832 protein-coding genes, 11 tRNA genes, 73 pseudogenes and 1 riboswitch (1 of these 917 cut by a window edge) are annotated in these 902,460 nt (G+C 62.1%); of the genes and pseudogenes, 510 read left to right on the top strand and 406 right to left on the bottom strand.

Annotated elements, in window-relative coordinates; translation table 11 throughout:
- The 4 genes and pseudogenes from moaB to MHI61_RS19215 all read right to left on the bottom strand — a co-directional run.
- A protein-coding gene (gene moaB, locus MHI61_RS19230) for a molybdenum cofactor biosynthesis protein B (RefSeq protein ID WP_239790119.1) crosses the window boundary here: on the bottom strand, positions 1–167 show its start. It extends 385 nt beyond the left edge of the window; the window shows 167 of its 552 coding nt (coding positions 1–167); it begins with the start codon at positions 165–167; its stop codon lies off the left edge, out of view.
- Positions 167–1,063: a 4-(cytidine 5'-diphospho)-2-C-methyl-D-erythritol kinase gene (locus tag MHI61_RS19225; RefSeq protein WP_239790118.1), complete on the bottom strand. Its 897-nt coding sequence runs from the start codon at positions 1,061–1,063 to the stop codon at positions 167–169. The genes moaB and MHI61_RS19225 overlap by 1 nt, the downstream gene beginning before the upstream one ends.
- A gap of 12 nt (positions 1,064–1,075) precedes the next feature.
- Positions 1,076–2,910, bottom strand: a pseudogene (locus MHI61_RS19220) (tetratricopeptide repeat protein).
- A 134-nt stretch (positions 2,911–3,044) separates the two neighbouring features.
- On the bottom strand, positions 3,045–4,061 hold the full coding sequence (locus tag MHI61_RS19215) for a polyprenyl synthetase family protein (RefSeq protein ID WP_239790117.1): 1,017 nt from the start codon (positions 4,059–4,061) through the stop codon (positions 3,045–3,047).
- Between the two features lie 108 nt (positions 4,062–4,169).
- On the opposite strand from MHI61_RS19215, the gene MHI61_RS19210 reads away from it, so the two are divergent.
- Together MHI61_RS19210 and MHI61_RS19205 are read left to right on the top strand one after the other, a co-directional pair.
- On the top strand, positions 4,170–4,397 hold the full coding sequence (locus tag MHI61_RS19210) for a DUF2007 domain-containing protein (protein WP_097663693.1): 228 nt from the start codon (positions 4,170–4,172) through the stop codon (positions 4,395–4,397).
- 7 nt (positions 4,398–4,404) lie between these two features.
- Positions 4,405–5,201: pseudogene (locus tag MHI61_RS19205) on the top strand (methyltransferase).
- Here MHI61_RS19205 and MHI61_RS19200 read toward each other — a convergent pair.
- Positions 5,191–6,530, bottom strand: a pseudogene (locus tag MHI61_RS19200) (Nramp family divalent metal transporter). The pseudogenes MHI61_RS19205 and MHI61_RS19200 sit on opposite strands and share 11 nt — an antisense overlap.
- A 183-nt stretch (positions 6,531–6,713) precedes the next feature.
- On the opposite strand from MHI61_RS19200, the gene MHI61_RS19195 reads away from it, so the two are divergent.
- From MHI61_RS19195 to MHI61_RS19150, 10 genes are all read left to right on the top strand, one after another.
- Positions 6,714–7,574: a S49 family peptidase gene (locus tag MHI61_RS19195; protein ID WP_239790116.1), complete on the top strand. Its 861-nt coding sequence runs from the start codon at positions 6,714–6,716 to the stop codon at positions 7,572–7,574.
- 18 nt (positions 7,575–7,592) lie between these two features.
- Positions 7,593–7,784 carry a hypothetical protein gene (locus tag MHI61_RS19190; protein WP_003584596.1) on the top strand — a complete coding sequence of 64 codons (192 nt, stop codon included), beginning with the start codon at positions 7,593–7,595 and terminating at the stop codon, positions 7,782–7,784.
- Between the two features lie 360 nt (positions 7,785–8,144).
- Entirely contained in the window at positions 8,145–9,101 is a 957-nt protein-coding gene (locus MHI61_RS19185) for a glycine--tRNA ligase subunit alpha (protein ID WP_239790115.1), read from the top strand.
- A 161-nt stretch (positions 9,102–9,262) separates the two neighbouring features.
- Positions 9,263–11,008: a DUF2207 domain-containing protein gene (locus MHI61_RS19180; RefSeq protein WP_239792877.1), complete on the top strand. Its 1,746-nt coding sequence runs from the start codon at positions 9,263–9,265 to the stop codon at positions 11,006–11,008.
- 115 nt (positions 11,009–11,123) lie between these two features.
- Positions 11,124–11,675 (top strand): LemA family protein, encoded by a 552-nt coding sequence (locus tag MHI61_RS19175; protein ID WP_039618171.1) that lies wholly within the window; start codon positions 11,124–11,126, stop codon positions 11,673–11,675.
- Between the two features lie 86 nt (positions 11,676–11,761).
- Positions 11,762–13,024 carry a 3-phosphoshikimate 1-carboxyvinyltransferase gene (locus MHI61_RS19170; RefSeq protein ID WP_239790114.1) on the top strand — a complete coding sequence of 421 codons (1,263 nt, stop codon included), beginning with the start codon at positions 11,762–11,764 and terminating at the stop codon, positions 13,022–13,024.
- Positions 13,025–13,062: 38 nt separating this feature from the next.
- On the top strand, positions 13,063–14,997 hold the full coding sequence (locus tag MHI61_RS19165; protein ID WP_239790113.1) for a DUF2207 domain-containing protein: 1,935 nt from the start codon (positions 13,063–13,065) through the stop codon (positions 14,995–14,997).
- A gap of 65 nt (positions 14,998–15,062) precedes the next feature.
- A complete protein-coding gene (purD, locus tag MHI61_RS19160) occupies positions 15,063–16,334 on the top strand; it encodes a phosphoribosylamine--glycine ligase (protein WP_239790112.1) in 1,272 nt (423 codons plus the stop codon).
- Between the two features lie 104 nt (positions 16,335–16,438).
- Positions 16,439–16,903: a plant virulence effector HPE1-like domain-containing protein gene (locus tag MHI61_RS19155; protein WP_239790111.1), complete on the top strand. Its 465-nt coding sequence runs from the start codon at positions 16,439–16,441 to the stop codon at positions 16,901–16,903.
- 385 nt (positions 16,904–17,288) lie between these two features.
- Positions 17,289–19,112: a methyl-accepting chemotaxis protein gene (locus tag MHI61_RS19150; RefSeq protein WP_239790110.1), complete on the top strand. Its 1,824-nt coding sequence runs from the start codon at positions 17,289–17,291 to the stop codon at positions 19,110–19,112.
- A 63-nt stretch (positions 19,113–19,175) separates the two neighbouring features.
- Here MHI61_RS19150 and MHI61_RS19145 read toward each other — a convergent pair whose 3' ends face one another.
- Together MHI61_RS19145 and glyS are read right to left on the bottom strand one after the other, a co-directional pair.
- A complete protein-coding gene (locus MHI61_RS19145; protein ID WP_239790109.1) occupies positions 19,176–19,670 on the bottom strand; it encodes a DUF523 domain-containing protein in 495 nt (164 codons plus the stop codon).
- Positions 19,671–19,931: 261 nt separating this feature from the next.
- The gene (gene glyS / locus MHI61_RS19140) at positions 19,932–22,046 is read right to left on the bottom strand and encodes a glycine--tRNA ligase subunit beta (RefSeq protein ID WP_239790108.1); all 2,115 of its coding nucleotides are present in this window, start codon (positions 22,044–22,046) and stop codon (positions 19,932–19,934) included.
- A 260-nt stretch (positions 22,047–22,306) separates the two neighbouring features.
- On the opposite strand from glyS, the gene MHI61_RS19135 reads away from it, so the two are divergent.
- The 5 genes from MHI61_RS19135 (at position 22,307) to ubiA (ending at position 28,892) form a co-directional block, all read left to right on the top strand.
- Positions 22,307–24,616 carry a Tex family protein gene (locus tag MHI61_RS19135; RefSeq protein WP_239790107.1) on the top strand — a complete coding sequence of 770 codons (2,310 nt, stop codon included), beginning with the start codon at positions 22,307–22,309 and terminating at the stop codon, positions 24,614–24,616.
- A 133-nt stretch (positions 24,617–24,749) separates the two neighbouring features.
- Positions 24,750–26,009: a cyclopropane-fatty-acyl-phospholipid synthase family protein gene (locus MHI61_RS19130; protein ID WP_239790106.1), complete on the top strand. Its 1,260-nt coding sequence runs from the start codon at positions 24,750–24,752 to the stop codon at positions 26,007–26,009.
- A gap of 35 nt (positions 26,010–26,044) precedes the next feature.
- Positions 26,045–26,626 carry a histidine phosphatase family protein gene (locus tag MHI61_RS19125; RefSeq protein WP_239790105.1) on the top strand — a complete coding sequence of 194 codons (582 nt, stop codon included), beginning with the start codon at positions 26,045–26,047 and terminating at the stop codon, positions 26,624–26,626.
- Positions 26,627–26,964: 338 nt separating this feature from the next.
- A complete protein-coding gene (locus MHI61_RS19120; protein WP_239790104.1) occupies positions 26,965–27,777 on the top strand; it encodes a MipA/OmpV family protein in 813 nt (270 codons plus the stop codon).
- Positions 27,778–27,932: 155 nt separating this feature from the next.
- Positions 27,933–28,892, top strand: a complete 960-nt coding sequence (ubiA, locus tag MHI61_RS19115) for a 4-hydroxybenzoate octaprenyltransferase (RefSeq protein ID WP_239790103.1) — start codon at positions 27,933–27,935, stop codon at positions 28,890–28,892.
- Between the two features lie 82 nt (positions 28,893–28,974).
- On the opposite strand, the pseudogene MHI61_RS19110 reads toward ubiA, so the two are convergent.
- Positions 28,975–29,542, bottom strand: a pseudogene (locus MHI61_RS19110) (DUF6101 family protein).
- Between the two features lie 300 nt (positions 29,543–29,842).
- Between MHI61_RS19110 and MHI61_RS19105 the strand changes: the two are divergent.
- The gene (locus tag MHI61_RS19105; protein WP_239790102.1) at positions 29,843–33,166 is read left to right on the top strand and encodes a DUF1217 domain-containing protein; all 3,324 of its coding nucleotides are present in this window, start codon (positions 29,843–29,845) and stop codon (positions 33,164–33,166) included.
- 178 nt (positions 33,167–33,344) lie between these two features.
- Here the strand turns inward: MHI61_RS19105 and MHI61_RS19100 are convergent.
- The 3 genes and pseudogenes from MHI61_RS19100 to MHI61_RS19090 all read right to left on the bottom strand — a co-directional run bounded on the left by MHI61_RS19100 (position 33,345) and on the right by MHI61_RS19090 (position 36,457).
- A pseudogene (locus MHI61_RS19100) lies at positions 33,345–34,780 on the bottom strand (FAD-binding oxidoreductase).
- 33 nt (positions 34,781–34,813) lie between these two features.
- Positions 34,814–35,788: an L-threonylcarbamoyladenylate synthase gene (locus MHI61_RS19095; RefSeq protein WP_239790101.1), complete on the bottom strand. Its 975-nt coding sequence runs from the start codon at positions 35,786–35,788 to the stop codon at positions 34,814–34,816.
- Positions 35,789–35,848: 60 nt separating this feature from the next.
- Positions 35,849–36,457, bottom strand: a complete 609-nt coding sequence (locus MHI61_RS19090; protein WP_239790100.1) for a DUF6656 family protein — start codon at positions 36,455–36,457, stop codon at positions 35,849–35,851.
- A 414-nt stretch (positions 36,458–36,871) separates the two neighbouring features.
- Between MHI61_RS19090 and MHI61_RS19085 the strand changes: the two genes are divergently transcribed.
- Together MHI61_RS19085 and MHI61_RS19080 are read left to right on the top strand one after the other, a co-directional pair.
- Positions 36,872–38,116 carry an aromatic ring-hydroxylating dioxygenase subunit alpha gene (locus MHI61_RS19085; protein WP_097580098.1) on the top strand — a complete coding sequence of 415 codons (1,245 nt, stop codon included), beginning with the start codon at positions 36,872–36,874 and terminating at the stop codon, positions 38,114–38,116.
- A 141-nt stretch (positions 38,117–38,257) separates the two neighbouring features.
- Entirely contained in the window at positions 38,258–38,728 is a 471-nt protein-coding gene (locus MHI61_RS19080; protein WP_239792876.1) for a BA14K family protein, read from the top strand.
- A 386-nt stretch (positions 38,729–39,114) separates the two neighbouring features.
- Here MHI61_RS19080 and MHI61_RS19075 read toward each other — a convergent pair whose 3' ends face one another.
- On the bottom strand, positions 39,115–39,378 hold the full coding sequence (locus MHI61_RS19075) for a DUF982 domain-containing protein (RefSeq protein ID WP_097579992.1): 264 nt from the start codon (positions 39,376–39,378) through the stop codon (positions 39,115–39,117).
- A gap of 391 nt (positions 39,379–39,769) precedes the next feature.
- The gene (locus MHI61_RS19070) at positions 39,770–40,765 is read right to left on the bottom strand and encodes a transporter (protein ID WP_239790099.1); all 996 of its coding nucleotides are present in this window, start codon (positions 40,763–40,765) and stop codon (positions 39,770–39,772) included.
- A 209-nt stretch (positions 40,766–40,974) separates the two neighbouring features.
- On the opposite strand from MHI61_RS19070, the gene MHI61_RS19065 reads away from it, so the two are divergent.
- Entirely contained in the window at positions 40,975–42,750 is a 1,776-nt protein-coding gene (locus MHI61_RS19065) for an acyl-CoA dehydrogenase (protein WP_239790098.1), read from the top strand.
- Positions 42,751–42,778: 28 nt separating this feature from the next.
- A complete protein-coding gene (locus MHI61_RS19060) occupies positions 42,779–43,531 on the top strand; it encodes a crotonase/enoyl-CoA hydratase family protein (RefSeq protein ID WP_239790097.1) in 753 nt (250 codons plus the stop codon).
- A gap of 29 nt (positions 43,532–43,560) precedes the next feature.
- Here the strand turns inward: MHI61_RS19060 and MHI61_RS19055 are convergent, their stop codons facing one another.
- Together MHI61_RS19055 and MHI61_RS19050 are read right to left on the bottom strand one after the other, a co-directional pair.
- Entirely contained in the window at positions 43,561–44,565 is a 1,005-nt protein-coding gene (locus MHI61_RS19055) for an MBL fold metallo-hydrolase (protein WP_239790096.1), read from the bottom strand.
- A gap of 82 nt (positions 44,566–44,647) precedes the next feature.
- Positions 44,648–45,466 carry an oxidoreductase gene (locus tag MHI61_RS19050; protein ID WP_239790095.1) on the bottom strand — a complete coding sequence of 273 codons (819 nt, stop codon included), beginning with the start codon at positions 45,464–45,466 and terminating at the stop codon, positions 44,648–44,650.
- An 85-nt stretch (positions 45,467–45,551) separates the two neighbouring features.
- Between MHI61_RS19050 and MHI61_RS19045 the strand changes: the two genes are divergently transcribed.
- A complete protein-coding gene (locus tag MHI61_RS19045; RefSeq protein WP_239790094.1) occupies positions 45,552–46,001 on the top strand; it encodes a helix-turn-helix domain-containing protein in 450 nt (149 codons plus the stop codon).
- A 59-nt stretch (positions 46,002–46,060) separates the two neighbouring features.
- On the opposite strand, the gene MHI61_RS19040 is transcribed toward MHI61_RS19045, so the two are convergent.
- A complete protein-coding gene (locus tag MHI61_RS19040) occupies positions 46,061–47,311 on the bottom strand; it encodes a class I SAM-dependent RNA methyltransferase (protein ID WP_239790093.1) in 1,251 nt (416 codons plus the stop codon).
- Positions 47,308–48,054, bottom strand: coding sequence for a TlyA family RNA methyltransferase (locus MHI61_RS19035; RefSeq protein WP_239790092.1), 747 nt, complete (start codon positions 48,052–48,054; stop codon positions 47,308–47,310). Before MHI61_RS19035 ends, MHI61_RS19040 begins: the two co-directional genes overlap by 4 nt.
- 312 nt (positions 48,055–48,366) lie before the next feature.
- Between MHI61_RS19035 and MHI61_RS19030 the strand changes: the two genes are divergently transcribed.
- Complete coding sequence (locus tag MHI61_RS19030; RefSeq protein WP_239790091.1) at positions 48,367–50,310, top strand: methyl-accepting chemotaxis protein; 1,944 nt, start codon at positions 48,367–48,369, stop codon at positions 50,308–50,310.
- A 566-nt stretch (positions 50,311–50,876) separates the two neighbouring features.
- Here the strand turns inward: MHI61_RS19030 and dxs are convergent.
- Positions 50,877–52,793 (bottom strand): 1-deoxy-D-xylulose-5-phosphate synthase, encoded by a 1,917-nt coding sequence (gene dxs, locus MHI61_RS19025; RefSeq protein WP_239790090.1) that lies wholly within the window; start codon positions 52,791–52,793, stop codon positions 50,877–50,879.
- A 287-nt stretch (positions 52,794–53,080) separates the two neighbouring features.
- Between dxs and MHI61_RS19020 the strand changes: the two genes are divergently transcribed.
- The gene (locus MHI61_RS19020) at positions 53,081–55,060 is read left to right on the top strand and encodes a phospholipase D-like domain-containing protein (RefSeq protein ID WP_239790089.1); all 1,980 of its coding nucleotides are present in this window, start codon (positions 53,081–53,083) and stop codon (positions 55,058–55,060) included.
- A gap of 63 nt (positions 55,061–55,123) precedes the next feature.
- Here the strand turns inward: MHI61_RS19020 and MHI61_RS19015 are convergent, their stop codons facing one another.
- The 4 genes from MHI61_RS19015 to MHI61_RS19000 all read right to left on the bottom strand — a co-directional run bounded on the left by MHI61_RS19015 (position 55,124) and on the right by MHI61_RS19000 (position 58,162).
- Positions 55,124–56,047, bottom strand: coding sequence for a pirin family protein (locus MHI61_RS19015; RefSeq protein WP_239790088.1), 924 nt, complete (start codon positions 56,045–56,047; stop codon positions 55,124–55,126).
- Between the two features lie 83 nt (positions 56,048–56,130).
- Positions 56,131–56,898 carry an SDR family oxidoreductase gene (locus MHI61_RS19010; RefSeq protein WP_239790087.1) on the bottom strand — a complete coding sequence of 256 codons (768 nt, stop codon included), beginning with the start codon at positions 56,896–56,898 and terminating at the stop codon, positions 56,131–56,133.
- Between the two features lie 74 nt (positions 56,899–56,972).
- Positions 56,973–57,224 carry an exodeoxyribonuclease VII small subunit gene (locus MHI61_RS19005; RefSeq protein ID WP_003545921.1) on the bottom strand — a complete coding sequence of 84 codons (252 nt, stop codon included), beginning with the start codon at positions 57,222–57,224 and terminating at the stop codon, positions 56,973–56,975.
- A gap of 2 nt (positions 57,225–57,226) precedes the next feature.
- Positions 57,227–58,162, bottom strand: a complete 936-nt coding sequence (locus tag MHI61_RS19000) for a histone deacetylase family protein (protein ID WP_239790086.1) — start codon at positions 58,160–58,162, stop codon at positions 57,227–57,229.
- Positions 58,163–58,412: 250 nt separating this feature from the next.
- On the opposite strand from MHI61_RS19000, the gene MHI61_RS18995 reads away from it, so the two are divergent.
- The 3 genes from MHI61_RS18995 to MHI61_RS18985 all read left to right on the top strand — a co-directional run bounded on the left by MHI61_RS18995 (position 58,413) and on the right by MHI61_RS18985 (position 59,711).
- Complete coding sequence (locus MHI61_RS18995; RefSeq protein WP_239792875.1) at positions 58,413–58,754, top strand: acyl-CoA thioesterase; 342 nt, start codon at positions 58,413–58,415, stop codon at positions 58,752–58,754.
- Between the two features lie 162 nt (positions 58,755–58,916).
- Entirely contained in the window at positions 58,917–59,231 is a 315-nt protein-coding gene (locus tag MHI61_RS18990) for an EthD family reductase (RefSeq protein ID WP_239790085.1), read from the top strand.
- Positions 59,232–59,288: 57 nt separating this feature from the next.
- Positions 59,289–59,711, top strand: coding sequence for a hypothetical protein (locus MHI61_RS18985; protein ID WP_239790084.1), 423 nt, complete (start codon positions 59,289–59,291; stop codon positions 59,709–59,711).
- A 103-nt stretch (positions 59,712–59,814) separates the two neighbouring features.
- Here MHI61_RS18985 and MHI61_RS18980 read toward each other — a convergent pair whose 3' ends face one another.
- Complete coding sequence (locus tag MHI61_RS18980) at positions 59,815–60,465, bottom strand: GntR family transcriptional regulator (protein ID WP_239790083.1); 651 nt, start codon at positions 60,463–60,465, stop codon at positions 59,815–59,817.
- Positions 60,466–60,620: 155 nt separating this feature from the next.
- Between MHI61_RS18980 and MHI61_RS18975 the strand changes: the two genes are divergently transcribed.
- The 4 genes from MHI61_RS18975 to MHI61_RS18960 all read left to right on the top strand — a co-directional run bounded on the left by MHI61_RS18975 (position 60,621) and on the right by MHI61_RS18960 (position 66,361).
- Positions 60,621–62,045, top strand: coding sequence for a malonyl-CoA decarboxylase (locus tag MHI61_RS18975; protein ID WP_239790082.1), 1,425 nt, complete (start codon positions 60,621–60,623; stop codon positions 62,043–62,045).
- A complete protein-coding gene (locus MHI61_RS18970) occupies positions 62,042–63,556 on the top strand; it encodes a malonyl-CoA synthase (protein WP_239790081.1) in 1,515 nt (504 codons plus the stop codon). Before MHI61_RS18975 ends, MHI61_RS18970 begins: the two co-directional genes overlap by 4 nt.
- Positions 63,557–63,648: 92 nt before the next feature.
- Positions 63,649–64,998: an SLC13 family permease gene (locus MHI61_RS18965; RefSeq protein ID WP_239790080.1), complete on the top strand. Its 1,350-nt coding sequence runs from the start codon at positions 63,649–63,651 to the stop codon at positions 64,996–64,998.
- Between the two features lie 259 nt (positions 64,999–65,257).
- Entirely contained in the window at positions 65,258–66,361 is a 1,104-nt protein-coding gene (locus MHI61_RS18960; protein WP_239790079.1) for a helix-turn-helix transcriptional regulator, read from the top strand.
- A gap of 49 nt (positions 66,362–66,410) precedes the next feature.
- Here the strand turns inward: MHI61_RS18960 and MHI61_RS18955 are convergent, their stop codons facing one another.
- Positions 66,411–66,797, bottom strand: coding sequence for an ectoine synthase (locus MHI61_RS18955; RefSeq protein ID WP_097579973.1), 387 nt, complete (start codon positions 66,795–66,797; stop codon positions 66,411–66,413).
- Positions 66,798–66,975: 178 nt separating this feature from the next.
- On the opposite strand from MHI61_RS18955, the gene MHI61_RS18950 reads away from it, so the two are divergent.
- Positions 66,976–67,896, top strand: a complete 921-nt coding sequence (locus MHI61_RS18950; RefSeq protein WP_239790078.1) for a LysR substrate-binding domain-containing protein — start codon at positions 66,976–66,978, stop codon at positions 67,894–67,896.
- A 486-nt stretch (positions 67,897–68,382) separates the two neighbouring features.
- Here the strand turns inward: MHI61_RS18950 and MHI61_RS18945 are convergent, their stop codons facing one another.
- The 3 genes from MHI61_RS18945 to MHI61_RS18935 are packed head-to-tail and all read right to left on the bottom strand — an operon-like array spanning position 68,383 to position 70,253.
- Positions 68,383–68,946, bottom strand: coding sequence for a biotin transporter BioY (locus MHI61_RS18945; protein WP_239790077.1), 564 nt, complete (start codon positions 68,944–68,946; stop codon positions 68,383–68,385).
- 24 nt (positions 68,947–68,970) lie between these two features.
- Positions 68,971–69,579 (bottom strand): energy-coupling factor transporter transmembrane protein EcfT, encoded by a 609-nt coding sequence (locus MHI61_RS18940; protein WP_239790076.1) that lies wholly within the window; start codon positions 69,577–69,579, stop codon positions 68,971–68,973.
- Positions 69,579–70,253, bottom strand: a complete 675-nt coding sequence (locus MHI61_RS18935) for an ABC transporter ATP-binding protein (protein WP_239790075.1) — start codon at positions 70,251–70,253, stop codon at positions 69,579–69,581. Before MHI61_RS18935 ends, MHI61_RS18940 begins: the two co-directional genes overlap by 1 nt.
- Positions 70,254–70,593: 340 nt before the next feature.
- Between MHI61_RS18935 and MHI61_RS18930 the strand changes: the two genes are divergently transcribed.
- Positions 70,594–71,784: a winged helix-turn-helix domain-containing protein gene (locus tag MHI61_RS18930; protein WP_239790074.1), complete on the top strand. Its 1,191-nt coding sequence runs from the start codon at positions 70,594–70,596 to the stop codon at positions 71,782–71,784.
- A 213-nt stretch (positions 71,785–71,997) separates the two neighbouring features.
- Here MHI61_RS18930 and ribB read toward each other — a convergent pair whose 3' ends face one another.
- Both ribB and aroC read right to left on the bottom strand, forming a co-directional pair.
- Positions 71,998–73,101 carry a 3,4-dihydroxy-2-butanone-4-phosphate synthase gene (gene ribB / locus MHI61_RS18925; RefSeq protein WP_097579968.1) on the bottom strand — a complete coding sequence of 368 codons (1,104 nt, stop codon included), beginning with the start codon at positions 73,099–73,101 and terminating at the stop codon, positions 71,998–72,000.
- 8 nt (positions 73,102–73,109) lie between these two features.
- Positions 73,110–74,207 (bottom strand): chorismate synthase, encoded by a 1,098-nt coding sequence (aroC, locus tag MHI61_RS18920; protein ID WP_239790073.1) that lies wholly within the window; start codon positions 74,205–74,207, stop codon positions 73,110–73,112.
- Positions 74,208–74,529: 322 nt separating this feature from the next.
- On the opposite strand from aroC, the gene MHI61_RS18915 reads away from it, so the two are divergent.
- Positions 74,530–74,790: a DUF1344 domain-containing protein gene (locus tag MHI61_RS18915; RefSeq protein ID WP_003569889.1), complete on the top strand. Its 261-nt coding sequence runs from the start codon at positions 74,530–74,532 to the stop codon at positions 74,788–74,790.
- 83 nt (positions 74,791–74,873) lie between these two features.
- On the opposite strand, the gene MHI61_RS18910 is transcribed toward MHI61_RS18915, so the two are convergent.
- From MHI61_RS18910 to MHI61_RS18895, 4 genes are all read right to left on the bottom strand, one after another.
- Complete coding sequence (locus MHI61_RS18910; RefSeq protein WP_239790072.1) at positions 74,874–75,464, bottom strand: histidine phosphatase family protein; 591 nt, start codon at positions 75,462–75,464, stop codon at positions 74,874–74,876.
- A gap of 20 nt (positions 75,465–75,484) precedes the next feature.
- Positions 75,485–76,303 (bottom strand): enoyl-ACP reductase FabI, encoded by an 819-nt coding sequence (gene fabI, locus MHI61_RS18905; protein WP_097605453.1) that lies wholly within the window; start codon positions 76,301–76,303, stop codon positions 75,485–75,487.
- A gap of 122 nt (positions 76,304–76,425) precedes the next feature.
- Entirely contained in the window at positions 76,426–77,649 is a 1,224-nt protein-coding gene (locus MHI61_RS18900) for a DnaJ C-terminal domain-containing protein (RefSeq protein WP_239790071.1), read from the bottom strand.
- 320 nt (positions 77,650–77,969) lie between these two features.
- The gene (locus MHI61_RS18895) at positions 77,970–78,428 is read right to left on the bottom strand and encodes an RT0821/Lpp0805 family surface protein (RefSeq protein ID WP_239790070.1); all 459 of its coding nucleotides are present in this window, start codon (positions 78,426–78,428) and stop codon (positions 77,970–77,972) included.
- Between the two features lie 65 nt (positions 78,429–78,493).
- Between MHI61_RS18895 and pdxH the strand changes: the two genes are divergently transcribed.
- Positions 78,494–79,114: a pyridoxamine 5'-phosphate oxidase gene (gene pdxH, locus MHI61_RS18890; protein ID WP_239790069.1), complete on the top strand. Its 621-nt coding sequence runs from the start codon at positions 78,494–78,496 to the stop codon at positions 79,112–79,114.
- A 5-nt stretch (positions 79,115–79,119) separates the two neighbouring features.
- Here the strand turns inward: pdxH and MHI61_RS18885 are convergent, their stop codons facing one another.
- A complete protein-coding gene (locus MHI61_RS18885; RefSeq protein WP_239790068.1) occupies positions 79,120–80,157 on the bottom strand; it encodes a polysaccharide deacetylase family protein in 1,038 nt (345 codons plus the stop codon).
- Between the two features lie 215 nt (positions 80,158–80,372).
- Between MHI61_RS18885 and MHI61_RS18880 the strand changes: the two genes are divergently transcribed.
- Both MHI61_RS18880 and MHI61_RS18875 read left to right on the top strand, forming a co-directional pair.
- Positions 80,373–81,656, top strand: coding sequence for a D-alanyl-D-alanine carboxypeptidase family protein (locus MHI61_RS18880; protein WP_239790067.1), 1,284 nt, complete (start codon positions 80,373–80,375; stop codon positions 81,654–81,656).
- Between the two features lie 80 nt (positions 81,657–81,736).
- A complete protein-coding gene (locus tag MHI61_RS18875) occupies positions 81,737–82,054 on the top strand; it encodes a MazG nucleotide pyrophosphohydrolase domain-containing protein (RefSeq protein WP_239790066.1) in 318 nt (105 codons plus the stop codon).
- A 19-nt stretch (positions 82,055–82,073) separates the two neighbouring features.
- On the opposite strand, the gene MHI61_RS18870 is transcribed toward MHI61_RS18875, so the two are convergent.
- The 3 genes from MHI61_RS18870 to MHI61_RS18860 form a co-directional block, all read right to left on the bottom strand.
- On the bottom strand, positions 82,074–82,565 hold the full coding sequence (locus MHI61_RS18870) for a GNAT family N-acetyltransferase (RefSeq protein ID WP_239790065.1): 492 nt from the start codon (positions 82,563–82,565) through the stop codon (positions 82,074–82,076).
- A 14-nt stretch (positions 82,566–82,579) separates the two neighbouring features.
- On the bottom strand, positions 82,580–83,995 hold the full coding sequence (tldD, locus tag MHI61_RS18865) for a metalloprotease TldD (protein ID WP_239790064.1): 1,416 nt from the start codon (positions 83,993–83,995) through the stop codon (positions 82,580–82,582).
- A 411-nt stretch (positions 83,996–84,406) separates the two neighbouring features.
- Complete coding sequence (locus tag MHI61_RS18860) at positions 84,407–85,069, bottom strand: invasion associated locus B family protein (RefSeq protein ID WP_097608859.1); 663 nt, start codon at positions 85,067–85,069, stop codon at positions 84,407–84,409.
- Positions 85,070–85,384: 315 nt separating this feature from the next.
- Here MHI61_RS18860 and coxB point away from each other — a divergent pair, with 315 nt between their 5' ends.
- From coxB to MHI61_RS18830, 6 genes are all read left to right on the top strand, one after another.
- Positions 85,385–86,269 (top strand): cytochrome c oxidase subunit II, encoded by an 885-nt coding sequence (gene coxB / locus MHI61_RS18855; protein WP_239790063.1) that lies wholly within the window; start codon positions 85,385–85,387, stop codon positions 86,267–86,269.
- A gap of 18 nt (positions 86,270–86,287) precedes the next feature.
- The gene (gene ctaD / locus MHI61_RS18850) at positions 86,288–87,991 is read left to right on the top strand and encodes a cytochrome c oxidase subunit I (protein ID WP_239790062.1); all 1,704 of its coding nucleotides are present in this window, start codon (positions 86,288–86,290) and stop codon (positions 87,989–87,991) included.
- 68 nt (positions 87,992–88,059) lie between these two features.
- Positions 88,060–89,010 carry a heme o synthase gene (locus tag MHI61_RS18845; RefSeq protein WP_239790061.1) on the top strand — a complete coding sequence of 317 codons (951 nt, stop codon included), beginning with the start codon at positions 88,060–88,062 and terminating at the stop codon, positions 89,008–89,010.
- Entirely contained in the window at positions 89,010–89,150 is a 141-nt protein-coding gene (locus MHI61_RS18840) for a hypothetical protein (protein ID WP_222145584.1), read from the top strand. The genes MHI61_RS18845 and MHI61_RS18840 overlap by 1 nt, the downstream gene beginning before the upstream one ends.
- Positions 89,147–89,755: a cytochrome c oxidase assembly protein gene (locus MHI61_RS18835; RefSeq protein ID WP_239790060.1), complete on the top strand. Its 609-nt coding sequence runs from the start codon at positions 89,147–89,149 to the stop codon at positions 89,753–89,755. Before MHI61_RS18840 ends, MHI61_RS18835 begins: the two co-directional genes overlap by 4 nt.
- Positions 89,756–89,815: 60 nt before the next feature.
- Positions 89,816–90,694, top strand: a complete 879-nt coding sequence (locus MHI61_RS18830) for a cytochrome c oxidase subunit 3 (RefSeq protein ID WP_239790059.1) — start codon at positions 89,816–89,818, stop codon at positions 90,692–90,694.
- A gap of 113 nt (positions 90,695–90,807) precedes the next feature.
- Here the strand turns inward: MHI61_RS18830 and MHI61_RS18825 are convergent, their stop codons facing one another.
- Together MHI61_RS18825 and MHI61_RS18820 are read right to left on the bottom strand one after the other, a co-directional pair.
- Positions 90,808–91,071 (bottom strand): hypothetical protein, encoded by a 264-nt coding sequence (locus MHI61_RS18825; protein WP_097597707.1) that lies wholly within the window; start codon positions 91,069–91,071, stop codon positions 90,808–90,810.
- Positions 91,072–91,273: 202 nt separating this feature from the next.
- Positions 91,274–91,915, bottom strand: a complete 642-nt coding sequence (locus MHI61_RS18820) for a chloramphenicol phosphotransferase (RefSeq protein WP_239790058.1) — start codon at positions 91,913–91,915, stop codon at positions 91,274–91,276.
- 118 nt (positions 91,916–92,033) lie between these two features.
- Between MHI61_RS18820 and MHI61_RS18815 the strand changes: the two are divergent.
- The 6 genes and pseudogenes from MHI61_RS18815 to MHI61_RS18790 all read left to right on the top strand — a co-directional run bounded on the left by MHI61_RS18815 (position 92,034) and on the right by MHI61_RS18790 (position 96,113).
- Positions 92,034–92,413, top strand: a pseudogene (locus MHI61_RS18815) (DUF983 domain-containing protein).
- Positions 92,406–93,161 carry an SURF1 family protein gene (locus MHI61_RS18810; protein WP_239790057.1) on the top strand — a complete coding sequence of 252 codons (756 nt, stop codon included), beginning with the start codon at positions 92,406–92,408 and terminating at the stop codon, positions 93,159–93,161. Before MHI61_RS18815 ends, MHI61_RS18810 begins: the two are co-directional and overlap by 8 nt.
- A 63-nt stretch (positions 93,162–93,224) precedes the next feature.
- Positions 93,225–94,226 carry a 4-hydroxy-3-methylbut-2-enyl diphosphate reductase gene (ispH, locus tag MHI61_RS18805; protein ID WP_183839731.1) on the top strand — a complete coding sequence of 334 codons (1,002 nt, stop codon included), beginning with the start codon at positions 93,225–93,227 and terminating at the stop codon, positions 94,224–94,226.
- Positions 94,227–94,392: 166 nt separating this feature from the next.
- Positions 94,393–95,358 (top strand): homoserine kinase, encoded by a 966-nt coding sequence (locus MHI61_RS18800; protein WP_239790056.1) that lies wholly within the window; start codon positions 94,393–94,395, stop codon positions 95,356–95,358.
- The gene (gene rnhA, locus MHI61_RS18795) at positions 95,355–95,810 is read left to right on the top strand and encodes a ribonuclease HI (RefSeq protein ID WP_010032196.1); all 456 of its coding nucleotides are present in this window, start codon (positions 95,355–95,357) and stop codon (positions 95,808–95,810) included. The genes MHI61_RS18800 and rnhA overlap by 4 nt, the downstream gene beginning before the upstream one ends.
- Before the next feature lie 72 nt (positions 95,811–95,882).
- Entirely contained in the window at positions 95,883–96,113 is a 231-nt protein-coding gene (locus MHI61_RS18790; RefSeq protein ID WP_239790055.1) for a hypothetical protein, read from the top strand.
- 178 nt (positions 96,114–96,291) lie between these two features.
- On the opposite strand, the gene MHI61_RS18785 is transcribed toward MHI61_RS18790, so the two are convergent.
- The 3 genes from MHI61_RS18785 to MHI61_RS18775 form a co-directional block, all read right to left on the bottom strand.
- Positions 96,292–97,365 (bottom strand): putative zinc-binding metallopeptidase, encoded by a 1,074-nt coding sequence (locus MHI61_RS18785; protein ID WP_239790054.1) that lies wholly within the window; start codon positions 97,363–97,365, stop codon positions 96,292–96,294.
- An 89-nt stretch (positions 97,366–97,454) separates the two neighbouring features.
- On the bottom strand, positions 97,455–97,646 hold the full coding sequence (locus MHI61_RS18780) for a CsbD family protein (RefSeq protein ID WP_064686221.1): 192 nt from the start codon (positions 97,644–97,646) through the stop codon (positions 97,455–97,457).
- Between the two features lie 106 nt (positions 97,647–97,752).
- Positions 97,753–98,358, bottom strand: coding sequence for a YqgE/AlgH family protein (locus MHI61_RS18775; RefSeq protein ID WP_004673076.1), 606 nt, complete (start codon positions 98,356–98,358; stop codon positions 97,753–97,755).
- Between the two features lie 140 nt (positions 98,359–98,498).
- On the opposite strand from MHI61_RS18775, the gene MHI61_RS18770 reads away from it, so the two are divergent.
- The 6 genes and pseudogenes from MHI61_RS18770 to MHI61_RS18750 all read left to right on the top strand — a co-directional run bounded on the left by MHI61_RS18770 (position 98,499) and on the right by MHI61_RS18750 (position 103,141).
- Positions 98,499–99,338 (top strand): protein-disulfide reductase DsbD domain-containing protein, encoded by an 840-nt coding sequence (locus MHI61_RS18770; RefSeq protein WP_239790053.1) that lies wholly within the window; start codon positions 98,499–98,501, stop codon positions 99,336–99,338.
- A gap of 83 nt (positions 99,339–99,421) precedes the next feature.
- On the top strand, positions 99,422–99,907 hold the full coding sequence (locus tag MHI61_RS18765; protein WP_038687334.1) for a peroxiredoxin: 486 nt from the start codon (positions 99,422–99,424) through the stop codon (positions 99,905–99,907).
- A 570-nt stretch (positions 99,908–100,477) separates the two neighbouring features.
- Entirely contained in the window at positions 100,478–100,606 is a 129-nt protein-coding gene (locus MHI61_RS32650; RefSeq protein ID WP_275593073.1) for a hypothetical protein, read from the top strand.
- A complete protein-coding gene (locus MHI61_RS18760; RefSeq protein WP_239790052.1) occupies positions 100,603–101,352 on the top strand; it encodes a metal ABC transporter ATP-binding protein in 750 nt (249 codons plus the stop codon). Before MHI61_RS32650 ends, MHI61_RS18760 begins: the two co-directional genes overlap by 4 nt.
- Positions 101,349–102,221: a metal ABC transporter permease gene (locus tag MHI61_RS18755; RefSeq protein ID WP_239790051.1), complete on the top strand. Its 873-nt coding sequence runs from the start codon at positions 101,349–101,351 to the stop codon at positions 102,219–102,221. The genes MHI61_RS18760 and MHI61_RS18755 overlap by 4 nt, the downstream gene beginning before the upstream one ends.
- Before the next feature lie 16 nt (positions 102,222–102,237).
- Positions 102,238–103,141, top strand: a pseudogene (locus MHI61_RS18750) (metal ABC transporter substrate-binding protein).
- Between the two features lie 59 nt (positions 103,142–103,200).
- Here MHI61_RS18750 and MHI61_RS18745 read toward each other — a convergent pair.
- The 7 genes and pseudogenes from MHI61_RS18745 to thrC form a co-directional block, all read right to left on the bottom strand.
- Positions 103,201–103,903 (bottom strand): annotated as a pseudogene (locus MHI61_RS18745) (substrate-binding domain-containing protein).
- A gap of 23 nt (positions 103,904–103,926) precedes the next feature.
- Positions 103,927–104,235: a Dabb family protein gene (locus tag MHI61_RS18740; protein ID WP_239790050.1), complete on the bottom strand. Its 309-nt coding sequence runs from the start codon at positions 104,233–104,235 to the stop codon at positions 103,927–103,929.
- 96 nt (positions 104,236–104,331) lie between these two features.
- Positions 104,332–104,751 carry a hypothetical protein gene (locus MHI61_RS18735; protein WP_239790049.1) on the bottom strand — a complete coding sequence of 140 codons (420 nt, stop codon included), beginning with the start codon at positions 104,749–104,751 and terminating at the stop codon, positions 104,332–104,334.
- A gap of 120 nt (positions 104,752–104,871) precedes the next feature.
- A complete protein-coding gene (locus tag MHI61_RS18730) occupies positions 104,872–107,784 on the bottom strand; it encodes a sensor domain-containing phosphodiesterase (RefSeq protein WP_239790048.1) in 2,913 nt (970 codons plus the stop codon).
- Positions 107,781–108,395 carry a GNAT family protein gene (locus MHI61_RS18725; protein ID WP_239790047.1) on the bottom strand — a complete coding sequence of 205 codons (615 nt, stop codon included), beginning with the start codon at positions 108,393–108,395 and terminating at the stop codon, positions 107,781–107,783. The genes MHI61_RS18730 and MHI61_RS18725 overlap by 4 nt, the downstream gene beginning before the upstream one ends.
- 28 nt (positions 108,396–108,423) lie before the next feature.
- On the bottom strand, positions 108,424–109,722 hold the full coding sequence (locus MHI61_RS18720) for a pitrilysin family protein (protein ID WP_239790046.1): 1,299 nt from the start codon (positions 109,720–109,722) through the stop codon (positions 108,424–108,426).
- A gap of 3 nt (positions 109,723–109,725) precedes the next feature.
- On the bottom strand, positions 109,726–111,150 hold the full coding sequence (gene thrC / locus MHI61_RS18715) for a threonine synthase (RefSeq protein ID WP_239790045.1): 1,425 nt from the start codon (positions 111,148–111,150) through the stop codon (positions 109,726–109,728).
- A gap of 261 nt (positions 111,151–111,411) precedes the next feature.
- Between thrC and MHI61_RS18710 the strand changes: the two genes are divergently transcribed.
- Positions 111,412–112,059: a hypothetical protein gene (locus tag MHI61_RS18710; RefSeq protein ID WP_239792874.1), complete on the top strand. Its 648-nt coding sequence runs from the start codon at positions 111,412–111,414 to the stop codon at positions 112,057–112,059.
- A 346-nt stretch (positions 112,060–112,405) separates the two neighbouring features.
- On the opposite strand, the gene MHI61_RS18705 is transcribed toward MHI61_RS18710, so the two are convergent.
- Together MHI61_RS18705 and MHI61_RS18700 are read right to left on the bottom strand one after the other, a co-directional pair.
- Positions 112,406–113,095, bottom strand: coding sequence for an HAD family hydrolase (locus tag MHI61_RS18705; RefSeq protein WP_239790044.1), 690 nt, complete (start codon positions 113,093–113,095; stop codon positions 112,406–112,408).
- Between the two features lie 170 nt (positions 113,096–113,265).
- Positions 113,266–114,655 (bottom strand): annotated as a pseudogene (locus MHI61_RS18700) (MFS transporter).
- A 117-nt stretch (positions 114,656–114,772) separates the two neighbouring features.
- Between MHI61_RS18700 and MHI61_RS18695 the strand changes: the two are divergent.
- Entirely contained in the window at positions 114,773–115,672 is a 900-nt protein-coding gene (locus tag MHI61_RS18695; protein ID WP_239790043.1) for a LysR family transcriptional regulator, read from the top strand.
- 146 nt (positions 115,673–115,818) lie between these two features.
- On the opposite strand, the pseudogene MHI61_RS18690 reads toward MHI61_RS18695, so the two are convergent.
- From MHI61_RS18690 to MHI61_RS18675, 4 genes and pseudogenes are all read right to left on the bottom strand, one after another.
- Positions 115,819–116,261: pseudogene (locus MHI61_RS18690) on the bottom strand (hypothetical protein).
- A gap of 9 nt (positions 116,262–116,270) precedes the next feature.
- Positions 116,271–116,615, bottom strand: coding sequence for a hypothetical protein (locus MHI61_RS18685; RefSeq protein ID WP_239790042.1), 345 nt, complete (start codon positions 116,613–116,615; stop codon positions 116,271–116,273).
- A gap of 100 nt (positions 116,616–116,715) precedes the next feature.
- Positions 116,716–117,186 carry a hypothetical protein gene (locus tag MHI61_RS18680; RefSeq protein ID WP_239790041.1) on the bottom strand — a complete coding sequence of 157 codons (471 nt, stop codon included), beginning with the start codon at positions 117,184–117,186 and terminating at the stop codon, positions 116,716–116,718.
- 229 nt (positions 117,187–117,415) lie between these two features.
- Positions 117,416–118,102, bottom strand: coding sequence for a metalloregulator ArsR/SmtB family transcription factor (locus MHI61_RS18675; RefSeq protein WP_239790040.1), 687 nt, complete (start codon positions 118,100–118,102; stop codon positions 117,416–117,418).
- Positions 118,103–118,171: 69 nt separating this feature from the next.
- Here MHI61_RS18675 and MHI61_RS18670 point away from each other — a divergent pair, with 69 nt between their 5' ends.
- The 3 genes from MHI61_RS18670 to MHI61_RS18660 all read left to right on the top strand — a co-directional run bounded on the left by MHI61_RS18670 (position 118,172) and on the right by MHI61_RS18660 (position 120,110).
- Entirely contained in the window at positions 118,172–118,501 is a 330-nt protein-coding gene (locus tag MHI61_RS18670) for an NIPSNAP family protein (RefSeq protein ID WP_239790039.1), read from the top strand.
- Positions 118,498–118,848, top strand: a complete 351-nt coding sequence (locus MHI61_RS18665; protein ID WP_239790038.1) for an antibiotic biosynthesis monooxygenase — start codon at positions 118,498–118,500, stop codon at positions 118,846–118,848. The genes MHI61_RS18670 and MHI61_RS18665 overlap by 4 nt, the downstream gene beginning before the upstream one ends.
- Before the next feature lie 119 nt (positions 118,849–118,967).
- The gene (locus MHI61_RS18660) at positions 118,968–120,110 is read left to right on the top strand and encodes a site-specific DNA-methyltransferase (RefSeq protein ID WP_039618319.1); all 1,143 of its coding nucleotides are present in this window, start codon (positions 118,968–118,970) and stop codon (positions 120,108–120,110) included.
- 113 nt (positions 120,111–120,223) lie between these two features.
- Here MHI61_RS18660 and MHI61_RS18655 read toward each other — a convergent pair whose 3' ends face one another.
- From MHI61_RS18655 to mutY, 3 genes are read right to left on the bottom strand one after another with little or no spacing between them, the layout of a single operon-like run.
- Positions 120,224–120,589, bottom strand: a complete 366-nt coding sequence (locus MHI61_RS18655; RefSeq protein WP_239790037.1) for a nuclear transport factor 2 family protein — start codon at positions 120,587–120,589, stop codon at positions 120,224–120,226.
- Positions 120,590–120,593: 4 nt separating this feature from the next.
- Positions 120,594–121,208, bottom strand: a complete 615-nt coding sequence (locus tag MHI61_RS18650) for an HAD family phosphatase (protein WP_239790036.1) — start codon at positions 121,206–121,208, stop codon at positions 120,594–120,596.
- Positions 121,209–121,210: 2 nt separating this feature from the next.
- A complete protein-coding gene (gene mutY / locus MHI61_RS18645; RefSeq protein WP_239790035.1) occupies positions 121,211–122,314 on the bottom strand; it encodes an A/G-specific adenine glycosylase in 1,104 nt (367 codons plus the stop codon).
- A gap of 96 nt (positions 122,315–122,410) precedes the next feature.
- Here mutY and MHI61_RS18640 point away from each other — a divergent pair, with 96 nt between their 5' ends.
- From MHI61_RS18640 to MHI61_RS18615, 6 genes and pseudogenes are all read left to right on the top strand, one after another.
- Positions 122,411–122,908, top strand: a complete 498-nt coding sequence (locus MHI61_RS18640; RefSeq protein WP_239790034.1) for a DUF721 domain-containing protein — start codon at positions 122,411–122,413, stop codon at positions 122,906–122,908.
- Complete coding sequence (locus tag MHI61_RS18635; protein WP_239790033.1) at positions 122,908–123,096, top strand: type II toxin-antitoxin system ParD family antitoxin; 189 nt, start codon at positions 122,908–122,910, stop codon at positions 123,094–123,096. The genes MHI61_RS18640 and MHI61_RS18635 overlap by 1 nt, the downstream gene beginning before the upstream one ends.
- A gap of 93 nt (positions 123,097–123,189) precedes the next feature.
- Positions 123,190–123,415 (top strand): annotated as a pseudogene (locus MHI61_RS18630) (DUF6290 family protein).
- Positions 123,399–123,668, top strand: coding sequence for a type II toxin-antitoxin system RelE/ParE family toxin (locus MHI61_RS18625; RefSeq protein WP_239790032.1), 270 nt, complete (start codon positions 123,399–123,401; stop codon positions 123,666–123,668). The pseudogene MHI61_RS18630 and the gene MHI61_RS18625 overlap by 17 nt, the downstream one beginning before the upstream one ends.
- Before the next feature lie 147 nt (positions 123,669–123,815).
- Positions 123,816–124,592, top strand: coding sequence for a DsbA family protein (locus MHI61_RS18620; RefSeq protein WP_239790031.1), 777 nt, complete (start codon positions 123,816–123,818; stop codon positions 124,590–124,592).
- A gap of 255 nt (positions 124,593–124,847) precedes the next feature.
- Positions 124,848–128,309, top strand: coding sequence for a chromosome segregation SMC family protein (locus tag MHI61_RS18615; protein WP_239790030.1), 3,462 nt, complete (start codon positions 124,848–124,850; stop codon positions 128,307–128,309).
- 546 nt (positions 128,310–128,855) lie between these two features.
- Here the strand turns inward: MHI61_RS18615 and MHI61_RS18610 are convergent.
- From MHI61_RS18610 to MHI61_RS18600, 3 genes are all read right to left on the bottom strand, one after another.
- Complete coding sequence (locus tag MHI61_RS18610) at positions 128,856–129,506, bottom strand: glutathione S-transferase family protein (protein WP_222139011.1); 651 nt, start codon at positions 129,504–129,506, stop codon at positions 128,856–128,858.
- Between the two features lie 119 nt (positions 129,507–129,625).
- The gene (locus MHI61_RS18605) at positions 129,626–130,159 is read right to left on the bottom strand and encodes a nucleoside kinase (RefSeq protein WP_239790029.1); all 534 of its coding nucleotides are present in this window, start codon (positions 130,157–130,159) and stop codon (positions 129,626–129,628) included.
- A gap of 233 nt (positions 130,160–130,392) precedes the next feature.
- Positions 130,393–130,695, bottom strand: coding sequence for a hypothetical protein (locus MHI61_RS18600; protein ID WP_222139013.1), 303 nt, complete (start codon positions 130,693–130,695; stop codon positions 130,393–130,395).
- Positions 130,696–130,754: 59 nt separating this feature from the next.
- Between MHI61_RS18600 and MHI61_RS18595 the strand changes: the two genes are divergently transcribed.
- Positions 130,755–130,913 (top strand): hypothetical protein, encoded by a 159-nt coding sequence (locus MHI61_RS18595; protein WP_222145561.1) that lies wholly within the window; start codon positions 130,755–130,757, stop codon positions 130,911–130,913.
- A gap of 137 nt (positions 130,914–131,050) precedes the next feature.
- Positions 131,051–133,759 carry a pyruvate, phosphate dikinase gene (ppdK, locus tag MHI61_RS18590; RefSeq protein ID WP_239790028.1) on the top strand — a complete coding sequence of 903 codons (2,709 nt, stop codon included), beginning with the start codon at positions 131,051–131,053 and terminating at the stop codon, positions 133,757–133,759.
- 56 nt (positions 133,760–133,815) lie between these two features.
- On the opposite strand, the gene MHI61_RS18585 is transcribed toward ppdK, so the two are convergent.
- Both MHI61_RS18585 and MHI61_RS18580 read right to left on the bottom strand, forming a co-directional pair.
- Complete coding sequence (locus MHI61_RS18585) at positions 133,816–134,091, bottom strand: hypothetical protein (protein ID WP_222145559.1); 276 nt, start codon at positions 134,089–134,091, stop codon at positions 133,816–133,818.
- 938 nt (positions 134,092–135,029) lie between these two features.
- The gene (locus tag MHI61_RS18580; protein WP_239790027.1) at positions 135,030–135,221 is read right to left on the bottom strand and encodes a hypothetical protein; all 192 of its coding nucleotides are present in this window, start codon (positions 135,219–135,221) and stop codon (positions 135,030–135,032) included.
- A gap of 105 nt (positions 135,222–135,326) precedes the next feature.
- Between MHI61_RS18580 and MHI61_RS18575 the strand changes: the two genes are divergently transcribed.
- Entirely contained in the window at positions 135,327–135,572 is a 246-nt protein-coding gene (locus tag MHI61_RS18575; protein ID WP_064686508.1) for a hypothetical protein, read from the top strand.
- Positions 135,573–135,581: 9 nt separating this feature from the next.
- Here MHI61_RS18575 and MHI61_RS18570 read toward each other — a convergent pair whose 3' ends face one another.
- Positions 135,582–135,971 (bottom strand): hypothetical protein, encoded by a 390-nt coding sequence (locus tag MHI61_RS18570; protein WP_239790026.1) that lies wholly within the window; start codon positions 135,969–135,971, stop codon positions 135,582–135,584.
- Between the two features lie 330 nt (positions 135,972–136,301).
- On the opposite strand from MHI61_RS18570, the gene MHI61_RS18565 reads away from it, so the two are divergent.
- Positions 136,302–137,207 (top strand): DUF1499 domain-containing protein, encoded by a 906-nt coding sequence (locus MHI61_RS18565; protein ID WP_239790025.1) that lies wholly within the window; start codon positions 136,302–136,304, stop codon positions 137,205–137,207.
- Between the two features lie 903 nt (positions 137,208–138,110).
- On the opposite strand, the pseudogene MHI61_RS18560 reads toward MHI61_RS18565, so the two are convergent.
- From MHI61_RS18560 to MHI61_RS18550, 3 genes and pseudogenes are all read right to left on the bottom strand, one after another.
- Positions 138,111–139,831, bottom strand: a pseudogene (locus MHI61_RS18560) (DUF4166 domain-containing protein).
- Positions 139,828–140,277: a DCC1-like thiol-disulfide oxidoreductase family protein gene (locus MHI61_RS18555; protein WP_239790024.1), complete on the bottom strand. Its 450-nt coding sequence runs from the start codon at positions 140,275–140,277 to the stop codon at positions 139,828–139,830. The pseudogene MHI61_RS18560 and the gene MHI61_RS18555 overlap by 4 nt, the downstream one beginning before the upstream one ends.
- Positions 140,278–140,298: 21 nt before the next feature.
- Positions 140,299–141,206 (bottom strand): annotated as a pseudogene (locus tag MHI61_RS18550) (MBL fold metallo-hydrolase).
- A 165-nt stretch (positions 141,207–141,371) separates the two neighbouring features.
- On the opposite strand from MHI61_RS18550, the gene MHI61_RS18545 reads away from it, so the two are divergent.
- A tRNA-Gln gene (locus tag MHI61_RS18545) sits at positions 141,372–141,446 on the top strand.
- A gap of 162 nt (positions 141,447–141,608) precedes the next feature.
- On the top strand, positions 141,609–142,319 hold the full coding sequence (locus tag MHI61_RS18540; RefSeq protein ID WP_239790023.1) for a hypothetical protein: 711 nt from the start codon (positions 141,609–141,611) through the stop codon (positions 142,317–142,319).
- 129 nt (positions 142,320–142,448) lie between these two features.
- On the opposite strand, the gene MHI61_RS18535 is transcribed toward MHI61_RS18540, so the two are convergent.
- The 3 genes and pseudogenes from MHI61_RS18535 to MHI61_RS18525 form a co-directional block, all read right to left on the bottom strand.
- Positions 142,449–143,228 (bottom strand): SDR family NAD(P)-dependent oxidoreductase, encoded by a 780-nt coding sequence (locus MHI61_RS18535; RefSeq protein WP_239790022.1) that lies wholly within the window; start codon positions 143,226–143,228, stop codon positions 142,449–142,451.
- Between the two features lie 286 nt (positions 143,229–143,514).
- Positions 143,515–144,222 carry an SMI1/KNR4 family protein gene (locus MHI61_RS18530; protein ID WP_239790021.1) on the bottom strand — a complete coding sequence of 236 codons (708 nt, stop codon included), beginning with the start codon at positions 144,220–144,222 and terminating at the stop codon, positions 143,515–143,517.
- Between the two features lie 330 nt (positions 144,223–144,552).
- A pseudogene (locus tag MHI61_RS18525) lies at positions 144,553–145,169 on the bottom strand (WHG domain-containing protein).
- 111 nt (positions 145,170–145,280) lie between these two features.
- On the opposite strand from MHI61_RS18525, the gene MHI61_RS18520 reads away from it, so the two are divergent.
- The 4 genes from MHI61_RS18520 (at position 145,281) to MHI61_RS18505 (ending at position 153,669) form a co-directional block, all read left to right on the top strand.
- Complete coding sequence (locus MHI61_RS18520; protein ID WP_239790020.1) at positions 145,281–145,967, top strand: PspA/IM30 family protein; 687 nt, start codon at positions 145,281–145,283, stop codon at positions 145,965–145,967.
- A 47-nt stretch (positions 145,968–146,014) separates the two neighbouring features.
- Entirely contained in the window at positions 146,015–146,296 is a 282-nt protein-coding gene (locus MHI61_RS18515) for a YiaA/YiaB family inner membrane protein (RefSeq protein ID WP_170257884.1), read from the top strand.
- Positions 146,297–146,390: 94 nt separating this feature from the next.
- Positions 146,391–149,786 (top strand): acyl-[ACP]--phospholipid O-acyltransferase, encoded by a 3,396-nt coding sequence (locus tag MHI61_RS18510; protein ID WP_239790019.1) that lies wholly within the window; start codon positions 146,391–146,393, stop codon positions 149,784–149,786.
- Between the two features lie 907 nt (positions 149,787–150,693).
- Positions 150,694–153,669 carry an NAD(P)-dependent oxidoreductase gene (locus tag MHI61_RS18505; RefSeq protein WP_239790018.1) on the top strand — a complete coding sequence of 992 codons (2,976 nt, stop codon included), beginning with the start codon at positions 150,694–150,696 and terminating at the stop codon, positions 153,667–153,669.
- 268 nt (positions 153,670–153,937) lie between these two features.
- On the opposite strand, the gene MHI61_RS18500 is transcribed toward MHI61_RS18505, so the two are convergent.
- Positions 153,938–155,869 (bottom strand): adenylate/guanylate cyclase domain-containing protein, encoded by a 1,932-nt coding sequence (locus tag MHI61_RS18500; RefSeq protein ID WP_239790017.1) that lies wholly within the window; start codon positions 155,867–155,869, stop codon positions 153,938–153,940.
- A 263-nt stretch (positions 155,870–156,132) separates the two neighbouring features.
- On the bottom strand, positions 156,133–156,540 hold the full coding sequence (locus MHI61_RS18495; protein ID WP_239790016.1) for a hypothetical protein: 408 nt from the start codon (positions 156,538–156,540) through the stop codon (positions 156,133–156,135).
- 260 nt (positions 156,541–156,800) lie between these two features.
- Here MHI61_RS18495 and MHI61_RS18490 point away from each other — a divergent pair.
- From MHI61_RS18490 to MHI61_RS18480, 3 genes are all read left to right on the top strand, one after another.
- Positions 156,801–156,877, top strand: a tRNA-Pro gene (locus MHI61_RS18490).
- Between the two features lie 268 nt (positions 156,878–157,145).
- Positions 157,146–158,339: an abortive infection family protein gene (locus MHI61_RS18485; RefSeq protein WP_239790015.1), complete on the top strand. Its 1,194-nt coding sequence runs from the start codon at positions 157,146–157,148 to the stop codon at positions 158,337–158,339.
- 167 nt (positions 158,340–158,506) lie between these two features.
- A complete protein-coding gene (locus tag MHI61_RS18480; protein ID WP_037143872.1) occupies positions 158,507–158,746 on the top strand; it encodes a DUF982 domain-containing protein in 240 nt (79 codons plus the stop codon).
- Positions 158,747–158,759: 13 nt separating this feature from the next.
- Here MHI61_RS18480 and MHI61_RS18475 read toward each other — a convergent pair whose 3' ends face one another.
- From MHI61_RS18475 to MHI61_RS18460, 4 genes are all read right to left on the bottom strand, one after another.
- Complete coding sequence (locus MHI61_RS18475) at positions 158,760–159,209, bottom strand: type II toxin-antitoxin system VapC family toxin (protein ID WP_239790014.1); 450 nt, start codon at positions 159,207–159,209, stop codon at positions 158,760–158,762.
- Positions 159,206–159,457, bottom strand: coding sequence for a type II toxin-antitoxin system Phd/YefM family antitoxin (locus MHI61_RS18470; protein WP_239792873.1), 252 nt, complete (start codon positions 159,455–159,457; stop codon positions 159,206–159,208). The genes MHI61_RS18475 and MHI61_RS18470 overlap by 4 nt, the downstream gene beginning before the upstream one ends.
- 256 nt (positions 159,458–159,713) lie before the next feature.
- A complete protein-coding gene (locus MHI61_RS18465; RefSeq protein WP_239790013.1) occupies positions 159,714–159,977 on the bottom strand; it encodes a hypothetical protein in 264 nt (87 codons plus the stop codon).
- A 783-nt stretch (positions 159,978–160,760) separates the two neighbouring features.
- Complete coding sequence (locus tag MHI61_RS18460; RefSeq protein WP_009995064.1) at positions 160,761–161,408, bottom strand: S24 family peptidase; 648 nt, start codon at positions 161,406–161,408, stop codon at positions 160,761–160,763.
- A gap of 83 nt (positions 161,409–161,491) precedes the next feature.
- Between MHI61_RS18460 and MHI61_RS18455 the strand changes: the two genes are divergently transcribed.
- The 10 genes from MHI61_RS18455 (at position 161,492) to MHI61_RS18410 (ending at position 166,271) form a co-directional block, all read left to right on the top strand.
- Positions 161,492–161,725 carry a hypothetical protein gene (locus tag MHI61_RS18455; protein ID WP_239790012.1) on the top strand — a complete coding sequence of 78 codons (234 nt, stop codon included), beginning with the start codon at positions 161,492–161,494 and terminating at the stop codon, positions 161,723–161,725.
- A gap of 227 nt (positions 161,726–161,952) precedes the next feature.
- The gene (locus MHI61_RS18450) at positions 161,953–162,219 is read left to right on the top strand and encodes a hypothetical protein (RefSeq protein ID WP_239790011.1); all 267 of its coding nucleotides are present in this window, start codon (positions 161,953–161,955) and stop codon (positions 162,217–162,219) included.
- Positions 162,220–162,243: 24 nt separating this feature from the next.
- The gene (locus tag MHI61_RS18445) at positions 162,244–162,612 is read left to right on the top strand and encodes a hypothetical protein (RefSeq protein ID WP_239790010.1); all 369 of its coding nucleotides are present in this window, start codon (positions 162,244–162,246) and stop codon (positions 162,610–162,612) included.
- Positions 162,578–162,976 (top strand): hypothetical protein, encoded by a 399-nt coding sequence (locus MHI61_RS18440; RefSeq protein WP_239792872.1) that lies wholly within the window; start codon positions 162,578–162,580, stop codon positions 162,974–162,976. Before MHI61_RS18445 ends, MHI61_RS18440 begins: the two co-directional genes overlap by 35 nt.
- The gene (locus MHI61_RS18435) at positions 162,973–163,263 is read left to right on the top strand and encodes a GcrA family cell cycle regulator (protein WP_239790009.1); all 291 of its coding nucleotides are present in this window, start codon (positions 162,973–162,975) and stop codon (positions 163,261–163,263) included. The genes MHI61_RS18440 and MHI61_RS18435 overlap by 4 nt, the downstream gene beginning before the upstream one ends.
- The gene (locus MHI61_RS18430; protein ID WP_064681729.1) at positions 163,260–163,457 is read left to right on the top strand and encodes a helix-turn-helix transcriptional regulator; all 198 of its coding nucleotides are present in this window, start codon (positions 163,260–163,262) and stop codon (positions 163,455–163,457) included. The genes MHI61_RS18435 and MHI61_RS18430 overlap by 4 nt, the downstream gene beginning before the upstream one ends.
- An 11-nt stretch (positions 163,458–163,468) precedes the next feature.
- Complete coding sequence (locus MHI61_RS18425; protein WP_239790008.1) at positions 163,469–164,062, top strand: hypothetical protein; 594 nt, start codon at positions 163,469–163,471, stop codon at positions 164,060–164,062.
- Positions 164,063–164,378: 316 nt separating this feature from the next.
- Complete coding sequence (locus MHI61_RS18420) at positions 164,379–164,834, top strand: DUF2231 domain-containing protein (RefSeq protein ID WP_239790007.1); 456 nt, start codon at positions 164,379–164,381, stop codon at positions 164,832–164,834.
- Positions 164,835–165,613: 779 nt separating this feature from the next.
- Entirely contained in the window at positions 165,614–165,784 is a 171-nt protein-coding gene (locus tag MHI61_RS18415; protein ID WP_239790006.1) for a hypothetical protein, read from the top strand.
- A 34-nt stretch (positions 165,785–165,818) separates the two neighbouring features.
- Positions 165,819–166,271, top strand: coding sequence for a pyridoxamine 5'-phosphate oxidase family protein (locus tag MHI61_RS18410; RefSeq protein ID WP_239790005.1), 453 nt, complete (start codon positions 165,819–165,821; stop codon positions 166,269–166,271).
- 949 nt (positions 166,272–167,220) lie between these two features.
- Here MHI61_RS18410 and MHI61_RS18405 read toward each other — a convergent pair.
- Positions 167,221–167,955 (bottom strand): phosphotransferase, encoded by a 735-nt coding sequence (locus MHI61_RS18405; protein ID WP_239790004.1) that lies wholly within the window; start codon positions 167,953–167,955, stop codon positions 167,221–167,223.
- 463 nt (positions 167,956–168,418) lie between these two features.
- Between MHI61_RS18405 and MHI61_RS18400 the strand changes: the two genes are divergently transcribed.
- Entirely contained in the window at positions 168,419–169,993 is a 1,575-nt protein-coding gene (locus MHI61_RS18400) for a carboxylesterase family protein (RefSeq protein ID WP_239790003.1), read from the top strand.
- Positions 169,994–170,417: 424 nt separating this feature from the next.
- On the opposite strand, the gene MHI61_RS18395 is transcribed toward MHI61_RS18400, so the two are convergent.
- The 3 genes and pseudogenes from MHI61_RS18395 to MHI61_RS18385 form a co-directional block, all read right to left on the bottom strand.
- The gene (locus MHI61_RS18395; protein WP_239790002.1) at positions 170,418–171,731 is read right to left on the bottom strand and encodes an HlyD family type I secretion periplasmic adaptor subunit; all 1,314 of its coding nucleotides are present in this window, start codon (positions 171,729–171,731) and stop codon (positions 170,418–170,420) included.
- A 60-nt stretch (positions 171,732–171,791) separates the two neighbouring features.
- Positions 171,792–173,512, bottom strand: a pseudogene (locus MHI61_RS18390) (type I secretion system permease/ATPase).
- Positions 173,513–173,651: 139 nt separating this feature from the next.
- Positions 173,652–178,577 carry a cadherin-like domain-containing protein gene (locus MHI61_RS18385; RefSeq protein WP_239790001.1) on the bottom strand — a complete coding sequence of 1,642 codons (4,926 nt, stop codon included), beginning with the start codon at positions 178,575–178,577 and terminating at the stop codon, positions 173,652–173,654.
- A gap of 486 nt (positions 178,578–179,063) precedes the next feature.
- Here MHI61_RS18385 and MHI61_RS18380 point away from each other — a divergent pair, with 486 nt between their 5' ends.
- Positions 179,064–179,564 (top strand): GFA family protein, encoded by a 501-nt coding sequence (locus MHI61_RS18380; RefSeq protein ID WP_239790000.1) that lies wholly within the window; start codon positions 179,064–179,066, stop codon positions 179,562–179,564.
- A gap of 155 nt (positions 179,565–179,719) precedes the next feature.
- Here the strand turns inward: MHI61_RS18380 and MHI61_RS18375 are convergent.
- From MHI61_RS18375 to MHI61_RS18365, 3 genes and pseudogenes are all read right to left on the bottom strand, one after another.
- Positions 179,720–179,902 (bottom strand): annotated as a pseudogene (locus MHI61_RS18375) (Crp/Fnr family transcriptional regulator); the annotation flags it as partial.
- An 87-nt stretch (positions 179,903–179,989) separates the two neighbouring features.
- A complete protein-coding gene (locus MHI61_RS18370) occupies positions 179,990–180,385 on the bottom strand; it encodes a DUF1236 domain-containing protein (protein ID WP_239789999.1) in 396 nt (131 codons plus the stop codon).
- Positions 180,386–180,519: 134 nt separating this feature from the next.
- On the bottom strand, positions 180,520–180,786 hold the full coding sequence (locus MHI61_RS18365) for a BON domain-containing protein (protein WP_239789998.1): 267 nt from the start codon (positions 180,784–180,786) through the stop codon (positions 180,520–180,522).
- Positions 180,787–181,056: 270 nt separating this feature from the next.
- Between MHI61_RS18365 and MHI61_RS18360 the strand changes: the two genes are divergently transcribed.
- The 3 genes and pseudogenes from MHI61_RS18360 to MHI61_RS18350 form a co-directional block, all read left to right on the top strand.
- Entirely contained in the window at positions 181,057–181,665 is a 609-nt protein-coding gene (locus MHI61_RS18360; RefSeq protein ID WP_239789997.1) for a TetR/AcrR family transcriptional regulator, read from the top strand.
- A gap of 12 nt (positions 181,666–181,677) precedes the next feature.
- Positions 181,678–181,965: a YciI family protein gene (locus MHI61_RS18355; RefSeq protein WP_239789996.1), complete on the top strand. Its 288-nt coding sequence runs from the start codon at positions 181,678–181,680 to the stop codon at positions 181,963–181,965.
- 4 nt (positions 181,966–181,969) lie between these two features.
- Positions 181,970–182,056, top strand: a pseudogene (locus tag MHI61_RS18350) (DNA-3-methyladenine glycosylase I); the annotation flags it as partial.
- Here MHI61_RS18350 and MHI61_RS18345 read toward each other — a convergent pair.
- Positions 182,057–182,326: pseudogene (locus MHI61_RS18345) on the bottom strand (ATP-dependent DNA ligase); the annotation flags it as partial.
- A gap of 5 nt (positions 182,327–182,331) precedes the next feature.
- Here MHI61_RS18345 and MHI61_RS18340 point away from each other — a divergent pair.
- The 3 genes and pseudogenes from MHI61_RS18340 to MHI61_RS18330 form a co-directional block, all read left to right on the top strand.
- A pseudogene (locus MHI61_RS18340) lies at positions 182,332–182,424 on the top strand (CopG family transcriptional regulator); the annotation flags it as partial.
- 483 nt (positions 182,425–182,907) lie between these two features.
- Entirely contained in the window at positions 182,908–183,117 is a 210-nt protein-coding gene (locus MHI61_RS18335; RefSeq protein ID WP_239789995.1) for a hypothetical protein, read from the top strand.
- A 92-nt stretch (positions 183,118–183,209) separates the two neighbouring features.
- Positions 183,210–183,926, top strand: a complete 717-nt coding sequence (locus MHI61_RS18330; RefSeq protein ID WP_239789994.1) for an SOS response-associated peptidase — start codon at positions 183,210–183,212, stop codon at positions 183,924–183,926.
- A gap of 254 nt (positions 183,927–184,180) precedes the next feature.
- On the opposite strand, the gene MHI61_RS18325 is transcribed toward MHI61_RS18330, so the two are convergent.
- Positions 184,181–185,812 carry an EAL domain-containing protein gene (locus MHI61_RS18325; RefSeq protein WP_239789993.1) on the bottom strand — a complete coding sequence of 544 codons (1,632 nt, stop codon included), beginning with the start codon at positions 185,810–185,812 and terminating at the stop codon, positions 184,181–184,183.
- A gap of 1,426 nt (positions 185,813–187,238) precedes the next feature.
- Here MHI61_RS18325 and MHI61_RS18320 point away from each other — a divergent pair.
- On the top strand, positions 187,239–189,011 hold the full coding sequence (locus MHI61_RS18320) for an SLC13 family permease (protein ID WP_239789992.1): 1,773 nt from the start codon (positions 187,239–187,241) through the stop codon (positions 189,009–189,011).
- Positions 189,012–189,129: 118 nt separating this feature from the next.
- Here MHI61_RS18320 and MHI61_RS18315 read toward each other — a convergent pair whose 3' ends face one another.
- The 7 genes and pseudogenes from MHI61_RS18315 to MHI61_RS18285 form a co-directional block, all read right to left on the bottom strand.
- The gene (locus tag MHI61_RS18315; protein ID WP_239789991.1) at positions 189,130–189,810 is read right to left on the bottom strand and encodes a DUF4405 domain-containing protein; all 681 of its coding nucleotides are present in this window, start codon (positions 189,808–189,810) and stop codon (positions 189,130–189,132) included.
- A pseudogene (locus MHI61_RS18310) lies at positions 189,807–190,281 on the bottom strand (cytochrome P460 family protein). Before MHI61_RS18310 ends, MHI61_RS18315 begins: the two are co-directional and overlap by 4 nt.
- A 28-nt stretch (positions 190,282–190,309) precedes the next feature.
- On the bottom strand, positions 190,310–190,780 hold the full coding sequence (locus MHI61_RS18305; RefSeq protein WP_239789990.1) for a cupin domain-containing protein: 471 nt from the start codon (positions 190,778–190,780) through the stop codon (positions 190,310–190,312).
- A 43-nt stretch (positions 190,781–190,823) separates the two neighbouring features.
- Entirely contained in the window at positions 190,824–191,180 is a 357-nt protein-coding gene (locus MHI61_RS18300; protein WP_239792871.1) for a carboxymuconolactone decarboxylase family protein, read from the bottom strand.
- Positions 191,181–191,314: 134 nt separating this feature from the next.
- Entirely contained in the window at positions 191,315–192,418 is a 1,104-nt protein-coding gene (locus MHI61_RS18295; RefSeq protein WP_239789989.1) for an alpha/beta hydrolase, read from the bottom strand.
- 61 nt (positions 192,419–192,479) lie between these two features.
- Positions 192,480–193,556, bottom strand: a complete 1,077-nt coding sequence (locus MHI61_RS18290) for an alpha/beta fold hydrolase (RefSeq protein ID WP_239789988.1) — start codon at positions 193,554–193,556, stop codon at positions 192,480–192,482.
- A 129-nt stretch (positions 193,557–193,685) separates the two neighbouring features.
- A complete protein-coding gene (locus tag MHI61_RS18285) occupies positions 193,686–194,579 on the bottom strand; it encodes a LysR family transcriptional regulator (protein WP_239789987.1) in 894 nt (297 codons plus the stop codon).
- A gap of 252 nt (positions 194,580–194,831) precedes the next feature.
- Between MHI61_RS18285 and MHI61_RS18280 the strand changes: the two genes are divergently transcribed.
- Positions 194,832–195,689 carry an aldo/keto reductase gene (locus MHI61_RS18280; protein ID WP_239789986.1) on the top strand — a complete coding sequence of 286 codons (858 nt, stop codon included), beginning with the start codon at positions 194,832–194,834 and terminating at the stop codon, positions 195,687–195,689.
- Positions 195,690–195,856: 167 nt separating this feature from the next.
- Here the strand turns inward: MHI61_RS18280 and MHI61_RS18275 are convergent, their stop codons facing one another.
- From MHI61_RS18275 to MHI61_RS18265, 3 genes are all read right to left on the bottom strand, one after another.
- A complete protein-coding gene (locus MHI61_RS18275) occupies positions 195,857–197,386 on the bottom strand; it encodes a SulP family inorganic anion transporter (protein ID WP_239789985.1) in 1,530 nt (509 codons plus the stop codon).
- Between the two features lie 4 nt (positions 197,387–197,390).
- On the bottom strand, positions 197,391–198,095 hold the full coding sequence (locus MHI61_RS18270) for a carbonic anhydrase (protein ID WP_097608312.1): 705 nt from the start codon (positions 198,093–198,095) through the stop codon (positions 197,391–197,393).
- A gap of 330 nt (positions 198,096–198,425) precedes the next feature.
- A complete protein-coding gene (locus MHI61_RS18265; RefSeq protein ID WP_239789984.1) occupies positions 198,426–199,052 on the bottom strand; it encodes a class I SAM-dependent methyltransferase in 627 nt (208 codons plus the stop codon).
- Positions 199,053–199,369: 317 nt separating this feature from the next.
- On the opposite strand from MHI61_RS18265, the gene MHI61_RS18260 reads away from it, so the two are divergent.
- Complete coding sequence (locus tag MHI61_RS18260; RefSeq protein WP_239789983.1) at positions 199,370–199,720, top strand: DUF2200 domain-containing protein; 351 nt, start codon at positions 199,370–199,372, stop codon at positions 199,718–199,720.
- Between the two features lie 29 nt (positions 199,721–199,749).
- Here MHI61_RS18260 and MHI61_RS18255 read toward each other — a convergent pair.
- Positions 199,750–199,872 (bottom strand): annotated as a pseudogene (locus MHI61_RS18255) (thermonuclease family protein); the annotation flags it as partial.
- A 154-nt stretch (positions 199,873–200,026) separates the two neighbouring features.
- Here MHI61_RS18255 and MHI61_RS18250 point away from each other — a divergent pair.
- Positions 200,027–200,390 (top strand): annotated as a pseudogene (locus tag MHI61_RS18250) (ATP-dependent DNA ligase); the annotation flags it as partial.
- A gap of 21 nt (positions 200,391–200,411) precedes the next feature.
- Here MHI61_RS18250 and MHI61_RS18245 read toward each other — a convergent pair.
- From MHI61_RS18245 to MHI61_RS18230, 4 genes and pseudogenes are all read right to left on the bottom strand, one after another.
- A complete protein-coding gene (locus MHI61_RS18245) occupies positions 200,412–200,834 on the bottom strand; it encodes a hypothetical protein (protein ID WP_239789982.1) in 423 nt (140 codons plus the stop codon).
- Positions 200,831–201,277, bottom strand: a complete 447-nt coding sequence (locus MHI61_RS18240; RefSeq protein ID WP_239789981.1) for a helix-turn-helix domain-containing protein — start codon at positions 201,275–201,277, stop codon at positions 200,831–200,833. Before MHI61_RS18240 ends, MHI61_RS18245 begins: the two co-directional genes overlap by 4 nt.
- Entirely contained in the window at positions 201,261–201,743 is a 483-nt protein-coding gene (locus MHI61_RS18235; protein ID WP_239789980.1) for a hypothetical protein, read from the bottom strand. The genes MHI61_RS18240 and MHI61_RS18235 overlap by 17 nt, the downstream gene beginning before the upstream one ends.
- A gap of 162 nt (positions 201,744–201,905) precedes the next feature.
- Positions 201,906–202,064 (bottom strand): annotated as a pseudogene (locus MHI61_RS18230) (CopG family transcriptional regulator); the annotation flags it as partial.
- A gap of 87 nt (positions 202,065–202,151) precedes the next feature.
- Here MHI61_RS18230 and MHI61_RS18225 point away from each other — a divergent pair.
- Positions 202,152–203,859: pseudogene (locus MHI61_RS18225) on the top strand (adenylate/guanylate cyclase domain-containing protein).
- Positions 203,860–204,108: 249 nt separating this feature from the next.
- Here the strand turns inward: MHI61_RS18225 and MHI61_RS18220 are convergent.
- From MHI61_RS18220 to MHI61_RS18205, 4 genes and pseudogenes are all read right to left on the bottom strand, one after another.
- Positions 204,109–205,191, bottom strand: a complete 1,083-nt coding sequence (locus tag MHI61_RS18220) for an alpha/beta hydrolase (protein ID WP_239789979.1) — start codon at positions 205,189–205,191, stop codon at positions 204,109–204,111.
- 31 nt (positions 205,192–205,222) lie between these two features.
- The gene (locus MHI61_RS18215; RefSeq protein WP_239789978.1) at positions 205,223–205,696 is read right to left on the bottom strand and encodes a cyclophilin-like fold protein; all 474 of its coding nucleotides are present in this window, start codon (positions 205,694–205,696) and stop codon (positions 205,223–205,225) included.
- Positions 205,697–205,709: 13 nt separating this feature from the next.
- A complete protein-coding gene (locus MHI61_RS18210; RefSeq protein ID WP_097582625.1) occupies positions 205,710–206,456 on the bottom strand; it encodes an SDR family oxidoreductase in 747 nt (248 codons plus the stop codon).
- 31 nt (positions 206,457–206,487) lie between these two features.
- Positions 206,488–207,675: pseudogene (locus MHI61_RS18205) on the bottom strand (MFS transporter).
- A 96-nt stretch (positions 207,676–207,771) separates the two neighbouring features.
- Here MHI61_RS18205 and MHI61_RS18200 point away from each other — a divergent pair.
- Positions 207,772–208,671 (top strand): LysR family transcriptional regulator, encoded by a 900-nt coding sequence (locus tag MHI61_RS18200; protein ID WP_239789977.1) that lies wholly within the window; start codon positions 207,772–207,774, stop codon positions 208,669–208,671.
- A gap of 459 nt (positions 208,672–209,130) precedes the next feature.
- Here the strand turns inward: MHI61_RS18200 and MHI61_RS18195 are convergent, their stop codons facing one another.
- The 8 genes from MHI61_RS18195 to MHI61_RS18165 form a co-directional block, all read right to left on the bottom strand.
- Positions 209,131–210,558, bottom strand: a complete 1,428-nt coding sequence (locus MHI61_RS18195) for a TRAP transporter large permease subunit (protein ID WP_239789976.1) — start codon at positions 210,556–210,558, stop codon at positions 209,131–209,133.
- Positions 210,555–211,202 (bottom strand): TRAP transporter small permease subunit, encoded by a 648-nt coding sequence (locus MHI61_RS18190; RefSeq protein ID WP_239789975.1) that lies wholly within the window; start codon positions 211,200–211,202, stop codon positions 210,555–210,557. The genes MHI61_RS18195 and MHI61_RS18190 overlap by 4 nt, the downstream gene beginning before the upstream one ends.
- A gap of 72 nt (positions 211,203–211,274) precedes the next feature.
- Complete coding sequence (locus tag MHI61_RS32805) at positions 211,275–211,610, bottom strand: hypothetical protein (RefSeq protein WP_345774854.1); 336 nt, start codon at positions 211,608–211,610, stop codon at positions 211,275–211,277.
- Positions 211,603–212,391: a hypothetical protein gene (locus tag MHI61_RS32800; RefSeq protein WP_345774853.1), complete on the bottom strand. Its 789-nt coding sequence runs from the start codon at positions 212,389–212,391 to the stop codon at positions 211,603–211,605. Before MHI61_RS32800 ends, MHI61_RS32805 begins: the two co-directional genes overlap by 8 nt.
- A gap of 518 nt (positions 212,392–212,909) precedes the next feature.
- Positions 212,910–214,118: an MFS transporter gene (locus MHI61_RS18180; RefSeq protein WP_239789974.1), complete on the bottom strand. Its 1,209-nt coding sequence runs from the start codon at positions 214,116–214,118 to the stop codon at positions 212,910–212,912.
- A gap of 59 nt (positions 214,119–214,177) precedes the next feature.
- On the bottom strand, positions 214,178–215,158 hold the full coding sequence (locus MHI61_RS18175) for an AraC family transcriptional regulator (RefSeq protein WP_239789973.1): 981 nt from the start codon (positions 215,156–215,158) through the stop codon (positions 214,178–214,180).
- Positions 215,159–215,345: 187 nt separating this feature from the next.
- The gene (locus tag MHI61_RS18170; protein WP_239789972.1) at positions 215,346–215,819 is read right to left on the bottom strand and encodes an isoprenylcysteine carboxylmethyltransferase family protein; all 474 of its coding nucleotides are present in this window, start codon (positions 215,817–215,819) and stop codon (positions 215,346–215,348) included.
- A gap of 21 nt (positions 215,820–215,840) precedes the next feature.
- The gene (locus tag MHI61_RS18165) at positions 215,841–216,734 is read right to left on the bottom strand and encodes an NAD(P)/FAD-dependent oxidoreductase (RefSeq protein WP_239789971.1); all 894 of its coding nucleotides are present in this window, start codon (positions 216,732–216,734) and stop codon (positions 215,841–215,843) included.
- Between MHI61_RS18165 and MHI61_RS18160 the strand changes: the two genes are divergently transcribed.
- The 3 genes from MHI61_RS18160 to MHI61_RS18150 all read left to right on the top strand — a co-directional run bounded on the left by MHI61_RS18160 (position 216,733) and on the right by MHI61_RS18150 (position 218,567).
- Positions 216,733–216,921, top strand: a complete 189-nt coding sequence (locus MHI61_RS18160; protein ID WP_239789966.1) for a hypothetical protein — start codon at positions 216,733–216,735, stop codon at positions 216,919–216,921. The genes MHI61_RS18165 and MHI61_RS18160 overlap by 2 nt on opposite strands.
- A gap of 101 nt (positions 216,922–217,022) precedes the next feature.
- Positions 217,023–217,670, top strand: a complete 648-nt coding sequence (locus tag MHI61_RS18155) for a TetR/AcrR family transcriptional regulator (protein ID WP_239789970.1) — start codon at positions 217,023–217,025, stop codon at positions 217,668–217,670.
- Positions 217,671–217,703: 33 nt separating this feature from the next.
- On the top strand, positions 217,704–218,567 hold the full coding sequence (locus MHI61_RS18150) for a class I SAM-dependent methyltransferase (protein WP_239789969.1): 864 nt from the start codon (positions 217,704–217,706) through the stop codon (positions 218,565–218,567).
- Positions 218,568–218,849: 282 nt separating this feature from the next.
- Here the strand turns inward: MHI61_RS18150 and MHI61_RS18145 are convergent.
- The 3 genes and pseudogenes from MHI61_RS18145 to MHI61_RS18135 all read right to left on the bottom strand — a co-directional run.
- Positions 218,850–218,969 (bottom strand): annotated as a pseudogene (locus tag MHI61_RS18145) (IS630 family transposase); the annotation flags it as partial.
- Entirely contained in the window at positions 218,968–219,810 is an 843-nt protein-coding gene (locus MHI61_RS18140; RefSeq protein WP_239789968.1) for an alpha/beta hydrolase, read from the bottom strand. The pseudogene MHI61_RS18145 and the gene MHI61_RS18140, both read right to left, overlap by 2 nt.
- A 10-nt stretch (positions 219,811–219,820) precedes the next feature.
- Positions 219,821–220,714, bottom strand: a complete 894-nt coding sequence (locus tag MHI61_RS18135) for an NAD(P)/FAD-dependent oxidoreductase (RefSeq protein WP_239789967.1) — start codon at positions 220,712–220,714, stop codon at positions 219,821–219,823.
- Here MHI61_RS18135 and MHI61_RS18130 point away from each other — a divergent pair.
- The 4 genes and pseudogenes from MHI61_RS18130 (at position 220,713) to MHI61_RS18115 (ending at position 225,623) form a co-directional block, all read left to right on the top strand.
- Complete coding sequence (locus MHI61_RS18130) at positions 220,713–220,901, top strand: hypothetical protein (protein WP_239789966.1); 189 nt, start codon at positions 220,713–220,715, stop codon at positions 220,899–220,901. The two genes, MHI61_RS18135 and MHI61_RS18130, sit on opposite strands and share 2 nt — an antisense overlap.
- Positions 220,902–221,002: 101 nt before the next feature.
- Entirely contained in the window at positions 221,003–221,650 is a 648-nt protein-coding gene (locus MHI61_RS18125; RefSeq protein WP_239789965.1) for a TetR/AcrR family transcriptional regulator, read from the top strand.
- Positions 221,651–221,972: 322 nt separating this feature from the next.
- Positions 221,973–223,071: pseudogene (locus tag MHI61_RS18120) on the top strand (branched-chain amino acid ABC transporter substrate-binding protein).
- 83 nt (positions 223,072–223,154) lie between these two features.
- Positions 223,155–225,623, top strand: a complete 2,469-nt coding sequence (locus MHI61_RS18115) for an adenylate/guanylate cyclase domain-containing protein (protein ID WP_239789963.1) — start codon at positions 223,155–223,157, stop codon at positions 225,621–225,623.
- Between the two features lie 201 nt (positions 225,624–225,824).
- On the opposite strand, the gene MHI61_RS18110 is transcribed toward MHI61_RS18115, so the two are convergent.
- Positions 225,825–226,328, bottom strand: coding sequence for a nuclear transport factor 2 family protein (locus MHI61_RS18110; protein ID WP_239789962.1), 504 nt, complete (start codon positions 226,326–226,328; stop codon positions 225,825–225,827).
- A 199-nt stretch (positions 226,329–226,527) separates the two neighbouring features.
- Between MHI61_RS18110 and MHI61_RS18105 the strand changes: the two genes are divergently transcribed.
- The 4 genes from MHI61_RS18105 (at position 226,528) to MHI61_RS18090 (ending at position 230,891) form a co-directional block, all read left to right on the top strand.
- On the top strand, positions 226,528–227,280 hold the full coding sequence (locus MHI61_RS18105; RefSeq protein WP_239789961.1) for an AraC family transcriptional regulator: 753 nt from the start codon (positions 226,528–226,530) through the stop codon (positions 227,278–227,280).
- A gap of 90 nt (positions 227,281–227,370) precedes the next feature.
- Positions 227,371–228,339 carry an alpha/beta hydrolase gene (locus MHI61_RS18100; protein WP_239789960.1) on the top strand — a complete coding sequence of 323 codons (969 nt, stop codon included), beginning with the start codon at positions 227,371–227,373 and terminating at the stop codon, positions 228,337–228,339.
- 17 nt (positions 228,340–228,356) lie between these two features.
- Entirely contained in the window at positions 228,357–228,881 is a 525-nt protein-coding gene (locus MHI61_RS18095; protein WP_239792870.1) for a nuclear transport factor 2 family protein, read from the top strand.
- A gap of 237 nt (positions 228,882–229,118) precedes the next feature.
- Complete coding sequence (locus MHI61_RS18090) at positions 229,119–230,891, top strand: adenylate/guanylate cyclase domain-containing protein (protein ID WP_239789959.1); 1,773 nt, start codon at positions 229,119–229,121, stop codon at positions 230,889–230,891.
- 228 nt (positions 230,892–231,119) lie between these two features.
- Here the strand turns inward: MHI61_RS18090 and MHI61_RS18085 are convergent, their stop codons facing one another.
- Complete coding sequence (locus tag MHI61_RS18085) at positions 231,120–232,241, bottom strand: NADH:flavin oxidoreductase (RefSeq protein WP_239789958.1); 1,122 nt, start codon at positions 232,239–232,241, stop codon at positions 231,120–231,122.
- Between the two features lie 101 nt (positions 232,242–232,342).
- Here MHI61_RS18085 and MHI61_RS18080 point away from each other — a divergent pair, with 101 nt between their 5' ends.
- The 5 genes from MHI61_RS18080 to MHI61_RS18060 all read left to right on the top strand — a co-directional run bounded on the left by MHI61_RS18080 (position 232,343) and on the right by MHI61_RS18060 (position 237,907).
- Positions 232,343–232,750 (top strand): helix-turn-helix domain-containing protein, encoded by a 408-nt coding sequence (locus MHI61_RS18080; RefSeq protein WP_239789957.1) that lies wholly within the window; start codon positions 232,343–232,345, stop codon positions 232,748–232,750.
- 341 nt (positions 232,751–233,091) lie between these two features.
- Entirely contained in the window at positions 233,092–233,619 is a 528-nt protein-coding gene (locus MHI61_RS18075; RefSeq protein WP_239792869.1) for a cytochrome c, read from the top strand.
- 226 nt (positions 233,620–233,845) lie between these two features.
- Complete coding sequence (locus MHI61_RS18070) at positions 233,846–234,277, top strand: CHRD domain-containing protein (protein WP_239789956.1); 432 nt, start codon at positions 233,846–233,848, stop codon at positions 234,275–234,277.
- Between the two features lie 21 nt (positions 234,278–234,298).
- Positions 234,299–235,654, top strand: a complete 1,356-nt coding sequence (locus tag MHI61_RS18065; protein WP_239789955.1) for a PQQ-dependent sugar dehydrogenase — start codon at positions 234,299–234,301, stop codon at positions 235,652–235,654.
- A gap of 477 nt (positions 235,655–236,131) precedes the next feature.
- Positions 236,132–237,907 carry an adenylate/guanylate cyclase domain-containing protein gene (locus MHI61_RS18060; RefSeq protein WP_239789954.1) on the top strand — a complete coding sequence of 592 codons (1,776 nt, stop codon included), beginning with the start codon at positions 236,132–236,134 and terminating at the stop codon, positions 237,905–237,907.
- Positions 237,908–238,205: 298 nt separating this feature from the next.
- Here MHI61_RS18060 and MHI61_RS18055 read toward each other — a convergent pair whose 3' ends face one another.
- Positions 238,206–239,321: a PHB depolymerase family esterase gene (locus MHI61_RS18055; protein WP_239789953.1), complete on the bottom strand. Its 1,116-nt coding sequence runs from the start codon at positions 239,319–239,321 to the stop codon at positions 238,206–238,208.
- 531 nt (positions 239,322–239,852) lie between these two features.
- Positions 239,853–240,923 (bottom strand): helix-turn-helix domain-containing protein, encoded by a 1,071-nt coding sequence (locus MHI61_RS18050; protein ID WP_239789952.1) that lies wholly within the window; start codon positions 240,921–240,923, stop codon positions 239,853–239,855.
- A gap of 181 nt (positions 240,924–241,104) precedes the next feature.
- Between MHI61_RS18050 and MHI61_RS18045 the strand changes: the two genes are divergently transcribed.
- From MHI61_RS18045 to MHI61_RS18035, 3 genes are all read left to right on the top strand, one after another.
- Positions 241,105–242,181 carry a class I SAM-dependent methyltransferase gene (locus MHI61_RS18045; RefSeq protein WP_239789951.1) on the top strand — a complete coding sequence of 359 codons (1,077 nt, stop codon included), beginning with the start codon at positions 241,105–241,107 and terminating at the stop codon, positions 242,179–242,181.
- Between the two features lie 245 nt (positions 242,182–242,426).
- Positions 242,427–242,693 carry a DUF2277 domain-containing protein gene (locus tag MHI61_RS18040; protein ID WP_064681792.1) on the top strand — a complete coding sequence of 89 codons (267 nt, stop codon included), beginning with the start codon at positions 242,427–242,429 and terminating at the stop codon, positions 242,691–242,693.
- A 190-nt stretch (positions 242,694–242,883) separates the two neighbouring features.
- A complete protein-coding gene (locus tag MHI61_RS18035; protein ID WP_239789950.1) occupies positions 242,884–243,141 on the top strand; it encodes a GlsB/YeaQ/YmgE family stress response membrane protein in 258 nt (85 codons plus the stop codon).
- 207 nt (positions 243,142–243,348) lie between these two features.
- Here the strand turns inward: MHI61_RS18035 and MHI61_RS18030 are convergent, their stop codons facing one another.
- Entirely contained in the window at positions 243,349–243,720 is a 372-nt protein-coding gene (locus tag MHI61_RS18030; protein ID WP_239789949.1) for a helix-turn-helix domain-containing protein, read from the bottom strand.
- Positions 243,721–243,826: 106 nt separating this feature from the next.
- Between MHI61_RS18030 and MHI61_RS18025 the strand changes: the two genes are divergently transcribed.
- The 5 genes from MHI61_RS18025 to MHI61_RS18005 all read left to right on the top strand — a co-directional run bounded on the left by MHI61_RS18025 (position 243,827) and on the right by MHI61_RS18005 (position 247,679).
- Positions 243,827–244,573, top strand: coding sequence for a glucose 1-dehydrogenase (locus MHI61_RS18025; protein WP_239789948.1), 747 nt, complete (start codon positions 243,827–243,829; stop codon positions 244,571–244,573).
- A 276-nt stretch (positions 244,574–244,849) separates the two neighbouring features.
- Positions 244,850–245,209, top strand: a complete 360-nt coding sequence (locus MHI61_RS18020) for a VOC family protein (protein WP_239789947.1) — start codon at positions 244,850–244,852, stop codon at positions 245,207–245,209.
- Positions 245,210–245,373: 164 nt separating this feature from the next.
- Complete coding sequence (locus tag MHI61_RS18015) at positions 245,374–246,639, top strand: hypothetical protein (RefSeq protein WP_239789946.1); 1,266 nt, start codon at positions 245,374–245,376, stop codon at positions 246,637–246,639.
- Positions 246,640–246,846: 207 nt separating this feature from the next.
- Complete coding sequence (locus tag MHI61_RS18010; protein WP_239789945.1) at positions 246,847–247,197, top strand: AraC family ligand binding domain-containing protein; 351 nt, start codon at positions 246,847–246,849, stop codon at positions 247,195–247,197.
- Between the two features lie 140 nt (positions 247,198–247,337).
- Positions 247,338–247,679, top strand: a complete 342-nt coding sequence (locus tag MHI61_RS18005) for an antibiotic biosynthesis monooxygenase (RefSeq protein ID WP_239792868.1) — start codon at positions 247,338–247,340, stop codon at positions 247,677–247,679.
- Positions 247,680–247,718: 39 nt separating this feature from the next.
- Here the strand turns inward: MHI61_RS18005 and MHI61_RS18000 are convergent, their stop codons facing one another.
- Entirely contained in the window at positions 247,719–248,531 is an 813-nt protein-coding gene (locus MHI61_RS18000) for an alpha/beta hydrolase (RefSeq protein ID WP_239792867.1), read from the bottom strand.
- 227 nt (positions 248,532–248,758) lie between these two features.
- Here MHI61_RS18000 and MHI61_RS17995 point away from each other — a divergent pair.
- Positions 248,759–248,842: pseudogene (locus tag MHI61_RS17995) on the top strand (ethanolamine utilization protein); the annotation flags it as partial.
- A 46-nt stretch (positions 248,843–248,888) separates the two neighbouring features.
- Here MHI61_RS17995 and MHI61_RS17990 read toward each other — a convergent pair.
- The 3 genes and pseudogenes from MHI61_RS17990 to MHI61_RS17980 form a co-directional block, all read right to left on the bottom strand.
- Positions 248,889–249,508 (bottom strand): annotated as a pseudogene (locus tag MHI61_RS17990) (glutathione S-transferase family protein).
- Positions 249,501–249,986 carry an SRPBCC domain-containing protein gene (locus MHI61_RS17985; protein WP_239789944.1) on the bottom strand — a complete coding sequence of 162 codons (486 nt, stop codon included), beginning with the start codon at positions 249,984–249,986 and terminating at the stop codon, positions 249,501–249,503. Before MHI61_RS17985 ends, MHI61_RS17990 begins: the two are co-directional and overlap by 8 nt.
- Positions 249,979–250,311 carry a metalloregulator ArsR/SmtB family transcription factor gene (locus MHI61_RS17980; RefSeq protein ID WP_239789943.1) on the bottom strand — a complete coding sequence of 111 codons (333 nt, stop codon included), beginning with the start codon at positions 250,309–250,311 and terminating at the stop codon, positions 249,979–249,981. The genes MHI61_RS17985 and MHI61_RS17980 overlap by 8 nt, the downstream gene beginning before the upstream one ends.
- Positions 250,312–250,739: 428 nt before the next feature.
- On the opposite strand from MHI61_RS17980, the gene MHI61_RS17975 reads away from it, so the two are divergent.
- From MHI61_RS17975 to MHI61_RS17965, 3 genes are read left to right on the top strand one after another with little or no spacing between them, the layout of a single operon-like run.
- The gene (locus tag MHI61_RS17975) at positions 250,740–251,306 is read left to right on the top strand and encodes a nutrient deprivation-induced protein (protein WP_239792866.1); all 567 of its coding nucleotides are present in this window, start codon (positions 250,740–250,742) and stop codon (positions 251,304–251,306) included.
- On the top strand, positions 251,299–251,715 hold the full coding sequence (locus MHI61_RS17970) for a phage holin family protein (RefSeq protein WP_239789942.1): 417 nt from the start codon (positions 251,299–251,301) through the stop codon (positions 251,713–251,715). The genes MHI61_RS17975 and MHI61_RS17970 overlap by 8 nt, the downstream gene beginning before the upstream one ends.
- On the top strand, positions 251,715–252,725 hold the full coding sequence (locus tag MHI61_RS17965) for a DUF3618 domain-containing protein (protein WP_239789941.1): 1,011 nt from the start codon (positions 251,715–251,717) through the stop codon (positions 252,723–252,725). The genes MHI61_RS17970 and MHI61_RS17965 overlap by 1 nt, the downstream gene beginning before the upstream one ends.
- A 79-nt stretch (positions 252,726–252,804) precedes the next feature.
- On the opposite strand, the gene MHI61_RS17960 is transcribed toward MHI61_RS17965, so the two are convergent.
- Positions 252,805–252,993, bottom strand: a complete 189-nt coding sequence (locus MHI61_RS17960) for a hypothetical protein (protein WP_239789940.1) — start codon at positions 252,991–252,993, stop codon at positions 252,805–252,807.
- Positions 252,994–253,552: 559 nt separating this feature from the next.
- On the opposite strand from MHI61_RS17960, the gene MHI61_RS17955 reads away from it, so the two are divergent.
- The 4 genes from MHI61_RS17955 (at position 253,553) to MHI61_RS17940 (ending at position 256,379) form a co-directional block, all read left to right on the top strand.
- The gene (locus MHI61_RS17955; RefSeq protein WP_239789939.1) at positions 253,553–254,326 is read left to right on the top strand and encodes an alpha/beta fold hydrolase; all 774 of its coding nucleotides are present in this window, start codon (positions 253,553–253,555) and stop codon (positions 254,324–254,326) included.
- Between the two features lie 129 nt (positions 254,327–254,455).
- Positions 254,456–255,271: an aminoglycoside 3-N-acetyltransferase gene (gene aac(3), locus MHI61_RS17950; RefSeq protein WP_239789938.1), complete on the top strand. Its 816-nt coding sequence runs from the start codon at positions 254,456–254,458 to the stop codon at positions 255,269–255,271.
- Between the two features lie 105 nt (positions 255,272–255,376).
- A complete protein-coding gene (locus MHI61_RS17945) occupies positions 255,377–255,709 on the top strand; it encodes a hypothetical protein (protein ID WP_239789937.1) in 333 nt (110 codons plus the stop codon).
- A 136-nt stretch (positions 255,710–255,845) separates the two neighbouring features.
- The gene (locus MHI61_RS17940) at positions 255,846–256,379 is read left to right on the top strand and encodes a YidB family protein (protein ID WP_239789936.1); all 534 of its coding nucleotides are present in this window, start codon (positions 255,846–255,848) and stop codon (positions 256,377–256,379) included.
- Positions 256,380–256,638: 259 nt separating this feature from the next.
- On the opposite strand, the pseudogene MHI61_RS17935 reads toward MHI61_RS17940, so the two are convergent.
- A pseudogene (locus tag MHI61_RS17935) lies at positions 256,639–257,483 on the bottom strand (dienelactone hydrolase family protein).
- 237 nt (positions 257,484–257,720) lie between these two features.
- On the opposite strand from MHI61_RS17935, the gene MHI61_RS17930 reads away from it, so the two are divergent.
- Positions 257,721–258,251, top strand: a complete 531-nt coding sequence (locus tag MHI61_RS17930) for a hypothetical protein (RefSeq protein WP_239789935.1) — start codon at positions 257,721–257,723, stop codon at positions 258,249–258,251.
- Positions 258,252–258,383: 132 nt separating this feature from the next.
- Here the strand turns inward: MHI61_RS17930 and MHI61_RS17925 are convergent, their stop codons facing one another.
- Entirely contained in the window at positions 258,384–258,764 is a 381-nt protein-coding gene (locus MHI61_RS17925; RefSeq protein WP_239789934.1) for a winged helix-turn-helix transcriptional regulator, read from the bottom strand.
- A gap of 92 nt (positions 258,765–258,856) precedes the next feature.
- On the opposite strand from MHI61_RS17925, the gene MHI61_RS17920 reads away from it, so the two are divergent.
- Positions 258,857–259,582: an SDR family NAD(P)-dependent oxidoreductase gene (locus tag MHI61_RS17920; RefSeq protein ID WP_239789933.1), complete on the top strand. Its 726-nt coding sequence runs from the start codon at positions 258,857–258,859 to the stop codon at positions 259,580–259,582.
- Positions 259,583–259,684: 102 nt separating this feature from the next.
- Here the strand turns inward: MHI61_RS17920 and MHI61_RS17915 are convergent.
- A pseudogene (locus MHI61_RS17915) lies at positions 259,685–260,889 on the bottom strand (IS481 family transposase).
- Positions 260,890–261,313: 424 nt separating this feature from the next.
- Between MHI61_RS17915 and MHI61_RS17910 the strand changes: the two are divergent.
- The 15 genes and pseudogenes from MHI61_RS17910 to MHI61_RS17840 all read left to right on the top strand — a co-directional run bounded on the left by MHI61_RS17910 (position 261,314) and on the right by MHI61_RS17840 (position 274,983).
- Positions 261,314–261,550: a hypothetical protein gene (locus tag MHI61_RS17910; protein WP_239789932.1), complete on the top strand. Its 237-nt coding sequence runs from the start codon at positions 261,314–261,316 to the stop codon at positions 261,548–261,550.
- A gap of 19 nt (positions 261,551–261,569) precedes the next feature.
- The gene (locus MHI61_RS17905; protein WP_239789931.1) at positions 261,570–262,040 is read left to right on the top strand and encodes a terminase small subunit protein; all 471 of its coding nucleotides are present in this window, start codon (positions 261,570–261,572) and stop codon (positions 262,038–262,040) included.
- Positions 262,006–263,577, top strand: a complete 1,572-nt coding sequence (locus MHI61_RS17900; RefSeq protein ID WP_239789930.1) for a terminase — start codon at positions 262,006–262,008, stop codon at positions 263,575–263,577. The genes MHI61_RS17905 and MHI61_RS17900 overlap by 35 nt, the downstream gene beginning before the upstream one ends.
- Entirely contained in the window at positions 263,577–265,664 is a 2,088-nt protein-coding gene (locus tag MHI61_RS17895; protein ID WP_239789929.1) for a hypothetical protein, read from the top strand. Before MHI61_RS17900 ends, MHI61_RS17895 begins: the two co-directional genes overlap by 1 nt.
- 15 nt (positions 265,665–265,679) lie before the next feature.
- On the top strand, positions 265,680–265,991 hold the full coding sequence (locus MHI61_RS17890) for a hypothetical protein (protein WP_239789928.1): 312 nt from the start codon (positions 265,680–265,682) through the stop codon (positions 265,989–265,991).
- Positions 265,992–266,083: 92 nt separating this feature from the next.
- Positions 266,084–267,110, top strand: a pseudogene (locus MHI61_RS17885) (hypothetical protein).
- Between the two features lie 15 nt (positions 267,111–267,125).
- Complete coding sequence (locus MHI61_RS17880) at positions 267,126–268,100, top strand: phage major capsid protein (RefSeq protein ID WP_239789927.1); 975 nt, start codon at positions 267,126–267,128, stop codon at positions 268,098–268,100.
- Between the two features lie 21 nt (positions 268,101–268,121).
- Complete coding sequence (locus tag MHI61_RS17875) at positions 268,122–268,907, top strand: hypothetical protein (protein WP_239789926.1); 786 nt, start codon at positions 268,122–268,124, stop codon at positions 268,905–268,907.
- Positions 268,908–269,114: 207 nt separating this feature from the next.
- A complete protein-coding gene (locus MHI61_RS17870; protein WP_239789925.1) occupies positions 269,115–269,669 on the top strand; it encodes a hypothetical protein in 555 nt (184 codons plus the stop codon).
- Between the two features lie 243 nt (positions 269,670–269,912).
- Positions 269,913–270,617 carry a hypothetical protein gene (locus MHI61_RS17865; protein ID WP_239789924.1) on the top strand — a complete coding sequence of 235 codons (705 nt, stop codon included), beginning with the start codon at positions 269,913–269,915 and terminating at the stop codon, positions 270,615–270,617.
- Complete coding sequence (locus tag MHI61_RS17860; RefSeq protein WP_239789923.1) at positions 270,614–272,437, top strand: hypothetical protein; 1,824 nt, start codon at positions 270,614–270,616, stop codon at positions 272,435–272,437. Before MHI61_RS17865 ends, MHI61_RS17860 begins: the two co-directional genes overlap by 4 nt.
- Positions 272,434–272,850, top strand: coding sequence for a GNAT family protein (locus MHI61_RS17855; RefSeq protein WP_239789922.1), 417 nt, complete (start codon positions 272,434–272,436; stop codon positions 272,848–272,850). Before MHI61_RS17860 ends, MHI61_RS17855 begins: the two co-directional genes overlap by 4 nt.
- A complete protein-coding gene (locus MHI61_RS17850; RefSeq protein WP_239789921.1) occupies positions 272,816–273,820 on the top strand; it encodes a tail fiber domain-containing protein in 1,005 nt (334 codons plus the stop codon). Before MHI61_RS17855 ends, MHI61_RS17850 begins: the two co-directional genes overlap by 35 nt.
- Positions 273,820–274,104, top strand: a complete 285-nt coding sequence (locus tag MHI61_RS17845; protein WP_239789920.1) for a hypothetical protein — start codon at positions 273,820–273,822, stop codon at positions 274,102–274,104. The genes MHI61_RS17850 and MHI61_RS17845 overlap by 1 nt, the downstream gene beginning before the upstream one ends.
- Positions 274,105–274,332: 228 nt before the next feature.
- The gene (locus MHI61_RS17840; RefSeq protein ID WP_239789919.1) at positions 274,333–274,983 is read left to right on the top strand and encodes a hypothetical protein; all 651 of its coding nucleotides are present in this window, start codon (positions 274,333–274,335) and stop codon (positions 274,981–274,983) included.
- A gap of 157 nt (positions 274,984–275,140) precedes the next feature.
- Here the strand turns inward: MHI61_RS17840 and MHI61_RS17835 are convergent, their stop codons facing one another.
- The gene (locus tag MHI61_RS17835) at positions 275,141–275,707 is read right to left on the bottom strand and encodes a hypothetical protein (RefSeq protein WP_239789918.1); all 567 of its coding nucleotides are present in this window, start codon (positions 275,705–275,707) and stop codon (positions 275,141–275,143) included.
- Here MHI61_RS17835 and MHI61_RS17830 point away from each other — a divergent pair.
- From MHI61_RS17830 to MHI61_RS17785, 10 genes are all read left to right on the top strand, one after another.
- Entirely contained in the window at positions 275,689–277,044 is a 1,356-nt protein-coding gene (locus MHI61_RS17830) for a hypothetical protein (RefSeq protein WP_239789917.1), read from the top strand. The genes MHI61_RS17835 and MHI61_RS17830 overlap by 19 nt on opposite strands.
- 82 nt (positions 277,045–277,126) lie before the next feature.
- Positions 277,127–277,447, top strand: coding sequence for a hypothetical protein (locus tag MHI61_RS17825; RefSeq protein WP_239789916.1), 321 nt, complete (start codon positions 277,127–277,129; stop codon positions 277,445–277,447).
- Entirely contained in the window at positions 277,426–278,133 is a 708-nt protein-coding gene (locus MHI61_RS17820) for a class I SAM-dependent methyltransferase (protein ID WP_239789915.1), read from the top strand. The genes MHI61_RS17825 and MHI61_RS17820 overlap by 22 nt, the downstream gene beginning before the upstream one ends.
- A gap of 861 nt (positions 278,134–278,994) precedes the next feature.
- Positions 278,995–279,246, top strand: a complete 252-nt coding sequence (locus tag MHI61_RS17815; protein WP_239789914.1) for a hypothetical protein — start codon at positions 278,995–278,997, stop codon at positions 279,244–279,246.
- Positions 279,221–279,685 (top strand): lysozyme, encoded by a 465-nt coding sequence (locus MHI61_RS17810; protein WP_239789913.1) that lies wholly within the window; start codon positions 279,221–279,223, stop codon positions 279,683–279,685. The genes MHI61_RS17815 and MHI61_RS17810 overlap by 26 nt, the downstream gene beginning before the upstream one ends.
- The gene (locus tag MHI61_RS17805) at positions 279,685–280,047 is read left to right on the top strand and encodes a hypothetical protein (protein WP_239789912.1); all 363 of its coding nucleotides are present in this window, start codon (positions 279,685–279,687) and stop codon (positions 280,045–280,047) included. Before MHI61_RS17810 ends, MHI61_RS17805 begins: the two co-directional genes overlap by 1 nt.
- A gap of 4 nt (positions 280,048–280,051) precedes the next feature.
- On the top strand, positions 280,052–280,279 hold the full coding sequence (locus MHI61_RS17800) for a hypothetical protein (protein WP_239792865.1): 228 nt from the start codon (positions 280,052–280,054) through the stop codon (positions 280,277–280,279).
- Positions 280,276–282,132, top strand: coding sequence for a hypothetical protein (locus tag MHI61_RS17795; RefSeq protein WP_239789911.1), 1,857 nt, complete (start codon positions 280,276–280,278; stop codon positions 282,130–282,132). The genes MHI61_RS17800 and MHI61_RS17795 overlap by 4 nt, the downstream gene beginning before the upstream one ends.
- Before the next feature lie 12 nt (positions 282,133–282,144).
- On the top strand, positions 282,145–282,573 hold the full coding sequence (locus tag MHI61_RS17790; RefSeq protein ID WP_239789910.1) for a DUF1515 domain-containing protein: 429 nt from the start codon (positions 282,145–282,147) through the stop codon (positions 282,571–282,573).
- 136 nt (positions 282,574–282,709) lie between these two features.
- Complete coding sequence (locus MHI61_RS17785) at positions 282,710–282,895, top strand: hypothetical protein (protein WP_004669502.1); 186 nt, start codon at positions 282,710–282,712, stop codon at positions 282,893–282,895.
- A gap of 303 nt (positions 282,896–283,198) precedes the next feature.
- Here MHI61_RS17785 and MHI61_RS17780 read toward each other — a convergent pair whose 3' ends face one another.
- Positions 283,199–283,399, bottom strand: coding sequence for a hypothetical protein (locus tag MHI61_RS17780; RefSeq protein ID WP_010028409.1), 201 nt, complete (start codon positions 283,397–283,399; stop codon positions 283,199–283,201).
- Between the two features lie 432 nt (positions 283,400–283,831).
- Complete coding sequence (locus tag MHI61_RS17775; protein ID WP_239789909.1) at positions 283,832–285,334, bottom strand: DegQ family serine endoprotease; 1,503 nt, start codon at positions 285,332–285,334, stop codon at positions 283,832–283,834.
- Positions 285,335–285,876: 542 nt separating this feature from the next.
- Here MHI61_RS17775 and MHI61_RS17770 point away from each other — a divergent pair.
- Together MHI61_RS17770 and MHI61_RS17765 are read left to right on the top strand one after the other, a co-directional pair.
- Positions 285,877–286,914 (top strand): LacI family DNA-binding transcriptional regulator, encoded by a 1,038-nt coding sequence (locus MHI61_RS17770; RefSeq protein ID WP_239789908.1) that lies wholly within the window; start codon positions 285,877–285,879, stop codon positions 286,912–286,914.
- 111 nt (positions 286,915–287,025) lie between these two features.
- Positions 287,026–287,945: pseudogene (locus MHI61_RS17765) on the top strand (LysR family transcriptional regulator).
- 39 nt (positions 287,946–287,984) lie between these two features.
- On the opposite strand, the gene MHI61_RS17760 reads toward MHI61_RS17765, so the two are convergent.
- The 6 genes and pseudogenes from MHI61_RS17760 to MHI61_RS17735 form a co-directional block, all read right to left on the bottom strand.
- Positions 287,985–288,938 carry an NmrA/HSCARG family protein gene (locus MHI61_RS17760; RefSeq protein WP_239789907.1) on the bottom strand — a complete coding sequence of 318 codons (954 nt, stop codon included), beginning with the start codon at positions 288,936–288,938 and terminating at the stop codon, positions 287,985–287,987.
- A 210-nt stretch (positions 288,939–289,148) separates the two neighbouring features.
- On the bottom strand, positions 289,149–291,446 hold the full coding sequence (locus MHI61_RS17755) for a PBP1A family penicillin-binding protein (protein WP_239789906.1): 2,298 nt from the start codon (positions 291,444–291,446) through the stop codon (positions 289,149–289,151).
- 104 nt (positions 291,447–291,550) lie between these two features.
- Positions 291,551–292,192 carry a peroxiredoxin-like family protein gene (locus tag MHI61_RS17750; protein WP_239789905.1) on the bottom strand — a complete coding sequence of 214 codons (642 nt, stop codon included), beginning with the start codon at positions 292,190–292,192 and terminating at the stop codon, positions 291,551–291,553.
- Between the two features lie 395 nt (positions 292,193–292,587).
- Positions 292,588–294,085, bottom strand: a pseudogene (gene cysN / locus MHI61_RS17745) (sulfate adenylyltransferase subunit CysN).
- Position 294,086: 1 nt separating this feature from the next.
- Positions 294,087–295,040 (bottom strand): sulfate adenylyltransferase subunit CysD, encoded by a 954-nt coding sequence (gene cysD / locus MHI61_RS17740; RefSeq protein ID WP_239789904.1) that lies wholly within the window; start codon positions 295,038–295,040, stop codon positions 294,087–294,089.
- Positions 295,041–295,155: 115 nt separating this feature from the next.
- Positions 295,156–295,914 carry a phosphoadenylyl-sulfate reductase gene (locus tag MHI61_RS17735; protein ID WP_239789903.1) on the bottom strand — a complete coding sequence of 253 codons (759 nt, stop codon included), beginning with the start codon at positions 295,912–295,914 and terminating at the stop codon, positions 295,156–295,158.
- 422 nt (positions 295,915–296,336) lie between these two features.
- Between MHI61_RS17735 and MHI61_RS17730 the strand changes: the two genes are divergently transcribed.
- Entirely contained in the window at positions 296,337–296,783 is a 447-nt protein-coding gene (locus MHI61_RS17730; protein WP_004669535.1) for an Rrf2 family transcriptional regulator, read from the top strand.
- 105 nt (positions 296,784–296,888) lie between these two features.
- Here MHI61_RS17730 and MHI61_RS17725 read toward each other — a convergent pair.
- Positions 296,889–297,650 (bottom strand): annotated as a pseudogene (locus MHI61_RS17725) (SDR family NAD(P)-dependent oxidoreductase).
- Between the two features lie 101 nt (positions 297,651–297,751).
- Here MHI61_RS17725 and MHI61_RS17720 point away from each other — a divergent pair.
- The 3 genes from MHI61_RS17720 (at position 297,752) to MHI61_RS17710 (ending at position 299,655) form a co-directional block, all read left to right on the top strand.
- Complete coding sequence (locus MHI61_RS17720; RefSeq protein WP_239789902.1) at positions 297,752–298,666, top strand: LysR family transcriptional regulator; 915 nt, start codon at positions 297,752–297,754, stop codon at positions 298,664–298,666.
- A 122-nt stretch (positions 298,667–298,788) separates the two neighbouring features.
- Entirely contained in the window at positions 298,789–299,175 is a 387-nt protein-coding gene (locus MHI61_RS17715) for a DUF6152 family protein (RefSeq protein ID WP_010034601.1), read from the top strand.
- A 6-nt stretch (positions 299,176–299,181) separates the two neighbouring features.
- Complete coding sequence (locus tag MHI61_RS17710; RefSeq protein ID WP_239789901.1) at positions 299,182–299,655, top strand: DUF6644 family protein; 474 nt, start codon at positions 299,182–299,184, stop codon at positions 299,653–299,655.
- A 73-nt stretch (positions 299,656–299,728) separates the two neighbouring features.
- Here MHI61_RS17710 and MHI61_RS17705 read toward each other — a convergent pair whose 3' ends face one another.
- The 4 genes from MHI61_RS17705 to betI all read right to left on the bottom strand — a co-directional run bounded on the left by MHI61_RS17705 (position 299,729) and on the right by betI (position 304,215).
- On the bottom strand, positions 299,729–300,166 hold the full coding sequence (locus MHI61_RS17705) for a VOC family protein (RefSeq protein WP_239789900.1): 438 nt from the start codon (positions 300,164–300,166) through the stop codon (positions 299,729–299,731).
- A gap of 79 nt (positions 300,167–300,245) precedes the next feature.
- The gene (gene betA, locus MHI61_RS17700) at positions 300,246–301,898 is read right to left on the bottom strand and encodes a choline dehydrogenase (protein WP_239789899.1); all 1,653 of its coding nucleotides are present in this window, start codon (positions 301,896–301,898) and stop codon (positions 300,246–300,248) included.
- 216 nt (positions 301,899–302,114) lie between these two features.
- Entirely contained in the window at positions 302,115–303,578 is a 1,464-nt protein-coding gene (gene betB, locus MHI61_RS17695) for a betaine-aldehyde dehydrogenase (protein ID WP_239789898.1), read from the bottom strand.
- A 1-nt stretch (position 303,579) separates the two neighbouring features.
- Complete coding sequence (betI, locus tag MHI61_RS17690; RefSeq protein WP_239789897.1) at positions 303,580–304,215, bottom strand: transcriptional regulator BetI; 636 nt, start codon at positions 304,213–304,215, stop codon at positions 303,580–303,582.
- Positions 304,216–304,355: 140 nt separating this feature from the next.
- On the opposite strand from betI, the gene MHI61_RS17685 reads away from it, so the two are divergent.
- The 4 genes from MHI61_RS17685 to MHI61_RS17670 all read left to right on the top strand — a co-directional run bounded on the left by MHI61_RS17685 (position 304,356) and on the right by MHI61_RS17670 (position 308,467).
- Positions 304,356–304,904 (top strand): HdeD family acid-resistance protein, encoded by a 549-nt coding sequence (locus MHI61_RS17685; protein ID WP_239789896.1) that lies wholly within the window; start codon positions 304,356–304,358, stop codon positions 304,902–304,904.
- A 162-nt stretch (positions 304,905–305,066) separates the two neighbouring features.
- Entirely contained in the window at positions 305,067–305,309 is a 243-nt protein-coding gene (locus MHI61_RS17680) for a ribbon-helix-helix protein, CopG family (protein ID WP_010032767.1), read from the top strand.
- A 263-nt stretch (positions 305,310–305,572) separates the two neighbouring features.
- On the top strand, positions 305,573–307,390 hold the full coding sequence (locus tag MHI61_RS17675) for an EAL domain-containing protein (protein ID WP_239789895.1): 1,818 nt from the start codon (positions 305,573–305,575) through the stop codon (positions 307,388–307,390).
- A 78-nt stretch (positions 307,391–307,468) separates the two neighbouring features.
- The gene (locus MHI61_RS17670) at positions 307,469–308,467 is read left to right on the top strand and encodes an NAD(P)H-quinone oxidoreductase (RefSeq protein WP_239789894.1); all 999 of its coding nucleotides are present in this window, start codon (positions 307,469–307,471) and stop codon (positions 308,465–308,467) included.
- Between the two features lie 35 nt (positions 308,468–308,502).
- On the opposite strand, the gene MHI61_RS17665 is transcribed toward MHI61_RS17670, so the two are convergent.
- Entirely contained in the window at positions 308,503–309,942 is a 1,440-nt protein-coding gene (locus MHI61_RS17665; RefSeq protein WP_239789893.1) for an MFS transporter, read from the bottom strand.
- A gap of 102 nt (positions 309,943–310,044) precedes the next feature.
- Between MHI61_RS17665 and MHI61_RS17660 the strand changes: the two genes are divergently transcribed.
- Positions 310,045–310,668 carry a metalloregulator ArsR/SmtB family transcription factor gene (locus tag MHI61_RS17660; protein WP_239789892.1) on the top strand — a complete coding sequence of 208 codons (624 nt, stop codon included), beginning with the start codon at positions 310,045–310,047 and terminating at the stop codon, positions 310,666–310,668.
- A 286-nt stretch (positions 310,669–310,954) separates the two neighbouring features.
- Here MHI61_RS17660 and MHI61_RS17655 read toward each other — a convergent pair whose 3' ends face one another.
- Entirely contained in the window at positions 310,955–312,190 is a 1,236-nt protein-coding gene (locus MHI61_RS17655; RefSeq protein ID WP_345774852.1) for an MFS transporter, read from the bottom strand.
- 666 nt (positions 312,191–312,856) lie between these two features.
- On the opposite strand from MHI61_RS17655, the pseudogene MHI61_RS17650 reads away from it, so the two are divergent.
- Positions 312,857–313,863: pseudogene (locus MHI61_RS17650) on the top strand (asparaginase).
- 448 nt (positions 313,864–314,311) lie between these two features.
- Here MHI61_RS17650 and MHI61_RS17645 read toward each other — a convergent pair.
- Positions 314,312–314,734 carry a hypothetical protein gene (locus MHI61_RS17645; protein ID WP_239789890.1) on the bottom strand — a complete coding sequence of 141 codons (423 nt, stop codon included), beginning with the start codon at positions 314,732–314,734 and terminating at the stop codon, positions 314,312–314,314.
- Between the two features lie 252 nt (positions 314,735–314,986).
- Entirely contained in the window at positions 314,987–315,742 is a 756-nt protein-coding gene (locus MHI61_RS17640) for a DeoR/GlpR family DNA-binding transcription regulator (protein WP_239789889.1), read from the bottom strand.
- A gap of 128 nt (positions 315,743–315,870) precedes the next feature.
- Between MHI61_RS17640 and MHI61_RS17635 the strand changes: the two genes are divergently transcribed.
- Positions 315,871–316,227, top strand: coding sequence for a DUF4406 domain-containing protein (locus tag MHI61_RS17635; RefSeq protein ID WP_097582755.1), 357 nt, complete (start codon positions 315,871–315,873; stop codon positions 316,225–316,227).
- A gap of 249 nt (positions 316,228–316,476) precedes the next feature.
- Entirely contained in the window at positions 316,477–317,097 is a 621-nt protein-coding gene (locus tag MHI61_RS17630; RefSeq protein WP_239789888.1) for a glutathione S-transferase family protein, read from the top strand.
- A gap of 171 nt (positions 317,098–317,268) precedes the next feature.
- Here MHI61_RS17630 and MHI61_RS17625 read toward each other — a convergent pair whose 3' ends face one another.
- From MHI61_RS17625 to MHI61_RS17610, 4 genes and pseudogenes are all read right to left on the bottom strand, one after another.
- The gene (locus MHI61_RS17625) at positions 317,269–317,823 is read right to left on the bottom strand and encodes a DUF2087 domain-containing protein (RefSeq protein WP_239789887.1); all 555 of its coding nucleotides are present in this window, start codon (positions 317,821–317,823) and stop codon (positions 317,269–317,271) included.
- Between the two features lie 226 nt (positions 317,824–318,049).
- Entirely contained in the window at positions 318,050–318,889 is an 840-nt protein-coding gene (locus MHI61_RS17620) for an SDR family NAD(P)-dependent oxidoreductase (RefSeq protein ID WP_239789886.1), read from the bottom strand.
- A 254-nt stretch (positions 318,890–319,143) separates the two neighbouring features.
- Positions 319,144–319,509 (bottom strand): MmcQ/YjbR family DNA-binding protein, encoded by a 366-nt coding sequence (locus MHI61_RS17615; protein ID WP_222138684.1) that lies wholly within the window; start codon positions 319,507–319,509, stop codon positions 319,144–319,146.
- Between the two features lie 40 nt (positions 319,510–319,549).
- Positions 319,550–319,745: pseudogene (locus MHI61_RS17610) on the bottom strand (hypothetical protein).
- Between the two features lie 112 nt (positions 319,746–319,857).
- Between MHI61_RS17610 and MHI61_RS17605 the strand changes: the two are divergent.
- Complete coding sequence (locus MHI61_RS17605) at positions 319,858–320,754, top strand: LysR substrate-binding domain-containing protein (RefSeq protein WP_239789885.1); 897 nt, start codon at positions 319,858–319,860, stop codon at positions 320,752–320,754.
- Between the two features lie 22 nt (positions 320,755–320,776).
- Here MHI61_RS17605 and MHI61_RS17600 read toward each other — a convergent pair whose 3' ends face one another.
- Positions 320,777–321,328, bottom strand: a complete 552-nt coding sequence (locus MHI61_RS17600) for an NUDIX hydrolase (protein ID WP_222138681.1) — start codon at positions 321,326–321,328, stop codon at positions 320,777–320,779.
- 96 nt (positions 321,329–321,424) lie between these two features.
- Between MHI61_RS17600 and MHI61_RS17595 the strand changes: the two genes are divergently transcribed.
- Together MHI61_RS17595 and MHI61_RS17590 are read left to right on the top strand one after the other, a co-directional pair.
- Positions 321,425–322,069 (top strand): DUF47 domain-containing protein, encoded by a 645-nt coding sequence (locus MHI61_RS17595; protein ID WP_222138680.1) that lies wholly within the window; start codon positions 321,425–321,427, stop codon positions 322,067–322,069.
- Positions 322,069–323,073, top strand: coding sequence for an inorganic phosphate transporter (locus MHI61_RS17590; RefSeq protein WP_183840983.1), 1,005 nt, complete (start codon positions 322,069–322,071; stop codon positions 323,071–323,073). The genes MHI61_RS17595 and MHI61_RS17590 overlap by 1 nt, the downstream gene beginning before the upstream one ends.
- 63 nt (positions 323,074–323,136) lie before the next feature.
- On the opposite strand, the gene MHI61_RS17585 is transcribed toward MHI61_RS17590, so the two are convergent.
- Positions 323,137–323,802, bottom strand: coding sequence for a glutathione S-transferase family protein (locus MHI61_RS17585; RefSeq protein WP_239789884.1), 666 nt, complete (start codon positions 323,800–323,802; stop codon positions 323,137–323,139).
- A gap of 202 nt (positions 323,803–324,004) precedes the next feature.
- Here MHI61_RS17585 and MHI61_RS17580 point away from each other — a divergent pair, with 202 nt between their 5' ends.
- Positions 324,005–324,244, top strand: a complete 240-nt coding sequence (locus tag MHI61_RS17580) for a hypothetical protein (protein ID WP_097582770.1) — start codon at positions 324,005–324,007, stop codon at positions 324,242–324,244.
- Between the two features lie 30 nt (positions 324,245–324,274).
- Complete coding sequence (locus MHI61_RS17575; protein ID WP_239789883.1) at positions 324,275–324,739, top strand: YbhB/YbcL family Raf kinase inhibitor-like protein; 465 nt, start codon at positions 324,275–324,277, stop codon at positions 324,737–324,739.
- Positions 324,740–324,811: 72 nt separating this feature from the next.
- Here MHI61_RS17575 and MHI61_RS17570 read toward each other — a convergent pair.
- Positions 324,812–326,178: pseudogene (locus MHI61_RS17570) on the bottom strand (TIGR03808 family TAT-translocated repetitive protein).
- Between the two features lie 231 nt (positions 326,179–326,409).
- On the opposite strand from MHI61_RS17570, the gene MHI61_RS17565 reads away from it, so the two are divergent.
- Positions 326,410–328,707, top strand: coding sequence for an EAL domain-containing protein (locus MHI61_RS17565; RefSeq protein WP_239789882.1), 2,298 nt, complete (start codon positions 326,410–326,412; stop codon positions 328,705–328,707).
- 33 nt (positions 328,708–328,740) lie between these two features.
- Here MHI61_RS17565 and MHI61_RS17560 read toward each other — a convergent pair whose 3' ends face one another.
- Positions 328,741–329,463 carry a LuxR family transcriptional regulator gene (locus tag MHI61_RS17560; RefSeq protein WP_239789881.1) on the bottom strand — a complete coding sequence of 241 codons (723 nt, stop codon included), beginning with the start codon at positions 329,461–329,463 and terminating at the stop codon, positions 328,741–328,743.
- Positions 329,464–329,944: 481 nt separating this feature from the next.
- Here MHI61_RS17560 and MHI61_RS17555 point away from each other — a divergent pair, with 481 nt between their 5' ends.
- Positions 329,945–331,735 carry a PAS domain-containing methyl-accepting chemotaxis protein gene (locus tag MHI61_RS17555; RefSeq protein WP_239789880.1) on the top strand — a complete coding sequence of 597 codons (1,791 nt, stop codon included), beginning with the start codon at positions 329,945–329,947 and terminating at the stop codon, positions 331,733–331,735.
- A gap of 18 nt (positions 331,736–331,753) precedes the next feature.
- Here the strand turns inward: MHI61_RS17555 and MHI61_RS17550 are convergent.
- A pseudogene (locus MHI61_RS17550) lies at positions 331,754–332,726 on the bottom strand (glycerophosphodiester phosphodiesterase family protein).
- Positions 332,727–332,845: 119 nt separating this feature from the next.
- On the opposite strand from MHI61_RS17550, the gene MHI61_RS17545 reads away from it, so the two are divergent.
- The 12 genes and pseudogenes from MHI61_RS17545 to MHI61_RS17490 all read left to right on the top strand — a co-directional run bounded on the left by MHI61_RS17545 (position 332,846) and on the right by MHI61_RS17490 (position 342,042).
- Complete coding sequence (locus MHI61_RS17545) at positions 332,846–333,649, top strand: alpha/beta hydrolase (protein WP_239789879.1); 804 nt, start codon at positions 332,846–332,848, stop codon at positions 333,647–333,649.
- Between the two features lie 51 nt (positions 333,650–333,700).
- A complete protein-coding gene (locus MHI61_RS17540) occupies positions 333,701–334,711 on the top strand; it encodes a ligase-associated DNA damage response exonuclease (protein ID WP_239789878.1) in 1,011 nt (336 codons plus the stop codon).
- Positions 334,712–334,911: 200 nt separating this feature from the next.
- Positions 334,912–336,536, top strand: a pseudogene (locus MHI61_RS17535) (cisplatin damage response ATP-dependent DNA ligase).
- 118 nt (positions 336,537–336,654) lie between these two features.
- Positions 336,655–337,578 (top strand): alpha/beta fold hydrolase, encoded by a 924-nt coding sequence (locus MHI61_RS17530; RefSeq protein ID WP_239789877.1) that lies wholly within the window; start codon positions 336,655–336,657, stop codon positions 337,576–337,578.
- 47 nt (positions 337,579–337,625) lie between these two features.
- Entirely contained in the window at positions 337,626–337,850 is a 225-nt protein-coding gene (locus MHI61_RS17525) for a hypothetical protein (RefSeq protein WP_097582789.1), read from the top strand.
- Positions 337,851–337,908: 58 nt separating this feature from the next.
- The gene (locus tag MHI61_RS17520) at positions 337,909–338,607 is read left to right on the top strand and encodes a nucleotidyl transferase AbiEii/AbiGii toxin family protein (RefSeq protein WP_239792864.1); all 699 of its coding nucleotides are present in this window, start codon (positions 337,909–337,911) and stop codon (positions 338,605–338,607) included.
- 102 nt (positions 338,608–338,709) lie between these two features.
- A complete protein-coding gene (locus tag MHI61_RS17515) occupies positions 338,710–339,516 on the top strand; it encodes a L,D-transpeptidase (RefSeq protein ID WP_239789876.1) in 807 nt (268 codons plus the stop codon).
- Positions 339,517–339,657: 141 nt separating this feature from the next.
- Positions 339,658–340,392, top strand: a complete 735-nt coding sequence (locus MHI61_RS17510; protein ID WP_239789875.1) for a L,D-transpeptidase family protein — start codon at positions 339,658–339,660, stop codon at positions 340,390–340,392.
- A gap of 246 nt (positions 340,393–340,638) precedes the next feature.
- Complete coding sequence (locus MHI61_RS17505; RefSeq protein ID WP_004676036.1) at positions 340,639–340,848, top strand: cold-shock protein; 210 nt, start codon at positions 340,639–340,641, stop codon at positions 340,846–340,848.
- Between the two features lie 239 nt (positions 340,849–341,087).
- Entirely contained in the window at positions 341,088–341,372 is a 285-nt protein-coding gene (locus tag MHI61_RS17500) for a cold-shock protein (protein ID WP_097582792.1), read from the top strand.
- A 54-nt stretch (positions 341,373–341,426) separates the two neighbouring features.
- Positions 341,427–341,663 carry a 30S ribosomal protein S21 gene (gene rpsU / locus MHI61_RS17495; protein ID WP_003569533.1) on the top strand — a complete coding sequence of 79 codons (237 nt, stop codon included), beginning with the start codon at positions 341,427–341,429 and terminating at the stop codon, positions 341,661–341,663.
- A gap of 145 nt (positions 341,664–341,808) precedes the next feature.
- On the top strand, positions 341,809–342,042 hold the full coding sequence (locus MHI61_RS17490) for a hypothetical protein (protein WP_239789874.1): 234 nt from the start codon (positions 341,809–341,811) through the stop codon (positions 342,040–342,042).
- Positions 342,043–342,174: 132 nt separating this feature from the next.
- On the opposite strand, the gene MHI61_RS17485 is transcribed toward MHI61_RS17490, so the two are convergent.
- A complete protein-coding gene (locus MHI61_RS17485) occupies positions 342,175–342,663 on the bottom strand; it encodes a MarR family transcriptional regulator (protein ID WP_239789873.1) in 489 nt (162 codons plus the stop codon).
- 234 nt (positions 342,664–342,897) lie between these two features.
- Between MHI61_RS17485 and MHI61_RS17480 the strand changes: the two genes are divergently transcribed.
- Complete coding sequence (locus MHI61_RS17480) at positions 342,898–343,320, top strand: organic hydroperoxide resistance protein (protein ID WP_239789872.1); 423 nt, start codon at positions 342,898–342,900, stop codon at positions 343,318–343,320.
- Positions 343,321–343,579: 259 nt separating this feature from the next.
- On the opposite strand, the gene MHI61_RS17475 is transcribed toward MHI61_RS17480, so the two are convergent.
- Positions 343,580–344,095: a MarR family winged helix-turn-helix transcriptional regulator gene (locus tag MHI61_RS17475; RefSeq protein WP_239789871.1), complete on the bottom strand. Its 516-nt coding sequence runs from the start codon at positions 344,093–344,095 to the stop codon at positions 343,580–343,582.
- Positions 344,096–344,181: 86 nt separating this feature from the next.
- Between MHI61_RS17475 and MHI61_RS17470 the strand changes: the two genes are divergently transcribed.
- The 3 genes from MHI61_RS17470 (at position 344,182) to MHI61_RS17460 (ending at position 346,299) form a co-directional block, all read left to right on the top strand.
- Positions 344,182–344,910 (top strand): thioredoxin family protein, encoded by a 729-nt coding sequence (locus MHI61_RS17470; RefSeq protein ID WP_239789870.1) that lies wholly within the window; start codon positions 344,182–344,184, stop codon positions 344,908–344,910.
- 91 nt (positions 344,911–345,001) lie between these two features.
- Positions 345,002–345,469: a DUF1579 domain-containing protein gene (locus MHI61_RS17465; protein ID WP_239789869.1), complete on the top strand. Its 468-nt coding sequence runs from the start codon at positions 345,002–345,004 to the stop codon at positions 345,467–345,469.
- Between the two features lie 50 nt (positions 345,470–345,519).
- On the top strand, positions 345,520–346,299 hold the full coding sequence (locus MHI61_RS17460; protein WP_239789868.1) for a VOC family protein: 780 nt from the start codon (positions 345,520–345,522) through the stop codon (positions 346,297–346,299).
- A gap of 235 nt (positions 346,300–346,534) precedes the next feature.
- Here the strand turns inward: MHI61_RS17460 and MHI61_RS17455 are convergent, their stop codons facing one another.
- From MHI61_RS17455 to MHI61_RS17445, 3 genes are all read right to left on the bottom strand, one after another.
- The gene (locus tag MHI61_RS17455) at positions 346,535–348,055 is read right to left on the bottom strand and encodes an ABC-F family ATP-binding cassette domain-containing protein (RefSeq protein WP_239789867.1); all 1,521 of its coding nucleotides are present in this window, start codon (positions 348,053–348,055) and stop codon (positions 346,535–346,537) included.
- A gap of 509 nt (positions 348,056–348,564) precedes the next feature.
- Positions 348,565–350,160 (bottom strand): ABC-F family ATP-binding cassette domain-containing protein, encoded by a 1,596-nt coding sequence (locus MHI61_RS17450; RefSeq protein WP_239789866.1) that lies wholly within the window; start codon positions 350,158–350,160, stop codon positions 348,565–348,567.
- Positions 350,161–350,474: 314 nt separating this feature from the next.
- A complete protein-coding gene (locus tag MHI61_RS17445; protein WP_239789865.1) occupies positions 350,475–352,034 on the bottom strand; it encodes a helicase HerA-like C-terminal domain-containing protein in 1,560 nt (519 codons plus the stop codon).
- 212 nt (positions 352,035–352,246) lie between these two features.
- Between MHI61_RS17445 and MHI61_RS17440 the strand changes: the two genes are divergently transcribed.
- The 3 genes and pseudogenes from MHI61_RS17440 to MHI61_RS17430 all read left to right on the top strand — a co-directional run bounded on the left by MHI61_RS17440 (position 352,247) and on the right by MHI61_RS17430 (position 353,660).
- The gene (locus MHI61_RS17440; protein ID WP_239789864.1) at positions 352,247–352,639 is read left to right on the top strand and encodes a hypothetical protein; all 393 of its coding nucleotides are present in this window, start codon (positions 352,247–352,249) and stop codon (positions 352,637–352,639) included.
- A gap of 135 nt (positions 352,640–352,774) precedes the next feature.
- A pseudogene (locus MHI61_RS17435) lies at positions 352,775–353,201 on the top strand (NUDIX domain-containing protein).
- A 141-nt stretch (positions 353,202–353,342) separates the two neighbouring features.
- On the top strand, positions 353,343–353,660 hold the full coding sequence (locus MHI61_RS17430) for a hypothetical protein (protein ID WP_097666137.1): 318 nt from the start codon (positions 353,343–353,345) through the stop codon (positions 353,658–353,660).
- Positions 353,661–353,672: 12 nt separating this feature from the next.
- Here the strand turns inward: MHI61_RS17430 and zwf are convergent, their stop codons facing one another.
- Both zwf and MHI61_RS17420 read right to left on the bottom strand, forming a co-directional pair.
- The gene (gene zwf / locus MHI61_RS17425) at positions 353,673–355,190 is read right to left on the bottom strand and encodes a glucose-6-phosphate dehydrogenase (protein WP_239789863.1); all 1,518 of its coding nucleotides are present in this window, start codon (positions 355,188–355,190) and stop codon (positions 353,673–353,675) included.
- 183 nt (positions 355,191–355,373) lie between these two features.
- Positions 355,374–356,240 (bottom strand): annotated as a pseudogene (locus tag MHI61_RS17420) (LysR substrate-binding domain-containing protein); the annotation flags it as partial.
- A gap of 174 nt (positions 356,241–356,414) precedes the next feature.
- Here MHI61_RS17420 and speB (MHI61_RS17415) point away from each other — a divergent pair.
- The 6 genes from speB (MHI61_RS17415) (at position 356,415) to MHI61_RS17390 (ending at position 362,609) form a co-directional block, all read left to right on the top strand.
- A complete protein-coding gene (speB, locus tag MHI61_RS17415) occupies positions 356,415–357,473 on the top strand; it encodes an agmatinase (protein ID WP_239789862.1) in 1,059 nt (352 codons plus the stop codon).
- A gap of 104 nt (positions 357,474–357,577) precedes the next feature.
- A complete protein-coding gene (locus MHI61_RS17410) occupies positions 357,578–358,660 on the top strand; it encodes an ABC transporter substrate-binding protein (protein WP_239789861.1) in 1,083 nt (360 codons plus the stop codon).
- 60 nt (positions 358,661–358,720) lie between these two features.
- Positions 358,721–359,755, top strand: a complete 1,035-nt coding sequence (locus MHI61_RS17405; RefSeq protein ID WP_077994770.1) for an ABC transporter ATP-binding protein — start codon at positions 358,721–358,723, stop codon at positions 359,753–359,755.
- Complete coding sequence (locus MHI61_RS17400) at positions 359,752–360,609, top strand: ABC transporter permease (protein ID WP_064706566.1); 858 nt, start codon at positions 359,752–359,754, stop codon at positions 360,607–360,609. Before MHI61_RS17405 ends, MHI61_RS17400 begins: the two co-directional genes overlap by 4 nt.
- The gene (locus tag MHI61_RS17395; RefSeq protein ID WP_239789860.1) at positions 360,606–361,403 is read left to right on the top strand and encodes an ABC transporter permease; all 798 of its coding nucleotides are present in this window, start codon (positions 360,606–360,608) and stop codon (positions 361,401–361,403) included. Before MHI61_RS17400 ends, MHI61_RS17395 begins: the two co-directional genes overlap by 4 nt.
- Before the next feature lie 186 nt (positions 361,404–361,589).
- Entirely contained in the window at positions 361,590–362,609 is a 1,020-nt protein-coding gene (locus MHI61_RS17390) for an Ldh family oxidoreductase (protein WP_239792863.1), read from the top strand.
- An 81-nt stretch (positions 362,610–362,690) separates the two neighbouring features.
- Here the strand turns inward: MHI61_RS17390 and tam are convergent, their stop codons facing one another.
- The 3 genes from tam to MHI61_RS17375 form a co-directional block, all read right to left on the bottom strand.
- Positions 362,691–363,461, bottom strand: a complete 771-nt coding sequence (gene tam, locus MHI61_RS17385; protein ID WP_239789859.1) for a trans-aconitate 2-methyltransferase — start codon at positions 363,459–363,461, stop codon at positions 362,691–362,693.
- A gap of 98 nt (positions 363,462–363,559) precedes the next feature.
- Entirely contained in the window at positions 363,560–364,834 is a 1,275-nt protein-coding gene (locus tag MHI61_RS17380; protein WP_239789858.1) for a hemolysin family protein, read from the bottom strand.
- Between the two features lie 166 nt (positions 364,835–365,000).
- Positions 365,001–365,468, bottom strand: a complete 468-nt coding sequence (locus tag MHI61_RS17375) for a cupin domain-containing protein (protein ID WP_239789857.1) — start codon at positions 365,466–365,468, stop codon at positions 365,001–365,003.
- 311 nt (positions 365,469–365,779) lie between these two features.
- On the opposite strand from MHI61_RS17375, the pseudogene MHI61_RS17370 reads away from it, so the two are divergent.
- Positions 365,780–366,578 (top strand): annotated as a pseudogene (locus MHI61_RS17370) (sugar phosphate isomerase/epimerase family protein).
- 333 nt (positions 366,579–366,911) lie between these two features.
- On the opposite strand, the gene MHI61_RS17365 reads toward MHI61_RS17370, so the two are convergent.
- Positions 366,912–367,955, bottom strand: coding sequence for a zinc-dependent alcohol dehydrogenase family protein (locus MHI61_RS17365; RefSeq protein ID WP_239789856.1), 1,044 nt, complete (start codon positions 367,953–367,955; stop codon positions 366,912–366,914).
- Between the two features lie 248 nt (positions 367,956–368,203).
- Between MHI61_RS17365 and MHI61_RS17360 the strand changes: the two genes are divergently transcribed.
- A complete protein-coding gene (locus MHI61_RS17360) occupies positions 368,204–369,091 on the top strand; it encodes a branched-chain amino acid aminotransferase (RefSeq protein WP_239789855.1) in 888 nt (295 codons plus the stop codon).
- A 120-nt stretch (positions 369,092–369,211) separates the two neighbouring features.
- On the opposite strand, the gene MHI61_RS17355 is transcribed toward MHI61_RS17360, so the two are convergent.
- Positions 369,212–370,114 (bottom strand): LysR family transcriptional regulator, encoded by a 903-nt coding sequence (locus MHI61_RS17355; RefSeq protein ID WP_239789854.1) that lies wholly within the window; start codon positions 370,112–370,114, stop codon positions 369,212–369,214.
- A gap of 136 nt (positions 370,115–370,250) precedes the next feature.
- On the opposite strand from MHI61_RS17355, the gene MHI61_RS17350 reads away from it, so the two are divergent.
- The 4 genes and pseudogenes from MHI61_RS17350 to nadE all read left to right on the top strand — a co-directional run bounded on the left by MHI61_RS17350 (position 370,251) and on the right by nadE (position 375,312).
- Entirely contained in the window at positions 370,251–371,459 is a 1,209-nt protein-coding gene (locus MHI61_RS17350; RefSeq protein ID WP_239789853.1) for an HlyD family secretion protein, read from the top strand.
- Between the two features lie 72 nt (positions 371,460–371,531).
- Positions 371,532–373,151: an MDR family MFS transporter gene (locus tag MHI61_RS17345; RefSeq protein ID WP_239789852.1), complete on the top strand. Its 1,620-nt coding sequence runs from the start codon at positions 371,532–371,534 to the stop codon at positions 373,149–373,151.
- Positions 373,152–373,172: 21 nt separating this feature from the next.
- Positions 373,173–374,376, top strand: a pseudogene (locus MHI61_RS17340) (adenylate/guanylate cyclase domain-containing protein).
- Between the two features lie 102 nt (positions 374,377–374,478).
- Positions 374,479–375,312, top strand: a complete 834-nt coding sequence (gene nadE, locus MHI61_RS17335; RefSeq protein ID WP_239789851.1) for an ammonia-dependent NAD(+) synthetase — start codon at positions 374,479–374,481, stop codon at positions 375,310–375,312.
- A gap of 7 nt (positions 375,313–375,319) precedes the next feature.
- Here nadE and MHI61_RS17330 read toward each other — a convergent pair whose 3' ends face one another.
- On the bottom strand, positions 375,320–376,003 hold the full coding sequence (locus tag MHI61_RS17330; protein WP_239789850.1) for a glutathione binding-like protein: 684 nt from the start codon (positions 376,001–376,003) through the stop codon (positions 375,320–375,322).
- 117 nt (positions 376,004–376,120) lie between these two features.
- Between MHI61_RS17330 and MHI61_RS17325 the strand changes: the two genes are divergently transcribed.
- Positions 376,121–376,738, top strand: coding sequence for a TetR/AcrR family transcriptional regulator (locus MHI61_RS17325; RefSeq protein ID WP_239789849.1), 618 nt, complete (start codon positions 376,121–376,123; stop codon positions 376,736–376,738).
- Here MHI61_RS17325 and MHI61_RS17320 read toward each other — a convergent pair.
- Positions 376,700–377,974 (bottom strand): MFS transporter, encoded by a 1,275-nt coding sequence (locus MHI61_RS17320; RefSeq protein ID WP_239789848.1) that lies wholly within the window; start codon positions 377,972–377,974, stop codon positions 376,700–376,702. The two genes, MHI61_RS17325 and MHI61_RS17320, sit on opposite strands and share 39 nt — an antisense overlap.
- Positions 377,975–378,085: 111 nt before the next feature.
- On the opposite strand from MHI61_RS17320, the gene MHI61_RS17315 reads away from it, so the two are divergent.
- A complete protein-coding gene (locus tag MHI61_RS17315) occupies positions 378,086–378,427 on the top strand; it encodes a nuclear transport factor 2 family protein (protein WP_097580118.1) in 342 nt (113 codons plus the stop codon).
- 15 nt (positions 378,428–378,442) lie between these two features.
- Here the strand turns inward: MHI61_RS17315 and MHI61_RS17310 are convergent, their stop codons facing one another.
- The 3 genes from MHI61_RS17310 to MHI61_RS17300 form a co-directional block, all read right to left on the bottom strand.
- The gene (locus tag MHI61_RS17310) at positions 378,443–379,174 is read right to left on the bottom strand and encodes a sulfite exporter TauE/SafE family protein (protein ID WP_239789847.1); all 732 of its coding nucleotides are present in this window, start codon (positions 379,172–379,174) and stop codon (positions 378,443–378,445) included.
- A gap of 57 nt (positions 379,175–379,231) precedes the next feature.
- Complete coding sequence (locus tag MHI61_RS17305; protein WP_097580120.1) at positions 379,232–379,885, bottom strand: class I SAM-dependent methyltransferase; 654 nt, start codon at positions 379,883–379,885, stop codon at positions 379,232–379,234.
- 197 nt (positions 379,886–380,082) lie between these two features.
- Entirely contained in the window at positions 380,083–380,409 is a 327-nt protein-coding gene (locus MHI61_RS17300; RefSeq protein ID WP_239789846.1) for a hypothetical protein, read from the bottom strand.
- Between the two features lie 213 nt (positions 380,410–380,622).
- Between MHI61_RS17300 and MHI61_RS17295 the strand changes: the two genes are divergently transcribed.
- Positions 380,623–381,225 carry a superoxide dismutase gene (locus tag MHI61_RS17295; RefSeq protein WP_008528928.1) on the top strand — a complete coding sequence of 201 codons (603 nt, stop codon included), beginning with the start codon at positions 380,623–380,625 and terminating at the stop codon, positions 381,223–381,225.
- Positions 381,226–381,362: 137 nt separating this feature from the next.
- Positions 381,363–382,229: a metallophosphoesterase gene (locus MHI61_RS17290; protein ID WP_239789845.1), complete on the top strand. Its 867-nt coding sequence runs from the start codon at positions 381,363–381,365 to the stop codon at positions 382,227–382,229.
- 377 nt (positions 382,230–382,606) lie between these two features.
- Here the strand turns inward: MHI61_RS17290 and MHI61_RS17285 are convergent, their stop codons facing one another.
- Positions 382,607–383,299 carry a YafY family protein gene (locus MHI61_RS17285; protein ID WP_239789844.1) on the bottom strand — a complete coding sequence of 231 codons (693 nt, stop codon included), beginning with the start codon at positions 383,297–383,299 and terminating at the stop codon, positions 382,607–382,609.
- A 130-nt stretch (positions 383,300–383,429) separates the two neighbouring features.
- Between MHI61_RS17285 and MHI61_RS17280 the strand changes: the two genes are divergently transcribed.
- Positions 383,430–384,065, top strand: coding sequence for a LysE family translocator (locus tag MHI61_RS17280; RefSeq protein ID WP_239789843.1), 636 nt, complete (start codon positions 383,430–383,432; stop codon positions 384,063–384,065).
- A gap of 92 nt (positions 384,066–384,157) precedes the next feature.
- Here the strand turns inward: MHI61_RS17280 and MHI61_RS17275 are convergent, their stop codons facing one another.
- The 6 genes from MHI61_RS17275 to MHI61_RS17250 all read right to left on the bottom strand — a co-directional run bounded on the left by MHI61_RS17275 (position 384,158) and on the right by MHI61_RS17250 (position 390,223).
- Positions 384,158–384,442, bottom strand: a complete 285-nt coding sequence (locus tag MHI61_RS17275) for a MurR/RpiR family transcriptional regulator (protein WP_239792862.1) — start codon at positions 384,440–384,442, stop codon at positions 384,158–384,160.
- A 103-nt stretch (positions 384,443–384,545) separates the two neighbouring features.
- Positions 384,546–385,505: a sugar phosphate isomerase/epimerase gene (locus MHI61_RS17270; protein WP_239789842.1), complete on the bottom strand. Its 960-nt coding sequence runs from the start codon at positions 385,503–385,505 to the stop codon at positions 384,546–384,548.
- Positions 385,502–386,506 (bottom strand): Gfo/Idh/MocA family oxidoreductase, encoded by a 1,005-nt coding sequence (locus MHI61_RS17265; protein ID WP_239789841.1) that lies wholly within the window; start codon positions 386,504–386,506, stop codon positions 385,502–385,504. Before MHI61_RS17265 ends, MHI61_RS17270 begins: the two co-directional genes overlap by 4 nt.
- Before the next feature lie 17 nt (positions 386,507–386,523).
- Complete coding sequence (locus tag MHI61_RS17260; protein WP_239789840.1) at positions 386,524–387,537, bottom strand: sugar ABC transporter substrate-binding protein; 1,014 nt, start codon at positions 387,535–387,537, stop codon at positions 386,524–386,526.
- Between the two features lie 101 nt (positions 387,538–387,638).
- The gene (locus MHI61_RS17255; protein WP_239789839.1) at positions 387,639–388,649 is read right to left on the bottom strand and encodes an ABC transporter permease; all 1,011 of its coding nucleotides are present in this window, start codon (positions 388,647–388,649) and stop codon (positions 387,639–387,641) included.
- Complete coding sequence (locus MHI61_RS17250) at positions 388,649–390,223, bottom strand: sugar ABC transporter ATP-binding protein (protein WP_239789838.1); 1,575 nt, start codon at positions 390,221–390,223, stop codon at positions 388,649–388,651. The genes MHI61_RS17255 and MHI61_RS17250 overlap by 1 nt, the downstream gene beginning before the upstream one ends.
- 160 nt (positions 390,224–390,383) lie before the next feature.
- Here MHI61_RS17250 and MHI61_RS17245 point away from each other — a divergent pair, with 160 nt between their 5' ends.
- The 3 genes from MHI61_RS17245 to MHI61_RS17235 all read left to right on the top strand — a co-directional run bounded on the left by MHI61_RS17245 (position 390,384) and on the right by MHI61_RS17235 (position 393,160).
- Positions 390,384–391,418, top strand: coding sequence for a LacI family DNA-binding transcriptional regulator (locus MHI61_RS17245; protein WP_097608502.1), 1,035 nt, complete (start codon positions 390,384–390,386; stop codon positions 391,416–391,418).
- Positions 391,419–391,692: 274 nt separating this feature from the next.
- Positions 391,693–392,133 carry a cytochrome c gene (locus MHI61_RS17240; RefSeq protein WP_239789836.1) on the top strand — a complete coding sequence of 147 codons (441 nt, stop codon included), beginning with the start codon at positions 391,693–391,695 and terminating at the stop codon, positions 392,131–392,133.
- Positions 392,134–392,245: 112 nt separating this feature from the next.
- A complete protein-coding gene (locus MHI61_RS17235) occupies positions 392,246–393,160 on the top strand; it encodes a cytochrome c (protein WP_239789835.1) in 915 nt (304 codons plus the stop codon).
- 67 nt (positions 393,161–393,227) lie between these two features.
- Here the strand turns inward: MHI61_RS17235 and MHI61_RS17230 are convergent, their stop codons facing one another.
- Both MHI61_RS17230 and MHI61_RS17225 read right to left on the bottom strand, forming a co-directional pair.
- Positions 393,228–393,857 (bottom strand): glutathione S-transferase, encoded by a 630-nt coding sequence (locus MHI61_RS17230; protein ID WP_239789834.1) that lies wholly within the window; start codon positions 393,855–393,857, stop codon positions 393,228–393,230.
- 171 nt (positions 393,858–394,028) lie between these two features.
- Positions 394,029–394,523 carry a GNAT family N-acetyltransferase gene (locus tag MHI61_RS17225; RefSeq protein ID WP_039618661.1) on the bottom strand — a complete coding sequence of 165 codons (495 nt, stop codon included), beginning with the start codon at positions 394,521–394,523 and terminating at the stop codon, positions 394,029–394,031.
- Between the two features lie 281 nt (positions 394,524–394,804).
- Between MHI61_RS17225 and dmeR the strand changes: the two genes are divergently transcribed.
- The 3 genes from dmeR to bla all read left to right on the top strand — a co-directional run bounded on the left by dmeR (position 394,805) and on the right by bla (position 397,089).
- Complete coding sequence (gene dmeR / locus MHI61_RS17220; RefSeq protein ID WP_239789833.1) at positions 394,805–395,077, top strand: Ni(II)/Co(II)-sensing transcriptional repressor DmeR; 273 nt, start codon at positions 394,805–394,807, stop codon at positions 395,075–395,077.
- Positions 395,078–395,100: 23 nt separating this feature from the next.
- Positions 395,101–396,090: a CDF family Co(II)/Ni(II) efflux transporter DmeF gene (gene dmeF, locus MHI61_RS17215; RefSeq protein WP_239789832.1), complete on the top strand. Its 990-nt coding sequence runs from the start codon at positions 395,101–395,103 to the stop codon at positions 396,088–396,090.
- Positions 396,091–396,198: 108 nt separating this feature from the next.
- The gene (bla, locus tag MHI61_RS17210) at positions 396,199–397,089 is read left to right on the top strand and encodes a class A beta-lactamase (protein WP_239789831.1); all 891 of its coding nucleotides are present in this window, start codon (positions 396,199–396,201) and stop codon (positions 397,087–397,089) included.
- A 226-nt stretch (positions 397,090–397,315) separates the two neighbouring features.
- Here bla and MHI61_RS17205 read toward each other — a convergent pair whose 3' ends face one another.
- Both MHI61_RS17205 and MHI61_RS17200 read right to left on the bottom strand, forming a co-directional pair.
- Positions 397,316–399,655 (bottom strand): glucose/quinate/shikimate family membrane-bound PQQ-dependent dehydrogenase, encoded by a 2,340-nt coding sequence (locus MHI61_RS17205; protein WP_239789830.1) that lies wholly within the window; start codon positions 399,653–399,655, stop codon positions 397,316–397,318.
- Between the two features lie 139 nt (positions 399,656–399,794).
- Positions 399,795–401,297 (bottom strand): YdiU family protein, encoded by a 1,503-nt coding sequence (locus MHI61_RS17200; RefSeq protein ID WP_239792861.1) that lies wholly within the window; start codon positions 401,295–401,297, stop codon positions 399,795–399,797.
- Positions 401,298–401,534: 237 nt separating this feature from the next.
- Between MHI61_RS17200 and MHI61_RS17195 the strand changes: the two genes are divergently transcribed.
- Positions 401,535–402,989 (top strand): MFS transporter, encoded by a 1,455-nt coding sequence (locus MHI61_RS17195; protein ID WP_239789829.1) that lies wholly within the window; start codon positions 401,535–401,537, stop codon positions 402,987–402,989.
- Between the two features lie 17 nt (positions 402,990–403,006).
- Here MHI61_RS17195 and MHI61_RS17190 read toward each other — a convergent pair whose 3' ends face one another.
- Both MHI61_RS17190 and MHI61_RS17185 read right to left on the bottom strand, forming a co-directional pair.
- Positions 403,007–403,231, bottom strand: a complete 225-nt coding sequence (locus tag MHI61_RS17190; protein ID WP_239789828.1) for a hypothetical protein — start codon at positions 403,229–403,231, stop codon at positions 403,007–403,009.
- 22 nt (positions 403,232–403,253) lie between these two features.
- Positions 403,254–404,201: a homocysteine S-methyltransferase family protein gene (locus MHI61_RS17185; protein ID WP_239789827.1), complete on the bottom strand. Its 948-nt coding sequence runs from the start codon at positions 404,199–404,201 to the stop codon at positions 403,254–403,256.
- A gap of 219 nt (positions 404,202–404,420) precedes the next feature.
- Between MHI61_RS17185 and MHI61_RS17180 the strand changes: the two genes are divergently transcribed.
- Positions 404,421–405,050: a TetR/AcrR family transcriptional regulator gene (locus MHI61_RS17180; protein WP_097580140.1), complete on the top strand. Its 630-nt coding sequence runs from the start codon at positions 404,421–404,423 to the stop codon at positions 405,048–405,050.
- 6 nt (positions 405,051–405,056) lie between these two features.
- Here MHI61_RS17180 and MHI61_RS17175 read toward each other — a convergent pair whose 3' ends face one another.
- Both MHI61_RS17175 and MHI61_RS17170 read right to left on the bottom strand, forming a co-directional pair.
- Entirely contained in the window at positions 405,057–405,575 is a 519-nt protein-coding gene (locus MHI61_RS17175; protein WP_239789826.1) for a DUF1697 domain-containing protein, read from the bottom strand.
- 230 nt (positions 405,576–405,805) lie between these two features.
- Positions 405,806–407,914, bottom strand: coding sequence for a S9 family peptidase (locus MHI61_RS17170; RefSeq protein ID WP_239789825.1), 2,109 nt, complete (start codon positions 407,912–407,914; stop codon positions 405,806–405,808).
- Between the two features lie 241 nt (positions 407,915–408,155).
- On the opposite strand from MHI61_RS17170, the gene MHI61_RS17165 reads away from it, so the two are divergent.
- Positions 408,156–408,545 (top strand): DUF930 domain-containing protein, encoded by a 390-nt coding sequence (locus tag MHI61_RS17165; protein ID WP_097580143.1) that lies wholly within the window; start codon positions 408,156–408,158, stop codon positions 408,543–408,545.
- A gap of 91 nt (positions 408,546–408,636) precedes the next feature.
- Positions 408,637–409,425: a polysaccharide deacetylase family protein gene (locus MHI61_RS17160; RefSeq protein ID WP_239789824.1), complete on the top strand. Its 789-nt coding sequence runs from the start codon at positions 408,637–408,639 to the stop codon at positions 409,423–409,425.
- A 55-nt stretch (positions 409,426–409,480) separates the two neighbouring features.
- On the opposite strand, the gene MHI61_RS17155 is transcribed toward MHI61_RS17160, so the two are convergent.
- Positions 409,481–410,773 carry an FAD-dependent oxidoreductase gene (locus tag MHI61_RS17155; RefSeq protein ID WP_239789823.1) on the bottom strand — a complete coding sequence of 431 codons (1,293 nt, stop codon included), beginning with the start codon at positions 410,771–410,773 and terminating at the stop codon, positions 409,481–409,483.
- Between the two features lie 18 nt (positions 410,774–410,791).
- Positions 410,792–411,958 carry an AI-2E family transporter gene (locus MHI61_RS17150; RefSeq protein ID WP_239789822.1) on the bottom strand — a complete coding sequence of 389 codons (1,167 nt, stop codon included), beginning with the start codon at positions 411,956–411,958 and terminating at the stop codon, positions 410,792–410,794.
- A 218-nt stretch (positions 411,959–412,176) separates the two neighbouring features.
- Here MHI61_RS17150 and MHI61_RS17145 point away from each other — a divergent pair, with 218 nt between their 5' ends.
- On the top strand, positions 412,177–412,560 hold the full coding sequence (locus MHI61_RS17145) for a hypothetical protein (RefSeq protein ID WP_239789821.1): 384 nt from the start codon (positions 412,177–412,179) through the stop codon (positions 412,558–412,560).
- Between the two features lie 7 nt (positions 412,561–412,567).
- On the opposite strand, the gene MHI61_RS17140 is transcribed toward MHI61_RS17145, so the two are convergent.
- Positions 412,568–413,428, bottom strand: a complete 861-nt coding sequence (locus MHI61_RS17140) for a VOC family protein (protein WP_239789820.1) — start codon at positions 413,426–413,428, stop codon at positions 412,568–412,570.
- Between the two features lie 308 nt (positions 413,429–413,736).
- On the opposite strand from MHI61_RS17140, the gene MHI61_RS17135 reads away from it, so the two are divergent.
- The 4 genes from MHI61_RS17135 to MHI61_RS17120 all read left to right on the top strand — a co-directional run bounded on the left by MHI61_RS17135 (position 413,737) and on the right by MHI61_RS17120 (position 416,546).
- Positions 413,737–414,156, top strand: coding sequence for a universal stress protein (locus MHI61_RS17135; RefSeq protein ID WP_239789819.1), 420 nt, complete (start codon positions 413,737–413,739; stop codon positions 414,154–414,156).
- 156 nt (positions 414,157–414,312) lie between these two features.
- A complete protein-coding gene (locus MHI61_RS17130; protein WP_097580149.1) occupies positions 414,313–414,981 on the top strand; it encodes a hemolysin III family protein in 669 nt (222 codons plus the stop codon).
- Between the two features lie 110 nt (positions 414,982–415,091).
- A complete protein-coding gene (locus MHI61_RS17125) occupies positions 415,092–415,631 on the top strand; it encodes a GNAT family N-acetyltransferase (protein ID WP_239789818.1) in 540 nt (179 codons plus the stop codon).
- Positions 415,632–415,844: 213 nt separating this feature from the next.
- Entirely contained in the window at positions 415,845–416,546 is a 702-nt protein-coding gene (locus tag MHI61_RS17120) for a pentapeptide repeat-containing protein (RefSeq protein WP_239789817.1), read from the top strand.
- A 78-nt stretch (positions 416,547–416,624) separates the two neighbouring features.
- Here MHI61_RS17120 and MHI61_RS17115 read toward each other — a convergent pair whose 3' ends face one another.
- Positions 416,625–416,846: a hypothetical protein gene (locus MHI61_RS17115; protein ID WP_239789816.1), complete on the bottom strand. Its 222-nt coding sequence runs from the start codon at positions 416,844–416,846 to the stop codon at positions 416,625–416,627.
- Between the two features lie 215 nt (positions 416,847–417,061).
- Here MHI61_RS17115 and MHI61_RS17110 point away from each other — a divergent pair, with 215 nt between their 5' ends.
- Together MHI61_RS17110 and MHI61_RS17105 are read left to right on the top strand one after the other, a co-directional pair.
- Positions 417,062–417,535 (top strand): Hsp20 family protein, encoded by a 474-nt coding sequence (locus MHI61_RS17110; protein ID WP_239792860.1) that lies wholly within the window; start codon positions 417,062–417,064, stop codon positions 417,533–417,535.
- Positions 417,536–417,625: 90 nt separating this feature from the next.
- Positions 417,626–418,135, top strand: a complete 510-nt coding sequence (locus tag MHI61_RS17105) for an Hsp20/alpha crystallin family protein (RefSeq protein ID WP_239789815.1) — start codon at positions 417,626–417,628, stop codon at positions 418,133–418,135.
- A gap of 95 nt (positions 418,136–418,230) precedes the next feature.
- Here the strand turns inward: MHI61_RS17105 and MHI61_RS17100 are convergent.
- Both MHI61_RS17100 and msrB read right to left on the bottom strand, forming a co-directional pair.
- Positions 418,231–418,573: pseudogene (locus MHI61_RS17100) on the bottom strand (DUF982 domain-containing protein).
- A 309-nt stretch (positions 418,574–418,882) separates the two neighbouring features.
- Positions 418,883–419,296: a peptide-methionine (R)-S-oxide reductase MsrB gene (gene msrB, locus MHI61_RS17095; RefSeq protein WP_008528859.1), complete on the bottom strand. Its 414-nt coding sequence runs from the start codon at positions 419,294–419,296 to the stop codon at positions 418,883–418,885.
- A 189-nt stretch (positions 419,297–419,485) separates the two neighbouring features.
- Between msrB and MHI61_RS17090 the strand changes: the two genes are divergently transcribed.
- The 9 genes from MHI61_RS17090 to MHI61_RS17050 all read left to right on the top strand — a co-directional run bounded on the left by MHI61_RS17090 (position 419,486) and on the right by MHI61_RS17050 (position 426,656).
- Positions 419,486–419,701: a hypothetical protein gene (locus MHI61_RS17090; RefSeq protein ID WP_239789814.1), complete on the top strand. Its 216-nt coding sequence runs from the start codon at positions 419,486–419,488 to the stop codon at positions 419,699–419,701.
- 127 nt (positions 419,702–419,828) lie between these two features.
- Entirely contained in the window at positions 419,829–422,195 is a 2,367-nt protein-coding gene (locus MHI61_RS17085) for a putative monovalent cation/H+ antiporter subunit A (RefSeq protein ID WP_239789813.1), read from the top strand.
- Between the two features lie 4 nt (positions 422,196–422,199).
- Positions 422,200–422,640, top strand: a complete 441-nt coding sequence (locus tag MHI61_RS17080) for a Na+/H+ antiporter subunit B (RefSeq protein WP_239789812.1) — start codon at positions 422,200–422,202, stop codon at positions 422,638–422,640.
- Positions 422,640–423,017, top strand: coding sequence for a Na+/H+ antiporter subunit C (locus tag MHI61_RS17075; RefSeq protein ID WP_097608471.1), 378 nt, complete (start codon positions 422,640–422,642; stop codon positions 423,015–423,017). The genes MHI61_RS17080 and MHI61_RS17075 overlap by 1 nt, the downstream gene beginning before the upstream one ends.
- A 63-nt stretch (positions 423,018–423,080) precedes the next feature.
- The gene (locus MHI61_RS17070; RefSeq protein WP_239789811.1) at positions 423,081–424,634 is read left to right on the top strand and encodes a Na+/H+ antiporter subunit D; all 1,554 of its coding nucleotides are present in this window, start codon (positions 423,081–423,083) and stop codon (positions 424,632–424,634) included.
- Positions 424,631–425,104, top strand: coding sequence for a Na+/H+ antiporter subunit E (locus MHI61_RS17065; protein ID WP_183840814.1), 474 nt, complete (start codon positions 424,631–424,633; stop codon positions 425,102–425,104). Before MHI61_RS17070 ends, MHI61_RS17065 begins: the two co-directional genes overlap by 4 nt.
- Complete coding sequence (locus tag MHI61_RS17060; protein ID WP_239789810.1) at positions 425,101–425,454, top strand: cation:proton antiporter; 354 nt, start codon at positions 425,101–425,103, stop codon at positions 425,452–425,454. The genes MHI61_RS17065 and MHI61_RS17060 overlap by 4 nt, the downstream gene beginning before the upstream one ends.
- Positions 425,451–425,783 carry a monovalent cation/H(+) antiporter subunit G gene (gene mnhG, locus MHI61_RS17055; protein WP_183840810.1) on the top strand — a complete coding sequence of 111 codons (333 nt, stop codon included), beginning with the start codon at positions 425,451–425,453 and terminating at the stop codon, positions 425,781–425,783. Before MHI61_RS17060 ends, mnhG begins: the two co-directional genes overlap by 4 nt.
- A 441-nt stretch (positions 425,784–426,224) precedes the next feature.
- Entirely contained in the window at positions 426,225–426,656 is a 432-nt protein-coding gene (locus MHI61_RS17050) for a MucR family transcriptional regulator (RefSeq protein ID WP_010060045.1), read from the top strand.
- Between the two features lie 366 nt (positions 426,657–427,022).
- On the opposite strand, the gene MHI61_RS17045 is transcribed toward MHI61_RS17050, so the two are convergent.
- Both MHI61_RS17045 and MHI61_RS17040 read right to left on the bottom strand, forming a co-directional pair.
- Positions 427,023–427,445, bottom strand: a complete 423-nt coding sequence (locus MHI61_RS17045) for a SufE family protein (RefSeq protein ID WP_064682317.1) — start codon at positions 427,443–427,445, stop codon at positions 427,023–427,025.
- A 417-nt stretch (positions 427,446–427,862) separates the two neighbouring features.
- A complete protein-coding gene (locus tag MHI61_RS17040) occupies positions 427,863–428,357 on the bottom strand; it encodes a DUF5330 domain-containing protein (RefSeq protein WP_239789809.1) in 495 nt (164 codons plus the stop codon).
- Positions 428,358–428,810: 453 nt separating this feature from the next.
- Here MHI61_RS17040 and MHI61_RS17035 point away from each other — a divergent pair, with 453 nt between their 5' ends.
- The 4 genes from MHI61_RS17035 to MHI61_RS17020 all read left to right on the top strand — a co-directional run bounded on the left by MHI61_RS17035 (position 428,811) and on the right by MHI61_RS17020 (position 433,275).
- Complete coding sequence (locus MHI61_RS17035) at positions 428,811–430,352, top strand: HAMP domain-containing sensor histidine kinase (protein WP_239789808.1); 1,542 nt, start codon at positions 428,811–428,813, stop codon at positions 430,350–430,352.
- Positions 430,324–431,280, top strand: a complete 957-nt coding sequence (locus MHI61_RS17030) for a peptidoglycan-binding domain-containing protein (protein WP_239789807.1) — start codon at positions 430,324–430,326, stop codon at positions 431,278–431,280. The genes MHI61_RS17035 and MHI61_RS17030 overlap by 29 nt, the downstream gene beginning before the upstream one ends.
- Positions 431,281–431,414: 134 nt before the next feature.
- Entirely contained in the window at positions 431,415–432,863 is a 1,449-nt protein-coding gene (locus tag MHI61_RS17025) for a methyl-accepting chemotaxis protein (RefSeq protein WP_239789806.1), read from the top strand.
- 61 nt (positions 432,864–432,924) lie between these two features.
- The gene (locus tag MHI61_RS17020; RefSeq protein ID WP_010033104.1) at positions 432,925–433,275 is read left to right on the top strand and encodes a DUF1491 family protein; all 351 of its coding nucleotides are present in this window, start codon (positions 432,925–432,927) and stop codon (positions 433,273–433,275) included.
- On the opposite strand, the gene MHI61_RS17015 is transcribed toward MHI61_RS17020, so the two are convergent.
- Entirely contained in the window at positions 433,267–434,316 is a 1,050-nt protein-coding gene (locus MHI61_RS17015) for a DUF2336 domain-containing protein (RefSeq protein ID WP_239792859.1), read from the bottom strand. The two genes, MHI61_RS17020 and MHI61_RS17015, sit on opposite strands and share 9 nt — an antisense overlap.
- Before the next feature lie 983 nt (positions 434,317–435,299).
- On the opposite strand from MHI61_RS17015, the gene MHI61_RS17010 reads away from it, so the two are divergent.
- Complete coding sequence (locus MHI61_RS17010) at positions 435,300–435,467, top strand: hypothetical protein (protein ID WP_239789805.1); 168 nt, start codon at positions 435,300–435,302, stop codon at positions 435,465–435,467.
- 13 nt (positions 435,468–435,480) lie between these two features.
- Here MHI61_RS17010 and MHI61_RS17005 read toward each other — a convergent pair whose 3' ends face one another.
- From MHI61_RS17005 to MHI61_RS16975, 7 genes are all read right to left on the bottom strand, one after another.
- Positions 435,481–436,029 (bottom strand): DUF1254 domain-containing protein, encoded by a 549-nt coding sequence (locus MHI61_RS17005; RefSeq protein WP_239789804.1) that lies wholly within the window; start codon positions 436,027–436,029, stop codon positions 435,481–435,483.
- Positions 436,022–436,609, bottom strand: coding sequence for a DUF1214 domain-containing protein (locus MHI61_RS17000; RefSeq protein WP_009994723.1), 588 nt, complete (start codon positions 436,607–436,609; stop codon positions 436,022–436,024). The genes MHI61_RS17005 and MHI61_RS17000 overlap by 8 nt, the downstream gene beginning before the upstream one ends.
- Before the next feature lie 355 nt (positions 436,610–436,964).
- Positions 436,965–437,510: a GNAT family N-acetyltransferase gene (locus MHI61_RS16995; protein WP_239789803.1), complete on the bottom strand. Its 546-nt coding sequence runs from the start codon at positions 437,508–437,510 to the stop codon at positions 436,965–436,967.
- Positions 437,511–437,669: 159 nt separating this feature from the next.
- Entirely contained in the window at positions 437,670–438,305 is a 636-nt protein-coding gene (locus MHI61_RS16990) for an ankyrin repeat domain-containing protein (protein WP_222144597.1), read from the bottom strand.
- 7 nt (positions 438,306–438,312) lie between these two features.
- A complete protein-coding gene (locus tag MHI61_RS16985) occupies positions 438,313–438,837 on the bottom strand; it encodes a hypothetical protein (protein WP_222144596.1) in 525 nt (174 codons plus the stop codon).
- Positions 438,837–439,796, bottom strand: a complete 960-nt coding sequence (locus tag MHI61_RS16980) for a DUF4123 domain-containing protein (RefSeq protein WP_222144595.1) — start codon at positions 439,794–439,796, stop codon at positions 438,837–438,839. Before MHI61_RS16980 ends, MHI61_RS16985 begins: the two co-directional genes overlap by 1 nt.
- 195 nt (positions 439,797–439,991) lie before the next feature.
- Positions 439,992–442,175, bottom strand: a complete 2,184-nt coding sequence (locus MHI61_RS16975; RefSeq protein WP_097580177.1) for a transglycosylase domain-containing protein — start codon at positions 442,173–442,175, stop codon at positions 439,992–439,994.
- Between the two features lie 194 nt (positions 442,176–442,369).
- On the opposite strand from MHI61_RS16975, the gene MHI61_RS16970 reads away from it, so the two are divergent.
- Entirely contained in the window at positions 442,370–442,846 is a 477-nt protein-coding gene (locus tag MHI61_RS16970) for a YcgN family cysteine cluster protein (protein ID WP_097580178.1), read from the top strand.
- Between the two features lie 6 nt (positions 442,847–442,852).
- Here the strand turns inward: MHI61_RS16970 and MHI61_RS16965 are convergent, their stop codons facing one another.
- Positions 442,853–443,413: a helix-turn-helix domain-containing protein gene (locus tag MHI61_RS16965; protein ID WP_239789802.1), complete on the bottom strand. Its 561-nt coding sequence runs from the start codon at positions 443,411–443,413 to the stop codon at positions 442,853–442,855.
- Positions 443,414–443,502: 89 nt separating this feature from the next.
- Between MHI61_RS16965 and MHI61_RS16960 the strand changes: the two genes are divergently transcribed.
- Entirely contained in the window at positions 443,503–444,417 is a 915-nt protein-coding gene (locus MHI61_RS16960; RefSeq protein ID WP_239789801.1) for an SDR family oxidoreductase, read from the top strand.
- Between the two features lie 118 nt (positions 444,418–444,535).
- Here MHI61_RS16960 and MHI61_RS16955 read toward each other — a convergent pair whose 3' ends face one another.
- From MHI61_RS16955 to MHI61_RS16940, 4 genes and pseudogenes are all read right to left on the bottom strand, one after another.
- Positions 444,536–445,588 (bottom strand): fatty acid desaturase, encoded by a 1,053-nt coding sequence (locus tag MHI61_RS16955; protein ID WP_239792858.1) that lies wholly within the window; start codon positions 445,586–445,588, stop codon positions 444,536–444,538.
- A 291-nt stretch (positions 445,589–445,879) separates the two neighbouring features.
- Positions 445,880–446,026, bottom strand: a complete 147-nt coding sequence (locus tag MHI61_RS16950; protein ID WP_170961464.1) for a hypothetical protein — start codon at positions 446,024–446,026, stop codon at positions 445,880–445,882.
- 37 nt (positions 446,027–446,063) lie between these two features.
- Positions 446,064–446,430, bottom strand: a pseudogene (locus MHI61_RS16945) (hypothetical protein).
- A gap of 127 nt (positions 446,431–446,557) precedes the next feature.
- The gene (locus MHI61_RS16940; protein WP_239789799.1) at positions 446,558–447,958 is read right to left on the bottom strand and encodes an MFS transporter; all 1,401 of its coding nucleotides are present in this window, start codon (positions 447,956–447,958) and stop codon (positions 446,558–446,560) included.
- Between the two features lie 124 nt (positions 447,959–448,082).
- Between MHI61_RS16940 and MHI61_RS16935 the strand changes: the two genes are divergently transcribed.
- A complete protein-coding gene (locus tag MHI61_RS16935) occupies positions 448,083–449,045 on the top strand; it encodes a LysR family transcriptional regulator (protein WP_239792857.1) in 963 nt (320 codons plus the stop codon).
- Between the two features lie 60 nt (positions 449,046–449,105).
- On the opposite strand, the gene MHI61_RS16930 is transcribed toward MHI61_RS16935, so the two are convergent.
- From MHI61_RS16930 to MHI61_RS16910, 5 genes are all read right to left on the bottom strand, one after another.
- Positions 449,106–449,486, bottom strand: coding sequence for a VOC family protein (locus MHI61_RS16930; RefSeq protein WP_239789798.1), 381 nt, complete (start codon positions 449,484–449,486; stop codon positions 449,106–449,108).
- Positions 449,487–449,826: 340 nt separating this feature from the next.
- Positions 449,827–450,669, bottom strand: a complete 843-nt coding sequence (locus tag MHI61_RS16925) for a transglutaminase family protein (protein WP_239789797.1) — start codon at positions 450,667–450,669, stop codon at positions 449,827–449,829.
- 27 nt (positions 450,670–450,696) lie between these two features.
- On the bottom strand, positions 450,697–450,972 hold the full coding sequence (locus MHI61_RS16920) for a DUF1488 domain-containing protein (RefSeq protein WP_096771085.1): 276 nt from the start codon (positions 450,970–450,972) through the stop codon (positions 450,697–450,699).
- 312 nt (positions 450,973–451,284) lie between these two features.
- Positions 451,285–451,620, bottom strand: a complete 336-nt coding sequence (locus tag MHI61_RS16915) for a hypothetical protein (RefSeq protein WP_239789796.1) — start codon at positions 451,618–451,620, stop codon at positions 451,285–451,287.
- A complete protein-coding gene (locus MHI61_RS16910) occupies positions 451,617–451,880 on the bottom strand; it encodes a hypothetical protein (RefSeq protein WP_096771082.1) in 264 nt (87 codons plus the stop codon). The genes MHI61_RS16915 and MHI61_RS16910 overlap by 4 nt, the downstream gene beginning before the upstream one ends.
- Positions 451,881–452,384: 504 nt before the next feature.
- On the opposite strand from MHI61_RS16910, the gene MHI61_RS16905 reads away from it, so the two are divergent.
- Genes MHI61_RS16905 through MHI61_RS16895 form a run of 3 tightly spaced genes read left to right on the top strand, consistent with a single transcriptional unit; the run spans position 452,385 to position 454,840 of the window.
- A complete protein-coding gene (locus MHI61_RS16905; protein ID WP_184313744.1) occupies positions 452,385–452,699 on the top strand; it encodes a co-chaperone GroES in 315 nt (104 codons plus the stop codon).
- Positions 452,700–452,746: 47 nt separating this feature from the next.
- The gene (groL, locus tag MHI61_RS16900) at positions 452,747–454,381 is read left to right on the top strand and encodes a chaperonin GroEL (RefSeq protein WP_239789795.1); all 1,635 of its coding nucleotides are present in this window, start codon (positions 452,747–452,749) and stop codon (positions 454,379–454,381) included.
- A gap of 60 nt (positions 454,382–454,441) precedes the next feature.
- Positions 454,442–454,840 carry a hypothetical protein gene (locus MHI61_RS16895; protein WP_096771079.1) on the top strand — a complete coding sequence of 133 codons (399 nt, stop codon included), beginning with the start codon at positions 454,442–454,444 and terminating at the stop codon, positions 454,838–454,840.
- 280 nt (positions 454,841–455,120) lie between these two features.
- Here MHI61_RS16895 and MHI61_RS16890 read toward each other — a convergent pair whose 3' ends face one another.
- Positions 455,121–456,026 (bottom strand): S1C family serine protease, encoded by a 906-nt coding sequence (locus MHI61_RS16890; protein ID WP_239789794.1) that lies wholly within the window; start codon positions 456,024–456,026, stop codon positions 455,121–455,123.
- 219 nt (positions 456,027–456,245) lie between these two features.
- On the opposite strand from MHI61_RS16890, the gene MHI61_RS16885 reads away from it, so the two are divergent.
- Positions 456,246–457,649, top strand: coding sequence for a PLP-dependent aminotransferase family protein (locus MHI61_RS16885; RefSeq protein ID WP_239789793.1), 1,404 nt, complete (start codon positions 456,246–456,248; stop codon positions 457,647–457,649).
- 211 nt (positions 457,650–457,860) lie between these two features.
- Positions 457,861–458,229: a DUF983 domain-containing protein gene (locus MHI61_RS16880; protein ID WP_038692381.1), complete on the top strand. Its 369-nt coding sequence runs from the start codon at positions 457,861–457,863 to the stop codon at positions 458,227–458,229.
- A 3-nt stretch (positions 458,230–458,232) separates the two neighbouring features.
- Here the strand turns inward: MHI61_RS16880 and MHI61_RS16875 are convergent, their stop codons facing one another.
- Positions 458,233–459,126, bottom strand: coding sequence for a LysR family transcriptional regulator (locus MHI61_RS16875; protein WP_239789792.1), 894 nt, complete (start codon positions 459,124–459,126; stop codon positions 458,233–458,235).
- Positions 459,127–459,279: 153 nt separating this feature from the next.
- Here MHI61_RS16875 and MHI61_RS16870 point away from each other — a divergent pair, with 153 nt between their 5' ends.
- From MHI61_RS16870 to MHI61_RS16855, 4 genes are all read left to right on the top strand, one after another.
- Positions 459,280–459,891 (top strand): glutathione S-transferase, encoded by a 612-nt coding sequence (locus tag MHI61_RS16870; RefSeq protein WP_239789791.1) that lies wholly within the window; start codon positions 459,280–459,282, stop codon positions 459,889–459,891.
- Positions 459,892–459,934: 43 nt separating this feature from the next.
- The gene (locus MHI61_RS16865; RefSeq protein ID WP_239789790.1) at positions 459,935–460,867 is read left to right on the top strand and encodes a pyridoxamine 5'-phosphate oxidase family protein; all 933 of its coding nucleotides are present in this window, start codon (positions 459,935–459,937) and stop codon (positions 460,865–460,867) included.
- An 81-nt stretch (positions 460,868–460,948) separates the two neighbouring features.
- Positions 460,949–461,410, top strand: coding sequence for a nuclear transport factor 2 family protein (locus MHI61_RS16860; RefSeq protein WP_239789789.1), 462 nt, complete (start codon positions 460,949–460,951; stop codon positions 461,408–461,410).
- 20 nt (positions 461,411–461,430) lie between these two features.
- On the top strand, positions 461,431–461,991 hold the full coding sequence (locus MHI61_RS16855) for a TetR/AcrR family transcriptional regulator (protein WP_239789788.1): 561 nt from the start codon (positions 461,431–461,433) through the stop codon (positions 461,989–461,991).
- A gap of 38 nt (positions 461,992–462,029) precedes the next feature.
- Here MHI61_RS16855 and MHI61_RS32640 read toward each other — a convergent pair whose 3' ends face one another.
- Entirely contained in the window at positions 462,030–462,161 is a 132-nt protein-coding gene (locus MHI61_RS32640) for a hypothetical protein (protein WP_275593071.1), read from the bottom strand.
- A 156-nt stretch (positions 462,162–462,317) separates the two neighbouring features.
- On the opposite strand from MHI61_RS32640, the pseudogene MHI61_RS16850 reads away from it, so the two are divergent.
- Positions 462,318–463,003, top strand: a pseudogene (locus tag MHI61_RS16850) (hypothetical protein).
- Between the two features lie 20 nt (positions 463,004–463,023).
- Positions 463,024–463,329 (top strand): Dabb family protein, encoded by a 306-nt coding sequence (locus MHI61_RS16845; protein WP_039618754.1) that lies wholly within the window; start codon positions 463,024–463,026, stop codon positions 463,327–463,329.
- 199 nt (positions 463,330–463,528) lie between these two features.
- Here MHI61_RS16845 and MHI61_RS16840 read toward each other — a convergent pair whose 3' ends face one another.
- On the bottom strand, positions 463,529–464,752 hold the full coding sequence (locus tag MHI61_RS16840) for an MFS transporter (RefSeq protein ID WP_239789786.1): 1,224 nt from the start codon (positions 464,750–464,752) through the stop codon (positions 463,529–463,531).
- Positions 464,753–465,080: 328 nt separating this feature from the next.
- Between MHI61_RS16840 and MHI61_RS16835 the strand changes: the two genes are divergently transcribed.
- The 12 genes from MHI61_RS16835 to MHI61_RS16780 all read left to right on the top strand — a co-directional run bounded on the left by MHI61_RS16835 (position 465,081) and on the right by MHI61_RS16780 (position 479,606).
- Entirely contained in the window at positions 465,081–465,329 is a 249-nt protein-coding gene (locus tag MHI61_RS16835; RefSeq protein ID WP_010029158.1) for a hypothetical protein, read from the top strand.
- A 54-nt stretch (positions 465,330–465,383) separates the two neighbouring features.
- Positions 465,384–466,055 carry a response regulator transcription factor gene (locus MHI61_RS16830; RefSeq protein WP_064682001.1) on the top strand — a complete coding sequence of 224 codons (672 nt, stop codon included), beginning with the start codon at positions 465,384–465,386 and terminating at the stop codon, positions 466,053–466,055.
- Entirely contained in the window at positions 466,045–467,448 is a 1,404-nt protein-coding gene (locus tag MHI61_RS16825; RefSeq protein WP_239792790.1) for a HAMP domain-containing sensor histidine kinase, read from the top strand. Before MHI61_RS16830 ends, MHI61_RS16825 begins: the two co-directional genes overlap by 11 nt.
- Before the next feature lie 118 nt (positions 467,449–467,566).
- Positions 467,567–467,992: a hypothetical protein gene (locus MHI61_RS16820; RefSeq protein ID WP_222144587.1), complete on the top strand. Its 426-nt coding sequence runs from the start codon at positions 467,567–467,569 to the stop codon at positions 467,990–467,992.
- A gap of 200 nt (positions 467,993–468,192) precedes the next feature.
- Positions 468,193–469,323 carry a c-type cytochrome biogenesis protein CcmI gene (gene ccmI / locus MHI61_RS16815; RefSeq protein WP_239792789.1) on the top strand — a complete coding sequence of 377 codons (1,131 nt, stop codon included), beginning with the start codon at positions 468,193–468,195 and terminating at the stop codon, positions 469,321–469,323.
- Positions 469,320–469,802, top strand: coding sequence for a cytochrome c maturation protein CcmE (gene ccmE, locus MHI61_RS16810; RefSeq protein ID WP_239792788.1), 483 nt, complete (start codon positions 469,320–469,322; stop codon positions 469,800–469,802). The genes ccmI and ccmE overlap by 4 nt, the downstream gene beginning before the upstream one ends.
- The gene (locus MHI61_RS16805) at positions 469,799–471,793 is read left to right on the top strand and encodes a heme lyase CcmF/NrfE family subunit (RefSeq protein ID WP_239792787.1); all 1,995 of its coding nucleotides are present in this window, start codon (positions 469,799–469,801) and stop codon (positions 471,791–471,793) included. The genes ccmE and MHI61_RS16805 overlap by 4 nt, the downstream gene beginning before the upstream one ends.
- A gap of 221 nt (positions 471,794–472,014) precedes the next feature.
- The gene (locus MHI61_RS16800) at positions 472,015–472,479 is read left to right on the top strand and encodes a cytochrome c-type biogenesis protein (RefSeq protein ID WP_239792856.1); all 465 of its coding nucleotides are present in this window, start codon (positions 472,015–472,017) and stop codon (positions 472,477–472,479) included.
- Between the two features lie 204 nt (positions 472,480–472,683).
- Positions 472,684–474,282 (top strand): Do family serine endopeptidase, encoded by a 1,599-nt coding sequence (locus MHI61_RS16795; RefSeq protein ID WP_222138586.1) that lies wholly within the window; start codon positions 472,684–472,686, stop codon positions 474,280–474,282.
- Positions 474,283–474,356: 74 nt separating this feature from the next.
- Complete coding sequence (locus MHI61_RS16790; protein ID WP_275593094.1) at positions 474,357–475,103, top strand: response regulator transcription factor; 747 nt, start codon at positions 474,357–474,359, stop codon at positions 475,101–475,103.
- Entirely contained in the window at positions 475,100–476,512 is a 1,413-nt protein-coding gene (locus MHI61_RS16785; RefSeq protein WP_239792786.1) for a HAMP domain-containing sensor histidine kinase, read from the top strand. The genes MHI61_RS16790 and MHI61_RS16785 overlap by 4 nt, the downstream gene beginning before the upstream one ends.
- A 136-nt stretch (positions 476,513–476,648) precedes the next feature.
- Entirely contained in the window at positions 476,649–479,606 is a 2,958-nt protein-coding gene (locus tag MHI61_RS16780; protein ID WP_239792785.1) for a bifunctional [glutamine synthetase] adenylyltransferase/[glutamine synthetase]-adenylyl-L-tyrosine phosphorylase, read from the top strand.
- Here MHI61_RS16780 and MHI61_RS16775 read toward each other — a convergent pair.
- From MHI61_RS16775 to MHI61_RS16765, 3 genes and pseudogenes are all read right to left on the bottom strand, one after another.
- On the bottom strand, positions 479,603–481,912 hold the full coding sequence (locus MHI61_RS16775) for a PAS domain-containing sensor histidine kinase (protein WP_239792784.1): 2,310 nt from the start codon (positions 481,910–481,912) through the stop codon (positions 479,603–479,605). The two genes, MHI61_RS16780 and MHI61_RS16775, sit on opposite strands and share 4 nt — an antisense overlap.
- A gap of 194 nt (positions 481,913–482,106) precedes the next feature.
- A complete protein-coding gene (gene pepN, locus MHI61_RS16770) occupies positions 482,107–484,755 on the bottom strand; it encodes an aminopeptidase N (protein ID WP_239792783.1) in 2,649 nt (882 codons plus the stop codon).
- Between the two features lie 187 nt (positions 484,756–484,942).
- Positions 484,943–485,081: pseudogene (locus tag MHI61_RS16765) on the bottom strand (chemotaxis protein); the annotation flags it as partial.
- Positions 485,082–485,308: 227 nt separating this feature from the next.
- On the opposite strand from MHI61_RS16765, the gene MHI61_RS16760 reads away from it, so the two are divergent.
- Positions 485,309–486,247: a DMT family transporter gene (locus MHI61_RS16760; protein WP_239792782.1), complete on the top strand. Its 939-nt coding sequence runs from the start codon at positions 485,309–485,311 to the stop codon at positions 486,245–486,247.
- A 176-nt stretch (positions 486,248–486,423) separates the two neighbouring features.
- Positions 486,424–487,296, top strand: coding sequence for a hypothetical protein (locus MHI61_RS16755; RefSeq protein WP_239792781.1), 873 nt, complete (start codon positions 486,424–486,426; stop codon positions 487,294–487,296).
- On the opposite strand, the gene MHI61_RS16750 is transcribed toward MHI61_RS16755, so the two are convergent.
- From MHI61_RS16750 to MHI61_RS16725, 6 genes are all read right to left on the bottom strand, one after another.
- The gene (locus MHI61_RS16750) at positions 487,297–487,443 is read right to left on the bottom strand and encodes a hypothetical protein (protein WP_239792780.1); all 147 of its coding nucleotides are present in this window, start codon (positions 487,441–487,443) and stop codon (positions 487,297–487,299) included.
- A 96-nt stretch (positions 487,444–487,539) separates the two neighbouring features.
- Entirely contained in the window at positions 487,540–487,731 is a 192-nt protein-coding gene (locus MHI61_RS16745) for a hypothetical protein (protein WP_010035016.1), read from the bottom strand.
- Between the two features lie 132 nt (positions 487,732–487,863).
- Positions 487,864–488,754 carry a uracil-DNA glycosylase gene (locus tag MHI61_RS16740; protein WP_239792779.1) on the bottom strand — a complete coding sequence of 297 codons (891 nt, stop codon included), beginning with the start codon at positions 488,752–488,754 and terminating at the stop codon, positions 487,864–487,866.
- A 68-nt stretch (positions 488,755–488,822) separates the two neighbouring features.
- Complete coding sequence (locus tag MHI61_RS16735) at positions 488,823–490,115, bottom strand: Hsp70 family protein (protein WP_239792778.1); 1,293 nt, start codon at positions 490,113–490,115, stop codon at positions 488,823–488,825.
- Positions 490,116–490,369: 254 nt separating this feature from the next.
- Positions 490,370–493,486: an efflux RND transporter permease subunit gene (locus MHI61_RS16730; protein WP_239792777.1), complete on the bottom strand. Its 3,117-nt coding sequence runs from the start codon at positions 493,484–493,486 to the stop codon at positions 490,370–490,372.
- Positions 493,483–494,778, bottom strand: a complete 1,296-nt coding sequence (locus MHI61_RS16725) for an efflux RND transporter periplasmic adaptor subunit (RefSeq protein WP_239792776.1) — start codon at positions 494,776–494,778, stop codon at positions 493,483–493,485. The genes MHI61_RS16730 and MHI61_RS16725 overlap by 4 nt, the downstream gene beginning before the upstream one ends.
- Positions 494,779–495,068: 290 nt before the next feature.
- On the opposite strand from MHI61_RS16725, the gene MHI61_RS16720 reads away from it, so the two are divergent.
- Positions 495,069–495,950, top strand: coding sequence for an aminoglycoside phosphotransferase family protein (locus tag MHI61_RS16720; protein WP_239792775.1), 882 nt, complete (start codon positions 495,069–495,071; stop codon positions 495,948–495,950).
- A 12-nt stretch (positions 495,951–495,962) separates the two neighbouring features.
- Here MHI61_RS16720 and MHI61_RS16715 read toward each other — a convergent pair whose 3' ends face one another.
- Positions 495,963–496,751 (bottom strand): SDR family oxidoreductase, encoded by a 789-nt coding sequence (locus MHI61_RS16715; protein ID WP_239792774.1) that lies wholly within the window; start codon positions 496,749–496,751, stop codon positions 495,963–495,965.
- A 247-nt stretch (positions 496,752–496,998) separates the two neighbouring features.
- Between MHI61_RS16715 and MHI61_RS16710 the strand changes: the two genes are divergently transcribed.
- Both MHI61_RS16710 and MHI61_RS16705 read left to right on the top strand, forming a co-directional pair.
- Complete coding sequence (locus MHI61_RS16710) at positions 496,999–498,663, top strand: electron transfer flavoprotein-ubiquinone oxidoreductase (protein ID WP_239792773.1); 1,665 nt, start codon at positions 496,999–497,001, stop codon at positions 498,661–498,663.
- A gap of 136 nt (positions 498,664–498,799) precedes the next feature.
- Entirely contained in the window at positions 498,800–499,414 is a 615-nt protein-coding gene (locus tag MHI61_RS16705) for a L,D-transpeptidase (RefSeq protein WP_239792772.1), read from the top strand.
- Between the two features lie 78 nt (positions 499,415–499,492).
- On the opposite strand, the gene MHI61_RS16700 is transcribed toward MHI61_RS16705, so the two are convergent.
- Positions 499,493–500,398 (bottom strand): DMT family transporter, encoded by a 906-nt coding sequence (locus MHI61_RS16700; protein ID WP_239792771.1) that lies wholly within the window; start codon positions 500,396–500,398, stop codon positions 499,493–499,495.
- A gap of 97 nt (positions 500,399–500,495) precedes the next feature.
- Here MHI61_RS16700 and MHI61_RS16695 point away from each other — a divergent pair, with 97 nt between their 5' ends.
- Complete coding sequence (locus MHI61_RS16695) at positions 500,496–501,017, top strand: Lrp/AsnC family transcriptional regulator (protein WP_239792770.1); 522 nt, start codon at positions 500,496–500,498, stop codon at positions 501,015–501,017.
- Between the two features lie 122 nt (positions 501,018–501,139).
- Here MHI61_RS16695 and mgtE read toward each other — a convergent pair whose 3' ends face one another.
- On the bottom strand, positions 501,140–502,513 hold the full coding sequence (gene mgtE / locus MHI61_RS16690) for a magnesium transporter (RefSeq protein WP_239792769.1): 1,374 nt from the start codon (positions 502,511–502,513) through the stop codon (positions 501,140–501,142).
- A gap of 259 nt (positions 502,514–502,772) precedes the next feature.
- Positions 502,773–504,002, bottom strand: coding sequence for an MFS transporter (locus MHI61_RS16685; protein ID WP_239792768.1), 1,230 nt, complete (start codon positions 504,000–504,002; stop codon positions 502,773–502,775).
- 291 nt (positions 504,003–504,293) lie between these two features.
- On the opposite strand from MHI61_RS16685, the gene MHI61_RS16680 reads away from it, so the two are divergent.
- Positions 504,294–505,238 (top strand): diacylglycerol kinase family protein, encoded by a 945-nt coding sequence (locus MHI61_RS16680; RefSeq protein WP_239792767.1) that lies wholly within the window; start codon positions 504,294–504,296, stop codon positions 505,236–505,238.
- Positions 505,239–505,257: 19 nt separating this feature from the next.
- On the opposite strand, the gene MHI61_RS16675 is transcribed toward MHI61_RS16680, so the two are convergent.
- A complete protein-coding gene (locus MHI61_RS16675; protein WP_239792854.1) occupies positions 505,258–506,607 on the bottom strand; it encodes a glutamine synthetase family protein in 1,350 nt (449 codons plus the stop codon).
- An 83-nt stretch (positions 506,608–506,690) separates the two neighbouring features.
- Here MHI61_RS16675 and MHI61_RS16670 point away from each other — a divergent pair, with 83 nt between their 5' ends.
- A complete protein-coding gene (locus MHI61_RS16670; protein WP_239792766.1) occupies positions 506,691–508,058 on the top strand; it encodes an aspartate aminotransferase family protein in 1,368 nt (455 codons plus the stop codon).
- A gap of 496 nt (positions 508,059–508,554) precedes the next feature.
- Here MHI61_RS16670 and MHI61_RS16665 read toward each other — a convergent pair whose 3' ends face one another.
- The 4 genes from MHI61_RS16665 to MHI61_RS16650 form a co-directional block, all read right to left on the bottom strand.
- A complete protein-coding gene (locus MHI61_RS16665) occupies positions 508,555–510,045 on the bottom strand; it encodes a glycosyltransferase family 39 protein (RefSeq protein WP_239792765.1) in 1,491 nt (496 codons plus the stop codon).
- Position 510,046: 1 nt separating this feature from the next.
- Positions 510,047–511,546 (bottom strand): glycosyltransferase family 39 protein, encoded by a 1,500-nt coding sequence (locus MHI61_RS16660; protein ID WP_239792764.1) that lies wholly within the window; start codon positions 511,544–511,546, stop codon positions 510,047–510,049.
- 12 nt (positions 511,547–511,558) lie between these two features.
- Positions 511,559–512,575, bottom strand: coding sequence for a glycosyltransferase family 2 protein (locus MHI61_RS16655; protein ID WP_239792763.1), 1,017 nt, complete (start codon positions 512,573–512,575; stop codon positions 511,559–511,561).
- Positions 512,576–512,713: 138 nt separating this feature from the next.
- Complete coding sequence (locus tag MHI61_RS16650; RefSeq protein ID WP_239792762.1) at positions 512,714–514,207, bottom strand: glycosyltransferase family 39 protein; 1,494 nt, start codon at positions 514,205–514,207, stop codon at positions 512,714–512,716.
- A gap of 182 nt (positions 514,208–514,389) precedes the next feature.
- Between MHI61_RS16650 and MHI61_RS16645 the strand changes: the two genes are divergently transcribed.
- Positions 514,390–515,352, top strand: a complete 963-nt coding sequence (locus tag MHI61_RS16645; protein ID WP_239792761.1) for a lysylphosphatidylglycerol synthase domain-containing protein — start codon at positions 514,390–514,392, stop codon at positions 515,350–515,352.
- On the opposite strand, the gene MHI61_RS16640 is transcribed toward MHI61_RS16645, so the two are convergent.
- Genes MHI61_RS16640 through MHI61_RS16625 form a run of 4 tightly spaced genes read right to left on the bottom strand, consistent with a single transcriptional unit; the run spans position 515,320 to position 517,663 of the window.
- Positions 515,320–516,561: an RNA polymerase sigma factor gene (locus MHI61_RS16640; protein ID WP_239792760.1), complete on the bottom strand. Its 1,242-nt coding sequence runs from the start codon at positions 516,559–516,561 to the stop codon at positions 515,320–515,322. The genes MHI61_RS16645 and MHI61_RS16640 overlap by 33 nt on opposite strands.
- A 9-nt stretch (positions 516,562–516,570) precedes the next feature.
- Entirely contained in the window at positions 516,571–516,930 is a 360-nt protein-coding gene (locus MHI61_RS16635; protein ID WP_239792759.1) for a YciI family protein, read from the bottom strand.
- Positions 516,931–516,933: 3 nt separating this feature from the next.
- The gene (locus MHI61_RS16630; RefSeq protein ID WP_239792758.1) at positions 516,934–517,293 is read right to left on the bottom strand and encodes a YciI family protein; all 360 of its coding nucleotides are present in this window, start codon (positions 517,291–517,293) and stop codon (positions 516,934–516,936) included.
- 10 nt (positions 517,294–517,303) lie between these two features.
- Complete coding sequence (locus MHI61_RS16625; RefSeq protein WP_239792757.1) at positions 517,304–517,663, bottom strand: YciI family protein; 360 nt, start codon at positions 517,661–517,663, stop codon at positions 517,304–517,306.
- Between the two features lie 27 nt (positions 517,664–517,690).
- Between MHI61_RS16625 and MHI61_RS16620 the strand changes: the two genes are divergently transcribed.
- Positions 517,691–517,831, top strand: a complete 141-nt coding sequence (locus tag MHI61_RS16620) for a hypothetical protein (protein ID WP_239792756.1) — start codon at positions 517,691–517,693, stop codon at positions 517,829–517,831.
- Entirely contained in the window at positions 517,818–518,033 is a 216-nt protein-coding gene (locus MHI61_RS16615; protein ID WP_239792755.1) for a hypothetical protein, read from the top strand. The genes MHI61_RS16620 and MHI61_RS16615 overlap by 14 nt, the downstream gene beginning before the upstream one ends.
- 130 nt (positions 518,034–518,163) lie before the next feature.
- On the opposite strand, the gene MHI61_RS16610 is transcribed toward MHI61_RS16615, so the two are convergent.
- The 3 genes from MHI61_RS16610 to MHI61_RS16600 form a co-directional block, all read right to left on the bottom strand.
- Positions 518,164–519,666 (bottom strand): AMP nucleosidase, encoded by a 1,503-nt coding sequence (locus MHI61_RS16610; RefSeq protein WP_239792754.1) that lies wholly within the window; start codon positions 519,664–519,666, stop codon positions 518,164–518,166.
- Positions 519,667–519,752: 86 nt separating this feature from the next.
- A complete protein-coding gene (locus MHI61_RS16605; RefSeq protein ID WP_097606337.1) occupies positions 519,753–519,932 on the bottom strand; it encodes a hypothetical protein in 180 nt (59 codons plus the stop codon).
- Between the two features lie 215 nt (positions 519,933–520,147).
- Positions 520,148–520,486 (bottom strand): DUF2147 domain-containing protein, encoded by a 339-nt coding sequence (locus tag MHI61_RS16600; RefSeq protein ID WP_239792753.1) that lies wholly within the window; start codon positions 520,484–520,486, stop codon positions 520,148–520,150.
- Positions 520,487–520,930: 444 nt separating this feature from the next.
- Between MHI61_RS16600 and MHI61_RS16595 the strand changes: the two genes are divergently transcribed.
- Entirely contained in the window at positions 520,931–521,197 is a 267-nt protein-coding gene (locus MHI61_RS16595; RefSeq protein ID WP_239792752.1) for a sel1 repeat family protein, read from the top strand.
- Between the two features lie 186 nt (positions 521,198–521,383).
- Here MHI61_RS16595 and MHI61_RS16590 read toward each other — a convergent pair whose 3' ends face one another.
- Together MHI61_RS16590 and MHI61_RS16585 are read right to left on the bottom strand one after the other, a co-directional pair.
- Positions 521,384–522,496 (bottom strand): pyridoxal phosphate-dependent aminotransferase, encoded by a 1,113-nt coding sequence (locus MHI61_RS16590; RefSeq protein WP_239792751.1) that lies wholly within the window; start codon positions 522,494–522,496, stop codon positions 521,384–521,386.
- 72 nt (positions 522,497–522,568) lie between these two features.
- Positions 522,569–523,000: a pilus assembly protein PilZ gene (locus tag MHI61_RS16585; protein ID WP_097580237.1), complete on the bottom strand. Its 432-nt coding sequence runs from the start codon at positions 522,998–523,000 to the stop codon at positions 522,569–522,571.
- Between the two features lie 380 nt (positions 523,001–523,380).
- Between MHI61_RS16585 and MHI61_RS16580 the strand changes: the two genes are divergently transcribed.
- On the top strand, positions 523,381–523,827 hold the full coding sequence (locus MHI61_RS16580; RefSeq protein WP_097606506.1) for a host attachment family protein: 447 nt from the start codon (positions 523,381–523,383) through the stop codon (positions 523,825–523,827).
- A gap of 40 nt (positions 523,828–523,867) precedes the next feature.
- On the opposite strand, the gene MHI61_RS16575 is transcribed toward MHI61_RS16580, so the two are convergent.
- Positions 523,868–524,734 (bottom strand): LysR family transcriptional regulator, encoded by an 867-nt coding sequence (locus tag MHI61_RS16575; RefSeq protein ID WP_239792750.1) that lies wholly within the window; start codon positions 524,732–524,734, stop codon positions 523,868–523,870.
- An 89-nt stretch (positions 524,735–524,823) separates the two neighbouring features.
- Here MHI61_RS16575 and MHI61_RS16570 point away from each other — a divergent pair, with 89 nt between their 5' ends.
- Positions 524,824–525,069: a hypothetical protein gene (locus tag MHI61_RS16570; protein ID WP_239792749.1), complete on the top strand. Its 246-nt coding sequence runs from the start codon at positions 524,824–524,826 to the stop codon at positions 525,067–525,069.
- Here the strand turns inward: MHI61_RS16570 and MHI61_RS16565 are convergent.
- Positions 525,020–525,352, bottom strand: a complete 333-nt coding sequence (locus MHI61_RS16565) for a hypothetical protein (RefSeq protein WP_097580240.1) — start codon at positions 525,350–525,352, stop codon at positions 525,020–525,022. The genes MHI61_RS16570 and MHI61_RS16565 overlap by 50 nt on opposite strands.
- Before the next feature lie 354 nt (positions 525,353–525,706).
- Between MHI61_RS16565 and MHI61_RS16560 the strand changes: the two genes are divergently transcribed.
- Entirely contained in the window at positions 525,707–526,147 is a 441-nt protein-coding gene (locus tag MHI61_RS16560; protein ID WP_239792748.1) for a glyoxalase superfamily protein, read from the top strand.
- Positions 526,148–526,231: 84 nt separating this feature from the next.
- Positions 526,232–527,596 (top strand): MATE family efflux transporter, encoded by a 1,365-nt coding sequence (locus tag MHI61_RS16555; protein WP_239792747.1) that lies wholly within the window; start codon positions 526,232–526,234, stop codon positions 527,594–527,596.
- Positions 527,597–527,753: 157 nt separating this feature from the next.
- On the opposite strand, the gene iolB is transcribed toward MHI61_RS16555, so the two are convergent.
- The 5 genes from iolB to MHI61_RS16530 form a co-directional block, all read right to left on the bottom strand.
- A complete protein-coding gene (gene iolB, locus MHI61_RS16550; RefSeq protein WP_239792746.1) occupies positions 527,754–528,551 on the bottom strand; it encodes a 5-deoxy-glucuronate isomerase in 798 nt (265 codons plus the stop codon).
- Positions 528,552–528,755: 204 nt separating this feature from the next.
- Positions 528,756–529,673, bottom strand: coding sequence for a myo-inosose-2 dehydratase (gene iolE, locus MHI61_RS16545; RefSeq protein WP_239792745.1), 918 nt, complete (start codon positions 529,671–529,673; stop codon positions 528,756–528,758).
- A gap of 65 nt (positions 529,674–529,738) precedes the next feature.
- Complete coding sequence (gene iolD / locus MHI61_RS16540) at positions 529,739–531,589, bottom strand: 3D-(3,5/4)-trihydroxycyclohexane-1,2-dione acylhydrolase (decyclizing) (RefSeq protein WP_239792744.1); 1,851 nt, start codon at positions 531,587–531,589, stop codon at positions 529,739–529,741.
- Positions 531,590–531,787: 198 nt separating this feature from the next.
- Entirely contained in the window at positions 531,788–533,722 is a 1,935-nt protein-coding gene (gene iolC, locus MHI61_RS16535) for a 5-dehydro-2-deoxygluconokinase (protein ID WP_239792743.1), read from the bottom strand.
- A 91-nt stretch (positions 533,723–533,813) separates the two neighbouring features.
- Positions 533,814–534,689, bottom strand: coding sequence for a MurR/RpiR family transcriptional regulator (locus tag MHI61_RS16530; RefSeq protein WP_097606347.1), 876 nt, complete (start codon positions 534,687–534,689; stop codon positions 533,814–533,816).
- Positions 534,690–534,896: 207 nt separating this feature from the next.
- On the opposite strand from MHI61_RS16530, the gene MHI61_RS16525 reads away from it, so the two are divergent.
- The 4 genes from MHI61_RS16525 to MHI61_RS16510 all read left to right on the top strand — a co-directional run bounded on the left by MHI61_RS16525 (position 534,897) and on the right by MHI61_RS16510 (position 539,344).
- The gene (locus MHI61_RS16525) at positions 534,897–536,012 is read left to right on the top strand and encodes a Gfo/Idh/MocA family oxidoreductase (protein WP_239792742.1); all 1,116 of its coding nucleotides are present in this window, start codon (positions 534,897–534,899) and stop codon (positions 536,010–536,012) included.
- Between the two features lie 87 nt (positions 536,013–536,099).
- Positions 536,100–537,317 (top strand): FAD-dependent oxidoreductase, encoded by a 1,218-nt coding sequence (locus MHI61_RS16520; RefSeq protein ID WP_239792741.1) that lies wholly within the window; start codon positions 536,100–536,102, stop codon positions 537,315–537,317.
- A gap of 342 nt (positions 537,318–537,659) precedes the next feature.
- Positions 537,660–537,750, top strand: a tRNA-Ser gene (locus MHI61_RS16515).
- Between the two features lie 571 nt (positions 537,751–538,321).
- Positions 538,322–539,344: a porin gene (locus tag MHI61_RS16510; RefSeq protein WP_239792740.1), complete on the top strand. Its 1,023-nt coding sequence runs from the start codon at positions 538,322–538,324 to the stop codon at positions 539,342–539,344.
- A gap of 195 nt (positions 539,345–539,539) precedes the next feature.
- On the opposite strand, the gene MHI61_RS16505 is transcribed toward MHI61_RS16510, so the two are convergent.
- Positions 539,540–540,436 carry an alpha/beta hydrolase gene (locus MHI61_RS16505; RefSeq protein ID WP_239792739.1) on the bottom strand — a complete coding sequence of 299 codons (897 nt, stop codon included), beginning with the start codon at positions 540,434–540,436 and terminating at the stop codon, positions 539,540–539,542.
- A 64-nt stretch (positions 540,437–540,500) separates the two neighbouring features.
- Positions 540,501–542,576: a lytic transglycosylase domain-containing protein gene (locus MHI61_RS16500; protein ID WP_239792738.1), complete on the bottom strand. Its 2,076-nt coding sequence runs from the start codon at positions 542,574–542,576 to the stop codon at positions 540,501–540,503.
- 215 nt (positions 542,577–542,791) lie between these two features.
- On the opposite strand from MHI61_RS16500, the gene dapA reads away from it, so the two are divergent.
- A complete protein-coding gene (gene dapA, locus MHI61_RS16495; protein ID WP_183840641.1) occupies positions 542,792–543,676 on the top strand; it encodes a 4-hydroxy-tetrahydrodipicolinate synthase in 885 nt (294 codons plus the stop codon).
- 95 nt (positions 543,677–543,771) lie between these two features.
- On the top strand, positions 543,772–544,251 hold the full coding sequence (gene smpB, locus MHI61_RS16490) for an SsrA-binding protein SmpB (RefSeq protein ID WP_012557117.1): 480 nt from the start codon (positions 543,772–543,774) through the stop codon (positions 544,249–544,251).
- Positions 544,252–544,290: 39 nt separating this feature from the next.
- Here the strand turns inward: smpB and MHI61_RS16485 are convergent, their stop codons facing one another.
- Positions 544,291–544,872, bottom strand: coding sequence for an NYN domain-containing protein (locus MHI61_RS16485; protein ID WP_003546927.1), 582 nt, complete (start codon positions 544,870–544,872; stop codon positions 544,291–544,293).
- 299 nt (positions 544,873–545,171) lie between these two features.
- Between MHI61_RS16485 and rpoZ the strand changes: the two genes are divergently transcribed.
- Both rpoZ and MHI61_RS16475 read left to right on the top strand, forming a co-directional pair.
- Positions 545,172–545,576, top strand: a complete 405-nt coding sequence (rpoZ, locus tag MHI61_RS16480; RefSeq protein ID WP_003574261.1) for a DNA-directed RNA polymerase subunit omega — start codon at positions 545,172–545,174, stop codon at positions 545,574–545,576.
- Positions 545,577–545,718: 142 nt separating this feature from the next.
- The gene (locus MHI61_RS16475; protein WP_239792737.1) at positions 545,719–547,953 is read left to right on the top strand and encodes a bifunctional (p)ppGpp synthetase/guanosine-3',5'-bis(diphosphate) 3'-pyrophosphohydrolase; all 2,235 of its coding nucleotides are present in this window, start codon (positions 545,719–545,721) and stop codon (positions 547,951–547,953) included.
- A gap of 371 nt (positions 547,954–548,324) precedes the next feature.
- Here MHI61_RS16475 and MHI61_RS16470 read toward each other — a convergent pair.
- A pseudogene (locus MHI61_RS16470) lies at positions 548,325–548,624 on the bottom strand (GFA family protein); the annotation flags it as partial.
- Positions 548,625–549,016: 392 nt separating this feature from the next.
- On the opposite strand from MHI61_RS16470, the gene MHI61_RS16465 reads away from it, so the two are divergent.
- The 12 genes and pseudogenes from MHI61_RS16465 to MHI61_RS16410 all read left to right on the top strand — a co-directional run bounded on the left by MHI61_RS16465 (position 549,017) and on the right by MHI61_RS16410 (position 558,054).
- Positions 549,017–549,631, top strand: coding sequence for a LysE family translocator (locus MHI61_RS16465; protein ID WP_239792736.1), 615 nt, complete (start codon positions 549,017–549,019; stop codon positions 549,629–549,631).
- Positions 549,632–549,652: 21 nt separating this feature from the next.
- Positions 549,653–549,745: pseudogene (locus MHI61_RS16460) on the top strand (IS21-like element helper ATPase IstB); the annotation flags it as partial.
- Between the two features lie 609 nt (positions 549,746–550,354).
- Positions 550,355–550,504 carry a DUF3563 family protein gene (locus MHI61_RS16455; RefSeq protein WP_004675049.1) on the top strand — a complete coding sequence of 50 codons (150 nt, stop codon included), beginning with the start codon at positions 550,355–550,357 and terminating at the stop codon, positions 550,502–550,504.
- Between the two features lie 155 nt (positions 550,505–550,659).
- Positions 550,660–551,250, top strand: a complete 591-nt coding sequence (locus tag MHI61_RS16450) for a DUF2062 domain-containing protein (protein WP_239792735.1) — start codon at positions 550,660–550,662, stop codon at positions 551,248–551,250.
- 38 nt (positions 551,251–551,288) lie between these two features.
- On the top strand, positions 551,289–551,693 hold the full coding sequence (gene acpS, locus MHI61_RS16445; protein ID WP_239792734.1) for a holo-ACP synthase: 405 nt from the start codon (positions 551,289–551,291) through the stop codon (positions 551,691–551,693).
- Between the two features lie 339 nt (positions 551,694–552,032).
- Entirely contained in the window at positions 552,033–552,776 is a 744-nt protein-coding gene (lepB, locus tag MHI61_RS16440) for a signal peptidase I (protein WP_239792733.1), read from the top strand.
- A complete protein-coding gene (gene rnc / locus MHI61_RS16435) occupies positions 552,773–553,492 on the top strand; it encodes a ribonuclease III (protein ID WP_097580257.1) in 720 nt (239 codons plus the stop codon). Before lepB ends, rnc begins: the two co-directional genes overlap by 4 nt.
- A 7-nt stretch (positions 553,493–553,499) precedes the next feature.
- On the top strand, positions 553,500–554,441 hold the full coding sequence (gene era, locus MHI61_RS16430) for a GTPase Era (RefSeq protein ID WP_239792732.1): 942 nt from the start codon (positions 553,500–553,502) through the stop codon (positions 554,439–554,441).
- A gap of 151 nt (positions 554,442–554,592) precedes the next feature.
- On the top strand, positions 554,593–555,345 hold the full coding sequence (locus MHI61_RS16425; protein WP_239792731.1) for a Crp/Fnr family transcriptional regulator: 753 nt from the start codon (positions 554,593–554,595) through the stop codon (positions 555,343–555,345).
- Between the two features lie 235 nt (positions 555,346–555,580).
- Positions 555,581–556,066, top strand: coding sequence for a hypothetical protein (locus MHI61_RS16420; protein WP_239792730.1), 486 nt, complete (start codon positions 555,581–555,583; stop codon positions 556,064–556,066).
- Positions 556,067–556,186: 120 nt separating this feature from the next.
- Positions 556,187–556,957, top strand: a complete 771-nt coding sequence (gene recO, locus MHI61_RS16415; RefSeq protein ID WP_239792729.1) for a DNA repair protein RecO — start codon at positions 556,187–556,189, stop codon at positions 556,955–556,957.
- Between the two features lie 101 nt (positions 556,958–557,058).
- Positions 557,059–558,054: an aldo/keto reductase gene (locus MHI61_RS16410; RefSeq protein WP_239792728.1), complete on the top strand. Its 996-nt coding sequence runs from the start codon at positions 557,059–557,061 to the stop codon at positions 558,052–558,054.
- A gap of 114 nt (positions 558,055–558,168) precedes the next feature.
- Here MHI61_RS16410 and MHI61_RS16405 read toward each other — a convergent pair whose 3' ends face one another.
- The 3 genes from MHI61_RS16405 to MHI61_RS16395 form a co-directional block, all read right to left on the bottom strand.
- The gene (locus MHI61_RS16405) at positions 558,169–559,026 is read right to left on the bottom strand and encodes an MOSC domain-containing protein (RefSeq protein WP_239792727.1); all 858 of its coding nucleotides are present in this window, start codon (positions 559,024–559,026) and stop codon (positions 558,169–558,171) included.
- Between the two features lie 9 nt (positions 559,027–559,035).
- Positions 559,036–559,680: an HD domain-containing protein gene (locus tag MHI61_RS16400; RefSeq protein ID WP_239792726.1), complete on the bottom strand. Its 645-nt coding sequence runs from the start codon at positions 559,678–559,680 to the stop codon at positions 559,036–559,038.
- A gap of 155 nt (positions 559,681–559,835) precedes the next feature.
- Positions 559,836–560,006 (bottom strand): hypothetical protein, encoded by a 171-nt coding sequence (locus MHI61_RS16395; RefSeq protein ID WP_239792725.1) that lies wholly within the window; start codon positions 560,004–560,006, stop codon positions 559,836–559,838.
- 322 nt (positions 560,007–560,328) lie between these two features.
- Here MHI61_RS16395 and MHI61_RS16390 point away from each other — a divergent pair, with 322 nt between their 5' ends.
- Both MHI61_RS16390 and MHI61_RS16385 read left to right on the top strand, forming a co-directional pair.
- Positions 560,329–560,670, top strand: coding sequence for a hypothetical protein (locus MHI61_RS16390; protein WP_239792724.1), 342 nt, complete (start codon positions 560,329–560,331; stop codon positions 560,668–560,670).
- A 122-nt stretch (positions 560,671–560,792) separates the two neighbouring features.
- A pseudogene (locus MHI61_RS16385) lies at positions 560,793–561,307 on the top strand (superoxide dismutase family protein).
- Between the two features lie 26 nt (positions 561,308–561,333).
- Here the strand turns inward: MHI61_RS16385 and MHI61_RS16380 are convergent.
- From MHI61_RS16380 to MHI61_RS16345, 8 genes are all read right to left on the bottom strand, one after another.
- Positions 561,334–562,218 carry a mechanosensitive ion channel domain-containing protein gene (locus MHI61_RS16380; protein WP_239792723.1) on the bottom strand — a complete coding sequence of 295 codons (885 nt, stop codon included), beginning with the start codon at positions 562,216–562,218 and terminating at the stop codon, positions 561,334–561,336.
- A gap of 58 nt (positions 562,219–562,276) precedes the next feature.
- Positions 562,277–562,807, bottom strand: coding sequence for a tyrosine phosphatase family protein (locus MHI61_RS16375; RefSeq protein ID WP_239792722.1), 531 nt, complete (start codon positions 562,805–562,807; stop codon positions 562,277–562,279).
- On the bottom strand, positions 562,804–563,376 hold the full coding sequence (locus MHI61_RS16370) for an HD family hydrolase (RefSeq protein ID WP_239792853.1): 573 nt from the start codon (positions 563,374–563,376) through the stop codon (positions 562,804–562,806). The genes MHI61_RS16375 and MHI61_RS16370 overlap by 4 nt, the downstream gene beginning before the upstream one ends.
- A gap of 29 nt (positions 563,377–563,405) precedes the next feature.
- Positions 563,406–564,260 (bottom strand): folate-binding protein YgfZ, encoded by an 855-nt coding sequence (locus tag MHI61_RS16365; protein WP_239792721.1) that lies wholly within the window; start codon positions 564,258–564,260, stop codon positions 563,406–563,408.
- A gap of 83 nt (positions 564,261–564,343) precedes the next feature.
- A complete protein-coding gene (locus tag MHI61_RS16360) occupies positions 564,344–565,096 on the bottom strand; it encodes a hypothetical protein (RefSeq protein WP_239792720.1) in 753 nt (250 codons plus the stop codon).
- Between the two features lie 18 nt (positions 565,097–565,114).
- Positions 565,115–565,372: a hypothetical protein gene (locus tag MHI61_RS16355; RefSeq protein WP_004675135.1), complete on the bottom strand. Its 258-nt coding sequence runs from the start codon at positions 565,370–565,372 to the stop codon at positions 565,115–565,117.
- Positions 565,373–565,475: 103 nt separating this feature from the next.
- Positions 565,476–565,919 carry a TIGR02301 family protein gene (locus MHI61_RS16350; protein ID WP_170964982.1) on the bottom strand — a complete coding sequence of 148 codons (444 nt, stop codon included), beginning with the start codon at positions 565,917–565,919 and terminating at the stop codon, positions 565,476–565,478.
- 123 nt (positions 565,920–566,042) lie between these two features.
- The gene (locus MHI61_RS16345) at positions 566,043–566,477 is read right to left on the bottom strand and encodes an NUDIX domain-containing protein (protein ID WP_097606366.1); all 435 of its coding nucleotides are present in this window, start codon (positions 566,475–566,477) and stop codon (positions 566,043–566,045) included.
- Between the two features lie 177 nt (positions 566,478–566,654).
- Here MHI61_RS16345 and MHI61_RS16340 point away from each other — a divergent pair, with 177 nt between their 5' ends.
- A complete protein-coding gene (locus MHI61_RS16340; RefSeq protein ID WP_239792719.1) occupies positions 566,655–566,975 on the top strand; it encodes a YnfA family protein in 321 nt (106 codons plus the stop codon).
- A gap of 130 nt (positions 566,976–567,105) precedes the next feature.
- A complete protein-coding gene (locus tag MHI61_RS16335) occupies positions 567,106–567,870 on the top strand; it encodes an SOS response-associated peptidase (protein ID WP_239792718.1) in 765 nt (254 codons plus the stop codon).
- A 190-nt stretch (positions 567,871–568,060) separates the two neighbouring features.
- Here the strand turns inward: MHI61_RS16335 and MHI61_RS16330 are convergent, their stop codons facing one another.
- The 5 genes from MHI61_RS16330 to MHI61_RS16310 all read right to left on the bottom strand — a co-directional run bounded on the left by MHI61_RS16330 (position 568,061) and on the right by MHI61_RS16310 (position 574,293).
- Positions 568,061–568,207 carry a hypothetical protein gene (locus MHI61_RS16330; RefSeq protein ID WP_170964770.1) on the bottom strand — a complete coding sequence of 49 codons (147 nt, stop codon included), beginning with the start codon at positions 568,205–568,207 and terminating at the stop codon, positions 568,061–568,063.
- A 300-nt stretch (positions 568,208–568,507) separates the two neighbouring features.
- Positions 568,508–569,353, bottom strand: a complete 846-nt coding sequence (gene pssA, locus MHI61_RS16325; RefSeq protein ID WP_239792717.1) for a CDP-diacylglycerol--serine O-phosphatidyltransferase — start codon at positions 569,351–569,353, stop codon at positions 568,508–568,510.
- A 19-nt stretch (positions 569,354–569,372) separates the two neighbouring features.
- On the bottom strand, positions 569,373–570,071 hold the full coding sequence (locus MHI61_RS16320; RefSeq protein ID WP_097580275.1) for a phosphatidylserine decarboxylase: 699 nt from the start codon (positions 570,069–570,071) through the stop codon (positions 569,373–569,375).
- A gap of 137 nt (positions 570,072–570,208) precedes the next feature.
- On the bottom strand, positions 570,209–572,086 hold the full coding sequence (locus MHI61_RS16315; RefSeq protein WP_239792716.1) for an ABC transporter ATP-binding protein/permease: 1,878 nt from the start codon (positions 572,084–572,086) through the stop codon (positions 570,209–570,211).
- 197 nt (positions 572,087–572,283) lie between these two features.
- A complete protein-coding gene (locus MHI61_RS16310) occupies positions 572,284–574,293 on the bottom strand; it encodes a LysM peptidoglycan-binding domain-containing protein (protein ID WP_239792715.1) in 2,010 nt (669 codons plus the stop codon).
- Positions 574,294–574,448: 155 nt separating this feature from the next.
- Between MHI61_RS16310 and MHI61_RS16305 the strand changes: the two genes are divergently transcribed.
- Entirely contained in the window at positions 574,449–575,072 is a 624-nt protein-coding gene (locus MHI61_RS16305; RefSeq protein WP_239792714.1) for a TIGR00730 family Rossman fold protein, read from the top strand.
- A 43-nt stretch (positions 575,073–575,115) separates the two neighbouring features.
- On the opposite strand, the gene MHI61_RS16300 is transcribed toward MHI61_RS16305, so the two are convergent.
- Positions 575,116–576,051, bottom strand: a complete 936-nt coding sequence (locus tag MHI61_RS16300; RefSeq protein WP_275593093.1) for a LysR family transcriptional regulator — start codon at positions 576,049–576,051, stop codon at positions 575,116–575,118.
- Between the two features lie 88 nt (positions 576,052–576,139).
- Here MHI61_RS16300 and MHI61_RS16295 point away from each other — a divergent pair, with 88 nt between their 5' ends.
- The 3 genes from MHI61_RS16295 (at position 576,140) to MHI61_RS16285 (ending at position 579,061) form a co-directional block, all read left to right on the top strand.
- Positions 576,140–577,033, top strand: a complete 894-nt coding sequence (locus MHI61_RS16295) for an MBL fold metallo-hydrolase (protein WP_239792712.1) — start codon at positions 576,140–576,142, stop codon at positions 577,031–577,033.
- Entirely contained in the window at positions 577,026–578,033 is a 1,008-nt protein-coding gene (locus tag MHI61_RS16290) for an alpha/beta hydrolase (protein ID WP_345774872.1), read from the top strand. The genes MHI61_RS16295 and MHI61_RS16290 overlap by 8 nt, the downstream gene beginning before the upstream one ends.
- A 95-nt stretch (positions 578,034–578,128) precedes the next feature.
- Positions 578,129–579,061 (top strand): hypothetical protein, encoded by a 933-nt coding sequence (locus tag MHI61_RS16285; RefSeq protein ID WP_239792710.1) that lies wholly within the window; start codon positions 578,129–578,131, stop codon positions 579,059–579,061.
- Positions 579,062–579,094: 33 nt separating this feature from the next.
- Here the strand turns inward: MHI61_RS16285 and rarD are convergent, their stop codons facing one another.
- The 7 genes from rarD to cysS form a co-directional block, all read right to left on the bottom strand.
- Positions 579,095–580,012, bottom strand: coding sequence for an EamA family transporter RarD (gene rarD, locus MHI61_RS16280; RefSeq protein WP_239792709.1), 918 nt, complete (start codon positions 580,010–580,012; stop codon positions 579,095–579,097).
- Between the two features lie 163 nt (positions 580,013–580,175).
- The gene (gene cimA, locus MHI61_RS16275) at positions 580,176–581,792 is read right to left on the bottom strand and encodes a citramalate synthase (protein ID WP_239792708.1); all 1,617 of its coding nucleotides are present in this window, start codon (positions 581,790–581,792) and stop codon (positions 580,176–580,178) included.
- A 210-nt stretch (positions 581,793–582,002) separates the two neighbouring features.
- The gene (gene pip, locus MHI61_RS16270; RefSeq protein ID WP_239792707.1) at positions 582,003–582,965 is read right to left on the bottom strand and encodes a prolyl aminopeptidase; all 963 of its coding nucleotides are present in this window, start codon (positions 582,963–582,965) and stop codon (positions 582,003–582,005) included.
- Positions 582,962–583,438 (bottom strand): GFA family protein, encoded by a 477-nt coding sequence (locus MHI61_RS16265; protein ID WP_239792706.1) that lies wholly within the window; start codon positions 583,436–583,438, stop codon positions 582,962–582,964. The genes pip and MHI61_RS16265 overlap by 4 nt, the downstream gene beginning before the upstream one ends.
- Positions 583,435–583,914: a GFA family protein gene (locus MHI61_RS16260; RefSeq protein ID WP_239792852.1), complete on the bottom strand. Its 480-nt coding sequence runs from the start codon at positions 583,912–583,914 to the stop codon at positions 583,435–583,437. Before MHI61_RS16260 ends, MHI61_RS16265 begins: the two co-directional genes overlap by 4 nt.
- A 5-nt stretch (positions 583,915–583,919) precedes the next feature.
- Positions 583,920–584,396 (bottom strand): GFA family protein, encoded by a 477-nt coding sequence (locus tag MHI61_RS16255; RefSeq protein WP_239792705.1) that lies wholly within the window; start codon positions 584,394–584,396, stop codon positions 583,920–583,922.
- A 208-nt stretch (positions 584,397–584,604) separates the two neighbouring features.
- Positions 584,605–585,996, bottom strand: a complete 1,392-nt coding sequence (gene cysS / locus MHI61_RS16250; RefSeq protein ID WP_239792704.1) for a cysteine--tRNA ligase — start codon at positions 585,994–585,996, stop codon at positions 584,605–584,607.
- A 288-nt stretch (positions 585,997–586,284) separates the two neighbouring features.
- Between cysS and MHI61_RS16245 the strand changes: the two genes are divergently transcribed.
- Entirely contained in the window at positions 586,285–587,037 is a 753-nt protein-coding gene (locus MHI61_RS16245) for a glycoside hydrolase family 25 protein (protein WP_239792703.1), read from the top strand.
- A gap of 9 nt (positions 587,038–587,046) precedes the next feature.
- Here MHI61_RS16245 and MHI61_RS16240 read toward each other — a convergent pair whose 3' ends face one another.
- From MHI61_RS16240 to radA, 4 genes and pseudogenes are all read right to left on the bottom strand, one after another.
- Complete coding sequence (locus MHI61_RS16240) at positions 587,047–587,787, bottom strand: SDR family NAD(P)-dependent oxidoreductase (protein WP_004680489.1); 741 nt, start codon at positions 587,785–587,787, stop codon at positions 587,047–587,049.
- Between the two features lie 80 nt (positions 587,788–587,867).
- Positions 587,868–589,357: pseudogene (purF, locus tag MHI61_RS16235) on the bottom strand (amidophosphoribosyltransferase).
- A 223-nt stretch (positions 589,358–589,580) separates the two neighbouring features.
- Entirely contained in the window at positions 589,581–590,198 is a 618-nt protein-coding gene (locus MHI61_RS16230) for a CvpA family protein (RefSeq protein WP_239792702.1), read from the bottom strand.
- 90 nt (positions 590,199–590,288) lie between these two features.
- Positions 590,289–591,689 (bottom strand): DNA repair protein RadA, encoded by a 1,401-nt coding sequence (radA, locus tag MHI61_RS16225; protein ID WP_097580293.1) that lies wholly within the window; start codon positions 591,687–591,689, stop codon positions 590,289–590,291.
- A gap of 166 nt (positions 591,690–591,855) precedes the next feature.
- Here radA and MHI61_RS16220 point away from each other — a divergent pair, with 166 nt between their 5' ends.
- Positions 591,856–592,491, top strand: coding sequence for a LysE family translocator (locus MHI61_RS16220; protein WP_239792701.1), 636 nt, complete (start codon positions 591,856–591,858; stop codon positions 592,489–592,491).
- Positions 592,492–592,501: 10 nt separating this feature from the next.
- Here MHI61_RS16220 and alr read toward each other — a convergent pair whose 3' ends face one another.
- The 7 genes from alr to MHI61_RS16185 all read right to left on the bottom strand — a co-directional run bounded on the left by alr (position 592,502) and on the right by MHI61_RS16185 (position 599,437).
- Entirely contained in the window at positions 592,502–593,662 is a 1,161-nt protein-coding gene (gene alr / locus MHI61_RS16215) for an alanine racemase (RefSeq protein ID WP_239792700.1), read from the bottom strand.
- Between the two features lie 101 nt (positions 593,663–593,763).
- On the bottom strand, positions 593,764–595,260 hold the full coding sequence (locus MHI61_RS16210) for a replicative DNA helicase (protein ID WP_012483300.1): 1,497 nt from the start codon (positions 595,258–595,260) through the stop codon (positions 593,764–593,766).
- Between the two features lie 376 nt (positions 595,261–595,636).
- Positions 595,637–596,215 carry a 50S ribosomal protein L9 gene (rplI, locus tag MHI61_RS16205; protein WP_038687995.1) on the bottom strand — a complete coding sequence of 193 codons (579 nt, stop codon included), beginning with the start codon at positions 596,213–596,215 and terminating at the stop codon, positions 595,637–595,639.
- 21 nt (positions 596,216–596,236) lie between these two features.
- Complete coding sequence (locus tag MHI61_RS16200; RefSeq protein WP_239792699.1) at positions 596,237–597,223, bottom strand: DUF2232 domain-containing protein; 987 nt, start codon at positions 597,221–597,223, stop codon at positions 596,237–596,239.
- Between the two features lie 148 nt (positions 597,224–597,371).
- Positions 597,372–597,620: a 30S ribosomal protein S18 gene (gene rpsR / locus MHI61_RS16195; protein WP_004680498.1), complete on the bottom strand. Its 249-nt coding sequence runs from the start codon at positions 597,618–597,620 to the stop codon at positions 597,372–597,374.
- Between the two features lie 12 nt (positions 597,621–597,632).
- Positions 597,633–598,091 carry a 30S ribosomal protein S6 gene (rpsF, locus tag MHI61_RS16190; protein WP_004680499.1) on the bottom strand — a complete coding sequence of 153 codons (459 nt, stop codon included), beginning with the start codon at positions 598,089–598,091 and terminating at the stop codon, positions 597,633–597,635.
- 302 nt (positions 598,092–598,393) lie between these two features.
- Positions 598,394–599,437 carry an aldo/keto reductase gene (locus tag MHI61_RS16185; RefSeq protein WP_239792698.1) on the bottom strand — a complete coding sequence of 348 codons (1,044 nt, stop codon included), beginning with the start codon at positions 599,435–599,437 and terminating at the stop codon, positions 598,394–598,396.
- 196 nt (positions 599,438–599,633) lie between these two features.
- Between MHI61_RS16185 and fabD the strand changes: the two genes are divergently transcribed.
- From fabD to gmk, 7 genes are all read left to right on the top strand, one after another.
- A complete protein-coding gene (gene fabD, locus MHI61_RS16180) occupies positions 599,634–600,578 on the top strand; it encodes an ACP S-malonyltransferase (RefSeq protein WP_239792697.1) in 945 nt (314 codons plus the stop codon).
- Between the two features lie 30 nt (positions 600,579–600,608).
- On the top strand, positions 600,609–601,346 hold the full coding sequence (fabG, locus tag MHI61_RS16175) for a 3-oxoacyl-[acyl-carrier-protein] reductase (RefSeq protein WP_097606383.1): 738 nt from the start codon (positions 600,609–600,611) through the stop codon (positions 601,344–601,346).
- Positions 601,347–601,632: 286 nt separating this feature from the next.
- Complete coding sequence (locus MHI61_RS16170) at positions 601,633–601,869, top strand: acyl carrier protein (protein ID WP_239792696.1); 237 nt, start codon at positions 601,633–601,635, stop codon at positions 601,867–601,869.
- 93 nt (positions 601,870–601,962) lie between these two features.
- Positions 601,963–603,225 (top strand): beta-ketoacyl-ACP synthase II, encoded by a 1,263-nt coding sequence (gene fabF / locus MHI61_RS16165; protein WP_239792695.1) that lies wholly within the window; start codon positions 601,963–601,965, stop codon positions 603,223–603,225.
- A 131-nt stretch (positions 603,226–603,356) separates the two neighbouring features.
- Entirely contained in the window at positions 603,357–604,574 is a 1,218-nt protein-coding gene (gene mltG, locus MHI61_RS16160; RefSeq protein WP_222138514.1) for an endolytic transglycosylase MltG, read from the top strand.
- 19 nt (positions 604,575–604,593) lie between these two features.
- Positions 604,594–605,481 carry a YicC/YloC family endoribonuclease gene (locus tag MHI61_RS16155; protein WP_239792694.1) on the top strand — a complete coding sequence of 296 codons (888 nt, stop codon included), beginning with the start codon at positions 604,594–604,596 and terminating at the stop codon, positions 605,479–605,481.
- 3 nt (positions 605,482–605,484) lie between these two features.
- Positions 605,485–606,147, top strand: a complete 663-nt coding sequence (gene gmk, locus MHI61_RS16150) for a guanylate kinase (RefSeq protein ID WP_097580303.1) — start codon at positions 605,485–605,487, stop codon at positions 606,145–606,147.
- Between the two features lie 44 nt (positions 606,148–606,191).
- Here gmk and rsmA read toward each other — a convergent pair whose 3' ends face one another.
- The 7 genes and pseudogenes from rsmA to lpxF form a co-directional block, all read right to left on the bottom strand.
- A complete protein-coding gene (rsmA, locus tag MHI61_RS16145; protein WP_239792693.1) occupies positions 606,192–607,019 on the bottom strand; it encodes a 16S rRNA (adenine(1518)-N(6)/adenine(1519)-N(6))-dimethyltransferase RsmA in 828 nt (275 codons plus the stop codon).
- A pseudogene (pdxA, locus tag MHI61_RS16140) lies at positions 607,019–608,046 on the bottom strand (4-hydroxythreonine-4-phosphate dehydrogenase PdxA). The gene rsmA and the pseudogene pdxA overlap by 1 nt, the downstream one beginning before the upstream one ends.
- A 6-nt stretch (positions 608,047–608,052) precedes the next feature.
- Positions 608,053–608,997: a peptidylprolyl isomerase gene (locus tag MHI61_RS16135; RefSeq protein WP_239792692.1), complete on the bottom strand. Its 945-nt coding sequence runs from the start codon at positions 608,995–608,997 to the stop codon at positions 608,053–608,055.
- A 183-nt stretch (positions 608,998–609,180) separates the two neighbouring features.
- Positions 609,181–611,511 (bottom strand): LPS-assembly protein LptD, encoded by a 2,331-nt coding sequence (locus tag MHI61_RS16130; RefSeq protein ID WP_239792691.1) that lies wholly within the window; start codon positions 611,509–611,511, stop codon positions 609,181–609,183.
- Entirely contained in the window at positions 611,511–612,599 is a 1,089-nt protein-coding gene (gene lptG, locus MHI61_RS16125) for an LPS export ABC transporter permease LptG (RefSeq protein ID WP_239792851.1), read from the bottom strand. The genes MHI61_RS16130 and lptG overlap by 1 nt, the downstream gene beginning before the upstream one ends.
- Entirely contained in the window at positions 612,596–613,777 is a 1,182-nt protein-coding gene (lptF, locus tag MHI61_RS16120; protein WP_239792690.1) for an LPS export ABC transporter permease LptF, read from the bottom strand. Before lptF ends, lptG begins: the two co-directional genes overlap by 4 nt.
- 100 nt (positions 613,778–613,877) lie before the next feature.
- On the bottom strand, positions 613,878–614,651 hold the full coding sequence (lpxF, locus tag MHI61_RS16115; protein WP_239792689.1) for a lipid A 4'-phosphatase: 774 nt from the start codon (positions 614,649–614,651) through the stop codon (positions 613,878–613,880).
- A 144-nt stretch (positions 614,652–614,795) separates the two neighbouring features.
- On the opposite strand from lpxF, the gene MHI61_RS16110 reads away from it, so the two are divergent.
- Positions 614,796–616,286 carry a leucyl aminopeptidase gene (locus tag MHI61_RS16110; RefSeq protein WP_239792688.1) on the top strand — a complete coding sequence of 497 codons (1,491 nt, stop codon included), beginning with the start codon at positions 614,796–614,798 and terminating at the stop codon, positions 616,284–616,286.
- Positions 616,286–616,735 carry a DNA polymerase III subunit chi gene (locus tag MHI61_RS16105; protein ID WP_239792687.1) on the top strand — a complete coding sequence of 150 codons (450 nt, stop codon included), beginning with the start codon at positions 616,286–616,288 and terminating at the stop codon, positions 616,733–616,735. The genes MHI61_RS16110 and MHI61_RS16105 overlap by 1 nt, the downstream gene beginning before the upstream one ends.
- 57 nt (positions 616,736–616,792) lie before the next feature.
- Here the strand turns inward: MHI61_RS16105 and MHI61_RS16100 are convergent, their stop codons facing one another.
- From MHI61_RS16100 to MHI61_RS16075, 6 genes and pseudogenes are all read right to left on the bottom strand, one after another.
- Positions 616,793–617,719, bottom strand: coding sequence for a Gfo/Idh/MocA family oxidoreductase (locus tag MHI61_RS16100; protein ID WP_239792686.1), 927 nt, complete (start codon positions 617,717–617,719; stop codon positions 616,793–616,795).
- Positions 617,720–617,818: 99 nt separating this feature from the next.
- Positions 617,819–619,860 (bottom strand): annotated as a pseudogene (locus MHI61_RS16095) (prolyl oligopeptidase family serine peptidase).
- A gap of 68 nt (positions 619,861–619,928) precedes the next feature.
- A pseudogene (locus tag MHI61_RS16090) lies at positions 619,929–620,219 on the bottom strand (polysaccharide deacetylase family protein); the annotation flags it as partial.
- A gap of 7 nt (positions 620,220–620,226) precedes the next feature.
- Positions 620,227–622,110, bottom strand: coding sequence for an ABC-F family ATP-binding cassette domain-containing protein (locus MHI61_RS16085; RefSeq protein ID WP_239792685.1), 1,884 nt, complete (start codon positions 622,108–622,110; stop codon positions 620,227–620,229).
- Between the two features lie 109 nt (positions 622,111–622,219).
- The gene (locus MHI61_RS16080; protein WP_239792684.1) at positions 622,220–623,269 is read right to left on the bottom strand and encodes a GGDEF domain-containing protein; all 1,050 of its coding nucleotides are present in this window, start codon (positions 623,267–623,269) and stop codon (positions 622,220–622,222) included.
- Positions 623,270–623,420: 151 nt separating this feature from the next.
- Complete coding sequence (locus tag MHI61_RS16075; RefSeq protein WP_239792683.1) at positions 623,421–623,921, bottom strand: DinB family protein; 501 nt, start codon at positions 623,919–623,921, stop codon at positions 623,421–623,423.
- Positions 623,922–624,059: 138 nt separating this feature from the next.
- Between MHI61_RS16075 and MHI61_RS16070 the strand changes: the two are divergent.
- A pseudogene (locus MHI61_RS16070) lies at positions 624,060–624,748 on the top strand (glutathione S-transferase family protein).
- An 81-nt stretch (positions 624,749–624,829) separates the two neighbouring features.
- Positions 624,830–625,252, top strand: coding sequence for a nucleoside-diphosphate kinase (gene ndk / locus MHI61_RS16065; protein WP_011424805.1), 423 nt, complete (start codon positions 624,830–624,832; stop codon positions 625,250–625,252).
- Between the two features lie 72 nt (positions 625,253–625,324).
- Here ndk and MHI61_RS16060 read toward each other — a convergent pair whose 3' ends face one another.
- On the bottom strand, positions 625,325–625,828 hold the full coding sequence (locus MHI61_RS16060) for a hypothetical protein (protein ID WP_239792682.1): 504 nt from the start codon (positions 625,826–625,828) through the stop codon (positions 625,325–625,327).
- On the bottom strand, positions 625,825–626,370 hold the full coding sequence (locus MHI61_RS16055; RefSeq protein WP_239792681.1) for a CGNR zinc finger domain-containing protein: 546 nt from the start codon (positions 626,368–626,370) through the stop codon (positions 625,825–625,827). Before MHI61_RS16055 ends, MHI61_RS16060 begins: the two co-directional genes overlap by 4 nt.
- A gap of 65 nt (positions 626,371–626,435) precedes the next feature.
- Between MHI61_RS16055 and MHI61_RS16050 the strand changes: the two genes are divergently transcribed.
- Positions 626,436–627,332: a branched-chain amino acid ABC transporter permease gene (locus MHI61_RS16050; protein WP_239792680.1), complete on the top strand. Its 897-nt coding sequence runs from the start codon at positions 626,436–626,438 to the stop codon at positions 627,330–627,332.
- A 100-nt stretch (positions 627,333–627,432) separates the two neighbouring features.
- Here the strand turns inward: MHI61_RS16050 and MHI61_RS16045 are convergent, their stop codons facing one another.
- From MHI61_RS16045 to MHI61_RS16025, 5 genes and pseudogenes are all read right to left on the bottom strand, one after another.
- Positions 627,433–627,894 carry a molybdenum cofactor biosynthesis protein MoaE gene (locus MHI61_RS16045; RefSeq protein WP_239792679.1) on the bottom strand — a complete coding sequence of 154 codons (462 nt, stop codon included), beginning with the start codon at positions 627,892–627,894 and terminating at the stop codon, positions 627,433–627,435.
- 261 nt (positions 627,895–628,155) lie between these two features.
- A pseudogene (gene moaD / locus MHI61_RS16040) lies at positions 628,156–628,407 on the bottom strand (molybdopterin converting factor subunit 1); the annotation flags it as partial.
- Complete coding sequence (pgsA, locus tag MHI61_RS16035) at positions 628,404–628,994, bottom strand: CDP-diacylglycerol--glycerol-3-phosphate 3-phosphatidyltransferase (RefSeq protein WP_010034988.1); 591 nt, start codon at positions 628,992–628,994, stop codon at positions 628,404–628,406. The gene pgsA and the pseudogene moaD, both read right to left, overlap by 4 nt.
- 165 nt (positions 628,995–629,159) lie before the next feature.
- Positions 629,160–631,199, bottom strand: coding sequence for an excinuclease ABC subunit UvrC (gene uvrC / locus MHI61_RS16030; RefSeq protein ID WP_239792678.1), 2,040 nt, complete (start codon positions 631,197–631,199; stop codon positions 629,160–629,162).
- Positions 631,196–631,963, bottom strand: a complete 768-nt coding sequence (locus MHI61_RS16025; protein WP_239792677.1) for an SDR family oxidoreductase — start codon at positions 631,961–631,963, stop codon at positions 631,196–631,198. The genes uvrC and MHI61_RS16025 overlap by 4 nt, the downstream gene beginning before the upstream one ends.
- Before the next feature lie 364 nt (positions 631,964–632,327).
- Between MHI61_RS16025 and MHI61_RS16020 the strand changes: the two genes are divergently transcribed.
- Positions 632,328–632,963 (top strand): outer membrane protein, encoded by a 636-nt coding sequence (locus tag MHI61_RS16020; protein ID WP_064682129.1) that lies wholly within the window; start codon positions 632,328–632,330, stop codon positions 632,961–632,963.
- Positions 632,964–633,046: 83 nt separating this feature from the next.
- Here MHI61_RS16020 and MHI61_RS16015 read toward each other — a convergent pair whose 3' ends face one another.
- Together MHI61_RS16015 and MHI61_RS16010 are read right to left on the bottom strand one after the other, a co-directional pair.
- Positions 633,047–633,643, bottom strand: a complete 597-nt coding sequence (locus tag MHI61_RS16015) for a glutathione S-transferase (RefSeq protein ID WP_239792676.1) — start codon at positions 633,641–633,643, stop codon at positions 633,047–633,049.
- A 56-nt stretch (positions 633,644–633,699) separates the two neighbouring features.
- A complete protein-coding gene (locus MHI61_RS16010) occupies positions 633,700–634,569 on the bottom strand; it encodes a 23S rRNA (adenine(2030)-N(6))-methyltransferase RlmJ (protein WP_239792675.1) in 870 nt (289 codons plus the stop codon).
- A gap of 16 nt (positions 634,570–634,585) precedes the next feature.
- Here MHI61_RS16010 and MHI61_RS16005 point away from each other — a divergent pair, with 16 nt between their 5' ends.
- From MHI61_RS16005 to MHI61_RS15995, 3 genes are all read left to right on the top strand, one after another.
- A complete protein-coding gene (locus MHI61_RS16005; protein ID WP_239792674.1) occupies positions 634,586–636,790 on the top strand; it encodes a molybdopterin oxidoreductase family protein in 2,205 nt (734 codons plus the stop codon).
- Positions 636,787–637,377 carry an NUDIX domain-containing protein gene (locus MHI61_RS16000; protein ID WP_239792673.1) on the top strand — a complete coding sequence of 197 codons (591 nt, stop codon included), beginning with the start codon at positions 636,787–636,789 and terminating at the stop codon, positions 637,375–637,377. Before MHI61_RS16005 ends, MHI61_RS16000 begins: the two co-directional genes overlap by 4 nt.
- 146 nt (positions 637,378–637,523) lie before the next feature.
- Positions 637,524–638,693, top strand: coding sequence for an alpha-D-ribose 1-methylphosphonate 5-triphosphate diphosphatase (locus tag MHI61_RS15995; RefSeq protein WP_239792672.1), 1,170 nt, complete (start codon positions 637,524–637,526; stop codon positions 638,691–638,693).
- 620 nt (positions 638,694–639,313) lie between these two features.
- Here the strand turns inward: MHI61_RS15995 and purN are convergent.
- On the bottom strand, positions 639,314–639,985 hold the full coding sequence (gene purN / locus MHI61_RS15990) for a phosphoribosylglycinamide formyltransferase (protein WP_239792671.1): 672 nt from the start codon (positions 639,983–639,985) through the stop codon (positions 639,314–639,316).
- A complete protein-coding gene (gene purM / locus MHI61_RS15985) occupies positions 639,982–641,055 on the bottom strand; it encodes a phosphoribosylformylglycinamidine cyclo-ligase (RefSeq protein WP_239792670.1) in 1,074 nt (357 codons plus the stop codon). The genes purN and purM overlap by 4 nt, the downstream gene beginning before the upstream one ends.
- A 244-nt stretch (positions 641,056–641,299) precedes the next feature.
- On the opposite strand from purM, the gene MHI61_RS15980 reads away from it, so the two are divergent.
- The 4 genes from MHI61_RS15980 to ppx all read left to right on the top strand — a co-directional run bounded on the left by MHI61_RS15980 (position 641,300) and on the right by ppx (position 646,932).
- The gene (locus tag MHI61_RS15980) at positions 641,300–642,424 is read left to right on the top strand and encodes an AI-2E family transporter (protein WP_239792669.1); all 1,125 of its coding nucleotides are present in this window, start codon (positions 641,300–641,302) and stop codon (positions 642,422–642,424) included.
- Complete coding sequence (hdaA, locus tag MHI61_RS15975) at positions 642,417–643,130, top strand: DnaA regulatory inactivator HdaA (protein ID WP_010035472.1); 714 nt, start codon at positions 642,417–642,419, stop codon at positions 643,128–643,130. Before MHI61_RS15980 ends, hdaA begins: the two co-directional genes overlap by 8 nt.
- A gap of 64 nt (positions 643,131–643,194) precedes the next feature.
- Positions 643,195–645,399 carry an RNA degradosome polyphosphate kinase gene (locus MHI61_RS15970; protein ID WP_239792668.1) on the top strand — a complete coding sequence of 735 codons (2,205 nt, stop codon included), beginning with the start codon at positions 643,195–643,197 and terminating at the stop codon, positions 645,397–645,399.
- Between the two features lie 12 nt (positions 645,400–645,411).
- Positions 645,412–646,932: an exopolyphosphatase gene (ppx, locus tag MHI61_RS15965; protein WP_239792667.1), complete on the top strand. Its 1,521-nt coding sequence runs from the start codon at positions 645,412–645,414 to the stop codon at positions 646,930–646,932.
- 310 nt (positions 646,933–647,242) lie between these two features.
- Here the strand turns inward: ppx and MHI61_RS15960 are convergent, their stop codons facing one another.
- The 4 genes from MHI61_RS15960 to MHI61_RS15945 all read right to left on the bottom strand — a co-directional run bounded on the left by MHI61_RS15960 (position 647,243) and on the right by MHI61_RS15945 (position 652,512).
- A complete protein-coding gene (locus tag MHI61_RS15960; RefSeq protein ID WP_239792666.1) occupies positions 647,243–648,601 on the bottom strand; it encodes an esterase-like activity of phytase family protein in 1,359 nt (452 codons plus the stop codon).
- Positions 648,602–648,705: 104 nt separating this feature from the next.
- On the bottom strand, positions 648,706–649,767 hold the full coding sequence (locus MHI61_RS15955; protein ID WP_239792665.1) for an adenylate/guanylate cyclase domain-containing protein: 1,062 nt from the start codon (positions 649,765–649,767) through the stop codon (positions 648,706–648,708).
- A gap of 77 nt (positions 649,768–649,844) precedes the next feature.
- Positions 649,845–650,990: a ribonuclease D gene (gene rnd, locus MHI61_RS15950; protein ID WP_239792664.1), complete on the bottom strand. Its 1,146-nt coding sequence runs from the start codon at positions 650,988–650,990 to the stop codon at positions 649,845–649,847.
- 130 nt (positions 650,991–651,120) lie between these two features.
- Positions 651,121–652,512 carry a multicopper oxidase family protein gene (locus MHI61_RS15945; protein ID WP_239792663.1) on the bottom strand — a complete coding sequence of 464 codons (1,392 nt, stop codon included), beginning with the start codon at positions 652,510–652,512 and terminating at the stop codon, positions 651,121–651,123.
- 254 nt (positions 652,513–652,766) lie between these two features.
- Between MHI61_RS15945 and aspS the strand changes: the two genes are divergently transcribed.
- Positions 652,767–654,557 (top strand): aspartate--tRNA ligase, encoded by a 1,791-nt coding sequence (aspS, locus tag MHI61_RS15940; RefSeq protein WP_239792662.1) that lies wholly within the window; start codon positions 652,767–652,769, stop codon positions 654,555–654,557.
- 200 nt (positions 654,558–654,757) lie between these two features.
- Here aspS and MHI61_RS15935 read toward each other — a convergent pair whose 3' ends face one another.
- Complete coding sequence (locus MHI61_RS15935) at positions 654,758–655,945, bottom strand: hypothetical protein (RefSeq protein WP_239792661.1); 1,188 nt, start codon at positions 655,943–655,945, stop codon at positions 654,758–654,760.
- A gap of 234 nt (positions 655,946–656,179) precedes the next feature.
- Here MHI61_RS15935 and parC point away from each other — a divergent pair, with 234 nt between their 5' ends.
- Together parC and MHI61_RS15925 are read left to right on the top strand one after the other, a co-directional pair.
- A complete protein-coding gene (gene parC, locus MHI61_RS15930; protein WP_239792660.1) occupies positions 656,180–658,435 on the top strand; it encodes a DNA topoisomerase IV subunit A in 2,256 nt (751 codons plus the stop codon).
- A 240-nt stretch (positions 658,436–658,675) separates the two neighbouring features.
- A complete protein-coding gene (locus tag MHI61_RS15925) occupies positions 658,676–659,131 on the top strand; it encodes an SRPBCC domain-containing protein (RefSeq protein ID WP_239792659.1) in 456 nt (151 codons plus the stop codon).
- Between the two features lie 44 nt (positions 659,132–659,175).
- On the opposite strand, the gene MHI61_RS15920 is transcribed toward MHI61_RS15925, so the two are convergent.
- The 4 genes from MHI61_RS15920 to hemB form a co-directional block, all read right to left on the bottom strand.
- The gene (locus MHI61_RS15920; protein WP_239792658.1) at positions 659,176–660,057 is read right to left on the bottom strand and encodes a DMT family transporter; all 882 of its coding nucleotides are present in this window, start codon (positions 660,055–660,057) and stop codon (positions 659,176–659,178) included.
- A complete protein-coding gene (locus tag MHI61_RS15915) occupies positions 660,058–660,834 on the bottom strand; it encodes an arginyltransferase (protein WP_097581707.1) in 777 nt (258 codons plus the stop codon).
- Positions 660,835–661,013: 179 nt separating this feature from the next.
- The gene (locus MHI61_RS15910; RefSeq protein WP_009994177.1) at positions 661,014–661,472 is read right to left on the bottom strand and encodes an RDD family protein; all 459 of its coding nucleotides are present in this window, start codon (positions 661,470–661,472) and stop codon (positions 661,014–661,016) included.
- Positions 661,473–661,544: 72 nt separating this feature from the next.
- Positions 661,545–662,558, bottom strand: a complete 1,014-nt coding sequence (gene hemB, locus MHI61_RS15905) for a porphobilinogen synthase (protein ID WP_239792657.1) — start codon at positions 662,556–662,558, stop codon at positions 661,545–661,547.
- 130 nt (positions 662,559–662,688) lie between these two features.
- Between hemB and MHI61_RS15900 the strand changes: the two genes are divergently transcribed.
- From MHI61_RS15900 to MHI61_RS15870, 7 genes are all read left to right on the top strand, one after another.
- A complete protein-coding gene (locus MHI61_RS15900) occupies positions 662,689–663,126 on the top strand; it encodes a DUF6163 family protein (protein WP_064682151.1) in 438 nt (145 codons plus the stop codon).
- A gap of 129 nt (positions 663,127–663,255) precedes the next feature.
- Positions 663,256–663,771: a MarR family winged helix-turn-helix transcriptional regulator gene (locus MHI61_RS15895; RefSeq protein ID WP_239792656.1), complete on the top strand. Its 516-nt coding sequence runs from the start codon at positions 663,256–663,258 to the stop codon at positions 663,769–663,771.
- 435 nt (positions 663,772–664,206) lie between these two features.
- Entirely contained in the window at positions 664,207–665,511 is a 1,305-nt protein-coding gene (locus tag MHI61_RS15890; RefSeq protein WP_239792655.1) for a L,D-transpeptidase family protein, read from the top strand.
- Positions 665,512–665,726: 215 nt separating this feature from the next.
- Positions 665,727–667,025 (top strand): serine hydroxymethyltransferase, encoded by a 1,299-nt coding sequence (gene glyA, locus MHI61_RS15885; RefSeq protein WP_097581701.1) that lies wholly within the window; start codon positions 665,727–665,729, stop codon positions 667,023–667,025.
- A 9-nt stretch (positions 667,026–667,034) separates the two neighbouring features.
- A complete protein-coding gene (gene nrdR / locus MHI61_RS15880) occupies positions 667,035–667,511 on the top strand; it encodes a transcriptional regulator NrdR (protein WP_003547190.1) in 477 nt (158 codons plus the stop codon).
- A 3-nt stretch (positions 667,512–667,514) separates the two neighbouring features.
- On the top strand, positions 667,515–668,828 hold the full coding sequence (gene ribD / locus MHI61_RS15875) for a bifunctional diaminohydroxyphosphoribosylaminopyrimidine deaminase/5-amino-6-(5-phosphoribosylamino)uracil reductase RibD (protein WP_239792654.1): 1,314 nt from the start codon (positions 667,515–667,517) through the stop codon (positions 668,826–668,828).
- Entirely contained in the window at positions 668,828–669,439 is a 612-nt protein-coding gene (locus MHI61_RS15870; protein WP_239792653.1) for a riboflavin synthase, read from the top strand. Before ribD ends, MHI61_RS15870 begins: the two co-directional genes overlap by 1 nt.
- A gap of 295 nt (positions 669,440–669,734) precedes the next feature.
- Here the strand turns inward: MHI61_RS15870 and rfbA are convergent, their stop codons facing one another.
- The 9 genes and pseudogenes from rfbA to MHI61_RS15825 form a co-directional block, all read right to left on the bottom strand.
- The gene (rfbA, locus tag MHI61_RS15865) at positions 669,735–670,604 is read right to left on the bottom strand and encodes a glucose-1-phosphate thymidylyltransferase RfbA (RefSeq protein WP_239792652.1); all 870 of its coding nucleotides are present in this window, start codon (positions 670,602–670,604) and stop codon (positions 669,735–669,737) included.
- Positions 670,605–670,613: 9 nt separating this feature from the next.
- Positions 670,614–671,501, bottom strand: a complete 888-nt coding sequence (gene rfbD / locus MHI61_RS15860; RefSeq protein ID WP_239792651.1) for a dTDP-4-dehydrorhamnose reductase — start codon at positions 671,499–671,501, stop codon at positions 670,614–670,616.
- A 6-nt stretch (positions 671,502–671,507) separates the two neighbouring features.
- A complete protein-coding gene (gene rfbB, locus MHI61_RS15855; RefSeq protein WP_239792650.1) occupies positions 671,508–672,560 on the bottom strand; it encodes a dTDP-glucose 4,6-dehydratase in 1,053 nt (350 codons plus the stop codon).
- A 6-nt stretch (positions 672,561–672,566) separates the two neighbouring features.
- Positions 672,567–673,145: a dTDP-4-dehydrorhamnose 3,5-epimerase gene (gene rfbC / locus MHI61_RS15850; protein ID WP_239792649.1), complete on the bottom strand. Its 579-nt coding sequence runs from the start codon at positions 673,143–673,145 to the stop codon at positions 672,567–672,569.
- Positions 673,135–675,146 (bottom strand): annotated as a pseudogene (locus tag MHI61_RS15845) (glycosyltransferase family 1 protein). Before MHI61_RS15845 ends, rfbC begins: the two are co-directional and overlap by 11 nt.
- A gap of 257 nt (positions 675,147–675,403) precedes the next feature.
- Positions 675,404–676,210 carry a hypothetical protein gene (locus tag MHI61_RS15840; protein WP_239792850.1) on the bottom strand — a complete coding sequence of 269 codons (807 nt, stop codon included), beginning with the start codon at positions 676,208–676,210 and terminating at the stop codon, positions 675,404–675,406.
- Positions 676,211–676,535: 325 nt separating this feature from the next.
- Entirely contained in the window at positions 676,536–677,051 is a 516-nt protein-coding gene (locus MHI61_RS15835; protein WP_239792648.1) for a GNAT family N-acetyltransferase, read from the bottom strand.
- A 24-nt stretch (positions 677,052–677,075) separates the two neighbouring features.
- Positions 677,076–677,579, bottom strand: coding sequence for a cupin domain-containing protein (locus tag MHI61_RS15830; protein ID WP_239792647.1), 504 nt, complete (start codon positions 677,577–677,579; stop codon positions 677,076–677,078).
- A gap of 177 nt (positions 677,580–677,756) precedes the next feature.
- On the bottom strand, positions 677,757–678,116 hold the full coding sequence (locus MHI61_RS15825) for a hypothetical protein (protein WP_097606434.1): 360 nt from the start codon (positions 678,114–678,116) through the stop codon (positions 677,757–677,759).
- Between the two features lie 333 nt (positions 678,117–678,449).
- Here MHI61_RS15825 and ribH point away from each other — a divergent pair, with 333 nt between their 5' ends.
- From ribH to MHI61_RS15810, 3 genes are all read left to right on the top strand, one after another.
- Positions 678,450–678,905 carry a 6,7-dimethyl-8-ribityllumazine synthase gene (gene ribH / locus MHI61_RS15820; RefSeq protein ID WP_004674116.1) on the top strand — a complete coding sequence of 152 codons (456 nt, stop codon included), beginning with the start codon at positions 678,450–678,452 and terminating at the stop codon, positions 678,903–678,905.
- Between the two features lie 3 nt (positions 678,906–678,908).
- Complete coding sequence (nusB, locus tag MHI61_RS15815; protein WP_097664348.1) at positions 678,909–679,391, top strand: transcription antitermination factor NusB; 483 nt, start codon at positions 678,909–678,911, stop codon at positions 679,389–679,391.
- A 198-nt stretch (positions 679,392–679,589) separates the two neighbouring features.
- Positions 679,590–681,728, top strand: a complete 2,139-nt coding sequence (locus MHI61_RS15810) for a sodium-translocating pyrophosphatase (RefSeq protein WP_239792646.1) — start codon at positions 679,590–679,592, stop codon at positions 681,726–681,728.
- A 288-nt stretch (positions 681,729–682,016) separates the two neighbouring features.
- Here the strand turns inward: MHI61_RS15810 and MHI61_RS15805 are convergent, their stop codons facing one another.
- Positions 682,017–682,550 carry an outer membrane protein assembly factor BamE gene (locus MHI61_RS15805; RefSeq protein ID WP_064682165.1) on the bottom strand — a complete coding sequence of 178 codons (534 nt, stop codon included), beginning with the start codon at positions 682,548–682,550 and terminating at the stop codon, positions 682,017–682,019.
- Between the two features lie 184 nt (positions 682,551–682,734).
- On the opposite strand from MHI61_RS15805, the gene MHI61_RS15800 reads away from it, so the two are divergent.
- The 6 genes from MHI61_RS15800 (at position 682,735) to MHI61_RS15775 (ending at position 687,166) form a co-directional block, all read left to right on the top strand.
- Positions 682,735–683,325: a ubiquinol-cytochrome C chaperone family protein gene (locus MHI61_RS15800; RefSeq protein WP_239792645.1), complete on the top strand. Its 591-nt coding sequence runs from the start codon at positions 682,735–682,737 to the stop codon at positions 683,323–683,325.
- An 11-nt stretch (positions 683,326–683,336) separates the two neighbouring features.
- Positions 683,337–683,891 carry a DUF177 domain-containing protein gene (locus MHI61_RS15795; RefSeq protein WP_239792644.1) on the top strand — a complete coding sequence of 185 codons (555 nt, stop codon included), beginning with the start codon at positions 683,337–683,339 and terminating at the stop codon, positions 683,889–683,891.
- 99 nt (positions 683,892–683,990) lie between these two features.
- Positions 683,991–685,037 (top strand): phosphate acyltransferase PlsX, encoded by a 1,047-nt coding sequence (gene plsX, locus MHI61_RS15790; protein WP_097606522.1) that lies wholly within the window; start codon positions 683,991–683,993, stop codon positions 685,035–685,037.
- Between the two features lie 20 nt (positions 685,038–685,057).
- Positions 685,058–686,029: a beta-ketoacyl-ACP synthase III gene (locus MHI61_RS15785; protein ID WP_184316119.1), complete on the top strand. Its 972-nt coding sequence runs from the start codon at positions 685,058–685,060 to the stop codon at positions 686,027–686,029.
- A 104-nt stretch (positions 686,030–686,133) separates the two neighbouring features.
- Positions 686,134–686,472 carry an integration host factor subunit alpha gene (locus tag MHI61_RS15780; RefSeq protein WP_064682168.1) on the top strand — a complete coding sequence of 113 codons (339 nt, stop codon included), beginning with the start codon at positions 686,134–686,136 and terminating at the stop codon, positions 686,470–686,472.
- A gap of 151 nt (positions 686,473–686,623) precedes the next feature.
- The gene (locus MHI61_RS15775) at positions 686,624–687,166 is read left to right on the top strand and encodes a MerR family transcriptional regulator (protein ID WP_064682169.1); all 543 of its coding nucleotides are present in this window, start codon (positions 686,624–686,626) and stop codon (positions 687,164–687,166) included.
- Between the two features lie 11 nt (positions 687,167–687,177).
- Here MHI61_RS15775 and MHI61_RS15770 read toward each other — a convergent pair whose 3' ends face one another.
- A complete protein-coding gene (locus MHI61_RS15770; RefSeq protein ID WP_097581670.1) occupies positions 687,178–687,525 on the bottom strand; it encodes a response regulator in 348 nt (115 codons plus the stop codon).
- A 376-nt stretch (positions 687,526–687,901) separates the two neighbouring features.
- Here MHI61_RS15770 and MHI61_RS15765 point away from each other — a divergent pair.
- Positions 687,902–689,549, top strand: a pseudogene (locus tag MHI61_RS15765) (ATP-binding protein).
- A gap of 36 nt (positions 689,550–689,585) precedes the next feature.
- On the opposite strand, the gene MHI61_RS15760 reads toward MHI61_RS15765, so the two are convergent.
- Complete coding sequence (locus MHI61_RS15760) at positions 689,586–689,900, bottom strand: DUF1236 domain-containing protein (RefSeq protein ID WP_010031115.1); 315 nt, start codon at positions 689,898–689,900, stop codon at positions 689,586–689,588.
- Between the two features lie 319 nt (positions 689,901–690,219).
- Here MHI61_RS15760 and bcsN point away from each other — a divergent pair, with 319 nt between their 5' ends.
- The 7 genes from bcsN to MHI61_RS15725 all read left to right on the top strand — a co-directional run bounded on the left by bcsN (position 690,220) and on the right by MHI61_RS15725 (position 700,281).
- On the top strand, positions 690,220–691,200 hold the full coding sequence (gene bcsN, locus MHI61_RS15755) for a cellulose biosynthesis protein BcsN (RefSeq protein ID WP_239792643.1): 981 nt from the start codon (positions 690,220–690,222) through the stop codon (positions 691,198–691,200).
- Positions 691,201–691,361: 161 nt separating this feature from the next.
- Entirely contained in the window at positions 691,362–693,554 is a 2,193-nt protein-coding gene (gene bcsA, locus MHI61_RS15750; RefSeq protein WP_239792642.1) for a UDP-forming cellulose synthase catalytic subunit, read from the top strand.
- Positions 693,551–696,001: a cellulose biosynthesis cyclic di-GMP-binding regulatory protein BcsB gene (locus tag MHI61_RS15745; protein WP_239792641.1), complete on the top strand. Its 2,451-nt coding sequence runs from the start codon at positions 693,551–693,553 to the stop codon at positions 695,999–696,001. The genes bcsA and MHI61_RS15745 overlap by 4 nt, the downstream gene beginning before the upstream one ends.
- Entirely contained in the window at positions 695,998–697,044 is a 1,047-nt protein-coding gene (locus MHI61_RS15740) for a glycosyl hydrolase family 8 (protein ID WP_239792640.1), read from the top strand. The genes MHI61_RS15745 and MHI61_RS15740 overlap by 4 nt, the downstream gene beginning before the upstream one ends.
- A complete protein-coding gene (locus tag MHI61_RS15735) occupies positions 697,041–699,368 on the top strand; it encodes a cellulose synthase (protein ID WP_239792639.1) in 2,328 nt (775 codons plus the stop codon). Before MHI61_RS15740 ends, MHI61_RS15735 begins: the two co-directional genes overlap by 4 nt.
- A 67-nt stretch (positions 699,369–699,435) precedes the next feature.
- Positions 699,436–700,104 (top strand): HAD family hydrolase, encoded by a 669-nt coding sequence (locus MHI61_RS15730; RefSeq protein ID WP_239792638.1) that lies wholly within the window; start codon positions 699,436–699,438, stop codon positions 700,102–700,104.
- Positions 700,105–700,204: 100 nt separating this feature from the next.
- Positions 700,205–700,281, top strand: a tRNA-Pro gene (locus MHI61_RS15725).
- 82 nt (positions 700,282–700,363) lie between these two features.
- On the opposite strand, the gene MHI61_RS15720 is transcribed toward MHI61_RS15725, so the two are convergent.
- Positions 700,364–700,996, bottom strand: a complete 633-nt coding sequence (locus tag MHI61_RS15720) for a class I SAM-dependent methyltransferase (protein WP_239792637.1) — start codon at positions 700,994–700,996, stop codon at positions 700,364–700,366.
- Positions 700,997–701,535: 539 nt separating this feature from the next.
- Here MHI61_RS15720 and MHI61_RS15715 point away from each other — a divergent pair.
- On the top strand, positions 701,536–701,754 hold the full coding sequence (locus MHI61_RS15715; protein WP_239792636.1) for a hypothetical protein: 219 nt from the start codon (positions 701,536–701,538) through the stop codon (positions 701,752–701,754).
- A 43-nt stretch (positions 701,755–701,797) separates the two neighbouring features.
- Here the strand turns inward: MHI61_RS15715 and MHI61_RS15710 are convergent.
- Positions 701,798–701,890: pseudogene (locus MHI61_RS15710) on the bottom strand (DUF982 domain-containing protein); the annotation flags it as partial.
- A gap of 186 nt (positions 701,891–702,076) precedes the next feature.
- Here MHI61_RS15710 and MHI61_RS15705 point away from each other — a divergent pair.
- Positions 702,077–702,289, top strand: coding sequence for a hypothetical protein (locus MHI61_RS15705; RefSeq protein WP_097581654.1), 213 nt, complete (start codon positions 702,077–702,079; stop codon positions 702,287–702,289).
- A gap of 154 nt (positions 702,290–702,443) precedes the next feature.
- Here MHI61_RS15705 and MHI61_RS15700 read toward each other — a convergent pair whose 3' ends face one another.
- Positions 702,444–702,737, bottom strand: a complete 294-nt coding sequence (locus MHI61_RS15700) for a helix-turn-helix domain-containing protein (protein WP_239792635.1) — start codon at positions 702,735–702,737, stop codon at positions 702,444–702,446.
- A gap of 310 nt (positions 702,738–703,047) precedes the next feature.
- Positions 703,048–703,662, bottom strand: coding sequence for a GNAT family N-acetyltransferase (locus tag MHI61_RS15690; RefSeq protein ID WP_239792849.1), 615 nt, complete (start codon positions 703,660–703,662; stop codon positions 703,048–703,050).
- Positions 703,663–703,839: 177 nt separating this feature from the next.
- On the opposite strand from MHI61_RS15690, the gene MHI61_RS15685 reads away from it, so the two are divergent.
- The 3 genes from MHI61_RS15685 to MHI61_RS15675 all read left to right on the top strand — a co-directional run bounded on the left by MHI61_RS15685 (position 703,840) and on the right by MHI61_RS15675 (position 707,024).
- Complete coding sequence (locus MHI61_RS15685; RefSeq protein WP_239792634.1) at positions 703,840–705,174, top strand: extracellular solute-binding protein; 1,335 nt, start codon at positions 703,840–703,842, stop codon at positions 705,172–705,174.
- Positions 705,175–705,300: 126 nt separating this feature from the next.
- Positions 705,301–706,194, top strand: a complete 894-nt coding sequence (locus tag MHI61_RS15680; RefSeq protein ID WP_239792848.1) for a sugar ABC transporter permease — start codon at positions 705,301–705,303, stop codon at positions 706,192–706,194.
- Complete coding sequence (locus tag MHI61_RS15675; RefSeq protein ID WP_239792633.1) at positions 706,194–707,024, top strand: carbohydrate ABC transporter permease; 831 nt, start codon at positions 706,194–706,196, stop codon at positions 707,022–707,024. The genes MHI61_RS15680 and MHI61_RS15675 overlap by 1 nt, the downstream gene beginning before the upstream one ends.
- An 18-nt stretch (positions 707,025–707,042) precedes the next feature.
- Here MHI61_RS15675 and MHI61_RS15670 read toward each other — a convergent pair whose 3' ends face one another.
- Genes MHI61_RS15670 through MHI61_RS15655 form a run of 4 tightly spaced genes read right to left on the bottom strand, consistent with a single transcriptional unit; the run spans position 707,043 to position 711,639 of the window.
- Positions 707,043–708,275 (bottom strand): O-antigen ligase family protein, encoded by a 1,233-nt coding sequence (locus MHI61_RS15670; RefSeq protein ID WP_239792632.1) that lies wholly within the window; start codon positions 708,273–708,275, stop codon positions 707,043–707,045.
- Positions 708,272–709,834, bottom strand: a complete 1,563-nt coding sequence (locus tag MHI61_RS15665) for an undecaprenyl-phosphate glucose phosphotransferase (RefSeq protein WP_239792631.1) — start codon at positions 709,832–709,834, stop codon at positions 708,272–708,274. The genes MHI61_RS15670 and MHI61_RS15665 overlap by 4 nt, the downstream gene beginning before the upstream one ends.
- A gap of 56 nt (positions 709,835–709,890) precedes the next feature.
- Complete coding sequence (locus MHI61_RS15660; protein WP_097581642.1) at positions 709,891–711,060, bottom strand: glycosyltransferase family 4 protein; 1,170 nt, start codon at positions 711,058–711,060, stop codon at positions 709,891–709,893.
- A 3-nt stretch (positions 711,061–711,063) separates the two neighbouring features.
- Entirely contained in the window at positions 711,064–711,639 is a 576-nt protein-coding gene (locus MHI61_RS15655) for a polysaccharide biosynthesis/export family protein (RefSeq protein ID WP_010028428.1), read from the bottom strand.
- 188 nt (positions 711,640–711,827) lie between these two features.
- On the opposite strand from MHI61_RS15655, the gene MHI61_RS15650 reads away from it, so the two are divergent.
- Positions 711,828–713,996: a Wzz/FepE/Etk N-terminal domain-containing protein gene (locus MHI61_RS15650; RefSeq protein WP_239792630.1), complete on the top strand. Its 2,169-nt coding sequence runs from the start codon at positions 711,828–711,830 to the stop codon at positions 713,994–713,996.
- A 112-nt stretch (positions 713,997–714,108) separates the two neighbouring features.
- On the opposite strand, the gene MHI61_RS15645 is transcribed toward MHI61_RS15650, so the two are convergent.
- Both MHI61_RS15645 and MHI61_RS15640 read right to left on the bottom strand, forming a co-directional pair.
- A complete protein-coding gene (locus MHI61_RS15645) occupies positions 714,109–715,350 on the bottom strand; it encodes a GNAT family N-acetyltransferase (protein WP_239792629.1) in 1,242 nt (413 codons plus the stop codon).
- Between the two features lie 118 nt (positions 715,351–715,468).
- The gene (locus MHI61_RS15640; protein WP_010016031.1) at positions 715,469–715,678 is read right to left on the bottom strand and encodes a DUF2842 domain-containing protein; all 210 of its coding nucleotides are present in this window, start codon (positions 715,676–715,678) and stop codon (positions 715,469–715,471) included.
- Between the two features lie 113 nt (positions 715,679–715,791).
- Between MHI61_RS15640 and MHI61_RS15635 the strand changes: the two genes are divergently transcribed.
- Positions 715,792–716,895 (top strand): COX15/CtaA family protein, encoded by a 1,104-nt coding sequence (locus MHI61_RS15635; RefSeq protein ID WP_239792628.1) that lies wholly within the window; start codon positions 715,792–715,794, stop codon positions 716,893–716,895.
- 12 nt (positions 716,896–716,907) lie between these two features.
- On the opposite strand, the gene MHI61_RS15630 is transcribed toward MHI61_RS15635, so the two are convergent.
- The 6 genes from MHI61_RS15630 to MHI61_RS15605 form a co-directional block, all read right to left on the bottom strand.
- Positions 716,908–717,699, bottom strand: a complete 792-nt coding sequence (locus MHI61_RS15630; protein WP_239792627.1) for a sulfite exporter TauE/SafE family protein — start codon at positions 717,697–717,699, stop codon at positions 716,908–716,910.
- A 4-nt stretch (positions 717,700–717,703) separates the two neighbouring features.
- On the bottom strand, positions 717,704–718,636 hold the full coding sequence (gene argC / locus MHI61_RS15625; RefSeq protein WP_239792626.1) for an N-acetyl-gamma-glutamyl-phosphate reductase: 933 nt from the start codon (positions 718,634–718,636) through the stop codon (positions 717,704–717,706).
- Positions 718,637–718,694: 58 nt separating this feature from the next.
- Positions 718,695–719,657: an agmatinase gene (gene speB, locus MHI61_RS15620; RefSeq protein ID WP_239792625.1), complete on the bottom strand. Its 963-nt coding sequence runs from the start codon at positions 719,655–719,657 to the stop codon at positions 718,695–718,697.
- A gap of 198 nt (positions 719,658–719,855) precedes the next feature.
- Positions 719,856–720,323, bottom strand: coding sequence for a 30S ribosomal protein S9 (gene rpsI, locus MHI61_RS15615; protein ID WP_009995734.1), 468 nt, complete (start codon positions 720,321–720,323; stop codon positions 719,856–719,858).
- Between the two features lie 2 nt (positions 720,324–720,325).
- Positions 720,326–720,790 (bottom strand): 50S ribosomal protein L13, encoded by a 465-nt coding sequence (gene rplM / locus MHI61_RS15610; protein WP_008521951.1) that lies wholly within the window; start codon positions 720,788–720,790, stop codon positions 720,326–720,328.
- A gap of 301 nt (positions 720,791–721,091) precedes the next feature.
- Entirely contained in the window at positions 721,092–721,970 is an 879-nt protein-coding gene (locus MHI61_RS15605; RefSeq protein WP_239792624.1) for a LysR family transcriptional regulator, read from the bottom strand.
- A 92-nt stretch (positions 721,971–722,062) separates the two neighbouring features.
- Between MHI61_RS15605 and MHI61_RS15600 the strand changes: the two genes are divergently transcribed.
- Together MHI61_RS15600 and MHI61_RS15595 are read left to right on the top strand one after the other, a co-directional pair.
- Positions 722,063–722,293: a DUF1127 domain-containing protein gene (locus tag MHI61_RS15600; protein ID WP_239792623.1), complete on the top strand. Its 231-nt coding sequence runs from the start codon at positions 722,063–722,065 to the stop codon at positions 722,291–722,293.
- A 93-nt stretch (positions 722,294–722,386) separates the two neighbouring features.
- Complete coding sequence (locus tag MHI61_RS15595; RefSeq protein ID WP_239792622.1) at positions 722,387–723,214, top strand: enoyl-CoA hydratase; 828 nt, start codon at positions 722,387–722,389, stop codon at positions 723,212–723,214.
- On the opposite strand, the gene MHI61_RS15590 is transcribed toward MHI61_RS15595, so the two are convergent.
- Entirely contained in the window at positions 723,215–724,051 is an 837-nt protein-coding gene (locus MHI61_RS15590; RefSeq protein WP_239792621.1) for an EamA family transporter, read from the bottom strand. It abuts the gene before it with no gap.
- A gap of 470 nt (positions 724,052–724,521) precedes the next feature.
- Entirely contained in the window at positions 724,522–724,845 is a 324-nt protein-coding gene (locus tag MHI61_RS15585) for a hypothetical protein (protein WP_183914887.1), read from the bottom strand.
- A gap of 118 nt (positions 724,846–724,963) precedes the next feature.
- Between MHI61_RS15585 and MHI61_RS15580 the strand changes: the two genes are divergently transcribed.
- Both MHI61_RS15580 and MHI61_RS15575 read left to right on the top strand, forming a co-directional pair.
- Positions 724,964–725,392: a CoA-binding protein gene (locus MHI61_RS15580; protein WP_239792620.1), complete on the top strand. Its 429-nt coding sequence runs from the start codon at positions 724,964–724,966 to the stop codon at positions 725,390–725,392.
- A 143-nt stretch (positions 725,393–725,535) separates the two neighbouring features.
- Positions 725,536–726,819: an O-acetylhomoserine aminocarboxypropyltransferase gene (locus MHI61_RS15575; RefSeq protein WP_239792619.1), complete on the top strand. Its 1,284-nt coding sequence runs from the start codon at positions 725,536–725,538 to the stop codon at positions 726,817–726,819.
- A gap of 176 nt (positions 726,820–726,995) precedes the next feature.
- Here the strand turns inward: MHI61_RS15575 and MHI61_RS15570 are convergent, their stop codons facing one another.
- Complete coding sequence (locus MHI61_RS15570; RefSeq protein ID WP_012483408.1) at positions 726,996–727,607, bottom strand: L,D-transpeptidase; 612 nt, start codon at positions 727,605–727,607, stop codon at positions 726,996–726,998.
- A 225-nt stretch (positions 727,608–727,832) separates the two neighbouring features.
- Here MHI61_RS15570 and MHI61_RS15565 point away from each other — a divergent pair, with 225 nt between their 5' ends.
- The 3 genes from MHI61_RS15565 to MHI61_RS15555 all read left to right on the top strand — a co-directional run bounded on the left by MHI61_RS15565 (position 727,833) and on the right by MHI61_RS15555 (position 731,297).
- On the top strand, positions 727,833–728,276 hold the full coding sequence (locus MHI61_RS15565) for a hypothetical protein (protein WP_239792618.1): 444 nt from the start codon (positions 727,833–727,835) through the stop codon (positions 728,274–728,276).
- A 322-nt stretch (positions 728,277–728,598) separates the two neighbouring features.
- A complete protein-coding gene (locus tag MHI61_RS15560; RefSeq protein WP_239792617.1) occupies positions 728,599–728,949 on the top strand; it encodes a cupin domain-containing protein in 351 nt (116 codons plus the stop codon).
- Between the two features lie 218 nt (positions 728,950–729,167).
- Entirely contained in the window at positions 729,168–731,297 is a 2,130-nt protein-coding gene (locus MHI61_RS15555) for an EAL domain-containing protein (RefSeq protein ID WP_239792616.1), read from the top strand.
- An 85-nt stretch (positions 731,298–731,382) separates the two neighbouring features.
- On the opposite strand, the gene MHI61_RS15550 is transcribed toward MHI61_RS15555, so the two are convergent.
- A complete protein-coding gene (locus tag MHI61_RS15550) occupies positions 731,383–732,627 on the bottom strand; it encodes a cytochrome P450 (protein WP_239792615.1) in 1,245 nt (414 codons plus the stop codon).
- A 248-nt stretch (positions 732,628–732,875) separates the two neighbouring features.
- Positions 732,876–734,129 (bottom strand): GGDEF domain-containing protein, encoded by a 1,254-nt coding sequence (locus tag MHI61_RS15545; protein WP_239792614.1) that lies wholly within the window; start codon positions 734,127–734,129, stop codon positions 732,876–732,878.
- Positions 734,130–734,591: 462 nt separating this feature from the next.
- Between MHI61_RS15545 and clpP the strand changes: the two genes are divergently transcribed.
- The 6 genes from clpP to MHI61_RS15515 all read left to right on the top strand — a co-directional run bounded on the left by clpP (position 734,592) and on the right by MHI61_RS15515 (position 743,650).
- Positions 734,592–735,221: an ATP-dependent Clp endopeptidase proteolytic subunit ClpP gene (gene clpP, locus MHI61_RS15540; protein ID WP_003573944.1), complete on the top strand. Its 630-nt coding sequence runs from the start codon at positions 734,592–734,594 to the stop codon at positions 735,219–735,221.
- Positions 735,222–735,523: 302 nt separating this feature from the next.
- Positions 735,524–736,801: an ATP-dependent Clp protease ATP-binding subunit ClpX gene (gene clpX / locus MHI61_RS15535; RefSeq protein WP_004680013.1), complete on the top strand. Its 1,278-nt coding sequence runs from the start codon at positions 735,524–735,526 to the stop codon at positions 736,799–736,801.
- A gap of 397 nt (positions 736,802–737,198) precedes the next feature.
- Positions 737,199–739,616 carry an endopeptidase La gene (gene lon, locus MHI61_RS15530; protein ID WP_239792613.1) on the top strand — a complete coding sequence of 806 codons (2,418 nt, stop codon included), beginning with the start codon at positions 737,199–737,201 and terminating at the stop codon, positions 739,614–739,616.
- A 206-nt stretch (positions 739,617–739,822) separates the two neighbouring features.
- Positions 739,823–740,098, top strand: a complete 276-nt coding sequence (gene hupB / locus MHI61_RS15525) for a DNA-binding protein HupB (RefSeq protein ID WP_003547346.1) — start codon at positions 739,823–739,825, stop codon at positions 740,096–740,098.
- 123 nt (positions 740,099–740,221) lie between these two features.
- Positions 740,222–740,373, top strand: a riboswitch (FMN riboswitch).
- Positions 740,374–740,464: 91 nt separating this feature from the next.
- Positions 740,465–741,370, top strand: a complete 906-nt coding sequence (locus MHI61_RS15520) for a DMT family transporter (protein ID WP_239792612.1) — start codon at positions 740,465–740,467, stop codon at positions 741,368–741,370.
- Positions 741,371–741,451: 81 nt separating this feature from the next.
- A complete protein-coding gene (locus MHI61_RS15515) occupies positions 741,452–743,650 on the top strand; it encodes an esterase-like activity of phytase family protein (RefSeq protein ID WP_239792611.1) in 2,199 nt (732 codons plus the stop codon).
- A 426-nt stretch (positions 743,651–744,076) separates the two neighbouring features.
- Here MHI61_RS15515 and MHI61_RS15510 read toward each other — a convergent pair whose 3' ends face one another.
- Positions 744,077–745,063 carry an aldo/keto reductase gene (locus MHI61_RS15510; protein WP_239792610.1) on the bottom strand — a complete coding sequence of 329 codons (987 nt, stop codon included), beginning with the start codon at positions 745,061–745,063 and terminating at the stop codon, positions 744,077–744,079.
- Positions 745,064–745,313: 250 nt separating this feature from the next.
- Here MHI61_RS15510 and MHI61_RS15505 point away from each other — a divergent pair, with 250 nt between their 5' ends.
- Positions 745,314–745,724 (top strand): cupin domain-containing protein, encoded by a 411-nt coding sequence (locus MHI61_RS15505; RefSeq protein WP_239792609.1) that lies wholly within the window; start codon positions 745,314–745,316, stop codon positions 745,722–745,724.
- On the opposite strand, the gene MHI61_RS15500 is transcribed toward MHI61_RS15505, so the two are convergent.
- The gene (locus MHI61_RS15500; protein ID WP_097581609.1) at positions 745,721–746,326 is read right to left on the bottom strand and encodes a class I SAM-dependent methyltransferase; all 606 of its coding nucleotides are present in this window, start codon (positions 746,324–746,326) and stop codon (positions 745,721–745,723) included. The genes MHI61_RS15505 and MHI61_RS15500 overlap by 4 nt on opposite strands.
- A gap of 166 nt (positions 746,327–746,492) precedes the next feature.
- On the opposite strand from MHI61_RS15500, the gene MHI61_RS15495 reads away from it, so the two are divergent.
- Together MHI61_RS15495 and MHI61_RS15490 are read left to right on the top strand one after the other, a co-directional pair.
- Positions 746,493–746,852 carry a hypothetical protein gene (locus MHI61_RS15495; RefSeq protein ID WP_239792608.1) on the top strand — a complete coding sequence of 120 codons (360 nt, stop codon included), beginning with the start codon at positions 746,493–746,495 and terminating at the stop codon, positions 746,850–746,852.
- Between the two features lie 136 nt (positions 746,853–746,988).
- The gene (locus tag MHI61_RS15490) at positions 746,989–747,537 is read left to right on the top strand and encodes a glutathione peroxidase (RefSeq protein ID WP_239792607.1); all 549 of its coding nucleotides are present in this window, start codon (positions 746,989–746,991) and stop codon (positions 747,535–747,537) included.
- A 41-nt stretch (positions 747,538–747,578) separates the two neighbouring features.
- On the opposite strand, the gene MHI61_RS15485 is transcribed toward MHI61_RS15490, so the two are convergent.
- Positions 747,579–747,791, bottom strand: coding sequence for a hypothetical protein (locus MHI61_RS15485; RefSeq protein ID WP_239792606.1), 213 nt, complete (start codon positions 747,789–747,791; stop codon positions 747,579–747,581).
- A 283-nt stretch (positions 747,792–748,074) separates the two neighbouring features.
- Positions 748,075–748,150: transfer RNA gene (locus MHI61_RS15480), tRNA-Val, on the bottom strand.
- 413 nt (positions 748,151–748,563) lie between these two features.
- Between MHI61_RS15480 and MHI61_RS15475 the strand changes: the two genes are divergently transcribed.
- The 26 genes and pseudogenes from MHI61_RS15475 (at position 748,564) to MHI61_RS15350 (ending at position 772,913) form a co-directional block, all read left to right on the top strand.
- A tRNA-Asp gene (locus tag MHI61_RS15475) sits at positions 748,564–748,640 on the top strand.
- 50 nt (positions 748,641–748,690) lie between these two features.
- Positions 748,691–748,767: transfer RNA gene (locus tag MHI61_RS15470), tRNA-Asp, on the top strand.
- A 247-nt stretch (positions 748,768–749,014) separates the two neighbouring features.
- Positions 749,015–749,380, top strand: coding sequence for an NADH-quinone oxidoreductase subunit A (locus tag MHI61_RS15465; RefSeq protein WP_010055493.1), 366 nt, complete (start codon positions 749,015–749,017; stop codon positions 749,378–749,380).
- Positions 749,371–749,954, top strand: a pseudogene (locus tag MHI61_RS15460) (NADH-quinone oxidoreductase subunit B). The gene MHI61_RS15465 and the pseudogene MHI61_RS15460 overlap by 10 nt, the downstream one beginning before the upstream one ends.
- An 18-nt stretch (positions 749,955–749,972) precedes the next feature.
- The gene (locus MHI61_RS15455) at positions 749,973–750,575 is read left to right on the top strand and encodes an NADH-quinone oxidoreductase subunit C (protein WP_239792605.1); all 603 of its coding nucleotides are present in this window, start codon (positions 749,973–749,975) and stop codon (positions 750,573–750,575) included.
- Positions 750,576–750,615: 40 nt separating this feature from the next.
- The gene (locus MHI61_RS15450; RefSeq protein WP_097664378.1) at positions 750,616–750,999 is read left to right on the top strand and encodes a four helix bundle protein; all 384 of its coding nucleotides are present in this window, start codon (positions 750,616–750,618) and stop codon (positions 750,997–750,999) included.
- A gap of 63 nt (positions 751,000–751,062) precedes the next feature.
- Positions 751,063–752,253, top strand: a complete 1,191-nt coding sequence (locus MHI61_RS15445; protein WP_097581601.1) for an NADH-quinone oxidoreductase subunit D — start codon at positions 751,063–751,065, stop codon at positions 752,251–752,253.
- Positions 752,253–752,525, top strand: coding sequence for a hypothetical protein (locus MHI61_RS15440; protein ID WP_097581600.1), 273 nt, complete (start codon positions 752,253–752,255; stop codon positions 752,523–752,525). Before MHI61_RS15445 ends, MHI61_RS15440 begins: the two co-directional genes overlap by 1 nt.
- A gap of 16 nt (positions 752,526–752,541) precedes the next feature.
- On the top strand, positions 752,542–753,699 hold the full coding sequence (locus MHI61_RS15435) for an NADH-quinone oxidoreductase subunit E (RefSeq protein ID WP_239792604.1): 1,158 nt from the start codon (positions 752,542–752,544) through the stop codon (positions 753,697–753,699).
- A gap of 10 nt (positions 753,700–753,709) precedes the next feature.
- The gene (gene nuoF / locus MHI61_RS15430; RefSeq protein WP_097581597.1) at positions 753,710–755,014 is read left to right on the top strand and encodes an NADH-quinone oxidoreductase subunit NuoF; all 1,305 of its coding nucleotides are present in this window, start codon (positions 753,710–753,712) and stop codon (positions 755,012–755,014) included.
- 2 nt (positions 755,015–755,016) lie between these two features.
- Entirely contained in the window at positions 755,017–755,718 is a 702-nt protein-coding gene (locus tag MHI61_RS15425) for a 5' DNA nuclease (RefSeq protein WP_239792603.1), read from the top strand.
- Positions 755,719–755,942: 224 nt separating this feature from the next.
- Positions 755,943–758,024, top strand: a complete 2,082-nt coding sequence (gene nuoG, locus MHI61_RS15420) for an NADH-quinone oxidoreductase subunit NuoG (protein WP_239792602.1) — start codon at positions 755,943–755,945, stop codon at positions 758,022–758,024.
- A 12-nt stretch (positions 758,025–758,036) separates the two neighbouring features.
- Positions 758,037–759,080 carry an NADH-quinone oxidoreductase subunit NuoH gene (gene nuoH, locus MHI61_RS15415; RefSeq protein ID WP_239792601.1) on the top strand — a complete coding sequence of 348 codons (1,044 nt, stop codon included), beginning with the start codon at positions 758,037–758,039 and terminating at the stop codon, positions 759,078–759,080.
- A gap of 40 nt (positions 759,081–759,120) precedes the next feature.
- Entirely contained in the window at positions 759,121–759,612 is a 492-nt protein-coding gene (nuoI, locus tag MHI61_RS15410; protein ID WP_003573902.1) for an NADH-quinone oxidoreductase subunit NuoI, read from the top strand.
- A gap of 143 nt (positions 759,613–759,755) precedes the next feature.
- Positions 759,756–760,370 (top strand): NADH-quinone oxidoreductase subunit J, encoded by a 615-nt coding sequence (locus MHI61_RS15405; protein ID WP_097664384.1) that lies wholly within the window; start codon positions 759,756–759,758, stop codon positions 760,368–760,370.
- A gap of 23 nt (positions 760,371–760,393) precedes the next feature.
- Positions 760,394–760,702 carry an NADH-quinone oxidoreductase subunit NuoK gene (gene nuoK / locus MHI61_RS15400; RefSeq protein WP_049734055.1) on the top strand — a complete coding sequence of 103 codons (309 nt, stop codon included), beginning with the start codon at positions 760,394–760,396 and terminating at the stop codon, positions 760,700–760,702.
- A gap of 7 nt (positions 760,703–760,709) precedes the next feature.
- Positions 760,710–762,710 (top strand): NADH-quinone oxidoreductase subunit L, encoded by a 2,001-nt coding sequence (gene nuoL / locus MHI61_RS15395; RefSeq protein ID WP_239792600.1) that lies wholly within the window; start codon positions 760,710–760,712, stop codon positions 762,708–762,710.
- The gene (locus tag MHI61_RS15390; RefSeq protein WP_097664386.1) at positions 762,710–764,221 is read left to right on the top strand and encodes an NADH-quinone oxidoreductase subunit M; all 1,512 of its coding nucleotides are present in this window, start codon (positions 762,710–762,712) and stop codon (positions 764,219–764,221) included. The genes nuoL and MHI61_RS15390 overlap by 1 nt, the downstream gene beginning before the upstream one ends.
- A gap of 18 nt (positions 764,222–764,239) precedes the next feature.
- On the top strand, positions 764,240–765,685 hold the full coding sequence (nuoN, locus tag MHI61_RS15385) for an NADH-quinone oxidoreductase subunit NuoN (RefSeq protein WP_239792599.1): 1,446 nt from the start codon (positions 764,240–764,242) through the stop codon (positions 765,683–765,685).
- Complete coding sequence (locus MHI61_RS15380; protein ID WP_239792598.1) at positions 765,685–766,449, top strand: biotin--[acetyl-CoA-carboxylase] ligase; 765 nt, start codon at positions 765,685–765,687, stop codon at positions 766,447–766,449. The genes nuoN and MHI61_RS15380 overlap by 1 nt, the downstream gene beginning before the upstream one ends.
- Before the next feature lie 17 nt (positions 766,450–766,466).
- Entirely contained in the window at positions 766,467–768,137 is a 1,671-nt protein-coding gene (locus MHI61_RS15375; protein WP_239792597.1) for a ribonuclease J, read from the top strand.
- Positions 768,138–768,139: 2 nt separating this feature from the next.
- Entirely contained in the window at positions 768,140–768,544 is a 405-nt protein-coding gene (gene mce / locus MHI61_RS15370) for a methylmalonyl-CoA epimerase (RefSeq protein ID WP_239792596.1), read from the top strand.
- A gap of 162 nt (positions 768,545–768,706) precedes the next feature.
- Positions 768,707–768,982 (top strand): DUF1467 family protein, encoded by a 276-nt coding sequence (locus tag MHI61_RS15365; protein ID WP_004668399.1) that lies wholly within the window; start codon positions 768,707–768,709, stop codon positions 768,980–768,982.
- Between the two features lie 590 nt (positions 768,983–769,572).
- The gene (proS, locus tag MHI61_RS15360) at positions 769,573–770,895 is read left to right on the top strand and encodes a proline--tRNA ligase (RefSeq protein WP_239792595.1); all 1,323 of its coding nucleotides are present in this window, start codon (positions 769,573–769,575) and stop codon (positions 770,893–770,895) included.
- A 15-nt stretch (positions 770,896–770,910) separates the two neighbouring features.
- Entirely contained in the window at positions 770,911–772,215 is a 1,305-nt protein-coding gene (locus tag MHI61_RS15355) for a lipoprotein-releasing ABC transporter permease subunit (protein WP_239792594.1), read from the top strand.
- A gap of 14 nt (positions 772,216–772,229) precedes the next feature.
- The gene (locus MHI61_RS15350) at positions 772,230–772,913 is read left to right on the top strand and encodes an ABC transporter ATP-binding protein (RefSeq protein WP_097581582.1); all 684 of its coding nucleotides are present in this window, start codon (positions 772,230–772,232) and stop codon (positions 772,911–772,913) included.
- Positions 772,914–773,007: 94 nt separating this feature from the next.
- Here MHI61_RS15350 and MHI61_RS15345 read toward each other — a convergent pair whose 3' ends face one another.
- Positions 773,008–773,472 (bottom strand): DUF5680 domain-containing protein, encoded by a 465-nt coding sequence (locus MHI61_RS15345; protein WP_239792593.1) that lies wholly within the window; start codon positions 773,470–773,472, stop codon positions 773,008–773,010.
- Between the two features lie 486 nt (positions 773,473–773,958).
- Between MHI61_RS15345 and dnaE the strand changes: the two genes are divergently transcribed.
- Positions 773,959–777,456 (top strand): DNA polymerase III subunit alpha, encoded by a 3,498-nt coding sequence (gene dnaE / locus MHI61_RS15340; protein WP_239792592.1) that lies wholly within the window; start codon positions 773,959–773,961, stop codon positions 777,454–777,456.
- Between the two features lie 110 nt (positions 777,457–777,566).
- On the opposite strand, the gene MHI61_RS15335 is transcribed toward dnaE, so the two are convergent.
- Positions 777,567–778,823 (bottom strand): L,D-transpeptidase family protein, encoded by a 1,257-nt coding sequence (locus MHI61_RS15335; protein ID WP_239792591.1) that lies wholly within the window; start codon positions 778,821–778,823, stop codon positions 777,567–777,569.
- Between the two features lie 195 nt (positions 778,824–779,018).
- Positions 779,019–780,311: a DNA polymerase IV gene (locus MHI61_RS15330; RefSeq protein WP_239792847.1), complete on the bottom strand. Its 1,293-nt coding sequence runs from the start codon at positions 780,309–780,311 to the stop codon at positions 779,019–779,021.
- Between the two features lie 75 nt (positions 780,312–780,386).
- Between MHI61_RS15330 and MHI61_RS15325 the strand changes: the two genes are divergently transcribed.
- Complete coding sequence (locus tag MHI61_RS15325) at positions 780,387–780,974, top strand: GNAT family N-acetyltransferase (RefSeq protein ID WP_239792590.1); 588 nt, start codon at positions 780,387–780,389, stop codon at positions 780,972–780,974.
- On the opposite strand, the gene MHI61_RS15320 is transcribed toward MHI61_RS15325, so the two are convergent.
- Complete coding sequence (locus tag MHI61_RS15320; protein WP_239792846.1) at positions 780,949–781,623, bottom strand: hypothetical protein; 675 nt, start codon at positions 781,621–781,623, stop codon at positions 780,949–780,951. The two genes, MHI61_RS15325 and MHI61_RS15320, sit on opposite strands and share 26 nt — an antisense overlap.
- Positions 781,620–781,928 (bottom strand): DUF3572 domain-containing protein, encoded by a 309-nt coding sequence (locus MHI61_RS15315; RefSeq protein WP_239792589.1) that lies wholly within the window; start codon positions 781,926–781,928, stop codon positions 781,620–781,622. The genes MHI61_RS15320 and MHI61_RS15315 overlap by 4 nt, the downstream gene beginning before the upstream one ends.
- Positions 781,929–782,061: 133 nt before the next feature.
- Here MHI61_RS15315 and MHI61_RS15310 point away from each other — a divergent pair, with 133 nt between their 5' ends.
- Together MHI61_RS15310 and MHI61_RS15305 are read left to right on the top strand one after the other, a co-directional pair.
- A complete protein-coding gene (locus MHI61_RS15310; RefSeq protein WP_003547430.1) occupies positions 782,062–782,433 on the top strand; it encodes a response regulator in 372 nt (123 codons plus the stop codon).
- 18 nt (positions 782,434–782,451) lie between these two features.
- The gene (locus tag MHI61_RS15305; protein WP_239792588.1) at positions 782,452–783,825 is read left to right on the top strand and encodes a PleD family two-component system response regulator; all 1,374 of its coding nucleotides are present in this window, start codon (positions 782,452–782,454) and stop codon (positions 783,823–783,825) included.
- Between the two features lie 749 nt (positions 783,826–784,574).
- Here the strand turns inward: MHI61_RS15305 and rpmG are convergent.
- The 9 genes and pseudogenes from rpmG to MHI61_RS15260 all read right to left on the bottom strand — a co-directional run bounded on the left by rpmG (position 784,575) and on the right by MHI61_RS15260 (position 796,121).
- Positions 784,575–784,742: a 50S ribosomal protein L33 gene (rpmG, locus tag MHI61_RS15300; RefSeq protein ID WP_003587245.1), complete on the bottom strand. Its 168-nt coding sequence runs from the start codon at positions 784,740–784,742 to the stop codon at positions 784,575–784,577.
- A 93-nt stretch (positions 784,743–784,835) separates the two neighbouring features.
- Positions 784,836–786,020: an MFS transporter gene (locus MHI61_RS15295; RefSeq protein WP_239792587.1), complete on the bottom strand. Its 1,185-nt coding sequence runs from the start codon at positions 786,018–786,020 to the stop codon at positions 784,836–784,838.
- Positions 786,021–786,275: 255 nt separating this feature from the next.
- Positions 786,276–786,728, bottom strand: a complete 453-nt coding sequence (locus MHI61_RS15290; protein ID WP_239792586.1) for a DUF983 domain-containing protein — start codon at positions 786,726–786,728, stop codon at positions 786,276–786,278.
- Between the two features lie 64 nt (positions 786,729–786,792).
- Positions 786,793–789,164: pseudogene (rnr, locus tag MHI61_RS15285) on the bottom strand (ribonuclease R).
- A 1-nt stretch (position 789,165) separates the two neighbouring features.
- On the bottom strand, positions 789,166–791,820 hold the full coding sequence (topA, locus tag MHI61_RS15280; protein ID WP_239792585.1) for a type I DNA topoisomerase: 2,655 nt from the start codon (positions 791,818–791,820) through the stop codon (positions 789,166–789,168).
- A gap of 248 nt (positions 791,821–792,068) precedes the next feature.
- Positions 792,069–793,212: pseudogene (dprA, locus tag MHI61_RS15275) on the bottom strand (DNA-processing protein DprA).
- Positions 793,212–793,832, bottom strand: a complete 621-nt coding sequence (gene plsY, locus MHI61_RS15270) for a glycerol-3-phosphate 1-O-acyltransferase PlsY (RefSeq protein WP_239792584.1) — start codon at positions 793,830–793,832, stop codon at positions 793,212–793,214. The pseudogene dprA and the gene plsY overlap by 1 nt, the downstream one beginning before the upstream one ends.
- A 46-nt stretch (positions 793,833–793,878) precedes the next feature.
- The gene (locus MHI61_RS15265; RefSeq protein ID WP_239792583.1) at positions 793,879–795,168 is read right to left on the bottom strand and encodes a dihydroorotase; all 1,290 of its coding nucleotides are present in this window, start codon (positions 795,166–795,168) and stop codon (positions 793,879–793,881) included.
- Positions 795,165–796,121, bottom strand: coding sequence for an aspartate carbamoyltransferase catalytic subunit (locus MHI61_RS15260; RefSeq protein ID WP_064682245.1), 957 nt, complete (start codon positions 796,119–796,121; stop codon positions 795,165–795,167). The genes MHI61_RS15265 and MHI61_RS15260 overlap by 4 nt, the downstream gene beginning before the upstream one ends.
- A 179-nt stretch (positions 796,122–796,300) precedes the next feature.
- Between MHI61_RS15260 and MHI61_RS15255 the strand changes: the two genes are divergently transcribed.
- Positions 796,301–797,959, top strand: a complete 1,659-nt coding sequence (locus tag MHI61_RS15255; RefSeq protein WP_239792582.1) for an acyl-CoA dehydrogenase family protein — start codon at positions 796,301–796,303, stop codon at positions 797,957–797,959.
- A gap of 274 nt (positions 797,960–798,233) precedes the next feature.
- Here the strand turns inward: MHI61_RS15255 and MHI61_RS15250 are convergent, their stop codons facing one another.
- Both MHI61_RS15250 and MHI61_RS15245 read right to left on the bottom strand, forming a co-directional pair.
- On the bottom strand, positions 798,234–798,443 hold the full coding sequence (locus tag MHI61_RS15250; protein ID WP_239792845.1) for a type II toxin-antitoxin system VapB family antitoxin: 210 nt from the start codon (positions 798,441–798,443) through the stop codon (positions 798,234–798,236).
- A 140-nt stretch (positions 798,444–798,583) separates the two neighbouring features.
- A pseudogene (locus MHI61_RS15245) lies at positions 798,584–801,479 on the bottom strand (ribonuclease E/G).
- A 624-nt stretch (positions 801,480–802,103) separates the two neighbouring features.
- Between MHI61_RS15245 and MHI61_RS15240 the strand changes: the two are divergent.
- From MHI61_RS15240 to prfB, 3 genes are all read left to right on the top strand, one after another.
- Positions 802,104–803,378 (top strand): N-acetylmuramoyl-L-alanine amidase, encoded by a 1,275-nt coding sequence (locus tag MHI61_RS15240; RefSeq protein WP_239792581.1) that lies wholly within the window; start codon positions 802,104–802,106, stop codon positions 803,376–803,378.
- Positions 803,379–803,786: 408 nt separating this feature from the next.
- A complete protein-coding gene (locus tag MHI61_RS15235; protein WP_239792580.1) occupies positions 803,787–806,246 on the top strand; it encodes a penicillin-binding protein 1A in 2,460 nt (819 codons plus the stop codon).
- A 99-nt stretch (positions 806,247–806,345) separates the two neighbouring features.
- A protein-coding gene (gene prfB / locus MHI61_RS15230; protein ID WP_239792579.1) for a peptide chain release factor 2 occupies positions 806,346–807,477 on the top strand; the annotation gives its coding sequence in 2 pieces (ribosomal slippage) (positions 806,346–806,414 and positions 806,416–807,477; 1,131 coding nt in all).
- A 51-nt stretch (positions 807,478–807,528) separates the two neighbouring features.
- Here prfB and MHI61_RS15225 read toward each other — a convergent pair.
- From MHI61_RS15225 to MHI61_RS15215, 3 genes are read right to left on the bottom strand one after another with little or no spacing between them, the layout of a single operon-like run.
- Positions 807,529–808,551, bottom strand: a complete 1,023-nt coding sequence (locus tag MHI61_RS15225) for a dienelactone hydrolase (protein ID WP_239792844.1) — start codon at positions 808,549–808,551, stop codon at positions 807,529–807,531.
- Between the two features lie 32 nt (positions 808,552–808,583).
- On the bottom strand, positions 808,584–809,087 hold the full coding sequence (locus MHI61_RS15220; RefSeq protein WP_239792578.1) for a hypothetical protein: 504 nt from the start codon (positions 809,085–809,087) through the stop codon (positions 808,584–808,586).
- Between the two features lie 4 nt (positions 809,088–809,091).
- Positions 809,092–809,865 carry an NAD kinase gene (locus MHI61_RS15215; RefSeq protein WP_010059525.1) on the bottom strand — a complete coding sequence of 258 codons (774 nt, stop codon included), beginning with the start codon at positions 809,863–809,865 and terminating at the stop codon, positions 809,092–809,094.
- Between the two features lie 156 nt (positions 809,866–810,021).
- On the opposite strand from MHI61_RS15215, the gene MHI61_RS15210 reads away from it, so the two are divergent.
- Together MHI61_RS15210 and MHI61_RS15205 are read left to right on the top strand one after the other, a co-directional pair.
- Positions 810,022–810,097, top strand: a tRNA-Thr gene (locus MHI61_RS15210).
- Positions 810,098–810,208: 111 nt separating this feature from the next.
- A complete protein-coding gene (locus MHI61_RS15205) occupies positions 810,209–810,541 on the top strand; it encodes a hypothetical protein (RefSeq protein WP_239792577.1) in 333 nt (110 codons plus the stop codon).
- A 30-nt stretch (positions 810,542–810,571) separates the two neighbouring features.
- Here the strand turns inward: MHI61_RS15205 and MHI61_RS15200 are convergent, their stop codons facing one another.
- The 4 genes and pseudogenes from MHI61_RS15200 to rlmB form a co-directional block, all read right to left on the bottom strand.
- The gene (locus MHI61_RS15200) at positions 810,572–810,709 is read right to left on the bottom strand and encodes a hypothetical protein (protein WP_239792576.1); all 138 of its coding nucleotides are present in this window, start codon (positions 810,707–810,709) and stop codon (positions 810,572–810,574) included.
- A gap of 63 nt (positions 810,710–810,772) precedes the next feature.
- Entirely contained in the window at positions 810,773–810,931 is a 159-nt protein-coding gene (locus tag MHI61_RS15195; RefSeq protein ID WP_170964822.1) for a hypothetical protein, read from the bottom strand.
- 166 nt (positions 810,932–811,097) lie between these two features.
- Positions 811,098–811,217, bottom strand: a pseudogene (locus tag MHI61_RS15190) (metalloprotease); the annotation flags it as partial.
- 21 nt (positions 811,218–811,238) lie between these two features.
- Positions 811,239–812,129 carry a 23S rRNA (guanosine(2251)-2'-O)-methyltransferase RlmB gene (rlmB, locus tag MHI61_RS15185; protein ID WP_239792575.1) on the bottom strand — a complete coding sequence of 297 codons (891 nt, stop codon included), beginning with the start codon at positions 812,127–812,129 and terminating at the stop codon, positions 811,239–811,241.
- A gap of 201 nt (positions 812,130–812,330) precedes the next feature.
- On the opposite strand from rlmB, the gene MHI61_RS15180 reads away from it, so the two are divergent.
- From MHI61_RS15180 to rpoC, 15 genes are all read left to right on the top strand, one after another.
- Positions 812,331–812,415 (top strand) — tRNA-Tyr (locus MHI61_RS15180).
- Between the two features lie 24 nt (positions 812,416–812,439).
- A tRNA-Gly gene (locus MHI61_RS15175) sits at positions 812,440–812,513 on the top strand.
- A gap of 45 nt (positions 812,514–812,558) precedes the next feature.
- On the top strand, positions 812,559–812,681 hold the full coding sequence (locus MHI61_RS32635) for a hypothetical protein (RefSeq protein ID WP_275593092.1): 123 nt from the start codon (positions 812,559–812,561) through the stop codon (positions 812,679–812,681).
- 167 nt (positions 812,682–812,848) lie between these two features.
- Entirely contained in the window at positions 812,849–814,024 is a 1,176-nt protein-coding gene (gene tuf, locus MHI61_RS15170; protein ID WP_092844923.1) for an elongation factor Tu, read from the top strand.
- A 206-nt stretch (positions 814,025–814,230) separates the two neighbouring features.
- Positions 814,231–814,365: a hypothetical protein gene (locus MHI61_RS32630; protein WP_275593091.1), complete on the top strand. Its 135-nt coding sequence runs from the start codon at positions 814,231–814,233 to the stop codon at positions 814,363–814,365.
- Positions 814,366–814,527: 162 nt separating this feature from the next.
- Positions 814,528–815,421: an NAD(P)-dependent oxidoreductase gene (locus MHI61_RS15165; RefSeq protein ID WP_239792574.1), complete on the top strand. Its 894-nt coding sequence runs from the start codon at positions 814,528–814,530 to the stop codon at positions 815,419–815,421.
- 168 nt (positions 815,422–815,589) lie between these two features.
- Positions 815,590–815,665 (top strand) — tRNA-Trp (locus MHI61_RS15160).
- A gap of 194 nt (positions 815,666–815,859) precedes the next feature.
- Positions 815,860–816,060: a preprotein translocase subunit SecE gene (gene secE, locus MHI61_RS15155; RefSeq protein WP_003573826.1), complete on the top strand. Its 201-nt coding sequence runs from the start codon at positions 815,860–815,862 to the stop codon at positions 816,058–816,060.
- Positions 816,061–816,077: 17 nt separating this feature from the next.
- Entirely contained in the window at positions 816,078–816,608 is a 531-nt protein-coding gene (nusG, locus tag MHI61_RS15150; protein ID WP_004669067.1) for a transcription termination/antitermination protein NusG, read from the top strand.
- Between the two features lie 176 nt (positions 816,609–816,784).
- The gene (rplK, locus tag MHI61_RS15145; RefSeq protein WP_003547518.1) at positions 816,785–817,216 is read left to right on the top strand and encodes a 50S ribosomal protein L11; all 432 of its coding nucleotides are present in this window, start codon (positions 816,785–816,787) and stop codon (positions 817,214–817,216) included.
- Between the two features lie 4 nt (positions 817,217–817,220).
- Positions 817,221–817,919, top strand: a complete 699-nt coding sequence (gene rplA / locus MHI61_RS15140; protein ID WP_038688272.1) for a 50S ribosomal protein L1 — start codon at positions 817,221–817,223, stop codon at positions 817,917–817,919.
- Between the two features lie 327 nt (positions 817,920–818,246).
- On the top strand, positions 818,247–818,765 hold the full coding sequence (gene rplJ, locus MHI61_RS15135) for a 50S ribosomal protein L10 (protein ID WP_009994537.1): 519 nt from the start codon (positions 818,247–818,249) through the stop codon (positions 818,763–818,765).
- A gap of 58 nt (positions 818,766–818,823) precedes the next feature.
- Complete coding sequence (rplL, locus tag MHI61_RS15130; RefSeq protein WP_009994538.1) at positions 818,824–819,204, top strand: 50S ribosomal protein L7/L12; 381 nt, start codon at positions 818,824–818,826, stop codon at positions 819,202–819,204.
- 261 nt (positions 819,205–819,465) lie between these two features.
- The gene (rpoB, locus tag MHI61_RS15125) at positions 819,466–823,605 is read left to right on the top strand and encodes a DNA-directed RNA polymerase subunit beta (protein ID WP_097584903.1); all 4,140 of its coding nucleotides are present in this window, start codon (positions 819,466–819,468) and stop codon (positions 823,603–823,605) included.
- 188 nt (positions 823,606–823,793) lie between these two features.
- Positions 823,794–828,002: a DNA-directed RNA polymerase subunit beta' gene (rpoC, locus tag MHI61_RS15120; protein ID WP_046977045.1), complete on the top strand. Its 4,209-nt coding sequence runs from the start codon at positions 823,794–823,796 to the stop codon at positions 828,000–828,002.
- A 174-nt stretch (positions 828,003–828,176) separates the two neighbouring features.
- Here rpoC and MHI61_RS15115 read toward each other — a convergent pair whose 3' ends face one another.
- Complete coding sequence (locus MHI61_RS15115; RefSeq protein ID WP_183914754.1) at positions 828,177–828,470, bottom strand: transcriptional regulator; 294 nt, start codon at positions 828,468–828,470, stop codon at positions 828,177–828,179.
- A 500-nt stretch (positions 828,471–828,970) separates the two neighbouring features.
- On the opposite strand from MHI61_RS15115, the gene rpsL reads away from it, so the two are divergent.
- From rpsL to MHI61_RS14955, 32 genes and pseudogenes are all read left to right on the top strand, one after another.
- A complete protein-coding gene (rpsL, locus tag MHI61_RS15110; protein ID WP_003547537.1) occupies positions 828,971–829,342 on the top strand; it encodes a 30S ribosomal protein S12 in 372 nt (123 codons plus the stop codon).
- Positions 829,343–829,419: 77 nt separating this feature from the next.
- Positions 829,420–829,890 carry a 30S ribosomal protein S7 gene (gene rpsG, locus MHI61_RS15105; protein WP_239792573.1) on the top strand — a complete coding sequence of 157 codons (471 nt, stop codon included), beginning with the start codon at positions 829,420–829,422 and terminating at the stop codon, positions 829,888–829,890.
- Positions 829,891–829,919: 29 nt separating this feature from the next.
- On the top strand, positions 829,920–832,019 hold the full coding sequence (gene fusA / locus MHI61_RS15100) for an elongation factor G (RefSeq protein WP_038688280.1): 2,100 nt from the start codon (positions 829,920–829,922) through the stop codon (positions 832,017–832,019).
- 68 nt (positions 832,020–832,087) lie between these two features.
- Positions 832,088–833,263, top strand: coding sequence for an elongation factor Tu (gene tuf, locus MHI61_RS15095; protein WP_092844923.1), 1,176 nt, complete (start codon positions 832,088–832,090; stop codon positions 833,261–833,263).
- A gap of 303 nt (positions 833,264–833,566) precedes the next feature.
- The gene (gene rpsJ, locus MHI61_RS15090; protein ID WP_003547547.1) at positions 833,567–833,875 is read left to right on the top strand and encodes a 30S ribosomal protein S10; all 309 of its coding nucleotides are present in this window, start codon (positions 833,567–833,569) and stop codon (positions 833,873–833,875) included.
- Positions 833,876–833,908: 33 nt separating this feature from the next.
- On the top strand, positions 833,909–834,550 hold the full coding sequence (rplC, locus tag MHI61_RS15085) for a 50S ribosomal protein L3 (protein WP_016734008.1): 642 nt from the start codon (positions 833,909–833,911) through the stop codon (positions 834,548–834,550).
- 13 nt (positions 834,551–834,563) lie between these two features.
- The gene (gene rplD / locus MHI61_RS15080; protein WP_047619855.1) at positions 834,564–835,184 is read left to right on the top strand and encodes a 50S ribosomal protein L4; all 621 of its coding nucleotides are present in this window, start codon (positions 834,564–834,566) and stop codon (positions 835,182–835,184) included.
- Positions 835,181–835,474: a 50S ribosomal protein L23 gene (locus MHI61_RS15075; protein ID WP_003547550.1), complete on the top strand. Its 294-nt coding sequence runs from the start codon at positions 835,181–835,183 to the stop codon at positions 835,472–835,474. The genes rplD and MHI61_RS15075 overlap by 4 nt, the downstream gene beginning before the upstream one ends.
- Positions 835,475–835,485: 11 nt before the next feature.
- Entirely contained in the window at positions 835,486–836,322 is an 837-nt protein-coding gene (rplB, locus tag MHI61_RS15070; RefSeq protein WP_239792572.1) for a 50S ribosomal protein L2, read from the top strand.
- A gap of 15 nt (positions 836,323–836,337) precedes the next feature.
- Positions 836,338–836,616, top strand: a complete 279-nt coding sequence (rpsS, locus tag MHI61_RS15065) for a 30S ribosomal protein S19 (protein ID WP_003573797.1) — start codon at positions 836,338–836,340, stop codon at positions 836,614–836,616.
- A 2-nt stretch (positions 836,617–836,618) separates the two neighbouring features.
- Entirely contained in the window at positions 836,619–837,008 is a 390-nt protein-coding gene (gene rplV, locus MHI61_RS15060) for a 50S ribosomal protein L22 (RefSeq protein WP_239792571.1), read from the top strand.
- Positions 837,008–837,742 carry a 30S ribosomal protein S3 gene (gene rpsC / locus MHI61_RS15055; protein ID WP_003573793.1) on the top strand — a complete coding sequence of 245 codons (735 nt, stop codon included), beginning with the start codon at positions 837,008–837,010 and terminating at the stop codon, positions 837,740–837,742. Before rplV ends, rpsC begins: the two co-directional genes overlap by 1 nt.
- A 38-nt stretch (positions 837,743–837,780) precedes the next feature.
- On the top strand, positions 837,781–838,194 hold the full coding sequence (gene rplP / locus MHI61_RS15050) for a 50S ribosomal protein L16 (protein WP_003573792.1): 414 nt from the start codon (positions 837,781–837,783) through the stop codon (positions 838,192–838,194).
- A gap of 12 nt (positions 838,195–838,206) precedes the next feature.
- A complete protein-coding gene (gene rpmC, locus MHI61_RS15045) occupies positions 838,207–838,407 on the top strand; it encodes a 50S ribosomal protein L29 (RefSeq protein ID WP_004674925.1) in 201 nt (66 codons plus the stop codon).
- 12 nt (positions 838,408–838,419) lie between these two features.
- Positions 838,420–838,659 (top strand): 30S ribosomal protein S17, encoded by a 240-nt coding sequence (gene rpsQ, locus MHI61_RS15040; protein ID WP_004674926.1) that lies wholly within the window; start codon positions 838,420–838,422, stop codon positions 838,657–838,659.
- A gap of 263 nt (positions 838,660–838,922) precedes the next feature.
- Positions 838,923–839,291 carry a 50S ribosomal protein L14 gene (gene rplN / locus MHI61_RS15035; protein ID WP_003573790.1) on the top strand — a complete coding sequence of 123 codons (369 nt, stop codon included), beginning with the start codon at positions 838,923–838,925 and terminating at the stop codon, positions 839,289–839,291.
- Between the two features lie 12 nt (positions 839,292–839,303).
- The gene (gene rplX, locus MHI61_RS15030) at positions 839,304–839,612 is read left to right on the top strand and encodes a 50S ribosomal protein L24 (protein ID WP_004674929.1); all 309 of its coding nucleotides are present in this window, start codon (positions 839,304–839,306) and stop codon (positions 839,610–839,612) included.
- Positions 839,605–840,162, top strand: a complete 558-nt coding sequence (gene rplE, locus MHI61_RS15025; protein ID WP_003573788.1) for a 50S ribosomal protein L5 — start codon at positions 839,605–839,607, stop codon at positions 840,160–840,162. The genes rplX and rplE overlap by 8 nt, the downstream gene beginning before the upstream one ends.
- Before the next feature lie 32 nt (positions 840,163–840,194).
- Positions 840,195–840,500 (top strand): 30S ribosomal protein S14, encoded by a 306-nt coding sequence (gene rpsN, locus MHI61_RS15020; RefSeq protein ID WP_003573787.1) that lies wholly within the window; start codon positions 840,195–840,197, stop codon positions 840,498–840,500.
- 12 nt (positions 840,501–840,512) lie between these two features.
- Positions 840,513–840,911 (top strand): 30S ribosomal protein S8, encoded by a 399-nt coding sequence (gene rpsH / locus MHI61_RS15015; protein WP_003547562.1) that lies wholly within the window; start codon positions 840,513–840,515, stop codon positions 840,909–840,911.
- A 42-nt stretch (positions 840,912–840,953) separates the two neighbouring features.
- The gene (rplF, locus tag MHI61_RS15010; RefSeq protein ID WP_008521309.1) at positions 840,954–841,487 is read left to right on the top strand and encodes a 50S ribosomal protein L6; all 534 of its coding nucleotides are present in this window, start codon (positions 840,954–840,956) and stop codon (positions 841,485–841,487) included.
- A gap of 12 nt (positions 841,488–841,499) precedes the next feature.
- The gene (rplR, locus tag MHI61_RS15005) at positions 841,500–841,862 is read left to right on the top strand and encodes a 50S ribosomal protein L18 (RefSeq protein WP_097584703.1); all 363 of its coding nucleotides are present in this window, start codon (positions 841,500–841,502) and stop codon (positions 841,860–841,862) included.
- Positions 841,863–841,993: 131 nt separating this feature from the next.
- Complete coding sequence (gene rpsE, locus MHI61_RS15000) at positions 841,994–842,563, top strand: 30S ribosomal protein S5 (protein ID WP_003573784.1); 570 nt, start codon at positions 841,994–841,996, stop codon at positions 842,561–842,563.
- Between the two features lie 13 nt (positions 842,564–842,576).
- A complete protein-coding gene (rpmD, locus tag MHI61_RS14995; protein WP_003573781.1) occupies positions 842,577–842,786 on the top strand; it encodes a 50S ribosomal protein L30 in 210 nt (69 codons plus the stop codon).
- 16 nt (positions 842,787–842,802) lie between these two features.
- Complete coding sequence (gene rplO, locus MHI61_RS14990; protein ID WP_239792570.1) at positions 842,803–843,279, top strand: 50S ribosomal protein L15; 477 nt, start codon at positions 842,803–842,805, stop codon at positions 843,277–843,279.
- Between the two features lie 235 nt (positions 843,280–843,514).
- Positions 843,515–844,855, top strand: a complete 1,341-nt coding sequence (gene secY, locus MHI61_RS14985) for a preprotein translocase subunit SecY (RefSeq protein ID WP_239792569.1) — start codon at positions 843,515–843,517, stop codon at positions 844,853–844,855.
- Positions 844,852–845,502 (top strand): adenylate kinase, encoded by a 651-nt coding sequence (locus tag MHI61_RS14980; protein WP_010031330.1) that lies wholly within the window; start codon positions 844,852–844,854, stop codon positions 845,500–845,502. The genes secY and MHI61_RS14980 overlap by 4 nt, the downstream gene beginning before the upstream one ends.
- A 221-nt stretch (positions 845,503–845,723) precedes the next feature.
- Positions 845,724–846,092 (top strand): 30S ribosomal protein S13, encoded by a 369-nt coding sequence (gene rpsM, locus MHI61_RS14975; protein WP_003573772.1) that lies wholly within the window; start codon positions 845,724–845,726, stop codon positions 846,090–846,092.
- A gap of 133 nt (positions 846,093–846,225) precedes the next feature.
- Positions 846,226–846,615, top strand: a complete 390-nt coding sequence (gene rpsK, locus MHI61_RS14970; protein WP_003547577.1) for a 30S ribosomal protein S11 — start codon at positions 846,226–846,228, stop codon at positions 846,613–846,615.
- A 97-nt stretch (positions 846,616–846,712) separates the two neighbouring features.
- Positions 846,713–847,723 (top strand): DNA-directed RNA polymerase subunit alpha, encoded by a 1,011-nt coding sequence (locus tag MHI61_RS14965; RefSeq protein WP_003547579.1) that lies wholly within the window; start codon positions 846,713–846,715, stop codon positions 847,721–847,723.
- Positions 847,724–847,846: 123 nt separating this feature from the next.
- The gene (rplQ, locus tag MHI61_RS14960) at positions 847,847–848,269 is read left to right on the top strand and encodes a 50S ribosomal protein L17 (protein WP_010029289.1); all 423 of its coding nucleotides are present in this window, start codon (positions 847,847–847,849) and stop codon (positions 848,267–848,269) included.
- An 87-nt stretch (positions 848,270–848,356) separates the two neighbouring features.
- Positions 848,357–848,736, top strand: a pseudogene (locus MHI61_RS14955) (VOC family protein).
- Here the strand turns inward: MHI61_RS14955 and msrQ are convergent.
- Together msrQ and msrP are read right to left on the bottom strand one after the other, a co-directional pair.
- Positions 848,733–849,404: a protein-methionine-sulfoxide reductase heme-binding subunit MsrQ gene (gene msrQ, locus MHI61_RS14950; protein ID WP_239792568.1), complete on the bottom strand. Its 672-nt coding sequence runs from the start codon at positions 849,402–849,404 to the stop codon at positions 848,733–848,735. The pseudogene MHI61_RS14955 and the gene msrQ sit on opposite strands and share 4 nt — an antisense overlap.
- The gene (gene msrP, locus MHI61_RS14945) at positions 849,404–850,351 is read right to left on the bottom strand and encodes a protein-methionine-sulfoxide reductase catalytic subunit MsrP (protein ID WP_097584710.1); all 948 of its coding nucleotides are present in this window, start codon (positions 850,349–850,351) and stop codon (positions 849,404–849,406) included. Before msrP ends, msrQ begins: the two co-directional genes overlap by 1 nt.
- A 333-nt stretch (positions 850,352–850,684) precedes the next feature.
- Here msrP and ilvD point away from each other — a divergent pair.
- A pseudogene (gene ilvD / locus MHI61_RS14940) lies at positions 850,685–852,524 on the top strand (dihydroxy-acid dehydratase).
- A gap of 39 nt (positions 852,525–852,563) precedes the next feature.
- On the opposite strand, the gene MHI61_RS14935 reads toward ilvD, so the two are convergent.
- Together MHI61_RS14935 and MHI61_RS14930 are read right to left on the bottom strand one after the other, a co-directional pair.
- Positions 852,564–852,917 carry a lysozyme inhibitor LprI family protein gene (locus MHI61_RS14935; protein WP_222144455.1) on the bottom strand — a complete coding sequence of 118 codons (354 nt, stop codon included), beginning with the start codon at positions 852,915–852,917 and terminating at the stop codon, positions 852,564–852,566.
- A 21-nt stretch (positions 852,918–852,938) separates the two neighbouring features.
- The gene (locus tag MHI61_RS14930; RefSeq protein WP_239792567.1) at positions 852,939–853,319 is read right to left on the bottom strand and encodes a DUF1232 domain-containing protein; all 381 of its coding nucleotides are present in this window, start codon (positions 853,317–853,319) and stop codon (positions 852,939–852,941) included.
- Positions 853,320–853,576: 257 nt separating this feature from the next.
- Here MHI61_RS14930 and MHI61_RS14925 point away from each other — a divergent pair, with 257 nt between their 5' ends.
- Positions 853,577–854,980 (top strand): DegQ family serine endoprotease, encoded by a 1,404-nt coding sequence (locus tag MHI61_RS14925; protein WP_097584717.1) that lies wholly within the window; start codon positions 853,577–853,579, stop codon positions 854,978–854,980.
- Complete coding sequence (locus MHI61_RS14920; protein ID WP_222138383.1) at positions 854,977–856,293, top strand: replication-associated recombination protein A; 1,317 nt, start codon at positions 854,977–854,979, stop codon at positions 856,291–856,293. The genes MHI61_RS14925 and MHI61_RS14920 overlap by 4 nt, the downstream gene beginning before the upstream one ends.
- Positions 856,294–856,305: 12 nt before the next feature.
- Here the strand turns inward: MHI61_RS14920 and MHI61_RS14915 are convergent, their stop codons facing one another.
- Positions 856,306–856,617 (bottom strand): DUF1883 domain-containing protein, encoded by a 312-nt coding sequence (locus MHI61_RS14915; RefSeq protein ID WP_097584721.1) that lies wholly within the window; start codon positions 856,615–856,617, stop codon positions 856,306–856,308.
- 122 nt (positions 856,618–856,739) lie between these two features.
- Positions 856,740–856,892 carry a hypothetical protein gene (locus MHI61_RS14910; RefSeq protein ID WP_239792566.1) on the bottom strand — a complete coding sequence of 51 codons (153 nt, stop codon included), beginning with the start codon at positions 856,890–856,892 and terminating at the stop codon, positions 856,740–856,742.
- A gap of 184 nt (positions 856,893–857,076) precedes the next feature.
- Between MHI61_RS14910 and MHI61_RS14905 the strand changes: the two genes are divergently transcribed.
- Entirely contained in the window at positions 857,077–858,015 is a 939-nt protein-coding gene (locus tag MHI61_RS14905) for an alpha/beta fold hydrolase (protein WP_239792565.1), read from the top strand.
- A gap of 97 nt (positions 858,016–858,112) precedes the next feature.
- Here MHI61_RS14905 and MHI61_RS14900 read toward each other — a convergent pair whose 3' ends face one another.
- The gene (locus MHI61_RS14900) at positions 858,113–858,964 is read right to left on the bottom strand and encodes an oxidoreductase (RefSeq protein WP_239792564.1); all 852 of its coding nucleotides are present in this window, start codon (positions 858,962–858,964) and stop codon (positions 858,113–858,115) included.
- A gap of 130 nt (positions 858,965–859,094) precedes the next feature.
- Between MHI61_RS14900 and MHI61_RS14895 the strand changes: the two genes are divergently transcribed.
- Positions 859,095–859,982 (top strand): LysR family transcriptional regulator, encoded by an 888-nt coding sequence (locus tag MHI61_RS14895; protein ID WP_239792563.1) that lies wholly within the window; start codon positions 859,095–859,097, stop codon positions 859,980–859,982.
- Positions 859,983–859,995: 13 nt separating this feature from the next.
- Here MHI61_RS14895 and MHI61_RS14890 read toward each other — a convergent pair whose 3' ends face one another.
- Positions 859,996–860,559 (bottom strand): nucleoside 2-deoxyribosyltransferase, encoded by a 564-nt coding sequence (locus MHI61_RS14890; protein ID WP_239792562.1) that lies wholly within the window; start codon positions 860,557–860,559, stop codon positions 859,996–859,998.
- A gap of 361 nt (positions 860,560–860,920) precedes the next feature.
- Between MHI61_RS14890 and MHI61_RS14885 the strand changes: the two genes are divergently transcribed.
- Entirely contained in the window at positions 860,921–861,895 is a 975-nt protein-coding gene (locus MHI61_RS14885; RefSeq protein WP_239792843.1) for an alpha/beta hydrolase, read from the top strand.
- A gap of 12 nt (positions 861,896–861,907) precedes the next feature.
- On the opposite strand, the gene MHI61_RS14880 is transcribed toward MHI61_RS14885, so the two are convergent.
- From MHI61_RS14880 to MHI61_RS14870, 3 genes are all read right to left on the bottom strand, one after another.
- The gene (locus MHI61_RS14880) at positions 861,908–862,531 is read right to left on the bottom strand and encodes a peroxidase (RefSeq protein WP_239792561.1); all 624 of its coding nucleotides are present in this window, start codon (positions 862,529–862,531) and stop codon (positions 861,908–861,910) included.
- Positions 862,532–862,623: 92 nt separating this feature from the next.
- On the bottom strand, positions 862,624–864,174 hold the full coding sequence (locus MHI61_RS14875) for a PAS-domain containing protein (RefSeq protein WP_239792560.1): 1,551 nt from the start codon (positions 864,172–864,174) through the stop codon (positions 862,624–862,626).
- Positions 864,175–864,276: 102 nt separating this feature from the next.
- Entirely contained in the window at positions 864,277–864,681 is a 405-nt protein-coding gene (locus tag MHI61_RS14870) for an Imm6 family immunity protein (protein ID WP_239792559.1), read from the bottom strand.
- Between the two features lie 289 nt (positions 864,682–864,970).
- On the opposite strand from MHI61_RS14870, the gene MHI61_RS14865 reads away from it, so the two are divergent.
- The 12 genes and pseudogenes from MHI61_RS14865 (at position 864,971) to MHI61_RS14810 (ending at position 881,074) form a co-directional block, all read left to right on the top strand.
- Positions 864,971–866,053, top strand: a complete 1,083-nt coding sequence (locus MHI61_RS14865) for a LacI family DNA-binding transcriptional regulator (RefSeq protein WP_239792558.1) — start codon at positions 864,971–864,973, stop codon at positions 866,051–866,053.
- Positions 866,050–867,663 carry an acyl CoA:acetate/3-ketoacid CoA transferase gene (locus MHI61_RS14860; protein ID WP_239792842.1) on the top strand — a complete coding sequence of 538 codons (1,614 nt, stop codon included), beginning with the start codon at positions 866,050–866,052 and terminating at the stop codon, positions 867,661–867,663. The genes MHI61_RS14865 and MHI61_RS14860 overlap by 4 nt, the downstream gene beginning before the upstream one ends.
- Positions 867,656–868,435 (top strand): enoyl-CoA hydratase/isomerase family protein, encoded by a 780-nt coding sequence (locus tag MHI61_RS14855; RefSeq protein WP_239792557.1) that lies wholly within the window; start codon positions 867,656–867,658, stop codon positions 868,433–868,435. Before MHI61_RS14860 ends, MHI61_RS14855 begins: the two co-directional genes overlap by 8 nt.
- On the top strand, positions 868,435–869,955 hold the full coding sequence (locus tag MHI61_RS14850; protein WP_239792556.1) for an aldehyde dehydrogenase family protein: 1,521 nt from the start codon (positions 868,435–868,437) through the stop codon (positions 869,953–869,955). The genes MHI61_RS14855 and MHI61_RS14850 overlap by 1 nt, the downstream gene beginning before the upstream one ends.
- Positions 869,956–870,144: 189 nt before the next feature.
- Positions 870,145–871,407 (top strand): ABC transporter substrate-binding protein, encoded by a 1,263-nt coding sequence (locus MHI61_RS14845; RefSeq protein ID WP_239792555.1) that lies wholly within the window; start codon positions 870,145–870,147, stop codon positions 871,405–871,407.
- A 111-nt stretch (positions 871,408–871,518) separates the two neighbouring features.
- On the top strand, positions 871,519–872,472 hold the full coding sequence (locus MHI61_RS14840) for a sugar ABC transporter permease (protein WP_097583436.1): 954 nt from the start codon (positions 871,519–871,521) through the stop codon (positions 872,470–872,472).
- Positions 872,469–873,461 carry a carbohydrate ABC transporter permease gene (locus MHI61_RS14835; RefSeq protein ID WP_239791112.1) on the top strand — a complete coding sequence of 331 codons (993 nt, stop codon included), beginning with the start codon at positions 872,469–872,471 and terminating at the stop codon, positions 873,459–873,461. Before MHI61_RS14840 ends, MHI61_RS14835 begins: the two co-directional genes overlap by 4 nt.
- A gap of 3 nt (positions 873,462–873,464) precedes the next feature.
- Complete coding sequence (locus MHI61_RS14830) at positions 873,465–874,580, top strand: ABC transporter ATP-binding protein (protein ID WP_239791113.1); 1,116 nt, start codon at positions 873,465–873,467, stop codon at positions 874,578–874,580.
- Between the two features lie 16 nt (positions 874,581–874,596).
- Entirely contained in the window at positions 874,597–876,135 is a 1,539-nt protein-coding gene (locus MHI61_RS14825; protein WP_239792554.1) for a GMC family oxidoreductase, read from the top strand.
- Positions 876,136–876,144: 9 nt separating this feature from the next.
- On the top strand, positions 876,145–877,800 hold the full coding sequence (locus MHI61_RS14820) for a GMC family oxidoreductase N-terminal domain-containing protein (protein ID WP_239792553.1): 1,656 nt from the start codon (positions 876,145–876,147) through the stop codon (positions 877,798–877,800).
- 11 nt (positions 877,801–877,811) lie between these two features.
- A pseudogene (locus MHI61_RS14815) lies at positions 877,812–878,982 on the top strand (Gfo/Idh/MocA family oxidoreductase).
- 6 nt (positions 878,983–878,988) lie between these two features.
- Positions 878,989–881,074: pseudogene (locus tag MHI61_RS14810) on the top strand (FAD-binding protein).
- Between the two features lie 18 nt (positions 881,075–881,092).
- Here the strand turns inward: MHI61_RS14810 and MHI61_RS14805 are convergent.
- From MHI61_RS14805 to MHI61_RS14790, 4 genes and pseudogenes are all read right to left on the bottom strand, one after another.
- On the bottom strand, positions 881,093–881,275 hold the full coding sequence (locus MHI61_RS14805; protein WP_239792552.1) for a hypothetical protein: 183 nt from the start codon (positions 881,273–881,275) through the stop codon (positions 881,093–881,095).
- A 211-nt stretch (positions 881,276–881,486) separates the two neighbouring features.
- Positions 881,487–882,277: pseudogene (gene xth / locus MHI61_RS14800) on the bottom strand (exodeoxyribonuclease III).
- A 31-nt stretch (positions 882,278–882,308) separates the two neighbouring features.
- The gene (locus MHI61_RS14795; RefSeq protein ID WP_239792551.1) at positions 882,309–882,710 is read right to left on the bottom strand and encodes a GFA family protein; all 402 of its coding nucleotides are present in this window, start codon (positions 882,708–882,710) and stop codon (positions 882,309–882,311) included.
- 11 nt (positions 882,711–882,721) lie between these two features.
- Positions 882,722–883,189 carry a hypothetical protein gene (locus MHI61_RS14790; protein WP_239792841.1) on the bottom strand — a complete coding sequence of 156 codons (468 nt, stop codon included), beginning with the start codon at positions 883,187–883,189 and terminating at the stop codon, positions 882,722–882,724.
- Between the two features lie 289 nt (positions 883,190–883,478).
- Between MHI61_RS14790 and MHI61_RS14785 the strand changes: the two genes are divergently transcribed.
- Positions 883,479–883,979 (top strand): hypothetical protein, encoded by a 501-nt coding sequence (locus MHI61_RS14785; protein WP_239792550.1) that lies wholly within the window; start codon positions 883,479–883,481, stop codon positions 883,977–883,979.
- A gap of 93 nt (positions 883,980–884,072) precedes the next feature.
- Here the strand turns inward: MHI61_RS14785 and MHI61_RS14780 are convergent, their stop codons facing one another.
- From MHI61_RS14780 to MHI61_RS14770, 3 genes and pseudogenes are all read right to left on the bottom strand, one after another.
- Positions 884,073–884,696, bottom strand: a complete 624-nt coding sequence (locus MHI61_RS14780; protein WP_010029651.1) for a response regulator transcription factor — start codon at positions 884,694–884,696, stop codon at positions 884,073–884,075.
- A gap of 4 nt (positions 884,697–884,700) precedes the next feature.
- Positions 884,701–886,089 (bottom strand): annotated as a pseudogene (locus MHI61_RS14775) (sensor histidine kinase).
- A 64-nt stretch (positions 886,090–886,153) separates the two neighbouring features.
- Positions 886,154–886,330, bottom strand: coding sequence for a hypothetical protein (locus MHI61_RS14770; protein ID WP_170964719.1), 177 nt, complete (start codon positions 886,328–886,330; stop codon positions 886,154–886,156).
- Positions 886,331–886,492: 162 nt separating this feature from the next.
- Here MHI61_RS14770 and MHI61_RS14765 point away from each other — a divergent pair, with 162 nt between their 5' ends.
- Positions 886,493–887,344: a methyltransferase domain-containing protein gene (locus MHI61_RS14765; protein WP_239792549.1), complete on the top strand. Its 852-nt coding sequence runs from the start codon at positions 886,493–886,495 to the stop codon at positions 887,342–887,344.
- Between the two features lie 58 nt (positions 887,345–887,402).
- Here MHI61_RS14765 and MHI61_RS14760 read toward each other — a convergent pair whose 3' ends face one another.
- On the bottom strand, positions 887,403–887,675 hold the full coding sequence (locus tag MHI61_RS14760; protein ID WP_239792548.1) for a hypothetical protein: 273 nt from the start codon (positions 887,673–887,675) through the stop codon (positions 887,403–887,405).
- Positions 887,676–887,873: 198 nt separating this feature from the next.
- Here MHI61_RS14760 and MHI61_RS14755 point away from each other — a divergent pair, with 198 nt between their 5' ends.
- From MHI61_RS14755 to MHI61_RS14725, 7 genes and pseudogenes are all read left to right on the top strand, one after another.
- Positions 887,874–888,272, top strand: a complete 399-nt coding sequence (locus tag MHI61_RS14755) for a DUF1236 domain-containing protein (protein ID WP_239792547.1) — start codon at positions 887,874–887,876, stop codon at positions 888,270–888,272.
- Positions 888,273–888,385: 113 nt separating this feature from the next.
- Positions 888,386–889,288, top strand: coding sequence for a DUF1236 domain-containing protein (locus tag MHI61_RS14750; protein WP_239792546.1), 903 nt, complete (start codon positions 888,386–888,388; stop codon positions 889,286–889,288).
- 53 nt (positions 889,289–889,341) lie between these two features.
- Positions 889,342–889,506 (top strand): hypothetical protein, encoded by a 165-nt coding sequence (locus MHI61_RS14745; RefSeq protein WP_239792545.1) that lies wholly within the window; start codon positions 889,342–889,344, stop codon positions 889,504–889,506.
- Positions 889,503–890,084 (top strand): BA14K family protein, encoded by a 582-nt coding sequence (locus MHI61_RS14740; RefSeq protein ID WP_239792544.1) that lies wholly within the window; start codon positions 889,503–889,505, stop codon positions 890,082–890,084. Before MHI61_RS14745 ends, MHI61_RS14740 begins: the two co-directional genes overlap by 4 nt.
- Before the next feature lie 114 nt (positions 890,085–890,198).
- On the top strand, positions 890,199–890,513 hold the full coding sequence (locus MHI61_RS14735; RefSeq protein ID WP_097579025.1) for a hypothetical protein: 315 nt from the start codon (positions 890,199–890,201) through the stop codon (positions 890,511–890,513).
- Between the two features lie 100 nt (positions 890,514–890,613).
- A complete protein-coding gene (locus MHI61_RS14730) occupies positions 890,614–891,489 on the top strand; it encodes a hypothetical protein (RefSeq protein WP_239792543.1) in 876 nt (291 codons plus the stop codon).
- Positions 891,490–891,569: 80 nt separating this feature from the next.
- Positions 891,570–892,561, top strand: a pseudogene (locus tag MHI61_RS14725) (L,D-transpeptidase).
- Between the two features lie 43 nt (positions 892,562–892,604).
- On the opposite strand, the gene MHI61_RS14720 reads toward MHI61_RS14725, so the two are convergent.
- Positions 892,605–893,396: a phenylalanine 4-monooxygenase gene (locus MHI61_RS14720; RefSeq protein ID WP_239792542.1), complete on the bottom strand. Its 792-nt coding sequence runs from the start codon at positions 893,394–893,396 to the stop codon at positions 892,605–892,607.
- A gap of 123 nt (positions 893,397–893,519) precedes the next feature.
- Here MHI61_RS14720 and MHI61_RS14715 point away from each other — a divergent pair, with 123 nt between their 5' ends.
- A complete protein-coding gene (locus MHI61_RS14715; protein ID WP_010030248.1) occupies positions 893,520–893,981 on the top strand; it encodes an Lrp/AsnC family transcriptional regulator in 462 nt (153 codons plus the stop codon).
- 42 nt (positions 893,982–894,023) lie between these two features.
- Here the strand turns inward: MHI61_RS14715 and MHI61_RS14710 are convergent, their stop codons facing one another.
- Positions 894,024–894,524, bottom strand: coding sequence for an Lrp/AsnC family transcriptional regulator (locus tag MHI61_RS14710; protein ID WP_239792541.1), 501 nt, complete (start codon positions 894,522–894,524; stop codon positions 894,024–894,026).
- A 128-nt stretch (positions 894,525–894,652) separates the two neighbouring features.
- Here MHI61_RS14710 and hppD point away from each other — a divergent pair, with 128 nt between their 5' ends.
- The 4 genes from hppD (at position 894,653) to maiA (ending at position 898,877) form a co-directional block, all read left to right on the top strand.
- On the top strand, positions 894,653–895,762 hold the full coding sequence (hppD, locus tag MHI61_RS14705) for a 4-hydroxyphenylpyruvate dioxygenase (protein ID WP_239792540.1): 1,110 nt from the start codon (positions 894,653–894,655) through the stop codon (positions 895,760–895,762).
- Positions 895,763–895,842: 80 nt separating this feature from the next.
- Entirely contained in the window at positions 895,843–897,204 is a 1,362-nt protein-coding gene (hmgA, locus tag MHI61_RS14700) for a homogentisate 1,2-dioxygenase (RefSeq protein WP_239792539.1), read from the top strand.
- An 18-nt stretch (positions 897,205–897,222) separates the two neighbouring features.
- Positions 897,223–898,248, top strand: a complete 1,026-nt coding sequence (locus MHI61_RS14695) for a fumarylacetoacetate hydrolase family protein (protein ID WP_239792538.1) — start codon at positions 897,223–897,225, stop codon at positions 898,246–898,248.
- Entirely contained in the window at positions 898,245–898,877 is a 633-nt protein-coding gene (gene maiA / locus MHI61_RS14690; protein ID WP_239792537.1) for a maleylacetoacetate isomerase, read from the top strand. The genes MHI61_RS14695 and maiA overlap by 4 nt, the downstream gene beginning before the upstream one ends.
- 55 nt (positions 898,878–898,932) lie before the next feature.
- Here the strand turns inward: maiA and MHI61_RS14685 are convergent, their stop codons facing one another.
- Positions 898,933–899,403, bottom strand: coding sequence for an MEKHLA domain-containing protein (locus tag MHI61_RS14685; protein WP_239792536.1), 471 nt, complete (start codon positions 899,401–899,403; stop codon positions 898,933–898,935).
- Between the two features lie 338 nt (positions 899,404–899,741).
- On the opposite strand from MHI61_RS14685, the pseudogene MHI61_RS14680 reads away from it, so the two are divergent.
- Together MHI61_RS14680 and MHI61_RS14675 are read left to right on the top strand one after the other, a co-directional pair.
- Positions 899,742–901,077 (top strand): annotated as a pseudogene (locus tag MHI61_RS14680) (hypothetical protein).
- A gap of 82 nt (positions 901,078–901,159) precedes the next feature.
- Complete coding sequence (locus MHI61_RS14675) at positions 901,160–902,428, top strand: patatin-like phospholipase family protein (protein WP_239792535.1); 1,269 nt, start codon at positions 901,160–901,162, stop codon at positions 902,426–902,428.
- Positions 902,429–902,460: the final 32 nt, after the last annotated feature.

Raw genomic sequence — 902,460 nt, 5'->3', positions numbered from 1 at the left:
CGATCGTCAGGCACGATCGCCCGCTCGACCAGCCGGTGACCCGCTTCGGTGATCCGCGCCGCCAGCGTATCGCCGGATTTGTCGGTTTCCGGCGTGCGGGTATCCGAGACGGTGAGGACAGAGATGCCGACGGCGATAAACGGCCGCTTTTCGTCCAGACCTGCCATTACATGCCTCCCGAAACCGTTTCCGTCGCCCGGACATACCAGTCGGGCCGCTCGCCGTGAAGAGCTGACGCCGCCTCGTGCGCCGCCGCCATGCTCGTAAAAATGCCGAAGCAGGTGGCGCCGGAGCCGGACATGCGGGTGATGAGCGCGCCTTGGGCCTGCAGCATCTGCGAGATCATTGCAATCTCCGGCACCAGTTCGCGCGCCGGCGCCTCCAGATCGTTGCGGGCCGAGCCGATCGCCGTCAGCCAGCCGGAAGTCCCGGACAGACCGGGAGCAAGGTTGAGGGCCGGATTGTTCTTTGCCGGCAGCCGGCGGAAGACTTCGGGCGTCGACACGCCCTTCAGCGGATTGGCGAGCACCATGGCGAACGCCGGCAGCTCAGGCACGGCTTCGATCCTTTCGCCGATGCCGCGGGCAATCAGCGGCCGGCTTTCAAGGCACATCGGCACATCGGCGCCGAGCTTCAGCGCGAGGCTGGCAAGCGTCTCCACCGGCAAGTCCATGCCCCAGAGCCGCATCAGTCCGCGCAGCGTCGCGGCCGCATCGGCTGAGCCGCCGCCGATGCCGGAGGCGATCGGCAGGTTCTTTTGCAGGTGGATATGCACAGGGAAGGTGAGGGCACCGAGCGTCTCGCGCAGGAGATCGCGAGCCCGCAGCACCAGGTTGGTGCCGCCGTCGCCGGCAAGTGTCTCGCCGAAAGGGCCCGACAGCGTGAAAGCGTCGGCCTGTGCAGGCAGAAAGCCCAGCCGGTCGCCGCAATCGGCGAAGGTCACCAGCATGTCGAGCAGATGGTAGCCATCCGCCCGCTGGCCGGTCACATGCAAAGCGAGATTGATCTTCGCGCGCGCCTTTTCGGTGACGCCGAAAGCCTCGGCCAGGCCTTCTTCAGGCATGCTTGCCGCCCGTCAGGATTTCTTGTCGACCGGCGGCGGGGTGACGGGCGCCGGATCCGGCTGCTTCTTGTCGGCCGCCTTGGCATCGTCGCTGGCAGGAGGCAGGCCGTTGGCGACCTTGTCCTTGATCTTCGGAATTTCGGCGGCTTCCGGCTCGGAGGCGAGCGCCCGGTTCCACTGATAGACGGCCTCGAGCTTGCGGCCGACGCGCCAGTAGGCGTCGCCCAGATGGTCGTTGATCGTCGCGTCGCCGGCCTTGATCTGTGCGGCCCGCTCCAGCTCGTCGACGGCGTCGTCGAAGCGGTTAAGGCGGAAATAGGCCCAGCCGAGCGAATCGATGATGTAGCCGTCGTCAGGGCGAAGCTCGACGGCCTTCTTGATCATGCCGAGGCCTTCGTCGAGGTTCCGGTTCATGTCGATCCAGGAATAGCCGAGATAGTTCAGCACCTGCGGCTGGTCGGGATTAAGCTCCAGGGCCTTGCGGAAGTTCGGTTCGGCCTGGTCCCACTTCTTCAGCCGCTCATAGGCAATGCCGCGCTGGAAGAAGACGCTCCAGTTGGCGCGGCCGGCAATGGGGCCGATCGCTTCGACCGCCTTGTCGTAATTGGCGGCCATCGCCTCATAGTCCTTGGCGTCGGAGAGCACGCTGCCATAGGCGAGGTAGCTGCGGATGTCCTTCGGGTCGGAGGCAATCAGCGCCTGCAGGTGCTTGCGCGCCTCTTCCACCTTGCCCCCCTGGGCAAGGGCAAGGCCGAGCTGCAGCTCGGAGATGCGGCGCATCGGCGAATTTTCCGGCACCTTCTTGTAGAGCGCGATGGCGCGGTCCATCTGGTTCTGCTTCTCGGCGATGCCGCCGAGCAGCACCAGCGTATCGGCGCTGTTCGGGTCGAGTGCTTTGGCCGTCTGCAGGTAGAGCGAGACGATGTCCTCGGCGCCGTCGCGGTTCAGCGCGCCGCCGACCGAAAACAGCACGCCGGCAGCCCCTTCTTCAGCGGTCTTGACCTGCTGCTCCTGCTTCTCGCCCTTTTCGATGCTGTCGCGTAGCGCGTTCAGCGGCGCATAGTTCGGCAGCAGGTTGTCGCCGACCGATACGGCGTCGAGCGCCTTCTGCTTGTTGCCCTGTGTCGCTTCGAGGCGGGCAAGCGCCATGACCGCGCGCATGAAGGTGTCGGGCGCCGTCGCACCCCTTCCTTGTCGAGCACGGCGTCGTTCAGATGCTTTCGGGCGGATTTCACGTCGCCGATGGCGATGGCGATCGCGCCGGCATTGTAATTCTGGAAGATGCGGAACCAGTCCGGGCCCTTCATCTTCTCGACCATGGTGAGTGCTTCCTTGCCGCGGCCGGCGCCGACGCGGGCCCAGGCAAGCAGCAGGTCGTTCATCATCCGGTCGAGATCGTTCGGGCCCTTGTATTTCAGGATGGCTTCGGCGGTCTTGTAGTCGTCGCGGCGCACGGCATCCATGCCGCGCACGATCGTGGTGATGCGCTCGACGGAGGGGTCGCCCTTCAAGTCGTTGGCATATTTGACGCCTTCTTTGATGTCGCCGTTGAGCAGCAGCGAAATCATCAGCCGCTGGCGGATCTCCGGATTGCCGGGCTCGATCAGCAGCGCCTTCTTGTAGAGCGCGATCGCCGTTTCATAGTCATGATCGACATCGGCCGTGCGTGCGGCGAGGAAGGCGCCGGAGAAGGTGGTAACGCTATCGGCATCGAAGGTATCGGTTTTGCCGGCATCGCCCGCCGTCTTGGCCGCATCCTCGGCGTTCACGCCGGCGAAGACGCCGAGCGAAAGAACAGCCGCCAATGCTGCGCTCGTAAGAAGACGGATGGCAATTCTCTGCCGCATGAGGAAACCTTTCTTCGAGAGCGCCCGGCCATGATGATGCCGGTCGCAAATCAGTTGTGATCACTGATTCATAACAGGATGGCTTTTTTGAAGCGGCGCCGCAAGAAAATCAGGCTGCAATCGAGAACGTTTGGTCAGTTGACGCGCTCGATGCAGAAGTCGATCACTTCCATCAGGGCGGATTTCCACACCGTATCGGGAAGCGGCGCCAGCGCATCGCGGGCGATCGTGCCATAATGGACCGCCCGGCCGATCGTGTCGCTGAGCGTGCCGTATTTGGTGATCAGCCCGAGGGCTTTTTCCAGATTGGCGTCGCTGCTGTTGCCGGCCTCGATCGCATCGCGCCAGAAGGCGCGTTCGTCCTGCGTGCCGCGGCGATAGGCGAGGATGACGGGAAGCGTGATCTTGCCTTCGCGGAAATCGTCACCGACATTCTTGCCGAGATCGGCGGCCTTGCCGCCGTAATCCAGCGCGTCGTCGACGAGCTGGAAGGCGAGCCCCAGATTCATGCCGTAGGATTTCAGCGCGTTGCGGCCGGAGCGGCCGGCATCGGCGACGATCGGCCCGACTTCGGCGGCCGCCGCAAAAAGCGCCGCCGTCTTGGCGCGGATGACGGCGAGGTAATCGTCCTCGGTCGTCTCCATGTTCTTGGCGACGGAAAGCTGCAGCACCTCGCCCTCGGCGATCACGCAGGCGGCGGAAGAGAGCACATCGAGCGCATCGAGCGAGCCGACATCGACCATCATGCGGAAGGCCTGGCCGAGCAGGAAGTCGCCGACCAGCACGCTTGCCTGGTTGCCCCAGATCATCCGCGCCGTCGATTTGCCGCGGCGCAGGTCGCTTTCGTCGACGACGTCGTCATGCAGCAGTGTTGCCGTGTGCATGAATTCGACCGATGTGGCGAGCTTGACGTGATTTTCGCCGCGGTAGTCGAACAGCGAGGAGGCTGCCAGCGTCAGCATCGGCCGCAGCCGCTTGCCGCCGGACGAGATCAGATGGTTCGCCACTTCGGGGATCATCTGCACGTCGGAGCCGGCCTTGGACAGAATGAGCTGGTTCACCCGCTCCATATCCGCCCTGGTGAGATCGACCAACGGCTTTATGGATGCCAGTTTGTTTTTGCTTTCTTCAAGCGGTATGACCACGCCCAACGACCCGGACTCCTGTTCATTCATTGCAGCAGACAATAGAAAGGGGCGATGGACGCGGCAAGAGGTGAATTGTCGCGCACGGCGAAATTGGAAGGAAAATGACGGCAAATGCATGAACTTATCCGCGCCAATGACCCCGTTCTGCTCTCCTATGCCGAGAGCCTCATGAAGGATGCGGGCATTCATTGCTTCATCGCCGATCAGGGCATGAGCGTGCTCGAAGGCTCGCTCGGTATGCTGCCGCGCCGGCTGCTGGTGGACGAGGAGATGGCCGACCAGGCCCGCCGCATCCTGATCGACGCCGGTCTCGGCGGCGAATTGCGCGACAGGAGGTGAGGGTGGGATGACCGGGGAGCCTGCCCAAACCATCGATGCCTTTCATCGCGGCGCCTTTCATCTGGTGCAGCCGAAGGGCAGGGGCCATCGCGCCGGCATGGATGCGATGCTGCTTGCCGCCCTCGTCGCCGACGATCGTCCGGTCAGGGTGGCCGATCTCGGCGCCGGCGCCGGTGCGGCCGGCCTCGCCGTTGCCTCGCGCCTTGCGAGTGCGGACGTGGTGCTGTTCGAGCGGTCGGCCGAGATGGCCGATTATGCCCGTCGCAGCATCCTCCTGCCCGAAAATGCCCATCTTGCCGCCCGCGTCAGCGTCGTCGAGGCGGATGTGGCGCTGACCGCCAAGGCGCGCAACGATGCCGGCCTCATCGATGAGAGCTTCCACCACGTCATCATGAACCCGCCCTTCAACGATGCCGGCGACCGGCGTACGCCGGATGCGCTGAAGGCCGAAGCCCATGCGATGACCGACGGCCTGTTCGAAAGCTGGATCCGCACGGCCGGCGCCATCATGATCCCCGGCGGACAATTGTCGCTGATCGCAAGGCCCGAATCGATCGCTGAGATCGTCGACGCCTGCGGCCGGCGTTTCGGCGGCATCGAAATGACAGCCATCCATCCGCGCGAACGTGAAAACGCCGTGCGTATCCTGGTGACTGCAATCAAGGGGTCGCGGGCGCGGCTGTCACTGCGCGCACCGCTCATCATGCACGAGGAGGGGAGCCACAAATTCTCCCCCTCATCGATGATTTCAACAATGGCCGGGCGGCCTATGCCAGGCTTCGATCCTCGGCAGCTAGCCGGTGACGAAGTCGAGCAGCAGCTTGACGTTCAGCCCGGCAATCACGACGGCGATCACATAGGCGATGCCGCTCAGCCAGCGGGGAGCCACCAGTTCGCCCATCTTAGCCTTGCTGGCGGTGAACATGACGAGCGGGAAGACGGCGAACGAAAGCTGCAGGCTGAGCACGACCTGCGTGAGGATCAAAAGCTCCGCCGTGCCCTGGTCGCCGTACCAGATGGTGACGACCGCCGCCGGCACGATGGCGATCGCCCGGGTGATTAGCCGGCGCACCCAGGGTTTCAGCCTTATCTTGAGAAAGCCTTCCATGACGATCTGGCCGGCAAGCGTCGCCGTCACCGTCGAATTGAGGCCGCAGCAGAGCAGCGCAATGCCGAACAGCGTCGGCGCGATCGCCAGACCGAGCAGCGGCGACAGCAGCGAATGCGCCTCGCCGAGCTCGACGATGTCGGTCCTGCCATGCGCATTGAAGGCAGCAGCGGCCAGGATCAGGATCGAGGCGTTGATCAGCAGCGCGAAACAGAGGGCGACCGTCGAGTCGATCGTCGCATAGGTCAGCGCCTCCTTCTTTCGGGAACCGTGTGGCCGTACGCCCGCGTCTGCACGATGCCGGAGTGGAGGTAGAGATTGTGCGGCATGACGGTCGCGCCGAGAATGCCGAGCGCGAGATAAAGCATCTCAGGATTGGTGACGATCTGGGTGGTCGGGAAGAAGCCGGTGATGACGGAGCCCCATTGCGGGTCGGCAAGCAGGATCTGCACACCGAAGCAGATGGCGATGACGCCGAGCAGCGCGATGATGAAGGCTTCCACCCAGCGGAACCCGAGTTTCTGCAGGAAGAGGATCACGAAGACGTCGAGCGCGGTGATCAGCACGCCGAGTTCGAGCGGAATGCCCATCAAAAGGTTGAGGCCGATCGCCGTGCCGATCACCTCGGCGATGTCGGTGGCAATGATGGCAATTTCGGCAAAGGCCCAGAGCGGCACCGAAACCCATTTCGGATAGGCGTCGCGGCAGGCCTGCGCGAGGTCGCGGCCCGAGGCGATAGCGAGACGGGCGCAGAGCGATTGCAGGACGATCGCCATCAGGTTGGAAAGCAGTGCGACGGTGAGCAGCGCATAGCCGAATTTCGAGCCGCCGGCGAGCGAGGTCGCCCAATTGCCGGGGTCCATATAGCCGACGGCGACCATATAGCCCGGCCCGGCAAAGGCCGCCGCCCTGCGCCACCTCGAGCTGTGACGCCCGGTTCCGACGGTGCGGTAGACATCCGACAGCGACGCCTCGCCGCGTTCGTGCCGCCAGCCGCTTGTTACCTTGGGGTTGAGGGCGTCCATGCCATTTCCACCTGTTTATCGTGAGCGCACTATGACGAATCAGAATGACAATGCAAGTCATTCGCAACAAGAAAGACCATTCTCGATGTTTTGCAAACGCGGGCATTGCGTTTGTCGTTCCAACGCATACATGGATGCCGATCGTAGATTGACGATCGGGCGACCCGAAGCGAAGGATGGGAAATGGCCGGATTCTGGAAAAAATTGCTGCCGAAACGGTTCCGCAAGGAGGGCGTCACCATCCCGGTCGTCAGATTGCAGGGCGCGATCATCAGCGGCGGCGGCCAATTCCGGCCGACCCTCAATCTCGCCAATGTCGCTCCGGTCCTGGAAAAGGCCTTCGCCATGAAGGGCTCGCCGGCGGTTGCCATCGCGATCAACTCGCCGGGCGGCTCGCCCGTCCAGTCCCGGCTGATCTTCACCCGCATCCGCGAGCTTGCCCGCGAGAAGCAGAAAAAGGTTCTGGTCTTCGTCGAGGACGTCGCCGCCTCCGGCGGCTATATGATCGCGCTTGCCGGCGATGAGATCATCGCCGACGCCACCTCGATCGTCGGTTCGATCGGCGTCGTCTCCGGCGGCTTCGGCTTTCCCGAACTCCTGAAGAAGATCGGCGTCGAGCGCCGCGTCTATACGGCGGGCGAAAACAAGGTGATCCTCGATCCGTTCCAGCCGGAAAAGGAAAAGGACATCGAATATCTGAAGAGCCTGCAGCTCGAGATCCATCAGGTCTTCATCTCGATGGTGCGCGAGCGACGCGCCGGCAAGCTGAAGGATGACGCCACCGTTTTTTCCGGCCTGTTCTGGAGCGGCACCCGCGGCCTCGAACTCGGCCTCGTCGACGGCCTCGGCGACATGCGCCAGGAGCTGAAGCGACGCTACGGCCAGAAGGCGAAGCTTGAGCTCGTCACCGCCGGCCGCGGCCTGCTCGGTCGCCGCATCCCCGGCGTGTCGCCGGTCTCGCTCGAGGGCGCCGCATCGGGACTCGCGACGGGGCTTGTCGAAGCAGCGGAAGAGAGAGCATTGTGGAGCCGCTTCGGGCTTTGAGAGGAGCAAGAGAGGGGCATGGCACAGCTTATCACCATCCTGGTCCTGGTCTTTTCGGCCTGGTGGCTCTACCGCCGCTTCGTCTCCGATGCCCGCAAGCTCGCTGAAAAATCACGCCGCGCCGAAAAGGAGCGCCAGACCGGCGCGATCGGCACGCTGGTCAAGGATCCCGTGACCGGGGAATACCGGCTGAAGCGGGATGAGGAATAGGTCTCGGTTCTCCCTTCTCCCCTCCGAGGTCCGAAGGACGGGTCGAGACACGTGGCTCGACCCAGGTCGATGCCCGTAGGGCGAATGAGAGGGCCACACGGCACGCCATTGATTGCCCTTCGCTTGCGCGCAGTGCATTCGCTCCTATCGTCGCTCACCCCCTCATCTGCCTGCCGGCATCTTCTCCCCGCTGGGGAGAAGGGATATGCGGCACCGCCCAACGAAATACAGGATGGGTAGGGCGGCGAAATTCCTCTTGCGTCGCCACACAGCGTCGCCGCCCCCCGCAAAACCCTTGACCCCTGCCGCCCTCCATGGCACCTGTCGCGCCGATAATCCCCAAGCAATCGGTGCCGTTTCATGTCAGCTATTCCAGACCATATGAACCCGAAGCGCTCCTTCCAGGCGCTGATCCTGACCCTGCATAGCTACTGGGCGGACAAGGGTTGCGCGGTGCTGCAGCCTTACGACATGGAAGTCGGCGCCGGCACCTTCCACCCGGCCACCACGCTGCGCGCCCTCGGCCCGAAACCGTGGAAGGCGGCCTATGTTCAGCCGTCGCGGCGTCCCTCCGATGGCCGCTATGGCGAAAACCCGAACCGCCTGCAGCATTATTACCAGTATCAGGTCATCCTGAAGCCGAACCCGCCCAACCTGCAGGAACTCTACCTCGGCTCGCTCGCCGCGATCGGCCTCGACCCGCTGCTGCACGACATCCGCTTCGTCGAGGATGATTGGGAAAGCCCGACGCTCGGCGCCTGGGGTCTCGGCTGGGAATGCTGGTGCGACGGCATGGAAGTCTCGCAGTTCACCTATTTCCAGCAGGTCTGCGGCATCGAATGCGCGCCGGTCGCCGGTGAACTGACCTATGGTCTTGAGCGCCTCGCCATGTATGTCCAGGGTGTCGACAATGTCTACGACCTGAATTTCAACGGCCGCGAGGGCGACGAAAAGATCAGCTACGGCGACGTCTTCCTGCAGGCCGAGCAGGAATATTCGCGTCACAATTTCGAATTCGCCAATATCGAGATGCTGCATCGTCACTTTGTCGATGCCGAGAAGGAATGCCGGGCGCTGCTCGATGCGGGCGCGCCTGACGACAGCGCCAACCAGCGCCTGCACAAATGCGTCTTCCCGGCCTATGACCAGTGCATCAAGGCCAGCCACGTCTTCAACCTTCTCGATGCCCGCGGCGTCATCTCGGTGACCGAACGCCAGAGTTATATCCTGCGGGTGCGCACGCTCGCCAAGGCTTGCGGCGAAGCCTTCCTGCTGACCGATGCGGGCGGCGTCAATCTGACCAGCGAGGCGGCGTAAAAGCCGTCTCTAAAAATTCGCCGCTCTCGAGACTGCGCTTCTTTCGCGCGAAGCGTTCGACCACTATCTTATCGCTGTTTCGATCAGGTATAGATTCGGTCTGTCTTTTGAAGAGCGGTATTTTTTATTTCAAAATCGCATTTGAAAACTGCGCAGGCGGGATGTTGCGCCTTTTATCATGGCCCATCTTATGCGCCATGCTGCTCGCACTGACGTCGTGCAGCAATTTCGACCAAGAGTTCACCGTCCAATCGGCAAACAGCACGGTTGAGGTCTACACCGACGGCACCGCCTTTGTGTCGGAGTTCTTCGATATCGCGGTCAAAAGGGCGGAAAATTACGGCGGCGTTTACGTTGATATCCCTCAACGTTTCACGGATACGTCAGGTGGTGTTCACTGGCGAGACTTCGAACTGGCTGCAGCCCGGCGCGGCGGGCTCGACGAATACTATTCCGTGGAAAATAATGTGCCGGGCTACTCGATTTACATAGGAGCGGAGCACTGCAAACACTGCTCTGCAGATCTGCCCACCGGTCTTACAAAGATCCAGATCGCTTACTGGCTCGGACGCCTGGTTCGCCGGGAAGGCGACCGCGAGATTCTCTTCCTGCCGGCCTATATGGGCCGCGTGCACGGCCAGGCAGCCAAAAAAACGCTGACCCTGAAGCTGCCGCCGGGCGGAACGTTACGCCCTTCGCAACAGGATCGGGCGGCCTATGACGTCACGCGCAGCGCGCCGAATGAGCTCTTGGTGTCGATTCCAGCAGGCAAGGGGGATAAAGTCCTGCCTGATATCGAGATCGAATATCCCGCAGGGACCTTTGTGATTGTAACAAGCGGGAAGCGGATACAGTGGTGGCTTTCCGATCATTTTCTCCCCTTCATAAGCATTTTAGGGCCGCTGATCGTCGCTCTGGTCGCTATCCTCAAATTTCGACCGTCCTGGCTTGTGCCTGCACCATTGATAACTGTCGACACCAAAATAACGCAAAACATATCCCCCGCTCTTGCGGCCTATTTGTTCCGGAATTGGAAGGCAGATGCGGCAAAAGCGGCCTTCCTGGCGTCCGTCTGCCAACTCGCAGTAAAGCGAATGCTTCGCATTTCCAGCCTGGATGAGGATGCGGAGGCTTCGAACTTAATCACAAAGCAAGAGCGCAAGAAGGGCAAGCCGGGTCGCTCCAGGTGGTATGCTCTTCCGGCCGCGACGCGCTTGGTATTCGGCCAAATTGAAGGAGAGCGGCCTGCCGGCGATCGGCGCAGAGTTAAAAATGCCCGGCCTGATGTGAGAGATGAATTGCACAGAACAGTCACTGAGGAATATCAGAGGATCAGAGGCAAAGATCGCTGGAGCTTGGCGGCTGCTGCATCGATTTTGGCTCTCGGCATTGCCGTCGCCTCTTTTTCGGGCCTTTTGATCTTTTCCGCGGCCATCTGCGGGATATTGTTGGTTCTTTTGATCGTTGCAACGATGTTTCGCCATCCGGAGCGGTTTCCCGTAGCCACCGGCACCTCCGAGCAGTTCGCACAGGCGACTTTTTTGTTTGTAGGGCTTCCGGCGATTGTTATTGCTGCACTTTCCTATATCGGCACGACCGAGGTGATCGGCGAACAGCGGCCATATCTGATTGCGATCTTGCTGCACATTGTCGGCATTATCGCCATTTTGGCGATGCTGCGCATGCCAACGCCGAAGCAGCGGCAGATCCGCAACAACATCCTCGATTTGAATCGTTATATCAGCGGCGAGATCAACGGCCCGGCAATGTCGGTCGAATGCTACGAGCACTATCTGCCGTTCGCAGTCGCGCTCAACGTCGAGCAACGCTGGACCGAACGCTTCAATCTCTGGCGAGAGAGCCAGAAGATGAATGCCTATGCTCCGGATTGGCTGATAACCTCTTAGTCAGCAGAGTATCCATCAAAGTCTCATCGAAACCGGCTGAAGAATTGTATCGCCACGATGACTTTCCATGGCCGAATCACTAACGTGCGATCATCAAATCGGGGAGCCCATCTGCATGTTTGTCATACTCGCTGTTGTAGCCGTTATCGCGCTTTACATCGTCTTCATCTACAACGGCCTTGTTCGCTCCCGACAGATGGCGCAAGAGGCCTGGTCGGGCATCGATGTGCAGTTGAAGCGCCGCGCCGATCTGATCCCGAACCTGATCGAGACCGTCAAGGGCTATGCCGCCCATGAAAAGTCGACGCTCGAGGAGGTGGTTTCGCTCCGGAACAAGGCGCAGGCCGTGCCATCAGGCGATGTCGCCGGCAGGGCGCAGGTGGAAGGGCTGCTCGGCCAGGCGCTCGGCCGCGTCATCGCGCTCGCCGAGGCCTATCCGGATCTCAAGGCCAACCAGAATTTCGCCGAGCTGCAGGATTCGCTGGAAACCATGGAGGGCGAGCTGCAGATGTCGCGGCGCTATTACAATGGTGCGGCCCGCGACCTGAACGTCAAGGTCGAAAGCTTCCCCTCCAATCTCGTCGCCGGCCAGTTCGGTTTTGCCAAGCGGGAATATTTCGAAATCACCAATGAGGCCGATCGTGCCGTCCCCAGCGTGAAATTCTGACGGTCCGGCATTTTGCCTTTGCCAGAAAGCGATTAAGAGCAAGGGCAGAATGCGGCCGGCAATGGTCGCTCCATGGAAGAAACATCATGACACGCACAGCCAAACTCACGATCATCCCGCCTGCCGGGCCGCTTTCGGGCCGCGCCATGCCGCCGGGTTCGAAGTCGATCACCAATCGGGCACTGCTGCTCGCCGGCCTTGCAAAGGGCACGAGCCGGCTGACCGGCGCGCTGAAGAGCGACGATACGCGTTATATGGCCGATGCGCTGCGCGCCATGGGCGTTGCGATCGACGAGCCCGACGAGACCACCTTCGTTGTAACAGGCAGCGGCAGGCTCCTGCCGCCGAAGGCGCCGCTCTTCCTCGGCAATGCCGGTACGGCCACGCGTTTCCTGACAGCGGCGGCCGCGCTCGTCGACGGCACCGTCATCGTCGACGGCGACGAGCACATGCGCAAGCGCCCGATCGGCCCGCTGGTCGAGGCGATGCGCACGCTCGGCATCGATGTGAGCGCCGAGACCGGCTGCCCGCCGGTCACCGTCAGGGGGACCGGCCGCTTCGAGGCCGACCGCATCCTGATCGATGGTGGGTTGTCCAGCCAATATGTTTCGGCGCTGCTGATGATGGCCGCCGGCGGCGACCGTCCTGTTGACATCGAACTCGTCGGCGAGGATATCGGCGCGCTTGGCTATATCGATCTCACCACGGCGGCGATGAAGGCCTTCGGCGCCAAGGTCGAAAAGACCAGTCCCGTCACCTGGCGCGTCGAGCCGACCGGCTACCGCGCCGCCGATTTCGTCATCGAGCCGGATGCGTCCGCTGCGACCTATCTCTGGGCGGCCGAAGTGCTGAGCGACGGCAAGATCGATCTCGGCGTGCCGAACGATGCCTTCACCCAGCCGGATGCCAAGGCCTACGAGACGATCGCCAGGTTCCCGCATCTGCCGGCTGAAATCGATGGCTCGCAGATGCAGGATGCCGTTCCGACGATCGCCGTGCTTGCCGCCTTCAACGAGACGCCGGTGCGCTTCGTCGGCATCGCCAACCTGCGCGTCAAGGAATGCGACCGTATCCGCGCCCTGTCCACCGGGCTCAACAATATCCGCCAAGGCCTGGCCGTCGAGGAGGGTGACGATCTGATCGTCCATTCCGATCCTGCTCTCGCCGGTCAGACGCTGCCGGCCGCGATCGACACCTTCGCCGATCACCGTATCGCCATGAGCTTTGCGCTCGCCGGACTGAAGATCGACGGCATCACCATTCTCGATCCCGATTGCGTCGGCAAGACCTTCCCGGCTTACTGGCGCACGCTCGCCGCACTCGGCGTGACATATCGGGACAAGGATTGACGGAAAGCGCAGCCGAGGCTGCCGGCGGGGAGACAGGGATGGGGCGTCGGTTTTACGGTTTTTGCTTGGCGCTGCTCTTGTTGGTGGCCGCCCCGGCCGCCTTTGCCACGGAACTGATCGACAGTTTCGTCTCCGACATTGCGCTCGAAAAGAGCGGTGCGATGACGGTGACGGAAACCGTCACCGTCAATGCCGAGCGCGATCGGATCAAGCACGGCATCTTCCGGGACTTCCCGCTCTATTTCACCGATGCCGGCGGCCGTCGCCGCAGTGTCGACTTCGACATCGTCTCGGTGAAGCGCGATGGCGAGGATGAGCCCTGGCACACGGAACAGATATCAGGCGGCATCCGCATCTATGCCGGTTCGGCCGAGGTGACGGTGACGCCGGGCCGCCACCGCTACGTCTTCACCTACAGGACCAACCGTCAGGTCCGCTATTTCGACGATCATGACGAACTCTACTGGAATGTCACCGGCAATGGCTGGCTCTTCCCGATCCGCTCGGCCACCGCGACGGTGAAGCTGCCGCCCGGTGTCGCTGCGACGCAGACGACCTTTTTCACCGGCCCGAAAGGCGCGACGGAAAAGAATGCCCGCGTCAGCCAAACCGCAGCCGGCCTCGTCTTTTCCACCACCGCGCCGCTCAATCCGATGGATGGGCTGACCTTCGCGATCCGCATGCCGAAAGGGTCGATCGATCCGCCGAGCAAGGATATGGAGAGCACATGGTGGCTGAAGGATAACCGCGATTATTTCATCGGCTTCGGCGGCCTGATCCTGGTTTTCGCCTATTATGGGAGATCTTGGTGGAAGGTCGGCCGCGACCCCGCCCGCGGTGTCGTCGTGCCGCGCTGGGATGCGCCGGAGGGCATCTCGCCGGCCCTGGTCAACTATATCGACAATAAGGGCTTCTCCGGCGGAGGCTGGACCGCGCTTGCCGCAACCGCCCTCGATCTGGCCGTCCGCGGTTACGTCAAGCTCGAAGATCTCAAGAATTCGATCACCATACGCGGCACCGGCAGGCCGCTCGACAGGCAAAAACTGCAGGCCGGCGAGACCGAGCTCCTGAAAGCCGCCGGCGGCGCCGGCAGGACGCTGACGATCGACAAAGCCAATGGCGAGCATGTGAAATCGGTGGGTCAAGCCTTCCGCTCGGCGATCGAGAAGGAGCACCGCGGCAAATATTACAATTCCAACATCGGCTACACCATCGGCGGCATCGCGCTCAGTGCCGTCTTCCTGGCGGCGCCGTTCATTATCGGGTCGCTGGAGCCCGATACCGTTGTGCTGATGCTGATGCCGGTCGCCATCGCGGCCTTCATTGCCGTCTTGGTCGCCAGGTTCACCAGGCCGCTTTATCGCGGCAGGTCGCTGTTCGGCAGGATCGTCGCACTCGTGGTCACATCAATTATTGTTTTCGTCGGGGTGAGCATCCTTCTGCTCAGCGTTCTGGCCTTCGCCTCCTCGCTCGTGGAACTGCACGAGACGCCGATGCTCTTTGCGATCGGCGGCATCGTGCTGCTCAACATCCTCTATTTCTTCATCATGGGCGCGCCGACCCCGCTCGGTGCCAGGATGATGGACGGCGTTGATGGCCTGCGGCAATATCTGACGCTGGCCGAGAAGGACCGCATGAACATGGCCGGCGCGCCCGAAATGTCGCCGCAGCATTTCGAGACGCTGCTGCCCTATGCGGTGGCGCTCGGTGTCGAAAAACCCTGGTCGCGCACCTTTGAGACCTGGCTTGCGGCTGCCGCCGCCGGCACGGCCGCGGCCTACGACCCCTCCTGGTATTCCGGCGATTTCGACAGCGGCCGCTTTTCCGACCGCGTCGGCGGGTTCTCCTCGTCGATGGCCTCGACCATCGCCTCGACGATCCCGTCGCCACCGCCGTCGAGCTCGTCCTCCGGTTTTTCCGGCGGCGGCTCCTCCGGCGGGGGCGGCGGCGGAGGCGGAGGCGGGGGCTGGTAAGCTTTCCCGCTTGACCTTTCGGCGCTTGGCCCTTAACCGCCAGGGACAAAAGGAAAGGGTGGCGCATGAAGGTTCTGTTGATCGGATCGGGCGGACGCGAGCACGCACTCGCCTGGAAGCTGGCGCAATCGCCGTTGCTGAGCGAGTTCTATGCCGCACCCGGCAATCCCGGCATTGCCGAACACGCCATCCTCGTACCCGTGAATATCGTCGATCATGAAGCGGTCGCCGCTTTCTGCCGGGAGAAGGCAATCGATTTCGTCGTCGTCGGCCCGGAAGCGCCGCTCGTTGCCGGCCTTGCCGACCGCTTGCGCGCCGATGGCCTGGCCGTCTTCGGACCGTCGGCCGCCGCCGCCCAGCTCGAGGGCTCCAAGGGCTTCACCAAGGATATCTGCGCCCGCTACGGCATTCCCACCGGCGCCTATCAGCGCTTCAACAACGCGCCGAAGGCCAAGGCCTATATTCGCGCTCAGGGCGCGCCGATCGTCGTCAAGGCTGACGGCCTTGCCGCGGGCAAGGGCGTGACGGTGGCGATGACGCTGGATGAAGCCTTGGCCGCCGTCGACGACTGCTTCGAAGGCGCCTTTGGCGCGGCCGGCGCCGAAGTCGTGGTCGAAGCCTATCTCGATGGCGAGGAGGCGAGCTTCTTCTGCCTCTGCGACGGCAGACATGCGCTGCCGCTCGCAACCGCCCAGGATCACAAGCGGGTGGGCGAGGGCGATACCGGCGTCAATACCGGCGGCATGGGCGCCTATTCGCCGGCGCCCGTGATGACGTCCGAAATGGTCGAGCGCACGATGAAGGAGATCATCGAGCCGACGATCCGCGGCATGGCCGAGAGCGGCCATCCCTTCTCCGGCGTATTTTTTGCCGGGCTGATGATCACGAAGAAAGGGCCGGAGCTCATCGAATACAATGTCCGTTTCGGTGATCCCGAATGCCAGGTGCTGATGATGCGGCTGAAGAGCGATCTGCTGCCGCTGCTGATGGCTGCCGCCAACGGCACGCTCGACCAGGTCAGCGCCGAATGGAGTGACGATCCGGCACTGACTGTCGTCATGGCCTCGAAGGGCTATCCCGGCGCCTATGAAAAGAACACGCCGATCCTCTCCCTGCCGCAGGTGGGCGACGGCGAGAAAGTGTTTCATGCCGGCACGGGCCTCAAGGACGGCGCGCTGGTTGCAACCGGCGGCCGCGTGCTGAACGTCACCGCATCAGGCGGCACGGTCGCCGAGGCGCGCGACCGCGCCTACGCCCTGCTCGACAAGGTCCGCTGGGATAACGGCTTCTGCCGCCGCGACATCGGCTGGCGGGCGATCGAGCGCGAAAAGGCCTGATATCAGGTGTAAACCGGCGCCTTCGTTAAATTTTTACCCTTTCCCCTGACGGGATGGAAACAAAGCTGCGTTAAAACACTCTCATAGTGAGACGGAGCGGCTTCATGCGTCAGATTTTCCTCGGTGCGGCAATCCTGCTGATGGCGGGTTCGGCAATGGCCTCCTCGATCGAGGTGATCGGCAAGGCCGCGCCGCGCGCTGCCGAGGGCAGCATCGTCACCGAAAGCTGCGCCGATTGCCCGCCGCTGCAGGCCGAGATCACCAAGAAGGATTATACGGTGCCGGAACTGAAGCCCGGCGCCGTGCAGGCGACCGAGGTCCGTGATGTCGGCGGCGAAAAGAAGATCTATCGCACCGAAGCCTGGATGGGCGGTTCGCCCGTGGTCTTCGTCAGCAAAGCGACCCCGGAAGCGATGATTGCCGCCGCGCCTTCGGCCCCGCCTGCCGACGGGATCGATATGAACGCCACCACCGCCGCCGTCATCGGCAGCGATGCCCGGCCGGTTGCCGCCGGCATGGCGCAACAGCCGGCGCCCCTCGACGCCTCCGATTTCAAGCTGCGATTCTGAAGCAATTCCCATTTGCGCCCGGAATTGCTTGAAGACAAAGTTCCCTGCCCCTGCCTGATCAAGGTTTCGATCGCTTGGGGTTCCACCACCGGTGGACCGAATGCACCCTCGATGAGCAGCGAGGGTGCATTCACGTTTTGGAGCATATGCTGGAAATAACGCAGTGTCCGGGGGTTTTGCTTTGCAAGCTACCCCCGGATTTTTAGGGAATTTGCGTCGCGAACAGTAAAAATTAAAGCTTTCTTATAGGGTGAGCATCAATGGTTACTTACCCGGTCGCAGCATGTTGTTTTTAGCAGCGGTAGACGTCGTCTTGTTTGGCGCGCTCGCACAGGCGGTAGAAGACCGCACCGGAAGGCACCCACCATTCCCGTTGCGAGGCGTCGTGAAAAATCTGAAAATATCGAAGCAGCTCATATTGCTGGTCGTCGGGCTGATGGCGGCCTTTGCGATCGCCACCTCCCTGCAGATCCGCTCCTCGGTCGATGCGATCTACAAGGAGCGTTATGACCTGCTGCGCGCCGAGGTCCAGTCGGCGGTCTCGGTTCTCAAGCTTTACCAGGCCAAGGTGACAGCGGGCGAAATGACGCTCGAGGATGCCCAGAAGCAGGCCTACACCACCGTCAACGGGATGAAATACGACCCGGACGGCTATTTCTTCGGTTATAGCTACGACGTCCAGATGATGTTCCACTACGACGCCGCGAAAGTCGGGCAGAACCTGAGGGGCCAGCCGGACAGCAAGGGCAAGCTCTATCGCGAAGAGCTGGTGAAGCTCGGGCAGCAGGGCGGCGGTCTTGTCGAATTTTATTCCACCAGCAAACCGGGAGAGCCTGCCGGCGATTTCCGCAAGACGGCCTATGGACAGGCCTTCGATCCCTGGAAGGTCGTCGTCGTTACCGGCGTCTACATGGACGATCTCGATGCTCAGATAAACCGCACGATCCTGACCGCGCTCTCCGGCAGCATCGTCCTGTTCTTCCTCGCCATGGCGGCCGCCTACGTCGTCATCCGCGGCATTTCGGGACCTCTCAACAACGTCCATGCCGCTCTGAAGGCAGTGGCCGAAGAGGACGTTTCCATTGCCATCCCGCACACGGCCATGAACAATGAGGTCGGCATGATGGCCAAGGCGACGTTGTCGCTGCAGGAAAAAATCAGGGAGCGCCATCAGATGTCGGATCGCGAGGCGGCCCAGCAGTTGGCGCTGGAAAACGAGCGTGAAAACAATCTGCGTCAGCAGCAGGACGAGGCGGCGCTCCAGGCCCGCGTGGTGACGACGATCGGCCAGGCGCTGGAGATGATCGCCCGCGGCGATCTCACCGTCCGCTGCGCCGATCTCGGTCAGAAATACGCCGCCCTGCGCGACAACTTCAACGATGCGCTGTCGCATCTCGAAGCCGCCATGGCCAAGGTCAGCGCCAAAGGCACCGATATCGGCACCAGCAAGGAGGAGATCCGCCGCGCCTCCAACGAGCTGTCGCAGCGCACCGAACGCCAGGCCGCCAGCCTGGAGGAAACCTCGGCCGCCCTCGACGAACTCACCGTTGCCGTTCGCCAGACCGCCGATGGCGCCCATGAGGCGAGCAAGCGCGTTCACTCGGTCAGCACCGAGGCCACCCATAGCGATGCGATCGTCGGCCAGGCGATCGAGGCGATGAGCGGCATCGAGAAGTCATCATCGGAGATCACCAAGATCATCGGCGTCATCGACGAGATCGCCTTCCAGACCAACCTGCTGGCGCTGAATGCCGGCGTCGAGGCCGCCCGCGCGGGCGAATCCGGCAAGGGTTTTGCGGTCGTCGCCCAGGAAGTCCGCGAGCTCGCCCAGCGCTCGGCTGCTGCGGCCAAGGAGATCAAGGACCAGATCGCCCGCTCCTCCAGCCAGGTCGACCATGGCGTCCGTCTGGTCGGCGAGGCAGGCGAGGCGCTGAAGCGCATCTCCGATCAGATCAAGGCCGCCAACGAGATCGTCGCCAAGATCGCCCACAGCGCCTCTGAACAGGACACAACGCTGCGCTCGATCTCCTCGTCGATGAACCAGCTCGACGCCGCCACCCAGCAGAACGCCGCCATGGCCGAAGAGACCACCGCATCGGCCGAGACGCTGGCCAGCGATACCGACGAACTGATCGATCTCATCCGCGGCTTCCGCGTCAGTAGCGAAAGCGTTGCCCCTGCCATGCATCGAGGTCGCCGCGCCGCGTAATCCGCTTTGGGAATTGCGTTACCGGAGCTTAGCGGCCGCCGGTTTCCGGCGGCCGCGCTGCTATCAGGTGTCGTGTGCCACGCGTGCGATCAGCCGCTCGATGTCGCGATCGGAAAACACTTCGATACCGACCGCTTTCAGCGCTGCCGCCGTCACGCCGTTGCCGGCCTGCCTGCCGCCGGAAAAGCTGCCATCATAGATGAAATCCGAGCCGCAGGACGGGCTGCCGTCGATAAGCAGCGCATAGCGGCAGCCGGTTTGCCGTGCGAGCGCCACGGCATTTTCCGCCGCCTGCAGAAACTCTGCCGTCACATCGCCGCCCGTCAGCTCTACGACCCGCGCCGTGCCGGCCAGCACCTCTTCGCCGGTCGCACCATTTCCAATCTCGGCCGGCGGCCGCGGCACCTTCATGCCTGCCGACATTTCCGGACAGATCGTCACCAGGCGCCCCTCGGCCCGCCATGCCTCGATCGCCGGATGAAGCAACGGCTTCGCCCGCCCGTCATACCGAACGGCCTGGCCCATCAGGCAGGCGCTGACGAGGATCCTGTTCTGCATGTCTGCTGGAATAGCGCCGCGGCGGCGGCAATACCAGCGTTTGATGATGACCGCTCTTCAAGGGGTAACGAACCACACCCGCCCCTCATCCGCCTGCCGGCACCTTCTCCCCACTCGCGGGGCGAAGGGGGATCGTTGCAAGCTCTCCGCTCCTCGCTCTCGTAGGGCAAGGCCCCTCGCCCCGTTTACGGGGAGAGGGTTAGGGTGAGGGGCAGATGTTTTGCGAGACCGGGCTGCATCGACACTGCAAGAAGCCGAATTTCACCCCGAAATCTTCGAGAAATCCGCAACCGTTCCCGTCGCTTCGCGGATCAACCGCAAGAGGGCGAGGCGGTTGGCGCGGATGGCGGCGTCCTCGTCGTTGACCAGCACCTCTTCGAAGAAGCGGTCGACCGGGCCGCGCAGCTTGGACAGGGCTTCCATCGCTGAGCGGAAATCCTCCCCGGCCACGGCATCCGCCGCATCCTTCGAGGCAGCTGATATGGCGGCGAACAGCTCCTTCTCGGCGTCGAGCTTCAGGAGTGCCGGCGATACGCCGTCGGCAATGACCGTGCCCTTCTTTTCCTCGGCGGCGAGCAGCTGCGTCGCACGCTTGGTGCCGGCAAGCAGGTTCTTGCCGTCTTCCGAGGTGATGAAGGCCGTCAGCGCTTCGACGCGGCGCGCCACCATCAAGAGGTCGTCGGCATCGGGCGTCAGCACGGCGTCGATGAGATCGTGGCGGGCACCCTGATCGCGCAGATAGACCTTCAGCCGGTCGTGGAAGAAGGAGAGCAGATCGCCATCCCTGGTTGTCGCCAGCAGCGGCAGGCGGACCCTTCGCTCCAGCAGGATGCGGACGACACCGAGGGCTGCCCGCCGCAGCGCAAACGGGTCCTTGGAACCGGTCGGCTTTTCGTCGATCGCCCAGAAGCCGGTCAGCGTGTCGAGCTTGTCGGCAAGCGCCAGCGTGATCGCCACCTTGTCTTCCGGCACCCGGTCGGACGGGCCCTGCGGCTTGTAGTGATCTTCGACGGCCGCGGCAACCGAGGCATTTTCGCCCTGCAACACCGCATATTTGCGGCCCATCAACCCTTGCAGCTCCGGAAATTCGCCGACGGCTTCGGTGCGCAGATCGGCCTTGGCGAGCACGGCGGCGCGATCGGTGAGCGCCGTATCGGCGCCGGTGACAGCAGCCAATTCCTTGGCCAGCGCCCGGATGCGGGCGACGCGCGCGCCCTGCGTGCCGAGCTTGGCATGGAAGGTCACGTCGAGCGCGTCGAGCTTGGCCATGCGCTGATCGAGCGGCTTCTTGAGATCGAGGCCGAACTTTGCCGCCGAAACTGCAAGCGTCTCGAGATCCGGCAGGTTGCCCTGGTCGCGCTTCCAGAAATGCAGCGCGTCCGAAAGCCGGGCCCGCACCACCTTGCCGTTGCCGTGGACGATTTCCTTGCCGCCGTCATGCGCCTGGATGTTGGAGACGAGGATGAACCGGTTGGACAGCGTTTCCTCGCCTTGATTGCGGGTGACGAAGCACTTCTGGTTGGTCTTGATCGTCAGCCGGATGATTTCCGAGGGGATGGAGAGGTAATCCTCTTCGAAGGAACCCATCAGCACCTGCGGCCATTCGACGAGGCCGGAGACTTCCTCCAGCAAGCCTTCGTCTTCGACCAGTTCGAGCCCGTTGGCAAAGGCGATGTCGCGCGCGTCGTGCAGGATGATGTCCTTGCGCCGCTCGGCATCGAGGATGACCTTCGCCTTTTCCAGGCTCGCTGCATAATCGTCGAAGCGCCGGGCGGTGATCGCCTCGGGCGCATGGAAACGATGGCCGTAGGTGATGTTGGAGGCGGTGATGCCGTCGATCTCAAAGGGGATGACGACTGTCTCCTCATGCTCGGGCCCGAAGGTGCAGACGATCGATTGCAGCGGCCGCACCCAGCGCAGCGCGCCGGACTTGGAGGAGGCCTTGCCCCAGCGCATCGACTTCGGCCAGGGGAAATCGCGGATGATGGCGGGCATCACCTCGGCGACGATCTCTTCCGCCGCGCGGCCGGGCTTGGAGATGACCGCGACGTAGAAATCCCCCTTCTTCGGATCGCTGACCACCTGCGCCTCGGAGATCGACGAAAGGCCGGCGCCCCGCAAGAAACCTTCGATCGCCTTTTCATTGGCGTCGGTGCGTGGCCCCTTGCGCTCCTCGCGCACATCGGCCGAGCGCGCCGTCAGGCCGTGAATGTCGAGCGCCAGCCGCCGCGGCGTCCAATATTCACGCGCGCCCTCATAGGACAGACCCGCTTCGACGAGCGCATCGGTGACGAGCTTCTTCAGGTCGCCGGCAGCCTTGCGCTGCATGCGGGCCGGAATCTCTTCGGAGCGGAGTTCGAGAAGAAGGTTTGGCATGTCACACTTTTCCTTGCGCCCGCGGGCAGGGCGATCCAAAACGTTGCTTCTGCTATCAAAGAATGCCGCATCTGCACAACCGCAAAAACGGAAGAGAGCGATGGGCCTGAGCGACCTGGCAAAGGTGTTGCCGCGCCACACGGCGACACGCCCGCCGATCGCCCAATCACTCAACTTCCGCTGTGGAAACCACAGTCGGGCATTGCCTTGCCGCTTTTCGCCGCTATGGTCCCGCAACTTTCGTCGACACAGGAAATCTCATGGCCGCTGACCTCCGCTTTCTCGCAGCCCGCATCGCGGCCGAAATCAATGCCCGGCCGGATCAGGCCAAGGCCGCCATCGAGCTGCTCGACGAGGGCGCCACCGTGCCCTTCATCGCCCGCTACCGCAAGGAAGTGACCGGCGGGCTCGATGACACGCAGCTGCGCAATCTCGCCGAGCGGCTGGTCTATCTGCGCGAACTCGAAGCCCGGCGCGCTGCGATCGTCGAATCGATCACCGGTCAGGGCAAGATGACCGACGAGCTGATGACCAAGGTCGCCGGCGCCGAAACCAAGGCCGAGCTCGAGGATCTCTATCTGCCCTACAAGCCGAAGCGCCGCACCCGCGCCGAAATCGCCCGCGAACGCGGTCTCGGCCCGTTGGCCGAGACGATTCTTGCCGACCGCGGCCGGGAACCGGCGGTGCTCGCCGAAGCCTTCGTCACGGCTGACGTGCCCGATGTGAAGACGGCGCTCGAAGGCGCGCGCGACATCATCGCCGAAGGCATTGCCGAAAATGCCGACCTGCTCGGCAGATTGCGCGCCCATATGCGCCAGGCCTCGCTGCTGAAGGCGAAAGTCGTCGACGGCAAGCAGGCGACCGGCGAGAAGTTTTCCGATTATTTCGACCATTCCGAACGCTGGGCGACGGCGCCCGGCCATCGGGCGCTCGCCATGCTGCGCGGCTGGAACGAGGAAGTGCTGACGCTGACGATCGAGGCCGACGCCGAGACCGCCTCTCCGAACAAGCCGGTCGAACGCATGATCGTGGCCGCCTACGAGATCGGTACAAGCCGTCCCGGCGACCGCTGGCTGATGGAGGTCGCAAGCTGGACCTGGCGCGTCAAGCTTTCCATGTCGCTGTCGCTCGACCTGATGCGGGAACTGCGCGAAAGGGCCGAAGAAGAGGCGATCCACGTCTTCGCCCGCAATCTCAAGGACCTGCTTTTGGCAGCACCTGCCGGCTCGCGCGCAACGATGGGTCTCGATCCCGGCATTCGCACCGGCGTCAAGGTCGCCGTCGTCGATGGCACCGGCAAGGTGGTGGCGACATCGACCGTCTATCCCTTCCAGCCGAGGAACGATGTGCGCGGCGCCCAGGTCGAGCTCGCATCGCTGGTCCGCAAGCACAATGTCGAGCTGATCTCGATCGGCAACGGCACCGGCAGCCGCGAAACCGAAAAGCTGGTGGCTGACATGCTGGCCGAGTTGCCGGCGCCGAAGCCGACCAAGGTCATCGTCTCGGAAGCCGGCGCCTCGGTCTATTCCGCCTCGGCGACCGCAGCGGCAGAATTTCCCGATCTCGACGTGTCGCTGCGCGGCGCCGTCTCCATTGCCCGGCGCCTGCAGGATCCCTTGGCCGAACTCGTCAAGATCGAGCCGAAGTCGATCGGCGTCGGCCAGTATCAGCACGATGTCGACCAGCAGAAGCTGTCGCGTTCGCTCGATGCCGTGGTCGAAGACGCGGTGAATGCCGTCGGTGTCGATCTTAACACCGCGTCTGCGCCGCTGCTCGCCCGCGTCTCCGGTCTCGGCCCGTCGATCGCCGACGCCATCGTCCGCCACCGCGACAGCGAGGGCCGTTTCGAGACGCGCCGCGACCTGCTGAAGGTCGCCCGGCTCGGCGGGCGCACCTTCGAGCAATGCGCCGGCTTCCTGCGCATCCCGAATGGCAAGGAGCCGCTCGATGCCTCCTCGGTCCACCCGGAGGCCTATGGTGTCGCCAAGAAGATCGTTGCCGCCTGCGGCCGGGATCTGCGCGCGCTGATGGGCGACAGCGTCGTCCTGAAAGCGGTCGACCCGCGCCAGTTCATCGACGAGAAATTCGGCCTGCCGACGGTTCGCGACATCATCGCCGAGCTGGAGAAGCCGGGCCGCGACCCGCGACCGAGCTTCAAGACTGCGACCTTCGCCGAGGGCGTCAACGAAATTTCCGACCTGAAGCCGGGCATGGTGCTCGAGGGGACGGTGACCAATGTCGCCGCCTTCGGCGCCTTCGTCGATATCGGTGTGCACCAGGATGGCCTGGTGCATGTGTCCCAGCTCGCTGATCGCTTCGTCAAGGATCCGCATGAGGTCGTCAAGGCTGGCGACGTCGTTAAGGTGCGGGTCGTCGAAGTCGACACCAAGCGCAAGCGCATCGCTCTGTCGATGAAACGCGATGACGGTTCTGCAGCACCGCCGCCGCGCGGTGATTCTCGCGGCAACCAGGGCTCGCGACCGCAGAACGAAAGACGGCCGGCTGCGCCGAAACAGGAGAGCCAGGGCGCATTCGGCGCCGCATTGGCCGAAGCGATGAAGCGAAAATAAGGGTTTAGCCGGAATTTCGGCAAAAATGCAACAATTTGGCAGCGTTCTGAACGGAGTGCTAAATCCGGCGCTTGTAAGGCGAAAGAGATCGCTTAAGTTGATGTGACCATCCTGTCACATTTGCGAGGCGTCCATGGCGTCGGCTTTCTTATCGATCGTCCAGCAAATCATCCGCAAGGGTTCGTTGAAGCTTACCCTTGCCAATGGCGAGACCCATGATATCGGCGACGGCACGGGTGAGACCGTTGTCGCCCGCCTTGCCGATCAGGAGGCGGAGGACGCCATCCGACGCGACCCGACGATGAAGCTCGGCGAAATGTACATGCAGGGCCGGTTCATTCTCGAACAGGGCAACATCTATGATTTCTTGTCGCTGGTGAAACGGAACACCACCAACGAGATCTTCGATTTCAAGATGGCAGCACTGCTCGTCGGCCGCATTGCCTGGCAGCAGTTGAAGAGCCGCCTGCCGGTCAATCGCAACAAGCACAACGTCGCCCATCACTACGACCTGTCGGCCAAGCTCTTCGATCTGTTCCTCGACGAGGACTGGCAATATTCCTGCGCCTATTTCGAACCGCCGGGCATCGGCCTCGACGAGGCGCAGCTTGCCAAGAAGCGCCATATCGCCGCCAAGCTTCTGCTTGCGCCGAACCAACGCATCCTGGAGATCGGCTCCGGCTGGGGCGGCATGGGCATGTACCTGACGGAGGCGACGGAGGGCGCCGAGTTCACCGGCATTACGCTCAGCGAAGAACAGCTGAAGGTCTCTCGAGCCCGCGCCGAAAAACGCGGCCTTGCCGACCGCGTGCGTTTCGAGCTGCAGGACTATCGCAGCATGACCGGCCAAAAGTTCGACCGCATCGTCTCCGTCGGCATGTTCGAACATGTCGGCATCGGCAATTACGCCAATTTCTTCCGCAAGGTCTCTGATCTCCTCGATTACAATGGCGTCATGGTGCTGCATTCGATCGGCCGTCCGAAGCCGAGTTTCGGCACCAATGCCTTCATCGAGAAGTATATTTTCCCTGGCGGCTATATCCCGTCGGTCGGCGAAGTCGTGCCGCCGCTCGAAAAGGCCGGGCTGCTGGTCAAGGATATCGAAATCCTGCCCATGCATTACGCCTATACGCTGCGCCATTGGCGCGAGCGTTTCGTGGCGCGCAAGGCCGAAGCGGTGGCGCTCTACGACGAGCAGTTCTTCCGCATGTGGGAATTTTATCTCGCCGGCTCGGAAATGGGTTTCCGCTGGGATGAGCTCTTCATCCTGCAGATCCAGATCGCCAAGAACCAGTTTGTCGTTCCCGACAACCGCCATTACATCGCCGAGAACGAAGCCAGGCTGAAGGAATTCGAGGCGAGGCGCGCGCCGCTGGAAAAAGTGACCTTCTGAACAGCAGTGGCCGGACCTGATGAAAGGACATGCTGATGAGCAGTGCTTTTCCCGAGATCTATCTCGTCCGGCACGGCGAGACCGACTGGAGCCGGTCCGGACGCCATACCGGACGCAGCGACATTCTGCTGACTGATGTGGGCGAGGCCGCCGCCCGCAAGCTCGCCGAGCGGCTCTCGGGCCCCTCCTTCTCCGCCGTCTGGTCTAGCCCCTCTGCGCGCGCCCGCACGACCTGCATGCTCGCCGGCTTCGGATCGGGCGCGGTGATCCGCGACGATCTCGCCGAATGGGATTACGGTGCCTATGAAGGCATCACGACCAAGGAGATTCTGGCGAAGCGCCCCGGCTGGCAGCTCTTTCGCGACGGCTGCCCGAACGGCGAAACGGCTGCCGACGTCGGCGCCCGCGCCGACGCCGTCGTCCAGGCGCTTCGCCAGGCGGGCGCGACCATCCTGATCTTCTCAAGCTCGCATTTCCTGCGCGTGCTCGCCGCCCGCTGGCTCGGGCTGCCGCCGGAGGGCGGCGCGCATTTCGTGCTGGATACGGCTTCTATCAGCGTGCTCGGCTACGAACACGATCTGACGGAGCCGGTCATTCGCTGGTGGAACCAGCGGTAGGGATGCGGGTGAGCTTCTTGTTGGGATCCGTAGGCTGCCCCTCACCCTAACCTTGCCGGGGTCGAGCCACTGGTCTCGACCCGTCCTTCGGACCCCCGTTGAAACGGGGAGAGGGGACGTGCCTCGCGAGATGGGTGGAACGGAGAGCTCGCCGCGTGTCCCCTTCGCCCCGTTTACGGGTGGCGGCAGCCGGATGAGGGGCAGCCCTCGCGGATCTCCTAAATATGGATGCCGCGCAATCTCGCCCCCGTGGTTAACATTGAGGTAACAACATCGGGATAAGTCTCAGCCACCGCCGCCCTCCGCGGCTTTGTTTTTGCGTTTTCTGGAGTGCCGACGTGTTTCATCGATCAGTAGTATCGATCTCTTTCATTATTGCCTTTTCATCCTTCGCTCCCGCGGCAGCACAGGACAGCGGCCAGCATTTCTGGTCGGGCGACTGGTATCTGAATGTCGGCGTCGCCGGCTTTTCCGCTCCGAAATTCGAGGGCGCCTCGCGCAACGAGTTCAAGTTCAGCCCGTTGATCTCGGTCGGCCGGCAGGGCGCCGGCCCGCGCTTTTCCTCGCGCAACGACAATCCCTCCTTCGCCCTGATCGACAAGGGCGCCTTCCGCGCCGGCATCGTCGGCAGGTTCGTGCCGTCGCGCGATGATGGCGATGGCCATGAGCTCAAGGGCTTGAGGAAGGTCAAATGGGGTGCTGAGGCCGGCGGTTTTGTCGAGGTCTATCCGACCGATTTCCTGCGCGCCCGTGCCGAAGTTCGCCAGGGCATCCGCTCCCATGACGGCGTCGTCGCTGATCTTGCCGTCGATGCCTTCACCGATATTGCACCCGACTTGCAGCTGTCGGGCGGTCCGCGCGCGACATTTGCGACAAGCGGCTATTACGACGCCTATTACGGCGTCAGCGCCAAGCACGCCGCAGCAAGCGGCCTCGATCCCTACAAACCCTCCTCGGGCATTCAATCCTATGGCGCCGGCGCGGCGCTGACATGGAAGGCGACCGAAAACCTGTCGGCAAGCTCCTTCCTTGAGTACAAGCGGCTGGCGGGTCCCGCCGCCGACAGCAGCCTGGTGCGCGAGCGCGGCTCGAAGAACCAGCTCCTGATCGGCGTTTCGGCGACCTACAAGTTCAATTTTTCGCTGCAGTGATTACCGGCGCCCGCGCGTCTCTTCAGTTGCGCGGGCGCTGCAGGATTTGAATCGCCGCATAATTAATCTTTGAATCGAGTCCGATCCAAAAGGCATGCACGTGACAGGCGGCGATGCTTCTTGACCGGATCGCCGGCCGGTCGCTAGATGGCGGCATGCAAGATACTGGCGATTTCAACGACCGCGTCTCGGACGCGCCTTCCGACAACTGGGTCTACCGGATCCTGCCGCCATGGCTATGGCCCTATGCGCAACTCGCCCGCTGGGACCGCCCCATCGGCTGGCAGCTGCTGATGTGGCCGTGTTTCTGGTCGGCGACCCTTGCCGCCAATGCGGCGATCGACGAAGGGGTCTATTCCGGCAGCCTGCTGGTCTCCCACCTTTTCCTCTATTTCATCGGCGCCGTCGCCATGCGCGGCGCCGGCTGCACCTACAACGATCTCGTCGATCACGAGATCGACATGCAGGTGGCGCGCACCCGTTCGCGCCCGCTTCCCTCCGGCCGCGTCACGCGCGCCCACGCGAAAATCTTCATCGGCCTGCAGGCGCTGGTCGGGCTTTTCGTGCTCTTGCAGTTCAACTGGTTCACCGTCTTCCTCGGCCTGCTCTCGCTCGGCATCGTCGCACTGTATCCCTATGCCAAACGCTTCACCGATTGGCCGCAATTCTACCTCGGGCTTGCCTTTTCCTGGGGCGCGCTGATGGGCTGGGCCGGCATTCTCGGTGGAATTTCAGTCGCCTCCGTCCTGCTTTATGCCGCCTCCGTCGCCTGGACGATCGGTTACGACACGATCTACGCCCATCAGGACAAGGAGGATGACGAGCTGATCGGCGTCCGCTCCACCGCCCGCCTGTTCGGCGACAGGACAAGGGCGTGGCTGATCGGCCTTTACGGGCTGACGCTGGTGCTGATGTTTGCGGCCTTCGCGCTTGCCGGCGCCAATCTCATCGCGTTTCTGGCGCTGCTCGGCGCGGCCGGCATGTTCGCCTGGCAGATCGTCCGGCTCGATATCGAGGATGCCGCCCAATGCCTGGCGCTCTTCAAGTCGAACAACCGCGTCGGCCTGATCATCTTCTTCGGCCTCTTCGTCTCGCTGCTCTTCGCCATTCCCTGAATGGAGCGACGCGAAAAACGACAAAACCCGGCGCGGGCGCCGGGTTTCAAAGGCTTGCGAAAACGTAGTGTCGCCATATCGCTCAGTTGCGGGCGATAATTTCCTTGCCTTCGATCCGCATGGCGACGCCGAGCTGGCCGGTGGTGCGGCGGACCAGGAAGCGCGGACGGCGATTGGCGAAGTAGGAATGGCGGCGGCGCGGCTTCAGATCGCCGGTGCGCAGGGCGCCGATATGATCTTCGAGCGGCCGCGCGACGCCGTCGGCCTCGACCATCAGCATCGGAATGCGGAAGGCCTCGGACCAGCTGCGCCAATCGGCGGCGATATCGCTGAGATCATGGGCGACCAGCAGCGGAATGCAGAGCTCCGGGTCGGCATGATGGAGTTCGAGCGTGACGGTCACTTCGCCGTCGCCATGGTCGATGGCGCGGGCGGCGACACCCTTGAAGAACTCGCTTCGGCAGGGCAATGGAGAGCGGCAGGCCGCTGGAGGGAAGGACTTTGCGCAGGACCGCGCCGCGTTCGTCTATGGTGATGCTGACGTCATCCGAACAATCATGGATGGCGTAGCTGACCTGCTGCGGGAAGCGGGACGGATCGAGACGCAGCGTCGTGCCAGCCCAAGCGGGCTTCAAAACGGGATTGTTCATTTCATTCTACCCTTGTCTTACCTGAGAGCCGGTTTGCGGTCTTCTCCTCGGGACTTTTCGTCCTCTATGGCCGACAATAGGCGGGCGCCCTTCCGTACAGCTTAAAAATTGCGGTTAAGAAAACTTTGCCTCCCCTGATGGTTATCAAAACCGAATCCGGCAGGGTTTCCGGAAGGTGAACGCTGTGCCGTCCCGAAATGACGCAACCCGGAGGTAAGTCTCGGGTAAGTTTTGCGTGGCAAAATGGGCTTACCGGCAGTTTGTCGTTCTTTTAGAGATTTTGCCAAAAGGGCGCTTTTGATGATTACGGCTTCCCTCGCTTATTCGATCCTGTCGAAGGATATGACGTCGAGCCTCAACAAGGTTGCGTCGCAGGCGACGGTCAAGAAGGATGCACAGTACTACGCCGACCATATCAACAAGGTCACGAATGTCGACGATTTCCTCGGCGACTACAAGCTCTACAGCTATGCCATGAAGGCCTATGGTCTTGAGGACATGACCTATGCCAAGGCCTTCATGAAGAAGGTGCTGGAGAGCGATCTGACCGACCCCGACAGCTACGCCAACAAGCTCTCCGATACGCGCTACCGCGAATTTGCTGCCGCCTTCAATTTCAACGCGCCCGAGAAGGACGTGCAGACGGACGCCCAGGAGGACGAGCTCATCGGCCTCTACAAGCAGTCCTTTGTCGATGCCGACAAGGCTGCGGCTACCGAGAGCACCTATTACAGCAACAATATCGACAGCGTGCAGACGGTCGACGACCTGGTCAACAACACGCGGCTACGCACCTACGTGCTGAAAACGTTCAAAATCGATCCCACCTATGCGTCGAAGGATTTTCTGCGGCAGGTGCTGACGAGCGATCTGAGCGACCCCACGAGCATCGTCAACACGCAAGGCGGCGACAAGTACAAGGCGCTTGCCGCCCAGTTCAGCTTCAATGCCGACGGTACCGTCACCGGTACGGCGCAGACGGCGGCGCAGAAGGCGTCTGTCATCGAGACCTACACGCTGAATTCCCAGTCGGTCATCATCGACAATTCGGTCGGCTCCGATGTCTACTATGTCGGCAAGACGGCGGCCGAATACAACCAGGCCTACTACACCGCCAAGATCGGTACGATCACCAATGTCGACGATCTGGTCGCCGACAGCCGGCTGACCTCCTACATCAAGACAGCCTACAGCATGGGGGCTGATTTCACCGCGGCAGCGCTGCGCACAGTGCTGACCGATCCCGGCTATGCCCAGCTGATGGGCTTTACCAACGTCTACAATGCTTTCAATTTCAAGTCTGACGGTTCGACCTCGAACACGGCGCGCGTCCAGTCGGTTGAGCAGGCGAACCAGTTGAAGTCGGCCGCGTCAAGCACCACCAACTATTATAGCGTGACCTCGCAATCGAGCAGCATCACCAATGTCGACGACCTGCTCGCCGACAGCGTGCTGGCGCGCTACATCAAGGACGCCTATGGCCTCGGCGTGAATTTCAGCAATGCCGAGCTTAAGAACATCCTGACCGACTCGGCCTATGCCGCCGCCCAGGGGAAGGCCGGCCTCAATGCCGATTTCAACTTCAATGCGGATGGCTCGATCAACGGTTCCGTGATCCAGACCGACACGCAGCGTCAGTCGACCACCGACAAGTCGGCGGCGAATGCGACGCACTTCAACAGCATGATCGCCAGTGTCACCAATGTCGACGACATCATGTCCGATCCGATTGCCGTCAGCTATATCAGAAACAGCATGCAGATCGCGGACAGCGTCTCCGATGCGACGTTGAGAACCTTCCTCGTCGATCCTGCGGCGGCCAGCGCCCAGGGCTACAGCGATGTCCACGATCTCTTCAATTTCAAGACGGACGGCTCGGTCGCGACCCTCTATTCCGCGCAGACGGCCGCGCAAAGCGCGAGCACTGCCAGCAAGGCCGATGACGCGGCTGTCTATTACCAGGCGACCATCGCCGGTATTTCCAATGTCGATCAATTGCTGGCTGACCAGAAGCTGAACAATTTCGTCCGCAACGCCTTCGGCATTCCTTCGACCGTCACCGACCTCGCTCTTCGCGATATCCTGACCGATCAGAGCGGCACCGGCACCTATGCCGACGTTGCTGCCGCCTTCAATTTCAAGGCGGACGGCACGCTCGAGGACGGCATGCCGGCGCAAACGGACAGCCAGGTCACCAACATCAAAATTGCCGCCACAGCGCGTACGAACGACTATTCCGCCAGGATGGGGACGATCGCCAATGTCGATGATCTCATCGCCGATCCGGCCATCACCAATTTCCTGAAAAGCACCTACAATCTGCCGTTCGACATCTCGGACGCCGAACTGAAGGGTATCCTCACCGATTCGACGGCGGCCGCCGCAGCCGGCTACGCCGATCTCAATGCCGATTTCAACTTTGCTGCCGATGGCTCGCTTCCAGCCGTCAGCTCGGTCCAGACCGCCGCTCAGGCGCAGACCACCAATGACAACTATATGGCGCGCTATGACGACGAGCGCGACGAGGCCATCGCCGAGGTCGCTTCCAACTACAAGAGCATGATGGCCGACAGCACCAGTCTGCTCGATTTCTCCGAAATCGACAGCGTCAATGATTTTCTGCGCACCAATGCCTCTGCCGACTTCACCAAGAGCAACGACAATCTGCCGGATCCCTTTCATGTGGCGCTGCAAGCCTTCGGCCTGACGGACCAGGAGGTGTCGCGCTCGATGATGCGCAAGATCCTGACGAGCGATGCCTACGACCCGAACGGCTATGTCGCCTCGCTGAAGGACGAACGCATCACCAATCTCGCCCGCGCCTTCAACTTCGGCCCGGACGGCAAGGCGGCTTCACCCTTCCAGGCGCTTCCCGACGCGACCATGGCCAAATACGCCACCGACTACAAGGCGCATATGACCATGCTGCTGAAGGCCGGCCCGGTAAAGGACAAGGCGGCGAAGGACGCGACCGCCGAGGTGGATTATTTCGCCAAGACCATGGCCAAGGTGAAGTCGCTCGACGATTTCCTGGACGACAGTCGCCTCACCGATCTGGTGCTGAAGGCGAACAACCTCGATCCCAAGGATTACGACAAGGCGACGCTGAAGAAGATCTTCACCTCAGATCCCGACGACAAGAAAAGCTACCTCAACACCAAGGCCGATGCTCGCTTCAAGGATATCGTAGCCGCCTTCAACTTCGACAAGGACGGCAATCTGACCCGTGCCAAGATCGGCACGATCCAGAACAAGGCGGCCGAGGAGAACACCCAGGAGCTTTACCTCCAGCAGACGCTGGAAACCCAGCAGGGCGAAAGTAATGATGGCGTCCGCCTGGCGCTCTATTTCAGCCGCAAGGCCTCCAGCATCACCTCGATCTTTTCGATCCTCGGCGACAAGGCTCTGTATCAGGTGATCACGACAGCCTACAGCCTGCCGTCGCAGATCTCCGGCATGGACGTCGCCAAGCAGGCCGACCTCATTAACCGCTTCGTCAAGCTCGAGGATCTCCAGGATCCGAAGAAGGTCGACAAGCTGCTGCGCCGCTTCACCGCGATGTACGACGTCCAGAACAGCACCCAGCAATCGCCGGCGCTGCAGATCCTGACTGGCGGCGGCTGATAGCAGTCCTATTGCTCTTCAGTTTCAATGATTTGCCCCTCACCCTAACCCTCTCCCCGTTCTGACGGGAGAGAGGACGTGCCCTGCGAGACGTTGGCGCGGGACGGAGAGGTCACGGCTCGACCCCGGTCGGTGCCGGCAGGCGGATGAGGGGCTGTCCTCTCCCCGACCGCCATCTTTAAACGTCGAGGCTGACGACTTTTCCAGGGTTCATGACACCAGCCGGATCGAAGGCCCGCTTAATCCGGCGCATCAGCTCGATTTCGATCGCCGGCCGGATCGCCGCCAGTTCGTCGCGTTTCAGTTGGCCGATGCCGTGTTCGGCCGAGATCGAACCGCCATGGGCGAGCACCAGCCCGTGCACGATGTGGTTCATTTCGCGCCAGCGGGCGATGAAGGCCGCCTTGTCGGCGCCGACCGGCTGGGAAATATTGTAATGGATATTGCCGTCGCCCATATGGCCGAAGGCACAGATGCGGGCTCCGGGCATCGCCGCCATGACGGCCTCTTCGGCCTCGGCGATGAAATGCGGGATCCTCGACACCGGCACGGAGACGTCGTGCTTGATCGATCCGCCTTCCGGCTTCTGGGCATCCGACATGCTCTCGCGCATGTGCCAGATGGCCTTCTGCTGGGCGACGGATGAGGCGATCGCCGCATCGAGCACCAGACCGGCCTCAAAACCCTGTTCGAGCACGCCGTTCATCATCCGCTCCGCCGTCTCGGCCGAATCCGACGTCGAAATATCGATCAGCACGTACCAGGGATAGGCCGCTTCCAGCGGATCGCGCACCCCGTCGATATGGCGCGTGGTGATCTCGACGCCGAAACGCGGCATCAGCTCGAATCCGGTGAGCGAGGTGCCGCAGAGGCTGGCGGCAAGGTTGAAGAGACCCAGCGCGTCCTCGACCGAATTGAGGCCGGCGAATGCCACCTGATGGCCGAGCGGCTGGGGAAACAGCTTCAGCACCGCGCCGGTGATGATGCCGAGCGTGCCTTCGGCGCCAATGAAGAGATCGCGCAGGTCGTAGCCGGTATTGTCCTTCTTCAGCCGGCGCAGGCCATCCCAGACCTCGCCGGTCGGCAGCACCACTTCGAGGCCGAGGCAGAGCTGGCGCATATTGCCGTAGGCCAGCACTGCCGTGCCGCCGGCATTGGTGGAGAGATTGCCGCCGATGCGGCAGGAGCCCTCCGAGCCGAGCGACAGTGGAAACAGCCGCCCATGCGCCTCGGCTGCCTTCTGCACATCGGCAAGAATGGCGCCGCCGTCGGCGACCAGCACGTTGGCCACCGGATCGACATCGCGAATCCTATTCATGCGCTCCAGCGACAGGATGATATCGGACTGGCCCGCGCGCGGCGTCTGGCCGCCGACGAGGCCGGTATTGCCGGTCTGCGGCACGATTGCGGTTCCGGTCTCGGTGGCGAGCTTCATGATATCAGAAACCTCCTCGACCGAGCCGGGCTTTAAGAGGAGAGGGAGGAGCCGTGGTAGAGCCCGCGGTTTTCGATCAGATGCGGCGCCAGGTCGGCCTCGCCACGCAGCGCGTATTTGTCGCCGACGATGGCGGCGAAGCGGTCGAGAAGATCGGTGGAAATGCCGGGGCTGCTCATCGGGTCGATCCTCTGTCGCTTCTATCGGCTCTGTCAGTGGCGCGGGGCGGCAGCCCTTTGCAGGCGGTCGTTGATCGCCTCGCCCAGGCCGTCGTCTGGAATGGGCGAAAAGGCGATGCTCGAAACGCCGCTGGCATCGGCCCGTTTCATGTAGTCGAAAAGATTGGCCGCCGCTTCCGCAAGATCGCCGCGCGGGCTGAGGTCGAGAACGATGCGTGCGTCGCGCGCGCCTTCGATCGCCGCGCCGCCGAAGGCGATCAGCGCCTCGCCGGGTTCCACCGCGCTCGCATTGAGACGCACGCTGGCGCCCGGCGCATAATGCGAGGCGAGCATGCCAGGCGCCTCGATGGCCGCCGATGCCTTTTTGGCCCGCAGCAGCGGCCTGCCGGCGACACGCTCGATTTCCCGCGCCGCGAGGCCGCCGGGCCGAAGCAGCCTCACCCGGTCGCCCTCCACCTTGACGATCGTCGATTCGACGCCGACCGTGCTCGGGCCCGCATCGAGGATCAACGGAATCTTCGCGCCGAGATCGGCCTCGACATGGGCAGCACTCGTCGCGCTGATGGCGCCCGAGGTATTGGCGCTCGGGGCTGCGAGCGGCCGGCCGAAGGCGCCGATCAGGGCGCCGGCGAAACCCTTCGGCACGCGCACGCCGACGCTGTCGAGACCGGCGGTCGCCAGCGAATGGATCGGGCTTTCGGCCTTGAGCGGCAACACAAGCGTCAGCGGACCGGGCCAAAAGGCTTCGGCGAGCGCTCGCGACACCGGATCGAACTCGGCATGGTGTTCGGCCATGGCAAGGTCGGCCATGTGACAGATCAGCGGATTGAAGCGCGGCCGGCCCTTCGTCTCGTAGATGCGGGTGATGGCGGCGGGGTTGGTGGCGTCGGCCGCAAGGCCGTAGACGGTCTCGGTCGGCATGGCGATGGCGAAGCCGTCGGCAAGAGCGGCTGAGGCCGCTTCGAGCGCCGCCTGCCTGTCTGCCTCTATGTCGATGATGCGTGCCATGTGCTGCCCGGATTGATCCCGGCAGTCATTAGGCTTTCCATCGCCGCCGATCAATCGCTGTTATAGCTGCCGGATGATTTCGCGCAGCTGTTCGTTGCGGGCACCGAGCAGCAGGACGTTGCGGATCGCCGCCTGTGGGTCGTGGGTGCGGAAGAGCAACCCATTGCCGCGCACCGACCGGTCGATGGTCATCCTTTCGGAGGAATCCTCGCCCGGTTTTATCGCGACGGCGAAATACATGCGGGAATAGCCGACGTCGATGCGTTGGAAGAAATTGTCGTTGTCGCCGATGTCGGAATAGAAATTCGCAATATAAAAGGCCCAGCTCACCTCGTCATAATGGGCGAACTTCGTGCGCGCGGCGGTAACATGGCAATAGCCGAGATGCGGGCTGTCCTCCAGCGTCCGGTGGAAGACCATCTTCGGAAACTGGATCGAGTGGTGAAAGCCGTTGATGTGCTGATGCGTTTTTTCGCCGGCCACCTGCAGCTTGCGGCCGGTCTTTGCCGCGACCTCGTCATGGGTGAGGTAGCGCTTTTCCTCTGCCAGCCAGTGCCGCCGTTCGCGCGGGATGCGGCCGGTGCGCAGGAATTCGGAATGGGCGGCAATCGGCTGCGGCTCCCGCAATCTGCTGGTGTCCTTCGCATCGAAATAGCGGAGTCTGGCCATGGTTCGCGTTCTTCGGTCGGTCTGATTCATCGCAAGGATAGGGTCCTATGCTTAAGGCGGTGTTAACATGGTTTCGGCCGGCCACCGGCTGCCGGCAGGTGTGAAGGGATGTCGCAAATGCGACGGCGATCGGCATCCGGCAGCCGACCTCTTTGTGAAACGGGGCTTTACGCCATGTCGCAATTGACGATAATTGCCCGGAGAGTCGGCGATGCGATCAATTGGGGCGGGCCGTCACAGCCTTGCCGCATCCTGTCGTCAATTTCGAAGCCGATGTCGCATTGCAACCAAGCAGCAGGCGGGCTCGGTGATTAAATGACGCCATGAACAATTCTCCAAAAGGAGAAGGAAGCGGGCGCGCTTCCGCGGTTCTTCCCGCTTAACGGCGGCAGCCGGATGCACGAGGATATGAAGATGGATATTCGCAGCAACGTTTTGCGTCAGCTCAAGAACCGCCGTGAGGGCTTCAGCCTCGAGCAGCCGTTCTACATCGACGAGGATTATTTCCAGCTCGACATGGAGATGATCTATTATCGCGACTGGCTGTTCATGGGCCATGATTGCGAGCTGCCGAAGCCGGGAGCCTATTTCACCGTCCAGATCGGCCGCTATCCCGTCGTCATCGTGCGCGGCCGCGACAATGTCATCCGCGCCTTCCACAATAGCTGTCGCCATCGCGGCTCGCGCGTCTGCACCAAGGAGCACGGCTCCTCCGTGCGTCTCGTCTGCCCCTATCATCAGTGGACCTATGATCTCGACGGCAAGCTCGCCTTCGCCCGCCATATGGGCGATGATTTCGACAAGACCGGCTTCAACCTGAAGCCCGTCCATTGCGAAAGCGTGGCCGGCTATATCTTCATCTGCCTCGCCGACACCGCCCCGGATTTCCAGACGGTGCGCGACAAGGTCGAGCCCTACATGGCGCCGCATCGGATCGGCGAGACCAAGGTCGCCTTCCAGAGCACGATCATCGAGAAGGGCAACTGGAAACTCGTCTGGGAAAACAACCGCGAGTGCTATCACTGCGCCGCCAATCACCCCGAACTCTGCCGCACCTATCCCGAAGCGCCGAGCGTCACCGGCACCGACGGCGGCGCCGACGATCCCGAAATCGCCGGCCATTGGGCGCGCTGCGAGGCCGCCGGCCTGCCGAGCAAGTTCCAGATTTCCCCGGACGGTCAGTTCCGTACCGCCCGCATGCCGTTGATCGAAGATGCCGAGAGCTACACCATGTCCGGCAAGCCGGCCGTCAAGCGCCGGATCGCCGACGATATCTCGATCAGCCATATCGGCACCATGCTGCTCTTCCACTATCCGACGACCTGGAACCATCTGCTCGGCGACCATGCCATCTCCTTCCGCGTGCTGCCGCTCAGCGCCAATGAGACGGCGGTGACGACCAAGTGGCTCGTCCATAAGGACGCGGTCGAGGGCGTGGATTACAATCTCGAGGAACTGACGCATGTCTGGACCGAGACCAACGATCAGGATCGCCGCATCGTCGAAGAGAATGCCTTCGGCATCCACTCGCCCGCCTACGAGCCCGGCCCCTATTCTTCCCTGCACGAGGGCGGCGTTATGCAGTTCCTCGAATGGTATTCGAACTTCATGGTGAACCGGCTGCAGGGCGACCAGGCGAAGATCTCCGCCGTCGCCTGATGCATGTCGCCTGCAATTAAGGCCGGTTCAGATCCGCCGATCTAAAACAGAAACGCAGCCGGTCCCCGGCTGCTCTCGGAACCATTCAGCCACGAACGCGTTGCGTGGCAGGCGGTGATCGCCGTTGAATGGGAGAGAAGAATGATCGGGCTGAAAAACAAAATCGCGACTGCAATTCTCACTGCCGCCGTCGTGCTGACGGGCTTTGCCCCGTCGCAGGCAATCCAGATGCCCACCGCCCCGCAGGTGGAGAAATCCTCCGCCGTCGAGGAGGTCCAATACCGCCGCTATTATCGCCGCGACTATTACCGGCCCGGCTATCGCCCCGGCGCCTATTACCGCCCCGGCTGGTACGGCGGCTATCGCGGCTACAGCTATTACCGCCCGGGCTATCGCCGCTATAACGGCTACTGGTACCCGCTCGCCGCCTTCGGCGCCGGCGCGGTCATCGGTGGTGCCATTGCCGCGCAGCCGCGTTACGTCGCGCCGGGACCCCGGATGGGTTCAAGCCACGTGGCCTGGTGCGCCAACCGCTACCGCTCCTATCGCGCCTACGACAACACCTTCCAGCCCTACAACGGCCCCCGCCAGCAGTGCTATTCGCCTTATTGAGGTGAGGTAAGGGAAGCGCGACGCGAGTTGGTTACTCCGCCATCCTCGGCCTCGAGCCGAGGATCCATGCCCGCTGCTGATGGAGGCCAAGGTGGATCCTCGGGTCAAGCCCGAGGATGACGGAGGGTGGGGTAAGCTCTGCGCCTAATTCCCTGAGATATCCGGGTCAGAAGCGCCCGCAGCGGGAGACACGATTGCGCAGCGACTGTGTTGGACGGCTCCCGTCCGTCGGCTTTCGTTTTGAAACATGACTATCGGCTCAGCTGACCAAGCCCGAGTCACCACGCCGGACGGTACCAGCAGCCGCTCATGGACCTGCGCATGCAGGGGAAAGAGAGGCCGGCATGCAAGAGCCCGTGAGCCCATTTCATCGTCGGCTGCGAAGCTCAGTGAACGACAGTGATTACCGAAATGCCAGCTTCGTCGGCGGCACGGATAAGCGCTGCTCGCGCAGCCTGAGCCGGAATCTCCCCGTGTATTGCGTCCCGGCAAGCCATAATCGCCATGAGATATTCTTCTCCATCGTCGATTGGCCAGCCAACGGTCAGCATCTCGGCGGCCTGCACGAGAGTTGCGACGAGCTTGTATTTTTCCGGCCCACTCACAACGAGCATCAGAGGGGCAAACTCTCCGGATGTGCACCATTTCATGACATTAGGTCTCCCCACGGTAAATATATTAGTAACCGTGCAAGAACCGTTCCGGGCGAGGTGGCGGCATGAACCAGCCGATCATCCGAGCGTCGATCGATGGAATTGCCCGCCATCGCCGAGGCCAAACATCAGATGGAGGAAGCGGTCGCAATACTGAAAGTGGCGGCGCCCCGTGCTGCTTCGACGGAAGAGTTGGCCGGAGCATCACCCCACCCTCCGTCATCCTCGGCCTTGAGCCGAGGATCCATGCCTGCTGCTGATGGAGATCGGGGTGGATCCTCGGCTCAAGGCCGAGGATGACGGAGGGCGGGGAAGCTCCGCGGCAAGCACCTTGAGCTTTGCTGGAATAGCCACGGAAAAGCCCCAGCAGTCAGAGCACCTCTCACATTCAAAGAATGTTCACCCGCCGCAGCAGCCACCAGGCAAGCGCGACGGAGCCGACGATGAGGATGACGGCGTATTCCGTGCCGTAGTCGCCGATGGCGAAGGGCAGGTTGGCGGTGTTCATGCCGAAAAAGCCGGTCACCAGCGTCGGCGGCAGCAGGAAGGCGGTCATGATCGACAGCAGATAGAGGTGGCGGTTGGTTTCGGAGGATTGTTTCGAATCGATTTCTTCGTGCAGCAGGCGCGCCCGATCCTGCAGCGCATAGATATCGTGGTCGACCGTTTCCAGCCGGCTCGTCAGCCGCCGCGCCACGTCGTCGAAGCCGAAGGGCATCTCGTCTTCATCGGTCGCCGCCGCCCGGCGCATCAGCGCCAACACCGTGCGCAGATGGCGATGCAGCCGCACCACGGTTCGCCGCACCGGCGCCAGCCGGCGGCGCTCGTCGCGCGGGGCGTTGTCGTAGACGATATCCTCGATCTGGTTCAGCTCTTCGGTGAGTTCGATGACGATGGCGATCAGCGTGCGCTGAAACTCGATCACCAGCAGTTCGAAGAGATCGACCGGCCGCGCAAATTTGCCCGGGTTCTTCTCGATCAGCCCGCGCGCCCGCTCGACGCTGCGCAGCGGCTGCAGCCGCGTGGTGATGATGAAGCGGTCGGACATGGCGAAATGCAGCCAGCCGAGATTGTTGGTGTCCTGGGCGAAATCGCGCTGGCAGTCGACGAGCGTGCCGTAGAGCATCTGCTCGTCGACGGTGATCGCCGCATGCGTGTCATGCGTCGTCAGCGCCGATTTGGCGTCCTCGGTCAACCCGTCGAGCGTCTCGAGCAAAGCCGGCACGCGGGCGTCGACCAGGTTGAGATGCAGCCAGTAGAAACAGTTGTCGGCGGTCAGCTCCGCCACCGTCGCGCTGTTGTTCAGCCGCACCGCGGTCTTGTCATCCGGCGAGAAACGATAGGCCCAGACGAAACCGGGGATGGTGACGGGCAATGTATCCATTGTTCGCCGGTCCTTTGCGAAGGCGATGTCATTCTAGAAATTCTCCATGACGTCCATTTGTGCAACTGCGCAAGAGCAAACCGCCATGTCGGGTAAACTATCGCACGCCAGGCCGGGAAATCGAAATTGACGTTTACGTAAAAATCAATTAGCCCTTGCCTCGGAGGGGCTTTGCACGAAGTGCAGGCCGGTCCCATGGAGGAGAAAGCATGTATAAGGCGCCCGTCGAGGAAATCGCGTTCACGTTGAAGCATGTAGCGGATATGGGGGAGGCGCTGTCGAACGGTCTTTTCGGCGATCTCGGCGAAGATCTGGTCGACGCCATCCTCTCGGAGGCGGGACGTTTTGCCACAGAGGAGGTGGCGCCGCTCGCCGACATCGGCGACCGCCAGGGCGCCCGCCTCATCGACGGCAAAGTCAGTCTGCCGGATGGCTGGCGCGATCTTTACCGCAACTGGATCGCCGGCGGCTGGAACGGGCTGACGGCGCCCGAAGCCTTCGGCGGCCAGGCCCTTCCCGACATGCTGAATGTCGCGGCGTTGGAAATGTGGAATTCCGGGTCCATGGCCTTTGCGCTCGCCCCGACGCTGACGATGGGCGCCATCGAGGCGGTCAGCACGCATGGCAGTGCCGCGCTGAAAGACAAATATCTGGCAAAGATGGTGTCCGGCGAATGGACCGGCACGATGAACCTGACGGAGCCGCATGCCGGCTCCGATCTCGGCGTGCTGAAAGCCCGCGCCGAGCGGCGCGCCGACGGCAGCTACCGCATCTTTGGCCAGAAGATCTTCATCACCTGGGGCGAGCATGACGCGGCCGACAATATCATCCACTTGGTGCTGGCCCGGCTGCCGGATGCGCCGGCCGGCACACGCGGCATCTCGCTCTTCCTCGTGCCGAAATTCCTGGTGAACGACGACGGTTCGCTTGGTGCCCGCAACGATCTCTTCTGCCATTCCCTGGAACACAAGCTCGGCATCCACGGTTCGCCGACCTGCACGATGATCTATGGCGACGGCCGGTTCGGCGGCGAAAAGGGTGCGATCGGCTGGCTGGTCGGCGAGGAGAACAAGGGGCTCGCCTGCATGTTCACGATGATGAACAATGCGCGTCTCGCCGTCGGCATGCAGGGCGTGGCGATCTCGGAGGCGGCCACCCAGAAGGCGCTGGCCTATGCCAGGGAACGCACGCAGGGCAGGGCGCCGGGTTCGACCGGCGCCGGCATGAGCCCGATCGTCGACCATCCCGACGTCGCCCGTATGCTGCTCACCATGAAGGCGCTGACCCAAGGTTCGCGCGCCATCTCCTATACGTGCGCCCATGCGCTCGACATGTCGCGCCGGGCAGGCGATAGCCGCCATTGGCAGGAGCGCGCCGCGCTTTTGACTCCGATCGCGAAGTCGTTTTCAACCGATGCCGGCGTCGAGGTCGCCTCGCTCGGCATTCAGGTGCATGGCGGCATGGGCTTCATCGAGGAGACGGGTGCCGCGCGTTATCTGCGTGATGCCCGCATCGCGCCGATCTATGAGGGCACCAACGGCATCCAGGCGATCGACCTCGTCACCCGCAAGCTGCCGCTTTCCGGCGGCGATCAGGTCATGGGCTTCATCGCCGAATTGAAGGTGATCGCCGAGGCTGTCGGCCGCTCCAATCTCGATGGTTTCGGCGAGACTGCCGCCAGACTCGGCGCCGCGATTTCAGATCTCGAAGAGACGACCGCCTGGCTTCTGGCAGCACTTACCGATGGGAGGGCCGCCGAGGCGCTAGCCGGGGCCACTCCCTATCAGCGCCTGTTCGGCCTCGTGCTCACCGGCTGTTATCTCGCTAAGGGTGCTCTGGCCGAAAGCGGCGACGGCAAAGGCGAGGGCCGCATCGCGCTCTGCCGCTTCGCCGCCGAAAACCTGCTTGCCGAGACCACGGCCCTTCGCGACCGGGTCGTCAACGGCGCGGCGAGCCTCGCCGCCGCCCGCATCCTGCTTGCCTGACAGGCCCCATGAGTTCTGAGGAGATCCTATGACCGACCACATCATCGTCGAGCAGCCTTCCGCCCATCCCGGCGTTCAGCTCATTCGCTTCAACCGGCCGGAAAAGAAGAACGCCTTCACACGGGCGATGTATCGCACCATGACCGATGCGCTCACCGCCGCCAATGGGGACGCGAATATCAGAGTGACGGTCTTTCTCGGCACCGAAGGCAGCTTCTCGGCCGGCAACGATATCGGCGATTTTCTTGCCACTGCCATGGGCGGCAGCATGGGAGACGAGCTGATCGATTTCCTCTATGCGCTCGCCAGATCCGAAAAGCCGCTGGTGTCAGGGGTCGACGGCCTGGCGATCGGCATCGGCACCACCCTCAACCTGCATTGCGACCTGACGATCGCCTCCGACCGCAGCCAGTTCCGCACGCCTTTCGTCGATCTGGCTTTGGTGCCGGAAGCGGCTTCCAGCCTGATCGCGCCGCGTGTGATGGGCCACCAGCGCGCCTTTGCCATGCTGGCCGCCGGCGAGGCCTTCAGCGCCGAGGAAGCCCGCGAGGCCGGCCTCATCTGGAAGGTAACGACGCCGGACGAGGTGGAGAATGCCGCACTTGCCGCGGCTGCGAAACTCGCAGCCAAGCCACCGGAAGCCTTGAAGATCGCCCGCGATCTCATTTGCGGCTCCCGCGAAGAGATCATCGCCCGCATCGATGTCGAGGCCCGTCATTTCGCCGCGCGCCTGAAAAGCGCCGAAGCCCGGGCGGCCTTCGAAGCCTTCATGGGCCGATGAACGGCGGCCTGGGGGCAAACCGATACCGATTATACCATCGGCACATTGAAGACCTCTCCGGCCCTGAGCGGCCGGAACCGGTCCGAGGCAATATCATGCTCGCGCATCGCGTCTTGCAACGCTCGTACCGGCGCATCGACCGCTTCATTCGTCAGTTGGAACGTGGCGAAGTGATGCCCGGCCACATAGGCCGCATTTGCCAACTTCATCCCGATCACCGCCTCCTCAGGATTCTGGTGCTGCCCTTTCATGAACCATCGCGGCTCATAGGCGCCGAACGGTAAGATGGCCAGGCGAAAGCCGCCGTGTTTCCGCTGTACCGCTTTGTAATTGATGCCGTGGTGAAAGCCCGTATCGCCGACGTGATAGATCTTGCCGGCTGGCGTCGACAAGACGAACGAGGCCCAGAGCGCCATCCGGCGATCGGCGGTTCCGCGGGCGGACCAATGGTGGGCAGGCTCCGCATCGATGCTTATTCCGGCGTGCGAGATGCGCTCGCCCCAGTCCATCGATGTCGTCTGCAGATCGGGCACGGCGCGGCGGATGATCGTGTCGTTGCCGAGCGGCGTCACGACACGCGGCCGATGCTTCGCATGCAAGCGTTTGAGCGTTGCGATATCGAGATGGTCATAATGATTGTGCGATACCAGCACGAGATCGATCGGCGGCAAATCATCGAACGCGATGCCCGGTTCGACGACGCGTCTGGGTCCGGCAAAGGTGAAGGGGCTGACGCGCTCCGACCACACCGGATCGGTGAGAATATTGAGCCCGGCGACCTGCACCAGCATTGTTGCATGCCCAACCATGGTCACCCGCAGGCCTTCGCCGTCTACGCTTGGACCCGGTTTTGCCGCCGCAAATGGACTTGGGACCGACCGCGGCCACCGCTCGCGGCCGCCGCCGAATTGCCATCGCAAGAGTTCGCGGAAACCAAGCGGCTCGATACCTTCGGGATTGAAGAAGTACGTTCCGTCGAAGTGATCGGACACCGGGCCCGCATAGTAAGGATTGCGTCTTTTGGTCTTGCGCATTCGGAATCGGTTTCCTTGGCCGAGGATAGGATGAGTTTAAGCCTGTCGGCTTGAAATCTGAATCCTATCCTCGATTAACGCGTCAGACCGAGGCCGGAAACTCGTTGACCTTACGCAGGAGGCTGTCGACCAGCCGCTCCGGCAGGTAGCGGCGAAGCGAGCGGACCTGACGCGACTGCTTGCCGGCGGAATAGCGCAGCTTCGGCTTCTTCGCGGTTGCGGCTTTCACGACCATGTCGGCGACGACCTCAGGCGCGTCGCCCGTCTCCACCCACTTGCGCATCAGCGCTTCGCTGCGGGCGCGTTCCGAAGCATAGACCGGAAGAGGTTGGTCTGCTCGCGTCAGATTTTCCTCGAAGGATGTTCTGGTGACGCCGGGTTGGACGAGAACAACACGAATGCCGAAGTTGCGCACTTCATGATCGAGCGATTCCGAGTAGCCCTCGAGCGCATGTTTGGTCGAGGCATAGAAGGCGTTGTACGGAGCCGGGATGAGGCCGAGGATCGAGCTCATGTTGATGATCCGGCCGCTCTTTTGCTTCCTCATGACCGGAAGTACCGCATTGGCGACGCGCGCCACGCCGAAGACGTTGACGTCGAAAAGCCGCTGGGCCTGGGCGATGGAGGATTCTTCCGCGCCGCCGATGAGGCCGATGCCGGCATTATTGACGACGAGATCGAGCCGGCCGGTTTGCCGCACGACCTCCGCAACAGCCGCCTGCACCGAGGCTTCCTCGGCCACATCACAGATCAACATCGTTATCCCGGGCCTGTTGGCGGCCGGTTTGCGGCTGGTCCCGAACACGCGGTAGCCGGCCTTCACCAGAGATTCCGCGGTTGCAAGGCCGATGCCTGAGGATGCACCGGTGACCAGTGCAACGCTTCTGTTTCTGTCGGTCATATTGTCAGCTTCCAAAAGAGTGGATCATCGTTGGCCGATCTGTTACTATCTTTTCGATATCGTGTCACTATCGAAAAGATACTAAATGAAAAATAATCCGATTCCCCGATGCCCGGTCGCCCGCGGCCTTCAATCCGTCGGCGATGCGTGGAGCATTCTCGTTTTGCGCGACGCCCATACGGGCCTCACCCGCTTCGACCAGTTCAGGAAGAGCCTCGGCATCGTGCCGACCATGCTGACGAAGCGTCTCAAGGCGCTGACGGAGGACGGTCTGCTGGAGAAGCGCCTCTATTCCGAACGGCCGCCCCGCGAAGAATATGTCCTCACGGAAGCAGGTCGCGATTTTCTGCCTGTGCTGATGATGATCGGGGCTTGGGCGCACCGCCATTGCGATGGCGAACTCGCCCGCTATGTCGATGTCGAGTCAGGATCGGAGATCGAGCCGATCGCAATCGATGCCGTCACGGGTGCAAAGCTCGGAACGCGGCCAATGCGCATGAGTTTGCAGCGGGGAAGCGAACCGGGCGATCGATGAGATGTGTTTGACGCTCTGGATGTCGCGATCGCTTCGGCCGCCAAGCGTGAGGCAGCGGCCTATTTCTCCAGCGTCGCTACCACCTCGACATGCGAGGTCCAGAGGAACTGGTCGATTGGCGTCACCCCGGTAATGCGGTAGCCGCCCTCGACGAGGATCTGAAGGTCGCGCGCCAGCGTCAGCGGATTGCAGCTGACGGCTGCGATCTTCTTCACGCCTGAGCGGGCAAGTTCCTTGCACTGAAACTCCGCGCCGGCGCGTGGCGGGTCGAAGACGACCATGTCAAAGGGCTTGAACTCCTGCGTCATCAAAGGGCGGCGGAAGAGGTCGCGTTTTTCGACGCTCACCGGCTTCAGCCCCTGGGTCTTGCGGGCGGCCTGGTCGAGTGCGGCGAGCGCCGCTGCCTCGGCCTCGACCGCATGCACGCGGCCGATGCGGGCCAGCCGCAGCGAAAACGTGCCGGTGCCGGCGAAGAGATCGGCGATCCGCTTGGCCTTGCCGGCATGGGCAAGCACCAGCTCCGCCATTGCCTCTTCCGCCGGCTTGGTCGCCTGGGCGAAGCCGCCGGGCGGCGGCGAAACCTCGACGCCGCCGAAATCGATAAGCGGCTTGGCCGGCTCGACGAGGATTTCGCCGTTCACAGTCACACGGGCGATGCCGCGCAGGCCGAGCACGGTCTCGATCGCCTTGCGCCGCTGCGGGTCGGGGAGTTTCTTGATGTCGTCGGCTGCTATATCGAGGCCGGATAGCGTCTCGAGCACCGCGACCCGGAAGGGTTCGGCGCTGGTCGCCAGCGCTGCGGCAATCGCCTTGATCGCCGGCAGCCGGGCGACGATCCCTGCCGACGAGATCGGACATTCCTCGATGGCGACGATATGATGGCTTTCGGCCTGGTTGAAGCCGATCAACATATCCTTCTCGGTCTTGCGCGCCGCAAACACCACGCGCCGGCGCTCGCCCGGCCGGGCCGGAACGATCTCATTGACCTCCGGCGTCAGCCCCTTGGATTTGAGTGCATCGACCACCAGCTGCCGCTTGAAGGCGCGGTAGGGGGCATCCGCCAGATGCTGCAGCGTGCAGCCGCCGCAGGTGCCGTTAACGCCGTCGGGACCGAAATGCCGGCAAGGCGGCTCCTGCCGGTCGGGCGAGGGCGTCGTGATCGACATGATCGTGCCCTGACTTTTGACGCGGGCGATCGCCACCGTTTCCCCGGGAAGGGAAAAGGGCACATAGACCGGTCCGGCGGCGCTGCCGGCAATGCCGTCGCCCTGGGCGCCGAGCTTCTCGATGGTGACGGTTTCGGTGCTCACGGTTTCAATCCTGCCAGAAGGAATTCCTGATTGCCGTCGCCGCCGGCAATCGGGGAGGGGATGAGGCCGAGGCTTTTCCAGCCCATGTCCTCGGCGAACCAGCGCTCCAGTTCGGCAGCGACGGCGGGCGCAGAGGCGGGGTCCTTCAACAGTCCGCCCTTGCCGATCGCTTCGCGCCCGGCCTCGAACTGCGGCTTGACCAGCAGCACGGCGATGGCGCCCGGCGAGGCGATATCAAGAGCCGGCGCCAGCGCGAGCTTCAGTGAGATGAATGAGACATCGGAGACGATGAAGCTGGCGGGGTGGCCGATATCCTCGGCCGTCAGGTTGCGGGCGTTGAGGCCTTCCCGGTTTGTCACCCGCGGGTCGCCTGAGATGCGCGGATGCATCTGCCCGTGGCCGACATCGATCGCCGTGACATGCGCCGCACCCCGCTGCAGTAGCACCTCGGTGAAGCCGCCTGTGGACGCGCCGATATCGAGACAGTGATGGCCGGCCGGGTCGAGCCGGAAATGGTCGAGGGCGCTAGCAAGCTTCAATGCGGCGCGCGAGACGTAATCCTGCGCCGGATCGTCAATGGCAATATCGGCGTCGGCGCCAAAGAGCGCGCCGGCCTTCGTCACCACCTGGCCGGCGATCCGGACGGTGCCGCGCTGCACGGCGTCACGCGCCCGCGAGCGGCTGGCAAAGAGGCCGCGGGAGACGAGCAGCTGGTCGAGGCGTTGGCTGTTTTGATCGGACATCGGCTGTGAATGACCGGCAAAGCCGCCGGTTGCAAGCATTTTGTTCCAGGATCGCCATGACCGTCGGAGCTTTCGGACGCCGGAAGCAGATAATCGTCGGGCTCGCCGTGGCTGCAGCGCGCATTTAAGCAAATTTAAAGCCTGCCCGCATAGGGTCGGCTCGATTGCAGCGGTTCGCTCGAACCTCTCTGGCGCCATGAAGGCGCAGGGCGTCATTACGCCGATCATGTTTCCTATTGAAAAATCTTGGCGGTTGCGCATTGGCGCGACCTGTCTCTCGCCGCGTCGACTGTCGTCAGGAGAAATTCACCGATGTCCGCTAAAAACATATCCTTGAATGGGAAGCTTGCGGCGACGTTCGCAGCCCTCATTCTGATCTTCATGTCCGTCTCCGCCTTCGTCTATTCCAAGGCAACGGCGTCGGCGGCCGCGTCCGCCGAGCAGGGAAAATCGGAGCTGCTCGTCAACCAGATCGACGATGCGCTGCAGGCGATGCTCGAGCAGGCGGTCAACCTGCGCGGCTTCATCCTCTTCCGCAGCGACAGCACTTACGGCGATGTCTTCGCCAACCGCGAGCGCATGCTGAAGGCGATCGCCGCCGCCAAGCAGACGGCCGCGGCCGAGCCGCAGCTGGTCGAGATGATCGACGGCATGCAGAAGGCCGCCGACCTCTATTTCCATGAGCTTGCCGAGCCGCAGACCAAGGCGCGCAAGGAAACCGACATGCCGATCGAAGAGGTCGTCAAGATCGGCGTCAACGCCACCAAGGGTCAGCTCGACGGTTTCCGCCAGGCGTCCGCCAAGATCAAGGCCACCGCCCGCGAAAAGTCGAATGCGCTCGCCGCCATCCGCGCCGATGCCAACAGCGATCTGAAGATGACGCTGATCGCCGGCGGCATCGTCGCCTCGCTTGCCGCCGCCGTACTCGCCTGGCTGATGTCGCGCACCATTGTCCGCCCGGTCGTCGGCATGACCGCGGCCATGGATCGCCTTGCCGGTGGTCAGAACGATCTCGAGGTGCCGGCTGTCGAGCGCGGCGACGAAATCGGCCGCATGGCCCAGTCCGTCCTGGTGTTCAAGCAGGCGGCGATCGAGAAGCTGCGTCTTGCCGGCGAGACCGACCGCATGCGCGGTGACGCCGAGCGCCAGCGCCAGGCAAGCGACGAGCAGAAGGCGCGCGAGGAAGGCGAGCTGCGCTATGCCGTCGACGCCTTGGCCGGCGGTCTAGCCGGCCTTGCCGTCGGCGATGTCGCCGCCCGCATCCAGACGCCGTTCGCGCCGCAATATGACAGCCTGCGCAACGACTTCAACAATGCCGTCGAAAAGCTGCAGGCCGCACTCGAGTCGGTCGGCCGCAACGCTTCGGCGATCAATGCCGGCGCCGGCGAGATCCGCTCGGCCGCCGACGATCTTGCCCACCGCACCGAGCAGCAGGCCGCCGCCGTCGAACAGACTGCAGCAGCGCTCGAAGAGGTGACGACGACGGTGCGCGACAGCGCCAAACGCGCCGAGGATGTCGGCAATCTCGTCGAGCGCACCCGCCTCGGCGCCGAAAAATCCGGCGACGTCGTCCGCAGGGCCGTCTCGGCCATGCAGCAGATCGAAAAATCCTCGGGCGAAATCTCGAACATCATCGGCGTGATCGACGACATCGCCTTCCAGACCAACCTCTTGGCGCTGAACGCCGGTGTCGAGGCGGCGCGTGCCGGTGAGGCCGGCAAGGGTTTTGCCGTCGTCGCCCAGGAGGTGCGCGAACTCGCCCAGCGTTCCGCCAAGGCCGCCAAGGAGATCAAGGACCTGATCACCACATCAGGCACGCATGTGCAGACCGGCGTGTCGCTGGTCGGCGAGACCGGCAAGGCGCTCGAAGCGATCGTCGCCGAGGTGCAGGAGATCAACCGCAACGTCAATGCGATCGTCACCGCCACGCGCGAGCAGTCGATCGGGCTGCAGGAGATCAACACCGCCGTCAACAACATGGATCAGGGCACGCAGCAGAATGCGGCCATGGTCGAGGAACAGACTGCGGCGAGCCATGCGCTCGCCGGCGAGGCAAGCGCCCTGGATGAACTGTTGCGCCAGTTCAAGCTCGGCACCCAGCTTGCCGGTCCGGCCCCGAAGACCGCCGCCGCAACGCCGGCCTCCCGCCCGGTCGCCTCTCCGGCCCGCGCACTCGCCGGCAAGGTCACCAAAGCCTTCGGCGGCCGCCAGGCAACGGCCGCGGTTGCGGTGCAGGAAGACTGGACGGAGTTCTGAGAGGACCCGGGATGGAATGTTAAGTGAAGAGGGCGGTGCAGGAATGCGCCGCCCTTTTTTCGTTGGAGGGACCGCAGAAAACACGAGAACCATACAGCGATCCACTGCGCCGACGACGCGTTTGGCTGGGACATCTCCTCACTCTCCGTCATCCTCGGCCTTGAGCCGAGGATCCATGCCACCCGCGCTGGTGGATGCGGTTTGGATGCTCGGCTCAAGGCCGAGCATGACTGAGGGTGGGGTCGCTGCTGGAGCAAGTACAGCGATGGACGGGCGCAGGAGATGCGCCGTTTTTATAGGCTGGAACTGCATAGAGGGAGCAAGCGGCTGCCCCTCACCCTAACCTTTGCCAGGGTCGAGCCACTAGTCTCGACCCGTCCGCCGGACCCCCGTAAACGAGACGAGGGGACGTGCCCTGCGAGAGGTTGGCGGGGAGGGAGACGCTGCGGATATCTTCCTTCGCCCCGGTTGCGGGGTCCGAAGGACGGGTCGAGACCCGTGGCTCGACCCCGGGCGGTGCCGGCAGGCGGATGAGGGGCCCTTACACGGCACACCCTCACCAATCATTATCCCGCAACCCCAACCGCCACGCCGCGGCCCAGCGCCCGGAATACGGTCGAGACGATCCCGGCCCGATCCAAACCGGCATGGGCGTTCATCGCTTCCGGCTTGGCCTGCTCCATCCAGATGTCGGGCATGACGAGCGAGCGGATCTTCAGGCCGTTGTCGAGCAGGCCTTCACTTGAGAGATATTGCATCACCTGGCTGCCGAAGCCGCCGACGGAGCCTTCTTCGACGGTGATCACCATCTCGTGGTGGCGGGCAAGCTGGCGGATCAGATCGTGGTCGAGCGGCTTGGCGAATCGCGCATCGGCGACCGTCGTCGACAGGCCGGCGGCCTCGAGATCCTCGGCGGCAAGCAGACAGTCGGCAAGCCGGGTGCCGAAGGAAAGCAGGGCTACCTTGGTGCCTTCCTTGACGATGCGGCCCTTGCCGATCTGCAGGATTTCGCCGCGCGCCGGCATGTCGACGCCGACGCCTTCGCCACGCGGATAACGGAAGGAGATCGGCCCGGCGTCATAGGCGGCGGCCGTGCGTACCATGTGTTTGAGTTCGGCCTCGTCGGCCGCCGCCATCACCACGAAGCCGGGCAGGGTGGCGAGGAAGGCGGTGTCGAAGGAGCCGGCATGGGTCGGGCCGTCGGCACCGACGAAGCCGGCGCGATCGATCGGAAAACGCACGGGCAGTCCCTGGATCGCCACGTCGTGCACGACCTGGTCGTAAGCGCGCTGCAGGAAGGTGGAATAGAGCGCCGCGAACGGCTTGTAGCCCTCGGCCGCAAGGCCGGCGGCGAAGGTCACCGCATGCTGTTCGGCAATGCCGACATCGAAGCAGCGCGACGGGAAGGCCTCGGCGAGCTTGTCGAGGCCGGTACCATTCGGCATGGCGGCGGTGATGCCGACGATCTTGTCGTCGAGGGCCGCTTCCTGCACCAGCGCTTCGGCAAAGACGCTGGTATAGCTCGGCGCGTTCGGTTTGACCCGCGCCTGGGCGCCGGTGATGACGTCGAACTTGTTGACGCCGTGATATTTGTCGGCCGCGGCTTCGGCCGGCGGATAGCCCTTGCCCTTCTGGGTGACCACATGGATCAGCACCGGGCCGCGGGCATTGTCGCGCACATTGCGCAGCACCGGCAGCAGATGGTCGAAGGAATGCCCGTCGATCGGCCCGATATGGTAGAAGCCCATCTCCTCGAACATGGTGCCGCCGGTGACGTAGCCGCGAGCATGCTCGACGGCGCGGGTGATGGCGCGATCGATATTCTTGCCGAGATAGGCCGTCAGCTTCTTGCCGAAATCGCGGAAGCCCATATAGGTGCGCCCCGAGGCGAGGCGGGCGAGATAGGCGCTCATTGCCCCTGTCGGCGGCGCGATCGACATGTCGTTGTCGTTGAGGATGACGATGAGGCGCGCATCGAGCGCGCCGGCATTGTTCAGCGCCTCATAGGCCATGCCGGCCGACATCGCCCCGTCGCCGATGACGGCGATGACGCGGCGGTCGGTCTTGTCGAGATCGGCGGCGATCGCCATGCCGAGGCCGGCCGAAATCGAGGTCGAGGAATGCGCCGCCCCGAACGGATCATATTCGCTTTCGGCCCGGCGGGTGAAGCCGGACAGCCCGTTTTCCTGGCGCAGCGTGCGGATGCGGTCGCGCCGGCCGGTGAGGATCTTGTGCGGATAGCATTGATGGCCGACATCGAAGATCAGCCGGTCGTCAGGCGTGTCGAAGACGCTGTGAATGGCGATCGTCAGCTCGACCACGCCAAGACCGGCGCCGAGATGACCGCCGGTGCGCGACACCGCATCGATCATTTCGTCGCGGACCTCGCGGGCGAGCTGCGGCAGGTCGCGATCCTCGAGCTTGCGCAGGTCGGCAGGGTAAGTGACCTGGTCGAGCAGAGGGGTCTTCGGCGGATGTGTCACGGGCGGCGCTCTTTCTTACTTTTCCTTGTACCGCTTTATTCGATTAGAACGAGGCAAAACAAGTGATTTCAGGAACCGAAGGTTTTCACCTTAGAGCATGGCGGAAAAATGTGTGAGGGGTTTCCGGAGTTATCACATTCTATTTCCGTAAGTTGCATTCGCCTGATCTTGGCCTGGTGCCGCCCCGGTTTTCCGCCCCGCCGGTCGAACGCGCAAAGGGGCGGCGAGCCGCTTGAATATGACACGGAATGGTAGCAATGTTGCCGCACCGACTGGGGGATCAGGTCATGGGAACGATTGTTGCAGCGCATGCCTATGTGAACAACGAGGTCGCCTATGTGGCCTGGGATATCGACGCCAAGATCGACGGATGCCTCGGCTTTGAGGTCGTGCGCGTCTATCTCGACGAGCAGGGAAACGTGGCGAAAAAGTCCGATGGTAGCGAGGATCGCGTGACCTGCGCCGCCTGGGTCGCCTTCAAGGGGCAGCGCAATCCGCATTGGCTGCCGCAGACGACGTCGCTCTGGCCGGTCCAGAAGCTATCCTGGCGCGATCTGACGCTGCGCAAGCGGCGCAACGAAATGCGGCGGCGACCGGACGAGGTGCGGGTGCGTTACGAGATCCGCCCGCTCGGCGATCTGAAGCCGGGTATGCAGGCCGCCCCGGATCCGACGCCTGATCTTGTCGAGATCAACAAGCGCGACGACAACGGCAGGCCGATCAAGAAGGTTGACGGCACCTTCGAGAAAATCGCGGTCAAGGCCTATGAGGGTCCGCCGCGACCGCTCGGTTATCTCGGGCCGGCTGTCGCCTCCAACCCGGTCCATGTGACGCGCAAGCGCGGCCAGTTCGAATCGACCTTCACCAACGGCATCCTCGCGGCCCAGTGGCTGCGAAACGTCCTGCTGGAAGACGGTGTGAAGCAGCCGAACGAGCTGATCGACATGATTTCCAATCCGGCGAACGGCATCCGCAAATATCTGGCCGGCGATGTCATTCCGATGCTCAGGGATTTCATGAATGCGCCCGGACGCTTCCTGGTCGCGCTCTACGAGCTCGAGGATAAGGAGCTGCTCGAGTTGCTGCTGGCCAACAAGGACAAGCTGCGCATCATCCTCGCCAATACGGGCAAGGTCGGAGACGAGTGGGATGTGCGCAATGCCCACGCACGCAAGGCGCTGATCGACGCCGGCGTCGAGATTCACCATCGTATGTTCAACAATTCGAGCCAGATCGGTCACAACAAATTCGTCGTGCACATCCCCTCGGACGGGACTGAGCGCAGCGTCTTCACCGGCAGCACCAACTGGACGGCCACGGGCCTTGCCGGCCAATCCAACAACGCCTTGATCGTCCGCAACGATGCGGTTGCCGCGGCCTATGTCGCTTACTGGGAGCGGATGCTGGATGACAATGCGACGCTGGAAGCGCCGGTCGAATTCGATGACGGCATGCCGGACAACCAGCAGAGTAAGGCGTTCCGGCTTTCCAACGAGACGCCGTCTCTCGTCCCGACCGGCAACGGCGCTTCGGTCGAAACGTGGTTCTCGCCGAACATGCAGAACCGGAGAAAGGGCAAGGAGACGCCGCCCGATCTTCGCGAGGTCTACCGCCTGATGCGCCGTGCCGAGCACGCGGTGCTGTTTCTGGCCTTCTATCCTGGTCAGTCGGGCAGGGATTGCATCGTCGGCGAGGCGATTGACATCGGCCTCAAGGATCAGAAGCTGATCGTCACCGGCGCCGTTTCAAGCCCGCAGGCCATGCCCAATTATGTCGCCGGCAAGAAGAACGATCCCGACGACGAAGACGACGATACCGAGGCCGTCTCACCCCATACGTTCGACGAGGTCAATGTCTCGATCGTCCGGGCCTCGCGCATCGATGACCGCCAGCTGCTGGCCGATTTCGGCGCGGAGGAACTGACGGCCAAGAAGGTCGGCGCCATCATCCATGACAAGGTGCTGGTGATCGATCCCTTGTCGGACGACTGCGTCGTCGTGCTCGGCAGCCACAATCTCGGCTTCAAGGCCTCCTACGCCAATGACGAGAATATGCTGATCGTCAAGGGCGACCGGGCGCTGGCCGAGGCCTATGCCGTCCATATCCTCGATGTCTATGATCACTATCGTTTCCGCGCCGTCGAGGCGGAATTGAAGCGCCAGGGCAAGAAGGGCTGGTCGGGCTTTCTCAACGTCGATGACAGCTGGCAGGACCGCTACGTCAACCGTACCAAGGGTGCGCTGATGCGCTATTTCGCGGCGGGCTGAATTCAGCCGCGGATCGGGCGTCGCGAAGGGGAAATCGCTCCGCGGCGCGCATTACCTTTGCCCTCAGCCTTCCGGCAACGGCACGAATTCCTCTTCGTCGCCGGGGACGATGTCGAAGCGGCCTGTGCGCCATTCCTCCTTGGCCTTTTCGATCCGTTCCTTCGACGAGGAGACGAAATTCCACCAGATATAGCGTTTCGAGTTCAGCGCCGCGCCGCCGAACAGCATCAGATGGCAGCCGTCGCTGCCGGCTTCCAGCGTGATCGGATCGCCCGGCCGGAAGACCAGCAGCTGATCGGCGGCGAATCGGTCGCCCGAGATCACGACCTCGCCGGAAAGCACGTAGACGGCGCGCTCCTCATGGCCGGCGCCGAAGGGGAAGCGCACACCGGGCTGCAGGTTGAGATCGACATAGAGCGTGTCGGAGAAGGTGCCGACCGGCGATGTCATGCCTTCGAACGAGCCGATGACGACCCGCCCGCGCACGCCTGGTGTTTCGATCAGCGGCATGCCGGTCTTTTCCGTATGGGCGAAGGACGGATCGATCTCCTCCTTGTCGTCGGGCAGCGCCAGCCAGGTCTGCAGCCCCGACATCAGCAGCGGGTGGCCGCGCAGATTGTCGGGCGTGCGCTCGGAATGCACGATGCCGCGGCCGGCCGTCATCAGGTTGATATCGCCGGGGCGAATGACCTTTTCGGTGCCGAGGCTGTCGCGGTGGCGGATCTCGCCATCGAAGAGATAGGTAACGGTCGACAGGCCGATATGCGGATGCGGCTTCACGTCGAGCGCCTCGTTCGGCTTCAGGATCGCCGGCCCCATGCGGTCGAAGAAGATGAACGGCCCGACCAGCCGCCGCTGCCGCGTCGGCAGGGCGCGCCGCACCTGGAAGCCGCCGATATCGCTGGTGCGCGGAATGATCAGATTCTCAATCGCATTGCAGGCGAAAGCATCGCCGGGCAGGGGATCTTTGCCGGGAAAGAAGGACATGGGCATCTCCGATCTCAAAATATCCCCGAGAGATAGTGCCTGGAAGTCCGCGCGCCAATGGAACGCGTCTCGCAGGCACCCGCTCAGATGGCGGTGAAGCCGTTGTCGACGAAGAGGTGGGCGCCGTTGACGAAGTTCGACTCGTCGCTGGCGAGATAAAGGGCGGCGCGCGCTACATCCTCCGGCTCGCCGATTCGGCCCTGCTGCGCGGCGATGGCGGCGTCCGAGACATCGACGCCGAGCGCCTGCAGGTCGGCCACCTCGCGCAACCCATGCGGCGTGCGGATGAAGCCGGGGCAGACGGCATTGCAGCGGATGTTGCGGTCGCGGAATTCCACCGCAATCGCCCGGGCAAACATGTGCACGGCGCCCTTGGTCGTGTCGTAAAGCACTTCCATCGGCGTGGCGGCGACCGCCGAGATCGACGAGGTGCAGACGATCGATCCGCCGCCTGCGGCAATCATCTTCGGCAGCACGGCCTTGGTCATCAGGAACATCGAGCGCACATTGACCGCATGCAGCCAGTCCCATTCCTGAAGCGTCGTTTCGAGGAAGGGTTTGATGACGATGGTGCCGGCATGATTGAACAGCACGGTCACCGCGCCGTAGCGCTCCTCGACGCCGGCGACGGCGGCATTGACGGCCGCTTCGTCGGAAACATCGGCAGTCCAGCAATCGGCCTCGCCGCCGGCATCTCGGATCTGCTTCACGGTCTCATCAGCCGCTTCGCCGTTGCGGTCGATGATCGCGACGCGCGCGCCTTCGGCTGCAAACAGCTTCGAGGCAGCACCGCCCATGCCGGTCGCGCCGCCCGAGACGATGGCGACCTTGCCCTTCAATCTATCCGTCATTTGTCTGTCCCCTCATGGTTCTGGAGGGGATCATAGATCGGCCGCCAGCCGATCGCCAAGCGCCTTCGATCCGCTCAGGCCCCGTCCAGCGGCTCGACGCCCTGCGGCTTGCCGGCGCGGTCGAGCCGGATCTTCTCGATGCGGTTTTCGGCGGCCGAAAGCAGCGTCTCGCAATGTTTCTTCAGCGCTTCGCCGCGCTCGTAGATCTCGATGGATTCATCCAGCGCCACGTCGCCGCGTTCCAGCCGGGCGACGATGCTTTCGAGTTCGGCGACCGCCTTTTCGAAGGAAAGGCCGGACACCTCCGGCTTGGCGCTGTCAGTCATTCTCAACCCTTCATCATTCTCAGAATATGCATGCCCGCCGATTCGGCGAGTCCCTCGAGATCATAACCGCCTTCGAGCAAGCTGACGACCCGGTTCTTGGCGTGCCGGTCGGCCAGTTCCAGGACGCGGCCGGTTGCCCAGTCGAAATCTTCGCCCGTCAGGTTGATCTGCGCCAGCGGATCGCGGTGATGCGCGTCGAAGCCGGCGGAGATGATGATGAGATCCGGCCGGAAATCGTCGAGCGCCGGCAGCACGCGCGATTTGAACGCCTCGCGGAAATGGTCGCTGCCGACATTCGGCGAAAGCGGCGCGTTGACGATGGTATTGTGCTTGCCCTTCTCCTCCTTGGCGCCGCTGCCGGGATAGAGCGGCATCTGATGCGTCGAGCAGAACAGCACGGACGCATCGTCCCAGAAGATGTCCTGGGTGCCGTTGCCATGGTGCACGTCCCAGTCGACGATGGCGACACGTTCGGCGCCATGCCTTTTCTGCGCGTGGCGGGCTGCGATCGCCGCATTGTTGAAGAAGCAGAAGCCCATTGCCGTCGTCTTCTCCGCATGGTGCCCGGGCGGGCGGGCGGCGACGAAGACATTGTCGGCGGCGCCGGAAAAGACGTCGTCCACCGCCGCCATCGCGCCGCCGATCCCGGTCAGCGCCGCCTGCAGGCTTTTGACGCTGGCATAGGTATCGGCTTCCAGCTGGTTGATCCGATCCTCCTCCTCGGGGATCTGCCGCATGACGGCGGCAAGATGTTCTTCCGGATGCGCCAGCAGCACCGCATCCTCGCTCGCCTGCGGCGCCTGCCGGCGCTCCAGCCGCGCGAAATTCGGATGTTCCAGCGCCACATTGATGGCGCGGATCCGGTCCGATCGCTCCGGATGGCCGGAAGGCGTCACATGTTCCAGAAAGATCGGGTGTTCATAAAGAAGGGTGCTCATGGAGACACTCTATCGGCCGCTTGTGTCATGTTCCACAGCAGATGGGGCATCGACCGACGATTTCAACAAGCGCTCCCGCCGCACCATCTCGCCGGCGGCGGCATTATAAATTCCTGTCATCTCAGCCGTTTACTTCGAAAAACCTCGTGCTACTGTCGTTAATGGGGAATTTTGCAGGCAGAGTTGTTGATGAGTTCAGTCGAAACGCCCGGGTGTGACGGAAATACATGTGCCGTTTCGCGATGTCGATATGAATGGCCGGATGTTCCTGGCCTCCTATATTTCCTATGCCGAGTCCGTCATTGCGAGCTTCTGGTTGGCGCGGCCCGAAGTCGAGGACGAGCCGGTCTATAGCGCCAGCAAGTTTACCTGCATTCTCCACCGCCCGCTGCATTACGACGAGCCGGCGATTTTCACAGCCGCTGTCGACAAGATCGGCGTGCGCTCGATCGGCTTCCTCGTTTCGATCGACACCGGCGAGGAGCGCGCCGCAGAGGTCGAGATCATCTGGCAAGCCCGCAGCGGCGAAGATCAGCAGCCGGTCTCGCTGCCGGAGGAAACGCGCGACTGGCTCTATCGGTTTTTGGATTAGGGCAAGCACTTCCGTGCCGTCGCTACCTGCTTCGAGAAGCGTAACGAAAACTAACTTGCTCTCGTCAAACTCGCTTCAGCCATAATCTGGATGCGCTTTGCGAGTGGGTGAGCTATGAAGCCTCTCGGACGCTCGGAGAGGCGTTCAGGCAGGAGCCCGACTATGATCAAGATGAGCGTCTACTATCCGGCCAATGGCGGCTCGAAGTTCGATCACGATTACTACCGCACCAGACACATGCCACTGATCCAGGAACGGCTCGGCGATGCCTGCTTGCGCTACGAGATCGAGAAGGGCCTTGCGGGTCGCGAACCTGGAAGCGCGCCGGCGTTCGTCGCGGCGTGTCACGTCTACTCGCCGACCCTGGAGATATTCCAGGAGGCGCTCGGTCCTCACCGCGCGGATATCGCCGCGGACGTCGCCAACTATACGGACATTACGCCCATCGTGCAGATCAGCGAAGTCGTTGGAGGGTAGGGGCTTCGGCACGTCAGGCGTAGCCGTTGAACTTTCCGGGATTAGAGGAGCCGTCCGGTGACGCGACGTTCAATGCTCGCTACTGCCCTGTTGCTTGTGTCGGTCAGCGCTGCTTGGAGCGATGATGAGCCTCTTCGGCCCTATCAAGGTCCTCTTTTCTTCAACGGCGAGGGTTATGTCAGTACGCGCTTCATAAGCGCAGTCGCACCGCTAGGTGACGGTTCTCCGATCTATGCGGGCGCCAAGCCGGGGGGCGGAAAGGTACTCGCAGTGCTGCACTCAGAGCCAGGTCCCGGAGTTCGTGCCGTTCACGTCTTTCCGAATGAGGACATCGTGGTAGCGGTGATCGCGCCGAAGCGCACCGGTTTTATAGGATGGAAGGGCTGGATCAGATTTACGGTTGTGACCGAACGTTTTCCTGATGGAAACGAGGTTTCCCGGACGTTCCCAGCCGTCATCGAAGAAGTCGACGGCAAGTGAGCCGACTCCGGAGTTGCTCCAGCTCCGATCTCTCAAAGCGATGAGCTAGATATCCGGGCAGAGCCAAATAAAGGATCGTGCAGCAATTAGTCACGCCTGCCACTCATCTCGTCGCCATGCTTGCGACCAGATCGCTGAACCTTTCTCCCTGAATGCCGACATGGGTTCGCAGCAGGCGGCGGGCTTCGTCTCCGTCTCCAGCAAAGATCGCATCGACGATGGCGCAATGTTCCGAGAAGGACGTCGACAGGCGATTGCGCACGCGCAACTGCAGACGGCGATATGGGCGCAGGCGTCGATGCAGCTGCGCGCATTGCTCCTGCAGGAAATCGCTGCGGCTCGCGGCGTAGATGGCCTTATGGAATTCCTCATTGTCGTAATAATAGGCATCGCTATCCCCGGCCGCGGCGGATTGTTCGCAGCGGCTGTGGGTGGCGGTGATCGCCTCGCGTGAGGCCTTGTCCAGCCGGCGGGCAGCGAGCGATCCGGCCAGGCCCTCGAGCTCGGCCATCACCTCGAACATTTCGTAAATGCGGTGCGGGCCCGGATCGATCACGATGGCGCCGCGGCGCGGACGGATTTCGATGAGGCCGATCGCGTCGAGCTGCATCAGCGCCTCGCGCACCGGCGTTCGCGACACACCGAAGCGATTGGCAAGCACGGTTTCGTCCAGCCGTTCGCCGGGGGCGAACTCGTAGGAAAGTATCGCATTTTCAATCTCATCCCGGAGCCATCGGCCGACATTCTCGGACATTTCTCTCGCTTCCTTCATACATAAATTCCACTCTTGTATACACAAACGTTGACGTCGTGTACGAAGAGTGCCAATGTACATACTACAGACGAAGCCCCGCGAGGGGAAGCGGTGTCCACGGCGTGAACAGCGCCCGACTTCAGAAGGAGAATGGCATGCCTGAGGCGTCTTTCTTCACCGACATGCTGCAAGGCATCACGGATCACGGACGCCAGCTCCTGTTTTCCGGTTCGCGCAATACGCAGGCCGCCGCGAAAGCCGATCTTGAGACCCTCTGTGAGATGCTATTGTCGAGCCGCGGTGAAGCATCCGGCATGGCCCTTGCCGCCGAGATTCTCGATCGCTGGGGGGCGCTCGAGGACGAGGGCGCGCAGACATTCTTCCATATGCTGCACGAAAAGTTCGGGCCCGACACGTTGAGGCTCGACCAGGCAATGGAAAATTACCGCACCGACAAAAGCTCCGCCGCGGCCATTGCGCTCCATCAGGCCGCGGAGCCGCGGCGGCAAGAACTCCTGCGCCGATTGAATCACGCGCCGAACGGCACCGCCAGGCTCGTCCGCATGCGTCAGCAGCTGCTTGCTTCCAAGGATCGGTCCGAGGCCTATCATGCGCTCGATGCCGACTTCACGCATCTGTTCGGTTCCTGGTTCAATCGCGGCTTTCTGACGCTGCGGCCGATCGACTGGACGACGCCGGCCTATATCCTCGAAAAGATCATCCAATACGAGGCCGTGCACGAGATTGCCGGCTGGGAGGAACTGCGCCGTCGTCTGGCGCCGGCCGACCGTCGATGCTTTGCCTTTTTTCACCCGCGACTGGCGGATGAGCCGCTGGTCTTCGTCGAGGTGGCGCTCACCCGATCGGTGCCGAAGGCGATCGCGGATGTGCTCGACGAGGGGAGGGAGCAGATCAATGCCGACGAGGCGACGACGGCCGTCTTCTATTCGATCTCCAACTGCCAGGATGGCTTGCGCGGCATCTCCTTCGGCAATTTCCTGATCAAGCAGGTCGTGGAAGATCTGCGCAAGGACCTGCCGGGCCTCAAGAATTTCGTCACGCTGTCGCCCGTGCCGGGTTTTGCCCGTTGGCTTGCCAAGATGCGCATCGCGACCGGCGATCGGCCCTTATCCGAAGCGGCCCTGGGAACGCTGACCTTGCTCGACGATCCGAACTGGCTGGGCGGCGAAAGCAGCGCGGCCGAAGTGGAGCGTGTGTTGCTGCCGCTTGCGGCCCGCTATTTCCTGACCGAACGGACGCCGGAGGGCCGCCCGGTCGATCCCGTCGCCCGCTTTCATCTCGGCAATGGCGCCCGGCTCGAAAGGGTGAATTTTCTCGGCGACCGATCGCAGAAGGCGCTCCAGCAGGCGCACGGTCTGATGGTCAACTACCTCTACAAGCTCGATGACATCGTGGCCAACCACGAGGCCTTAGCGCAACGCGGCGAAGTGAACGCCTCGCCCGCCGTCAAAAGCCTGCTCAGCCAGAGCGACGAAGGCCGCCGTGGCGGCAATGGCCAGCAAGGTTCTCGAGCATTCGCGCAACTGATGAATTCCACGCTTGGAGGAGGGCGAAAGTGAGCAACCATCTTTTCGACGCCATGCGGGCCGCCGCACCCGATAACGCACCGTTCATCCGGATCGATAGCACCCGCAAATGGACCTATGAGGAGGCCTTCGCCCTTTCCGGCCGCATTGCCGGCGCGATGGACACGCTCGGCATCCGCCCCGCCGACCGGGTTGCGGTGCAGGTGGAGAAAAGCGCCGAGGCATTGATCCTCTATCTCGCCTGTGTTCGCAGCGGCGCGGTCTACCTGCCGCTCAACACCGCCTATACGCTGGCCGAGCTCGATTACTTCATCGGCGACGCCGAGCCGCGTCTGGTGGTGGTTGCCTCGGGCGCTCGCGAAGGCGTCGAGACGATCGCCAAGCGTCACGGCGCGATCGTCGAAACGCTCGACGCCGATGGCAGCGGCTCGTTGCTGGATCTCGCACGCGACGAGCCGGCCGACTTCGTCGACGCCTCGCGCGCCGCCGACGATCTGGCCGCGATCCTCTACACCTCGGGAACGACGGGACGCTCAAAGGGGGCAATGCTCACGCATGGCAACCTGCTCTCGAACGCCCTGACCTTGCGGGACTACTGGCGCGTCACCGCCGACGACCGGCTGATCCATGCCTTGCCGATCTTCCATACGCATGGGCTGTTCGTCGCCACCAACGTCACGCTGCTCGCCGGCGCCTCGATGTTCCTGCTGACGAAATTCGACGCCGACGAGGTCGTTTCACTGATGCCGCAGGCAACGATGCTGATGGGCGTGCCGACCTTCTATGTGCGCCTCCTGCAAAGCCCGCGCTTCGGCAAAGAGGCGGCAGCCAACATCCGCCTCTTTATATCAGGCTCGGCGCCGCTGCTTGCAGAAACCCATACCGAGTTCCAGGCCCGGACCGGTCACGCGATTCTCGAGCGCTACGGCATGACGGAAACCAATATGAATACCTCCAACCCTTATGACGGCAAGCGCATCGCCGGCACGGTCGGCTTGCCGCTGCCTGGTGTGACGGTGCGCGTCACCGATCCCGCCACGGGACAAGTGCTGCCGCCGGAGGAGACCGGCATGATCGAGATCAAGGGGCCGAACGTCTTCAAGGGCTATTGGCGCATGCCGGAGAAAACCGCGGCCGAATTCACCGCCGACGGGTTCTTCATCAGCGGCGATCTCGGCAAGATCGACCACGACGGCTATGTCCATATCGTCGGCCGCGGCAAGGACCTGGTGATCTCGGGTGGATACAACATCTATCCGAAAGAGGTCGAGAGCGAGATCGACCGGATCGAGGGTGTGGTCGAGAGCGCCGTGATCGGCGTGCCGCACCCGGACTTCGGAGAGGGCGTCACGGCCGTCGTCGTGCGCAAGCCTGGCGCCGTGCTGGATGAAAAGAGCATTGTCAGCGCCCTGCAGGATCGTCTTGCGCGCTACAAACAACCCAAACGCATCATCTTCGCCGACGACTTGCCGCGCAATACGATGGGCAAGGTTCAGAAGAACATCCTGCGGCAGCAATACGCCGATCTTTACACCAGGACGTAAGGCGGCCGCCCTCTGGGAGGAGGGCCGGCGGCATCCGCATCAATCTTGCAAACAGCAACCACGGCGCTGGAGGCGTCGGAGGGAGGGGAATCATGGGTATTGAAATACTGGCCATAGGCATGCTCGTCGCCATGTTCGTCGTTGCGACGATCCAGCCGATCAACATGGGCGCGCTCGCTTTCGCCGGCGCCTTCGTGCTCGGCTCGATGACCATCGGCATGAAAACCACCGATATTTTTGCCGGCTTTCCGAGTGACCTGTTCCTGACGCTCGTCGCCGTCACCTACCTCTTCGCCATCGCGCAGATCAACGGCACCATCGACTGGCTGGTCGAATGCGCCGTTCGCTTGGTGCGTGGACGCATAGGCCTGATCCCCTGGGTGATGTTTCTCGTCGCCGCCGTGATTACCGGTTTCGGCGCCCTTGGACCGGCTGCGGTCGCCATCCTCGCGCCGGTCGCGCTGAGCTTTGCCATCCAGTACCGCATCCACCCTGTGATGATGGGGCTGATGGTGATCCACGGCGCGCAGGCGGGCGGCTTTTCGCCGATCAGCATCTATGGCGGCATTACCAATCAGATCGTGGCCAAGGCGGGCCTGCCTTTCGCGCCGACGTCGCTGTTTCTCTCCAGCTTTTTCTTCAATCTTGCGATTGCGGTGCTGGTCTTCTTCGTTTTCGGCGGCGCAAAGGTCATGAAGCAAGTGCCCGCAGCATCGCTTGGCCCCTTGCCTGAATTGCACCCCGAGGGCGTGTCGGCGTCGATCAGAGGTCACGGCGGCACGCCGGCAAAACCGATCCGGGAGCATGCCTACGGCACGGCGGCCGATACTGCTGCGACGCTGCGTCTGAACAATGAGCGAATAACCACGCTGGTCGGCCTGGTCGCGCTCGGCATCGGCGCGCTGGTTTTCAAGTTCAACGTCGGCCTCGTCGCCATGACCGTCGCCGTCGCCCTGGCGCTGCTGTCGCCGAAAACCCAGAAGGCGGCAATCGACAAGGTCAGCTGGTCGACCGTGCTGCTGATATCGGGCATCATCACCTATGTCGGCGTCATGGAGAAGGCTGGTACGGTCGATTACGTGGCGAACGGCATATCCAGCCTCGGCATGCCGCTGCTGGTGGCGCTCCTGCTTTGCTTTACCGGCGCCATCGTTTCGGCCTTCGCATCCTCGACCGCGCTGCTCGGCGCCATCATCCCGCTGGCCGTCCCGTTCCTCATGCAGGGACATGTCAGCGCCATCGGCGTGGTCGCCGCCATCGCGATCTCAACGACGATCGTCGATACCAGCCCATTCTCCACAAATGGTGCGCTTGTCGTCGCCAATGCGCCGGATGACCGGCGCGAGCAGGTTCTCAAGCAGTTGCTGGTCTATAGCGCGCTGATCGCCATCATCGGCCCGATCGTCGCCTGGCTGGTGTTCGTCGTGCCGGGGCTGGTTTGACGACGGGCCGCCGCGGGCCTTCGCTCGCGGCGGCCAAGGCATGCACGCTGAGGGATGGTATTCCGAGTTGCACGCTTCCCCGGATTGAAGGCGTCGACCGGAAATATAGTGCCGGAGAAGCTATAACATTCTGTGGTTGTAGTATTTCGAGGTCATTCTGGAGTGTCCGATATTGCACATGCGAATTCCGTTGCAATTGCGAAGACAACACTATTCAATATTCGAAGATACTTTCATTCTGTGATGTTGAAAATCACTCATGATTCAATCGACTGACGTCTCATCTCTTCTGACGGATATGATTTATGGAAGTCTGTTCGGAGAGTGCAGCTGGCAGGATTTCCTGGACCGCCTTGCGCAGACATCGCCGGGCGGCAAGGCGGCGCTTCACTATCACGACCTGACCTCGTCCGTCGCCCATGTTCCCTTCATGTCGGGATTTTCGCAGTCCGAGATCGATCAGTTCATGAGCCACTTCGCCTCGGTCAATCCCTGGATTCCGAGATTGGATCGCGTGCCCGTCGGTCAGGGCCTGTGCGGCGACGAGATCGTTCCGCGCGAGGAGCTGGTCAAATCGGAGTTTTACAATGACTGGCTGAAGCGGCAGACCGGATGCGAGACGAGCGTCGGCGTCTCGATCATTCGCGAGGAAAACCGTACCTTCATCCTGTCGGCCTGCACGACGTCAGCGGACCCCGATCTCAACAGCGAAGCGGCCAAGCTTTACACGCAGCTCGCCCCGCATCTGAGGAGGGCTTTCGACTTCATTCGCAAGCGCGATCTTTTTGCACCGCACGAACAGTCGACCCAGACCCTGTTCGACAGCATCGGCGTCGGATTGATCTATGTCTCGGAACAACGCAAAGCCCGTCGCTGGAATAAAAGCGCGGAGGCCTTGCTGGCCGCCGGCTTGCCTGTGCGGATCGGCGCCGACGGCACGCTCGCACTTCAATGCGAGAAGACGACTGCGGTTCTCGAATTCCTGACCTCCAGAAACGGCGTGCAGACCAAACCGCACACGGCGATCGTCAAGGGCGGGAACCAGGACAATTACCGCATCACCCTCGTCCGGCTGCACTCCGATACGTTCACAGAGTTTTTGGAGGGGCCGACCGTGGCGGTGATCGTCGAGCCGATCGTGGCGACGCCGCTCAATGAGCGGCGCGATTTGCTGATGCAGCTTTATAAGCTGACCGCGACGGAAATCCGCATCGCCTCGAGCATCGCATCGGGTCATTCGCCGAGAGAAGTGGCGATGGCCGACGATATCAGCTACGAGACCGTCAGAACCCACCTGAGAAACATCTATGCCAAACTCGGGGTCAATTCCCGGGTCGGCCTGGTGTCGCTGCTGATGCGGTGAGTTCGGGAGGCGCAAGCCCGGTCTTCATGCGCGTACGAGGTCGCCTGGCTTAATATTCCGAACCGCTTCCATTGTTCAGGTCGTGACGTTCCGTCCCCTTCAATGGCGGATTAAAGACGCTGACGAGAATGAGGTCCTCGTCCTTGCCGCCCCGCAAATAGTGGCGATCATGCTGGTCGAGAACGTAGATGTCGCCGACGCGGATGGGAAAGACGTTGCCGTCCATATCCTCGACCTCGCCTTCTCCCTGAATGCAGTAGCAGGCCTCCAGATGGTTGCGGTACTGCAGCAGGGCTTGCGTGTTGGCGCGAACGACAGTGTGGCAGACCGTGAACCCCATGCCGTCATCCCTCGTCAGCAGACGATGGCTCGTGCCATTGCCCCAATCGACGAAACGCTCGGTCTGCTCCACGTCTTTCAGGCTTCTCACAAACATGTTTTTCTCCTCGAAAATGCGGAGATGGCTCGATCTCCATGATCCATTAGGCCCTGAAATCCACGCTTGCTTCAAATGATCTAAATTGAGAAAACTGTTAGAATAATTTACATGTTTCTCCCGAATTTGATGTGGGTGAAGGAGCCGATCCTGGCTCTCATGTGAGGAATTCAAACATATGCAGCTGCCGCCGCTGAACGCATTGAGGGCCTTCGAAGCGACCGCCCGGCTGATGAGCCTGTCAAAAGCCGGAGACGAGCTGCATGTGACCCACGCCGCGATCAGTCACCAGATTAAGCATCTGGAGACGTGGCTGGGACGCAAGCTGCTGCAGAAATCCGGGCGCGGCGTTTCGCTGACGCCAGCGGGCGCCGAATATTATCTTGCCGTCTCCGGCTCATTGGCAGCCATCGCCCACGCAACCGGCAACATGCGCCGAGACCACAATATGCGCTCGATCACCGTCGGCTGCATTCCTTCGATCGCGTCGCGCTGGCTGGTTCCCGCGCTGCCGTCGTTCCGGGAGAGCGATCCCGATCTCGATGTCAGGATCGTTTACGCCAGAGCGGAAGAACGCTTCGATGACGAAAGTCTCGATGTTCTCATCACCATGGGGGAAGACCTGTCAGGAGGCCGGGAGAGCCGTCTGCTTTTCTCCCGGCGCAACCAGCCGGTGGCGAGCGTCCATTATCTGGCAAAGCGGAACTGGACGATCGAGAACGTTCCCTTTGCCGCGGCCGACCTGCTGCACGACGAATCCGTGGAGGACTGGAAAGAATGGTTTCGCAAGGCCGAGATAAAGCCACCCGAGCCGATCCGCGGACCGATATTTCAGGACTTCAACATTCTGGCCACGGCGGCAATCGCCGGCCATGGGGTCGCTTTATGCCCTGTCGAGGTGTTTCGCCGTGAGATCGAACGCGGCGACCTTGTCGTGCTTTCGGACATTTCGACGGCCGAGACTCAAGGGTATTACCTGATCACCAGCTCCTGGGCGAAGAAGCCAGTGCGTCGTTTTGCGGAATGGTTCATGAAGGAATGCAACTCCAGCGAACCACCACGTGGCGAACCGTCTGCTCCGACCAAACAATTGTCATGAAAGTTTCATATTGAAGCTATTGCGGAAATCGAAAAATAATCTACAGTTTCTATCAGGAAACAAGATTTCCTGAAGCAAATGAAAGGAGACTGATTGAATTCATTTTTTCCGGATGCCATGCTCCTCGCATGTTTCGCCCTGGTTTTTGCTTTGATATTTGCGAGTGGCAGGCGCAGATCAAAAAGCTCCGGCGATGGCGGGGGAGGCTGGTTCCACGCCTCGGACGATGGCGGCTGTGACGGCGGCGGCGACGGAGGTGGAGGAGACTAGATCAAACTGAAATCGTAGAATGCCCGACCGCCTCAAGGCGGTTTTTTGTTGCCTGTGTTCCAGGCCGTGCCTTGCTCGCAGCAAGCCTTCCCTCCTCAATCAATCAGCATCGAGACGCAGAGCCTGCGCCGCAGCAAGCGGTCTTGGCGTGCCGCAAACGCAAATGGCCGCCTTCGGGTAAAGACGGCCACTGCATGTATTTGCGATCGAGGCGCCTTATGCGCGCGCCGGCAGCAGGGGATAGCCGACCATGACGGCGCGGCCGAGCAGGGCGGCGACGACAGCCTTGATGACGTCGCCCGGAATGAAGGCCATCGAGCCGACGAAGGCTTTGGTGAAGCCGAGCCCGGCGACGGTCGCGAGATAGGTGATGCCGAAGGCGTAGAGCACGACGATGCCGCCGATCATGGCAGTGAGGAAGAAGCTGACCGTCTGCACCAGGCCGGATTGGCCGTGATTGACCAGGCGCTCACTGAGATAACCGGTGACGAAGGCACCGAAGATCCAGCCGACGAGGAAGCCGGCCGTCGGCGAGGCGAAGATGGCAAGGCCGCCGCGGCCGCCGGAAAGCACCGGCAGGCCGATGGCGACGAGGAGCAGCACGATCAGCACGGCAATCGCGCCGCGCCGGGCGCCGAGCACGACACCGGCCATCATGACGCCGAGCGATTGGGCGGTGATCGGCACCGGGATGAAGCCGAGCGAGATCGGCGGCAGCAGGCCGAGCGCCACGATGATCGCGGCAAAGAGGGCGGTAAGGACGAGGTCGCGGGTGCTCATCATGAACTCCGTGGTTAAAATTGGTTAACTTCCATGCCGTCGAATGCGGCGCGCGTCAATCGCGGCGGCGACATTATCCGCATCCCTGAGCGTCAGGATGATCAGCGGCGCCAGCAGGCTCGTCGGCCGTGCCTTCAGCCCGCGCGCCTTGTGCGCCTCGCGGATCGCCTGGTAACGGCCGACAATCTCGGGCACGAAGCGCAGCACCAGCCCCAGCGCCAGGCCGATATCGTCGGCCTGCACGAAGCCGGTGCGTTCGAGCGGGCGGGCAAGCGCCGTCACCTCGTCGATGAACGCGGTGATCGACGTCGTCGCCGTCACGGCGGCGGCAAGCAGCATCAGCGCCGTCAGCCGCAGCACCGGCACCAGCGCTGCCTGCCAGGGATTGAAGAGCAGGTTGAAGAGCGCCACCACCGCGATCGTCAGGAAGACCGGCCGCAGCCGCCGCAGGCCCTCGCCGAGCGGCAGGCCGGTGGTGCGATAGACAACCGCCGTCAGCAGCACGAAGCCGCAAAGCAGCGCAATATTCTGGCTGACGAACAGGACGACGCCGAAAACCGCAAGCGATACCACCTTGACCCGCGGCGAAAGCCGGTGCATCGGGCTGTTGCCTTCGACATAGAGCGACTGCATCAGGCGGCGATCTCCCTGTAGCGGGCGATCGCCTCAGTCGCCGGCGCATCGGCGGCCAGCCGCCCTTCGTGAAACAGCAGCACCCGTTCGAAACCGGCGATCAGCTCCAGATCATGGGTGATGACGATGGCGCTTTCGGGCAGTCCGGCGATAATCCGCTCGACCAGCGCCCGGTTCTTCAGGTCGAGCTGGTTGGTCGGCTCGTCGAGGATGAGAATGCCGGGCCCGGTCACCAGCACCGAGCAGAGTGCGGCCACCTGCAGCTCGCCGCCGGACAGCTCGTGCGCTCGGCGGTCGGCGAGCGCTTCGGCGCCGAAACGGGCGAGAATGCCCGCGACCTTCGCCTCGATCTCCGCCTTGCTGAGCCCGCGCCGCTTCAGCCCGAAGGCGATGTCGTCGCGGACGATCGGCAGGATGATCTGGTTCTGCGGCGACTGGAAGATGAAGCCGACATCGACTGCGGCCGCCTTCTCATCGGCCGTATCGCGGCCGTTGACGGTGACGCGGCCGACCGTCGGCTTGGTCAGCCCGTTGATCAGCCTTGCGAACGTCGTCTTGCCCGAGCCGTTGAGCCCGATGACGCCGATGCGTTTGCCGCTGATGCCGAGCGTCAGCGGCTCCAGCGCCACCCGCGTTCCGAAACTGACCCCGGCGCCTTCGAATTCTATGTCCAATCCAGTCCCTCGCATCCTGCGGCGTTTGCGAAACGAGCAGGAGATCAGTGTCCCGCGGCATCGGAACGCGTCTTTCACCGGAGGAGATTGCCGATACCTGCCCCTCATCCGGCTGCCGCCACCTTCTCCCCGTAAACGGGGCGAAGGGATATGCCGCGACCTCTCCGCTCCCCGTCTGCTCTCGCATGGCACGTTCCTCTCCCCGCGGGGCGGGGAGAGGGTTAGGGTGAGGGCAGCCATGGCGCCAACCTGATGTGCTTCTACATGGGGAATCCGGGGTGATGAAGAGTAAATCTCGATATCGGGTGGCTAGGAAGATTTTCCGCGATATGATGCGCCCATGACGAATCTGCTTTCCAATTCCGACGCCCGCCGGGTCTTTCTGGCCAAGCAGGGCCTCAGCGCCCCGCCGAACCGCGCCTTGACCAAGCAAGGGCTGTTGCAGCTCATCTATGATCTGGGATTCGTCCAGGTGGACAGCATCCAGACGGTGGAGCGGGCGCATCACCAGATCCTGTTTTCCCGCAACCAGACCTACAGGCGAGAGCATCTGAAAGCACTGCTCGAAAAGGAACGCGCGCTGTTCGAGCACTGGACGCATGATGCCTCAATCCTGCCGAGCGCCTTCTTCGTCTATTGGAAGCACAAGTTCCGCCACCAGGAGAAGGTCTTGATCGAGCGCTGGCGCAAGTGGCGCGGGGAGGGCTTCGAGGCGGCCTTCGAGGAGACCTATGAGCGCGTGCAGCGCGATGGCGCGATGCTGGCGCGCGACGTCAAGGCCGATGGCCACGTGTCCGGCGGCTGGTGGAACTGGCATCCGAACAAGACGGCGCTCGAATATTTCTGGCACACCGGCAAGCTGGCCATTGCCGGCCGCTCCAACTTCCAGAAGATCTACGATCTCACCGAGCGCGTCGTCCCGGCGGAATTCCGCGAGCCGGAGGTGAGCCGCGAGGAATTTATCGACTGGGCTTGCCGCAGCGCGCTCGCCCGTCTCGGCTTTGCCACCCATGGCGAAATATCGGCCTTCTGGAACCTTGTCGCGCCCGATGAAGCCAAGGCCTGGGTGTCAGCCCATCGAGACGAACTCATCGAAGTGCTGATCGAACCGGCGCCCGGCGGCAAACCGCGCCCGTCCTGGGCTTTTGCCGATTTCCTCTCGACACTCGATGACTATCCTGGCGCGCCGCCACGCATCCGCGTGCTCAGCCCCTTCGATCCGATGATCCGCGACCGCAACCGCACGGAACGCCTCTTCGGCTTCTTCTACCGCATCGAGGTCTTCGTGCCCGAGCCGAAGCGCGAATACGGCTATTACGTCTTCCCGCTGCTCGAAGGCGACCGGCTGATCGGCCGCATCGACATGAAGGCGGACCGGAAGAAATCGACGCTCGATGTCAGGCGGCTCTGGCTGGAACCGGGCGTGAAGCCGTCGGCAGGAAGGCTGGAGAAGCTGGAAGCTGAGCTCGACCGGCTGGCGCGGTTTGCGGGTGTGGAGAAGGTCGTGCTTTTGGAGGGGTGGAGAGGTTAAAGCCTTCGCCGGAGCAGCAGCATCCTGTGCGAAAACCCCTCCCCAACCCCTCCCCACAAGGGGGAGGGACTAACACGCGGCACGGTACTGCCACCAAAATACGCCATCACATGCTGCACGGCGAGGAATGAAGCTCGACGGGCGCCACACGGCAGCCCCTCCCCCTTGTGGGGAGGGGTTGGGGAGGGGTCCTTTTCCGTGCTTGCCGGCTCCTCAGCAAATCTCCGTCTTGCTGATCTTGATGCCGAACCCTTCCAGGCCGACATAGTGGCGCTCGCGGCTGGTCAGCAGCTTGATCGAGCTGACGCCGAGGTCCTTGAGGATCTGGGCGCCGAGGCCGATTTCCAGCCATTCGCTTTCGCGGCTCTGCGCTTCGGCATGGGCCTCGCGGCCCTGGCTGCGGGCCTTGCGGCCGTTGTCGTAATGGCCGACGCCGACGGAGCCCTCGCGCAGATAGACAATGACGCCGCGCCCTTCGGCGGCGATCTTCTCCATGTAGAAATCGACCGGGCTCTTCTTGCCGAACAGGTCTTCCGCGACATTTTCCGGATGCAGGCGCACCGGGATATCGATGCCGTCGCGGATGTCGCCGAAGACGACGGCGAGATGCTGCATCGGGTCCCAGGGCAGGGCATAGGTATGGGCCTTGGCCTTGCCGAAGGCCGTGTCGATGTCGAAGCTCGCGCCGTGCTCGACCAGCGTTTCCTTGCGCTGGCGATAGGCGATGAGATCGGCGACGGAGACGAGCTTCAGCCCGTGCTTTTCGGCAAAATCGACCACCTGCGGCCCGCGCGTGACGGTGCCGTCATCGTTGACGAGTTCGGAGATGACGCCGATCGGCGGCAGGCCGGCGAGCCGGCAGAGGTCGACCGCGGCCTCCGTATGGCCGGAGCGCATCAGCACGCCGCCCTCGCGCGAAACCAGCGGGAAGATGTGGCCGGGACGGACGAAATCGGCGGCCCCGACATTCGGATTGGCGAGGTTGCGCACCGTCAGCGTCCGGTCGTCGGCGGAAATGCCGGTCGTCGTGCCGTGCTTGAAATCGACCGAGACGGTGAAGGCGGTCGTGTGGGCCGAATCGTTTTCCGCCACCATGGCGTTGAGGTTGAGGCGTTTGGCCTCTTCCTTCGGCATCGGCGCGCAGACGATTCCGGATGTGTGGCGCACGATGAAGGCCATCTTTTCCGGCGTGGTGTGCACGGCGGCGACGATCAGATCGCCCTCGTTCTCGCGGTCATCGTCGTCCATGACGACGACGATTTCGCCGGCCTCGAAGGCCCTGATGGCGTCGACGACGCGTTTCTGATCGTAAGACATGGACGCTCCTATTTCAGACGGCCGGTCTGGCCGCGGTCGCGAAGATAATGATCGGCGATGGCGCAGGCGACCATCGCCTCGCCGATCGGCACGGCGCGAATGCCGACGCAGGGGTCGTGCCGGCCCTTGGTGCGGACATCGACATTCTTGCCGTCGGCGTCGATCGACTGGCGTTCGGTCAGGATCGAGGAGGTCGGCTTGACGGCGAAACGCGCCACAACAGGCTGCCCGGTCGAGATCCCGCCAAGAATACCGCCGGCATTGTTGGAAAGAAAGATCGGCGTGCCGTCATTGCCCATGCGCATCTCGTCGGCATTGTCTTCGCCTGACGTTTCGGCGGCGGCAAAACCATTGCCGATCTCCACCCCTTTGACGGCGTTGATCGACATCAGCAGCGAGGCGATATCCTGGTCGAGCTTGGCATAGATCGGCGCGCCGAGGCCGGCCGGCACGCCCTCGGCGATCACTTCGATGACCGCGCCGATCGAGGAGCCGGCCTTGCGGATGCCGTCGAGATACTCCTCCCAGACCGGGACGATCGCCGCATCCGGCGAGAAGAACGGGTTCTGCCCGACCTGGTCCCAGTCCCAGTTGCTGCGGTCGATCTTGTGTTTGCCGATCTGCACCAGCGCGCCGCGCACGGTCACACCGGGCACGACGAGGCGGGCGATGCCGCCGGCTGCAACGCGCGCGGCGGTCTCGCGCGCCGAGGAGCGGCCGCCGCCGCGATAGTCGCGGATGCCGTATTTCAGGTCATAGGTATAGTCGGCATGGCCGGGGCGGTATTGCCGGGCGATCTCGCCATAATCCTTGGAACGCTGGTCGGTGTTTTCGATCAGCATCGAGATCGGCGTGCCTGTCGTCGTCATCGTCTCGCCGTCGGCATCCAGCATGACGCCTGACAGCACCTTCACCAGGTCGTCCTCACGCCGCTGCGTGACGAAGCGGGATTGGCCCGGCTTGCGCTTGTCGAGCCAGACCTGGAGATCGGCGAGCTTGAAGCGCAGCCCCGGAGGGCAGCCGTCGACGACGCAGCCGAGCGCCGGACCATGGCTTTCGCCCCAGGTGGTTACGCGGAAGAGGTGACCGAATGTATTGTGCGACATGTGTTCCCACGGTGGCGCCAGGGCCGGTCGCCGCCGGCCGCGCCATTGCTTGAAAAAGGCGCGACACTCATAGGCCAAAAAGCCGCCGGGGCAAAAGCCTTTCTTTGCGTCAAACCGGCCGCTGCCGAAATCCTGTTTCCGTGCTGCACCAGGGATGGTCGCCACGACGCCGACCGCCATGATTAACGCCGCATCTTGATTATATTTAAAATCCTATTCATCAATTGGGCGGGGAAAGCCATCCTTACGGGCAATTTTCGCCATATTCAGGAGCTTATCTGTGGCCAGTGTTCTCGTGCAGCGTTTCAAAAGGATTGTTGCCATGCGTTTCGTCGTCGCCACGCTTTTGGCCACAGCAAGTTTCCTGTCGCCGATGAGCGGCTTTGCCGAGAGCGCCGATGTCGAGGCGACGATCAAGAAGGTCGACACGGCCAATCTCGTGCTGACGCTCGACGACGGCAAGACCTATCAGGCGCCTGAGGAATTCAACTTCGACGGCCTCGAAGCCGGCGTCAAAGTGATCGTCTTCTACACCGAAGTCGACGGCAAGCGCGTCATCAACGATCTCGACATCGTCAAATAGGCGGGATTCAGAAGAATGGCTGGATGAGGTTTGCGCCTGTGGCTGCCCCTCACCCTGGAGCGAAAGCTGGCTGGTGACGACACCTACAGCCAGACGATCGTCCGGTCATTGGTGTCGATCCTGACGATCTGGTCCTGCGGAATGCCGCCTTCGGCCGCGCTGCTCTTCGGCAGGTCGGCGATCATCTGGAAGAGCGTGCGGATGACGCCGCCATGGGTGACGCAGACGGTCGGGCGATCGACGGAGCGCAGCCATGCGCCGGTGCGCCAGGAGAGGATCTCATAGCTTTCCGCATCGTCGCCGGGCGGGATGAAATCCCATTTCGAGGCATTGCGTTCGGCCACCCGTTCGCGCTGCGTCGCCTTCAGCTCCTTGAGCGTCGAACCCTCCCAATCGCCGAAGGAAATTTCTACCAGCCGGGGATCGGTGCGATAGGCAAGCGGCGGCAGGCCCATGGCGGTGCGCATGATTTCCATGGTCGCGCGCGTCCGCCCGAGCGGGCTGGCGACGAAATCGAACGCGCCGACCGTCTCGCCGAGAATCTCAGCCAGCGCCACACCGTTCCGCCGGGCCTGTTCCAGGCCCGTGGCGTTCATCGCGATGTCCTTCTGACCCTGCAGGCGGCGCTCGGCATTCCAGTCCGTCTGACCGTGTCTGATCACATAGATAAGCACGGTCCAGACTCCGGAGGCATTTAGTCCTTGACGACCGAAATATCGGGCGCGTCGACCGCCTTCATGCCGATGACATGATAGCCGCTGTCGGCGTGGTGCACTTCGCCGGTGACGGAGCGCGACAGGTCGGACAGCAGATAGAGGCCGACATCGCCGACTTCTTCGATGGTGACGGTGCGCCGCAGCGGGGCGTTATATTCGTTCCACTTCAGAATGTAGCGGAAATCGCCGATGCCCGAAGCGGCGAGCGTCTTGATCGGTCCGGCCGAAACGGCGTTGACGCGGATGTTCTGCGGCCCGAGGTCGACGGCGAGATATTTGACGCTGGCTTCGAGCGCGGCCTTAGCCACACCCATGACGTTATAATTCGGCATCACCTTTTCGGCGCCGTAATAGGTCAGCGTCAGCATCGAGCCGCCTTCCGTCATCAGCTTCTCGGCACGGCGTGCGACCGAGGTGAAGGAATAGACGGAGATCTGCATCGTCTTGGTGAAATTGTCGGGCGAGGTGTCGATGTAGCGGCCGGTCAGCTCGTCCTTGTCGGAAAAGCCGATCGCATGCACGAGGAAATCGATCTTGCCCCACAGCTTTTCGACATTTTCGAAGACCGCGTCGATGGTGGCTTCGTCGGCGACGTCGCAGTGGCCGACGAGCGTCGCTTCGATTTCGGCGGCGAGCGGCTCGACACGCTTCTTCAGCGCATCGCCCTGATAGGTGAGCGCAACTTCTCCGCCCTGCGCATGAATGGCCTTGGCAATACCCCACGCAATCGAACGATTGTTGGCGACACCCATGATGACGCCGCGTTTGCCTGCCATGAGGCCGGATGCTTGAGCCATATTTCGCTCCCTGAGGATTCTAATCGATCCTGCCTATGGCATAGGCCGTTAATCGGTTCAAGCTTGGCCTGGATCATCAACTGTTAGGGATCGTAACAAAGGGTGCGAATGTCGTAAAAATTTCACAGAAACAGGCCTTCACGCATGCTGCGCATGAGATCGGTGATCTTGTCGTCGGGTTTTTCCCACAGAATGATGCGCAATTCGACGACGAGATCGCCTCTGCTGCCGTCTTCCCGCGGCAATCCCTGGCCGGAAATCCGGATCGTTTTGTCCGAGCCCGACCAGGCGGGAACGGTGATATCAAGCGGCCCGGCCGGTCCATCGATGCGCGCCTCGGTGCCGAGCACGGCGTTTTCGATGCTGAGCGGCAGCACGGCGTGCAGGTCGAAACCGTCGACGGTGAAGCGCGGATCGGGGGCGATGCGGATATTGACGACGGCGTCGCCGCGCTGCATGCCCGGCAGCTTGAAGCCCTGTCCCTTGAGCCGGATCTCGTGACCATCCGTCGTGCCCGCCGGCAAGGCGAAGCCGATTTCGCGGCCCTCCGGCAGCGCTGCGGTGATCCAGCCGCTCTTCAGCACGTCGTCGATCGTCACCGTCGCCGTCGTCACCTCGTCAGGCGCTTTTTCGAGGCCGGTATCCTTGGCGCCGGTGAAACGGCGCACCAGCGATGTCAGAATGCTGAGCGGCAGCGACAGGTTGGCGCCGGCATTGTTCGATGCCTCGCCGGCTTCCTCCTCGGCTTCGGCGGCGTCGCCATCGGCGCGCTTGCCCGCTTCGGCCTGTGTCTGGCCCTGGGTCTGCTGATTGTGGGTCTGCTGATTGTGGGTCTGCTGATTGTGCGTCTGCTGATACTGAGTTTGCTGATTCTGGCCCTGCTGGGCGCGACCCTGCGCCTGGCCGCCCGCCGCGGCGCGGGCCTGCGCGCCGAAAATGCGCTCCACCATCTCCTCGGCGCCTTCGCCGGCGCCGACCTGCTGCCTGGAGCCTTCGGCCGCGGCTTTCTGGGCAGCCCGGGCAAGCTCTTCCATCACCCGCTCGGCATTGGCCTGGGCCGCCTTGGCGCGGGCAGCAGCCTCGCGCGCGGCCTGGCGCTGCTGCATGATCGTCTGTTCGTGCTTCTTGGCTTCCGCCATCCGCACGGCATTGTCGAACAGGCTGCGTTTGCGCGGGTCGCGCAGCGTTTCATAGGCGCGGCCGATCTCGGCGAACCGGGCCGTCGCCGTCGGATCGTCCTGATTGTGGTCGGGATGCGCGGCCTTGGCCATGTTGCGCCAGGCCGCCTTGATCTCATCCGCCGCCGCGTCGCGCTTGACGCCCAGAATTTTGTAAGGATCGCGCATGTCAAAACCGCCGGTGTTGCGATGCGGGCGCCTGTCCTTGCCCGGCATCCCCGCCCAATATCAAAGTCCAATATCAACGCCGTGAGGCGCCACCGGCCGCAAACGCAGGGGGAGCCACTCTCAACGCCGATCGTGCGGCCGAGTTGCTAATCACTTGTTATTTCTGTGGAGGGATGCGGAGTGTTTCGCCGCAAATGGTTAGCTCTTTGCTAAGCATTCGCCGCAAAGCCGGCGGCCGTTAACCTGTGCGCGCCGAATCGGTTCTCCCGCGGGGGCAATCCCCGGCGATCAATTTCCCGCGAAGGTCAATTCCCGCCGGATCAGCTCTCCGGCTGGAAGCTCAGGAGCTGCCAGTTGCCGCCGCCGACGAGGCAGGTCTTGCCGTAGAATTTGGCGATGCCGACATAGGAGTGCCGGGTCGTGCGGAACTGCCGGCAGACCTGGCCCGCCTCATTGTTTTCGACGATCGTATCGATGACGCCGGCGCTGCCGGTCGATGCATTCGCCCAGGGAAGCGGCTGGCCTTCGAGCCTGTTCACATCGGCCGACGTCACGGCATTGCGCACCGTCATCTCGTCAGACAGCGTGTCGGTGCTCGGCGGCGTCTGCGGCACCGTGCCTGTTGCCACCGACCGGTCGACCTTGGCTTCGCTCAAGAAATCCATGCCGCCGCCAACGCAACCGGAAAGCGACAGCATTGCGGCGCCGATGATCAGGAAGGCGCTGCTGCGTTGCCGCAGACCCTTTGTATGGCGATATGACTTTGCTATGACTTCCACCCTGCATCCTGTCCAGTTATGAAAAGCTGGGCGAGTTTTGAACAATCCGGGGCATTTGAACCAATATGTCGGCAAACGAGTTAACAAGCGGTGACTTTACCGAAAGTGGCGAGCCCTTCAAGCTCTTTGCCGAGTGGCTGAAGGAGGCGGAGGCCTCGGAGCCGAACGACCCGAATGCCGTGGCGCTGGCAACGGTCGATGAAGATGGCCTTCCCAATGTCCGCATGGTTCTCCTGAAGGGATTCGATGATGACGGTTTCGTCTTCTACACGAATTTCGAGAGCCGGAAAGGTCAGGAAATCTTGGGGCAGAGGAAAGCCGCCATGTGTTTCCACTGGAAAAGCCTGCGCCGCCAGGTGCGGCTGCGCGGTCCTGTCGAAATCGTGAGCGACGCCGAAGCCGACGCCTATTTCAAGACGCGGGCGCGCGGCAGCCGCATCGGCGCCTGGGCCTCGAGGCAGTCCCGCCCGCTCGAAAGCCGTTTCGCGCTGGAGAAGGCGGTGGCCGAATATACCGCCCGTTATGCCCTCGGCGACATTCCCCGCCCGGCCCACTGGTCTGGCTTCCGCATCCGGCCGACCACGATCGAATTCTGGAAGGATCAGGCATTCCGCCTGCATGACCGCATCGAATTCCGCCGGCCCACGCCGGTCGGAGCGTGGGAAAAGGTGCGGATGTATCCGTGATCGGCTTACCTGCCCATCAGCCGCAGCGGAATGCCGGAGGCAAGCGCCGAGACGTAGCGTCGCTTCTGGTAGAAGCCGTTCAGCGACATGCGCGGGAGATAGCCGGTTTTTGCCGCCGCCGGCAGCCCCGGCTGGGTGGTGACGGCGACCGAAAAGCCGAGCCGGCCGGCAATCGCCGCCTCGCGGCCGGTCGCTGCCTCCGGCGTGCCGTAGGGATAGGCGATCGTGACGGGACGGATGCCGGTCACCGCCTCGAGGTAATCGGCGGACACTTCCATCTCGATTCGCGCTTCGGCTTCCGGCAGGCGGCCCAGCGCCCGATGGCTGATCGTATGAGCGCCGAGTGCGGCGAGCGGGCGCCGGGCAAGCCACTGCAACTGCGCCGGCCCCATCACCAGGTCGCGCGCGATATCGGTCGGCTCGATGCCGTTGTCACGTGCCAGCATATCGAGGGCGGCAATGGCGCGCGCCTCGTCGGAGCGGTGGATATAGGCCGCGAAGCGGTCGAAGGCGTCCCATTGCTGCTGCGGGCTTTCGAGCGCCAGCCGCTCGCTGCCGCGGCCGAAATCGAAGCGGATTTCGGTTGCCTGACGCAGGAGAACGGCGAGCGTCTCCCACCAGATGCTGTGGGAGCCCTCGGCAAAGCCCTTGGCGACGAAGACCGTGAACGGCGCCCGATGCCGCTCGAACACCGGCAGCGCATGCTCCAGATTGTTGACGTAGCCGTCGTCGAGCGTAAAGGCCGCAAACGGCCTGCCGCCCGCGGGCTCGGCCAACAGCGCCGGCAGCTCGTCGAGCGGCACGAAGCGATAGCCCTCCCGCTTGAGCCGCCTGAGTGCCGCGTCGAGAAAGTCAGGCGTGATTTCGAGATGTGCATTCGGCGCGAAGGATTGGGCGACATGCGGGCGGACGTGATGCAGGGTGAAGATGACGCCGCGCCCGCGCGCCTGCCGCATCAGCCCGGCCGCGGCGATCAGCCAGGATACCTCGAGCCCGGCGCCGATCGCCGCGCGTTTTGCCAGTCGCTTCAATTGTCCCGTCATGCGCCGCCCATTGCCTTTTGCGGCAATCTAGCAATAGCGGCTTAAGCCTTGCTGAATCCCGATTTCGCACAGCTTCTTTGGTTTTTTGTTAACCAAGACGATGAAAAGACTAGAAAAATGATAGGCGTTGCCGCAAAGTCGCGCCAAACTTACGGCTTCTGTTACATTACGACACAGGGCCGGCCCATCGAGAGCCGGCGCATCAGGGGGATTCCATGAGAAAGCTATTGGCGGCTGTTTTGACCGTAACGCTGGCCGTTTCGGCGCCGCTTGCGGCTCTTGCCGGCAACGCCTCGCTGATCCTCGATGCCCGCACCGGCAAGGTCCTTGCCGCCGAAAACGCCGACACGCTGAACCACCCGGCCTCGCTGACGAAGATGATGACGCTTTATCTCACCTTCGAGGCCTTGAAGCGTGGCAAGATCGCCTGGGATACGCCGATCAAAATGTCGAAATATGCCGCCGCCCGGCCGCCGACCAAGCTCGGCGTCAAGGCCGGCGGCACCATCACGGTACGCGAGGCGGTCTATGGGATGATCGTCAAATCCGCCAATGATGCCGCCGCCGCCATGGCCGAGACGCTCGGCGGCTCGGAGAGCGGTTTTGCCCGGATGATGACGGCAAAAGCCCGCCAGCTCGGCATGAGCCGCACCGTCTTCCTCAACGCATCCGGCCTGCCGAACAGCAGCCAGGTGACGACGGCGCGCGACATGTCGACGCTCGCCGTGGCGCTGATGAAGAATTACCCCAATGAATACCGCCTGTTTTCGGTGGCAAGCTTCAATTTCCGCGGCAAGACCGTGCGCGGTCACAACAATCTCATGTACCGCTACCAGGGCATGGACGGCATCAAGACAGGCTATACCAACGCCTCCGGCTTCAACCTGGTCAGCGCCGTCAGGGACGGCAACCGCCGCGTCGTCGGCGTCGTGCTCGGCGGCCGCACCGCCCGCAGCCGCGACGCCAAGATGGCGGCGCTGCTCGACCGCTATCTCGGCCGCGCCTCGTCTTCCGGCGGCGCCAGGCTGGTGGCGAGCGTCGGCGCCAAGGAGACGGTCGAAGTCGCTTCCGCCGCTGATGCTTCCGATGTTCCGGTACCGCTCAACGCGCCGCGCCCGGCCGACGACCTCGCGTCAAAGAGCCTGGCCTATGCCGACGACGCCGTCGTGCCGTTGGATCGTCCGGTGGCGATGGACGAGATCCTGAACGCCGGCAAGGCATCGAAGACCTCGGCGAAAAAGGCCGATGGCGACTGGCAGATCCAGATCTCGGCCGCCCCGAGCGCCGATGCGGCGCGTGCGCTTCTCGCCCAGGCGCAATCGGAAGGCGGCGCGCCGCTCGTTTCCGCTTCGCCCTATACCGAGGCGGTTGGGGAGGGCGCCAACAGGATCTACCGCGCCCGCTTCGTCGGCTTCGCCAGCAGGGATGCCGCCGTTTCCGCCTGCGATGCGCTGAAGCAGCGCTCCTACGACTGCATGCTGCTGCCCGATCACGGCTGACCGCGCGACGGTCCGGGCCGGCCACTCTGGACATTCATCGGGAATCGCAGTCTCCTTCCATAAACAAAAGGAGAACGCCCATGCTGCGCCGTCTCGCCGACCAGTTCGAAACCTCATCCGCCGCCTATGCCGCCGCCAACGGAATCGAGCGTGACGCTGACTGGTTTCTGTTGAAGCTGCAGGAGGAGGTGGGCGAACTCACCCAGGCCTGGAATCGGCTGACCGGCCGCGGCCGCCGCAGGGGGCGGACGCAGGAAGAGCTGGACCGCGATCTTGCCGACGAAACCGCGGACCTGCTCGGCCATATCCTGCTCTTTGCCCGCCGCAACGACATCGACCTTGCCGCCGCAATCGAGCGGAAGTGGCGGTTTCAGCCGGCGGAGCTGCCGAAGAGCTAAGGCATGCCGGCTGGTTGAATCAGCCGAGCTTGTAGCGATAGAACTTGTTGTCCACCGCCATCAGCGGGAAGGCGCGGGGCAGGGCGCTCTTGGCAATCTCGGTGAAACCGTTCTTCTCGTAGAAGCGATGGGCAGCGACGAACTTGTCCGTCGTGCCGAGGAAGATATCGGTGAGGCCGGCATCCATCGCATGGGCGAACATGCGCTCGAGGAGCAGCGCCGCCAAGCCATGTTCGCGGCCGCGCACCTCGGCAGCGACGAACATCTTGCGCAGCGCCGCCTGATTGTGGCCGATATCCTTCAAGCCCAGCGTGCCGACGATCGCGCCATCCTTGACGGCGACCCAGAACTGCCCCTTGCCGGACTGGTAGAAATCCGGGATGACCCTCAGATCCGGCTGCGCATCGGCGGTGATGTCGATGCCGAATTCTTCGCGCTGGATCGGCAGGATCACCGACAGCACGTCATCGGCGTCGCCTTCGGCAAAAGGTCTGATTTCGATCTCCGCCATCGGCTCCTCCCGCCTCAGGTCTGCGTGCCGCCGACCGTGATCTGATCCATGCGCAGATGCGGCTGGCCGACGCCGACCGGAACCCATTGGCCGGCCTTGCCGCAATTGCCGATGCCGGTGTCGAGCTTCATGTCGTTGCCGATCATCGACACCCGCTTCATCGCATCCGGGCCGTTGCCGATCAGCATCGCGCCCTTGATCGGCGCGCCGACCTTGCCGTTCTCGATCAGATAGGCCTCGGTGCAGCCGAAGACGAACTTGCCGGAGGTGATGTCGACCTGGCCGCCGCCGAAGGAGACGGCATAAATGCCCTTCTTCACTGAGGCGATGATTTCATCCGGCGTCTTGTCGCCGCCGAGCATATAGGTGTTGGTCATGCGCGGCATCGGCACATGCGCATAACCCTGGCGGCGGCCGTTGCCGGTGGGCGCCATGCCCATCAGCCGGGCATTCTGCCGATCCTGCATATAACCGACGAGCTTGCCGTTCTCGATCAGCACGTTGTAGCCGGAGGGCGTGCCCTCGTCGTCGATGGTGATCGAGCCGCGGCGGTTGTCGATCGTGCCGTCGTCGACGACGGTGACACCGGGCGCTGCCACCATCTGGCCGAGAAGGCCGGCAAAGGCCGACGTCTTCTTGCGGTTGAAATCGCCTTCCAGCCCGTGACCGACCGCTTCGTGCAGCATCACGCCCGGCCAGCCGGAGCCGAGAACGACGTCCATCGTGCCCGCCGGCGCATCGATCGCCTCGAGATTGATGAGCGCCTGGCGCAGCGCCTCGTCGGCGCCGTATTGCCAGCTGCCCTCGGTGATGAAATCGCCGAAGCCGATGCGCCCGCCGCTGCCGTAGGAGCCGCTCTCCTGGCGCTCGCCTTGTCCGACCACGACGGAGATGTTGATGCGCGTCATCGGGCGGATGTCGCGCACCCGATGTCCGTCGGCGCGCAGGATGTCGACGACCTGCCAGCTCGCCGCCACCGAGGCCGTCACCTGCCGCACCTTGTCGTCCTTGCCCCTGAGATAGGCGTCGATATCCTGCAGGACCTTGACCTTTTCCTCAAAACTCGGCTGGCCGATCGGGTTCTGGTCGCCGTAGAATTTCTTGTTGGTGCCCTGGGGGGCGGCGGCGTAGGAGCCGGAATAGCCGCGCGTCACCGCGCCGACCGCATCCGCCGCCCGCTTCAGCGCCGCCACAGAGAGATCGCCGGCATGGGCATAACCCACCGCCTCGCCGGCAACGGCGCGAAGCCCGAAGCCCTGCTCGGTATTGAAACTGCCGCCCTTCAGCCGGCCATTGTCGAAGGTCAGCGCTTCGGCCTGCGCATGCTCGATAAACAGCTCGCCGTCATCGGCGCCGGCGAGCGCCTCGGCGACAAGGCCGCGCATCGTGGCTTCGTCGGCATCGAAAAGCGTCAGGAGATCGGTGGTCATGGTCTGGCTCCAATGGGCATGCGTTCGGGAATGCGCTTACTCCCTAGATAGGGCTCTACCTTATAGGGAGTGAAGCCCTGCGGCCGAATTATTCTTTGTTGGGCAAGATATCTAGAAGAGGGAATGCTTCAAAGAACGGGAAGCGCGCGGCATATCTTTTCCCCCTCCGGGGAGAAGGTGCCGGCAGGCGGATGAGGGGGCCACGCGGCACACCCTCTCGTAATCCCTGTCCTGCGACGCTCACGGCAAGCGACTTGAAGACAGCCGAGACCATGCCAGTGCGGCCGAGCCCGGATGGACGTTCTTCTTGTTGGAAGCTTCGGCTTTGCGGCCCCCTCATCCGCCCTACGGGCACCTTCTCCCCGAGGGGAGAAGAGGGACCCGAGAGGTCGCGGCACACATCACCTGATCTCAAGGCAGCGCGTCGAAACCCTCGGCAAAACCCTTGAGGTCGACGGGGATGCCGATGCCTTCTTCGGGGGTCTGGAAGACGATGAAGGTTGCCTGGGCGCCGCTGCGGAAGGTCTTCAGCAGCTCGTCCTCGAGCACGACCTCGGCATAGCAGCCATCGGCGAAGCAGCGCACGAAATAGGCGCGGCCGATATCCTTGCCGTCGACATTGAGGCCGAGGCCGTTCGGCAAGAGCACGCCGAGCGGTGCGAGCACGCGCAGGATCTTCGACTTGCGGTCGGCCGTCTTCAGGACGACGACGGAAAGCCCGACTTCCGGCCGGTCCTCGGCGATGACGTTCTGCATCAGCGCGCATTGTTCGGCCGAAGCGCCGGCCGGCTTGTCGCAGACAACGGACCAGGCGCCATGATTGGATTTCACCGTGCCCGGCGCCTGCGGCTGCGTCTGGCCGGGCGTCGCCGGTTCGACTTTCGGGCTGGCGGCGTTCGGCTGCTGCGGGGTGGGGGCAGGGGCAGCCGGGGCTGGCGCGGTGGGCGCGGCCGGGGACGGGGCGGGTTGCTGTGCGAAAACGGGCGTCGCCGCGGCAGCCGCGATGCTGGCAGTCACGACGAGCGACTGCGCGAGGGAACGGAAACCCATGAAAACCTCTGGATATCGAATCATTGCCGCTATTGTTGAAGCTGCCCACCGAAAATGAAAAGCCCCACCCCGTGAAAACCGGGGGACTGCGGCAGAAATTGGACCTTTCGGCAAGAATGTGCGGCGGCCGGATTGGCCCGAAAGGCGTTTTTTCATATGCTGATGAAAAACTTGGGATGTTTTGCCCTTCCGGCCTGCCTATGCTTTAAGCAAAAATGCCGCATAGACAATTGCTCTGGCCTGTTGCGGCAAATGCCAAACTGTGGTTTGAAGCGCTGAAGATGGCAAGGATTCTGCGTTGGTTTTGCAGGTCAAGCGCTCGAGGGAGATAATAAGGTGATGAAGAAGGCTTATGCAGCTCTGACCGCGCTGGTCTGTCTGCTTTTTGCTTCCGGCACATATGCCGACCAGCCGAAGCCGTGGCAGGCGACGCTGCAGCCGGCGGCGACGCCGATCATGCGGGAAATCCACTGGTTCGAACAATATACCCTGTGGTTTATCGTTCCGATCACGCTCTTCGTTCTGATCCTGCTCATCGTCGTCTGCTTCAAGTTCCGCGCCAGCGCCAATCCGGTGCCTTCGAGGACGAGCCACAACACGGTGATCGAGGTCATCTGGACCGTGGGGCCGGTCCTGGTGCTGCTCCTGCTCGCCATTCCCTCCTTCAACCTGCTGACGGCGCAGCTGACGCTGCCCGAGAACCCCGATGTGACGATCAAGGCGACCGCCACGCAGTGGCAGTGGAACTATGAATACGAGGGTTCGGGCGACAGCCCGCTGGCCTTCGATTCCTACCTCTTGAAGGATCAGGACCGCGCGGCTGCCGGCAAGGAAGACAAGTCGATCTATCCCCGGCTTCTGGCCGTCGACAACGAGCTGGTTCTGCCTGTCAACAAGACGGTGCGCGTCCTCGTGACGGCAGCGCCGACCGACGTCATCCACGCTTTCGCCATGCCGTCCTTCGGCATCAAGATCGACGCCGTGCCGGGCCGCCTGAACGAAACCTGGTTCAAGGCCGAGCGCGAAGGCCTGTTCTACGGCCAGTGTTCCGAGCTCTGCGGCAAGGACCATGCGTACATGCCGATCGCCATCCGCGTCGTCTCCGAGGACAAGTACAAGCAGTGGCTGAGCGCAGCCGCCAGCGACCTGCCCGGCGCCTACAAGACACTCATGGCCGCAACCGATGGTCCCGCAAAGGCCGTCGACGTTGCCGAAGCACAGTAATTAAAGGGGACCGGGACAATGGCTGGACCTTCCGCTCACGACGATCATTCTCACGCTCACCACGACCACGCGCATGATGATCACGACCATGGTCATGATCACGCGCACAAGCCGAGCTTTTTCGACCGCTGGCTGTTCTCGACCAACCACAAGGACATCGGCACGCTCTACCTGATCTTCGCGATCATTGCCGGCATCATCGGCGGCGCGCTGTCGGTGGCCATGCGCATGGAGCTGCAGGAGCCGGGCATCCAGATCTTCCACGGCCTGGCCTCGATGGTCTACGGCTACGAGGGCGATGCCGCCATCGACGGCGCCAAGCAGATGTTCAACATGTTCACGACCGCGCACGCGCTGATCATGATCTTCTTCATGGTCATGCCGGCGATGATCGGCGGTTTTGCCAACTGGATGGTGCCGATCATGATCGGCGCCCCCGACATGGCCTTCCCGCGCCTCAACAACATCTCCTTCTGGCTGATCGTCCCTGCCTTTATCCTGCTGCTGCTGTCGATGTTCGTCGAAGGCCCGGCCGGCGCCTATGGCACCGGCGGCGGCTGGACGATGTATCCGCCGCTGGCCACAAGCGGCACGCCGGGACCGGCGGTCGATCTGGCGATCTTCGCGCTGCACATTGCCGGCGCCTCGTCGATCCTCGGTGCGATCAACTTCATCACCACGATCCTCAACATGCGTGCTCCCGGCATGACGCTGCACAAGATGCCGCTGTTTGCTTGGTCCGTGCTGATCACCGCCTTCCTGCTGCTCTTGTCGCTGCCGGTTCTGGCAGGCGGCATCACCATGCTGCTCACCGACCGCAACTTCGGCACGTCGTTCTTCTCGCCGGAAGGCGGCGGTGATCCGATCCTCTACCAGCACCTGTTCTGGTTCTTCGGTCACCCCGAGGTCTACATCCTCATCCTGCCGGGCTTCGGCATGGTCAGCCACATCATCTCGACCTTCTCGAAGAAGCCGATCTTCGGTTACCTCGGCATGGCCTACGCCATGGTCGCGATCGGCGCCGTCGGCTTCGTCGTCTGGGCCCACCACATGTACACGGTCGGCCTGTCGCTCGATGCCCAGCGTTACTTCGTCTTCGCAACCATGGTCATCGCCGTGCCGACGGGCGTGAAGATCTTCTCCTGGATCGCGACGATGTGGGGCGGCTCGATCTCGTTCACCACGCCGATGCTCTGGGCGATCGGCTTCATCTTCCTGTTCACGGTCGGCGGCGTCACCGGCGTCCAGCTCGCCAATGCCGGTCTCGACCGGTCGCTGCATGACACCTATTACGTCGTGGCCCACTTCCACTACGTTCTGTCGCTCGGCGCCGTCTTCGCGATCTTCGCCGGCTGGTACTACTGGTTCCCGAAGATGACCGGCTACCTCTACAGCGAACTCCTGGGCAAGCTGCACTTCTGGATCATGTTCATCGGCGTCAACCTGGTGTTCTTCCCGCAGCACTTCCTCGGCCTCGCCGGCATGCCACGCCGCTACATCGATTATCCGGATGCCTTTGCCGGCTGGAACTACGTCTCCTCCATCGGCTCCTACATCTCGGCCTTCGGCGTGGTGGTCTTCCTCGTCTGCGTCTTCGAGGCCCTCGCCAAGAAGCGCGTGGCCGGCGACAATCCCTGGGGCGAGGGCGCAACGACGCTCGAATGGCAGCTGCCTTCGCCGCCGCCCTACCACCAGTGGGAACAGTTGCCGCGCATCAAGTAATTTGCGCGGATAACAGGACGCCGCATCTTGATACGGCGTCCTGGCATTGAGACATTCAGGACGGAATGATGACGGTCATCGACAATCACGAGGCGCTTGCAGAGGACGGCGAATTGTCGGAAGCCAGCGCACGCGATTACTTCGAACTCTTGAAGCCACGGGTGATGTCGCTCGTGGTCTTCACCGCTTTTGCCGGCCTGGTGCTGGCGCCGGGCCACATCAATCCGGTCCTCGGCCTGATCGCCATCCTCTGCATCGCCGTCGGTGCCGGCGCCTCCGGTGCGCTCAACATGTGGTACGACGCCGATATCGACGCCATCATGAGCCGCACCGCCAAGCGTCCGATTCCGGCCGGCCGCATCGCGCCCTCCGAGGCGCTGGCCTTCGGCCTGGTGCTGTCGGGCTTTTCGGTCGTCATTCTCGGCCTTGCCGTCAACTGGCTGTCGGCCGGCATCCTCGCCTTCACCATCTTCTTCTACGCCGTCATCTACACCATGTGGCTGAAGCGCTCGACGCCGCAGAACATCGTCATCGGCGGTGCCGCCGGCGCCTTCCCGCCGATGATCGGCTGGGCCTGCGTGACGAATTCGGTGACGATCGAGAGCACCGTTCTCTTCCTGATCATCTTCCTGTGGACACCGGCGCATTTCTGGGCGCTCGCGCTCTTCAAGATGCGCGACTACGAGGCCGTCGGCGTGCCGATGCTGCCGAATGTTTCCGGCGAGCGGGTGACCAAACATCAGATCGTCGCCTATGCGGTGCTGACCGCGATCTGCGCGGTCCTGCCGTCCTTCCTGGGTTTTGCCAGCTACGGCTACGGCCTCGTCGCCGCCGCCCTCGGGGCGATCTTCGTCTACTGTTCCATCGCCGTCTGGCGCATGCCGGACGGCGATCTGAAGATGATCCCGGCAAAGAAGCTCTTCGCCTTCTCGATCTTCTATCTCTTCGCGGTCTTTTCCGCCCTGATGATCGACCGGCTGGCCGCCATGCTGGTCTCGTATGCGGGAGGTTCGGTCTGATGGATCTGGTCAAGCTCACCCAAAAGCAGATGAAGTCGCGCCGCAACCGCAACATCGCCCTCGGGCTGGTGCTCGCCGGCCTCGTCGTGCTTTTCTATGCGATTACGATCGTGAAAATCGGCGGGGGAACGGCCGGATGAGCGAAGCCGCCGCCCCACGCAAGAAGCAGGGCCGCAACAACGGCACCGTCGTCATGATGTGCCTGAGCTTCGTCTTCGGCATGGGGGCGATGAGCTATGCCGCCGTGCCGCTCTATCGCATCTTCTGCCAGGTGACCGGTTATAACGGCACGACGCAGCGCGTCGATCAGATGTCGAGCGTCGTGCTCGACCGCAACATGCGCGTGACCTTCGACGCCAATGTCGCGCCGGGCCTGCAGTGGGATTTCAAGCCGGTCGAGCGCGAGGTCAATCCGAAGATCGGCGAAACCATCCAGGTTAATTTCACCGCCGTGAATCGCTCGAACGAGACCCAGCGCGGCCAGGCGGTTTTCAACGTCACGCCGGGCGAGGCGGGCGTCTATTTCAACAAGGTGCAATGTTTCTGTTTTACGGAAACGGACCTGAAGCCGGGCGAGAAGCTCGACATGCCGGTGGTATTCTACATCGATCCGGAAATCGTCAAGGCCGTGGAATCGAAGAACATCCATACGGTCACGCTGTCATATACGTTCTACCCGAAAGAGGGTCCGAAGCCTGTTGCTTCGAATGAGGGTGGAGCGGTGAAGATTGAAAAGAAACTTTGATCAAGGCTCGTTTCCGGCTATGCCGGGAGCGAAGTGAGGAAGACATCCGGGGATAGCTACATGGCCGATGCGCACCAGAAGAATCACGACTACCACATCATCGATCCGAGCCCGTGGCCGATTCTCGCCTCGTTCGGCGCCTTCATCATGGCGCTCGGCGGCGTCTGCTACATGCGTTACCTGAACGGCGGCTCGTTCAAGTTCGCTGGCGCCGAGCTCGCCAATCCCTGGCTCTTCTACATCGGCCTCGTGCTCGTTCTTTACGTCATGTACGGCTGGTGGGCCGATACGGTGAAGGAAGCTCATGAGGGCGCCCATACCCGCGTCGTCTCGCTGCATCTGCGCTACGGCATGATCATGTTCATCGCTTCCGAAGTGATGTTCTTCGTCGCCTGGTTCTGGGCCTATTTCGACGCCAGCCTCTATCCGAACGAGGCGATCCAGGCCTCGCGGCTTGCCTACACCGGCGGCGTCTGGCCGCCGAAGGGTATCGAGGTCCTCGATCCCTGGCATCTGCCGATCTACAACACCGTCATCCTGCTGCTCTCCGGCACGACGGTCACCTGGGCGCACCATGCGCTGCTGCACAACGACCGCAAGGGCCTGGTCCAGGGCCTGACCCTGACGGTGCTGCTCGGCATCTTCTTCTCCGCCGTCCAGGCCTACGAATATGCCCACGCGCCTTTTGCCTTCAAGAATTCGATCTACGGCGCGACCTTCTTCATGGCGACCGGCTTCCACGGTTTCCACGTCCTGGTCGGCACGATCTTCTTGGCTGTCTGCCTGTTGCGCGCGCTGCGTGGCGACTTCACCCCGAAGCAGCATTTCGGCTTCGAGGCCGCCGCCTGGTACTGGCACTTCGTCGACGTCGTCTGGCTGTTCCTGTTCTTCTGCATCTACGTCTGGGGCGGCTGGGGCGCGCCCGTCGCAGCCGGCTGATCGGCAAGCGAGCTTCAAACAAAAGGGCGGGCCTCGGGTCCGCCCTTTCTGTCTTTGACCCCACGCTCCGTCATTGTCGGGCTTGACCCACGGCGCGGATTCTTGATTTCCCGCTACGATTGCGTGAGAATCACCAAGGTCTCCGGCAATACTCCGTCATACTCCATCGCATCCGCCGCTTGCTTGGACTTCATAAATTCCTCCAGGCGGCCCATGTCGGGAACGTCCATGACCAGGCCAACTCGATTGGACGCCTGTGGATCGACGAACGTACGAATGTTTGTGCAGCCGAGGGGTTCGAAAACCTCTTTGCGGCGCGGTGAAGTGAGCCAATGTTTGACGTCTTTGACGTCGTGATAGGCCAATATGGTAGGCATAGCATCCTCCTCTCAAAGCCAGACAGAACACTACGCTGCGATTGATCACATTGATATTACCCGGATGGGCGGGGCGCATCGCGAGCGCGCGGACCCGCCCCAGGTTGAAGGGCGATCCGTCACTGAGACCATTGAATTGCTGCGGGAGGCAATGCGAGCTTGATCGCCAGACGCCGCTTTCACCTGCTGACGTTCTAACGCATCAACGCCCGCCGGCGATCCGTTCGAAAGCCGAAGGTTCGGGGACGCCGAGGTCGAGGCACTGGCGGATTGCCTCGGCGCATTCGCGTGCTGTCAGAATCGAAGTATCGACCTCCATGTCGTAGATGCCCGGCCGATGCACCTCGTCCTGCCAGCGCTGCACCGGTTCGGGGATCGGCACCTCCTCGCTGGCGCGGAGATAAAGCGTCTCGCGCCCTTCTTGTTCAAGCTCGCGCCGCTGCATGATCGTCTCGATCGGACAGCGCACGCCGACGAACAGCACGGAAAATCCATCGAGTCGCCGGGCGCAGTCGGCAAGTATGCCGAGCGGGCGCGAATAGCTGTCGTGATGGCCGAGATCGGCGACCACATTGAGGCCCAGGCCGGCATGGATGGCAATCGATTCGTAAAGGGCGGCATAGAGGAACGGGATCAGCTCTTCCAGCTCCGGCCGTTCGCCGCCGGGCCTCAGCCCGATGCCGGGCAGGTAGCGCTTCGGCGTCATGGCATTATAGGCATCGACGCCGAGGTTGATCCACGGCCCCTCGAATTCCTCCTGGATTGCCCGGGCAATGCTGGATTTGCCGCTGCGCGGAGCGCCGTTCAGGATAATGATTTGTCCGGCATGGCTGTCATTGGTCATCAGTTTTCTTCTTCTGTTTGGCGCGAATCGCTGAGGGAGGCCGCGCAGGCATTTCCATTCGGGATGCGAATACTTTATGGGAGAGTTAAGGCAGCATCGAATTGTCAGAAGGAATGGCATGAACGAGGACAGCGCTCATTTTCCCCTGTCGATCCTGTTAAAACAGGTATCAAGGGCTGCTGCCCGCGTTGCGGCCAGGGCAAGCTGTTCGATGGCCTGCTCGGCCTGAAGCCGCGTTGCGCATCCTGCGGTCTCGATTATGCCTTCGCCGATTCCGGCGACGGTCCGGCCGTCTTCGTCATCCTTATCGTCGGCTTCATCATCATCGGCATGGTGCTCTGGCTGCAGGTGAATTACGGCCCGCCGATCTGGGTGCATATCCTGCTGTTCGCGCCGCTGACGATCATCCTGTCACTGCTGACGTTGCGCTGGTTCAAGGGCATCCTGATCGCCATGCAATACCGCCACAATGCCCGCGAGGGACGCCTGAGTGACTGAAGCAGAGCATGTAATGCCGCGCCGCCGGCTGCCCGTGATAACAGGCATGCTGGTGCTGATTGCGCTTGCCATCCTGATTTCGCTCGGCACCTGGCAGGTCGAGCGCCTCCACTGGAAAGAGGGCCTGCTCGCCGATATTGCCACGCGCCAGGCTGCCGCCCCGGTGCCGCTGGCCGATATCGAGGCGATGGCGGCATCCGGCGGCGATATCGAATACCGCAAGGTCACCGCCACCGGCCGCTACATCAACAACAAGGAGCGTCACTTCTTCGCCACCTGGCGCGGCCAGACCGGCTTTTACGTCTATACCCCGCTGGAGCTTGCCGACGGGCGTATCCTCTTCGTCAATCGCGGCTTCGTTCCCTATGAGAACAAGGAGCCGGAAATGCGCATGCAGGGCCAGCTGACGGATCATCAGACCGTCACCGGCCTGGCGCGGGCAAAACTTCCGGGCAAGCCCTCGTCGCTGGTGCCCGACAATGACGTCGCCAAGAACATCTTCTACTGGAAGGACCTCGACGTCATGGCCGAGAGCGTCGGGCTGGACAAGGCGCGCGTCCTACCCTTCTTCGTCGATGCCGATTCGGCCCCCAATCCGGCCGGCCTGCCGATCGGCGGCGTCACCCAGGTCGATCTGCCGAACGACCATCTGCAATATGCCCTGACCTGGTACGGCCTGGCCGCCGTGCTCGTCGTCGTGGTGGCGATCTCCTGGTTCTGCAAGTCAGGGAAGGCGCCTCGGCAATAGTATCGCTTCAATTCTTGGCCATATTGGGCTAGAGGTCCCTAATCCTCTCAATCCGGAACAGACATGAATATTGCGGCGAAACCTCCCTTGACGATCAGGCTCTGCGGCCCGCGCGGCTTCTGCGCCGGCGTCGACCGCGCCATCCAGATCGTCGTGCTGGCGCTGAAATCCTATGGCGCGCCGGTCTATGTGCGCCACGAGATCGTCCACAATCGTTATGTCGTCGAGGGGCTGGAGGCCAAGGGTGCCGTCTTCGTCGAGGAGCTGGACGAGATCCCGGCCGAGCATCGCGCCCAGCCGGTCGTCTTCTCCGCCCATGGCGTGCCGAAATCCGTGCCGGAGGATGCGGTAAGCCGCAATCTATTCTATCTCGACGCCACCTGTCCGCTGGTTTCCAAGGTCCACAAGCAGGCGATGCGCCACAACCGCCTCGGCCGCCACGTCGTCCTGATCGGCCATGCCGGCCACCCCGAGGTGATCGGCACCATGGGCCAGCTGCCGGAGGGCTCGGTCTCGCTGATCGAGACGATCGAGGATGCCGACGCCTATGCGCCCGCCGACCCGGACAATCTCGGCTATGTCACCCAGACGACGCTCTCGGTCGACGACACCGCCGGCGTCATCGCCCGCCTGCACGAGCGTTTTCCCAACCTGACCGCGCCGGCCGCCGATTCGATCTGTTATGCGACGACCAACCGCCAGGAAGTGGTGAAGCAGGCGGCCCCCGGCTGCGATCTCTTCATCATCGTCGGGGCGCCGAATTCCTCCAATTCCAAGCGCCTGGTCGAAGTGGCGCTGCGGGCAGGGGCGAAGAAATCGATTCTCGTGCAGCGCGCCGCCGAACTCGACTGGGACGAGATCGGCGCGATCTCGACGCTCGGCCTTTCCGCCGGCGCCTCCGCGCCCGAGGTCATCGTCAACGAGATCATCGAGGCGTTCCGCGCCCGCTTCGACGCCCGCGTTGAACTCGCCGAAACGGTGCAGGAGACCGAGAATTTCCTGGTCAACCGCGAATTGCGCAGCATCGAGCTGACGGCGGCCGACATGGCCTTCGTCAACGGCTAGAACAGGATGATTTTAGGCCCGGTCGGCCTAAAATCTGAATCCTGTTCTAAATTAAAGAGTTAGAGCATGATGTCGTCCGAAAACCGCTGACACTTTTCGGCATCATGCTCTAGGCCGTCATCGCGGCCCCGGCCATCCATCATCCATAAACAAGACGAGACCTCACTTGGCAGTCTATACCGATATCGCCGAAGCCGATCTGAAGTGGTTCCTGACCGAATATGACGTGGGAAGCCTGCTCTCCTACAAGGGCATCGCCGAAGGTGTGGAAAATTCCAATTTCCTGCTGCACACCTCCAAGGAACCGCTGATCCTGACGCTCTATGAGAAGCGCGTGGAAAAGAGCGACCTGCCGTTCTTCCTCGGCCTGATGCAGCATCTTGCCGCCCGCGGCCTTTCCTGCCCGCTGCCGCTGCCGCGCCGCGACGGCGCGCTGCTCGGCTCGCTCTCCGGCCGCCCGGCGGCGCTGATTTCCTTCCTCGAAGGCATGTGGCTGCGAAAGCCGGAGGCGAAACATTGCCGCGAGGTCGGCCGGGCGCTCGCCCAAATGCATGTGGCGGGTGCCGGTTTCGAGCTGAAGCGCCCGAACGCGCTGTCGCTCGATGGCTGGCGGACGCTGTGGGAAAAGTCCGAGGCGCGCGCCGATGAGGTCGAGCCCGGCCTGCAGAATGAGATCCGCGGCGAACTCGATTTCCTCGCCGTCGCCTGGCCGAAGGGTCTGCCGGCCGGCGTCATCCATGCCGACCTCTTTCCCGACAACGTCTTCTTCCTCGGCGATCAGCTCTCCGGCCTGATCGATTTCTATTTCGCCTGCAACGATCTGCTCGCCTATGACGTTTCGATCTGCCTGAACGCCTGGTGCTTCGAAAAGGATGGCGCCTACAACATCACCAAGGGCACGGCGATGCTCGAGGGTTATCAGAGCGTGCGCCCCTTGAGCGGCGAAGAGATCGCCGCTTTGCCGGTGCTGTCGCGTGGGTCCGCGCTGCGTTTCTTCCTGACGCGGCTCTATGATTGGCTGACGACGCCCGAGGGCGCCATGGTCACCAAGAAGGACCCGCTCGAATATCTGCGCAAGCTGCGCTTCCACCGCCAGATCGGCTCGGCCGCCGAATACGGATTGAGCCTATGAAACACGTCGATATCTTCACCGACGGGGCATGCTCCGGCAATCCCGGCCCCGGCGGCTGGGGCGCCGTGCTGCGTTACGGCGACGTCGAAAAGGAGCTTTGCGGCGGCGAGGCGGACACCACCAACAACCGCATGGAACTGCTGGCGGCGATCTCCGCCCTGCAGGCGCTGAAGACCCCTTGCGAGGTCGATCTCTATACCGACAGCGCCTACGTCAAGGACGGCATCTCCAAATGGATTTTTGGCTGGAAGAAAAACGGCTGGAAGACATCGGACAAGAAGCCGGTGAAGAATGCCGAGCTTTGGCAGGCGCTGGAAGAAGCCCGCAACCGCCACAAGGTGACGCTGCACTGGGTCAAGGGCCACGCCGGCCACCCGGAAAACGAACGCGCCGATGAACTTGCCCGCCGGGGTATGGAGCCGTTCAAGAAGGGTAAGGCGGTTTCGTTTTAGGGGTGTGACGGCTGCCCCTCACCAACTACCGTATATTGCAGGCCGAGACCGTTTTTCGTTCGGGAGGCAAGAGTGTCATCCATTCCAACGACAGTCGAATTGTGCTCAACGATCGATCGTTTGGAGGGCGTGTATCGTCGTCGCGAAGAGGCCAGCGCTCTTTTCGATGCCTATGAAAGGCTCAGTCAGCGTTTCGAACAGGATTTGGCGGGCGAGCGCGATGTGTTGCTCAGCAAAGGGGCAGCGCTGATGATGATCAAATATTGGCTCGAAGAGAACGGGTCAGATTCTGTGCGCGGTTGAAGGAGGGTACGTGCGGAGGCACTGAGCGCAAGCGAAGGGCAATGAATGGCGTGCCGTGCCGCCCCCTCATCCGACCCTTCGGGCCACCGCCCGGGGTTGAGCCACGGGTCTCAACCCGTCCTTCGGACCCCCGCTGGGAGAAGAGGAGCCAGCAACGACCTTCGGTATTCTCACCCACCTATTGCCGCGCCACCGCGGCCCCTTGGATCAGCCGATGCAGATATTCGAGCTTTGCCACAACGGGCGAAGACAGCACGAAGGGGTAGGCGTCGGGCTGGCCCATGCTGCGCTGGATGGCGTTGATCGCGATGCTGAGCGGTACCCAGGCGCTGACCAGCTGTTCGGCGCTCCTTGCCCTGTAGGGGATGAAATCCACCTCGCCGGCGATTTCCTCATGGCCGCGTGGATCGATGGCGATGCCGAAGGCGCGTGCGGTCTCCAGCGTGTCGACGATATGGAGGTAATGGGCGAAGCATTCGGCGAAATCTTCCCAGGGGTGGGAGGCCGCATAGGCGCTGATGAAATTGTTTTCCCATCCCAGAGGCGCGCCGCCGGCATAGTGCTGTTGCAGTGCGGCCGCATAATCCTGCCGTTCGTCGCCGAAGACGGCGCGGAAGTCCGAAAGCCCGTCGCGGTCGCGCACCAGCTTGTTCCAGATGAAATGGCCGGCCTCGTGGCGGAAATGGCCAAGCAGCGTGCGATAGGGCTCGTTCATCGAGCTGCGCGCCTGTTCGCGCGTCGCATCGTCGGCTTCGGCCGCGCGGATGGTGATTAGGCCTTCCTCGTGGCCGGTCATGGCCGGCACGACATAGCCGTTATCCTGCAGCGAATCCTCGAGGAAATCGAAGACCAGCCCGCCTTGCGGATCTTGCGCCCGGTCGGGATGCGGCAGCTTCCAGCGCAACAGCGAATAGAAGAGATGGCGCTGCGCCTGGCCGATGCGCCGCCAGCGGCCGATGCCGTCCTCGGTATCGGTGTTGGGCACCAGCCGGTTATGGCGGCAGGCGGCGCAGAACTCGCTGTCGCTGTCGCCCTCCACCAGCCAGTTGCAGATGTCGAGGCCGGCATTGGCGCAGAAGCGCACCTGCCGCTCGGGATCGGCAACGAGCTGCCAGCCCGTCTCGTCGCGCGGCTCCAGCGCATGCATGGCGAGATCGCCGGACCGGAAACCGAGGCGATGATTGCAGCGCACGCAGTGGCGGTTGTCGAAATGGACGACCTGATCGCAATTGTCGCAGGCAAAAAGCTTCATCGTATTGATCTCAGCAAAGCGGGGACGGATTAAAAATGCCCGCCGCGCGAAGCGCAGCAGGCATGGTTCATCAAGGATGCGCTTGTGGTTCAGAGCCGGTCGACGGCGCCCTTGAGCTTGTCCTTGACCTTGCCGGTTGCGACCTGTCCCTTGCCTTTGGCTTCCTGGACGGCGCCCTTGGCCTGCATGTCGCGATTGCCGGTGGCCTTGCCGACGGCCTGCTTCGTCTTGCCGGCAATTTCGTTGGTCTTGCCGGAAATCTTGTCGCTGGTGCTACCCATAGATGATGTCTCCTTGGTCGGCGTCGGACCTCTCGTCCGCGCCGGAAGAAAACGTCACTTGCGGCTATTCGTTCCAGCGCGCGGTCAAGGCCGCCGCCGCGAGATGTCAGGCGTGTCCGGCCTCGGCCGAAAGCATGGCGGCGGTCACGCCCATGCCGGCGAGCGCCCGCTCGTATTTGTCCTCAAGGCTGCGGTCGAAGATCAGCTCCTCATTGGCCGGGCAGGTGAGCCAGCCATTGTTGGCGACCTCGTTTTCGAGCTGGCCGGCGCCCCAGGAGGAATAGCCGAGCAGCATCGTCGCCCGCTTCGGCCCGGCGCCCTTGGAGATGGCGCGCACGATGTCGAGCGTCGCCGTCAGGCAGATGTCGTCGCTGACGGGGATCGAGGAGTCGCTGGCATAATCGTCCGAATGCAGCACGAAGCCGCGGCCGCTTTCCACCGGGCCGCCGGTCTGGATCGGGAAGTCACGGGCGCGCTGCGGCAGCACGATCGGCTCTTCCTGCTTGATCATGTCGAGATGCAGCAGCACATCGGTGAAGGTGAGGCTCTGCGGCCGGTTGATGACGAAGCCCATGGCGCCGGCATCCGAATGCGCGCAGATGTAAATCACGGTGCGCGCAAAATTGCGGTCTTCCATGCCCGGCATGGCGATGAGGAACTGGCCATCGAAGAAGCCACGTTCCCGTCTGTTCTTCAGCGTCGATAAGGACATTGTTCCTCCTGCTGCCAGACCGCACCAAGGCCCCGACAAGAGAAGGATGGGCCAATGTCACCAATCAATCAACTGAAAATGAAGATTATGTGGCCGGCGCTTCTGGCGGCCAAACGGCACTTTCGGTAAACCTTTGTTCCATGATGATTATTTCTTTGGCACCGCGCCGGCTTTTCATGGCGGCCATTTCGCTGGTCGCAGCCTTCGCCCCGTTTTGTTCCGCGCAGGCGGAAATGAGCGCCTGGGCCGAGGCCGAGGGAGGCCGCATGCGCCTCGTGGCGCTGGCGCCCGATGCCGGCGGCAAAATCCGCGCCGGCCTGCAGATCGAGCCGAAACCCGGCTGGATCACCTATTGGCGCGAGCCCGGCAACAGCGGCATTCCGCCTCACGTCACCATCGCGCCGGCAAGCGGCGTCACGCTTGAAACCATCGCCTATCCGGTTCCGAAGCATTTCTTCAAAGGCGCGATCGAGGATATTGCCTATGACGCGCCGGTGACGCTGCCGCTGTCGCTGACGGCGGCCGGCAAAGGCCCGGTCGCGATCGACGCGACTGTTTTCATCGGCATCTGCAGGGATATCTGCATTCCCTTCCAGGCAAATCTGGCGGTGACGCTCGGCCCCGCCATCCGTTCGCATCCGGAGGAAGAGGCGATCCTTGCGGCCGCCGAGGCGGCGCTGCCGAAGCCGCCTTCGGCCGATTTCCGCGTCGCGGCGCATGCGATCTCGCCCGATAGGAAGACGTTGTCGCTGACGCTCACCCTCCCGGGCGAAGGAACGAGCGTGCCCGATATCATCGCCACCGGCCCGAGCGGCTATGCTTTCACCAAGCAGATCGGCGGCAAACGCGACGGCACCATCTTCAAGACCGACATTGCAATCGGCAAGCTGCCGAAGGATTATGATCTATCGGGCAAGCGCTGGAGCGTGCTGGTCATCGATGGCGGCAAGGCGATGGAGACCACGCTTGCCTTCGACTGAGCGGCACCTATAGTCGCCTGCGATCTTCTCGCGGCGCCCGCCAGGCCGGATCCGCCGCAAAAACAGAACAAAGGAGAAAACCCATGACCATCGCGATCGGCGACAAGCTTCCTGCCGCCACCTTCAAAGAAAAGACTGCCGACGGCCCGGTCGAAATCACCACCGATCAGCTCTTCGCCGGCAAGCGCGTCGTGCTCTTTGCCGTGCCGGGCGCCTTTACGCCCACCTGCTCGCTGAACCATCTGCCGGGTTATCTCGAAAACCGCGACACCATCCTCGGCAAGGGCGTCGACGACATCGCGGTCCTCGCCGTCAATGACTGGCATGTCATGGGCGCCTGGGCGCAATCCTCCGGCGGCCTCGGCAAGATCCACTTCCTCGCCGATTGGGACGCCGGCTTCACCAAGGCCGTCGGCCTCGACGCCGACCTCTCCGCCGGCGGCCTCGGCCTGCGCTCCAAGCGCTATTCGATGCTGGTGGAAGACGGCGTCGTGAAAGCGCTCAACGTCGAAGAAAGCCCCGGCCAGGCAACGGTCTCGGGTGCTGCCGCGATGCTGGAACTGCTCTGAGTTTTCATGACTGAATGATGCGGGCTGCTTGATCGACACTCGCCCTGATCCATTGCGCCGACGCTGAGTTTGGCGGACACCGTGTCCCCAAACTCCGTCATCCCAGGCCCTGAGCCTGGGATCCATGGTCGGTGGTGACAGAGGCCGGCATGGCATGGGTCCTCGGGTCAAGCCCGAGGACGACGGAGGGTGGGTGAGCTCCGTGGCAAATCCAGCGATGGTGAGGCAATGGCAGCGGCGTTGCGCCTCTTGCCGCTGGCCCTCCCCAACGTCCGTCATCCCAGGTCTTGAGCCTGGAATCCATCGTCACCGCCGACGAGCCAGCCTAGGTCCTCGGGTCAAGCCCGAGGACGACGGAGGGTGGGTGAGCTCCGTGGCAAATCCAGCGATGGTGAGGCAATAGCAGCGGCGTTGCGCTCCTGCCAATGGCCCTCCTAAAACTCCGTCATTCCAGGCCTTGAGCCTGGAATCCACCGACCACCCTGTGACAAGAAGGCCGGCCCTCCCGCCTCAATCTCGCCGCAATCGTTATAACATAACGGTAATGTTATTACATTGTCAGGATGAGCCATGCACCCGAACCCCGACCGCCCCTCCATCAGCCTTATGGGGCAATCGGCCTTCTCAAGGGTGATCGGCATCTCGCTGGTCATTGCCGCGCTCTGGCTTATCATTCACTGGGCGGTTCTGCTGCCATGACGCCGTTGATCAGTCTCGATGATCTCACGGTCGCCTATGATCGCCACCCCGCCGTCCATCATGTCTCCGGCGCCTTTGCGCCGGGCAGCCTGACGGCGATTGCCGGGCCGAATGGGGCGGGCAAATCGACGCTGCTGAAGGCGATCATGGGCGAGCTTCGTCCCGCCGAGGGCAGGGTCGAGCACCGGCTGGGGCGGGCGGAATTCGGCTATCTCCCGCAGGCGGCCGAGATTGATCGGCGTTTCCCGATCTCGGTCATCGACACCGTCATGCTCGGCGTCTGGAAGAGCAAGGGAGCCTTCGGCCGCGTGGCACCCGCCGATGTCAAAAAGGCGGGCGAGGCGCTCTCCGCCGTCGGTCTCGAAGGCTTCGCAAGGCGCCATGTCGGCTCGCTCTCGGCCGGCCAGTTCCAGCGCGTGCTCTTTGCCCGCCTGCTCTTGCAGGATGCCGGCGTCATCCTGCTCGACGAGCCGTTCACCGCAATCGATGCCCGCACGACCAGGGATCTCCTCGATATCGTTTCCCGCTGGCATGGCGAGGGCCGCACCGTCATCGCCGTGCTGCATGATTTCGAGCTCGTTCGGACGCATTTCCCCGAGACCCTGCTGCTCGCCCGCGAGCTGGTGGGATGGGGCCCGACCGCCGACGTCATGTCGTCCGCCAATCTCATGAAGGCCCGCGCCATGGCCGAGCGCTGGGATGAGGATGCGGCGGCCTGCGCCCCGCAAGAGGCGCCGGCGGCATGATGGCTTATGATCTCTTCCTCGCGCCCTTTGCCGATTTCGGTTTCATGCGCCGCGCCCTTGTCGCCTGCCTCTGCCTCGGGCTCGGCTCGGGGCCGATCGGCGTCTTCCTGATGCTGAGGCGCATGAGCCTGATGGGCGATGCCATGAGCCATGCGGTGCTGCCGGGGGCGGCGATCGGTTATCTCGTCGCCGGATCGCTGTCTCTGACGGCGATGGGCCTCGGCGGCCTTGTCGCCGGCCTGTCGGTGGCGCTGCTGTCCGGCGCCGTCAGCCGCATGACGGTGCTGCGCGAGGATGCGAGCTTTGCGAGCTTCTATCTCGCCTCGCTGGCGCTCGGCGTGCTGATCGTCTCGCTGCGCGGCTCGAATATCGATCTGCTGCACGTGCTCTTCGGCACCATCCTGGCGATCGATGCGCCGGCACTTTATCAGATCGGCGCGATCACCTCGCTGACGCTTCTCATCCTCGCTGCCATCTACCGGCCGCTGGTGGCCGAATGCTTCGACCCCGGTTTCTTGAGAGCCGTCGGCGGGCGCGGGCCGGTCTATCACGTGCTCTTCCTGCTGCTCGTGGTGCTGAACCTCGTCGCCAGCTTCCAGGCACTCGGTACGCTGATGGCGGTCGGCCTGATGATGCTGCCGGCGGCCATCGCCCAGCTCTGGTCGCGCAGCTTGGCCGTGATGATGCTGATCGCCACCGCCAGTGCGGCCGCCTCCGGCTATCTCGGTCTGATCGCTTCCTACCATCTGGAACTCGCTTCCGGCCCGACGATCATCATGACGGCGGCGCTGATCTACGCTTTTTCAATCCTCTTCGCGCCCTCCGGCATCGCCCGGCGCTTCTTTCCCCGCCCGCATCTGAAGGGCTGATTTCAAGGAGACTTCGATGATATCGCGCAGACTGCTTCTCTCCGTCGCCGCACTTTCCGCGCTGATGGCGCTGTCGGCCGCACCCGCTTCGGCCGAAACGCTGAAGGTTGTGGCGTCCTTCACCGTGCTTGCCGATGTCGTGAAACAGGTCGGCGGCGACCATGTTCATGTCACGAGCCTCGTCGGGCCGAACGGCGACCCCCATGAATTCGAGCCGTCGCCGGCCGACGCGAAGAATTTGAAGGCGGCCGAAGTCACCTTCGTCAGCGGCGAAGGGCTGGAAGGCTGGATGGACCGGCTGATCACCGCCTCGGGCTACAAGGGCAAGCCGGTGACGGTTTCCGAAGGCATCGCCACCCGCACCATGGAAGAGGACGGCAAGACCATCACCGATCCGCATGTCTGGAACAGCCCCGTCAACGTCAAGGTCTGGGTCGCCAACATCGAAAAGGCGCTGTCATCGGCCGATCCCGCCGACGCCGCCGTCTTCAAGGCCAATGCCGAAAAATATACGCAGAAGCTGGATGAGCTGAACGCCTACGCCCATTCGAAATTCGACGCGATCGCCGAGGACCGCCGCACGGTGCTGACGAGCCACGACGCCTTCGGCTATTTCGGCCGCGAATACAAGGTGAGCTTCCTGGCACCGCTTGGCCTCTCCACCGAGAGCGAAGCCTCGGCCGCCGATGTCGCCAAGCTGGTCGAACAGATCAGGAGCGAGCACGTGAAGGCCTATTTCTTCGAAAATTCCAACGATCCGCGCCTAGTCAAGCAGGTCGCCAAGGCAACGGGTGCGGAACCCGGCGGCGAGCTCTATGTCGAATTCGCTCTCCGACGCCAAGGGACCGGCGCCGACCTATGAGAAAATGTTCCGCTACAATGTCGACCAACTCGCCGCCGCCATGGCGAAATCGAGCTGACAGTCGATCGGATAGTGAAAGCATGATGCCGAGATCCGCTTCGGCGTCATGCTCCCCTGTCAAACAGGCTTGTGGCGTCGCTCGACGCCCTTGGCCGCCAGGACCTCATCCGCGGCTGCCGATACCAGAAATTCCGAAAGCTGCCTGGTGGCTTCCGCGTCGCTGGAATCGGCGCCGATGCCCACGTCAAAGTCGATGTAACTTTGAAGCTCTGCCGGAAACCGGCCGAGAAGCATGACGTCGGGCGCGGCAGCGAGAATTGAGGTCACGGGGACGACGGCCAACTCGGCCTCCCCACGGCCGACGGCCGATGCCGTCTGCCCTCCTGGCGCGGCGACGAGCCTGGGCTTTACCTCATCCGCTATTCCCAGCCGATCCAGCAGGCTGGAAAAATAGCCGCCGCTGGTTCCGTCACTGGCATAGGCGATCGATCTCGCGCTCTTCAATGCCTGCTTGAATGCTTCTGTCGATCCGATGTCGAGCGGTCGGCTACCTGCCTTGGCCGCCACCCCCATCCCGATTCTGCCGAACGCCACCTGGCTCCCCGCCTCGACCTTTCCCGAGGCGGTCAGCGCCTCAACCATATCAGGGTTGATGATGACGAGGTCGCAAGGCTCGCCGGCCTCGATCCTTCTTGACCGTGGGATTGACCTCCCATTTGGCCGCAACAGTCAGACCAGTGGCCATCTCGAACCGGGGGAGGAGAGCAAGGACGGCCGGCCGGACCGCGATCGCGCCAAAAAGCCGGATTTCCTGTTTCATGGCCCAGCCGCCCCAAATGCGCCTCAAATATTGAGATCGAAAACCAGGATGCCGGCGAGGCCTCCGTCCGTCGAGGAGACGATGCGTTCGCCGACTGCCACATGTTCGGGATGGATGAGATAGGCATCCCGCGCTTCGGGGCTGTCGAAGGTGACGGCAAAGCCGTCGACGAAGCCGCCATGCAGCCCCTCGGGCGAAACATTCGGCCCGTATTTGATCTCCACGATCCCGGGAATGACCTGTTTGAGGGCGACGATCGCGGCAAACAGCGCCTGCTTGTCGTCGATCGTCATCGCGGTCTTCAGCCGCAGGAACACGCAGTGCAGGATCATCAGTGGTCCTCCCGATTGTCTTCGCCGGCAGAATAGCGACGAAAGCCGGGAGGGCAATCAGATTTATCGTCACCCGGACGCTGCCGGCGGGTGAGATTACATCTGGTCGCTTTCAACAGGTGCGCGATTGTAGAGCTTGCGGATGAGATCGCCGGACAAAGCGCGGGCTTCATCCTTCTGCGCCGGTGTCATCGGCCGGCAGGTGTTTCTGAGGTTGGAGCGGTCGAGAACCGTCGCTGCAGCCGAATTGACGATGATGAGGTGCCAGCTGCAGGCGGCGACCCTGTCAATGGCGACAGCGCCGTGGCAGCCGGAGGACAGGCAGAAGGCCACGGTCTGCTGGGCGACGTGATCGCCCTTTTGCGCCAGCGCCAGCGATCTCTTGAACTCCGCCGTCCATCGCTCGCAATGGGGCTTGCCCGGCACGCAGGCCTTGGTGGCGGGATAGAGGTCGGTCGCCTGCGCCGGCGAGACCAACAGGGCGCCGACTGATAGGGCGAGCAGAAATTTGAGCATCGAATTGTCCTTATGCGATAGGCAAGAGGCGCACATCGCCGGTCGTTGGTCAATCACCAATCGTGGGTGAGAGGCGCGCCGCGCAGGCGGGAAAACCGGTTAAGCCCGGTTCGCCTGCGCTCAGGCCCTCTTTGTCAGCGGAAACCGGTCGCGCAGCAGCCGCAGCACCGATTCCGACGGGATCGGCGGCCCGAACAGATAGCTCTGTCCGTAGCTGCAGCCCATCTTGGCGAGTTCGATCGCATCCTCGTTGGATTCGATGCCTTCGGCCACCACCTTCATCTCCAGCTCGCGCGCCATTGCGATGACCGAGCGGAGCACGGTCGCCTTCTTGTCGCTGTCGTCGCGCACCAGCGCCTTGTCGAGCTTGATCGTGTCGAAGGGGAAGCGGGTGAGATAGGCAAGCGACGAATAGCCGGTGCCGAAATCGTCGAGCGCCAGGCCAATGCCGGCTTCTTTCAGCTTCTGCAGCACCAGGCGGGCCTGTTCCGGATTTTCCATCACCATGGATTCCGTCAGTTCCAGCTTGAGCCGCGAGGGTGCACAATGGGTCTTGGCGAGAACCGAACGCACGTCGTCATAGAGCTCGTTGTTGAGCAGCTGCACGCTCGACAGATTGATCGACACGAAGATCGGCAATTCGCCGGTCTGGGTCTGCCAGCTCATCAGATCGTTGGTCGCCTGTTCCAGCGCGAACATGCCAAGCGGGCCGATGAGATCGGAGGCCTCGGCGATCGGGATGAATTCCGAGGGCGGGATATTGCCGCGCTTGGGATGTTCCCAGCGCATCAGCGCCTCGAAGCCGGCGATCTCGACATCCTCCAGCCGGGCGATCGGCTGGTAGACCATCGACAATTCCTTGCGTTCGATGGCGCGGCGCAGATCGGTTTCGAGCTGCAGGCGGTCGGTGCCGAAGTCGCGGAAGGCCGGCTGGAACGGTTCGACGCGGTTGCCGCCGGCCCGTTTTGCCCGGTACATGGCAAGCTCGGCGTCGCTGAGCAGGCCGCTGGCGCTCTCCTGCCGGTCCACCCAGGAGGCCAGCCCGATCGAGGCCGTCAGGATGATCTCGCGACTGGAGAAGTTGATCGGCACCATGATCGCCTTGCTGATCGCATCGGCGAAATCGGCGACCTTGGCCGGATTGTGCTCGGACACCAGAATGAGGCCGAACTGATCGCCGGCCAGCCGCGCCAGCGTGTCCTGCGGCTTCATCAGCCGACGCAGGCGCCGGGTCAGCGCGATGAGGATGTTGTCGCCGGCCGCAACGCCGAGCGCATCGTTGACCAGCTTGTAGCGGTCGATGTCGATCACCATCACCGTCGGCCGTAGCGTGTCGCCGCCCGGCGCCAGCGCCAGCACCGATTGCAGCCGGTCGAGGAAGACCTGCCGGTTCGGCAGGCCGGTGAGATTGTCGTGCAGCGCATCGTGCAGCAGCCGCTCGACGGAATTCTTCTGCTCGGTGACGTCGACGATCGTGCCGACGCAGCGGATGATCTCGCCATTGGAGCCGAGCACCGGCCGGGCGCGGATCAGCAGCCAGTGGAAATGCCCGTCCTCGGCGCGGATGCGGAACTCGTGATTGAGCCGGCCGCGCCGGTGTTCGAGCAGCACGTCGAGCGTGGCGCGGAAGCGGTCGCGGTCATCGGGATGCAGTCGCGGCAGCCAGTTGCGCGCCGCCCCGTGCATGGCGCCGGGGGAAAGGCCGAGCTTGACCGAGACGTCGGGAATGGTGACGACGCGGTCGCGCGCCACGTCCCAGTCCCACACCATGTCGCCGGAGCCGGTCAGCGCCAGCGATTGCCGCTCGAGATCGGAAAACAGCCCTTGCTGGAAGGCGCCGCCGGCAAAGGCGTGCTGCATGACGGTGAAGCCGATCAGGAGCACGATCAGCACCAGGCCGCCGCCGAGTGCCGGCTGGATGATGTCGTTGTCGAGCCGGCCGGTGACGGTCAGCCACGCCCCGAACAGCCAGACGAGCGTCAGTGCCCAGGCCGGCACCAGAAGGATGGCGCGGTCGTAGCGGTTGAAGCCGAGATAGATGATCAAAAGCAGGCCGGTCGCCGCCGTCAGCGCGAAGGACAGCCTGGCGATACCGGCGGCAATCGACGGATCGTAGATCGCCACGCCGAAGAGCAGGGCAAGACCGAGCACCCAGGCAAGGGTGGCGTAACCGAGATGCGCATGCCAACGATTGAGGTTGAGATAGGTGAAGAGGAAGATGACGAAACTCGAGGCCAGCGCCACTTCCGCGCAAGCCCGCCATATTCGCTGGTCGGCCGAGGCGACGCTGATCAGCTTGCCGAGGAAGCCGAAATCGACGCAGATATAGCCGAGCACCGCCCAGGCGAGGGCGGCCGTCGCCGGCAGCATCGACGTGCCCTTGACGACGAAGAGGATGGTGAGAAACACGGCGAGCAGGCCGGCAATGCCGAGCACGATGCCGCGATAGAGCGTGAAGGCGTTGATCGTATCCTTGTAGGCGTTCGGCTCCCAGAGATAGATTTGCGGCAGTTCCGGCGTCGACAGCTCGGCGACGAAGGTGATGACGGCGCCGGGGTTCAGCGTGATGCGGAAGACGTCGGCCTCGTCGCTCGGCTGCCGGTCGAGCGCAAAGCCTTCGCTCGGCGTGATCGCCATGATGCGCTGCGAGCCGAGATCCGGCCAGAAGAGCTTGGAATTGACCAGGCGGAAATGCGGCGCGACGATGACGCGCTCCAGCTGTTCCTCCGAGACGTTGGCAAGCGCGAATACCGCCCAGTCGCCCTGGTGATTCTCCGAGCTCGCCCGGACCTCGATGCGCCGACGGATGCCGTCGGCACCGGCGGCGGTCGACACCTGGAAGGCCTCGCCCTGGTTGGCGTAGATCTCGGTCGTCGCGGTGAGATCGAGCGCGGTATCGTCACGGGATATCTTCACCGGTTCGGCCGCGTGGGCCACGCCCGCCATGAGGGCGAAGGCCGCCAGGAAAAGGGCTGCGATCACCGCGATCACTCGTCCGGACGGTGACTTGGGCAGCATGCGGTCTCTGGTCATCGGCTGTCGGTTATCCTGCCTTTATCCGTATCGGTGGCGAGCCGTGAAAACATCACATGGTCGTGCCACTGACCGTTGATCTTCAAATATCCGCGCAGATAGCCTTCCCGCTGAAACCCGGCCTTTTCAAGCAGACGTATGCTGCGCGCGTTATCTGGAATACAGGCTGCTTCAATACGGTGCAACTCAAGCCCGGAGAAGATGTAAGGAATAACCAGCTGAAGCGCGGCGTACATATGTCCCTGGCCGGCATGGCGTTCGCCCATCCAGTAGCCGATCATGCAGCTTTGTGCCGCACCGCGCCTGATATAGCCGATGGTGATGCCGCCGACGAGGGTGCGGTTTTGCTTGAGGAAAATGAACAGCGGGATCGCCTGGCCGGAGGCATATTCCTGCTTGCCGCGGATGACGCGGGCGCGGTAGGCGCCCTCCGTCAGCTCGTCGCGCCGCCAGGTCGGCTCCCAGGGTTCGAGGAACTTGCGGCTTTCGGACCGCAGCCGGTGCCACTGGTTGAAATCCTGGTAGCGCGGCAGGCGTAAGAGGTACTTGTCGTTTTCCAGCTCGACCGCATCCGGCTGCCGCGACAGGAACCGAAACACCGATTTTGGCATCGATCACTCCCGGCAGACGGATGTCGGCTCAGCGGCCCGCCTGCATCGTCTTCGGCGCGGAGACCGAAAGCGAGGCGGTGATGTCTTCCATCGGTGCGAGCTGTTCGAGCGGCCCGATCGCCGAAAGCGTCGGCACCGTGTCGTAGAACAGCCGGCCGGCGAGATCGGTCAGCCGCTCGATGGTGATGCCTTCCAGCCGTTCCATCATCTCCGGATTGGAGATCGGCCGGCCGTAAAGCATCATCTGCCTTGCGATCTGGCCGGCGCGGGCGGCCGGGCTTTCCTGGCCCATCAGCAGCTGGGCGCGGATCTGGGCGCGGGCGCGCTCGATTTCCTTCTGGTGGATCTCATTGGCGGACTTGTGCAGTTCGTCGATGATCACAGGCACCAGCTCCGGCAGGTTTTCGCCGCCGGTCGCGGCATGAATGCCGAAGATGCCGGTGTCGGAAAAACCCCAGTGGAAGGCATAGACGGAATAACAGAGGCCGCGGAATTCGCGCACTTCCTGGAACAGCCGCGAGGACATGCCGCCGCCGAGGATATTGGCCAGAATCTGCGAGCAGTAGAAATCGCGGGCATGATAGGGCTTGCCTTCGAAGCCGAGCAGGATCTGCGCATCCATCAGGTCGCGCGGTTCGCGCACGCTGCCGCCGACATAACGCGCCGCTTCCATGACCGGCGGGGCGGATGGCGCGGTCGGCAGGCTGGCGAAGCGGTCCTCGACCATGCGCAGAAATTCCTGATGATCGACGGCGCCGGTCGCCACGACGAACATGCGGTCGGTCGTATAGTTGCGGCCGAGATAGGCGCGGATCTGCTGCGGCGTGAAGGAAACGACGGTCTGCGGCGTGCCGAGGATGGCCCTGCCGAGCGTCTGGTCGCGATAGGCGGCCTCCGAGAAGCGGTCGAACACCACGTCGTCGGGCGTGTCGTTGGCAGCGTTGATCTCCTGCAGGATCACCTGCTTCTCGCGCTCCAGCTCCTCCTCCTCGAAGGCCGATTCCGTCAGGATGTCGGCGAGGATGTCGACGGCGAGCGGCACATGATCCTTCAGAACGCGGGCGTAATAGGAGGTCGTCTCGGTCGACGTGGCGGCGTTGACTTCGCCGCCGACATCCTCGATTTCCTCGGCGATTTCACGGGCCGAGCGGCGCGCCGTGCCCTTGAAGGCCATGTGTTCGAGCAGGTGGGCGATGCCGTGCTCGTCTGCCGTCTCGTTGCGCGATCCCGATTTGATCCAGACACCGAGCGCAACGCTCTCAAGGTGTGGCATCGTTTCTGTGACTACTGTCAGCCCGGATTTGAGCCGGGTGCACTCAACTGTCATTGGCTATCTTTCTGCGCCTGCCGTCGTCTTGCCACGGGCGTGTTTGCCGATAAAGGTTTGAACGGCTTTCAGCTCCGGTTCGATGATCTGGAAACGCTCCTCCCTGTGCATCAGATCAGCAAGCCACGTCGGAAGCGCCGGGTCAATACCGCAGGCCGATTTTACGGCGGCCGGGAATTTCGCCGGATGTGCGGTCGAAAGCGTCACCATCGGCGTATTCGGCTTCTCCTTCTTGGCGGCGACGAAGACGCCGATCGCCGAATGCGGATCGAGGAGATAGCCGGTTTCCGCATGGGTCTTGCGGATCGTCTCGGCCACCTGGCTCCCGCTGGCGCGCCCGGCGCGGAAGTCGCGGCGGATCGCCTTCAGCGCTTGCCCGCCGATCTCGAAGCCGCCTGATTGCCTGAGGCTTTCCATCGCCGCGCGCACCTTCGAGGCGTCGCGCCCATAGGCTTCGAACAGCAGCCGCTCGAAATTCGAGGAGATCTGGATGTCCATCGACGGCGAACTCGTCGCCTTGACCGCCTTCATGTCGTAGCGGCCGGTCTTCAGCGTGCGGGTCAGAATGTCGTTTTCGTTGGTGGCGATCACCAGCCGGTCGATCGGGAGGCCCATGCGCTTGGCGCAGAAGCCGGCGAAGATGTCGCCGAAATTGCCGGTGGGCACCGTGAACGAGATCTTCCGGTCCGGCCCGCCGAGCGCCACGGCCGTGGTGAAGTAATAGACGATCTGGGCCATGATGCGCGCCCAGTTGATCGAGTTGACGCCCGACAGGCTGACCTTGTCGCGGAACGCCGCGTCGTTGAACATCGCCTTGACCAGATTCTGGCAGTCGTCGAAATTGCCTTCGACGGCGAGCGCATGCACATTGGCGGCCGTCGAGGTCGTCATCTGCCGCTGCTGCACCGGCGAGACCTTGCCATGCGGGAAGAGGATGAAGATATCGGTGCGCTCGCGCCCGGCAAAAGCGTCGATCGCCGCGCCGCCGGTATCGCCCGAGGTAGCGCCGACGATCGTCGCCCGCTCGCCGCGCTTTTCCAGCGCATAATCCATCAGCCGGGCGAGCAGCTGCATCGCCACATCCTTGAAGGCGAGCGTCGTGCCGTGGAAGAGCTCCATGACGAAGCTGTTCGGCCCGGTCTGGACGAGCGGCGCGATTGCCGGATGGCGGAAGGTGGCGTAAGCCTCGTCGATCATCGCCCGGAAGGTCGCTTCGGGGATCTCGCCATTGGTGAAGGGCGACAGGATGGTGAAGGCGATCTCCTGATAGGTTTTGCCTCTCAGCGCGCGGATCTCTTTCTTCGAAAACTGCGGCCACTCCCGGGGAACATAGAGCCCGCCATCGCGCGCCAGTCCCGTCAGCAGGGCGTCGCAAAAACCGAGGGCAGGGGCCTCGCCGCGGGTCGAGATATAGTCCACGTTGGTCATCCTTGATCTATCGCTGGAAGAAATTTGGCTGGGCCGAGCCGTGACCCGCTCCGCCGGAAACCGGCAAGGGGCTGCCCTCAGGCCATACCATTGCCGTTATCTTGTTGAAGTTGCCCGCATCCGGCGGCGAAAAGTGCATCAAAACGGCGCGTACCCAATCGATTTTTGTTTGCGCCGCTGATATAGACCATCGCAAACCGTCGTGAAAGGCCTCGCGAAAAACACTGGGCCTCCAAGAAACGCTTGTGCAAAGGGTGGAACATAGTGCTCGGCAAGGTCTCGCGTCTCATCATCTCCACGTCTTTCGTTGCCCTGCTTGCCGGCTGCAACTCGCTCGGCATCGGCGGCGACAGCAAGCCGGAGGCGGCGCCGACCCAGCCGAACGGCAATGCTCAGATCATGCCGCTGGCGCCGGCCAACCCCTCCTCGAACAACCCCTCGATCGGCACCGCCACGACGGCCCAGGGCGCCGTCGCCCCCGTCGTCCAGGGCGCCTGCCCGCAGATTTTCCTGCGTGACCAGGATGCGATCTTCCGCACCTATGCCAAGGGCAAGAAGGACGACCCGCAACAGATCGTCTTCCAGGCCTCCTTCGGCGACTACACCCGCCAATGCACGCTGAACGACACGGCCCTGACGATGACCGTTGTCGCCCAGCTGCGCCTCATCACCGGCCCGGCCGGCAATCCCGGCCCGGTGACGCTGCCGGTCCGCGTCACCATCCTCGATGGCGAGACCGTGCTCTATTCCGAGGTCACCAAGTTCCCGACCGAAATCCCGGCGGGCGCACCGGGCACGCAGGTCATCTTCCGCAAGGAAGGCATCCAGATGCCGGTCGGCGCCGGCGCGCTGGTGCGCGTCAATATCGGCTTCGACACCCAGCCGGCCAAGAGCAAGAAGAGCAGCTGAGGAAAGAAGTGCCCGCCCGCATGGGTCCTCGGGTCAAGCCCGAGGACGACGGAGCGTGGGGGAGCGTGTGCGGCAAGTGTCGCAGGCGCAGCGGTTTAGCGGAATTGGCGACCGTTATTTTACCCATCCGCACGCAAAACCGCCGGCGCATTCTGCTGGAATTCATCCAGACGTCTCGCCTCTTGCCGGTCGCTCTCCCTACTCTCCGTCATACTCGGGCTTGACCCGAGTATCCACGCCGCAAGCACTCCGCTGAATTTGCTCGGCGGCCTTCACCTTAGGCAGGTCAATAGAAAGGAAGTGCTCGCCTGCATTGCCCCACGAGGCCGGCTTCAGCACCTAAACCCTAAAGCACGCCTTCCCAGGCAGCCAGGGCGGCGACGACGCCCGGCAGGTCGTTCATGCGGGAGATCACCGTCTCGGCGCCGGCATCGGTCAGTTTGTCGGCATGGGCGGGGTAGCTGTGCGAGGCGCCGGTAAAGCCGATGACGCGCATGCCGGCGGCGCGCGCCGCATGCACGCCGTGCACGGAATCCTCGACGACGACAGTCCTGTCGGGCGAGACACCCATCCGGCTCGCGCCGTGCAGGAAGATGTCGGGCTTCGGCTTGACGCGGTCGGGGCCGAGATCCTTGGCGGAGAAGATGTTGGGCGCAAACAGCGGCTTCAAACCCACCTTGCCCAGCATCATGTCGAGCCTCTTGGTGCTCGAATTCGAGCAGATGCAGCGCTTCATCGCCAGCCTCGAGACGGCGAATTCGACGCCCGGTATCGCCTTGACGTCCTGCGCCAGCCTGGTGTCGAGCAGCTGCTCGGATTTATCCAGCAGCGTGGCCGAAAGCGGGATACTTGCCTCGCGCTCGATCTGCAGCAGGATGTTGTGCCAGGTCATGCCGGCGAAGCGCTCGCCCATTTCCTCGGCGCCGATCGGATAACCGGCTTCCGTCAAGAGCGCGGATTCGACTTCCGCGGCGATGATTTCGGAATCGACGAGAACGCCGTCGCAGTCGAAGATGATAAGGTCGAAGCCGTCCATATGTTCACGCCTTGCTGGAAATCTGGCCTGAGGCCTGGTTCTGTCCGGGAATGCTGTGGGCTTTACACGATGGTCGGCCAAAGCTCAACCTGATCTCCAGCATGGCTGCGATGCGGCAGGCGACCGGCTCGATGAACCGACTGTCATCAGACGCCGATAAAGCGGGCAGTTCAGGCCGCTCCAGGCTGCCCCGCCACTTCGTAACGAGCCCGGCTCAGGCTGACCAGACCGGCGATGGCAGTGCAGCAGGCTGCAATGGCGATTGCAAAATTGAGCGCGACCGACAACGGCAGCGTTGCGAAAATGATCGACATCGAGACCCCGCCCAGGGTTTGGCCGAGAAGCCGCGCGGTCCCCTGCATGGCGCCTGCCGCACCGCTTCTGGCTTTCGGTGCCGAAAGCAGCAGAATTCGGTTGTTGGGAGTTCTGGAACAGTCCGAAACCGAGGCCGGCGATCACCGTGCCGACGAGAAATCCGATACCTCTCGGGTCGGGCGGCGTGAGACCGGCCACGAGAAGGCCAAGCGCCATGAGCGCCCCGCCGATTGCACAAAGCCATGAGGTCTTGACCCGGTTTGCCAGACGTCCCGAGATCGGCGCGATGATTGCCGTCGCGGCAGGCCAGGGCATCATGTAGAGACCAGCCAGAACCGGCGTCATGTGCAGCCTGTGTTGGAGGTAAAAGGGCAGGGCGATGTAGCTCAGCATCTGTCCGCAGAAGCAGGATATCGAGGCGATCACCGCCATGCGGAATGCCGGTGCCGCCAACAGGTCCTTGGGAAACAGAGGCACGTCACTGTTTCGTTCCAGACGCAGGAGGCCGAAAAGGCAGGCGAGCGAGGCGGCGATGAGGGCGGCACCGCTGACCGGCGCGGTCGCTATCCGGTCGGCGCCTGAGAAGAACAGGATGAACATCAGCGTATTGGCCAGCAACGCCTTCGCCTTCAGCTTCCGTTTTGCGCCCTCAACGTGGCCGAGCAGGCCGCCGCCGAGGATAACGATGACGCCGAGCGGTATATTGACCGCAAACAGCCAAGGCCAGGTCGTGACGGAAAGAATGGCGCCGGCAATGCCGGGGCCGGCAGCGGAAGAAATTGCGATGACCATGGCATTGATGCCGATGATTGGACCCAGCATGCGTTGCGGCAAGGCCTGCCGCAGATTCATCATCGCCAGCGCCATGATCGCGCCCGCGCCGAGACCCTGCGCGAAACGAGCAAGGATCAGCAAGGGCAGGTCACCCGCCAAGGCGCAGGCTGCGGAAGCTGCGGTGAACAGCGCAACGCCGATCAGGAAGACCCGCCGGGCGCCGTAGATCTCCCCAAGCGCCCCACATGGAAGAATGGCGACGAGCACGGCCAGCTGATAGGCCGAGACGACCCATACGGTGTTATCCGCTTCCGCCTGCAGCGAGAGCGCAATCGAGGGCAAGGCGACATTGGCGATTGCTCCATCCAATACGACGAGAACAACGGCCAGAAGCAGTAGGGCGACCGCCAGATAGCGTCGGGGCGATGCCAGACCTTCTTGAGAAGCTGGTGCGGTGTAGCTGAGAGACATGGGAAATCCTCGGTGTGCGTGGGATAGGGACTAGGTAGTCCTTGCTGACCCATTGCGCCAGACGCAACAAAAGCAATGGTCAGTTGCGTCCAACGCCATGTCTGATAGAATTCCGCCATGTCTGATCTCGATTTGAACCTTCTCGTCGCCCTGGATGCTTTGCTGGCTGAACGGAGCGTATCGGCCGCCGCACGCCGCCTTGGCCTCAGCACATCCGCCATGAGCCGGACACTGTCACGCTTGAGGACTGCGCTCGGCGATCCGGTCCTGGTGCCGGCCGGCCGCGGCATGGTTGCGACACCCCACGCCCTGGCCATTGCCGAAGACGTGCATCTGTTGAAAGACGCGGTGAAAGCGGTGCTGAGCCCGCCATCGACCGTCGACATTCGGGAGGTGCGGCGCCACTTCACGATCCGCGCCAATGAAGCCTTCGTGCTTCTCTACGCCGCGGATCTGAGCGCCGCAGTGACGAACGCTGCGCCGGGAATAAGGCTTCGTTTTGCGCCGAGATCCGACAAGGACGTTCAGGCATTGCGGGAGGCGGCGATCGATCTGGACATCGGTGTACTCCCGCGTGACAGCGGCGAGCTGCGTTGCCAGAGCCTCTTCGAGGACCGGTTTGTCGGCGTCGCAAGGGTGGGGCATCCGATCTTTGACGCAGATCGGATAACGGCGGAGCGCTATGCCTCCTGCGGCCACGTGCTCTTCTCGACCCAGGCGGACTACGCCGGTCCGGTCGACAGAGCGCTCGCCGAACTGGGCTTGGATCGGGATGCCAGACTGATCGTGCCAAGTTTCCCCGCGGTGATCGCCGTTGCGGCCTCATCCGATCTGATCGGTTCGGTTCCGAAGTCTTATTGCAAATCCGCCGCGATGAGAGAGATCAGAATCTTCGACCTGCCGGTCTCCGTGCCGGGTTTCAACATCGTCCAGGCCTGGCACCCGCGCATGGACGCAGATCCCGCTCATCGCTGGCTGAGGGCGCTTATTTTCGAGACGTTCCACTCGATGAACTGAACACCGGGTCGTTCAGGATGGTCCAGCTCTTCACAGAACCGCAGATGTCAGCAAGCGCTTCGAGGCCGGCCAACCTGATCCCCGAAGGCTGATTGCGCCGAGGCCATGGGGCTCGCCTCGGTTCGAGTGAAGCGAGCCCATCTAACCTACTGCTCCGGCAGGATGATTTTCTTGGTAGTCGTACTCTTGACCGGCTTCTCGCCGGGCACATGCGACATGGTGCGGGTCGTGCTCTGCAGCGTGTCGCCATCGGTGCTGGTCTTGGTGCGGGACTTGCTGAACGTTCCCTGATCAACGGCCTGGGCTTTGGTCTGCGCCTTGAGCTTGTCGCCATTGTCGTTGATATGCGTCTTGCTCTGCGCTTTGCCGTCGGTGGTGGCCGCACTTCCCCCGATCCGATCGAGGATGTCGTGCCGCCGTCGGTCTGGCAGGCGCCTGCCGTTCCGACCGAGCTGGCGGATGTGCCTCCGGCCGAAGCGCTTCCGGCCGTTCCGACGGTTCCGGCAGCATTGCATTCTTCTGCAAGGACGGCCGAGCTCGACGCGAGCAAAGCGATCGAGGCGGCTGCGATAAGATTGATAGGTCTCATTGCCATCTCCTATTTGTTCGGTTTGGTGATGGAGCAGGTGCCATCGGAACGCTTCGTGATGACGGTGCCGTCCGGCCGGGTCACGCTTGCCGTCGAAAAGCTGTCGACGCTTCCCGATCCTGCCGAGGAGCCGGCCGAGGCCGATGACGAAGAAGAGCTGCTCGAGCCGCCTGCGGTCGTGGTTGATGACGACACATGTCCATCGCCCGCCGTCACGGTGGTGGATGTCTCGCCTGACTGTGATTGAACGATGGTGCACGTCGTTCCGTCATCGAGTTTGATCTCCTCCGACATTGTCCGGCCGGCGATCAGAACGAACGAAGCGGTCAGTGCGATTGTGGAAAACCGGGTCATTGGTTTATCTCCAAGAGGGTTTGGCCGTCGCCCCGGAGCAGCATGTCATCCGGAACCGAACACGTTTCCCGGCCGCATGCTCCAAAGGCGCCGGCCGAGGTCATTTGCAGTCCTCGGTGCCGGCTGCATCCTTCTTGACCTGGCCGGGTGCGCAACCCTTCTTGCCCTGGTTGTCATGCGAGGTGCCTGCCGCGCTGCTGCCGGTACCGACGGTGCTGCCGGTCTTGTCGCCGTCCGCAGACGAGGCTCCGGTTCCGACGCTCGAGGCCGAATTCGCATCGCCCGAGCCCGCGGCCGAGCCGCCGGTGCCGACCGTGCTGCTGGACGTGCCGCCGCCGGCCGACGAGCCGCCGGTGGCGGTCGTCGAAGACGTGCCGGATTTGCAGGTCGTCGTGCCATCCGGGCAGGTGCCCCCGGCAGAGCTGCCACCAGTACCGACCGTGCTGCTCGAAGTTCCGCCGCCGGCCGACGAGCCGCCGGTGCCGACGGTGCTTGATGATTGAGCAAAACCGGACGCAGCCGTGCCGGCCAGAAGGGCCGCTGCCAGGGCGAGATGAGTTACCTTCATCATAGTGTATTCCTCCGTTTGTTTTTCACCTGCTATCGCGTCCCAGGCGGACGGATAGCTGTTTGGCAAACTTCGGTTACACGCCACTGTTCCTATACTAGGTACTCAGTCGGAGAGGCTCAGGACCTTGGTCTGAGCGGGCAGAGGCCCGGCTATTCGAGGCGACATCATCTAGTCAAGTGGCATCAAGCGAGCCCTGGCCGAATTAGCGCGATTGCAGGTCTACAACGACCTAGGTTTCGCCCGGAAACAGCCTCAGGAACTGCCGGTCGCCTTCCGGCGAGAAGAGGATCGAGCGGCTTTCCGCCGTGCGCCGTGCCCAGCCCTTGTCGAGAAAATTTGACAGCAGCGCTTTGCCGAGGCTGCCGGCAAGATGCGCCCGTCTTTCGCTCCAGTCGAGGCAGGAGCGGCAGAGCGGGCGGCGCGATGATCGGAGGTCGCCGACATCGATGCCGATGCGCTTGAGATCGCTTTCGCCTTTTTCCGTCAGCGTCAGGCCGTCGCCGACCGCTTCGATCGCGCCTGAGGCAATCAGGCTGTCGAGCATGCGCACGCCGTAATCGCCGGCGAGATGATCGTAGCAGATGCGCGCCTTGCGCAGCGCCGGCTCCTTCGGGCCCGGCCGGTGGCGCAGATGCCCGCGCCCGGCGGCAAAACCCATCATGCTTTCGATCAGCCGGGCGACGGCCTCGTCGGCCAGCGTGAAATAGCGGTGGCGCCCCTGCTTGCGCTGGGCAAGCAGGCCGCCGGCTTCGAGCTTGGCCAGATGGGAGCTCGCCGTCTGCACGGTGATGCCGCCGATCCCGGCAAGCTCGGTCGCCGTCAGCGCCCGCCCGCCGGTCAGCGCCGCCAGCATGTTGGCGCGGGCGGGATCGCCGATCAGCGCGCCAATCTGTGCAATGTCAGGACCTTCCTTCATAGTTCGATCGTAACCGAAGCATTGTCGTCAGGCAATGTGCGAAAACGGGGAAGCAAAAAGGAGAAACCGATGATCACCTGCTTCATCCGCTATCAGATCGACCCCTTCAAGAAGGAGGCCTTTGCCGAATATGCCCGTAACTGGGGCCAGGCCATCCCGAAAAACGGCGCCGACCTGATCGGCTATTTCGGCCCGCACGAGGGATCGGCGACGACGGCTTACGGCGTCTACAACATCGAAAGCCTCGCCGCCTACGAAGCCTATCGCGCCAGGCTGGCCGCCGATCCGCTCGGCCGCGACAATTACGAATTCGCCAGACGCGAAGGCTTCATCCTCAAGGAGGACCGCATCTTCCTCAAAAACGTCTCCGCCCCTCACGCCAAGCTGGTGCTGCCATGATCGCCGTCATCTTCGAAGTCGTGCCCTATATGGGCGAACGCCACAAATATCTCGATCTCGCCGGCGAATTGCGATCCGACCTCGAAAAGATCGACGGCTTCATCTCGATCGAACGTTTCGAAAGCCTGACCAACCGCGGCAAGCTGCTGTCGCTCTCCTTCTTCCGAGACGAGGAGGCCGTCAAAAAATGGCGCAACCTCGAAGCCCACCGCGCCGCCCAGCAGGCCGGCCGCGGCGGCATCTTCGCCGATTACCGCCTGCGGATTGCCAGCGTCCTGCGCGATTACGGCATGTTCGAACGCGACGAGGCGCCGGCCGACAGCCGCGAGGTGCATGACGCGGCGTGACGAGGGGAGGGATAGCCCTGCAATAAATTCCCGAAATCGGCCACCCCTTCAGGCTTTGGTAACTAAGTTGCGTAACCATAACGGAGAGTTAAGCGTAAAGCGTATGAGTGAGTATCAGAATGGCATCAGTTTTTCCGCTTGCCGACCTCAAGGCCTCCGTCAAGTCGGATTCCCGGCCGGATTCTTGGGTTGACACGATCATCAAGGGCGATTGCGTCAGCGCCCTTGAAGCCTTGCCCACCCACTCCGTCGACGTGATCTTCGCCGACCCGCCCTATAACCTCCAGCTCGGCGGAACGCTGCACCGTCCCGATCAGTCGCTGGTCGATGCCGTCGATGACGAATGGGACCAGTTCGCCTCCTTCGAGGCCTACGACGCCTTCACCCGCGCCTGGCTGCTCGCCTGCCGCCGCGTCTTGAAGCCGACGGGCTCGATCTGGGTGATCGGCTCCTACCACAATATCTTCCGCGTCGGCGCGACGCTGCAGGATCTGAACTTCTGGATCTTGAACGACATCATCTGGCGCAAGACCAATCCGATGCCGAATTTCAAGGGCCGCCGTTTCCAGAACGCCCATGAGACGATGATCTGGGCAAGCCCCAACGCCAAGGCCAAGGGCTATACCTTCAATTACGATGCGATGAAGGCCGCCAATGACGACGTGCAGATGCGCTCCGACTGGCTGTTCCCGATCTGCAACGGCAATGAGCGGCTGAAGGGCGAGGACGGCAAGAAGGTGCATCCGACCCAGAAGCCGGAAGCGCTGCTCGCCCGCGTCATCATGGCCTCGACCAAACCCGGCGATATCGTGCTCGATCCCTTCTTCGGCTCGGGCACGACAGGCGCCGTCGCCAAGCGTCTCGGCCGTCACTTCGTCGGCATCGAGCGCGAGCAGGATTATATCGATGCGGCATCCGCCCGCATCGCCGCCGTCGAGCCGCTCGGCAAGGCGGAACTGACCGTCATGACCGGCAAGAAGGCCGAGGTTCGCGTCGCCTTCAACGTGCTCGTCGAAAGCGGCCTGATCAAACCCGGCCAGGTGCTGACCGACGCCAAGCGCCGCTATAGCGCGATCGTGCGCGCCGACGGCACCGTCGCATCAGGCGGCGAGGCCGGCTCCATTCATCGTCTCGGCGCCAAGGTGCAGGGTCTCGATGCATGCAACGGATGGACCTTCTGGCATTTCGAAGACGGGCAGTCCCTGCGCCCGATCGACGATCTCAGGTCCGTCATCCGCAGTGATCTGGCAAAGGTGGAGTGAGCAGCACCTTCGCAGGATCGAAATACCTTCTTCCGGTTTCCTCCAGTTGCGGAAGAAGGCCAAGGCGCCCGGGGCTCGAACCCCGGGCGTCTTCTATTTTGGAGATCCACTCGTCAGAAGGCTTTGTAATCGGTGACGTCGACGCGGGTGATCCGGCCCTCTTCATTGACGGTGATCGTCTCCTCGCCCTCGCGGATCAGCGGCTTGCCCGTTTTGCTGTGGGTGGCACGGAGCGACCAGACGGCACGGCCGGAAAGCGGCGTCAGCGTTTCGACAAGCGAATTCTCCGCCGTCTGATCGGGATAGTCGTCGAAATAACGCCGGAAGGCGGCCATGATCTCGCTCCGCCCGGCAAGACTGCCGACGCCGTTCGAGACATAGGTCGCGTCATCGGCGAAATAGGCCTCTATCGCGGGAAAATCGAGAGCGTTGATGGCGGCGTGGAAGCGCTCGATTTCCTTTGCCGGATCGAAAGTCATGGTCTCAGACCTTCACGCCGAAAGCGGCAAGATCGCTGCGCAGTTTTTCAGCGCCCGAAAACAGCACCGCGTTCCAGCCGAATTCCTTGGCGCCCTCGACATTGGCCGGCGCATCGTCGATGAAGATCGTCGCCTTGGGATCGAGGCCGAAGCGTTTCGTATGCGTCTCGTAGATGGCGATATCCGGCTTGATCAGGCCCACGTCGCCGGAAACGGTAACGCCGCGCGGCAGGGTGAGGAAGGGGAAGCGCGCCTGCGCCTCGCGAAAAGTGTCGGAGGCAAAATTGGTGAGCATCGTCACGTCGCTTCCTTCGGCGATCAGCCCTTCCATGATGGCGACGCTGTCTTCATAGGCGTGCGGCACCATCTCGTGCCAGTACTTGCGGAAGGCGCGAATATGCTCTTCGCGGGCCGGATGCGCGGCAATCAGCAGCGCTTCTGCCTCTTCCCATGTGCGGCCGCGATCCTGCTCGACGTTCCAGTCATGGGTGCAGATATTGGCGAAAAACCAGTTGCGCTCGCTCTCATCGGGGATGAGGCGGCTGAAAGGAAGATGCGGATCGTAATGAATAAGGACTTTGCCGATATCGAAAACGATATGTCTTATCTCAGGGGTCATGGTTATGCCTTGGATGTTTTGAACGCGAGAGGAATAGCTGCTGCGATCGCTTTTTTCATGACAGTCGGCAAGGCCTGCGCCTCAAGATTTGTAACCGGCTCCCACCATTCGTCATTCGTCGCGTATCCGACCCGTGGTTTGGCGGCTATCGCGGTGCGCCAGATCGACAGCCGGAGCTCGAAATGGGTGAAGACATGAATGACGGTGCCGCAGGCCTGCCAGGCCGCATCGAAGGGTGCGGCCGCAACTGAGGTCTCGCCGTCGATGCGCGCCGTCCAGGCCGTCGTCGGCACCTCGGTCATGCCGCCGAGCAGGCCGCTTTCAGCGCGCCGCCTGAGCAGGATCTCGCCTTCGCCGGTCACCGCGACGAAGGCAGCGCCCTGGCGAACCGGCTTTTCCTTCTTCGCCGCCTTGACGGGAAAGAGCTCGGGATCGGAAAGCTTCAGCGCCTGACACGATCCTCGGAACGGACAGAGCGAACAGGCCGGCCGCTTCGGCGTGCAGATCGTCGCACCGAGATCCATCATCGCCTGGGCGAAGTCGCCGGGGCGCGCGGCCGGCGTCATCAGCGCCACCTTGTCCTTCATCAGAGGCTTGGCGGCCGGAAGCGGCGTTTGGATCGCATAAAGCCTGGAGATCACCCGCTCGACATTGCCGTCCATCACGGCCGCCTGCCGGTTGAAGGCGATGGCGGCGACGGCGGCTGCCGTATAATCGCCGATGCCGGGCAGCGATTTGAGGCCGGCTTCGGTATCGGGAAAGACGCCGCCATGCTCCTTCGCCACCGCTTCGGCGCATTTCTTCAGGTTGCGGGCCCGGGCGTAATAGCCGAGCCCGGCCCAGGCCGCCATGACCGCGTCGCTTTCGGCCGCGGCAAGGTCGGTCACTTCGGGCCAGCGCTCGACAAACTTGGCGAAATAGGGTTTCACCGCCTGCACCGTCGTCTGCTGCAGCATCACCTCGGAAAGCCAGACGTGATAGGGATCGGGCTTGATGCCGCGTGCCGCCATGCCGGGTGAAACCCGCCAGGGCAGATCGCGGTGGTGCCGGTCGTACCAGTCGAGCAGGGGCTTTGCGGTGGGCGTGTCGGGTGTCGTGATCGTCATGATTTGCCGGGATCAGGGGAAGGCCCTATACTTGGCGAAGCAATGGCGCGCGATCAAGGCGGCCGCGCCAATTGGCAGCCGTGCCCAAGGGTTTCGATGAGTTATCCACGCAAAGATGTAAAGCAGATTTCCGAGCTGGCGAACGGGCTGATCGATCCCGTCCTGGCGCGCCGCGCCGGCATCAACACGGCGCTGCTCGGCTCGTGGAGCGAAATCGCCGGCGAGGATTTCGCCGATTGCACCCGCCCGGAAAAGATCGCCTGGGCCCGCGGCGGCGGCGATGACGGCAGCTTTCGACCCGGCGTGCTGACCATCGCCTGCGAGGGCGCGCGCGCGCTTTTCCTCACCCACGCCCAGGGCGAACTCATCCAGCGCATCAACAGCTTCTTCGGCTTTGCCGCCGTGCACCAGATCCGCATCGTCCAGAAGCCGGTCTCCCAGGCCGCGCGCCGCTCCCGCACCCCGCCGCCGCTGAAGGGCGAAGCCGCCCGCAAGCTCGAGGGCATGATGGAAGGGATAGAGGGCGACAAGCTGCGCCAGGCGATCCAGCGCCTGGGAACTGCTGTGATGGGCAAGCGGGGAAGTGGGCGCTGATGAGCAAGATGCCTGAATTCGTCCGAAACGCCGAGACTGGCCGTGGCCGGCATAAGGATGTGAGCGATGAAATCAGGCGTCGACAAATCCGCGAGGCGGTAGATGATCCGAATGCCGATATCGATGTCGATGTGGTCTTCGCGCGGCTCGAAGATCTACATGCCAAGCGAGTTGGCCAAGGACGGTAGAATTAGATCGCGTTTCTCCGGACAACCGTAAAGGCGGATGTAGAATCTGTCTTAGTCGGATGCTATATTTGTATAGCAGACAGGAGAAAAATCATGCTGGCCTTGCGGTTGCCACCTGAAATCGAAGCACGAACTCGATGAGCTATCTAGGCGGACGGGCCGAAGCAAGAGCTTCTACGCCCGTCAGGCCATCCTCGAACATCTCGATGATCTTGAAGATATCTATCTCGCCGAAAAGCGCCTCGAGGAGCTTCGGCGAGGTGAGAGTGATACAGTTTCGCTGGCCGAGCTAATGACGCGCCATGGCGTGGAGAATTGAGTTTCACAGGGCGGCCGAACGTGAGCTTGCGAAGCTCGGACACGAGGCAGCTCGCCGAATACTCCGATTTCTCAATGACCGCGTTGCAAGGCTTGACGATCCACGATCCATTGGAGAGGCGCTTAAAGGGTCAGAACTCGGAGATTTCTGGAAGTATCGCGTGGGGGACTATCGTGTGATCGCAAGCATCGACGATGGGGCGGTGCGAATCCTCATCGTGCGGATTGGCAACCGCCGCGATGTCTACCGATGAAACACGCGCCGACCGCTCGCAATTTTGTCTGGCCGTCCCATCGCGGTCACAATTCTTTGAAGGAAGTTGGTGAACCGTGGCTTGTGAGCGGCCGTCAGCCGTTATATCGCACAATCACGCCGTCACTCTCATACCTATGGGGAACCCATGCAGATGTCCGAAATGCAACTGACGAAACGCCGCCTCCTGGGTGGGATCGCCATCGCCGCAGCTGCCGCAGCGCTTGCCGCCTGCAACGACAGCAAGGACGCTGCTGATGCTTCGTCCTCCAGCAAGACCATGGCCGATGGCACCAACGTCGATACCATGCAGACGGCGGCGACGTCGGCGACCGGCATGCCGGAGTCAGACGGCGATGTCGACATGGCCGAGGTGCTGAAACCCGGCGCGCTGCCTGAAATGGCGCTGGGCAAGGCCGATGCTCCGGTCAAGATCGTCGAATACATGTCGATGACCTGCCCGCACTGCGCCCATTTCCACAACACCACCTTCGACACGATCAAGCAGAAATACGTCGATACCGGCAAGGTGCAGTTCATCATCCGCGAATTCCCCTTCGATCCGCGCGCTGCCGCCGCCTTCATGCTCGCCCGCTGCAGCGCCGCCAATCCGGGGCAGATGAGCACGCCGGAGCAGTATTTCCCGATGGTTTCGATGCTCTTCAAGCAGCAGCAGGTCTGGGCCGCCGCCGATGACGGCCGCGCCGCGCTGCTGCAGATGTCGAAGCTTGCCGGATTTACTGAGGATAGCTTCACGAAATGCTTGACGAACCAGAAGCTTCTGGATGAAGTGAACGCCACGCGGGAAAGGGGATCCAAGGATTTCGGCGTCGATGCCACGCCAACCTTCCTCATCAATGGCAAGCGCTATTCTGGAGACATGCCGGTTGACACCATGTCGAAGCTCATCGACAGCCTCATCTGAACCGGACCGTTTCGAAACGACGGGCGACGGCGAAAGCCGTGCGCCCCTTTTTCGTTTTCAGCGCAGTTTGCTGGTGTGGCCCCCTCATCCGCCTGCCGGCACCTTCTCCCCGCTGGGGCGAAGGGGATTTGCCGCAGCGTCTCGATTCCCTCTTCTCCCCAGCGGGGTTCCGAAGGACGGGTTGAGACCCGTGGCTCAACCCCGGTCGGTGCCCGTAGGGCGGATGAGGGGGCTTCCTGCCGTGGGTATTTCCGCATGAAGTTCAACAAGCTGCGCGTGGTCGGCTTCAAATCCTTCGTCGAGCCGACGGAATTCATCATCGAGCGGGGGCTGACCGGCGTCGTCGGCCCGAACGGCTGCGGCAAGTCGAACCTCGTCGAGGCGCTGCGCTGGGTGATGGGCGAGAATTCCTACAAGAACATGCGCGCCTCCGGCATGGACGACGTGATTTTCTCCGGTTCCGGCAACCGCCCGGCCCGCAACACCGCCGAAGTGGCGCTGTATCTCGACAATGGCGAGCGCACCGCACCTGCCGCCTTCAATGACAGCGACGAGATCCAGGTCACCCGCCGCATCGAGCGCGAGCAGGGCTCGCTCTACCGCATCAACGGCAAGGAAAGCCGCGCCAAGGACGTGCAGCTGCTGTTTGCCGACGCTTCCACCGGCGCGCGCTCGCCCTCGATGGTCGGGCAGGGGCGCATCGGCGAGCTGATCCAGGCAAAGCCGCAGGCCCGCCGCCAGCTCTTGGAAGAGGCGGCCGGCATTTCGGGCCTGCATTCGCGCCGCCACGAGGCCGAACTTCGCCTGCGCGCCGCCGAAACCAATCTCGAGCGTCTCGATGACGTCACCTCGCAGCTCGAAAGCCAGATCGAGAGCCTGAAGCGCCAGGCCCGCCAGGCGAACCGCTTCAAGACGCTGTCGGCCGATATCCGCTCCCGCGAGGCGATGCTGCTGCATATCCGCTGGGTGCAGGCCAAGGAGGCCGAGGCCGAGGCCGACAGCGCGCTCAACCAGGCAACCGTCATCGTCGCCGAAAAGGCGCAGATGCAGATGGAGGCGGCAAAAAGCCAGGGCATCGCCAGCCTGAAGATGCCGGAACTGCGCGAGGGCGAGGCGCGCGCCGCTGCCGCCCTGCAGCGCCTGCAGATCGCCCGCAGCCAGCTCGAAGAGGATGCCGGCCGCATCCTGCGCCGCCGCGACGAGCTGACCCGCCGTCTCGCCCAGCTGGCGGAAGACATCCGCCGCGAGGAGCGGCTGGTCGCCGACAATGCCGTCATTCTCGCCAAGCTCGACGCCGAAGAGGCCGAGATAGCGGAAATCCTCGCCGATTCCGGCCGTTATGCAGAGGAAACCCGCGAGGCCTTCGAGGGGGCGGCGGCAAAACTTGCCGACAGCGAGCGCGTCTTCACCCAGCTGACCGCCGAGCGTGCCGAGGCCGCTGCCGGCCGCAACCAGCTGGAGCGCGCCATCCGCGATCTCGCCGACCGGCGCATGCGCCTCGAACGGCAGATGAACGAGGCGAACCAGGAACTTGCGGCCATCGGTGAAAAGATCGCCGGCCTGCCCGATCCCGACGAGAAGCGCGCCGTCGTCGAGGCCGGCGAAATCGCGCTTGCCGACGCCGAAGCCGCCGTCCAGGGGATCGAGCAGGCGCTGGCCGCCGCCCGCCAGGCCGAAGCGCTGTCCCGCGCCCCGGTCGAGCAGGCTCGCTCTGGCCTCAATGCTATCGAAACCGAGGCCCGCACCATTTCCCGCATGCTCGCCGCCGGTGCGGCCGCCGGCAAGTTTCCGCCGGTCGCCGACGAGCTGAAGGTCGATCGCGGCTTTGAAACCGCGCTGGGGGCTGCGCTCGGCGACGATCTGGAATCGCCGCTCGATGCCGAAGCGCCGGCCCATTGGTCGGAGAATGGCGATGGCGCCGGCGATCCCGCGCTTCCCGCCGGCGCCACACCGCTGTTGACGCATGTCCGGGCGCCGGCCGCGCTCACCCGCCGCTTGCGCCAGATCGGCCTCGTCGACGAGGCCGAAGCGCAAGCGCTGATGGCGGCGCTGAAGCCCGGCCAGCGGCTGGTGACGAGAGAAGGCGCAGTCTATCGCTGGGATGGCCATGTCGCCGGCGCCGACGCCCCGAGCGCTGCCGCCCTGCGCCTTGCCCAGAAAAACCGCTTGGCCGAGCTCGAGGGCGAAGCGGCGATCGCCCGCGACATGCTCGCCGAAGCCGAGGAACGGCAGGCGGCGGCCGCCGAGGCGATCCGAGTGGAAGAACGCAAGCTTGCCGAAGCCCGCGACATGAGCCGGCTGTCGGCGCGTCATGTGGCCGAGGCGCGCGATGCGCTGGCCGCGGCCGAGCGTGCCTCCGGTGATCTGATCCGCCGCCGCGATGTCGTCAGCGAAGCGGCCAGCCAGTTGGGCGCGCAGCTGGAGGAGATCGGCGTCCAGGAGGAAAATGCCCGCATCGAGCTGGAGGATGCGCCCGATCTGACCGAGATCGATGAGCGGCTGCGCTTCCAGCAGGCGGAGGTGGCGACCGATCGCGGCGCGCTGGCCGAGGCCCGCGCCCGCCATGAAAGCCTGGCGAGGGAAAACGAGGCCCGACAGCGCCGCATCATGGCGATCGGCCAGGAGCGCGAGACCTGGCGCCAGCGGGCGGCAAGCGGCGAAGATCATGTCGCCACGCTGCGCGAGCGCGAGGAAGAGGCACGCGAAGAGGCGGCCGAACTGGAAATGGCGCCGGATGAATTCGATGACAAGCGCCGTGCCCTGCTCAGCGAATTGCAGAAGGCCGAGGAGGCGCGCCGCAATGCCGGCGATCTGCTGGCCGAAGCCGAACGCATCCAGCGCGAGGCCGACCACAAGGCGACGACGGCGCTTTCCGAGCTTGCCGAATGCCGCGAACGCCGCGGCCGCGCCGAGGAGCGCCTGGTCTCGGCCCGCGAGAAGCGGCAGGAAAGCGAAAGCCGCATCCGCGAGGTGCTGAACGTGCCGCCGCACGAGGCGCTGCGGCTCGCAGGCCTGCAGCCGATGCAGGCGCTGCCCGATCCGCGCGAGGTCGAGCGCGAGCTGGAGCGGCTGAAGATCGAGCGCGAGCGGCTCGGCGCCGTCAATCTGCGCGCCGACGAGGAACAGAAGGAACTGAGCGAAAAGCTCGAGGCGCTGATCAAGGAGCGCGACGACGTCATCGATGCGATCCGCAAGCTGCGCGGCGCCATCCAGAGTTTGAACCGCGAAGGGCGTGAACGGCTGATCGCCGCCTTCGACGTCGTCAACGGCCAGTTCCAGCGGCTGTTCACCCATCTCTTCGGCGGCGGCACCGCCGAGCTGCAGCTGATCGAATCCGACGACCCGCTGGAAGCCGGCCTCGAAATCCTGGCCCGGCCGCCCGGCAAGAAGCCGCAGACCATGACGCTGCTCTCCGGCGGCGAGCAGGCGCTGACGGCGATGGCGCTGATCTTCGCCGTCTTCCTCACCAATCCGGCGCCGATCTGCGTGCTCGACGAGGTGGACGCGCCGCTCGACGACCACAATGTCGAGCGCTATTGCAACCTGATGGACGAAATGGCGGCCTCCACCGAAACCCGCTTCGTCATCATCACCCACAATCCGATCACCATGGCCCGCATGAACCGCCTCTTCGGCGTCACCATGGCCGAACAGGGCGTCTCCACCCTGGTCTCCGTCGACCTGCAGACGGCCGAGCGCTTGCGCGAGATTGCGTGAGGTTTTGCGTGGCGGCTGTGCAGCCAAGCCCTGGGATTACCGAGGAGAGGTCTGGCCGCTCCCTGCGCGATGAAGCTACAGCCGGCGCTGAGGAGCACGCTGCATCGCCGGTGCGTCTGGCGAGAACGCCAACCACACTCTCCGTCATCCCAGGGCTTGACCCTGGGATCCACGACCAAGCAGGAGGACTTCCATTTCTCTGCGGTGGGACGCCTTCGCTGTTCACCCAGTGCCAGCCGCATGGATCCCAGGGTCAAGCCCTGGGATGACGGAGGAGAGGTGGTGCCAGGTTGACGGCGGATGTGGTGCTCGCTCGACGGAGAAGAGAAGATCCGAGTGGACGGCGCAGAGGTGGTGCCAGGAGACACGAGCCGCGCCGGGCGCGATCAACCGTGCGCGGCGGAGAAAGCTGCATCGGCAGTGCGTCTGGCGGCAAAGCCAACCACACTCTCCGTCATCCCAGGGCTTGACCCTGGGATCCACAACCAAGCCACTCGGCTTCTATTTCTCTACAGTGGGACTGTTCACCGACCCGGCCTGATCCACTCACCCACCCGACGCGGCCTGGAACACCGCCAGCTGTGCGGCGAAGGCGCGCTGGTAGGCCGGGCGCGCCTCGGCGCGGGCGACATAGCCGGCGAGGTTCGGGTATTCGTCCAGGATGTTCGATGATTTCAGCCGCAGCAGCACCGAGACCATCAGCAGGTCGCCGGCGCTGAAGGCGCCATCGAGCCAGTCGGCATCGCCGAGGCGGGCGGAAAGGCTGTCCAGCCGTTTGCGGATGCTCTCCTCGAGCGCGCGCAGGCGCTGCTCGTACCAGGGCTGGTCACGTTCGAGGATCCTTGTGAGGCTGTGATCGAAGACCGGCGGCTCCACGGTGTTGAGCGCGGCAAACATCCATGAAATCGCCCGCGCCCGAGCATTGGTTTCGTCCGGCAGCAGGCCGCCGTGACGCTCGGCGATGTGCAGCACGATCGCGCCGGACTCGAACAGGGTGAGATCGCCTTCTTCATAGGTCGGGATCTGCCCGAAAGGCTGGAGCGCCAGATGCGCCGGCTCCTTCATCGCCTTGAAGGAGACGAGGCGAACCTCGTAAGGCTGCCCCACTTCCTCGAGCGCCCAGCGAATCCGCATGTCGCGCGCCAGGCCGCGGCCGCGATCGGGCGAACGCTCAAAGGCGGTAATGGTGATCGTCATCGCTTCCTCCATCGCTGTCTGTCTTGAAGACGTCCGGCCGGACGGGGTTCCGACATCGATATTCGAGATAGTCCTCGCCGCCGCTTCGCAGAGGGCGAACGCCCTGCCGGCGCCGCACGTCAGCCTTCTGCCTCGCCGCATTTCGACAGAATCTCGTCGACGACGACGGCGAGCGGCGCCGTGGCGTCGATGCGCAGCGCATGCTGGGGAATATCCTCTTTCGTCGCATGCAATCGCATGATCAGCGCCTGTTCGGCCTGTCGTCCGCCGAACTCGTCTTCGGGCTTGGCGGCAAGCCGGCGCTTCAGCGTGTCGAGATCGACATCGAGCTCGAAAACCGCGTCGAACCAATCGACGAAGCGGGGAAGATTGCGAGAGCCACCGCAGAAGAACGAGATGAGGCTGCGTCGATCGACGATCATGGCTCTGACCTTCCCGACATCCCAGAGGTGATGCGCGTGCACCCATGCGGTGCGGTCCGCCACGCTCTCGTCGGCAGGCCCGTCCACCGGTTTTCCGGTCGTGGGATCGCCACGATAGGCAAGCTCCCGGTCGCCATGGACGACATGGTAGCCACGCCGCTGCAGCTCTTCGGCCACCGCGGTCTTGACGGCGCCGGAAACGCCTTCAATCAGATAGTTTCTGACGCCCATGTCGCTGATCTCTGAAACAGCCGTCCTCTTTCAACGGCGCGATTGGCTTACCATGGTTGCCGCCGCTGCGAAACGCCTGGGATGGTGTCGCCAGGTGGAATGGATCCCAGGCTCGAAGGCCTGGGATGACGGAGGAGCGGGGCGTTTCCGTCATGGTCGCTCGGAATGCTTCTTGCATCTCGCCGAGCCGCCTCCGATGGCGGGCGCCGAGGGGCGTCCCGGCCTTGGGAGCTTCAAGTTCCGATCAATCGGCGTGCATTTTTCGCGCATTCGGCGATAAACACCAAAAAAGGTCGGCTGTCTTGCGCCCCGTACCCCATTTGGGTGATGCTCTTTTCGCTGACTTGCATTAGAAGTTGTTTCAACGCAACCTGATTACTTTGCTGAAAAAAGCGGGCGCTCAGCGTGGCGGATGTCGAATTTGCGATGCGCTTTCCGGGTAGAGGGCAAGAATCCGGGGAGCTGTTTGGAGCAATGACGGGGGCGTAAGGCGGCTTTCCAGGCATTGCGGAAAACAACGATCGGAATGGTTCCATGAACCGTTCCGGGTTGCGGGACCCCCGTCCGGTTTTCCTGGCCGGACGGAAACAAGGCTTTGCGGGGCAATGTTGCAGCCCCGCAAAGCTTTTTTTATGCCTTGTTCCCATCAGGCGCGGTTCATAGTTTGACCGCCATTGCCCGCGAAAATATTGTGCGGCGCAGCATTTTTGCCGCGTTTGTCGATTTTCATTTCAACTCCAAGGCATTAAGCTAATCATGGAGGCTGCTGACAATGCCGGCCAAGTTTCTCTTCGTTATCCCCCGGACAAGGCCTGGGATGACGCCGGAAGGAGGGCGAGGCAGTCGACAGCTGAAGGATCACGCTGATCCTTCCGTGGTGTTGGGGGGAAGATGACCAAGTGGGTCTATAGGTTCGGCGACGGACAGGCTGAGGGCGGCGCGCGCGACCATGAAATTCTCGGCGGCAAGGGCGCCAATCTCGCAGAAATGTGCGCGCTCGGCCTTCCCGTTCCGCCGGGACTGACGATCGTCAGTCACGCCTGCAACACCTATTACAACAATGGCGGCCATATCGAGGACGGGCTGAAGGCCGAGATTCGCGCTGGCATAGCGGCGATCGAGGCGATCACCGGCCGCCATTTCGGCTCCACCAGCCAGCCGCTGCTGCTCTCGGTGCGCTCCGGCGCCCGCGTCTCGATGCCCGGGATGATGGACACCGTGCTCAATCTCGGCCTCAACGACGAGACCGTGCAGGCGCTCGGCCACGATGCCGGCGACGCGCGTTTTGCCTGGGACAGCTATCGCCGCTTCATCCAGATGTATGCCGATGTCGTCATGGGTCTCGGCAACGATGCCTTCGAGGAGATCCTCGAAGACGAGAAGGCCAAGCTCGGCCACGAATTCGATACCGAGATCAGCGCCTCGGAATGGCAGCATATCGTCTCGCTCTACAAGACGCTGATCGAGGAGGAGCTGGAGCAGCACTTCCCACAGGATCCGGAAGTCCAGCTCTGGGGCGCGGTCGGCGCGGTCTTTTCCAGCTGGAAGAGCGCGCGCGCCGTCACCTACCGCCAACTCCACAATATTCCCGAAGGCTGGGGCACGGCCGTCAATATCCAGGCGATGGTCTTCGGCAATCTCGGCAATTCCTCGGCGACCGGCGTCGCCTTCACTCGCAATCCCTCGACCGGCGAGAAGGCGCTTTACGGCGAATTCCTCGTCAATGCGCAGGGCGAGGATGTCGTTGCCGGCATCCGCACGCCGCAGAGCATCACCGAGGAGGGGCGGATTTCCTCCGGCTCGGAAAAACCCTCGATGGAAAAGCTGATGCCGGAGGCCTTCCACGAACTCAGCCGCATCTGCACCGAGCTCGAGATCCATTATCGCGACATGCAGGATATCGAATTCACCATCGAGCGAGGAAGGCTGTGGATGCTGCAGACCCGCGCCGGCAAGCGCTCGACGCGGGCGGCGATGAAGATCGCCGTCGACATGGTCGATGAGGGCGTGATTACCGAGGAGGAGGCGGTGCTGCGCATCGAACCCTCGAGCCTCGACCAGCTCTTGCATCCGACGATCGATCCGCGCGTCACCCGCCAGGTGATCGGCACCGGCCTGCCGGCCTCGCCCGGCGCTGCCACCGGCGCCATCGTCTTCACCGCCGAAGAGGCGGTCGAGGCGGAATCGGAAGGCCGCAAGGTGATCCTGCTGCGCGTCGAGACCAGCCCGGAGGATATTCACGGCATGCATGCCGCCGAAGGCATCCTGACGACGCGCGGCGGCATGACCAGCCACGCGGCGGTCGTTGCCCGCGGCATGGGCACGCCTTGCGTCGTCGGCGCCGGCACCATGCGCATCGATCAACGCAACGAGCGGCTGCTCGGCATCGGCGTCACCCTGAAGAAGGGCGATATCATCACCATCGACGGCTCGGCCGGCCAGGTGCTAAAGGGCGAGGTGCCGATGATCCAGCCGGAACTATCCGGCGATTTCGGCCGCATCATGGGCTGGGCCGACCGCGCCCGGCGCATGACGGTGCGCACCAATGCCGATACGCCGGCCGATGCGATGGCCGCCCGCTCCTTCGGCGCCGAGGGCATCGGCCTCTGCCGCACCGAGCACATGTTCTTCGAGGGCGAGCGCATCCATGTCATGCGCGAAATGATCCTCGCCGATAACGAAAAGGGTAGGCGGCTGGCGCTCGACAAGCTCTTGCCGATGCAGCGCTCGGATTTCACCGGCCTGTTCACCGTCATGCACGGCCTGCCGGTGACGATCCGCCTGCTCGATCCGCCGCTGCACGAATTCCTGCCGAAGACCGATGACGAGGTGGCCGAAGTCGCCTTCGCCATGGGCATGGAGCCACTCGCATTGCGCCAGCGCGTCGATGCGCTGCACGAGTTCAACCCGATGCTCGGCCATCGCGGCTGCCGGCTGGCGATCTCCTATCCCGAAATCGTCGAGATGCAGGCGCGCGCCATCTTCGAGGCGGCGGTGGCCGCAGCCCAGGAGACCGGGGCGGCCGTCGTACCTGAAATCATGGTGCCCCTGGTCGGCCTGCGCTCCGAGCTCGATTACGTCAAGGCCCGCATCGACGAGGTCGCCGGCGATGTCATGGCCGAGGCCGGCATGAAGATCGATTATCTCGTCGGCACGATGATCGAGCTGCCGCGCGCAGCCCTGCGTGCACACGTGATCGCCGAAGCCGCCGAATTCTTCTCCTTCGGCACCAACGACCTGACGCAGACGACTTTCGGCATCTCGCGCGACGATGCCTCCGCCTTCATTCCCACCTATCAGCGCAAGGGCATCATCGAGCACGACCCCTTCATCTCGCTCGATTTCGACGGCGTCGGCGAATTGATCAGCATCGCCGCCGAACGCGGCCGGCGCACCCGCAACGATATGAAGCTCGGCATCTGCGGCGAACATGGCGGCGACCCGGCCTCGATCCGCTTCTGCGAGACGATCGGCCTCGACTATGTCTCCTGCTCGCCGTTCCGCGTGCCGATCGCCAGACTGGCGGCGGCGCAGGCGGTCATATCAGGAGGTCTGAAAGACCTCCGGTCAGGAGGTCTGAAAGACCTCCGGGGGAAATAAATGAGACGCTGGGCAGCCCTGCGGGCACCCGGGGCAGCTCTGCGGGGCGCCCTGTTTTAATAACGATACCGCCAACGATCGCGGTAGACGTAAGGCCCGTTCAGATCCCAGGCCATGCGGTTCATCATCTCCGCACTCTGCGCCCGCGATTCCGCCCGCCGGTCGAGATCGATGCGCTGCAGGCAGGTGGCAAAACCATCCGAGCCGCGGCGGAAGCCGTAGCTCAGGCACTGCCGCTCATCCAGCGCCCGCCGCTCCTCCGGCGTCATCGTCTGGCAGGCGGAAAGGCCGGCGGCGAGGGTGGCCATGCTGATGAGGAGAGCGATGCGCATCGGGGTATTCCTTGGTTTTCCCTGAGGAAATGCCATTCCGGCGCGGGCGTCAAGCGGGGAGGCCGTAGGGCGTGCCCCCACCCACCCTCCGTCATGCTCGGCCTTGAGCCGAGCATCCACGCCGCATCCACCGGCAGCAGTTGCATGGATCCCAGGCTCAAGGCCTGGGATGACGGAGAGTGTGGTTGGCGTTTTCGCCAAAGCCGCCAAAGTAGAGAGGCTCCGCACAAGAACGAGTGCCCACCCCACGCTCCGTCATCCTCGGCCCTGAACCGAGGATCGGCCTTGAGCCGAGCATCCACGCCGCATTCACCGGCAGCAGTGGCATGGCTCCCAGGCTCAAGGCCTGGGATGACGGAGAATGTGGTGGGCGGTTTTCGCCAAACGCGCCGCCAGAGTAGGGAGACTCCGCACAAGAAGGAGCGAGTGTCCACCCCACGCTCCGTAATCCTCGGCCTTGAACCGAGGATCGGCCTTGAGCCGAGCATCCACGCCGCATCCATAGGCAGCAGTCGCATGGATCCCAGGCTCAAGGCCTGGGATGACGGAGAGTGTGGTTGGCGTTTTCGCCAAACGCGCCGCCAGAGTAGGGAGGCTCCGCCCAAGAACGAGCGAGTGCCCGCCCCACCCTCCGTAATCCTCGGCCTTGAACCGAGGATCCATACCGTCTCCATCAGCAGCAGTCGCATGGATCCCAGGCTCAAGGCCTGGGATGACGGAGAGTGGTTGGCGTTTTCGTCAAAGCCGCCAGAGTAGGGAGACTCCGCACAGGAACGAGCGAGTGCCCACCCCACCCTCCGTCATGCTCGGCCTTGAGCCGAGCATCCACGCCGCATCCAACAGCAGCAGTTGCATGGATCCCAGGCTCAAGGCCTGGGATGACGGAGAGTGTGGTTTGCGTTTTCGCCAAACGCGCCGCCAGAGGGAGAAGGGGGAGGCTACGCCGCCCCGGCCGGATCGCCGATCGGCAGCAGGGCCGGGTCGAGCGGGCGGTCTTGCGGGTTCTTCGTGTCGTCCGGATCTTCGGCCGGCGTCAGCGGCGGTTTTTCCTGAGTGGGGTCGGGAATGCCGGGCTTCGGGGTGGGCTCGCGCGGCGGATCGGCATTGGGTGTCGGATCTTTGTTCGGCATGATCGCCTCCTTTTCGACAAGGGAACGGCACCGCCGGGAGATGGTTCCACTTTCACGAGCCGGCATTCCTCTGTATGAGGAAGCCTCTCAAGCATGGAAACCAGCATGGCCATCCGCGATCGATTTTCGAAGAAACTGAACTGCCCGCAATGCGGCAATAGCGGCTTTGCCGAGGCCTCGGAGATCGACGATCCCAAGCGCAAGCATCCGGATTTCAAGGTCGATCAGCTGCCGCGCGGCTTTGGCGTGCAGCGCCCTTCCAACCACCAGGAAAGCTTCATGCTCAAATGCGAATGCGGCCGCAAGTTTCCCTTCCGCAGCCTGGCGGAGGCCGCGGCCGAGCGGCGCTGATTCAGGAGTTTATATCCGTTCCAGCACTTCGATGAAGGCATCGGCGAAGCGCACCAGATGGGCGGTGTCCTCGTCGGGCGCCTGCATGCGGATTTCGGTGCCGGCATAATCGAGCAGCGCCAGCACGACGCGCCTGTCGCTTTCGCCATCGGGAATGCGCAGCACCGCGATGCGCCGGCAATCGGCGATCAGGCCGCCGGCCGGCAGGTCGAACAGCAATTCGCCGCCCGCCCGGTTCGCCGCCTGGCGCACCGCCTCGCAGAAACCGGCATCGCCGTCGGCATAGCCTTCGAGTGAAAGTTCGAGCTCGACGAGCTCCATCGGCAGCATCGGCTCGCTGTGATCGATTCCGCCAAGCGCAGACGCCTGCGGTCTTGCTGCTATCTCGGGTGAAATCATCCCGCCTCTCCTTGCCTTTAACCGGAGATGAAACCGCGGCAGAATGACCTGTTTTTAACATATCAGCAAGGGCTCACGAATCGGCCCGGCGATGTCGGGAGAATTCCATCGGATATTCCGAGACAACAGTTTCAATTCAGCCGAATCTTGCCGAGATCCGGATGATTTTAGGCCGGGCTGGCCTAAAATCTGAATCCGGATCTAAATCAAAGAAATAGAGCATGATGTCGTCCGAAAACCGCTTCACACTTTTCGGCATCATGCTCTAAACAGGGATATGGCGATTTGCGTGGTTGAGGGCGCGGCGCTGACGAGCAACCGGTAAGTTTGATGGCCATCCGTTACGACCGTCCCGTTTCCAGCGCCGCCCGCTTTTCGCGGCTGCTCGGGGCGTTTTCCCTGGTTCTGGCGCTGGCGGTGCTGATCGCCCATCGCTTCGGCGGGCTTGCCACCCCCTATCTCGTGCTGCTCTTGATCACCACCGCCGGTTTCGCGCTGCTGGCCGCCCTGCTGGCCGCAATCGGCCTGCGCAGCCTCTGGGTATCAGGGGCCGAAGGCGGGCTGGCCGCACTCGCCGCGCTGATCTATACCGCCTTTCCGCTCTCCATCGGCGCCTTGGCCGCCGAGCGCTACATGACGCTGCCCGACATCTACGACGTCTCCACCGATCCGGTCACAGCACCCGACTGGCTCTCGACCCCGAAAGCCGATCAGATCTGGCTGAAGCGCAATCTCGTGACGCCGGAGGATCGCGAAAAGCAGATCGCCGCCTATCCCGAGCTGACCGGCCGGCGTTATGAGGGCGCGCTCGACCGCGTGCTGGAGGCGGTGCGCAAGGTCGCTAAGCAGAGCGGCTTTGTCATCGTCAGGAGCACCGGTACGACAGAGCCGGACCGCGACCCGGAGGACAGACCGGCAAAGCCCGCACGCGGCGACGAGGCCGTCGCCGATGCGCCCGGCATCATCCCCGTGCCGACGCCGCGCCCCTATGACGACGACGTCGCCAAGCTGATCCGCGGCGCCAATGGCGTGACGCTGCAGGCGACCAACCGCACGCTGATCCTCGGCCTGCGCTTCGATATCCTCATCCGTCTGCGCGAAGAGGCCGAAACCACCTTCGTCGACATCCGCGTCGCCTCCCGCTACGGCCAACACGACCTCGGCTTCAGCGCCGCGATCGCCGGGGACTATTTGAAGGCGCTGGATGCCGAACTCCTGGGGCTTGCGGGTGGGTGAGCAACGGTGGCGCAAAGCGCCAGCAATCGATCCAGTGAATCGATTGCAGTTGCGAACGCCCTGAGCCCAAGCGAAGGGCCGGGATAGGGTGCGGCAAACTCGACCCACTTCCACCGCCGCAAACTCGACGCTCCTGCCATATCACCCACGGGTGGCACCAGTGCCCAGCCCCGTCCTTCGAGGCTTCGCCCTATGGGCTACGCACCTCAGGATGAGGCTGGAGAGAGGGCGCGCCATCAGGCCGGAGAGGGCATGCCGCGCCTGCCACGGCACACCGCAGAGAGGTTGGCAGGCGCCACGCACAACGACCAGCCCTCATCCTGAGGTGCCCCGCAGGGGCCTCGAAGGACGAGGGCGGGTGGTTCCAGTGGCCAGCCCCGTCCTTCGAGGCTTCGCCCTATGGGCTACGCACCTCAGGATGAGGCTGGAGAGAGGGCGCGCCATCAGGCCGGAGAGGGCATGCCGCGCCTGCCACGGCACACCGCAGAGAGGTTGGCAGGCGCCACGCACAACGACCAGCCCTCATCCTGAGGTGCCCCGCAGGGGCCTCGAAGGACGAGGACGGGTGGCACCAGTGGCCAGCCCCGTCCTTCGAGGCTTCGCCCTATGGGCTACGCACCTCAGGATGAGGCTGGAGAGAGGGCGCGCCATCAGGCTGGGGAGAGGGTGTGCCGTGCCAGCCCCCTCTGCCCCGGCGCCCGGGGGCGGCCACGGCACACCGCAGAGAGGTCGGCAGGCGCCACGCACAACGATCAGCCCTCATCCTGAGGTGCCCCGCAGGGGCCTCGAAGGACGAGGGCGGGTGGTTCCAGTGGCCAGCCCCGTCCTTCGAGGCTTCGCCCTGCGGGCTACGCACCTCAGGATGAGGCTGGAGCGAGGTCACGCCATGACGCTGGAGAGGGCTCACTCCAGCACCAACCACCCCGAATACCGCACCACCAGCCCGGTCAGCCGCCCGCCGATCTCGACGTGAAAATGAAACCGGCCATCGCGCTCCTCCTCGTAAGTGTCGCCGCCCGGCGCCAGAAACAGCGGCAGCGGGACCCCGAGAAACCGCCAGCCGCGCACGACAAGCCGCAGCCTGTCGCCCTCCGGCACCAGCGCCAAGAGCACCCGGAACGGACCGAAGGCCTCGGCGAGCAGGTGCCGGTCGCTGCCCTTGCCCTCGGCCTGCGAGCTGCGGAACGCCTTGCCCCCGAATGTGCGCGTCCAGATCTCACTGTCGCCATCGGCGGCAAAGCGCACCGCGACCGGCACATCGTCGCCCGCCGGGGAAAGCCGATCACGCCGGCGACGAGCCGGGCGAGCAGCCCGCCGCCGCGCTCGATCCGTGCCCGGCCGGAGGCGAGGCGCGTGCCGCCGGCATGGATCGCGGCAAGGGCGGGCGGCAGCTGCTGCCAGGCGCTGCCGAGAATGCGCCGGTAGAGCGGCAGCGGCTCCTCCTCGTAGTCCAGCCGGATGCCTGAGGTGATCTTGAACCGCCGGAAGGCCGCTTCGAAATCCGCAAGCGACAATTCCCCCGCCGCCGGCCGCGCGCCACTCTGGGGCCGGATGCCTTCAAGCAGCCGGCGCACCAGCGCCTCCACGCCGATGACCGGAACGAACGGCCCGTCATCGCCTTCGGCAATCAGGTCCCAGCTGGATGTGATCCGCCGCCCATCGCGATCGAGCCCGGCGGCGCGCACGAACATGCCGCCGCGATGAGCGCCGAGGGCGAAGCGGTGGCTGGCTTCCTGCAGCACCCTGGAAAACGGCTTGAGCGACGGCAACAGCCGGAGGCGCACCAGCCGGGCGGCAAGCCCAAGCAGCCGCTGCAGCGCCTGCGGCTCGGTGCCGACGCCGGTGAAGGTCGATTGCAGGCCGGGAACGTGCTGCGGCAGCAGCGCAAGATCGGGCGCATCGACCAGCAGGAATTTCCGGCTGGCGAGCGGCGCGACGCCGGGCGGCGCGATCGTCACCCGCATGTCATCGATCAGCCCCGACCCTGCGGCCGGCCGCCCCTCGCGCAGCACCGCCACCGGCTTGCCGGCATAGCTCGATATCGCCCTGACGACATTGAGGCCGATCTTCACATGCGCCGACGGTGCAATGCCCGCCGCCACGCTTTCGATACGGGAGAACTGCGGCGCCATCGCCGCGAGCGCCGCGAAGGAGAGCGCCGGAAGGCTGCTGAGGCCGGAGAGCGCAAAAACGCCCTTAGCCCTCGCCTCGGCATCGAGCCCGCTGATGCCGGCGACGAAGCCGGTGCTGTCGGCAAGATCGGCATAATCGATGTCGAGCCCGATGCAGGCGCGCACGACCTTATAGGGGTCTTCCCCGAAACTCTGGAACGGCCCGGAGGCATCGACGACGAGATCCGGCCGCAGCCGCGTCAGCTGCTCGATGAGATCGCCGTCACGATCGAAGGCGACCGCCTGCAGCCACGCGCCGAGATCGTTGCCGCCGAGGCGCCCGGCCCAACCTCTCGGCGAGCGCAGCTCCGCCACGAAATCATCCGCCTTTTCGAGCGACCGCCCGGCGATCAACAGCCTGAGCCTGGGTTCATCGCCAAGCAGCCGCGCCAGCCGCCCGCCGAAAGTGCCGTAACCGCCGATGATCAGCAGCGAGAGCCTCTCGCCGCTCATGTGATGAAGCGGCTCCGCTGCTCCGCTGTCGGCACCATGCAGCTCTGCCGGCCGGCAATCTTCAGCCGGTTGCGGGCGATGAATTCATAAAGCGCATCGGCAAGGCGGCGCGGCAGCAGCCGGAAGACCTTGACCAGCGAATAGGGAAAGCCGAGGCCGGCCACCATGCGGATCGTGCCGTCCGACTTGAAGAAGGCGCGGCCATTCTCGATGAGGATATTGGTTTCATAATCGCGCTCATTCAGCCCATAATGCCGGTAGAGTGCGGCGCCGAGCGGCGTCTGGGCCGCGAGGAAGCGGTAGCGCCGCTGCCTGTCGTGCTTCAGCGCGAATTTCACCCAGCCGGAGCAGAAGACGCATTCGCCATCGAAGACGATCAGCGGCTGGTCATCGGCAAAATCCGGCACATCGGCATCGTTGCGGTAGCTGTAAGCGGCGCGCGTCATGGTAATCTCCCCATCTCCGGCTTACAACAGCCGGTAGGTGGCGGCAAGCGAAGGCGGCCCATCCGCCGCGATCTCGCCGCGCTCCACGAGATCCTCGATATGGGCGAGCACGGAAAGTGCTGCCCCCCATGCAGCTTCGGATCGGTATCGCGATAGATCGCCTTCACCATGTCGGAAATCGCGCGGTCGCCCGCCCGGATGCGCTCGAGGATCGCCCGCTCGCGCCTGAGGCGATGCGCCTTCAGGCCCTGCAGGAAGGCGGCGGGCTGCGTGACCGGGCCGCCATGGCCGGGCAGCAGCAGGCGGTCGGCGCGCGCCATCAGCCGCTCGAGCGAGGCCATGTAATCGGCCATCGACCCATCCGGCGGCGCGACGATCGAGGTCGACCAGGCCATCACATGATCGCCGGAGAACAGGGTATCGCGGCCTTGGAGCGCGAAGGCGGCATGATTGGCCGTGTGCCCCGGTGTGGCCACCGATGTCAGCGACCAGCCATCGCCGGATAGGGTCTGACCGTCACCGAGCGCGATATCGGGCACGAAGGCGAGATCCGAGCTTTCGGAAAAGGGATTGATCTCGCCAGCCCTGAGCGGCCGTGCCGGCCGGTGCGGCCCCTGGCCCACCGTCACCGCCCCCGTTTCCGCCTGCAGCCGGCGGGCCAGCGGCGAGTGGTCGCGATGCGTGTGGCTGACGAAGATATGCGTCACCTCACGGCCGGCGAGCGCTGCCATCAGCGCCTGATAATGCGCCTCGTCCTCCGGCCCGGGATCGATGACCGCGACCGAGGAAGCGCCGACGATATAGCTGTTGGTGCCGTAAAAGGTGAAAGGCCCGGGATTCTCAGCCGTGATCCGCACGACCTGAGGCGCAACCGGCACGGCGCGCCCATAGGCCGGCTCGAAAGCAAGGTCGAATGCGGGGCTTTCCATGAAGGCGATGATCTCGCGGCCGATGACGTCGCCCATTCCTAGCACGGCCCTTGGTGCTCTGCAGCGCATAAATCTGCCGCAGGCGCAACTTAGTCATTGTGACAGACGGAGAGCTTTGCTAATCAGGCGTCGATTTGAGCCGGCGCTTAGCGCCGAAAGCTCTGGTGGGGCGTAGCCAAGCGGTAAGGCAGCGGTTTTTGGTACCGCCATCCCCTGGTTCGAATCCAGGCGCCCCAGCCATTTTTAGTACGGTCGTATATTTGAACTCGCCGAGCGACTTCACGTGGCCTGCTTTAAAGTCACGATCGCCAAACTTGGATGAAAAAGGGAATTGGTGGCTGTCTTTTCTGTTAAGCTGGCTGCCTTTCTTTCTAGCACGATCTGCCCGTCGAAGGTCGACTCATGAGCTTATTTTCTCCGCTGTCACCTTGGCTCGATCGAAGAGAGTTCACGCCACCTTTTGAAGATATTCTCGACGTCGATCTTGATGACAATCGCGGTTGTCATGTGGGGCTCGACGCTTGGATGCCCGTCTATGAGGCGCACGCGTTGAAGGCCCAGAGTCTGACGGATTCGTGGCATGCAGTGAGGTCCTACGTTTCAAAAGCATGTGATTTGATAGGTACGGACGAGCCGGTTTCACTGGACAACGAAGACCGAGAGATGATCCTGGAGAGCTGCGGTGAGCCCCCGAGACAAGCCTATCCGCTCTATTTCATCACGACGAGAGAAACGAAAGGCGAGGACGTGATCGTGTATATCGGCAAGACATCTTCTAGGTCCAAAAGGTTTTCAGGGGGACACGCCGCCATTTCAAAGCTCCACGCCCCTAAGTTTCAATCTGCAGATAAACGCCTATATCTCGGCTGCGTAACCTTTGTGGACAGGAAAGGCAAACATGCTCCTCTCGAGATGATGCAGCCGTTGCACACGGCTCAAATGCTTTTAGCAGATCTAGAAATGCAGTTGATCTACCACTTTCAACCTGAACTTAATACCAAGGGAAAGCAGAACCAATTATCAAGGCTTGAGCAGACTGTTCAAATTCAAGGATTGGATGACGGAGATGATTACTTTATTCATCCTGGCGAAAGGTCCATCGATTTCCGCTGATAGCTGCGTCGAGCTGATGCCCCAGGGTATTGGTCGAACCGAGCCCTGCTGAGATTGCGGCTCGATGGCGAAGCTCCCGCAGTTGTGCGCCAGGCTGCGCAGTGGGTTGGTCCTTCCACGGTCTTGTACCTACCCAATCTTTGCAAACAGCCGAATCCCAGTTAATCCCCCAAGCCTCTCCACCAGCGCCTCCTGAAACCCTGCATCACCAACCTCTGCCGCCGCCTCCCGCTGCTGCCGATGATACCAATACCCGCCGCTCACCTTCGCAGCTTCGTCCTCGCTCGTCGCCAGCCACGTCTGCGTGAGATGCCCCATCTCAAGATCATCCGGCGCGCCAGCGCCGCCCATTTTGGTCGGCACCCAGCCGGGGTCGACGGCGTTGCTGAAGACATCCGGCCAGTGGCGGGCCAGGGCGGCGGCGAGGGTGGCGATGTAGAGCTTGCTTTCCGAATAGGCTTGGCTGGCGTTCCATGGCCGCCGCTTCCAGTCGATATCGTCGAGCGCGCTGCCGCCGCTTCGGTGCATGCCGCTTGTGAGATAGATCAGGCGGTCGGGGCGGGTGATCCAGGCGGTGAGGAGATAGGGGGCGAGCACGTTGACTGCCAGCGTCTTGGCGTGGCCTTCAGGCGTGTCGCCGCGGCTTCTTTCGAGGTAGATGCCGGCATTGTGGATGACGGCGTCCATGCGGCCGATAGCGTTGACCTGTTCGGCGATGGAGTGCGTCTCGGCGGCGCTGGCGAGATCGCCGATGACGAGGCCGAGGGCGGTGGCTGATGTCTCCGATATGGCGGTGGCGCGCTCGCGGGAGCGGGCGTGGAGGACGACGTCGTGGCCTTGGCTGATGAGGGTGCGGGCGGCGGCAAGCCCGAGGCCATCGGTGGAACCGGTGATGAAGATGCGGCTCATGGGGGTTTCCTTTCGCGGTGGCGGGGTGGGGCAGAGTGCTTGGCTGTGGGTCCTCGGGTCAAGCCCGAGGACGACGGAGGGTGGGGGAAGCCTTGCTGCAAAACCGACCCGCCGGCCACGCGCACACGCCCACTTCCGCGGAATTCGCTAGCAGATGCCACCAGCCGAAGGGAGTGCGTGGCAGCTTTGCGCCACCGGCGTCGACTTCCGGTTTCGTCGGTCAGCGTCAATCGCGCCGCCGGCCCGACAGCAAAGACGTTCCGCCCTAAGCCGGCATCTTAGTGCTTCAACGAGCAACGATTTTGATCCGCATGCACCCGTCGGCGTCGTTGTATTGCTCAAGGTGAGAGATGGAGGCATCGGCGTGTAAAGCGTCAACACCGAGAGCCAGGTCACCCGCGATTATCATCGCACTCCTGGAAGCTAATTTGACAACGTTTTCGATAAGCTCTGTCCCGCCGACAATCGGAGAGGGACTGTAGGCAACGTGCTCCCCAGGTAACAAATCACCTATCGTCCGTCGAACGGCGACCGTCATCTCATCATAGGGCAAACGGCAGATCGGCAAGAATTCGCTGGCGAAGAACTCGCTGAAGTCAGCGGCTATCTTCTTGGGTTGCATTGCCAACCCTTCGATGAAATAGACGCTGGGATCGCCAGCATTAAGTTGGCCAATATCATAGGCAAATTGGTCGCCCCAACCAGTTTCGCCGAAGCAGAAATAAGGCGTTACACGCCCAGCCCAAGCGAATTTCCAGAAGTTTTCCGAATTCCATTGTGCGAAATCTACCGCGGACTGCGGGCCGAAACCAAACAGGCGAACATATCCGCCATAAGCTTCAACTCCGTTCGTGCACTTCAGGAAGTCGAGATGGTCGACCGGTAGGGCGACGTCCAACAGAGGCCCAACTGCGTCAGCAAGGGTGGCATCGAGGCCTGACCTCGTGACTACGTCCTCAATTGTGAAAAGCTTCTGGAACCGCCCTGCGAACATCAAATCACCTCAACGACATGAAATGATAATTCTCACAGCAGACGAATGGAAGGCGTCCGCTTCAGGCCCATAGCGGACGTTGACAGCCCAGTCACTGAGGACAGCTTCGCGCCTGGAGGCGGTCATGGTGGCATTTGCTGGCGAATTCCGTGGCTTTGCCCCTCACCCTAACCCTTGCCGGGGTCGAGCCGCTGGTCTCGACCCCGGTCGGTGCCGGCAGGCGGATGATGGGCAGGCCCCACGCAACGGGCGGCATGGGTCCTCGGGTCAAGCCCGAGGACGACGGAGGGTGGGGGGAGCGTTTCAGCCAAACCCACCGCTGGGTCCCACTCACGCGTCCGCTTCCCGCCGCCGCTCCGCTCCGGCCGCGATCGTCTGCACCAGCTCGTCCACCTCGCGCGCCAGCCGTTCCAGCGGCAATCCCACGAAGCGGCCCTCCAGGCTGATGCTGACCACCCCGTGGACGGCGCCGAAGAGGGTGCGGGCGCGGATGGCGCGGTCTTGCGGGGGCATGTCGGGCTGCAGTTCGGCCAGCGGTTCGGCGATCACGTCCATCAGGAAGAGGTGTTCGTCGAGATGCCATTGCGGCGTCGGGCTGGTGTCGGGGGGAAGTGGTCGAACAGCGCCTTCCAGAGGTTGCGGTGCTCGACGGCGAAGGCGAGGTAGCCCTGGGCGAGATTGCGCAGGCGGTCGGTCGGGCTTTTGTCGCGGGCCTCGGGCAGCGTCAGCTTCGCCTCCAAGGCCTTCAGCGTCGAGGAGTTGACGTGGATGACGAGCTCGGCGAGGTCGGTGAAGACGGTGTAGAGGCCGCCGAGCGCGCAGCCGGCGTCCTGGGTGATGTCGCGGGCGCGCAGGTTGGTCAGCCCGTCGCGGGCGATGCGCTCGCGCGCCGCCTCGATCAGCCGCGCCTTCAGATCCTCGCGTTTTTCTTCTCGCCTGCCGGCCATTAACCATTCCACTTCGATTTTTTGAACGTCGTTCAAAAATTATCTTGAACGACGTTCATGATTCTGCCATAACAGCACTCGTGAACAACGTTCATAAACCGGAGGCAAGAAATGTTCAAACTGATTTCTATTCTCTTGCGGGGCAGGGCGCATGATGCCGAGCAGGCCTTTGCCGATCGCCACGCCGTGCCGCTGCTGGCCCAGCAGATCCGCGATGCCGCCCAGGCGATCCAGTCGGCGCGCCGCAGTGTGGCCGTCGCCATCGCCCAGAACGAGCAGGAAAAGGCGCAGCATCAGACGATCGTCAGCCGCATCGCCGATCTCGAGACCCGCGCCTGCGCGGCGCTGGATAAGGGCAATGAGGGCCTGGCCCGCGAGGCGGCCGAGGCGATCGCCTTTCTCGAAGCCGAGCGCGATGCTTCGGTGGCGGCGCAGGCCCAGTTCACCACATCGATCGGCAAGCTGAAGGGCATTGTGCGCTCGGCCGAGGCGCGGCTGCAGGAGCTGCAGCGCGGCGAGCGGCTGGCCCGCGCAACGCAAGAGGCGCAGAAGCTCGATGTCGTCGTCGCCGGCCCTGGCTTCGCCACCCTCGACGAGGCCGAGGAGACCCTAGCGCGGCTGCGCCTGCGCCAGAGCCAGAACGAGCTGACGGCGGCGGCGCTGAAGGACATGGAAAGCGCCACCCGGCCGGCCGGCATCATCGAAAAGCTCGCCAATGCCGGCTGCGGCGCGCCGCTCACCTCGTCGGCCGATGATGTGCTCGCCCGGCTGAAGAGCCGCATCACGCCGGCCGCCTGAATTCATCCATTCAACCATTCACCCCTAAAAATTGAAGGGTCACCAAAATGAACGACAGTTTCCAGAAACATTCCGCCAGCTGGGTCAGCTTCTCCTACATCTCCTTCGGCGCGGCCGCCTTCATGCTGGCGCTCGGCCTCTACATGATGCCGCTCGATCTCTGGGGCAAAGGCTATCTCGCCATGGGCATCCTGATGCTGGTGCAGACCACGGTGAACATCACCAAGACGCTGCGCGACAATGCCGAATCCGAGAAGCTGATCCGCAAGGTCGAGGACGCCCGCACGGAAAAACTGCTCGTCAAATTCAATCGTAACGATGAAGATTGATCTTCCTTAACCACAGCGCAGAGTTGTTGCCGCATTCAACCAATGGGTAACAACTCTGTGGCCTTTTCATCAGGCCGAAAGAGGAACCAAGCCCGTGCAACACAATCTGATGACGTCAAGGAAATTCGCGCCGTTGTTCTGGACCCAGTTCCTCACGGCCTTCAACGACAATTTTCTGAAGAACACGCTGGTGTTCCTCATTCTCTTCAAGATGTCGGCGAGCGAAGGGGCCGCCCTGGTGACGCTCGCCGGAGTCATCCTCATCGTGCCCTTCCTGCTGCTTTCGGCGCTCGGCGGCGAGCTTGCCGACAAACACGACAAGGCGAAAATCGCCGAACTCTTGAAACGCTGCGAGATCGCCATTGCGGCACTCGCCGTCGTCGGCCTCGGCTTCTCCTCCATCTTCGTGTTGATGGTCGCGCTCTTCGGCTTCGGCGTCGTCTCGGCGCTGTTCGGGCCGATCAAATACGGCATCCTGCCCGATCACCTCGAGCGCCGCGACCTGCCGAAGGCCAATGCCTGGATCGAGGGCGGCACCTTCATCGCCATCCTCGCCGGCACGATCATCGCCGCCCTGGCGTTTTCCAGCGGCGACAATGTGCTGCTGTTCGGCTCGATGATGATGGGGCTGTCGCTGCTCTGCTGGCTCGCCAGCCGGATGATCCCGCCGACCGGCTCCAAGGCGCCGGATCTTGAGATCGACCGCAATGTCATCCGCTCCAGCTACACGCTCGTCATGGAAATCCGCGAAGACAAGCGGCTGTGGCGCTCGGCGCTGATGAACTGCTGGTTCTGGCTGGTCGGCGCCTTCGTGCTGTCGATCCTGCCGACCATGGTGACCGAGCTGCTCGGCGGCTCCGAGCTCGTCGTGCCGGCCTATCTCACGGTCTTCGCCATCGCCGTCGCCGTCGGCTCGGCCATCGCCGCCTGGATGTCGTCCGGCCGCATCGTGCTCTTGCCGGCCCCGGTCGGCACGGCGCTGCTCGGCCTCTTCAGCCTCGATCTCGCCTGGAACCTCTGGGGCCTGGCCTCGGCCGCGCATGCGACGACGATCATCGATTTCTTCGCCGGTCAAAACACCATCCGCGTCGCCATCGATCTCGCCGGCATGGCGATCGCCGGCGCCTTCATCGCCGTTCCGACCTTCGCCGCGCTGCAGACCTGGGCGCATGAGGACCGCCGCGCCCGCGTCATCGGTGCGGCCAACGTGCTCTCGGCGCTGTTCATCACCGTCGGCCTCGGCCTCGTCGCCGTCATCCAGGCGCTCGGCGCGTCCATACCTCAGATTCTGATCGGCCTCGGCATTCTCAATTTCGCCGTCGCCTGGCTGATGCTGAAAACGCTGCCGACCAATCCCTTCCGCGATTTCATCTCGATCCTGTTCCGCGCCTTCATGCGCCTCGAGGTCGAGGGGCTGGAGAATATCAAGAAGGCCGGCCGCGCGCCGATCATTGCGCTCAACCATGTCAGCCTGCTCGACGGTGCCTTGGCACTTGCCATCACCGAGGAAGAGCCGACCTTCGCCGTCGACTACAAGATCGCCCAGGCCTGGTGGGTGCGGCCCTTCCTGAAAATGTGCAAGTTCCTGCCGCTCGACCCGACCAAGCCGATGGCGACGCGCTCGCTGATCAAGGTGGTGCAGGACGGCAGCCCGATCGGCATCTTCCCCGAGGGTCGTCTGACGGTGACGGGAACGCTGATGAAGGTCTATGACGGCGCCGCCATGGTCGCCGACAAGACAGGCTCGATGGTGGTGCCGGTCAAGATCGACGGGCTGGAGAAGAGCTATCTCTCCTATCTCGATAACGGCAAGATCCGCCGCCGGCTGTTCCCCAAGGTCAAGGTCACCATTCTCGAGCCGGTGAAGCTGGAAGTGCCGGCCGAGTTGAAAGGCCGCAAGCGCCGCACGGCGGCGGGCGCTGCCCTCTATCAGGTGATGTCGAACCTGCTGTTCGAGACCGCCGATACCTCGTCGACCGTGCTCGGCCGCGTCATTCAGGCGGCCCAGGAATTCGGCATGAAAAAGCTCGCCGTCGAGGATCCGGTCACCGGCAGCCTCACCTATGGCAAGCTCCTGACCGGCGCCGCCGTGCTCGGCGCCAAGTTCCGCGCCCGCTTCCCGGAGGCAAACATCGGCGTCATGCTGCCGAATGCCAATGGCGCCGCCGCCACCATTCTCGGCGTCATGAGCGCCGGCAAGGTGCCGGCCATGCTGAACTTCACCGCTGGTGCCGCCAATATCCTCTCCGCCTGCAAGGCCGCCGAGGTGAAACATGTGCTGACCTCGCGCGCCTTCGTCGCCCAGGCCAAGCTCGGCGCGGTCGTCGAGGAGCTGCAAAAGCAGGTGACGATCGTCTGGCTCGATGATCTCAGAGCCGAGATCGGCGCGCTCGACAAGATCCGCGGGCTCCTGCGCAAAAGCCGGCCGCTGGTGAAACGCCGGCCGGATGATCCCGCCGTCATCCTCTTCACCTCAGGCTCGGAAGGCACGCCGAAGGGCGTGGTGCTGACCCACCGCAACATCCTGTCGAACGCCGCCCAGGCCGCCGCCCGCATCGATTTCCACAGCGGCGACAAGGTGTTCAACATCCTGCCGGTCTTCCATTCCTTCGGGCTGACGGCCGGCACGGTGCTTCCGCTGATCTCGGGCGTGCCGGTCTATTTCTATCCGTCGCCGCTGCATTACCGCATCGTGCCGGAGTTGATCTATGCCTCCAACGCCACGATCATCTTCGGCACCGATACCTTCCTCAACGGTTATGCCAGGACCGCGCATCCTTACGATTTCCGCTCGATCCGCTATATCTTCTCCGGCGCCGAGCCGGTGAAGGCCTCGACCCGCAACACCTATATGGAAAAATTCGGCCTGCGTATCCTGGAAGGTTACGGCGTCACCGAGACCGCGCCTGTGATCTCCATCAACACGCCGATGTACAACCGCTCCGGCACGGTCGGCAAAATCCTGCCGGGCATGGAATGGAAGCTCGAACCGGTGCCCGGCATCGACAAGGGCGGAAGGCTGCATGTGCGCGGCGCCAATGTCATGGCCGGTTATCTCCGCGCCGAAAAGCCCGGCGTGCTCGAACCGCTCGTCGATGGCTGGCACGATACCGGCGACATCGTCACCATCGACGAGGACGGCTTCGTCAAGATCCGCGGCCGCGCCAAGCGCTTCGCCAAGATCGGCGGCGAAATGATCTCGCTCGCCGCCGTCGAAACGCTGGCCGCCGAACTCTGGCCGGGCGCGCTCTCGGTCGTCTCCTCGCTGCCCGACCCCAAGAAGGGCGAACGCCTGGTGCTGCTCACCGAAGCCGAAACCGCCACCCGCGCCGAATTCCTCGCCTTCGCCAAATCGAAGGGCGCGATGGACATGATGGTGCCGGCCGAAGTCACCATCGGCAAGGTGCCGGTGCTCGGCTCCGGCAAGGTCGATTTCGTCGCGGCGCGCAAGCTGGCGGAGAGCGTGGCCGAGAAGGGGGAGGCGGCGTAGGCGGGTTTGACAAGACCCCGCCCCAACCCCTCCCCACAAGGGGGAGGGGCTAACGTGCCGCACCGCTTCACGTAAGCCTCCATCATACTAATCATTCTAGGGCTAACAGCCGGCAACACCTCTCCTTTGGTCACCGCCGGTAGCCGCGACTAAGCCCCTCCCCCTTGTGGGGAGGGGTTGGGGCGGGGTCTTGGACTCATTCCCCGCGTGCCTGGAACGGAGTGTCGGGAAGCCCCGCTTCGCGCTGGAAGCTCCTAACTCACCGCCGCCCGCTCCGCCGTCTTCAGCCCGAGACCGAGCACCAGCGGCACGGCAAGCGCGTAGACGGCAACGACCGACAGCCAGATGGCGCCCGGCCATTGCTTCAATGCGGATAGCTGCCCCTCACCCTAACCCTCTCCCCGTTCTGACGGGCAGAGGGGACGTGCCCCGCAAGACCCTGGCGAAGAACGGAGATGTCGCGGCATATCCCCTTTGCCCCGTTTACGGGGGAAGGTGCCGGCAGGCGGATGAGGGGCGCGCGACACGGCATGCCCTCTCTCCAGCCTCATCCTGAGGCGCGTAGCCCAGAGGGCGAAGCCTCGAAGGACGGGGCTGGCCACCGCAGCCACCCGCCTCGTCCTTCGAGGCCCCTCGCGGGGCGCCTCAGGATGAGGGCTGATCGTTGTGCCTGCCGCCTCAGGATGGGGCTCATCGTTGTGCGTGTGGCTGGGGATCGGAAGACCGGCGGCAGCGGCCCCCAGGGTCGAGATGGGGGTGGGGGAAGGGCTTCGCGGGGATATCTATCATGAACCCAGCACCCCCAATGACGCGTTTCGCCTCTCCTGCGGCGCATATGAGGTTGTCTCGCCCGAACAGTCGCTTCACCATAAAGGCAACTTCAGCTCCGGACAGAGACAGGCAGGCAATGACAGATATCGCGCAGATGCAGGAACAGCTATTGAACGCCCTTCGACAGACCGCGTCGGGTGCGCCGAAGCTGCCGTCCAACCCGTTCTTCGGCGTCGGGCCGATCACCGATGCGACGACCGACGAAGTGGATAGCCGCCTCAGGCGCATCGCCTTCGACGCCTGGATCGAGAAGACCTATCGCAAGTTCGACGACAGGGGCAACGATATCGGGGGCTTCACCACCGCCGAGATCTCCCGCAGCATGCATCGCGGCTATCCGGCCGATAAGATCCTGACCGACATGATGCGGGCGATCCATCGTTATTTCGGCTTCCCCAAGGAGAACCGCATGGCGGTCGGGCTCGGCGGCGGCCATAGCGGTTTCACCGTCTGCATCCAGCACCTGATGAATGCCAACGACGCCGGCCAGCGCGTCTATGTCGATACGCCGCGGCCGGAGAGCGATCCGTCGAAGGCCGCCGGCTTCTTCCGCCAGTCCTGGGCGACACAGCTGATCGAGATGCAGCGCTTCGCCGAAAAGGGCTGCGAGAGCCGCATCCATTTCGCCGCCTCCGAGGGCGTGATCCCGACGGCGGCCGAGCTTTCGGCGCTCGGCGTCTCGATCTTCGTCGGCGTCGGCCACGAGACGACAGGCGCCAATGCCTATACCAGCGGCGAGATCCATGAACTCCTGAGCTGGCTCGACGGCGACCCGGCCAACCGCCATGCGGTGTTCGACGCCACCTCGATGCTCGGCGCCATGCCGTGGGAGCCTGAGCTCGTCAGCGCCGTCATGGCCAAGTGCTGCCTGTTCATGCCGTTCCAGAAGGCGATCGGCGGCATCTCCGGCTATTTTGTCGCCTCCTTCACCCCGCATGCGCTGGCGCTGATCGAAAAGAACCAGCAGGATCCGGCCTGGGCGATCCCGCGCCAGCTGAAGATCGCCCCGCCGGTCGATCCCCGGCAGCCGTTTTCGGCCAAGCGCTCGGTCGATGCCGGCCCGTTCTACGATCCGGCCGAAGACCGCATGCTCGGCGGCGTCATCAACACCTACAGCGCGCTCGCCTTTGCCGAGACCACCTTCGGCCTGCTGCAGTCGGAAGCCCGGGTCGGCTCTGTCGTCGAGCTCAACCGCCGCTCCGCCGCCAACCGCGCCGTGATCGACGAATGGGTCAAGTCGCATCCGCTGCTGTCGCTGACCGTTACCGATGCCGAGCGCCGTGGCGCGGCCGTGACGCTGCTGAAGGTCGAGGACGACGGCATCACCGATGCCGGCATCCACGCCCGCATCATCGCCCGCTCCAAGCAGCTGCTCGGCTATGAGGGCATCACCCATCCGAACGGCGAATACGAGCCCGGCCTCGATGCGGCCCGCTACGTCAACGCCTTCCCGGGCACGCCCGGCGATTACCGCGCCTGGGTCGGCGGCATCCGCGAGCCCGAAGATGTCGTGGCGCTACTGGAAAACCTGCAATATGCCTATCTCAGAGCCAAGATCGTCGTGCTCGAGGAGGAGCTGGCCAAACACGGCGTCACCTTCGAGGCGCCCGGCAAGGCCGACGGCGCCGTGCGCAAGGACGATCCGAACCGCGCCTATACGGTGCTGATCGCCGATCTCGTGGGCCTGCGCTTCGGCGCCGACGGCCAGCCCGACTACAGCGAGGTCAAGGCCTATATCGAGGAGAAGGGCGGCAGCTTCCATCTCGGTCCGCTCAGTGATCGTTCGGCGCTGGAAAAGGGCCGCATCCATTTCTTTTATCAGCCAAACCTCAGCACCGAGGCGGAGATCCTGCCGCAGACCGACAAGGGCCAGTACGACGCGCTGATCGCGGCGGCGACCTTCATCCCGAAGAGCTCCGTCTTCCCGCTCGGCGGCGTGCGCATCGGTGCGGGCACCGGCAATATGGGCTCGGCTTCCTGGGGCGGCGGCAACGGCGAGGGCGGCGATGCGGCCCTGATGAACACGCCGGGCATCAACAGCCGCGCGACCGCCCAGATGGCTTTCAAGGCGATCCTGAAGGTCGTTCCCGACCTGCCGGTCGACCGGCTGCACCGGATGGTCGCCGGCGGCGATTTCGATACGGGCCGGCAGCTCAAGGATTTCCCGACCGCCAAGCTCGAGGGCCGCAAGCTCGCCGTCCTCGGCTACGGCAATATCGGCCGCGAAGTCGCCAAGCTCGCCAAGGCCTTCGGCATGAAGGTGGCGATCTATGCCCGCGAGCATCACAAGCGCTGGATCGAGGCCGAAGGCTTCGATTATGCCGCAAGCCCGGTCGAAGCGGCAAGCGGCGCCGACGTGCTCTCCGTCCATATCGGCCTCGGCCGCATCGATGCCGCAACCGGCATCTATTCCAATGCCGGCACCGTTGATGCCAAGGTGCTCGGCGCCATGAAGGACGGCGCGGTGCTCGTCAATTACGACCGCGGCGAAGTTGTCGATGCGGGCGCGCTGGATGCCGCACTTGCCTCCGGCAAGATCGCCCATGCGGCAATCGACGCCGACCTCTTCAGGGATGCCGCGACCGGCACGCTCAGCGGCCCGATGCTGCCCTACCTGCCGCTCGAGGAGCGTCACAAGGGCCGGCTGGAGCTCCTGCCGCATGCCGCCGCCGACACCGACCACCCGTCGCGGGTCACCGGCGCCAAGCAGGCGGTCGACCAGATCTTCGACGTCATCCGCTTCAAATCGGTCGTCAATCTGAAGGGCGACCTACCGGAAGGCTACGTCTCCGGCGGCAGCCGCACCCCGGCCGGCATCGGCAAGGTGACCAAACAGGTCATCGCCGAGGCCGGCGGCAAGGCGGAGCTGCTGGAGGAGCTGCGCCAGGTCTCGGAAAAGATCGCCGCCATCACCGGCGCGCTTTCCGCCGTTTCCGACCGGGGGCACCAGGCGCGGATCGTCGAGCGTTACACCGGCCTGCTCGTCGAAAGCGCCGACCGGCAGCGGGCACTTCTCGATCAGCTCGGCCTCTACGGGCCGGCGGAGGGGTGAGACTCGTCGGCCGCTCGGCGAGTGGCGATGGCTATTTCGTTGATCTTGTGCCCCGCCAGCCCCTCATCCGGCTGCCGCCACCTTCTCCCCGTTCTGACGGGGAGAAGGGGATATGCCGCGATATCTCCATTCCTCGCTTACCTCTCGTCAGGCAAGTTCCATCTCGCCGTTTGCGGGGTCCGAAGGACGGGTTAGGGTGAGAAGCAAATCTCCGGTCTTATGCAGCAACAGCCATCAGCGGCTCGCAAGCGTGTTGCACAGGGCTGTTCTATGGCTGGCCGGGAGGGTTCGCCTTCTCCGCCTCGCATTCCGGCAGTCGCACAGGTTTGGCGAGTTTCGCCAGCGCCTCGGGCCTGGCGCATGCCGGGAAGCCGGCGAGCGGCATCGTCTCTTTGAAGCGGTTGCGCTCGATTGTGCTGAGGCCGGGTTCATTGATCATGCTCTCGACGGTCACCTCGGGGTGGTGCTTGAGAGCCTCCATAGCTGAAGCTTTCGCCTCATCCGTTCGCCCCAGTGCCGCAAGCGCGCTGCTGCGAACCACCCAGGTCCACTTTTGGTAGTTGTTGGGCGTCATGCGCTCCAGCATCGTCACCGCCTCGTCATACCGCCCCGCCATGAAATAGGCCGGTGCGAAGAAGTTGGACGCCCACATCGGATAGTGCGGGTCGAGCCGCATGACCTTGTCGACCATTTGAGCGCCGCGTTCGGGTTCGCTGAAGCGTGCGGCAAAGCCGCTGTAAAAAGTCAGGATTTCGGACGAGCCCGGAGCCAGGCGAAGGGCGCTGTCGAACTCTGACTTGGCGCGGCCCATGTCGCCCTTGTTGGCAAGGCTCATCGCAAACACCGCGTGGGCTTCGGCGTCGCGTGGATCAAGGCGCACCGCGCGTTCAGCCGCTTCGGCAGCCGCCTTGCGGTTGCCCTCGGGATCGACGCCAAACACACCCAATACATCGTGAGCGTGGTAAAGTTCGACCCAGCCCCGCGCCAGCCCCGGGTCCAGCTCGACGGCGCGGTTGAGAAAGGTGACGGCCTCCTCCGCATCGGCTTTGGTGATATTTTCAATCTTCTCGGTCCCGAGCAGATAATAATCATAGGCATTCAGGTTTTCAGGCCGTTTGCGCTTGGCTGCAGCCCGCCCGGCCTCCTGAATCAGTCCCATCCCGCCGCCGAGGCGGTTGGCGACCTGCTCTGCGATTTCGGTCTGAACGGCGAACACGTCCTCAACGGGCCGGTCCCAATTCTCCGACCACAGATGGCGGCCGGTTTTGGCATCGATCAACTGTGCCGTGATCCGCACCCGGCCACTCTGCCGTTGGATCGAGCCTTCCATGACAAAGCCGACATGAAGCGCAGCTGCGACCTGGCGGGCATCCACCGGCTTGCCTCTGTAGGCTTCCGTCGAATTGCGCGCCACCACCTCGAATTCGGGAAACCGCGCGAGGTCGGTGATGACGTCCTCGGTCAGGCCATCGGCCAGACGCCCGCTCGCTTCGTCGCCGCCATAATTGTTAAAGGGCAGCACCGCCACCGACGGCTTGCCGCTCAGAGGTTCCGGCTGGAGGAACCACCAGGCAGCCCCGCCGCCTGCCAGAGCCAACGCGACGATCGCCGCCGCCACCGTCCTGGCCCATCGCCGCATCGTTGCGAGAAGCGGGCGACGCGCCCGTTTGCCGTCGAGCCTCAGCCGATACATCCGCACCGGGCGGTTGATATTCCTGACCTGCTGCTCACCGGCGAAATCGAGCGGCCAGTCGAGTTTGCCCTGGAGATGATCATATGCCGTGCCCGACACCATCACGCCGCCCGGCTCAGCCAAATGCTCCAGCCGCGCGGCGACATTCACCCCATCGCCATAGAGATCGCCGTCCACCAGGGCCACATCGCCGAGATTGATCCCGACGCGGAATACAATACGCTCAGGCTCCGGCAGGTCGGCGTTGCGCGCCGCCACGCTATTTTGAAACTCCGCGGCGCAGGCAACTGCATCAACCACGCTGTCGAAGGCGACGAGCGTGCCGTCGCCCATCAGCTTGATAACGGTGCCATGGCGCTCGGAGATGGCGGGATTGATCAGCTCGGCGCGGATGGCCTTCAGTCGCCTGATGGTGCCGGCCTCATCCGCCTCCATCGCCTTCGAGTAGCCGACCATATCCGCCGCCAGGATCGCTAGCAGCTTCCGGTCGAGTGCGAGGGTGCTCATCATCGTTGCCTTGCATGAACATGCAACAGGGTCGGCAGTCTACACCCACGGAAGCGCCGCAACCAGCACGACGCCAAAACGGCATGTCTGCTTGCGGCGCAAAGCGGCCACGGCCTCGCTTCGGCCGGTGGCATCTGCCACAGAATCTCGCAAATCTCGGGCCCACCGGGCAGCCCGAAAATGAGGAAAGGTGGATGGCTGACCTTATTGCGGTCTGAGGCGGCACTCGGGCCGCCTGCAGCTCATGCCGGACGAACCGCCCGTTACTTCTGTTCGGGCGCCAGGAACTCTGCGCAATAGGACGGGCCGTTGACACCAGGAATGTCGGCGACGGTGCGGATGTCGCGGATCGTGTAGTCGGAGTTGGTGGTGATTTCCGCGTGGCAGCGCAGATAGGCGGTGCGGGCGGCGGCGATCTGCTTGCCGCGCTTGCCATCGGCGCCCTCGGCATATTTGGCCGGAATGCGTACGGTCTTGTAGCCGCCGCGCCAGGTATAGATGGTGCTCGCACCTTCCTCGCGATCGCTGATCGGCGGCCCGTAGGCGGCAAAAAAGATGCCGGCCGATTTGCCGACCCAGCGGGCCTCGATCGGATTGCCGGCGGAAGGAATGGTCGTGCATCCGGCAAGCGCAATTGCAAGCCCGGCCGCGGTGATGGTGCGGAGTTTCATCGTGTCGTCCCTGATCTCTGGCGCAGTGGCTGCGAAGCCGCCGTCGCGGCGGTTTCGCCTGTCCCGCGTGCCTTTAGCGCGGAACCCGGCAAAAGAAAATTGCCCCTTTTGCACTTCCGTTCGATTTGCCCGGGGTGTGTCTTTTTGCAGCAACGGCCCATTCCGGCCCCTGTCATCAACCCGTCAAAAATTCCCTCGGGTTTTTGAATTTTGGCGCTTGTGCAACCAGATAGGCTGTTCTATAGAAGCGCCGCTGGTCACGGAGTGTAGCGCAGTCTGGTAGCGCACCACGTTCGGGACGTGGGGGTCGAGTGTTCGAATCACTCCACTCCGACCAGCTAGAAACCCCGCTTCGGCGGGGTTTTTCGTTTCCGCTGCTTGGACGCGCGAAATCTCCCCAAACAGTTGGACTATCCAACCTGTCGAAAGCCATCAGTGGCTATAATCTCTCGATAAAGCCGGCTGCCTCTAAGGTCATATCGCGCAGACGGAATCTCTCCTCGTGTTTATGTTTCAACATAACACGAGGAGAGGAAATCACTGGTTGGAGGATTCTGTACGCGGGATTATGAATTAACCGATTGGTGGAGGGAGACCGAATCGGCGTGCAGCAGACAACTTCAAGCGCATACCCAGCGGCTCTGGTCAGGGCGCTCCGGGTAGAGATCGCGTCGGTGATATCCGATTTCTCGGCGAACAAGGTTCCAGATCTCTGCACGCGGCTGGGTCTACGGGAAGGTGACCGAGACGAGTCTTTTAAGTCCAAGTTCGTCTATGCTGAGCGGCGGTTGCTTGAAAAGTCGGCGTCCGACCTGATCCCAATTGCCGCACGGCTTCTGGAAGAGGTCGATAGCTACAGTTTGTCGGAAGCAAAATCGAAGCTCGAGGAGCATGGGAAGCCGTCGATCTCAGAGCTAACACGGAAGCGTGTGCTCGCGATCTTCGACACGAGGATGCTGACGACCGAGCATGACCACATGGACTTCCTTCGGCGTATCTGGCCGCTCAGTGAGATGCCGTCGATCTTCTCGCAGACATACGACGGCCGAACGCTAGACGACGATCTAATCCAGGCGACGGTACGCAATAGCGACTGGACGGACAGAGAAATTCTTGAACGTGTCGGACTGCTTACCTGTTCGCTGAGGCAGTTCTTCCGTTTCCTTGAAGCCATCACGAGCCCGCTGGTCCAGACTGCCGAAGCGCAGGCCGATTTGACCTCCGCCATCAACGATCTGCTCCGACATGATGGTTTCCGACTGACGATCGTACGTAGGATGTCTGGCAGCCCTGTATATGAAGTGCAGGCCGCAGCCATCGGCAGCCCTGCCGATCTTGCGATCTCGCAAGCGCTGGCCGCATACGACGCGGACACCATCCACGCACGATGGACGCAGGCTCTGGATCGTCGCGACACGAACCCAGAGGGAGCGATCACGCTGGCCAGAACCCTGCTTGAAGATGTCTGCAAGTGGATCGTCGTTGAGGCTGGCGAGGCATACGAAGAGAAGGATGATCTGCCTGCTCTGTACAAGAAGCTGGCGAAGATCTTGAAGCTCGCGCCGGATGACCATACCGAGACGGTCTTCAAGCAGATCCTTGGAAGTTGCCAGTCCGTCGTCGAGTCCCTTGGATCTCTGCGCAACAAGATATCTGACGCTCACAGTCTTGGACCACGGCGAGTGCGACCGGCTCCCCGGCACGCGCAGCTTGCTGTTAACCTGTCTGGCACTATGGCCACATTCCTCGTGGACACTTGGAACGCGCGGAAAGCGGAAAAGGCGGCACAAACCGAATAGCTGGAGCGACTAATTGCTGTGTCGGGAAATCGTCAAAGTCGCCACACAGTACCGAACATGCCCTTAGCTTTCTCATGTCGAATGATATCTCCACATTGCTCGAATCAACCGGAACGAGTCGCCAACTGATTCGTTGAGTCGCGTGTTCCGCGTGAGGGGGCTGCATCATGAGCAGGCGACGAAGCTTCAAGCCGGTGAAGATCACCATCAATGGCAAGACCAGGACGGTTTATAATGTCGTTCAGGCCGGCAATATGCTGTTGAGCGAATGGCCCGAGCAGACGCCGGCGGCCAAGGCTGCCGAGTTGCTTGTGCTTGACGTCTTCAACGATGCAGCCGGGCCTGAGCAGGTGCGCCGCGCCTTCATAACGGCGGCCAAGGCGAGCGACATCAAGTTCAGTTCATGAACAGTTTGGCCGATTACGCCGGCCGGAAAGCGGCCGGAAGATCGACGGACACATCGAGCGGCTGGAAATGCCGCAGATTTTCGGTGATGACGGTGAGGTCATAGGCCCGCGCCGTCGCCGCAATGATGAGGTCGCCGAGGGCGGGATGACAGCCTTTGCTTTCCGCCTCGTCTTCCAGAGCGCCGCCGACCCGCGCGACGACGGTATCCATCGGCAATATCCGATCCCCGAATGTGTCGGTGACGACATCAAGCCATTCCGAAAGCCGTTTTGCCGGCTCGATCCCGCCGCGGCGGTGAAGGCTGCGCATTCCCTTCTCGATCTCCGCCACGGAGAGGGCCGACAGGAAGAGAGCCTCGGCTTGTCCCTGTTCGTGGAACCATCTCCGCACCGGGTCGGACGGCGGCGCCTTGCCCGGCGCGAATTTCGAAATGATATTCGTGTCGAGAAGGTAAGCCGTCACAGATCGACGCCCCTCATTTTTGAGGGGTTTCGCTCCAGTTCGACGCCGCCCGGGAAGGTCAGCAGGAAATCCCCGAAATTCGGCCGCGGTTTGTTCAAAGCCTTCTTCGCAGCCTCGGCCGCTTCGACCGACACCAGCACGGCGGCGGGCTTGCCATGGCGGGTGATCGTCACGAATTCGCCATTTGCGGCCGCGTCCACCAGGCTGGCGAAACCGGCCTTTGCCTCAGCGACGCTGATTGTCGACATGACGCTCTCCCGATTGATATGACCATTTATGGTCATAATAGGGTTGCCGTCGTTGGAATCAAGGGAAATCCCCATCCAGGCGGCCGAGGCGATCGCTGCGAGGAAGCCGAAGGCGATGCAGGCGAGGGCCTGGATCCGCCAGGAGACGAAGCTGAGCGGCGCCGGGGTGATAGGCCTCTCCACGCAACAACCGGGCGGGCAGGGGCAGCCGGAAAAGGCCTTGATGATGCAGTCGGCGGACATCTCCGTTTCTCCCTCAGGCGTAAAGCTGATCGCGGTCGGTGATGCCCATGATCTCGCGGGCATAGCGGTAATGCGCCGCCACGCTTGCGGTGGCGCCGCGCAGCCAGGACGGGCCGCGGACCGAATGTTCGGGGCGGCTGAGATAGGCAAAGCCGAGGGCGCCCATGCGCTGGGCCTCGTTGGCCATATAGGCGGCGCAGTCTTCGAGCCGGCGGGCGGCATTCCAGCGGGCATCCCTTAGGCTCTGCTCGGTCTCGATCTTGCGGAAATGCTGCATCGCTCTGCCCTCTCTTATGCCGGCTGATGGCACCTGGGAGAAAGGTATATAGAATACCTTAATGCGTCAATCGATCTGGGTATAAAAAATACCTTAAACGTTGACGAGGTACGAATCGTAGGCGTATGGGTGAGCGCAGTGATTGGGCGACCGGGTGCAACTCCCGAGCTGACGAAGCCCAGCGGCGCGGGAAGCGAAAGTCCTTAAGTGCGCTGTCAGAAAATCAGGACGAGGGCGAAGCGAATGGCCCCTCTGGCACGTGTCCCATCCCGGCTCCGGCCTTCAGGACATGGCCAATGCTCTCCCGGCTTCATGGGCTTTGCTCATGGGGTAGGGGGAAGCTTTGGCCGGAACCCTCCCTCACCAGCCTTCAGGAACGGGAAAGAGATGGAAGAGAGAAGGAAGGAAAGATATCCAGGATAACACGCGCGCGGCGGTGACCGGCTCGGAGGCGCGTCGCGGTCTTTCTGTTTCGATGCTTGCGTTCGAAGGCTCGGTTCCAGGCGGGCCGGTGTCGCAAGCGCGCCGCAGAGCTTTGCGCGCGGTGACTGGGGCGGCGGCGGGACGTCCGATGCCCTTCGATCGGCTCACCTCAATGTAGCATCACCCGCGCGGCGCCGAAAGCGATGAGCAGCACGGCAAGGCTCACGATATAGAACCAAATTCTGCCGGCGCTTGAGGAAGGGCGTCGTCTTGATTCTATTTCGCAAGAGCTTGGCGTTTCGCTGGAATGGCGAGTTCTATGTCTTGGAACAGATTAGTGTATTAGAGAAATCCGCATTCTCACATCTCGATCACAGAGCGGCGGACGCGGCCGATGATGGTGACGGCGCCCTGGAATTCCGGCGGCGGCACATCCTCGTAGGAGGCCGGCTGGAAGGGCGGGTTGTCGTTTGGGCGGTAGCGCTTGTAGGTCGCAGCCCCGGTCTCGTCGGCGACGACGTAAAGCGCGTTCGGCGCCAGGCGCTTGTCGCGGCGGTTGACGAAAATGATCGAGCCCGGCGGCGAGATCTTGTTCATCGAATTGCCTTCGACCTCGAGCGCGATCCAGTCGCCGTCGGGCAGGTCGAGCGCGGCGACCGTCGGGAATTCCGAGAAGTCAGTGATCGGCGCCTGCTCGGTCAACTGGCCGGCGCTGACCCAGGAGATCTTCGGCACGTCGGCAACGGAGACAGGCCGCTCTTCCGGATCGAGCGCGTCGCCGGTTCCGAACTGCAGCCAGTTGAGATTGACCTTGAACGCCTTGGCATATTTCTTCGCGTCGGCGATGCCGAAGCCGTTGCGGCCCGACTCATGCGCCTTGTAGACATTGGCGTTCCAGCCGAAACGATCGACGATCGCCTTCGGCCCGGCAAAGCCGGCGTTCTTCCTGGCCATGACCAGACGCTTTGCGCGTTCTTCGCGCTCAAATTGTTCCTGATCTTTCAACATGATATAAATTATACCCTAAAAAAAGGTACATGTAATGCCCTAAATCGCTTGACGTGCGAGGTATTTTACGTACCCTTATCGCCATGACACAAGCACATATTATCAACAATCGGCCCCGGCTTTCGGGCTTTGCCAATCATCGGCGCGCCCGCTACACCGGCTGCCCGACCTGCGGCAGGGCGCTGTCGATCGCCGAGGTGATCGAGCGCCATTGCGAAAATTGCGGCCGGCAAACCAAGCCGGAAGAGATGCGGCAGACGACGATCTTGCCCTCTTCCTTGCCGATCACCAGATCCGACAGCCTCACTCCTCCCTGACGGCTATCGGTCGCCGGCGTCGTCGCCCTCCCTCGGCGACGCCGGCATCTCCAGGACGCGAACTCGTCGCGGCCATAGGGCAACAGCCCTGAGACGACGACCGGAGCCCTTGCTCCCGCAACAGAGCCGGCTCCTGATGTCAGCAACGAACTCGAAAAATGAAGGACGGCCAAGGCCCGCTTTGCCGGGGGCATCCGGCCGCGTTCCGAGGGAAAGAGGATCAAGCGATGAGCATCGCTCCAGCCTGTCAAAGCACACACATGAGCGCTCTCGAGCTCTTCCGCTTCGGCCGGGACTATATCGAAATCGCGAGCATCCTCGGCATGTCGGTGCCGGCCGTGGAAACGGAGATCCACCGGCTGCGCAGCGCCGAGAAGGGCGACACCGCCCAAGAGGATTACGCCGTCGGCAAGGTCCGGCGGTTTGCCGGCCGCGCCGCCCGGCCGGGCGCCTCGGTCAATTTTGCCGGCGGCCGGCACAGGCTGCCGGTTTGAGCGGGCGAGCGGAAAGGGATGCGCATGGAAAAGGAAACGATGAACAAGGACATCATGGACATCCTCAGCCCGGTGCTGGGGCAGGAGTTGGCGGCGGCAATCATCGAGCATCGCAGCCGCACGTTGAAGAAGCCGCTGACGGCTTACGCGGCGAAGATCCAGGTCAAGGAATACCTGAAGACCGGCAATCCGGTCGAGGCCGCCGAGATGCAGATCCTGCGCGGCTGGCGGGCGATCAAATCCGACTGGTATTTCAATGAGAAGGCGAGGGAAGCGGGATCGAGTGATGCGAACACGGGCAGAAGGACATTGGTCGATGCCGCAAGAGATTTCCTCTCCGGTGACGATCATAGCGGGGATGCTTTCGGGCTTTCCGGCCTCCGCCGGCACTGATCCCGACATGCAGATCCGCGCCTATCTCGTCGCCATCGACGGCATTCCGGCCGAGGCGGTCTGGCGCGCCGCCAAGCTGTTCCTGTCAGGCAAGGTCAGGGACCATAACCGCGCCTTCGCCCCGAGCGCCGCGAGCTTTGCCGAAGCCGCCCGCCAGCAGCAGGCGGTGATCTCAAGGGAAAGCCGGCCGCCGATCGAAGTGCGGCCCGAACCGCCGCAGCCGAAGGTCGCGGCTTACAAGCTGCAGCTGCTGAGACAGGCGGCGAACGGCAGCCTGAACGCCAGGCGAGAGCTCGCAGACATGTTTCCCGACAACCCGGTCATCGCAAGGGCCGCACGAGACGCACAGGAGATAGCGCGATGAGAGACCTGTTCTGGACGGAAGACAAGATCGCCGAGGCGCAGAAGTTCTGGCAGGCGGGCTTCTCGGCACGGGAGATCGCCGAGCTGTTCGGCTCGAAGAAGAACACCGTCATCAACATGGCGCACCGCAACCGCGACAGGTTTCCCTCGCGGCAGCAGGCGCTGAGGCCGCCCGACGCTGAGGTGTCCGCGCCGACCCGCCATCCCGACCGGGTGACGCGGGTGACGCTGTCCGGCGCCCATGTGACGATGCCGCGCGTGCCGACCATCGACGGGCCGGCGCCATGAGCGCCGTCACCCCGCGCGAGCGCGAAATCATCGGCTGGATGGCGGCAGGCAAGACCGCTGCCGAGATCGGCGCCATCCTCGCCATCTCGCCGATCACCGTCAACACCCACATTGCCAATGCCAAGGCGAAACTCGGCGTTTTCAAGGAGACCGCCCTGGTCGCCGCGGCACTCCGAAACGGCATCATTCGATAGGAGGACATCCCATGGGCGGCAAGGCCACCAAGGTGAAGACACAGCGGGTAAACAAAGGTGCCGGCCGGCCGCGCAAGGCGAATGTCGAGCGTTTCCCCTGCGGCAAGATCAAGCCCTTCGAGACCGAGAAGGACAATGTCAGCGTCGCGGTCGCCGCCCGCCGCCGCATCCACGGCTTCAGCAGGACGGTTGATGACGAGACGGTCAGGAGCCCCTATGCCGGCTATACCCTCGGCCGCATGTTCCTCGACGGCGTGATCACCGACGAACAGCGCCAGGCCGGCGACGACTATGCCGAAGCGATGGCCCGCTACCACAAGACAACAGGTATCCCGGCCCCGAGCCCGAGGGCGCAATCGCTCTTTGCCGTCAAGGGCCATGAAGGCGAGGTGACCGAAAGCCTCGCCGAGCGCGCCCGCAAGGCCAGCAACCGCATGATGGCGCTGCAGGCGATCCTGCTAGCCTGCGAGGACGGCCCGCAGGTGAAGAGCACCGTCTATAACGTCGCGGTGATGGACTACGAACATCTGCGCCACATGCCGCCGCAGCAATTGCTGTGGCTGCGGCGGGGGCTGATCGCGCTGCGGAAATCGAAAGGCGGGTGAGCCTTGTTGCGGCAGAGTTCACCCCCTCCGTCGCCATCGGGCTTGACCAGCTAATGTCCGGTTCATGGTGATGATTTGCCCCTCACCCTAACCCTTGCCGGGGTCGAGACCCGCGGCTCGACCCCGGTCGGTGGCGGCAGCCGGATGAGGGGCAGCCCTCGCCGATCTCCCATGCTGGCCTCGTCGACTGCGGCCATGGATTGCTCCCAATGCCTGGGGTGACAAAGGGGGCGCCTCCGAACCCGCGGCAGACCGGGAACCGAGAGACGGGTTCGGTTGTTAGAAAGCGCACAACTGAAACCGTCGGAGGCAGCAGATGAACCCGAAAAGCACGTTGAGCATTGCCGGCCATCCGATTCATCCGATGTTGATCCCGTTTCCGGTCGCCTTCTTCGCCGGAACGCTGGTCACCGATATCGTTCACAGCCAATCCGAAAACCCGTTCTGGCCGGCCGCGTCGAACTGGATGCTCGCAGCCGGCCTCGTCATGGCGGCACTGGCGGCACTCGCCGGGCTGACCGACTTTTTGGGAGATGCCCGCATCCGCGCCTTGCGGGATGCCTGGCTCCATATGATTGGCAACGTGATCGTCGTTCTGATCGAAGCCGTCAGCCTTTGGCGCCGGCTCGTACAAGGTCCCGATTTCATCGTCCCAACCGGGCTGGTGCTGTCTCTTCTCGCCGTTGCGCTTCTTTTGTTCAACGGCTGGAAAGGCTGGGAAATGGTCTACCGCCACCGGGTCGGCGTCAAGGAAGAGACTGACATCCGATGAGGTGAGGCAGAGGGCCGCCGAGCGGCTGATGGACAACTTCCGTGCTGCTTTCCCGCGCTCCCACGCAAACATCTGCGCCTGATGCCGCAGCAGCTGCTATGGCTACGGAGGTTGACAGGTGCGGCGGAGATCGGGTTGGCCCAGTTTAGAGGGGCGGGCCGCACAGAGTATCGAAGTGCATGGCTGTGTTACTAGCACCTCCGCACGGCCCACAATACTTACGATCGGCGAGGCTTCTTGTTCCCGGCGCCGACACAATATTCCGGCCAGCCTCGTCCGTCCCGTGCCGCGGCCGTCACTCCAGCGCTCAAAGAAACGTCGTTTGATGCCTAGACAGAGGAGCGCGAACAGCAGGGCGAAGCCGGCATGGCGGCGGATTCAGCCGAGTGCGCCCTTCGGTTGCAATCGTACTTCCACTATCGCCCTCAAGCTGCCATGTGCGTATTCGAATAGAGACCACAACGGCAGAGTTTCGTGCTATGATCGCGACGGCTTGAAGCTCGGGTTCGACACTGGGAGGTAAGGGCAACCGGCGTAAATGCGGCGCAACCGCTGGATCTCGACCTGTCGCGATTCTGCTCAGGCCGGATCGCCCTCCATTCGTCACCCAGGTTGATCTCTCGGCTGTCATAGCAAGGTGACAGGATGCCTCCCTTGGCCCTGCCTGCGCCGTCCAGGATCTCTGATGCCAAAATGCATCCAAAAAATGATTGGTAGCAACGTCCATGCAGCGAGCACGGTACCACCTAAGAGATCTCCTATTTGCCAGGGGAAAAGCAGTGAAGGTCGGTGAGCTCCTGTGCAGGCAGGAAACGATCGTCAGGAGGTCGCACGACAACGGCAAGTCCGTGGACGCGGACAATGAGCTGCTGATGCGACTTTACGATCGCAAGCGCCGCATCATCGATCGCGTGATGAGGATTGAAGCCGCGCTGGACGTCAAGTCGTGACGTTAGAGAATCTTTTCAGGGGCGGGAGGTCGAGATGGAACTGCGGGAAATGAGCGATGACGCCTGCATAGCGTTCTTGGCAAGCCACACATTTGGCCACCTCGCAAGCATGGGTGAGCAATATCCCTATGTCGTTCCGGTCCACTACGCCTATGACTCGCGTAAGGTCTTCCTGTTCTCGATGCCCGGACAGAAGGTAGACCAGCTTCGAATAATCCCCTTTGCCTGTCTTCAGGTGGAAGAAATGGAGAAGGACAGAATGTGGAAAAGCGTTCTGGTTCAGGGCCGTTTCGACGAACTGCCGGACATTCCTGCGAGGCGCAACGAACGCCTCCATGCATGGTCCTTGCTAGAGAAGCGGCCATTCTGGTGGGAACCCGGATCCTTCGAACTCAGCGCCGGCGAAGGCGGCGATAGCGGCAGCCCGATCTTTTTTAGCCTGTCCATCGACGTGATCTCTGGCCGGCAAGTCGCGCACCGCGCCTAGAATTGGTCGAGAGAAAGAGCAGCGAATGAAAAGGGGTACTGCAGCGTGAGCCATACTCAGAGCCCACGCTGCTTTCGACCACCGTCGAAACTCTCGGCTGTTCAGGATAAGCCTATCGCTGCGTCTTCAGTTGGCTCGTGCAATTTTGAGAACATCACTGTCGCTTCCGGTTCCCTCGCCGTACATCATGAAGCGAAGCCTCGACAGAGATTTTGGGCCGTGATCGCGCTTGGCGACGGAGCCGTCGAAGTTTCCCTCGACGATTGACAGTCCCAATGGTTTTCGAAGGCGGGTTCGGACGTAGCCAAACATGGTTCGTCCTTTCAGGTTGGGGCGGAAGCTGTGTCACTTTCCAGTCGGAGCCGCCCGTGAAAGGTTGGCCACGATAGGGTGGTTATGCGCCGGTTCATCCCCAGGCGCAACCTTTCCTTCGTAATCACATTAGGCGAAAGAGGCCGGGCAATCGAGAGCCCACCGCCTGTTTTCGGGCGGGATGCTGAAACGCTTCAGTACAGTTCACAGCATGATGTCCGCTGACGGCGCGAGGCTGACGTTCGGCAACTTCGGCCTTTACGACCGCTTCGCGCCGCATATCGGTCGCTACCGCAGGCGGCTTTTACCGTGTTTCCGTCGTGGTGATCGAAAAGATCGACTGTGGGCGGCCACCGCGATGAACCCGCCGCGGTGGCGACATGGCCGGGAAGCCGGCCCGCCGTTGATCAGAGGATGAGATCCGAATCCGTCAAGCCCAGGTTCGTGCCAGTCAAGACGATCGTCATTTCGTCGGTATTCGCGTCACCCTTGGTATCGAAGTGCATGGCTGTGTTATCAGCACCTCCGCACGGCCCACCATACTTACGATCGGCGGAATATTGCCTTCACCCCCTTGGCGCAATGCGGCCGCCGGAGGTCCCGACATGGATACGGCCCAGCGATCCGCCGAAACTGTTCAGACCGCTCGAACTTCGGCAAGCCGCTTGATGGCGTACTCGTCCTGCCAGCAGACGGCGGCTTCCCATGCGGCTGACGCTTGCGCGGCGATGTCGTGCGCGCCGCCGTCGAGACCGGCAGCGTTGCCGGGCAGCACCAGGTCGAGGTCGGGAACGTCGACATGTGACTCGTCCCAGTCGATCAACGCGACCCCTTCGGCGGTCATGCGGACGTTGCCGGTGTTGTTGGGGTTGCCGTGGACAACGCATGTCTGCCGTCCAATGAGCCGCGCCCACGCTGCTCGGCATCGAATAACGCCCTCGGGCGGCATCGCGGTAAGGTTGATCCTCGTTCCCGTTTCGGCGTGAAGGAGGTCGGTCGACGATCGCCAGCCTGGGCGCTGCCGCCAGCCCCGTGTCAACCGATGCAGCTCGCGGAGCGTGTCGGCCACGCGACGCCAGTCGGACTGCGTCTCGGGCGGTCCGCCCTCCATGTATTTCATCACCACCAGACCGTCCACGAACAGCCGGCCGTCACTCGTCGGGATCGGCACTGGAACGCGCATGCCTTCACTGTCGAGATATTGGATCAGCTCGGTTTCCCATGCGAGATCGGCGTCGGTCCTGCGGCCGAGACGACCGACCGCGATCTGCCCGTGGACGCGAACGCTCCACACGTCGTTGGCAACTCCACCCGTCAGTCGTTCGATGCGAACCGCGTCTTTACCCCATTGTCCGAGTGCTTCCCATCCCATGGCGAGACCCTTGGCGGCGATGATTGAATCGGCGGCAGAAATAGAGAAAGTTTAAGGCGCCACGATGTTCGCGTCCGGTCAGGCCGCAGGGGGTTTCGATGATCGCAATCTGCCCCAAGCGGTCATTGCGGAGGATTTACCGTTTAGTCTGGTTCAGGTGCCGGAGTGGCTGACAACCTCGTGGCTGGCTGGGCAGGCGGAACGAAAACGGTTTGAACCCTATAGGCAGGTCGCCAAACCTCCTTCCCACTTCAATCGACTTCATGCGGCTGCTCGCCGAATGTCGTCGCAATGATCCGATGCGCGGGATGATCTTTACCGAAAGTTGCAATTAGCTCGAAGGAGCCAGCGGTCGGGAAGTGTACATGCCTTTAATGACGGAAGCCGGACGAACCCTTTTCGTTGCCGCTCTATGAGAGTATTTTGCACTCAAACTGTCTCAACTTTGCGGTGGAGAGTGGCGGTGTTTATGGACGGCCGTCGCAAGTTCCTGCTCTTTTTAGTCGTCGCATCCTGTCAGATGGTGTTCGCGCCACGATCAGGTGCGGCGGACGATATCGTGACGATCGACAGCGGAATGCTGAAGGGTGAGAGGTCGGGCACGGTCGTCAGCTTCAAGGGCATACCCTATGCGGCGCCACCGGTTGGTGATCTGAGATGGCGCAATCCGAGACCGATCGAGAAATGGAGCGGCACCAGGGATGCCCGCGATTTCGGTCCGTCCTGCATGCAGACCGACGACCTGCCGAAGTCCGAGGATTGTTTGACCCTCAATGTCTGGACGCCCGCCAAGCGTCTCCGGATACTGCTGCCGGTGATGGTTTGGATTCACGGCGGCGCTCTTGTCCATGGAAACACCCCTCAATATCCCGGCAGCCAGCTGGCCGCCCGGAAAGTCGTGTTCGTCAGCATGAATTACCGCATGGGTCGATTGGGTTATTTTGCCCATCCGGCACTCACGAAGGAATCCCCTGACGAGCCGGTCGGCAACTATGGTTACATGGATCAGCTGGCCGCCCTGAAATGGGTCCGGCAGAATATCGAAGCCTTCGGCGGCGATCCGAAGAAAGTGACGATCTTCGGAGAGTCGGCCGGTGGCGGCTCGGTGATGGCGCATATGATATCGCCGTTGTCACGGGGGCTTTTCCGGGGCGCCATTCTGCAGTCACCGGGTCTGCCGACCGCGCGTGCTGAGGTCACGCCCTTGTCATCTTTGAGGGAAGCAGCAAAAACCGCCTTGGACTATGCGGCGTCTCTCAGAATCGACGGCAGCGATGCCGACGCTCTCACCGCCCTTCGGGCGCTGCCTGCGGAAAAGCTGACCGAGGGTGCATCGGCAGAAGAGGTGCTGGCGGGAATGGCGACAGGCAAGCCCGTCGTCGGCATCTCAGGCGCGATGATTGACGGACGGTTTTTGCTCGAAACGCCGGAAGCAGCTTTTGCGGCGGGCCGCCAGGCGCCGGTTCCGGTCATCATCGGGGCAAATGATCGCGATCTCGGTCTCGGCCAGGCAGCGACGAAAGACGATCTTTTCGCGCTGTTCGGGAGCCGTGCGGCCGAAGCCCGCAGCCTCTACGATCCCAGCGGCCAACAGAGCCTCGATGAGCTGAAGCAGCAGGTTCTGGCCGACAGAACGATTGTCGAGCCATCCCGCCACCTCGCTGACGAGATTGCCCGTACCGGTCAGCCGACGTGGTGGTATCGTTTCTCCTATGTCGCCGAGGCCTTACGCAATGATCCGACATGGAAAGGCACGCCGCACGGCTTCGAAATCCCCTATATTTTCGACATGCCAAACGCACTGGTGAAAGACAAGGTGACGCCAGCCGACTGGGCCATGGCCACATTGGCGAGTTCTTACTGGGTGGGGTTTGCTGCGAATGGTGACCCCAATGCAGGCTCACGGCCCAAATGGCCCAACCACAACGCGGCCGTCGACAGGCTCATCGACTTCACCAATCACGGCGTGACGGTAGGAGCCGATCCGCTGAAGCTCCGGCTCGACCTCTGGCAAAGCCATTGGGAGGAGAAGAAGTGACGGCCCGATGCACAGGGCGAGGCCGGCATAGAGGTGCATGCAGACGTCATCCACGTCCTCATGCCTTCACCGCCGAGACGAACAGGAACCGCGGCGTGGTCGTCAGGCTCTGATAGCCCTGCGGAAATATTCCCAATTTATCAACCGCCGGTGGCCGACCTCGTCCTTCGAGGCCCCTGCGGGGCACCTCAGGATGAGGTCGGAGAGAGGCCGCGGCACTCTCCAACCTCCCTCATCCTGAGGTGCGCAGGCCAGAGGCCGGAGCCTCGAAGGACACGCTCCAACGCGGCTCCTTGCATCAGAATTGCATCTGCTCCGGCGAGGCTGGATGATCGGAAGACGACTAGCTTCAGGTGCCGGAGTGGGTCGCTCATGTCAGGAGGGTCGCTGCGAGGCCGCAAGACAGACGCGCCTTCAGGACGTCCTATTCATCCCGGAAGGCTCGGTTGAGCTGGTCGGTGAGCGGTTTGACGAAATAGGATAGCGCGGTACGCTCGCTGGTCTGGATGAAGGCCTCGGCCGGCATGCCCGGCAGCAGCGTCAGGCCATCCAGCTTCTTCAGTTCTTCAGGCGGCACCGCTATACGCACGAGATAGTAGGAAAGCCCGCTGCGCTGGTCGGTGGTGAGGTCGGCGGCGACGAGGCTGACATGGCCATTCAGCTCCGGCGTGGTGCGCTGGTTGAAGGCCGACATGCGCAGCACCGCCCTCTGGCCGATCTGGAGTTGATCGATGTCCTTCGGTGCGAGCCGCACTTCCAGCGCCAGGCTGTCGTTTTCCGGCACGATCAGCATGATCGGATCGGCCGGCGTCAGGACGCCGCCGATCGTATGCGCTTGGAGCGAATGGACGATGCCGGACTGCGGCGCGATGATGTCGGTGCGCTTCAGCTCGTCCTCGGCGGCAATCTTGCGCTCGACATACTCGCCGATCTGCGCCTGCGTATCGCGCAGTTCCCGTCCGACCTCGGCCTTCAGATCCTGATCGACCTGGAGAATCTGGAGGTTCGTCTCGGTGATGCGGCCGGCAGCCTGCGCCTGAGCGGCGATCTGCTCGCCGCGGTCTCCGCCGAAGGTGGCGCGCTGGGTCTTGAGGCTGTTCAGCCGCTGGTCCGACACCGCACCCTGCATGCGCAGCGAGGTGAGGGAGGCGATTTCCTTGTCGAGCACCTCGATGCCCTCGCTATAGGCGATCTCCTGCGCCTTCACGCCCTCGATCTCGTGCTGGTACTGAAGAATGCGTTCGCGCAATTGCGCCGTCTTGCTTCGCAGCGCCTCGCGGCGGATGGCGAAGAGCCGTTCTTCTCCGCGCAGGATCGCGGCGATTTCGGGATCGTCGCGCCGAGTGAGCAGGCTGTCAGGGAACACGATCGCCGGCAGGTCGTCGCGTTCGGCCCCGAGCCGCGCGAAGCGCGCCTGGAATTCATCCAGCCTTCGTGTGACGATCGCCAGATTGGCGCGCGTCGCCGTGGCATCGAGCCTGAGCACCACGTCGCCGGCTTTCACCTCCGAGCCCTCGTGAACCAGGATTTCGCCAACCACGCCGCCGGTCGGATGCTGAACCTTCTTGACATGGGAGTCGACCACGAAACTGCCGGAAGCCACCGCGGCTCCGGCGAGGTTCGTCGTCGATGCCCAGCCGCCAATGCCGACGACAAGGCCGCCACAGATCACCAGGCTCGCGAGCAAGTGCCGGCGAATGGAAGCGGAAAGGCTGCCGTCCCTGTCAGTCCCGGTCATGGATGTCCCCCATCGTCATTTTGTTTCAAGCGCTGCCAAGCTGGTATTCGGCGTCTCTCGTCATCGTCTGCGCGCCGTATTCGTCTGGAGCCTGTTACCTGCCTCTGCACGGCCCCTTGCCGGAGCAGGAGCCACCTGCAGAACCTTTGACAGCACCTCGTCTTTCGGACCGAAGGCGCGCTGGCGGCCACCCTCCATCATCAGCACCTTGTCGACGACGCTGATCGCGCTCGGCCGGTGCGCGACGACGATCGCGATGCCGCCGCGCTCGCGAACCGAGACGATGGCCCTGACCACGGCTGCCTCGCCCTCGGCGTCGAGGTTGGCGTTCGGCTCGTCCATCACCACGAGGAAGGGATCGCCGTAAAGCGCCCGGGCAATGCCGATACGCTGGCGCTGACCGGCCGACAGCGCTGAGCCGCCTTCGCCAATGCGGGTCTCATAGCCCTTCCCGAAGGAAAGGATCAATTCGTGCGCGCCCGCCGCTTTCGCCGCTGCCACGATCGCCTCCGGATCGGGATCATCCTCGAAACGGGCGATGTTCTCGGCGATGGTGCCGTCGAACAGTTCGACACCCTGTGGCAGATAGCCGATATGGCGGCCAAGCGCCTCCTTGTCCCAATGGTCGAGGCTCGCCCCGTCAAGGCGGACATTCCCGGCCGCCGGCGCCCATGCCCCGACCAGCACCCGTGCGAGGCTCGACTTGCCCGAGCCGGACGGCCCGATGATGCCGAGAGCGGTTCCGCGCTGCATGACAAAGCCGACGCCGGCGACATTCGGCCTGCGTTCCCCGGGGGAATGATGGTGAGCTCTTCGGCGCGCAGTTCCCGCACCGGCTTCGGCAGCGGCAAGGCGCTCGGTTGTTCCGGCACCGTCTTCAGCATCTCCTGCAGCCGGGCCCAGCTCTGCCGCGCCATAAGGAAGGGCTTCCAGTTGGCGATGGCGAGATCGACCGGGGCAAGCGCACGGCCCATCATGATCGAAGCGGCGATCATCACGCCGGGCGTCGCGACCTGATCGATGACCAGCCAGGCGCCGACGCCGAGCATTGTCGATTGCAGGATCGCGCGCAACGCCTTGGCAAGGCCGCCAAGGCCGCCCGTGACATCGCCCGCCCGGCGGTTCGCCTTGAGATAATCGGAATTGGCTTTCTGCCAGCGCGCGCCGATCCGGCGCGAAAGACCCATCGCATGGACGACCTCAGCATTGCGGCGAGCGGCTTCCATCAGCCCGTTGCGGGCCATGTTGTGGGCCGTCACCTCCTGGATTGCCTTCTGCGACAGCATGTTCGTCAGCAGCGTCAGCGACACCAGCACGATCGCCCCGGCAAGCGCCGTCATGCCGAGCCAGAAATGGAAGATGAAGCAGATGGCGAGATAGAGCGGGATCCACGGAAGGTCGAAGAGCGCCGTCGGGCCTGCGCCCGACAGGAAACCGCGCACATTATCGAGATCGCGCAGCGGCTGCAGGCCGTCGCCGGGCATGCGGGCGATGAGCGGCAGGCGCGTCACCGCCGCATGCACCCGGTCGGACAGGTCCCGGTCGAAGCGCTCGCCGATGCGCAGCAGGATGCGCGAACGAAGGATGTCGAGCGCCGCCTGAAAACCGTAAAGCCAGAGCGCGAGAACACCGAGGCCGACCAGCGTCGGAACGCTTCCGCTCGCCAGAACCCGGTCGTAGATCTGCAGCATGAACAGCGGCGAGGTCAGCGCCAGCAAGTTGATGACGAGGCTCGCGGCGACGAGACCGCCGAAGACGCTGAGGTTCAGGAAAGCAAACATGATACTTCTTCTTTCAAGTACCGCAGGCGGCTTTTACCCCGTTCTTCCGTCGTGCTGATCGAAAGATCGGCTGTAGGCCCGCCACCGCGATGAAACCGCCGCGGTGGCGACAAGGCCGGAAAGCTGGCCGCCGTTTTGATCAGAGGAGGAAATCCGAATCCGTCAAACCCAGGTTTGTGCCTGTCAAGACGATCGTCGTTTCGTCGGTATTCGCGTCCCCATTGGTATCGAAGTGAAGGATCGTGTTGCCGCCGCTTTCCGTGTACCAGGCACCGTGGGCCGTCACCGTTGTTCCACCCCAGGCGAACGCTTGGTCACCCGGCGTGCTGGGGTTGAGCGTATACGCGTCGAGCCCGCTCACATCGATCTTGTCAAACCCATGGTGGAAGTCACGGATCGTGTCCGGGGCGACGGACGTGCTGTCGCCCGCTGAGGTAAACACAAATGTGTCATTGCCGGAGCCGCCCCAAAGGTCATCCTGCTCGCCGCTGCCATTGAGCGTGTCGTTGCCGGAGCCCCCGTACAACGTGTCCAGGCCTTGGCTTCCGATCAGTATGTCGTTACCTGCCTGGCCGTAGAGCTTATCGGCCCCGTTATTTCCATTCAGCGTGTCGTTACCTGCCTGGCCATAGAGGATATCACCGGAGTTGCCGCCGCTGATTGTATTGTCGGCCGCATTTCCGACCTTGGTATCGACACCGTTGGTTTCGCCCCAATTTGTCGTTGTGGCGGTCGCTGTGTCCGTATCGTGGTCATTGCTCGTATCGCTGTCGCTTTCGATCACGTCGGTGATGCCGAGATGGAAGTTATGCGAGGCGTCCGGCGTGCCGCCAACCGTTGCATCATTCACAACAACGGTCACGTCGTAGCCGGCCTTCGCCTCGAAGTCCGCGCCACCGTTGAAGTACAGCGCGCCATTCAAGATCGTGAATGAGGCGACGTCACTTCCAGACAGCGACAGCACGTTGCTTCCGGAATCGACATCCGTCACCGCGATATCGGCAACTTTGATCACGCCCCCATTTTCGGGCGTCGACGTGACTGTGTTCGACAACACAACCGCCGACGGAGCATCATTGACCGCCGCCAGCGTGAAGCTCTGGCTTGCCGGCACACTGCCGCCATTGCCGTCGGTAACGGCGTAGCTGAGGCTGACCGGGCCGTTGTAGTTGGCATCAGGCGTGAAGGTCCAGGTGCCGTCATTGTTGTCTATCAGGGCGCCATGATCGGCGGTGAGGCCGGCGACCGACAGCTGGTCGCCGTCGACATCGGTGAAGCCGGCCAGCAGGTCGGCGGTGCTGATCGTGTAGGCCGTGTCCTCGGCCCCTGCCGCCAGCGTCGCTGCGTTGCCGCTGAGGACGGGGGCGTCGTTGACCGCCGCCAGTGTGAAGCTCTGGCTTGCCGGGACACTGCCGCCGTGGCCGTCGGTGACGGTGTAGCTGAGGTTGACCGGGCCGTTGTAGTTGGCATCAGGCGTGAAGGTCCAGCTGCCGTCATTGTTGTCGACCAGGGCGCCATGATCGGCGCTGAGGCCGGAGACCGACAACTGGTCGCCGTCGACATCGGTGAAGCCGGCCAGCAGGTCGGCGGTGCTGATCGTGTAGGCCGTGTCCTCGGCCCCTGCCGCCAGCGTCGCTGCGTTGCCGCTGAGGACGGGGGCGTCGTTGACCGCCGCCAGTGTGAAGCTCTGGCTTGCCGGGACACTGCCGCCGTGGCCGTCGGTGACGGTGTAGCTGAGGTTGACCGGGCCGTTGTAGTTGGCATCAGGCGTGAAGGTCCAGCTGCCGTCATTGTTGTCGACCAGGGCGCCATGATCGGCGCTGAGGCCGGAGACCGACAACTGGTCGCCGTCGACATCGGTGAAGCCGGCCAGCAGGTCGGCAGTGCTGAAGGTGTAGGGCGTGTCCTCACTGCCCGCCGCCAGCGTCGCCGCATTGCCGCTGAGGACTGGCGCGTCGTTGACCGCATCAAGCGTGAAGCTCTGGCTTGCCGGGACACTGCCGCCGTTGCCGTCGGTGACGGTGTAGCTGAGGCTGACCGGGCCGTTGTAGTTTGCGGCCGGCGAGAAGGTCCAGGTGCCGTCGTTATTGTCGACCAGGGCGCCATGATCGGCGGTGAGCCCGGCGACCGACAACTGGTCGCCGTCGACATCGGTGAAGCCGGCCAGCAGGTCGGCGGTGCTGATCGTGTAGGCCGTGTCCTCGCTGCCTGCCGACAGCGTTGTCGCATTGCCGCTGAGGACTGGCGCGTCGTTGACGGCCGCCAGTGTGAAGCTCTGGCTGGCCGGGACACTGCCGCCATTGCCGTCGGTGACGGTGTAGCTGAGGCTGACCGGGCCGTTGTAGTTGGCATCAGGCGTGAAGGTCCAGGTGCCGTCATTGTTGTCTATCAGCGCGCCATGATCGGCGGTGAGGCCGGCGACCGACATCTGGTCGCCGTCGACATCGGTGAAACCGGCCAGCAGGTCGGCAGTGCTGAACGTGTAGGGCGTGTCCTCGCTGCCTGCCGACAGCGTCGCTGCGTTGCCGCTGAGGACCGGTGCATCGTTGACCGCATCAAGCGTGAAGCTCTGGCTTGCCGGGACACTGCCGCCATTGCCGTCGGTGACGGTATAGCTGAGGCTGACCGGGCCGTTGTAGTTTGCGGCCGGCGTGAAGGTCCAGCTGCCGTCATTGTTGTCGACCAGGGCGCCATGATCGGCGGTGAGGCCGGCGACCGACAGCTGATCGCCGTCGACATCGGTGAAGCCGGCCAGCAGGTCGGCGGCGCTGAACGTGTAGGGCGTGTCCTCACTGCCTGCCGCCAGCGTCGCTGCGTTGCCGCTGAGGACCGGGGCGTCGTTGACCGCCGACAGCGTGAAGCTCTGGCTTGCCGGGACACTGCCGCCATTGCCGTCGGTGACGGAGTAGCTGAGGCTGACCGGGCCGTTGTAGTTGGCATCAGGCGTGAAGGTCCAGGTGCCGTCATTGTTGTCTATCAGCGCGCCATGATCGGCGGTGAGGCCGGCGACCGACAGCTGGTCGCCGTCGACATCGGTGAAGCCGGCCAGCAGGTCGGCGGTGCTGATCGTGTAGGCCGTGTCCTCGGCCCCTGCCGCCAGCGTCGCTGCGTTGCCGCTGAGGACCGGGGCGTCGTTGACCGCCGCCAGTGTGAAGCTCTGGCTTGCCGGGACACTGCCGCCATTGCCGTCAGTGACGGTGTAGCTGAGGTTGACCGGGCCGTTGTAGTTGGCATCAGGCGTGAAGGTCCAGCTGCCGTCATTGTTGTCTATCAGGGCGCCATGATCGGCGGTGAGGCCGGCGACCGACATCTGGTCGCCCTCGACATCGGTGAAACCGGCCAGCAGGTCGGCGCTGCTGATCGTGTAGGGCGTGTCCTCGCTGCCTGCCAGTGTTGCTGCATTGCCGCTGAGGACCGGGGCGTCGTTGACCGCATCCAGCGTCAAGCTCTGGGTTGCCGGCAGACTGCCGCCATGGCCGTCGACGACGCTGTAGCTGAGGCTGACCGGGCCGTTGTAGTTGGCATCAGGCGTGAAGGTCCAGCTGCCGTCATTGTTGTCTATCAGCGCGCCATGATCGGCGGTGAGGCCGGCGACCGACAACTGGTCGCCGTCGACATCGGTGAAGCCGGCCAGCAGGTCGGCGGCGCTGAACGTGTAGGGCGTGTCCTCACTGCCTGCCGCCAGCGTCGCCGCATTGCCGCTAAGGACCGGTGCGTCGTTGACCGCCGACAGCGTGAAGCTCTGGCTTGCCGGGACACTGCCGCCGTTGCCGTCGGTGACGGAGTAGCTGAGGCTGACCGGGCCGTTGTAGTTGGCATCAGGCGTGAAGGTCCAGCTGCCGTCATTGTTGTCGATGAGGGCGCCATGATCGGCGGTGAGGCCGGCGATCGAGAGCTGGTCGCCATCGACATCGGTAAAGCCGGCCAGCAGGTCGGCGCTGCTGATCGTGTAGGGCGTGTCCTCGCTGCCTGCCAGTGTTGCTGCATTGCCGCTGAGGACCGGGGCGTCGTTGACCGCATCCAGCGTCAAGCTCTGGGTTGCCGGCAGACTGCCGCCATGGCCGTCGACGACGCTGTAGCTGAGGCTGACCGGGCCGTTGTAGTTGGCATCAGGCGTGAAGGTCCAGCTGCCGTCATTGTTGTCTATCAGCGCGCCATGATCGGCGGTGAGGCCGGCGACCGACAACTGGTCGCCGTCGACATCGGTGAAGCCGGCCAGCAGGTCAGCGGTGCTGATCGTGTAGGCCGTGTCCTCGGTGCCTGCGACCAGGGTCGCCGCATTGCCGCTGAGGACGGGTGCGTCGTTGACGGCCGCCAGCGTGAAGCTCTGCGTTGCCGGCACACTGCCGCCGTTGCCGTCGGTGACGGTGTAGCTGAGGCTGACCGGGCCGTTGTAGTTGGCATCCGGCGTGAAGGTCCAGGTGCCGTTATTGTTGTCGACCAGCGCGCCATGATTGGCGGTGAGGCCGGCGACCGACATCTGGTCGCCCTCGGCATCGGTGAAGCCGGCCAGCAGGTCGGCAGTGCTGAACGTGTAGGGAGTGTCCTCGCTGCCCGCCGCCAGCGTCGCCGCATTGCTGCTGAGCACAGGCGCGTCATTGATGCCGTTGATCGCAACCGTCAGCGTGCCGACGCTGAGCGTACCGTTCGACATCTTGATCGTGTACTGGATCGTGTCAGTGAAGGTTTCTCCGGCATCGAGCGCGTTGATCTGGGCGCTTAGACCGGCTGCGTCATAGTGGATCTTGTTGTCACTGCCGATCCAGAATGTTGCTCCCATCTGGCTGGTTTGGCTGAAGCTAATGCCGACGCCGTCCTGGATCAGCAGGTCCTTGTTGTAGTCGACAAACGCCTTGTTGGTAACGAGGATGGCTGCCCCTCCGTCGTCGTTTTTGACGCCGTCATCCGCCGAATAGATCGTCGTCTTCACTCCGCCGCCGCTTGCGCCCAGGACGTCGAACGTGAACTGAAGGCTGCCGTCCTCGGTGCCGGATTGCGTCAGATCGGCTGCCGCACCTGAATTCGAAAACGTCACGGTCGTGCCTGATACTGTCGTAGTCGCCATTTACAATTCCCCCAGTGATACTGCGGACGACGGAAGTGTTTGTCGCCCAATTACTATTTCTAATCTGGGTGCCCCACCACGTCGCCGAAGAAATCGCGGAATAAACATGCCCAGCTGCAAGGTATATTATATTCTTCCAAATAGTAACCTAGAAGATGCATAAAATGTTACAAACTATACAATAGAGTTAAGTTGCCTGTGCATAAACTCGTTCGCCAATTCATATGATTATTTGGGCCAGCATCCAAATGGCCCGCAGTTTCCGCTTATCGACACGCAAGAGTTCCCCGCCACCGACGGCGTGGTGCGGTACGCGGTCAAGGTTGGGCCTGCTGCGGGAACTCTGCTCAACTCTCAGAAACGCGAACGAAGAGCTTCGATGGTTGGCGGACAAATCCGTGTCGACGCAGGCCATGGAGCTGGACGATCGAAAGACGACAACCTAAAAGAGATGCGGCCAAATCCGCTTCTTGCAGGAGAAGAAAAATGCAGCGCATCGAGAGGGAAGTGAGCGGCGGCTGCCAGTGCGGCGCCGTGCGCTACCATGCAAGCGTCATGTTCGACAATTCGCATCTCTGCCATTGCCGCATGTGCCAGAAAGCCTCGGGCAGCATCTTTGCCGCGCTCGTCGCCGCGCCCGATGATGCGCTGACCTGGACACGCGGCAAGCCGAGCGTCTGGAAGAGCTCGGAGCTGGTCGAGCGTGGCTTCTGCGCCAATTGCGGCACGCCCTTGTTCTTCCACCACCTGGAAAACGGCCGCACCAACCTGATGATCGGTTCGCTCGACGATCCCAACGCCTTCCCGCCGCTGGCCAATACCTGCACCGAGAACATGGTGACCTGGTTCGATACGATCACCGGCTTGGAAAATACCGGTGCGACCGAGACCAACGGCGCCGACTGGGCCGCGGCGATCAAGGCGAGCAACAACCAGCACCCCGATCACGATACTGCTTCCTGGGCGGTGAGGGAGCGTGAAGGCTGATACGCATCCTCATTGCCGCGGGCTGTCACGCAATCCTTCTTGGCGAAGAGGGGAGATGATCAGATGTATCGTGCGGGCGTGGCATGATCTTCAATGAAGGCGGCGGGGTGGACGGGGCTGACCTCGGCGCCGCTGACGCGTCAAACTTCCGTCTTTCAGAAGAGCCTCAGTCGGCGGTACTCTGACTCGGGTATGCCATAGGCATCGTAAGCGAATTCCTCCATCGCCTCACGGTTCCTGATGATGACATTGCCACGCTCGGCTCGGATGAAGCCGTTGCCTTCCAGCACATGCAATGCCGTCGTCACGCTGGCGCGCCGCACCGAAAGCATCATGGAGCGGAATCGAGGACGAGCGATCGGGGCAGGGCGCTGCCTCGCAGGCGCGCCCTGTGGCGTGAAGGGGCGGCTTGAGCCGCCCGAAGGTCACTGGATGACCTGGATCACCGTCCGCGAGGAAGGTTCGACGATCACACGCTGGTCGTTGACAATCGCGTATGCGTATTTGGGATCATCGGGAATGGGTGTCACGACCACGGTCTCCGGCAGGGGTTGTCCGACGACGACCTTCTCCTTCACCACGACGCGTTCGGTCGGGGCCGGAACCTGCTGAACATAGGTCACCACCTTTGGCGGCGGCGGATCGATGATGCTGCCTGCCACGCCGCCGACGATGCCGCCGACAGCCGCGCCGACCGGGCCGCCGACAATCGCGCCCGTTGCAGCGCCACCCGCTGCGCCTGTTACCGTCGACGACTGCGCAAAGGCGGACGTCGATGCCAGCAGCACACTGGCCGCGATTCCTACTGCTTTGATATTCATTGTTTTTCCTCCTTTGAAGCGGTTGCTTCCGCTGGGAAGCCAAACCGGAAAATGGAGGAAGTGTTCCAGATATGGGCCTTCAGGCGGAGGCATGATGGGACCTTCGTCCGATCGCCGATCGCCGGTCCCGTGGACTACTGTATGGGAAAGCGGCTCAGCATCCTGTCTTGGACGTTTTCCCAGCCGACGATCATGGCTGCAATCGCGATGGCTTTGTCGCGATCTGCGGCCTTCGTGATGTAGCCTTCAAGCAGCACGACCGGACCGAGCATCCTGATCTCGATCGCGCTGCTGTCAATTCCCGGGTCGGCGGAAAGGGCAGCCGATATCGTCGCGATGGTCGATGCCGTACTGTGGCCTTCCGAGCAGCGCTCTTCATGATGGTTGGGGCCGAAGCTCATATTCTCCTCCTGTTCCGCCCCTCAACAGACTTAACGTTGCCTCACACACGTATATGAGAAGCGCACCCTGCGTTGGCTATCCCGACTTAGGTCCGCCTTCCTGATGACTTGTCAGCTGTCGACCAATATCGGCGGCGGCCTCCGGACGAGAGCGAAGCCTTGCTATTGCTCGCAGGAAGCGAGGCCAGACCCCTTGACGCCTCTAGGTCAATTGTCCTAATAGGCTTGTAGGGCAATTGTCCTAGGCAATGGCGATGGAGGATCGGGCGCTTGGCGGCAGCAACCACACGACTGCAGATTGTCGAGGCTGCAGACGAGCTCTTTTACAAGCGGGGCTTCGAGGCGACGTCCTTCGCCGACATTGCGGAGCTCGTCGGACTTTCGCGAGGCAACTTCTACTATCATTTCAAGACGAAAGACGAGATTCTCGATGCGGTCATCGCCCATCGTCTTTCAATGACCGAGGCGATGCTGGATGCGTGGGAGGCTGGGGCTGAAGCCCCGGGCGAACGAATTCGCAACTTCATCAATATCCTCATCACCAACCAGACAAAGATCATGGCCTTCGGCTGCCCTGTCGGCACGCTTAGCAACGAACTCGCCAAACTCGACCACACCGCCAGGGACGAGGCGACGAAGCTTTTCACTCTGTTTCGCGACTGGCTCTCGCGCCAGTTTGCGGCACTTGGCCGTGAGACCGATGCCGATGCGCTTGCCATGCACATCTTGATGCGAAGCCAGGGCGTCGCGACGCTCGCGACCGCCTTCCGCGACGACGGCTTCGTCCGCCGTGAAGTTGACGATATGTGCCTGTGGTTGGCAGCGCAGCGACCCAATCCCAGCGATCAACCCGAATCCGTTTCCACCCAGAACGCCTGAAAGAGGCCCTGCATGTTCGTCGTTACACTTAAATTCTCAGCCAACACCGCCCGAGCGTCCGCCCTGATGGAAGGGCATAATGCCTGGATCAAGCAGGGATTTGACGATGGTGTCTTCCTCCTTGCCGGAAGCCTTCTGCCAAGGGCAGGCGGAGCGGTGCTCGCCCACAACACAACCCGCACCGATCTCGAGATGCGCCTCCAGCAAGACCCTTTCGTTGCGGAGGGTGTCGTGAGCGCCGAGATTTTTGAAATTGCACCCGGCCGCACCGACGACCGTTTGGCCTTTCTCCGGGGGTAAGAAGGTGAGCGCGACGGTCTTCGGCCCCGATGGGCAGCCTCGTTGCCGCTGGTGCGCGGCCGCTCCGGAATTCCTGCCCTATCACGACACCGTCCTGATCCTCCCGCAGCCCCTTATATGACGGATGCCGCAGTTTCCCATCATGTGTCCGGGCACGATATTCGATCTCGGCGACCAGTTCAGGACGGACTAACACAGCATTTCGCTCCGTTCCAGTATCCACGGCTGACTTGCCGATGATCAGCTTGTCCATCCGCTCCCGCAGCTCGCCGGCGGAACGTTCGTTGAAGCCGGTTCCGACTCCGCCGACATAGACGAGCTGGTCACCCTTGCGCGCGGCGAGCAGAAGCCGCCCGATGCCGCGTCATCAGATACACTGTCCGAGAGTGGATGGAGAGGAGCGCCTATCTGCCGGTGCATCAGCTGGATGAAGATGGAGAGGTTGGCGGAAACGCTTAACTCGGAGGCCGCGTCGAACACGGACGGGGGAAACGACTACCCGCGTGGTTCAGCGTAAGTTCAGGCGACAAGTGAGAGGTTTGTTCCAACGACGCTCGGAGGTGCTCCAATGCTGCGATACGTTTTACTCGCTGGTGTTTTCGCCGTGATAACCACTCCCTCTCTTGCGGATCCCGGCAAGGACGAGAGCGGCAAACGTTCCTATCGAAGCTGGGAGCATCGAGAAGATTTCAGGCGTCACTCCTCTCGCATTCCCCGTGGTCATCTGCCGCCTCCGGGCTTCTGCCGCGTGTGGCTGTATGATCGACCTGCTGGGCATCAACCCCCGCCGACAAGCTGCCGCGAAGCACAACGGTTTGCTTATCGCTATGGCGGACGCGTTATCTGGGGCGGCGAACGATAGTCAAGAAGCGCTCTTGATTTGTCCGGCTTGAACCGCCGTCTCCCCATCCTAACCCACGTGAGCGAGGTGTGAGGGCGATCATGATCAGATCCAAGTTAACGGAAGCACAAACTGCGATGGGAAACGAAGAGGTCGCCCTGTGCCAAAGGGTTTTTGATCGCGTCAGTTCAACACGACAGATCGTAGACGTCGAGGATCGCGAGGAGCTTGCCCGCCGAATTATCCACTCGTTTCAGCAAGGGGTGAAGGACGAGGACGCTCTGATGCGGCTGTTGATCAGAACCTCTTAGCGAGAAGTGAGTGGGAAAGCCTGGCACAGCTCGATATTGACGTGGTTCATCGACGCCACATAATCGGAACGTCAACCGTTGCGGAGTTGTGCATGTGCCGTCGCATCTACATTGATCGATCGTTTGACTCAATGGCCGAAAGTTTTAGCTTCGCTAAGCGGGGTAACATCGACGATCTCGGCGGCCGCGTCCCGAGATACAACGGCGCTCCGGCCGAAGTTTACCACATCATCATCCAAGACAATGAACGGCAGGGAGGTGAGTCGAAACCTGCTTTCGCTATCGCCCGCTGGGGCTTCATGCCAACGTGGATCGACCCACGCAGACACGCGCCGGCAATCGTCCGCGGTGATATAATGGCAACTCATCAGATGTTCCGGGAAGCTTACCGGTCACGCCGCTGCCTGGTCCCGGTCAGTGGCTTCATTGAATGGAGCGAGGGCAAACAGCCGCATGCTGTCACGTTGAAGGATCGGTCGACTTTCGCTCTAGCAGGGATCTGGGAGGTTTGGCGTCATCCTGTCGGCATCGACATCCGAACCTTCGCCATCGCGACCTGTGACCCCAACGAGCTGATCGCGACAATCCATAATCGCATGCCGGTAGTGCTTCGCCCCGAGCATTATGAGCGATGGCTGTCCGCAGCTCCAGACCCACGCGACCTGATGAAGCCGTTCGATCCCGAAGCGATGACGATGTGGCCGATTGCGCGCCGCATTAGCACTAGGAGAAACGGTGGACCTGAGGTCTTAAGTCGAGTTGATCTCAGCGGAAAACAGGCTCGGCAGAGGATTAGTAAGTTCAGGTAAATTGACGATTTCCCGAACCATGTCATTCTTTTACCTGTCCGCTCCTTCGGTGCGGCATCCCTGATAAGGTCGCATCGGTCTGGTACGAAATGCCCCGTCCCGGCGGGGCATCTTGCTGTTCAAACCGGCACTGCGGGAAGGCTTCGCACGAAGCAGCGCAGCGAGTGGTGCGACCGATTGTTTCGACCCCGGCTGCGCTCTAAGGCTCCGAAGCCTGCCCCGCCGGTGCGATGCACCATCGGCGCTTCATCGGATTACCCGATCCAAGCCGTGGCGAACGACCCCTGACGCAGAAAATCGCCGATGGCATCCGAAGACATCGGCGCGCCCAAAAGATGTCCCTGTAGTCGATCGCATTTTTCTCTTCTAAGCCACGTCGCCTGACCGGCCGTTTCGACGCCTTCGGCCGTAATCCGCATCCCCAGCCCATGTGCAAGCCCGATGATGAAGCGCACGATGGTCTGGCTCTTCGGATTGGTCTCGACGTCCTTAATGAAGTGCCGATCGATCTTGATCGTGTCGAACGGAAAGTTCTGTAGGTAGCTGAGGGAGGAATAGCGGGTGCCAAAGTCGTCGAGCGCGATTCGGACACCCAGGACTTCCAGAGTATGGAGTATGTCGAGATTTTTGGTGTTGCGTTCAAGCAGGACGGTTTCGGTTATTTCGATCTCCAACCTTTCGGCAGGAAACTCGACCGCGTCAAGAATCCCGGATACGCGATCGGTGAAGCCTCGGAGGAGGAATTCAGCCGGTGAGAGATTGACCGCCACGATGAAATGCGAGGGCCACGTTGACGCCTCGCGGCACGCCTGTTCAAGCACCCACGCTCCTATATCTCCCATGAGACCATCGGCTTCGGCCATCGGGATGAAAACACTCGGCGGAACCACTCCGGCATAAGGATGGCGCCAACGCAGCAGCGCCTCGAAGCCGACGATCCCCTCCGATAGCTCCACCAGCGGCTGATACTCAATGAAAAACTGCCGCTCCTTGAGGGCCACACGCAAACTGCGCCGCAGCGTTTCACGCTGCTCCAGCATGATCATCATCGAGCGGTTGAACGTCCTTGCCCGGCCGCGGCCATCGTTCTTGGCAGCATAGAGCGCAATGTCGGCAGCTTTCATCAACTGTTCGCCATCGTTGCCATCGGTCGGCGCAATGGCAATTCCGACGCTGGCGCCGACAAATACATCGATCCCATCGATGGTGAATGGCTCTTTGAACGCCCGGACCAGAGATGCAGCCAAGTCTTCCGCTTCCGAAGGCTGGTTCCGACGCCGCTGAATGACGGCGAATTCGTCGCCCGCGAGTCTGTAGGCGGTCTCGCCGTCGCGAAGCACGGCCTGGATCCGTTCCGCCGTCATCTTGAGCACCGCGTCGCCGGCGCCGTGTCCAAGCGTGTCGTTGACGGGTTTGAAGTCATCGAGATCAAGCTGCATCAGCGCGAGCTTTTGACTTTTCGGCACGGGAAAGCTTGTCTCGAGATCGCTGGTGAATTGGCGGCGGTTTGCCAGCCCCGTCAGAACGTCATGCCTGGCCTGATGAAGAAGGAGGGCGCGATCGGCTTCCCCCGCCGACGTTTCCGAACTCGCTCTTGCATCGCGCGTCTCGATGACCCCAAGGCCCCGATCAGTGCCGAAAACGAGAAGACTGCGACTGTCGCCGGACGAACTGGATCTGATCGCGATGTTGCGAGGCAGGCCGCCGGCGAGCACGGCTTCGATCATCGATCTGGCGCCGGGATCAAGCAGCTCCGGATATAGATCCCAAAGGGTCGTACCTGGCGCCGCTACAGCTTTGTAGGCCTTCGAAACCGCGAAAGAGCATTTGGTTAGTTTCAGGCTATTGCCATAAAACGAGACGAGCTCATCAGGTTGACCGGACATAGGCGCTCCGCGTTGGATTTTTTATCCCCCAACTCGCTGTGTCATGTGCGAAGGCTAACATGCCAGCACAAATATTCAACCGAGCCCTGTTGATCGTCAAAAACGCCTTAAGGGCGTCTTCCGAAGCCTTTGATAGGAGATCCGGCTCCATAGGAAGCCTTCTAATCAAGCTGGTACCAGCCCATGCCGGCAAGCCCAACCTCCAGTATAATCGTGGCGATGTAAGATCGGAAACTAAGTTCTCAATGCGGGCCGATGAGGATTAGCAAATTGAGGTTAATTGACCATCTTCGAAACGACGCCATCTTTCTACCTTCCGCGCCTCCTCAATTGCGCGGTACCACTGATACAAAATGCCCCGTCCTGGCGGGGCATTTCGCTTATCAGGACTGCGGTACTGCAGGAAGGCTTCGAGCAGATCTGGGAGGAAATCGCTGACAAGACTATCGCGAGCTTTCAAGGCGGCAATCGCCGCTCAGAAGGTTCAGCCAGGCCTGCGACACTTCTCCTCGCCTGAGCCACCGATGTGGCAATCCTCGTAGAGGTCGTCTCCATCTGAATTCGCCACCCGACTGAATAGTGCGTGCTGGAGCGGCGGATGAAAGAAGCGGGTCTCCCCATGAGGCAAGGATCGTTGAGTGGCGACGCCGGAACAATGGCAGGCCTGTCACGACATTCGCCGAACTGTCCTCTTCGAGGCGCGGGGACTGACAGGGTATATTCAACCCATCCGATGATCGCATGCCCGGACATCAGGCTCCATCGCCAGCGGGCGACCCGCTAAACGGAACGCCGCGTCACCCCAACCTCGGTCTACGACGAAGGTTCCTCACGCTTGTTTTCAGCCATCCGGAGGTCCAGCGCCTGTCGCAACTGGCCCGCTGACATGTCTGTGTTTGCACTCAAAAGATCGACGGCGGCAGCGTATGCGGCTTGCGCGCAATCCCCGCCTGCGTCGATGGAGTTCGCATCGCACCAATCGTCTATTACCTTCGCGAGCATCTCTATATGCCGCTCGGAGAGTTCCGGAAGATTTAAGAGGTTTAGAGACATTATTGTGGCCTCACCCAAGGCAAGAGCACGTCGGATCGCCCAGTCGGCATCGCCCTGTAAAATCCCCGACTGGAGTACTATACCCTTTATTCGGCGCGATGGTATGGCGATCCGCAACGGGCCGAATTCGCCGGAGTGGCAGCGGCCCCGACCAATCGGGTGATACTCGCATCAGTCCGCCGGCCGTCAACATATCGCAATGTCTGGTAGTGGCGACCTGCCGGCGGGTCCAGCTTTGCTCACGCACATGCTGGTCAGGAGGTTGACAGGCTCTAGGTTAGGAGGGCAGGGAACTCGCGCAAGCAAACGGCGTTCCCCGAATATCTTCTTCCGCTCGGTTGTCGGCGACATCCCAGCCTATTTCCAGGTCCGCATGACGACACAGCAGATCATCGCATTTTCTGTCATCGGGCTCATGATGGCGGTCTTCATCTGGGATCGCTTCCGCTACGATGTCGTCGCCTGTTGCGCACTCGTTTTGGCGGTCGCGACGGGAATTGTCCCGCCGGAAAAGGCCTTTTCCGGCTTTTCGGATGACATTGTCATCATCGTTGGCAGCGCCCTGATCGTCAGTGCGGGCGTCGCCCGGTCGGGCATCGTCGATGCCGCGATCAAGCGGCTTTTCCCGAACCTGAACACGCTTCATACCCAGCTCGCGCTCCTGATGATCGCCGTGGCGTTGCTGTCTGCCTTCATCAAGAATATCGGCGCGCTCGCCATCATGATGCCGGTCGCCTTTCAGTTCGCAAGGAAATCCGGTGCTTCTCCCTCGAAATACCTGATGCCGATGTCATTCGCCGCCCTGCTTGGCGGACTGATGACGCAGGTCGGCACCTCGCCGAACATCGTCGTATCGCGGCTTCGGGAGGAGATGACGGGAACATCCTTCACCATGTTCGACTTCACGCCGACAGGCGCCATCCTGACGGTCGTCGGCATCACCTTTCTGTTGTTTTTCCACTGGCTGGTGCCGAGCCGCACCAAGCAGGATCACGCCATCGAAGATGTCGTGGAGATCAAGAATTACACGAGCGAAGTCGCAATCACCGACCAGTCGACGCTGCTTGAGCGGGCGCTCAGCGACCTCGTGAAGCTCGGCGATGGCGAGGTCATCGCCACGGCCGTCCTGCGCGGCGGCACCAGGAGGGCGCCGTTTCCTGATCTGACGCTCCGCTCGGACGATATTGTGATACTGGAAGGCCCCTCGGCAGCAATAGACCGCATCGTATCACAAGGGAAATTGAAGCTTTCCGGCAAGCCTCTGACAAAGGATGGCCTGCCGGACAGGAACATCATTTCGCTCGAGGCGATCGTCAGCCAGGACTCGTCCCTCACTGGTCTTTCGGCCAAGGAGCTGGCGCTTTCCTACACGCGCGGGGTCAACATTCTGGCGATCAGCCGCCATGGCGAACGCCTCAAGGAACGGCTGGGCAGCTTGACCCTCGGCGTCGGCGACGTCCTCCTCCTGCAGGGCAGCCGGGCAAGCCTGGCCGCACTTCTGCAGGATTTTGGCCTGTTGCCGCTCGCCCAGCGCGAGGTGATGCTCGGCACCCGCCGCCGTGCCTTCATTCCGCTTCTGATCCTGGCCCTCGCCATGGCAACGACCGCCGTCGGCCTCGCGCCGGTTCCGGTGGCTTTCTTCGCGGCGGCGCTGGGCATGGTCGTCTTCCGGGCCATTCCGCTGACGGATATCTATAAAGCGGTCGACGGGCCGATCCTGGTCATGCTCGCCGCCCTTATTCCCGTCTCGGATTCCTTGCGCACCTCCGGCGGCAGCGACGTGATCGCCGGCTGGCTGGGTGTGGTGGCGATGAACCTGCCGGCATGGGGGGCACTCGGCCTGATCCTGGTCAGCGCCATGGCCGTTACGCCCTTCCTCAACAACGCCGCCACCGTTCTCGTCATGGCGCCGATCGCTGCGAGCTTTGCAACCAGTCTCGGCTTCAGGCCGGAAGCCTTCCTGCTGGCGGTCGCAATTGGCGCCGGCTGCGACTTCCTGACCCCGGTCGGCCATCAATGCAACACGCTGGTCTTCGGTCCCGGCGGCTACAAGTTCTCCGATTACCCACGTCTCGGCCTGCCGCTGTCGGCATTGATCATCCTGGTCAGCGTGCCCACGCTGCTCTTTGTCTGGCCGGTGAAATAGGCCGCTGCGGCGGGGAGCCGCAGGCCCTGACGGATTTGGGGCCGATTGCCGGCGGTAGCGACAGACGCGGCGCATCCGCCGCCCGAAAGCTGACATGTAGTCGTCGACGGGGCAGTCCCTAGGACGTGTTGCGCTGTGATCGCCGAGCCAGCCTCAGCCCATAATGCATCCCGCAGGCGAACATGCCGACGATGGCTCCATAATTGAGAAAGAACTCCAGCGACGACTCGTTGAAATCCCACATGTCCAACGAATAGGTCAGCATGAGCTTCGACCCGAACCCCGTATCGACGGAACTTTTGAGACCCCGTGCCGCGATGGCCAACGCGGCCAGTCGCAACGCGGCCGTGCGATAGACGTTTGGGGCAGAGATCCGGAACACGCCCCGGCCGACATTCATCACCACCTGCCAACGCGTCCCGAGATGCATTGAGACGATCAGCAACACCCAGTATCCCGCGAACATATGGATTTCGCGGACAGCAAAGGCGCCGCCGGCCGCCGTGAATGGGAACGCATCCCGAGAGATGAGCAGGCTGGTGACGAGCATGACAGTCATGCCGATGCCGAGACAGGCGATCATAGCCAGGTTCACCAGGCGGACGGCATTCATGTTCCGCTGCGCGACACCGCCGTACCAACGCCTGTTGAAGACGTTATGGACGATGACGAGCGCCAACAGCGCCGTCCCGAACAACTCGTGGGAGAGGTTGTCCAGCCACCAATAGGCAAGACATGCGATGATCAGGACAACCGCCAGGAAGTCCAGCAACAGGCGGAAAGGCAAGATGCGGCTCATTCCAACTCGAACCGGCGCATGTCGTTGTAGGTGTAGAGGAACTCGCGGTCGGACCGCGAGGTATGACACCGCTGGCAGCGCTCGGTGTTCTCGTCCATGTTGATCGTGCCGTCGGGCTTAAACCACTGGAACTGCCAGTCGGCCGTACGTCGGTTCTCGTCGTAGTCCTGCCCCCAGCCCTCGCCCTTCTCCATGATGAAGTAGCGGAAGACCTTGCCGTCTCGGTAGTCGACAAGCGCGACATGGGTGCCGTTCGGAATCGGCTCGCCGCGCTTGGCGGCCTCGATCGCCTCGCGGGTCGTCATGATGTGCTCGGTCACCTCGCCACGCTCGACGGTCGTATAATGAACAAGCTTGCCAATGTCAGGCATCGTCGTGCGCGTTGGCTCGGCGTGGAACTTGCATCCCCACCAAGACGACCGTCAGTCCAGCCAGAGCCGCACCACTTATGCCGCCAATTATTTTCTTCATCGAAACCTCATCGACGTTGGAACAGAGCTCACCGCGCGTATTGTTCGTCGGAAACATGTTCCATCCACGCGACCGACTTGCCGTCCAGTGCCTCGGAAATGGCGATATGCGACATTCCGGTGGTCGCCGTCGCGCCGTGCCAGTGCTTCACCCCCGGCGGTATCCAGCCGATGTCGCCCGGACGGATTTCCTGCACTTCGCCATCCCAATGCTGGACGAGGCCGACGCCTGCCGTGACGATCAGGGTCTGACCAAGAGGATGGGTGTGCCAGGCGGTGCGCGCGCCGGGCTCGAAGGTCACCGTGCCTCCACTGACTGTAGCGGGGGCAGTCGCGGAAAAGCGGGAATCGACTCGGACGGCTCCGGTGAAGTTGGTCGACGGACCGGCCGTCGATGGTTGGGTACCGGCTCGGGTTACCGTCACGCCCTTGTCGGGTTCGGCGAAAGCAGCGGATGCGCCAAGGGATAGGGCAACGGTCATAAGGGTCGTCATGTTCATGGGGTACCTGTCATGGTGAGGGCCGTGCTGGCTCGACCGTGATCTACTTCTCCGCGAAGACATCCTTGGCGATCGCCACCGCCGACACCGCGCTCGGCCAGCCGGAATAGAACGCCATATGCGTGATGGTCTCGACGAGCTGCTCTTCCGTCAGGCCGTTGGCCTTGGCGCGAACGAGATGTGAACGAAGCTGGTCAGGACGGTTGAGGGCGATCAGCGCCGCGACCGTCACCAGGCTGCGGTCTCGTTGAGAACGCTGCGGCCGTTCCCATACATCGGCGTAGAGGACGTCGTCCGTCAGTTCCGCCAGCTTGGGTGCGATATCGCCCATCAGTTGCTGAGTTCGCGAACGGGCGGACTCGAGATTCGATGCTGGTTCCTGTGCCATGGTTGTCTCCATTCCGGCTCCAAAGACGATGGCAGCGCTGAGTATTCCCGACATGAGTTTCTTCAAGTTGATTTCCTCTCGATAATTCAGTGCATGGCTCCTGCCGACGATTGGGCAGCAGGCGCTTCGCACGCCTGGGAAAACCGTCACGTGGAAGCGAGGTGACGGTCGAAGAACGGCTTCAACCTGGACAGGGCCGCTTCGACATACTCGGGAACCCAATAGGTCTCGATGTGCTTGGCACCCTCGATCTTGAACAGTTCCTTGTCCCTGGTGCCCGTCGCTTTCGAGAACGCGTCCTCGGTCATGTAAAGGGTGTCGGCTTCGCTGCCCGCAATCATCAGGAGCGGCACGTCGATGAGCGCGATCTCGCCCGTGGCGTCCCAGCGCATCAAATCCATCAAGCTGCTCGTCGTGTACCTGAAGGTCGAGCCAGGATGTGCATGAGTGCGCCAGTAGTAGTGATAGCCCTGCCGATAAAGATCGAACGGAAGAGCATCGATCTGGGCGTCCGTCAGATTGGCGTCCCCGGAATAGAGGGTCTCGCTGCCGGTCGCTTCTTGTGCGCGGGCTGCCGAGGCCTGCTGCAGGCGCTGCTGTATCGTGTCCATCTGGCTGTCCTGGAAGCCGTTGCGGCGGACGCGGCCAGAATTGAACATGCTGAGAGTCGCCACGGCCTTGAAGCGCTTGTCGGTCTTTGCAGCCGCCAGAGAGTAGCCGCCACCGCCGCAGATGCCGAAAAGGCCGAGGCGTGCCGTGTCAACACCGGGGAAGCGACTGATGAAGTCCGCCATTCCGTGGATATCTTCGATGCGGAACTGCGGCTTGTCGGTGCTGCGCGGTTCACCGCCGCTTCCGCCCTGATAGGCGGCGTCGGCCGTGATCGTGATGAAACCTCGCTCCGCCAGACGCTGCGCGTAAAGGCCCGTGGTCTGCTCTTTGACGCCCCCGTTCGGATGCGCCAGAACGATCGTGGGAAACTTTTTCGCCGGATCGTAGCCGGGCGGCGTGTAGACGTTGGCGACGATGTCGAGACCATTGAGCTTGTAGTTCACCGGATGGATGTTCACCTTCCCCGGCTCGTTCCTGGTGATCGCGCCGTCGTAAACGAGTGTGAACGCGTTCTGCGTGTAATCGGCGGCGGCAGCGGTGGTCGTCATTGCGGAAACTCCCAGCATCGCACCGGAGATGACGAGAGCACCTGCACCCAGGAATTCGCGTCGCCTTATGTCGATGATTTCAATTGCCATTTTGAGGCTCCTCAATATGTGAAGTCCGCGCGCTGACGCTTTCCGACCGCGCGCAGGTCGGTCAGTCGAGCTTCTTGTCCGCCAGGAACTTCGAGATCTGGTCGGCGATTTCGACGTTGTTCAGATCCGACATCAGGAAGTGCGTACCGCCCTTTATGCCGATATCCGGCAGGTGAACGAGCGTGGCATCGCCGCCGTGCTTGTTCACGCTTTCGACCCAGAGCTTCGCCATCGCCAGCCGGACGCGCCAGTTGTCCTGTCCGCGTTCCTGGGTCGGTTCGAGCGGGAAATTGTCGCCGTAGTAGATAACGATCGGTAGCTTGGTGAGCTTTTCGAAGTCCGCGGCGGGAACTGCCTCGGCCTTGAGGGTACCGGCGGCACTCGGCATGTCGGCCGGGACATCGCCTTCGGGGAAGATAAAACCGCTGCCCGGTTCCAGTGCCACGATGGCCTTGACGTTCGGGTTCTTGATCGCCGTCAGCCATCCCGGCCCGCCCGCCTGCGAATGCGTGAACAGGATTGCCGGTCCGGTTCTTGTGAACAGGGCCGAGACGGCGTCCGAGATCACATTGGCATCGAATGGCCCTGTGTTCGGCGTGACCGAGCGGAAGAACTGGTTCAGCGCTTCGGGATCCCGCGAGAACTGGACGTCGCCGAAGTAGTCCGGCCATTTGCCAATCCGGAACTGGTCAAAGAACAACTGGTCGTATGGCGCAGGCTCGATCGTCGTCGCGACGGTGCTGTTGCCCGCGCGGCCACGACGCGGTTGATCCACCAGATAGATGGGATACCCACGGCGCAGGAAGATGTTCTGGAAGCCTTCTCGACCGTCCGGCGTGGTCTCCCAGGAGCGTGCCGACTGATAGGCTCCGTGGAGCATGACGATCGGCAGCGACTTCGGGTTCTCGGGCACCTGATAGAAGACGTAGGCGTGGTCGCCGTGAAGCGTCTGACCCTCGGACGTCGGAGCATTGTTGTTGTAGGTTCCGGCTGTGGCCGACACCGTGCCGCCAACCGCGAAGCTGCCCTGCTCCCGGACTACGAGAGGCTCCGGTTTGGCGACCGGTTGGGCGTAGACTGCACCTGAAGACAGAACGAGTGCGGAAAACGCGACGGCCGAAAGAGTTCTAGAAAACATGCGCGATACACCTGCCTTGCAACATGAAGTTGGAAGAAGGCTACGCGAGCAGCATTCAGTTGATTAGATGCTCATTTCCGATTGAAGGTATTAGCCTGCCTTATTAATCACAGACGGTTGATCACCCTGTTACCCGCGGTACCGCAGAGCTTCTACCACCAGCGCGAATGCCGGCGAGGCGTGTCGTCGGTTAGGATAGTAGAGGTGGTAACCTGCAAATGGCGCGCACCAGTCCTCGAGGACGCGGACAAGCCTGCCCTGCGCGATATCGTCTGCGACCAGATCGTCGGGCATATAGGCGAGACCGAGGCCTCGCCTCACGGCATCAAGGCGCATTGCAATGTTGTTGAACACCATCTGGCCTTCGACCCGGACCTTGAGTTCGTGGCCGTCCTTCTCGAACTCCCACGCGAGGATGTTGCCATAGGTTGGCATCCGGATCTGAACGCAGTTATGCGCCGTCAGGTCCTGCGGGATCTCGGGCCACGGATGCTGCCGGAAATAGGAAGGCGCTCCCACGACCGCCATGCGCATTTCCGGGCCGATTTTCACAGCGATCATGTCTTTCGCCAGCTGCTCGCCGAGCCGCACACCCGCATCGTAGCGTTCGGCGACGATATCGGTCAGGCCGTAGTCCACGGTGATCTCGACGTTGACGTCCGGATTGTCGGGCAGGAACTTTTCGAGCGCCGGCGCAAGGACCGAGATCGCGGCATGCTCGCCGGCCGTGATCCGGACCGTCCCGGCCGGCTTGTCCCGCATCTCGCTGAGCGCAGCGAGTTCCGCCTGAATTTCTTCGAACCTCGGTCCCGCCGTCAGAAGAAGACGTTCACCCGCCGCCGTCGGTGATACCCGCCGCGTCGTGCGCGTCAGCAGCCGAATGCCCAGCCGCTCTTCGAGACCACGGACAGTCTGGCTAAGCGCCGACTGCGAGACGCCAAGCTTCAAGGCGGCGCGAGTGAAACTCTCCTCGCGCGCCACGGTGACGAAGGCGAGCAGATCGTTGAAGTTCTCCTGCGGCATTCATTAGGCACCCTTATAGCCTCATGCCGATTACTGCCCCTAATCTAAAATGTCGGCAAGGGATATCTTTTAGCCCGACCGGCAACCTCGAAGTCTCGGCGCTCGGCCTTGGGTGCAAGGGCGCGACCCGCGGACGCGCTCTCCAAGGTCGATATCGTTGGCGACAGATATCCCGCACACCTTCAGGCGCGCGTCGGCAAGTGAAACGGCGGCGATCCGCAGAGCTCTCGCGTTAGAGAGAAGGAAAATGACATGACCAGTACCGTTCCCACAGTGACCCTGAACAACGGGATCGAGATGCCGATCCTTGGCTTCGGCGTCTTTCAGGTACCCGATCCTGCCGAGTGCGAGCGCAGCGTCCGTGACGCGATCGATGTCGGATATCGTTTGCTCGACACCGCAACTTCCTATGGCAACGAAGAGGCCGTAGGCACTGCGATCCGCAACCATGGCATTGATCGAAGCGATCTGTTTGTAACAACCAAGCTCTGGATCGAGGACGCGACGTATGAGGGCGCCAAGGCCGCTTTCCAACGTTCCCTAAACAAGCTGCAGCTCGACTATCTGGACCTCTGGCTCATCCACCAGCCTTTCGGTGATGTCTATGGGGCATGGCGTGCGATGGAAGAACTGTACAAGGCGGGTCGCATCCGCACGATCGGCGTCAGCAACTTCTATCCCGACCGTTTGCTGGACTTCGTGCTTCACAACGAGATCGTGCCCGCGGTCAATCAGATCGAAATCCACCCGTTCCATCAGCAGGAGGACGCAGAGAAGCTGCTCCAGGAATACAACGTTCAACCCGAAGCATGGGGTCCTTTCGCGGAGGGCAAGAACGGGCTGTTCACAAACGAACTCTTGCGGTCGATTGGTAATAGGCATGGCAAAAGCATTGCGCAGGTCGTGCTACGATGGCTGATCCAACGCAACATCGTCGCCATCCCTAAATCGGTGCGCAAGGAGCGGATGGCGGAGAACTTTTCGATCTTCGACTTCGCGCTGGACCAGAAAGACGTTGAAGCGATCGGTTCGCTCGACCAGAAGGCCAGCAGTTTCTTCGATCATCGCGACCCGGCAATGGTGAAATGGCTTGGCACGCGCAAGCTCTGAACCAATGCTGCCTACGCTCCCCGTTCCCTCGAACTCAGCGCGCGTTTACCGCCGCCGTTCAGCTGGTGGATGCCCGGTCTGGCCGATCCTGTACCTTCGAACCTTCGGTTTGAAAAGCCATGGACAAGAAGCGCCCTGGGGAGGGCGTTTGCCCTCCCCAGTCTTTATCAGGCGACCTCGGTCGCAAAGCGCTGAAACAGCGGTGTCAGGCGGGGGTGGCGTGCCGCCGGTGGCGGATGGATTTCAATGGCCCGACCGGACCTCGCCTCGCGTCGTAGCCATTCGCTGATGGTTTCGGCGCTGGTGTGATCCATGTAATGGAGGTCCTCGCCGACAATCTTGACCTTGCGGCCCTCGGGCAGCTGCTCGAGCGTGTTGAGCAGAATGGGAACATCCTTGCAGGTCGCTGCGCCGCCGAGCCGGACATGGATTTCCTCGTCTATTTCGGCGTGCCTGATCGCGAGTTTGCGCCTGAGGTAGGGCACGATCTCGATGATCGACAGCGCCAGGCCGAGCGCCACGCCGACCAGCAGGTCCTGCAGGACGACCATGGCGACGGTCACAGCCCAGATGCCGACCGGGACCCATCCATGATGCTCGAACAGGTGTCTGACATGGCGCAGGCTGATCAACCGCCATCCGGTCACGAGCAGGACCGCGGCGAGGGCGGACAAGGGAACCAGGGTCAAGAGGCTTGGCGCCAGCGCCACCAGGCCCAATATCCAGATCCCGTGGAAGATGGCGGAGGCCCGCGTGCGTGCGCCGGCCTGAATGTTGGCCGAGGAACGGACGATGACGCCGGTGATCGGCAATCCGCCGAGCAGGCCGCAGAGCCCGTTGCCGACGCCCTGGGCAAACAGCTCCTTGTTGAACCGGGTGCGAACGCCGTCATGCATCCGGTCGACGGCGGCGGCCGAGAGAAGGGTTTCGGCACTCGCGATGACGGCAATCATCACCGCCATGAGAATGACGCCGGGCTCCAGCAACCTAGCGAAGTTTTCCGCGGTCGGCAGTGTGATGCTGTCCACGAGCGAGGTGGGGACCTCGACGCGCGCGATCGGCAATTGCAACGCGGCGGCAAGAACCGTCGCCGCCGCGACACCGACCAGCGCTCCCGGAACCAGCGCAAGCGATTTCGGCCGGCACTTCTCCCAGCACACCATTGCAAGCAGGGATATGAGGCCGACCTTCAAGGCGGTTGCCTGGCTCGTCAGGCCAGTTCCCCAAAGACGGGCGAGACTGTCCTCCATCGCCGCGACGTTCTCCATCCCGCCGGCAGCGGGCTTGGCATCCATCAGCACATGAATCTGCCCCAATATGATCAGGATTCCGATGCCGGCGAGCATGCCGTGAACGACGGCCGGCGAGATCGCCCGGAACCAGGAGCCGACCCGCAGGAACCCGCCGGCGATCTGCAGGAAGCCGACGGTGATCAGGACGGGGGCGAGCATGGCGACGCCGTATTCCTCGACGAAGCCGAAGACGATGACGGCAAGTCCGGCCGCAGGCCCGGAGACCTGCAGCGGCGACCCCGACAGGAAGCCGACGACGATGCCGCCGATGATCCCGGAGATCAGGCCCATCGACGCCGGCACGCCGGAGGCGATGGCGATCCCGAGGCACAGCGGGATGGCGACGAGAAAGACGACCAGCGACGAGGCGAGGTCGCGCGAAAAGGTGGAGCTCACTGCTGTCATGGCGCTACTCCGCGGCAAGTGTTGCTGCGATTTGCGCCATGACATGCGGCCGATCGCGGCCCGTCACCGCAACCGGCAGCGGCTCTCCCTCCTGCGGCACCGTGAAGGTCGCTGTTGCCCCATCGTAAACCTGGACTTCCCCGGTCTCGATGTCGAAGAACCAGCCATGAAGGGTGATCTCGCTGGTGGCGAGTTTCGCGGCCACGGAAGGATGCGTCTTCAGGTGATCGAGCTGAACGACGACGTTTTCCATCGCCACGGCGCGCACGCGGTCACTCTCGGAAAGGTCATCCGGATAGGCCCGGCAGACGATCGAATAGGCGGCGTGGCTGTGGCGCAGCCAGGCCGCGACATTGGGCATCGGCTGGAGCAGCTCCGGATGGCACAGGCCCTTCATTGCTCCGCAATCCGAATGGCCGCAGACGACGATGTCGCTGACGCCGAGCGCCAGAATGGCATATTCGATGGCGGAGGAGACCCCGCCATTAAGCGTCGAGAAGGGCGGAACGATGTTGCCGGCATTGCGGCAGACGAAGAGATCGCCGGGACCGGCCTGCGTGATGGTTTCGGGCATCACCCGGCTGTCGGCGCAGGATATCATCAGAGCCTGTGGTTGCTGGCCTTCCCGCGCCAGCTTGCGATAAAGCGCCGACTGGTTGGGAAAAACCGCGCCGCGAAAACTGGAGATACCTTTCAGGAGATCACCCATGTTCGGATCCTCTTTCTGGCCGGACGTCGGACTGGGAGGAATGTCTCTCGTCCGGCGGGTTACAGAAGCGAGTTGTTCGCAGGTGCGAAAAGAACAGCAAAAAGTTTGCGGTGCAACCAGCCGATGCGAGATCGCGATCAACAACACGTGAGGAGGGTGCCGGGGTCCGACGAGGGCTGGCCATTCCTTCGGCTGGAACGCAAGGTCAGCAATGCGTCCTCATCTCGCCACTGTGGCGACCTTTGCCGTCACCGGGAAGCCGACAGCCCGGTGACCACCTGGAGTTCAGAGTGGCGCCACAACCGGCCATTCCCGCAAATTCTGTTTGCCTCAGGCCCGACTCGCCCGAACGCTCAGCCAGCGATCATCGGGCCTTCCGACGTAGCGACGTACATCGCTGACGATCCAGCCCGCGTCTGTGAGTGCCGACCGCAGGGCAGGCTCGCGCCAGTACGTCTCGACGTAGCGCCGAGGTGTTGCAGCACTGCCGTGTGTGGACACATCCTCGCCGTCGCCCTCCCTGACCGAGACGTGCAGTCGGCCACCGGTCCGGGTCGCCTCGGCAAGCCGTCCAAGCACCGTGCCGAAATCCTCGCGCGCGACATGTATCAGGCAGGCACAGGCCCAGATCCCGTCATACGGCTTGCCGGGACGCTGCGGGTCGGCCAGGTCATCGGTCAGCGGGTCCAACAGGTCGGCCTCAAAGCCACCTTCGCGTAGCAGTTCGACGAAACCCTTTGAAATGTCGGTGCGCCGGACGCTGATGCCCCGCTTCTCAAGCTCCAGTGCATCTCGCCCGCCACCGCTTCCGATCTCCAGCACTCTGCCCGAGCCGGAGAGCTCGGTCACGAACACATCGATCTCAGTCGCGACCCATTCGGGCATCACCGCGGCCTCGGCAGCGTACTCCGCCGCGGCCGTATCATAGGACCGCACAGTATCCCGGTCGGTGCTCATCCCAGCGCTCCTCCTTCAAGACAACAGCCTATCAGCCCGTTGCGCCCTTCACACTTCGGCAGTTGGTGACATCGCGGGCGATTTACTCCCCAGCTTTAGCAGAAATGAGGTCAGAGACACCACCGAAGGACTGCCAATACTTCCGGGCGGCAATGCGCCAATTGCGGTCATGGCCGGCGGCGCTGTAGAGTTCGCGTCCATGAGTGAAACTTCCTCGCGCCCGCGCCGCCGGAGGGTTGCTCATTGTCGGCCATCGGGCGGGGTTTTGTCGCGCAGCCATCTCAGCCGGGAAATACCTGCAACATTCAGGAGAACGCATGACGAAGCATCGCATCTATTTGGTCAGCGTCGCGAGCGTCTATCCCCACTATGTCGCCAAGGCGGAGAAGAAGGGACGCACGAAGGCGGAAGTCGGCGAAATCATCTCTTGGCTGACGGGCTATAGCCGAGAGGCTCTCGACGATCAGTTGGCGAGGAACACCAACTTCGAGGATTTCTTTGCGCAGGCACCTCAGATGAATCCCTCCCGATCGCAGATCACAGGCCTGATCTGCGGCGTCCGCGTGGAAGAGATCCAGGAAGCGACCATGCGGGAAATCCGCTACCTGGACAAACTGATCGACGAGCTCGCGAAGGGCAGGGCGATGGAGAAAATCCTGCGAAAATAGAAGCCTAGGTTTGCTCCCGCTTGACAGCTCGTGTCGATGCCCGAGACGAACGGAACACCTTCCCCCAGCAGTCGCATGTTCTGCCCGTCGCACTTGACGGTGTCGCCGTCGACGGCCGTCAGTGAGGCGCAAAAGATCAATCCTGCGATCATCAATAGCAGGTGGTCCTGACCTGACGGACCGGGCCACCAACCCAGGTGCTTTGCGGGGTCGACGTGCAGGTCGTCGGCGTATACGTGGGCTGCTGTCGCTGCATTCCTTGATTGTAACCCTGTCCGCCGGCAATAAGAGCGTCCCCCATCGCTCAGCACCTATCGCAGCGGTCGCGGCGGCGACTGGCTGAAAATCAAATGCATCCAGAGCGACGGCTTCGGGAACATCGGCGCGCTTGCTGGCTGCTCGGAAGGGTGGCGAACTGGTTTACGTCGGGTCGGTCGGAACGGGCTTCAAGGCAGACGAGGCAATGAAGCTTCGCGCAACGATGGACAAGATCAAGGCGACCAAACCGGCCGTCAAATATTCCGGTGGGCGCAAGAACCTGATCTGGATCAAGCCGACGCTAATTGCAGAGGTCGAATATCGAGCCTGGACGCATGACGGCAAGTTGCGGCACGCCTCCTATAAGGGGCTGCGGGATCGGGATGATAATGCGGCGGTCGCGGAGATATAGAAAGTTGCGCCAACCTTTGAGCTAGCTCTCCATCTTGGGCAGCGGCGAAGGTGGAAGAGGCGGCAACACATCTCCGACTTTTACCCGCGTCTCACGGAGGACAATCCAATCTTCACCGTTAATTTTTGCTTCCAAAAACAGTGTGCACGGCTCCCTGAAATCTGCAACCAAACTGGCAGCAATCGGGCTCCATGTGGAAACATCAGCGACTTCCACTTGGCCTTCCATGGTGAAAAACGGAGCGTCGTCGACACTGGTCCTAGCGCGAAGCGCGATTTCATCTAATCCCAGTGCCTCATGTTCCGCCAAAAACCAAAGCGTAAAAGGAAATTTCGCCGGCAACGAGGAAAAGATGATCTCATTGGAGTAAACACCTACGAGAAGGAATTTGCCATTATCCTCTCGTCGAACGAGGTCGCAAACCGAGAAGTTGTGTATCTTCATTTTGAGCGCCAATGAACGCTGTTTTGTCCGGTTGCCGTTGCCGATACTGGAGGCGACGAGTATTCCATTCTAAGTTCCTTTGTCCCTGACCGAGGCGATGCCGCCTCCTTCTCAGGGAACGAATGGAAATTACACCCGAACTCTTTCTCATCTTCGAGGATAATCCGGAACTCCGGACGGCCTCGCATCGCCCACACCAACTCTGCAACTGTTTCGAGAGTCAAATTTTGATATCCAGAGAGGCAGCGATGGATACGTGATCGGTCAACGCCTAACAAGTCTGCTATCTTTTGTTGCGTGAGCTTGCTGTCCGCTTTTCGTTGCACAAATGCTTTCTGAAGCGAAGTGCCGACGTGCGTGACAAACTCTGCTGCGAGCTCCGCTTTGGGATCATCAAGCGTGAAGTAGTCGTCATCGCTGTGGCTATCAAGAAACGACATCATTTGCGTTGGCTCCCTGCATGTACTTCGGTGGGTCGAGATCCAATTCATCGCGAATTTTCAGGCAGTTTATTCTATGTTCTTCATATAGCATTGGATTGTATTTCAGCCGCTCAAAGAACTCCCCCGTGGTGGCGATGTAGCAGTCCTTGTGATAGAACCAGCCAAAGAAGCGTAGGTCCGGTGTCCTGAGCTCCCAAACGTCATTATTTTTCGGGCTCATCTTCTTGAACAACCTTGGACCCGGGAAGGGTTTCCCAGAGATGAAGTCTTTAAGGATGGCCAGTGCTTGTTGGCTTGGCCGAATTGTGTCCGGGTAGAACGCCGTCGCTACTTTTACGTCATTCTCTAACCACTCGTGGAATTTGGGAAGGCCCACAATCGCTCGGTCGCGGAATTCATCTCGTCTCAATTTCACGTTAACCGGCTTCAGCACACCCATGTGGACCAGTTGCACCAAAGTTGCCATATAAGTCAACATATCCCGATTAACAAATAATTAACATCGCCCAATATGGTGAAGTGGTTGCGACAAATCCTATTTAACAACTCATCGGATCATGCGCCAGTACCACGAAAGTGTGGGCTGCTGACCGATGCGGAGCAATCTCTCAGGTCTGATTAAGCCGGGTTAAGCCGTCCCATCCACATCGCCATCTTCGTCCAGCTCGTGCACCGTCAAATAGGTGTTCTTCTCCATCCACTCACGGACGATATACCTGATGGCGTCGTCTCGCGTCAGCACCAATTCGCTTGAGAGGTTCCGCAGAGCTTCTTCCATGTTCTCGTCCGCCTGGACATCACCTCTTGCCGCTTGTTGACTGACCCGTAGTTGAGCAATAACTTATGGACCCCCGGTCGTTGGGCTTGTCCTCACATGACGGATCGATTTCTTCAGCGTCGCCTTGCTGCCATCGTCGTTGCCGATGTGGTGGGATATTCACGCCTGATGGAGGCTGATGAAGTCGCAACGCTGGCGAACCTCAGGGAACTCCGTTCTGGCGTCATCGAGCCGGCTGTGATGCGCCATAACGGTCGCATCTTTAAGGTCATGGGCGACGGATTCCTGATCGAATTCGGTAGCGCGGTGGACGCGGTCGCTGCAGCGTTGGAAATGCAACAGACCACCACTGCCATCGAGGCTTCCGGAGACCGGCGCCTGCTTTTGCGTATAGGCGTCAATCTGGGAGATGTCATTGACGATGGTTCAGACATCCTCGGCGACGGCGTCAACGTCGCGGCGCGCCTCGAGACGCAGGCCGCACCGGGAGGTATCTGCATTTCAGGCAGCGTTCACGGCGAGATCGTCGGCAAGATCGGCGACCGGTTCTTTGATGCAGGCGAACGCTACCTGAAGAACCTGACTCGCCCGGTTCACGTGTGGCATTGGCCGGATGCGCTGCAGAGCATATTGCCGCTGCCCGAATGTCCCTCGGTCGCTGTCCTGCCGTTCACGAATATGAGTGGAGATGAAGCGGACGCGCCTTTCGTCGACGGCCTGACCGAAGACCTGATCACCGACCTTTCCCGTACGGCTGGCCTGTTCGTCATCGCGCGCAATTCCGTGTACGGCTACAAGGGCAAGCCGGTCAACGTAAAGCTGGTCGCCCAGGAACTCGGCGTCCGCTACGTCCTGGAGGGGAGCGCCAGACGCGCAATGGGCCGTGTCCGCATCAACGCCCAACTGGTCGACGCGCTTGACGGCGGGCACTTGTGGGCCGAGAGGTTCGACCGGACGGTGGAAGATGTTTTCGAATTGCAGGATGAAGTCAACGCCAAGATTGTTGAAGCCCTCGTCGGCCGGCTGACCATCCCCGCGCCGCGCAATCGGCCGAAGAACTTTGAGGCGTACGATCTGTGTGTGCGCGCCCGCCTCCTGACGGAAGAGTTGCCGCAAACCGAGCGTGAGGCCTATATGCTGCTCCAACGCGCGGTCAAGCTCGATCCATCATATGCCGAGGCGCTCGGTCTGCTCGCCTATAACCGTTGGCTTGCCTGGACTCGATTTCGGCGAGCCCGAAGATCCTAACCGTCGGATGGCGGTGACATCAGCGCAGAAGGCGGTAGACTTGGATCCCAACGATGCCGGCTGCCGTTACGTTCTGGGTACCATTTTGGCTTATGAGCGGCGATGGGAGGAATCGGATGCCGCCTTCGCCAAGGCCCTGGAGCTGGACCCCAACCACGCCGACACCTGGGCCGCCATGTCGGACATGTCCGTGCTGGACGGCAGGGTTGCCGACGGACTGGCGCAGATCGAAAAAGCCCTGCGGCTCAATCCCCATCCAACCTGCTGGTATCTTTGTCATCTTGGGCAGGCGCAGTACGCCGCGCGTGATTATGAGGCGGCAACCGCTACGCTCCGCAGGAAAGAAACCTATCGTACCAACTCACGCAAATTCCTGGCTGCTGCGCTTGCGCAGTTAGGCCACAGCGAGGAGGCGCGGCGAGAAGCAGAATTGTTTCTGATCGCCCACCCTCATTTCACCATCGGCCATTGGCTCAGCTCCCAGCCGCTGCGCGATGCAGCTGTACGAGACCACTTCGTCGACGGCTTCCGAAAGGCCGGCCTGCCGGAGATGTGACAGCGGATGAGGCCAATCCCGAGATGCGCTGCGCGAGAACGGCGGTCTGGATCGCATGGATGGCGGCACTGCAGAGTTTCCTTGTGGGCCAATCTGTTTCGCCGGCGCAGCCGGGAAATTCCTCATTACCGACGATCCGCTAGGATTTCGTAGCCCAGCTTTCGAAGGCGGAGATCGACGAAATCAGAGGCGGCGTTGTGACCAGAAGGTCACCTCGCCGCCTGTGATAGTTCGACCGGCGAGTTTCGCTTATGCCAGATGTCGACCGAAGAACTCGGCCATCCGGTCGAAGGGGATCTTGTCCATGCGGTCGTAAAGGTCGGTATGGCTTGCATCCGGAATGATCATCAGTTCCTTCGGCTCGGCAGCGGCTGCGAAGGCGGTTTCACTGAAGTAGCGTGAGTGAGCCTTCTCGCCGTGGATGAACAGCACCGGACGCGGCGAGATCTCCGCGATGTAGGTCAGAATCGGCATGTTCATGAACGAGATCGGCGTGGTCTGCGACCAGGCGTTGCGCGAGTTGACAGCGCGCTTATGATAACCGCGCGGCGTCGAATAGTAGTCGTGGTAATCGACCATGAACTGCGGTGCATCTGGACCGACTTCGGCGTTATACGCCGCCTGGTAGGCGGGAGTACCCTTTTCCGCATCAACCCAACGCTGCCGGCTTAACTGCTCCAGCGTCTGCGTGCGTTGCTCCAGGGTGACGCTGTCGTTGTAACCCTTGGACATGACGCGCGTCATGTCGTACATGGTGCTGGCGACGACTGCCTTGACGCGCTTGTCGACGGCAACGGCATTCAAAGCCATGCCGCCCCAGCCGCAGACGCCGATCACGCCGATGCGCTCACGATCGACTTCCGGCCGCAGGCCGATAAAGTCCACTGCGGCACTGAAGTCCTCGGTGTTGATGTCGGGCGAGGCGATGTTACGCGGTTCGCCGCCGCTCTCTCCGGTATATGATGGGTCGAAGGCAAGAGTTGCAAATCCACGTTCTGCCATCGTCTGCGCATAAAGCCCGGACGACTGTTCCTTCACCGCGCCGAACGGCCCGCTGACGACGATGGCGGCGAGCCTACTGTTGTCCCGATCCTTGGGAAGGTAGAGATCTGCCGCCAGAGTGATGCCGTATCGGTTCTTGAACGAGACCTTCTGATGGTCGACCTTGTCGCTCTTGAGGAACGTCTTGTCCCAATCCGTGGTCTGAGCCAGGGCCCGGGTCGCGGCCGCCGCCGGGATCAGGCTCATGGCCGCGACGGCGACGCCGGTCGCCTTTATCAGACCACGCCTGCTCGAATTGAAGCCGTCCTGCGTCTCAATGTGCTTGCTCATTTGGAAGTCTCCTGTCTGGATGGGTTGAGTGTCACTGGATGCGCTCGATGCGCAGCGGGAATTCCCCAGGTACGTGAAGCGCTTCGAACCCGTCGTCGAAGCGACCGAGGCGGACGAGGCCCGGATGCTTGTAGTCGGCGTAGAACATCGCGAGATTTCCCCAGGGCATGTAGTAGCAGAGGTCGTATGGCCGCTCGTCGGAGAAGGGTCCGTGTCCTTCGACTGTCAGCATGCGCGGCAGGTATGCGATCTTCTCGTTCGATCCGAAGTCCTTGATCTCGAGGTCCAGGGGAAGCATCGAAGCGAGGTCGCGCGCCGACGGATTGTCGTAGAGCGTGGCCGTCATTGACATGCCCTTGAAGGTGAACCTGATCCTCACGTCGGTCGGCTCTTGGCTGGCCGGATCGCGGCCTTGCTGCCCGCGCGCCGCGAAGGGGAGAGCCGCGGCCGCCAGAGCTCCACCCACGATCCTTCGCCGGGTCATGGCCAATGTGTTCGTCGTCATCGTTCGGGTCCCATCAAACCGGTTGCGCCGTGGGCCGGAACAGGATTTCGTTGATGTCGACATCGTCTGGCTCGTTCACCGCAAACGCGACCGCCCGGGCGAAGGCATCCGCGCCGACGGCGATCTGGCTGACGAACTCTCTCGTGTCCGCCTGGATGTCCTTTTCGCTGATATGCTCGAGAAGTTCGGTGCTGACCGCGCCGGGCGAAATGATGGTGGTCCGGATGTTGTACGGCTTCACCTCCTTGCGTAGCCCTTCGGAAAGCGCACGGACGGCGAACTTGGTCGCGCAATAGACCGCGGCACCTGGATCGACGACATGGCCGTAGACCGAGGAAACGTTGATGATGTGGCCGGACTTCTGCGCCTTCATATGCGGCAGCGCGGCGGCGATGCCGTAGAGCACGCCTTTGACGTTGACGTCGATCATGCGGTCCCACTCGTCGACCTTGAGACGTTCGAGCGGGGCGAGCGGCATCAGACCGGCATTGTTGAGCATCACGTCGACGCGGCCGAATTCCTGGACTGCAGTATCGACGAGGTTCCTGACCTGCTGCCTATCCGTCACATCTGTCTGGATCGCTTTGGCATTGTAGCCCTTCGACGTGAGTTCCCCGGCCAGCGCATCGATGCGGTCACGTCGCCGGGCACCGAGCACCACGGCAGCACCTCGCTCGGCGAGATGGCGTGCGGTGGCTTCGCCCAGCCCGCTGCTCGCCCCGGTGATGACGACGACTTTGTCTTCTATGCCTTGAGACATGATGTTCTCCTATTGCGAGATTTTTGAGAGGTCAGACGCGGCGGCCGGCGAGCGCTCCGAACGCGGCGGAACCCGCAAGAAGGAGGGCGGCCAGAAGGAAAGCGCTCCACCAGCCTGCACCGTCGAAAAGAACTCCGCCTGCGAATGCCCCGCCCGCAATGGCCAACTGGATCAGCGCGACCTGGATGCCGCCCGCCGCTTCCAGCTCACCTGGGACCAGCCTCGCCATCCAGGTGTTCCAGGCCACCGGGGTCGGGGTCGAGAAAATCCCCAGAGCACGAGAAGGACCGCGGTGGCCCACGGTGAAGACCCAAAGCCGATCAGCAGGAGAGCGATCAGAGCGACCGTGCCCGGCAGGCCAATAAGCGCGGCGGCAAGGTGACGGCGTAGGACGAAACCGATCAGGGACGTTCCGGCCAATCCGCCGAGTTCCGACACCCAGAAGCATCAGCGACAGTGTGTTGAGCTCCACCCCGGTGACACCCTCCAGAAACGGACGCAGATAGATCGAAAGCGCATTCATCCCCATGAAGACCAGACCCGTCGCCGCCATGCCGATCAGGAAGGCGCGGTTGCGCAAGAGGCGCAACATTCGGCCGACCGACACGGTTTCCGTCGCAGGCATCTTCGGCAGGACGGCAAATTGCCAAATCAGAGCGACGAGTCCGATCGGAACGGTGATCAGGAAAGTGCCGCGCCAGCCGATCAGCCCGCCCAGAAAGCTGCCGAGAGGGGCGGCAATGACGATCGCGAAAGCGGTGCCGCCCTGGAGCAGAGCGATGGCCTTGGGCAGGTCCGACTTCGAAGCCAGACGCGCGAGGATGGCCGTCGACAAGGACCAGAAGCCGCCGATCGCGACGCCGACAAGCGCCCGGCCCAGGAGGAAGACGGTGAAGTTGGGAGCGAGGGCAACGGCCAGACTGGAGAGGGCCAGCATCCCGGTATAGAGCAGGACGACTGCCTTCCTGTCCCATTTCGACAGAAAGCCGTTGCCGAAGAGGCTTGTGGTCACAGCGAAGACGCCCGAGATGGTGATGGCCAGCCCGGCCTGGCCTTCTGACACCGCCAGCTCTCTGGCGATCGGGGTCAGGAGGCTGACCGGCAGGAACTCCAGTCCGACCAGAAGAAAGGTCAGGAGCGACAGGCAGGTCACGGCCGCCCATGGTGTTTCTGCGATGTCTGCCAAGATCGCATCATTCGCTGTCAGCTCAATGGCCATGCCGGGCTCTCCTGTGCGGTGCCGCAACAGATAGCCAAACGGGTTTGGATGGACTAGTAGGTATAATCCGCATGTTGAGGTGAAGGAGATTCAACAATGCGACGTGACGAATTCACCGAGATGAGAGCATTCTTGGAAGTTGCCAAGGAGCGGAGCTTCACGCGCGCCGCTGCGAAGCTGGGCCTCACGCGCTCGGCCCTCAGTCACACAGTCAGCGCGTTGGAGGAGCGGCTGGGAATTCGGCTTCTTTCCCGCACCACCCGGGACGTCGCGCCGACGGCGGCCGGCGAACGTCTCATGGAAAGTATCCAGCCCCATTTCGAAAGCATCACCGCCGGGATCAGCGCGATCAGCGCGCTGCGTGACAAGCCGTCCGGCGACGTTAGGGTCGTCTGCCCGGACGACGCGGTCGAGCTGGTGTTCCGTCCCAGACTTTCGGCATTCCTGCGTGACTTTCCCGACGTGACGGTGGAAATCATCGTTGACAACGGCTTCACCAACATCGTCGAGCGGCAGTTCGACGCTGGCGTCCGTCTTGGCGAGGCCGTCGCCCGCGACATGGTGGCGGTGCGCATAGGACCCGACGTGTCATATTCCGTCGTGGCCTCGCCCGACTATCTGGAGCGGCATGGGCCGCCGTCAATCCCGCAGGACCTGACAGGTCACAACTGCGTCAACCTTCGGCTTCCAACATCCGGGGGGCTTTATGCCTGGGAATTCGAGCGGGACGGCCGTGAGTTCAGCGTGCGGGTGGAGGGCCAGCTCACCTTGAGCAACATCGCTCCGGCGATTGACGCTGCATTGGACGGTATCGGCCTTGCCTACGTGCCCACGGACCTCGTCTCGCAGCATGTCGAGCGGGGGCGGTTGCGGCAGGTGCTTTCGGACTGGTGTCCGACCTTCCAGGGCTACCATCTCTATTATCCGAGCCGACGCAATCCGTCGCCGGCCTTCTCGGCGTTTGTTGATGCTTTCCGGCATAGACGGCGGAAATAGTGTTCGGCCCCACAGCCCGATGTCTCCTGTTGGCGCTTCGGCGACGTGAGGTACTGGCTCAAAGTTGCCGCGTCGGTGCCCTCAGAGCATGGCTCAAGTTCGCGTAATGACGGTGCCTCTCGCTTTCACAGGGAGGGGCCATGAGTGATCAATTTCCAAGCCAAGAGCCCGTAGGTCGATGGACGAACGGGCTTTTTGCAGCGGATTGCCGTCACGAAAGGGCGGCGGTTGAAGATTGCAGTCTATCCAGACGATTTCGACGGGCGTCGCCGAAAGAGCTGATCCCAGATGTCGTACCCCGCAGGGACAATCCCGATCAGCAGTGCAGCGGCCAAATCGAACCGTGGAACAAACGCCAGGATGACCGCGCAGAACGCGACAAGCGTCCCGAATGCAAATATTGCAAAAAACCGGCTTCTGTTCATCGGTCTATCCTTTCGGAATGGGCCAGACACTGCGTCATCTCTGTACTCCATAGAGTAGATTCGGCAGCATGTAGACGATGCTCGGGAACAGATAGATGACCACCATGCAGAGAATGACGATCAACATATACGGCATCATGCCGCGGAAGATGTCGGTCAGTTTGACATGCGGAGGCGAGACGCCCTTCAGGTAGTATGCCGACATCGCCATGGGTGGTGATAGGAAGGCCGTCTGCAGGTTGATTGCCACGAGGATACCGAAGAACAGCGGATCGATCCCGAAATGCGGCAGCAGCGGAATGAAGATCGGGATGAAGATGACGATGATTTCAGTCCATTCCAGAGGCCAGCCGAGAATGAAGATGATGATCTGGGCAAGGATCAGGAACATCAGCGGCGACATGTCCAGGCCGGTCACGAAGTCACTGATGAACTGTTGACCGCCGAGATAGGCGAATACCGATGCGAAGGTCGCCGAACCGACGAACAACCAGCAGACCATCGCGGTCGTTCGCGCCGTCAGATACACCGACTCCTTCAGTCGCTGCCAGGTCAGCGCCCGATAGGCCGCAGCAAGCGCCAGTCCCCCCAATGCGCCGATTGCGGCGGCTTCCGACGGCGTTGCCAGGCCAAAGAGAATGGCACCCAGCACCGCAAGAATCAGAAAGGCGAGCGGCGCGAAGGATGTAAGCATCATCCAGGCGAGTTGGACCGGCGTGTGCTCGCCCACATCTTCTTTCGTTGGCCGCGGCGCCAGTTGCGGCTGCAGGATTGCTCGCACCACGACATAGATGAGATAAAACCCGGCCAGCGCGAGGCCGGGCAGGAGCGCCGCCGCATACATTCGGACAACCGAGATCCCGGAGGTTGCCGCATAGACGATCAGCAGGATGGAAGGCGGGATCAGGATCCCGAGCGTGCCGCCCGCGCAGATCACGCCCGTCGCGTAGCGCACGTCATACTTTGCCTTCAGCATCGCTGGTAGGGCGAGCAGTCCCATCAACGTCACCACGGCCCCGACGATGCCGGTTGCCGTGGCAAAGAGTGTGCAGGTGGCCAGGGCGGCGACCGCCATCGAGCCGGGCACCCGGCGCGTGACGCTGAATAGCGTCGAGAACAGCCGATCGACGATGTTGGCTCGCTCGACGATGTAGCCCATGAACAGGAACAGCGGGATAGCCGTCAGCACGTCGTTCTGGATGACCGAGTAGGTCTGGTTGACGAACAGATCGAAGATCCGGTTGTTGAAGAAACCGCCGATCCAGGTCTGCGCCAGTGTAAAGGCATCGCCGCCGGATTCGAGCGCGCGGTCATAGCCGCGCCACATGCGGCCGGCATCGTAATAGGCATAATATCCGAAGCCGACACCCAGAGCCATCAAGGTGAACGCCACCGGGAAGCCGAGGAAGATGGCGAGGATCAGGATGAGGAGCATCCCGACGGCGATATGTGCATCCGTCATGGAGCGTCCCGATCCCGTGGTTCACGTCCAGCGTCAACTTCCCGCGACGGAAGGAAACCCTCGTCCTCGGACTTGAGCACATCCAGGCTTTTTGTTTCCAGTAGTACCTTTTCCAGTTCTTCGACATCTTCGGCCTGCTTCGGCCATTCGCCCGTCCTTATGCAGAGAATGCAGCGGAAGACCTGCGCCACGCCCTGCAGGAACAGGAGAATGCCGGCGGCGACGATCACGGCCTTGAACTGGAAGATCGGCACACCGGCGGGACTGTTGGAACTGACCTCCAGATAGCCCCAACTGCGTGCGGCATATTTCCAGCCCGAGATCACCAGCGCGGTAATACCGGGAAAGAAAAAGATGAAGTACAACACCAGTTCCAGCCTGGCCTGCGTGCGCGGTTTCCAGAGCCGGTAGATGAAGTCGCCGCGCACATGGCCATCACGCGAGAGGGTATACGCTCCCGCCATCATGAAGATCGCTCCATAAAGCATGTAGCTCAGATCGAAGGCCCAGGGGGTCGGCGCGCGAAAGAGGTAGCGTGCAACAACCTCATAGCCGACGCCGAAAGCCATGATGAGTATCCCCCACGCGAACACCTTGCCGAACCACGCCGACAAATCGTCGGCGAATGCAATGTAACGGAGCATGCAAGCGCCTCCCTGATCTCGATGAGGGACGAGGCCCGGAAATACCGGGCCTTACCATCTATTTTCCGAGCTTCAATTTTCCGGGAAATAGTGCTCATAGGCGAGTGCGAGATCGGCGGAGTTCATCAATTCGTAGTACACGACCCTCTCCACCCACTGCCGCTGACTGTCGAGCACCTTCTTCATGAACGCATCCGCTTCAAGCGTCGGGATGATCTCATCCCAGGCCTTGAGTTGCGCATCCAGAATTTCCTTTGGCGTGCGGTGCACGGTCACGCCATGTTCGGCCTGGAGTTTTTGAAGGTCGCTTGAATAGTTGTCCATCGCGGACGCTGTTATCGCCGTGCTTGCTGCCTCCACGCCATATTCCAGGATCGCCTGCAGATCTTCGGGAAGGTCGTCAAACACATCCTTGTTGAAGAGGAACTCGAAAGATTTCGCTCGCTTGATGGTAGGACGACAGCATGTAGTTCTTGGCGACATCCTGCGAACCAAACCGTATGTCAGAGGAGGGATTGTTGAACTCGAAGGCGTCGATCACACCTCGCTCCATTGCCGGCACGATCTCGCCGCCCGGAAGTTGAGCGACGCTCATGCCCATATTCTGCATGAGATCGGCGGCGAGCCCGACCGTACGATATTTGAGGCCGTTGACGTCGTTCACGGTCGCGACCGGGTTTTTGAACCAGCCGAACGGCTGCGCGGGCATCGGGAAGCCATAGAAGCCGTAAAGGTTCAGCCCCATGATGTCCTGGGTGAGTTCCCGGTAGAGATCCTTGCCGCCACCTTGATGGAACCATCCGAGCATGGTGGTTGCGCTGCCGCCGAATACCGGCCCGGTACCGAAGAGGGAAGCTGCCTTGTGCTTTCCGTACCAATAGACGGGAACAGTGTGGGCTGCGTCGATCACGCCATCATTGACGCCGTCGAGCACCTGAAACGCGCCGACGACCGTACCGGCAGGCATTAGTTCGAACTTCAGGCGTCCGCCGGACATTCGTTCGACCCGTTCGACGTACAGGCGGGCAAAATCCATCCAGATGTCCGACGCGGGCCAGGATGTTTGCATTTTAATGACGGTGGGTGCCTGGGCCAGCACCGCCGGGGCGGCAAGAGCCCCAACTGCGGTTACTCCAACGAGCGTAGATGCTCCCAGCAACTCTCGACGCGATACTGCCTTTTTGTTCATTGTTCTTCCTCCCTGGATTGTAGTCGAATTCTCCCTGCATTTCCTGATAGTCCGCCAAGTTGAAGAGGAGGGCTCCCAACCTTTTCGCGATCAGTATCAACAACTGATTGTTCTCATTTGTCTATTATGCACACTTTTTGCAATTCTGACAGACGTTCAAGTGTTGTTGATCACAGCTTGGGGCTGTGGTCCAACGACCAAGGCACAGTACCGCTACTCCGCGTTGTCCGGACTGCCTCAGCTTGGAAAGAAATAGCTGCTTTCGCCCGTCGACGATGAACTGGAGCCATGTGCTGAACTGGAACCATGTGCTCGTTCTTGATCGCCTTCGTCCCAAGTCGATTGAGCCGACGAGAGCCGACGTCCGCACATGGCGCACAGATGTCGTCTCGTTGAGCTTTAGTTCGATCCGATAGTTTGTGGCATGCGGGGCCCTTTGCCGAGGGCCCCTGGTCGCGTGATAGCGATGTCTTTTTTGAAAGCGGGCGATCTGCGCACCCTGGCCTGAGCTCCAAGAGTCAGCTGCGGGGCTGAAGCAACGCCAGAACGATAGTCGATGCCGCCAAGACGGCCGTAAATGTCAATGGCGCTGAGGCACCAAAGTGATCGACCACATAGCCGCCGAACAGCGCACCTATGCTGATGGCAACCTGGAACGAAACGACCATCAGGCTGCCGGCAGCCTCCAAGGCGTCTGCTGCGCCCCGGGACAAGTTGGTGGGCAGTACCACCGGAGCCATCCCGAAAGCGAAACCCCAAAGTGTCACCAGGGCAAACGCGATGCCGCTCTGTGCACCCCAGAATACGAGAGCAAGCGCCGAAAACGCCATCAATACGCCGGTGACAGCGAGCGCCATGCTGATATTTGCGTCTGCCAGTCGGCCGCCGGCGACATTGCCGATCACAGAGGCGATGCCAAACCCGAGGAGCGCCAGGGCAATCGGGCCGGTGCCAAGGAGCGTCACTTGTTCGAGGAAAGGTCGCACGTAGACCGAACCGGCAAAATGTCCCGTCATCAGCAAGAGGATGGCAAGCATTCCGAGTTGAACAGTGCGCCGTTTCGTCAGCCGGAAGACGTCGGAAAGACTATTGCTTGTGCTTGCGGGTAGCGTCGGCAAGCTGAGTATCTGCAGCAGCATCGCAATCGCGGCGAGCCCTGCGGTCATGGCCGTGGCGGCACGCCAGCCGATCCAATCGCTGATCAAGGCACCCATGGACGGCGCAGCTATGGTGGCAAGAGAGACACCGAGGGTGACGATAGCCATACCCCGACCTGTCGCATTGGTGCCGACCAATCTCGCCACGACGGCAACCGAAAGCGCCCAGAAACCACTGAGCGCGACGCCCAGCCCGGCCCGGCCCAACAACAATAGCCAAAAATCCGTCGCGAGCGCGGCCAGGAGATTGGAGCCGATAGCCAGGGCACTTAAGCCAACCAGGACAGTCTTCCGGTTCAGTTTGCCGATGAGAACATTGCTCAACAAGGCCGTCACTGCGCCGACAGACGCGGTGGCGGTGACAACCTGCCCGGCGGTTCCCTCGCTGACGCCAAGGTCACGCGCCATCGGCGTCAACAGACCTGCCGGCAGAAATTCAGCTGACACGAGCGCAAAGCTTGTGGCTGCCATTGAAATAACGGCAAACCAGGTTGTCGGGCTCCATGGACTCGGAACGGTAGAATCGAGGCCAATCGCGGGGCCGTCCAGCTGTGATGTTGTGTCCGTCATTGAAGTACCTCCAAGTGTTGGAGGTCTTCATAGCGGAGTCTTTCAGGATGATATGTGTCCTAAAGTCCGAATTCCATATCCGTTCGTCCGGAAATGGTGCGGCGCACAACACCAGGTGAGACGCTGGTGATGCGCTTGAAGGCGCGAGCGAAAGAAGCTTCGGATTCATAGCCCAGTTGCGAAGCGACCGCGGCAACCGACATGTTTTGACCGAGCAGCTCTCGTGCAAGCTGCATGCGCAGACGGGCGAGATAGTGTGCCGCGCCTTCGCCTAAGATGGCGCTGAAGCGTTCCGCGAAGATCGAGCGCGATTGACCTGCCACGCCGGCAAGGGTCTCAAGCGTCCAGTCATGGCCGGGATCTCGGTGCATGGCTGCCAGCGCACGACCGATATGAGGATCGCGGATCGCGGCGAGCCAGCCGCTGGTCGAGGCGCCGCTGCAATTGACCCAGCAGCGAATAAGCCGCGCGACGAGTACGTCCGCCATGCGTGACAAGACCGTGGCGCTGCCTATCTGGGGCTGCGACGCCTCCGCCGTCATGGCGGCGAGGAGGGGGCCGACGATCGGATCATTGCCAGCAACATCACAACCCTTGATGATCGGTGGCATCAGAGCGATCAACGGGTTGAGGGCATTCGCACCCAAAGCCATGGAACCACAGAACAAGGTGCTCGTCGCTCCTGTTCCTTCCTGCACCACTTCGCAGACATTGCCCCCCAGCTTGGTGACCTGGCAACTCTTGAGCGAGTCCCCGACAACATCAGGCTTGCTGGCCAGTCGGTGTTCGGCACCCTGTGGCAACAACACCAGATCGCCGTCTTGCAACTCCTGCCATCCTTGGGCTTCGGTATGGATCCAGCATGGCCCCTCACTGACGAAATGAAAGCGAAGCAGCTGTTGCTGCGCAAAGGCGATGCTCCATGGATGACGTAGCTCGCAGCGGCCGTAGTTGACTTCACTCAGGCGAAAGTCCCGTAGAATTTCGCTGAGTGCGTCCGTAGGAATCTGCGTCGGAGGCTGGGATGAACGATCAAGCATTGGGATAATTTATATACCGACCGTCCGGACTGCAAGTCAGGTATCTGTGTCATGGCCGCTCTGAGGTCACCAATGGAGGCCAGTCGATTTTCCGTGACACCGCCCCGCAACCTTCAGAATGATGGCTGGCGGCAAGGAAGCCGGTGCTGGTTTATCAGAAGGCCCCGCAGCGGCAGCGGCGGAATAGTCAAAGCCAGCGGCGAACCTCGGCCTTGTAGCGGCGGTAGTCGTCGCCGAACTTCGCTTCGAGATAGCGCTCCTCGCGGGCGATCACCTGCGTCTGGATCGCGATCAGCACCAACGGGAGCAAGGCGAAGGCGATCGGCCCGTCGAAGCCGATCGCAAGGCCGGCATAGATAAGCGCCATGCCGAGATACATGGGATTGCGGGTCCACCGATAAGGACCGGTCGTTGCGATGAGGGTCGTTGGCCGCGACGGCGGAATGTTGGTGCCCAGCCGCCGGAACAGTCCCGCCGCCGCAAGCATTAGCGCCGCGCCGGCAAAAAACAGCAGCGCGCCCGTCACGACGAGCAACCGCCAGTCGATGCCGAAAGAGCGCAGCATGACGAACCGCTCCGCCGCCAGCCCCAACAGCAGCGCTCCCAGATAGACGAAGGGCGGAGGGAAGCGCACACCCGCGCTGTCCGGTTTGACGGCCATGCTCCCCTCCAATCTGTGCACTCAAACTAGCATCGACTGCTGGGCGAAGATACCCGCCATCGCGCCTTGCCATGATGCCGTCGTGACCGAGGGCATTCCGGGGTTGGCGAGATCGCCGGCGGCGTAGATGCCGGGGATGCTGGTCTCGCGGCGCTCATCGACCTTGAGGGCGATGCCGCTGGGCGTATCGACCGTGGCGAGGCCCAGTGATTCATGCAGGCTGGCGGACGGCTTGTTGCGCGGATGAGCGAACAGGATGTCGACGGCGACATCGGGGGCGGTATCGAGTTTGATGGTGGCATTATGGCCCCCGTGATGGGCGATCCCGGTGATCCGGCCGTCGACGACAGGTATGCTGCGGCGAGCCAGATCGGCCCGGATATCGGGCGGAATGTCGTGACCATCGGCGAACAGCGTCAACCTGTCGGTCCAATCGTGGAAAAGCCTGGCCTGATTGTGCGACTGCGGACCGGACCAGACGAGGCCCCAATGCTGGCCGGCGACTTCAAAGCCGTCGCAATAGGGGCAGGGCACGATGGAGGTGCCCCAGCTTTCGGCAAAGCCCGGAACATCAGGCATCTGGTCAGCGACGCCATAGCTCAGGATCACGCGGCGCGCGCCAAAGCTTTCGCCGTTGGACGTGAGGACGTGGAAATCGTCGATGGCGCCGGAGATGCTGTCGGCCCGGGCATTGACCAGCCTGATCGTGGGATAACGCGCCAATTGCTGCCGCGCCTCTGCCAGAATGTCCAGCGGCGGCTTGTGATCGTGGCCGAGCAGGCCATGCGAGTGGCCAGCGAAGCGGTTGCGCGGCAGGCCGGTATCGAGAACGGTGACCTTGCGTCGGGCACGGCCGAGCTGCAGGGCGGCGGCGAGGCCGGCAAAGCTGCCGCCGATGATGATGACGTCATCCATGATGATGGGCTCCGTGTTGCGGATGGAGGGGTTTGGGCTTGGCCTGGCGCGCAAGATCGTCCAGCGATACGCGCTCGAGACGGGCAGCGAGCAGGGCTCCGGCATGGCCGCGACAGTTGCCCATCACTGTGTTGACCGGCCGGACGATGCCGCATTGGATATCGCCGGGCGGCCTCGGGAAGCTTGATTTGGAGGACAGGTGGAAATCCAATCTTTGGCTTGCATATTTTCGATACTGCGTGGTATCGTAACTCACGAATAACGATACTGTCAAGGACTAGAATTGTCGTGAGCGGAAATAGTCAGGCCCGGCGCGGCCGTCCCGCCAACGAGGCGCTTGGCCAAACGATAGTTGACGCCGCGGGCGAACTCTTTGTGGAATTGGGTTTTCAAGCGACGACATTGGAAAAGGTCGCCCAGCGGGCGAAGATATCCAAGCTCAGCATCTATCGGCACTTCGAGAACAAGGAGGCGCTGTTCAGCGCGGCCATCGCGGCCCACTGCCGTCAGTTTGCACCACAGGCCCTTATTGAAGGCGTCGACGGTTCGGCCGAAGATCAGCTCATGGCGGTGGGATCATCCCTGCTTCGCACGCTGTTGAGCCCGGATGTCCGCAGTGTCGAAGCCATGATCATGGCCGACAAGACGAATCAAAAGTCGTTAAGCAAGCTGCATTATGAAGCCGGCGCCGCCTATGTCATCGCCCAAATCGAGGCCTTGTTGCGCCAGTTGCATGCGAAGGCGGTTCTGAGCGTGCCCGATCCTCTCCGGTCCGCCCGCTTGTTTGCCGCGCTTTTCAAAGGATCCGATCTCCTGATCATCGCACGCTTCGATGAGGCGAGGGCAGAGGACGACAACGAAATCGAATCCTATTGCCGGTCGGCCGTCGCCATGTTCATCGCCGCGCACGGTGGCAGCGACCACGCGGGCGGATAGCCCAGTTAAGAACCGATCAGAACAGGATATGGCATGGCAAAGAAAAATGTTTATCAGGTAGCCGACTGGAATGGCCAGAGCGGGGAGCGCTGGGTCGCTTACCAGGCCCGGCTCGATGCCATGATGGCGGTGTTCGGCCAAGCCGCGATCGAAGCCGCCGCGCCCGCGACAGGCGAGCGCGTGCTGGACGTCGGCTGCGGCGCGGGCGCGTCGAGTTTGGCTCTGGCCGCCCGCGTCGGCGCCGGGGGCCAAGTGCTGGGCGTGGACATATCCGAACCGATGGTCGGCCGAGCGCGCGCGCTTGCGCCACAGGATACGCCGGTCCTGTTCCAGGTGGCCGACGCCAGCAGCGCCGAGCTGCCCGAGGGCGCGTTCGACATCCTGTTCTCGCGTTTCGGGGTGATGTTCTTCGACGATCCGACAGGGGCGTTCGCCCACATGCGCCGTGCGCTCAAGCCGGGCGGGCGGGTCGCTTTCGTCTGCTGGCGCGGCGCGGCCGAGAACGATTGGGTGCGCCTGCCGATAGGCGCGATCAAGGGCATCGTCCCTCCGACCGCGCCGCCCGATCCCGAAGCGCCCGGCCCATTCTCGTTCGGCGACCGGGGGCGGGTGGCGCGTATGCTGTCGGCGGCCGGCTTCACCGATATCGCTATCGCGCCCTTCGATGCCTCCATCCCGTTCGGCGAGGGCGGGACGCGGGACGCGGCGCTCGACGACGCGGTGGAGATGACACTCGAGGTCGGTCCGCTGTCGCGCGCGCTCGCTGATCAGCCCGACGACATCCGCGCCCGCGCCTCGGCCGCGGTTCGTGCCGCCTTCGCGGGCCGCGCCGGCGAGCGGTCGGTGATGCTCGACGGCGCGGCGTGGATCGTCACGGCGCGCAATCCGGCAAGCTGACAGGGATTACAGGGGACGCCCCGGTGGAGCGGGGCGTCTTTGGTCGCTCAGCGAGTCCATTTGAGGGAGTTGAAGCCGAGATCGGTCGCCACTTACGGTGAAGATCGCCAGTTACAACGTGAACGGCGTTAACGGCCGGCTGCAGCGACCATACGCCGGCGTGGATCGAGATCCGGGACGAAACGGCCAAGAACAAGAGGAAGGCGAAATGACCCAGATCGACTGGAAAGGATAACTCCACACGAAGGTGGAAGAACTCGTTGACCGCTTCGTCGTGACTGGAGGCTGGGTGTCTAGTTTGCGCCAGGCATCGCAGCAATGTTCGACATTGTCGTAGAATTTGAAGATGCGGTTCGACAGCCAGTTCTCGCGCATGAAGAGCCAGAGATTTTCGAAGGGGTTACTCGGCCCATGCCGCAATCCGTTCCGCGATCGCCTCGGGGGCCTCGATGTGAAGGAAGTGCCCGACGTCGGGGACGACCTCCATCGCGTGCCGGGCGGCGAACCGATGTTTGTCGTTGACCTGTTGGGGGAAGATGCAGCCATCGTCGGCACCGTGAAGCTGTAGCAGGGGCGTTGTGATCGGCTGCGATAGGCGGCGCATCGCCCCAAGCATGCCGGGTCGCAGCATCCCCCGGTAGTACTTTAAGGGCGCGGGCATGCTCGCCCGCAGGTGCTCGTGTAGCTCCGCCTGGAGAGCTGGATCGAGCGAGAGGCTGGGTGACCACTGACGCCATAGGTGGTCGATGAGGGCGAGATCGCGGGCGGTGACGATCCAGCCGCTTCCCGGCAGTTGAAAGAACCCCATGTACCAGCTCCGGCGTAGCTGAGCGAGGCGCGGCCGGCTCAGAAACGTCAGTGGGTGGGGGAATGCGAGCGTGACCGCGCGTTCGATCCGCTCCGGCGCGGTGACGCAGGCATCGTATGTGATCGCGCCACCCCAGTCGTGGCCAACCAACTCCACGGCTCGCCCGGGAGACCAGCGGTCGATCAGCGCGAGCACGTCGCTGGTAAGGGCTGCCATATCGAACGGCCCCGCGGTCGGGGACGGAGCGTAACCGCGAAGCCAGGGTGCGACGACGTGACGTTCACGGCGACCAAGCTCAGTAAGGAAGGGCTTAGCGGTCGGCGGATGATCCGGGAAGCCGTGCAAGACGATTGTCGGTTGGCCATCGGGATCACCACCCTGCAGCGCGTGAAAGGTGCCGTGTGGCAGGTCGAAGGTGACGTGTTCGAACTCCATCTGTGTCTTCTCAAGCCAGCATCGACTGCTGGGCGAAGATACCCGCCGTCGCGCCCTGCGATATTGCCGTGGTGACCGAGGCCATGGCTGGGTTTGCAAGATCGCCGGCAGCATAGATGCCGGGCATGCTGGTTTCGCGGCGCTCGTCGACCTTGAGGGCGATGCCGAAGGGCGTATCGACCGTGGCGAGGCCCAGTGATTCATGCAGGCTTGCGGACGGCTTGTTGCGCGGATGCGCGAACAGGATATCGACCGCGCCATTGCGGCCGCTCTCGAGCTTAACGGTGGTGATTTGGCCCCGGTGATGGGCGATTTCGGCGATCCGGCCTTCTACGACAGGTATGTTGCGGCGCGCCAGATCGGCCCGGATATCGGGTGAAATGTCGTGACCATCGGCAAAGACCGTCAACGTTTCGGTCCAGTCGTGGTACAGCCTGACATAATTGTGCGACGGCGGGCCGGACCAGACGAGGCCCCAATGCTGGTCGGCGACTTCAAAGCCATCGCAATAGGGGCAGGGCACGATGGATGTGCCCCAGCTCTCGGCAAAGCCCGGAACATCAGGCATCTGGTCCGCAACGCCATAACTCAGGATCAGGCGGCGCGTCCCAAGGCTTTCGCCATCGCCAGTGAGGACGGTGAAATCGTCGATGGTGCCGGAGATGCTGTCGGCCCGGGCATTGACCAGCCTGATCGTGGGATAACGCGCCAATTGCTGCCGCGCCTCGGCCAGAATGTCCAGCGGCGGCTTGTGATCGTGGCCGAGCAGGCCATGCGAGTGGCCAGCGAAGCGGTTGCGCGGCAGGCCGCTATCGAGAACGGTGACCTTGCGTCGGGCACGGCCGAGCTGCAGGGCGGCGGCGAGGCCGGCAAAGCTGCCGCCGATGATGATGACGTCATCCATGATGATGGGCTCCGTGTTGCGGATGGAGGGGTTTGGGCTTGGCCTGGCGCGCAAGATCGTCCAGCGATACGCGCTCGAGACGGGCAGCGAGCAGGGCTCCGGCATGGCCGCGACAGTTGCCCATCACTGTGTTGACCGGCCGGACGATGCCGCATTGGATATCGCCGGGCGGCCTCGGGAAGCTTGATTTGGAGGACAGGTGGAAATCCAATCTTTGGCTTGCATATTTTCGATACTGCGTGGTATCGTAACTCACGAATAACGATACTGTCAAGGACTAGAATTGTCGTGAGCGGAAATAGTCAGGCCCGGCGCGGCCGTCCCGCCAACGAGGCGCTTGGCCAAACGATAGTTGACGCCGCGGGCGAACTCTTTGTGGAATTGGGTTTTCAAGCGACGACATTGGAAAAGGTCGCCCAGCGGGCGAAGATATCCAAGCTCAGCATCTATCGGCACTTCGAGAACAAGGAGGCGCTGTTCAGCGCGGCCATCGCGGCCCACTGCCGTCAGTTTGCACCACAGGCCCTTATTGAAGGCGTCGACGGTTCGGCCGAAGATCAGCTCATGGCGGTGGGATCATCCCTGCTTCGCACGCTGTTGAGCCCGGATGTCCGCAGTGTCGAAGCCATGATCATGGCCGACAAGACGAATCAAAAGTCGTTAAGCAAGCTGCATTATGAAGCCGGCGCCGCCTATGTCATCGCCCAAATCGAGGCCTTGTTGCGCCAGTTGCATGCGAAGGCGGTTCTGAGCGTGCCCGATCCTCTCCGGTCCGCCCGCTTGTTTGCCGCGCTTTTCAAAGGATCCGATCTCCTGATCATCGCACGCTTCGATGAGGCGAGGGCAGAGGACGACAACGAAATCGAATCCTATTGCCGGTCGGCCGTCGCCATGTTCATCGCCGCGCACGGTGGCAACGCCTACGCGGGCGGATAGAGGCGATCGGCTCGGACGTACCTGGAGGTATGCCTATCGCCAATCGCCTCTGCCCTGACGAAAACCTCTCCGGCAGAATGCTTCAAGCTAACCCGGAAAAGCTCTAGGAAGCCCAACACGAAAAGCGGACATCAAAGTTCTTGCCGCCAAGGGCTGGGATTGGCGCCCTGAGCAGACAATGAGGTACCTCGCAGGAACGTCAACTTCTGACCTGCCCATACAGATAAGAGGCAAGTGCGCTGCAGAATGGCGGAGATACCTGCGCCTGCGCGGGGGCTGTCGGCCGGGACTAAATTGGCGTATGCTGTGAAGGAGGTACACCATGCGCAGCAGCATCACTGCAGCTATCGTCGCGCTCGTCGTTTCGCTTGGCAGCCCGGCGCGGGCGGAGATCCTGATCGGAGCGGCAGGCCCGGTCACAGGACCGCTCGCCTGGATCGGGGAGCAGATGCAGCGCGGCACAGAGATGGCAGTGGCCGACATCAATGCGACTGGCGGCGTGCTCGGGCACCAGGTGCAACTCATCACAGTCGACGACTTTTGCGATCCCGAGCAGGCTGTGGCGGCCGCCCAGAAGCTGGTGGCTGACGGTGTGGTGCTCGTCGTCGGGCATTACTGTTCCCAGGCCTCGATCCCGGCATCCAAAATGTACGAGGCCGCGGGAATTCTACAGATTTCACCGGGTTCGACCAATCCGCTGTTGACCGAACAAGGTCGTGCCAATGTTTTCCGCGTCATTGGTCGCGACGACGCGCAGGGGGTGGTAGCCGGCAACTATTTGGCCGATCGTTGGGGTGACAAGAAAATAGCGATCCTTCACGACAACACCACCTATGGGAAGGGGCTCGCCGACGAGACCAGAAAGCAGTTGAATAAGCGGGGTGTCACCGAAGCGATCTACGAGGCCTTCACCCCTGGGAAGAACGACTATACGGCCGAGATCTCGGCGTTACAGGGCGCCGGGATCGCCGTGTTGTATGTTGGTGGGTATTTGCCCGAGGTCGCGCTTATGGTTCGCGCTTCACGAGACCGCGCCTACGCACTTCAACTCGTCTCAGGCGATGGCATGGCGAGCGAGGACTTTGCACTGATCGCCGGATCTGCCGCCGAGGATACGCTCTTTACGTTTAGCGCGGACCCACGGCGCGTCCCTCAGGCGGCTCAAGTCGTCGAGCGTTTCCGTGCCGAGAATTTCGAGCCCGCAGGCTACACACTGCTCAGTTACTCCGCCGTCCAGGTCTGGTCGCAGGCGGTGAAGAAGGCCGGTTCTCTGAAGGCCGCAAGAGGTGATCGCCTCAATGCAGGGTAATCAATTTGAAACGGTAATGGGCCGGGTCGATTTCGACGACAAGGGCGACCTCACCCTTCAAAGCTGGATTTGGTATGTCTGGAAGGGTGGCGAATACGTGCCGCTGGAATAGTCAACCGCCGGCCGGGTGGATCGCTTTAGACCAGTCTGTGCAGACTTTAGTGGCTGCGCAAGCCAGACCTTGCGGTTGCCGCTATGTTTGAACGCGTCGGCATACGCGGGCGCTTGTTGCTCGCTTTCTTCGGCATCAGCACCTTCGCAGTGCTCGCGACCGCCGCAGCTCTCTATGCCTTCCTTCAGGTCGGCGACGTGGTCGATCGTATCACCAAGGAACGGGTGCCGACGGCGCTCGCCTCGCTCCAACTGTCGCGCCAGGCTGAGAGGGTCGCCTCCACCGCGCCGTCAGTGCTGGCGGCGACCAGCACGGTTCAGCACAACGAGGTCTCGGCTGCGATCGGAGTCGAGATGGGGCGTCTCGAAGAGTTGCTCGCCGCACTTAAAGGCACCGCATTCAGCGCGACGGCGGTGACTGAAATCGAAGACGCCGTGATTGGTCTACGACGAAACCTCGATGCGCTCGACTATCTTGTGGCCGTTCGCCTTACCATGGTTCAGCGCAAGGAGGCGTTGCTGCGCCGCTTATCGGACACGACAAATGCAAGTCAGCGTCTCGTCGCGCCCGGTATCGTCGTGATGAACTCCAAGGTTCCCCAGTGGCGCGCAGCGGTGGCTGATTCCGCCGCACCAGCCGACGCGCGTGCTGCGGTGACGAGCGACCTGGTCAAGGCAATCGCGGCCTACATCCCCCAACGGAGGGCGCAACAGGAGATCTCAGCAGTCAACGACGCGCTGGTCAAAACTGCCAACGCGCCTACGCCGGGAGATCTGAAGCTGATCCTGTTTCCGCTGCGCCGGTCGCTCGCCGTACTCGAAACGGTCTCCACCGAAATCGACGAAAAGTTGCGGACCCGCTTCCAACAACGGTTGGACGAGTTGAAGTCGCTGACCGACGGTGAGAACGGCATCCCGAAGGTACGACAGGACGAGTTTGCTGTCCTTGCCCAGGGCGAAAAGCTTCTGGCTGAAAACAGTCGGCTATCGCGCGACCTTACCGCGGCCGTCGATCGCCTGGTTGCAAGGGCAAACCATGAGATCGCCGCGTCCGCCCTCGAAGCCTCGGTCGTCCGGCGCTACGGCACCGGCATTGTCCTTGGCTCAGCCCTTCTAAGCCTCCTGAGTTCGGTTCTGGTTGTCTGGCTCTATGTCGACCGCAGCCTTCTCGCCCGTTTGGGAGAGGTAAGCCAAGGCATGCTGGCAATCGCGGGCGGCAATCTGCATGCGCAGATGCCCGCCGGAGGCCGCGACGAAATCGGCCGCATGGCCGGGGCGCTCAGGCTGTTCCGGGATACTGCGGTCGAGGTGGAGGAAAACAGCCTGCGCGAGGTTGCGGAAGCGCGCCAGCGGCTTGTGGATGCCATCGAGAGCATCTCCGAAGGATTCGCTCTGTACGATGGCGAGGACAGGCTCGTGCTGAGCAATAGCCGCTACCGCGAGCTGTTGTACGCCGGCCTGGAGGAAATGACACCCGGCACGACATTCGAGCAGATTGTTCGCCGGTCCGCTGAGGCCGGCTACATCAAGGATGCTGAGGGGCGAGTCGAGGAGTGGGTTGCCGAGCGGCTTTCGCGGCATCGCAACCCTGGTGAAACGTGGGTGCAGCGGCGTCGCGACGGGCGATGGATCATGGTTAGCGAGCGGCGGATCACGGCTGGCGGCACGGTGGCCGTCTACTCGGACATCACCGAGCTGAAGCAACGGGAGGAAAACCTTGCCGAGAAATCCGCAGCTCTCGAGGCGCTTTCCAGCAAGCTGGCGAAATACCTGGCGCCGCAAGTGTATAACTCCATATTCAGCGGCCGCCAGGACGTCAGGATCGCCAGCCAGCGGAAGAAGCTGACGATATGCTTCTCCGATATCGCCGGCTTTACCGAAACCACAGACAAAATGGAATCCGAGGATCTCACACAGCTCCTCAATCACTACCTGACGGAAATGTCGAAGATTGCTTCAGATCACGGCGCGACGATCGACAAGTATGTCGGGGATGCCATCCTGATGTTCTTCGGCGATCCGGAAACCCGCGGCGTCAAGGATGACGCGCTCGCCTGCGTGCAGATGGCGCTCGCCATGCAAAAGCGAATGAGCGCGCTTGGGGAAATCTGGCGCGATATCGGAATTGAAACACCGCTGCGCTGCCGCATTGGCATTCACACAGACTACTGCACTGTGGGCAACTTCGGCAGCGAGGACCGGATGGATTACACGATAATCGGCGGCGCCGTGAATCTCGCCTCGCGCCTTGAGCAGGAAGCGTCGCCGGGCACCGTGCTCATTTCTTATGAGACGTTTGCGCTAGTGAAGGACACGATCGAGTGTGAGGAACTGGGGCATGTCCACGTAAAGGGAATAGCCTATCCGGTCGCCACCTATCGCGTGGTCGACCTGAAGGAAAATCTGGTCCGCAGCCGTCGTACTGTCCGGACCGAACTGCCGCACCTGCGGTTGGAAGCTGAGCCCGAGCTTATGTCTACTGATGAGCGCGATCAGGCCGCCGCCGCACTTCGAGAGACGCTCGCTCGACTTTGTCACAAGCCTGGGTCGTAGGCTCACCTTCGCGCGCCTCTACAGGCACCAACCTCGTCGACCAGCCCTCGGGCCAGCGTCGCAACTCGACCTTCCTGCAACGCTGGCTAGACTAGGCCCATGAAATGGCGCGGTCATTGGTTCGGGACCGGCTTGCCTGATGGTTTCGGGCATCACCCTTCTGTAACACTGCGGCGCCCGACGGGAGATGTTGTCTGATGCTCATTCCGTCTTCAGACGATCGGGCAGCGGTTTTAGCCCATATGCTTGCCAGAAGAAGCTGTCCGCGGCCGCCTGATCGAAAGAAAAGTTGCGGGCTTCTTTGATCTTGCCGTTCTCGATCTTGAACGCAAGCACCCAGACCGTATCGACATTGGCAAGGCCATCACGGTTCGACCAGCCGCGATGCATATCGATGACCCAGTTCTCGTCCGCTATCAGCGCGATCAGCTCGGCCCGGAAATTGCCTTTTCCGAGCTGCTGAAAGAAGGCGGCCACTTCCTGCTTGCCGCGCTTGGTGCCGGCGAGCGGATGATGGCCGGGAATGTGCCATTCAATGTCGTCGGCAAAAAAGGATGCGACCTTGTCCATGTCGCCCGAGGCATAGGCGGCGTAATAGTCGGAAATCATCTTGCGGTTCTCTTCGGGGCTTGCCGCACGGGCGATCCCGCCCATCAGGATCAACGATGTTAAAACGGCGCCGCCGGCGATGGCTCTGAGTGACATTGATGTTCCCTTTCCCACATGGTCTCGCGGCAAGGGTGCCGGAATGCGGGCGTTGCGACATGCGCAATTCTTGCGCGTCTTTGGGCGATTGTTGCTTTTGCTGAGGGGACCATGGTCGATGAGCACACATGCAGGTTGATTTTCCGCCGCGCCTCACCAGCTTCTTTCCATGAGCAATGCAGCGCGGCGAGACTGGGGAGTGACGGCATGCAGGTACGATGTTCCTGCCGGCGGCGGCGCTTTCGCACTGTCGAATCTGACGATCGGCCTGTTTTTGGTCGCACAGGATGAGCATCGCCTGGCCCTCGGCTCGGACCGCCGCCACCATATTCCGCTTTCCGCCGATGATGGCTGGATCCTGCCCGCGGGCGCCGCCGGCATATGCGAATTCGACGACGCCCATTCTTACCTGACGGTGTCCTTCGACAAGCACATGCTCGACGATGTCGGGCTCGATACGCGCACGGCGTTCAGACCGCACGTCGGAGGCCTGGAACCACTTCTAGCGCAGCTCGTCCGGCTTGCCGCGGATCGCGGGGAGGATTCGTCTTCGCTCTATCGGCAGACGATGGATTTGGCCTTGGCCACCCATTTGGCCCGACTGCTGGCGCCGCATGCCGAACGCTGCGCCAGCCTCGATGACCACCGGCTGAGGAAGGTGATTGCCTATGTCCAGGAGCATCTGAACGACGATATCTCGCTTGACCAACTCGCCTCGGAGGCGGCCATGAGCCGGTATCACTTCGCGCGCGCGTTCAAGGCTGCGACGGGCAAATCGCCGATCCAGTATGTCATAGACGAGCGCCTCGACCGGGCACGGCTTCTGTTCAAGACGACGTCGGCAACGGTCGCCGAGGTCGCCTTCCGCGTCGGCTATGCCGATGTTTCGCGCTTCGGCCAGCATTTCCGCAAGCGGGTGGGCATCACGCCCGCACAGTTCCGGTCGCAATAGCAACATACGCCGTAAGTCGAGCAATTTTCGCGCCTGCACCGCGCCGACGATCCTGGCACTCTCGCCTTGTTCAACCAGCGGAGAGTTCAGATGAAACAGTTTGCACTTGCGGCAATCCTTGCCACTGTGGCGGCAACGACGGTGAGCGCAGCGGAAGTAGCCAGCCGAAAGGTCACATTTCCAAGCAATGGTGAGACAATCGTCGGCACACTCTACGTGCCATCGGACACGGCTGCCGATAGACGGCGGCCCGGTGTCATCGTCGCCGGCGCCTGGACCTCGATCAAGGAGCAGATGTCGGGCCTTTATGCCAAGGAAATGGCCGAGCGAGGCTTCGTGGCGCTGGCGTTCGACTATCGCGGCTGGGGTGAATCGAGCGGCACCATCCGTTTCAAGGAAGACCCGGCAATGAAGACTGCAGACATCATCGCTGCCGCCGATTTCTTGTCGACGCTGTCGGAGGTCGATCCGGACGCGATCAACGGCCTCGGCATATGCGCCTCGGCCGGCTATATGGCCGATGCCGTCAGCGGCAATCCGAGATTCAGGTCCCTGTCGCTTGTCGCGCCATGGCTGCACAACAGGGCGATCGTCGAGCAGGTCTATGGCGGTGCCGAGGGCGTGGCCAAGCTGATCGCCGTTTCGCGCCGCGCCGAGCGCGCCGAAGAGAAGGGAAGCCCAAGGGTCATCCTTGCGGCCAGCGCCACCGATGAATCCTCACTCATGTACCAGATCCCCTATTACACCGAAGCCGATCGCGGTCTCATTCCCCAATACGACAACAAGTTCAATCTCGGCTCCTGGGAGCCCTGGCTCAAATATGATTCTGTCGCCACCGGCTCGCGCGTCGACAAGCCGGTCCTGCTGGTCCATTCCGAGGCAGCGGCCGTGCCCGAGGGCGCGCATGCCTTCCTTGGCCTGTTGAAGGTCGATGCGACGACACGCTGGCTCGAGGGCGTCACCCAATTCGATTTCTATGACCGCCAGCAGCATGTCGACGCCGCGGCCGACGCAGTGGCCGAGCACATCGAAAAACTTCTCAGGCGACAGTCGAATTGAGGAGCGAGCCCGTGAAAATGATCGTTGCAAGTCTCGTTACCGTCATGATGATGGTGGCACCCTCCATCGCTAAGGCAGATAGCATGAAGCCTGATGACCGCCTCGCCATCATTGATGCCATTACCGACATCGCCGCCGGCGCCGACCGCCATCAATGGCCGCGGGTGCGCGGCGCCTTCGCCGAGGAGGTGACTCTCGACTATACCAGCCTCTGGGGCGGCGAAGCTGTCACACAGTCAGCCGATGAAGTGGTCGCGCAATGGTCGAACTTCCTGCCGGGCTTCGACAGGACGCTGCATCTCGTCACAAACCACACGATTGTGGATGCATCAGGCGACACGGCGACGGCCGAGGCCGATTTCCAGGCGACGCATAGTTTAGGCAAGGGTCTCTGGGTTCTTTCCGGCCACTATCGCTACGGGCTGGTGAAATCAGCCGAGGGCTGGAAGGTCACACATATGACGATGACTGCCACTCACGAGACCGGTGATCGCAGCCTTGTGGGCAAAGCCGCCGAGCGCGCTGCGAAGAAGATGGACTAGGCGGAATCTCCGCGGCCCTCATGTCCTTTTTGCCTTTTCCGTGGCCAGGTTTCAAAGCGATGGCCCATCCGGACAGTCCTCGGCCTGGCAGGGCAGTCATTGCGTAGGGCAACACCTCGGCTGTGTCCACATGAGCCATGGCCAACTCGATCTCACCCAAGATCGCTCTGAGCAGCGGCTCAAAGTTCTTTCTTGCCCCCTGCCTCCCTGCTATCCTGAAATCGAGGAGACGGCGCCATGAGCGAGACCCGAAAGCTGGCTGCAATCCTGGCCGCTGATGTGGTTGGGTACAGCCGACTTGCCGGCGCCGACGAAGACCGCATCCTGGCGAGGTTGCGGGCACTGCGCAGCGATCTCATCGATCCGACGATCGCCGTGCACCATGGCCGGGTGGTGAAGCGCACCGGCGATGGTGCGCTGGTCGAGTTCCGCAGCGTAGTGGACGCCGTACGCTGCGCCATTGAGGTGCAGAACGGCATGGTGGAGCGCAATGACGGCGTGCCGCAGGACCGTCGCATCGAGTTCCGGATCGGTATCCATCTGGGCGACGTCGTCGAGGAAAGCGACGGCGATCTGATGGGCGACGGCGTCAACATCGCCTCGCGATTGGAGGGCGTCGCCGCGGCGGGCGCGATCTGCCTGTCCGAGGATGCCTATCGCCAGGTCAAGGCGAGGCTCGACCTCTCGGTCAGCGATCTCGGCAACACGCAACTCAAGAACATCGCCGAGCCGATCCGTGTCTATTCGCTGCAAGTCGGCAGCGCCGGGACCAAGGCAGCCGCGACCTCGGAAACCGCGACGAGCCGACCGGCGACGGCAGCGTCTCCGAAGCTGTCGATCGCCGTCCTGCCCTTCGCCAACATGAGCGGTGACGCCGAACAGGACTACTTCGCCGACGGCATCTCGGAAGACATCATCACTGCGCTATCGAAACTGTCGCAGCTCTTTGTCATCGCGCGAAATTCGTCATTCACTTTCAAGGGCAAGAACGTCGAGGTGCAGGAGGTGGGCACGAAGCTCGGCGTGCGGCATGTCCTTGAGGGCAGCGTACGCAAATCGGGAAACAGGGTACGCATCACCGCGCAGCTCATCGACGCGACCACCGGCGGGCACCTATGGGCAGAGAGGTTCGATCGCGAGCTCACCGACATATTCGCGGTTCAGGACGATGTCACGCAGCAGATCGTCGACGCGCTGGCGGTCAACCTGACAGAGGGCGATCGGAAAAGACTGGCGCCGGGGCAGACCCGGCACCCCGAGGCCTATGACTGCTTCTTGCGCGGCCGGGAGCTGTGGCACCGGCTGACGAAGCAAACGAACAGCGACGCCCGCGACCTTTTGCAACGTGCCGTCGAACTGGACCCGAACTTCGCCTCAGCGAACGCCTTCCTCGCCCTAACCCATGGGCTCGACTACCTGAACCGGTGGAGTGCGTCGCCGCAGCGCTCTATCGAGCAAGCCGAAGAGGCCGCGACGCTGGCGGTAGCGCGCGACGATAGCGATCCCGTGGCCCACTGGGCACTGAGTGTGGTCAAGCTTTACTCGCGACAGCACGATAGAGCCATCACCGAGGCCGAGCGCGCGATAGTGCTCAATCCGAACTTCGCCGAAGGGCAGGTCAGCCTCGGCGAGGCCCTCATCTATTCAGGCAGATCCGGGGAGGCACTCGCCTATTTCGATCGGGCGAGGGTCCTGAACCCGTATTTTCCGGATGTCGTTCTCCACTTTCAGGCCTTGGCCCTGTTTCAACTGCGAAGGTACGAAGAGGCCGTCGAACTGTTGCTGCAGCGCGTGAGCCGCAACCCCGTCACCGATGTCTCGCGCGCGCTTCTGGCCGCCTGTTACGGACATCTCGGCCGTTTCGAAGAGGCGCGCGCGATGTGGCAAGAGGTGCTGCGCGTCAATCCCGACTACTCCTTGGAATACCGTCGCAAAGTCTTGCCATTCAAGAACCCCGCCGATTTCGAGCTCGTCATCGAGGGGCTGCGCAAGGGCGGGATCGTACAATGACGGGTCAATGTCCGCTCAACTTGTTGTCGCCATTTGCGCCGAGGATGAGCAATAACCCGTGCCGGCGCAACCACGAACATCAAGCGTGGTCGCCGACCACCCGGCAACGCACGATTGCCCGATTATGTGCCTCCACCGAATGAGCGGTTTCGAGTCTCGGTTCGGCATTGCCCGAAGCGACGGAGTGAACGGATGCAGCCGCGCTTGCATCCGTTCACGCCGGCTGGGTCAGGCAAGCTCGAATAAGGTAGCTGGGTCGAACCCCTTCAATTCTGCATAATCGCCATTCTCAACTTTGGTGACCCAAGTTGGATCGGTAAGCAGCGCGCGACCCACGGCAATCAGGTCGAACTCATTGCGCTCCATGCGGTCGATCAAGCGATCGATGCTGGCTGTGGCTGACCCCTTGCCGACAAAAGCGCTTGCAGTCACGTCGTTGTCGAGGCCTACCGAGCCGACAGCGATTGTCGCGGCACCCGTCACCTTCTTTGCCCAGCCTGCGCCATTGAGGCCGTTCTCGCCGTCAATTTCCGGGAATTCCGGTTCCCAGAAGCGACGCTGCGACACGTGAAGGACATCCACTCCGGCCTCAACCAACGGCAGCAGCCAAGTCTCCATCTCTGCTGGTGTTTCTGCGAGACGCACCGTCAAATCTTGCTGCTTCCACTGACTGACGCGCATAATGATCGGGAAATCAGGTCCCACCGCTTCGCGTACGGCGGAAATGATCTCGCCGGCAAAGCGCGAGCGCTCCTTGATCGTCGGTCCGCCATACCGGTCGGTGCGCAGGTTCGTGCCCGACCAGAAGAATTGATCGATCAGATAGCCGTGCGCGCCGTGGATTTCAACAGTGTCAAAGCCGAGCCGCCTGGCGTCTGCCGCCGCTTTGGCGAAGGCTGCGACAGAATCGGCGATATCCTCTTCAGTCATCGCAACGCCGCGAGCCTCACCAGGCGCGTTGAGGCCAGACGGGCTTTCCACCGGTGCGTCGGGCTCCCAATTATTGATGTAGCGAGTGGCTCCGGTGTGCCAGATCTGTGGCCCCATACGACCACCAGCACCATGAACAGCGTCGATCACATTTTTCCACCCTCTCAACGCCGCATCACCGTGGAAAAACGGAATCCCCCCGTCGTTGCGGGAGGCCGGGCGATCAATCACGGTTCCTTCAGATAGTAGCAGTCCCGCACGACCTTCTGCTCGGCGCCGATAGTAGTCGGCATTTGCCGGTCCCGGCACGCCTTCGGACGCAAACAGGCGGGTCATTGGCGCCATGACTATACGATTTTTCAGTTCAAGCGACCGAATGGTGAAAGGTCGAAACAGGCTGCTTGTATCGGGATTGGGCATTCGTAGAACTCCGTTGCGTAAAACGGACTTCCAGGTATACGATGTAAACCTAGCGTCAATCAGGCACCTGAAGTCGCCTAGGTATATTGAAGGAAACCGACATGCTCGAACTTGAACCGCTGTGCTTCTCTTCCGAATGCCCGAGCCGGGCTCTATTCGATCAGATCGCTGACAAGTGGTCGATGATGGTGATTGCGGTTCTCAATGAGGGACCTCAGCGCTTCAACGCCATTCGCCGCCGTTTGCAAGGGGTGACGCAGAAGGCTCTCACGCAATGCCTTCGCCGCCTCGAGCGCAACGGTCTCGTAGCGAGAGAGGTGATTTCACTTTCTCCGGTCGCGGTTCAATACCACCTGACGCCACTCGGTCACACGTTGCGGGAACCCCTTCAGGAGCTGCACAAATGGACGCTCGTAAAACTGCAGGAGGTCACCGCGGCGAGAGAGGCTTTCGACAGCGTTGATGGCGGGAAGAAGGGGGAGCGATCGCTGATCCAGTTGCGCCTGTGACGCGAGCGCGCAGCTTTGATGACTTGGTCGACGGCGGGCTCAGTTCTGCGCGGAACCAAAATGCTTATGCCAAAGCTGCGACGATATCGTCGCGTCAATCACAAGGGCGGGCCATCCGCCCGTGGGGCAGGGGCAATATAATACGAGGTTGTCTCGATTGGGATTTGTTTGCGGGAGGATCTGTCAAGCCCGCCGACAGCAGCTCCTTCGCTCACTGCCGGCCGACTGGCGGCCATCTTCTCGGCAATCTTCGTTAATTCAATATGGCTAATATATAGAACATGTTCATCGTGATATTCAGTTCGCTGGCAGTTGCGAGCTGCTGTATCATGGAGGGAAAGATGTTTCGCTTGAGCGTACGGTTGGCATTTTTGGCCGCCTCGGCATTGGGGCTGCAGTCGAGCATCGCAGCTGCGGACGATGCGCAGACTGCGCGCGGCGAATATCTCGTCACGATCGGCGGCTGCAACGATTGCCACACACCGGGATATTTCTTCGGAAAACCGGACAGCTCGCGATTTCTGGGTGGATCGGATGTCGGTTTTGAGATCCCGGGGCAGGGTGTCTTCGTCGGCCGCAACATTACGCCTGACAAGGAGACCGGCATCGGCAGCTGGACCAGGGAACAGATCGTGGCTGCGCTTCAGACCGGGCAGCGGCCGGATGGCCGCCTCCTTGCGCCAATCATGCCGTGGCATGCATTCGCGCAACTCACTGAAGAAGATGTGACATCAATTGCAGTCTTCCTTCAGAGCCTGAAACCGGTCAGCCATGAGGTCCCCGGACCTTTCAAGCCGGGGGAGAAGGTTTCAACCTTCATGTTTCGGATCTTGCCGCCGGGTGAAACCGCGGCTGCCGCACCAAACTAGGACAGCGCCGCCAGCGAACCCTACGGCAGCCAGCGTCGTTCTCGCATGCGCGGGGCCAAGCCAAAGAACGTGCAGCCGCACGGAGAGCGGTGAGGAATTGCCGCAGGCCAGTAGCTCTCGGGCGAGAGAGATGATGTCTGGAGAGAGGGTGTCGTGATCGGAACCCAATCCGTTCTCGCGAGTTAGAGGGCAGCCTGCAATACACCTGCTTTTGGGAGGATGCACAATGATATCTATCCGCAAGAATTATCTCCTCAGCGCCCTCGCCGTTATCGCCATCATGGCCGGGAGCCCCGTTTTTGCTGAGACATTGAAATTCACGGCTAATCTGCAAGGATCGAGTGAGGTGCCGTCCAACGACAGCGCCGGCAAGGGCATGGGCGACATTACCCTCGACACAGCCACCAAAAAGCTCACCTGGACTGTGACCTCCAGCGGCCTGACCGGGCAACCCACGGCCGCGCATTTTCATGGTCCGGCCGGTGTGGGCGAAAATGCCGGCCCGGTGGTCGACATCTCCAAAGCCATTGCCTCCGGATCTGCCGAAATCACGGACGCGCACGTAGCGGATCTGCAGGCCGGAAAGTGGTATCTCAACATCCATACAGAAAAATTCCCGGATGGAGAGATCCGCGGACAAGTGGAGAAAGCACAATAGCAGCGACTGCTGCATTACTCGATGGTTGTCGGCCTCCAAATCGGCGTGCGCGGTCCTGGAGTCCGCGTCAGCCAGTTCGCCATCAACGCTGGAAAGGCTGGGAGATGGTCTACCGGCATCGCGTGGGTGTGGCTGAGCGCGAGGCCGCACCGCTGTAGGCACTCGACAGGTCCGGCAGTGCCGGAGATTAGGAGAGCTGATATGACCAGAAAAGCAGCTATGCTGTTGAGTGTTGCGCTTGTTTCAGCATCCGCCTGGGCGCAGCAAGAAGGCGTGCTCCACAAGGTCGAGACGAATGTTTTCAGGCCGAAGCATCAGCCATTCAGCGAGGATGTCGTCAAGCGGCTCAAGGTTCCGGAAGGATTCGAGGTCAGCATCTTTGCCCGTGACCTCGGCAATGCCCGCATGATGGCGGTCGCCGAAGACGGCACCGTCTACGTGACGCGCCCCGAGCAAAAGGACGTGATCGCCGTCAAGGAAGGCGATCCGAAGCCTCGCAAGATGGCCTCTGATCTTGACGGCATCCATGGCATTGCGATCCGGGACGGCCGTATCTTCCTTTCCACGGTCCATGCCGTTATGGCGGCCGATCTGAACGAGGACGGGACGATCGGCGAAATGGAGAAGATCATCGACGACCTGCCCGACGGCGGCCAGCACGGGCGGCGGACGCTCGCCTTCGCGCCCGACGGAGCGCTGCACATCAACGTCGGCAGTTCCTGCGACGCGTGCTTCGAAAGCAGCGACGAAAAGGCTGCCAACCTTCGGCTCGACATAAAAGACAAGAAACGCACGGTCTTCGCGAAGGGGCTGAGAAACATGCTCGGCTTCGATTGGCATCCGGAGACCGGGGTCATGTGGGGCGTCGACCACGGTGTCGACCACCTCGGCGACGAGCTGCCGGGCGAGGAACTGAACAAGATAGAGCAAGGCTCGCACTACGGCTGGCCGTTCTGCTACGGCGACAGACAGCCCGACTGGGCGAGTTTCACCATGCCCGAGGGTGCGCCCAAGGATGATTTCTGCAAAACCAAGACCGCCGCGCCGGCGCTAACTTTTGATGCGCATGCGTCGGTGATCAACATTCGCTTCTACGATGCGCAGCAGTTTCCGGAGGACTATCGCAACGATGCCTTCGTCACGCTACGCGGTTCAGCGAACCGGGCCGATCCGGCCGGATATAAGGTCGTGCGGGTGAACTTCGACAAAGGCGAGCCGACCAGCACGGAGGACTTCCTTACTGGCTTCCTCAGCGAGGACCGGAAGACTGAATTTGGCCGCATCGCCGGGCTGGCGATAACTCCGGACGGCTCACTGCTCGTCTCGGAGGATACGAACGGCGTGATCTACAGGGTGAGCTACAAGAAGGGCGGATAGCGTTCGTCCGTGCGGCGTCTCCGCCGTCGCATCGCCTGGCGGAGCTGTTCGCAGCCTGACAACGAACAGGTTGAAGCCGGCGGTTACGGGGGACCGTCATCCGCTCTGTAGCCCTTTACGCATCGCACGCGCCGTTGCGACCGGGCGTGCTGGAGCGATACCCAGGGGCGTTAGCCCGCGAGGTCCAGATCGCGCTTCCTCGGGCGGCGGTACGGTTCCGCTCGGTGTAGGTCGCCAGTGAACCTGAAGCGGGCGCGACGACGATCCCGACCGAGATCAGCCAGCATGCCGCTGCTCTTTCTGAGCCACCACCATTCCCGCTCGGCATCGGAAAGCCGAGAGAGAAGCGGATCCCTCGGGTGCGGCATCAGCGCATTCGCTCTGGATTTTTCTTTCCTAGCCTGATTCGCCCGGCTCCAGAGCGCTTTCGCATTTGCTTATCACGAGTTAGTGTATTTTCCTGGCGGAGGGGCAAGCGTGGAACGTCGTCTTACTACAATAATGGCTGCCGATTTGGTCGGCTATTCTCGTCTCATGGCGGCGGACGAGGAAGGCACCATTTCGCGGCTGCGCGACGCGCGAACCTACGTGATTGACCTGGCAATTATGGAGGGCGGTGGCCGCATCGTCAAAACCATGGGCGACGGGCTCCTGGTCGAATTCCCATCGCCAGTGTTGGCGGTAAGAGCGGCTCTTCTAATGCAGCGCAATTTGATCTCGCGCGAGTCTCCTCAAAGGGAAGACCGACGTCTGCGTTTCCGCATCGGTATTCATCTGGGAGATGTGGTGATCGATGGCGACGACATCCTCGGCGACTGCGTCAACATCACTGCGCGGTTGGAAACCATCGCACCCGCCGGAGGCATCTGCATATCTCGTGCAATCTACGATCATGTGCAAAGCAAGATAGACGCTGGGATGACGTGGCTCGGGCCACAGTCCGTTAAGAATATCCCCGAACCAATTGACGTGTGGCAGGTCGAGCTGGACGGCACGGCGCCCAGCCCGGTTCGGCTCTCTGGACAGGTACGTGCTTCGATCGCGGTTCTCCCATTCCAGAATTTTTCTGTCACCCCCGATCAGGACTTCTTTGTCGACGGACTGGTCGAAGACGTCATTACGGAACTAAGTCGCTTTCGATGGTTGTTCGTGATCGCCCGCAACTCGACTTTCGCCTACAAGGGAACAGCCAAGGACGTACGCAAGATCGCCCGGGAACTTGCTGTGCGCTATGTCGTGGAAGGATCGGTTCGGCGGTCCGGTGAGCGGCTGAGGATCACTGTACAGCTAGTCGACGCGCTGTCCGGAGCACACATCTGGGCCGAGCGCTGGGATCGTCCGATCGCCGATTTTTTTGATGTGCAGGACGAGATAACGCGCCGGATTATCGCGGGCATCGAACCAGAGCTGGGAGCGCACGAACGGAGCCTCGCCCTCGCCAAATCGACGGACAACCTTACTGCTTGGGAACTTTGTCACCGCGGCTTCGCTGAATTGCTTTCCTTCGAAGCAGGCTCGCAAGCCACTGCCGAGAAGTTCCTTCGACAAGCGCTCGAACACGATCCGAATTTCGCACTTCCCTACGCCTATTTAGCTCGTCACCGATACGCACTCGTCCTTTGGGGGCGCGCCGCAGATGTGCCGGCCGCCATCGAGCAAGGACTATCGTTCGCCATGAAGGCCTTAGAAATCGACAGGCGGAGCGATATCGCGTACGCGGTGATGTCCCTCCTTCTTACGGTGGGTGGGCGAGCGGCCGAGGCCATGCCTGTCGCTGAACAGGGCCTTGCATTAAATCAAAACTACGCGTTTCTTCACTTCGCACATGGAATGGCAGCCGTGCGGCTCAGGGACGCCGATACAACGATTAGAGCCGCACAAAATGCCATCGATCTCAGCCCTCACGATCCGTCTATGTTTGCGTTCAAGACACTGCTCGGCATTGGGTTGATGCTGAGAGGCGAGCCCGATGACCTCTCAACGGCCCGGATGCATCTACGGGAAGGCGCGTCGTTCGAACGCACAACCTATTATCCATTCATTGGGGCAGCGTTGCTCGCCCTCAGGGCGGGCAATACCGATGAGGTGAGGATCTGGATCTCTGATGCTTTGAAGAAGTTTCCAAACCTGAACGCGGAATACGTCCGAGAGGCGGCCCACCCATTCTATGAAGGTAGTCCTTATCGCGACTACCTCGACAGGTTGATCGAGCACGGGCTCCCACCGGGAGAGAAGCGTCTGATCGAAGAATAATCGCATCACTTGGAAGACTCCTGTTCCCGGCTTCTATGCCCGTGTTCAGGCAGAAATTCCACTTATACCCCCGTCCAAGTTTCCCAATCCAGCTCTGGAGGCTGCGTCGACGGCTTTGGAAGGCCGGCGGAAGCAAACACCTTCGCACGCGCGGACCGTGTCAGCACAAATGTATGGCGGAGTGTCGCTGATCGCGCACGGATGTGCCCAGGGATAGGCAGATGACATCGCGCGGACGGGTGGGGCAGGCGCCTTATGATCAACAAGGTGATCATTCCCACTTGCCGCGATTGTCTTGCTATCGCATCAGCCCCGCCGCTCGAAGCGCGTCGTTTATGACCTTGGCGATCTTGCCGTCGGGGGCGGCGCTAGCGACGTTTGCGCGCGACCTGGCGTAGCGCAATGCTCTATCTATCGTCGATGGAGCGGCGTCGGGCTCTTGCCGACGGACGAAATTTCCGGCTGCCTCAGCCTCCTCGACGTCTGCCTCCGTGGCCAGATTCCATGCATGTGCGATACGAACGGTCGAGGAAATCCCCGCCTCGAGCATATGCGGACCGGCTCTCCCGATCGCGCGATCGCTGCTCGTCGCCAGGGGAACGCCGTGGCCCATGCCCCTGACGAGATAGATCTCGACGGCCTCCATGCCCTTCGCGTCGAGCCAGACTTTGCGCCTATGGCCGTGTATCAACTCGCTCCGCGCTGGCTCGATGGCAAGGGAGTGCACGCCGCTCCATTGCTGGGCGATCTGATCGGCATTCCTGGCCCGGACCGTCTGGTCATGCGTGCCGTGCCAGATCGAAATCCTAGGCCAGGGCCCGCGGTGGTCTGATGCGCGCTTGAGAACCGATTGGAGCCTGGAGACAGTCGGCGGATTGCGGCCTTGCATGCGCTCGAAAGCCCCTGCCACGGTGCCTGCCACGCCATAGGGCAGCCCGCCGATGATTGCGCCGCCTGCAAATATCTCAGGGTAGGTCGACAGCATGACGTTCGCCATCGCACCGCCTGCCGACAGGCCGGTGATGAAAATGCGCTTCGGATCGATGCCCTGCGACTGGACGAGATGGCCGATCATCTGCCGGATGGACAATGCCTCTCCCGCATCCCGGCTGATGTCGGCGGGCTCGAACCAGTTAAAGCAGAGATTGGCATTGTTCGACCGCTGTTGCTCGGGATAAAGCACCGCAAATCCGCGCCGCTCGGCGAGTTGGGACCAGCCGGAGCCGGCGGCGTAGCCCTCTGCCGTCTGTGTGCAGCCATGCAGCGCAACGACGAGCGGGGTGCCTGGAGCCATGATCGAAGGCAGATACAGCCACGCCTTCAATGACCCCGGATTGGAGCCAAACCTGCCGATTTCGACCAAGCGGTGATTTTGTGGGGGCTTGTCGAGCAATGTCGTCTCCTTGGCCGCCAATCGGGCCTCAACTCTCGATGTGGGGACGATTGCTGCGCCGCACAATGGGATTCCAAGGTTAATTCGACCGCGCAGATACATCCGAGGCCTTAAAGGGGTTGAAAATTCCAAGGGAGCAGCATTGCAGCCGATAAAATCAGGGGCGCGCCGCCACCTGTCCCGCCGATCGTTGCGGCGGGTGCATAGCTGCAGTGCAACATAGGCGCTGGCGGATGGCGCTGGTGCGAGTATGATTATTTTCATCGAAGCGATGCTCCTCCTCCCGCAACGCTTCGACATTCAGACGGCCCATTCCTCCTCCCGAAGGGACGTCTGTTGGAACAGCGACACTCCTCCTCCCAAGTCGCTGTTCGGTTCTTTCAGGAAAGCCTGCCGCACCTCCTCCCGCGGCAGGCTTTTCTATTTCGGGGACGGCGCGGGCAGCTCGCCTCAGTTCGAATGGTGGCGGATTATTTGCCGCAGAACTCTCCCGGTCACGCCAAGACGCCTGATCGTGGAGCGGGGTCGCTGGGAAGCGACGGAAGGGCCGCATCAGCCGTGCTGCTGCGATGAAGGGCGCTTGGCATAGGCCGGCACCTGAAACCGGCGACGATAGTTCCCCGGAGCCAGGCCGGTTATCCGCCTGAACAGGCGTCGAAAGAAGGCGGGCTCCTCGTAGCCGACCTGCCAGCTTATCTCGTCGACGGAAGCTTCGGTTCGCTCCAACCGCCGCTTCGCCTCCTCGATCCGCAGCCGTTGGACATAGGCGATCGGGCTCATGCCGGTCGCCCGGGTGAACCGCCGCTTGAAGGTTCGTTCCGTCAGCCCCGCCTGCCTGACCATCTCCTCAAGCGGATTGGCGACCGAAAAATGGGCGGCAAGCCAGTCCTGTGCAGTCTGGATCGCCTGGTCGCCGTGGTCGCGCCGCCCCTCGAAGACCATGTAGGGAGCCAGCCCGTCCTGGTGCCATTGCAGCGCAAAATAGCGCGCCACCGTCTGCGCCGCCGTCGCCCCCGCATGGCGGGCGATCAGGTAGAGCACGAGATCGTGCCATGTCATCGAGGCGCCCGATGTAATCAGCTCGTCCCGCTGGCCGGCGACCACCAGCACCTGCTCCGGATGGATCGTGACCTCAGGATAGGCGTCGCGGAACGTCTGGGCATAGCCGAAATGGACGGTGGCATCGGCGCCATCGAAGACCCCGGTCTCGGCAAGCAGGAAGATGCCCGAACAGGCCGAGCAGATCAGCGCCCCCCTCACGTGCATCCTCCGGCACCAATCCACCAGTTCAGGATAGCGGCGCTTCACCCAGCCTTCCGGCCCGAGCACGACCGACGGCACGATGACGATGTCGGTCCGCTCGATTTCGGCGACCGGCCGCTGCACCACCAGCGGCACGCGGCTGGCGAGCGTCAGCGGGCCGGCCCGTTCGCCGACGATCTCGACGTGGAAAGGAGGCGTCTTGGTAATGCCGTCGTCCGGCGGTACGATGGAAAAGGCGTTCATGACATCAAAGATGCCGCTCAAGGTCGAGACTGCCGCCTCCGGCAGCGCCACCAGGCTGACATGGAGCGGCTGCGGTCCCGGCGCCCGCTCCGCCTCCTGCTGCGTTCCCGTCATCATCGGTTCCCCCTTGGCCGCAATGATAACCCCGGAGCGCAGCCGGGGCCACTGCGGACGCGACAGCTTCCCTTGTGTGGCGCAAATGGCCCGATCATGGCCGGCACCGCTCTGCCGCTCACGCTCCCGGTCTGCGATCCTTCCCTGGACCTCGAACGGAGGTTTCCAACCAGGGAGAAACATCATGGATACCATGCAAAGCAAGACCATCGACAGTGCCAAGCTCGACACGCTGGTCGGCCGCGTCGTCAGCGATCTTTCCGCCGGCTATGGCGGGGTCATGGTCAGCCTCGGCCACCGCCTCGGTCTCTACAAGGCAATGGCCGACCGCGGTCCGCTCACGTCGCGCGAGATCGCCAGTCGCGCCCGCTGCGCCGAACGATATGTGCGTGAATGGCTGAATTCGCAGGTCGCCGGCGGCTATGTCACCTATCATGCCGTCAGCGGCACCTATGAGCTGACGCCGGAACAGGCTTTCGTGCTGGCGAACGAGGACAGCCCCGTCTTCATCCCCAATGCCTGGGCAACGCCGGCTTCCATGTGGGCCGACGAGGAAAAGGCGGTCGAGGCCTTCCGCACCGGCGCCGGCATCCCCTGGGGCGATCATGATGGCCGGCTCTTCTGCGGCGTCGCGTCCTTCTACCGCAACGCCTACCGCGCCAGCCTCGTGCCGGAATGGCTGCCGGCGCTCGACGGCGTGGTGGAGAAGCTGAAGGCAGGCGCGCGGGTCGCCGATGTCGGCTGCGGCCACGGCCATTCGACGGTGCTGATGGCGCAGGCCTTCCCTAAGTCGAAATTCCACGGCTTCGACACGCACGAAAAGTCGGTCGACGAAGCACGAGAGGTGGCGGGCGAGGCGGGCGTTTCCGATCGCGCGAGCTTTTCGACCGCACGGGCGGAGACCTATCCGGGGACGGGCTATGACCTCATCTGCTTCTTCGACTGCCTGCACGACATGGGCAATCCGGTGGCAGCCGCCACGCATGCGGCCAAGGCCCTTGCCAAGGACGGCACGGTGATGCTGGTCGAGCCCTTCGCCAATGACCGGGTGGAGGACAATATCTCGCCTGTCGGCCGGCTCTATTATGCCGCTTCGACGACGATTTGCTGCGCCCATGCGATTTCCGACGGCGGTCACATCGTGCTCGGCGCCCAGGCCGGCGAGGCAAGGCTCAAGGACGTCTTTCGCAAGGCGGGCTTCACCCGCTTCCGCAAGGCCATGCAGACGCCCTTCAACCTGATCCTCGAAGCCCGCCTCTGACCAGACCGGCGACTGAGGGCCGGACTTCCACCCATTCTCCGTCGTCATCCGGCGATTGCGGCCGTGGATCCCAGGCTCGAGGCCTGGGATGACGGAGGGTGGGGTGCTTTTGCTGCCATACTTCGCCTTGCCGCGCTGTTTGCCGATTGAGTTGCTGACGACCAGACCGTTTGTCATTTGCGCTCGCGCGACTAGTTTATGGCAAGCAATCCTCCCGAATGGGAGGGAGACGACGGGAGCAAGTCATGTGCCGAAATATCAAGCCTCTCTTCAATTTCGATCCGCCGGCGACGGACGAGGAGATCCATGATGCCGCATTGCAGTTCGTGCGGAAGCTGAGCGGGACCAACAAGCCCTCGAAACGCAATGAGGCCGCCTTCGAGCAGGCGGTCAATTCCATCGCGAAGTGCGCCCACGAGCTGCTTCATTCGCTGGAGACCTCTCAGCCGCCTCGCGACCGTGCCGAAGTCGCGGCGAAGGCGCGTGCGCGATCAGCGATGCGCTTTGCATGAAAAGAGCCCGGGCCGACAAGTGACCTGGATCGGATCAACAAGAGCACGCACCGCCTTGGGGGGCGGGGCCTTACGGAACCAACTCGCGTCGCGGAAGGTTATAGTCTTGTCGCTTCGCCATCGGTTTCGCTCGATCTGCGGGACATGATGGCCCGCGCCGGCGCTCAATGATTCACAATGGGGAAATCCTATGGAAAATGAAGGTATCGGCTGGATCGCCGCAATCATTATCGGCGGCATCGCCGGCTGGCTCGCCGAGATGTTCATGAAGAGCAACATGGGCATGCTGATGAACGTTCTGCTCGGTATTGTCGGCGCCATCGTCGCCAACTTTATCCTGTCGCTCTTCGGCGTCGCCCTTGGCGGATGGCTGGGTTATCTGATCGCGGGCTTCATCGGAGCCTGCATCCTGATCGCTATTGCAAGAATGATCAAACGTCCGGCCTGACGAAACAGGAGACGCGCCCAAACGGCTGCGTTCTTCACGCACTCCTGCCGCGCGCGAGCGTGGCTTGAGGCGTGGTCATCTCGTGTTCAAGGTGCCCGGCGAACGTAGAGGTGGCGGATGCGTCAAAAGCAAGCCGGACCTTTAAAGACAGCGGTGGATTTCCCTCTCATCGGTCAGGAGTAAAGCCTCAGCCAACGCCGCTCCGGCTCATTGCCTGTCGCGGCTTTTTTCCCGCGACATCGTCTCCAGCTGCCCGGGAAACAGCCCGTAAGCCACCAGAATCGATCGGATCAGCCCCGGGAAGCGTGCGTCGAGTTCCGCGCAGCGGGTCTGATTGCGCATCTCCACCCCTTGGCGCTCGCTGCGGATCAGCCCGGATTCGCGCAGCACCTTGAAATGGTTGGAGAGCGACGATTTTGGAATGACACGGTCGCCGAGGTCGGCAAGGGCGGAGCACGTGCCGCCGCAGCCGGCGGTTGCAAGCTTTGCGAAGATCGCGACGCGCTCGGGATCGGACAGCGCATAGAGGATCGCCTCCGGGCGTATATCCTCCAGGGCTGGGTGAAAGAGCGGTCTCATGAATTTTATATAGCGCCCCTTGACATCGAGATCAAGAGTTCCGAATTTCTGAACTATGGAACAAGCCGCCAATCCCGGCGGCAGTCCGGATCAGAAGGAATTCAAAATGGCGAAGCTCACCGGAAAGGTCGCAGTGGTCACGGGGGCCTCCAAAGGCATCGGCGCGGCGATTGCCAAGGCGCTGGCGGCCGAAGGGGCAAAGGTGGTGGTGAATTACGCCTCGAGCAAGGCGGGAGCCGACGCCGTGGTCGAGGCGATCGGCGCGGCCGGCGGCAAGGCCATCGCGGTTCAGGGCGATGTTTCCAAGGCCGACCAGGCTCAAGGTCTGGTCGATGCCGCCGTCAAGGAATTCGGCAAGCTCGACGTCTTGGTCAACAATTCCGGCGTCTACGAATTCGCCTCGATCGAGGAAGTCACCGAGGAACATTATCGCCGCATCTTCGACGTCAACGTTCTCGGCGTTCTCCTGACCACCCAGGCGGCGGTCAAGCATCTCGGTGAAGGCGGCAGCGTCATCAACATCTCCTCGGTGGTCACCACCATGGCGCCGCCGGCCTCCGCCGTCTACACCGGCACCAAGGGCGCCGTGGAGGGCATCAACAGCGTGCTCGCCAAGGAACTCGGCCCGCGCAAGATCCGCGTCAACGCCATCCTGCCGGGCATGGTCGAGACCGAGGGGACGCACACGGCCGGCGTCATCGGCTCGGATCTCGAGCAGACCGTCGTCGCCCAGACGCCGCTTGCCCGCATCGGCCAGCCGGACGATATCGCCGGCGTCGCGGTCTTCCTCGCGTCCGACGACGCCCGCTGGATGACCGGCGAACGGCTGGCCGCCAGCGGCGGCTTCCGCTAAGGACATTTCCGCTTTCTTCGGATCACGGAGTTGGGTGTTCAGGCCGGGGTCGGCCTGAAACCTCGATCCTGTTCTGAATAAAAGAGCGAGAGCATGATGCCGTCAGAAAGCCGCTCAGGCTTATCGGCATCATGCTCTCGCAGTGCTCGCGTTGTAAGCGTCCCGGCCGTTGCGATCGCATGGACGATACTTGCAAACTCAATGCCCGTCCCAATTCACAGGTTGCACGCGTGCCCGAGCGATTGCATTGTGCTGTTTCACGATGGGGAGAATTCTATGCCAAAGGCCGTTGGAATTGGCGGTGTGTTCTTTAGGGCGGCGAACCCGGCCGGCCTGGCGGAATGGTATCAAAAGCATCTCGGTATTGACGACCTGCACAAATCGGTGTGGCAGCAGGAGGCTGGTATGACGATATTTGGCCCGTTTTCAAAGAACACCGATTATTTCGGTCGCCCGGAACAACAATGGATGATCAATTTCCGCGTCGATGATCTTGATGGGCTGATGGCCAGCTTAACGGCAAATGGGATCGCGGTGGAAACTCGGGATGAGTGGAACTCGGAGGTAGGCCGCTTTGCCCGCATTCACGATCCCGAGGGTAATCCAGTCGAGCTGTGGGAGCCGGCGCAGGGTTGATGGCGGATGGGTCGGTCCTCGTTGGCCGATCTCGATAGATTCACGCCTTCAGACTGGGGAAAGGGTTTTGCCACGCATCCAGTTCTTCAAGCCGTCCGTACCAGCCGAAACCCGTCTTCGCATTGTCGATCAGGCCGACGTCAGGCTTCCCGCCGAACAACGGAGTGGCAATACTCTTCGAGGCGTTACGCAATCGGCTCGGTAAAGTTGAGCAGAGCAACCATGACCTTCTGGAGAGATTTCACAAGCAGATCGCCGCATTCGAGGCCCAACAAGCCGGCACTACGATGGACATAAGAGATGCCGATCAACTCCAGTTCGAATATAGCGTAGCCAAACGCCGCCTTGATCAAGTCGCTGCAACGCGCGCGCTGAACAGCGCTGCCCGCATGCGGCTCGAGGCAGTCATTGCCGCCCATCCGGCCGAACGCCATGCTGAACTTCTTTCCCCGGCTGATTGGCAGGGCCTATCTGACGAACTGGCAGCCATCGAATTCGCCGATGTCGAAGAGTGTCACGTCGTCTTTTCCGTTTCGAAGGTGCTTGGCGAAGCCTACAGCGAGCAACGCTTCGAATTGGAGCAGGCTACGAGTCTTGAGGACCTGAGCCGGAAAGTTCTCGCAATCGCATACAAGATCATGCCCATTGCCAAAAAGCTGCAGGTTGCGGCTTCTAACCGCCTTCACCTGCTGAACAGCCGCGGCAACATGACGGCACAAGCATTGGCATTCCAAAGCGCATGTCTGGAATACGCCGAAAGGACACTCGATCAAGCCCAACGCTACGCAGCGGCGGCAAAAACCGCACGTGATGAACTGCATGCGCTGGCAGGGCGATTAAGCAAACCGAACACCTCACTGGAATCGTCCATCAATGAGGCGCGTGCTCTTGTCGCCGGCATCGTTGTCATGGATTTCAACTTTACACAAATATCTGAGGGAATACCGGCAAAGCTGGACTACGAGGTCCGAATGCGGGGCCTGATCGACACGGACGGCAGATTCGACAGCTGGGCGACGGAACTGGAAATCCATCGGAGCTTCCATGCCCGGTTTCTTTACTGCGCCGATCCGCTCACGCTCTCCGAGCCGGTGCGCAGCCATTTTGAGCCCATCTGGTCTTCGGCAGCGCTCGATCGCCATGACGGGATGGGAGGGGTACCACGTTGGGATTGGGTTTCCATGGAATACTTCAATGCAGAGATGTATTACAGCGCCCGCGATCGGGAGAGATTTCGCGAGGAGAATGCATCGCTCGCATCCGCATACGCGGCAGAACCACCCTTTGACCGGGACAATGCAGTTCTCCTGCAGCTATTCCCGGACGCGATCTTCGGCTGGGGCTGGGGCCGTCACCTGACACTGATCGCTCCTCGCCATGAACTGGCCCAAGGCAGCTTCGAGAACATTCGCGTCGTCATAAACGGTTGAGCACGGCCTGTCGTCGCTTGACCCGAGGACCCACGCCGGCCCCTCGGCTGTGGCCATGAATTCCAGGCTCAAGGCCTGGAATGACGGAGGGTGGAGGTGCGATTTCGCCGAATGCGCGGCCAGAGACGCGCATGGTGCAAGACATCCCATCCGCCTTTGCGCGCCCTTACTCCGCTCTAACTCTGCAGCAGGCATGGAGGAAGACGAATGAAAATCCGGAAATTCACGAAAGCCGACGTGGCGCTGGAGCGTTCCCCCGGGCAGGAGGGCGACATCTTCGTCGGCAATCTCGTCGATGAGCGGCATGGCGGGCCGATCACCATCGGTTACGGGCGCTACGCCCCCGGCCAGAGCCTGACCGAAACGATGGCGGTCGACGACGTCATGATCGTTCTGGAAGGGCGGCTTTCGATTTCGACGGAGGCCGGGACGGTGAGCGCCGGGCCGGGCGAGATCGTCTACATGCCGAAGGGCGAGACCGTGACGATCCGCTCGCATGAGGAGGGCGCATTCACCGCCTATGTCACTTATCCCCATTGGCGCCCGGCGCATTCGTAAGACGCAAGGTGACGTGATGCTTCCCTCGGCTGGCCCGGTTGATTTCAAACGCGACGGGGATGGCCGTACTTGACGTTGCGGGATTGACCGCACGGCGGATGGTTGCAAAGATCTCCGTCTGTCCGCAACGAGGGGTTGGCGTGTCTATCGCGAGCTTACCTGCACCACCTTATTACGTCGTCTGCTTCTCATCGCAACGAACCGAGGTCGAAGACGGCTATGGTGACGTCGGCGCTGCGATGGTGAAACTGGCAAAGCAGCAGCCCGGATTTCTGGGTTTCGAAAGCGCCCGCCGTGCCGACGGATTCGGCATCATCAACTCTTATTGGCGGGACGAAGAAAGCATCCGGGCATGGAAAGCGGTTGTCGATCACGTCGAAGCGCAACGCCGGGGCCGGGCAGACTGGTATGAGCGTTATGAAATCCGTGTCGCGCTCGTTCAACGCGCTTATGGATTTGAAGCGGAAGCCGTCAAACTGTGATGATCTTCGCCCTCGGATCGGGTGCCGTCCGTGACGGGTTCAAGGCCCGGTTGCTTTCAGCGCTTCCACGAAACGGATCACGTCACCGACCATGTTTTCGTTGAAGATGTCGTTGTGACCCGCGCCGTCATAGATCACCATCCGCTTGGGCTCGAGTGCGAGGCGGTACAGCGCCTCGCCTGAAGAAAGCGGGATGCTGTCATCAAGCCGGCCGTGCAGGAACAACTTCGGTTGTGTCACTTTGGCTATGTTGAGATCCGAGCGAAAGCGATCGCGGAGAAGAACCGCGACCGGCAGGAACGGATAATGCGTCTGCGCAACCGACAGAACCGACAGGTACGGAGAGACGAGAATGACGCCCACGGCCGGCCTGTTCGCGGCCGTATGGACCGCAACGCCGGTGCCGAGTGATCGGCCGAGCACGACGATCCCGCTTCCGGCCTGTGCCGAAACCCAATCGAACGCGGCGATGCCGTCTGTCAGCAGCCCCCGCTCGCTGGGTGAGCCGGTCGACCCGGGATAGCCGCGATAGGAAATCGCCAGCAATCCAATCCCCCGCGTGGCCAGCGCCCGTGCGAGAAACGCGTAATTGTCGACGCGGTCACCGTTTCCGAAAAAGAGGAGCACGCAGGGCTTGTCGCTGTCGCCCTGGCTGTAGAGTGCGTGCAGCAGCTCTCCGTCGGGCGTCTTGATTTGTACCGTCTCGCCCCAAGTCGCGGGCTCCGGAAGTGGTGCGGCGCCGGCTCCGGGATAGAGCAGGGATCGCTGAGAGAGATAGACCAGAGCGACGATCGCCATGTAGGCGATGACCGCCAGCAGCGGCAAGATCAGCAAGTATCTCGTAAGGCTCACGACAGAATGGACCCGCGATTTGGCAATGCCCGGAAAGCGTTGCAGCGACCAAGCTCGATGCCGGCGTGGTGTGCTCAGCGTAGCGGCGATATTTGCACAAAGCCTCCCGATGGAGAAGAGGCCGAGACGCGACAATCGTCCTCGCGAGAGCTCGGCCTTCCCCCATACAAGCTGATGTCGTCCTGTTGATCGCCAACACGGGCCTGTTCGCCGCAGTTGAACCAATCCGGGGCGAAGCGGTGACCATCCGCTCGCACGAAGACGGCGCGCTCACCGCCTATGTCACCTATCCGCATCGGCATCCGGCGCATGTTTTCGCCCACGGCGCGTCAGCTCATATCTGTCAAGGCGTGCCTGTCAGGCTGGGAAAGGGTTTTGCCAGGCATCCAGTTCTTCAAGCCGTCCGTACCAGGCTTGGATATGCCGAAACTCGGCGAGGGGAATCCCGGCGGCGGTTGCATAAGGAAGTGCAGCGGCCAGTGCGAAGTCTGCCACCGTCAGTGTCTTCCCGACGGCGACGCTGTTGGTGGCCAAATGATCGTCGAGCACGCGAGCATGCAGCCGAAAACTCGCCTTCGCATCTTCGATTACGGCCAAGTCAGGCTCGCCGCCGAACAACGGCTTGATCAGGGTTTCAAACCACAGCGTTGCCCCGTGCAGGGTGAAATGATTGGCATCCCAGCTCAACCAGCGCAGTACGTCGATCTGCCGGTGGTCATGCGGCCAGAAATCCGATGCGACGCTGTTGGACAGCTTGCACATGATGGCGTTCGCTTCCCATAAGGTTCCGGCATCATCCTGCAGCACCGGGACTTTGCCGTTCGGGTTAAGCGCAAGGAATTCTGCGGTGCGCTGTTCGCCGCCTGCCAGGTCAACCCGGACGAAATCGACGTCGGCTTGCAGAAAGCGAGCGGCGGCGCAGGCCTTCCGGGGATTTAGCGTCTCGCAATAGAGAGCTTCATCGCCGCCTTATGCATGGTTCGTCCTCTCGGATTCGGTTCGAAGAAAAACGCTCAACCGCTCGAAGCTTTGCGACCAGCCGGCTTCATGTCCCTCAAGGGACGATGCGCTCTCAAACCCACTTTGGCGAAAAGTCATTTCCGTGCCTCCGTCGCTTTCCCTGAAGGTGATGGTAATGACCGTTTCCGGGCTGTTTTCGCCGGTTCCGCGCTCCCAGGCATGGGTGAAGACAAGCCTGTGCGGCGGCTCGACCTCCAGATATTTTCCGCCGACCCAATGCTCCTCTCCATCTGGTGCAATGAGGCAGGCGCGGTGTCTACCGCCGGGCCAGGCTTCGAGTCTATCGCCCACCGCCTTGAAACCGTGAGGACCGCACCATTGGGCCATGGCTTTCGGGTCGGTCCATGCCCTGAAAACGAGATCGCATGGGGCATCAAACCTCCGGACGATAACCAGGTCGCGGCTGTTGTCGGTGTCGGTCTCCGGATTAGTCATTTTCGTATCCTTGCACCTTGGACAGATAGTCGTCGAGACGATCGAAGCTTTGGTCCCAGAAGCGTCTGTAATCGGCCATCCAATCCGCAATCGTCTTCAGCGCAGCCGGCTCGAGGACGCGCGGACGCGAATTCGCTTCACGGCCGGAGCGGATCAATCCGGCTTGTTCCAGGACTTTGAGATGCTTTGAAATGGCGGGCTGAGACAACTCGAAGGGATCAGCGAGTTCGGCCACGGTCGCCTTGCCCTTCGCAAGACGCCCGAGAATTGCTCGCCTCGTGGGGTCGGCGAGTGCGGAAAAAATCGCATCGAGCTTGTCATCCATATATCACCATCTAGCTATATAGCCAGATGGATATATTCTCGGCGGCGAGATGTCAAAGGGAATTTGCGCTGGATTGACCCATGACGGGGAGGACAACTCGACCCCTGGCCTGACATGGGACGCCAAGAAGGTCATCCGGAGAGACGGCGGCACGGCAGATCTCGGTTATCCCAGAATCGTAAAACGCGGCGAGGGATCCCTGCTCGCCGTCTACGACTTCAATGATGGCGACAGGGAGGAGCGTTACATCGCGGCGTCTGTTGTCACGCCTGCCAAGATCAAGAAGGAGCCAAGGACGGCGCTGCTTCATTGCAGTGCAGTTCTAAGCCGTGCCGAAGAGAAACGTTTGCAGCGCGTTCGGGGAACAAAGCGGGGCACCCGTGGTTCGGGGCTGCGGGCAGTTGCCAGCACGACATGGGAGGTTAGACATGCAAAACGATTTCACGGATCCGGCAGGAAGAAGCGCATCGGCGCAGACACCGTCCTCATCCCCGGCGTCCGGTTCTTCCCCGGGAACGCGCACGTCCATTTCCGATCTGGAAGCGAAGGTGAGCGAAGATGTTTCCACCGCCAAGGAAACGATCAAGGAAGGCGCCGACACCGCCGTCGAGAAAGCCAAGGAAGTCATTTCCGAACGCACCAGCTTCGCTGCTCGCCAGGTCGGCGGCTTTGCAACGGCACTTGAGAAAGCTGGCGCCGAAATGGAAAGCTCAGGTCAGGCTGAGGTCGGGCGATTTGCCAAGCAAATCGGGCGGAGCGTGCAGACTGTCGCTCGGCGGATGGAAGGCAAGGACATCGGCGAAATCGCCACCATGACCGAGGATTTCGGGCGCAGGCAACCGCTCGCCTTTCTCGGGATCGCCGCGCTTGCAGGCCTGGCAGCAAGCCGCTTCCTGACAGCGTCCGCGAAAAGGCAAACAGCTGCCGCGCCGCGCGAGCCATCGATTGGCCTCCGTCCCGGCACCGCAACGACCGGAGGCGAGAGCAATGGTTAAATCTTCAGAGAACACACCCCTCTCCGAGCTCGTCAGTGGCCTCGTTAGTGATGTCACGGGCCTGCTCCGCAAGGAAATCGATCTTGCCAAGACGGAGGCTTCGGAAAAACTTTCGCAGGCGCTCAGCGGCGTCGAGATTCTCCTATTCGGTCTGGTCTTGGCAATCGGGGCGGTCGGCGTCCTGCTGAGCGCCCTTGTCGGCGGTCTCGCGGCCTTCCTCGTGACACAAGGATTTACCGAAACCACTGCCAGTGCGCTCGCCTCTTTGATCGTCGGCATCATCATTGCGGGCATCGCGTGGGCAATGGTCTCCCGGGGCCTCGCCGCACTTCGCGGCAACAACTTGACACTGGATCGGACTGCGACCTCGCTTCGCCGCGACGTTGATGTTGTGAAGGACAAAATCTGATGGAAAACTCAATGGAGAAAACATCGGCCGAGCTTCAGTGGGAGATCGACCAGGACCGCCGGCGCATCGGAGACCGGATTGACGCGATCCAGGAACGGATGTCGCCAGGCCAGCTCATCGATGAGGTCATCGCATACGCCAAGGGAAGCGGCGGCGGAGAGTATGTCAGCAATCTTGGCCACGCCCTCAAGGCGAATCCTTTGCCGGTCGCGCTGATGGGCGTGAGCCTGGCCTGGCTCATGGCAAAAGGCAGTGCGTCATCAGGCGACACGGCGACCTGGAGGGAGGATCCCGAATACCCGCTTTATCCGGCGACCGGCCGGGTTCGCAGGATTGGTCCGCCGGCAATGGAAAACGGAGCGCGTTACAGCCATTTTGCCGACGAATCCGGCAAGCGGTTGAAAGCGTTGACAGACGAAACAGGAGGTCGCGCCGGCCATTTCATGGACGAGGCGGGCAAGACCTATCGTGGCTTCGTCGACTCCAGCGGAAAACAGATCAATCAGATCGCCGACGAGACTGGTGCAATGCTCGATGCGGCAACCGGTTGGGCGGCGGAGAAATGGGAGCAGGCGAAAAGCGCCGCGAGCGACCTGAGCGCCCGTGCGTCCGGCGCGGCCAGCTCGCTGTCGAGCCGATCCTCTTCGGCGGCGACCAGTCTTCAGGAGCAAACGAGCAAGCTCAACGAGGCGATCCTCACTCATTTCCGCGACCAGCCGCTGGTCGGCGGGGCCCTGGCTTTCGCGGTCGGTGCAGCGATTGGAGCGGCGCTGCCCCACACCGATACCGAGGATGAGCTGGTCGGCGAAGCCGCAGACAGCACGAAAGACAGCCTCAGCCATCAGGCCCAGGACGTCGTCGAGCAGGGTAAGGAAATAGCATCGGAAGTCTATCACAAGGCCGTGGACGTTGCCTCTGATGCCCATGATGCCATCAAGGAGCGCGTGGTGGATGAAGCCGAAACTTTCATAGATCGCAAGGATGGCCTAGGCGGAACCGATCGGCGGTAGAGAATCCATACCGGTCGGCTCCAGGAAAGGCTCCACGCGGAATGAGGCGCTGTCTGACTGATCCGCACTCGCGGAAGTCTCAGATGGCTGTCTGCAGGAGGTATGAAGATTTTTCGACGGGAATCCGCGCGACGATTTTCATCACGAGCGTGGGAGCGACATTGGGAACAGAGCTTACTCGTCCGTCCTTGTAGAGCACCCGCAGGAGGCAGGTTTGGCTGTCGTAATCAAGTTCGGCGATCGTCTTTGAATGGACCGTAAATTGCATCTTCAGCTGCCTCCTGTTGCAGCGTGACCAAGATCGATACAGCCGACCGCCGCCCACCCTGGAATGCTTGATCGGCCCGAGCACTCACCATTGCGGCGGCCGGCGGTGCTGTCAGAAACGTCCTGACAGACATCCTGTTCAGGCAAAATCTTGCTGACGAAATCTCGGCAGAATCTAATGAGAGCCGCCGTCGAAATCGCGTGAAATCGGCGTGACACACGTTCCGCGGCTATAGGCGCACGAGGATACTAGAATAAGATGTGAGTGGCCCGTACAGCAATCCAGTGGACTCCGGGCCATCCTGTGGGCGAATTGTCTGCGGAACACGAACTGGATGCAGGCCGAAAGTTTGCACTCCTTCCGGCGGGTCCGTCGACGATGTATTAAATCACATGTTATCAGTCGCTTGCGCTGTCGACGCCGGAACTTTTGGCGGCCTGCCGGGTTTGCTGCCCATGTTGAAGAAGCAGCCCATCCGGCCCAGGCTCGGGACGATCAGCGTCATCGGTGAGCATCAGGTTCATGTCCTTGAAAGCGGTTCACCAAGCGGAGTCCGGTTGTGGTTCTGCATGGCTGTGGCAGTCTGGCGGAAGAGGTGCTGCTTCCTCTCGAAAACAGCCAGCAGCGACTGATTGCCATCGATCGTCCCGGCTACGGCTTGAGTTCCTCGCTTCCACCGCAGGAACGGGGTCCGCTCGGTCAATCTTTCTGGCTTGAGCGCTTTCTCGATACCTCAGGGCTTGGACCTGTCACGATCGTCGCCCATTCGATCGGCAGTGCCTCGGCTCTTCATCTGGCTGCCCGCAGGGCTGAGCTCGTAAAGGCACTCCTGTTGATCTCACCCTGCTGCAGTTCTGTTCCCCCGAAGCCTTTGGTCCTGCTGCGCGCCGCCGTTGCGCCGGTGATAGGGCCGCTGATCCGGCGACACATCATGTCTCGCTGGGCCTCCCTCTTCCTCCGGCACGGACTTCGCTCATCATCATTCCCGAATGCACTGCCGTCCCACCTGAACATGCTGCCTTCCGGCCATATGATCCGGCCAAGCGCGATTGAAACCATGGCTGACGAGCTGCGCGCTTTCAACCGAGACATGGCTCTGCTCCCTGGCCTGTCTGAGCAGGTTCCCATCCATGTGCTCTTCGGGTCGCGAGACCTCATCGTCGATCCGAATGTGCACATCGAATGGCTCCGGCAAAGGCATCCCCGTCTTCTCGTGAAACGCCTAGAGGGCGTCGGCCATATGCCGCATCACGTCGCCCCGGCCGTGACATTGCGGATGCTGAGCGCGATCATCGAGGCCGTCGAGCCTGGACTGCTGACGGATGTAGCATGAGCCTCGCGAGACCGACCACCGCCGCAGGCGCCGGGATCGCTCAGGGCGGCGGCAAGGCATCGCGATCAACGGCGTCCTGAACGACCGGGGAGCATCGACTCCCGCCCACGACCCGATGATCGTTGGACCATGACCGCTCCGCAGTTTCACACCCGCCTCTCGCTTGGCAAGGATTTGGAAAAGCTCGGCCTTCGCGCCGGCGACATGGTCATGGTGCATGCCGCGATGAGCAGGGTAGGGCGGCTGCTCAACGGTCCCGACATGTTCATCGATGCGCTGGGCGATGCCGTGGGGCGTTCGGGCACCATCGTCGCCTATACGGACTGGAACGGCGCCTATGACGAGTTGCTCGACGAGGACGGCCGCGTTCCTGGCGAATGGCGCGGCCATATCGCGCCCTTCGATCCCGCGATCTCCAGGGCCATCCGCGACAATGGCATATTCCCTGAATTCCTTCGAACGAGGGCGGGGGCGCGACGCAGCGGCAATCCGGGCGCCTCCGTCGCGGCAATCGGCGCCAAGGCCGACTGGCTGGCCGCCGACCATCCGCTCGATTACGGTTATGGCGAGGGCTCTCCGCTCGCCAAGCTGGTGGAGGCGGGCGGCAAGGTTCTCATGGTCGGCGCCCCGCTCGACACGATGACCCTTCTTCACCATGCCGAGCATCTCTCGCAAATTCCCGGCAAGCGCCTGCGCCGATATGAGGTGCCCTTCGCCACGCCGGCCGGCGTGGTCTGGCGGATGCTCGAGGAATTCGACACCAGCGATCCGGTCGTCCCTGGCCTCGCAAACGACTATTTCGGCGAGATCGTGCGCGCATTTCTCGCGAGCGGCGCGGGAGCGCAGGGCCTGATCGGAGAAGCGCCGTCGGTCCTGGTGGATGCGGCTTCGATCTGCAGCTTCGCCGTCGCCTGGTTGGAGCATCATGTTCGGCACGAGAGCTAGCGGCTGCGCCTTGACTCCCGCGCGCCCGCCTTCTTCTGCCTCACGGAACAAAAACCCGATGGCAATGTTGATATGGCGACAAGCAGAAATCCATGGGAGGAATTCATGCAGAAAACGCTTCAGTTCGTCTTGGTCGGCCTCGCCGCGATGAGCGGCTTGACGATCGCGCCGACCATCGCCGCCACGCAGGACATGGAATTGCGCATCGGCCCTGGTGGCGTCGGGGTTTACGACCGCGATCGCGATTTTGACCGCTATGACCGCCGCGGGCGGCGCGGCTGCGATCCCGACGATGCGCTCGACATCGCCCGCAGCGAGGGCCTTCGCCGAGCTCAGATCGTCCGCATGTCGCCCCGCAGCATCGTCGTCCAGGGGATGACGCGCCGCGGGCCGGAACGGATGGTCTTTGCCAACCGGCGCGGTTGCCCGGAAATCTGACCTGCCTGCGATAGTCGAACAATCCGCCGGCGTGGATCTCGTGCCCACCGACGGCTGGCCTTCCAGCACTGTGAACCTTGCGTCCATTCAGCGCCCCAGGTGGTTTGCACCCATGGGCACCATAGGAGGATCTATCATGATGAGCGGTCAATTGAAGGCGCTTCTCGCCGTTCTTGCCGTTGCCGGTTACCAGAACAGGGACAAGATCGGCGAGCTCCTGCGCGGCCTGCAGAACCCGCAGCCATCCGGCGCCGGAGGCCAGCAGCCGGGCGGGCTCGGCGGTATTCTCGGCAGGCTCGGCGGTTCCGGCGGCCTGGGTGGCCTTTTCGGCGGCCTGACCTCCGGCGGCATCGTCAGCGGCGGTCTAGGCGATCTCCTGAAGACGTTTCAGCAGAACGGCCATGGCGACAAGATGGAATCCTGGGTCCGCCCCGGCCAGAATGCCGACATCGATGACGGCGAGCTTGCCGAAGCGCTCGGCCCGGAAGTTTTGAACGAGATCGCCCGGAACACCGGCCTGTCGCACGAGGAGATTCTCGGCCGGCTGCGCCGCGATCTGCCCAAGGCCGTCGACGATCTGACGCCGGAGGGGAAGGTGCCGAGCGAAGAGGAGGCGTTCCTGTCATCGGCGAGCCAGGCGACAAGCTCGGGACGGCCGAGCGGCGTCTAGGCACTCTTATTCGGGTGCTGCGGGCAATGGGATGCGTAATTATCACCCTGGATGAGTTTGCTGCACAGATCGCCCCACGCTCCGTCCTCCTCGGGCTTGACCCGAGGATCCAAGCACGTCTCTACCGACGCAGGGCATGGATCCCAGGCTCAAGGCCTGGGACGACGGAGGGTGGGGTGGCGTGGGTGCCAGACACGGCCGGGATGCGAGCGTGACCTCGAGCAGTCGGCCTTGAACTGCCCCTGACAGGCAAAGAGCTCTACTTTCCCAAGTGCTTGCGAAGAAACGTGTAAACGCTGCGGATGGATTTTCCTGCCGCGTCACGATCGTATTTTTCGATATGGCCCAATACCCGCTTTCCCCGGTGAACTCCGGAGCATCGAAACCGTGATACCTGCCCTTGTAGATATTGAGCTCGATCGGCGGGCCATTGTCGCTCAGGCGGGCGAGCCTCTTCTGGCATCGTTCGGGCCGGCTCCAATTGTCCCGTTCGCCTGTTAAAATCAGGGTCGGCACCGTCGCATCGCCCCGGTCTGCGTCACAGGCGGGATAATAGGCAATCGCCGCCCGGAATTTGCGCTCCACAAGCTGCTCGTATCCGTCGATTTTCGTGGCATCCAGCGTTGCCGTGCCGCCCGCCGAAAAGCCCATCAAGGCGACGCGCCCGGCATCGACGAAGCCTGATTTCGACAGGAAATCCAAAGCGCCATAGGCGTCGAAGGCGCGATCGGGGACATGGCTTCGACAGGGATCCTTGACGTTGCGGGTGGTGAAGCTGTCGACAACAAGCACGACATAGCCCCATGAGACCAGCCGCTTCGGCCAAAGCTCCCTGACGCTCGCCCGCATGTGATCGCATCCATGCATGACGACGATTGCCGGGAAGGGGCCGTCGCCCCGAGGCCGAGACAAATATCCGAGCAGCGGCGTGCCTTGCGGCTGAGGGAGAATCTCCCCCAGTTCCCGGGCTTTGCGGATTCGAAACGGGCTGAGCTTGACGGGCACGCTTTCGAACCGCACCAATTCCTCGGCATCGGCCGGTTTTTCAGCCAGCGTGACGCCAAGGAAAGTGACAAAGCTCAGAAAAAGTCTCGCGGTTTTCACAGGCTCCTCCACCCGTGTGATCGACGGCCTGCTGCTAATATAATCCTCGATGACCGTGGATGGTATCGGTTGCCCTCCAAGTCTATGCTGACGGCAAAGGACGATGGATCGAGCGCATTCGGCCTGAAATCGATTTCCGATTGCAGGAGGTGTGCAGGCAAGTTCACTGCCTTGTTTTCTTCGGTGTCCCAACTAAGGTACCGGTGGGTTTTGATAGCATGATTTGGGGTGGGGCGAGTGCGTTTCCTGGCAGCTGCGGTGATCGCAATCCTGATGAGCGGGGAGGGGGCAGCCGCGTGTCCTCTCAATGACACGCTGAAGCTCTGCGTGTTGAACGGTCAAAACCTGGCTGCCCTGCACAGCGGCATCAATCGAGGCGATTGGACCGTCGACACGCCTTCTCCTCTCGTCAGTCCGATCTCTCAGCCTCGAACCGGCCGCGAGCTCTATACCATGTCGAGCGGGCTGAAGTTCGCCCTGTATTATCAGGAATACCGAAGCCTCTTCTCTGCCACCTGCGAGCTCGATTATTTCGGCGCCCTGGCGGCGGATCGTTCGGAGGACTTGCGGTGTTCAAGCGCCGAATTCGAAGCCTTCGAAGCGGGCCTCTCGGCAGCCTCGGTGGGTTCGGTAACGACGGAGCGCAAGGAAAGCGGCACCGCCTATCTGATAGAGGGCCAGAACACCTGGATGAAAGTCGTCGTCGTCGGCAAGCGGAACGACGTCTTGAACAGCTGGGTCGAGACGTCGGTCCTTACGCGGCGGTAGGACGGCCGGTGGATGTGGAAAGCCCGGCGTTTTCCGCCATCTCGCGGCGGTGCGCGAACCCGCCGGTCGCCCGCGACCGGCTGTTGATCACCTCCTGATGCGCCAAATCGAGGCTGCGAATTTCGTTCGCGGCTATTTCGTCGCCACGTCGTGCGATGCCCGATGCGTCTCGATCTCTCCCAGATGGTCCACCACCCACATCGCAAGCTGCAGCAGCGGCGGGGCGAGCGAATGACCGAGATCGGTCAGGCCGTATTCGACCTGCGGCGGTATTGTCGGAAAGACCGTGCGCGTCACCATTCCGTCGCGTTCCAGCGCCTTCAGGGTGCGCGTCAGCATCTGCTGGGAAATCCCGCCGATCAGCCGCTTCAGCTCGTTGAAGCGCCGCGGCCGCTCGGCCAGCATCGTGATGGCCATGATCGTCCACTTGTCGCCCATGCGGCCGAGGATCTCGTTGACCTTTCGGCAGCCGGGGTGCGTGCCGGGCTGGTTCGGAGGGGGAGGCATATGCATGTGACCAGGCCTTAAAAATATGCGTTCTTGCAGGATTGGTAGTCAACATAACATATCTGGTCAGCAAAACATACCAGCCTAAGGAGTAGGTCATGACTGACAAGAAAACGATTGCGCTGTTCGGCGCCGGCACGGGCCTCGGCGCTTCGCTCGCTTACCGGTTCGGACGCGAAGGTTATCGGGTCGCGCTCGTTGCGCGCCGCGCCGGGCCGCTCGAGGAACGGGTGGCCGAACTGGCGCAGGCGGGCATCGAGGCGGCGGCATTCCCGGCCGATCTCACCGATCTCGCCGGCATTCCCGCCCTCGTTCGTTCCATCGAGGCACGGTTCGGATCGATCGACGCGGCCGTCTACGCACCGGTGCCGTCCGACGTCAATTTCGTGCCCGCGCTGGAGCTCGATGCCGCCAAGCTGCGATCGATGGCCGATATTTTCACCTTCTCGCCGATCGAAGTGTCGCACGCGGTCTTGCCCGGCATGCTGGCGCGCGGCGACGGCGCAGTCGTCATCGTCGGTGGACTGACGGCCGTGGTCACTATGCCCGGGATGAGCGGTATCGGCCCGCTGATGGCGGCGGCGCGCAATTATGTCTTCACCCTCAACGCCGAGGCGATGCCCAGGGGCGTCTATGCCGGCACGGTGAATATCGGCGCCGTCATCGACCGCTCGGCCGGCCTTCGCGCCATGACATCGAGCGGTGCGGCGCTCGACCCGAGGCTTCCGGTGATCGATCCCGACGCGATCGCCGAGGAAATCTGGAGCCTCGTCACCAGGCGGGACCGGGTCGAAGCGATCCTGCCGCCGTTGCCGCAGGTCTAATCGGGAGAGGGTCATCGAGCCACCGGGTTTGCCCAGAGCTTCCCTTGCTCCGTTATCCTCGGGCTTGACCTGGCTTGACCCGAGGATCCACGTTGGCCTCCATCAGAACCGGGCGTGGATCCCAGGCTCAAGTGTAAAGCCCGGATACATACCTGACAGATGTTCGGAGACATGCCTGACACTCAGTCCGGGCTTTTGAGATCGATTTTTGCGACCTGAGTTGCGCCGAAGAATACGCCGTAGAGACCGTCGTACTGGAGCGGACGGATGGCGAGGCGCTCGGTTTTGAAGGCGTTGGGCACGCGCCAGAATCGCCCCTTGAAGCTGACATAGCCCTTGGTTGTTCCAACGCGGCGCACGATCTCACCGCTGTCATAGACCGGTTCGGGCAGGCGGTCGGGAAAGGGACGCGATGAGGGACGGTAGCGGCTCGCCGGCACGGCCATGTCGATGCCCTGGTGGGGGCGGTGATGGTTGTAGATGTCGCGCCAGCGGTCGAAGGCGTGTTGCGCCTGAGCGTGGCTGGCGAGCGCGGCAAAGTCGAAGACCTCCGCCTTGAGGCTGCGGTGGAAGCGTTCGTTCTTACCGCGGCCCTGAGGGTGGTAGGGCTTGGCATGGATGAGGTCGATGCCGAGCTTGAGCAGCCAGACGCGCAACCTTGTCCATTGGTTGGGCACGCCGGTGCCCCACGGCCTGCCGTTGTCGGTATAGATGGCCATCGGCAGGCCGTGGCGGCGCAGGATCGGCTCCAGCCGGCCGCGAACGGTCAGCATGCGCTCGTCGGCGCAGGCTTCGAGCCCGACGGCGAAGCGGGAATGGTCGTCGATAACCGTTAGAGGATGACACCAGAGACCTGAGACGAGCTGCGTGCGGCCCTTGAAGTCCATCTGCCAGAGCAGGTTGGGCGCCTCGCGCTCGAAGCGGCCGAGCGCTGGCTGGCCGCCCATCTGCGGCCCGATGCGGTCGTGGCGCACCAGGATGGCATGGACGGTGGAGGCAGATGGCGGCGCGGTCCCGAGATCCTGCAGCCGGCGGGCGATCTTGCGCGCCCCCCAGGCCGGATGTTCGTCGCGTATCTCCAGCACCGCGCCCTCGAGGTCGACGGCGGTGCGCCGCGGGCTCGCATGCGGACGGCGGGAGCGGTCCTCCACCGGCTCGCCTGCCCGCAGGCGCTGCAGCCAGACATAGCCTGTCTGCCGGCTGATGCCGAAGCGCTGGCAAAGCGCCGAGACATTCGCACCTTCGAGCCCCGCCAACCGGCAGAATTCCAAACGCTCATCCACAACTGACCTCGACCGCCAAACCATGCCGACCTCCCGAAAAAACATCTCGAGAGTGTCAGGCATGTCTCCGAACATCTGTCAGGTATGTATCCGGGCTTTACATCAAGGCCTGGGATGACGGAGAGTGGGGTAGCGTTTCACCAAATCCGCAGCCGGAGCGGCGCGTGGAGTTCTGGCGTCCACTTGGAAGAGAAGGCTCGATTTCACACGGGCACGAGACCGACAATCAGCGCTTGATCACCCCCCGGCAGATCATTTATCACTACCGTAAATCCAAGCTGCGAAATTTGAATCCCGAGGGATGTCGACGCTCAGTCGGCGTCGCCCTTCGGCGTCGCGCCCCTCAGATCATCGTTGATCCCTGTCCGCCTGAGCCCCTCGTGTTCGATCACATCGGGATCGAGCCGCATCGGCATTGGACGCCCACCCCTTCACAAGGAGAACTGCAATGGACGCCTCGATTGCGCCGGCCTCGCGGGCAGCGGTGGTCAAGCCGAATGACAGTGCGATTGTCGGTGCGCGTGCGCTTTATATCGGCACGGCCGGCGATGTGGCGATTGCGCCGCGGCGGGATATGGATCCTGTTATCTTCAAGAGCGTGCCGGCCGGCACGATCCTGCCGGTTCATGCCGCGATCGTGGCGCTGACCGGGACGACGGCGTCGAATATCGTCGCGCTGTTCTGAGCGTTCAGACGCGGATCCCATGGGCAGACCGAGCAAGTTCAGTCAGGCGCTGGCCGAGAAGATCTGCGATCGCATTGCCGACCGGGAAAGCCTGCGGTCGATCTGCCGCGACGAGGCTATGCCGGCGAAATCCACCGTGCTTTCCTGGTTGGCGGACGAGGACAAGGCGGCGTTTCGGGCGCGTTATGCGCTGGCCCGCGAGATCCTCGCCGACGGCTTCGTCGATGAGCTGGTCGAGATTGCCGACAACAGCAGCGATGACTGGATCGAGAAGAAGAATGCGAGCGGCGAAACCACTGGCTGGCAGGAGAATGGCGAGGCGATAAGGCGCTCGCAGCTGCGCATCGCCACCCGCCAGTGGGTTGCCGAGAAGCTGCGGCCGAAGAAATACGGCGCCAAGATCGAGCCCGAACAGGGTGTCACTGGCGAAGTCTCGCAACTGCTGGAAGATATCAATGGCAAGACGCGCGGACTTCCAAACGGCGGTTGACCGGTTTTCCGACTGGCGCTGGCGGCTGAACAATCTCTACTGGATCACCGACAAGGCGGGCAAACGCGTCCGGTTCGAAATGAACCTGATGCAGATGACCTTTTTCGAGGAGATGCATTATCTCAACGTGCTCCTGAAGGCCCGCCAGCTGGGTCTGACCACTTTCATCCAGATCTTCATGCTCGATGCCTGCGTCTTCAACCGGGACATCAGGGCGGGCACCATCGCCCATACGCTCGGCGACGTGCAGACGATTTTTCGGGACAAGATCAAATATCCCTATGACAATCTGCCGGAAGGCATTCGCAACGCCGTGCCTGTTGTCAGGACCAACCAGACCGAACTGCTGCTCGCCAACAATTCGAGCATCCGCGTTGGCACTTCGCTGCGCTCGGGAACGCTGCAGTACCTTCACATTTCGGAATATGGAAAGCTCTGCGCCAAATATCCCGACAAGGCGCGGGAAGTCCGCACCGGCGCGCTGAATACGGTGCAGGCCGGCCAGCTGGTCTTCGTCGAAAGCACGGCAGAAGGGCAGGAGGGGCATTTTTACTCGCTCTGCGAGGATGCCCAGGTCAAGCACCGCCAGGCGCTAGAGCTGACCGAGCTCGACTTCAAGTTCCATTTCTTCCCCTGGTGGAAGGAGCCGCATTATGCGATCGCGCCCGAGGGCGTCATCATCAGCGACGGTTTCGCCAAATATTTCCGTGAGCTTGCCGAGCAGGGCATCGAACTGACGGAGGGCCAGAAGGCCTGGTACGTCAAGAAGGCCGAGATCCAGCTCGGCGACATGAAGCGCGAATATCCCTCGACGCCGGCCGAAGCCTTCGAAGCGAGCGTCGAAGGCGCCTATTACGCCGATCAGATGGCGGTGGCCGACGCTGAGGAGCGCATCGGGGTTTTCCCGCATGTCGACGGTTATCCCGTCCACACCATCTCCGACATCGGCATGGACGATGCCAACAGCGTCTGGCTGTTCCAGGTGCTGCCCGGCCGGGTGAGGATGATCGGCTATTTCGAGCATACCGGCACCGGCATGGACGGCATGCTCGACGAGCTCGAGCGGCGCGCGGCCGACAATGGCTTTGTCTATGGCGTCCACAACATGCCGCACGACATCAAGGTGCGGGAATGGACGCGCGGCGGCATGACCCGCATCGAAATCATGCTGAAAGAGGTGAGGGCGCGGGGTCTCGGCACGGTGCGCAAGGTCGAGCGCGTCTATGTCCATGACCGCATCAACGGCACCCGGCGCATCCTGGCCAAGGTCGAGTTCGATCAGGCCGGCTGCGCCGACGGCATCAAATGCCTGCGCAACTACCGCAAGGATTGGGACGAGGATCTCGGCGTCTTCCGCGACGAGCCGTTGCACAACTGGGCCTCGCATGGGGCGGATGCTTTCGGCGGTCTCGCCATCATCTTCACCGGCTTGGCGCCGGAACCGCTGAAGCCCGAGCCCAAGCGGCTGCCGACCTTCCAGACGATGACCTTCAACGAATTTGCCGATGCCACCCCCAGATCCAGCGAGCGTGTTTGATGGAAGACGAGATAACGGCTATTGAGGGCGGAGAGCGCTGGGATCCGGCCAAGGTCGGCGCCCATTGGCAGCAGGAGCTCGAGCGCGCGCAGCGCTATTTCAAGTCCTGGGACGACCGCTGCGTCAAGATCGAGAAGATCTATCTCGACCAGCAATCGGACCAGACGAGCGCGGCCAAGCGCCGCTTTCCGATGCTCTGGGCCAATACCGCGGTGCTGCAGCCTGCCGTCTATGCCCGTATGCCGCAGCCGGTCGTCGAGCGCCGCTTCAAGGATGCCGATCCGGTGGCGCGCATCGCCTCCGAGCTCGTCGAGCGCAATCTGGCCTATACCGGCGACGAGGCCGACCTCGATTCGATCATGCGGGCGGTGCGCGACGATTTCCTGCTCTGCGCCCGCGGCACGGTGTGGCTGCGCTACGAGGCTGATTTCGAGCCGCTCGACATGGGTGTCCAGCCCTCGGATCCGGCTGCGGATGGCGCGTCCGGCGAGATGGGCGGCCCGTCGCTGGAGGCGATTGCCGACGAGCGCGTCTGCATCGATTACGTCCACTGGTCGGATTTCCTGCATTCGCCGGCGCGCCGCTGGAAGGATGTCACCTGGGTGGCGCGGCGCGTGCCGATGACCGACGAGGAGTTGGAAAAACGCTTCGGCCGTGAGGCGATGGCCTCCGGGGCGGCGCAAGCGGCGGCGAGCGGCAAGGGCGCCAGCCAGGCCGAGCGGGCCGAGAACGAAGGCAAGACCCATGTCTGGGAAATCTGGTGCAAGGGCGAGAACTATACCGTCTGGATCGCCGAGGGATCGCCCGTGGCGCTCGAAGTCTCCGAGCCGCCGCTGGAACTGACGCATTTCTGGCCTTGTCCGCGCCCGGCCTATGGCACGGTCTCGACCAGCTCCCTGATCCCGGTTCCCGATTACGTCTATTACCAGCAGCAATGCGACGAGATCGATCTGCTGACCAAGCGCATCAACAAGCTGACCGATCAGCTGCGGCTGAAGGTGTTCTATCCCTCCGGCGACGGCGCGATCTCGCCGGCGATCGAGAAGGCGATGCGGCCTGAAAACGACATGGTGATGGTGCCGATCCCGGAATGGGCGGCTTTCACCGACAAGGGCGGCTCGAAGGCGGTGGTGACGCTGCCGATCGACGAGGTGCAGAAGGTCATCGTCGCCTGCATGGCGGCGCGCAAGCAGCTGATCGAGGATGTCTACCAGATCACCGGCATATCCGACATCGTGCGTGGCGATACCCAGGCGTCGGAGACGGCGACGGCGCAGCGGATCAAGAGCCAGTGGGGCTCGATTCGCATTCGCGACCGCCAGGCCGAACTGGCCCGCTTTGCCCGCGATATCATCCGCCTTGCCGGCGAAATCATCTGCGATCAGTTCCAGCCGGAAACGCTGATGCTCGTCAGCGGCATCAAGCTGCCGACGATGGCTCAGAAGCAGCAGGTCGAAATGCAGATGCAGCAGATGCAGATGGCGGCGCAGCAGATGGGCCAGCCGACCCAGTCGTCCCCCGAAATGGCGCCGCCCGAATTGCCGCCGCAGCTGCAGCAGATGATGGGGCAGCCGACGATCGACGAGGTGGTGCAGCTCCTGCGCAACGACAGCATTCGCGGTTTCCAGATCGAGATCGAGACGGATTCGACGATCGAGCCCGACGAGGACGCCGAAAAGCAGCGCCGCATGGAATTCGTCCAGATGGTCGGCGGCTTCATGCAGCAGGCCGGCGCGATGGCGCAGCAGAGCCCGATGCTGGTGCCTGTTATGGTCGAAACACTGCTCTTTGCCGCCCGCGGCTTCCGCGCCGGCCGTCAGCTCGAGAGCATGCTGGAGCAGGTGGGAGGCCAGCTCTCCCAGGCGGCGAGCGCGCCAAAACCGGAGCCGCAGCCTTCGCCCGGCGAGATACTCAAGCTGAAGACGGCTGAAGTGAAGGCGGGCGCCGAGCAGCGCAAGGCCGAGCTCGGCGTGGCGCAGGCCGAGATCGAGCATCGCGCCGCCGTCGAACAGGCGCGCGGTGAAATGGCGGCGCAGGCTTTGCAGCAGATCCCGCAGCGGTTCCAGGCTGAACCGGCCTATCGATAGTTTCGAGGATCAGAGATGAGAGAACGTTATTGCCGCGTCTGCTGCGGCTGGCACGCACTCGACAGGTGGCCGCACAACTGCCTGCCGGCGCAGACCCTGGCCCGGTCGGATCTGCCGGCGCCGCATTTCGTCAGCGACAGCATCGAGATCCAGTCGATGCATGACGGCCGGCATTACACCTCGAAGGCCAAGCTGCGTTCCGCTTACCGGGCAGCCGGGGTGGTCGAGATCGGCAATGAGAAGCCGCAGCCGATCGAAAAACCCAAAGCGGACCGGAAGGCGATCCGCAACGAATTGCGGCGGGTCTACGCCGAATACAACGCCTGACGCATGTCGCCCGGAAGTGTGCAGCGGTTCCGGGACAACGACATGCACAAAGGCTTAAACGGGCATCAATCCCCGAAATAGGAACTTTCCCCATGGATATGGAAGACTTCAACGAGGCCGGCAACGGCAGCGACGATTTTGATGCGTCCGGCGAGAAGCCGGTCAGCATCCGCGACAGCCTGAAGGCGGCGATCGACACCGTCGAAGGCACAGGACCGGAGGATATCCCGGCCCGGCCGCGCGACGGCGAAAACGGCCGCTTCCTCGCCAAGGGGCAGGAGCAGGCCGCCGCCCAGCAGACGCCGCAGGCGCAGAGCCGGGAGCAGGGCGGCGAACAGACGGCCGCCATCGCCAACCGGGTTCCGCCCGGTTGGTCGGCGGAGGCCAAGGCGCAGTTCGCAAGCCTGCCGAACGAGGTGCAGGCGGCGATCGCCAAGCGGGAGCAGGAGGTCGATCGCGGCTTCCGCGTGCTGCAGGACTACAAGGGGCTCGAGGAGTTCACCCCGATCGTCCGCCGGGCCGGCATGACCCATGCCGATGTCATGCGCCGGGCGATCGACTGGGAAAACGCCCTGATCCGCGATCCCGTCAACACCGTCCTCCACGTCGCCAAGGTGGCCGGGGTCAATCTTCACGCCCTGGTCAACGGGCAGACGGGAGAGGCCCTGCAGCGCCAGCAGGCAGGGCGTGAGCTCCAGCGCCAGACCGGGCCGGTCAATGTCGAGGCCACGGTCGAACATGTTTTGCGCAAGAGGGACACCGAAACTCAAGTCGATGCCTTTCTTTCCGATCCGGCCAATGCGCATGCCGAAGACGTTCTCGACGACATGGTCGCCCTCATCAATGCGGGGCGGGCATCGACACTTCAGGACGCCTACGACGCCGCATGCTGGATGCGTCCGGACATTCGCCAGCAGTTGATCAGCCAGACTGCGCCGGCTCCCGTCCACCAACAGCATGCCCAGAGGGCCGCAGCGGCAGATCAAGCCCGCCGCGCCTCGCGATCCATCTCTGGCTCCTCCGCGCCGGGCCCGACCCGCGATGCGGCAAGAGGCCAGCCCACCTCTATCCGCGAACTCGCTGCGCGACGCCATGCGTTTTTCGCGCGGCCAAGTCTGAAAAAAGGAATGATCGATGCCCATCTCGCCGAACCTCTCTGAAATCGTCACCACGACGCTGCGCAACCGCAGCGGCACGGTCGCCGACGACGTGACGAAGAACAACGGTCTTCTCACCCGTCTGAACAGCCGCGGCCGCAAGAAGCCCGTCTCCGGCGGCCGCACCATCGTCCAGGAACTGCAGTACCAGGAGAACAGCACCTTCAAGCGCTATTCGGGCTACGACATCTTGAACGTGCAGCCCTCCGACGTCATCACCGCCGCCGAATACGACCTGAAGCAGGCCGCGGTCGCCGTCTCCATGTCCGGCCTCGAACAGCTGCAGAACTCCGGCGAGGATGCGATCCTCGACCTGCTCGAGCAGCGCATCGAGAATGCCGAAACGACGCTGAAGAACAACATCGCGCTCGACTGCTATTCCGACGGCACGGCCGATGGCGGCCGGCAGATCGGCGGCCTGCAGCTGTTGATCTCGACCTCGCCGACCTCGGGCACGGTCGGCGGCATCTCGCGCGCCACCTGGGGTTTCTGGCGTAACCAGAAATTCTCCGCCTCGGCCGATGGCGGCGCGGCGGCCACCAACGCCAACATCCAGAGCTACATGAACCGGCTCTATATGTCCTGCGTGCGCGGTTCCGATGCGCCCGATCTCGTCGTCGCCGATAATAACTTCTTCCGCCTCTACTGGGAATCGCTGCAGGCGATCCAGCGCATCACCTCGGCCGACAAGGGCATGGCCGGCTTCCAGTCGCTGCAATATATGGGCGCCGACGTGATCTTCGACGGCGGCTTCGGCGGCGGCGCGCCTGCCAACCAGATGTTCTTCCTCAACACCAAATACCTGTTCTACCGCCCGCATCGCGACCGCGACATGGCCCCGATCGGCGAGGAACGCATGAACACCAATCAGGATGCCTTCGTGCAGCTGATGGGCTTTGCCGGCAACCTCACCATGAACAACGCCTTCCTGCAGGGCGTGCTGTTCGCCTGATCGAACGAAAGGAACAAGCAAATGTCGATCGCAACCATCCAGTCCGATCGTCTTGGCGCGAACCCGTTCGTCGTCGAAGGCCCGATCGTTTCCGGCTCCGGTATTCCCGGGCCGAACTTCGCCCTCGGCGCGGTCGCCGGCGGCGATCGTGAATCCGAATGGGTCTATTGCCAGCTGGTGCTGGCCGCGCAGACGACCCTTCAGCCCGGTCAGTGGTTCCAGTGGACCAGGGATTGTGTCGCTTCGCTGCTGACCACGGCGGGCGCCGTCGTCGGCCAGCGCTGCGGCGTCTTTTCCGGTGCCGCCCAGCCGCCGACGCTGACCGGCGGCCCGCTCAGTGCCATCACCCTTGCCGCCGGCACCTATTATCTCTGGCTGCAGCGCAACGGCCAGGCGCCGTCGCAGGTGGCGAGCGCAACGGCGGCTCTCGTCGTTGCCGAAACCACCACGACCGCAGGCCAGGCGAGCGCCCCGGCCTCGGCAACCGTCGGCACCAAGGCGATCGCCAACGTCAACTTCGCCGCCGCCAACCAGACGTTTACGGCCAACACCGTCAACGGCTCCAGCCTGCTGACCGGTCTCGCCGGCCTCAGCGCCGGTTCCGGCCCGTTCATCGGCGCGGCCGTTTCCGGCACGGGTATATCGGGCGGCACGACGATCGCCGGCATCACCTACAGCCCGAACGGCGTCGTCCAGAGCATCACGCTCTCGGCCAATGCGACGACCAACGGCACCGGCGTCACCATCACGGCGACAGGCGTGCTCGAGGCGACGCTGATGCGGCCGTTTCTGTCGAAGGTGAACTAACGCCAAAGAAATCAGCGGGCGTTTCGGCGCCCGCCATGGCTACTTTCAACGCTTGCAAACTTCTCTTCCGTCATGCTCGGGCTTGTCCCGAGCATCTGCTGCCGGTCGATGCGTAGCAGATCCTCGGCACAAGGCCTGGGATGACGAGGAGGGGATGCTGCCCCCGCCCATTCCTCATCTCCCCGCCATCAACAGCGAGACCAGCACATGCCCGACAACACCGGAATCTACGCCTCCTTCAGCCTCGAGCCGGTCGAACAGACCTTTCTGACCGAGAAAGAAGGCCGGCCGATTTTTGCCGACAAGGAATTCGTCCGCATCTTCATATCAGGCGACAAGCACACCGAGGTCTATCGCGAGGTGACCGACAACGACAGGCTCCGCTTCGCCGACGCCTATAAGCGCTTCAAGGAGGGAGCTGCTGCCCGCGAGCAGCTGACCGGCACGCCGCTTTCGCAATGGCCCTATCTGAAACCCAGCCAGATCAAGGAGCTGGAGGCGGTCAATATCTACACCGTCGAGCAGCTGGCGGCGCTTTCCGACACCGCCAAGCAAAAGATCGGCATGGGCGCCAACGAGCTCACCGCCGCCGCCCGCGCCTATCTCGCCACCGCCGAAAACTCCAACGCGGCCTCCGCCTTTGCCGCCGAAAACGAACGGCTGAAGGACGAGGTGAGCCGCCTGCAAGCGCAGATGAAGGAGATGGCCGCGCGGTTCGAGGCGCTCGAAAGCGAAAGCGGCAGCAAGTCCCGCGGTCGGTAAGCAGCCTGAAGAAGGCCTGACGCTTGCCGCCCCCTCATCCGCCCTACGGGCACCGACCGGGGTTGAGCCACGGGTCTCAACCCGTCCTTCGGACCCCCGCTGGGGAGAAGAGGGAATCGAGACCTCGCGGCATAACCCCTTCGCCCCAGCGGGGAGAAGGTGCCGGCAGGCGGATGAGGGGGCTACACGGCCCACCTGTCCCGCCACGCCCACAGCAAACCGCTCTGAACCGGAGATCCCCGCATGTCGCTCCTGACCATCATTCAGAACGTCTGCGCGGAGATCGACCTCGATCCGCCGACGGCCGTCATGTCCTCGGCGGATCCGCAGATCATGCAGCTGCGCATCCTCTCCACCCGCGCCGGCCGCGACCTGATGCGGGCGCATGACTGGTCGGCGCTGATGGTGCGGCGGCAATTCCAGGCGACCGGCGCCAACCCGGAGCCGGACGAGCCGCCCGGCGACTGGGACCGCTTCGCCGCCAATGCCAGGATCTGGAACGTCTCGCGCCTCTGGTCGCTGAACGGCCCGGTGGAGCCGCAGATCTGGCAGCGCCATCAGATCCTCAATGCCAACCCGGTGCCGCAGATCTGGCGCATGGCCGGCGGCAAGCTCGACATCTACCCGAACGTTGCCGGCGAGACGATGGAATATGCCTATATCTCCGGCTTCTGGGTGGCGGTGAACGGCGGCGCCACCACCGCCGGCAACTGGGCCAACGACACCGATACCGCCCGTTTTCCCGAAGAGCTTCTCGAACTGTCGCTGATCTGGCGCTGGAAGCGGGCCAAGGGCCTCGACTATGGCGAGGAGCTCGCCAGTTTCGAACGAACCAAGGAAGCCGCCATCGGCGCCGATCGCGCCGCAAGCCCTGTCGATCTCTCGCTGCCGGCGAGGGGACAGCCCGAGAACTATTGGCCCGGCACGATCACGGTGCAGACCCCATGACCCGCACACCCGTCCCCCCGAACGGCCGCACCCGCCGCGTATCGCCAGGCAAGGACTGGATTGCGCCGATCGGCGGCTGGCGAACCGATGTCGAGATGGCGGACATGCCCGAAGACGCCGCCTTCCAGCTCGACAATTTCTTTCCCGAGGCAAACCGGGTGCGCGCCCGCTATGGTTTCCTTGCCTTTTCCACCGGTCTCGGCGCCGATGTGCAGACGGTCATTCCCTATTCCGGCGTGACCAACCGGCTGTTTGCCGCCGCCGGCGACAAGATCTTCGACGTCACGGTGGGCGGTGCGGCCGGCGCGCCCGTCGTCTCGGGGCTCGCGAGCGCCCACTGGTCGGTGCAGCAATATACCAACCCGGCCGGCCAGGAATTCCTGCGCCTGGTCAACGGCCTCGATACGCCGCTGATCTTCAACGGCACCTCCTGGACGAATAATTTCCTGGTCGGCACGGCAGCACTCGCCACCCAGAATGTCGCCGTGCGCAACACGGCCTATACGCTCAGCTTCTTCGGCACCGGCTCGGTCACGCTTTCGGGCGCCTTCTCAGGCAGCTTGAACGGGACGGGCGCCGGCAACCGCGTGTCGCTCTCCTTCACGCCAGCGGCCGGCACGCTTGTCGTCACCGTGACGGGAACGGTCACCAATGCGCAGCTGGAAAAAGGCTCGGTGGCAACCCCCTATGTCGCCTCGACGATGATCACAGGCATATCCGACGCCGCGCTGCTTGCCGCCGTCACCGCCTATCGGTCGCGGCTGTGGTTCATCGAGAAGAACTCGACCAATGTCTGGTACCTCGCCACCGACGCCGTCAGCGGCGCGGCGACGGTGCTGCCGGTCGGCGGCAACATGAAATATGGCGGCACGCTGGTGGCGATCAATGTCTGGACGATCCCGGTTGCGACGGGCCTGCAGCAATGCCTGGTGCTGATCTCCTCGGAGGGCGAGGTGATCGTCTTCCAGGGATCCGACCCATCGAGCGCGGCGAATTGGGGCCTGATCGGCACCTTCAAGCTCGGCCGGCCGCTCGGCAGCGACCGCTGCCTGCTGTCGGTCGGTGCCGATCTGGCGATCATGACGACCGACGGCATCGTGCCGATCACCAAGGCGGTGCAGCTCGATCGCGGCGCCACCAGCCTCGGGGCGATCACCGCAAGGATCGGCCCGACCTGGCGCGAGACGGTGGCGGCGGCCGGCACGAGCTCGCAGGAATGGCAGCTTTCGAGCTTCCCGGCGCGGCAGATGGCGATCGTCAACCTGCCGTCCTCCTTCGGCCCCTATCAATATGTGATGAACACCGAGACCGGAGCCTGGTGCCGCTTCGTCGGCATGCCCGCCTCCTGCTGGGCGACCTGGCAGGACCGGCTGTTCTTCGGCGCGGCGGACGGCACGCTTTACGAGGCGGAGGTCGGGGCGAACGACAATGGCGCGGCGATCGACGCGCTGATGGTCGGAGCCTGGAGCCGCTTCGGCGACGGGCTCTCGACCAAGCTGTCCAAGCTGATCGGGGTGACGGCGCAGATCGGCGTCTCGACGCTGATGTATGGCGGCATCTCGGTCGACTACCAGACCAAGGTGCCGACGGCGCTGCTGTCGTCGGTCGAGAACAATGCGGCGGCGAAATGGGGAACGGCGGTCTGGGGTGTCGCGAAATTCCCCGGCATTTCGCTGGTGCGCAAATTCGCCTCCGCCGGCGGCGCCGGTTCGGCGCTTGCGCCGACGATCCGGGCGCTGATCTCCGGCTCGTCGGGCTCCGTCTCGGAAGCCGCGGTCGTCGGCGGCTCGGTGCTTTACGAGCGGGGCGCGCCGATTTGATCGTCAGCGAACCCAGCGCCGAGATCGCCGCCTGGGTCGGGGCGAGGATCGGGGTGGAATTCCATCCGCCCTATACCGCACTTGCCCATATCGACCGCGGCCGGATCACCGCCGGCTTCGTTTTTAACGTTTGGACCGGGCACGATGTCGAGATCTCGCTCGCCGCCGACCGGCTGTCGCTGACGCTGCTGCGGGCGGTGTTCGACTATGTCACCCGCCAGCTCGGCTGCCGCCGCGCCACCTGCCGCACCCGCGCCGAGAACAGCAACGCGCAGAGGCTGCTCGCCAGGCTCGGCGCTGAGCCGGAAGGCCGCCAGCGCGGCTATTTCGGCGATTGCGACGGCCTGCTTTACGGAATCATCAAAGAGGATTTTCCCTATGGTCTCCACGCCAAAGGCCCCAAAGGCGCCTGATCCGACCCAGACCGCAGCGGCGCAGACGGCCACCAACGTCGACACCGCCATTGCCAATGCCGGCCTCAGCCACACCAACCAGTACACGCCGGATGGTTCGCTGGAATACAAGGTCACCGGCTACCAGACGATGAAGGATCAGAACGGCAAGAGCTACCAGCTGCCGACCTATTCCGCCTATCAGACCTATTCGCCCGAGAACCAGGCGATCTACGACCAGACGCAGCAGACGCAGCTCGGCCTTGCCAGGCTCGCCAACGACCAGACCGGCAAGATCTCCGGCATCCTCGGAACCAATGTCGATCTCAGCGCCGGCAATATCGACAAATATGTCAACAATCACTGGCAGTCAGGCTTCAACAACCAGTGGGACCGCGATCAGTCGAGCCTCGAGCAGAGCCTGGCCGACAAGGGCATCTCGATGGGTTCGGCGGCCTACGACAACGCCATGCGCGATTTTTCCACCCGCAAGCAGGCCGCCTCCGACCAATATCTCGGCGACATGTATTCGAATGCGCAGAATTCGATCCTGACCGAGCGCAACCAGCCGCTGAACGAGATCTCGGCGCTGATGTCGGGCTCGCAGGTGCATCAGCCGAACTACGTCAACACGCCGACGACGCAGCTGCCGAATGTCGACCAGGCTGGGCTGATCAACGAAAACTTCAACCAGAAGATGGGCCTCTACGACCGGCAGGTCGCCCAGTCCAACGCCGCCATGGGCGGCCTCTTCGGCCTCGGCGGAACACTCCTCGGCGGCTGGGCGAAATCCGACCGGCGGCTGAAGGAAGACATCAGATGCGTCGGCACGCTGGACAATGGCCTGCCGGTCTATGCCTTCCGCTACACGGAGGGCGGCCCGATGCAACTCGGCCTGATGTCGGACGATGTGCGCAAGACCCATCCGGACGCGGTGTTCGAACACGCCGACGGCTTCGACCGCGTCGATTACGAAAGGGCGGTGGGCTGATGGCATATATTTTCGGCGGCGACACCGGCAAGACGCAGAGCGACGTCAACGACCAGCGCAAGCGGCTGGCCTACGCCATGCTGCAGCAGGGTATGGATACGAGCCCGGTGCAATCCCCGTGGCAAGGGGCGGCGCGGCTTGCGCAGGCGCTGATGGGCGGGCTGGCGATCAGGCGAGCGGATCAGGAGCAGCAGGCGGGAATTCCTCAGGCTCGCACCGCGCCGACGCCTTCAACTCCGCCGGCGAAGTCTCCGGGCTTTCCTGCCGTCGTTGTTCGGCCGTAGGAACAATGCTCCATGAACCAGGCGTAGCTAGCCACTAGCGCCCGCGGGGAGCATCCCGCTTACAGCCGGAGAAACCCCTTCTGAGAGGGCTCCGGACTGAGAAGGCATGCAGTAACCCCGCCGTTCCCGCGCAATCGGCTCGTCCTCGTGCCTCAGGCAGGCGTCCGCGAGCTGTTGTCCACAAGCCCTTATCCCAACCCGATTCCCACAAGTCTACAGGAGGCTTTGATGCCAAATTATGATGGAACGCCCGTTGCCGCAGCGCCGAAGATGTCGCGCCTTGGCGCTGCCCCCCATGCGGGGCAGTCGGGTGATCTCTCGATCAACAATGTCGTGCGCTCTATCGGCCGCGGTGTGCTCGGGGTAGGTCCCTACCTCGACGAGATGAACGCGGCGACAAATGCGGCGATAGCTCCAGCTATCAATCCGTTACTGCCTGACAGCTGGAGACTGCCCGGCGACACCTATGAAGAGCGATATAATACCTCGCTTGCTATGCAGCGCGGAATGGATGAGGCGTTTGATGAGCAGCACCCCTATATCTCCGAAGGGCTGCAGGGCGTTGGAGAGGTGGCCTCTACCCTTGCCTTGCAAGGGAGTGCGCCAGGCATTGGCAAGGTAGTGCTTGGCAACGCTGGGAAGGGACTGCCGGCTCGTATTGCTGCAACCATTGCCTCAAATCTGGGAATGGGTGCTGTTGAAGGTTTCGGCGATGGGGAAGGTGGTTTAGGGAACCGAGCCGAGCAGGCCGTTCATGACGCTGTGGTGGAGGCTTTGACCGGGCTCGGTATGATGCCGGTGGAAGCCGGCGCCGAAGCTGGTCGTAAAGCTGGCGCCAAGGCTCTTGCGCGCGCGCTTCTTAAAGTACGCGGACGTTAGGAACGCTGCGCTTTGGCCGTTGCGGTGTGGAGAAGGTCCTGCAACCATGTCGTGAGGGAGGTCCGGCCCGATGAGCTCGCGGTGACCTCGGGACCTCTTGCCGCAGTACCGGAAAGGCGGCTTCCCGGCTTCTGCCGGCAGGATCCGCTGAACGATATCAGCCACCCTCAAAGGCGATTTGAATCGGTATGGCGACCAGCAGCAATGTTGCGAGCGTGATCATCAAACCGAGCGCGCCGCCCAAGAGGCAGTTGATGACGCTGAAGACGATTCCCTCGCCGTTCGCTCGCGCCTGCCTCCATCCACGGATCGGCAGCAGGAATACCGCGAGCGGCGCCCTGACAAGGATGTGGGCGACATGTTTTAAAGCGCCCGGAACATCGTTTTGACTCCGGCCGATCGAAAGTTCGGATGGCCGGAACATGCCAAGCGCATCCCATCGTCCGATCAAGAAACAGATCGGTCCTGCCGTCAAAACGCCGGCAAGAAAGATGGTCAACTCGGTCGGAAATTGACCAAGCACCCACTCGACGGGACCTTTCTTGAGCGGTGACCATGAGGCAAGCGCCACGACGGCGGCGAGTATTGCGGCGATCTTGATCGCCTTGTTCGAAGGTTCGTGCGGCTGATGATCGGTCTGCATGCCGCAACCGATACTATACGATTCAAGGCATCGCAATTCGTCGGGCCTTTTTGGAGAAAACAATGCCCAGAAACCCTTCAACCGGCGTCTATTCGAAACCCGCCGGAACGACACCATCCGTCGGCCAGGTCATCGATCCAGCCCCGTGGAACGCGCTGACCACCGATCTCGGCAACGAAATCACCAATTCGCTGCCGCGCGACGGCTCCGCGCCGATGGCCGCGCCGCTCAAGGCAGCAGGCGGCACGGTTTCGGCGCCGGGCGTCGGCTTCGCCTCGAACCCGCAGACCGGGATCTACCTCAAGGGCGGCGGAGTGCTGGGTTTCACCCAAAACGGCATCGACATCGTTTTCGATAAAGCGTCGGTCTATGCGGCGAAATCAGGCGATTACACCGCGCTTGCGTCCGACGACAACGCCGTCCACCGCTTCACCGCGGCCGCTACGCTCACCCTGACCGCTGCGGCAACGCTCGGGGCAAACTGGCACTATTGCGTCATCGCCGATGGCGGCGATGTGACGATTGACCCGAACGGGTCGGAGACGATCGACGGCGCGGCCACGCTCGTCGTCAAGGACGGCTACAGCGTCGAAATCATCTGTTCCGGCGCCGCTTTCTTCACCAACAAGCTCTTCGCCAGGATCCAGAGCAAGGCGGACAGTTCGGCCGTCGGCGATTTCGTCGTCGGGCTCGTCCCTTCCAATAACAGCAGCAGCCCAACCACCCATGTCGATTTTTCCGCGGGTTCCGCCAGGTCGGGGGCAAGCTTCGTTGCCAGCGCCGCCTCATTCACCAAGCGCGTGACGGGAACATTTGCGGCGGGAACAGGCGCGGGTGGCCTCGATGCCGGTGCCGTCGCAGCAAATGCGACATACTTTGCCTATGCTTTGCGCAAGGACACCGACCTGTCTTTCGACGTGGTGCTCTCGACCTCGGCAACCGTCGGCGGCGTCACCACAACGCTGCTCACCGGCTATACCATCGTCAAATGCATCGGCGTGGTGCTGACAGACGCCAGTTCGCTTATTCGGCAGTTCGTCATGTATCCGCGCGACGAATATACCTTCGTGACGCCGGTCAAGGATGCTGTCGGTGTCACTATATCGATGGCATCGGCGCTGCTCGCTTTAACCGTGCCGAATGGTGCTCGGATCAGAGCGAAACTTCGCTTCCAGTATACAACATCAACGACGACAGCCTCTGCTCTAATCCATGATCCAGCACAAGGCGTCCTTGTGGCTGGCATTGGAGCCGATGGCGGCAACGTCGGTGCCATCCAGGCGGCCAGCAATTATGCGATCGGCTCACAGGAAGTGTGGACGAATGTCAGCAAACAGGTCCGCCATGTCGCAGGCGCGACCGGCAGCCTGTGGATTTGGACCGACGGTTTCCATTTCCCGTGCGGGAGGAATGCATAATACCATTTGTTTCACCTCCTTGCAGTGATATTGGCACAGCCATATTTGTGGCTGCCTTCGACATCCATCCAGGGAGACGAAATTGGGATACTTGATAAAACGCGGAAAGCCGATCGACAGTGGACGGCTTAAAAAGGATCTAAACAAGCAACAGTCGATCGCTGCGGCTCGAGAGTTCTCTGAACAGGTGGAAAAAGGGACGTCTCTCCTCAATTGCCCGGCATGCAATAGTCAAACCCATCACAAACTTCTGACGATCTACGGCTTCGATTATCATGAATGCCATGGATGCGGCTCTGCCTTCGTCTGCAATCCGCCTCCCGATGAAGCCCTCACGGCGGCTTATCGGTCGGAATACTACACTGCCGCCAACAAGATTCTTTGGCGAACGACTCAATCATAGATTACCGTGTCGAGCAGATCTTCGTTCCGAAGATCGACTTCGCTATCGAGCATTCGAACCCATCGAAGAAGACCTGGCTGGACATAGGTTGTGGAGTTGGTGAGGCTCTCTCGGTGGTTAAAAGCCGAGGGTTTGAGGTCCTCGGCCTCGAACCGAATATGATGGAAGCTGAATACGCCTCTAAACGGTTCGGCATAGAGGTCCGGCAAGATTACATCTCTAAGGACACGGTTACGCGGTATCGGGGGCAATACGGTGTTATCTCCATGTTCAGCGTCTTGGAACACGTGCCTGATCCAAACCAGATCCTCTCTGACGTCTCGGCAATTCAGGAAAAAGGGGATGCGCTGATTATCGAGGTTCCACATTTCCCTTCGATCTCGACAATCAGCCAAATGACCTTTCCGAACCACATCAACCGTATGATGCACCCTCCTTTGCATCTGTTCTTGTTCTCGCTTCGAGCGCTCGAAGGCATGCTCGATAGGCACGGCTACAAGATCAACGCTGCGTGGCTTTTTGGGCAGGATTTCTACGAGATGATCAGCACGTTAGGCTTGTTCGCCCCGGCGTTAAACCAATCCAAACTGCTCGAAGCGCTATCGCCGATGATAAGCGACCTTCAAGCGGTGATCGATAACCACGATCTGAGCGACGAGGTTCTGCTGGTGGCAGAGCGAGTCTGACGACCCTCAACCCATGTCGACAATCCAAGGCGGCTCTTCGGAGCCGCCGTTTTTCAATGACTTCCGGACCAGCAGCGAATGGACAACCTCCTGAAAGCTCACACCTAGAGCGTCGCTGATGGCGCTAGCGGTGCTTTTTCATCTTCCTCGAGCCCGTCATCGAGTTCCTTTTCACAACCCGGTGTCCGGCAACCTTTACGCCCAACTCGCCATGTCGGCAGCGCAGCTTTTCGCCGCGGGGCCTGCTGGCACTATCTCGTGATCGCTGAGGGCGGAGAGCGTGACGGTCGATCTGGCCAGTTCAAAGACGATCGCTGGGGTGACGACGCTCATCATCCCAATGAGTGCTTCAAATTCATTGTTTGCAGAGGGTCGGTCTCCTTCACCGACAAGCTTGCGTCTACACTCAAAACCGCAGCGATCGCCGCGGCGCCACGCCACTTTACGACAGGGTGCCCAGAAGAGACGCTTTCGTGACGATGACGCCCGAATAAAGCCTTTGGACGCGATTTCAGCGGTCGCAATGACCTAAGGGGCCTTGATAGGCTTGCTCGCCACCACCTTGGTAGCGATGTACTGTTTTCGACCAAAACCTCGTTGTTCATTCTGACATGACTTTTGGATGTCAGATTGCTCGGCGGCGCTTTCGCTCTCGGAAGCTGCCCTTATAAAGATAGCCAACAAAATGGGATTTGATCTGGTGACGCGCATCGCCGATCGAAACGGCGGCGTTACCGGCACCAACGGAAAAGTTTACGGCGCAGACCTCTTGTTTAAGAGACGATAGCTCAGGGTAGAAAATAAAACGAAAACAAGGGCGGTTCTTCGGAGCCGCCTTTTTCTTTTCCCAAAGGAAATCCCATGCTCGTCCACAACTGGCGCGCCGTGCTGCGGCGCGCCTGGAGCGTCCGTCTCATGGCGTTGGCGCTGTTTTTCATCGTCCTCGAGCCCGTCACCAATGCCGCTGCCGCCGGGGCATCCCGCAACCTCTACGTCCAGCTCGCCGTATCGGCAGCGTCGGGCCTCCTCACCGCGGCGGCGATCGTCGCCCGTATCGTCTTTCAACAGCAAATCTCAGGAGAACTGAATGGCAAATCGCCTTCAGAAGGGTAGCGCCGCGGCTGCCATGGCCGTGGCACTCGTCGGCGGCTTCGAGGGGCTGCGGCAGAATGCCTATCCGGATCCGGCGACAAAGGGGCCGCCCTGGACCATCTGTTATGGCAGCACCAATGGGGTGAAGCCTGGGGATCGCAGGACGGTCGAGCAGTGCAAGGCGCTGCTGGCGCTGGAGCTTCAGACCTATGCGCGCGGCATCGAAAGCTGCGTGCGCGTGCCGTTGCCGGATGCGCGTTTCGTGGCGCTGACCTCGTTTGCCTATAATGTCGGCGTCAAGGCGGCCTGCGGTTCGAGCGCGGTCCGGCTGATCAACCAGGGCAGGACGGCCGAGGGCTGCGAGGCGCTGTTGAAGTGGAACCGCGCCGCCGGCATCGCCTTTCCCGGCCTGACGCGCCGCCGGCAGAAGGAACGCGCCTTCTGCCTGGAGGGCAACTGATGTTCGGCCTCCTCGATACGCTGAAGATGGCCGCCGGCATCGCCGCCGGGCTCCTCCTCTATCACCTCTATGCCGTTGCGATCGGCTATCCCTCCGCAGAGCGTGAGGCGCGCGCCGGTTATGTGGTGCTGGCCGAGAAGACTGTCGCCGAAGCCAAGGCGGCCGAGATGGAGCGCCAGCGCGACGCGGCGGCCCACGCCGGCGAAGAGCATCGCAAGCGGCTGGAGGCGGCCAAGGCCGCGGAGCAGGCCGCCAGGGACACATTGGAAAACGAGATCCAATCCTATGAACTCGAGTTTTCGCAAAAGAACCGCGCTTGCGCTGTCACTGCTGCTGATCGTCAGTGGCTGCTCCGCCACTGAGCGGCTGGACAGGGCAGCGCGCGCCAAAGGGCAGGCGGCGGCCGGCATCGTGCTGCCGTCGCTGCCCGACGATCTGAGAAGGCAGGAAGCCCATGCGCCCGTGCGCGAAGGCGAGACGCTGATCGCGATCCTCGCCCGTGAGCGCCAGGCGCTCGACCGCGCCAATGCCCGCCAGGGGCGCACAGTAGAATTCTACGACGACCTCACCAGCCGATACGGAACACGCCGATGATGAATGCCATTTCGCTTGCCCTTGCCAATCCGCTGCTGAGCGGGACGGGCGGCAGTGCCGGAGATCCCGACCGCTACATGTTCTTTGCCACCCGCAACCGCATGCCGTCGGGCGGCATCGTCACCGCCGCCGCCGGCACCAATTATGTCTGCAGCAAAATCGTCATCGGCACGCCGCAATATAAGACGCGGACCTTCCGCTTCCACCTTTCCGGCTTCGCCTCGACGGAGGGCGGAAACTCGCCGCAGGAAACCATCGTCACCGGCACGATCGGCGCACCCGGCAATTCGGTCATCGCCGACGCCATGTTCATCCGCGTCGCCGGCATCTTCTACCAATGCAGCTTCGCCGGGTCGAACACGGTGACGGTCGCCGACCAGGCGAACGGCGCCTGGACGGACGAATTGACCATTCCCGACGTTTCGCCGGAAAGCGAAATCGAAATCTGGCTGTTTTATCACACGGCCGTCGGCGAAAAGGTGTGGCCGGTCTACCGCATCCAGAAGCATCGCGGCGAACGCGTGTGGGGTGCGAGCGATCACGCCACTCTGCTTGCTTTCAAGGATACGCCGCTCGCTGACAGCACCGCCGCCCTCGATGTGAACTATGGCCAGCAGGCGCAGCCGCAATATTGGGGGGCCGATTTCATGGTCGCCAAGGGCGATTGGGACGGAAGGCCGGTCGCCCTCGGTTTCGTCGACAGCATCGGCGAGGCGCGCCAGGAATATTCTTCCGCCGCCGACAGCCGCGGCAATCTCGGCTGGTTTCGCCGCTGGCTCGACAAGGACGGCGGCGCCGGACGAATTCCGCATTGCCTGATCGGCATGCCCGGTGCCGGATCGGTGCGCGAATACACCGGATCCGGGTCATCCATCGCAACCCGGCGAAGGGATATCGTCCGCGAGATCAAGACGTTCAACGGCAACAAGCTGCCCTTCACCGTCATCGCCAACCAGATGGGACAGAACGATACCTCGACATCCTACAGCACCTGGTTCAACACCAATTACCGGGGCCTGGTCGGGCGCCTGCGCACGGAGTATGCCGGCGTCAGGATCGTGGCGTTCCCGCCGCTCGGCCGCACGACGATCACGCGCAACGTCACCCTGACGTCGGTCGGAACCACTGCGACCGCGACGATTTCCAGCGGGCTTAACGGGCTCGCAACAGGGCAGACCGTCAGTATTTCAAACGCAACGCCGACGGCCTACAACGGGAACTATGTGATCACCGTCACCGGTGCGAATACCTTCACCTATGAGTTCGCCGGCGGCACGTCGCCGGCAACCGGATCCATTACCTGCAGCGATCTCGGCTTGCGGGCCGAGTATCAGGTCTATGGTGCCAACAACACCTGGCCCTCGGACGGGACGGACGCTTCGGGCAAATGGCGGCTGCACGATGATATCATGGCGCAGACATTGGCCTGCTGCGACGCTGCGATCGACACCTATGGAGCGTGGGTCTCGCCGTCCAGAGGCGGCGTCTGGCCCGGCATGCTGGAGCTTCCGAGCACGACGTTGACCGCGCAGGCCGGAACGGACGGGGTTACCACCTACAACACGATCGTCGTCGCCGATGCCAGCCTCTTCAGGCCGGAGCAGACGCTGCACATATATTCGGGTCCGGATGGCGTCGCCCGTGTCAGCACCCAAGTCGTCGGCAGCATCGCCGGCAACGTCATCACCTACCAGGGGGCGAGCGCCGCCATCCTGCCGGTCGGCTCGGTGGTGCGGCCGGCGCCGACGGTCGGAGAGCTCTCGCCGCTATCCTTCATTCACCCGCAACCCATCATGATCGACCGCATCGCCGGCGGCATTCCGCAATCCGAAAAGCTGAAATTCAATTCGTAATAGGGTGCCGATATGACATCGAATGACGATATCCTGCGCGCTCTCGGGCGCGTGGAGGGCCGGCTGACCGGGATCGAGGAAAACGTCGCGCTGCTGCGCCAGGAGATGAGCGACGAAAAGGCCAATGCCCATGATTTCAGCGCGGTGATCCACAAACGGCTCGACGAGCAGACAAGGCAGATCGCCCATCTCGATACGAGGGTGGCGATCAGCGGCGGCGCCGATCAGCAGATCCGTACCGAGTTCAGGACGCTCAAGGAAACAGTCGAGAAGAACCAGGAGACGGTCGGACCGGCGCTCGAGGAGTGGAAACGGATGAAATCGATCGGCTACGGGATTTCAGGCCTGATCGCCTTTGCCGGGCTGACGACCGGCGGCATCATCGCCTATGCCAGCGACGGGGCGGTGGCGGCGCTCAGGCATTGGTTGAAGATCAGTTGACGTGAACGCGGCAATCTCGCTGGACCAATCCCAACCAACAGCGATCTCAGTACGCAAACAGACATTTCCAAATTTTAGACGTTGCTAACGAACCAAACCGCCGGGTGTTTGTTATCCCTCTCAGGAGGAAACAGACATGAAGAGCATGAACAATCGCCAAGTTCGCATTCCCGGTCCCCGGGAGCATGATGTTGCAGAGCATTGCCGCAAGTTTGGGATTGGGCCGGCGGAGGAGAAGAAGCTGAAGAAGCTGCTTGGCTCTCACGCGCCGTTGCATGAGATCCAGGCCAATGCGCCGCCGCGCCAGCCGAAATGGCGGTGAATGCATGCGGCCGAGCGGTCTGATTTCCGAATGCGGAAGCAGAAAAGACGGCCTGGATAGATTGTGCGCCGAAGTTTTACTCGGGAAGCGCGACTATCGGTAACGGAATATTTCCACATCGAGAAATAAGTTAGGAAATACTCCGTCGTTCAAGTATCTCCGCCGGGAACTTCCGGCACGAGCCAGTGTTTTGATCGCAGGGCCGCGTGGCAGGTTTTCGTCTCCTGTACACCCCTGCTACCCCTGCAGGCGCTGCGCGGCCCACTGAGACATACAGTGGCGTGCGGTCGCGCGCCGCACCGTTTAATGGCGCAGCTCGCGCGACAGCATCAGAATGTAATCGTCGGCAATATCGGCGACCACCATGGCCGCTTCCGCCGGCGGAAAGCCCCAGCCGACAGCCTCGGCGACAATCTTCATCACATGCGGTTCAAGCGCCTCGCGGCAGTCGGACAGAGTTTTGACATGCGGGCATTTAGCACGAAATTCCACGACATTGCTCATGGCATACCCTCCGTTTGATGTTGCTACGCCCTTGATGCATGAAGCCGGTCTTCCCTGGGAAAGGCGGGCTGCGGGTCCGGTGAGCCATCCCGGACAATGAGTAATCGTGAAAATACGATGGCATAGGGCGGCACGCATTCAAGCTGATGCTGATATTAAGGTAAGCCGGTAGGGTTAATTCGTCCGGCGGCCGCCGGTCAGCGCCCGCCCGCCTGTCAGGCAATGGCGCAACCTCTTGTTTCCCTGTCGCTTTCCGGCACGAAAAACCGCCGGTCTCGCCGGATTTTGCCCGGAAGTATCGAAATTTACCATGCGCGGCGGCAGGAATGGCCCGGAGGCCGCAGCCTTGTGCCGGAGCGGGACGGAGACAAGGAAAAGCCCGTCTCACGGGCTTCCCATCTCCAATTTCGGATGTCGCAACGCGCAGCCGCTTCAGGCCGCGGCAAATGGCACGGCGACGAAGGTCTTGTTGCCGTCGCGCTCGACGAGCAGCAGCACCGATTTGCGGCCGGCCTTGCCGGCTTCGGCGATCGCGGCCTTGACATCGCGGGCATTGTGCACCGGCCGGTCGTTGACCGAGACGATGACGTCGCCCGACTGGATGCCGGCGGCGGCCGCCGACTTGTCCGGCTTGACGCTGGCGACCACGGCGCCGCTCAACGACCGCGGCAGGTCGAGCTGCTGGCGCACTTCGGGCGTCAGGTCGGCAAGGCCGATGCCGAGGCTCGGCTGGCCGGAGGCCTGGCCCTGCGCTTCCGGGCTTGTCGCCGCGGCCTGTTTCTGGCCGTCGGCATTGGCGCCGACGGTGACCTTGAGGTCGATCGTCTTGCCGTCGCGCCAGACAACGAGCGATTCCCGCGTGCCCGGCGACAGATCGGCGACGAGCCGCGACAGGTCCTTCGGCGTCTTGACGGCCTCGCCGCCGACCGAGGTGACGATGTCACCGGGTTTCAGACCGGCCTCTGCGGCCGGCGTATCGGCGGAAACGGCGGCCACCAGCGCGCCGCCGGTTTTGTCGAGGCCGACGGCATCGGCGACGTCCTTGGTGACCGGCTGGATCTGCACGCCGAGATAGCCGTGATCGATCGAGCCGTTCTTCTCAAGCTTGGCGACGATCGCCTTGGCCTCATCGGAGGGAATGGCGAAACCGACGCCGACGCTGCCGCCGTTCGGCGAATAGATGGCGGTGTTGATGCCGACCACCTTGCCGTCGCGGTCGACGAGCGGGCCGCCTGAGTTGCCGTGGTTGATCGGCGCGTCGATCTGGATGAAATCGTCATAGGGTCCGCTATGCAGGTCGCGGCCGCGCGCCGAGACGATGCCGGCCGTCACCGTCGTGCCGATGCCGAAGGGATTGCCGATCGCCAGGATCTGGTCGCCGAGCTTCAGCCGGTCGGAATCGCCCCAGGCGATGGTCTGCAGCGGTTTGCCGGCGGCAATCTTCAGGACGGCGACATCGGATTTCGGATCGGTTCCGATCAGCTTGGCCGGCAGTTCGGTGCCGTCGTCGAGCGTCACCTTGATGTCGAGGGCATTGTCGATGACATGGTTGTTGGTGACGATGACGCCGTCGGGGCTGATGATGAAACCGGAGCCGAGCGCCATCGCATGCTGCGAGGGCTGATTGTGCGGCGCCTGCCGGGGCAGGGGGATGCCCTGATCCTCGAAGAACTGGCGGAACTGCTCGTCCATTGGCGATTGCTGATCGGCGCTGACATCGGTCGTCCTCATCGTCGTGGTGATGGTGACGACGGCCGGCTTGTCGGCCTCGACGATCGCCGCGAACGAGCCGCCTGCGGCGAGAATGCCGCCGGTATCCGAAGGCGCGGCAAAAGCCTTGGACGTGTTGATCGCAAAAGGCAGGCAGGCCGCGCCGGCGATGATGGCGGCTCCGACGAGCGCGGCGGTGCGGTGTTGGCGGAGGATAGGTGACATGGCGGTAATCCCGTGGGCGGTCGCCCCTTGGAAGACTATTGGCTTTTGATGGCGTCGTGGTTCCATGTCATGGACCTGGCGTCGGATGGCGTAGGGCGCCAATTCCTCCTGAGGACACGCGCAGTCGTCGGGGGCGGCGGCCTGGCGAATGGAAGAATTCGCGCTCGCCTATTGATATGATCCCGTCGAACCGATTTACAAATTAAATATCGATCATGTTTATATTGCCGATTTGTAAGGTTTGACTTGGGTTTAACCTTCATTTGCGGCCGCTGCTCAGGGTGGCTACGGCGCATCGGCAATTGCCGGCTGGTTTCTCTCCGGCCTCATCGCTTCCGCTCTGATTTCCATCGAAAATAAACGGCTTATTGCCGGCGGTTGGTGATCCGCCCGTCGCTTGCGCCCGTAATTGCCGGCAGACGATTCCGCCGCCTGCCGGGAACAGGTCGCGACCAGAAGATGTTAGTGGACTCTAAATTATTTCTTCTGCAGAAAGTAAGGGCGGAGAATCGCCGAGTCCCGCAGCGGCAGACGGGGAGGCGATGAGCAGGTCGGTGGAGCGGGGGAGGAAGCCGAGGCGCGGCGCGCCTGTGAAGCTCAGCGATGTGGCGAAGAAGGTGGGCGTCAGCCCGATCACCATCTCGCGCGCGCTGCGCAATCCCGAAATCGTCTCCGAGGATCTGCGCGAGGAGATCCTGCGCGTCGTCGAGGAGATGGGCTATATTCCCAATCTCGCCGCCCGGGCGCTGGCCGGCCGCCACAACGGCATCGTCGCCGTCATCACGCCCGCCTTGCACCAATACGGCTTTACCAGCCTGATGATCGGTATCGAGGATCGTTTCCGCGATACCGATCTCACCGTGCAATATTCCAATACGCTGCGCCATGCCGAGGGCGAGGCCGGACTGTTGAAATCCTTCCTGACGCAGAAGCCGGCCGGCGTCATCATTGCCGGCGCCGAATCCTATCGCGATCTTCTGCCGCTGATCGACAATGCCGCCTGTCCCATCGCCCATGTCACCGATCTCAGCCAAGAGCCGCAGAAGCTGGTCGTCGGCCTCGATCATTATACGGCAGGCGCCGAACCCACCCGCTTCCTGTTGTCGAGGGGCTACAAGAGGATCGCCTTCTTCGGCCGCGGCGCCGATGTCCGCTCGCGCCGGCGGATGGAAGGCTATGAGGCGGTGATGCGGGAAGCCCGGTGTTTCGACCCCGCTCTCATTATCGGCGGCGATGCGCCAAGCCGCACCGGCCTCGGCCGGGAACTGTTTGCCCGCCTGATCGAGCGCGTGCCCGATGTCGATGCCGTCTTTGCCCAGAGCGACGAACTGGCGCTCGGTGTCCTTATCGAATGCAAGGCGCGCGCCATCCTCGTGCCGGAGGAGGTCGGCATCTGCGGCTTCAACGATCTGGAATTCTCGGCCTTCATCGAGCCGTCGCTGACGACGGTATACATCCCGCGCCAGGACATCGGCTACCGCGTCGCCGACATGTTGCTGCGCGCCATCCGCGACGAACCGTCTGATGAAGACAGGGTCGATTGCGGTTTTTCGATCATCCCGCGCGGTTCGACACGGTAATCTTTAAAGACACCGCGACAATAGCGCGGAGCCGAGCTCTGCTGAAGCTGGCGCTAGGCATCCTCGGGATTGTTCCGTATATGGACATAATGACAATCAGTGTGCTGGAAAATGGATAAGATAGGCTTGTCATTCGACAGAATGCGTACCTTTGTTCGCGTCGCCGAGCGTGGCAACCTGTCGATGGTCGCAAAGGAGCTGGGCGTCGGCCAATCCACCGTGACGCGGCACCTCAATGAACTGGAGGAGGCCGTCGGCGTGGCCCTCCTCAGCCGCACCACGCGTCGCGTCACCCTGACGGAAGAGGGCAGCCGCTATTATGCCAACTGCCTTCAGATATTGCGCCTGGTCGAACAGGCTGCTGAAGAAGCCAGAGATGCACGTCGGGCCCCCGCCGGCGCTGTTCGTCTTTCCTGTACGGCAGCACTCGGCGTCATGCATGTCACGCGGATGATCTTTGCCTTCCAGGACAGGCATCCTGATATCCGCATCGACCTCAACCTGACGGACGAGCGCATCGACCTGGTTCGCGAAGGCGTCGATGTGGCGCTGCGTCTCGGACCGCTCGCCGACAGCTCAATGAAACTTCATGCGGTCGGCGAGAGCCAACGGCTGCTGGTCGGCGCTCCGGCTTATCTGTCCGCCCGGGACGGCCGGAGCGTCCCGCCGATCTGTCACGCTACGAAACCGTGGTGATGTCCAACGTCGCGGGCAGCAATCAGCTCCACCTTTTTTCTCCGGATGGCACCAGCCTGATGATCCCGGTCAGTGGTCGGTTGCGCGTCGATCACGGGCTTGCGGCGCGCGAAGCCCTTGCCGCCGGACGTGGCATCGGTCCTACACATCTCTGGCTGATTCACGATCTTCTGGACGATGGCCGGCTCGAGGTCGTGCTCGGAGACTATCGGCCTTCGCCGGTTCCGGTGAGCTTGCTGATTGTTCCCGAGCGTGCGGCCATTGCCCGTGTTCGGCTCCTCGTCGACTTTCTTGCCGCCGAGATCGCCAAGCTGCCGGGCATCCGGCCATCGTAAGTCTTTGTTTTCAAGCATGTCGTTATCGCGAGACAGGCTTCAAGCTGCGAAAGACCGCTTGTCGCCGCGCCACTCCGACGTCCGCAGAAACTGCTCCCAGTTGAGCGTCTCGGGAGCCAGGCGCCGGCTCCATTCGAGATCGTGCTCCTTGCCGAAATAGCCATACTCGACGGCATATTCGACCATCCCGAGAAGCTCTCGAACGAAAAATTCGTTGGCGGCAAACTCCGGAAAATAGTTGAGCAGGCCCTCCCTGTCGAAAGCGTTCCGATACTCGGCCTTGCGGCCGGTCACGCGTTGAAAGGTTTCGACCATCTGCCGCGGAGAAATGATCTCGCCGACGACCGGCAGCGTTTTGCCGTTGTAGCGCTCGGGGTTTGAGAAGATCTCGAGGACAACAGGCCCGGTCGCCGTCAGCGGATCGACAAAAGGTGCTGCGAAATCTTCAGGAAGATAAATCGGCAACAGCAGGGTGTCGCCTTCCATGCGCGGCGCATAATATTCGATTAGGTTGGTGTAGAAGAATGCCAGCATGATGAAGGAATGCGAGACCGGCAGGCCGCGAATGTGATCTGCAACACTGGCCTTATCGGTAAAATGCGGGGCATATTTCGTCCCACCGGTGATCTTGTCGACATTCTCGAGCGTGCTGAACACAATATGCCCGACGCCGGCCTCCACGGCCGCATCCGCCAATTGCCGGCCGAGAGGCGTCTCGATTGCCTCCGGCGCGGCGATCGGCGGCGTCATCACAAACGCGCCATCCGCGCCCTTGAAGGCGGCAACGAGATCCTCCTGACGGCCGAGTTCGAGAGGCACGGTGACGATCTCAGCGCCGAGTTTTTTCAGACGTAAAGCTTCCGGCGAATCCTGTCTGCGCGTGAAAGCGCGGACGCGGAAGCGCTGGCTTTCAAGAAGTGTCGCAACGACGCTGCGTCCCTGTTTGCTCGTTGCACCGGCAACCGCGATCAACGGCTTGGTGTCTGTAGACATGGCTTTCATCCTTTCCTGTTGCTCGCCGCCGAAGAGTTGGCAGGCGTCTTTGCAAGGAGGGGCGGATGGTCCATGCCGACCGCCCTGCCTCGACGGTGGAAACACTATCGAAACAGGAACTATGGTTATAGACGGATGGAATGCATAAGATAATGCCATTTTATGGATAAGTGGGCGTTGCGGCTGATCGGAAACACCTGCTGAGCCACATCACTTTTCGCAAAGCCGCCGGCTGCCGGAATATGGCTGATAGGTACAATCGGATGGGCGAAAGGAGCGGTAACTGCGCGAACAGGCGGTGATGTTGCAGGACTGCGGTGCGACGCCTTCACCATCGACGACTGCTTCCGTCGATCGCGCGCCGTTTAGCGTTCGTTCGCTCGCCGCTTCGCGCATGAAGTCCCGCCAAATATGCGCCGGCAGGCCCCCGCCCGTTACCCCCTTCATCGGCGCGTCATCATCATTGCCAACCCAGACACCGACGACGAGCGCGTCCGTGAAGCCGACGAACCAGGCATCACGATTGTCCTGGCTCGTGCCGGTCTTACCGGCCGCAAAGGTGCCGGGATCTGCGCCACGTCCAGTGCCGTGCTCGACCACCAACTGCAGGAGGCCGAGGAGATCCGACTGGTAGGGTGAAAGATCGACATGCGGCTTTGATTGTTGGCCAACGCGAAACCTCGTGGGCTGCCCGGCCGCCTGGAAGTCGATGATGCCCCAGGGCTTGACAGGGGCCCTGCCGAGTTGGACGGACGCATAGGCGCTGGTGAGGTTAAGCAGATTTACTTCGGACGTGCCAAGTGCCAAAGACGGCGTGTTGGCCAGGGGCGCATCGATGCCGAGTTCGCGGGCTGCGGCAATCACATTGTCCAGACCGACCTCTTCGGCAAGCGTCACGGACGCGGCATTGAGCGATCGCGCGAAGGCCTCGGCAAGCGTTACCCAACCGCGATAGTCGCCGCCGGAATTTTCCGGCGACCAGCCGTTGATGTCTATTGGCGCGTCCAGAACCGAGTCAGACAGAGTGAGCCCAGCCTTCAACGCTGCGTAATAGACGAACAGCTTGAAGGTGGAACCCGGCTGGCGCATCGCAGTGACGGCACGGTTGAACTGGCTCGCCTTGTAGTCGCGCCCGCCTACCATCGCAACGACCGCGCCCTCCGGTGTCATCGCAACCAAGGCGGCTTGCGACGCGCCGACCGTCTTTCCCTCGCTGTCCAGGGCTCTTTTCACGACCCGTTCGGCGATCTGCTGCAACTGCGGCACCAGCGTGGTGCGCACCGAAGTCGAACCTGGCGAGGCGCCGGCGATTTCGCTTGCCTGCGGCGAAATCCAGTCGGCAAACCAGCTTCCGGAGCGCGGCGTCGGCGTCGTCGGGTGCAGGCTGGTAAAGCTCGTCTTAGCCTCCGCCGCCTGTGGCGCGGTGATCTTGCCATTGGCCGCCATGGCGTCGAGAACGACCATGGTGCGCTGCCGGGCGCCTTCGAAATTGTCGATGGGATTCCATTGGCTCGGCGCCCGCAGCAATCCCGCCAGCATCGCCGACTCCGGCAGGTTGAGGGCGCCGATGTCCTTGTTGAAATAGATGCGCGCGGCGGCAGGCATGCCGGTGGCGCCGGCGCCAAGATAGACGCTGTTGAGATAGCGCGTCAGGATTTCCGCCTTGCCGAGCTTCCACTCCAGCCAGAACGCGATGACGACCTCCTGGATCTTTCGTTTTATGGTCCGGTCGCTGTCGAGGTATTGCAGCTTGATGAGTTGCTGGGTGATGGTGCTGCCACCTTCCACCACCGAGCCAGCCTCCAGGTTGCGCAGCAGCGCCCTCCCGATGCCCCTGGGATCGACGCCGAAATGGTCCATGAACCGGCGATCCTCGATCGAAAGGACGGCATCGATCAGATGGGGCGGAAACTGCTCGTATCGGGCATATGGCCCTTGATAAGGCCCCTGTCTCACCAGCGGCGCACCGTCAGCGGTTTCCAGCACTACGACCGGCTTTAGCGTTCCATCCCGGATTTCGCTCCAGGGCACGTCTTTCAGGGCCCACACCAGCACGCTTCCGACGAGGAGGCAGACAAGAAGGATCGACCCGAGAGCAAATTTCCGCCAGCCCGCAATGAAAGATGCGCTCCGTCGATCTTCACGCGGCCTTGAGCGCCGATCGCGAATGCCGCGCCCGGCTTTGACCAAGGCTGTCGTCATCCATTTGTGGGGCGCCGACGCTATTCCAGGCCGCGCCGACCTCCTGAGCTTCGTCCCCCAAAACATTGCGGTCGTTTTGATCTTTGCCAAGGCAGAACTTGCCTGCACATCCTGGCGTATCGCACGCAACAGAGTTCTGGCGGCCTGCCTGGTTTGGTCGAAGGATCCATGGACCGGCTGCGGGTCGTCGACTTGGGTGGTCGGCGAATCCAAGGCGGCCGGCGGCGCTGCCGAATCCAGGTTCTGATTGCGACCCGAGCTCGAACCGCTAACGCTTTCACCTGTGGATTTGGGAGAATGGGGCATCGGTTACCGCTAAAAAAGCCAACGCAGCATGACCGTTATAGACGGGTGATGCCGAGTGTTCTACCGCAAAAGGCCCCACGGACTGCTGCTATGACAATGACAGCTCAAAGGGCGACTTGGGAAGCTACCGATATCAATTCCTGGGAATTCGGTGCCTTGAACGTCTGGACCCCAGGCTCCAGAACTTCCGTGAAGCTCCAGCGTACGATGCCCTCCCGGTCGATCAGGAATTGACCGACAAGCTGTCCCTTGTCGGCAGTCATCATTTGCCGATCGGCCTCGGTCATTGGATATCCTTCCTTCTCGTTGATAAATTCATCCATTGCCATCGGGTTCATGGGCTCGGGCAACTCGCCCGGAAGATCGATCCGTATCGCCATCACCGTGTCGATGCCGACCTCGGGTAAGCCGAAGGCTCGGTGCGAAGCCTTTATCGGGTCGGAAGCTGCAAGAAGATCGGGTATGGGATGGTAGCGGAAATAGAGCCGCGCGCGTTCGACCGGGGTATTTACCACAGCCAGGGACTGGACGCCTTTCTCACGCAGCATCGGGTTGAGATAGGCCATGGCCGCGACATGGCGCCGACAGAACGGACAATGCAGGCCTCGAAACAAACCGATCAACAAGGGGCTGCGGCCACGAAAATCATCAAGTGCGATCTTCCCCTCGCGCGAGATCGCGTCAAACACAACATTCGGGACCGGGTCGCCCGGTTGCAGCGGATGGTCGACATGGAGCGTGGACATGGAGAACCTCCTCGCTCGGGGATCAGTCGAGAAAAGGCGCCACGTGCTTCGAGGTCGAGATTGAACGTTGCAAGGCCTGACCTCTCGTCTTACCGCACCGCCAGGATCCGACCTAAGAATGGGCCCACATTGGCCGGCGGGCAAGCGTAAACGGTGAATCGTGGACTAAAAGGTCGCTTTTCTGCAAACCCCTCTTTTGTAGGGGCGGCGGTAGGGGCCGACAAAAGGAAACTGAAGCTGAGGGATCTGCCGTTTTGCCTTCGAGCAACGTGGGCCGTGTCGCCGAAGTGATACAGCATTAAGCCGCAACAGCCGCTCAAATACGGACCTGCCGACTTTTCGTTGAGCCTAAGGCCTCGCAAAAGGGGCCGGTCTTGCCGGCCCCTTATCTCCTGTCAGATATCGCTTGCGGCACTCGACCAAAGGTCGGCCGCTTCGGCCGCCGTCATGCGGCGCACCTCGGCCTCGTGGCTGCGGCTGGCGAAGAGTTCGCTGGCCATGATCTGCTCGGCGAGATCGGCCGGCAGCGAGAGGATGACGCGGGCGTCGCCATTGTGCAGGCCGCCGAGTTCGCTGCGTTTGCCGGTCACCATGCCGCCGGCGACCGTGTTGTTGGTCTCCGGATCGATAAAGATGAAGGAGCCTGACTGGCGGTTCTGCTCGTAAGGGTCGAAGATCGCCGCTTCGTCGAAGGAAAGCCGCACCTTGCCGATCGCGTTCATGTAGAGCCGCTGGGCGGCGTTCCAGGTGCCGGTCTTCAGTTCCAGCTGGCTTAACGGCTGCACCTGGACGCGCTGGCGGCGCGAGCCGCTCTTCAGCCAGTAGCGTTTGCCGGGCTCGATGCCCTCGGGCTGCAAGGCGACGATCTGCGCGTCGAAGGCGAGGCCGACCTGCGGCTGGGCGTCGATCGAGACGATCATGTCGCCGCGGGCCACGTCGACCTGGCGGTCGAGCACCAGCGTGATCGCATCACCGGCGACGGCGGCGTTGCGCACCAGATCGAAGGTGACGATCTTGGAGACATTGGCGACCATGCCGGACGGCAGGATCATGACGCTGTCGCCGGGTTTGACCGAACCGCCGGCAACCGTGCCCTGATAGCCGCGGAAGCTTTCGCCCGGCCGCGACACGCGCTGGACCGACAGGCGGAAGCCGACCGTCTGCGACGAGCGTACGGTGGCAAGCTCCAGCGTCTCCACCAGCGTCGGGCCGCTGTACCAGGGCATGGCGGCCTGGCCGGGATAGACGACGTTTTCGCCCTTCAGCGCCGACATCGGAATGGCGGTGATCTGCTTGACGCCGAGCGACAGGGCAAATTCCCGGAAGTCGTGGCTGATCTTGTCGAAGCCGGCACGGTCGTAGCCCGTCAGGTCGATCTTGTTGACGGCGAGCACGAACTGCTTGATGCCGAGCAGCGAGGCGATCGTCGCGTGACGGCGCGTCTGTTCCAGAATGCCGAAGCGCGCGTCGACCAGCAGAATGGCGAGGTCGGCGGTCGAAGCACCCGTCGCCATGTTGCGGGTATATTGCTCGTGGCCGGGCGTGTCGGCGACGATGAAGGAGCGCTTGTCGGTCGAGAAATAGCGATAGGCGACATCGATCGTGATGCCCTGTTCGCGCTCGGCCTGCAGGCCGTCGAGAAGCAGGGCGAAGTCGGGCAAGCCGAGATCGTTCTGCTTGCCGGTGGAATCGCGCTGCAGCGTGGCGGCCTGGTCTTCCTTCACCGCCTTGGTGTCCCAGAGCAGGCGGCCGATCAGCGTCGACTTGCCGTCATCGACACTGCCGCAGGTGATGAGCCGCAGCGGGCGCGAGTTCGCGCTGGGCCTTCTGCGACTCGGCCGCGGGCAGGCTGACGGCGGTTGCGGCCGAGACGGCGGTGTTGGCTGCGGTCATCTCAGAAATATCCTTCACGCTTCTTCTTTTCCATGGAGCCGGACTGGTCGCGGTCGATGGCGCGGCCCTGGCGTTCGGACACCGTTGCAATTTCGAGTTCGGCGATCACCTCTTCCAGCGTGGTCGCCTGTGAGCGGATGGCGCCGGTCAGCGGGAAGTCGCCGAGCGTGCGGAAGCGGATCATGCCTTCCTGGCGCACTTCGCCGGGCAAAAGTTCGAGGCGCGGATCCTCGGCCAGGATCATCATGCCGTCACGCTCCACGAACGGCCGCTGCCTGGCGTAATAGAGCGGCACGAGCGGAATGTCCTCGGCCTGGATGTAGCGCCAGATATCGACCTCGGTCCAGTTCGACAGCGGGAAGGCGCGCACGCTTTCGCCCTTGCGGATCATGCCGTTATAGACATTCCAGAGTTCCGGCCGCTGGTTGCGCGGATCCCAGCGATGGTCGGGCGTGCGGAAGGAATAGATGCGTTCCTTGGCGCGGCTTGCTTCCTCGTCGCGCCGCGCGCCGCCGAAAGCGGCGTCGAACTGGCCGGCATCGAGCGCCTGGCGTAGGCCCTCGGTCTTCATGATGTCGGTGAAGGCGGCCGAACCATGGGTGAACGGCGTGATATTTTCGGCCGCACCGCGCGGATTGATGTGCTCGATCAGGTCGAGGTCATATTTCCTGGCGGTCTCGTCGCGGAAGGCGATCATCTCGCGGAATTTCCAGCCGGTGTTCACATGCAGGAGCGGGAAGGGCACGCGGCCGGGATAGAAGGCCTTGCGCGCCAGATGCAGCAGCACCGAGGAATCCTTACCGATCGAATAGAGCATGACAGGACGCTCGAATTCGGCCGCGACCTCGCGGAAGATATGGATGGATTCGTTTTCCAGCGCCTTCAGATGCGGGTCGAGCGGCGCCTTGGCGCTCTGCGGGTTGCTGAGTTCCGTATCCGGACGGCTATCGGGCATGTCTTACTCCAGACTGTCGGTCGTTTGCGGCTGCCCGCAAACAATTCCTAGATGTTGGCTTCCCCAAAGGCTGCGGCGGTCGCCGCGCCCTGATTAGGAAAGCCGTGAGGGTTGATTACTGTGCGGCGACCACCGCGGCCTCTTCGGCGACATGCAGGCCGCATTCGCGCTTCTCGTCCTGCTCCCACCACCAGCGGCCGGCGCGCTCCGGCTCGCCGGGCTTGATCGCCCGCGTGCACGGCTCGCAGCCGATCGAGGGATAGCCGCGGGCATGCAGCGGATTGACCGGCACGCCGTTGTCGGAAACGAAGGCCTTGATCGCCTCGATGTCCCAATCGGCGAGCGGATTGACCTTCACGAGGTGCCGTTCGGCGTCATATTCGGCAAAGGGCGTCTCGGCGCGGTTGGCCGATTGGCCGCGGCGCAGGCCGGTGATCCAGATCGTTGCTCCTTCGAGCGCGCGCGCAAGCGGCTTCAGCTTGCGCACGCCACAACAGGCATGCCTGGCTTCGACGCTCTCGTAGAAACCGTTCAGGCCGTATTTGGCTGCATAGGCGTCGATATCGGCCTTTTCGGGTGTGAAGCGCTGGATGTGGATGTCGTACTGGGCTTCCGTCTCTTCGATCAGCGACAGGGTCTCGGCAAACAGCCGGCCGGTCTCAAGCGTCGCGATGTCGATCGGCAGGCGGTGCGTGCCGATCTCGGCGCTGATCACCTGGTCCTCGATGCCGAGCGAGGTGGTGAACACCACGCGCCCGCCAAGGCCCGCCACCAGCGACAGGCGCCCGGCAAGGTCGAGACCCGCCAGCTTGTCGTTCAGCGCCTCGGCTTCCGCAATCGGCCCTTCTTCCGCAATCGTATTGTCAACAGTCATGGGAATCCTGTCCTTTGTTGAGCAGGAGTATCGCAGTTCGCGCATGCATCGCACAGAAAAAGGGATTTCGAAAGCTGCGGCCGCAGGAGCAAATATCTCTCCGAAGCTGCCGCAATGCAAAAAAACAGCCGCCCGAGGGCGGAAGCCCGCGTCGACAGCTTGTATGTCTACAAAAATAGTAGAGTTACACGCAGCCTGTCAATTCGAAATCTGAAGTGATGCCGAAAAAGGTGCGGAAGGCGGGGTTTTGGCGTAGATTGCAAGGACTTGGCCGAGCGTAAAAAGCGAGGCCAAAAATGCTTGTCCCTCAAGGCTTTCTCTAGCGCGTTCAAATTCCGTTCATGCTGGTTGTGCCATAGAGGCGAATGTACTCGTGAAGCGGCGCGGGATTGCGCGCCGCCTGTGTGTGTCGACGGTCTGAGATGATTACGCAAAAGGCGAAATATGCGCTGCGGGCGCTGACGGTTCTGGCGGATGCCGATGCCGACGAACCAGTGATGATTTCCGATATCGCCGCGCAGCAGAAAATCCCGAAGAAGTTCCTCGAACAGATCCTGCTCGACCTGAAACATCACGGCATCGTCGCCAGCCGCCGCGGCAAGCAGGGCGGTTATCTCCTCCTCAAGCCCGCCCACACCATCACCTTCGGCGAGATCCTGCGCATCATCGACGGCCCGATCGCGCCGCTGCCGTGCCTGTCGATCACCGCCTACCGCAAATGCGACGATTGCGACGGCGAACAGACCTGCGAAATCCGCCACGTCTTCGCCAAGGTCGCCGACGCCACCCGCAAAGTACTGTTCTCCACGACCATCGCCGATGCCGTCGGCCCGAGGCACGGCGCCGAAGTCACCCGCTTGCTCGCCTGATCGACGTTCCTCGCTTCTTCCCGCAATTCCCTGAAATGCGCGATTGTTCAAGATGACGCGCGGTCGCGCCGCGCGTCATAGCGAGGCTGCGGGAATTATCTCGACCTACGGCCTGAGACCTCCGATCGTATAGCCGCCATCAACGGTGATCTCTTGCCCGGTGACGAATTGGGCATCATCGGACAGCAGCCAGGCGACAGTCCCTGCTATATCCTCTGATGTCCCGTTTCGCCTGAGAGGTGTGTGGGCGGCCAGGCGTGCGGCAAAAGCCGGATCGATGACATCGTCCGCCATCGGCGTCAGGATAATACCTGGATTGATGGCGTTGACCCGGATGTTTCGAGGCCCTTGCTCCACCGCCAAGGTGCGCATCATGGCAAGCAACGCCCCCTTCGTGCTTGCATAGGCGCCCGCACCCGGCATCACCCCGCCAGCCGTTCACGAGGCATTGATGAGAATGCTGCCGCCTTCCAGGAAGGGCAGGCAGTGCTTGATCGTAAAGAAGGTACCCCGAAGGTTGGTGCCGATCAGCACCTCGAAATCATCTGCATCAGTCGCTGCCAGGGGTTTGAATTCGCCCAGAACCCCGGCATTGGCGAAGACGGCGTCCAGCCGTCCGAAGCGTGCGATGGTCTTCTCGACGATCGCCGCTACTGCTGCATTGTCTGCGATATCGCCGGCAATGGCGATTGCCGCACCGCCCGATGTCTCGATCTCGAATAGCAACTGATTGAGCGGTGTGGGGCGCCGACCGACGAGGACGAGCTTGGCACCTTCCGCCACCAAACGAAGCGCGGCGGCCCGCCCCATACCCGTTCCGGCACCCGTGATGAGAACCGTTTTGCCCGTAAACCGGGTCTGCGTCATGTCATGCTCCTTGAATGAATTGCGACATGGCGGTTGTAATTACGGCGCTGTTTCATGATAATACGGGAAAATATAGATTCATTTGAAAGAAAAATTATCGAATGGGCCTTTTTCGCTCGATGCAGGTATTCGTGACAACGGTGCAGGAAGGCTCGATGAGCGCGGCATCGGCAAAGCTTGGCATATCGCCGGCAATGGTCGGCCAACACGTGGCCGCGCTGGAGGAGCGGCTGGGTACCCGCCTCCTGAACCGAACCACGCGTCGCCAGAGCCTGACGGATTTTGGCAAGACCTATGTCGAGCAGTGCCGCGATATCCTGGAACGCGTGGCCATTGTGGATCAGGATGCGGAGGCATCGCGGACGAAGCCGCGCGGGTTGCTGCGGATCACGGCGCCGACGACTTTCGGGGCCGAGGTTTTAATGCCGGCATTGCAGCGTTATCGAGAGCTTGCCCCTGAGGTGATGCTGGATATCACGTTGACGGATCGCAACGTCGATATCGTGGAGGAAGGTTTCGATATCGCGATCCGCATCGGAGACTTGCCCGACAGCCGCCTGATCGTACGTCATCTTGCGCCTTACCGAATGGTGATTTGTGCCTCACCGGGTTACCTCGCTCGACATGGGCATCCTGGCCATCCAAGCGCGCTTTCCGGCCACGAAACCATCGGCTTTACCCCGGCAGCACGCTCGCCATGGAGGCTGTCGAAAGGCAAGGAAGAGGTCGAGGTCGTGCCCAGAATGTCGATCACCGTCAATAGTGGCCAGGCCGTGCGCATGGCCGCCAGGGCCGGTTTGGGTGTCGTTATGCAGCCGGCCATTCTGCTCGCTTCGGATATGCAGGCCGGCCTTCTCGTTCAGCTCTTTCCTGATTGGCATCTGCGTGAGCGGCCCATGTCACTCATCTATCACCGGGATCGGCGCATGACCCCACGCGTGAGAAGCATCATCTCATTCGTCGTTGCAGAATTCGGGGCAGAATCTGAGGACCAGGCGGATCGCCCGGCGGAATGACTTCATCCATGGGATCGGCGACGCATAGTCGGGACTTCTCTTTCTTCAACATTTGGTGAAATGGCTTTATTCGCCGCTGCGATGCTCCACCTGCCTGTTCATTCGGGTAGGGAGAAGATTCCATGTTTGCATTTTCGACAAAGCATCTGCTGGCCGCCGTCGGTCTGTCGGCTGCCCTTGCGACGAGCGCTGCCGCTCATCACGGCTGGTCATGGGCCGAGGCGGACCAGATCGAGCTTCGCGGCACCATCGAGAAGATTTCCATGGGCGGGCCGCATCCGACGCTCGATGTCGCGACCGCCGATGACGGCGTCTGGCGTGTCGAGCTCGGCAATCCGCGCCAGACGGAGCGCTCCGGCTTCGTCGAGGGCGTTGCCAAGCCCGGCGATCAGGTGATCGCCCTCGGCAACCGTTCGCAGGATCGCAACGAGAAGCGGATGAAGGCCGTGCGCATCACCATCGGCGACAAGCGCTACGATATCTATCCCGATCGCATCCGGACGAACTGATCCGTCGTGATCTCCGTCCTCGAATGGCTGTCGGCCACGATGCCCGCGGTTGCGCTCCGGCGCTCCGCAACCCTCTACATGTTCGTCAATGCCGGGCATATCCTTTCGATCGGCCTTCTCGTCGGCGCCATCCTGCCGCTCGATCTGAGGCTCGCCGGCTTTTTCCGCAAGGTGCCGGCGCAGATCATCGCGCCGTTTCTGTCGCGCGCGGCGGGCGTCGGCCTTGCCGCGGCCGTCGTCACCGGCTTCTGTCTCTTCAGCGTGCGGGCAGTCGAATATGCCGCCAATCCCGCCTTCCTCGCTAAACTCGCCCTGATCGGGCTCGGCCTTCTCAACCTCCTTGCCGTCCATCTCGGGCCAGCGTGGAAGACGCTCATGACAACCGGCCTGATCCGGCCCGGCCTGCGCTTCTCCGCAGCCCTGTCGGCGGCAACCTGGACTGCCGCCCTATTGGCGGGGCGATGGATCGGATTTCTCTGAGGATATTGATCGTGAAACGGCGTGATAGCCTCAGAAGCCCTTCGACTTGCGGACCATTCCTGGTCTGTCGGGCTCAGCCGAGTTCCTGGGCAAGTCCGATGAGAAGCCCTTCGGGGCCACGGATGTAGCAGAGCCGATACGCGTCCTTGTACTGGACGACTTCGCCGACGAGCTGCGCGCCGCGCGTGCGGAGCCTTTCGAGCGTCTCGTCGATGTCGTCGACGGTGAACATGGCGCGGAGATAACCGAGGGCGTTGACTGGGGCGTTGCGGTGATCTGCAATGACATCAGGCCTGAGGAAGCGGGAGAGCTCGAGCCGGCTGTGTCCATCCGGTGTGCGCATCATGGCGATCTCGACATGCTGATCGCCCAGTCCGGTCACTCGTCCGGCCCATTCGCCTTCGATCGTGGCCTGTCCTTCGAGTTCGAGACCGAGTTCGCTAAAGAAATCAATCGCGCCTCCAAGGTCTTCGACGACGATCCCGACGTTGTCCATCCGCTTGAGCGCCATGTTTCCAGTCTCCCGAGTGTCGTTGCAACCTATAGGGTGCCGTCTGGTCTGACAACGGACGCTTGAGCAGGCCCCGCCATCACCGGTCGCTGACCGCCGCCCTTGGATTGACCCAGGGTTCCTGGTTCGAGCGCGCCAGCGGCTGCTTGCCGAGAATGTGGTCGGCGGCCTTCTCACCGGTCATGATCGACGGGCCGTTGAGGTTGCCGTAGGTGACGTGCGGGAAGATCGAGCTGTCGGCGACGCGTAAGCCATCGACGCCGATCACCCGGGTCTGCGGATCGACCACTGCCATCGGATCGTCCTTGGCGCCCATCTTGCAGGTGCCGCAGGGGTGATAGGCGCTCTCCAGATGCTCGCGCAGGAAGGCGTCGATCTCTTCGTCGCTTTGCACACCTTCTCCTGGCTGGATCTCTGCCCCGCGATAGTCGTCGAAGGCCGCTTGCCCGAAGAGCTCGCGGGTCAGCCGCACGCAGTGGCGGAATTTCTCCCAGTCCTCGGCATGGCTCATATAGTTGAAGCGCAGCACCGGGTCGGCCTTCGGGTCGGCAGAGCGCAGCGTCACGCTGCCGCGCGATTTCGACAGGTTGTAGCCGACATGCACCTGGAAGCCATGGCTTTTGGCGGCCGCCTTGCCGTCATAGCTGATCGCCACCGGCAGGAAATGGTATTGGATATCGGGCTGCTTCAACCCCGGTGCCGAGCGCAGGAAGGCGCAGGCCTCGAACTGGTTGGAGGCGCCGAGGCCGCCCTTGGAGAGCAGCCATTGCGCGCCCGCAACGCCCTGCCAGAACCAGGGCAGCCAGGAATAGAGCGACACCGGCTTGGTGCTCACCTGCTGGAAGTAGAATTCCATGTGGTCCTGCAGATTGGCGCCGACGCCCGGCCGGTCGGCCTTCACCGCGATGCCCATCTCTTTCAGATGCTCAGCCGGGCCAATGCCCGACAGCATCAGCAGCTTCGGCGAATTGAAGGAGGAGGCCGAGACGATCACTTCGCGGTTGGCCTTGACGATCTCGATCCTGCCGCCGCGTTCGATTTCGACGCCGGTCGCCCGGCCGTCCTCGATGACGATCCGGCGCGCCACACCGTAGACGATCCCGACATTGTCCCGCTTCAGCGCCGGTTTCAGATAGGCATTGGCGGCAGACCAGCGGCGGCCGGCAAAGATGGTCTGCTCCATCAGCCCGAAGCCTTCCTGCTTGCTGCCGTTATAATCCTCGGTCGTCTCGAAGCCCGCCTGTTTGCCGGCCTCGATGAAGGCGCGGAACAGCGGATTGGTGAAGCCGCCGCGCTGGACATGCAGCGGCCCGTCGGTGCCGCGCCAGCCCTCCTCGCCGCCATGCGAATGTTCCATCCGCTTGAAATAGGGGAGAACGTCGGCATAGGCCCAGCCGCTGGCGCCGAGCTCCTCCCAGCGGTTGAAGTCTTCGGCATGGCCGCGCACATAGACCATGCCGTTGATCGAGGAGGAGCCGCCGATGACCTTGCCGCGCGGCGCGGTGATGCGCCGGTTGTTGAGGTTGGGCTCCGGTTCGGACAGATAGCCCCAATTGTAGCGCTTCATGCTCATCGGCCAGGCAAGTGCTGCCGGCATCTGGATGAACGGCCCGAAATCGCTGCCGCCCGCCTCGATGACGATGACGGAATTCTTGCCGTCTTCCGACAGGCGATAGGCGAGGGCGGACCCCGCCGAGCCCGAGCCGATGATGACGAAATCTGCTTGTTGCATGACGTTCCCTTGGATTCTTTGCAACGGTCTCGATGACCGGGGCGTTAAGACCCCGCCCCAAACCCCTCCCCACAAGGGGGAGGGGCTTAACTTGCGGCACTGCCTCACTCCGAAATCAGCACCGCAAACGGTGCGATCGAAGGAGGGCAAAACCGATGCCTCGGATTAGCCCCTCCCCCTTGTGGGGAGGGGTTGGGGAGGGGTCTTCTCCCACACTCAATAAGGCGCCTGTACCGGCCCCATGCCGACGTAGACCGTCTTCAGCTCGGAATAATGCTCCAGCGCCGCCAGCGAATTCTCGCGGCCGAAGCCGGATTGTTTCGAACCGCCGAAGGGGATTTCGACAGGGCAGAGATTGTAGGTGTTGATCCACAGCGTGCCGGCCTCCAGCCGGTCGACGACGCGGTGGGCGCGGGTGAGGTCGGCGGTGAAGACGCCGCCCGACAGGCCGAATTCGCTGGCATTGGCGCGGGTGATCACCTCGTCCTCATCGTTGAAATCGAGCACCGACATCACAGGCCCGAAGATCTCCTCGCGGGCGATGGTCATGTCGTCGGTGACGTCGGCAAAGACGGTCGGCTGCACGTAATAGCCTTCGCCGGAGACATTGTTCGGAATGCCGCCGCCGGCAATCAGGGTGGCGCCCTCGGCCTTGCCCTTCTCGATATAGGCGATCACCTTTTCGCGCTGCGCCCAGGAAACCATCGGGCCGATCTGCGTCGCCTCGTCCATCGGGTCGCCGATCAGCATCGCCTCGGTGCGCGCCTTCAGCCGCTTCAGGAACTCGGCCTTGATCGCCTTCTGCACGAAGACGCGGGTGCCGTTCGAGCAGACCTGGCCGGTCGAATAGAAATTGCCGAGCATGGCCCCGCCGACCGCCGAATCGAGATCGGCGTCGTCGAAGACGATGAGCGGCGACTTGCCGCCGAGCTCCATCGTCACATGCTTGAGGCTGCCGGCCGCAGCCGCCGCCACCCGGCGCCCGGTCGGCACCGATCCGGTCAGCGACACCTTGGCGACGTCGGGATGGTTGACGAGCAGCGGTCCGGTGTCGCGGTCGCCCTGGATGACGTTGAAGAGCCCCTTCGGCAGCCCCGCCTCATACAGGATCTCGGCGATCTTCAGGGCGCCGAGCGGCGTGTTCTCCGACGGCTTGAACACCATGGCGTTGCCTGAGATCAGCGCCGGCGCACCCTTCCAGCAGGCGATCTGCTGCGGATAGTTCCAGGCGCCGATGCCGACGCAGACGCCTAGGGGGACGCGTTTGGTATAGGCAAAATCCTGGCCGAGCGGGATATAAGCGCCGTTGAGCCCGGCCGGCGCGACCCCGCCGAAGAATTCGAGGGCGTCGGCGCCCGAGGTCGGATCGGCGACGATCGTCTCCTGGATCGGCTTGCCGGTGTCGAGCGTTTCCAGTTCGGAGAGCTCGCGATTGCGTTCGCGCATGATCTCGGCGGCGCGTTTCAAGACGCGACCGCGCGCCATCGGGCTCATCGCCGCCCATTCCGGCTGGGCTCGTCTGGCCGCGGCGATCGCCTTCTCGACGATCGCAGGCGTTGCCGCATGCAGCCGGGCAATCACCTCGCCGGTGGCGGGATAAAGGCTCTCGATGACGGCGCCGTCGCTGTCCTCGACATATTCGCCATCGATGAAGTGCGAGGCTTTCGGCTGGGCTTTCATGTCATTTGTCCTTGGATGGTGCGAAGTGGTTTTTCCTTCCCCCGGTGGGAGAAGGGGAGGCGCTGGCCAGAAGCGCGTTCACATAATCCTCCGTCAGCGCGATCGAGGCTTCGATGCCGATCGGCGCCGATTTCAGACTTTGCCTGATATAGAGCCCGTCGATCATCGCCGCAGCGCCCTCGGCGACGCGTTCTGCGGCATCGGCCGGCAGCAGCGCCTTGAGATCGGCAAGCAGGTTGGAGCGCAGCCGCCGGGCGTAGATCACCAGGAAGCGGCGCGTCTCCTCCGAGCGCTGCGCCTCGGCATAGAAGGCGAGCCAGGCGGCGATCGTCTCGGGCGCGAACTGGTCGGCATGGAAGCTGACGCGGATCACGGCCGAAAGCCGCTCGCGCGGCGTCCGCGCCGCCTTCAGCGCGACCACTGTGTCGCGGCGCAGCTGCCGCAGCAGCGAGCGGATCGTCTCGATCAGCAACTGCTCCTTGCTGCCGAAATAATGATGGGCAAGGGCTGGCGACACGCCGGCCTGGCGGGCGATGTCGGACATGGTGACGGCAAGCGAGCCGTGATCGCCGATCACCCGCAGCGCTGCGTCGACAAGCGCCTTGCGGCGCACCCGCTCCATTCCGACTTTGGGCAAGGCCACAACTCCCTGAAAACCGTGCTATGCTATTTTTGATTGACTGATCAATCAACAAAAATCTTTCGCGTCTGGCGTCGGTTCGGATCTTTTCACGAGATTTTGCTGCAACATATTCAAAATCATCCGGGAGGTGCGTTATGACAGATGTCTTTGACGGAGTGCCGAAATCCCAGCTGCAGTCGAAATGGATCTGGTTCGTCGGCCTCGGCGTGCTGCTCTTCGTCTGCGGGCTGATCGCTCTCGGCAATCTCATGCTCGCGACCGTCGTCTCCGTCTATTACGTCGGCATGCTGATGCTGTTCGGCGGCGTCATCTATCTCGTCCACGCCTTCCAGGTGCGCGGTTGGGATCATGTGCTCTTCTGGGCGTTGAGCGGCCTGCTCTATGTGCTGGCCGGCATCTGCGCCTTCGTCAATCCGATCCTGACATCGGCGGCGCTGACGCTGTTTCTGTCGCTCGCTCTGGTCATCGCCGGTGTCTTTCGCACCTGGGTCGGCAGGCGCATGAAGCCGGCCAAGGGCTGGGGCTGGATCGTCGCCAGCGGCGTTATCACCGCCCTTGCCGGTTTCGTCATCGCGCTCGGCTGGCCGGTCAACAGCCTCTGGGTCCTCGGCCTGTTCCTGGCTGCCGATCTCATTATCCAGGGCTGGACGATGATCGCCTTCGGCCTCGGCATCCGCGGCTGAAGCCTTTTTGCTAAGCCTATTTTGACAAGGACATGACAGGGGATTAGACTTAATGGGTATGGACCGCTCGCCAAAAGGGTGTGGTTCTGTGTACGATCGCCGCAAATGGTCATGCATCCCCCAAAGGCAGGGTTCTGCCTGAATAAAAAAGGGAGGAAGTTCATGCCGATGGTCACCGTTTCCATCTCTCCGCAACAGGCAGCGGGCATCCGTGCCGCCGTCGATAATGGCGGCTACGCCTCGAGCAGCGAGGTCGTCCGCGAGGCGCTCCGCCTCTGGGACAGCGCCCGCAAGCTCGGCGAAATCAAGGCCGATCCCCTCGATGACGAGAGCGTTGCCTCGGGCGGCAGGTGCGTCGCCGACATGTTTGCCGATCATGAGGCCCAGCGCCGTCGCTCCGCCTGAACTATTGCATGTCGCCCGGAAGTGTGCAGCGGTTCCGGGACAACGACATGCATAAAAACAAGTGGCTAAAGCGCGTCGCATGAATCCAAATTCATGCGACGCGCTTTAGCCTCTGATTGCATGGGGGAATTCGAATAAACGCGGAACGCGCAGCGATGGTTCGCGTCTTTCACAAAACTTTCACACTGGCGAAAGGGTTCATTGATCCTTCTGCCGCATGGTCCTGGCTCAAGAAGAACAAATCACAGCGGAGCTCGGCCGAGATGAAAACCGGCACATCCCTGGCTGCCCCCGTCGAGCCCGACGTCCTGCGCCGTTATGCCAGCGACCAGATCGTCACCCTTGCCAAGCTTGTGGTTGAGAATGCCTTCCAGCCGATCGTCGAGGCCGGCACCGGCACTGTGTTCGGTTATGAATCCCTGATGCGCGGCCAGGAACGCATCGGCTTCGACACGCCGGCCGACATTCTCGACGAAGCCCATCGGGCCGGCCAGCTCTTACAGCTCGAACAGATGCTGGCGAGCCGCGCGCTCGCCAAATTCGCGACGCTGTCGAATTTCTCCAGCGCCACGCTCTTCCTCAATCTCGATGTCCGGCTGATCCCGCATGGCGAGCGCCTGGTTGAAAACCTGCTGCAGCATCTGAGGACCGCGAATATCCCGCCGTCTTCGATCTGTTTCGAATTCTCCGAGCGTTTCGACAATACCAGTGTGCCGGAATTTTCCGCCCTGGTGTCGAAGCTGCGCAAGGCCGGCTTCAAGCTGGCGATCGACGATTTCGGCGTCGGTCACGGCGAAATGAAACTGCTGTGCGATTATTCCGTCGATTATCTCAAGATCGACCGCCATTTCGTTGCCGAGATCGACCGCAGCCCGCGCAAGCGCCATCTCTTGAAGAGCATCGTCAACATCGCCCATGTGCTCGGCACCCGCGTCATCGCCGAAGGCATCGAGACCGAGGCCGAATTCATCGCCTGCCGCGAATATGGTGTCGACCTCGTCCAGGGCTGGTTCATCTCGCGGCCAACGACGCACATGTCGGAGCTCGCGCCATCCTTCCCGCATCTGCAGGAGCTCGGAAAAAGCAAGCGGGGCAGCCAGTCGCTCGACGAGATCCTCATCCGCAAGCAGATCGAGCTCTTGCCGGCGGTCTACGAAAACGACACCATCGACAGCGTCTTCGAGCTTTTCCGCCGCAATCCGCGCCAGGCCTTCTTTCCCGTGCTCAACGCTAACAGCGAGCCGCGCGGCATCATCCACGAGCATCACCTCAAGGAATATATCTACCAGCCCTTCGGCCGCGATCTCCTGAAGAACAAGATGTATGAGCGCAGCATTTCGCATTTCGTCGAGATGGCGCCGATCGTCGGCCTCGACAGCGATGCCGAGCATCTGATGACGATCTTCGCCAATATGGAAGGCAGCAACTGCCTGATCCTGACCGACAATATGCGCTATGCGGGCGTCGTCTCCGCTGCCTCGCTGATCAAGGTCATCAACGAGAAGCAGTTGAAGACCGCCCAGGACCAGAACCCGCTGACCGGCCTGCCGGGCAACCGCGCCATCCGCGATTTCATGCGCCAGTCCGGCCGCGACGGCGATGAGGTCCGCCATTTCTGCTATTGCGACTTCGACAATTTCAAGCCGTTCAACGATGCCTACGGCTTCCATCTCGGCGACCACGCGATCTCGCTGTTTGCCGCGCTGATGCGCCGCTATTTCTTCGCCGAGCGGCATTTCCTCGGCCATGTCGGCGGCGACGACTTCTTCATCGGCGTCGTCGGCTGGACGCAGGACGAGCTGACGGAAATTCTCGACCGGCTGATCAGCGATTTTCATGACGACGTGCTCGACCTCTATTCCGAAGAGCACCGCGCCGCCGGCCGCATCCTCGGCCACGACCGTACCGGCACTGAGGCCCTGTTCCCGCTGATGCGCTGCTCGATCGGCGCGCTCGAACTGCCGGAAGGCCTCGTCATCGACGATATCAACCGCGTCAGCGCCGAAATCGCCGTCATCAAATCGGCCGCCAAGGAGAGCGAGGAGGGCCTCGCCTTCCACGTCCTGGGCGAGGCGAATTGACGCCCTTGCCGCTTCCAACCTTTCCAAGCCGGCGGTGCTGATTTAATTCCCCTGTTTTGGATCAGGGAGGATCGCATCATGCCATTGCCTCAGGAAATGCGTTTCGTCGATCTCAGCTCCTTCGGCGGGCCGGAGGTGATGACGATCGCCAAGTGCCCGCTGCCGATGCCCGAAGAGGGGCAGGTGCTGGTGCGCGCCGAGGCGATCGGCGTCAACCGCCCCGACATTGCCCAGCGCCAGGGCAGCTATCCCCCGCCGAAGGATGCGAGCCCTATCCTCGGCCTCGAACTGGCAGGTGAAATCGTCGCCGTCGGCCCTGGTGTCAGCGATCATGCCGTCGGCGACAAGGTCTGCGGGCTCGCCAATGGCGGCGCCTATGCCGAATATTGCCTGCTGCCGGCAGGCCAGATCCTGCCCTTTCCCAAGGACTTTGATGCGGTGAGGGCGGCGGCCCTGCCGGAAACTTTCTTCACCGTCTGGGCCAACCTCTTCCAGATGGCCGGGTTGACGGAAGGCGAGACGGTGCTGATCCATGGCGGCACCAGCGGCATCGGCACGACGGCGATCCAGCTCGCCCGCGCCTTCGGCGCCGAGGTCTACGCGACGGCGGGCTCGAGCGAAAAATGCGAGGCCTGCGAAAGGCTCGGCGCCAAACGGGCGATCAACTACCGGAGCGAGGATTTCGCTGCGGTGATCAAGGCCGAGACCGGCCAGGGCGTCGATATCATCCTCGACATGATTGGGGCTGACTATTTCGAACGCAATCTCGCCTCGCTCGCCAAGGACGGCTGCCTGTCGATCATCGCCTTTCTCGGCGGCGCCGTTGCCGAAAAGGTCAATCTCTCGCCGATCATGGTCAAGCGGCTGACGGTCACCGGCTCGACCATGCGTCCGCGCACGGCCGAGGAAAAACGCGCCATCCGCGACGACCTGCTCGCCGAAGTCTGGCCGCTGCTGGAGGCCGGCGCCATCGCCCCTGTTATCCACAAGGTCTTTGCCTTCGAGGACGTGGTTGCGGCGCACCGGCTGATGGAAGATGGCAGGCACGTCGGCAAGATCATGCTGCGTCTGATTTAGCGCATGATGCGCAAATTCAAAATGATAGAGTGTCCCTAGCGCTTCCTGTCGGACGCGCGGCGATCTAGCGTAAGTGAAACGCCGACCGCCAACACGCCCGGCAGCGCCATCAGCAGATAGAGCCAGTGCGCCGCCGACAGCGCGCCCGATGTGCCGCCCGGTTCAACAAGGCCGGCGCCATTGGCGATGACGCCGGCGAAGGCCGCACCGAAAGCGCCGCCGAGCGAGCTCATCGTCGGGATCGCCGACGACGCCTTGTCCTGTTCGTTGCTGGCGACGAGTTTCAGCACCATGGCGACGAGATGCGCCCAGCCGAGACCGATGCCGAAGCCCATCATGAAGATGGCGACCGCCGCCGGCACGATCAGCGGCAAATGCCCCTGCGGATTGTCCCTGGCAAGGAGGAGGGCGAGCGAAGCGGTCGCCGCCGTCTCGATCAGCGCGCCGGCAACGATCGCCGCATGGGCCTGCCTGCCGGTCAGGGAGCTGCTGAGGAAGGCGGCGAAGGTCCAGCCGAGTGCGACGAGCGCCACGAGATAGCCCGACATCAGCGGTGTCACCCCATGCAGGCTCTGCAGGAAATAGGGAATGAAGACGTCGCTGACGAGCACGACGGTCAAGGCGAGCATCGCAAGGTAGACTCGGCAAATCGGCCTGGACAGGCTGACGGCGCCGGACGGCAGCAGCCGGTTGCGGCTACGGGCCTCGATGAGCAGCATGGCCGATACCGCGATGACCGAGGCGGCGATGAGGGCGGCTTTGATGGCTGTCGCCTCGATCGCGCCGGCGGCGCTGATCATCAGCACGGCGGCCAGAAGCAGCCCGATCTGGGCAACCGGCGTCTTGATCTGTTCGCGGTCGTCCTCGACCTCCGGCAAGAACCGCGGTGCCAGCGCCGCCATGACGAGGCCGAGCGGCACGAGCACGATGAAGGCGTAGCGCCAGCTGCTGCCGGAAGAAAAGAAGCCGCCGAGCGTCGGGCCGATGACGGTCGAGATCCCCCATATCGCCGCGTAAAGCGTCGTCGCCTTCGGCCACAGCGGTTCGGGATAGACGAAGCGGATGAAGGCGTAGCCGAGGGCCGCAAGCGCCCCCGTGCCAAGCCCCTGCAGCGCCCGGCCGATCAGCACCACCGGCATTGACGGGGCGATTGCGGCGACCAGGCTGCCCACGCCGAAGACGAGGGCGGCGATCACATAGACGCCGCGCAGCGTAATCCCCCGCGGCCGCATGGCGACGAAGATCGAGCCGAGCACGGCGGCGGCGACGAACAGGCTTGTCACCCAGGAAAACAGGGCAAGGCCGCCGATGTCGCGTACGATCGAAGGGGCGATGGTCGCGGTGATGTAGCTCTCGACCGCATAAAGCGTCACGCCGCCGGCCAGCATCAGCGTTGCGGCCAGGTGTTCGGGAAGGAAGAGGCGGAAGACGGAGTTGACGTTCGGAAGGCCGATGGTCTGGTCGATTTCGGACATGGGGCAATCCTTGACGTTTTTGCTGGCGGGAAATAATTTTCCAAGTTATAAATTGGAAAATTGCATGCCATCCGGATTAAAACAAGACTTGACTTGGAAAATATGCGCCAATCCCCAGCCAACCGGATTCTGATACTGATAAAAACCGAGGGTCCCCAGCTTGCCGCCGCAATCGGCGATGCGCTCGGCATCTCGGGCGAGGCTGCCCGCCAGCAGCTGGCGAGGATGGCGGAGGAGGGGCTGGTGGAGCCGGTGACCGTCGCCGCCGCCGGCCGGGGACGCCCGCGTCAGCTCTGGCATCTGACCGCGGCCGGCAACCGCCGCTTTCCCGACGGCCATGCCGAACTGACGGCAAACCTGCTCGCCACCCTCACCGAACAGCTCGGAGCCGCAGCGCTCGACACCGTCATCTCCGCCCGCGAGGCCGAGACGCTGAAGCGCTATCGCAAGGAACTGGAGACTGCCGGCGACCTCGCCGCCCGCGTCGAGGGCCTTGCCGCCATCCGCACCCGCGAGGGCTATATGGCCGACAGCTGGCGGGAGGCCGACGGCTCTTTCACGCTGGTCGAAAACCACTGCCCGATCTGCGCGGCGGCCACCGCCTGCGCCGGCTTCTGCCGCTCCGAACTCGAAACCTTCCGCGCCGCCCTCGGCGCCGAGGTCGAGCGCAGCGAACACATCCTCGCCGGCGCCCGCCGCTGCGCCTACCGCATCACGCCGCGTTGACACGGAGCCGTTGAAGGGGCTGCGTTTCCTGCATGTGTCGCCGCGCTCCTGCCGCGAATGTGTCTTTCCTGACAGGCACCACCTCTCCTCCTCGTCCTCGGGCTTGACCCGAGGACCCATGCGGCCTCGCGCTCGTAGCGCGGCATAGATCCTCGGCTCAAAGGCCGAGGATGACGGAATGCGGGGTGCCGCTCCGACCAGACGACCGCCGACGGCACTGCGGGTGGCGCGCGACGTTCCTCTCCCGTCGCAGCGGGGATGACATCGCTCGCAAGCAGCTAGCACTTCAAGCCGGCTGCCGCACCTGCCGCCTGCTGCTTTCGAGATAAAGCAAGGCGCTGATCGATGCCAAGCCCGCGGCAGCGCCGACGAAGGCGGTGCCGGAATAATCGGTGACCGATGTGCCGAAGGCGAAAATTGCGGCGCTGATGCCGGTGCCGATGAAGGTATTGAGCGAGAGTAATGAGGTTCCGAGCCCCGGCCGGTCGGCGATCAGATCCTGCAGATAGGTGATCGGCACACTGAGGATCGCCGCCGCTCCGCAGGCGTTGAGAAGGAGCAGCGCATAGATGTGCCAGCGCGCCGAGGCGAAGCCGAGCAGCATCAGATAGGCGCAATAGATCAGCGCCCCGAAGGCAAGCACATGCACGGTGCGGAAGCGCCGTTGCGCCATGCCCCACATGACCATGAACGGCATTTCGAGAAAGGCCGTCAGTCCGGCGATGAAGCCGACATCGACCACGGTTCCGCCGGCGGCATTCGTGATGATCAGCGGCGCAAGCATGCCGTTCAGCCGCTGCAGCCCGAACAGCAGCGCCATGACGATGACGCGCACCAGCACATAGGGCATGAATATCCGCTTCAGCGAAACCAGGAATCCGACGGGATCGGGGGCGGGGCCGGCCGTGCCGTTGCCCGGCGCGAAGAAGAAATACAGGCAGAAGCAGACGAGGCTTGCGAAGGCCGCGATCCCATAGGCCGGCGTCATCGACGCCGAATTGACGAGATAGAGGCCGATCAGCCCCGGCGCCAGCGCCCAGGAGCCGGAAAACAGCGCCCGCACGGTTGCCGTGACCGCCGCTGCCTCGCCGCGCTCGATCTGGTTGGTCCTGGCGCGCAGGCTGGCGAAAAGCAACGAATAGGTGGAATTGCTCATCGGCACCAGCAACAGTGTCGAGACGATGAAGATCGCCGGGCTGTGGATGATCGCGATCGATCCGAAACCGAGCATGCCGGCGACCGAAAGAGCCAGCACCAGCGGCCGCCGCTCCTTCAGCCGGTCCGACCAGATCCCCAGCGTCAAGCTGGTCGTGACGTTGACGATCGCCGAGAAGAACACCAGCGCCGAATAGGTGCCGTTGCTCAAGCCGAGTTCATTGATGCCGATGATCGACTGGTAAGGCACGGTCGAGGCATAGGTGAAGGCGAGCGCGACGAGCGTCACGGTGGGAATGCGGATTCTGTTGTCGCGCAGAATCAAGGAAAGAGTGGATGACATTGGGGGCGGTTCCTGATGCACCATCTTTAGCCGCGTCCGATGCATCAGAGAAACGATAGTTTTCGATCGTTTCAGTCAATTCCTGTGATGATTGTTGCGTCAGACCTGCGCCGTCAAACTGGAGAGCCAGAAATCGATTTGCCCCAAGGGAAGAACGCTTCCGAGGAAACCGATCAGAACTGACGCCATCGACATCAAAGCCAACCCCAGAAGCGCTCCGAGGATGATTCCAACGCTTGTCCTTTTGGGCCGGCGCGCCAACCAGCACGTCAGACCGAGAGAGACGAGCGTGAAAAATACCCACAATATGGACGCTGAAATGGATAGACCTGATTGCAAGATGATACCTTCGAATGTGAACTCGGTTGCAGGATAGCGTCGCTACGCGTCCGACCTCAAGGCTTGCATTCACACCGGGCGCGGACGGCGCGACCCGAGCAGCCTTCATCAATACGGCTGGAGCCAGGCGCAAGATCTGGGATGAGGAGGTCGAGGCCGAATTGGCAGCATGCGCAATCATCCTCCTCCGCCCGGTATTGCGGTTCTGCTCCAGAGGCCACCCCACCCTCCGTCATGCTCGGCCTTGAGCAGCTCAAGGCCGAGCATGACGGAGGGTGGGCTAAACCCGTTGGCTTTCGCGCCCTGACGCGTTATGCCTGCCGCATCCCGCCAGCACCAGGATGAGAGCCCATGACCAATCCCGTCGCCGTCGAAGTCACCCGTGGCCTGCTCGTCGAAAGCCGTCATCGCGGCGCGGTGGCGGTCGTCGATGGCGATGGCACCCTGGTCTTTTCGCTCGGCGATATCGAAGCCGCCGTCTTCCCGCGTTCGGCCTGCAAGGCGATGCAGGCGCTGCCGCTCGTCGAAAGCGGTGCGGCCGACGCCTATGGTTTCGGTGACAAGGAGCTGGCGCTCGCCTGCGCCTCGCATAATGGCGAGGACGAGCATGTGGCGCTTGCCGCCTCTATGCTGTCGCGCGCCGGCCGCGATATTGAAACGCTGGAATGCGGAGCCCATTGGTCGATGAGCCAGAAGATTCTGATCCAGCAGGCTCGCATGCTCGATGCGCCGACCGCGCTGCATAATAATTGCTCGGGTAAACATGCCGGTTTCATCTGCGCCTGCTGCCATCAGGACGTCGATCCGAAGGGTTATGTCGGCACCCAGCACCCGCTGCAGGTCGAGATCCGTGCGGCGATGGAAAGCCTGACCGGCGCCGTGCTCGGCGCCGATAGCTGCGGTACCGATGGCTGCTCGATTCCGACCTATGCCGTGCCGCTGCGCAGCCTGGCCCACGGTTTTGCCAAAATGGCGACCGGCACCGGCCTTGGACCCTTGCGCGCCAAGGCATCCCGCCGCCTGATCGAGGCCTGCATGGCCGAGCCCTTCTATGTCGCCGGCTCCGGCCGCGCCTGCACCGCGCTGATGCAGATCGCCCCCGGCCGCATCTTCGTCAAGACGGGCGCCGAGGGCGTCTTCTGCGCGGCGATCCCGGAAATGGGCATCGCCATCGCGCTCAAATGCGAGGATGGCACGACCCGCGCCGCCGAAGCCATGGTGGCGGCGACGCTCGCCCGTTTCTTCGAGACGGAGGGCGAGGTGCATGCGGGCCTAATGTCCATGCCGCAAAGCCGATGCGCAATTGGAACGGCATCCATGTCGGCGATATTAGGGTCACCTCCGCCCTGGCCGGATGAGTTCGAACCAATATACAAATTAATGGCTTATCCCGTTCGCACAGGTAAACACTTCCAATAGTATATCGAGGGGAGCGGAGTTCCATTCCCAAACCGAGGGGAAAAGCGGTCCAGATGCCGGAGATGGTGCAGGGCTCAACAGGGCTCAACAGCTTTGAAGCAGGTCAGATTGCCAAGGTATGTCGCGTCAGGCCGCAGCGATGGTCGATTGGTCCACAGATGTTTTCGGAGTTAGGGAGCAAAGGCCACCAGCGCAAAGAGAGAGCATTCGGCCGAAGCTGCCCCTCTACAGAAACGCTTCGAAAGTCCGGACGTACTTCTCACCGATCCGAACGTGCAGGTGGTGCCAACAGTGGACATTCCTGCATATAGATCGCCCACACGGCGGCAACGACGTCTCCGGCTCCCTCCTTAGAGCCGCCGTTGCCGCACTTCCGCGCGTCGCTTCTTATGAGGTCATCAAATCGATGACCCGCATGATCGCGACCGAACTGCTCGTGTTCTGAGTGCCCTCTGTCGTATCGGTTTTGGCGCAGGTCCAAACATCGCCCTTCTTGACCGTGAACTTCTTTTCGTTCTGAACGACCGAAAGTTCTCCCTCAGTCATGTGGCAGAGCATGTCGTTCATCATCATATTGTCCGGCGTCTTCGCACCGGGTTGGATAACAACATCCCGCAGCTTGACCATTTTGTAAGCCGGTATGACCGAAGCCCGCTCACCGAGCGCGACGACTCTGACACCGGGTCCGATCTCCTTACCCTCATCCGGGCCGTAAGTCTGGGCGGCTGCTGGCGTCGCCCAAGCGATCAGTGGCGTTGCGGCCGTTGTAAGACCGAGTGCGAGCGTGGCTCTACGATTGACGGCTTCCATTGTTTCCTCCCTAGCCAACTTGTTAGAATTCATATTATGGATTGCTAAAGCAACCTCGGCGCGATCATGGCGTCTGTCAAATCAACTTTTTTTGGAAATGGCTTGCCGCATCCTATGGAAGCGTACGGCAACGTTCCGCCCAATGAACCGGCAGCATGGTGCCGGCCTATGCCGTGCTGGCCGCCTTCATCGCGGCGCTTGCTGCAAGCCTTTTGCCGCATGCTGCCGCGCCGCAGCCCTCCCGCAGCACTATCATGCTGCGGCGATTGCGCCGTTGAGATCGCGATAGGGTTTCAGCTTTTCCGCCGTCATCTCCATGGGCACGATCAGCCCCGCCACCTCGGAAATGCCGAGCACCGGGCAGGGCGAGACGAGGTCGAATTTCTCCTGCGTCAGCAGCACATGCGTTTCGGCCGCGCAGCGGGCGATATGGCGTTTGATCGCCGCTTCCTCGAAATCGCCGGTGGATAGCCCGTGCACGGGATGGGCGGCGGTGACGCCGAGGAAGAAGAGATCGGGGCGCAGCTGCGAGATCGCCGCCATCGCCGCAGCACCCGTCGCCACCATCGAATGTTTGTAGAGCCGTCCACCGGCAAGGATCACCTCGGCCGTCGGATGGTGCTCCAGTTCGGCGGCGATCGTCGGGCTATGGGTCGCAACCGTCAGCGGCATGTCGCGCGGCAGATGCCGGGCGATCTCCGCGGTTGTCGTGCCGCCGTCGAGAAAGATCATCTGCCCCGGCTTGACCATTGCCGCCGCTGCCGCCCCGAGCCGCGCCTTGATCTCGGACGAGACACTGCGCCGCGCAGTGAAATCGGGCAGATCAGGTGAAAGCGGCATCGCCCCGCCATGCACCCGTTTCAACAGCCCCTCCGCCGCCATTTCCCTCAAATCGCGCCGGATCGTGTCCTCCGAAAGCGAAAAATCCTCGGCGACGCGCTTGGCGATCACCTGGCCGTCACGGCGCAGAATGTCGAGAATGAGGGTTTTGCGTTGCGACGTCAGCATGGGCTATTTGCACGAAATTGAACGATATGGCGTAAATTTGCACGAAATGACTCGACATTCAAGAAGTATCGTGCATTTTCACGATATCCCGTGCATGAGGCCGGGAGTGCTCAACGATGGAGTGAAAGATGCTGATTTTGATTGCCGGGCCTTACCGGTCGGGAACGGGCGACGACCCGGAAAAGATGGCCGCCAACCTGAAGCGGTTGGAGGAGCCTTCGCACAAGCTGTTTGCCGCCGGCCACGTGCCGATGATCGGCGAATGGGTAGCGCTGCCGATCTGGCATGCGGCCGGCGGCAGGTCGGTCGGCGATGCGCTCTACGAGGAAATTTTCCACCCGGTCGCCGGCCGGCTGCTGCAGCTCTGCGAGGGTGTGCTGCGTCTGCCTGGCGATTCCAAGGGCGCCGACAACGACGTGCGCATCGCCAGGGAGCGCGGCATCCCGGTGTGGCACCGGCTGGAGGATGTGCCGGGCTGCGGCTGAGGGGCGAGAGTTCGTGCCTGTGGGCTGCCCCTCACCCTAGCCCTCTCCCCGTGAAAGCGGGGAGAGGGGACGTGCCCTGCGAGGGGTTTGTGGGGGCGAGAGGTTGCGGCATGTTCCCTTCTCCCCGTCAGAACGGGGAGAAGGTGCCGGCAGGCGGATGAGGGGCGGCCTGACGAGGCAAAACCCAATCCCCGGTTCCGGCGCACTCATCCCTGCGCTATATCACTTCTCGAAAGGGAGACGAGAACCATGCTGACATTGTATTACGCCTCGGGAACCTGCGCGCTCGCAAGCCTGATCGCCCTGGAAGAATCCGGTCTTGCCTTCGAAACGAAGAAGCTCAGCTTCGCCAATGGCGAGCAGCGTTCGCCGGACTATCTGAAGATTAACCCCAAGGGACGCGTGCCGGCGCTGATCACCGACCGCGGTGTGCTGACCGAAACGCCGGCGATTCTCGGCTTTATCGCTGAAAGCGCGCCGGCCGCCAAACTGGCGCCGCTCGGCGATGTTTTCGAGATGGCGCGGCTGCAGTCCTTCAACAGCTATCTCTGCTCGACCGTGCATGTGAACCATGCCCATCGCCGGCGCGGCTCCCGCTGGTCCGACGATCCCTCAGCGATCGAGGCGATGAGGGCGAAGGTGCCGCAGAATATGGCCGATTGTTTCACCCTGATCGAAGAGACGATGTTCAAAGGCCCCTGGGTGATGGGCGAGACCTATTCGCTCGCCGATCCCTATCTCTTCGTCATAACCGACTGGCTGCCGGCCGACGGCGTCGATCCCGCCCGCTTCGCAAAGGTCAGCGATCACCACGCCCGCATGCTGCAGCGCCCCGCCGTTCAGCGCGCGCTGGCCTCCGACCGCGGCTGACGGATGCCTAGCACTATATGGGCTTCGGCAATCGCCCTTCGCGCGGCCAGCGGCAGGCTGGCAGCGGCGCAGAATGAGGCGCCCGATGCATGTCGCGCGCGGCGAATCCAAAGATCGCGATGCGCTGTAAACCGACGGTGGGCTCCCGAAAAGGCGCCCCAGCAATGGCGATCAATCTGCCTGGCGTGAGGAATGCTGACGCAAGATCGTCGCCGCCTGTATCGGCATCGGCCGCTCGACCCGCCTGTAGATGCTGCCGTCGCGCGTCCGGCTCATCAGGCCGAGTTCGCAGAGCTCCCGGCGCAGCAAAGCGTGATCTCCAAACAGGTGCCTGTCGCGGAGAAGAGCATTGACCTCTTTTTCTGACATCTCCCTTGCGGAGGGAATGCGCGACCAGAGAAGCCAAAGCGCCGTGACCTGGTCCATGCGCCGCGAGGGCCAGCGCATGAGGCGAAACTCCTCGTCAAAACTGCGTTGAACGCGCTCGATATGCTTGTGATCGATCGCGGTATCGCGAACAGGTGCCGGAGTGGGTGGTTCTCCCTTGCTCCCGGAGCCGGTTGCTGCACGCAGGCTCTGGAAATTGCCGTGACCGGCGGCCCTCGCCAGCATGTTCAAGAACTGGAGGTGAGAGGGAAGCCCCTCATGTGCGGCAAGCTGCAGGCGCAGCGACTTGGCAAATGCCGACGTGTCGCCCACCGTGAGCGGAATGGGTTTTCTGGACATGACCTATCCTTTGGTCGCGCCGTTCCGGATGGATTATCGGTGATCGCCCTTCCGACATGGCACGGGATCGGTGTCCATATCTTCGTCATTGTCAGGTTTAGCGTGTTCCGGAGAACGGCGATGCCTGGGTGAACTGCAGACCCGATGCAGCGATATCATCGCGATCCCGATATTTCAACGGCTTTCAGGCTCGGCAGCTCCGCCTGATGGCCCGGACGAAGCAAAATCAATCTCTGGCAAAGTCGGCGGCGGAAAGGGGAGCCGGCCTGTAGCCGTCGATATCCGCGATGCCGTATTCCCGCGCCAACGCCGCCGCTACCAGAGCGTGCCCGGATTTCAACATCAGCGCCGGGTCTCGCCACAACCCCGCTATGACATGGCCGATGAACTGAGGCGATTCCGAATTGCTCATGTCGAAATATTCGGCATTCTCAAGAACGGCTTCGGTACGGACCAGCCCCGGATAGAGAGCGATCGCCGCGACATTGTAAGAGCGCAGCTCATGCGCGAAGTCCGCGGCCATCTTGTCGGCGGCAGCCTTGGCGATGCCGTAGATCGCATTGCCCTCGTAGAGCTGGGCTGCCCAGAAGGAAATGTTGACGATCAGGCCGCGTCGCGCCGGGATCATCAGCGGAGCGACCGCCCGCGACATCATGAAAGCGCCTCTCAGCGCAGTGCCGATCATCGCCTCCCATCGCCAGGCCGGCTGCTGCCAGAACGGCTGGGGCCAAGTGAAATCCCCGTCTTCGACCATGTTCTCGTAACCCGGCCAGGCATTGTTCACCAGAATATCGAGCCTGCCGCCCGCCCGTATAGCGTCGGCCACACGCTCTGTGTCGGCGTCTTTGCCGTGATCGCATCGGTGGACGAAGATGCGTCCCGGCAGTTTTGCCGCTTTAAGCTCGAGCCCCTCGAGTGAGCCCGCCGATCCGGCTTGCTCTGCCTCTGCCTCGAAACGCGTCCTGGCGGTCACATGAACCGTGAATCCTTCGGCAAGCAAAGCAAGGGCGATGCCGCGGCCAATGCCGCGGCTTGCGCCGGTGACCAAGGCGACGACGTCTTTCATGGTGGGCCTCCTGGATGGACTGTCGATCGACGCGGAGATGCGTATATTGACAGAGAGGCTCACCCTGCGCGATCGCTTTTTGCGAAGCGCCGTCGCCTGAAACGGGTCGCGATTTTTCAGATTCGCTCGGCCTGCTCTCGCTTGTTGTTTTTACGCATGTCGCTGCTGCAAAACCGCTGCGCATTTTTGTGCGCTTCAAAAAGATCAGCGCCCCACGCCCGCGGTTGCGGCGCCCGGCCATTCAGCGCGCTCGCCTATGACTGCGGCTGACGCCCGAAACGATCGGCCAGCTTCTTCGGCGCCCGGAACAGCCAGGCGCCGATCAGCCGCAGCCGCAATTCGTCATCGCCGATCAGGGCGGCGCGCAGCGGCAGATGCGGCCAGCCGACATAATGGTCGGTCTGGAAGTAGATGTCCGGCGCCATTTCCAGGAGATGATCCTTGTCGTCGAGCGAAATCGAGATGACGATCGTCTCGGGGTTTTTCACCGCCACAAAACTCTTGCCGGCAACCTTCAGCGCCGGATTGCCGTAGGAGGTGCTCTCCTCGACGTCGGGCAGGCCGGCTTCCGCCGCCAGCCGCTTCAAGCGCTCGAAGATAAGGTCAACTTCGCCGGCCATTGTCCCGCCCTTTTTCCTCGGGGCGAAACTTAGCACGATGTCACGCGCATTTCGCCAGGGGCGGTTTCGCCTCTGCATGAAAACCGGTCCCCAAGCGGCAGATCGGCGATTTCGCGCAGCGACATGCGCTCGACCTCGGGATGGCGCAGCGGATCCTCCTCCCAGGTTGGGGTATTGGCAGGTTGCGTCCTGCTGATACCGGCAATGGGCCTCAAGAAAAACTTCAGCAACGACACGGCAGGCCTCGCTTTCTCCAGCGGCGCTGGATCATGATCCTATGCTGCAATGTCGGCTTGCACGGGCGGATTTTCAATTGAGTTTACCGCGGCGCTGCTATAGAAAAACTATATGAAGAACCTCAACACGGTCCATCTCAACGGCCTCAGGGCACTGGAGGCGGTCGGCCGTCTCGGCTCGCTGCAGGCGGCCGCCGACGAGCTTGGCGTCTCGGTCGGCGCCGTCAGCCAGCAGGTGATCAAGGCCGAGGCGCAGCTGGGGCAGGTGATCTTCGAGCGCACCGCCCGCGGCATGATCGCCACCGAAGCCGGCCGGCCCGTGCTTTCAGCACTCGACGAGGGCTTTGCCCGCCTTTCGGCGGCGGTGTCGATCGCCAGCCGTAGAGACGACACGGTCCTGACCATCTCGGTGGCGCCGGTCTTCGCCGCCCGCTGGCTCGTCTGCCGGCTCGATCGCTTCGCCGAGCGTCATCCCGACATCAAGCTGCGGCTGGATGCGACGACCAATCTCGTCAATCCGGCGCTGGGCGATGTCGATATCGGCATCCGCGTCGGTACCGGCAAATGGCCCGACGTGAAGGCCGAACTGCTGCTGCAACAGGAGGTCTTTCCGGTCTGCTCGCCCGAGATGGCGGCGAAATTGAAAGAGCCCGCCGATATCCTGGCATTGCCTGCCATCATCGATGGCCGCGCCATGTTCAGCTGGGAGGTCTGGATGCGGGAGGCGGGTTTATCGGGCGCGACGCTTGCGACACGCCACGTCTTCAACGACGCCTCGCTCTGCCTCGATGCGGCGATCGCCGGCCAGGGCGTCATGCTCGCCTGGCAGACGCTTGCTCACTTCGCACTTGCCGAAGGCCGGCTGGCGGCCCCCTTCGGCATTCGCGCAGAGACCGGCTTCGGCCATTATTTCATCACCGCCGAGGGTGCGCGCGAGCCGAAGAAGGTCAAGGATTTCAAGGCCTGGATCCGCGAGGAAATGGCCGGCACGCTCGCCTTGTTTCGATAGGATCTCGTAGCGGGTGTTCGCCTCATCCTTCCGGTTTTGATTTGTTAGGGGCGGCCTTCTTGCGACCGCGAACCTTGAAGTCCACGAGCAGCGATTTGAGTTCGATCTCGCGAACACGTCTTGCCGCCTCGTCGGGGCTGACCCATGCCAGAACCCGCTGGCCGTACTCCTTGAAGCCGTCGCTAACCTCGGTGACCTCGACCTGGAACACGTCGACGATGCAGGGGACGACGTCGCCGTCGTCCAATTCTTTCAGATAGGTATAGTGGCCGACCGGTTTCTTCCTCACCGCTCCGCTCACGCCGGCCTCCTCCCAGGCTTCGATTGCCGCCGCTTCGAAAGGCTTTTTGCCTTTCATCGGCCATCCCTTCGGAATAACCCAGCGCGCGCTTTCGCGCGATGTAATCACCAAGATCTCGATCCCGGCTCCACCTTTGGCGTGGCGGAAGCAGAGCGCGCCGTACTGTTGGCGGAAGGCGCCGGAGAACAACTTTGCCGGGACGGCGGCAAGCTGCCGTAGCAATGGCTGAGATTTGTCCGGTCGGGGCTTGCTGCGTTTTTTTGCGGACTTCATGGCGATGAGTGTGCCGAATTTGCCTGTTGCTTCACCAGTCCGGGCGTGTTTATGACAGATTTATGACAATCAGCCGCACGAGGAAGGTCCGCTGGCATGATGAGCATTTTTCGCAGGCTGATGCCACGGGAAGATAAGTTCTTCGAGATGTTTTCCACCCACTCGAGAACCGTCGTTGCTGCGGCGCACGCCTTGGACGAACTTTTGAAAGGCAATGACGTCGAGAAAAACTGCGAACGCATCGTCACTTTGGAAAACGAAGCCGACGACGTCACTCGCGAGGTCCTTCTCGCCGTCCGTCGAAGCTTCATCACACCTTTTGACCGTGGCGACATCAAGGACCTGATCCAGTCGATGGATGATGCGATCGACATGATGCATAAGACGGTCAAGACCATCCGCCTGTTCGATCAGTCGAGCTTCGATCCGCTCATGCAGCAGATGGGCGGCGAAATCGTCAAGGCCGCGAAGTTGATCGCCGAAGCGATACCGCTTCTCGACAGGGTGGGCGCCAATGCGCAGCGTCTTTCCGCCATTGCGGAAGAGGTTACGCGGGTGGAAGGCCGTTCCGACGAACTCTATGATCAAGGACTGAAGGAACTGTTCTTGCATCATGGCGCCGCCGGCAATGCGATGGCCTACCTGATCGGCAGCGAAATCTACGCGGAGCTGGAGAAAGTCGTCGACCGCTTCGAGGATGTCGCCAACGAAATCAGCGGCATTCTCATCGAGAACGTCTGATGGATGCGTCTCTCGCTTTCCCGCTGCTCGCCGGGCTGGTTCTTGTCGCTCTTTTCTTCGACTTTCTCAACGGCCTCCACGATGCGGCCAATTCCATCGCCACCATCGTGTCGACCCGCGTGCTTCGACCACAATATGCAGTCGCCTGGGCGGCATTCTTCAACTTCATCGCCTTCTTGTTTTTCGGCTTGCATGTGGCCGAGACGCTGGGGACCGGCATCATCGACCCAGCGATCGTATCGCCGCAAGTGATCTTCTCCGCGCTGATGGGGGCGATCATCTGGAACATCCTCACCTGGATTTTCGGAATTCCATCCAGCTCGTCACATGCGCTTATCGGCGGACTGGTGGGCGCCGGTTTGGCCAAGGTGGGCTTCAGCGCGATTGTCTGGAGCGGCCTTCTCAAGACAGTCGGCGCGATTTTCCTTTCCCCGGCCATCGGCTTCTTTCTGGCGCTGCTGCTGGTGCTCACCGTCTCCTGGTCGTTCATTCGGCAGACGCCCTATGCGGTCGATCGAACCTTTCGCGTGATGCAGTTCGTTTCAGCATCGCTCTATTCGCTCGGTCATGGCGGAAACGATGCGCAGAAGACGATGGGCATCATCGCCGTGCTCCTGTTCAGCCAGGGATATCTCGGCTCGACCTTCTACGTGCCGTTCTGGGTGGTCATTTCCTGCCAAGCGGCGATGGCACTTGGAACGCTTTTTGGCGGCTGGCGGATCGTTCATACCATGGGGTCGAAGATCACCCGGCTCAATCCGATGCAGGGGTTCTGCGCCGAGACGGGCGGAGCATTGACGCTGTTCGGGGCGACTTGGCTCGGCATTCCCGTCTCGACCACGCACACCATCACCGGCGCAATCATCGGAGTGGGCGCTGCACGCCGTGTTTCAGCCGTGCGCTGGGGGTTGGCTGGCAACATCGTGATCGCCTGGATCGTCACGATGCCGGCGGCTGCAGCGGTGTCTGCAGCCTTCTACGGTCTGGCATCGCTGCTGCAATAGAAGGTGGTGATGAATTCCGGATCGTGCCCGAGCGCACGGTACGCTGATTGCAAACCGTCGCCCTCAGACCTCGACCGGTTCCCTGCTGCGGGCCGCCTGCATTGCCTTGTAAGCGGGGCGGGACTGGCAGCGTTCGATCCACGCCTTGGTATTCGGATGTGCATCGAAAAGCTCCGCCTCGCTCTGGGCATAGCGCAGCACCTCGGCAATGTTGAGGTCGGCGACGGTGAAGCGGTCGCCGACGATCCATTGCCGGTCTGAAAGCTGGCTTTCGAGCGCCGCAAGTGGCCGGCGCAGGCCATAACAGGCGGCCGCGATCGTCTCCTTGCCCTCTGCGCTGTTTTCGAGGCCGTTGTCATAGGTCAGCACGATCTTGACCGAATGCGGCTCGACTTGCGAGGCCGCCCAGATCGTCCACATCGTCAGCAATCCGTCTTCCTCGACGGTTTGGCCCGAGAGCGGCCCGCCGTGTTTGCGGGCGAGGTACAGATTGATTGCCAGCGACTCGTGCATGACGAGGTCGCCGTCGCGGATGCTGGGAATCTGTCCCATTGGATTGACGGCGGCGAAGTCAGGCGAATGGGTGTTGAGCGGCGCTTCCGCGCAGAGCGGATCGGCGAGCCGCCTTGCCTGCAGCACCGGCACTGAGCGGAACTCGAGCCCGAGCTCCTCCGCCATCCAATAGACGCGCGAGGCGCGCGATCGATAGACGCCATAGATTGTCAGCATGGCCAAATCCCCTCGATGTGTCGGGAGAAATGGTAAACGCCGCACCTCCCGCGGAAAAGCCTCCGCCACTGATGGGACGATGAAAGCTTTTGATACGCCCGGGCCGGCGGAACAATGAGTGGGCCGGCGAGTTCGACCCTGAGAGGCTGGCGCCGTCGAGGCGCCGAAAGCAGGGGTGCGTTCTCAGTTAAGGAGGAATGTCATGACGGGCAAGAAGACGCATGAACAGCAGCTTCGCGTCATCGAAAAACGCGAGAAAACGGCAAATGCCGACAAAGATTTCGACGCCGCAGCAGATCTGCAGCGCAGTGCGCAGGCGAGGCAGGCGCATCGGAAAGGCAATGATTTGAAGCCCGACCCGGATACGGGGAGCGACGATCGCACGATCATGCGCGGCCGCAATCAGGAAAGCGAACATAAGAAGGGAAGCGGTCGTCCCTGAAGGACAAAGGAGAAGACAAAGGAGAATGTCATGACTTTGACATTGATCAGCAAGGCCTTTGCGCAGGATCAGCCGATCCCGAAGAAATATGCGCGCGCGGGCGAGAATCTCTTTCCGCCGCTTGCCTGGAGCGGCGCCCCCGACGAGACCAGGAGCTTTGCTCTGGTGGTCGAGGATCCGGATGCCCCTCGTGGCACCTTCCGCCACTGCGGTATCGCCAATATCCCGGCGCAGTGGACTGCACTGGCCGAAAGCGCCGATACCGCACCGGAGCAGGCGCCGCGCTTCTACAAGAACGATTTCGGCAATGCCCGTTACGACGGCCCGCAACCGCCGGCCGGTGATCGCCCGCATCATTATATCTTCCGCCTCGCCGCCCTCGACGTGCCGAAGCTTCTGACACCCGATGCCGCCGGCATCAGCGCCATGTGGGCGGAGGCAAAGAAACATGCCTTGGCGGAAGCGACCATCACCGGCACCTATCAGACGCAGTGACGACGCTATGAATTCAAGTGCGTGAGGTCTTATCGCCGGCAGAGCCGCCGGCGTTGAAAGCCGCCCGGTCCGTCAGGACATGCGGTTTCGCTCGATGGTGAACTGCCCATAGGGCGAGCCGCCGTTCGCCAGCTCGCCGGAGACTTTTTCTCCCACTCGAAGCCGATAACCGCGCCGTCGGTGATTTCCTGGAAGACGTTGTCGGTGATGACGGCGGTGCCGGCGCCATCGGCGACCGAGACGGCGCAGCCGACCGGGGCCTTGCGCACGACATTGCCGCTGACGACGACATTGCGCAGATAGGCGCCCCAGCCGATCTGCATTCCCCAGCGCGGCGCCCCTTCGATCACATTGGCCGACACCAGCGTATCGGCCTCCGCCGCAATGCCGATGCCGAAGCCGACCTCGTGCTGGTAGGGGCCCTTCAGCGTCAGGTTGCGCACGACGTTGCCGGTGACGCTCGCAAGCCTGCCGCCTTCGTCGAAGTTGGCGATCGAAATGCCATTGGCCGCCCCGTCGATCATGTTGGCGGAGACCACGGCACCCTCGAAGGCGAATTCGACATAGATCGCCGTCTCGCCGGAGCGCCGGCACTGGTTGCTGCTGATCTGGATGTCCGACGCGGAATTGGCGCGGATCGCCGTAAAGGCGCAGTCGGAAATATGGTTGTTCACCACCATCACCCCGTCGGCTCGGAAGATGTTGATGCCGTTGCCGTTCTGGCCGGTGCCGCCGTCATTGGCGCGGATGTTGGAAATCCGGTTGCCGGAAACGACCGTGCCGTCTTCCGCCTTCTTCCAGCGATGCACGAGAATGCCGCCATTGCCGCAATCGGCGATCGTATTTCCGGTGACCGACAGGTTGGCGGAATCGACGGCGTAGAGCCCGGCTTGGGCCGCACCTGAGATGCGGCTGCGCTCGATCCGTCCGCCGCAACGCTCCAGTTGCAGGCCGTGCTTGCGGCTGCCGCCGATTTCGCAATTGTCGATCAGCACCTCGTCGACGCCGGTAAATTGCACGAGCCCGCCGGCATAATCGCCGAGCCAGCGGTTGCCGCCGTCGATGACGAGATTGGAAAGCTCGATGCGCCGCACATTCTCGGCCGCGAAGAGATGGCCTTCGCCAGTATAGACGATCCGTGAGGCGCCGGGTACGCCCGTGATGCGGGTATTGTCGGGCAAGGTGAGATTGGAGATCCGGTAGGTGCCGGGCGGCAGGAAGACCGGTACGTTCTCGGCCGCCGCCTGTTTGATCATCTGCTCCAGGTTGCGGGCCTTGCGGTCGCCGCTTTCGGGAATGGCGCGATATTCCACCGCGTCGATCGCGCCGCGCAGATCGGGCTGGGCAGCGGCCGTCAGCGGCGAGGCAAACGCGCGCGACGCCCCGCCCGCGACCGCCGAGGCAGCGAGAAAGAGAAGCATGTCGCGGCGTGAAGGCATTCCGGGCGCTCCTGTCATGGCCCGCATCTAGCAGGAAACGTGCCATCCCGCCTGTCTTCTTTTGGCACAGACTTTTCCCCGGGCGCACGAAATTGCGGTCGCCGCCGAGTTGAGGGCAGGATCTCGCCGCTTATTTTCGCGTGTTGTTCACTCTTTCACTTAAGCAAGCCGAAGGACTTCAGGACTACTTTGAAGGGAAATGACGACTGCGGGGCCGGGGAGAATGGGGTGATGCGCGAACCGAGTGCCAGGCGATGGGAATCGGCCGAGGCCCTGACGGCCGAAACGCGGCGCTTCGTCGCCGCGACGGAAGCGATGATGGCATCGACCGCCCATCACCTCTCCGAGGGCGTCGAGAACCTGCGCCTGAAAGCGATTATTCACGAACTGCCGGATTTCCTCTACGTCAAGGATCGCGACAGCCGCTTCGTCTTCGCCAATGCCGTCACCGCCAGCAACCTTGGCTTCAGGAGCGCCGATGAGATCACCGGCAAGCGCGATTTCGACTTCTTCGATTTCGAGGTGGCGCGCCGTCATTTCGATATTGAGCAGCAGATCATGGCGACCGGCCAGGCCCGGATCGACATGGAGGAAACGGTCGTTCTTCCAGGCAGCCCCAGGCCGGTCTGCCGGCTGACCTCGAAGATTCCGCTGCGCGATGATCGCGGCGAAATCGTCGGGCTGATCGGTGTTTCCCGCGATATCACCGAACGCAAGCTCCAGGAGGATCTCCATCGCGGACAGGCGAAACTGCTCGAAATGATTGCCCGCAACGAGCCGTTGCCGATGATCCTCGAAGCGCTGGTGCTGATGATCGAGGCGCAGCTGACCGGCATCGACGGATCGGTGCTGCTGCTCGACAGCGAGGGCACCAGGCTCTATCACGGGGCAGCTCCCAATCTGCCCGGCGGCTACAGCCGCCTGATCGACGGCGTCACCATTGGCCCCAAGGTCGGCTCCTGCGGCACCGCCGCCTGGCGCGGCCAGACCGTGATCGTCGAGGACGTGATGAGCGATCCGCTCTGGGAGGACTTCCGCGCGCTGATCGCCCCCTTCGGCTTCCGCTCCTGCTGGTCGACGCCGATCGCCACCTCGCAGAACAATGTGCTCGGCACCTTCGCGCTCTATTCCAGGGAGGTTCGCCGTCCGACTGACCATGAGATGACGCTGGTGGCGCTTGCCACCCACATCGCCGGTATCGCCATCGAGCGCAAGCGTGTCGATGACCGCATCCATTTCATGGCCCATCACGATGATCTCACCGGCCTGCCGAACCGCGCCTTCCTGAAGGAACGGCTGGCCAATATTCTCGATCAGGCCCGGCGCAACAGCCGCAAGGTCACCGTCGCCTATATCGATCTCGACAATTTCAAGGACATTAATGACGGCCGCGGCCACGCCGCCGGCGACGAGGTGCTGAAGGAGATCGCCACCCGCATGGCCAACAGCGTCCGCGCCTCGGATATGGTCGTGCGGCTCGGCGGCGACGAATTCCTCGTGGTGCTCGTCCACCAGTCGAGCCACGACGCCGGCATCGCCCGCCGCCTGCGCGAATTGCAGAAGGCGATCAACCGGCCGATGCGCGCCGAGAGCGGTGACATCGCGATCACCTCGAGCATCGGCGTTGCCGCCTTCCCCGTCGACGGCGCAACCGCCGAAGAGCTCCTCGCCAATGCCGATCGCGCCATGTACCGGGCCAAGCAGCTCGGCCGCAATACGCTGCAGCATCACGATGGCGACGGCGCACCGGTCGGCATGCCGCTCGGCGAGCAGGAGGAGCTCCACCAGGCGATAACAGGCGATCAGCTGTTCCTCGAATATCAGCCGCAGGTCGATGTCGCCACCGGCCGCATCACCGGCATCGAGGCGTTGGTCCGCTGGAACCATCCGGCCAAGGGCAGGGTGCCGCCGGTTAATTTCATCCCGCTCGCCGAGGAGACTGGCCTCATCGTTCCCCTCGGCCTCTGGGTGCTGAACGAGGCCTGCCGCCAGACGCGCCACTGGCAGGATTTGGGCCTGACGCCGCTGACGATCGCCGTCAACGTCTCGGCCAAGCAGTTCGCCGATCCGGATTTCGCAAGCCATGTCGCCGAGGCCTTGGAGCGCCACGGCCTGCAATCCCATTGGCTGGAACTCGAGGTCACCGAAAGCGTAGTGATGCAGGATGCCGAACGCGCGCTTGCGATGATGGCATCGCTGCGGGCGCTCGGTGTGCGCCTGTCGATCGACGATTTCGGCTCCGGCTATTCCAGTCTTGCGGCGCTGAAGACCTTCCCCTTCGACCGGCTGAAGATGGACCGCTCGCTGGTCGAGGCCCTGCCGGGCGACAAGACCGCCGTCGCCATCGTCTCGGCGGTGATTTCGCTGGCGCAGACGCTGAAGCTTTCGGTGCTTGCCGAAGGCGTCGAAACCGACGCCCAAATGGATTTCCTGCGTCACGCGCGCTGCGAGGAGGCGCAGGGTTACCGCTTCTCCAAGCCCGTCTCTCCGGAAGCGATCCCGGCATTGCTGCGGGCGCGGGACCTCTGAACGTCATTTCATAAGCCTGCTGATCGCCGCGATCTAAACTCGAATGATATTGAGGCGCAGAGCACTGACGACTGCCTGCGTTCTTGTCGTACAGCCGAGCTTCTTGATCGCGCTGCCGATGTGATTGTTGACCGCATTTTCGGTGAGATCGAGAAGCTTTGCAATTTCGTTGCCCTTCCTGCCGCCGGCGGTGAGCCTGAGACAGTCCAGTTCGCTCCGCGTAAACTCGATGGGTTTGTGCTTCTCGTTCAATGTGAGCTGCGAGAGCCGGTCATAGATGAGTGTGGCGATGAACAGGAGCTTCGCCATTTCGATCATGCTGAAATTCCGAGAACCCGAAATCGACATGGCGCCACGTCCGCCCGCCGCGTCGTGAACGGGGAAATAGGCCCCTTTTTCCATGCCATATCGGTGGAACAGCTCGATGACCGTCGACTTCTTGCCTCCTCCACGATTGGTATTGATCGCTTCGACATCATAGTTGAAGGGGCTGGTCGACCTCAGCATCCGGCGGATGACCGGGCTGTCGATCATCAGATTATGGGCATCATAGTAATCCACCATTTCCGCCGGCCAATTGGTGATGATCTTGGCCGTGCCGATCTCGACAATGTCCACCGTCGGCAGTGTCATGAACAGGAAAGCATTCATTCCAAGGTCCTGTGTGAGGCCCTTCATATATTTGAACACTTCGTAATGCGTCTTGAAGCCTGCAGCGACTTCCTCAATTCGATTGAACTCATCCTCGAGCTTCATGTCTTTCTCCGATTAACAATCGCATCCAGCGCTTCGCGGCTGACGTGTCCAGCAATTCGCCCGTATCGGAAACTGATTCTGCTCGCTCGAGGACGATGAAATATGCACTTTCAGCGGGAAAACAGAAAGGCCGTTCACCGCCGGAATACGAAAATAAGGGGCGCATGATTGCTTAACAAAGAGTAAACCGTTCTTAGAATTTTCCGGGCGGGCAAAAGGTGAAAAAACGTTGTCTTCACGCTCGGAATCCCCGCCGGAACATGCTGTGCCGAAGCCGACCCTTCGGAAAGTGTTGTTCAAATAACTGACTCTATTAGTAATTCTTCTGTTTTTGTGGTCAGCAGCGGGGGCTGCTGTTGGGCAAAGGTGGGGTTAATGGAAACTTAAAGAATTTACCGGATTCTATTCCCAGATCGCTCATCCAACGCAAGTCCGGTGGGGTCGCGGCAGTCATTCCTTGAGCTGAGTTAGGGGGAACAGCATGAAGACACTAGGATTCGGCTTCGGTTCGGATGCCAAGGCCGTACTGGCGGCGATGAGCAGGTCACAGGCCATCATCGAATTCGACCTCACCGGCAAGATTCTGACGGCCAACGCCAATTTCTGCGCCGTGCTCGGTTACGAATTGTCAGAGATTGTCGGCCAGCACCATCGGATGTTCGTCGAGCCGGCAGAAGCCTCGTCGGCCGACTATCGCGAGTTTTGGGCAAAGCTCAGCCGAGGCGAGTTTGATCGGCGCCAATACAAGCGCATCGGCAAGGGCGGCAGGGAAATCTGGATTGAAGCTTCCTACAATCCCGTCTTCAGTGGCGGAAAGCCGTATAAAGTGGTGAAATTCGCGACCGATATCACCAGGCAGAAACTGCAGAGCGCCGAAGATGCCGGCAAGATAAACGCGCTGTCGCGCGCCCAGGCTGTTATCGAATTCACGCCGAAAGGAGAGATTCTGACAGCGAACGAGAATTTCCTGTCGGCGCTCGGCTATCAGCTTGCCGAGATCCAGGGCCGCCACCATTCCATGTTCTGCGAGAGCGCCTACGCAAACAGCGAGGATTATCGCCGGTTCTGGGAGCGCCTGGCAGCGGGTGAATTCGTGGCGGATGAGTTCCTGCGCATCGGCAAGGGCGGCAAAAGGATCTACATCCAGGCCACCTACAATCCGATCCTCGACATGAACGGTAAGGTGTTCAAGGTCGTCAAATTCGCGACTGACGTTACTGCCCGCGTCAACAATGTCGATCAGCTTGCGGCGTCTTTGATGGGCCTGGCCGGCGGCGATTTGACCCAGGAGGTCGCAACACCATTCATTCCGACACTGGAAAGGCTCCGCACCGATTTCAACGCCGCAGCCACCAAGCTGCGCACGGCGATGCAGGTCGTGGCTCAAAACGCGACGGGCATCGCTGCCAGCGCCCAGCAGGTTCGTTCAGCCTCGGACGATTTGTCGAAGCGTACGGAACAGCAGGCGGCTTCCGTCGAGGAAACCGCAGCCGCCCTTGAAGAGATCACCACAACAGTCTCCGATTCGAGCAACCGTGCCCAGGAAGCCGGCCAGCTGGTTCGAAGGACCCGCGAGAACGCCGAACGTTCCGGCGCGGTGGTCCGCAGCGCCGTCGATGCGATGGGCAAGATCGAGACATCGTCCGCAGAGATCGGCAACATCATCGGCGTCATCGACGAAATCGCCTTCCAGACCAATCTCCTGGCACTGAACGCGGGTGTCGAGGCGGCGCGCGCGGGCGATGCCGGCAAGGGTTTTGCGGTGGTCGCGCAAGAGGTTCGCGAACTTGCTCAGAGATCGGCCAAGGCGGCAAAGGAGATCAAGGAGCTGATCGGGGCCTCCAACGAGCATGTGAAGAGCGGAGTGACGCTGGTCGGCGAAACCGGCAAAGCTCTCGAAGAGATCGTCGCCCAGGTTCAGCAGGTCAACAGCAATGTTCTTGCGATCGTCGAGAGTTCAAAGGAGCAGGCGACGGGATTGAAGGAAATCAACACCGCGGTCAACACCATGGACCAGGGCACGCAGCAGAATGCCGCCATGGTCGAGGAATCGACGGCTGCCGCACATAGCCTCGCCAAGGAAGCCGACGCGCTTTTCCAGCTGCTGGGCCAGTTCAATATCGGCGGCCCAGCCTCACGCCAGCAGCGCCCCGCCGTGGCAACTGCCGCTTCCAGGCCCGTCGCATCGGCGCCGCGGGCAATGGCTGCAAAAGTAGGCGCAGCCTTCCATGGCAACGCAGCAGTCGCCGGCGGCGACTGGGAGGAGTTCTGAGGCGGGTGGCGCTCCGCCTCATTCCAGGAGCCGTCCGATCGTCTCGATCTCATTCGTCCAAATGCCTGCCGCATAGTTTTGCGGCAGCCGCGCCAACTGCGCGCGGTCGTCGATACCGGTGGAAAATTCACCGCCGTGATAAGGGCCGAGCACGAAAACTTCGGTGCCGGCATCCGCCATCCGGTTGAGGAAACGGTCCGGCCAGCCCCAGAGCCAGGGCGCGATATTGATCGGCACCAGCATCATCCGCTGCTTGCAGGCATCAGGCAGCAGGCCGGTCCAGCCATAGCCGATATAGCCGGTGAGGCAGCCCTTCAGAACTCTGGCGCGAGGCGGTCTTGATATCGGGCACGCGCCGGCGGATGACGTCGATCGGTTCGTCGCCGCCATAGACGATGATCTCGGCCCGTCGCTCGGTGGAAAGCCCGTTGAGCACGGCGGCGAGCTTTTCGCCCTCGGACGGATCGCGGCTCTTGACGTTGATCAGGAAGCGCCGATCCGGAAAGGTCGACAGCACTTGCGCCAGCGTCGGCATCATGCCGATGCCGCGGCCGCGAAAGGGAAAGCTCTTGCCGCCATCGGCGGTGTAGCCATAGCCGATGTCGAGCTTCCTCATGTCGGCCATCGCATGTTCGCGGGTGACACCGTGCCCGTCGGTGCGGCAGTCGAGCGTCCAGTCGTGAAAGACGGCGAACTGCCCGTCCGTCGTCGGATGCACGTCGATCTCGACGATATCGGCGCCGGCGGCAAAGCCCGCCTGCATCGACCGAACCGTATTCTCGAGATAATCGTGTTTCGGCGGCAGCATGCGGCTCGCCGTGCAGGTGTCATTCTTCAGATCGGTCTCGTCGAAGCGCTGGGCGATGCCGCGATGGGCGAGCAGCACCGGGCTTCCCGGCCGATGCTCGGCAAGCAGGCTGCTATTGTTGAGATAGATACCGGCCCCGGCGAGCGCGAATGCGCCGGCGCAATAGAAAAGCGTCCTGCCCATATTGCTCCCCCTGATTGCATCGACGGATGCAACAGCTAAAAAGCGATTCTGGTTGTTCTTGGGCTGTTTTCCGGCTTTTCTATGCTGGCCGCCTATAACCCGAAAGGACTGTCATCGCCATGGAACAACACGACGACGAGCTCATCCATTTCGAAGCCCACGGCGCGGCCCCTTTGCCGCCGGCCGCAGTCGAAGGCCATGTCGGGCGCGAGGGCGCCCGCATCTGGTATGCGAGCTACGGCGCCGGGCCGGCCGTCATCCTGCTGCACGGCGGCCTCGGCCATAGCGGCAATTGGGGCTATCAGGTCCCGGCGCTGCTCGAGAGCGGCCGCCGCGTTGTGCTGATCGACAGCCGCGGTCATGGCCGCAGCACCCGCGATGCCCGTCCCTATACCTATGAACTGATGGCCGCCGACGTGCTTGCAGTCATGGATGAGCTGCGCCTGGAGCAGGCTGCATTCGTCGGCTGGAGCGACGGCGCCTGTATCGCCCTAACCCTCGCCATGACGGCGCCGTCGCGTGTCGAAGGCGTGTTCTTCTTCGCCTGCAACATGGATCCGAGCGGCACGCTGGAATTCGTTGCGACCCCGCGCATCGACCGATGCTTCAGCCGTCACGCCAAGGATTATGCGGCCTTATCCGCCACGCCGGACGATTTCAATGCCTTCGTCGAGGCGGTGAGCCTGATGATGCGCACCGAGCCGAACTATCAGGCCGACGACCTCGGCCGCATCGGCGTTCCGGTCGCAATCGTGCTCGGCGAACACGACGAATTCATCAAAGCCGAACATGCCGAATATCTCGCCCGCAGCATTCCGGACGCTCAGATGATCTACTTGCCCGGCGTCAGCCATTTCGCGCCGCTGCAGCGTCCCGCGCAGTTCAACGCCGCAATTCTATCCTTCCTCGATGGGATAAGGTGATGAAGCTCGCTTCCTCTGGCCTCGCGCCCTTTTGCCTCTATCTCTTGCTGCATGAGAGCTGACGCGCTGCTTTATCCCGCCCCGGAAGGGCTCTATTGCCCCGAGGGCGGCTTCTATGTCGATCCGGTGCGGCCGGTCGAACGGGCGCTCGTCACCCACGGCCACTCCGATCACGCCCGGCCCGGTCACGTGAACGTGCTCGCCACCCGCCAGACGCTCGACATCATGCGCCTGCGTTACGGTGAGGGCTTCTGCGCCAGCGAGCAGGCGGTCGGTTTCAATGAGGAGCTGCTGGTCAACGGCGTCAAGGTGAGCTTTCATCCCGCCGGCCATGTGCTGGGCTCGGCCCAGATCGCCATCGAGAGGAACGGCACCCGCATCGTCGTCTCCGGCGACTACAAGCGCCGCCCCGACCCGACCTGCGCATCCTATGTGCCGGTCGCCTGCGATGTCTTCATCACCGAGGCGACCTTCGGCCTGCCGGTCTTCCATCATCCCGATCCGCTCGATGAGACCGGCAAGCTGCTGGCTTCGCTAAGGCAATTTCCCGAGCGCACCCATCTCGTCGGCGCCTATGCGCTGGGCAAGGCCCAGCGGGTCATCCGCCTGCTGCGCGATGCCGGTTATGCCGAACCGATCTATATCCACGGCGCCATGGAGAAGCTCTGCGATTATTATGTCGGCCAGGGCATCGATCTCGGCGAGTTGCTGCCGGCGACCATCGAAAGCAGCGACAAATCCGCCTTCAAGGGCGCGGTCGTCATCGGCCCGTCCTCGGCCTTCGCCGATCGCTGGGCGCGCCGCTTCAACGAACCGCTGCCGGCCTTCGCCTCCGGCTGGATGATGGTGCGCCAGCGCGCCAAACAGCTCGGCGTCGAACTGCCACTCGTCATCTCCGACCATTGCGACTGGCCGGAACTGACCGAAACGATCCGTGAGCTGCACCCGGCCGAGGTCTGGGTGACGCATGGCCGCGAGGAGGCGCTGGTGCGATGGTGCCAGTTGCAGGGCATCAAAGCCAAACCGCTGCATCTGGTGGGTTATGAGGATGAGGCGGATTGAGATGAGCTACGTGCTGGATCAAAACCCCTCCCCAACCCCTCCCCACAAGGGGGAGGGGCTTAACGTGTCGCGCCGTCCCGCCGCAAAATCACCGCCGGGAACGCTGAGGTCGAAAAAGGACAGGGCAGTGCCGCGGGTTAGTCCCTCCCCCTTGTGGGGAGGGGTTGGGGAGGGTCTTTTTGCCAAGCCCGGAGGCCGACATGAAAGCCTTTGCCGACCTTCTCGACCGCCTCGTGCTCACCCCCAGCCGCAATGGCAAGCTCAAGCTGCTGACCGACTATTTCCGCGATACGCCCGATCCCGACCGCGGTTATGGGCTTGCCGCCATCGCCGGTACGCTGGAGGTGCGAAACGTCAAGCCGGCCATGCTGCGTGAACTGGTGCTGGAGCGCATGGACGAGGTGCTGTTCCGCTATTCCTACGATTATGTCGGCGATCTCGCCGAAACCATCTCGCTCGTCTGGGACAATGAGCGGGATATCGATCGCTCGGCCCTTGCCCAGCCGCGCCTCGGCGAGGTCGTCACCCGCATGAACGGTCTCGGCCGCACCGAAGTGCGCAGCTATGTCCGCGACCTGCTCGACCGGCTGGATTCCTCCGGCCGCTTCGCCTTCATCAAGCTTGCGACCGGCGCCATGCGCATCGGCGTCTCCGCCCGTCTCGCCAAGCAGGCGCTGGCCGATCTCGGCGGCAAGGACGTCACCGACATCGAAACCCTCTGGCATGGCCTGCAGCCGCCTTACGAGACGTTGTTTCAATGGCTGGCGGGCGGCGGCGAGAAACCGGCGCTGGCGACACCCGCGATTTTCCATTCCGTCATGCTCGCCAATGCGGTGGAGGAGGGGGATCTTGCCAGTCTCGCCCCGGGCGATTACGCCGCCGAATGGAAATGGGACGGCATCCGCGTCCAGCTTTCCCGCTCCGGCGATCGGCGCAAAATTTATTCCCGCTCCGGCGACGATATCTCCGGCGCCTTTCCCGATATTCTCGATGCGATCAATTTTTCCGGCGTCGTCGACGGCGAGCTGCTGGTCGGCGGCACCGCCCGCTCCAACAGCCCGACGCGCACCTTCTCCGACCTGCAGCAGCGGCTGAACCGCAAGACGGTGACGGCGAGGATGCTCGATGACTACCCCGCCTTCATCCGCGCCTATGACCTGCTGTTTGACGGCAAGGAGGATATTCGCGGCCGCGCCTATGTCGATCGCCGCGAGCATCTGGCCGGGGTCATCGACCGCGCCCCCATGACCGTTTCGATCTCTCGCCGCTCGTGCCGTTCTCGTCCTGGGAGGAGCTCGACGCTTTGCGCGCCGCCCCGCCCGATCCGGTTATCGAGGGGGTGATGATCAAGCGGCGCGACAGCATCTACCAGGCCGGCCGCATGAAAGGCCCCTGGTTCAAGTGGAAGCGCAATCCTTATAACGTCGATGCGGTGTTGATGTACGCCCAGCGCGGCCACGGCAAGCGCTCGAGCTACTATTCCGATTTCACCTTCGGCGTCTGGGCCGACGACGAGGACGGCGAGCAGCTGGTGCCGGTCGGCAAAGCCTATTTCGGTTTCACCGATGCCGAGCTCGAGCTGCTCGACAAGTTCGTCCGCAACAACACCACCGAGCGGTTCGGGCCGGTGCGGGCCGTGCGCGCCGACAGGGATTTCGGCTTCGTCGTCGAGGTCGCCTTCGAGGGCATCAATCGCTCGACGCGGCACAAATCCGGGGTGGCCATGCGCTTTCCCCGCATCGCCCGCCTTCGTCCCGACAAGCCTCCCTACGAGGCCGACCGGCTGCGCACGCTGATCGCCATGATCGAGGCCAAGCCCGGGTGAGCCGATGGTCCTGCGCAACAATGACGCAGGGCGATATTTTCAACAGGATGTGTATTGGCGGCAGCGCGTTTTCCGGTGCAAAGCTTGCGGGCCGGGGAAATGATTTGGGTGCTGCGTCATGAGCTCGCATGAACAAAATTCCTTTTTCCGGCAACGCCGTGCCGTGCTGGCGGGTCTTGCCGGCGCGCTCGTCCTGCCGCGCGTGGCGGCCGCTTTCGATGTCCCGGATGAACCACGCCTTGCCAGGCACGATTACGCGGAGGTTCGCCGCCACTTCCGCACGAAGCTCCTGCAGAAGGGCCCGGCGCCCGATAAATACGAACCGCTGACCGCGCCTGCCAACGCCGAGAAGATCTTCTACCGCTCCGGCTATGGCGGCGAGCTGGAGCTTGTCGCCTGGGTGTCGAAATACAAGCGCGAGCGCGCGGCGAAGCCCGCCGTGCTCTTCCTGCATGGCGGCAATGCCCTCGGCATCGGCCATTGGCAGCTGATGAAGCCCTATATGGATGCCGGCTATGTCGTGATGATGCCGTCGCTGCGCGGCGAAAACGGCCAGAGGGGCAATTTCTCCGGCTTTTACGACGAGGTCGATGACGTTCTCGCCGCCACCGAGCGCCTGGCGCATCTGCCGGGCGTCGATCCCCAGCGCCTGTTCATCGCCGGCCATAGTATCGGCGGCACCTTGACCATGCTGACGGCGATGAGCACCCATAAATTCCGCGCCGCCGCGCCGATTTCCGGCAATCCGAACGCCTTCCGCTTCTTCAGCCGCTATCCTCAGGACATTCGCTTCGACGACAGCAATGCGCATGAATTCGAGGTGCGTTCGGCGCTCTGTTACGCCCACAGCTTCAAATGCCCCATCCGGGTGGTTCACGGCACGGAAGAGGCGCATTTCAACGACCGCGCCGACCTGCTCGCCCGCCGTGCCCGCGCCGCCGGCACCCATATCGAAACCGACACCGTCGCCGGCAACCACACCTCGGCGCTACCGGTCGAGATCGAACAGAGCATTCGCTTCTTCCACGGGGTGGCGGCCTGATTTCGCCGCCGCTTCAAATGGAGGGCAATCGGCCCTATATTGCTAGAATGACGACGGATGCAGAAACCATGATCGTGCCGAACGACTTCCCCGAGCTGAGATCGCTCGCTTGGAATCGCGATCCCGCGCGCGCCATGCCTGCCAACGAGGCCTTCGCGCTTTATGAGCGGAATTGGCGTTTCATCGATACCGGCAGGTTGACCGAACGGGAGAAGCAGCTGATCCGCGATCTCACAGCGACATACGGCAACGGCGTCCTGCTCGTCTCCTGATTTTCCGTTTTTTTATCCTTCACCTTCCTTTAGGCTGGACGGAAATTGGGTGGTCATCATGGAATTCAGACGTCCGGAACATCGCACCATCGCTGCGGCTCTTCGGCTGGTGGAGGCCGATTTTTTGTTGGCCAACAAGTGTTGGTTTGCCGGCGGAACAGCCATTGTCATGCATCTCGATGAATATCGGTTGTCGCTCGATGTCGATTTTCTCTGCGCGGATGGCGAGGGATATCGCGTCTTGCGTATGGCGGCGGTCGAAAGCGGAGTAGGGGCTTTTTTTGGGGCGCCGGTCACGACGCTCAGGGACTTCAGGACAGACCAATACGGGCTGCGTACGGTCCTTACCCTCGAAGGCCAGGCTATTCGCTTCGAAATCGTGCGCGAGGCGCGGATCGCCCTTGAAGGTACTTTCGATTCGCGACTGAACGTTCCAACGCTGTCGCTGCCCGATACGTTCGCCGAAAAACTGCTCGCCAATGCTGACCGCTGTCAGGACAGGTCTGTGGCCTATCGCGATGCTATCGATCTCGGCATGCTTCTCACCCGCTATGAGGAGATTCCCGCTATTGCCGTTCGGAAGGCGACGGAAGCTTATGGCCAGGACATTGAACGCAAGATCGGCTGGGTTCTCACCAGGCTTGAGGACGAGACGGAATTGAAACATGCCGCAAGCGTTCTGCAGATGGACGGCGATCTTGCGGTAAAGGCGATCACCGCCCTTCGCGGCGAAGCGCAGCGGCTCTGGTCGTTTTAATCTCGCGGCTTTTCCCGCGCCCACACCAGCCTCGCGCCAGCCGCGGATGCCATCGTCGCGGCAGATATCGCTGTCTCGCCGATCGTTGATAAGGGTGGTTCGATGAATTTTCTGCGCCGGGTCTTCCCGATTGCCGGGCTCGTGATGGCCGCTGCCTCGCTCAGCGGCTGCAACATTCTCATTCCCGATGTCGCCGCCGATTCGCCCGCCCGCTTCGTCCAGGAAACCTCGCCGGTCTTCTATCAGCCGCCCGGCGTCGATCCGCGCCGGGTGCGGCCGATCCCCGATCAGCCGGTGCCGCAGACGCGCGAGCTTTACAAGACCCAGTTCCACCAGACCTATGGCCTGCCGGTGACCAATCCGGTGCATGCTGCGATGTATGGCGAACTGCGCGACGAGGATTTCACGCTGCCGTCGATCCCGGTCAGCCGCGTACAGCCGCAATTCTTGCGCCAGGAGGTCGATTACCAGACGACCGAGCGTCCCGGCACCGTCGTCGTCGATACCAAGGCGCGCTTCCTTTATTTCGTCGAGGCGGGCGGCAAGGCGATGCGCTATGGCGTCGGCCTCGGCCGCGACGGTTACGCCTGGTCGGGCCGCGGCGTCGTCCAGTGGAAGCAGAAATGGCCGCGCTGGACGCCGCCGGCCGAAATGGTCTCGCGCCAGCCCGATGTTCGCGCTTTTTCCGCCGAAAACGGCGGCATGAATCCGGGGCTCCAGAACCCGCTCGGTGCGCGCGCCATGTACATCTTCAAGGACGGGCAGGATACGCTCTATCGCATCCACGGCACGCCCGACTGGCAGTCGATCGGCAAGGCCACATCGTCCGGCTGCGTGCGCATGCTGAACCAGGACGTCGTCGATCTCTATGATCGCCTTCCCGCCAAGGCCGAGATCGTTGTGATGTAGCGCTGCAACAGCGCTGCCCATATCGTCGGCTCCATCAGGAACACGTCTGCGTGAAGCTATGGTTTATTTGGCGCAAGCCGATAGATTTCCTTATGTCGTTATTTCAGGATTCCCGCATCAAAAGGAAATCAGTCCCGCGTCATGAGTTCCGATAGACATCTTTCCCGCCGTAGCTTTCTTTCCTTTTCGGCTCTGACCGCAGCCTCCGCGCTCACCGGCTGCGCCTCCTCCGCCAACACCGTGACATCGGGCGACACCTCGATCATCTACCGTTCGCCCATGCGCCTGTTCCGGTCGCCGGGAGCGTCGAGCGTTCCGAGCGGGCCCGAGCTTGCCGTCATGTATGGCCCCGTCGAGGACGGTGGTTTCCTCATTCCCGCCGTTCCCTATGAAGAGATCGACCCGCGCTACTATCGTCAGCGCGTCGTCGATCCCACCGGCCAGCCGCCCGGCACCATCGTCGTCGATACGCCGTCGCGCTTCCTCTATCTCGTCCAGGCCGATGGCATGGCGATGCGTTACGGCGTCGGCATCGGCCGCGAAGGATTTGCGTGGCAGGGATCGGGCGTCATTCAATGGCGTCAGAAATGGCCGCGCTGGAAGCCGCCGAACGAAATGGTCGCCCGCCAGCCGGAACTCGTCAAATACTCGATCGAGAATGGCGGCATGGAGCCCGGCCTGAAGAACCCGCTCGGTGCCCGCGCGCTCTATATCTTCTCGAACGGCGAGGACACGCTCTACCGCCTGCACGGCAATCCCGACTGGCGCTCGATCGGCAAGGCCGTCTCCTCGGGCTGTGTCCGGCTGCTGAACCAGGATATCATCGATCTCTATGACCGCGTTCCGACGAAGGCGCCGATTGTCGTCTGGCAATGATGCCGACGGGGCGGCCGCCGGCCGGCCGCCTCTGCCTCTCTTTCGCCTGGCAATTCCCCGCTCGGAAAAGTTTTATTTCTGATTTAGCATTGCTTAATTCGACAAAAGGCCTACATGGTGCCTATCGAATTTTGCTTGTGACCTTTGCCCATGCGCCAAGAGCGCTTCGTCAGATCTCGTCTCAACATCGATATTGCCCGCGGACATCCTTCCCGGGCGCACACAAACGGTTGAAAGGAGATCGTTATGAATTCAGGCGTCGTCAAGTGGTTCAATGGTACCAAGGGTTTCGGTTTCATCCAGCCCGATGATGGTTCCACCGACGTTTTCGTCCACATTTCGGCAGTCGAACGCGCCGGCATGCGCGAACTCACCGAAGGTCAGAAGGTCCGTTACGACCTCGTTCGCGACAAGCGCTCGGGCAAGAACGCGGCCGACAACCTTCAGGCCGCATGATTTGTCATTCGCCCTACAGCGCCGCGCGTCTTTTTAAGACGGGCAAAGGACGCTGTAGCACTTTGGCTGGCCACGGATGTGACAGCGAGCTGACCACGGATGTACTGGCAGCGAGCTTACCAAACTGGCAGCGGAAGGGCTGAGTGACGGGAAGAGGTCGGGTCCGCGCCCGGCCTTTTTGCTTTGATCGCGGCCTTTGATCGACCAATTGAACAGCCGAAGAGTTGAGGGACACTGCAATGGGCAGGCCAAACTACAAAGTCGGCGACACGATCGTGCTGAAATCCGGCCTCACGCGCACCGCGAAAGCCGAGAAGCGATGCCGGATCGCCAGCATTCTGCCCAATGACCACGGGCATGTGCAATATCGCGTCCGGTTTGACGCCGAGAATTTCGAACGCCGCATCACCGAGGCCGACATCGATACCGGGAAATCACCATGCGAGGCGTCCCCCGAGGCAGTGGCCAAGTCGGACGGCGCCGGGTCCTGGCTCAAACTATCGAGCATCAGGATCGGGAAATAGCCCCGCGTTTTATTATGGACAGTGCGGCGCCGCCGCCAAAGAAAGGATATCATCTTGCAGGTACTCGTCAGGGATAACAACGTCGATCAGGCACTGCGCGTGCTCAAGAAAAAGATGCAGCGGGAAGGTCTGTTCCGGGAAATGAAAGCCCGCAGCGCCTTCGAAAAGCCCTCCGAGAAACGCGCCCGCGAAAAAGCCGAAGCCATTCGCCGCCAGCGCAAGCTTGCCCGCAAGAAGCTGCAGCGTGAAGGCCTGCTGCCGGCGCCGAAGAAGGTTCTTCGCGCCCGCTAACCCGGCCGTGAACAACGGCCCGGCCGCGGCATCGCGGCCAACGTGGAATCCCGGCCGGCCGTGGATTGCGGCCCGGCCAAGGAATCACGGCTCCTGCGCTGCGGAGCCACGGCTCAAACACTGTCGTTACCTGGGAAAGGGGCACATGACCGCCACCAAGGGAGAATTCTTCAATCCCGCCAAGCTGTCGCCCCGCGACAAGGCGGAAGCGACCGATCACACGGCGCGCGCCATCATCGCGGCCGAGGCCTCGGCCCGCGACAAGAAGACGGAAAAGCTGAAGGCCTTGCGCCTGCAGCAGGCGGCCGCGGCGGAAGCGGAAGCTGCGCCGGCAAAGAAGCGCCGGCCGCCGGCCAAACCCGCTCAGCGGCGGCCTTGATCCCCTCCCAGCAGGGGTCGTTAAAGCCTGTCGCGCAAAACGGTGCGCGGTTTTGCGGCAACGACATGCGTGAAAATAAAGAGCTACAGCGCAGGGAGCGAACCTGAAAGATCGTGATGCGCTTTAGAGCCGTCAGCCGCCGGCGAGGCCGGCCCGGCCGAGATTGGCCCGCAGCCGATGCAGCATGTCGCGCATCTCACCCAGTTCCTCCAGCGTGCAGCCGGCGGCTTGTCCGATCGCCGTCATGATCGTATCGACCTCGGCCTTCATCGCCTGGCCCTTCGGGGTCAGTGATACGATCACCTGGCGCTCGTCGCGCAGGTCGCGGATGCGCTTGATCAGCCCGCTTTGTTCCAGTCGCTTCAACAATGGCGACAGCGTGCCGGAATCGAGGTCCAGCTGCTCGCCGATCGTTTTCACCGGCAGTGCGCTGCGCTCCCACAGCACCAGCATCACCAGATATTGCGGATAGGTGAGGCCGACCCTGTCGAGGATCGGCTTGTAGGCGCGGGTAAAGGCGTGCGCCGTCGCGTAGACCGCGAAGCACAGCTGCTTTTCCAGCCGCTTCTCCTCCTCCGGTATCTCCATCGTCTTTGCCGTTTGCGCTTTCATATCCACCATCCCAGAGCATGATGCCGAAAAATGTGAGCGGTTTTCGGACGACATCGTGCTCTCACTTAAAGTAGAGCAGGATTCAGATTTTGGGCCGAGCCTGCCTAAAATCATCCTGCTCTGTGGCTGCGATTGTCTTCTTTTCGACGTCGAAATGCAATTTGCAAAATTCACTTGCGTACAATTTAATTGTGCGATATTAAAAATCCAACCCCGATCGAGGGCCAACCAAAGGAGATTGTCATGCCTATTCTCTATACGACCCAAGCCTCTGCCACCGGCGGCCGCGCCGGCCGCGCCGTTTCCGATAACGGCGTCCTGGACGTGACGCTGACCGTTCCCAAGGAGCTCGGCGGCGACGGTGCTACCGGCACCAATCCCGAACAGCTTTTCGCCGCCGGCTATTCCGCCTGCTTCCTCGGTGCCCTGAAATTTGTCGCGGGCCAGCAGAAGGTCAAGATTCCGGAGGAAACGACGGTCTCCGCCAAGGTCGGCATCGGCCCGCGCGAAGACGGCACCGGCTTCGGCATCGACGTGGCGCTGACCGTCAGCATTCCCGGCCTCGACCGCGAAACCGCCGAAAAGCTCGCCGCTGCCGCCCACATCGTCTGCCCCTACAGCCACGCCATGCGCACCTCGACCGAGGTTCCGGTCACGGTTGCCTGATCCCGCTCAGCATAACTGCGGCGACGGCCTTCGGCTTAGGTCGGGGGCCGTCGCTTTTCTTGCTGCTGACAGGAACGCAGTGCTCGCAGCATGGGTCCTCAGGACGACGGAGCAAGGGGAGGCCTCTCGCCTCCAGCCGATCCTGCTCCTCAATCTCCGTCGTGCTCGGGCTTGACCCGAGCACCCACGCGCGCCCGCTCCGGTTGCGTGGCGTAAACGACGCGATTTCTGGAGGATCCAAGGCGAGGTTCGGCTCGCTCTACCCGGCCGTCGCCGGTTCGTTTTTGCGGGACCGGCGAGCGGTCGGCTTCGGCGTCTCGTCCGTCATCCCCGACACCGTCTGCAGATCCTGCCGCAGCCGCGCGGAACTTCCATCCGGGAGCTTTTGGTCGAGCGCCGCATGCGTCTCTTTCCAGATAGGCAGCGCTCTTGCCAGCACCGCCTTGCCTTCGCCGGTGAGCATGAGCAGGCGGCCGCGCCGGTCCTTCGGATTTTCCATCACGCTCACCCAGCCCTTACGCTGCAGCGGCTTCAGCGCCGCCGTCAGCGTCGTCTGGTCCATCGCAAGCAGGGTGGCGACCGGCCCCATCGGCGGCGGCTCCGGCCGGTTCAGCGACATCATCAGCGAAAACTGCCCGTTGGTCAGCCCCGCCGGCCGCAACGCGTCGTCGAACAGCCGGGCGAGCGCCCGCGCCGCTCGCTGCGCATGCAGGCAGAGGCAGGTGTCGCGCACCAGCAGCGTTGTAGAAAAAGGAATTTCAACCGAATTTGACATGATCATTTTATATTGATATCAATCTTTCTAGTCAAGGAGAAGGAGATGGGCCGGCTCGCCGGCGACGCCGGAGGAGGGCGCATTCCATGCAGAACGAAGTTGTTTCCCGCGAGCAATGGCTGGAGGCCCGCCGCGCCCTACTCTTGAAGGAAAAGGAGGCGACGAAGCTGCGTGACAGCGTCAACGCCGCCCGTATGGCGCTGCCCTGGGTGAAGGTCGACAAGGATTACGTCTTCGATACGCCCGAGGGAAAGAAGTCGCTCGCCGATCTCTTCGACGGCCGCAGCCAGCTGCTGATCTATCATTTCATGCTCGGCCCGGATTGGGAGGCCGGCTGCCCCGGCTGCTCCTTCCTCTCGGATCACGTCGACGGCGCCCTGCCGCATCTCAACCATCACGACGTCACCTGGGTCGCCGTTTCGCGCGCGCCGCTTGAGAAGATCGCCGCCTATAAGAGGCGGATGGGCTGGAAATTTCCCTGGGTCTCGTCCTTCCGCGGCGATTTCAATTTCGATTATCACGTTTCTTTCAGCCCCGAGGACCTTGCCAAAGACAAGGTCTTCTACAATTTCACTGCTATTGAGCCGGCCGAGGCCCATGACGAACTGCCGGGCCTCAGCGCCTTCTACCGCAACGACAAGGGCGAGGTCTTCCATACCTATTCGAGTTATGCCCGCGGGCCGGAGGAACTGATCGGCACTTTGATGATCCTCGACCGCGCGCCGAAGGGCCGCAACGAGCAGGGCACGATGAATTTCGTGCGCCGCCATGACGAATATGAGGATGCTCAAACGGCGCCATCCTGTTGTCACTGAGCAGGCACATGATGCCGAAATCCGTGGGGCGGTTTCCGGACGACGCCATGCTCTAAGAACAGGCGTCGCCATCACCGGAAGGGAGAAGAGGATGATGAAGACGGCTGAAGTGCTGAAGGAACATTCCTTCCTGGAACGACTGGTCGGCGACTGGAGCGTCACCGCACCCGAGATGGGCGACGGCGACGACTGGACGGAGACCGTCCGCTCGCTGCACGGAATCTGGTTCGTCGCCGAAGGGCACGGCCGCATGCCCGACGGCAAACAGGCCACCACGATCCTGACGCTCGGCTACAACGCCGAAAAGGGCAAGTATGTCGGCAGCTGGATCGGCTCGATGATGGACTTCATGTGGGTCTATGAAGGCGAGGTCGATGCCTCCGGCGACGTGCTCGACCTCTATACGACGGGACCCGACTTCAATGGCGAGGGCCTGGCCGATTACCGCGAGCAGATCACCTTCATCAACCCCGATCACCGCACCTTCACCTCCAGCGCCAGACAGGCCGACGGCTCCTGGAAGCAGTTCATGGAAGCGCATTACACCCGCAAGATCTGACAATCACGGCGCCGCAAGCATCGCAGAGGCGTCAGAAAAGGGAGAGTTCTATGTCCAAGACGCATGGAAAGTTCATCTGGTGCGAGCTGATGACCCCCGACACCGCAGCCGCCGCGAAATTCTACAGCTCCGTCGTCGGCTGGACCACCTCCGAAATGAAGGTCGAGGGCATGCCGACCTATACGGTCTTCGAGGCGAACGGCATCGGCGTCGGCGGCGTGATGGAATTTCCGGCCGAACTCGAAGGCCAGGGCATTCCGCCGAACTGGACGGGCTATGTCGGCGTCGATGACGTCGACCAGTCGGCAAAGGATTTCGCCGCCAATGGCGGTGCTGTGCGCCGTCCACCGCAAGACATCCCGACCATCGGCCGTTTCGCCGTCGTCGCCGATCCGCATGGCGCGGTGCTCTGCATCATGACGCCGGCGCCGATGGAACAGAGCTGGCCTGAACTGGCCTTCGACGCGCCGGGCAACATCGGCTGGCGCGAGCTGTATTCCGGCAACGGCAAGGACGCGCTTGCCTTCTATACCAAGCTGTTCGGCTGGACCAAGGACAGCGAGATGGATATGGGCGCGATGGGCGTCTACTACATCTTCGCCCATGACGGCCGGCAGACCGGCGGCATGATGACCAAGCCCGACAACATGCCGATGCCCTTCTGGTGCTATTATTTCATCGTGCCCACCCTCGATGCCGCGATCGAACGCGTCACCTCGGGCGGCGGCAAGGTCGTCAACGGCCCGATGGAAGTCCCCGGCGGCAGCTGGATCATCCAGGCCACCGACCCGCAGGGCGCCTTCTTCTGTTTGGTTGCGCCGAAGCGGTAGGCGCTGTGCCGGGCGGCAGGCCCTCATCCGGCTGCCGCCACCTCTCCCGTTCTGACGGGGAGAAGGGACATGCCTCAAGGTCCCCGTTTCACGCCACCTCTCTTATGGCACGTCCCCTCTCCCCGTCAGAACGGGGGTCCGCAGGACGGGTCGAGACAAGTGGCTCGACCCCGGCAAGGCTAGGGTGAGGGGCTGCGCCTGAAACGTTGAGGGCGGCACGGCACGCCCCCATCCATCACCCCGCCACCGAAGCAAAAAAACCTTCCGGGCTCTCCACTTCCACCAGCCGCTTCTTCTCGATCAGCCAGAAGCGGTTGCCCACCGCCCGCACGAAACTGCGGTCGTGCGATACCAGCAGGCAGCTCGCCTCTTGCGCCATCAGCTCGTTTTCGAGCGCTTCCTGTCCCTCGATGTCGAGGTGGTTGGTTGGCTCGTCGAGCAGATAGAAGTTCGGCTCCGTCAACCGCAGCACCAGCATGCCGAGCCGCGCCTTCTGGCCGCCGGAAAGCTGGCCGATCGGTTTTGCCTGCATGTCGATCGTCATGCCGGCGCCGGCCAGCAGGGCGTGCGCCCTGTGGTCGCCGACATCGAAACGGCGGATGATCGTGCCGATCGGCGTGTCGCCGTCGGCAAGATCGGCAAGCGCCTGGTCGCCATAGCCGAGGACCAGCGACGGCGTCGCCTTGATGCAGCTTGGCGCCGTCTCCGGCCTTTCGATCGCTTGCTTCAGCATCGAGACCAGCCGCGACTTGCCGACGCCGTTAAGGCCGAGGAGCACGATGCGGTCACCCTGGCAGATGAATTGCCGGCCGGTCCTGAACAGCAGCGTTCCATCCGGCGTCGTCACCGCCGCATCCTCCAGCGTCACCAGCACCTTGGCATGCGTGCCGCGGTTGGCAAGCCGGATCGCGCCGGCCGAGCGCTCCAGATGCGCCGGTTTTGCCGCATCCTCCAGCTTCTCCGCCCGCTGTTTCAACTGCTTCGTCTTCACGACGAGCAGGTCGCTGCCGGAATTGATGCCGATATTGTTGAGCTTGGCGGCCTGTTTGCGCAACTGCTCCGCCGTCTTCATGTCGCGCTCGTAGCGTCGCGCTTCGGCGGCGTCGGCCTCGTCGAGGGCGGCGCGCGCCCTGGAATAGGGGAGTGCAAAGACCGGCGATTGTTCCGGCCGCAGGAACAGCGTTCGGTTGGTCGTCGCATCGAGAAAGGCGCGGTCATGGCTGGAGAGGATCACCGGCACGTCGCGCGGCAGCGCATTCAGCCAGCTTTCCAGCTGCGCGATCTTTTCGAGATCGAGATGGTTGGTCGGCTCGTCGAGCAGAAGCACGTCGGGTTCGCTCACCCAGGCGCGGGCCAGCATGGCAAGCCGCTGCCAACCGCCGCTCAACTGCTGCAGCGGCCGCCGGCGCATGGCCTCCGGCACGTCGAGCGATTCTAGCACGACGTCGACGCGCCAGCTCTCGCTTTCGGCCTGATCGGCCGGCAGAGCCTGCAGCACCGCATCGTAAAACGCCGTGTCGAAAAGAGCGGCCGGCACATTCTGGGCGACATGGCCGATGGTCAGCCCGCGCGCCTTGGTGATTTCGCCCTCGCTCGGCTCGAGCGCGCCGGTGATGCAGGCAAGCAGGGTGGACTTCCCGCGCCCGTTGGCGGCGACGAGGCCGATGCGGTCGCCGGCATTGACGACGAGGTTAAACTTGGAAAACAACGGGTTGCCCAGCGTCACGCCGAGGTTGCGGATAGTGATGAGTGTCATGATCGTTCTCTGGTCTTGACCGGGAGCGGGGCATCCGGGGCATCAGCCATCACGGAATTGCGCCTTTCAGGCCCGGGACGTTACAGAAATGCACGCGCAGCTTGGAGACGGCGCCGCATTTGCCACGAAGGGCAGACCAGGAAGAGATGTCGAGAAACGGTCTCTGGTCAGCCCTGCAAACGCATTTGCAGGGCGTCAACGGGACCACGCTGGCGATGATGCCGGAAGTAAGTTTGCATAGCGTGATCCTCCTTTCTCGAATGGGTTGCAGGATTTGAAATACCATCGCCCGCAGGAAGAGGCAAGAGAACCCCGGTTACCGGGATTTCCGGTGGCCAGGGTCCTCGATGCCCAAGAGAGCCTCATCCTGAGGTGCCCCGCAGGGGCCTCGAAGGGCGAGGCGGGTGCGCTGGCGCCGATGAATGCAGGGAGCATCGTTGGAGCGTGTCCTTCGAGGCTCCGGCCTCTGGCCTACGCACCTCAGGATGAGGGAGCTTGGTGGGGGCCGCCTAACCAACTGCATCACCGCCAACCAATTCCAGCCGCCGCTCTATCCCGATGCTCTCAAGAAATCTTTCGTCATGACTGACGACCAGCAGAGCCCCGTCATAGGCGCCGAGACCCGCCTCGACCGCTGATATCGAGTCGATGTCGAGATGGTTGGTCGGCTCGTCGAGGATCAGCAGCGGCGGCGGCGCGGCGCCGAGCGTGCAAGCAAGGCCGGCGCGCAGCAATTGCCCGCCGCTGAGCGTCGAGACCGTCTGCAGCGCCGCATCGGCCCGGAACATGAAGCGGGCAAGCGCGGCGCGGCAGGTGTTTTCATCGGAAAGCGGATTGATCCGGCGAAAATTATCGCGGATCGAGGCCGACGGATCGAGAAGGCTGACCTTCTGATCGAGCATTGCAAAGCCGGTCATCACGGCGACCGTGCCGGCCCAGGGTTTCAACGCGCCGGTTACAAGCGCCAGCAGCGTCGTCTTGCCTGAACCGTTGCGGCCGGTGAGGGCGATCCGTTCCGGCCCCGTCACATCGAAGGAGAGATTGCGGATGACGGCATCTCCCGGTCGATAGCCCGCCGTCACGGCCTCCATCTTCAGCACGACCTTGCTGGCGGGCAGCCCGGTCGGCGGCAGGTTGACCGACAGGGGCTGGAGGATCTCGATCTTCTCGCGCGCCGCTTTTGCCTCCTCCAGCGCCTCAGTGCGCCGGCGTTCGGCGAGCCGGGCATTGTCGCCACCGGTCGTCTCGCTCCGCTCCTTCATGCCGCCGAGCAGGATGCGGGGGATGCCGCCCTTGGCCGCCTTCTTCCGCCCGGCGCTGTCGCGGTGCGCCTGGCGCTCCACCGTCGCCTGCGTCTTCCTTGCGACCTCGGCTATGCGCTTTTCGGCATCGGCGAGGTCATGTTCGGCTGCGGCAAGCTCTAGCGCCTTGCGCTCGCGATAATGGCTCCAGCTGCCGCCATAGCGGGTGGCGCCGAGCGAGGTCAGTTCAACGATCTGATCGACGCTTTCGAGCAATTCCCGGTCATGGCTGACGATGATCGCGCCGGCCCGCCAGCCTGACATCAGCGCGATCACCGCCGCGCGGCCGTCGCGATCGAGATTGTTGGTGGGTTCGTCGAGCAGCAGGAAATCCGGCTCGGTGAATACAAGCGCGGCAAGCCCGGCCCGCGTGCGCTGCCCGCCTGAGAGTGCGGCAAGCGGCGTCTGCGGTTCCGCATCGAGCCCGGTGCGGCCGAGTGCTGCGGCGATGCGCGCCGGGAGCATCCAGTCGGCCGACGCAAGCTCTTCGGCGGTTGCCCTGCCGGCTTCGGCACGGTGGAGAACAGCAAGCGCTTCGGCGATACCGAAGAGATCGGCAATGGTTTCCTTCGGCGCGATCTGCACGTTCTGGCGCAGAATGCCGAGGCTGCCGCTGACCGATATCGTCCCGGACTGCGGCCGGAGCTCACCGGAGACGAGCTTCAGCAGCGTCGTCTTGCCGACGCCGTTGCGGCCGACGAAACCCGTGCGCTCCGGCCCGAAGCTCAGGTCAAGATTGGAAAAAAGCGGCCGTCCGTCAGGCGCGGACCACGAAATCTGGGAAAGGGTGATGGATGCAGGCATGGATGTAGATGTCCCCGTTGGCAAGGCGAACTGGCGTTGCGATCGGGTTGAAATCCATTGCGGCACACATCCTGTTGAAATGATCGATGGCGGGCAATTTAGGGAATGAAGGCGTCAGGTTCAAGACGGGAACGCAGTCTTACAGAAAGCCGCCCCTCACCCTAGCCCTCTCCCCGTAAAAGGGGAAGAGGGGACGTGCCATGCGAGAGGTGTGCAAAGGACGGAGAGGTTGCGACTATCTTCCTTCGCCCCGTTTACGGGGAGAAGATGCCGTCAGGCGGATGAGGGGCTTACGGCGCGGCGCCGGCAAATAGCTACCTTTTCAAGCTCCCCAGGATCCCGCGCACCAGCGCCCGGCCGACCTGGGTCGCCACCGTGCGGACCACGCTTTTCATCGCCGCTTCCACCACGGTTTCGCGCTGGTAGCCGGACGACCTGCCGCGCGACTGGCCGCGGCGCTGCTGACTGTCGTCATTGCCGCCGAAGCCCGGCAGCGTCCAGCCGGAGGTGGTGCCGGGCTGCTCGGCTGCTTCTTCCTGCGCCCGCTTGGCGGCGTCGGCTTCCGCCGCCTTCCTGGCGCGCGCCGCCAGCATCTCGAAGGCGGATTCGCGGTCGAGATCCTCGTCATAGACGCCGAGCACCGGGCTTCTGTCCATCACCTGCTGGCGCTCGGCATCCGTCACCGGGCCGACTCGGCCGGATGGCGGGCGGATCAGCGTGCGCTCGACGATCGAGGGCGCCCCCTTGATCTCCAGCGTCGAGACCAGCGCCTCGCCGGTGCCGAGATTGGTGATGACCGTGGCACAGTCGAAGGCCGGGTTGGGGCGGAAGGTCTCGGCCGCCGTCTTCACCGCCTTCTGCTCGCGCGGCGAATAGGCACGCAACGCGTGCTGGGCACGGTTGCCGAGCTGGGCAAGCACCGTTTCCGGCACGTCGAGCGGGTTCTGCGTCACGAAATAGACGCCGACACCCTTGGAACGGATCAGCCGCACCACCTGCTCGACGCGTTCGACCAGCACCTTCGGCGCGTCGTTGAACAGCAGATGCGCTTCGTCGAAGAAGAAGACGAGTTTCGGCTTTTCCGGGTCGCCGATCTCGGGCAGTTCCTCGAACAGCTCCGACAGCAGCCAGAGCAGGAAGGTGGCGTAAAGGCGCGGGTTCATCATCAGCTTGTCGGCGGCAAGCACCGAGATCTGGCCATAGCCGTTATTGCTGGTGCGCATGATGTCGGTGATCTTCAGCGCCGGCTCGCCGAAGAAATGCTCCGCACCCTGCTGTTCGAGAACGAGCAGCGCCCGCTGGATCGAGCCGACCGACGCCCTGGAGATCAGCCCGTACTGGTTGGAAAGCGCGCTGGCATTCTCGCCCATATAGTTGAGCAGCGAGGTGAAATCCTTGAGGTCGAGCAGCGGCAGCCCGGCCTCGTCGGCGATCTTGAAGGCGATGTTGATGACGCCTTCCTGCGGTTCGGAGGCATCCATCAGCCGGGCGAGCAGCAGCGGTCCCATCTCGGCGACGGTGGTGCGCACCCGGTGGCCCTTCTGACCGAACAGATCCCAGAAGATCACCGGAAACAGGTCGAATTCATAATCGGCAAAGCCGATCTGCTCGGCCCGCTTGGTGAGGAAATCCTTGGGCTCGCCCCTGGCGGCGATGCCGGAAAGATCGCCCTTGATGTCGGCCGCAAACACCGGCACGCCGGCCCGCGAAAAACCTTCGGCCAGCACTTGCAGCGTCACCGTCTTGCCGGTGCCGGTGGCGCCGGTGACGAGGCCGTGGCGGTTGCCGAATTTCAGGTCGAGATATTCCGGCTTGTTGATGCTGTCGTCGGGATTGCGGCTCGCGCCGATGAAAATCTTGCCGTCCTCGATCATCCGCAACTCTCCCTTCGGCGCCGCCGCCATTTGTTGAGAAGGCTTGGGCTTGCGCCGCCTTCATCGAACCATCGTTTCCCTGTTATAAGCAGGCGGAAGGACGCGGACAACTGTTTGCATGGAAAGCAAAACCGCCGTTTGAAAGCGCAGCTTGAGTTGCGATCGAACTTCGAATAACGTTGACGTTAACGTCAAAATAACAGGAGGCTGACATGAATGAAATTGTAACCCAGATCGCCGATCGCGTGGGTATTGCGCCGGATCTGGCCGAAAAGGCGCTCGGCATGATGCTCGGCTTCCTGCAGCGCGAGGCGGCCGATGGCCCTGTCGCCCGGATGATCGAAGCGATCCCCGGCGGCGCTGATCTCGTCGCCCAGTTCAACGGCGCCGGTGCCGGCGGTGGTGGTCTGCTCGGCGGGCTGATGAGCTCGCTCGGTGGTGGCGGGATCATGGGCCTCGGCCAGCAGCTGATGAGCGAGGGCCTCGGCATGGGCGAAATCACTTCGCTCGCCAAGGAAACCATCGCCATCGCCAAGCAATATGCCGGCGACGAGGTCGTCGACGAGGTCGTCGCTTCCGTCCCCGGCCTCAGCCAGTTCGTCTGAGTGACGACGACCAGAAGTCTTCGCGGTTCGCCGCGTGGCTTCTGGTCGCCCTTGCCATGTAGCCTCGTCCGGCTAATTGAGGATTTCCGCCGAAAGAAGGAGAGCCGCATGACCGTCTGACGTCCGCCGCAGCAGATCAGTGAAGGTGATCGGCCTTGCCTGGAGGCAAGATCGGCTGTTCGCCGCGGAAGTGGAGGATGACGGCGGCCGCATCAAGGGCATTCGCCCGCTCGGCGGCTCGATCGAATTCGGCGAGACGCGCGAACAGGCCCTGCAGCGCGAATTCCGGGAGGAACTCGAAACGGCGATCCGCATCGTCGGCCCCTGGCATCTGCTCGAAAACATCTTCGAGCATCATGGCGCGACCGGTCACGAATATATCTTCGCCGCCGATATCGAACTCGCCGAGGCATCGCTCTATGCGCGTGACGAAATCCGCTATGCCGAGCTCGACGAGACGGCGGCGACGGCGCGCTGTTTCGGCCGCGACATGGTGCGCGATGCCGACATCGATCTCTATCCGACAGGGCTGGAGAAAGTGCTGTCACGCTGGCGCGATTGAGCCTTAATGCATGTCGCGCGTTTCCACACGCAGCCGGTAGTCTGTTCGCTAAACTTTGATCGCCGGCGCCCGTTCCATAGGGAACAAGCAAAGCCGGATCGCTGTTTCTGTCGCATCGCCGACACCAGAAGGAACAGCATCATGCGCAGGTTTATTGCAGCAACGTCGATCGCTCTCCTCAGCCTCTCCGCGCCGGTCCTCGCTCAGTCGAACATGGGCATGGATGCCAGCGGCCGGATCGACGGCACGCCGCCGCTCGGCACGTCGCCGGGCGCCGAGACACAAAGGGGGCTGGTCATCCCGCTCGATTCGATCGAAACCGGCAGCATCGACAACGGCGCCCCGAGCGGCCGCGTCGACTGGGCGCGCTGCCCGCCGCCGAAGGCCCGCGGCGCGCTGGCGACCGAAGGCGGCAATAGCGGCGCCTCCGTCAGCCCCGCCTGCCGTGAAGGTCGATAAAGGAGAAGGGCGCTATTTGCCGTTCTTCGCCTGGCTGTGCAGGATGACGCCGAGTTCATGCCATTTGCGTCCGTCGCGCTCGATGAGGCGGTCGGCGCAGGCCGGCCCCATGCTGCCCGGGGCGTAAGTCTCGGGTATGCTCACATCCTTTACCCAGGTGTCGAGGAAGGGCTGTACCGCCGCCCAGCCGGCCTCGATGCCGTCGGCGCGCTGGAAGAGCGTCTGGTCGCCGATGAAGAGGTCGTAGAGCAGCGATTCATAGCCTGTGGTCTTGCCGATATCGAACTTGTCGGCATAGCGGAAGTCGAGGGAAACAGGCGTGGTATCGACCGAAAGCCCCGGCGACTTGATCGAGATTTCCATGCTCATGCCCTCATCCGGCTGGACCTGGATCACCAGCCGGTTCGGCGGCAGGCGGCGATTGACCTCGGTCTCGCGGAACTGCGCGAAGGGCACCGGCTGGAAGCTGATGACGATCTCGGTGTCGCGCGCCGTCAGCGCCTTGCCGGTTCTCAAGTAGAAGGGTACGCCCGCCCAGCGCCAGGTATCGGCATAGAGCTTCAGCGCCACATAGGTTTCGGTCCGGCTGTCCGGCGAGACGTCCTTGGTGTCGCGATAGGCCGGAAGCTCGACGCCGTTCAGCGGACCGGCCGTATAGGCGCCGCGCACGCCGTGCGTCTTTGCCTCCTCGAGCGTATAGATGCGCAGCGCCTTCAGCACCTTGCTTTTCTCGTTGCGGATCGCTTCGGCGTCGAAGCTGTTCGGCGGCTCCATGGCGATCATCGCCAGCAGCTGGAAGAGATGGTTCGGCACCATGTCGCGCAGCGCGCCTGTGGCATCGTAAAATTTGCCGCGGCTGCCGACATCGACGATCTCGGCGGCGGTGATCTGCACATGATCGATATAGCGGCTGTTCCACAGCGACTCGATGATCATATTGGCAAAACGCGCCGTCATCAGGTTCTGCACGGTCTCCTTGCCGAGGAAATGGTCGAGCCGGTAGACTTGGTTTTCCTCGATCTGGGCGAGGATCTGGGCATTGAGCGCCCGTGCCGAGGCAAGGTCGGTGCCGAACGGCTTCTCGATCGCGACACGGCGGAAAGTGCCGTCCCTTTCGTCGGTCAGGCCATGGGCGGCGAGCTTTTCGACGATCGAGCCGAAGAAGGATGGCGGCACGGCAAGATAGAAGGCGGCATTGGCATCCGGCCCCAGACGCTTGCCGATCTCGAGGAAAATATCGTCCTTGGTGAAATCACCCGATGTGTAGCTTATGCGCCGGCGCAGGCTCTCCCAGGCTTCGTCCTTGACCGTCTGCTCCTCGCCGTTGAGGTGATTGAGGAACGCGTCGAGCCGGCCGCGCAGGAATTCATCGTCGCCCGGCTCGATGCCGATGCCGAGAATATTGAGATCCTCGCCGACGAGGCGCTGGCGCGTCAGGTTGATGATCGCCGGCACCAGCAGCCGGCGCGTCAGATCGCCGGTGGCGCCGAAGATGACGAGGGTGACCGGCGGGGTAGGGGCAGCGTGCATGTATCATCTCCGAGATTTTGTGTCCGACTATAAAGCCTGCCGGTTCCGTCGCAACATAGGCGGCGAGGGGTAACAGGCATTTGACATTTCGGGGCAGCAGGGGTGCCGAGACCCCCGGTGGCTGCAAGAGGAGGCAATGTCATGGTTGGCTCTCGATCAAGCAATCAGTGCTCAGTTATGGACGAGCGAAGCATAGAACCAGTCGATGAAGACACGGACGATTGGCGTCGCATGAGCCTCGGTTCGGCAGGCCACATAGACCGCGTCGTTGGCCGGGACCGTAAGGTCGAATGGCGCGATCAGCTCGCCCCGCGCGATCATGTGCGCGGTGGTGATATTGTCGCCGAGCGCAACGCCGTGGCCGTGCATGGCCGCCTCGATCGATAGGCGAGCGTCGCTCATCATGTGCTGGCGCGCCGGCAGCGCAATGCCGGCGGCGGTCAGCCAGGTGTTCCACTCATTGCCGCGATCGGCGTGCAGCAGCATATGGTCACGCAGGTCGCGCGGGGAGCGCAGTGGACGCCTGTTCATGAGCGCCGGGCTGACGACAGGGAAGAGCTCCATCCGGCTCCACAGGCGCGACCAATAATTGGGCCAGTTGCCGCTGCCGTAGAGAATGCACAGGTCGACATTTGGGGAGTTCAGATTGTTCGGTTCGTTCGAGGCGCGCAGGTCGAGCTGGATGTCGGGATATTGATCGGTGAATTCCTGAAGCCGCGGGATAAGCCACAGCGACAGTACTGCCGCAACACAGGTCACGCGCAGCGTGCCGCCGGTCGAGGGCCGGGTCATCGCGGCTTTCGCTGCTGCGATGTCCGAAAATGCGTTGGAAACGACCGGCATCAGCAACGCACCCTGGCTTGTAAGCTTCAGCCATTTGCCGCCGCGTTCGAATAGGCGCACGCCTAGCGATTCCTCTAATGTGCGTATCTGATGGCTGATCGCGCCGTGGGTGACATTCAACTCGCGGCCCGCCGCGGAAACCGATCCATGGCGGGCGGTTGCCTCAAACGCGCGTAGCGGGTTGAGGGGCGGCAGACGGCTGGACATAAGGCAATGACCTGTGAGAAAAACTCGCACGAAGCTGTATATTAATATCAATTGATTTTCCAGCGAGCTTGCCGTTCAATCACTAAAAGAAGCCATCGGCCTCTGCGGCAAAGCTGCAGCCGAGGACCGATTTGCCATCCTGATCGCAACATCGTCACCCTCAAGAAGGCCGTCATGTCCTGGAATGAAACCAAGCTTTCCGAACTCCGAGCCAGATATGGCGACAGCCACGGCGGTGAGTTGCACCATCCTGAGTTCCGCAAGGTCGCGGAGAAGATCTTTAACAAGAGCGGCACCCGGCTCGCGCCCTATTCGGGAGTCCCGACATTCCTCTCCGCCCCGCTGATGCAGGTCGACAACGAGGATCCGGATTTCGGTGATCTGCAGGTCGCGATCCTCGGCGTGCCGATGGATCTGGGGGTGACGAACCGCCCAGGCTCACGCTTCGGGCCGCGCGCGCTACGCGCCATTGAGCGGATCGGGCCTTACAATCACGTGCTCGGCTGCGCGCCGGTTCAGGAACTGCGCGTGGCAGACATTGGCGATGTGGCGTTTCAGAGCCGCTACCGGCTGGAATTGTCGCACGAGGATATCGAAAAAAGGGTGGCGCAGATAGTGGCGGCAGGCGTGCTGCCGCTCTCGGTAGGCGGCGACCACTCGATCACTCATCCGATTCTGCGAGCCGTCGGCAAGGAACGGCCAGTCGGCATGATCCATATCGACGCGCATTGCGATACCGGCGGCGCTTACGACCTGACCAAGTTCCACCACGGCGGGCCGTTCCGCAACGCGGTGCTCGACGGTGTGCTCGACCCGACGCGCGTGGTTCAGATCGGCATTCGCGGCTCGGCTGAATATCTCTGGGAGTTTTCTTATGCCTCGGGCATGACGGTGATCCATGCCGAGGAGATCTCGGCAATGGGCATTCCAGCAATTATTGAAAAGACGAAGGCCATCATCGGTGACGGGCCAACCTATCTTTCCTTCGACATCGACAGCCTCGATCCGTCTTTCGCGCCGGGCACCGGCACGCCGGAGATTGGCGGCTTCACCACCCGCGAGACGCTGGAGCTCATCCGCGGCTTCAAGGGAGTGAACCTGGTCGGCGGCGATGTCGTCGAGGTCGCGCCCCAGTATGACGCTACCACCAACACAGCCCATGCCGGCGCGCAGATGCTGTTCGAAATATTGAGCCTGATGGCGTTCAGCCCGGCAATCCGCCGCGCCGCCTGACGGCCCTGGCCGCAGCTCAAGGCCAGGAACGAAAAGAAGGCTGCAAAGGCCTCGAATAAACTGAAAGAGGGAAGCGGCGTGCCGCATCGGTTAGGAGAAAGACGATGACGAAATTGACAATGAACCGCCGCACCGTGCTCGGCCTCGGAATAGGTGCGGGTGTAGCCATGTTGGCAATGCCCAATGTGCTGCGCGCTCAGGACAAGTCGCTGAAGGTCGGTGTTTATGGCGGCTACTTCAAGGACTCGTTCGACAAGAACATCTTTCCGGAGTTCACCAAGGCGACCGGCATCGCGGTCGAATCCGTCGCAGAGCCGACCGGCGAGGCCTGGCTGGTGCAGATGCAGCAGGCAGCCAAGGCAGGCCAGGCGCCGGCTGACGTTTCGATGATGTCGCAGGTGTCGATGCGCAAGGGTCAGGCCACAGAGCTGTGGGCTCCGCTCGACCTCGCCAAGATCAAGAACTCCAGCAACCTGCTTGAGCGGTTCGTCAACAAATACCAGGATGGCCGCGTCGCCGGCATCGGCGCGGTCTCATGGTTCATCACCCTGGTCACCAACACCGATGTTTACAAGGAAGCGCCGACCAGCTGGACCGCGCTGTGGGATCCCGCCAATGCCGACAAGCTTGGTCTGCTGGCGCTCGTCTCCAACTCCTTCCTGCTCGACGTGACGGCAAAGACCTATTTCGGCGGGGCCCAGGCGCTCGACACCGAGGAGAACATCCTCAAGGTCTTCGCCAAGCTGGCCGAGCTGAAGCCGAATGTCCGCCTGTGGTATCGCGACGAGGCGCAGTTCGAACAGGCGCTAAAGTCGGGTGAAATCCCGATGGGACAGTATTATCACGACGTGACCGGCCTCGCCGCCGCGGACGGCCAACCCGTTCGCTCGACCTTCCCCAAGGAAGGCGGCATCCAGGACGCGGGCTCGTGGGCGCTGTCGAAGGCGTCGCAGAAGACGGAAGAGGCGCATATCTTCATCGACTATATGTGTCAGCCGTCCATCCAGGCCGTGCTGTCACGCAAGGTAGGCACGTCACCAACGGTCAAGCGCGAAACGACCGACCTGAACGAGAAGGAATTTGCGGCGGTTTCCTCCGACATCGAACCGATCATTCCACACTACGACATGTACATCTCCAAAGCCGACTGGCTGAACGAGAAGTGGACGGAAATGATCGCCAGCTGACACTGATCGTGCTTTCGCAGGCCCTGTTCAGGGGCCTGCCTTTCGGTTGGGAAGAGGCATATGTCGGGACTCACGCTTCAGAATATCGTCAAGGACTTCGGCGCCTTTCGCGCCGTCAACAATGTCGACCTGACGGTGCCGCACGGCGCATTCGTCTGTCTGCTCGGCCCCTCCGGCTGCGGCAAGACAACCTTGCTGCGCATGATCGCAGGTCTAGATCTGCCGACATCGGGCCGCATCACGCTCAATGGGAACGACATCACGAGGACGCCCACGCACCAGCGCGAGCTTGGCATGGTGTTCCAGTCGCTGGCGCTGTTCCCGCACCTGACGGTAGGCGAGAATATCGCCTATCCACTGCGCATTCGCGGCCGGCCGAAGGACGAGCAGGCAAAGCGCGTCGAAGAGCTGCTGGCGATGATTTATTTGCCGGGCTACGCTGATCGAGCCGTGTCGAAACTTTCGGGCGGCCAGAGGCAGCGCGTCGCAATCGCTAGGGCACTGGCGATTTCGCCAAAACTCTTTTTGCTCGACGAGCCGCTGTCGGCGCTTGATGCCAAGCTGCGGGAAGCCATGCAGGTGGAGCTTCGCCAGCTTCATCAGCGGCTCGGCATCACCACGATCGCCGTCACGCACGACCAGCGCGAGGCGATGACCATGGCCGATACGGTGGTGGTCATGAACGGCGGTCAGATACGCCAGGCGGCGTCGCCGACCGAAATTTATCGTAGGCCGGCAGACAGCTTCGTAGCGGATTTCATTGGCCAAACAAATCTGGTCGAGGCCAGGCGGGAGGGCGGCGCGGTCAGCATATTGGGGCAGCCGGTCGCCGACCTGTCGCTGTCGGCAGGGATCGAGCGCGCCACGCTCTCGATCCGGCCGGAAGACGTGCGCCTTGGCCCGCCGAAGGCCGGTGCACTGATGGGCGAGGTCATCTTCGTGCGCGATCTCGGCGGCGTCGTCGAAACCTTTGTCAATGTCGGCGGTCAGCAGTTCATTGCAGTCTCGACGCCGCGCGAGCGCCCTGACGTGGCGGTTGGCCAGAAGGTCGGCATTGCGCTCACCGACAAGGACTGCGTGGTGCTCGAGCAATGAGACGCGAAGCCCCCCAGACGCTTGGCGACTATGCCCCGCTAGCCTTCCCGGCGATCATGCTGATCGTCTTCTTCGTCGTGCCTTTCGGCACCATGATTTCCGTCAGCTTCTTCAAGCGCCAGCAGGGCGCCTTCTACACGCCTGATTTTGTCTTCGATAATTATGTCCGCTTCCTCTCTGCCTTCTTTGGCGGAGTGCTCAGCTTCTCGCTGATCCTTGCGATTGCGGTGGCCGTCATGTGTGTCGTTCTGGCCCTGCCTTTCACATATCTGCTGATCCGTATGAAGCGGAGCACCCAGGTGGTCTGGCTGGTCGCACTCCTTTCGATCCTGTCCCTTTCTGAGGTAATCATCGGTTTCGCCTGGTCGACGCTGTTTTCGCGCACGGCCGGCATCACCAACCTGTTCGTGTGGCTCGGCCTCATGCAGCAGGCAGTCGCCCTGACGCCGAGCATCGGGGCAGTTGTCACGGGCATGGTCTATCAGGCCTTCCCCTACACGGTCCTAGTCCTCTATCCCGCGCTGGTGCGGCTTGATCCGACGCTTTCGGAGGCCGCGCGTACGCTCGGCGCTTCGCCGGTCAAGGCATTCTTCACCGTCGTCGTGCCTGCGCTTCGCGATACGATCGTCGCCACGCTGATCATGGTCTTCATCTTCGCGCTCGGGTCCTATCTGTTGCCGCAACTGCTCGGCCGCCCGCAGCACTGGACGTTTTCCGTGCACATTACCGACCAGGCGATCTATCAATCGAACATGCCCTTCGCGGCTGCCATGGCGGTTTTCCTGGTGTTGGTCACACTAGCCCTTGTAGCGCTGACCCTGCTCGTTGGCCGCCGAGGAGGGGCGATCAAATGACTATTCTCCGCAACGTTCTTTTCGGGGTCGTCGGACTGTTTCTCGCTCTGCCGCTGATCGTCGTCGCCGGCGTGTCGGTCAACGCCAGGCAGAGCCTGACCTTCCCGCCGCAAGGCTTCTCGCTCGGCTGGTACGGTCAAATATTTCTCCACATGGAATGGCGCAACGCGCTGATCGCGTCACTTGTGCTCGCGCTCTCGTCGGCGGCGCTGGCAGTGCTGATCGCCTTGCCTCTAGCCTGGTTCCTATGGCGCCGCTACGCGCCCTGGGCCAATATCTTCCAGTTGCTCGGAGTGGCGCCCTTTACCTTGCCGCCGGTTATCACGGCGCTCGGCCTGCTGACTTTCTGGGCCACGACCGGATTTTACGGGCAGTCGTGGACGGCGGTGATCGGCCACGCCATCTTCTTCGTCACGCTACCGTTGGTGACCATTTCGCTCGGCTTTTCGGCCATCGATCGCTCGCTCGTAGAGGCCGCGTCGACCTTGGGCGGTGATGATCGCGCTGTGTTCCGAACCATCGTTCTGCCACTGATTTCGCCGTACATCGTGTCAGGCTACGCTTTTGCCTTTGTGCTATCGCTCAACGAATACATCGTTGCCTACATGACGGTCGGTTTCACGATGGAAACGCTGCCGATCAAGATCTTCAATTCGCTGCGTTACGGCTACACGCCGACCATGGCGGCGGTGACGGTCCTGTTTGTGGCGACGGCGGCGATCGTCTTCAGTCTCGTCGCACGCTTCGGCGACCTGCCGAAACTGCTGGGCGCGATGACTTCCAGCGAGCCCTGATCGAGGCAACCCATCGCCGCCACGGAACCCTAGGGCGTCCTGCTGTTTGCCTCCGCCACCACTGGGCGTCGCGGCGGCGATCATTTGATGAACATCCTCAAAGCCGTTGAAGACTTTGCCGCGTGTGGCTGGCGCCCAAAGAGGCAGGGCGGGCGAAAACCGAACTTAACTTCGATGGAGAATCGGATGACTGAAGCCGTTACGATGAGCGTGGAAGCCCTGCAAAATCGCATCGTTGCCATCTTCGAGCGCGCAGGATTGAACAAGATCCAGGCGGCGGCTCTGGCCCATGTCATCGTGGCCGGAGAACGCGATGCCTGCAAGTCGCACGGCATTTACCGCATCGAGGGTGCGCTGCGCACGGTAAAGGCGGGCAAGGTGAAGCCCGATGCCGCTCCTGTTCTCGCGCCGGATGACGGCAGCGCGATCGTCAGGGTCGATGCGCAGGGCGGATTCGCAAATGCGGCGTTTGAGCTCGGCGTACCCGCCCTGGCGGAACGCGCAACGCGGCTTGGCATCGCCGCCATGATCATCAACGATTGCTCGCATTTTTCGGCCTTGTGGCCAGAGGTCGAGGCGGTGACCGCGCACGGTCTCGCAGCATTGGTGATGTGCCCGAGCTATGCGACGGTTGCCCCATCCGGAGGCAGCAAGCCTCTGCTCGGTACCAATCCGTTTGCCTTCGGCTGGCCTCGCAAGGACCAGCCGCCTTATGTGTTCGATTTTGCCACTTCGGTGGCCGCGCGCGGCGAGATCGAACTGCACCGCCGCGCTGGCAAGCAACTGCCGGAAGGTTGGGCGATTGACGCTGCCGGCAACCCAACCACTGACCCGGTTGCTGCGCTCGAAGGTGCAATGATGCCCTTCGGCGGCCACAAGGGGTCCGCCATCGCCACCATGATAGAGTTGCTCGCCGGCATCATGATCGGCGATCTCACCAGCCCCGAGGTTCTAGACTACCTCGGCACGACGATCTTGGCGCCGTTCCATGGCGAACTGATCATTGCAATGTCACCCGAAGCCTTCGCCAGAGGCCGCCCCGGCGATCCGTTCACGCGCGCCGAGGTGCTCTTCGAATCGATCGTCGGACAAGGTGCGCGGCTTCCGTCGCAGCGCCGCTTCGCCGCGCGCATCCAATCGGAAGCCAAAGGTATCAGCCTGACCGCAGCTGAGATTACCCAACTGGATGCGCTGTTGGCGGGCTGACCGCTCTAAAGCGCTCGCGTCAAACGGATTAGGGCAATCTGTGCGAATAGCCCGAGAGGTGAACATACCGGCCGCAATCGATCATTTCTTCACCACCACCATAAAAATTCGCGGGAACCGCAGCAGCACCCGCCCGTCCGACAGCCTCGGATAGGCCCTTTCCACCCGTTCCAGATAATCGGCCAGGAAAGCCTCGCGATGTCTTTCGCCGGCATGGGCGAGATAGGGCATCAGCCCGGTTCCCTTGACCCATTCGACGATCGCTGCAGCGTCGGCCATCGGATGATTGTAGATGGTGTGCCAGATATCGATGCGCGCCGCCTTGGCAATCAGCCTGGAATAATAGGTGGACGGCGGTGCCAGCGGCTGGCGACGCACGCTCTTTGCTTCGAAAGCGGCCTTCCAGGGGCCGACATGGGCGGTCTCTTCCATCGCCAGATGCGAGGGTTCGCCGAGATTGTCGGGCATCTGCACGGCCAGCACGCCGCCCGGGGAAAGCCCGTCCATCAGCCGGTCGAAAATGTCGAGATGATCGGGCAACCATTGGAAGACGGCATTGGCGAAGAGCAGCTCGGTGGGCTCTGCCGGCTGCCAGCTGCCAAGATCCGCCTCGACGAAGGCGGTGCCAGGAAGCCGCTTGCGGGCCGCCTCCAGCATATTGACGTCGCTGTCGAGGCCGGAGACGCTTTCGGCGCCATACCGCTCGATGACGAGTTCGGTCGAATTGCCCGGCCCGCAGCCGAGGTCGACGGCGCGGCCGATGCTCTGCAGCGGCACCTGCGCCAGAAGGTCACGCGCCGGTCGCGTGCGCTCGTCCTCGAATTTCACATATTGGCTGGCGGACCATGCCATGGCGGGACCTCCTGATGTCGGGCCACATTTCCCTGTGGCCCATGCCGATCTTGTCGATGTTGCTCCGTCGGGCTCGACGATCTCAAAGGCGCCGACTTTTATTCCGCAGACACAAGTATCTTGTCCACGCGCCTCCCGTCGAGATCGATGACCTCGAAGCGCCATCCATCTCTGGTGAAGCTCTCGCCCAGTTCCGGCAGATGTTTCAGTTCTTCCAGCACCAGGCCGGCCACAGTCTGATATTCGAGATCGTCATCGAGCTTGAGATTCAGGAATTCGGCGAATTCGTCGATCGGCGTCCAGCCGGACACCAGGTAGGAGCCGTCGTCGCGGCGAGCGATTGCCTGCTCGTCGACCGGTCCCTCCTGCAGAGCGCCCATGATCGCTTCCAGAATGTCGCCTGACGAAACAATTCCCTCGAAATGGCCGTACTCGTCGAAAACCAGCACCATGTGGACCGGCGATTTCCGGATCGCTTCGATCACATGAATGGCGGTTGAAAGGTCTGAAACCACAGGAACGTCTTGCGTCAGGGCCTTGATATCGACGCTGCCGTGTTCGGACATCGAATCGTAGAAATCCTTGACCGGAAGAATGCCGATCACCTCGTCCGAACTGCCCTTGCGAACGGGCAGCCGGGACCGTTTCGTCCGGTGCAGCTGCGCTCGGATTTCATCAAGGCTGTCGTCGATATCGATGATTTCGACGTCGCGCCGCGGCGTCATCAGCGCCCGGGCGGTACGGTCCGCCAGTCGCATGACGCCCGATATCATCGCCAACTCTTCGCTTTCGATCACGCCGGCCGACTGCGCCTCGGCCAGAACGGTTTTAATCTCTGCATCAGAGACATTATCGCCGCCTTTTCCTGATTGGCCCAAGAGTTTAAGCACAAGATTCCCGGAGGCGTTCAGAAGCCACACGAGGGGCAGGGCGATTTTTGAAAGCACCGCCATGGCGGGTGCGACCTTCGCCGCGACTGCTTCGGGTTCCCGCAACGCGATCTGCTTTGGCACAAGTTCGCCGACGATGAGAGAGAGATAGGTGATGGCGACAACAACCGAACCGACGCCGACAGCGTCGGCAGCCGCCGACGACATTCCCTGTGCTTCCAGCCATCCGGACAGACGGCCGCCGAGCGTGGCCCCTGAGAAGGCGCCTGAGAGAACGCCGACCAGGGTGATGCCGATCTGAACCGTGGAGAGAAAGCGGCCGGGGTGTTCGGCAAGTTTGATGGCCTGGGCCGCACCCTTGCTGCCATTGTCGGAGAGAACCTTCAGGCGGGCTGTTCGAGAAGACACGACAGCCAGCTCAGACATGGCGAGCACACCATTGAGAATGGTGAGAAACGCCACAATTCCAATTTCCAGAAACACAGGGACCCTATTCGTTATTGATCAGGCGACGCGGCGAGGCATTCGACGAGAGGCTATATATACGCATCGCCGATCGTCTTCCATCGTCGTGTTAAGATCGATGTCGGTACCCTCAGTCTTTGGAAATGCCGGAGTCGGCAAGCGCGATCCATGCCTGAAGGTCTCGTCACGCCGCCAGAATCGTAATCCCATAGGCATTGGCGGCCGCCGTCATGCGGGCGATGGTTTCCGCCGAAGGGCTGGTCTGCGGTGGCTCGCTTGCGCCTTCCGCTTCGATGAATTCGGCCATGTCGCGATCGACGACAGAGGAAAAGACCGCTGGAACGCTTCCGCGGTTGGCATAGCCGTGCACCATGAAGGGCGCGATGGTGACGATGTCGCCGGCGCTGGCCTCGATCTCCTCGGGGCCGTTGTCGGTCAGCCGCCAGATCGTCAGGCGTCCCTCGAGGATGCGGAATACCTCAGGGCTCGCATGCGCATGTTTCGGCGTCCGGCTGCCGGGCGGCACGGTGACGTCGAAGATGTTGAGCCAGGTTCCGCGGATGCGGACCTGTCGTTCGATCCGGTCGCCGAGGACAAAAAAGCGTCTTGCCTCTTTGTCGGCAGGCATTGTCACAAATGAGTTGGACATCATGTCTCTTCTTCTTCTTGGTTTTTGTTTGCGCGGCAGCCGTTAAAGCTTGCCGCCGCCTTTGACAACAGCCCTGTCGTCGTGGCTTGCGACGATCTCCGTCGGCAAGCCGGTGACGGCGATATCGGTGCGGCCGGCCATTTTCGCAAGGCCCGCCGGCCGCGACAAATATGCGGAGGCAGCAGTTCCGGCCGCCCGCGCCTGTAATACCGGCGACACAGAAGAGGCGCATAGAACGCGGCGGCTGTTCCGGCCGTCCTCTGGGGCCGGCTCTCTCCACGCCGTCCCGGCACCCACCTTGATGGAGCCCATCCATGTCTTCTCTTCCCGTCGTCGGCGCCGCCATGACGCTCGATGAGCTCGAACTTCACCGCGGCTGGCTGTTCGAAAAGTCGCGCGATCTCGAATTGCAGAGTTTCGTCGATGCCGAAATTTTGAACGGTGACTGGACGCCGCTTGCCGCGCGCGCCAGGAGGCTTCTCGACGGGCATACCGGCCGCCTGGGGCTTCACCATCGCCGCGGAGGATCCCGATATTCGCGCCGTCGTCGTCAGGCGCCTGCTGCAGGGCCTCGATGTCTGCGCCGCTATCGGCGCGACGCAGATGGTCATCCACAGCCCTTACACGTCGTGGTCCTACAACAATCTCGACAACAATGCCGGCGCCCGCGAGGCGTTGGTCGAGCGCGTGCATCTGACGCTGCGCGACGCCGTCCGGCGCGCCGAGGAGATCGGCTGCACCATGGTCATCGAGAACATCGAGGACAAGGATCCGCATATCCGCGTGGCGCTCGCCGAAAGCTTCAATTCGCCCGGCGTCGCCGTCTCGATCGATACCGGCCACGCCCATTATGCCCATGGTTATACCGGCGCGCCGCCGGTGGATTATTACGTCAAAGCCGCCGGCAACCGGCTGCAGCATGTCCATCTGCAGGATGCCGACGGCTATGCCGACCGCCACTGGAGCCTCGGCGAGGGCTCGATCCACTGGCGCGCCGTCTTTGCAGCCCTTGCCGAAATCAACAGCAATCCGCGCCTGATCATCGAGATCAAGGACAAGTCGAAGATCCCGGCGTCCGCCGCCTATCTCGCTTCGATTGGGGTGGCGGAATAACGTCTGTGAGACGCTATTTCATGGGATGACCAAGGTCGCAGCTTGGCTCCCTCTTCTCCCCAGCGGGGGTCCGAAGGACGGGTTGAGACCCGCGGCTCAACCCAGGTAAAGGTGGCCCGCAGGGTCGGATGAGGGGGCCACACGGTACATCTTATCTATTGTCCTTCGCTCGTGCTCAGCGCATCACGGCTTCGCCGTTCACCCCCTCATCTGCCTGCCGGCGTCCGCCGGGGTCGAGCCACGCTCGACCCGTCCTCCGGACACCCGCCGGGGAGAAAGGGGGTGTGGCGCCTTACTCCCTGGGCTTGCCACGGGCGAGAGGCCGGAATTCCCTCACGAAAACTGCGTGATCACGCTGATTCCCGTCCCCTCCGCCTTGTCGAGCACCATCAGCGCCGGCACGGCCTCCTCGAGGTTGATGCGCCGTCCGATCAGCTTCTGCGGCGCGATCTTGCCGGCCGCCAGCATCGACAGCATAGCGTCGTAACGCCAGGCCTGCATGCCGTGGCTGCCGTAGATCTCCAGCTCGTTGCTGATCACTTGAGCCATCGGGATTTGCGGTGTCGCGTGCTCGGCGAGCATCAGCCCCACCTGCACGTGCCGGCCGCGGCGGCGCAGGTTCTTGATCGAGTTGAAGCAGGTGGTGGGATGGCCGAGCGCGTCGATCGAGACATGCGCGCCGCCCTTGGTGATCTCGCGCACCGCCTCGGCCACGTCGGCAACGCTTGAGGCATTGACCGTCGCCACCGCCCCGCACTCTCTGGCGAAGGCGAGTTTCTCCTCCGAAATATCGATGCCGATCGCATTGGCGCCGAGCGCGGTGGCGATCATGATCGCCGACAGGCCGACGCCGCCGCAGCCATGCACGGCGATCCATTCGCCGGGTCCGGTGCGCGCATGGTCAGCGACGGCGCGAAACGAGGTGGCGAAGCGGCAGCCGAGGCTTGCCGCCGTCGCATCGTCGATCGTATCCGGCAGGTGCACCAGATTGGTGTCGGCATAATCGATCGCCACATATTCGGCGAAGGAGCCCCAATGGGTGAAGCCCGGCTGGAACTGGTTCGGGCAGATTTGCTGGTTGCCGGAATGGCATTCGCTGCAATGGCCGCAGCCGGAAACGAAGGGCACGGTCACCCGGTCGCCCACCTTGAAGCGCATCACACCGCGGCCGGTGGCGACGACTTTTCCGGCAAGCTCGTGCCCCGGCACATGCGGCAGGCGGATATCGGGATCGTGGCCCATCCAGCCGTGCCAGTCGCTGCGGCAGAGCCCGCTGGCGCCGACCGCTATGACGACGCCATCCTCTGTCGGCTCCGGATCGGGCAGGGTGCGGATTTCGGGCGCCTGCTCGAAGGCTTCATAATACATGGCTTTCATCGGCGTCCTCCTTCATGTCTCTCCGCTCGAGCGTCCATGATGCCATGCGGCAGGCGCCCGTTCCAACAGAGATTCAATCATTTTTGCTGATGCACCCATCGCCGACGCCGCAGCTGTCGCGCACGAATATTGCGGCCGGACGCTGTCCTCCGGCATTTTCTTGCTTCCGTATTTCCGGCCGGGATTTGTCCTTGACCCGGCTCGCCGCCGGGGCTTTTGCTCTCCCGAATTCTGAAGGGAGAGCAGCAATGGCCGTCGATACATCACCGCGTTCCACCACCTGGACTCACGTCGACGGGGAATGGCTTCCCGGCAATCCGCCGCTGATCGGGCCGACCTCGCATGCGATGTGGCTCGGCTCCACGGTCTTCGACGGCGCCCGCTGGTTTGACGGCATCGCCCCGGATCTCGATCTGCACTGCCAGCGCATCAACCGCTCGGCGCTCGCCATGGGCCTGAAGCCGGTGAAGTCGGCCGAGGAGATTGCCGCGCTTGCCTGGGAAGGCGTTGGCAAATTCGACGGCGCGACGGCGATCTACATCAAGCCGATGTATTGGGGCGAACACGGTTCGCCCGGCAGCATCGTCTCCGTCGACTCGGCATCGACCCGCTTCGCGCTCTGCCTGTTCGAGGCGCCGATGGGCGGCCATGGCGGCACCAGCCTCACCGTTTCGCCCTATCGCCGTCCGTCGCCGGAAACGGCGATGACCGAGGCGAAGACCGGCTCGCTCTATCCGAACAGCGGCCGCATGATCGCCGAAGCCCGCAGCCGCGGCTTCGACAATGCGCTGGTGCGCGATCTCAATGGCAATGTCGTCGAAACCGCTTCTTCCAACGTCTTCATGGTCCGCGACGGCGTGGTGATGACGCCGGCCGCCAACCGCACCTTCCTCGCCGGCATCACCCGCGCCCGCGTCATCGGCCTGCTCCGCAAGGCCGGTTTCGACGTCGTCGAAGCAACCCTGTCCGTCGAGGATTTCCTCACAGCCGACGAAATCTTCACCACCGGCAACTACTCCAAAGTCGTCGGCGTCACCCGGCTCGACGACCGCGATTTCCAGGAAGGCCCCGTCACCCGCAAGGCGCTGGAGCTCTACATGAACTGGGCCCACGGAAGAAGCGAGAGTGAGGAGTGAGCAGCGGTTCGGCGCAGCCGAAGCAATCGATCCAGTGAATCGATTGCAGCTGCGAACGCCCGAAGCGCAAGCGCAGGGCTGGCGCGGTCCCGGGCCCGGCAGAATCGAGATCCGCATCCCTCACGTCATCCACTTCCGATGTTCCGCAAATCTCTCCGCCAGGAGATCGATGAACAGCCGCACCTTGGTCGGCAGGTGGCTGCGGTTGGGATAGACGGCGTTGATGTTGAATTCCACCGGCCGGTAGTCCGGCATGATCTTCACCAGTCGCCCTTCGGCGATGTCGTCGAACACCACGAAGCTCGGCGCCAGGAAGATGCCGTTTCCGTTCAGCGTCAGGAAACGCAGCATCTCCGCGCTGTTGGAGACGACGTTGCCGCCGATCTTGACGCTCTCCTTGTTGCCGTCGCCATCCTCGAAGCGCCATTCGTCGCCATAGGGGTAATAGGCATATTGCAGGCAATTGTGATCGGCGACCTCGGCCGGCTTGTTCGGCATCGGGTGGCTCTCGAAATAGGCCGGCGAGCAGACGAGCATATGGCGCCAGGGCGTCAGCTTGCGGGCGATGAGCGAGGAGTCCGGCGGCGGTAGGGTGCGCATCACCAGGTCGTAGCCATCCTCGATCATGTCGACCATCCCTTCGCCGACGCTGAAATCGATCGAGATCGACGGATAAAGCTCCATGAATTCGCTGACCACAGGCAGCAGGAAACGCACAATGGCGCTGCTGGTATAGACCTTCAGCGTGCCGCGCGGCGTCGTGCTCAGCGCGCCGGCCGTCCTGTCCGCCTCATCGAGTTCGGCGAGGATCTGCGACGAGCGCTCATAATAATATTTGCCGGTTTCCGTCAGGCTGACTTTGCGCGTCGTGCGGTTGAGCAGCCTGACGCCGAGCCGCTCCTCCAGCGATTGCACATGATTGCCGACCATGGTGACGGACATGTTGAGCCGGCGCGCGGCGGCGGAAAACCCGCCGCATTCCACCACCCGGCCAAAGACTGCAAGGCTTGTCAGCCGATCCATATTGCCCTCGGATTATCCGCTGAGAGTTGATGATCCTTCCCGATATAAGCAGATTATCAAAGTGAATGGCAGGGCGCATCTTCCCTCGCATCGAACAAGCCTCGCCGAAACGGGGCGCCAGACGAAGGAAGCGACGATGGTCGAACTACCCCGCAAGCAGGATTTCGAAAGTGCCGGAGAGGCCGAGCGGATTTTGGCCGAGGAAGCCGCCAGGGCGCCGGCCGCCGAGGCGCCTGCGATGCCCGCTGCCGAAACCCCGGTTGCCGCAGCGCCTGAAAAGACCGGCCGCAGCATCGTCAAGCGCGCCGTCATTGCCGCCGCGCTGCTTGCCGGCGTCGCTTTCGCGGGTGATTTCGGCTACCGCTACTGGACCGTCGGCCGCTTCATCGAATCCACCGACGATGCCTATGTGAAGGCCGATTACACCACCGTCGCCCCGAAGGTCGCCGGCTATGTCAGGCAGGTGCTGGTCAACGACAACGACGTGGTCAAATCAGGCCAGGTGCTTGCCCGCATCGACGACCGCGACTTCCAGGCCGCACTCTCGCAGGCGAGAGCCGATCTGAAGGCGGCCGAGGCCGCCATCACCAACATCGATGCCCAGATCGCCCTGCAGCAGTCGGTCATCGGGCAGGCCAGGGCGACGATCGACGCCTCGCAGGCCTCGCTCGATTTTGCCGTCTCCGACGCCGCGCGTTCGGCCCGCCTCATCACCAACGGCGCCGGCACCCAGTCGCGCGCCGAACAGACCCAGTCGGCCCGCGACCAGGCGGCTGCCGCCGTCGAGCGCGACCGGGCGGCCCTCGTTGCGGCTGAGAACAAGGTGCCGGTGCTCCGGAGCCAGCGCGAACAGGCGGTTGCCGAGCGCGACCGGGCGGCCGCGGCCGCCCACCAGGCCGAACTCAACCTGTCCTATACCGACATCGTCGCCGCCGTCGACGGCACGGTCGGCGCCCGCTCGATCCGCGTCGGCCAGTATGTCACTTCCGGCACCCAACTGATGGCGGTCGTGCCGCTGCACGCGGTCTATGTCGTCGCCAATTTCAAGGAAACGCAGCTGACCTATGTCCGTCCCGGCCAGTCGGTCGAGATCAAGGTCGACAGTTTTCCCAATATGTCGATCAAAGGTCATGTGGACAGCGTTTCGCCGGCAAGCGGTCTCGAATTCTCGCTGCTGCCGCCTGATAACGCCACCGGCAACTTCACCAAGATCGTCCAGCGCATCCCCGTCAAGATCGTCATTGACGATGAGGCTTTGAGCGGACTGCTGCGCTCGGGCATGTCGGTCGAGCCCGAAGTCGATACCAAGGCTGCCCAGAGCGAGGCTTCCCGGGCCTCCGGATAATCCTTCTCCTCCCGAAATATCGCCGAACCCCATCATCGGAAAGTTTCCGCAACAGCCGGAAGGAGATAGGTCATGGCCACTCTTCAGATCGCCGCAAACGGCAATTCGCTTGCGCGCCCCGCCGCTGCAGCGCCCGCCACACCTGCCGCCATGAGCCCGCTTCGCATGTGGTCGGCCGTTGTCGGCTCGACGCTCGGCGCCTTCATGGCGGTCCTCAATATCCAGATCGTCAATGCCTCGCTTGCCGATATTCAGGGCGCCATCGGCGCCGGCACCGATGACGGCGGCTGGATCTCGACCTCCTATCTGATCGCCGAGATCGTCGTCATCCCCTTGAGCGCCTGGCTGGCGCGGGTCTTCTCGCTGCGCAACTATCTGCTGGTCAACGCCGTCCTCTTCCTGATCTTCTCCGTCGCCTGCGCCTTCGCGGCCAACCTGCAGCAGATGATCATCCTGCGGGCTATTCAGGGCTTTTCCGGCGGCGTGCTGATCCCGATGGCCTTTACGATCATCATCACGCTGCTGCCCAAGGCCAAGCAGCCGATCGGCCTGGCGCTCTTTGCCCTGTCGGCCACCTTCGCACCGGCCATCGGCCCGACGATCGGCGGTTACCTCACCGAAAACTGGGGCTGGGAACATATCTTCTACGTCAACCTGGTGCCCGGCGCGCTGATGGTCGGCCTGCTCTGGGCCTCGCTCGATCGGGCGCCGATGAACCTGAAGCTGCTGTCCAAAGGTGACTGGCCGGGCATCATCACCATGGCGATCGGGCTGGCGGCCCTGCAGACCGTGCTGGAAGAGGGCAACAAGGAAGACTGGTTCGGCTCCGATTTCATCCTCCGCCTGTCGGTTATCGCCGCCGTCTCGCTGAGCCTGTTCATCGTCATCGAGCTGAGAACGGCCGAGCCGCTGTTGAACCTGCGCCTGCTGCTGCGCCGCAATTTCGGTTTCGGCATCGTCGCCAACTTCCTGCTCGGCATTGCGCTTTACGGTTCGGTTTTCGTGCTGCCGATCTATCTCACCCGCATCCAGGGCTATAATTCCGAGCAGATCGGCATGGTTCTGGCCTGGACCGGCATTCCGCAGCTGCTGCTGATCCCGCTGGTGCCGCGCCTGATGAAGCGGTTCGACGTCCGCCTGCTGATCGTTATCGGCTTTGCCCTCTTCGCCGCCTCGAATTTCATGAACGTGCACATGACCGGCGATTATGCGAGCGACCAGCTCTTCTGGCCGAACATCGTCCGTGCCATTGGCCAGGCGCTGGTCTTCACGCCGCTGTCGGCGATCGCCACATCAGGCATCGAGAAGGAGAATGCCGGTTCGGCCTCGGCGCTCTTCAACATGATGCGCAATCTCGGCGGCGCCGTCGGCATCGCCTCGCTGCAGACCTTCCTGTCGAAGCGCGAACAGTTCCACTCGAACATCCTGACCCATTCGGTCTCGGTCTTCGAGGAGGCCACCCGCGATCGCATCGCCAGGCTCACCGGCTACTTCATGAGCCACGGCGTCAGCGATCAGGCGCTCGCCAGCCACAAGGCCGTCGTTGCCATCGCGCTCAAGATACGCAAGCAGGCCAATATCATGGCCTTCAGCGACACCTTCTTCCTGCTTGGCGTCGCCCTCGTCGTCGCCCTGCTGGCAAGCCTGCTGCTGAAAAAGCCTGGTCAGCTCGCCGGCGGCGGCGCCCACTAACCCGTCTCCGGGGAGAACACCATGACCTCAGCAATCCACGCTCCCGATCTCGACCGGTTTCAGCCAACCACTGGTCATGCCGTCAGCACAGGCGCGCTGCTCTCGATCATCGAGTGGCTTTCCGGCGACGAATGCCACGCGCTCGATGAAGCCGGCCTTGTCTCCGGCCTCGGCCGCCGGCTTCAGGCGCTCGGCCTGCCGGTCGACCGACTGACCCTGCATCTGATGACCCTGCATCCCGAACTCGTTGGCCGCACGGTTGCCTGGGCGCCGGGCGAGCCGGTCGAGATCCATGACCGCGAACATGGCGCGCGGGTCGCGATATCAAACACGCCGCTGCGCAAGGTCATGGAAACCAGGGAGCCGCTGATCGTCGATACCGGCGAAAGCGTCCATGGCCGCTGGCAGCATATCGATGTCTTTGCCGATCGCGGCCTGATGCAGCTCGTCATCGCGCCGCTCTGCAATGTCGACGGCCCGGTCAGCGCCGCCGTCTTCGGCACCAGGCGGCCGGGCGGTTTCACCGTCTCGGAGCGCCAGGTGATCGAGCGCATCCTGCCGGCGCTGCGCAACACCAGCGAGCTGCGCATTCTTCGCCAGGTCGAGCTCAGCCTGCTCGATACCTATATCGGTCCGCTGACGGCAAGCCGGATTCTCGGCCGGCCGCATCCGCCAGGGCGAGATCGAATCGATGGAGGCAGCCCTGCTGCTCTGCGATCTGCGCGGCTTCACCGAGCTGTCGAACCGGCTGCCCGGCAGCACCGTGCTCGGCCTGCTCAACGCCTATTTCGACAGGATCGTGCCGGCCATCACCCGCGAGGGCGGCGAACTGCTGAAATTCATGGGCGACGCCGTGCTCGCCTTCTTCCCCGGCTATGACGCGGCCCATTCCTGCGGCGCCGCTCTTGCCGCGGCCCGCGCCATGCTCGATGAGATCGATCATTTCCAATATGAAGGCATCGGCGTGAAGGCCGGCATCGCCCTGCATTACGGCGAAGTCAGCTACGGCAATATCGGTTCCGGCCGCCGCCTCGACTTCACCCTGATCGGCCGCGACGTCAACCTGGTCAGCCGCATCCAGACCGCCTGCGGCGAACTGGGAGAAGCCTTGCTGATGTCGGCGCCGTTCCGCCGGGACGCCGGGGCAGGGGATGTGGTGTCGGTCGGGGCGCATAGGCTGAAGGGGTTTGCCGATCCGGCGGAGCTGTTCACCATCGTGAAGTAGGTGTGCGGTGGATGCATGGCAGGTCTGCCCGAAACGGCTTCGTCTTCCCCCATCTTTTCGCCATAGTGGCGCCGGAATTCCGTAAGCGGGGAGGAGGAGCTAATGACCGTGCTGTTCGACGAACAAGGCGAGATCATCCGCGAGCTGGGTGTCGCCGCCGATATCGATCCTGAGCGGGAGATCGAACGGCGAACCGCTTTCCTCAAGGATTATCTCGTCGCTTCGGGCTTGCGCGGCTACGTCCTCGGCATCAGTGGCGGCGTCGATTCGCTGACGGCGGCTTTGCTGGCTCAGAAGGCCGTGCGCGAGCTGCGTGACAGCGGCCATGCGGCCGAATTCATCGCCGTACGCCTTCCCTATGGTGTCCAGGCGGACGAGGCTGATGCGGTCAAGGCGCTGGAAACGATCGGCGCCGACCGCTCGATGGTGGTCAACATCAAGGCGGCGGCGGATGCGATGCTGGCCGCCGCTCAAGATGGCGGTCTTGCCTTCGCCGATGCCGGCCGGCAGGATTTCATCCTCGGCAACATCAAGGCCCGCCAGCGGATGATCGCCCAGTTCGCTTTGGCCGGCGCGCTCGGCGGCCTCGTCATCGGCACCGATCATGCGGCCGAGGCAGTCATGGGCTTCTTCACCAAATTCGGCGATGGTGCCGCCGATATCCTGCCGCTTGCCGGCCTCAACAAACGCCGCGTCCGCCTCTTGGCAAAGCGGCTCGGCGCCCCCGACGAGCTGATCTTCAAGGTGCCGACCGCCGATCTGGAAGACCAGCGGCCGCTGCGCCCCGACGAGGAGGCCTATGGCGTCAGCTATGACGAGATCGACGATTTTCTCGAAGGCCGGCCGGTCGGCGAGATCGCCCGGCGCCGCATTCTCGCCGCCTATCGCGCCACCGCCCATAAGCGCGCGCTGCCGGTAGCCGTCAACGCGCTCTGAGGAGCGGTTAAGGCTGCACCGGCACGCCCGTCCAGTCCGACGAGGCGAGATAGGCATTCGGCGCAAAATAGACGCCGTCGGCATCGAAGGCCTCGAGATCTTCGGCCCGCAATGCTTCGCGCACCTTCGGGCGTGCCGCCACACGGGCCATGAAGCCGTGCAGCGCCGGCCATTGCTTGAGATTGATGCCCGTCCAGGGCGACCAGTTCAGGCAGACGAAGAGATAGACGTCCGCCACAGTGAAGGCCTCGCCGGTCAGATAGGGTCCGGCAAAACGGCCGCTCAGCCAGGAAAGCCGCTTTGCGACCTGGGCGCGGATCTGCGCATGCACGCTGGCATAAGCCGGGTCGAACAGCAGCACCATCGGCTTGTGCAGTTCGGCGGATATGAAATTCAGATAGGATTGCACCTCGTTGCGTCTGAGGTTGCCGACTTCGGGCAGCATGGCGGCGCCCTCCGGCACGCTGTCGGCGAGGAACTGCGCGATTGCCGGTCCCTCGGTCAGCACCTTGCCGTCGTCGAGCATCAGCGCCGGCACATAGCCGTTGCCGTTGATGGCGAGATAGTCCTTGCCGTCGCTCGTCCGTTGGGTCTCCCGATCGATCTCGACGAGCTCGATATCAAGCCCCAGCTCCCGGCAGACGATATGCGGCGAAAGCGAGCAGGCAGCGGCGTTCATATAGAGTTTCATGGCGATTTCCTCTCTCATGCAGGCGGTCGGCGCCCGCCTGTTCGATATCATTGAACATCTGTACTGTTTCGCATAAAATAGCCTTCGTCAAGAATTTAATGCGAAGCGGTACAAAATATGAAAAATGAGAAGAAGCGCGGCCGCCCGAGGGCCTTCGACGCCAAGGCAACGCTCGCCAAGGCGCGGGACGTCTTCTGGGACAGAGGTTTTGCCGCCGCCTCGCTCGACAATCTCAGTGCGGCGACCAACCTCAACCGCCCGAGCCTCTACGGCGCCTTCGGCGACAAGGAGGATCTCTATCTCGATACGTTGGAGGGGTATCGGCAGGACGGCATGGATGCGCTGGCCCAGGCGCTCGACCCGTCGCTGCCGCTGCGCGACAACCTTGCCCGCGTCTATGAAGGCGCGCTGGCGGTCTATCTGCACGGGGAAACCGCCGCGCGCGGCTGTCTGCTGATCGGCACGGCAACCGTCGAGGCGGTCGAGCGCGAACGGGTCCGCGAGGTGCTCGGCCGCAGCCTCAGCGATTTCGACGGCGAGATCGAAAAGCGCATGCGCCTTGCCGTCGAACGCGGCGAGCTTCCCGAGAGCGCCGATCCGCAGATGCTGGCAAGGCTCGCCTCCGCCGTCATGCATTCGCTCGCCGTGCGCGCCCGCGCCGGCGACAGCCGCGAGACGCTGGAGGCAATCGCCCGCTCAGGCGTCGAGCTGATCTGCGGCAGCGCGCGCAGCTGATCCCGATCCGGCCTCGATCGTTCTAGGCCGCACCATCCAGGCATAGGCCGCACCGGCGACAAGCAGCACCGCGGTGCCGAGGAAGACCGCCCGCATGCCGATATGGCCGCCGACGAAGCCGCCAAGGACGGGGCCGGCCACCTGGCCGACATATTGCGAGGAGATCGAAAGTCCGAGAATGCTGCCGGCCGCGCTATCGGGCACGCTGTGGCGGATGACGGCAGCAATGCAGGGCAGCAGCCCGCCGAGGGCGGCGCCCATCAGGAAGCGCAGGACGATCAGCTGCCAGGAACTGGTGACGAAGGCCTGCGGGATCAGCAGCAGCCCGGCGACGGCGAGCGCGCCTGCAATGACCGGCCAGTGGCCGATCCTGTCGGCAAGCCTGCCGAGCCAGGAGGCCGAGAGAATGCTGCCGAGCGCCGCGGCCGACATCACGAGGCCTGAGATCATCGTCACCTGCGTTGCGACCGGCACGATCTGCGCGACATAGACGGTGATGATCGGTTCGATCGACATATTGGCGAACATCAACAGCAGGCCGGTCGCCAGCATGGCGACGACAGGCCGCTTGTCGCTGATGGCTTTCCAGCCGCCGCTCGCCCTGGCCGCCTGTTTGCGGGCCGGCGATTTTTCCTCCTTGATCAACAGGATGGTGGCGAGAAAGGCGAGGAAAATCATGGCCCCGGCGGCGAGAAACGTGCCGCGAATGCCGATGACAGGCGGCAGCGCCCCGCCGATGAGCGGTCCGACGAGATTGCCGGCCATGATGCCGGAGGAGAGCACGCCGAGCGCCCAGGCCGAGCGGTCCATCGGCGTCTGCGTCGCCACCAGCACCATCGAGCCGGAGGCATAGCCGCCGGCCAGGCCGACGAAGAGGCGCAGCGCCACCAGCTGCCAAACATTGCCGGCCATGCCCATCAGCGAGATCGCTACCGTCATGCCGAGGCTGGCGCGCACCAGCATCAGCTTGCGGCCATAAATGTCGCCGAGCCGACCCCAGAGCGGTGCGACGAGGGCGGCGGCCAGGAAGGTGGCGCCATAGGCGATACCCGACCACTGCACGATCGCCGCATTATCGCTGACACCGAGTTCCTCGACATAGAGCGGCAGGAAGGGCAGCAGCAGTGTCATCGCCACGATTGTCGTGAAGGAGCCGATCAGCGAGACCGCGAGATTGCGCTTCCAGTAGATTGAGCCTGCGCTGGCGCTCGCCGCGTCCAATTGCGTATGGGTCATTCCTTGCCTCGGCATCGATCCTGCCGGCGCAGTTGCGCCGCAATCTGGATCATCTCAGGTAAAAGTGCTAGACTGATTGCGCGGTGCAATCAGTAATCGGAGGATATTGCCGTGAGCGACATGCACACGAGGCAACAGACAGTTCGCGATCTCTACGCCGCCTATCTCGACGACCGCAAGGACAAAGTCGGCGCGATGCTGACGGAGGATTTCACCTTCTCCAGTCCGCGCGACGATCACATCGACCGGGCGACCTATTTCGAGCGTTGCTGGCCGAAGGAACCGTTCTTCCGCGATATCCACATCGAATTCCTGGCCATCGACGGCGACGAGGCAGTCGTTCGCTACCGCGCCGAAAAACTCGACGGCGGCAGCTTCGGCAATATGGAGAGCCTTCGCTTCCGCGGCGACAAGATCACCTCCGTAGAAGTCTATTTCGGGCGGAATCTCTGATCGCGGCTGAGGCGGTTACAGGAGCCGTATTGCCGAGGTCGTGATGATGATCATCGAGACCGCCACCATCAGCGCCCGCACCGGCAGCCGCTTGACCAGGATGGCACCGAACGGGGCGGCGACGACGCCGCCGATGATGAGGCCGATCGCCGAATTGAGCTCCGACCAGCCTAGCGTCAGGATGAAGGTCAGAGAAATCGTCAGCGTCACCGCGAACTCGGTGAAATTGGTCGAGCCGATCACCCGCTTGAGATCATGGCCGCGCCCGACGAGCGTGCTGGTGACGACCGGTCCCCATCCGCCGCCGCCGATCGCATCGAGGATGCCGCCGCAAAGCCCGACGGGCGGCACGGCCCAGTCGCGCACCTCGCGCCTGCCCGGCGGCCGAAAGGCTTTGTAGAGAATCAACAAGCCGATCGCGATCAGATAGGCCGACACGAAGGGCTCGATCACCCTGCCGTCGACATTGGCCAGCAGATAGGCGCCGATCGCGCCGCCGATCATGCCGGCCGGAGCCAGCCGCGCCACCAGCCGCCAGTCGATATTGCGGTGATAGGCATGCGACAGGCCGGATGCTGCCGTCGTGAACATTTCGGTCACATGCGTCATGGCGCTGGCATTGGCGGCCGGCACCCCGAAAGCCAGCAGACTCGTCGTCGACAGAACGCCGAAGGCCATGCCGAGCGCGCCGTCGACGATCTGGGCGCAGAAGCCGACGGCGATGAAGAAGAAGATATCCGATGTCATGCAGTCCCCTCTGACGAACGGTAGCATCAGAATCCACGATGCGGGAAATTTTTTTGCTCAGGCGGAAAGTCCGCGCTGCTTCAGCCGGACAATCTTGAAAAAACCGTTCGGAAAAACCGGCAGAATATCGGCGGCGGAAAAATCGCCGCGACGCTCGGCCCAGGCGACGATGCGGTGGATGCGGAAGGCGGAGGACCAGCCGATGTGACGCACCAGCGGCGCCACCGCCGCTTCGATTGCGCCCTGCAGGCCGGCGCCGTCGCCGAGCTTGCTCGCCAGGATGATCTCGCCGCCCGGCCGCAGCACCCGGGCGCATTCGTCCAGTGCCCGCTCGGGCTCGGGAATGAGCGTGATGACGAATGGCAGGCAGACCACGTCGAAAGACTGGTCGGCAAAGGCGAGCGCATGCGCATCCATCACCTCGAGCGTCTGGACATGCTGCAGCTTTTCGCGCCGCACCTTTTCGCGCGCCCGGGCGATCATATGTTCGGAAATGTCGATGCCGGTCACCCGGCAACGGCTGGGATAGTGCCCGAGCGTCAGGCCGGTGCCGACGCCGATTTCCAGAATATCGGTGCCGGCCGCAGCGGCAAGGGCGGCAAGCTTGCGGTGGCCGTCGCGCAGGATGCCGCGGTAGACGCGGTCATAGACCGGTGCCCAGCGCTGATAGATTTTCTGCTGATCTTCCGCCCGGTTGCGAAGTTCCGACATGCCTAAGCCTCCTGCGCACAACCCCAAGAATCGGAATCAATTTTTGAAAAGGATCATGCATTTATCACAAACATAGAGCGCCTCGGCGCCTCTCACAGACGCACGGCGCTCTAAAAACCCGGAACGTCAACTCCTAAGGGTGGGCTTGGGTTCCGCCCGGAATGTGACTGGAGTTCGCAAACCGTGACGGCGGCCGGCTATTTGGCCGGCGCCAGCCCAAGCTTCTTGGCATCCATCGCGCTGCCGATCTCGACCGACTTCTCCTGCTTGTCATAGACGCAGATCTGGGCGACGAGCCCCTTGGCGCCTTTCGGCTTTCCCGTCACCAAAGCGAGCCCGTAATGGGCGGTGCCGAAAGGATCGACACTGACGGCAGGCTTCTCCAGCGCGACCGCCGCCTTCCTGCATTTGGCCTCGACATCGGCCGCGAACTGCTGCCAAGCCTCGTCGGAGGAGGCATGGGCCGCGCCTGCGAGAAAAGCAAGCGCGGCTGCGGCCGGAAGCCGGATTATATTCCTGTTCATATCGGATCTCCCTTGTTGTGCATTGCGCTCGAAGCAGTTTTCCGGGCGGGCATGTCAGGCGATTTGAGCGCGCGATTCCAGCTCTGAAACTGAGGCAAATTTTCCTCCGGCCGGTCGTTTTTTGATATTTCGCCGGTTGCCTCTCCCCCGTTCCCCTCCTATGTTCCGCCTCACCTGCCGATGACGCAATCTATTGCCAAGAGGAGATCTGACATGGCTTTCGAATTGCCTGAACTTCCCTATGATTACGAAGCCCTTGCCCCCTTCATGTCGAAGGAAACGCTGGAGTTTCACCACGACAAGCACCATAAGGCCTATGTCGACAACGGCAACAAGCTCGCCGCCGAAGCCGGCCTTTCGGATCTGTCGCTCGAAGACGTCGTGAAGAAGTCCTTCGGCACCAATGCCGGCCTCTTCAACAACGCCGCGCAGCACTACAACCACATCCATTTCTGGAAGTGGATGAAGAAGGGCGGCGGCGGCAACAAGCTGCCGGGCAAGCTCGAAGCGGCTTTCACCTCCGATCTCGGCGGCTACGACAAGTTCAAGGCCGATTTCGCCAATGCCGGCGCCACCCAGTTCGGCTCCGGCTGGGCCTGGGTTTCCGTCAAGAACGGCAAGCTCGAAATCTCCAAGACCCCGAACGGCGAAAACCCGCTCGTCCACGGCGCCACCCCGATCCTCGGCGTCGACGTCTGGGAACACTCCTATTACATCGACTATCGCAACGCCCGCCCGAAATATCTCGAGGCCTTCGTCGATAGCCTGATCAACTGGGACTACGTCCTGGAGCGCTACGAAGAAGCCACGAAGTAAGCGGCGCCGGACTTGCCGCCTTCCGCGGCGATGTCTTGGCCTCTTTGATCTTGCACCCGGCGTTCTCCCGAACGCCGGGTGTTCGTTTTCGTATCCGTCGTCACATCCTTGTTACCGGTCGAACCTAATCACGCCCCATGTCCTCGTCCGCTCTTCCCTTGTTCCGCTTCGGCATCATCGCCGATCCGCAATATGCGGCCATCCCTCCGCATGCGGCCATGGACCGCTACTACGCCAACAGCCTCGCCAAGGTCACCGAGGCGATCGAGATCTTCAACGGCGAGGCTTTGAGCTTCGTGATGACGCTCGGCGATGTCATCGACCGCAGCTTTTCAAGCTTCGACGATATCCTGCCGGCCTATGAAAAGCTCAGGCACGAGGCGCTCTTCCTGCTCGGTAACCACGATTTCTCGGTCTCCGCGGGGCATCTCTCCGAAATCGCCACACGCCTCGGCATGCCGTCGCCCTATTACAGCTTCTCGCGTCATGGCTGGCGCTTCATCGTGCTCGACGGCAATGAGGTCAGCACCTTCGCGCCGCCCGAAGGCCATCCGCATCGCGCCCTGGCCGCGGAGATGTTGGCCAAGCTGCAGGAGAACGGCGCCAGGAATGCCCATCGCTGGAATGCCGCGCTGAGCGACGCGCAGTTCGCCTGGCTGGCCGATGAAATCGCCAAAGCGGGCGAGGCCGGCGAAAAGGTGATCGTCATGAATCACTATCCCGTGCATCCGCCCAGCGAGCACGGCATGTGGGACAGCGAGCGTATCGTCGCGCTGCTCGCCGCGCGGGCCAATGTCGTCGCCTATCTCAATGGTCACGACCACGTCGGCAATTACGGCAAGGCCGGCGCCTGCCACTTCGTCAATTTCAAGGGCGTGGTCGACACCGAAAGCGAAAACGCCTTCGCGATTGTCGAGGTCTATGCCGACCGGATTGAAATCCGCGGATTCGGTCGGGAAGAGAGTTGGACGCTGGTTCATCAGGCGGGGTGGGACTGCCGATAAAAGTTGGCCAACTCCTCCCTACGTCATGCTCTGCCTTTACCGGCTCTATAACAGAAATTGACCGAGATATTCGGGGTGCCTCTCCGAAGAAGCGCCCAACCCGCCAACGGTGAGTTTGGCGGGACGCAACCCCATCCTCCGTCATCCTCGGCCTCGAGCCGAGAATCCATGCCCGCTGCTGATGGAGGTCGGCGTGGATCCTCGGGTCAAGCCCGAGGAGGACGGAGGGTGGGGCAAATGTCGGCAGTCCCCTGGGTCTGGCGTGTCAGGAGCGTGGCGGTGAAGCCTGTGAAAGGCGCTCTCTGGTGTCGCATGACATTGACCTCCTGCTCGTGCCTCAAGCGCTGCCAGACCTGTTCGCACAAACGCTCTGCTCGTTACCCCGCCAGAGCCTTCTCCGCCCACCCACTCGTCCAAAGCTCCCGCAGCCTGTCACCGTCGCCCTTGAAGAAATCGTCACCCGCCGCGCAGCGCTCCACCCGGTCGCTGCGGAAATTGCGGATCGCCTGGCGCAACTCGCACCAGGCGACGATATTGGCGGTCTGCGAATAATAGATCAGCGCGATCGGCTGGATCGTCCGCTCGCTTCCGCGGCCGAGTTCGTCGCGGTAGGCGAGCATCAGCTTTCGTTCGTCGCGGATCGCCCGGCGCACGATCGCGAGGTCGAAGCCGGCCGGCTGCGCGGTCGAGCCCCAGGCATAAAGCGCCTTATTGTCCATTGCCTGGCGCAGCGGCGCCGGCACGGCCCCGGCGATCTTCTGGTTGACCCGGCGCGCCGCCTGCTTCAGCTCCTCGTCGGCCGTGCGTTCGAGGAGCGCCAGCGACAGCACGATCGCCTCCATTTCCTCGATCGAGAACATCAGCGGCGGCAGGTCGAAGCCGGGCCGCATGATATAGCCGATGCCGCGCCCGCCCTCGATCGGCACCCGCATCGCCTGGAGGGCGGCGATATCGCGATAGATCGAGCGCACCGTCACTTCGAGCGTCTCGGCCATGACAGCCGCCGTCATCGGTTTTCTGGCGAGCCGCAGGATCTGAATGATCTCGAAAAGCCGCGAGGCCTTGCGCATTTTGCCTCTCCCATCCCTTACGCTCCTGACAATACACTGTCAGTTGGGTTTGCGTATAGAGCCGCCTATCGGATTGAAATCAATCAGGGTCTTTCAAAAAGACCCATGCAGCGACAAGGCGGTAACTGACATGAACTACCATGAAAACCTATGGCTCTTCTTCACCCTTCTGTTCGGCATCATCATCGTGCCGGGCATGGACATGCTCTTCGTGCTCGCCAATGCGCTGACCGGCGGCATCAGGCGGGGACTGGCCGCGACCGGCGGCATCATGGCCGGCGGCGCCGTGCATTCGGCCTATGGCGCGGCCGGCGTCGGTCTGCTCGTCACCATGCTGCCGCAGCTGTTCAATGTGCTGCTCTTTGCCGGTGTTGCCTACATGATCTGGATCGGCATTTCGCTGATGCGCAGCTCGATCACCGTTGAGGCGGTCGGGCCGGCAAAGGCGGGCTCCGGCTGGCGCGCTTTCCGCCAGGGCGTCGTCACCTGTCTGGTCAATCCCAAGGCCTATATCTTCATGTTCGCCGTCTATCCGCAGTTCCTGAGGCCGGAATACGGCCCGGTCTGGATGCAGGGCCTGATCATGGGTGCCATGACGGTCGCCACCCAGTTCGCCATTTACGGCACGCTGGCGATGACCGCCGGCCGCAGCCGCGATCTTCTCGTGGCAAACCCCGATGCGACGGCCTTTGTCGGCCGCTGCGCCGGACTGCTCCTGGTCGCAGTGTCAGCGCTTAGCCTCTGGCAGGGTTGGAAAAGCGCCTGAGCCTCGAAGTCCTGCCACTTCAGCCCGATCGTCGAGCACCGTTGCTGCATCTGCCGATTGGGGCCGATGCGGCAGCGGAAGTCGCTGCATCTTCAGCGATGACTTGCGGCAGTGCTGCAGAGATGTTGTCTTATCATCGCGCGAAACTCACCGAATGTCTGGAACCCAATGTACCGGACAAGCCGATGGACCGTTGCTGGAGAAACGCGGCACCTGCGCGCAACCGCGGCAGCACTTTCAAAGGCCGTTATGTCAGGTCTTTCCAGGATCTCCCTTGCGACCCGTTCGAGACTGCCGGGAAATACCAGCTGCCGGCTGGCGATCAGGTTCTTCAGTTCTTGCAGTGTTGAGGGAGGAGAGTTCCGATCCTTTAGCATTGCACGCACTTTCAAAAGAGCCGCCTTCATGCAATCTCGGTCGGAGCCTGCACGGAGGCGGCGCCTCACATGAGATGCGCGAAACAGACGCGTTTCGCTCCGACTAGATCGCCTGCGGCTTGAAATCGCTGGCTGCGACCGGCATCACGCCCTGCAACAGAGCGACGGACTTCTCCAGCCCTTCGAGGCTGTTCAGAAGCACGTCCTCATGCTCTATCGAGAGCCAGCCGTCGTAACCGGCCATCTTCAGCCGGTAGCAGAACTGCCGCCACCATTCTTCGCCGTGGCCGAAGCCGAGCGTGATGTACGACCAACTGCGCGCCGGGATGTCCATCAGGCTGCCATTCTCCAGAAGGCTTGTGACGGCTTGCTTCGGTTCGTTGAGTAAGGTGTCCTTGGCATGCACATGGTAGACGGCCTCGCCGAGCGCTTCTGCGGCGACAAGAGGATCGGCACCCATCCAGAAGAGGTGCGACGGGTCCAGGTTGGCGCCGACGACCGGGCCAACGGCTTCGCGCAGCTTCAACAACGAGGGGACGTTATAGACGCACTGATTGCCATGCAGTTCCAGCGCGATGCGTTCCACACCGTGATCCCTGGCGAGCGCCACGATCTTGGTCCAGTACGGGAGGAGCTTCTCCTCCCACTGGTAGCGAAGGATCGCCTGCGTCTCCGGCGGCCACGAGGAAACCACCCAGTTCGGCATCGTATCGGTGGCATTCCCGGCTGGAAGTCCCGACATCGCACAGACCGTCTTGATTCCCAGTTCGCCGGCTGCGCGGATCGTATCCTCAAGGCCCTGTCCCTGGGCAAGATCGGTTGGATGCAGGGGATTTCCGTTGGCGTTCAGGCTTATCACTTCCAGTTCCCGGTCGGCGAAAGCTCCGAGGAATGATTTCTGCGCGCTCTTGTCCCGCAGGATCGTCGACAGATCGAAATGCGGCGCCGTCGACCAGCCGCAGGTATTGACCTCGACGCCGGAGACGCCCAATCTTTGAGCGTGGTCCAGCATCGCCTCGAAGGGCAGGCCGCCGAGGCTGTCTGATACGAATCCAAGCTTCATGCGTAAAACTCCGGTTTAGCAATCATTTCGACGGGGATCTTGCGGCCGTCGTTCAAGGCCCTGACGCCGGCTTCGGCGACCTTCGCGGCGCAGTATCCATCCCAACTGCTCGACGCGATGTGCGGGAAGATTCCGGTCTCGACGAACCGAACGAAAGCGCGGTTCTGGCGGCGATAGGCTTCGGCGTAGCGGCTGCGCCAATCCGCCTCGTAGCTTGTGCTCTGTCCGAGTTCCCGGTCGACGCGGGTGTAGTTGACAGCGTTCATGGCGATGGTCGCCTTCTCGCCCACCAGTTCGGCGCGGACGTCGTATCCGTAGGCTGCGTTATTGTTGATCTCGATATTGACGAGTTGATCATCCGCCGTTTCGAGCACCATATAGACCGGTGCGACCAGCGCATCGGAGCGCTTCGGCTGGAAGGCGGAGATCGAGACGTATTCGGTGTCGAGGACGTGTCGGACGACATCGAATTCGTGCGGGGCGGAATTGGTGATCGCCATCGCACCGGTGAAGTCCGACGCGGGCGTCGCGACATTGCGATGAAAGTTGTGCATCATCAGGGGGCGGCCAATTGCGCCATGCGCCAGAGCCCGCTTCATTTCGACATAGGATTGATCGAAGCGGCGCATGAAGCCGAGCATTATGAACTTCGATCCCGCGGCTTCTTCCGCCTGCATGATCTCCAGGCATTCGTTCGAGGACTGCGATAGCGGCTTCTCACAAAGAGCCCGTTTGCCGGCTCTTATGCAGGACAGCGACAGGGGGGCATGCGTGAAATCGGGGCTTGCGATGATCACTGCGTCCACGTCGGGACGAGTGGCGACCCGGTCGGGGTCGGAGTCGACATCGTGGGCGCTGTAGGCGTCCGCCACCTTGCGGGCGCGGTCCGCATCCATGTCGCAAACGACCTGGAGGCTCGCCCCTGGCAGATCTTCCGCGACGATTTTTGCATGATCGGCTCCCATCAGTCCTGCCCCGATGACGGCGATCCTTGTTGTCATTTCGATATTTCCTGTCGTTAGAGAATCAGCGATTTGCGGCAAGCATTGCGCCTCCTCGTGCGAAATGCGTGCCGGGAACCCCATCCCGGCACGCACCCTTGGGAGGGCTTACTTCTTTGCGTATTGATCAACGTTGTCTTTGGTGATCGAAGTGAACGGCACCAGCTTTTCGGCCGGAGCATCCTCCCCCTTTTCAGGCCTTCCACGACCTCGAAGGCGGCCTTCGCCTGGCCTGCGGCGTCCTGGAAGATGGTCTGCGACATGGTGCCCGCTTTGATCGCGTTCAGAGCATCGGCCGTGCCATCGACACCCGAAATCATCACGCCCCTGAGGCGGTCAGCGCCCTGAAGCGCTTCCAGCGCCCCGAGCGCCATCTGGTCGTTGGCTGCAACGATCGCATCGAACTTCGGAAAGCTCTGGATCCAGTCCTCCGTGACCTTCATGCCTTCCGCGCGGTCGTAATTGGCCGAGAGGCTGGCGAGAGTGGCTACGTCGGAACGGCCGAGCGCATCCTCAAAGCCCTTCTTGCGCTCCTGCGTGTGCGAGAGCCCCGGCGTGCCTTCGAGGTAGAGGATCTTGGCGTCCTTCGGCAGGTGCTCCTTCATGTACTCGCCCTGAAGACGGCCGGCGTCGATGTTCTTCGAGCCGACGAACGTGTACTTGCCGCCTGCCGATTGGATGCCGAGTGCGATGACCGGAATGCCGGCCTGGTTCGCCTTTTCGACGCCCGGTACGATGCCTTGGTAGTCGACCGGCACGACGACGATCGCGTTGACTTTCTGCGCGATGAAGTTGTCGATCTGATCGAGTTGCTTGCTGACGTCGTTGTTGGCGTCGGAGAAGTTCACTTCGACTGCAGGATCGGTTTTCGACGCTTCGATGAAGGCGTTTTTGCGCGCCATGACGAAGACGTCCGTATCCGCCATGTTGGCGTAGCCGACGACGAACTTGTCTGCGGCAAATGCGGCGCCGGTGGAGATCGCGGCAAAGGATATGGCGCACGCGATAGCGAGTTTGGAAATGCTTTTCATAGGGTCCTCCCATAGAGTTTCAGATCATTCCGAATGCGGGAAATCCCCGCCGACAAAGAGGTGGTTCCGCAGCAGGCACGGGCCCCGCCGAAGAACGTCGGTCATGCCTTCTTTTTGCTGCGGGCAGACTTGGTCCAGACATCGAGGATCACGGCGATCGCGATGATCAGACCCTTGATGATCTGCTGCCAGTACGAGCTGACATTCATGAGATTGAGCATGTTGTTGATGACGCCGATGATCATCGACCCGATGATCGTACCGGTGATGGTTCCGGTGCCGCCCATCAGGCTGGTGCCGCCGACGACCACCGCGGTGATCGCATCGAACTCGTAGCCGACGCCGCCGGCCGGCTGGCCGGAATTGATGCGAGACATGAGGACGATGCCTGCGACGGCGCACAGGATGCCGTTGAAGATGAAGGCCTTCACGACGATGCTGTCCGGATTGATGCCGGAAGCGCGAGCTGCACGCTCATTACCGCCGACCGCATAGACGTATCGGCCGAACTTGGTCTTGTTGAGAAGAATCCAGGAGACGACGACAACGACCGCGAGAACGATCACGGAAATTGGTACCGGGCCGAGTGAGCCCTGGCCGATCACCTTGAAGTCGCCCAGTCCTGTCACCGGCGAACCGCCCGTGTAAAGCAGCACGGTGCCGCGTGCCACCGTCGTCATGGCCAATGTCATGATGAATGATGGAATGCGGAAGAAAGTGACGACGAAGCCGTTGATGATGCCGGTGACGATCCCGACGGCCACTCCCGCTGCGACCGCCAGAATGACGCTTCCGGTCATGGCCATCACGCTGGCTGCCAAGACGCCGCAGAGCGCCAGGACCGATCCTAGCGAGACGTCGATGTGTCCCAGAATGATGATGAAGGTAACGCCGCACGCAAGAAGGCTCACCACGACGACCTGACGCAGGACGTTGGTGAGGTTGGCTTCTGTCAGAAATGTCGGGCTCAGGATCGAGGCAAGGACGCAGATACCGACGAAGATCAGGATTGTACCGTATTTGCGGTAGATCTGGGAAAAGCTCATGGTCCGAGAGCCTGAAATCACCTGGCCCTCTCGTTTCACGGCCGCGTCTGCGCGTTCAATACTCATCAGTGTCCTCCCGTGGCGAGGCGCATAATGTTTTCCTGCGTGGCCTCGGCTCTTGTTAGTTCGCCGGTGACCCGGCCTTCGCTCATCACCACCACGCGATCACTCATGCCGAGGATCTCGGGCAGTTCGGATGAGATCATGACGATCGCGAGCCCCTGACGAGCGAACTCGGTCATCAGTCTGTGAATTTCGGATTTCGACCCGACGTCGATGCCTCGTGTGGGTTCGTCGAGAATGAGCAGCTTCAGATCACCCAGCAGCCACTTGGCGAGAACGATTTTCTGTTGATTGCCGCCGCTGAGGTTCTCCACGATCATTGCCGTATCGGGCGTCTTGATCTGGAGCATCTTGATCATGCGCTGGGAAGCTGTCTCTTCCTGCCGCTCGCTGATGAAAAGGCCGGAAGCGAACTTCTTGAGGTTCGCGAGCGAAATGTTCTCGCCGACGGACCGGCAAAGCACCAGACCTTCCGCCTTGCGATCTTCCGAGACCATGGCGATGCCGTCGGCAATGGCGTCCTTCGGCGACGTGAGCTTTAGCGGTTTTCCGTTCAGGCGGATGACGCCCGCATCCGCCGCGTCCAGGCCGAAGATCACCCGGGCGACTTCCGTCCGCCCGGCGCCGATCAGGCCGGAAAGGCCAACGATCTCGCCGGCACGCACCTCGAAGCTGACATTTTCGAAAACGCCGTCACGCGAGAGGTTCTCGACGGAAAGGACGACATCGCCGATCGGCACTTCCTCTTTCGGAAAGATGCTGGAGATCGTGCGGCCGACCATCTGCGAAATCAGCTTTGCCGGCTCGTATTCGCTCGCTGGGGCGGCAGCGACGAACTGGCCGTCACGCATCACCGTGATGTCGTCGGCGATCTGGAAGATTTCGTCCATCTTGTGGGTGATATAGATGATCGCGACGCCTGCCGCTTTCAGGTCTGCGATCTGCCTGAAGAGCATCGCTACTTCAGTGTCGCTGATCGCCGACGTCGGTTCGTCCATGATCACCAGAGAGGCCTCGCGCGAAATCGCCTTGACGATCTCGATGAGTTGCATCGTCGCGATGGACAGGTCTCGCATCTTGGTTTGGGGGCTGTATTTCAGGCCCAGACGATCGAGCAGCGTCTGCGTATCTGAATTCATGCGGTCGAAATCGACGAACCGGGACAAAACGCCCGTCCTGCTATAAGTAGGTTCGCGGCCGAGAAAGATGTTTTCGGCGATGGTCATGTCGAGTACCGGGCTGAGCTCCTGGTGGATCATCGAGATCCCTCGCTCCAGCGCGGCTGCAGCGCTCTGATGGTCGAGCTTTTCGCCTCTGAAAAGGATCTCTCCGCCGTCGATCGCGTAGATGCCGCTTAGAATCTTCATGAGCGTCGACTTGCCCGCGCCATTCTCCCCGACGAGGACATGGACGGTGCCGGCACGAACCTTCAGGCTCATGCCATCGAGCGCGAGAACACCGGGGAAGGCCTTGGTGATTGAGCGCATTTCGAGAACGAAGCCGGTTCCGCTATCTATAGGCGTGCGATGGCCTTCGCCGCCCGAAAGCGGCGCCACCTTTTGCAAGGTCGCAGACATGAGAGTATTTCCTCCAGATGAGAGAGCTCTCCCAAGCTCTCCCGCCAAACTGGCTTTTGCTGGAAGATGAAATCGCGAAAATTTTGCAAAGTGTCAACGAACCGGTGGATTTTTCTCCCAAAAACTCTCATAGATAACATCAAGTTTTGAAAGGTTCGGTATGTCTCGCCCAACGATCCCTGACTTGGCAAAGGCCGCGAATGTGAGCATTTCAACGGTCGATCGCGTGCTGAACGGTCGCGATCCGGTGCGCCCGCAGACGGCGGAGCGGGTTCTGAACGCCGCCCGGCAGATCGGCTTTCACGGGGTGACGGCCATCGCTCGCCGACTCGAGCACGACAAGCCGGTGATCAAATTCGGATTTCTTCTCAAGCAGTCTCACCGCAAGCTTTATCAAATGTGGAGCGACATTCTCGTCGCGGCGACCGAAGCATTTCCCGATGCCCATGGAAGGGCCATCGTTAGATTCATGGACGATCTTGCGCCCGATAAGGCTGCCGAGGCGATCTACGCTCTCAGTCGCGAAGCCGACGTCATCGGAATGATCACCTCCGACCACCCGCAGGTGAACCACGCCGTCGATGGTCTTGCAGCAGAAAACATTCCTGTTGTGACCATGATTTCCGATATTTCCACTGCCTCCCGCGCAGCCTATGTCGGCAACGACTGCATCAAAAAGGGCCGCACGGCCGCGTGGTTCATCGCCGGGCTGAATGGCAATGGCGGCAAGGTTTCCGTTTTCGTCGGCAGTCACCGATATCTCGCCCAGGAGCTGAACGAAATGGGGTTTCGATCGTATTTCCGGGAGAGCGCGCCGGGCTTCCAGATGCTGGAGACTGTTGCCACCCTTGAAGAGCCCGAAATTGCCTATGAGGCGACGCGACGCCTTCTGCAGACCGAGCCGAATTGGGTCGGACTCTACGTTGCCGGTGGCGGCATCACCGGTGTGATGCGAGCCCTGCGGGAGGATGGTGGGCCGGCAGCCAAACGCCTGGTGGTCATTGCTCACGAGCTTACCAATGAAACAAGAGCCGGTCTTGCTGAGGGGCTGATCAGGGTCGTCCTGTCTCATCCGGCAAAGCTGCTGGGAGAGACCCTGGTGCGGGCAATGGCGGAAGCCCTCGATGCCGGCCGATCGCCAACCGTGTCGCAGCACATTGTCCCGTTTGAATTTTACACTGCAACGAATATTTGAAGCTTCTCTGCACGCGATTCAAAACGGCTCAGATACCGAGCGCAGGCGACCGGATTGTCGTATCAGCGCCGCCTGGGGAACGCGCTTCCTTGTTTTCGTTCGGTAGCGTTGGCGGCCTGTCTGGCACTGGCTCGTTCTGGATTGGTCGCGGTTTATCACATTGTTTTTATGTCCCTCCGGCAAAACGTGACTGCCTTGCGCCATGGATTTTGTCATGCTGCCGGTGCAGATTGGCCACCGGCCGCCTTGGCCGAGGAAGAATGGAGAGGATAATATGAATTGGAAAGCAGTAGCTGCGGCCGCGGCGATGGCCGGCATGGCCTTCGGCTCGGTGACCGCCGCCGAAGGCACCCATGATTCGCGCGTTGCGCTGATGAAGAAGATCGGGGGTTCGGCGGGCGCTCTGGCCGGCATCGCCAAGGGCGAGAAGCCCTATGACGCCGAGACGGTAAAGACGGCGCTTGCGACGATTGCCACAACCTCCAAGGTTTTCCCCGATCAGTTCAAGCCGGGCACGGAGACGGGCGACGAAGCGGTGAGCCCGAAGGTCTGGGAAAACATGGACGACTTCAAGGCGCGCGCCGCAAAGCTTTCCGCCGATGCAGAAACCGCTCTGGCTCAGCTTCCGGCCGATGCCGCTGCCGTCGGCGCCACGATGAACACCCTCGGCGCCAATTGCGCCGGCTGTCACAAGGCCTATCGTCTTAGCAAGTGAGCGATAGGCCGTTTTGATCCGGATCTTTATGTGCGATCCGCGCCGGCCTTGCCGCCGACGCGGGTCGTCTTGATATCCGCCCGGGAAATCTCGGCGAAAGGGGAGGCGGGGCATGGTCCGCAGGTTCATCCGGTTACTGCTCTGTCTGATCGGCGTCGCCGTGCTCGGCGGTGCCGCCTTCTATCTTGTCACCGCGCCCGATCCGCTGCCGGAGAGCCACTGGGCCGGTCTCGGCGCGCCGGACCCGGCAAACGGTGAGATGGTCTTCTGGGCAGGTGGCTGCGTCAGCTGCCATTCAGCACCCGGTTCCGAAGGCGATGCGAAACTGACGCTTTCAGGCGGCCTGGCGCTGAAGAGCCCTTTCGGCACCTTCCACGTGCCGAATATCTCACCCGATGAAAAGGCCGGCATCGGCGGCTGGACGCTCGCCCAGTTCGGCAATGCGATGAAGCGCGGCGTCGGGCCGAACGGGCAGCATCTCTATCCATCCTTTCCCTATGGCTCCTATTCCAGGATGAGCGACAAGGACGTCAATGACCTCTTCGCCTTCCTGAAGACGCTGCCGAAGAGCGCCAACGCCACGCCCCCGCATGAGCTGCCGTTTCCCTACAATATCCGGCTGGCGCTCGGCGGCTGGAAATTCCTTTATTTCAACGATCAGCCGCGCGTCGCACTCGCCAAGAACGACGACAAGGTGAAGCGCGGGCAATATCTCGTCGAGGGCCCCGGTCATTGCGGCGAATGCCATACGCCGCGCGATGCGCTCGGCGGCTTCCAGGCCGACCAGTGGCTCGCCGGCGCACCCAATCCGGAAGGCAAGGGCCGCATACCCGATATCACCCCGGCGTCGAAAAGCATCGGCGGCTGGAGCGAGGCCGATATCGCCAGCTATCTCGAAACCGGCTTCACCCCCGATTTCGATAGTGTCGGCGGCTCGATGGTCGATGTGCAGCAGAATATCGCCCGTCTGCCGGCGGCCGACCGCGAGGCGATCGCCGCCTATCTGAAGGCTGTGCCGGGGCGCTGAAGCATGTCGCGCAAAGTGTGCAGCGTTTTTTGCGGCCGCTGCATTACGAAGTCGATCTCGATCCTGTTTATAGGGAAGTGGGACCAGGCATGAGATCATAGGGGTGGCGCCAGCCCGGCATGTTGCTGATGCGATCTTTCCAGGCCGAAATAGCCGGAAAGGCGCTGTGATCGATTCCGGTATCCTCCGGCATGAAGACGTAGCCCGCCAAAGAGAGATCTGCGATCGTCAGTCGGTCGCCAACCATGAAGGCTCGGTGGGCTAGGTGTTCGTCAACAATCGCATAGGCAGCCTTGGCCCTCATCCTTAAAAACTCGACGACTGGTGTCTCGCCGCTCTTCTGGAGGCCATACATGAACCGCAGCGTCGCGTAATAGCTAGTGAATTTATGATTGTCGAAGAGGATCCAGCGCATGATATCGCGTCGTTCTTCGGCCGTCTGCGCTCCGAAATGGCCTGTCACCTCTGCCAAGTAGTCCAGGATAATCCCCGATTGGCTGATCTTCGTTTGGCCATGTTCGAGCACAGGCGCTTCGCCTTGTTCGTTGATCGTTTTTCGCCACTCTTCGGTTCGCGTTTCGCCGCCCAGATAGTCAACGAAAATGCTTTCCCATTCGATGCCCGCAAGCGCAAAGAAGAGTGCGACCTTGTAACAGTTCCCGGAGAGAGCGAAGCAATGAAGTTTGAAATCAGGCATGAAAGCTCCTTAGGCGATTCGAAAAAATCTCAGCATTATTGAAGCAGGCCCCCGGGCGACTCGATCCAAACCCCAGCCGGCGTCTGAATAGATGTGCGGCGCTTCAGCGGCAAGCATAACCCAGAGCTCCCGCCCATCGAGCCAGGAATCTAGACCTTCGATCTGGCCACCCTAAGCGATCGACTGCATGTAGCGCATGCCGGTGACCGGCCGCGGGGTGAAATCCAGCTGTTCGTAGAAGCGGTGCGCCAGCACGTTGCCGGTCGCCGCACTGACGGAGAGATAGCCGCAGCCGGCATTGCGCGCTGTCTCGCGGGCCCGGTCGACGAGCAGCTGGCCGGTGCCGTGGCCGCGATGGCCGTCGCGCACGAAAAGATGGTGCAGGTCCATGCCGCGTTTTCCCTCCTGCGCCCTGTAGAGCGGCACGAGGATGGCGTAACCGATCAGCCCTTCGCCGGTCTCGGCAACGAGAGCATGGATCCAGGGCAGGGGGCCGAACAGATCGCGCTCCAGCTGCTCTGGCGTCGTTGCCGCCGCGTCGCCGTGATGGGCGGCAAGCAGGGCGATCATTTCGTTCAGCTCGGGCAGGTCGCGCGGCTTGGCGGTGCGGATCGTCACCACCGACGGGCGCATCAGTGAAATTTCGCTGTCTTCGATTTCGGTCATGGTCTTCGCGTCCTTTGATAATCTGCCGTCAGGACGCTGCCGATACAACAAAGCCGCCTGACGGCGGCTTGTTGACAATATGATCTGTCCGGCCGCCCTTTACAGGTACAGCCAAAAATACGAGCGGCTCTGGTGCGCGTTTTTGATCATGGAGCATCCATCGCCGCAAACGCGGCATTTGTCAATGGCGCTGCAGCATGACGCTCCCACGCGGCATGGGCATTGATATCGGCCGGCATATGCTGATAGTATACCCCCCTATATTAATTTGTGAGTCCGTCATGTCCCACACCTCCCTGCAGAAAAAGAAGCTCGTCGCCCGCATCAACCGTCTGAAGGGACAGATGGAAGCAGTCGAGCGGGCGCTCGAGGCCGAACGCCCCTGCGGCGAAATCCTGCAGCTGCTCGCGTCGATCCGCGGCGCCCTGACCGGACTGACCGGCGAGGTGCTGGACGATCACCTGCGCGAGCATGTGCTGAATGCCGCCGATGACGCGGCAAGGGCCGAGGCGGTCGAGGAAATATCGGAAGTGCTGAGAACGTATCTCCGCTGAGTGCTTGTAGAAAGGAGTTTGGAATGACTGCCGGGATTGGGAAAGCCCAAATGAACAGCCTCGAACATGATCATGTTTTCCTCGGCGCCGATCATGCGGTGAACGAGCGGCGCGTCTGGCTGGTGATCGCGCTGACGGCGGTGATGATGGTGGCGGAGATAACGGCCGGCACCGCCTATGGCTCCATGGCGCTGGTCGCCGATGGCTGGCACATGTCGACCCATGCCAGCGCTCTTCTGATCTCGGCGCTCGCCTATCTCTTCGCCCGCCGGCAGGCACGCAATCCGCGCTTCACCTTCGGCACCGGCAAGCTCGGCGATCTCGCCGGCTTTGCCAGCGCCATCATTCTTGCGCTGATCGCCATGCTGATGGCCTGGGAAAGCTGGCTGCGCCTTGCAAATCCGGTGCCGATCGGCTTTGCCCAGGCGATCGCCGTGGCGGTGGTCGGTCTTGCCGTCAACCTCGCCAGTGCCTGGCTGCTTGCCGGAGGCGGCCACCATGCACACGGCCATCGTCACCATCACCATCGCCATCATGATGATGGCGATCATACCCACGATCATCACGCCCACGATCATCACGCAAAGCACGGCGACAACAATATCCGCGCCGCCTATCTGCATGTCGTCGCCGACGCGCTGACCTCCGTGCTTGCCATCGCGGCGCTGACGCTCGGCAGCCTCTATGGCTGGCTCTGGCTCGATCCGATCATGGGCATTGTCGGCGGCCTGGTCATCGCCAACTGGTCCTGGAGCCTGATGAAATCCTCGGGCGGCGTCCTTCTCGACGTCGTCCCGCAGGGCGAGACGCTGCCGGTTGACATTCGCGAGGCGATCGAGACGGAGGAAGACCGGATCACCGATCTGCATGTCTGGCAGGTCGGCCCCGGCCATCACGCCGCCATCGTCGCCGTCCTCACCTCCGAGCCGCGCGATCCGGCCTTCTACAAGGCCCGGCTTTCGGCGCTCTCGGAATTGTCGCATGTGACGGTCGAGGTGACGCGCGCCGCATGATTCCGGTGCGGGCAACTTCGGCGCCGCGGGACGACTTCGTCGCCGCGATGACGAGATGCCGCCGCAATCGCGCCTTAGCTCTGTCCTCCTCACCGCCGGAGGATTTTCATGGATCTCAGTCTTACCCGCCGCATGCTGATAGGCTCGGCTTTGTGCCTGCCTGCGCTCACGCTTCCCGTCAGCGCCGAGGAAAAGAGCGAAGAGGGCGACGACAATGTCGAGCGCCGCCTGGCCGAGCTGGAAAAACGCACCGGCGGGCGCCTCGGCGTCTCGGTGCTCGACACCCAGACCAGCATCTCCTTCGGCTATCGCGGCAGCGAAGCCTTTCCGATGTGCAGCACCTTCAAGGCGCTGGCCGCCGGCTTCGTGCTGGCCCGCGTCGACAAGGGCGACGAGAGCCTCGACCGGCGGGTGACCTACGGCAAGGACAAGCTTGTCGACTATTCGCCGATCAGCGAAAAACACGCAGGCGCCGACGGCATGACGATCGCCGAACTCTGCGATGCGGCGGTGACGCTCAGCGACAATACCGCCGGCAACCTGCTGCTCGAAAGCTTCGGCGGGCCTGCGGGGCTGACCGATTGGCTGCGCTCGATCGGCGACGGCACGACGCGTCTCGACCGCACCGAACCGACGCTGAACGAGGGCCGGAAGGGCGATCCGCGCGACACGACGACACCGGCTGCGATGCTCGATACGCTCGGCAATCTGACCCTCGGATCGGTGCTGACGGAAGCTTCCTGCAACAGGCTGATCGCCTGGCTGGTCGCAAGCACGACCGGCAAGGAGCGGCTGAGGGCCGGCCTGCCGGCCGATTGGAAGGTCGGCGACAAGACCGGCACCGGCCCGAACGGTTCGCTCGGCGACATCGCCGTCATCTGGCCCCCCGACCGCGGCCCGATCGTCGCCGCCGTCTATATCGCCGAGGCGACCGTGCCGGTGAAGGACCTCAATCCGGTCTTTGCCGAGGTTGGGCGGATGATTGTCGAGATGGTTTGAACCAGGAAAGATGCGACGGCTGTCCGTTGTGCGGGTGAAAACCCCGCCCCAACCCCTCCCCACAAGAGGGAGGGGCTAACCTGCGGCATGCTCCCTCCACCAAAGATGCGCTGCCACATGCGGTGTCGTCAGAAATGAAATGGGACGGGCGCGGCACGGTAGCCCCTCCCCCTTGTGGGGAGGGGTTGGGGAGGGGGCTTTCTTCCAAGGAACGGCAACTCCTCCATCACGGCAGCGTATAGGCAATCACATAATCACCGGGCTTGGTGCCGACCGAGCCGTGGCCGCCGGCGACCATGACGACATATTGCTTATTGTCTTCAGTCGTATAGGTCATCGGCGTCGCCTGGCCGCCAGCCGGAAGCCGCGCCTGCCAGAGTTGCCGGCCGCTCGTCACGTCATAGGCGCGCAGATAGTTGTCGACCGCGGCCCCGAGGAAGGCGACGCCGCCCTTGGTCAGCATCGGCCCGCCGATGCCGGGCACGCCTATCTTGAAGGGCAGGGGCAGCGGCGTCATGTCATGCACGGTGCCGTTCTTGTGCATATAGGCGATCTTGCCGGTGCGCAGGTCGACGCCGGCGACATAGCCCCATGGCGGCGCCTGGCAGGGGATCTGCAGCGGTCCGAGGAAGGGCCCCATGAAGACGCCGTAGGGCGCGCCGTCGTTGCGGTTGAGCCCCTGTTCGCTGCCCTTTTCATCCTGGCCGCGCGGCGGAATGTCGGCGGCCGGCACCAGGCGCGAGGTGAAGGCGAGATAGGTCGGCATGCCGAACATGATCTGCCGCTCGGGATCGACCGCGACGCTGCCCCAGTTGAACGTGCCGAAATTGCCGGGATAGACGATCGTCCCTGCGAGCGACGGCGGCGTGTAACGGCCTTCGTAGCGGTAGCGGTGGAAATCGATGCGGCAGACGAGCTGGTCGAGCAGCGACACGCCCCACATATCCTTTTCCTTCAGCGGCTCCGGCGAGAAGGTGAGGTCGGAGATCGGCTGCGTCGGCGAGGTATGATCGCCGGAGATCGCTCCATCAGGCGCCGGGATTTCCTTGATGGGGATGATCGGTTCGCCGCTGCGCCGGTCGAGCACATAGAGATCGCCCTGCTTGGTCGGGCCGACCAGGGCGGGAACGACGCTGCCGTCTTCTTTCGTCAGGTCGATCAGCGCCGGCTGGGCCGGCACGTCCATATCCCAGAGATCGTGATGCACGGTCTGGCGCACCCAGCGCAGCTGGCCGGTAGCGATATCAAGGGCGACGATCGAGGAGGAGAATTTCTCGACATTGTCGCTGCGGTTGATGCCGAGCTGATCGGGCACCTGATTGCCGAGCGGGATGTAAACCATGCCGAGCGCCTCGTCGACGCTGAAGACCGACCAGCTGTTCGGCGAGTTGGTCGTATAGGTCTGGCCGGCGGCGATCGGCGTCGTCACATCGGGGTTGCCGGAATCCCAGTTCCACACCAGCGCGCCGGTCTTGATGTCGAAGGCGCGGATGACGCCGGACTGCGCCTCGGTCGAATAATTGTCGTTGACCGCCCCGCCGATGATGATCTTGCCGGCCACGGCGACCGGCGGCGAGGTGGAATAATAATAGCCGGCCGGGTTGAAGCGCATGCCGGTTTCGAGATGCAGCACGCCCTGATCGGCAAAGCCGGTGCAGACCTTGCCGTCCGCCGCGTCGAGCGCGATCAGCCGGGCATCGGAGGTCGGCAGGTAGACCCGCTCGGCGCAGGGCTGGCCGGCCGCGACATCGGGGTCGGCATAATAGGTGACGCCGCGGCAGGTCTGATGCTGCCGGTTGGGGTTCATGCCGGAATTGGAGTCATATTTCCATTTCTCCTTGCCGGTCTTGGCGTCGAGCGCGATCGCCCAGTTATGCGGCGTGCACAGATAGAGCGTGTCCTTCACCTTGAGCGGCGTCACCTGGTAGGTCGTCTCGCTGATGTCGTCCGGCCGCTTGACGTCACCGGTCTGGTATCGCCACGCCTCCTTGAGGGTGGAGACGTTCTCGACGGTGATCTGGTCGAGCGGCGAATAACGCTGGCCGAAGGGCGTGCGGCCGTACTGATGCCATTCTCCATCCGGCACGCTGCCGCCGAAAGCGGGGCTGGCGGCGACCTGATCCTTCGGCAGATCGCCTGCAAGATCGTGCGGGTCAGTGGTCATTGAATAGAGGGCGACGAGGATGGCGAGAACGACCGGCACGGCAAGCGGCCAGGGATTGGCGCCATAGGTGATGCCGGTCGGGCTGCGAAAGCCGAGCGGCCGGCGGATCCAGGGCGTCAGCAGCCAGAGTCCGAGCAGGATGATGAGGCCGCCGCGCGGCCCGAGCTGCCACCAGTCGAAGCCCACCTCCCAGACCGCCCAGGCGAGTGCGGCGATGACGAGCACCGCATAGACCCAGAGCGCCACCGCCTTGCGCATCAGAAGCAGCCCGGCGGTGATCAGGAACATCAGCCCGGCGAACAAATAGAAGACGCTGCCACCGAGCGTGACGAGCCACAGCCCGCCGCCGCCGAGCGCCAGTCCGATGATGAGGAAAAGTATGGAGGTGATGACGATCGCCATAAGGCTGTCTCCCGCTGAGGTTCGCCGGGTGAGAAAGGCGGAAAAGCCCCGCCGATCAGCCAGATAGCGCGAAGGACATGCCTTTCAACGGCCGCATTTGCCGCAGGCGGGTATCACGGTACGGTTGTATTGGAGCCGCTCATGTCCCGCAGAAGGTCGCCAGCACCCGCTCATGCGGCTTCGGCGGCTCGCTATAGCCGGCAAAATCCGGCTGGTCGTCATAGGGCCTGGCGAGCACCGTCAGCAGCGCCTCGAACAGCGAGAAATCGCCGTTTTCGACCGCGGCCTCGATTGCCTGTTCGACGCGGTGATTGCGCGGAATGAAGGCCGGATTGACGCTGAGCATGGCGGTGGCGCGCTCGCTGGCCGTCTGCGGATCGCGCGACAGTCGCTCGCGCCATCGCGTGAGCCAGGTACGGCCGGCCTCCGGCTCGCGGAAACTTGCGGCAAAGGCGGGCTCCGCCGCCTCGTCGCCGGCCAGATCCGACAGTCGGCGGAAGGTCAGGGTGAAATCGGCGCCCTGCGCTTGCATCAGCGACAGCAGCGCCTGCACCAGATCGAGATCACCTTCCTCTTCGCCGGCAAGGCCGATCTTTTTCCGCATACCGGCCAGCCAATGCGCCTGGAGCCGCTCGCCATAAGCCCGGATCACCACATTCGCCTTATCGACTGCGCCGTCGAGCTCGGCGTCGATCAGCGGCAGCAGCGTTTCGCCGAGCCGCGCGAGGTTCCATTGGCCGATGGCCGGCTGGTTGGCATAGGCATAACGGCCGTGCTGGTCGATCGACGAGAAGACGGTCGCCGGATCATAGGCATCCATGAAGGCGCAGGGGCCGAAATCGATCGTCTCGCCAGAGATCGTCATATTGTCCGTGTTCATCACGCCATGGATGAAGCCGACATGCAGCCAGCGGGCGATCAGCGCCGCCTGGCGTTCCGAAACCACCTCGAATAGCCGAAGATAGGGCTCCTCCGCGTCTTTCAGCGCGGGATAATGCCGGTCGATCACATAATCGGCGAGTGCCCGCACACCGTCTGTATCGCCCCGCGCGGCAAAAAACTGGAAGGTGCCGACCCTGATGTGGCTGGCCGCGACCCGGGTGAAGACGGCGCCCGGCAGCACCTCTTCCCGGTAGACCGGCTCGCCCGTCGTCACCGCCGCCAGCGCCCGTGTCGCCGGAATGCCGAGCGCAAACATCGCTTCGCTGACGATATATTCGCGCAGCACCGGTCCGAGGGCTGCCCGCCCGTCGCCGCGCCGCGAGAAAGGCGTCGGCCCGGCGCCCTTCAGCTGGATATCGAAGCGCCTGCCGCTTCGGTCAATGACCTCGCCGAGCAGGATCGCCCGGCCGTCGCCGAGCTGCGGCGAGAAGCCGCCGAACTGATGGCCGGCATAGGCCATCGCCAGCGGTTGTGCGCCTTCCGGAATGAGATTGCCGGAAAAGATCGCCGCGCCGTCGCGCCGCAGCGCCTCGACGTCGAGCCCGAGTTCGGCGGCCAGCGGCTCGTTGAGCTTGATCAGCCAGGGCTCCGCCACCGCCGTCGGCATCTGCGCCGCAAAGAAGCGCTGCGGCAGGCCGGCATAGCTGTTGTCGAAGGCGAAGGCCGCACCGGGCCGGTTATTCTCGAGGGCGGAGGTCATGATCGATAGGTAGGGCCGCGTGGCCCGCGGCGCAAGCTCTTCACGAAGCATGAGGCCGATGCAAGCAATCGTGATCTGCTTTTCCCGCTCGTCAAAGCTGCTGTGCCATAAAGGACATAGCGCCGCCATGATCGCGGGCGTATAGGAGATCGTCTCCCCTTGGCATTACGCCATGTCATCCCCCGCGGCTATGCTGCCTCCTGTGCTCCGCCGCGCCACCGCGAGTGATCCCGGACGATGTCGGATCAGATTTACCAGGCGCCGATGGTTCGGCGCGCCGCGCCCAATTTCCGGGTGATCGCGATGATTGTCGCGAGTGCGATGCTGATGGAAAATATCGATGCGACCGTGCTGGCGACGGCGCTGCCGACCATGGCGCGCGATTTTAGCGTCAGCGCCCCGGCCATGTCGATCGCGCTGACTTCCTATCTCCTCAGCCTGGCGATCTTCATTCCGGCCAGTGGCCGCATGGCCGACAGTTTCGGCTCCCGCACCGTCTTCCGTGCGGCAATCGCCGTCTTCGTCGCCGGCTCCATCCTCTGTGCGCTGGCGCCGACGCTGTCCTTCCTGGTTTTGGCGCGGCTGCTGCAGGGCCTCGGCGGCGCGATGATGATGCCGGTCGGGCGCCTGGTGCTGATGCGCAGCGTCGCCCGCAAGGATATGGTCAGCGCCATGTCCTGGCTGCTGGTGCCCGCGCTGATCGGCCCGATCGTCGGCCCGCCGCTCGGCGGCTTCTTCGTCACCTATCTCGACTGGCGCTGGATCTTCTACATCAACGTGCCGATCGGCATCATCGGCATGATCTTCGTCTCGATCTATATCGACGAGGTCAAGGGCAAGGCGAGCGGCCCGTTCGATACGATCGGCTTCGTGCTCTCCGGCCTCTCGCTCGGCTCGCTGCTCTTCGGCTTCGAAATGTCGAGCCACGAAGGCGAGGGCGCCTTCTCGCTCTTCCTGATCGCCGTCGGTCTCATCTTCGGCATCGCCTATCTCAGGCATGCCCGCAGGCATCCGTCGCCGATCATGGATTTCTCGCTGATGAAGGTGCCGAGCTTTGGCACCTCGGTCATCGCCGGTTCGCTGACGCGCATCACCCAGGGCGCCCAGCCCTTCCTGCTGCCGCTGCTCTTCCAGATCGGCTTCGGCTTGTCGGCCGCCGCCGCCGGCCAGATCGTCATTGCCACAGCACTTGGCGCGCTCGCCATGAAGCCGATGGCGAAGTTCGTCTTCAGCCGGCTCGGTTTCCGCCGCAGCCTCGTCCTCAACGGCATCCTCGGTACGGTCGGCTACGGCCTCTGCGCCGCCTTCCGGCCGGATTGGCCGATGCCGCTCATCTTCATCGTGCTGATACTCAGCGCCTTCTTCCTGTCGTTCCAGTTCACCGCCTATAACACCATAGCCTATGACGAGATCGACAAGGAGCGGATGAGCTCGGCCACCAGCTTCTACACCACCTTCCAGCAGCTGATGCTTTCGCTCGGCATCTGCATCGGCGCCTTGGCGCTGCACGGCTCCATGACCTTCAACAATGCCGAAACGCCGTCGCTCGGCGATTTCTCCACCGCCTTCATCGTCGTCACGCTCATCTCGATCACCGCGACCTTCTGGAACCTGCGCTTTTCGCCAACCGCCGGCGAGGAGATCAGCGGCTACAAGGCCAAAAGGACGAAAGGCGCCGCCGCCGAAGGCTGACGCCGCCTTTCCTTTCGTCAGAAGCCGACCGGCTCCCGCATCGGCTTTCGCCGCAAGTGCTTGCCCTCCCGCCGGTCCGCCTCGAGCCCGTAACCGATCGGTCCGCCAAAGGCAGCAAGATCGATATCCCGCAACGCTACCTCCACAATCGCGTCGGGCTCGGCGCGCCCCCGGCGCCCCGTGATCGCAAGCCACAGATCACGCCAGCCTCGCCGGCGCGACGCCGCCCCCACCATCGTCATTGTCCTGCCCTCCCTCTCTGGCTCATGCCGCATGCGGTAGGCACGCCTCGCAGATGGCCGCGACATGGCGATGATCCGTGCCGCAGCAGCCCCCCAGAACGCGCAGCTCGGGCATGCGATCGAGAAGCTTGCGGTATCGCCGCCCGAGATCTTCGGGATCGCCGGCATCGAGTGTCTCGCTGTTATCAAGCTGCTCGTGGCTCATGGTCGAAGCATTGGCGCGAATGCCGGAAATGCGCTTTACCCATGCGCTGCCGTGATCGAGAGCGCCTTCGAAATGCGTCGGATGCGCGCAATTGATCATGTAGTAGACCGGCGTTCCGCCGGTGGCCATGTCGGTTGTCTCGATGGCGTCCTGAATACTGCGGCCCGTCACCAGCCTGCCGTCCGTCTCCAGCGTGAAGGAGATGGCGCAGGGCATGGCGAACGACTTTGCCGCACGCGCCACGCCGATCGCCTCGTCGATGTTCGTCAACGTGAAGGCGCTGACCATATCCGCCTCCGTGCCGGCGAAAGCCTCGACCTGGAAGGCGTGGTAGTCCTCCGCTTCGTCCGCACTCATCAAGCCCGCCTTGTAGCCGTCGCCGCGCGGGCCGATCGCGCCGCTGATGACGATCGGCTGCTCCGGCCGCTCATAGGCGCTGCGTAAGCCAACGAGCAGGTCGACGGCTTCCTCGTTGGCCGCCTTCAGGGCTTCAGCGGTATAACCGAGCTTCTGCCCCCAGTCCGGATTGGCCCGCCATGTCGCGGTGTCGAGCACGAAGCCGGTGCCGTGCCGCCGGGCGATATCGAGATAACGGCGATAATAATTCCGCATCCGCTGCCGCCCGTCTTCGGAAGCCAACAAAATGAAGGCGGCGAAATGCGGAAGCTCGATGCCTTCCTGGAAGATCATCGTCGTTTCCATGCCGCCATCGGTAATGAAGGTGCCGCCTTTGAGCTGCGGCAGACCGTTTCTGTACTTTGCCATTGTTGAAGCCGCTCCCTCGCAGCACCCGAAACGGCTGCCGTCGATGACTGATGTTCTGGCGCTTATTCGGCTGCCAAACTAGGCGACTTGCGGTATACTGCCGGCGGTTTCGGTTTTTGCCGGTTGATATCAATCGCTTGGCGTAACCGAAGCTGCCGGGGACGCAGCAGGTTCTGAACGTGCGGCGATCAAAACTGTACCGCCGGTACAGGAGGGGATATGCGAAAGGGCGAGGAAACCAGGACCCGCATCCTCGATGTGGCCGAAGCGGCTGTCCTGCAGAAGGGTTTCGGCGGCACCTCCATCGAGGAGCTGATCGCCGAGACGGGCATCACCAAGAGCGGCTTCTTCTATCATTTTAGGGACAAGAACGAGCTCGCCAAGGCGCTGCTCAACCGCTACATCGAAAATGACGAGCGCATCTACGACGAGATCTTCAGCCGTGCGCGCGATCTGACCGACGATCCGCTGCAATCCTTCCTGCTTGGCCTCAAGCTGCTGTCCGAACTGCTCTCCGATCTGCCGAACGGCCATCCCGGCTGCCTTGTGGCGACCGTCTGCTATTACGAGCGGCTGTTCGACCGGGAGATACAGGAGACCAACCGCAATGCGGTGCTTGCCTGGCGGCGCCGTTTCGGCCGCATGCTCCGCGACATCATGGAGGTCTATCCGCCGCGCGAGCCCATCAATGTCGACCAGCTCGCCGACATGGTGTCTTCCGTCCTGGAAGGCGGCATCGTTCTGTCGAAGACGCTGAAAGAGCCGAACACGCTGGCCGAACAGGTGCTGATGCTCCGCACCTTCGTGAAGATGCTCTTCCTGCCGGTGGCGGAAATGCCGAGGGCCTAGCTGCCCTTAGCCTTCCATCGCCGCCGCCATATCGGCGAGCTTGCGCACGGTGTTGAGATTGCGCGAGGTTCCCGGCTTCAGCGCTGGCAGCTTCAGTTTCGAGCGGCCGGAACCATTGGGATAATGCACATAGATTTCCCGGGTCGCGAGTTTTGCCTCCTCGCCGTCGGGCGCCACCATCTTTTCGAGTGCATCGGCGGGGGCTTTTTCGGGCAGGAAGTAGACCAGCAGAAAGTTCGGCTTGGCGTCGGGGAAGGGGGCGTTGGCGGCGATCTTGTCGAGCTCCTTGCGGCTACGCACCATCACGCCCGGCCGTTTGCCCATCTTCTTGCCGAGCGCCGCGTCGAGCTTTTCCTCCACCGCCGTTTCGGACTCATCCGAGCGGAAGAGTACATTGCCGCTTTGGATATAGGTTTTGACGTCGGTAAAGCCGAGCTCTTCGCAGATCGCCTTCAGCTCGGGCATCGGCAAGGCGCCGGTGCCGCCGACGTTTACGGCGCGGAGGAGGGCGATATAGATGGGCATTTCAGTGTCTCCCTAGGCCTGTTGTGCCGTGCCAGCCCCCTCTGCCCTGCCGGGCATCTTCCCCACGGGTGGGGAGATTGGCTGGGCTCACTGGCTTCCCCAAACAACTGGCGTTGCAGCCCGGCGAAACGATAGACGCGTGCGAAGGTTTGGCCACTTGTGATCTCCCCACCTGTGGGGGAGATGCCCGGCAGGCAGAGGGGGCGACCACGGCACGCCCCCTAAAGATTTCACATCTTCCCCGCCACCTTGATCGCAAACGCATACTCAAACGCGATCTCCTCCAGCCGCTGGAAGCGTCCCGAGGCGCCACCGTGGCCGGCGTCCATGTTGGTCTTGAGCAGGATCGGCGCCGCGCCGGTCGTCTCCTCACGCAGCTTCGCCACCCATTTGGCCGGCTCCCAATAGGTGACGCGCGGGTCGGTCAGGCCGCCGAGTGCCAGGATCGGCGGGTAGGCTTTGGCATCGACATTGTCATAGGGCGAATAGGCGGCGATCTGCTCGTATTCTTCCTTGCTGTCGATCGGGTTGCCCCATTCCGGCCATTCCGGCGGGGTGAGCGGCAGCGTATCGTCGAGCATGGTGTTGAGCACGTCGACGAAGGGGACAGCGGCGATGATGCCGGAAAATTTCTCCGGCGCCATGTTGGCGACGGCTCCCATCAGCATGCCGCCGGCCGAGCCGCCCTCGGCGATGATCTTCGCGTAAGAGGTGAACTTCTGTTGATTCAGATAGTCGGCCGCAGCGATGAAGTCTTTGAAGCTGTTGGTCTTCTTATCCATCTTGCCGTCTTCGTACCAGGCAAAGCCCTTGTCTTTGCCGCCGCGGATATGGGCGATGGCATAGACGAAGCCGCGGTCGACGAGCGACAGGCAATTGGTGTTGAAGCCGGCCGGAATGGTGATGCCGTAGGCGCCGTAGCCGTAGAGCAGGCAGGGGGCCGTGCCGTCGAGCGGCGTGTCCTTGCGATAGAGCAGGGTGACCGGCACCGTCTCGCCGTCCCAGGAGGGCGCGAAGACGCGGCGGGTGACGTAGTCGTCGGGATTGTGGCCTGACGGCACTTCCTGGGTCTTCAGCAGGGTGCGCTCGCGCGTCACCATGTTGTAGTCATAGAGCTGAGACGGCGTTGTCATCGAGGAATAGGAGAAGCGAATGACATCCGTATCGTATTCCGCAGCACCCGAAAGCCCCAGCGAATAGGCTTCCTCGGCAAAGGCGATCGCATGTTCCTCGCCGGTCGCCCGATCGCGGATCATGATCTGCGGCAGCCCGTCCTTGCGCTCCAGCCACAGCAGATGGCGGGCATGGGCCATGTGGCTGATGATCAGCGTGCCGGGCTTATGCGGCACGACCTCGCGCCAGTTTTCCTTGCCTGGCTTATCAACCGGCGCTTCCATGATCTTGAAATCCTTGGCGCCGCCGTCATTGGTCAGGATGTAGAAGATGTCGCCGCCCTCGGTCAGCGAATATTCGATGCCTTCCTCGCGCGCCGCCACCAGCTTCGGCTCGGCGGTAAGGTCCTTGGTCGACAGCAGCCGGTATTCGCTCGTCTCGTGGTCGTGGATGTCGATATAGATGAAGTCATCAAGCAGCGAGCCGCCGACGCCCATAAAGAAGCCGGCATCGGCTTCCTCGTAGACCAGCCGGTCTTCCGACTGCGGCCGGCCGACAATGTGGTGGAACACCTTCGAGGGCCGGTGGTTCTCGTCGAGCGCCGAATAGAAGAAGCTCTTGCCATCAGGCGCCCAGACGCCGCCGCCGCCGGTATTCTCGATCACATCGTCGAGATCCTGGCCGGTCGAAAGGTCGCGCACCTTCAGCGTGAAGAACTCCGAGCCCTTGTCGTCATAGCCCCAGATGCCACGGCCGTGGTCGGTGGAATGGTCGAGACCGGCGAGGCGGAAATAGGCCTTGCCTGATGCTTCCTTGTCGCCGTCGAGCAGCACCGTACGGATCGTCTCATCGGCGACACTGCCATCGCGAGGGATGCGAAAATAGCGCGGCTGCTCGCCGCCGGTCACGTAGGACGTGCCGTAGGCATAGGCGCCGTCTTTGACCGGTACCGAGCTGTCGTCTTCCTTGATGCGGCCGCGCATTTCGGAAAACAGCGCCTTCTGCAGCGGCTTGGTGTCTTCCATCGCCGCGTTCATATAGGCGTTCTCAGCTTCGAGATGCCGGCGGATCTCGGGATCGAGGATCGAAGGATCCTTGAACATCGCCTGCCAGTTGTCGGCGCGCAGCCAGGCATAATCGTCCGTGCGGGTAATGCCGTGGCGCGTATTGGAGACGGGCTTCTTCGGTGCGGCGGGTGGCGTCGGCAGGTTCTTGAAAACGGACAAGGAATTGGCTCCGGTGGGAATGTCGGGTTGGCAAGAGATAGAGGCGCGCCGGTCTGGGATCAAGCGCCAAGGGGCGAGGTGGCCTTCCACAGGCATGGGGGCGGCTCGGTTCGCCCTGCCTTGATGTCACCACAATATTTAAGAATGTCCGCTATCGCAGATCGAAATTTACACGTGCCAAGCCCCCGGCAAGCTGCCAGTGGCAGGGTCAAGACCGGACAACAGCAAGGGATTTTCTTCAATGCCGAAACACCTGCTCCTGTTTGTATCCCTCGTCGGCCTTGCTGCCCCCGCCTTTGCCGTCGATCCCGCCATCAAGAAGCAGCTGGAAAAACTCGATCCCTCGACCCGCCTGGAGCAGAGCTGCGACACCGAGGCGATGAGCCGCATCAACCAGGACAGCACCGGCTTCAAGCCCGACAAGGTGATCGCCTATACCTTCAAGGACCCGATCGCCGGCGACAATTCGCTGCAGGCGCCGGGCGCGGTCTTCCGCAGCAAGGGCGACTGGTACCATCTCTCCTACACCTGCATCACCGGTCCGCAGCATATCAACGTGCGCCAGCTCGATTACCAGATCGGCGACAAGGTGCCGCGCGAGAAGTGGGAAAAATATTATCTCTACGATTGATCACCTGTCCCGTGGGCTGCGCTGACCGGCCGCATGGCGGTGGACCAATGCAGTCGCTAAACTCGGCCGATGGAATCGTAGAAGTCCTTCCATGAACCGCATCTTGCTTGCTTCGGCGTTTATTCTGGCCGGCCTCTCCACGCTGTGCGCGGCCGAAACGCCGCCGCTGCCGGCCGCCGCCGTCCCGGTCGTGAAGAGCCCGGCGGTCAAGCTCGTCGAGCCGCATCTGCATATCGCCCGCTCCAATATATCAGGCCATGCCCGCATTGCGCTCACCTTCGATGCCTGCATGGGCCAGGCCGACGAGCGCATCCTGTCGACGCTCGTGCGCGAGCGCATTCCGGCGACGATCTTCGTCACCGCCCGCTGGCTGAAGCGCAACCCCGCCGCGCTCGCCGTCTTCCTGCAGAACCCCGACCTGTTCGAACTCGAAAATCATGGCGAGAACCACATTCCCGCCGTCGATACGCCGACACTGGTCTATGGCATTGCCTCCGCCGGCTCGCCGCAAGCCGTCCGACAGGAGGTCGAAGGCGGCGCCGCCGCCATGCTCGCATCCGGCATTCCCGCACCGCACTGGTTCCGCGGCTCAACCGCCAAATATGACCTTTCCGCCATCAGCGAAATCCGCGCCCGCGGCTATCGCATCGCTGGCTATTCGGTGAACGGCGACGGCGGCTCGCTGCTCGGCGCCGCGATTACCGAAAAGCGCATCGCCTCGGCCAAAGACGGCGATGTCGTCATCTCCCACATCAACCAGCCGACCCATACGGCCGGCGAGGGCGTGGCGAAGGCGCTGGTCGATCTGAAAGCCAAGGGCACGGAGTTTGTTCGGCTGCAGGATGTGGAAGATATGGGCGACGATCAGACGACGGAGTAGTTCCGCTATTGACGGTGTGCCGTGGCTGCCGGGCACAGCAGCCAATAGGAAGCCCCTATCTCAACTCACTCCCAACCCGCAGCCCATCTTCCCCAAACCGCCGCAGCCCCGGTCCATCCCGATCGAGCGCGAAATCCTCGAACCAGTCGCGATGCATGCCGGCAATCATCGCGCCGATCATCTGGGCGGCGAGGTAGGAAAAGGTAATGCCGTTGCCGCCGTAACCATAGGCGGCAACCACATGCGGCATGCCGGACACCGGCCCGATCAGCGGCAGGCCGTCGGCCGTTTCGCCGAAGGTTCCGCCCCAGGCATGGGCGATGCGGGCATCGGCTCTCGGCCATAGCCGCTTCATCTTCTCCTGGATTGCGCGAATCTTGGACGGCAGCTGGCGATTCCGCGCCGCGGGGTCGCTCGTGCCATCGTCCTCGCCGCCGGCGACGATGCGGTTGTCGGCGGTCGTGCGCATGTAGAGATAGGGATGACTGTCCTCCCAGATCAACGCCCTGTCGCGCCAGAACGTCGCGGGGTTCTGCGGCACGGTGGCGAATGCCCAGCTCGAGGTTGTCCGGTGCAGCTTCGGCATATCGAGGCCCGGCATCGAATAGCCGGTCGCCAACACCACATGCCGCGCTTCGATGACATGGGTGCCGTCGGTCTCGACCGTCACGTGGTCGCCTTCGCTGTGCAGCGCGGTCACCGAAGCCCTGACCAGCTGCGCGCCGTGCTGCATGGCCATCGCGATCAGCGCCCAGGTCAAGAGCAGCGGATCGGCCTCCGCCGACCCCGGCGAATAGATCGCCCCATCCCGATCGAGCTCGAACTGGGTGAAGAGATCGGGATGTTCGAGATAGACGCCGGGAAGGCCGGCCCGGCGCCGCAGCTGGCGCTCTTCCAGCAGGTCGCGGGCGCCTTCCTGGTTGGCGGCGAGATAGAGCGTGTTGCGCGGCCGGAAGCCGCAGGCGATCGCGTTTGCGGCGATCAGCTTGGCAAGGCCTGCGACGGCAGCGGCGCTGCGGCGATAGATGCCGGCGGCGCGCTCGAAGCCATACCAGGTCTCCAGTTCGCTGAGCGTGCTGTCGATCTCCCATTGCAGCATTGCGGTGCTGGCGGCGGTACTGCCGAAACCCGGCTCCTCCCGGTCGATGATGACAACGGAGAAGCCGCGCGCCGCAAGGTGCTCTGCGACCAGCGCACCGGTGATGCCGCCGCCGATCACCGCGACGTCGGTGGAAAAGCTCTCACCGATCGCTCGCCATGCCGGCCGTATGCCGGTTCGTCCCCAGAGCGAACGGCCGCTGACCATCTGCTCATGATCGGCTTCGTCGAGATCGAGATCGGATGCCACAGATGTCTCCTCGCTTGATCATTTCGGCAATTGCGGCTGCGGTCTTTCTTCGATCAGCAATTCCTCGATAACAGTCATCACGATCAGCGACAGCGGCAGCGCCAGCATCGCCCCGACCGCGCCCCACATCCAGGTCCAGAACAGGATGGCCAGGAAGACGATAAAGGGGTTAATTTCCAGCCGCCGTCCCATCACTGCCGGGAAGATCAGGTTCTCCATGACGAGGTGCACGGTGAAAAAGGCGGCGGCCGGCATCAGGCCGACGATGAAGCCGTCATAGGTGATGATGCCGGCGATGGCGACGGACAGCGTCATCAGCGTGATGCCGAGATAGGGAATGAAGCTCGACAGGAAGGCGAAGAAGCCCCACAGCACCGGTGCCGACAATCCGCTCGCATAGGCGATGACCGTCATGACGACGCCGAGCCCGACGTAGATCAGCGAGGCGGTGGCGAAATAGAAGCCGAGCACCTGCTCGACGGCATTGATGACGCGGATCGCCGCCAGCCGCTGCGGGCGGGTGCGGAAGGTCATGATGATCGTCTTGCGCAGATTGACCCGGCTGGCGAGGAAGAGCAGCAGTGCGGCGAAGAAGATCAGCCCCTGCACCAGCGCCGGCGTCAGGCTCGTGGTCACCAAATGCAGGACGTTGCCGGTGTTTTCGAGCAGCGCGCCGATCGACATCGGCCCACTTTCGAATGTCGCCGGCGTGATGTGCAGCCATTCGATGCGCTCCAGGTAGGGCATAATGCGGCTGATCGTCCGCTCGACGAGGGCCGGCGCTTCGTTGGCAAGCATCGTCAGCGGACCGACAAGCGAATTGGCCAGCAGGGCGATCACCAGGGCGACGGCGCTCGACAGAAGGAAAGCGTTGGCGAGCCGCGGCACGCCCATTTTGCCGAGATTTTCCGCGGCGAGGCCGAGGATCATGCCGACGACGACGGCAAGGGTGATGGGAATGAGGATCAGCGACATCATGTAGACGGCGGCAAGGCCGAGTATGGCGAAGATGCCGATGATCGCCCAGGCCATGCTGATATCAAGCCCGTCCTTTTCAAGCCGATGCACCGGCGGGGAAGGCAATTCCTCCGCCGTCTCCCTCAATGACTTCGCCCAGGCGCTGGTATGGCGTTCGCCGATGGCGATCTTCCTTGCTTGTTTGCGGATGCCGTTGGCGATGCCCATGCGGTGAGGTCCCCGAAGCCCCATTGCTTCGCCACGAAAACGCGCTGATGCGGTTCCGGTTCCGCTGGGGGGCATGCGACGTCGAAAGATGTCCCCGCGGCTTGCCGCAGGGGCGATCGGCAGGAGACCTCCGCCCTCATCGACGAGCGCGTGGATTTGATCCGGCCGCCGGAACAACCTCCCAGTCGCGGACGTTCGATCTCTGAAGGAGATAGCTCATGACTGCAGATCGCGATCAGACCAAGGTCACCGAGAGCTTTTCGACCAATCCCCCTTATGCGGACGAGACGAAGCTCAAAGCCGCCGATCGCAGGCGGTGGTGGGGTTGGACCGTCCTCGTGGCGGGTGCGGCGGTCCTCATCATTGCGGGCGTAAGCGTGGCGATCTGGCCCGATCCCACCAATAACGATCCGACGGCGACAGCATCGACGAAGCCGGATCCGATCAATGCGCAGCCGTCCGGCCCCGGCACCTTCAACGATGACCCGGCCTCCGGCCCTGCACGGCCGCCCGAAGCGACGGACCGCGATCCGACGCCGAGCGGAAGCGGTGGCGGACCGACCGGGGTGACGACGCCATCCGGAACCGAAAAGGTTCAATAGATGGAGTTCAGGCCGACAGCGTCAGGCCGATGCCCCAGGGGTCGCTGAGGAAGACGCCGCCATCGCGCTTCTCGCTGTCGATCTCCAGCGCGTCGAGCTTCGAGACCGCCGCATCGAGCGTCGCCGTGTCGTTGAAACGGATCTTGTAATCCGAAAGACCGGTCATATTGTCGGCGCGCGGGGCCGCACCGCGGCTGTTCCAGATATTGGCGGCGAGATGGTGATGATAGCCGCCGGTGGCAAAGAAGCTTGCGCCGGGATAGCGGGCCATCAGCTTGAGGCCGAGCACGTCGCGGTAGAAGGCGTCGGCCTGCGGGATATCGCCGACCTGCAGATGCAGATGGCCGATCGCCGTACCCTCAGCCATGCCGTCCCAGCGATCCTCGGGCGCGCTGTCGTAAAGCGCCTGCAGGTCGAGGCGCAGCGTCGCCATCTCCACCATGCCGTCCTGATGGAACTTCCATCCTTCGTGCGGCCGGTCGGCATAGATTTCGATGCCGTTGCCTTCCGGATCGGAAAGATAGATCGCCTCGCTGACGAGATGGTCGGAGGCGCCGTCGAGCACGACATTGTTATGCGCCGCATGGCGCAGCCAGCGCGCCAGTTGGGTGCGGTCGGGCATCAGGAAGGCGGTGTGGAACAGCCCGGCGGCGTTGCGCGGCGCGATTGCGGCATTCCCAGCGGTCGTCAGCGTCAGCAGCGGCAGAGCGCCGACCCCGAGAACTTCGCCGCTTGCGGTCTTTTCGATGACTTTCAGACCGAGCATCGACTGATAGAAGCCGGAAACGAGACCGAGGTCTTTAACGACGAGATGCGATTGGTCGATATAGGCAGGCCGCGTCAGCGCATAGGATATTTCGGTCGTCATGGATAATTCTCCTGCCTCTGAAATCGAAGGCGCACCGGCGGTGGCGGCAACCATGCCGCCCGTGGCAAGCTCGAGAAAGTGTCGCCGGTTCATGTGCCTGATATCCTCTCGGCTGCCGTACTTGATTCCTATATGGCCCATCGCCATTGTTCACAGAAGCCTCGTTTTTGAGGATGAAGCGTTGAGCAAGCGTTGACAATCGCTTGCGCTGATTTGCGTCGCTGACGTGTCCCGCCGACTTGATCACGATCAATGCGTCCATATCTTCTTAAGAAGAAGCTTATGCATCTCAGTCATGGAGGGAAGCCATGTACAGGAAGATCATCGTGGCGATTGCGCTCGGCGGTCTCGGCAGGGGAGAAGATATCCTCCGCAAGGCCGCATCGCTGCTCGACGAGGGCGGCGAGATCATCGCGCTCAACGTCGTCGAGGATGTGCCGACCTATGTCGCGATCGAACTGCCGGCCAATATGCTGGAGGACGCCATGAAGGACGGCCGCGACAGGCTGCAGGCGCTGGTCGCCGCAACCGAAGTCGCGGCAACCGTCGAAATCCGCAACGGCCCGCCGGCCAAGGCCATCATTGCGGCCGCCGAAAGCCATCGCGCCGACCTCATCATCCTCGCCTCGCATGTGCCGGATTTTTCCAACTACTTCATCGGCGCCACGGCCGACCGCGTCGTGCGCCATGCCAAGTGCTCCGTGCTGGTCGAACGGCACAAGATCTGAGCGCGCGCTTTCCCTTTTCTCCGCTCGCCGCTCTTAAAGCGCGGCAGGCGCCGCGTGACCTGTCACGAAGATTTACCGCGCCCGCGATGTGCCGCTGTTGCGCCGCCATCCGTTCGGTGCGACCATCGAGGCCGGGGACGAAATGGATTGGCGCGCATGGCTGAGTTCAACGGCATTCGCTGGGCTTACGACAGGTATGAACTGATCGCCGATGGCATCGTCCACGGCGTCGGCCTCGTGCTGGCGCTGATCGGCGCCACGGTGCTGATCTTCTACGCCACCGTCTGGTGCTCCTACGGCGCGCTCGCCGCCGCCTGGATCTATGGCGTTGGACTGGTGCTGACCCTTGCCATTTCCTTTTCCTACAATGTCTGGCCGGTCTCGCGCACCAAATGGTTTCTGCGCCGCTTCGATCATTCGGCGATCTTCGTCCTGATCGCCGCCACCTATACGCCCTTCCTCGAGCGCGGCGCCGACGATCCGCTGCTCTTGTTCATGCTGGTGGCGATCTGGCTGTTCGCCGCTGTCGGCATCGTCCTGAAATGCGTCTTTCCCGGCCGTTACGACCGTCTCGCCATCCTGCTTTACCTCGCCATGGGCTGGAGCGGCGTGCTGGTGGCCGGGCCTGTCGCCGCGCGCATCCCCTCCGCCTCGATGCTGCTGATCGTCATCGGCGGCGTCCTCTATTCGCTCGGCGTCATCTTTCATGTCTGGGAGAAGCTGCGCTTCCAGAACGCCATCTGGCACGGTTTCGTCGTCACCGCCGCCGCCGTGCACTATTCGGCGGTCTTCACCTGTTTCAGCCTGCCGGTGCAAGGTTTCTGAGGGACGGCCTAGACGCAGCCATCCTGCAAGCGGCGTCTCCGCCATCTGCCGTTTACATCTTTTGCACCGCGGCGTATGCCACCCTGACAGCCAATCGAACCGGACCAACCATGACAGACGCCGTCCTCCTTCGCGACGCCACCGAGGCCGATCTTCCGGCCATCCGCGAGATCTACAATCATGCCGTCGAGCACACGACGGCGATCTGGAACGAGACGCTCGTCGATCTCGAAAACCGGCGGGAATGGTTGAACGCGCGTAACGGGCGCGGCTTTCCCGTCATCGTCGCCGAGATGTCGGGCAAGGTCGCAGGCTACGCCTCCTATGGCGACTGGCGCGCCTTTGAGGGCTATCGCCATACGGTCGAACATTCCGTCTATGTCGACAAGGATTGCCGCGGCGCCGGTATCGGCGAGGCCTTGATGCGGGCGCTGATCGCGCGTGCCGCTGCCGCCGATATCCACGTGATGGTCGCCGGCATCGAGGCTGAGAACGCCGCCTCGATCCGGCTGCACGAGAAGCTCGGCTTCCGCATCGCCGGCAGATTTTCCGAGGTCGGCACCAAGTTCGGCCGCTGGCTGGATCTCACCTGCATGGAGCTTCTTCTGCCCGGCAGGCCGACTGACCGCCTGCCTGGCAAGGCCGACTGACCGGCCCTGGCCGGCAAGGCCGGCTGACCGGCTTGCCTGGGCAAAGGCGGATGGCCGCCTGCCTGGGCACGGATGAGCGCTTCGGACGCAGTGAAACTGCAAATCATTGCCAGCGCGCTCGCCATCTTTTTATTGTATTCTGAGCTGTGTAGAAATGAGAGGCCGCCTGCTTCGCGAGAGGCGGCGTGAAGCGTCATGGAGATCAACAGTTCAATGGTAATGCATAGATCGCCGCTCGGCCTCCTTGCCTTGCTTCTTCTCGCCTCCGCTCCGATCTCCACGCGTGCCGCCGATTGCGGCAGCACGGCCTCACCGAAGCTCGACTGGCAGGAATGCTCGAAGAAGAACCTGATGCTGCAGGGCAGTGATCTCGAAGGCGCCAATCTCTTCAGCACCGATTTCTCGCTTACCGATCTCAGCGGCGGGAATTTCAAATCCGCCAATCTGGAGAAGGCGACTTTGGTGCGCGCCTCGCTCGAGGGTGCGCATGCCGAAGGGGCCAACTTCGCCAAGGTCGAGGCCTATCGCGCCAGCTTCGCCAATATTGCCGCCGAAGGCGCTTCCTTTGCCGGCGCCGAGCTGCAGCGCGCCAATTTCGGCGGCGCCCGGCTCTCCGGTGCGAGTTTCGAAAAGGCCGAACTCGGCCGCGCCGATTTCGACAAGGCGGTTCTGACGGGGGTGAAATTCTCCTTCGCCAATCTCTCCCGCGCCGATCTCTCCAACGCCACCTTCGAAGGCCCGGCAACATTCGAGCGCGCCTTCATGTTCCTGACGCGCATCGAAGGTCTCGACCTGTCGGCCGCCGCCGGGCTCGAACAGGCGCAGATCGACCTCGCCTGCGGCGACGCCTCGACCAAACTCCCCTCCGGCCTCTCTACGCCGGCAACCTGGCCATGCCCGGCCGAGCACGAGTAGCCGGGCGAAACCTTGCGCCTGTGGCAACTACGCCCGGCTGGTTTAGGGATGTCGGGTGTCGGAACGAGCGGCGAGTTTCTAATCCTGTTCCTCTTCATCCGACCTTAGCAGATCGACAAGCGCAGCAACCCTGCCTGTCGGCAGATGCCGGCCTTCACCCATCAACGCCTCGTCGTTGTTGGCCCATGCAAATGCCTCGGCAAGTTCGGCCTGCGTCGCACCTGTTGCGATGACCTCGGCCACAAGCGTTTTGTCGGCGGGCCCCAGGACGGCGACGACATCGTCTGAAGTCATTGTCATAGCCATTGCTCCTCGCTCAAGCTTCGCCCAGATATGGTGGCGTGTTCGAAAAAATCAATTTTTTTCGTTGAGCGGTTCTGTCCTCTTGAAACGTTAAGCTACTGAATTACATCAGTATTGTTGGCCGCCGAATAGGGGCCGACACCAGGTCCAGGAGACGCCGGTCGCTCTGGGCGTCTCCTTGTATCCATGTTGCTTGTAAGGAGGATATGGCTATGAGGACAAACCTCGATTTCTCTCCCCTGTTCCGGTCGAGCATCGGCTTCGAGCGGATGTTGAACGCGCTCGAGGCTGCAAGGCGTGCCGAAACAGTCGACAACTGGCCGCCTTACGACATCGTCAAAGCCGGCGAGGATGATTACCGCATCGCTATGGTGGTAGCGGGCTTCTCGCGGGACGAGCTGGCGATCACTCAAGAGCAGAACATGCTCATTGTCGCAGGGCAGAAAGCCAACGGCGAAGATGTTCAATACCTGCATCGCGGCATTGCCGGACGGTTCCAGCGTCGTTTCGAACTTGCCGATCACGTGAAGGTGGTGGATGCCGGCCTCGTCGACGGTCTGCTAACCATCGCTCTCAAACGCGAAATTCCTGAAGAGATGAAGCCACGCCAGATCGGAATCGAAACGGGTCAGGCAATGCCGAAGGCGCGGCCGAAAGAGATCGAGGCCGGGAAGCACGCGGCTTAAGCTTCGCCGGCCGCAGGCAAACATGGCGCCGGGAATGGCCTGGCGCCAAACGAAGAGCTTGCCCAGGAACCAGCAGAAAGGAGTAAAACCATGAGTGTCCGTGATTTGATTCCCTGGGGTCGCAACAACGGCAACCAGGGTCCGAGTCTCCTTCGCGACGATGACCGCGATCCCTTCCTGTCGCTCCATCGCGAGGTCAATCGGCTGTTCGACGATGTTTTCCGCGGCTTCGGCTCCGGGCTGCCGTCACTGCGTGGCGCCAGCGGGTTCGGTGCCGGCTGGCCGAGTGTCGAAATCTCCGATACCGACAAGGAAATCAAGGTGACGGCCGAAGTACCTGGCCTTGAGGAAAAGGACATCGAAGTCCTCCTCAATGACGGCGTTCTGACGCTGAAAGGTGAAAAGCGTTCGGAGACCGAAGACAAGGAGAAGCAGTTCTCGGAGTGCTACTACGGCCGCTTCGAGCGGCGCATCCCTCTCGGCACCGAGGTCAAGGAAGATCAGGTCGAGGCCACCTTCAAGAACGGCATCCTGACCGTCCGCCTGCCTAAGACGGAAAAGGCTCAATCACAGGTCAAGCGCATCGCCATCAGGAGCTGATCCAAACAAGTTTGGCGGCCGCCGCCCGGCCGCCTCCGATCGATCTTGGCTTGCGGACCCGCTTGCTGAACTTTGCAACGGCGGGTCCGATGAGGTCACGGGGGCCCTTTGTTTCTGCGAGGCGATTCCCCACGGGCGCGCTCACGTACGTGCGGTCCCTTGTTCCGCTGCTGCGGCGAAGCCGTGACGGCCAGTCTGCTGTGCCAGGAGATCATGTTTCTCTGCAAACGCGACGAACAGGCCACGAGCGGTTTCGGCGTCGATTTCGCCACGGAGGGCGGCAGCACAGGCCTTCAGCGCAACCGAATGGGCCGCGTCGCGGGATATGGCCGGCCATTCGTCAAGATGCCGGTATGCCTCGATGACCGTTCGGAGCTCCGCAGGAAATCCAAGGCCAACAAAAATGGTGACAGGCTGTTTGAACACATCGGGTCTCATCATTCTCTCCTTCCCTACCGCGATGTTGGACGAGCAATCTGCGTCAAGCGCCTCCGAGCTGCGATCTGCGACGAGGCTTTGCCGCCTCCAAACCGGGCGCTCGGCTGGCGCCAGATTAGTTGGTTTTTGACGGTTTCCGATTCAATAGGACGAAGGAAAATTTGGTCCGTTTTGCGAGCTGGAGCGACACCACCTCAATCCTCTCTCGGTCAAGGTCCAACGACGGAGTCTGCAAACCTCGGTCCAGTCGAGCGTCGCTCAAACTGACGACGTACATCCCTTATTTGCCATACGAAGGATCGGTGCGGCCTATTTCCCCGGCTCGAACACCATGGCGTGGCCGTTGATGCAGTAGCGCAGGCCGGTCGGTGGCGGGCCGTCGGGGAAGACGTGGCCGAGATGGGCGTCGCAGGTGCCGCAGCGGATTTCGGTGCGCACCATGCCGTAGGTCGTGTCGCGATGTTCGGTCACCGCATCGGGCGACACGGCTTCGAAATAGCTCGGCCAGCCGCAGCCGGCATCAAATTTCGTGTCGGAGCGGAAGAGCGGCGCGTTGCAGCCGACGCAGCGGTAAAGTCCTGTCTCGAAGGAATCCCAGTAGGGGCCGGTGAAGGCGCGCTCGGTGCCGTGCTGGCGGGTGATGCGGTATTGCTCCGGCGTCAGCTGCTCTTTCCATTCGGCATCGGTTTTATGGATCTTGGCTGTGGTTGCAGTTTCGGACATGACGTGCTCCTTTGGCCGAGGGGCGGTTCCTTCTTGCGAGAAAATGTGGTGCGCCGTCCTTGCTTCATCAAGCCTCCGGCGCCTTGCCGCCACAATCGCGGCATACGGCAATTCAGGGAAGACGCTTGCTTTTACATCTATTAAGGGTTTTCCGTTAGGGTTAATGTTACGTGCATTGAGGAAACATTGGTGTTTGAAGCGGCAATCGTCCTGCTCTACGGTCTCGTGACCGCGGCCGCCATAGCGGTCACGATGCTGGAAGGCTGGGCCAATCATGACGGCTTGACGCTCCATCGTCTCGCCGGCCTTATCGCGTGCCTGCTGTGGCCGCTGACGCTTGTCCTCTTCGTCCTGCACGGCTGCGTCGTCCGGCTGCTGACACGTCTTTCCCGCTCGGCCGCCTGACCGCTTCGAACTTCCGCGCGGCATTGGCCGGCGACCGAAAACGCTTGAGACGCCCTCCCGTTTCGCCTAAGTCAGAAGACGAGCCGATTTGAGATCGGCTTTCCGTCTGGCTGGTAGAGGAGGAGACATGGCCGATGTCACGGCTCTGACATTTCTGGCCCTGTGTCTGCCGCTCGCCGGCGCTCTTGCCGCTCCCTTCGTCATCCGCATCCTCGGCGCAAACGGCGCCTGGCTGCTGGCGGCCGCTCCGCTGTTTGCCTTCCTGCATTTTCTGCGCCTGCTTCCGCAGGTCGCGCGCGGTCAGGCCGTCGCCGGCGGTTATGCCTGGGTACCGAGCTACAACCTCTCCTTTTCCTGGTTCCTCGACGGCCTGTCGCTGGCTTTCGCGCTGCTGATCACCGGCATCGGCACGCTGATCGTGCTCTATGCCGGCGCCTATCTCAGGGGGCATAGGGATCAGGGCCGCTTCTTCTCCTTCATCTTTCTCTTCATGGGCGCGATGCTCGGCATCGTCGTGTCTGACAGCTTCCTGATGTTCTTCATCTTCTGGGAACTGACGTCGATTACCTCCTTCCTGCTGATCGGCTTCGATCACGAGCGCGAGGCGGCCCGTCGCGCCGCCCTGCAGGCGCTTGTCGTCACCGGCGGGGGAGGGCTGTGCCTGCTCGCCGGCCTGCTCATCCTCTGGAACATGTCGGGCGTCACGCAGATGTCACAGCTGATCGGGTCGGGCGATATTCTGCGCGAAAGCCCGCTCTATCTCGCGGCCCTCATTCTGGTGCTCGGCGGCGCCTTCACCAAGTCGGCGCAATTTCCCTTTCATTTCTGGCTGCCGAACGCCATGGAGGCGCCGACGCCAGTGTCGGCCTACCTGCACTCGGCCACCATGGTAAAGGCCGGCGTCTATCTGCTGATGCGGCTCAATCCGGTCATGGGCGCAACGCCCGCCTGGGAAATCCTTCTGCCCTTCTTCGGCGGCCTGACGCTGGTGGTCGGCACCGCCCTCGCTATCCGCCAGACCGACCTGAAGCTCAAGCTCGCCTATACCACCGTCTCCTCGCTCGGCCTGCTCGTCATGCTGATCGGCTTCGGTTCCGACTACGCGGTGGCGGCGGCGGCGCTCTATCTGGTGGCGCATTCGCTCTTCAAGGGGGCACTCTTCATGGTCGCCGGCATCATCGATCACGAAACCGGCACGCGTGACATCACCCGGCTCGGCGGCCTCAGGCGGGCGATGCCGCTGACATGGATCATCGCCGTTGCCGCGGCCTTCTCCATGGCGGGCCTGCCGCCCTTCTTCGGCTTTCTCGCCAAGGAGGAGATCTACACGGCGCTCGTCGGCGGCGACATTCGCGCCATCACCTTCACGGGGATCGCCGTCTTCGGCAACGCGCTGATGTTCGCCGTCGCCTTTGCCGTGGCGCTGAAACCCTTCCTCGGCCGGCCGGCGCAGACGCCGAAAGCTGCGCATGAGGCGCCCGTCCTGCTCTTGCTCGGCCCGGCCGTTCTCGCCGTCCTCGGCCTGCTGTCGGCGGTTTTTGCGAGCTTTACCCATGCCGCTCTGTCCTCGCCGATCGCAGCCGCGATCCGCGGGACCCCGGTTGAGATTTCCATTTCGCTGGCGCCGCATATCGGCCTGCCCTTGGCCCTGTCGCTGCTGACCGTGCTGCTCGGCATCGGCGTCTACTGGCAGCTCGATCGGGCGCGATTCTGGATGGCGGTTTTTCTGCGCGCGGCCGGGCGCGGGCCGGACCATGGTTTTGACCTCGCCATGGCGGGCCTTGTCCGTTTCGCCGGCCGCCTCATCCGCCTTGTCCAGCCGGGAAGGCTGGAGATCTATGTCGCCTGCATCTTCCTCTGCCTCGCCGCCATCCTCATCATTCCCCCGATCCTCTATGGCGAACTGCCGCACCTTCCCGCCTGGCCGGCAGATGTCAGGCTGTATGAATGGGCGGTGTTCCTGATCGCCGCCTTCGGCCTTGCCGCCGTGCTCGTCGCCCGCGACCGGCTGACGGCGATCGTCTCGCTCGGCATCCAGGGCTTCGCCGTCGCCGTCATCTTCCTGCTGTTCGGCGCGCCGGACCTGTCCTTCACCCAATTCATGGTCGAAACGCTTTCGGTGGTCATCCTCGCCCTGGTTATGACCAGGCTTCGGCTCTCTCCCGACGATCGGCGCTCGCCCGGCCGCAGGCTCCTGCACGGTGCGCTGGCGCTTGCCTGCGGTATCGGTTTTTCACTTTTGCTGCTGCGGGCAACGCAGCTGCCGTTCAACGACGCGCTGACACTATTCTTCAACGCCTATTCCAAATCGATCGCCCACGGCGCCAACGTCGTCAACGTCATCATCGTCGATTTCCGCGGCACCGACACGCTCGGCGAAATCGCTGTCGTCGCCGTGACCGGCCTTGCCATCCTGGCGCTGATCCGCATCCGCGCCGGCAGCGAGCGCAGGCTTGCCCCCAATGATCCGGATGCGGTCGGAGCAGGAGAGTGATCGCGTGAACACCCTGATCTTCCGCACCGTCGCCCCGTTCCTCACCGCGCTCATGCTGCTTTTTTCCGTCTTTGTGCTGCTGCGCGGCCATAACGAGCCGGGCGGCGGCTTCATCGGCGGGCTGATCGCCGCCTCGGGACTGGCGATCTACGGCATTGCCCGCGGCGTCGCCGCCGTTCGCCGCGCCCTGTTCTTCCATCCGCTGTCGATTGCCGGCTGCGGCCTGCTGCTGTCGACTGCGGCCGGTCTTCTCTCCAGCCTCTTCGGCGTTCCCTTCATGACCGGCCTCTGGATCTATCCGAACCTTCTCGGCCTCGAGGTGCCGCTGTCGAGCGTCATGCTCTTCGACATCGGCGTCTATCTCGTCGTGCTCGGCGCCATCACTTCGATCGCGCTGACATTGGAAGAAAAGGAAGTGGCATTGGAAGAAAGGGAAGTGGAGTGATGGAGCCGCTTCTCGCGATCCTCGTCGGCCTGTTCTTTGCCGCCGCCATCTATCTGATGCTGTCGAGATTCTCGATCAGTATCATGCTCGGCATCGCCATCCTCGGCAATGCGGTCAATCTGCTGCTCTTTACATCAGGCCGGCTGACACGTGAGGTGCCGCCGATCATCCCGGCGGGTCTCGACGCCTTGCCCGCCGGCGCCGCCAACCCGTTACCGCAGGCGCTTATCCTGACGGCGATCGTCATCTCCTTTTCCTTCCTCGCCTTCCTGCTGGTGCTGACCTATCGCGCCTATCAGGATCTAGGCACCGACGACACCAGCGAAATGCGCGCCGCCGAGCCCGACGACCGGCCGCTGCCGCCATTGGGATATTGATGCGGATGTCGGTGCGGATGCTCACCCCCTCTGCCCTGCCGGGCGTCCCGGAGGCCGCACCTGATGGCCGCTCCCACCGTCACCGTCGATCTCACCGCCGCCCTGGTCACCGCCCCGGTACCCATCGGTCATTGGCTTGCCATCCTGCCGGTCGCCCATTGCATCACGCTCGGCGCTATGCTGCTGATGGTACGCGCCTATCCCCGGCTGCAGGCCTGGCTGGCCATCTCGGGCCTTGCGGGCCTGGCGCTGATGGATGCGGCGCTGCTTGCCAAGGTCGCGGCCGAAGGGCCGCTGACCATGGTCATGGGGCGCTGGCTGCCGCCCTTCGGCATCGCCTTCACCGTCGATCTCTTCGGTGCGCTGATGGCCTTCGCCGCAGCCCTTGCCGGGCTCGCCGGCGGCATCTATGCGCTGGCCGATATCGGCGAAAGCGGCCGCCGATACGGTTTCTTTCCGCTGCTCATGCTGCTGATGGCCGGTGTCACCGGCGCCTTTCTCACCGGCGACGTCTTCAATCTCTATGTCTGGTTCGAGGTGCTGCTAATCTCGTCCTTCGGGTTGATCATCCTCGGCTCGGAGCAGCAGCAGATCGACGGCGCGCTGAAATATGCGGTGCTCAATCTGATCGCTACGACCCTGTTCCTGGTCGGCGTCGGCATTCTCTATGCCGTCTTCGGCACGCTCAACATGGCCGATATCGCCGGGAAGGCGAGGGACATCGGCGGCACGCCGCCGCTGATGTCGCTGGCCAGCCTCTTTCTGCTTGCCTTCGCGATGAAGTCGGCCGCCTTCCCGGTCAATTTCTGGCTGCCCGCCGCCTACCATACCCCGCGCATCACCGTCTCGGCGTTGTTTGCTGGCCTGCTGACCAAGGTCGGCATCTACGCGCTGGTCCGGGTGATGGTCATGCTGCTGCCGGCCGAACGCGCCGAACTCAGCCTTGTGATCGCGCTCGCGGCCGCCGCGACCATCCTCGTCGGCGCGCTCGGCGCCCTGGCAGAAAACGACATCCGCAGGCTATTCGGCTATGTCGTCATATCGGGCATCGGCAACATGCTTGCCGGCGTCGCGCTCGGCAATCCCGGCGGCATCGGCGGCGCGGTCTTCTACGCGCTCCATTCCATGGTGCTGATGACGGCGCTTTATCTTGCCGCCGGCGAGATCGGCCGGCGCGGCGGCGGCTTTTGCCTGTCGGATCTCGGCGGGCTCTATCGGCAAAGCGGCGGCTTCACCGCGCTGTCGCTCGTGCTCTTCCTTGCCGCCTGTGGCCTTCCGCCCTTTTCCGGCTTCTGGCCGAAGGTCATGCTCGTCAAGGCTGCGCTCGATAGCGGTGCCTGGTGGCTGGCGGCGGCAATCCTCGCTGGCGGTTTCCTGACGACGATCGCCTTCGGCCGCCTCTTCCTCCTTGCCTATTGGCGCCCCGCGCCGATGGCGCTCGCGCCGTCGAAACCCTCCTGGCGCACCGGCCTGCCGCTCGCCGCGCTGACGGCGCTCACCATCGGCTTCGGCATCCTGCCGGAACGGCTGCTGGCGTTGTCGCAAGCGGCCGCCGCCGGCCTTGCCGATCCCCAGGCCTATCTCCATTCGGTCTTCCCGCAAGGAGTTCAGCGGTGATCGCCTTCGTCTTCAACCTGTTGCTCGCCATCGCCTGGGTTACTGTTACCGGCAGCGCCTCGCTGCATAATTTCGTCTTCGGCTTCCTGCTGGCGGCCCTGGCGCTGGCCGTCATCCGCGAACCCTTCGGCGGCAGGGGATATCTGCGTCGCACCCGCCTGGTGCTGTCGCTCATTGCCCTCTTCCTCAAGGAACTGTCGCTGTCGGCCTGGAAGGTCACGCTCACCGTTCTCTCGCCGGATATGAAACTGAAGCCAGGCATCTTCGCCTTTCCTCTGACGGTGACCAGCGATTTCGAGATCACCCTGCTTGCGAATCTCATCACGCTGACACCCGGCACGCTTTCCGTCGATGTCTCGTCGGATCGCCGCACGCTCTATGTCCACGCGCTCGATTGCTCCGATCCGGAGGCGACAAGACGCGGCATTGCCAGTGGTTTCGAACGCAAAATCATGGAGGCCTTCCGGTGATCACGCCTGCCGCCATCGTCGCCGTCGCATCCGCGGCTGCCCTCGCCATCCTCGGCCTGGCGCTGCTTTTGACCGTCTGGCGCGTCGTTGCCGGCCCGACATTACCGGATCGCATCCTCGCCCTCGACATGCTGACCGGCATCGCCATCGGCTTCATCGCCGTCATCGCGGTCAAAACAGGGTTTTCCCTCTATATCGATATCGCCATCTCGCTCGGCCTCGTCGGCTTCCTGGCGACCGTCGCCTTCGCCCGCTTCGTGCTGTCACGCGGCAACATCCACTCGCCGCCATCGGCGTCCGCAGCCAAGGGCGGCGCAAAGACGCGCCGGGCAGGGAGAAAGGGACGATGATGGCCTATCTCGTCGCCGCCGTCACCGCGCTGCTGCTGGTTGCCGGTGCGCTCTTTGCCCTTGCGGCGGCCATCGGCCTGGTCCGGCTGCCCGATCTCTATACGCGCATGCACTCGGCCTCGAAGGCCGGCACCGTCGGTTCCGGCCTGCTGCTCTTTGCCGCCGGCCTCTATTCGCAGGACCCGGCGGTTATCGCCCGCGCCCTTGCCGGTTTCGTCTTCTTCCTGTTGACAGCGCCGGTTTCCGCCCATCTGCTGGCCAGGGCGGCCCATCGTTCGGGACACGATCTCGGTGCCATCTCGGTATGCGATGATATGCGCGAACGCTGAGGGGTTGCTATTGCCATCTTAACCTGTTTTACGTCTGACTTATGCACAGGAAGCTGTGAGTAAAGCTTGGCCTAAAGTCCTATAATTCTTCGTCGGCCATTTTTTCTCAAGAAAAACGACAAATAATAATTGGCCTTTCGGCCAAACGATGGTATTTGAAAATGCAAGTAGAATTCTGATTGTGAATTACAATCGTACTGCTTCCAAGTCCCTCAGTTTTGATTTTTCAATGTCTAAACTGGGGCCATCGCCTGGAGCATGACGTAGTGGTTTTTGGTCAGGCAGTATAAGAACAGGTCTCGAACTTCGGAATCTCAGGGGTGGATTTCACGTTTTTCGAAACAGAAGATTGCTTCCTGTGCTTTTGCTGTTCGCTTCTACGAGGCGGGTCTTTGGCGTGACAGTCAAAGATCGTTTGAGCATGCTAACAGGAGAAAAAATATGACGGATATGGCGACCGGCAATGGGCCGGAGCTGCTTGTGGAACTGACGGCCGACATCGTGGCGGCTTATGTCAGCAACCATGTTGTCCCGGTCAGCGACCTGGCAAATCTGATTTCCGACGTGCATTCGGCACTGAGCAACACGTCCGTACCGCAGCCCGCTGCGGCCGTTGTCGAAAAGCAGAAGCCTGCAGTCTCTGTCCGCAAGTCCGTACAGGACGAGCAGATTACGTGTTTGGAATGCGGCGGCAACTTCAAGTCCCTCAAGCGTCACCTGATGACGCATCACTCTCTCTCGCCGGAAGAATACCGCGAGAAGTGGGACCTGCCGACCGACTACCCGATGGTAGCGCCCGCCTATGCCGAAGCGCGTTCGCGCCTGGCAAAGGAGATGGGCCTGGGTCAGCGCCGCAAGCGCGGCCGCGGCTGAGCTTTTTCGAAAGCAATCAACGACAAAAGCCGGGTCTTGCGCCCGGCTTTTCTGTCTGTAACGCGACTGTGATTCCAAAAAACGCGAGCGGTTTTCGGGCGGCATTTTGTTCCAACTCATTAATTGAGAACAGGAATCAGACTTTAGTCCGGGGAGGTCCGAAATCATCCTGTTCCAGGCGAGGAAAATAATCTTCCAGACTATTTTGCGCCGATCGGAAATGAAGAAGGTGAAGACGGGATATCACAAGGAGCCGCATCTTATGCTTCCGGGGTGACGCGTAGAATGTATTCCTATACTATAAGAAAGTTTTAATATACTAAATTACGCGGCGCTGCCACGCGTTCGGGCCGAATCGAATCGCCTTCAAGCCGCGGCGCGGACGTTCGCCTCTTCGCGGATTCTCCTCACCATCGAGCGCAGTCCGTTCGAGCGCTGCGACGACAGGTTCTCCACCAGTCCGATCTTCGAAAAGATTTCGAAGGCATCGAGCGCGGCGATCTCCGATGCCGGCTTGCCGGAATAGGTGGCAAGCACGATGGCGACGAGACCGCGCACGATATGGGCATCGGAATCTCCCTCGAAGCTCATGATCGGGTTGTCCGGATCGCCCGACGTGTGCGTCACCAGCCACACCTGGCTGGCGCAGCCCATCACCTTGTTCTCGGAGGTGCGCTTTTCCTCGGCCAGCTCGGGCAGCGCCTTGCCGAGTTCGATGACATAGCGGTAGCGGTCTTCCCAATCGTCCAGGAAGGCAAAGTCGTCGATGATCTGGTCGAGGGATGCCATGGAAAGCCTTTCACCATTGGCATGCCGGCATAGCTGCACGGCAATTTTGCCTCCGGACATGCTCTAGTACTGCATATAGGTGAAAGACCGGCAGATTTGAACCGTTAAAGCGCGTCGCGGCCTCTCGTATTTGCCCTGCTTCGGTTTTTTTCTGTTTGCGCATGTCGCGCAAGACCCCGCCGCATATTTATGCATGGCACGTTCTGAAAAGAAACGCCGTGAGGGATGGGCATCCTCACGGCGCAGCACGATGCTGAATTAAACAGGGCAGGCACGTCAGGCATGGGGCATTTCCGCGTCAGCGGGCCACCGATGCAAGCTCAGGCAATTCCAGCCGCGAAGCTGTTTTCTGTCCGGAATTGCATCAAAGAATGAAGAAGTCGAAATGCGCTGCGGGCGGGCGCCCGCGCATTATCGTCAGCTCGCCGGTTTCGGCGTCGGCAGCGGGATCGCGCCGGTTACCACCGTCTCGGGTGCCGTTTCATCGTCGACCGGCGGACGGTAGGGCATCGGCTGGTTGAGTGCAGCCTTTGCCTCGCGCACCTTCTCCTGGACGGAAGGGGCGGCGAGGGAGGGCAGGGCGGGTGCTGCCCGCTTTGCCGTTTCGGCAAGCTTTGCAGTCGCTGCCGGCTCGTCGCTGAACTGGCTGTCGAGCAGTTCATAAGCGACGTGGGCGCCCTCGCGGGCCCGGTAACCGAGTGCCGTCAGGGTCTCGGCGCCCTTGGCGCAGACCTCCGGCTTTTCCGAGCACATGCCGGTCAGATAGTCATAGGCGCCGCTCGCCGCCGTAAAGGCGTCTGAAAGCTGCAATTGCGGGCCGCTGGCGAGCTTGTCGGGACCCTCCGTGCTGAAGACGGAAAGAAGCACGAGCACAAGGCCAAACCAGAAGGATCCTTTGATCAGAAACCACATTGTCGTTGCCCATCCTGTTTTCCCGTCCGGTTCTTTTCGCCAAATCAGGCCGGTTGTCCGGTGTGCTTTCACCCTATCGATAAGTTGCGAATGCCGCTTTTCGAAACTCGCGCGCATTTGCGGCAAATTTAATTCAAATTTTAGCGAAGCGGATTTGAGCTGCATTTAAGTCGAATCCGAGCGATTGCCGTTAAGCATCAGGGCAGCACCTGCTTGCAATTGCAGGGCTTTTGGCCGCTCGCCCTGCCACAGGAGTTAACGTCGTGCTGAAATATGAAGGAATTCCGTTGCTTACCGGCTATTAACCACAAAAAGCAAAGGGGCACTCGGATGCTTCAAAACGGGAATTTCTGCGCTTTCTGGCTGTGAACAGCGCTTTTGCCTTATCCTTTCCTTAAGTCGCGGGGGCCTATTGTCCGGATCGACAAACAGCCTTTTTCGGGCGGGTATTGCGTGCAAGTATTGAGTGACATTGGCGGCTGGGTGACGGCGCTCGTAGACCGGGCGGCGACAAGCTGGCTCTCCCGGACGGGCGGCGGCGAAGCCGTGCGCCAGCGCGAGCTTGCGATTCTGCGCCGCCTGGTGCTGCTGTCCTCGGCCGCTCTCGTCGCCGCGCCTGTCGGACTTTCGGCCGTCACCAGCCCCGCCGTCGCCTTGCCGGCCGGTGTCGCCATGGTCTGCGCCGCCTTCCTCTTTTCCGCCGTCGGCAGCATTGCGCTTGCCCGCCAGGGCTCGTCGGCCGGCATCGCCACCCAGTCGGCCGAGGACTTCTTCCTGAGCGTCACGCCCGGCCTCGTCCTGTTCCTCGATCCGCACGGCAGCGTCGCCACCATCGGCGGCCGCGACCGCCGCGATTTCCTCGACTGGATGCGCGATCCCAAGGGCAGGGGCTTCCTGGAGCAGGTGCATGTCTCCGATCGCATCCTGTTCCTGCAGGCGCTCGACGGCCTGCGGCGCGGCGAGGATGCCGCAAGTGTCGATCTGCGCCTCGACCGGCCGTCGGTTTCGCGTGATCAGCGCCAGTTCGCCTATCTCAGAATGGATATGACCGCCCGGCGCGATGCCGATGGTGAGCTGGCCGCCGTCATCGCCCAGCTGCGCGACGTCTCCGTCGAGCAGCAGCTGCGGGCCGAGGCACAGAGCCGCGCGGCCGACGCCGAATCGGCAAACGATGCCAAATCGCGTTTCCTCGCCGCCGTCAGCCATGAGCTGCGCACGCCGCTCAACGCCATTCTCGGTTTTTCCGACATTCTGATCGGCGAATATTTCGGCAAGTTCGAAAACGACCGCCAGCGGGAATATGTCGGCCTCGTCCGCGAATCCGGCGCGCATCTGCTGTCCGTCGTCAACACCATGCTCGACATGAGCAAGATCGAAGCCGGCCGTTACGAGCTGATCCTCGAAGCCTTCGATATATCGGCCTCCGTCAGATCCTGCGAATCGATGCTGGCCTTGCAGGCCAAGAGCAAGGGCGTCACCCTGACGAGCCGGATCCAGCGCGGCCTCGGCGAGATCGTCGCCGATCAGCGCGCCATCCAGCAGATCCTCATCAATCTCGTCGGCAATGCCGTGAAGTTCACCGAGGCCGGCGGCGTCGTCTCCGTCGATGCGGCGGCGCGCGACGGCATCCTGAAGCTGACAGTCAGCGATACCGGCATCGGCATTGCCGCCGACAAGCTGGCGATGCTCGGCCAGCCCTTCGTCCAGATCCAGAACGATTACACCCGCCGCTTCGAAGGCACCGGCCTCGGCCTTTCGCTGGTCAAGGGGCTGGTGGCGCTGCATGGCGGAAATTTTGCTATCGCCAGCCAGCCAGGCGAGGGTACGATCATCACCATCGAGATCGCGGTGGACGGTTCGGGCGCCAGGCGGGCCGAAGATGCCGGCCGTGGCGCGACCGTCGAGTTTCCGCCTCGGCTGAAGGACGCGGTCAAAACAGGGGTAGAATTGGAAGAGGGGCTTTTCGATGGCCGCGCGCAAGCGAAAATCGCCTAGGGGAAAAAACCGACGGCAGCAGCCGGGCCTTGTCGTGTCAGGCGCAGCCGCTCTCGGCGGCCTCGGCCTGCAGGGCGCATCTGCGCTGGGCGGTATCGGCCTTCAGGGCGCATCGGCGCTCGGCGGCGTCATCGGCCGCAATCCGTCGGTTGCCGGCGGCACGATCGCCTTCTTCGTCATCTTCTCCTTCGTCGCGGCCAATGCCCTCTGGTATCAGCCCGGCCTGCATCCGCATCCGATTTTCCGCACCCGCGATCCGCAGTCTCCAAACGTGCTCGGCGCCCGCCGCCCGGCCGAAGAGCAGCAGGGCGACGTCACCACCTTCCGGATCGAACGGCCTGAGGATGCCGCGACCACCACCAGCGCGACGCCGGCGCCGGCCGCACCGGCTCAGCAGCCGAGCGAGCTCGTCATGGGTATCCAGCAGCAACTGGTGCGTAGCGGCCTCTATAACGGCATTCCTGACGGCATTATCGGGCCCCGCACCAGCGCCGCCATCCTGTTCTTCCAGGAGACCGTCGGCATGGCCCAGACCGGCGAAGCGACGCCGGAAGTGCTGGCGGCGCTGAAAACCGACGCTGCCGGTCCCTCGACCGTGCCGGTGGAAAAACCGCGTGAGGATGTGAGCTCGAAGGCGGCGGCGGAAGACCCGGTGGCCGCCGCGATCCGCAGCGCCGAAAAGACGGTCAAGACGGCGCCATCAGCCACAAAGCAGCTTCCTTCCAGCGAACTCACCACTGTCGACCTGGTGCTGAAGATCCAGAAGGGTCTGTCCAACATGGCCTATGCCAATGTCGGCGTCGACGGTGTTGCCGGCGAGCAGACCCGCGCCGCCATCCGCCACTTCCAGAAGCACTACAACCTGCCTGAAAACGGCGAGCCGAACGAGGCGGTGCTGAAGAAACTGAAGGAAATCGGCGCGATCTGAAGCATAGCGCGCCGCCTGCGGCAGCAAGCTTTGCTCGATGCGGCTACAACCTAAGTCTAAGACGCTGTCCCCGTTTGCAACTTATTAACCATGTTGATCGAAGCTTTGCCGATTGAGGCGGGGGAACGTCGGTCATGGATGCGTTCAAGGCAATAGACGATCTGGCCGGAGAACCGGCAGTCGAAGCGGAAGCCCCGGATCGCACGGCGTTGCGCCACATCCTGCAGCGCCTTGCCGAGGAGGCTTCGACGCTCGGCATCGATCTCGTCGACATTGCCGGCGCCATTCAGGACATGGCGGCGATGTCGGCCCGCCATGCCTCCGCCTTCGATCATGTCACCAGCACCGCGCTTTCGATTGCCGAAACTAACCGCTCGGTCGCCCTGTCGCTGCGCGAGACCGACCGCACCGCGGCCGAAGCGCGCCAGATGCTGAAGGAATCGGCCGACCGCCTGTCCGGCTCCGTCGCCGAGATCGGCCACATGGTTCAGTCCTCCAACGTCATCGGTGCCGAAATCGCCGGCTTTTCGAAGTCGCTGGCCGATGTCGACAAAATCGCCGACGAGATCAGCACCATTGCCCGCCAGACCAACCTCCTGGCGCTGAATGCCGCAATCGAGGCAGCGCGCGCCGGCGATGCGGGCAAGGGTTTTGCCGTCGTCGCCGCCGAGGTCCGGGCACTTTCGCTGCAGACCTCGAAGGCGACCGGCTCGATCCAGGACACGTTGGACGAATTGCGGGTGAAGATCGACCGGCTGTCGGTGGTCGGCGGCGATGCGCGTGAGAGTGCCGCCGGCGTGCGCGACAAGTCGGAGGCGATGCGCGGCGCCTTCGAAAGCATGGAACATGTCATCACCCGCATCCTCGACAGTTCGACCGTCATGGCCAACACGACCGAGGCTGTCGACCAGCAATGCGCCGGTTTCGTCGAAAAGCTCAGCGAGATGTCGGGCGAGGTCGCCGGTTCGAATATCAGGCTGCAGCAGGCGGCAAAACGGGTCGACAGCGTCGTAGGTCTCTCGGAAACCCTGGTCCAGCTGACGGCGAGCGCCGGTGTGAAGACCGCCGACAGCCGCTGGATCGAGGAGGCGCAGTCGGTGGCAAGGCAGATATCAGGCGCATTCGAACGGGCCGTCGCCGAGGGCCAGATCGGCCTCGACGCCCTCTTCGACCGACGCTACCGGCCGATACCGGGCACCGATCCGGCGCAGATGATGGCCGCCTTCACCGAGCTCACCGACCGCCTGCTGCCGTCGATCCAGGAACCCGTCGTTGCCCTGGACGAGCGCGTCGCCTTCTGCGCGGCAGTCGACGAAAACGGCTACCTGCCGACCCATAACCGGAAATTCTCGCAGGCGCAGCGGCCGAGCGACGCCGTCTGGAACACCGCCAATTGCCGCAATCGCCGCATCTTCGCCGATCGTGTCGGCCTTGCCGCCGGTCGCAGCACCGCGCCTTTCCTCGTTCAGACCTATCGGCGCGACATGGGCGGCGGCAATTTCGTAATGATGAAGGATATTTCAGCGCCGATCACCGTGAGGGGTCGCCATTGGGGCGGATTGCGGCTGGCGGTCAAGGTCTGACGCATCCGGCAATATCCGAGCGCGGATTGCCGATGCCGGCGCGCCGGTCTATACCGCGCCGATGAGATTACGCGCCGACATCTTCGTTTCATCCCTGCTGCGCCGCGTCTTCGCCAGCGGCGATTTCGCCGCTGTCGAGAAGAAGGGGGCCGAGGAGGCCGGTGCGATTTTCATCCGTCAGCACTTCCGCGACGGCCTGGAAACGCTCTATGCGCCGGCGCCGCAGACCGCCTTCGGCGAAGACGAGATCCGCGACCGCCTGTTCGAAATCCGTCTTGCGCGCAGTGAGCCGGAAGCGGTGCGGGCGATGCTGGAGCGCGAACGCCGCTTCGACCCCGACCTCTGGATCGTCGAGCTGGAGGCGGAGGAACTGGGTGACATGATCCCGCTCGCGCGGGATGGCTCAGCGTGACCGTCGTCCGAGCACGCGCATGTCGCGTTGCACCGGCGCCTGGCGGACGAAGCGGTGGCTCTCCGTTTCCGCAAGCGTAGGCGTAACGGCCGCCTCCGGCTTGTAGGTGTAACGGTCGGCGCGCCGCCAGGCCTCCACCCTTTCGTGGCATTCTTCCGGATCGAGCGCATCGAGCACCATCCAGGCGCGCGTGACATTGTGCTGCTGTTCGGCCAGGTGCGGATAGAACCGTTCCAGCACGAAGACGGCGTCGAGAAAACCCATGCCGAGGCCCGTCAACGTCGTGGCGAGCTGCTGGCCCGACAGGTCGAGCATGATGCGTTCGGCAAGCCAGCGGCTGGCGGAAAGCGCATCGGCGAGCGCGGTTGCGAAATGGTTTGCCTCGCGCGAGCGGGCAAAGCGCACCAGCAGCGCCTCCTGAATATCGGTCAGCGTGCGCAGGCCGAGCCGGTCTTCGTCCTTGCGGCCGAGATGGCCGGCAAGGTCGAGAATACGCTCGCGCAACGCCTCTTCATTGGCGATGCGCTGTTCCTCCAGTGCTTCGGCCTCGTTGCTCTCCGCCGAGGCCGGCGACAGCGGGACGGCCTCCGATTCTGTGATCGGTACTGCGGGGGCCGCGGGTCGCGGCTGGGTCTGGCGCAACGCCACCAGCGCGTCGATGACCTTCGGCGAGAGCGAGTCGCGGCTGACGATCGCCTTGACATGGGCTGCGCCCTGCATGCGCGCAATGGTGATCAGCGTGTCGTCGGCAATGGCCTTGGAGGCGGCAAGAAAGGGTGCGGCGATCTCGATCGGCTGATTGCCGATGAACAGCGCTACGGCTGCCGGCATGGTCGGGCATTGGGAAAGGGCGGCGACCGCCTGACGCTTGGCCTCGTCGGAGGAGGCCTGGAACAGCGGTGTGAAAAGCTCGGCGAATTGGCGCAGTTCGGATCGCGTCGGATTAGACAGGCTCTCGAAACTGCTGACAGTCGCCATTAACACCACGTCCTTTTTCCTGACGGCCAACGGGCCCTCGAGGTCTCGAAACCGGTCACGCACACGCACACCCTGAAAACGCAGAACCAAGGGAAACCGTGGGCCGATAGCGCTGGCGGGGCGCCTGTCGGACCGCACGGATATGAACAAATCCTACACCGGTACGGTTAATGCATGCTGAAGATTTTATTAAAATGCCACAGAAATATACACGTGTGGCGTGTTGCCTGATCATTAGCCGGCAACAAAAAACCCCTTGCTTTTGAGGGGCTGTCGCGACGGTGTGCGATCGCTGTTTCGACCGCCACGACAGTTAACCTTCTGTCGTCGTGCGGGGCACGCAGCAGCTTTTGCGCGGCTTTCATCATCGGTCCGGCGCATTGGTGCTTGGTGCCGCAGGCGGCGTCTTCGGGCTTTCGCTGTTGATATGCCGTCGAGCGCTGCGGCCATCGGGGACCCGTGATGTCGGGGTCGTCGGACAAGAAAGGGGAATCAACGGCAAGGCCTGTTGCCCCTCGCTACCGGTCGAGCCGGGAAAGATTCGCGGTCGGCGATCACTGCAAACCGCGCTCCGATTGAGGGTGGATCGACGCCGATCCGGGCCGCGACGCAACGAATGTCGGCCTGCCGCATATTTGCAACACCTGCAACGTTGCCGGCCCGAGGGTCGCCGCTGCATTGTCAACCATGTGAATTATCTTTGATTTTATCCCTTTGGGGATGTCCGGATCGCCGCGCAGGCGGCATGAAACCAAATCGGCGCTTCGCGCGTTGAAGAGGAAGTCACGGGAACTGTGTTTGGCAACCGTCGAATATTAGTAAACTGTTAACTGTCATGTGTCTCAATTCGGACAGGAACGACGCGATTTGAGTGTTTGGATCGTTGAAACTCCGTATCACGGTATTTCAGCCAGGTGCCGTGGGAAAGGCGCGAATGCCCTCGGTTCGGTCATGCCGACACCGCAGGACGCGCCGGCCCGCAGATTGGCGGGCAGGGTGAAATCCATCGCAAGTTCATCCGTCTCGGGCAGTGCATGGAGACGAGAATGGCAATAGTAGTCGCATTGGCGGATCGGCGACCGCGGGCGCCGCGTCCTCAGGACAAGGAACCCCGCGAAGCCAAGATCCTCTGGTTCACCGGTGTCCGCTACGAGCGGCTGGCCGAGAGTCCCAGACATGGCCTGGCGCCCGCGCCGCGCGCCAGCAAGAAGTAACGTCCGTTCAACCTCAGCGGGCGCTGAACTGCTCGCAGCCGGCTTCCGTCAGGAAGTTCCGCGCCGCCTCATCGAAGCTTGCCTGCGGCGCCAGCGTCCGCAGCACGGCGTAACCGTCCGGCCGCGCCATTTCCACCAGGATCGCCTGTTCCAACTCCGGCGGCAGATTCTTTCGCAGGTCCGTCAGCTGGATCGGACCGCCCGCCAGCACATCGAGCGCGCCGCCGACCGAGGTCCTGTCATTCATGCTGAACACCTCGTTGGAGGCGCTGTCGTAGATCGCAATCGACCAGAAGGGCACATTCCCCTTGGCGGTGAAATGCACCGGGCCATCCTCGACGTCGAAGGAGCAGACGGCGGTGCGCACGAAGGGATCGCCATTGGCAAGCCCCGCCTCGTCATACTGGTCGTTCAGCAGGTAGAAATTATTGAGGTCACCTTCCGCCTCGACGCGGGTCGCCGCGTCCCTGCCGGTGAAATGCGGCAGTGACAGGATGATGACGAGATGCAGAAGCGCGGCGCCGAAAATACCGGTCAGGATGGCGAAAATGATCTTAAGCATTGCCGCATCCGGTCTTGGTGAGCTTGGGCATGGCGAGGTCGATCACGCCGGAACTGCCGGCCGTCGGCGTATCGAACAAGGTCAGCACCAGCCGGAAGGTGCCGGCCTGCGGCAGGGCCAGCCAATTGCCAGGCTGGGCGACGGCGGAGATCTCGATCGAGAAGCTGCTGTCGGGCTGGCGCAGCACCGTCCAGGAATTCAGCGCCGAGGGAAGCCCGGTCTTCACCGCCGCCGGATTGCCGCCATTGTCGGCGGTAAAGAGCGTCCACAGCCGGGCGGGCGGCGTCTGCCCGCTGATGCGGTAGCGGCAGCCGGCATTCAGCCGCGCCCCTTCGTCGTCGACGCTCGCCGTGAAGGTCAGCCCCTCGGCGCTGCCATAGAGCAGCTTGCCGGCGCGCGCCCGGTGCGATTTGGCATAAGGATCGGCATCGACCGTCTGCAACGCCGGAAAAGCCTCCCAGGCGCCAAGCTTGATCGCTCCGAAACCCTGTGTCGCATCCAGCGCATACAGCGAAATCATGATCCCGCCGCCAAAGGCGACGATGAGCGTGATCAGGATGAAAAGGGGAAATCGAAACACGTTATGACCTTGGAAACCATATCGGATGAAAGGGTTACCACTGATTCTGGCAGGGTGGAATGGCGCGCAGTGACATGGAGGTCGATCTGTCCAGAGGCGCGTGCAAGCGCCGGTGACTTGCCTCTCACGATCAACCCGTCCTATTGCGTCGAGAAGAACTTGTCCGCAAGCGATGATCTCCCGCCTCCGATGTTCACGATGGAGGAGTCCAGACAATCACCCCGGCCAACCTCGTACAAGGCATCCGCGATCCGAAAATGCAAGAAGCGACGCGGAGTGTACAGATGGACGAGCGGATTGAAGATGAATAAGGTCCACTGAGTTTTGATCTAAAAGTATATCAAAAAACCGGCTATCACGAAAACTGCCCATCGAGCATCAAGAATATTTCTTCTCGTTTGTAACTTGTTTTGGCTCCTCGGTAATATTCGGAAAATCCGCAGGAGTAGTAAAATTTAATATTTTCATTATTATGTTCTGAATACAGAATCCCCATTCTGTCTCTATATCGGTCTTTTTGGGATCTCATCAAAGATCGGCCTATGCCATTCATCCTATTGCCATCTTCGACATAAATAGAATTTATCACACGTAAGTTGTCGCGAAATTCCAAAACTTCGGGCCTCACGTCGTAAATTCCGAGCAAGTTGCAATATGACAGGTGCTCTTTCAGGATTCTAAAATCGAGTGTCTGGATGAAGCCTACCGGACCAGAGTCCACAGTGGCAACGGCAAATTGCCACAACTGATACAGAGGGTTGCTTTTGGATTTAAGGAGCGACAACATCGACTCGGAAGTCATGGTGCATTGATCTCCGATAGCCGCCGGAAGAGGCCTGATCTTGGGAAAATTGCTGCAAATGAAATCGAGATCCGAGGCGGTTGCCACTGCGATTTTCACGCTATTGCCCTCTCTCTCTCGCTTTAGCAACTCGGCCCCGGGGGCTGCCGCCTGCGCTGGCTCGATAGTAACTCATATATGTGCTCCAGAACGAGATCAGCCGCTGAGTATGCCACAGTCTAACTTCTTGGTCCCTTGAGGGCCGCATGCCAACTACGTCTACAAATTTGACTTGATCCACGCGTGAACTTTGGGTTTCTGCGAGATCGTCCGATCAAGCAAGTCTTGCTTCTGTTCCGGAGTGGCCTTCCAGCCAAAGTCCTGCAGGAGCGCCAGTGCGGAGATCGCCACTGTCTGCTGATCGGATTTCCCAGGCGCAATGCAATTTATAGCTTGCGTTGGGATATCCAATTTTGCGCCGCCATAACGTTTGATTTCCGCATGCGAATCAACAGAAGCGCCGTTCTCGAGCAGAATGCGCGCCTTATGGATATGGCCGAATTTAATCATCGACGACAAAGGTGTGATGCCCTCGTCATCTGCTAGATCTACAGCTTTTCGTTCCTTGAATTTCTCCACGAGCCAACGGTATGCATCAGTTTCAAAATCAGGGGTTTTTTCCATCAGAAGCGTATTGCCATCTATGGATCGCTGCAGCAGATTGACGCCGTTCGCATCAAGAAAATTTAATGCCTTTATATTGGATACGCACTGAAATAATAACGGAGTTTCATCTTCATCACGTACTTCTTTTCGAAAAAAATCGACGCAGAGCTCGTCTTGTGAATGATCTCCGTTAAGAAATTTTTCTTCCCAATTCTGAAGAATATATTGTTCTTCCGGGGTTGCCGTCATAACTGCCTCACCTTAATGGTATAAAATTCTGTCCTGGTGGAATCTCTATGTTCTGATTTGCCATTGCGTCGGCATGGTCTCTCGCAACTTTGTCGGACTTGGAGACTTTGTCGTAGCATTTGTTCTTTTGATAGGTTTCACCGGCATTTTTGAGACCCCGTTGAAGGTCACGGATTTCCTTATAGTGACCTCCGGGTGAGGTTAGCTTTCCGCCCCCCATCGGGAAGCCGCCAACCGCATCAGCGACCGGATCATACTTCGCCAACTCCTTCTTAAGAAGAGCGAGATTTTTCCGCATTTTCGCTATGGCATCCTGGCACTCTGGCGGCGGTTCACAGTTGCCGGTCTGGCACGTCGCAGTCGTAGCTTGGGTCTGAGCGGTAGCCTGAGTATCTGCGTTCGGAGTATCCCCGCTCAAGCCCACTGCAAGAAGAATACCGCCGCCGATCCAAGTTGCCGCACTTACCAGCGGCGGCCCCCAAATCGGGGAAGTCTCGGCAATACCATAACCTATGGCGATCGCAGGAGGCATCAGCGATTCTCCGTTGCATATTTTAGGCTCGCCTGAAGCAAAAGTTGTACGCGCTGGTCAACCGAAACAGTAGGATCCTTTGCCATCACAACTTTGCAAACATCAGGATTTGTCATTAGCTTCCCGGATGTCACCAGCTGCAAATAGCTCCATCGTGCCAGCGCGGCTTCACTTTGAACGCCATACCTGCGTCCCTCCCTAATGTAGCCGTCTGTTGCTGCTGACAGTTCAGCGTCATTCATCCCGGCCGTTTGAGATGGTGCGACATTGCGCAGATAATTGCAGATGCGGATCGTTGCAGCTTCGGCCATGAACTCGTTGGTGGCCGCGATCTCCGTTGGCGTTATTTTAAGCGGACCGTTCGGTGCAGGCGGGAACGTGCTGGAGTATGTTAAACGCTTGAGGCCCCCATATAAGGGGGCATTCATGAGCACCATCGAGGCCGGTCCGAGGAAGCGGGCAAATTGAGCTTTTGTGAACGATTGCAGCACCGATGCGAGCACATTCGGGTCCCAGTGACGGAACAGGACGCGCTCGTAAACGACCTTTTCTCCTGTTTCGCCGTCATTATTCTCAATACGATCATCCGGAACCAAAACCCGATTGATGGTTCGCAAATGTCTGTAGAGGGCCGTCTCCCCAGCAGGACAGGACCAAAACACCGCGCAGGGTTTCTCAAATGCAAGGTCTATTATGTGATCGCATATCTGCTGGTTTATGAGCGCGACCAGCCACGGCCCTTCACGTCGCCACTGCGGATCGCCTCCCGGTAAGAAAAGCGAACGGGCTGGGACGCTCCGTTCGAGCAAATCGTTCTGCAAATCATCGAAATGCGCTCCGTCGAGGACAGCGAATACAGGTTCGATTGCCATTTTGTTGGCAATCTCGATTCGGTAACGCGTAGAAAGCGGGGTTCTTGCCGTTGCGCTTGCTGTTTGCATATCCGTCTTCAAATCCAACAAAGGCTCCGCCGAAAAACGAAGGAGAGAATGCACTTTATATTTGTGCTTGCAACATAGTTACAAGCATGAAGACGTCAAGCGTGGCCTCTGTTGAGCAACTTGGGGACAAACACCAAAACGAATCGTTCCCATTGGGTGCGGCGAGCGCTGCGTTGGCACCGACACGAACAAGTGCGACCGTTCCAGGCACGTCTACTCCGCGCTCGCCACCTTCTGCGGCGTGAGCGGGGCGGCGTCCTTCAGCTTTTTGCCGAGGTCTTTCAGGATATTCGTCGATTGCACCGAGAGCATGCGCGGCCGGATGAGCTGCGGCAATCCGTCCTGCGGTTTGGCGGTGGCGGTCTTGGCGACATCCTTCTCCGAGGGCGGAGGATTTTCGACGCCGGGGATGGCCCGCAGCGTCACACCCTGATGGGCGTAGTCCATGGCCCGCTTGAAGGTCATTGCCGGCAGCGAGCCGCCGGTCATCTCGTTGGTCGAGGTGTAGTCGTCATTGCCGAACCAGACGGCGCAGGTGTAGTTGCCGGTGAAACCGACGAACCAGGCGTCGCGATAGGCCTGGGTCGTGCCGGTCTTGCCGGCGGTCAAAACGCCGTTGTCGAGAGCCGCCTTGCGCGCGGTTCCGACATAAGGCACGCGCGAGAGCATCTGGTTCATATAGGCATCGGCCTGTTCGGACAGCACGCGTTTGGGCGCCGGCTCGTCACGGTCGAAATCATAGAGCACATCGCCCTCGTAATCGAGGATCTGGCTGATGCCGTGGCGGCGCGACTGATAGCCGCCGGCCGGGAAGGTGGCATAGGCTGTCGCTTGGTCGAGCACGGTCACTTCGGAGGTGCCGATCGGGATGGTGACGTCGTCGCGGATCGGCGTTTCGACCCCGAGGTTTTTCGCCATCGCCCGGATCGGCTGGATGCCGAGCTTCTCCTTGGCGAGCCGCACCGGCACTGTGTTGATCGACTGGGCGATCGCGGTCTCGAGCGTGATGCGGCCGACATAGCGGTTGGCGTAATTGTGGGGGCTCCAGTTGCCCCAGTAGATCGGCGCGTCGACGATCGTCGTCTGCGGCGTCATCCCGCTCTCCATCGCCAAGGCATAGGTATAGACCTTGAAGGAGGAGCCCGGCTGGCGCAGCGCCCTGGTGGCGCGGTTGAACTGGCTTTCCCCATAATCGCGCCCGCCGACCATGGCGCGCACGGCGCCGCCGTTCTCGATCATCACCAGGGCGCCCTGCTTGGCGTGGTAGGCCTCGCCATATTCGCGCAGCGACGTTTCGACCGAATCCTCCGCCGCCTTCTGGATGCCCATGTCGATCGTCGTGCGCACGATCAGCGAATGCTGGTGGAAGCGCGGCGAAAGCCGCTGCACCTCGTCGAAGGCCCAGTCGAGGAAGAAATCCGGGGATTCCACCTCGTTGCGGTCGACGACGGTGGCCGGGCTGCGCCGGGCGGCGATCACCTGGCCCTCGGTCATCAGCCCGCTTTGCACGAGATTGGTCAGCACCTCGTTGGCGCGCGCGCGGGCTGCCGGCAGGTTGACATGCGGCGCATATTTGGCCGGCGCCTTGAACAGGCCGGCCAGCATGGCGGATTCGGCGAGGTTCACGTCGGTGATGTTCTTGCCGAAATAGAATTGCGCCGCTGCCGCCGCGCCGAAGGTGCCGCCGCCCATATAGGCGCGGTCGAGATAGGTGGAGAGGATTTCCTTCTTGGAGAGGTTGGCCTCGAGCCAGAGCGCCAGGAAAGCTTCGGTGACCTTGCGGTCGATCGAGCGCTCGTTGGAGAGGAAGAGGTTCTTGGCGAGCTGCTGGGTCAGCGTCGAGCCGCCCTGCACGACTTCGCCGGCCTGGGCGTTGGTGACCATGGCGCGGAAGAGACCGATGGCGTCGATGCCGAAATGGTCGAAGAAGCGCCGGTCTTCGGTGGCGAGCACCGATTTGATCAGCGAATCCGGCAGTTCGTCGATCGGCACGGAATTCTGGTGGATGACGCCGCGATGGCCGATGACGTTGCCGTAGCGGTCGGTGAAGGTGACGGCGAAATCGCCGCGGTTGCGCCAGTCCTCCTTGGTCGCTTCGAAGGCCGGCTGGGCAAGCACCAGCATCAGCACCGCGCCGACCGTGCCGAGGGTCAGACCTTCGCCGGCCAGTTCGAAGACCACGCGCTTCCAGCCGCGCACGCGGAAACGGCGGAAGAAGATGGTGGTGTCTTCCCAGATCTCGGCGGCGCGGAAGCCGGCGTTCCAGACGGTCGAATCGATCCATGAATCGATGCGCAGCAGAATGTGACGGCTCTTCGCCGGCCGCCTGCCGGCGTCCGCGGTCTGCTTTTCTGCCCCTTTTTCAGGCCCTTTTTCAGGGTTGTCCGGATCCTGCACGTCCTGTATTCCCGCCTGATCGCGCTTGCTTCATGTCCGGCCGCCGGAAAGCGACGAAAGCGCGAGGCCCGATGGGCCGGAAAAGCTCTCCGCTACCAGGAGCATGCTGAAGAATTGATTGATTTTGTGGCGGATAACAAGAGAGTAGAGCGGCGGTCACGCGAATTTGCGGCCGCTGTTGCAAGAAACGAACGATGAACGATCTGCCCTTCTGGAAGACCAAGACGCTGGCCGAAATGACCGCCGCCGAATGGGAAAGCCTTTGCGACGGCTGCGGCCTCTGTTGTCTCAACAAGATCGAGGAATGGGATAGCGGCGATATCTATTTCACCTCGGTCAGCTGCAAGCTGCTCGACAGGCAGAGCTGCCGCTGCTCGAGCTATGAGAACCGCTGGGATTTCGTGCCGGACTGCGTGCAGCTGACCAAGGAGAACGTGCCCGAAATCGCCTGGCTGCCGCCCACCTGCGGCTACCGGCTGATCAACGAGGGCCGCGATCTCTACTGGTGGCATCCGCTCGTCTCCGGTGACCCCGAAACGGTGCATGCCGCCGGCATTTCCGCCCGCGGCCGCACGATCAGCGAAACCGAGATTGATATCGAGGATCTCGAGGATTACGTCGTCGACTGGCCGCTGACCGTCGGCGAGGCGAAGGACGAGGAAGAGGCGTAAGCGGGTTCACGCTCGCACCGCGGCAAGAAAACGCCGCAGTTCCGTCTCCACATAGGCGGCCACCGGCCCTTCCGCGCCGAAACCCCACCAGGTCAGCGAGCCCTGCCATTGCGCCAGCATCAGCCGGGCGATCGTCTCCGGCGCTCGCGCCGATCCGAAACAGCCTGCGATCGCCGCCGTCAGCGCCTTTCCCCAGGCCGCGCCGCGGGCGCGCAGCACCGGATCGCGGAAGTCTTCGCGCAGCAGCAGCAGTCCCTCGCCATAGGCGGCGGCATTGTCGCCGTAATCCTGCGACAGGCCGACGAGCAGGGCGACGGCCCCATCGGGTGTTTTCGGAACCGCCTCGGCAAGCCGTTCTGTCTGCGCATCCAGCCTGTCCCAGGCATAGAGCAGCGCAGCACGCAGCATCGCGGCCTTCGTCGCAAAACGCTGCACCAGCGTCGAGCCGGAAAGGCCGCTTGCCTTTGCCACTGCCGCAAAGGTCGTGGCATCCGGTCCTTCAGCCTGGATCAGCGCCAGCACCATGGCGAGAAGCTGCTCATCGGACAGGCTGCGGCGGCGCGGCATGAAATTCCCTCTTGCATTCAGCTTATTTATGAACGAGCATTCGTTTATATACAATAGGCGCTTTTCGGTTCTACGCGGAGGATGGCGAAATGACAGCGGAGTTGCGGGAGAAAGTGGCTTTGGTGGCCGGTGCGACGCGCGGTGCGGGCCGCGGTATTGCGGTGGAACTCGGCGCCGCCGGCGCAACGGTTTATGTGACGGGGCGCACGACGCGCGCCCATCAATCCGAATATGCCAGACCGGAGACGATCGAGGAGACGGCCGAGCTGGTGACGGCGGCGGGCGGCAGGGGTATTGCCGTGCAGGTGGATCATCTGGTCGCCCATGAAGTCGAGGCGCTGGTCGCACGCATCCGGGCGGAAACCGGAAGGCTCGATATTCTCGTCAACGACATCTGGGGCTGCGAGAAGCTGTTCGAATGGGACAAACCCGTCTGGGAGCATTCGCTGGACAAGGGGTTGCGCATGCTGCGGCTCGGCATCGAGACGCATCTGATCACCGCCCACTACGCGCTGGCGCTGATGATCGAACGGCCGGGCGGGCTCCTGGTCGAGGTGACCGACGGCACGGCGGAATACAACGCCGCGCATTACCGGCTGTCGCCCTTTTACGACCTGGTCAAGACAAGCGTCATCCGCCTGGCCTGGGCGCATGCCCAGGACCTGGCGAAGCACGGCGCCACCGCCGTTTCGATCACGCCCGGCTGGCTGCGTTCCGAAATGATGCTGGATGCCTATGGCGTCAGCGAGGCGAATTGGCGCGACGCGACGAAGGCTCAGCCGCATTTCGCCATTTCCGAAACGCCGCGCTTCGTCGGCCGCGCGGTAGCGGCCATCGCCGCCGATTCCGATCGCGCCCGCTGGAACGGCCAGTCGCTGTCGAGCGGCGGGTTGGCCAAGATCTACGGCTTCGATGACATCGACGGTTCCCGGCCGGATTGCTGGCGCTACCTGGTGGAGGTGCAGGAGCCGGGCAAGCCGGCGGATGTGACCGGCTACCGCTGAGCGCCCTTAGGACAGGATGATTTTAGGCCCGGTCGGCCTAAAATCTTAATCCTGTTTTAAATTAAGAGTTAGAGCATGATGTCGTCCGAAAACCGCTCAGACTTTTCGGCATCATGCTCTAGCTTGCGGCTCTGAGCCGGGCCACGTCACGAAACGACACCAGCCGCATCGTCTGTTCGTCCCAGAGCACCAGCTTGACGCAGCGCAGGCTTTCCATGAGCGTGATGCGGCCGATATCGGCCAGCTCGGGATGGTCCCTCAGCACCTCCGGCAGCCGATAATATGGCACCCGGCTCGCCAGATGATGCACATGGTGGATGCCGATATTGCCGGTGATCCAGCGTAGCACCGGCGGCAGGTCGTAATGCGAGGCACCGTGCAGCGCCGCATGCTGGAACTGCCAGTCAGGTTTCTTCGACCAGTGCGTTTCCTCGAACTGGTGCTGGACATAGAACAGCCAGACGCCAGCGGCTCCCGCTAGAAGCACGATCGGCAGGTGGACCAGCAGGAAGGGAACGATCCCGCCCGCCCAGATCAATAAGGCGGCGGCCAGAGCGATGGCAAGGTTGGTCGCCATGGTCGAGATCCAGGGCAGGGGGCCGGAGCGCATCATACCGAAGGGCAGGCGCTGCTTGAAGATGAACAGCCATGCCGGCCCGATGCCGAACATGACGGCTGGGTGCCGGTAGAGCCGGTAGGCAAGCCGCCCCCGGCGGGACCGCGCGTTATATTCGGCGATCGTCAGTGTCTCAATGTCGCCAACGCCGCGCTCGTCGAGGTTTCCGGCCGAGGCGTGATGTTCCGCATGCGCCCGACGCCAGTAGTCGTAAGGCGTCAGCGTCAATATGCCGATCGCGCGCCCGACCCAGTCGTCGAGGCGGCGGCGGGCGAAAAATGAGCCGTGGCCGCAATCATGCTGGATCATGAACAGCCTGAGCAGGAAAGCGGCCGCCGGAACGACGAGGATCAGGCCCGGCAAAAAGCCGTAACGAACGGCCGCCCATGCGGCCGCCCAGAACAGCGCAAAGGGAATAGCTGTGACGGCCAGTTCAAAGGCACTGCGTGTGGTCCTCGGCTGGCGATATCCTGCAAGGATCTTCAACCAGGCTTTTTCGGCGAAAGGTGCTGTCGGTGCCGCAGGATTCTGCGGATTTTCAAAAGGCTCGTCCAAGGCGGCGAGCCGGATTTCCTCGCTCTCGAAGCGGTGCGCGCGTTCGATCACGAAATATCGCCGCAAAAGGCTGCGACGCTCGACGGATCGCCGAGGCGGTTGATTATTTGAAGAGGAGTCATGCTCTGTGGCACCTTCCGGCTTTTCGAAAACACGATCATCGCTGATCGCGCGTCCCGGCAGGACGCGCTGCCGCTTTTAGCCACACATCGCCCAATACGCAAATCGATCCCGACTTGCGTTGGTCATGGAGGCGGCGAGGGGCGATTCACCCGAGGGCTCGATGCGAGCTTATTTCTTCGGCGCGCTGCTTCCGTGCGGAGCGGCCTGGGTCGCGGCCTTCATCTGGCCTGCGAAGGTGCCTGCCATCTTCGGCGCCAGCTTGTCCTTCTTCGGTTTGCGAGCCTCGCGATTGCTTCTCAACTGACCTTTTGCCATCGATCGATCTCCTGTTCAGACAATGCACAGCGCGTTTTCAGCTTCGCGCGTCGGGTTTGAGGTTTGTCTTGCGCCTGTCGCTGGGCAATCCCTGGATCGCATAACGGTCGTAAACCGGAGTGACTGGTTTCGGCGGCGCTTTCAGCTTGCCGAAGTAGTGTTCGAGGGCCTGCGAAAGCATGGCGGGCGACGTTACGCCCTCCTGAAACAGCTTGATCAGCAGCACCGCTGCGACATTGCAGCCCTTGCCGTCGTCGGTCGCGATCCTGGCCCCGTAGCCGGCATTGTCCAGTACGGACTGAAGCATGTCGAGATCGGACGAGGTCAGGTATGGCTTTTTGGAAGTGGAAGACATCGGTCCTCCTTTCGTCGGGTCGAAGGTATTCAAATCCCTCAGTCGGCAGCGCCCGCTCAAGGCCTGCCGAGGCGAAACCATGCGCCTTTCGCCGAGGCAAGGCAATGGGATTCTCGCCGTGAATATTCGTTTTTGCTTATGAAGAGCCCGCACCGATAAGGGTGCGGGCACAATAGTCATTCCGCCGCCTGATAGGTGGGCCTCCGGACAGCCGATGTCCTCGGACCTGCGGCTGCAAGCAGCGTGATGGCGATCGCAAGCAGCGCCACGAAGGCGACGCCGGCGACATACGGGTCCCAGCCGAAATTCGGCGCGGCGCCGAAGACTGCCGAAGCGGCCGCAAGCACGATGCCGCCGCCGATCTGGAAGGAGGCGAAGAGCAGACCGGAGGCGAGCCCCGACTTGTCGTCCTCGACATCGGAAAGGGCTGCGACCTGCACCGAAGGGTAGGTCATGGCATAACCGAGGCCGAGCAGGATCTGCGAGACCAGCACCAGCAGGATCGGATCGACATGTCCGAGTGCTGCCACCCAGAAAATGTAGCTGAAGGCCTGCAGGCCGACGCCTGCCGCCATCAGCCCGGTGGCGCCGCGGTTTTGCGCCAGGTTCGCAAATCGTGGCGCCAGGAACATCACGAAGACGCCGCCGAGGGCAAAGGAGAAGCCTGTCGTGAAGGCCGACCAGCCGATGACGTTCTGATAGTAGAGCGTCGCCAGGAACTGGAAGCCGACATAGGCGCCCTGGAAGAGGGCGGCGATCGCATTGGCGTGCCGCAGCCGCGCCCGGCGGAACATGCCGAGCGGCACCATCGGATCGGCATGGCGTGCTTCAACCGCGAGGAAGAGCAGGATCAGCACCAGCGACGCCAAGAGCGAACCCCAGGTCGGCAGGGCCTGCCAGCCGGCAGCCGCGGCATTGGTGATGCCGAAGACGAAGAGCAACAGCCCGGGCGTGATCGTCAGTGCGCCGGCCCAGTCGAATGCCGGCCGTAGTCCGGTTCTTTTCGGGTCGGCCGGCAGCGCCAGCGGCGCCAGGACGAGTGTCAGGATGGCGACGGGCGCGCCCATGACGAGCGTCGCCCGCCAGCTGACGATCGTCGCGGCACCGCCGAGCACCATGCCGAGCACGAAGCCGGTCGCACCGGTGGAGGCAAAGACGCCGAGGGCCTTCGCCCGCGCCGTACCTTCACCGAAGACGGAGAGCAGCAGCGCCAGCGCCGCGGGCGCGGTGAAGGCGGCGGCGATGCCCTTGACCAGTCGGGCGGCGATCAAGGTCGGGCCGCTGTCGACGAAACCGCCGGCGATGCTGGCGGCGGCAAAGATTGCCAGCGACCAGAGGAAGACGCGCCGATGGCCGAAGACGTCGGCGACCCGGCCGCCGAGCAGCAGGAAGCCGCCATAGCCGAGCACATAGGCGCTGACGGCCCATTGCAGCGATGTCGCCTCCATGCCGAGTTCGGCCTGGATGGCGGGAAGCGCGACACCGATGGTGGAGACATCCATGGCGTCGAGGAAATTGGCGGTGCAGAGCAGCAGCAATGCCAGCCCCGCTCCGCTTCTCGATTTGGAAAGTGTCATCGAAATCGTTCCTTCTTTGCTGCCGCCTCATCGGAGGGAGGTTGCAGGGCGGCAGGGAACGAGAAAATGTACAGCTTCCAATCCTATTGCAAATTGATAGTAGCCATGCCAGGTATTACTGATGATGATGAGTGACGCCACGCTTCGCAAGATCGACCTCAACCTGCTGCTGGCTTTTTCGGTGCTGATGCAGGAGCGCAATGTCAGCCGCGCCGCCGAACGGCTGCTGCTCGGGCAGCCCGGTCTGTCGGCTGCATTGCGCCGCCTGCGCGAGGCGCTGGGCGATGAATTGTTCGTGCGTGTCGGCCGCGGCCTGCAGCCGACACCACGGGCCCTGTCCATTGCTCCGGCAATCGAGGATGCGCTGTCGGGCATCGAGCGCGCCATCCGCCCGCAGGCCGAATTCGATCCGGCAAGCTGGCAGGGCGAGTTCCGCATCGGCATGTGCGACAATCTCGAATCGGCCTTCTTCGGCCCGCTTGCCGCCCGCCTGCTGCAGCTTTCGCCGGGTGCCCGGCTGATCGGCATCGCTTCCGAAAAGCGCGATGCCGCCCGCCGGCTGGATGAGGGCGTCTTCGATTTCAGCGTTTCCGTGCACGACGAACCAGCCTCGTGGCACATCCGCGCGCCGCTGTTCAACCAGGCCTCGATCTGCATTTACGACGACGCTCAAGTCAAGCTGAAGGCGCCGCTGAGCCTCGACGGTTTCGCCGATGCCGCGCATGTCACCGTCTCCTTCGAGGGCAACGCCTCGACCAGCATCGACATCGCGCTCAGCCGCACCGGCCATCGGCGCCGGGTGGTGGCGACCGTGCCGCGCTTTTCCGCCCTGCCGACGGCGCTGCGGGCGATGCCCGCCATCGCCATCGTGCCGGAATCGATCGGCCGCTGCATGGCGCAACTGCATGGGCTGACGATTTGCGACCCGCCGCTGCCGCTGCCGGTCGATCCGGTGACCATGCTCTACCGTCGGGTCGATCAGGCGGACGGCCGGGCGCGCTGGTTCCGCCGGCTGTTCCTCGACGTCGCCGGCGAAGCGCTCGTAGCCTCCGGCTGCCGCGTGGCGATTTCAAGAGCCGCGGCCTGAGCAGTTCCAGGAAAGTGTGAAGCGATTTTTCGTTTGGAATTGCTCGAAATTCGGAGCCCGCTATATCTCACCCTTGTGGAAATAGGCTTCGAGGCGGTAGCCATCGGGATCGATGACGAAGGCGGCGTAATAGAAGCGGCCGTAATCCGGCCGGATGCCCGGTTCGCCATTGTCGGTGCCGCCGGAAGCGATAGCCGCCGCATGAAAGGCGTCGACAGCGGCCTCGTTCGGGGCGACGAAGCAGAAATGCAGCCCGGATTGCATGTCGGAGACAACGGGGTGCTCCGCCTGTATCACCCAGAGGCCGACCTCGTCCGCGCCGTAGCCGATCACACCATCGGAATTGGAGAGGCGCTCATAGCCGAGCGGGACCAGCGCCGCGTCGTAGAAACGGCGGGCTCTTTCGAGGTCTTTGACGCCGATGGAGACATGATCGAACATGAACTGCGAACTCCCTAATTCGGTCCCGAGGGACTGCTCACATGAAAGATGGCTCGACGCCAAGATTTTTCAGCAGCTGTTCTGAGGCATGTGTCACAAAGGAACGCCGGCCATTCCGGCTGCGCCTATGACCAGTGTTTTCATCTGACGCGGTCCTCACCCGAAGATATCAACGCCTGCTTCCAGTGCAAGTCGGGGCTGTACCGGCAATGCCCTAGTTAAGACAAGGCGAGCGACGCTGTCACGCGATTTTTCGGGGCGGCATATGGGATGCAGTGCTGCCACTGCGGTCGCCAGCGGCAAAGCCGCGCTGGACATCGCCGCATCCGCCCTGGCCCGGCTAAACAGCTCCCTCAGCGGCGCTTGGCATCTGCTGCAGGTTTGTCACCTCGTAGGTCCAGACTCGAAACGCCTTCAGTACATGGGGTCCGAACGAGTTGATGAGCGGGATGTCGGCAGCGTCGCGTCCACGCGCGACGATAATACGACCGATTCGCGGCGTGTTGTTGCGCGGATCGAATGTATGCCATGCACCGTCAAGGAAGACTTCGATCCAAGCACTGAAGTCCATCGGGTCGACGACGGGAATTCCGATGTCACCGAGATGGCCATTGATATATCGGGCAGGAATGTTGAGGCAACGGCACAAGGCCACCGCGAGATGCGCAAAGTCGCGACAGACGCCGACACGTTCGTGGAACGCCTCGAAGGCTGTCCGCGTCGATCGCGCCTGCATGTAGTCGAACTGGATATGGCCTTGAACGAAGTCGCAAATCGCTTGAACGCGGCCCCAGCCCGGGGAGACGGTGCCGAACATGTCCCAAGCGATTTGACTGAGCCGATCCGTCTCGCAATAGCGGCTGCCCATCAGATAGACGAGGCAATCATCCGGCAACTCCGAAACCGGGAGTTCCCTCGCCCCCGGCAGCGATCTGTCCAGCTCGCCGTCGTCTTCGATGGTCGCATCGCCCCATATCGTCAGATCGCCCGTCGGGGCGACCAGCCGAAGGCAGCGGTTGCCGAAAAGGTCGCGATAAGTCGATGTGGGAACGTCGGGAGTGGTGAACACTGTTTCCGGAATTCTGATGTCGGCTGCACGATCCTCATGGACCGACAACAGACATACCAAGGCAGTCGGCTGCGGGCAGGTCAAGGTAATTTCATAGCCGTAACGGATCAACATGGAGCGTTCTCGCGCGTCCGGATCCGTCTAGCGGAAATCCGCCGCAGTCAGAGTATAGGAGGGGCGGCGGCGGTGGGAGTAGGCTTTGTGTGCTGCGTCATGAATGGAGGTGCGCAGGGCGTCGAAAGACGAAAGCCACCTCGTTTCCGAGACCCCGCTACTTTGCAATGCGGTGTAGGATTTCGCCAGAGCGCCAACCTCGACAAAGAACAACACCTCGAACATCCCGTCATGGCCGACGAAGCGCACAGCATTTCTGGCCGTATCGAAGCTGCGGCTTGGATTGAGAAAGGCTAGCGCCATGGTTGAACCGGCGGAGTCTGGGAGCACTCCCGGCAGCGTTCGACAGTCTGATCCATTCCCTCCGGTACCCCAGGTTGAGAAGATTGGAGGCCGCCATCTCGTTGCCGGCCTCCGCTCGGCTCCCGCTGATTGCGGCGTGGTCCGCGTGTGCCGGGAGGCTCGCAGAAGCATGATAGACGGTCGAAGAACGGATGCGCACGATCCGCCGGTCGCGTTCGATGTCCATGGAGTAGCGGCCGGGCGCGCCACCCTTGTTTAGCCATGCCACGAGAGCAAAGGCATTCCGTCGTTCAGTTTCGTCACCATTGCTCTTCACGATGTCAACCTTCCATCTTTCGGGCGGTGGCCATGGCCAAACGTCCTCTCGATCAGTGTTGCGCCGCTGCCGGCGGGCGATAGGTTTACCGGTTTCAGGCTATCCTCCGGCGCAACCCGCTCATGACGCTCGTCGTCACTTCGAATGCGGTATTGCGGTACATTGCCTCTCAGAGGCAGCGTTGCGGTAATGCGGCATACGTCGGGAAGCTTGGAGGGAACGACCAGAAACCCGTCCTTCAACCGGACGGTCTGTCCCACCTTGAAGATGTGTGTTGCTGCTTCGCGTCGGATCGAGCGTTCACTGCGTTGCGGGATGCGGGTTGCGGTCATAATTGCTCGTGGTCCTTTTCGAGTGCCGTTTCGAGATCTGACGGCTGGATGGGCATCATCTGCTGCGTCGAACTCTGCGCGGCGATCGCCGGCAGGTGGATGAAGGCGCCGACCCGCATCCAGGCGAGCCGGGAAACGCCTTCGATCAATTCCTCATCGTAATCGATGCGGTATTCTCCGGCTGGCTGTGCCCTATCGAAACCCGGCAGGCGGAATGGGGATGAAAAACGGACGACGGTTTGTGTGGTGCGACTTGTCATGGCTGATACCTCCCCAGGAATACACCGATGCGTTTCCTGTAGCGTTGAGATCCGAACCGGACGAATGCGACGCTGCCGCTACATCCGCGGTCAGCGCCAGGTTCATTCCGGATCGGGAACAAGCGAATGCACGCCGGAACGACGTCACATATTCGCTATCGAGAATTCGGTGGTGTATGGCGGGTCGTAGGTCTCTGACACCGCGAAGCCAAGTCGGCCAAATCGACGAGGCCTATCGTTACGCCCTGATTGAGTTTAAATCAAGATAAATTCGGATTTCTTTATGAAAAACACTGAATTAATTCTTTGCTATGGCGAATAAAAATGTAGCGTGATGGCGCATAATTTCTATTTTTTACAAAACATCTGGTTGGATTGATTTCAGGATTTTTTAGAAAAATTTCCTGCCATGAACAATATTTCTTGGCACTCCTATCAATCGAGTGCCACGAGTGCTATTTATGGATTGCAGCCGCCATACGCGCCGGCAGCAGAAAGACCTCAATGAAATTCCGTTCACTTCACGACCGCGTCGTCATTCGGCGTGCAGAAGGCGATGTCACATCCAAGGGCGGGATCATCATTCCAGACGTCGCCAAGGAAAAGCCGCAGGAAGGCGAAGTGGTTGCAATCGGCCCTGGCCGGCGCGACCAAAGCGGCAATCTGGTCCCGCTCGATGTCAAGGTCGGTGATCTGATCCTGTTTGGAAAATGGTCGGGGACGGAGGTTACGATCAATGGCCAGACCCTCCTGATCATGAAGGAGGCCGACATCATGGGCATCGTGGAAAAGACCGAGGCCGCCGACAAGGCCGCCTGACGGTCGGTTTTCCGACCCTCATCTCAAGACCGAACTGGATAGAAATCATGTCTGCCAAGGAAATCAAATTCTCCACCGATGCGCGCGATCATTTGCTGCGCGGCGTCGAATTGCTCAACAACGCCGTCAAAGTGACGCTTGGTCCAAAGGGTCGCAACGTCGTCATCGACAAAGCCTATGGCGCGCCGCGCATTACCAAGGACGGCGTCACCGTCGCCAAGGAGGTCGAGCTCGCCGACAAATTCGAAAACATGGGCGCGCAAATGGTGCGTGAGGTGGCTTCGAAGACCAATGATCTTGCCGGCGACGGCACGACGACGGCGACGGTGCTCGCCGCCTCCATCTTTCGTGAGGGCGCAAAGCTCGTCGCGGCCGGTATGAATCCAATGGATCTCCGGCGCGGCATCAATCTCGGCGTCGTTGCCATCGTCAAGGAGATTCAGGCGCGGGCGAGGAAGGTCAAATCATCAGGTGAGATCGCGCAGGTCGGCACCATTGCCGCCAATGGCGACGCCGCCGTCGGCGAGATGATCGCCAAGGCGATGGACAAAGTCGGCAATGAGGGTGTCATCACCGTCGAAGAGGCGCGGACCGCCGAGACCGAACTCGACGTCGTCGAGGGCATGCAATTCGACCGTGGGTATCTCTCGCCGTATTTCGTCACCAATGCCGAGAAGATGCGCGTGGAACTGGAGGATCCCTACATCCTCTTGCACGAGAAGAAGCTCGGAAGTCTGCAGGCGCTGCTACCCATTCTGGAGGCCGTTGTGCAGACCGGCAAGCCGCTTCTGCTCATCTCGGAGGATGTCGAAGGCGAGGCGCTGGCGACTCTGGTTGTCAACAAGCTGCGCGGCGGCCTGAAGGTCGCGGCCGTCAAGGCGCCGGGCTTCGGCGACCGCCGCAAGGCCATGCTCGAAGACATTGCCGTGCTCACATCAGGCCAGATGATCTCCGAGGATCTCGGCATCAAGCTCGAGAACGTCACGCTCGATATGCTCGGCCGCGCCAAGCGCGTGCTGATCGAAAAGGACACCACCACGATCATCGACGGCTCCGGCGAGAAAGCGGCCATCCAGGCGCGCATCCAGCAGATCAAGGCGCAGATCGAGGAGATAACTTCCGATTACGACAAGGAAAAGCTGCAGGAGCGCCTGGCGAAACTCGCCGGCGGCGTCGCGGTCATCCGCGTCGGCGGCGCAACCGAGACGGAGGTCAAGGAAAAGAAGGACCGCATCGACGACGCGCTGAACGCCACCCGTGCGGCGGTCGAAGAGGGCATCGTGCCTGGCGGCGGCGTGGCGCTGTTGCGCGCGAAGTCGGCGCTGACGGGAATGGTTGGGGAGAACGCCGACGTGACGGCCGGCATCTCGATCGTGCTCAGGGCGCTCGAAGCCCCGATCCGGCAGATCGCCGAGAATGCCGGGTTCGAGGGCTCGATCATCGTCGGAAGACTCGCCGGCAGCAATGATCACAATCAGGGCTTCGACGCACAGACCGAGACCTATGTCGATATGGTCGAGGCCGGCATCGTCGATCCTGCCAAGGTCGTGCGCACTGCTCTGCAGGACGCCGGCTCGATCGCGGCGCTATTGATCACCGCCGAGGTGATGATCGCCGACATTCCAGCAAGAAATTCTGCCCATGCAGTCGGAAATGGCGGCATGGGCGATATGGGATACTGAAAGCCTGAACCGATCCGGCGTCGCCGGACGGCAAACCCGACGTAGACAAGGAGAATTCCAATGTCCGTGCAGAGCAGCAGCAAGACATCAATCAGCCAGCGTTTCGACAGTTACCAGCCATCCAAGACGCTTCTCGTCTGGGCCTGCCTCGTCACGGCAATCGCCACGATGGTCATCGGGTTCAGTTGGGGAGGTTGGGTAACAGGTGGCACATCGAGCAAAGCGGCAGCCGCCGCCGGTGACATTGCACGCGGCGAACTGGCGTCCGCCATTTGCGTCGAGCGGTTTAATGCGGCGCCGGACGCCAGCGCTAAACTGATCGAGTTCAAGGCGATTACCGAAGGCTACAAGCAACGTCAGTTCGTTGAAGCCGGCGGTTGGGCGACCATGCCCGGGCAGACTTCTGCCGACAGCCGAAGTGTTCAAGGCTGCACCACGGCGCTTGCCGTCGGGACCTGACCAATGGTTCGTTTCGGGAACAGGGCCGACCCACAGCCGCCCGCAGAAGAAGCTGGTGGTAATGGCTTCACGGAAATTCAGCCGGCGGCCGACGGGCATGGAAAAGCAAACAACGCCCCCGCGCGCCGCCGGACGGCGAGCGCGCCGGAAGATGACGGCCGGCTGATCTGAGGTCTGTTTTACGAGCAAGGATCTCTGACGCTCATCGGAATGGGGGTCGGAAGGTGCGCCCTCTCAACGATCATACTAGCGCAACGGCTTTTTCGATTCTGGTGCGGCCCTACTGCAGCTGCGGCTTTCTGAGAAAGCTGTTGCGGTCGGCGGATTTGACGCGCAGCCAGGCTTCCCGGCCGTTGCGCAGGATCCGCATCGGAATCTCGGCGCCGGCTGGGCCACTGCGCCAGAGCTTGCGGTAGAAATCGGCCAGGCCATCGACCTCTTCGTCACGAATCTCGGAGATGATATCGCCCTGACGCAGGCCGGCCTCGGCGGCCGGACCGCCTTCGGCCACGCTCATCACCACCACGCCGCTATTGCTTTCGGCGGAGAATGCGCCGAGCCAGGGCCGTGGCGGCTTGTTGACTTGACCGCGGTTCAAGAGGTCGTCGAGGATCGGCGGCAAAAGATCGATCGGCACGACCATATTGATATCGGCGATCTCGCCATCCTGGCTCATCTGCAGGCGAAGCGAACCGATGCCGAGAAGCTTGCCGTCGGCGCCGATCAGCGCTGCCCCGCCCCATGCGGGATGGGCCGGTGCGGTAAAAATCGCCTCATCCAGCAGATATTCCCAGTAGCCGGCGAATTCCTGCCGGGCGACGATGTTTGCCTGGACGAACTCGCCGATTCCATCGGCAAGCACGACGGGATCGCCGGGCCTGGCGGCGGCCGCATCGCCGAAATCAACCGCCGGGACGTTCAGAGCGCCGAGCGCCTGCACCAGGCCGAAGCCGCTTTCCTGATCATAGGCAAGGGGATGGGCGGGAACCACCCGGCCGTCCTGGGTCGTCAGCCAGACTTCCTCGGCCTCGGTGATGAGATAACCGATTGTCAGCACCAGCCCGTTGTCGCGAATGACGACGCCGCTGCCCTCCCGGACGGTGCCCAGCGTCTCCGCCGTGAAGGCATCTTCCGGAATGGAGGAACGGACGGCCACGACTGACCGCAGGATCGGATCGATATTCATGCTTTTATCCCGAGGGCGTCGCCGCGCGAGACCGAAAGCCGGCGCGCCTCCTTTAATAGGTAAGAAGATGAAGGGGTGGCGGCAAGGCTGCCGCGACGGGAATTTCCGCACCCGCCTGCCACGGCGTAGAGGGATACCGGGAATATCCGGGGTGACAGCGCTGCTACGCAACAATATACAGTCAATCCCATCAGGAATCAGACGGGCACGGATCACGACATGAAGGACTGGCATCCCGATCTCAGCCGCAGCAGCAGCCCGCGTTACATGGCGATTGCCGATCTGATCGAAATGGATCTGCGCAGCGGCCATCTGGCGGTTGGAGACCGGCTGCCGCCGCAGCGCGACCTCGCCAAGCGGCTGAATGTCGATTTCACCACCGTGGCCAGAGGTTATGTCGAGGCGCAGAAGCGCGGGCTTGTCGAGTCGCATGTCGGCCGGGGCACCTTCGTCACCGGCCGCGCGGGCAAGGCGCGGCAGGACTTCGCGCCTGACGCCGTACCCGATCCGCGCCGCGCATCGATCGTCGACTTCTCGATGAACATGCCGCCGGAACCGGATGATCCGGAACTGATCGCCGGCATGCGCGAGGGCATGTCGGCGGTGGCCGCCAGTCTCGTTCCGCTTCTGCGTTATCAGGGCTTCGGCGGCTCCGGCATGGATAAGGACGCCGCCGCCGCCTGGCTCGGTCGCCGCGGGCTCACGCCGTCGCAGGAGCGGATCTTCGTCACGCCGGGCGCCCATCCAGCCCTGTTGGCGATCTTCGGCCTGCTGGCAAAGCCGGGCGAGACCGTGCTGTCGGAAATCATCACCTATCCCGGCATTCGCTCGATCGCCGCCCAGCTGCGGCTCAATCTCGCCGGCCTGCCGATGGACGAGGACGGTGTCCTGCCGGAGGCCCTTGCCAGCGCCTGCGAGCGGTTGAAGCCGAAGGCGCTCTATCTCAATCCGACGCTGCAGAACCCGATGACGCTGACGATTTCAACCGGCCGGCGCGCGGAAATCGCCGCCGTCGCCCGCAAATATCAGCTGCCGATCGTCGAGGACGATGCCTATGGCTTCATTCCACAGCAAGGTCCGGCGCCGCTGGCGGCAATGGCGCCGGATCTGACCTGGCATATTGGCGGCCTGGCGAAATGCCTCGGCGCGGGCCTGCGCCTTGCTTATGTCGTGGCGCCCGACAGCAAGGCCGTATGGCCTTTCGTCAGCGCCATGCGCGCCAACATCGTAATGGCTTCGCCTTTGACCATGGCGCTCGCCACCCGCTGGATCGAGGACGGCACGGCCGATGCGATCCTGCGCTTCGTCCGCACCGAGGCCGCCGCCCGCCAGCAGATGGTCGCCGCCATCCTGCCGGCCGGCAGCTATCGCGCCGATCCGATCAGCTTCAACATCTGGCTGCCGCTCGCCAATGGCTGGACCCGTTCCACCTTCGGCAGCCATATGCGTTCCTCCGGCATCGGCGTCGTGGCAAGTGATGCCTTCACCGTCGAGGGCGCCGCCCGGGAAGCCGTGCGGGTCTGCCTCGGCGGTCCGATCACCCGGGAGAGACTGCACGGCGCGCTGGAATTCATGGCCCATGCGCTGGAAGGCCCGCCGGAGATGGCGGCGTCGTTCTTCTAAGCCCGGCAGCTTTCAACTTGCCCTCAGGCCGCTGCGGGTCTCGTCCCCCTCGATGATGTGATGTCTGCGTTGCCCGGTCGGCAGCCGACGGGGATCTGCGGCATTCTGGCAAGTTGACTGGTGATTGAGGCGTAATGTATTTATATTGAATGCATACATCTATGTGGCATTGATTGGCTTTGAGTCGCATGCCAGAGAAGACGAGGTTATCATGGATACCGACTATCCCCCACTTCCCCCGATGCAGACCGGCGTCAGGGGACGCTGCCCGCGTTGCGGCCAGGGCCATATGTTCAAGGGATTCCTGACGCTGCAGCCGCAATGCGAGGTCTGTGGCCTCGATTATGCCTTCGCCGATCCGGCCGACGGCCCGGCCTTCTTCGTCATCTGCTTCGCCTGCATCCCGAGCGTGCTGCTCGGCGTCTGGCTGGAGGTGGCGTTCTCGGCGCCGATCTGGGTGCAGCTTCTGGTCACCGGCCCCTTCATGCTCGCCACCTGCATTCCGCCGCTGAGGCCGCTGAAGGGCTGGCTGGTGGCCAGCCAATATTTCTACAAGGCGGAAGAGGGCAAACTCGCCTAAAGCCTATTTCAGCGTCGCGCGCAGGCGCGGCGTCGCGAAATCGATGAGCGCCCGCAGTTTCAGCGGCACCAGTCCCTGCGAGGGGTAGACGAGCTGCACCGGCGCCGGCGGCGGTTCGAAATCTTGGAGCAGCGGCACCAGCAGGCCCGCCGCTGCGGCGCGGGCGGCCTGATAGGAGAGCACGCGGGTAACGCCGAGGCCGGCGACGGCCGCATCGACGGCGGCCTCGGCGGTGTTGACCGCAAGCCGTGAGCGGATCGGCACCGCGAGATCGCGCTTCCCCTCCGTGAAGGTCCAGCTCCGTATCGAGGCCATGTTCTCGAAGGTGATGCAGTCATGCGCGGAAAGATCGCCCGGCTGCCGGGGTGGGGCGTTCCGCGCCAGATAATCCGGGCTGGCATAGACTGTGCGGCGGATCGCGCCGAGCCGCGTGGCGATCAGGTTGCTGTCGGCCAGGGTGCCGATCCTCAGCGCCAGGTCGATATGATCCTCGACGAGGTTCGACAGCCGGTCGCCGAGCATCAGCCGCAGATTGATCTCGGGATAGGCTTTGAGGAAATCCACCACGACAGGCAGGACGTGCAGCCGCCCGAAAACGATCGGCGCGGTCATCGTCAGGTCGCCCTTCGGCGCACTGTATTCGCCGGCGGCCGTCCGTTCCGCTTCTTCCACCCGGTCGAGAATTTCCCGCGCCGCCTCGACATAGGAGCGTCCGGCTTCGGTCAATGTGATCTTCCGATTGCTTCTCTGCAGCAGCTTGGCGTGAAGATGCGCCTCGAGCTCGGAGACCTTGCGGCTGACTGTCGCCAGCGGTGAACGCAGATGCCGCGAAGCGGCCGACAGGCTGCCTTGCTCGACGACGGCAAGAAGCACGCTCATGGCGTCGAGGCGGTCCATTTTATCCTTCCATCAATTGAGAACATGCCTTCCAGATTAGCATCCTACTGCAGTTCATTGGAAGGCAGTAAATTCCCTGCAGATGGTTCGAACGGCCATCGCCGGCAAGGCCGAGGCCTTGTTCCCGCCCCATCAGACCTCAGAGGAACCGTCATGAAACTCTATCATCATCCGCTGTCCGGCCATTCGCACCGGGTTCACCTGTTCCTGTCGCTGCTCGGCGTGCCTTACGAACTGGTCGAGGTCGACATGGCCGCCGGCGCTCACAAGGCTCCTGAGTTCCTGAAGCTCAATGCCTTTGGCCAAGTGCCGGTGCTCGACGACGATGGAGCGGTCATTTCCGATTCCGCCGCTATTCTCATCTATCTCGCCCGCAAATATGGCCGCACCGACTGGCTGCCGGAGGACATGTTGACGGCGGCGCGGATCCAGAAATGGCTGTCGGTCGCCGCGGGCGAGATCGCCTACGGGCCTTGCGCCGCCCGTCTCGTCACTGTCTTCGGCGCCAATTTTCATGCCGATGAGGTGATTGCCCGGGCGCACCGTATTCTCACGCTGGTCGAGGTGGAGCTCTCAGGCCGCGCCTTCCTGCTCGGCGACAATCCGACGATCGCCGATATCGCGCTTTACAGCTACATCGCCAATGCGCCGGAGGGCAATGTCGACACCTCGCCCTATCAGGCCGTGCGCGCCTGGCTTGCCCGCATCGAGGCGCTGCCCGGCTTCGTCGGCTTCCGCAGGACGAAGATCGGCCTGGCCGCATAAAGATCCATCCCCGGTCGAAAATCGCGCCCGAAAGGAGGCCGTGATGCTGGAGCAATCAGGAGAGGATGCGGTATCGCCCTGGCATCAGGGTGAACTCGCAATGCAGCGCAGCCTCGGCGTCGTCGAACGCATGGACGGGCCGGGGCGGAATTTTGTTCGCAAGGCGATGCCCGAGCAGCATCGCGCCTTCTTTCCGATGTTGCCTTTCGTCGTGCTCGGCACGGTCGATGCGAAGGGCGACGTCTGGGCGACGGTGCGGGCCGCGCAGCCGGGTTTCATGTCGTCGCCGGACCCTGAGACGCTTGAGATCCGCCTGCCGCGCGAGCCTGCCGATCCCGCCGATGCCGGCATGGAGGATGGCGCTGCCGTCGCGATGCTCGGCATTCAGCTAGAGACCCGGCGGCGCAACCGGCTGAATGGCGTCATCCGCAGGACCGATGCCGGCGCCTTCCGCCTGCGCGTCGGCCAGAGCTTCGGCAATTGCCCGCAATATATCCACCCGCGCGCCGCCGCCTTCGTCCGCGACCCCAATGTGCCGACAGCGCTGCCGCCGCTGCATTCCCGTGAGCTCGACGATCGCGCGCGGCGGATGGTCGAGGATGCCGATACGTTTTTTGTCGCCTCCTATGTCGACCGTGAGAATGGCGAGCGGCAGGTCGACGTCTCCCATCGCGGCGGCTATGCCGGCTTCGTGCATCTCGGCGCCGATGGCGCCCTAACCGTCCCCGACTTTGCCGGCAATCGTTTCTTCAACACGCTCGGCAATTTCCTGGTCAATCCGAAGGCCGGGCTGGTCTTCATCGATTTCGAAACCGGCGACATGCTGCAGATGACCGGCAAAGTCGAGGTGCTGCTCAATTCGCCAGACGTCGCCGCCTTTCCCAAGGCGGAAAGGCTGTGGCGTTTCACGCCCGAAGACATCGTGCTTCGCCCGGATGCCCTGCCGCTGCGGTGGAGCCGTCGCACCGATGTCTAAGCTCCTCGATCGCCGCCCGATGCAGAGTTGCAAAATGTGTACCGTTCGGTAAACTGATAACCATTCAGTACAGGAGATACCATGTCCAGCCTCGTTCCGCCTTTCACCCTGGAGACCGCCACGCAGAAAGTCCGCCTCGCCGAGGACGGTTGGAACAGCCGCGACCCCGAGCGCGTCTCGCTCGTCTACACGCCGGACAGCCGCTGGCGGAACCGCGCCGAATTCATCACCGGCCGCGCCGAAATCGTCGCTTTTCTCACGCGCAAATGGGCCAAGGAGCTGGACTACCGGCTGATCAAGGAGATCTGGGCCTTCACCGACAACCGCATTGCCGTGCGCTTTGCCTATGAATGGCACGATGACAGCGGCAACTGGTTCCGCTCCTACGGCAATGAGAACTGGGAATTCGATGCAGCCGGCTTGATGCAGCGCCGTTTTGCCTGCATCAACGATCTGCCGATCCAGGAATCGGAGCGCAAATACCACTGGCCGCTCGGCCGACGTCCGAACGATCATCCCGGTCTGACTGAGCTTGGCCTCTAGAGCAGGAAGAATTCAAGCCGGTGAAGACCGTCTATGAACGCGCCGACATCGTGCCGCTGCTTGCGGAAATCTTCCGTGAGCTCGGCTATGAGGGCGCCACGCTTAGCCGCATCACCGAACGCACCGGCATCGGCAAGGGCAGCCTTTATCACTTCTTCCCGGGCGGCAAGGAAGAGATGGCCGGCGCCGTGCTCGCCGATATCGATGCTTGGTTCGAACAGGCGGTCTATCGGCCGCTGCGACATGACGATGCCCGTCAGGCGATCGCCGCGATGTGGACCAATGTAAATGACTACTTCCGCTCCGGCCGCCGCATCTGCCTTGTCGGCGCCTTCGCGCTTGACGACACCCGCGAACGGTTTTCCGCGGCGATCGGCGACTATTTCATCCGCTGGATCGACGCGTTGCGTTCGGCGCTGATGCGGGCCGGCTGTACTGAATGGGAGGCGCAGACGCTGGCCGAGGAGGGCGTCTGCGGCATTCAAGGGGCGCTGGTGCTGTCGCGCGCGCTCGCAGATGAAACGGTCTTCTCCCGGGCGCTGGAGACGCTGGCGAAGCGGCTTGAGGCCGAGACGCGATGAAGACAGCCCTTACATCCGCGCCGCTTTGCCTGTATTTCTCAGCGCTGCTGTTGGGGCTGCCGGGTCGGGCGGATGTTCTCGCGTTCAAGGCGAATCTGGCGCCACTCGTTTTCCATCTGGTCGACCACGTGCTGGGGAATGGTGGTCTGGGTATTGGCAGGCGTCTGCATCGGAAGTCTCCTCTTGTGGTGGTAAGGCTTCAGGGCGAGAAAATGCATTGCACAAGACAAAAGCCGTGTAAATCAGGGGCTTAGACACTTCAAACGATTAAGTTGATTTTAATCGATTAAGACGGTTTTAACCACGAGGCTCACGGGAAGCGCGGTATGGTTGTCCACATGGATCGGACGTTCTTTTTTGATGCGGTGCGCGAGGAGCTCTTCAAAGGAGATCTAACTCAGCCTCAGGTAGTGGGTATCGCGGCGATTCTCGACGCCTGGGAAAGGCGGTTCGCGCAGGCCGACCGCCGATGGCTCGCCTATATCCTCGCAACCGCTTATCACGAGACCGCCTATACGATGCAGCCGGTCCGCGAGACGCTGGCTGAAAGCGATGCCCGCGCCGTCGAGATCCTGGAGGCAGCCTATGCCGCGGGCCGGCTCTCCTGGGTAAAGACGCCCTACTGGCGGCCGGACGAGGATGGCCGCTGCTGGCTCGGGCGCGGTCTGGTGCAGCTTACCCATAAGCGGAATTACGAGGCGATGAGCGGGCTGACGGGCATCGATCTCGTTGCCGATCCCGACCGGGCGATGGAGATGGATGCGGCGGTGACGATCCTGATCGAAGGCATGCTGCAGGGCTGCTTTACCGGCCACAAACTCGCCGATCACCTGAACGCGACGACCGAGGACTGGGTCAATGCGCGCCGCATCGTCAACGGCACCGACCGGGCCGAGAAGCTCGCGGGCTACGCCGTGGTATTCAATTCTGCGATGCGTCCGGATGCCGCGCCGGGCAGGTCGCGCGGTTGAAGGCCAGGGGCGCACATGGTATCGCGCGGGCCGACCTCTGAAATCTGACAGGAGCTTCCGTGTGATCCGCCACATCGTCTTCTTCACCGTGCAGGAAGAACATCTGGAGGAGGTGAGGGCCGGGCTTTCGATCCTGACCGCCATTCCGCATGCGCGGCTGCTGGAAATCGGCACCAATGTGAAGACCGATCAGCTGGGCACCGAGATCGATCTCGTCGTCTATGGCGAATTCGACGATGAAGCGGCTCTTGCCGCCTATAAGGCGCATCCCGATTATCAGCGCTCGATCGAGCGTGTGCGGCCGCTGCGGGAGAAGCGCATCGCCGCGGACTACGACAGCCGCGCAGCGGTGACGCGGCCACTCTGAATCGGAAGGCTGTCGACTTCCTGCCATTGTTTCCCTGAAACTTCAAAGGGATAAGCAGTTTTTCGGACACGCGGCGATGGATGTCGAATGCAGCCGTAAGCCACCGGACCCAACTCTCGAAAAATCGGCGGCAAAGGATTCAAAGATTCGTCAAACGCGACTGATCACTCGTCAGAGGAAACCGCTTCCATTCCAGGCTTCATGAAACGGCCGGGCTCGACTGCGATGCCCGCGCGCCGCGCATCAGAGCCATCAGCATCAGCACGAAGGTCAGCGACAAGGCCGCGAGGACGGCCGCGGCGAAAAGCGCCGGGCCGATGCCGGCGCGGTCGAGGATGGCGGTGAAGACGACCGGGGCGATCGCATTGGCCAGGTTCTGCGGCAGCGACAGCCGGGCCGATTGCAGGCCGAATTCGCGCAGCGAAAACACCGCTAGCGGCAGAAGCGCGCGGGCGACGGCCATGACGCCGGAGCCGAAGCCATTAAGCAGGACGAAGGTGACGAGCAGCGGCGTCGACGGACCGGCGGCCAGCATCATCAGGAAACTCATCAGCATCAGGCCGATGCCCATGGCGGCGCTGAGGACGGGGTTGCCGCGCCGTCCGAGCAGCATGTCGAGGAAGCGCGCCGAGATGCCGAGCACGCCGCGGGCCGAGCCGAGCTGCAGCGCGAAGGCCGGCGTCGCGCCGGACTGGCGGAAGATCTCGAGCAGCGAGGGCGAGATGCCGAAGGTGACGAAGGTGGTAAGGGTCGTCGCCGCGGCGATCAGCAGGAAGGCCTTGCGCTGTGCCGCCTTCGACAGCGGCACCGGGGCGATGTCGGCTGTGGCGCCGTCGACATGGCTTGCGATCGGCTTCGGCAGGGCGAAAAGATGCAGCGGCAGGCAGACAAAGAATTGCAGGCCTGCGCAGATCAGGAAGGTGAGGCGCCAGCCGACGGCTTCGTGGAGCAGGCTGAGGATCGGCCAGAAGATGGCGCTCGAAAGCCCGGTGAACAGCATCAATATGGCGATGACGCGCTTGCCGTTCATCCCTTCACGCTCGACGACGGCGGTATAGGCCGGCGCCGACAGGCCGAGCGCGCCGCCGACGCCGATCACGATCCAGGCGGCGGCGTAGAGAATGACGCCGTCGGCGGCGGCAAGCAGACAGAGGCCGAGGGCAAAGGTCAAGGAAGCCGCCGAAAGCACCCGGGCGGCGCCGTAACGGCCGAGCCAGCGGCCGGTCGCCGGGCCGACGATGGCGCTGACCAACATCATGATCGTCAGGCCGGCAAACGCCACCTCGTTCGCCATGCCGAGATCGGGCGCCACGATGCGGCCCATCACGCCGAGCATGTCGAAGGTCGTACCCCAGCCGATCAGCTGGGTGATGGCGAGCACGAAGACCGTCTGCGCCGAGCGGAAGCGGAGGGAGTTTGGCATTGGTGCTGAAATGGCCTGAATGCGGGAGCCGCAAGGACATAACAGTTTCGATCGGTCGGTAAAAGCTGCGATTGCAATTCCCGGCAGCCCGCCGCGCGCCGGCTTGACCCGAGCGTCCCCGTCCAGCCCGCCGTCTGTGCCTGGGCCGAAGACTTTTATTCCATGTGTAGAAGGCCGCTGCGGCATCGGTTTTCAGCAGCGGAGACCGGCTGTCGCCAGCAGTCAAGAACGGTTCTAAACACCCTGTATTACAGCGCATTCATTTGCCATTCAGGTCACGTGAGTACATAGTCGCAGCAAGTTGGAACTACCCTTGAAAGCATAACACATGGCCTTTCCTCTGAGCGTCGCAGTAGTGGCCGCCGGGCTGGTGGTATCGGCGCCCTCATCGGACGGCGCGGGCACCCTCGTCCTGCGCGTGGCAGGCGATTGCAGCGCTGCCGCAGCCCAGGTCGTCGAGCAGACGGGCGGCCAGCTCCTGTCCGTGCAACCGGTGGGCGATAGTTGTATCATCACCGTTCTGGTGTCGGGCAACGGCCAACGTCCGCGCAAGGTAACGGTAAAGGTTCCGATGTAGGCGGAATCGGTCTATTCAGAACATGATCGATTTGAAGCGGACGAAGGCGGACCGATGCGCATCCTGGTAATCGAAGACGACGTCAACCTGAACCGGCAGCTGACCGACACGCTGAAGGAGGCGGGCTATGTCGTCGACCAGGCGTTCGACGGCGAGGAGGGTCATTTCCTCGGCGATACCGAACCCTATGACGCCATCATCCTCGATATCGGCCTGCCGGAGATGGACGGCGTCACCGTGCTCGAAAAATGGCGCGGCGCCGGCCGCGGCATGCCGGTTTTGATCCTGACGGCGCGCGACCGCTGGAGCGACAAGGTCGCCGGCATCGACGCCGGCGCCGACGATTACGTCACCAAGCCTTTCCATGTCGAGGAAGTTCTGGCGCGCATCCGGGCGCTGATCCGGCGCGCTGCCGGGCATGCCTCCTCCGAGATCGTCTGCGGGCCGGTGCGGCTCGACACCAAATCCTCCAAGGCGACGGTCAACGGCACGGCGCTGAAATTGACCTCGCACGAATATCGCCTGCTCGCCTATCTCATGCATCACATGGGCGAGGTCGTCTCGCGCACCGAACTGGTCGAGCACATGTACGATCAGGATTTCGACCGCGATTCCAACACGATCGAGGTCTTCGTCGGCCGTCTGCGCAAGAAGATGGGCGTCGACCTGATCGAAACGGTGCGCGGTCTCGGCTACCGCATCCAAGCGCCGAAACATGCGAATTAAGTCGCTCACCGCACGTGTGCTGCTGCTGACCACGGTCTGGTCGACGGTGGCCCTGGTGGTGATCGGCCTGCTAATCTCGACGCTCTACCGCAAGAGCGCCGAACGCGGCTTCCAGGATCTCTTGCGGGCGCAGCTCTATAACGTCATCAATTCGGTGACGATCGGCGATCAGGGAGCGTTGAGCGGTAGTCCGCAGCTCGGCGACCTGCGCTTTGCCCAGCCGAAGACCGGCTGGTACTGGGTGGTGGAGCCGCTCGGCACCTATACGACGGCGCCGCTGGTCTCGCCCTCGCTCGGCTCAGCGCTCATTCCCGTTCCCTCCGTCGTCGAGGCGCCCTTCGACAAGAATTACGAACGCTACTACCAAGTGACGGACGCCTCGGGGAACCGCGTGCAGGTCGCCGAAACCGAAGTGGTGCTCGACACCGACGGGCGTGCGGCGCGCTTCCGCGTCACCGGCAATGTCGACGTCGTCGAGGACGATGTGCGCACCTTTTCCCACAGCCTCTATCTGGCGCTTGCCGGCTTCGGCGTCGGCAGCCTGATCGTCAATGCGCTGGCGATTCTCTACGGCCTGAAGCCGCTCGACAAGGCGCGCGCCGCCCTGGAGCGCATCCGCGCCGGCGAGAGCGAGCAGTTGAAGGGCGATTTCCCGCGCGAAATCCTGCCGCTCGCCAACGAGGTGAACGCGCTGATCGACAGCAACCGCCGCATCGTCGAGCGGGCGCGCATGCAGGTCGGCAATCTCGCCCATTCGCTGAAGACGCCGATTGCCGTTCTTTTGAACGAGGCCCGCGTTCTGGAAAAATCCCATGGCGAATTGGTGCGCAGCCAGGCGGAATCGATGCAGGGGCAGGTGCAGTCCTATCTCAACCGGGCCCGCATCGCCGCGCAGCGCGAATCCGTGCTCGCGCGCACCGATGCCGAGCCGGCGCTCGAACGGCTGGTGCGCGTCATGCGCCGGCTGAATGTCGACACTGAATTCGATCTCGTCGTCTCGCCGCCGCATCTGGCCGTCGCCATGGAACAGCAGGATCTCGAGGAGACGGTCGGCAATCTCCTGGAAAATGCGGCGCGATTCGCCAAGAGCAAGGTCCGGCTTTCGGCCGTCGAGGCCGGCGAGGACGTCAAGGGAGCAGAGGTGAGCGCGCGCCGTCATTGGGTGGAGCTCGCCGTCGAGGACGACGGGCCGGGATTGGAGCCCGACCAGATCCGCGAGGCGCTGAAGCGCGGCCGCAGGCTCGATGAAAGCAAGCCCGGAACCGGGCTCGGCCTATCGATCGTCACCGAGATTTCCAACGAATACCAGGGACGCCTCGAGCTGTCCCGTGGCGAATGGGGCGGGCTGAAGGCGAAGCTTATCCTGCCCGGCGTCACAAAGGATGTTGCATGACCAACTGCTTGATGTCACAAGGATAGTGGCAAATGTATAGCATGCTTTGCCTTAATGCTGACACGGGGACGCTGCACTTCGATCGGCTGAAATTGACCTCTGATCGTGGTTCGACGCAATGATTCTACGCTCGCAAGGCATGATCGTTTCCACTTTGCTTCTCGCCGTCGCGCTCACCGGCTGCACGACGACGAAGAGCGCTGCTTCGCGCGGCATTTTTTCCAGCAAACCCTCGGCATCGGCCGCCTTTATCACCGCGCTGCAGGGCGGCATTGTCGGCCGCAGCGGCGTCAGCTTGAGCGACAGCGACAAGCAAAGGGCGCTCGAGGCGGAATACCGGGCGCTGGAAGGGGCAGCCGCCGGCCAGCCCGTGGTCTGGAGCGGCAAGGAGGTCACCGGCAAGGTGGTGGCGGCAGCACCCTACCAGGTCGGCTCGCAGAATTGCCGACAATATACCCATACGCTGACGGTCGACGGCAAGGACACCGTGGCGCGAGGCGCTGCCTGCCGCAACGACGACGGCAGCTGGTCGCCGCTCGGTTAAGGTCTAATGCATGGCGCCCGGAAGTTGCAGCGGTTCCCGGACAACGACAGGCATAAAAACAAAGAGCGAAAGCGCGTCGCATGCATTAAATTTGATGTGACGCGCTTTAAGCCTGCTGAATTGCGGCGAATAGCCTCAAATCTTCGTCATTCCGGCTTTGGCAGTTGGAATGGGCGCGCGCTTCACGTATTTGGGCCGCTATGCTGTTCTGGATTCTCGTTGCCGTTCTGACGGCAGCCGTCGCCGTCATTCTGCTTTACCCCCTTCTGCGTGGCGCGAAGGCGGCGGAGAACAGACGTGCCGGCGAGGCGGCGGTCTATCGCGACCAGCTGTGCGAACTCGACCGCGATCTTGCCGGCGGGCTGATCACACCTGAGGAGGCCGATTATGCCAGGGCCGAGATCGGCCGGCGGCTGATCGCCGTCTCCGCTGGCGAGCCGGAGGCGACGCCCAAACCCGCACGACATCACCGTGTCACTGAAGCCTTCGTTCTCCTGCTCCTGCCGGTGCTCGGGCTCTGTCTTTACTTGACGACGGGCAGGCCGGATCTGCCCGCGCAGCCGCTGGATGCGCGGCTGGAAAACCCCGGCAATGACGTGGCGATGCTGATTGCCAAGGCGGAACGGCACCTGGCCGAGAACCCCGATGACGGCAAGGGCTGGGATGTGCTGGCGCCGATCTATGTCCGCACGATGCGGGTCAACGATGCTGTGGTCGCCTATCGCAACGCGATCCGGCTTCTCGGCCCGAGCCCGATCCGGCTCGACGGGCTTGCTGAGACGCTGATGGCGGTCTCCGACGGCGTGGTGACGGAGGAGGCGCGTCAGACGCTGGAACAGTCGCTGACGCTGGAACCCGACAATCCGCGTGCCCGCTTCTATGTCGCGCTCAGCATGGAACAGGCCGGACGGACCGACGAGGCGCGCCGAGCCTTCGAAGCGCTGGCGCAGCAATCGCCTGCCGATGCGCCCTGGCTGCCCCTGGTCAATGAACATATCGCCAAGAATGGCGGCGCGGCTGCCCAGCCTTTGGCGCCTGGCGGACCAACGTCGGAAGACGTGGCGGCGGCCGAAAACATGAATGCCGGCGATCGGCAGCAGATGATCCGCGGCATGGTCGAAAGCCTCGACGCCAAGCTGAGCGCCGAACCCAACAATTTCGAGGGATGGATGCGGCTCGTCCGCTCCTACGCCGTATTGAACGATAAGGATCGCGCAGCCGACGCCCTGAAGCGCGGGCTTGCGGCCTTTCCGCCGGCGGGTGAACAGGGCCGGCAATTGCTGGCGCTTGCCAGGGAACTTGGCATAGCCACGGAGGGAATGACGCAATGACGCGCAAGCAGAAGCGCCTTGCGGTGATCGCGGGCGGGATGGGTTTCATCCTTGCGGCGGTGCTGTTGGTGATGTTCGCCTTCAGCCAGTCGGTGGCCTATTTCTACATGCCGGCGGATCTGGCGAAGACCCCGGTGGCACCGGAAACCCGCATCCGGCTCGGCGGGCTGGTGGGGGCGGGCAGCGTCGTGCGCGGCGCCGGCTCGACGGTGGAATTTGCCGTCACCGACGGCAGCGCCAATGCGGTCAAGGTCCAATATACCGGCATCCTTCCGGATCTGTTCCGCGAGGGCCAGGGTGTGGTCACCGAGGGCATGTTCAGCGCCGGCAGCAACGTCTTTGTCGCCGACACCGTACTCGCCAAGCATGACGAGACCTATATGCCGAAGGAGGTCGCCGACCGGCTGAAGGCACAGGGCCTGTGGCAGGAAGGCCAAGGAGGACAAGGCCAGGGGCAGGAGGCGAAGGCGACGCCATGATCATCGAGATCGGCCATTACGCCCTGGTGCTGGCGCTGGCGACGGCGCTGATCGTCTCGATCGTGCCTGTGATCGGCGCCCGCCGCCATGACCGGGCGATGATAGATGTGGCGACCTCCGGCTCGCTGGCGATGTTTGCGCTCGTTGTCTTTGCCTTCGCCGTCTTGACCTATGCCCATGTCGTCTCTGACTTCTCGGTCGAGAATGTCTGGGAGAATTCGCATTCGCTGGTGCCGCTGATCTACAAATATTCCGGCGTCTGGGGCAATCACGAGGGATCGATGCTGCTCTGGCTTTTGATCCTGACGCTGTTCAGCGCGCTGGTCGCCGTCTTCGGCCGCAACCTGCCGGAGACGCTGAAGGCCAATGTGCTGGCCGTGCAGGCCTGGATCTCGCTCGCCTTCACCCTGTTCATCCTTTTGACCTCCAATCCCTTCCTGCGGCTCGATCCGGCCCCGGCCGAGGGCCGCGACCTCAATCCGGTGCTGCAGGATATCGGTCTCGCCATCCACCCGCCGCTGCTCTATCTCGGCTATGTCGGCTTTTCCGTCTGCTTCTCCTTTGCTGTTGCGGCTCTCCTTGAAGGCAGGATCGATGCCGCCTGGGCGCGCTGGGTCCGGCCCTGGACGCTGGCCGCCTGGACCTGTCTGACATTAGGCATCGCCATGGGCTCCTACTGGGCCTATTACGAGCTCGGCTGGGGCGGCTGGTGGTTCTGGGATCCGGTGGAAAACGCCTCGTTCATGCCGTGGCTGGCCGGCACGGCGCTGTTGCATTCGGCCCTCGTCATGGAAAAGCGCGAGGCGTTGAAGATCTGGACGGTGCTGCTGGCCATCCTCACCTTCTCGCTGTCGCTGATGGGCACCTTCCTGGTGCGCTCCGGGGTGCTGACCTCGGTGCATGCCTTTGCCAGCGATCCCTCCCGCGGCGTCTTCATCCTTTGTATCCTGCTGATCTTCATCGGCGGAGCGCTGTCGCTGTTTGCCCTGCGGGCGCCGAAGCTTGCGGCCGGCGGGCTGTTTGCGCCGATCTCGCGCGAGGCGGCGCTGGTTCTCAACAATCTGATCCTGACGGTCGCCTGCGGCACGGTCCTGACCGGCACGCTCTATCCGCTGCTCTTAGAGACGCTAACCGGCGACAAGATCTCCGTCGGCCCGCCTTTCTTCAACCTCACCTTCAGCCTGCTGATGGCGCCGCTGCTCGTCATCGTGCCGTTCGGGCCGCTGCTTTCCTGGAAGCGCGGCGATCTGCTCGGCGCCCTGCAGCGGCTCTATCTCGTCGCGGCTCTCGCCTTCGCCGCCGCCGTCATCCTCTTCTACATCGAGCATGGCGGGCCGGTGCTCTCGGTGCTCGGGCTGGCGGCCGGGCTGTTCCTGATCCTCGGCGCCATTGCCGATCTCTGGTGTCGCGCCGGCATCGGCAAAGTAGCCGGAAGCATCGCCTGGCGCCGTCTGACTGGCCTGCCGCGTTCGGCCTTCGGCACCGCGCTTGCCCATGCCGGCCTCGGCGTCAGCGTGCTCGGCATCGTCGCCGTCACCACCTTCCAGAGCGAACATGTCGTCGAGATGAAGCCGGGCCAGGTGGTCGAGGCCGGCGGCTACAGCCTGGAGTTCGACGGCATGCGGCCGGCAAGGGGACCGAACTATAGCGAGGAGCGCGGCCACTTCACCATCCGGCGCGCCGGGGTTGCGGTCGCCGACACCTGGTCGGCCAAGCGCCTCTATACCGCCCGGCAGATGCCGACGACCGAGGCCGGCATCCTGACCTTCGGCCTCAGCCAGCTCTATGTCTCGCTGGGCGACGCCACCACCGACGGCGGCATCGTCGTGCGCATCTGGTGGAAGCCGTTCATCCTGTGCATCTGGGGCGGCGCCCTGATCATGGCCGCCGGCGGCCTCGTCTCGCTCTCCGACCGCCGCCTGCGCGTCGGCGCCCCGCGCAGGAAGGCCAAGGCAAAACCCGCGCAGCCTGCAATGGAGCCGGCAGAATGACGGGCGCCTCCTCCTTCTCCTCATTCCGGTCCTCGGGCTTGACCCGAGGATCGTCAGCAGGAATCCAGCGCGCCCAAGTCCTTGGGCGCAGGAGACTCGTTGAGTGGCGGTATACCTTCATTCACGGCGCGGACGCGCCGTGGCCGGATTCCTGTGACATCCCTCGGGCGAAGCCCTGAGGACACAGGGATGAGGGAAGAGAAGTTTGGCGTACACCGAATATATCGTCCGTTCTCTCCCAACTCCTCATCATTCTCTTCATCCTCTTCACGCCCTTCTCCGCCTTCGCCGTCAATCCCGACGAAGTGCTGGCCGATCCGGCGCTGGAGGCGCGTGCCCGGACCCTTTCGGCCGAACTGCGCTGCATGGTCTGTCAGAACCAGTCGATCGACAACTCCAATGCCGAGCTGGCGAAAGACCTGCGCCTCTTGGTGCGCGAGCGCATCAAGGACGGCGACAGCGACGAGGAAGTGCTGGACTACATCGTCTCGCGCTACGGCGAATTCGTGCTGCTGAAGCCGCGGTTCAATCCGAAGACGGTGCTGCTCTGGGGCGCGCCGGTGCTGCTGGTGCTGGCCGGCGGGCTGTCACTGCTGGTCTTTGCGCGCCGGAGGGCTGGCAAGCCGACGGGAAGCAAGCTGACGGCGGAAGAACAGGCGAGGCTGAACGAGCTTCTCAAGAAATAACAACCCGTCGAGCCGGCGAATATTTCCGCATCCTTTGGACCCCCCAGGGAAGGGCCCGGCGCAGTAACGGCCAGAAATATTCCAACATTACCAATTTTTCATTGACCGGACAGTTCGCAGTAAGGTGCGCCATCCTATATCTTCAGTTATCGACTGATCCGGCGCTGCCGGTCTGAAGATCTAAGAACAAGAGAAGGTGCTCCAATGCTGAAGAATTTCAACGGACGTCCGTCCCTCGCCACTGTGCTCAAGGCTTCTACCGTTGCCGGTATCGCTGCCGCTGTGCTCGCAACCGGCGTTCCGCTCGAAATCACCCGGTCTTATGCCGAAGCCGTCAAGGTTCAGGCGCCTGCCGTTCCGAGCTTCGCCAATGTCGTCGATGCCGTTTCGCCCGCCGTGGTGTCCGTTCGTGTGGAAAACCGCGTCAATCCCGTCGCCGACAACAATGACGGCTTCTCCTTCGATTTCAATGGCCGCGGCTTTGACGACCTGCCTGATGATCATCCGCTGAAGCGCTTCTTCCGGCAGTTCGGCCAGGATCCGAACGACCAGCAGGGTGGCCATCAGCGGCGCTTCGGCCAGAACGGCCCCGGTGGCCCGGGCGGCCCGAATGGTCCCGGCAAGGGCCGTCTGCGTCCGGTCGCTCAGGGCTCCGGCTTCTTCATCTCCGAGGACGGCTACATCGTCACCAACAACCACGTCGTTTCCGACGGGCAGGCCTTCGTCGCCGTTATGAATGACGGCACCGAGCTTGATGCCAAGCTGATCGGCAAGGATCCGCGCACCGACCTCGCCGTCCTTAAGGTCGACGGCAAGGGCAGGAAGTTCACCTATGTCAACTGGGCCGACGACAACAACGTCCGCGTCGGCGACTGGGTCGTCGCCGTCGGCAATCCCTTCGGCCTCGGCGGCACGGTCACGGCAGGCATCGTCTCGGCTCGCGGCCGCGACATCGGCTCCGGCCCCTATGATGATTACCTGCAGGTGGATGCGGCCGTGAACCGCGGCAACTCAGGCGGTCCGACCTTCAACCTCAGCGGCGAAGTCGTCGGCATCAACACCGCGATCTTCTCGCCGTCCGGCGGCAGCGTCGGCATCGCCTTCGCCATTCCCGCCTCGACCGCCAGGGATGTCGTCGCCGATCTGATGAAGGACGGCCAGGTTTCGCGCGGCTGGCTGGGTGTCCAGATCCAGCCGGTGACCAAGGATATCGCCGAATCCATTGGCCTTTCCGAGCCGAGCGGCGCCCTCGTCGTCGCCCCACAGGCCGGATCGCCGGGCGACAAGGCCGGCATGAAGGCCGGCGACGTCGTCACCGCCCTGAACGGTGAAACGATCAAGGATGCGCGGGATCTCAGCCGCCGCATCGGCGCGATGCAGCCGGGCAGCAAGGTCGAGCTTTCGGTCTGGCGCGCCGGCAAGGCGCAGTCCCTGACCGTCGAACTCGGCACGCTGCCGGCCGACCAGAAGGAGGCGTCCGCCGATGACAACAACCAGCCGCAGCAGCCCGAGGCGCCGGCGTCCGAAAAGGCGCTCGCCGATCTCGGCCTGACGGTCGGTCCTTCCGATGACGGCAAGGGCCTGGCGATCACCGGCATCGACCCGGACTCCGACGCCGCCGACAAGGGCATCAAGGAAGGCGAGAAGATCACCTCGGTCAACAACCAGGAAGTCTCCACCCCTGCCGATGTCGTCAAGGTGCTGAACCAGGCCAAGAAGGACGGCCGCACCCGGGCGCTCTTCCAGATTCAGTCGAGCGAAGGAAGCCGTTTCGTCGCTCTGCCGATCAACGGCCAGGGCTGATCCCCGAAAAACGGGAGCCGTGCGGAGGAAACTCCGCACGGCTCGATTGTTCTGATTTTTGAAGGATGATCGCGATGAGCGCCGCTCCGCAGCCAGATGCTTTGAGTCTTGCCGAAACGCAGCCGGTGGGTAATGTCGGCCGCATGAAGATTCTCATCATCGAAGATGATCTCGAAGCCGCGGCCTACCTCACGAAAGCCTTTCGCGAGGCTGGCATTGTCGCCGACCACGCCAGCGACGGTGAGAGCGGCCTGTTCATGGGATCGGAAAATACATATGACGTCATCGTCATCGACCGCATGCTGCCGCGCCGCGACGGTCTCTCCGTTATCAGCGAGCTGCGCCGCAAGGGCATCCACACACCGGTGCTCATCCTCTCCGCGCTCGGCCAGGTCGATGACCGGGTGACCGGTCTTCGTGCCGGCGGCGACGACTACCTGCCGAAGCCCTATGCCTTCAGCGAATTGCTGGCGCGTGTCGAGGTGCTCGGCCGCCGCAAGGGCACGCGGGAGCAGGACGTCGTCTATCGCGTCGGTGATCTTGAACTCGACCGCCTCTCCCACGAGGTGCGCCGCGGCGGCAAGGAAATCCCGCTGCAGCCGCGCGAATTCCGCCTGCTCGAATATCTGATGAAGAATGCCGGCCAGGTGGTGACCCGCACCATGCTGCTCGAAAACGTCTGGGACTACCACTTCGACCCGCAGACAAACGTCATCGACGTCCATGTCTCGCGCCTGCGCTCGAAGATCGAGAAGGACTTCAGCCAGCCGCTCCTGAAAACCATCCGGGGCGCGGGGTATATGATCAAGGACGAGGGATGAGCCGTTTCAGGGTTCTCTTCAAGTCCACCGCAGTCCGCCTCTCGGCACTCTACATCCTGCTTTTCGCCATCTGCGCCGCGACCCTCGTCTTCTATGTGACGGCGATGTCGGAACGGCTGCTGACCGGCCAGATTCGCGATGCCGTCAGGCAGGAGGTGGAGCAGGTGCAGCGTGCCTATGACACCGGGGGCATGAACCTTCTGCTGCGCACGATGGAGCGGCGCGCCCGCCAGCCGGGCGCCAATCTCTATATCATCGCCGGCCCTTCGGGCGATATTCTCGCCGGCAATGTCGCCTCGGTGCAGCCGGGCGTCTTCGAGGAGGTCGGCTGGACCTCGGCCCCCTTCGCTTATCAGCGCTATACGGACGGTGGTGGTGTCGAGCGCCGGCACAAGGCGATCGCCAATATTTTCGTGCTCGACAACGGCTTGAGAATTCTTGTCGGCCGCGACCTTGGCGACCCCGAACGTTTCCGGCTGTTGGTGCGCCAGGCGCTGATGGTGGCTTTGGCGATCATGGGGCTCGGCGCGATCATCATCTGGTTCGGCATTGGCCGCAATGCCCTGAAACGCATCGATCGTATGTCGGATGCGAGCAAGAAGATCATGGCCGGTGATCTTTCGCAGCGCCTGCCGGTCGGCGGTTCCGGCGATGAGTTCGACAGGCTGTCAATGTCTTTGAATACCATGCTGGAGCGCATCGAGAAGCTGAACGAGGGCCTGCGGCAGGTCTCCGACAACATCGCCCACGACCTCAAGACGCCGCTGACGCGGCTGCGCAACAAGGCCGCCGATGCCCTCGATATGACTGACGGCGATACTCGGCGCGTCGCCCTCGAAGGCATCATTTCCGAATCCGACCAGCTGATCCGCACCTTCAACGCGCTGCTGATGATCTCCCGCGTCGAGGCAGGCTCGGTCGCAGCCGAGATGTCGCCGGTCGAGCTGTCGGCCATCGTTTCCGACAGCGCCGAGCTTTACGAGCCGGCGGCGGAAGAGGCCGGGCTTGGCTTGAGCGCCAGCGTCGAACCCGGGATCGAGGTGCAGGGGAATCGCGAGCTGATCGGCCAGGCGATCTTCAATCTGCTCGACAATGCCATCAAATATTCCTCCGATACGGAAGGGGCGGGCGAGGTATCGCTGAGGCTTGCCCGCCGCCCGGACGGCGTCTGCCTGTCGGTGGCCGACCACGGGCCGGGCGTACCGGCCGATCGGCGCGACGACGTGGTAAAGCGCTTCGTCCGCCTCGACGAGAGCCGCTCGAAACCCGGCACGGGGCTCGGGCTTTCACTGGTGGAGGCGGTGATGGAACTGCACAACGGCCGGCTGGAACTCTCCGATACCAATCCCGACAAGCCGGAACAGCGCGGACTGACCGTCAGCATGATCTTCCCGGCCAAGGCCGCCTGAACGGCCCGTGCGCAAACACGATCGGTTGAATCGCGTATTGGCGGTTTGGCGCCGAGACCCTAGTTTAATCCCGATCGAGGAGGCGGGGCCTGTGATTCTGGCGGCCGTTCCTCCGCTCCAAAGCCAGGGAGAGCCTATGCTGACGAAATCGACGCATGGCCTCAAGGACGTCGCCGAAGGGCTGCTGCGTCCGTTGAGCCAGACGGAGTTGAAGCTGGCGCTGAGCGACCTTCAGCAGGCCGGCAAGAGCGAGCCGTCGGTCGCCGCGATGCTGAAGAGCGAAGGGCCACTGCGCGATTTCATCTCCGCCGTGCTGACGCTCTCGCCCTACCTGCGCGAAATCGTCAATCTCGACCCGGCCATTCTCGCCGGCGCCATCACGCAACCCTTGGAGCCGCAGATCGAAGCGCTGATCGCCGAGGCGCGGGACTGCTGGCGGCCGGACGGGGAAGGGGCCGCGCCGGCGGAATCGGCGGTGATGAGCAGACTGCGCATCATCAAGCGCAAGGCCGCCTTCCTCGTTGCACTCGCCGATCTCTCGCGCATCGTCGATGGCCGGGCCACGACCGCCTGGCTAAGCGAGCTCGCCGAAGCCTCTGTCGCCGCTGCGATCGACCATCTGCTGCTGGCGGCGCATGAGAGCGGAAAGGTCAGGCTGCGGGATCCGGCGAAACCGAGCGAGGGCTCGGGGCTGATCGTGCTCGGCATGGGCAAACTCGGCGCCTGCGAGCTCAACTATTCCTCCGATATCGACCTCGTCGTCTTTTTCGACGAACAGGCCGGCATCGTGCCCGACCCCGATGACGCCATCGAGGTGTTCCCGAGGATGATGCGCCGGCTGGTGCGCATCCTGCAGGAGCGCACGGCGGATGGTTACGTCTTCCGCAGCGATTTGCGATTGCGACCCGATCCCGGTTCGACGCCGTTGGCGATTCCGGTCGACGCGGCGATGATCTATTACGAGGGCAGGGGCCAGAATTGGGAGCGAGCGGCCTTTATCAAGGCGCGCGCCGTGGCCGGCGACCTCGTGGCCGGCGGCGAGTTTCTGCGCGGGCTGTCGCCTTTCGTTTTCCGCAAATATCTCGATTACGCTGCGATCGCCGATATCCATTCGATCAAGCGGCAGATCCACGCGCATAAGGGTCACGGCGCGATCGCGGTCAAGGGCCATAATGTCAAGCTCGGGCGCGGCGGCATCCGCGAAATCGAATTCTTCGTCCAGACGCAGCAGCTGATCGCCGGCGGCCGCATGCCGGCGCTGCGCGGCCGGTCGACGGAGGAGACGCTCGGCGAGCTCACCAAGGCGAAATGGATCGATGCGCAGACGCGCGACGAACTGACGGAGGCCTACTGGTTCCTGCGTGACGTCGAGCATCGCATCCAGATGGTGCGCGACGAGCAGACCCACCTTCTGCCGGAGACCGACGCCGACCTCAAGCGCATCGCCTTCATGATGGGCTTTTCCGACACGCCGAGTTTTTCCGAACGGCTGGTCGGCGTGCTGAAGACGGTGGAGCGGCGGTATGCCCGCCTCTTCGAGCAGGAGAGCAGGCTTTCCGCCGAAACCGGAAACCTCGTCTTCACCGGCCAGGGCGATGACCCGGATACGCTCAAGACCTTGAAGAAGCTCGGTTTCACCAGGCCGTCCGACATTTCCCGCATCATCCGTACCTGGCATTACGGCCGTTACCGCGCGACGCAATCGGTGGAGGCGCGTGAGAGACTGACGGAGCTGGCGCCAGAGCTCCTGCGCGTCTTCGGCGAAAGCAAGCGCGCCGACGAGGCGCTGCTGCGTTTCGACAGTTTCATCTCCGGCCTTCCGGCCGGCATTCAACTCTTCTCGCTGCTCGGCAGCAATCCGGCGCTCCTGTCGCTGATCGTCAACATCATGTCCTCGGCACCCCGGCTGGCCGAGGTGATCGCCGCCAAGCCGCATGTCTTCGACGGCATGCTCGATCCCGGCCTGATGGCTGAGCTGCCGACGCGCGACTATCTCGACGAACGCCTGAAGGGCTCGCTAGTCCAGGCGCGCCATTATGAGGAGGTGCTCGACCGGCTGCGCATCTTCGCCGCCGAACAGCGCTTCCTGATCGGCATCCGCCTGCTCACCGGCGCCATCAACGGCGCAATGGCCGCCCGCGCCTTCACCCATCTCGCCGATCTCATCATCGCAGCCGCGCTCGACGCCGTGATCGGCGAAATGCGGGTCGCACACGGCGACTATCCGGGCGGGCGAATCGCCATATCAGGCATGGGCAAGCTCGGCAGCTTCGAGCTGACAGCGGGCTCCGATATCGACCTGATCCTGCTCTATGATTATGACGACGCCGCCTCCGAATCCGACGGGCCGAAGCCGCTCGACGCGACGCGCTACTTCACCCGCATCACCCAGAGGCTGATCGCCGCCTTGTCGGCGCCGACCGCCGAAGGCGTGCTCTATGAGGTCGACATGCGGCTGCGTCCCTCCGGCAACAAGGGGCCCGTCGCCACCCGCATCAATGCCTTCGGCAAGTATCAGCGCGAGGAGGCCTGGACCTGGGAGCATATGGCGCTCAGCCGCGCCCGGCTGATCTCAGGCGATGACAGCCTGATCGCCGAAACGGAGCATGTCATCCGCGAGGTGCTGTCGGCCGGTCGCGACATCGCCAAGGTCACGGATGACGTCGCCGAGATGCGCGAATTGATCGAAACGGAAAAGCCGCCTTCCGGCCCCTGGGACCTGAAACTGATCCCCGGCGGCGTCGTCGATCTCGAATTCATCGCCCAATACCTGGTGCTGATCGCTCCGGCCAGGGGTGTCGACGTTGCGGTCAGCGGCAAGAGCACCGGCGAGGCTCTGAAGCTGCTCGGCGACCGGCTGATGGCCGCGGACGATCTCGACACCTGCCTGGAAGCCTTCGCGCTCTATACCAGCCTGTCGCAACTAATTCGTCTCTGCATCGACGGCGAGTTCGATCCGAACGAAGCACCTGCCGGCCTCGTCGAACTCGTCTGCCGCGCCGGCGACTGCCCCGATATCAGGACGCTGGAGGGGGAGGTGAAACGGCTCTCGAAGGCGGTTCGGAAGATTTTTCAGAGTGTGGTTAAAGCCTAAACATCATCCGGAATGCGCAGCGAGATCACCGTGCCCACCGCTTCGCGCGAGCGGATCTTCATGCGGCCGCCATGCAGGGCGGTCAGCGAACGTGAAATGGCAAGCCCGAGGCCGGAGCCGCCCTTGCTCTTGGCGTACTGGCTCTGCACCTGTTCGAAGGGCTGGCCGATCTTCGACAGCGCCGAGCGTGGGATGCCGATGCCGGTATCGGCGATGGTGACGGTGACGGCGCCGTCGACGCGGCGTGTGCGCACCGCGATGCGGCCGCCATTGTCGGTGAACTTGACCGCATTGGAGAGCAGGTTGAGCAGCACCTGTTTCATCGCCCGGCGGTCAGCTGTCAGCGTCAGGCCGGAGGAGATGCGCTGCTCGATAACGATGTTCTTTTCGGCCGCCGGAATGGCGGTGAAGCGCAGGCTTTCCTCGATCAGCGGCACGAGGTCGATGCGCTCGCAATGCAGCCTGAGATGGCCGGCCTCGATCTTCGACATGTCGAGGATGTCGTTGATGACGTTGAGCAGATGTTTGCCGCTGTCGTGGATATCGCGGGCATATTCGTCGTATTTCAGCGAGCCGAGCGGCCCGAACATCTGGTTCTGCAGGATTTCGGAGAAGCCGAGAATGGCGTTCAGCGGCGTGCGAAGCTCATGCGACATGTTGGCGAGGAATTCCGACTTCGCCTTGTTGGCGGCCTCGGCGCGTTCCTTCTCCGCCTGGTAGTTGGCGTTGGCGGTCGAAAGCTCGGCCTTCTGGATCTCCAGCGTCTGGCGCGAAGCGGAAAGATCGCCGATCGTCGCCATCAGCCGGCGTTCGGATTCCCGCAGCCGCTCCTGATGGCGTTTCATCAGCGTGATGTCGGTTCCGACCGACACCCTGCCGCCGTCGCGGGTGCGCCGCTCGTTGATTTGCAGCCAGCGCTCGTCGGCCAGTTGCACCTCCGTCGTGCGCGAATAGCCGGAGCCGTCGGCATCGGCGATCCGGCGCTCGATGACCGGGCGGGCGGCGGCGGCATTGACGATCGAGCGCTCAGTGCCGGGCACCAGCACGCTGTCCGGCAGCCCGTAAGCCTGCTGGAAATGCGTGTTGCACATGACGAGCCGGTCGTTCTTGTCCCAGAGCACGAAGGCTTCCGAGGTGCATTCGATAGCGTCGGCGAGCCGCTGGTCGGCTTCCGCGTAGCGCTGGGCGAGCCGGTGCTGTTCGGTCACGTCCATGGCGATGCCGATCAGGTGCATGCGGCCGGAATTGCTGCGGATCACCTGGGCGCGCGCCCGCATCCAGACATAGTGGCCGCCGGCATGGCGCATGCGGAAGATCTGGTCGACCTGGCCGGAATGGCCCTTGGCGATGGCGCGGGCGATCTCGTAGAGCCCGCTATCGTCGGGATGCATCAGCCGCGCGGCTTCGCCGAAGCCCATCGTCTTGTCGGAGCCTGGCAGGCCGAGCATGTCGTACATCGAGCGCGACCAGAAGAATTCCCGGTTCTCGAAATCGAAGTCCCAAAGGCCGCAGCGGCCGCGCGACAGCGCCGTCTCGACGCGCAGGTTCGATTCCAGGAAGATGTCATCGGCGTCGCGGGCGCGCTTCACCTGCGTGTAATAGGCATAGAGGATGACGAGCAGGATCGAGGAGATGCCGGCAAACAGCGTGACGTTGAGCGCCAGCTCCTCGCGCCAGAGCCGGCCGACCTCCTCGAGCGAGGTGGCGGCGACGACGTAGCCGCCGGCATTGCCCATCAGCGTGATCTCGGCATAGTGCGGCACGCCGCCGATCGTCGTTTCGATAACACCGGCCCGATCGCCGAAACGCCGGATTGCCGAGACTTCCGGGAAGAAATCGCCGACATTGCTGCCGACATGCGAAAGCCCGGCGGTCGTTGCGGCAAAAACCTTGCCGCTGGCCTGCACCAGCAGCACGAAAGCGCCGTTGTCCAGCCGGTCCTGCGGCAGGTACCTGGCAAGCCGGGCCTGTGCCTCGGTGATATCGCCGCTGTCGAAAATGTCGGCCGCATCGGCAAATACGGCTGAGGCCGTTGCCGCCGAAAGCGCGGTGGCATGGCGGGCGGAAGCCTCCAGCCGGCTATATTCGCTCATCATGCCGAAGAAATGCGAGGCGGCGACGACGGAGAGGAAGGCGATGATCAGCGCCGGTATGGCGCGCTTCAAGATCAGCTCCGCCTTCGGCAGATGACGCAGGAGCGGCTCCGATGTCGAGTGACCGGATAGGCTGTCTCGCCAGGCTTTCAGCCCGTCAAAATCGACACGCAGCCGTCCTCCGGCCACGGTTGCCCGCCGCACGTCCATCATCTCTTCGCCTTGTCCCTCGTGTGATTCGCGCGCCGCTCGCTCGAACCTGACCTAGAGAATCATGGGTGATTCGCCTTGTCCAGAGGCAAAGGTAAAAATCCATTAACTATTTATATTTTCGTATATTTCGGGCGATTCGAATCGCCGGGCGAGGTGGGCCGCCGCGTGGACTGCGACGACCGGTCCACGAAAAGTCACCCTTTAAGCGTGCGCTCGACGATATCGCGCACGTCGGTGGAAAGGTCGGGCGCCCGCTCGATCTCGATCAGGGCAGAGCGGGCGTGATCGGCGCGTGTCGGTTCCAGCGAGCGCCAGGAACGCATCGAGGTGAGAATGCGGGCTGCAAGCTGCGGGTTGCGGCCGTCGATCTCCAGAATCTGACCGGCGAGGAAGCGATAGCCTTCGCCGTCGGCCCGCCCGAAACCGGTCGGATTGGCAAAGGCGAAGGTTCCGACCAGCGCCCGCATCCGGTTCGGGTTGGTCCGCTTGAAAAGCGGGTTCTCCATCAGGCCGCGCACGTGGTCCAGCGCCTTGGCGCCCGGAATGCCGGCCTGGATCGTGAACCATTTGTCGATGACGAGTGCGTTTTCGGCAAAGCGGTCGCGGAAGGCGGCCAGCGCCTCGCTTGTCTCCGCACTGTCGGGGAAACGATGGGCGAGGATCGTCAGCGCATGGCTGAGGTCGGTCATGTTGTCGGCTGCATCGAAGGCTGCCTTGGCGCGCGCAGGTGTCTGTTCGGCGTGCGAGAGATAGGTCAGCGCGCTATTGCGCAGCGCCCGCAGGCCGGCGCTCTTGGCATCCGGGCTGAAGCCGCCAGAGGTCGCCATCGCCGCGTAGAGGCCGGCAAAGACATCCTTTCCGGCATCGGCGATCTGTTTGAGGATCGCCTGCCGGCCGGCATGGATGGCGTCGGGATCGTTGTTGCCGCCGAGTTCGCGGGCAATATCGGATTCGCTCGGCAGCGCCAGCGCCTGGGCGCGGAAGGCCGGCTCGAGGCTTTCGTCGGCGGCCGCCGCAATCAGCGTCTCGACGAAGGTCGGCTCGCAGACGACCGGCTTGCCCTCGCGCGCGTCGCGGGCAGCCTTCAGAAGGTTCGGCAGCGCCAGATCGGTCAGCGCCTGCCAGCGGGCGAAATGATCCGTCTCATGACGGGCGAGATGGGCGAGATCGGCCGGGCTTTGATCGAAATGCAGGTTGATCGGCGCCGAGAAGCTGCGGTTGATCGAGACGACCGGGCGCGAGCCGACGCCATGAAACACCGCCGTCTGCGTGCGGCCGGTCAGGTGCAGCACCTCGCCGGCATATTCGGCGCCGTCGACCGAGCTTGGCGCGATCTTGCCGCCGTTTTCGCCGAAGAGCGCCAGGCTGAGCGGGATATGCATCGGTTCCTTGCTCGACTGGCCGGGTGTAGCAGGCGTCATCTGTTCGAGCGACAGGGTGAAGGTGCCGGCCGCCGGATCATAGCTGCCCGATGCGGTGACGAGCGGGGTGCCGGCCTGATGGTACCAGAGCGAGAATTGCGTGAGGTCGCGCCCGCTTGCATCCTCGAAGCATTTGACGAAATCCTCGATCGTCACCGCCTGCCCGTCATGGCGGTCGAAATAGAGGTCCATGCCCTTCTTGAAGCCGTCTCTGCCGAGCAGCGTCGCGATCATCCGCGTGACTTCGCTGCCCTTCTCGTAGACAGTCCTCGTGTAGAAATTGTTGATCTCGCGATATGTCGTCGGCCGCACCGGGTGGGCGAGCGGGCCGCCATCCTCCGGAAACTGCTCGGACTTCAGGTGGCGCACATCGGCGATGCGCTTGACCGGGCGCGATCGCTGGTCGGAGGAAAATTCCTGGTCGCGATAGACCGTCAGGCCTTCCTTGAGGCACAGCTGGAACCAGTCGCGGCAGGTGATGCGGTTGCCGGTCCAATTGTGGAAATATTCATGCGCGATGACCGCTTCGATATTGGCGTAGTCGGCATCGGTCGCGGTCTCGGGATCGGCAAGGACGTATCTGTCGTTGAAGACGTTGAGGCCCTTGTTCTCCATCGCGCCCATGTTGAAGTCGGAGACGGCGACGATCATGAAGATGTCGAGATCATATTCGCGCCCGAACCTCTCTTCGTCCCATGCCATCGAGCGCTTCAGCGCATCCATGGCATAGGCCGCGCGTGGCTCCTTGCCGTGCTCGACATAGATCTTCAGCACCACTTCGCGGCCCGACATGGTGGTGAAGATGTCTTCGACGACGCCGAGGTCGCCGGCAACGAGGGCAAAGAGATAGCTCGGCTTCGGATGCGGATCGAACCAGGCGGCGAAATGCTTGCCGGGGCCATAGCCGGCGCCGCCGAGGAAGTTGCCGTTCGACAGGAGCAGCGGGTTGGCCTCCTTGTCGGCGATGATGTTGACCGTGAACGGCGCAAGCACGTCGGGCCGGTCGGGGAAATAGGTAATGCGACGGAAGCCCTCCGCCTCGCACTGCGTGCAGTAGATGCCGCCGGTGCGATAGAGGCCCATCAGCTGGGTATTGGCCTCGGGATTGATGATCGTGGCGATCGTCAGCTCGAAGGGGGCGCTTTCCGGCAGGTCGCGCACGGTCAGGCTTTCCGGCGTCGCATCATAACGCGAAGGGTCGAGCTCCACCTGGTCGAACAGCAGCCCCGCCAGCGTCAGCTCGTCGCCGTCGAGCACGATCGGCACGGTAATGTCGGCGCCCGGGCGGCGGTGAAAGATCAGGCGGGCTTCGACCTTTGTCTCCGTCGGATCGAGTTCGAAGGTCAGGTCCACGCGTTCCAGCACGAAGTCGGTGGGACGGTAATCTGCCAGATGAATGACCTGGCCGGTATCTGTTCGCATGGTGTTTCCTGAAGACCGTTATTTGACAACCGCGGAATACAGAGGCGGGCGCGCTCTGCGAGAATTTGCCGGGCATGATTACATTAAAGTCTGAACTAAAGTTAAAGCAAATTGCCCGTGAGCACGAAGTTCGCGGGCAAAATATCCTGCTCGAAACGGATGGATGCGGCGGCCGGGAGAAAGGTCGCTATTTCAGATTGAGCTCGGCCTTGATCGCCGCGTCGCTTTCGGTCTGCTGCACGACGACGCCGTACAGCCAAGTCCGTCATAGTGAGGGTGCGCGCGAAGGCGACGATCGAGCCGTTATTGTCGTAATCGCCGCCTTTCGCCCGGATTTGCCGGTTTTGCTCGAGGATTTGCCGATGAGAAGCCGGCCACTTCAGGCGCCCAAAGCATGCCGTAAACTTTGAACTCCTGCGTAATCATCCTGACGTCGATTCCGATTTAAGGATTATGCAGCGGGATTTTCTTTCGCTACGATGGGGCTCATCTTCTGCGTTCCCGAGGTCGAACGCGTTTCCCCTTCGTTCAAGTCAGCATTAGAGCCAGGATCATGCACTCGGTTCTCAGAAACCCGATGAGAGGCATTGCGCTGAAAGTCTCGTCGGTCGTGGTCTTCCTGGCCATGCAGACCTGCATCAAGCTGGCCGGCCCGGATATTCCGCCGGGCCAGGTCACCTTCTGCAGGTCCTTCTTCGCGCTCTTCCCGATCATGGCCTATCTCGCCTATATCGGACAGCTGCGCGCCGCCTTCCACACCGCCAATCCGGTCGGCCACCTGAAGCGCGGCACGATCGGCATCTTGTCGATGGCTTTCGGTTTTTACGGCCTCCTGCACCTGCCGCTGCCGGAGGCGATTGCGCTCGGCTACGCATTGCCGCTCGTCGCCGTGATCTTCGCCGCGGTTTTTCTCGGCGAGACCGTGCGCATCTATCGCTGGAGCGCCGTTCTGGTCGGCATGGCCGGCGTTGCCATCATCTCCTGGCCGAAGCTCACGCTGTTTCGCGACGGCGGCATGGAAACCGAACAGGCCGTCGGCGCGCTGTGCGTGCTGTTTTCGGCGGTTCTCGGCGGCATGGCGATGATCCAGGTGCGTCGCCTCGTCGAAGAGGAGAAGACGGCGACGATCGTGCTGTATTTTTCGCTCACCGCATCGGTCTTCTCGCTGGCCTCCCTCCCTTTCGGCTGGCTCGTCCTGCCGTGGCCGTCGGCACTTTATCTGATCGCTGCCGGCTTTTGCGGTGGCGTCGCGCAGATCCTGCTGACCGAAAGCTACCGCCATGCCGACGTCTCCACCATCGCGCCGTTCGAATACACCTCGATCCTGCTTGGCGGCGTCGTCGGCTATTTCGTCTTCGGCGATGTGCCGAGCATCACCATGCTGATCGGCACCGGCATCGTCGTTGCCGCCGGTATCTTCATCATCTATCGCGAGCATCAGCTGGGCATCGAACAGCGGGAAGCGCGCAAGGCGACGACGCCGCAGGCCTGAGATCACGGCAGGAATGGTCAATTCTTAGGATGGCGTCGATCCCAGGAATATGATTGTTGAACATGAGAAACTATCATTTATTCAACGCTGTGCACGGCTGACGGGCCGCTGCCACCGCGGCTTTTGATATTACTGCTCCGAACGCTGGCCTGCGAGCGGAGGTGGAGAAAAGCATAATGGCGTTCACGGCGGAGCAATTGGCGGGGAACTGCTCCTTTCTGACCAGTATTCGCTTTCTGGCCGGGCAGACGCGCGGCATGTTCGATGCCGGCCCGCGTCTGGCGCGATTGCTCGCCTCCCACCAACGCTGGCTGCTGACCCAGACCGCCTATGCCCTCCACCTGGAATATGATCCGCGCGACCCGACCTCGGGTCTTACAGCGGTTCGGCTGACCGGCCGCATCACCGCCCACAAGGTGGCGAGCCGTAACACCGTGCTCGCCTTCATCGAAGAGCTCTTTACCTACCGCTTCATCACCCATACGCCCGGCGACGAGCGGCGCCGGCCACGCCATTTCGAGCCCGCCAATGTCAGCCATCAGGCGATGTTTGCCTGGATTCACGCCAATCTTGCCGCGCTCGACCTGCTCGACGGCGGTGAACGGGCGGCTGTTTTCCAGGCAAATCCATCATTGATGAGGCTCGTTCAGCCGCGCATTGCCCGCCACTGCCTGGAAGATGCCGCCTGGCGGGAGCCGCCGGAGCAGGTGGCGTTGTTTCTCTGGACCGAAGCCGGTGGCCTCGTCGTGGACAACTTCATCGCCAGGATGGATCCGGAGGACACCGGGGCGGGCAAGTTTCTCGTCGGCCGCCTCGAAACCCGCGCGCTTGCCGCCGATTTCATGATGTCGCGCACGCACCTGCAGCGGCTCCTGGCAAAGGCGGCGCAGCGCGGCTGCGTCGGCTGGCATGATGAGCCGCGCAAGACGCATCTTTGGATATCGCGGCATTTCGTCGAGGAATATTGCGCCTGGCAGGCGGTCAAGTTCGCCTATGTCGACGAAGCCTTCGAATGGGCGACGGCCCGGATCGACGCGCTGGCGGTGTGATTACAGGACGATCGCTGCTGAGCCCGGGGCGGCATTGGCCGGCTTTACCGACAGCTCGCGCTCATATTCGCGCGCGGCGCAGACCGCGGCGCGGATATGCTCGAAGGTTTCGATGTTGCGCAGAAGCGATAGCAGGATCGTTGGCATGGTGGGTGACTCTAACATGTAAAGGCAGCAAATTCAGAGCGCTACAGTGTCATCTGAGCATCTGGAAAGACTTGGCGGCGCTGTAGCGCCTGCCGCTCAATATTGCTGGAAGTCCGAGAAAATGGCGTTCGGGCGCGCCGTGCGGCTGTTGATGCCGGTGCCGCGGGCGATCATCTGTTCGTTCGTGGCGAAGCCGAAGCGGCTGTAACCGTGTGTGGAGCGAAGCTGGTCGCCGGCAAGGCGAAGGGTTTCAAACCCGGAATGGATAGGACGAAATCTCTTATTCATGGCCTTGGTTCCTGTGATTCCTCCCAAGACACAGGCTTATATTGCAGTGCAACATAGATTCTACAATGCATGCTGGCGCGATGCAGCCATGCGAAAAATGCATGGCGTTCTTCATGAATTATTCAACTTCGGCTAATTTCTGAGCAGAGAGAGGGATTTGAGTTTTGCCTGAAAGGCGAGAAGATCGTTCCAGGCCAGCCGCTTGTTGACGGGTGCGGTTAACAGATCCTGGGGATGCAGGCTGGCGATGGCCGGAATGGCGCGATCGGCGATGACGATGTCCTTCCAGCGGCCGCGCAGGCCGTGAATCGTATCGTTTTCCCCAAGGAAGAATCGCGCCGCGAAATTGCCGAGCAGCAGGATCGCCTGCGGTTCGGCGAGCGCGATCTGGCGTTCGATGAAGGGCCGGCAGATGTCGATCTCGGCCGCCGACGCCGCCCGGTTGCCGGGCGGACGCCAGGGAATGACCTGTGTCAGCACAACGCTCGAGCGGCTGAGCCCGATCGCCGCCAGCATCTTGTCGAACAACTGGCCGGATTTTCCCGAAAAGGGCAGGCCTTCCCGATCGTCTTCGGCGCTCGGTGCCGAGCCAATCACCATGATGCCGCTTTCGGCATCGCCGCTGGCAAAGATGGTCGAGCGGGCGCTGTGCTTGAGATTGCAGCCATTGAAGGCTTCGATCGCGGTCTTGAGCTCTGCCAGCGATCGCGCCGCTTCGGCGACGAAGCGCGCTTGCTGCACCGCCTCGCCGTCGGGAATCGCCGGTTGCGGGCCGGAGACCGAGGCCGGACGCGCTGCTGCCGTCGGGCGCGGCGATGTCTGGCGTTCTCCGCTGTTTGGGCGCTCTCCGACCGCGGGACGTTCCTGCTGCGCCGACGCCGGACGGCGCGCCGCCTTCATCGCCTCGAACTCGGCGAAGCGGTCGACCGCCTCTTCCTCCAGCAGCCACTCCACGCCGGCATCCGCATGGAAATGCAGAAGCGCTGCCAGCTCGGCGGGGGAAAGGTCGTTGGCGGAGATCATGCGGCAAGCTTAACGGAGTGAAATGGGCATTGAAAGAGCGGGCGGCACATTGGCCGCTCCTGCCGGCTTTATTGCACAGTCCATTGCGCGATGTCGTCGCGCTCGCCGATCAGCGCCAGGCCGTGGGCGATCGACAGCAGTTCACCGCCGCTTTCGATCCGGTCGCGCTCGAAGCGCTCGGTGAAGATGCGCCGCACCGCCGGCACGAAGGAGGTGCCGCCGGTGAGGAACACTTTGTCGATCTCGGCAGCCTTCGTCTCGGTCTTGTCGAGCACCTCGTCGAGCGCGGCTTCGATGCGGGCGAGATCCTCGGCGATCCAGCCTTCGAAATCGCTGCGCCGGATGCTGCGGTGTCCGCCGCGGCCAAGCGGCGCGAAATCGAAGGGCGCCTCCTCGGCGGCCGAGAGTGCCATCTTCGTCGCCGAGACCGCCTGGTAGAGTGGGTAGCCTTCGTCATGGTCGATGAGATCGATGAAGATCTCGAGCTTTTCCGGCTCCAGGCTGGTGCGCACCAGCTTCTTCAGATCCTCGAATTCGCGCGTGGTCTTGAAGATCGACAGCTGGTTCCAGCGGCCGAAGCTGGAATAATAGTTGGACGGCACTTCGAGAACCTTGTCGAAGCTCTTGAAATGGCTGCCCTTGCCGATCAGCGGCGCGACGATGTTGTCGATCATCCGGTAGTCGAAATGGTCGCCGGCGACGCCGACGCCGGAATGGCCGATCGGCGTGGCCGTCAGCCTGCCGGCGACGGTCTCGAAGCGGATCAGCGAATAGTCGGTGGTGCCGCCGCCGAAATCGGCGACCAGCACGGTCGCATCCTGCTTCAGGTTCTGCGCGAAGTAGAAGGCGGCGGCGACCGGCTCGTAGACATAGTGGATTTCGGGAAAACCGAAGCGCGACAGCGCCTCGTTGTAGCGTTCGGTCGCCAGATCAGGATCGGGGCTGGCGCCGGCGAAATGCACCGGACGGCCGGTGACGATGCGGCTGACATCGGAAGGCCAGCTGTCGCCGGCATAGTTGCGCAGGCGCCGCACGAAGATCTCCATCAGATCTTCGAAATTATGGCGCTTGGCGAAGATCAGCGTGCCCTGGAACAGCGCGCTTGCGGCAAAGGTCTTGATCGATTGCAGGAAGCGGCATTCGCCGGGATTGTCGATGAATTGCCGGATCGCTGCATGGCCTGCCTCCACTTTCAGCGCCGAGGCGCCGAGCTGGGCATCCTTCATGAAGGAGAGCGCCGTGCGCATGCTGTCGGCGGTTCCTGCCGTGCTCGTGAACGCCATCGAGCGCGTTGCCCCGCCATCCGCCATGGCGAGAACCGTATTCGTCGTGCCGAAGTCGAAACCCAGCGCCTGAGCCATGCCCGCACCTCTTCATGCCGATTGTCATTGGGGACGGAGCATCGCTCCGTGAAGGGCGAAAGGACGCCCGGATTCAGGAGGGCGGGTGATGCCACAGGGGCGTGACACATTCAAGAGGATCGAAAGTTGATGGGATCGAAGGCTCACGTGTTCTCCCCGGGGGAAGAAGTCTTCTCCCTTGGGAAGAAGTGTTCTCCCTGGGGGAGAAGACGTGCGCCGCAAGGGCTGGCGATACCGAAGTCAGAGGGCCGTCATCATTCGGCAGCCATCGCCCTGGCCTCCTGCAACTCCGGCTCCTGGAGCTTCGTGCCGCCCATCAGCCGGCCGAGGAAGTTTCCGAAGCGGTCCATCTCGACGAAGATGACAGGGGTGATGAACAGCGTCAGCAGCTGCGAGACGACGAGACCGCCGACAACGGCGATGCCGAGCGGCTGGCGCAGCTCGGAGCTTGCGCCGGTGCCAAGCGCGATCGGTAGGGCGCCGAGCAGGGCGCAGAAGGTCGTCATCATGATCGGCCGGAAGCGGCGCACGCAGGCCTCGTGGATCGCCGCCGTCGCCTTTTCGCCGGTTGTGCGCATGGTCTCCACCGCCACGTCGATCATCATGATCGCGTTCTTCTTGACGATGCCGATCAGCATCAGCAGGCCGATGAGGGCGATGATCGACAGATCGAAGCCCATGATCTTCAAGGCCAGCAGTGCGCCGAAGGCCGCCGCCGGCAGGCCGGAGAGAATGGTGAGCGGATGGATGAAGCTTTCATAGAGCACGCCGAGCACGACATAGATGGTCAAGACGGCCGCCAGGATCAGGTAAGGCGTATTGCCCTGCGACTGCTGGAAGATCTCCGCCGTACCGCCATAGGAGGTGAAGACATCGGTCGGCAGGCTGATCTCCTTCTTGATCTGGTCGATCGCCGCCGTCGCATCGCTGAGCGAGACGCCCTCCGGCAGGTTGAAGGAGACGGTGGTCGAGACGAGCTGGCCGGTCTGATTGATGGTGACCGGGCCGGTAGTGCGCTCGACATGCGCGAAATTCGAAAGCGGCACCAGGCTGCCATTCGACGAGGCGACGCGTATTTCCGCCAGTTTCTGGTCGTCCCAGGGTTTGCTGGTGTCGTATTCGACGATGACGTCGTAGCTGTCGCCGGTCGACTGGATCTCCGCCGCGGTATATCCGCTGAAGGATTCCTGCAGCGTCGTACGCAGCGTGTCGTTGTCGATCCCGTAAGCGGCCGCCCGCTCGGTATCGATGACGATATTGGCCTGCAGGGCGTTGTTCTGGGCGTCCGAGGTGACGTCGGTGAACAGCCGGTCCTTGCGCATCGCCGCCTGGATCTTGCCGGCCCAGAGGTTCGTCTGGTCGGCGCTCAGCGCCTGTATGACCAGCTGATACTGGCTGGCGGTCTGGCGGCCGCCGAACCGCAGGCTCTGGTTCGGCGTCACGAAGGCCTGCAATCCGGGGATCTTGTTGATCGCCGTGCGCAGCTCGCGCAGCGTCTGGTCGAGCGGCGGACGCTCCTTCTTGTCCTTGAGCTCGACGAACATCGAGCCGTTGTTCTGCGGCTTGTTCGGGTTGCCGCCGATCGTCGACATCACGTGGTTGACCGCCGGGTTCGCCTTGACGGCGGCCGCCGCCTGCTGCTGCAGCGCCTCCATGGCGGAATAGGAAATGTCCTGGCGTGCCTGTGTGCTGATCGTCAGGCGGCCGATGTCTTCCTGTGGGAAGAAGCTCGTCGGCAGCGTCATGAAGAAGTAGATCGTCAGCGCCACCGAGCCGAGGAACACGCCGAGGATCGTCACGCGATGGCGCAGGCACCAGCCGACCGCTCGGTCGTAGCCGCCGAGCGTCCGCTCGAAGCCGGCATCGAAGAGGCGGATCAGGAGCGGCGGCCGGCTGTGATTGTTGGAGAGGCGCGAACCGAGCATCGGCGTCACGGTCAGCGAGACGATGGCCGACGAGATGATGGCGATGGCGACCACCATGCCGAATTCGTTGAACACGCGACCGACGACGCCGCCCATCAGCAGGATCGGGATGAAGACGGCGATCAGCGAAACCGACATGGAAATGATGGTGTAGCTGACTTCTCCCGCTCCCTTGATCGCCGCTTCCCGCACCGGCATGCCTTCCTCGACATGGCGCAGGATGTTTTCGAGCATGACGATCGCGTCGTCGACCACCAGCCCCACCGCGAGCGTCAGCCCGAGCAGCGAAATGTTGTCGATGCTGTAGCCGAGCACATACATCATGCCGAAGGTCGAAATCAGCGACAGTGGAACGGCAAGCCCGGGAATGATCGTCGCGGTCGCATGGCCGGTGAAGAGATAGATGACCAGGATCACGAGGCCGATCGTCAGGAACAGCGTGAATTTCACGTCGGCGATGGCCGCACGGATCGGTTTTGCGGCGTCGTTCATGACGACAGTCGTGACCGAAGCCGGGATTTCGGCGTGAAGCTGCGGCAGCTTGGCATTGATGGCGTCGACGACGTCGACCGTATTGGCATCGGGCTGGCGCTGGATGGCGAGGATGATGCCACGCTGCCCGTCATACCAGCTGCCGGTATCCTGGTTCTCGACGCCGTCCTGCACATCGGCGACATCGCCGAGATGGATCGGCGCGCCGTTCGGATTGGCGATGACCAGCGAGCGGAATTGTTCGGCATTGGTGCGCTGCGTATTCGCCGTGATGGTCATGCTCTGCGCATTGTTCTGCAGCGTGCCCACGGGCTGCTGGCTGTTGGCGGCAGAAAGCGCCTTGTTGACGGTGTCGATGCCGATGCCGCGGGTGAGCAACTTGTTGGGATCGACCTCGACGCGCACCGCATAGGTCTGCGCCCCGAAGACGCTGACCTGGGCAACGCCCGGGAGCGTCGACAGCGACGGCGAGATTATGTCTTCGGCGATCTCGTCGAGCTTGCTGCGCGGCATGGTGTTGCTCTGCACCGAGAGCAGCATGACCGGCGCATCGGCCGGGTTGGTCTTGCGGTAGCTCGGCGGCGTCGTCAGATTGTCGGGCAGCTGCCGGGTGGCGTGCGAGATCGCCGCCTGCACGTCGGCGGCGGCCGCGTCGATATCACGGTTGAGGTCGAACTGCAGCACGATGCTGGTGCTGCCGAGCGAGCTCGAGGCGCTGATCTCGCTGATGCCGGGAATGGTCTCGAACTGCTTGATCAGCGGCGTGGCGACCGACGTCGCCATCGTCTGCGGCGAGGCGCCGCTCAGCTGTGCCGAAACGTTGATCGTCGGAAAATCGACCTGCGGCAGGGCCGCGACCGGCACGAGCCGGTAACCGGCAAGGCCGGCCAGAATGACGCCGATGGCAAGCAGCGTCGTGGCGACCGGGCGCTGGATGCAGAAATTCGGGATCATTGCTGCGCTCCCACCGTGATTGTCTCGGACTGCTGCGGCTGCCGAGGCGCGTCGGCGGAGGCGACATTGAGCGCCTTTTCGTCGAACTCTTCGTGGATCGCCTGCTGATCGCTGAGCTGGCCCTGACCCTCGACGACGACATGGTCGCCTTCGGAAAGGCCCGATTCGATGGCGGTGAAGCCGCCATTGGCGCGGGCAACGGTGACGGCCGTCAGATGCGATATGCCGTCCTTGGCGACGAAGGCGAAGAAACCCTCCGGGCCGGGGCTGACGGCAACCGTCGGCACCACTACCTGCTGTTCGTCATTGTTGAAATGCACGACGATGTTGACCGACTGGCCGGGCCAGAGCGCGCCGGAGGCATTCTCGAATTTCGCCTTGGCGAGGATCGTGCCCGAGGCCGTATCGACCGTGTTGTCGTAGAAGCTGATCTCACCCTTTCGCACTTGCCCCTTGGTGGAATTGGGCGCCGTGCTGACCTCGACCGGCCCGGCTGCGAGTGCCTTCTTCAGCTCGCGCAGATAACGTTCCTGCAGGTGGAATTTCACATAGATCGGATCGTACTTGGCGATGGTGACGATGGCCGCGCCGGCATTGAGGAAGGCGCCCTTGCTGACGGCAATATCGCCGAGCCGGCCGTCGAAGGGCGCGCGAATATACGTATGCTCGAGCAGGATCTGATCGGAGGCAAGTGTTGCCTTATCCGCATCGACCGTCGCTGCGGCAGTGTCGCGGGCGGCTCTCGCCTGATCGAGGCTCTGCTGGGTGCCGGCTTTCTGGTCGAACAGATCCTGGGCGCGCACCAGCGCAGTCTCGGCCTCCGAAAGCGTCGCCGTGTCGCGCACGATCATCGCATTGTCCTTGTCGACGGCGGCCTTGGCCGTCCGGTCGTCGAGCTTGGCGATCAGGTCGCCGGCCTTGACGGTCGCCCCGTCCTGCGCCGCGATGCTGACGATCAGACCCTGTTCCTGTGCGGCGACGGTCGTGTTGTCATCGGCATCAGCCCAGCCGGACCCCGTCACATCCATCGGCAGCGTCGTTTTGACGGCTGCGACTGTTTTGACGACGGTCGGGCCGCCACCGCCGCGTCTGCGCCCGCCGCCCTGATGCTGTCCGCCGTCCTGGGCCTGGTCGGCCTGCCCCTGCTGGCCGCGGCCATTGCCGCCGGCCGGCTGCCGGATCAGCTCCGACAGGTAGGGAATATGCGAGGCATAGGGGATCAGATTGCCGAATTGCCAGAGGCCGACGGCGCCAACGGCGATAATACTGACGGTGATCCAAAATTTCTTCATGGGGCAAAACCGGGTTGAACAAGGGTTGCGAATTTATGCTCCGATTGAGCCGCTTATATTGCGGCGCAAAAAAGACATAATTCCCCGGTCGCGATCACTAAGTGGTTATAACGGCTTAAAATTTTGTAATGAATATTCCGTAATATTCAAACTATACTAATATAATAGGAGTGCGCTTGGCGCGGCTCCGTGGCGGCATTGCCGGCGGTCCGCTGCGCAGGCTGATACCGTTCCCGCACGCGGATCGCTGCACGCAAAGAACGGCGGAAAAACAGAGGAGGCAGGTCGTCATGACTGAGTTGGACGCCAGCGAATTTCGCTCGCTCATCATAAGGGTGTTTCCCCAACTGACGGCCTCCGTCTTCAAGCTGGCGGCGAAGGGCTGGGATTCGATGGCGGTCGACGTCGACGACACGCTGATCTTCAAGTTTCCCCGCCATCTCGGCGCCGAAAGGGCGCTGGTGAGGGAAGCGGCCTTGCTCGACATCATCCGGCCGTCGCTGTCGATTGCGGTTCCAGACATGCGCATACACGACGGGCCGCCGATCTTCTCCAGCCACGCCAAGCTGGAGGGCGAACACCTCATTGCCGAAGATTACGATGCGCTCGGGGAGGGCGACCGCCAGCGTCTGGCGGATGATCTCGCGCGTTTTTACGCCGAGCTGCATGCGCTCGACGCTGACCGCCTGCGCGCGGCCGGCGCAACGGCGATCCAGCCGTGGCAATCGCCGGACGTGGTGCGAAAGAAGGCTTTGCCACTGCTGCCGGCTGACATCCAGCGCTTTGCCGAGGTCGTCATTTCGGATTTCGAATTTCTGCCGCCGGATCCCTACGGCAAGGTCTACGGCTTTTTCGACGGCCATGGATGGAACATGGCCTTCGACTTCCGGCAGGGCAGGCTCAACGGCCTTTACGATTTCGCCGATTCCGGTTTCGGGCCGTTGCACCAGGAGTTCGTCTATTCGAACTTCATCTCGCCCGATCTCACCGCGCGCATCATCTCGGCCTATGAAATCCTGACCGGCCGCCGGCTCGACCGGCGGCGCATCACGATCATGACCGGCTTCCACCGGCTTTCCGAACTCGCCGAATTTGCCGACGATCCGGGGAATGTCGAGCAGATGATCCGCAGTGCGACGAGCTGGGCCGCCGCGGCGGCCCGCGCCGCCTGAGCAGCCTCTAGACTATACCGATCGTGCCGCGCCGCCGTCGCAGCGGATGAGCGAGCCGGTGATGTAGCTTGCCGGCTGGCTGCAGAGGAAGGCCGCCGTTGCGGCAAACTCCTCCACCCGGCCGTAGCGGCCGACTGGAATGCGCGCCTCCTTGTCGGCGCGGATCTCCTCGAGGCTTTTGCCCGTGCGCTTTGCTGCGGCGCCATCGAGGTCGTCGAGCCGCGCCGTCAGAATGCTGCCGGGCAGGAGAATGTTGGTCGTGATGCCGAAGCTCGCCACCTCGGCGGCAAGCGTCTTGCTCCAGCCGGCAAGCGCCGGGCGCAGCGTATTCGACAGCGCCAGGTTGGCGATCGGCTCGATCACGCCCGATGAGGCGACCGTCAGGATGCGGCCCCAGCCCTGCGCTTTCATATCAGGCAGCAGTGCATTGGTGAGGGTGATCACGCGGGCGACCATGGAGAGGAAATAGGTTTCGAGCTTTTCGGCCGTCATCTCCTCGGTCGTGCCGGGCGTCGGTCCGCCGGTATTGTTGACGAGGATATCGAGGCCGCCGAACTTGTCCTTTACGGCCGTCGTCGCCGTCTCGACGAAGCGCTCGTCTGCGAGATCGGCCCACATCCAGTCAGCCCGGCCATTGCCTTCGCTGTTAATTGCCTTGCAATTGGCCTCGAGCTGCTCGCCGCTGCGCCCGCAGAGCAGCACGTTGGCGCCCTCCCGCGCCAGCGCCACGCCAATGCCGAGGCCGAGTCCGCGTGAGGAGGCGAGAACGAGTGCCCTTTTGCCCTTGATGCCGAGATCCATGATATCCTCCGATGTCTTCGAGCGATGTATAAGGCGCAGGCGACGAAAAAGGAAAGGGAGAGCGGTAACCCGACCGGGGTTTCCCAATTGACGTTAACGTAAGCGTTATTATAAATTTTCGATCGGCTGAATATCATTGTGCGAATTGAGGATTGGCTGTCGCATCCCGGCTCGACAATGCTTCGTCGTTTTGACAAGACAGGGACCATGGGATGATGGCCACAGGTGGCCAAGCGGAGACGAATGAATGACCGAGACGACTGAGCTGCCCGAGCGCGAGAGCATGGAATTCGACGTTGTGATCGTCGGAGCAGGCCCTGCCGGGCTTGCGGCGGCGATCCGGCTCAAGCAGGTCAATCCGGAATTGTCGGTCGTCGTGCTGGAGAAGGGGGCCGAGGTCGGCGCCCATATTCTCTCGGGTGCCGTCGTCGATCCCATCGGCATCGACCGGCTGCTGCCCGGCTGGCGCGATGAGGCCGATCATCCCTTCAAGACGGAAGTCACCGCGGACCATTTCCTGCTGCTCGGCCCGGCCGGCTCGATCCGTCTGCCGAATGTCATGATGCCGCCGCTGATGAACAATCACGGCAATTACATCGTCTCGCTCGGCAATGTCTGTCGCTGGCTGGCCGGCAAGGCCGAAGAGCTCGGCGTCGAGATCTATCCGGGCTTTGCCGCAACCGAGGTGCTCTACGACGACAAGGGTGCGGTGATCGGCGTTGCCACCGGCGACATGGGCATCGAGAAGAACGGCAAGCCGGGGCCGAACTATACCCGCGGCATGGAGCTGCGCGGCAAATACACGCTGATCGGCGAGGGCGTGCGCGGCTCGCTCGCCAAGCAGCTGATCGCCAAGTTCGACCTGCAGAAGGATCGCGAGCCGCAGAAATTCGGCATCGGCGTCAAGGAGCTCTGGCAGGTCAAGCCGGAGCACCACAAGCAGGGCCTGGTGCAGCACTCCTTCGGCTGGCCGCTCGGCATGAAGACCGGCGGCGGCTCCTTCCTCTATCATCTGGAAGACAATCTGGTGGCGGTCGGCTTCGTCGTCCACCTGAATTACAAGAACCCCTATCTCTACCCGTTCGAGGAGTTCCAGCGCTTCAAGACGCATCCGGCGATCCGCGGCACTTTCGAGGGTGGCAAGCGGCTCTCCTATGGGGCGCGCGCCATCACCGAGGGCGGCTACCAGTCGGTGCCGAAGCTGTCCTTTCCCGGCGGGGCGCTGATCGGCTGTTCGGCCGGTCTCGTCAACGTTCCCCGCATCAAGGGCAGCCACAATGCGGTGCTGTCGGGTATGCTGGCGGCCGAGAAGCTGGCGGCGGCGATTGTATCAGGCCGCAGCCATGACGAAGTGGTCGAGATCGAGAACGACTGGCGCCAGGGCGACATCGGCCGCGATCTCAAGCGGGTCCGCAACGTCAAGCCGCTGTGGTCGAAGTTCGGCACCGCCCTCGGCGTGGCACTCGGCGGCCTCGACATGTGGACCAATACGCTGTTCGGCTTTTCCTTCTTCGGCACGCTGAAACACGGCAAGACCGATGCGCAGTCGCTGGAGCCGGCCTCGCAGCACAAGCCGATCGCCTATCCGAAGCCGGATGGGGTGCTGACCTTCGACCGTCTGTCCTCGGTGTTCCTGTCGAACACCAATCACGAGGAAGACCAGCCGGTGCACCTGCAGGTCAAGGACATGGCGCTGCAGAAGAGCTCGGAGCTCGGCATCTATGCCGGCCCGTCGACCCGTTACTGTCCGGCCGGCGTCTATGAATGGGTGGAGAAGGATGGCGACAAGACCTTCGTCATCAACGCCCAGAACTGCGTGCATTGCAAGACCTGCGACATCAAGGATCCGAACCAGAACATCAACTGGGTACCGCCGCAGGGCGGCGAGGGACCGGTCTATCCGAATATGTGAGGGCGATTGCCGGCTGCGGCCGGCAATTTCACCCGCTAACGCCTTCGTGATCATATTCCCACGGCCGTCCTTAGCGATTCATTAACCATAATTTCCTTAGCTTGCGACATCGTGTTGACGCACTAAGGACACATTCATGACGATCTCCCGTCGCGGCTTTCTGATCGCTCTGCCGCTCTTTGTTGCCGGCTGCTCTTCGACCGGCCTCAACAGCCAGACGAATTACGCCGCTCTTCCGGATGAAAAATTTCCGCTGAAGCAGGTGCCGATCGACAAGATCAAGCCGGAGCTGCGCCGCCAGGAGGTGGCTTATGAAAGCTCTCACGCGCCGGGCACGATCGTCATCGACACACCCGCGCGTCGCGCCTACTACGTTCTCGGTGACAACAGGGCGATGCGCTATGGCGTCGGTGTCGGCCGCGAAGGGCTGGCATTTGCCGGCAATGCCTATATCGGCCGCAAGGCCGAATGGCCGAGCTGGACCCCCACGGAAAACATGCAGCGCCGCGAGGAGCGCTATCGCAGGCTTGCCGGCGGCATGCAGGGCGGTCCGAACAATCCGCTCGGCGCGCGGGCGATGTATCTCTATCGCGGCGGCAACGATACCCATTTCCGCATCCATGGCACCAACCAGCCAGAATCGATCGGGCTGGCCATGTCGAGCGGCTGTATCCGCATGATGAATCATGACGTGATCGACCTCTATAGCCGCGTCGAAGTCGGCGCCAGGGTTGTCGTCATCCAGGCTTGAGCGGCTAAAGCGGACCATCAAAAAAGCCGCCGCAGCCTTGGCTGCCGGCGGCTTTTAGCTTGGCGGCCGACGTTGGCGTCAGCGGCGGCGTGCAGCAATCCCCGTCGACAGCGCCACGCCGATGCCGGTGATGACGGCGGCACTGATTTCGGCTGTGCCGATCGTTTCGCCGAGCAGGAAGCCGCCCCCGAGCGTCGCCAGAACAGGCGTCAGAGCCGTGAAGGCGGCGGCCTGCGTTCCGCCGAGGGTGCGGACGGCCGTGCCATAGGCGACCATGGCGACGAGACCGGAAAGAATGCCCTGGCTCAGCACCTGCAGGCCAATTTCCGGAAGCGGCGCTTGCGGCAGCGAGATGCCGAAGACGAGGGCGAGCACAGCCATGATCAGGAAAGACCAGATGGCGATCAGCGCGCTGGCCTGAATGGCGGTCAGGCCCGAGCGGCGGAAAGCATGCGTATAGCTTGCCCAGAGCACGGCGCCGGCCGGTAGCAGGACAAAGCTCGTCCAGGGAAGGGAGGCATCGCCAAGGCTGCGGGCGAGCAGGATGAGAACACCGCCGACGATCGCCAGCAGCCCGGCGATGCGCGTGGCATCGGGCCGCTCCCGAAACAGCAGAATGCCGATCAATGCGGTGGCGAGCGGCATCGATCCGCCGAGCAGGATGCCCGAAGAGGCGGCCGGCGTGGAGTGAATGGCAAGGGTCGTCACCAGGAAGAAGATTGCGCCGCAGCCGGCGCCCATGATCGCCAGCACATGCAGCGGCAGCCCCTTCGGCAGCAGGCCGATCCGAAGCCAGACGGGCGAGAGCGCGAGCGCCGGAATGCCGAAGCGGATGAGGCCGATATCGATTGGGCCGAGCGAGGTCGCGGCGCTGTGGCGGGTCGCCAGAAACCAGGTCGCCCAGATCAGCACGGTAATCGTGCCGGCGGCATAACCGAGGGACTGCGAAGGCGATTTGTCGTTTGAAAATGCGATCGTGCTCATCGTCCTAATCCTTTCCTCCGTCCGGATCCTGTCCGGTTGAAGGAAAGATTAGCGCCAGATGTCGGGGCATGTCCTTGCTATCTGTGGCTGGAATATCATGCTATACGCAATCTTCTGCCAAATGATGCCGATGGATGTTATGAAAATGCCAAATCTCGATAAATTCGATATCGCCATTCTTAAATGCCTGCAGGAAGATGCGCGCGCCACCAATGTCGAGATCGCCGAGAAGGTGAACCTGTCGCCATCGCCCTGCCTGCGCCGCATCCGCAATCTCGAACGTTCCGGTATCATCCGCGGTTACACCGCCGATATCGACCGCAAGGAAGTCGGTCTCGGCCTGACAGTCTTCGTCGAATTCAAGGTCGTCCACCACAGCCGCGAAAATTCCGAGGCGCAGCAGAAGGCGCTGCTTGCCATCCCCGAGATCGTCTCCTGCTTCCTGATCTCGGGAACGGCCGATTTCCTCGCCGAAGTGGTGGTGGAAGATCTCGCCGCCTATGAGCGGCTGCTGACGGAGACGCTGCTGACGCTGCCGAATGTCAGCGACATCCGGTCGAACTTCGCCATCCGTAGCATCAAGACGCACGGGCCGCTGAAGCTGCCCGAGGGGAAATGATTTCTCGGCCTAGTGCTCGGAGCCCGCCCCCGCCTCTCCGTCCCTCGCTCCGCTCTCGCAGGGCACGTCCCCTCTCCCCGTTTTACGGGGAGAGGGCTAGGGTGAGGGGCAAATCCCAGGCGCTACAGCAGCGTCCCGCTGAGGATGAGCAGCGCCACCGAGAAGTAGATGACGAGCCCGGTGACGTCGACCAGTGTGGCGACGAAGGGGGCCGAGGCGCTGGCCGGATCGAGCCGCAGCTTCTGCAGCACGAAGGGCAGCATCGAACCGCAGATCGAGCCGAAGGTGACGATCCCGATCAGAGCGGCAAACACCGTGATGGCGACCATCTGCCAGTGCGGGCCGTAGTCGTAGAGCCCGGCGGTCTGCCAGAAGACGATGCGGATGAAGCCGGCGAGGCCGAGGATCGCGCCGAGCGCGATGCCGGTCGGCAGTTCGCGGAAGAGCACCTTCCACCAGTCCGAAAGCTTCAACTCGCCGAGCGCCAAGGCCCGGATGATCAGCGATGTCGCCTGCGACCCGGAATTGCCGCCCGAGCTCATGATCAGCGGGATGAACAGCGTCAGCACCACGGCCTTTTCCAGCTCGCCCTCGAAATGCTGCATGGCGCTCGCCGTCAGCATTTCGCCGAGGAAGAGCGCGGCAAGCCAGCCGGCGCGCTTGCGGATCATGCCGGCGAAGCCGATCTTCATATAGGGCTGGCCGAGCGCCTCCATGCCGCCGAACCTCTGGGCCGCTTCCGTCGTATCGGCGATCATCGTATCGATCACGTCGTCGACGGTGACGATGCCGAGCATCCGCCCATGTTCGTCGGTCACAGGCAAAGCGAGCAGATCGTGCTTGCGGATCAGCCGGGCGACATCCTCCTGCTTCATCAACGGATCGGCCGCAACCGGAACGCCCTTCTGCGCCACCGTAAGAATGGAAGCACCGGGTTCGCCGGTGATCAGGCGGCGCAGCGTCACCACATGCATGAGGGCATGGCTTGCCTCGTCGAGCACATAAATGGCGTAGACGGTCTCGCGCGAACGTTCGACCTGGCGCACATGGTCGAGCGTCTGGCCAACGGTCCAGCTGTCAGGCACGCTGACGAACTCCGTCGTCATGATGCCGCCGGCGGTGCGCGGCGGATAGCCCATCAGGTGCTGGATGGCGATGCGCACCGGCTCGTCGAGGCTGGCGAACAGCCGGGCGCGGGTCTCGGCGTCGAGTTCGAGCAGCACGTCGGCGACGCGGTCGTTGGACATGCCGTGCAGCAGCCGTGCGGCATCCTCGGCGCTCAGCAGCGCCAGGATCCGCGCCGCGTTGCGAAGCTCCGGCCGGTCGAGGATGTTGACGGCATAGTCGAGCGGCATGCCGGTCAGCACGCGGCCGGCATCCTGGACGGTGAGTGCGTTCAACGCGTCGACGCGCTCGGCGATCGTTGCACCGCGGCTGTTGTTGATGAAGGCACGGGCGGCATGGCCTGCCCGAAGAGGGAAGCGATTGATATTCATTGAGGCTCGCCTTTCCGTCGATCCGCCGTAGCGTCCCGACGGGCGAGCCGACAGGAGTCGGTCAGCGCACGAGGGCCGCGTACGGCAAAGGCAATCGACTGCTACTGTCGCTTGGCATCTGAGTGATGGCTCCGTTGAAATCCGTGGAAGACAGGTGTCATCCACGTGTCATGCTAGGTGGTCCCGAACGCGGAATAAGTCAAGCGGGAGAAATGCTTAACGCCAGAATGCCGCACCCCCGAGCGGGTGCGCTCATGGCTCAGACGGCCTGCGGACTCCGAACGCGACGCTCCAGCCGGAACGACGCGGCAAAGACGAAAAGACCGAGGAAGGAGAGTGCGGCGCCGACGTAACCGGTTGCCGCAAAACCATAGCCCGAGGCGATGACGAGACCACCGAGCCAGGCGCCGAGCGCATTGGCGATGTTGAAAGCGGAATGATTGGAGGCCGCGGCAAGCGTCTGCGCATCGGCGGCGACATCCATCAGCCGCGTCTGCAGCGCCGGGCCGGCGGCGAAACCGCAGCCGACGAGGAAGACCGAGAGGCCGAGCATATAGGGGTTGGCGGCGGTCAGCGAGAAGGTGGTCAGCACGACGATATTATAGACGAGCGATCCGCCGATCGTGCCGAGCAGCGACTTGTCGGCGAGCCACGAGCCGATGAAATTGCCGGCGTTCATGCCGACGCCGAACAGCACCAGCATGATCGGAACCGCGCTTTCCGGCAGCATCGCCACCTCGGTCGTCGTTGAGGCGATATAGCTGAACATGGCGAACATGCCGCCATAGCCGACGGCGGCGATGCCGAGCGTCAGCCACACTTGCGGCCGGCGGAAGGCGCCAAGTTCGCGCAGGAAGCTCGCTTCTTCGGAAACCCTGTCCTTGGGAACGTGGAACCAGATCAGCGCCACCGTCAGCAGGCCGACGACGCCGACCGTCAGAAAAGCCACCTGCCAGTCGAGCGATTGGCCGAAAAGCGTCGTTGCCGGCGTGCCGAGAAGCGTGGCCACCGTCAATCCGAGCATGACGCGCCCGACCGCGCGTGCCCGCCGATGTACAGGCACCATCGAGGCGGCGACCAGGGCCGCAACGCCGAAATAGGCGCCATGCGGCAGGCCGCTGACGAAGCGCAGCAGAGTGAAGGTCTCGAAGGTCGGGGCGACGGCGCTGAGAATGTTGCCGGCGGCAAAGACCAGCATCAGCGTCAACAGCAGCGTGCGGCGCGCCATCTTGGCGGCGAGCACGGCGATGACGGGTGCGCCGATGACGACGCCGAGCGCATAGGCGCTGATGACATAGCCGGCCTGCGGCGTCGTCACCGAGAAGGTTTCGGCGACATTGGGCAGCAGTCCCATGATGGCGAATTCGCCGGTGCCGATGGCAAATCCGCCGCAGGCAAGCGCCAGTTGAACCAAGGCAACAGTCGTCGCCGACGGCAGCTCGGCATCCGGCTGGATTTCGACGGGTTCATTGATCGCGATCTGGCTCACGAGAGCTCCTTGAGACGGTTCTCTGCTTGGCAATGGCCCTGGCGCGGAGGCGGGCGATCGTTTGGAAGGGCAGGACGTGGAGAGGTATTGGGAACCTCTATCTATCCGTGAGGTCCCCGCCGGCGTCGAGTGCATTTTTTGCAGTGCAGCGTCCTGTTATGTGCATATGTCTATTGCAATTTTTGCATTTCTGGCTCTTCTGAGGAAAAGCGGCGGCGCTTGAAATTGCCGATACCGCAACCATCTCAGGAGCAAGGCAGGAGCAGTTCCGCGCCAGAGAAGGGAGGCCTCATGAAGCTTGTAGGCTATTTTAATCGCGACGGCGGCACCTTCAGGACCACCGATATGCTGGCCTACGAGAAGAGGGCGGAGGCAGCTTTCCGCGAAGCGGGGCACGATTTCGAAGCCATCGTTTTCTCCGGCAAGGAGATCATTCCCGCCATGGAGCGGGCCGCCAGACGCGACGATATTGACGGTATCGTCGCCGGCGGCGGCGACGGCACGATTTCGGCGGCGGCATCGATCGCCTGGAAAAACGGCATTGCCCTCGGCGTCGTGCCGGCCGGTACGATGAACCTCTTTGCCCGCTCGCTGCGCGTGCCGCTCGATATCTGGCAGGCCCTCGATGTGCTTGCGACCGGCGAGATCGACAATGTCGATATCGCCAGCGCCAATGGCCGCCCGTTCATCCACCAGTTTTCCGCCGGCCTGCATGCCCGCATGGTGCGCTACCGCAACGCCTACAGCTATCGTTCCAGGCTGGGCAAGATCCGGGCGAGCACAAAGGCCGCTCTCGGAGTGATCTTCAATCCGCCCGAGTTCGAGGTCGAGTTCGAGGCGGCCGGGATGCGCGAGCGCCGCTGGGTGTCCGCGGTCTCGGTCTCCAACAATCCATTCGGCGAGAACGCGCTGCTCTACGCTGATAATCTCAGAAGCGGCGAACTCGGCTTCTATACGGCAAATCCGTTGAAACCCCTCGGTGTCGCCCGCCTTGCCATCGACATGCTGCGCGGCAAGGTCCGCGAGAATGCCGACGTCATGGTCATGCACCCGGCCGAAGTGCACCTGCACTTCCCGAAACTGCGCTCCAAGGCCAATTGCGTCATGGACGGCGAACTGCTGCCGCTCGCACGCGACGTCTCGATCCGGCTGCATCCGGGGGAACTGAAAGTCCTCGTCAAGCAGGGGCTCGCCGCTCAGGTGAATGAGGACGAACGCCGCGAGCCGGCTGCGTAAGTCGGCTGCGGCATAAGCCTCAGAGCCGCGGCAGATAGGTGCGGTAGTCGAAATCCGACACGGTGCTGAGATACGCCAGCGCTTCCTTGCGCTTGGTGTCGCCGTAGAGTGCCTGGTAGCGTGCGCCGAAGATATCGGCGATGAAGGGCGAGGTGCGGAACGTCTCGACCGCGCTGAGGAAATCATGTGTCAGCCGCGTCGTATTCGCGGGCGTGTATGAAGGCGTTGTCTCCTCGCCGGGGTCGAGTTCCCGGTCGAGCCCATTCAGCATGCCGCCGAGGATTGCCGCGAGCAGCAGATAGGGATTGGCATCGGCGCCGGCGACGCGGTGCTCGATACGCGCGGCCGGCCCGTCCTTGTCAGGGATGCGGATCGCCGTGCCGCGATGGCCGCTGCCCCAGGTCAGATCGACCGGCGCGAACGAGCCCGGCTGGAAGCGGCGGTAGGAATTGGCGAAGGGCGCGAAGATCAGCTGCGCCGCGCGCATGCTGTCGAGCAGACCTGCTGTGACCGATTTCAGCAGCTTCGGCTCGCCGCCCTTGGCATCGAGGATGTTGCGGCCCTGGCCGTCGAGGACGCTGGCATGCACATGCAGACCGGAACCGGCATGCTCGGAATAGGGTTTGGCCATGCAGGTCGATTTGAGCCCGTGGCGGCGCGCCGCCTGTTCGGCGATGCGCTTGAGATAGAGGCAATCGTCGGCGGCGGCCAGCGCATTGGCGCGATGCATGAGATTGACCTCGAACTGGCCCGGGCCGAATTCCGCTGTCGTCGCATCCGCCGGCAGTCCCTGCGCCTTGGCGTAGGCCTTGAGCGTCTGCAGATAGTCCTCGAGCGCATCGACGGCGCTCATGTCGTAGAGCTGAAAGCCGTTCGGTTCGCCGCGATAGGTAAGGCTTTCAGGCGGGGAGGGTCGCCCGGTTTCGCGCCAGCCCGCTGACATCACGTAGAATTCAAGCTCGGTGGCGACGACAGGTGTCAGCCCGCGGCTGCGATAGCGCTCGACCACCGAAGCGAGGATGGCGCGCGGATCCATGAAGCTCGGGCTGCCGTCGAATTCACACATGGTGGCGAGCACCTGCATCGAGCCCTCCGGCGCCCAGGGCATCGGCGCAAGGCTGCGCCGGTCGGCGACGACCATGCCGTCGGGATCGCCGATCGTCAGCGACAGGCCGGTAATATCGTCATTGTCGTCACCCCAGATATCGAGCGACTGCGTCGACGTGGGCAAGCGGATCTCGCCGGCCCAGACCTTGCCTTCGGCGCCTGATGGAAGCTGCTTGCCGCGCAGTTCGCCGTTCATGCCGACGATCACGATCTCGAAACGCGGGTCACCACCGGCCTTGCCGTCCATCCTGTCGCTCGCCATGACCTTGAAAATCCTCCGGGACAAGGCCAAGCTCCTATCCCATCGATAGCAGCCTTTCAATCCGCGAGGGTCTTTCACCAGCCATGCCCGATACTCACCCGCCCTCGAACCTTGCCGCGATCGACGCAGCCCATCATCTGCACCCCTTCGCCGACATGAAGAAGCTGAATGCCGATGGCGCCCGCGTCATCCAGCGCGGTGAGGGCGTTTACATCTTCGATGATCGCGGCCGGAAATATCTCGATGGCTTCGCCGGCCTCTGGTGCGTCAATATCGGCTATGGCCGCCGCGAGATCGCTGAGGCCGTCGCAAGGCAGATGAACGAGCTGCCCTATTACAACACCTTTTTCGGCACGACCTCGACGCCGACGGCGCTGCTGGCGCAGAAGGTGACGTCGCACGCCGGCGCGCGTTTCAACCATATCTTCTTCACCGGCTCCGGCTCGGAGGCGAACGACACCTGGTTCCGCATGGCCCGTGTCTATTGGAGCGCCGTCGGCAAGCCGTCGAAGAAGATCGTCATCGCCAGAAAGAACGGCTATCACGGGTCGACCGTCGCCGGCGCCAGTCTCGGCGGCATGAAATACATGCACGAGCAGGGCGACCTGCCGATCCCTGGAATCGTCCATATCGGCCAGCCCTATTGGTACGGCGAGGGCGGAGATCTCTCGCCTGATGAATTCGGGCTGAAGGTCGCCCGCGAACTCGACGCGAAGATCGATGAGCTGGGCGAGGAGAATGTCGCCGCCTTCGTCGCCGAGCCGGTGCAGGGGGCTGCCGGCGTAATCATCCCGCCGGAAACCTATTGGCCGGAGATCGACCGCATCTGCAAGGCGCGCAATATCCTGCTGGTGACCGACGAGGTGATCTGCGGTTTCGGCCGGTTGGGCGCCTGGTTCGGCCACCAGCATTTCGGCGTCGAGCCGGATCTTGCGCCGATCGCCAAGGGGCTTTCCTCCGGCTATCTGCCGATCGGCGGCGTGCTCGTCAGCGATAGGATTGCCGACGTGCTGATCAACGAGGTCGGCGAGTTCAACCACGGCTTCACCTATTCCGGCCACCCGGTCTGTGCGGTGGCCGCCCTCGAAAACCTCCGCATCATCGAGGCGGAGGGGCTGGTCGAACGCGTGCGCGACGATATCGGTCCCTATTTCGGCAGGGCCTGGGCAGCGCTCGGCGAACATGACCTGGTCGGTGAGGCCGTCAGCATCGGCCTGATGGGCGGCTTGCAGCTTGCCGCCGATAAGAGCACGCGCACGCGTTATGAGAAGCCCGATCAGGTCGGCGCGCTGGTGCGCAACCACGCGCTGGCGAACGGCCTCGTGCTGCGCGCCACCGGCGACCGCATGCTGGCCTCGCCGCCACTCGTCATCAGCCGCGCGGAGGTGGACGAGATGGCCAGGATTATCAAACTGGCGCTGGATACGGCATGCAAAGAGCTGAGATCCTGATGTCGCTCAGCCGGCTGGGTCCATTGCGGATGCGGCGATAAGCAGGCGCTCGCAATGCCCGCACTTCCGGCCGTATCGCACCATTGACGCCGCCGCCTGAAACACAGGTGAGGCGGACGTGGTAAGGCTGGCCTAATGAAGCACCGGTTGTAGTGCGTCTCTGTACGCCGGCGGCGAGTTTGGCGAGAACGCCAACCACACTCTCCGTCATCCCAGGCCTTGGAGCCTGGGATCCATGCCGCTGCTACTGATGGATGCGGTGTGGATGCTCGTCTCAAGGCCGAGCATGACGGAGAGTGGGGTAGGCACGGCAAACCGCTCACAGCGCAGACGCCCGTGTCAGCACCCGCCAGCGAAACCAGACAATGCCCAGTCACGGCCTAAACCGGTGACGAGGCGGATGATAGCCCATGTGCAGATCAACGAGGTCGGCCACTTTAATCAAGGCTACCCTTATTCCGGCCATTGGGTCCAAGCGACCGCCGTATTCCTGATTTCACTCAGCCGACCGGTCGAGCCAAGCATACCCGAATCGGTAGCGGTCGTCGCCGCGCTGATAGAAATAGGGCACGTCGATCACCGATGCCTCAGGCGCGGACGCGCCGAGATTGGCCCGGAGCCATTCAGCCATGGCCGGCGGAAGCCCTTCGCTTCCCCCCTTTGGCGGGATCAGCCACACGAGAAGCAGCGGTTGCCGGCCGCTAAGATCCGGGCGGAAGCCGGGATAATCCACGGAGAGGACCGGCACATCGGGGATATCCTGCCTGAGATTGCCGGCGAGCAGGCTGTCGCCGGCAAGGATCGCTGCCGGTTCGGCCTGTTTGCGCAAGCTTTCCAGCATCGTGGCATAGGGCCGGTTCAGCCGTTCGTAATGGCCGGTGAAGCGTGCGGCCGCGACGCTGCCGTAAAGGGCGGCCGGCACGCCGATCATGATGACGGCGACGACGGCCATGAAACGCCGGAACGCTTTGTCGGTCACGACGCCGGCGGCGTCGATCTTCAGGCAGAAATAGAGCGGCAGGATGAAGAGCATCGGCACCAGCCAGCGATCCTTGATGCCGGCAGCCCCGCCGAAGACGATCAAAAACAGGATGCCGATGACGAAGACGAGCATCATCCGCTCGATGAGCCGCGTCCATTCCGACCGAGCGGCCAATGCCGGGCGAAGGTTCTTGCCGGAGACGACAGCGAACACCGCCACGGTCAATCCGGCAAAGCTGACGATGGCAAGAGCGAGCGAGCCGACCCCCATGGCGACCTGCATCGGATAGCCGGCATTGTCGCTGGCGGTCATCTTTTCCAGGGTGCGGGCGGTGGCGAAGTCGAGATTGTCCTTCAGCCAGAAGAGATGCGGCAGGGTGATGACGAGGGCAACGATAGCGGTCACCGCCAGCCGTCGATCAAAGATCCGCTCCCGCCAGCGCGCATCCGCCAGCGCGCCGATTAAGGCTGCGGCCGGCAGGATGGCGAAATTATATTTGGCGAGCAGGCCGAAACCGATGCCGATGCCTGTTATCAGGTAGGAGGCAAGGCTCGGCTGTTTCAGACTGCGGATGAAGCCGTAGAAGAAGATGCTGGCCGAGAAGAACACCGCGACCGTGTGCGTCAGGTCTCGCTGCATCTCGAAAGCCATCTGCGGGATGGTCAGCAATCCGAGCGTCGCAATCGCCACCAGCGCCTTGTCGCGCAAAATGAGACGCGCGGTCAGGCCGTACAGAAGGTAGGCGCTGAACAGCAGGAGATTCTTCACCACCGAAAGCGCGAAAAGCGAAACACCGGCAAACTGGAAGACGGCATATTGCAGCCAGTTGTAGAAGGGCGGCTGCGGGCCGTAACCGGCGGCGAGCCATTGCGAGCGGAAAACCTGTTCGGCCTCGTCGAGATCGAGTGAATGCGAGGTTGCGAGCCGCACACCGACCTGAAGCGTGAAATAGACGGCCAGCAGCACGAAAATCCAGCGCATGTCGCGAAGACCGGTCTTGATCATTCTATCTGGCCCCCGGCCGAACCCAGGCATAGCCGAGTGCGAAATTATCGCCCTGGCGGCCGAAATAATAGGGAAGCGACAAGGCGCCGATCTCCTGTGGTGTGATGCCCGCCGCCGTCAGCGCCGATGAAAACCGCTCCGGCATGACGGCATCCGCCGCCGTCGCCGTCTTCTTGCCGCGCCAGACGATCAGCACCGGTCCGCCTGCTGTCGCGTAGGCCGGAAGGCCGGCAACGGGAAAATCGGGGATGACGACGGGCACATGGGGAAGCTGCAGACGCATGTTCCCGGCGACATAGGGATCCGAGGCAATCACCAGTGCCGGTTCGGCCTGCCGGGTCATTTCGCGGGCAAAATCGGCCATCGGCACATTCGGTCGGCTATAGGTGCCGATCAGCCCGGCGCCGACCACGCGGAAGCCGAGCGCGACCAGCACACAGGCCATCAGCACCGGCACGACCGGCCGGAAGCGGCGCAGCCCGGCGGAAAGATCGAGCCCGGCCGCCTTCATCTTTGCCAGAAAGTAGATCGGAAGCACCAGCAGGAACGGATCGAGCCAGCGCTCACGCACCGTGGTGGAACCGGTGAACAGCACGATCAGAAGGATTCCGGCGAGGCTCGCAAGCATCATCCGCTCCATCATCCCGGTCCAACGGTTTCCGGATGAAAGCATCAGGACAAAATCCCGGCGAAAGGCGGCGGCGAAAATTGCGACCGGGAGTGCTGCAAAGGCGAGGATGGCGACGATAAAGGCGAGAATGCCTTTGCCGATCCGCACGATGCCGGCGGGTTCGTTGCCGGCGGCCATCTTGACCAGAGTGTCGGAGGAGGCGAATGCGAGATTGCCCTGCAGCCAGATCGCATGCGGCAGGACGATGACGAGCGCGACGGCGACCGCGATCAGCATGCGCCAGTCGAGCGCCCTGCGCCGCCATTCGGCGTCAGGCAGGATGGCAATCAGCGCGACCGCCGGCATCAGCGCAAAATTGTACTTCGAGATCAGCCCGATGCCCGTTGCAAGCCCGAGCAGGAGATAGCTGCCGACGCCTGGCCAGTCGAGCGTGCGGAAGAAGCCATAGAGGAACAGGGAGCTGGCAAAGAGCAGCGCCGTCGTGTGGGTCAGATCCTGCTGGGCCATGTAGGAGACCTGGGGCAGGGTGATCAGCGCCAGCATGCCGACGGAGGCGAGCGCCTGGTCCTTCAGTGCTTCGCGCCCGGCGAGGCCGTAAAAGAGGTAACACAGGAAGAGCAGGATATTCTTCGGCACGATCAACGCGCCGATCGACATGCCCGTCACCGAAACGACGGCATATTGCATCCAGTTGTAGAAGGGCGGCTGCGGGCCGTAGCCCGCCAGCAGATATTGCGAGAAGAAGGACTGCTCGGCCTCGTCGAGCTCCAGCGAATGCGGAAGCGCCAGTCGCAGCCCGACGTTCAGCACGAAATAGGCTGCAAGCAGCAGAGCCGCGATTCCGATCGTCCTCGTCGCGCGTTCCAGCATCGTGCTGCCGGCTTACGCTTGGCTTTGATCGTCGAAGATCTGCCGCACGATATAGTTCGGAGAGGCGTCGTCACGATAGTAGGTGCGCGCGATCATTTCCGCCAGAATGCCGGTGGTGATCATCTGCACCGACGACAGCAGCAGCACGACGCCGACCATCAGCATCGGCCTCGTGCCGATATCATTGCCCATGATGAACTTGTCGAACCCGAGGTAAAGCAGGATCAGCATGGCGACGGCGCCGAGACCGAGACCCAGCGAGCCGAAGAAATGCCCCGGCCGCGCCTTGTAGCGCATGAAGAACATCACCGACAGCAGGTCGAGGATGACGCGGAAGGTGCGCGAAATCCCGTATTTCGAAACGCCGTGTTCGCGGGCATGGTGGGTGACGGCCATCTCGCCGATGCGCGAGCTCGGGACGACACCGGCCACCCAGGCCGGGATGAAGCGGTGCATCTCGCCCATCAGCTTCACCTGCTTGATGATCGAGGCACGGTAGATCTTCAGGCTGCAGCCGTAATCGTGCAGCTTGACGCCGGTGATGCGGCCGATCAGGTAGTTGGCGCACCAGGAGGGTATCTTGCGCAGGAACAGACCGTCCTTGCGGTTCTTGCGCCAGCCGACCAGGAGGTCGAGTTCGCGCCGTTCGAGCTCCGAGACCATCGCAGGAATGTCCTTCGGATCATTCTGCAGGTCGCCGTCCATCGTCGCGATCAGGCGGCCCTGGGCGGTATCGATGCCGGCCTGCATGGCGGCGGTCTGGCCGAAATTGCGCTGCAGCTCGACGATTCTCAACGCCAGCCCCTCGCGCCCGACGTATTTGCGGGCGTTGACGAGCGTCGCATCCGTGCTGCCGTCGTCGACGAGGATCAGTTCCCAGCGGTGAGGATATTGGGACATCGCTGCAAGGATACGTTCGACCAGCGGGCCGACGCTTTCCTCTTCGTTGAAAACGGGCACGACCAGCGACAGCTCGAGCGATTGTACCGGATCATTCGTGCCGCGAAGGGGCTCTACCGTTGTCTGCAACTTTCATCTCCAAAAGGCCGGGCGGCCTGGCAGTCCTTACTGCCGCCACCGCGTTTGCGGAAGCCTACTACATGAACTGCCCGTCCGTTGCCAGCGGCCAATGCCGGTTTCCCCGCAATCGGCCGACTTGCCGCAGCGCTATTTCGCGCCTCCCTCCACCCAGGAGTAGCCAATGGAGAAGGTATGTTTGCCGTCACCGAAAAGATAGGGCAGCGTCAGGGTATTTATCTCTTTCAGATGAATACCCGATCTGACGAGATCGTTGGCGAAGCCGGGAGAGATGGTTGGATCATTTGCGGTTTCGCCGCGCCAGACAACCAGCACCGGCCCCTTCGCCGTTGCGTATTCCGGAACCCCTGGGCCGGGAAAGAACGGGATCACGACGGGAACGTCGGGAAACTCCAGCTTCATATTGCCCGCCACGAACTTGGTCCCCGCCACGATGAGAACCGGTTTGCGGGTCGCTGTCAGTTCGGTCACGTAGTTCGCGAAGGGCACGTTCGTTCTCGTATAGGTGCCGATATATTGGATGGCGACGATCCGCAGCAGCAGGATCGACAGAATGACGATCATGAAAACCGGCACCACGGGCCGGAAGCGTGCAAGGCCGGCGGAGAGATCGAAACCTGCTGTCTCCAGTTTCAGGAACAGATAGATCAGCAGGACGAGCAGGCACGGGTCGAGCCAGCGCTCATGGATGTCGCTGGCGCCGGCAAAGACGACGATGCCGGCGAAGGCGAGCAGGCTGACAACCATCATCCGCTCGATCACCCGGATCATCGGACTGGACGAAGGGAGCGCCCGGAAGAAATCCCGCCGGAAGGCAGCCGCGATGAGAACGATCGGCAACGCGGTGAAGCCGAGCACGGCGATGACGAGGGACAACAGCCCCTGTCCGATGCGGGGGAGGCCGGCCGCGGCCTCATGCTCGGCAGTCATCCGCTCCAGCGTCGGGGCCGAAGCGCTGACGAGGTTATCGGGCAGCCAGAGCGCATGCGGCAGAACGATCAGAATGGCGATGACGGCCGCCGGCAGCAGGCGCCAGTCGAACAGGCGGTTGCGCCACTTCCAGTCCGGCAGCACGGCGACGAAGGCGGCAAAAGGCAGGATGGCGAAATTATACTTGGAGATGAGGCCGATGCCGGTGGCAATGCCGATGACGAGATAACTGCCGATCGTCGGCTGGCGCAGCGTCCGGAAAAAGCCGAAGAGGAAGAGCGAGGTCGCAAACAGCAGGGCAACGGTATGGGTGAGCTCGCGCTGCGCCATCAGACCGACCTGTGGCAGGGTAATCAGGCTCAGCATGGCGATGGGCGGGAGTAAACGGCTCTTCAGCACCTCGCGGGCAGCCAGACCGTAGAAAAGATAGCAGCCGAACAGGATGATGTTCTTCGGAACCGAGAGCGCCCACATCGTGATCCCGGTCACCGAGACGACGGCGTACTGGATCCAGTTATAAAAGGGCGGCTGCGGGCCGTAGCCGGCCAGAAGATATTGCGAGTAAAATGATTGCTCTGCCTCGTCGAGATCGAGCGTATGCGGCAATGAGATGCGGAGCAGGATGTTCAGCAGGAAATAGACTGCCAGAAAAATGCTGGCGCTCTTGATGCTTTTGGTAATGCGCTCCAACATCGATCTCCAAGTCAAGCCGGCAAGGCCTCGCCATCTGTCGGTCTGCCGCGCGGATCGCCGGCTTGAGGCGATCCCGCCGTCACCGCCATCAACTCCGCCGTTGTGCGCAACCTTCATTTCTCCTAAAACGCCGGGGACGGAACCGAGACCCATGCCGACGCCAAGCGAGGAATGCCTACTACATGAAGAGTTCGATCGTTGAAAGCCAGCAGTCCTGGTTTATGCGCAATCGCATGACGGCGCTGACGGTCGTAATTGTCGCAGTCTATGCGCTCTTCGTGCAGTGGTTCTGGGGCTGGCCCGTCATCATCAGCCAATGGGCCGATGTCGGGGCAGGTCCCGTGATCGGCGCGCTCGTGGCTCTGACGGGCACCTATTTCCTGCGCACCTGGCGCATTTACGACTATTTTCCGCAGGAGACCGCGGGACGGGTCGCGACCCTCTTCCGGGTCACGCAGATCCACAATCTCCTGAACATCATGCTGCCCTTCCGGACCGGCGAAACCAGCTTTCCCCTGTTGATGCGCACTGAATTCGGCATTCCGCTGACGCGCGGAACCTCGGCACTCCTCGTCATGCGGCTGCTCGACCTGCACGCTCTGCTGGCGGCTGCCGGCATCGGCTTTGCGCTCGCCGCAACCGATGCGCTCGTCGCATGGTTGCTTTGGGCGGCCTTCCTGCTGCTGCCGGTCGCAGCCTTCGCCGCGCGCAAGCCGCTGTTGGGCGTCGCCGCCAGGCTTCTGCCTGCAAAGGTGCAGAAATTGGTCGTTGAGATCGAAAACGGCTTGCCGCTCGATGCCGCGGCCTTTGCGCGCGCCTGGGCGATGACCATCGTCAACTGGCTGGTGAAGGTGATCGTGCTTGCATGGGCGCTCGGGCTGATGGGCGTTGTGCCGATGGCGGCCAGCTTCGGCGGTGCGCTTGGCGGCGAACTCTCCTCCGTCCTGCCGGTGCACGCGCCGGGCGGCGTCGGCACCTATCCGGCCGGCATCACTGCCGGCGCCATTGCGCTCGGAGCGTCGAGCGAGCGGGCGGCGCTCGCCGTGCTGGCGCAGGCGAGCGTCAATGCCCATCTGCTAATCATCGTCTCGGCGCTGACGGGCACGGCGATCTCACTGCCGCTCGGGCGCCGCGGCAAGCGCTGAAATTCGCTTGCGCAGAAACGCCTGCTCCGGCTCCTGCCGGCAGAGCGACAAGGCCGTCTGGTAGGCTGCGATCGCCTCTTCTCTTCGGCCGAGCTGGCGCAGAAAATCGGCACGGGCCGAATGGGCAAGGTGATAGGCCTGCAGTTCCCGGCGTCCTAGAATGGCGTCAATCAGATCCAGCCCCTTTGACGGCCCCTCGGCCATCGAAATCGCCACCGCGCGGTTGAGCTCGACGACCGGTGAGGGCTGGGCTGCCAGAAGCAGGTCGTAATAGAAGGCAATCCGCGGCCAGTCGGTTTCCTCGCCGGTCGCCACCTTCGCATGTTCGGCAGCGATCGCTGCCTGTACCGTATAGGTGCCGATCTCTTCTGTCCGCATTGCCTTGGCCAGGAGCGCCAGGCCTTCCGAGATCTTGGCGCGGTCCCAGAGCGAGCGGTTCTGATCGGCAAGCAGCACCAGCGCTTCTTCCTCGCTGCTGCGCGCGCTGCGGCGGGAATCCTGCAGCAGCATCAGCGCCAGAAGTCCGCAAACATCAGGATGCGGCAGCAGCGCCAGCAGCAGCCGCGCCAGCCGGATGGCCTCTCCGGTCAGGTCGGCGCGAACGACCGCGTCTCCCGAAGAGGCGGAATAGCCTTCGTTGAAGACGAGATAGATGACATGCAGCACCCGGTCGAGCCGCTCGGGCAGCGCCTCGCGGCCCGGCACTTCATAAGGGATGTTCGCGGCCCGGATCCTGCCTTTGGCGCGCACGATCCGCTGGGCGACCGTCGGCGCCGGAATGAGGAAGGCATGGGCGATCTCTTCGGTGGTCAGTCCGCAGATTTCCCGAAGCGCCATCGCCGTCTGCGCGTCCGCCGGGATAGCAGGGTGGCAGCAGGTGAAGATCAGCCGCAGCATGTCGTCCTCGATCGCTTCCATCTCGCCCATCTCCGTTTCGTCGACGCTGTAGAGGCTGTCCTCGATGTGCTGCTGCGCGGCATCGAAACGCGCTCGCCGTCGGATCGCATCAATCGCCTTGAAGCGGCCGGTCGACACAAGCCAGCCGGAGGGGTTGGCGGGAACGCCGTCGACCGGCCATGTTCGTGCGGCCGCTGCAAAGGCATCGTGAAGCGCTTCCTCCGCACGGTCGAAATCGCCGAGCAATCGGATCAGCGTCGCCAGCACCCGGCGAGATTGGGTTCGGTAGATCTCCTCGATGACCGTTTCCACGGGGGCACCTCAGTTCGGAAGGGTGAGTGTTCGCACCGGTCTCAGTTCGACCGCGCCGTAGCGGGCAGACGGAATTCGCCCGGCGATCTCCTTCGCCTTCGCCATGTCAGGCGCCTCGATGACGTAGAAGCCGGCCAGATGCTCCTTCGTTTCGACATAGGGGCCGTCGGTGACGGAGAGCCTATTGTTTCGAACCCGCAGCACGCTCGCCTGGTCAGGCATTTCGAGCGCATCGGAATGGATCATGAAGCCGTCGCGTTGCAGTTCCTCGTCGAAGGCGAAATGCGCTTTGATGAGGTCGACGCCTTCGTCAACTGTCAGTCTGCCGTCGGTGTCGGCGCTGTTATAGATCAGGCAGATGTAGCGCATCGCTCAGCACTCCTCCTTGATCGAATAGGCCGGCCGCACCTCGATCGCGCCATAGCGCGCCACGGGAAAGGTCGCGGCGATCGCCGTTGCTTCCTGCATATCCTTGGCCTCGATCAGCACGAAGCCGCCGAGATGTTCCTTGATCTCGGCGAAAGGGCCGTCCGTCGCGGTCACTTCGTTGCTGCGAACCCTGACCGTCACGGCCGTCGGCGGTTCGCGCAGCGCCAATGCGACGAGCAGGTGGCCGCTGTCGCGCAGCCGGTCATCGTTGATGATCGAATCCTTCGTCAGCTTTTCGCCTTCCTCGGCGGAAATGGCGTTGATCTTCGCGGTTTCGAACCAGACCTGGCAGAGATATTTCATTGCCGTCTCCTCACGCGTCTTTTCCGAAGGAATGAATGGGCCGCACCTCGATCGCACCGAGCTTTGCAAGCGGGATGCCGGCGGCGATGCGGATCGCTTCGTTGAGGTCCTTGGCCTCGATCAGGATGAAACCGCCGATCGCCTCCTTCGTCTCGGCGAAAGGGCCGTCCGTCACCGAGGTCTCACCGCTGCGCACCCGCACGGTCACCGCCGATGTCGGCGGCTGCAGCGCCTGGGCGACGATCATGTGGCCGCTTTCGGCAAGGTCCTTGTCGTAGTTCAACGAATTCGCGCCGAGCTCGGCCTTCTCCTCTTTCGTCATCGCGGCGAGCACCGCACCGTCGAACCAGACCTGACAGAGATATTTCATCGCAGACAGCCTCCTTGGGATGTTTCAATGACTCTGGACGATCGAGCTTCACACAATTCGACAGCTGCAGAAAAAATCTTTGTCGCCGCCGGCTGTCGAAATCGCAAGGCAGCACTCGACAAGGCTTCATCGAAACCTGTCGAGGAGAACGGCAATGAGTATTCTTGAAATCGCGCTCGCAAGCCAGATCTGGGCCCGCCGCCATGACAAGCGTCGCCAGGCGTTCGACGAAGGCGATGGGCTGAAGATTCTGCTGCGCACCGCTTTCACCTTCGCCGCCTTCAGCCTGCTGATAGCAGGGCTGAACCTTGCTGCCGGCCGACCGCAGGTGGTGGCGCAGCAGCCAGCGCCTGTCGTCGCAGGCAGATGAGGAAACGGCCTACAGCAATTCCGGTAAAATGCGCGCCGCTTTTCCCAGGCAAAGCGAGAAGCGCTTTTGCCGGGAATGCGTGAAAACGAAGAGATGGAGTATTTCCGTGATTCGAAGAAACGGAAATACCCTATTGGAAGGCCGTTTCGAAGAAGCTGCGCAGCTTGCGCGAATGCAGGGCTTCCTTCGGCATGGCGGCCAGTTTCTGCACGGCGCGGATGCCGATCTGCAGATGCTGGTTGACCTGCGTGCGGTAGAAGGCCGTCGCCATGCCCGGCAGTTTCAATTCGCCGTGCAGCGGCTTGTCGGAGACGCAGAGCAGCGTGCCGTAAGGCACGCGGAAGCGGAACCCGTTGGCGGCGATCGTTGCCGATTCCATGTCGAGCGCGATGGCGCGCGCCTGCGATAGCCGCCTCACCGGTCCGCGCTGGTCGCGCAGTTCCCAGTTGCGGTTGTCGATCGTGCCGACGGTCCCAGTGCGCATGATGCGCTTCAGCTCGAAGCCCTCGTAGCCGGTGATTTCGGCGACGGCGGCCTCCAGCGCCACCTGCACTTCGGCGAGTGCCGGGATCGGCACCCAGACCGGCAGGTCGTCGTCGAGCACGTGGTCCTCGCGCATATAGGCATGGGCGAGAACATAATCGCCGAGCCGCTGGCTGTTGCGCAGGCCGGCGCAGTGGCCGAGCATCAGCCAGGCATGCGGGCGCAGCACGGCGACATGGTCGGTGATCGTCTTGGCGTTGGAGGGACCGACGCCGATATTGATCATGGTGATCCCGGCATGGCCCTTCTTTTTCAGATGGTAGGCCGGCATCTGCGGCAGGCGGGCAAGGGTCGCATCCGTTTCCGGCCCGCTCGAGCCGGGCAGGGTGACGATATTGCCGGGCTCGACGAAGGCGGTATAACCGTCGCCGCCCTCGGCCATCTGCTTGCGCGCCCAGTTGCAGAATTCGTCGATATAGAACTGGTAGTTCGTGAACAGCACGAAGTTCTGGAAATGCTCGGCATGCGTCGCCGTGTAATGCGACAGCCGGGCGAGCGAATAATCGATACGCTGGGCGGTGAACGGCGCAAGCGGCGAGGGCTCGCCCGGCGGCGGGATATATTCGCCGTTGGCGATCTCGTCGTCGGTCGTGTTGAGGTCCGGTGTGTCGAAGATATCGCGCATCGGGACGTCGACGAAGGCGGAGGTCGATGCTTCCACATGCGCGCCCTCGCCAAAGGCGAAGTGCAGCGGAATCGGCGTCGTCGATTCCGAGACGATCACCGGAACATTGTGGCTCTTCATCAGCAGCGACAGCTGCTCCTTCAGGTAATGCTTGAAGAGCTTCGGCCGGGTGACCGTCGTCGTGTAGATGCCGGGCGCCGTGACGTGGCCGTAGGAGAGGCGCGAATCGACATGGCCGAAGCTGGTCGTCTCGATGCTCACCTGCGGATAGAAGGCGCGGTAGCGCGAGGCGATCGGAGCGCCTTGGGCAAGCTCGGTGAAGCTCTGGATCAGGAACGCCGTATTGCGCTCGTAGAGTTCGGTCAGCGTCTCGACGGCCTTGGCGGGATCATCGAAGCTCTGCGGCTGGAAAGGGGATGGAGAGGAAATGTCGAGCGGCGACAAAGGGGAGATTCGTTTGTTCATGACGCATTATAGAGAGTTGTTTTTGACAAGCAAACGACGTGCGCCGGCGGACATCGATTTTTTATCTTCTTCCGTGTCTGTACCGCTCACCGCACCGTCGGCGCGCAGAAGCTCCCGTTTCTCTCCAGGCAGGTATAGCTCGCACCGAAATGCGACTGCGTGCCGCCGCCGCCCTCATGCACGACGACCGCCGAAAATGTGACCGCGAAGATCGCTGCGAACAGCGTGATGATGCTGAAACGTCTTGCCAGAATGTAGAGGTTCATCTCATGCCCCGATACGGCAACCTAACCATGACATGAGTTTTCTCATGCGGCGGCTGAACGGGTGCTGAGATGCCGGTTCATCCACCGTTCAGCTTGCGGGGCGGGGTCGGGCGATTGTCGTCAAGATCGGCGGGCGGAGAAGCTTTCGAAGCTTGCCGGCATTTCCGCCGGCATGCTTGGGCGTTTTGGATGTTTGCTGCGTCGGCCTTATCGCCTCAGAGCCGCGTCCAGGTCTGCGACTTGCAGAGGATTTTCAGGACGCAGCCCTGCATCCGCAGCGAATTGCCGGAAACCTTGCCCGAGCCGCTATAGGTCTTGTCGGCGGCCGGATCGGTGATCTCGCCGGCGTAGCTGCCGCCGGTGCCGGCAAGGGTGCCGATCTTCCGGCCGCTGTATTTGCCGGTTTTCAGCGTCACGCAATAACTGCCGCCGCAGGCCGCGATCACCGCCGTTTCGCCCGAGGCGGTTTTCCAATTGCCGACGATCGGCTCTTCGGCATGCGCGGTGCCCGCGATCACGGCGATGGCGCCGGCGAGAATGAAACTGCGGATCATCTTTTCCTCCCTGATGTCCTTTTGACCGGCCGCGAAAATAACTGACGCGAACGTAAAGGTAAATACAGGTGATCGCTATCGCCGGAGTTCGGCGAAAGCAGGCGAAAAGCGAGAGGTCGAGGCTTTTAAACTGTCGTCTGCTGTTTTCATGATGAACGATCGGTTTATTTTCGAATCTGAATCTTTCGTAAAATTCGAACGAAAACCCCTAAGCTCCAAGGCATCCGATGTTTAACAAAAATCCAATTTTACCAAGTGTTTGCACTTTGTTTGTCTCAAATTAATCATGGATTTTAGGCGTTTTTTGAAGGCCGTTCGGCATAGTGAAGCCATCAAACGAGCGGGGCAAACCCGCCGAAACTGAAGGGCTGCAAGCCGCGATAGACGGCAAGGTCCGGAGGTAAAACAGGGTAAGTCATAAACAGGCTAACAGGGATAAAACCGATGGCACGCTTTGAAATGCACAATGCTGAAACGGCCACCATGGGTGGCGACAACAGCGCCGATGTCTTCTGCGAAATGGGTCTGATGTATGCGACCGGCCGCGGCTGCGCCGTCGATCTCATCGCTGCCCACAAATGGCTGAACATTGCCGCGATCAAAGGCAACGACCGCGCCGCCGAGCTTCGCGCCGACGTGGCCGCCACCATGAACAAGATGCAGCTCGTGGAAGCGTTGCGCGCTGCCCGCGAATGGATGACGGTTCACTGAAACCATCTCCTGCTGGCGGTTCGACAGAAATAACAACCTCGAAAGAGGGGCGGGCGGGGCGATTTGAAACGCCGATGCCGGGAGAAGAGACCGCGGCCGGATATCCTCCACCGGCCGCGGTTCTTCGTTAAATTATCAGCATGATGTCGTCCGAAAACCGCTCACGCTTTTCGGCATCACGCATGATCAGCCGATCGCCTTCAGCACCTGCGGCAGGGTTTCCTCGAACAGCGCCATGTCGGTCTCCGGTCCGACGCTGACGCGGATGCAGCGATTGAGCGGTGCCACACCGGGCATGCGAATGAAGACGCCATGCTCCATCAGCCGGTCGACGATCGCCCGCGCATAAGCGCCGTCGCGGCCGGCGTCGATTGCCACAAAATTCGTCGCCGAGGGCAGCGGCTCAAGGCCGTTTGCCCGGGCAATTCGGCCGATCCGCTCCCGCGCCGCATGGATCTTGCCGACCACCTCGGTGAGATAGGCCTGGTCCTTGAGGGCGGCGAGCGCGGCGGCCGTCGCCAGCCGGTTCATGCCGAAATGATTGCGGATCTTGTCGAAGGCCTGCGCCGTGCCCGGCGTCGAGATGACGTAGCCGGTGCGGGAGCCGGCAAGGCCATAGGCCTTGGAGAAGGTGCGGGTGCGCACGATGTTCGGCCGATCGATCAGCGAAGCGATCGACGGCAGCGAATTTGCCGGTCCCGTCTCGCTATAGGCCTCGTCGAGCACCATCAGCGTCGTCTCGGGCAGTGCCCGGGCGAAAGCGACGATGCTGTCGGCGTCCCACCAGCTTCCCATCGGATTGTCGGGATTGGCGAAATAGACGAGCGGCGCATTCTCGCGCCTGACGGCCTCGAGCAGTCCGTCGAGATCCTCGCGGTCGTCGACATAAGGCACGGTCACCAGTCGGCCGCCGAAGCCGGCGACATGGAAATTGAAGGTCGGATAGGCGCCAAGCGAGGTGACGACCGGCGCGCCGGCTTCGATCACCAGCCGGACGATCTGGCCGAGCAACTCGTCGATGCCGCCGCCGATGGCGATATTGGCGGAGGAGGTGCCGAGATGGGTGCCGAGCGCCTCCCTCAGCACGAAATTTTCCGGGTCATTGTATTTCCAGATATTGCCGGCTTCCTCGCTTATCGCCGCAAGCACGGAAGGGGCCGGGCCGAAACCATTCTCGTTGGCGCCGATGCGTGCCAAGACGGCACGTCCGCGTTGGCGCTCGATGGCCTCGGGGCCGACGAAGGGAACTGTGGAGGGCAGGGCGCTGATGAGCGGCGTGAAGCGCGAAAAGGCGGACATGCGAAGGCAAGTTCCCGGACATGTTGACGGTTGGCGCAACAATAGGCCGGGGTACGGCCAAGGCAAGCAAGATTATTTCGACAGCTGCCCGATGGGCGACGCTTGCGGGCGGAAGATCGGCGCTCGCCGTGCATCGATCGCTTCCATGTTGCCGACAAGGAAATCGGTGCGCACCACGCGGCGCAGGACCTCGGGATCCATCAGGTTGATGAACCGCACGCCGATGCGTTCCTTGTGACGGTAGACCTCGGCACAGCCGATCCGATAAGCGAGGCCGAGAATGTTGAGATAATAATGTTTCGGCAGACCGGCGGTGGTCGACACGATGAAGGTGGCGCCGCCTTGCGAGATATCGATGATCTCGGCGCTTCGCATCGACACGCCGGTGAGGCACGGCCGGACGGCGACGATACGGGCGGGGCGCTTGACGTGGAACTCTTCCCAGCGCAGGTCGTAAATGGCGGATTTGACCGTGGCAAGGTGTGTGGCGCGGAGCATAGTCATCTTACATTCTCCGTCAGGCAGGGCACAGTTGGGGTTCTTGCTCTGGTGCAAGCTGATCTTGCTCCGGCCAAGGTCACATGAATGTTTTGCGCATTCGTCAAAGATAAAATGACAATTTTAACGAGTTTAAATTTTGTTCCCAAGCGGGACGCCCGATGTTCACAATCGGGACGCGGGCCGGCAGTCCAACACCCGTCTCGGCCGGGATTTCTGACGGTGAGATATGCGTCGGCAACGGTCGGCGCCGCCAATGCCGGCAACACCGGATCGCCGCTCCCATCGATTTCCGGCGCAATTTCCCGAACTCTTTCAAGGGCCGGACGTTCTGTCTTGATCGATGAAGCATGGCGCGCTTCGATGACGACAGCGAGGAGTTGAAGATGACCGACGTCAGAATTCCCGGGAAATCATGGGTCGTAGTCTGCAATGGAGCCAAGGCCCTGATCATGCAGAATGCCGGCGATGCCCAACTGGTGAACCTCAAGGTGTTGGAAACCCTGACGCAGCCGAGCGAACCCGATCGCGAGATCGGCACCGACAAGCCCGGCCGCAGCCACGCCGCCGATGGGTTCAGCCGCAGCGCTGTCGAAGAGACCAGCTGGCAGGAGCAGGCCGAAGCTCAATTTCTGAGACATGTGGCGGAACGAATGGACGAGCTGACCCAGGCAAAGGATGCGCACCGCATCGTCCTCATCGCGCCGCCGAAGGCGCTCGGCACTTTGCGGCCGGCGCTCAGTGCCGAGACGCAGGCAGCGATTTCGACGGAATTGGCGAAAGACTATACCAATCTGCCGATCGACGAGATCGAGCGACATCTCGCTGCCTGATCAAAGGCATCAAGAGAGCGTGGGCTGGCTGGCCCGCGTCTCACCCTGACGATCGGAGCCCGGCAAACAGATCTTCATGATCGGCAAACAGCGCTGCCAGGCGGTCGATGACGATCCTGACCTCCGGCCGTTGCCGCTCATCGTCATGCGCGACGATCCACATCTCGTAGTTCAGATCGTCGATGACAGGCCCGGCGCGCACGAGCTTGCGGTCCTGATCGCCGATGAAACAGGGCAGTACGCCGCGGCCGGCCCCGCCACGGATCAGGTAAAAGAGCATATGCGGCGTGTTCGTCCAGCTGGTGATCCAATAATCCGGCTGTTCGAACGTCCATTTGTCCGCCGGCGTGATCGCGGTGTCGGTGCCAAGCGAAATCCAGTTGCAATTGGTCTGCGCAAAGTCGGCCGCCTGGTAAGCGGCATGGGCCACTTTGACCGAACGGCGGATCGCGACGTTGCCGCTGTCCGGCCGGCTGTGGCGAATGGCGATATGCGCCTCGCGATAGGTGAAGTCGACGCTCGCATCACAGGTCTTGTAGCACATGCGGAAACTGTCCTTCGGCGTCCAGACGCCGGCCAGATGGTCGGCGATGAAGCGCAGGGTCCAGCTGTCGGCGGCTGTCGAGACGATCGGCAGCATCAGCACCTCGCCGCGCCAGTCGGAGATCGCCTGCGCCGCATCCTGCATCCGCCGGACGCGATCGAGAAGCTCCTGACCGTCCCTGGCCAGAAGGTAACCGGTCGGGCCGCGGCTGAACAGCGACCGGCCGGTCACCCGTTCGAGCGCCAGCATGCGCCGTCCGATCGTCGGCGCGCTAAGGCCGGTGCGTGCTGCCGCGGCCGAAAGCCCGCCGCCGGTGGCGACATGGAAGAAGAGTTGCAGATCGTCCCAGCTCGCATCTTTCATGGATGAAAACCCCCTTTCCCCGGCGCCTCTACATAGCCAGCGCGTTAAGGCCTAGCTCAAGTGCTCCAGCAATAGATGGAGGATAGGCAATGCTTCTCAACTGGGTAGTTCTCTTCGAGGAAGTCGAAACCCGCAAACGCCGCATGCGCCGCGATCCCATGGCCGATCCGCTCGATGGCCCGGAATGGCGCGGACTTCTCTGGATCATCCCGATCATCGCGTATCTCTCCTCAAGAAGAGGCGAGACGAGGCCGCGCCGCGATAAGGCGCGAATTGAAGGAAGCCTCAGGTTTCGAAGCTCAGTCGCAGCACGTGGTGCAGGAATTCGGGATTGAGCAGCATGTTGAAACTGACCGTCACCAATTCGCCTTCGCGCTTGACCATGGTGGCGCCGATCTCGTCGTGGATGCCGAGGATTTCGAGAAAGAAATGGCTCGGCATCTCCAGGCCCGGGCTGACTTCGAGCATCGCGCCGGCCAGCGTGATCGTGCGGATCAGGCAGCGCACCTGCGTTCCGGTGCTGAGGTGATGGCCGACGAAGATGATGTTGCCGGGCCTGTCGAGGTTGAATTCCCTGTAAGCACGTTCCGGCTTGGGGTGTTCTGTGTCGAGGTGCATCTGAAAGGCCCTTTTAGCCTCCGCTATCATATGACAAAACTAGCACGAGATTGCTGATAGCTGCTGAAGAACATCGTTAAGATTGAAGTCTTCTCGGGAGATTGGCGGAAAATCGCATCGATTTCGGGCAGTTTTGCTCCAAATTTGTTCATTCCCGGTGCATTTCGGCCATTCTTGACATGTCGGCGGCCTTCGCGCATACAAAGTCCCGGTTCGAGGCACCGGCCGCTCGCGGATGAAAATCCATGGTGAAGTCCTCGCGATCATGGTCACGGCCCCTTGTGCATGCTGACTGACGGCAATGCGAGCTCCCATCCACAGTCGAAGAGCATGCCTTTTGCGAAGGCCCACTCCATGACGACGACCTATCCCGGCATTGACGAATTGAAGGTCCAGGCCAAACGCCTGCGCCACGCGATGAACGATCGCGGCACCGCGTTGACCCACAGTGCGGCGCTCGAAATGATCGCCCGCCAGTACGGCGCGCGCGACTGGAACACGCTGGCCGCGCTGGCGGCCAAACCCAACGCGGTGCCGAAGACGCCGCTTTTTGTCGGGGCGCACATTCGCGGCCGTTATCTCAATCAGCCGTTCACCGGCGAGGTTCTGGCGCTGTCGGCCCTGCCGGGAGGCGAACTCCACAGGATCACCATCCATTTCGACGAAGCTGTCGATGTCGTGACCTTCGAGAGCTTTTCAGCCTTTCGCCGGCGTGTGAGCGCGCAGATCGATGCCGACGGCGTCTCGCCGAGGAAAACCTCGAACGGCGTGCCGCATCTGGTGCTCGATCTCTAAATCACTTTTGATTCACTTTGAGGCCGTCTGAATCCAGATGATGTCACTCCGGATCGGACCTCGCCATATCGCACGGATTTCTCCATGACCGATCTTTCCCAGGGCAATGCTTTTCTCATCGGCTGGTTGCCGGGCGTCTTCATCAGGACGGCTGCGCCGATCGTCGCGATCACCACGCTCAACGGCCTCTTCACCGTCGTCGACGCCTATTTCCTCGGCGCCTATGTTGGCCCCGATGCGCTCTCCGCCGTCAGCCTGATTTTCCCGGGCCTGATGCTGCTGATCGCCCTGCAATCGCTCGTTGCGAACGGCATGGCGAGCATCCTCGCCCGCCGGCTCGGGGCCGGCGATCGCCAGGGCGCGGGCAGGGTATTTGCCGGCGCCCATACGCTGGCGCTGGCCGTCACCCTGGTCCTCAATATGCTCTATTGGACCTTCGGCCGTCAGATTATCGATACCGGTGCCGGCACGGCCGCCGTGGCCGATGGCGCCATGCTGTTCATGGGTGCGATGATTGCCTTTGCGCCGGTGAGCTTCTTCCTGTCGCTGCATCTCGACGGATTGCGCTGCGAAGGCAAGATCGGTTTCATGACGCTGGTGACGCTGTCGGCCTCGCTGCTCAACATCCTCGCCAACTGGCTGTTCATGGCCGTGATGCATTGGGGCGTGCTCGGTTCGGCCGCCGGCTCGATCGCCTCGCAATTCGTCTGTCTTGCCGCCGTGCTTGCCTATCGCTGGCGCCGGCCGGCGGCACTCAGGCCCTCTCGAGGATTCACCCTTGCCGAATGGCGCGGCATCGTCGTCTTCGGCGCGCCGATGAGCCTCGGCTTCATCGGCATATCGCTGGCATCCGCCGCCATTCTCGTCAATATCTCGCTCTGGAGCGTGGCAGATTATGCCGCGACGGTCGCCGCTTACGGCATCATCACGCGGATCATGACCTTCACCTATCTGCCGCTGCTTGGCCTCAGCATCGCCCTGCAGACGATTGCCGGCAACAATCACGGCGCCGGCCTCGGGCTTCGCGTCGGCCGCAGCCTGCAGATCGCCATGCTTTCGGCGCTCGTCTATTGCAGCCTGGTGGAAATCGCGGTCGAACTTTTAGCTGGCCGCCTCGGCGCCGTCTTCGTCGCCGATCCCGCCATTGTCGCCGAGGTCAGGCGAATTCTGCCCTGGACGATCGGCGCCTATTTTCTCTTCGGGCAGATGCTGATCCTGTCGTCCTATTTCCAGTCGATCGGCGATGCACCGCGCGCGGCGATCTTCGGCCTGTCGCGGCCCTATCTGCTCACCCTGCCGCTCACCTTCCTGCTGCCCTTCGTCTTCGGCGAGCAGGGGATCTGGATGGTGCCGGTCTTTGCCGAAGCCGGCATGGTCGTTCTGGCCGTGCTGGTGCTGTCTCAAAACGCCAAACGCCGCGGCTGGCGCTACGGGCTTCTGCCTGGCTGAGGTGGCAAAGCCGCGCGAGTAAGCGCGGCTTGCCGGATATTCTATTCCCTGCCTGCGGGAGCCGCCGATGTCGCAGCTCATCCTCGTTTGGATGGAGCCAGTCAACCATCGACGGCAGCTTCGTGCCGTCAGATCATTTCGCGATCTAAAGCAGCCCTCACGCCTTCACCAGCCACTCGTGCTCGACGGCATTGTGGAATTTCCAGATCCGCTGCGGCCCGGCCATGACATTGAGGTAATAGAGATCGTAGCCATGGCAGGCCGCACACGGATGGTAGCCTTTCGGCACCAGCGTCACGTCTCCGTCCTCGATCGCCATCGCTTCGTCGAGCGAGCGGTCGTCGGTGTAGACACGCTGGAAACCGAAACCTTGCGGCGGATTGAGCCGGTGGTAATAGGTCTCTTCCAGAAAGCTTTCGTTCGGCAGGTTGTCCTGATCGTGCTTGTGCGGCGGATAGGAGGAAGTATGGCCGCCCGGCGTGATCACCTCGACGACGAGCAGCGAATGCGCCGAATTGTCGTCCTCAGGCATGATATTGTTGACGTAGCGCACATTCGTGCCCTTGCCGCGCGTCACCTGCGGATGGGTGCCGGGCGGGATTTCTTTCGCCTGGTAGGTGCCGCCGCCGGGCGCCGAGCAGACGGCGAGCTCGAGATCGGTCTCCGCCGTCACCGACCATGTCGATTCCATCGGGATGTAGAGCGCATGCGGAGCGCCGTCGAAGGGGCTCATCCGCTCGCCGAGGGTACCGAAATCCGTGGTGCCGGCGGACGCTTTCCCCTTGCCGGTCACCCAGACGAGGCAGACTTCCCGATCGCCGGTCTCTCCCGATACGGTCTCGCCCGGCTTCAAGCGATGCAGATCGAAGCCGACATAGGTCCAGCCGGCATTCTCAGGGGTGACATGCGTGACGCGGCCATGCGTGCCGGATGGTTTCACCTTGAGGTTTGGCATTGGTGTTTCTCCTCGTAACGTTAGCGGGCGCGGCCCCCTCATCCGGCTGCCGCCACCTTCTCCGAGGGGAGAAGGGATGTGCCGCGCCGGCCAGTTCCCCCTTCTCCCCAGCGGGAGAAGGTGCCCGAAGGGCGGATGAGGGGGCTTCTTGCCCCGGCGATGCTATTCAGCCTTCCCCTTGCGGGAGAGGGTTCTTCTTTTTCGTTATCCCTTGGGAAAACCTTCAGTCTCCACGCTATAACCCGCGGCCGTCATCACCCGCATCAGTTCGGCATGGCCGATCTCGGCCATCTTCTGCGGCGGCGCTTTGCGCGGATCCTGTTCGGCCTCGACGACGAACCAGCCTTCATAGCCGTGGTCGGCGAACCGCTGGACGATGGCGCCGAAATCGAGCGAACCGTCGCCCGGCACGGTGAAGGCGCCCAGCGCCACCGCATCGAGGAAAGACTGCCGGCTGCGGTCGAGACCATCGACCACAGCTTTGCGGATGTCCTTGACGTGAACATGATTGATGCGGGCATGGTGGTGGTCGATGGCGCGCAGCACGTCGCCGCCGGCAAAAGCCAGATGCCCGGCATCGAGCAGCAGCGGAATGCCTGCGCCCGAATTGCGCATGAAGGCATCGAGCTCCGGCTCGGTTTCGACGACGGCCGCCATGTGGTGGTGGTAGGAAAGCGGCATGCCCTGCTCGGCGCACCATTCGCCGAACTCGGTGACGCGGCGCGCATAGGCTTTCATCTCGTCATCGGCGAGGCGCGGCTTGGTCGCGAGCGGCTTGGAGCGGTCGCCCTGGATGGAGCGGCCGACTTCGCCATAGACGATGCAGGGCGCATTGACCGCCTTGAACAGTTCGATCATCGGAGCGATGCGGTCCTTGTTGGCCGCAAGCTCCTCATTGACCAGCGTGCCGGAGAACCAGCCGCCGCACAGCGTCACGTCGGCGGCGCGCAGGATGGGCAGCATTTCTTCCGGGTTGCTGGGGAAACGGCGCCCTTGCTCCATGCCGGTAAAGCCGGCGCTGCGCGACTGCCGCAGGCATTCCTCCAGGGACACATCGTCGCTGAGTTCGGGAAGGTCGTCGTTCCACCAGGCGATGGGCGACATGCCGAGTTTGGCCTTCATCAACATTCTCCTTAAATATAACGCGGAGGAGCGGTTCCGCTCCTCCCAAAAATGACAGCACTGATTTAGCCGATGCGCTGGGCGGCGCGTGCTTCGATGTAACCCTTGCGCGCTTTGTTGACCTCTTCGCGTGGACTGACCTCGGGTACCGCGACATCCCACCAGTGGCCGCCGGCCTCCGTGGTGATCAAGGGATCGGTGTCGATGACGAAGACCGAGGTTCGGTCGTTCTTTTTCGAGCTGGCGATCGCCTGCTCCAGCTCCGCGATCGAGCCGACCTTGACGGCGATGGCCCCCATGCTTTCGGCATGCGCGCGGAAATCGATCTCCGGCATCACCTCGTGGTAGGAGTCCTTGAGCAGATTGTTGAAGTTCGCGCCGCCGGTTCCCATCTGCAGCCGGTTGATGCAGCCATAGCCGCGATTGTCGAGCACGACAATGTTGAGCTTGAGGCCGAGCATCACCGAGGTGGCGATCTCGGAATTCATCATCATGTAGGAGCCGTCGCCGACCATGACGACGACATCCCGTTCGGGACGCGCCATCTTGGCGCCGAGGCCGCCGGCGATCTCGTAACCCATGCAGGAAAAGCCGTATTCCATGTGATAGCTGCCGGGCGCCGTCGCCGGCCAGAGCTTGTGCAATTCGCCGGGCAAGCCGCCGGCGGCGCAAAGCAGCGTCGTATTGTCGCCGCCGATCGTGCGCACCACTGCACCGATCACCTGCGCATCGGAGGGCAGGGCGGCATTGGTCGTCGCCATGGCGTTCGCCGCCGCTTCCATCCAGGCCCTTTTCTCGGCCGCGGCTTTCTCGGCCAGCGCCGCCGGCGCCTTCCAGCCGGAAAGGCCCGTCGAAAGCGCCTTCAGCCCTTCGCGGGCATCGGCCACAACAGGATGGCTGTCGTGCTTCACCGCGTCATAGGCGGCGATATTGAGCCCGATCATCTTGAGGCTGTCGTTCTTGAACAGCGCCCAGGAGCCGGTGGTGAAATCCTGGCAGCGTGTGCCGACGGCGATGACGAGGTCCGTCTCTTCGGCGATCGCATTCGCTGCCGATGTGCCGGTGACGCCGACCGAGCCGAGCGCCAGCGGCAGGGTTTCGTCGATTGACGACTTGCCGGCCTGGGTGACGACGACGGGAATGGCGTGGGCCTCGGCGAAGGCGGCCAGCTCCTTCGTCGCCTGCGAATAAAGCACGCCGCCGCCGGCAACGATCACCGGCTTCTGCGAGGCTTTGATCAGCGCGATGGCATTGGCGAGCTCATCCGCATCCGGCTGCGGCCGGCGGGTCGTCCAGACCTTTTCCTCAAACAGGCTCTCCGGATAATCGAAGGCTTCGGCCTGAACATCCTGGCAGAGCGACAAAGTCACCGGGCCGCAATCCAGGGGATCGGTCAGGACCTGCATGGCGCGCTTCAGCGCCGAAATGATCTGCTCCGGCCGGGTGATGCGGTCGAAATAGCGCGAAACCGGGCGGAAGGCGTCATTGGCGGACACCGTGCCGTCGCCGAAATCCTCGATCTGCTGCAGCACCGGATCCGGCGCGCGATTGGCGAAGACGTCGCCCGGCAGGAAAAGAACGGGAATGCGGTTGACATGTGCGACACCGGCCGCCGTCACCATGTTCAGCGCGCCGGGGCCGATCGAGGTCGTGCAGGCCATGAAGCGCGTACGGAAATTCGCCTTGGCATAGGCGATCGCGGCATGCGCCATGCCCTGTTCGTTGTGGCCGCGGTAGGTCGTCAATTCCCCGCGCACCTGATAAAGCGCCTCGCCTATGCCGGCGACGTTGCCGTGACCGAAGATCGCCCAGACGCCGCCGAAGATCGGCACCTTTTTGCCGTCGACAACCGTCATCTGCTTTTTGAGGAAATGCGCGACGGCCTGCGCCATCGTCAACCGAATCGTCTTGCCCATCGGGGTCTCCCGGAGTTTTAACTCTTTATCTTTTCCCTCCCCAACCCCTCGCCACAAGGGGAGGGCTAACCTGTTCGGCTCTCTGCGTTCCCGCCGCAACGTTTCATCCGGAGGATGCTCGATGATGGCGTGAGGCGGTGCCTCAAGTTAAGTCCCTCCCCTTGTGGGGAGGGGTTGGGGAGGAGCTTAATTCTATCGTTACTGAAGCCCGCGCGTCTTCAGCCACGCCTCTGTCAGTTGCCGGAAGCGGCCGGCCATGTCGGCGATCGCCTCCTCGTCGTTCATTCCACCCGAAAGCCAGGCGCGCGCCGCATCGGCAAAGATCGTCCGGCCGACGGCGAAGCCCTTCACCGAAGGGGCTGCCAGCGTCGCCTCGAAGCAGGAGATCAGTTCCTCGGCGGGCGCCTCGAGGCCGAGGAGCACGATACCGCGGCACCATGGATCATTTTTGGCAATCACCGCGTCGATCTTCTTCCAGGCTTCGCTGGATGCCTGCGGCTCCAGCTTCCACCAGTCCGGCTTGATGCCGAGCGCATAAAGTTCTTCCAGCGCGGTCGCGATCGTATCGTGGGTAAGCGGTCCGTTCTTGCCGGCGATGATCTCGACCAGCAGCTCGCGGCCGACCTTGCGTGCGGCTTCGAACAGCGTGCGCAGCTTCTCCTGCTGCTCGCTCTTCAATTCGGCCGGGTCGTCGGGATGATAGAAGCACAGGCATTTGATGCAATGGCCGAGGGGCCATTCGACAAGCTGCGAGCCGATATCCTGGCTGAATTCGAAGCGCAGCGGCTTCGAGCCCGGCAGCTCCACCGGGCGGCCGATCCAGGAGAAATTCTTCGTCGCCGCATCGAAAAAGGCGTCGCGGCCGAAGCGTTCGTCGATCAGCATGCCGTAGCCGTCACGGCCGTTCGAAACGCGCGCCGCCGCTTCGACCGCCAGCCGCTTGAAGGCGACGATCTTCTCGTGGCCGACGCCGACTTCATCGGCGACGCTGACAAGTTGCGAGCGGTGATCGATCGCCAGCGCCATCAGCAGCGGGATGTCGCCGCGCCGGGTGGATGCCCAATGAATATGGTTGATCGCTTCGTCCTTGCGCAGCGCCCGATGTTTGCTGCCGGTCTTCAGGAAGAAGTCGAGTTCCGCCCAGGTCGGATATTCCGGCGAGCAGAGCAGCCGGGAGACGGCGAAAGCCCCGCAGGCATTGGCCCAGGTGGCGCAGGTCTTAAGCGGCTCGTCGCGCAGGAAGCCACGCAGGAAGCCGGACATGAAGGCATCACCGGCGCCGAGCACGTTGAACACCTCGATCGGGAAACCCTGGCCGACGATGCCGGCTTCGAGGTCGTCGGCGATCGGTCCGTCATAGACGATGCAGCCCATGGCGCCGCGCTTCAGCACGATCGTCGCCGGCGTCAGGCGGCGGATTTCCTTCAGCGCCCCAAGCACGTCGTCCGCGCCGGAAGCGATGAGGATTTCCTCCTCGGTGCCGACGATGAGATCGCAATCGGGCAGCGTCTCCTTCATCTTCGAGGAGACGCGGTCGGATTTGACGTACCGCTCGAAGCCTTCCGCATGGCCGGCAAGGCCCCAGAGGTTCGGCCGGTAGTCGATGTCGAAGATTACTTTGCGGCCGTTCTCCTTGGCGATGCGGATCGCCTTGCGCTGCGCGGCCTCGGTGTTGGGCCGCGAGAAATGTGTGCCGGAAACGAGAACGGCGCGTGACGACTTGATGAAATTTTCATCGATATCGCCTTCCTCGAGCGCCATGTCGGCGCAGTCGGAACGATAGAAGATCATCGGCGAGACGCCCTCGGCCTCGACCGCAAGCAGCACGAGCGCCGTCAGCCGCTCCTTGTCGGTGACGATGCCGTCCGTTGCCACACCTTCGCGCGCCGCCTGCTCGCGGATGAACCGTCCCATCTGCTCGTCGCCGACGCGGGTGATGAGGCCGGATTTAAGGCCGAGCCGCGCCGTGCCGATGGCGATATTGGACGGGCAGCCGCCGACCGATTTGGCAAAGGAGGCGATATCCTCCAGCCGCGAACCGATCTGCTGACCATAAAGATCGACCGAGGAGCGGCCGATGGTGATTACATCAAGCGCCGGCTCCGGCTGTGAACCCGGATTCGATTGTACCATGATGTCCTCCCGCTAGATTTTGCGCGGCTTCCAGTGCCTGCGAATTTCAATAATGAAACATCGGTTCCGATATTTTGTCAATTCGGAATGTTTATTCCATTTTCGCTTTTCCAGCTTTTGCATGCTGGCGTTTGCGCCGCCGCTCGGCGATGGCCACCGGCAGCGCCATGGTGAGCGCCATCGAGGCCGACAGCGAGCGGAAGCCGGCGAAATCGGCCTCCGCCACCTCGAACCAATGCGTGGCGCAGGCGGCAAGCGGCGAGAAGGCCGAATCGGTGATCGCGATGATGGGGACACCGCGGTCGGCAAGCTCCTGGCTCTGGCTGAGGCTGTCGGCCGCATAAGGCGAAAAGCTCGCGGCGATCGCCGCATCCTTCGGCGTTGCGAATTGCACCATCTCGGGATCGACGCCGTTCGGGGAGGCGACGATCTGGTGGCGGATGTTGAGCTTGGAAAAAGCGTAGGTCATATGCGCCGTCAGCGGATAGGAACGCCGTTTGGCGATCAGATAGATCGTTTCGGCGGCGGCCAGAATATCCACCGCTTTCGTGAATGTATCGCTCTGCACCGTCGCCGCCAGCCGGTTGACCGACTGGCTTGCCGCGGCAATGAAGCCGGAGAGCAGGTTGGCGTCCTCGTCGTCGCCGCTCGCCTGCTCCAGGGTGACGAGCCGTTCTTCATAGCTCAGTGTCCGGTCGCGCAGCCTTTCGCGAAAGATGCTCTGCAGATCGGAAAAGCCTTCGTAACCCAGATGGTGCGCCAGGCGCACCAGCGTCGAGGGCTGGACGTCGGAGGCAGCGGCGATGCTTGCCGTCGTGCCGAAGGCGATTTCGTCGGGATTGCCGAGCGCGAAGGCGGCGACCTGCGCCAGCCGCTTCGGCATGCTCGCCTTGCGCTCGATGATGGTGCTGCGCAGGCTTTCGAAATCGCGCGGCACACGTGCGTGCCTCTGGGGGTCATTATCCATGCTTGCGGCCCACGGGATGAAACAAATATTCCATATTGTTGAGCATAAACGATTTCAATCGACACGCCTAATTGTTTTTAATCACCTGTAATTCAAGGCTTTTAAACAGTTTTGGTCGGGAAGGACGAGGAAATGCCGGTGAACGGTCTCTTGTCAAAATGATCCAAATATTCCAAAAATCCGCGCGCAGTCCTGGAGGAGACGGAAATGAAGCCACTTGGCATCGGTTTGATCGGCACGGGTTATATGGGCAAGTGCCATGCGCTGGCATGGAATGCGGTGAAGACCGTGTTCGGCGATGTCGAGCGTCCGCGACTCGTGCATCTGGCTGAAGCCAATGCCGGGCTTGCTGAGGCGCGCGCCTCCGAATTCGGCTTCGAGAAGGCAACCGCCGACTGGCGGGCGCTGATCGCCGACCCGGAGGTCGACGTCGTTTCCGTCACCACGCCCAATCAGTTCCACGCCGAGATGGCGATTGCAGCCCTCGAAGCCGGCAAGCATGTCTGGTGCGAGAAGCCGATGGCGCCGGCCTATGCCGATGCCGAGCGCATGCTGGAAACGGCGGAACGATCGGGCAAGGTGGCCGCCCTCGGCTATAATTACATCCAGAATCCCGTCATACGGCATATCAAGACGCTTGTCGGTGAGGGCGCCATCGGCACGGTCAACCATATCCGCGTCGAAATGGACGAGGATTTCATGGCCGATCCCGACGTCTTCTTCTATTGGAAGAGCGAGCTTGCCGCCGGCTACGGCGCGCTCGACGATTTCGCCGTGCATCCGCTGTCGTTGCTCTGGTATCTTTTCGGCCACGTCGAGGCCGTCATTACAGATATGGTGAAGCCCTATGCCGACCGTCCGCTCAGCGCGGGTGGCCGCCGCGCGGTCGAAAATCACGACGCTGCCAATGTGCTGATGCGGCTTGGCGGCGGCATCTCCGCCGTGTTGATGGCGAATCGCGCCGCCTGGGGTCGCAAGGGCCGCATCGCCCTGCAGATTTACGGCTCGAAAGGCTCGATCGTCTACGATCAGGAGCGGATGAACGAATTCGAGCTCTATCAGGCCGAGGGGCGAGGCTCCGAACAGGGTTTTCGGAAGATACTGGCGGCACCTGTGCATCGGCCGTATGATCGGTTCATTCCGGCGCCCGGCCACGGCCTCGGCTTCAATGATCTCAAGATCATCGAATGCCGCGAGTTGATCCGGGCAATATCGGGTGAACCGTCGTCGATCGTGACATTTAAAGACGGTCTCAGGATAGAGAAGTCGGTGCATGCCATGGCACAGTCATTCCACGAGCGTCGCTGGATCGAAATCGGCTGAAGGTAAGAAGCCGCTTTCCGTTGACGGCGCTCCGGGCAGGGGATAGGCCTTGACGTGGTTGTCGGGCGCAGTTTCGGGAGTGAAATCGTGACGGATAGATTGGTGATCATCGGCGCGGGGCAGGCCGGTTTCGCATTGGCGGCCAAGCTGCGAGCATTGAAGGATACGCGCCCGATCACCCTTATCGGCGCCGAGGATGTGGCGCCCTATCAGCGCCCGCCGCTTTCGAAGAAATATCTGCTCGGCGAAATGAGCTTCGACCGCCTGCTGTTTCGCGACCAGCACTGGTATGGCGACAATGACGTCGACCTTCGCCTTTCCACTTGGGCCGAGGAGATCAAGCCGGACAGCAAGCAGGTTCTGCTGCAGGACGGCTCCGTTCTCGACTACGGCACGCTGGCGCTGGCCACCGGCTCGACGCCGCGCCGGCTGCCGGCCGCAATCGGCGGCGATCTCGAAGGCGTCTATGTCGCCCGCGATAAGCGCGACGCCGATCTGCTCGCCGACGAGATGCGGCCAGGCCGTCGCGTCCTTATCATCGGCGGCGGTTATATCGGCCTGGAGGCGGCGGCCGTTGCCCGCCATCTTGGCCTTGAGGTCACCGTCATCGAGATGGCCGACCGCATCCTGCAGCGCGTTGCGGCGAAGGAGACGGCAGACATCATGCGCGCGATCCATGAAGGCCACGATGTGGTGATCCGCGAGAAAACCGGGCTCAAGCACCTGATCGGCAAGGACGGCCGCGTCGCTGGTGCGGCGCTTTCCGACGGATCGACTATCGACGTCGATTTTGTCGTCGTCGGCATCGGTGTCGTGCCGAACGATCAGCTTGCCAAGGAGGCCGGCCTCGAAGTCGCCAATGGCATCGTCGTCGACGAATTCGCTCGCACTTCCGATTCGGTGATTTTCGCGGCCGGCGATTGCGCGGCCCTTCCCTGGCAGGGCGGTCGCATCCGGCTCGAATCGGTGCAGAATGCCGTCGACCAGGCCGAAGCGGCGGCAGCCGTCATCGCCGGCGGCAACGCGCCTTATGATCCCAAGCCCTGGTTCTGGTCCGACCAGTACGACGTCAAGCTACAGATCGCCGGCTTCAATCTCGGTTATGACGATACGCTGCTCCGTCCCGGCGCCCGCGAAGGCGCCCATTCGGTCTGGTACTTCAGGGAAGGCCGGCTGATCGCCGTCGACGCGATCAACGACGCCAAAGCCTATGTGACCGGCAAGAAACTGCTGGAATCCGGAATTAACCCCGACCGATCGATTCTCGCTGACCCCGCCGCCGATCTCAAGAGCCTGCTCCGCTGAGCCGGAGGCGATACCGCAAGGAAAGAACCCTTTGCCTGACAGCGGGCGCGGCCCTCTGCTGAAAGGGCGTGATTGCAATGGTTGGTTCACCTTTGGTCGCGTGTCATTTTGCGATCCTAGGGCCTGCGAATCGGAACCGTTTCGCGCTCGCTCTCCCCGAGCGGCTGGTGGTAGAGCGCGGTCTCGTATTGAAGAGACGCGCGATCGAATTATGCGGATCACGGGCAGGCAGCAATGCCCCCGTTGCCCAACCCGATCGAAATGCCGGCCGCTGCATTTCTTCTGATGAAAACTCAAAAAACCCTTGCATTCACAGACCGGTCACCATAGTTAGGCCGCACCGGAGAGGTGGCCGAGTGGTCGAAGGCGCTCCCCTGCTAAGGGAGTATACGTCAAAAGCGTATCGTGGGTTCGAATCCCATCTTCTCCGCCATTTCGATTTCCTCAGCGCATGTCGTGTCTCTTACCCTCCGGCGGGGAATCATGGTCGCTTAGTCGGCTATGCCTCGCAGTCGCGCGGTGGAGAAATCTCCTCCCTTCGAAGAGAGAGAATCGCCGGCGGGAATCACGTTCCGCGTTCCGGTCCTCGGCGACCGGCGAAAGTGGATCGGTGAACGGCCGGTTACGCTTCCGAGGATCCGGATGTCTCCGGCAACAATCGGATTTTGTCAGAAAAGCGTCGTGAATGTGTCGAAAGACGCATGTCTAGCACGTTGTCGATGTCGCCTAAGTTGCCGCAAAACCAGGCTTTTCTTAACAAACTATAAAGGAAATCGGGGCCGGTTGCCCGACTTGTGTCCTTTCGGCAACAGAATGCGGGTAAGGCTCCTTCAAACCCCTTGTTGGAGCAAGTTGGTGATTGCGTGACGGCCGCCGTCTTGTATTTTCACCCTCGGAAGCAAGGGCGACGGATCGTCCACTTCTTGAAACACGGGGATGGGGCAGGGAACGCTGCTCAGCGAAAGATCCCAAACCCGATCGAAACTTTGAATTGGAGGTCATTTATGAACATCAAGAGCCTTCTTCTCGGCTCCGCTGCTGCTCTGGCAGTAGTTTCCGGTGCTCAGGCTGCTGACGCTATCGTTGCTGCCGAGCCGGAACCGGTTGAATACGTTCGCGTCTGCGACGCTTACGGCACCGGCTATTTCTACATCCCGGGCACCGAAACCTGCCTCAAGATCAACGGCTACATCCGTTTCCAGGTTGATGTTGGCGATCAGCCGCTCAACGGTTCGCTCAGCAACGACTCCGATTGGGATGCTCGTACGCGTGGCCAGGTTCAGTTCACCGCCAAGAGCGACACCGAATATGGTCCGCTGACCGGCGTCATCGTCATGCAGTTCAATGCTGACAACGCTTCGAATCAGAGCGCCAAGCTCGACTCCGCTTACCTCGACATCGCCGGCTTCCGCGCTGGTCTGTTCTACAGCTGGTGGGACGACGGCCTCTCGGGCGAAACCGACGACATCGGCTCGCCGGTCACGCTGCATAACTCCATCCGTTATCAGTACGAAACCGACGCCTTCTACGCTGGCATCAGCGTCGACGAACTCGAAGACGGCTTCTACAAGACGGACGAAGACCCGAACAACGTCGGCGTTGCCGTCGGTCTCGGTGGCAAGGCTGGTGCGTTCAGCTACCAGATCACTGCCGGCTATGACGTCGACAACGAAGAAGGCGCTGTCCGTGCAATGGGTACGGTTGACATCGGTCCTGGTACGCTCGGCCTCGCTGCCGTATATGCTACCGGCCCGAGCTCCTACTACACCAAGGCTGAGTGGGCGATCGCTGCCGAATACGCTATCAAGGCAACCGACAAGCTCAAGATCACTCCTGGCGTCCAGTACTACAGCAACTACTACGTTGCCGGCGACGACTTCAGCGATGACGACGCTTGGAAGGTTGGTCTGACGGTTGATTACCAGATCGTCGACAACTTCTACGCCAAGGCTTCGGTTCAGTACCTCGATCCGGAAAACGACGACGACTCGACGGCTGGCTACTTCCGCCTGCAGCGCTCGTTCTAATCTGATCTGACCTCGGTCAATCAGGAAAGCCCGGCTCTCGAGCCGGGCTTTTTTGTATCTGCACGAATGGCATGGAGGCGGTTGCGCATCGGCCATGGAAATCGGAGCCGGTTACGGAAAGCCCACCGGCTTGCAAGGCTATGGCGCCTTTGCCTGTCTCAAAAGACGCGCGGCTGCAGCTGAACGGTCTCTCAGCTATCGGCAGCTGGCGAGGAAAGCTCCAATTGCTGCAGGGATATTGCCAAGATGGAGGAGGGGCGCATGTCCTTGTCCCTGAGCAGCGTGCAGGATCAGGCTCGGATGCCGGCGGACCATTTCCGCGGCCGTCTCCTTTGAGAGCAGGCCGGTATTTTCGCCCCGGATCAGCATCAGCGGCAACCGGCTCAGGCTTTCGAACTGCTCCCAGAGTTCGGGCAGCGGCTGGCTGAAATCGACCGATCGCAGCGCCTCGGCGATTGCCGGATCGAAGTCGGCGACCGGTCTTCCGTCGGTGTCGCGGTAAAGCGCAACCGCCATCTCGCGCCAGTCTTCCCCTGCAAGCGCGGTAAACGAGGCACCGTGATTCTGCTGCAGTATATCGGCCGCCTCGTTCCAATCGGCCGGCTTCCTGCCGCTGTTCAAGTAGTCGCGAATGAGTGCCAGCCCTCCGGCCTCGATCGCAGGGCCGATGTCGTTCAGAATGACGGCTTCGAGAAGATCCGGCCGTGTCGCCGCGATCAGATGCAGGATCAGTCCGCCACGCGATGTGCCGATGAAAACCGCCCGCTCGATGCCGAATGCAGCGCAGGCGGCAATAATGTCGCCGGCCTCGACGGCGAGAGTGTAATTGGCCTTGTTCTCATCCCATGCGGAATTTCCACGTCCGCGCGAATCGAGCGCGATCACCCGGCGTGGCCCTGTCTCGTCGCGGCAGAGACGCAGTGCAAGCGGGTGAAAATCCCGGCTATTGCGGGTCAGGCCGGGCAGGCAGATCACCGGCAGCCGTCCGGCGGCTGCCGCCCCGTCCGGCCTGTAGTCGCGGGCATAAAGCCTCAGCCCATCGGCAGAAGAATAATATCGTTCCTGGAAACCGCCTGCATCCATGTCCGCCATCGCATCCTCAAGGCCTATCTGAACCCGAAGATGTAGCCTGCTTTTCAAGCCGGGCCAAACGGCTTCAGGAGGCGCTGCGTCCGCCGATCAGGTCGCGCTCGATATCCGTCGGCTGGCCGAGGCGAGCCTTGTAGACTTCGTAATTCTCCATCACGCGCTGCACGTAGTTGCGCGTCTCGGGGAAGGGGATGCGCTCGATCCAGTCGACGATCTCGTCGATCGGCCTGCCGCGCGGGTCGCCGTAGCGGCCGATCCATTCCGGCACCCGCTTCGGCCCAGCATTATAGGCGACGAAAGTGAGAATATAGGAGCCGCCGAAGGCCTCGATTTGCTCGCCGAGATAATGCGCGCCGAGCGTCGCATTATATCCGGCATCGGCCGTCAGCTTGTCCTTCGAAAACGTGATGTTGTGGCGCTTGGCCACCGCCTGGGCCGTGCCGGGCAGAAGCTGCAGCAGACCGCGCGCATTTGCTGCCGAAACGGCGGCCGGATTGAAGGCGCTTTCCTGCCGGGCGATGGCATAGGCGAGCGCCTTGCCGGAGCCGGATATATTGGCATTCGCCGGGATCACCCCGACGGGAAAGGCAAGCGCTGCGACGTCAATGCCGCGGCCATAGGCGATCTTGCCGATCTGCAGCGACAGATGGTGATTGCCCGATTGCTCGGCCTGTGCTGCGAGGATAGCCAGTTCACCCGGGCTCTGCAGCTGGTCGGCAAGCGCGAGATAAAGAATGTCGGCACGCCATCCATGACCTGCCGCCTCGAGCCGGGTGATCGCCTGCACGGCTTCGCGCGCCTGAAGGCGCTGGCGGTCGGCCGTGCTCGGCGCGGGATAGGCCACATTGAGCGTTTTCCGTCCCAGCCTTTCGGCCGCGAGCTGGCCGTAGAAGGTGCCGGGAAAATTTGCGGCCTTGCCGTAGAATTCGCCTGAATTGCCGGGGCCGCCGGCCTCGGCTGCCCGCCCGAGCCAATACCAGGCGCGTGACACCGAGATCGGTCCGTTCGACGTCGCCAGAATCTTGCGGAAATGTCTTTCCGCCGTTGTCGGGTCCTGCAGGCCGCGAAGCGCATACCATCCGGCGTGGAATTCGGCCTCGACGATGTCGGTCGGGCTGGTTGCCGCGTAGTTTGCGACGATGCGGTAGGCCGGTTTGAATTGTCCCTGATCGACGAGGCCGCGGCTGACGATCCGCTGCTCGTTCCACCATTCGCCGGAATTGACGAGTTCGCCGGCTTCGCGCGGCATCTTCTCCAGCAGGGCTGCCGCCTCGGCATATTTGTCCTGCTTGCGCAGATATTCGATCTTCGCAAACAGCAGGCCGGCATCGCCTCGCCATCTCGCGTCGACGGCATTAAGCAGCGCGCCGGCGTTGGCGGCCTTGGTGTCGACGGCGGCCCAGGCCTTGTAGAGCGATTGCGCCTCACCCATGTCGCCGAACCGCTTGGCCTGCGCCACCCGGCCGCGATACATCAGATAGTCCATCCGCGCCCTGTGGTCGGCCGGCGTCAGCAGGGCGGAAAATTCGACGAGAATCTTGTCTTCAGCCGCCTTGTCGAGCGCATCCGTGCGCCAGAGCTTGCGGATATACTTCGCCGCCTGCGCCTGCTTGCCTGAGGCAACCAGCGCCCGCCCGAGAATGACGGTACCCTGCATCGTCTCGGGCGCGGGGTCGCCGAAGGCGGCGAGCACGGCTGATGGGGCGGGGTTTTCATCGAAGAGTGCCCGTTCGGAATAGGCGCGCAGCCGCGAAAGGCCGGGCCATCCCTTGAGCTCCTGTGCGGCGCTGGCGATCTCGTAGGAGGGAACGCCCTTCAATCCGGACACGGCGATCGCCCAGGTGAGGATATGGCGGTCGAGCGTCCCCTGCCGCATGCTGTCGCGGATCGACAGAGCCAGTTGCGGATTCTTGGCGCTAAGCGCGTCGAGGCCGGTTTTCAGATCACTGGCGACAGGCGCGACAGCCGGATTGCGCGGGATGGCGCCGGTGGTCAGCGCCTCCGGTATCGATGTCTCGGGAATGAAGCCGATCGGCTTGACGTCAGCCGTAGGAAGGTTTTCGCCGGCAAGCGGCGACGCAACGCTGCCCCACGCGGCGGCAACGAAGCCGAAGGCGGTCAGAATCAGGACAGCTTTCTTCATCCGGGATCTCGCAACGAAAACACGCCCTACCCATTTGGCTGGAGGCATCTTAACGAAACCTTACCGTACCAGGTAAAATTCATTCACATCTGCTATCGGATTTTGCCCTAAACCGAACTCTCCGCGCTTGTCGCGATGATTTCGGCGCTCTATGGTGCGCAACTCTTAGTCATGGAATGCGGCCGAAGCAAGGATTTGGTCGTGAGGAGCTTTGCATGTTCAATGGGTCCATTCCCGCCCTCGTTACCCCCTTCACCGATGCCGGATCGATCGACGAAGACAGCTTCGCCGCCCATGTCGACTGGCAGATCAAGGAAGGCAGCGGCGGTCTCGTTCCGGTCGGCACGACAGGCGAATCGCCGACGCTGTCGCATGCCGAACACAAGCGGGTCGTGGAACTCTGCATCGAAGTGGCCGCAAAACGCGTTCCCGTCATGGCCGGCGCCGGTTCGAACAACACGCGCGAGGCGATAGAGCTTGCCCAGCATGCCGAGAAGGTTGGCGCCGACGCTGTGCTTGTCGTCACGCCCTATTACAACAAGCCGACGCAGAAGGGGCTGATCGCGCATTTTTCCGCGATCGCCGAGGCCGTCGCTCTGCCGATCTATATCTACAATATCCCCGGCCGTTCGGTGGTCGACATGACGCCGGAAACGATGGGCGCGCTCGTCAAGGCGCACAGGAATATCGTCGGCGTCAAGGATGCGACGGGCAAGATCGAGCGTGTCTCCGAGCAGCGCATCACCTGCGGCAAGGACTTCCGGCAATTGTCCGGCGAGGACGCCACCGCGCTCGGCTTCAACGCCCATGGCGGCGTCGGCTGCATCTCGGTAACGGCCAATGTCGCCCCGCGCCTCTGCGCCGATTTTCAGGCGGCAACGCTGGCCGGCGAGTACGCCCGCGCGCTGGAATATCAGGACCGGCTGATGCCGCTGCACAAGGCGATCTTCCTTGAGCCCGGTCTCTGCGGCGCCAAATACGGCCTCTCCAAGCTCGGGCGCATGAGCCGCAACGTCCGCTCGCCGCTGCTGTCGACGCTGGAGCCGGCAACCGAAGCGGCGATCGACGCAGCTCTGCGCCATGCCGGGCTGCTGAACTGAAGAGACCGCCCGTCTTCACAAGGCCGGGTCGTTCCCTTACATAAAGGGCAGCAATGAGGGCGCGGCTTTTCGCGCGCCTCGAAGGAAATATCGTCATGGCCCCCAAAGGCAGCCAGCGCGTGGTGAACAAGGTCGTGGCCGAAAACCGCAAGGCCCGCTTCAACTACGAGATCATCGATACTTACGAGGCCGGCCTCGTGCTGATGGGCACGGAGGTCAAGTCGCTGCGCGAAGGCAAGGCCAATATCGCCGAATCCTATGCCTCGGATGAGGGCGGCGAGATCTGGCTGATCAATTCCTATCTGCCGGAATATCTGCAGGCGAACCGCTTCAATCACGAACCGCGCCGGCGCCGCAAGCTGCTGCTGTCGGGCCGCGAAATCCATCGCCTGCGCTCAGCCGTCAACCGCGAAGGCATGACGCTGATCCCGCTGAAGATCTATTTCAACGATCGGGGGCGGGCGAAGATGGAACTGGCGCTCGCCAAGGGCAAGAAGCTGCACGACAAGCGCGAATCCGAGAAGGAGCGCGATTGGAACCGGCAGAAGAGCCGCTTGTTGAAGGATAATGGCTGAGCCATCAAGCCGCAGCTGATCGGCTCGCGGCGCTTTCGATCAGTCCTCGAAATCGCTGGCCGGGGCGACTTCGGCCGGACGCGGCGCCCGCTCCGACGGATCCCGACCGATCTCAGCCTTGAGAGACAAGAGGTCGATGAAATGATCGGCCTGGCGGCGCAGGTCGTCGGCGATCATCGGTGGCTGGGTCGCCATCGTCGAGATCACCGAGACCTTGCGGCCTCTGCGCTGCAGCGCCTCGACCAGGTTGGTAAAGTCGCCATCGCCGGAAAAGATGACGAGATGGTCAACGGTTTCGGATTGTTCCATGGCGTCGATCGCGAGCTCGATGTCCATGTTGCCCTTGATCTTCCGCCGGCCCATGGAATCGGTAAATTCCTTGGCGGGTTTGGTGACGACCTTGTAGCCGTTGTAATCGAGCCAGTCGATCAAAGGGCGGATCGATGAATATTCCTGATCCTCGATCAAGGCCGTATAGTAGTAGGCGCGCAGGAGGTAGCCGCGTTTCTGGAACGCTTTCAACAGTTTGCGGTAATCTATGTCGAAACCGAGGCTCTTGGATGCAGCGTAGAGGTTGGCGCCGTCAATAAAGAGTGCAATTTTTTCGCGTGGGTCAAACATCGCTTACCAATTCCTAATGAGAGAAATCGAAATTCGCAGGGCATCAAATTTCAATAAATACAATGGCTTATTGTGATTTTTGATTTGATCCTTACTTTACTAAGTGTTCATATAAGAGAGATTTAGGGCACGATTCGTCATATTCCAAGCAACCTTCGGTGGAATTGTGACATTCTCCATGGAAATTTAGCTCAGCCACGGATAAAGACGAGGGGAGCCGAAACGAAAAACTTGTATTTGCCCGGTTTTAATTGTATCGGGCGTGCTAATCCCGAAATGACGACCGTAAAGGACAGGCAATGGCCCGTGTCACAGTTGAAGATTGCATTGACAAGGTAGAGAACCGCTTCGAGCTGGTTCTGCTCGCCAGCCACCGCGCCCGGCTGATTTCCCAGGGTGCCTCGATCACCATCGATCGCGACAATGACAAGAATCCAGTCGTCGCCCTGCGCGAAATCGCTGACGAGACGCTTTCGCCCGATGACCTCAAGGAAGATTTGATCCATTCGCTGCAGAAGCATGTCGAAGTCGACGAACCAGAGCCCGATCCGGCCAGCATGATCGCCGCCGGCGGTGTTGCCGCGGCTGACAGCGAGGAGCAGGACGACCTGCCGGAGACGATCACCTTCGACCAGATGTCGGAAGAAGAGCTGCTTGCCGGTATCGAGGGCCTGGTGCCGCCGGAAAAGAGCGACGATTATTAAGCGCGCCGGCCGGTTCTGATCCGGAAAAGAGCGACGATTACCAATCGTCAATCTTGCGCCTTTATTGCTTAGGCATATTATTGCCCATGTGTGCGCCAATCGTTGATTGGCGCGCTTTTATTTTTACCGGAGTGGCTTTGGAATGATGCGGCAGTACGAGCTCGTGGAGCGGGTTCAGCAATACAAGCCCGATGCCAATGAAGCACTGCTGAACAAAGCCTATGTCTACGCCATGCAGAAACATGGCCAGCAAAAGCGCGCGAGCGGCGATCCCTATATTTCCCATCCGCTCGAGGTCGCCGCCATCCTCACCGACATGCATCTCGATGAGTCGACGATCGCAGTCGCCCTGTTGCACGATACGATCGAGGATACGACGGCGACGCGCGCCGAGATCGACGAACTCTTCGGCGAGGATATCGGCCGCCTGGTCGAGGGCCTGACGAAGATCAAGAAGCTCGATCTCGTCACCAAGAAGGCCAAGCAGGCCGAAAACCTGCGCAAGCTGCTGCTCGCCATTTCTGACGATGTGCGCGTGCTGCTCGTCAAGCTCGCCGACCGTCTTCACAATATGCGCACCCTCGATCACATGTCGGCCGACAAGCGCGCCCGCATTTCCGAGGAGACGATGGAAATCTATGCGCCGCTTGCCGGCCGCATGGGCATGCAGGACATGCGCGAGGAACTGGAGGAGCTCTCCTTCCGGCACATGAACCCCGAAGCCTATGAGACCGTCACGAAAAGGCTGGAAGAGCTCTCCAAGCGCAACGAAGGCATCGTCAAGAAGATCGAGGCCGAGTTGCGCGACCTGCTGGTCGCCAGCGGCCTGACCAGCGCCTATGTCAAGGGGCGGCAGAAGAAGCCCTATTCGGTCTTTCGCAAGATGCAGTCGAAGTCGCTGTCCTTCGAGCAGCTTTCGGATGTCTACGGTTTCCGCCTGATCGTCGAGGACATTCCCTCCTGCTATCGCGCGCTCGGCATCGTCCACACCCGCTGGCGCGTCGTGCCCGGCCGCTTCAAGGACTATATCTCGACGCCGAAGCAGAACGATTACCGTTCGCTGCATACCACCATCGTCGGTCCCTCCAGCCAGCGCATCGAACTGCAGATCCGCACCAAGCGCATGCACGAGATCGCCGAATTCGGCATCGCTGCCCACACGCTCTACAAGGACGGCGCCACCAATGCCGATGGCGACATCCTTTCGCGCGAATCCAATGCCTATTCCTGGCTGCGCCACACGATCGAGGCGCTGGCCGAGGGCGACAGCCCGGAAGAATTCCTCGAACACACCAAGCTCGAGCTTTTCCAGGATCAGGTCTTCTGCTTCACGCCGAAGGGCAAGCTGATTGCCCTGCCGCGCGGCGCCACCCCGATCGACTTTGCCTACGCCGTTCACACCAATATCGGCGACACCACGGTCGGCGCCAAGATCAACGGCCGCATCATGCCGCTGGTGACGCGGCTGGCCAATGGCGACGAAGTCGAGATCATCCGCTCCGGCGTGCAGGTTCCGCCGGCCGCCTGGGAGGAGATCGTCGTCACCGGCAAGGCGCGCGCCGCCATTCGCCGCGCCACCCGCATGGCGATCCGCAAGCAATATGCCGGCCTCGGCCACCGCATTCTCGAGCGCACTTTCAACCGGGCCGGCAAGATCTTCTCGCGCGAGGCGATGAAGCCGGCACTGCACCGTCTCGGCCAGAAGGACGTCGAGGATGCGATCGCCGCCGTCGGCCGCGGCGAGATGTCCTCGCTCGACGTGCTGCGCGCCGTCTATCCCGACCACCAGGACGAGCGCGTCACCGTCAAGCCTTCCGGCGACGACGGCTGGTTCAACGTCCGCAGTGCGGCCGGCATGATCTTCAAGATCCCCGGCAAGACCAAGGCCGGGGCCGAGGGCGGCCATTCCGAACTCGACGCCGATGTCGATATCGGCCCGATCCGCGGCCTGTCCGGCAATGTCGACGTCAAGTTCGCCTCGACCGGCGCCGTGCCCGGCGACCGCATCGTCGGCATCATGGATCAGAGCAAGGGTATCACCATCTATCCGATCCAGTCGCCGAGCCTGCAGCGCTTCGATGATCAGCCCGACCGTTGGATCGACGTTCGCTGGGACCTCGACGAAGCCAACAAGTCGCGGTTCATGGCGCGCATCATGGTGAATGGATTGAACGAGCCCGGCACGCTTGCCAAGGTCGCCCAGACGGTTGCAAGTCTTGACGTCAATATCCGCCTCCTGAACACCGTACGGGTGGCGGCCGATTTCACCGAAATGATGATCGAGGTCGAGGTCTGGGATCTGCGTCAGCTCAATCAGCTGCTCGCCCAGATGAAGGAACTCGACTGCATCGCCACGGTCCGGCGGCTCTACGAGTAGGCTTTTGTCAAGCCTGTCAGCAGAAGTCTCGTCCCCAACAGCAGCAAATTTGAGTGAGAGCCACTTGGAAATCCCGGGTCAACCACAGGGCAAGGCTGCTTTGGCTGCCGAATTCTGAATCAAGTCTGGGAAGCCGCCTGATGCCGCGTTTGATCTTCCCGATCGATAAGAAATGCGCAGTTGACTCTGAATCTTAGCGATCGGGAAGATCGTCAGCTCAAGACTTCGACAATTGAAGCGCATAATGTCCGCTTAGGGCCTTTCGCCGCCAACACCCGAGGACAGCACTGCGCGAAAACCCACCGAGGGTCGGGCCAGCGCTGGGAAAGTAAGGACGAAGAAGGTGTCGCGACACCCTAAGCCCGACGGCCTCAAGGCCCATCGAAATGCTCTACCACGTCGCCAAGCTCCACCCACGGATGTCTCGATTGTTCGAAGACTGATATTGCAGGCGGCGAATAGGCCGGATCGGCAAAGGAACCGGCACCTACACCGATCCAGGACGGCGCGACGTCGGCCCTCCAATAGACTGTCGAACCGCAGGTAGGGCAAAAATGCATGTGAACCTTGCGACCGCTGTCGGCGGTGCGAACGAATTCCGTCGACCTTCCGGATATTTGGACACAGTCAATATTATAGAATGCGTTGGCGCTGAATGGTGCGCCCGTTCTCGTATTGGCTCCGGCCCAGGTCGAGACGCCGGGCACCTTGATCCGTCAATCTGGCTTCGCCACGCACACGCTCTATTTGCGAGAGTGGGCTCGCATCGAGTGTCTGCAATCAAGTGATCGCTTTCGAGGTGCGCTGGGACATTCGTTCTCGGCGCAGTCGAGCCTCATCTATAACCTACGACTGAACTGTACCAACGAGCCGACTCCGGGCTCGCTACGCGCCGTCGACCTTCTTAGCGTAAAAGCGATGGTCACGCAGTCCTATTTCGCGTGGCAGCCGTTTCGGGGTTGGATGGCAGTGTCGAGGATTTTAGGCAGGGGCGTATCCGCGAAGGTGTTGGCTTTCGCTTAGCAATGTGAATACTAGCAAGATCGATTTCTTGGAGCTTTTGATGACACTTTCCGGCTTTCTGGCCTATTCCGGCGCGTTGACTCTCGCCGCAATCATACCGGGACCGCAGATCGTTGCCATCGTTGCGCAGGCGCTTCACGCCGGCTATCGCAAGGCCGCATGGATGACTGCCGGCATGGTGGTCGGCGACGTGCTCTATCTCTCGTCGGCATTGGCAGGGCTCGCCTATATCGCAGCAACCTTCACCACTTTGCTGATCGTCATCAAATGGGCTGGCGTCGCCTATCTCTGCTGGCTCGCCTATCAATTCTGGAGCACTCCCAACTCGCTGCAGCCGCAGCAAGATTCCTCAAGCGCAGGCGGCGTGTTCGGCTCCGGCATTCTGGTGACGCTTGGCAATCCGAAATCTGTGTTGTTCTACGTTTCCATTCTGCCGACAGTCGTGGATGTGAATAAACTATCGGGCACGGATATCGTCCTGCTGCTTGTCACGACGGCCCTGATCCTCACGGTCGCCCAGTATCCCTTCGCTCTCGCGGGCGCTCGGGCGCGAATGGCGCTTACATCGCCGAGGGCGATGTTGCTGATGAACCGTAGTGCTGCTCTCTGCATGGGAGGCGCAGCCGTGGCCATCGCGACACGTGCGAGGGATTGATGCCACGCTCCGCCTTTCCGCGTCGGCGACTTCGAGTTCGCCAACACGCCCGTCAACGAGCCTCTAGTTCGGGACCTTGCCACCGCCACCTTCGTCGCCAAGCAGCGTAACGTCGCACACCACCCCGCCTTCCGACTCCGACTGATCGAATTTCAATGAGAGTTTAACCGACGCCAGAGGCACGCCATGGCCCATGCCTTTGACGATGTAGGTCTCGACGACCTGCCTGCCTTCGCGTCGATCCAACCTCTGCGGGTATGGCCGTGCATCAAACTCGCCCCGAGTTGGCTCGGTAGCAAGGGCGTGCACCACAGACCATTTTTGGCGATCTGCTCGGCATTCCGCGCTCGGCCCGCTCATGCGTACCGTTCCAGACTGAAACCGAAGGCCGGGCCCGTGGTGGATTGATGCGCTCTTGAGAACGGATTGGAACTCGGAGACAGTCGGCGGATTGCATGAGCGAAACTAGCAACAGACCTATATGGTTCAAGCGCTCGCCTGCTTCAATTTCCCACAGTCGGCGCTGCCGAATTCGATGGCTATCACCAGAGAGGCCGGCCTCCCATCGCTCTTTGCTGTCCTAGGGCGACACTTTGTGACCGTTTTAGAGGCAATGTATGCGATTAATGCATAGCTGTCCCCATGTTGCGGGCGGTGGTAATTAACCTTTGCCGGGACTATCTTCTGATCGTCGAAAACGTAAACAGAAGATGAGACAAGAAAATGTTTGATCCTATCAGGAAAATCGCTCGCGCTCTTCGCGCGCCAACCACGCAGGAACGTGAAATGGCCTATCTGAACGGCTCGTTCGATCGTATCGATCTCGAGTTTCGCCAGCGCCAGGTCGACCGTGGTCTGTTCCGCAGCCGCTAATAGCGGATTTATACTTGGATGAGTGGGGGACGTTGCGTAACGGACGCCCCTCGGCATGAGGCTGCTGCTCCGCAGAGAAAATTGAGCGGCTGTTTTTCGGGTGGTATCATTTGCCGCTCTTGTCACGGTCCCGTGCGCTGCACTAAATAGCCGCCATGTTGTTTCGCCGTCGCAAGCCTGCGGGTTTCAAGGAAAAGATGCGGGAGCTCCTGTGGCCCCGAAAAGGTTTCCTTCGCCCGATCCGTTATCTGACAATGCGCATTCTGCGACTGAGCGCTTCGCCGCATGCGGTTGCGGCCGGCGTCGCCGCGGGCGTCTTCGTCTCGTGGACGCCTTTCATCGGCGTGCATTTCGTCATGGCTTTCATCATCACCTATTTCCTCTCGGGCAATATGGTGGCGGCCGCGCTCGGCTGCGCTGCCTTCGGCAATCCGCTGACCTATCCCTTCATCTGGGGCATCACCTGGGAGATCGGCCATCTGCTATTGAGCCGCGAGGATCATCTGGCCGGTCAGGCGGTGGATCTTGCCGCCCTCTTTCACAAGCTGAACTTCACCGAATTATGGAAGCCGGTGCTGGAACCGATGCTGATCGGCGCCATTCCGCCGGCCGCCGTGACCTCCGTTGCGCTCTATGCGTTGACGTTCTACACCGTGAAGGGGTTTCAGACGCGTCGCCGCACGCGCTTGATGGAGCGGGCACGCCTGCGTCTGGCGGGGCCGGTCAGCGACATGCCGAGCGTATGAAACCCGTGTAGAATGCTTAAGCGACGGAAGGGTCCGGCATGATCATCGGCATTGGCAGCGATCTGATCGACATTCGCCGTGTCGAAAAATCGATCGAGCGCTTCGGTGAGCGCTTCACCCATCGCTGTTTCACCGAGATCGAGCGCGCCCGTTCCGACCGCCGGGCAAACCGTGCCGAATCCTATGCCAAGCGGTTCGCCGCCAAGGAAGCCTGTTCCAAGGCGCTCGGTACGGGCCTCGCCCAGGGTGTCTTCTGGAAGGACATGGGCGTCGTCAACCTGCCCAGCGGCAAGCCGACCATGGCTCTGTCAGGCGGTGCCGCCGCAATCCTCGAATCGATGCTGCCCGCCGGCCACAGGGCCGCCATTCATTTGACAATAACCGATGATTATCCCTTGGCGCAGGCCTTTGTTATCATCGAGGCGTTGCCTGAGAGCCTCTGATCGTGACCTCGGGGAGCGTTGATCGCGACCTCTCGTCGCTTTTGATGTTGTCGCCATTGCCGCAACCGGCCGAAGCCGCTAGAACAGGATGATCTGAAGCCGGTCGGCCTGAATCCTGTTCTGGATTAAAGAATTGGAGCATGATGTTGTCCGAAAGCTGCTGACACTTTTCGGCATCATGCCCTACAGCGCCGCGCGTCTCCTCAGGTGCGCAGAGGACGCCGTAGCACTTTGAATTGCTGCATAATACCCTAAATCGATATTGGTTTAGGGAATTATGCAGTAAGAGAACGACAGAAAGAATTGCGCCTCTGCGGCGTGTTGAAGGAATAAGACTGCGTGTCCGAAAAAGTCCAAACCAAGCCGAACGCCCTCTGGGAAAATATCAAGGTCATCATTCAGGCGCTGATTTTGGCGATGCTGATTCGAACCGTGCTGTTCCAGCCCTTTACCATCCCGTCCGGCTCGATGATGCCGACTCTGCTCGTCGGCGACTACATCTTCGTCAATAAGTTCGCTTACGGCTATTCGAAATATTCGCTGCCCTTCTCTCCCGATATCTTCAGCGGTCGTCTGTTCGGCTCCGATCCGAAGCGCGGCGACATCGTCGTCTTCCGCTTCCCGCCCAATCCCGATATCGATTACATCAAGCGCTGCATCGGTCTGCCCGGCGACCGCATCCAGGTCACCGACGGCGTGCTCTACGTCAACGGCAAGCCGGTTCCGAAGGTTGCGGACGGCAGCTTCACCTCGGATTACAAGCTCGATCCGGGTGAGGACGTACCGGTCTTCCGCGAAACGCTGGACAATGGCAAGACCTTCGACACGCTCGACCAGTCTCCGGTTTCGCGCGGCGACAACACCCGTGAATTCATTGTGCCGGAAGGCCATTATTTCATGATGGGCGACAACCGCGACAATTCGCTCGACAGCCGCTTCGATGTCGGCTTCGTGCCGGCTGAAAATCTTGTCGGCCGCGCCAGCGTCATTTTCTTCTCGCTCGGCAACGACACGTCTTTCCGCGAAATCTGGAAGTGGCCGACCAATATGCGCTGGGACCGCCTTTTCAAGGTTGTTGAATGAGCAAGGCGCAGATGCTTTCTGCGGCGGACCGCGCAAAGCTTGAAAGCCTGATCGGTCATGACTTCGCTGAAAAGGCACGCCTGGATCGCGCGCTGACCCATGCCAGCGCCCGGACGGAAAAGGGCGGCAATTACGAGCGGTTGGAGTTTCTCGGCGACAGGGTCCTCGGACTCTGCATCGCCGAGCTCCTGTTCCGCACCTTCGGCACGGCGGGGGAAGGCGAGCTCTCGGTTCGTCTCAACCAGCTCGTCAGCGCCGAAACTTGCGCCGCGGTCGCCGACGAACTCAATCTTCACCTCTATATCCGCACCGGCGCCGATGTGAAGAAGCTGACCGGCAAGCGCATGATGAACGTGCGCGCCGATGTCGTCGAAAGCCTGATCGCCGCGATCTATCTCGACGGCGGCCTCGAAGTCGCGCGCCGGTTCATCCTGCGCTATTGGCAGGGCAGGGCAGCCAGGGCCGATGGTGCCAAGCGCGACGCCAAGACCGAGCTGCAGGAATGGTCGCATGCGAAATTCGGCGTCACGCCGATCTACCGGGTTGATGAACGCAGCGGACCGGATCATGATCCGCGCTTCAAGGTGACGGTGGAAGTGGCTGGCATTAAGCCCGAAACCGGCGTAGAGCGGTCGAAGCGTGCCGCCGAACAGGTGGCGGCGACCAAGATGCTCGAGCGCGAAGGCATTTGGCAGCAATCGCCTGCCGGAAATTGACGGGACAATGACACAAGAAGAAGAAATCGCGGCCGAAGCTGCTGCAGAAACCCATGGTCCGACGCATTCGGGCTTCGTCGCGCTGATCGGTGCGACCAATGCCGGCAAGTCGACGCTGGTCAATCGCCTCGTCGGCGCCAAGGTCTCGATCGTCAGCCACAAGGTGCAGACGACCCGCGCGATCGTGCGCGGCATTGCCATTCATGACAACGCCCAGATCGTCTTCATGGATACGCCGGGCATTTTCAAGCCGCGCCGCCGGCTCGACCGCGCCATGGTGACCTCGGCCTGGGGCGGCGCCAAGGATGCCGATCTGATCATGCTGCTGATCGACAGCGAGCGCGGCCTGCGCGGCGATGCCGAAGCCATCCTCGAAGGGCTCAAGGAAGTCCGGCAGCCGAAGATCCTGGTGCTGAACAAGATCGACCGCGTCAACCGCGAGGATCTGCTGGCGCTGGCAGCGAGCGCCAACGAGAAGATCGCTTTCGAACGCACCTTCATGATCTCGGCCGAAAACGGCTCCGGCTGCGACGACGTCATGGACTATCTGGCCGCGACCCTTCCCGAAGGGCCATGGTACTACCCGGAAGACCAGATCTCCGATCTGCCGATGCGTCAGCTCGCCGCCGAGATCACCCGCGAGAAGCTGTTTCTGCGGCTGCACCAGGAGCTTCCCTATTCCTCGCATGTCGAAACGGAGAAGTGGGAAGAGCGCAAGGACGGCTCGGTGCGCATCGAGCAGGTGATCTATGTCGAGCGCGACAGCCAGAAGAAGATCGCGCTTGGCAAGGGTGGGGAAACCATCAAGGCGATCTCGACGGCGTCCCGCAAGGAATTGTCGGAGATTCTCGAGCAGCAGGTTCACCTCTTCCTGTTCGTCAAGGTCCGCGAGAATTGGGGGGACGATCCCGAGCGGTTCCGTGAAATGGGTCTCGATTTTCCGAAATAGCAGTGGCAAGGATTTCGTCGGGCAGACGCCAGTCCCTTGTTTCCTTGGAAAAAAACCACTTCGTTGCGGAACGAATCCATGGCTTTGCGCATTCCCTGCTCGACGGTGCGTCGATGAGGGGCCGCCGGTTTGTAAGACCGCGGGAGCAGGCATGGCAACGTCGAGGCCCATCCATTCCTTCAAGACCCCTTGCCAGCTGTGTCCCTTGCGGTCCCTGCCGCATTTCAGGGAGTTCAGCCGCGACGAGCTGGAATTCGTTTCCCGCTTCAAGCGTGGCGAGCTCGCCGTCGATGCCGGCTCGACCATCCTCGTCGAGGGCGCCCATAGCGCCCATCTGTTCACCGTGCTTTCTGGTTGGGGCTTCCGCTACAAGATGCTGGAAGACGGCCGCCGCCAGATCCTGAATTACATTATGCCGGGTGACCTGATCGGCCTGCAGGGAACGATTGCCGGCGAGATGCAGCATTCCATCGAAGCGCTTTCGCCGGTTTCCCTCTGCGTATTCGAGCGCGACAGGCTGATGACGCTTTATAACAAGCACCCCTCGCTCGCCTTCGACATTACCTGGATCGCCGCGCGCGAGGAGCGGATATTGGATGAACATCTCCTCAGCATCGGCCGCCGCACAGCACTGGAAAGAGCGGCCTATCTGCTCGCGTTCCTGTTTGAGCGCGGCAGGAAGCTCGATCTTTTCAACGGCCGCAAGTTCATCCCCATCACCCAGCAGCACATCGCCGACACCCTCGGTCTTTCCATCGTTCATACCAACAAGACTTTGAAGAAACTCAGCGAACGGGGATTGATCCGCTGGCAGGAGCGCGGTTGCGAGGTGCTGAACGGTGAGGAACTGATGGCGATTGCCGGCTGGGATGGGCTTGGAGAGGGCAAGCGCCCCTTCATCTGAAGCATGGCGTGCAAGGGTGGGCCACGTCGTGCGATAAGGACATACGCGAAAAAGACCTGAAGCGCGAGGTGTGGGCTGAAGATTGCGGTGCGTGCCGCGGCTATCCGACAGATGCGGCATGCGGAAACGCACAGCAGGCCTGTCTATGTCTTTTTTAAATGCGCATTAGCATCTGGCAAAATAAGGTCGGCCCTCGTCTTTCCTCCGATTTGATTCTTATTGGCCGGACAGAAAAATGGTTTATTCAGAAGTGGTGGCGGAATTCACCGATAGCGTGCCATGCGGGGCACCGGAGGGCAATGATGTTGGCGAAACGGCCGGGGCGCTGCGACGGGCGCTCGACGAGGGGCATGGAATCATGAGCGCAAACCGTGTTCTGGTTCTTGAGGACAGTCTGATCATCGCCATGGAGGCGGAGGATATTCTGCGCCTGGCCGGCGTCGACGGCATTGATATCGTCGGCAGCCTGGAACAGGCGAGGGCGGCGATTGCTGCGGAAAACTATGATTTCGCCCTTCTCGACATCAATCTCGGCGAGGGCATGAGCTTCGGATTTGCCCGCCATCTTCTCGATGTCGGCATCCCCTTCGGCTTCGTCAGCGGCTATTCCGATATACGCGATTTCCCGCCCGACCTGCAGCATATACCGCTTCTGGTGAAGCCTTTCGACGAGAAGGCGATGCGCGAATTCCTGCAGAGGCTTCTTCCGGCCGCGGCTTGACCCGGTCGGACGCTCAAAAGCACGTCGTAACGCTTTGAATTACCGCATAATTCCCTAATTCGATTTCGATGGCGGGAATTATGCGGTAGGATGAATCGTCAGCGGCAGGGACTTCTTTCGATGCAGTGGCAGGACCACGCGATCATTCTGGGCGTCAAGCGCCACGGTGAGACGAGCGTCATCGCCGAGGTGATGACGCGTGATCGCGGCCGCCATCTCGGCCTGGTGCGTTCCGGCCGCTCTCGCGCCATGCAGCCGGTGCTGCAGCCGGGCAATGCGGTGGAGGTCCTCTGGCGTGCCCGGCTCGACGAACATCTCGGCGAATTCCGCGTCGAGCCGGTGACGCTGCGCGCCGCGCGCCTCATGGAAACGGCGACCGCCGTCTACGGCGTCCAGGCGATGGGCGCGCTGCTGCGGCTGCTGCCGGAGCGCGACCCGCATCCGCATCTCTTCGACGCGCTGGAGGTCATCCTCGATCATCTGCACAATCCGGCCGATGCCGGCGAACTCTTCGTGCGTTTCGAGCTGGCGGTGCTCAACGATCTCGGCTTTGGTCTCGATCTTGCCGAATGCGCGGCAACCGGCGCCCGTTCCGATCTCGCCTATGTCTCGCCGAAATCCGGCCGCGCCGTCAGCCGCAGCGCCGGTGCGCCGTGGGCGGACAAGATGCTGCTCCTGCCGCCCTTCCTCGGCGCCGAAGGCAATCACGCCGCGGACTTCGACAGCCTGGCAGCCGCATTCCGTCTGACAGGATTCTTCCTGCATCGCCATGTCTACGAGCCGCGCGGCATGGAGGCTGCGGCGGCGCGTGACGGCTTCGTCCAGGCCGCACTCAAGGCGCTCAATCCAGCCTTGCGGACGCTTTCCGGTCCAAACGACGTCTCCGCCTGACCTCGTTTTTTACTGCTGCAAAACATCCTCCGGATTTGGCGGTTTACCCGCCCGGGAGCTCTTCCTATGTCTTGAAGGGCTGCCAACCACGGAGGAACCTCATGCTGACCAAGACCGCATCACCGACGACGATCACGCTCTGGAACGGCCGCGAAATTCCGCGCCTCGGCATGGGGTGCTGGGCGATCGGAGGTCCCTTCTTCGCCGGCGACACGCCGCTTGGCTGGGGTGAGGTCGATGACGACGAATCGGTGGAAGCAATTCATCGCGCCATCGCCCTCGGCATCCGCTTCTTCGACACCGCCTCGAATTACGGCGCCGGCCATTCGGAGGAGGTGCTCGGCCGGGCAATCGGCAATCGTGACGACATCATCGTCGCCACCAAATTCGGCTTTGCCACGGATCCGGAAACGAAGCAGGCAATCGGCGCCTTTGCCGATGAGGCGTTCATCCGCCGCTCCGTCGAGACATCGCTGCGCCGTCTCAAGCGCGACCGCCTCGATCTCTTGCAATTCCACCTCAATGATTTTCCGCTGGAGCAATCGGACGCCGTCTTCGATACGCTGGAGGCGCTGCGTGCCGAAGGCAAGATCGATGCCTTCGGCTGGAGCACCGATCATCCCGATCGCGCCGCCCGCCATGCCGGGCGCAAGGGCTTTGTCTCGATCCAGCATACGATGAATGTCTTCGAGCCGGTGCCGGAGATGATCGCCGTGGTCGAGCAGAAAGGCCTGATCTCGATCAATCGCGGTCCCCTGGCCATGGGACTGTTGACCGGCAAGTTCACCGCCGACAAGGCGGTCGGCGCCAAGGATGTCCGCGGCGCAGCGCTCGAATGGATGGTTTACTTCAAGGACGGGCGCATGGCTCCGGAATTTGCCGCACGGCTCGATGCCGTCCGCGACCTTCTCAAATCAGGCGGCCGCACGCTGACGCAGGGGGCGCTCGCCTGGCTCTGGGCAAGGTCGCCGCGCACCTTCCCAATTCCGGGCTTCCGCACCGTCGCGCAGGTGGAGGAAAATGCCGGCGCGCTGGAGAAGGGGCCGTTATCGGTCGCTGTCATGGCGGAGATCGATGCTGCACTCGGGCATGCATGAGAGGCGGTGAATCTGCCCAAGGCTCCCTCATTCCTGTGCATGTCACAGGAATGAGGGAGAACGTTGCAGCGTTTCGGAAGAAAGCGCCGTTCAACTAGCCTTCCCCAATTCGACCTATTCGCGGGCACGAACCTTCAAGGCCCAGCCCTCCGGTCTTTCCGCGATGATCTTCACCGTATCGCCGATCGTGATCCTGCCGCTGCCGCGCGGCGTGACGTTCCAGCCGAACAGCGGGCCGGGCACGCGGCGGTCGGCCGACATGCGGATGCGGCCCATGGCGGGCATCGGGTTTGCCACCTCGCGTGACCCGGTCAGCTGGTCCTGCGTCGTCATGATGCAGCGCGAGCAGGGTTTGACGAGATCGAAGCGGATGCCGGCGATCTCGATCGCCGCCCAGCGATCCTCCGGCCAGGCCTCGTCGGTGTCGATGACGATATTCGGTCGGAAGCGCTCCATGCCGACGCTGCCTTCGCCATGGGCGGCGAGATCGTCGTTCAGTGCCTGCAGTGAGCCGGTCGTCGTCACCAGGATCTGGTAGCCGTCGGTAAAGCTCACCGGCGTGCCTTCGCCGGCCCATTCGGCATTCGCCGTCCGCTGTGCCTGTCCGTCGAAAAACACCAGCCGCACCTCGCGGCCGAGCCATTCGGACAGTTGGCGGTTGCTCTCTGCATCGGCGACGGCGGCGCTGACGGTCGATTTCCACACGCTCACATCCATGCGGCTTTCAGGCCGGGGCGGCGGCACAGATATCTCAGGCTTGCCCTGCATCAGCAGCCGGAAGGCGCCGGCCCCCGGCCGTATTTCGATGCGCGCGAGGTCCGGCAGTTCGCGCTGGGTGATGAAGTGGCCCTGCGGGTCGGTGATCATCGCCCGCCGGTCGCCGGGAAGCCCATAGGCGTCAATATCGGCGGCGGGCAGCGCAATGGCGCGAGCGCTCTTGAGCGGGTAGATGAAGAGGTCGCTGACACGCATGCCGTTCTCCTAAATTTCGTCCATGAATGCCGAGAGAAAATCACGCAGACTTTGGTCACGCGCAGCTGCCAGCCGGCGGCCGGTCTCGGTCTGGAACCCGTCCGCCAGTTTGAACAGCTTCGTCTGGAAATGGTCAATGGCATAACGCTTGTCGTCGAGCGGACGGTTCGTTGCCGCCGGGTCGAACGGATCATAGAGCCCGGATCCCATTCGCCCGCCTATATAGAAGCAGCGTGCGACGCCAACCATGCCGATCGCGTCCAGCCGGTCGGCATCCTGCAGGATCTTCGCCTCGATCGTCCGCGGCGTCACCCCGGCGGAGAAACTGTGAGCGGTAATGGCATGCCCCACGGCGCCGATATCCGACGCGTTCCAGCCGAGTTCGGCCAGGATCACGGAGGCTTTTTCCGCCGCCAGCGCCGATGCTTTGGCCCGCAAGGGGGAATTCTTCTCGACCGCGACGCAGTCGTGTAGCAGCACGGCAGCGGCGAGGATGCGTCCGTCTCCGCCTTCGCCCGCATGGATGCGCATGGCGTTTCTGAAGACGCGCAGGATATGGGCGAGATCGTGTGAACCGTCGTCGCCTTCGGCCGCATGCGCAATCAGCGACGCTGCGAGCGCCTCATGAGGGGAGAAGGCTTCGGCCTTGAACATTGTGCCACCTGTTATTGGGGAAAATCGTCCATAGCGCACCGGCCGAAAGCGAGGCTTCCGGGACGCGGCGCGGCTACGAAGAGCTGCAGAATACGGAGCGGGTTTTGTAGCGGCTTGCCAGGCGAGTCGCAATCATGAGGAGTTCGGCGCTGACCTCAGGAGAAATCTGTCGCACCGTCGCTCGCCGGCGGCATGGAGAGAAAGTGCGGCACATCGCGAGCGGGGCGCGGTGGACTGATGTGATAGGCCTGGATCTCGTCGTATTTCTCGCATTCGAGCAGCGCCAGCTGGGCGGCCGTCTCGATGCCTTCGGCAGTAACGGGCATGGAATCGATTTTTACAAACGTCTGGTGGTAATGCCGCAGATTATTCTGGAGCTGCCGGATTAATATTCGGTTGCAGTGCAGCAGGCGCCGACGCGATCCGAACCCGTGTTGTCACATTAAAAACCGCTGAAATATCGGTGAGGTTGGCGACAAAGAGCCGATTTGACGGTCATCCGTTAATGCCCGTCAATCTTCATTAATGAGAAGTTAACAACTTATTGACGCACTGCGCAAATCAGTTTAACCACCGAGTCACTCGTTATTTTCCGCTCTCGTATTGCGTACAAACACCACCGGCAAAAGGCGGTGAATGGAGGTTTGTATGACCCGCACCACATCCGTTTCAGATACTTCATATGCATATCTTGCGACACTTTCGCGGCTCGATTCCAATGGTGACGGCGTGCTCAGCCGCGGCGAACGTGCCGCCGAAGAGAAGCCCGGTATCATCAAGCAACTGCTGGAAGACGACGCGGCCAGCGACACGCAGCCGAAATTTTCCGGCAGCCTGATTGCGTTGATGATGGACACGCGTGACATCGCCACGACGAGCAGCATCGCCGTTCCCTATCCATTGCAGCAGGCTGCGCCGACGACCGGCGATCAATCCGACGATCTTTACCGCAACACCTACGGCCAGTTCGATTTTGACGCCGTCGCCTGACGGCTCTAGATCCAGCCGATCTGCAAGCCGGCCCGTTGGCCGGCTTTTCGTTGGATGGTCCGCAGAGGAACACCTTCCGGGTTGACACGTTCAGAAGGACAACCGGAGGGAAGGAGATCTCCATGAAAGCCATGCGCATCATCGCCGCCGTGAGCCTGCTTGCGATTGCCCTGCCGGCAGGCGCCCAGGACAAGCAGACGGCGGTTGCCAATTTCGTCGGCAAGGACGGCAAGGAAACCGGCCGCGCCCAGCTGACCGCCGCCGCCAATGGCGGCGTCCTGATCGAAGTGGAGATATCGGGACTGCCGGCGAATAAATGGGTGGCCTTTCATGTTCACGAGACCGGCCGCTGCGATGCGGCAACCCATCACGAATCGGCAGGCGGCCATTTCAACCCGGGCTCGGCCGAGCACGGGATTCTGGCGGCCAAGGGACCTCATGCCGGCGATATGCCCAATCAGTATGTCGGACAGGACGGCGTGTTGAGAGCCCAGATATTCGACGGCATGGTCACGCTCGACGACAAGAAGGATGGCATCCGCGGCCGCGCATTGATGGTGCATGCCAATTCGGACGACTATCGCAGCCAGCCGTCCGGTGATGCCGGGAGAGACTTGCCTGCGGCGTCGTTCAATAGGCCGACGACCCCCGCGCAGCAATGTTTCACTGCCGCGTCGGCTTTTCGGCTGTCGCGGTGCCGTTGGACCTTTTTCCCGGCGCGGAATTTGAATCGTCCCGCAAAGCGGCCGGATCGTCCTTTTCGTCGAAGGCAAGTTTTACCCGCTTCACCATGTCACGGCTGACCTGCCACCAGTCAGCGGTCTTTGCCCAATAGCGCAGCGTTACCGATAGTGTGCTGTCACCCAGGCTGTCGATGAAAACGCTCGGTGCCGGTGATGGCAGCACCCTGGGATTGCCTTTGGCAATGCCCATCAAAGTCTCCATCGCCAAATCAAGATCGTCCTCACGAGAAATGCTGACCTTCAGGTCGTTCTGCCGCGTAGGTTCGCGGCTGAAGTTGGTAATCGGCGTGTTCCAGAGCGTCGAATTCGGTGCCAGCCGATAGAGCCCGTCGCCGGTCCTGAGTTCTGTCGCAAACAGCCCGATCTCGCGCACCGTGCCGGCTACGCTGCTGGTCTCGATATATTCGCCGACACGGAACGGTCTGAGGATCAAAAGCATGATGCCGGCCGCAATATTCTGCAGCGTCCCTTGCAGCGCCAGCCCAATCGCCAGGCCGGCTGCGCCGAGGGCGGCGATGATCGAGGCGGTCTGGACGCCGAATTGGCCGAGCACGGTGATGAATACCAGGATCAGCAGCGCATAGCGGATAACATTGGTGAAGAAGCGCGCCAATGTCTCGTCGATGCCATGGATGCGCGACAGGCCTTCATAGGCCCAGCGGCTGACGAAGCCGGCCAGCGTCCAGCCAACGACGAGCAGGATCACCGCTCCGAGGATGGAAAAGGAATACTGGACTGCGAGCGCGCTTGCCTGGCTCAGTGCCGTGCGGGTGGCAAGAAAGACGTCGGCTGCTTGTTGTTCCATGATTTGGCCCTGCGGATTGTGCGTGGTCGAGGGCAAGATGGAGCAGCCGGCGGCAGCGTCAACCGCAGGCGGCGTCCCGAATCCCAAGCAAGAAGGGCGCATTGCCGTCGGCATCGGCGCCGCGCCCGATTGCCCGTACGGCCGCGACCAGCCGGCCGCCGCGGTCAAGCAACGTGTCGCCGATCTCGATCAACCGGCTATTCGGCGTCGCGAAAGGCGAGGCGGCGCGCAGCCGCCGGGCCAGTTCTTCCTCGCTCTGATCCGGTGCGAGCGACAATGCGGCGATGAGAGCGGCTGCCGGGGATCGCGACACGCCCATCCAGCAATGGATGAGCAGCGGCGTCTCCTGCCGCCACGATGCGGCAAACTCGATAATCCCCTGCACATGCGTTTCATCTGGCGCCACGAGACCACCGGTGCCCTTGAACGCGATGTCGTTCATTGCAAGCGTCAGGTGACGCTCGGGCGCGATCACGCCCGGCCGGTGAAAGGCCTGTTCCCTAGCGATCAGGCTGATCATATCGCGCGCCTTGTGGCGCACCGCCATTTCGGCGATGCGTGACAGCGGCGAGACGACGATGAAGCTCACGATCCCATCTCCCGCTCGGCCTCGATCGCCGCGAAACGCTCGCAGTACAGCCGCTGCGCTTCCACTGCCGGAAGCGGTTCGATCATCAACATTTCCCTGCTGATGCCGCGCGGCTGGCCGAAAAATTTTTGCGCTTCGGCCGGCGTGAAGCCGGCAAGCACCGTCGCCTCGAAATAGGCGGCAATCGTGTCGGCCTTCTTGATCCGGTCCTTGAGGTCGCGCGTGGGATGCGGCGGCAGGCCGAAGCGCAGGTGTATGGCCGCCTCCAGCCGCATTTCCACCGTCTTGTAGCCGCCGCCGACCACCGATTTAAACGGCGAGATCATGTCTCCGATCACATATTCCGGCGCGTCGTGCAACAGCGCCATCAGGCACTCCTCCGGCCGGGCATTGTTGAAGCGGCGGAAAATATCTTCGACGACGAGACTGTGCTGCGCCACCGAAAAAGCATGATCGCCCGACGTCTGGCCGTTCCAGCGGGCGACGCGCGCGAGCCCATGGGCGATGTCGGCGAGTTCGACATCGAGCGGCGAGGGGTCGAGCAGGTCGAGCCTGCGCCCGGACAGCATGCGTTGCCAGGCGCGCGGAGCTTTGGCCGTCACGCGCTGGCCTCGTCGGCACTGGTGGGGAAAACAAGGCCGGACCATGGCGGCAGGGCGAGAGAAACCGGCGCCCCGTCGGCCAGCAGCGGCGTGCCTTCCGACATCGCGGTGCCGGCGCGGTCGATGCGCACGATCGCAAGGCCGCGGCCGCCCTCGACGGAACCGAGTGTCCCCACTGGCTTGCCGGCAGCAGTGATCGCGGTGCCCGTCCCCGGCAGAGCCGTTGCGGCGGATACCGTGACGACGCGCCGGCGCGCAGTGCCGCGGTGCTGCATGCGCGAAACCACTTCCTGTCCGACATAGCAGCCCTTTTTGAAGGAGAGGCCGCCGTTCAGATCCATCAGCACGTCATGCGGAAAGGCATCCTGCAGCGCGAAGTCCGATCCCGATATGGCAATGCCGTGGGCGACGCGCAACGCGTCGTAGAGCGCCTCAGCGCCATCACCGTGCCGTCCCGGCCGGCGGGTCAGCGTGATGCCGGCCTTGGCGAAGCGGCTGTCCCAGACGCCTTGGCTGTCCCTGATGCCATCGGCACCTTCCCCCCAGCAGACGCTGATGCCTTCTTCGGCGATGGGCGCAAGCGTGACGGCGGCCCGCAACCTGTACATTGTCAGCCGCTTCAGCAGCGCATCGCGCTGGCCTGCATCGGTTTCGATCACATAGCCGTCGCTGTCCTGCCAGATCATGAAGTCGAACAGGATCTTGCCCTGCGGCGTCAGCAGCGCCCCGGGCCGCGCCTCGTCTGAAGCAAGCGAGGTGATATCGGTGGTGATCAGGTTCTGCAGGAAGGATTGAGCGTCCGCGCCGCCGACGGAGAGCAATGAGCGGTCTTTCAGGAATACGGATGGCATGGCGGAACCTGTCGCGTTGGTCATCGCTCAGAGGTATGACTTCATAAGGTGGATCGCAAGCGCCATGCGGCTTGCGTGGGGCGTCAGTCGCCTGCCGTGAAGAATTTCCATTTGCCGTCGGGCGTAATGCCGAGGCGGTAGAAATTATATCCGCCGAATTCCTGCATATCGGAGAGATCGCCGGCGGTGACGATGCGCAGCAGTTCGACGCGTTCCGGCGGCGTCAGCGACTTCAAGTCTTTCTCGGCGAAATAGGGCCAGACATACATGTCTTCGGGTGTGCCCTGGCCGACATGCACGAAACCGGTCGAGACGATGTCGAGCATGATGGCGAGGATTTCGTCCCCATCGGGATCGCCGGAGAGATCCTTCAGCGTGCCGATCGGATCGTCTGTGGGCTCGCCGACGGTTACCTGCGTCTGTTCTGCGCCGGTGCCCATCAGCGGCCGCAGCCGTTCGAGATCGCCGGAGGCGGCCGCTTCGACGATCTGCTGGCGCATCTTGCGCACCGGCTCGGGCGCCTTGCTGATGTCGTGGATCACCTCGACGGGCTTGGAATTGTCCTGCGCGCCCGGCGTTTTGTCGACACCCTGGCTGTTCTGGCTGTTGACCAGCGGATCGGCCATGGGAACGCCGGGGGTGGTGTCGCCCTGCGGCTGGCTCTGCCCCTGGGCGTTTCCCTGTGCCGGCTGATCGTTCGGCTGGCCGGGGATCTTGTGCAGTTCGGAAAGCGCATAGGCCGAGGGCGCAAGGGCGAGACTGCCGGCGGCAAGGCTGAATGCAAGCATCACCGGCGCGAGCGGAATTCGCGAAACTTTCTCTTTACCGATGCGCATCGAACTCTCTGATAATAATTATTGCAGGGTGCGGTTGGCGGAGAATTCGCCGGCAAGCATACGGTCGCGCAGCGAATCGAGCAGAGCTTCGGCGCTGCTTTCCCCATGCAATCTAATGGTCTCGCGCAGTGCATGCGCGATGGCGGCATCAGCGATGATCTCAGGCTCGATCCCGTCAGCCATGCCGTCGGCCCAAGCCTCGTTCTGGTACTCCAGAGCCGCCTGCATCTTTTCGTGGACGATCATGTCGTCGATCTCGTTGAGGCTTGCTTCCATTGTCTTTTCCTCAGAACTTCTCATCTCTTACTGCACCGTTAACAACACTAACAGCCTTTTCCCAAAACGACACGTCCGCATGCGAAAACAGGTTAATTAAACGTCAATTTCCAAAGCGCGAGGTAATTTCTGTGGCAAGTGTTGCACCTTCGTTACGGTAGCGCTCTTCTGCCACGATGGCCGCCGGGGTGCAATCCGTATAGACTGAGGCGAAGGCGCGATAGCCGCGATTGAAGGCTGCAGTGAGCCTTTCCTTGCGTGGCGGTTCGTTGCCGGCCTCCGAATCGAGCAGCTGCTGCATGCCCTTTCGCCACTCATCACCGCCCGCCGCCTTGCAGAGGGTTCTCAGATAATGCACCGAACCCAGCACTTCAGCGAGCCGCGCCAGTTTGTCGTCATAGGGTACGATCGCGGCCGGCGGCGCAATCTCCTCCTCCTGTGGAGGCGGCGTGTTCTTGCCCTGAGCCATGGTGGGGCCGGCGAGCACGAGCAGGGACAGGACAACGCGTCGAACGGGAATCATGCTCCCAGTTGATACGTTGAGCATGACGGCAACAAGGCGCGCTTGAAAGTTTCCACTTCTATTCGCCGCCCGCCAGAGCATGATGCCGAAAAGTGTCAGCGGTTTTCGGATGACATCATGTTCTAACTTTAATTCAGAACAGGATGACTATCGGCCGGTTGGCCTATAATCATCCTGTGCCAGCCGTTCCGCGCATTCGAGCACGCTCTGCGGCACGGGCAGTCGCCGAATCTCATCCACCGTGTACCAGCCCAGCGCCGCTGCATCGTCGGCGGCCTCCGCCACCATGTCCCGGTCGGCCTCGACGCGAAAGACCGACAGGAAGAAATGGCTCTTGATGCTGCCGTCCGGCCCATGCGTCTTCAGGTCATAGGTCGAAAACAGCCGCGGATTATGTGCCGGGATGCCGGTTTCCTCGCGGAATTCCCGCAGCGCCGTCTGCTCCGGCGTTTCGCCCGGCTCGGCGCGCCCACCTGGAAAGGCATACATGTCGGCGGAAGGCGGGTTGCGTCGCAACACCAGCAGGAATCGCCCGTCGCGTTCGAGAATGGCGGAGGAGGCGGCTTTGGCGGTGGAGATCATAAGACTGCCCTCGTTGTGACGATCGATTCTATCGCATGGACCGATTGTTGCATGTCGCCGGCTTCCCCAATTTTCGTGTGGGTCGGCTCGGAAGACAAGGCCCGAAAGGCGGTGCAGCGGTTCCCGAGATGAGGACATGTATGCGACAAAGATTCCAGATTTTCGAAAGGGCTTTGCGTGACCTATATCATCTACGCCTTTGCCGCCGTTTTCGAGATTGCCGGCTGTTTCGCCTTCTGGGCGTGGCTGAAGCTCGAAAGGCCCATCTGGTGGCTGGCGCCGGGCATGATCTCGCTCGCGCTTTTCGCCTGGCTGCTGACGCTGGTGCCGAGCGAAGCCGCCGGCCGAGCCTTCGCAGCCTATGGCGGCATCTATATTCTCGCGTCGCTCTTCTGGCTGTGGCTGGTCGAAGGCCGCGTGCCCGATCGTTATGATATCGGCGGCGGATTGATCTGCCTTGCCGGGGCGAGCGTCATCCTCTTTGCGCCGAGGGGCTGAAGCATGTCGCACAAGCGCAACGCGCTCGCTCTTTGGTCGCGGCATGTCCTTGTCGTGAAACCCCTGTACAGTCTTGCGCGGCATGCTCAGGCGCCTTGACCGGACTCGGACCGGGTGCAAAGACAGGCCGATGTGTGGACGTTTCGCCCTGACAAGTTCCAGCGCAGAGCTGAGCAATTTCCTCTCCGGTGTCGATCTCGACGATTTTCCGGCGCGCTACAACATCGCCCCGACGCAGCCGATCCTCGTCGTCATAACAGGCGAGGGCAGGGAGCGAGGCAGCAACGTGGCCGACCGGCGCGCGGTGTTGGTGCGCTGGGGTTTTACCCCGGCCTGGGTCAAGGACCCGAAGGAATTTCCGCTGCTGATCAATGCCCGCGCCGAGACGGCGATCGGCAAGGCCTCGTTTCGGGCGGCGATGCGTCATCGCCGCGTGCTCATTCCGGCCTCGGGTTTTTATGAATGGCATCGTCCGCCGAAGGAAAGCGGCGGCAAGCCGCAGGCCTATTGGATCAGGCCGCGCCACGGCGGGATCGTCGCCTTTGCCGGGCTGATGGAAACCTGGTCCTCGGCCGATGGCTCGGAGGTCGATACCGGCGCGATCCTGACGACGTCGGCCAATGCGGGAATCTCGGCGATCCACGATCGCATGCCTGTCGTCATCAAGCCGGAGGACTTCTCGCGCTGGCTCGATTGCAGAACGCAGGAACCGCGTGAGGTGGCCGACCTGACGCAGCCCGTTCAGGACGATTTCTTCGAGGCCGTACCGGTCTCCGACAAGGTCAACAAGGTCGCCAATATGGGCCCTGATCTGCAGGAGCCGGTCGTCATCGAGCGGCCGCTCAAGTCAGCCGAGAAGCAAAGGCCGAATAACGGCCAGCTCAGCTTTTTCTGAAACGCTATCGGCCGCTTCCGGCACGGTGGCCTGTTCGGCTCATTCGCGATGTCCTGAGAACAAGACCCATAGCGCAAGAAACGAATCCGCAAGATCACGACGCTTTAGAGACATGCCGCAGTCTTGGGGCAACGGCATGCCGGAAACTGGAAGGTGAAGCGCAGGTGACGGCAGTTCGACGCTCGACGCTTCAAGCGGATTTCTTGACGCTCTCCGGCTTGTTCTTCGCCATCAGCGATGCTGCGGCAACGGCCTTCAGGCCGACGGGGCGATAGTTGGCGGCGAGGTCCGGCTTGGCCGTCTGCTGTTCGCCGGTACTGTTCTTCTTCAAAGTCACGGATACTCTCCTTTACGTGGTTCTTCCCTGGATATTTTATTTTTGCAGTTTCGCCAGAAATAGCGACAAATCGGCGGCGTCGCTTATCAGGAATTGTGAACGCCCACCATAATTCGCGAGGCTTAACTGAAGCCTACGTTGGTTAATACTTACTGAAGGAAGGGGTTCCAAAAAAACTGCGCAGCCGTTTCCCCGGGAAAGCTCATGGCTTTCCCCGGAAGAAACGCACGTTTTCCGGGAATGTGCGAAAACCAGGGGAGACGCATTTCCAGGGGAGAGAGGCCAGGAAATGCAGGAAGGTCAGATGTGACGTCCGATATCGTCGTCGCCGACGCCCGGCTCCTCGATCGTCAGCGTCCCATATTTCCGCCGCCATTTCCGCGCGCCGAAGGGAAGCGATACAAGGTAGGCGGCAACGGTAAACACCATCACCTCCCAGGTGTAGCTCATCAGCAGAGCTACATAGAGTACGACGCCGAGCATCATCGGCAGCACGAGATCGCGCCGCAGCCGGTTGCCGTCCGATTTGCCCGACCAGACCGGCAGCCGGCTGATCAGCAGGAAGGCGATGAACACGGTGTAGATCGACGAGACGAAGGCAAAGGTGCGGTCGGTCGCGATCCCAAGGAAGCCGAGATAGACCGGCAGCAGCACCAGCATGGCGCCGGCCGGCGCCGGCACGCCGACGAAATATTCCGACTGCCAGCTCGCCTTGTTCTCGCGTTCGGCCATGACATTGAATCGGGCAAGGCGCAGTCCGGCGGCGATCGCATAGATCAGCGCCGCGATCCAGCCGAGCGAGCGCGCCTGGTCGAGCGCGAAGACATAGACGACGAGGGCGGGCGCGACACCGAAATTGACGATATCGGCAAGCGAATCCATCTGCGCCCCGAACTTCGAGGTCGCCTTCATCAGCCGTGCGACGCGCCCGTCTATGCCGTCGAGGAAGGCGGCGACGAGCACCATGGCGACGGCGAGCTCGTAACGATTCTCGAAAGCCAGCCGGATGCCGGTCAGCCCGGCGCAGATTGCCAGAATGGTGATGAGGTTCGGAAAGACGAGACGGAGCGGGATCTCACGCAGACGCGGGCCGCGGGCGGAATCATCCGGACCATTGGGCTCGAAGGGCGGAAAAGGCGTTTCCATATCGCGTTCCAATCTAAACCTAGCTGCGGCGGCTGATGACGGGACCCTTGGCGGAGGCGAATTCGGCGATGACGGTTTCTCCGGCGATCGCCGTCTGGCCGAGCGAGACACGTGGCGCCGCACCGGCGGGCAGGAAGACGTCGAGCCGGGAGCCGAAACGGATCAGCCCGAAGCGCTCGCCCGCATCCACCGGCTCGTTGGGATTTACCCAGCAGAGGATACGCCGCGCCACGAGGCCGGCGATCTGGACGACGCCGATCTGGCCGTGGCGGGTTTCGATCACCAGGCCGTTGCGCTCATTGTCTTCACTGGCCTTGTCGAGCTCGGCGTTGACGAAGCTGCCGGAGCGGTAGTTGATGCTGACGATGCGTCCGCGCATCGGCGCCCGGTTCACATGGCAGTTGAAGACGTTCATGAACACCGAGATGCGCAGCATCGGCTCGGAGCCGAGGTCGAGCTCGGCTGGCGGGGTCACCATCTGGATCGCCGAGACCCTGCCGTCGGCGGGAGAAATCACCAGATCGTCGTCCTGCGGGGTCACGCGCTCGGGATCGCGAAAGAAATAGGCGCACCACAGCGTGAAGATCATGCCGATCCAGAAGAGCGGCTTGAAGATCCATCCGAGGATCAGCGAGGCGACGAAGAAGGCGGCCACGAAGGGATAACCCTCCTTGTGCACGGGGACGATCGTGTTGCGAACCGTGTTGAACAGGCTCATGGCTGCCGGTCTCCTTGCGTTGTCGTTTTTTGCTGGTTAGCGAAAAACCGCCTCCGGGGCAATGCTGCGGCCTCGGCCCCCGTTCGACTGCCGGGGTTCTGAACAACAAAAGCCTGTACCGGCGTCTGGTTCCCCAATCAGTTCGCCGGCGCAAGCCGCGCGATCACGCCCATATCGTCGCTTTCGCGCACCTGTTTCAGGAGCTCCTCGGCCTGTGTGGCCTCGCGCTGGCGGTTCCACATCGAGGCATAGAGACCGTTTTTATCAATCAATGCGGCATGCGTTCCGCGCTCGGCGATCTCGCCGCTTTTCAACACGATGATCTCGTCGGCGCTGATGACGGTGGACAGCCGGTGGGCGATGACCAGCGTCGTCCGGTTCTTCGAAACCAGGTCGAGCGCCGTCTGGATTTCCCGTTCCGTTGTCGTGTCGAGCGCCGATGTCGCTTCGTCGAGGATGAGAATCGGCGGCGACTTGAGGATGGTGCGGGCGATCGCCACCCGCTGCTTCTCGCCGCCCGAAAGCTTGAGTCCGCGCTCGCCGACTTTCGTTTCGAAACCCTCTGGCAGCATTTCGATGAAATGCGCGATCTGCGCCACCTCGGCCGCGGCAAAGACCTCGCTATCGCTGGCCGACGTGCGGCCGTAGCGGATGTTGTAGGCAACGGTGTCGTTGAAGAGCACGGTATCCTGCGGCACCATGCCGATCACCGAGCGCAGGCTCTTCTGCGTCACCGTGCGGATATCCTGGCCGTCGACCGTGATCGTGCCGCTCTGAATATCGTAGAAACGATAGAGCAGCCGCGACAGCGTCGATTTGCCCGCACCCGACGGGCCGACGACGGCGACCGTCTTGCCGGCCGGCACGTCGAAGGAAATCCCCTTGAGGATCGGACGGGCCGGGTCGTAGGCGAAGTGCACGTCCTTGAAGGAGATCGCGCCCTGGCCGATCCTAAGCTCCGTCGCATCGGGCGCGTCGTTGACCTCGGCCTTCACCTCCAGGAGATCGAACATCTGCTCGATATCCGTCAGCCCCTGACGGATTTCGCGGTAGACGAAGCCGATGAAATTGAGCGGCGCGGAGAGCTGCAGCAGCATCGAATTGACGAAGACGAAATCGCCGACCGTCTGCTCGCCGCGCTGGACGGCCAGCGCCGACAGCACCAGCATGATCGTTGTGCCGATGCCGAAAATCACGCCCTGGCCGAAGTTCAGCCAGCCGAGCGAGGTCCAGACATCGGTCGCCGCTTTCTCGTAGCGCTCCATCGATTTGTCGAAGCGCTTGGCTTCCATCTCCTCGTTGCCGAAATATTTGACGGTCTCGAAGTTGAGAAGGGAGTCGATCGCCTTGGTGTTGGCGTCGGTATCGCTGTCGTTCATCGACCGGCGGATGGCGATGCGCCAGTCGGATGCACGGATCGTGAACCAGATATAGGCCCAGACCGTAAAGGCGGTGACGGCGAGATAGGAAAAGCCGTAACCCCACCAGAAGATCGCGGCCGTCAGCAGGAATTCGATGACGGTCGGGACCGAATTGAGGATCGTGAAGCGCACGATCGTCTCGATGCCCTTGGTGCCGCGCTCGATGATGCGCGAGAGACCGCCGGTCTTGCGTTCCAGATGGAAACGCAGCGACAGCTCGTGCATGTGCACGAAGGTCCTGTAGGCGAGCTGGCGCACCGCATGTTGCCCGACGCTGGCAAACAGCGCGTCGCGCAGCTGGTTGAGGCCGAGTTGGATCAGCCGGGTGACGTTATAGGCGATGACAAGCGCGATCGCGCCTGCAAGCAGCGGCGGCACGGTGCCGGCCAGATCCATCCTGCCGTTCAGCGCGTCAGTCGACCATTTGAAGAAATAGGGGACGAGCAGCAGGACGAACTTGGAGATCAGGAGATAAACCGAGGCCCAGACGACGCGCATCTTGAGGTCGGGCCGGCCGGCCGGCCACATAAAGGGCCAGAGGTTGAGAAGCGTGCTGAGCAGGTGGGATTCCGAGACAGTCTTGCCGTTTGCCATGCGTGTCTCCAGCCCGGTCGGGATTGCCGTGGTCGCCTGTATTGATGCTGGCAAAGCGCGAGCGGGACGTGCTCGAAAGCGTTTCCCTGTCACCGCCAGATAGGGTGCCGGGCGGATGAATACAACAACTGCAGGGTTCAGGAAAAGCCGGGCCGGGCGGTTATCCCGCCCGGCCCGATCATGTTGTTCTGCTATGTTTAGAGATGCCGGTCGGAAAGACGTTTGCGGTGCAGTTCCTCGGCATTCGGCAAGGCATCCTTCGGCAGGCCGAAGATCTGGCCGGGGCGGATGCGGTCGGGATCGATGATCTTGTCCTCGTTGGCGATGTAGATCGTCGTGTAGCGCACGCCGAGGCCATAGGTCCGGCGCGAGATCTGCCACAGCGTGTCGCCGCGGCGAATGATGACCGCTGCGTTGTCGGCCGTCAGCGGCGCCTGTTCGATCGTCTTCGGCTGGTTGCCGGCAGCCTCGTTGGCAGCCGGTGCTGCGGATGCGGGTGCGGCCGGCGCGGGTGCAGCGGTGAGGTCGGCGATCAGCGCGCCGAGCCGGTCGAGCGCGGCGCCGACCGACTTCGCGTCCTGCGGCAGCCCCTGCAGGATTTTCAACGCATTGGAAGCGGTCTGCGAGGCAGCGCCGGAGGCTTGCTTCACGGGGTCGGACGCGTCGGCGGCCGGGCGGAAGTCGGCGAGCGAGCGCAGCGCGAATTCCGTCGCCGAGCGCGCCGCCGCAAGCTGTTCGGCGCCCGGCAGCTTGCCATCGGTAAACAGCCCCTTCAGCAGGCCGAAGGCTTTGCCGGCCTCGGCCTTGCGCTTACCGAGCTCACCTTCGTCGAGCGGCACCATCGACGAAGCCCCGTTCACATCGACGGGACCGGATTGAGCGGCAACCCTCACCTGATCGCCTGCCGGGCGATTGAAATTCACTGCCGCGCGCACGATCACCTTGCCCGCGGGGTCGACGACATCGACGCGAATCTTGTGGTCGCCGACCGAGAGCGCCATCACGCCGTCGATAATGAAATGTCCGTCGGCACCGGCTGTGTCCTGGCCGACGAGGTTGTCGTCGGCATAACCGAGGACCTTGGCGTTGGCGCGCGCCGTGCCGGCGATGAAGATCTTGTTGCCCTCGATCTCGACGGCGTTGACCATCACGTCAGGCGCGGTGGCCTTGTCGGTTTCCGCCGCGCCGGGAACGGCCGGGGCTGCTGCCGTGCCGCCGGCGGCGGCATTGGGCAGGCCAGGCGTCTGCAGCGCCAGCTCACCGCTCGGTGCAGCTGCCGCAGTCTCGCCGGTTGCCGGCGGCACCGCCGGATGGGAGGCGTCGGCGACTTCGGTTCCGCCCGTCGGCGCCGTGATGATACGGCTTGCGGTGCCGGGCTTGGAGACCATGGCGAGCAGATTGGCGCCATTGCCGTCCTTCGGCACGGAAACGGTCGCGACCTCTTCGGAAAGCGTGGTCTTGCCATCCTTGCCCGTCACCTTCAGCACGAGCTGGTGGTCGCCGGCCGGAAGCGGATTGTCGAGGACGGCGGCGAAATCGCCGCTCGGACCGACGTCGGCCGTCGTCACCACTTTTTCCCCGTCGAGCACTTCGAGCTTACCGTTCGGCTCGGCGGAGCCGGCAATGACGGTCGATCCGTCAGGCTCGACGCGCAGGACGTCGAAGGCGGGAAGTTTCGGACCGGCATTCGCCGCCGCTGCAGGCTCGGGGGCGCCGGTCAGCGCAGCCTCGGCCCTGGCGATTGCGGCAAGCGCATCGGCGATGTTTTCAGGCAGCGACTGCACGATGGCGAGCGCCTTGGCGCCACCTTCCTTGGCCTTCGTGGCAGCGGCTTGCGTTGCGGGATCGGCGCCCTCGGGAATGGTGAAGCCGGCAAGTGCGGTGAGCGCATTGATCGTCTTGGTCTTGGCGGCGGTGAAGACATCGATGGTCGGGCCTTTGCCGTCGGCAAACAGCGCCTTGAGCTCGCCGAGCGCCACGCCGGCATCGGCCGAAAGACGGCCCAGCTGATCAGCTACCGCAGCAGGAGAGCGCGATGTCTTTGCCGCTTCGTTAACCGTGTTCTTGAGCTCCGTGCTCGCCTGGTTGATGGCGTCGCCGACCTTGGTTGCATCGTCGCCGATGCGCGGCATGACAAAGAGCACCATCAGTAAGATTGCGGATACTAGCACTGCAAGGGCCAGCAAGCCGGCACGGTTCTTCATCATTATGTCTCCCAAGGCGGCAATTTGCCGTAGTACCGAAAATTGCTAGCGATTCCCGTTGCTTTTCACAAGCATTCAAAGCAATTAGACAAGCTAGGCACGCTGCTTTTCAGTCAATTTTCTTGACTGCATTGAAATGAAATAGTTGTTTCGCCTCCATGACCGAACAATCTGTATCGATTCGATCCATCTGCGTTTACTGCGGCTCAAGGCCCGGACGCGATCCTTCCCACATGGCGGCCGGGCGCGCTCTCGGAAGAGAGATCGCCGAATACGGCCTGCGCCTCGTCTATGGCGGGGGTACCAAAGGCATCATGGGCGCGGTTGCAAGCGGGGTGCTTTCAGGCGGCGGTCAGGTCACGGGCATCATCCCGGAGTTCCTGATCGATATGGAAGCGACTCGCCATTCGCTCGGTCAGCTCAACGAACTCATTGTAACCCCTGACATGCATGCGCGCAAACATACGATGTTCGAGCGCTCCGATGCCTTCGTCGCGCTGCCCGGCGGCATCGGCACGCTGGAGGAGATCGTCGAGATCATGACCTGGGCTCAGCTCGGCCGCCACGAGAAGCCGATGGTCTTCGCCAACATCAACGGATTCTGGGATCCGATGATGGAACTGCTGCGTCATATGACCGACGAAGGCTTCCTGCACACCGCCCACCGGGTGCAGCCGCTCGTCGTCGACGACATCTCCGGCATCATTCCGGCGATCATGGCCCAGGCCGCCCAACTCGCCGCCGATCGCGACGGCGAGGACGCGGTGATCTCGAAGATGTAGGTGGGCAAGAGCCCTGGACTGCCCAGCCCTATGGTCGGCAAATTCAGCTGTAGGCCGAAACAAGCTGCTTCACCTGAGATCGCATCCATTGATTGGCGGGATCATTATCACTTGCCGCCGACCAGACCATCGATATCGGGCTCACCGTTAAATCAAGGGGAACCTCTGCGGTCGCCAGGCCGAAAAGGCCGGCATACCGCTTCACGATCCTGGTCGGCAGGGTCGCGATCAAGGGCGCTTCCATGACAGCGGTAAGCACGGTCAGGAATTCCGGCGCTGCCACCGACACGTCCAGTCGCACGTTGATCCGCTTCAGCGCATCATCGATGCAGCCTTCGATGGCGTCCTTCTGGGAAACGAGTGCATGCTTCAGCCCGACATAGCTCTTGCGGTCCAAGGTTTCGGGAAGATCGAGAAGCTCGGGATTGTAGCAACACATTAGCGATTGCTCGAACAGCAGGCTCCGCCGATGTCTGTTGTTGCCGTCCTCATAGCAGCCGACGCCGAGGTCGATCACATTGTCGTCCAGAAGCTTGTGGACCAACTCGGGGTCGACCGCTCGCGCAAGCACTTTGATACCGGGGGCTGTCTCGTTCAACATGGCGGCGAGACGCGGCACGAGCAGCACCTCAAGCTCGCTGGAAAAGCCGATGCGGAATATCTGCTCGGCCTGATTGGGCTCGAAGGTTGCCGGCGTTACGATCGCCTGCTGCGTGCGGCTGAGTATCTGCTCTACGGCTTCGGCGAAACGCAGCGCCCGATGAGTCGGCTGCATGACCTGGCCGACACGCACAAACAGCTCATCTTGAAGCAATGTCCGGAGAGTGCCGAGATTGTGGCTCATGGCCGGCTGCTGGATTTTCAGGCGAACAGCGGCTTTAGTCACGCTCCGCTCCTTCATGAGCGCATCGAAAGCGACTAGCAGATTGAGGTCGAAAGACCACAAATTGAAATGATCGATGGAGACAATTTCATTCATCGATTTGATCGTTGCATGAATCTTTCCTACTGTCCACAGCCATAAGACAGCGCTGTCCCGGTTCCAGTTCAACTCGAAAGGAAATTCCATGAGCGATCTTGGAAAGGAATATCGTATTGCCGGCGCGACAGTGAGAAAGGTGCAGGAGCAGTATCTGCAGAACGTCCCGCCCTCATTCCTCTATCCGACTGCCGGATCTGAGGAGATCAAGGCGGTCGAGCCGCGGCTTTCCGCCGTCGATATGGAAGAGGGCCGCGACGCTCTTGTAGTGAGCATCCATAGCTGGCTTGTCACCACGCCCGACCACGTCATCCTCATCGACACGGGTTCGGGGAACGACAAGGAAAGACCGCGCAATTCCGGCTTCCATCATCAGACCATTCCGTTTCTGGATAGGCTGCATGAGGCTGGTGTCGAGCCCGAAGACGTCGACTTCGTCATCAATACCCATCTCCACGTCGATCATTCCGGCTGGAATACCGTGCTCCAGGACGGACGATGGACCCCGACTTTCAAAAACGCCCGCTACGTCTTCCCGCGCGCCGAGCAGGAATATTACGCGTCGACGGCGAGTCACAACGACGTCAACATTCCCAGTCTCGGCGTCTATCAAGACAGCGTAAGGCCGGTGATCGAGGCTGGGCTTGCCGATTTCATCGACAGCGCAGGCGGTCCTTTCCTCGACCGATTCATCTTCTTGCCGACGCCTGGGCACAGCATCGGCCATATGTCCGTTATGCTGGAGGCGGACAACGAAGCGGCAATCTTCGCCGGCGATGTCATGCACCATCCGATCCAAGTGGAACGGCCCGACCTCAACACGGTCTTCTGCGAATTCCTGGATCAAGCTGCCCAGTCCAGACGGCGCGTCCTCGAACTCGCAGCTGATAATCGCGCCATGTACTTCTCCACGCATTTCCCCGGTTCGTCTGCTGGTTATGTCACCCGCGACGGCGAAAAATTCAGGTGGTCCTATGTCTAACAACGAACTCGCATCGTCAGCTTTTGACGCCAGTCAGGTCATGTTCGACGAGCATTACGTCGACAGCGGAACCGAGGGCATCAAGCTCTATCTGCGCAATAAGCGAAGGAAGGACCACAAAGTCTTTCTTGCAGAGAAAACAATCGTGATGGTGCATGGAGCGACCTTCTCATCCGGAAGTCTTTACGACGTTCCCTTCAATGGAATGTCGTTCATCGACTTCCTCGCGCATCAAGGGTTCGACGTGTTTGCCGTCGATGTCCGGGGCTATGGAAAATCGACCCGCCCACCGGAAATGCAGGCGGAGGCCGATCTCAACCCGCCGCTTGTTTCCACCGACACGGGCGTCACCGACTTCGCAACGGCTGTCGATTTCGTGCTTCGGCTTCGGGGCCTGAAGGCTGTCAACGTGTTCGCAATGTCGTGGGGCGGTACCGTGGCCGGCGCATATGCCGCTCGCAACGCCGACAAGGTGGTCAAGCTTGCGCTGCTTGCGCCACAATGGCTGAGTGACGTTCCCATCCCCATCGACCAGGGCGGTGCCCTCGGCTCCTACAGGCTTGTTCCCGTCAAAGCGGCGCTGGCGCGTTGGCTGGGCACCGCACCCGAATACGCGCGTGACCGTCTTGTGCCCGAGGGCTGGTTCGATCTTTGGTCGGAATTCACCCTCTCGGAGGAGACGGCGCCAGATGATAGGGAGCAAGGCAAACTTCGCGCCACCAACGGGCCGATCCAAGATATCCGCACCTACTGGAGAGCCGGTACCCCATATTATCAGCCGAGCGAGATTCGCGCGCCGGTTCTGCTGTTGCACGGCGAATGGGACATTGACGTTCCACTTGATCTGGCGCGGGTCTATTTCGAGCAGCTGACCGGCGCCTCCTACAGGCGATGGGTGGAAATCGGGGAGGCGACACATCTCGCCCTCATGGAAAGCCACCGCATGCAAGCCTATGCCGAGGTCGTCCGCTTCTTCGATGAAGCTTTCAAACCGGAATAGAGTTCTGAACGACCAGGCTCCGGCATTAAATCCGGAGCCGTCTTTCTCCATCAAGCCGGCCGCGCGTTCACACGGCCATCGAGCCATCCGTTTCCATGACAATTCTGATCACCGCCATCCTGGATGCCGGGCGAAGTGCCGTCGACATCGCGATATTCACCTTTCTGCCTCTCATGATCGTGACATTTTCGCTGATGCGCTACCTCGAGAGCGTGAGCGCACTGCGATCAATCGCCGGCAAGGTAAACCCGCTGTTCGGACTTTTCGGTCTGGACGGTTTGGGGGTCTTGTCAATCATCCAGCTCAGCCTCGTGAGTTCGGCTGCCCCGGTCGCCGCCCTAACGCTGATGGCGCATAAAAGAACATCGGAGAAATTTATGGCCGCCGCCTTTGCCGCGGTGCTTGCGGCGGCGCCGGCGAATGCCAGTTTTCCGCTCGCAAGCCTCGGTGTCGATCCGGGCTCGATCATAATAAACGGCATTTGCGGAGCGCTCGTTGCGTCCACTCTCGCCGGCTGGATCGTCGGCCGCCGTTCCTTGCCTGGAAAGATCAGTTCCTGCGACAGGACGGATGACCACGACGTCGGCAGGCGCGATCTGCTGGCCTCGATTAATCGCGGTGGCGCAGATGCCATTGGCGTCATTGCTGCGATCCTGCCGATGCTTGTGATCTCACTTGCTCTGGTAGGGCTTACCCAAAGCACAGGCGCACTTTCGGCCTTCACGTCCGTTGCGCAGCCATTGCTTCAGCTGCTCGGCGCCTCGCAGCAGGATGTCCTGTTCTTCCTCACAAAATGCCTGGCAGGATCGAGCGCAACGGTCACGCTGTTACTCGACGCCCACAAGGAACTGAGTCTTCCGCCAGAGAAAATCATTCACGGATCCGCATTTCTGCTAAACCCTCTCGACCTTCCCGGCCTCTCCATTCTTATCGCTTCGGTGCCGGCGCTCCGTTCGGTTGCGGGCGTCGCAGTTTTCAGCGCCTTGGCCGGAATCCTGGTCCGCACTGCTTTGCTATCCTGGCTTTGAGCCAAGTCGGTCGGGTTGCGACGAGCACAACGGCTACCTCCTTCCGCGGCTCCCTTTGAGCATCGACCAGCTATAGAAGAACAGCCCGGCCCAGATCAGCGGAAAGGCGATCATACGCGCCGTGCTCAGTGGCTCGCGAAAGGCGAAGACGGCGATCAGGAAGATCATCGTCGGCGCGATATACTGCATGATGCCGATCGTCGAAAGTTTCAGCAGCTTTGCGCCGTTGGCATAGATCATCAGCGGCACGGCAGTGACGACGCCGCAGCAGAGCAGCATGGTCGTATCGGCAAGGCCGGTGCGGTAGAAATGGCCGAGGCCGCTGCTGAATTCGAGATAGAGGATGTAGACGAGCGCCGGCCCGCTGAGGATCAGAACCTCGAGGAAGAAACCCTGATTGGGTCCGAGCGGCAGGGTCTTGCGGAGCAAGGCATAGAAACCCCAGCTGACGGCCAGCGTCAGCGCCACCCACGGAATGCCGCCGCTGTCGAATGCGAGAATGGCGACCGCAAGTGCGGCAAGCGCGATCGCCGCGATCTGCAGCGGCTGCAGCTTCTCCTTGAGAAGCACTGCGCCGAGAAAGATGCTGAACAGCGGATTGATGAAATAGCCAAGTGCTGCATCGAGTGAGTGGCCGGCGCCGATCGCCCAGACATAGGTGCCCCAGTTGACGGTGATCAGCGACGCCGTCAGCGCCCCCATGGCCAGCATGCGCGGTGAACGCAGCGCTGCGCTGATATCTCCGGTACGCCCGAGCAGGAGCAACACGATGCCGGCCAGCGGCAGCGACCAGACGATGCGGTGGGCGATGACTTCGGCCGGCGGGATATGCGCCAGTGCCTTCATATAGAACGGCAGGAAGCCCCAGAGCAGATAGGCCGTCAGCGCGAAGGCGAAACCGCGCGGACTGTCTTCGTTCTTGGCCAGCGGAACGGATATATCGGTCGACATCGGCGTGTTTCCATCTTTGTTCTTCTTCTGATCCGGCCTAGCTTAAGCGCCGTGAATAGGCCAATTCATTTCGTTGAATGAAGAGTGAGAGGATTTGAAGCGGAAACGCGGCATGGGCGGAAGATGACGGCATCCGCCGCCTCGCAGAACCGGCGGAACAGATTTATTCCGCCGCGATCTTGCCCGCCAGCTGGCGGTTCTTCATCAGCTTGTAGATGACGGAATCCATCAGCGCCTGGAACGAGGCGTCGATGATGTTCTCCGAGACGCCGACCGTCCACCAGCGCACGCCGTCGCTGTCGGTGGATTCGATCAGCACGCGGGTGATCGCCTCCGTGCCGCCATTGAGGATACGCACCTTGAAATCGGCGAGCACTAGATCGTCGATCTCGTGCTGGTATTTGCCGAAATCCTTGCGCAGCGCCAGGTCGAGCGCGTTGACCGGGCCTTCGGCATCGGCAACCGACATCAGCGTCTGTCCGTCGATGGTGATCTTGACCACCGCCTCCGAGACGATCTTCACGCGGCCGAGACTGTCGAAGCGGCGCTCGATCATCACCCGGAAGCCTTCGATGGTGAAGAATTCCGGGATGGTGCCGAGCGTGCGATGCGCCAAGAGCTCGAAGCTTGCATCGGCGCCCTCATAGGCGTAGCCGATGGATTCCCGTTCCTTGACGATCGAGATCAAGAGATCGAGCTTCGGATCGTCCTTGGCGACGGTGATGCCGCGCCGCTTCAGCGCATTGATGAAGTTCGCCTTGCCGCCCTGGTCGGAGACCATGACCTTTCGGAAATTGCCGACGCTTTCCGGCGGCACATGTTCATAGGTCTTCGGGTCCTTCAGCAGCGCCGATGCGTGGATGCCGGCCTTGGTGGCGAAGGCGGAAGCGCCGACATAGGGCATCTGGTGGTCGGGCGAGCGGTTGAGCAGCTCGTCGAAGGCATGCGACAGCCGGGTGAGGTTGAGCAGCCGCTCCTCGTCGATCGCCGTTTCGAACCGTGTGTTGTAGGCACTCTTCAGCGCCAGCGTCGGGATCAGCGTCACCAGATTGGCATTGCCGCAGCGTTCGCCGATGCCGTTCAGCGTGCCCTGGATCTGCCGGACGCCGGCTTCGACCGCTGCGAGTGAATTGGCGACGGCCTGGCCGGTGTCGTTATGGGCATGGATACCAAGATAGCGGCCGGGAACGCCGGCTGCGATCACCGCCTCGACGATGGCACGGATTTCCGGCGGCTGCGTGCCGCCATTGGTGTCGCAGAGCACGACCCAGCGGGCGCCGCCCTCATAGGCGGTCTTGGCGCAGGCGAGCGCATAGGCCGGATTGGCCTTGAAACCATCGAAGAAGTGCTCGCAATCGACGATCGCCTCCTTGCCGGCGCCGACCGCCGCCTTGACGCTTTCGGCGATGCTTTCGAGGTTTTCCTCATTGGTGCAACCGAGCGCCACCGCGACATGGTAATCCCAGCTCTTGGCGACGAAACAGATGGCGTCGGATTTCGCCTGCAGCAGCCCGGCAAGGCCCGGATCGTTGGAGACCGAAACGCCCGCCCGCTTCGTCATGCCGAAGGCGACGAAGGTCGCTTCGCTGGTGCGCTTCTCGCTGAAAAAGGCGGTGTCGGTCGGATTGGCGCCGGGATAGCCGCCCTCGACATAGTCGAAGCCGAACTCATCCAGCATGGCGGCGATCGCAATCTTGTCCTCGACGGAAAAATCGATGCCGGGCGTCTGCTGCCCGTCCCGGAGCGTCGTGTCGAAGAGGTAGATTTTTTCCTTGGTCACCAAAATGCCTCCCAGGCATTGACTGTTTTTATGCCGGGCTTACCCCCCTCTGCCCTGCCGGGCATCTCCCCCACAAGGGGGGAGATCGGAAAACTGCCAAGCTGTTGCGCAAACCATCGCGGCTCTGGCAAGGAGCTTGCGCCCAGCCGATCTCCCTCCTTGTGGGGGAGATGCCCGGCAGGGCAGAGGGGGTTGCCACGGCGTGCCGCATCAATCCAGCTTCCCGGCAAACTTGTCTGTCGTCCGGATCAGCCGATCGAGAATCCCGGGCTCCGAATAGGCATGGCCGGCACCTTCGATCAGGTGGAACTCCGCCTTCGGCCAGGCCTTGTGCAGCAGCCAGGCATATTTGGCCGGGCAGGGCATGTCGTAGCGGCCATGCACGATGGCGCCGGGAATATCCTTCAGCCTGCCGGCGTCGCGGATCAGCTGTCCTTCGTCCATCCAGCCGGCATTGACGAAGAAATGGTTCTCGATGCGGGCGAATGCATAGGCGAATTCCGGCTCCTCGAACTTGCCGCTCGTTGAAGGCTCGGGCAGCAGCGTGATCGTTTCGCCTTCCCAGATGCTCCAGGCCTGCGCGGCCGCAAGGCGCACGTTTCTGTCCTCATGCGTCAGGCGGCGATGATAGGCCTGCATCATCTCATGCCGCTCTTCCGTTGGGATCGGAGCGATGAAGCGCTCCCACTTGTCCGGGAACATCTCCGAGACGCCGAACTGATAGTACCAGTCGAGTTCGGCTTTGGTCAGCGTATAGATGCCGCGCAGGATGAGCTCGGAGACGTGCTCCGGATGCTTTTCGGCATAAGCGAGCGCCAGCGTCGAGCCCCAGGAGCCGCCGAACACCTGCCAGGTCTCCACGCCGGCCATTTCACGCAGGCGCTCGATATCGGCGACGAGGTCCCATGTCGTGTTGGCATTGAGCTCGGCATGCGGCGTCGACCGTCCGCAGCCGCGCTGGTCGAACAGCATGACGTCGTAGAGGGCCGGATCGAACAGCCGGCGGTGGGCCGGCGAGAAGCCGCCGCCCGGGCCGCCATGCAGGAAGACGACGGGCTTGGCGCCGGGTGTTCCCGATCGCTCCCAATAGATCACATGGCCGTCGCCGACATCGAGATGACCGGAGGCATAGGCTTCGATTTCGGGATAGAGGGTGCGCAGGATTTCGGTCATATCTTCACGCCTTTTTCGGGCCAGACTTGGGTGTCGTGATCGGGGTGCTGAAAGGAGATGATCGCCTCCTGTCGGGCATAGAAATCCGGGTCCTTGTGCACCGGGGCTTCGAAGATCGTCTCGACCCAGGGCAGTCGGGCGTCGTAATTGACCTGGATCTGCGGCGCGAGATCGCCGCGGTCGTCGAACGTGCCGATCGCAAGCTCCAGGCCACCAGGATGACGATAGATCATCGGCGTACCGCAATTGCTGCAGAAGCCGCGGTCGATATTAACGGAGGACTGAAAGTAGCTCGGCTCGCCGCGCGTCCACTCCATTCCTTCTTCGGGTGCCGTGACCAGCGCGGAAAAGAAGCCGCCGAACTGCTTCTGGCACATGCGGCAATGGCAGATCGAAGGTCGCCCCAGTTCGCCTGCGATGCGGAAACGCACGGCGCCGCACTGGCATCCGCCTGTTCTTATCCTATCCGTCATAGGCGTTCTCCGAATGGCCAGCTTTTCGTATCGTGGTCGGGGTGCTGATGGTTGCTTGCCGCGATCGCGTTCTCGCGGTCGGGCGTTTCAGGCTGCGGCTCCACCGGCAGGCCGTCCAGCGTGTGAAACCAGGACATCTTGCGCCCCGTGCTCGATTGCATCACGGGCTTGACCGCATCGGGCTCATCGAGCGAGCCAAGCGTGATATTGATGAAGGTAGCGCCCGGGATGTCGTAAAACAGCGGCGTGCCGCAATCGCTGCAGAACCCGCGCCGCACCAGATCCGAGGACCGGAACCATTTCGGTGCGCCGCGCGTCAGCTCGAAATCCTCGCGCATGGCGGCCGCAAGCGGCAGGAAATAGTTGCCGGCCGCCTTCTGGCACATGCGGCAGTGGCAGATATGGGGATAGCCGAGTTCGCCGCGGGCGCGATAACGAACCGCGCCGCATTGGCATCCTCCGGCCTGTTTCGTCATTTCGCTCAAGCGCGATCCTCCGGTGGCCAGACCTGCGTGTCATGGTCGGGATGTTGATAGGAAACGAGTTCGTGCAGGAAGGAGCCTGCCGTCAGATCGGCCTCGGTCCGCTCTCCCGGCAGTTCGTGCAGGCGATCGACGAAGCCGAGCTTGCCTTCCACCCCCCATTGAATGGTCGGCGGCAGCGACGACGGATCGTCGAAGGCGCCCGCAGCAATCGCCATTCCGTCTGGCGCTTCATAGGTCAGCGGCGTGCCGCAGTTACCGCAGAAGCCACGCTCGACGAAATTGGAAGAGTGGAACTTTTTCCGCTCGCCGCGTGTCCATTGCAAATCGGCGCCGCGCACCGAGACAAGCGGCGCATAGTAAGCCCCGAACGCCTTCTGGCACATGCGGCAATGACAGATCGACGAATCCTTGAGTTCGCCGCTGACGCGGAAGCGGATCGCACCGCATTGGCAGCCGCCGGTATGGCTGGTCATGGCAGGTCCTCCTGCAGCGACGTCGATGAGCAAAAGAAAACCCCTCCCAACCCTCCCCACAAGGGGGAGGGCTCTCTCGTGGCGCCGTCTTCGTTTCCGTCTCGAATGTTTGCAATTGGCGTGAAGTCGCTTCGGAGCAGCGCGGCGCCGTAGCCCCTCCCCCTTGTGGGGAGGGGTTGGGGAGGGGTCTTATACCCAAGCACCGCTCTCACCGCTTCACCTCCCACGTCGTCACCCGCTCGCCCGTCGCTGGATCCTTGCCGTCCTTCAGCTGAATGCCTTTCGCCGTCAGCTCGTCGCGGATCTTGTCGGCTTCGGCAAAATTCTTCGCCTTCAGCATTTCCAAACGCATGGCGACCAGTGCATCGACCGCCGCTGCGACGGCTTCGTCGATTTCGGCCCTCTTCGGCAGCACCCCGAGGAGGGAAGCCGTCGCGGCAAAACGGGCGCCGGCGGCGGCATCGGTATGGGCGGCCTGCGCCAGCGCATGCAGCGCCTGCACCGCCGCCACAGTATTGAGGTCGTCCGCCAGCCCGTTCAGCACAGCGTCGTCCGGCTTGGCGTCGCCGGGTTCCGTCGCCGGCCATTTGGCGAGCAGCCGTTCGGCCTCTTCCAGCCGCTTGATCGAGAAATCGATCGGCTCGCGGTAATGCGTCATCAGCATGGCAAGACGCAGCACCTCGCCCGGCCATTTACGGCCGCCGAAGCTTTCCGTGTGCAGCAGATCGTGGATGGTGACGAAATTGCCCTCGGATTTCGACATCTTGCGGCCTTCGACCTGCACGAAGCCGTTATGCATCCAGACATTCGCCATCACCTCGGTGCCGTGAGCGCAGCGTGACTGGGCGATCTCGTTTTCATGGTGCGGGAAGATCAGATCCAGCCCGCCGCCATGGATGTCGAAGACATCGCCGAGATAACGCCGGCTCATCGCCGAGCACTCGATGTGCCAGCCGGGCCGGCCGCGGCCCCAGGGGCTCTCCCAGCCGGGTTCGTTGTGGCTCGACAGTTTCCACAGCACGAAATCGCCGGGGTTCTTCTTGTGCGCATCAACGGCGACGCGGGCGCCGGCCTGCTGCTCGTCGAGCGGGCGCTTCGAAAGCTGGCCGTAGTCCGCCATCGATCTGGTGTCGAACAGCACTTCGCCCGATGCGACATAGGCATGGCCGTTGCCGATCAGCTTCTCGATGATCTCGATCATCTCTTCGATATTGTCGGTGGCGCGCGGCTCGACGTTCGGCTCCAGGCAGCCGAGCTCGGCGACATCGGCGTGAAACTGAGTCTCGGTCTTTTCGGTGACCGCGCGGATTGCCTCGTTGAGCGGCAGGCCCGGATGGTCCCTCAGCGCCCGCGCATTGATCTTGTCGTCGACGTCGGTGATGTTGCGGGCATAGGTGACGTGATCCTCGCCATAAACATGGCGCAGCAGCCGGAACAGCACGTCGAAGACGATGACCGGCCTGGCATTGCCGATATGGGCGAAATCATAGACGGTCGGGCCGCAGACATACATGCGGACGTTCTCGGCATCGATCGGCGAAAACACCGATTTCTCCCGCGTCAGCGTGTTGTACAGCTTCAGTTCCGGCGTGCCGCCCATTTCACTCTCCCAAAATGCACGTTCAGAAAATATCGCAACCGGCGGACCGGGGCGTTTCGCATCTTGACTATTTGGGAGACGAAAACGGCCGGGCCAGCGCTTGCGCTAGCGAATAATCTTTCCGCAGATAATGCAGATAACCGTTTTCATGCCGCGTTTTATGGCTCGGGAATGACGTTTGGTCAAGAGGGGACGAGGAACGATCCGATGGCACGCTGCGTCCGCCATTTTCCCGGCACAAATCACTTGTAGCCAGTCGAGAAGCTGCTGAAAATACGGGAGGAATGAGTGGGGAGCGTGGTTCGGTGGGGTGTCGGAGCGGCCGCAATTCTGGTGGTCGCATCCGCGGCATATTTCGCATACGATTTCGGCATGCTTCGCTTCAACAATCCTTCCTTATCTCGGTATCCGATCCAGGGCATCGATGTCAGCCATCACCAGGGCGACATCGATTGGAAGACCGTGGCGGCGCAGCCGAACATACGCTTTGCGATCATGAAGGCGACCGAAGGCGGCGACCACCGGGATTCGAGGTTCGCCGAGAACTGGCAGCGTGCCGGCGATGCCGGAGTGGTCAGGGGCGCCTACCATTTCTTCACCTTCTGCCGCCCGGGCAAGGATCAGGCGCAGAACGTCCTGGCGACCGTGCCGAAGACGCCGGGAACATTGCCGATCGCGGTCGATCTGGAGTTTGTCGGCAATTGCAACAAGGTCCCGACGCTCGAGGAAATGGCGACGGAGGTGAATGCCTTCTTCACCGAGCTGAAAGCCACCTTTCCGGAAAAGCCGATCTTCTACGTCACCCAGGAATTCTTCGATCAGTATCTGAAAGGCAACGAGGCCCGCTTCCCCGAACATTACCTTTGGCTGCGAAGCGTATTCAAGGAGCCGACACAACAGGAAGGCTGCGGCGGCTGGTCGATCTGGCAATTTGCCGACAACGGCACAGTGAATGGCATTCAGGGAGCGGTGGATCTCAACGCGCTCTGCCCGTCGGAAACGGGCTTCGCTCACCTGTTTCCGGCCGTTGCTTCGAATTGAGGCGTCGATCTATTCCGGCAGCCGGTAATCGGCGAGCTTGTTCTCACGCACGATGAAGAGTTTGCCGGTCTCCGTCACGCCGGGGCCGAGCAGCGGCAGGATCGCCTTGGCGACCTCGGAAGGGTGCGGCAGCGTCTGCGGATCTTCGCCCGGCACGGCCTGCGCCCGCATTGCCGTGCGGGTCGCGCCCGGATCGACGCTGGTGATGCGCAGCGGCGTCGATTGTGTTTCGCCGGCCCAGGTGCGGGCGAGCGCCTCGACGGCAGCTTTGGAGGCGGAATAGGCGCTCCAGAAGGGGCGGCATTTGTGCGCGGCCCCGGACGACAGGATGACGGCGCGGCCGGCATCCGAGCGGGCGAGCAGCGGATCGACCGAGCGGATCAGCCGCCATGTCGCCGTCACGTTGATGGTCATCACCTTTTCGAACACCTTCGCCTCGATATGGCCGATCGGCGAGATGACGCCGAGCACGCCGGCATTGGCGACGAGGATGTCGAGCTTGCCCCAGCGCTCGAAGATCGAGCCGCCGAGCGCATCGATCGCGTTCATATCGGCAAGATCGAAGGGCACCAGTGTCGCGCTGCCGCCGACCGCCTTGATCGCATCGTCGAGATCCTCGAGCCCGCCGACCGTGCGTGCGCAGGCAATGACATGGGCGCCGGCTTTGGCAAGTTCCAGCGCCGTGAAATAGCCGATGCCGCGCGACGCACCGGTGACGAGTGCGATCTTGCCCTCAAGATTGATGTTCATCTGTCCGGTTCCGGATTGGCTTGCGAAGGTGAGGGGCGCAATTAGGCCCCTCGGAAGCGAAAGTCAAAGTGGCAAGCGGCTCAGCCGTTGCTGGCAAGCATCGAAAGCTTGTTGCCCATGGACTCGCCGTTCTTGTCGAGCAGACGGGTCGGGTAGTCACCGGTGAAGTAGTGGTCGGTGAATTGCGGGCGGGCCGGATTGCGGTCCTCGCCGCCGACGGCGCGATAAAGCCCGTCGATCGACAGGAAGGCGAGCGAATCCGCGCCGATATATTTGGCCATGGCTTCGACATCGGCATATTGGTTGGCGAGCAGCTTGTCGGCATCGGGCGTGTCGATGCCGTAGAAATCGGGAAGAAGATCATCGGGCTTGCGACGCGCAGATGAACTTCGCGGGCGCCGGCTTCGCGGATCATCTGCACGATCTTCAGGGACGTCGTGCCGCGCACGATGGAATCGTCGACCAGCACGACGCGCTTGCCTTCGATCATCGCCCGGTTGGCGGAATGCTTCAGCTTCACGCCGAAGGCGCGAATCTGCTGCGTCGGTTCGATGAAGGTGCGGCCGACATAATGGTTGCGGATGATGCCGTATTCGAAGGGAATGCCGCTTTCCTGCGCATAGCCGAGCGCCGCCGGTGTGCCGCCGTCCGGCACCGGCACGACCACGTCGGCCTCGACCGGCGATTCCTTGGCGAGGTTCATGCCCATGTTCTTGCGTGTCGTATAGACGTTGCGGCCGCCGACGACCGAATCCGGCCGGGCGAAATAGACATATTCGAACAGGCAGAGGCGCTCCGGCTGGGGCTTGCCGGGCTTGCGGGCATCGATGCTGATCGAGCCGTCGGGCTGGATTTCGCAGATGATGACTTCGCCGTTTTCGACATCGCGGATGAACTTGGCGCCGATAATGTCGAGCGCGCAGGTTTCCGAGCAGAAGATCGGCTTGCCGTCCAGTTCGCCCATGACGAGCGGGCGGATGCCGGTCGGGTCGCGCGCGGCGATCAGCTTGGTGCGCGTCATGGCGAGCATCGAATAGCCGCCTTCCATCTGGCGGATCGCATCGATGAAGCGGTCGGAGGTGGACGCGTGGCGGGAGCGGGCGATGAGATGAAGGACGACTTCCGTATCGGAGGTCGACTGACAGATGGCGCCGGTGGCGATGATCTGGCGGCGCAGCGTCAGGCCATTGGTGAAATTGCCGTTATGGGCAATGGCGATACCGCCTTCTTCCAGTTCGGCGAAGAGTGGCTGCACGTTGCGCATGGCCACTTCGCCTGTTGTGGAGTAGCGGGTATGGCCGATCGATATGCTGCCCGGCAGGCGGGCGAGCGTCATCGGATTGGTATAGTGGTCGCCGACCAGGCCCATATGGCGCTCCTGGTAGAAGCGCTTGCCGTCGAAGGAGACGATGCCGGCCGCTTCCTGTCCGCGATGCTGCAGGGCATGCAGGCCGAGAGCCGTGAGTGCGGCGGCATCGGGATGTCCCAGAATTCCGAAAACGCCGCATTCTTCGTGCAGCGTATCTCCGTCGAGCGGATCGTCGGTCGGGAAGGAATGGGACTGGTTCATTTCTGCGGGCCTCTGCTCTCACAAGAATGGATCGGCATTTCCAGTATCATATATCGGAAACTGATCCGATAACGTCATGCTGAACGACATCCGCTTTCAAAGCCCGCTCGCCGGCTCTGAAACGGCTGAGGTCCGGCGGAGCTGAATGCCCGGCCGGACCTTTATTTCACGTCCCGCTCAAATGGCAATTGCCGGACGGCGGGTCAAGCTCTTGAACACTGTGTCAATTCGTCGGCTGCTGTGTGCTGCCTGCAGGCGCGTCTTCCGCCGGAGCCTGATCGGTGGCCGGCGGTGTAGTGCCTTCGCCGCCCTGTGCCGGCGACTGCATCTTATCACGGAAGCTTGCCTCGATCATCTGGGCAAATTGCTCCGGCAGGACGGCCTTCAGCTTCACCACCATCGAATCCAGGAAGGGCTTCGACTTGGCCTCATTGACCCAGGTCGGCCGGTGGTCGACATCGACGAGCCAGTTCCAGAAAGCGACGGCGACGACCATCAGCAGCAGGCCGCGCGCCGCGCCGAACAGGAAGCCCAGCGTGCGGTCGAGCGCGCCGATGCGGCTGTCGATGATGAAATCGGCGATCTTCATGGTGATGAAGGAGATGACGATGAGTGCGATCAGGAAGACGACCGCGGCCGAGCCGGCGATCGCGATGCGGTCGTCATCGGTGTATTTCTTCGCATAAGGCAGCAGGTACGGATAGAGGTAGTAGGCGGCGGCGGCCGAACCGCCCCAGCTTGCGATCGAAAGGATCTCGCGGGAGAAGCCGCGGACCATCGCCAGTACGGCGGAGAAGAGCACGACGCCGATGACAATACCGTCGAAAATCGTAATGGGCATGTAAATTCAACTCCAGGACTGCCGCTCGGCGGCCGTGTCGTGCCTTATCGTGTGCTTCCTATATCATCACCGTTCCCGGCAATGAAAGGATCAAACCTCGTCTTCCACACGCAGCGCTCCCTTCGATCCGGCGATGCGCGCGACCAGATCCGGCAGGCTTTCGACCTCGTTCCATCGCCCGCCGGAACCCTTCGGCAGCTCGGCGGAGGCGGAAGGAAGCAGCGCTGTCGAAAAGCCCAGCTTCTCGGCTTCCTTGAGGCGCTGGGCGGTGTGCGCAACCGGTCGGATGGCGCCCGACAGGCTGACTTCGCCGAAATAGACGCAATCGGCGGGAAGGGCAATACCGGCGAGCGACGAAACGAGCGCCGAGGCAACGGCGAGGTCGGCCGCCGGTTCGGAGATGCGGTAGCCGCCGGCGACGTTGAGATAGACGTCGTGCTGGCCGAGCCTGACGCCGCAATGGGCCTCCAGCACCGCCAGGATCATCGACAGCCGGGCCGAATCCCAGCCGACCACGGCGCGCCGCGGCGTGCCGAGCGAGGTCGGCGCCACCAGCGCCTGCACCTCGACGAGCACGGGCCGCGTGCCCTCCATGCCGGCGAAGACGGCCGCACCCGGCGATTTTTCGTTGCGCTCGCCGAGAAAGAGTTCGGATGGGTTGGCGACTTCGCGCAAGCCTCTGTCGGACATCTCGAAGACACCGATCTCGTCGGTGGGGCCGAAGCGGTTCTTGACGGTGCGCAGGATGCGGTAGTGATGGCCGCGATCGCCTTCGAAATAAAGCACGGCGTCGACCATGTGCTCGACGACACGCGGCCCGGCGATCTGCCCATCCTTGGTCACATGCCCGACGAGCACCATGGCGGCACCCGTCTGCTTGGCGAAGCGGATCATCGACTGCACGCCGGTGCGCACCTGCGTCACCGTTCCCGGCGCGGATTCGGCAAGCTCGCTCCAGAGCGTCTGGATGGAATCGATAATGACGAGGTCAGGACGTTTGCCCTCGGCGAGCGTCGCCAGAATATCCTCGACATTGGTTTCGGCCGCCAGCATCACGTCGGTATCGGCTGCCGCAAGACGCTGCGCCCTGAGGCGAACCTGTGCTACCGCCTCTTCGCCGGAGACGTAGATGATCCTGTGCCCGCGCCGCGCAAGGGCGGCAGCCGCCTGCATCAGCAGCGTCGATTTGCCGATGCCGGGATCGCCGCCGATCAGCACCGCCGAGCCGCGCACGAAGCCGCCGCCAAGCGCGCGGTCGAGTTCGGACATGGCGGTATGAATGCGCGGCGCCTCCTCGATCTCGCCGGACAGCGCCGTCAGCGCCACCGGCCGGCCCTTCTTCGGCGTCTTGCCGGGGCCGGAGCCGATGCCGCCCATCGGATCTTCCTCGACGATGGTGTTCCACTCGCCGCAATTGTCGCATTTGCCGGCCCAGCGGTTGTGCACCGCGCCGCAATTCTGGCAGATGAATTGTGTCCTGGCCTTCGCCATCAATCGCTCTTTCGGTCGAGTTGCCCAGATGAAGCCGTCGTGTCCTTCATCGAATCATTGTTGAACTTGAGATAATGGCTATCGCGACGGATCAAAACTAATGATTTCCCCATCAGCGTTTGCCGTGCCTATGCTTTTCGTTCCTGCTCATCCGGAACGGTAGAAGATGTTCGAATATTCGCTTGCGCACTGGCTTGCATTTCTGTCGGCGGCGGTTTTGCTCAACCTGTCGCCAGGCCCCGACATCGCGTTTATCCTCGGCCACACGATGAGAGGCGGCAAACGCGCCGGTTTTTCGGCGCTGTTCGGCGTCTGGTCGGGTGCCTGCCTGCACGTTCTGATGGCGGCACTGGGCCTTTCGGCCGTGCTGGCCGCCTCGGCCGTCGCCTTTTCCGCCGTCAAATGGGTTGGTGCGGCCTACCTCGTCTGGTTAGGCATTCAGGCTTTGCGCGCCGGGGGCGGTGGCAGCCTGATGAAGGCAGCTCGCGAACAAATGCCGGTCGGAAAAATCTACCGGCAGGGTATACTGGTGTCGCTCCTCAATCCGAAAGTCGCGATATTTTTCCTGGCCTTCCTGCCGCAATTCGTGGTCGAAGGCGCAGGGCCGGCCTGGGCTCAATTGATGCTCCATGGCGGGTTAATCATAGGCGTCGCTGCGTTCATCGAGCCGCCGCTCGTGCTTCTCGGCGGGCGCCTCGCAGACATGCTTAAAAATAATCGCGAAATCGAGCGATGGCTCGATCGCGGCCTCGGCGCGCTTTTCGTAGCGCTCGGCGTGCGTCTCGCGCTCACCAGCCACTGACGGACGAACACTACTCCTCGGCCACATAGCGCCGCTCGTGGCGCAGCCCCATGCTGGTCAGGATCTCGTATCCGATCGTCCCTGCCGCCCGTGCCACGTCGTCCAGCGCCATGTTCTTTCCGAACAGCTCGACATAGTCCCCGGCGCGCACGGCGTTTTCAGGCAGATCGGTGACGTCGAAGATCGTCAGATCCATGGTGATCCGGCCGGCAACCGGGACCTTGTGTCCGGCAATGAAGCCATGTCCGCCCTGCGGCACGGCCTGGCGCAGCGGCACGCCGCCGCTCGACTGGCTGCGCATATAGCCGTCGGCATAACCGGCCGAGACGATCGCCAGCCGGCTGTCACGGCGCAGCTGCAGCGCCCGCCCGTAGCTGACGCTCTCACCGGCTTCGACGCTGCGCACCTGGATGACGCGTGCCTCCGCGGTGGCGACCGGGCGCATCGGGTTCGCCTTGCCGCAGACAGCTTCGCCGCCATAGAGCGCGATGCCGGGGCGGGTCAGGTCGAAGTGATAGTCGTCGCCGAGAAAGATGCCCGCCGAGGCTGCAAGGCTTGAATCGATGCCTTCATAGGCGGCGGTAACCCTGCGGAATGATTCGAGTTGTTGCCGGTTCATGACGTGGCTGGGATCGTCGCCGCAGGCGAGGTGGCTCATGACGAGCACCGGTGCGAAGCTTGCCGGCCGCGAGACGTCGTCGGCAAGCGCGATCGCATCGTCGATACGCAGCCCCAGCCGGTTGAAGCCGGTGTCGACATGCAGCGCACAAGGGTAATCGCCATAATCGGCAAGCACCGCCATCCAGAAGGCGAACTGCTCGTCGGAGGAAATCACCGGCACCAGGTCATTATCGAAGAAGCGCCGTTCCGTGCCCGGCCATATGCCTGACAGCACGAAGATGCGCGCATCCGGCGCATAGAGGCGAAGTGTCACGCCCTCATCGACGGTCGCGACGAAGAAATCCCGTGCGCCTGCCGTGTAGAGCGCTTCGCCGGCGTCCTCGATGCCGAGGCCGTAGGCATCCGCCTTGACGACGGCTGCGGCGCGCGCAGCGCCCGAACGGCGCGCCATGTCGCGCCAGTTTTCCGTCAGCGCGGTGAGGTCGACGGTCAGCCGCAGACCCGCCGAGGCAAAATTGTCGTCGTCTGAGGCGTCCAGAAATTCGCTCATGATCCACGTCGAAAAAGAGGCCGGAGAAGGATTCTCCGGCCAGTCTAAAGGTCAACCCTGTCGAGGGAAAGGCCGAAGCCCGGATGACAGCTGCACCGTGATCAATGCTCTTCATATTGTATGAAGGAGGGATCGGCGAGATCGGCAAAACGCGTGAATTCCGCCTGGAAGGCGAGCTTCACCGTGCCCGTCGGCCCGTGGCGCTGCTTGGCGATGATGACGTCGGCCGTGCCCTTCACCTTGTCGAACAGCGCTTCCCATTCCGGATATTTCGGATCGTGGGGATCGCGCGGCTCCTGGTTCTTGACGTAATATTCCTCGCGGAACACGAACAGCACGACGTCGGCGTCCTGCTCGATCGAACCGGATTCACGAAGGTCGGAAAGCTGCGGCCGCTTGTCGTCACGGCTTTCGACCTGACGCGACAGCTGCGACAGCGCAATGATCGGAACGTTGAGCTCCTTGCCGAGCGCCTTCAGGCCGGTGGTGATCTGGGTGATTTCCTGGACGCGATTGTCGCTGGATTTGCCCGAGCCGGTCATCAGCTGCACGTAGTCGACCACGAGCACGTCGAGGCCGCGCTGACGCTTGAGGCGGCGCGCGCGTGCCGAAAGCTGAGCGATCGAGATACCGCCGGTCTGGTCGATATAGAGCGGCACCTTCTGCATCATCATCGAGCAGGCGACGAGCTTTTCGAAATCGGCATCGTTGATGTCGCCGCGGCGGATCTTCGAGGAGGAGACTTCCGTCTGTTCGGAGATGATACGGGTGGCGAGCTGTTCGGACGACATTTCGAGCGAATAGAAGCCGACGACGCCGCCATTCCTCGCCTTCATACTTCCGTCCGACTGCACCTCGCCCTCGTAGGCGGCGGCGATATTGTAGGCGATGTTGGTGGCAAGCGAGGTCTTGCCCATGCCCGGGCGCCCGGCGAGGATGATCAAATCCGAACGCTGCAGGCCGCCCATCTTGGCGTCCAGCGAGTGGATGCCGGTGGAAATGCCGGAAAGGCCGCCGTCGCGTTCCTTGGCGACGGCCGCCATGTCGATCGCCAGCGCCACGGCGTCGTTGAAGGACTGGAATCCGCCGTCGTAGCGGCCGTTTTCCGCAAGTTCGAAGAGACGGCGTTCGGTATCCTCGATCTGCGACTGCGGCGGCATGTCGAGCGGCGCGTCATAGGCGATGTTGACGACGTCCTCGCCGATGGTGATCAGCGCCCGGCGCAGCGCCAGGTCATAGATCGCTCTTCCGTAATCCTCGGCATTGATGACGGTGACCGCGTTGCTGACCAGGCTCGCCAGATATTGCGAAACCGTCATGTCGCCGACCTTTTCGTCGGCCTTGAGGAAGGTCTTGATCGTTACCGGGTTGGCGATCTTGCCCATGCGGATAATGTCGCCGGCGACCTCGAAGATCTTCCGGTGCAGCGGTTCGTAGAGATGGATCGGCTTGAGGAAGTCCGACACCCGGTAATAGGCGTCGTTGTTCATCAGGATGGCACCCAGAAGCGCCTGCTCGGCTTCGATGTTGTTGGGTGCTTCGCGATAATGCTGCTCCGAGGGAGCAACAGCTGCAATCTTTCGAGCGGCGTCGTTCATCATCATCCGTTCTGTCTTTTTCCAACTCCGGATTTGCAATTCCGGATGGAGAAAATCAAGGGGCTGCAAAAGGCGCGGAGGTCCGCATCGCCTAAATCCCGAACGCTGTGCACGTTGTTCGACTTCTCCACAGTCCAGGGGCGACACAAGCGAGAAATACCGGGAGTGTCACCCTGAGGACACGGTACGGAGCCGACTCAGCTCATTCGTTCCGGAGACGACCATGGTAACGCGATGACATCGGGCACGCAGCAAAAACATCAGGAAATCCCCCGATAAAAGGTGTTCTCCCCGGTTGTTTCCAATCAAGCGAATGAAACGAAAAAGCCCGGCGCAACGGCCGGGCTTCCCTCACGCGGATCGTGTCCGGCGAGACTTATGCTTCGTCTTCGTCGATGCCGTCGGCTTCCGGATCGAAGAAATCTTCCGGACGCAGTGCGTCTTCGTCGACGCCGTAGATCGCGTCGACCGAGGTGAGTTCTTCGCCCTTGGCCTGGCGCTCAGCCTCATCGGCGGAACGGGCAACGTTCAGCTCGACATTGATTTCGACTTCGGCATGCAACTGCAGCTCGACCTTGTGCAGGCCGATCGCCTTGATCGGCGTGTTCAGGTGAACCTGGTTGCGGCCGATGTTGAAGCCTTCGGCGGCGAGAATCTCGACGACGTCACGGGCAGCGACCGAGCCGTAGAGCTGGCCGGTTTCGCCGGCGGAGCGCACGACGATGAACGACTTGCCGTCGAGAACGTCGGCGACCTTCTGGGCTTCCGACTTGCGCTCGAGGTTGCGGGCTTCGAGCGTCGCGCGCTCGGCTTCGAAGCGGGTCTTGTTGGCGGCGTTGGCGCGCAGCGCCTTGCCGAGCGGCAGCAGGTAGTTACGGGCAAAGCCGTCGCGGACCTTTACGGTTTCGCCCATCTGGCCGAGCTTGGAGATGCGTTCGAGAAGGATGACTTCCATTTTCTTTGTCCTTTCTGTGTCTCAGATTTTCGTATCGGGTTGTTTGGGGGCATCGGCATCTTTCGCCGGGGTCAGCGCGATCGCCTTGCGCGTATCGACGAGACCGAGGACGAGGATGAGGAGAGCTGGCAGCAGCATGAGCATGGAGGCCAGATAGCAGAGGATGAGGGCCGGCAAACGCCAGTCTTTGCCGCGCGTGCGGAAATGCAGAGAGGCAAAGCCGGAGAGCATGAAGCCGGCGCCGAATGTGCCGATCACGGTCGCGCCGATCAGCGCCGGAACGCCGCCGAAGAAGCAGGCGGCAAGCCCGGCGAGGAAGATGAAGATCGAGTTGCGGTTCATGCGCAGCGACGAGGGAATGTCCTCGCGGGGGCGAAGGCCGCGGCCGGATGCCGCGACGATGCGCACCGCGAAATAATAGGCTGCGAACAGCATCGTCACCCACATGCCGCCCTGCAAAGCCGGCAGCATCAGCAGGATCAGCGATTTGGTCTGCGCGGTCGCCGCCGGATCCGGCATGAATTCCGGCTGCTGCTGCTTGACCGAGGCGATCAGCAGATCGACGATCGGATCGGTGATCTCGGGCCCGTAGCCGATCATCACACCGATGACGATGACGGCGAACGTCACCAGGCCGCAAAGATGCAGCAGGATATCGGAGAGCGGATACCAGGCGAGCAGGTGGTCCGGACCGCCGAGTTCGGATGCGGGGCGGGCGAGATTGGCGAGGTGGCTGAGCCAGCCGGCCGGCAGCAGCGTCACGAGCGTCATGATCAGCGCGAAGGAGGGCGAGATGAAGGCCGCGCCGAGTGCGGCTGCAGTGACGACGGCCACGATCGCGGCGACATTGCCCCAGCCGAGCCCGACAAGCAGGATCGGCAGTGCCGAAGCAGTATAGAGGAGCGCACTGAAAAACGACGGCTGCACGCTCGCGCCCAGCACCAGCAGGGCAGCGGTCAAGCCGGCGAGTGCGCCGGTCAGCAGCGTTTTAAGATCCAGTCGTTTCAAGGTCGCTGTCCTGCTTCATCAAGCAGTTAGAGGAAGTTGCTGAATCGAATTCAGAAACGTCTCAACATGGGTTTTAACAGTTCCGATCCGCGCCCATCGCGGAAGGGAGGCAACCCCCGGATCAGAAATCCGGGGGTCACATATTCTATTAGGCGACGACGTACGGCAGCAGGCCGAGGAAACGGGCGCGCTTGATCGCCTGGGCGAGTTCGCGCTGCTTCTTCTGGGAAACGGCCGTGATGCGGGACGGAACGATCTTGCCGCGCTCGGAAATGTAGCGCTGCAGCAGACGAACGTCCTTGTAGTCGATCCGCGGTGCGTTTGCGCCGGAGAACGGGCAGGTCTTGCGGCGGCGATGGAACGGGCGGCGGACCGGTGCGGAGGAAGCTTCAGACATTCTTATATCTCCTTATGCACGGTCTTCGCGGGGAGCGCGATCCGGACGCGGGCCACGCTGGAAGTCGCCGTCACGGCGCGGCGGACGGTCACCGAATTCGCGGCGCGGGCCACGGTCGCCGCCTTCACGCGGGCCGCGGTCGTCGCGGTCGCGCTTCTGCAGCATGGCAGACGGGCCTTCTTCGTGCTTTTCGACGGCGATGGTCATGTAGCGAAGAACGTCCTCGCTGATGCGCATCTGGCGTTCCATTTCCTGGATCGCAGCAGCCGGAGCATCAATGTCCATCAGCGCATAGTGCGCCTTGCGGTTCTTCTTGATGCGGTAGGTGAGGGACTTGAGGCCCCAGTTCTCGATACGCCCGACCTTACCGCCGTTAGCTTCGATCACGCCCTTGTACTGTTCTACGAGGGCGTCGACCTGCTGAGCGGAAATATCCTGCCGGGCAAGGAATACATGTTCATAAAGAGCCATGACAGCTTTGCCTTTCTTGCGTTTGGTTCAACCCGATATTCGGCGGCTAAGCCTCAACGACTGCTCCTGATTGGGCGGACCCAGGCAAGAAAGCGTTTTCCGAGACGGTCGAGAGCGGAGACACGGGAGGCTGGAACGCTTCCGTTCCGAACGATTTCCGAGGAAACCGGCCCTCCGTTCAGCCACCAGCCAGAAGACCGGGTTAACGAACAGCGCGGCTTATACGGATTTTTTGGGGAAAGGCAACCCCAATCGGACATTCGAGCCCGACTGAGATCAAGCGGTAGCGCCGGGGCGGGCCATCAAAGCGTCAGAGGATACTGCCGGTGCACCTTGGCAATTTCCGCCAGCACCTCGTCCGAAAGCGTTAGCTCGGCCGCGCCGAGATCGATTTCCAGCTGTTCCATCGAGGTCGCGCCAATGATGACCGAGGTCATGAAGGGCCTCGATCGGCAGAAGGCGAGCGCCATGACTGCCGGGTCGAGACCGTACCTTGCGGCGAGCGCCAGATAGGCCTTGGTCGCCGGCTCCTGCAGCGGCTGCAGGCGGCCGCCGATGTCGGGATTGATCGAAGCGCGCGACCCCTTCGGCCTGCCGCCATTGACATATTTGCCGGTCAGGATGCCGCCGGCGAGCGGCGAGTAGGCGAGCAGCCCGACATCCTCGTGATGCGAGAGCTCGGCGAGATCGAGGTCGAAATGCCGGTAGAGCAGATTGTACTCGTTCTGAACGCTGGCGACGCGCGGCAGGTTCCTCTGTTCGGAGAGGGTCAGGTATTTCTGGATGCCCCAGGTGGTTTCGTTGGAAAGGCCGATCGCCCGGATCTTGCCTTCCTTGACCAGTGCCCCCAGGGTTTCCAGGATGTCGAGCATGTTGGCGACGGCCTTGTCGCGATCCTGGTTGAAGGGGTTGTAGCTCCAGTTCTGCCGGAAGTGGAAATGCCCGCGGTTCGGCCAGTGCACCTGGTAGAGGTCGACATAATCCGTCTTCAGCCGCTTCAAGCTGGCCTCGAGCGCCAGACGGATATTCCTCGCGTCGGCGCCGTCGCCGCCGCGCAGATAATCGCGGCCGCGGCCGGCGACCTTGGTGGCGAGCACGATTTCCCTCCGCTTGCCGGTCTTTTCGAACCAGCTGCCGATATAGTCTTCGGTCCAGCCCTGCGTTTCGGGCGAAACCGGGGTGGTCGGATAAAGCTCGGCGGTATCGAAGAAATTGACACCCTTTGCGACGGCGTAATCCATCTGCGCATGCGCGTCGGCTTCGCTGTTCTGCGAACCCCAGGTCATGGTACCGAGGCAGATCTCCGAAACGGAAATGTCGGTACGGCCGAGTGAATTGTACTTCATGCAAAAACCTTAGGGGTTGGAGCCTTGGGGAGGACCGGGCAAATCTAGGCCGGATTTGACGGAGCGCAAGAGCAAAAACCCGGCTTTTGCGCCGGGGCGAAAGGCTTTGCGCAGAAGGTGCCGCCACTTGACTCTGCCGGAAAGAATGTCAATTGGAGGCAAAACAGCCTCAAGGGGCGCAATCAGGGACATCAGAATGACCATTGCTTTCACTTTTCCCGGCCAGGGCAGTCAGGCCGTCGGCATGGGCAAGGATCTGGCCGAGAATTTCGCGGAAGCCCGCGCCGTTTTCGAAGAAGTCGACGAGGCGCTCGGTGAAAAGCTTTCGGACGTTATGTTCAACGGTCCGGAGGACACGTTGACCTTGACGGCGAACGCCCAGCCGGCGCTGATGGCCGTCTCGATCGCCGTAGTCCGTGTTCTCGAAGCCAAGGGGCTGGATCTGAAGTCCAAGGTCGCCTTTGTCGCCGGCCACTCGCTGGGCGAATATTCGGCACTTTGCGCCGCCGGCACCTTTTCGCTCGCCGATACGGCGCGGCTGTTGCGCATTCGCGGCAATGCCATGCAGGCCGCCGTCCCCGTCGGCGTCGGCGCCATGGCGGCGATCATCGGCCTGGAACATGCCGACGTCGCAGCCGTCTGCGAATCGGCGGCCGCCACCGGCGCCTGCCAGATCGCCAACGACAACGGCGGCGGCCAGATCGTCATTTCGGGCGAGAAGGCGGCCGTCGAAAAGGCCGCCGGTCTGGCAACCGACAAGGGCGCCAAACGCGCCATCCTGCTGCCGGTCTCGGCTCCCTTCCATTCCAAGCTGATGGCGCCCGCCGCAGAGGCCATGCGCGCAGCGCTGGCGACGGTCGCCAAGTCGGATCCCGTCGTGCCCCTCATCGCCAATGTCCGCGCCGCCCCGGTGACGGGTGCCGACGAGATCGCGAACCTCCTGGTCGAACAGGTGACCGGCCAGGTCCGCTGGCGCGAGACCGTGGAGTGGTTCGCCGGCAATGGCGTGACCACGCTTTATGAACTCGGTTCCGGCAAGGTGCTGACCGGTCTTGCCCGCCGCATCGACAAAACAGTCAACGGTATCTCCGTCGGCGGTCCGGCGGATATCGACGCGGCCGTCGCCGCCCTCATGGCCTGATTGATATCTCCAGATATAAGGAACGTTTCCATGTTCGATCTTTCCGGCCGCAAGGCTCTCGTCACCGGCGCATCGGGCGGTATCGGCGAGGAAATCGCCCGCCTTCTTCATAAGCAGGGCGCCACCGTCGGCCTGCACGGCACCCGCGTCGAGAAGCTGGAAGCGCTGGCAGCCGAGCTCGGCGAGCGCGTCAAGATCTTCCCGGCCAACCTGTCGGACCGCGACGAAGTCAAGGCACTCGGCCAGAAGGCCGAAGCCGAACTCGAAGGCGTCGATATCCTCGTCAACAATGCCGGCATCACCAGGGACGGCCTCTTCGTGCGGATGAGCGACGAGGACTGGGATGCCGTTCTCGAAGTCAATCTGACGTCGACGTTCCGCCTGACGCGCGAATTGACGCACCCGATGATGCGCCGCCGTTATGGCCGCATCATCAACATCACCTCCGTCGTCGGCGTCACCGGCAATCCGGGGCAGGCCAACTATTGCGCCTCCAAGGCCGGCATGATCGGCTTCACCAAGTCGCTGGCCCAGGAAATCGCCACCCGCAACGTGACCGTCAACTGCGTCGCACCCGGCTTCATCGAAAGCGCCATGACCGGCAAGCTGAACGACAAGCAGAAGGAAGCGATCATGGGGGCGATCCCGATGAAGCGGATGGGCACGGGCGGCGAAGTCGCTTCGGCGGTTGCCTACCTCGCGTCCTCCGAAGCTGCCTACATGACCGGCCAGACACTGCACGTAAACGGCGGCATGGCGATGATCTGAAACGACAAACCATCGGCATGGGGATAATTCCGCCAATAGCATGTTGAGCAATCACGAAGCGTTGATTTTCTGGCTTTGCGGCAGACTTAAACCATGTTAAGCGGGCCATGACTGTGAACAGTCGTCCCGAGAAAGCAGACGGACCGGCGGGCTTTTCGCAAGCCTCGGAAATCTCTGAAGCCGGGTAAACGAGTTTGCCGAGGATGTCTGAAAACATCGCAGGCTGAAACAGGGTAGGGGTGCCGCAAGGGCATTCCGATCAGGACATAAGGTCGAGGAAACCGACATGAGCGATATCGCAGAACGCGTAAAGAAAATTGTTATTGATCATCTTGGCGTCGATGCCGACAAGGTCGTCGAGAGCGCCAGCTTTATCGACGATCTGGGCGCCAACTCGCTCGACACGGTCGAACTTGTCATGGCTTTCGAAGAAGAATTCGGCGTTGAAATCCCCGACGACGCTGCCGACTCGATCCTGACGGTCGGCGATGCAGTGAAGTTTATTGAGAAGGCCCAGGCCTGATCCTGTAGATTCGAGAAAGGGCGGGCCTGGAGTTCGCCCTTTTCTTTTCGGCCTATTTCTCCATAGAACATAAGAGACGGGGGAAAGCACGCGATGAGACGTGTCGTCATCACTGGTACCGGCATGGTATCACCCTTGGGATGCGGAACTGAGGTGACGTGGTCGCGGCTGCTCGCCGGCCAGAACGGCGCCCGCCTCGTCACCGAATTCGAGGTCGACGACCTTCCCGCCAAGATCGCCTGCCGTATTCCGCTCGGTGACGGCGCCGACGGCACCTTCAATGTCGATCAGTGGATGGAGCCGAAGGAACAGCGCAAGGTCGATCCCTTCATCATCTTCGGCATGGCCGCCGCCGACATGGCGCTTGCCGACGCCAACTGGCATCCCGAGAGCGACGAGGATCAGATCGCCACCGGCGTGCTGATCGGCTCCGGCATCGGCGGCATCGAAGGCATCGTCGAGGCAGGTTACACCCTGCGCGACAAAGGCCCGCGCCGCATTTCCCCCTTCTTCATTCCCGGCCGCCTGATCAATCTGGTTTCCGGCCAGGTGTCGATCCGCCACAAGCTGCGCGGACCCAATCATTCGGTCGTCACCGCCTGCTCGACGGGCGCGCATGCGATCGGCGATGCCGCGCGGCTGATCGCGCTTGGTGATGCCGACGTCATGGTCGCCGGCGGCACGGAATCGCCCGTCAGCCGCATTTCGCTCGCAGGCTTTGCCGCCTGCAAAGCGCTGTCGACCCAGCACAACGACGATCCGCAGAAGGCCTCGCGCCCCTATGACCGCGACCGCGACGGCTTCGTCATGGGCGAAGGCGCCGGCATCGTCGTGCTCGAGGAACTGGAACACGCCAAGGCGCGTGGCGCCAAGATCTATGCCGAAATCGTCGGCTACGGCCTGTCGGGAGACGCCTATCACATCACCGCGCCCTCCGAAGACGGCGAGGGCGCCGGCCGCTGCATGGCGATGGCGCTGAAGCGCGCCGGGCTGACGCCGGCCGATATCGACTACATCAACGCCCACGGCACTTCGACCATGGCCGACACGATCGAACTCGGAGCGGTCGAGCGGCTGGTCGGCAATGCGGCGTCGAAGATCTCCATGTCCTCGACCAAGTCGGCGACCGGACACCTGCTTGGCGCTGCCGGCGCCATCGAGGCGATCTTCGCCACGCTGGCCATCCGTGACAATATCGCGCCGCCGACGCTCAATCTCGACAATCCCGAACGCGAGACGGCGATCGATCTTGTTCCGCACAAGGCTCGCGAGCGAGAAATCAACGTGGCCCTGTCCAATTCGTTCGGATTCGGCGGCACGAACGCATCGCTCGTGCTGCGCCGTTACGCGCAGTAAAAGGGCCCGCCATAGCAGGCGCGCTGGAGTTGAACGACCGGCAACGGCTTCGTTGAACTCTGGCAGAACCTGTTTTTGCCGCATTGCTTCGCGAAATAGCGGAATGAGGGCCAAGTTTTAGAGGATTGCCGGTGAGCGATACGACGAACCAGAGCAACGACAGCCAGGCGCAGAAGGGACCGATCATCCCGAAGTCGCCGAACGAGGCCCTGCGTCCGGAACGTGTTCCGGAGCCGCCGAAGCGCTCGAAGAACGCGCGCAGCCAGATCGTCCTCTTTCTGAACTTCATCATGACGATGGCGGTCCTGGTCTGCGTCGTCGCGGTCATCGCCTTCTACTACGCGACATCGACCTATCAGAGCCCGGGTCCGCTGCAGACGAACACCAATTTCATCGTCCGCAACGGCGCGGGTCTCGCCGAAATCGCTTCGAACCTCGAGCGCAATGCGATCATCTCCGATGCCCGCATCTTCCGATATCTGACGGCGACGCATCTTTCAGCCGGCGAGAGCCTGAAGGCCGGCGAATACGAGATCAAGGCGAAAGCCTCCATGAGCGATATCATGGAGCTGCTGAAATCGGGCAAGTCCATTCTCTATTCGGTTTCCTTCCCTGAAGGCCTGACGGTTCGCCAGATGTTTGACCGCATGCTGCAGGATCCGGTCCTGGAAGGCGACCTGCCGGCCGCACTGCCGGCCGAAGGCAGCCTGCGTCCTGACACCTACAAGTTCTCGCGCGGTACCAAGCGTTCGGAAATCATCGAACAGATGGCGGCGGCACAGCAGAAGCTCGTCGATCAGGTCTGGGACAAGCGTGATTCCTCGCTGCCGCTGCGATCCAAAGAGGAATTTGTCACGCTCGCCTCCATCGTCGAGAAGGAGACCGGCGTTCCCGACGAACGTGCCCATGTCGCCTCCGTTTTCCTGAATCGGCTTGGCAAGGGCATGCGCCTGCAGTCCGATCCCACGATCATCTACGGGCTCTTCGGGGGCGAGGGAAAGCCGGCCGACCGACCGATCTACCAGTCGGACCTGAAGCGGGACACGCCCTATAATACCTATGTCATCAAGGGCCTGCCGCCGACGCCGATCGCCAATCCCGGCAAGGATGCGCTGGAAGCCGTCGCCAACCCTTGGAAAACCCAGGATCTCTATTTCGTCGCCGACGGCACTGGCGGCCACGTTTTCGCCGCGACGCTCGAAGAGCACAATGCCAACGTCAAGCGCTGGCGCAAGCTCGAGGCCGACAAGGGTTCGGATCCGAACATTGCGGTCGACGGCCAGCCGGAAGAGCAGCCGGGCGAGAACGGCGCGACTGTCGTGCCGCCGAAGAAAAAGAAGATCAACTGACGGATTTCGGGAGGCTCGCATGGCTTTGCAGTCCATGACCGGTTTTGCGCGGCGTGAGGGAACGAGCGGCCGCTGGCGCTGGGCATGGGAATTGCGCTCGGTCAATGGCAAGGGCTTCGACCTGCGCCTGCGGCTGCCGCCCGGCCTTGAACGCATGGAGGCGGAGGTCCGCCGCATTGCCGGCGAAAGTTTCAGCCGCGGCAACCTGCAGGCCTCGCTCTCGGTCACTGCCGACGAGAACCGTTTCGAGGCGGTGCTGAACAGGCAGGCGCTTGCCGCCGTGCTTGCCATGCGCGAGCAGCTGGTGGACGTGATCGATCCGGCGCCGCTGAAGCTCGATACGTTGCTTCTGGTGCGCGGCATCGTGGAGTTCCGCGAGGGCGAGGACGGCGAGGAGGCGCTTGCCGCCCGGGATGCCGATATTGCCGCCGGCCTCATGGGCGCGCTTGCCGACCTCCGCGCGATGCGCGAACAGGAAGGGGCGGCGCTCTCCCGCATTCTTCTCGATCATGTCGCAACGATCGAGGGCCTGACACGAACGATCGAGACGGATCCCTCGCGCTCGCCGCAGGAGATCGCCTCCCGGCTGGTGGCACAGGTCGCCTTGCTGATGGACGGCATGGCCGCGCTCGACCGCGACAGGCTGCATGCCGAAGCCGCGCTGCTGGCGACCAAGGCGGATCTGCGCGAGGAAATCGACCGCCTGAAGGCGCATGTCGCCGCAGCGCGCAATCTCCTGGTGAAAGGCGGACCTGCCGGACGTCGGCTGGACTTCCTTGCACAGGAATTTAACCGCGAATCGAATACCATCTGCTCGAAGTCGAATGCCTCGGCGGTTACCGCCGCCGGCATCGAGTTGAAAGTCGTGATCGACCAGTTCCGCGAGCAGGTCCAGAATTTGGAGTAAGACATGAAACCGGCGAAATCCTCGCCCGTGCAGATCGCCCGCCGCGGTCTGATGCTTGTCATCTCGTCGCCGTCGGGCGCCGGCAAGTCCACCATCGCGCGCACGCTGCTGGAGCAGGACAGGCAAATCGGCCTCTCCGTCAGCGTCACCACGCGCCAACGCCGCCCGAGCGAAGTCGAGGATGTGCATTACCACTTCAAGAGTGTGCGCGAGTTCGAGCGGCTGCGCGATAGCGACGCGCTGCTGGAATGGGCCGAGGTGCATGGCAATTTCTACGGCACGCCACGTGAGCCTGTGGAGCAAGCCATGGCCGAGGGCCGCGACATGCTCTTCGACATCGACTGGCAGGGTGCCCAGCAATTGCAGGAGAAGATGTCGGCCGACGTCGTCTCGATCTTCGTGCTGCCGCCGACCATGACGGAACTCCAGTCGCGGTTGCACCGCCGCGCCGAGGATTCCGAGGAGGTCATCCAGACGCGTCTTGCCAACAGCCGTGCCGAGATCGGCCACTGGCGCGAATATGACTATGTCATCGTCAACGACGATCTCAACGCTGCCTTCGACTCCGTCCAGTCGATCGTCAAGGCCGAACGCCTGCGCCGCGACCGCCGCCATGGCATGTTCGATTTCGTCCGTGGATTGCTGGAAGAGACGCCGTCGCTCTAAATTAAAAGCATATCGCGCCGAGCTGCGCAGCGGTTGAGGGCGCTTTAAAGGCTGTTTGCCAGAAGGCAGAACTCCTCGACGGACAACGTCTCCGCCCGCCGCGCCGGATCGATCCCGGCCTTGACGAGCAGACTCTCGCCGCCGAGTGGCTTCAGGCTCTGGCGCAGCATCTTGCGGCGCTGGCCGAAGGCGGCCTGCGTCACCTTTTCCAAATTGGCGACGGAGCAGGGGATGGGATTTTCCCGGGGCGTCAGATGCACCACCGTCGATGTCACCTTCGGCGGCGGCGTGAAGGCTTGCGGCGACACGTCGAAGGCCATGCGTGCCTCGGTCCGCCAGCCGCAGAGCACGCCAAGACGGCCGTAATGGTCGTCGTCCTCGCCGGCGACGATACGCTCGCCCACTTCCTTCTGAAACATCAGCGTCAGCGACTGCCAGAAAGGCGGCCAGGCTCCTGGCAGCAGCCAGTTGACCAGCAGTTGCGTGCCGACATTATAGGGCAGGTTGGCGATGATCTTGACCGGCCCTTCCGGCGCCAGGGGCTCGAAATCCGTCTTCAGCGCATCGCCTTCGATCACCTCCAGCCGGCCCGGATAGTGATCGGCGATCTCGGCGAGCGCCGGCAGGCATCGCCTGTCCCGCTCGATGGCGATCACCTTCCTGGCGCCGAGGGCGAGGATCGCGCGCGTCAGCCCACCTGGGCCTGGGCCGACCTCGATCACGGTCGTTTCTTCGAGCCCTCCTGCCGTGCGGGCGATCTTCTGCGTCAGGTTGAGATCCAGCAGGAAGTTCTGCCCGAGCGCCTTGCGCGCATCGAGGCCGTGACGCTGAATGACGTCGCGAAGCGGCGGCAGGCCATCGAGTGCTGCCATCAGCGGCGGCTTTCCCAAGTGCGGCCGAGCTGGAAGGCGAGCTTCAGCGCCGCAACGAGGCTCTGCTCGCGCGCCAGCCCTTTGCCGGCAATGCCGAAAGCGGTGCCGTGATCCGGCGAGGTGCGCACGAAGGGAAGTCCGAGTGTGACGTTGACGCTGTCATCGAAACCGAGCGCCTTGGCGGGGATCAGGGCCTGATCGTGATACATGCAGATGGCGACATCGTATCGCGCCCGCGCCTCGTCATGAAACATCGTATCGGCGGGCAGGGGGCCGATAGCGTCGATACCCTCGTCGCGCAGGCGCTCGATGGCCGGGCGGATGACATCCTCGTCTTCCCTGCCGATCGTTCCGGTTTCGCCGGCATGCGGATTGAGGCCGGCAACCGCGAGCCGCGGCGCATCGATGCCGAAGCGCTGCCTTAGATCTTCATGAGCGATCCGGCAGGTTTCCCTGACCAATTCGTCCGTCAGCGCCTGCGGCACGTCCCGGAGCGGAATGTGAATGGTAACGGGAATGGCCCTGAGCTTCGGTCCGGACAGCATCATGACAGGGGTCACCGGCCTGCCGGTTGCTCTGGCGGCGAGATCGGCGAGAAATTCGGTATGGCCGGGAAAGCGGAAGCCCGCCTCGTAGAGCACGGCCTTGGCGATCGGATTGGTGACGACTGCGAGCGCCTCACCGCCGATGACAAGCGATACGGCTTTCTCGATCGCCGCGATCGTGCCTTTTGCCGTTGCCACATGCGGTTCACCGGCCACGACCTCAATACCAACAGGCACGCTCATGACGGGCAGTGCATCGGCAAATATGCCGGTGGCCTCGTCGGCCCTGTCGATCTCACGGATGGAAACCGCCAGGTTGAGCTGGCGGGCTCGCAAGGCCAAGACATCAGGATCGCCGATCAGGAAAAAGGTGGGAGTCCGAGTTCACGCCGCCGGAGCCAGGCCATCAGAGTGATATCCGGCCCGATGCCGGCGGGATCGCCCTGGCTCAGCGCAAGCGGCCGTGAGAACGGTATAACCATCGTCGGTCAGCGATAGGCGATCTGCGCCTTCTTGCGCAGTTCATCCAGATATTTCTTACTGTTCTCGTTTTCCGGCGGACCATTCTTGGCGGCCTTGGACTTGTCGAGATCCTCCTGGCGGAAGACCATTTCAGCGGCCTGGTCGTCGGAAACCTGGCGTTGGCTGCAGATCGCCAGATATTCGACACCCTTGTCGGTGACGCGGGTGCCGGTCGTGTTGCCCTTGGCCTGCTCGACCAGCGGCTTCCAATCCGGCGGGATTTCGGGAGCGAGCATGCGGCCGAGGTCGCGCACGGCGACATCACGCATCGTTGCGGCAAAGACCTTTGCCTGGTCGCAGCCGGGGAATTTCGAGCGCGACGCCTCGGCCTCGCCCTTGCGCTTGCCGGTGATGGCTGCGCGCTTTGCCTGCGGGATGACGAAGATGATCTGCTGCAGCATATATTCCGTCGTCACCGGCTTCTGCTTGTTGTTCTGCATCATGCGCGAGACGAGATCGTAATTCGACAGCCGCGAGGTCGAGCCGTAGCGCGCATTGACGACACGCGGCCAGCTCATCTGCACGGCGATGAAGCCCTTGAAATGGTCGACGCCGACGCCGGCGCGGTCGAGGATCTGCGACATCTGCTCGACGGAAAGCTTGTTGCCGGCCGAAAAGCGCGCGAAAGACGCATCGACGTCCTGCTGCGAAACCGACATACGGACGCGGGCGACCTCCTGCCGCTTGAGCGTTTCGTCGATCAACTGCTCCTTGGCGGTTTTGGCGTCGGCCTTCGTATGCTGCAGGCGCAGGAAGGCCTGCCGCTTGGCGACATCACCGCTGGTGATGGCAGTGCCGTTCACCACGGCCTGCACTTCGCTTGCCGCCAGCGCCGGGCTCGCAAGGCCCGTCAGCAAGGCAAGTGCTGCGCCGGCGAGAAAGGCGGTTATGGCTCTTTTCGCGTCAATCATCTGTTGACCTCCCAATGGCGCCGCGAGACGGTGTTCGCGGCGTTCTTACCACAGTGCGAGACACGCGGAAATCGCTTCCTTCACGGCGCGAACCCCCTATGCCTCAGATATCGGCTGGCGGCAATGTCCTGCACAGGCTTACGGCGAAAGAATGACTTGAGGCCATGTTTACGCCGTCCGCCGTTAGTTGGAGAGGGTATCTGAACCGATCTTGATGTCGCCGAGCGTGCGGAACGTCAGCCGCGCGCCGATCGTCCAATCGCTTGCCGACTCGTCCTCGGAATCCCTGCTATCCGTATAGGCGATCGTGAAGATCGTGCATTCGTCCTCATAGGAAAGGCCGAGCGTCCGGCGGCTGATCACATCATTGTTCAGATCCCAGGCGATGCCGCCGAAGATCGACCAGTAGTCCTTGAACTTGACTTTGCTGCTGGTCTGGATCTCGTCATTGTCCTCGGCGAAGCCATAGGCCGGCTGGGCGCTGAGATGGGTGTAGGTCACCTGCGTCTGGAAGGTGTCGTTCTGGTAGGCCGTCGTCAGGTCGCCGCGCCGGAACTCGAAATCCTTCTCGTCGAGACGGTAGGAGGCGGCGACGGACACACCGTATGGCGTTTCGACGCCGCCGAGACCGACATAATCGGAGCGGTCGGTTTCGAGGCCCGAATCCGCGCCGACATTGACGAGGTCGTCGGTCGCGAACGAGTTCTGGCCGGCGATCTGGTAAGACTGGCCGAAGATGCCGTGCAGCTTGTAACCGCTGTCGAAAGTCCCGGTATACTGGACGCCGACATTGGCGCGGGTGCCGCCTTCAATACGGTCGTAGCCTGAGAACTTGTCGCGGTCGAAAAGCGACGTGGCATCGAAGACGAAGCTTTGTGCATCCTCGTTCGGCAGTCGGCCGGCGAGTTGCTCGTCGGGGCGGGCATAGATCTGCGCGATCGGCTCGAGGATATGCGTGCTGTTTTCCGTCGTCATCAGAATTGGATAACGCACCTCCAGCCCGGCGGTGAGCATCGAACGGGTGGCGGAATTGTCGTCAAGGTAATTGCCGGCGTAACCGGTCGGATCGTTCATGTTCAGCGCGAAAGCGTCGCCGCGCGCGGCCAGAAGTGGCGTGATCACCAGGCCGGTCGGCGTGACGTAGGTGCGTTTCCACTGAAGTTCGGCGGTCAGGCGCGACGTCTGGCCCTTCAGGCCGCGGAAGCGGTCGAATCCGTCGACGGTATAGAAGTCGTCATGCGTGCGCGAAATATTCGTCAGATTGACATCCGCGGACAGTTCGCCGCCTGCAAGCGGCTGGGGCGCTACATAATGATAATCGAGCGCGGGATAGACGATCGCCTGCTGTTTTTCGGCGGTGTTCGTGCGGTCGGCATCCTGGACGTCGAAATAAAACGCCCGCATGTCGAAATAATTCCGTTTGCCGAGTCCGGTCAGGTAGATCTGGTTCGTGCGATCCGTGCCACTGAGGCCGCGGAGCTTGTAGGTCTTCGAGAAATTGTTGTCGCTCTGCATCATGACGTCCCAGCCGAACGTCCAGCGCGGATTGATGCGGAACTCCGCCTTTGACGCCACCATGCCGCGCTGCTCGGCTTCGGCATCACTGGTACCGGAGCTGAAATTGCCCGGACTCGCTTGGTCGATGCCGGCGACGCGCAGGATATGCGTGCCGTTTTCGAAGCGCTGACGGAATTCGCCTTCGACGAGGAAGCCCTGGGCCGTGTAGCCGGTTGCGGTGACCGTCGCATCCATGCTCGGCGAGATCACGTAATAATAAGGAATGGAAAGACCGAAGCCGAGATTCTGCGACAGGCTCATCGTCGGGAACAGGAAGCCGGACTTGCGCTTCACCGTATTGTCGGGAACCTCGATGAACGGCACAAAGGCAATCGGGTAGCCGAGCAGCTCGAAGCGGGCCCGCTCCAGACGGATCGTATGGGTCTCGCCGTTCTGGATCACGCGCTTGGCCTTGACCTGCCAGAAGGGTGCACGCTTCGGATCCTCGGCGCAGGGAAGGCAGGCGGTGTAGACGCCCTTGTTGAGAATCATCTTCGTGCCGCCGACACGCTCGCCGCTTTCGGCGACGATACGCGTATTGTCGGCGGTCTCGATGCGCAGCGAGTTCAGGAACCCGTCGGCAAAATTGTCGGTCACGTCTAGGTTGTCGGCATAGATGCGGTTGCCGTCCGGGCTGACGAGCTCGACATTGCCGATCGCCATCATCCGGCCGGTTTTCTGATTGTACTCGACCTTCTGCGCGACCATTTTGTAGCCGCCATAGTTGATCTGCACGCCGCCGACCGCCGAGACGAGCTCGGCGTCACGGTTATAGACGAGTTCGTTGGCCGAAAGCAGAAGCTTGGCCCCTTCGGGAATCTTATTCTCGATATTTTGCTCAGGCGTGCTGGCCTGGCCGTAGGAGGCCGGGGCGCTGCCGAAATAGGAACATAGAGCCGCACCGACCAGCAGGGCAACCAGTTGTTTACTAAAATACTTGCGGTCGCCTACCGCCACTAGCCGTCCTCCTGATGAAGCAAAATAGTCGCGCCCAAGGCCAGCGCGACGACCACCGGTATCCAGGTCGCCACGAAGGGAGGCACGACTCCACTGCTTCCGAATGCTTTTACAAGCACGGTGATGACATAAAGCATGAAGCCTGACAGGATTCCACCCAGAATCACGGGGCGGGATTGGTTGAACCGGCTAAATTTTAGGGACACTGTTGCAGCAATGAGAGTCATGGCCACCAGCAGCAATGGCTGGGACAACAGAGAGTTGAATTGCGTCTCCAATGCCTTGGTCGAGATGCCGAAGGATTTGGCCGCCGCGATGCGGTTGGAAAGGTCAAAGAAACCAATTGTTTCCGGCGCTGTCAGCCGCTCCTGGACGAAATCCTGTTTCAGATTGGTGCGAAGTTGGACCGAAGCTTTGCGCAGCGGGATTTCCCCAGGCTTACGCTCAATGACACCGTTAAGCTGCCAGTAACCATCTTCCAACTTTGCCGTGGCGGCATCCTGTCTCAGAATGACTCGACCGCTTGAATCGAAATGGATCAACACGGCGTCAACTAGCTTGGTGCCGTTCTCCTGGACCGTCTGGGCGCCGATGATGACATCGTCGCGGCCGCTGATCTGGCGCAGCCACGGAATCTGCGGCGCCTTGCGCAGAACCGCGTTTTCGCCGCGCCAGTCCGATTCGACGAGCAGTGCCTGACGCTGTCCCCAGGCGGCAAGCGGGTTGAGCGCCGTCATCGTCAGCACGCCGAGCGCCAGCGAGCCGGCGATGAAGGGAAACATGAACTGCCAGACCGAGATGCCGGCCGCGCGGGTGACGACGAGCTCATATTTGCGATTGAGCCCGATCAGCACCGTCATGCCGACGAAGAGCGCGATGAAGGGGATTGTCTGCTGCAGGATGAGCGGCAGGCGCACGGCGGTCATCACGATGCCGCCGCCGATGGTGTAGCCGGGCAGACCGGACATGCGGCCCGCCGTCTCGCTGAAATCGAGGAGGAAGGCGATCGCCGACACGCCGATCAGGAACCAGCCCGTCGTCGCCAGGTAGCGGCGAAAGAAATAGCGCGACAATGTCCCGAACATCATTGGGCAGCGCCCCCGCCGGACCTGCTGGTCGCGGCAAGCAGTCTTTCCTGCGTCCGTCTCCAGGAGGCCGATATCCGCTCCCAGATGAACGAAGGCATGACCAGCCGCTTGTGCATGCTGAGGAAAATGATCGAGACGATGCTGCTGACGATCGGGATGGCGTAGAGAACGGCGATATATTCCGGATCGGTGTCGATCTGGTTCGCCGCGTAGAAGGCAGCCCATCGGAACGCGAAGGCATAGGCGAGCGCGCTCACCATCGGATGCAGCCGTGCTTCGCGATGCGACCGCGCATCGCCGGCGATCGCCAGCGAAAACAGGGCAAAGACGACAGGCAGGATCCAGTCCGTCAGCCGCCGATGCAGTTCGGCGCGATAGCTCTGCGGCCGGATCGTAAAGTCTTTGTCGTTCGGATCCGGATTGAACAGGAACCACAGGTCGCGGTCGCTGGCTTTCAACGTCGCCTGACCGCGGTTCTCCGTCATGTCAGAGAGGTCGAAGGAATAGGAATCGAAATTGATGACCGAGACGTTGCCGTCAGGCGTTTTGCGATGCACCTCGCCGTCATGCATGATCAGCGTCGTGCCGGTATCGTCGACCGCGCCTTCCTTGGCGTAATAGATCAGCTCGTAGGCCGGGTCACGCTCGTCGGCGACGAACAGGCCTTTCAGCATGCGGCCCGCCAGACGCTTCGAGATCTGCACGTAGAGACCCTCGTCGATCTTGCGGAAGGTTTTTTCCTCGATCACCGAGGAGAGCAGATCGGCATAGGTTTCGGCGATCATCTGGCGCGCCACGGTCTTTGCCCGCGGCTCGACGATATTGTCGACGAAGAAGGAAAAGACGCTGATGACGGCGGCAAGCAGCAGGATCGGGCGGATCAGAATGCTGCGCCGTGCCCCGGCCGCGTCGATGACGGTCAACTCGGAATCGTTGTTCATCGTCGTCAGCGTCTGGGTGATGGCGATGACAAGCGCGAAGGGCAGCACGACAGGAATGATCGACGGCAGGATCATCGTCGCCAGCTTGGCGAACGAGCCGATCGACTGGCCGCTGTCGGTGACGAGGTTGATGCGCTGCAGCACCTGTGTCGTCCAAATGATCGCCAGGACGGGCAGGAGCGCCACGAGAAACATCTGGCCGACGCGCCGCAATATGTATGTCTCGAGTAGTTTCATGCCGGCCCTTGAAAGCACCTGCAGGCCCCAAACGGCTTGCAGGAGAATCCCTCTACGCTCTTTGTCGCGCTTTTGCGACAAGCAGGTGTCAAAAATTCATTCAAATTTCAGAATTTTTTTGGCTCTGTTGCGACTCAGTTAACGCCAGCAGCGCTGCGAAGACGACAAGCGAGGACAGCCATCCGAGCGTCACATCGGAGAGATAATGCGCGCCGAAGGATAGCCGCAAGGCCGGCGTCAGGATCGAGATCGCGGCGACCGGCGGTACCAGCACGTAGCGCAGCGATTTCGGAACGAAGAGCAGCAGGCAGAGCAGCCAGCCGGCGCTCGCCGCCTCGCCGGAGACGAAGGAGCAGTTTGAAACGCATTTGCCGGCAAGCGAACCGGCCTCGACGAAATGCAGGGCGCCGCCGAAAATATCCGTCTGCACCGGCCGCGGCCGGCCCCAATGTTCCTTCAGGATGACATTGACGAGCAGCACCGGCCCGATCAGCAGCGTTCCGAGCGCGACTTTGAGCTTGCGCGCCCGCTCGGCGTTGAAGGTTGCGCCGTGCTGCTGGTAGCATTCGATGAGTTTCCACGCCATCACGATCGCCACGACATAGGGGAGGCGGAAGAAGATGGTGCGCAGCAGGTCGAAGTTCCCCGAGTCGCGATAGGGAAAGCCGCCGCAGATGCTTCCGGCAGCGACCGTCGCGTCGCAATCGGTGCTCACGAAAAAAAGCTGGGAAAAATAGATGTCGATCCCGGGGAAGGCGCGGAAGACGATCAGCAGCGCCCACCACGCCCAGAACAACAGCATGAATGCGCCGAAAGTCGTCTTCGGCAGGCGGATCACCGGGCCCCGCCATCGATTTTTCGAAAAAACTGTCAACGCGAATATCTACGAAACTGACGAAAACATGTGGGCCTGGACGGCCGCGGGCGACCATAACAAGTGTCGCAAGCCATTGACAGACCCGACAAACGCGAAATTATCCGCCAGGGACGGATTTCAGAGAATCCCAGCGGAGAAGACATGTCAGCAAAGTTTGAAATTTCATTCTCGAAGTCGGCGAAGCTCCATGGCGGGCTGGCGATCCTGTTGAAGACTGCGGAGGCCGACGGCGCCGCAGGCGCTGAAACGGCCGATCCGGCAGGCGTGATCGCCAAGGCTGCGAAGATCGCGCGATTCTCCGGAAAATCCATGGCCGCGCTCGATATCGTCGCCCCGGAAGGTGCGCCGGTCGAACGCATCGTCGTCCTCGGGCTTGGCAAGGCTGCCGAACTCACCGCCCATGACTGGCTGAAGGCCGGCGGTGCTGCGGCATCGAAGATCAAGAATACGGACAAGGCTGCCATCTTCATCGACGTGCCCGGCCTGGCGACGGACGCGCGCGCGGCCGCTGATTTTGCGCTCGGCATGCTGCTGCGGGGCTACAGCTTCGATGCCTATAAGACAAAGAAGAATGACGACGAGGAGAAACCGGCGAAATCCGTCAAGGTGACGATCGTCACCGCGGATGCGACCGGGGCCAAGAAGGCGTTTTCCGATTCCGAAGCGATCGCAGCCGGCGTCAATCTTGCCCGTGACCTTGTCAACGAGCCGCCGAATGCACTTGGCCCCGTCGAATTCGCCGCCAGGGCAAAGGAGCTGGAAAAGCTCGGCGTCGACGTGGAAATCCTGACCGAGAAGGAAATGCGCCGTCTCGGCATGGGCGCCTTGCTCGGCGTCGCCCAAGGCTCCGTACGCCCGCCGCGCCTGGCGGTCATGCAGTGGAAAGGCGGCAAGGGCAAGGATCGTCCGATCGCCTTCATCGGCAAGGGCGTCGTTTTCGATACCGGCGGCATTTCGATCAAGCCGGCCGCCGGCATGGAAGACATGAAGGGCGATATGGGCGGCGCCGCCGCCGTAACCGGCTTGATGCATGTGCTCGCCTCCCGCAAGGCCGCCGTCAACGCCGTTGGCATCATCGGCCTGGTCGAGAACATGCCTGATGGCAACGCCCAGCGTCCGGGGGACATCGTCACCTCCATGTCCGGCCAGACGATCGAGGTGATCAATACCGATGCCGAGGGCCGCCTCGTGCTCTGCGACGCGCTTTGGTATTGCAATGATCGCTTCAAGCCGCAGTTCATGATCAATCTCGCCACCCTGACCGGCGCGATCGTCGTGGCACTCGGCAATGTGCATGCCGGTCTGTTCTCCAATGACGATGAGCTCTCCGGCCAGCTGACGGCGGCCGGCCTTTCGACCAACGAGAAACTCTGGCGCATGCCGCTCGGCAAGGATTACGACAAGCTGATCGACAGCAAATTCGCCGACATGAAGAACACCGGCGGCCGCCAGGCCGGCTCGATCACCGCAGCACATTTCCTCAAGCGTTTCGTGCAGGACACGCCCTGGGCGCATCTGGATATCGCCGGCACGGCGATGGGCTCACCGCAGGACGAGATCAACCAATCCTGGGGATCGGGCTTCGGCGTGCGCCTGCTCGACGAGCTCGTTCGCACCCATTATGAAGCCTGATGACCGACATTCTCTTCTATCATCTGACCGAAACCAGGCTGGAAGACGCGCTTCCGCCGCTCATCGACAAAAGCGTCGAGCGCGGCTGGCGCGTCGCCGTTCAGACGCGTGAGCCGGCGCGGCGCGATGCGCTCGATTCGCATCTATGGACGTTCCGCGAAGAGAGTTTCCTGCCGCACGGCACCGACGAGGCCGATTTCGCCGAGGACCAGCCGGTGCTTTTGACGGTCACGTCGGACAACGCCAATGCGGCCACGGTGCGTTTCATCGTCGACGGCGCCGAGCCGCCGCCGGCAGCCTCTTACGAGCGTATCGTCTTCATGTTCGACGGTCACGATCAAGAGCAACTGGAAGCAGCGCGCGCGCAATGGAAGAGGCTGAAAGGCGAGGGGCATAACCTCACCTATTGGCAGCAGACGCCGGAAGGACGCTGGGAGAAGAAGGCCTGAGCAGGCCTCCAGAGTGGTCCTTGCTGTCAGGCTGACAGGCAAGGACCGCCAAGTGGCTCAATCGTGGAAGGCTTCGACGAATTTCCGCTTGCCGAGCATGAAGGCGTCGGCGACATGGCGCAGCGGCGCCAGATCGACATCCGATTTGCCGGCCTTGATGATTTCGGCGAAGCGACGGTAGAGCGAGGGATATTCCTGCTCCGGTTCGGCGAAGGTCAGCGTCCCGTTGATCGAAAGCTTGGCGCCGCCTTCGGCAAGCACCATCTGGCCGGTTGCCGTTTCGGCGACGATGTCCCAGCTCTGCTTGCCGGTCTGGCGCCAGTCGAATTCGGCGCGGACCGGCAGGCCGTCGGCATTGCGGAAATGAATGTCGGCGGCGATCGGCGCATCGCGGTTTTCGGGAAATTCGAGCACCGCCTCTGTGATGAAGATCGGCCGCGGCAGGATGTGGGTGACGATCGACAGCGCATTAATGCCGGGATCGAAAACGCCGAGACCGCCGGCCTGCCAGATCCATTCCTGGTTCGGATGCCAGTGGCGGACATCCTCTTTCCAGATCACATGCACGCTCTTTATCGTCGTCGAGGCAAGAAACGCCTTGGCGGCCTCGACCGCCGGCGCATAGCGCGAATGCCAGCTGGCAAACAAAGACGCGCCCTGCTTTGCGGCAAGCGCCTCGAGATCGGCCACTTCGCTCAGCGTCGCGCCAGGCGGCTTTTCCAGGAAGACGTGCTTGCCGGCGACGAGCGCCTTATAGGCGGCCTCGTAGCGGTACTGCGGCGGCATGCAGAGCGAAACGGCGTCTATCGAAGGCTCGGCGTCGAGCATCGCCTCGATCGTCGTATAGCTGTTGATGCCTTCGACCGTGCCGTGGCGGCTGGCCGTGGCGACGAGTTTGAAATCGGCGTTCTTGGCGATGGAGGGGAGGTGCTGGTCGCGGACGATCTTGCCGACGCCGACGATGGCGAGATTGATGGGAGACATGGTGTTTCGCTCGAACCTGTGAAAAGTATGATTTATTGCGCTTCTTGTAGCAGAAAGAGGAGCGCCGACAAGCTCTCCCCTTCACTCTATTGCTTCTTCCTACCCCATGATGGTCTGGCGAAGGAAGCTGTAACCCATCGCCGCGCGGGTGGCGCGCTCTTGCGAATCGCCGTCGCCGCCATGCCCGCCCAGGCCGAATTCGTGGAAGAGCGGTTTGTGTCCTTCCTCCTCCAGCTGCGCGGCAAAGCGGCGTGCATGCGAGGGGTGCACACGGTCGTCATTGGTGGAGCTTTCGATATAAATCGGCGGATAGGCGATCTCGCTCGCCGGCCTGACATTGTGAAGCGGCGAATAACCGAGCATGAAGTCCCGATCAACCTGGACCTCCGGATCGCCATATTCGTCCATCCAAGCCTGCCCTGCGCTGAACAGGTGGAAGCGGGTCATATCGAGCACCGGCACCTGGCACCAGATCGCGCCGAAATCGTGCGGATAGCGCGTCAGCATTACGCCGGTCAGCAGGCCGCCATTGCTGCCACCCTGGCAGGCGATCCGCGACGGCACGGTGTAGCCGCGGGCGACGAGATCGCGGGCGATGGCGACGAAATCGGCAAAGGCCCGGTCTCGCCCTTGCCGTTTGGCGCTGCGATACCAGTCAGGCCCGAATTCACCGCCGCCGCGGATATAAGCCTGGACATAGGCGCCGCCTTGCTCAAGCCATCGACCGGTCACGCCGGAATAATTCGGCGACAGCGCAACGTCGAAGCCGCCATAGCCGTAGATCAGCACCGGCAGCGCGCCCTGGTCCACTGTCTCGGCAGGACCAGCCGATAGGCAACCCTCGTTCCGTCTTCGGAAACCGCCTCCAGCAGCTCGGACGACATGCCGGTCGCATCGAAATAGCTCGGCGCCACGGCGGTGAACACTGGCTCGGGCGGCTTGCTGCGATCGGAGAGTTCCAGGCGATAGCAGGTGGGTGGCTGCAGGAAACCCTGACCGACGATGTAGAGCGTGTCGTCGCCGAGATGCAGATCCGCATAGAGCGGCCTGAAATGAGCCGTCTGCATTTCCTCCGGCAGTGCGATTTCCCGCTGTTCGGCATCGGGCTTCGTCAGGTCGAGCACCATGAGACGCGGGCGCAGCCGGTCGGAGACGATGAACACGCACCACTCACGCATCAGCATCATCTGTGAGATCGACTGGCCTTCACCGGGTTGAAACAAGATCCGCTCCGGCCCGAGCGGGACTGTCTTAGAGTTCGGATCGAAGCGCTGCAGCACCAGGCTGCCTGTCGCAACCCGCTCGTCGGTCTTTGCCCGCCAGAGGCAGTGATCGTGGTTGAACTGAAAGTCCGCCTCCTTGGGCAGGTCGATGCGCCGTTGCCTGCCGTCATCGGATATCAGGTAAGCGCTGGCGACACCGATCTCGTGCGCGGCGACAAAGATGTCGATCAAGCCGGCATCCGCCCAGCTGCCCGACAGGGCAGGGTCGATAACGAGATTGAAGCCATAGACGTCCTCGTCGGCGGCTTCGAAGAGGATGCCGGCATCTTCCGGCCGCTGCCCGCGTTTCAATCGCCGCCCGACGCGCGGCCATCCCGAACGGGTCGCCGAAAATCGGTCGATCGAACCGAAATAGCAGATCTCGTCACGGCTTAGCCAATTGGCATGCGATCGCGCCGCCGGCGTGTCGAAGCCGCCCGTCACGATCTCTTTGTTCTCTGCGTCGAATTCGAGCAGGCGGACAAGGTCTGAGCCGCCGTCCGAAAGCGTGAGCAGCACGCGCGTCGGTTCCCAGGGGCAGGTGACGACGCCGCGCCAGGTCCAGCGCTTGCCCTCGCCGACGCAGAAGGCGTCGAGATCGAAGACCTTCTCCCAATCCGCCTCCGGCAACGGCTGCTGATCGGCCGGCAGGCGCAGCCAGACGCCGAGCGGATTGTCCTTGGTCTGGCGGAAATCGAACAGCCACCCGCCGCGGCGCATCGGCACGATCAGCCGGTCCTGCCGCTCGATCAGCGTCTTGATCGCGTCGCGATCCTCAGCGAATTCCGGCGTTCTCAATGCCGCATCGGACAGCGCGTTATGTTTGTCGATGAACTGGCGGGTGCGCGGATCCTCGTCCGTCTCGAGATGAAGGTTCATGTCTGAGTTGCCGGCCTCCGTTGACGTCGATCAGATCTAGGCAGCCGATCTCGAGTTGACAACCCGCGTTAGCGGGTCATCACGAAATCGGCCAAAGCGACAAGGTTGGTCGGGACCTGCGTCTTCTTGAACTTCAGGGTCACGACCTTGTAGCCTTCGGCTTCGAGTTTCGAAAGCAGGGTCGGCAGCATCTTCGCCGTGCGCTTGTGGATGTCATGCATGAGAATGATGCCATGGCCGCGCTTGTGCAACTGGTCCATCGGCCGCTGCGTTACGGAGGCCGGCGTCGTGGTGAAATAGTCCTTGCTGTCGATGTCGACATCCATGACCACCATGTCGCGCATGGCGATCGCGGCGCGACTGTTGCTATCCCGCCATCGCTTCTTCGTATTCCGACGACAGCATCAGCCATTCTTCCTCGGCAGCAGCGAGTTTTGCCGCGGCCTCGCCGCGCTGCTTTACCTTTTCGGCGGCCTTGGCGGGCGTTTTCTCGTAGAGAGCGGGGTTTGCAAGTTCCGCATCAAGCGCCTGAATCTGTTTCTCCAGCTTCGCCGTCAAGGATTCGATTTCGTTGATCTTTTTCTTCAGCGGCGTCAGCGAAGCGCGCCTCTCCGCATTGAGCTTGCGTTGATCGGCCTTGGAGGTCGCATCGTCAGGCGGCTGCGGCCTTTCTTCTTTTTTTTTGCCGGAGGCGACGATCAGGTCGCGATATTCGTCCATATCGCCTTCGAAGGCCGTGACGGTGCCGCCGTTGACCAGCCAGAGCCGGTCGACCGTCGCCTCGATCAGGTGACGGTCGTGCGAGATCAGGATGACGGCGCCTTCGTAGTCGTTCAGCGCCTCGATCAGTGCGCGCCGGCTGTCGATGTCGAGATGGTTGGTCGGCTCGTCGAGAATGAGCAGGTTCGGCGCATGGAAGGCGGCAAGTCCCATCAGCAGGCGGGCTTTTTCGCCGCCGGAAAGATCCTTGGCGGCGGTCGCCATCTTCTCGGTCGCCAGTCCCATCTGGGCGACACGGGCGCGCACTTTGGCCTCCGGGTCGCCAGGCATCAGCCGCCGCACATGCTCCACCGCGGACTGCTCGGGGATGAGGTCGTCGAGCTGGTGCTGCGCGAAAAAGCCGATCTTCAGGGAGGGTGCGAGCTTCACTTCGCCACTCTCCGGGGCAAGCCTGCCGGAGATGAATTTCGCGAAGGTCGATTTGCCGTTTCCGTTCGAACCGAGCAAGGCAATGCGATCGTCATTGTCGATGCGCAGATTGAGGTTCTTCAGGATCGGTTTGCCGGGCTGGTAGCCGACGGCGCCGCCCTGGACGGCGACGATCGGCGAGGCCGGCTGCTTTTCGGGCTCGGGAAAGGTGATCGGCTGTACGTGGTCCTCGATGACGGCCGCAACCGTGCCCATGCGCTCGAGCGCCTTGACGCGCGACTGCGCCTGCCGGGCCTTGGAGGCCTTGGCCTTGAAGCGATCGATGAAGCTCTGCAGATGTTTGCGCGCCGCCTCGTTCTTGGCCTTGGCCTTCGTCTGCAGTTCGTCGGCCTCCGCCTTCTGCCGCTCGAACTGGTCGTAATTGCCGCGGTAGAAGGTGAGCTTTCTCTGGTCGAGATGGACGATGGAATTGACGGCATTGTTCAGGAGGTCACGGTCGTGGCTGATGATAATGACCGTATGGGGATAGCGGCGGATATAATCCTCCAGCCACATCGTGCCTTCGAGGTCGAGATAGTTGGTCGGCTCGTCGAGCAGAAGCAGGTCTGGCTCGGCAAACAGCACGGCGGCGAGCGCCACCCGCATGCGCCAGCCGCCCGAGAAGGAGGAGGCGGGGCGGGCCTGCGCTTCCCTGTCGAAGCCGAGGCCGGCGAGGATGCTCGCCGCGCGCGCCTCGGCCGAATGCGCATCGATATCGACGAGGCGCATCTGGATTTCGGCGATGCGGTGCGGATCGCTCGCCGTTTCCGCTTCGGCAAGCAGGGCAGCGCGCTCCTTGTCGGCGGCAAGCACGATCTCGATCAGGGGCTGCTCGGTTCCCGGTGCTTCCTGGGCCACCTGGCCGATGCGCGCCGCCTTCGGGATCGACACCGATCCGGTCTCCGAGCCGAGATCGCCGGTAATGACGCGAAACAGCGTGGACTTGCCGGCGCCGTTACGGCCAACGAGGCCGGCCTTTGTGCCCGAAGGCAGCGACAGGCTGGCATTGTCGAGAAGCAGGCGCCCGGCGATGCGGGCGGAAATTTCGGTGAGCGTGATCATGGCCGGCGTTTTGGCCGAAAGCGCCCGCCAAGGCAAGAGCGCTTGGCGCCGGTCAGCTTGCTTGCCCGCCCGGCAAGGCTCTTATCCGCCGCAAGAGATCGAATCCGCCTCAGCGGCCGAAGGCCTGCACCGGCTGGCGAGGGTTCGATTGAGCGGCGAGAAGGGCGACGCGGGCATTGGCCTGCAATTGCCCCGGCGTTGACGCGTCCGCGCTGAGCGCCACGCCGACCGAAATGGTCAGCCTGCCGCTATCGCCCTTGTCTGAGGTCGCGAAGACCAGATTGTCTTCGACGGAGGCGCGCAGGCGTTCGGCAATCGCCATCGCATCCTGCATGCCGACATTGGAAAACAGCAAGGCGAATTCGTCCGCCTCGGTGCGGGCGACGAAGTCGTTCTTCTTGACCGACTTTTGGAAGAGGCCGGCGAGCTTCTTCAAGAGCCTGTTGCCTGCCGGCGTGCCATATCTGTCATTGAGATCGGTGAAATTGTCGACATCGACCATGACAAGCGCACTGCCGGCGGCACCCTCTTCGCGCTCGTAGAGGTCGGCGATCACGCGATTGAGCGCGATGCGATTGGGAAGTCCGGTGATCCTGTCGGCGACGGCGGCCACCTGCATCGCCGAAATGCCGCGCTCAAGCGTTTCCAGCCTCTTGATGTCATCCGCCAGCTTGGCGCCGATTTGCATCTCCGCGGACGACACGCTCGTCAGCGAGGCCGAGAGGTAGTCGAGCTCGCCGATGAAGGCGGCAAGGCTCTGGTCTTCATGACTGGAGACGGATTTCAGGATCGTGTCGCAAGCGCGCGCAAATGCATCCCGGTGCCGCAGCCCTTCGGCAAGCCTCTCCGCCACCTCGCGCAGCAAACGGCTCGCCTCGTTCCGCGACGTCTCGCCTGCCAGCCCGCAATGGCCGACGAGGCGGTATTTCAGACCGAGCTCGTCAAGCATCGCTTGCTGCGGCTGGGACCCGAGTGCGGCGATATCCTGTGCGAGGCCTCCGTTGAGCCCGACGATTGCCTCATGGAAGAGTTCATAGTTGCGCGGCAGCCCGGCAATGTTGAGACGCGCCATGTGCTGGGCGATCTTCTGGATGCCCGCGATAGGCCCAGGGCGCACCGCCTCGCGCGGCACCAGTGCGTTTGCGCTTGCATTCGGCATGACGATCCCTCGCGGCCCCGGCCTTTTCCGTCATTCCGCTATGCCCGCAAGCTTTTAAAAGAGGCTGAATCTCTGGATGGGAAGCGCTGGATTCCAGGCGCTACCGGTAAAGGCGGTTAATACCCTGTTGATGCGGAGACGCTCACATCCACTAGCGGCCCTCGCTGCGCAGGAAATAGATGAGGTCGAGCCCGATGCTCGGCTTGCCGAGCGCCGTCAGCGTCATGTGGCACTGGCCGCGATGGTGGGTCTGGTGGTTGAAGAGATGCGAGAGCGCGGTCCACAGCGGCTGGGTCATCACGATCGGTTGGCTCACCGGCGAGTAGGTGAAGTTAGCCGTTAGGCTTGTTTCGTCCAGCGTGTCCGTCCAGGCGATGATACGCTCGTCCTCTGCCTTGCGTGCAACGGCAAGTGAATCGAACGCCTCGAAAAGCACCGCATCGAGGCTCGTCGGCGCCTCGCCGGTGCCGGTGAAGCGCTTCATCCAAATTCGGTCGGCAACGAGCAGGTGGTTGAGGGTTCGATGCAGCGAGCCGAAGAAGGCGCCGCGGTCGCTGCGGAATTCCGGATCGCTGAGTTCGGCCGCCGCCGCATAGACCCGGGCATTGGCCCAGCGATTATAGGCGGCAAACATCCTGTATTGCCTGAGCATGCGCTCCTCCTGTCTTCGGAAGGGTAATCTAGCTTGCTTCCGCAGAAATCGCAGTGATGACGCCATGAAATTTCCTGATTTGATCGCAGGCGCGTTCTGTCGTCGAATGCAGGGAGTTGCGATCTCGAAAGGACTGTCATGACCAGAGCTCTCTATTCCCTCTGCGGCGCCGATGAGCGGCGCTTCTTTCGCCCCACTGCTGGAAGGCGGTGATGGCACTGGCGCATAAGGGGCTCGATTTCGAAGAGATTCCGACGACCTACGCCCGCATCCGCGAAATCGGCGGCGGTGTCTCACCAACTCTGCCCGTCCTCGACGACAACGGCAGGCTGATCCCCGACAGTTTCGCCATCGCTCTCTATCTCGAAGAAGCCTATCCCGAGCGGCCGTCGCTGTTCGGCGGCGAGGGCGGCAAGGCGCTGTCGCGAATGGTGGAGGGCTATTCGCAGATGATCATCCATCCGGCGATCATGCGGATCGGGCTTCTCGACATCCATGCGATCCTCGACGAGGGGGACAAGGCCTATTTCCGCGAAAGCCGCGAGGCTCGTCTTGGCAAATCGTTTGACGTCATTGCCGCTGACAGCGACGCAGAGAAAGCCGCCTTCGGCGCAAAGCTGGAGCCGCTCCGGCACATGCTGAAGTTCCAGCCCTTCATCGGCGGTGAGACGCCGCTCTTCGCCGACTATATCGTGTTCGGCGCGCTGCAATGGCTGCGCGTCTGCACCGGCCTTGCCATGCTGGCCGCCGACGATCCAGTCATGGCCTGGTTCGAACGCTGCCTCGATCTTCATGAAAGCCGCGGCCGGACTGTGACAGCGGCGTGAAATTGCCTCTGGCCTCTTGTTTTCGGGCGTTGAGGCGGGTAAAGACCGCCCACTTTTCCCGAGAAAACAGAGGATTTGACTATGGCGATTGAACGCACCTTCTCGATGATCAAGCCGGACGCAACCAAGCGCAACCTGACGGGCGCCATCACCAAGATGCTCGAAGATGCCGGCCTGCGCGTCGTCGCCTCCAAGCGCGTCTGGATGAGCCGCCGCGAAGCCGAGGGCTTCTATGCCGTTCACAAGGATCGTCCCTTCTTCGGCGAACTCGTTGAAGGCATGACCTCCGGCCCGACCGTTGTCCAGGTTCTGGAAGGCGAAGGCGCGATCCTCAAGAACCGCGAGATCATGGGCGCGACCAACCCGGCAAACGCTGCTGAAGGCACGATCCGCAAGGTTCACGCGCTGTCGATCGGCGAAAACTCGGTTCACGGCTCGGACGCTCCGGAAACGGCAGCCCAGGAAATCAAGTACTGGTTCTCCGACACCGAAATCGTCGGCTGAGGCCATAGGTCGGCATTCCCTCCCAATGCCTTGAATTGACTCTCGAAGCCGGGGCCCTCGCTCCGGCTTTCTCTATTCTGGGCATTTGTCGGTATTCGAGAAATCGACGCTGCCGTCCGGTTTGAAGACCTCCGGGTTCTTGTCATAAAACGCACCCACGACGAGCGGCTTGCTCGGCAGCACGGTCTGGTCGAGGTCGGAGCGGAACTGCGTCTTCAATTCCTGTAGCACCTTGCCATTCTTGTCGACCAGCCGGACATTCACCGTATAGGGACGGTCCTTGCGCACGCAGTGCAGGTTCTGGCTCTGCAACGCGATCTTGTCGTCGATGGGGTAGATTTTCTGGTTCAGCACCAGCGGCGCGCCGCCTTGAGGATTTTCGAATTCGGCGATGATGACCGAGCCGTCGGGAATGGGACCCGTCTTCTTCAGCGTCAGCAGATAGGTGGCGCTTGCCACCCGATAGTTGAAGACGAAGAGGTGGCCGGTCACTTCGACCAGATTCTTGGCCTCGCGCTGGCAGGCGGACAGCACGATGCCGATTGCTGTCGCCGTGAGGATCAGATGTTTCCTCATGGGATTTCCTCCTTCTTGCGGCGATAATGCCGGTTCGCCTTGGCGCGGTTGCCGCAGACCGCCATGTCGCACCAGGCCCGACTTCTGTTCTTGCTGCGGTCGATGAACAGCCAGCCGCAATTGCCGCAGATCTTCATGCGTTCCGGATCGGGCATCGCGATCAGCCGCAGCACCGAATGGGCGGTCGCCGCCGCCAAGCTGCCGGGGTTTGCTTCCCGCAGCACCGTCGCCATCGCATCCAACAGCCCGGCCAGCAACCGGTCGTCACCGCCATCGAGTATACGCTTGCGGAAATAGAGGTCGATTGCTTCCCGCAGCGCGATGAAATCCGCCTCGTTTTCCCTAGCCACCGGGGCGATATTGCCGAAGAGGGCGCGTTCGGCGCAGAATTCGGCGGCAGCGTGCGGAAAGTCGCGCATCTGATTGCTGACTGCGAAGCGGTCGATCCGCCGCGCTGCGTCGTGGCGCAGAACGACGCTGTTGGCAACATCGAGCGCCAAGGCGCCGCCAGCAAAGCGGTGAGGGGTCCAGGAAAAGCTCATGATGAAAATATAACTGGCTAAATGCTTTTTGCCAGTTATATTTTATCGGATCCGGAGGATCTGGAATGGCCTACCTTCTGCAGCAGCTGGCGAATGCGGTTCCGCTTGCCGCCCTCTATGCCGCGCTCGCCTTCGGTTATGCCGTCGCCTTCGGCGTCACCAAGCGGGCCGACATCACCTATGGGGCGATCTTCGCCTTCTCCGGGCAGATCCTGCTGCTTTTCACCGAGCTCGCCTTCAACCGTTTCTGGCTGGTGCTGCCCGCGGCGCTTGTGGTCGGCGCGTGTGCCGCGATCATCTATTCGCTGGCGGCGGGCATCTGGATCGGCCGCTCGATCATGCTGCCGCTGGTCAGGACGTCGCCGAATACGGTCATCGTCGCTGCCCTCGGCATCATGATCGTGCTGATGGAGACCGCCCGGCTTGCCGCCGACACAAGGGCGATCTGGCTGCCGCCTTTTCTGAACGACACGGTCGTCTTCTGGAGCGACGGGCCGTTCAAGGTGACGCTCACCTATATCCAGCTGATCGACACGGCGCTGATGGCGGCCATCGTCGCGGTGGGTGGGTTGATCCTCAGGCGCACCGCCTGGGGCCGCATCTGGCGCGCCGTCACCGACGATCCGCTGGCCGCCGAGCTCTGCGGCACCAGCGCCAGCCGCGTTTTCCTCGTCGCCTATGCGGCCGCCGCCCTGGTCGCCGCGATCTGCGGCATCCTCGCCACCTTTTATTACGGCTCGATGGATTTCGGCGCCGGCCTGATGTTCGGGCTGAAGGTGCTGCTGATCGCCGCTGTCGGCGGTTATTCCGATCCGCTGCGCTCGGCCGGCGGCGCCGCCGGGCTTGCCGTCGTCGAAACCCTATGGGGCGCCTACGGCCCCTTCGTCTGGCGCGATCTCGTCATCTTCTCGCTGCTCGTCCTATTGCTGGTCATGAGCCGCAGAGAGCGTGTGGTGCTCTGAGCAATCCAGCAAAAGTGCGCAGCGGTTTTGCGTCCGGAATTGCGTAAAACAAGAAGAGCAGCGCATTTCCGTCGCTCGGATAATCAGGAAATGCGCTGATTTATTTCCACTTGTCGCGTGCTGCATCGTCGGCATCCTTTGCCGCGACCCAGTCGCCGGCGGCGCCGTCCTTGCCGTGTTCCTTCTTCCAGAAAGGAGCCGCGGTCTTCAGGAAATCCATCACGAAGTTGGCGCCATCGAACGCCGCCTGGCGGTGCGGAGCGGCGGCGACGACGAGCACGATGTTCTCACCCACGGCGATCTTGCCGTAGCGGTGGATGGCGGTCAGCCCGAGCAGCCCGAAACGGGCGATGGCGAGTGCGCCGATGCGGCTCATCTCGGCTTCGGCCATGCCGGGGTAATGTTCGAGTTCGAGAGCGGCGAGCGTGCCGCCGTCATCACGGCAGAGGCCGGAAAAGGTGACGACGGCGCCGACGCCGGGTTTGCCTTTGGAGAGCAGGTCTACCTCGGCCTGAAGGTCGAAATCTTCGCGCTGGACGCGGATGGTGGGGGTGATGGTCACAGCAAAATCCTCCGCTGCTTTGATGCAGCTGCAAAGAATGCGGAAACGCTTTGCCGTGGAAGCCCCCCTCTGGCCCGCCGGCCATCTCCCCCACAGGTGGAGAGATCACGAGTGGAACGACCTTCCTGCCCCTTTACCGTTCCGCCGGGCTGAAACGTTGATTGTTTGGGCGAGCCGGCACTCCCAGCCAATCTGCCCACCTGTGGGGGAGATGCCCGGCAGGGCAGAGGGGGGCGATCTGGCACGGCCGTCACCGCAATCACCCCCCGTCATCGGCGGGAATATTCCAATTTCCCGCGCCCCCGCGATCGGCTCGTCATGCTCGACATGCTCCATGTCGAGCGCCACGCGGATCACCTCGGGATATTGAAGTGCGGCCTGATATTCATCGCCCAGCGTCTTCAAATGATTCAGAAGATCGGCGACGGTGACGACGGAGGAGGGGAGGTCGATCTCCTCCTCACCCTTGCCGATGCGCTCGCGCACCCAGGCGAAATAGACAAGTCGCGTCATTCCTCGTCATCCACGATATGTTTCAATCCGGCGCGGAAATAATCATAGCCGGTATAGATGGTCAGCAATGCGGCGATCCACAACAGTGCGATACCGGTCTGCGTCGTATAGGGGAAAATCTCGTCGCCGGCAGGGCCGGCGAGCAGGAAGGCGATGGCGACGAGCTGCAGTGTCGTCTTCCATTTGGCGATCCGCGTCACCGGCACGCTGACCTTCAGCGCCGCCAGATATTCACGCAGGCCGGACACCAGGATCTCGCGGCAGAGAATGGTGATCGCCGCCCAGATCGACCAGCCGGCGATGGTCTGGTCGGCCGCGACCAAGAGAAGGATCGAGGCGACCAGCAGCTTGTCGGCGATCGGATCGAGCATGCGGCCGATATTCGACGTCTGGTTCCAGATGCGGGCGAGGTAACCATCGAGGAAATCGGTGAGCGAGGCGATGATGAAGATCCACAGCGCCACCCAGCGCGCCGTATTGCTGATCGACAATCGGCCTTCGATGAAGAAGCAGAGGACGATCAACGGCACGGCGAGGATGCGGCCGTAAGTCAGAAGGTTGGGGATGCTGTACGCACGCGATGCCATGGGATCGTTTCTCTGAACTGATGCGCCGCGATAGCGCCGCGCGTCTTTACGAAAATCGATTCCGATTTTCGGGGCCGATGCCGTAGATGACGGCTTTGACCGCAGACCGTCAACATTGTTTCTGTCTTTTCACTGCCTTTGCGTGGAATTTGCGACGGCGGCCGGTTATTTCGCGGCGTCCTCGTGGAAATGGTTGTAAACTTGCCTGGCGACGGCTTCGGAGATGCCCTCTACTGCCATCAGGTCGGAAAGAGCGGCGCGCGACACCGCTTTCGCCGTGCCGAAATGCTGCAGCAGCGCCCGTTTGCGCGATGGGCCGATGCCGCCGATCTCGTCGAGCGGGTTCTTGACCATTTCCTTCTTGCGCCGCGCCCGGTGCGAGCCGATCGCGAAACGATGCGCCTCGTCGCGCATGCGCTGGATGAAGTAGAGCACCGGATCGCGCGGCGGCAGTGTGAAGCTCTCCCGCCCCGGCGGAAAGAAGCGTTCGCGCCCGGCATCGCGGTCGACACCCTTGGCGATGCCGATCGCGGTGACGCTGTCGGTGATGCCGAGCTCGGCGAGGATGGCGCGCACGGCCGTCATCTGCCCCTGGCCGCCGTCGATGAGGATCACATCGGGCCAGGCCGGGAAGGGCATGTCGGCGGCGTCGGTTGCCGTTGCCTGCGCCGTCCGGTCGGGAATGCCTTCCTCCTTGATCAGCCGCGAGAACCGCCGCGTCATCACCTCCTTCATCATGCCGAAGTCGTCGCCGGGGGTGATGTCGGTCGATTTGATGTTGAACTTGCGGTACTGGTTCTTCACGAAGCCTTCCGGCCCCGCCACCACCATGCCGCCGACGGCATTGGTGCCCATGATGTGCGAGTTGTCGTAGATCTCGATGCGCTGCGGCGCATAGGCAAGCCCGAAGGTGTCCTTGAAGCCTTCGAGCAGCCGCGATTGCGACGCGGTCTCGGCAAGTTTTCGCCCATGCGCCTCGCGTGCATTCCCGACGACATGGTCGACCAGATCGCGCTTTTCGCCGCGCCGCGGCACCAGGATCGACACCTTGTGGCCGGCCTTTTCGCTGAGCGCTGCGGCGAGCAGCTCCAGTTCCTCGACCGTCTCCGACAGCATGATCTGTTTCGGCACCGGCTTGTCGTCATAGAACTGCGCTAGAAAGGCATTCAGCACTTCGGCGCTGGAAAGCTGCGGATCGGCCTTCGGGAAATAGGCGCGGTTGCCCCAGTTCTGGCCGGTGCGGAAGAAGAACACCTGGATGCAGGAGACGCCGCCTTCGTGATGGATGGCGAAAACGTCGGCCTCCTCGACTCCAGCAGGATTGATGCCCTGGTGGCTCTGCACATGCGAAAGTGCGGCCAGGCGATCACGGTAGATCGCCGCCCGCTCAAAGTCGAGATCCTCGGCCGCCTGGTTCATCGCTTCGGCTATGTGCGATTTCACCTTCTGGCTCTTGCCGGACAGGAAGTCCTTCGCCTCCTGCACCAGTTCGGCGTAGCCCTCGTCGCTGACCTCGTGCGTGCAGGGCCCGGAACAGCGCTTGATCTGGTAGAGCAGGCAGGGGCGCGTGCGGGTTTCGAAGACGCTGTCTGTGCAGGTGCGGATCAGGAAGGCGCGCTGCAGCGAATTGATCGTCCGCCCGACCGCGCCGGCCGAAGCGAAGGGCCCGAAGTAATCACCCTTTCGCGCCCTGGCGCCGCGATGCTTGAAAATCGCCGGCGCCCGGTGATCGCCGGTGATCAGAATATAAGGAAACGACTTGTCGTCGCGCAGCAGCACGTTAAAGCGCGGCCGCAAGCGCTTGATCAGATTCGCTTCCAGCAGCAGCGCTTCGGTTTCCGTGCGCGTCGTCACGAATTCCATGTTCGCCGTCTGCCGCACCATCTGGGCGATGCGGTTGGAATGCACGCGGCCGACGGCGTAATTGCCGACACGCTTCTTCAGGCTGCGCGCCTTGCCGACATAAAGCACGTCGCCTTCGGCATTGAACATGCGGTAGACGCCGGGACTGTTCGGCAGCCGTTTGACGAATTCGCCGATCAGTTCCGCGCCGATGAGCCCGGTCTCGTTGAGGCTGCCTGCGTTCCAGTCCACCGCTGCCGCAAGAGGGGCGGCGGAAACCTCGCCGTCCACCTCGATATCGTCTTCGCTCTCATCTGTATCGTCGTAGAGAACGCCGCCATCCGGCAGCTTTCGTCCGTTCATTCCGTAATCTCCGCCACGTCGGGCGTCTGCCAGGCGAGGTGCTGGCCGCCGTCGAGGGCAATCATCTGGCCGGTGATCGAGGGCGTGTCGAAGAGGAAACGAATCGTTTGTCCGAACTCGCCGAATCCCGGCCCTGCCTTCATGATGAGCCCGTCGATCTGAGCCTGGAAGTCCTCTTCCGATTGCCGCGCGCTGCGCACCGTCGGGCCGGGACCGATGGCGTTGACGCGCAGCTTCGGCGCAAAGGTCTGTGCCATCGTCTGCGTCGCCGTCCAGAGCGCCGCCTTGGAGAGCGTATAGGAATAGAAGCCCGGATTGAGCGCCCAGACGCGCTGGTCGATGATGTTGACGATCAGTCCGGTCGTTTCGTCAGGCAACTGTTCGGCAAAGGCTGCGGCAAGAATCGAGGGCGCGCGCACATGGATATCGAAATGCTGCGCCCATGCTTTTGCATCGAAACTGCGGGCCGAATCCTGACGGAAGATCGAGGCGTTGTTGACGAGCAGATCGATCGGACCGATCGCCTCCGCCGCTCTTTTTATGAGGGCGCCGGTTTCGCCGATATCGGTAAGGTCGGCTTTGAGCGCGATTGCCTGATATCCCTTCCGCCGCAATTCCGCCGCCAGCTCTTCGGCTTCGCCGAGGGAGCCGTTGGCGTGAATCGCAACGGAAAAGCCATGTGCAGCAAGGTCTTCGGCGATTGCCCGGCCTATTCTCTTGGCAGCCCCTGTTATCAGGGCCGCGCGAAGTCTTTCGTCGTTCAAAATCTTGCCTTCTGATCCCGCGAGTCTGTTTGTCGACTATATAGGGGCGGGCGGAGATTATATAAATAGGCCGCTGCAGTTGCCTTCGTTGTCCTGATATTCTATGTATTATTTAATAATGCGATTTCTTAAAATAAGTATTTTAAGTTTAACACTTCGGTATGGTTAATGAAGTGTATGTTGCGCTTAAGCAACATCGAATTTCGGCCATGTGGCAGCCACAATGATATCACAATTTGGCTCTTTCAAATCCGCATTTCAGTTTCAATTTCAGTCTCGATCCGGAAGGGACATCTGGCAATTTCCCCGCCAATGCTTCGCTGATAGACAGATGAAAGCGGCGCGGGACTGAAAGGAGAAAAGTATGCGTGTACTCATTGCTGGCCTCATGGCCTCTGCTTTTGCAATCGCGGGCGTCTCGGCAGCTCAGGCGGCCGATGCCGTCGATCAGGTTCCGGAAGCACCGGTCGCCCAGGACGCCCCGGTCAAGCCGGCCGGCAACTGGGAGGGCTTCTACCTCGGCGGCGCCGGCACCTACAACATGGGTGACTTCGGTTCCGACCGCCACACCTACGGTTTCGGCGGCCAGGTCTTCACCGGCTACAACTGGCAGCAGGGCCAGATCGTTTACGGCGTTGAATCCGACCTCGGCTACAGCGGCGACGACGTTTCCTCGGGTGGCGTCAAGAACAAGTATGGCTGGAACGGCTCCGTCCGTGGCCGCGTCGGCTACGACATGAACCCCTTCCTGCTCTACGGCACCGCCGGTCTTGCCCTCGGCAACATCAAGGTTTCCGATGACACCTCGGACGAAAGCAAGACGGCTTACGGCTATACGGTCGGCGCCGGCGTCGAAGCCTTCGTGACCAACAACATCACGACGCGCTTGGAATATCGCTACACCGACTACCAGAGCAAGGATTACGACCTCGACTCCGGCAGCTTCTCCCGCGGTTACGACGAGAACAGCGTCAAGCTCGGTATCGGCGTCAAGTTCTAAGCCGACTGGACAGAAATACGAGGAAGCCGGGCACGTCGCCCGGCTTTTTTGTTGGCGCGATGCTTCGTAAATCGGCTGCCGGATCAGGCGCCGGCCTTGAGCTCGCTATGAGCCGGGAATTTCTTTTCGAATTGCGCCAGCCAGTCGATCAACGGTCCATGATCGGCTTCCCACTGGTCTTTGAAGCGCAGGTCGAGATAATCGAGCATCGCGGCGAGTGCAAAATGTCCGCCATTGAGCCTCTTGCCGAGTTTCGGCGGCTTGGCGCTGAGATGGGCAAGCCCGGCCGTCACCTTCTTCCATTGCCGGTCGATCCAGGGCTGATGGACCTTTTCCTCGTCGCGGAAGCGCCGCTCGTAGACTATCGTGAGCAGGCAGTCGCAAATGCCGTCGCACAGCGCTTCGAGCACTTCTGCATCCGTGCGTTTGCCGTTTTTAGAAGGATAGAGCCCGCCCTTCGTCAGTCGATCGAAATAATGCATGATTGCCACGCTGTCGAAGATCGACGCCCCGTCATCCGTCAGAAGCGTCGGAATTTTGCCGAGTGGATTGTTGTCCACCAGGATCGCCGGCCCGGTATTCGTGTCGACTCGGATGGCGTTCAACTCGATACCCAGGAAATGCGCGGCCATCCGCACCTTGCTGGAATAGGGCGATGCGGGCGAACAGAGGAGCTTCATGGGACACCTGACGAGATTGTGGATGGCGCGGACTATCCCCGAAGCCGGTTGTAGGGTCAATCGCCCTTGGCCGTCTTGTTCTCGCCGCGCAGCCAGAAGGCGCGGTGCGAGGCGAAGCGGTCCTGCGCCAGGTGGTCCTTCAGCGCGGGAAGCATCTGGTGCAACTCATCCTTCAGCGTGAAGGGAGGATTGACGACGACGAGGCCGGAGCCCGTCAGTCCTGTGATGCCGCGATCGCTGCGCACGATCAGTTCGGCGCAGAGCATTTTTGGAATGTCGAGCGCCTGCAGCGTCTCGTGGAATTCCTTGATCGGAGCGCCCTTCTTCAGCGGATACCACAGGCAGTAGGTGCCGCCGGGAAAGCGCCGATAGGCCCTCTCGAGGCCCTTGGCCAGACGCTGATATTCGTCCTCTTCCTCGAAGGGCGGATCGACGAGCACGATGCCGCGTTTTTCTTTCGGCGGCAGATGCGCTCCGAGCGCCAGCCAGCCGTCGAGTTCGGTGATGCGGGCATGGTGATCGCCTTCGAACAGCCGATGCAAGCGGGCATAGTCCTCAGGATGCAGCTCCATCGCCGACAGCCGGTCCTGCGGCCGGAACAGCATGCGCGCCAGTTTCGGCGATCCGGGATAAAAGCGGATGCCGCCCTCGGGATTGAGTTCGCGAATTGCCGAGAGGTAGGGTTCCAGCAGCTCGGAAACCTGCGGTCCGAGGTTGGCCTCCATCAGCTTGCCGATGCCCTCGCGCCATTCGCCGGTTTTCTGCGCCTCCTCGGAGGAAAGGTCGTAGAGCCCGATGCCGGCATGCGTGTCGAGCACGCGGAATCCGCCTTCCTTCTTCTGCATGTAGCGGATCAGTCGCGCCAGCACGGCATGTTTCAGCACATCGGCAAAATTGCCCGCGTGGTAGATGTGGCGGTAGTTCATTTTCGCTGATGTCCGTATGAATTCGCGTCATGGGGAGTTTTTCTGGCTTTTGGCCATCCAAGGCTTGGAATATACAAATGCCATGAACATTGCGACCCCCATCGAAGCCAAATCCCCGAAGCCGGACACTAGGCTGGGCCACACGGCCTGTCCGCACGACTGTCCCTCCACCTGCGCACTGGAGGTCGAACTATCTGAGGACGGCCGCATCGGCCGCGTGCGCGGCGCCAATGATCATTCCTACACCGCGGGCGTCATCTGCGCCAAGGTCGCCCGTTATGCCGAGCGTCTCTACCATCCCGACCGGCTGATGCATCCCTTGCGCCGCAGCGGTGCCAAGGGGGCAGGGCAATGGCAGCAGATTTCCTGGGACGATGCGCTGGACGAGATCGCCGAAGCCTTCGTCAAGGCCGAGGCACGTGACGGCAGCGAGGCCGTCTGGCCCTATTTCTACGCCGGCACCATGGGCTGGGTGCAGCGCGATTCGATCGACCGCCTGCGCCACGCCAAGCGCTATTCCGGCTTCTTCTCGTCGATCTGCACCAATCCGGCCTGGACCGGCTTCACCATGGCGACCGGCACGCTGCGCGGGCCTGATCCGCGCGAAATGGGCCGCACCGATTGCGTCGTCATCTGGGGCACAAATGCGGTTTCGACCCAGGTCAACGTGATGACCCACGCCATCAAGGCGCGCAAGGAGCGAGGCGCCAGGATCGTCGTCATCGATGTCTACGACAATCCGACGATGAAGCAGGCCGACATGGCCTTGATCGTCAGGCCCGGCACCGACGCGGCACTCGCCTGCGCCGTCATGCACGTCGCCTTCCGCGACGGCTATGCCGACCGGGATTATATGGCCAGATATGCCGATGATCCCGAGGGTCTCGAAGCGCATCTGAAAACCAGGACGCCGCAATGGGCGGCCGAGATCACCGGCCTTTCCGTCGAGGAGATCGAAGCCTTCGCCCGCCTCGTCGGCACGACGAAGAAGACCTTTTTCCGCCTGGGCTACGGCTTCACCCGCCAGCGCAACGGCGCGGTCGCGATGCATGCGGCCGCCTCGGTCGCCACCGTGCTCGGCTCCTGGCAATATGAGGGCGGCGGCGCCTTCCATTCCAACAGCGATATCTTCCGCATGAACAATGCGGAACTGACCGGTCGCTCGATGAAGGATGCCGATATCCGCATGCTCGATCAGTCGCAGATCGGCCGCGTGCTGACCGGCGATCCGGTGGCGCTGCGCCATCGCGGCCCGGTGACGGCAATGCTGATCCAGAACACCAATCCGGCCAACATCGCCCCCGAGCAGCGCCTCGTCAGACGCGGCTTTGCCCGCGACGACCTGTTCGTCGCCGTGCATGAGCAGTTCATGACCGAAACGGCCGAGATCGCCGATATCGTCATTCCCGCGACGATGTTCGTCGAGCATGACGATATCTATCGGGCCGGCGGCCAGAACCATATCCTGCTCGGGCCGAAGCTGGTCGAGCCGCCGCCAACCGTGCGCACCAATCTCTTCGTCATCGAGGAACTGGCAAAGCGCCTCGGCGTCGCCGATCGCCCCGGCTTCGGCTTCACCGCCCGCGAAATGGTCGACCGCATCCTGAAATCGAGCGATCTGCCGGATTACGATCACTTCCTCGAACACAAATGGTTCGATCGCCAACCGGCTTTCGAGGAGGCGCATTTCCTCAACGGCTTTGCTCATCCGGACGGCAAGTTCCACTTCCGGCCGGACTGGATCAACCAGCCGGCGCCGAACAAGCCGCCGGCGGCGATCGGTGCGCTCGGGCCGCATGGGGAGTTGCCTGCCTTCCCCGATCAGGTCGATGTCATCGAAGTCGCCGATCCCGATCATCCCTTCCGTCTGGCCACGTCGCCGGCCCGCAACTTCCTCAATTCGAGCTTTTCCGAAACCAAGACGTCGCGCCAGAAAGAAGGCCGCCCGGAGGTCATGATCAATCCTGTTGATGCCGAGGCCAATGGCATCGCGCATGGCGATCTTGTCCGCATCGGTAACGGCCGCGGCGATCTGCGCATCCATGCCCGCATCACCACCGAGGTCAAGCCGGGCGTGCTGATCGCCGAGGGCCTCTGGCCGAACAAGGCGCATGTCGACGGTGAGGGCATCAACGTTCTGACCGGCGCCGACCCCGTTGCGCCCTATGGCGGAGCGGCCATACACGACAACAAGGTCTGGCTTCGCAGGGACACAGCATGATGCAGCCGAAATCACGCATGAAGATCGTCAGCGAGCAAACGCTGTCGAATGGCTGGACGCGGTTGAGCAGCTACCTGCTCGATTACATCGATCGCAAGGGCGCGACCCAGCAGTTGAAGCGGGAGGTCTACCACCGCACGCCCGCCGCCTGCATCCTGCTTTATGATCCCAAACGCGACCTCGTCGTTCTCGTCCGCCAGTTCCGCCTTGCCGTTCATCTGAACGGCGATCCCGCCTGGATGATCGAGGTGCCGGCCGGCTTGCTCGACGACGACCATCCCGAGGCGGCGATCCGCCGCGAGGCGATGGAGGAGACCGGCTATCGCCTGCGCGAGGCGCGCTTTCTCTTTAAATGTTATATGTCGCCGGGCGCCATCACCGAAGTCGTCCACTTCTTCACAGCCCTCATCGACACCGAAGACCGCATCGCCGAAGGCGGCGGCCTGGAGGAGGAGCACGAGGATATCGAGGTCCTGGAAATCCCGCTCGACGACGCCAACAGGATGATCGAAGCCGGCGAGATTTTCGACGCCAAGACGATCATGCTGCTGCAATGGGCGGCGTTGAACAGGGACCGGATCGGATAACGGTCGGGCGTTTCGGGCGACGCGCCGGCTGCCCCCATGACGGCTCTCGCATGGAGCTGCCAGCGCTTGAGAATTCATACGTTTGTCACGAAGCGGTTCTATCCGCTGCGCTTTGTCGATCATCGGATGCGGTCAGGAGAAAGCCCATGTGGCTCAGCAATTTCACCCTCGTTCTCCCCGACCAGGTGGTGAGCGAAGGTTCCGTGCGTGTTGAGGATGGCGCCATCGCCGAGATCCGGCCGGAGCCGGTCGCCGCAGCTGCGATCGACGGCGGCGGACGGCTGCTGATGCCGGGATTCGTCGATCTGCACGGCGACATGATCGAGCGCGAGATCGCGCCGAGGCCGAATGCGACGATGCCGATCGATTTCGGCATCCACGAGCTCGACAAGAAGCTTGCCGCCGCCGGTGTCACCACCGCCTTTGCCGCCGTCTCCTTCGCCACCGAAAGCGTCTACGGCCATGTCCGCTCGCTCGAGACGACGTCGGCGGTGATCGAGGGCATCAACCGCCTGCGCGACAATCTGTTGATCGACCACCGCGTCCACGCCCGCTACGAAATCACCAATGTCGGCGCCGCGCCAGCGCTCGAACGCCTGCTGAATGCCGATCAGATCGACATGGTCTCGCTCACCGATCACACGCCCGGCCAGGGCCAGTACAACAACCTGCAAAGCTATATCCTCAGCATTTCCGAGCGCCGCGCCATCTCCGAGGAAATGGCCGCCGAGATCGTCGCCAAGCGCATCGCCATTCGCAACAATCCCGAAATCGAGGCCAAGCTGAGGGAGATTGTCGCGCTGTCGCTGAAGCACAAGCTGTCGCTCGCCTCGCACGACGACGACAGCATCGAGAAGGTCGCCGAAATGCACGATCTCGGCGTCACCATCAGCGAGTTTCCGGTCACCGCACCCGCGGCGAAAGAGGCGCGCCGCCGCGGCCTCTGGACGCTGATGGGCGCGCCGAACGCGCTGCGCGGCCAGTCGATGTCGGGCAATCTCAGCGCCCTCGATGCCGCAAAGGCCGGTCTCTTGAGCGTCATCGCCGCCGATTATCATCCGGCCGCCTTCGTGCCCGGCATCTTCAAGCTCGCCGACACGGTGGAAGGCGGCCTGCCGGCCGCCGTCGCCATGGCGACCGGCAACGCCGCCCGCTCCGCCGGCCTCCTGGACCGCGGCGAGATCGCCATCGGCCAGCGCGCCGATCTGGTCGCGGTCGAGCCGGGCGACATCAACCGCATCCGCGCCACCTTCCGCGCCGGCCGCTTCGTCTATAGTGATGGCACGCTTCATCCGCTGCAGGCGCTGGCGGCTTAGCCGCACGTCTGAGCGTCGATCACGAGATCCCAGCAAGGCGAACTTTCTCGTCGACGCTGCCCCGACCATCCCATTTCTCCGGAACAAGACTGCCAACGATGCGGAAAAGAGATGTCATCTGAGCCAAGGTTGTTGCACAAAGAGTGGGGACTGCTGCCGCTCGTTTTAAGTGTAATTGCGGCGATATGTGTAATCGTGATATCAATTTACCATGATAACCAATATGGTATCTCGTACGTCTATGTAGGTGATAAATATATACAATGCGAAAAGTCAGTTGCTTCCTTATTGAAGGCCATTGTATCTGTATATAAATACCCAGGCTTGGCTCTAATAATTATTTCATTGATTTCCGTTGTATATTCTTATGTTAATGACAGAGGAGTTTTTGTATTTATTCTAATATGCTTTGTCTTTTTTAACTATCCATTTGCAACGATGTTGGGCGGCACCAAGATCGTTATAAGTCAATCATCCGTAGCGACGCTGTGCGAGAGGGGAAGTTACGGCTCGGTCGCGATACATCTTCCGATATTGTTTTTGTCGTCTTACGTGATCATTGGAAACATTGTTCTGCTGGCCAAGCGATGGCTCAGAGGAAGAGCCAAGAATACTGATATCTAACCGCGGTCGCCGATCAGCGAAATCAGCTGGGTCTTGGCCGCGGTGGTCGTAGCCCCTATGCCCACCGCCTTGCCGCCTTCCATCGTCACGCGGCCTTCGGCAAACAGCCGCAGCGCCTGCGGATAGATCTGGTGTTCGACGGTCAGCACCCGCGCCGCAAGGCTTTCGGCCGTGTCGCCGGAAAGAACCGGAACGGCGGCCTGGCCTATGACCGGGCCTTCGTCCATGCCTTCGGTGACGAAATGCACCGTGCAGCCGGCGATGCGCATGCCGGCATCGATGGCGCGCTGATGGGTGTGCAGGCCTGGGAAGAGCGGCAGCAGGGAAGGGTGGATATTCAGCATCCGGCCTTCATAACGCTGGATGAAGGTCGGAGTCAGCAGCCGCATGTAGCCGGCCAGGCAGAGAATGTCGGGCGAAAGATCGTCGAGCGCCGAAAAGATCGCCGCTTCATGCGCATCCTTGCTGGCGTAATCCTTGCGGGGAAAGGCGAAGGTGGCGATGCCCTCGGCCGCCGCCTTGGCAAGCCCGCCGGCCTCCGCCTTGTCGGAGATCACCCCGACGATCTCGGCCGGATAATCGGCGGCCTTCGCAGCCGCGACCAGCGCCATCATGTTGGAGCCGCCACCCGATATGAAGACGACGACGCGTTTGCGCGGCGTGCTCATATGGCAAGCGTACCCTTGTAGACCGTGCCGGCAGCGCCTTCGGCGCGGCCAATCATGCGGCCGAGGGTGACGACCTTTTCGCCTTCGGCTGCAAGCACCTTCGATACCGCGGCGACATTTTCTTCGGCGACGACGACGATCATGCCGATGCCGCAGTTGAAGGTGCGCAGCATTTCCTTGGCCTCGACGCCGCCCGTCCTGGCGAGCCACGAGAAGACCGGCGGAACCTTGACGGCCGCAAGGTCGATCTCGGCCGCCAAATGCTTCGGCAGCACGCGCGGAATATTCTCAGGGAAGCCGCCGCCGGTAATATGGGCGAGCGCCTTCAGTGCACCGGTATCGCGGATCGCCTTCAACAGCGGCTTCACATAGATGCGGGTCGGCTCCAGCAGCGCTTCGCCGAGCTTCTTGCCTTCGGCAAACGGCGCCGGCGCATCCCAGCCGAGGCCGGAAAGCGAAACGATCTTGCGCACCAGCGAGAAGCCGTTGGAATGTACGCCGGAGGAGGCGAGGCCGAGGATCACGTCGCCCTCGGCGATGTCGCCTGAGGGGAGCAACTTGCCGCGTTCGGCAGCGCCGACGGCAAACCCGGCAAGATCGTAATCGCCGGAGGAATACATGCCGGGCATTTCAGCTGTCTCGCCGCCGATCAGCGCGCAGCCGGCCTCGCGGCAGCCGGCGGCAATGCCGCCGACGATCGCAGCACCCTGGTCGGGGTCGAGCTTGCCGGTGGCGAAATAATCGAGGAAGAACAGCGGCTCGGCGCCTTGGACGACCAGATCGTTGACGCACATGGCGACGAGGTCGATGCCGACCGTGTCGTGATAGTCCGCGTCGATGGCGATCTTCAGCTTGGTGCCGACGCCGTCATTGGCGGCGACGAGAACCGGATCGGTAAAGCCCGCGGCCTTGAGGTCGAAGAGCCCGCCGAAGCCGCCGATCTCGCCGTCGGCGCCCGGACGGCGCGTCGAGCGTACCGCCGGCTTAATCTTCTCAACGAGGAGGTTGCCGGCATCGATGTCGACGCCCGCGTCGCTATAGGTCAGGCCGTTTTTCCCAGACTGGCTCATGCTGGTCTCCGATGGCTGTTTTCAGGCGGCGGACGCGCCGCGTCATCTGCCGGTCGCAATTGCATGACAGTGGCGTTTATGCAAGCGCTGCATGGGAAAAGCCCCCAATTTCCCGCGTCTTCCCGGAGGCTTTCCGGGATTTGGCGCGACAGGGTTGACCATCTTTGCGCCTGCATCCTATGTGCTGAATAGCGGCGGCGCATCGGGTGCGGCGTTTGGCGGCGGCGAGCGAAGCGGGGAAGCGATGCCACAGCAAATCAGCGGCAACAGTCTCAAGCGTCAGATCTTCTTCTGGCTGGCGGTGCTCGTCTTCTTCATCGTCTTTCTCTATGTCTTCAGCTCGATCCTGCTGCCCTTCATTGCCGGCATGGCGATCGCCTATTTCCTCGATCCGGTGGCAGACAGGCTGCAGCGGCTTGGCCTCAGCCGCTTCATGGCGACGATCGTCATCCTGATCGCTTTCGTGATCACCTTCACGCTGGCGCTGATGGTCCTTATTCCCGTGCTCGTCAGCCAGTTCAACGATTTCGCCGAGCGGCTGCCGGGCTATATCAGCCAGTTGCAGCAATTCATTGATAGCTCGAAAAACTCGCTTCTGCCGCAATGGGTCAGGAGTCAGGCCGGCACGATCAAGGATAATTTCTCCGGCATCCTCTCCGAGGGCATGGGCTTCTTGACTGGGCTCTTCGCGCAGATCTGGAATTCCGGCAAGGCGATCGTCGACGTCATATCGCTGCTCGTCGTCACCCCGGTCGTCGCCTTCTATATCCTGCTCGATTGGGACCGCATGATCTCCAAGGTCGATCAGTGGATACCACGCGATTACGTCGCCGATGTCCGCCAGATCGCCAAGGAGATCGATCAGGCGATCGCCGGCTTCATCCGTGGCCAGGGCTCGCTCTGCCTCATCCTCGGCATCTATTATGCCGCCGGCCTCTCGCTCGTCGGCTTGAATTTCGGCCTGCTGATCGGCCTCTTTGCCGGCATGATCAGTTTCATCCCCTATGTCGGCTCGCTGGTCGGCCTCGTTCTTTCCGTCGGCGTGGCGATCGTGCAGTTCTGGCCGGATTATCCCTGGATCGGGCTGGTGCTCGTCGTCTTCTTCAGCGGCCAGTTCCTGGAAGGCAACATTCTGCAGCCGAAGCTCGTCGGCTCCAGCGTCGGCCTGCATCCGGTCTGGCTGATGTTTGCGCTGTTTGCCTTCGGCGCGCTCTTCGGTTTCGTCGGGCTGCTGGTCGCGGTGCCGGCCGCCGCCGCCGTCGGTGTCCTTGTTCGTTTCGCGCTTTCGCGCTACCTTCAGAGTGATCTTTATTTTGGCGGGTCGCCGAGCGGCCGCGCTCAGAAGACGAAATCAGTTCCCAATGAATGACGTGAAGAACGCTGATCCGAAGCGCAAGGCCGGAGAGCAGCTGCCGCTGGTCTTTTCGCACGATGCCGCCAGCGGCCGCGACGATCTCCTGATCTCGGAGCGTCTTGCCGCCGCCGTGTCGATCGTCGATGCCTGGCCGGCATGGCCATCGCCGGTCGTCGTGCTTGCCGGTCCGGTCGGCTCGGGGAAATCGCATCTCGCCCGCATCTGGCGGGAGTTGAGCGGCGCCGTCAGCATTCACCCCGAGCTCGGCTCGGACGCCGCCGTCGCCGCCGCCGCCGGCCCGGTGCTGTTTGAGGATGCCGACCGCCTCGGCTTCGACGACAATGCGCTCTTCCACGTCATCAACAGCGTTCGCGAACATGGCACCAGCCTGTTGATGACCAGCCGCCTCTGGCCGATCTCCTGGCCGGTTTCACTGCCCGATCTGCGTTCGCGCCTGAAAGCTGCGACGGTCGTCGAGATCGGCGAACCCGACGAAGGACTGCTGTCGCAGGTGATCGTCAAGCTCTTCGCCGACCGGCAGCTTTATATAGATGACAAACTCGTGCTCTATATCGTTAACCGCATGGAGCGGTCGCTGAACGCGGCCCAGACGATCGTTGAAAGGCTCGACCGGCTGGCCCTGTCCCGGGGCACGAAGATCACCCGGTCTCTTGCTGCCGAAGTATTGAATGAATTGGGAAATTCGGAACCGGCCGATTGACTGTCACAGTTCCGTCGTGAAACTGATATAATTGCCGTCGCGATTGAAAACGGGGTAGTGGACCATGGATAGCGCAGTCGCAGAACATCAGGAACTCACTCCGGAAACCAACGACAACACGCCCCCGCTGGAAGAGCTGTTGACCAGCCCGGAGCGCTTCATCAACCGCGAATTCTCCTGGCTGCAATTCAATCGCCGTGTGCTGGAAGAGACGCTGAACACCGAGCATCCGCTGCTCGAGCGCGTCCGCTTCCTGTCGATCTCGGCCGCCAACCTCGACGAGTTCTTCATGGTGCGCGTTGCCGGCCTCGAGGGTCAGGTGCGCCAGAACATCGCCATCCGCAGCCCTGACGGCAAGACGCCGGCCGAGCAGCTCGAGTCGATCCTGCAGGAGATCGACCATCTTCAGATGGAACAGCAGGCCTCGCTCGCCGTGCTGCAGCAATATCTCGCCAAGGAAGACATCCTGATCGTGCGTCCCGGCGCGCTTAGCGATGCCGACCGCCAGTGGCTGGCCGCCGAATTCGAACAGGCGATGTTCCCGGTCTTGACGCCGCTGTCGATCGACCCGGCCCACCCGTTCCCGTTCATTCCCAATCTCGGCTTCTCGATCGGCCTGCAGCTCGTCAGCAAGAACGGCCGCGAGCCGATGACGGCGCTCCTGCGCCTGCCGCCGGCGCTCGACCGCTTTGTCCGCCTGCCGGATGATGCGAACACGATCCGCTACATCACGCTGGAAGACGTCGCCAACATCTTCATCCACCGGCTCTACCCGGGTTATGAGGTGCAGGGCTCCGGTACCTTCCGCGTCATCCGCGACAGCGATATCGAAGTCGAGGAAGAGGCCGAGGATCTCGTCCGCTTCTTCGAAACGGCGCTGAAGCGGCGCCGCCGCGGCAAGGTCATCCGCATCGAGACCGACTCGGAAATGCCGGCTTCGCTGCGCCAGTTCGTCGTCCAGGCGCTCAGCATCCCCGATAACCGCGTCGCCGTTCTGCCGGGTCTTCTGGCGCTGAACACGCTGTCGGAGATCGCCAAGGCGCCGCGCGACGACCTCAGGTTTCTTCCCTATAATGCGCGATTTCCCGAGCGCGTCCGCGAACATGCCGGCGACTGCTTCGCCGCCATCCGCGAAAAGGACATGGTCGTCCACCATCCCTACGAATCTTTCGACGTGGTCGTCCAGTTTCTTCTCCAGGCTGCGCGCGATCCTGACGTCCTGGCGATAAAGCAGACGCTTTACCGCACCTCCAACGACAGCCCGATCGTCCGTGCGCTGATCGACGCCGCCGAGGCTGGCAAGTCGGTGACGGCGCTGGTCGAGCTCAAGGCCCGCTTCGACGAAGAGGCGAACATTCGCTGGGCGCGCGACCTCGAACGCGCCGGTGTGCAGGTCGTCTTCGGCTTCATCGAGCTCAAGACCCACGCCAAGATGTCGATGGTCGTCCGCCGTGAGGAAGGCAAGCTCAGGACCTATTGCCATCTCGGAACGGGCAACTACCACCCGATCACCGCCAAGATCTATACGGATCTCTCCTATTTCACCTGCAATCCCGTCATCGCCCACGACATGGCGAACATCTTCAACTTCATCACCGGTTACGGCGAACCCGAACAGGGCATGCAGCTGGCGATTTCGCCCTACACGATGCGCCCGCGCATCCTGCGCCACATCGAGGAAGAGATCCAGCATGCCCGCAACGGCGCGCCGGCGGCGATCTGGATGAAGATGAATTCGCTCGTCGACCCTGATATCATCGACGCGCTCTATCGCGCCAGCCATGCCGGCGTGGAGATCGATCTCGTCGTGCGCGGCATCTGCTGCCTGCGTCCGCAGGTGCCCGGTCTCTCGGAGAAGATCCGCGTCAAGTCGATCGTCGGCCGCTTCCTCGAGCACAGCCGCATCTTCTGCTTCGGCAATGGCCACGGCCTGCCGTCCGACAAGGCGCTGGTTTACATCGGTTCGGCCGACATGATGCCGCGAAATCTCGATCGCCGCGTCGAGACCATGGTTCCGCTGACGAATCCGACCGTTCACGAGCAGGTCTTGTCACAGATTATGCTCGGCAACGTGATTGACAATCAGCAAAGCTACGAGATATTGCCCGACGGTACGTCGCGCCGCATGGAAGTGCGCAGGGGCGAGGAACCGTTCAATGCGCAGCAGTATTTCATGACCAATCCGAGCCTGTCGGGCCGTGGTGAAGCTCTGAAGTCCAGCGCGCCGAAACTGATCGCCGGCCTGCTCGAAGGCCGCAACAACAAGTAAAACTGGACCTAAATGGTTGAATCTGAAGCCCAGGGGCGCCTTCCAGGGATCGCTCCGGTCTCCGTTGTCGACATCGGATCGAATTCCATTCGTCTCGTCGTCTACGAAGGCATGTCCCGCTCGCCGACCATCCTTTTCAACGAAAAGGTCCTCTGCGGCCTCGGCAAGGGCATAGCCGTCACCGGCAAGATGGATGAAGAGAGCGTCGGCCGGGCTCTGGCGGCGCTGCACCGTTTCAAGGCCCTGTCCGATCAGGCGCGCGCCGCCACCATGTATGTGCTGGCGACGGCCGCCGCCCGCGAGGCGAGCAACGGCCCCGATTTCATCCACCAGGCGGAAACTATTCTCGGCCGCAAGGTCCGCGTGCTCTCCGGCGAGGAGGAGGCGAAATTCGCCTCGCTCGGCATCATCAGCGGCTTCTTCAATCCCGACGGTATTGCCGGCGACCTCGGCGGTGGCTCGCTGGAGCTGATCGATATCAAGGGCAAGGAAGTCGGCAAGGGCATCACGCTGCCGCTCGGCGGCCTGCGACTGTCGGAATATGCCGGCGGTTCGCTTTCCAAGGCCAGAGCCTTCGCCCGCAAGCATGTGAAGACGGCAAAGCTCTTGTCGAAAGGCGAGGGGCGCACCTTCTACGCCGTCGGCGGCACCTGGCGAAACATCGCCAAGCTGCACATGGAGATCACCCATTATCCGTTGCACATGATGCAGGGGTATGAGGTCCCGCTCGAGGCGATGATGCTGTTCCTCGAACAGGTGGTGACCGCTCGCGATTCCAGAGAGCCGGCGCTGCAGGCCGTGTCCAAGCACCGCCGGTCGCTGCTGCCCTTCGGCGCCGTCGCCATGAAGGAAGTGCTGAGCGCGATGAGGCCGTCGATGATTTCCTTCTCGGCGCAGGGCGTGCGCGAGGGGTATCTCTACTCGCTGCTGTCCGAGCCGGAGCGCCGCCTCGATCCGCTGCTGGCCGCCGCCGGTGAATTGGCGATCCTGCGTGCGCGTTCGCCCGAGCATGCCCGCGAACTGGCGGAATGGACCGGCCGGATGATGCCCTTCTTCGACGTCCAGGAAACCGAAGAGGAAAGCCGTTATCGCCAGGCCGCCTGTCTGCTCGCCGATATCAGCTGGCGCGCCCACCCCGACTATCGCGGCCTGCAGGCGCTGAACGTCATCGCCCACTCTTCCTTCGTCGGCATCAGCCATCCCGGCCGCGCCTTCATCGCACTGACCAATTATTACCGGTTCGAGGGTCTGCACGACGACGGCGCCACCGGCCCGCTGGCGCAGATCGCCACGCCACCCTTCATCGAGCGCGCCAAGCTGCTCGGCGGCATGCTCCGCGTCGTCTACCTCTTCTCGGCCTCGATGCCCGGTATCGTCAAGAATCTGACCTTCCGCAGATCATCGAACCCGGACTTCGACCTCGAATTCGTCGTTCCCTCCGAATATCGCGATTTCGCCGGCGAACGCCCGGACGGGCGCCTGCAGCAGCTGTCGCGGCTGACGAACAAGAGGCTGGCGTTTCGGTTCGAGTAGGGCAGGCAAGCCCCCTCTTCTCCTCAGCGGGGAGAAGGTGGCCCGAAGGGTCGGATGAGGGGGCACACGGCACACCGTGCATTGTTGCCTTCGTTTCACTCAGCGCATTCGCGGCTTTGCCGCTCACCCCTCATATGCCTGCCGGCATCTTCTCCCCGCCGGGGAGAAGGGGAATGTGGCAGCGCCGAATTCCTCTTTCACCCGTCAGATGTCGGGGGGCGAACGAGGCGGCCGCTTACTCCCCACGTATGTTGTCCAAAACAAAAGGCGGCGCTCACGCACCGCCATTCTATCTCACATCAAACCCGAATTACTTCGCGTTTAAAAACTCGCCGGCCTCAAGCAGGCTGAACTCGTTATTGTCGGCCTTGTCGACGGCGCGGCCGGCCGAGAAGGGCAGGTTGTTGTCGTTGCCGATGATGATGTGGGTGGCGTCGACGCGATCGACGTTCTCGATCGTCACGAACGGCATGTCGTAGACGCCGTCCTTGGCTCCGGCCTTCTTCTTGTTGTCGGGGTCCTGGATGTTCAGGAGGTCGATATAGCCGATCTTGCGGACGGCCTTGCCGGCATTGGCGTCGTTGAATTCGATCTTGTAGACGCGCTTCAGTTCGGCCGGCGCCTCGAAGCAATCCGGCTTCGGCTGCTTCGGGTCGGCGCAGGCCTTGTCCTTGGTGCCGGCGCCGCTGTCGCGCTCGATGACGAGGGCGGTCGTATCGTCGAGCATGTTGAAGTCGCCGATCGACACGCCCTTGTCCTCGAACGGATAGAGCCAGCTGCGGCCGGTCCACTTCTTCGCGGCGACGTCGAATTCGATGACGCGGATGGCGGTGTGGCCGTCGGCCGTTTCCATCGTGCCGTCATCCTTGTAGATGGCGCCTTCGAGCAGGCCGTAGAGCTTGGCGCCGTCCTTCGACATGGCAAGGCCTTCGAAGCCGCCGGAGCGCTTCAGATTGAAGACCGGCATCTTCGCGGCCGGATTGCCCGGCAGCTGGATCAGCGGATTGTCGGGCGATAGCACCGGCTTGCCGTCGAGCGTGGTCGCAATGACATCGGTCAGGCGGCCCGCCGTGTCGAATTTCAGGATATAGGGGCCGAACTCGTCGCCGAGCCAGAAACCATCGGCAACCGGCTGGATCGATTCGATGTCGAAGTCGGCGCCGGTGAGGTAGCGCGTGTCGGTGCCTTCGAGCACGATCGGGAACGGAGCGATTTTGTTCGGATCGGAGAGGAAGAGGTTCTTGACGACTTCAGCCTTGTTGGCGGCCCAGTCGAACTTCATCTCATGCAGGAACAGCATGGAGTCGGAAGAATTGGCCTTGGAACCGAAGCCGTTGTCGGAGAGCGTCCAGAAGGTGCCGTCGACCATCGTCTTGATGCCCGAGAAACCCTGGATCGGCTGGCCGTCGAACGGAAGCTTCAGGTCGGTCACACGTGCGCCGTCCTTGGCGGGAACGGTGCCGAGCGCTTCGGTGCGCTTGCGGTCCGGCGTCGTGAACTTGCCGGAATGCTTGAGGAAATCGGGGGCGTCGGCCGGAGCCGCAACCATGGTGTTGGCAGGCAGGATCGCCTGGCCGGCGAGCTTGGCCGGGAATTGCTGCTGATCGGCCGAAACGGGGCCGGCAATCAGAATGAAAAGCGATACGGAAGCAAAAAGGACGTTCTTCATAATATCCCCATGGAACGGATGCGAATGGCTTCCGCTTAGCAGGGCTTCCGTGTCAGCGAATTGACGGTTGGGTGAAGCTTTGGTGACGGGGATAAGAGCGTTGCTCAGCCGTGCAGAACGACTGCGGGCGTGTTGAGCACGGTCACCGCCCGCGAGGAAAGCGCCATGACGCCGAGCGCCTGGCCGCGTCCCTTGACGGCATGGATGCCGAGATCGTCGCAGGAGATGTCGTCGGGAAAGGTCATGCGCCGGGCAAGCTCCGCGGAGATCAGCACCTGCCGGTTCAGGCTGCGGCAGAGCGTCTCCAACCGGGCGGTCGTATTCACCGTGTCGCCGAAATAGCTGATCTTGTGGTGGTCGACGCCGACTTCCGCCGTGATGATCTCGCCGCCGTGAAGGGCGGCGCGAAGCTTCGGCACCTGCCCGTAATTTTTCCGCCAGCCGGCGGCATTGGCTTCGATATCGGCGATGATATCGAAGATGCAGCGCACGCAGCGCGCATCCTTGACGCCGCGGGCAAGCGGCCAGGTAATGATCGCCGCATCGCCGACATAGTCGTTGATCATGCCCTTGTGGCGCCGGACCGGCTCGGCAAAAGTCGCAAACAGCGAGCTCAGCAGCTGCTGCGCCCTGAGGTCGCCGTGCTTTTCGGCAAAAGCCGTGGAATCGACGAGATCGATGAACAGGAAGACACGCTCTTCCTTGACCGGATTGCGATAGCGGCTGATGAGCATGCTGATGAATACTTCGCGGCCGAGCAGCTCCCGCACGCGCAGGATGAAGATCAGCGCCGAGCAGACGGCAAGCGCATAGAGGAAGACGTCGAACGGCATGATGACGAGATCGAGGAGCGAGGACGGCTTCAGCACGCCGAGCGAGCGAAGCAGCAGGCCGGCGCAGGCAAAGCCGATGCTCATCAGGATCTCGTAGATCACCAGCTCAGTGATGATGAAGATGAAGGTCGGCAGCTTCTGTATGCGCCGGTAGAGCCCGCGGAACAGCACCTTGCGCTCGAAGGCGATGATCGGCATGCCAATGAAGAGCGCGAAGATCGCGCCGATGATCGGCGTCTGATCGGAGTAGAACATCGAATCATAGACGACGCCGCTCGCCGCCAGGACGAGGACGATCAGGATCCAGTTCTGCGTCGGAGATATTTCCCGCATGCCGCCCCTTCGCTTCGCAATTTCGCCCGGCCATTGTTTCAGCTGGGAAAACAGCGTCAAGCGAATTCGATTTGGTGTCAGAGCGCGACGGTTTCAACCTTCCGGCCGGCGAATCGCAGCCCGATCTGGCCTTGGATCAGCTGCAGCGCCGGCTCGCCGAAAAGATCGCGCCGCCAGCCGTGCAGGGCAGCGACGTCGGCCTTCTCGCCATCAGCGGCGATCTTGTCGAGATCCTCGCTGTTGGCGATCACCTTCGGCGCGACGCCGTGTTTTTCCGAGATCAGCTTCAACAGCACCTTCAACAGCTCGACGGCGGCAGCTGCGCCCTCCGGCGCCTGCGTCTGCCGCGGTACATGCGGCATATCTGCCTTCGGAAGAGCGAGCGCCGCATTGACGGCTTCGACGACCGCCGTGCCGGAGGCCGAGCGCTCCCAGCCTTTCGGAATGGTGCGCAAGCGGCCGAGCGCTTCGGCATCCTTGGGCTGCTGCTGGGCGATCTCATAGATCGCATCGTCCTTCAATACGCGCGAACGCGGCACGTTGCGTGCCCGCGCCTCGCGCTCGCGCCAGGCGGCGACATATTTCAGGATCGCCAGTTCCTGCGGCTTGCGCAGACGCATCTTCAGCCGCTGCCAGGCGTCGTCGGGATGCATGTCGTAGGTTTCGCGCGCCTCGAGAATGTCCATTTCCTCGGAGAGCCAAGACGTGCGGCCTTCGCGATCGAGTTCGGCCTTCAGTGAAAGATAGACGTCGCGCAGATGCGTGACGTCGGCCAGCGCATATTCCAGCTGCTTCTCCGAGAGTGGCCGGCGGCTCCAGTCGGTGAAGCGCGACGACTTGTCGATATGGACGTTCTTGATGCGGCTGACCAGCTGATCATAGGAGACGCTGTCGCCGAAACCGCAGACCATGGCTGCGACCTGCGTGTCGAAGATCGGATGCGGAATGAGATTGCCGCGATTGAAAATGATCTCGATGTCCTGGCGCGCCGCGTGAAAGACCTTCAGCACCTTGGTGTCGGCCATCAGCGCGAAGAAGGGGGCGAGGTCGATGCCCTTGGCAAGCGGATCGACGAGAACCTCCAATGTCGGGCTGGCCATCTGGATCAGGCAGAGCTCCGGCCAGAAGGTCGTCTCACGCAGGAATTCGGTGTCGATGGTAATGAAGTCGGACTTGGCCAGCTCTTTGCAGGCGGCCGCCAAATCGGCGGTGGTTTCGATCATATCAATTCATTCGCAAGGAAAAGGTCGGTTGAACCTTCCTTCTCCTTTCGCTTCGATATGTCAATACAACAGCATAAGCTTCGCGCATTGCTGACGAAGAATCACGTCCAAACTGAGGCAAAGCAATGCTTCAGCTCACTCTGACATAGCTGGTCATGCCCGTCTTCTGATGTTCGATGATGTGGCAATGCAGTACCCAGTCGCCGGGATTGTCGGCGACGAGGGCCAATTGCACCTTCTCGTCCGGCTGGACGAGGTAGGTGTCGGAGACGAGCGGCATCACCTCGCGCGTCGAGGAGGAGATCACCGTGAAGCTCATTCCGTGCAGGTGGATCGGATGGGCGTTCGGCGTGGTGTTCTCCAGATTAAAGATATAGCTCTTGCCGAGCTTCAGTTCCGCCAGCGGCGCCGTCGGGTCGGGGGTGTCGCCCGGCCAGGGCACTTTGTTGATCGCCCAGAAGCTGTAGCCGAGCGTACCGCAGATGCTTTCGACGGCGGCATTTTCCGCGGTGGCGCTCAACACCAGGGGGATCTCTTCGGCGGCGGAAAGATCGGCCTTCAGAACGGGGTTTTCAGCAAGCGGGCCGAGGTCGCCGATATTGCGTTTCAACGACTGTCCGACGGAACGCAGGCTGGCTATCGTCTTCGGCGTAGTGCCGCGGATATCCTCGAGCGTGGCGACGGCGCCTTCGCCGTCCGGCATGCGCACCGCAAGGTCGAGCCGCTGTCCGGGCCCGATCTGCAGGAGGTCGAGGGGAAAGCGTTTCGGCACCGGATTTCCGTCGATGGCGATGACGGTCGCATCGGCGCCCGCCATCTTCAGCGAGAAAATGCGCGTCACGTCGGTGATGGCGATGCGCAGCCGCACCAGCCCCCCGGCCGGCGCGTCATATTGCGGCTCCCGATGCCAGTTGGCGGTGCGCACCGTGCCGTAGGTGCCGCTCTTGGCGGCATCGCGCGGCCGAAAAGGGGCGATGAACTGCCCGTCGCCGCCAAGCCGCCAGTCGCGCAGATTCAGCAGCACCTCGGCATCGAATTCGGGATCGGCCGGGTCCTCGACCACGAGCATGCCGGTCATGCCGTGGCCGATCTGCGTCAGCGTGTTGCAGTGCGGGTGATACCAGAAGGTGCCGGCATCGGGCGGCGTGAAAGCATAGTCGAAGCTGTCGCCGGTGTAGATATAGGGTTGCGTCACGAAGGGCACGCCGTCCATGCGGTTGTCGATGCGCAGCCCATGCCAGTGGATCGTCGTCGGCTCGTCCAGCTGGTTGTTCAGCCGCGCCGCATAGGGCCGCCCCTTCGTCAACCTCAGAACCGGCGCCATGCCGTCGTGACCCCAACTCATGACATCCCGGGTCGGTCCCGCCTCGGTCAGCATGGCCTCGGTCTTCACGGCCGTCAGCAGCCGCGGCTCCGGTGCGGCCGCAGCAAGCCCGAATTTGCCGGCAATGCCCATGCCGACGCCGTAGGCGCCCGCGACGGCGGATGCCTTGAGAAGGTTGCGACGGGTCAGGAAGGGCATGCGGGGCTCCACGATGAGAATGCACCTCCTTTTAAAGTTGACCGACGTCTTCATCAATACGGCAGGCACGGCCAAACTGCCGCAGCATGCGGGCCGCAGCTTCGCCATAAACGCGTGCCAATCGCGCGGCGAGCACGCGCCAAGCCTTGACAAATCGGAGCGTCCATGCGCTTTTCCGCCCGATTTTCTTGTCGGCGCTTGAGGGCCTTTGAACCCTTGCTGCCGTCTTAAGCCACATGCCAGGAATTGAGATCATGCATCGCTATCGCAGCCACACATGCGCCGCCCTCCGCAAGACGGATGTCGGCTCGACCGTCCGTCTCTCCGGCTGGGTCCACCGCGTTCGCGACCATGGCGGCGTTCTGTTCATCGACCTCCGCGACCACTATGGCATCACCCAGGTCGTCGCCGATCCCGACAGCCCGGCCTTCAAGCTGGCCGAGACCGTGCGCGGCGAATGGGTCATCCGCATCGACGGCCTCGTCAAGGCGCGTACAGAAGACACCGTCAACAAGACCATGGCGACCGGCGAGATCGAGCTCTACGCTCAGGAGATCGAGGTGCTCTCCGCCGCCAAGGAATTGCCGCTGCCGGTTTTCGGCGAGCCTGAATACCCTGAAGACGTCCGCCTCAAATACCGCTTCCTCGATCTTCGCCGCGAAACGCTGCACCGGAACATCGTCAAGCGCACCCAGGTCATCTCGGCTATGCGCCGCGAAATGGGCGCTGTCGGCTTCACCGAATATACGACGCCGATCCTGACGGCCTCCTCGCCGGAAGGCGCGCGCGACTTCCTCGTGCCCTCGCGCATTCATCCCGGCACCTTCTATGCGTTGCCGCAGGCGCCGCAGCAGTACAAGCAGCTGCTGATGGTCGCGGGCTTCGACCGCTACTTCCAGATCGCGCCGTGTTTCCGCGACGAGGACCCGCGCGCCGATCGCCTGCCGGGCGAATTCTACCAGCTCGACCTCGAAATGAGCTTCGTCACCCAGGAAGACGTCTGGAACACCATGGGTCCGCTGATGACCCAGATTTTTGAGGAGTTCGCCGAAGGCAAGCCGGTCACCAAGGAATGGCCGCGCATCCCCTATGACGAGGCGATCCGCAAATATGGTACGGACAAGCCGGATCTGCGCAACCCGATCGTCATGGAAGCGGTGACCGAGCATTTCGCCGGCTCCGGCTTCAAAGTCTTCGCCGGCATGATAGCTTCCAACCCGAAGGTTCAAATCTGGGCGATCCCGGCAAAGACCGGCGGCTCGCGCGCCTTCTGCGACCGGATGAACGCCTGGGCTCAGAGCCAGGGCCAGCCCGGCCTCGGCTATATCTTCTGGCGCAGCGAGAACGACAAGCTCGAAGGTGCGGGACCGCTTGCCAAGAACATTGGCGAGGAGCGCACCGAAGCGATCCGCACCCAGCTCGGCCTCGGCGATGGTGACGCCTGCTTCTTCGTCGCCGGCGAGCCGGAAAAATTCTACAAGTTTGCCGGCGAAGCGCGCACCAAGGCCGGCGAGGAACTGAACCTCGTCGACCGCGACCGCTTCGAACTCTGCTGGATCGTCGACTTCCCCTTCTTCGAATGGAACGACGAGGAGAAGAAGGTCGATTTCGCCCACAACCCGTTCTCGATGCCGCAGGGTGGCCTCGATGCGCTGCAGAACCAGGATCCGCTGACGATCAAGGCCTTCCAGTACGACGCCGTCTGCAACGGCTTCGAAATCGCCTCGGGCTCGATCCGCAACCAGTCGCCGGAAACCATGGTCGCCGCCTTCGAGAAGGTCGGCCTCAGCCAGCAGGATGTCGAGGATCGTTTCGGCGGTCTCTACCGCGCCTTCCAGTACGGCGCCCCGCCGCATGGCGGTGCGGCCTTCGGCATCGACCGCATCGTCATGCTGCTCGTCGGCGCCAAGAACCTGCGTGAGATCTCGCTGTTCCCGATGAACCAGCAGGCCCAGGACCTCCTGATGGGCGCGCCGACCCCGGCAACCCCGACGCAGTTGCGCGAGCTCTCGATCCGGCCGATCCCGCCGGTCAAGAAGGACTGATATAACACGCTCCAAAGCGCCGATCGGCCTCCTTATGGCACGGCACCACCGCGCTGCAAGATGAACCTCGGTGGCCAGCCTCGTCCTTCGAGGCCCCTGCGGGGGCACCTCAGGATGAGGCCGGAGAGAGGTCGTCTTCGGAAAGATAAAAGGCCCGGCGGTGCGAACGGCCGGGCCTTTTCGTTGTCAGATCAAAGCGATCAGTCGTTGGCCGAAACCTTGACGCCGAGCACTTGCGGCAGCGTGTTCGGAGCGCCCATGGCGGCACCGACGATCGTCGGGAAGGGCACCGGCTTTTCAGGGGCGGCCTTGACGGTCAGGCTCTTCGGGTCGTCGAGGAACGTGTTGACGGCGGCCGAAACGGCGTTCTGCAGTTCCGGGATGTTGAGCTGCGCCAGCATGATCGGCGTCATCGCCTTCAGCGAATCCGCCATCTGCTTGCCTGATATGTTTTGCTGCGCGCCGGCATAATCGAGCGCCCGCTTGGTGATCGAGGCATCCTCGAAGCGCACCTGTGCGCCTTCGAAGGACAGCTGCTGCATCAGACCCAGCATGGCAAGACCGAGCGCCTGCTGCGCCTGTTCCTTGTTCGGATTGGCTTCGGACTCCTTCATCGCATCCTGCATCGACTTCATGAAGGCCATCGTATAGCCGGAGATCTTGAAGCCGAGGTTGAGCTTGCCGATGTTGGTGAAGTCGAAGCCGATTTCCGAAACGTCGATCGTGCCAGGCCCGAGCTCCCAGGCGCCCTTCATGGTGATGTCGCCCTGGACATGCTGCAGGGCGAGCTTCTCGATCGCATCCTTGCTCTTGGGATCGTCAGTCTTGGTGAGATCGGCCTTCATGCTCTTGAAGGCGCCGTCGAAATCGAAACCGGATTCGTCCTCGCGCAGCGTCAAATTCATGTCGCTTTGAAGCACCGAGAAGACTTCCGTGCCGTCCTTGACCACTTTCAGTGGGCCGGTATGGGCAGTCTCGTAAAGCATCATGCCATCGAGTGTGTCGCCCCCCGGTGTTGCCGGAACGGAAATGCCGCCCAGCGTCAGCTCCTGCGCCGTGACGGTTACGCCGTCTCCCGTCTTGTTGATGTCGGGGAAGGCGGCTTCTTCGATGTAATAGCCGCCATCCTCGTCTTCTTCGACGCCGGACAGGGTGACTTCGCCGATGGGCAGGCTTTCGCCACCGGTCGGCTTAAGCGTAACATTCTTCAACGTCACGGTCGTGCCGTCGATATTGACGCCGTCAGCGGAGATCGTTCCGCCTTGCGCTTCATAGGCGGCATTGATCTTCTTCAAGAGATCGGCGCCATCGAGAGCGAAAGCCGAGCCGGCGAGCGAGAAAAAGGCTGCGCCCGACAGCATCAGCCGCGTTGTCCGGTAAATGTTCATGGGTGATTCCTCTGGTGGCGTGGTGGCGGTTGGAACTCTGCAGTTACGCTACTACGGATTGGGCCCGCTTTATATTTGCGGACTTCTAAATTTCCGTTGAAAGGAACGGCAAACGAAGTCCAAATTGCGGCGAAGGGTTTGTCTCATCCTTTGATGTCAGTCCCAAGACTTCATCCACAGCTGCAATACCCCGGATTCCTTGCCCGCCGGCCTCTTCTGGGCTAGTCAAGACCCATGGGACAAGAGATTTTGCCGCCTTCCGGCGGAGACGACGACAATATCCAACCGGTCGACCTCAAGGCGGCGCTCGAGCAGCGCTATCTTGCCTATGCGCTGTCGACCATCATGCACCGTGCTCTGCCTGACGTGCGCGACGGGCTGAAGCCCGTGCATCGCCGCATTGTCTATGCGATGAACGAGATGGGGCTGAGGCCGACTTCGGCCTTCAGGAAATGCGCCAAGATCGTCGGCGAGGTGATGGGTAATTACCATCCGCACGGCGACCAGTCGATCTACGATGCGCTCGCCCGTCTGGCCCAGGATTTCTCGCAGCGCTACACGCTGGTCAACGGCCAGGGCAATTTCGGCAATATCGATGGCGACAGCCCGGCCGCCATGCGTTACACCGAATCGAAGATGACGGCGGTCTCCGAACTGCTGCTTGAAGGCATCGATCAGGACGCCGTCGACTTCCGCGACACCTATGACGAATCGAATTCCGAGCCGGTCGTCCTTCCCGGCGCCTTCCCGAACCTGCTCGCCAACGGCTCCTCCGGCATCGCCGTCGGCATGGCGACCTCGATCCCGTCGCACAATGCCCATGAGCTTTGCGACGCCGCCCTGCATCTGATCAAGCATCGCGATGCGACCGTCGAAAAGCTTGTCGAATTCATTCCCGGGCCGGATTTTCCGACCGGCGGCATCATCATCGACAGCCGCGACAGCATCATCGAGAGCTACCGCACTGGCCGCGGCGGTTTCCGTGTGCGGGCGAAATGGCAGACCGAGGATCTCGGCCGCGGCGGCTACCAGATCGTCATCACCGAAATTCCCTTCCAGGTGCAGAAATCGCGGCTGATCGAGAAGATCGCCGAGCTGCTGATCGCGCGAAAGCTGCCGCTGCTCGAAGATATCCGCGACGAATCGGCCGAGGACATCCGTGTCGTCCTGGTGCCGAAATCCAGGAGCGTCGATCCGACGATCCTGATGGAATCGATGTTCAAGCTGACGGAGCTCGAAAGCCGCTTCCCCCTCAACATGAACGTTCTGTCCATGGGCCGCATCCCGAAGGTCATGGCGCTGAACGAGGTGCTGAAAGAGTGGCTGGATCACCGCCGCGAGGTTCTGCAGCGCCGCTCGCGCTTCCGTCTGGCCGCGATCGAAAGACGTCTCGAAATCCTCGGCGGCCTTCTGGTCGCCTATTTGAATATCGATGAAGTCATCCGCATCATCCGCGAGGAAGACGAGCCGAAGCCCGTCATGATGGCGCGATGGGATCTGACCGACAATCAGGTCGAGGCGATCCTCAACATGCGGCTGCGCGCCTTGCGCAAGCTGGAAGAATTCGAGATCCGCAAGGAGTTCGACGAGCTCACCAAGGAAAAGAGCGAGATCGAGGCGCTGCTAGCCTCCGACGACAAGCAGTGGCAGACGGTTGCCTGGGAAATCGGCGAAGTGAAGAAGAAATTCGCCAAGGCGACCGAGGTCGGCCGCCGCCGCACCCAGTTCGCCGACGCGCCGGAGACCGACGAGGAAGCAATCCAGCAGGCGATGATCGAGAAGGAACCGATCACCGTCGTCATTTCCGAAAAGGGCTGGATCCGCGCGTTGAAGGGCCATATCGCCGATACGGCGACGCTGACCTTCAAGGAAGGCGACGGCTTGAAGATCGCCTTCCCGGCGCAGACCACGGACAAGATCCTGATCGTTACGACAGGTGGCAAGGCCTTCACGCTCGGCGGCGACAAGCTGCCGGGCGGCCGCGGTCACGGCGAGCCGCTTCGCATCATAGTCGATATGGATAACGACCAGGCGGTGCTGACCGCTTTCGTCCATGATCCCTCTCGCAAGCAGCTGATCGTCTCGACCGCCGGCAACGGCTTCGTCGTTCCGGAGGCCGAGCTGGTCGCCAATACGCGCAAGGGCAAGCAGATCATGAATGTCGCGCTGCCCGAGGAGACGCAACTGCTGGTGCCCGTCAGCGGCGACCATGTCGCCGTCGTCGGCGAAAACCGCAAGCTGCTGGTCTTTCCCTTAGCGCAGGTGCCGGAAATGTCGCGCGGCAAGGGCGTTCGCCTGCAGCGTTACAAGGATGGCGGCATTTCCGACGTCCGCTGCTTTGCGATATCGGACGGCCTCGTCTGGGAAGACAGTGCCGGCCGCACCTTCACGAAGAACAAGGACGAGCTTGCCGAATGGCTGGGCGACCGCGCCAGCGCCGGCCGCACCGTGCCGAAGGGTTTTCCGCGTAGCGGCAAATTTGCCGGGTAGAGCAATTCCTTTTCTGTCTGGAATTGCATGAAAACGAAGAGACGGAGCATTTTCCCGATTGGAACAGAACGGAAATGCTCTGAGCCATAAAAATTCCGTGCCCGACTCTTGGCGGGTGCCGGAACTTCTCTATCTCATTGCTGTTACCCGAAAGAAGAGAAGGCCGGTTCTATGGGCGGATGGAACGGCTGTGGCCCGCGCGCCTGGGAAAGGCGCGCGTGCCTTACCGGAGGAAAATCGATGCCCGCCAGCACCATCAAATTGCATGTCAGCCATACCTACAGAGCGCCGCCCGCTGTCGTGTATGACGCCTGGCTCAACCCCGAAATCGCCCGCCGCTTCCTGTTCGCCACCGATGACGGTCACGTCATCCGCGCCGACATCGATCCGCATGTCGGCGGCCGTTTTTTCATCGTCGACCGCCGCCCGACCGGCGACGCCTTTCACCAGGGTCTGTTCCTGGAGCTGAAGCGTCCGCGGCGCATGGTCTTCAGCTTTTCCGTCGAGGACCACGACCACAATTGCGACCGCGTCGAAATCGACATCGAGCCGCTCGGCGGCGGCAGCCGTCTGACGCTGACCCACGAAATGTGCGCCGAATGGGCCGCACATGAGGAAAAGACCCGGCAAGGCTGGGCGCATGTGCTCGAAGGGCTCGGCAGGGAGCTGGACCAGCAGTTCAAGGCGGCCGGCTGAGAATTATGCTGAAATCGCGAAGGAAGCGCGGCGGCTGACCATATTTACTCCGCAAACGGCCTGCGACTCTTCCTTCGCACCATCCAGCCAGAATGGGCGGCGATCGCCGCCACCAGGATACCGCCGCCGAGGAGTGTCATCGTCGCCGGCATTTCCGCGAAGATCATCCAGACCCAGATCGGCGCGAACACCGTTTCGAGCAGGTAGAACATGCCGACCTCAGGGGCGGAGAGGTAGCGTGGTCCGGTCGCCAGGCACCAGAAGGCGACCGGCATCACGATGGCGCCGTTGAGGAGGATCCACCAGGGGTGGGCGATGGAAAGCCCTGAGGGCAAGGCTTGCGCAAGGCCGAGGACGGCCGGCAGGATGGCGGCAAGCAGCGGCACGAAACCCATTTCCCGCCGCGAGGCACGTCCGACCGTGATGGCTGCGGCCAGAATGAACGCGCTGAGAAGCGCCATGGCGTCGCCGAAGAAATGGCCGCTGGAAAGCCCTTCGCTCACGATCAGTCCGACACCGAGGATCATGAAGAGCATGGTGATCAGCGTTGCGGCCTGTGGCTTCTCCTTAAGAAAAATCCAGGAAAGAAGCGCCCCGAACATCGGGTTGAAAGCGACGATGAAGACGACATTGGCTGTGGCCGTGTTGAAGATGGCAAGCACGAAGGTAAGGGAGGAGAGGCCATAGAGCAGACCGGCGACGAGGCCGGCTCTCCCTGGAACGAGAACCGGCCATTTGCCCGAGGCAAGGCGCATTCCTGCGAGAATGACGAGCGTGGCGAGAACCGTCGCCACGCTGCGTATTCCCAGGATCGACCAGATATCGCCATCGCCAAGGCGCACGAGCGGGATATCCATGGAAAGCGCCAGCCCGCCGATCGCCGTCAGCAGCAGACCCTTCCGATGGTCGGAAAGAGCGGGGGACATTCAGTCCTGATTGCTTTCGCGCATGGAGGAGGGATCGAAACGCTCCCAGCCGCGCGGGGTCAGATGTTCTTGCGGCTGGAAGCGCGTCTTGTAGTCCATTTTCCGCGACCCTTGAACCCAGTAGCCGAGGTAGACATGCGGCAGGCCGAGCGCCTTGGCGCGCCTGATATGGTCGAGAATCATGAAGGTGCCGAGCGAACGCCGCTCGAGCCCCGGATTGAAATAGGAATAGACCATCGACAACCCGTCGCTCATCGTATCGGTCAGAGCAGCGGCAAGCAGCTCGCCCTTCGGCCGCTCTTCCAGTCCGGAGCCTTCCTCGCGCCGGCGGTATTCGACGATTCGCGTATTCACATGCGTGTCTTCCACCATGATCGCATAGTCGAGCACGGTCATGTCGGACATGCCGCCCTGTTGGTGGCGGTAGTCGAGATAGCGTCGGAAGAGCGAATATTGTTCGCTGGAAGGCTGGGCGGTGAACTCGGTGGCGATGACGTCGGAATTGGCGGCAAGCACGCGCTTCATCGATTTCGTCGGCTCGAATTCCTGGGCGAGAATCCGCACGGAAACACAGGCGCGACAGGATTCGCAAGCCGGGCGGTAGGCGATGTTCTGCGAGCGGCGGAAACCGCCTTGTGTCAGGATGTCGTTCATCTCGGCGGCCCGCGGGCCGACCAGATGGGTGAAGACCTTGCGCTCCATCTCATGCGGCAGATACGGACACGCAGCCGGAGCCGTCAGATAAAACTGCGGGGATGGCGTTGTCTGCGTATTCATTTGTCGCGGAAGTTTCCTTGTCGAGACAGTGCCGTTTCCTGACAGCATGACCTAAGAATAGAAAACGTCAACAGCCGGACGATTCCCGTCCTTCATTTCAGTCTTCTAAAGTTAAATATGGAGCGTCCGCAACAGGCGGCAAAGGGAAGGCGGAGACTTTATTTCGTCTCCGCCGCGCTTCAAGCGGTGCGCACCGTCACCGTGCCGACCAAGAGGTCGTGGATCAGGCGGCTGCGTTCGATAAACAGGCCGGCGAGCAGGATGAGCGGCGTCAGCACCGAGTTGAGGATCCAGAACAGCGCCAGATGCACGATCGCCGTCAGGAAATCCATCGGCCGCCCATCGACGCGCACGATCGCGATCCCCATTGCCCGCATGCCGAGCGAGGCCTGGCTCGGTCCGCCGACGGTCAGGCCGAAGTAAATCCCGGCGACGATGACGAAGAGGGCAGGGTAGAGAAGGAAGCCTAGCCCGAGCGTGATGATCGACAGGAAGAACAGCACGATCGCTGCGGGGATCCACAGCAGCGCGACGATGAGGTAGTCGAGGATGAAGGCAAGGACACGGCGGCTCAACACGCCGCTATAGGCGCGCCAGTCCTCCGGTGCGGCAAAAAGCGGATTGGGGTTGTAGCTCATCTCGATCTCCTGCGAAAAAGCGATGCCGCTGATATGGTGTCGGTAGGGCGAAATACAATAATCGCCCGACACTCACCGTTTTCCGAGAATTTTCGCCACCTCGACCGCGAAATAGGTGAGGATGCCGTCACATCCCGCCCGCTTGAACGACAAGAGCGTTTCCAGCATCGCCCGCTCGCCGTCGATCCAGCCATTCATCGCCGCCGCCTTGATCTGGCTATATTCGCCGGAGACCTGATAGGCGAAGGTCGGCAGGCCGAAGGTCTCCTTCATCCGCCAGCAGATGTCGAGATAGGGCAGGCCCGGCTTGACCATCAGCATGTCGGCGCCTTCCTCGACGTCGAGGGCCGCGTCGCGGATCGCCTCGGTGCCGTTGGCGGGGTCGATATAGTAGGTCTTCTTGTCGCCCTTCAGCAGTCCGCCGGTCGAGATCGCCTCGCGATAGGGGCCATAGAAGGCGGAGGCGAATTTCGTCGCATAGCTCATGATGCCGACGTTCTGGTGGCCGGCCGCATCGAGCGCCATGCGGATCGCGCCGATGCGCCCGTCCATCATCTCCGACGGCGCGATGATGTCGGCGCCGGCATCCGCCTGCATCACGGCGGCGCGCGCCACCTGGTCGACCGTCTCGTCATTAACGATCTCGCCGTCTCTCAAGATCCCGTCATGGCCATGGCTGGTGAAGGGGTCGAGCGCCACGTCGGTGATGACGCCGATATTGGGGACCGCCTTCTTGATCGCCGCCGTCGCCTGGTTGATCAGGTTATTGGCTTCCAGGCTGTTCGAGCCGGTCTCGTCGCGCAGTTCCATCTCGATGTTCGGAAAGGTGGCGAGCGCCGGAATGCCGAGACCGGCCGCTTCGCGTGCGGCTTCGACCGCCTTGTCGATGCTCATGCGGTTGACGCCCGGCATGGCCGCGATCGGATCGACGATGCCGGAACCCGGCACGATGAAGATCGGCCAGATAAGGTCGTCGACGGTCAGCCGGTTCTCCTGCACCAGCCGGCGCGTCCAATCCGCCTTGCGGTTGCGCCGCATGCGGCGATGGCCGGTGATGTCGTCGACGAGATGCGTCCTGTCCTGCATGATATCTATCCCCAGCCCATTCCATTTATCGGAGCGCTCATTATCATGGCGCCCGGAAAATCCAAACCGGACGATTGGCCGCGGCGGAAAACACCCTTATGACGATACAACCGGAACCGATGTCTGCGCCATGGAAACCGATAGCCCGACGATCCCGAAGCGCACACTGGCGGATCTCCTCTTCATTCTCTTCCTGAGGCTGGTCGCCCTATCCTGCTTCTGGTTCGGCCTGCAATACTGGGCGATGCTCGTCGGCTATTCGCTGGTCGGCGCCGGCCGCTTCGATCTGTTGAGCCTGCCGTGGAAGGTTGCGAGCACCAGCCTTGCCGTGCTTTTCCCGGTCGCGTCCCTCGGTCTGTGGCTCACCGTCTCCTGGGGGCCGGTCATCTGGGTGCTCGCCGCCGGCGGCCAGGTCCTGATGTATGGCCTGCTGCCGGATATTTTCGGCCCCAACAAGCTGATCATCCTGCTGCATCTCATGGTCGCCGCTGTCTACTGCATTTTCCGCCTGCTGCTGTGGCTGGAAAAGCGCCGGCACCGCCGCCAGGTAAGCGTTGATTTACCCTGAGACAACGTGGGGTTTCCAGTAAGGCTCCGTTAAGCCTGCGGTTTAAGTCGAATTTTATATGTATTCGATAGGGTCTCACTCAAGGCGGGAAGAAAACGACACCGCCAAACAAACAGTGAGGCAGTCAATATGAACACGAAAATCAAGCCGCAGTCGGTATCGAACTTCCGTGACCAGCAGGATCAGGGCATCCGTGATCTTTACATGGAATCCCTTCACCTTGTTGAACGTCTTCACCGCCGTCTTCTCGACGTCATCAAGGACGAGTTCGACCGGCAGGGCCGCAGCGACGTCAACGCCATTCAGGCGCTGCTCCTTTTCAACATCGGCAATTCCGAGCTGACCGCCGGCGAGCTGCGCTCTCGCGGCTACTATCTCGGCTCCAACGTCTCCTACAACGTCAAGAAGCTGGTCGATCTCGGCTTCATCAACCACCAGCGCTCGCGCATCGACCGCCGCTCAGTCCGCATCAGCCTGACCGAAACCGGCCAGGACATCGCCGAGACGGTCGCCAAGCTCTACGAACGCCACATCGCCTCGATCGACAAGGTTGGAGGCATCGGCACCGACGAGTTCACCCAGATGAACAAACTGCTCCAGCGCCTCGACCGCTTCTGGAACAACTCGATCATGTATCGTCTTTAAAATTCCTGACCTCCTTTCAGGGTTGCAGAAAACCGGACGTGTCCCTGCGCGTCCGGTTTTGCCGTTTGCCCGCGTGGCATCTTTGCAACGCAGGGCAGGCAAGCGTTATCGCCTGTATTCAAGCCGTTTTTTAGCCGTTATTAACCGGCACCGTTTAGCCGGTCATGGTTCGTTGCGTCGTGTCTACGGCAGCCGGCGGTCTATCTTCCGAGCCGGTAACACGAATTGGCCATATTGGTGTGGCAGCGGAAGGTTTAACAACCGGCGCTTGAACCGATCGGAAATGTTCAGGCTGCCGCATCGCGTTTCTGTGATGCGATCAGCGGAATTTTTTGATGCGCCGGGACAACGAATGCACAGAGATCTGCGTTACGGCGCAGTGATATCGCAAAGAGCCGCGGCTTTCCTTTATCGCGGCATTCAGTGGTTGGGACTATGTCGAAGAAAAACGGAATTGAAGCTCTCTCGCGCCGCGCTTTCCTGGCGTCGGCGGCAACGGTTGGCGCCGGCGCGCTTGCTGCCGGGCCTGCATTTGCGCAATCGGCGCTCGATGGGCTCCTGAACGCGCCGCGGCGCGGCAACTGGGACGACCAGTTTGACGCCAAGGCGGCTTCGCGTACGGCGACTGCCGTCGTTTCCAACACACCGATCCTCGGGCCGCAATCGGTCGCCAGCGCTCAGCAGGCAATCATGCAGTATCAGCAGATCGCAGCTGCCGGCGGCTGGCCTGAGGTCAACCCCGGTGAACAGCGTCTGCAACTCGGCGTCAGCTCTCCCGCCGTCCAGGCGCTGCGCCAGCGTCTGGCGATCACCGGCGACCTGCCGCGCGAAGCCGGCATGTCGAGCGCCTTCGATTCCTATGTCGACGGCGCTGTCAAGCGCTTCCAGGCGCGTCACGGTCTGCCGGCCGATGGCGTCCTCGGCGAATTCACCCTGAAGGCGATGAACATCCCCGCCGATGTCCGTCTGCAGCAGCTGAACACCAACCTCATCCGTCTGCAGACCTTCCCCGGAGACCTGGGACGCCGTCACCTCATGGTCAATATTCCGGCCGCCTATGTCGAGGCTGTCGAAGACGGCAGTGTCGCGACGCGTCATACCGCGGTTGTCGGCCGCTTGAGCCGCCCGACGCATCTCGTCAATTCGAAGATCTACGAGGTCATTCTCAATCCTTACTGGACGGCGCCGCGCTCGATCGTCGAGAAGGACATCATGCCGCTGATGCGCAAGGATCCGACCTATCTCGAAAAGAACGCCATCCGTCTGCTCGACGGCAAGGGCAACGAAGTCGCCCCCGAGACCGTCGACTGGAACGGCGAGGCACCGAACCTGATGTTCCGTCAGGACCCCGGCAAGACCAACGCCATGGCGTCGACGAAGATCAACTTCTACAACAAGAACGGCGAGTACATGCACGACACGCCGCAGCAGGGCCTGTTCAACAAGCTGATGCGCTTCGAATCCTCGGGCTGCGTCCGCGTCCAGAACGTGCGCGACCTGACGAACTGGCTGTTGCGCGAGACCCCCGGCTGGAGCCGCCAGCAGATGGAGCAGGTGATCGCAAGCGGCGTCAACACGCCGATCAAGCTCGCGGCGGAAGTTCCGGTCTATTTCGTCTACATCTCTGCCTGGGGCATGCCCGACGGCATCGTCCAGTTCCGCGACGACATCTATCAGATGGACGGCAATGCCGAATTGGCGCTCGATACCACGGCTGGCATGGAACAGCCGGTGCAATAAGCGGCGGCCTCTGCATCGCACCCTCGAACCGCGCCTCCCGGCGCGGTTTTTTTATTCCGGCGAGGGCACTTTATCGCGGAGCTGCGATTCATCGGCGCCGCGCTGTCGCAAAATGACTGGAGCGCGCGCTTTGCTCAGCAAATGTCGTTCTTCGTATTGCCCTTGCCACAGGGGAAGGATAATACCTTCGCGCATTCCAGTTGAGGAGCCCGCCCATGACCAATGCTTCCACCGAATCCTTCTTCAATCGCTCGCTTGCGGACGTCGATCCCGAGATTTTCGGCGCGATCGGAAAGGAACTCGGTCGCCAACGGCACGAGATCGAACTGATCGCTTCCGAGAACATCGTCTCCCGCGCCGTGCTGGAAGCTCAGGGCTCCATCATGACCAACAAATATGCCGAGGGTTATCCGGGCAAGCGGTATTACGGCGGCTGCCAGTTCGTTGATATCGCCGAGGAACTGGCGATCGAGCGCGCCAAGAAGCTGTTCGGCGTCAATTTCGCCAACGTCCAGCCGAATTCCGGCTCGCAGATGAACCAGGCCGTGTTCCTGGCGCTGCTGCAGCCCGGCGACACCTTCATGGGCCTCGATCTCAATTCGGGCGGTCACCTGACGCATGGTTCGCCGGTCAACATGTCCGGCAAGTGGTTCAACGTCGTCTCCTACGGTGTGCGCGAAGGCGACAACCTGCTCGACATGGATGACGTCGCCCGCAAGGCCGAACAGCACCGGCCGAAGCTCATCATCGCCGGCGGCACCGCCTATTCCCGCATCTGGGACTGGAAGCGCTTCCGCGAGATCGCCGACTCGGTCGGCGCCTATCTGATGGTCGATATGGCCCACATCGCCGGTCTCGTCGCCGGCGGCCAGCATCCGTCCCCGTTCCCGCATTGCCATGTCGCGACGACGACGACGCACAAGTCGCTTCGCGGCCCGCGCGGCGGCGTGATCCTCACCAATGAAGAGGATCTGGCCAAGAAGTTCAATTCGGCCGTCTTCCCCGGTCTGCAGGGTGGCCCGCTGATGCACATCATCGCCGCCAAGGCGGTCGCCTTCGGCGAGGCGCTGCAGCCGGAGTTCAAGGAATACGCCGCTCAGGTCGTCAAGAACGCCCGGGCGCTTGCCGAAACGCTGATGTCGGGCGGTCTCGACGTCGTCTCCGGCGGCACTGACAACCATCTGATGCTCGTCGACCTGCGCAAGAAGAACGCCACCGGCAAGCGCGCCGAGGCAGCGCTCGGCCGCGCCTATGTCACTTGCAACAAGAACGGCATTCCCTTCGACCCGGAAAAGCCCTTCGTCACCTCGGGCGTGCGCCTCGGCGCGCCGGCCGGCACGACGCGCGGCTTCAAGGAAGCTGAATTCCGCGAAATCGGCAATCTGATCGTCGAGGTTCTCGACGGCCTGAAGGTCGCCAATTCCGACGAAGGCAATGCCGCGGTCGAAGCCGCCGTGCGCGGCAAGGTGGTCAACCTTACAGACCGCTTCCCAATGTATGACTACATGGGGTAAGGAGTAGCGATGCGCTGCCCCTATTGCGGTTCGGAAGATACTCAGGTCAAGGATTCGCGCCCGGCGGAGGACAATACGTCCATCCGCCGGCGGCGTATCTGTCCGGATTGCGGCGGCCGCTTCACGACCTTCGAGCGTGTGCAGTTGCGCGAGTTGATGGTCATCAAGAAGACCGGCCGCAAGGTGCCTTTCGACCGCGACAAGCTGGTGCGCTCCTTCGAAGTGGCGCTGCGCAAACGCCCCGTCGAGCGTGACCGCATCGAGCGCGCCGTCTCCGGCATCGTTCGCCGGCTGGAAAGCTCCGGCGAGACCGAAATCTCCTCCGAGCAGATCGGCCTGCAGGTGTTGGAAGCCATGAAGAGCCTCGACGATGTCGGCTTCGTGCGCTACGCCTCCGTCTATCGGGATTTTTCGCTTGCCGAGGATTTCGAGAAGGTCATTTCCGAAATCAACGCCAAGATCGCCCGCGACCCACTGGACAGGTGAGCCATGAACGTCACGCCGGATGACGAGAGTTTCATGGCGGCGGCGATCCGGCTGTCGCGCCGGCATCTCGGCCGCACCGCCACCAACCCCTCCGTCGGCTGCCTGATCGTCAAGGATGGCGTCATCGTCGGCCAAGCGGTCACCGCCCTTGGCGGCCGCCCGCATGCCGAGCCGCAGGCGCTCGCCGAAGCCGGCGAGGCTGCCCGCGGCGCCACCGCCTATGTGACCCTCGAACCCTGCTCGCATCACGGCAAGACGCCGCCCTGTGCCGAGGCGCTGATCGCCTATGGCGTCGCCCGCGTCGTCATCAGCGTCACCGATCCCGATCCGCGGGTCTCCGGCCGCGGCATTTCCATGCTGCGCGACGCAGGTATCGAGGTGGATGCCGGTGTTCTGGAAGCCGAAGGCCGGCGTTCGCTGGCCGGTTATCTCACCAGTCAGACGAAGAACCGGCCCTATGTGACTCTCAAGCTTGCCGTTTCCGCCGATGGCATGATCGGCCGCGCGGGGGAGGGGCAGGTGGCGATCACCGGCCCGGAGGCTCGCGCCGAGGTGCAGGCGCTGCGGGCCGAAACCGACGCGATCCTGGTCGGCATCGGCACGGCGATATCGGACGATCCGCTGCTGACGGTGCGCACACCCGGCCTGGAGGCGCAGTCGCCGATCCGTATCGTGCTCGATCCGTCTTTGGCGTTGCCGCTGACGAGCAAACTGGTGGGGACGGCGCGAGAGGTGCCGGTCATCGTGGTGGCGAGCGAGCAAGTATGGCCTTTGTCGGCGGATGCGGAGGGGTTACCCCCCTCTGTCCTGCCGGACATCTCCCCCACAACGGGGGAGGTCAGCAAGGAGCGGGATCCGAATTCCCTCGCTCCCGTTAGCAACAAATCGACTTCAGAGAATGTAGGGCAAGGCGCTAGCCCCCAGCCGATCTCCCCACCTGTGGGGGAGATGCCCAGCAGGGCAGAGGGGGGTACCGCACCCACCGACACCGCCGACCTGGACTCCCGCCGCGCCGCACTCGAGGCCGCCGGCGTCGAGATCGTCTATTGCAATCCCTATCACCCCGAAATTCTGCTGCCGGCGCTTGCGACACGCGGGATCTCTTCGCTTCTGGTCGAGGGCGGTGCCAAGACGGCGCGGCTTTTCCTGGAAGCCGGTCTCGTTGACCGCATCCAGCTTTACCAGGCGCCCGTCGTCATCGGCGCGGATGGTATTGAATCGCCGCTTGATGCAACCGACATACCATCCGGTTTCGCCCATATGGGCACGCGTATATTCGGCGCAGATCGCCTGGATGAATATGAAAGAGAGAGTTGATGTTCACCGGAATTGTCACTGATATCGGCAGGATCGAGTCCGTTTCATCGCTAAAGGAGGGCATCAAGCTCCGCGTTGCGACGAGTTACGATCCTGCCACCATCGATATGGGCGCCTCCATCTCCCATTCCGGCATCTGCCTCACCGTGACCGGCCTGCCGCAGGAAGGCAGCAACGGCCGCTGGTTTGAGGTCGAGGCCTGGGAGGAGGCGCTGCGGCTGACAACGATCGACACTTGGCGGGAAGGCAGCCGCATCAACCTCGAGCGGTCGCTGAAGATCGGCGACGAGCTCGGCGGCCACATCGTTTCCGGCCATGTCGACGGCAAGGCGGAAATCCTTTCGGTGACCTCGGAGGGCGACGCCACGCGTTACCGCCTGCGCGCACCCGAACATCTGGCGAAATTCGTCGCCCCCAAGGGGTCGATCGCGCTCGACGGCACCTCGCTGACCGTCAACGCGGTCGATGGCACGGATTTCGACGTCCTGCTCATCCGCCACACGCTCGAAGTGACGACGTGGGGCGAGCGCAAGGCCGGCGATTTCGTCAATTTCGAAGTCGACACCATGGCGCGCTACGCCGCCCGGCTGGCGGAATTTCCCAGCGCCTGAATCGAAACCGCCATCGATTTTCGAAGTTGCGCTACGATTGTCCGATTTGAGCCAATGGCTATCCCTCACCTAGCCCTCTCCCCATAAACGGGGCGAGGGGACGTGCCCTGCAAACTGGGCGAGGGACGGAGACGTTGCGGCATATCCCCTTCGCCCCGCAAGCGGGTCCGAAGGACGGGTCGAGACGCGTGGCTCGACCTCGGTCGGTGTCGGCAGGCGGAGGGGGCTGTCCGCGTCGATTTTCGGTGTTATGCTCCGGGTGGAAAGGGACAGCGCGCCTGGCCGGCCGGAGAGTTCACCAAACCGGGGAGAGCTTCGTCAGATATTGGCCGTAGGCACTCTTGCCGTGCTTCTCGGCGAGTCTGGCGAGGTCTTCCTGCGAGATGTAACCCATGCGCCAGGCGACTTCCTCGGGGCAGGCGATCTTGAAGCCCTGGCGTTTCTCCAGCGTGCTGACGAAACCTGCGGCATCGTGCAGGCTATCAGGTGTGCCGGTGTCGAGCCAGGCGTAGCCCCGGCCCATCAGTTCCACGAAAAGCTGGCCGCGCTCGAGATAGGCGCGGTTGACGTCGGTGATTTCCAATTCGCCGCGCGGCGACGGCTTCAGGTTGGCGGCGATATCGACCACCTGCTGGTCGTAGAAATAGAGGCCGGTCACCGCCCAGTTCGATTTTGGCTCCTTCGGCTTCTCCTCGATCGACAGCGCATTCATCTTTTCGTCAAAGCCGACGACGCCATAGCGTTCCGGATCGGTGACGTGATAGGCGAAGACCGTCGCGCCTTCCCCACGACTCGTGCCGGATTTCATGATTTCCGGCAGTCCGTGTCCGTAGAAGATGTTGTCGCCGAGAACGAGAGCCGAGCTGTCGCCGTGCACGAAGTCGGCGCCGATGATGAAGGCCTGGGCGAGGCCGTCCGGGCTCGGCTGTACGGCATAGGTCAGCGAAATTCCCCATTGTGAGCCGTCGCCGAGAAGGCGCTTGAAGGCTTCGAGGTCGTGGGGCGTCGTGATGATCAGCAACTCCCTGATGCCGGCAAGCATGAGCGTCGTCAGCGGATAGTAGATCATCGGCTTGTCGTAGACCGGCATCAACTGTTTCGAGACGGCCTGCGTGATCGGATGCAGACGCGTGCCCGTGCCGCCTGCGAGAATAATTCCCTTCATGCTTTCTCCTTAAAGACCTTTGTTCAAAAGGTCTTGCATGACGATCGTCATGGACTGCTTCCACTCCGGGAGCCTGATTCCATAGGTTCTGGCGAGCTTGTCGCCGTTGAGACGCGAATTGGCGGGACGCTTTGCCGGTGTCGGATAGTCCGTCGTCGGGATGCGCTCGACGCCGACGTTTCTGCCGCCCGATTTAAGAAGCGCTGCGAATATCTCTTCGGCGAAATCAGCCCAGCTTGCTTCACCGCTGCCGGTGAGGTGAAAGGTGCCGCGGAGCGATGGCGCAGGGTCCGCGGCGATACGGGTCGCGATCGCAAGAATCGCGTCGGCGATGTCGAGTGCCGAGGTCGGGCATCCTGTCTGATCGGCGACGACGCGAAGATGATCGCGCGTCTCGGAAAGCCGCAGCATCGTTTTCAGGAAATTGCCGCCGAACGGCGAATAGACCCAGGCGGTGCGCAAGATGACGTGGTTCGGGTTCGCCGCCGCGACGGCCTTCTCGCCGGCGAGCTTCGAACGCCCATAGACGGAGATCGGCGCCGTCGCATCCTCTTCGCAATAGGCGGAGGCCTTGTCGCCGTTGAAGACATAGTCGGTCGAAATGTGGATGACCGGGACCCCGATCCGCGCGGCAGCCTCGGCAACCGCCCCGGCGCCTGTCGCGTTGACGGAAAAGGCAAGCTCGGCTTCGCTCTCGGCCTTGTCGACCGCCGTATAGGCGGCGGCCGAGACGATCACATCCGGCCGCAGAGCCGAGAAGGCGACTGCAATGCTTGCAGGATCCGAAAGGTCCATTTCCGGGCGGCCGACCGCGATGATTTCGACGCCCGTTTCGGCGCCGCGTCTGAGCAGCGACTGAACGACCTGGCCCTGTTTACCGGTGACGGCAATGCGCATCGCTTATCACCCCTTGAAAACGCCGAGGCGTTCGCCGGAATAGACGGTTTCGCGCAGCGGCCTCCACCACCATTCGTTATCCAAGTACCAGCGCACGGTCTTCTCGATGCCGGTTTCGAAGGTCTCTTGGGCCTTCCAGCCGAGTTCGCTTTCGAGTTTCGAGGCGTCGATCGCATAGCGCGCGTCGTGTCCGGGGCGGTCCGTGACGTTGGTGATCAGACGCGCATGCGGTGCCTTGTCATTGTAGACGCCGTCGAGAATCGCGCAGATGCGATGAACGACATCAATGTTCCTGCGCTCATTGCGGCCGCCCACATTGTATTTTTCGCCGGGGCGCCCTCTTGATGCGATTGTGTAGAGCGCGCGGGCATGGTCCTCGACATAAAGCCAGTCGCGAACATTTGCGCCGTTGCCATAAACCGGAAGAGGCTTACCCTCGAGTGCGTTCAAGATCATCAGCGGAATGAGCTTTTCCGGGAAATGGAACGGGCCGTAATTGTTGGAGCAATTGGAGACGACGACGGGCAGGCCGTAGGTGCGGTGCCAGGCGATCGCCAGATGATCGCTCGCGGCCTTGGAGGCGGAGTAGGGCGAGGACGGATCGTAGGGCGTCGTTTCCTCGAAGAGACCCTCGTCGCCGAGCGAGCCGTAAACCTCGTCCGTCGAGACATGCAGAAAGCGGAAGGCGTTCTTGCGGTGAGCGTCAAGCCCATCCCAATAGTGCCGCGCGGCATCCAGCAGGCTGTATGTGCCGACGATGTTGGTCTGAATGAAATCATCCGCGCCCGAGATCGAGCGGTCGACATGGCTCTCGGCCGCGAGATGCATGGCGACATCAGGGCGGAAGGACGCGAATGCTTCCTGCATCCTGGCGCGGTCGCGGATGTCGGCGCGCAGAAATTGGTAGTTCGGCGCCGCTTCGACGGATTTCAGCGATGCCAGATTGCCGGCATAGGTTAGCGCATCGACATTCAGCACTTCGGCGCCGATCTCGTTGACCAGATGGCGCACCAAAGCCGATCCGATGAAGCCCGCTCCGCCCGTGACCAGTATGCGCATCGTCGATCAATCCTGGGGTTGCTGTACTGAATAGGAAAAAAGGTTTGGCAGATCGGCGAGCCGCGGCAGCGTCTTGTCCTTGTCGGACGATACCATGTCACTCTCGCCGAAGGGCCAGCGAATGCCGATCGCCGGATCGTTCCACGCGATGCCCCGATCATGCTGCGGGCTGTAGGGTGCGGTTACCTTGTAGCTGATGACGCTGTTCGGCTCGATCGTTGCGAATCCGTGTGCGAAGCCGGGCGGTATCCAGAGCTGTTTGCCGGTGTCCGGCGAGAGCTCCTGAGAGAGCCATTTGCCGAAGCTCGGTGATCCCACGCGGATATCGACGACGACATCCATGATCCGGCCGGCAAGGCAGCGCACCAGCTTGCCCTGTGCGAAGGGCGGTATCTGGAAATGCAGCCCCCGGACGGTTCCGGCTTGCGCCGAAAGCGATTCATTGTCCTGGACGAACGTGACGTCGGCCACATTTTCCCGGAACCAGGCATCCTTGAATACTTCGGAGAAGTAGCCCCGGTGATCGCCGAAACGTGGCGGCGTGATTGCAACGATGCCCTCGATGGCGCCGGTCTCAATGTGCATGACTTACCTTTTCTGCGGCCTTCATCAGGCGCCCGCCTTCATAACGCTCATCAGCATCTCCGCTTGCGAGCGGCTCTGGATGGCCGCAAGGCCTTGCGCGGCAATGGCATCGCGCTCATCGGCATCTGCGATCAGCTTGTAGCAGCGCTCGATCATGTCGCCATAGGGCTCGATTGCCAAGCCGCCGATGAAGGGCTGGAGGTCCGGATCGCGGATGTCGCCTTCCGTCAGCACGCAAACGCGATTGGCGAGCAGATAGGAAATGCGCACGATCTCGAAGACGCCACTCGCATAATGATGGATGTTGATGACGATCTTGGAACGGGCAATCGCCGCATCGCGTTCGGCACCATAGACGTTGAAGAGATGCGCGACCTTGAGCCCGCCGTCCGTCAGCGTCTTCAGGATATGGTGGCGACGTTCGTTCATCGAGCCGTAGAAGAGCGCGTCGATATCCTTGACGGCGGCGTGCTGGATCTGGCTCAGGCATCGGCTGTAACCGATTTCGAGCACACCGGCGTGATCGATACCCTTGGCGGCAAGGTTTTCGCGGTTGCGCGGGCTGTAGTCGAGCACCGGCATCGCCCTCAGGATCGACACATAGCGCGAATTGATCCAGCTGCTTTCTTCAGACACTTGCTCGAGGTTGATGAGAACGCTGTCCTGCGGCAGGTGACCGACGATTTCGGCCGGAAGCAGGTTGCCGCCATAAATGATCGGCGCACGGCCCGCGAACTCGTTCATGTCCCTGATGATCGGTGCCGAACCGCCGAGTTCCTCGAAGGCGCCCTGCAGACCGAGCGCGACTTCGTCGAAGGCGTGGCTGTGATTGTAGTTTTCGGGCGTCACGATCCAGATGCAATGGCGATCCTTGTGGGCCTGCCATCCGCCGGCAAAGGGCTGCAATGCATTGCGAGGCGGCTGCTCGATCTTCGGCGCGGCCGGTATAGCGGGCCTTTCCGTTCGTGCCGGCTGCTGTGGGCCTGGAGAGGCGCCTGAAGCGTGCGGAGCATAGGCGCGCATCAATTCGCGGCCGCCGATGAATTGGCCGCGCGGCATCCAGCCGGGCGGATCATCAGCCCCCCAGATCAGATGCGGCTGCTTGATGAGTGGTTGGCGGCCTTCCTGCCACTTTGTCAGGAGAGCCTCATCACGGCTCCTGAGAAAGGCTTCCTTGGCGGCGAAGAGGCCATGCAGAATCCGGCCGAGGCGGACGCCGAACTTCCACTCGAAATCGGCAGGCGCCGGCACGAAGGCGGCGATCTTCAATCCTGTGGCTGCAGCCTGCTGGACATAGAGCCCGAGCAGGCGCTCGATCACGAAGGGGCGCATCGTCGCGTTAGCGTCGCGTGAATATTGCGCTGAACCGGCATAGGCAATGCCCGCCGGCGTGCCGCGGCGCGCTTCATTTTCCAGCGATTCCAGAATGCGTTCGCAGAAGGCGAAGTATCCAGACCAGAACTTTTTATTGCCGCAGAAATAGTTGCAGAACATAAAGGCGGTTTTGTCTTGCGGCGGCGCGATCGGGTAGCCAAGCTGCTGGATATGCAGGAAGATCGGCTCCATGCCGGGATGGCCGCCAAGCAGCGAATGCTCCCAGACGTTGCTGTAGATGGCGGCGTGGCCGATCAGCGGATTGTAGAGATAGGCATCCGCACCTTCCGCCCTGGCCTTTTCCGCCTCGGTGACGAAGGATGGGAAGTCTGTGACGGATTTTACCTCGAATTTGCTGGACAGCAGTCCCCAGAATACATCCTCGCCGAGGCCGATCGCCTCGTGATGCGCATGCAGGGTACGAAAGAGCTCGTATTCGCGGGTCGCAGCCTGCGTATTGAACGAGATGTCGAGCGGCACGGCAGCCGCGTCGAGTTGGCTGCGCTGCGAAGGATCGAGATAAGGCTGGTAGACGATGACTGATCCGGTGCGGGCGGCTTTTTCCGTCAGAAGCGCCAGATCAGGAAGGCCGGCAGGCAAAGAAGAAATGGACTGATTTATTGTCAAGGTATCGTCCTTCGCGAATGGCTTCCGTCTGCTTGGCAATCCGCAGAACGGCAATTCGAGCCTGTTTGGTGGCTACTATTGGAAGTGAAGCTTGCGCCACGCTGTTTGCAAAACATTCGCTGCTCAGCCTGGAGGGATTGCAGCAGCCCGACTTGTCCGTGGTCAGTTTTCTCCAGCTGGCTTGGTCGGCTCAGCCGCTTCTGCTGCCGGTATCGCGGTGGGTCGCGATGTTGTGTTCGGAGTTGGGCTGCCTCGGTTTATACGCCGCTTCGATAGACCCCATCATCCGAAACGGTCACGATATCGCCGAACAAGGACCCGGGTAGGCTATTGCCATAGAGTTCGGCTAAACGCTTGATGAGAAGGTAGCTTCCCAGACGCTCCTGGCAAAATGAGATCGCGCGCTTCTGCACGGGATCTTCGGCCTGAAATGGTTGATAGCGTTTGGCAAATTCAAAAGATGGCGCCACCAGGCGGACAAAAGTGTCTAGCCACCAGTCCGTCGGATACGTGCCGAGTTCGATGCCTCCAGGGACAAAGTTGCCGGAATTGAAAAAATTCATAGCTTCGGCTTGCGTTAAGGCATTTGTTTCGATTGCGGACGCCGTATATCTGAGGAAGTCAACAATATTGTGGAATCGCGCATAGTGTTGTGAGATGTTCTGGAGATTCAGAGGGCGAGGTAGAAAGAAACTTTCTAAAAAAAACGCCGGATTCTCCGGTCTTGTGATTTCTGTTTCTTCTGAGGTCGCTGTGTTCATCCCGGGATATTCGGGATTCGGTGTTCCGATTCTTTGTCGTGTTAAATATTTTCGATATTGCCAGATGGTAATGTTGCGAGGTTTTACTGGCTCTTCCGAAACCACTTTTGCGATCGCTATCGTCCCCAGCGATCCTGACAGTTTCGCGTGAAGTTCCTCCGGCTCGCTGAAAAAATCATAACCGGCGATAACATCCATCCCCCTGTTGTCCAAAGGCGGTTTGGAATTGAGCCATATGATTTTCGAGCCCTCCGGAGGAGGGTAGCTCGGCAAATCCTTATGGCAAACAATGAAAATGGTCATATCTGTAATCAGCCTCTTGTGGATGGGGAGTTTCTGCCGGCTGCAATTACCACGCTGCTCGCCCGTCATTGCCTCCTGTCAGCGTGAGGGGTGCGAAGGTATCTGCCTTGGGGATGTTTCTATAGCGCGTTCCTTGCGCGTAGCAGGTGCGAAGCCGGATCTATCCGGGAATGAAGTCGGGTGCCGCAAGCCGAAGCGCGTCGACATTCTTTTGCTTGAGCCTACTGTCGCCATCGGCGATATCGGCACGTGTCAACAAGACCGCAATAGCGGTCGGTCTCCTCCCATATCGACGGGCGCTGGGCAACCCGCTCGACGAAATTCCCTAACGCGAAAACTGAATGACTTCGCCATTATACTGCGCGCGCGCCGTCTCGCGGAAGCCGAGCTTGGCTGCGACCCTGAGCGACGCCACGTTCTCGGGGCTGATGATGCAGCTCATTGCCTTTCCCGGAAAACGCGCTGCCGCCCAGCCGATCAGGGCTGTCAGCGCCTCGGTGGCATAACCGCGGCCCTGGGCCGCCGGCATCAGCGCCCAGCCGACCTCCATCGTTCCTTCGATTGACGGCTTCATTTCGCGGCGGGCTTCGAGAAATCCGGCTTCGCCGATGAACCGGCCGCTTGCCTTTTCCTCGATCGCAAGAAAGCCGAAGCCCATATGATGCCACATGCCGGCAATGCGCAGCATGCGGCTCCAGCTTTGCTCGCGCGTTGAAGGCGCGCCGGTGATGAAGCGAACGACATCCTCGTCCGCCCACAACGCCGCATGCGCTTCGAAATCGTCGAAGTGGTGAGGGCGAAGCGTCAACCGCTGCGTTTCGAGCGTGGGGATGTCGGTCACATCAGGCCTCCGGGAGCTGCGCCGTCACGCGCCGGGCTCGCCGTCCCAATAGTCGAGGTCGCTTTCCGCGCGTCCCATATGCCGGAATCGCCCGGGCCTTGCGCCATCTCTGTTGGTCTTGGCGAGAAACTTTCCGGAATCGGGATATTCGACGATCTCGGTCTTCGCCATCGTCGAGATGCCGAGATAGACGAGGGTCGCCGTGCCGGTGTTGATGATCTGGTGCGCCGTTTCAGGCCCGCCGGCCGGCGCGCCGAGCACGTCGCCGGCTTTGATCGCATGGCGCTCGTCGCCGAAGCGGTATTCGCCGGTGCCCGCGATCACGTAGAAAAGCTCGTCTTCGACATGGTGATTGTGGAAGGGGCAGCTCGATTTGCCCGACGGCACTTCATTATAGCTGATGCCGAGACCGGCCAGACCAAGACGTGCGCCGAACGAGGCGTCAGCGCCTTCGTAGAACTCGCCCTGTTTCCAGTGATCGAGCGCGAGATCGGCGATATTGAGCACCGCTTTCGGTTCTGTCGCCATGATGTCCTCCTGTTGCAGGAAGAGAAGCTATCATCTTGGCGGAAAATTCAATGCCCGTCTGCGCTGATCCGGGAAATCCCCGGCATGGGCGGAGAGGAGACCGCCGCCCATGCCTCGGGCGCCGCGCTTCGGGCGGAACGCGCCGGGACGCTCTATCGTTGGCGATGCGCTGGAACCTCAGCGGACGTAGAACGTCAGGCTTCCGTCAGCCGCCTGTTCGGCATTGACGATGTTGCGGACGTCGACGCCTTCATGGTTGAGCCGACGGGCAAGCGACCGGTTGGCGTCGATCGAAGCCTGGATGCCCCGGATGGCCTGGCCGGAGCGTTCCGGCGCCGAGCGCGGGCCTGTCGTCTCGTCATCGAGATTGCGCCAATTATGGACCTGCTCGACGTTGAAGTCATTGCCCTGGAAGGTCCTGAGCGTCTGCTCGATGCCGTGGGCGGTGTTCATCCCAAGACTTTCGGCCCGGCTGGCGCCGGCAAATGCAAGCGAGGAGAGGGCGGCGGCGAGGGTGATTGTGACAACGCGGTTCATGATTGTATCCTTTCATCTGCTTTGACGGTCGGCTGTCTTTGCAGGGGATCGTCTCGTCACGACATGGAATTGGCGTTGCCCTCTTCGCGATTCAATGGACTAAGCCACTGAAAATCCATTAAAAATTCTTCATGAAAATTGCCTTCGAATTGCCGTTTTCCAGGCGTCCGGGGAAACTGGTTTGAAAGGCCTGCTCAGCTGTGCAGCTATCCCTTTGCCGATATTTCGTCTTTGGCGTTGCGGCATCGGGCGAAAGTGCTTGCCATTCTGATGAAGGCATGTTTTGACCGCGGCCTGCCGAGTGGAAAACGCCCCATAAACCGAAGGTGAACCATGCCGAGAGAGACCGCTCCCCATATTTTGATCGTTGAGGCCCGCTTCTACGACGACATGGCCGATGCCCTGCTCGAAGGCGCGACCTTCGCATTGCAAGAGGCCGGCGCCACCTTTGAGGTCGTCACCGTTCCCGGCGCGCTGGAAATTCCGGCAGCGATTGCCATGTCGCTCGATGGAGACGACAATGGCGGCACGCATTATGACGGCTATGTCGCCCTCGGCATGGTCATCCGCGGCGAGACCTATCACTTCGATATCGTGTCGAACGAATCCTCGCGCGCTTTGATGGATCTCGCGGTCAGCGAGTCCCTTGCCATCGGCAACGGCATCCTGACCGTGGAAAATGACGAACAGGCCTGGGCGCGCGCGCGCCGCTCGGACAAGGACAAGGGCGGATTTGCCGCTCGCGCAGCTCTGACGATGATCGAGCTGAAGCAGAAACTGGGTGCATGAAGAATGAGTGACGACAAGACGGAACGGCCGGTCAAGACTGCGAACCAGCGGGGCGCTGCCCGTCTTGCTGCCGTTCAGGCGCTTTATCAGATGGATGTCGGCGGCACGGGCGTTCTGGAAATCGTCGCTGAATACGAGGCGCATCGCCTCGGCCAGGAAATCGACGGCGCGACCTACCTGAAGGCCGATGCCGGCTGGTTCCGCTCCATCGTCTCCGGCGTGGTGCGTGATCAGGTCCGCCTCGATCCGCTGATCGCTGCAGCGCTGCAGGATGATTGGGCTCTGTCGCGGCTTGACAGCACCGTGCGCGCTATCCTGCGCGCCGGCGTCTTCGAACTCCTTGACCGCAAGGACGTTCCGGTGGCGGTCATCGTCACCGAATATGTCGAGATCGCACAGGCGTTTTTCGAGGACGACGAGCCGAAGCTCGTCAACGCCGTGCTCGACCGCATCGCCAAGCAGGTCCGCGGCGAGGCGAAGAAATAGGTTCTTAGCCGCCAAACAATCTCCCTTCGTCTTTCTTCTCAGCGTAACGGTTTTCGCCCGTTGCGGTCTTGACGCCACGTGATCGACCACGCAATCTCCGCACCGCTTAGCTGTGGCATTTCTGTGGAGAGGAAGGCGAGTCGGCGGCGTATCTGCCGGAGGAGGAGTGAACTCCGGCCTATGGGAGGAAAGAGCGAAATGACCATTCTTTTATGCGTAATTGCATGCGGTCTGCTCTCGGTGGTCTATGCCGCCTGGGCAACCCGGTCGGTGCTTGCCGCCGATCAGGGAAACAGCCGGATGCAGGAGATCGCGGGCTATATCCGCGAAGGCGCTCAGGCCTATCTGACGCGCCAGTATCGCACCATTGCCCTCGTCGGCGTCGTTGTCTTCATCGCAGCCTGGCTGCTTCTTTCCGCCACGGCCGCCATCGGCTTCCTGATCGGCGCCGTGCTGTCAGGTGCTGCCGGTTTCATCGGCATGCACGTCTCCGTCCGCGCCAACGTGCGCACCGCGCAGGCCGCGTCTGCCAGCCTCTCCGCCGGCCTCGACATCGCTTTCAAGTCGGGTGCGATCACCGGCATGCTGGTGGCGGGCCTCGCGCTGCTCGGCGTCTCCATCTACTACACTATTCTGACCGTCGGCCTCGGCCATGAGAGCGGCTCGCGCGACGTCATCGATTCGCTGGTGGCGCTCGGCTTCGGCGCTTCGCTGATCTCGATCTTCGCCCGTCTCGGCGGCGGCATCTTCACCAAGGGCGCCGATGTCGGCGGCGACCTCGTCGGCAAGGTCGAAGCCGGCATTCCCGAGGACGATCCGCGCAACCCGGCGACGATTGCCGATAACGTCGGCGACAATGTTGGCGACTGCGCCGGCATGGCCGCCGACCTCTTCGAGACCTATGCGGTCTCCGTCGTCGCCACCATGGTTCTCGCTGCGATCTTCTTTGCAGGCGCGCCGATCCTCCAGTCGGCGATGATCTATCCGCTGGCGATCTGCGCCGTCTGCATCATCACATCGATTGTCGGCACTTTCTTCGTTAAGCTCGGTGCGAACGGCTCGATCATGGGCGCTCTCTACAAGGGCCTCATCGTCACCGGCCTGCTGTCGATCGTCGGACTTGGTGCTGCCACCTCGCTCACCATCGGCTGGGGATCGATCGGCTCCGTCGGAGGCACCGATATATCAGGCGCGAACCTCTTCTTCTGTGGCATCATCGGTCTTGTCGTCACCGCGCTGATCGTGGTTATCACTGAATATTATACTGGCACCGGCAAGCGTCCGGTCGTCTCGATCGCCCAGGCCTCGGTCACCGGTCACGGCACCAATGTCATCCAGGGCCTGGCCGTCTCACTGGAATCGACGGCACTGCCAGCAATCGTCATCGTTGGCGGCATTCTCGCCACCTACCAGCTCGGTGGACTGTTCGGCACCGGCATTGCGGTCACGGCGATGCTCGGCATCGCGGGAATGATCGTCGCACTCGATGCGTTCGGACCGGTGACGGACAATGCCGGCGGTATCGCCGAAATGGCGCATCTGCCGCCGGAGGTGCGTAAGTCCACCGATGCGCTCGATGCCGTCGGCAATACCACCAAGGCCGTCACCAAGGGTTATGCCATCGGCTCCGCCGGTCTCGGCGCCCTGGTTCTCTTCGCGGCCTATTCCTACGACCTCAAATATTTTGCGGCGAATGGCGACAAATTCCCTTATTTCGCCGGCATCGGCGAAATTTCCTTTGATCTTTCCAACCCTTACGTGGTGGCGGGATTGATCTTCGGAGGTCTCATTCCCTATCTCTTCGGCGGCATCGCCATGACAGCCGTCGGCCGCGCCGCCGGCTCGATCGTCGAGGAGGTGCGCCGCCAGTTCAAGATGAAGCCGGGCATCATGCAGGGCACGGAAAAGCCGGATTACGGCAAGGCCGTCGACCTTCTGACCAAGGCGGCTATCCGTGAGATGATCGTGCCGTCGCTGTTGCCGGTGCTGGCGCCCATCGTCGTCTATTTCGGCGTGCTTCTGATCTCCGGCTCCAAGGCCTCCGCCTTTGCCGCCCTCGGCGCATCGCTGCTCGGCGTCATTATCAACGGCCTCTTCGTCGCCATCTCGATGACATCAGGCGGCGGCGCCTGGGACAATGCCAAGAAGAGTTTCGAGGACGGCTTCGTCGACAAGGACGGCGTACGTCACATGAAGGGTTCGGATGCGCACAAGGCCTCCGTTACCGGCGATACCGTCGGCGATCCCTACAAGGACACCGCCGGCCCCGCCGTCAACCCGGCGATCAAGATCACCAATATCGTGGCGCTGCTGCTGCTCGCCGTTCTCGCCGGTTGATGGCTGCAACAGCGGCTGGCAGCCCTTCACCCTAACCCTCTCCCCGCAAAAACGGGGAGAGGGGACGTGCCATGCGAGACGTTGGTAAGGGACGGAAAGAGTGCAACTATCGCCCTTCGCCCCGGAAGCGGAGGGCGGGTCGATACCCGTGGCTCGGTCCCGCTCGGTACCGGCAGGCGGATGAGGGGCCGTGTCTGCAATCTCCTGGGCCGAGATGCCAGGTAAAAGATGTCAACAAAAAAACCCGCCGGAGCGATCCGGCGGGTTTTGTCGTTGAAGCTTGTCCGATCAGCGCAGGCTGCTCGGATTCTGCGGTGTGCCGCCAGCGCCGCCGCCGAACAGGCTGCGGGCTGCGCTCGCGGCGCTGCCGCCGGAAAGCATCTGCTGCAGGAAAGTGAGTTCCTTGCCGCCGGTCGGCGTGACGCGCCCGATCGTGTCGAACACCTTGCCGTCCTGCAGCGTATAATTGGCGCGACGGCTGACGACACCGTCCTTGTCGAAATAGATCGCCAGAACGCTCTGATCGACGACCTTCAGCTTCTGGAAGGCGACCGAACGCGTGCGCCGCTGCGAGATGTAATAGAAGACTTCGCCGTCGAAGGTCGCCGTAGTCGACGGGGTGCCGAGCGAAAGCAGCGCCTGCTCGCGGCTCGAGCCTTCTGGAACGAGGTTCAGCGACTGTTGGTCGGCGACATAGCCGCCATTGAGCACGGTGCCGGTCTGGCAGCCCGAAAGAGCAGTGGTTGAGGCGATTATGAAGGCAATGGCCGCGCTGCTGAAGAACTTCATGTCAGACTTGAAATACCGTTTCTTCAACGACATCTACTCCCTTGAGTGTCGATAGCAGCCGTTTGGGCCTTGCACGCTTCCTCCTGCAAAACCATTGTGGCCATTCCGGGTCGAATGTCCCGAATTTGTTTCCCAACGCCTCGAAGGCGTCGTCCCGAAACTGGCTACGATCGGCATTGCAATTCGCGCCTGCTTCGGTAAACCAGCTTTCGAAATCATGCAACAAGGCCAGACGCCAGCCTGCGTGAAGATTGAGGCATTTCCGGAAAAAACAATGATCTTCGGTCTCTTCCGCAAGAAAAACAACAATCAGGCGATCGTCGACAGGCAATATGCGGCGCTGACGGCCGCCGCGCGCATGCCGGAACTTTATGAGCGGCTCAATGTGCCGGACACGGTCATGGGCCGTTTCGAAATGCTGTCGATCGTGATGATTCTGTATTTTCGCCGCACGCGTGCCTCTGCTGTCAGCGGCCAGGAGATCGCCCAGGAGATCGTCGACGCCTTTTTCCAGGACATCGACTATTCGATCCGCGAACTCGGCATTGGTGACAACAGCGTGCCGAAACGCATGAAGAAGCTCGCCGGCATGTTCTACGGCCGGCTCGAAGCCTATTCGAAGGCGATGGATGCGGGCGATCGCGAAGCGCTTGCGCTCGCCCTCCAGCGCAATATTTACCCCGAAAGCCCGGCGCCGGCCGATATGTCCGGCCTTGCCGGCTGGATGGTGGCGGCAGAAGCCCATCTGTCCGCCGTTCCGGAAGAGATGATTGCCGGCGGCTCGGCAACGCTGCCGCCGGTCGCCTGAAGGAGGAAATAATGAAGAACGATCGGGACGATGTTCCCTTCTCCTATCACGTCAAGGTCGGCCATATCTCCGCCAACCCCGTCGAGGTCCATATCGAGGCCGACGCCAGCGAATTGAAGGCGCTCGCCGAGGCCTGGAACGTCGTCTCCGTCGAGGCTCTGAGCGCCGATCTGCAGATTGGCCGCTGGAAGCGCGACGGCGTGCGCGTCAAGGGCCGCGTGCAGGCGAAGATCGTCCAGTCCTGCGTCGTGACGCTCGAACCGGTCGAAGCCACCATCGACGAAAACTTCGAGCAGATTTTCGTGCCTGAAGGTTCCAAGCTTGCCCGCCAGCCCGGCAATGACGCCGGTGAAATACTGCTCGATCCAGACGGTCCTGATCTGCCCGAGACCTTTGTCGGCGATACGATCGATGCCGGCGAGGTGGTCGCGGAATTCGCCGCTCTTGCGATCGACCCCTATCCGCGCAAAGAGGGCGTCGAGTTCGAAGGTCATATCGAAGATAGCGGCGAGAACGATAAAAAGCCCTCCGCTTTCGCGGTTCTCAAGGACTGGAAAAAGGACTGAAGCCTCGCTGGCATTTGACACAATTCAGTTGTATGCGACGCCAAAACCAGTATTTTGGCCGAAATTTCGCCCCTCGGCGGAAAGAAGGATCAGGGACGCGTGATCAGAATATCTCTCGACCTCATGGGTGGCGACTTTGGTCCCCAGGTTGTCATCCCCGGCGCTGCCAAGGCGCTGGATCGGCATCCGGATATTTCTTTCGTTTTTTACGGGCTTAAGGAACAGTGCGATCCTGTTCTCGCCAAATTTCCGAAACTTAAGGAAAAATCGGTCTTTCACGATTGCGAGCTTGCGGTCAGCATGGAAGAGAAGCCGAGCCAGGCGCTGCGCCGTGGCCGCTATGTCTCCACCATGTGGCGTTCGATCGAAGCGGTGAAAACGGGCGATGCCGATGTCGCGGTCTCGGCCGGCAATACCGGGGCGCTGATGGCGATGGCGAAGTTCTGTCTTCGCACCATGGCCAATATCGAGCGCCCGGCGATCGCGGCGATCTGGCCGACGCTGAAGGGTGAGAGCATCGTGCTCGATGTCGGCGCGACGATCGGCGCCGATGCGCAGCAGCTGATGGATTTCGCCCTGATGGGCGGCGCCATGGCGCGCGCGCTTTTCGAGATCGAACGCCCGACGATCGGCCTTCTGAACGTCGGCGTCGAAGAGGTGAAAGGCCAGGAAGAGGTCAAGGAGGCCGGTAGGCTGTTGCGCGAGGCGAATATCGATTCGCTCGAATATTCCGGCTTCGTCGAGGGCAACGATCTCGGCAAGGGCACCGTCGACGTCGTCGTCACCGAAGGCTTCTCCGGCAATATTGCGCTCAAGACCGCCGAAGGCACGGCCAAGCAGATCGCCGAATATCTGCGTGCGGCCATGTCGCGCACGCTGCTCGCCCGCATCGGCTACCTCTTCGCCAAAGGCGCCTTCGACATGCTTCGCGAGAAACTCGATCCGAGCAAGGTCAACGGCGGCGTGTTTCTCGGCCTGAACGGCATCGTCATCAAGAGCCATGGCGGCGCCAATGCCGAAGGCATCGCCGCCGCGATCGAGGTCGGCTACGACATGGCCAAGAACGGCCTCAATCAGAAAATAGAAAACGATCTTAAGAAATATCATGCCAAGCGCCTGCCCCCGATGGGCCCGGAAGCGGCATGAGCGATGGGGTTCAATCGAATATGATCCGTTCAGTGGTTCGCGGATTCGGAGCCGCACTTCCGAAGCGCGTGATGACCAATCAAGATATGGAAGCCATCGTCGATACGTCGGACGAATGGATCGTCCAGCGCACCGGCATCCGCCAGCGTTACGTGGCCGGCGACGACGAGACGACGGCCTCGCTCGGCGAGGCGGCCGCGCGTGCGGCGCTCGAAAATGGCGGCCTGACGCCCGCCGACATCGATCTCATCATCTGCGCCACCTCGACGCCCGACAACACGTTTCCCGCGACCTCGGTCAACATCCAGAACCGTCTCGGCATGCGCCACGGCTTCGCCTTTGACGTTCAGGCCGTCTGCACCGGTTTCGTCTATGCGGTGACGACTGCGGACGCCTATATCCGCGGCGGCCTTGCAAAACGCGTGCTGGTGATCGGCGCCGAGACTTTTTCGCGCATTCTCGACTGGAATGACCGCACGACCTGCGTGCTCTTCGGCGACGGCGCCGGCGCAATCGTGCTGGAGGCGGCCGAAGGCGAGGGGACGTCTGCTGACCGCGGCGTGTTGACCGCGCATCTGCGTTCGGACGGTTCGCACAAGGACAAACTTTATGTCGACGGCGGACCGTCGACGACGGGCAGCGTCGGCAAGCTGCGCATGGAAGGCCGCGAGGTTTTCAAATACGCCGTCGGCATGATCACCGATGTCATCCAGGCTGCATTCGATTCGACCGGCACCACCGCCGAAGATCTTGACTGGCTGGTGCCGCACCAGGCCAATCGACGCATCATCGACGGTTCGGCGAAGAAGCTGAACATCGATGCGGAAAAGGTCGTCGTCACGGTCGATCTGCACGGCAATACCTCGGCCGCCTCGATCCCGCTCGCGCTTGCGACCGCTGCCGGCGACGGCCGCATCAAGAAGGGTGACCTGGTGATGCTCGAAGCGATGGGCGGCGGCTTTACCTGGGGCGCCGTTCTGTTGCGCTGGTAAGTGCAAATCCAAAAAAACTGGCGGCGAACAAGAGCTTGACCGTGAGGCGCAAGACAAATACTCTTCGAACGCTTTCACAAAATAATTTGTAATGGGCGGGGACCATGACCGGAAAAACAGTGACGCGAGCAGACCTGGCGGAATCCGTTTTCCGAAAGGTTGGGCTTTCCCGGACAGAATCCGCCGAACTTGTCGAAACCGTCATCGACGAAATCTGCAACGCCATCGTGCGTGGTGAAACCGTCAAGCTTTCTTCCTTCGCCACCTTTCAGGTTCGCGACAAGAACGAGCGGATCGGCCGCAATCCGAAGACCGGCGAGGAGGTTCCGATCTCTCCCCGCCGGGTCATGACCTTCAAGGCATCGAACGTGCTGAAGACGCGCATCCTCAAGGCGCATGTCGCTCGCAAGGTCAAGCTGAAGCCGCAGAATCCGGCTCTCTGATATCGGTCTTCCGCCTGCTCGGAACGGCTTTTTTCTCCCGCATCATCCATCGCCTGTGCGCAACGTCGACACATGACTTGAATTGTCGGCGCCAAACCTTTGAAATATGGTGAGTCGCCGTTGGATCGAGCCTGCGAGGTTGCGTAGCAGTATGACGTTGGACAAGAGCCCCGATGCCTTTCGCACCATCAGCGAAGTCGCAGACGATCTTGATCTGCCGCAGCATGTGCTGCGCTTCTGGGAAACGCGGTTTCCCCAGATAAAGCCGATGAAACGCGGCGGTGGCCGTCGCTACTACCGGCCGGAGGATGTCGACCTTCTCAAGGGCATCCGGCATTTGCTCTATGATCACGGCTATACGATCAAGGGCGTGCAGAAGCTTCTGAAGACCAACGGCAACAAGTTCGTCATATCGGTCGGCCATGGCGATCTCGCCAGCGTCGAGGCGCTTGCCTCGGGCGTGCAGGAGACGGGATCGGGCGAGCCGCGCGTCGGCATGGCCGAGGAGGACCAGATTGTCGGCCGCGCCAAGCCGCCCATCACCCGCCGGTTCTTCAACTTCGTCGCCGGAGACGACGATCAGCCGGAAGTCTCGATCGGCAAGTCGAGCATCGGCAAGGAAGACAGGGCGCTGCTGCAGGAGGCGCTTTACGACCTCCTCGAATGCAAGCGTCTGCTCGATCAGGTGCGTTGAGGAAACACGCCTCAGGCTTCGGCAAGCAGCTTCATGGCCTGTTCGAGCTCGCTGAGCTGGAAAGGTTTGCGCAGCACCGGCAGCGTGCTTGGGGTGCTGCCTTCCGGTGCACTGCCATAGCCCGTCGCATAGAGATAGGGCTTGCCGCGCTCGTCGAGCAGCTTTGCGACCGGCAGCGAACTCCGGCCGGCAAGTGAGACGTCGAGGATGGCGGCGTCGAACTCCGTGTCCTTGGCAGCCGCGAGCGCCCGTTCCAGGTCGGGCGCAGTCGCGCAAACCCGATAGCCGAGATCGCTCAGCATGTCCTCGAGCAGCATGGCGATCAGCGCATCGTCCTCGACGATGAATATGTCTTTCATGATCCCGTCCACCCATTCCCCTTGCTGGGCACGAAGTTTATGTGACCGCTTGTGCAGCTCGTCAAGATGCTGCACGCAGCGGTGGTAAAACCTGTTGCGCAAAAGCCGCGCCGCGGTTTTACGGAACGATATGTGTAACCATAAAAGCCTAAGGCGCGGCAAGCGAATCTGAAAGATCGCGCCGCGCTTTCGAAACAGCATATTGCCCGGCGAAATTCGTTGTGCAAAAGCTGGGATGCCGTTTCAGCGACGGCTACAGCATAATTCCCGAAATCGGAATCGCTTTACGGAAAAAATTATGCAGTAATTCAAAGCGTTGCAGCGTCCTTTTGCGCGCGTCTGAAAGGACGCGCGGCGCTGTGAGAAGGGGTATGGAATGGATTTGCTGAGTGCCACGGATTGGCTGCGTCACAGGCCGGGCTATACCTATCCGCTGGCGGTTGCCTTCGTTGGTCTGACGTTTCTTCTGCGAACTCGCTGCCAGCGATTATCTCTCCGGTTTTCCCTTCCTGAGTTTCCTCCCGGCGATCTTGCTCGCCAGTTTCATCGGCGGCGCAGGACCGGGCCTTCTCGCGGCCATGGTTGCGGCCTTCGTCGTTCAGCAGTTTTTCGTCGAGCCGCATGACGCATTCTGGCCGGTCAGCGCCGGCCAATGGGTTGGCCTTTCGACCTATCTGGTCAATGCCGCGATCATCATCGGACTGATGGAGATGATCATCATCGCCCATGGCAGGCAGAGCCGCCTCCGCTCCGAGCTCAACGGCTTCAACGCGCGCCTGGAGGAGACGGTGGGCGAGCGCACTGCAGCACTCAGACACGAGATGGAAGAGAATGCCGCCGCCCAGGCGCAGGTCCGCCAGCTGCAGAAGATGGAGACGATCGGCCAGCTCACAGGCGGCGTCGCCCATGATTTCAACAACATGCTGGCAATCATCATCGGCAATCTCGATCTTGCCCAGCGGCGCATGACCGGACATGAGGATCCGCGCCTGCTGAACTCCCTTCAGAATGCCAGAGACGGGGCCCAGCGGGCGGCGGTGCTGACCGCGCGTCTTCTCGCCTTCTCGCGCCAGCAGCCGCTCGCCCCGGAGGTGATCGACGTCAACAAGCTGGTCGGCGGCATGTCGGAGTTACTGCGACGCACGCTCGGCGAACATATCCGGATCGAGACCGTGCTCGCCGGCGGCCTCTGGCCGAGCTTTGCCGATTTGAGCCAGCTCGAAAACGCTATGTTGAACCTGGCCGTCAATGCGCGCGACGCCATGCCCGGCGGCGGTCATCTGACGATCGAGACTGCCAATACCGAACTTGATGAGCGATATTCGCGGATGCATTCGGAGGTCGAGGCGGGCCAGTATGTGATGATCAGCATCACCGACACCGGCACCGGCATGTCGCCAGACGTGATCGACCGCGCCTTCGATCCGTTTTACACCACCAAAGGACCCGGCAAGGGCACGGGCCTCGGCCTCAGCCAGGTCTACGGCTACATCAAGCAGAGCGGCGGCCATATCAAGATCTATTCGGAGATCGACCGCGGAACGACGGTAAAGATCTATCTGCCACGCCATGTCGGCAAGGCGGATGCGCGCCTCGCTGCCGCCGGCGCCCAGCCGCTTCCCCAGGGCAGCGTCAACGATACGATCCTGGTGGTGGAGGACGATGAACACGTCCGCACCATGACCGCCGAAAGCCTGCATGAACTCGGTTACACCGTATTGCAGGCGGGAAGCGGCGTGGAGGCGCTTCTCCTTCTCGAGCAGAATTCCGATATCGACCTGATCTTCACCGATATTGTGATGCCGCAGATGAGCGGGCGTCAGCTTGCCGACGCCGTTCAGGAAAAATGGCCAAGAATCCGGATCCTTTACACCACGGGTTACACGCGCAATGCCATCGTCCACAATGGCGTGCTGGATCACGGCGTTTCGCTGCTCGCCAAGCCTTTCAGCCTGGAGCAACTCGCCCATAAGATCCGCGAGCTTTTGAATATGCCGGTGAGGATGGGAGGCGAGGAGGCGTGAAGTCGCGCGACGCGCGTCTCCAGCCTCCCGGTCACCTTATTCAAGAACCTGAATCACGCGGTGCGTCTTCGGCTCGACGATGACGCGCCGCTCGTTGATGACCGTGTAGCCATAGCCGTCGACATTGGGCACGGTATGGATTTCGACGGTATCCGGCAGCGTCGCGCCAACCGTGATCTCACCATCATAGACGACCGATGGCGTGTTTTGCTCCATGACATAAGTGCGCACCTCGCCGGGCAGGACGACGGAGCCGGTTGGTGCGGGATCGGTGATGACGACGGTGCTCTGTGCGAAGGCGGCCGAGCAGATGGTCAGCATGGCGGCCGTAGCCAACATGATCTTGCGCATGGGATGTTCTCCTTTTTAAACCCTGGACATCAAGGCAACGTCGGCCATGCAGCATAGTTCCGCCCTGGCCTGCCGCCTTGGCGGGGGGCGGGCATGCCGATTGTTTGTTGCTAAACGACTTTGTGCACCATACGGTTGAGCTGTCCGAATCATGTTCAGTGCGAGTCTTCCGGTGGCATCAGGGGCGGGCTCTTTACACTTCATTAACCATGTCGGCGGCTTATGTCGGGTGAACGGCCGGGTGGTCGTTGATTCGAAGGTCCGTCGCGTTTCGGTTTGCGAATGGATATCTGGAAAGACGATTGCGGCGGCTCGAGACATGCGCTTGCGGAAGACGATATCGCTGGTGGCAGTGGCGGGCATGATGGCCGGCTGCACGTCGACCGGCGGTGTGCGGCAGCCTTCCGGGCCGGAGACGGTGGCGCCTGAAAAGGCGCTGGTTCTGCCGCCGCCGGGCGGCCCGTCGATTGTCAGCGTCGTCGAGCGCAAGCGTGGCAATGGTGTCGAACAGTCGGTCTCGCTGTTCACGTCCTCCTCGGTGCCCGGCCAGAATTTTCTGAAGATCCAGTTTTTCGGCGCGTCCGGGGCCAATCCCGGAACGGGCAATGCCGGCTTCAGCATGATCAACGAGAGCGCTATTGCCCGCGAAATGGCCCACGCGGCCCCCGGCGTGCCGATGGCGACCTCGGCGACCTTCCTGCAGAACGCTTATGGCCCATTCGGCTATGCCTCAGGCCGAAGCCGCGCCGGCGACGCCTGCATCTTTGCCTGGCAACAGATCCGCTCGAGCACGGCCGCCAATACCCAGGCCCGCAATTTCGGCATGATCCAGCTGCGTCTGCGGCTATGCGATGCGCGCGCATCCGAGCGCCAGCTGCTCGGCATCGTCTACGGCTACACCATATCGGGCACCTTCGACGGCGTGATCTGGAACCCCTATGGCACCCCGCCGCCGGCCGATGCGGCGCTCGGGCGTACCGGCGATCCGATCTATCCCGACGAGGGCGGATATCGCGCCAGCCCGATGCCGATCGGTTATGAGCCGGCGCCTGCCGTCGTCCGCCTGCCGCGCACAGCTCCGCTTCGCAGCGCCCCGAGCGGGCAGCCGGCGCAAGGCGCCGCACCGCTGCCGGCGCCCATCGGCCCGCGGGTGCCGCTGCCGGGCGAGGCGCCACAGACGAGCGCGGCGCCGGAGGCGGCCGGCGCACCGTTGGTACAATCGGCAAGGGCGATCGGCGTCACCGTGCCCTCACCGGACTGCATAGGCGACGCGGCCATGACGGCCGTCTGCCGGAGATAGAGCGTGATGCCGAAGCGGGAGCGGTTTTCGGGCGGCATCCGGTTCTAACTCTTTAATTTGGAACAGGATGATTTGGGCGAGCTGAGCTGAATCATCCTGTTCCAGCAAGGATGCCCGGGTGTCGGACGATGCCTCGGCGGAGCAATTTCGAAGGAACGTCGATGCGCAAAGCCCGCAGCGTCTTCATATGGGCCCTGGTCTCGCTCTGCATGATCGTGCTGATCACCCTGCCGGTTAACCTGCAGACCCAGCTCATCACCAGCATCACGGTTGTCACGGTGATGGCGCTGATCAAGATCCTGAAGGGCGAGGGGACGTGGCGCCTGGTGGCGCTCGCTTTCGGCACGTCGATCGTGCTGCGCTACGTCTATTGGCGCACCACCAACACGTTGCCGCCGGTGAACCAGCCCGAGAATTTCATTCCCGGCCTGCTGCTCTACCTTGCCGAAATGTATAGCGTGGCGATGCTGGCGCTCAGCCTTTTCATCGTCGCCACACCGCTGCCGCCGCGCCCTTCGCGTGCCGCCAATCCCGGGCGTCTGCCCCATGTCGATGTCTTCGTGCCCTCCTACAACGAGGATTCCGGCCTTCTCGGAAACACGCTGGCTGCCGCCAAGGCCATGGACTATCCGGCCGATAAGCTGCATGTCTGGCTGCTCGACGATGGCGGCACCCTGCAAAAACGCAATTCCGGCAAGTTGCTCGAGGCCCAGGCGGCGGCGGCCCGGCACGTCGAACTAAAGCAGCTTTGCCAGGATCTTGACGTCACCTATCTCACGCGTGACCGCAACGAGCATGCCAAGGCGGGCAATCTCAACAACGGCATGAAACATTCGACCGGCGAACTCATCGCCGTCTTCGATGCGGACCACGCGCCGGCCCGCGACTTCCTGCTCGAGACCGTCGGTTATTTCGAAGACGATCCGAAGCTCTTCCTCGTCCAGACCCCGCACTTCTTCATCAATCCGGATCCGTTGGAGCGCAACCTGCGCACGTTCGACAAGATGCCGAGCGAGAACGAGATGTTCTACGGCATCATCCAGCGCGGCCTGGACAAATGGAACGCCGCCTTCTTCTGCGGTTCGGCCGCGGTGCTGAGCCGCAGGGCGCTCGAATCGCAGAACGGCTTTTCCGGCATCAGCATCACCGAGGATTGCGAGACGGCCTTAGCGCTGCATGGCAGCGGCTGGAACAGCATCTATGTCGACAAGCCGCTGATCGCCGGCCTGCAGCCGGCCACCTTCGCAAGCTTCATCGGCCAGCGCAGCCGCTGGGCGCAAGGCATGATGCAGATCCTGCGTTTCCGCTTCCCGCTGCTCAAACGCGGACTGTCGATCCCGCAGCGCCTTTGCTACATGTCCTCGACGCTTTTCTGGCTCTTCCCGTTCCCGCGCACGATCTTTCTGTTTGCGCCACTCTTCTACCTGTTCTTCGATCTGGAGATCTTCACCGCCTCCGGCGGCGAGTTCCTGGCCTACACGTTTGCCTATATGCTGGTGAACCTGATGATGCAGAACTACCTCTACGGGTCGTTCCGCTGGCCGTGGATTTCCGAACTCTACGAATATGTCCAGACGGTGCATCTGCTGCCGGCGGTCGTCTCCGTCATGCTCAATCCGAGGAAGCCGACCTTCAAGGTCACCGCCAAGGACGAATCGATTGCCGTCAGCCGCCTGTCGGAGATCAGCCGCCCGTTCTTCGTCATCTTTGCGGTGCAGATCATCGCGCTCGTCATCACCTTCTACAGAATTTATGCCGAACCCTATAAGGCCGACGTCACGCTCGTCGTCGGCGGGTGGAATGTCATCAACCTGATCATGGCCGGCTGCGCGCTGGGCGTCGTGTCGGAACGCGGCGAGCGCGCCCTGTCCCGCCGCGTCCGCGTCAACCGGCGCTGCGAATTCGGCGCCAACGGCAAATGGTACGCGGCCTCGATCGAGGACGTTTCCGTCCATGGCGCGAGGCTTCACATCTTCAACAAACAGCTTGATGAGATGATCATCGGCGCACCTGCCGAAATGCGCTTCCGGCCCTATAGCGGCGCCGAGCTGGAAACCCTGCCGCTTATCGTCCGCAACATCGAGCCGTCGGGCGATATCAGCAATGTCGGTTGCCAGTATGTGCCGAAAAGTGCCCTCGACCACCGCCTGATCGCCGACCTGATGTTCGCCAATTCCGGCCAGTGGACCGAATTCCAGACCTCGCGCCGCCGCAATCCGGGCCTGATCCGCGGCACCATCTGGTTCCTCGGCCTGTCGCTTTATCAAACCAGCCGCGGCCTCGTTTACCTCTTCCGCAGCATGCGGCCGGAGCGGGAGGCACAGCAGCGGGCGGCAAAGGTCAGTGCCGGATGAAAAGCATCGTCGCCGCTTCGCTTCTCCTGCTGAACGCTTCCGCCTTCGCCCAGGCGCAGACGGCGCCCTTCGACATGTCCGGCGAGCGGCCGCCCGGCGCGTCCGTCGCCCCGAGGCCGACGCCGCCCGCTCCGCCGGTGGCAGCACCGGTGCCCGTCACGCCTGCAGTTTCGGTAACACCCGCACCGGCGACGCCGGCAGCGCCGGCGCCCGTTCCTGCGCCGATCATTGTCCAGCGGCAGCCGGCGCCGGCGCCCCAGCCTGGCGCGGCAGCAAATGCCGCTTCGCAGCCGAGCCCCCGCGAGATCAGGCATTATCTTGTGCCCTTTTCGAAATTCAGCCTCGGCGGCGAATACGACCGCCGCTCATGGTCCGTCTATCTGACGCCCGAGCAGGCGGCGGCCAAGGCAAGTTTCACCTTCGCCTATCAGAATTCGATCGTCGTCGCGCCCGAGGCCTCGGCGCTGACCGTCTATCTCAACAATCGCCCGATCGGCCAGCAGCGCGTCGGCTCGCCGGACGCCCCATCAGCCGTCACATTCGAGGTTCCCTCCGGTCTGCTGCAGCCAGGCGCCAACGTCGTCACCTTCCAGGCCGATCAACGCCATCGCACCGATTGCAGCATTCAATCCACTTATGAACTCTGGTCGAACATCGATCCGGCCGGAACCTATCTGAGCTTCGCCGGCAGGAAGGCCGCGGAACTCTCGAGCGCCGACGCAATTCGCGCCATCGGCGTCGACGGCGCCGGCAGGACCGCGTTCGATATCGTCGTCCCGGCGCTGGAGCAGCCGGGAACCACCGAGCCGCTGCTGCGGCTGGCGCAGGGCCTGTCGGTGCTGAGCAGCATGCCGAACCAGATATTCGCCTTCAGCACTGCCTCGCTTCCGGCCGCCGGTCCCGGCAGGCTCGGCGTGCTCGTCGGCACCGCCGCGGAGCTGCGGCCGCTCTTTCCCGGCCTGCCGCCCGGCGCCGAAAGTGCGCCGCTCGCCGCTTTCGTTACCGATCCGCGCAGCGGCTCGCCCGTGCTTCTGATCAGCGGTCCTTCCTGGCAGGCGGTCTCCTCGGCGATCGATACCATCGTCTCGCCGGTGGACAGGCCCGCCGATGTCCGCCGCGATGTGCTGACCACCGAACGCTGGAGCGCACCGAATGCGCCGCTGATCTTTTCCGATACCAGCATTCCCCTGTCCCAGCTCGGCGTAAAAACCACCGAATTCTCCGGTCGCCGGTTCCGGACCAGCTTCAATGTCGGTGTGCCGGCGGATTTTTATGCCAATGCCTATGGCGAGGCGAAAGTGCTGCTCGACGCCGCCTATACCGATAAGGTTCAGCCGGGCAGCCACATCGATATCTACGTCAACGACAACATCGCCTCCACAGTGCCGCTCACCTCGACGACCGGCGGCATTCTGCGCCATCTGCCGATCCGCGTGACGATGCGTCACTTCAAGCCGGGTCTCAATACGGTGGCAATCGAGGCGATCCTGATGACGAAGGGCGATGCCGCCTGCGCGCCGGGCAGCAGCGCCGATGCGAATGCGCGCTTTGCCCTGTTCGATACCTCCGAATTGCATATCCCGGATTTTGCCCGCGTCGGTCAGCTTCCGAACCTGGCCGCCATGGCCGGCACTGCTTATCCCTATGGTCGGGCCGCCGAGCCGACGCCGCTCTTCATCGATCGTATCGACGCCGACACGCTGTCGGCCGCCGCCACCCTGCTCGGGCAGATGGCGATCATGGCCGGCCATCCGATCGCCGTCGAGAGCGTGGCCTCGCCGAATACGATCGGCGATCGCGACGCCATCTTCATCGGCTCGATCTCGCAGATGCCGGCGACCGCGCTGACGCAGACCAATGTCTCCACGGCGAGCCAGGCCTCGTGGCGTCCCGTGGTCGACGCGCAGCCCGGCGTCGTCGATACCGGCACGGCCTTCGAGGAATGGAACTCCAAGGTCAGCGGCGGTCTGTTGCGCGGACAGATCACCGCCTTCCGCGAATGGGTCGGGCGCAATTTCGATATTACCCGCAGTTCGCTGCAATTCATCCCCGGCGCCGAAGAGATATTCACGCCGCCAAATATGGCCACGCTGCTGGTTGCCCAAGGCTCCAGCCCCGCGGGCGCCGGCGCATGGACCGTGGTGACGGCGCCCTCGGCGAAAGATCTGCGCGAGGGACTGGAGGTCCTGACCGCGCAGGTGAACTGGCCACAGATATCGGGCCACATCACCACCTATTCGAGCAAGACGGCCAAGATCGAGACGGTGCCCGTCACCCGCTTCGATTTCGTGCCCTCCACACCCTGGTCGATCTCCAACTATCGTTTGATCGCCGCCAACTGGCTGTCGACGAACATTCTCTCCTATGCCTTCCTGCTCGTTGCCTTCGTGCTGCTGATCGGCATCAGCACCTCGCGCATGCTGAAAAATCTGGGCCGGTCGAAATGAGGCTGTGGCGCATGCTCCTCGTTGCGGCGACGGCCATGTTCGCCCCCGCAAGCCCGCCGGCCGCCGCGCAGCAGGCGATGATCAATGCCGATGCGTGGTCCGCCTATAAGGCGAAGTTTCTCGATCCGAGCGGCCGCATCATCGATAACGGCAACGGCAATATCAGCCACAGCGAGGGGCAGGGCTATGGCATGCTGCTCGCCTATCTCTCGGCAAGCCCCGCCGATTTCGAGCAGATCTGGTATTTCACCCGCACCGAACTGCTGTTGCGCGACGATGGCCTGGCCGTGTGGAAATGGGATCCGAACGTCAAGCCGCACGTGACGGACACCAACAATGCCACGGATGGCGACATGCTGATCGCCTATGCGCTGGCGCTTGCCGGCACTGCGTGGAACCGCAATGACTATATCCTGGCCGCCTCCCGCATGGCCCAGGCGCTGCTCGCCAAAACAGTCGCGCGCTCGGCCGGCCAAATGCTGCTGCTGCCGGGCAGCGAGGGTTTTACCGCCGCTTACCGCAAAGACGGCCCCGTCATCAACCCCTCCTACTGGATCTATGAGGCAATTCCGGTGATGGCCGCACTTGCCCCGTCGGATGCCTGGCAAGAACTGTCGGATGATGGCGTGGCATTGTTGAAGACGATGCAGTTCGGTCCGCGCAAGCTTCCTGCCGAATGGGTCAGCCTCAACGGCCCGCCGCGGCCGGCGGAGGGTTTCGACGCCGAATTCGCCTATAACGCCCTTCGCATTCCGCTCTATCTCGCGCGCGGCGGCATCACGGACAAGGCGCTGCTGACCCGCCTGCGAAAGGGCATGTCGCAGGATGGCATTCCAGCCACCATCGATCTGACCACCGGCCGGCCGAAGACCGTGTTGTCCGATCCCGGTTATAGAATTGTTAACGATGTTGTGGCCTGTGTAGTCGACGGGACCAAGCTGCCGGTCTCCGCCCTGCAATTTGCGCCCGCACTCTATTATCCGTCCACGCTTCAACTGCTGGGGCTGGCCTATATTGGGGAGAAGCATCCGGAGTGTCTGTGAAATCTTCTCTCGTGGCGATTTCAGCGGCAGCCGTGGTGGCGACCCTCGTCACCGGGCTGAAGGATCGCGCCACCCTGCAGGAAAGGTTCGGCATCCCCGCCGTCAAGCCGGCGCCGGAGCTGATGATGATGGGCCGCATCAAGCCGTCCGACGCTCCTGCCGGCAATCCCGACTTCAATGCCGAGGCCGTCGCCGACAAGATCGAGGCGATCACCTCTCCGCAACCACCCGCACCGGACACGCCTGAGCCGAACGCCGCAAAAGAGCCGCCTGCAGCGCCGCAATCCGAGGCGCCTCAGACAGCCGGTGAACCGGCGCCGGTCCCTCCGGCGATCGTCACCGAGCCGCCGGCGCCGCAACAGGCGGCAGCGCGGCCGCAGCCTGACGTCGATGAAAGCGCGCTTCGCTATTTTGCCAGCCGCGGCGACAAAGTACGCCTGCAGGCTGAAATCTCCCGCTTGCAGGCGCTTTATCCGAACTGGGTTCCGCCGGCCGATCCGCTCGCCGTGCCGCAAAACGGCGACAAGCAGCTCGAAGCCATGTGGAAGCTCTATTCCGATGGACGCTATGCGGAGCTGCGCAAGGCGATCGCCGACCGGCAGGCCGCCGATGCCGGCTGGCAGCCGCCGACCGATCTGCTCGATCGGCTTGATGTCGCCGAAGCCCGCGCCCGTCTCATCAACGCGTCGGATCTCAAGCAATATGCGACCGTGGTCGATATTGGCGCCGCGACGCCGAGCCTGCTGACCTGCAGCGAGGTCGATGTTCTCTGGCGCGTCGCCGAAGCCTTCGTTCGCACGGAGCGATCGCAGCGTGGCCAAGATGCCTATGCCTATATACTGAAGAATTGCGGCGATCCGGCCGAACGGCGGGCGACGGTCGAAAAGGCCTCGACGCTGCTTGACTATCAGCCCATGCAGGCGCTGCTTGGGCTGGAGAAGCCCGCTGCCGACGGCGGCAAGGAATTTGACGCGATCCGCGACAATCTCGCCCGACGCTTCGTGGCCGAGAGCAATGACGATCCGAAGCTTGCCATTGCGCCCAGTTACATCGCCCGCCTCGAAAAGCTGGCCGAAAGCGAAGGTCTCGCCTCCGATGCGCTGCTGCTCGGCTGGTACCAGCTTCGCCGCAACAACCCTGCCGATGCCGAGACGTGGTTTCGCGCCGCCCGAGCCAAGGAGGAAACGGCCGTCGCTTCGCAAGGCTTGGCGCTGGTGCTGATCGCACGCAGGGCGCCTCAGGAGGCCGAGGACGTGATGTTCCGCTGGCGCGCCGATTCCGACGATGCGACATCGACCTATCTTGCCGCAACCGCCAATCTGATGGCGCTGCAGCCGCCTGCCGATCTCACCGAAGAGGTGTTGCACCGCGTCGCCGCCGAGGTCATCGCCCGCAAATATGTGCCGACGGCGCAGCAGTTCGGCTGGTATGCACGCTCTCTCAACCAGTTCCAGACCGCCGCGCGCTGGTTCGAAACCGCGCTTGCCTGGAAACCGGACGACGAACCGTCCGCCTATGGCCTTGCCGTCACCCGGGAGCAGCTGAACGACCGTAAGGGCGTGCTCGACCTCCAGCGCGCCTGGGCCGGCCGGTCGGCGCGCATCGCCAATCTCGAAGAGACGCGGGTGTCGAATGCCGGCGCGCAGCCGGCAAAGCCGCCGCTTGCCCCGCAGCAGCCGGTTCAGCCGGCAGAGCCGCCGCAGCCCTCGGCCGCTTCAGCGCAGCCGGAGCCGGAAGTCTCCGTTCGCGTCGCAAGGCCGGCGATGCAGACGGTAGCGGTTGAGCGCGGTCCGCGCCGGGCGCGGGGCTGCTCGACGACCATCGACGCGGGACAACTCGGGCCGTCCGAGGCGCTGTCGCGCGGCTGGTGCCTGATGGAGATCAATCGGCCGATGGAAGCGATCCCGGCCTTCGAGACGGCGTTGCAGAGCCCGGTCCGCAAGATCCGCGAAGACGCGGCCTATGGCCAGAGCCTTGCCTATCTGCGCGCCGGTCTTTCCAGCAATGCCGCCGTCGCGGCAACCAAGGCGCCGCAAAGCCGCCAGCGCGCTGCCGAACTGCAGGTGGCGATCCTCGCTGATCGGGCGCTGCAGGCCTTCGACGCCGGCCGTTATCGCGAGACCCTCATCTATCTCGATCAGCGCGCCCAGCTGCAGCAGGAGCGCATCGATCTGATGGTTCTGCGCGGCTACAGCTATCTCAATCTGAAAATGTACGATGATGCGGGCCGCATCTTTGAAGCGGCCGCTGTGACCGGCAACCGCGACGCTACCCGCGGCCTCGCCGATCTGCGGAAGATCACCCATCCCGACGTCAACGACTGACATTGACGCCGCCGCCACTCTCCGCTACTCGCCTGCCTACCCCCTCGCGCCCGCAAGGAACACCCCCGTGCCCGCACTTCATGACGTCCTCGACCGCGCCTATGACGCCTTCCTCTTCGATATGGATGGAACGCTGCTGAATTCCATTGCCGTCGTCGAACGCGTCTGGAGCGAATGGGCAAGGCGCCATGGTCTCGAGCCGGAGGTCTTCCTGAAGACGATCCACGGCATCCGTGCCTCCGACGTGATCCGCGGGCTCGGCCTGCCGGGCGTCGATCCGGCCCACGAGGCGGATCTGCTGCTGGCCGAGGAGATGGAGGATGTGTCCGGCATCGTCGAGATCCCGGACGCCGTTCGCTTCCTGAATGCCATTCCCGAAGACCGATGGGCGATCGTCACTTCGGCGCCGATCGAGCTCGCCAGGCGCCGCATGGCTGCCGCCGGCATCCCGATGCCGAAGGTCATGGTCAGCGGTGGAGAGGTCAAATCCGGCAAGCCCAGCCCCGAAGGTTATCTGCTCGGCGCCAGCCGCCTCGGTGTCGATCCCGCCAGATGCCTGGTCTTTGAAGATGCCGTCGCCGGCATCCTCGCCGGCGAGGCGGCTGGCGCCCACGTCACCGTCATCACCGAAACTCACGCCACGCCCTTCGAAACCCCGCATTTTTCGATTGCCAACTATCAGGCGTGGCAGCCCCGCCAGACCGCCGAAGGCCGGCTGAAGATCGTCGCGATCTGATTGTTGTCAGCCGAACTGCTTCCTTTTTGTGGGAGGCAGGTTTTTTCCGCTTGCATTGCACGCGCCGAAAAACTAAACGAAGCAAGCCGTTTCGGCAGGTCGGGGCGTAGCGCAGCCCGGTAGCGCACTTGACTGGGGGTCAAGGGGTCGCTGGTTCGAGTCCAGTCGCCCCGACCATTTATCCCCTTGAAATCCCAGTCAGAATATCACTTTTAGCGGTGGGCGCCGCAGGCGTGGCTGCAGGAGAGGACGTCGGCCGTCAGTGCGGTTTCTGCGCGATTGCGATCATCGATTTCGCCAGGAGCGGGATCCTCCCGACATATTCGAAGTCGACGTCTTCGAAACCGGTTTCATGTAACAGCGTGCTGAGCGTTTCCGGCGACCAGAATTTGATATGACCGTGATCCTTCAGCGGCATGAAATGGTCATCCATCTTTCCGCTCACGGCGAGCGCCAGATTTTTCCAGTAACCGTGAAAAGGCGTCGAGACGACGGCGATGCCGCCCGGTTTTACCAGATCGTACATGGTCGCCGTGAAAGCCTTGGGGTCGTATACATGCTCCACCACCTCCAGGCTGATCACCGCATCGAAAGTCCCGTAGCGGCTGGAAAGATCTTCGTATCCGGAGCCGAGTTCCAGCGGAAGATCGGGATGAACCGCTTTCGCCTTGGCGATGCCGTCCTCCGACGGATCGACGCCGACGACATCGTAGCCTTTCGCCGCCAGCACGGAGGCAGCCCCGCCGGTGCCGCAACCGAGGTCGAAGACCGCTGTTTCGTTTGCCGCGTGGAAACTGTTTTCAAGAACATCGACGACGGTCGGCAAGATATAGGAATGAGCGGTCGCCGGCTTGGCGTGGACATAGGTAGTAGCGTCCAGTTCGATAGACATTTCACCTCCTGAAAAAGTGGGCCCGCCGAGACAATGGTACGGCGGAGTTTGACGGGAGTGTGGTGCCGTTGTGGTATTAAGGTGATTAACGCCCGAGGCCGTTCGCGCCGGCAGTCGATTGACGGTCCGATACAGATCGGCCGGCGTCCTTAACGCCCTCTTCATCATATTGCGACGGATGGTGACGCGAGCACCCGAAGCCGATTGACAGGGTGCCGAGAAGGTGCTGAAAACGAGCGAAATCCGGATCCGTCGGATTGCGGCGGAATAAATGGCCGATCTGCCGGCTTCGGTGGCTATTCAAAGTAAATGGCGCGAGCAAATGCCTCCTTAAATGGGGTGGTTGCAAATAATTATTTCGGCTATTTTTGGGAATCCGTCGGCCGGGTGGGTGGATAGTTGTTTTATTGTTAAGGCTATACACGATTTTGCGACAAGCGGTTCGGTTTCTTGCTTGAAAAATCTCAAACCGCTTCGCAAGTTTCGTAAATGCGTGTAGATTATCATGATCCTTGTCACAGATAGCCTGGTGCGAGCCCATGCCGGATATGAACCAGAATCTAACTTGCAGGCAGGCTCTTGCCAGTGCGTTCCAGGCTCTGACGGACGAAGCGGTCAAGGCCGGCTGGCCGGAGGGCGACGTTGCTCTCGCGCTTGCCGAACTCGCCGAGGAGCGGGTGGTCGAGATGACCGCCAAGGTGATCCTGGAAGGCTCCATGCACCCGCAGATCATGGCCGTTGGTGGCCGCAGCAGATGAGCACGAAGCCACCGGAAGGCTGTGCCGTTTCGCTATTTTCTCACAGATATTCGACGGCGTCCCAGACGGTGGAAACGATCAGACTGCTGCTTGGAGAATGGACTCGGACGGGGGAGGGAAAGCGTTTTTCACTCACGATTCGTCCTCGCTGATTCCTGCTGCAAAACCCGGCGGTAACGCGCGGGACAAAATATCGTTCCACTGGAATTTGCGCAGTTGCTAAAGTTCTGAGCCACGCGCATAATCAGTTTATAGCCGGTTGCGGAGGGCGTCCGGCGATGCAAGCGTGACGGCGTTTGCCCTCGGAGGGAAGTGCGGCGTGATGTTACGGTCATCAATTCATCCGCATGATTTACCGCTCTTTTCGGAAGATCTCGATCTGCTTTCGCAAGTGCTGGACAAGGTCTGTGTCGAACGCGGGCTTGTCAGAACGGCGCCGGAGGCCGAGCGGATCGGTGCGGTCATCATTCAGCTCTACAGGCAGGGCGTGAGAGACAGCGGCAAACTCGCCGACCTTGCCAAGACCTATCTCTGACACTCGGGTTTCGTGCTTGATTTAAAGCATGTCGCGCAAAAGTGTGCCGCGGTTTTGCGCCAACGACATGCGTAAAAACAAAGAGCTAAAGCGCGCAAGGAGCGAACCTGAAGGATCGCGACGCGCTTTAGGGCAGGGCGACGGTTCTGTTTCGTCAATCATCATTGGCGGCGTTGAGATTTTCCGGCCGGATGCCGTCATCGCTTGACGTGCGTGCCCGCAGCCGGATGCCGGGGCCACCTTCATCCTGATTGCCGCTCGACAGGAAGATGATGCCGTGCGCCTCGAGCGTGCTGCGCACGTCGAACAGCGCGTGCGGCTCGCCCGCAAAATCGCCTTTTTCCAACGCCGTCACCGTCTCGACCGGCAGGCCGCTTGCGGCGGCGAGCTCTTCGATGCTCATTCCGATCATGGCGCGCGCGCCGCGTATCTGCGTTGCTGTTATCATGGCGGAAAATCTAGCGCATTTGCAGCGCTTCTCAAGTGTCCCGGCGCACTGGACTGACCGTATTGACACGGCGATTATGCCGAAGAACGTCTTCTCTCATAGGTTGGCGCCGAGCGCCGTGCATTCGCGCGCTGACGGGAAACCTGCCTCGACAATGGCTGGATCGGTACGGTAGAGTATTTCTTCCCGCCTTCTGGCGCGGCTCCCTGCTTCCAGGCAGGAGCGCCATGCCGGCGGCGCGCGTCTTAGAATATGGGCGGACCCGGCAAAAAGCGGAGCCAGTGTCATGAGCTTTACGGCGCCGTCACCATTAGCCAGATCCCTCATAGATCCGCATGGCATAGGCGGCGGAGCCGTCCCGTTCGAATTCGGAAAAGCCAAGGTGGCGGTAGAAACCTCTAGCGCGTTCGTTGTTAGGATCGACACCGAGATGCACAGCTCCGACCCCATGATTGCGAAGCGCTTCAAGCTCGGTGCTGATCATTCTGCGCCCCCAGCCGCCTGCCTGAAGTCCGGGAAGAATGTTGATGTGAAGATGGGCGGGATAATCGTCTTGAAGCCAAACCGTTCCGCTGCGCGGATTTTGAATGCGTTCCATCACGTCGGCATCGCGCGCGCAGGTGGGCGTCAGTCCCGCGGTCTGCCGGCGGACCAACGGCCACCAGTGTGCTTCCAGTTCTTTGTCGAACTCGATGGTATCGGGCACCCCGACGACATAGCCGACCGGCCGGTCGCCCTGAACGAGAACAAAGGCAAAGCCTTTGGCGAACTTGAGATAGGGTACCGACCAGATGTAGCCGGGCAGATGCGGGTCGCTGTAAAGGGCGCTGGCATCGTGACCGCCATTCGCGGTCCTCAGGCAGATGTCAAAAAAGGCTTCAGTATCCGCTTCAATCGCGGGACGGATGAAGCAACTGGTGTCCATCACTTTGCCACCTCCTGCGTGGCGCTTTGTCATTTGAGGTCGCGAGAGGAGCTGATGCACTGACGATTACCTCAGATTCGCCCGCCAGGCAAAGCTCTGGGGGAAGAAAACGCTCGGCCGGTGCCTGGAGCAAGGCCTGAGCGGGGAGTGGAGAATAAACCAAGTGAGGTGGAGCAGATGAACAGAACCGTGAAATCGATCAGCATACTGCCGGCATACCGATTGAAAGCAGCCGTCGCGCTTGCCGGCGCGGCGCTGGTGAGTTTTGGCCTTTCCGCCGCCCGTGCCGACGATCTGGCCGTGTGGGACGACCAGACCTTTGAAGGTCAGAGCGCGGTCATAGAGCAACTGAACAAGGACTTCGAAGCCGCGCATCCCGGTGTCACGATCAAGCGCACCGCCCGCACCTTCGATGACATGAAGCTGACGCTGAAGCTTGCGGTCTCGGCCGGCGACGGCCCTGTCGTCACCAAGGTCAACCAGGGCGCCGGCGACATGGGCGCGATGGTCAAGGAAGGATTGCTCCTGCCGGTTGACGAGTACATCAAGAAATATGGCTGGGATAAGCGGCAGTCGGATTCCGTGCTTGCCAGAGACCGCTGGGAGGGGGCGAAATTCGGGGTCGGCAAGACCTACGGCATATCGGGTCTCGCCGAGATCGTCGGCCTTTATTACAATAAGAAGATCCTCGACGACGCGGGCGTGGCGCTGCCGCAGACCTTCGACGAGCTGTTGGCCGCTCTCGACAAGCTCAAGGAAAAAGGCGTCGCGCCCTTCATGATGGGCTCGGCCAAACAGCATCTCGCCCTGCACATGATCGGCGCCATCGATCAAGCCCATATCGACGCGGCCAATCGCGCCGAGCTTGATGACCTGATTTACGGCAAAGGCGGCTCCTGGAACACCAAGGGGAATATCGAATCGGCCAAACTCGTGCAGCAATGGGCGCAGGGCGGCTACTTTTATCCCGGCTTCGAGGGCATCTCGGGTGATGACGCTGTCCAGCTGTTCATATCAGGGCAGGGCGCATTCCTGATCTCCGGGACTTGGTACTTCGGCGACATGCAAAACAATCCGGATATCGGCTTCATGGCCATTCCCGCCCCGAAGGGTATTTCCAAGCCGATGAGCGTCGGCGGCGTGGATCTTGCCTGGGCGATAACCAGCCTCGCCAAAGACAAGGCGAAGCAGGACCTGGCCGGCGAGTATATCGACTATATGGTATCCGAAAAGGCCGCTGAACGCTGGGCGAATGCCGGCTATCTCCCCGCCACATCGCTCCCGGCGGATGCAAAGCCCAAGCTCACGCCGCTCCTGACCTCCGGCATCGAGATGTGGAAGACCCTCAATGCCAACGATGCGCTCGGCCACTACCCCGATTGGTCGAGCCCGACGATGCTGAAGACAATCGACGACAATACGCCGCTTCTCTTGTCCGGCAAGATCACGCCCGAAGCCTTTGTCGATGCCATGGACAAGGACTATCAGGCCTATTTGAAGGATAAGAAATAAGGAATGCGGGCGCCGGTCACGACGGCCCCGGGCGGTCTGACCGGCGTCCCGTTCATCACCTTAAAATAGGCGCTACGAGCTCACGGCTTGCTGCGCGATGATCAGAGCTTTGACAGGGAGTACTGGATGAAACGCTCCGCACTGGATGGAACGCAACAGACCAATTTCATCTATTTATTGCCTGGATTGCTGCTCTATGCGGCGTTTGTCTTTGGGCCGATTGTCGCGGCTTTGGGTTTGAGCCTGACCAGCTGGGACGGCCTGACCATGCCCAGATGGGTTGGGCTGGGCAATTACGCCGATCTCTTTTCCGACAGCCGTTTTTACATTGCCTTGCGCAACAATGCCGAACTCATGATCTTCTACTGCGTCCTGCCGCTCGTGCTCGGCATAACGCTTGCCGCCTGTGTGTGGAATTTGAAGCAGCGCGAACAACTCGCCCTCAGAACGTTCCTGTTCCTGCCTTACATCATGCCGACTGCCGTGTTGGGCATCATCTGGGCATGGCTCTACAATCCGGCATTCGGCCCGTTCAATCAGTTTCTGCGAGCGGTAGGCTTGGGCAGGTTCGCTTTGCCCTGGCTCGGAGATTTCAATTTCGTGCTTCCCGCGGTCGGGATCGTTGCCACCTGGTATTTCTTCGGTTTTTGCATGGTCATCTTCCTCACCGGAATCCAGCGCATCGACCCGTCTCTTTTCGACGCCGCCAAGGTCGACGGCGCGTCGGCGCGAAAAACGTTTTTCTGGATAACACTGCCGCTTCTCATGCCTGAGATCAGGGTGGTTTTGCTTCTGACGGTTATAGCCTCGATCAAAAGCTTCGACCTGATTTTCACCATGACCCGCGGCGGCCCCGCCAATGCGACGCTGGTGCCGAATATCTACATGTATCAGCTCGGTTTCGAGCTCAACCGGTTCGGCGCCGCGGCGGCCATCGCCATCGTCGGCGCCTTGCTGACATTCGCAATCAATTACGCAATTCACCGGCTGGTGGGCTCAAGAAGCAAGGGATTGGCTTGATGAGCCGTTCGTCCAACATCCCCGCCGCGCTGTTCCTTCGCATTATCCTCTGGCTCCTGGCTTTCGTAACGATCACCCCGTTCCTGCTTCTGCTGCTGACCTCGATAAAGAGCAAGGCCGACGTTCTGAAGGGCGCATTCGCCCTTCCGGCCTATCCGCATTTCGAAAATTACCTCGATGCCTGGAATGCCGGGCATTTCAACATCTACTTCTGGAATTCGATCGTCGTCGTCATACCCGTCGTTGCTGCAAGCGTCTTTTTAGGCCTGCTGACCGGATTTGCCTTCGCCTACCTGTCATTCCCGCTGCGGCGCACGCTGTTTGCGATCCTGACGCTCGGCATGATGGTACCGGCGGAGGCCTTCATCATCCCGCTTTATTATGAAATGCGCTCTCTCGGGCTGATCAATACCTATGCGGCTCTCATCATCCCGCAGATCGCGATGTCGATACCCTTCTCAACGATCTTCCTTGCCAGCGCGATGCAGCAATTGCCGGAGGAAATTCTCGAAGCGGCGGTCCTCGATGGCGCCGGACGCTTCTATATCCTGCGCAAGATCGTTATCCCGCTGATGATACCGGCAATGTCGACGCTGGCGCTGTTCTTGTTCATCTGGACCTGGAACGAGTTTCTCATTCCGTTCATCCTGGTCAATGACGACGCCTATCGGACGCTGCCGCTGGGCATGCTGTTTTTCCAGGGGCGCTATACCGTCAACACGCCGGTTCTGACCGCCGGCGCGGTGATCGTCATCTTCCCGCTCATTCTGACCTATCTGGTATTCCAGCGGCGGTTTATTGCCGGTCTGACAGCAGGCGCGACGAAATAGACAGCCTCGTGCTCCCAGCTATGGCCTCCGGCCGCGCTTGTGGCGCACCTCAAGCGCCGCGCAGCCCCAGACCGTGCCGAAGAGCAGATAGACATGGCGCCAGTGGTCGATATCGATGACGTTGCCGATCGCGGCATGGCCGAGAACCGAGATCCAGGCGATCATCAGGAAGGGCTGCCACGGCCGGTCGAGCAGCAGGTATCGGAAGCCGAGCATGAGCGTCCAGATAAGCATGCCGACATAGCTGACGAAGCCAAGCCAGCCATAGGAGGTGAGCGATTTCAGCCAGATATTGTGCTCGTCCTCGGGAAACATCGTACCGAACACCAGCGGGCCGATGCCGAGCGGGCGCTCCATCATCATGGTGAAGCCGATCCGGTGACGTTCGAAACGGCCGAGATGTTCGCCGTCATATTGCTGCACCAGCTGGGCGCGGGCGGAGAACAGTTCGGCGACCTTCGGGACTTGAAGCGCCACCAGCAGCGATGCGATCAGCATGATGATCGCCGCCAGCGACAGCACCAGCACTCGTAGGCGAAAGGCGCCGCTGCGCTCCTTCAGCAGCATGATGAAGATCAGCAGCCCTACGCCGAGCGCAAACAGCCCCCAGGCGGCACGCGAAAAAGACAGGAAGATGCCGAGCGCCAGCACGAGCAGGGCGGCAGCCTTCAGTGGCGATTTCTTCAGGTCGCCCACTAGAATCCCGTGGACGAGATAGAGCGATGGCGGCACCAGGAAGGGGCCGAAGACGTTCGGATCCTGGAAGGCGCCCTTGGCGCGGTCATAGAGGGTGAAGATCTCAGCGCCTGGAAAGGCATGGAAATAGCCGAGTATGCCGAGCGCCGAGGTGGCGACGGCGGCGAAGACCCAGGCATTGAAGATCAGCGGCAGCCGCTTGTGGCTGTCCTCGATGATTGCCGCGTAGAAGACCGCGGTCAGCGCCAGGAAGGTCGACACGGCGATATACATCGGCGCCGTTGCCAGATCCTTCATCTGCGTCAGTGACAGCATGCCGCCGATATTGAAGGTGAGCAGCAGGGCAAGCAGGGGCGCCACGCCGCGTGAAATCTTCAATCCCAGGATGAACCAGAGACCGATCAGTCCGGCCATCCAGAGTTCGTAGGGGGCCGGCTCGTCGATGACGAAACCGGAGAGGAAGACGCCGAAGGCGACGAAGGCCGAGCCGATCAGGCGCAGCGTCATCCGCTGCGGCTGGGCGACACGCGGATATGTCGCCTCGACCGTGCTCAATAGGCGTTTTCCGTGTTCAGCAGCCGGATCGGCGTCAGGAACAGGATTTTCAGATCGAACCAGAGCGACCAGTTTTCGATGTAATAAAGGTCGTAGGCCGTACGGAACTTGATCTTCTCGTCATTGTCGACCTCGCCGCGCCAGCCGTTGATCTGCGCCCAGCCGGTGACCCCGGGCTTGACGCGGTGGCGGGCGAAATAACCCTCGACGACATCGCCGAAGGCGCGGTCGCGAGCCTGGGCGAGAACGGCGTGCGGGCGCGGGCCGACCAGCGAAAGCTCGCCTCTCAGCACATTGAAAAGCTGCGGCAACTCGTCGATCGAGGTCTTGCGGATGAAGCGACCGACGCGGGTGACGCGCGGATCGCCCTTGGTCACCGCGGCCTTGCCGGTGGGGTCGGCCATGTTGGTGTACATCGAGCGGAACTTGAAGACGTTGATGATTTCATTGTTGAAGCCATGACGCTTCTGCATGAAGAAAACCGGGCCTTCGGAGGTCGCCTTGATGGCGGCAGCCGTGACCAGCATCAGCGGCCACAGCAGGGCAAGGGCGACCAGGGTGAAGAAGATGTCGAAGCCGCGCTTGGCGACGGAATCCCAGTCGCGGATCGGCTTCTTGAAAATGTCGAGCATCGGCACCGAGCCGACATGCGAATAGGCGCGCGGCCGGAAGCGCAGCCGGTTGGCATGCGCTGCAAGACGGATATCGACCGGCAGAATCCAGAGCTTCTTCAGAAGGTCGAAGATGCGCGCCTCTGCCGACAGCGGCAGGGCGATGATCAGCATGTCGATGCGCGTCAGCCGGACGAATTCGACGAGCTCGGCCACGGTGCCGAGCTTCGGATAACCGGCGACCATGATCGGCGAGCGCTTCTCGCCGCGGTCGTCGAAGATGCCGCAGATGCGAATGTCGTTGTCGGCCTGCTGTTCGAGGATGCGGATCAGCTCCTTGGCGGGCTCGCCGCCGCCGACGATAACGGCGCGCCGTTCCATGATGCCGTTGCGCGCCCAGTTGCGAATGCCGTAGGCGACGAGGAAACGCTCGCCGGCAAGGAAGAGCGCGCCGGCGGCAAACCAGGAGAGATAGGCCTCGGTCATTGCCCATGCGGCGCCGCGGACGAGCGCGAACAGGCCGATGGTGAGGACGAGGGCGATCGTCCATGCGGCGAGGATGCGCGGCATCAGCCGCAGCTTCGCCCGAAGTGCCGGGATGGTGTAGGTGTCGGCAAGCTGCAGGCAGGCCACGGTCAGGGCCGAAGCGATCGCCGCCATGCCCGCCCGCACCAGCAGGGGATCGCTGCCGTCGCCGGGTGCGAAGAAGTAGACGATCAGAGCAATCGAAAAGAGGGCCAGGAATTCGAGCAGCCGTAATTGCCCGATGATGATGACAGGCGAACGGGTTCCGTCGCGGAACTGTTCGGCGATCTGCCGGGCATAGGCATTGATTTCGGTCGGCTCGGAGGCCTGCTCCCGACTTGCATTGCGTCGCGCCTCGATGTCGGAGACCTGCTTGCGCAGCGCTTCTACGTCGAACGGATCGCTTTTTTCCAGCTTGTTCATGGGGTTTTGTCGCTCGTTGTCAGCAAGCGAAATACCAGAAAGCCCCTAAGAAATATTTACGAGGCGGCCGACATTGCTTGGCCCGCGGCGGGATCGACCAGCTCATGGTATAATTTCAGCACATCACGCGCCATGACGGCGGAGGAAAATACCGCCTTTACCGCCTCCGGCTTCGGCATCGTCCTGCCATGCCAGCCGGGCATGGTCAGCGTTTCCGCCATCACGCGGGCGAGGTCGTCGGCATTGCCGGGCTCCACCAGTGCCGCGCTGTCGGCGCCGAGCACCTCGGGAATGCCGCCGACGCGGCTGGCGATGACCGTCTTGCCGGCGCCGAGGCCCTCGAGGACGATATAGGGCATGGCTTCGGCGCGCGAGGGAACGACAAGGTTCTGCGCCATCGAAAAAGCTTCGTGGACGCGCATTGCCGGCAGCATGCCGATGCGCTTGCCGAGGCCGCGTTCGACCATCATCTCGCGGTAACGGTCCCGGTCGGGCCCGTCGCCGATCATCAGCGCCGACAGCGGCCGGCCGAGCAGCCGCTCGGTCTTGGCAAAGGCATCGACAAACAGATCGGGACCCTTGAGGTCCCGGAGCATTCCGACATAGATGAAATGGACGGCATCCGAGCGGGTGGGGATCGGTTCGAAATCACGCTCGCCGATGCCGTTGTAGATCAGTCTCGTCTTCGTCCGTGGCCTGCCCACCTTGCGCATATAGGTGTCGCGCTCATATTCGCAGATGAAGACCAGCGCATCGGTGAAATATTCCTGCAGGCGCTCCATCCTGAGGACGAACTGTCCGCTGAGCGAGGAGCGCGAATAATGCAGGCTTCCGCCATGCGCGGTATAGAGGCGGGCTACGCGATACCTGTTCACCCGCAGGGCTGAGCCGGCAAGTCGCGCGAGCACGCCGCCCTTGGCGCCGTGCCCGTGCAGCACATCCGGCCGCAAACTTTTGATTTTCTTGTACGTATCCCACATCGTCGCAATGTCGGACGGACTGACCGAGCGCCGGATCGGCACGCGTGTCAGGCCGAGCGAGAGATAGGGACGAATATCGTCGAACAGGCTGTCCTCATGCTCGCCACCGGTCGAGCTGTCGCAGAGGATGCCGATGTCGTGACCGGCCTTGGCGTGCTCCTCGACGAGATCGCGGACATGGCGGAAGATTCCGCCGACCGGCGACCTGAAGCAGTGGAGGATGCGGAGCGGCTTCTGTTTTGCCATAACTCAGAAGAGCCGTTCGCGGACGTAGATCGTGTCGCCGGCGATGATCGGCCCCGATATGTTGATGCGGCCGGTCAGCACCTCTCCGTTGATCTTGCGGGTGACGTCGACCATGCTCTGGTTGGCGCGGCTGGTGAAGCCGCCGGCAACGGCGATGGCGTTTTGCACGGTCATGCCGGGAACATAGGCATACTGGCCGGGTTGGCCGACTTCGCCCATGATGAAGATCGAACGGTAGCGGTCGACGTCGATGGTGACGTCGGGATCGCGAAGATAGCCCTGCTGCAGCTTCTGGGCGATCTGCCCCGAGAGTTGCTGCAGGGTGCGGCCGCGGGCAGGGACCTGACCGATGAGGGGGAAGGCGATATAGCCGGCCTGATCCACCGTATAGGTATTTGTCAGGCTCTGCTGGTCGAAGACGGTGATGCGAAGCCGGTCGCCGCTATCAAGCGTATAGGGCTGGATGGTCGCCTCGTTGAAGGCTTTCGGCGCCGGCTTGTACGTCGTGCAGCCGCCCAATGCTGCCGTCATGGCTGCAAGGCTCAGGGCCAAAAGGATTTTGGGCGGGGCGACAGACATCCGCTTGTGCTCACAGAAATGAACTCGGTGAAGCCGTTATCGGTCTGTTAGGGTTAATGCCCGGTAAAAAGCGCATGACAATTTCCTGAGTTCTTTGCCGATCGGGCACATTTCTTGGCAAATCACCATTAACCGTTGAGTTACCACGGTCGTTTACGCTTGCGGCACCTTTGTTGTGGAGTAAGAGCATGTCCGGCGTATCGCGTGATCAGGATGTGGACATCGATCTCGGCCAGCTGGTTCGCGCCGTCTGGGCGCGCCGGCTCAGGATTTTGACGATCACGCTCGTGGGGGCGGGCGTGGCCTTCGCCGGCGCTAAGATCATGTCGCCGCAATATCGCAGCGAAACCCGCATTCTCATCGAACCCCGCGCGCCGGCCTTCGCCAGCACTCAGCAGGTAAACGACGCAGGCGCCGGTCCGCTGATGGATGAGCTGAATATCGCCAGCCAGGTGCAGCTGTTGCAATCGGCCGATCTCCTGAAGAAGGTCATCAACGATCTGAAGCTCTACAATCTGCCGGAATTCGACGATGCCGCCAACGGCTCGGCGATGAGCAGCATCCTGATAAAGCTGCATCTGAAGAAGAACCCAATGGAGAACCCGCCGGAAGAGCGGGTGATCGACGCCTTCGTCGAGCGGCTGCAGGTCTATCAGGTGCCGGGCTCACGCGTCATCGGCATCAGTTTCACCTCCAAGGACCCGAAACTCGCCGCCGCCATTCCGAACGCCATGGCGAATGTCTATCTTTCCACCCAAAGCGGCGCCAAGCTCGATTCCAACTCCGAGGCGACGCGCTGGCTGGAGCCGGAGATCGAAAGCCTGCGCCGCAAGGTCAGCGAGGCCGAGAAGAAGGTCGCCGAATATCGCACCAGCCACGGGCTCTTGCAGACGAACGGCACGACCACGTTTCCCGCCCAGCAGCTGAACGACATCTCCGCCGAGCTCACCCGCGTGCGCGGCGACAAAGCCAATGCCGAGGCGAGGGCGCAGGCGGTGCGCAATGCGCTGTCGTCGGGCGAAGCTTCCGACACGCTGCCTGACATCATGTCCTCGCAGGCGATTCAGCGGCTGAAGGGAACGGAATCGGGCCTGCAGTCGCAAGTCTCAGACTTGCAGACCAGCCTTCTCAACAGCCATCCCAGGCTGAAAAGCCTGCGTGCCCAGCTTGCCGACATCCGCGGACAGATCCGCCAGGAAACGCAGAAGATTCTGGCGAGCATCGAGAACGAGGCCAAGGTCGCCGATCTCCGGGCTCGCGAGCTCGAGCGGCAGAAGGACACGGTGCAGGCCAACAGCGCCCGCGCCGGCGAGGACGAAGTCGGCCTCAACGCGCTCGAGCGCGAGGCGACCGCCCAGCGCCAGCTGCTCGAAACCTATCTGGTGCGCTACCGCGAGGCCGCCTCCCGCGCCGACAGCAATTCGAGCCCGGCCGACGCCCGTATCGTTTCGAAAGCCGTCGAGCCGGTCGATCCCTATTTCCCCAAGGTCGTGCCGATCGTCGTCGTCGCAGCCGTCGCCACACTGATCCTCAGCGCCATCGTCACCATGCTGGCCGAACTCTTCAGCGGCAGGGCGCTTCGCCCGATCGATGCGTCGGCTGAGACAATCGAGACGGAAACAGGCGCCGAGGAGAAGATTGCGCCGCAGGCAGCTCCCGTCGCCGCCGTCAGAACGACCGCCCGGGCGAGCATGCTCGCCGTGGTCGGCGACGAAGAGGATGCTATCGACGAGGACGTGGAGACTGCCGCTGAGGTACCGGAGGACGACAATGAATTCTCCGTCGCCTCGGTTGCCGATTACCTCACCGGCAGCCGAACGCCGCTGGCGATCGCGATATCTCCGACCGGTGACGATGGTTCCGCAGCGACGGTCTTGCTGACCCGCATTCTTGCCGATGCCGGCCGCCGCGTCATCCTGATCGATATGACCGGTTCCGGCCAGCCGACGGAACTGATGGCCGAAGACCAGGCCGCTCCTGGTGTCACCGACCTGCTGTGCGGCGAGGCCGCCTTCGGTGATACCATCCACAGCGATCGGCTTTCCGATGCCCATCTGATCCCGCAGGGCCGGAGCGACGTACGCCGCGCCATGCGCGGTGTCGATCGGCTGTCGCTGCTGCTCGATGCGCTGGCCGCTGCCTACGACCTCGTGGTCGTCGAATGCGGCGCTGCCGATGTCGCCGGCGTCTCGCGCCTGACGCGCAGCCGGGATGTCGAGATCATCCTCTCGCTGCCGCAGCTCGAGGAGACCGTTTTCGTTACACTGATGACGGAATTCCAGGCTGCGGGCTACGAGCGCGTCGTGCTGATGTCGGGCGGCGAAGCGGCAGAGCAGAGGCTCGGCCAGGCGGCCTAACGCATGGCGCGCAAAAGTGTGCGACGGTTTTGCGGCAACGCCATGCGTAAACAAAAACCCTATGGCGCGCGTGCTGCTGTTTTGCGGCAACCACACGCGCAGGGCAGACCGTTCAGCTGATCCTTGCCCGGATCCCCTGGGCGAATTTATGGAGCTTCGGGCGCGCCTTGATATGCGCCTTGCCGCGCGTGACGATCCTGTGCGCGGCGCCGGCGGCGATGCCGATAGGCGAAACCGGCAGCACCACGTCGTAATGCGCGGTCTCGACCGGCGCCCAGGATCGTTTGTAGGTCTGATCGCCGAGGCCGAAATCGAACAGCGCGACGCCTTTGCCGTGCAATCCCGAGATAGTCTGCCAATAGAGGAATTCGCCGGGGCTCGTATCCGGCACGAGGTCTTCGTCGATCGCCCCGAATTGGCAGATGACGTGATCGCCCTTGCGCGAGATGCCCGAGATCGCAGCGATCCGGTCCTCATTCCCACCCTTCAGCCGCAGGACATGCATCTGCAGGCCGAAGAACTGCCCTGTTTCATCCTGCTTGTCGATGAGGCCATGCAGGAAGGCCTGTGTTTCCCGGTCGGCAAAGACGTCGGGCAGGCCAAGGCTGGCGAAGCGGGTACTTTTCAGACGGAAGAAGATATCGAGCAGGCGATGCTGTTCTTCCGATGTTTCGGGGATGACGTATTCGGCGCCGCCGGCGGCCTCGAGACGCCTCGATTGAACGCGGAACTTCTTACGCCGGCTCTTGGCGTTGATCTGTTTCAGCGTCTCCTCGAAACCGGCAAGGAGCGGCAGTTGATAGGCGTGGTTCTGGTTTTGCACCATAGGCAGCCCGGTGAACGGCGTCTGCCGCCCGCGCCATTCCAACGGAATGTTTTGCAGCAGCAGCAGATCGGCCCGCCCCTTCAACGCTTGCTGAAGCTGACGAGCGAATTTTGCGGCGTCGATGCTGCCGCCGCTTTCGGCGAAATTTCTCGAGAATAAACCGGTATTGATATTGCTGTGATCGGCAGCGATGAATTTCGCGACGGAAAGACCACGCGACTTGACGATCTCGACCGGCAGAATGAAGGCCGTCTCCCCGGCATAGGTGCCTTTGAGGATCGCCAGCGGCCGTCGAAAGGCGCTTACCCAGGCGGCGCACCAATCGTAGCTCTGATGGAGCGACTGGAGATTGTCGACCTCCAGCGCCCGCCAATCATCTTCCAGCGGCTGCATCGCATCGAAAACGGCGATGTCGATTTTGGCCATGGCAAGTTTCATGCTCACCTGGCGTAGGCGTGAAATCGCCGTCTCGGCCAGTGCGCCATCGTCTGACGGCTGTTCATCGACGTCGAACTTTTGCGTCTGCACGGGAACTCTCCGGTCAAAATGCTGAGCGGGAAGCTAGCCATGCAGGGCGTATATTTGGTTTAATCGTCGGCTATCAGCGAGGTTTTCCGCCGATCACGGTTATCCGGCCGTTAATGGCTTACTGCTGCCGCGGTCCGGCCATCCATTTGATGATCACCATCGCCGGCAAGATCCAAAGCAGGCCGGTGAGCAGGAAATAGAGCAGGTGCCCCCACCAGGGCGCGTTGCCGAGCGTCGCCACTGCGATCGTGTTCGCCACCAGCGCGTAGACGAGCACGAGCACGATGATGAGGATCGTGCCGATGAATTTGCGGAGGCGGACGGGCATTTTGATCTCTTGTCTGGGTGGCGCGAACCGGCGCGACGGCATGCCGCAAAGGTTCGGGGCTTGTTTTGCATGAGCCGGTGGGGCAAATCAACTGCCGGATAGAAGGAGACATCATGGCCGTCGCGAACCTCACCACGGAACAGGCGATCCTTAGCGAAGTGCGCAAGCAGAACCGCAATCGCCGCGCCTTGCGGCTGTGGCTCGGCTTCGTGCTTTTAGCGCTCTTCTGTCTCGTGCTCGTCGGCGGCGCCACGCGGCTGACCAATTCCGGCCTGTCGATCACCGAATGGAAGCCGATCCATGGCGTCATTCCGCCGCTATCGGCTGCCGAATGGGAGGAGGAGTTCCGCCTCTACCAGCGCATTCCCGAATTTCAGCAATTGAACAGCTCCATGACGGTCGACGAGTTCAAGGGCATTTTCTGGTGGGAATGGGCCCACCGGCTGATCGCCCGCGGCATCGGCGTGATCTTCGCGCTGCCGCTTATCTTTTTCTGGCTGACGGGGCGCATCGAAAGGCGCCTGCGCTGGCCGCTCGTCGGCATTCTGGCGCTCGGCGGCCTGCAGGGTTTTATCGGCTGGTGGATGGTGTCCTCGGGTCTTTCCGTCCGCACCGATGTCAGCCAATACCGGCTCGCGACTCATCTCGTCATGGCCTGCCTGATCTTTGCCGGCTGTATGTGGATCATGCGCGGGTTATCGCCGCATTCCAACGATCCGGCGCCGGCGCGCAGCTCGCGCGGTTTTGCCGCCGTCATCGCCATCTTCGCGCTGTTCCAGATCTATCTCGGCGCGCTGGTGGCCGGGCTCGACGCCGGTTTCTCCTACAATACCTGGCCGCTGATGGATGGTGCCGTCATCCCTTCGGATCTCTTGATCCAGCAGCCCTTCTGGATCAACGCCTTCGAGAACCCGAAGACCGTGCAGTTCATCCACCGCGTCGGCGCCTACGCGCTCTTCGCGTTGACTTTGATCAACATGGTCATTGCCCTGCGCGCCGCAGCCTGGACCACCCATGCCCGCCGCGCCGTGGTGCTTTTCTCGCTGGTGACGCTGCAGGCGGCGATCGGCATCGCCACACTGCTGATGCAGGTGCCGCTTCACTGGGGTCTGCTGCATCAGGCCGGCGCTCTGGTGGTCTTCGGTTTCGCCGTCGCCAACTGGCGCGGCTTTTACGGCGAATATCCGCACGCCACGGCAATTGCGGAGCGCGATTGAAGCGCAAGCCGTTTAACGCAGCACGCCGTCGAGCAGCGGCATGCCGATGATCGCAGCGGCGGTGATCAGCACGTAGCAGGCGATGCGGAAGGTCCGTTCCTCGGCCAGCCCGAACAGTTTCGAGCCGCCGTAAAGCCCCAGCGCATAACTCGGCAGAATGACGGCCGTCAGGGCAAAGACGGCGGGGACGAACAGACCGCCGATATAATAGCTGATGGCGCTGAAGATGGTGGAAATGGAGAAATAGAGCACGACATTGGCCCGAACGCGCGTGAAGTCGCTCTTGCCGCCGAGCCAATAGGCGACGACAGGCGGTCCGCCGAGCTGCGCGGCGCCGCTGAAGAGGCCGGCAATCAGGCCGACGCCGCTGCTGAGCGGCGCCGAGGGCGCGCCGTGATAACGCCATCCGGAGACGAGAAGCGCGAGCAGTGAGATGGCGACGATCGTGATGCTCCAGCGCAACAGCGTCGGGTCGAGCAGTGCCAGCATCGCCGTGCCGGCCGGGACGCCGAGTGCCGCACCCGCGGCCATGACGAAGACCTCGGGCCGGTTGGCGTTGCGCCAGGCGGGTGGAATCATCCCCAGCGTGGCAATGCCGTCGATGACGAGCAGGATCGGCGAGGCCAGCTTCGGCCCGATGATGGCGCCACCGAGCGGAATGAAGATCAGCGCTGCCCCGAAACCGGAAAAGCCGCGGGCGAGCCCGGCGATGAAGGCAAAGGCCATCAGGGCATAGATACCGTGATCGGGCAGGGCGGCGGCAAACCAGGCCTGCCCGTCCGTGATAAGCGCATCCAGCGTCATGACGTCAGGAAGCGAGCATCAGGTCCATGTTCTGCACGGCAGCACCCGAGGCGCCCTTGCCGAGATTGTCGAGCAGCGCCACCAGATTGACCTGGGAACCGCCCGGCGTGCCGAAGACGAAGAGCTTCATCGTGTCCTTGCCTTCGAGTTCGACGGCGTTGACACGGGGGAGCGCCTTGCTGTCGGCGAGCGGCACGACGGTGACGATGTCCTGGCCGGCATAGTGAGCGACGAGAGCCGCCTGGATGGTTTCCATCGTCGTGCCCTCGGCGAGATCGTCGAGATGCAGCGGCACCTGCACGATCATGCCCTGCGCGAATTTGCCGACCGATGGCGAGAAAATCGGTGCGCGGTCGAGCAGGCCATGCACGGTCATTTCGGGCACATGCTTGTGGGTGAGGGGAAGACCGTAGAGAAAGTGCGGCGCGGTGATCGCATCCGGGTGATCCGGATTTTCCATCTGGGCGATCATCTGCTTGCCGCCACCGGTATAGCCGGAGACCGCATTGACCGTCACCGGGTAGCCGTCCGGCAGGATGCCGGCGGCACGTAGCGGCCGGATCAGGCCGATTGCACCGGTCGGATAGCAGCCGGGGTTGGCGACGAAACGCGCGGCCTTGATCTTGTCGGCCTGCGCGCCATCCATTTCGGCAAAGCCATAGGCCCAGCCGGGGTTGACGCGGAAGGCGGTCGAGGTGTCGATGACGCGCACATTGTTGTTGGCCGAGACCATCTGAACCGCTTCCTTCGATGCCTCGTCGGGCAGGCAGAGAATGGCGATATCAGCGCTGTTCAGCATGTCCTCGCGCAGGGCGGCGTTGCGCCGCTCGGCCTCGGGAATGGACAGAAGCTCGACATCGCGGCGGCCGGCCATGCGCGTGCGGATCTGCAGACCCGTTGTGCCGTGTTCGCCGTCGATGAAGATTTTCGGTGCCATGTTAACCTGCGCTTTCAATGGGTTCAGAAGGTTTCCGGATTCATTTGGGGATAATAAGTCAGCCTTGTGACACGGCGATGGCGCGTCGCTCCGCATGAAGCCCCAGCATATACATCGCCACCGTTGCCCCGGCAATGGCGGTGATATCGGCATGGTCGTAGGGCGGCGAAACCTCGACGATATCGGCGCCGCGGATATCGAGCTGGTGCAGGCGCTGCAGCACCGAGAGGATCTTGGCGCTCGACGGTCCGCCGGCGACCGGTGTGCCGGTGCCGGGCGCAAAGGCCGGATCGAGGCAATCGATATCGAAGGTGAGATAGGCCGGCGCGCCGCGCGTGTGGGAGATGATCGCCGAAGCGATGTCGCCGGCAGTCATATCCTCGACCTGATGACCATAGAGAATATTGATGCCGCAATCCTCCGGCGCATGGGTGCGGATGCCGATCTGAATCGAGCGATCGGGGTCGATGATGCCCTCGCGGGTGGCCCGTGCGACGAAGGAGCCATGGTCGATGCGCCGCTCTTCGTCGAACCAGGTGTCCTGATGCGCGTCGAACTGCACGAGCGCCAGCGGCCCATGTTTTGCCGCATGCGCTTTCAGCAGCGGCCAGGTGACGTAATGATCGCCGCCGAGCGTTAGCAGAAAGGCGCCGCTCTCGAGGATGAGGTTGGCCTGGCGTTCTATGGCGCCAGGCGTATCCTGGTGATTGCCGTAATCGAGCAGGCAGTCACCGTAGTCGATCACGGCCATGTCCGCGAACAATTGGCGGTTGAAGGGATATTGCGCATCATTGTCGAAGATCGCCGAGGCACGCCGGATCGCTTGCGGGCCGAAGCGCGTGCCCGGCCGGTTCGATGTGGCGGCGTCGAAAGGAATGCCCCAGACGGCGACATCGACGCCGGTGAGTTCCTTGGTGAAGCGGCGGCGCATGAAGGACAGCGCGCCGGCAAAGGTCGGGTCGCTGGCGGCGGAGGTGAGGCTGGTCGCTGTGAAGGCGTGGTCGATGGTCTTGTTCGCCAAGTGGGGCTCCTTTTTCGGTCGTGAAAGGTCAAGGCGTCGACAACGGGTAGGCGACCAGGCGGCGAATTTCAAGCAATCGGAAAGGAAGTGGCGACAAAAGCATGTCGTGATGCGGGCGTGGAAGGAGGTGCTGGCAGATCATGCAAACAAAAAGGCCGGGTTTCCCCGGCCTTCGTAAAATCCATTTGTCCGAAGCGATTAACGCTTGGAGAACTGGAACGAGCGGCGGGCCTTTGCCTTGCCGTACTTCTTGCGTTCGACGACGCGGCTGTCGCGGGTCAGGAAGCCGCCCTTCTTCAGCACCGAGCGCAGGCCCGGTTCGAAGTAGGTGAGCGCCTTGGACAGGCCGTGGCGAACGGCACCGGCCTGGCCGGAGAGGCCGCCGCCGGCAACGGTTGCGACGATGTCGAACTGGCCGTCACGGGCAGCCGCGACGATCGGCTGGCGCAGGATCATCTGCAGCACCGGGCGGGCGAAATATTCCGCGAATTCCTTGCCGTTGACGATGATCTTGCCGGAGCCCGGCTTGACCCAGACGCGCGCGACGGCGTTCTTGCGCTTGCCGGTCGCGTAGGAGCGGCCGAGCGAATCGACCTTGCGGACGTGGGCCGGAGCAGCAGCTTCAGAAGCCGTGCCGAGATCCTTCAGGGAGGAGAGGTCAGCCATGATCAGGCGCTCCTTACGTTCTTTTTGTTGAGCGCGGCAACGTCGAGGGCGACCGGCTGCTGGGCTTCATGGGGATGGTTGGCGCCGGCGTAGACGCGCAGGTTCTTCATCTGGCGACGGCCAAGCGGGCCGCGCGGAACCATGCGCTCGACGGCCTTTTCGAGGACGCGCTCCGGGAAGCGGCCTTCGATGATCTGGCGCGCGGTGCGTTCCTTGATGCCGCCGGCATAACCGGTGTGCCAGTAGTAGACCTTGTCGGAATACTTCTTGCCGGTGAAAACGACCTTGTCGGCATTGATGACGATGACGTTGTCGCCGTCGTCAACGTGGGGCGTGAAGGTTGCCTTGTGCTTGCCGCGCAGGCGCATAGCGATGATGGAAGCGAGACGGCCAACGACCAGCCCTTCGGCGTCGATGATCACCCACTTCTTCTCCACCTCTGCAGGCTTCTGGGAGAAGGTAGCCATAATGAATACTCTCTTTTGGGACCCTTGCCCGAAGGCTGGAAGGGCGTTTCTTGTTGCTTGGATTGGCAGGCGCCAGGCATGCCAAAAGAAAGCAGCCGGGAAGGCTGCGTTCTGGCGCGGTGTATAAAGGGAATGTGTTATCGGGTCAATATCGACACGTCCGGCGATCTCAAAAGAAACATAAGTAAAAACAGCTGCTTAGCAATGTGGTATTATGTTGCCTCAAATTAGGTGGGGCGGGAAGCTGCCATCTTGAAGGTTTTTCCCCCGTCGCGTCCGGACTTGTGGGGTCGAAGCGGTGTTAATCCTTGCACTCGCGCAGACATTTCATCATTTCCCGAAGGCCGCGTGTCAGATGTTTGTCCCGGCGCAGAACCATGCCGAGCCGGCGCATGAGCTTCGGCTTCAGCGACGACGTCGTCACCAGGCCGGCACGGTCGCGCTTGAGCGCCAGCCCCGGCAGGATCGACCAGCCGAGCCCGACGGCCACCAGCTCCTTGATCGCCTCGACGCTGCCGAATTCCATCGCAGGTCGGGTCCTGCCATCGGCGGCGGCGAGCCACGCGTCGATTGCCCGCCTGGTATTGCCGCCCTCGTAAAGCAGCAGCGTCCTGTCGCGCATGAAGGCGGCGTCCGGTCCGCCTTCGGGCAGCAGGCTGCCTGCGGGCGCGACAGCCAGCAATTCCTCCTCGTAAAACGGTTCGATCTCGAAGTTTCGTCCCGATGCCGGCAAGGCCACGACGGCGATGTCTAGGCTGTTGGCCTCCAGATCGCGCAGAATATCATCGGCATTGCCGATATTGACGGTGATTTCGAGGCCAGGCATCGCCTTCCTGGCGGCGGCGATGGCGCGCGGCAGCAGATGGATCGAGGCCGTGCCGCCGCTGCCGATGCGCACCCGGCCGCTGGCGCCGTCCCTGTGGGGCATCATTGCTTCTTCCGCCGCGGCTGCTTCCTGCAGCAGACGCCTCGCGTGCGAAAGCAGGTCGAGGCCGGCCGCCGTTGGTTGCGCCCGCCGCCCGACGCGCTCGATCAGCCTGACGCCGAGCCGCTGTTCGAGGCCTTTGATCTGCAGGCTGACGGCCGGTTGCGTCACACCTTCCTTGTCGGCGGCGGCCGTAAAGCTTCCAAGATCGGCGACGTTGACGAAGGTCGCGAGCTGATCGAGATTGAGCGGCACCCAAAGAATTCCTTATGCATATCATAATATCCATAAGCTTCTTTCGCGGCATCTTCCAGCGCATATTTATCTCCGTTGAGAAAGGACAAAAGATGACCCTGGAATTCGGCGAGATATTAGCGACACCGCGCAACGCCCATTGTTTGAAACTTCGCGAGACGGCACGCCGGGGCCGGCGGCTGCTGGCGGCCATCGAGTGTCGGCTCGAAAAGCGACGCAGCCGCCGCAAGCTTTCGGACCTCACCGATGATGAGCTTCGCGATATCGGTCTGACCCGTGCGCAGGCGACGGCCGAGACATCGAAATCGTGGTTCTGGTTTTGACCACGCCGCAGCGGGGAGGGCGGATCCTGCTCGAAATTGCCGGCGCCTTGTGGCAGAACAGGTGTGTGGAAATCGAGCGCAGGGAGCAGCATCATGGCCGAAATCGTATCCTTCCGAAAGGACGCGGACAGGGTGGACGGATTGTTGCTCCGCTCGCTGCGCGACGGCGTGCTGCGGCTCGTGCTCAACGATCCGCCGGCCAATGCGCTTTCGATTGCGCTTCTCGAGGCGCTGATGGCCGAGCTCGAAAAGGCGGAGGCGGATTTGGATGTGCGCGTCGTCGTCATCGCCTCGACCGGCTCCGTCTTTTCCGCCGGCCATGACCTCAAGGAACTCACGGCCCATCGCGTCGACGAAGACCGGGGCGCTGCGTTCTTCGAGAAAAGCTTCCGCCTCTGCGCCGATCTGATGCTGAAGATCGCGCATCTGCCAAAACCTGTTATCGCCGAGGTCGACGGGCTTGCAACGGCTGCCGGCTGTCAGCTCGTTGCCTCCTGTGATCTGGCGATCTGCACGGACACGTCGACGTTCTGTACGCCGGGCGTCAATATCGGCCTGTTCTGTTCGACGCCGATGGTGGCGGTTACCCGTGCCGCCCATCGCAAACAGGCGATGGAAATGCTTCTGACCGGCGAGACGATCGACGCTTCGACCGCCAAGGATTTCGGCCTCGTCAACCGCATCGTGCCGAAGCAGTATCTGGCGCAGGTCGTTTCCAAATATGCGGCCGTGATCGCTGGCAAATCGCCATTGATCCTGAAAATCGGCAAGCAAGCATTTTATCGGCAGCTCGAACTGCCGGTGGAGGCAGCCTATGACTATGCCGCCAAGGTGATGGTGGAGACCATGCTGACGCAGGATGCGCAGGAGGGCATCGGCGCCTTCCTCGGCAAGCGCAAGCCGGAATGGAAGGGCGAATGATCACGCCAGCTTCAGAACCAGCACGCCGGCCGCGATGACGACGCCGGCGAGGTAACGCCAGATCCCGGCTTTTTCCTTGAACACGGCGACCGAGATCACCAGAGCGAAGACGATCGCGGTTTCCCGCAACGCGGCAACGGTCGCGACCGGAGCCTTCGTCATCGCCCAGAGCGCCAGTCCGTAAGATGCAATCGAACCCGCGCCGCCGATAAGGCCGCGCCACCAGTTGCGGCGAACGTGGCGCACCACCGTCAGGCTGCCGCGCCGGGACGCCGCCCAGGCAAACAGCAGTATGGGCGGCAGCAGCGACATCCACAACGTATAGGAAACCGCGTTGCCTGAAAGGCGGGCGCCGATGCCGTCGACATAAGTGTAGCTGGCGATGACGAAGGCATTGGCAATGGAGAGGACGACGGCGCGGCCGCTGCCGCGACGCGCCTCCAGAGCGAGCGTCAGGACGCCGGCCGAGATCGTCATGATGCCGGCGAGCGCGGCGCCGGAAAGGTCTTCCCTGAGGACGACACCGCTTGTTGCGGCGATCAGCAACGGCGCGCAACCACGCATCAGCGGATAGACCAGGCCGATATCGCCGGCCCGGTAGGCGGCGGCAACCAGCTGGAAATAGGCGAACTGCAGGATGGCCGACGCGCCGATAAACGGCCAGGCCGCACTATGCGGCAATGGCAGAAATGCCAAAAACGGCAAGGCCGATACGGCGCCGCCGGCCGAAATCAGCGCCGCATCAAGGGATTTATCGCTCCCCGCTTTGACGATCGCGTTCCATGTCGCATGAAGCAATGCACCGAACAGAACGAGCAGGATGACGTCGAGGGGCAAGGATAAATCCTGGACTACGGGGGAAAGACAAGCGCTTCGCCCCGACGGGGCAAACTTCTGGTAAGACAACTGCGATTTGCACGAAAATGCGTTGCCGCGGTCGCGGATGTCTTCCTGTCCGCAATATCACCCTTCCAATATCCCAACAATGGCGGGTGCAGCCGGCAATTTTTGCGTGCGCTCGATATGCGTTCAATCCAAGCGATCTTCTCAACTATGAGATGCTGCTAATGGACACCAGAACATAGGGTGATTTTTCGAAGAACGAAAGAAGAAAACGCTTGGAGGGATTCCGGTGTGGATCTTTCTATGTTGCTGAAATACAGATATTATTCTATAACTTTGACATACGTGAAAAATAAAGCTGCTGATTGCATATTCTCAGAAAAATCGCAGCGCGGGATTGAGGCGGCGGACACTCCCAAACGCGAAGGGCGTAGGGCGTTGCGACGGTCACGGCAACAAAAACCTCAGAGCTGATAATGCGGAACGAACAGCATCCCGTCTAGGTTGTCTATGTTCTGACAGTTCAGAACGGGACACCGGGGATTGTCTTTCGAGGGAATGTGCGTCCACTCCGCATAGTCGGTCGCGTCGCAATAATTGCTGTTGCGGACGTAGCGATCATAGAGGGGCAGACCGCGGGGCGACTGATAGCGGAAAATGACGGCGCCCTGATTGTGGATGGCGGCGCGCACGCTGTCGCAGCTCATGGCGAGCGGGTTGTAGCGCGAGATCGCCAGCGCCGGCGATGCGGCGAGCACGAGCATGAGGGCAAGAGCGATTTTTTTCATCGAATCATCCTCAGAGAGTGTCCAATTCATATATACGGGAAAGGCGCGCAACTGGTTTCACGCAAACGCAAAATTACGCGCGCCGTGGCGAAAGACTTTCGCAAGTGGAGAAGCGGACATGAATCACGACAGCTACACGGATGATTTCCTCGCCCAAATCCTGCATTCGGTGAAGACCATCGCCCTGACCGGCGCTTCGCCCAATCCGGCGCGGCCGAGCAACGGCGTCATGGGCTATCTGCTGTCGCGCGGCTATGAGGTCATTCCGGTCAACCCGGGGCAGGCGGGTAAACAGATCCACGGCCGAACCGTCTTTGCCCGGCTCGCCGACATTCCGGTGCCGATCGACATGGTCGACGTCTTTCGCGCTGCCGAATATCTGGACGGCGTCGTCGAGGAGGCCTTAGCGCTGAAGCCTTTGCCGAAGATCATCTGGGCGCAGCTCGGCGTCCGCGACGATGCGGCTGCGGCAAAGGCGGAGGCCGCCGGCATCAAGGTGGTGATGAACCGCTGTCCGGCGATCGAGTATCCCCGGATCATTGCCTAATCTCATTGCCCGATCTCATTGCTTGAGCTGCGCTCTGCAGAGACGGATTTTCCACCGAACGCCCGCGGGTTGAAACGGATCGCGATTAACTTTCGTCCGGGAGAGGCTATGATCCCGGCCGTCAGCAACAACGGGAGGACGAGATGGCCAAGAATGATCCGGGATTCAACACGTTGGCGATCCATGCCGGTGCGCAGCCCGACCCGGCGACCGGCGCGCGGGTGACGCCGATCTACCAGACGACCGCCTACGTCTTCAACGATTCCGATCATGCCGCCGCGCTCTTCGGCCTGCAGGCTTTCGGCAATATCTACACCCGCATCATGAACCCGACGCAGGCCGTGCTGGAGGAGCGCGTCGCAGCGCTCGAGGGCGGCACGGCGGCCCTTGCCGTCGCCTCCGGCCATGCCGCACAGATGATCGTCTTCCACACCATCATGCGCCCCGGCGAGAATTTCATCGCCGCCCGCAAGCTCTACGGCGGCTCGATCAACCAGTTCGGCCATGCCTTCGAGAATTTCGGCTGGCAGGTGCGCTGGGCCGATTGCGCCGATCCGGCAAGCTTCGAAAGCCAGATCGACGAAAAGACGCGCGGCATCTTCATCGAGAGCCTCGCCAATCCCGGCGGCACCTTCGTCGATATCGCCGCGATCGCCGACGTGGCGCATCGCCACGGCCTGCCGCTCATCGTCGACAATACGATGGCAACACCCTATCTCATCCGTCCGATCGAGCACGGCGCCGATATCGTCGTGCATTCGCTGACCAAGTTTCTCGGCGGCCACGGCAATTCCATGGGTGGCCTCATCGTTGACGGTGGCACCTTCGACTGGTCGAAATCCGGAAACTACCCGATGCTGTCGAGCCCGCGGCCGGAATATAACGGCATTGTCCTGCACGCGACCTTCGGCAATTTCGCCTTTGCGATCGCCGCCCGCGTTCTCGGCCTGCGCGACCTCGGGCCGGCGATCTCGCCCTTCAACGCCTTTCTGATCCTGACCGGCATCGAAACGCTGCCGCTGAGGATGCAGCGCCACAGCGACAATGCGATCGCGGTGGCCAGGTGGCTGAAGGCGCACAGCAAGATCGCCTGGGTGAATTATGCCGGCCTCGAAGACGACCCGAACCACGCCCTGCAGCAGCGCTATTCGCCGAAGGGCGCCGGCTCCGTCTTCACCTTCGGCGTCACGGGCGGTTATGAGGCGGGCAAAACGCTGGTCGAGGGCCTTGAGCTCTTCTCCCATCTTGCCAATATCGGCGACACCCGCTCGCTCGTCATCCATCCTGCCTCGACGACGCACCGGCAGCTGAGCGACGAACAGAAGATTGCCGCCGGCGCCGGCCCCGACGTGGTGCGCCTTTCAATCGGCATCGAGGACGTCAAGGACATCATCGCCGACCTCGAACAGGCGCTTTCGAAGATCTGAAACACCGTGTAATCAAAACGCCGTAGCCCCGTCGACGCGTGGCCATATTGTGCAGCAGCTTGCTGCACAATATGGGTCGTTGCCTCGGACATCCGGATATTGGTTCTGGAAGGCCCGCTCTAAAACGCTCAACCTCGGCCGGCGAACTATTTCTAGGGCTGCGACCGCACCCCCGATTACCGCTGGACGATCACTCGGGTCCCCGGCTGGACCATATCGTAAAGTTCCTCGACATCTTCGCGGTACATGCGAAAACAACCGCTCGAAGCATTGGTTCCGATTGAGGAAGGGTCATTGGTTCCGTGTATGCGCAGCAGCCCGTCTGCCAGATAAATTGCGCGGGTTCCAAGCGGATTGGCAGGGCCAGCCTTCACGACCGCTGGAAGCCTCGGGTTCTTCTGCCGCATGCTCGCCGTTGGCCGCCATTCGGGATGCATTCGCTTGGATACCACCCGGGTTGATCCGTACCATTGTTTGCCTTCGCGACCGACGGCAATGGGGTAAGCGAACTGCTCTCCGCTTGCTGTCGTGTAAATAAGAGTGTGCTCACGTGTGGCGATCACGATGTTTCCCCTAGCGCTTCGCGTCGAGGGTCCCCTGCGATCATACAGGGGTTCCTGATAGCGGGGGGCCGGGTCGTAATAAGGTGGAGGTGGATACGGGCTGTAGGGGTCATCATAGTCGTAGCCCCCGTATTCGTCGTATCCATCATACGGTTCATAAACTTGAGCTTTGGCCTGAACCACCGTTAGCAAAACGGCCACAGCAAGAAGAGCCAGCAATCTCATTTTTCGCCATCCGCCTGTTATACAAGCCGTATTGGTCCCAACTCTATGGCATCACTATGGCGCACCGTTGACCCATACGAGGTGCCCGGGGCCCCAGACACCTTGCAGGTCGACCGTCGCAGCATCAGCGGCCCGTTCGGCCCTGAATGGTGAACGCCAAATTCAAGCGAAAAAGCTCATGATGTGAAATTGACCACGAGTGCTTGCTGGTTCTATGCGTGGTGCATGACGAACGTTCTCAGCTTCAAGTTTGAAAATACGGACGAAGACACGGTGGCCGTTCTTCCGTGCGTGGATGGCGTGGGATTAGATCTGCTTGTGGCTGCTTTCGAAGAAGCCGCTGGCTACCGTGATCCCGCTGGTGGCTATGGTGGGCTCATACCCTCATTCTACCGCTTCGGTCCCCTGCCGAGCTATTTCCTTGGTCAGGAAGCACCCGTGACGGGCGATGAGCGGGGGGAAATTTATCTCTTGTCGTGTGAATGTCGTGAGGTTGGATGTTGGCCCCTGATCGCCCACGTTCGCCTGCACCATGACAAGGTGATATGGGATGGGTTCAGCCAGCCGCATCGGCCAAGCCGGAATTATGCGAGCTTTGGCCCGTTTGAGTTCGAGCGCAAGCAGTACGAACAGGCCGTCGAGGTTTTGATCCGATATGACGATCTATGACTGAAACGTAAGCGCTGTTGCTCCGACAGCCTCGCAAGAGGGCAAGCCGATCCTCAGCCAAGGTAGCGCTTGGCACGCCCTTTTGATTTCATTTTACGATTGCAATGATGCCAAACGTTTGCGCATCGGCATGCGCCCTGACGTGGCTTCCGGATCGCCGCGGATGCGCCCACGACTTTGACGTGATACTCTCCCCTCCAGTTGCGAAAGCCCTGGAGCGGAGCAAGGGTATGCTGCGAAAGCGCATGGAAAAACCAATGATTAAAAGCATGCCTCATACAAACGTATGTTGCGAAGAACGCTGAAATTGAAGAGATTCAGGATGACTGTGAGCAACTTCATCACCTTCGGCATCGATGGCGTCGAACCGGAGTTCGGCGCGCCCGAACCCGGCCGAATTATCTCAGGCGATCCGCAGTTCCGGACCTGGAACCTGGAGGAGGCCGGAGGCGGCCTCTATTGTGGCATCTGGGAGGCGACGCCCGGCAAGTGGCGGATCGTCTACGAGGAATGGGAATATTTCAGCCTGCTGTCCGGCCATTCGATCGTGACCGAGGAGGGCGGCGAGCCGGTCCATCTGAAGGCGGGTGACCGAATGATCTTGAGACCTGGCTTCAAAGGAACCTGGGAAGTCATTGAAACAACTCGCAAGGATTATGTGATCAGGCTTTGATGCCTGTCGCGTGGAAGCGTGCAGCGGTTCCGAGATAACGACATGCATAAAGACAAGAGTGAAAGCGTGCCATTTTCCAAGATAGAACGCTTTTGATCAATCTCATTAATCGTGCCTACATCGTCAAATGCTAAACCATGTCTGCAGCGCATTGCGGACATGATGTCTCCTGCTGTCTCACAGACATGGTCTTGCAATCGATCACTCCCGGAATTTGCATGTCGTCGACTCTTGCAGGTAGGCACGTTCGCACCCAAACCTCTTCCATCATCGCGACAACGATCTGTTTCCTTGTTGTAGCGCTCCTGTTGACCGGCCTCATGGCGCATGTCGTCACTACCATGACCCGCTCGGCCAACGAGATCGATGATGCCCGGGCCAGCCGCGCCGCTCGCGCCGCAATCGCCGCCTTTGTCGCCCGTCTCGGCGCGACAACGACGGATAATGCCATCTGGGACGATGCCTATCGTGCGGTCGCGGCTCCGGGCGGCACCGATTGGGCCTATGAGAACTGGGGAAAGACCAGCGAGGATTATGCGCTCTATGACGGCGCCATCGTGATCGGCCCGGATCGGACTTCGATCGTTTCCGCCTATGCCAAGGGCAAACCCTTCCAGCCGGGCGTTTTCTTCGGCGAAGCCTTTTATCGGCAGGTCAAAGTGGCGGCCGATCCGGCGCGCGCGCCCTTGGTGAATTTCGTCAAGACCGAAAACGGCATCGCGCTGCTCTCATCGCAGGCGATCCAACCTTTCGACGAAGCCGCCGACACGACGGAATTCAGCACGCTGAGCTTTTACAAGGAATTCACCCCGGAAGTGCTGGACACGCTGTCGAACGAACATGAACTCGAGGGCCTGCGGCTCGAGGCGACGCCCAAGCCGGATTTCCTGAGCACACCGATCACCGATATGAAAGGCGCGGTCATCGGCTATCTCGTCTGGCCGAGCAAAGCACCGGGAAGCACCGTGTTTCATCAGGTGACGCCCTATATCGCGGCCGCCATCGTCATTCTTGCGCTGTTCCTTGCCGCTGTTCTGATGGTCGGCGCGTCAGAGGCGCGGCGCCTGCGTCTACTGGCGCAGGCCGCGCTTTACGAAGCCGGCCACGATAGTCTGAGCGGTCTGTTGAACAGACAAGGGCTTCTCAGCCTGCTCGAAGAGCTGGACGATACAGCCGCTTCGCCGCCCCGGCTCTATCTGGTTGACCTTGATGGCTTCAAGGCCGTCAACGATGCCTGGGGGCATGCCGTTGGGGATGATCTGATCCGGCTGGTTTCGAACGCGCTGACGGCCTGCCATCCCGAAGTCGTCGCGGCGGCCCGGCTGGGGGGCGACGAATTTGCGCTTGTGCAGGTAGGCCCTGCCACATGTGACGATATGGAAAAGGCTATTCTGGCGCTGTTTGCCGAGCCCTTCAAAATCGGCGGACGGACAATCGAAGTCGGAGCCAGCATCGGAGCTGCCGTGCGCGACGGCGACATCGAGCCCTTGGAGCTGTTGCGCAGAGCGGACATGGCGCTTTATCGCGCCAAGGCAAATGGCAGAGGCCAGGCGATCGAATACGACCCCGAACTGGACCAGGAGCGCCAGCGGGTCGCCGAGCTGGAGGCTCTGCTGAAGAGCGCCATCGGCTCCGGCGCCATCGAAGCTGTCTTCCAGCCTCTTGTCTCTGCCTCGACCGGCACGGTGACTGGTCTTGAAGCCCTGGCGCGTTGGCGAACGGCCGCAGGCAACGTCAGTCCGGAGGTCTTCATTCCCCTTGCCGAAAGATGCGGTCTCATCGATGCGCTCGGCGTTCACATGCTCAGAACATCGGTCGCGCATGCCAAGACCTGGCCCGATCTGGCATTGTCGGTGAATGTCTCGCCGGTCCAGCTGTGCAATCCGGAATTTGCTGCCGAAGTGATCTCGATCCTGCAGGAGCTCGATTTCGACCCGAAGCGCCTGACATTGGAGATCACCGAAGGCGTCCTGATGACAAATCCGGATCAGGCCCGGCGCTCGATCGATCAGCTCAAGCGCGTCGGCATCAAGTTCGCGCTCGACGACTTCGGCTGCGGCTACGCCAGCATCGGCGCATTGCGGCAATTCGGCTTCGATCGCATGAAGATCGACCGCTCGCTGGTCTCAGCGCTCGACGAAGGCGCAAAGGGCGCCGATGTTCTTCGGGCGACCATCTCTCTGGCGACTGCCCTGCAGATCCCCGTCACCGCTGAAGGCATCGAGAATTCGCGCCAGGCGGCGATCCTGCGGGACGCCGGCTGTGATCAGCTTCAAGGCTATCTGATGGGAAAACCCATGTCGGCCCGCGACATCACCGGCAAGCTGCAGGAAGAGGCCGCCGCCTAAACATGTCTTGCAAGAGTGTTTAGCGGGTTGGATTCAGCCGGCACGCCGCACGGATTCTCCAGCGGCCGAGGGTCAAGCCTCGGGATCACCACCGCAAATCCAGCCGCTCCAGCCCGTGGAAATGGTAGACGTCCTTGACCACGGGTGTCTTCGCCAGCCGGAGGCCGGCAAGCCGCTCGAACAGGATCGGCAGCACGACGTTGAGCTCCAGCCGGGCCAGCGGCGCGCCGATGCAGAAATGGATGCCGGCGCCGAAGGAGAGATTGGGCGCCTCGCTGCGGTCGGGCCGGAAGCTCAGCGGATCGCTGAATTTCACCGGGTCGAGATTGGCGGCGGCGAGGATGAGGCTCACCTTGTCGCCGCGCTTGAACGAGACGCCGTCGATTTCGGCGGGCTCGAGCGCCCAGCGCTGGAAGATGTGAACGGGCGCGCAGATGCGTAGAGTCTCCTCGACCGTGCGCTCTGTCGTCGCCTCGTCGCGGAAGAGCGTCGCCGGATCCGAGCCGCTGTCGAGGATCGTGCGTACGGAATTGCCGATCTGGTGCACGGTCGCCTCATGGCCGGCGTTGAGCAGCACGATCGTCGTCGAGATCAGCTCCTCCTCGGTGAGATACTGGCCCTTGTGCTCGGTATGGATCATGTGGGTGAGCAGGTCGTCGCGCGGCTCGGCGCGACGCTCGGCGATGACGGTCCTGACGTAGTCGGAAAATTCCTTCGCCGCCCGTTCAGCCTGGTCTTCCTGGGCGCGCGTGCGGCCGAACATGTACATGCGGACATAGGCGTGCGACCAGGCGAGCAGCTGCGGCCCCATCTCCTCGGGAATGCCGATCATGCGGGCGATCATCGTCACCGGGATGATATCGGCAAAGGCCGAGAGCAATTCGACCTCGCGCGTATCGGCGAAGCCGTCGATCAGCCGGTTGGCGAGTTCGACAAGCTCCGGCTTCATCTTCTCGACATGGCGGGAGACGAAGGCGCGGTTGACGAGGGTGCGCAGCCGCGTGTGCTCCGGCGGTTCGAGTTCGAGCAGGGAATACCGTTCGGAGAGATCGAAACTCTCAAGATGCGGCATCGGCTCGGCAAGGCCGAGCTCCTTGCGGCTGGCGATATGCAGGATCTGCCGACCGAAGCGGCGGTCGCGCAACAGCCCGTTCACATGGTCGTAGCCGGTGACGAACCACTGTTTCTGCTCGGTCCAGTAGAAGGTCGGACAATGGGCGTGAAGCGCGGCATAGACGGCATTCGGATTGCCATAGAAGGCCGGGTTGCGGGCGTCCAGGGAAACATGGCGGAGGGCAGGGTCGATCGAGAGAAAGGGCGGTATCGTCATGCCCCGAGGCTTAGCGGATTTGCCAGGCCTCGAAAAGATGCGGAATGAGGAGAGCCGGCCGGAAGCAAGACATGCCCGACCGAGGCGCCGACGACTTTAAGATCTTTGGCTAAACCTGGGGATTGATTCTATTTTCACGCTGCGGCTAATGCATGTCGCCCGGTAGTGTGCAGCGGTTCCGGGACAACGACATGCATAAAAACAAAGAGCTAAAGCGTGTCGCATGGATCAAATTTGATGCGACGCGCTTAGCCGGCCCGCGACAGCGTGCCCATGCGTCGCAGCGCCTCGACCTGATCATCGACCGTCGGCACGAGTTCGCCGGCTGTCGGGCTCGGCGTGGCCGGCGCCGGAGTCGCCGCTTCCGCTTCGCCGAAGGTGACCGTGCAGTTGCGGCCGGCGGCCTTGGCCGCATAGAGCGCCCGGTCGGCGGCCGAGATCAGCTTGTCGATATTGGCTTCGATCGAGGCGGCGAGCGCAATGCCGATGCTGACCGTGGCCGGAACGATCGCTTCGCCGGTGCTGACGGGAAGGCGGCAGAATTCGGTGCGGATCGCTTCGGCGATCGCCTCGGCTTCCATCTGATCCGAGACGGCGGCAAAGGCGGCGAACTCCTCGCCGCCCATGCGGCCGAAGATGTGGTTTGGAATATACTGCCGCGCCATGCGCGCGAAGGCGGTGAGCACGGCGTCGCCGGCCTGGTGCCCGAAGCGGTCGTTGACGCGCTTGAAATGATCCAGGTCGAATAGGATCACCGCGACCTGCCGCTGCTCGCTGTGGGCTCTTTCCTGGATGGCCTCGAAATAGCCGAGCAGGCCGCGGCGGTTGAGCACCCCCGTGAGTGAATCGGTCAGTGTCATTGCCCGCAGATGCCGTTCGGAGCGTTCCATGACCAGCCGGCAGGTAAGCGCGAAGGCGATCGTGAGCAGGAAGGCGCTCGCCATCGCCGAGACGCCGCCGAGATTGGTCGCGTCGATATCGCTGGGCAGCGTTACCGCCATCGTCAGCGCCGAGCCGAAGCACAGGCAGCCCTGCATGACGAACACGCCCATCAGCTTGATGCGGGTGCGCTCGCGGCGCATGTCGCCGGCGGCGACCGCCATGGCGAGGGCCGTGGCGCCGGTCGCCGAAGCGAGATTGTAGAGCACGACGCGGTTCGAATAATCGGTGTTAACCCAGGGCAGGAACACACCGGCCAGCCAGATTGCCGGCGGCAGCAGCGCCCACCATTCGATCTTCTTGCGGTCGAGCGCGAGAAAACCCGCCACCCAGGCGCTCTGGCCGAGCAGCGCGATGGCATTGCCGATCTCGACGGACACCAGGCTGGGGACTTGGCCGCGCAGCGCGATCATCGCAAAGCCGATGCCGGTCAGAAGAAAGCCGAGGCCCCAATAGAGGTAGGCTTCGTTCTTGACGTTGTGGCGCCAGGCGACGAAAAGCACCAGAGCGAGCGTCATGGCCTCCGAACACCAGATGGCGAGACCTGTAGCGATATTGAACACGGCAGCAAACCCCTTGCCCGTCGACCTTGTCTGTTGGCCGCATCCTTGCTGAGGAAGCTCGCCAGTTCCTTAATGCTGTTGCGGTGCGGCATGATTTTCGGCCGGTATCTGGCGGTAGGCTTTCCGTTGGGTAAACGTATGTGAGCGCTGCCGGATGGAGTAAGCTTTCCTTCATCCTGTCATGGAGAAAAGCCGGGGGAGACGCCGCCGGGGGCTCGCGGTCATCAGCCATTTACGAGAAAGAGGCGGCCGGCGCCGAAGCTCGATGCATGTCGCCCGGAAGTGTGGAGCGGTTCCGGGATGACGACATGCATCAAAGAGGAGCTGAAGCCGCCGTGCCCCGCCTTCTTAACGTTATCCTCATGCGTGTCTTGAAGAGGAGGGCAGGGACACTCTATGTAGGGATATGGCATTTTCTTTGATTCCCGGCGGCCGCCGGCATGACGTTGACAAAGGACGCACATGAGAAACCCAGTTGATACCGCAATGGCCCTCGTGCCGATGGTCGTGGAACAGACCAACCGCGGTGAACGCTCCTACGACATCTATTCCCGCCTGTTGAAGGAACGCATCATCTTCCTGACCGGCGCCGTCGAGGATCACATGGCGACGCTCGTCTGCGCCCAGCTGCTCTTCCTCGAGGCCGAAAACCCGAAGAAGGAAATCGCCCTCTACATCAATTCGCCCGGTGGCGTCGTCACCGCCGGCATGGCGATCTACGATACGATGCAGTTCATCAAACCGGCAGTTTCGACGCTTTGCATCGGCCAGGCCGCGTCTATGGGCTCGCTGCTGCTGGCCGCTGGCCACAAGGACATGCGCTTCGCCACGCCGAATTCCCGCATCATGGTGCACCAGCCCTCGGGCGGCTTCCAGGGCCAGGCCTCGGATATCGAGCGCCACGCCCGCGACATCCTCAAGATGAAGCGCCGCCTCAACGAAGTCTACGTCAAGCACACCGGCCGAACCTACGAGGAAGTTGAAAAGACCCTCGATCGTGACCATTTTATGGATGCGGACGAGGCCCAGGGCTGGGGCGTGATCGACAAGGTTCTGACGTCGCGCCTCGAGATGGAAGGCGAGCAGGCCTAGTAATTAATTGGGATGGTGTTTTTGCCGCCACAGTTCTATCTCATTTGTGATCGAACAAGGGCTTTCATCCGGCGGCGAAGACACTAATAGTAACTATTAATGCTATGTTGAATTTTTATGACATAGCATTTGGCATTCGAAGGGGATTCGTTGCCGCCGGAACCTGGACATGGTTGACTGGAACCGGTTCGTAGCCCCTGAAGCCCTTCTCGGCAAAGGCTCCGGAAACGGAGTGCCGCCAGGAGCTGATAGAGTGGACCGCGATTTCGCCTTGAAATGCGGCGTGCTGGAAGGAAAATGATATGAGCAAGGTCAGCGGCAGCAACGGCGGCGACTCCAAGAACACCCTCTATTGTTCGTTCTGCGGAAAGAGCCAGCACGAAGTCCGGAAACTGATTGCCGGACCGACCGTCTTCATCTGCGATGAATGCGTCGAATTGTGCATGGACATCATCCGCGAGGAAAACAAGTCCTCGATGGTCAAGTCCCGCGACGGCGTTCCGACGCCCCAGGACATCATCAAGGTCCTCGACGAATATGTCATTGGCCAGCGGCAGGCGAAGAAGATCCTGTCGGTCGCCGTGCACAATCATTACAAGCGCCTCGCCCACGCCTCCAAGAACGGCGAAGTCGAACTGGCAAAGTCGAACATCATGCTCGTCGGCCCGACCGGCTGCGGCAAGACCTATCTTGCCCAGACGCTCGCCCGCATCATCGACGTTCCCTTCACCATGGCCGATGCGACGACGCTGACGGAAGCCGGCTATGTCGGCGAGGACGTCGAAAACATCATCCTGAAGCTTCTGCAGGCGGCCGACTACAATGTCGAACGCGCTCAGCGCGGCATCGTCTACATCGACGAAGTCGACAAGATTTCGCGCAAGTCCGACAATCCGTCGATCACCCGTGACGTCTCGGGCGAGGGCGTGCAGCAGGCGCTCCTGAAGATCATGGAAGGCACGGTCGCTTCCGTTCCGCCGCAGGGCGGCCGCAAGCACCCGCAGCAGGAATTCCTGCAGGTCGACACGACGAACATCCTGTTCATCTGCGGCGGCGCCTTCGCCGGCCTCGACAAGATCATCTCCGCCCGCGGCGAGAAGACCTCGATCGGCTTCGGCGCGACCGTCAAGGCCCAGGACGACCGCCGCGTCGGCGAAGTCCTGCGCGAACTCGAGCCGGAAGATCTGGTCAAGTTCGGCCTCATCCCCGAATTCATCGGCCGCCTGCCGGTTCTGGCGACGCTTGAGGATCTCGACGAAGACGCGCTGATCCAGATCCTGTCCGAGCCGAAGAACGCCCTGATCAAGCAGTACCAGCGCCTGTTCGAGATGGAAGACGTCGAACTGACCTTCCACGAAGACGCCCTGCGCGAAATCGCCCGCAAGGCGATCGTGCGCAAGACCGGCGCCCGCGGCCTCCGCTCGATCATGGAGAAGATCCTGCTCGACACGATGTTCGAACTGCCGACGCTGGAAGGTGTGCGTGAGGTCGTCATCTCGGAAGAAGTGGTGCGCGGTTCGGCCCGTCCGCTTTATATCTATGCCGACCGTCAGGAAGAAAAGGCCAACGCTTCGGCGTGACCTTGCACTTTCGCACCATTATTTTGGGGGCTTGCCATCAGCAGGCCCCTTTCTATTTGAAAAATCATCCGAGGCGCTGTTAGTATTTTGCCGGTGGGACCGGAATTGCCTTTGCCGATGTTGCGCAGGGTAATGCTTGGCAATGATGGGATGATCTCGTAAGCCTGTTGCTGGCGTTGTATTTAGCCTGGCCGGAAATGGTAAGCGCCGGTCCAGCCACGCGCTTCATAGTGTTGGCGTTCCGTTGTAACAATGCTGTCACATCCGGGGAACGCGGGCGTTAGCGTGGCTTGAAAAGCGTAGTCAGAACCTCCACTTGTAGAGCCAAGTGAGAGCCGGCCGGTCCCAAGCAGCCGTGCAGAGAGCCCGGTAACGGGACGATGGAAAGGACAAAAAAATGACGAAGAAAACGTCTGTAGCGAGCAGCACTGCCTACCCTGTTCTGCCTTTGCGCGACATCGTGGTGTTCCCGCATATGATCGTGCCGCTGTTCGTCGGACGGGAAAAGTCGATCCGTGCGCTCGAAGAGGTCATGGGTTCCGACAAGCAGATCATGCTGGTGACGCAGATCAACGCCAGCGACGATGATCCGGATCCTTCGGCAATTCACAATGTGGGCACGGTCGCCAATGTGCTGCAGCTGCTCAAGCTGCCCGACGGCACCGTCAAGGTTCTGGTCGAAGGCCGCGCCCGCGCCGAGATCGACACCTATACCAGCCGCGAAGATTTTTATGAGGCGCTCGGCCATGTGCTCGAGGAGCCGCATGACGATCCGGTCGAGCTGGAAGCATTGTCACGCTCGGTCGTTTCCGAATTCGAGAGCTATGTGAAGCTCAACAAGAAGATTTCGCCCGAGGTGGTCGGCGCCGCCAGCCAGATCGACGACTATTCCAAGCTCGCCGATACGGTCGCCTCGCACCTGTCGATCAAGATCACCGAGAAGCAGGAGATGCTGGAGACGACCAGCGTCAAGCAGCGCCTGGAAAAGGCCCTCGGCTTCATGGAAGGCGAGATCTCGGTGCTGCAGGTCGAAAAGCGCATCCGCTCGCGCGTCAAGCGCCAGATGGAGAAGACCCAGCGCGAATACTATCTCAATGAGCAGATGAAGGCGATCCAGAAGGAACTCGGCGACGGCGAGGAAGGCCGCGACGAGATGAGCGAACTGGAAGAGCGCATCGCCAAGACCAAGCTCTCCAAGGAGGCCCGTGAAAAGGCCGATGCGGAGCTGAAGAAGCTGCGCCAGATGAGCCCGATGTCGGCGGAAGCCACCGTCGTGCGCAACTATCTGGACTGGCTGCTCGGCATTCCCTGGGGCAAGAAGTCGAAGATCAAGGCCGATCTCAACAATGCCGAGAAGATACTCGAAGCCGATCACTTCGGTCTCGACAAGGTCAAGGAGCGCATCGTCGAATATCTCGCCGTGCAGGCCCGCGCCACCAAGATCAAGGGTCCGATCCTCTGCCTCGTCGGCCCTCCCGGCGTCGGCAAGACCTCGCTCGCCCAGTCGATCGCCAAGGCGACCGGCCGTGAGTATGTCCGCATGGCGCTCGGCGGCGTTCGCGACGAAGCCGAAATCCGCGGCCACCGCCGCACTTATATCGGCTCGATGCCCGGCAAGGTCATCCAGTCGATGAAGAAGGCGAAGAAGTCCAACCCGCTCTTCCTGCTCGACGAGATCGACAAGCTCGGCCAGGACTATCGTGGCGATCCGTCCTCGGCTCTGCTCGAAGTGCTCGATCCGGCGCAGAACTCGACCTTCATGGATCATTACCTGGAAGTCGAATACGATCTGTCCGACGTGATGTTCATCACCACGGCGAATACGCTGAACATTCCGGCGCCGCTGATGGACCGCATGGAAATCATCCGTATCGCCGGCTACACCGAGGATGAAAAGCGCGAAATCGCCAAGCGGCACCTGCTGCCGAAGGCCATCAAGGAACATGCGTTGCAGCCCGAGGAATTCTCGGTCAGCGACGATGCCCTGATGGCGATCAGCCAGCAGTATACCCGTGAAGCCGGTGTTCGCAGCTTCGAACGCGAATTGATGAAGCTCGCCCGCAAGGCGGTCACCGACATCATCAAGGGCAAGACGAAGTCCGTTCACGTGACGGCCGCCAACATCGCCGATTACCTCGGCGTCCCGCGCTTCCGCCACGGCGAAGCCGAGGGCGAGGATCAGGTCGGCGTCGTCACCGGTCTTGCCTGGACGGAAGTCGGCGGCGAGTTACTGACCATCGAAGGCGTGATGATGCCGGGCAAGGGCCGCATGACGGTCACCGGCAATCTGAAGGACGTCATGAAGGAATCGATCTCGGCAGCGGCCTCCTATGTCCGTTCGCGCGCCGTCGATTTCGGCATCGAACCGCCGATGTTCGAAAAGAACGACATCCACGTGCACGTGCCGGAAGGCGCCACGCCGAAGGATGGCCCCTCGGCCGGTGTTGCCATGGCGACCGCCATCGTCTCGATCATGACCGGCATCCCGGTCAACAAGCATGTGGCCATGACCGGTGAAATCACCCTTCGCGGCCGTGTGCTGCCGATCGGCGGTCTCAAGGAAAAGCTGCTCGCAGCGCTTCGCGGCGGCATCAAGAAGGTGCTGATTCCGGAGGAAAACGCCAAGGACCTGGCGGAGATTCCTGACAACGTGAAGAACAACATGGAGATCATCCCGGTCTCGCGCATGGGCGAGGTGATCAAGCACGCGCTGATCCGCCGGCCCGAGCCGATCGAGTGGGATGGCACGGTGGAAACGCCCGTGATCACATCGGTCGAAGGCCTTGATGAGACGGGCGCAACCATAGCGCATTGAGTGGCGCTTGCCACATTTATGCCCATTTGGCGCAAAAGACGCAAAAAGGCTGGCGGAAACGCCAGCCTTTTTTGTGAAAACGTCATGGAGACGCTTGCTTTTCCTTGATTTGCAGGGCTTCTGGGTTCCCGGCGGGCCTGATGAAACCTATTCTGCGCCTAGCTTACATTTGAGTCGTTTCATACCATTTAGAAAGGGGTGGAAACATGAACAAGAATGAACTCGTGTCCGCAGTGGCCGAAAAGGCAGGACTGACGAAGTCTGACGCGGCTTCCGCTGTCGACGCGGTTTTCGACGTTGTCCAGGCTGAACTCAAGAACAAGGGCGACATCCGCCTCGCAGGGTTCGGCAGCTTCACCGTTTCTCATCGTGCAGCATCGAAGGGCCGCAACCCGTCCACCGGCGCTGAAGTCGACATTCCGGCTCGCAACGTGCCGAAGTTCACGCCCGGCAAGGGCCTGAAGGACGCCGTCAACGGCTGATTAAAGATTATCCGCCAGCCGTAAACGAGACCGGCTGTGCAGGGTTTTTGAGAGGGGTTCGGCTTTGCCGGGCCCCTTTTTGTTCTGGCCGCTTGCCGCATGCGGCACTTTGATTTACCACGGAGCTGTTCTCAGGGCGGGGTGAAACTCCCCACCGGCGGTAAGGGCTGCGGCCCGAGCCCGCGAGCGCTTTCCCAAGCTGTCGCGTGGGAAGGGTCAGCAGATCCGGTGTGATTCCGGAGCCGACGGTATAGTCCGGATGAAAGAGAATGAGCATGGCCGCGTGCGGGCAGGGGACTGCCGGCGTCAGCGTGTCGTCGCCTCATGCGTCCTGATTTATGTTGGTCCCTATTCTGGATAAAAGACATGAATCAGAATTCCCTTGCAGTCTCGCAATCCCGCGCCCTTGCCGGCGCAAGCTTCATGGTGCTGGGAGGCGTGGCCTTTTCGCTCCTCAACGTCGTCACCCAGTGGCTGACCATGAAGCTCGCCTTTCCCCCGGCCTCAGCGGTCTTCTGGCAATATGCCTTCGCCTTCCTTTTCTCCTTGCCCTTCCTGCGCAAATCAGGCCTTTCGGCTATGCGCACCGGCTATCCCCGGCGGCATGTCGTGCGCGTGGTCTTTGCCGCGCTCGGCGGCGCGGCCTGGGTTTCCGGTCTTGCTTCCGTGCCGATCTGGCAGGCGATTGCGCTTGTCATGACCTCGCCCTTCTTCATCATCCTCGGCGCCCGCCTGTTCCTCGGCGAACGCGTCGGTCCCGCCCGCTGGATGGCGACCGCGGCCGGCTTCGCCGGCGCAATGATCACCCTGCAGCCTTGGTCCGACAGCTTCACCTGGGCAACATTGCTGCCGGTGCTCTCGGCGCTGCTCTGGGGCGCCTCGTCGCTGATCACCAAGAGCCTGACCGGCATCGAGAAGCCGGAGACGATCACCCTCTGGCTGCTGGTGCTGCTGACGCCGATCAACGGCGGGCTGGCGCTTGCGGCGGGCCTCGCCGTGCCGACGGGGGCGACGCTAGCTCTCTTCCTTCTGGCGGGCCTCCTGACGGTCGTAGCGCAATATCTGCTGACCCTTGCCTATGCCAGCGCCGACGCTGCCTATGTGCAGCCGTTCGACGGTCTGAAGCTGCCGCTCAACGTGCTCGCCGGCTGGCTGTTCTTCGGTCATGCGCCGGCCGGTTATCTCTGGCTGGGAGCCGGACTCATCCTCGCCGCATCGCTCTTCATCATGCGCAACGAGATGCGCCAGGAAAGGCAAGCGGCCTCCGCGTGAAATGTCGCGGACTGTCATGTCTCTGTCATGGCAGTCCCGCAGAAAGCCCATGTTTCGACTATTCGACACATGGGGGATTTCATGACGATTTCATCGCGCCAGGCAGCTCTTGCTGCCGTGCTTCTCGCATCCGTTGCCTTTCCGGCCGCCGCCGAGCCGGTCTTCAACCGCATCGCCTCTTTCCCGGTCGCCCAGAACCTGCCTGTCGACAAGGACAAGCTGTCGCCGACATCGGCCGAAATTATCACCGCGACCGACGACGGCAATACGCTGATCTACAGCGACAGCCCGCTCGGCGCGATCGGTTTCATCGACATCAGCGATGCCAAGGCGCCGAAATCAGGCGGCGCGCTGATGATGGACGGCGAGCCGACATCGGTCACCTCGAGCGCCGGCAAGGCACTCGTCGCCGTCAACACCTCCGAGAGCAAGGCGAAGCCCTCAGGCCGCCTGGCGATCGTCGACGTGGCGACGAAGAAGATCGAAGCTAGCTGCGATCTCGGCGGCCAGCCGGATTCGATCGCCGTCAACAAAGACAAGACGCTCGGCACTATTGCGATCGAAAACGAGCGCGACGAAGACGTCAATGACGGCAAGATCCCGCAGATGCCGGCCGGCGACCTCGTCGTCTTCCAGGTCAAGAACGGCGCCGTCGATTGCGGCAGCATCAAGCATGTGACGCTGACCGGTCTCGCCGGCGTTGCCCCCGAGGATCCGGAGCCGGAATTCGTCGCCTTCAACGGGCTGAACGAGATTGCCCTGACACTGCAGGAGAACAACGAGATCGTCATCATCGATGCCAATACGGCTGAGGTGAAGACGCATTTCTCCGCCGGCAGCGTCGATCTTACCGGCATCGACACAAAGCGGGACGGCGCCCTGAAATTCACCGGCGAATCCAAGGGCGTACTGCGCGAGCCCGACGCCGTGAAGTGGCTGGACGACAACCGCCTCGTTGTCGCCAATGAAGGCGATTACCAGGGTGGCTCGCGTGGCTTCACCATCTTCGACAAGACGGGCAAGCTTCTCTACGAATCGGGCGCATCCTTCGAACGCGCCGTCGCCCATATCGGCCACTATCCGGAAAGCCGTTCGGGATCGAAGGGCGTCGAGCCGGAAGGCCTCGAAGCTGCCAAGTTCGGCGACGACCAATATTTCTTCCTGCTCGCTGAGCGCGCCTCGGTCGTTGGCGTCTATAAGGATACCGGCGCCGACCCCGAGCTCATCCAGCTGCTGCCGTCCGGCATTTCGCCGGAGGGTGGGGTCGCTATTCCCCAGCGCAATCTCTTTGCCACCGCCAACGAGCTCGACCTCGGCAAGGACGGCGGCACGCGCTCGCATGTGATGATCTACGAGCGCTCGGAAGGCGAGAAAGCCTATCCGAAGATCGTCTCCGCCGACAAGGACGGCAATCCGATCGGCTTCGCAGCCCTTTCGGGTCTCGCCGCCGTTCCCGGCAAGCCGGGCATGCTCTATGCCGTCAGCGACAGCGTTCTCGGCTCGCAACCGACGATCTACACGATCGATGCCAGCAAGAAGCCGGCGGTCATCACCGACGCTCTCGTCGTCAAGCGTGACGGCGCCCCGGCCCAGAAGCTCGACATCGAAGGCATCGCGGTAGCCGCCGACGGCTCTTTCTGGCTGGCCTCGGAAGGCTATAGCGAGCGTCTCGTCCCGCACGCCCTCTACAACGTCAACGCCAAGGGCGACATCAAGGCCGAGATCGCCCTGCCGAAAGAGCTTGCCGCCAACGAAATCCGCTTCGGTTTCGAAGGTGTCACCATGATCGGCACCGGCGACGATGCCACGCTCTGGATGGCGGTCCAGCGCGAGTGGGCTGACGACCAGAAGGGCTTCGTCAAGCTCGTCTCCTACAATCCGAAGAAGAAGGAATGGGGCGCCGTGCGCTATCCGCTCGACAAGACGGAAAGCGGCTGGGTCGGCCTGTCGGAAATTTCGGCTCAGGGCGACAGCGTCTACATCATCGAGCGCGACAACCTCGTCGGCGATGCCGCCAAGCTGAAGAAGCTCTACAAGGTGGCGATCTCGGAGCTGAAGCCCGCCAAGCTCGGCGGCGAACTGCCCGCCGTCAAGAAGACCGAAGCCCACGACTTCCTCGGCGAACTCAAGACCGCGACCAACGGCTACGTGCTCGACAAGCTCGAAGGCTTCACCTTCGATGCATCGGGCAAGCCCTATGCCGTCACCGACAATGACGGCGTCAGCGACTCCTCCGGCGAGACGCTGTTCTTCCCGGTTGAACTCAGCGCCACGAACTGAGGCGTCGTAGAAGGATACAGGGAGAGGCCGGGCGAAAGCCCGGCCTCTCTTTTTTGATCCAAAGGATCCATGGGGTGTCCGCATTCGCAGCGGGAAGGCGAGGGCATTCGACCGAAGAATATTTTGCAAAGCAGAGGGCTTCGGCATGGATGCTCGGGTCGAGCCCGAGCATGACGGAGTTTGGGGCGACGCGACGGGGAGGGGACGAGATGCTGGAGCAATTCCAATAACTTGCGGGTGCGGTGACGTTGGAGTTTGGCATGGACGCTTCCCCACACTCCGTCATCCTCGGCCTTGAGCCGAGGATCCATGCTGCGGCCTCTCACGCGTGCGGCTGCATGCTCGGCTCAAGGCCGCGCATGAAGGAGGAGAGGCGTGAGGACAAGGGCGGCTCACCGATGCTTCCCGCAGCCCCCAGCTCCAACCCTACCAGCGCTGATGCACATGCGGCGCGATCAGCCGCGCGTAGATCTCGCGTGTCGCCGCCATGACATCGGCCGCAAGCGGCGCGAGATCGGCGGCCGCGGCATTGGCCTTGGCCTGTTCGCCATTGCGGGCGCCGGGGATGACCACGGTGACGGCGTCGCTCATCAGGATCCAACGCAGCGCAAAGGCGGCCATCGTCGCGCCGGCGGGCACCAGTTGGCGCACCTCTTCCACCGCCCGCAGGCCGACCTCGAACGGCACGCCGGCAAAGGTCTCGCCGACATCGAAGGCTTCGCCATGGCGGTTGAAATTGCGGTGGTCGTCGCTGGCAAAATGCGTCTCGCGGGTGATCTTGCCGGAGAGCAGGCCGCTTGCCAGCGGCACACGGGCGATGATCGCCACGTTCTTGCGGCGTGCCTCGGCAAAGAACAGGTGGTCGGGCCGCTGGCGGAAGATGTTGTAGATGATCTGGATGCTGACGACGCCGGGATATTCGATCGCCTTCAGCCCGTCCTCGACCTTTTCGACGCTGACGCCGTAACCCTTGATCTTGCCGGCCGTCTGCAATGCGTCGAGACCGTCGAAGACCTCGGGCTGGTAAAGCACCTCGCGCGGCGGGCAGTGCAGCTGCACGAGGTCGAGGCTGTCGACGGCAAGGTTTTTCAGGCTGCGGTCGATGAAGCCTTCGAGATTGACCTTGCTGTAGCCTTCGGCGACATGCGGATTGAGGCGACGGCCCTCCTTGGTGGCGACCATCGGGCGCTCGCCGCCACGCGTCTTCAGCACGTCGGCGATGATTTTTTCTGAGCGGCCGTCCCCATAGACGTCAGCCGTATCGATAAAGGTCATGCCGGCATCGAGCGCGGCATTCAGCGCCACGCGCCCGTCCGCCTCGCTGATATCGCCCCATGATCCGCCGATCTGCCAGGCGCCGAAGCCGACATTGGTGACGGTGAAGGGCATGCGGCCGAAAGCATGGTGTTTCATGAAAAATTCTCCCAATGCATGTTGCCCGGAAGTGCACAGCGGTTCCGGGATAACGACATGCATAAAAACAAAGAACTAAAGCGCGTTGCGTGGACCAAGTTCAATGCGACGCGCTTTAGGTGATGAAAGATATTGGCCTATCAGCCGGGCGAGGATGCGGCAATTGCCTTTCCGGCCTTGATTGGTCGCCTCGATGAAATATCGTCGGGTTACAAGGCTTCAACCGCAATGGAATAGAAAAGGAACGATCATGGAGATCAAACCCGCCGGCTCTCGCCCCTCGATGAAACCGCCGGCTGACTATTTCACCGGCGCCGTTCGCCAGGATCCGCTGATCGAGCCGCCGGCGCCGGCCCGGGTGCGCGCAACCTCCGTCACCTTCGAACCCGGCGCCCGCACGGCCTGGCACACGCATCCGCTCGGTCAGACGCTGATCGTCACCTCGGGCAAGGGGCTTGCCCAGAGCTGGGGCGATGACATCCGCGAGATTCGCGCCGGCGACACCGTCTGGTTCGCGCCGGGCGAAAAACATTGGCACGGTGCTGCCCCGGACACGGCGATGACGCACATCGCCATACACGAGGCGCTGGACGGCAAGCATGTCGACTGGATGGAGCATGTCAGCGACGCGCAATATTCCGGCGCGGTGTCGGCCGGTTAGAGCCGCTTCAGGCAGTAGGAAAAATGCGCATGTGATTCGACCGTCAGGAATTCGAATTGCCAGCCATAATCCTTGCAGAACTTGGTGACCGCCTCGACGACGCCGTAGACGATCGGCTTGACGGTATTGCCGGTGCAGAAATCATGCCCGGCAATGCGCCCCGTCCGCTTCACCTTCTTTTCGCAGAGCAGCAGTTCCTGCCAGGTGAGCTCGAAGGAATGGTCGGTATCGATATAAGCCCAGTCGAGAAAATCGTCCTCGAATTCGGCGAGCTTTTCGAGCGACGTGCCCTGCATCAGATGCAGCCGCCCGGCCGCGATCTCGGTCGCGAACTGCGTGTGGATCGAATCGAGGCCGGAGCTGTAGCGGTCCATCGACCAGGGATCGATGAGGTAGAGCTGCGCCGGGCGGTTCTTTTCCAGGATCTCCGCCGTATATTCGCCGAAGGCTGCCCCAACCTCGACGCCGATGCCGCCATTCGGGATCCGGTAGAGCAACTCGCCGCGATCCGGCAGCAGGCGGGCCTTTTCCAAATGGTGGGCGCTGAGCGGGGTGCGCGGCATGCTCGCCCTAAGCGCCTGCCTTTCTTCACGTGTCTTCATCTCTGATCTCGGAATTGCGGGCGGTTGACGGCCCTGATGCGGTCTGCGGGGAACGTAGGAGCAGCGGACCTCGATGACAACCACATGACGGGAATTTGCTTCTTTTGGACAAATCGCTAAGTTTCATTCCGTTGACTGACGAAAAAGCCTCGGGAGGAGCGATTTCATGAGACGCATGTGGCCGGAAGAATTCAACGCCGTCTTCAACGGAGCCGAGGAGGTGATGTTGGAATCGCCCGCCGAGGCCGGCGAGGCGCCGTTCCACCGGAAGGCGCTGAGGGCGCGCATCACCATGGAGGATTACGAGCGGATCTGGCCGCTCGCCGAGATGCGCTTCCGGCTGGGCGAAGGGAATCTGGCCGGCAAGGCCGTCACGCTGATCACTACCAATCCCCACTACCACGCCTGGCACCCGAAGGACGGCGGCAGCGTCGAGTCGGTCTCCGACAGCGGCCGCCATTTCAAGACGGATTATATCGTCGTGCATTTCCTGCTTGACGACGTCAAGGAAACCACTCCCGCCTGACATGTCCAAGCCGGTGCCGGCCGCGATCTCGCACCGGCTCCGCATTCTGTTGACGCCGATGTGATTCCGACGCTGATGACAATCGCGGCGATATCGCTAAGTTTGCGGAAATTTTCTCACCAAACTGGAGGTTCCCGTGACGGCGAACGTGCTGGATATTCCTGTCAAATCAGTGGATGGTCGTGAAACCACGCTCAACGACTACAAGGGCAGGGTGCTCTTGATCGTCAATGTCGCCTCGAAATGCGGGCTCACGCCGCAATATGAGGGGCTCGAAAAGCTCTACGGCGAAAAGCGCGAGCGCGGCTTCGTCATCGCCGCTTTCCCCGCCAACGACTTCAAGGGTCAGGAGCCGGGCACCGACGCCGAGATCCTCGATTTCTGCACCAGCACTTACGACGTCACCTTCCCGATCTTCTCGAAGATCTCGGTGAAGGGCGAGACCCAGCACGCGCTTTACCGGCAACTGACCAAATCCGGCGTGAAGACCACCGGCGACGGCCCGATGCGCGAACGCCTGAAAGCCCACGGCATCGCAGGCGGCGACGAGGACGATATTCTCTGGAACTTCGAAAAATTCCTGATCGGCCGCGACGGCAAAGTCGTCGCCCGCTTCGCGCCTGACGTGACGGCCGATGATTCGCGGCTGATTTCGGCGGTGGACAAGGAACTGGCGAAGGCATGATTACCCTCGGGCTGCCAGGCGCATCCGGGCGCTGAAAGTCTTCAGATCCCAAGCACGGTCACCAGTGGCGGCGTAAAGTCCTTGAAACCCAGTCTCGGCCAGTCGCACCTTGCGTCAAATCGTGTCTTTGGCTGGTGGCGCTGGCAGTTCGGTTTCGTCTTGAATGCATAGCCAGGCAGGCTGACATAGGTGGGGCTTGGCGCGCCAACGGCAATCGCGATGCACAGCGTCAATGCGGAGCAGAGAGTTCTCATGGCACCCCTCCAGGCGTGAGAAACCTTCAAGCGCGGAAACTTTCCGGGCGGCGAATATTCCCACTTTTGCCGCCCCCAGCCATTCGCCTAATAGAAGGTAGTCACCGTGGGTGGGAGTAGTCCGTTTTGGTGGAGCGGTGGCCTTCCGAAGGCGCCAAAGCTGAAGCCGCTAGCGCGCTGTGGATCACCCGGACCAATTGGAATTCCAGATATGATGACGAGCCGGCGGGGGAGCGTCGTTCGCCAACGGCAATATCCGGTTATTTGACATTTTCAGGGAAAATGGTGGGCGATGAGAGACTCGAACTCCCGACATCCTCGGTGTAAACGAGGCGCTCTACCAACTGAGCTAATCGCCCATCGCGAGCGAAGCCGGATCGGCCTGCCGCGTTGGTGGCCGTGATCTATGCGGATCGCAGCAAAACCGCAAGAGTGTTTGTGAAGAATTTTTGATTTTTTTGGCGGCGGTCCCTCTCTACGCAGCGCCGGTCGGGCGCGGCCGGGCTGTGGATAAAGGGGAGGGGAAGGCGGCGGGCATCTCGGCTTCGACCGTGTCGTAGGCTCGATCGGGCGTCCATGCCGCAGCGGCAAACGGAATTGCCAGCTTTTCATTCTCCCCGCATGGTCTTTGCCGAAACAATTCAACGACTGTCATGGTTTTGTCTCCAAACCTGCTTGACACTAAAAGACGAACCCCGTAGTTAGCCGCTCATCGAAACGGGCAGCCGTTTTGGTGAGGGTGCGAAGGCATCCGGATTGCTTGAAATGAAGTGCGGGTGTAGCTCAGTCGGTTAGAGTGCCGGCCTGTCACGCCGGAGGTCGCGGGTTCGAGCCCCGTCACTCGCGCCATTTCAAAAGAGGCGACAATCGCCGCCGTCCGGTTCTTCCGTCCGTCATGCGCGGGTGTAGCTCAGTCGGTTAGAGTGCCGGCCTGTCACGCCGGAGGTCGCGGGTTCGAGCCCCGTCACTCGCGCCATTCTCTTCCGAAAGCCATGCAGTTTCCAGGGGTCAGGCATGCAGCTTGAATCAGCTTCTGCGGATTTGTCGCGACATCGTTGCATCTGCTTGATAATGTCCGCGCGCGACGCGTCGAATTGCCTCTGTAAAAGTCTTGCGCCGGGGCTTCGGCTGCGCTAACCACGGCTTGTTGCAACGCACGTTCGCTTGCCGGGCAATTGCCCAAATGCGCCGCCTGGCGCCTCCGGCAAGCAAGGATGAACATGATGACTGAACTGCTCAGTTCCTATATTCCGATCGCTATCTTCATCGCTATCGCGCTTGTCATCGGCCTGGCGCTGCTCATTGCGCCGTTCGCCGTGGCTTTCAAAGCGCCCGATTCGGAAAAGCTCTCGGCTTACGAATGCGGCTTCAACGCTTTCGACGATGCCCGCATGAAGTTCGACATCCGCTTCTACCTCGTGTCGATCCTCTTCATCATCTTCGACCTCGAAGTCGCCTTCCTCTTCCCCTGGGCCGTTTCCTTCGGCGCCATCGGCTGGTTCGGCTTCTGGTCCATGATGGTCTTCCTCTTGGTGCTGACCATCGGCTTTATCTATGAATGGAAAAAGGGAGCCCTGGAATGGGAGTGACCCCTGTGAGCAATCAGCCGCTCGTTGCCCAGCAGCCGAAGGGGGTCATCGATCCCTCTACCGGCAAGCCGATCGGTAGCAATGACGCCTTCTTCGGCGAGATCAACAACGAGCTCGCCGACAAGGGTTTCCTCGTCACCTCGACCGACGAGCTGATCAATTGGGCCCGCACCGGCTCGCTGATGTGGATGACCTTCGGTCTTGCCTGCTGCGCTGTCGAGATGATGCAGCTGTCGATGCCGCGTTATGACGTCGAGCGCTTCGGATTTGCGCCGCGCGCCTCGCCGCGCCAGTCCGACGTAATGATCGTCGCCGGCACGCTGACCAACAAGATGGCGCCCGCTCTGCGCAAGGTCTACGACCAGATGCCCGAGCCGCGCTATGTCATCTCGATGGGCTCCTGCGCCAATGGCGGCGGCTACTACCACTATTCCTATTCCGTGGTGCGCGGCTGCGACCGTGTCGTGCCGATCGACATCTATGTGCCGGGCTGTCCCCCACGGCAGAGGCGCTGCTCTACGGCGTGCTTCTGCTGCAGAAGAAGATCCGACGCACCGGCACGATCGAACGCTAAGGGTTAAGGACAAGGCATATGAGTGAAGCCCTGACTGAGCTTGCGTCCTATCTTGGCGAAGCGCGCGGCAACCTGATCGCCGCGTCGCAGCTGAAGTATGGCGAGCTGACGCTGACGACGACGGGTGAAAACCTGATCGCGCTTTTGACCTTCCTGCGTGACGACGCCAAATGCGGTTTCGTCAACCTGATCGATATTTGCGGTGTCGACTGGCCGCAGCGCGAGCTGCGTTTCGACGTTGTCTATCATCTGCTGTCGCCGAAGCAAAATCTGCGCGTCCGCATCAAGGTCGCAACCGACGAGGATACGCCGGTGCCCTCGGCCTGCGCCGTCTATCCCGGTGCTGACTGGTTCGAACGCGAAACCTGGGACATGTACGGCGTGCTCTTCACCGGCCATCCGGACCTGCGCCGCATCCTGACCGACTACGGCTTCGAAGGCCACCCGCTGCGCAAGGACTTTCCGACGACAGGTTTCGTCGAAGTCCGTTACGACGATGCTGCAAAGCGCGTCGTCTACGAGCCGGTCGAGCTTAAACAGGAATTCCGCAACTTCGACTTCATGTCGCCTTGGGAAGGCACCGAATACGTGCTGCCGGGCGATGAAAAAGCGAAGCAGTGAGTAGTGATTAGTCGGTAGTGAGTAGTGGGCAGATATTTGGGTGGCGAACGGGAAAATCAGTTCCTATCGTGATTTGAAAGTCTGGCAATTTGCTATCGAACTGTCTGTCGTTTGTTATGAGGTGACGAGAACCTTCCCGCGGGAAGAGATTTACGGATTGACCAGCCAGATTAGACGATCTTCCGCTTCTGTAGCCGCGAATATCGCGGAGGGGTATGGGAGAGAAAATCGGGGCTCGTTTGTCCAATTTCTCAAGATCGCTCAGGGCTCGTTGAAAGAGTTGGAGACGCATTTGATCATCGCCGGACGAATTGGCTTCCTTCAAGCCTCGGCCTTGGACGAATTGCTCGACCGATGCGACGAAATTGGAAAGATGCTGGGATCGCTTATCCGGAGCGTTCAGCACAGGAAAGCTGACGAATAGTGAGTGAATGAAAAACTAACCACTACTCACTATTCACTATTCACTCTAAGCGAGTTGATCGCCATGACCGAACATAACGTCCGCAACTTCAACATCAATTTCGGGCCGCAGCATCCGGCGGCGCACGGCGTTCTTCGTCTTGTCCTGGAGCTTGACGGCGAAATTGTGGAGCGGGTCGATCCGCATATCGGCCTCTTGCACCGCGGCACCGAGAAGCTGATCGAGACCAAGACCTATCTTCAGGCCGTGCCCTATTTCGATCGTCTCGATTACGTCGCGCCGATGAACCAGGAGCATGCCTATGCGTTGGCCGTCGAAAGGCTGCTTGGCATCGAGATCCCGATCCGCGGCCAGCTGATCCGCGTGCTCTATTCGGAAATCGGCCGCATCCTGTCGCATCTCTTGAACGTCACGACGCAGGCCATGGACGTCGGCGCGCTGACGCCGCCGCTTTGGGGCTTCGAAGAGCGCGAAAAGCTGATGGTGTTCTATGAGCGCGCCAGCGGTTCGCGCATGCACGCTGCTTATGTCCGCCCGGGTGGCGTCCATCAGGATCTGCCGGAAAAGCTCGTGCAGGATATCGGCGACTGGTGCGACCCCTTCCTGAAGGCGCTCGACGACATCGACAACCTGCTCACCGGCAACCGCATCTTCAAGCAGCGCAACGTCGATATCGGCGTCGTTTCGCTGGAAGATTGCTGGGCCTGGGGTTTCTCCGGCGTCATGGTCCGCGGTTCGGGCGCTGCCTGGGATCTGCGTCGCGCCCAGCCTTACGAATGCTATTCCGATCTCGAATTCGACATCCCGATCGGCAAGAACGGCGACAATTATGACCGTTACCTGATCCGCATGATCGAGATGCGCGAATCGGTCCGCATCATGAAGCAGTGCGTCAACCGTCTGCTGTCGGATGCCAAGACCGGTCCTTTCTCGTCGATCGACGGCAAGGTCGTGCCGCCGAAGCGCGGCGAGATGAAGCGCTCGATGGAAGCGCTGATCCACCACTTCAAGCTCTATACCGAGGGCTACCATGTGCCGGCCGGCGAAGTGTATGCCGCGGTCGAAGCGCCGAAGGGCGAGTTCGGCGTCTATCTCGTCTCGGACGGCTCCAACAAGCCGTACCGCTGCAAGATCCGCGCGCCCGGCTATGCCCATCTGCAGGCGATGGACTTCATGTGCCGCGGCCACCAGCTTGCCGACATCGCGGCCGTCCTCGGCTCGCTCGACATCGTCTTTGGCGAGGTGGACCGCTGATGCAGCGTCTGCCGCTTGCCGTCGCACTTCTTCTTTCGGCATCCGGGGTTTCGGCTCAGGAGGCCGACACTCTCGGCACGCCGTTAGGCCATAAGGAAGTGACGCCGCCGGCGGCGAAAACGTCCATGGGCGAGCTTTTGTCCAAGGGCTATCAGATCAAGGCTGCCATTCCGAACGGCAGCAAATTCGTCGTATTTATGCAGAAAGACCAGTCGGCCTATGCCTGCGAAATGCAGTCTTTGACCGCTTCGCGGTGTGGAACCCTAAACTGACAAGGCGTGAGGAAGAATGTCCGTTCGTCGATTAGCCGAAGATCAATTTCAGCCTGCCGCATTCGCTTTCAGCGATGAAAATGCGGTCTGGGCGGACAAGACGATCCAGAAATACCCCGCCGGCCGCCAGCAGTCGGCGGTCATTCCGCTGTTGATGCGGGCGCAGGAGCAGGACGGCTGGGTCACCCGCGCGGCGATCGAAAAGATCGCCGACATGCTCGACATGGCCTATATCAGAGTGCTCGAAGTCGCGACCTTCTATACGCAGTTCCAGCTGCATCCCGTCGGCACGCGCGCCCATGTCCAGGTCTGCGGCACGACGCCCTGCATGCTGCGCGGCTCGGAAGCGCTGATGTCGGTCTGCAAGAGCAAGATCCATGCCCATCCCTTCGAGCGCAATGCCGAAGGCACGTTGTCGTGGGAAGAGGTCGAATGTCTCGGCGCCTGCGTCAACGCCCCGATGGTGATGATCGGCAAGGATACCTATGAGGATCTGACGCCCGCCCGTCTCGAAGAGATCATCGATACCTTCGCCGCCGGCAACGGCGCGAGCATCAAGCCGGGCACCCAGATCGACCGGATATTTTCCGCCCCGGAAGGCGGCCTGACCTCGCTGACGACGGAAGAGCCGAAGGCAAAGACACGCGCCAAGAAGGCCGATGCCGAAAGCGTATCGGCTCCGGTCGACGCCGCTCCGGTCCCGCCCTCCGAGGCCGCCCGCCCGAAGAGCACCGATGCCGAGACCAATGCGGCCCTGAAGACGCCGGCAACGGCGCCGAAGGCAGCGGCCAAGAACGCCAAGGCAGCCGAAGAACAGCCGGTTTCCGGCACCGCGGCTGCCGAGCCGGCCCCGGCCGTCAAGGCCGAAGCTCCGGCGGCAAAGCCTGCGCTGACCGACAAGAACCGTCCGGCCGGCATCGAAAAGCCCGCCGCCCCGGATGATCTGAAGATGATCTCCGGCGTCGGGCCGAAGATCGAGGCGACGCTGAACGAAATCGGCATCTTCACCTTCGCGCAGGTCGCGAGCTGGAAGAAGGCCGAACGCGAATGGGTCGACGGCTACCTGAACTTCCGCGGCCGCATCGAGCGCGACGACTGGGTCAAGCAGGCCAAGGCGCTCGCCAAGGGCGGCGAAGCGGAATATATCAAGGTCTTCGGCAAGAAGCCGCGGTAAGAGGTGAAGCATGTTACAAGATAAAGACCGCATCTTTACCAACATCTACGGCCTCAAGGACAAGTCCCTGAAGGGCGCGATGAGCCGCGGCCACTGGGACGGCACCAAGCAGATCCTCGAAAAGGGCCGTGACTGGATCATCAATGAGATGAAGGCATCCGGTCTTCGCGGCCGCGGCGGCGCCGGCTTCCCGACAGGCCTGAAATGGTCCTTCATGCCGAAGGAAAGCGACGGCCGCCCGCATTACCTCGTCGTCAATGCCGACGAATCCGAGCCCGGCACCTGCAAGGACCGCGACATCATGCGCCACGATCCGCATACGCTGATCGAAGGCTGCGTCGTCGCGAGCTTCGCCATGGGCGCCAATGCCGCCTACATCTATGTGCGCGGCGAATATATCCGCGAGCGCGAAGCGCTGCAGGCGGCAATCGACGAGTGCTATGACTATGGCCTGCTCGGCAAGAACAACAAGCTCGGCTGGGACATGGACATCTTCGTCCATCACGGCGCCGGCGCCTATATCTGCGGCGAGGAAACCGCGCTGCTCGAAAGCCTCGAAGGCAAGAAGGGCCAGCCGCGCCTGAAGCCGCCATTCCCGGCCAATATGGGCCTCTACGGCTGCCCGACGACGGTCAACAACGTCGAATCGATCGCCGTTGCGCCGACGATCCTGCGTCGCGGCGCCGGCTGGTTCTCGTCGATCGGCCGTCCGAACAATGTCGGCACCAAGCTGTTCATGCTCTCCGGCCACGTCAACAAGCCGTGCACGGTCGAAGAGGAAATGGGCATCACCTTCCGCGAACTGGTCGACCGCCACGCCGGCGGCATCCGCGGCGGCTGGGACAATCTGCTCGCCGTCATCCCGGGCGGCGCATCCTGTCCGATCGTTCCGGCCAAGGACATCATCGACTGCCCGATGGATTTCGACGGCCTGCGCGGCGTCGGCTCCTCCTTCGGCACGGCCGCCGCGATCGTCATGGACAAGTCCACCGACGTCATCAAGGCGATCGCCCGCATCTCCGCCTTCTTCAAGCATGAGAGCTGCGGTCAGTGCACGCCCTGCCGCGAAGGCACGGGCTGGATGTGGCGGGTGATGGAACGCATGGCCAAGGGCAATGCCCAGAAGCGCGAAATCGACATGTTGTTCCAGGTGACCAAGCAGATCGAAGGCCACACCATCTGTGCGCTCGGCGACGCCGCCGCATGGCCGGTGCAGGGTCTGATCCGTAACTTCCGTCCCGAGATCGAAAAGCGCATCGACCAGTATACGGCAAGCGCGCTCGACCACGGCGCGGTTCTGGAGGCGGCTGAATAATCATGACGGACAAGGCATCGAAAAGTGGGAAGAAGGAAGAGACTGCCGATTTCGCGGCCGGCTTCGGCCGTCTTGCCGCCGAGATGCTGGAAAACGCTCAGGCGATGCCTGTGCATCCGCTGATGGCGCATCCGGCCGCTGCCTTTGCCGCCGCAACGGCGATCGGCTTCGGTTTCTCGACGCAGATGGCAGGCGCCTTTTTCGGGGCTTTCCAGAGCGCGCTGGAAACGACCGGCAAGCTTGCCGCCGCCCTCGACGACACGCCGCCGGACGAGCCGATGCCCGATGTCGACATCCGGCCGGAAAATAGCCGTCCGGCCGTCAAAGTTTTCGCCAAGCCCGCGGCCGACAAACCCGAGCTCGAGAAGAAGGCGGGGCCGAGACTGACGGTGGTCAAGCCGGCGAGCGCGACGATCCCGGAAAGCGAACCGCAGCCGGCAAGCAAGGCAAAGCCGGTCGCGAAGGCAAAGCCGGTTGCGCGGGCTGCAAAGGCCGACGATCTCAAGCTGATCGCCGGCATCGGCCCGAAGCTGGAGCAGGTGCTGAATGCCAAGGGCATTCGCAGCTTTGTCGAGATTGCCGCCTTGACTGACGAGGACATCGCCCGGCTCGACGCCGAGCTTGGCTTCAACGGCCGCATCGCCCGCGACGACTGGATCGGCCAGGCGAAGGTTCTCGCCGGGCGGGGCCGCAGAAGGAAATGAACTGTCCGGCCGTGCAAACCGGCCGGAAACATGGGCAGATCGGCGGACGGGCGGGGGCCTCACGCTGCAGATGCCGGTGCGGGTTCCGGGTCTGGAACGCGCGACAGAAAATTTGGGCGACATCAGCTGCCGGCAGGACGAAAGATCCGGCTCGGTAATGAAAATGTTGCAAAAACGGGTTTGTTTGCCGTCATCAGGCAAACGGGAAACAGGACTGAGCGACGATGGCTAAACTGAAGATTGACGGCAACGAGATCGAAGTTCCGGATCATTTCACGCTATTGCAGGCGTGCGAGGATGCCGGGGCCGAAGTTCCGCGCTTCTGCTTCCATGAGCGCCTGTCGGTTGCCGGCAATTGCCGCATGTGCCTTGTCGAAGTGAAGGGCGGCCCGCCGAAGCCGCAGGCTTCCTGCGCCATGAGCGTTCGCGACATCCGCGGCGGCCCGAACGGCGAACTGCCCGAGGTCTTCACCAACACGCCGATGGTCAAGAAGGCCCGCGAAGGCGTGATGGAATTCCTGCTGATCAACCATCCGCTCGATTGCCCGATCTGCGACCAGGGCGGCGAATGCGACCTGCAGGACCAGGCGATGGCCTTCGGCATCGATACCTCGCGCTACCAGGAAGACAAGCGCGCCGTCGAAGACAAGTATATCGGCCCGCTGGTCAAGACGGTGATGAACCGCTGCATCCACTGCACGCGCTGCGTCCGCTTCACCACCGAGGTCGCCGGCATTTCCGAACTCGGCCTGATCGGCCGCGGCGAGGACGCCGAGATCACCACCTATCTCGAACAGGCGATGACCTCCGAGCTGCAGGGCAACGTCGTCGACCTTTGCCCGGTCGGCGCGCTCACCTCCAAGCCCTTCGCCTTTACCGCGCGCCCCTGGGAGCTGAACAAGACCGAATCGATCGACGTCATGGATGCCGTCGGCTCGGCGATCCGCGTCGACACCCGCGGCCGCGAAGTCATGCGTATCCTGCCGCGCGTCAACGAGGCGATCAACGAGGAGTGGATTTCCGACAAGAGCCGCTTCATCTGGGACGGTCTGAAGACCCAGCGCCTCGACCGGCCCTATGTCCGCCGCGACGGCCGCCTGCAGCCCGCCAGCTGGGCCGAGGCCTTCGGCGCCATCAAGGCTGCCGTCGGCGTCACCTCGGGCGACAAGATCGGCGCAATCGCCGGCGATCTCGCTTCCGTCGAGGAAATGTATGCGCTTTCCGAACTGGTGAAGTCGCTTGGCTCAGCCAATCTCGACTGTCGCCAGGATGGGGCGGCACTCGATCCGTCGCTCGGCCGCGCAAGCTACCTCTTCAACCCGACCATCGCGGGCATTGACCAGGCCGACGCACTGCTGATCATCGGCGCCAATCCGCGCTTCGAGGCGGCCATCCTCAACGCCCGCATCCGCAAGCGCTGGCGCCGCGGCAAGTTCCCGATCGGCGTCATCGGCGAGCCGGGCGAACTTCGCTACAGCTATGACTATCTCGGCGCCGGTCCCGACACGCTGAAGGACCTGGTCGATGGCGGCCATGCCTTTGCCGACGTCCTGAAGAACGCCGCCAAGCCGATGATCATCATCGGCCAGGGCGCACTGTCGCGCAGCGACGGCGCCGGCGTTCTCGCCAGTGCCGCCAAGCTCGCCGGTTCGGTCGGCGCGGTTGTCGAAGGCTGGAACGGCTTTGCGGTCCTTCATACCGCCGCCTCGCGCGTCGGCGGCCTCGACCTCGGTTTCGTGCCGGGTGCCAAGGGCGTCAATGCCGCTGAGATGCTGACGTCAATGGACGTGCTCTTCCTGCTCGGCGCCGACGAACTCGACTTCACCGCCAAGAAGGCGGGGCTGACTGTCTATATCGGCTCGCATGGCGATAACGGCGCGCATCATGCCGACGTCATCCTGCCGGCCGCAGCCTATACCGAAAAGTCCGGCACCTGGGTCAACACCGAAGGCCGCGTCCAGATGGGCAGCCGCGCAGGCTTTGCACCAGGCGATGCCCGGGAGGACTGGGCAATTATTCGTGCCCTTTCCGACGTGCTCGGCAAGAAGCTTCCCTTCGATTCGCTGAGTGAACTGCGTGGCCGGCTCTATGCCGCTTTCCCGCATTTCGCCGCCATCGACGAGATCGCCGAAACCGATAGCGCCCAAATTGCCGCAGTTGCGAAAAAAGCCGGCAAGATGAACAAGTCAGGGTTTGCGTCGCCGGTCAAAGACTTCTATTTGACGAACCCGATCGCGCGTGCCTCGGCTGTCATGGCCGAGTGCTCGGCATTGGCCCGCAACAATTTCAAAGTCGCGGCAGAGTAAGGGCAGGGGACCATGGATTCTTTCTTTTCGACCTATGTCTTGCCGGCGATCATCATGATCGGGCAGTCACTGCTGCTTCTGGTCTGCCTGCTCGTCTTCATCGCTTACGTGCTGCTCGCCGACCGCAAGATCTGGGCGGCCGTGCAGCTGCGCCGCGGCCCGAACGTCGTCGGTCCCTTCGGCCTATTCCAGTCCTTCGCCGACCTTCTGAAATTCGTCTTCAAGGAGCCGATCATTCCTGCTGGCGCCAACAAGGCGGTCTTCCTGCTTGCTCCGCTGGTGACGGTGCTTCTGGCGCTGTCCACCTGGGCGGTGGTGCCGCTCGCCGACGGATGGGTGATCGCCAACATCAATGTCGGCATCCTCTACATCTTCGCGATCTCCTCGCTCGAGGTCTACGGCATCATCATGGGCGGCTGGGCTTCGAACTCGAAGTATCCCTTCCTCGGCGCGTTGCGCTCGGCGGCACAGATGGTGTCCTACGAAGTCTCGATCGGCTTCGTCATCGTCACCGTGCTTCTCTGCGTCGGTTCGCTGAACCTGACCGATATCGTCAATGCGCAGCATACCGGCCTCGGCACCATGCTCGGCCTGCCCGCGTCGTTCCTCGACTGGCACTGGCTGTCGCTTTTCCCGATGTTCATCATCTTCTTCATTTCGGCGCTGGCCGAGACCAACCGTCCGCCGTTCGACCTTCCGGAAGCTGAATCGGAACTGGTCGCCGGCTTCATGGTCGAATACGGCTCTTCGCCATACATGATGTTCATGCTCGGCGAATATGCGGCCGTCTGCCTGATGTGCGCGCTGACGACGATCCTCTTCCTCGGCGGCTGGCTGCCTCCGGTCGATATCTGGGTCCTCAACTGGGTTCCCGGCATCATCTGGTTCACCCTGAAGGCTTGCCTGGTGTTCTTCATGTTCGCGATGGTCAAGGCCTTCGTTCCGCGCTACCGCTACGACCAGCTCATGCGCCTCGGCTGGAAGGTTTTCCTGCCGCTGTCGCTCGCCATGGTCATCATCGTTGCATTCGTGCTGAAACTGACGGGATGGGCTTGATGACGCCCGCTCTCGTTTCCGGCAAAATTGGAGGTTGAAGATGGGAAGCTTGTCCAGCTCCATCAACTCGCTGTTCCTCAAGGAATTCTTCGGCGCGTTCTTTCTGTCGATGCGCTATTTCTTCCGCCAGAAGGCGACGATCAACTATCCCTTCGAAAAGGGTCCGGTGTCCCCGCGTTTCCGCGGCGAACATGCGTTGCGCCGTTATCCGAACGGCGAAGAGCGCTGCATCGCCTGCAAGCTCTGCGAGGCGATCTGTCCTGCCCAGGCCATCACCATCGAGGCCGGTCCGCGCCGCAACGACGGCACGCGCCGCACCGTGCGCTACGACATCGACATGGTGAAGTGCATCTATTGCGGCTTCTGCCAGGAAGCCTGCCCGGTCGATGCGATCGTCGAGGGTCCGAATTTCGAATTTGCGACGGAAACCCGCGAAGAGCTCTATTTCGACAAGGCGCGCCTTCTCGATAACGGCGACCGGTGGGAGCGCGAAATCGCCCGCAACATCGCGATCGATTCGCCGTACCGCTGATTGGGTTTTGAAATGCCGCGATGGAGCTCTGCTGCTCCTGTCGCGGTCAATATGCACAGGAGCTTTGCCGGCCAGCGCCGGAGAAAGCTCGATCGGGCAGAAAAACTCCCGGCTGCCCGGGGGAAGATGAAAAAGGCACCAACATGGGTCTGCAGGCTCTATTTTTCTATCTTTTCGCCTTTGTCGCGATAGCGTCGGCGTTCATGGTCATCTGGGCGAAGAACCCGGTTCACTCGGTTCTGTTCCTGATCCTGGTGTTCTTCAACGCGGCCGGCCTCTTCCTGCTGCTCGGTGCCGAATTCCTGGCGATGATCCTGCTCGTGGTCTATGTCGGCGCCGTCGCCGTGCTCTTCCTCTTCGTGGTGATGATGCTCGATATCGACTTCACCGAGCTCAGGGCAGGGGTTCTCGAATATGCGCCGATCGGCGGGCTGATCGGGATCATTCTCGCTGCCGAGCTGATCGTCGTCATCGGCGGCAGCGTCATCTCGCCTGAGATCGCCAAATCAGTCGCCATGCCGATCCCGGCGCTGACGGAGCGCACCAATACGGCCGCCCTCGGCGACGTGCTCTACACCAATTACGTCTATTTCTTCCAGATCGCCGGCCTGGTGCTGTTGGTCGCCATGATCGGCGCCATCGTCCTGACGCTCCGGCACCGCACCAACATCAAGCGGCAGAATATCCCCAGGCAGGTTGCCCGCACGCCGGCCACCGCCGTCGAGGTGGTTTCGGTCAAGCCCGGGCAGGGCGTCTAAAGGCAGGTCAAGGAACAAAGAACATGGTCATCGGTCTTTCCCACTACCTGACGGTCAGCGCCATCCTCTTCACGCTCGGCGTCTTCGGCATCTTCCTGAACCGGAAGAACGTCATCGTCATCCTGATGTCGGTCGAACTGATCCTGCTTTCCGTCAACATCAACATGGTCGCCTTCTCTTCCTTCCTGAACGACATCGTCGGACAGGTCTTTGCGCTGTTCATTCTGACGGTGGCGGCTGCCGAGGCGGCGATCGGTCTTGCAATTCTCGTTGTCTTCTACCGCAACCGCGGCTCGATCGCGGTCGAAGACGTCAATATGATGAAGGGCTGAGTGGCTCATGTTCCTCTATAAGGCTATCGTCTTTCTTCCCTTGATCGGTGCGATCGTCGCCGGCCTGTTCGGCCGCGCCATCGGCGCTAAGGCTTCGGAATATGTCACCAGCGGCCTGATGATCATCGCCGCCATCCTCTCCTGGGTCGTCTTCTTCACCGTCGGCATGGGCCACGCCGAAGGCGGCCCGATCAAGGTCGAGGTACTGCGCTGGATTCAGTCCGGCGGCATCGATGCCTCCTGGTCGCTGCGCGTGGATACGCTGACCTCCGTCATGCTGATCGTCGTCAACACGGTCTCGACGCTGGTGCACGTCTATTCGATCGGTTACATGCACACCGATCCGCATCGCCCGCGCTTCTTCGCCTATCTCTCGCTCTTCACCTTCGCCATGCTGATGCTGGTGACGGCCGACAACCTGGCTCAGATGTTCTTCGGCTGGGAAGGCGTCGGTCTCGCCTCCTATCTGCTGATCGGCTTCTGGTTCAAGAAGCCGTCGGCGACGGCCGCTGCGATGAAGGCCTTCATCGTCAACCGCGTTGGCGACTTCGGCTTCGTGCTCGGCATTGCCGGTGTCTTCGTGCTGTTCGGCTCGATCAACTTCGACACGATCTTCGCCAATGCCTCGAACTTCGCCCCGCATGAAGGCGGCGGCGAGGCGAGCGAAGTGATCCTCAACCTTTTCGGCATGCAGCTCGACAAGGCGCATGCACTGACCGGCATCTGCCTGCTGCTCTTCATGGGCGCCATGGGCAAGTCGGCGCAGTTCCTGCTGCACACCTGGCTGCCGGACGCCATGGAAGGCCCGACCCCGGTCTCGGCCCTCATCCATGCCGCCACCATGGTCACCGCCGGCGTCTTCCTCGTCGCCCGCATGTCGCCGCTCTTCGAACTGTCGCACGATGCGCTCGTCGTCGTCACCGTGATCGGCGCGATCACCGCCTTCTTCGCGGCGACTGTCGGCCTCGTGCAGAACGACATCAAGCGCGTCATCGCCTATTCCACCTGCTCGCAGCTCGGCTACATGTTCGTGGCGCTCGGGGTAGGAGCCTATGGCGCGGCGATCTTCCATCTCTTCACGCATGCCTTCTTCAAGGCACTGCTCTTCCTCTGCGCCGGCTCGGTCATCCACGCCGTCGATGGCGAGCAGGACATGCGCTACATGGGTGGCCTGCGGCCGCACATCAAGTGGACCTTCCGGCTGATGATCATCGGCACGCTGGCGATTACCGGCGTCGGCATTCCCTTCACGCCGATCGGCTTTGCCGGCTTCTTCTCCAAGGACGTGATCATCGAGGCGACCTATGCTTCGCACTCGCCGGTCGCAGGCTTTGCCTTCTCGATGCTGGTCATCGCCGCGCTCTTCACCAGCTTCTATTCCTGGCGCCTGATCTTCATGACCTTCTTCGGCAAGCCGCGCGCTTCGCACGAGGTCATGCACCACGTTCACGAATCGCCGCAGGTCATGCTGGTGCCGCTCTATCTGCTGGCGATCGGCGCGGTGTTTGCCGGCGTGCTCTTCGAAGGCCGGTTCTATGGCGAGGAGTATGCCGAGTTCTGGAAGGGCGCGCTTTTCACCGGCGCCGAGAACGAACTCGTCGAAGAGTTCCACCACGTGCCGGCCCTCGTGGCTCTGAGCCCCTTCATCGCCATGGTGCTCGGCTTCGTCACCGCCTGGTACATGTATATCCGCTCGCCGCAGACGCCGCGCGTCCTCGCCAAGCAGCATCGGGTGCTCTACCAGTTCCTCTTGAACAAGTGGTATTTCGACGAACTCTACGACTTCCTCTTCGTCCGCACCGCCAGAGCGCTTGGCCGCTTCCTGTGGAAGAAGGGTGACGTCGGCGTCATCGACACCTACGGCCCGAACGGCGTGGCCGCCCGCGTCGTCGCCGTCACCGACCGCGTCGTCCGCCTGCAGACCGGTTACCTCTATCACTACGCCTTCGCCATGCTGATCGGCATTGCGGCGCTCGTTACCTGGATGATGCTCGGGAGTTCCTTCTGATGACCGATTGGCCTATTCTTTCAACGGTCACCTTCCTGCCGCTCGTCGGCGTGGTGCTCCTGTTGCTGATGAACGGCGAGAGCCAAGCCGGCCGCAAGAACGTGCTGTGGATCTCGCTGATCACCACCGTCTTCACCTTCGTCGTTTCCCTCGTCATCTGGGTCGGCTTCGACAACGCCAATCCGGGCTTCCAAATGCTCGAAAAGCATGACTGGCTCGGCACCGGCATCGGTTACCATGTCGGCGTCGACGGCATCTCGATGCTGTTCGTCATCCTGTCGACCTTCCTCATGCCCTTCTGCGTGCTGGCGAGCTGGCTCTCGATCGAGAAGCGCCTGAAGGAATACATGATCGCCTTCCTCATCTTGGAAACGATGATGGTCGGCGTCTTCGTCTCGCTCGATATTGTGCTGTTCTACGTCTTCTTCGAGGCGGGCCTCATTCCGATGTTCCTGATCATCGGCGTCTGGGGCGGCAAGGACCGAGTGTATGCGAGCTACAAGTTCTTCCTCTATACGCTGCTCGGCTCGGTGCTGATGCTGCTCGCCATCATGGCGATGTACTGGCAGGCTGGAACGACCGACATCACCGCGCTGCTCGCCTACAAGTTCCCGCCGGCGCTGCAGACCTGGCTATGGCTTGCTTTCTTCGCATCCTTCGCGGTGAAGATGCCGATGTGGCCGGTCCATACCTGGCTTCCGGATGCCCACGTTCAGGCGCCGACGGCAGGCTCGGTGATCCTGGCCGGCGTCCTGCTGAAGCTCGGCGGCTACGGTCTCATCCGCTTCTCCCTCGGCATGTTCCCGGTGGCGTCCGATTATTTCGCGCCGCTCGTCTTCGCTCTGTCCGTCATCGCCATCATCTACACCTCGCTGGTGGCGATGATGCAGGACGACATCAAGAAGCTGATCGCCTATTCCTCGGTGGCGCACATGGGCTACGTGACCATGGGCATCTTCGCCGCCAACATGCAGGGCGTTCAGGGTTCGATCTTCCAGATGCTGTCGCACGGCATCGTCTCGGGCGCGCTCTTCCTCTGCGTCGGCGTCGTCTACGACCGCACCCACACCCGCGAGATCAACGCCTATGGCGGTCTCGTCAACAACATGCCGAAATATGCCGTCGCCATGATGGTCTTCACCATGGCCAATGTCGGGCTTCCCGGCACCTCCGGCTTTGTCGGCGAGTTCCTGACGCTGATCGGCGTCTTCCGGGTCAACACCTGGGTCGCGCTCTTTGCCGCCACCGGCGTCATTCTCTCGGCCGCCTATGCCCTCTGGCTCTATCGCCGGGTGATCTTCGGCGCGCTGGAGAAGGAAAAGCTGAAGGCGCTGCTCGACCTTTCTCCGCGTGAACAGCTGATCCTCTATCCGCTGGTCGCACTGACCATCTTCTTCGGCGTTTACCCGGCTCCGGTCTTCGATGCCACGGCCGCCTCGGTGGATCTGCTGGTCAACAACTACACGGCCGCCGTGCACGCAGCGCAGAATGTTGCGCTGTCTATGAATTGATGACGGGACTTATCGGACATGACCGCTGAAACAATCCTCCTCAGTCTGCATCTTTCCGTGCCGGAGCTGATCCTCGCGGTCGGCGCCCTGGTCCTGTTGATGGTCGGCGTCTTCTCGGGCGAGCGGTCGGGCCTCGTCGTCACCGGCCTCGCCATCGTGCTGCTGCTGGCCTCCGGCCTGTGGCTGCTCTTCGTGCCGGCCGAGGGACTTGCCTATGGCGGCGTCTACATGGCCGACGGCTTCTCCCGCTTCATGAAGCTGGTGGCGCTGATCGGCTCGCTGGTCGCCCTGTTTATGACGATGGGCCACGCGCGCGAAAACCAGCTCGACAAGTTCGAGTTCCCGGTTCTGCTGGTGCTGGCGACCCTCGGCATCCTGCTGATGATCTCGGCCAACGACCTGATTTCGCTCTATCTGGCGCTGGAGCTGCAGTCGCTGGCGCTCTATGTCGTCGCCGCGATCAACCGCGACAGCCTGAAGTCGACCGAAGCCGGCCTGAAATATTTCGTCCTCGGCGCGCTTTCCTCCGGCATGCTGCTCTACGGCATGTCGCTGGTCTATGGTTTCACCGGCCACACCCACTTCTCCGAGATCGCCCAGGCGCTTTCGGTCGAGGGCGCGCGGTCGCTCGGCCTCGTCTTCGGCCTGGTCTTCATCCTCGCCGGCATTGCCTTCAAGATCTCGGCCGTTCCCTTCCACATGTGGACGCCCGACGTCTACGAAGGCGCGCCGACGCCGGTCACCGCCTTCCTGGCCGCAGCCCCCAAGGTTGCCGCCATGGCGATGATGACCCGCATCGTCATCACCGCCTTCCAGCCGGTTCTGGCGGACTGGCAGCAGGTCGTCGTGTTCATCTCGATCGCCTCGATGCTGCTCGGCTCGTTTGCGGCGATCGGCCAGAAGAACATCAAGCGGCTGATGGCCTATTCCTCGATCGGCCACATGGGCTATGCGCTGGTCGGGCTTGCCGCCGGCAACCAGACCGGTGTTTCCGGCGTCATGCTCTACATGGTCATCTATATGGTCATGACCCTCGGCAGCTTCGCGATCATCATGTCGATGCGCCGCAAGGACGGCACCGTCGTCGAAGACGTCAATGATCTCGCCGGCCTTTCCGCGACCAACCCGTTCATGGCCGTGGTGCTGACAGCGCTGATGTTCTCGCTCGCCGGCATTCCGCCGCTCGCCGGTTTCTTCGCCAAGTACTTCGTCTTCGTTGCGGCGATCGAAGCCAAGCTTTATGCGCTTGCCATCATCGGCGTTCTCGCCTCGGTCGTCGGCGCCTATTATTATCTGCGCGTCATCAAGCTGATGTGGTTCGATGAGGCGACCGGTGAATTCGCCCGGGTCTCCGGCGCTCTGCGCCTGGTCTTCGGTCTTTCCGGTCTCTTCGTCACCGCCTATGTGCTCATCGGCGGGCCGATCGGCGGTGCGGCAGAGCTTGCCGCAGCGACGCTCTTCTAATGGTTTCCGACAGACGGCGCCGGATATCGCTCGGCGATTTCAGGCACGAGGCGCTGTCGGAAACATCGTCCACCAACAGCGAATGCCTCGCCCGGGCGCGGGCGGGCGATCCCGGAAATCTCTGGGTGACGGCCGAGAGGCAGACCGGCGGCCGCGGCCGCCGCGGCCGCCTCTGGGTGTCCGAACGCGGCAATCTCTACGCTTCCCTTCTATTGATCGACCCGGCGCCGATGGAGCGCCTCGGCTCGCTGCCGCTGGCGGTTGCCATTGCGGTGCACCAGGCGATCCGCCAGGTGCTGCCGCCGGTCGCCGAACCGCTCGAGGTCAAATGGCCGAACGATATTCTCATCGGCCGGAAGAAGACCTGCGGCATCCTCGTCGAGGGCGAGCAGTTGCCGGACGGCCGCTACGCGCTGATCGTCGGCATCGGCATCAATGTCTCGGTCATGCCGGATAATCCGCTCTATCCCGTCACCTGTCTGCGTCAGCATGCAAGCGCGGCTTCGCCGGATGAGCTCTTCGCCCATCTCTTCGCGGCGATGGCGGATGTGCTCGATCAATGGGACCAGGGCCGCGGCATTGCCGAGATCACGGCGCGCTGGCGCACCATCGCCTGTGGCATCGGCGAAAAGATCACGGTGAATTTACCGGACCGATCGATTTCCGGCCAATTCGCCGGAATTGATGATAATGGCTTGTTGATGCTCGATACCGGCGCTGGCAGAATCATACCCATTGCCGCCGGTGATGTGTTTTTTGGATAGCGGAAAAAACGAAAATTATGGCGAAACAGGACGAGTTGGTATTCCTGCCTCTGGGCGGCGTTGGCGAGATCGGCATGAATCTCGCTCTCTATGGCTACGGCCCGCCCGAGCATCGCCAGTGGATCATGGTCGATTGCGGCGTCACCTTTCCCGGCCCGGATCTGCCGGGCGTCGACCTGGTCCTGCCCGACATCCGCTTCCTCGCCAGCGAACGCAAAAACCTCAAGGCGATCATCATCACCCATGCCCATGAAGATCATTATGGCGCACTCGCCGATCTCTGGCCCGGGCTCAACGTGCCGGTCTATGCCTCGGGCTTTACCGCGGGTCTGCTCGAAGCCAAACGTAATTTCGAGAAGGCGAGGATCGCCGAGGTGCCGGTGACGCCGTTCAAGGCGGGCGACACGATCAATGTCGGCCCGTTCAGCATCGAAGGTGTGGCCGTCAATCACTCGATCCCCGAGCCGATGTCGCTGATGATCCGCACGCCTGCCGGCAATGTCATCCACACCGGCGACTGGAAGATCGACCACGAGCCCTCGCTCGGGCCGCTGACCGATGAGACGCGCTTTCGCCAGTTGGGCGACGAGGGCGTGCTGGCGCTGATGTGCGATTCCACCAATGCCTTGCGTGACGGTGTTTCGCCGTCCGAGAAGGATGTGTCCGAGAGCCTCCGCAAGATCATCGAGGATGCCGAAGGCCGGGTGGCGATCACCACCTTCTCATCGAATGTCGGGCGCATTCGCACCGTTGCCGAAGCTGCCGAGGCGGCGGGCCGCGAAGTGCTGCTGCTCGGCAGCTCGCTGAAGCGCGTCGTCGACGTCGCCCAGGATATCGGCCTGATGGAAGGCGTGAAGCCCTTCATCTCCGAGGAAGAATACGGCTACATCCCCCGCGACAAGGTCGTCGTCATCCTGACCGGCAGCCAGGGCGAGGCGCGGGCAGCGCTTGCCAAGCTTTCCCGCGACGAAATGCGCAATGTGGCCTTTGCGGCAGGCGATATCGTCGTCTTTTCCTCTCGCGCCATTCCCGGTAACGAGAAGGCGATCCAGGACATCAAGAACGGCCTCGTCGAGCAGGGCGTGCACATTATCACCGATACTGAAGCCCTGGTCCACGTGTCCGGCCATCCGCGCCGCAACGAGCTGCAGCGGATGTACGAGTGGACTCGGCCGAAGGTCGTTGTGCCGGTGCATGGCGAGGCGACGCATCTGACGGCGCACAAGGAGCTTGCCGAGCAATCCGGCATCGCGATCGTCCCGCGGGTGCGCAACGGCGATATCCTGCGGCTGGCGCCAGGTCCGGTCGAGGTGATCGGCGAAGCGCCGCACGGCCGCATCTACAAGGACGGCATGCTGATCGGCGATTTCGACGAGATGGGGATCGGCGAGCGCAAGAAGCTCTCCTATGTCGGCCATGTCGCGGTCAGCGTCGTGCTCGACGCCCGTTATGATATTGTCGGCGATCCCGATCTCGTCTCGATCGGCCTGCCGGTCTATGACGACGAGGGCGATGAGATGGAGGACACGCTCTTCGACGCGGCGATCAGCGCCATCGAAAGCATTCCGCGCGCCCGCCGCAAGGATATCGACATGCTGCAGGAGGCCGTGCGCCGCGCCATCCGCGCCGCTGCGAACCAGAGCTGGGGCAAGAAGCCCGTCGTTACCGCCTTCGTCACCAAGGTGTGATCATGCTCGGCCGCGTGAACCATATTGCCATCGCCGTCCCCGACCTGAAGGCGGCGGCGGCCGCCTATCGCGATACGCTGGGAGCTGCGGTGTCGCAGCCGCAGGCGCTGCCGGAACACGGCGTCACCGTCGTCTTCGTCGAATTGCCGAACACCAAGGTCGAATTGCTTGCGCCGCTTGGGGAAGCCTCGCCGATTGCAGCCTTCCTCGACAAGAACCCGTCCGGCGGCATGCACCACATCTGTTATGAAGTGGACGATATCGTCCTCGCCCGCGACCGGCTGGTCGAGGCGGGGGCGCGGGTGCTGGGCGACGGCCAGCCGAAGACCGGCGCGCACGGCAAGCCGGTGCTCTTTCTGCATCCCAAGGATTTCTTCGGCACGCTGATCGAGCTTGAACAGGCCTGAACCCAATTCATGTGAAGTGCTTGCGCTGCGTCAGAGTGACCCGAAGGCGGCAAAATGTTTCGTTCGCTTTGAATTGGCGGCCATTCCGCCGTATAAAGGCGCGCAATTCAAAGTGAGAGGACGCCTTCGCCACATGGCGGCGCGACATCACCGGGAACTATAATGCTTCAGATCTTCCTTCAGGGATTTGCCGTCTACTTCATCATTTGGTGGATGACGCTTTTCGCCGTCCTGCCGATCGGCCTGCGCACTCAGGCGGAGGACGATGATATCGTGCTCGGCACCGTTCCCAGCGCGCCCACCCGCTTTCGCGCCGGCTTCGTCTTTTCGCTGACGACGCTGATTTCGGCTCTGATCTACGGCCTCTGGTATGTCTGTGACACCTATTTCGGATGGGGCTTCGACGCCCTTCCACAACTCGGGCCTAGCTTCTACTGAGGTAGCTTTTGCTCAAACTTTGGGCAGATGTAAAATTCAAAGGGGAAATGAGTTCGTCATACCGCCGTCATGCTGTTGCGGCAAAGAGCTCGCCTAACGGAAACGAGAGGGTCCCGTTACGGAAGCCGGCTGGATCGTGCATGGGATGGGAAGGCAAAAAGCCAAAAAAAAACAAGGCTGAAAGCCTTGTTTTAAGTATCGCGTGATCTGTAACCGTTGCCGGGGCTGCGACGAGCGCGCCTAAGATCTGATCCTCCCAAGACTTGACCGCGAATTCGGCAAGAATTTAGCTTCCTGCCTGTTTTGTGAGCTAAAGCTAGCTCAAACATTGGGCTTTGTCATTAGCTTTTTTTGCATTTTTGCTACACTCTAGCAAAATATTTCTGTTGACAAGATTTTCGTTCAAGTCCTTATAAACACGCGCTTTTTCACGCCCTTTCATTTTGCGGGCGTTAACATGCGTATCCGGGAGGCAGCCGACGGCAGTTGCGGGTTTCCTTCCCGCCGCGAAGCGGCTATGAACGCTCCCACATTACCAATGTACCGTCGATTCCGTTCTCCGCGGGATCTCAACTGCTCCGGAATCCGCCATGCGTCTGTCCCGTTATTTCATGCCCATCCTCAAGGAAAACCCCAAGGAGGCGGAAATCGTCTCCCACCGGTTGATGCTGCGCGCCGGCATGATCCGCCAGCAGTCGCAGGGCATCTATTCCTGGCTGCCGCTCGGCAAACGCGTTCTCGACAAGGTCAACGCCATTATCCGCGAGGAGCAGAACCGTGCCGGCGCCATCGAGCTTTCGATGCCGACCCTGCAGTCGGCCGAACTCTGGCAGGAAAGCGGCCGCTACGACGCCTACGGCAAGGAGATGCTGCGCATCAAGGACCGCCAGGAGCGACCGATGCTCTACGGTCCGACCAACGAGGAGATGGTGACGGATATCTTCCGTTCCTCCGTCAAATCCTACAAGGACCTGCCGCTCAATCTCTATCACATCCAGCTGAAGTTCCGCGACGAGATCCGTCCGCGCTTCGGCACCATGCGCTCGCGCGAGTTCATGATGAAGGATGCCTATTCCTTCGATCTGACCCGCGAAGGGGCGGAGCATTCCTATAACAAGATGTTCGCCGCCTATCTCAGAACCTTCGATCGGCTCGGCCTGCGCGCCATTCCGATGCGTGCCGACACCGGCCCGATCGGCGGCAATCTCAGCCATGAATTCATCATCCTCGCCGATACCGGCGAATCCGAGGTCTTCTGCCACAAGGACTTCGTCGGCTTCGATATTCCTGGTGACGGCACCGATTTCGACAGCGTCGAGGGTCTGAAGGCGATCTTCGACAAGTGGACCTCGCTCTATGCGGCGACCTCGGAAATGCACGACGAGGCTGCTTTCAACGCCGTTCCGGAAGGCGAGCGTCTTTCGGCGCGCGGCATCGAGGTCGGTCACATCTTCTATTTCGGCACGAAATATTCCGAGGCGATGGGCGCGAAAGTACAGGGGCCCGATGGCAAGGAACACTTTGTTCACATGGGTTCCTACGGTATCGGCCCGACGCGCCTTGTTCCCGCCATCATCGAAGCATCGCATGACGACAACGGAATCATCTGGCCGGCATCGGTCGCGCCCTTCGATATCGTTGTGATCAACATGAAGGCGGGCGATCAGGCCTGTGACGATACCTGCGAGCTGATCTATGCCGCGCTCAGCAAGGCCGGCAAGGATGTGCTCTATGACGATACCGACGACCGGGCCGGCACGAAATTCGCGACCGCCGACCTGATCGGTGTACCCGTCCAGATCATCGCCGGCCCGCGCGCGGTCGCGAACGGCGAGGTCGAAGTGAAGGACCGCAAGACCGGCGCCCGCGAAACGATGACGATCGAAGCGGCGATCAACAGGTTCGTGGCTTAAGGAAACGGAGGCGAAATGGCAGAGGCAGCAGTGGACCGGAGTTCAACATCCGGCTTGGGTCCGGCTGGCAAGCCATTTTCCACCTTCGAACGCCTTGTGGCCTGGCGCTATCTGCGCGCCCGGCGCAAGGAAGCCTTCATCTCGGTCATCGCCGGCTTCTCCTTCGTCGGCATCATGCTCGGCGTCGCGACGCTGATCATCGTCATGGCCGTCATGAACGGCTTCCGCACCGAGCTCGTCTCGCGCATTCTAGGCATCAACGGCCACATGATCGTGCAACCGGTCGATGGTCCTTTCACCGATTATCCCGACCTCGCCAGTAGGCTCGCCGGCGTGCCCGGCATCAAGATGGCGCTGCCCCTGGTGGAAGGCCAGGTACTCGCCTCCGCATCGGCCGGCGGCAGCACCGGCGCTTTGGTGCGCGGCGTCCGCGCTGAAGACCTGACCAAGCTCAAAACGGTCTCGGATAACATCAGATCCGGCGATATGGTGGGCTTCGCCGCCGGTGAAGGCGTGCTGATCGGCACTCGCATGGCCGATCAACTGGGTCTTCGCGTCGGCGACCTCATCACCCTGACCTCGCCGGAAGGTGACATCACGCCGATGGGCGTCAATCCGCGCGTCAAGTCCTACAAAATCTCCGGCTTGTTCGAGATCGGCATGTCTGAATATGATTCCTCGATCATCTTCATGCCGCTCGAGGAAGCGCAGCTCTATTTCAATGCCGCTGGGCTGGTGCAGTCGATCGAGCTTTTCGCCGATCACCCCGATGATATCGACGCTCTGAGGCCGAAGGTGGAGGAGGCGGCCGGCCGCCAGATCAACCTCACCGACTGGCGCCAGCGCAATCAGACCTTCTTCTCGGCGCTGCAGGTTGAGCGCAACGTGATGTTCATGATCCTGACGCTGATCGTGCTTGTCGCGGCGCTGAACATCATCTCCGGCCTCATCATGCTAGTGAAGGACAAGGGCAGCGATATCGCCATTCTGCGCACGATGGGCGCCAGCGCCGGCGCCATCATGCGCATCTTCTTCATGACCGGGGCGGCGATCGGTATTGTCGGCACCATCGCCGGAGTGCTGCTCGGCGTCCTCGTCTGCGTCAACATCGAATCCATCCGCCAGTTCTTCTCCTGGATCTCAGGCACCGTGATCTTCAATCCGCAGGTCTACTTCCTCAGCCAGTTGCCGGCCGAGATGGATCTCAGCGAAACGATTTCGGTCGTGATCATGGCGCTCAGCCTCTCCTTCATGGCCACGATCTTCCCGGCATGGCGCGCCTCCAGGCTCGATCCGGTGCAGGCCCTGCGCTACGAATAAGGAATGCCGCATTCATGAATCGCAACGTCGTCCTCAAGCTTACCGGCGTCGAGCGCCATTACGGGCAGGGCGATACGCTGCTCTCGATCCTGAAGGGTGCGGATTTCTCGCTGTCGAAAGGCGAGATCGTCGCTCTTGTCGCCCCCTCCGGCACCGGCAAGTCGACGCTGCTGCATGTCGCCGGTTTGCTCGAGCATCCCGACGGCGGCGAAGTCACCATCAACGGCCATGCCTGCGACGGGCTGAGCGACGAGAAGCGCACGGCGATCCGTCGCCGCGAGATCGGCTTCGTCTATCAGTTCCATCACCTCCTGCCGGAATTTTCCGCGCTCGAAAACATCATGATGCCGCAGCTGATCGCCGGCCTGTCCTGGAAGGAAGCCGGAGAGCGGGCCGGCCAGCTTCTCGACTATATGCGCATCGGCCATCGCGGCTCGCACCGCCCGGCCGAACTTTCAGGTGGCGAGCAGCAGCGCGTTGCGATCGCCCGCGCCGTCGCCAATGCGCCGACCCTGCTTCTGGCCGACGAGCCGACCGGTAATCTCGACCCGGAAACGGCAAGCTACGTCTTCGACGCGCTCGAGGCCTTGGTGCGCCAGTCCGGCCTCGCCGCCCTTATCGCCACGCACAACCACGAACTCGCCCGCCGCATGGATCGGCGCGTGACGATCTCCGACGGCAAGGTCGTCGATTTCTGATCGATGTCGCCCGGACGTGCGCAGCGGTTCCGGGATAAAGACGAAGAGATGACGCGTCTGGCGGCAGGTTCGAATCTACCCGCCTCCGGCTCCGTCATGGGATGATCAGTCCGCCGCGATAGTCGAGCGCGTAAGCCTTCCGTCCGTCGACCATGATGCATTCATGACCGCTGAACCGTTCACAGCCGCCTTCGCTGCGATCGACATAGCGCCCGAACGGATGGTCGAATTCCATTCCGCCGAGAAAGCGGCCCTGCCGGTACATGGCAGAAAGCGCCGCCTTGATCACTGTTCCCGCTGCGCTGGCATCGATGAGATCGGGCGCAATGACCCAGCCGAAATAATTCATCGCCCAGATCGGCTCGTCGGCAAACCACACCACCTCCTGTCCGGCGAAGTCGGTGCCGCCGAAATAGCTGTCGAGATAGCGCCAGTCGCCGCGCACGTAGCCGATATCGTGAGACCCCTGCCGGCAGGGCGGGCGCGGCACGCCGCCGCCGACATAGCTGGCAGCTTTGGCTTCGACGACGAATTCGTTCAGCATCGCTGTCTCGGGCATAGGGTCCTCCTCCTGATTCATCAGTTGGGATATAGCAGGATGCGCAGAACATAAACAGAACAAATACGGGGAGCCCTTGTCGTCCGCGGGATGTGTCCACGTTCCTTGCGGCACCGGGGCCGGCGAGGCCGCGGCTCGGCATCTCAAGCCCGTCGCCGAAGCTTTCACCGAACCGTTGCGTCGCCGGGGTGTTTTTCAAACGCAAGCAGGAAGGAAAAGATTCCTGTTGACATCGGAACATAGATCGAACAAATTGAAAACATAACGAGTAAAGGAGAGCCAGATGACTGACATGATCCGTGATATCGCAGCATTCACCTCCATCGCAATGTTCGTTGCCAGCTTCTCGCTCATCGTCATCGCGATCTAAAGTTTTCAGGGGACTGCATGGTCATCATGCGGTTCGAACGCGGGACTTCTTCTGGACATCATCGCCCTCCATGCCGACAATGCGTCTGATTCATTCGGTGATTGGGAAGGCATGTCATGGCGGATATAGTAAGGGCTTCGACGGGTGAGGCGATCGGCGACACGCCGGGCTTCATTCACCTGAGAATCCATTCCGCCTATTCGCTTCTCGAAGGCGCGCTGCCGCTGAAGAAGATTCTCTACAAGGCGGCCGGAGACAATCAGCCGGCCATCGCGATTACCGACACCAACAATCTGTTCGTCGCCCTCGAATTCTCGCAGAAGGCAATGGACGACGGGCTGCAGCCGATCATCGGCTGCCAGGTCTCGATCGACATGGAAGACGGGCTGGAGACCGAAAAACGCGGCGGCCAGCAGGCATTGGTCAAGCTGCCGTCGATCGTTCTTCTCGCGGCCACGGAGGCCGGTTACGAAAGGCTGGTCGACCTCATCAGCCGCGCCTATCTCGGTGGTGAAGGCAATCAGGCCGTCCATGTCCGAACCTCCTGGCTGGAGGAGGCGGGCACGGAAGGGCTGATCGCGTTGACCGGTGCCCTGACGGGGCCGGTCGATGGGGCGATCAGGGAGGGTCATCCCGCCCAGGCCGAAGCGCGGCTGCTCATGCTGAAGCGTCTCTTCGGCGACAGGCTCTATGTCGAACTGCAGCGGCATGGCACCTACGACAAGCGGCACGAGCAGAAGATCGTCGGGCTCGCCTATGCCCACGATCTGCCGCTGGTCGCGACCAACGAGGCCTTCTTTCCGACACGCGACGATTACGACGCCCATGATGCGCTGATGGCCGTCGCCCATAATGCCATCGTCTCCGACGACAGTCGCTTTCGCCTGACGCCGGATCACTACCTGAAGAGCCGCGCCGAAATGGCCAAGCTCTTTGCCGATTTGCCGGAAGCGCTGGAGAACACGATCGAGATCGCCAAGCGCTGCTCCTTCGTATTGAAGACGCGCAAACCGATCCTGCCGCGTTTCACGGGTGCGACCGACGACGCCGAGGAGGCCGAACGCGCCGAGGCGGGCGAATTGCGCCGCCAGGCGGTCGAAGGGCTGGACATGCGGCTTTCGACCCTCGGCATGTCGCCGGGTTATGAGGAAAAGGATTATCGCGAGCGGCTGGAATTCGAGCTCAGCGTCATCGAGCGCATGCGCTTTCCCGGCTACTTCCTGATCGTTGCCGACTTCATCAAATGGGCCAAGCAGCATGACATTCCGGTTGGGCCTGGCCGCGGTTCGGGCGCCGGTTCGCTGGTCGCCTACGCGCTGACGATCACCGACGTCGATCCCTTGCGGTTTTCGCTGCTGTTCGAACGCTTCCTCAATCCGGAGCGCGTGTCGATGCCGGACTTCGACATCGACTTCTGCCAGGACCGCCGCGAAGAGGTGATCCGATACGTCCAGGCCAAGTACGGCCGCGAACAGGTGGCCCAGATCATCACCTTCGGTTCGCTGCAGGCGCGCGCAGCACTCCGCGACGTCGGCCGCGTGCTGGAGATGCCCTACGGCCAGGTCGACAAGATCTGCAAACTGGTGCCGAACAATCCGGCCAATCCCACGCCGCTCTCCAAGGCGATCGAGGAGGAGCCGAAGCTGCAGGAGGAGGCGGCGAAGGAGCCGGTGGTCGCGCGCCTGCTCGATATCGCTCAGAAGATCGAGGGACTTTACCGCCATGCCTCGACCCATGCCGCCGGTATCGTCATCGGCGACCGCCCGCTATCCAAGCTCGTGCCGATGTATCGCGATCCGCGCTCCGACATGCCGGTCACCCAGTTCAACATGAAATGGGTGGAGCAGGCGGGCCTGGTCAAATTCGACTTCCTCGGCCTGAAGACGCTGACCGTCCTGAAGGTCGCCGTCGATTTCGTCGCCAAGCGCGGCATCAGTGTCGACCTTGCGGCCATTCCCCTGGACGACAAGAAGACCTATGAGATGCTGTCACGCGGCGAGACGGTCGGCGTGTTCCAGGTGGAAAGTGCCGGCATGCGCAAGGCGCTGATCGGCATGAGGCCGGACTGCATCGAGGACATCATTGCGCTGGTGGCGCTCTATCGTCCGGGTCCGATGGAGAACATCCCGACCTACAACGCCCGCAAGCACGGTGACGAAGAGCTGGAATCGATCCATCCGATGATCGACCACCTGCTCAAGGAAACCCAAGGGGTCATCGTCTATCAGGAACAGGTGATGCAGATCGCCCAGGTCCTGTCCGGTTATTCGCTCGGAGAAGCCGATCTTTTGCGCCGCGCCATGGGTAAGAAGATCAAGGCTGAGATGGACCAGCAGCGCGAACGCTTCGTCGATGGCGCCGTTAAGAACGGCGTATCGAAGCCGCAAGCCGACAATATCTTCGAACTGCTGGCGAAGTTCGCCAATTACGGCTTCAACAAGTCGCATGCCGCCGCCTACGCCATTGTCTCCTACCAGACGGCCTATATGAAGGCGCATTATCCGGTTGAATTCCTCGCCGCCTCGATGACGCTCGACATGTCCAACACGGAAAAGGTCAACGACTTCCGCCAGGACGCCAAGCGCCTCGGCATCGAGGTGATCGCCCCGTCGGTGCAGACTTCCTTCCGCCAGTTCGAAACCGGCGACAACCGCATCTATTATGCGCTCGCCGCTCTCAAGGGCGTTGGCGAATCCGCCGTCGACCATATCGTCGAGGTGCGCGGCGACAAGCCCTTTGCCGGCATCGAGGATTTCTGCCTGCGCATCGACCCGCGCCAGGTCAACCGCCGCGTGTTGGAAAGCCTGATCTTTGCCGGTGCCTTCGATTGTTTCGGTATGGATCGCGCCCAGCTTTCGGCCGGCCTCGACCGTATCCTTGGTTACGCCCAGCGCGCCCAGGAGAACAAGCTGAGCGGGCAGTCGGATATTTTCGGCAGCACGCTAACGTCCGGGCCTGAGAAGATCTCCCTGCCGCCGTTTTCGCCCTGGCTTGCCTCTGAGCGGCTGCTCAAGGAGTTCCAGGTGCTGGGCTTCTATCTCACCGCCCACCCGCTCGATTCCTACAACAACATCCTACAGAAGATGCGGGTACAGACCTTTGCCGAATTTTCCGCAGCGATCAAACAGGGCGCGTCCAATGCGCGCCTTGCCGGCACCGTCATCTCCAAGCAGGAGCGCAAGACCCGCACCGGCAACAAGATGGGCATCATCGTCTTTTCGGATTCGTCGGGCCAGTTCGAAGCCGTGCTGTTTTCGGAAATGCTGAACCAGTACCGCGACATGTTGGAGTCCGGAAAATCCTTCCTGCTGACCGCGACCGGCGAGGAACGGCCGGAGGGCATCGGTCTGCGCATCCAGACGATCCAGTCGCTGGAGGAGAAGTCGCTGCAGATGCAGAAGGCGCTGCGCGTCTATGTCCGCGATTCCGGACCGCTGAAAATGGTTGCCGGCCATTTGAACGCCAAGGGCGACGGCCTGGTTTCCTTCATCGTCATCAAGGAAGAGGGCAAGCGCGAGGTCGAAGTGGCGCTGCCGGAGAAATACCGCATCACACCGGAGATCGCCGCCGCCCTTCGCGCTGCCCCCGGCGTCGTCGACGTCGAGCTGGTGTGATCGTGACGCGGATCGCCCAGCGGCGAAGTGGATCGCCAGCGGCGAAGTGGATCGCCTTGGGTAATGCACCTTACCCAGGGTGATGCACCTCGGCCCCGGGGTGATGGCCGTCAGCCGCGGGTGATGGTAATGAAATTCGTGCCTTCGCCGGTCTCCCGGCCGAGGCCGGTATCGGAGATCGTCAGCGTCGAGCCGGGCGCGATCAGCGCGTCGATCTTGTGGCGGGTCTCGTCGGGGATGGAAATCCGGCTCAGCGAACGGGCGATCGGCTTGCCGGTGACGATCGAGCTTTCCTGATTGCTGATCCCGAGCCGCTTCATCGTTTCGCGCGTGAGATTGTTTTCGAGCGTGATGCCGAGCCAGTCCGCCGTGCCGGCCTTTTCATCCACCGCCTGCAGGGTGAAGAAATGCGTGCCGAGCGCCAGCCCCGGATCGGCGATCGTCACCGGCGCCTCGAAGACCGGCTTGAACGCCCTTCGCACCATGATGACGCCGTTCGCTGGCTCGCCCTTGCCGGCCGCGGCATAGACGGCTTTTAGCAGCCTGTCGGAGATCAGGCTCCTGTCGCCGGCAAATTCCGCCGGACGCAGCGTCTTGAAGGCCGCGATCGCCTCAACGGTCGCCGGGCCGAGTAAGCCGTCCGGATCGCCGGCCGAAAAACCGAGTTGGTTGAGGAGGGTCTGAATGTCGATCACCGTCTCGCGCAGCGTCCGCCGCGTGATGAGCATGCTGATCGGCTCGGTTGGCGGCTCGATTTCGAGCGTTGCCATGGGCGGCGCTATCGGCATCGGCATGGCCGCCGTGTCGTTCATCGCCACCTGCACCGGCTTTTGCGGGCTGTCGGGCATGGATGGCCGCAATTCGACATCCGAAAGCAGCGGCATCGCCGTCGGCGCATCGGGATGGAAAAGGGTCGGATGGTCGATCGGCTGCGGCGCCAGCTCGCCGTCGCTGATGATGACGGGAATGCCGGCCTCGGTCATCCCATAGAGCATTTTCGCAAAGGCCCCGGGCATGCGCACGCAGCCGTGCGAGGCCGGATAGCGCGGCACGGAATTCGATTCATGCAGCGCGATGCCAGACCAGGTCAGCCTTTGCATGAAGGGCATCGGGGCGGCCGAATAGAGATTGGATTCGTGGTATTTCCGCTTTTCGAGCACCGAGAAGATGCCGCTCGGCGTCGTGTGGCCGTCCTTGCCGGTCGAGACCTTCGAGGTCGCGACGACCTCGGTGCCGTCATAGACCGCAAGCGACTGCTTGTCCTTCGAAACGAAGATCTGCAGCGTGCGCACATCCGCGGCAAAAGCAGGGTGCACGAGTGCGGTGGCCGACAGCAAGCCGAGGCCGAAGACGAAACGCGAGACCATGATACCCAACCATACGCAATACTGGTCCGGCACATTATGGGACGAAGTTTAAGGAAGATTTTATAGGCTGAGCCAGTTGGCCGCCTCACGTGTGAGAGCATGTCTCGCAAAAGTGTGCGCGGTATTGCGGTAAAGACATGCGAGAAAATAAAGACCTAAAGCGTGAGAAGCGAATCTGAAAGATCGCGACACGCTTTAGTGATCGCGCTTGTTGCTGCCGAAGGTGTAGCCGGTCTCGACCGTGTTCTTGCCGAACTTGTCGCGCAGCTTGTCCATCGCCGCTTCGGCGGCCGCCCGCCGGCCCGATTGCCGGTCGATGAGATCGGGCGGATCGGCGCGGGCAGCATCGCCGAGGTCGGTGACGCCGATGCCGATCAGGCGGAATTTCGTGCCGTCCGTCTCCTTTTCGAGCAGCTCGAGCCCGATCCGGAAGATCCTGTCGGCCAGCTGGGTCGGGTCCTCGAGCTTACGGTTGCGGGTGCGCGTCTTGAAGTCGGCGCTCTTCATCTTCAGCACGACGGTGTGGCCGGCGATGTCGCCTTTCTTCAGACGCCAGGAGACCTTTTCGGAAAGATTGCGCAGGATCGGCACCAGGTCGTCGTAGCGCGAGATGTCGTCGAAGAAGGTCGTCTCGGCCGAGACGCTCTTGGCGGCATCGTTGAGATGCACTTCGCGGTCGTCGATGCCGCGCGACAGGCGGGCGAGCCGCTGGCCGATGCTGCCGTAGCGGCGCATCAGGTCGTTCTCTTCCATCTGCTGCAACTGGCTGATGGTGCGGATGCCATCCGCTTCCAGCGTCGCGGCAAGGGCCTTGCCGACACCCCAGATCGTGGTGACGGGCCGCGGCGCCAGGAATTCGACCGCTTCCTCGCGGCCGATGACGGAAAAGCCGCGTGGCTTCTGCAGGTCGGAGGCGACCTTGGCGAGGAATTTGCAATAGGAAAGCCCGACCGAGACGGTAATGCCAATCTCCCTTTCGATGCGCCGGGCGAATTTGGCGAGCGTGCGCGCCGGCGGGTCGTGATGCAGTCGCTCGGTGCCGCCAAGCTCCAGAAAGGCTTCGTCGATCGACAGCGGCTGCACCAGCGGCGTCAGATCCTGCATCAGCGCCCGCACTTGGCGCCCGACCCGGACATATTTCTCCATGTCAGGACGAATGACGACCGCCTGAGGGCATGCCTCCAGCGCCTTGAACATCGGCATCGCCGAACGCACCCCGTGGATACGGGCGATGTAGCAGGCGGTGGAGACGACGCCGCGTTTGCCGCCGCCGATGATGACGGGCTTGTCGGCAAGCTCAGGATTGTCGCGCTTCTCGACAGCCGCGTAGAAGGCGTCGCAATCGATATGCGCCAGCGTCAGTGCATGGAGCTCGCGATGGCGCACCAGACGCGGACTGCCGCAGGATGTGCAACGGCGCGCCTCGCCCTTCTGCTCGGCAAGGCAGTCGCGACAGAAGCCGGGTGTCTTGTCAGGCGCGGGCGTCATGGTGAGAACAAAGGTTGAACGTTGCGACACTACGCCTTAAGCTGACGAGTCTCAAGAGCAGGGGGAGCTTTGCCTTTGGATAACGATCTTCGTTTCGAGCCGGTGACGGGGGGACGCTGGGGCGACTTCGAAACCCAGTTCGGGCCGCAGGGCGCTTTCTACAATTGCTGGTGTGTGGCGCTGCGTCTGCCGCATGCGGTGAGGACGAAAATGGCGGCCGACGAGCGCAAGGCGCATATGCGGGAGCGGATCGAGGCAGGACCGCCGCCGGGCGTCCTCTGTTATGCCGGTGGCGAGCCGGTCGCCTGGGTGCAGGTCGGGCCACGCCACGACGTGCCGCAGTTCAACTCGCCGCGCACCGTTTCGCGGCCGCTGGAAGAGGGCGAGGCGCATGATCCGTCGATCTGGGCCGTCAGCTGCTTCTTCCTGCTGCCCAGGCTGCGCGGCAAGGGAATGAGCCATCGGCTGCTCGCCGGCGCGATCGATCACGCCAGGCGCCAGGGCGCACGGCTGCTGGAAGCCTGTCCGATCGACCACGTGAAGCAGTCGAAATCGGTGACGCTCTGCATCGGATCGACGGCGATCTTTGATGCGGCCGGCTTCGAGACTGTGGCAAGGCGCAAGGACGGGCGGCCGTTCATGCGGCTGGAATTGCGCGACTGAACGTGCCGGAAGGAAAATGCGCCTCGATCAGCTCAGCGGCATGCGCCCAGTCGATGGCGCGGGTAATGTCGTCGGCCGCTGGCGGCGCGAAACGATGGACCGGTGAAACCGGCATCAGATGAATGAGCAGGCAATCGGCCACGTGTTCCCTGACGGAATGCAGATTGTGCGCCATATCATCGATGAAAACGACAGGAAAGGAGCGGCTGGCATGCAGCGCGTGGACGATCGGCCCCTTGGGCTGCTCGCTGGCAAGCAGCGGAAAGACCAACCCGGCGCTGTCCAACAGGCGGCGGCGCTGATCCTGGAATCGTGGCGGCATCGCCGTCAGGAAGAGGATATCGGCCGCCTGCGAAAGCCGGCCGAGCGTTTCGACGACGTGGTCGACCGGCGTCTGCCACAGTTCCTGCGCTTCGAAAAACTCTTCGATCAGCCGGCTGACCTGGTTGCCCTCAACCTCCGCACCGTCCGCGGTCGAGATGATGTTGCCGTGCAGCCGGAACGATCGCGGCAGGAACGCATGGCCCAGGCTTTGAAGAAAAAGCTGGAACGGATCGATGAACTGCAGCACCACATCGTCGACGTCACAGACGATCAGCGGCCGCTCGCCGAGGCGGATATGCGAAATATCGAGATCGGTCACGCTCAGTATTCCCCGGAATCGAGACCCGGCGAGGAGAAATGCCGCCAGGCGGCGGTCACCGTCTCCGGGCCGAGGCCGCTCGCTGCGCAGAAGGCCATCGCCGTCGGCTCGTGGTTCATCAGGAAATCCATCATGCCGGAGAGGAAGCCCGGATCGTTGACGGCGCCGCGCACCTGTTCCGGGGCCACGCCGGTGAGCGCGAGGAAGCGGCCGAACATGTCGGGATCGTCGGCAAGCCAGCCGAGCACGGCGATCGCCGTCTCGTGCGGGTCGGCCGCCAGTTGTTTCGAAGTCTTGAAGTTGCTTTGCATTTCGAGGGGTAAATTACCTTTTCTTCAACCAAATACCGCTAGCGTGCGCTATCGGTTTCAAGGAGCTCTTCATCCGCATGTGCCTTTCTCATGGGACGAACCGCTGCGCGAACGGACGTAGGGACAGCTTGTCATGCCCAAACAGGTGATGATTGTAGAAGATAACGAGCTCAACATGAAGCTCTTTCGCGACCTCATCGAGGCGTCCGGCTATACCACGATCCAGACGCGCAACGGCATGGAGGCGCTCGATCTGGCGCGCAAGCATCGCCCCGACCTCATCCTCATGGATATCCAGCTTCCCGAGGTCTCCGGCCTGGAAGTCACCAAATGGCTGAAGGAAGACGACGAGCTGCACGTGATTCCCGTCATCGCCGTCACGGCTTTCGCGATGAAGGGCGACGAGGAGCGCATCCGCCAAGGCGGCTGCGAGGCCTATGTTTCCAAGCCGATCTCGGTTCCGAAATTCATCGAGACGATCAAGACCTATCTGGGCGATGCCTGACGCATCGGAAAGACGCTTATGACTGCGCGAATACTGGTGGTTGACGATATTCCGGCCAACGTGAAGCTGCTCGAAGCGCGGCTGCTCGCGGAGTATTTCGACGTGATGACCGCCGCCGACGGCCACGAGGCGCTGGCAATCTGCGAGCGCAATCAGGTCGATCTGATCCTGCTCGACATCATGATGCCCGGTATCGATGGTTTCGAGGTCTGCGAGCGGCTGAAGGCCAGCCAGAAGACCTCCCATATCCCCGTCGTCATGGTCACAGCACTCGACCAGCCGGCCGACCGCGTGCGTGGCCTGAAGGCCGGCGCCGACGATTTCCTCACCAAACCGGTCAATGATCTGCAGCTGATCTCCCGGGTAAAGAGCCTGCTGCGGCTGAAAACCTTGAGCGATGAGCTGCGCATCCGCGCCGACACCGCCCATACGATGGGCATGGGCGATCTCATGCGTGCAGGCGAGGGCCGCGCCGACGAGGCCGGCCAGGTGCTGCTGGTCGATAGCCGCGCCAATTCGCAGGAACGCATCGTCAGGGCCCTGAAGCCCGTCGCCGATGTGCTCGCCCTCTCCGATCCGCAGGCAGCCCTTTTCGAAGCAGCCGAGAACGTCTTCGACCTCGTCATCGTCAACGCCAATTTCGACGATTACGATCCGCTTCGCCTCTGCTCGCAATTGCGATCGCTGGAGCGCACACGCTTCCTGCCGATCCTGATTATCACCGAGCAGGGGGCTGACGAGATGGTCGTGCGCGCCCTCGATCTCGGCGTCAACGATTACATCATCCGTCCGGTCGATCCGAACGAGCTGGTCGCCCGCAGCCTGACGCAGATCCGTCGCAAGCGCTACAACGACCGTCTGCGCGCTAGCGTCAAGCAGACGATCGAGCTTGCCGTGACCGATCCGCTGACCGGACTTTACAACAGGCGCTATCTCGACAATCACCTGAGTGTGCTCTTCAACCGCTCGATGGCGCGGGGCCGTCCGCTTTCGATGCTGATCACCGATATCGACCGTTTCAAGCAGGTGAATGACACTTACGGCCATGATGGCGGCGACGAAGTTCTGCGCGAATTCGCAAATCGCGTCCGTTCGACCATCCGCGGCGCCGATCTCGCCTGCCGCTACGGCGGGGAAGAGTTCGTCGTTGCCATGCCGGACACGTCGCCGGAAGTGGCCGCCGCTGTCGCCGAGCGCTTGCGCGCTGCGGTCGAGAGCGCCCCTTTCATGCTGAAGCACTCCGGAGAAACGCTGAACGTCACCGCTTCCTTCGGCATCGCCTCGCGGATTGGCTCGGTGCTGACCCCGGACCAGCTGATGAAGCAGGCCGATCTTGCTCTTTACGAGGCCAAGAATACCGGCCGCAATCGCGTGGTTGCCGCGGCTGCCTGACGAATCACCCGCACGCTTTACGGCCATTTGCGGGTTTTCCACTGCCGTAAGCGAATTGTTACCGATTTTTAAGCTCCGCCCACGCGACGCAGGCCGAAAATTTTGCAACTCGATAGCCCAAAAATGGACTCCAGGCGTTGCTGTGGATAACGGCGGCGTGCGACAGTTTCTGGAATGCCGGGCGGCGCTCGGAATGAAATGGGGACTATAAAAGAACGTCTGCTGACAAGATGGTCAAATAGAGTGCGGCGGCGTCACCTCACGTAAGGGGAGGGGCGGCTTAAGTTATTAAGTTATATTGTCGAATTTCTTTTAGGCGTTCGGCACTAGGCTTCGGAGGCACGCAGAGGCGTCAAATCTTTGTGTGTGCCAAAACTGGACTTTTAACCATAGAATCAAGCTAAGAAAATTCATCATTAAGAATTTGTTGATTTTCTTTCATTTCTGCGCAAATTATCGGCTTCATAATAGAAGCGCTCCCATGCAGGAGCTGTCCGATACCCCATGATGCTCAGGTCCGCCGCATCTCCTGGGTCGTGGGGTCGGTCGGCTAGTAGGCAAGTCATAACGGTTCCTCGTGCCGTTTTGCATGCTGGCCGACCCCCTTTCAGGAAAACGCCGTCACTTCCCGAAGATGGAAGGGCGGCGTTTCTTGTTTGCGCTATCATCTCTCAAACGCGGTCGTACCGGACAATAAAAAACGCGCAACCCGAAGGCGCGCGCTTTTTGAAATCCGTCAGGCCAAGTGATTACTTGATCTTGGTTTCCTTGAACTCGACATGCTTCTTAGCAATCGGGTCGTACTTCGTCTTCGTCATCTTGTCCGTCATCGTACGGCTGTTCTTCGTCGTGACGTAGAAGAAACCGGTGTCGGCTGTCGACAGCAGCTTGATCTTGATTGTTGTAGCCTTGGCCATGGTCGTCCTGCCTTTAAGAAAATGAAAGCCGTGGAAGCCGGATGGGGCTCCACGGCAAATTCTGGCGCGAAACTACGAATCCCGCCCGAAAAGTCAAGCCCGTTTTCGAATGAACATCAATCTGATGCCGGAAAGCATGGCGTAAAAGCCGAAGAAGGCGGCAATCGCCCAAGCAAAACCGTTATTTCCGGCGACATCGATCGCTGCGCCGATCGCCTGCGGCCCGGCCACGGTTCCCATCGCATAACAGAAGACGAAAGCGGCATTGGCCGCCGCGAGGTCGGAACCGGTCAGACGTGAGCCGAGATGGCTGAGGCCGACCGTATAGAGGCCGGAGACGCAGCCGCCCCAGAAAAGCAGGAGCCCGGCCATCAGCAGCCAGTTGTCGACCAGCAACGGCAGCATCATCGAGCCGATGAAGCCCATCAGCGCCATGCCGGCGAGAAGCGGCCGCTTGTCGGGGATGCGGTCCGAGAGCAGGCCGAGCGGGATCTGAAAGATGACGTTGCCGACGCCCATCATGGTCAGCAGAAGTGCTGCCTGCGATTCGGTAAAATGGGCACGCACGGCAAAGATCGGGAAAAGCGACAGCCCGCCGGCTTCGACGGCGCCGAAGATGAAAACGGCCGCCGTCGCCGTCGGAACCAGGAACACGTAACGCATGAAATGCAGCTCCGGCTTTTCCTCGAGCACCGGGCTTTCGTAGCGGGCGATGAAAATCGGAATGGCGGCAAGTAGAATGGCGCCGGCGCCGACCAGGAAGGGGAAGATGCCGTCGCTGCCGAGCAACGAAAACAGCAGCGGTCCGGCGGCAAAGCCCAGCGAAAGCACGGTCGCATAAATGCCGAGAACGAATCCGCGCTTGGACGGCGGCGAGGCGGCGTTGATCCAGAATTCGGAGAGGATGAACAGCGTCGTCGTTGCGCCGTGGAAGGCGAAACGCAGCGGAAACCACATCCAGAAATCCTGGGCATAGTAGAAACCGAGCGCGCTCAGCGCTGAAATCACCACAGCCCAGAGCATTGTCGGCGCAACACCGTATATATGCGCGAGCTTGGTGGTAACGGGCGCGGCGGCCATCGCCGCAATGCCTGCCATCGCGGTATTGAGCCCGATCAGGGTCGATGAGATGCCGCGTTTTTCGAGGATGATGCTGAGCAGCGGAAGTCCGAGACCGATTGCGATGCCGACGGCTGATATCGACGAGATGGCTGCCACCAGAGAAGGCCAATGGATTTCTTCGAGATCGCCTGGTGTGCCGTTTCTCGGCTGAGACATTTATCCATCCTTAGAAAGCTTCGCGAGCGAATCGGCCGGTCGCTTCGCATAGAAAGACACGGACGTGCCAAATCCCGGTGACGAGCAGCGTTTCGCAGTATTTCCGATGTGAGTGACCGCCTGCGGAATGTAAAGCCTGTTCAGACAAGAAAAGCTTACCATGTCAAGTCGTTGAGGATCGACGACGCCCGCGTTCGGTAGTGGTCGGTGGAGGGCAGCCACTACACGTTAAATATGTCTGGAAGGTGAAAGCATTCAATCAGGCCGCCGGGGAAGGTCGTAATCATCGTGGTCATCGCTCTCCCCACCGAAACCGTGCATGCGCAGCGCCCACTGCAGGCCAATGACGCCGCCTTTGATCGGCTGGATCGAGGCAAGCGCGGTGACGACGGTGATCGGCGCCCAGATGGCGAGATGAACCCATACCGGCAGAACGAAAGTCGTGTCGGTCAACATGTAACCACCGACGAGGACATGGCCGAGGACGAGGATGACGATATAGGGCGGCAGGTCGTCCGCGCGGTGATGGTGCATCGCCTCGCCGCAGGCGGCGCAGTGATCGACCGGTTTCAGGAAAGCGCGAAAGAGCTTGCCGTCGCCGCAGGCCGGGCAGCGGTTCATCAGCCCACGCAGGATCGAGCGCCGCAGCGGACGTTCGATCTCGGGCGTGCCCCCGTAGCGGACCGTCGGATCGGTCTGTGTGCCCATCGCATGTTCCTTTTCAGCCCAAAAGTGTAGGGCTCCTGAATGAGGCTCGATGCCGTGAGATGCATTAACGCCGTCCGCGCGGCGGCCTCGTGCCGGGTTTCTTGCGGACCTCGCCTCTGTCGCGGCGGCCGGCCTTATGGAAGGAGCGCACCGCCGTCGGCATCTCGCGCCCCTCGCTCAGCATTTCGAAACGCAACGCGCCCGCAAGCGGGATCGCCTCGGCAAGCTTGACGGTAACGCTGTCGCCGAGCCGATAGCCGAGCCCCGTGCGTTCACCCGAGAGCGCCTGATGCGCCTCGTCATAGATGAAATAGTCGCTGCCGAGCGTCGATATAGGGACGAAACCATCGGCGCCATAGTCCGGCAGAGCGATGAAAAGCCCGGATTTCGTCACCCCTGAGACACGGCCGGCAAATTCCTCGCCGACCCTGGTGCTCAAGTGATGGGCGATCAGCCGGTCGATGGTCTCGCGCTCGGCCGCCATCGCCCGGCGCTCGAAGGTCGAAATCTCCGCGGCGATATCGTCGAGAGCGGCTTCTTCATCCGGCGTGATGCCGCCCTCGCCGAAGCCGAGCGAACCGACGAGCGCGCGATGCACGATGAGATCGGCGTAGCGGCGAATCGGTGAGGTGAAGTGGGCGTACTTCATCAGGTTGAGGCCGAAATGGCCGATATTCTCGGGGCTGTAGATCGCCTGGCTCTGCGAGCGCAGCACCATCTCGTTGACCATGGTCTGGTGCGCCGTGCCCTCCGCCTTCGCCAGAATGCCGTTGAAGCTGTTGGCGCGCACATTGCCGCCTTTGGCGAGCGAGATGCCGAGGGTCGCCAGGAACTCGCGCAGGACTTCCTGCTTGGCCAGCGTCGGGCCGTCATGGATGCGGTAGACTAGGGCCTGGCGCTTCTTTTCCAGCGTCTCGGCGGCGGCGACGTTCGCCTGGATCATCATCTCCTCGATCAGTTTGTGCGCGTCGAGCCGCGGCGGCACGAAGACACGATCGACCGTGCCGTCCGGCTTCAGCAGGATCTTGCGCTCCGGCATGTCGAGTTCCAGCGGCTGACGCCGGTCGCGTCCGCGTTTCATCACCTGATAGGCGTGCCAGAGCGGCTTCAGGATCGGCTCGAGCATCGGTCCAGTCTTGTCGTCGGGATTGCCGTCGATCGCTGCCTGCGCCTGCTGGTAGGAAAGCTTGGCGGCGCTCTTCATCATGATGCGATGAAACGTATGGCCGATCTTGCGGCCTTCGCCGGAGAAGCTCATGCGCACGGCAAGCGCGGGACGATCGACGCCTTCCCTTAGCGAGCAGAGATCGTTGGAAATGCGCTCCGGCAGCATCGGCACGACCCGATCCGGGAAATAGACCGAGTTGCCGCGCTTCAGCGCCTCGCGGTCGAGCGGCGAATTGGGCCGGACATACCAGGAGACGTCGGCGATCGCGACGGTGACGATGACGCCGCCGGGATTGTCGGGGGAGGGGTCGAGCTCGGCATAGACGGCGTCGTCATGATCCTTGGCGTCGGCCGGATCGATGGTGATCAGCGGCACGTCGCGCCAGTCCTCACGATGCGACATCGTCGCCGGTTTTGCCGCTTCCGCCTCGGCCATGACGGCGGGGGAAAGACATGCGGGATGCCATGGGCATGGATGGCGATCATCGAGATCGCCTTTTCCGAGCCGACGGAGCCGACGACGGAGAGAACCTTGGCGCGCGGCAGGCCGAAGCGGCCGAGCCGGGCGACTTCGATCTCGACCAGGTCGCCATCCGCAGCACCGCCGGTGAAATCGGGATCGATCACCATCTCCTCGCCGCGCCGCTCGATCGGCAGCAGCCGGCCGCCGCCGCCGGGCGCGGTACGGAAAACCCCCATCGAGGCGCCGCGGCGCCTGTCGATCACCTTGATGATCCGCGCCGTATAGGCCGGCCCGCCGCGATCGACGGCCGGGAAGATCTTTGCCAGAATGCGATCGCCGAGGCCGGCGACGGGTGCCTTGCCCTTGCCCTGGCGGCCTGCCGGCGATTGCTGGCGGATAGCGACGGCAGGCGCGACACCCTGCTCCTCCGGCCATTCCGCCGGCCGGCCGATGAGGTCACCGTCCTTGTCGCGCGTGGTGATATCGAGAACGGTGACGGGCGGAAGGGCGCCGGGGCGGATGAGCGACTTGCGGCTCTTCTGCAGCATGCCTTCCTGTTCGAGCTCCTGCAGCAGATGCTTGAGCTCGACGCGGCTGTCGCCCTTCAGCCCGAAAGCCTTGGCGAGTTCACGCTTCGAGGCCTTCTGCGGATGATCGGCGATGAAGCGCAGGATCACCTCGCGCGAGGGCAGCGCGCCGTGGACAATGTTCAGCGGCTCGACGGCGGGAGCATCCTTGCCCGTGCGGCCGATCTTGCCCGGGCGCTTGCCCGCAGGGTTCGTTCTGTCGCGCGGTATCCTGCTCACTTCAGCCCTTTTTCGATTTCGCCGGCGCTTTGGCCTTCGTTGCCTTCGGCTTGGCGGCCGTCTTGGTGGTCTTGGCTTCGGCCGCAGCCGCCTTCGGCTTGGCTTTCGCCCTTGCCGGCTTTCCGGCGGGTGCCTTGCCTGCCTTTTCAGTGATCAGCGCCAGCGCTTCCTCGACGGTGATCGCCTGCGGATCCTTGCCCTTCGGCAGGGTCGCGTTGACCTTGCCCCAGTTGACATAGGGGCCGTATTTGCCGTCGCGAACGGTGATGGCGCCGCCGTCGGGATGATCACCGAGCGTCTTCAGCGCCGCCGGCGTGCCGCGGGCACCTCGGCCCGGCGCCTTGTTCGCCTTTTCGGCGATGACGGTCACGGCGCGGTTGAGGCCGACCGAGAACACGTCCTCGACGGTTTCCAGATTGGCGTAGGAACCGTCATGCAGAAGGAACGGCCCGTAGCGGCCGATGCCCGATGAAATCATCTTGCCGGTTTCGGGATGTTTGCCGATATCGCGCGGCAGCGAAATCAGCGCCATCGCCTTTTCATAATCGATATCCTCCGGCTTCCAGCCCTTCGGCAGCGACGCGCGTTTTGCCTCCTTGCCGTCGCCGCGCTGGATATAGGGGCCGAAGCGGCCCGAGCGCAGCGTCAGTTCTTCGCCGGTCGTCGGATCGGTGCCGAGGTTCTTCGGCTCGTTGAGGGCGACACCTTCCGCTTCTCCGCCGTTTTCGGAGGAGAGCTGACGGGTGTAGTTGCATTCCGGATAATTCGAGCAGCCGACGAAGGCGCCGTATTTGCCGAGCTTCAGCGACAGGTTGCCTGTGCCGCAGACCTGGCAGATCCTGGGGTCGCTGCCATCTTCGCGCTTCGGGAAGACCAGCGGCGCCAGCGCCTCGTTCAGCGAATCGAGCACGTTGGTGACGCGCAATTCTTTGGTGTCCTCGATCTGCGCGAAGAAATCCTTCCAGAAATCGCGCAGCACCTGCTTCCAGTTCAACTCGCCGGCCGAAATCCGGTCGAGCTTTTCCTCGAGGTCGGCCGTGAAGTCATATTCGACATATTTGGTGAAGAAGCTCTCGAGGAAGGCCGTCACCAGCCGGCCCTTGGCCTGCGGGATCAGCTTGCGCTTGTCGATCGTCACATAGTCGCGGTCGCGCAGCGTCGCCAGCGTCGCCGCATAGGTGGAGGGCCGACCGATGCCGAGCTCTTCCATCTTCTTGATCAGCGAGGCTTCCGAATAACGCGGCGGCGGTTCGGTGAAATGCTGTGTCGAATTGATCTTCTGCTTGGCGAGCGTCTCGCGCGCATTGATCTCCGGCAGACGGCCATCCTCGTCGCCATCGTCGCTCTGCTCGCCGTCCTCCTTCTGGTCAGTATAGGCGGCGATGAAGCCGTCGAAGCGGATGACCGAGCCGACGGCGCGCAGGCCGGCCTTCTCGCCCTTGTTGTCGGCGGTGATTTCAGCCGTCGTGCGCTCGATCTCGGCCGATGCCATCTGGCTGGCGATGCCGCGCTTCCAGATCAGCTCGTAGAGCCTGATCTGGTCGGCGTCGAGGAATTTGCGCAGACGATCAGGCGAGCGGTAGAAATCGGTCGGACGGATCGCCTCGTGCGCCTCCTGGGCGTTTTTCGCCTTGGTCGAATAGAAGCGCGCTTTCTGAGGCAGATAGCGTTCGCCGAACTGGTCTAGGATGGCGCTCCGGGCGGCATCGATCGCTTCGGGCGCCATCTGCACGCCGTCGGTTCGCATATAGGTGATGAGACCGACCGTCTCGCCGCCGATATCGACGCCTTCATAGAGCTTCTGGGCGATCTGCATGGTGCGCGACGCGGAGAAGCCGAGATTGGAGGAGGCGGCCTGCTGCAGTGTCGAGGTCGTAAACGGAGGTCCCGGGTTGCGCCTGACCGGCTTCGCCTCGACCGTGTCGACGATATAGCTCGCGCCCTCGAGCAATGCCTTCAGGCGGCCGGCATCCTCGCCGTTGCCGATGGCGCGCGGCGGCAGCCGTTTGCCGTTCGCCGAAACCAGTCTTGCCTCGAACTCGTCGCCGCGCGGCGTCTTGAGAAGCGCGGAGAGATTCCAATATTCTTCCGAAATGAAGCGCTCGATCTCGGATTCACGGTCGCAGACCAGACGAAGCGCCACCGACTGGACGCGTCCGGCCGAACGCGCGCCGGGCAGCTTGCGCCATAGCACCGGCGAAAGATTGAAGCCGACGAGATAGTCGAGCGCACGGCGCGCCAGATAAGCGTCGACCAGCGGCACGTCGATGTCGCGCGGCTCGGCCATCGCGTCGAGCACCGCCTTCTTGGTGATCGCGTTGAAGACGACGCGCTTGACCGATTTGCCGTTCAGCACCCGCTTCTTGTTCAGCATGTCGAGGACGTGCCAGGAAATCGCTTCGCCTTCGCGATCCGGGTCGGTCGCCAGAAATAGCCCGTCGGAGGATTTCACCGCGTCGGCAATATCCTTCATCCGCTTGGCCGAGGCCCCATCGACCTCCCAGAGCATTTCGAAATCCTGATCGGGGAGGACCGAGCCATCCTTGGCAGGCAGATCGCGCACATGGCCGAAGGAGGCGAGCACTTTGTATCCCGAACCCAGATACTTATTGATCGTCTTGGCCTTGGCAGGCGATTCCACCACTACAACATTCATGATGATTCTCTAAAAAGACTCCGCGCCGGCGTGGAAGCCAGCGCAACACGCAGCGCAACTTGGATACTGGCCCTCCGACATGGACAGGGAATTCGCTGCGGTCAAGGGGTTTGCTACAATTTTACTTCTTGCGAACGGTGCAATCGAGGGAAGATTGTGCGCTGAATACAATTTCAGATGGCGCGCCTGTTGAATTCGACACGCGGCTACTGCAACTCCCGAGGCGGCTCTCTTATCTCGCGCAAAGCTCAGTCGGAAAGCGAAACGAGGCCGCCCTGATGCCGATGCAGCCTGCCTGATATGTCGAGTTCCCAGAAGAATGAGATAGACGGCTGATGCCGGAAGGCCGGTGTGGCGGATGACGTCGTCGATCTCGACCGGCGTCGGTCCGAGCGCATCGATGATGCGCATCCGGTCTGAATCGCCGGGCGGCATCGTTATTGGCTTGCTCTCGCCTGCCGGTTCCTCCGCCCTCGACGAGGGGAACAGCTCGAGCTGCGCCAGCGGCGCCAGGGCCTCGATAACATCGGCAGGTTCGGTAACGATCGAAGCGCCGTCCTTCAGCAGGCCGTTGGTGCCATGACAGCGCGGATCGAGCGGCGAGCCGGGCACGGCAAACACCAGGCGGCCGAACTCGCCGGCAAGGCGTGCAGTGATCAGTGAGCCCGAGCGCGTCGCCGCTTCGACGACCACGAGACCGAGCGCGATGCCGGCTATCAGCCGGTTCCGGCGCGGAAAATCGCGGGCGCGGGGCTCCCAGCCGAAGGGCATTTCGCTGACCGCCAAGCCGTTGCCGCCGGCGATCTCCTCGATGAGGCCGAGATTCTCCGGCGGGTAGGGCTTGTCGAGGCCACCGGCAAGCGCCGCGATCGTGCCCGTCTCGAGGCTTGCCCGGTGCGCGGCCGTGTCGATGCCGCGCGCCAGGCCCGAAACCACGGTGTAACCCGCGCGGCCGCAGTCGCGCGCCACCATTGCCGCGAATTTGGCGCCGGCGATAGAGGCGTTGCGCGAGCCGACAATGCCGACGGCCGGCCGTTTGGCGGCGGCAAGCGCACCTTTGACGGCAAGAAGCGGCGGCGCGCCGTCGATCTGTTTCAGCGCCTGCGGATAGTCCGGCTCGCCGATGCCGACGAAGCGGGCGCCGAAACGATGCGCCGCCTCCAGTTCCCGATGCGCCTCGGCTTCGCTGGCAATGCGGATTGCCCGCGTCGCGCCGCCGCGCGCCGAAAGCTCCGGCAGCGCCGCAAGCGCCGCCTCGGCCGAACCGAAATGGTTGATGAGATCGCGAAAGGTCGCAGGACCGACATTGTCCGAACGGATCAGGCGCAGCCAGGCAATTCTCTGCCGTTCGCTCAGCACCGTACCTTTTGATCCCGCGCTCGGCGCGTCCATTATCCCTTCGCCCCGATCTTGTTTTCCGTCCCGCCCATCAGCCGGGAGATATTGGCCCTATGCTTCCAGTAGGAGATGACAGTCATGATCGCCATGACCGCCGCAACCTTTTCATTGCCGAGGATCAACAGGGCGACCGGAATGACGAGCATGGCGACGAGCGCCGACAGCGAGGAATAGCGGGTGGTAACCGCGACCGCCAGCCAGACGGCGGCGAAGAGCACGACCATGATCGGTGCGACGCCGAGAAGGGTGCCGATATAGGTGGCGACGCCCTTGCCGCCCTTGAAGCCGATCCAGACCGGGAAGAGATGGCCGATGAAAGCGAAGAAGCCGGCGATGATCGCGGCCTCTTCACCAAGGAAATAGCCGAGGATCCAGGCTGCCGCCGATGCCTTCAGCGCGTCGAGCAACAGCGTCGCTGCGGCGAGCTTCCGGTTTCCGGTTCTCAGCACATTGGTCGCGCCGATATTGCCGGAGCCGATGCTGCGCACATCGCCGAGGCCGGCCGCACGCGTGAGGATCAGACCGAAAGGAATGGAGCCGAGGAGATAGCCGATGACGGCGGCGGCAAGCGCGATCGGCAGCGTGATCTGCCATGACATGAGATTGGATAACATATGCCCCCTCGGCCCTCCGATGGCCTGTCCTCAGTCCAGCCGGTCCCTAAAGTGCGTGGACAAGCTTTCCCGAGACGTATGTCGCGACCGCCCGCCCGCTGAAGCGCGCATCCTCGAACGGCGTGTTCTTCGAGCGGGAGAGAAGCATGTCTTTGGCGACAAGCCAAGGCTCATCGAGATCGATCAGCGTGATATCGGCGGCAGCACCCGGCTTCAGCGTGCCGGCATCCAGGCCGAAAATCTGAGCCGGGCGAGTGGACATGGCGTCGATCAGGCGCATCAGGCTGACCTGGCCGCCGTGGTGAAGCCTGAGGGCCGCCGCCAGCATGGTTTCGAGGCCGACCGCACCGTCCGCCGCCTCGCCGAAGGGCAGGCGCTTCGTATCGACGTCCTGCGGGTCATGCGAGGAGACGATGATGTCGATGGCGCCGCGCGCCAGCGCGTCGACCATGGCGACCCGGTCGTCCTCCGGGCGCAGCGGCGGATAGAGCTTGAAGAAGGTGCGGTATTCGCCGATGTCGTTCTCGTTGAGTGCCAGATTGTTGATCGAGATGCCCGAGGTCACCTTGGCGCCGCGGCTGCGGGCACGCTCGATCGCCTCAACCGATTGCGGCACCGAAATCATCGCGGCGTGATAACGTCCCCGCGTCAGCTCGGCGATCCGGAGATCGCGTTCGAGCGGGATGAGCTCGGCTTCTCTCGGAATGCCGGAGAGCCCGAGCCAGCTGGCGAAAAGCCCCTCATGCATGACGCCGTTGGCGCCGAGATATTTGTCGCGCGTTTCGCAGCAGACGACGGCGCCGAATTCACGTGCATAGGTCATGATCCGGCGCAGCACCTGCGTATCGTGAACGCTGGAATGGGCATCGGTAAAGGCGACGGCGCCAGCCTGCATCAACAGGCCGATCTCGGTCATCTCCTCGCCGGCAAGACCTTTGGTGATGGCGGCGGCCGGATAGACCTTGACGGCGGCGGTATCGCGCGCCGTCTTCTTGACGAATTCGACAAGCGCGATGTCGTCGATGACGGGATCGGTGTCCGGCATCATGATGATCGAGGTGACGCCGCCGGCCGCCGCTGCCCGGCTTGCCGAGGCGATCGTCTCGCGGTGTTCGCCGCCGGGTTCGCCGATATGGACGCGCGCGTCGACGAGGCCCGGCGTCGCGACGAGGCCGGTGCAGTCGCGCACGACGGCGCCGTCCGGTGTGCCCTGGTTCCGCGCTGCGCTGCCGGCGGCAAGGATGACGCCGCTTTTTGCGATGATCGTGCCCACTTCGTCGAGATTGCGCGAGGGATCGACGATGCGGACGTTCTTGAGGACGATCGGGTTGCTCATGCCTTCATTCCGTCGGTTCGGGGGCCCTGGTTCTGCGAGACGAGCAGCGTCTCCATGACGGCCATGCGCACCGCGACCCCCATTTCCACCTGTTCGGCGATCACGCTCTGCGGACCGTCTGCGACCTCGGAGGCGATCTCGACGCCGCGGTTCATCGGGCCCGGATGCATGACCAGCGCATCGGCTTTCGCCGCCTTCAGCGTTTCGGCGTCGAGTCCGTAGAAGTGATAATATTCACGCACCGACGGCACGAAGGCGCCCGACATGCGCTCGCGCTGCAGCCGCAGCATCATAACCACGTCGGCGTCCTTCAGCCCTTCCTGCATTGAGTGGAAGACCTCGACGCCCATCTCGGCGATGCCGGAGGGCAGGAGCGTGGCAGGCGCGACGACGCGCACGCGCGCGCCCATCGCATTGAGCAGCAGGATATTGGAACGCGCCACCCGCGAATGCAGCACGTCGCCGCAGATCGCTACGATGATGCGCGACAGCTTGCCCTTGGCGCGGCGGATCGTCAGCGCGTCGAGCAGCGCCTGGGTCGGATGTTCGTGCTGGCCGTCGCCGGCATTGACCACCGAGCAGGAGACCTTCTGGGCGAGCAGGGCGGCCGCACCGGCGCTCGAATGGCGGATCACAAGAACGTCGGGGCGCATCGCATTCAGCGTCATCGCCGTGTCGATCAGCGTTTCGCCTTTCTTCACCGAGGAATTGCCGACCGACATGTTCATGACGTCGGCGCCGAGCCGTTTGCCGGCAAGTTCGAAAGAGGCCTGCGTGCGCGTCGACGCCTCGAAGAAGAGGTTGATCTGCGTCAGCCCGCGCAGCGTCGACGTCTTCTTCTCTCTTTGGCGGCTGATCTTGACGGCTTCGTCGGCCTTGTCGAGAAGATAGGTGATATCCTGCTCGGTGAGGCCCTTGATGCCGATGAGGTGGCGGTGGGGGAAAAAGACCATGACCCTGCCTCTTGCTGTCTCTGGCGGGTCTATAAAGAGTGCGGCCCGCCGGGGCAAGCATGCGCTGTGGGCAAAGGCTTATGTCCCCATGCATTTTCGCCGAAATTCCGATAGAGCAGAATGAACCGAATCATAACTTCCGGTTTCCCTTTGCCGGGTTCTTACACTAGAAGCGAATTATGACCTCCGCCAACCGGACTGACGACAAACTCGCAGAACTCAACCAGCCGAGCCTGTGGTCCGGCATCAACGCCTACCGGTCCGATCCGCTGATCGTCGACCTGACGGCGGCCCTTCCGCGCGGCATCCGCGAGGATCTGGAAAACATGGGCCGCTACGTCACCTCGCCGGAGGCGCAGGAACTGGCGCGCATGGCCAATCAGGGCGCGCCGCAGCTGCGCACCCACGGCCCGCGCGGCGAGCGCCTCGACGTCGTCGAATTCCATCCCGCCTGGCACGCGTTGATGCGCCGCTCCATGTCGGTCGGCCTCCATTCCTCCGTTTGGGATCCGCAGGCCGATACCGACGCCAAGGACGAGGCCCACAAGGTTCGCGCCGCCCGCTTCTATCTGACGGCGCAGCTGGAATCCGGTCATCTCTGCCCGCTGACGATGACGAGCGCCTCCGTTGCCGCGCTCTCGGCCTCGCCCGCAGTGCAGAAGGACTGGGCGCCGAAGATTCTGTCGCGCAAATATGATTCGTCCAACCGCCCCGCCATGCAGAAGTCCGCGGTGACCCTCGGCATGGGCATGACGGAAAAGCAGGGCGGCACCGATGTCAGGGCCAATCGGAGCGCTGCCGAAAAGGTCAGCGAAGGCATCTACCGGCTCTCCGGCCACAAATGGTTCATGTCCGCGCCGATGAGCGATGCCTTCATCATGCTGGCGCAGACCAAGGAAGGCATGGGCTGCTTCCTCGTGCCGCGCCTTCTGGAGGACGGTTCGGCCAATGGCCTGCAGTTCCAGCGGCTGAAGGATAAGGTCGGCAATCGCTCCAATGCCTCTTGCGAGGTCGAATTCACCGATACGTTCGGATTCCTGCTCGGCGGCTCCGATGCCGGCATCCGCACCATCCTCGACATGGTGACGCTGACCCGTCTCGATTGCGCACTGGCCTCCTCGGGCATCATGCGCGCCTCGCTCGCCGAAGCCGTGCACCACACGCGCGGCCGCAGCGTTTTCGGCAAGATGCTCGTCAACCAGCCGATCATGACGCGCGTGCTTGCCGACATGGCGCTCGACGTTGCCGCCGCCACCGCGCTGTCCTTCCGTCTTGCCGATGCCTTCGACAAGGCGCGTGGCAATGCCGAGGAGGCGGCCTATGCCCGCGTCATGACGCCGGTCGCCAAATACTGGTGCTGCAAGATCGCGCCCGCCTTGATCTATGAAGCGATGGAATGCATCGGCGGCAATGGCTACATCGAGGAACGTCCGATCGCCCGGCACTATCGCGAGGCTCCCGTCAATGCGATCTGGGAAGGCTCCGGCAACGTCATGGCGCTCGACGTTCTGCGTGTGCTCAACCGCGGCAAGGACCTGTTCGAGACGGTCTTTGCCGGCCTGGCACGCGATCTCGGTCCTGCTGGCAAGAAGACGATCGACGTGTTGCGCGCCGCCATCGCGCTCTGCGAACAGGATGAGGGCGCGGCGCGCCTGCTCGTCGAGCAGCTGGCCCTTGCGGCCGGGGCTGCCGAACTTTATCGGCTTGGGGCAGGGCGCATTGCCGATGCCTTCATCGAGACGCGGCTTGCCGGCGGCTGGCGCTCCACTTACGGCATGCTCGATTCCCGCTTCGACGCCAGCTACATCGTCGATCTTCTCTATCCGCCGGCGGCCTGACCGCAGGCGGGGATAGCTCGATCTGGAACACCGCCCCTCATCCGCCTGCCGTCACCTTCTCCCCGTAAAACGGGGCGAAGGGGACATGCCGCAAGCTCTCCGTCTCTCGCCAACGTCTCGCAGGACACGTCCCCTCACCCCGTCAGAACGGGGGACCGCAGGACGGGTCGAGACCAGCGGCTCGACCCCGGCAAGGGTTAGGGTGAGGGGCAGCCGTCGACGCACCGCATCGCTATTGCTCAGCTCGAGTGGGGAGGGCGTCCACCTGGGATAATCAACGTCTGCCGTCCAGCTGGTCGCAAGGTATCTCGTCCAGTTCGCCGTCCCAGCCAATTCCAGCGAGATCCGCGATCGCATTTTTCCGGCGGTGGCTCTCGACGAGATTTCGTAAAGCCAGTTCTACCGTGGCCTCTTTCGTCGCCAATCCGGTGGCGATCATTGCGGCGTCGAGCAAGCCATCATCGATATCCATCGTCGTTCGCATGACCATCCTGAGTGTACCAATATCGTCAAGGTACACGCCCAGCCCTCAGGCTTCAACTTTGCTAAAGAAGCACCGCCATAAACAAAATCCGGCCGCGTCGCCGCGGCCGGATTTTCTCATTTACGTCCGAAAATCAGCGTTCAGAAGAAGCCGCGGCGCTGCCACCAGCCGGCCTTCTTTGGCTTGCCGTCGTCGCTTTCGCCGTTTTCGCTACGGGTGGATTTCACCGTCGGCTCGGAGGAGGCGATGTTGGATTCGCGGTTGGCGCGAACCGGCTTTGCCTCTTCCTGGGCGGGCGTTTGAAGGTCGGCGGAGGCTTCGGCCACCTCTGGCTCGACTTCGGCGGCGGGTGCTGCTTCTGCTTCGGCCACAGGCGCCTCTACCGGCGATGCGGCGGCCTTGCGACGGCCGCGGCCACGGGCGGGCTTCACTTCCTCGGTGACGACGGCCGCACCCTCGACGGCGGCCGCTGCGGCCTGGTCTTCGCGCTGTTCGGCAGCCGTCTCGACGATTGCAGCTTCGGCAGGCGCGACGTCACTCGAGGCGTCGTCGCCTTCGTCCTCATCGCTGCCGTTGTCTTCGCCGGCTTCACCGGCCGCCAGTTCGGAGCCGTCTTCGGCGCGGTTGCGGCGACCGCCACGCTTACCGCGACGACGGCGCTTGCGGCGCTGCGAGTTCTTCGTTTTCGGCACGGGCCTCCGGCTCAGCGCCGGTGGTTTCATCGCCTTCGACGCCTTCGTCGTCGCCGTCCTCGTCCTCATCGCCGGCTTCGCCCGCAGCCGATACAGGCTGTTCGGCACTGCCGTTGCGGCCGCGGCGGCGCCTGCGGCGCTTGCGCTTGCGGTTGCCGTCACCTTCACCTTCCGAGCGCGCCGTGGCTGCGCGTTCGGCAGCAGCCGGCTTTTCCTCGAGTTCCTCGTCTTCGTCCTCGTCCGCCTCGATGATGATGTCGTCGTCGTCATCATCAGGAATGGCTGCGAAGTTGAACAGCGTTTCGATCTTGACCGGATTTTCCACGGCCTCGCCGCGATCGATGGCGAAATGCTGCGCGCCCACCGAACCGTCCGCATCGATGACGATCGCGACGCCGAAGCGGCTCTCGTAATCGACGATCGTCTGGCGCTTGTGGTTGAGCAGGTAGAGCGCGATGTCGGGGGTCGTCCGCACGGTGATATTGTGCGTCGTATTCTTGAGCAGATACTCTTCGATGCCGCGCAGAACATGCAGCGCGACGGAAGACTGCGAACGGACGTGGCCGGTGCCGGCGCAATGCGAGCAGACCTGGGTGGTCGATTCGAGAACCGAAGCGCGGATGCGCTGGCGCGACATTTCGAGCAGGCCGAAATGCGAAATCCGACCGACCTGAATGCGGGCGCGGTCGTTCTTCAGGCATTCCTTCAGCTTCTTCTCGACGGCGCGATTGTTGCGCTTTTCTTCCATGTCGATGAAGTCGATGACGATCAGGCCGGCGAGGTCGCGCAGGCGAAGCTGGCGGGCGATTTCTTCCGCCGCTTCGAGGTTGGTCTGCAGCGCCGTGTCCTCGATCGAGTGTTCGCGCGTCGAGCGGCCGGAGTTGACGTCGATCGAAACCAGCGCTTCCGTCTGGTTCATGATCAGATAGCCGCCGGAGCGCAGCGTCACCTGCGGCTGCAGCATGCGGTCGAGCTGGGCTTCGATGCCCGAACGCGAGAAGATCGGGTGGATGTCGCGATAGGGCTGAACCACCTTGGCATGGCTCGGCATCAGCATCTTCATGAAGTCTTTGGCTTCACGATAGCCGTCTTCGCCGGCAACGATGATCTCGCCGATATCCTTGTTGTAGAGATCGCGGATCGAGCGCTTGATCAGCGAGCCTTCCTCATAGACGAGGCAGGGAGCGGTGGAGGCGAGCGTCAGCGTGCGCACGTTCTCCCACAGGCGCATCAGATATTCGAAGTCGCGCTTGACCTCGACTTTGGTGCGGTTGGCGCCGGCGGTGCGCAGGATGACGCCCATGCCCTGCGGCACTTCGAGCATGCGCGCGATTTCCTTCAGGCGCTTGCGGTCGGCCGGGTTGGTGATCTTGCGGGAAATACCGCCGCCGCGCGCCGTATTCGGCATCAGCACGGAATAGCGGCCGGCGAGCGAGAGATAGGTGGTCAGCGCCGCGCCCTTGTTGCCGCGCTCTTCCTTGGCGACCTGCACCAGCAGGATCTGCCGGCGCTTGATGACTTCCTGGATGCGGTACTGCTTGCGCGGTTTGCGCTGCACGCGGTCCGGCACTTCTTCCATCGCGTCTTCGGCGCCGACGGATTCGATGACTTCCTCTTCACCGTGATCGTCATCGTCATCGTCGTCATCGTGACGACGCTTGCTGGTGTCGACGTCCTCGGAGATCGAGTCGGTCTCCACCATCGCGGCCATCGCGCCGCCGGTCGAGCCGTCATCCTCGTTGTCGACGCTCGCAGCGCCTTCGGCTTCGACGTCTGTGGGAACGGCGTCCTCGGTCGCGGTGGTTTCGGCAGCCGCTTCGGTGACCTTCTTGCGGCTGCGGCGCGGCCGTGCCTTCTTGGCCGGCGCTTCCTCGGCGGCTTCGGGCGATGCCGCCACGTCTGCCGCTACGGCAACATCTTCCGCCGTTGCCTCTTCCGTTACGGCAGCCGGTTCCGGCGCCTCTGCTGGCACAATGCCGACATCCGGCTGGTCCTGGGTCGAAAGGTCGACCATCGGCGCGGTTTCGACATGCTCGACGTCTTCGTCGCGGCGATGTTCCTCGGCCTCGGCCCGAAGCAGCGCCTGACGGTCGGCGAGCGGTATCTGGTAATAATCGGGGTGGATTTCGGCGAAGGCCAGGAAGCCGTGCCGGTTGCCGCCGTAATCGACGAAAGCGGCCTGCAGCGAGGGCTCGACCCTCGTTACCTTTGCGAGATAGATATTGCCGCGGATCTGCTTCTTGTGCTGCGACTCGAAGTCAAATTCTTCTATGCGGTTTCCGCGAACGACAACGACGCGCGTCTCTTCCTCGTGAGACGCATCGATAAGCATTTTGTCTGCCATGTAAGCTGTGCTCCTCGGCGTGGCCGCGAGAGCGCATTCCCGACTGCTGTAGAAACAGAAAGAATGCGGTCCACCGTGGCCGCGCCGGATAATGAAAGTCGCGCCTGGCGCGAAGAGGAGAGCAGCAGCCAGACCGCAGCCGGAACCATTTCGGTCCGGGGCCTGTACACTTCAGATAAAACCTGCTGCGAAACCATCAACAACCAAGCGTGATCGACAAATACGAAGACCCTTTTCGGGTCCGATGAGGTTGCTCCCTGAGAGCGTGGTGGCTGATCCACCAATGAAGTTCCGACCAGAAGCCGGAAAATCAGGATCCAGTTCTCGAGTTGAAGCGCATGAGACGGCGGACGATGACCGATGTGGCGCCAGGTCCAGATCTGGCTGGCAGCCCTTGCGGCGACTCTATCCCGTCAACACTTCTACCCTAAAATGCGTTGTATGTTTTCTCTGTCACAATAGCAAGGGAAAAGCCAAATGTGCCATAATATTGATGGATTTCGGAACACATAGAAGCTGGGGGCCAGCGATTGCGATTCGGCAGGCGGCAAAGGCGTTTCGCTCTCGGGCGTCCGCTCCGGCCATGTCGGGTCCATCGCGCTATAAATAGGATGTGGCGGTTTATTGTTTAAGAGGGCTCGGATCGCGGCGCAGTCCGCAACGCGGCGATCGACATTCGCAAGGCGGCTCATGACGGCGGTGTTTGTCGCCGGCTGTATTCTGCCTGGTGTCGCGGTTGCGGCTGAGACGAGGGATCCGCTGCTTGCCTATGGCGCGCGCATCATCGGCGATGACGCCAGAACACGTATTGTTATCGATTTCGACCGCGAACCGCGGTTCTCCGTTCACTATATCGCCAATCCTGAGCGCATCGTCGTCGACCTGCCGGCGACCGCCTTCGGCTTTCCGGGCAAGGATCTGGCCGCCCACGGCCTCTTCAGGGACATCCGCTACGGCAAGATGGACGAGGAGAGCGCCCGCATCGTGCTGACAGCGGCACGGCCGGTGAAGCTTTCCCTCGCCAAGGTGCAGGCCGACGAGGCCGGCAAGGGGCATCGGCTGGTGCTCGAGGCCGAGATGATCGACAAGCAGGCCTTTGCCGAACTGGTCAAGACGCAATCATGGAGCGACCGGGCCTGGAACGATCGGGACGCCGCCGCCCAGACGACGAGCGCCATTCCCGCACCTGCAAAAACCGCCCCCGGGGATTTCGTCATCGCCGTCGACGCCGGCCATGGCGGCATTGATACCGGCGCGATCGGCGTCGATACCAAGACCGAGGAAAAGCAGGTGACGCTCGCCTTCGCCAAGGCTCTGGCCGACCGGCTGAACAAGGAACCGGGCATCAAAGCCTTCCTGACCCGCAATGACGATGAATTCCTGTCGCTTTCCCAGCGCGTGCTGATTGCCCGCCAGAACCATGCCGGCCTGTTTATTTCACTGCATGCCGACACGCTGAAGCAGAAGGATATCCGCGGCGCGACCGTCTATACGATCTCGGACAAGGCCTCCGACAAGCTCGCCGCCGACCTTGCCGAACGCGAGAACCTTTCCGACCAGATCGCCGGCAAGGAGACGGTCGCCGAGCCTCCCGAGGTCGCCGACATCCTGCTCGACCTAACGCGGCGCGAGACGCAGGCCTTCTCGATCTCGCTGGCCGAGAGCGTGCTGAATTCCTTTAAGGATCAGGTCGGTACCATCAACAATCCGCACCGCCATGCCGGCTTCCGCGTGCTGCAGGCCCCCGACGTGCCGTCGATCCTGCTCGAGCTGGGATTCCTCTCGAATGCCGAGGATGAGAAACGGCTGCTCGATAAGAGCTGGCGCGGCAAGATAGCCGATCTGCTGACCGACGCCGTGAAGCGGTATCGCAGCGGCGTCGTTGCAAATGGCGGGTGATGCGTGCAGCAGTTGAAGGTGTTACAGTGTCGCTTGCGACTATGAAAGACGCGCGGTCAGGGCGCCGGCCGGTTGATTAAGGTCGATACCCGTAAAAACAAAGAGTTGAGTGTGCCCCTTGAATCGAATTTCGCAGCGGCGCGCTCCAAATTGGCGGCGGGCAGGGGCGTTGCTTGGATGTGACAGTTCCGATGAAACGCGGCGGCAGCGATGAATGCGGCGGGCAGGGCCCTATTTTGCTCACATTCACGCCGTTACTCCGGCCTATGTTTCACAGCCTGAAGCGCGGAATCGGCTTGTAGCGGTAGCGCTCATGGAGTAAGCCGCGCGCAACGTGCAAATTGCCTTGATCTGTGCAATCGTTGCGTCTGTGCCGATTGAAGATCGAAGAGACCGGTAGCTGAAAATATGGTTAGACTTCTTGGATATTTCTTCGGAATGGCCTGCGTCCTGTTTCTGGTCGCGGCGGCGGGTATTGCCATCTATCTCGCCAATGTTGCGAAGGATCTCCCGGACTATGCCGTTCTGAACAGCTACGCGCCGCCGGTGACGACGCGCGTGCATGCCGGCAACGGCGCTCTGATGGCTGAATATGCCAAGGAAAAGCGTCTCTTCCTGCCGATCCAGGCCGTCCCCGACCGCGTCAAGGCCGCTTTTCTGTCGGCTGAAGACAAGAATTTCTACAACCATCCGGGCGTCGACCTGACCGGCCTCGGCCGCGCAATCCTCGTTAATCTGCAGAATTTCGGTTCCGGCCGCCGCCCGGTCGGCGCCTCCACGATCACCCAGCAGGTGGCCAAGAACTTCCTTTTGAGCTCGGATCAGACGATCGACCGCAAGATCAAGGAAGCAATTCTCTCCTTCCGCATCGAGCAGGCCTACAGCAAGGACAAGATTCTCGAGCTCTACCTGAACGAGATTTTTTTCGGCATGAATTCCTATGGCATCGCCGGCGCCGCGCTCACCTACTTCAACAAGTCCGTTACCGAACTGACCGTTGCCGAAGCCGCCTATCTGGCATCGCTGCCGAAAGGTCCGGCCAACTATCATCCTTTCCGCCATCCCGAAGCTGCCCTTGAGCGCCGCAACTGGGTGATCGACCGCATGGTCGAGAACGGCTATGTCAACCAGAGCGACGGCGCGGACGCCAAGAAGCAGCCGCTCGGCGTGACCGCCCGCAGCACTGGTCCCTCGCTCTTCGCTTCCGACTATTTCGCCGAAGCCGTGCGCCGTCAGCTGATCGATCAATATGGCGAGAAGGTCCTCTACGAAGGCGGCCTTTCGGTGCGCACCTCGCTCGATCCGCAGATGCAGCTTGCTGCCCGCAAGGCGCTGCAGGATGGCCTCGTGACCTATGACGAGCGCCGCGGTTTCCATGGGCCTATCAAGCAGATCGATGCAAGCGGTGACTGGGGCAAGGCGCTTGCCGATGTTCCCGCGCTGTCCGACGTGCCGGAATGGCGCCTCGCCGTCGTGCTCGCCGCATCGGACAGCAATGTCGACATCGGCCTGCAGCCGGCCAAGGAGGGCAGCGGCAAGGTCGCGGCCGACCGGCAACGCGGTACGATAGACGCCAAGAACATGCAATGGGCCTACCGTTCGGCGGACGGCTCCCGCAAGACCGCAAAAACGCCGGCCGGCGTCTTGAACCCGGGCGACGTCGTCTATGTCGAGAAGCTCGGTGACGAGGCGTCGACCTCCTATCGCCTGCGCCAGCCGCCGAAGGTGCAGGGTGGCCTGGTCGCCATGGATCCGAAGACCGGCCGCGTGCTCGCCATGGTCGGCGGCTTCTCCTATGCCCAGTCCGAATTCAACCGCGCCACCCAGGCGATGCGTCAGCCGGGCTCCTCCTTCAAGCCCTTCGTCTATGCGGCGGCGATGGACAATGGTTATACGCCGGCGTCCGTTATCATGGACGCGCCGATCGAAATCGTCTCGGGCGGCCAGGTCTGGAGGCCGGAAAACTACGGCGGCGAATCCGGCGGCCCGTCGACGCTTCGTTCGGGCATCGAGCATTCGCGCAACCTGATGACGGTGCGCCTCGCCAACGATCTCGGCATGAACATCGTTGCCGAATATGCCGAGCGCTTCGGCATCTATGATCACATGCTGCCGGTTCTCTCCATGTCGCTCGGCGCCGGCGATACCACGGTGCTGCGTATGGTCTCGGCCTATTCGGTCATCGCCAATGGCGGCAAGCAGATCAAGCCGACCCTGATCGACCGAATCCAGGACCGCTACGGCAAGACGATCTTCAAGCATGAGGAGCGTCTGTGCGAGGGCTGCAATGCCAGCGACTGGCAGAACCAGGAAGAGCCGAATGTCGTCGACAACCGCGAAACCGTTCTCGACCCGATGACCGCCTATCAGATCACCTCGATGATGCAGGGCGTCATTCAGCGCGGCACCGCCGCCGGCAAGATCGATCTCGGCGGCCGCGACGTCGCCGGCAAGACCGGAACCACCAACGACGAGAAGGATGCCTGGTTCGTTGGCTTCACGCCGGATCTGGTCGCCGGCCTCTATTTGGGCTTCGATACGCCGGGCCCGCTCGGCCGCGGCGGCACCGGCGGTGGTCTCTCCGCCCCGATCTTCAATGAATTCATGCAGGCCGCCGTCAAGGACACGCCGGAATCGAAGTTCGTCATTCCGCCGGGCATGAACCTGATCCCGATCGACCGCAAGACCGGTATGGCCGCCGTCGACGGCGATCCGAACACCATCATCGAGGCCTTCAAGCCCGGCACCGGCCCGGCCGACAGCTTCAACGTCATCGGCATGGACAGCACCATGGCGCCGGAAGAGATCCTGAAGACCTCGCCGCAGGCAAACCAGGCCGTCCAGACCGGCACGCCCGGCCTGTTCTGACCATCGCCGGATTTTGAACGCCCGCCGCGGCTCTTTACATCCGCGGCGGGCGTCTCTATTCACCAGCATCTGAAAAGACAGTTACGGAAAAGCAGGAAAATGCGAGCCGAAATCGAAAACGTGGTCGATGAAACCAAGCAGGCTATCACCCTGCTGAGGAGGCATCTTTGACTGGGACCAGGCGATAAGACGACTGGACTGGTTGAACAACAAGGCAGAGGATCCGAACCTCTGGAACGACGCTACCGAAGCGCAGAAGCTGATGCGCGAGCGCCAGCAGCTGGATGACGGCATCAACGGCGTCAAGCAGCTCGAACAGCAGCTCAACGACAATATCGAGCTGATCGAGCTTGGCGAGGAAGAGGGCGACCAGAGTGTCGTCAAGGAAGCCGAAGACACGCTGAAGGCCCTGAAGGCCGAGGCCGCGCGCCGCCAAGTGGAAGCCATGCTTTCCGGCGAAGCCGACGGCAACGACACCTATCTCGAAGTCCATTCCGGCGCCGGCGGCACCGAAAGCCAGGACTGGGCGAACATGCTGCTGCGCATGTATACCCGCTGGGCCGAACGCCAGCGCTTCAAAGTCGAGCTTCTCGAAGTTCATGACGGCGAAGAAGCGGGCATCAAATCCGCCACCCTGCTCGTCAAGGGGCACAATGCCTATGGCTGGCTGAAGACGGAATCGGGCGTGCACCGTCTGGTGCGCATCTCGCCTTACGACAGCAATGCGCGTCGCCACACCTCCTTCTCGTCGATCTGGGTCTATCCCGTCGTCGACGACTCGATCCAGATCGAGATCAACGAAGGCGATTGCCGCATCGATACCTATCGTTCTTCGGGCGCCGGCGGCCAGCACGTCAACACCACCAACTCGGCCGTGCGCATCACCCATATCCCGACCGGCATCGTCGTGCAGTGCCAGCAGGAGCGGTCGCAGCACAAGAACCGCGCCAAGGCCTGGGACATGCTGCGCGCCCGCATGTATGAAGCGGAACTGAAGAAGCGCGAGGACGCCGCCAACGCCGAAGCCGCCTCCAAGACGGATATCGGGTGGGGCCACCAAATCCGCTCTTACGTGCTGCAGCCTTACCAGCTGGTCAAGGACCTGCGCACCGGCGTCGCCAGTAGCGCTCCTGATGACGTGCTGGACGGCGATCTGAACGAATTCATGGAAGCGGCCCTTGCCCACCGCATCAGCGGCGCCGCCGACGCGGTCGTTGATGATGTCGACTGACAGGCAGCCGCGAGATCGAATGATGAGAAGGCCCCGGAGACGGGGCCTTCTTCATTCAGGCGATTGCGCGGATGTCGCCGCCCTAAACAGCGCTGCCGACAGATCGGCGCTCTCGTCATGAATGGCTGCGCGCTCGATATCAGGGGGATCGGTGAAGAGCTCGGCCGCAAAGGCAAAGCCTAATCCCGTGCCCTCCGGGACGAAGACATAATGCCCGAGGCCGCCGCCGAAGATCTTCAGCGCGCTGCGCGCCAGCCGCTCATGCAGCCATGCAGAACATTCCTCGGCCGGTGCCGCCCTGTCGGCATCGCCGACCAGCATAAGAACGGGTACCTCGACCGTTTTCAGACTATCCTCGCTGAAACCGAGAACGGAGCGACCCGGCGCGCAGAGGAGCGCGGCCTTGATCCTGTCGTCACGATAGGATTGCGACATGCGGGACCATGACTGGCGAAACACATCGCTCTCACGCAGCAACGAGGGGATATGATCGGCAAGGTCGGGAAATTCCCTTGGGCCGCGCGGCCCACCCGGTTTCAGCCTCGACGGTTCGAACTGCGAGAACCGGGCGACGGCGCCGAGAAGCAGCATGACGCTATAGGCTCCGGCCGAAAATCCGGCCGCAAAAGCACGGGTTGTGTCGATCCGGCCGGCGAGATCGCCGAGCCAGTCGCGACTGCGGTCCAGCATCAGGCTTAGGTCCGGCGCCCGTTCCCAGAGACAGGCAAAGCCTTCGGCGCGGTAGGGTTCGAGGCCGGTATTGCCGTGATGGTTGACGCCGAGCGCAACAAATCCGCGCTCGACAAGGCGCCGCGCCAGCCATTCCAGCCCCGCCGCAGATCCGCCGGTGCCGTGCGACAGCAGGACCAGGGGATAAGGTCTGCTTGCCGGCCGAATCGGCGCATCGCGGGCGACCGCCGCCTTGCGAAACCAGCTTCGTTCCCGAATGTCGCTTTCCCGTGCGTCGTCGGCAGCCGGATACCACAGAGACCAGCTGACGGGCCTCGGGCCGGCTGCGTCCCAGTCCGGTCGTTGGTCGTCGTAAAGAACGCCGTCGCGAAAGCCGAGTTTCATCTTCCAAGCCTGTGCAAACAGCGTGCCGCTGTTCAATTGGTCGCTTTCTCGATGGTGATGTCACCGAGTTCGTCGATCAGCACCGTCCAGCCATCCGGCTCGGCCGCCGGGTCGGTCTTCAGATAGATGGTGGCGAAGAGGCCGGGTTGCTTGCTGATGCCGCTCGAATTCTCCGGGCGTATATCGGTCACGTAGGGCTTCAGGTCGCTGATCTCCTGAAGCTCGATGTTCGAAGCGATCGCCGGGCCGGTCTCCGTTTGGGCAATCTGCTGCAGATAGACCTTCGAGGTCCGATCCGGCTGGCGCACGGCAAAGAGCTTGTAGTAGCCGTGGCGCTTTCCCTGAGGGGCGGAAACATTCTCGGCGGCGGAAGGCGCCCGCTCGATATCAGGTGCGTTGCCGTCGTCCTCCCAGTAGCCGGTGCTGCTGGCAAAGATCACCGAAGCCGGCAGGATGGCGTCCTGAGCGGGAGCGGCGATGGCGGCCGAGCATCCGACGAGGAAAATCGTGGTCATCAATATCCGTCGCATTGCCATCGTCTCAATCCTTGAACTGCTCGGCGAGAATACGGTCGGACCAGGAGCGGTCGGGGTCGGAGAGGATGCGCGCCGTCATATGCTCCGACTGGGCGATGCGGACATGCAGCACCGACTTGACCTCGGTATTGTCGGCCACCGCATTCACCGGCCGCTTCACCGGCTCGAGCACGTCGATATCGACGGTCACCTTGTTGGGAAGCAGAGCACCCCGCCAGCGCCGCGGCCTGAAGGCGCTGACCGGCGTCATGGCGAGCAGCGGCGCCTCGAGCGGCAGGATCGGGCCATGGGCGGAAAGATTGTAGGCCGTCGATCCGGCTGGGGTGGCCACCATCAGGCCGTCGCAGATCAGCTCCTCCAGGCGCACGTGCCCGTCGACCACGACCCTGAGATTGGCGGCCTGATAAGACTGGCGGAACAGATAGACCTCGTTGATGGCAAGGGCCGTTGAATTGGTGCCGTCGGCATTGGCCGTTGTCATCTTCAGCGGCCGGAAGGCGTTTTCGACCGCGACGCAGATGCGCTCCTGGAGCCGCTCCGTGCTGTAATCGTTCATCAGGAAACCGACCGAGCCGCGATTCATCCCGTAGACCAGCTTGCCGGAGTTCATGGTGCTGTGCAGCGTCTGCAGCATGAACCCGTCGCCGCCGAGCGCGACGATAACGTCCGCCTTGTCCTGCGGCACGTCGCCATAGATGCGAATCAGCTCTTCGCGCGCGGCGAGCGCCTCCATCGTCGGCGAGGCGATAAACGAAAGCGTTTGAAATGAACGGCCCATGCGATGCCCTTTGTGAAGCTGCTCTAGCTAAAGGATAAAAGGCCGTTGCGACAAGGCCGTTTTACACGTCCCGGCGTTTTGCCGCCAAGCCGGCCTGTCCGCAGGGATCGGATTTTCCTTTACAGGATCGCAGAATCTGTTAGTTGGGCAGCTATTGCCCTTGTAGCTCAGTTGGTAGAGCACCTGATTTGTAATCAGGGGGTCGCGGGTTCGAACCCTGCCGGGGGCACCATCCCTATTCTCCGATGCGCTGCCCCTCGATGAACCCTGGCTGAAGGACTGCTTCAGCGGCAGTTCAGCCGCTCCGGGGCATTGTCTCCTCATCATCAATGAGGAAGCAGCCATGAAGCTCGCACACATTATTCTCACCGTCACCATTGCCGCCGGTGCGGCTTTTGCCTCCGTCGCACCTGCTTCCGCCATGCCGGCCGAACGGCCCGGGATGACGGCGCAGGGAGATGTCGTCCAAATTCGCGACAGCTGGCGAGGCGATCGTTGGCGTGATGACGGTGACTGGCGTGGCGACCGTGGCTGGCGCGATCGGCGCGATTGGCGCCGCTCCGACTGGCGCGATGATGACCGCCGCTGGCGGCGGTGGCGTGCCGAGCGGTGGCAGGAACGCCGCGAGTGGCGCGATCGCGATCGCGATGTCCCCTTCTGGCTCTATCGCGGCTGAGCGCCGTTGCGAATCGCCCGGGCCGTCAGCTCAATGGGGGCCTGGTTCGTTGACGCTTGCCTCGATCCTGTCGCTCTTGCCGGTCTGGCCGGCGTCGGAAGGCGACAGGATTGCGATGCTGAGAACGGAGGCGACCATGAAGGCGACGACGGCGATCATTATGCGCATGAGCGTTCAATCCTCGTTCGGTTGGGGATGAACGCGCAATCGCCGTCCGGCGTTCCTCTCGGCCTATTGCACCGGTCCCGGTGTCGCGGGGCCGGGTGTCATCGGCGACAAAGGATCGGGCTGGTGGACCGGATGCGAGGTGTCCACCCAGATGATGCTGAGGATGATTCCCACAAAGGCCGCGATGAACAGGATACCGAAAATCAGCGGTCGAATGGCCATGATGGGGATCACTCCTTCTTGCTTGTGACCGGTCGCTACGATCGATCGCCGCCCGATCATAGTGCTCCAGAAGGTCATTCCAAGGCAAAAGTGGATTTCTCCTGTCTAATGCATGTCGCCTGGAAGTGTACACCGGTTCCGGGATGACGACATGCATAAAGAAGAGCTAGACCGCGTCGCGGCGCACGGCTGAAAGCGGCTTGCCGCCTTCTTGCCTGGACTTGTCGAAATTGCCGTCGGCGCGCATGCGGACGCCAAGCGTCGCACCGTCATGGCTCATCAGCGTCTGCCGCGGCCAGTGGCCAGCCTATGCCTTTAAGTAAAGCCGCGCCGCGTAAAGCGCGATCGCCGCCGCATTCGACACGTTCAGCGATTTGATCGCGCCCGGCATGTCGAGGCGGGCGAGCGCGGTCACGGTCTCACGTGTTTTCTGCCTGAGCCCCTTGCCCTCCGAGCCGAGCACCAGTGCCACCTTGTCGCCCGAAAACGTGCCTTCGAGCGGCGCCGGCCCTTCCGAATCGAGGCCGATGGTGGAGAAACCGAGCTTGTGCAATTCGCCGAGCGCATCGGCGAGATTGGTAATCTGTATATAGGGGATCAGTTCGAGCGCGCCGGAGGCGGACTTGGCGAGCACGCCCGACTCGGTCGGGCTATGTCTCTGGGTGGTGATCACCGCCCCGGCATTGAAGGCGACCGCCGAGCGCATGATCGCGCCGACATTATGCGGATCGGTCACCTGGTCGAGGACGAGCAGGAGAGGGCTGTTCTTCAGCGCTTCGAGCCGGCGCACCGGCAGCGGCCGTGTCTCCAGCATGACCCCCTGATGGATCGCCTCGGGGCCGAGCACCTTGTCGATTTCGTGCGGCGAGACGATCTCGAAGGCAATGCCGAGCGTCTCGACGTCGATTTCTAGCCGCGCGAGCGCGTTCTGCGTCACGGAGAGTTTGATCTTCTTGCGCTCGGGATTGTCGAGCGCTGCGCGTACCGTATGCAGGCCGTAGAGATAGACCTGGTCGGGCGCCAACGCCGGCGGCTTCCAATCCTCGGGCCCACGCTTGCGCTTCTGCGGCTGAGGTGTCGGGATCTCGCCGCGTTCGCGCTTGGCGTCGCGGTGCGCACGCCTGAGATTGGCGTAATGCGTATCCTTGGCGGATGGGTCTGCTGCGGCCTTGCCGCCGGATTTCTTGTCTTTGCTCATGCGGCTTTATAGCTATGGCGTTGGCTGCCGCATAGGCTTTCTTTCATATGCCGACTTTCGGCGGCGAATGAAATTTTTCGTGTTTTTTCCGTTGTCATCGTGTTGACAGACGGAAATGCTCCGGTCATATACGCGGCGCAGACGACGGCCGGCAACGCTTCGAAGTCTGACGAACTTGGTCTAACGATCCGGACGAAAACTGGAGAGATGCCCGAGTGGTTAAAGGGGACGGACTGTAAATCCGTTGGCTCAGCCTACGTTGGTTCAAATCCAACTCTCTCCACCATTCGTCATCGGATCGGACCATCCCGCGGGTATAGCTCAATGGTAGAGCAGCAGCCTTCCAAGCTGAATACGCGGGTTCGATTCCCGCTACCCGCTCCAGTTTTCCCGAAGTCCGTTGATACGACCGCTGCCGCGGCCATGCCGATGATGTTTCGGACGCCGACAATGGCGGCGATCGTCTGGCAGGTGAGGGCGCTCGACGCCCAGCGTCCAGTGCTCTTCTCCTGTTGTGCAGGCAATTTTCTCTGGGATTTCAGCGATTTTTGAGGGGGCTGCGGCGAATCGCCTTGCAGGCGGCGAATTGTCTCCCATATGCGCCTTCACGCCAAGAATGGCGTCTGCAATTAAGTCTTGCGCAATTTCGCCGAAAGCCTTAAACGGCGGCACTAAACCGGTTCGCCGGGGCCACCATTTCGTTCACAGGAAGCATTCAAATGGCAAAGAGTAAGTTTGAGCGCAACAAGCCGCACGTCAACATTGGCACGATCGGCCACGTTGACCACGGCAAGACGTCTCTGACGGCAGCGATCACGAAGTACTTCGGTGAGTTCAAGGCGTACGACCAGATCGACGCGGCTCCGGAAGAGAAGGCACGCGGCATCACCATCTCGACGGCGCACGTCGAATATGAGACGCCGGCCCGTCACTACGCGCACGTCGACTGCCCCGGCCATGCCGACTACGTGAAGAACATGATCACCGGTGCTGCCCAGATGGACGGCGCGATCCTGGTGTGCTCGGCTGCCGACGGCCCGATGCCGCAGACGCGCGAACACATTCTGCTGGCCCGCCAGGTCGGCGTTCCGGCGATCGTGGTGTTCCTGAACAAGGTCGACCAGGTTGACGACGCCGAACTGCTCGAGCTGGTCGAGCTCGAAGTTCGCGAACTGCTGTCGTCCTACGACTTCCCGGGCGACGACATCCCGGTCGTCAAGGGTTCGGCGCTTGCCGCTCTTGAAGATAGCGACAAGAAGATCGGCGAAGACGCGATCCGCGAGCTGATGGCAGCGGTCGACGCCTACATCCCGACGCCTGAGCGTCCGATCGACCAGCCGTTCCTGATGCCGATCGAAGACGTGTTCTCGATCTCGGGCCGCGGCACGGTTGTGACCGGCCGCGTCGAGCGTGGCATTGTCAAGGTTGGCGAAGAAGTCGAGATCGTCGGCATCCGTCCGACCTCGAAGACGACGGTGACCGGCGTTGAAATGTTCCGCAAGCTGCTCGACCAGGGCCAGGCCGGCGACAACATCGGCGCACTGGTTCGCGGTGTTAACCGTGACGGCGTCGAGCGTGGCCAGATCCTGTGCAAGCCGGGTTCGGTCAAGCCGCACAAGAAGTTCATGGCTGAAGCCTACATCCTGACGAAGGAAGAGGGCGGCCGCCATACGCCGTTCTTCACCAACTACCGTCCGCAGTTCTACTTCCGCACGACCGACGTGACCGGCATCGTCACGCTGCCGGAAGGCACGGAAATGGTCATGCCGGGCGACAACGTCACGGTTGCCGTCGAGCTGATCGTTCCGATCGCGATGGAAGAAAAGCTGCGCTTCGCCATCCGCGAAGGCGGCCGCACCGTCGGCGCCGGTATCGTCGCCTCGATCGTCGAGTAATCCTGGGATTACCTGCAATTCAGGAAAAACCCCGCTGGCGACAGCGGGGTTTTTTCGTTTTGATGCCTGATCGACGGATTAACAGCTGTTGTAAAAATATCGTTAAACAGGGCCGTCACAGTATTTTGTTCATCTCACGTTCAGAAACCGGTTTGTGATTGGCTCATTTTAGTTCAGAACTCCTCCTTGTAGAGAGGAGAGTTCGCATGATTCCCAAGGCCACATTTGTTGCGACGATATTCGCAATGTATGTTTTCACGATGTTTTTCATCGCTGCGATCCCGCAAGAGGTTGTTCAATCGGCGGGCGTGCAGATCGACGAGGTCAGCGTCGTCAAGTGACGGCCTGCAAATCATCGCCGGATTCGGCGGTGATTGGAAATGAATGATCAGGCGCCGGACGCAGGCGGCCTGATGAGGCGGGGGTGAACCCTCGCAGGACGCTCGCTTGCTCTTCGCGCGGAAGCGTCTAACTATGCCTCCGAATGACGCGGAGAATATTCCATGAAGAAACGAATCCTGTTCACAGGCGGTTCAGGCAAGGCGGGTCGCCATGCCGTGCCATGGCTCGTAAATGCCGGTTACGAAGTGCACAACCTCGATCTTGTGCCGCTGGATAGCCCCGGCGTCACCAATCTCATCGCCGACATCACCGATGGTGGTCAGGTCTTCAACGCGCTCTCCATGCATCGCGATTTTCCCGATCTCGACGCGGGCAGAGGCGTCCAGCCCTTCGATGCCGTCGTGCACTTCGCCGCCATCCCGCGCATCCTGATCAAGCCTGACAACGAGACCTTTCGCATCAACACGATGGGCACCTACAATGTCATCGAGGCGGCGGTAAAGCTCGGCATCCGGAAGATCATCGTCGCGTCGAGCGAGACGACCTACGGCGTTTGTTTCGCCGAGGGGCATCGCGACTTCCACCAGTTCCCGCTGGAGGAGGACTATGATGTCAATCCGATGGATTCCTATGGCCTTTCGAAAGTGGTCAACGAAAAGACGGCGCGCGCCTTTGCCGAACGGTCCGGCTTCGACATTTATGCGCTGCGCATCGGCAACGTCATCGAGCCGCACGAATATGAGAGGTTTCCCACCTATTTCGCCCATCCCGAGATGCGCAAGCGCATCGCCTGGAGTTATATCGACGCCCGCGACCTCGGTCAGATCTGCCATCTCTGCATCGAGAAGGACGGCCTCGGCTACCAGGTGTTCAACGCCGCCAATGACACGGTCTCGGCCAACACGCCGTCGAGGGAGCTTGCGAAGCGATTCTTCCCGAATGTGCCCTTCACCCGCGAGATCGGCGAATATGAGGGCCTGCTTTCCAATCGCAAGATTCGCGAAGTGCTGGGCTTCAGGGAAGAGCACGACTGGCGGAAATATGTGAAGATCTAAGCGCTTTCCGGCCATGCGATTGAAAAGCCGGTCGCTCGCAAATGAGCAGAACGGCATTGAAAATCGAAAATCGTGCTTGCCAATCCGCCGCCGCCGTCTTAAAGGGAGCGCCATGCATTTCGGCAGCGATTTGCGGGTCTTGGCCCGGGCGCTGAATGATAGGCATGAAGGGGTATAGCTCAGTTGGTAGAGCGGCGGTCTCCAAAACCGCAGGTCGGGGGTTCGAGCCCCTCTGCCCCTGCCATTTTCCTTGATAGGGACAGCGCGACTGTGCTTGCAGCCGTTCCGGGCGGGGATTGATCGGTGGCAACTAATTTCGTTAAACTTCGGTTTCCCTCTTGTGTATTCGGAAATCGGTGTTTATTTAGGGTTCAACAGACACGCGGTGCGTGGGGCTGATAGTTTCAGCTTTACGCGCCGTAATTGCGTGGGCAGTCGATGGCATCCAAATCCAATCCGTTTGCGTTTCTGCAGCAGGTTCGCTCCGAGACGTCCAAAGTTACATGGCCGTCGCGCCGCGAGACGATGATCTCGACGGTTATGGTGCTTGTGATGGTGGTGTTCGCCGCGTTGTTTTTCTTTGCTGCTGACCAGCTGATCGGCTGGGTTCTGAGCTTCGTGCTCAATACCGGCAACTGATACGGGTGGAGATAAAAATGGCGGCACGTTGGTACATCGTCCACGCGTATTCCAATTTTGAAAAGAAGGTGGCTGAGGACATCGAGAACAAGGCTCGCCAGAAGGGGCTTGAGCATCTGTTCGAGAAGATCCTCGTGCCGACCGAAAAGGTGGTGGAAGTGCGTCGCGGCCGCAAGGTCGACAGCGAGCGCAAGTTCTTCCCGGGTTATGTCCTCGTCCGCGCCAATCTGACGGATGAGGCCTACCACCTGATCAAGAATACGCCGAAGGTCACCGGCTTCCTCGGCTCCGACAATAAGCCCGTTCCGATTCCGGATTATGAAGCCGAGCGCATTCTCGGCCAGGTCCAGGAAGGTGTCGAGCGGCCGAAGGCCTCCATTACCTTCGAGATCGGCGAACAGGTTCGCGTTTCCGACGGCCCGTTCGCTTCGTTCAACGGCACGGTTCAGGATGTGGACGAAGAGCGTTCGCGCCTGAAGGTTGAGGTGTCGATCTTCGGCCGCGCGACGCCGGTCGAACTGGAATACGCTCAGGTCGAGAAGGTCTGATTGCAAGAGATTGGAAGCTGGCCCTTGCGGCTGTTTCCCGCGGACCTCGTCCGCACCCGCGTGGAAGGTGAGGGGTCTTAGCCGGACCCTAATGATCCGCACCACGCAACCGCAGCCGCCGGAGAGATCCGGCATCACGGGCCGGGCGACCGGTCGTTCATGAAAGGCAGAGAGATATGGCTAAGAAAGTTGCAGGCCAGCTCAAGCTTCAGGTCAAGGCAGGATCGGCAAACCCTTCCCCGCCGATTGGTCCGGCGCTTGGTCAGCGTGGCATTAACATCATGGAATTCTGCAAGGCGTTCAATGCCGCCACGCAGGAAATGGAAAAGGGTATGCCGATTCCGGTCGTCATCACCTATTACCAGGACAAGTCCTTCACCTTCGCGATGAAGCAGCCTCCGGTCAGCTACTGGCTGAAGAAAGAAGCGAAGATCACGTCCGGTTCCAAGACGCCCGGCAAGGGCGCCAAGGCGGGCTCCCTCACCAAGGCTCAGATCAAGTCGATCGCAGAAGCCAAGATGAAGGATCTGAATGCAGCGGATATCGAAGGTGCAATGGCGATGATCGAGGGCTCTGCCCGCGCCATGGGCCTGGAAGTGGTGGGTTAAGATCATGGCTGGCAAGCGCACTCGCAAGATCAACGAAGGTGTTGATCCCACCAAGCTCTACGCTCTGACCCAGGCCATCGGCATGGTCAAGGAACGGGCTGTCGCCAAGTTCGACGAAACCATCGAAGTCTCGATGAACCTCGGCGTCGATCCGCGCCATGCGGACCAGATGGTTCGCGGTGTCGTCAATCTGCCGAACGGCACGGGCCGCACGGTTCGCGTCGCCGTCTTCGCTCGTGGCGCCAAGGCTGACGAAGCCAAGGCTGCCGGTGCCGATGTCGTCGGCGCCGAAGACCTCGTCGAGATCGTCCAGGGCGGCAAGATCGAATTCGATCGCTGCATCGCCACCCCCGACATGATGCCGCTCGTCGGTCGTCTCGGTAAGGTTCTCGGCCCGCGCGGTATGATGCCGAACCCGAAGGTCGGCACCGTTACCATGGATGTCGCCGGAGCCGTCAAGGCTTCCAAGGGCGGCGCTGTCGAGTTCCGCGTCGAGAAGGCTGGTATCGTCCATGCCGGCATCGGCAAGGCATCTTTCGACGCCAAGGCTCTGGAAGAAAACATCCGCGCCTTCGCCGACGCCGTCATCAAGGCGAAGCCGGCCGGCGCCAAGGGCAACTACGTCAAGCGCGTGGCGATTTCCTCGACCATGGGCCCGGGCGTCAAGATCGAAGTCGGCTCGGTCACCGCACCGACTGCATAAGTTGATTGCCGGACCGAGGTCCGGTCACTGAATTTCCGGCCTCGCAAGGGGCCGGAATATTCCGGAGAAATCCGGAATCCTGTCCGAGATTGCAGGTGGTTTTCCCTTAATCACGTTGCCTGCATGAGACGGGTAAGACCCGAATTCATGAAGTTCGCTTCTAGAAACTCGGTTCGAGCCTTGGATGCCTTGTGCCTTCTTAGCCTTGATTGGCGCGGAAGCGCGGGGGGACAGGATCCTCAAGCGTCGCTTGGGATCTCGCATGATCCCGGGAGGCAAAGGCAACCCGGCGGGCCCGTTTTCGGTCCCGCCAACTGGAGATAGGCAGTGGAAAGAGCGGAAAAACGCGAATTCGTCACGGAACTGAACGAAGTCTTCAAGGCTTCGGGCTCAGTTGTCGTGGCCCACTATGCTGGTGCCACAGTCGCGCAGATGAACGATTTTCGTTCGAAGATGCGTGCAGCTGGCGGTACCGTCAAAGTCGCGAAGAACCGCCTGGCCAAAATTGCCCTTCAGGGTACGGAAGCGGAAGGGATGTCGAATCTCTTCAAGGGTCAGACGCTGATTGCATACAGCACCGATCCGATCACCGCTCCGAAGGTCGTCATGGATTTCGCCAAGACCAACGACAAGATCGTTGTTCTGGGTGGCGCCATGGGAACAACCACGCTCAACGCCGATGCAGTCAAGTCGCTTGCGACCCTGCCTTCGCTCGATGAGCTGCGTGCGAAGCTGCTGGGCATGATCCAGACACCGGCTACCCGCATCGCTGGGGTTGTTGCAGCACCGGCAAGCCAGCTTGCCCGCGTGTTTGCGGCCTACGCCAAGAAGGACGAAGCCGCTTAAGGCGGTTTTTCGCTGTTTATAATCAACCGGTTCGAACCGAACAAAAGGAACTAGTAAAATGGCTGATCTCGCAAAGATCGTTGACGACCTCTCCTCGCTGACCGTTCTGGAAGCTGCAGAACTGTCGAAGCTTCTCGAAGAAAAGTGGGGCGTTTCCGCTGCTGCTCCGGTAGCTGTTGCTGCCGCTGCTGGCGGTGCTGGCGCTGCTGCTCCGGTCGAAGAAGAAAAGACCGAGTTCGACGTCATCCTCACGGATGCCGGCGCCAACAAGATCAACGTCATCAAGGAAGTCCGCGCCATCACCGGTCTCGGCCTCAAGGAAGCCAAGGACCTCGTCGAAGGCGCTCCGAAGGCTGTCAAGGAAGGCGTTTCCAAGGCTGAAGCCGCTGACATCAAGAAGAAGCTCGAAGACGCCGGCGCCAAGGCCGACGTTAAGTAAGCTTGAACTGCTTTTGGGAGGTGGCATTTGCCGCCTCCCATTTGCCGTTTTTCTGAACGAATTACCCAAAAGCCGCGTCAAAACGGCTTTTGGGTAATGGGTTCTTCAAAAGGATAGTCTCGCACCGAGGGCAGCACAGCAATCCGAGCTGGGCGTTTTCGGGAGTCGGACGAGATTGAACTACCCATTGATTGACGGGGTCGACTGGCCATCGGTTCCCGTCCGTTGCAGGCCCGGGTGCAAGATTTTGAAGGAGCGACGATGGCTCAGACCCTTTCGTTCAACGGTCGCAGGCGCGTACGCAAGTTTTTTGGTAAGATCCCCGAAGTCGCAGAAATGCCGAACCTCATCGAGGTCCAGAAGGCGTCCTACGACCAGTTTCTGATGGTGGAAGAGCCGAAGGGCGGCCGGCCCGACGAGGGTCTTCAGGCCGTCTTCAAGTCGGTTTTCCCGATCACCGATTTCTCCGGCGCCTCGATGCTGGAATTCGTGTCCTACGAGTTCGAGCCGCCGAAGTTCGACGTTGACGAATGCCGCCAGCGCGACCTGACCTATGCCGCGCCGCTGAAGGTGACGCTGCGCCTCATCGTGTTCGATATCGACGAGGATACCGGCGCGAAGTCGATCAAGGACATCAAGGAACAATCCGTCTACATGGGCGACATGCCGCTCATGACCAACAACGGTACGTTCATCGTCAACGGCACCGAGCGAGTCATCGTTTCGCAAATGCACCGCTCGCCGGGCGTGTTCTTCGACCACGACAAGGGCAAGAGCCACTCCTCCGGCAAGCTGCTCTTTGCCGCCCGCGTCATTCCCTATCGCGGCTCCTGGCTCGATATCGAATTCGACGCCAAGGACATCGTCTACGCCCGCATCGACCGCCGCCGCAAGATTCCGGTGACCTCGCTGCTGATGGCGCTCGGCATGGACGGCGAAGAAATTCTCGACACCTTCTACACGAAGTCGCTCTACAAGCGCGACGGCGAAGGCTGGCGCATTCCCTTCAAGCCGGAAACGCTGAAGGGTGCCAAGGCGATCACCGAGATGGTCGACGCCGATACCGGCGAAGTCGTCGTCGAAGCCGGCAAGAAGCTGACCCCGCGTCTGCTGCGCCAGCTGTCCGACAAGGGCCTGAAGGCGCTGAAGGCCGGCGACGACGATCTCTACGGCAATTACCTCGCCGAAGACATCGTCAACTACTCGACCGGTGAAATCTATCTCGAAGCTGGCGACGAGATCGACGAGAAGACGCTTGGCATTATCCTGTCGAACGGTTTCGACGAAATCCCGGTTCTCGGCATCGACCACATCAATGTCGGCGCCTATATCCGTAACACGCTGTCCGCGGACAAGAACGAGAACCGTCAGGACGCTCTGTTCGACATCTACCGCGTCATGCGTCCGGGTGAACCGCCGACCATGGAATCGGCCGAAGCCATGTTCAACTCGCTGTTCTTCGATGCGGAGCGTTACGACCTCTCCGCCGTCGGCCGCGTCAAGATGAACATGCGTCTCGACCTGACCGTCGAAGACACCGTCCGCATCCTGCGCAAGGACGACATCCTGGCCGTGGTCAAGATGCTGGTCGAACTGCGCGACGGCAAGGGCGAGATCGACGACATCGATAACCTCGGCAACCGCCGCGTCCGCTCGGTCGGCGAGCTGATGGAGAACCAGTACCGTCTCGGCCTGCTGCGCATGGAGCGCGCGATCAAGGAACGCATGTCCTCGATCGAGATCGATACGGTCATGCCGCAGGATCTGATCAACGCCAAGCCGGCTGCCGCAGCCGTCCGCGAATTCTTCGGTTCCTCGCAGCTCTCGCAGTTCATGGACCAGGTCAACCCGCTCTCGGAAATCACCCACAAGCGCCGTCTTTCGGCTCTTGGCCCGGGCGGTCTGACCCGCGAGCGCGCCGGCTTCGAAGTCCGCGACGTGCATCCGACCCACTACGGCCGCATCTGCCCGATTGAAACGCCGGAAGGCCCGAACATCGGTCTGATCAACTCGCTTGCGACCTTTGCCCGCGTCAACAAGTACGGCTTCATCGAAAGCCCGTACCGCCGCATCGTCGACGGCAGGGTGACGAATGACGTGCTCTACCTCTCCGCCATGGAAGAGGCCAAGTACTACGTCGCCCAGGCCAACGCCGAGATGAACCCCGACGGATCCTTCGTCGACGAATTCGTCGTCTGCCGTCACGCCGGCGAAGTCATGCTCGCCCCGCGCGACAGCATGAACCTGATGGACGTTTCGCCGAAGCAGGTCGTTTCGGTTGCTGCGGCACTCATCCCGTTCCTGGAAAACGACGACGCCAACCGCGCCCTCATGGGCTCGAACATGCAGCGTCAGGCCGTGCCGCTGCTGCGTGCCGAAGCCCCGTTCGTCGGGACCGGCATGGAGCCGGTCGTCGCCCGTGACTCCGGCGCCGCCATTGGCGCCCGCCGCGGCGGCGTGGTCGACCAGGTCGACGCGACGCGTATCGTTATCCGCGCCACCGAAGACCTCGAAGCCGGCAAGTCCGGCGTCGATATCTACCGCCTGCAGAAGTTCCAGCGTTCGAACCAGAACACCTGCGTCAACCAGCGTCCGCTGGTCACCGTGGGTGACGTCGTCAACCGCGGCGACATTCTCGCCGACGGTCCGTCGACCGATCTCGGCGACCTGGCGCTCGGCCGCAACGCGCTCGTCGCGTTCATGCCCTGGAACGGCTACAACTACGAAGACTCGATCCTGCTCTCCGAGCGTATCGTTGCCGACGACGTGTTCACCTCCATCCACATCGAAGAATTCGAAGTGATGGCGCGCGACACCAAGCTTGGTCCTGAGGAAATCACCCGCGACATTCCGAACGTTTCGGAAGAAGCGCTGAAGAACCTCGACGAAGCCGGCATCGTCTACATCGGCGCCGAAGTTCAGCCGGGCGATATCCTCGTCGGCAAGATCACGCCGAAGGGCGAAAGCCCGATGACGCCGGAAGAAAAGCTTCTGCGCGCCATCTTCGGCGAAAAGGCCTCCGACGTGCGCGACACCTCCATGCGCATGCCGCCCGGCACCTACGGCACGATCGTCGAAGTTCGCGTCTTCAACCGCCATGGCGTCGAGAAGGACGAGCGCGCGATGGCGATCGAGCGCGAAGAGATCGAGCGTCTTGCCAAGGACCGCGACGACGAGCAGGCGATTCTCGACCGTAACGTCTACGGCCGTCTGATCGACATGCTGCGCGGCCAGGTCTCGATTGCCGGCCCGAAGGGCTTCAAGAAGGGCACCGAGCTTTCGAACGCCGTCGTCTCCGAATATCCCCGCTCGCAGTGGTGGATGTTCGCGGTCGAGGACGAGAAGGTCCAGAGCGAGCTCGAAGCACTCCGCGGCCAGTACGACGAATCCAAGTCGCGCCTTGAACAGCGCTTCATGGACAAGGTCGAGAAGGTCCAGCGCGGCGATGAAATGCCTCCTGGTGTCATGAAGATGGTCAAGGTCTTCGTCGCCGTGAAGCGCAAGATCCAGCCGGGCGACAAGATGGCCGGCCGTCACGGGAACAAGGGCGTGGTCTCGCGCATTGTGCCTGTCGAGGACATGCCGTTCCTTGAAGACGGCACGCATGTCGACGTGGTTCTGAACCCGCTCGGCGTGCCTTCGCGCATGAACGTCGGCCAGATCCTGGAAACGCATCTGGGCTGGGCTTGTGCCGGCATGGGTCGCCAGATCGGCGAATTGATTGAAGCCTACAAGGCGAACGGCAACATCGAGCCGCTGCGCAAGACCATCGGCGATGTCGTCGGTGCCGGCCCGAAGGCCGAGCAGGTCCACGAATTCGACGATGATTCGGTTCTGCGTCTCGCCGACCAGTGGAAGCGCGGCGTTTCGATTGCAACGCCTGTCTTCGACGGTGCCAACGAAGGCGACGTCAACGACATGCTGCGTCTGGCGGGTCTCAAGGATACCGGCCAGTCGACGCTCTATGACGGTCGTACCGGCGAGCAGTTCGACCGCCAGGTCACGGTGGGCTACATCTACATGCTGAAGCTCAACCACCTGGTCGACGACAAGATCCATGCCCGCTCGATCGGTCCTTACTCGCTCGTCACCCAGCAGCCGCTGGGCGGCAAGGCGCAGTTCGGCGGTCAGCGCTTCGGCGAAATGGAAGTCTGGGCGCTCGAAGCTTACGGCGCGGCCTACACGCTGCAGGAAATGCTGACGGTGAAGTCGGACGACGTCGCCGGCCGCACCAAGGTCTACGAAGCCATCGTCCGCGGAGACGACACGTTCGAAGCCGGTATTCCGGAAAGCTTCAACGTTCTCGTCAAGGAAATGCGCTCGCTGGGCCTCAGCGTCGAGCTTGAGAACACCAAGCTTGACGAAGCGCAGGCAAACCAGCTGCCCGACGCGGCCGAGTAAGCATTGATAGGGCGTGCGCTGCCATGCGGCGCACGCCGGTCCCGCCGGACGCCGCATCCATGTCGGCCCGGAAGGGAAGTTTCGCCGCATCCAGCGGTTATTCTCGTTTAAGCGAGGGAGGCGGCTCCCGGGAAATTGCCGCTGACCATCGCATTTTGAGGGCGCTTTAGCCCATGAAGGAGACAGGCATGAACCAAGAGGTCATGAATCTTTTCAATCCGCAGGTGCCTGCACAGAATTTCGATTCCATTCGGATTTCGATCGCGTCTCCGGAGAAGATCCTCTCCTGGTCCTACGGTGAGATCAAGAAGCCGGAAACCATCAACTACCGCACGTTCAAGCCGGAACGCGACGGTCTGTTCTGCGCGCGCATCTTCGGGCCGATCAAGGACTACGAATGCCTGTGCGGCAAGTACAAGCGCATGAAGTACAAGGGCATCATCTGCGAAAAGTGCGGCGTCGAAGTCACGCTGTCGCGCGTTCGCCGTGAGCGCATGGGCCATATCGAGCTCGCCGCTCCCGTCGCCCACATCTGGTTCCTGAAGTCGCTCCCGTCACGCATTTCGACACTGCTCGACATGACGCTGAAGGATGTCGAGCGCGTCCTCTACTTCGAAAACTACATTGTCACCGAGCCGGGCCTGACCGCTCTGAAGGAGCACCAGCTTCTCTCGGAAGAAGAATACATGCTCGCCGTCGACGAATACGGCGAAGACCAGTTCACCGCGATGATCGGCGCCGAGGCGATCTACGAGATGCTGGCCTCGATGAACCTCGAGAAGATCGCCGGTGACCTGCGCTCCGAGCTTGCCGACACCACGTCGGATCTCAAGCAGAAGAAGCTGATGAAGCGCCTGAAGATCGTCGAGAATTTCATGGAGTCGGGCAACCGTCCGGAATGGATGATCATGAAGGTCGTCCCGGTCATTCCGCCGGATCTGCGTCCGCTGGTTCCGCTCGACGGCGGCCGTTTCGCGACGTCGGATCTGAACGATCTCTATCGCCGCGTCATCAACCGCAACAACCGTCTGAAGCGCCTGATCGAGCTTCGTGCGCCGGGCATCATCATCCGCAACGAAAAGCGCATGCTGCAGGAATCGGTTGATGCGCTGTTCGACAACGGCCGCCGCGGCCGCGTCATCACCGGCGCCAACAAGCGTCCGCTGAAGTCGCTCTCCGACATGCTGAAGGGCAAGCAGGGCCGCTTCCGCCAGAACCTGCTCGGCAAGCGCGTCGACTATTCCGGCCGTTCGGTCATCGTCACCGGTCCGGAACTGAAGCTGCACCAGTGCGGCCTGCCGAAGAAGATGGCGCTCGAACTGTTCAAGCCGTTCATCTATGCCCGCCTCGACGCCAAGGGTTACTCCTCGACCGTCAAGCAGGCCAAGAAGCTGGTCGAGAAGGAAAAGCCCGAAGTCTGGGATATCCTCGACGAGGTCATCCGCGAGCATCCGGTTCTCCTGAACCGTGCGCCGACGCTGCACCGCCTGGGCATCCAGGCCTTCGAACCCACCCTGGTCGAAGGCAAGGCGATCCAGCTGCACCCGCTCGTCTGCACGGCCTTCAACGCCGACTTCGACGGTGACCAGATGGCCGTTCACGTGCCGCTGTCGCTCGAAGCCCAGCTCGAAGCCCGCGTGCTGATGATGTCGACCAACAACATCCTGCACCCGGCCAACGGCGCGCCGATCATCGTTCCCTCGCAGGACATGGTTCTCGGCCTCTATTACCTGTCGATCCTCAACCAGAACGAACCGGGCGAAGGCATGGCCTTCTCCGATCTCGGCGAACTGCATCATGCCCTCGAAAGCAAGGTCGTGACGCTGCACACCAAGATCCGCGGCCGGTTCAAGTCGGTCGACGAGGATGGCAAGCCCTACTCGAAGATCTATGAGACGACGCCTGGCCGTCTTCTCATCGGCGAACTGCTTCCGAAGAACGGCAAGGTGCCCTTCGATATCTGCAACCAGGAAATGACCAAGAAGAACATCTCCAAGATGATCGACACGGTCTACCGCCATTGCGGCCAGAAGGACACGGTCATCTTCTGCGACCGCATCATGCAGCTCGGCTTCTCCCATGCCTGCCGCGCCGGCATTTCGTTCGGCAAGGACGACATGGTCATTCCGGATGCCAAGGCGAAGATCGTTGCCGACACCGAAAGCCTGGTGAAGGAATACGAGCAGCAGTACAATGACGGTCTGATCACCCAGGGCGAGAAGTACAACAAGGTTGTCGACGCCTGGGGCAAGGCCACCGAAAAGGTCGCCGAAGAGATGATGGCCCGCATTAAGGCTGTCGAATTCGATGAGAACACCGGCCGTCAGAAGCCGATGAACTCGATCTACATGATGAGCCACTCCGGCGCCCGCGGTTCTCCGAACCAGATGCGCCAGCTGGGCGGCATGCGCGGCCTGATGGCCAAGCCGTCGGGTGAAATCATCGAGACGCCGATCATCTCGAACTTCAAGGAAGGCCTGACCGTCAACGAGTACTTCAACTCGACGCACGGCGCCCGCAAGGGTCTGGCAGATACGGCGCTGAAGACCGCCAACTCCGGTTACCTGACCCGCCGTCTCGTCGACGTCGCGCAGGACTGCATCGTCACGCATGTCGATTGCGGCACCGAAACCGGTCTGACGATGACGGCGATCGTCGACGCCGGCCAGGTCGTCGCCTCGCTCGGCGCCCGTATCCTCGGCCGCACAGCGCTCGACGACATCGATCATCCGGTCACCGGCGAGCGCATCGTCGACGCCGGCAAGATGATCCTTGAGCCTGATGTCATCGAAATCGAGAAGGCCGGTATCCAGTCGATCCGGATCCGCTCGGCGCTGACCTGCGAAATCCAGACGGGCGTCTGCTCGGTCTGCTACGGCCGCGACCTCGCCCGCGGTACGCCTGTCAACATGGGCGAAGCCGTCGGCGTCATCGCCGCCCAGTCGATCGGCGAGCCGGGAACCCAGCTCACCATGCGTACCTTCCACCTTGGCGGTACGGCGACGGTGGTCGACCAGTCGTTCCTCGAAGCCTCGTACGAAGGTACGGTGCAGATCAAGAACCGCAACCTGCTGCGCAACTCCGAAGGCAGCCTCGTTGCCATGGGCCGCAACATGACCGTCCAGATCCTGGACGAGCGTGGCGTCGAGCGCTCCTCGCAGCGCGTCGCCTACGGTTCGAAGCTGCACGTCGATGAAGGCGACAAGGTCAAGCGTGGCCAGCGTCTGGCCGAGTGGGATCCCTATACCCGCCCGATGATGACGGAAGTGGCCGGTACGGTTCAGTTCGAGGATCTCGTCGACGGTCTCTCCGTTCTCGAAGCGACCGACGAATCCACCGGCATCACCAAGCGTCAGGTCATCGACTGGCGTTCGACCCCGCGCGGTTCGGACCTCAAGCCGGCGATCGTCATCAAGGACGCCAGCGGCAACGTCGCCAAGCTGTCGCGCGGCGGTGATGCACGCTTCCTGCTCTCGGTCGACGCCATCCTGTCGGTCGAGCCGGGCACGAAGGTCTCCCAGGGTGACGTTCTCGCCCGTTCGCCGCTCGAAAGCGCCAAGACCAAGGACATCACCGGCGGTCTGCCGCGTGTTGCCGAACTGTTCGAAGCGCGCCGTCCGAAGGATCACGCCATCATCGCTGAGATCGATGGTACGATCCGCCTCGGCCGCGACTACAAGAACAAGCGTCGCGTCATCATCGAGCCGGCGGAAGACGGTGTCGAGCCTGTCGAATACCTGATCCCGAAGGGCAAGCCCTTCCACCTTCAGGACGGCGACTATATCGAAAAGGGTGACTACATCCTCGACGGTAACCCGGCTCCGCACGACATCCTGGCGATCAAGGGCGTGGAGGCACTCGCTTCCTACCTCGTCAACGAAATCCAGGAAGTCTATCGTCTGCAGGGCGTTGTCATCAACGACAAGCACATCGAGGTGATCGTCCGTCAGATGCTGCAGAAGGTGGAAATCACCGACGCCGGCGACTCGACCTATATCGTCGGCGACAACGTCGACCGGATCGAGCTCGAGGACGTCAACGACCACCTGATCGAGCAGGGCAAGAAGCCTGCCCATGGCGATCCGGTTCTGCTCGGCATCACCAAGGCATCGCTGCAGACCCCGTCCTTCATCTCGGCCGCATCCTTCCAGGAAACGACCAAGGTGCTGACGGAAGCGGCGATCGCCGGCAAGACCGACGGCCTGCAGGGTCTGAAGGAAAACGTCATCGTCGGCCGCCTCATCCCGGCCGGTACCGGCGGCACCATGACCCAGATCCGCCGTATCGCCACCTCGCGCGACGAGCTGATCCTCGAAGAGCGTCGCAAGGGCACCGGTGCAGCCGTTGCCACGCCGATGCTGCAGGACATGGCTGAAAAGGCCCCGGCCGCGGAATAACCGCGGCTGACGTCCCGGGACTTAAGATACAAATTGAAAAACCGCCCGGAGCGATCCGGGCGGTTTTTATTTTTCTGTGCTCTGGTCGATCCGACGGGGAGGGGGCGATCTGTGTGTCTGGCCGGTATTGGAGGCAGACGCAACGCTCGCCGCTACGGTTTCGCCGCCGTCCGGTCAGTTGAACCGGATGATCGCGACCTCGCCGTCGACCGCGCCCTGATAGGCCGAGGCATGCGGCTCTTCGGCCGGAACTTCGGTCAGCATGCCGATCTGGTCGAGATCGGCCTCGATGAAGCCTTCCTCGGCAAGGGCGTTCAAGGCTTCGCGCACGGCCGTATCGTCGTCGGGCGCCTTCAGCATGATGTGCAGGTCGATGCCGTCGCTGGAGTCGGACTCATAGCCTTTGCCGATGATGATGAAGATCATCGGCCCGTCGAAATTGTTGTCGTTATCCGGTGTCGTGATCATCGCCTGTCCTTCGGCTTTCGTGACGATTCGATCGCTCGAATCCTGCTATGAGGGCTTAACGCCGCAATTGCTGATTCCTTAACTGCTTTTGCTGCGATGCCCAAGTTTTTATCTTGGATCACACCCGTGGATTCGTCTAGAAGGGTGAAAACAGGGCATCCGGCCCGCATATCAAGGCGATACGGCGAGTTTATTTCTTAACCGGCCTTGACGAGAGGGGTGGAAACCAGTAGTACCCCGCCCATCAGATCCCATGTGAGGCTTGGCTGTTCGGGGCGACGCGCCCTGAAGTTCACCTCAAACAAGGTTCTAAACGCACGTTGAAGTCATGATGCTGCACGCATGACGCATAATTTCATGCGTCCTCTGCTCCTTGTGGTCCATCTGCGGAAGCGGATCGGGCCATATTTTGCGCATTGAACCGAAAGCATGCGTCATTGCCGGAGACGGCGCGAGTTCAAGCCCGCAAGGGTACTGAGATAAACGTAAGGGATGGTTGAATGCCTACCGTAAACCAGCTGATCCGCAAGCCTCGCCAGGCGAACGTAAAGCGTAATAAGGTTCCCGCTCTCCAGGAGAACCCGCAGAAGCGCGGCGTTTGCACGCGCGTCTACACGACGACGCCGAAGAAGCCGAACTCGGCTCTGCGTAAGGTCGCCAAGATCCGCCTGACCAACGGCTTCGAAGTCATTGGTTACATCCCCGGTGAAGGTCACAACCTTCAGGAGCACTCCGTCGTGATGATCCGCGGCGGCCGCGTTAAGGACCTTCCGGGTGTCCGTTATCACATCATCCGCGGCGTTCTCGATACCCAGGGTGTCAAGAACCGCAAGCAGCGCCGCTCCAAGTACGGCGCGAAGCGTCCGAAGTAATTCGGTTTTGAATAATCCGGCGCTGCGCGAGGTCCTCCGCGTGATGAAGCGCCTTAACGGTTGAAGAGACGAAAAGTATGTCCAGACGTCATAAAGCAGAAAAGCGCGAGATCAATCCGGATCCGAAGTTCGGCGATCTCGTTGTCACCAAGTTCATGAATGCCATCGTGCTCGATGGCAAGAAGTCCGTTGCTGAAAACATCGTCTATGGTGCGTTCGACGCCGTTCAGGGCAAGTCCAAGCAGGAGCCGCTTTCGGTTTTCCATTCTGCGCTCGACAACATTGCCCCGCACGTTGAAGTCCGTTCGCGCCGCGTCGGTGGTGCGACCTATCAGGTTCCGGTCGACGTTCGTCCGGAGCGCCGCCAGGCCCTCGCCATTCGCTGGCTGATCGCCGCTGCCCGCAAGCGCAACGAAACGACCATGATCGATCGTCTTTCCGGCGAACTGCTCGATGCGTCCAACAACCGCGGCTCCGCCGTCAAGAAGCGCGAAGACACGCACAAGATGGCTGACGCCAACCGCGCGTTCTCGCACTATCGCTGGTAATTCCGAACGGTATCGAAAGGCAGTCCACAATGGCTCGCGAATATAAGATCGAAGACTACCGCAATTTCGGTATCATGGCGCATATCGACGCCGGCAAGACCACGACCACCGAGCGTATCCTTTACTACACCGGCAAGTCGCACAAGATCGGCGAAGTCCACGACGGTGCAGCCACCATGGACTGGATGGAGCAGGAGCAGGAGCGTGGCATCACGATCACGTCTGCTGCCACCACGACCTTCTGGAAGGGCCGTGACGGCAAGATGCGTCGCTTCAACATCATCGACACCCCCGGCCACGTCGACTTCACCATCGAAGTCGAGCGTTCGCTGCGCGTTCTCGACGGTGCGATTGCTCTTCTCGATGCCAACGCCGGTGTTGAACCGCAGACGGAAACCGTCTGGCGTCAGGCTGAGAAGTACAACGTTCCGCGTATGATCTTCTGCAACAAGATGGACAAGACCGGTGCGGACTTCTACCGTTCGGTCGAGATGATCAAGACCCGTCTGGGCGCGATCGCTGTCGTCATGCAGCTGCCGATCGGCGCTGAAAGCGACTTCAAGGGCGTTATCGACTTGGTCGAGATGAATGCCCTCATCTGGCGCGACGAATCTCTCGGCGCCCAGTGGGACGTCGTTGAGATCCCGGAAGACATGAAGGCCAAGGCTGAAGAATATCGCGAAAAGCTGATCGAGACGGTTGTCGAGATCGACGAAGCGGCGATGGAAGCCTACCTCGAAGGCAACATGCCTGACAACGACAAGATCCGCGAACTCGTTCGTCGCGGCACGATCGACGTCAAGTTCCATCCGATGTTCTGCGGCACCGCTTTCAAGAACAAGGGCGTTCAGCCACTGCTCGACGCCGTTGTCGATTACCTGCCGTCGCCGCTCGACATTCCGGCGATCAAGGGCATCGACTTCAAGACGGAAGCTGAAATCGAGCGTCATGCAGACGACGCCGAGCCGCTTTCCATGCTCGCATTCAAGATCATGAACGACCCCTTCGTCGGTTCGCTCACCTTCGCCCGTATCTACTCCGGCAAGCTCGAAAAGGGTTCGTCGGTCATGAACACGGTCAAGGACAAGCGCGAGCGCGTCGGCCGCATGCTGCAGATGCACTCCAACTCGCGTGAAGACATCGAAGAAGCCTTTGCCGGCGACATCGTTGCTCTCGCCGGTCTCAAGGAAACCACCACGGGTGACACGCTCTGCGACCCGCTGAAGCCGGTTATCCTCGAGCGCATGGAATTCCCGGAGCCGGTCATCCAGATCGCTATCGAGCCGAAGTCCAAGGGCGACCAGGAAAAGATGGGCCTCGCGCTCAACCGCCTGGCTGCCGAAGATCCGTCCTTCCGCGTGAAGACGGATCAGGAATCCGGTCAGACGATCATTGCCGGCATGGGCGAACTGCACCTCGACATCATCGTCGACCGCATGCGCCGCGAGTTCAAGGTTGAAGCAAACGTCGGCGCGCCGCAGGTTGCTTACCGCGAAACCATCACGCGCCAGCACGAAGAAGACTACACGCACAAGAAGCAGTCCGGTGGTACCGGCCAGTTCGCGCGCGTCAAGATTGTCTTCGAACCGAACCCTGAAGGCGATGACTTCAAGTTCGAATCCAAGATCGTCGGTGGTGCTGTTCCGAAGGAATACATCCCGGGCGTTCAGAAGGGTATCGAGAGCGTTCTGTCTTCGGGTCCGCTCGCTGGCTTCCCGATGCTCGGCGTCAAGGCGACGCTCATCGACGGCGCCTTCCACGACGTTGACTCCTCGGTTCTGGCGTTCGAAATCGCTTCCCGCGCCTGCTTCCGTGAAGCTGCGAAGAAGGCCGGTGCTCAGCTCCTCGAGCCGATGATGAAGGTCGAAGTCGTTACCCCGGAAGATTACGTCGGTGACGTTATCGGCGACCTCAACTCCCGCCGTGGCCAGATCCAGGGTCAGGAGAGCCGCGGTGTGGCCGTTGTCATCAATGCCAACGTCCCGCTGGCGAACATGTTCAAGTACGTCGATAACCTGCGCTCCATGTCGCAGGGCCGTGCTCAGTACACGATGACCTTCGATCATTACTCGCCGGTCCCGTCGAACGTCGCAACTGAAATCCAGGCAAAGTATTCCGGTCAGAAGTGACCGGAATACCAATTGACCGATAACAAGAATTAGCTCCCCTCGGGGACTAGCAAAACGGAGAGCCGAAAATGGCAAAGAGTAAGTTTGAGCGCAACAAGCCGCACGTCAACATTGGCACGATCGGCCACGTTGACCACGGCAAGACGTCTCTGACGGCAGCGATCACGAAGTACTTCGGTGAGTTCAAGGCGTACGACCAGATCGACGCGGCTCCGGAAGAGAAGGCACGCGGCATCACCATCTCGACGGCGCACGTCGAATATGAGACGCCGGCCCGTCACTACGCGCACGTCGACTGCCCCGGCCATGCCGACTACGTGAAGAACATGATCACCGGTGCTGCCCAGATGGACGGCGCGATCCTGGTGTGCTCGGCTGCCGACGGCCCGATGCCGCAGACGCGCGAACACATTCTGCTGGCCCGCCAGGTCGGCGTTCCGGCGATCGTGGTGTTCCTGAACAAGGTCGACCAGGTTGACGACGCCGAACTGCTCGAGCTGGTCGAGCTCGAAGTTCGCGAACTGCTGTCGTCCTACGACTTCCCGGGCGACGACATCCCGGTCGTCAAGGGTTCGGCGCTTGCCGCTCTTGAAGATAGCGACAAGAAGATCGGCGAAGACGCGATCCGCGAGCTGATGGCAGCGGTCGACGCCTACATCCCGACGCCTGAGCGTCCGATCGACCAGCCGTTCCTGATGCCGATCGAAGACGTGTTCTCGATCTCGGGCCGCGGCACGGTTGTGACCGGCCGCGTCGAGCGTGGCATTGTCAAGGTTGGCGAAGAAGTCGAGATCGTCGGCATCCGTCCGACCTCGAAGACGACGGTGACCGGCGTTGAAATGTTCCGCAAGCTGCTCGACCAGGGCCAGGCCGGCGACAACATCGGCGCACTGGTTCGCGGTGTTAACCGTGACGGCGTCGAGCGTGGCCAGATCCTGTGCAAGCCGGGTTCGGTCAAGCCGCACAAGAAGTTCATGGCTGAAGCCTACATCCTGACGAAGGAAGAGGGCGGCCGCCATACGCCGTTCTTCACCAACTACCGTCCGCAGTTCTACTTCCGCACGACCGACGTGACCGGCATCGTCACGCTGCCGGAAGGCACGGAAATGGTCATGCCGGGCGACAACGTCACGGTTGCCGTCGAGCTGATCGTTCCGATCGCGATGGAAGAAAAGCTGCGCTTCGCCATCCGCGAAGGCGGCCGCACCGTCGGCGCCGGTATCGTCGCCTCGATCGTCGAGTAATTCCTCGGCCGCTCCGGCGGAGTGGCCGATTCGATGACATTATTATGAAGCAGGCGGCGCAAGCCGCTTGCTTATTACACAGAAATATAGCAAATGGCGCGCGAGCGCGATTTGCGCACTGCTTTGGATAACGAAGCAGTGACTAAATAACCAATTAAGGTGGGCTAGAAGGCCCTGAAGACTGGATAGGGTTCCGTTTCGGCGCCCTCTCGATCTTTGAAACCGGTGGTCCGCCTTAGGAAGAAAGAACAACCTGTGTCTTGTCCAGAGACATGTGGGAAACAAACACAAGGATAACGTCGAATGAACGGCCAAAATATCCGCATTCGCCTGAAGGCGTTCGATCACCGGATTCTCGATGCTTCTACGCGCGAGATCGTGTCGACGGCGAAGCGCACCGGTGCAAGCGTCCGGGGCCCCGTTCCGCTTCCGACCCGCATCGAGAAGTTTACGGTCAACCGGTCCCCGCACATCGACAAGAAGAGCCGCGAACAGTTCGAGATGCGCACGCATAAGCGCCTTCTCGACATCGTAGACCCGACCCCGCAGACGGTGGACGCGCTGATGAAGCTCGATCTCGCCGCCGGTGTCGATGTTGAGATCAAGCTCTGAGCTTGCTCGAGCTGAGTTGGAAGGATTGAACCGATGCGTTCAGGTGTGATTGCACAGAAGGTGGGAATGACCCGCGTCTACAACGACGCCGGCGAGCATGTCCCGGTAACGGTACTGCGTATGGACGGCTGCCAGGTCGTTGCCACGCGCACTGTCGAAAAGAATGGCTATACCGCAGTTCAGCTCGGTGCAGGCCAGGCGAAGGTGAAGAACACGTCGAAGGCGATGCGCGGCAACTTTGCTGTCGCTAACGTCGAGCCGAAGGCAAAGCTCGCAGAATTCCGCGTCTCGGAAGACAATCTGCTCGAGATCGGCACCGAGATCAAGGCAGGTCACTTTGCCGCCGGTCAGCTCGTCGATGTGACGGGCACGACGATCGGTAAGGGTTTTGCCGGCGCCATGAAGCGCCACGGTTTCGGCGGTCTGCGCGCCACGCACGGTGTGTCGGTTTCGCACCGCTCGCACGGTTCGACCGGCTCGCGCCAGGATCCGGGCAAGGTTTTCAAGAACAAGAAGATGGCTGGTCACATGGGCCAGACGCGCGTCACGACGCAGAACCTGGAAGTGGTTTCGACCGACGAAGATCGTGGTCTGATCCTGATCAAGGGTGCTGTTCCCGGTTCCAAGGGTGCCTGGATCATCGTGCGCGACGCCGTCAAGTCGGCCGCGAAGTAAGGGAGCCAGATCAATGGAATTGAACGTCAAGACCCTCGAGGGAAAAGACGCCGGGAAGGTTTCCCTTTCGGACGCGATTTTCGGCCTCGAGCCCCGCGAAGACATTCTCGCCCGCGTCATCCGCTGGCAGCTTGCCAAAAAGCAGCAGGGCACGCACAAGGCAAAGGGCCGCGCTGAAGTTTCGCGCACCGGCGCCAAGATGTACAAGCAGAAGGGTACGGGCCGCGCCCGTCACCATTCGGCTCGCGCTCCGCAGTTCCGCGGCGGCGGCAAGGCCCACGGCCCTGTTGTCCGCAGCCACGAGCACGACCTTCCGAAGAAGGTTCGCGCGCTTGGCCTTCGCCACGCCCTTTCGGCCAAGATCAAGGCCGATGACGTCATCGTCATCGACAACCTGGTCGCCGCCGAAGCCAAGACCAAGGCTCTCGCGTCCGTTTTCGAAACGCTCGGCCTGACCAACGCCCTCTTCATCGGCGGCGCAGAGCTTGACGGCAACTTCAAGCTCGCAGCTCAGAACATCCCGAACATCGATGTTCTGCCGATCCAGGGCATCAATGTTTACGACATCGTGCGCCGCGGCAAGCTCGTGCTTTCCAAGGCTGCGGTTGAAGCGCTAGAGGAGCGATTCAAGTGACCGATCTCCGCCACTACGATGTGATCGTCTCCCCGGCGATCACCGAAAAGTCCACGCTGGTCTCCGAGAACAACCAGGTTGTTTTCAATGTCGCCAAGCAGGCGACGAAGCCGGAAATCAAGGCTGCGGTCGAGGCGCTGTTCGGCGTCAAGGTCACGGCCGTCAACACTCTGCTGCGCAAGGGCAAGACCAAGCGGTTCCGCGGTTTTGTCGGCAAGCAGAAGGACGTGAAGAAGGCTGTCGTGACGCTGGCTGAAGGCCAGACGATCGACGTCTCCACCGGTCTCTGAGGAATAAGAAAATGGCATTGAAAACATTCAATCCGACGACCCCGAGCCAGCGTCAGCTGGTCATCGTGGACCGCTCCTCGCTCTACAAGGGCAAGCCGGTCAAGGCGCTGACGGAAGGTCTGAGCAAGAGCGGCGGTCGTAACAACCTCGGCCGCATCACCGCCCGCTTCATCGGCGGCGGTCACAAGCGTACCTACCGTCTGGTCGACTTCAAGCGTCGCAAGTTCGATGTCGAAGGCACGGTCGAGCGTATCGAATACGACCCGAACCGCACGGCTTTCATCGCGCTGGTGAGCTATGCCGACGGCGAACAGGCCTACATCATCGCTCCGCAGCGTCTTGCTGCCGGCGACAAGGTCATCGCTTCGGAAAAGGCCGTCGACGTCAAGCCCGGCAACACCATGCCGCTGCAGTACATCCCGGTCGGCTCTATCATCCACAACGTGGAAATGAAGCCGGGCAAGGGCGGTCAGATCGCCCGTTCCGCCGGTTCCTACGCGCAGCTCGTCGGTCGTGACCAGGGCATGGCGATCCTTCGCCTGAACTCCGGCGAACAGCGTCTGGTCAGCGGCGTCTGCCTCGCTTCGATCGGCGCCGTCTCGAACCCGGACCACGCCAACATCAACGACGGCAAGGCCGGTCGTACCGTTTGGCGCGGCAAGCGTCCGCATAACCGCGGTGTCGTCATGAACCCGGTCGACCATCCGCACGGCGGTGGTGAAGGCCGCACCTCCGGTGGTCGCCATCCGGTGACACCGTGGGGCAAGCCGACCAAGGGCAAGCGCACCCGGTCGAACAAGTCGACCGACAAGATGATCATGCGCTCGCGTCATCAGCGTAAGAAGTAAGAGAGGAAGTCTCCAATGGCTCGTTCAGTATGGAAAGGTCCGTTCGTTGACGGCTATCTTCTCAAGAAGGCTGAGAAGGTTCGTGAAGGCGGACGTGCAGAAGTGATCAAGATCTGGAGCCGTCGCTCCACGATCCTGCCGCAGTTCGTCGGTCTTACCTTCGGCGTCTACAACGGCAGCAAGCATATTCCGGTCAGCGTCAATGAAGACATGGTCGGTCACAAGTTCGGTGAATTCTCTCCGACCCGGACCTACTACGGTCACGGCGCGGACAAGAAGGCAAAGAGGAAGTAACGATGGGCAAGGCAAAAACAGAACGCCGGCTCAAGGACAACGAAGCGCAGGCAGTCGCCCGCACGCTCCGCGTCAGCCCCCAGAAGCTCAATCTGGTTGCTGCGGCCATCCGCGGCAAGAAGGTCGAGCGTGCACTCGCTGAGCTGGAGTTCTCCCGCAAGCGCATCGCGGGCGCCGTCAAGAAGACGCTCGAATCCGCGATCGCCAACGCCGAGAACAACCACGATCTCGACGTCGACGCACTCGTCGTCGCCGAGGCCTATGTCGGCAAGTCGATCGTCATGAAGCGCTTCCACGCTCGTGGCCGCGGTCGCGCGTCGCGTATCGAAAAGCCCTTCGCGCACTTGACGATCGTCGTTCGTGAAGTGCAGGCAGCAGAGGAGGCCGCATAATGGGTCAGAAAATCAATCCGATCGGTTTCCGTCTCGGCATCAACCGTACCTGGGATAGCCGCTGGTTCGCGGACAATGCCGAGTACGGCCAGCTGCTGCACGAAGACCTGAAAATGCGCAAGTTCGTCATGAGCGAACTGAAGCAGGCCGGGATCTCCAAGGTGGTCATCGAGCGTCCGCACAAGAAGTGCCGCGTCACGATCCACTCGGCCCGTCCGGGCCTGATCATCGGCCGCAAGGGCGCCGACATCGACAAGCTCCGCAAGAAGCTGTCGGACATGACCAACTCGGAAACGCACCTCAACATCGTCGAAGTGCGCAAGCCCGAAGTTGATGCGACGCTGGTCGCTCAGTCGATCGCCCAGCAGCTCGAGCGCCGCGTGGCTTTCCGCCGTGCCATGAAGCGCGCCGTTCAGTCCGCGATGCGTCTTGGCGCCGAAGGCATCAAGATCACCTGCGCCGGCCGTCTCGGCGGTGCGGAAATCGCTCGTACGGAATGGTACCGTGAAGGTCGCGTTCCGCTGCACACGCTGCGCGCCGACATCGACTACGGCACGGCAGAAGCAGAAACCGCATTCGGTATCTGCGGCATCAAGGTCTGGATCTTCAAGGGCGAAATCCTTGAGCACGATCCGATGGCTTCCGAACGTCGCGCGCTGGAAGGCGACGCACAGGGTCCGGCAAGCCGCGAACGCGACCGTGGCGATCGTCGCCGCGAACGCGACAACGCGTAATTAGCGCTGGCGAAAGATAAGCTCGGAGAAGTAAGAAAATGTTGCAGCCAAAGCGTACTAAGTACCGCAAGCAGTTCAAGGGCCGCATCAAGGGCGTCGCCAAGGGCGGTTCTGACCTGGCATTCGGCGAATTCGGCCTGAAGGCACAGGAGCCCAACCGCGTCAACGCACGCGAGATCGAAGCGGCCCGCCGCGCGATCACGCGTTACATGAAGCGCGCCGGCCGTGTATGGATCCGCGTGTTCCCGGACGTTCCGGTAACCGCAAAGCCGACCGAAGTCCGCATGGGTAAGGGTAAGGGCTCCGTTGAGTACTGGGCATGCAAGGTCAAGCCCGGTCGTATGATGTTCGAGATCGACGGCGTCAGCGAAGAGATCGCCCGTGAGGCGCTTCGTCTCGGCTCTGCCAAGCTCTCGGTCAAGACGCGCTTCGTACAGCGCATTGCAGAGTAAGGGATTGAGCTCATGAAAGCCTCAGATGTTCGCGCGTTGACCGCCGACCAACTCAAGGACGAGCTTGCCAAGCTGAAGAAGGAGCAGTTCAACCTGCGCTTCCAGAAGGCGACCGGCCAGCTCGAAAAGTCCTCGCGCATCAACGAAGTCCGCAAGGACATCGCCCGCGTCAAAACCATTGCCCGCCAGAAGGCGGCAGAAGTTAAGGCCTAAAGGAAGAAAAATATGCCGAAGCGCATCCTGCAGGGCGTCGTCGTTGGCGACAAGAACGAGAAGACGGTAGTGGTTCGCGTCGAGCGTCGTTTCGCTCACCCGCTGCTCCAGAAGACCGTTCGTCGTTCCAAGAAGTACAAGGCCCACGACGAAAACAACCAGTACAAGATCGGCGATACCGTATCCATCGAGGAATGCGCGCCGATCTCCAAGGACAAGCGCTGGACGGTGATCGCCGCCCAGGGCAAGTAAACAGAATTTTGCGCGAGGCCTTGCGTCTCGCCGAAATATCTGTATGAAGCAGCGTCAGAACGCTCGAATGCCGGGCGTTCTTTTGCTTTGAGCGCACGGAAGGTCCCGTTCGGGAAACCACCCTGGCACGATCGACCCCGCGCTATTCAGCTATTGCCGCGTTCCTACTTGCCTTAACGGCAGGTTGGCCGGCGAACATTTTCATAAGCCGGAGTAGGGGGCCTAGGCCCAACCATTCCGGTAAACCAAGAAGGCGACCTGATATGATTCAGATGCAAACAAACCTCGACGTCGCGGATAATTCCGGCGCACGTCGTGTCATGTGCATCAAGGTGCTGGGCGGCTCGAAGCGCAAGTATGCCTCGATCGGCGACGTCATCGTCGTTTCGATCAAGGAAGCGATCCCGCGCGGCCGCGTGAAGAAGGGTGACGTGATGAAGGCGGTTGTCGTTCGCACCGCCAAGGACATCCGTCGTCCGGATGGCTCGGTCATCCGCTTCGACACCAACGCAGCAGTCCTCATCGACAACAAGAAAGAGCCGATCGGCACCCGTATCTTCGGACCGGTTCCGCGCGAACTTCGCGCCAAGAACCACATGAAGATCATCTCGCTGGCTCCCGAAGTACTGTAAGGAGCGGAAGCGATGCAGAAGATTCGTAAAGGCGACAAGGTCGTCATGCTCGCTGGCAAGGACAAGGGCCGCACCGGCGAAGTCGTTCAGGTCATGCCGAAGGAAGATCGTGCGGTCGTTCGTGGCGTCAACGTCGTAAAGCGCCACCAGCGCCAGACGCAGACCCAGGAAGCCGGCATCATCAACAAGGAAGCCCCGGTTCACCTGTCCAACATTGCAATCGTCGACAAGGACGGCAAGCCGACCCGCGTCGGTTTCAAGGTCGTTGACGGCAAAAAGGTCCGCGTGGCCAAGCGTTCTGGAGAAGTGATCGATGGCTGAGGCAAAGTACGAGCCGCGGCTCAAGAAGGAATATGTCGAGCGCATCCGCAAGGCGATGCAGGAGCAGTTCTCCTACGCCAACGAGATGATGATCCCGAAGCTCGACAAGATCGTGATCAACATGGGTGTCGGCGAAGCGACCGCTGACTCGAAGAAGCCGACGGTAGCTGCCGCCGACCTCGCAGCGATCGCCGGCCAGAAGCCGGTCATCACCCGTGCACGCAACTCTATCGCAGGCTTCAAGGTCCGCGAACAGATGCCGATCGGCGCCAAGGTCACCCTGCGCGGCGCCCGCATGTACGAGTTCCTGGACCGTCTCGTGAACATCGCGCTCCCGCGCGTTCGCGACTTTCGCGGCCTGAACCCGAAGAGCTTTGACGGCCGTGGCAACTTCGCCATGGGCATCAAGGAGCACATTGTGTTCCCTGAGATCAACTACGACAAGGTTGATCAGATGTGGGGCATGGACATCATCGTTTGCACGACGGCGACGACCGACGACGAAGCACGGGCTCTTCTTAAAGAGTTCAGCTTCCCGTTCCGTCAATAACCGTAACGACGAGCGTAGAAAAGGAACCTGACATGGCGAAGACAAGCGCAGTTGAAAAGAACAAGCGCCGCCGTACTACGGTCGCCAACCAGGCCGCTAAGCGGGCTGCGTTGAAGGCGATCATCATGAACCAGGCTCTTCCGATCGAAGAGCGGTTCAAGGCCTCGATCAAGCTGGCATCCCTGCCGCGTGATGGATCGAAGACCCGTATTCGCAACCGTTGCGAAGTTTCGGGGCGTCCGCGCGCATATTACCGCAAACTGCGCATGTCGCGTATTGCGCTGCGTGAACTGGGCAATCTCGGCAAGGTGCCGGGCATCGTCAAGTCGAGCTGGTAAGGAGCAGGTTAGATGACAATGACTGATCCGTTGGGCGATATGCTCACCCGTATCCGTAACGGCGCTTCCCGCCGCAAGTCGTCGGTCTCGACGCCTGCGTCCAAGCTCCGTGCGCGTGTTCTCGATGTCCTGCAGTCCGAAGGCTACATCCGTGGCTATTCCGTTGTCGATTTCGGCAATGGCAAGTCGGAACTCAGCATCGAGCTGAAATATTATGAAGGCGCATCGGTGATCCGCGAGATCGGCCGTGTGTCCAAGCCGGGCCGCCGGGTTTATGTCTCGGTCAAGTCCATTCCGCAGGTCGCGAACGGTCTCGGCATCACCATCCTTTCGACTCCGAAGGGCGTGATGGCCGATCACCAGGCTCGTGAACAGAACGTTGGTGGCGAGGTTCTTTGCTCGGTCTTCTAAGACAGGGCAGGGATCTCCATAGCGAACAGACAGGATTGAAACATGTCTCGTATCGGTAAAAAGCCCGTTCAGGTGCCTGCTGGGATCACGGCTACGGTCGATGGCCAGAAGGTCACTGCAAAGGGCCCGAAGGGCGAGCTGTTTTTCGTTGCTAACGACGAAATCAGCCTCAAGCTCGAAAACAACGCGGTCGTCGTGACGCCCGTGAACCAGACCAAAGATGCACGTTCGAAGTGGGGCATGTCCCGCACGATGATCGAAGGCATCTTCAAGGGCGTCAAGGACGGCTTCGAGCGCAAGCTTGAAATCAACGGCGTCGGTTACCGCGCTGCCCTGCAGGGCAAGAACCTGCAGCTGGCCCTCGGCTTCAGCCATGACGTGATCTATGAGCCGCCGGTCGGCATCACGATCGCTGTGCCGAAGCCGACTGAAATTGTTGTCTCCGGCATCAATAAGCAGCAGGTCGGTCAGGTCGCCGCCGAAATCCGCGAATATCGCGGTCCTGAGCCTTACAAGGGCAAGGGCGTCAAGTACGCTGACGAGCGGATCGTCCGCAAAGAAGGCAAGAAGAAGTAAGGATCACGCGAAATGGCTAGCAGGAAAGAAGCACTTGCACGTCGTGCCAACCGCGTGCGCCGTCATATCAAGTCGGTGGCCAATGGCCGTCCGCGCCTGTCGGTTCATCGCTCCTCGAAGAACATCTATGCCCAGATCATCGATGATGTGGCCGGCAAGACGCTTGCCGCTGCATCGACCCTCGACAAGGATCTGCGCGGTTCTCTGAAGACCGGTGCTGACACCGCAGCAGCTGCCCTCGTCGGCAAGCTCGTTGCAGAGCGCGCTTCGAAGGCGGGCGTCACCGAGGTCGTGTTCGACCGTGGCGCCTTCATCTATCACGGCCGCATCAAGGCGCTTGCCGATGCAGCCCGCGAAGGCGGTCTCACCTTCTGATCAGTTTCCGGCCGGACGCTTTGCGCCGGCCGGATTTTCGCCGGATCGCAAGGCACTCCCCAAGAAGGGGAGGCTGATGCGGTCCACATTTGTTTGCCGATTGCACCCGGAAAAGAAAAAGGAAGAGGACAATGGCACAGGAAAGAAGGCCGCAGCGGGAAGACCGCCAGAGCCGTGAAGAGCGCGATAGCGAATTCGTCGACAAGCTTGTCGCGATCAACCGCGTCGCCAAGGTCGTCAAGGGCGGCCGTCGTTTTGGTTTCGCAGCACTCGTCGTCGTCGGCGACCAGAAGGGCCGCGTCGGCTTCGGTCATGGCAAGGCACGTGAAGTGCCGGAGGCCATCCGCAAGGCAACCGAAGCCGCCAAGCGCGAACTGATCTTCGTACCGCTGCGTGACGGCCGTACGCTGCATCACGACGTTCATGGCCGCCACGGCGCCGGCAAGGTTCTGCTGCGCTCGGCCAAGGTCGGTACCGGCATCATCGCCGGCGGTCCGATGCGCGCCGTTTTCGAAACGCTCGGCATGCACGACGTCGTCGCCAAGTCGACCGGTTCGTCGAACCCTTACAACATGGTTCGCGCCACCTTCGACGCTCTGAAGCACCAGGTTCACCCGAAGGACATCGCAGCTCAGCGCGGCATCAAGTATGCAACGCTGCAGGCTCGTCGTAGCGCCTCCGGCAACGCCTCTGAAGAATAAGAGGAGCTGACCAATGGCCAAGGCTACCAAGAAGGCTGAAGCGAAGACTGTCACGATCGAACAGGTCGGCAGCCCGATTCGCCGTCCGGACGTCCAGCAGCGCACGCTGATCGGTCTCGGACTGAACAAGATGCACCGTCGCCGCACGCTGGAGGATACTCCTTCGGTTCGTGGCATGATCCGTGCTGTCCAGCATCTCGTTCGCGTCGTCGACGAGAAGTGAGACGGAGGAAACGCTCATGAAACTCAATGAAATCAAGGACAACGAAGGTTCGACCCACAGCCGCAAGCGCCTCGGCCGCGGTATCGGCTCGGGCTCGGGCAAGACCGGTGGTCGCGGTGTGAAGGGTCAGAAGTCCCGTTCCGGCGTCGCCATCAACGGCTTCGAAGGCGGCCAGATGCCGATCTATCGTCGCCTGCCGAAGCGCGGCTTCAACAACATCTTCGCTTCCGACTTTGTCGTCGTGTCGCTCGGCCGCATCCAGGCCGCGATCGACGCCGGCAAGCTCGATGCGAAGGCCACCGTTGACGCAGCCTCCCTCAAGGCTGCCGGCGTCATCCGCCGCGCCAAGGACGGCGTCCGCGTTCTCGCCGACGGCGAACTCAAGGCCAAGATCATCATCGTCGTCGCAGGCGCTTCCAAGCCTGCCGTCGAGAAGATCGAAAAGGCCGGCGGCAGCGTGACCCTGCTTTCGGCTCCTGCTGCAGCCGAATAATAATCTGATGATATGTCGCCCGGGGTGCTTCACACCGGGCGATTTTGCTCCCATATGTGGGCCTCACAAAATATTGGCTGGCGCGCCCGCGTCATGCCGATAAGACTGGAAAACAAGGGTGAGGCATGGGGTTGCGCTGCAATCCGTTCCAAGCCCGGTTTTGAATAATTTTCATACTGATTCCGGGACCGGCCTGTCCCCAGAGACGGCCGGAATTGGTAGCGCGGAGAATCGCATGGCTTCTGCAGCGGAACAATTGGCATCCAACCTCAATTTTTCGACCTTTGCCAAAGCCGAGGATTTGAAGAAGCGCCTGTGGTTCACACTGGCAGCTCTCCTCGTCTACAGGCTCGGTACCCATATTCCGCTTCCGGGTCTCAACCCCGAAGCCTATGCCCAGGCTTTCCGCGGCCAGGCAGGCGGCATCCTCGGCCTTTTCAACATGTTTTCGGGCGGCGCCGTCGAGCGCATGGCGATCTTCGCGCTCGGCATCATGCCTTATATCTCCGCCTCGATCATCGTGCAGCTGATGACCTCGGTCGTGCCAGCGCTCGAAAATCTGAAGAAGGAAGGCGAACAGGGTCGTAAGATCATCAACCAGTACACCCGTTACGGCACGGTGATTCTCGGCGCACTGCAGGCCTACGGCATTGCTGCCGGTCTTGAGAGCGGCCAGGGGCTCGTCGTCGATCCGGGCTGGTTCTTCCGCGTTTCCACCGTCCTGACGCTGCTCGGCGGCACGATGTTCCTGATGTGGCTCGGCGAGCAGATCACCTCGCGCGGCATCGGCAACGGCATTTCGCTGATCATCTTCGCCGGCATCGCCGCCGGTCTTCCCACGGCCCTTGCGGGCACGCTCGAACTCGGCCGCACCGGCGCGCTGTCGACGCCGCTCATCCTGCTCGTCATTCTCGTCGCGATCGGCGTCATCGGCGTCATCGTCTTCGTCGAACGTGCGCAGCGCCGGCTGCTGATTCAGTATCCGAAGCGCCAGGTCGGCAACCGTATGTTCCAGGGCGATACCTCGCATCTGCCGCTGAAGCTCAACACCTCGGGCGTCATCCCGGCGATTTTCGCGTCGTCGCTGCTGCTGCTGCCGGCAACGATCGCTGGCTTTGCCAGCACCACCGCAATGCCGACCTGGGCGACGTCGATCGTTGCGGCGCTCGGCCATGGTCAGCCGCTCTACATGGTGCTCTATGCGGCACTGATCGCCTTCTTCGCCTTCTTCTACACCGCCATCGTCTTCAATCCGAAGGACACGGCCGACAATCTGAAGAAGCACGGCGGCTTCATTCCCGGCATCCGCCCGGGTGAGCGCACCGCCGAATACATCGACTACGTGCTGACCCGTATCACGGTCATCGGCGCGATCTATCTCGTCTTCGTCTGCATCCTTCCCGAGATTTTGGTGTCGCAAACCGGCATTCCATTAGCCCTTGGTGGGACTTCGCTTTTGATCGTGGTTAGCGTAACTCTTGATACGGTTGCACAGATCCAGGGTCACCTGATCGCGCAGCAGTACGAAGGCCTGATCAAGAAATCGAAGCTGCGTGGAGGAAAGAGGGGGCGATGAGACTTATCCTTTTGGGGCCGCCGGGCGCGGGTAAGGGAACCCAAGCCCAGCGGATCGTGGAAAAGCACGGCATTCCGCAGCTTTCCACGGGCGATATGCTGCGTGCGGCGGTCAATGCCGGTACGGAAGTCGGCAAGCGGGCGAAGGCGGTCATGGACGCCGGCAAGCTTGTCTCGGATGAGATCGTCATCGCCATCGTTTCCGAGCGAATCGATCAGCCCGATTGCGCCGACGGTTTCATTCTCGATGGCTTTCCGAGGACGTTGGTCCAGGCGGACGCCACCGAGGCGATGCTCAAAGCCAAGGGACTCGACCTTTCGGTGGTTATCGAGTTTCGCGTCGACGACCAGGAACTCGTCCGCCGCGTGGACGGCCGTTACACCTGCGCTCAGTGCGGCACTGTCTATCATGACACGGACAAGGTTCCGGTCGAGGAAGGCGTGTGCGACAAGTGCGGTTCGACTCACTTCAAGCGTCGTCCTGACGACAACGCCGAGACGATGATCAAGCGTCTCGAGGTCTACTACAAGGAAACCTCGCCGCTGATCGGCTACTACTATGCCAAGGGCAAACTCAAGTCCGTCGACGGCATGGCGGAGATCGACCAGGTGACAGCCGAGGTCGAAACCATTCTTTCCAAGCTTTAAGGCTTTGAAAATAAACTTGGCGGAGCGGTTGCTTTTCAGCACTGATTCCGCTAAACACCGCGCCAACTCGCGACATTCCATGCGATCGGCGCGGATTTCCCAGGGAAGTCCGGGTGCGGTCGTTTTGACATGTTGCGGACGTAAATCTGAACGAGCGGTTCCAAAGACCGCATAACGAAGCCCACTTGCCGGATGGCAACTGGAATGCAAGGAGAACAGGCGTGGCACGTATCGCTGGCGTCAACATCCCGACTGCAAAGCGCGTTGTCATCGCGCTGACCTACATTCACGGGATCGGTCCGAAATTCGCACAGGAAATCGTCGAGAAGGTTGGTATCCCGGCCGAACGCCGTGTGCATCAGCTGACGGACGCCGAAGTCCTTCAGATCCGCGAAGCCATCGACCGTGACTATCAGGTCGAGGGTGATCTTCGTCGCGATACCGCGATGAACATCAAGCGCCTGATGGACCTCGGCTGCTACCGCGGTCTGCGTCATCGCCGCGGCCTTCCGGTCCGCGGTCAGCGCACGCACACCAATGCCCGCACCCGCAAGGGTCCGGCAAAGGCAATCGCTGGCAAGAAGAAGTAATTTCCGGGAAACCGGGATGAGGGGGCTGGCGGTCTGCGCCGGCCTCTTTTGAGTTTGGAGCGGGACCATATAGGCGCCGTTCCGGTGTAGCCGCTGGCATTACGGCGGTGAAGAGATCAACGAAAGGAATAGCATGGCTAAGGAAGCCGTCCGCGTTCGCCGTCGCGAGCGCAAGAATATCTCGTCGGGTGTCGCTCACGTCAACTCGACCTTCAACAACACGATGATCACTATCACCGATGCGCAGGGCAATGCGATCGCCTGGTCGTCGGCCGGCGCCAAGGGCTTCAAGGGCTCGCGCAAGTCGACGCCGTTCGCCGCCCAGATCGCTGCCGAAGACTGCGCCAAGAAGGCTCAGGAGCACGGCATGAAGTCGCTGGAAGTCGAAGTCTGCGGTCCGGGTTCGGGTCGTGAATCGGCTCTGCGCGCGCTCCAGGCTGCGGGTTTCATGATCACGTCCATCCGCGACGTGACCCCGATCCCGCACAATGGCTGCCGTCCGCGCAAGAAGCGCCGCGTCTGATCATCGCTATCGTCACCGGTGAGCGCCTCCGCGCTCCCGGTGGTTTTCAAGCTCGGTTGCCACGATTGGATGGTGGCAACGAACGGAAGGCAAACTCATGATTCAGAAGAACTGGCAGGAACTGATCAAGCCGAACAAGGTGGAGTTCTCCTCGAGCTCGCGCACCAGGGCGACGCTCGTTGCCGAACCGCTGGAGCGCGGCTTCGGCCTCACCCTCGGCAACGCGCTGCGTCGCGTTCTGCTCTCCTCGCTGCGCGGTGCCGCCGTCACGGCGGTGCAGATCGACGGCGTGCTGCATGAATTCTCCTCGATTCCGGGCGTCCGCGAAGACGTCACGGACATCGTGCTCAACATCAAGGAAATCGCCATCAAGATGGATGGCGACGACGCAAAGCGCATGGTCGTGCGTAAGCAGGGCCCGGGCGTTGTTACGGCTGGCGACATCCAGACGGTCGGCGATATCGAAATCCTCAACCCCGAGCATGTCATCTGCACGCTCGACGAGGGCGCCGAAATCCGCATGGAATTCACCGTCAACAACGGCAAGGGCTACGTTCCGGCCGAACGCAATCGTGCGGAAGATGCTCCGATCGGTCTCATCCCGGTCGACAGCCTTTATTCGCCGGTCAAGAAGGTGTCCTACAAGGTTGAAAACACCCGCGAAGGACAGGTTCTCGACTACGACAAGCTGAACATGACCATCGAAACCGATGGCTCGATCACCGGCGAAGACGCCGTCGCTTTCGCGGCGCGCATTCTCCAGGATCAGCTTGGCGTCTTCGTCAACTTCGACGAGCCGCAGAAGGAAACCGAAGAGGAAGCAGTCACCGAACTCGCTTTCAACCCGGCTCTCCTGAAGAAGGTGGACGAACTCGAACTGTCGGTCCGTTCGGCAAACTGCCTGAAGAACGACAACATCGTCTACATCGGCGACCTCATTCAGAAGACCGAAGCAGAAATGCTCCGCACACCGAATTTTGGTCGCAAGTCGCTGAACGAAATCAAGGAAGTTCTCGCTTCCATGGGCCTGCACCTCGGCATGGAAGTGCCGGCATGGCCGCCCGAGAACATCGAAGATCTCGCCAAGCGTTACGAAGACCAGTATTGAGAAAACAAAAGGCAGGCTCTTTCGACTGCCTTTCCCCGTCAAACAGCAGGCCGATCGCCTGCATGTGCCAGGAAACGGCAGGCCCACTTAGTGTAAGGGCACCTGCATTAAAGGAGAATAGCAATGCGCCATGGTAAAGCCGGCCGCAAGCTGAATAGAACTGCAAGCCACCGCAAGGCGATGTTCGCCAACATGGCGGCTTCGCTGATTACCCACGAGCAGATCGTCACGACCCTGCCGAAGGCCAAGGAAATCCGCCCGATCGTCGAGAAGCTCGTCACGCTCGGCAAGCGCGGCGACCTGCACGCTCGCCGTCAGGCGATCTCGCAGATCCGCGACGCTGCCGTCGTTTCGAAGCTGTTCGACACGATCGCAACGCGTTACGCCACCCGCAACGGCGGCTACCTGCGCATCATGAAGGCCGGCTTCCGCCAGGGCGACAATGCCGCCATGGCCGTTGTCGAATTCGTTGATCGCGACACCTATGCCAAGGGTGCAGCCGACAAGGCCCGCGTCGCTGCCGAAGAACAGGCCGTCGCTGCCTAAGATTTTCCGATTTCGGAAAGCTGGAAAGCCGGGCCTTGCGCCCGGCTTTTTCGTTTGTGCTGGCATTTTTGATGAGTGAGTAGCGCCATGATCGACCACATAACCGTCGCGGTGGGTGATTTGTCGAGGAGCAAGCTCTTCTACGAAAAAGCGTTCTTACCCATGGGTTACAAGCTTACCTTCGTTAAGGAGAACGTCTTCTGGGCCTTCGATATCGGCAATGGCTGCCTGTTCGAGATCCAGTAGGCGGATAGCCCGCCGCCTCTGACCGGATTCACGTCGCGTTCAGGGCGCGCAGCAAGGCCGAGGTCGATGCCTTCCATCACGCATTTCGACTGACGACCGCCGGAGCCCTACTGCTTGGGCGGGTCTTCTCGCCTTGGAATATAGTAGCTTACGCGATCGGGATAGCTGCGGCCTATGCTTTTGATCCCGCACATAGGCCATCTTCGCCCGATCGGCGTTAAACCGATTGTCGCGAAGCTGGTGAGCCCACGGGCCGGCCGCGCGGCCGTCCTTGTGCTTTCTTCCGGCTGCGGGCGATCGGCCGCCAGGAGCGGTAGAGGATAAGGGCGATGATAAGCCCGACATAGATATATTGCTCGAGATCGAGGATCTTGGTCGAAAGGGCAAAATGCAGCGCTCCGCTGGCGGCGATGATGTAGACCAGGCGGTGCAGCCAGTTCCAGTTCGCGCCGAGACGACGGATCGAGAAGTTATTGGATGTCACCGCCAGGGGAATAAGCATCGCCAGGGCCGCCATGCCGAACATGATGAAAGGGCGCTTCAGCACGTCGTTGATGACGGCTTGGATATCCATCGCCTGGTCGAGCACCATGTAGACGGTGAAGTGCATCAGCGCGTAGTAGAAGGTCAAAAGGCCGAGCGCGCGGCGGTAGCGCAGATAGTTCCAGCCGAACAGCTCGCGGGCCGGCGAGACGGCAAGGGTCGCGATCAGGAAGCGGATCGTCCAGATGCCGAGGAAGAGCTCGAAGGTCTTGACCGGGTCGGCGCCGAGCTGATCGGTCGCGCCAAGATAGAAGGTCCAGGCGGCCGGCACGAGCCCCACCGCGTAAAGCAGCCAGACGGAGGCGGGTTGCCAACGTTTCGGGATGGCGAGCGACAATTCTGCCATCAGAAATTCGCCTTCAGGTCCATGCCGGCATAAAGGCTCGCCACCTCGTCGGCATAGCCGTTGAAGGGCAGGGTGGGGCGGCGGCTCGCGCCGAAGAAGCCGCTTTCGCCGATGCGCCGCTCGCTCGCCTGGCTCCAGCGCGGATGGTCGACGGCAGGGTTGACGTTGGCGTAGAAGCCGTATTCCTGCGGATTGGTCACCTGCCAGGTATTCTTCGGCTGCTGGTCGGTGAGGGTGATCCTGACGATCGACTTGATGCCCTTGAAGCCGTATTTCCATGGCACGACGAGGCGGATCGGCGCGCCGTTCTGGTTCGGCAGCGTTTCGCCATAGAGGCCGACGGCAAGCAGCGTCAGCGGGTGACGCGCTTCGTCGAGCCGCAGGCCTTCGACATAGGGCCAGTCGAGTGACTGGAAGAAACCCTTCTGTCCCGGCATCTCCTCCGGCCGCACGACGGTTTCGAAGGCGACGTATTTGGCGCTGCCGAGCGGCTCCACCTTGTCGAGCAGCGATGCCAGCGGAAAGCCGTCCCAAGGAATGACCATCGACCAGGCCTCGACGCAGCGCATCCGATAGGTGCGTTCCTCGATCGGGAATTCCTTCATCAGCGCCTCGAGGTCGAAGGTGCCTGGTTTGTTGACCATGCCGTCGACCTTGACCGTCCAGGGCAGCGGCTTGAAATCGCCGGAATTCGCGGCGGGATCGCCCTTGTCGAGGCCGAACTCATAAAAATTATTGTAGGTGGTGACGTCCTTGAGCGGCGTCGGCTTCTCGTCGACCTTATACTTGCTCTCGACGGCCGAAAGGGCGGCCGCACTCGCCTTGCCGGCGCCATACAGCGCCATGGCGCCGAGCGTTGCAGCACCGAGGAATTCCCGGCGGCGCATATAGATCTGGCGCGGCGTGATCTCCGATGACGCGATCTTCGGGGGGCGATAGCTTGGCATGTCGAAACCTCCAGGGCGGATTTCTTGAATATAGTTCGTAAACGAACCGCCCGCATGTTCGGATTAGCTATGCCTCGAATCTCGACGACGGGAAGCCAATTTTTTGTGTTCGGCTGTGATGGAATAGGCTGTAACCAAACCTCGCGCCGAACCGTATATCATCGATGGCGCTCAAGGTGCTCCCTCCGCAGCGTACCGGATTTGACCTTGCCGGTAGTGACAGCCCCTGTCGATTGGATTAGGACAATTGCAAAAGGCAGCGTTCGCCCGGCCCGCAGGCTTCATGCCGCTTCGCTTCGCCTGATGATTTCCGACACGTCGAGGAAGACACCGATGCCAGCTTACCGTTCCAGAACCACGAACTCACGGCCGCAACATGGCAGGCGCGCGCGGCCTTTGGCGCGCCACGGGCATGAAGGATTCGGATTTCGGCAAGCCGATCATCGCGGTGGTGAATTCCTTCACCCAGTTCGTGCCCGGCCACGTGCACCTGAAGGATCTCGGCCAGCTCGTCGCCCGCGAAATCGAGGCGGCCGGCGGTGTCGCCAAGGAATTCAACACGATCGCTGTCGACGACGGCATCGCCATGGGCCATGACGGCATGCTCTATTCGCTGCCGTCCCGCGAGCTGATCGCCGACAGCGTCGAATATATGGTCAATGCCCATTGCGCCGATGCCATGGTCTGCATTTCCAACTGCGACAAGATCACCCCCGGCATGCTGATGGCGTCGTTGCGCCTCAATATCCCCACCGTCTTCGTCTCCGGCGGTCCGATGGAAGCGGGCAAGGTCGTGCTGCACGGCAAGACCCACGCGCTCGATCTGGTCGATGCCATGGTGGCCGCAGCCGACGACAAGATCAGCGACGAGGACGTCCAGACCATCGAGCGCTCGGCCTGTCCGACCTGCGGTTCCTGCTCCGGCATGTTCACCGCCAATTCGATGAATTGCCTGACGGAAGCGCTCGGCCTGTCGCTGCCCGGCAACGGTTCGACGCTTGCCACCCATGCCGACCGCAAGCGGCTTTTCGTCGAGGCCGGCCATCTGATCGTCGATCTCGCCCGCCGTTATTACGAGCAGGACGACGTTACGGCGCTGCCGCGCACCATCGCCTCCAAGCAGGCCTTCGAGAATGCCATGGCGCTCGACATCGCCATGGGCGGTTCGACCAATACGGTCCTGCACATCCTTGCCGCCGCCCATGAAGGCGAGATCGATTTCACCATGACCGATATCGATGCGCTGTCGCGCCGCGTGCCCTGCCTGTCGAAGGTCGCGCCGGCCAAGAGCGACGTGCATATGGAAGACGTCCACCGCGCCGGCGGCATCATGTCGATCCTCGGAGAGCTCGACAAGGGCGGGCTGCTGAACCGCGATTGCCCGACCGTCCACGCCGAGACGCTGGGCGACGCCATCGACCGCTGGGACATCACCCGCACCAACAGCGACACCGTCCGTAATTTCTATCGCGCCGCTCCCGGCGGCATCCCCACCCAGGTCGCCTTCAGCCAGGAGGCACGCTGGGACGATCTCGACACGGATCGCCAGAACGGCGTCATCCGCTCGGTCGAACATCCCTTCTCGAAAGATGGCGGCCTTGCCGTGCTCAAGGGCAACCTCGCGGTCGACGGCTGCATCGTCAAGACCGCCGGCGTCGATGAATCGATCCTGAAATTCTCCGGTCCGGCACGGGTCTTCGAAAGTCAGGATGCATCGGTCAAGGCGATCCTCGCCAATGAGATCAAGGCCGGCGATGTCGTCGTCATCCGCTATGAAGGCCCGAAGGGCGGCCCCGGCATGCAGGAAATGCTCTATCCGACGAGCTATCTGAAGTCGAAGGGCCTCGGCAAGGCCTGTGCGCTGATCACCGATGGCCGCTTCTCCGGCGGCACATCAGGCCTCTCGATCGGCCATGTCTCGCCGGAAGCGGCCAATGGCGGCACGATCGGCCTGGTGCGCGAAGGCGACATGATCGACATCGACATCCCGAACCGCACCATCAGTCTGCGCGTCAGCGAAACTGAACTCGCCGCCCGCCGCGCCGAGCAGGATGGCAAGGGCTGGCATCCCACAGAAGTCCGCAAGCGCAACGTCACCACGGCGCTGAAGGCCTACGCCGCTTTCGCAACGAGCGCCGATCGCGGAGCTGTGCGCGATCTGAACGCCCGCTAATTGCTCGAATCTATCAACTGCTCTGTCGACCGGTCGCTTTCAAAGCGGCCGGTTGATGTTTTTATAGGTCTCGCCGAGCTGCTTCAGCCGCTCCTCATAGGCGGCCTTGAGGCAGGCGGCATCGGCCCCGCATTCCTGCCGTTTCTTCAGCCAGGCCGTCTGTTCGTCCTGCAATGTCCCACGTGAGCCCATGGCCAGCAGGCCGGAGAGCAGCTCGAAGGTCGTCGCCATCTTCACGTCGGCATCGTTGAGGGCGCGGCTGTCGCAGATTGTCTTTTCATCCGGCTTCAATTCTTTCGCATCGCAGTCGAAGCTTGCCGCCTGCGCCATTTCCGACGCGAAGATTGCAGCTGCAAAACCAAGGGCTACCGTCATCGCTCTCGTTGTCATCATTCAAAGTCTCCTTGCCGCCGATCAGACCAGCTTGCGCACTGCCAGAGCCAGGAAGATGATGCAGGCAAGCCAGACGACAAGGATGAAGATCAGGCCGCTCCGGCCGGAAGGGCGTTCGATGCGTCTTGCGGCTTCCTCGCGAAGCTCGTGCATCAAGTCGGGCGGAACAAGCCGCGTCGCCAGCAGGATGCCGAGCGGTACGATGACGAGATCGTCGAGATAGCCGAGCACGGGAACGAAATCCGGGATGAGATCGATCGGCGACAGGGCATAGGCCGCGACGGCGCCCGCCACGGCTTTTGCGTACCAGGGCACCCTGGCATCGCGCGCAGCAAGCCACAGGGCGACGATGTCACGCTTCAGTGACTTCGCCCAGATTTTGGCTTTTGATATCAGTTGCATGGCCGGTCTTCCTGAATCGAATTCGCAAAGGCCTCAAGCAAAATCTCCTGAAGCCCGACTGCCTTATTCTTCCATGCTTCCGCCCTCTTTCCTTTCTAGCGTCGGGCCGCAGAACAGGATGATTTTAGGCCAGTTCGACCTGAAATCTGAATGCTGTTCGCATTAAATAGTTAGAGCACGATGTCGTCCGAAAACCGCTCACACTTTTCGGCATCATGCTCTAAAACGATCCACAAGAGGATTTAAAAGGGATACCCATGCAAGGCCTGTTCAAGCGCGCCTCCGTCTCGCTACTCGCTCTTATGCTCGCTCTGCCGGCTGCGGCCAATGCGCAGACCGCAAAGACCGTGCCCGAGAGCCAGATGCAGATGCAGCTCTCTTTCGCGCCGCTCGTCAAACAGACGTCGGGCGCCGTCGTCAATGTCTATGCGGAAAAGACCGTCCGGCGGCAGTCGCCTTTTGCCGGCGACCCCTTCTTCGAGCAGTTCTTCGGCCAGCAGATGCCGAATCGCTCGGAGAAGCAGTCCTCGCTCGGTTCCGGCGTCATCGTCGAGGCAAACGGCACTGTTGTGACCAACAATCACGTTGTCGAAGGCGCCGACGACATCAAGGTTGCGCTGCCTGATGGACGCGAATTCCCCTGCAAGGTGGTGCTGCGGGACGATCGTGTCGATCTTGCCGTGCTGAAGATCGACACCAAGGAAAGTTTCCCGACATTGCCGATCGGCAATTCCGATGCGGTCGAGGTCGGCGATCTCGTGCTGGCGATCGGCAATCCTTTCGGCGTGGGCCAGACGGTGACGAGCGGTATCGTCTCCGCACTTGCCCGCAACCAGGTGGTCAGGAACGAGTTCGGCTTTTTCATCCAGACCGACGCCTCGATCAATCCCGGCAATTCCGGCGGAGCCTTGATGAATATGAAAGGCGAGCTGATCGGCATCAACACGGCGATCTTCTCGCGCGGTGGCGGCTCGAACGGCATCGGCTTCGCCATCCCTGCCAATCTGGTCAAGGTCTTCCTCGCCTCGGCCGATGCCGGCGTCAAATCCTTCGAGCGGCCCTATGTCGGCGCGAGCTTCGATGCCGTGACTTCCGAAGTCGCTGAGGCGCTGGGGCTGAACAAGGTTCGCGGCGCGCTCGTCGTCAAGGTTTCGGAAGGCGGCCCGGCCGCCAAGGCCGGGCTGAAAGCCGGCGAAATCGTCACCGCTGTCGACGGTATTTCTGTCGAACATCCGGATGCGCTGCTTTACCGGCTGACGACGGCCGGTCTCGGCAAGTCGGTCAAACTCACTGTCGTCGAGAACGGCCGCGAGGCGCAACTGCCGCTGACGCTCGATCGCGCCCCGGAAACCTCGCCGCGAGATCAGCGCACGATCGGCGGGCGCACCCCCTTTAGCGGCGCCGTCGTTGAGAACCTGTCGCCGCGTGTCGCCGACGAACTGCGCATGCCGCCGGAATCGGCAGGCGTCGTCGTATCCGACGTGAAGGAGGATTCGCCCGCCGCCCGTCTCGGTTTCGAGCCGAAGGATATCATCATTTCGATCAACGGGACCGACGTGAAGACCACCAGCGAGCTTTCCGAAATCGCCGAGAGCGACCCCGGCCTCTGGCGGGTGGAGATCGAGCGCGACGGTCAGCGCATCCGGCAATTCTTCCGATGAGCAACGATCTCTTCGCGCCGCGCGTTCCGGAAGAGGTGGCCGCCAAGCGACCGCTTGCCGACCGGTTGCGGCCGAAGACGCTTGCCGACGTCACCGGTCAGGAACATCTGACCGGTGAAGATGGTGTGCTGAAGCGAATGATCGAGAGCGGTTCGCTCGGCTCGATGATCTTCTGGGGTCCGCCCGGCACAGGCAAGACGACGGTGGCGCGGCTGTTGTCCGGCGAGGCGGGGCTGGCCTTCGAGCAGATCTCGGCGATCTTTTCCGGCGTCGCCGATCTGAAGAAGGTGTTCGAGACCGCCCGCCTGCGCCGAATGGACGGTCGCCAGACGCTGCTCTTCGTCGACGAGATCCATCGTTTCAACCGCGCCCAGCAGGACAGCTTCCTGCCTGTCATGGAGGATGGTACCGTCATCCTCGTCGGCGCCACCACCGAAAACCCGTCCTTCGAGCTCAATGCCGCTCTTTTGTCGCGCGCCCGCGTGCTGACCTTCAAGTCGCATGACGAGGAAAGTCTGGAGGAATTGCTGAAGCGCGCCGAGGCGATCGAGCAGAAGCCGCTGCCGCTGAAGGAGGAAGCGCGCGCCAGCCTGATCCGCATGGCCGACGGCGACGGCCGCGCGGTGCTGACCCTCGCCGAGGAAGTCTGGCGCGCGGCGCGCGAAGGCGAGACCTTCGATACCGAAGGCCTGACGCGCATCGTTCAGCGCCGCGCTCCGGTCTATGACAAGGCGCAGGACGGCCACTACAATCTGATCTCGGCACTGCATAAATCCGTGCGCGGCTCGGACCCCGACGCCGCCCTCTATTATCTCGCGCGCATGTTCGATGCCGGCGAGGATCCGCTCTATCTCGGCCGGCGGCTGGTGCGCATGGCGGTGGAGGATATCGGTCTTGCCGATCCGCAGGCGCTGGTGATCTGCAATGCCGCCAAGGATGCCTATGAGTATCTCGGTTCGCCGGAAGGGGAGCTGGCGCTGGCCCAGGCTTGCGTCTATCTCGCCACCGCGCCGAAATCCAATGCCGTCTACACGGCTTTCAAGGCCGCAAGCCAGGCCGCCAAGCAGAACGGCTCGCTGCTGCCGCCGAAGCACATCCTCAATGCGCCGACCAAGCTGATGAAGGGCGAGGGTTATGGCGAGGGCTACCGATACGACCATGACGAGCCGGACGCCTTTTCCGGCCAGGACTATTTTCCGGAGAAAATGGGCCGCCAGACCTTCTACGATCCGCCGGAACGCGGTTTCGAACGCGACATCCGCAAGCGGCTGGAATGGTGGGCGAAGCTTCGCAAGGAGCGCAATCCGCGCTGAGCCGTCTCAACGTCAGGAGGGCCGCGGCGTCTTCTGATTGGCTGGCGCGGCGATCACCTTGACGGCGGATTCCGCCAGCCCGTGATGACCTTCCATGTCGACGACGACATGCCAGTGGCCGCTTTCCGGAACGGCGAGCTTGACCGGCGATTTGCGCGCCACGCCGCCGACATATTTGAAATCGAGAACCTCGGTGAAGCGCTGGAAATTCGGCGCCGTCATCAGCCGCACATTGTTCACCGCATTCAACGACACCTCGACGATCGTTCCGGCGCGTTGTTCCCTGAGATCGTAATGGGTGAAGCGGAAATTCGGTTTCGGCATCGGTCTCGTGCTGTCTGAAGTCTCTGCGCCGAGATTTTACCAGCAAGCCAGTTAAAGAAAAGTTGGGATCGACCGTTCGGCCAGTCTGCGTTTTGCCGGCGCGGAACCGCGCGTGGAAAGGCTCAGAGCGCGGCGTAGACGATGTAAACTTCGACGCAGGCGAGCAGAACGCTGAAGACGATCAGCACCCAGGCGGTGAGCTTTTCACGCATCTGCCGGCCGCCGCGCCTGATCCTGCGTGGGCGGAGAGGGTGGAAGGCGGAGATATTTCGCATGGCATTTGACCTTTGCAGTGATGGCGAGAGTCTACTGCCGGCCGCGATAGGAAATCCATTCGGGGCGAGGGGCGAAAATATAGAAATGGCATAAAGGCGGTTGGCAGAAATTTCGAAACAAAGTGTCGGAAAATGATCGCCACTGCCGTCCTTGCGGTATCGATGCAAACAGGGAGCAAGGAACATGTCGAAGATGAGGCTGATATCGATGATCGCAACCGCGGCCGCATTCCTGGCCGCGCCCTATATGGCAGGCGCCGGCGCGCCTTCTATCGAAGACAAGGCAGCAGCACCGATCATCAGGAAGGGAAGCGTGCCGGTCAACGGCATCGATTATTATTATGAGATCCGCGGCGAGGGCGAACCGCTGCTGCTGCTGCACGGCGGCCTCGGCCAGATCGAGATGTTTACGCCTGTCATGCCTGTTTTCACCGATCACCGGCAGGTGATCGCCGTCGATCTCCAGGGCCATGGTCGCACGCCGCTCGGCAATCGGCCGATCGAGCTTCCGGATATCGGCGCCGATCTCGCGATCCTGGTGAAGCAGCTCGGCTACGACAAGGTCGACGTCTTCGGCTATTCCTTCGGTGGCGGGGTGGCGCTGAATATGGCAGCCAATGCGCCCGATCGCGTCCGCCGGCTGGTGATCCTCTCGGCGCCCTATGCGCAGAACGGCTTCTTCCCGGAGATGCTGCCGCAGCAGGCGGCCGTCGGCGCCGGTATGGCCGAGATGATGAAGGACACGCCGATGTTCCTCTCCTACAAGGCGGTGGCGCCCGACGTTTCCGAATTTCCGAAGCTGCTCGACGCCATGGGGGCGCTGATGCGCAAACCCATCGATTATAGCGATGCTGTCGCCAAGCTCACCATGCCTGTCATGCTGATCTACGGCGATGCCGACATGATACGTCCAGAGCACATGATCGACTTCTATCACAAGCTCGGCGGCGGTCTGCGCGACGCGGGCTGGATGCGGGAGAACATGTCGCAGAACCGGCTGGCGATCCTGCCCGATCTCACCCACTACGAGACCTTCGCCTCGCCCCTAATGGCGACCGTGGCGATGACCTTCCTCGACGGCGGCGGCAAGGCGCCGAACTGGGCCGAGCAGGTCGGAAAATAGGCGAGGCGGCCGCCCCCGCCGTCTTTCCCGCCGCCATAACAGCACCGCCGCCACACTTCCGAGACCGGAAATATGGCGGCGGCCCTCATGTCTCTCTTCAGGCTGCGCTTGTTGCGTCGCTGGGAAAATCCGTCGAGAGAGCGAGCTCCCGCCAGGCGGCCAGTTCCTTTTCGACGCTCGCATGCTGCGCCTCGATCATAGCCACCGTATCGCTTCCGAACGGCATGCGCAGCGGCGGGTTGGCCGAGTTGACCATCGTCATGATGCCGGCAGCGAGCTTGGCAGGATTGCCGGGCTGCGCATGGTTGGCGTCGGCGGCGAAATTGCGCATGTTGCCGGCCGGCGTGCCTTCGTAGTCGGCAATGGAGGCCGGGCTTACCGCCAGCGACGTGTCGGAAAGAAAGTCCGTCCGGAAGAAGCCGGGTTCGATGATCGTCACCTTGATGCCGAAGGGTTCGAGTTCGGCGGCCATCGATTCCGACAGCCCCTCGACGGCGAATTTCGTCGAGCCGTAGACACCCCAGCCGGGATAGCCGAAATAACCGCCGATCGATGAAAAGTTCAGGACATGGCCGGAGCGCTGGCGGCGCATATAGGGCAGTACGGCGCGTGTCACCTTCAGGAGACCAAAGACGTTCGTGGCATAGAGTTTTTCGATCTCTTCGGCCGTGGCCTCCTCGACAGCGCCGAGCAGCCCGTAGCCGGCATTGTTGGCGAGAACATCGATGCGGCCGAAGCGGGCGATGCCGGCAGCCGCAGCCTCTTTCGCCTGCGCCTCATTGGTTACGTCGAGGGCGACGGCAATGAGGTTCGGATGATCGCCGAACAGCTCGGTCACCGTCTTGGGGTTGCGGGCGGTGGCGATGACGCCATCGCCGGCTGCCAGCGCTTCCTTGGTCATCAGCGCGCCGAAGCCGCGGGATGCACCAGTGATGAACCAGATTTTCATGACGAATTCCTCTTGGATTGTTCGACTGTATGGGCGCCAGCATCTCTGTGCTGACGGGATGAATTTGACCGAAAATCTGCTGATGTATAAGATTTGTTATTCTCGAAACTATGATGATTGAAATTCAGCAATGCGCGCGACCGAACTCTCCGAACTTGCGGCCTTCGCGGCGGTGGCGCGGCACAAGAGCTTCCGCAAGGCGGGGGAGGAGCGGGGCGTCACTGCCTCTGCCGTCAGCCATGCCGTGCTCAATCTCGAGGAGCGGATCGGCATCCGTCTGCTCAACCGCACGACACGCAGCGTGTCGTTGACCGAAGCCGGCGAACTCCTGATCTCCCATCTCGATCCGGCCTTCGGGGAAATGGCGGCGGCGCTCGATGCGCTGAACCGTTACCGCGACACGCCCTTCGGCAAGGTGAGGATCAACGTGCCGAATTCGATCGGTCCCTTCGTCATCGGCCGCATCATTGCCCCGTTGCTCCAGCGCAATCCGAATTTGCAGCTGGAGATCAACGCGACCGACAGGCTGGTCGATATCGTCAAGGAGGGTTTCGATGCAGGCATCCGTTTCGGCGAGCGCGTCACCGAGGGCATGATCGCGCTACGCATCAAGCCCCGGATCCGCTTGGTCGTGGTCGGTTCGCCCGCCTATTTCGAGAGCCGGCCGAAACCGACGACGCCCCACGAACTCAAGGGCCATCTCTGCATCCAGAACATGTTTCCATCAGGTGCGCGTTATGCCTGGGAATTCGAGAAGGACGGCCAGACGGTGAGCTTTCAGCCGACCGGACCGCTGTCGCTCGACGATCACGAACTGATGATGCAGGCAGCGCTCGGCGGCGTAGGTCTTGCCTATATCTGGGAGCCCCGTGTCGAAAAAGCCGTTGCCGGCGGCGAGCTGATCCAGGTGCTTGACGACTGGTGCCAGCCGGAGGAACCGCTCTATCTCTACTATCCGAGCCGCCGCCACATGTCGGCGGGTTTCAGGGCGGTCATCGACGCGATCAGGGCGGAGTAAAGACGCTCAATTCCTATCCGCGCATGCTGGCGATCGTCTGAAGCGCCTCAAAATAAATCGTCAGGTCGCGGGCAGCATCCTCCGGCAGCTCTGCCGCACGGAATACCTTGCCTCCCCTCGCCTCGATGCCCCCGTCGATCATCAGGTTATCGGCCATGCCGTGATTTTCGATCGCGATGCCATCCGGTCCGCGCGGGCGTCCGCTCGCGACATCGATCTCCAGCCCCGCATACCAGATCGAACGAACACGCAGGCCATAGTCGTCGGGGTGGTTGGTATAGGCGAACACCGATTTTCCGAGCGCGAGCATGAAGCCGATCTCGTAGACCGTGCCCGGGTCGGCGCTGACGCCCCGAAAGGGCGTGATGTTGGCAAGGCAGATATCGGCCCGGCGCATGGCGTCGTCGTTGCGTGCGTAGATCTCTGCGGCCGTCCGCTTCACCGGCGTCTGGTTTTCGTCGCTGCCGGGACCGGTCGGTTCGAAACCGAACTGGCGCGCCAATCGGCGTTTTTCGGCCATGATGGGCATGGCATCGGGAAGAAAGACTTCCGGGCCGGCAAGGTAAATGGTGGTCATCGGTATCCCTTCCTATGCGAGCCGGAGCGCCGGGGCTGGGGGACCCATTTCTGACGGAAGCCTGTCGCATGGCAAGCCGTGCCGGCAGGGATTGTCGACTTTTTTTGACACGACAGCCCGATGAGCCCGCACGAGATGGCTACTGCTGCTCGCACCGCGCTGTATCGGCCTGGTGCGGGCTGGCTCAGGCTGGGCATCGGCGGCATGAAAAAGCGGAAGGTTGCGCTTGCCCCCTTTTGACTCCGCTGGACGAAGCGGCCAAAGATACCGCCATCACCAGCATCATCGGGAGAGGTTGATGAAGGGTCGGATTGTGCCAAATCGAAGAACGCCAAAGCGGCTCAAATATCTGTTTCCCGCTTTGGCCACGCTGATGCTATCGGCTTCGGCAGCGTTCGGGCAGGACGTCGGACCGCAAAGCCAGGCCTCGCGCGAGCAGGTCGAAAAACTCGTCGGCCTCTGGAAGGATCACTTTGCCGGCGCCGATAGCCTGCAGCAGCGCCGCACCGCCTTCAAGTCGATGATGGAGACGACGCCGGGGCCGACACGCATCCAGCTTCGGCAGGTCGATGCGGACGGCATCGATGCGGAACTGATGTGGCCCGCCCGCCTTCATCACCCGATCGGTGAAAGGGTGATCCTCTATATTCATGGCGGCGGCTTCTCCAGCGGCTCCATCCGCACGCACAGCCTGCTTGCCGGCTCGCTCGCCAAGGCCGCGTCCAGCGATGTTCTTCTCATCGATTATCGGCTGACGCCCGAATATACCTATCCCGCGCAGATCAACGACGCGCTGACGGCCTATCGCTGGCTTCTCGACAATGGCTATCGCAACGACAACATTGTCGTGGCGGGAGACGGCGCCGGCGGCAATATCGCGATCGAGACCATGCTGCGGCAGATGCAGGTCGGAAAGGCGCTGCCGGCGGCCGTCATTGCGCTCAGCCCCATCACCGATCTTGCCGCGACGGGCGGATCGATGACATCGAATGCCGAAAGCGATCCGCTGGTCGGCAAAGACTGGATCGAGACTTTGCGCAAGGCGTATCTCGGCCGAAAGTCTCCGACCGATCCCCAGGCATCGCCGCTATATGCCGACCTGACGGGCTTTCCGCCGCTGCTGCTGCAGGTCGGTTCCGGCGAAGTCCTGCTTGATGATACGCTGCGGCTCGCCGACAAGGCGCGCCAGGCGGGCGTCGACGTCACGACCGAGGTCTGGCCGGGCATGCCGCACCAGTGGCAGTTGTTTCCCTCGCTGCTCGACGATGCCGATCGGGCGAGCCAGAATATCGCCGAGTTTGCGATCCGGCACTTTGCCGACAAACCGCAGGAGTAGGCGCCTACGCCGTCATTGCGATGTGCCGCGCGATGGGGAAGGCGCAAGGGGCCTCTCGACCTCCCGGCCGACGCTGAGCGCCTTGCGCACATTCGGCTCCAGCCGTTCGATATAGGCGTGGTCGGGTGCGGCACCCAGCGCATCCAGCATTTTCGAGAAGAAGCACCGGGCCGCCGCCGCGGCCGTGACGTCGAAGACCTCGGCATCGCTCAGCCCGTGTTTCTTCAGCCCGTCTATATCCTGCTGCGTCACCGACGTCGCGTCGCGCGCCACCTTGGCGGCGAAGGCCATGATCGCCCGTTCGCCGGCATCGATCGGCGCCTTCTCGGTCTCGTTGACGACAGCCGTCAGCCCGTCGCTGGTAAACCCCTCGCGCAGCAGCACGGAACCGTGCGCCAGCATGCAATAAGAGGATTTCAGCTCCTTGGCCGCCGCCAGCGTCACCAGTTCATAGCGCCTGAGGCTCATATGGCCGCGAATGCTCGAAAGCAGCGCCGCCCAGCACTCCATCACCTCCGGCCTGTGGCCGAAGGCACGATACATGTTCGGCAGATAACCATAATTCGCCTCGGCCGACGCATACATCGACGTCGTCTTCTCGCTGGCGGATGCGTTGGGGGTGTGAATGAAAGCCATGGCATGGTCCTCCTCTATTGCGAGAAGGATAGGGTAGATATGCCGGACAGCAATCCTGCGCCGTCACTTCGAGCGCGAGCCGTCAGCCCTGCTTAAGAGACCTGAGTGATCGCGCAATCATTGTTCGCCGGAACGTCGCCATGTCTCTTGATCGGAAGGGAAACGGTGAACGTCGATCCACACCCTCTTGCGCTTTGCACCTCTATCGAGCCCTGGTGCAGCTCGACGATCTGCTTCACCAGGTTGAGGCCGATACCGGTTCCGGCAATCCCGGTCGAAGTGCGGGCGCGGAAATAGCGCTGGAACAGCCGGGGCACGTCTTCGGCATCGATCCCCACCCCGTCGTCGCTGACCGAAACCTTGACGTTGCCGGTCTCCTCCCATGCCGCAATGCGAATTTCGGAAGTTCCGGGTGCGTATTTGACGGCATTGGAGAGCAGATTGGTGAAGACCTGGGTCAAGCTGCGGGGATCGGCATCGATGAACTCAGGCAGCCCGTCTACGTCAAGCACGAAGCTGTGCGTCTTCGAGATCGACGACTGCCGCTCGCAGCAGCTTCGGATCAATGATCTGAGCGCGCAGGCGCCGTAACTGATATCGATCGTGCCGGTATCGAGGCGTCCGGCCGACAGGATACTCTCCATGAGATCGACGATCCGGTGTACCGATGCGCGGATCTGATCGACCTTCTCGCTGAGGAAACCGGGCTCGACCGCGCCTCCTTTTCGCAGAAGCCGCTGGGCGGCAGCGTCGATGATTGCGAGTGGGGTGCGGAACTCATGCGATGCCATCGCCACGAACTGCCGCTGCAATTCGTTGATGTTTCGTTCCTGCGCAAGCATTCGCTCCAGCTCACGCGCCTGCCGCTCGACCTCAGCCGTGCGATTGCGCACCGTAACTTCGAGCTGATCGTGGTGGCGGCGCAGCTCTTCGGCGAGCCGCACGGTCTTGGTGACGTCCTCATGGGTCGCCACATATCCACCGTTCTGCATCGGGTTGTGGGTGATCTTGACGATGCGGCCGTCGGTGAGAGCGATGTTCTGGCTGGCCGGCGCACCGAGTGCCGTCGCTTCGAAGACGACGTCAAAATAGGTGGCGGTGTCGGCCGGTCCATTTCCCTCCTGGGCCCGATAGGCCAGGATATCTGCGAGCGACGTCCCCGGTTGTGTCAGCCGATCCGGCAGATTGTACATCCGCGCGTAGGATGCGTTGCACAATATGAGCTTCTTCGTCGAATCGAACATGCACAGCCCATGCGGCATGTTGCTCAGGGCTGCGTCGAACCGGTGATGTTGCTCGGCCAGGCTGTCTTCGACGCGAACGAGCGTCGAGATGTCTTCGTAGCTCAGGATCCAGCTTCCCTCTCTCGAGGGCGCGCAAGTCAGCGAGATCATCCGCCCGTCGGGCAATGCAAACTGCGAGGGGTGCGGTTTGCCGGTCGGCGAACGCGAACACGCCGCTGCATGACAGTCCAAGGGACCCGGCAATCCGTCGATATCCATTCCCTTCCGGAGTGCGCCCTCCGGAAGGCCGAGAATTTCCAGCGCGCGGGAATTGAAGGCCGTGACCCTATTGGCAGAATCAAGCAGAACGATGCCCTGCGGCAGGTTTTCCAGAATGGATTCGAACGAATGCGGCATCATCCGGCCCTGCTTCAGATCTGGCGCGTTGCGCGCATCCGTAGCATTCGTCAGAAACAATAAAGTTTCGCTAATGTCCGTCGATGGGAGCTCCTCGACGGAAACTCAGCCGAGTTTGGCCAGTTGTTCCTCAAGAAGATCGAGGCTGTCCTCTCCCACCTCATTGACGTCGCTCGGCATCGGCTCGCCGGTCTCTTGATAAGCAAGCCAGGCGACGTACATGACTGCCGTCGTGAGCGCATTCCAGCCGCCTTCGCTGGGCTTTCCGGCCGCCTCGGAGAGCCGGCGGAGCGTCCCGCGCTCATCGTCGCTGTAGACAAGATCGGAGACGGATCGGCCGGTCAGGCCTTCGCCACCGCCCCAGGCGCGGATTGCCGCCAGCGCGGCCTCGGCTTCCGGCGCGTGGGGTTCGGTGCGCCTGATTTGCGCCACCAGAGAAGCGGCGACGGCTGTCAGGTGCCGGGCTTGTTCGCGGGGCGGCAGAGCGGTCAGTTCGGCGCGCAATGTCATGTCTTGGTGCTCTCCTCCGCTGATCGCGGTCACAGTGATTGTCTCGACAGCATAGGGGAGGAGCTCCGAATCTTCCACCACCTTACCGGCCGGAGATGTCCACAGGTGCCTGCCAATCGCGACTGGAATTTAGATCGTTCCAATTTGTGAGCCGAGATGTCTGTGGCGAATAAAGCTAAATTTTCGATAGAAATAAATAATTTTATAGCGAACCTCTAAATTTTTCTTGACAGAATTGGAACGTTCCAAATAATTATCCTATCGGTCGAGGTCGTGGTCGGAGAGGGAAATGACAAAGGCGCGGGTAACCGTCATTGACATCGCGAAGGCCGCCGGCGTCTCCAAGTCGACGGTGTCGCTGGTGCTGCAGGGTTCATCCCTGGTCAACGAGGCGACGCGCGCCAAGGTCAATGCCGTGATGCGGGATCTCGGCTACGTCTATAATCGCGGCGCAGCCAATCTTCGCCAGGCCGGTGCCAAATCGCGGATCATCGGAGTGGTTGTGAACGACCTGACGAACAGCTTCTTTGCGGAGCTGGCGGTTGGCGTCGATATGGTCGTCCAGTCGGCCGGCTTCGTGCAGTTCCTGTCGAACACCGGCGAGAGCATCGACAGGCAGCGTGAGGTTGTCGCATCGATGCGTGAGCACGGTATTTCCGGCCTCATCGTCTCGCCGGCCCGCGCCACCGATGCCGCCGACTTCAAGCCGCTCGTTGCGGCCGGAATTCCTGTCGTGGTCGTCGTTCGAAACCTGCCCGGCGCCAAAGTCTCGTCCATCGTCTCCGACAACCGGGCCGGCATGGTCTCTGCGGTCAAGCATCTGGCCGGGCTCGGTCACAAGCGCATCGCCTTTCTCGGCGGCTTTCCCGACACCGCCGTCTTCGACGATAGGCTTGCCGGTTACCGAAATGGCTTGGAGGCGGCCGGGCTCGATTATCACGAAGAACTCGTCATCTCGTCGGCGCCGTCGCGGGCCGGCGGGGTGGAGGCGATCGGAAAGGCGAACGCGCTCGGCCGTCGGCCGACCGCAGCCGTCTGCTTCAACGATGCCGTGGCCTTCGGTGTTTGCGACGGATTGCGCGCGCGCCGTCTGGAGCCCGGCGCCGACTTCGCCGTGGTGGGATTCGACGACGTCATCGAGGCTCAGGCGGCGGTTCCGGCGCTGACGACGGTCTCGGTCGACCCGCAGGGCATCGGGCGCCGCGGCGCGCAAATGCTGCTCAAGCAGATCAATGCCGGCAAGGCCGAGGCCGAGACGGTGACGACAGCCGTTCGGCTGGTCGTTCGCGAGAGCTGCGGCGCCGGCAAGACCGCGCCGGCAAGGGCCGGCAAGAGCGTAAAATCGAAACAGGACGCTGAGCAATGCCCATGAAGAAGCATCTCACCCCAGCCGAAGCGGCCGCGCTCATCCCGGATGGCGCCGTCGTCACGGTATCGTCTTCGAGCGGTCTCGGTTGCCCGGACCTCATGCTGAAGGCGATTGGCGAGCATTTCGAGACGACCGGCCATCCCTTGGGAATCACGACCCTTCATCCGATCGCTGCCGGCGATATGAGCGGCATCAAGGGCGTCGATTACATCGCCAGGAAAGGCCTGCTCAAGTGCATCATCGGCGGCTCCTATCCATCCGGGCCGTCATCGTCCGAGCCGCCACTGATCTGGCAGATGATCACCAACAACGAGATCCCAGCCTATAACATTCCCTCCGGCATCCTGTTCGACATCCATCGCGAAGCCGCCGCCAAGCGGCCGGGCGTCCTGACCAAGGTCGGCGTCGACACTTTCGTCGATCCTCGGCGTCAGGGCTGTGCGATGAACGAGCTGGCTTCGCAACAGCAGGTCGTCAAGCGCGTCAGCTTCGAGGGCGACGACTGGCTGTTCTTCCCCTCGATCGTCCCTCAGGTCGCCATCATCCGCGCCACCACCGCCGATGAGCGCGGCAACCTGACATACGAACATGAAGGCGCCTATCTCGGCGGCCTCGATCAGGCGCTTGCCGCCCGCAACAATGGCGGCATCGTCATCGCCCAGGTCAAGCGGATTACCAAGGAAGGCTCGCTGAGGCCGCATGACGTCCGGGTGCCGGGAATGCTGGTCGACTATGTCGTCGTCGATCCGGATCAGAAGCAGACGACGCAGACGTTGTACGATCCGGCGATATCCGGTGAGATCTTCCGCCCGCTCGATAGCTTCAGCGTTCCGGAATTCAATGTTCAGAAGGTCATCGCGCGCCGCGTCGCCCAGGAACTGCAGGCGGGAAGCTGCGTCAATCTCGGCTTCGGCATCTCGGCCAACGTGCCGCGCATTCTGCTGGAAGAAGGGCTCCACGGCGCCGTCACCTGGGTCATCGAGCAAGGCGCGGTCGGTGGGGTGCCGCTGCTCGACTTCGCCTTCGGCTGTGCCTCCAATGCCGACGCCTACATGCCGTCTCCCTATCAGTTCACCTATTTCCAGGGCGCGGGCTTCGACGCGTCGCTGCTGTCCTTCCTCGAGATCGGCAAGGACGGGTCGGTCAATGTCTCCAAACTTTCCTTCCGGCCGCATGTGACGGCCGGCGCCGGCGGCTTCGTCGACATTACCGCACGGGCGAAGAAGATCGTCTTCTCCGGCATGTTCAACGCCGGGGCGAAGCTGTCGATCGCCGATGGGGCTCTCGTCATCGAAAGGGAGGGCAAGCTGAAGAAACTGGTCAAGGAGGTCGAACACGTCACCTTCAGCGGCAGGCGGGCGATCGAGCAGGGGCAGGATATCATCTATGTCACGGAGCGGTGCGTGATGAGGCTGACGCCTGAAGGCATCGTCCTCACCGAGATCGCGCCCGGCGTCGATCTTCAGTCTCAGATCCTCGATCAGTCCGAATTTCCGCTGATGGTCGCGCCCGACCTGAAGGTCATGGATGCGGCACTCTTCCGCGAAGCAGGCATCGGCTTGTCGCTTCCTGCCAAACGGGCACGGACACTGGAGGGCGCCATCCATGGCTAGCGGAACAGTCAGGATCGATATCGACGGACATGTCGCGACCTTGACGATTTCACGTCCGGAGAAGCTGAACGCGCTCGATCTCGATATGCTGAAAGCCCTGGCGGACGCGGCCGACGCGGTGGAGGCGAACCCGGATGTGCGCGCTGCCGTTCTGACGGGTGAAGGAAAGGGTTTTTCCGCCGGAGGCGATATCAAAGCCTGGGGCGGAATGCTGCCGCAGGAGTTCGGCCATGCCTGGGTCCGGCACGGTCACCGTATCTTCGAAAGACTGGCGACGCTCCGGGTGCCGCTGGTCGCGGCGCTGAACGGCCACGCCCTCGGAGGCGGGCTCGAACTGGCGGGCGTTGCCGATATTCGCATCGCCGAGGAACACATCAAGATCGGCCTGCCGGAGACCGGCCTCGGAATGGTGCCGGGCTGGTCCGGCACCCAACGTCTCGTGCGCAGGTTCGGTGCGCAGGCCGTCCGTCGCATGGCGCTGGGCGGCGAGATCTTCACCGCCGAGGAAGCCCGCCTGCTCGGTATCGTCGACGCGGTGGTTCCGACAGGAAACTCGGTCGCCGCTGCCAGGCAATATGCCGGGCGGATTGCGGCGCGGGGACCGGCGGCCCTCGAGATCGCCAAGTTGATGATCGCATCGGCGAACGGCGAAGACAACGGAACCGCGGTCGAAGCCCTGGGCTCGATCCTCGCGGCGAAAACCGGCGATCTGAAAGAGGGCGTCGCATCATTCAGCGAGAAGCGCCCGGCAACGTTCAAGGGAGAATGGTAATGACGGTCCTCGTCAACCCGACTGCGCTCAGCGACCACAAGGCGCGCGATTTCAAGATGCTGATCGACGGCAAATGGGAAGCCGGCGCCTTCGATCCAATTGAGCGCGTCGCGCCAAGCCATGGTGTCGTGGTCAGTCGCTTTCCAGCCGGCAGCAGGACCGACGCCGAGCGCGCCATCGCTGCCGCGCGCAAGGCCTTCGACGAGGGGCCGTGGCCGCGCATGACCGCGTCCGAACGGTCCGCCATCCTGCTCAAGGCGGCCGATCTGATCGCCGCGCGGGCGGAAGAACTGGCGTTTCTCGACGCCATCGAGGCGGGTAAGCCGATCACCCAGGTGCGGGGAGAAATTGCCGGCTCGGTCGACATCTGGCGTTATGCGGCGGCTCTCGCACGCGATCTCCATGGTGAAAGCTACAACACACTCGGCGACGGCACGCTCGGCGTCGTCCTGCGCGAGGCGATCGGCGTTGTCTCGATCATCACGCCGTGGAACTTTCCGTTCCTGATCGTCGGCCAGAAGCTGCCCTTCGCGCTCGCCGCAGGCTGCACCACCGTCGTCAAGCCCTCGGAGCTGACATCCGGATCGACGCTCGTCTTGGGCGAAATCCTGCAGGAGGCGGGCGTTCCGGATGGCGTCGTCAACATTGTCACCGGCACGGGACCTGAGGTCGGTGCGGTCATGACCTCCCACCCTGATGTCGACATGGTTTCCTTCACCGGCTCGACCGGTGTCGGAAAACTGACGATGTCGAATGCGGCGCAGACGCTGAAGAAGGTCTCGCTGGAACTCGGCGGCAAGAACCCGCAAATCGTTTTCCCCGATGCCGACCTCGACGCCTTCGTCGATGCCGCGGTCTTCGGCGCCTATTTCAATGCCGGCGAGTGCTGCAATGCCGGCTCGCGGCTGATCCTGCATAAGTCGATCGCCTCCGACGTCGTCAGACGCGTCGCCGAACTGGCAAAGGGCGTGAAGGTCGGCGATCCCCTTGATCCCTCGACGCAGGTCGGCGCGATCATCACGCCGCAGCATCTGGAGAAGATCTCAGGCTATGTCAGCGGTGCCAGGAGCAGCGGCGCCCGCGTCGCCCATGGCGGCGAGACGCTCGACCTCGGCATGGGGCAGTTCATGTCGCCGACGATCCTCGAAGCGGTCACGCCCGATATGGCGGTGGCCCGCGAGGAAGTCTTCGGTCCTGTTCTGTCGGTTCTGACTTTCGAAACAACAGCCGAAGCGATCAGGATCGCGAATTCGATCGACTACGGCCTGTCGGCCGGTGTCTGGAGCCGCGATTTCGACACCTGCCTGACGATCGGCCGGTCGGTGAGGGCGGGCACGGTGTGGATGAACACCTTCATGGACGGCGCCTCGGAACTGCCCTTCGGCGGCTACAAGCAGAGCGGTCTCGGCCGTGAGCTCGGCCGCCATGCGGTCGAAGACTATACCGAGACCAAGACGCTCAACATGCATATCGGCAAGCGCACCGGCTGGTGGATACCGCAGACGGAAAAGCTGGTCTGACGCATCGGCCCCAAAATCGGAACCGATTTTCGGAAAGCACGATGCGTCGATTTAAAGTGTTACAGCGTCCTTTGCGCGCCTGAAAGGCGCGCGGCGCTGTAAACGGCAAAGCAACTACGCCCGGGGAGGGCGGGTAATTGATGCGGGAATGGTCCCGCATCTTTCAAGAAGGAACTGGGAGGTTCTTCGATGAATAGGTTTTTGACCACGACGGCCGTGATCGCATTGGCTCTGGCCGGCGCGCATGTCGCGGCCCGCGCCGCCGACGTCAAGGAAGTGCAGATGCTGCACTGGTGGACATCCGGCGGCGAGGCGGCGGCGTTGAACGTGTTGAAGGAGGATCTGTCGAAGGAAGGTTTTGCCTGGAAGGACGTGCCGGTTGCCGGCGGCGGCGGTGATGCGGCGATGACGGCGCTGAAGGCAATGGTGGCGGCCGGCACCTATCCGACCGCCTCGCAGATGCTGGGTTACACCGTGCTCGATTATGCCGAGGCCGGCGTCATGGGCGACCTGACGGAGACGGCCAAGAAGGAAGGCTGGGACAAGTCGGTGCCGGCGGCCCTGCAGAAGTTCTCCGTCTATGACGGCAAGTGGGTCGCAGCCCCCGTCAACGTCCATTCGGTCAACTGGCTATGGATCAACAAGGCGGTGATGGACAAGATCGGCGGCACTGAGCCGAAGACCTTCGACGACCTGATCGCCCTGCTCGACAAGGCCAAAGCTGCCGGTGTCATCCCCTTGGCGCTCGGCGGCCAGAACTGGCAGGAAGCGACGATGTTCGATTCCATCGTGCTGTCGACCGGCGGCCCGGAATTCTACAAGAAAGCCTTCAACGACCTCGACGAGGAGTCGCTGAAGTCGGAGACGATGAAGAAGTCCTTCGACAACCTGGCGAAGATCATCCAATACGTCGATCCGAACTTCTCCGGCCGCGACTGGAACCTGGCGACCGCCATGGTCATCAAGGGTGATGCGCTGGTGCAGGTGATGGGCGACTGGGCCAAGGGCGAATTCGTCGCCGCCAAGAAGACGCCGGATACCGACTTCCTCTGCTACCGCTTCCCCGGCACCGACGGCAGCGTCATCTACAACTCCGACATGTTCGGCATGTTCAACGTCCCCGACGACCGCAAGGCGGCGCAGGTGGCGCTGGCAACCGCGACGCTGTCGAAGAGCTTCCAGTCGGCCTTCAACGTCGTCAAGGGTTCGGTGCCGGCCCGTACCGACGTTCCCGACACCGACTTCGACGCCTGCGGCAAGAAGGGCATCGCCGACCTGAAGGCCGCCAATGAGGGCGGCACGCTGTTCGGCTCGCTGGCCCAGGGTTATGGCGCCCCGCCGGCGATCGCCAATGCCTATAAGGACGTCGTCTCGAAGTTCGTCCATGGCCAGATCAAGAGCTCCGACGAAGCCGTCAAGCAACTCGTCCAGGCGATCGACGACGCCCGCTGAGAGCGCTGAGATCTGTCGATGAATATGCTTCCCCGTCTCTTGGGCCGGGGAAGCTTCAGGCTCCGCAGCGATAAATGCCGAGCCGATCCTGCGGGAAGGGAGATGATATCCATGAGCACTGTTGCCACCACCGATCCGGTTCTGACCCCCGGGCAAGCGACGCCGATCTCGCTGCGGGGCCGGCTGCAGGATGCGCTGCCGAAGATCGTGCTGGCGCCGAGCTTCGTCATCACCCTGGTCTTCGTCTACGGCTTCATCGTCTGGACGGCCTATCTGTCGTTCACCAATTCCAAGACCTTTCCGTCCTATGCGCTGACCGGGCCACGCGCCTATCAGCGGCTGTGGCGCTGGACCTTCGAGAGCGACCCGCCGTCCTCCTGGTATACCTCGATCACCAACATGGCGATCTTCGGCTTCCTTTATGTCGGCATCTGCCTGGCGCTTGGCCTGCTGCTCGCCATCCTGCTCGACCAGAAGATCCGCGGCGAGGGGCTGCTCAGGCCGATCTTCCTCTATCCGATGGCGCTCTCCTTCATCGTCACCGGGGTGGCCTGGAAATGGTTCCTCGACCCCGGCCTCGGGCTGGAGCAGACGCTGCACCACTTCGGCTGGACGAGCTTCCACTTCGACTGGATCAAGAACAAGGACTTCGTCATCTACACCGTCGTCATCGCCGGTGTCTGGCAGGCCTCCGGCTTCGTCATGGCGATGTTTCTGGCCGGCTTGCGCGGCATCGACGGCGAGATCATGAAGGCGGCGCAGATCGACGGCGCCTCGCCCTTCCAGCTCTATCGCCGCATCGTCATTCCGCTGTTGCGGCCGATCTTCCTCTCCGCCTTCATCGTGCTCGCCCATATGGCGATCAAGTCCTACGACCTGGTGGTGGCGCTGACCTCGGGCGGGCCGGGCGGCTCGGCCTGGCTGCCGTCCAACTTCATGTATGAATATACCTTCAAGCGCAACGAGATGGCCGTCGGCTCGGCCAGCGCCATCATCATGCTGATGACCATCTCGGCGATCATCGTTCCCTATCTCTATTCCGAACTGAAGGAGAAGGCCCGATGAGCAGCGTCACCTCTCCAACCCAGACCCTGGCGGCAACCTCGACCGCAACGCTCTCGCAGAGCGGCGACAACAGCGACAAGAGCAGCAACAACACCCGCTGGATCGGCCGGCTGGTCATCTACGGCCTGCTGGTGATCTTCGCCATCCTCTACCTGATGCCGCTCTTCGTCATGCTCGTGACCTCGTTCAAGACGATGGACGAGATCCAGGGCGGCAACATGCTGGCGCTGCCTGAGGCCCCGACCTTCGATCCCTGGGTCAAGGCCTGGGGCGAGACCTGCGTCGGCCTGACCTGCGCCGGCATCAAGGGCTACTTCTGGAACTCGATCAAGATGGTGGTGCCGGCCGTGGCCATCTCCACCATCATGGGGGCGCTCAATGGTTATGTCCTGACCAAATGGCGCTTTCCCGGCCACACGCTGGTGTTCGGGCTGATGCTGTTTGCCTGCTTCATCCCGTTCCAGTCGGTGCTACTCCCGATGGCGACCATCCTCGGCTCGCTCGGCCGCTTCGGCGTCACCCTGCAGAACGCCACCGGTTGGAACTTCGGCTTCGGCAATTCGACGGTCAACCTGGTCTTCGTCCATGTCGTCTATGGCCTCGGCTTCACGACGCTGTTCTTCCGCAACTTCTACGAGGCCTTTCCGACCGAGCTGGTCCGCGCCGCCCAGGTCGACGGCGCCAGCTTCTTCCAGATCTTCCGCCGCATCATGCTGCCGAACTCGCTGCCGATCATCGTCGTCACCGTCATCTACCAGTTCACCAATATCTGGAACGACTTCCTGTTTGCCTCGGCCTATGCCGGCACCGGTGACTCCATGCCGATGACGGTGGCGCTCAACAATGTCGTCAACACCTCGACCGGGGTGGTCGAATACAATGTCAACATGGCGGCGGCGATGATCGCGGCCGTTCCGACGCTCATCGTCTACATCCTCGCCGGCCGCTACTTCGTGCGCGGTCTGATGGCGGGCGCAGTCAAAGGGTAAGTCATGGCCTTCCTCGAAATCTCCGGTCTCAGAAAACGCTTCGGCGCCGTCGACATCCTCAAGGGCATCGACCTCGAACTCGAAAAGGGCGGCTTTCTCGTGCTGGTCGGCCCGTCCGGCTGCGGCAAGTCGACCCTGCTCAACACCATTGCCGGGCTGGAGACGATCACCTCTGGCGATATCCGGATCGACGGGCGCGCCATCAACGGCCTGCATCCGTCCAAGCGCGACATCGCCATGGTGTTCCAGTCCTATGCGCTCTATCCGAACATGACGGTGGCCGGCAATATCGCCTTCGGCATGGAGATCCGCGGCGTTCCGAAGGAGGAGCGGGCCAAGGCGATCAAGCAGGTCTCCGACATGCTGCAGATCGGTCATCTGCTCGACCGCAAGCCGAGCCAGCTTTCCGGCGGCCAGCGCCAGCGCGTCGCCATGGGCCGGGCGCTGGTGCGCAATCCGCAGGTCTTCCTGTTCGACGAGCCGCTCTCCAATCTCGACGCCAAGCTGCGCGTCGACATGCGTACCGAGATCAAGCGGCTGCACCAGCGCATGGGCACCACCTTCGTCTATGTCACCCACGACCAGATCGAGGCGATGACGCTGGCGACCAAGATCGCCGTGCTCAAGGACGGGGTGCTGCAGCAGTTCGGCACGCCGGCCGAGATCTATAACAGCCCGGCCAATCTCTTCGTCGCCGACTTCATGGGATCGCCGGCGATGAACCTGCTCAACGCCACCGTCGAGGCCGGTGTCTCCGGGCTTGCCGTCGCACTCGAGCGGCCGAACGGCGCGCCGCTGAGGCTGCCGGTCGTCGCAGGCAATCACGGCCTGTCGGCCTATGCCGGCCGGCAGGTGATCTTCGGTATCCGCCCGGAAGCCTTGACCGATCCGGACGGCGCCGACCGCAAGGCGCGCTCGCTGACCGAGGATGATTGCCTGATCGAGGTGGTCGAACCGGCCGGCTCCGACACCTTCGCCGTCACCAAGCTCGGCGGCAAATCCGTCGTCGCCCGCCTGCGCGCCGATGCCGGCATCGCCCCGGGACAAAACACCCGCCTTGCCTTCAATCTCGACAAGGCCGTGTTCTTCGATCCCGACAGCCAGATGCGGATCGCGTGATGGTCTGGGGGCTAGGATGAGCGGTTCACCAGACATCGTCATCATCGGCTCAGGCGTCGGCGGCGCGACCGTCGCCGCCGGCCTGGCTGCGACCGGTGCTGACATATTGATCCTCGAAGCTGGCGATCACATTGCCGATCTTCCCGTCAATCGCGACCAGCGCGCCATCTTCCAGCGAGGGCATTTCCGCCCTAGGGAAGTCTGGTACGAGGCGAGCGGCAAAGGCTTCAATCCCGGCAACTACTACAATGTCGGCGGCAATTCGAAATTCTACGGCGCCGTCCTGTCGCGCTATCGCAAAGAGGACTTCGGCGTCATCGAACACCGCGAAGGCGTGTCGCCGGCCTGGCCCTTTTCTTATGAGGAGTTGGAGCCCTGGTACTCGAAGGCGGAGCGGATGTACCAGGTCCGCGGCAGTCTCGGCGACGATCCGACGGAACCACATCACTCGACTGCCTACGAATTCCCGCCCGTGCCCGACGAGGCGCCGATCGCCGAAGTCCGGGAGCGCCTCAAGGCGAAAGGCCTGCATCCGTTTTCCCTGCCGCTCGGCCTCGATCTCGACGCCTGGCTCTCCAAGGCGCGTACGCCCTGGGACGCTCATCCGAATGCACGGGACGGCAAGATGGACGCCGAGACTGCGGCGCTCGCGGTGGCGCTGAAACATAAGAACGTTCGGCTCGAAACCAATGCGCGCGTGACGCGGCTCGACACCGGAGCCGGGAGCCGGATCGACCGCGTCACCTTTGTCAGGAATGGTCAGACGCTGACCCTCTCGCCGAAGATCGTCATCCTTTCGGCTGGGGCGGTTCAATCGTCGGTGCTGTTGCTGCGTTCGAAAAACGACCGCTTCCCCAGGGGCCTTGCCAACTCTTCCGATCAGGTGGGCCGCAACTTCATGAACCACAACGCTTCCGCCGTGATCGGCGTTTCGCCACGGTTCAGCAACACCGCTGTCTATCAGAAGACCTTCGCCTTCAACGACTTCTATCTCTCAGACGGGGAGGGAGGACCGCCGCTCGGCAATGTGCAGTTGCTGGGCCGTATCTCCGAAAGAGTTCTTAAAGGCTCTCTGCCACAGGCTCCGGAATGGCTTCTCCGTTTCATAACGGACCATGCCATCGACTTCTATGCGATGAGCGAAGACGTTCCCAATCCGGAAAGCCGCGTCATGGTCGATGGGGATCGGATCATTCTGCAATGGCAGAGGACCAACTGGGACGCCCATCTGGCGCTTGTCGCCAAGCTGAAGGCGATCCTTCGGTCGATCGGATTTCCGATCGTGCTGTCGAGATCTTTCGATAAACGCACGCCGTCCCATCAGTGCGGAACGATCCGCATCGGCAACAACCCTGCAACGGCGCCGCTGGACCCCTATTGCCGGTCCTATGACCACGAAAACCTCTTCGTCGTCGACGCCGGCTTCCTGCCCACGTCGGCTGCGGTCAATCCGGCGCTGACCGTCGCCAGTCAGGCGCTGAGAGTTGCAGATCACATCGCATCGAAGGACTTGCAGACGCGGGCAGATCCGCTGGCGCGTGCCGGTCTCACATAGGACAGTAAAATGGGCTTCGACTATATCATCACCGGTGCCGGTCCTGCAGGCTGCGTCCTGGCAAGCCGCCTCAGCGAAGATCCCGATGTCAAAGTGCTGCTTCTCGAAGCGGGCGGCGGCGACTGGAATCCGCTTTTTCATATGCCTGCCGGCTTCGCCAAGATGACCAAGGGCGTGGCGAGCTGGGGATGGCAGACCGTTCCCCAGAGGCACATGAAGGGCAGGGTGCTTCGTTATACCCAGGCGAAGGTCATCGGCGGCGGCTCGTCGATCAACGCCCAGCTCTATACACGCGGAAACGCGGCCGACTACGATCTCTGGGCCAGCGAAGACGGCTGCGAGGGCTGGGATTATCGCTCGATCCTTCCCTATTTCAAACGGGCCGAGGACAATCAGCGCTTCGCCGACGACTACCACGCCTATGGCGGTCCGCTGGGTGTTTCGATGCCGGCTGCACCGCTGCCGATCTGCGACGCCTATATCCGTGCGGGGCAGGAGCTCGGCATTCCCTATAATCACGACTTCAACGGCCGCCAGCAGGCCGGCGTCGGATTTTACCAGCTGACCCAGCGCAATCGCCGACGGTCCTCGGCATCGCTCGCCTATCTCTCGCCGATCAAGGACCGGAAGAACCTGACCGTTCGGACGGGCGCGCGCGTCGCGCGGATCATCGTCGAAAGAGGCCGAGCGACAGGCGTCGAGATCGCGACCGCGCGCGGCTTGGAGATCGCCCGCGCCGAACGCGAGATCTTGGTCTCGTCAGGTGCGATCGGATCGCCGAAGCTTCTTCTGCAGTCCGGCATCGGGCCGGCCGATCACCTCAAATCGATGGGCGTCAAGGTGAACCACGATCTGCCCGGTGTCGGCGGCAACCTGCAGGATCACCTGGATCTTTTTGTCATCGCCGAATGCACCGGCGATCACACCTATGACGGCGTCGCGAAGCTGCACCGCACACTCTGGGCCGGGATTCAATATGTCCTGTTCCGCACCGGTCCGGTGGCCTCGTCGCTCTTCGAGACCGGTGGCTTCTGGTATGCCGATCCCGAAGCGCGGTCTCCCGATATCCAGTTCCACCTCGGCCTGGGATCAGGCATCGAAGCCGGCGTCGAGCGGCTGAAGAATGCAGGCGTGACTCTCAACTCCGCCTATCTGCATCCGCGCTCGCGCGGCACGGTGCGTCTGTCATCCGCCGACCCGGGTGCGGCACCCTTGATCGATCCGAACTACTGGTCCGATCCGCACGACAAGAAGATGTCCCTGGAAGGGCTCAAGATCGCCCGCGAGATCATGCAGCAGGCGGCGCTGAAGCCCTATGTCATGGCCGAAAGGCTTCCCGGTCCGAAGGTCATGACCGACGAGCAGCTTTTCGACTATGGCTGCGCCAATGCCAAGACCGACCACCATCCTGTGGGCACCTGCAAGATGGGAACGGGACCTGACGCGGTTGTCGGGCCGGATCTCAAGGTCCATGGCCTGGAAGGCCTCCGGGTCTGCGATTCCTCCGTCATGCCGCGCGTGCCGTCCTGCAACACCAATGCGCCGACGATCATGGTCGGCGAAAAAGGATCGGATCTAATCAGGGGTTTGCCTGCGCTGCCCTCGGCAATCTTCGCTCATGAACGCAACGATTCCAGGCCGCGAGCCCGCGCGGAAATCCGGTAAGGAGAACGACGATGTCTGAAGTCAGAGTTGCAGTGCTTGGCGCCTCGGGCTGGATGGGGAAGGTCCATACGATGGCCTATCAGACCTTTCCGCATTTCTTCGGCGTGTCGCATGGAACGGCGCGGATCGTGACGCTGGTCGACAGCAGCCCTGACGTAGCGCAGGATATTGGCAACAGGGCGCCGGGGGCTAGAATCTACCAGGATTGGAAGCTGGCGGTTGCCGATCCCGAGGTCGATCTGATCGATATCTGTCTGCCCGACCATCTTCACTATCCGGTGGCCAAGGCGGCGCTGCTGGCCGGCAAACACGTTTATTGCGAGAAGCCATTGGCCAACACCGCCGATGAAGCGCGGGAACTGGCCGAGATCGCCAGAGAGAAAGGTGTGATTACGCGTGTCGGACACGCCTTTCCCCGCAATCCCGTTCATGATCTGGCGAAAGACATCATTCAATCCGGTGAAATCGGCGAGATCAAGCTGTTCCGCGGCTGTCAGCACGTCGATATGTATGGTGATCCCACGGCGCCCTTCATGTGGCGCGCCGATGGCAAGCTGGCACCGACAGGCATCGTCGGGGACACGGGTTCGCACATTTTCAGCTTCATGGATTTCCTGGTCGGGCGCGTCAGTTCGCTGATCGCCGACAATCTGATCGTCACGCCGCGCCGGCCGGTCGTCGAGGGCCTTGCCTATGGCGAGCAGGTGAAACTGACGGGCAACGAATCCTGGGCCGATATCACCAACCCCGACGCGACCAACCTTCTATGCCGGTTTGCCAACGGCGCCGGCGGGATCGTCGATTTCAGCCGTGTCGCGACCGGCCGCAAGTTCATGCAGACCTACGAGGTCTACGGAACCAAAGGCAGCATCGCCTATACCTATGACGAGATAAACCGGCTGCGCTTCTACTCCAATGACGACCGGACGGGACGGCGCGGTTTTCGCGCGATCGACGTGGGGCCGGAGAATCCCACCTTCCGAGCTTTCCTGCCTCTGCCGAATTTCGGCATCGGCTACAACGAAAGCAAGATCATCGAGGTGGCCGAGGTGATCCGCTCGATCGTCTCAAACAGGCCGATGTGGCCGACCTTCGATACCGGCCACCACATCTGCCAGATCGTCGACGCATGCATGGAGTTCTTCCCGGCAAAAACGCTGGGTCGACATCCCGCTCGGATAAACGCCTATGACCATAGACGTCCCGCAGGAAATTCTCGACGCGCTGACCGATGTCGATATGCCCAGGCTTCCACCAGAAGCCGGCCCTTCGGCAACGGCTCGGCTTGCCGGTGTCGCCGTGCCGATCTATCGAGCCGGCTGTGTCGTCGTCGGATCGGGTGCTGCAGGTCTGCGCGCGGCCGTGGAAATGAAGCGGCGCGGCGATGATGTCGTCATCGTGAGCCAAAGCGCCTGGGGCGGAACCTCGGCCTGCTCCGGTTCCGACAAACAGACCCTGCACACGGCGAACACGGCGGATCAGGGCGACAATTACAAGGCGATGGCCCGGGCCATTCGCAGCGGCGGCGCCATGGACGAGGACACGGCCTATGTCGAGGCCGTGGGCTCGTCGCGGATGATGGCGTCGCTGCAGTTCCTCGGCCTGCCGCTGCCGCAGGATCCGCTCGGTGGAACGCTGCGATATCAGACCGACCATGACGAGGTCGGCCGCGCCACCAGCTGCGGCCCGCGCACGTCGCGCCTGATGGTCAAGGTGCTGGCCGAGGAGGCGCTCCGGCTCGAAGTGCCGTTCTACAACCAGACCACCGCAGTCAAAATCCTCACCGAAGGCGAAGGACCGGATCGCCGCGTTGCGGGGATACTTGCCATGCGCGCCGCTGATCGCATGGAGGAGAACCCGCTCGGAATCGCCTTGTTCGTCAGTAATGTGATCGTGCTCGCGGCTGGCGGACCAGGTGAGCTCTATCGCGACAGCGTTTATCCCAATGGTTGTTTCGGCTCCCTCGGCCTGGCGCTCGAGGCAGGCGTCGAACTCGTCAACCTGACCGAAAGCCAGTTCGGCATCGGAACGCGCAGGGAAGGCTTCCCGTGGAATCTATCGGGTACTTACGTCCAGGCGATTCCGCATATCTATTCGGTCGATGCCGAGGGTGGTGAACATCATTTCCTGGCGCAATATTACCGCAGCACCCAGGAGCTGGCGTCGAACGTCTTCCGCAAGGGCTATCAATGGCCCTTTCATGCGACGCGCATGCTGGAGTTCGGCTCGAGCTTGGTGGATCTCGCCATCCATTGCGAAACCGCCGCGGGGCGGCGTGTCTTCATGGACTTCAATCGCAATCCACTGCCTGTGCCGGGCGACCTGCCGTTCAGCCTGGAGAGGCTGGACGAAGATGTCCGCCTCTGATCTCGGCAAGGCCGGCGCCGATCAGGACATGCCGATCGATCGGTTGAAGCACATGAACCCGCTCGCGATCGAGCTTTACCGCCGCTACAAGATCGACATCGCCGCCGACCCGCTGGAATTCGCCGTCAATAACCAGCACATGAATGGCGGCATCATGGTCGACACCTGGGGCCGCAGCAATCTTGCCGGCTGTTACGCGGTCGGCGAAGCGGCGGGCACACATGGCGTAACGCGGCCCGGTGGCGCCGCGCTCAATGCCGGGCAGGTCTTCGGCACCCGGGCGGCCGAGCATATCAGCGCAAGCGGAAGGGCGAAGGGGGCCGCCACGGGAGATATGTCAGGTGTCGCGGAGGCAGGTATCACCGCGCTCATGGCCGCTCTTCGCAGCGAGAGCTCGCTCACCCTCAAATCGATCCGCTCGGAAGTGCAGGCGCGAATGAGCGAGAAGGCTGGCATTATCTGCGATCGGGAGAGCGTCGCCCGGGCCTTGGTCGAAGCGCGCAAACTGAATGCGGACATTCGTGCCGGGGGCGTCGCCTACGACCGCGCAGCCGAAGCGGTCCGCGGCGTGCAATGGCGCCACATGGCGCTCGCCTCGGAAGCCGTGCTCAGCGCCCTCGACTTTTTCATTCGCAATGGCGGCGGCAGTCGCGGAGCGCGAGCAATATGTGATGCCGAGGGCGAATCCCTTCCATATGCGAGTGCCGGCCCTTTGGAGGAATATCGCTTCCGCAGAGAACGCGAAGCGCATCGGGACGAGCAGATCGTCGTTCGACTCGACGGCGATGAGCTCAGGCTTTCAACCCGTTCCAACCGCAATTTCGATGAAAGCGCCAAATCCTTCTTCGAGCGAGACTGGCCCGCCTGGTTGACGGGCCGCATCTATGATCTCGGCGTGGGCGAATAAGGCGTGCCGCAATCGCAATCAATCGGGATTGGCAACCGGTGGCGGAACCCGGATGCGCTCCGTGTCGTCGGAGCCTTCGGCGACGGCCTCTTCGCTTTTGCGCACGCGCCTTGGCGGATCTTTTCCTTCGATCGGCTTCGGCGATAATTGGTCGTCGGCGTGGATCTCGTCGGTGTTGAGATAATTCTTGCTTTCACCCATGACAATCACTCCGGGAACAGAATTGGCAGCCATTAATGCATGTCGCCCGGAAGTGTGCAGCGGTTCCGGGACAACGACATGCATAAAAACAAAGGGCTAAAGCGCGTCGCATGAATCAAATTTGATGCGACGCGCTTTAGACAATCTCCTTTGCAAGCTAACGCCAGCTGGCATCGTGAGGTTCCCTCGCTCCTCCGCGAGATATCGCGGCTCAAACGCCGCCAGCTTCGGGGATGTCGAGCTCGATCATGACCGGCGCATGGTCGCTCGTATGCTCCCAGCCCCTTGGCTTTCGCCGGACGCTTGCCGATCGAAGCCACGGCGCCACTGCCGGGCTGAGCAGAAGGTGGTCGATCCGCAGCCCGGCGTCGCGTTCGAAACTGTTCCGCCAGTATTTCCAGAAGGTGTAGATGCGCTCGTTCGGATGCAGATGCCTGACGGCGTCCGTCCAGCCTTGGGCCACCAGCCGGGCATAGGCCTTGCGCACTTCCGGCCTGAAAAGCGCATCGTCCAGCCAGCGCTCCGGCTTGTAGACGTCGATCTCGGTCGGCATGACGTTGAAATCGCCGGCCAGGATCGACGGCACCTCGATTTCGAGAAGTTCGGCGGCATAGGCGTGCAGGCGACGGAACCAGCGGAGCTTGTATTCAAACTTGGCGCTGGGAAAGGGATTGCCGTTCGGAAGATAGAGGCATCCGATCACAAGGCCGTCACGACGGCTTCGATATAGCGGCTATGGGTATCGTCGGGATCGCCGGGAAGGCCACGCCTTGTCAGGATCGGTGTCTTGCCCTTCGCCAGAATGGCAACGCCGTTCCAGGATCTCTGTCCATGCCAGACCGCGCCGTAGCCGGCCCGTTCGGCCTCCTTCCGGGGAAATCTGGCGTCGTCGGTTTTCAGTTCCTGGAGGCAGGCGACATCCGGGGAATCCTCCTTCAGCCAGCGCAGCAGGATATCCAGCCGTCCGTTGATCCCGTTGACATTGTAGGTTGCGATTTTCATGAGACCCATGTCGAGGTGGTGCGGCCATAATCTAAAACCGCTCCTGAGTTTCCTCCTCCGGAAGTCCGCGCCCACCATCGGCCCAGTCAAGACGGCTTTCCACGCCGTAATGTCCCGCCGGCCGAATCCGGTCGGGGTGATCGAGCGAGCCGGCCGTCACGCGGATCAGCTCATCGCCGTCATACTGAAGAAAGAGCGGTGTTCCGCAATTGCCGCAAAAGCCCCGCATCGCAATGGGCGAGGATCGGTAGGTGGCGGGGGATCCGCGTGTCCAGACGAGATCCTCGACCCTGGCCTGGACGAGAACCGCGAAAGGACCTCCGGTCGCCTTCTTGCACATATCGCAATGGCAATATCCCGAATGCGGCGGGTCACCGGCGAATTCGTATCGGCAAGATCCGCACAGGCAGCCGCCGGTCCATAGGGTGGCCATGGCAGAGGGTCTCAACGCGTCGCGCCGAAGACGAAGGCGATGCCGGCGACGACTGCTGCGGCGGTCAGCGGCTGCCGGCGTATCCGATCCTCGATGTCCTGGACGAAACTCTTCGCTTCCGCCTTTGCCAGGCGGGCCGTTCCGGACGCCAGTTCCGACGCGGACTCGGCCATCCGGCCGGCTTCTTTCTGCAGTGCGCGCAACTCCTCGCGGTCGTAGCCGGTCGGGCGCAGGGCTTGATCGACCAGCGGATAATCTTGATCCGGCGCGGTCGGATCAGGCTCGCGCTTCACGCGCTCAGCCGCCTCGACATCGCTGCGGCCGACGGGAATGGAGGTATGGGTGGCCGACACCGGATCGGATGCGGGAAACGTGTCTTCGATCGCCTTGTCGAGTTCGCCCCTTCGGGCCTGCTTTCGCTGCTCTGCCTGCTCTTTTTTCATGGATTGGACGGCAGGGGATTCGTTCGGGTTTGGCATCGGGGCTTCCTCTGTTGCAGTTTGATAAACAAAGCGATGACAAAGAAAGAAGTTCCAGAAAAATGCGTCCATGCCTCCCGCAGCAACACCTTGGTAAGAAAGGCAAGAATATTACAGCCAAGGGCCGCTCGCGTTTTCTGCGCCCATCCATTTGGTAGTCTGGCGCCGGACCAAAGTCCCGCCTTTTGTAGTACCTAGGTCCGGTTGCATTTAATGGTCGAAAAAGCGAAAATTATCATGCGTCCAATAACGGTAGGAATGGCGAAGAACAGATGAACGAGGCTACGGCATGACTGTCTCGAAACGCGCTTTTCTGAGATGGGGCGGCAGCGCGGCCGTCGCCCTCGTTGTTGCCGCATCGCCTTTGTCGATCAATCTCGGCGGCTCCCTTCCCCATCTGGCGGTGAAGCACGCGCAGGCAAAAGATGGCAATAACGGCAATGGGGGCGGCAACAGCGGTGGCGGCGGCAATAGCGGAGGGAGTGGGAACGGCAACGGGGGAGGGAATAGCGGTGGGGGCGGAAACAGCAACGGTGGATCCGGCAACAGTGGTGGCGGAAACTCCAACAGCAACGCGTCATCCTCTTCCTCCGCCGCCGCGTCGTCGAAAGAATTGGGGGCGAGAGCGACTGCGGGTTCCGACGGATCGATCAACGTTCGCCACGCGAACGGCATCACCGAGAGCCTGCGCAGCGGCCGCTATGTCATGAAGGACGCGAAAGGCAGGACGATCATAAGTCGTCAGGCGACGGCCAACGACACCCGCCGGCTGAGCCGCTTCCTTCGCTAGAGCATGATGCCGAACAGTGTAAGCGGTTCGGACGACATCATGCTCTAACTCTTTAATCAAGAACGGGATTCAGATTTTCCGCCGCCCTCGGCGCTACCGCCGTTCGCGCCATTGCAGGGCCGCTTCGGTCCTGTTCGAGACGCCGAGTTTGCTCAGAATCTGGGTCATATGGTGCTTCACGGTCTTTTCCTGCAGGTTGAGGCGCAAGCCGATATGCTTGTTGGAAAGGCCTTGAGCGACAAGATCCATCACCTCGCGTTCCCGTGGCGTCAGACCGTTCTTGTCGGAGGCTGCGCCATTCAGCGAATTCTCCATGACCTTTGCCGACATCGTCGGCGAGATATATCGTGATCCGCTGAGGACGGTCTGGATCGCCTCGGCGAGACCACGGGAGCCGACACCTTTGAGAACATAGCCCATCGCCCCGCGTTGCAGGGCGCCAAGCAGCGTGTCCACTTCTTCGGATACGGTCAACATCAGCACTTTCGTCGCCGGACTGTGCTCCAGGACGTCGCTGATCGCAGCCAATCCGCCGCCGGGCATCGAGACATCGAGAAGCATGACGTCGGGGCGGTTGTTCGAAGCGATCATGGCGGCGTCTTCGCTGCTGGCGCCTTCGCCGATAACCACGAAGTCGCTCATCTCCGACAAGCTGCGCGTTACGCCCTCGCGAAAAAGCGGGTGGTCGTCCACGACGCCGACGGTGATTGCTGTCATCTCTCTAGTCTCCAACTTCCATGGGCTCGAAGGTCATGGTCACGGTCGTTCCTCCTTCGCCTGTCTTGATGTCGAAGGATCCCCCCAGGCTCTCGATGCGTTCGCGAAGCCCCACCAGGCCGAGGCTTGTCGGCCTCACGTCCGCCGGGTCGAAACCATCGCCACGATCGCTGACCTCGACACTGACATGACCGTTGTGCGACACGGCTTTCACGGTCTGCTCAACACCGCCGCCGTGGCGATAGGCGTTGTTCAGGGCTTCCTGGATGAAGCGATAGATACAGATCTTTACGGCAGTCGCGAGTTCGGGTCCATCCTCGTCGATGATTGTTTCGACGAGGGTTTCGGTCTTGTGCTGATGCGCTTCGACGACCCGCAACACGATCTCGCTGATCGTGGATTTTTCGATCTGTGGCAGCACCAATCCGCTGCAGATATTGCGGATCTCCGTCATCGCCTCGGCCAGGCTCGAGCGAATCCAGGCAAGTTCCTTTTCCCGGGCTTCGGGTTTGGTAGAGGCGTTGATCAAAAGGTCGCTGTCGAGTTCGTAGTGAAGCATAGGCGATGTGCTGTGCCGGGCCGTCGTGCAGATCGGCGCCGATGCTGCGCAGATATGTTTCGTTCAGTGCCGCCACCCGCTGCGAAGCGCGCTGCAGCCGCCGCTGAAGACCGCGATTTTCGGAGAGCAGCGCCGACAATTCCGTCACCCGTTCTTTGAGATCCTTGCGCTGCGCTTCTATCGTGCGGCTGCCCCGAAATACCAGGGCGGAGAGAACGAGGAAAAACACCCCCGTGAGGGCTGCGACCGCCCCCAGCTCCGCAGCCTCGCACGTGCCAGACTGTCGGCGAGACCCTCCGCCGTCTCGTAGAATTCGAGCACGGCGACCGCCTGGCCCGACCACGGCTGCAGAACCGGGTTGTAGATTTCCATCAACGGCTTGCCGAGCGCGCGCTCGACGCCGCTTTCCGGGTCTTCGGCGATCTCGTAGCGCGCAACGAGCGACCCGGCGAATGCCTTCTGCAGCTTGTCGCTTACGGGAAACTTCTGGCCCACCAGTTCTTTCACGTTCGAATAGAGAATGGTGCCGTCGCTTCGCCACAGCTTGAACGAGATAAGGCGCCTGCCCAGCGCGCCTTGGCCGAGCGTCTCGTCCAGCGCCTGGGCGGTGCCCTCATCCAATAGCGATTCCGTTTGCATGTCGGGAAGCAGCGGCGCCACGACGCTATCGACGTAAAGCGCCGTTGCCGCGCCGGAATTATGAATGACGGCTTCCTCGATCAGATGGGTCACGAGAACACCGACCAGAAACATGACGGCGATCGAGACCAGGCCGCCCGCGATGAAAAACTGGGAGGCGAGAGAGCGGGCATTCCAACGGCGAAGCCAATTCATTTTGATACCGGCAAGTGATTTTGCCGACTAACCTACAGCGTCTTTAGAGTTTTTCCAGACAGGATCAGGGCAGATTCCTGGTATCGAAGACCTCGGCGCCTCTGATGCTCTCGGTTAACCGGAGGCCGTCGCCTGACATGGCTGCGCCAAAGGCATAGAGAAGGCCGGCCAGAACGACGACGAGAGCGATGACGGAGACGTTCCAGGCGTCATTCACATGGGATCTGTTATTGCGGTTCATGTGCGGATCTCCTTCCGTGTCTTTCAAACGACGCCGTCGGGCCCCCGTTCCACGCCGGGGACTTCGGTCGAAGAGGCTTGGGACCATGGTCCGATCACCGTGGACAATGGCCGATTCAGCCATATTTTCCCGTTCGACGGAGTTGGTTTCGGAGGCGTATGCGTGACAATTTCTGCGGACATCGATGGCGGCGCAGACGCCGCATTTTCCACCTCTTCGACACCGTTCGGGGAGGGCGTCGCCGACCTTTACCAAGCCCTTCTTGTGCCGATCCTCTTCGAACCCTATGCGTCGGAAATGGCGAACGTCGCCGAACGGCTAAAACCCGTCAGCGTGCTCGAAGTCGCGGCGGGGACCGGCGCCCTGACGCGCGCTCTGCGCGCCAGGCTCGATCCGGCGGCCGAGATCGTCGCCACCGATCTCAGCCAGGCAATGATCGATGTCGGCGCCCCGTCCTTGACGCTGTCGCGGACCCATTGGATGCATGCGGACGCGCAAAATTTGCCCTTCGCCCACGCAATGTTCGATCTCGTCATCTGTCAGTTCGGCGTCATGTTCTTTCCCGACAAGCCGAAGGCCTATGGCGAGGCGAAAAGAGTTTTGCGGAGCGGGGGCCGTTTCCTGTTTTCGACATGGGATTCGCTTGCGGCCAACGACTTCGCAAGATGTGTGGACGAATGTCTGAGAAGGCTCTTTCCGTCCGATCCCCCGGACTTCCTCGAACGTTTGCCATACTCCTATTTTGACCCCGGTGCGATCAAGGCACAGGTTTCGTCGGCGGGCATCGAGGCGGTTTCCTGCGATCGGGTGACGTTGACCTCGGTCGCGGCCACCGCCCATCACGTTGCGGCGGCATTCTGCAAGGGTTCGCCTCTCAGAGGAGAGGTCGAGGGGCGGGCGCCGGAGCGCATGTCCGAGATCGTTGATGAGGTGGCGGAGCAGGTAGCGTCGCGCTACGGCGCGAGCCCTTGCGGAGACATGAGCGCGTTCATCGTCGCCGGCCGCGTTCGGTAACTGTTCCAGCCGCAGATCAAAATGCAGAGCGGACGCCTGATCGGCGCGGAGGCTTTGATTAAGGGACCATCCCGTAGTTTGTACGGGAGGGTTCGTGCATCGCGTCGATGACGTGCTGCTCGATCTCGATGCAGGTCTCGTCATATTCCCGAACCAGCTTCAGATTGAACCGTCGCCGCCGAAGACGATCGCGTGCTTCGACCGCCATCTGATAGGCCTCGAAAAGCTCGAGCTGCCAAGGCTCGCGCGCCTCCATGATTAGCGTCCGTATTTGCGGCAGGCGCATCGCCAGGCGCCTGCGTCCAGCTTCCCGGCGGTTGGATCGTGTCATCTCCCTCAGTCTCCTGCCATGCCCACAACGCGGTGCCCCTGCGATCCTTAAATAGCGCCGGCAACGATTATTGAAATGGGTTTCGGACCTATGGCCGGGCCCCCTCAGACTGAGGTCCGAGAGCTGGAACGACCCGGTGCGCAGCTAGTTGGTCTGCCAGCGGTCGCGAAGACCGTGTTGAAACAGAAGGAGGAAAATATGCTCTTGAAGCTTATTGCCGGCGCGGCAACCGCCGTGTCCCTGATGTCGGGCGTCGCATTCGCCCAGTCCTCGACCGTCAACGGCGCGGCGGGCGGCGCGGTCACAGGAGCGATAGTCGGTGGTCCCGCAGGCGCTGCTATCGGCGGCGTTGCCGGTGCAGTTGTCGGCACGGCGATCGATCCGCCGCCGCAAAAGGTCGTCACCTATGTCCGCGAAGCTCCGGCACCGTCGACGCGCGTGGTCGTGAAGGAAAAAATTGTCGTCGGCCAGCCGTTGCCGGAAACGGTCGTTGTGACGCCGATCCCGGACGACCCGACATATGCTTACGCAGTGGTCAATGACGAGCGCGTCATAGTCGAACCGTCGTCTCGCAAGGTGATCCAGGTTATCAAGTGACCTGATCGTACACGCGGCTCTGCCGCGTCTTGCCTCCGAAAATCATCTTTCAGAACCAGCCGCACGATGGACGGCAGCGTCGTCGTGCGGCCGAAAAAAGCAGAGAGATCGTTATGAAGACCAAGACATTTACCGTGCTGATGACGGCACTCTCGATCGGCGTTTCGCCGGTTGGCCTCATCTCCGCCTCGGCGCAGGATGCGCCGATCATTCCGAAGAAGGGTGCCGCTCAAAGTGGCCAGTCCGGCGGCGCTGCGACTGAGCAGCCGGATGCGGGCGCCGCCGCGCCGGGCGGCACGGGCACAGCGACTGACCCGGGTACAGCGACTGACCCGGGTACAGCGACTGACCCGGGTACAGCGACTGACCCGGGCACAGCGACTGACCAGGGTGCGCAGCAGCCTTCCAGCTCCGGCGGAAGCTCGTCGGGTGCATCCTCGGGAGCCACCACCGATGGATCCTCTAGCCAGGCGACCGAGCCCGGCGCCAAGACGCAGTCGGATGCGAAGACACAGAGCGGAGGCTCCGGCGAAACCGGCTCTGGTGGAACTTCGGACAGCTCGAAGACGACCGATCCTGGTCAACCTTCGACGGAAAGCCAGCAGCCTGCCGGCAGCAAGGATGCCGGCACATCGACGGGCTCCGGCGAAACCCAGAAGTCGGGCGAGGCGAAGCCTTCCGGCGGTTCGACCGAGATCCAGTCGAACAGCAACACCTCGGTCGACAGCAGCAAGACCCAGACGAACACCACCACCAACGTGAACATCTCGGTCGAGCAGCAGACGGAAATCCGCAGCGTCGTGAAGGAGGTTCACGTCGAGCCGGTTCAGGAGACGGATTTTACGGTCTCGGTTGGTACCACCATCCCGAAGAAGATCAGGCTCGAACCGCTGCCGCCGCGGATCGTCGAGATCGTGCCGCAGTACAAGGCCTATCGCTTCTTCATCCTGGCGGACGGCCGGATCGTCATCGTCGATCCCTCGTCGTTCACCATCGTCTACATCATCTCGGCGTAGAGCGCCGCGGCGCCCGGCGGCAGTCTGTGTCGCCGGGTCCAAGGAGAAGGACCATGATCTATTCCGAAGAAAAATCCGCTGGCCTGGCCGTGCCGCTGATCGCCATCCTGCTCGCAATCGCCGGCATTCTCGCCGCGCTTGTCGCCACCGGCGGCCACAGCAGTGCCGCGCCGCGCGTTTGGGTTCCCCAGGCGCAACAGCAGGGGGCGGGCCAATGAACGCCATTGCATCCGTCGCCTTCGGCATCGTCAGTTCGGTTGGCGCCTGTATGGCCGCGGTATCGGTTGCCTCGCACGTCGTGGCGGATTCCGAACCGCACGCTTTCCCGGAATTGGCCACGGGCGATCTATGGACGGCGAGCCCGGTGAAAATCGATCCTCGCCAACAGCATTATGAACGAATTGCCCCGCTCTATTCCAGCTATGTCACCGAAGCGCCGACGACCGTGGCGTCAAGGACAACGACGCAGCCCGCTCGCCCGGCGAGCAAGCTGCAGACGCCGCAGCCAGAATTGTCCCTCCAGCATCTCGCCTGGTGCGCGCAGCGCTACCGCTCCTTCGATCCGGCGACCAATAGCTACCGATCCTATAGCGGCGAGACCCGCGAATGCTCTTCGCCGTTTCAGCGGAATATCGCCGAAAGCGATGAAGGCGGCGGTACGAAAGTGAATGCGCAGGCAGTTGCCCGATGCGCCGCTCGCTATCGATCATACCGGCCGGAAGACAATAGCTATCAACCCTGGGACGGACCGCGGCGAAGCTGCGACGTGTCGGATCTGGTCGCGACCAGCAACTAACCATGGCCGGGGCGAGGCGTACGAAATCGCGGCGAGCGGGCAGGCCAGACTAAAGTCCGTGTTGTAATCGTACCGGTTGTGATATCCGGTTGTATTTGAGGGCGGAGAGTGGGGATGGCGACGACGCTGATAGCAGAAATCCACCAGGCGCAGACAAGGCTTCCGTTCCTGAGCAGGGCGGAGCGGGGAGCCCTCATCATGCGCATCCTTCGTGAGCTGAAGACGCTGCGTCAGGAGGTTCTCGGAAACGTGCCGGCCGATCGCTGTGTCTGGATCGACAGGCTTATTGCATCGGTCTCCTCGACGATATCGGAAATCGTCACCATGCAGGACGCCGAGTTCAATCGGGTTCTGAACGAGTTCGAAAAGCTCATGGCGACGCTGCATAACATTTCCCGCCCGGAAAAGCCGTCGAGGACGGTTCACTAGCTTCGCCCTGGCAATGACGGGGACTGTGACCCTTTCAATATGACCTGTACGGCGGCCACTGCGCTGGAAACCGAACCCGGTGCGCAAGCGTTCTCCTCGCATGACCGAAACAAAATCTCCCGACGCGGCGCCCTCCGGCGAAGACGATCGAAAGCCCGGCGCGGATGTATCCTTTCCCTACGACAGGATGACTGTCGAGCAATTCCGAAGACGCTTCCCCCGCGCCCGCTGGAGCGATGATCGCAAGGCCTGGTTCGTTCCCGGCAGCACGGCATCCCGCCGCATCGGACGATGGCTTGCCGAGCTGGAGGCAGAGGCCGACGCGCATGCGGATGCGAAGGGGCGCGATGCCTTCGCCTTCGATCCGATCGACAGTCCATATCTTGAACTCGGCAAGGCAGGCTTTCGAATCCGCACGCCCTATTCGAAGACCGTCGTCGACGAATTGCGCGAAGTGCCGTTCTCGCGGTGGGACGGCGACCTTCGTCTATGGCACGTCCCCTTCCGATCCTATGAGGAGTTGAGACGCCGATGGCCTCATATCGAAGCGGCGGCTCGCAGAAACGAGCCGGAGGAGAGACGGCGGCGCGCCGAGGAGCGCAAGGGGAGCGAACAGGATCTGCGCAGCCGGCTTCGCTCGGCCGAACGAAAGCGCCATCGTTACCCGCTTCCCGCCGGCGACTTGCCGCCGATTGGACGTCCGGTGGCCACCTCCTATGGGATCGTCGTGTTTACTGAAATCACCGGCGAACTGGTTGATGCCCACCCCGTTGCGGACTTCTATCCTGGCGTCAACGAGGATGATCTCTGGGGATATTGGCGGGCGCCGACATTCGAAGAGCTTGTCCGTACGTGGCCGGCAAAAACACCGCGCCTTCAAGGTGCCAGATGGTGGCTGCCGACGATCGAAGAGCTGAGGCCCGCCCGCCGCGCGGCAAGATCACGCGACGCCAGGAAGCGCGCGAAGGCGCCGTAGGGCCGGAGTTGCCGCAGAGGCAGTCCCGGGCGTGCGCAGTCCGCGTGGGAACAAATTCCCACGTCGGCCATTTGTCGTCCATGAAAACAACCCTGCCGATGTCGCTGCTCGCGCTGGCCATCTCCGTTGGCGGCGCCGCCGCGCGGGATCTCCGACCCGAAGCGATCAATGCCGCCTCGATCACCGACATCGAGATGGCAAAGCCGTCGCCCGCAGATCCGGATCCGGCGATCGTCCGTCTTCAGGTCCTGCTCGACCGGGCGGTTCATCTCCCGGCGTGATCGACGGCCTGTCCGGGGAGAACGTTAATAAGGCCGTGGCCGGCTTCGAGGCCATGAACAAGCTTCCTATCGACGGCAGGCCGGATCCCGAGGTCGTTTCCCGCCTGGAAGACAATGCCGCCATCGTCCGAAGCTATGTCGTCTCGCCGGAGGACGCCACGGGTCTCGTCGAGACGATCCCTGAAGATTACGGCGACAAAGCAAAGATGCAGAGCCTCGGCTATACCAGCGTTGCGGAAAAGTTGTCCGAACGCTTCCATATGGGTCTCGATCTGTTGAACGCGCTCAACCCGGCTTCGCAGTTTGCACCTGGAGACACGGTGTGGGTCGTCGACCCCGGCCCCGTAAGGGAAGGCAAGGTCAAGAGGATCGAGGCCGACAAGAAGATAGGCCAGGTGCTGGCCTATGCCGAGGACGGATCTTTGCTGGCCGTCTATCCCGCGACGATCGGCAGCAAAGACAATCCGTCGCCCTCAGGAAAGCACAAGGTCAAGGGCGTCGCGAGGATGCCGGTCTACCGATATGACCCGAAGCGCAACTTCAAGCAGGGAAAGAACGACAAGGTCCTGACGATCCCGAAGGGGCCGAACGGGCCGGTCGGCAGCGTCTGGATCGACCTGACCGAGCCGACCTATGGAATCCATGGGACGCCGGAGCCCAAGCTCATCGACAAGGTCAGCTCGCATGGTTGCGTGCGGCTGACGAACTGGGACGCCGAAGAGCTGGCCGGCATGGTCAAGCCGGGCGTCCTAGTCGATTTCGTCAATCGCAGCCCGGCCGCCCCGAAGTGAGGCGCGCCGGCCTGCAATCCACCGGGCTCCGCCGTGTCAGCGATTACGATGCCTTGGCTTCGAAAGCCGGGGCAAAATCACCCAGCGATTTCGCCTTGAGGATCATGCCGCCGATATCCTGCTCCACGATCGCTTCCAGATCGGCGAAGCTGTCGATGACGTAATAGATCGGCTGCAGGATATCGATGCGGTAGGGCGTCCTGAGAACGCTCAACAAATCGAACGGCCGGAATTCGCAGGCCGTGCCTTCGGTTGCCGCCTTCGCCTCACTCGGCGATGAGACGATGCCGGCGCCGAAGCAGCGGCGGCCTTGCGGCGTATTGATCAGGCCGAATTCGACCGTGAACCAGAAAATCCGGAACAGGTGCCATGAATAGCCCTTGCCGAGGCGCATGGCCGTTTCGCCGAAATGCCGGACGAAATTGGCATAACTCTGATTGGTCAGCAGCGGGCAGTGGCCGAAGACCTCATGAAACAGGTCCGGTTCTTCGATATAGTCGATATGTTCGCGACGGCGCAGGAAGGTTGCCAGCGGGAATTTGCCTTGCGACAGAAGTTCGTAAAAGCGCGAGGGCGGGATGAGCGCCGGCACGCCTTCGACGCCGAAGCCCGTGGTTTCGTTGAGGCGTCTGTTCACATCGAGAAGCTGAGGCACTTTCTCCGGCTTCAAGCCCAGCAGTTTGACGCCATCCAGATATTCCTGGCAGGCCGTGTCGGCCAATATCTTCATTTGACGCCGGTAGAGTTCGCCCCAGATCGCATCTTCCTCGGGGCTGTAGTCGTAGAGGCCGTCCGGGCCGGGCAGTTTGGCGGTGTAGCTGCTTTCTTTGGTCATCGGCCGATCCTCCCGAGAATGGCGCTATTTCTGCGATTATGCTCCGTGCCGGGCGGATTTTCTTTTCTTTCGTGCCGCGTATCGCCATAGTGATGAAAAATATTCTCGATCAAGAGAGTGAAAATGAAAGAAACCGGGAACTTTCGCCGCAAGCTTCTGAAACTCATCCAGGCCGATGGCAGCCTGTCGCTGGCGGACCTGGCGGAGAAGGCCGGCATGTCGCAGAGCTCCGCCTGGCGGAAGATCCAGGAACTGGAAGCCGATGGCGTTATCCGCAAGCGCGTGACGCTGCTCGATCCCGGCAAACTCGACCTCAAACTCTGCGTCATCGCCCATGTGACGCTGGAGGATCACCACGAAGAGGCGGTCGCGTCCTTCGCTTCGGTGGTGCTGGAACGGCCGGAGATCATGGAGTGCTACGCCTTGTCGGGCGCCTTCGACTATATGTTGAAGATCCGGGCAAGCGACGTGGAAAGCTACGAAGCCTTCATGACCCGTTACCTCATGCGCAACCCGCATGTACGCACCGTCGTGTCGAGCTTCGTGCTGCGCGAGCTGAAATTCTCGACCGAACTGCCGCTCTGACGCTTGTCGCCAAATAAGTCTCCGATTGGTGATGAGTGGGGATCATCGCGCGCTGTCGCCGTGCCAGCTGCCCGGCATGCGCACCGGAAAGCCCTCGAATGTCTTCAGCGTGTCGAGCACGATCGAGGTTTTCACGTGCTGCACCGACTCGTGCGGCAACAGAACATCGTTGACGAATTTGGAGAGGTCGGCGAGCCCGCGGGTCGCGACCTTCAGGTGGTAGTCCATTTCACCGGTCAGCGCATAGGCTTCGAGAACCTCCGGCAGCCCGTTGATCAGCTGGGAAAACCGCCGGGCATTATCCCTGTTGTGGGTGGCAAGCGTCACCGAAATGACCACCAGCATGTCCAGCCCCAGCTTCTCCCGATCGAGATAGGCGCGGTAGCTGCGGATATAGCCCTCGGACTCCAGCCGCGTGCGCCGGCGCGAGCATTGCGACGGTGAAAGGGCGATGCGATCGCCGAGCTCGTTGTTCGTCAGCCTGCCATCCTTTTGCAGTTCCTGGAGCAGGCGCAGATCCAATTTGTCCAGCTGTTCATCCATTGCGCAAAATCTCCAAAATGCTCACGAACCGTGCATAATATCTTCTGAACGCAGAAAGAATGCAAGAACTTTGCGCGCGTTTTGGGCCACACTTTGCACAGTCAAACTCCAATCTTCAGGAGGAGAAAATGGGTCCTTTCCCGCATGATGCACCGCCGTCGGAAATCACCGCCGACAACCCGGCCGGCACCGACGGCTTCGAATTCGTCGAGTTCGCGCATCCCGAACCGGAGAAGCTCAGCGAGCTCTTCACACGCATGGGCTATGTTCCGGTTGCCAGGCACAAGACGAAAGACATCACCGTCTGGCGCCAGGGTGATATCAACTACGTCGTCAATGCCGAACCCGGCAGTCATGCCGCCCGCTTCGTAGAAAAGCACGGTCCCTGCGCCGCATCGATGGCCTGGCGTGTCGTCGACGCCAAACACGCCTTCGACCATGCGGTGAACAAAGGCGCCGTTCCCTATGAAGGCGATGACAAGATGTTGGACGTCCCGGCGATTGAAGGTATTGGCGGCTCGCTGCTTTATTTCGTCGAAACCTATGGCGCCGAGGGATCGGCCTACGATGCCGAATTCGATTGGCTGGGCGAACGCAACCCACGCCCTGAAGGGATCGGCTTCTACTATCTCGATCACCTCACCCACAACGTCTTCCGCGGCAACATGGACAAGTGGTGGGATTTCTACCGCGAGCTGTTCAATTTCAAGCAGATCCACTTCTTCGATATTGACGGCCGCATCACCGGTCTGGTCAGCCGCGCCATCACCTCGCCCTGCGGCAAGATCCGCATTCCGCTGAACGAATCCAAGGACGATACCAGCCAGATCGAGGAATATCTGAAGAAGTACCGGGGCGAGGGCATCCAGCACATCGCCGTCGGCACCGAGGATATTTATGGAGCCACCGACCGGCTGGCCGACAACGGGTTGCGCTTCATGCCGGGCCCGCCGGAGACCTATTACGACATGTCCTATGAGCGTGTGCACGGCCACAGCGAACCGATCGAGCGCATGAAGAAGCACGGCATCCTCATCGACGGCGAAGGCGTGGTGAATGGCGGCATGACGAAAATCCTGCTTCAGATCTTCTCGAAAACCGTCATCGGCCCGATCTTCTTCGAATTCATCCAGCGCAAGGGTGACGAGGGTTTCGGCGAAGGCAATTTCCGCGCTCTTTTCGAGTCGATCGAGGCCGATCAGATCAAGCGTGGTGCCATCGGGACCGCGGCGGAGTAAACTCTACGGGCGCCCGTGCGTCTGGAAGGCGTGCGGCGCCGGAGTTTCAGGCCTTGAGTTTTCGAGGGAGGAGTTGAGCAATGGACCAGACATCGATCCAGGCTTCCGGCGGTGAAGCTGCGGCGGCAGACAAGGTGAAATATATGCCGGGCTTCGGCAACGACTTCGAAACCGAGTCGCTTCCCGGCGCCTTGCCGCAGGGCCAGAACAGCCCGCAGAAATGCAATTACGGTCTTTATGCCGAGCAGCTTTCCGGCTCGCCGTTCACCGCGCCGCGCGGGACGAACGAAAGGTCCTGGCTTTATCGCATTCGCCCGAGCGTGCGCCACACGCGCCGCTTCTCGAACGCCTCCTATCCGCTCTGGAAGACCGCGCCCTGCCTCGACGAGCATTCGCGGCCTCTCGGACAGCTTCGCTGGGACCCTATCCCTGCGCCCGAGGAAAGGCTGAATTTTCTCGAAGGTGTGCGCACGATCACGACGGCCGGCGACGCCACGACCCAGGTGGGCATGTCGGCCCACGCCTATGTCTTCAATGAGGACATGGTCGATGACTATTTCTTCAACGCCGATGGCGAACTGCTGATCGTGCCGCAGCTCGGCGCCATCCGGGTGTTCACCGAAATGGGCATCATGGATGTCGAGCCCGCCGAAATATGCCTCATCCCCCGCGGCATGATGTTCAAGATCCTCACATCAGGCGAGCAGACCACCTGGCGTGGTTATATATGCGAGAACTACGGCGCCAAATTCACGCTGCCGGAGCGTGGCCCGATCGGCGCCAACTGCCTGGCAAACCCGCGCGATTTCAAGACGCCTGTCGCCGCCTACGAGGACAAGGAAAAGCCCTGCCGCGTTCATGTGAAGTGGTGCGGCAAATTCTATGTCACCGAGATCGGCCATTCGCCGCTCGATGTGGTGGCCTGGCACGGCAATTATGCCCCGTTCAAATACGATCTCAGGACATTTTCTCCGGTCGGCGCCATCCTCTTCGATCATCCCGATCCGTCGATCTTTTCGGTGCTGACCGCGCCGACCGAGGATGCCGGCACCGCCAATGTCGATTTCGTGATCTTTCCGCCGCGCTGGCTGGTGGCCGAGCATACCTTCCGCCCACCCTGGTATCACCGCAACATCATGAGCGAATTCATGGGGCTGATCCACGGCCAGTATGACGCCAAGGAAGAGGGTTTCGTGCCGGGCGGCATGAGCCTGCACAACATGATGCTGCCGCACGGGCCGGATGCGCTCGCCTTCGAAAAGGCAGCCAATGTCGAGCTCAAGCCGGTGAAGCTCGATCACACCATGGCCTTCATGTTCGAGACCCGATACCCGCAGCAACTGACGAAATACGCCGCCGAGCTGGAAACGCTGCAGGACGATTATCTCGAGTGCTGGGACGGTCTGGAACGCAAGTTCGACGGAACCCCCGGTATCAAGTGATAACATCGGAATTGGAACATGAAACTTGCGACCTTGAAGGACTCCACCAGGGACGGCCGCCTCGTCGTCGTTTCGCGCGATCTGACCCGCTGCTCGGAAGTCGGCCACATCGCCCGCACGCTTCAGGCGGCCCTCGACGACTGGGAGCATGTCGCGCCGCGCCTTCAGCTGATTGCCGAAGGCATCGAGACCGGCGCCCAGCCGACGCTCCGTTTTCACGAGCATGACGCTGCGTCACCTCTACCGCGGGCTTACCAATGGGCCGACGGTTCCGCCTACGTCAACCATGTCGAACTGGTGCGCAAGGCGCGCGGCGCCGAAATGCCGGCAAGCTTCTGGACCGATCCGCTGATCTATCAAGGCGGCTCGGACGGTTTCCTTGCACCGCGCGATCCGATCGTGATGGCCGACGCCGCTTATGGGATCGACATGGAAGGCGAGGTCGCCGTCATTACCGGCGACGTCGCCATGGGATCGGACCCGCAGGCGGCGCGCAACGCCATCCGCCTGGTGATGCTCGTCAACGACGTGTCGCTGCGCGGCCTGATCCCCGAAGAGCTCGCCAAGGGGTTCGGTTTCTTCCAGTCCAAGCCGGCCTCGGCCTTTTCGCCGGTCGCGGTGACGCCGGACGAGCTTGGCGACGCCTGGGATGGCGGCAGACTGCATCTGCCGCTGCTCGTCAGCCTGAACGGCAAGCCTTTCGGCAAGGCCAATGCCGGCATCGACATGACCTTCGATTTCGGCCAGCTGATCGCCCATGCCGCCAAAACCCGTCATCTCCGCGCCGGGACGATCATCGGCTCGGGAACGGTTTCCAACAAGCTGGATGGCGGCCCGGGCAGGCCGGTCGAAGACGGCGGCGACGGCTATTCCTGCATCGCCGAAATCCGGATGATCGAGACGATCGAAAGCGGCTGGCCGAACACCCCCTTCATGCAGTTCGGCGACCAGGTCCGCATCGAGATGAAAGACCGTGCCGGCCATTCGATCTTCGGGGCGATCGAGCAGACCGTCGAACGCTATGGAGGGGCGGGACCGCAATGAGTGAGATCGTTCTTTACGACTACTGGAGATCGTCGGCGAGCTACCGCGTCCGCATCGCCCTCAACCTGCTTGGGATCGACTACAGGACGGTGCCGGTCAACCTCTTGGAGGGCGCGCACAGGAAGCCGGATTATCTCGCGCTCAACCCGCAGGGGCTGGTGCCGACCCTGGTGATCGATGGAAGGCCCCTGACGCAGTCGCTGGCGATCATCGAATATCTGGCCGAGCTGCGGCCGGAATGCGGATTGCTGCCGTCGGACAGCGCCGATCGCCAGCAGGTGCGCGCGCTTGCCTATGCAGTCGCCATGGACATCCATCCGATCTGCAACATGCACGTCGTGTCGCATGTCATGACCCTGACCGAGAAGGCGGATGCCCGCGAGGAATGGATGAAGCATTTCATCGCCGACGGACTTGGCAAACTGGAAGATATGATCGGCGCAGCCGGCGCAACCTTCAGCTTCGGCGATACGCCGACAATGGCGGACCTCTGCCTTGTCCCGCAAGTCTATAACGCCCGCCGCTGGGGCATCGATCTCACGCATCTCAAGCGCATCGTCGCGATCGACGCCCGGTGTGCCGAACTGCCGGCCTTCCAGGCGGCGCATCCCGACCGCGTAAAGCCGTGACGTCACCGCCCGGGTACAATGCATCAGGCTGAGGCCCGGCGGCTGGCCGGCGAGCCTACGCGTCCCGCCACGAAGGGAATATCGCAGCCTGGCCCAAACGTTTGCCGCTTTCGTCGATAAGCTGCCAGACAGTCACCTTCTCGATCCAGAAACGGCGCCCCGATTTCGCGATCCTGACGCCGCGGCCATTCTCGACAAAACCGTCGCGGGTCACGCTATCGAGCAGCCGCTGGCGTTCCGCCCGATCCGGCTGCTCGGCCGAAAGCCGCGACGGCAGCGCGATGAATTCATCCCAGCTATATTCGAAACAGGTCTGCGCCATGCGGTTCGCGTAGATGAAGCGCGGGTCGGGTTCGGTATTGTGGGCGAGCACGACGAAAGGAGCAGAATTGTAAAGCCAGCCCGGCCCTTGTCCGTCCTGGACAAGAGGACGGCCAACGATGCGCATGTAGCTGCCGGTGAGGAGGGAGAAGAAATCGAGATCGCTCGTCAGGTCGAGGGCGTGATTGTCATAGATAGAAGTCACGAAGTGCCTCGTTGGTCAAATGCTTCGGTGCAGGCGACATAACCGATATTTATTGCATAGGTCTATGATGCCTTGCGAACTGCGATCTTTCCCGGCGAGGCCCAGCATTTACCTTGTCCCAACACTTCTGATTGTGACGCTTGCCAGAGGATCGCCCGTTGTGCATTGATCTTAAGCTGCTGGGGTCGCTATCAACATTCTCTGCGAAGCTATTGTTCTTCAGACCGTAATCGGCGTCGGCTGGGGGCGGACGGCCGGGATTCACCGGGGTAGGTGATTTCGTCATCCGGCTATACCCTGCGCAAGCTAAGCTGCGAATGACGACAGGAGAGGTACAGGTGCTCGAAAGCTGGGGAAGAATGCGGAAATCCGTCTCGTTGATAGCGATGCTGCTGGCCTTCGTCGCCATGGCCGGAGAGGGGCATGCGGCAATTTCCTACCAACGTCTGGACGGTGCGCCGGGAGAGCGTGGTCTGGTGATAAAGGGCGTGTTCGAATTCTCCGACGATCCGATGACGCTTGTCGATGAATATACGCAGTACCATCCGGACTATATCAGCTTTGACTCGCCCGGCGGAAACGTGGTCGCTGCGATCCGGTTCGGCCGGGCTCTCCGCGCACTGAATGCAAAAACGCTCCAGATCAGAGCCCTGGAATGTGCATCGGCTTGCGCCTTCGCCTTCGTCGGTGGCGTTGAAAGGTTTGCCGAGCCAGGCTCCATCGGCGTGCATCGGGTTTCCCTATCCGACGATGTTCCCATGGACAACAAATTGGCAGTCTCGACCGTTCAAGTGATGACCGGGGAGGTCATCGGCTATCTCACGGATATGGGGGTAAGCCCCAGTCTGCTGCAGCTCAGCCTGTCGATCGACAGCACCGATATCAGGTATCTCACTGCAGCGGAAATGCGGAACTGGAACATCAACACGCCCGAGGACATGCCCGCGCCGCAGGAAAGCGCGTCGCCGCCTCAGGACGCCGCGCCTGAGGTGAGCGCAACACCCGCCGTCATGCCACCGGACTCAAGCGATTTCTGAGGAGGCGGCCGCATCCGAACCCGGCGACCTGACCACGGAAGCGGTTGATTTCGTCAACCGATACAATGACGAATGGTCGAAAGACAGCGCCTCGGCGCTTGATTTCATGAACAGCATCTATGCCGACGAGGTCTCCTTCTTCGGAACCTCGGTCGACAAAGACGTCGTGCTAAAGGACAAGGCGACCTTCGCCCAACGCTGGCCGCAGCGCATCTACAGCGTCAAGCCCGGTTCCGTGACTGCGAGCTGTGCCGGAAAATGCGAAATGTCGGGAGTTGTCGAGTGGTTTGCCGGAAACAGGGATACGGGTAAGACTTCCTCCGGCATGGCGGAATTCTCCTTCGTGTGGAACACGGCCTCTCTTCAGATCGAGTCCGAGACCGGAAAGGTGCTCGCCACGGACAAGGGAGCCAAGGCGCCGGACCGGTTGATCCATCAGTGGACAGGACTGGACGACTTCTGCCGCACGAGTGTCGATCGCGAGGGCACCGAGACGCTACGGGCATGCAAACGGCGCGACGAACTCGGTCCGCTGCTCAATCGCGTCGACTGGTGCTACGGCCATGAAGGCGAAGCCGGAATAAACTGGGAGTGGCACAAATGCGATGCCAATTCCCGCCGATATACGAGCAAGTAGCGCGCAGGCCCAAAGACGAGCGACCGGTGGTTGCTCGGAGGAAGAAATGTTGGGAAACTCACATTCCTGAGTGAGGCCGAGCATGTCAGAAGACAAGCATCCTGAGGAAAACGCGGTCTTGTTGGCATCCGACGAGCCCGAGAAGCCGGCGGAGCGTTATCAACTCGGCCTCTGCCTTTCGGGCGGCGGCTATCGGGCCATGCTTTTCCATGCGGGATCGCTGGCAAGGCTGAACGAGGCCGGTCTTCTGGCGAAGCTCGATATGATCTCTTCGGTATCGGGCGGATCGATCACCTCCGGACTGCTGGCCCATGTGTGGCCGCGGCTGGTCTTTCAGAACGGGGTCGCTGTCAATTTCAAAGCCGAGTATTTGGATCGTATCCTGGCCTTCAGCCAGGTCTTTGCGGATGGACCGAGCTTCCTGAAGGGCGTGTTCAACCCCTTCTCGAGTGCGGCGGAGGAAGCCGCCAAACTCTACGAGCGACACCTGTTCGACGGAAAGTCGCCAAGCCTGAAAGACCTGCCGGGATCGCCCTGGTTCGTCTTCTGCGCCAGCAATCTCAGCACCGGTTCGCTCTTCCGCATGTCCAATCGCTATATCGCGGATTACCGGATCGGCCTATCGTTTCATCCGGCGCTTCCGCTTGCGACCGCAGTTGCCGCCTCGGCCGCATTCCCGCCCGTGCTGTCACCGCTGCGATTGGACCTGTCGCAGTTTTCATGGAAGAGAGAAAAGCTCGACGAGACGGTCGGCGAACCTGTCGCTCCGGGCAGGGCAATATTGAGCGATGGCGGCGTTTACGACAATCACGGCATCGAGCCGGCGCTGAAACGTTGCGACTGCCTGCTCGTCAGCGATGCCGGCGCGCCCTGGCGGTCTTCCACCCGCGGATATTGGAACTACCTCAGCCAGCTCAAGCGCGTGCTCGACACGGCCGACAATCAGGTGAGGGCGCTGAGGCGGCGGGACCTGATCGGCGGCTTCAAGGCCGCAAAACGGGCAGACATGCTTGGCCTCGACGACCTAACAAGATCGGCCCTGCGCGCGAGAACGCACGGCGTCTATTGGTCGATCGACAGCAAGGGCGACCAGCTCGAGCCCTATGCCTCTTACACACTGCCGCCATCTTCGGTCGTTCCCTCCGAGGTCGGCACCTACCTTCATTTCCTCGGCGCGAGAGAGACGGAGCGCCTTGTGAATTGGGGGCACTATGTCTGTGACGCGATGCTCACTCGGTTTTACCCATCGCCGCTGGCTCCAGGGTATGGGCCGCCACTGGCGGCCGGGAGCGTGAAGCCATCTTGGGCAGCGAGGGCAAGCAAGCGCCTCTTCGGTTTCCTGCCCTCGTGACTTCCGGGCCGGAACCAACGGATGAGGCTCCT

The organism is Rhizobium sp. K102, assembly GCF_022385315.1.
GTDB lineage: Bacteria > Pseudomonadota > Alphaproteobacteria > Rhizobiales > Rhizobiaceae > Rhizobium > Rhizobium croatiense.
The sequence above is the reverse complement of the archived record's forward strand: the minus strand, read 5'-3'. Positions and strand labels throughout refer to the sequence as shown.

What these genes read in the sequence shown, in the direction of transcription:
- nuoI (WP_003573902.1), top strand. Translation starts at nt 759,121, where the DNA reads ATGGGAAGCTTGTCCAGCTCCATCAACTCGCTGTTCCTCAAGGAATTC.
- MHI61_RS18735 (WP_239790049.1), bottom strand. Translation starts at nt 104,751, where the DNA reads ATGCTCAAATTTCTGCTCGCCCTATCAGTCGGCGCCCTGTTGGTCTCG.
- MHI61_RS19045 (WP_239790094.1), top strand. Translation starts at nt 45,552, where the DNA reads ATGAAAAATAATCCGATTCCCCGATGCCCGGTCGCCCGCGGCCTTCAA.
- clpP (WP_003573944.1), top strand. Translation starts at nt 734,592, where the DNA reads ATGAGAAACCCAGTTGATACCGCAATGGCCCTCGTGCCGATGGTCGTG.
- MHI61_RS16740 (WP_239792779.1), bottom strand. Translation starts at nt 488,754, where the DNA reads ATGATCTCCGCCAACGACCTTTCCCCCGCCGAGCTGGCAGCGCTTCTG.
- MHI61_RS15960 (WP_239792666.1), bottom strand. Translation starts at nt 648,601, where the DNA reads ATGAAGAACGTCCTTTTTGCTTCCGTATCGCTTTTCATTCTGATTGCC.
- MHI61_RS16905 (WP_184313744.1), top strand. Translation starts at nt 452,385, where the DNA reads ATGAAATTCCGTTCACTTCACGACCGCGTCGTCATTCGGCGTGCAGAA.
- MHI61_RS16060 (WP_239792682.1), bottom strand. Translation starts at nt 625,828, where the DNA reads ATGAGGAAACATCTGATCCTCACGGCGACAGCAATCGGCATCGTGCTG.
- MHI61_RS17010 (WP_239789805.1), top strand. Translation starts at nt 435,300, where the DNA reads ATGGCAATAGTAGTCGCATTGGCGGATCGGCGACCGCGGGCGCCGCGT.
- MHI61_RS16645 (WP_239792761.1), top strand. Translation starts at nt 514,390, where the DNA reads ATGAAGAGTTCGATCGTTGAAAGCCAGCAGTCCTGGTTTATGCGCAAT.
- MHI61_RS15675 (WP_239792633.1), top strand. Translation starts at nt 706,194, where the DNA reads ATGAGCCGTTCGTCCAACATCCCCGCCGCGCTGTTCCTTCGCATTATC.
- MHI61_RS18675 (WP_239790040.1), bottom strand. Translation starts at nt 118,102, where the DNA reads ATGAAGGAAGGTCCTGACATTGCACAGATTGGCGCGCTGATCGGCGAT.
- MHI61_RS17905 (WP_239789931.1), top strand. Translation starts at nt 261,570, where the DNA reads ATGGGCAGACCGAGCAAGTTCAGTCAGGCGCTGGCCGAGAAGATCTGC.
- MHI61_RS15335 (WP_239792591.1), bottom strand. Translation starts at nt 778,823, where the DNA reads ATGGTCTCGCGTTTCGTCTTCGGCCTCGGCTTGCTGTCGGCCACCGCA.
- MHI61_RS15345 (WP_239792593.1), bottom strand. Translation starts at nt 773,472, where the DNA reads ATGCCCGAGACAGCGATGCTGAACGAATTCGTCGTCGAAGCCAAAGCT.
- MHI61_RS16390 (WP_239792724.1), top strand. Translation starts at nt 560,329, where the DNA reads ATGACCCGCACCACATCCGTTTCAGATACTTCATATGCATATCTTGCG.
- MHI61_RS19130 (WP_239790106.1), top strand. Translation starts at nt 24,750, where the DNA reads ATGGCGTCGGCTTTCTTATCGATCGTCCAGCAAATCATCCGCAAGGGT.
- MHI61_RS18425 (WP_239790008.1), top strand. Translation starts at nt 163,469, where the DNA reads ATGGGCGGCAAGGCCACCAAGGTGAAGACACAGCGGGTAAACAAAGGT.
- MHI61_RS32800 (WP_345774853.1), bottom strand. Translation starts at nt 212,391, where the DNA reads ATGAACAAAAAGGCAGTATCGCGTCGAGAGTTGCTGGGAGCATCTACG.
- MHI61_RS14895 (WP_239792563.1), top strand. Translation starts at nt 859,095, where the DNA reads ATGCGCGCGACCGAACTCTCCGAACTTGCGGCCTTCGCGGCGGTGGCG.
- MHI61_RS16020 (WP_064682129.1), top strand. Translation starts at nt 632,328, where the DNA reads ATGCGTGTACTCATTGCTGGCCTCATGGCCTCTGCTTTTGCAATCGCG.
- rpoC (WP_046977045.1), top strand. Translation starts at nt 823,794, where the DNA reads ATGAACCAAGAGGTCATGAATCTTTTCAATCCGCAGGTGCCTGCACAG.
- MHI61_RS18030 (WP_239789949.1), bottom strand. Translation starts at nt 243,720, where the DNA reads ATGAGACCGCTCTTTCACCCAGCCCTGGAGGATATACGCCCGGAGGCG.
- MHI61_RS18065 (WP_239789955.1), top strand. Translation starts at nt 234,299, where the DNA reads ATGGTTGTCGGCCTCCAAATCGGCGTGCGCGGTCCTGGAGTCCGCGTC.
- MHI61_RS18505 (WP_239790018.1), top strand. Translation starts at nt 150,694, where the DNA reads ATGACAGATATCGCGCAGATGCAGGAACAGCTATTGAACGCCCTTCGA.
- MHI61_RS18430 (WP_064681729.1), top strand. Translation starts at nt 163,260, where the DNA reads ATGAGCGCCGTCACCCCGCGCGAGCGCGAAATCATCGGCTGGATGGCG.
- MHI61_RS14790 (WP_239792841.1), bottom strand. Translation starts at nt 883,189, where the DNA reads ATGCCAAACCCGAACGAATCCCCTGCCGTCCAATCCATGAAAAAAGAG.
- hdaA (WP_010035472.1), top strand. Translation starts at nt 642,417, where the DNA reads ATGAATGACGTGAAGAACGCTGATCCGAAGCGCAAGGCCGGAGAGCAG.
- MHI61_RS18045 (WP_239789951.1), top strand. Translation starts at nt 241,105, where the DNA reads ATGGATACCATGCAAAGCAAGACCATCGACAGTGCCAAGCTCGACACG.
- glyA (WP_097581701.1), top strand. Translation starts at nt 665,727, where the DNA reads ATGACCAATGCTTCCACCGAATCCTTCTTCAATCGCTCGCTTGCGGAC.
- radA (WP_097580293.1), bottom strand. Translation starts at nt 591,689, where the DNA reads ATGGCGAAGGCCAGGACACAATTCATCTGCCAGAATTGCGGCGCGGTG.
- rpsF (WP_004680499.1), bottom strand. Translation starts at nt 598,091, where the DNA reads ATGGCTCTTTATGAACATGTATTCCTTGCCCGGCAGGATATTTCCGCT.
- MHI61_RS18720 (WP_239790046.1), bottom strand. Translation starts at nt 109,722, where the DNA reads ATGACAGTTGAGTGCACCCGGCTCAAATCCGGGCTGACAGTAGTCACA.
- MHI61_RS16605 (WP_097606337.1), bottom strand. Translation starts at nt 519,932, where the DNA reads ATGAACCTCTACATTCTGGCAAGACGTTTCAGCATCATCACGCTGTTC.
- MHI61_RS16610 (WP_239792754.1), bottom strand. Translation starts at nt 519,666, where the DNA reads ATGAACAAACGAATCTCCCCTTTGTCGCCGCTCGACATTTCCTCTCCA.
- MHI61_RS18330 (WP_239789994.1), top strand. Translation starts at nt 183,210, where the DNA reads ATGTGCCGTCGCATCTACATTGATCGATCGTTTGACTCAATGGCCGAA.
- MHI61_RS14730 (WP_239792543.1), top strand. Translation starts at nt 890,614, where the DNA reads ATGACCGAAACAAAATCTCCCGACGCGGCGCCCTCCGGCGAAGACGAT.
- nuoN (WP_239792599.1), top strand. Translation starts at nt 764,240, where the DNA reads ATGACCGCTGAAACAATCCTCCTCAGTCTGCATCTTTCCGTGCCGGAG.
- rpsH (WP_003547562.1), top strand. Translation starts at nt 840,513, where the DNA reads ATGACAATGACTGATCCGTTGGGCGATATGCTCACCCGTATCCGTAAC.
- MHI61_RS17985 (WP_239789944.1), bottom strand. Translation starts at nt 249,986, where the DNA reads ATGACTAATCCGGAGACCGACACCGACAACAGCCGCGACCTGGTTATC.
- MHI61_RS18215 (WP_239789978.1), bottom strand. Translation starts at nt 205,696, where the DNA reads ATGACGACGAACACATTGGCCATGACCCGGCGAAGGATCGTGGGTGGA.
- MHI61_RS17280 (WP_239789843.1), top strand. Translation starts at nt 383,430, where the DNA reads ATGAACTACCATGAAAACCTATGGCTCTTCTTCACCCTTCTGTTCGGC.
- rplN (WP_003573790.1), top strand. Translation starts at nt 838,923, where the DNA reads ATGATTCAGATGCAAACAAACCTCGACGTCGCGGATAATTCCGGCGCA.
- MHI61_RS16000 (WP_239792673.1), top strand. Translation starts at nt 636,787, where the DNA reads ATGATGCAGCCGAAATCACGCATGAAGATCGTCAGCGAGCAAACGCTG.
- msrQ (WP_239792568.1), bottom strand. Translation starts at nt 849,404, where the DNA reads ATGGCAGAATTGTCGCTCGCCATCCCGAAACGTTGGCAACCCGCCTCC.
- rpsC (WP_003573793.1), top strand. Translation starts at nt 837,008, where the DNA reads ATGGGTCAGAAAATCAATCCGATCGGTTTCCGTCTCGGCATCAACCGT.
- rplP (WP_003573792.1), top strand. Translation starts at nt 837,781, where the DNA reads ATGTTGCAGCCAAAGCGTACTAAGTACCGCAAGCAGTTCAAGGGCCGC.
- MHI61_RS16730 (WP_239792777.1), bottom strand. Translation starts at nt 493,486, where the DNA reads ATGATCCCGAATTTCTGCATCCAGCGCCCGGTCGCCACGACGCTGCTT.
- MHI61_RS17940 (WP_239789936.1), top strand. Translation starts at nt 255,846, where the DNA reads ATGATGAGCGGTCAATTGAAGGCGCTTCTCGCCGTTCTTGCCGTTGCC.
- lptG (WP_239792851.1), bottom strand. Translation starts at nt 612,599, where the DNA reads ATGATGTTCGGGACATTGTCGCGCTATTTCTTTCGCCGCTACCTGGCG.
- MHI61_RS17300 (WP_239789846.1), bottom strand. Translation starts at nt 380,409, where the DNA reads ATGAACAGGAATATAATCCGGCTTCCGGCCGCAGCCGCGCTTGCTTTT.
- MHI61_RS15775 (WP_064682169.1), top strand. Translation starts at nt 686,624, where the DNA reads ATGACGTTGGACAAGAGCCCCGATGCCTTTCGCACCATCAGCGAAGTC.
- MHI61_RS16930 (WP_239789798.1), bottom strand. Translation starts at nt 449,486, where the DNA reads ATGTTCGATCATGTCTCCATCGGCGTCAAAGACCTCGAAAGAGCCCGC.
- MHI61_RS17795 (WP_239789911.1), top strand. Translation starts at nt 280,276, where the DNA reads ATGATGAATGCCATTTCGCTTGCCCTTGCCAATCCGCTGCTGAGCGGG.
- MHI61_RS18175 (WP_239789973.1), bottom strand. Translation starts at nt 215,158, where the DNA reads ATGCTTGATCGTTCATCCCAGCCTCCGACGCAGATTCCTACGGACGCA.
- MHI61_RS19185 (WP_239790115.1), top strand. Translation starts at nt 8,145, where the DNA reads ATGTCAGCTATTCCAGACCATATGAACCCGAAGCGCTCCTTCCAGGCG.
- MHI61_RS15235 (WP_239792580.1), top strand. Translation starts at nt 803,787, where the DNA reads ATGGTTAGACTTCTTGGATATTTCTTCGGAATGGCCTGCGTCCTGTTT.
- MHI61_RS18830 (WP_239790059.1), top strand. Translation starts at nt 89,816, where the DNA reads ATGGCCGATGCGCACCAGAAGAATCACGACTACCACATCATCGATCCG.
- MHI61_RS17490 (WP_239789874.1), top strand. Translation starts at nt 341,809, where the DNA reads ATGACCGCCACCAAGGGAGAATTCTTCAATCCCGCCAAGCTGTCGCCC.
- MHI61_RS16785 (WP_239792786.1), top strand. Translation starts at nt 475,100, where the DNA reads ATGAGCCGTTTCAGGGTTCTCTTCAAGTCCACCGCAGTCCGCCTCTCG.
- MHI61_RS17655 (WP_345774852.1), bottom strand. Translation starts at nt 312,190, where the DNA reads ATGGTGCATCAGGAACCGCCCCCAATGTCATCCACTCTTTCCTTGATT.
- MHI61_RS17050 (WP_010060045.1), top strand. Translation starts at nt 426,225, where the DNA reads ATGACGGATATGGCGACCGGCAATGGGCCGGAGCTGCTTGTGGAACTG.
- MHI61_RS17325 (WP_239789849.1), top strand. Translation starts at nt 376,121, where the DNA reads ATGAAAAATGAGAAGAAGCGCGGCCGCCCGAGGGCCTTCGACGCCAAG.
- MHI61_RS17630 (WP_239789888.1), top strand. Translation starts at nt 316,477, where the DNA reads ATGCTGACATTGTATTACGCCTCGGGAACCTGCGCGCTCGCAAGCCTG.
- MHI61_RS19105 (WP_239790102.1), top strand. Translation starts at nt 29,843, where the DNA reads ATGATTACGGCTTCCCTCGCTTATTCGATCCTGTCGAAGGATATGACG.
- bla (WP_239789831.1), top strand. Translation starts at nt 396,199, where the DNA reads ATGGATCTCAGTCTTACCCGCCGCATGCTGATAGGCTCGGCTTTGTGC.
- MHI61_RS16755 (WP_239792781.1), top strand. Translation starts at nt 486,424, where the DNA reads ATGGCGTTCACGGCGGAGCAATTGGCGGGGAACTGCTCCTTTCTGACC.
- MHI61_RS14710 (WP_239792541.1), bottom strand. Translation starts at nt 894,524, where the DNA reads ATGGATGAACAGCTGGACAAATTGGATCTGCGCCTGCTCCAGGAACTG.
- MHI61_RS14965 (WP_003547579.1), top strand. Translation starts at nt 846,713, where the DNA reads ATGATTCAGAAGAACTGGCAGGAACTGATCAAGCCGAACAAGGTGGAG.
- MHI61_RS16290 (WP_345774872.1), top strand. Translation starts at nt 577,026, where the DNA reads ATGTCTAACAACGAACTCGCATCGTCAGCTTTTGACGCCAGTCAGGTC.
- MHI61_RS14720 (WP_239792542.1), bottom strand. Translation starts at nt 893,396, where the DNA reads ATGACCAAAGAAAGCAGCTACACCGCCAAACTGCCCGGCCCGGACGGC.
- MHI61_RS15115 (WP_183914754.1), bottom strand. Translation starts at nt 828,470, where the DNA reads ATGATCACGACACCGGATAACGACAACAATTTCGACGGGCCGATGATC.
- MHI61_RS15290 (WP_239792586.1), bottom strand. Translation starts at nt 786,728, where the DNA reads ATGGGCACACAGACCGATCCGACGGTCCGCTACGGGGGCACGCCCGAG.
- proS (WP_239792595.1), top strand. Translation starts at nt 769,573, where the DNA reads ATGCGTCTGTCCCGTTATTTCATGCCCATCCTCAAGGAAAACCCCAAG.
- MHI61_RS15570 (WP_012483408.1), bottom strand. Translation starts at nt 727,607, where the DNA reads ATGAGATTGCTGGCTCTTCTTGCTGTGGCCGTTTTGCTAACGGTGGTT.
- MHI61_RS18860 (WP_097608859.1), bottom strand. Translation starts at nt 85,069, where the DNA reads ATGATTCGATATCCAGAGGTTTTCATGGGTTTCCGTTCCCTCGCGCAG.
- MHI61_RS17910 (WP_239789932.1), top strand. Translation starts at nt 261,314, where the DNA reads ATGGACGCCTCGATTGCGCCGGCCTCGCGGGCAGCGGTGGTCAAGCCG.
- MHI61_RS16675 (WP_239792854.1), bottom strand. Translation starts at nt 506,607, where the DNA reads ATGGCGAGCGACAGGATGGACGGCAAGGCCGGTGGTGACCCGCGTTTC.
- MHI61_RS15680 (WP_239792848.1), top strand. Translation starts at nt 705,301, where the DNA reads ATGAAACGCTCCGCACTGGATGGAACGCAACAGACCAATTTCATCTAT.
- MHI61_RS16505 (WP_239792739.1), bottom strand. Translation starts at nt 540,436, where the DNA reads ATGGCGGACATGGATGCAGGCGGTTTCCAGGAACGATATTATTCTTCT.
- MHI61_RS14925 (WP_097584717.1), top strand. Translation starts at nt 853,577, where the DNA reads ATGCAAGGCCTGTTCAAGCGCGCCTCCGTCTCGCTACTCGCTCTTATG.
- MHI61_RS17030 (WP_239789807.1), top strand. Translation starts at nt 430,324, where the DNA reads ATGGCCGCGCGCAAGCGAAAATCGCCTAGGGGAAAAAACCGACGGCAG.
- MHI61_RS18245 (WP_239789982.1), bottom strand. Translation starts at nt 200,834, where the DNA reads ATGAAGATACACAACTTCTCGGTTTGCGACCTCGTTCGACGAGAGGAT.
- MHI61_RS18575 (WP_064686508.1), top strand. Translation starts at nt 135,327, where the DNA reads ATGGCCATCCGCGATCGATTTTCGAAGAAACTGAACTGCCCGCAATGC.
- MHI61_RS18665 (WP_239790038.1), top strand. Translation starts at nt 118,498, where the DNA reads ATGATCGCCGTCATCTTCGAAGTCGTGCCCTATATGGGCGAACGCCAC.
- ccmI (WP_239792789.1), top strand. Translation starts at nt 468,193, where the DNA reads ATGCTGTTCTGGATTCTCGTTGCCGTTCTGACGGCAGCCGTCGCCGTC.
- MHI61_RS14860 (WP_239792842.1), top strand. Translation starts at nt 866,050, where the DNA reads ATGAAGAAGCATCTCACCCCAGCCGAAGCGGCCGCGCTCATCCCGGAT.
- MHI61_RS18290 (WP_239789988.1), bottom strand. Translation starts at nt 193,556, where the DNA reads ATGTTTTCTAGAACTCTTTCGGCCGTCGCGTTTTCCGCACTCGTTCTG.
- MHI61_RS17815 (WP_239789914.1), top strand. Translation starts at nt 278,995, where the DNA reads ATGCTCGTCCACAACTGGCGCGCCGTGCTGCGGCGCGCCTGGAGCGTC.
- MHI61_RS18780 (WP_064686221.1), bottom strand. Translation starts at nt 97,646, where the DNA reads ATGGGTAGCACCAGCGACAAGATTTCCGGCAAGACCAACGAAATTGCC.
- MHI61_RS18160 (WP_239789966.1), top strand. Translation starts at nt 216,733, where the DNA reads ATGATGATGGGCTCCGTGTTGCGGATGGAGGGGTTTGGGCTTGGCCTG.
- MHI61_RS16950 (WP_170961464.1), bottom strand. Translation starts at nt 446,026, where the DNA reads ATGGCAAAAGGTCAGTTGAGAAGCAATCGCGAGGCTCGCAAACCGAAG.
- MHI61_RS17025 (WP_239789806.1), top strand. Translation starts at nt 431,415, where the DNA reads ATGGATGCGTTCAAGGCAATAGACGATCTGGCCGGAGAACCGGCAGTC.
- MHI61_RS17530 (WP_239789877.1), top strand. Translation starts at nt 336,655, where the DNA reads ATGAGCTCGCATGAACAAAATTCCTTTTTCCGGCAACGCCGTGCCGTG.
- MHI61_RS18615 (WP_239790030.1), top strand. Translation starts at nt 124,848, where the DNA reads ATGAAGTTCAACAAGCTGCGCGTGGTCGGCTTCAAATCCTTCGTCGAG.
- tldD (WP_239790064.1), bottom strand. Translation starts at nt 83,995, where the DNA reads ATGACCACCGATCTCCTGACGCTTTTCGATGCCGACGAAGCCACGATG.
- MHI61_RS16695 (WP_239792770.1), top strand. Translation starts at nt 500,496, where the DNA reads ATGCTATACGCAATCTTCTGCCAAATGATGCCGATGGATGTTATGAAA.
- rplQ (WP_010029289.1), top strand. Translation starts at nt 847,847, where the DNA reads ATGCGCCATGGTAAAGCCGGCCGCAAGCTGAATAGAACTGCAAGCCAC.
- MHI61_RS17850 (WP_239789921.1), top strand. Translation starts at nt 272,816, where the DNA reads ATGGTCTCCACGCCAAAGGCCCCAAAGGCGCCTGATCCGACCCAGACC.
- MHI61_RS19135 (WP_239790107.1), top strand. Translation starts at nt 22,307, where the DNA reads ATGGCCGCTGACCTCCGCTTTCTCGCAGCCCGCATCGCGGCCGAAATC.
- MHI61_RS17405 (WP_077994770.1), top strand. Translation starts at nt 358,721, where the DNA reads ATGTCGGGACTCACGCTTCAGAATATCGTCAAGGACTTCGGCGCCTTT.
- MHI61_RS16015 (WP_239792676.1), bottom strand. Translation starts at nt 633,643, where the DNA reads ATGAAGCTCCTCTGTTCGCCCGCATCGCCCTATTCCAGCAAGGTGCGG.
- MHI61_RS16960 (WP_239789801.1), top strand. Translation starts at nt 443,503, where the DNA reads ATGACAGCGGAGTTGCGGGAGAAAGTGGCTTTGGTGGCCGGTGCGACG.
- MHI61_RS14900 (WP_239792564.1), bottom strand. Translation starts at nt 858,964, where the DNA reads ATGAAAATCTGGTTCATCACTGGTGCATCCCGCGGCTTCGGCGCGCTG.
- MHI61_RS17120 (WP_239789817.1), top strand. Translation starts at nt 415,845, where the DNA reads ATGGTAATGCATAGATCGCCGCTCGGCCTCCTTGCCTTGCTTCTTCTC.
- MHI61_RS16630 (WP_239792758.1), bottom strand. Translation starts at nt 517,293, where the DNA reads ATGAAATATCTCTGCCAGGTCTGGTTCGAAACCGCGAAGATCAACGCC.
- MHI61_RS15375 (WP_239792597.1), top strand. Translation starts at nt 766,467, where the DNA reads ATGGCGAAACAGGACGAGTTGGTATTCCTGCCTCTGGGCGGCGTTGGC.
- MHI61_RS18820 (WP_239790058.1), bottom strand. Translation starts at nt 91,915, where the DNA reads ATGACCAATGACAGCCATGCCGGACAAATCATTATCCTGAACGGCGCT.
- MHI61_RS15505 (WP_239792609.1), top strand. Translation starts at nt 745,314, where the DNA reads ATGGAGATCAAACCCGCCGGCTCTCGCCCCTCGATGAAACCGCCGGCT.
- MHI61_RS14795 (WP_239792551.1), bottom strand. Translation starts at nt 882,710, where the DNA reads ATGGCCACCCTATGGACCGGCGGCTGCCTGTGCGGATCTTGCCGATAC.
- MHI61_RS15510 (WP_239792610.1), bottom strand. Translation starts at nt 745,063, where the DNA reads ATGAAACACCATGCTTTCGGCCGCATGCCCTTCACCGTCACCAATGTC.
- MHI61_RS18035 (WP_239789950.1), top strand. Translation starts at nt 242,884, where the DNA reads ATGGAAAATGAAGGTATCGGCTGGATCGCCGCAATCATTATCGGCGGC.
- MHI61_RS17140 (WP_239789820.1), bottom strand. Translation starts at nt 413,428, where the DNA reads ATGACGACCGAAATATCCTATGCGCTGACGCGGCCTGCCTATATCGAC.
- fusA (WP_038688280.1), top strand. Translation starts at nt 829,920, where the DNA reads ATGGCTCGCGAATATAAGATCGAAGACTACCGCAATTTCGGTATCATG.
- MHI61_RS18885 (WP_239790068.1), bottom strand. Translation starts at nt 80,157, where the DNA reads ATGACGGGACAATTGAAGCGACTGGCAAAACGCGCGGCGATCGGCGCC.
- rpmD (WP_003573781.1), top strand. Translation starts at nt 842,577, where the DNA reads ATGGCCAAGGCTACCAAGAAGGCTGAAGCGAAGACTGTCACGATCGAA.
- dapA (WP_183840641.1), top strand. Translation starts at nt 542,792, where the DNA reads ATGTTCAATGGGTCCATTCCCGCCCTCGTTACCCCCTTCACCGATGCC.
- MHI61_RS18260 (WP_239789983.1), top strand. Translation starts at nt 199,370, where the DNA reads ATGACGAAGCATCGCATCTATTTGGTCAGCGTCGCGAGCGTCTATCCC.
- nuoK (WP_049734055.1), top strand. Translation starts at nt 760,394, where the DNA reads ATGGTCATCGGTCTTTCCCACTACCTGACGGTCAGCGCCATCCTCTTC.
- MHI61_RS18495 (WP_239790016.1), bottom strand. Translation starts at nt 156,540, where the DNA reads ATGAAACTCCGCACCATCACCGCGGCCGGGCTTGCAATTGCGCTTGCC.
- MHI61_RS17580 (WP_097582770.1), top strand. Translation starts at nt 324,005, where the DNA reads ATGACGGGCAAGAAGACGCATGAACAGCAGCTTCGCGTCATCGAAAAA.
- MHI61_RS19175 (WP_039618171.1), top strand. Translation starts at nt 11,124, where the DNA reads ATGTTTGTCATACTCGCTGTTGTAGCCGTTATCGCGCTTTACATCGTC.
- MHI61_RS18740 (WP_239790050.1), bottom strand. Translation starts at nt 104,235, where the DNA reads ATGATCCTGCACTGCGTGTTCCTGCGGCTGAAGACCGCGATGACGATC.
- MHI61_RS16795 (WP_222138586.1), top strand. Translation starts at nt 472,684, where the DNA reads ATGCTGAAGAATTTCAACGGACGTCCGTCCCTCGCCACTGTGCTCAAG.
- MHI61_RS18370 (WP_239789999.1), bottom strand. Translation starts at nt 180,385, where the DNA reads ATGAATATCAAAGCAGTAGGAATCGCGGCCAGTGTGCTGCTGGCATCG.
- MHI61_RS15200 (WP_239792576.1), bottom strand. Translation starts at nt 810,709, where the DNA reads ATGCGCATAATGATCGCCGTCGTCGCCTTCATGGTCGCCTCCGTTCTC.
- MHI61_RS17755 (WP_239789906.1), bottom strand. Translation starts at nt 291,446, where the DNA reads ATGCCCCATTCTCCCAAATCCACAGGTGAAAGCGTTAGCGGTTCGAGC.
- rnhA (WP_010032196.1), top strand. Translation starts at nt 95,355, where the DNA reads ATGAAACACGTCGATATCTTCACCGACGGGGCATGCTCCGGCAATCCC.
- tam (WP_239789859.1), bottom strand. Translation starts at nt 363,461, where the DNA reads ATGGCATGGTCCGCCAGCCAATATGTGAAATTCGAGGACGAGCGCACG.
- MHI61_RS17975 (WP_239792866.1), top strand. Translation starts at nt 250,740, where the DNA reads ATGCAAAACGATTTCACGGATCCGGCAGGAAGAAGCGCATCGGCGCAG.
- MHI61_RS16865 (WP_239789790.1), top strand. Translation starts at nt 459,935, where the DNA reads ATGCTGGAGCAATCAGGAGAGGATGCGGTATCGCCCTGGCATCAGGGT.
- MHI61_RS16840 (WP_239789786.1), bottom strand. Translation starts at nt 464,752, where the DNA reads ATGCCAAACTCCCTCCGCTTCCGCTCGGCGCAGACGGTCTTCGTGCTC.
- MHI61_RS17895 (WP_239789929.1), top strand. Translation starts at nt 263,577, where the DNA reads ATGGAAGACGAGATAACGGCTATTGAGGGCGGAGAGCGCTGGGATCCG.
- MHI61_RS15720 (WP_239792637.1), bottom strand. Translation starts at nt 700,996, where the DNA reads ATGTCTATCGAACTGGACGCTACTACCTATGTCCACGCCAAGCCGGCG.
- ribD (WP_239792654.1), top strand. Translation starts at nt 667,515, where the DNA reads ATGAACGTCACGCCGGATGACGAGAGTTTCATGGCGGCGGCGATCCGG.
- MHI61_RS18190 (WP_239789975.1), bottom strand. Translation starts at nt 211,202, where the DNA reads ATGCTCCGTTACATTGCATTCGCCGACGATTTGTCGGCGTGGTTCGGC.
- MHI61_RS17565 (WP_239789882.1), top strand. Translation starts at nt 326,410, where the DNA reads ATGCGCGAACCGAGTGCCAGGCGATGGGAATCGGCCGAGGCCCTGACG.
- MHI61_RS14865 (WP_239792558.1), top strand. Translation starts at nt 864,971, where the DNA reads ATGACAAAGGCGCGGGTAACCGTCATTGACATCGCGAAGGCCGCCGGC.
- MHI61_RS16780 (WP_239792785.1), top strand. Translation starts at nt 476,649, where the DNA reads ATGCTGACGAAATCGACGCATGGCCTCAAGGACGTCGCCGAAGGGCTG.
- MHI61_RS19225 (WP_239790118.1), bottom strand. Translation starts at nt 1,063, where the DNA reads ATGCCTGAAGAAGGCCTGGCCGAGGCTTTCGGCGTCACCGAAAAGGCG.
- MHI61_RS16295 (WP_239792712.1), top strand. Translation starts at nt 576,140, where the DNA reads ATGAGCGATCTTGGAAAGGAATATCGTATTGCCGGCGCGACAGTGAGA.
- mgtE (WP_239792769.1), bottom strand. Translation starts at nt 502,513, where the DNA reads ATGAATATCAATCGCTTCCCTCTTCGGGCAGGCCATGCCGCCCGTGCC.
- iolD (WP_239792744.1), bottom strand. Translation starts at nt 531,589, where the DNA reads ATGGGCAAGACGATTCGGTTGACGATGGCGCAGGCCGTCGCGCATTTC.
- MHI61_RS15780 (WP_064682168.1), top strand. Translation starts at nt 686,134, where the DNA reads ATGACCGGAAAAACAGTGACGCGAGCAGACCTGGCGGAATCCGTTTTC.
- MHI61_RS15700 (WP_239792635.1), bottom strand. Translation starts at nt 702,737, where the DNA reads ATGATAACAGCAACGCAGATACGCGGCGCGCGCGCCATGATCGGAATG.
- MHI61_RS15970 (WP_239792668.1), top strand. Translation starts at nt 643,195, where the DNA reads ATGGATAGCGCAGTCGCAGAACATCAGGAACTCACTCCGGAAACCAAC.
- MHI61_RS17395 (WP_239789860.1), top strand. Translation starts at nt 360,606, where the DNA reads ATGACTATTCTCCGCAACGTTCTTTTCGGGGTCGTCGGACTGTTTCTC.
- MHI61_RS16405 (WP_239792727.1), bottom strand. Translation starts at nt 559,026, where the DNA reads ATGCGTGTCAGCGACCTCTTCATCTACCCGCTCAAGAGCGCTCGCGCC.
- MHI61_RS16735 (WP_239792778.1), bottom strand. Translation starts at nt 490,115, where the DNA reads ATGGCTCAGGCGCTGGGTTTCGACTTCGGCACGACGAATACGGTTCTC.
- MHI61_RS19060 (WP_239790097.1), top strand. Translation starts at nt 42,779, where the DNA reads ATGACCGACCACATCATCGTCGAGCAGCCTTCCGCCCATCCCGGCGTT.
- MHI61_RS16310 (WP_239792715.1), bottom strand. Translation starts at nt 574,293, where the DNA reads ATGATGAAGAACCGTGCCGGCTTGCTGGCCCTTGCAGTGCTAGTATCC.
- MHI61_RS16100 (WP_239792686.1), bottom strand. Translation starts at nt 617,719, where the DNA reads ATGTCTCCCATCAATCTCGCCATCGTCGGCGTCGGCAAGATCGTCCGC.
- MHI61_RS16230 (WP_239792702.1), bottom strand. Translation starts at nt 590,198, where the DNA reads ATGCCCATTACGATTTTCGACGGTATTGTCATCGGCGTCGTGCTCTTC.
- MHI61_RS16105 (WP_239792687.1), top strand. Translation starts at nt 616,286, where the DNA reads ATGACCGACATTCTCTTCTATCATCTGACCGAAACCAGGCTGGAAGAC.
- MHI61_RS15380 (WP_239792598.1), top strand. Translation starts at nt 765,685, where the DNA reads ATGGTTTCCGACAGACGGCGCCGGATATCGCTCGGCGATTTCAGGCAC.
- MHI61_RS17575 (WP_239789883.1), top strand. Translation starts at nt 324,275, where the DNA reads ATGACTTTGACATTGATCAGCAAGGCCTTTGCGCAGGATCAGCCGATC.
- MHI61_RS15565 (WP_239792618.1), top strand. Translation starts at nt 727,833, where the DNA reads ATGACGAACGTTCTCAGCTTCAAGTTTGAAAATACGGACGAAGACACG.
- MHI61_RS16970 (WP_097580178.1), top strand. Translation starts at nt 442,370, where the DNA reads ATGAACGATCTGCCCTTCTGGAAGACCAAGACGCTGGCCGAAATGACC.
- nusG (WP_004669067.1), top strand. Translation starts at nt 816,078, where the DNA reads ATGGCGGCACGTTGGTACATCGTCCACGCGTATTCCAATTTTGAAAAG.
- speB (WP_239789862.1), top strand. Translation starts at nt 356,415, where the DNA reads ATGTCCTGGAATGAAACCAAGCTTTCCGAACTCCGAGCCAGATATGGC.
- MHI61_RS15485 (WP_239792606.1), bottom strand. Translation starts at nt 747,791, where the DNA reads ATGAGAACTCTCTGCTCCGCATTGACGCTGTGCATCGCGATTGCCGTT.
- MHI61_RS14915 (WP_097584721.1), bottom strand. Translation starts at nt 856,617, where the DNA reads ATGCCGAAACCGAATTTCCGCTTCACCCATTACGATCTCAGGGAACAA.
- MHI61_RS16745 (WP_010035016.1), bottom strand. Translation starts at nt 487,731, where the DNA reads ATGAATAAGAGATTTCGTCCTATCCATTCCGGGTTTGAAACCCTTCGC.
- cysS (WP_239792704.1), bottom strand. Translation starts at nt 585,996, where the DNA reads ATGGGCGGCACGCCGGAACTGAAGCTGTACAACACGCTGACGCGGGAG.
- MHI61_RS18960 (WP_239790079.1), top strand. Translation starts at nt 65,258, where the DNA reads ATGATTCAATCGACTGACGTCTCATCTCTTCTGACGGATATGATTTAT.
- mnhG (WP_183840810.1), top strand. Translation starts at nt 425,451, where the DNA reads ATGATGGCCTATCTCGTCGCCGCCGTCACCGCGCTGCTGCTGGTTGCC.
- MHI61_RS16585 (WP_097580237.1), bottom strand. Translation starts at nt 523,000, where the DNA reads ATGACTATGCTCCGCGCCACACACCTTGCCACGGTCAAATCCGCCATT.
- MHI61_RS15585 (WP_183914887.1), bottom strand. Translation starts at nt 724,845, where the DNA reads ATGAAAAAAATCGCTCTTGCCCTCATGCTCGTGCTCGCCGCATCGCCG.
- MHI61_RS16525 (WP_239792742.1), top strand. Translation starts at nt 534,897, where the DNA reads ATGAAGCCACTTGGCATCGGTTTGATCGGCACGGGTTATATGGGCAAG.
- rpmC (WP_004674925.1), top strand. Translation starts at nt 838,207, where the DNA reads ATGAAAGCCTCAGATGTTCGCGCGTTGACCGCCGACCAACTCAAGGAC.
- MHI61_RS15655 (WP_010028428.1), bottom strand. Translation starts at nt 711,639, where the DNA reads ATGTCTGTCGCCCCGCCCAAAATCCTTTTGGCCCTGAGCCTTGCAGCC.
- MHI61_RS17900 (WP_239789930.1), top strand. Translation starts at nt 262,006, where the DNA reads ATGGCAAGACGCGCGGACTTCCAAACGGCGGTTGACCGGTTTTCCGAC.
- MHI61_RS16220 (WP_239792701.1), top strand. Translation starts at nt 591,856, where the DNA reads ATGTTCGAATATTCGCTTGCGCACTGGCTTGCATTTCTGTCGGCGGCG.
- MHI61_RS17175 (WP_239789826.1), bottom strand. Translation starts at nt 405,575, where the DNA reads ATGCCCATCTATATCGCCCTCCTCCGCGCCGTAAACGTCGGCGGCACC.
- MHI61_RS17540 (WP_239789878.1), top strand. Translation starts at nt 333,701, where the DNA reads ATGAGAGCTGACGCGCTGCTTTATCCCGCCCCGGAAGGGCTCTATTGC.
- MHI61_RS17660 (WP_239789892.1), top strand. Translation starts at nt 310,045, where the DNA reads ATGCGCCAATCCCCAGCCAACCGGATTCTGATACTGATAAAAACCGAG.
- MHI61_RS14980 (WP_010031330.1), top strand. Translation starts at nt 844,852, where the DNA reads ATGAGACTTATCCTTTTGGGGCCGCCGGGCGCGGGTAAGGGAACCCAA.
- rpoB (WP_097584903.1), top strand. Translation starts at nt 819,466, where the DNA reads ATGGCTCAGACCCTTTCGTTCAACGGTCGCAGGCGCGTACGCAAGTTT.
- nuoG (WP_239792602.1), top strand. Translation starts at nt 755,943, where the DNA reads ATGGCTAAACTGAAGATTGACGGCAACGAGATCGAAGTTCCGGATCAT.
- MHI61_RS17145 (WP_239789821.1), top strand. Translation starts at nt 412,177, where the DNA reads ATGACTGCAGATCGCGATCAGACCAAGGTCACCGAGAGCTTTTCGACC.
- recO (WP_239792729.1), top strand. Translation starts at nt 556,187, where the DNA reads ATGCAGTGGCAGGACCACGCGATCATTCTGGGCGTCAAGCGCCACGGT.
- MHI61_RS14875 (WP_239792560.1), bottom strand. Translation starts at nt 864,174, where the DNA reads ATGATGCCGCATTCGTTCGAATCCATTCTGGAAAACCTGCCGCAGGGC.
- MHI61_RS15305 (WP_239792588.1), top strand. Translation starts at nt 782,452, where the DNA reads ATGACTGCGCGAATACTGGTGGTTGACGATATTCCGGCCAACGTGAAG.
- rpsG (WP_239792573.1), top strand. Translation starts at nt 829,420, where the DNA reads ATGTCCAGACGTCATAAAGCAGAAAAGCGCGAGATCAATCCGGATCCG.
- MHI61_RS16990 (WP_222144597.1), bottom strand. Translation starts at nt 438,305, where the DNA reads ATGACGGCAACCCCGGAAGAACAATATATTCTTCAGAATTGGGAAGAA.
- MHI61_RS18565 (WP_239790025.1), top strand. Translation starts at nt 136,302, where the DNA reads ATGGCCATCCGTTACGACCGTCCCGTTTCCAGCGCCGCCCGCTTTTCG.
- MHI61_RS17225 (WP_039618661.1), bottom strand. Translation starts at nt 394,523, where the DNA reads ATGACCGAAATCGAAGACAGCGAAATTTCACTGATGCGCCCGTCGGTG.
- MHI61_RS16715 (WP_239792774.1), bottom strand. Translation starts at nt 496,751, where the DNA reads ATGGATCTCGGCATCAAGGGCAAAAGGGCACTCGTTCTCGCCTCCTCA.
- MHI61_RS17130 (WP_097580149.1), top strand. Translation starts at nt 414,313, where the DNA reads ATGGCTGAGTTCAACGGCATTCGCTGGGCTTACGACAGGTATGAACTG.
- MHI61_RS15315 (WP_239792589.1), bottom strand. Translation starts at nt 781,928, where the DNA reads ATGCAAAGCAACTTCAAGACTTCGAAACAACTGGCGGCCGACCCGCAC.
- MHI61_RS16380 (WP_239792723.1), bottom strand. Translation starts at nt 562,218, where the DNA reads ATGGAACAACAAGCAGCCGACGTCTTTCTTGCCACCCGCACGGCACTG.
- MHI61_RS15500 (WP_097581609.1), bottom strand. Translation starts at nt 746,326, where the DNA reads ATGAAGACACGTGAAGAAAGGCAGGCGCTTAGGGCGAGCATGCCGCGC.
- coxB (WP_239790063.1), top strand. Translation starts at nt 85,385, where the DNA reads ATGAAGAAGGCTTATGCAGCTCTGACCGCGCTGGTCTGTCTGCTTTTT.
- MHI61_RS15165 (WP_239792574.1), top strand. Translation starts at nt 814,528, where the DNA reads ATGAAGAAACGAATCCTGTTCACAGGCGGTTCAGGCAAGGCGGGTCGC.
- MHI61_RS19170 (WP_239790114.1), top strand. Translation starts at nt 11,762, where the DNA reads ATGACACGCACAGCCAAACTCACGATCATCCCGCCTGCCGGGCCGCTT.
- MHI61_RS18470 (WP_239792873.1), bottom strand. Translation starts at nt 159,457, where the DNA reads ATGTCGACAATCAGCGTCGCTGAGGCAAAGGCCGGTTTCGCCAGCCTG.
- MHI61_RS17070 (WP_239789811.1), top strand. Translation starts at nt 423,081, where the DNA reads ATGGCCGCTCCCACCGTCACCGTCGATCTCACCGCCGCCCTGGTCACC.
- MHI61_RS17595 (WP_222138680.1), top strand. Translation starts at nt 321,425, where the DNA reads ATGATGAGCATTTTTCGCAGGCTGATGCCACGGGAAGATAAGTTCTTC.
- MHI61_RS16410 (WP_239792728.1), top strand. Translation starts at nt 557,059, where the DNA reads ATGCTGACCAAGACCGCATCACCGACGACGATCACGCTCTGGAACGGC.
- MHI61_RS18095 (WP_239792870.1), top strand. Translation starts at nt 228,357, where the DNA reads ATGATCGTTGCAAGTCTCGTTACCGTCATGATGATGGTGGCACCCTCC.
- MHI61_RS18625 (WP_239790032.1), top strand. Translation starts at nt 123,399, where the DNA reads ATGGCGTGGAGAATTGAGTTTCACAGGGCGGCCGAACGTGAGCTTGCG.
- secY (WP_239792569.1), top strand. Translation starts at nt 843,515, where the DNA reads ATGGCTTCTGCAGCGGAACAATTGGCATCCAACCTCAATTTTTCGACC.
- MHI61_RS17830 (WP_239789917.1), top strand. Translation starts at nt 275,689, where the DNA reads ATGCCCAGAAACCCTTCAACCGGCGTCTATTCGAAACCCGCCGGAACG.
- MHI61_RS18880 (WP_239790067.1), top strand. Translation starts at nt 80,373, where the DNA reads ATGAGAAAGCTATTGGCGGCTGTTTTGACCGTAACGCTGGCCGTTTCG.
- MHI61_RS17135 (WP_239789819.1), top strand. Translation starts at nt 413,737, where the DNA reads ATGTACAGGAAGATCATCGTGGCGATTGCGCTCGGCGGTCTCGGCAGG.
- dmeR (WP_239789833.1), top strand. Translation starts at nt 394,805, where the DNA reads ATGTCCCACACCTCCCTGCAGAAAAAGAAGCTCGTCGCCCGCATCAAC.
- MHI61_RS14850 (WP_239792556.1), top strand. Translation starts at nt 868,435, where the DNA reads ATGACGGTCCTCGTCAACCCGACTGCGCTCAGCGACCACAAGGCGCGC.
- MHI61_RS17160 (WP_239789824.1), top strand. Translation starts at nt 408,637, where the DNA reads ATGAACCGCATCTTGCTTGCTTCGGCGTTTATTCTGGCCGGCCTCTCC.
- ccmE (WP_239792788.1), top strand. Translation starts at nt 469,320, where the DNA reads ATGACGCGCAAGCAGAAGCGCCTTGCGGTGATCGCGGGCGGGATGGGT.
- rpmG (WP_003587245.1), bottom strand. Translation starts at nt 784,742, where the DNA reads ATGGCCAAGGCTACAACAATCAAGATCAAGCTGCTGTCGACAGCCGAC.
- MHI61_RS18870 (WP_239790065.1), bottom strand. Translation starts at nt 82,565, where the DNA reads ATGGCGGAGATCGAAATCAGACCTTTTGCCGAAGGCGACGCCGATGAC.
- MHI61_RS16300 (WP_275593093.1), bottom strand. Translation starts at nt 576,051, where the DNA reads ATGAATGAAATTGTCTCCATCGATCATTTCAATTTGTGGTCTTTCGAC.
- aroC (WP_239790073.1), bottom strand. Translation starts at nt 74,207, where the DNA reads ATGTCGCACAATACATTCGGTCACCTCTTCCGCGTAACCACCTGGGGC.
- MHI61_RS17605 (WP_239789885.1), top strand. Translation starts at nt 319,858, where the DNA reads ATGAAGAACCTCAACACGGTCCATCTCAACGGCCTCAGGGCACTGGAG.
- MHI61_RS18655 (WP_239790037.1), bottom strand. Translation starts at nt 120,589, where the DNA reads ATGACTTTCGATCCGGCAAAGGAAATCGAGCGCTTCCACGCCGCCATC.
- MHI61_RS18760 (WP_239790052.1), top strand. Translation starts at nt 100,603, where the DNA reads ATGACGCCGTTGATCAGTCTCGATGATCTCACGGTCGCCTATGATCGC.
- rpsQ (WP_004674926.1), top strand. Translation starts at nt 838,420, where the DNA reads ATGCCGAAGCGCATCCTGCAGGGCGTCGTCGTTGGCGACAAGAACGAG.
- MHI61_RS18275 (WP_239789985.1), bottom strand. Translation starts at nt 197,386, where the DNA reads ATGACAGCAGTGAGCTCCACCTTTTCGCGCGACCTCGCCTCGTCGCTG.
- MHI61_RS17285 (WP_239789844.1), bottom strand. Translation starts at nt 383,299, where the DNA reads ATGCGCAAGGCCTCGCGGCTTTTCGAGATCATTCAGATCCTGCGGCTC.
- MHI61_RS17040 (WP_239789809.1), bottom strand. Translation starts at nt 428,357, where the DNA reads ATGTGGTTTCTGATCAAAGGATCCTTCTGGTTTGGCCTTGTGCTCGTG.
- MHI61_RS15575 (WP_239792619.1), top strand. Translation starts at nt 725,536, where the DNA reads ATGGCCAAGAATGATCCGGGATTCAACACGTTGGCGATCCATGCCGGT.
- nuoH (WP_239792601.1), top strand. Translation starts at nt 758,037, where the DNA reads ATGGATTCTTTCTTTTCGACCTATGTCTTGCCGGCGATCATCATGATC.
- MHI61_RS14930 (WP_239792567.1), bottom strand. Translation starts at nt 853,319, where the DNA reads ATGCAACTGATATCAAAAGCCAAAATCTGGGCGAAGTCACTGAAGCGT.
- MHI61_RS16915 (WP_239789796.1), bottom strand. Translation starts at nt 451,620, where the DNA reads ATGACCGCAACCCGCATCCCGCAACGCAGTGAACGCTCGATCCGACGC.
- MHI61_RS15440 (WP_097581600.1), top strand. Translation starts at nt 752,253, where the DNA reads ATGCAGCGTCTGCCGCTTGCCGTCGCACTTCTTCTTTCGGCATCCGGG.
- MHI61_RS15785 (WP_184316119.1), top strand. Translation starts at nt 685,058, where the DNA reads ATGATCCGTTCAGTGGTTCGCGGATTCGGAGCCGCACTTCCGAAGCGC.
- MHI61_RS18130 (WP_239789966.1), top strand. Translation starts at nt 220,713, where the DNA reads ATGATGATGGGCTCCGTGTTGCGGATGGAGGGGTTTGGGCTTGGCCTG.
- MHI61_RS18140 (WP_239789968.1), bottom strand. Translation starts at nt 219,810, where the DNA reads ATGGAGTTCGAACACGTCACCTTCGACCTGCCACACGGCACCTTTCAC.
- rpsI (WP_009995734.1), bottom strand. Translation starts at nt 720,323, where the DNA reads ATGGCTGACCTCTCCTCCCTGAAGGATCTCGGCACGGCTTCTGAAGCT.
- MHI61_RS17750 (WP_239789905.1), bottom strand. Translation starts at nt 292,192, where the DNA reads ATGTCCACGCTCCATGTCGACCATCCGCTGCAACCGGGCGACCCGGTC.
- MHI61_RS17760 (WP_239789907.1), bottom strand. Translation starts at nt 288,938, where the DNA reads ATGTCTACAGACACCAAGCCGTTGATCGCGGTTGCCGGTGCAACGAGC.
- MHI61_RS14880 (WP_239792561.1), bottom strand. Translation starts at nt 862,531, where the DNA reads ATGGCTTTCATTCACACCCCCAACGCATCCGCCAGCGAGAAGACGACG.
- MHI61_RS18825 (WP_097597707.1), bottom strand. Translation starts at nt 91,071, where the DNA reads ATGCCTACCATATTGGCCTATCACGACGTCAAAGACGTCAAACATTGG.
- nusB (WP_097664348.1), top strand. Translation starts at nt 678,909, where the DNA reads ATGAGTGACGACAAGACGGAACGGCCGGTCAAGACTGCGAACCAGCGG.
- MHI61_RS16870 (WP_239789791.1), top strand. Translation starts at nt 459,280, where the DNA reads ATGAAACTCTATCATCATCCGCTGTCCGGCCATTCGCACCGGGTTCAC.
- MHI61_RS17665 (WP_239789893.1), bottom strand. Translation starts at nt 309,942, where the DNA reads ATGTCCGAAATCGACCAGACCATCGGCCTTCCGAACGTCAACTCCGTC.
- MHI61_RS17715 (WP_010034601.1), top strand. Translation starts at nt 298,789, where the DNA reads ATGTTTGCATTTTCGACAAAGCATCTGCTGGCCGCCGTCGGTCTGTCG.
- MHI61_RS18460 (WP_009995064.1), bottom strand. Translation starts at nt 161,408, where the DNA reads ATGTTGAAAGATCAGGAACAATTTGAGCGCGAAGAACGCGCAAAGCGT.
- MHI61_RS19125 (WP_239790105.1), top strand. Translation starts at nt 26,045, where the DNA reads ATGAGCAGTGCTTTTCCCGAGATCTATCTCGTCCGGCACGGCGAGACC.
- rplK (WP_003547518.1), top strand. Translation starts at nt 816,785, where the DNA reads ATGGCTAAGAAAGTTGCAGGCCAGCTCAAGCTTCAGGTCAAGGCAGGA.
- MHI61_RS17585 (WP_239789884.1), bottom strand. Translation starts at nt 323,802, where the DNA reads ATGCTGACAATCTATGGCGTCTATCGATCGCGCGCCTCGCGCGTCTAT.
- MHI61_RS17265 (WP_239789841.1), bottom strand. Translation starts at nt 386,506, where the DNA reads ATGACAACAAGGATCGCCGTCATCGGGGCAGGACTGATGGGAGCCGAT.
- MHI61_RS16725 (WP_239792776.1), bottom strand. Translation starts at nt 494,778, where the DNA reads ATGAAGAAATTTTGGATCACCGTCAGTATTATCGCCGTTGGCGCCGTC.
- MHI61_RS16720 (WP_239792775.1), top strand. Translation starts at nt 495,069, where the DNA reads ATGACTGAGTTGGACGCCAGCGAATTTCGCTCGCTCATCATAAGGGTG.
- MHI61_RS18305 (WP_239789990.1), bottom strand. Translation starts at nt 190,780, where the DNA reads ATGAACATGACGACCCTTATGACCGTTGCCCTATCCCTTGGCGCATCC.
- MHI61_RS18640 (WP_239790034.1), top strand. Translation starts at nt 122,411, where the DNA reads ATGAGTTATCCACGCAAAGATGTAAAGCAGATTTCCGAGCTGGCGAAC.
- MHI61_RS18995 (WP_239792875.1), top strand. Translation starts at nt 58,413, where the DNA reads ATGAATGGCCGGATGTTCCTGGCCTCCTATATTTCCTATGCCGAGTCC.
- MHI61_RS18660 (WP_039618319.1), top strand. Translation starts at nt 118,968, where the DNA reads ATGGCATCAGTTTTTCCGCTTGCCGACCTCAAGGCCTCCGTCAAGTCG.
- MHI61_RS17790 (WP_239789910.1), top strand. Translation starts at nt 282,145, where the DNA reads ATGACATCGAATGACGATATCCTGCGCGCTCTCGGGCGCGTGGAGGGC.
- MHI61_RS16660 (WP_239792764.1), bottom strand. Translation starts at nt 511,546, where the DNA reads ATGCTGGAACGCGCGACGAGGACGATCGGAATCGCGGCTCTGCTGCTT.
- fabF (WP_239792695.1), top strand. Translation starts at nt 601,963, where the DNA reads ATGAGACGTGTCGTCATCACTGGTACCGGCATGGTATCACCCTTGGGA.
- MHI61_RS18680 (WP_239790041.1), bottom strand. Translation starts at nt 117,186, where the DNA reads ATGATGAAGGTAACTCATCTCGCCCTGGCAGCGGCCCTTCTGGCCGGC.
- MHI61_RS19055 (WP_239790096.1), bottom strand. Translation starts at nt 44,565, where the DNA reads ATGCGCAAGACCAAAAGACGCAATCCTTACTATGCGGGCCCGGTGTCC.
- MHI61_RS15220 (WP_239792578.1), bottom strand. Translation starts at nt 809,087, where the DNA reads ATGGCAATGCGACGGATATTGATGACCACGATTTTCCTCGTCGGATGC.
- MHI61_RS17970 (WP_239789942.1), top strand. Translation starts at nt 251,299, where the DNA reads ATGGTTAAATCTTCAGAGAACACACCCCTCTCCGAGCTCGTCAGTGGC.
- msrP (WP_097584710.1), bottom strand. Translation starts at nt 850,351, where the DNA reads ATGCCAAGCTATCGCCCCCCGAAGATCGCGTCATCGGAGATCACGCCG.
- pepN (WP_239792783.1), bottom strand. Translation starts at nt 484,755, where the DNA reads ATGCGAACAGATACCGGCCAGGTCATTCATCTGGCAGATTACCGTCCC.
- MHI61_RS16110 (WP_239792688.1), top strand. Translation starts at nt 614,796, where the DNA reads ATGTCAGCAAAGTTTGAAATTTCATTCTCGAAGTCGGCGAAGCTCCAT.
- MHI61_RS16555 (WP_239792747.1), top strand. Translation starts at nt 526,232, where the DNA reads ATGACCGATCTTTCCCAGGGCAATGCTTTTCTCATCGGCTGGTTGCCG.
- MHI61_RS17360 (WP_239789855.1), top strand. Translation starts at nt 368,204, where the DNA reads ATGGCCGTCGATACATCACCGCGTTCCACCACCTGGACTCACGTCGAC.
- MHI61_RS14890 (WP_239792562.1), bottom strand. Translation starts at nt 860,559, where the DNA reads ATGACCACCATTTACCTTGCCGGCCCGGAAGTCTTTCTTCCCGATGCC.
- MHI61_RS16635 (WP_239792759.1), bottom strand. Translation starts at nt 516,930, where the DNA reads ATGCGCTACATCTGCCTGATCTATAACAGCGCCGACACCGACGGCAGA.
- MHI61_RS18520 (WP_239790020.1), top strand. Translation starts at nt 145,281, where the DNA reads ATGTTCAAACTGATTTCTATTCTCTTGCGGGGCAGGGCGCATGATGCC.
- MHI61_RS18610 (WP_222139011.1), bottom strand. Translation starts at nt 129,506, where the DNA reads ATGACGATCACCATTACCGCCTTTGAGCGTTCGCCCGATCGCGGCCGC.
- ctaD (WP_239790062.1), top strand. Translation starts at nt 86,288, where the DNA reads ATGGCTGGACCTTCCGCTCACGACGATCATTCTCACGCTCACCACGAC.
- MHI61_RS14835 (WP_239791112.1), top strand. Translation starts at nt 872,469, where the DNA reads ATGAGCAGCGTCACCTCTCCAACCCAGACCCTGGCGGCAACCTCGACC.
- MHI61_RS17515 (WP_239789876.1), top strand. Translation starts at nt 338,710, where the DNA reads ATGAATTTTCTGCGCCGGGTCTTCCCGATTGCCGGGCTCGTGATGGCC.
- rplF (WP_008521309.1), top strand. Translation starts at nt 840,954, where the DNA reads ATGTCTCGTATCGGTAAAAAGCCCGTTCAGGTGCCTGCTGGGATCACG.
- MHI61_RS17230 (WP_239789834.1), bottom strand. Translation starts at nt 393,857, where the DNA reads ATGCCTGATTTCAAACTTCATTGCTTCGCTCTCTCCGGGAACTGTTAC.
- MHI61_RS17810 (WP_239789913.1), top strand. Translation starts at nt 279,221, where the DNA reads ATGGCAAATCGCCTTCAGAAGGGTAGCGCCGCGGCTGCCATGGCCGTG.
- MHI61_RS17510 (WP_239789875.1), top strand. Translation starts at nt 339,658, where the DNA reads ATGAGTTCCGATAGACATCTTTCCCGCCGTAGCTTTCTTTCCTTTTCG.
- MHI61_RS16010 (WP_239792675.1), bottom strand. Translation starts at nt 634,569, where the DNA reads ATGAACTACCGCCACATCTACCACGCGGGCAATTTTGCCGATGTGCTG.
- MHI61_RS15900 (WP_064682151.1), top strand. Translation starts at nt 662,689, where the DNA reads ATGGAAACCGATAGCCCGACGATCCCGAAGCGCACACTGGCGGATCTC.
- MHI61_RS17775 (WP_239789909.1), bottom strand. Translation starts at nt 285,334, where the DNA reads ATGTCACCTATCCTCCGCCAACACCGCACCGCCGCGCTCGTCGGAGCC.
- MHI61_RS17945 (WP_239789937.1), top strand. Translation starts at nt 255,377, where the DNA reads ATGCAGAAAACGCTTCAGTTCGTCTTGGTCGGCCTCGCCGCGATGAGC.
- MHI61_RS15600 (WP_239792623.1), top strand. Translation starts at nt 722,063, where the DNA reads ATGACCCTGGAATTCGGCGAGATATTAGCGACACCGCGCAACGCCCAT.
- MHI61_RS18975 (WP_239790082.1), top strand. Translation starts at nt 60,621, where the DNA reads ATGCCTGAGGCGTCTTTCTTCACCGACATGCTGCAAGGCATCACGGAT.
- MHI61_RS14905 (WP_239792565.1), top strand. Translation starts at nt 857,077, where the DNA reads ATGTCGAAGATGAGGCTGATATCGATGATCGCAACCGCGGCCGCATTC.
- MHI61_RS15955 (WP_239792665.1), bottom strand. Translation starts at nt 649,767, where the DNA reads ATGCGGGAAATATCTCCGACGCAGAACTGGATCCTGATCGTCCTCGTC.
- MHI61_RS16050 (WP_239792680.1), top strand. Translation starts at nt 626,436, where the DNA reads ATGGCCTACCTTCTGCAGCAGCTGGCGAATGCGGTTCCGCTTGCCGCC.
- MHI61_RS15830 (WP_239792647.1), bottom strand. Translation starts at nt 677,579, where the DNA reads ATGGCGACAGAACCGAAAGCGGTGCTCAATATCGCCGATCTCGCGCTC.
- MHI61_RS18730 (WP_239790048.1), bottom strand. Translation starts at nt 107,784, where the DNA reads ATGACCAGAGACCGCATGCTGCCCAAGTCACCGTCCGGACGAGTGATC.
- bcsN (WP_239792643.1), top strand. Translation starts at nt 690,220, where the DNA reads ATGCGCTTGCGGAAGACGATATCGCTGGTGGCAGTGGCGGGCATGATG.
- MHI61_RS16590 (WP_239792751.1), bottom strand. Translation starts at nt 522,496, where the DNA reads ATGTCCGCCTTTTCGCGCTTCACGCCGCTCATCAGCGCCCTGCCCTCC.
- MHI61_RS18530 (WP_239790021.1), bottom strand. Translation starts at nt 144,222, where the DNA reads ATGTTCGCAGGGCGGTTCCAGAAGCTTTTCACAATTGAGGACGTAGTC.
- MHI61_RS16265 (WP_239792706.1), bottom strand. Translation starts at nt 583,438, where the DNA reads ATGACGGATAGGATAAGAACAGGCGGATGCCAGTGCGGCGCCGTGCGT.
- betA (WP_239789899.1), bottom strand. Translation starts at nt 301,898, where the DNA reads ATGCAACAAGCAGATTTCGTCATCATCGGCTCGGGCTCGGCGGGGTCC.
- MHI61_RS17625 (WP_239789887.1), bottom strand. Translation starts at nt 317,823, where the DNA reads ATGTCCAGAAAACCCATTCCGCTCACGGTGGGCGACACGTCGGCATTT.
- MHI61_RS16335 (WP_239792718.1), top strand. Translation starts at nt 567,106, where the DNA reads ATGTGTGGACGTTTCGCCCTGACAAGTTCCAGCGCAGAGCTGAGCAAT.
- MHI61_RS16420 (WP_239792730.1), top strand. Translation starts at nt 555,581, where the DNA reads ATGGTTTATTCAGAAGTGGTGGCGGAATTCACCGATAGCGTGCCATGC.
- MHI61_RS14825 (WP_239792554.1), top strand. Translation starts at nt 874,597, where the DNA reads ATGAGCGGTTCACCAGACATCGTCATCATCGGCTCAGGCGTCGGCGGC.
- MHI61_RS15265 (WP_239792583.1), bottom strand. Translation starts at nt 795,168, where the DNA reads ATGAGCAACCCGATCGTCCTCAAGAACGTCCGCATCGTCGATCCCTCG.
- MHI61_RS16080 (WP_239792684.1), bottom strand. Translation starts at nt 623,269, where the DNA reads ATGCCGAATGCAAGCGCAAACGCACTGGTGCCGCGCGAGGCGGTGCGC.
- MHI61_RS15770 (WP_097581670.1), bottom strand. Translation starts at nt 687,525, where the DNA reads ATGAAAGACATATTCATCGTCGAGGACGATGCGCTGATCGCCATGCTG.
- MHI61_RS15825 (WP_097606434.1), bottom strand. Translation starts at nt 678,116, where the DNA reads ATGAACCGCGTTGTCACAATCACCCTCGCCGCCGCCCTCTCCTCGCTT.
- MHI61_RS14735 (WP_097579025.1), top strand. Translation starts at nt 890,199, where the DNA reads ATGGCGACGACGCTGATAGCAGAAATCCACCAGGCGCAGACAAGGCTT.
- MHI61_RS17870 (WP_239789925.1), top strand. Translation starts at nt 269,115, where the DNA reads ATGCCCGACAACACCGGAATCTACGCCTCCTTCAGCCTCGAGCCGGTC.
- MHI61_RS18135 (WP_239789967.1), bottom strand. Translation starts at nt 220,714, where the DNA reads ATGGATGACGTCATCATCATCGGCGGCAGCTTTGCCGGCCTCGCCGCC.
- MHI61_RS17875 (WP_239789926.1), top strand. Translation starts at nt 268,122, where the DNA reads ATGTCGATCGCAACCATCCAGTCCGATCGTCTTGGCGCGAACCCGTTC.
- MHI61_RS18650 (WP_239790036.1), bottom strand. Translation starts at nt 121,208, where the DNA reads ATGACCCCTGAGATAAGACATATCGTTTTCGATATCGGCAAAGTCCTT.
- MHI61_RS17020 (WP_010033104.1), top strand. Translation starts at nt 432,925, where the DNA reads ATGAGATTACGCGCCGACATCTTCGTTTCATCCCTGCTGCGCCGCGTC.
- MHI61_RS16935 (WP_239792857.1), top strand. Translation starts at nt 448,083, where the DNA reads ATGATGAGTGACGCCACGCTTCGCAAGATCGACCTCAACCTGCTGCTG.
- MHI61_RS14745 (WP_239792545.1), top strand. Translation starts at nt 889,342, where the DNA reads ATGATCTATTCCGAAGAAAAATCCGCTGGCCTGGCCGTGCCGCTGATC.
- MHI61_RS18915 (WP_003569889.1), top strand. Translation starts at nt 74,530, where the DNA reads ATGCGTTTCGTCGTCGCCACGCTTTTGGCCACAGCAAGTTTCCTGTCG.
- MHI61_RS18355 (WP_239789996.1), top strand. Translation starts at nt 181,678, where the DNA reads ATGTTCGTCGTTACACTTAAATTCTCAGCCAACACCGCCCGAGCGTCC.
- MHI61_RS18200 (WP_239789977.1), top strand. Translation starts at nt 207,772, where the DNA reads ATGCGACGTGACGAATTCACCGAGATGAGAGCATTCTTGGAAGTTGCC.
- MHI61_RS18775 (WP_004673076.1), bottom strand. Translation starts at nt 98,358, where the DNA reads ATGTCCTTATCGACGCTGAAGAACAGACGGGAACGTGGCTTCTTCGAT.
- fabI (WP_097605453.1), bottom strand. Translation starts at nt 76,303, where the DNA reads ATGGCTCAAGCATCCGGCCTCATGGCAGGCAAACGCGGCGTCATCATG.
- MHI61_RS16750 (WP_239792780.1), bottom strand. Translation starts at nt 487,443, where the DNA reads ATGCCAACGATCCTGCTATCGCTTCTGCGCAACATCGAAACCTTCGAG.
- MHI61_RS14840 (WP_097583436.1), top strand. Translation starts at nt 871,519, where the DNA reads ATGAGCACTGTTGCCACCACCGATCCGGTTCTGACCCCCGGGCAAGCG.
- MHI61_RS15445 (WP_097581601.1), top strand. Translation starts at nt 751,063, where the DNA reads ATGACCGAACATAACGTCCGCAACTTCAACATCAATTTCGGGCCGCAG.
- MHI61_RS18620 (WP_239790031.1), top strand. Translation starts at nt 123,816, where the DNA reads ATGCAGATGTCCGAAATGCAACTGACGAAACGCCGCCTCCTGGGTGGG.
- MHI61_RS18435 (WP_239790009.1), top strand. Translation starts at nt 162,973, where the DNA reads ATGAGAGACCTGTTCTGGACGGAAGACAAGATCGCCGAGGCGCAGAAG.
- era (WP_239792732.1), top strand. Translation starts at nt 553,500, where the DNA reads ATGACACAAGAAGAAGAAATCGCGGCCGAAGCTGCTGCAGAAACCCAT.
- rplX (WP_004674929.1), top strand. Translation starts at nt 839,304, where the DNA reads ATGCAGAAGATTCGTAAAGGCGACAAGGTCGTCATGCTCGCTGGCAAG.
- MHI61_RS18785 (WP_239790054.1), bottom strand. Translation starts at nt 97,365, where the DNA reads ATGAAGCTTTTTGCCTGCGACAATTGCGATCAGGTCGTCCATTTCGAC.
- MHI61_RS19000 (WP_239790086.1), bottom strand. Translation starts at nt 58,162, where the DNA reads ATGAGCACCCTTCTTTATGAACACCCGATCTTTCTGGAACATGTGACG.
- rnc (WP_097580257.1), top strand. Translation starts at nt 552,773, where the DNA reads ATGAGCAAGGCGCAGATGCTTTCTGCGGCGGACCGCGCAAAGCTTGAA.
- lon (WP_239792613.1), top strand. Translation starts at nt 737,199, where the DNA reads ATGACGAAGAAAACGTCTGTAGCGAGCAGCACTGCCTACCCTGTTCTG.
- thrC (WP_239790045.1), bottom strand. Translation starts at nt 111,150, where the DNA reads ATGACCAACGTGGACTATATCTCGACCCGCGGCGAGGCCCCTGCCCTC.
- MHI61_RS18385 (WP_239790001.1), bottom strand. Translation starts at nt 178,577, where the DNA reads ATGGCGACTACGACAGTATCAGGCACGACCGTGACGTTTTCGAATTCA.
- MHI61_RS16360 (WP_239792720.1), bottom strand. Translation starts at nt 565,096, where the DNA reads ATGCGCATCGGTAAAGAGAAAGTTTCGCGAATTCCGCTCGCGCCGGTG.
- MHI61_RS17255 (WP_239789839.1), bottom strand. Translation starts at nt 388,649, where the DNA reads ATGAGTATTGAACGCGCAGACGCGGCCGTGAAACGAGAGGGCCAGGTG.
- MHI61_RS15690 (WP_239792849.1), bottom strand. Translation starts at nt 703,662, where the DNA reads ATGGACACCAGTTGCTTCATCCGTCCCGCGATTGAAGCGGATACTGAA.
- MHI61_RS17735 (WP_239789903.1), bottom strand. Translation starts at nt 295,914, where the DNA reads ATGACTGTTGACAATACGATTGCGGAAGAAGGGCCGATTGCGGAAGCC.
- MHI61_RS19210 (WP_097663693.1), top strand. Translation starts at nt 4,170, where the DNA reads ATGCATGAACTTATCCGCGCCAATGACCCCGTTCTGCTCTCCTATGCC.
- MHI61_RS18285 (WP_239789987.1), bottom strand. Translation starts at nt 194,579, where the DNA reads ATGCCGCAGGAGAACTTCAACGATCTGCTCGCCTTCGTCACCGTGGCG.
- MHI61_RS15840 (WP_239792850.1), bottom strand. Translation starts at nt 676,210, where the DNA reads ATGACCATTTTCATTGTTTGCCATAAGGATTTGCCGAGCTACCCTCCT.
- MHI61_RS17375 (WP_239789857.1), bottom strand. Translation starts at nt 365,468, where the DNA reads ATGATGTCCAACTCATTTGTGACAATGCCTGCCGACAAAGAGGCAAGA.
- MHI61_RS17110 (WP_239792860.1), top strand. Translation starts at nt 417,062, where the DNA reads ATGAGGACAAACCTCGATTTCTCTCCCCTGTTCCGGTCGAGCATCGGC.
- MHI61_RS15945 (WP_239792663.1), bottom strand. Translation starts at nt 652,512, where the DNA reads ATGCCCTTCCTGACCCGTCGCAACCTTCTCAAGGCATCCGCCGTCGCG.
- MHI61_RS16665 (WP_239792765.1), bottom strand. Translation starts at nt 510,045, where the DNA reads ATGATCAAGACCGGTCTTCGCGACATGCGCTGGATTTTCGTGCTGCTG.
- MHI61_RS17460 (WP_239789868.1), top strand. Translation starts at nt 345,520, where the DNA reads ATGTCCAAGACGCATGGAAAGTTCATCTGGTGCGAGCTGATGACCCCC.
- MHI61_RS15215 (WP_010059525.1), bottom strand. Translation starts at nt 809,865, where the DNA reads ATGGGCCGTTCATTTCAAACGCTTTCGTTTATCGCCTCGCCGACGATG.
- MHI61_RS19085 (WP_097580098.1), top strand. Translation starts at nt 36,872, where the DNA reads ATGGATATTCGCAGCAACGTTTTGCGTCAGCTCAAGAACCGCCGTGAG.
- MHI61_RS18280 (WP_239789986.1), top strand. Translation starts at nt 194,832, where the DNA reads ATGACCAGTACCGTTCCCACAGTGACCCTGAACAACGGGATCGAGATG.
- MHI61_RS18300 (WP_239792871.1), bottom strand. Translation starts at nt 191,180, where the DNA reads ATGGAGACAACCATGGCACAGGAACCAGCATCGAATCTCGAGTCCGCC.
- purN (WP_239792671.1), bottom strand. Translation starts at nt 639,985, where the DNA reads ATGAGCACGCCGCGCAAACGCGTCGTCGTCTTCATATCGGGTGGCGGC.
- MHI61_RS16485 (WP_003546927.1), bottom strand. Translation starts at nt 544,872, where the DNA reads ATGTTTGACCCACGCGAAAAAATTGCACTCTTTATTGACGGCGCCAAC.
- MHI61_RS19015 (WP_239790088.1), bottom strand. Translation starts at nt 56,047, where the DNA reads ATGTCCTTCTTTCCCGGCAAAGATCCCCTGCCCGGCGATGCTTTCGCC.
- MHI61_RS17670 (WP_239789894.1), top strand. Translation starts at nt 307,469, where the DNA reads ATGCCATTGCCTCAGGAAATGCGTTTCGTCGATCTCAGCTCCTTCGGC.
- MHI61_RS17880 (WP_239789927.1), top strand. Translation starts at nt 267,126, where the DNA reads ATGCCCATCTCGCCGAACCTCTCTGAAATCGTCACCACGACGCTGCGC.
- MHI61_RS16860 (WP_239789789.1), top strand. Translation starts at nt 460,949, where the DNA reads ATGTCCAGCCTCGTTCCGCCTTTCACCCTGGAGACCGCCACGCAGAAA.
- MHI61_RS17840 (WP_239789919.1), top strand. Translation starts at nt 274,333, where the DNA reads ATGCCAAATTATGATGGAACGCCCGTTGCCGCAGCGCCGAAGATGTCG.
- lptF (WP_239792690.1), bottom strand. Translation starts at nt 613,777, where the DNA reads ATGAAACTACTCGAGACATACATATTGCGGCGCGTCGGCCAGATGTTT.
- MHI61_RS17965 (WP_239789941.1), top strand. Translation starts at nt 251,715, where the DNA reads ATGGAAAACTCAATGGAGAAAACATCGGCCGAGCTTCAGTGGGAGATC.
- pdxH (WP_239790069.1), top strand. Translation starts at nt 78,494, where the DNA reads ATGTCGGCAAACGAGTTAACAAGCGGTGACTTTACCGAAAGTGGCGAG.
- MHI61_RS15895 (WP_239792656.1), top strand. Translation starts at nt 663,256, where the DNA reads ATGAACACGAAAATCAAGCCGCAGTCGGTATCGAACTTCCGTGACCAG.
- MHI61_RS17730 (WP_004669535.1), top strand. Translation starts at nt 296,337, where the DNA reads ATGATTACGCAAAAGGCGAAATATGCGCTGCGGGCGCTGACGGTTCTG.
- MHI61_RS18320 (WP_239789992.1), top strand. Translation starts at nt 187,239, where the DNA reads ATGACGACACAGCAGATCATCGCATTTTCTGTCATCGGGCTCATGATG.
- rpsN (WP_003573787.1), top strand. Translation starts at nt 840,195, where the DNA reads ATGGCGAAGACAAGCGCAGTTGAAAAGAACAAGCGCCGCCGTACTACG.
- MHI61_RS32635 (WP_275593092.1), top strand. Translation starts at nt 812,559, where the DNA reads ATGATGTTTCGGACGCCGACAATGGCGGCGATCGTCTGGCAGGTGAGG.
- MHI61_RS18940 (WP_239790076.1), bottom strand. Translation starts at nt 69,579, where the DNA reads ATGCAGTCGCTCTATGTCGAAGGCAACAGCCCGATGCACCGGCTTTCG.
- MHI61_RS16710 (WP_239792773.1), top strand. Translation starts at nt 496,999, where the DNA reads ATGACCGAGACGACTGAGCTGCCCGAGCGCGAGAGCATGGAATTCGAC.
- MHI61_RS14760 (WP_239792548.1), bottom strand. Translation starts at nt 887,675, where the DNA reads ATGACACGATCCAACCGCCGGGAAGCTGGACGCAGGCGCCTGGCGATG.
- MHI61_RS19165 (WP_239790113.1), top strand. Translation starts at nt 13,063, where the DNA reads ATGGGGCGTCGGTTTTACGGTTTTTGCTTGGCGCTGCTCTTGTTGGTG.
- rplA (WP_038688272.1), top strand. Translation starts at nt 817,221, where the DNA reads ATGGCTGGCAAGCGCACTCGCAAGATCAACGAAGGTGTTGATCCCACC.
- MHI61_RS18950 (WP_239790078.1), top strand. Translation starts at nt 66,976, where the DNA reads ATGCAGCTGCCGCCGCTGAACGCATTGAGGGCCTTCGAAGCGACCGCC.
- MHI61_RS17200 (WP_239792861.1), bottom strand. Translation starts at nt 401,297, where the DNA reads ATGACCTCCGCCCTCGAGAATAACCGGCCCGGTGCGGCCTTCGCCTTC.
- MHI61_RS14785 (WP_239792550.1), top strand. Translation starts at nt 883,479, where the DNA reads ATGACTGTCTCGAAACGCGCTTTTCTGAGATGGGGCGGCAGCGCGGCC.
- MHI61_RS16510 (WP_239792740.1), top strand. Translation starts at nt 538,322, where the DNA reads ATGAACATCAAGAGCCTTCTTCTCGGCTCCGCTGCTGCTCTGGCAGTA.
- MHI61_RS17845 (WP_239789920.1), top strand. Translation starts at nt 273,820, where the DNA reads ATGGCATATATTTTCGGCGGCGACACCGGCAAGACGCAGAGCGACGTC.
- nuoL (WP_239792600.1), top strand. Translation starts at nt 760,710, where the DNA reads ATGTTCCTCTATAAGGCTATCGTCTTTCTTCCCTTGATCGGTGCGATC.
- MHI61_RS18635 (WP_239790033.1), top strand. Translation starts at nt 122,908, where the DNA reads ATGAGCAAGATGCCTGAATTCGTCCGAAACGCCGAGACTGGCCGTGGC.
- hupB (WP_003547346.1), top strand. Translation starts at nt 739,823, where the DNA reads ATGAACAAGAATGAACTCGTGTCCGCAGTGGCCGAAAAGGCAGGACTG.
- MHI61_RS16565 (WP_097580240.1), bottom strand. Translation starts at nt 525,352, where the DNA reads ATGCACCTCGACACAGAACACCCCAAGCCGGAACGTGCTTACAGGGAA.
- MHI61_RS16465 (WP_239792736.1), top strand. Translation starts at nt 549,017, where the DNA reads ATGACACTTTCCGGCTTTCTGGCCTATTCCGGCGCGTTGACTCTCGCC.
- MHI61_RS16775 (WP_239792784.1), bottom strand. Translation starts at nt 481,912, where the DNA reads ATGATGGACGTGCGGCGGGCAACCGTGGCCGGAGGACGGCTGCGTGTC.
- rplR (WP_097584703.1), top strand. Translation starts at nt 841,500, where the DNA reads ATGGCTAGCAGGAAAGAAGCACTTGCACGTCGTGCCAACCGCGTGCGC.
- MHI61_RS19090 (WP_239790100.1), bottom strand. Translation starts at nt 36,457, where the DNA reads ATGGCCAGACTCCGCTATTTCGATGCGAAGGACACCAGCAGATTGCGG.
- MHI61_RS15650 (WP_239792630.1), top strand. Translation starts at nt 711,828, where the DNA reads ATGTCCGGCGTATCGCGTGATCAGGATGTGGACATCGATCTCGGCCAG.
- MHI61_RS17115 (WP_239789816.1), bottom strand. Translation starts at nt 416,846, where the DNA reads ATGACAATGACTTCAGACGATGTCGTCGCCGTCCTGGGGCCCGCCGAC.
- MHI61_RS16880 (WP_038692381.1), top strand. Translation starts at nt 457,861, where the DNA reads ATGGATACCGACTATCCCCCACTTCCCCCGATGCAGACCGGCGTCAGG.
- MHI61_RS14870 (WP_239792559.1), bottom strand. Translation starts at nt 864,681, where the DNA reads ATGACATTGCGCGCCGAACTGACCGCTCTGCCGCCCCGCGAACAAGCC.
- MHI61_RS16005 (WP_239792674.1), top strand. Translation starts at nt 634,586, where the DNA reads ATGAATTCGCGTCATGGGGAGTTTTTCTGGCTTTTGGCCATCCAAGGC.
- MHI61_RS18270 (WP_097608312.1), bottom strand. Translation starts at nt 198,095, where the DNA reads ATGGGTGATCTCCTGAAAGGTATCTCCAGTTTTCGCGGCGCGGTTTTT.
- MHI61_RS16400 (WP_239792726.1), bottom strand. Translation starts at nt 559,680, where the DNA reads ATGTTCAAGGCCGAAGCCTTCTCCCCTCATGAGGCGCTCGCAGCGTCG.
- MHI61_RS18150 (WP_239789969.1), top strand. Translation starts at nt 217,704, where the DNA reads ATGGCAAAGAAAAATGTTTATCAGGTAGCCGACTGGAATGGCCAGAGC.
- MHI61_RS18685 (WP_239790042.1), bottom strand. Translation starts at nt 116,615, where the DNA reads ATGACCCGGTTTTCCACAATCGCACTGACCGCTTCGTTCGTTCTGATC.
- MHI61_RS16940 (WP_239789799.1), bottom strand. Translation starts at nt 447,958, where the DNA reads ATGACACTTTCCAAATCGAGAAGCGGAGCGGGGCTGGCATTGCTGCTG.
- MHI61_RS15465 (WP_010055493.1), top strand. Translation starts at nt 749,015, where the DNA reads ATGACTGAACTGCTCAGTTCCTATATTCCGATCGCTATCTTCATCGCT.
- MHI61_RS16875 (WP_239789792.1), bottom strand. Translation starts at nt 459,126, where the DNA reads ATGGACCGCCTCGACGCCATGAGCGTGCTTCTTGCCGTCGTCGAGCAA.
- smpB (WP_012557117.1), top strand. Translation starts at nt 543,772, where the DNA reads ATGGCCCCCAAAGGCAGCCAGCGCGTGGTGAACAAGGTCGTGGCCGAA.
- MHI61_RS18555 (WP_239790024.1), bottom strand. Translation starts at nt 140,277, where the DNA reads ATGACGCGCGCCGCTTACAGCTACCGCAACGATGCCGATGTGCCGGAT.
- MHI61_RS16450 (WP_239792735.1), top strand. Translation starts at nt 550,660, where the DNA reads ATGTTGTTTCGCCGTCGCAAGCCTGCGGGTTTCAAGGAAAAGATGCGG.
- nadE (WP_239789851.1), top strand. Translation starts at nt 374,479, where the DNA reads ATGACCGTGCTGTTCGACGAACAAGGCGAGATCATCCGCGAGCTGGGT.
- MHI61_RS16700 (WP_239792771.1), bottom strand. Translation starts at nt 500,398, where the DNA reads ATGAGCACGATCGCATTTTCAAACGACAAATCGCCTTCGCAGTCCCTC.
- MHI61_RS16885 (WP_239789793.1), top strand. Translation starts at nt 456,246, where the DNA reads ATGAAGGACTGGCATCCCGATCTCAGCCGCAGCAGCAGCCCGCGTTAC.
- MHI61_RS17450 (WP_239789866.1), bottom strand. Translation starts at nt 350,160, where the DNA reads ATGCCTGCATCCATCACCCTTTCCCAGATTTCGTGGTCCGCGCCTGAC.
- MHI61_RS18315 (WP_239789991.1), bottom strand. Translation starts at nt 189,810, where the DNA reads ATGAGCCGCATCTTGCCTTTCCGCCTGTTGCTGGACTTCCTGGCGGTT.
- purM (WP_239792670.1), bottom strand. Translation starts at nt 641,055, where the DNA reads ATGAGCCAGTCTGGGAAAAACGGCCTGACCTATAGCGACGCGGGCGTC.
- MHI61_RS18365 (WP_239789998.1), bottom strand. Translation starts at nt 180,786, where the DNA reads ATGAGCTTCGGCCCCAACCATCATGAAGAGCGCTGCTCGGAAGGCCAC.
- rplB (WP_239792572.1), top strand. Translation starts at nt 835,486, where the DNA reads ATGGCATTGAAAACATTCAATCCGACGACCCCGAGCCAGCGTCAGCTG.
- tuf (WP_092844923.1), top strand. Translation starts at nt 812,849, where the DNA reads ATGGCAAAGAGTAAGTTTGAGCGCAACAAGCCGCACGTCAACATTGGC.
- MHI61_RS17545 (WP_239789879.1), top strand. Translation starts at nt 332,846, where the DNA reads ATGGAACAACACGACGACGAGCTCATCCATTTCGAAGCCCACGGCGCG.
- MHI61_RS18240 (WP_239789981.1), bottom strand. Translation starts at nt 201,277, where the DNA reads ATGATGTCGTTTCTTGATAGCCACAGCGATGACGACTACTTCACGCTT.
- ispH (WP_183839731.1), top strand. Translation starts at nt 93,225, where the DNA reads ATGAATATTGCGGCGAAACCTCCCTTGACGATCAGGCTCTGCGGCCCG.
- MHI61_RS17185 (WP_239789827.1), bottom strand. Translation starts at nt 404,201, where the DNA reads ATGGCAAAGTACAGAAACGGTCTGCCGCAGCTCAAAGGCGGCACCTTC.
- MHI61_RS16560 (WP_239792748.1), top strand. Translation starts at nt 525,707, where the DNA reads ATGACGACGACCTATCCCGGCATTGACGAATTGAAGGTCCAGGCCAAA.
- MHI61_RS14780 (WP_010029651.1), bottom strand. Translation starts at nt 884,696, where the DNA reads ATGACAGCAATCACCGTCGGCGTCGTGGACGACCACCCGCTTTTTCGC.
- MHI61_RS14675 (WP_239792535.1), top strand. Translation starts at nt 901,160, where the DNA reads ATGTCAGAAGACAAGCATCCTGAGGAAAACGCGGTCTTGTTGGCATCC.
- MHI61_RS18465 (WP_239790013.1), bottom strand. Translation starts at nt 159,977, where the DNA reads ATGCAGCATTTCCGCAAGATCGAGACCGAGCAGAGCCTAAGGGATGCC.
- MHI61_RS14755 (WP_239792547.1), top strand. Translation starts at nt 887,874, where the DNA reads ATGCTCTTGAAGCTTATTGCCGGCGCGGCAACCGCCGTGTCCCTGATG.
- MHI61_RS15595 (WP_239792622.1), top strand. Translation starts at nt 722,387, where the DNA reads ATGGCCGAAATCGTATCCTTCCGAAAGGACGCGGACAGGGTGGACGGA.
- MHI61_RS14910 (WP_239792566.1), bottom strand. Translation starts at nt 856,892, where the DNA reads ATGCGAAATATCTCCGCCTTCCACCCTCTCCGCCCACGCAGGATCAGG.
- rfbB (WP_239792650.1), bottom strand. Translation starts at nt 672,560, where the DNA reads ATGCGCATACTGGTCACGGGCGGAGCGGGCTTCATCGGATCGGCTTTG.
- mce (WP_239792596.1), top strand. Translation starts at nt 768,140, where the DNA reads ATGCTCGGCCGCGTGAACCATATTGCCATCGCCGTCCCCGACCTGAAG.
- MHI61_RS18515 (WP_170257884.1), top strand. Translation starts at nt 146,015, where the DNA reads ATGAACGACAGTTTCCAGAAACATTCCGCCAGCTGGGTCAGCTTCTCC.
- MHI61_RS18180 (WP_239789974.1), bottom strand. Translation starts at nt 214,118, where the DNA reads ATGACGGACACAACATCACAGCTGGACGGCCCCGCGATTGGCCTCGAT.
- MHI61_RS18115 (WP_239789963.1), top strand. Translation starts at nt 223,155, where the DNA reads ATGTTTGAACGCGTCGGCATACGCGGGCGCTTGTTGCTCGCTTTCTTC.
- MHI61_RS15260 (WP_064682245.1), bottom strand. Translation starts at nt 796,121, where the DNA reads ATGGTCTTTTTCCCCCACCGCCACCTCATCGGCATCAAGGGCCTCACC.
- MHI61_RS16825 (WP_239792790.1), top strand. Translation starts at nt 466,045, where the DNA reads ATGCGAATTAAGTCGCTCACCGCACGTGTGCTGCTGCTGACCACGGTC.
- MHI61_RS16475 (WP_239792737.1), top strand. Translation starts at nt 545,719, where the DNA reads ATGATGCGGCAGTACGAGCTCGTGGAGCGGGTTCAGCAATACAAGCCC.
- MHI61_RS14750 (WP_239792546.1), top strand. Translation starts at nt 888,386, where the DNA reads ATGAAGACCAAGACATTTACCGTGCTGATGACGGCACTCTCGATCGGC.
- MHI61_RS16075 (WP_239792683.1), bottom strand. Translation starts at nt 623,921, where the DNA reads ATGCTCAGGCAATACAGGATGTTTGCCGCCTATAATCGCTGGGCCAAT.
- MHI61_RS19190 (WP_003584596.1), top strand. Translation starts at nt 7,593, where the DNA reads ATGGCACAGCTTATCACCATCCTGGTCCTGGTCTTTTCGGCCTGGTGG.
- MHI61_RS18965 (WP_239790080.1), top strand. Translation starts at nt 63,649, where the DNA reads ATGGGTATTGAAATACTGGCCATAGGCATGCTCGTCGCCATGTTCGTC.
- MHI61_RS17150 (WP_239789822.1), bottom strand. Translation starts at nt 411,958, where the DNA reads ATGGGCATCGCCAACGGCATCCGCAAACAAGCAAGGAAGATCGCCATC.
- MHI61_RS19180 (WP_239792877.1), top strand. Translation starts at nt 9,263, where the DNA reads ATGTTGCGCCTTTTATCATGGCCCATCTTATGCGCCATGCTGCTCGCA.
- acpS (WP_239792734.1), top strand. Translation starts at nt 551,289, where the DNA reads ATGATCATCGGCATTGGCAGCGATCTGATCGACATTCGCCGTGTCGAA.
- MHI61_RS16255 (WP_239792705.1), bottom strand. Translation starts at nt 584,396, where the DNA reads ATGACCAGCCATACCGGCGGCTGCCAATGCGGTGCGATCCGCTTCCGC.
- MHI61_RS15805 (WP_064682165.1), bottom strand. Translation starts at nt 682,550, where the DNA reads ATGTCGTTGAAGAAACGGTATTTCAAGTCTGACATGAAGTTCTTCAGC.
- MHI61_RS18695 (WP_239790043.1), top strand. Translation starts at nt 114,773, where the DNA reads ATGTCTGATCTCGATTTGAACCTTCTCGTCGCCCTGGATGCTTTGCTG.
- MHI61_RS18335 (WP_239789995.1), top strand. Translation starts at nt 182,908, where the DNA reads ATGATCAGATCCAAGTTAACGGAAGCACAAACTGCGATGGGAAACGAA.
- MHI61_RS17430 (WP_097666137.1), top strand. Translation starts at nt 353,343, where the DNA reads ATGCGCAGGTTTATTGCAGCAACGTCGATCGCTCTCCTCAGCCTCTCC.
- MHI61_RS15870 (WP_239792653.1), top strand. Translation starts at nt 668,828, where the DNA reads ATGTTCACCGGAATTGTCACTGATATCGGCAGGATCGAGTCCGTTTCA.
- hppD (WP_239792540.1), top strand. Translation starts at nt 894,653, where the DNA reads ATGGGTCCTTTCCCGCATGATGCACCGCCGTCGGAAATCACCGCCGAC.
- ndk (WP_011424805.1), top strand. Translation starts at nt 624,830, where the DNA reads ATGGCGATTGAACGCACCTTCTCGATGATCAAGCCGGACGCAACCAAG.
- rarD (WP_239792709.1), bottom strand. Translation starts at nt 580,012, where the DNA reads ATGTCGACCGATATATCCGTTCCGCTGGCCAAGAACGAAGACAGTCCG.
- uvrC (WP_239792678.1), bottom strand. Translation starts at nt 631,199, where the DNA reads ATGAACGGACGAAAGCTGCCGGATGGCGGCGTTCTCTACGACGATACA.
- MHI61_RS18990 (WP_239790085.1), top strand. Translation starts at nt 58,917, where the DNA reads ATGATCAAGATGAGCGTCTACTATCCGGCCAATGGCGGCTCGAAGTTC.
- MHI61_RS18020 (WP_239789947.1), top strand. Translation starts at nt 244,850, where the DNA reads ATGCCAAAGGCCGTTGGAATTGGCGGTGTGTTCTTTAGGGCGGCGAAC.
- MHI61_RS17640 (WP_239789889.1), bottom strand. Translation starts at nt 315,742, where the DNA reads ATGCTGACGTCGCAACGCAAAACCCTCATTCTCGACATTCTGCGCCGT.
- MHI61_RS15195 (WP_170964822.1), bottom strand. Translation starts at nt 810,931, where the DNA reads ATGGCCATTCGACCGCTGATTTTCGGTATCCTGTTCATCGCGGCCTTT.
- ribB (WP_097579968.1), bottom strand. Translation starts at nt 73,101, where the DNA reads ATGTCTTACGATCAGAAACGCGTCGTCGACGCCATCAGGGCCTTCGAG.
- MHI61_RS17720 (WP_239789902.1), top strand. Translation starts at nt 297,752, where the DNA reads ATGGGCCTTTTTCGCTCGATGCAGGTATTCGTGACAACGGTGCAGGAA.
- MHI61_RS18075 (WP_239792869.1), top strand. Translation starts at nt 233,092, where the DNA reads ATGTTTCGCTTGAGCGTACGGTTGGCATTTTTGGCCGCCTCGGCATTG.
- MHI61_RS15640 (WP_010016031.1), bottom strand. Translation starts at nt 715,678, where the DNA reads ATGCCCGTCCGCCTCCGCAAATTCATCGGCACGATCCTCATCATCGTG.
- MHI61_RS17190 (WP_239789828.1), bottom strand. Translation starts at nt 403,231, where the DNA reads ATGACGATGGTGGGGGCGGCGTCGCGCCGGCGAGGCTGGCGTGATCTG.
- MHI61_RS19080 (WP_239792876.1), top strand. Translation starts at nt 38,258, where the DNA reads ATGATCGGGCTGAAAAACAAAATCGCGACTGCAATTCTCACTGCCGCC.
- MHI61_RS18580 (WP_239790027.1), bottom strand. Translation starts at nt 135,221, where the DNA reads ATGCCGAACAAAGATCCGACACCCAATGCCGATCCGCCGCGCGAGCCC.
- MHI61_RS18705 (WP_239790044.1), bottom strand. Translation starts at nt 113,095, where the DNA reads ATGGACGGCTTCGACCTTATCATCTTCGACTGCGACGGCGTTCTCGTC.
- MHI61_RS15740 (WP_239792640.1), top strand. Translation starts at nt 695,998, where the DNA reads ATGAGGCTGTGGCGCATGCTCCTCGTTGCGGCGACGGCCATGTTCGCC.
- MHI61_RS18040 (WP_064681792.1), top strand. Translation starts at nt 242,427, where the DNA reads ATGTGCCGAAATATCAAGCCTCTCTTCAATTTCGATCCGCCGGCGACG.
- MHI61_RS16570 (WP_239792749.1), top strand. Translation starts at nt 524,824, where the DNA reads ATGCTTCTCAACTGGGTAGTTCTCTTCGAGGAAGTCGAAACCCGCAAA.
- alr (WP_239792700.1), bottom strand. Translation starts at nt 593,662, where the DNA reads ATGAGCGAATTTCTGGACGCCTCAGACGACGACAATTTTGCCTCGGCG.
- MHI61_RS17240 (WP_239789836.1), top strand. Translation starts at nt 391,693, where the DNA reads ATGAATTGGAAAGCAGTAGCTGCGGCCGCGGCGATGGCCGGCATGGCC.
- MHI61_RS17865 (WP_239789924.1), top strand. Translation starts at nt 269,913, where the DNA reads ATGTCGCTCCTGACCATCATTCAGAACGTCTGCGCGGAGATCGACCTC.
- MHI61_RS18945 (WP_239790077.1), bottom strand. Translation starts at nt 68,946, where the DNA reads ATGAGCACCCGCGACCTCGTCCTTACCGCCCTCTTTGCCGCGATCATC.
- MHI61_RS15495 (WP_239792608.1), top strand. Translation starts at nt 746,493, where the DNA reads ATGAGACGCATGTGGCCGGAAGAATTCAACGCCGTCTTCAACGGAGCC.
- MHI61_RS16835 (WP_010029158.1), top strand. Translation starts at nt 465,081, where the DNA reads ATGGCCTTTCCTCTGAGCGTCGCAGTAGTGGCCGCCGGGCTGGTGGTA.
- MHI61_RS14715 (WP_010030248.1), top strand. Translation starts at nt 893,520, where the DNA reads ATGAAAGAAACCGGGAACTTTCGCCGCAAGCTTCTGAAACTCATCCAG.
- MHI61_RS17600 (WP_222138681.1), bottom strand. Translation starts at nt 321,328, where the DNA reads ATGAAGTCCGCAAAAAAACGCAGCAAGCCCCGACCGGACAAATCTCAG.
- MHI61_RS17505 (WP_004676036.1), top strand. Translation starts at nt 340,639, where the DNA reads ATGAATTCAGGCGTCGTCAAGTGGTTCAATGGTACCAAGGGTTTCGGT.
- MHI61_RS16820 (WP_222144587.1), top strand. Translation starts at nt 467,567, where the DNA reads ATGATTCTACGCTCGCAAGGCATGATCGTTTCCACTTTGCTTCTCGCC.
- MHI61_RS15310 (WP_003547430.1), top strand. Translation starts at nt 782,062, where the DNA reads ATGCCCAAACAGGTGATGATTGTAGAAGATAACGAGCTCAACATGAAG.
- MHI61_RS16890 (WP_239789794.1), bottom strand. Translation starts at nt 456,026, where the DNA reads ATGAATATCGATCCGATCCTGCGGTCAGTCGTGGCCGTCCGTTCCTCC.
- MHI61_RS18195 (WP_239789976.1), bottom strand. Translation starts at nt 210,558, where the DNA reads ATGACGGATGCACATATCGCCGTCGGGATGCTCCTCATCCTGATCCTC.
- MHI61_RS15915 (WP_097581707.1), bottom strand. Translation starts at nt 660,834, where the DNA reads ATGAATACGCAGACAACGCCATCCCCGCAGTTTTATCTGACGGCTCCG.
- MHI61_RS17645 (WP_239789890.1), bottom strand. Translation starts at nt 314,734, where the DNA reads ATGGAAGCCGTCAATCGTAGAGCCACGCTCGCACTCGGTCTTACAACG.
- MHI61_RS16500 (WP_239792738.1), bottom strand. Translation starts at nt 542,576, where the DNA reads ATGAAGAAAGCTGTCCTGATTCTGACCGCCTTCGGCTTCGTTGCCGCC.
- MHI61_RS17705 (WP_239789900.1), bottom strand. Translation starts at nt 300,166, where the DNA reads ATGGCGCTCAAGCGGATGGACAACGTCGGGATCGTCGTCGAAGACCTT.
- MHI61_RS14820 (WP_239792553.1), top strand. Translation starts at nt 876,145, where the DNA reads ATGGGCTTCGACTATATCATCACCGGTGCCGGTCCTGCAGGCTGCGTC.
- MHI61_RS14695 (WP_239792538.1), top strand. Translation starts at nt 897,223, where the DNA reads ATGAAACTTGCGACCTTGAAGGACTCCACCAGGGACGGCCGCCTCGTC.
- MHI61_RS17345 (WP_239789852.1), top strand. Translation starts at nt 371,532, where the DNA reads ATGGCCACTCTTCAGATCGCCGCAAACGGCAATTCGCTTGCGCGCCCC.
- rnd (WP_239792664.1), bottom strand. Translation starts at nt 650,990, where the DNA reads ATGATCGAAACCACCGCCGATTTGGCGGCCGCCTGCAAAGAGCTGGCC.
- MHI61_RS18165 (WP_239789971.1), bottom strand. Translation starts at nt 216,734, where the DNA reads ATGGATGACGTCATCATCATCGGCGGCAGCTTTGCCGGCCTCGCCGCC.
- MHI61_RS17675 (WP_239789895.1), top strand. Translation starts at nt 305,573, where the DNA reads ATGAAAACCGGCACATCCCTGGCTGCCCCCGTCGAGCCCGACGTCCTG.
- MHI61_RS15795 (WP_239792644.1), top strand. Translation starts at nt 683,337, where the DNA reads ATGAAGAACGATCGGGACGATGTTCCCTTCTCCTATCACGTCAAGGTC.
- MHI61_RS15920 (WP_239792658.1), bottom strand. Translation starts at nt 660,057, where the DNA reads ATGTCCCCCGCTCTTTCCGACCATCGGAAGGGTCTGCTGCTGACGGCG.
- MHI61_RS17960 (WP_239789940.1), bottom strand. Translation starts at nt 252,993, where the DNA reads ATGCAATTTACGGTCCATTCAAAGACGATCGCCGAACTTGATTACGAC.
- MHI61_RS18325 (WP_239789993.1), bottom strand. Translation starts at nt 185,812, where the DNA reads ATGTCCGGTCAACCTGATGAGCTCGTCTCGTTTTATGGCAATAGCCTG.
- purD (WP_239790112.1), top strand. Translation starts at nt 15,063, where the DNA reads ATGAAGGTTCTGTTGATCGGATCGGGCGGACGCGAGCACGCACTCGCC.
- MHI61_RS17260 (WP_239789840.1), bottom strand. Translation starts at nt 387,537, where the DNA reads ATGAAAAGCATTTCCAAACTCGCTATCGCGTGCGCCATATCCTTTGCC.
- MHI61_RS15405 (WP_097664384.1), top strand. Translation starts at nt 759,756, where the DNA reads ATGGGTCTGCAGGCTCTATTTTTCTATCTTTTCGCCTTTGTCGCGATA.
- iolE (WP_239792745.1), bottom strand. Translation starts at nt 529,673, where the DNA reads ATGAAGGCCAAACTCGGCATGTCGCCCATCGCCTGGTGGAACGACGAC.
- MHI61_RS16285 (WP_239792710.1), top strand. Translation starts at nt 578,129, where the DNA reads ATGACAATTCTGATCACCGCCATCCTGGATGCCGGGCGAAGTGCCGTC.
- MHI61_RS18085 (WP_239789958.1), bottom strand. Translation starts at nt 232,241, where the DNA reads ATGCCCAATCCCGATACAAGCAGCCTGTTTCGACCTTTCACCATTCGG.
- MHI61_RS15355 (WP_239792594.1), top strand. Translation starts at nt 770,911, where the DNA reads ATGGCAGAGGCAGCAGTGGACCGGAGTTCAACATCCGGCTTGGGTCCG.
- MHI61_RS18235 (WP_239789980.1), bottom strand. Translation starts at nt 201,743, where the DNA reads ATGGCAACTTTGGTGCAACTGGTCCACATGGGTGTGCTGAAGCCGGTT.
- rplL (WP_009994538.1), top strand. Translation starts at nt 818,824, where the DNA reads ATGGCTGATCTCGCAAAGATCGTTGACGACCTCTCCTCGCTGACCGTT.
- dmeF (WP_239789832.1), top strand. Translation starts at nt 395,101, where the DNA reads ATGACTGCCGGGATTGGGAAAGCCCAAATGAACAGCCTCGAACATGAT.
- MHI61_RS17125 (WP_239789818.1), top strand. Translation starts at nt 415,092, where the DNA reads ATGACAGACGCCGTCCTCCTTCGCGACGCCACCGAGGCCGATCTTCCG.
- MHI61_RS17860 (WP_239789923.1), top strand. Translation starts at nt 270,614, where the DNA reads ATGACCCGCACACCCGTCCCCCCGAACGGCCGCACCCGCCGCGTATCG.
- MHI61_RS17205 (WP_239789830.1), bottom strand. Translation starts at nt 399,655, where the DNA reads ATGGCGATCGTCATCACCTCCATACTTTTCCTCATCATCGGACTGGCG.
- MHI61_RS18535 (WP_239790022.1), bottom strand. Translation starts at nt 143,228, where the DNA reads ATGAGCCGCATCTTCATCACCGGTTCCACCGATGGCCTCGGGCTTGCC.
- MHI61_RS15330 (WP_239792847.1), bottom strand. Translation starts at nt 780,311, where the DNA reads ATGACGCCCGCGCCTGACAAGACACCCGGCTTCTGTCGCGACTGCCTT.
- MHI61_RS14805 (WP_239792552.1), bottom strand. Translation starts at nt 881,275, where the DNA reads ATGGGTGAAAGCAAGAATTATCTCAACACCGACGAGATCCACGCCGAC.
- MHI61_RS15350 (WP_097581582.1), top strand. Translation starts at nt 772,230, where the DNA reads ATGAATCGCAACGTCGTCCTCAAGCTTACCGGCGTCGAGCGCCATTAC.
- pssA (WP_239792717.1), bottom strand. Translation starts at nt 569,353, where the DNA reads ATGGAAACGCCTTTTCCGCCCTTCGAGCCCAATGGTCCGGATGATTCC.
- MHI61_RS16155 (WP_239792694.1), top strand. Translation starts at nt 604,594, where the DNA reads ATGGCTTTGCAGTCCATGACCGGTTTTGCGCGGCGTGAGGGAACGAGC.
- rplD (WP_047619855.1), top strand. Translation starts at nt 834,564, where the DNA reads ATGGAATTGAACGTCAAGACCCTCGAGGGAAAAGACGCCGGGAAGGTT.
- MHI61_RS17470 (WP_239789870.1), top strand. Translation starts at nt 344,182, where the DNA reads ATGCAGAACGAAGTTGTTTCCCGCGAGCAATGGCTGGAGGCCCGCCGC.
- MHI61_RS16670 (WP_239792766.1), top strand. Translation starts at nt 506,691, where the DNA reads ATGCCCGATACTCACCCGCCCTCGAACCTTGCCGCGATCGACGCAGCC.
- MHI61_RS18025 (WP_239789948.1), top strand. Translation starts at nt 243,827, where the DNA reads ATGGCGAAGCTCACCGGAAAGGTCGCAGTGGTCACGGGGGCCTCCAAA.
- MHI61_RS18265 (WP_239789984.1), bottom strand. Translation starts at nt 199,052, where the DNA reads ATGAGCACCGACCGGGATACTGTGCGGTCCTATGATACGGCCGCGGCG.
- MHI61_RS15660 (WP_097581642.1), bottom strand. Translation starts at nt 711,060, where the DNA reads ATGGCAAAACAGAAGCCGCTCCGCATCCTCCACTGCTTCAGGTCGCCG.
- MHI61_RS18605 (WP_239790029.1), bottom strand. Translation starts at nt 130,159, where the DNA reads ATGGGCGTCAGAAACTATCTGATTGAAGGCGTTTCCGGCGCCGTCAAG.
- MHI61_RS18440 (WP_239792872.1), top strand. Translation starts at nt 162,578, where the DNA reads ATGCTTTCGGGCTTTCCGGCCTCCGCCGGCACTGATCCCGACATGCAG.
- mutY (WP_239790035.1), bottom strand. Translation starts at nt 122,314, where the DNA reads ATGACGATCACGACACCCGACACGCCCACCGCAAAGCCCCTGCTCGAC.
- MHI61_RS16530 (WP_097606347.1), bottom strand. Translation starts at nt 534,689, where the DNA reads ATGGATAATGACCCCCAGAGGCACGCACGTGTGCCGCGCGATTTCGAA.
- MHI61_RS16790 (WP_275593094.1), top strand. Translation starts at nt 474,357, where the DNA reads ATGAGCGCCGCTCCGCAGCCAGATGCTTTGAGTCTTGCCGAAACGCAG.
- MHI61_RS15515 (WP_239792611.1), top strand. Translation starts at nt 741,452, where the DNA reads ATGACGATTTCATCGCGCCAGGCAGCTCTTGCTGCCGTGCTTCTCGCA.
- MHI61_RS19005 (WP_003545921.1), bottom strand. Translation starts at nt 57,224, where the DNA reads ATGACTGACAGCGCCAAGCCGGAGGTGTCCGGCCTTTCCTTCGAAAAG.
- MHI61_RS18405 (WP_239790004.1), bottom strand. Translation starts at nt 167,955, where the DNA reads ATGGGATGGGAAGCACTCGGACAATGGGGTAAAGACGCGGTTCGCATC.
- MHI61_RS16055 (WP_239792681.1), bottom strand. Translation starts at nt 626,370, where the DNA reads ATGAGCTTTTCCTGGACCCCTCACCGCTTTGCTGGCGGCGCCTTGGCG.
- MHI61_RS16680 (WP_239792767.1), top strand. Translation starts at nt 504,294, where the DNA reads ATGAAGCTTGTAGGCTATTTTAATCGCGACGGCGGCACCTTCAGGACC.
- MHI61_RS17635 (WP_097582755.1), top strand. Translation starts at nt 315,871, where the DNA reads ATGCTGATTTTGATTGCCGGGCCTTACCGGTCGGGAACGGGCGACGAC.
- hemB (WP_239792657.1), bottom strand. Translation starts at nt 662,558, where the DNA reads ATGCAGGACAGGACGCATCTCGTCGACGACATCACCGGCCATCGCCGC.
- MHI61_RS18445 (WP_239790010.1), top strand. Translation starts at nt 162,244, where the DNA reads ATGGAAAAGGAAACGATGAACAAGGACATCATGGACATCCTCAGCCCG.
- MHI61_RS18725 (WP_239790047.1), bottom strand. Translation starts at nt 108,395, where the DNA reads ATGCCAAAATCGGTGTTTCGGTTCCTGTCGCGGCAGCCGGATGCGGTC.
- MHI61_RS15455 (WP_239792605.1), top strand. Translation starts at nt 749,973, where the DNA reads ATGAGTGAAGCCCTGACTGAGCTTGCGTCCTATCTTGGCGAAGCGCGC.
- MHI61_RS16350 (WP_170964982.1), bottom strand. Translation starts at nt 565,919, where the DNA reads ATGCTCAACGTATCAACTGGGAGCATGATTCCCGTTCGACGCGTTGTC.
- MHI61_RS14935 (WP_222144455.1), bottom strand. Translation starts at nt 852,917, where the DNA reads ATGATGACAACGAGAGCGATGACGGTAGCCCTTGGTTTTGCAGCTGCA.
- MHI61_RS15425 (WP_239792603.1), top strand. Translation starts at nt 755,017, where the DNA reads ATGACGGACAAGGCATCGAAAAGTGGGAAGAAGGAAGAGACTGCCGAT.
- MHI61_RS16575 (WP_239792750.1), bottom strand. Translation starts at nt 524,734, where the DNA reads ATGAAAGATGCGAGCTGGGACGATCTGCAACTCTTCTTCCATGTCGCC.
- MHI61_RS18010 (WP_239789945.1), top strand. Translation starts at nt 246,847, where the DNA reads ATGAAAATCCGGAAATTCACGAAAGCCGACGTGGCGCTGGAGCGTTCC.
- MHI61_RS16580 (WP_097606506.1), top strand. Translation starts at nt 523,381, where the DNA reads ATGACCGACGTCAGAATTCCCGGGAAATCATGGGTCGTAGTCTGCAAT.
- MHI61_RS17525 (WP_097582789.1), top strand. Translation starts at nt 337,626, where the DNA reads ATGACGACGGATGCAGAAACCATGATCGTGCCGAACGACTTCCCCGAG.
- MHI61_RS18100 (WP_239789960.1), top strand. Translation starts at nt 227,371, where the DNA reads ATGAAACAGTTTGCACTTGCGGCAATCCTTGCCACTGTGGCGGCAACG.
- topA (WP_239792585.1), bottom strand. Translation starts at nt 791,820, where the DNA reads ATGAATGTTGTAGTGGTGGAATCGCCTGCCAAGGCCAAGACGATCAAT.
- MHI61_RS15800 (WP_239792645.1), top strand. Translation starts at nt 682,735, where the DNA reads ATGCAACAAGGCCAGACGCCAGCCTGCGTGAAGATTGAGGCATTTCCG.
- MHI61_RS16910 (WP_096771082.1), bottom strand. Translation starts at nt 451,880, where the DNA reads ATGACAAGTCGCACCACACAAACCGTCGTCCGTTTTTCATCCCCATTC.
- glyS (WP_239790108.1), bottom strand. Translation starts at nt 22,046, where the DNA reads ATGCCAAACCTTCTTCTCGAACTCCGCTCCGAAGAGATTCCGGCCCGC.
- rpsS (WP_003573797.1), top strand. Translation starts at nt 836,338, where the DNA reads ATGGCTCGTTCAGTATGGAAAGGTCCGTTCGTTGACGGCTATCTTCTC.
- MHI61_RS15635 (WP_239792628.1), top strand. Translation starts at nt 715,792, where the DNA reads ATGGCCGTCGCGAACCTCACCACGGAACAGGCGATCCTTAGCGAAGTG.
- MHI61_RS18845 (WP_239790061.1), top strand. Translation starts at nt 88,060, where the DNA reads ATGACGGTCATCGACAATCACGAGGCGCTTGCAGAGGACGGCGAATTG.
- tuf (WP_092844923.1), top strand. Translation starts at nt 832,088, where the DNA reads ATGGCAAAGAGTAAGTTTGAGCGCAACAAGCCGCACGTCAACATTGGC.
- MHI61_RS16965 (WP_239789802.1), bottom strand. Translation starts at nt 443,413, where the DNA reads ATGCCGCGCCGCCGCAGCCTGTCCGATGAGCAGCTTCTCGCCATGGTG.
- MHI61_RS16320 (WP_097580275.1), bottom strand. Translation starts at nt 570,071, where the DNA reads ATGAGCCTGTTCAACACGGTTCGCAACACGATCGTCCCCGTGCACAAG.
- rpsR (WP_004680498.1), bottom strand. Translation starts at nt 597,620, where the DNA reads ATGTCTGAAGCTTCCTCCGCACCGGTCCGCCGCCCGTTCCATCGCCGC.
- MHI61_RS17350 (WP_239789853.1), top strand. Translation starts at nt 370,251, where the DNA reads ATGGTCGAACTACCCCGCAAGCAGGATTTCGAAAGTGCCGGAGAGGCC.
- MHI61_RS17480 (WP_239789872.1), top strand. Translation starts at nt 342,898, where the DNA reads ATGCCTATTCTCTATACGACCCAAGCCTCTGCCACCGGCGGCCGCGCC.
- MHI61_RS18420 (WP_239790007.1), top strand. Translation starts at nt 164,379, where the DNA reads ATGAACCCGAAAAGCACGTTGAGCATTGCCGGCCATCCGATTCATCCG.
- MHI61_RS17620 (WP_239789886.1), bottom strand. Translation starts at nt 318,889, where the DNA reads ATGAAAGACGTCGTCGCCTTGGTCACCGGCGCAAGCCGCGGCATTGGC.
- ppx (WP_239792667.1), top strand. Translation starts at nt 645,412, where the DNA reads ATGGTTGAATCTGAAGCCCAGGGGCGCCTTCCAGGGATCGCTCCGGTC.
- MHI61_RS16805 (WP_239792787.1), top strand. Translation starts at nt 469,799, where the DNA reads ATGATCATCGAGATCGGCCATTACGCCCTGGTGCTGGCGCTGGCGACG.
- groL (WP_239789795.1), top strand. Translation starts at nt 452,747, where the DNA reads ATGTCTGCCAAGGAAATCAAATTCTCCACCGATGCGCGCGATCATTTG.
- ubiA (WP_239790103.1), top strand. Translation starts at nt 27,933, where the DNA reads ATGCAAGATACTGGCGATTTCAACGACCGCGTCTCGGACGCGCCTTCC.
- MHI61_RS15890 (WP_239792655.1), top strand. Translation starts at nt 664,207, where the DNA reads ATGTCGAAGAAAAACGGAATTGAAGCTCTCTCGCGCCGCGCTTTCCTG.
- MHI61_RS15205 (WP_239792577.1), top strand. Translation starts at nt 810,209, where the DNA reads ATGAAGCTCGCACACATTATTCTCACCGTCACCATTGCCGCCGGTGCG.
- MHI61_RS15665 (WP_239792631.1), bottom strand. Translation starts at nt 709,834, where the DNA reads ATGAACAAGCTGGAAAAAAGCGATCCGTTCGACGTAGAAGCGCTGCGC.
- rplE (WP_003573788.1), top strand. Translation starts at nt 839,605, where the DNA reads ATGGCTGAGGCAAAGTACGAGCCGCGGCTCAAGAAGGAATATGTCGAG.
- msrB (WP_008528859.1), bottom strand. Translation starts at nt 419,296, where the DNA reads ATGTCCGAAACTGCAACCACAGCCAAGATCCATAAAACCGATGCCGAA.
- MHI61_RS18070 (WP_239789956.1), top strand. Translation starts at nt 233,846, where the DNA reads ATGATATCTATCCGCAAGAATTATCTCCTCAGCGCCCTCGCCGTTATC.
- iolC (WP_239792743.1), bottom strand. Translation starts at nt 533,722, where the DNA reads ATGGTACAATCGAATCCGGGTTCACAGCCGGAGCCGGCGCTTGATGTA.
- MHI61_RS14740 (WP_239792544.1), top strand. Translation starts at nt 889,503, where the DNA reads ATGAACGCCATTGCATCCGTCGCCTTCGGCATCGTCAGTTCGGTTGGC.
- rpsJ (WP_003547547.1), top strand. Translation starts at nt 833,567, where the DNA reads ATGAACGGCCAAAATATCCGCATTCGCCTGAAGGCGTTCGATCACCGG.
- MHI61_RS17680 (WP_010032767.1), top strand. Translation starts at nt 305,067, where the DNA reads ATGCCGATGGTCACCGTTTCCATCTCTCCGCAACAGGCAGCGGGCATC.
- clpX (WP_004680013.1), top strand. Translation starts at nt 735,524, where the DNA reads ATGAGCAAGGTCAGCGGCAGCAACGGCGGCGACTCCAAGAACACCCTC.
- MHI61_RS32650 (WP_275593073.1), top strand. Translation starts at nt 100,478, where the DNA reads ATGCACCCGAACCCCGACCGCCCCTCCATCAGCCTTATGGGGCAATCG.
- MHI61_RS16370 (WP_239792853.1), bottom strand. Translation starts at nt 563,376, where the DNA reads ATGCTGTCCGGGCGCAGGCTCGACCTGCTCGACCCCTCGCCGCTCGAT.
- MHI61_RS18840 (WP_222145584.1), top strand. Translation starts at nt 89,010, where the DNA reads ATGGATCTGGTCAAGCTCACCCAAAAGCAGATGAAGTCGCGCCGCAAC.
- rsmA (WP_239792693.1), bottom strand. Translation starts at nt 607,019, where the DNA reads ATGGCAGCACTCGATGGCCTGCCGCCGCTTCGCGACGTCATTCAGCGT.
- MHI61_RS16650 (WP_239792762.1), bottom strand. Translation starts at nt 514,207, where the DNA reads ATGTTGGAGCGCATTACCAAAAGCATCAAGAGCGCCAGCATTTTTCTG.
- rplO (WP_239792570.1), top strand. Translation starts at nt 842,803, where the DNA reads ATGAAACTCAATGAAATCAAGGACAACGAAGGTTCGACCCACAGCCGC.
- MHI61_RS19075 (WP_097579992.1), bottom strand. Translation starts at nt 39,378, where the DNA reads ATGAAATGGTGCACATCCGGAGAGTTTGCCCCTCTGATGCTCGTTGTG.
- MHI61_RS16615 (WP_239792755.1), top strand. Translation starts at nt 517,818, where the DNA reads ATGAGTATTCTTGAAATCGCGCTCGCAAGCCAGATCTGGGCCCGCCGC.
- rplC (WP_016734008.1), top strand. Translation starts at nt 833,909, where the DNA reads ATGCGTTCAGGTGTGATTGCACAGAAGGTGGGAATGACCCGCGTCTAC.
- MHI61_RS16985 (WP_222144596.1), bottom strand. Translation starts at nt 438,837, where the DNA reads ATGCCTCCTGCGATCGCCATAGGTTATGGTATTGCCGAGACTTCCCCG.
- MHI61_RS18455 (WP_239790012.1), top strand. Translation starts at nt 161,492, where the DNA reads ATGACACAAGCACATATTATCAACAATCGGCCCCGGCTTTCGGGCTTT.
- betB (WP_239789898.1), bottom strand. Translation starts at nt 303,578, where the DNA reads ATGAAAGCCCAGCCGAAAGCCTCGCACTTCATCGATGGCGAATATGTC.
- rplM (WP_008521951.1), bottom strand. Translation starts at nt 720,790, where the DNA reads ATGGCTACCTTCTCCCAGAAGCCTGCAGAGGTGGAGAAGAAGTGGGTG.
- MHI61_RS19070 (WP_239790099.1), bottom strand. Translation starts at nt 40,765, where the DNA reads ATGGATACATTGCCCGTCACCATCCCCGGTTTCGTCTGGGCCTATCGT.
- MHI61_RS15295 (WP_239792587.1), bottom strand. Translation starts at nt 786,020, where the DNA reads ATGTCTCAGCCGAGAAACGGCACACCAGGCGATCTCGAAGAAATCCAT.
- MHI61_RS15365 (WP_004668399.1), top strand. Translation starts at nt 768,707, where the DNA reads ATGCTTCAGATCTTCCTTCAGGGATTTGCCGTCTACTTCATCATTTGG.
- MHI61_RS17465 (WP_239789869.1), top strand. Translation starts at nt 345,002, where the DNA reads ATGATGAAGACGGCTGAAGTGCTGAAGGAACATTCCTTCCTGGAACGA.
- MHI61_RS15810 (WP_239792646.1), top strand. Translation starts at nt 679,590, where the DNA reads ATGACCATTCTTTTATGCGTAATTGCATGCGGTCTGCTCTCGGTGGTC.
- MHI61_RS18090 (WP_239789959.1), top strand. Translation starts at nt 229,119, where the DNA reads ATGAGCGAGACCCGAAAGCTGGCTGCAATCCTGGCCGCTGATGTGGTT.
- MHI61_RS17980 (WP_239789943.1), bottom strand. Translation starts at nt 250,311, where the DNA reads ATGGATGACAAGCTCGATGCGATTTTTTCCGCACTCGCCGACCCCACG.
- MHI61_RS15980 (WP_239792669.1), top strand. Translation starts at nt 641,300, where the DNA reads ATGCCACAGCAAATCAGCGGCAACAGTCTCAAGCGTCAGATCTTCTTC.
- MHI61_RS15520 (WP_239792612.1), top strand. Translation starts at nt 740,465, where the DNA reads ATGAATCAGAATTCCCTTGCAGTCTCGCAATCCCGCGCCCTTGCCGGC.
- MHI61_RS18540 (WP_239790023.1), top strand. Translation starts at nt 141,609, where the DNA reads ATGAGCTTATTTTCTCCGCTGTCACCTTGGCTCGATCGAAGAGAGTTC.
- MHI61_RS15760 (WP_010031115.1), bottom strand. Translation starts at nt 689,900, where the DNA reads ATGCGCAAGATCATGTTGGCTACGGCCGCCATGCTGACCATCTGCTCG.
- ribH (WP_004674116.1), top strand. Translation starts at nt 678,450, where the DNA reads ATGCCGAGAGAGACCGCTCCCCATATTTTGATCGTTGAGGCCCGCTTC.
- MHI61_RS16830 (WP_064682001.1), top strand. Translation starts at nt 465,384, where the DNA reads ATGCGCATCCTGGTAATCGAAGACGACGTCAACCTGAACCGGCAGCTG.
- MHI61_RS16455 (WP_004675049.1), top strand. Translation starts at nt 550,355, where the DNA reads ATGTTTGATCCTATCAGGAAAATCGCTCGCGCTCTTCGCGCGCCAACC.
- MHI61_RS17560 (WP_239789881.1), bottom strand. Translation starts at nt 329,463, where the DNA reads ATGAAGCTCGAGGATGAGTTCAATCGAATTGAGGAAGTCGCTGCAGGC.
- MHI61_RS17250 (WP_239789838.1), bottom strand. Translation starts at nt 390,223, where the DNA reads ATGTCTGCGACCTTGCAAAAGGTGGCGCCGCTTTCGGGCGGCGAAGGC.
- argC (WP_239792626.1), bottom strand. Translation starts at nt 718,636, where the DNA reads ATGGCACCGAAAATCTTCATCGACGGCGAACACGGCACAACGGGTCTG.
- MHI61_RS16620 (WP_239792756.1), top strand. Translation starts at nt 517,691, where the DNA reads ATGACTCTGGACGATCGAGCTTCACACAATTCGACAGCTGCAGAAAAA.
- MHI61_RS17355 (WP_239789854.1), bottom strand. Translation starts at nt 370,114, where the DNA reads ATGGATCGGCTGACAAGCCTTGCAGTCTTTGGCCGGGTGGTGGAATGC.
- MHI61_RS18410 (WP_239790005.1), top strand. Translation starts at nt 165,819, where the DNA reads ATGGAACTGCGGGAAATGAGCGATGACGCCTGCATAGCGTTCTTGGCA.
- MHI61_RS17105 (WP_239789815.1), top strand. Translation starts at nt 417,626, where the DNA reads ATGAGTGTCCGTGATTTGATTCCCTGGGGTCGCAACAACGGCAACCAG.
- bcsA (WP_239792642.1), top strand. Translation starts at nt 691,362, where the DNA reads ATGCGCAAAGCCCGCAGCGTCTTCATATGGGCCCTGGTCTCGCTCTGC.
- MHI61_RS17455 (WP_239789867.1), bottom strand. Translation starts at nt 348,055, where the DNA reads ATGACACTCATCACTATCCGCAACCTCGGCGTGACGCTGGGCAACCCG.
- cysD (WP_239789904.1), bottom strand. Translation starts at nt 295,040, where the DNA reads ATGCCCGATAGCCGTCCGGATACGGAACTCAGCAACCCGCAGAGCGCC.
- MHI61_RS16345 (WP_097606366.1), bottom strand. Translation starts at nt 566,477, where the DNA reads ATGATCTCCACCGCCAAAGCCGCCTCCTCCGCCATTCTCGAACGCGAC.
- fabG (WP_097606383.1), top strand. Translation starts at nt 600,609, where the DNA reads ATGTTCGATCTTTCCGGCCGCAAGGCTCTCGTCACCGGCGCATCGGGC.
- MHI61_RS18955 (WP_097579973.1), bottom strand. Translation starts at nt 66,797, where the DNA reads ATGTTTGTGAGAAGCCTGAAAGACGTGGAGCAGACCGAGCGTTTCGTC.
- MHI61_RS17290 (WP_239789845.1), top strand. Translation starts at nt 381,363, where the DNA reads ATGTCCTCGTCCGCTCTTCCCTTGTTCCGCTTCGGCATCATCGCCGAT.
- MHI61_RS17615 (WP_222138684.1), bottom strand. Translation starts at nt 319,509, where the DNA reads ATGGCCGGCGAAGTTGACCTTATCTTCGAGCGCTTGAAGCGGCTGGCG.
- MHI61_RS17555 (WP_239789880.1), top strand. Translation starts at nt 329,945, where the DNA reads ATGAAGACACTAGGATTCGGCTTCGGTTCGGATGCCAAGGCCGTACTG.
- MHI61_RS19065 (WP_239790098.1), top strand. Translation starts at nt 40,975, where the DNA reads ATGTATAAGGCGCCCGTCGAGGAAATCGCGTTCACGTTGAAGCATGTA.
- pip (WP_239792707.1), bottom strand. Translation starts at nt 582,965, where the DNA reads ATGACCGAAATCCTGCGCACCCTCTATCCCGAAATCGAAGCCTATGCC.
- MHI61_RS17275 (WP_239792862.1), bottom strand. Translation starts at nt 384,442, where the DNA reads ATGCTAAAGGATCGGAACTCTCCTCCCTCAACACTGCAAGAACTGAAG.
- MHI61_RS18900 (WP_239790071.1), bottom strand. Translation starts at nt 77,649, where the DNA reads ATGCGCGATCCTTACAAAATTCTGGGCGTCAAGCGCGACGCGGCGGCG.
- iolB (WP_239792746.1), bottom strand. Translation starts at nt 528,551, where the DNA reads ATGCCAAACCTCAAGGTGAAACCATCCGGCACGCATGGCCGCGTCACG.
- MHI61_RS18585 (WP_222145559.1), bottom strand. Translation starts at nt 134,091, where the DNA reads ATGCGCATCGCTCTCCTCATCAGCATGGCCACCCTCGCCGCCGGCCTT.
- rplI (WP_038687995.1), bottom strand. Translation starts at nt 596,215, where the DNA reads ATGGAAGTCATCCTTCTCGAACGCATCTCCAAGCTCGGCCAGATGGGC.
- MHI61_RS17390 (WP_239792863.1), top strand. Translation starts at nt 361,590, where the DNA reads ATGACTGAAGCCGTTACGATGAGCGTGGAAGCCCTGCAAAATCGCATC.
- MHI61_RS17365 (WP_239789856.1), bottom strand. Translation starts at nt 367,955, where the DNA reads ATGAAAGCCATGTATTATGAAGCCTTCGAGCAGGCGCCCGAAATCCGC.
- MHI61_RS15225 (WP_239792844.1), bottom strand. Translation starts at nt 808,551, where the DNA reads ATGAAACTCGGCTTTCGCGACGGCGTTCTTTACGACGACCAACGACCG.
- MHI61_RS15925 (WP_239792659.1), top strand. Translation starts at nt 658,676, where the DNA reads ATGCCCGCCAGCACCATCAAATTGCATGTCAGCCATACCTACAGAGCG.
- MHI61_RS18770 (WP_239790053.1), top strand. Translation starts at nt 98,499, where the DNA reads ATGATGATTATTTCTTTGGCACCGCGCCGGCTTTTCATGGCGGCCATT.
- MHI61_RS17075 (WP_097608471.1), top strand. Translation starts at nt 422,640, where the DNA reads ATGGAGCCGCTTCTCGCGATCCTCGTCGGCCTGTTCTTTGCCGCCGCC.
- maiA (WP_239792537.1), top strand. Translation starts at nt 898,245, where the DNA reads ATGAGTGAGATCGTTCTTTACGACTACTGGAGATCGTCGGCGAGCTAC.
- MHI61_RS15250 (WP_239792845.1), bottom strand. Translation starts at nt 798,443, where the DNA reads ATGCGAACGACGATGGATATCGATGATGGCTTGCTCGACGCCGCAATG.
- rpoZ (WP_003574261.1), top strand. Translation starts at nt 545,172, where the DNA reads ATGGCCCGTGTCACAGTTGAAGATTGCATTGACAAGGTAGAGAACCGC.
- MHI61_RS19095 (WP_239790101.1), bottom strand. Translation starts at nt 35,788, where the DNA reads ATGGCACGCATCATCGACATAGAGGCAGACAGGCAGGCGGCGCTCGAA.
- MHI61_RS32630 (WP_275593091.1), top strand. Translation starts at nt 814,231, where the DNA reads ATGATTCCCAAGGCCACATTTGTTGCGACGATATTCGCAATGTATGTT.
- MHI61_RS17005 (WP_239789804.1), bottom strand. Translation starts at nt 436,029, where the DNA reads ATGCTTAAGATCATTTTCGCCATCCTGACCGGTATTTTCGGCGCCGCG.
- MHI61_RS15705 (WP_097581654.1), top strand. Translation starts at nt 702,077, where the DNA reads ATGTTACGGTCATCAATTCATCCGCATGATTTACCGCTCTTTTCGGAA.
- MHI61_RS16135 (WP_239792692.1), bottom strand. Translation starts at nt 608,997, where the DNA reads ATGATTGACGCGAAAAGAGCCATAACCGCCTTTCTCGCCGGCGCAGCA.
- MHI61_RS14770 (WP_170964719.1), bottom strand. Translation starts at nt 886,330, where the DNA reads ATGAACCGCAATAACAGATCCCATGTGAATGACGCCTGGAACGTCTCC.
- MHI61_RS17045 (WP_064682317.1), bottom strand. Translation starts at nt 427,445, where the DNA reads ATGGCATCCCTCGACCAGATCATCGACGACTTTGCCTTCCTGGACGAT.
- MHI61_RS17925 (WP_239789934.1), bottom strand. Translation starts at nt 258,764, where the DNA reads ATGCATATGCCTCCCCCTCCGAACCAGCCCGGCACGCACCCCGGCTGC.
- MHI61_RS15580 (WP_239792620.1), top strand. Translation starts at nt 724,964, where the DNA reads ATGAATCACGACAGCTACACGGATGATTTCCTCGCCCAAATCCTGCAT.
- MHI61_RS18765 (WP_038687334.1), top strand. Translation starts at nt 99,422, where the DNA reads ATGACCATCGCGATCGGCGACAAGCTTCCTGCCGCCACCTTCAAAGAA.
- MHI61_RS16925 (WP_239789797.1), bottom strand. Translation starts at nt 450,669, where the DNA reads ATGTTGATCCGTTACGGCTATGAAATTACCTTGACCTGCCCGCAGCCG.
- nrdR (WP_003547190.1), top strand. Translation starts at nt 667,035, where the DNA reads ATGCGCTGCCCCTATTGCGGTTCGGAAGATACTCAGGTCAAGGATTCG.
- MHI61_RS18570 (WP_239790026.1), bottom strand. Translation starts at nt 135,971, where the DNA reads ATGATTTCACCCGAGATAGCAGCAAGACCGCAGGCGTCTGCGCTTGGC.
- MHI61_RS18670 (WP_239790039.1), top strand. Translation starts at nt 118,172, where the DNA reads ATGATCACCTGCTTCATCCGCTATCAGATCGACCCCTTCAAGAAGGAG.
- pgsA (WP_010034988.1), bottom strand. Translation starts at nt 628,994, where the DNA reads ATGGCATCGCGTGCGTACAGCATCCCCAACCTTCTGACTTACGGCCGC.
- plsY (WP_239792584.1), bottom strand. Translation starts at nt 793,832, where the DNA reads ATGTTATCCAATCTCATGTCATGGCAGATCACGCTGCCGATCGCGCTT.
- MHI61_RS17270 (WP_239789842.1), bottom strand. Translation starts at nt 385,505, where the DNA reads ATGAAGCTTGGATTCGTATCAGACAGCCTCGGCGGCCTGCCCTTCGAG.
- MHI61_RS18600 (WP_222139013.1), bottom strand. Translation starts at nt 130,695, where the DNA reads ATGGAACCATTCCGATCGTTGTTTTCCGCAATGCCTGGAAAGCCGCCT.
- MHI61_RS16625 (WP_239792757.1), bottom strand. Translation starts at nt 517,663, where the DNA reads ATGAAATATCTCTGTCAGGTCTGGTTCGACGGTGCGGTGCTCGCCGCG.
- MHI61_RS16305 (WP_239792714.1), top strand. Translation starts at nt 574,449, where the DNA reads ATGACCGAACAATCTGTATCGATTCGATCCATCTGCGTTTACTGCGGC.
- gmk (WP_097580303.1), top strand. Translation starts at nt 605,485, where the DNA reads ATGAAACCGGCGAAATCCTCGCCCGTGCAGATCGCCCGCCGCGGTCTG.
- MHI61_RS16355 (WP_004675135.1), bottom strand. Translation starts at nt 565,372, where the DNA reads ATGGAAGCAAGCCTCAACGAGATCGACGACATGATCGTCCACGAAAAG.
- MHI61_RS18170 (WP_239789972.1), bottom strand. Translation starts at nt 215,819, where the DNA reads ATGGCCGTCAAACCGGACAGCGCGGGTGTGCGCTTCCCTCCGCCCTTC.
- hmgA (WP_239792539.1), top strand. Translation starts at nt 895,843, where the DNA reads ATGGACCAGACATCGATCCAGGCTTCCGGCGGTGAAGCTGCGGCGGCA.
- MHI61_RS16365 (WP_239792721.1), bottom strand. Translation starts at nt 564,260, where the DNA reads ATGCCATCCGTATTCCTGAAAGACCGCTCATTGCTCTCCGTCGGCGGC.
- MHI61_RS16210 (WP_012483300.1), bottom strand. Translation starts at nt 595,260, where the DNA reads ATGAACGACGCCGCTCGAAAGATTGCAGCTGTTGCTCCCTCGGAGCAG.
- MHI61_RS16595 (WP_239792752.1), top strand. Translation starts at nt 520,931, where the DNA reads ATGGCACGCTTTGAAATGCACAATGCTGAAACGGCCACCATGGGTGGC.
- MHI61_RS18980 (WP_239790083.1), bottom strand. Translation starts at nt 60,465, where the DNA reads ATGTCCGAGAATGTCGGCCGATGGCTCCGGGATGAGATTGAAAATGCG.
- rfbA (WP_239792652.1), bottom strand. Translation starts at nt 670,604, where the DNA reads ATGAAGGGAATTATTCTCGCAGGCGGCACGGGCACGCGTCTGCATCCG.
- MHI61_RS17685 (WP_239789896.1), top strand. Translation starts at nt 304,356, where the DNA reads ATGACAGATGTCTTTGACGGAGTGCCGAAATCCCAGCTGCAGTCGAAA.
- MHI61_RS18210 (WP_097582625.1), bottom strand. Translation starts at nt 206,456, where the DNA reads ATGTCTCAAGGCATAGAAGACAAAGTCGTCGTCATCACCGGGGCGAGC.
- MHI61_RS16895 (WP_096771079.1), top strand. Translation starts at nt 454,442, where the DNA reads ATGTCCGTGCAGAGCAGCAGCAAGACATCAATCAGCCAGCGTTTCGAC.
- MHI61_RS15555 (WP_239792616.1), top strand. Translation starts at nt 729,168, where the DNA reads ATGTCGTCGACTCTTGCAGGTAGGCACGTTCGCACCCAAACCTCTTCC.
- rpsK (WP_003547577.1), top strand. Translation starts at nt 846,226, where the DNA reads ATGGCTAAGGAAGCCGTCCGCGTTCGCCGTCGCGAGCGCAAGAATATC.
- MHI61_RS16705 (WP_239792772.1), top strand. Translation starts at nt 498,800, where the DNA reads ATGACGATCTCCCGTCGCGGCTTTCTGATCGCTCTGCCGCTCTTTGTT.
- MHI61_RS16425 (WP_239792731.1), top strand. Translation starts at nt 554,593, where the DNA reads ATGGCAACGTCGAGGCCCATCCATTCCTTCAAGACCCCTTGCCAGCTG.
- MHI61_RS17805 (WP_239789912.1), top strand. Translation starts at nt 279,685, where the DNA reads ATGTTCGGCCTCCTCGATACGCTGAAGATGGCCGCCGGCATCGCCGCC.
- MHI61_RS19030 (WP_239790091.1), top strand. Translation starts at nt 48,367, where the DNA reads ATGTCCGCTAAAAACATATCCTTGAATGGGAAGCTTGCGGCGACGTTC.
- MHI61_RS17780 (WP_010028409.1), bottom strand. Translation starts at nt 283,399, where the DNA reads ATGAGCAATGTCGTGGAATTTCGTGCTAAATGCCCGCATGTCAAAACT.
- secE (WP_003573826.1), top strand. Translation starts at nt 815,860, where the DNA reads ATGGCATCCAAATCCAATCCGTTTGCGTTTCTGCAGCAGGTTCGCTCC.
- MHI61_RS16760 (WP_239792782.1), top strand. Translation starts at nt 485,309, where the DNA reads ATGCACTCGGTTCTCAGAAACCCGATGAGAGGCATTGCGCTGAAAGTC.
- MHI61_RS17520 (WP_239792864.1), top strand. Translation starts at nt 337,909, where the DNA reads ATGGAATTCAGACGTCCGGAACATCGCACCATCGCTGCGGCTCTTCGG.
- MHI61_RS18930 (WP_239790074.1), top strand. Translation starts at nt 70,594, where the DNA reads ATGACGAATCTGCTTTCCAATTCCGACGCCCGCCGGGTCTTTCTGGCC.
- MHI61_RS17590 (WP_183840983.1), top strand. Translation starts at nt 322,069, where the DNA reads ATGGATGCGTCTCTCGCTTTCCCGCTGCTCGCCGGGCTGGTTCTTGTC.
- MHI61_RS15390 (WP_097664386.1), top strand. Translation starts at nt 762,710, where the DNA reads ATGACCGATTGGCCTATTCTTTCAACGGTCACCTTCCTGCCGCTCGTC.
- MHI61_RS14920 (WP_222138383.1), top strand. Translation starts at nt 854,977, where the DNA reads ATGAGCAACGATCTCTTCGCGCCGCGCGTTCCGGAAGAGGTGGCCGCC.
- MHI61_RS17485 (WP_239789873.1), bottom strand. Translation starts at nt 342,663, where the DNA reads ATGGTGGATATGAAAGCGCAAACGGCAAAGACGATGGAGATACCGGAG.
- MHI61_RS17165 (WP_097580143.1), top strand. Translation starts at nt 408,156, where the DNA reads ATGCCGAAACACCTGCTCCTGTTTGTATCCCTCGTCGGCCTTGCTGCC.
- MHI61_RS17475 (WP_239789871.1), bottom strand. Translation starts at nt 344,095, where the DNA reads ATGTCAAATTCGGTTGAAATTCCTTTTTCTACAACGCTGCTGGTGCGC.
- MHI61_RS15630 (WP_239792627.1), bottom strand. Translation starts at nt 717,699, where the DNA reads ATGACGCTGGATGCGCTTATCACGGACGGGCAGGCCTGGTTTGCCGCC.
- MHI61_RS15255 (WP_239792582.1), top strand. Translation starts at nt 796,301, where the DNA reads ATGACCTCCGCCAACCGGACTGACGACAAACTCGCAGAACTCAACCAG.
- MHI61_RS18500 (WP_239790017.1), bottom strand. Translation starts at nt 155,869, where the DNA reads ATGAGCACCCTCGCACTCGACCGGAAGCTGCTAGCGATCCTGGCGGCG.
- MHI61_RS17410 (WP_239789861.1), top strand. Translation starts at nt 357,578, where the DNA reads ATGACGAAATTGACAATGAACCGCCGCACCGTGCTCGGCCTCGGAATA.
- MHI61_RS16185 (WP_239792698.1), bottom strand. Translation starts at nt 599,437, where the DNA reads ATGAAGTACAATTCACTCGGCCGTACCGACATTTCCGTTTCGGAGATC.
- MHI61_RS15995 (WP_239792672.1), top strand. Translation starts at nt 637,524, where the DNA reads ATGTGGCTCAGCAATTTCACCCTCGTTCTCCCCGACCAGGTGGTGAGC.
- rpsL (WP_003547537.1), top strand. Translation starts at nt 828,971, where the DNA reads ATGCCTACCGTAAACCAGCTGATCCGCAAGCCTCGCCAGGCGAACGTA.
- fabD (WP_239792697.1), top strand. Translation starts at nt 599,634, where the DNA reads ATGACCATTGCTTTCACTTTTCCCGGCCAGGGCAGTCAGGCCGTCGGC.
- rfbC (WP_239792649.1), bottom strand. Translation starts at nt 673,145, where the DNA reads ATGCACATTGAGACCGGCGCCATCGAGGGCATCGTTGCAATCACGCCG.
- MHI61_RS16170 (WP_239792696.1), top strand. Translation starts at nt 601,633, where the DNA reads ATGAGCGATATCGCAGAACGCGTAAAGAAAATTGTTATTGATCATCTT.
- rplV (WP_239792571.1), top strand. Translation starts at nt 836,619, where the DNA reads ATGGGCAAGGCAAAAACAGAACGCCGGCTCAAGGACAACGAAGCGCAG.
- MHI61_RS16260 (WP_239792852.1), bottom strand. Translation starts at nt 583,914, where the DNA reads ATGACGAAACAGGCCGGAGGATGCCAATGCGGCGCGGTTCGTTATCGC.
- dnaE (WP_239792592.1), top strand. Translation starts at nt 773,959, where the DNA reads ATGGCGGATATAGTAAGGGCTTCGACGGGTGAGGCGATCGGCGACACG.
- MHI61_RS16240 (WP_004680489.1), bottom strand. Translation starts at nt 587,787, where the DNA reads ATGAACATCAATCTTGAGGGCAAGATCGCACTCGTCACCGGTGCGTCG.
- MHI61_RS18395 (WP_239790002.1), bottom strand. Translation starts at nt 171,731, where the DNA reads ATGACCGGGACTGACAGGGACGGCAGCCTTTCCGCTTCCATTCGCCGG.
- zwf (WP_239789863.1), bottom strand. Translation starts at nt 355,190, where the DNA reads ATGCACGCTGCCCCTACCCCGCCGGTCACCCTCGTCATCTTCGGCGCC.
- MHI61_RS15715 (WP_239792636.1), top strand. Translation starts at nt 701,536, where the DNA reads ATGCCGGATATGAACCAGAATCTAACTTGCAGGCAGGCTCTTGCCAGT.
- MHI61_RS15910 (WP_009994177.1), bottom strand. Translation starts at nt 661,472, where the DNA reads ATGAGCTACAACCCCAATCCGCTTTTTGCCGCACCGGAGGACTGGCGC.
- rlmB (WP_239792575.1), bottom strand. Translation starts at nt 812,129, where the DNA reads ATGAGCAAAGACAAGAAATCCGGCGGCAAGGCCGCAGCAGACCCATCC.
- MHI61_RS17085 (WP_239789813.1), top strand. Translation starts at nt 419,829, where the DNA reads ATGGCCGATGTCACGGCTCTGACATTTCTGGCCCTGTGTCTGCCGCTC.
- MHI61_RS17445 (WP_239789865.1), bottom strand. Translation starts at nt 352,034, where the DNA reads ATGATCGAGGACGGCAAGATTTTCATCGGCGCGAGCCGCAATCCCGAC.
- MHI61_RS15685 (WP_239792634.1), top strand. Translation starts at nt 703,840, where the DNA reads ATGAACAGAACCGTGAAATCGATCAGCATACTGCCGGCATACCGATTG.
- MHI61_RS17310 (WP_239789847.1), bottom strand. Translation starts at nt 379,174, where the DNA reads ATGACATCGGATATCTTCTTCTTCATCGCCGTCGGCTTCTGCGCCCAG.
- MHI61_RS17295 (WP_008528928.1), top strand. Translation starts at nt 380,623, where the DNA reads ATGGCTTTCGAATTGCCTGAACTTCCCTATGATTACGAAGCCCTTGCC.
- MHI61_RS17330 (WP_239789850.1), bottom strand. Translation starts at nt 376,003, where the DNA reads ATGAAACTCTATATGAACGCCGCTGCCTGCTCGCTTTCGCCGCATATC.
- MHI61_RS16395 (WP_239792725.1), bottom strand. Translation starts at nt 560,006, where the DNA reads ATGCCCGTTACTGCCGAAGGCATCGAGACGGCCGCCCAGCTGGCGCTG.
- MHI61_RS15550 (WP_239792615.1), bottom strand. Translation starts at nt 732,627, where the DNA reads ATGACGATACCGCCCTTTCTCTCGATCGACCCTGCCCTCCGCCATGTT.
- MHI61_RS17770 (WP_239789908.1), top strand. Translation starts at nt 285,877, where the DNA reads ATGAGCAGGTCGGTGGAGCGGGGGAGGAAGCCGAGGCGCGGCGCGCCT.
- MHI61_RS17305 (WP_097580120.1), bottom strand. Translation starts at nt 379,885, where the DNA reads ATGTCGGAACTTCGCAACCGGGCGGAAGATCAGCAGAAAATCTATCAG.
- nuoF (WP_097581597.1), top strand. Translation starts at nt 753,710, where the DNA reads ATGTTACAAGATAAAGACCGCATCTTTACCAACATCTACGGCCTCAAG.
- MHI61_RS19050 (WP_239790095.1), bottom strand. Translation starts at nt 45,466, where the DNA reads ATGACCGACAGAAACAGAAGCGTTGCACTGGTCACCGGTGCATCCTCA.
- MHI61_RS17180 (WP_097580140.1), top strand. Translation starts at nt 404,421, where the DNA reads ATGCGAAAGGGCGAGGAAACCAGGACCCGCATCCTCGATGTGGCCGAA.
- MHI61_RS14830 (WP_239791113.1), top strand. Translation starts at nt 873,465, where the DNA reads ATGGCCTTCCTCGAAATCTCCGGTCTCAGAAAACGCTTCGGCGCCGTC.
- MHI61_RS18380 (WP_239790000.1), top strand. Translation starts at nt 179,064, where the DNA reads ATGCAGCGCATCGAGAGGGAAGTGAGCGGCGGCTGCCAGTGCGGCGCC.
- MHI61_RS17195 (WP_239789829.1), top strand. Translation starts at nt 401,535, where the DNA reads ATGTCGGATCAGATTTACCAGGCGCCGATGGTTCGGCGCGCCGCGCCC.
- MHI61_RS18110 (WP_239789962.1), bottom strand. Translation starts at nt 226,328, where the DNA reads ATGTCACTCAGAGCCATCGCCGGCGGCGCCGTTTTAACATCGTTGATC.
- MHI61_RS17890 (WP_239789928.1), top strand. Translation starts at nt 265,680, where the DNA reads ATGAGAGAACGTTATTGCCGCGTCTGCTGCGGCTGGCACGCACTCGAC.
- rfbD (WP_239792651.1), bottom strand. Translation starts at nt 671,501, where the DNA reads ATGCGCATTGCCGTCACCGGTAAACAGGGCCAGGTCGTTCAGTCGCTG.
- MHI61_RS17440 (WP_239789864.1), top strand. Translation starts at nt 352,247, where the DNA reads ATGAATGAAATTGTAACCCAGATCGCCGATCGCGTGGGTATTGCGCCG.
- MHI61_RS15560 (WP_239792617.1), top strand. Translation starts at nt 728,599, where the DNA reads ATGACTGTGAGCAACTTCATCACCTTCGGCATCGATGGCGTCGAACCG.
- MHI61_RS18220 (WP_239789979.1), bottom strand. Translation starts at nt 205,191, where the DNA reads ATGAGCAAGCACATTGAGACGCAGGACGGCTTCAATTCGAGCAGGCGT.
- MHI61_RS18050 (WP_239789952.1), bottom strand. Translation starts at nt 240,923, where the DNA reads ATGATGACGGGAACGCAGCAGGAGGCGGAGCGGGCGCCGGGACCGCAG.
- MHI61_RS16085 (WP_239792685.1), bottom strand. Translation starts at nt 622,110, where the DNA reads ATGATCACGCTCACCGAAATTTCCGCCCGCATCGCCGGGCGCCTGCTT.
- MHI61_RS17500 (WP_097582792.1), top strand. Translation starts at nt 341,088, where the DNA reads ATGGGCAGGCCAAACTACAAAGTCGGCGACACGATCGTGCTGAAATCC.
- MHI61_RS14855 (WP_239792557.1), top strand. Translation starts at nt 867,656, where the DNA reads ATGGCTAGCGGAACAGTCAGGATCGATATCGACGGACATGTCGCGACC.
- MHI61_RS16920 (WP_096771085.1), bottom strand. Translation starts at nt 450,972, where the DNA reads ATGGCGCTAGCCTTTCTCAATCCAAGCCGCAGCTTCGATACGGCCAGA.
- MHI61_RS15435 (WP_239792604.1), top strand. Translation starts at nt 752,542, where the DNA reads ATGTCCGTTCGTCGATTAGCCGAAGATCAATTTCAGCCTGCCGCATTC.
- MHI61_RS32640 (WP_275593071.1), bottom strand. Translation starts at nt 462,161, where the DNA reads ATGCAGACGCCTGCCAATACCCAGACCACCATTCCCCAGCACGTGGTC.
- rpsE (WP_003573784.1), top strand. Translation starts at nt 841,994, where the DNA reads ATGGCACAGGAAAGAAGGCCGCAGCGGGAAGACCGCCAGAGCCGTGAA.
- MHI61_RS17320 (WP_239789848.1), bottom strand. Translation starts at nt 377,974, where the DNA reads ATGACCCATACGCAATTGGACGCGGCGAGCGCCAGCGCAGGCTCAATC.
- MHI61_RS18450 (WP_239790011.1), top strand. Translation starts at nt 161,953, where the DNA reads ATGAGCATCGCTCCAGCCTGTCAAAGCACACACATGAGCGCTCTCGAG.
- MHI61_RS16315 (WP_239792716.1), bottom strand. Translation starts at nt 572,086, where the DNA reads ATGGCAAACGGCAAGACTGTCTCGGAATCCCACCTGCTCAGCACGCTT.
- MHI61_RS18835 (WP_239790060.1), top strand. Translation starts at nt 89,147, where the DNA reads ATGAGCGAAGCCGCCGCCCCACGCAAGAAGCAGGGCCGCAACAACGGC.
- MHI61_RS15935 (WP_239792661.1), bottom strand. Translation starts at nt 655,945, where the DNA reads ATGAACATTTACCGGACAACGCGGCTGATGCTGTCGGGCGCAGCCTTT.
- MHI61_RS15745 (WP_239792641.1), top strand. Translation starts at nt 693,551, where the DNA reads ATGAAAAGCATCGTCGCCGCTTCGCTTCTCCTGCTGAACGCTTCCGCC.
- MHI61_RS19155 (WP_239790111.1), top strand. Translation starts at nt 16,439, where the DNA reads ATGCGTCAGATTTTCCTCGGTGCGGCAATCCTGCTGATGGCGGGTTCG.
- MHI61_RS19020 (WP_239790089.1), top strand. Translation starts at nt 53,081, where the DNA reads ATGGGAACGATTGTTGCAGCGCATGCCTATGTGAACAACGAGGTCGCC.
- MHI61_RS17245 (WP_097608502.1), top strand. Translation starts at nt 390,384, where the DNA reads ATGTCTCGCCCAACGATCCCTGACTTGGCAAAGGCCGCGAATGTGAGC.
- ppdK (WP_239790028.1), top strand. Translation starts at nt 131,051, where the DNA reads ATGACCAAGTGGGTCTATAGGTTCGGCGACGGACAGGCTGAGGGCGGC.
- MHI61_RS17400 (WP_064706566.1), top strand. Translation starts at nt 359,752, where the DNA reads ATGAGACGCGAAGCCCCCCAGACGCTTGGCGACTATGCCCCGCTAGCC.
- MHI61_RS19035 (WP_239790092.1), bottom strand. Translation starts at nt 48,054, where the DNA reads ATGTCCGATCAAAACAGCCAACGCCTCGACCAGCTGCTCGTCTCCCGC.
- MHI61_RS18875 (WP_239790066.1), top strand. Translation starts at nt 81,737, where the DNA reads ATGCTGCGCCGTCTCGCCGACCAGTTCGAAACCTCATCCGCCGCCTAT.
- MHI61_RS17920 (WP_239789933.1), top strand. Translation starts at nt 258,857, where the DNA reads ATGACTGACAAGAAAACGATTGCGCTGTTCGGCGCCGGCACGGGCCTC.
- MHI61_RS14845 (WP_239792555.1), top strand. Translation starts at nt 870,145, where the DNA reads ATGAATAGGTTTTTGACCACGACGGCCGTGATCGCATTGGCTCTGGCC.
- MHI61_RS17785 (WP_004669502.1), top strand. Translation starts at nt 282,710, where the DNA reads ATGAAGAGCATGAACAATCGCCAAGTTCGCATTCCCGGTCCCCGGGAG.
- MHI61_RS18480 (WP_037143872.1), top strand. Translation starts at nt 158,507, where the DNA reads ATGAGCAGGCGACGAAGCTTCAAGCCGGTGAAGATCACCATCAATGGC.
- MHI61_RS18295 (WP_239789989.1), bottom strand. Translation starts at nt 192,418, where the DNA reads ATGGCAATTGAAATCATCGACATAAGGCGACGCGAATTCCTGGGTGCA.
- parC (WP_239792660.1), top strand. Translation starts at nt 656,180, where the DNA reads ATGGGACAAGAGATTTTGCCGCCTTCCGGCGGAGACGACGACAATATC.
- MHI61_RS19195 (WP_239790116.1), top strand. Translation starts at nt 6,714, where the DNA reads ATGGCCGGATTCTGGAAAAAATTGCTGCCGAAACGGTTCCGCAAGGAG.
- MHI61_RS17235 (WP_239789835.1), top strand. Translation starts at nt 392,246, where the DNA reads ATGGTCCGCAGGTTCATCCGGTTACTGCTCTGTCTGATCGGCGTCGCC.
- MHI61_RS16600 (WP_239792753.1), bottom strand. Translation starts at nt 520,486, where the DNA reads ATGATCCGCAGTTTCATTCTCGCCGGCGCCATCGCCGTGATCGCGGGC.
- MHI61_RS18080 (WP_239789957.1), top strand. Translation starts at nt 232,343, where the DNA reads ATGCTCGAACTTGAACCGCTGTGCTTCTCTTCCGAATGCCCGAGCCGG.
- MHI61_RS19010 (WP_239790087.1), bottom strand. Translation starts at nt 56,898, where the DNA reads ATGACGGATAGATTGAAGGGCAAGGTCGCCATCGTCTCGGGCGGCGCG.
- MHI61_RS19145 (WP_239790109.1), bottom strand. Translation starts at nt 19,670, where the DNA reads ATGCAGAACAGGATCCTCGTCAGCGCCTGCCTGATGGGCCAGGCCGTT.
- aspS (WP_239792662.1), top strand. Translation starts at nt 652,767, where the DNA reads ATGCATCGCTATCGCAGCCACACATGCGCCGCCCTCCGCAAGACGGAT.
- MHI61_RS18755 (WP_239790051.1), top strand. Translation starts at nt 101,349, where the DNA reads ATGATGGCTTATGATCTCTTCCTCGCGCCCTTTGCCGATTTCGGTTTC.